At 55.6% G+C, this 922746-nt stretch carries 811 protein-coding genes, 24 tRNA genes, 12 rRNA genes, 10 pseudogenes, 2 riboswitches and 1 other annotated feature (1 of these 860 cut by a window edge); of the genes and pseudogenes, 391 read left to right on the forward strand and 466 right to left on the reverse strand.

Features of this window, described 5'->3' with window-relative positions:
• The first annotated feature begins 346 nt into the window (after positions 1–346).
• Entirely contained in the window at positions 347–637 is a 291-nt protein-coding gene (locus tag DSD31_RS20465) for a hypothetical protein (RefSeq protein WP_032453058.1), read from the forward strand.
• Positions 638–843: 206 nt separating this feature from the next.
• On the opposite strand, the gene DSD31_RS20470 is transcribed toward DSD31_RS20465, so the two are convergent.
• From DSD31_RS20470 to DSD31_RS20485, 4 genes are all read right to left on the reverse strand, one after another.
• Entirely contained in the window at positions 844–1467 is a 624-nt protein-coding gene (locus DSD31_RS20470; RefSeq protein ID WP_094909188.1) for a recombinase family protein, read from the reverse strand.
• A 375-nt stretch (positions 1468–1842) separates the two neighbouring features.
• Positions 1843–2742, reverse strand: a complete 900-nt coding sequence (locus DSD31_RS20475) for an AbiTii domain-containing protein (protein ID WP_094909187.1) — start codon at positions 2740–2742, stop codon at positions 1843–1845.
• 69 nt (positions 2743–2811) lie between these two features.
• Positions 2812–3114, reverse strand: coding sequence for a hypothetical protein (locus DSD31_RS20480; RefSeq protein ID WP_224256550.1), 303 nt, complete (start codon positions 3112–3114; stop codon positions 2812–2814).
• 45 nt (positions 3115–3159) lie between these two features.
• The gene (locus tag DSD31_RS20485) at positions 3160–4368 is read right to left on the reverse strand and encodes a tyrosine-type recombinase/integrase (RefSeq protein ID WP_094909186.1); all 1209 of its coding nucleotides are present in this window, start codon (positions 4366–4368) and stop codon (positions 3160–3162) included.
• A gap of 874 nt (positions 4369–5242) precedes the next feature.
• Here DSD31_RS20485 and DSD31_RS20490 point away from each other — a divergent pair.
• From DSD31_RS20490 to DSD31_RS20500, 3 genes are read left to right on the forward strand one after another with little or no spacing between them, the layout of a single operon-like run.
• On the forward strand, positions 5243–5632 hold the full coding sequence (locus tag DSD31_RS20490) for a DUF2778 domain-containing protein (protein ID WP_369974018.1): 390 nt from the start codon (positions 5243–5245) through the stop codon (positions 5630–5632).
• Positions 5610–5879 carry a hypothetical protein gene (locus DSD31_RS20495; protein ID WP_113991283.1) on the forward strand — a complete coding sequence of 90 codons (270 nt, stop codon included), beginning with the start codon at positions 5610–5612 and terminating at the stop codon, positions 5877–5879. Before DSD31_RS20490 ends, DSD31_RS20495 begins: the two co-directional genes overlap by 23 nt.
• A gap of 1 nt (position 5880) precedes the next feature.
• Entirely contained in the window at positions 5881–6372 is a 492-nt protein-coding gene (locus tag DSD31_RS20500; protein ID WP_113991284.1) for an Hcp family type VI secretion system effector, read from the forward strand.
• A gap of 472 nt (positions 6373–6844) precedes the next feature.
• On the opposite strand, the gene DSD31_RS20510 is transcribed toward DSD31_RS20500, so the two are convergent.
• From DSD31_RS20510 to DSD31_RS20520, 3 genes are read right to left on the reverse strand one after another with little or no spacing between them, the layout of a single operon-like run.
• On the reverse strand, positions 6845–7747 hold the full coding sequence (locus tag DSD31_RS20510) for an alpha/beta hydrolase (RefSeq protein WP_064357469.1): 903 nt from the start codon (positions 7745–7747) through the stop codon (positions 6845–6847).
• Entirely contained in the window at positions 7737–8633 is an 897-nt protein-coding gene (locus DSD31_RS20515; protein WP_113991286.1) for an alpha/beta fold hydrolase, read from the reverse strand. The genes DSD31_RS20510 and DSD31_RS20515 overlap by 11 nt, the downstream gene beginning before the upstream one ends.
• A 25-nt stretch (positions 8634–8658) precedes the next feature.
• Positions 8659–9714: a sugar phosphate isomerase/epimerase family protein gene (locus tag DSD31_RS20520; RefSeq protein ID WP_004858304.1), complete on the reverse strand. Its 1056-nt coding sequence runs from the start codon at positions 9712–9714 to the stop codon at positions 8659–8661.
• 141 nt (positions 9715–9855) lie between these two features.
• Here DSD31_RS20520 and DSD31_RS20525 point away from each other — a divergent pair, with 141 nt between their 5' ends.
• Both DSD31_RS20525 and DSD31_RS20530 read left to right on the forward strand, forming a co-directional pair.
• Entirely contained in the window at positions 9856–10449 is a 594-nt protein-coding gene (locus DSD31_RS20525) for a TetR/AcrR family transcriptional regulator (RefSeq protein ID WP_113991287.1), read from the forward strand.
• A 411-nt stretch (positions 10450–10860) separates the two neighbouring features.
• Positions 10861–11910 carry a LacI family DNA-binding transcriptional regulator gene (locus DSD31_RS20530; RefSeq protein WP_004858294.1) on the forward strand — a complete coding sequence of 350 codons (1050 nt, stop codon included), beginning with the start codon at positions 10861–10863 and terminating at the stop codon, positions 11908–11910.
• A gap of 60 nt (positions 11911–11970) precedes the next feature.
• Here the strand turns inward: DSD31_RS20530 and DSD31_RS20535 are convergent, their stop codons facing one another.
• The 4 genes from DSD31_RS20535 to DSD31_RS20550 all read right to left on the reverse strand — a co-directional run bounded on the left by DSD31_RS20535 (position 11971) and on the right by DSD31_RS20550 (position 16313).
• Positions 11971–12390 carry an RbsD/FucU family protein gene (locus DSD31_RS20535; protein WP_015585082.1) on the reverse strand — a complete coding sequence of 140 codons (420 nt, stop codon included), beginning with the start codon at positions 12388–12390 and terminating at the stop codon, positions 11971–11973.
• A 45-nt stretch (positions 12391–12435) separates the two neighbouring features.
• Positions 12436–13200, reverse strand: a complete 765-nt coding sequence (locus DSD31_RS20540; protein WP_015585083.1) for an SDR family NAD(P)-dependent oxidoreductase — start codon at positions 13198–13200, stop codon at positions 12436–12438.
• Positions 13201–13406: 206 nt separating this feature from the next.
• On the reverse strand, positions 13407–15281 hold the full coding sequence (locus DSD31_RS20545) for a TRAP transporter large permease (protein ID WP_004858284.1): 1875 nt from the start codon (positions 15279–15281) through the stop codon (positions 13407–13409).
• A gap of 75 nt (positions 15282–15356) precedes the next feature.
• Positions 15357–16313: a TRAP transporter substrate-binding protein gene (locus tag DSD31_RS20550; protein WP_224050084.1), complete on the reverse strand. Its 957-nt coding sequence runs from the start codon at positions 16311–16313 to the stop codon at positions 15357–15359.
• 567 nt (positions 16314–16880) lie between these two features.
• Between DSD31_RS20550 and gabD the strand changes: the two genes are divergently transcribed.
• Entirely contained in the window at positions 16881–18329 is a 1449-nt protein-coding gene (gabD, locus tag DSD31_RS20555) for an NADP-dependent succinate-semialdehyde dehydrogenase (RefSeq protein WP_004858280.1), read from the forward strand.
• Positions 18330–18395: 66 nt separating this feature from the next.
• Here gabD and DSD31_RS26525 read toward each other — a convergent pair whose 3' ends face one another.
• From DSD31_RS26525 to gpt, 4 genes are all read right to left on the reverse strand, one after another.
• On the reverse strand, positions 18396–18761 hold the full coding sequence (locus DSD31_RS26525) for a hypothetical protein (protein ID WP_032717161.1): 366 nt from the start codon (positions 18759–18761) through the stop codon (positions 18396–18398).
• Between the two features lie 259 nt (positions 18762–19020).
• Positions 19021–19419, reverse strand: coding sequence for a sigma factor-binding protein Crl (gene crl / locus DSD31_RS20570; RefSeq protein ID WP_004858274.1), 399 nt, complete (start codon positions 19417–19419; stop codon positions 19021–19023).
• 57 nt (positions 19420–19476) lie between these two features.
• A complete protein-coding gene (gene frsA / locus DSD31_RS20575) occupies positions 19477–20721 on the reverse strand; it encodes an esterase FrsA (protein WP_004858270.1) in 1245 nt (414 codons plus the stop codon).
• 107 nt (positions 20722–20828) lie between these two features.
• Entirely contained in the window at positions 20829–21287 is a 459-nt protein-coding gene (gene gpt, locus DSD31_RS20580; RefSeq protein WP_004858267.1) for a xanthine phosphoribosyltransferase, read from the reverse strand.
• Between the two features lie 257 nt (positions 21288–21544).
• Between gpt and pepD the strand changes: the two genes are divergently transcribed.
• A complete protein-coding gene (gene pepD, locus DSD31_RS20585; protein WP_113991288.1) occupies positions 21545–23002 on the forward strand; it encodes a cytosol nonspecific dipeptidase in 1458 nt (485 codons plus the stop codon).
• Positions 23003–23042: 40 nt separating this feature from the next.
• Here pepD and DSD31_RS20590 read toward each other — a convergent pair whose 3' ends face one another.
• From DSD31_RS20590 to DSD31_RS20630, 9 genes are all read right to left on the reverse strand, one after another.
• Positions 23043–23495 (reverse strand): GNAT family N-acetyltransferase, encoded by a 453-nt coding sequence (locus tag DSD31_RS20590; protein ID WP_032724333.1) that lies wholly within the window; start codon positions 23493–23495, stop codon positions 23043–23045.
• 5 nt (positions 23496–23500) lie between these two features.
• A complete protein-coding gene (dinB, locus tag DSD31_RS20595; RefSeq protein ID WP_004858258.1) occupies positions 23501–24556 on the reverse strand; it encodes a DNA polymerase IV in 1056 nt (351 codons plus the stop codon).
• A 136-nt stretch (positions 24557–24692) separates the two neighbouring features.
• A complete protein-coding gene (gene nqrM / locus DSD31_RS20600; protein ID WP_004858255.1) occupies positions 24693–24908 on the reverse strand; it encodes a (Na+)-NQR maturation NqrM in 216 nt (71 codons plus the stop codon).
• A gap of 2 nt (positions 24909–24910) precedes the next feature.
• Positions 24911–26134 (reverse strand): NADH:ubiquinone reductase (Na(+)-transporting) subunit F, encoded by a 1224-nt coding sequence (gene nqrF, locus DSD31_RS20605; protein ID WP_015585087.1) that lies wholly within the window; start codon positions 26132–26134, stop codon positions 24911–24913.
• A gap of 11 nt (positions 26135–26145) precedes the next feature.
• On the reverse strand, positions 26146–26742 hold the full coding sequence (nqrE, locus tag DSD31_RS20610) for an NADH:ubiquinone reductase (Na(+)-transporting) subunit E (protein ID WP_004858248.1): 597 nt from the start codon (positions 26740–26742) through the stop codon (positions 26146–26148).
• A gap of 6 nt (positions 26743–26748) precedes the next feature.
• Positions 26749–27387, reverse strand: a complete 639-nt coding sequence (locus tag DSD31_RS20615) for an NADH:ubiquinone reductase (Na(+)-transporting) subunit D (protein WP_004858245.1) — start codon at positions 27385–27387, stop codon at positions 26749–26751.
• Entirely contained in the window at positions 27380–28174 is a 795-nt protein-coding gene (locus DSD31_RS20620; RefSeq protein ID WP_004858241.1) for a Na(+)-translocating NADH-quinone reductase subunit C, read from the reverse strand. The genes DSD31_RS20615 and DSD31_RS20620 overlap by 8 nt, the downstream gene beginning before the upstream one ends.
• Positions 28167–29405 carry an NADH:ubiquinone reductase (Na(+)-transporting) subunit B gene (locus DSD31_RS20625; RefSeq protein ID WP_004858236.1) on the reverse strand — a complete coding sequence of 413 codons (1239 nt, stop codon included), beginning with the start codon at positions 29403–29405 and terminating at the stop codon, positions 28167–28169. The genes DSD31_RS20620 and DSD31_RS20625 overlap by 8 nt, the downstream gene beginning before the upstream one ends.
• Positions 29406–29408: 3 nt before the next feature.
• Complete coding sequence (locus tag DSD31_RS20630; RefSeq protein WP_004858233.1) at positions 29409–30752, reverse strand: Na(+)-translocating NADH-quinone reductase subunit A; 1344 nt, start codon at positions 30750–30752, stop codon at positions 29409–29411.
• A gap of 410 nt (positions 30753–31162) precedes the next feature.
• Between DSD31_RS20630 and dpaA the strand changes: the two genes are divergently transcribed.
• Positions 31163–31903, forward strand: coding sequence for a peptidoglycan meso-diaminopimelic acid protein amidase (dpaA, locus tag DSD31_RS20640; RefSeq protein WP_015585090.1), 741 nt, complete (start codon positions 31163–31165; stop codon positions 31901–31903).
• On the opposite strand, the gene DSD31_RS20645 is transcribed toward dpaA, so the two are convergent.
• Both DSD31_RS20645 and lpcA read right to left on the reverse strand, forming a co-directional pair.
• The gene (locus DSD31_RS20645; RefSeq protein ID WP_004858226.1) at positions 31874–32641 is read right to left on the reverse strand and encodes a class II glutamine amidotransferase; all 768 of its coding nucleotides are present in this window, start codon (positions 32639–32641) and stop codon (positions 31874–31876) included. The genes dpaA and DSD31_RS20645 overlap by 30 nt on opposite strands.
• Positions 32642–32748: 107 nt before the next feature.
• On the reverse strand, positions 32749–33330 hold the full coding sequence (gene lpcA / locus DSD31_RS20650) for a D-sedoheptulose 7-phosphate isomerase (RefSeq protein WP_004099149.1): 582 nt from the start codon (positions 33328–33330) through the stop codon (positions 32749–32751).
• 238 nt (positions 33331–33568) lie between these two features.
• Between lpcA and fadE the strand changes: the two genes are divergently transcribed.
• The 7 genes from fadE (at position 33569) to DSD31_RS20685 (ending at position 42438) form a co-directional block, all read left to right on the forward strand.
• The gene (fadE, locus tag DSD31_RS20655) at positions 33569–36013 is read left to right on the forward strand and encodes an acyl-CoA dehydrogenase FadE (RefSeq protein ID WP_004858224.1); all 2445 of its coding nucleotides are present in this window, start codon (positions 33569–33571) and stop codon (positions 36011–36013) included.
• A 183-nt stretch (positions 36014–36196) separates the two neighbouring features.
• The gene (locus DSD31_RS20660) at positions 36197–36967 is read left to right on the forward strand and encodes an amidohydrolase (protein ID WP_015585091.1); all 771 of its coding nucleotides are present in this window, start codon (positions 36197–36199) and stop codon (positions 36965–36967) included.
• A 277-nt stretch (positions 36968–37244) separates the two neighbouring features.
• Positions 37245–38372 carry an AI-2E family transporter gene (locus DSD31_RS20665; RefSeq protein ID WP_015585092.1) on the forward strand — a complete coding sequence of 376 codons (1128 nt, stop codon included), beginning with the start codon at positions 37245–37247 and terminating at the stop codon, positions 38370–38372.
• Positions 38362–39885, forward strand: a complete 1524-nt coding sequence (locus tag DSD31_RS20670; RefSeq protein ID WP_113991289.1) for an efflux transporter outer membrane subunit — start codon at positions 38362–38364, stop codon at positions 39883–39885. Before DSD31_RS20665 ends, DSD31_RS20670 begins: the two co-directional genes overlap by 11 nt.
• Positions 39882–40976 (forward strand): HlyD family secretion protein, encoded by a 1095-nt coding sequence (locus DSD31_RS20675; RefSeq protein ID WP_015585094.1) that lies wholly within the window; start codon positions 39882–39884, stop codon positions 40974–40976. The genes DSD31_RS20670 and DSD31_RS20675 overlap by 4 nt, the downstream gene beginning before the upstream one ends.
• Before the next feature lie 12 nt (positions 40977–40988).
• Positions 40989–42011 (forward strand): DUF2955 domain-containing protein, encoded by a 1023-nt coding sequence (locus DSD31_RS20680; RefSeq protein WP_113991290.1) that lies wholly within the window; start codon positions 40989–40991, stop codon positions 42009–42011.
• A gap of 1 nt (position 42012) precedes the next feature.
• Positions 42013–42438, forward strand: a complete 426-nt coding sequence (locus DSD31_RS20685) for an ion channel (RefSeq protein WP_032716707.1) — start codon at positions 42013–42015, stop codon at positions 42436–42438.
• A gap of 75 nt (positions 42439–42513) precedes the next feature.
• Here the strand turns inward: DSD31_RS20685 and DSD31_RS20690 are convergent.
• Both DSD31_RS20690 and dnaQ read right to left on the reverse strand, forming a co-directional pair.
• Positions 42514–42590: transfer RNA gene (locus DSD31_RS20690), tRNA-Asp, on the reverse strand.
• A 132-nt stretch (positions 42591–42722) separates the two neighbouring features.
• Entirely contained in the window at positions 42723–43454 is a 732-nt protein-coding gene (dnaQ, locus tag DSD31_RS20695) for a DNA polymerase III subunit epsilon (protein ID WP_032716706.1), read from the reverse strand.
• Here dnaQ and rnhA point away from each other — a divergent pair.
• Positions 43408–43986: a ribonuclease HI gene (gene rnhA / locus DSD31_RS20700; RefSeq protein ID WP_160873233.1), complete on the forward strand. Its 579-nt coding sequence runs from the start codon at positions 43408–43410 to the stop codon at positions 43984–43986. The two genes, dnaQ and rnhA, sit on opposite strands and share 47 nt — an antisense overlap.
• Here the strand turns inward: rnhA and DSD31_RS20705 are convergent.
• Positions 43983–44705, reverse strand: a complete 723-nt coding sequence (locus DSD31_RS20705; protein WP_004858196.1) for a class I SAM-dependent methyltransferase — start codon at positions 44703–44705, stop codon at positions 43983–43985. The genes rnhA and DSD31_RS20705 overlap by 4 nt on opposite strands.
• A gap of 33 nt (positions 44706–44738) precedes the next feature.
• Between DSD31_RS20705 and gloB the strand changes: the two genes are divergently transcribed.
• Both gloB and mltD read left to right on the forward strand, forming a co-directional pair.
• Positions 44739–45494 (forward strand): hydroxyacylglutathione hydrolase, encoded by a 756-nt coding sequence (gene gloB / locus DSD31_RS20710; RefSeq protein WP_004858194.1) that lies wholly within the window; start codon positions 44739–44741, stop codon positions 45492–45494.
• Between the two features lie 71 nt (positions 45495–45565).
• The gene (mltD, locus tag DSD31_RS20715; protein WP_004858192.1) at positions 45566–46933 is read left to right on the forward strand and encodes a murein transglycosylase D; all 1368 of its coding nucleotides are present in this window, start codon (positions 45566–45568) and stop codon (positions 46931–46933) included.
• A gap of 64 nt (positions 46934–46997) precedes the next feature.
• On the opposite strand, the gene DSD31_RS20720 is transcribed toward mltD, so the two are convergent.
• The 3 genes from DSD31_RS20720 to DSD31_RS20730 form a co-directional block, all read right to left on the reverse strand.
• The gene (locus DSD31_RS20720; RefSeq protein ID WP_004858189.1) at positions 46998–47768 is read right to left on the reverse strand and encodes a class I SAM-dependent methyltransferase; all 771 of its coding nucleotides are present in this window, start codon (positions 47766–47768) and stop codon (positions 46998–47000) included.
• Between the two features lie 86 nt (positions 47769–47854).
• Positions 47855–48652, reverse strand: a complete 798-nt coding sequence (locus DSD31_RS20725) for an endonuclease/exonuclease/phosphatase family protein (RefSeq protein ID WP_015585098.1) — start codon at positions 48650–48652, stop codon at positions 47855–47857.
• 103 nt (positions 48653–48755) lie between these two features.
• A complete protein-coding gene (locus DSD31_RS20730; protein WP_004858184.1) occupies positions 48756–49943 on the reverse strand; it encodes an MFS transporter in 1188 nt (395 codons plus the stop codon).
• Between the two features lie 104 nt (positions 49944–50047).
• Here DSD31_RS20730 and yafC point away from each other — a divergent pair, with 104 nt between their 5' ends.
• Positions 50048–50950 carry a DNA-binding transcriptional regulator YafC gene (gene yafC, locus DSD31_RS20735; protein ID WP_004858181.1) on the forward strand — a complete coding sequence of 301 codons (903 nt, stop codon included), beginning with the start codon at positions 50048–50050 and terminating at the stop codon, positions 50948–50950.
• Positions 50951–51011: 61 nt separating this feature from the next.
• On the opposite strand, the gene dkgB is transcribed toward yafC, so the two are convergent.
• From dkgB to gmhB, 8 genes are all read right to left on the reverse strand, one after another.
• Positions 51012–51815, reverse strand: a complete 804-nt coding sequence (gene dkgB / locus DSD31_RS20740; RefSeq protein WP_104896480.1) for a 2,5-didehydrogluconate reductase DkgB — start codon at positions 51813–51815, stop codon at positions 51012–51014.
• A gap of 165 nt (positions 51816–51980) precedes the next feature.
• Positions 51981–52057: transfer RNA gene (locus DSD31_RS20745), tRNA-Asp, on the reverse strand.
• A 54-nt stretch (positions 52058–52111) separates the two neighbouring features.
• Positions 52112–52227, reverse strand: a 5S ribosomal RNA gene (gene rrf / locus DSD31_RS20750).
• Positions 52228–52318: 91 nt separating this feature from the next.
• Positions 52319–55224 (reverse strand): 23S ribosomal RNA (locus tag DSD31_RS20755).
• Between the two features lie 207 nt (positions 55225–55431).
• A tRNA-Ala gene (locus tag DSD31_RS20760) sits at positions 55432–55507 on the reverse strand.
• A 111-nt stretch (positions 55508–55618) separates the two neighbouring features.
• Positions 55619–55695: transfer RNA gene (locus tag DSD31_RS20765), tRNA-Ile, on the reverse strand.
• A 71-nt stretch (positions 55696–55766) separates the two neighbouring features.
• A 16S ribosomal RNA gene (locus DSD31_RS20770) occupies positions 55767–57306 on the reverse strand.
• The 16S, 23S and 5S rRNA genes sit together here with 3 tRNA genes alongside, the layout of an rRNA operon.
• 357 nt (positions 57307–57663) lie before the next feature.
• Positions 57664–58230, reverse strand: a complete 567-nt coding sequence (gene gmhB, locus DSD31_RS20780) for a D-glycero-beta-D-manno-heptose 1,7-bisphosphate 7-phosphatase (protein ID WP_004858176.1) — start codon at positions 58228–58230, stop codon at positions 57664–57666.
• 188 nt (positions 58231–58418) lie between these two features.
• Between gmhB and metN the strand changes: the two genes are divergently transcribed.
• From metN to proS, 6 genes are all read left to right on the forward strand, one after another.
• Positions 58419–59450 (forward strand): methionine ABC transporter ATP-binding protein MetN, encoded by a 1032-nt coding sequence (metN, locus tag DSD31_RS20785; RefSeq protein WP_004858173.1) that lies wholly within the window; start codon positions 58419–58421, stop codon positions 59448–59450.
• The gene (locus tag DSD31_RS20790; protein WP_004858171.1) at positions 59443–60096 is read left to right on the forward strand and encodes a methionine ABC transporter permease MetI; all 654 of its coding nucleotides are present in this window, start codon (positions 59443–59445) and stop codon (positions 60094–60096) included. The genes metN and DSD31_RS20790 overlap by 8 nt, the downstream gene beginning before the upstream one ends.
• A gap of 84 nt (positions 60097–60180) precedes the next feature.
• On the forward strand, positions 60181–60996 hold the full coding sequence (locus DSD31_RS20795) for a MetQ/NlpA family lipoprotein (RefSeq protein ID WP_004858169.1): 816 nt from the start codon (positions 60181–60183) through the stop codon (positions 60994–60996).
• 108 nt (positions 60997–61104) lie between these two features.
• On the forward strand, positions 61105–61512 hold the full coding sequence (rcsF, locus tag DSD31_RS20800) for an Rcs stress response system protein RcsF (RefSeq protein ID WP_004858168.1): 408 nt from the start codon (positions 61105–61107) through the stop codon (positions 61510–61512).
• Positions 61509–62216 carry a tRNA (N6-threonylcarbamoyladenosine(37)-N6)-methyltransferase TrmO gene (gene tsaA / locus DSD31_RS20805; RefSeq protein WP_004858166.1) on the forward strand — a complete coding sequence of 236 codons (708 nt, stop codon included), beginning with the start codon at positions 61509–61511 and terminating at the stop codon, positions 62214–62216. Before rcsF ends, tsaA begins: the two co-directional genes overlap by 4 nt.
• A 112-nt stretch (positions 62217–62328) precedes the next feature.
• Positions 62329–64047: a proline--tRNA ligase gene (gene proS / locus DSD31_RS20810; RefSeq protein ID WP_004858164.1), complete on the forward strand. Its 1719-nt coding sequence runs from the start codon at positions 62329–62331 to the stop codon at positions 64045–64047.
• 103 nt (positions 64048–64150) lie between these two features.
• Here proS and nlpE read toward each other — a convergent pair whose 3' ends face one another.
• Genes nlpE through DSD31_RS20825 form a run of 3 tightly spaced genes read right to left on the reverse strand, consistent with a single transcriptional unit; the run spans position 64151 to position 65847 of the window.
• Positions 64151–64849 (reverse strand): envelope stress response activation lipoprotein NlpE, encoded by a 699-nt coding sequence (gene nlpE / locus DSD31_RS20815; RefSeq protein ID WP_004858161.1) that lies wholly within the window; start codon positions 64847–64849, stop codon positions 64151–64153.
• Between the two features lie 42 nt (positions 64850–64891).
• On the reverse strand, positions 64892–65305 hold the full coding sequence (gene arfB, locus DSD31_RS20820; protein WP_004858159.1) for an alternative ribosome rescue aminoacyl-tRNA hydrolase ArfB: 414 nt from the start codon (positions 65303–65305) through the stop codon (positions 64892–64894).
• Positions 65302–65847, reverse strand: a complete 546-nt coding sequence (locus tag DSD31_RS20825; protein WP_004858157.1) for a YaeQ family protein — start codon at positions 65845–65847, stop codon at positions 65302–65304. The genes arfB and DSD31_RS20825 overlap by 4 nt, the downstream gene beginning before the upstream one ends.
• A gap of 196 nt (positions 65848–66043) precedes the next feature.
• Between DSD31_RS20825 and DSD31_RS20830 the strand changes: the two genes are divergently transcribed.
• Together DSD31_RS20830 and rof are read left to right on the forward strand one after the other, a co-directional pair.
• On the forward strand, positions 66044–66244 hold the full coding sequence (locus DSD31_RS20830) for a YaeP family protein (protein ID WP_004858155.1): 201 nt from the start codon (positions 66044–66046) through the stop codon (positions 66242–66244).
• Positions 66231–66491: a Rho-binding antiterminator gene (rof, locus tag DSD31_RS20835; protein ID WP_004858152.1), complete on the forward strand. Its 261-nt coding sequence runs from the start codon at positions 66231–66233 to the stop codon at positions 66489–66491. The genes DSD31_RS20830 and rof overlap by 14 nt, the downstream gene beginning before the upstream one ends.
• A gap of 15 nt (positions 66492–66506) precedes the next feature.
• On the opposite strand, the gene tilS is transcribed toward rof, so the two are convergent.
• The 20 genes from tilS to rpsB form a co-directional block, all read right to left on the reverse strand.
• Positions 66507–67808, reverse strand: coding sequence for a tRNA lysidine(34) synthetase TilS (gene tilS, locus DSD31_RS20840; protein ID WP_069476566.1), 1302 nt, complete (start codon positions 67806–67808; stop codon positions 66507–66509).
• A gap of 66 nt (positions 67809–67874) precedes the next feature.
• Complete coding sequence (locus DSD31_RS20845; RefSeq protein ID WP_004858147.1) at positions 67875–68264, reverse strand: VOC family protein; 390 nt, start codon at positions 68262–68264, stop codon at positions 67875–67877.
• Positions 68265–68306: 42 nt separating this feature from the next.
• Entirely contained in the window at positions 68307–70463 is a 2157-nt protein-coding gene (locus DSD31_RS20850) for a lysine decarboxylase LdcC (RefSeq protein WP_004858145.1), read from the reverse strand.
• A 113-nt stretch (positions 70464–70576) separates the two neighbouring features.
• Positions 70577–71536 (reverse strand): acetyl-CoA carboxylase carboxyl transferase subunit alpha, encoded by a 960-nt coding sequence (gene accA / locus DSD31_RS20855; protein WP_015585101.1) that lies wholly within the window; start codon positions 71534–71536, stop codon positions 70577–70579.
• A 12-nt stretch (positions 71537–71548) separates the two neighbouring features.
• A complete protein-coding gene (dnaE, locus tag DSD31_RS20860) occupies positions 71549–75031 on the reverse strand; it encodes a DNA polymerase III subunit alpha (RefSeq protein WP_075808883.1) in 3483 nt (1160 codons plus the stop codon).
• A 37-nt stretch (positions 75032–75068) separates the two neighbouring features.
• Positions 75069–75665, reverse strand: a complete 597-nt coding sequence (gene rnhB / locus DSD31_RS20865; RefSeq protein ID WP_004858138.1) for a ribonuclease HII — start codon at positions 75663–75665, stop codon at positions 75069–75071.
• Positions 75662–76810 carry a lipid-A-disaccharide synthase gene (lpxB, locus tag DSD31_RS20870; protein ID WP_004858136.1) on the reverse strand — a complete coding sequence of 383 codons (1149 nt, stop codon included), beginning with the start codon at positions 76808–76810 and terminating at the stop codon, positions 75662–75664. Before lpxB ends, rnhB begins: the two co-directional genes overlap by 4 nt.
• Complete coding sequence (gene lpxA, locus DSD31_RS20875) at positions 76810–77598, reverse strand: acyl-ACP--UDP-N-acetylglucosamine O-acyltransferase (RefSeq protein WP_004858134.1); 789 nt, start codon at positions 77596–77598, stop codon at positions 76810–76812. Before lpxA ends, lpxB begins: the two co-directional genes overlap by 1 nt.
• Before the next feature lie 3 nt (positions 77599–77601).
• On the reverse strand, positions 77602–78057 hold the full coding sequence (gene fabZ / locus DSD31_RS20880; protein ID WP_004858132.1) for a 3-hydroxyacyl-ACP dehydratase FabZ: 456 nt from the start codon (positions 78055–78057) through the stop codon (positions 77602–77604).
• Between the two features lie 171 nt (positions 78058–78228).
• Complete coding sequence (gene lpxD / locus DSD31_RS20885) at positions 78229–79254, reverse strand: UDP-3-O-(3-hydroxymyristoyl)glucosamine N-acyltransferase (RefSeq protein ID WP_113991291.1); 1026 nt, start codon at positions 79252–79254, stop codon at positions 78229–78231.
• 3 nt (positions 79255–79257) lie between these two features.
• The gene (gene skp / locus DSD31_RS20890) at positions 79258–79743 is read right to left on the reverse strand and encodes a molecular chaperone Skp (RefSeq protein ID WP_004858127.1); all 486 of its coding nucleotides are present in this window, start codon (positions 79741–79743) and stop codon (positions 79258–79260) included.
• Between the two features lie 122 nt (positions 79744–79865).
• Entirely contained in the window at positions 79866–82295 is a 2430-nt protein-coding gene (gene bamA / locus DSD31_RS20895) for an outer membrane protein assembly factor BamA (RefSeq protein WP_004858125.1), read from the reverse strand.
• Positions 82296–82326: 31 nt separating this feature from the next.
• Entirely contained in the window at positions 82327–83679 is a 1353-nt protein-coding gene (rseP, locus tag DSD31_RS20900) for a sigma E protease regulator RseP (protein ID WP_015585103.1), read from the reverse strand.
• Positions 83680–83690: 11 nt separating this feature from the next.
• Positions 83691–84548 (reverse strand): phosphatidate cytidylyltransferase, encoded by an 858-nt coding sequence (cdsA, locus tag DSD31_RS20905; protein WP_015585104.1) that lies wholly within the window; start codon positions 84546–84548, stop codon positions 83691–83693.
• 12 nt (positions 84549–84560) lie between these two features.
• The gene (gene ispU, locus DSD31_RS20910; protein ID WP_004858119.1) at positions 84561–85319 is read right to left on the reverse strand and encodes a (2E,6E)-farnesyl-diphosphate-specific ditrans,polycis-undecaprenyl-diphosphate synthase; all 759 of its coding nucleotides are present in this window, start codon (positions 85317–85319) and stop codon (positions 84561–84563) included.
• Between the two features lie 249 nt (positions 85320–85568).
• Entirely contained in the window at positions 85569–86771 is a 1203-nt protein-coding gene (gene ispC, locus DSD31_RS20920; protein ID WP_004858116.1) for a 1-deoxy-D-xylulose-5-phosphate reductoisomerase, read from the reverse strand.
• Positions 86772–87010: 239 nt separating this feature from the next.
• Positions 87011–87568, reverse strand: a complete 558-nt coding sequence (frr, locus tag DSD31_RS20925) for a ribosome recycling factor (protein WP_004858114.1) — start codon at positions 87566–87568, stop codon at positions 87011–87013.
• Positions 87569–87718: 150 nt separating this feature from the next.
• Positions 87719–88444, reverse strand: a complete 726-nt coding sequence (pyrH, locus tag DSD31_RS20930) for a UMP kinase (protein ID WP_004858112.1) — start codon at positions 88442–88444, stop codon at positions 87719–87721.
• 147 nt (positions 88445–88591) lie between these two features.
• The gene (tsf, locus tag DSD31_RS20935) at positions 88592–89443 is read right to left on the reverse strand and encodes a translation elongation factor Ts (RefSeq protein WP_015585106.1); all 852 of its coding nucleotides are present in this window, start codon (positions 89441–89443) and stop codon (positions 88592–88594) included.
• A gap of 117 nt (positions 89444–89560) precedes the next feature.
• Complete coding sequence (rpsB, locus tag DSD31_RS20940) at positions 89561–90286, reverse strand: 30S ribosomal protein S2 (RefSeq protein WP_004858107.1); 726 nt, start codon at positions 90284–90286, stop codon at positions 89561–89563.
• Between the two features lie 323 nt (positions 90287–90609).
• Between rpsB and map the strand changes: the two genes are divergently transcribed.
• From map to DSD31_RS20965, 4 genes are all read left to right on the forward strand, one after another.
• Positions 90610–91404, forward strand: a complete 795-nt coding sequence (gene map, locus DSD31_RS20950; RefSeq protein WP_004858106.1) for a type I methionyl aminopeptidase — start codon at positions 90610–90612, stop codon at positions 91402–91404.
• 203 nt (positions 91405–91607) lie between these two features.
• Positions 91608–94271 carry a bifunctional uridylyltransferase/uridylyl-removing protein GlnD gene (gene glnD, locus DSD31_RS20955; protein ID WP_004858104.1) on the forward strand — a complete coding sequence of 888 codons (2664 nt, stop codon included), beginning with the start codon at positions 91608–91610 and terminating at the stop codon, positions 94269–94271.
• A 35-nt stretch (positions 94272–94306) separates the two neighbouring features.
• A complete protein-coding gene (dapD, locus tag DSD31_RS20960) occupies positions 94307–95131 on the forward strand; it encodes a 2,3,4,5-tetrahydropyridine-2,6-dicarboxylate N-succinyltransferase (RefSeq protein ID WP_004858103.1) in 825 nt (274 codons plus the stop codon).
• Between the two features lie 107 nt (positions 95132–95238).
• Positions 95239–95628 carry a DUF3461 family protein gene (locus DSD31_RS20965; RefSeq protein WP_004858100.1) on the forward strand — a complete coding sequence of 130 codons (390 nt, stop codon included), beginning with the start codon at positions 95239–95241 and terminating at the stop codon, positions 95626–95628.
• A gap of 90 nt (positions 95629–95718) precedes the next feature.
• Here the strand turns inward: DSD31_RS20965 and DSD31_RS20970 are convergent, their stop codons facing one another.
• From DSD31_RS20970 to dgt, 3 genes are all read right to left on the reverse strand, one after another.
• Positions 95719–96876: a CdaR family transcriptional regulator gene (locus tag DSD31_RS20970; RefSeq protein ID WP_004858098.1), complete on the reverse strand. Its 1158-nt coding sequence runs from the start codon at positions 96874–96876 to the stop codon at positions 95719–95721.
• A 190-nt stretch (positions 96877–97066) separates the two neighbouring features.
• Complete coding sequence (gene degP, locus DSD31_RS20975; protein WP_004858096.1) at positions 97067–98506, reverse strand: serine endoprotease DegP; 1440 nt, start codon at positions 98504–98506, stop codon at positions 97067–97069.
• Between the two features lie 134 nt (positions 98507–98640).
• Positions 98641–100155, reverse strand: a complete 1515-nt coding sequence (dgt, locus tag DSD31_RS20980) for a dGTPase (protein WP_113991292.1) — start codon at positions 100153–100155, stop codon at positions 98641–98643.
• Positions 100156–100239: 84 nt separating this feature from the next.
• On the opposite strand from dgt, the gene mtnN reads away from it, so the two are divergent.
• The 3 genes from mtnN (at position 100240) to DSD31_RS20995 (ending at position 102497) form a co-directional block, all read left to right on the forward strand.
• Positions 100240–100938 carry a 5'-methylthioadenosine/S-adenosylhomocysteine nucleosidase gene (gene mtnN / locus DSD31_RS20985; protein ID WP_004858091.1) on the forward strand — a complete coding sequence of 233 codons (699 nt, stop codon included), beginning with the start codon at positions 100240–100242 and terminating at the stop codon, positions 100936–100938.
• Positions 100931–101731, forward strand: a complete 801-nt coding sequence (gene btuF / locus DSD31_RS20990; protein ID WP_015585109.1) for a vitamin B12 ABC transporter substrate-binding protein BtuF — start codon at positions 100931–100933, stop codon at positions 101729–101731. Before mtnN ends, btuF begins: the two co-directional genes overlap by 8 nt.
• Positions 101732–101873: 142 nt before the next feature.
• Complete coding sequence (locus DSD31_RS20995) at positions 101874–102497, forward strand: TRIC cation channel family protein (RefSeq protein WP_015585110.1); 624 nt, start codon at positions 101874–101876, stop codon at positions 102495–102497.
• A 57-nt stretch (positions 102498–102554) separates the two neighbouring features.
• Here the strand turns inward: DSD31_RS20995 and erpA are convergent, their stop codons facing one another.
• A complete protein-coding gene (gene erpA, locus DSD31_RS21000) occupies positions 102555–102899 on the reverse strand; it encodes an iron-sulfur cluster insertion protein ErpA (protein ID WP_004858085.1) in 345 nt (114 codons plus the stop codon).
• Positions 102900–102980: 81 nt separating this feature from the next.
• Positions 102981–104399: a H(+)/Cl(-) exchange transporter ClcA gene (gene clcA / locus DSD31_RS21005; RefSeq protein WP_015585111.1), complete on the reverse strand. Its 1419-nt coding sequence runs from the start codon at positions 104397–104399 to the stop codon at positions 102981–102983.
• A gap of 178 nt (positions 104400–104577) precedes the next feature.
• Here clcA and hemL point away from each other — a divergent pair, with 178 nt between their 5' ends.
• The gene (hemL, locus tag DSD31_RS21010) at positions 104578–105858 is read left to right on the forward strand and encodes a glutamate-1-semialdehyde 2,1-aminomutase (RefSeq protein WP_004858082.1); all 1281 of its coding nucleotides are present in this window, start codon (positions 104578–104580) and stop codon (positions 105856–105858) included.
• A gap of 75 nt (positions 105859–105933) precedes the next feature.
• Here the strand turns inward: hemL and fhuB are convergent, their stop codons facing one another.
• From fhuB to mrcB, 5 genes are all read right to left on the reverse strand, one after another.
• Positions 105934–107916 (reverse strand): Fe(3+)-hydroxamate ABC transporter permease FhuB, encoded by a 1983-nt coding sequence (gene fhuB, locus DSD31_RS21015; RefSeq protein ID WP_015585112.1) that lies wholly within the window; start codon positions 107914–107916, stop codon positions 105934–105936.
• Positions 107913–108803, reverse strand: a complete 891-nt coding sequence (fhuD, locus tag DSD31_RS21020; RefSeq protein ID WP_044348472.1) for a Fe(3+)-hydroxamate ABC transporter substrate-binding protein FhuD — start codon at positions 108801–108803, stop codon at positions 107913–107915. Before fhuD ends, fhuB begins: the two co-directional genes overlap by 4 nt.
• Positions 108803–109600: a Fe3+-hydroxamate ABC transporter ATP-binding protein FhuC gene (gene fhuC, locus DSD31_RS21025; RefSeq protein WP_004858074.1), complete on the reverse strand. Its 798-nt coding sequence runs from the start codon at positions 109598–109600 to the stop codon at positions 108803–108805. Before fhuC ends, fhuD begins: the two co-directional genes overlap by 1 nt.
• 46 nt (positions 109601–109646) lie before the next feature.
• The gene (fhuA, locus tag DSD31_RS21030; protein ID WP_015585113.1) at positions 109647–111860 is read right to left on the reverse strand and encodes a ferrichrome porin FhuA; all 2214 of its coding nucleotides are present in this window, start codon (positions 111858–111860) and stop codon (positions 109647–109649) included.
• Positions 111861–112089: 229 nt separating this feature from the next.
• Positions 112090–114648 carry a bifunctional glycosyl transferase/transpeptidase gene (mrcB, locus tag DSD31_RS21035; RefSeq protein WP_113991293.1) on the reverse strand — a complete coding sequence of 853 codons (2559 nt, stop codon included), beginning with the start codon at positions 114646–114648 and terminating at the stop codon, positions 112090–112092.
• 611 nt (positions 114649–115259) lie between these two features.
• Here mrcB and gspS point away from each other — a divergent pair.
• Positions 115260–115634, forward strand: a complete 375-nt coding sequence (gene gspS / locus DSD31_RS21045) for a type II secretion system pilot lipoprotein GspS (protein WP_032716589.1) — start codon at positions 115260–115262, stop codon at positions 115632–115634.
• Positions 115635–115674: 40 nt separating this feature from the next.
• On the opposite strand, the gene gspB is transcribed toward gspS, so the two are convergent.
• Positions 115675–116217 carry a type II secretion system assembly factor GspB gene (gene gspB, locus DSD31_RS21050; protein ID WP_048024048.1) on the reverse strand — a complete coding sequence of 181 codons (543 nt, stop codon included), beginning with the start codon at positions 116215–116217 and terminating at the stop codon, positions 115675–115677.
• Positions 116218–116305: 88 nt separating this feature from the next.
• The gene (gene pulA / locus DSD31_RS21055) at positions 116306–119587 is read right to left on the reverse strand and encodes a pullulanase-type alpha-1,6-glucosidase (RefSeq protein WP_004858060.1); all 3282 of its coding nucleotides are present in this window, start codon (positions 119585–119587) and stop codon (positions 116306–116308) included.
• Between the two features lie 290 nt (positions 119588–119877).
• Between pulA and gspC the strand changes: the two genes are divergently transcribed.
• The 13 genes from gspC to DSD31_RS21120 are packed head-to-tail and all read left to right on the forward strand — an operon-like array spanning position 119878 to position 131547.
• Entirely contained in the window at positions 119878–120738 is an 861-nt protein-coding gene (gene gspC, locus DSD31_RS21060; RefSeq protein WP_004858058.1) for a type II secretion system protein GspC, read from the forward strand.
• A gap of 42 nt (positions 120739–120780) precedes the next feature.
• Complete coding sequence (gene pulD, locus DSD31_RS21065) at positions 120781–122721, forward strand: GspD family T2SS secretin variant PulD (protein ID WP_049814748.1); 1941 nt, start codon at positions 120781–120783, stop codon at positions 122719–122721.
• On the forward strand, positions 122718–124211 hold the full coding sequence (gene gspE, locus DSD31_RS21070; RefSeq protein WP_064367980.1) for a type II secretion system ATPase GspE: 1494 nt from the start codon (positions 122718–122720) through the stop codon (positions 124209–124211). Before pulD ends, gspE (DSD31_RS21070) begins: the two co-directional genes overlap by 4 nt.
• Before the next feature lies 1 nt (position 124212).
• Positions 124213–125427, forward strand: coding sequence for a type II secretion system inner membrane protein GspF (gene gspF, locus DSD31_RS21075; RefSeq protein ID WP_113991294.1), 1215 nt, complete (start codon positions 124213–124215; stop codon positions 125425–125427).
• Between the two features lie 20 nt (positions 125428–125447).
• Positions 125448–125870 carry a type II secretion system major pseudopilin GspG gene (gspG, locus tag DSD31_RS21080; protein ID WP_004858049.1) on the forward strand — a complete coding sequence of 141 codons (423 nt, stop codon included), beginning with the start codon at positions 125448–125450 and terminating at the stop codon, positions 125868–125870.
• 32 nt (positions 125871–125902) lie between these two features.
• Positions 125903–126388, forward strand: a complete 486-nt coding sequence (gspH, locus tag DSD31_RS21085) for a type II secretion system minor pseudopilin GspH (RefSeq protein WP_233471560.1) — start codon at positions 125903–125905, stop codon at positions 126386–126388.
• The gene (gene gspI, locus DSD31_RS21090; protein WP_004858044.1) at positions 126385–126750 is read left to right on the forward strand and encodes a type II secretion system minor pseudopilin GspI; all 366 of its coding nucleotides are present in this window, start codon (positions 126385–126387) and stop codon (positions 126748–126750) included. Before gspH ends, gspI begins: the two co-directional genes overlap by 4 nt.
• 11 nt (positions 126751–126761) lie before the next feature.
• Positions 126762–127346: a type II secretion system minor pseudopilin GspJ gene (gene gspJ / locus DSD31_RS21095; RefSeq protein ID WP_015585121.1), complete on the forward strand. Its 585-nt coding sequence runs from the start codon at positions 126762–126764 to the stop codon at positions 127344–127346.
• Positions 127343–128329: a type II secretion system minor pseudopilin GspK gene (gene gspK, locus DSD31_RS21100; RefSeq protein WP_015585122.1), complete on the forward strand. Its 987-nt coding sequence runs from the start codon at positions 127343–127345 to the stop codon at positions 128327–128329. Before gspJ ends, gspK begins: the two co-directional genes overlap by 4 nt.
• Complete coding sequence (gene gspL, locus DSD31_RS21105; RefSeq protein WP_004858036.1) at positions 128316–129518, forward strand: type II secretion system protein GspL; 1203 nt, start codon at positions 128316–128318, stop codon at positions 129516–129518. The genes gspK and gspL overlap by 14 nt, the downstream gene beginning before the upstream one ends.
• Complete coding sequence (gspM, locus tag DSD31_RS21110) at positions 129511–130005, forward strand: type II secretion system protein GspM (RefSeq protein ID WP_044348321.1); 495 nt, start codon at positions 129511–129513, stop codon at positions 130003–130005. Before gspL ends, gspM begins: the two co-directional genes overlap by 8 nt.
• Positions 129995–130735 (forward strand): type II secretion system protein N, encoded by a 741-nt coding sequence (locus DSD31_RS21115; RefSeq protein WP_032716580.1) that lies wholly within the window; start codon positions 129995–129997, stop codon positions 130733–130735. Before gspM ends, DSD31_RS21115 begins: the two co-directional genes overlap by 11 nt.
• A 14-nt stretch (positions 130736–130749) precedes the next feature.
• Complete coding sequence (locus tag DSD31_RS21120; RefSeq protein WP_004858028.1) at positions 130750–131547, forward strand: prepilin peptidase; 798 nt, start codon at positions 130750–130752, stop codon at positions 131545–131547.
• 20 nt (positions 131548–131567) lie between these two features.
• Here DSD31_RS21120 and hrpB read toward each other — a convergent pair whose 3' ends face one another.
• Positions 131568–133997: an ATP-dependent helicase HrpB gene (gene hrpB, locus DSD31_RS21125; protein WP_113991295.1), complete on the reverse strand. Its 2430-nt coding sequence runs from the start codon at positions 133995–133997 to the stop codon at positions 131568–131570.
• 72 nt (positions 133998–134069) lie between these two features.
• Between hrpB and thpR the strand changes: the two genes are divergently transcribed.
• The 9 genes from thpR to panD all read left to right on the forward strand — a co-directional run bounded on the left by thpR (position 134070) and on the right by panD (position 141297).
• Positions 134070–134606 carry an RNA 2',3'-cyclic phosphodiesterase gene (gene thpR, locus DSD31_RS21130; protein WP_004858022.1) on the forward strand — a complete coding sequence of 179 codons (537 nt, stop codon included), beginning with the start codon at positions 134070–134072 and terminating at the stop codon, positions 134604–134606.
• Complete coding sequence (sfsA, locus tag DSD31_RS21135) at positions 134606–135322, forward strand: DNA/RNA nuclease SfsA (protein WP_113991296.1); 717 nt, start codon at positions 134606–134608, stop codon at positions 135320–135322. Before thpR ends, sfsA begins: the two co-directional genes overlap by 1 nt.
• Positions 135323–135486: 164 nt before the next feature.
• Positions 135487–135942: an RNA polymerase-binding protein DksA gene (dksA, locus tag DSD31_RS21140; protein ID WP_004858018.1), complete on the forward strand. Its 456-nt coding sequence runs from the start codon at positions 135487–135489 to the stop codon at positions 135940–135942.
• Positions 135943–136004: 62 nt separating this feature from the next.
• Positions 136005–136886: a tRNA glutamyl-Q(34) synthetase GluQRS gene (gluQRS, locus tag DSD31_RS21145; RefSeq protein ID WP_004858016.1), complete on the forward strand. Its 882-nt coding sequence runs from the start codon at positions 136005–136007 to the stop codon at positions 136884–136886.
• Between the two features lie 175 nt (positions 136887–137061).
• Positions 137062–138456, forward strand: a complete 1395-nt coding sequence (gene pcnB / locus DSD31_RS21150) for a polynucleotide adenylyltransferase PcnB (RefSeq protein WP_071824645.1) — start codon at positions 137062–137064, stop codon at positions 138454–138456.
• Positions 138453–138953: a 2-amino-4-hydroxy-6-hydroxymethyldihydropteridine diphosphokinase gene (folK, locus tag DSD31_RS21155; RefSeq protein ID WP_032716579.1), complete on the forward strand. Its 501-nt coding sequence runs from the start codon at positions 138453–138455 to the stop codon at positions 138951–138953. The genes pcnB and folK overlap by 4 nt, the downstream gene beginning before the upstream one ends.
• A gap of 101 nt (positions 138954–139054) precedes the next feature.
• Positions 139055–139846 (forward strand): 3-methyl-2-oxobutanoate hydroxymethyltransferase, encoded by a 792-nt coding sequence (panB, locus tag DSD31_RS21160; protein ID WP_048024065.1) that lies wholly within the window; start codon positions 139055–139057, stop codon positions 139844–139846.
• 11 nt (positions 139847–139857) lie between these two features.
• Positions 139858–140712: a pantoate--beta-alanine ligase gene (panC, locus tag DSD31_RS21165; RefSeq protein ID WP_004858005.1), complete on the forward strand. Its 855-nt coding sequence runs from the start codon at positions 139858–139860 to the stop codon at positions 140710–140712.
• Between the two features lie 204 nt (positions 140713–140916).
• Positions 140917–141297, forward strand: coding sequence for an aspartate 1-decarboxylase (gene panD / locus DSD31_RS21170; protein WP_004858002.1), 381 nt, complete (start codon positions 140917–140919; stop codon positions 141295–141297).
• 59 nt (positions 141298–141356) lie between these two features.
• On the opposite strand, the gene DSD31_RS21175 is transcribed toward panD, so the two are convergent.
• The 7 genes from DSD31_RS21175 to DSD31_RS21205 all read right to left on the reverse strand — a co-directional run bounded on the left by DSD31_RS21175 (position 141357) and on the right by DSD31_RS21205 (position 146276).
• Entirely contained in the window at positions 141357–141599 is a 243-nt protein-coding gene (locus DSD31_RS21175) for a hypothetical protein (protein WP_065905833.1), read from the reverse strand.
• The gene (locus tag DSD31_RS21180) at positions 141599–142078 is read right to left on the reverse strand and encodes a DUF2778 domain-containing protein (RefSeq protein ID WP_071934156.1); all 480 of its coding nucleotides are present in this window, start codon (positions 142076–142078) and stop codon (positions 141599–141601) included. The genes DSD31_RS21175 and DSD31_RS21180 overlap by 1 nt, the downstream gene beginning before the upstream one ends.
• Positions 142075–142557: an Hcp family type VI secretion system effector gene (locus DSD31_RS21185; RefSeq protein WP_088883440.1), complete on the reverse strand. Its 483-nt coding sequence runs from the start codon at positions 142555–142557 to the stop codon at positions 142075–142077. Before DSD31_RS21185 ends, DSD31_RS21180 begins: the two co-directional genes overlap by 4 nt.
• Before the next feature lie 155 nt (positions 142558–142712).
• Entirely contained in the window at positions 142713–143960 is a 1248-nt protein-coding gene (locus DSD31_RS21190) for a polysaccharide deacetylase family protein (protein ID WP_015585133.1), read from the reverse strand.
• A 62-nt stretch (positions 143961–144022) separates the two neighbouring features.
• Entirely contained in the window at positions 144023–144463 is a 441-nt protein-coding gene (locus DSD31_RS21195; protein WP_004857996.1) for a PTS sugar transporter subunit IIA, read from the reverse strand.
• Positions 144464–144582: 119 nt separating this feature from the next.
• The gene (locus DSD31_RS21200) at positions 144583–145353 is read right to left on the reverse strand and encodes an ABC transporter permease (protein WP_015585134.1); all 771 of its coding nucleotides are present in this window, start codon (positions 145351–145353) and stop codon (positions 144583–144585) included.
• Complete coding sequence (locus DSD31_RS21205) at positions 145350–146276, reverse strand: ABC transporter ATP-binding protein (protein WP_004857993.1); 927 nt, start codon at positions 146274–146276, stop codon at positions 145350–145352. Before DSD31_RS21205 ends, DSD31_RS21200 begins: the two co-directional genes overlap by 4 nt.
• A 106-nt stretch (positions 146277–146382) precedes the next feature.
• On the opposite strand from DSD31_RS21205, the gene can reads away from it, so the two are divergent.
• Positions 146383–147045: a carbonate dehydratase gene (can, locus tag DSD31_RS21210; protein ID WP_004857991.1), complete on the forward strand. Its 663-nt coding sequence runs from the start codon at positions 146383–146385 to the stop codon at positions 147043–147045.
• Positions 147046–147106: 61 nt separating this feature from the next.
• Here can and hpt read toward each other — a convergent pair whose 3' ends face one another.
• Positions 147107–147643, reverse strand: a complete 537-nt coding sequence (hpt, locus tag DSD31_RS21215) for a hypoxanthine phosphoribosyltransferase (protein WP_015585135.1) — start codon at positions 147641–147643, stop codon at positions 147107–147109.
• A gap of 203 nt (positions 147644–147846) precedes the next feature.
• On the opposite strand from hpt, the gene DSD31_RS21220 reads away from it, so the two are divergent.
• Positions 147847–150237 carry a glucose/quinate/shikimate family membrane-bound PQQ-dependent dehydrogenase gene (locus DSD31_RS21220; protein WP_113991297.1) on the forward strand — a complete coding sequence of 797 codons (2391 nt, stop codon included), beginning with the start codon at positions 147847–147849 and terminating at the stop codon, positions 150235–150237.
• A gap of 90 nt (positions 150238–150327) precedes the next feature.
• On the opposite strand, the gene cueO is transcribed toward DSD31_RS21220, so the two are convergent.
• Complete coding sequence (gene cueO, locus DSD31_RS21225) at positions 150328–151953, reverse strand: multicopper oxidase CueO (RefSeq protein ID WP_015585137.1); 1626 nt, start codon at positions 151951–151953, stop codon at positions 150328–150330.
• Positions 151954–152099: 146 nt separating this feature from the next.
• On the opposite strand from cueO, the gene DSD31_RS21230 reads away from it, so the two are divergent.
• The 3 genes from DSD31_RS21230 (at position 152100) to speD (ending at position 154332) form a co-directional block, all read left to right on the forward strand.
• On the forward strand, positions 152100–152447 hold the full coding sequence (locus DSD31_RS21230) for a YacC family pilotin-like protein (RefSeq protein ID WP_015585138.1): 348 nt from the start codon (positions 152100–152102) through the stop codon (positions 152445–152447).
• Between the two features lie 206 nt (positions 152448–152653).
• Positions 152654–153523: a polyamine aminopropyltransferase gene (gene speE, locus DSD31_RS21235; protein WP_004857937.1), complete on the forward strand. Its 870-nt coding sequence runs from the start codon at positions 152654–152656 to the stop codon at positions 153521–153523.
• Positions 153524–153537: 14 nt separating this feature from the next.
• Entirely contained in the window at positions 153538–154332 is a 795-nt protein-coding gene (gene speD, locus DSD31_RS21240) for an adenosylmethionine decarboxylase (RefSeq protein ID WP_004857935.1), read from the forward strand.
• A gap of 247 nt (positions 154333–154579) precedes the next feature.
• On the opposite strand, the gene yacL is transcribed toward speD, so the two are convergent.
• A complete protein-coding gene (gene yacL / locus DSD31_RS21250; RefSeq protein ID WP_004857933.1) occupies positions 154580–154942 on the reverse strand; it encodes a protein YacL in 363 nt (120 codons plus the stop codon).
• A 301-nt stretch (positions 154943–155243) separates the two neighbouring features.
• Positions 155244–157841 carry a bifunctional aconitate hydratase 2/2-methylisocitrate dehydratase gene (gene acnB, locus DSD31_RS21255; RefSeq protein ID WP_004857931.1) on the reverse strand — a complete coding sequence of 866 codons (2598 nt, stop codon included), beginning with the start codon at positions 157839–157841 and terminating at the stop codon, positions 155244–155246.
• Positions 157842–158196: 355 nt separating this feature from the next.
• Between acnB and DSD31_RS21260 the strand changes: the two genes are divergently transcribed.
• Both DSD31_RS21260 and DSD31_RS21265 read left to right on the forward strand, forming a co-directional pair.
• Positions 158197–159846 carry a DUF3300 domain-containing protein gene (locus DSD31_RS21260; protein ID WP_004857930.1) on the forward strand — a complete coding sequence of 550 codons (1650 nt, stop codon included), beginning with the start codon at positions 158197–158199 and terminating at the stop codon, positions 159844–159846.
• Positions 159847–159855: 9 nt separating this feature from the next.
• A complete protein-coding gene (locus DSD31_RS21265) occupies positions 159856–160650 on the forward strand; it encodes a DUF2950 family protein (protein ID WP_064359578.1) in 795 nt (264 codons plus the stop codon).
• Between the two features lie 54 nt (positions 160651–160704).
• Here the strand turns inward: DSD31_RS21265 and DSD31_RS21270 are convergent, their stop codons facing one another.
• The 5 genes from DSD31_RS21270 to pdhR form a co-directional block, all read right to left on the reverse strand.
• On the reverse strand, positions 160705–160989 hold the full coding sequence (locus DSD31_RS21270; RefSeq protein WP_004857926.1) for a hypothetical protein: 285 nt from the start codon (positions 160987–160989) through the stop codon (positions 160705–160707).
• A 163-nt stretch (positions 160990–161152) separates the two neighbouring features.
• Positions 161153–162577: a dihydrolipoyl dehydrogenase gene (lpdA, locus tag DSD31_RS21275; protein ID WP_004857924.1), complete on the reverse strand. Its 1425-nt coding sequence runs from the start codon at positions 162575–162577 to the stop codon at positions 161153–161155.
• A 332-nt stretch (positions 162578–162909) separates the two neighbouring features.
• Positions 162910–164805, reverse strand: a complete 1896-nt coding sequence (aceF, locus tag DSD31_RS21285) for a pyruvate dehydrogenase complex dihydrolipoyllysine-residue acetyltransferase (protein WP_044349241.1) — start codon at positions 164803–164805, stop codon at positions 162910–162912.
• Between the two features lie 14 nt (positions 164806–164819).
• Complete coding sequence (gene aceE / locus DSD31_RS21290; RefSeq protein WP_032689465.1) at positions 164820–167483, reverse strand: pyruvate dehydrogenase (acetyl-transferring), homodimeric type; 2664 nt, start codon at positions 167481–167483, stop codon at positions 164820–164822.
• Between the two features lie 241 nt (positions 167484–167724).
• Positions 167725–168504, reverse strand: a complete 780-nt coding sequence (gene pdhR / locus DSD31_RS21295) for a pyruvate dehydrogenase complex transcriptional repressor PdhR (RefSeq protein ID WP_004857919.1) — start codon at positions 168502–168504, stop codon at positions 167725–167727.
• Between the two features lie 643 nt (positions 168505–169147).
• Here pdhR and aroP point away from each other — a divergent pair.
• The 3 genes from aroP to DSD31_RS21315 all read left to right on the forward strand — a co-directional run bounded on the left by aroP (position 169148) and on the right by DSD31_RS21315 (position 173050).
• On the forward strand, positions 169148–170521 hold the full coding sequence (gene aroP, locus DSD31_RS21305; protein ID WP_162098158.1) for an aromatic amino acid transporter AroP: 1374 nt from the start codon (positions 169148–169150) through the stop codon (positions 170519–170521).
• 172 nt (positions 170522–170693) lie between these two features.
• Positions 170694–172100 carry a glycoside-pentoside-hexuronide (GPH):cation symporter gene (locus DSD31_RS21310; RefSeq protein WP_004857915.1) on the forward strand — a complete coding sequence of 469 codons (1407 nt, stop codon included), beginning with the start codon at positions 170694–170696 and terminating at the stop codon, positions 172098–172100.
• Positions 172100–173050, forward strand: a complete 951-nt coding sequence (locus DSD31_RS21315) for a glycoside hydrolase family 43 protein (protein WP_104896573.1) — start codon at positions 172100–172102, stop codon at positions 173048–173050. The genes DSD31_RS21310 and DSD31_RS21315 overlap by 1 nt, the downstream gene beginning before the upstream one ends.
• 30 nt (positions 173051–173080) lie before the next feature.
• Here the strand turns inward: DSD31_RS21315 and ampE are convergent, their stop codons facing one another.
• Both ampE and ampD read right to left on the reverse strand, forming a co-directional pair.
• Entirely contained in the window at positions 173081–173935 is an 855-nt protein-coding gene (ampE, locus tag DSD31_RS21320; protein ID WP_015585144.1) for a beta-lactamase regulator AmpE, read from the reverse strand.
• Positions 173932–174495 carry a 1,6-anhydro-N-acetylmuramyl-L-alanine amidase AmpD gene (ampD, locus tag DSD31_RS21325; RefSeq protein ID WP_015585145.1) on the reverse strand — a complete coding sequence of 188 codons (564 nt, stop codon included), beginning with the start codon at positions 174493–174495 and terminating at the stop codon, positions 173932–173934. The genes ampE and ampD overlap by 4 nt, the downstream gene beginning before the upstream one ends.
• Positions 174496–174728: 233 nt before the next feature.
• Here ampD and nadC point away from each other — a divergent pair, with 233 nt between their 5' ends.
• The 4 genes from nadC (at position 174729) to hofC (ending at position 178823) form a co-directional block, all read left to right on the forward strand.
• Positions 174729–175622: a carboxylating nicotinate-nucleotide diphosphorylase gene (gene nadC / locus DSD31_RS21330; protein WP_004857908.1), complete on the forward strand. Its 894-nt coding sequence runs from the start codon at positions 174729–174731 to the stop codon at positions 175620–175622.
• A 178-nt stretch (positions 175623–175800) separates the two neighbouring features.
• Positions 175801–176232, forward strand: coding sequence for a prepilin peptidase-dependent pilin (gene ppdD, locus DSD31_RS21335; protein WP_004857906.1), 432 nt, complete (start codon positions 175801–175803; stop codon positions 176230–176232).
• A gap of 10 nt (positions 176233–176242) precedes the next feature.
• Entirely contained in the window at positions 176243–177628 is a 1386-nt protein-coding gene (gene gspE, locus DSD31_RS21340; protein ID WP_088883442.1) for a type II secretion system protein GspE, read from the forward strand.
• A complete protein-coding gene (hofC, locus tag DSD31_RS21345; protein ID WP_004857901.1) occupies positions 177618–178823 on the forward strand; it encodes a protein transport protein HofC in 1206 nt (401 codons plus the stop codon). The genes gspE (DSD31_RS21340) and hofC overlap by 11 nt, the downstream gene beginning before the upstream one ends.
• A gap of 31 nt (positions 178824–178854) precedes the next feature.
• Here the strand turns inward: hofC and DSD31_RS21350 are convergent, their stop codons facing one another.
• A complete protein-coding gene (locus tag DSD31_RS21350) occupies positions 178855–179898 on the reverse strand; it encodes a GMP reductase (protein WP_015585159.1) in 1044 nt (347 codons plus the stop codon).
• Positions 179899–180245: 347 nt separating this feature from the next.
• Between DSD31_RS21350 and coaE the strand changes: the two genes are divergently transcribed.
• Genes coaE through yacG form a run of 3 tightly spaced genes read left to right on the forward strand, consistent with a single transcriptional unit; the run spans position 180246 to position 181816 of the window.
• A complete protein-coding gene (gene coaE / locus DSD31_RS21355) occupies positions 180246–180866 on the forward strand; it encodes a dephospho-CoA kinase (RefSeq protein WP_004857896.1) in 621 nt (206 codons plus the stop codon).
• The gene (gene zapD, locus DSD31_RS21360) at positions 180866–181609 is read left to right on the forward strand and encodes a cell division protein ZapD (protein ID WP_004857894.1); all 744 of its coding nucleotides are present in this window, start codon (positions 180866–180868) and stop codon (positions 181607–181609) included. Before coaE ends, zapD begins: the two co-directional genes overlap by 1 nt.
• Before the next feature lie 9 nt (positions 181610–181618).
• Entirely contained in the window at positions 181619–181816 is a 198-nt protein-coding gene (gene yacG / locus DSD31_RS21365; protein WP_004857893.1) for a DNA gyrase inhibitor YacG, read from the forward strand.
• A 48-nt stretch (positions 181817–181864) separates the two neighbouring features.
• Here the strand turns inward: yacG and mutT are convergent, their stop codons facing one another.
• From mutT to leuO, 23 genes are all read right to left on the reverse strand, one after another.
• Positions 181865–182260 carry an 8-oxo-dGTP diphosphatase MutT gene (gene mutT, locus DSD31_RS21370; protein WP_004857891.1) on the reverse strand — a complete coding sequence of 132 codons (396 nt, stop codon included), beginning with the start codon at positions 182258–182260 and terminating at the stop codon, positions 181865–181867.
• 59 nt (positions 182261–182319) lie between these two features.
• A complete protein-coding gene (gene secA / locus DSD31_RS21375) occupies positions 182320–185025 on the reverse strand; it encodes a preprotein translocase subunit SecA (RefSeq protein ID WP_004857889.1) in 2706 nt (901 codons plus the stop codon).
• 59 nt (positions 185026–185084) lie between these two features.
• Positions 185085–185579 carry a secA translation cis-regulator SecM gene (gene secM / locus DSD31_RS21380; RefSeq protein ID WP_015585160.1) on the reverse strand — a complete coding sequence of 165 codons (495 nt, stop codon included), beginning with the start codon at positions 185577–185579 and terminating at the stop codon, positions 185085–185087.
• Positions 185580–185831: 252 nt separating this feature from the next.
• Positions 185832–186749 (reverse strand): UDP-3-O-acyl-N-acetylglucosamine deacetylase, encoded by a 918-nt coding sequence (gene lpxC / locus DSD31_RS21385; RefSeq protein WP_004857886.1) that lies wholly within the window; start codon positions 186747–186749, stop codon positions 185832–185834.
• A gap of 100 nt (positions 186750–186849) precedes the next feature.
• On the reverse strand, positions 186850–188001 hold the full coding sequence (gene ftsZ, locus DSD31_RS21390) for a cell division protein FtsZ (protein ID WP_004857884.1): 1152 nt from the start codon (positions 187999–188001) through the stop codon (positions 186850–186852).
• A 62-nt stretch (positions 188002–188063) separates the two neighbouring features.
• Entirely contained in the window at positions 188064–189326 is a 1263-nt protein-coding gene (ftsA, locus tag DSD31_RS21395) for a cell division protein FtsA (RefSeq protein ID WP_004857881.1), read from the reverse strand.
• Positions 189323–190156 (reverse strand): cell division protein FtsQ, encoded by an 834-nt coding sequence (gene ftsQ, locus DSD31_RS21400; protein WP_004857878.1) that lies wholly within the window; start codon positions 190154–190156, stop codon positions 189323–189325. The genes ftsA and ftsQ overlap by 4 nt, the downstream gene beginning before the upstream one ends.
• Position 190157: 1 nt before the next feature.
• Positions 190158–191078: a D-alanine--D-alanine ligase gene (locus tag DSD31_RS21405; protein WP_004857876.1), complete on the reverse strand. Its 921-nt coding sequence runs from the start codon at positions 191076–191078 to the stop codon at positions 190158–190160.
• Complete coding sequence (gene murC / locus DSD31_RS21410; RefSeq protein WP_004857874.1) at positions 191071–192546, reverse strand: UDP-N-acetylmuramate--L-alanine ligase; 1476 nt, start codon at positions 192544–192546, stop codon at positions 191071–191073. The genes DSD31_RS21405 and murC overlap by 8 nt, the downstream gene beginning before the upstream one ends.
• A gap of 47 nt (positions 192547–192593) precedes the next feature.
• Positions 192594–193664, reverse strand: coding sequence for an undecaprenyldiphospho-muramoylpentapeptide beta-N-acetylglucosaminyltransferase (gene murG, locus DSD31_RS21415; protein WP_015585162.1), 1071 nt, complete (start codon positions 193662–193664; stop codon positions 192594–192596).
• On the reverse strand, positions 193661–194920 hold the full coding sequence (gene ftsW / locus DSD31_RS21420) for a cell division protein FtsW (protein WP_004857870.1): 1260 nt from the start codon (positions 194918–194920) through the stop codon (positions 193661–193663). The genes murG and ftsW overlap by 4 nt, the downstream gene beginning before the upstream one ends.
• A complete protein-coding gene (murD, locus tag DSD31_RS21425; protein ID WP_113991298.1) occupies positions 194920–196236 on the reverse strand; it encodes a UDP-N-acetylmuramoyl-L-alanine--D-glutamate ligase in 1317 nt (438 codons plus the stop codon). The genes ftsW and murD overlap by 1 nt, the downstream gene beginning before the upstream one ends.
• Positions 196237–196238: 2 nt before the next feature.
• Positions 196239–197321 (reverse strand): phospho-N-acetylmuramoyl-pentapeptide-transferase, encoded by a 1083-nt coding sequence (mraY, locus tag DSD31_RS21430; RefSeq protein WP_004857865.1) that lies wholly within the window; start codon positions 197319–197321, stop codon positions 196239–196241.
• Positions 197315–198673 carry a UDP-N-acetylmuramoyl-tripeptide--D-alanyl-D-alanine ligase gene (gene murF / locus DSD31_RS21435; protein ID WP_044351119.1) on the reverse strand — a complete coding sequence of 453 codons (1359 nt, stop codon included), beginning with the start codon at positions 198671–198673 and terminating at the stop codon, positions 197315–197317. Before murF ends, mraY begins: the two co-directional genes overlap by 7 nt.
• Positions 198670–200157 carry a UDP-N-acetylmuramoyl-L-alanyl-D-glutamate--2,6-diaminopimelate ligase gene (murE, locus tag DSD31_RS21440; RefSeq protein ID WP_015585164.1) on the reverse strand — a complete coding sequence of 496 codons (1488 nt, stop codon included), beginning with the start codon at positions 200155–200157 and terminating at the stop codon, positions 198670–198672. Before murE ends, murF begins: the two co-directional genes overlap by 4 nt.
• The gene (locus tag DSD31_RS21445; RefSeq protein ID WP_004857856.1) at positions 200144–201910 is read right to left on the reverse strand and encodes a peptidoglycan glycosyltransferase FtsI; all 1767 of its coding nucleotides are present in this window, start codon (positions 201908–201910) and stop codon (positions 200144–200146) included. The genes murE and DSD31_RS21445 overlap by 14 nt, the downstream gene beginning before the upstream one ends.
• Before the next feature lie 15 nt (positions 201911–201925).
• The gene (gene ftsL, locus DSD31_RS21450) at positions 201926–202291 is read right to left on the reverse strand and encodes a cell division protein FtsL (RefSeq protein WP_004857854.1); all 366 of its coding nucleotides are present in this window, start codon (positions 202289–202291) and stop codon (positions 201926–201928) included.
• Positions 202288–203229 (reverse strand): 16S rRNA (cytosine(1402)-N(4))-methyltransferase RsmH, encoded by a 942-nt coding sequence (rsmH, locus tag DSD31_RS21455; RefSeq protein WP_004857852.1) that lies wholly within the window; start codon positions 203227–203229, stop codon positions 202288–202290. Before rsmH ends, ftsL begins: the two co-directional genes overlap by 4 nt.
• Position 203230: 1 nt before the next feature.
• Positions 203231–203689, reverse strand: coding sequence for a division/cell wall cluster transcriptional repressor MraZ (gene mraZ / locus DSD31_RS21460; RefSeq protein ID WP_004857850.1), 459 nt, complete (start codon positions 203687–203689; stop codon positions 203231–203233).
• A gap of 662 nt (positions 203690–204351) precedes the next feature.
• On the reverse strand, positions 204352–205356 hold the full coding sequence (cra, locus tag DSD31_RS21470; protein WP_004857845.1) for a catabolite repressor/activator: 1005 nt from the start codon (positions 205354–205356) through the stop codon (positions 204352–204354).
• Between the two features lie 180 nt (positions 205357–205536).
• Complete coding sequence (gene ilvN, locus DSD31_RS21475; protein ID WP_004857843.1) at positions 205537–206028, reverse strand: acetolactate synthase small subunit; 492 nt, start codon at positions 206026–206028, stop codon at positions 205537–205539.
• Positions 206029–206030: 2 nt separating this feature from the next.
• Positions 206031–207755 carry an acetolactate synthase 3 large subunit gene (gene ilvI / locus DSD31_RS21480; RefSeq protein ID WP_004857841.1) on the reverse strand — a complete coding sequence of 575 codons (1725 nt, stop codon included), beginning with the start codon at positions 207753–207755 and terminating at the stop codon, positions 206031–206033.
• A 394-nt stretch (positions 207756–208149) separates the two neighbouring features.
• On the reverse strand, positions 208150–209118 hold the full coding sequence (leuO, locus tag DSD31_RS21485; RefSeq protein ID WP_086817614.1) for a transcriptional regulator LeuO: 969 nt from the start codon (positions 209116–209118) through the stop codon (positions 208150–208152).
• Positions 209119–209725: 607 nt separating this feature from the next.
• On the opposite strand from leuO, the gene leuL reads away from it, so the two are divergent.
• The 6 genes from leuL (at position 209726) to aroD (ending at position 215452) form a co-directional block, all read left to right on the forward strand.
• Entirely contained in the window at positions 209726–209812 is an 87-nt protein-coding gene (gene leuL, locus DSD31_RS21490; protein ID WP_049267590.1) for a leu operon leader peptide, read from the forward strand.
• Positions 209813–209908: 96 nt separating this feature from the next.
• A complete protein-coding gene (gene leuA, locus DSD31_RS21495; protein WP_004857836.1) occupies positions 209909–211480 on the forward strand; it encodes a 2-isopropylmalate synthase in 1572 nt (523 codons plus the stop codon).
• Positions 211480–212571, forward strand: coding sequence for a 3-isopropylmalate dehydrogenase (gene leuB, locus DSD31_RS21500; RefSeq protein ID WP_004857834.1), 1092 nt, complete (start codon positions 211480–211482; stop codon positions 212569–212571). Before leuA ends, leuB begins: the two co-directional genes overlap by 1 nt.
• Positions 212572–212573: 2 nt before the next feature.
• On the forward strand, positions 212574–213974 hold the full coding sequence (gene leuC, locus DSD31_RS21505) for a 3-isopropylmalate dehydratase large subunit (protein ID WP_004857832.1): 1401 nt from the start codon (positions 212574–212576) through the stop codon (positions 213972–213974).
• Positions 213975–213984: 10 nt separating this feature from the next.
• Positions 213985–214590 (forward strand): 3-isopropylmalate dehydratase small subunit, encoded by a 606-nt coding sequence (leuD, locus tag DSD31_RS21510; protein ID WP_004857830.1) that lies wholly within the window; start codon positions 213985–213987, stop codon positions 214588–214590.
• Between the two features lie 106 nt (positions 214591–214696).
• A complete protein-coding gene (gene aroD, locus DSD31_RS21515) occupies positions 214697–215452 on the forward strand; it encodes a type I 3-dehydroquinate dehydratase (RefSeq protein WP_004857827.1) in 756 nt (251 codons plus the stop codon).
• 40 nt (positions 215453–215492) lie between these two features.
• On the opposite strand, the gene DSD31_RS21520 is transcribed toward aroD, so the two are convergent.
• Positions 215493–216677: a sugar efflux transporter gene (locus DSD31_RS21520; RefSeq protein ID WP_004857826.1), complete on the reverse strand. Its 1185-nt coding sequence runs from the start codon at positions 216675–216677 to the stop codon at positions 215493–215495.
• A 188-nt stretch (positions 216678–216865) separates the two neighbouring features.
• Complete coding sequence (gene sgrT, locus DSD31_RS21525; RefSeq protein ID WP_004857824.1) at positions 216866–217018, reverse strand: glucose uptake inhibitor SgrT; 153 nt, start codon at positions 217016–217018, stop codon at positions 216866–216868.
• An 87-nt stretch (positions 217019–217105) separates the two neighbouring features.
• Here sgrT and sgrR point away from each other — a divergent pair, with 87 nt between their 5' ends.
• The 4 genes from sgrR to thiQ all read left to right on the forward strand — a co-directional run bounded on the left by sgrR (position 217106) and on the right by thiQ (position 222578).
• A complete protein-coding gene (gene sgrR / locus DSD31_RS21530) occupies positions 217106–218761 on the forward strand; it encodes an HTH-type transcriptional regulator SgrR (protein WP_015585167.1) in 1656 nt (551 codons plus the stop codon).
• A gap of 562 nt (positions 218762–219323) precedes the next feature.
• Positions 219324–220307 (forward strand): thiamine ABC transporter substrate binding subunit, encoded by a 984-nt coding sequence (gene thiB / locus DSD31_RS21535; protein WP_015585168.1) that lies wholly within the window; start codon positions 219324–219326, stop codon positions 220305–220307.
• Entirely contained in the window at positions 220283–221893 is a 1611-nt protein-coding gene (gene thiP, locus DSD31_RS21540; protein ID WP_004857818.1) for a thiamine/thiamine pyrophosphate ABC transporter permease ThiP, read from the forward strand. The genes thiB and thiP overlap by 25 nt, the downstream gene beginning before the upstream one ends.
• A complete protein-coding gene (gene thiQ / locus DSD31_RS21545) occupies positions 221877–222578 on the forward strand; it encodes a thiamine ABC transporter ATP-binding protein ThiQ (RefSeq protein ID WP_004857817.1) in 702 nt (233 codons plus the stop codon). The genes thiP and thiQ overlap by 17 nt, the downstream gene beginning before the upstream one ends.
• On the opposite strand, the gene DSD31_RS21550 is transcribed toward thiQ, so the two are convergent.
• Together DSD31_RS21550 and araC (DSD31_RS21555) are read right to left on the reverse strand one after the other, a co-directional pair.
• A complete protein-coding gene (locus DSD31_RS21550; RefSeq protein WP_015585169.1) occupies positions 222565–223329 on the reverse strand; it encodes a DedA family protein in 765 nt (254 codons plus the stop codon). The two genes, thiQ and DSD31_RS21550, sit on opposite strands and share 14 nt — an antisense overlap.
• Before the next feature lie 253 nt (positions 223330–223582).
• Positions 223583–224428: an arabinose operon transcriptional regulator AraC gene (gene araC / locus DSD31_RS21555; RefSeq protein WP_004857813.1), complete on the reverse strand. Its 846-nt coding sequence runs from the start codon at positions 224426–224428 to the stop codon at positions 223583–223585.
• Positions 224429–224765: 337 nt separating this feature from the next.
• On the opposite strand from araC (DSD31_RS21555), the gene araB reads away from it, so the two are divergent.
• From araB to rluA, 6 genes are all read left to right on the forward strand, one after another.
• Entirely contained in the window at positions 224766–226475 is a 1710-nt protein-coding gene (araB, locus tag DSD31_RS21560) for a ribulokinase (RefSeq protein ID WP_113991299.1), read from the forward strand.
• A gap of 10 nt (positions 226476–226485) precedes the next feature.
• Complete coding sequence (gene araA, locus DSD31_RS21565) at positions 226486–227988, forward strand: L-arabinose isomerase (protein WP_004857809.1); 1503 nt, start codon at positions 226486–226488, stop codon at positions 227986–227988.
• A gap of 99 nt (positions 227989–228087) precedes the next feature.
• Positions 228088–228783: an L-ribulose-5-phosphate 4-epimerase gene (araD, locus tag DSD31_RS21570; protein ID WP_113991300.1), complete on the forward strand. Its 696-nt coding sequence runs from the start codon at positions 228088–228090 to the stop codon at positions 228781–228783.
• A 164-nt stretch (positions 228784–228947) separates the two neighbouring features.
• A complete protein-coding gene (polB, locus tag DSD31_RS21575; RefSeq protein WP_032716559.1) occupies positions 228948–231305 on the forward strand; it encodes a DNA polymerase II in 2358 nt (785 codons plus the stop codon).
• Positions 231306–231493: 188 nt separating this feature from the next.
• Positions 231494–234400: an RNA polymerase-associated protein RapA gene (gene rapA, locus DSD31_RS21580; RefSeq protein WP_065905812.1), complete on the forward strand. Its 2907-nt coding sequence runs from the start codon at positions 231494–231496 to the stop codon at positions 234398–234400.
• Positions 234401–234412: 12 nt separating this feature from the next.
• Positions 234413–235072: a bifunctional tRNA pseudouridine(32) synthase/23S rRNA pseudouridine(746) synthase RluA gene (rluA, locus tag DSD31_RS21585; RefSeq protein ID WP_004857802.1), complete on the forward strand. Its 660-nt coding sequence runs from the start codon at positions 234413–234415 to the stop codon at positions 235070–235072.
• A gap of 118 nt (positions 235073–235190) precedes the next feature.
• On the opposite strand, the gene citX is transcribed toward rluA, so the two are convergent.
• Positions 235191–235721, reverse strand: coding sequence for a citrate lyase holo-[acyl-carrier protein] synthase (gene citX, locus DSD31_RS21590; protein ID WP_004857799.1), 531 nt, complete (start codon positions 235719–235721; stop codon positions 235191–235193).
• A gap of 170 nt (positions 235722–235891) precedes the next feature.
• Complete coding sequence (locus DSD31_RS21600) at positions 235892–237256, reverse strand: 2-hydroxycarboxylate transporter family protein (RefSeq protein WP_004857797.1); 1365 nt, start codon at positions 237254–237256, stop codon at positions 235892–235894.
• Positions 237257–237704: 448 nt separating this feature from the next.
• Between DSD31_RS21600 and DSD31_RS21605 the strand changes: the two genes are divergently transcribed.
• Positions 237705–239330, forward strand: coding sequence for an ATP-binding protein (locus DSD31_RS21605; RefSeq protein WP_064357528.1), 1626 nt, complete (start codon positions 237705–237707; stop codon positions 239328–239330).
• Positions 239320–240018 carry a response regulator gene (locus tag DSD31_RS21610; RefSeq protein WP_113991301.1) on the forward strand — a complete coding sequence of 233 codons (699 nt, stop codon included), beginning with the start codon at positions 239320–239322 and terminating at the stop codon, positions 240016–240018. The genes DSD31_RS21605 and DSD31_RS21610 overlap by 11 nt, the downstream gene beginning before the upstream one ends.
• 30 nt (positions 240019–240048) lie before the next feature.
• On the opposite strand, the gene djlA is transcribed toward DSD31_RS21610, so the two are convergent.
• Positions 240049–240876 carry a co-chaperone DjlA gene (djlA, locus tag DSD31_RS21615; protein WP_004857791.1) on the reverse strand — a complete coding sequence of 276 codons (828 nt, stop codon included), beginning with the start codon at positions 240874–240876 and terminating at the stop codon, positions 240049–240051.
• Between the two features lie 244 nt (positions 240877–241120).
• On the opposite strand from djlA, the gene lptD reads away from it, so the two are divergent.
• From lptD to apaH, 6 genes are all read left to right on the forward strand, one after another.
• Positions 241121–243466, forward strand: coding sequence for an LPS assembly protein LptD (gene lptD / locus DSD31_RS21620; protein WP_015585172.1), 2346 nt, complete (start codon positions 241121–241123; stop codon positions 243464–243466).
• 54 nt (positions 243467–243520) lie between these two features.
• Complete coding sequence (gene surA / locus DSD31_RS21625) at positions 243521–244807, forward strand: peptidylprolyl isomerase SurA (RefSeq protein WP_004857788.1); 1287 nt, start codon at positions 243521–243523, stop codon at positions 244805–244807.
• 119 nt (positions 244808–244926) lie between these two features.
• Positions 244927–245916 carry a 4-hydroxythreonine-4-phosphate dehydrogenase PdxA gene (gene pdxA, locus DSD31_RS21630; RefSeq protein ID WP_162786327.1) on the forward strand — a complete coding sequence of 330 codons (990 nt, stop codon included), beginning with the start codon at positions 244927–244929 and terminating at the stop codon, positions 245914–245916.
• A complete protein-coding gene (gene rsmA, locus DSD31_RS21635; protein WP_004857784.1) occupies positions 245913–246734 on the forward strand; it encodes a 16S rRNA (adenine(1518)-N(6)/adenine(1519)-N(6))-dimethyltransferase RsmA in 822 nt (273 codons plus the stop codon). Before pdxA ends, rsmA begins: the two co-directional genes overlap by 4 nt.
• 2 nt (positions 246735–246736) lie before the next feature.
• Entirely contained in the window at positions 246737–247114 is a 378-nt protein-coding gene (apaG, locus tag DSD31_RS21640) for a Co2+/Mg2+ efflux protein ApaG (RefSeq protein ID WP_004857782.1), read from the forward strand.
• Between the two features lie 4 nt (positions 247115–247118).
• On the forward strand, positions 247119–247967 hold the full coding sequence (apaH, locus tag DSD31_RS21645; RefSeq protein WP_004857780.1) for a bis(5'-nucleosyl)-tetraphosphatase (symmetrical) ApaH: 849 nt from the start codon (positions 247119–247121) through the stop codon (positions 247965–247967).
• An 82-nt stretch (positions 247968–248049) separates the two neighbouring features.
• Here the strand turns inward: apaH and folA are convergent, their stop codons facing one another.
• From folA to DSD31_RS21680, 6 genes are all read right to left on the reverse strand, one after another.
• Entirely contained in the window at positions 248050–248529 is a 480-nt protein-coding gene (gene folA / locus DSD31_RS21650; RefSeq protein WP_004857778.1) for a type 3 dihydrofolate reductase, read from the reverse strand.
• Positions 248530–248726: 197 nt separating this feature from the next.
• Positions 248727–250592 carry a glutathione-regulated potassium-efflux system protein KefC gene (gene kefC / locus DSD31_RS21660; RefSeq protein ID WP_004857776.1) on the reverse strand — a complete coding sequence of 622 codons (1866 nt, stop codon included), beginning with the start codon at positions 250590–250592 and terminating at the stop codon, positions 248727–248729.
• On the reverse strand, positions 250585–251115 hold the full coding sequence (kefF, locus tag DSD31_RS21665; protein WP_004857773.1) for a glutathione-regulated potassium-efflux system oxidoreductase KefF: 531 nt from the start codon (positions 251113–251115) through the stop codon (positions 250585–250587). The genes kefC and kefF overlap by 8 nt, the downstream gene beginning before the upstream one ends.
• Before the next feature lie 95 nt (positions 251116–251210).
• On the reverse strand, positions 251211–252515 hold the full coding sequence (locus DSD31_RS21670; RefSeq protein WP_004857771.1) for an MFS transporter: 1305 nt from the start codon (positions 252513–252515) through the stop codon (positions 251211–251213).
• A 72-nt stretch (positions 252516–252587) separates the two neighbouring features.
• Complete coding sequence (locus DSD31_RS21675; RefSeq protein ID WP_004857769.1) at positions 252588–253538, reverse strand: 2-hydroxyacid dehydrogenase; 951 nt, start codon at positions 253536–253538, stop codon at positions 252588–252590.
• Positions 253539–253748: 210 nt separating this feature from the next.
• Complete coding sequence (locus DSD31_RS21680; protein ID WP_015585175.1) at positions 253749–254741, reverse strand: LacI family DNA-binding transcriptional regulator; 993 nt, start codon at positions 254739–254741, stop codon at positions 253749–253751.
• Positions 254742–255029: 288 nt separating this feature from the next.
• Between DSD31_RS21680 and idnO the strand changes: the two genes are divergently transcribed.
• From idnO to DSD31_RS21695, 3 genes are read left to right on the forward strand one after another with little or no spacing between them, the layout of a single operon-like run.
• Positions 255030–255794: a gluconate 5-dehydrogenase gene (gene idnO, locus DSD31_RS21685; protein ID WP_004857765.1), complete on the forward strand. Its 765-nt coding sequence runs from the start codon at positions 255030–255032 to the stop codon at positions 255792–255794.
• A gap of 14 nt (positions 255795–255808) precedes the next feature.
• A complete protein-coding gene (locus tag DSD31_RS21690) occupies positions 255809–256339 on the forward strand; it encodes a gluconokinase (protein WP_044349188.1) in 531 nt (176 codons plus the stop codon).
• Positions 256336–256803: a NanQ anomerase/TabA/YiaL family protein gene (locus DSD31_RS21695; protein ID WP_004857760.1), complete on the forward strand. Its 468-nt coding sequence runs from the start codon at positions 256336–256338 to the stop codon at positions 256801–256803. The genes DSD31_RS21690 and DSD31_RS21695 overlap by 4 nt, the downstream gene beginning before the upstream one ends.
• Before the next feature lie 53 nt (positions 256804–256856).
• Here DSD31_RS21695 and DSD31_RS21700 read toward each other — a convergent pair whose 3' ends face one another.
• From DSD31_RS21700 to DSD31_RS21720, 5 genes are all read right to left on the reverse strand, one after another.
• Complete coding sequence (locus DSD31_RS21700; protein WP_004857757.1) at positions 256857–257090, reverse strand: YgdI/YgdR family lipoprotein; 234 nt, start codon at positions 257088–257090, stop codon at positions 256857–256859.
• Between the two features lie 170 nt (positions 257091–257260).
• Positions 257261–260485, reverse strand: coding sequence for a carbamoyl-phosphate synthase large subunit (gene carB / locus DSD31_RS21705; RefSeq protein ID WP_004857755.1), 3225 nt, complete (start codon positions 260483–260485; stop codon positions 257261–257263).
• Positions 260486–260501: 16 nt separating this feature from the next.
• Positions 260502–261650, reverse strand: coding sequence for a glutamine-hydrolyzing carbamoyl-phosphate synthase small subunit (carA, locus tag DSD31_RS21710; RefSeq protein ID WP_004857753.1), 1149 nt, complete (start codon positions 261648–261650; stop codon positions 260502–260504).
• A 458-nt stretch (positions 261651–262108) separates the two neighbouring features.
• Positions 262109–262930, reverse strand: a complete 822-nt coding sequence (gene dapB, locus DSD31_RS21715) for a 4-hydroxy-tetrahydrodipicolinate reductase (RefSeq protein WP_113991303.1) — start codon at positions 262928–262930, stop codon at positions 262109–262111.
• A gap of 144 nt (positions 262931–263074) precedes the next feature.
• Complete coding sequence (locus DSD31_RS21720) at positions 263075–264106, reverse strand: LacI family DNA-binding transcriptional regulator (RefSeq protein WP_004857750.1); 1032 nt, start codon at positions 264104–264106, stop codon at positions 263075–263077.
• 189 nt (positions 264107–264295) lie between these two features.
• On the opposite strand from DSD31_RS21720, the gene DSD31_RS21725 reads away from it, so the two are divergent.
• From DSD31_RS21725 to DSD31_RS21745, 5 genes are read left to right on the forward strand one after another with little or no spacing between them, the layout of a single operon-like run.
• Positions 264296–266041 (forward strand): class I mannose-6-phosphate isomerase, encoded by a 1746-nt coding sequence (locus DSD31_RS21725; RefSeq protein ID WP_015585178.1) that lies wholly within the window; start codon positions 264296–264298, stop codon positions 266039–266041.
• Positions 266042–266045: 4 nt separating this feature from the next.
• Positions 266046–266474 (forward strand): PTS sugar transporter subunit IIA, encoded by a 429-nt coding sequence (locus DSD31_RS21730; RefSeq protein ID WP_004857747.1) that lies wholly within the window; start codon positions 266046–266048, stop codon positions 266472–266474.
• An 11-nt stretch (positions 266475–266485) separates the two neighbouring features.
• Complete coding sequence (locus DSD31_RS21735) at positions 266486–266980, forward strand: PTS sugar transporter subunit IIB (protein WP_004857744.1); 495 nt, start codon at positions 266486–266488, stop codon at positions 266978–266980.
• A gap of 10 nt (positions 266981–266990) precedes the next feature.
• Positions 266991–267788, forward strand: a complete 798-nt coding sequence (locus DSD31_RS21740; RefSeq protein WP_004857742.1) for a PTS mannose/fructose/sorbose/N-acetylgalactosamine transporter subunit IIC — start codon at positions 266991–266993, stop codon at positions 267786–267788.
• Positions 267788–268606 carry a PTS system mannose/fructose/sorbose family transporter subunit IID gene (locus DSD31_RS21745; RefSeq protein WP_004857740.1) on the forward strand — a complete coding sequence of 273 codons (819 nt, stop codon included), beginning with the start codon at positions 267788–267790 and terminating at the stop codon, positions 268604–268606. Before DSD31_RS21740 ends, DSD31_RS21745 begins: the two co-directional genes overlap by 1 nt.
• Positions 268607–268946: 340 nt before the next feature.
• On the opposite strand, the gene DSD31_RS21750 is transcribed toward DSD31_RS21745, so the two are convergent.
• From DSD31_RS21750 to DSD31_RS21760, 3 genes are all read right to left on the reverse strand, one after another.
• Positions 268947–269729, reverse strand: a complete 783-nt coding sequence (locus DSD31_RS21750; protein ID WP_054829009.1) for a glucose-6-phosphate isomerase family protein — start codon at positions 269727–269729, stop codon at positions 268947–268949.
• The gene (locus tag DSD31_RS21755; RefSeq protein WP_004857736.1) at positions 269716–270285 is read right to left on the reverse strand and encodes a glucose-6-phosphate isomerase family protein; all 570 of its coding nucleotides are present in this window, start codon (positions 270283–270285) and stop codon (positions 269716–269718) included. The genes DSD31_RS21750 and DSD31_RS21755 overlap by 14 nt, the downstream gene beginning before the upstream one ends.
• Before the next feature lie 117 nt (positions 270286–270402).
• Positions 270403–271032, reverse strand: coding sequence for an alanyl-tRNA editing protein (locus tag DSD31_RS21760; RefSeq protein ID WP_015585179.1), 630 nt, complete (start codon positions 271030–271032; stop codon positions 270403–270405).
• A 92-nt stretch (positions 271033–271124) separates the two neighbouring features.
• On the opposite strand from DSD31_RS21760, the gene DSD31_RS21765 reads away from it, so the two are divergent.
• Positions 271125–272072, forward strand: a complete 948-nt coding sequence (locus DSD31_RS21765) for a LysR family transcriptional regulator (protein ID WP_088911864.1) — start codon at positions 271125–271127, stop codon at positions 272070–272072.
• Here DSD31_RS21765 and rihC read toward each other — a convergent pair.
• From rihC to DSD31_RS26530, 7 genes and pseudogenes are all read right to left on the reverse strand, one after another.
• Positions 272033–272947 carry a ribonucleoside hydrolase RihC gene (gene rihC, locus DSD31_RS21770; protein ID WP_113991304.1) on the reverse strand — a complete coding sequence of 305 codons (915 nt, stop codon included), beginning with the start codon at positions 272945–272947 and terminating at the stop codon, positions 272033–272035. The two genes, DSD31_RS21765 and rihC, sit on opposite strands and share 40 nt — an antisense overlap.
• A 66-nt stretch (positions 272948–273013) precedes the next feature.
• Positions 273014–273964 (reverse strand): 4-hydroxy-3-methylbut-2-enyl diphosphate reductase, encoded by a 951-nt coding sequence (gene ispH / locus DSD31_RS21775; RefSeq protein WP_044347571.1) that lies wholly within the window; start codon positions 273962–273964, stop codon positions 273014–273016.
• 1 nt (position 273965) lies between these two features.
• Positions 273966–274415 (reverse strand): FKBP-type peptidyl-prolyl cis-trans isomerase, encoded by a 450-nt coding sequence (gene fkpB, locus DSD31_RS21780; protein ID WP_004857725.1) that lies wholly within the window; start codon positions 274413–274415, stop codon positions 273966–273968.
• Between the two features lie 118 nt (positions 274416–274533).
• Positions 274534–275031 (reverse strand): signal peptidase II, encoded by a 498-nt coding sequence (lspA, locus tag DSD31_RS21785; RefSeq protein WP_004857723.1) that lies wholly within the window; start codon positions 275029–275031, stop codon positions 274534–274536.
• Positions 275031–277847, reverse strand: a complete 2817-nt coding sequence (ileS, locus tag DSD31_RS21790) for an isoleucine--tRNA ligase (protein ID WP_004857721.1) — start codon at positions 277845–277847, stop codon at positions 275031–275033. Before ileS ends, lspA begins: the two co-directional genes overlap by 1 nt.
• Before the next feature lie 44 nt (positions 277848–277891).
• Positions 277892–278830 carry a bifunctional riboflavin kinase/FAD synthetase gene (gene ribF / locus DSD31_RS21795; RefSeq protein WP_004857719.1) on the reverse strand — a complete coding sequence of 313 codons (939 nt, stop codon included), beginning with the start codon at positions 278828–278830 and terminating at the stop codon, positions 277892–277894.
• Between the two features lie 7 nt (positions 278831–278837).
• A pseudogene (locus DSD31_RS26530) lies at positions 278838–279041 on the reverse strand (DUF2575 domain-containing protein); the annotation flags it as partial.
• A gap of 119 nt (positions 279042–279160) precedes the next feature.
• On the opposite strand from DSD31_RS26530, the gene rpsT reads away from it, so the two are divergent.
• Positions 279161–279424, forward strand: a complete 264-nt coding sequence (rpsT, locus tag DSD31_RS21810; RefSeq protein ID WP_003018940.1) for a 30S ribosomal protein S20 — start codon at positions 279161–279163, stop codon at positions 279422–279424.
• Between the two features lie 62 nt (positions 279425–279486).
• On the opposite strand, the gene nhaR is transcribed toward rpsT, so the two are convergent.
• The 4 genes from nhaR to dnaK form a co-directional block, all read right to left on the reverse strand.
• Positions 279487–280386, reverse strand: coding sequence for a transcriptional activator NhaR (gene nhaR, locus DSD31_RS21815; protein WP_004857714.1), 900 nt, complete (start codon positions 280384–280386; stop codon positions 279487–279489).
• Positions 280387–280438: 52 nt separating this feature from the next.
• The gene (gene nhaA, locus DSD31_RS21820) at positions 280439–281611 is read right to left on the reverse strand and encodes a Na+/H+ antiporter NhaA (protein WP_064359593.1); all 1173 of its coding nucleotides are present in this window, start codon (positions 281609–281611) and stop codon (positions 280439–280441) included.
• A 222-nt stretch (positions 281612–281833) separates the two neighbouring features.
• Entirely contained in the window at positions 281834–282970 is a 1137-nt protein-coding gene (gene dnaJ / locus DSD31_RS21825; protein WP_004857710.1) for a molecular chaperone DnaJ, read from the reverse strand.
• A gap of 87 nt (positions 282971–283057) precedes the next feature.
• On the reverse strand, positions 283058–284974 hold the full coding sequence (dnaK, locus tag DSD31_RS21830; RefSeq protein ID WP_004857708.1) for a molecular chaperone DnaK: 1917 nt from the start codon (positions 284972–284974) through the stop codon (positions 283058–283060).
• A gap of 440 nt (positions 284975–285414) precedes the next feature.
• Between dnaK and satP the strand changes: the two genes are divergently transcribed.
• On the forward strand, positions 285415–285981 hold the full coding sequence (gene satP / locus DSD31_RS21840; RefSeq protein WP_004857706.1) for an acetate uptake transporter: 567 nt from the start codon (positions 285415–285417) through the stop codon (positions 285979–285981).
• A 46-nt stretch (positions 285982–286027) separates the two neighbouring features.
• Here the strand turns inward: satP and DSD31_RS21845 are convergent, their stop codons facing one another.
• The 3 genes from DSD31_RS21845 to tal all read right to left on the reverse strand — a co-directional run bounded on the left by DSD31_RS21845 (position 286028) and on the right by tal (position 289112).
• Positions 286028–287338, reverse strand: a complete 1311-nt coding sequence (locus tag DSD31_RS21845; RefSeq protein WP_004857704.1) for an MFS transporter — start codon at positions 287336–287338, stop codon at positions 286028–286030.
• Between the two features lie 122 nt (positions 287339–287460).
• Positions 287461–288048: a molybdopterin adenylyltransferase gene (mog, locus tag DSD31_RS21850; protein WP_015585183.1), complete on the reverse strand. Its 588-nt coding sequence runs from the start codon at positions 288046–288048 to the stop codon at positions 287461–287463.
• A gap of 110 nt (positions 288049–288158) precedes the next feature.
• The gene (gene tal / locus DSD31_RS21855) at positions 288159–289112 is read right to left on the reverse strand and encodes a transaldolase (RefSeq protein WP_004857701.1); all 954 of its coding nucleotides are present in this window, start codon (positions 289110–289112) and stop codon (positions 288159–288161) included.
• Between the two features lie 203 nt (positions 289113–289315).
• Between tal and DSD31_RS21860 the strand changes: the two genes are divergently transcribed.
• Together DSD31_RS21860 and yaaA are read left to right on the forward strand one after the other, a co-directional pair.
• Positions 289316–290746 (forward strand): alanine/glycine:cation symporter family protein, encoded by a 1431-nt coding sequence (locus DSD31_RS21860; RefSeq protein WP_015585184.1) that lies wholly within the window; start codon positions 289316–289318, stop codon positions 290744–290746.
• Between the two features lie 77 nt (positions 290747–290823).
• The gene (yaaA, locus tag DSD31_RS21865) at positions 290824–291600 is read left to right on the forward strand and encodes a peroxide stress protein YaaA (protein ID WP_004857698.1); all 777 of its coding nucleotides are present in this window, start codon (positions 290824–290826) and stop codon (positions 291598–291600) included.
• A 41-nt stretch (positions 291601–291641) separates the two neighbouring features.
• Here yaaA and DSD31_RS21870 read toward each other — a convergent pair whose 3' ends face one another.
• The 7 genes from DSD31_RS21870 to yjjY form a co-directional block, all read right to left on the reverse strand.
• Positions 291642–291929, reverse strand: coding sequence for a DUF2502 domain-containing protein (locus DSD31_RS21870; RefSeq protein WP_032716546.1), 288 nt, complete (start codon positions 291927–291929; stop codon positions 291642–291644).
• A gap of 225 nt (positions 291930–292154) precedes the next feature.
• On the reverse strand, positions 292155–293441 hold the full coding sequence (gene thrC / locus DSD31_RS21875; protein WP_004857695.1) for a threonine synthase: 1287 nt from the start codon (positions 293439–293441) through the stop codon (positions 292155–292157).
• A gap of 3 nt (positions 293442–293444) precedes the next feature.
• The gene (thrB, locus tag DSD31_RS21880; protein ID WP_113991305.1) at positions 293445–294374 is read right to left on the reverse strand and encodes a homoserine kinase; all 930 of its coding nucleotides are present in this window, start codon (positions 294372–294374) and stop codon (positions 293445–293447) included.
• 1 nt (position 294375) lies between these two features.
• Complete coding sequence (thrA, locus tag DSD31_RS21885) at positions 294376–296838, reverse strand: bifunctional aspartate kinase/homoserine dehydrogenase I (RefSeq protein ID WP_004857691.1); 2463 nt, start codon at positions 296836–296838, stop codon at positions 294376–294378.
• A 25-nt stretch (positions 296839–296863) separates the two neighbouring features.
• Positions 296864–296981 (reverse strand) — a sequence feature (Thr leader region).
• Positions 296920–296988: a thr operon leader peptide gene (gene thrL, locus DSD31_RS21890; protein ID WP_071824685.1), complete on the reverse strand. Its 69-nt coding sequence runs from the start codon at positions 296986–296988 to the stop codon at positions 296920–296922. It overlaps the preceding feature by 62 nt.
• A gap of 212 nt (positions 296989–297200) precedes the next feature.
• On the reverse strand, positions 297201–297887 hold the full coding sequence (locus tag DSD31_RS21895) for a tRNA/rRNA methyltransferase (protein WP_004857688.1): 687 nt from the start codon (positions 297885–297887) through the stop codon (positions 297201–297203).
• Positions 297888–298283: 396 nt separating this feature from the next.
• Positions 298284–298424, reverse strand: coding sequence for a YjjY family protein (gene yjjY / locus DSD31_RS21905; RefSeq protein WP_049268126.1), 141 nt, complete (start codon positions 298422–298424; stop codon positions 298284–298286).
• A gap of 95 nt (positions 298425–298519) precedes the next feature.
• Between yjjY and arcA the strand changes: the two genes are divergently transcribed.
• Positions 298520–299236 carry a two-component system response regulator ArcA gene (arcA, locus tag DSD31_RS21910; protein ID WP_002887843.1) on the forward strand — a complete coding sequence of 239 codons (717 nt, stop codon included), beginning with the start codon at positions 298520–298522 and terminating at the stop codon, positions 299234–299236.
• Between the two features lie 86 nt (positions 299237–299322).
• Here the strand turns inward: arcA and creA are convergent, their stop codons facing one another.
• A complete protein-coding gene (gene creA / locus DSD31_RS21915; RefSeq protein WP_004857687.1) occupies positions 299323–299796 on the reverse strand; it encodes a protein CreA in 474 nt (157 codons plus the stop codon).
• A gap of 209 nt (positions 299797–300005) precedes the next feature.
• On the opposite strand from creA, the gene robA reads away from it, so the two are divergent.
• Positions 300006–300875: an MDR efflux pump AcrAB transcriptional activator RobA gene (robA, locus tag DSD31_RS21920; protein ID WP_004857685.1), complete on the forward strand. Its 870-nt coding sequence runs from the start codon at positions 300006–300008 to the stop codon at positions 300873–300875.
• On the opposite strand, the gene gpmB is transcribed toward robA, so the two are convergent.
• Entirely contained in the window at positions 300872–301519 is a 648-nt protein-coding gene (gene gpmB, locus DSD31_RS21925; protein WP_004857683.1) for a 2,3-diphosphoglycerate-dependent phosphoglycerate mutase GpmB, read from the reverse strand. The genes robA and gpmB overlap by 4 nt on opposite strands.
• A 113-nt stretch (positions 301520–301632) precedes the next feature.
• On the opposite strand from gpmB, the gene yjjX reads away from it, so the two are divergent.
• A complete protein-coding gene (yjjX, locus tag DSD31_RS21930; protein WP_086817292.1) occupies positions 301633–302148 on the forward strand; it encodes an inosine/xanthosine triphosphatase in 516 nt (171 codons plus the stop codon).
• Here yjjX and trpR read toward each other — a convergent pair.
• Complete coding sequence (trpR, locus tag DSD31_RS21935; RefSeq protein ID WP_113991306.1) at positions 302135–302461, reverse strand: trp operon repressor; 327 nt, start codon at positions 302459–302461, stop codon at positions 302135–302137. The two genes, yjjX and trpR, sit on opposite strands and share 14 nt — an antisense overlap.
• Before the next feature lie 153 nt (positions 302462–302614).
• Complete coding sequence (sltY, locus tag DSD31_RS21940) at positions 302615–304552, reverse strand: murein transglycosylase (protein ID WP_004857677.1); 1938 nt, start codon at positions 304550–304552, stop codon at positions 302615–302617.
• 233 nt (positions 304553–304785) lie between these two features.
• Between sltY and ettA the strand changes: the two genes are divergently transcribed.
• The gene (ettA, locus tag DSD31_RS21945; protein WP_004857675.1) at positions 304786–306453 is read left to right on the forward strand and encodes an energy-dependent translational throttle protein EttA; all 1668 of its coding nucleotides are present in this window, start codon (positions 304786–304788) and stop codon (positions 306451–306453) included.
• A gap of 68 nt (positions 306454–306521) precedes the next feature.
• Here ettA and nadR read toward each other — a convergent pair whose 3' ends face one another.
• The 3 genes from nadR to serB form a co-directional block, all read right to left on the reverse strand.
• Positions 306522–307754, reverse strand: coding sequence for a multifunctional transcriptional regulator/nicotinamide-nucleotide adenylyltransferase/ribosylnicotinamide kinase NadR (gene nadR, locus DSD31_RS21950; protein ID WP_004857673.1), 1233 nt, complete (start codon positions 307752–307754; stop codon positions 306522–306524).
• A 145-nt stretch (positions 307755–307899) separates the two neighbouring features.
• Positions 307900–309282 carry a DNA repair protein RadA gene (radA, locus tag DSD31_RS21955; RefSeq protein ID WP_004857671.1) on the reverse strand — a complete coding sequence of 461 codons (1383 nt, stop codon included), beginning with the start codon at positions 309280–309282 and terminating at the stop codon, positions 307900–307902.
• A 10-nt stretch (positions 309283–309292) separates the two neighbouring features.
• Positions 309293–310264, reverse strand: a complete 972-nt coding sequence (gene serB / locus DSD31_RS21960; protein WP_004857669.1) for a phosphoserine phosphatase — start codon at positions 310262–310264, stop codon at positions 309293–309295.
• Between the two features lie 103 nt (positions 310265–310367).
• On the opposite strand from serB, the gene DSD31_RS21970 reads away from it, so the two are divergent.
• Both DSD31_RS21970 and lplA read left to right on the forward strand, forming a co-directional pair.
• Positions 310368–311003 (forward strand): YtjB family periplasmic protein, encoded by a 636-nt coding sequence (locus DSD31_RS21970; RefSeq protein ID WP_004857667.1) that lies wholly within the window; start codon positions 310368–310370, stop codon positions 311001–311003.
• 17 nt (positions 311004–311020) lie between these two features.
• Complete coding sequence (gene lplA / locus DSD31_RS21975) at positions 311021–312037, forward strand: lipoate--protein ligase LplA (protein WP_004857664.1); 1017 nt, start codon at positions 311021–311023, stop codon at positions 312035–312037.
• 167 nt (positions 312038–312204) lie between these two features.
• On the opposite strand, the gene deoD is transcribed toward lplA, so the two are convergent.
• The 12 genes from deoD to DSD31_RS22035 all read right to left on the reverse strand — a co-directional run bounded on the left by deoD (position 312205) and on the right by DSD31_RS22035 (position 323665).
• Entirely contained in the window at positions 312205–312924 is a 720-nt protein-coding gene (gene deoD / locus DSD31_RS21980) for a purine-nucleoside phosphorylase (RefSeq protein ID WP_004857662.1), read from the reverse strand.
• Between the two features lie 103 nt (positions 312925–313027).
• Entirely contained in the window at positions 313028–314251 is a 1224-nt protein-coding gene (deoB, locus tag DSD31_RS21985) for a phosphopentomutase (protein ID WP_004857660.1), read from the reverse strand.
• A gap of 52 nt (positions 314252–314303) precedes the next feature.
• Positions 314304–315626: a thymidine phosphorylase gene (gene deoA / locus DSD31_RS21990; protein ID WP_113991307.1), complete on the reverse strand. Its 1323-nt coding sequence runs from the start codon at positions 315624–315626 to the stop codon at positions 314304–314306.
• Between the two features lie 156 nt (positions 315627–315782).
• Complete coding sequence (gene deoC, locus DSD31_RS21995; protein WP_004857657.1) at positions 315783–316562, reverse strand: deoxyribose-phosphate aldolase; 780 nt, start codon at positions 316560–316562, stop codon at positions 315783–315785.
• 468 nt (positions 316563–317030) lie between these two features.
• Positions 317031–317810 carry a metal-dependent hydrolase gene (locus tag DSD31_RS22000; RefSeq protein ID WP_004857654.1) on the reverse strand — a complete coding sequence of 260 codons (780 nt, stop codon included), beginning with the start codon at positions 317808–317810 and terminating at the stop codon, positions 317031–317033.
• On the reverse strand, positions 317807–318880 hold the full coding sequence (locus DSD31_RS22005; RefSeq protein WP_032716534.1) for a patatin-like phospholipase family protein: 1074 nt from the start codon (positions 318878–318880) through the stop codon (positions 317807–317809). The genes DSD31_RS22000 and DSD31_RS22005 overlap by 4 nt, the downstream gene beginning before the upstream one ends.
• A gap of 250 nt (positions 318881–319130) precedes the next feature.
• A complete protein-coding gene (locus tag DSD31_RS22010; protein ID WP_004857650.1) occupies positions 319131–319292 on the reverse strand; it encodes a DUF1328 domain-containing protein in 162 nt (53 codons plus the stop codon).
• Positions 319293–319546: 254 nt separating this feature from the next.
• Positions 319547–320158 carry a molecular chaperone OsmY gene (gene osmY / locus DSD31_RS22015; RefSeq protein WP_004857647.1) on the reverse strand — a complete coding sequence of 204 codons (612 nt, stop codon included), beginning with the start codon at positions 320156–320158 and terminating at the stop codon, positions 319547–319549.
• Between the two features lie 218 nt (positions 320159–320376).
• Positions 320377–321966 (reverse strand): peptide chain release factor 3, encoded by a 1590-nt coding sequence (prfC, locus tag DSD31_RS22020; RefSeq protein ID WP_004857644.1) that lies wholly within the window; start codon positions 321964–321966, stop codon positions 320377–320379.
• Between the two features lie 91 nt (positions 321967–322057).
• Positions 322058–322735: a pyrimidine 5'-nucleotidase gene (yjjG, locus tag DSD31_RS22025; RefSeq protein WP_004857643.1), complete on the reverse strand. Its 678-nt coding sequence runs from the start codon at positions 322733–322735 to the stop codon at positions 322058–322060.
• A 101-nt stretch (positions 322736–322836) separates the two neighbouring features.
• Positions 322837–323283, reverse strand: coding sequence for a ribosomal protein S18-alanine N-acetyltransferase (gene rimI / locus DSD31_RS22030; RefSeq protein WP_054829012.1), 447 nt, complete (start codon positions 323281–323283; stop codon positions 322837–322839).
• Positions 323252–323665 (reverse strand): DNA polymerase III subunit psi, encoded by a 414-nt coding sequence (locus tag DSD31_RS22035; protein WP_004857639.1) that lies wholly within the window; start codon positions 323663–323665, stop codon positions 323252–323254. Before DSD31_RS22035 ends, rimI begins: the two co-directional genes overlap by 32 nt.
• A gap of 205 nt (positions 323666–323870) precedes the next feature.
• Between DSD31_RS22035 and rsmC the strand changes: the two genes are divergently transcribed.
• The 4 genes from rsmC to DSD31_RS22055 all read left to right on the forward strand — a co-directional run bounded on the left by rsmC (position 323871) and on the right by DSD31_RS22055 (position 325386).
• Positions 323871–324899 (forward strand): 16S rRNA (guanine(1207)-N(2))-methyltransferase RsmC, encoded by a 1029-nt coding sequence (gene rsmC, locus DSD31_RS22040; RefSeq protein ID WP_004857637.1) that lies wholly within the window; start codon positions 323871–323873, stop codon positions 324897–324899.
• A gap of 167 nt (positions 324900–325066) precedes the next feature.
• Positions 325067–325153, forward strand: a tRNA-Leu gene (locus tag DSD31_RS22045).
• A gap of 28 nt (positions 325154–325181) precedes the next feature.
• Positions 325182–325268 (forward strand) — tRNA-Leu (locus DSD31_RS22050).
• Between the two features lie 31 nt (positions 325269–325299).
• Positions 325300–325386, forward strand: a tRNA-Leu gene (locus DSD31_RS22055).
• Positions 325387–325407: 21 nt separating this feature from the next.
• Here the strand turns inward: DSD31_RS22055 and DSD31_RS22060 are convergent.
• Complete coding sequence (locus DSD31_RS22060) at positions 325408–325647, reverse strand: DUF1435 domain-containing protein (RefSeq protein ID WP_032716607.1); 240 nt, start codon at positions 325645–325647, stop codon at positions 325408–325410.
• A 264-nt stretch (positions 325648–325911) separates the two neighbouring features.
• Between DSD31_RS22060 and DSD31_RS22065 the strand changes: the two genes are divergently transcribed.
• A complete protein-coding gene (locus DSD31_RS22065; protein WP_015585190.1) occupies positions 325912–326958 on the forward strand; it encodes a GGDEF domain-containing protein in 1047 nt (348 codons plus the stop codon).
• A gap of 112 nt (positions 326959–327070) precedes the next feature.
• Positions 327071–327859: a siderophore-iron reductase FhuF gene (fhuF, locus tag DSD31_RS22070; protein WP_004857631.1), complete on the forward strand. Its 789-nt coding sequence runs from the start codon at positions 327071–327073 to the stop codon at positions 327857–327859.
• A gap of 43 nt (positions 327860–327902) precedes the next feature.
• Here the strand turns inward: fhuF and DSD31_RS22075 are convergent, their stop codons facing one another.
• Entirely contained in the window at positions 327903–329246 is a 1344-nt protein-coding gene (locus DSD31_RS22075; RefSeq protein ID WP_004857629.1) for a PTS cellobiose transporter subunit IIC, read from the reverse strand.
• 339 nt (positions 329247–329585) lie between these two features.
• Between DSD31_RS22075 and DSD31_RS22080 the strand changes: the two genes are divergently transcribed.
• On the forward strand, positions 329586–330044 hold the full coding sequence (locus tag DSD31_RS22080) for a YbaK/EbsC family protein (RefSeq protein WP_004857627.1): 459 nt from the start codon (positions 329586–329588) through the stop codon (positions 330042–330044).
• Positions 330045–330060: 16 nt separating this feature from the next.
• Here the strand turns inward: DSD31_RS22080 and bglJ are convergent, their stop codons facing one another.
• From bglJ to pobA, 4 genes are all read right to left on the reverse strand, one after another.
• A complete protein-coding gene (bglJ, locus tag DSD31_RS22085) occupies positions 330061–330738 on the reverse strand; it encodes a DNA-binding transcriptional activator BglJ (protein ID WP_048024233.1) in 678 nt (225 codons plus the stop codon).
• Positions 330687–331439 carry a helix-turn-helix transcriptional regulator gene (locus DSD31_RS22090; RefSeq protein ID WP_113991308.1) on the reverse strand — a complete coding sequence of 251 codons (753 nt, stop codon included), beginning with the start codon at positions 331437–331439 and terminating at the stop codon, positions 330687–330689. The genes bglJ and DSD31_RS22090 overlap by 52 nt, the downstream gene beginning before the upstream one ends.
• 262 nt (positions 331440–331701) lie before the next feature.
• The gene (locus DSD31_RS22095; RefSeq protein WP_004857621.1) at positions 331702–332571 is read right to left on the reverse strand and encodes a helix-turn-helix domain-containing protein; all 870 of its coding nucleotides are present in this window, start codon (positions 332569–332571) and stop codon (positions 331702–331704) included.
• Between the two features lie 22 nt (positions 332572–332593).
• A complete protein-coding gene (gene pobA / locus DSD31_RS22100; protein WP_015585193.1) occupies positions 332594–333778 on the reverse strand; it encodes a 4-hydroxybenzoate 3-monooxygenase in 1185 nt (394 codons plus the stop codon).
• Positions 333779–334064: 286 nt separating this feature from the next.
• On the opposite strand from pobA, the gene DSD31_RS22105 reads away from it, so the two are divergent.
• The 6 genes from DSD31_RS22105 (at position 334065) to opgB (ending at position 339895) form a co-directional block, all read left to right on the forward strand.
• A complete protein-coding gene (locus DSD31_RS22105; RefSeq protein ID WP_015585194.1) occupies positions 334065–334841 on the forward strand; it encodes a threonine/serine exporter family protein in 777 nt (258 codons plus the stop codon).
• Positions 334832–335305, forward strand: a complete 474-nt coding sequence (locus DSD31_RS22110) for a threonine/serine exporter (RefSeq protein WP_004857614.1) — start codon at positions 334832–334834, stop codon at positions 335303–335305. Before DSD31_RS22105 ends, DSD31_RS22110 begins: the two co-directional genes overlap by 10 nt.
• A 201-nt stretch (positions 335306–335506) precedes the next feature.
• On the forward strand, positions 335507–336046 hold the full coding sequence (dnaT, locus tag DSD31_RS22115; RefSeq protein ID WP_004857612.1) for a primosomal protein DnaT: 540 nt from the start codon (positions 335507–335509) through the stop codon (positions 336044–336046).
• Between the two features lie 2 nt (positions 336047–336048).
• Entirely contained in the window at positions 336049–336786 is a 738-nt protein-coding gene (gene dnaC, locus DSD31_RS22120) for a DNA replication protein DnaC (RefSeq protein ID WP_015585195.1), read from the forward strand.
• 65 nt (positions 336787–336851) lie between these two features.
• Positions 336852–337346: a YjjA family protein gene (locus DSD31_RS22125; RefSeq protein WP_004857608.1), complete on the forward strand. Its 495-nt coding sequence runs from the start codon at positions 336852–336854 to the stop codon at positions 337344–337346.
• Positions 337347–337603: 257 nt separating this feature from the next.
• Positions 337604–339895, forward strand: coding sequence for a phosphatidylglycerol--membrane-oligosaccharide glycerophosphotransferase (gene opgB / locus DSD31_RS22130; protein WP_015585196.1), 2292 nt, complete (start codon positions 337604–337606; stop codon positions 339893–339895).
• Positions 339896–339944: 49 nt separating this feature from the next.
• On the opposite strand, the gene DSD31_RS22135 is transcribed toward opgB, so the two are convergent.
• On the reverse strand, positions 339945–340778 hold the full coding sequence (locus DSD31_RS22135; protein ID WP_048024231.1) for a GNAT family N-acetyltransferase: 834 nt from the start codon (positions 340776–340778) through the stop codon (positions 339945–339947).
• Positions 340779–340810: 32 nt separating this feature from the next.
• Between DSD31_RS22135 and DSD31_RS22140 the strand changes: the two genes are divergently transcribed.
• Together DSD31_RS22140 and DSD31_RS22145 are read left to right on the forward strand one after the other, a co-directional pair.
• Positions 340811–341344, forward strand: a complete 534-nt coding sequence (locus DSD31_RS22140; RefSeq protein WP_004857601.1) for a GNAT family N-acetyltransferase — start codon at positions 340811–340813, stop codon at positions 341342–341344.
• Positions 341345–341423: 79 nt separating this feature from the next.
• Entirely contained in the window at positions 341424–342287 is an 864-nt protein-coding gene (locus tag DSD31_RS22145; RefSeq protein ID WP_004857599.1) for a MurR/RpiR family transcriptional regulator, read from the forward strand.
• On the opposite strand, the gene DSD31_RS22150 is transcribed toward DSD31_RS22145, so the two are convergent.
• The 5 genes from DSD31_RS22150 to DSD31_RS22170 form a co-directional block, all read right to left on the reverse strand.
• On the reverse strand, positions 342284–342883 hold the full coding sequence (locus tag DSD31_RS22150; RefSeq protein WP_048024227.1) for a 2-dehydro-3-deoxy-6-phosphogalactonate aldolase: 600 nt from the start codon (positions 342881–342883) through the stop codon (positions 342284–342286). The genes DSD31_RS22145 and DSD31_RS22150 overlap by 4 nt on opposite strands.
• On the reverse strand, positions 342870–343742 hold the full coding sequence (locus DSD31_RS22155) for a 2-dehydro-3-deoxygalactonokinase (RefSeq protein ID WP_100663317.1): 873 nt from the start codon (positions 343740–343742) through the stop codon (positions 342870–342872). Before DSD31_RS22155 ends, DSD31_RS22150 begins: the two co-directional genes overlap by 14 nt.
• Positions 343743–343752: 10 nt before the next feature.
• Positions 343753–345240, reverse strand: a complete 1488-nt coding sequence (locus DSD31_RS22160; protein WP_004857593.1) for a sodium:solute symporter family protein — start codon at positions 345238–345240, stop codon at positions 343753–343755.
• Positions 345241–345414: 174 nt separating this feature from the next.
• A complete protein-coding gene (locus DSD31_RS22165; RefSeq protein WP_004857591.1) occupies positions 345415–345807 on the reverse strand; it encodes a RidA family protein in 393 nt (130 codons plus the stop codon).
• A 10-nt stretch (positions 345808–345817) separates the two neighbouring features.
• Positions 345818–347257: an N-acyl-D-amino-acid deacylase family protein gene (locus DSD31_RS22170; RefSeq protein WP_113991309.1), complete on the reverse strand. Its 1440-nt coding sequence runs from the start codon at positions 347255–347257 to the stop codon at positions 345818–345820.
• Between DSD31_RS22170 and DSD31_RS26250 the strand changes: the two are divergent.
• Positions 347235–347380 (forward strand): annotated as a pseudogene (locus DSD31_RS26250) (hypothetical protein). The gene DSD31_RS22170 and the pseudogene DSD31_RS26250 overlap by 23 nt on opposite strands.
• 79 nt (positions 347381–347459) lie before the next feature.
• Positions 347460–348680: an amino acid deaminase gene (locus tag DSD31_RS22175; protein ID WP_015585202.1), complete on the forward strand. Its 1221-nt coding sequence runs from the start codon at positions 347460–347462 to the stop codon at positions 348678–348680.
• 140 nt (positions 348681–348820) lie between these two features.
• Here the strand turns inward: DSD31_RS22175 and DSD31_RS22180 are convergent, their stop codons facing one another.
• From DSD31_RS22180 to DSD31_RS22200, 5 genes are all read right to left on the reverse strand, one after another.
• Positions 348821–349831 (reverse strand): Ldh family oxidoreductase, encoded by a 1011-nt coding sequence (locus DSD31_RS22180; protein ID WP_103073093.1) that lies wholly within the window; start codon positions 349829–349831, stop codon positions 348821–348823.
• An 11-nt stretch (positions 349832–349842) separates the two neighbouring features.
• The gene (locus tag DSD31_RS22185; RefSeq protein ID WP_004857583.1) at positions 349843–351444 is read right to left on the reverse strand and encodes an APC family permease; all 1602 of its coding nucleotides are present in this window, start codon (positions 351442–351444) and stop codon (positions 349843–349845) included.
• 15 nt (positions 351445–351459) lie between these two features.
• Positions 351460–353064 (reverse strand): aldehyde dehydrogenase (NADP(+)), encoded by a 1605-nt coding sequence (locus DSD31_RS22190; RefSeq protein WP_113991310.1) that lies wholly within the window; start codon positions 353062–353064, stop codon positions 351460–351462.
• Positions 353065–353078: 14 nt separating this feature from the next.
• Positions 353079–353999 (reverse strand): dihydrodipicolinate synthase family protein, encoded by a 921-nt coding sequence (locus DSD31_RS22195; RefSeq protein WP_004857580.1) that lies wholly within the window; start codon positions 353997–353999, stop codon positions 353079–353081.
• 151 nt (positions 354000–354150) lie between these two features.
• Entirely contained in the window at positions 354151–354978 is an 828-nt protein-coding gene (locus DSD31_RS22200) for an AraC family transcriptional regulator (RefSeq protein WP_004857578.1), read from the reverse strand.
• A gap of 310 nt (positions 354979–355288) precedes the next feature.
• Here DSD31_RS22200 and DSD31_RS22205 point away from each other — a divergent pair, with 310 nt between their 5' ends.
• From DSD31_RS22205 to DSD31_RS22220, 4 genes are read left to right on the forward strand one after another with little or no spacing between them, the layout of a single operon-like run.
• A complete protein-coding gene (locus DSD31_RS22205; RefSeq protein WP_004857576.1) occupies positions 355289–356236 on the forward strand; it encodes a 4-hydroxyproline epimerase in 948 nt (315 codons plus the stop codon).
• On the forward strand, positions 356233–357342 hold the full coding sequence (locus tag DSD31_RS22210) for an NAD(P)/FAD-dependent oxidoreductase (RefSeq protein WP_015585205.1): 1110 nt from the start codon (positions 356233–356235) through the stop codon (positions 357340–357342). The genes DSD31_RS22205 and DSD31_RS22210 overlap by 4 nt, the downstream gene beginning before the upstream one ends.
• Positions 357339–357602, forward strand: a complete 264-nt coding sequence (locus DSD31_RS22215; RefSeq protein ID WP_015585206.1) for a 2Fe-2S iron-sulfur cluster-binding protein — start codon at positions 357339–357341, stop codon at positions 357600–357602. The genes DSD31_RS22210 and DSD31_RS22215 overlap by 4 nt, the downstream gene beginning before the upstream one ends.
• Positions 357583–358848, forward strand: coding sequence for an FAD-dependent oxidoreductase (locus tag DSD31_RS22220; protein ID WP_048024215.1), 1266 nt, complete (start codon positions 357583–357585; stop codon positions 358846–358848). Before DSD31_RS22215 ends, DSD31_RS22220 begins: the two co-directional genes overlap by 20 nt.
• A gap of 1 nt (position 358849) precedes the next feature.
• On the opposite strand, the gene hpaR is transcribed toward DSD31_RS22220, so the two are convergent.
• Complete coding sequence (gene hpaR / locus DSD31_RS22225) at positions 358850–359305, reverse strand: homoprotocatechuate degradation operon regulator HpaR (RefSeq protein ID WP_004857572.1); 456 nt, start codon at positions 359303–359305, stop codon at positions 358850–358852.
• Between the two features lie 289 nt (positions 359306–359594).
• On the opposite strand from hpaR, the gene DSD31_RS22235 reads away from it, so the two are divergent.
• The 15 genes from DSD31_RS22235 to DSD31_RS22305 all read left to right on the forward strand — a co-directional run bounded on the left by DSD31_RS22235 (position 359595) and on the right by DSD31_RS22305 (position 374998).
• Entirely contained in the window at positions 359595–360227 is a 633-nt protein-coding gene (locus DSD31_RS22235) for a fumarylacetoacetate hydrolase family protein (protein ID WP_015585208.1), read from the forward strand.
• A complete protein-coding gene (locus DSD31_RS22240) occupies positions 360224–360988 on the forward strand; it encodes a fumarylacetoacetate hydrolase family protein (protein WP_004857570.1) in 765 nt (254 codons plus the stop codon). The genes DSD31_RS22235 and DSD31_RS22240 overlap by 4 nt, the downstream gene beginning before the upstream one ends.
• Positions 360985–362451, forward strand: a complete 1467-nt coding sequence (gene hpaE / locus DSD31_RS22245; protein ID WP_015585210.1) for a 5-carboxymethyl-2-hydroxymuconate semialdehyde dehydrogenase — start codon at positions 360985–360987, stop codon at positions 362449–362451. Before DSD31_RS22240 ends, hpaE begins: the two co-directional genes overlap by 4 nt.
• Before the next feature lie 71 nt (positions 362452–362522).
• Entirely contained in the window at positions 362523–363380 is an 858-nt protein-coding gene (gene hpaD, locus DSD31_RS22250) for a 3,4-dihydroxyphenylacetate 2,3-dioxygenase (protein WP_004857568.1), read from the forward strand.
• A gap of 9 nt (positions 363381–363389) precedes the next feature.
• Entirely contained in the window at positions 363390–363770 is a 381-nt protein-coding gene (locus DSD31_RS22255; RefSeq protein ID WP_032716515.1) for a 5-carboxymethyl-2-hydroxymuconate Delta-isomerase, read from the forward strand.
• A 113-nt stretch (positions 363771–363883) separates the two neighbouring features.
• A complete protein-coding gene (gene hpaH / locus DSD31_RS22260; protein WP_004857566.1) occupies positions 363884–364687 on the forward strand; it encodes a 2-oxo-hept-4-ene-1,7-dioate hydratase in 804 nt (267 codons plus the stop codon).
• Between the two features lie 10 nt (positions 364688–364697).
• Positions 364698–365495, forward strand: coding sequence for a 4-hydroxy-2-oxoheptanedioate aldolase (gene hpaI, locus DSD31_RS22265; RefSeq protein ID WP_004857565.1), 798 nt, complete (start codon positions 364698–364700; stop codon positions 365493–365495).
• Between the two features lie 21 nt (positions 365496–365516).
• The gene (gene hpaX, locus DSD31_RS22270; protein ID WP_004857564.1) at positions 365517–366875 is read left to right on the forward strand and encodes a 4-hydroxyphenylacetate permease; all 1359 of its coding nucleotides are present in this window, start codon (positions 365517–365519) and stop codon (positions 366873–366875) included.
• Between the two features lie 9 nt (positions 366876–366884).
• Complete coding sequence (gene hpaA, locus DSD31_RS22275; RefSeq protein ID WP_004857563.1) at positions 366885–367775, forward strand: 4-hydroxyphenylacetate catabolism regulatory protein HpaA; 891 nt, start codon at positions 366885–366887, stop codon at positions 367773–367775.
• Between the two features lie 348 nt (positions 367776–368123).
• A complete protein-coding gene (gene hpaB, locus DSD31_RS22280) occupies positions 368124–369686 on the forward strand; it encodes a 4-hydroxyphenylacetate 3-monooxygenase, oxygenase component (RefSeq protein ID WP_004857561.1) in 1563 nt (520 codons plus the stop codon).
• A gap of 19 nt (positions 369687–369705) precedes the next feature.
• Positions 369706–370218 (forward strand): 4-hydroxyphenylacetate 3-monooxygenase reductase subunit, encoded by a 513-nt coding sequence (locus DSD31_RS22285; RefSeq protein ID WP_004857559.1) that lies wholly within the window; start codon positions 369706–369708, stop codon positions 370216–370218.
• A gap of 335 nt (positions 370219–370553) precedes the next feature.
• Positions 370554–372704 (forward strand): pyruvate/proton symporter BtsT, encoded by a 2151-nt coding sequence (btsT, locus tag DSD31_RS22290; protein ID WP_004857557.1) that lies wholly within the window; start codon positions 370554–370556, stop codon positions 372702–372704.
• A gap of 98 nt (positions 372705–372802) precedes the next feature.
• The gene (locus DSD31_RS22295; protein WP_004857555.1) at positions 372803–373006 is read left to right on the forward strand and encodes a YbdD/YjiX family protein; all 204 of its coding nucleotides are present in this window, start codon (positions 372803–372805) and stop codon (positions 373004–373006) included.
• Positions 373007–373017: 11 nt separating this feature from the next.
• Positions 373018–373974: a GTPase gene (yjiA, locus tag DSD31_RS22300; RefSeq protein ID WP_004857553.1), complete on the forward strand. Its 957-nt coding sequence runs from the start codon at positions 373018–373020 to the stop codon at positions 373972–373974.
• A 478-nt stretch (positions 373975–374452) separates the two neighbouring features.
• Positions 374453–374998 carry a YfaZ family outer membrane protein gene (locus DSD31_RS22305; protein WP_113991311.1) on the forward strand — a complete coding sequence of 182 codons (546 nt, stop codon included), beginning with the start codon at positions 374453–374455 and terminating at the stop codon, positions 374996–374998.
• 61 nt (positions 374999–375059) lie between these two features.
• On the opposite strand, the gene DSD31_RS22310 is transcribed toward DSD31_RS22305, so the two are convergent.
• Both DSD31_RS22310 and DSD31_RS22315 read right to left on the reverse strand, forming a co-directional pair.
• Positions 375060–376430, reverse strand: a complete 1371-nt coding sequence (locus DSD31_RS22310) for an NAD-dependent succinate-semialdehyde dehydrogenase (protein WP_004857549.1) — start codon at positions 376428–376430, stop codon at positions 375060–375062.
• 212 nt (positions 376431–376642) lie between these two features.
• Entirely contained in the window at positions 376643–377560 is a 918-nt protein-coding gene (locus DSD31_RS22315; protein WP_113991312.1) for an Rpn family recombination-promoting nuclease/putative transposase, read from the reverse strand.
• A gap of 215 nt (positions 377561–377775) precedes the next feature.
• Between DSD31_RS22315 and DSD31_RS22320 the strand changes: the two genes are divergently transcribed.
• Genes DSD31_RS22320 through DSD31_RS22330 form a run of 3 tightly spaced genes read left to right on the forward strand, consistent with a single transcriptional unit; the run spans position 377776 to position 380576 of the window.
• Positions 377776–378591 carry an AraC family transcriptional regulator gene (locus tag DSD31_RS22320; RefSeq protein ID WP_015585215.1) on the forward strand — a complete coding sequence of 272 codons (816 nt, stop codon included), beginning with the start codon at positions 377776–377778 and terminating at the stop codon, positions 378589–378591.
• A gap of 46 nt (positions 378592–378637) precedes the next feature.
• Positions 378638–379300, forward strand: a complete 663-nt coding sequence (locus DSD31_RS22325; protein WP_004857544.1) for a LysE family translocator — start codon at positions 378638–378640, stop codon at positions 379298–379300.
• Positions 379293–380576 (forward strand): DUF445 domain-containing protein, encoded by a 1284-nt coding sequence (locus DSD31_RS22330; protein WP_004857542.1) that lies wholly within the window; start codon positions 379293–379295, stop codon positions 380574–380576. The genes DSD31_RS22325 and DSD31_RS22330 overlap by 8 nt, the downstream gene beginning before the upstream one ends.
• Before the next feature lie 44 nt (positions 380577–380620).
• On the opposite strand, the gene metC is transcribed toward DSD31_RS22330, so the two are convergent.
• Positions 380621–381811, reverse strand: coding sequence for a cystathionine beta-lyase (gene metC, locus DSD31_RS22335; RefSeq protein WP_015585218.1), 1191 nt, complete (start codon positions 381809–381811; stop codon positions 380621–380623).
• 37 nt (positions 381812–381848) lie between these two features.
• Positions 381849–383081: a dicarboxylate/amino acid:cation symporter gene (locus DSD31_RS22340; protein ID WP_113991313.1), complete on the reverse strand. Its 1233-nt coding sequence runs from the start codon at positions 383079–383081 to the stop codon at positions 381849–381851.
• Positions 383082–383305: 224 nt separating this feature from the next.
• Between DSD31_RS22340 and DSD31_RS22345 the strand changes: the two genes are divergently transcribed.
• The 5 genes from DSD31_RS22345 to DSD31_RS22365 all read left to right on the forward strand — a co-directional run bounded on the left by DSD31_RS22345 (position 383306) and on the right by DSD31_RS22365 (position 386799).
• Positions 383306–384232: a LysR family transcriptional regulator gene (locus DSD31_RS22345; RefSeq protein ID WP_004857536.1), complete on the forward strand. Its 927-nt coding sequence runs from the start codon at positions 383306–383308 to the stop codon at positions 384230–384232.
• 51 nt (positions 384233–384283) lie between these two features.
• The gene (locus DSD31_RS22350) at positions 384284–384523 is read left to right on the forward strand and encodes a DUF2164 domain-containing protein (protein WP_004857534.1); all 240 of its coding nucleotides are present in this window, start codon (positions 384284–384286) and stop codon (positions 384521–384523) included.
• Positions 384524–384619: 96 nt separating this feature from the next.
• On the forward strand, positions 384620–385771 hold the full coding sequence (locus DSD31_RS22355) for a double-cubane-cluster-containing anaerobic reductase (RefSeq protein WP_104896989.1): 1152 nt from the start codon (positions 384620–384622) through the stop codon (positions 385769–385771).
• 9 nt (positions 385772–385780) lie between these two features.
• A complete protein-coding gene (gene yjiL, locus DSD31_RS22360; RefSeq protein ID WP_004857530.1) occupies positions 385781–386548 on the forward strand; it encodes a putative 2-hydroxyacyl-CoA dehydratase activator YjiL in 768 nt (255 codons plus the stop codon).
• Positions 386545–386799 (forward strand): putative Se/S carrier protein, encoded by a 255-nt coding sequence (locus DSD31_RS22365; RefSeq protein WP_113991314.1) that lies wholly within the window; start codon positions 386545–386547, stop codon positions 386797–386799. Before yjiL ends, DSD31_RS22365 begins: the two co-directional genes overlap by 4 nt.
• Here the strand turns inward: DSD31_RS22365 and DSD31_RS22370 are convergent.
• The 4 genes from DSD31_RS22370 to DSD31_RS22385 form a co-directional block, all read right to left on the reverse strand.
• Positions 386796–387860, reverse strand: a complete 1065-nt coding sequence (locus tag DSD31_RS22370; RefSeq protein ID WP_004857527.1) for a DUF2955 domain-containing protein — start codon at positions 387858–387860, stop codon at positions 386796–386798. The two genes, DSD31_RS22365 and DSD31_RS22370, sit on opposite strands and share 4 nt — an antisense overlap.
• Entirely contained in the window at positions 387850–388917 is a 1068-nt protein-coding gene (locus DSD31_RS22375) for an HlyD family secretion protein (RefSeq protein ID WP_004857525.1), read from the reverse strand. Before DSD31_RS22375 ends, DSD31_RS22370 begins: the two co-directional genes overlap by 11 nt.
• Positions 388918–388923: 6 nt before the next feature.
• Positions 388924–389388, reverse strand: a complete 465-nt coding sequence (locus DSD31_RS22380) for a MarR family winged helix-turn-helix transcriptional regulator (protein WP_004857523.1) — start codon at positions 389386–389388, stop codon at positions 388924–388926.
• Between the two features lie 206 nt (positions 389389–389594).
• On the reverse strand, positions 389595–389759 hold the full coding sequence (locus tag DSD31_RS22385) for a DUF1127 domain-containing protein (RefSeq protein WP_004857521.1): 165 nt from the start codon (positions 389757–389759) through the stop codon (positions 389595–389597).
• Between the two features lie 177 nt (positions 389760–389936).
• On the opposite strand from DSD31_RS22385, the gene DSD31_RS22390 reads away from it, so the two are divergent.
• From DSD31_RS22390 to DSD31_RS22430, 7 genes are all read left to right on the forward strand, one after another.
• Entirely contained in the window at positions 389937–391349 is a 1413-nt protein-coding gene (locus tag DSD31_RS22390; protein ID WP_015585221.1) for an aminotransferase-like domain-containing protein, read from the forward strand.
• 864 nt (positions 391350–392213) lie between these two features.
• Complete coding sequence (gene hsdR, locus DSD31_RS22400) at positions 392214–394643, forward strand: EcoAI/FtnUII family type I restriction enzme subunit R (RefSeq protein WP_104895477.1); 2430 nt, start codon at positions 392214–392216, stop codon at positions 394641–394643.
• Positions 394644–394717: 74 nt separating this feature from the next.
• Positions 394718–396187 (forward strand): N-6 DNA methylase, encoded by a 1470-nt coding sequence (locus tag DSD31_RS22405; RefSeq protein ID WP_113991315.1) that lies wholly within the window; start codon positions 394718–394720, stop codon positions 396185–396187.
• Complete coding sequence (locus DSD31_RS22410) at positions 396187–397977, forward strand: restriction endonuclease subunit S (RefSeq protein WP_088883469.1); 1791 nt, start codon at positions 396187–396189, stop codon at positions 397975–397977. Before DSD31_RS22405 ends, DSD31_RS22410 begins: the two co-directional genes overlap by 1 nt.
• Positions 397978–398289: 312 nt before the next feature.
• Entirely contained in the window at positions 398290–398625 is a 336-nt protein-coding gene (gene symE / locus DSD31_RS22420; protein WP_088883471.1) for an endoribonuclease SymE, read from the forward strand.
• A 230-nt stretch (positions 398626–398855) separates the two neighbouring features.
• Positions 398856–400928, forward strand: coding sequence for an McrB family protein (locus DSD31_RS22425; RefSeq protein WP_104895474.1), 2073 nt, complete (start codon positions 398856–398858; stop codon positions 400926–400928).
• Positions 400925–402250, forward strand: a complete 1326-nt coding sequence (locus tag DSD31_RS22430; RefSeq protein WP_369974019.1) for an McrC family protein — start codon at positions 400925–400927, stop codon at positions 402248–402250. The genes DSD31_RS22425 and DSD31_RS22430 overlap by 4 nt, the downstream gene beginning before the upstream one ends.
• 95 nt (positions 402251–402345) lie before the next feature.
• On the opposite strand, the gene DSD31_RS22435 is transcribed toward DSD31_RS22430, so the two are convergent.
• From DSD31_RS22435 to DSD31_RS22450, 4 genes are all read right to left on the reverse strand, one after another.
• Positions 402346–402648 carry a BrnA antitoxin family protein gene (locus tag DSD31_RS22435; RefSeq protein WP_113991318.1) on the reverse strand — a complete coding sequence of 101 codons (303 nt, stop codon included), beginning with the start codon at positions 402646–402648 and terminating at the stop codon, positions 402346–402348.
• Positions 402635–402922, reverse strand: coding sequence for a BrnT family toxin (locus DSD31_RS22440; protein ID WP_032716505.1), 288 nt, complete (start codon positions 402920–402922; stop codon positions 402635–402637). Before DSD31_RS22440 ends, DSD31_RS22435 begins: the two co-directional genes overlap by 14 nt.
• A gap of 116 nt (positions 402923–403038) precedes the next feature.
• The gene (locus DSD31_RS22445) at positions 403039–403458 is read right to left on the reverse strand and encodes a FosA family fosfomycin resistance glutathione transferase (protein ID WP_004857515.1); all 420 of its coding nucleotides are present in this window, start codon (positions 403456–403458) and stop codon (positions 403039–403041) included.
• 3 nt (positions 403459–403461) lie between these two features.
• Positions 403462–404361: a LysR family transcriptional regulator gene (locus tag DSD31_RS22450; RefSeq protein ID WP_113991319.1), complete on the reverse strand. Its 900-nt coding sequence runs from the start codon at positions 404359–404361 to the stop codon at positions 403462–403464.
• A gap of 87 nt (positions 404362–404448) precedes the next feature.
• On the opposite strand from DSD31_RS22450, the gene DSD31_RS22455 reads away from it, so the two are divergent.
• From DSD31_RS22455 to trpS, 28 genes are all read left to right on the forward strand, one after another.
• Entirely contained in the window at positions 404449–405231 is a 783-nt protein-coding gene (locus tag DSD31_RS22455) for an NAD(P)H-dependent oxidoreductase (RefSeq protein WP_113991320.1), read from the forward strand.
• A gap of 191 nt (positions 405232–405422) precedes the next feature.
• On the forward strand, positions 405423–408230 hold the full coding sequence (gene dagR, locus DSD31_RS22460; RefSeq protein ID WP_113991406.1) for a transcriptional regulator DagR: 2808 nt from the start codon (positions 405423–405425) through the stop codon (positions 408228–408230).
• A 119-nt stretch (positions 408231–408349) separates the two neighbouring features.
• A complete protein-coding gene (locus DSD31_RS22465) occupies positions 408350–408778 on the forward strand; it encodes a PTS sugar transporter subunit IIA (protein WP_004857507.1) in 429 nt (142 codons plus the stop codon).
• A gap of 10 nt (positions 408779–408788) precedes the next feature.
• Positions 408789–409274, forward strand: a complete 486-nt coding sequence (locus DSD31_RS22470; protein WP_004857506.1) for a PTS sugar transporter subunit IIB — start codon at positions 408789–408791, stop codon at positions 409272–409274.
• 24 nt (positions 409275–409298) lie between these two features.
• A complete protein-coding gene (locus tag DSD31_RS22475) occupies positions 409299–410048 on the forward strand; it encodes a PTS mannose/fructose/sorbose/N-acetylgalactosamine transporter subunit IIC (protein ID WP_045860234.1) in 750 nt (249 codons plus the stop codon).
• On the forward strand, positions 410045–410905 hold the full coding sequence (locus tag DSD31_RS22480) for a PTS system mannose/fructose/sorbose family transporter subunit IID (RefSeq protein WP_162098172.1): 861 nt from the start codon (positions 410045–410047) through the stop codon (positions 410903–410905). Before DSD31_RS22475 ends, DSD31_RS22480 begins: the two co-directional genes overlap by 4 nt.
• Before the next feature lie 3 nt (positions 410906–410908).
• Entirely contained in the window at positions 410909–412018 is a 1110-nt protein-coding gene (gene dgaE / locus DSD31_RS22485) for a D-glucosaminate-6-phosphate ammonia lyase (protein WP_113991321.1), read from the forward strand.
• A complete protein-coding gene (gene dagF / locus DSD31_RS22490; RefSeq protein WP_004857496.1) occupies positions 412005–412751 on the forward strand; it encodes a 2-dehydro-3-deoxy-phosphogluconate aldolase in 747 nt (248 codons plus the stop codon). The genes dgaE and dagF (DSD31_RS22490) overlap by 14 nt, the downstream gene beginning before the upstream one ends.
• 149 nt (positions 412752–412900) lie before the next feature.
• On the forward strand, positions 412901–413479 hold the full coding sequence (locus DSD31_RS22495) for a TetR/AcrR family transcriptional regulator (protein WP_113991322.1): 579 nt from the start codon (positions 412901–412903) through the stop codon (positions 413477–413479).
• Positions 413480–413622: 143 nt separating this feature from the next.
• Positions 413623–414435, forward strand: coding sequence for a winged helix-turn-helix domain-containing protein (locus DSD31_RS22500; protein WP_004857492.1), 813 nt, complete (start codon positions 413623–413625; stop codon positions 414433–414435).
• Entirely contained in the window at positions 414432–414950 is a 519-nt protein-coding gene (locus DSD31_RS22505; RefSeq protein WP_015585229.1) for a FidL-like protein, read from the forward strand. The genes DSD31_RS22500 and DSD31_RS22505 overlap by 4 nt, the downstream gene beginning before the upstream one ends.
• 406 nt (positions 414951–415356) lie before the next feature.
• Complete coding sequence (locus DSD31_RS22510) at positions 415357–415635, forward strand: BMC domain-containing protein (RefSeq protein WP_010634659.1); 279 nt, start codon at positions 415357–415359, stop codon at positions 415633–415635.
• A gap of 16 nt (positions 415636–415651) precedes the next feature.
• Entirely contained in the window at positions 415652–415936 is a 285-nt protein-coding gene (locus DSD31_RS22515; protein ID WP_004857488.1) for a BMC domain-containing protein, read from the forward strand.
• 14 nt (positions 415937–415950) lie between these two features.
• Positions 415951–416229 carry a BMC domain-containing protein gene (locus tag DSD31_RS22520; protein ID WP_015585230.1) on the forward strand — a complete coding sequence of 93 codons (279 nt, stop codon included), beginning with the start codon at positions 415951–415953 and terminating at the stop codon, positions 416227–416229.
• A gap of 53 nt (positions 416230–416282) precedes the next feature.
• Positions 416283–417893 carry an acetaldehyde dehydrogenase (acetylating) gene (locus DSD31_RS22525; protein ID WP_004857485.1) on the forward strand — a complete coding sequence of 537 codons (1611 nt, stop codon included), beginning with the start codon at positions 416283–416285 and terminating at the stop codon, positions 417891–417893.
• A 26-nt stretch (positions 417894–417919) separates the two neighbouring features.
• Positions 417920–418177 carry a EutN/CcmL family microcompartment protein gene (locus DSD31_RS22530; RefSeq protein WP_004857483.1) on the forward strand — a complete coding sequence of 86 codons (258 nt, stop codon included), beginning with the start codon at positions 417920–417922 and terminating at the stop codon, positions 418175–418177.
• Between the two features lie 15 nt (positions 418178–418192).
• On the forward strand, positions 418193–419374 hold the full coding sequence (locus tag DSD31_RS22535) for a 1-propanol dehydrogenase PduQ (RefSeq protein ID WP_071359129.1): 1182 nt from the start codon (positions 418193–418195) through the stop codon (positions 419372–419374).
• Positions 419375–419507: 133 nt separating this feature from the next.
• The gene (cutC, locus tag DSD31_RS22540) at positions 419508–422900 is read left to right on the forward strand and encodes a choline trimethylamine-lyase (RefSeq protein ID WP_004857480.1); all 3393 of its coding nucleotides are present in this window, start codon (positions 419508–419510) and stop codon (positions 422898–422900) included.
• 54 nt (positions 422901–422954) lie between these two features.
• On the forward strand, positions 422955–423902 hold the full coding sequence (gene cutD, locus DSD31_RS22545; RefSeq protein WP_004857478.1) for a choline TMA-lyase-activating enzyme: 948 nt from the start codon (positions 422955–422957) through the stop codon (positions 423900–423902).
• 12 nt (positions 423903–423914) lie between these two features.
• Complete coding sequence (locus tag DSD31_RS22550; RefSeq protein WP_004857475.1) at positions 423915–424355, forward strand: BMC domain-containing protein; 441 nt, start codon at positions 423915–423917, stop codon at positions 424353–424355.
• Positions 424352–424972, forward strand: a complete 621-nt coding sequence (locus DSD31_RS22555) for a phosphate propanoyltransferase (RefSeq protein WP_032716498.1) — start codon at positions 424352–424354, stop codon at positions 424970–424972. Before DSD31_RS22550 ends, DSD31_RS22555 begins: the two co-directional genes overlap by 4 nt.
• A gap of 12 nt (positions 424973–424984) precedes the next feature.
• The gene (locus DSD31_RS22560) at positions 424985–425677 is read left to right on the forward strand and encodes a hypothetical protein (protein WP_004857470.1); all 693 of its coding nucleotides are present in this window, start codon (positions 424985–424987) and stop codon (positions 425675–425677) included.
• A 14-nt stretch (positions 425678–425691) separates the two neighbouring features.
• On the forward strand, positions 425692–426111 hold the full coding sequence (locus DSD31_RS22565; protein WP_004857468.1) for a DMT family transporter: 420 nt from the start codon (positions 425692–425694) through the stop codon (positions 426109–426111).
• Positions 426112–426128: 17 nt separating this feature from the next.
• Positions 426129–426458: a DMT family transporter gene (locus DSD31_RS22570; protein ID WP_004857466.1), complete on the forward strand. Its 330-nt coding sequence runs from the start codon at positions 426129–426131 to the stop codon at positions 426456–426458.
• A 248-nt stretch (positions 426459–426706) separates the two neighbouring features.
• On the forward strand, positions 426707–426802 hold the full coding sequence (gene tnaC, locus DSD31_RS22575) for a tryptophanase leader peptide (protein WP_004098218.1): 96 nt from the start codon (positions 426707–426709) through the stop codon (positions 426800–426802).
• A 124-nt stretch (positions 426803–426926) separates the two neighbouring features.
• A complete protein-coding gene (gene tnaA / locus DSD31_RS22580; protein WP_004857462.1) occupies positions 426927–428315 on the forward strand; it encodes a tryptophanase in 1389 nt (462 codons plus the stop codon).
• 139 nt (positions 428316–428454) lie between these two features.
• Entirely contained in the window at positions 428455–429711 is a 1257-nt protein-coding gene (mtr, locus tag DSD31_RS22585) for a tryptophan permease (protein ID WP_088402420.1), read from the forward strand.
• 202 nt (positions 429712–429913) lie between these two features.
• Entirely contained in the window at positions 429914–430921 is a 1008-nt protein-coding gene (trpS, locus tag DSD31_RS22590) for a tryptophan--tRNA ligase (protein WP_004857455.1), read from the forward strand.
• An 18-nt stretch (positions 430922–430939) separates the two neighbouring features.
• Here trpS and DSD31_RS22595 read toward each other — a convergent pair whose 3' ends face one another.
• Complete coding sequence (locus tag DSD31_RS22595; RefSeq protein ID WP_004857452.1) at positions 430940–432349, reverse strand: diguanylate cyclase; 1410 nt, start codon at positions 432347–432349, stop codon at positions 430940–430942.
• Between the two features lie 415 nt (positions 432350–432764).
• Between DSD31_RS22595 and DSD31_RS22600 the strand changes: the two genes are divergently transcribed.
• The 3 genes from DSD31_RS22600 to DSD31_RS22610 are packed head-to-tail and all read left to right on the forward strand — an operon-like array spanning position 432765 to position 437694.
• Positions 432765–433832 carry an HlyD family secretion protein gene (locus tag DSD31_RS22600; protein ID WP_004857450.1) on the forward strand — a complete coding sequence of 356 codons (1068 nt, stop codon included), beginning with the start codon at positions 432765–432767 and terminating at the stop codon, positions 433830–433832.
• A complete protein-coding gene (gene rbbA / locus DSD31_RS22605) occupies positions 433829–436570 on the forward strand; it encodes a ribosome-associated ATPase/putative transporter RbbA (RefSeq protein ID WP_064359621.1) in 2742 nt (913 codons plus the stop codon). The genes DSD31_RS22600 and rbbA overlap by 4 nt, the downstream gene beginning before the upstream one ends.
• Positions 436570–437694 carry an ABC transporter permease gene (locus DSD31_RS22610; RefSeq protein ID WP_004857446.1) on the forward strand — a complete coding sequence of 375 codons (1125 nt, stop codon included), beginning with the start codon at positions 436570–436572 and terminating at the stop codon, positions 437692–437694. The genes rbbA and DSD31_RS22610 overlap by 1 nt, the downstream gene beginning before the upstream one ends.
• Before the next feature lie 54 nt (positions 437695–437748).
• Here the strand turns inward: DSD31_RS22610 and DSD31_RS22615 are convergent, their stop codons facing one another.
• From DSD31_RS22615 to DSD31_RS22640, 5 genes are all read right to left on the reverse strand, one after another.
• Entirely contained in the window at positions 437749–438066 is a 318-nt protein-coding gene (locus tag DSD31_RS22615) for a hypothetical protein (protein WP_064357568.1), read from the reverse strand.
• 799 nt (positions 438067–438865) lie between these two features.
• Positions 438866–438981, reverse strand: a 5S ribosomal RNA gene (gene rrf / locus DSD31_RS22625).
• Between the two features lie 93 nt (positions 438982–439074).
• Positions 439075–441981, reverse strand: a 23S ribosomal RNA gene (locus DSD31_RS22630).
• Positions 441982–442200: 219 nt separating this feature from the next.
• Positions 442201–442276: transfer RNA gene (locus tag DSD31_RS22635), tRNA-Glu, on the reverse strand.
• An 85-nt stretch (positions 442277–442361) separates the two neighbouring features.
• A 16S ribosomal RNA gene (locus DSD31_RS22640) occupies positions 442362–443901 on the reverse strand.
• A 622-nt stretch (positions 443902–444523) separates the two neighbouring features.
• Between DSD31_RS22640 and DSD31_RS22645 the strand changes: the two genes are divergently transcribed.
• Positions 444524–445645, forward strand: coding sequence for a ribosomal protein uL16 3-hydroxylase (locus DSD31_RS22645; protein ID WP_004857441.1), 1122 nt, complete (start codon positions 444524–444526; stop codon positions 445643–445645).
• A gap of 56 nt (positions 445646–445701) precedes the next feature.
• Here DSD31_RS22645 and DSD31_RS22650 read toward each other — a convergent pair whose 3' ends face one another.
• Together DSD31_RS22650 and DSD31_RS22655 are read right to left on the reverse strand one after the other, a co-directional pair.
• Complete coding sequence (locus DSD31_RS22650) at positions 445702–447153, reverse strand: Cu(+)/Ag(+) sensor histidine kinase (RefSeq protein ID WP_004857437.1); 1452 nt, start codon at positions 447151–447153, stop codon at positions 445702–445704.
• Positions 447143–447826 (reverse strand): copper/silver response regulator transcription factor, encoded by a 684-nt coding sequence (locus DSD31_RS22655; RefSeq protein WP_004857434.1) that lies wholly within the window; start codon positions 447824–447826, stop codon positions 447143–447145. Before DSD31_RS22655 ends, DSD31_RS22650 begins: the two co-directional genes overlap by 11 nt.
• A gap of 172 nt (positions 447827–447998) precedes the next feature.
• Here DSD31_RS22655 and DSD31_RS22660 point away from each other — a divergent pair, with 172 nt between their 5' ends.
• Genes DSD31_RS22660 through DSD31_RS22675 form a run of 4 tightly spaced genes read left to right on the forward strand, consistent with a single transcriptional unit; the run spans position 447999 to position 454254 of the window.
• Complete coding sequence (locus DSD31_RS22660) at positions 447999–449384, forward strand: efflux transporter outer membrane subunit (protein ID WP_113991324.1); 1386 nt, start codon at positions 447999–448001, stop codon at positions 449382–449384.
• Between the two features lie 29 nt (positions 449385–449413).
• Positions 449414–449761: a cation efflux system protein CusF gene (cusF, locus tag DSD31_RS22665; protein ID WP_015585239.1), complete on the forward strand. Its 348-nt coding sequence runs from the start codon at positions 449414–449416 to the stop codon at positions 449759–449761.
• 45 nt (positions 449762–449806) lie between these two features.
• Positions 449807–451084 carry an efflux RND transporter periplasmic adaptor subunit gene (locus DSD31_RS22670; RefSeq protein WP_032716449.1) on the forward strand — a complete coding sequence of 426 codons (1278 nt, stop codon included), beginning with the start codon at positions 449807–449809 and terminating at the stop codon, positions 451082–451084.
• Positions 451085–451095: 11 nt separating this feature from the next.
• The gene (locus DSD31_RS22675) at positions 451096–454254 is read left to right on the forward strand and encodes a CusA/CzcA family heavy metal efflux RND transporter (protein WP_113991325.1); all 3159 of its coding nucleotides are present in this window, start codon (positions 451096–451098) and stop codon (positions 454252–454254) included.
• Positions 454255–454304: 50 nt separating this feature from the next.
• Here the strand turns inward: DSD31_RS22675 and surE are convergent, their stop codons facing one another.
• Entirely contained in the window at positions 454305–455144 is an 840-nt protein-coding gene (gene surE, locus DSD31_RS22680) for a 5'/3'-nucleotidase SurE (RefSeq protein ID WP_155075448.1), read from the reverse strand.
• Between the two features lie 584 nt (positions 455145–455728).
• On the opposite strand from surE, the gene DSD31_RS22685 reads away from it, so the two are divergent.
• Together DSD31_RS22685 and DSD31_RS22690 are read left to right on the forward strand one after the other, a co-directional pair.
• Entirely contained in the window at positions 455729–456511 is a 783-nt protein-coding gene (locus DSD31_RS22685) for a histidine phosphatase family protein (RefSeq protein ID WP_015585243.1), read from the forward strand.
• 77 nt (positions 456512–456588) lie between these two features.
• On the forward strand, positions 456589–457917 hold the full coding sequence (locus DSD31_RS22690; RefSeq protein ID WP_032716444.1) for an OprD family outer membrane porin: 1329 nt from the start codon (positions 456589–456591) through the stop codon (positions 457915–457917).
• 210 nt (positions 457918–458127) lie between these two features.
• Here the strand turns inward: DSD31_RS22690 and yjeJ are convergent, their stop codons facing one another.
• The 4 genes from yjeJ to DSD31_RS22710 all read right to left on the reverse strand — a co-directional run bounded on the left by yjeJ (position 458128) and on the right by DSD31_RS22710 (position 462796).
• Positions 458128–458964, reverse strand: a complete 837-nt coding sequence (gene yjeJ, locus DSD31_RS22695) for a YjeJ family protein (protein ID WP_162786329.1) — start codon at positions 458962–458964, stop codon at positions 458128–458130.
• A 40-nt stretch (positions 458965–459004) separates the two neighbouring features.
• Complete coding sequence (locus tag DSD31_RS22700; RefSeq protein ID WP_113991326.1) at positions 459005–461116, reverse strand: peptidase domain-containing ABC transporter; 2112 nt, start codon at positions 461114–461116, stop codon at positions 459005–459007.
• On the reverse strand, positions 461109–462392 hold the full coding sequence (locus DSD31_RS22705; RefSeq protein WP_032716441.1) for an HlyD family secretion protein: 1284 nt from the start codon (positions 462390–462392) through the stop codon (positions 461109–461111). Before DSD31_RS22705 ends, DSD31_RS22700 begins: the two co-directional genes overlap by 8 nt.
• Positions 462393–462454: 62 nt before the next feature.
• Positions 462455–462796 carry a hypothetical protein gene (locus DSD31_RS22710; RefSeq protein WP_015585248.1) on the reverse strand — a complete coding sequence of 114 codons (342 nt, stop codon included), beginning with the start codon at positions 462794–462796 and terminating at the stop codon, positions 462455–462457.
• A gap of 1023 nt (positions 462797–463819) precedes the next feature.
• Between DSD31_RS22710 and DSD31_RS22715 the strand changes: the two genes are divergently transcribed.
• The 7 genes from DSD31_RS22715 to DSD31_RS22745 all read left to right on the forward strand — a co-directional run bounded on the left by DSD31_RS22715 (position 463820) and on the right by DSD31_RS22745 (position 472350).
• Positions 463820–464386 (forward strand): fimbrial protein, encoded by a 567-nt coding sequence (locus DSD31_RS22715; RefSeq protein ID WP_015585249.1) that lies wholly within the window; start codon positions 463820–463822, stop codon positions 464384–464386.
• 61 nt (positions 464387–464447) lie between these two features.
• A complete protein-coding gene (locus DSD31_RS22720; protein ID WP_015585250.1) occupies positions 464448–465137 on the forward strand; it encodes a fimbrial biogenesis chaperone in 690 nt (229 codons plus the stop codon).
• Positions 465138–465166: 29 nt separating this feature from the next.
• On the forward strand, positions 465167–467713 hold the full coding sequence (locus DSD31_RS22725; RefSeq protein ID WP_113991327.1) for a fimbria/pilus outer membrane usher protein: 2547 nt from the start codon (positions 465167–465169) through the stop codon (positions 467711–467713).
• Positions 467714–467735: 22 nt separating this feature from the next.
• Positions 467736–468782, forward strand: a complete 1047-nt coding sequence (locus tag DSD31_RS22730) for a fimbrial protein (protein WP_157721029.1) — start codon at positions 467736–467738, stop codon at positions 468780–468782.
• Between the two features lie 761 nt (positions 468783–469543).
• On the forward strand, positions 469544–470458 hold the full coding sequence (locus tag DSD31_RS22735) for a winged helix-turn-helix domain-containing protein (protein ID WP_064368406.1): 915 nt from the start codon (positions 469544–469546) through the stop codon (positions 470456–470458).
• A 526-nt stretch (positions 470459–470984) separates the two neighbouring features.
• Entirely contained in the window at positions 470985–471872 is an 888-nt protein-coding gene (locus DSD31_RS22740) for a winged helix-turn-helix domain-containing protein (RefSeq protein ID WP_086817332.1), read from the forward strand.
• Position 471873: 1 nt separating this feature from the next.
• Positions 471874–472350 carry a hypothetical protein gene (locus DSD31_RS22745; RefSeq protein WP_015585256.1) on the forward strand — a complete coding sequence of 159 codons (477 nt, stop codon included), beginning with the start codon at positions 471874–471876 and terminating at the stop codon, positions 472348–472350.
• Positions 472351–472603: 253 nt separating this feature from the next.
• Here DSD31_RS22745 and DSD31_RS22750 read toward each other — a convergent pair whose 3' ends face one another.
• The 3 genes from DSD31_RS22750 to DSD31_RS22760 all read right to left on the reverse strand — a co-directional run bounded on the left by DSD31_RS22750 (position 472604) and on the right by DSD31_RS22760 (position 475056).
• Entirely contained in the window at positions 472604–473077 is a 474-nt protein-coding gene (locus tag DSD31_RS22750) for a hypothetical protein (RefSeq protein WP_015585257.1), read from the reverse strand.
• On the reverse strand, positions 473077–473985 hold the full coding sequence (locus DSD31_RS22755) for a winged helix-turn-helix domain-containing protein (RefSeq protein ID WP_050486190.1): 909 nt from the start codon (positions 473983–473985) through the stop codon (positions 473077–473079). The genes DSD31_RS22750 and DSD31_RS22755 overlap by 1 nt, the downstream gene beginning before the upstream one ends.
• An 888-nt stretch (positions 473986–474873) precedes the next feature.
• Positions 474874–475056 carry a 4-oxalocrotonate tautomerase gene (locus tag DSD31_RS22760; RefSeq protein WP_032716433.1) on the reverse strand — a complete coding sequence of 61 codons (183 nt, stop codon included), beginning with the start codon at positions 475054–475056 and terminating at the stop codon, positions 474874–474876.
• A gap of 117 nt (positions 475057–475173) precedes the next feature.
• Between DSD31_RS22760 and DSD31_RS22765 the strand changes: the two genes are divergently transcribed.
• Positions 475174–476073, forward strand: a complete 900-nt coding sequence (locus DSD31_RS22765; protein WP_044348406.1) for a LysR family transcriptional regulator — start codon at positions 475174–475176, stop codon at positions 476071–476073.
• A 104-nt stretch (positions 476074–476177) separates the two neighbouring features.
• Here DSD31_RS22765 and uxuA read toward each other — a convergent pair whose 3' ends face one another.
• Entirely contained in the window at positions 476178–477248 is a 1071-nt protein-coding gene (gene uxuA / locus DSD31_RS22770) for a mannonate dehydratase (RefSeq protein ID WP_113991328.1), read from the reverse strand.
• Positions 477249–477706: 458 nt separating this feature from the next.
• Between uxuA and uxaC the strand changes: the two genes are divergently transcribed.
• On the forward strand, positions 477707–479113 hold the full coding sequence (gene uxaC, locus DSD31_RS22775) for a glucuronate isomerase (RefSeq protein WP_032716452.1): 1407 nt from the start codon (positions 477707–477709) through the stop codon (positions 479111–479113).
• Positions 479114–479136: 23 nt separating this feature from the next.
• Positions 479137–480681: an MFS transporter gene (locus tag DSD31_RS22780; RefSeq protein ID WP_044348404.1), complete on the forward strand. Its 1545-nt coding sequence runs from the start codon at positions 479137–479139 to the stop codon at positions 480679–480681.
• Positions 480682–480896: 215 nt separating this feature from the next.
• Here DSD31_RS22780 and pspE read toward each other — a convergent pair whose 3' ends face one another.
• A complete protein-coding gene (pspE, locus tag DSD31_RS22785) occupies positions 480897–481235 on the reverse strand; it encodes a thiosulfate sulfurtransferase PspE (RefSeq protein ID WP_113991329.1) in 339 nt (112 codons plus the stop codon).
• Positions 481236–481456: 221 nt separating this feature from the next.
• On the opposite strand from pspE, the gene DSD31_RS22790 reads away from it, so the two are divergent.
• Positions 481457–481615, forward strand: a complete 159-nt coding sequence (locus DSD31_RS22790; RefSeq protein WP_015585265.1) for a YqaE/Pmp3 family membrane protein — start codon at positions 481457–481459, stop codon at positions 481613–481615.
• A gap of 239 nt (positions 481616–481854) precedes the next feature.
• Here DSD31_RS22790 and cspE read toward each other — a convergent pair whose 3' ends face one another.
• Both cspE and DSD31_RS22800 read right to left on the reverse strand, forming a co-directional pair.
• Positions 481855–482067 (reverse strand): transcription antiterminator/RNA stability regulator CspE, encoded by a 213-nt coding sequence (gene cspE, locus DSD31_RS22795; protein ID WP_007720208.1) that lies wholly within the window; start codon positions 482065–482067, stop codon positions 481855–481857.
• A 623-nt stretch (positions 482068–482690) separates the two neighbouring features.
• Complete coding sequence (locus DSD31_RS22800) at positions 482691–482957, reverse strand: helix-turn-helix domain-containing protein (RefSeq protein WP_071824652.1); 267 nt, start codon at positions 482955–482957, stop codon at positions 482691–482693.
• 116 nt (positions 482958–483073) lie between these two features.
• Here DSD31_RS22800 and DSD31_RS22805 point away from each other — a divergent pair, with 116 nt between their 5' ends.
• The 3 genes and pseudogenes from DSD31_RS22805 to DSD31_RS22820 form a co-directional block, all read left to right on the forward strand.
• Entirely contained in the window at positions 483074–483319 is a 246-nt protein-coding gene (locus DSD31_RS22805; protein WP_015585267.1) for a helix-turn-helix transcriptional regulator, read from the forward strand.
• Positions 483320–483569: 250 nt separating this feature from the next.
• Complete coding sequence (locus DSD31_RS22815) at positions 483570–483827, forward strand: YjhX family toxin (RefSeq protein WP_032716428.1); 258 nt, start codon at positions 483570–483572, stop codon at positions 483825–483827.
• A gap of 66 nt (positions 483828–483893) precedes the next feature.
• Positions 483894–484724, forward strand: a pseudogene (locus tag DSD31_RS22820) (SAM-dependent methyltransferase); the annotation flags it as partial.
• A 200-nt stretch (positions 484725–484924) separates the two neighbouring features.
• Here the strand turns inward: DSD31_RS22820 and DSD31_RS22825 are convergent.
• Together DSD31_RS22825 and xylA are read right to left on the reverse strand one after the other, a co-directional pair.
• A complete protein-coding gene (locus tag DSD31_RS22825; protein WP_044348719.1) occupies positions 484925–486313 on the reverse strand; it encodes a carbohydrate porin in 1389 nt (462 codons plus the stop codon).
• Between the two features lie 531 nt (positions 486314–486844).
• Positions 486845–488164 carry a xylose isomerase gene (xylA, locus tag DSD31_RS22830; RefSeq protein ID WP_044348745.1) on the reverse strand — a complete coding sequence of 440 codons (1320 nt, stop codon included), beginning with the start codon at positions 488162–488164 and terminating at the stop codon, positions 486845–486847.
• A gap of 446 nt (positions 488165–488610) precedes the next feature.
• Here xylA and DSD31_RS22835 point away from each other — a divergent pair, with 446 nt between their 5' ends.
• The gene (locus tag DSD31_RS22835) at positions 488611–490050 is read left to right on the forward strand and encodes an MFS transporter (RefSeq protein ID WP_160873654.1); all 1440 of its coding nucleotides are present in this window, start codon (positions 488611–488613) and stop codon (positions 490048–490050) included.
• Between the two features lie 59 nt (positions 490051–490109).
• The gene (locus DSD31_RS22840; protein WP_088883487.1) at positions 490110–491789 is read left to right on the forward strand and encodes a glycoside hydrolase family 43 protein; all 1680 of its coding nucleotides are present in this window, start codon (positions 490110–490112) and stop codon (positions 491787–491789) included.
• A 234-nt stretch (positions 491790–492023) separates the two neighbouring features.
• Here the strand turns inward: DSD31_RS22840 and DSD31_RS22845 are convergent, their stop codons facing one another.
• The 5 genes from DSD31_RS22845 to DSD31_RS22875 form a co-directional block, all read right to left on the reverse strand.
• Complete coding sequence (locus DSD31_RS22845) at positions 492024–492512, reverse strand: Hcp family type VI secretion system effector (protein ID WP_113991330.1); 489 nt, start codon at positions 492510–492512, stop codon at positions 492024–492026.
• Positions 492513–492530: 18 nt separating this feature from the next.
• Positions 492531–492860, reverse strand: a complete 330-nt coding sequence (locus DSD31_RS22850) for a DUF1493 family protein (RefSeq protein WP_104895735.1) — start codon at positions 492858–492860, stop codon at positions 492531–492533.
• Positions 492854–493312 (reverse strand): STM2901 family protein, encoded by a 459-nt coding sequence (locus DSD31_RS22855; protein WP_113991331.1) that lies wholly within the window; start codon positions 493310–493312, stop codon positions 492854–492856. Before DSD31_RS22855 ends, DSD31_RS22850 begins: the two co-directional genes overlap by 7 nt.
• Before the next feature lie 129 nt (positions 493313–493441).
• Positions 493442–493963: a hypothetical protein gene (locus DSD31_RS22865; protein WP_104895733.1), complete on the reverse strand. Its 522-nt coding sequence runs from the start codon at positions 493961–493963 to the stop codon at positions 493442–493444.
• Positions 493964–494452: 489 nt separating this feature from the next.
• On the reverse strand, positions 494453–495364 hold the full coding sequence (locus DSD31_RS22875; RefSeq protein WP_044347603.1) for a hypothetical protein: 912 nt from the start codon (positions 495362–495364) through the stop codon (positions 494453–494455).
• 436 nt (positions 495365–495800) lie between these two features.
• On the opposite strand from DSD31_RS22875, the pseudogene DSD31_RS26255 reads away from it, so the two are divergent.
• The 5 genes and pseudogenes from DSD31_RS26255 to DSD31_RS22890 form a co-directional block, all read left to right on the forward strand.
• A pseudogene (locus DSD31_RS26255) lies at positions 495801–495965 on the forward strand (glycoprotein 3); the annotation flags it as partial.
• Positions 495966–496045, forward strand: a pseudogene (locus DSD31_RS26535) (hypothetical protein); the annotation flags it as partial.
• Positions 496046–496062: 17 nt separating this feature from the next.
• Positions 496063–496628 (forward strand): annotated as a pseudogene (locus DSD31_RS22880) (phage polarity suppression protein).
• 596 nt (positions 496629–497224) lie between these two features.
• Positions 497225–498511 (forward strand): SIR2 family protein, encoded by a 1287-nt coding sequence (locus tag DSD31_RS22885; RefSeq protein WP_085846707.1) that lies wholly within the window; start codon positions 497225–497227, stop codon positions 498509–498511.
• Positions 498512–498513: 2 nt separating this feature from the next.
• A complete protein-coding gene (locus DSD31_RS22890) occupies positions 498514–500235 on the forward strand; it encodes an ATP-binding protein (protein ID WP_085846699.1) in 1722 nt (573 codons plus the stop codon).
• Between the two features lie 38 nt (positions 500236–500273).
• On the opposite strand, the gene DSD31_RS22895 is transcribed toward DSD31_RS22890, so the two are convergent.
• Both DSD31_RS22895 and DSD31_RS22900 read right to left on the reverse strand, forming a co-directional pair.
• Positions 500274–501533: a tyrosine-type recombinase/integrase gene (locus DSD31_RS22895; RefSeq protein ID WP_113991332.1), complete on the reverse strand. Its 1260-nt coding sequence runs from the start codon at positions 501531–501533 to the stop codon at positions 500274–500276.
• 152 nt (positions 501534–501685) lie between these two features.
• Positions 501686–501770, reverse strand: a tRNA-Leu gene (locus DSD31_RS22900).
• A gap of 278 nt (positions 501771–502048) precedes the next feature.
• Here DSD31_RS22900 and ahr point away from each other — a divergent pair.
• The 7 genes from ahr to DSD31_RS22935 all read left to right on the forward strand — a co-directional run bounded on the left by ahr (position 502049) and on the right by DSD31_RS22935 (position 509355).
• A complete protein-coding gene (ahr, locus tag DSD31_RS22905; protein ID WP_015585286.1) occupies positions 502049–503068 on the forward strand; it encodes an NADPH-dependent aldehyde reductase Ahr in 1020 nt (339 codons plus the stop codon).
• Between the two features lie 157 nt (positions 503069–503225).
• Complete coding sequence (locus tag DSD31_RS22910) at positions 503226–504098, forward strand: carbohydrate ABC transporter permease (RefSeq protein WP_004857408.1); 873 nt, start codon at positions 503226–503228, stop codon at positions 504096–504098.
• Positions 504088–504975 (forward strand): carbohydrate ABC transporter permease, encoded by an 888-nt coding sequence (locus tag DSD31_RS22915; RefSeq protein ID WP_004857406.1) that lies wholly within the window; start codon positions 504088–504090, stop codon positions 504973–504975. The genes DSD31_RS22910 and DSD31_RS22915 overlap by 11 nt, the downstream gene beginning before the upstream one ends.
• 10 nt (positions 504976–504985) lie before the next feature.
• Positions 504986–505810 carry a phosphodiesterase gene (locus DSD31_RS22920; RefSeq protein ID WP_113991333.1) on the forward strand — a complete coding sequence of 275 codons (825 nt, stop codon included), beginning with the start codon at positions 504986–504988 and terminating at the stop codon, positions 505808–505810.
• A gap of 5 nt (positions 505811–505815) precedes the next feature.
• Positions 505816–506889: an ABC transporter ATP-binding protein gene (locus DSD31_RS22925; protein ID WP_113991334.1), complete on the forward strand. Its 1074-nt coding sequence runs from the start codon at positions 505816–505818 to the stop codon at positions 506887–506889.
• Positions 506882–508192 (forward strand): ABC transporter substrate-binding protein, encoded by a 1311-nt coding sequence (locus DSD31_RS22930; RefSeq protein WP_015585288.1) that lies wholly within the window; start codon positions 506882–506884, stop codon positions 508190–508192. The genes DSD31_RS22925 and DSD31_RS22930 overlap by 8 nt, the downstream gene beginning before the upstream one ends.
• 404 nt (positions 508193–508596) lie before the next feature.
• On the forward strand, positions 508597–509355 hold the full coding sequence (locus DSD31_RS22935) for an IclR family transcriptional regulator (RefSeq protein ID WP_004857393.1): 759 nt from the start codon (positions 508597–508599) through the stop codon (positions 509353–509355).
• A 4-nt stretch (positions 509356–509359) separates the two neighbouring features.
• Here DSD31_RS22935 and DSD31_RS22940 read toward each other — a convergent pair whose 3' ends face one another.
• The 8 genes from DSD31_RS22940 to iolD form a co-directional block, all read right to left on the reverse strand.
• The gene (locus DSD31_RS22940; protein WP_104897053.1) at positions 509360–510979 is read right to left on the reverse strand and encodes a glycoside hydrolase family 43 protein; all 1620 of its coding nucleotides are present in this window, start codon (positions 510977–510979) and stop codon (positions 509360–509362) included.
• A 12-nt stretch (positions 510980–510991) separates the two neighbouring features.
• Positions 510992–512371: a glycoside-pentoside-hexuronide (GPH):cation symporter gene (locus DSD31_RS22945; RefSeq protein WP_004857385.1), complete on the reverse strand. Its 1380-nt coding sequence runs from the start codon at positions 512369–512371 to the stop codon at positions 510992–510994.
• 359 nt (positions 512372–512730) lie between these two features.
• The gene (locus tag DSD31_RS22950) at positions 512731–514698 is read right to left on the reverse strand and encodes a YjhG/YagF family D-xylonate dehydratase (RefSeq protein WP_113991335.1); all 1968 of its coding nucleotides are present in this window, start codon (positions 514696–514698) and stop codon (positions 512731–512733) included.
• A gap of 14 nt (positions 514699–514712) precedes the next feature.
• Positions 514713–515621 carry a dihydrodipicolinate synthase family protein gene (locus DSD31_RS22955; protein WP_015585290.1) on the reverse strand — a complete coding sequence of 303 codons (909 nt, stop codon included), beginning with the start codon at positions 515619–515621 and terminating at the stop codon, positions 514713–514715.
• 496 nt (positions 515622–516117) lie between these two features.
• The gene (iolE, locus tag DSD31_RS22960) at positions 516118–517017 is read right to left on the reverse strand and encodes a myo-inosose-2 dehydratase (RefSeq protein WP_004857371.1); all 900 of its coding nucleotides are present in this window, start codon (positions 517015–517017) and stop codon (positions 516118–516120) included.
• Positions 517018–517040: 23 nt separating this feature from the next.
• The gene (locus DSD31_RS22965; protein WP_004857366.1) at positions 517041–517925 is read right to left on the reverse strand and encodes a sugar phosphate isomerase/epimerase family protein; all 885 of its coding nucleotides are present in this window, start codon (positions 517923–517925) and stop codon (positions 517041–517043) included.
• 42 nt (positions 517926–517967) lie between these two features.
• Complete coding sequence (gene iolG, locus DSD31_RS22970) at positions 517968–518981, reverse strand: bifunctional inositol 2-dehydrogenase/D-chiro-inositol 1-dehydrogenase (protein ID WP_004857363.1); 1014 nt, start codon at positions 518979–518981, stop codon at positions 517968–517970.
• Positions 518982–519028: 47 nt separating this feature from the next.
• On the reverse strand, positions 519029–520969 hold the full coding sequence (gene iolD, locus DSD31_RS22975) for a 3D-(3,5/4)-trihydroxycyclohexane-1,2-dione acylhydrolase (decyclizing) (RefSeq protein WP_004857359.1): 1941 nt from the start codon (positions 520967–520969) through the stop codon (positions 519029–519031).
• Positions 520970–521497: 528 nt separating this feature from the next.
• Between iolD and DSD31_RS22980 the strand changes: the two genes are divergently transcribed.
• The gene (locus tag DSD31_RS22980) at positions 521498–523411 is read left to right on the forward strand and encodes a bifunctional 5-dehydro-2-deoxygluconokinase/5-dehydro-2-deoxyphosphogluconate aldolase (protein ID WP_004857355.1); all 1914 of its coding nucleotides are present in this window, start codon (positions 521498–521500) and stop codon (positions 523409–523411) included.
• 150 nt (positions 523412–523561) lie between these two features.
• On the forward strand, positions 523562–524422 hold the full coding sequence (locus tag DSD31_RS22985) for a MurR/RpiR family transcriptional regulator (protein ID WP_004857352.1): 861 nt from the start codon (positions 523562–523564) through the stop codon (positions 524420–524422).
• Between the two features lie 241 nt (positions 524423–524663).
• On the opposite strand, the gene iolB is transcribed toward DSD31_RS22985, so the two are convergent.
• Positions 524664–525473 (reverse strand): 5-deoxy-glucuronate isomerase, encoded by an 810-nt coding sequence (gene iolB / locus DSD31_RS22990; RefSeq protein ID WP_015585291.1) that lies wholly within the window; start codon positions 525471–525473, stop codon positions 524664–524666.
• Positions 525474–525491: 18 nt separating this feature from the next.
• A complete protein-coding gene (locus DSD31_RS22995) occupies positions 525492–526997 on the reverse strand; it encodes a CoA-acylating methylmalonate-semialdehyde dehydrogenase (protein WP_004857345.1) in 1506 nt (501 codons plus the stop codon).
• 352 nt (positions 526998–527349) lie between these two features.
• Between DSD31_RS22995 and DSD31_RS23000 the strand changes: the two genes are divergently transcribed.
• Together DSD31_RS23000 and DSD31_RS23005 are read left to right on the forward strand one after the other, a co-directional pair.
• Entirely contained in the window at positions 527350–528171 is an 822-nt protein-coding gene (locus tag DSD31_RS23000; RefSeq protein ID WP_004857340.1) for a TIM barrel protein, read from the forward strand.
• A 98-nt stretch (positions 528172–528269) separates the two neighbouring features.
• Complete coding sequence (locus DSD31_RS23005) at positions 528270–529772, forward strand: helicase HerA-like C-terminal domain-containing protein (protein WP_044348390.1); 1503 nt, start codon at positions 528270–528272, stop codon at positions 529770–529772.
• On the opposite strand, the pseudogene DSD31_RS23010 reads toward DSD31_RS23005, so the two are convergent.
• A pseudogene (locus DSD31_RS23010) lies at positions 529773–530692 on the reverse strand (carbamate kinase). It lies immediately after the preceding gene.
• A gap of 312 nt (positions 530693–531004) precedes the next feature.
• Here DSD31_RS23010 and DSD31_RS23015 point away from each other — a divergent pair.
• Genes DSD31_RS23015 through allS form a run of 5 tightly spaced genes read left to right on the forward strand, consistent with a single transcriptional unit; the run spans position 531005 to position 536952 of the window.
• The gene (locus DSD31_RS23015; protein WP_004857332.1) at positions 531005–532228 is read left to right on the forward strand and encodes an MFS transporter; all 1224 of its coding nucleotides are present in this window, start codon (positions 531005–531007) and stop codon (positions 532226–532228) included.
• A gap of 13 nt (positions 532229–532241) precedes the next feature.
• Entirely contained in the window at positions 532242–533912 is a 1671-nt protein-coding gene (fdrA, locus tag DSD31_RS23020; protein ID WP_004857330.1) for an acyl-CoA synthetase FdrA, read from the forward strand.
• Between the two features lie 23 nt (positions 533913–533935).
• Positions 533936–535201: a YlbE family protein gene (locus DSD31_RS23025; protein WP_004857327.1), complete on the forward strand. Its 1266-nt coding sequence runs from the start codon at positions 533936–533938 to the stop codon at positions 535199–535201.
• Position 535202: 1 nt separating this feature from the next.
• Entirely contained in the window at positions 535203–536036 is an 834-nt protein-coding gene (locus tag DSD31_RS23030; RefSeq protein WP_044348379.1) for an oxamate carbamoyltransferase subunit AllH family protein, read from the forward strand.
• The gene (gene allS / locus DSD31_RS23035; RefSeq protein ID WP_004857321.1) at positions 536023–536952 is read left to right on the forward strand and encodes an HTH-type transcriptional activator AllS; all 930 of its coding nucleotides are present in this window, start codon (positions 536023–536025) and stop codon (positions 536950–536952) included. Before DSD31_RS23030 ends, allS begins: the two co-directional genes overlap by 14 nt.
• 33 nt (positions 536953–536985) lie before the next feature.
• Here allS and lptG read toward each other — a convergent pair whose 3' ends face one another.
• The gene (gene lptG, locus DSD31_RS23040) at positions 536986–538068 is read right to left on the reverse strand and encodes an LPS export ABC transporter permease LptG (RefSeq protein WP_004857316.1); all 1083 of its coding nucleotides are present in this window, start codon (positions 538066–538068) and stop codon (positions 536986–536988) included.
• Positions 538068–539165 (reverse strand): LPS export ABC transporter permease LptF, encoded by a 1098-nt coding sequence (lptF, locus tag DSD31_RS23045; RefSeq protein WP_004857311.1) that lies wholly within the window; start codon positions 539163–539165, stop codon positions 538068–538070. Before lptF ends, lptG begins: the two co-directional genes overlap by 1 nt.
• Positions 539166–539432: 267 nt before the next feature.
• Between lptF and pepA the strand changes: the two genes are divergently transcribed.
• The 4 genes from pepA (at position 539433) to DSD31_RS23070 (ending at position 544990) form a co-directional block, all read left to right on the forward strand.
• Positions 539433–540944 (forward strand): leucyl aminopeptidase, encoded by a 1512-nt coding sequence (gene pepA, locus DSD31_RS23055; RefSeq protein ID WP_004857309.1) that lies wholly within the window; start codon positions 539433–539435, stop codon positions 540942–540944.
• A gap of 122 nt (positions 540945–541066) precedes the next feature.
• Positions 541067–541510 carry a DNA polymerase III subunit chi gene (gene holC / locus DSD31_RS23060; RefSeq protein WP_004857306.1) on the forward strand — a complete coding sequence of 148 codons (444 nt, stop codon included), beginning with the start codon at positions 541067–541069 and terminating at the stop codon, positions 541508–541510.
• Positions 541510–544365: a valine--tRNA ligase gene (locus DSD31_RS23065; RefSeq protein ID WP_032718598.1), complete on the forward strand. Its 2856-nt coding sequence runs from the start codon at positions 541510–541512 to the stop codon at positions 544363–544365. The genes holC and DSD31_RS23065 overlap by 1 nt, the downstream gene beginning before the upstream one ends.
• Before the next feature lie 121 nt (positions 544366–544486).
• The gene (locus tag DSD31_RS23070) at positions 544487–544990 is read left to right on the forward strand and encodes a GNAT family N-acetyltransferase (protein WP_004857300.1); all 504 of its coding nucleotides are present in this window, start codon (positions 544487–544489) and stop codon (positions 544988–544990) included.
• A gap of 144 nt (positions 544991–545134) precedes the next feature.
• Here DSD31_RS23070 and miaE read toward each other — a convergent pair whose 3' ends face one another.
• Both miaE and rraB read right to left on the reverse strand, forming a co-directional pair.
• Positions 545135–545902: a tRNA isopentenyl-2-thiomethyl-A-37 hydroxylase MiaE gene (miaE, locus tag DSD31_RS23075; RefSeq protein WP_113991337.1), complete on the reverse strand. Its 768-nt coding sequence runs from the start codon at positions 545900–545902 to the stop codon at positions 545135–545137.
• A gap of 175 nt (positions 545903–546077) precedes the next feature.
• Entirely contained in the window at positions 546078–546503 is a 426-nt protein-coding gene (rraB, locus tag DSD31_RS23080; RefSeq protein ID WP_004857292.1) for a ribonuclease E inhibitor RraB, read from the reverse strand.
• 98 nt (positions 546504–546601) lie between these two features.
• On the opposite strand from rraB, the gene argL reads away from it, so the two are divergent.
• Complete coding sequence (gene argL, locus DSD31_RS26705) at positions 546602–546697, forward strand: putative translational regulatory protein ArgL (RefSeq protein ID WP_371033352.1); 96 nt, start codon at positions 546602–546604, stop codon at positions 546695–546697.
• Positions 546667–547671: an ornithine carbamoyltransferase gene (gene argF / locus DSD31_RS23085; RefSeq protein ID WP_004857290.1), complete on the forward strand. Its 1005-nt coding sequence runs from the start codon at positions 546667–546669 to the stop codon at positions 547669–547671. The genes argL and argF overlap by 31 nt, the downstream gene beginning before the upstream one ends.
• Before the next feature lie 133 nt (positions 547672–547804).
• On the opposite strand, the gene DSD31_RS23090 is transcribed toward argF, so the two are convergent.
• Entirely contained in the window at positions 547805–548260 is a 456-nt protein-coding gene (locus DSD31_RS23090) for a YhcH/YjgK/YiaL family protein (RefSeq protein WP_004857287.1), read from the reverse strand.
• A 193-nt stretch (positions 548261–548453) separates the two neighbouring features.
• On the opposite strand from DSD31_RS23090, the gene DSD31_RS23095 reads away from it, so the two are divergent.
• From DSD31_RS23095 to ridA, 4 genes are all read left to right on the forward strand, one after another.
• Positions 548454–548558 (forward strand): pyrBI operon leader peptide, encoded by a 105-nt coding sequence (locus tag DSD31_RS23095; protein WP_015585298.1) that lies wholly within the window; start codon positions 548454–548456, stop codon positions 548556–548558.
• A 35-nt stretch (positions 548559–548593) separates the two neighbouring features.
• Entirely contained in the window at positions 548594–549529 is a 936-nt protein-coding gene (gene pyrB / locus DSD31_RS23100) for an aspartate carbamoyltransferase (protein WP_004857285.1), read from the forward strand.
• Between the two features lie 12 nt (positions 549530–549541).
• The gene (gene pyrI, locus DSD31_RS23105; protein ID WP_004857283.1) at positions 549542–550003 is read left to right on the forward strand and encodes an aspartate carbamoyltransferase regulatory subunit; all 462 of its coding nucleotides are present in this window, start codon (positions 549542–549544) and stop codon (positions 550001–550003) included.
• A 168-nt stretch (positions 550004–550171) separates the two neighbouring features.
• Positions 550172–550558 carry a 2-iminobutanoate/2-iminopropanoate deaminase gene (gene ridA / locus DSD31_RS23110; protein ID WP_004857278.1) on the forward strand — a complete coding sequence of 129 codons (387 nt, stop codon included), beginning with the start codon at positions 550172–550174 and terminating at the stop codon, positions 550556–550558.
• 56 nt (positions 550559–550614) lie between these two features.
• Here the strand turns inward: ridA and DSD31_RS23115 are convergent, their stop codons facing one another.
• The 3 genes from DSD31_RS23115 to mgtL all read right to left on the reverse strand — a co-directional run bounded on the left by DSD31_RS23115 (position 550615) and on the right by mgtL (position 556084).
• Positions 550615–553008 (reverse strand): beta-N-acetylhexosaminidase, encoded by a 2394-nt coding sequence (locus DSD31_RS23115; protein ID WP_065905703.1) that lies wholly within the window; start codon positions 553006–553008, stop codon positions 550615–550617.
• Between the two features lie 168 nt (positions 553009–553176).
• Positions 553177–555885: a magnesium-translocating P-type ATPase gene (gene mgtA / locus DSD31_RS23120; protein WP_015585300.1), complete on the reverse strand. Its 2709-nt coding sequence runs from the start codon at positions 555883–555885 to the stop codon at positions 553177–553179.
• Positions 555886–556030: 145 nt separating this feature from the next.
• Positions 556031–556084 (reverse strand): mgtA regulatory leader peptide MgtL, encoded by a 54-nt coding sequence (mgtL, locus tag DSD31_RS26665; RefSeq protein WP_155417144.1) that lies wholly within the window; start codon positions 556082–556084, stop codon positions 556031–556033.
• Positions 556085–556263: 179 nt separating this feature from the next.
• On the opposite strand from mgtL, the gene treR reads away from it, so the two are divergent.
• The 3 genes from treR (at position 556264) to treC (ending at position 560466) form a co-directional block, all read left to right on the forward strand.
• Positions 556264–557211, forward strand: coding sequence for a trehalose operon repressor TreR (gene treR / locus DSD31_RS23130; protein ID WP_113991338.1), 948 nt, complete (start codon positions 556264–556266; stop codon positions 557209–557211).
• A gap of 129 nt (positions 557212–557340) precedes the next feature.
• Positions 557341–558759, forward strand: a complete 1419-nt coding sequence (gene treB, locus DSD31_RS23135) for a PTS trehalose transporter subunit IIBC (protein WP_004857263.1) — start codon at positions 557341–557343, stop codon at positions 558757–558759.
• Positions 558760–558810: 51 nt separating this feature from the next.
• Complete coding sequence (gene treC, locus DSD31_RS23140) at positions 558811–560466, forward strand: alpha,alpha-phosphotrehalase (protein WP_113991339.1); 1656 nt, start codon at positions 558811–558813, stop codon at positions 560464–560466.
• Positions 560467–560562: 96 nt separating this feature from the next.
• Here treC and celB read toward each other — a convergent pair whose 3' ends face one another.
• From celB to DSD31_RS23155, 3 genes are all read right to left on the reverse strand, one after another.
• Complete coding sequence (celB, locus tag DSD31_RS23145) at positions 560563–561915, reverse strand: PTS cellobiose transporter subunit IIC (protein ID WP_004857251.1); 1353 nt, start codon at positions 561913–561915, stop codon at positions 560563–560565.
• A gap of 25 nt (positions 561916–561940) precedes the next feature.
• Positions 561941–563248, reverse strand: a complete 1308-nt coding sequence (locus DSD31_RS23150) for a 6-phospho-beta-glucosidase (RefSeq protein ID WP_032718591.1) — start codon at positions 563246–563248, stop codon at positions 561941–561943.
• A 79-nt stretch (positions 563249–563327) separates the two neighbouring features.
• The gene (locus DSD31_RS23155) at positions 563328–563591 is read right to left on the reverse strand and encodes a PTS sugar transporter subunit IIB (protein ID WP_230132549.1); all 264 of its coding nucleotides are present in this window, start codon (positions 563589–563591) and stop codon (positions 563328–563330) included.
• A gap of 305 nt (positions 563592–563896) precedes the next feature.
• Here DSD31_RS23155 and DSD31_RS23160 point away from each other — a divergent pair, with 305 nt between their 5' ends.
• The 3 genes from DSD31_RS23160 to nrdG all read left to right on the forward strand — a co-directional run bounded on the left by DSD31_RS23160 (position 563897) and on the right by nrdG (position 567859).
• Positions 563897–564640, forward strand: coding sequence for a MurR/RpiR family transcriptional regulator (locus DSD31_RS23160; protein ID WP_015585302.1), 744 nt, complete (start codon positions 563897–563899; stop codon positions 564638–564640).
• Positions 564641–565006: 366 nt separating this feature from the next.
• Positions 565007–567142 carry an anaerobic ribonucleoside-triphosphate reductase gene (nrdD, locus tag DSD31_RS23165; RefSeq protein WP_004857238.1) on the forward strand — a complete coding sequence of 712 codons (2136 nt, stop codon included), beginning with the start codon at positions 565007–565009 and terminating at the stop codon, positions 567140–567142.
• Positions 567143–567394: 252 nt separating this feature from the next.
• Complete coding sequence (gene nrdG, locus DSD31_RS23170) at positions 567395–567859, forward strand: anaerobic ribonucleoside-triphosphate reductase-activating protein (protein ID WP_004857235.1); 465 nt, start codon at positions 567395–567397, stop codon at positions 567857–567859.
• Between the two features lie 6 nt (positions 567860–567865).
• Here the strand turns inward: nrdG and DSD31_RS23175 are convergent, their stop codons facing one another.
• The 12 genes from DSD31_RS23175 to pmbA form a co-directional block, all read right to left on the reverse strand.
• Positions 567866–569776, reverse strand: a complete 1911-nt coding sequence (locus DSD31_RS23175) for a BglG family transcription antiterminator (protein WP_004857231.1) — start codon at positions 569774–569776, stop codon at positions 567866–567868.
• A 22-nt stretch (positions 569777–569798) separates the two neighbouring features.
• Positions 569799–570950, reverse strand: coding sequence for a lactonase family protein (locus DSD31_RS23180; RefSeq protein ID WP_113991340.1), 1152 nt, complete (start codon positions 570948–570950; stop codon positions 569799–569801).
• A gap of 77 nt (positions 570951–571027) precedes the next feature.
• Entirely contained in the window at positions 571028–571768 is a 741-nt protein-coding gene (gene dagF / locus DSD31_RS23185; protein ID WP_004857224.1) for a 2-dehydro-3-deoxy-phosphogluconate aldolase, read from the reverse strand.
• Positions 571765–572883, reverse strand: coding sequence for a DgaE family pyridoxal phosphate-dependent ammonia lyase (locus DSD31_RS23190; RefSeq protein WP_004857221.1), 1119 nt, complete (start codon positions 572881–572883; stop codon positions 571765–571767). Before DSD31_RS23190 ends, dagF (DSD31_RS23185) begins: the two co-directional genes overlap by 4 nt.
• Entirely contained in the window at positions 572867–574000 is a 1134-nt protein-coding gene (locus tag DSD31_RS23195; protein WP_004857218.1) for an amidohydrolase/deacetylase family metallohydrolase, read from the reverse strand. The genes DSD31_RS23190 and DSD31_RS23195 overlap by 17 nt, the downstream gene beginning before the upstream one ends.
• A 42-nt stretch (positions 574001–574042) precedes the next feature.
• On the reverse strand, positions 574043–574684 hold the full coding sequence (locus tag DSD31_RS23200) for a DUF4310 family protein (protein ID WP_004857216.1): 642 nt from the start codon (positions 574682–574684) through the stop codon (positions 574043–574045).
• Positions 574685–574697: 13 nt separating this feature from the next.
• Complete coding sequence (locus DSD31_RS23205; RefSeq protein WP_004857213.1) at positions 574698–575474, reverse strand: DUF4311 domain-containing protein; 777 nt, start codon at positions 575472–575474, stop codon at positions 574698–574700.
• Positions 575475–575495: 21 nt separating this feature from the next.
• Positions 575496–575795 (reverse strand): DUF4312 family protein, encoded by a 300-nt coding sequence (locus DSD31_RS23210; RefSeq protein ID WP_004857212.1) that lies wholly within the window; start codon positions 575793–575795, stop codon positions 575496–575498.
• A gap of 2 nt (positions 575796–575797) precedes the next feature.
• Positions 575798–576160, reverse strand: a complete 363-nt coding sequence (locus tag DSD31_RS23215; protein ID WP_004098072.1) for an SFCGS family glycine-rich protein — start codon at positions 576158–576160, stop codon at positions 575798–575800.
• Between the two features lie 11 nt (positions 576161–576171).
• Positions 576172–576510 carry a hypothetical protein gene (locus DSD31_RS23220; RefSeq protein ID WP_015585305.1) on the reverse strand — a complete coding sequence of 113 codons (339 nt, stop codon included), beginning with the start codon at positions 576508–576510 and terminating at the stop codon, positions 576172–576174.
• Positions 576511–576821: 311 nt separating this feature from the next.
• Positions 576822–577211: a cytochrome b562 gene (gene cybC, locus DSD31_RS23225; RefSeq protein WP_113991341.1), complete on the reverse strand. Its 390-nt coding sequence runs from the start codon at positions 577209–577211 to the stop codon at positions 576822–576824.
• A gap of 106 nt (positions 577212–577317) precedes the next feature.
• Positions 577318–578670 carry a metalloprotease PmbA gene (gene pmbA / locus DSD31_RS23230; RefSeq protein ID WP_113991342.1) on the reverse strand — a complete coding sequence of 451 codons (1353 nt, stop codon included), beginning with the start codon at positions 578668–578670 and terminating at the stop codon, positions 577318–577320.
• 95 nt (positions 578671–578765) lie between these two features.
• Here pmbA and yjgA point away from each other — a divergent pair, with 95 nt between their 5' ends.
• Together yjgA and DSD31_RS23240 are read left to right on the forward strand one after the other, a co-directional pair.
• A complete protein-coding gene (yjgA, locus tag DSD31_RS23235) occupies positions 578766–579317 on the forward strand; it encodes a ribosome biogenesis factor YjgA (protein ID WP_004857200.1) in 552 nt (183 codons plus the stop codon).
• Positions 579318–579768: 451 nt separating this feature from the next.
• Positions 579769–580977 (forward strand): aldose 1-epimerase family protein, encoded by a 1209-nt coding sequence (locus DSD31_RS23240; RefSeq protein ID WP_054829135.1) that lies wholly within the window; start codon positions 579769–579771, stop codon positions 580975–580977.
• 58 nt (positions 580978–581035) lie between these two features.
• On the opposite strand, the gene DSD31_RS23245 is transcribed toward DSD31_RS23240, so the two are convergent.
• Complete coding sequence (locus DSD31_RS23245; RefSeq protein ID WP_113991343.1) at positions 581036–581557, reverse strand: GNAT family N-acetyltransferase; 522 nt, start codon at positions 581555–581557, stop codon at positions 581036–581038.
• Between the two features lie 67 nt (positions 581558–581624).
• A complete protein-coding gene (gene mpl / locus DSD31_RS23250) occupies positions 581625–582998 on the reverse strand; it encodes a UDP-N-acetylmuramate:L-alanyl-gamma-D-glutamyl-meso-diaminopimelate ligase (RefSeq protein ID WP_004857194.1) in 1374 nt (457 codons plus the stop codon).
• Positions 582999–583173: 175 nt separating this feature from the next.
• Between mpl and fbp the strand changes: the two genes are divergently transcribed.
• Positions 583174–584172: a class 1 fructose-bisphosphatase gene (gene fbp / locus DSD31_RS23255; protein ID WP_004857193.1), complete on the forward strand. Its 999-nt coding sequence runs from the start codon at positions 583174–583176 to the stop codon at positions 584170–584172.
• Between the two features lie 39 nt (positions 584173–584211).
• Here the strand turns inward: fbp and yjfF are convergent, their stop codons facing one another.
• The 4 genes from yjfF to ytfQ form a co-directional block, all read right to left on the reverse strand.
• Positions 584212–585210 carry a galactofuranose ABC transporter, permease protein YjfF gene (gene yjfF, locus DSD31_RS23260; RefSeq protein ID WP_004857190.1) on the reverse strand — a complete coding sequence of 333 codons (999 nt, stop codon included), beginning with the start codon at positions 585208–585210 and terminating at the stop codon, positions 584212–584214.
• Entirely contained in the window at positions 585197–586222 is a 1026-nt protein-coding gene (gene ytfT / locus DSD31_RS23265) for a galactofuranose ABC transporter, ATP-binding protein YtfT (protein ID WP_004857188.1), read from the reverse strand. Before ytfT ends, yjfF begins: the two co-directional genes overlap by 14 nt.
• A gap of 10 nt (positions 586223–586232) precedes the next feature.
• A complete protein-coding gene (gene ytfR, locus DSD31_RS23270) occupies positions 586233–587735 on the reverse strand; it encodes a galactofuranose ABC transporter, ATP-binding protein YtfR (RefSeq protein WP_032718587.1) in 1503 nt (500 codons plus the stop codon).
• Between the two features lie 154 nt (positions 587736–587889).
• On the reverse strand, positions 587890–588846 hold the full coding sequence (gene ytfQ, locus DSD31_RS23275) for a galactofuranose ABC transporter, galactofuranose-binding protein YtfQ (protein ID WP_004857179.1): 957 nt from the start codon (positions 588844–588846) through the stop codon (positions 587890–587892).
• A gap of 403 nt (positions 588847–589249) precedes the next feature.
• On the opposite strand from ytfQ, the gene ppa reads away from it, so the two are divergent.
• Positions 589250–589777 (forward strand): inorganic diphosphatase, encoded by a 528-nt coding sequence (gene ppa / locus DSD31_RS23280; protein ID WP_004857176.1) that lies wholly within the window; start codon positions 589250–589252, stop codon positions 589775–589777.
• An 854-nt stretch (positions 589778–590631) separates the two neighbouring features.
• Here the strand turns inward: ppa and DSD31_RS23285 are convergent.
• Genes DSD31_RS23285 through tamA form a run of 3 tightly spaced genes read right to left on the reverse strand, consistent with a single transcriptional unit; the run spans position 590632 to position 596485 of the window.
• A complete protein-coding gene (locus DSD31_RS23285; RefSeq protein ID WP_004857174.1) occupies positions 590632–590976 on the reverse strand; it encodes a gamma-glutamylcyclotransferase family protein in 345 nt (114 codons plus the stop codon).
• A gap of 2 nt (positions 590977–590978) precedes the next feature.
• Positions 590979–594755: an autotransporter assembly complex protein TamB gene (tamB, locus tag DSD31_RS23290; protein ID WP_048023012.1), complete on the reverse strand. Its 3777-nt coding sequence runs from the start codon at positions 594753–594755 to the stop codon at positions 590979–590981.
• Positions 594752–596485 carry an autotransporter assembly complex protein TamA gene (gene tamA / locus DSD31_RS23295; protein WP_004857170.1) on the reverse strand — a complete coding sequence of 578 codons (1734 nt, stop codon included), beginning with the start codon at positions 596483–596485 and terminating at the stop codon, positions 594752–594754. Before tamA ends, tamB begins: the two co-directional genes overlap by 4 nt.
• Positions 596486–596694: 209 nt before the next feature.
• Between tamA and msrA the strand changes: the two genes are divergently transcribed.
• The 5 genes from msrA (at position 596695) to araC (DSD31_RS23320) (ending at position 603210) form a co-directional block, all read left to right on the forward strand.
• A complete protein-coding gene (gene msrA, locus DSD31_RS23300) occupies positions 596695–597333 on the forward strand; it encodes a peptide-methionine (S)-S-oxide reductase MsrA (protein WP_004857168.1) in 639 nt (212 codons plus the stop codon).
• A gap of 172 nt (positions 597334–597505) precedes the next feature.
• Complete coding sequence (gene paeA / locus DSD31_RS23305; RefSeq protein ID WP_004857167.1) at positions 597506–598849, forward strand: polyamine export protein PaeA; 1344 nt, start codon at positions 597506–597508, stop codon at positions 598847–598849.
• Between the two features lie 198 nt (positions 598850–599047).
• Entirely contained in the window at positions 599048–600280 is a 1233-nt protein-coding gene (locus DSD31_RS23310; RefSeq protein ID WP_015585310.1) for an oligosaccharide MFS transporter, read from the forward strand.
• 18 nt (positions 600281–600298) lie between these two features.
• Entirely contained in the window at positions 600299–602308 is a 2010-nt protein-coding gene (locus DSD31_RS23315; protein WP_048023010.1) for a beta-galactosidase, read from the forward strand.
• A 29-nt stretch (positions 602309–602337) separates the two neighbouring features.
• A complete protein-coding gene (araC, locus tag DSD31_RS23320; protein WP_032718585.1) occupies positions 602338–603210 on the forward strand; it encodes an arabinose operon transcriptional regulator AraC in 873 nt (290 codons plus the stop codon).
• 65 nt (positions 603211–603275) lie between these two features.
• On the opposite strand, the gene DSD31_RS23325 is transcribed toward araC (DSD31_RS23320), so the two are convergent.
• Positions 603276–603482 carry a DUF1107 domain-containing protein gene (locus DSD31_RS23325; RefSeq protein WP_004857160.1) on the reverse strand — a complete coding sequence of 69 codons (207 nt, stop codon included), beginning with the start codon at positions 603480–603482 and terminating at the stop codon, positions 603276–603278.
• A gap of 319 nt (positions 603483–603801) precedes the next feature.
• On the opposite strand from DSD31_RS23325, the gene DSD31_RS23330 reads away from it, so the two are divergent.
• Positions 603802–604359, forward strand: coding sequence for a YtfJ family protein (locus DSD31_RS23330; RefSeq protein WP_004857159.1), 558 nt, complete (start codon positions 603802–603804; stop codon positions 604357–604359).
• On the opposite strand, the gene cysQ is transcribed toward DSD31_RS23330, so the two are convergent.
• Positions 604349–605092 (reverse strand): 3'(2'),5'-bisphosphate nucleotidase CysQ, encoded by a 744-nt coding sequence (gene cysQ / locus DSD31_RS23335; RefSeq protein WP_004857157.1) that lies wholly within the window; start codon positions 605090–605092, stop codon positions 604349–604351. The genes DSD31_RS23330 and cysQ overlap by 11 nt on opposite strands.
• Before the next feature lie 189 nt (positions 605093–605281).
• Here cysQ and DSD31_RS23340 point away from each other — a divergent pair, with 189 nt between their 5' ends.
• Positions 605282–607225 carry a bifunctional 2',3'-cyclic-nucleotide 2'-phosphodiesterase/3'-nucleotidase gene (locus DSD31_RS23340; protein WP_071359088.1) on the forward strand — a complete coding sequence of 648 codons (1944 nt, stop codon included), beginning with the start codon at positions 605282–605284 and terminating at the stop codon, positions 607223–607225.
• Positions 607226–607310: 85 nt separating this feature from the next.
• Here the strand turns inward: DSD31_RS23340 and DSD31_RS23345 are convergent, their stop codons facing one another.
• Positions 607311–607694: a winged helix-turn-helix transcriptional regulator gene (locus DSD31_RS23345; protein WP_004857152.1), complete on the reverse strand. Its 384-nt coding sequence runs from the start codon at positions 607692–607694 to the stop codon at positions 607311–607313.
• 84 nt (positions 607695–607778) lie between these two features.
• On the opposite strand from DSD31_RS23345, the gene DSD31_RS23350 reads away from it, so the two are divergent.
• The 4 genes from DSD31_RS23350 to ytfE all read left to right on the forward strand — a co-directional run bounded on the left by DSD31_RS23350 (position 607779) and on the right by ytfE (position 611327).
• Complete coding sequence (locus DSD31_RS23350) at positions 607779–608627, forward strand: SDR family oxidoreductase (protein ID WP_004857148.1); 849 nt, start codon at positions 607779–607781, stop codon at positions 608625–608627.
• 80 nt (positions 608628–608707) lie between these two features.
• Positions 608708–609532 (forward strand): AraC family transcriptional regulator, encoded by an 825-nt coding sequence (locus DSD31_RS23355; RefSeq protein ID WP_004857147.1) that lies wholly within the window; start codon positions 608708–608710, stop codon positions 609530–609532.
• A gap of 75 nt (positions 609533–609607) precedes the next feature.
• On the forward strand, positions 609608–610582 hold the full coding sequence (locus DSD31_RS23360) for a DMT family transporter (RefSeq protein ID WP_004857144.1): 975 nt from the start codon (positions 609608–609610) through the stop codon (positions 610580–610582).
• 82 nt (positions 610583–610664) lie between these two features.
• Positions 610665–611327, forward strand: coding sequence for an iron-sulfur cluster repair protein YtfE (gene ytfE / locus DSD31_RS23365; RefSeq protein ID WP_004857139.1), 663 nt, complete (start codon positions 610665–610667; stop codon positions 611325–611327).
• A 110-nt stretch (positions 611328–611437) separates the two neighbouring features.
• On the opposite strand, the gene cycA is transcribed toward ytfE, so the two are convergent.
• Positions 611438–612841 carry a D-serine/D-alanine/glycine transporter gene (cycA, locus tag DSD31_RS23370; protein WP_004857136.1) on the reverse strand — a complete coding sequence of 468 codons (1404 nt, stop codon included), beginning with the start codon at positions 612839–612841 and terminating at the stop codon, positions 611438–611440.
• Between the two features lie 306 nt (positions 612842–613147).
• The gene (fklB, locus tag DSD31_RS23375) at positions 613148–613768 is read right to left on the reverse strand and encodes an FKBP-type peptidyl-prolyl cis-trans isomerase (protein ID WP_015585317.1); all 621 of its coding nucleotides are present in this window, start codon (positions 613766–613768) and stop codon (positions 613148–613150) included.
• A gap of 356 nt (positions 613769–614124) precedes the next feature.
• Between fklB and DSD31_RS23385 the strand changes: the two genes are divergently transcribed.
• On the forward strand, positions 614125–614781 hold the full coding sequence (locus DSD31_RS23385) for a LysM-like peptidoglycan-binding domain-containing protein (protein WP_046853214.1): 657 nt from the start codon (positions 614125–614127) through the stop codon (positions 614779–614781).
• Between the two features lie 256 nt (positions 614782–615037).
• Here the strand turns inward: DSD31_RS23385 and rplI are convergent, their stop codons facing one another.
• Genes rplI through rpsF form a run of 4 tightly spaced genes read right to left on the reverse strand, consistent with a single transcriptional unit; the run spans position 615038 to position 616476 of the window.
• Complete coding sequence (rplI, locus tag DSD31_RS23390; protein WP_004857125.1) at positions 615038–615487, reverse strand: 50S ribosomal protein L9; 450 nt, start codon at positions 615485–615487, stop codon at positions 615038–615040.
• Between the two features lie 41 nt (positions 615488–615528).
• A complete protein-coding gene (rpsR, locus tag DSD31_RS23395; protein ID WP_000135199.1) occupies positions 615529–615756 on the reverse strand; it encodes a 30S ribosomal protein S18 in 228 nt (75 codons plus the stop codon).
• Positions 615757–615760: 4 nt separating this feature from the next.
• Positions 615761–616075: a primosomal replication protein N gene (priB, locus tag DSD31_RS23400; RefSeq protein WP_004857121.1), complete on the reverse strand. Its 315-nt coding sequence runs from the start codon at positions 616073–616075 to the stop codon at positions 615761–615763.
• A 5-nt stretch (positions 616076–616080) separates the two neighbouring features.
• Positions 616081–616476 carry a 30S ribosomal protein S6 gene (gene rpsF / locus DSD31_RS23405; RefSeq protein WP_004098001.1) on the reverse strand — a complete coding sequence of 132 codons (396 nt, stop codon included), beginning with the start codon at positions 616474–616476 and terminating at the stop codon, positions 616081–616083.
• Positions 616477–616824: 348 nt separating this feature from the next.
• Here rpsF and DSD31_RS23410 point away from each other — a divergent pair, with 348 nt between their 5' ends.
• A complete protein-coding gene (locus tag DSD31_RS23410) occupies positions 616825–617100 on the forward strand; it encodes a YdgH/BhsA/McbA family protein (protein ID WP_015585318.1) in 276 nt (91 codons plus the stop codon).
• Between the two features lie 144 nt (positions 617101–617244).
• Here the strand turns inward: DSD31_RS23410 and DSD31_RS23415 are convergent, their stop codons facing one another.
• Genes DSD31_RS23415 through ulaA form a run of 6 tightly spaced genes read right to left on the reverse strand, consistent with a single transcriptional unit; the run spans position 617245 to position 621653 of the window.
• Positions 617245–617931, reverse strand: coding sequence for an L-ribulose-5-phosphate 4-epimerase (locus tag DSD31_RS23415; RefSeq protein WP_004857111.1), 687 nt, complete (start codon positions 617929–617931; stop codon positions 617245–617247).
• The gene (locus DSD31_RS23420) at positions 617931–618785 is read right to left on the reverse strand and encodes an L-ribulose-5-phosphate 3-epimerase (protein ID WP_015585319.1); all 855 of its coding nucleotides are present in this window, start codon (positions 618783–618785) and stop codon (positions 617931–617933) included. The genes DSD31_RS23415 and DSD31_RS23420 overlap by 1 nt, the downstream gene beginning before the upstream one ends.
• 9 nt (positions 618786–618794) lie before the next feature.
• A complete protein-coding gene (gene ulaD, locus DSD31_RS23425; protein WP_015585320.1) occupies positions 618795–619445 on the reverse strand; it encodes a 3-keto-L-gulonate-6-phosphate decarboxylase UlaD in 651 nt (216 codons plus the stop codon).
• A 12-nt stretch (positions 619446–619457) separates the two neighbouring features.
• Positions 619458–619925, reverse strand: coding sequence for a PTS ascorbate transporter subunit IIA (gene ulaC, locus DSD31_RS23430; RefSeq protein ID WP_015585321.1), 468 nt, complete (start codon positions 619923–619925; stop codon positions 619458–619460).
• A 9-nt stretch (positions 619926–619934) separates the two neighbouring features.
• On the reverse strand, positions 619935–620240 hold the full coding sequence (gene ulaB, locus DSD31_RS23435; RefSeq protein WP_004857097.1) for a PTS ascorbate transporter subunit IIB: 306 nt from the start codon (positions 620238–620240) through the stop codon (positions 619935–619937).
• Between the two features lie 12 nt (positions 620241–620252).
• Positions 620253–621653, reverse strand: a complete 1401-nt coding sequence (gene ulaA, locus DSD31_RS23440) for a PTS ascorbate transporter subunit IIC (RefSeq protein ID WP_113991344.1) — start codon at positions 621651–621653, stop codon at positions 620253–620255.
• A 365-nt stretch (positions 621654–622018) separates the two neighbouring features.
• On the opposite strand from ulaA, the gene ulaG reads away from it, so the two are divergent.
• Positions 622019–623083, forward strand: a complete 1065-nt coding sequence (gene ulaG / locus DSD31_RS23445) for an L-ascorbate 6-phosphate lactonase (RefSeq protein ID WP_015585323.1) — start codon at positions 622019–622021, stop codon at positions 623081–623083.
• A 117-nt stretch (positions 623084–623200) separates the two neighbouring features.
• The gene (gene ulaR, locus DSD31_RS23450; RefSeq protein ID WP_004128109.1) at positions 623201–623956 is read left to right on the forward strand and encodes an HTH-type transcriptional regulator UlaR; all 756 of its coding nucleotides are present in this window, start codon (positions 623201–623203) and stop codon (positions 623954–623956) included.
• Here ulaR and yjfP read toward each other — a convergent pair.
• Positions 623953–624669 carry an esterase gene (gene yjfP / locus DSD31_RS23455; RefSeq protein WP_113991345.1) on the reverse strand — a complete coding sequence of 239 codons (717 nt, stop codon included), beginning with the start codon at positions 624667–624669 and terminating at the stop codon, positions 623953–623955. The two genes, ulaR and yjfP, sit on opposite strands and share 4 nt — an antisense overlap.
• A gap of 209 nt (positions 624670–624878) precedes the next feature.
• On the opposite strand from yjfP, the gene bsmA reads away from it, so the two are divergent.
• Both bsmA and yjfN read left to right on the forward strand, forming a co-directional pair.
• Complete coding sequence (gene bsmA, locus DSD31_RS23460) at positions 624879–625187, forward strand: biofilm peroxide resistance protein BsmA (protein WP_004857084.1); 309 nt, start codon at positions 624879–624881, stop codon at positions 625185–625187.
• 141 nt (positions 625188–625328) lie between these two features.
• Positions 625329–625604, forward strand: a complete 276-nt coding sequence (gene yjfN / locus DSD31_RS23465; RefSeq protein ID WP_004857081.1) for a DUF1471 family protease activator YjfN — start codon at positions 625329–625331, stop codon at positions 625602–625604.
• Here yjfN and DSD31_RS23470 read toward each other — a convergent pair.
• A complete protein-coding gene (locus DSD31_RS23470; protein ID WP_004857079.1) occupies positions 625595–627232 on the reverse strand; it encodes an isovaleryl-CoA dehydrogenase in 1638 nt (545 codons plus the stop codon). The genes yjfN and DSD31_RS23470 overlap by 10 nt on opposite strands.
• A gap of 196 nt (positions 627233–627428) precedes the next feature.
• On the opposite strand from DSD31_RS23470, the gene DSD31_RS23475 reads away from it, so the two are divergent.
• Complete coding sequence (locus tag DSD31_RS23475; protein ID WP_004857076.1) at positions 627429–628727, forward strand: MFS transporter; 1299 nt, start codon at positions 627429–627431, stop codon at positions 628725–628727.
• Positions 628728–628808: 81 nt separating this feature from the next.
• On the opposite strand, the gene rlmB is transcribed toward DSD31_RS23475, so the two are convergent.
• The 19 genes from rlmB to nnr form a co-directional block, all read right to left on the reverse strand.
• Positions 628809–629540, reverse strand: coding sequence for a 23S rRNA (guanosine(2251)-2'-O)-methyltransferase RlmB (gene rlmB / locus DSD31_RS23480; RefSeq protein WP_004857074.1), 732 nt, complete (start codon positions 629538–629540; stop codon positions 628809–628811).
• A 133-nt stretch (positions 629541–629673) separates the two neighbouring features.
• Complete coding sequence (locus tag DSD31_RS23485; protein WP_004857070.1) at positions 629674–630450, reverse strand: ABC transporter ATP-binding protein; 777 nt, start codon at positions 630448–630450, stop codon at positions 629674–629676.
• A complete protein-coding gene (locus tag DSD31_RS23490; protein ID WP_004857068.1) occupies positions 630450–631220 on the reverse strand; it encodes an ABC transporter permease in 771 nt (256 codons plus the stop codon). The genes DSD31_RS23485 and DSD31_RS23490 overlap by 1 nt, the downstream gene beginning before the upstream one ends.
• Positions 631217–632224, reverse strand: a complete 1008-nt coding sequence (locus DSD31_RS23495) for a taurine ABC transporter substrate-binding protein (protein WP_077266794.1) — start codon at positions 632222–632224, stop codon at positions 631217–631219. Before DSD31_RS23495 ends, DSD31_RS23490 begins: the two co-directional genes overlap by 4 nt.
• Positions 632225–632298: 74 nt before the next feature.
• Positions 632299–633006: a cysteate racemase gene (gene cuyB, locus DSD31_RS23500; RefSeq protein ID WP_113991346.1), complete on the reverse strand. Its 708-nt coding sequence runs from the start codon at positions 633004–633006 to the stop codon at positions 632299–632301.
• Positions 632999–634015, reverse strand: a complete 1017-nt coding sequence (gene cuyA, locus DSD31_RS23505; protein ID WP_004857057.1) for a D-cysteate sulfo-lyase — start codon at positions 634013–634015, stop codon at positions 632999–633001. The genes cuyB and cuyA overlap by 8 nt, the downstream gene beginning before the upstream one ends.
• 321 nt (positions 634016–634336) lie before the next feature.
• Entirely contained in the window at positions 634337–636793 is a 2457-nt protein-coding gene (gene rnr / locus DSD31_RS23510) for a ribonuclease R (RefSeq protein ID WP_004857054.1), read from the reverse strand.
• Positions 636794–636831: 38 nt separating this feature from the next.
• The gene (gene nsrR / locus DSD31_RS23515) at positions 636832–637257 is read right to left on the reverse strand and encodes a nitric oxide-sensing transcriptional repressor NsrR (protein ID WP_004857051.1); all 426 of its coding nucleotides are present in this window, start codon (positions 637255–637257) and stop codon (positions 636832–636834) included.
• 227 nt (positions 637258–637484) lie between these two features.
• A complete protein-coding gene (locus tag DSD31_RS23520; RefSeq protein WP_004857049.1) occupies positions 637485–638783 on the reverse strand; it encodes an adenylosuccinate synthase in 1299 nt (432 codons plus the stop codon).
• A gap of 102 nt (positions 638784–638885) precedes the next feature.
• Positions 638886–639083 carry a DUF2065 domain-containing protein gene (locus tag DSD31_RS23525; RefSeq protein ID WP_004857046.1) on the reverse strand — a complete coding sequence of 66 codons (198 nt, stop codon included), beginning with the start codon at positions 639081–639083 and terminating at the stop codon, positions 638886–638888.
• Positions 639084–639301: 218 nt separating this feature from the next.
• On the reverse strand, positions 639302–640306 hold the full coding sequence (gene hflC, locus DSD31_RS23530; protein ID WP_004857043.1) for a protease modulator HflC: 1005 nt from the start codon (positions 640304–640306) through the stop codon (positions 639302–639304).
• A 2-nt stretch (positions 640307–640308) separates the two neighbouring features.
• Positions 640309–641565: an FtsH protease activity modulator HflK gene (hflK, locus tag DSD31_RS23535; RefSeq protein ID WP_004857040.1), complete on the reverse strand. Its 1257-nt coding sequence runs from the start codon at positions 641563–641565 to the stop codon at positions 640309–640311.
• Positions 641566–641630: 65 nt separating this feature from the next.
• On the reverse strand, positions 641631–642911 hold the full coding sequence (gene hflX, locus DSD31_RS23540) for a ribosome rescue GTPase HflX (RefSeq protein ID WP_004857038.1): 1281 nt from the start codon (positions 642909–642911) through the stop codon (positions 641631–641633).
• 254 nt (positions 642912–643165) lie between these two features.
• Positions 643166–643474, reverse strand: coding sequence for an RNA chaperone Hfq (gene hfq, locus DSD31_RS23545; protein WP_004857035.1), 309 nt, complete (start codon positions 643472–643474; stop codon positions 643166–643168).
• A gap of 92 nt (positions 643475–643566) precedes the next feature.
• Positions 643567–644517 carry a tRNA (adenosine(37)-N6)-dimethylallyltransferase MiaA gene (gene miaA / locus DSD31_RS23550; protein ID WP_004857032.1) on the reverse strand — a complete coding sequence of 317 codons (951 nt, stop codon included), beginning with the start codon at positions 644515–644517 and terminating at the stop codon, positions 643567–643569.
• Positions 644510–646375 (reverse strand): DNA mismatch repair endonuclease MutL, encoded by a 1866-nt coding sequence (gene mutL, locus DSD31_RS23555; RefSeq protein ID WP_015585327.1) that lies wholly within the window; start codon positions 646373–646375, stop codon positions 644510–644512. The genes miaA and mutL overlap by 8 nt, the downstream gene beginning before the upstream one ends.
• 10 nt (positions 646376–646385) lie before the next feature.
• Positions 646386–647720: an N-acetylmuramoyl-L-alanine amidase AmiB gene (amiB, locus tag DSD31_RS23560; RefSeq protein ID WP_004857023.1), complete on the reverse strand. Its 1335-nt coding sequence runs from the start codon at positions 647718–647720 to the stop codon at positions 646386–646388.
• Positions 647721–647731: 11 nt separating this feature from the next.
• The gene (gene tsaE / locus DSD31_RS23565; RefSeq protein WP_004857020.1) at positions 647732–648190 is read right to left on the reverse strand and encodes a tRNA (adenosine(37)-N6)-threonylcarbamoyltransferase complex ATPase subunit type 1 TsaE; all 459 of its coding nucleotides are present in this window, start codon (positions 648188–648190) and stop codon (positions 647732–647734) included.
• A complete protein-coding gene (nnr, locus tag DSD31_RS23570) occupies positions 648159–649694 on the reverse strand; it encodes a bifunctional ADP-dependent NAD(P)H-hydrate dehydratase/NAD(P)H-hydrate epimerase (protein WP_160873630.1) in 1536 nt (511 codons plus the stop codon). The genes tsaE and nnr overlap by 32 nt, the downstream gene beginning before the upstream one ends.
• Positions 649695–649707: 13 nt before the next feature.
• Between nnr and queG the strand changes: the two genes are divergently transcribed.
• Positions 649708–650847, forward strand: a complete 1140-nt coding sequence (queG, locus tag DSD31_RS23575; RefSeq protein WP_004857015.1) for a tRNA epoxyqueuosine(34) reductase QueG — start codon at positions 649708–649710, stop codon at positions 650845–650847.
• Between the two features lie 271 nt (positions 650848–651118).
• Here the strand turns inward: queG and DSD31_RS23580 are convergent.
• From DSD31_RS23580 to DSD31_RS23590, 3 genes are all read right to left on the reverse strand, one after another.
• A tRNA-Gly gene (locus tag DSD31_RS23580) sits at positions 651119–651194 on the reverse strand.
• Between the two features lie 24 nt (positions 651195–651218).
• Positions 651219–651294 (reverse strand) — tRNA-Gly (locus DSD31_RS23585).
• Between the two features lie 23 nt (positions 651295–651317).
• Positions 651318–651393, reverse strand: a tRNA-Gly gene (locus DSD31_RS23590).
• Between the two features lie 286 nt (positions 651394–651679).
• Here DSD31_RS23590 and DSD31_RS23595 point away from each other — a divergent pair.
• Positions 651680–652414, forward strand: a complete 735-nt coding sequence (locus DSD31_RS23595; protein ID WP_004857012.1) for an arginine ABC transporter substrate-binding protein — start codon at positions 651680–651682, stop codon at positions 652412–652414.
• 38 nt (positions 652415–652452) lie between these two features.
• Here DSD31_RS23595 and orn read toward each other — a convergent pair whose 3' ends face one another.
• Positions 652453–652998 carry an oligoribonuclease gene (gene orn, locus DSD31_RS23600; protein ID WP_004857009.1) on the reverse strand — a complete coding sequence of 182 codons (546 nt, stop codon included), beginning with the start codon at positions 652996–652998 and terminating at the stop codon, positions 652453–652455.
• A gap of 160 nt (positions 652999–653158) precedes the next feature.
• Here orn and rsgA point away from each other — a divergent pair, with 160 nt between their 5' ends.
• The 3 genes from rsgA (at position 653159) to mscM (ending at position 658592) form a co-directional block, all read left to right on the forward strand.
• Positions 653159–654220 (forward strand): small ribosomal subunit biogenesis GTPase RsgA, encoded by a 1062-nt coding sequence (rsgA, locus tag DSD31_RS23610; protein ID WP_004857004.1) that lies wholly within the window; start codon positions 653159–653161, stop codon positions 654218–654220.
• A 94-nt stretch (positions 654221–654314) separates the two neighbouring features.
• Positions 654315–655241: an archaetidylserine decarboxylase gene (gene asd / locus DSD31_RS23615; RefSeq protein ID WP_015585331.1), complete on the forward strand. Its 927-nt coding sequence runs from the start codon at positions 654315–654317 to the stop codon at positions 655239–655241.
• A gap of 24 nt (positions 655242–655265) precedes the next feature.
• Positions 655266–658592 carry a miniconductance mechanosensitive channel MscM gene (mscM, locus tag DSD31_RS23620; RefSeq protein ID WP_015585332.1) on the forward strand — a complete coding sequence of 1109 codons (3327 nt, stop codon included), beginning with the start codon at positions 655266–655268 and terminating at the stop codon, positions 658590–658592.
• A gap of 87 nt (positions 658593–658679) precedes the next feature.
• On the opposite strand, the gene epmA is transcribed toward mscM, so the two are convergent.
• Positions 658680–659657: an elongation factor P--(R)-beta-lysine ligase gene (epmA, locus tag DSD31_RS23625; RefSeq protein ID WP_004856995.1), complete on the reverse strand. Its 978-nt coding sequence runs from the start codon at positions 659655–659657 to the stop codon at positions 658680–658682.
• A 276-nt stretch (positions 659658–659933) separates the two neighbouring features.
• Here epmA and frdA point away from each other — a divergent pair, with 276 nt between their 5' ends.
• The 5 genes from frdA (at position 659934) to DSD31_RS23650 (ending at position 663870) form a co-directional block, all read left to right on the forward strand.
• Positions 659934–661724, forward strand: coding sequence for a fumarate reductase (quinol) flavoprotein subunit (frdA, locus tag DSD31_RS23630; protein WP_004856991.1), 1791 nt, complete (start codon positions 659934–659936; stop codon positions 661722–661724).
• Positions 661717–662451, forward strand: coding sequence for a fumarate reductase iron-sulfur protein (frdB, locus tag DSD31_RS23635; RefSeq protein ID WP_004856988.1), 735 nt, complete (start codon positions 661717–661719; stop codon positions 662449–662451). Before frdA ends, frdB begins: the two co-directional genes overlap by 8 nt.
• A 10-nt stretch (positions 662452–662461) precedes the next feature.
• A complete protein-coding gene (gene frdC, locus DSD31_RS23640) occupies positions 662462–662857 on the forward strand; it encodes a fumarate reductase subunit FrdC (RefSeq protein ID WP_004856985.1) in 396 nt (131 codons plus the stop codon).
• Between the two features lie 10 nt (positions 662858–662867).
• Complete coding sequence (gene frdD, locus DSD31_RS23645) at positions 662868–663227, forward strand: fumarate reductase subunit FrdD (RefSeq protein ID WP_004856982.1); 360 nt, start codon at positions 662868–662870, stop codon at positions 663225–663227.
• A 112-nt stretch (positions 663228–663339) separates the two neighbouring features.
• Positions 663340–663870, forward strand: a complete 531-nt coding sequence (locus DSD31_RS23650; RefSeq protein ID WP_004856979.1) for a lipocalin family protein — start codon at positions 663340–663342, stop codon at positions 663868–663870.
• Here DSD31_RS23650 and sugE read toward each other — a convergent pair whose 3' ends face one another.
• From sugE to efp, 4 genes are all read right to left on the reverse strand, one after another.
• Complete coding sequence (sugE, locus tag DSD31_RS23655; protein ID WP_004856976.1) at positions 663871–664188, reverse strand: quaternary ammonium compound efflux SMR transporter SugE; 318 nt, start codon at positions 664186–664188, stop codon at positions 663871–663873.
• Between the two features lie 140 nt (positions 664189–664328).
• Positions 664329–664475: a lipoprotein toxin entericidin B gene (ecnB, locus tag DSD31_RS23660; protein ID WP_004097935.1), complete on the reverse strand. Its 147-nt coding sequence runs from the start codon at positions 664473–664475 to the stop codon at positions 664329–664331.
• A gap of 173 nt (positions 664476–664648) precedes the next feature.
• A complete protein-coding gene (locus DSD31_RS23665) occupies positions 664649–664780 on the reverse strand; it encodes an entericidin A/B family lipoprotein (protein WP_088883513.1) in 132 nt (43 codons plus the stop codon).
• Positions 664781–664883: 103 nt separating this feature from the next.
• Complete coding sequence (gene efp, locus DSD31_RS23670) at positions 664884–665450, reverse strand: elongation factor P (protein ID WP_004856970.1); 567 nt, start codon at positions 665448–665450, stop codon at positions 664884–664886.
• A 40-nt stretch (positions 665451–665490) separates the two neighbouring features.
• On the opposite strand from efp, the gene epmB reads away from it, so the two are divergent.
• Positions 665491–666522 (forward strand): EF-P beta-lysylation protein EpmB, encoded by a 1032-nt coding sequence (gene epmB / locus DSD31_RS23675; protein WP_064359452.1) that lies wholly within the window; start codon positions 665491–665493, stop codon positions 666520–666522.
• Between the two features lie 108 nt (positions 666523–666630).
• On the opposite strand, the gene DSD31_RS23680 is transcribed toward epmB, so the two are convergent.
• The 3 genes from DSD31_RS23680 to DSD31_RS23690 form a co-directional block, all read right to left on the reverse strand.
• Positions 666631–666984 (reverse strand): DUF4156 domain-containing protein, encoded by a 354-nt coding sequence (locus DSD31_RS23680; RefSeq protein WP_004856962.1) that lies wholly within the window; start codon positions 666982–666984, stop codon positions 666631–666633.
• Between the two features lie 133 nt (positions 666985–667117).
• Positions 667118–668764 carry a chaperonin GroEL gene (gene groL / locus DSD31_RS23685; RefSeq protein ID WP_004856960.1) on the reverse strand — a complete coding sequence of 549 codons (1647 nt, stop codon included), beginning with the start codon at positions 668762–668764 and terminating at the stop codon, positions 667118–667120.
• 39 nt (positions 668765–668803) lie between these two features.
• On the reverse strand, positions 668804–669097 hold the full coding sequence (locus DSD31_RS23690; protein ID WP_003855929.1) for a co-chaperone GroES: 294 nt from the start codon (positions 669095–669097) through the stop codon (positions 668804–668806).
• A gap of 229 nt (positions 669098–669326) precedes the next feature.
• Here DSD31_RS23690 and yjeH point away from each other — a divergent pair, with 229 nt between their 5' ends.
• Positions 669327–670583 (forward strand): L-methionine/branched-chain amino acid transporter, encoded by a 1257-nt coding sequence (yjeH, locus tag DSD31_RS23695; protein WP_113991347.1) that lies wholly within the window; start codon positions 669327–669329, stop codon positions 670581–670583.
• A gap of 91 nt (positions 670584–670674) precedes the next feature.
• On the opposite strand, the gene DSD31_RS23700 is transcribed toward yjeH, so the two are convergent.
• Positions 670675–671145 carry an FxsA family protein gene (locus tag DSD31_RS23700; protein ID WP_004856948.1) on the reverse strand — a complete coding sequence of 157 codons (471 nt, stop codon included), beginning with the start codon at positions 671143–671145 and terminating at the stop codon, positions 670675–670677.
• A gap of 338 nt (positions 671146–671483) precedes the next feature.
• Between DSD31_RS23700 and aspA the strand changes: the two genes are divergently transcribed.
• The 7 genes from aspA to DSD31_RS23740 all read left to right on the forward strand — a co-directional run bounded on the left by aspA (position 671484) and on the right by DSD31_RS23740 (position 679602).
• Entirely contained in the window at positions 671484–672920 is a 1437-nt protein-coding gene (aspA, locus tag DSD31_RS23710; RefSeq protein ID WP_004856946.1) for an aspartate ammonia-lyase, read from the forward strand.
• A 117-nt stretch (positions 672921–673037) separates the two neighbouring features.
• Positions 673038–674339 (forward strand): anaerobic C4-dicarboxylate transporter, encoded by a 1302-nt coding sequence (locus tag DSD31_RS23715; RefSeq protein WP_004856943.1) that lies wholly within the window; start codon positions 673038–673040, stop codon positions 674337–674339.
• Between the two features lie 94 nt (positions 674340–674433).
• Entirely contained in the window at positions 674434–674757 is a 324-nt protein-coding gene (gene cutA, locus DSD31_RS23720) for a divalent cation tolerance protein CutA (protein ID WP_004856939.1), read from the forward strand.
• Positions 674733–676535: a protein-disulfide reductase DsbD gene (locus tag DSD31_RS23725; protein WP_048025176.1), complete on the forward strand. Its 1803-nt coding sequence runs from the start codon at positions 674733–674735 to the stop codon at positions 676533–676535. The genes cutA and DSD31_RS23725 overlap by 25 nt, the downstream gene beginning before the upstream one ends.
• A 35-nt stretch (positions 676536–676570) precedes the next feature.
• Positions 676571–677146: a transcriptional regulator gene (locus DSD31_RS23730; RefSeq protein ID WP_015585335.1), complete on the forward strand. Its 576-nt coding sequence runs from the start codon at positions 676571–676573 to the stop codon at positions 677144–677146.
• A 177-nt stretch (positions 677147–677323) separates the two neighbouring features.
• Complete coding sequence (locus DSD31_RS23735; protein WP_113991348.1) at positions 677324–679411, forward strand: DUF1176 domain-containing protein; 2088 nt, start codon at positions 677324–677326, stop codon at positions 679409–679411.
• Positions 679412–679526: 115 nt separating this feature from the next.
• Positions 679527–679602: transfer RNA gene (locus tag DSD31_RS23740), tRNA-Phe, on the forward strand.
• Between the two features lie 551 nt (positions 679603–680153).
• Here DSD31_RS23740 and DSD31_RS26545 read toward each other — a convergent pair.
• Positions 680154–680331, reverse strand: a pseudogene (locus tag DSD31_RS26545) (IS1 family transposase); the annotation flags it as partial.
• Between the two features lie 444 nt (positions 680332–680775).
• Between DSD31_RS26545 and DSD31_RS23755 the strand changes: the two are divergent.
• Positions 680776–682086 carry an L-cysteine desulfidase family protein gene (locus DSD31_RS23755; RefSeq protein ID WP_064359448.1) on the forward strand — a complete coding sequence of 437 codons (1311 nt, stop codon included), beginning with the start codon at positions 680776–680778 and terminating at the stop codon, positions 682084–682086.
• Between the two features lie 168 nt (positions 682087–682254).
• Here the strand turns inward: DSD31_RS23755 and DSD31_RS23760 are convergent, their stop codons facing one another.
• From DSD31_RS23760 to DSD31_RS23795, 6 genes and pseudogenes are all read right to left on the reverse strand, one after another.
• Positions 682255–683247 (reverse strand): D-cysteine desulfhydrase, encoded by a 993-nt coding sequence (locus tag DSD31_RS23760; protein ID WP_015585338.1) that lies wholly within the window; start codon positions 683245–683247, stop codon positions 682255–682257.
• A gap of 63 nt (positions 683248–683310) precedes the next feature.
• On the reverse strand, positions 683311–683697 hold the full coding sequence (locus DSD31_RS23765; RefSeq protein ID WP_015585339.1) for a RidA family protein: 387 nt from the start codon (positions 683695–683697) through the stop codon (positions 683311–683313).
• Positions 683698–683722: 25 nt separating this feature from the next.
• Entirely contained in the window at positions 683723–685141 is a 1419-nt protein-coding gene (locus tag DSD31_RS23770) for a Na+/H+ antiporter NhaC family protein (RefSeq protein WP_113991349.1), read from the reverse strand.
• Complete coding sequence (locus tag DSD31_RS23775; protein WP_065905681.1) at positions 685134–686321, reverse strand: trans-sulfuration enzyme family protein; 1188 nt, start codon at positions 686319–686321, stop codon at positions 685134–685136. Before DSD31_RS23775 ends, DSD31_RS23770 begins: the two co-directional genes overlap by 8 nt.
• Before the next feature lie 454 nt (positions 686322–686775).
• A pseudogene (locus DSD31_RS23785) lies at positions 686776–687222 on the reverse strand (transposase); the annotation flags it as partial.
• A gap of 480 nt (positions 687223–687702) precedes the next feature.
• Positions 687703–688494, reverse strand: a complete 792-nt coding sequence (locus DSD31_RS23795; protein ID WP_064359446.1) for a DsbA family protein — start codon at positions 688492–688494, stop codon at positions 687703–687705.
• 234 nt (positions 688495–688728) lie between these two features.
• Here DSD31_RS23795 and DSD31_RS23800 point away from each other — a divergent pair, with 234 nt between their 5' ends.
• The 3 genes from DSD31_RS23800 (at position 688729) to cbpM (ending at position 690771) form a co-directional block, all read left to right on the forward strand.
• Positions 688729–689412, forward strand: a complete 684-nt coding sequence (locus tag DSD31_RS23800) for a TerC family protein (protein ID WP_004856611.1) — start codon at positions 688729–688731, stop codon at positions 689410–689412.
• A 136-nt stretch (positions 689413–689548) separates the two neighbouring features.
• On the forward strand, positions 689549–690466 hold the full coding sequence (gene cbpA, locus DSD31_RS23805; protein WP_004856609.1) for a curved DNA-binding protein: 918 nt from the start codon (positions 689549–689551) through the stop codon (positions 690464–690466).
• Positions 690466–690771 carry a chaperone modulator CbpM gene (gene cbpM, locus DSD31_RS23810; RefSeq protein WP_004856606.1) on the forward strand — a complete coding sequence of 102 codons (306 nt, stop codon included), beginning with the start codon at positions 690466–690468 and terminating at the stop codon, positions 690769–690771. Before cbpA ends, cbpM begins: the two co-directional genes overlap by 1 nt.
• A gap of 159 nt (positions 690772–690930) precedes the next feature.
• Here the strand turns inward: cbpM and melA are convergent, their stop codons facing one another.
• Positions 690931–692277 carry an alpha-glucosidase/alpha-galactosidase gene (gene melA / locus DSD31_RS23815; protein WP_064359445.1) on the reverse strand — a complete coding sequence of 449 codons (1347 nt, stop codon included), beginning with the start codon at positions 692275–692277 and terminating at the stop codon, positions 690931–690933.
• 241 nt (positions 692278–692518) lie between these two features.
• Between melA and melR the strand changes: the two genes are divergently transcribed.
• Positions 692519–693457: a transcriptional regulator MelR gene (gene melR / locus DSD31_RS23820; protein WP_004856602.1), complete on the forward strand. Its 939-nt coding sequence runs from the start codon at positions 692519–692521 to the stop codon at positions 693455–693457.
• A 60-nt stretch (positions 693458–693517) separates the two neighbouring features.
• On the opposite strand, the gene proP is transcribed toward melR, so the two are convergent.
• Entirely contained in the window at positions 693518–695020 is a 1503-nt protein-coding gene (gene proP / locus DSD31_RS23825) for a glycine betaine/L-proline transporter ProP (RefSeq protein WP_004856599.1), read from the reverse strand.
• A 540-nt stretch (positions 695021–695560) separates the two neighbouring features.
• Here proP and DSD31_RS23830 point away from each other — a divergent pair.
• From DSD31_RS23830 to phnP, 13 genes are all read left to right on the forward strand, one after another.
• The gene (locus tag DSD31_RS23830; RefSeq protein WP_004856597.1) at positions 695561–695896 is read left to right on the forward strand and encodes a zinc ribbon domain-containing protein YjdM; all 336 of its coding nucleotides are present in this window, start codon (positions 695561–695563) and stop codon (positions 695894–695896) included.
• Between the two features lie 195 nt (positions 695897–696091).
• Entirely contained in the window at positions 696092–696526 is a 435-nt protein-coding gene (yjdN, locus tag DSD31_RS23835) for a VOC family metalloprotein YjdN (protein ID WP_004856595.1), read from the forward strand.
• A 161-nt stretch (positions 696527–696687) separates the two neighbouring features.
• On the forward strand, positions 696688–697413 hold the full coding sequence (gene phnF / locus DSD31_RS23840; protein WP_004856594.1) for a phosphonate metabolism transcriptional regulator PhnF: 726 nt from the start codon (positions 696688–696690) through the stop codon (positions 697411–697413).
• Complete coding sequence (phnG, locus tag DSD31_RS23845) at positions 697414–697866, forward strand: phosphonate C-P lyase system protein PhnG (RefSeq protein ID WP_113991351.1); 453 nt, start codon at positions 697414–697416, stop codon at positions 697864–697866. It begins immediately after the preceding gene.
• Positions 697863–698447, forward strand: coding sequence for a phosphonate C-P lyase system protein PhnH (phnH, locus tag DSD31_RS23850; protein ID WP_004856589.1), 585 nt, complete (start codon positions 697863–697865; stop codon positions 698445–698447). Before phnG ends, phnH begins: the two co-directional genes overlap by 4 nt.
• Positions 698447–699511 (forward strand): carbon-phosphorus lyase complex subunit, encoded by a 1065-nt coding sequence (locus DSD31_RS23855; RefSeq protein ID WP_064357654.1) that lies wholly within the window; start codon positions 698447–698449, stop codon positions 699509–699511. The genes phnH and DSD31_RS23855 overlap by 1 nt, the downstream gene beginning before the upstream one ends.
• Positions 699504–700352, forward strand: a complete 849-nt coding sequence (locus DSD31_RS23860) for an alpha-D-ribose 1-methylphosphonate 5-phosphate C-P-lyase PhnJ (RefSeq protein WP_004856584.1) — start codon at positions 699504–699506, stop codon at positions 700350–700352. The genes DSD31_RS23855 and DSD31_RS23860 overlap by 8 nt, the downstream gene beginning before the upstream one ends.
• A complete protein-coding gene (gene phnK, locus DSD31_RS23865; RefSeq protein WP_004856583.1) occupies positions 700349–701107 on the forward strand; it encodes a phosphonate C-P lyase system protein PhnK in 759 nt (252 codons plus the stop codon). Before DSD31_RS23860 ends, phnK begins: the two co-directional genes overlap by 4 nt.
• A gap of 171 nt (positions 701108–701278) precedes the next feature.
• Positions 701279–701959, forward strand: a complete 681-nt coding sequence (gene phnL / locus DSD31_RS23870) for a phosphonate C-P lyase system protein PhnL (RefSeq protein ID WP_004856582.1) — start codon at positions 701279–701281, stop codon at positions 701957–701959.
• Positions 701956–703092, forward strand: coding sequence for an alpha-D-ribose 1-methylphosphonate 5-triphosphate diphosphatase (phnM, locus tag DSD31_RS23875; protein ID WP_004856579.1), 1137 nt, complete (start codon positions 701956–701958; stop codon positions 703090–703092). The genes phnL and phnM overlap by 4 nt, the downstream gene beginning before the upstream one ends.
• A complete protein-coding gene (gene phnN, locus DSD31_RS23880) occupies positions 703092–703661 on the forward strand; it encodes a ribose 1,5-bisphosphokinase (protein WP_004856577.1) in 570 nt (189 codons plus the stop codon). The genes phnM and phnN overlap by 1 nt, the downstream gene beginning before the upstream one ends.
• Positions 703648–704082 carry an aminoalkylphosphonate N-acetyltransferase gene (phnO, locus tag DSD31_RS23885; RefSeq protein WP_004856576.1) on the forward strand — a complete coding sequence of 145 codons (435 nt, stop codon included), beginning with the start codon at positions 703648–703650 and terminating at the stop codon, positions 704080–704082. Before phnN ends, phnO begins: the two co-directional genes overlap by 14 nt.
• A 9-nt stretch (positions 704083–704091) precedes the next feature.
• Complete coding sequence (gene phnP, locus DSD31_RS23890) at positions 704092–704850, forward strand: phosphonate metabolism protein PhnP (protein WP_015585348.1); 759 nt, start codon at positions 704092–704094, stop codon at positions 704848–704850.
• Positions 704851–704921: 71 nt separating this feature from the next.
• Here the strand turns inward: phnP and yjdP are convergent, their stop codons facing one another.
• Positions 704922–705260, reverse strand: coding sequence for a DDRRRQL repeat protein YjdP (gene yjdP, locus DSD31_RS23895; protein WP_048025186.1), 339 nt, complete (start codon positions 705258–705260; stop codon positions 704922–704924).
• A 69-nt stretch (positions 705261–705329) separates the two neighbouring features.
• Complete coding sequence (gene rpiB / locus DSD31_RS23900; protein ID WP_004856568.1) at positions 705330–705779, reverse strand: bifunctional allose-6-phosphate isomerase/ribose-5-phosphate isomerase RpiB; 450 nt, start codon at positions 705777–705779, stop codon at positions 705330–705332.
• A 361-nt stretch (positions 705780–706140) separates the two neighbouring features.
• Between rpiB and DSD31_RS23905 the strand changes: the two genes are divergently transcribed.
• From DSD31_RS23905 to alsK, 6 genes are all read left to right on the forward strand, one after another.
• Positions 706141–707028, forward strand: coding sequence for a MurR/RpiR family transcriptional regulator (locus tag DSD31_RS23905; protein ID WP_004856567.1), 888 nt, complete (start codon positions 706141–706143; stop codon positions 707026–707028).
• 65 nt (positions 707029–707093) lie between these two features.
• Positions 707094–708029, forward strand: coding sequence for a D-allose transporter substrate-binding protein (gene alsB / locus DSD31_RS23910; RefSeq protein ID WP_004856564.1), 936 nt, complete (start codon positions 707094–707096; stop codon positions 708027–708029).
• Between the two features lie 75 nt (positions 708030–708104).
• On the forward strand, positions 708105–709637 hold the full coding sequence (alsA, locus tag DSD31_RS23915; protein ID WP_004856562.1) for a D-allose ABC transporter ATP-binding protein AlsA: 1533 nt from the start codon (positions 708105–708107) through the stop codon (positions 709635–709637).
• On the forward strand, positions 709616–710596 hold the full coding sequence (alsC, locus tag DSD31_RS23920; protein ID WP_004856559.1) for a D-allose ABC transporter permease: 981 nt from the start codon (positions 709616–709618) through the stop codon (positions 710594–710596). Before alsA ends, alsC begins: the two co-directional genes overlap by 22 nt.
• Before the next feature lie 10 nt (positions 710597–710606).
• Positions 710607–711302 carry a D-allulose 6-phosphate 3-epimerase gene (alsE, locus tag DSD31_RS23925; RefSeq protein ID WP_004856557.1) on the forward strand — a complete coding sequence of 232 codons (696 nt, stop codon included), beginning with the start codon at positions 710607–710609 and terminating at the stop codon, positions 711300–711302.
• Positions 711286–712233, forward strand: coding sequence for an allose kinase (alsK, locus tag DSD31_RS23930; protein ID WP_064359438.1), 948 nt, complete (start codon positions 711286–711288; stop codon positions 712231–712233). The genes alsE and alsK overlap by 17 nt, the downstream gene beginning before the upstream one ends.
• On the opposite strand, the gene DSD31_RS23935 is transcribed toward alsK, so the two are convergent.
• Positions 712145–714751 carry an ATP-binding protein gene (locus tag DSD31_RS23935; protein WP_113991407.1) on the reverse strand — a complete coding sequence of 869 codons (2607 nt, stop codon included), beginning with the start codon at positions 714749–714751 and terminating at the stop codon, positions 712145–712147. The genes alsK and DSD31_RS23935 overlap by 89 nt on opposite strands.
• A gap of 185 nt (positions 714752–714936) precedes the next feature.
• Between DSD31_RS23935 and DSD31_RS23940 the strand changes: the two genes are divergently transcribed.
• The 3 genes from DSD31_RS23940 to DSD31_RS23950 are packed head-to-tail and all read left to right on the forward strand — an operon-like array spanning position 714937 to position 718428.
• A complete protein-coding gene (locus DSD31_RS23940) occupies positions 714937–716457 on the forward strand; it encodes a sugar ABC transporter ATP-binding protein (RefSeq protein ID WP_015585351.1) in 1521 nt (506 codons plus the stop codon).
• The gene (locus DSD31_RS23945) at positions 716454–717455 is read left to right on the forward strand and encodes an ABC transporter permease subunit (RefSeq protein ID WP_004856549.1); all 1002 of its coding nucleotides are present in this window, start codon (positions 716454–716456) and stop codon (positions 717453–717455) included. Before DSD31_RS23940 ends, DSD31_RS23945 begins: the two co-directional genes overlap by 4 nt.
• 31 nt (positions 717456–717486) lie before the next feature.
• Positions 717487–718428: an ABC transporter substrate-binding protein gene (locus tag DSD31_RS23950; RefSeq protein WP_004856547.1), complete on the forward strand. Its 942-nt coding sequence runs from the start codon at positions 717487–717489 to the stop codon at positions 718426–718428.
• 37 nt (positions 718429–718465) lie between these two features.
• Here DSD31_RS23950 and DSD31_RS23955 read toward each other — a convergent pair whose 3' ends face one another.
• Positions 718466–719194: a response regulator gene (locus DSD31_RS23955; RefSeq protein ID WP_015585352.1), complete on the reverse strand. Its 729-nt coding sequence runs from the start codon at positions 719192–719194 to the stop codon at positions 718466–718468.
• 273 nt (positions 719195–719467) lie between these two features.
• Between DSD31_RS23955 and fdhF the strand changes: the two genes are divergently transcribed.
• On the forward strand, positions 719468–721615 hold the full coding sequence (gene fdhF, locus DSD31_RS23960; RefSeq protein ID WP_081312981.1) for a formate dehydrogenase subunit alpha: 2148 nt from the start codon (positions 719468–719470) through the stop codon (positions 721613–721615).
• A gap of 169 nt (positions 721616–721784) precedes the next feature.
• The gene (locus tag DSD31_RS23965; protein WP_004856540.1) at positions 721785–722468 is read left to right on the forward strand and encodes a tetratricopeptide repeat protein; all 684 of its coding nucleotides are present in this window, start codon (positions 721785–721787) and stop codon (positions 722466–722468) included.
• Positions 722469–722695: 227 nt separating this feature from the next.
• Here DSD31_RS23965 and gltP read toward each other — a convergent pair whose 3' ends face one another.
• On the reverse strand, positions 722696–724009 hold the full coding sequence (gene gltP / locus DSD31_RS23970; protein WP_004856537.1) for a glutamate/aspartate:proton symporter GltP: 1314 nt from the start codon (positions 724007–724009) through the stop codon (positions 722696–722698).
• 411 nt (positions 724010–724420) lie between these two features.
• Between gltP and acs the strand changes: the two genes are divergently transcribed.
• The 3 genes from acs (at position 724421) to actP (ending at position 728523) form a co-directional block, all read left to right on the forward strand.
• Positions 724421–726379, forward strand: coding sequence for an acetate--CoA ligase (gene acs / locus DSD31_RS23980; RefSeq protein WP_069476319.1), 1959 nt, complete (start codon positions 724421–724423; stop codon positions 726377–726379).
• A 183-nt stretch (positions 726380–726562) separates the two neighbouring features.
• Positions 726563–726877, forward strand: a complete 315-nt coding sequence (locus tag DSD31_RS23990; protein WP_004856533.1) for a DUF485 domain-containing protein — start codon at positions 726563–726565, stop codon at positions 726875–726877.
• Positions 726874–728523 carry a cation/acetate symporter ActP gene (actP, locus tag DSD31_RS23995; RefSeq protein WP_004856532.1) on the forward strand — a complete coding sequence of 550 codons (1650 nt, stop codon included), beginning with the start codon at positions 726874–726876 and terminating at the stop codon, positions 728521–728523. The genes DSD31_RS23990 and actP overlap by 4 nt, the downstream gene beginning before the upstream one ends.
• Before the next feature lie 33 nt (positions 728524–728556).
• Here actP and DSD31_RS24000 read toward each other — a convergent pair whose 3' ends face one another.
• Positions 728557–729246: an LrgB family protein gene (locus DSD31_RS24000; protein WP_004856530.1), complete on the reverse strand. Its 690-nt coding sequence runs from the start codon at positions 729244–729246 to the stop codon at positions 728557–728559.
• Positions 729239–729649 (reverse strand): CidA/LrgA family protein, encoded by a 411-nt coding sequence (locus DSD31_RS24005; RefSeq protein WP_004856528.1) that lies wholly within the window; start codon positions 729647–729649, stop codon positions 729239–729241. Before DSD31_RS24005 ends, DSD31_RS24000 begins: the two co-directional genes overlap by 8 nt.
• A gap of 103 nt (positions 729650–729752) precedes the next feature.
• Here DSD31_RS24005 and DSD31_RS24010 point away from each other — a divergent pair, with 103 nt between their 5' ends.
• Positions 729753–730634, forward strand: coding sequence for a LysR family transcriptional regulator (locus DSD31_RS24010; RefSeq protein WP_004856526.1), 882 nt, complete (start codon positions 729753–729755; stop codon positions 730632–730634).
• Between the two features lie 100 nt (positions 730635–730734).
• On the opposite strand, the gene DSD31_RS24015 is transcribed toward DSD31_RS24010, so the two are convergent.
• From DSD31_RS24015 to soxR, 4 genes are all read right to left on the reverse strand, one after another.
• Positions 730735–732381 carry a Na+/H+ antiporter gene (locus DSD31_RS24015; RefSeq protein ID WP_004856523.1) on the reverse strand — a complete coding sequence of 549 codons (1647 nt, stop codon included), beginning with the start codon at positions 732379–732381 and terminating at the stop codon, positions 730735–730737.
• 273 nt (positions 732382–732654) lie between these two features.
• Positions 732655–734004 (reverse strand): NCS2 family permease, encoded by a 1350-nt coding sequence (locus tag DSD31_RS24020; protein WP_004856522.1) that lies wholly within the window; start codon positions 734002–734004, stop codon positions 732655–732657.
• Positions 734005–734395: 391 nt separating this feature from the next.
• On the reverse strand, positions 734396–735061 hold the full coding sequence (locus DSD31_RS24025; RefSeq protein ID WP_064359436.1) for a glutathione S-transferase family protein: 666 nt from the start codon (positions 735059–735061) through the stop codon (positions 734396–734398).
• A gap of 257 nt (positions 735062–735318) precedes the next feature.
• On the reverse strand, positions 735319–735780 hold the full coding sequence (gene soxR, locus DSD31_RS24030) for a redox-sensitive transcriptional activator SoxR (protein ID WP_004856518.1): 462 nt from the start codon (positions 735778–735780) through the stop codon (positions 735319–735321).
• Between the two features lie 85 nt (positions 735781–735865).
• Here soxR and soxS point away from each other — a divergent pair, with 85 nt between their 5' ends.
• Positions 735866–736195: a superoxide response transcriptional regulator SoxS gene (soxS, locus tag DSD31_RS24035; protein WP_004856516.1), complete on the forward strand. Its 330-nt coding sequence runs from the start codon at positions 735866–735868 to the stop codon at positions 736193–736195.
• 4 nt (positions 736196–736199) lie between these two features.
• Here the strand turns inward: soxS and DSD31_RS24040 are convergent, their stop codons facing one another.
• Positions 736200–737783 (reverse strand): EAL domain-containing protein, encoded by a 1584-nt coding sequence (locus tag DSD31_RS24040; protein ID WP_113991352.1) that lies wholly within the window; start codon positions 737781–737783, stop codon positions 736200–736202.
• A gap of 533 nt (positions 737784–738316) precedes the next feature.
• Between DSD31_RS24040 and DSD31_RS24045 the strand changes: the two genes are divergently transcribed.
• Positions 738317–738598, forward strand: a complete 282-nt coding sequence (locus tag DSD31_RS24045) for a YjcB family protein (protein WP_004856511.1) — start codon at positions 738317–738319, stop codon at positions 738596–738598.
• Between the two features lie 47 nt (positions 738599–738645).
• On the opposite strand, the gene DSD31_RS24050 is transcribed toward DSD31_RS24045, so the two are convergent.
• The 6 genes from DSD31_RS24050 to DSD31_RS24075 form a co-directional block, all read right to left on the reverse strand.
• Positions 738646–739344: a fimbrial biogenesis chaperone gene (locus DSD31_RS24050; RefSeq protein WP_004856509.1), complete on the reverse strand. Its 699-nt coding sequence runs from the start codon at positions 739342–739344 to the stop codon at positions 738646–738648.
• A complete protein-coding gene (ecpD, locus tag DSD31_RS24055; protein WP_004856507.1) occupies positions 739313–740956 on the reverse strand; it encodes a fimbrial adhesin EcpD in 1644 nt (547 codons plus the stop codon). The genes DSD31_RS24050 and ecpD overlap by 32 nt, the downstream gene beginning before the upstream one ends.
• Positions 740946–743477 (reverse strand): fimbrial biogenesis outer membrane usher protein, encoded by a 2532-nt coding sequence (locus tag DSD31_RS24060; protein ID WP_004856505.1) that lies wholly within the window; start codon positions 743475–743477, stop codon positions 740946–740948. The genes ecpD and DSD31_RS24060 overlap by 11 nt, the downstream gene beginning before the upstream one ends.
• Positions 743478–743501: 24 nt before the next feature.
• Positions 743502–744170: an EcpB family pilus assembly chaperone gene (locus tag DSD31_RS24065; protein WP_004856504.1), complete on the reverse strand. Its 669-nt coding sequence runs from the start codon at positions 744168–744170 to the stop codon at positions 743502–743504.
• Between the two features lie 59 nt (positions 744171–744229).
• A complete protein-coding gene (ecpA, locus tag DSD31_RS24070; RefSeq protein ID WP_004856503.1) occupies positions 744230–744814 on the reverse strand; it encodes a common pilus major fimbrillin subunit EcpA in 585 nt (194 codons plus the stop codon).
• A 175-nt stretch (positions 744815–744989) separates the two neighbouring features.
• On the reverse strand, positions 744990–745565 hold the full coding sequence (locus DSD31_RS24075) for a LuxR C-terminal-related transcriptional regulator (protein ID WP_004856502.1): 576 nt from the start codon (positions 745563–745565) through the stop codon (positions 744990–744992).
• Between the two features lie 441 nt (positions 745566–746006).
• Between DSD31_RS24075 and DSD31_RS24080 the strand changes: the two genes are divergently transcribed.
• Both DSD31_RS24080 and DSD31_RS26550 read left to right on the forward strand, forming a co-directional pair.
• Entirely contained in the window at positions 746007–746861 is an 855-nt protein-coding gene (locus tag DSD31_RS24080; RefSeq protein WP_015585358.1) for a winged helix-turn-helix domain-containing protein, read from the forward strand.
• A 6-nt stretch (positions 746862–746867) separates the two neighbouring features.
• Entirely contained in the window at positions 746868–747350 is a 483-nt protein-coding gene (locus DSD31_RS26550) for a hypothetical protein (protein WP_224050099.1), read from the forward strand.
• Positions 747351–747361: 11 nt separating this feature from the next.
• Here DSD31_RS26550 and iraM read toward each other — a convergent pair whose 3' ends face one another.
• Positions 747362–747712 (reverse strand): anti-adapter protein IraM, encoded by a 351-nt coding sequence (gene iraM / locus DSD31_RS24090; protein WP_004856494.1) that lies wholly within the window; start codon positions 747710–747712, stop codon positions 747362–747364.
• A 292-nt stretch (positions 747713–748004) separates the two neighbouring features.
• Positions 748005–750428: an outer membrane protein assembly factor BamA gene (gene bamA / locus DSD31_RS24095; protein WP_065905670.1), complete on the reverse strand. Its 2424-nt coding sequence runs from the start codon at positions 750426–750428 to the stop codon at positions 748005–748007.
• Positions 750429–751026: 598 nt separating this feature from the next.
• Here bamA (DSD31_RS24095) and DSD31_RS24100 point away from each other — a divergent pair.
• Positions 751027–751380, forward strand: coding sequence for a helix-turn-helix transcriptional regulator (locus tag DSD31_RS24100; protein WP_099144730.1), 354 nt, complete (start codon positions 751027–751029; stop codon positions 751378–751380).
• A 65-nt stretch (positions 751381–751445) separates the two neighbouring features.
• Here the strand turns inward: DSD31_RS24100 and DSD31_RS24105 are convergent, their stop codons facing one another.
• The gene (locus DSD31_RS24105; RefSeq protein ID WP_015585362.1) at positions 751446–753707 is read right to left on the reverse strand and encodes a TonB-dependent siderophore receptor; all 2262 of its coding nucleotides are present in this window, start codon (positions 753705–753707) and stop codon (positions 751446–751448) included.
• 677 nt (positions 753708–754384) lie between these two features.
• Between DSD31_RS24105 and DSD31_RS24110 the strand changes: the two genes are divergently transcribed.
• Positions 754385–755935, forward strand: coding sequence for an MltF family protein (locus DSD31_RS24110; protein ID WP_015585363.1), 1551 nt, complete (start codon positions 754385–754387; stop codon positions 755933–755935).
• 97 nt (positions 755936–756032) lie between these two features.
• Here the strand turns inward: DSD31_RS24110 and ssb1 are convergent, their stop codons facing one another.
• Positions 756033–756560: a single-stranded DNA-binding protein SSB1 gene (gene ssb1 / locus DSD31_RS24115; protein ID WP_004856483.1), complete on the reverse strand. Its 528-nt coding sequence runs from the start codon at positions 756558–756560 to the stop codon at positions 756033–756035.
• A 246-nt stretch (positions 756561–756806) separates the two neighbouring features.
• Here ssb1 and uvrA point away from each other — a divergent pair, with 246 nt between their 5' ends.
• Entirely contained in the window at positions 756807–759632 is a 2826-nt protein-coding gene (gene uvrA, locus DSD31_RS24125) for an excinuclease ABC subunit UvrA (RefSeq protein WP_004856481.1), read from the forward strand.
• Here the strand turns inward: uvrA and DSD31_RS24130 are convergent, their stop codons facing one another.
• The 6 genes from DSD31_RS24130 to dnaB all read right to left on the reverse strand — a co-directional run bounded on the left by DSD31_RS24130 (position 759633) and on the right by dnaB (position 765658).
• Positions 759633–759989: an MmcQ/YjbR family DNA-binding protein gene (locus DSD31_RS24130; protein WP_004856479.1), complete on the reverse strand. Its 357-nt coding sequence runs from the start codon at positions 759987–759989 to the stop codon at positions 759633–759635.
• A 3-nt stretch (positions 759990–759992) separates the two neighbouring features.
• On the reverse strand, positions 759993–760409 hold the full coding sequence (locus DSD31_RS24135) for a secondary thiamine-phosphate synthase enzyme YjbQ (RefSeq protein WP_004856477.1): 417 nt from the start codon (positions 760407–760409) through the stop codon (positions 759993–759995).
• A gap of 145 nt (positions 760410–760554) precedes the next feature.
• Positions 760555–761268 (reverse strand): acid phosphatase AphA, encoded by a 714-nt coding sequence (gene aphA / locus DSD31_RS24140; protein WP_004856476.1) that lies wholly within the window; start codon positions 761266–761268, stop codon positions 760555–760557.
• 282 nt (positions 761269–761550) lie between these two features.
• Complete coding sequence (gene tyrB / locus DSD31_RS24145; protein ID WP_065905666.1) at positions 761551–762744, reverse strand: aromatic amino acid transaminase; 1194 nt, start codon at positions 762742–762744, stop codon at positions 761551–761553.
• Positions 762745–762975: 231 nt separating this feature from the next.
• Positions 762976–764055: an alanine racemase gene (gene alr, locus DSD31_RS24150; RefSeq protein ID WP_004856473.1), complete on the reverse strand. Its 1080-nt coding sequence runs from the start codon at positions 764053–764055 to the stop codon at positions 762976–762978.
• A gap of 187 nt (positions 764056–764242) precedes the next feature.
• Positions 764243–765658, reverse strand: a complete 1416-nt coding sequence (dnaB, locus tag DSD31_RS24155) for a replicative DNA helicase (RefSeq protein ID WP_004856470.1) — start codon at positions 765656–765658, stop codon at positions 764243–764245.
• 88 nt (positions 765659–765746) lie between these two features.
• Between dnaB and DSD31_RS24160 the strand changes: the two genes are divergently transcribed.
• A complete protein-coding gene (locus DSD31_RS24160; RefSeq protein WP_004856468.1) occupies positions 765747–766730 on the forward strand; it encodes a quinone oxidoreductase in 984 nt (327 codons plus the stop codon).
• Between the two features lie 377 nt (positions 766731–767107).
• Here the strand turns inward: DSD31_RS24160 and pspG are convergent, their stop codons facing one another.
• The 3 genes from pspG to DSD31_RS24180 form a co-directional block, all read right to left on the reverse strand.
• A complete protein-coding gene (pspG, locus tag DSD31_RS24170; protein WP_004856466.1) occupies positions 767108–767350 on the reverse strand; it encodes an envelope stress response protein PspG in 243 nt (80 codons plus the stop codon).
• 140 nt (positions 767351–767490) lie between these two features.
• The gene (dusA, locus tag DSD31_RS24175; protein ID WP_004856463.1) at positions 767491–768489 is read right to left on the reverse strand and encodes a tRNA dihydrouridine(20/20a) synthase DusA; all 999 of its coding nucleotides are present in this window, start codon (positions 768487–768489) and stop codon (positions 767491–767493) included.
• 102 nt (positions 768490–768591) lie between these two features.
• On the reverse strand, positions 768592–769080 hold the full coding sequence (locus DSD31_RS24180) for a cupin domain-containing protein (protein WP_004856461.1): 489 nt from the start codon (positions 769078–769080) through the stop codon (positions 768592–768594).
• A gap of 114 nt (positions 769081–769194) precedes the next feature.
• Here DSD31_RS24180 and zur point away from each other — a divergent pair, with 114 nt between their 5' ends.
• A complete protein-coding gene (gene zur / locus DSD31_RS24185; RefSeq protein WP_004856459.1) occupies positions 769195–769710 on the forward strand; it encodes a zinc uptake transcriptional repressor Zur in 516 nt (171 codons plus the stop codon).
• A 91-nt stretch (positions 769711–769801) separates the two neighbouring features.
• Here the strand turns inward: zur and DSD31_RS24190 are convergent, their stop codons facing one another.
• From DSD31_RS24190 to DSD31_RS24210, 4 genes are all read right to left on the reverse strand, one after another.
• The gene (locus tag DSD31_RS24190) at positions 769802–770011 is read right to left on the reverse strand and encodes a CsbD family protein (RefSeq protein WP_004856456.1); all 210 of its coding nucleotides are present in this window, start codon (positions 770009–770011) and stop codon (positions 769802–769804) included.
• A gap of 126 nt (positions 770012–770137) precedes the next feature.
• Positions 770138–771454, reverse strand: coding sequence for an MATE family efflux transporter DinF (gene dinF, locus DSD31_RS24195; protein WP_113991353.1), 1317 nt, complete (start codon positions 771452–771454; stop codon positions 770138–770140).
• Positions 771455–771522: 68 nt separating this feature from the next.
• Positions 771523–772131 carry a transcriptional repressor LexA gene (gene lexA, locus DSD31_RS24200; RefSeq protein ID WP_004856448.1) on the reverse strand — a complete coding sequence of 203 codons (609 nt, stop codon included), beginning with the start codon at positions 772129–772131 and terminating at the stop codon, positions 771523–771525.
• 220 nt (positions 772132–772351) lie between these two features.
• Positions 772352–772720: a diacylglycerol kinase gene (locus DSD31_RS24210; RefSeq protein WP_004856446.1), complete on the reverse strand. Its 369-nt coding sequence runs from the start codon at positions 772718–772720 to the stop codon at positions 772352–772354.
• A 129-nt stretch (positions 772721–772849) separates the two neighbouring features.
• Here DSD31_RS24210 and plsB point away from each other — a divergent pair, with 129 nt between their 5' ends.
• Positions 772850–775273 carry a glycerol-3-phosphate 1-O-acyltransferase PlsB gene (gene plsB / locus DSD31_RS24215; RefSeq protein ID WP_004856443.1) on the forward strand — a complete coding sequence of 808 codons (2424 nt, stop codon included), beginning with the start codon at positions 772850–772852 and terminating at the stop codon, positions 775271–775273.
• 67 nt (positions 775274–775340) lie between these two features.
• Here plsB and ubiA read toward each other — a convergent pair whose 3' ends face one another.
• The 5 genes from ubiA to malK form a co-directional block, all read right to left on the reverse strand.
• Entirely contained in the window at positions 775341–776210 is an 870-nt protein-coding gene (gene ubiA, locus DSD31_RS24220) for a 4-hydroxybenzoate octaprenyltransferase (protein ID WP_004856440.1), read from the reverse strand.
• A 12-nt stretch (positions 776211–776222) separates the two neighbouring features.
• Positions 776223–776720 (reverse strand): chorismate lyase, encoded by a 498-nt coding sequence (ubiC, locus tag DSD31_RS24225; protein WP_113991354.1) that lies wholly within the window; start codon positions 776718–776720, stop codon positions 776223–776225.
• A 189-nt stretch (positions 776721–776909) separates the two neighbouring features.
• On the reverse strand, positions 776910–777860 hold the full coding sequence (gene malM, locus DSD31_RS24230) for a maltose operon protein MalM (protein WP_015585368.1): 951 nt from the start codon (positions 777858–777860) through the stop codon (positions 776910–776912).
• A 107-nt stretch (positions 777861–777967) separates the two neighbouring features.
• Entirely contained in the window at positions 777968–779278 is a 1311-nt protein-coding gene (locus DSD31_RS24235; RefSeq protein ID WP_004856433.1) for a maltoporin, read from the reverse strand.
• Between the two features lie 100 nt (positions 779279–779378).
• On the reverse strand, positions 779379–780488 hold the full coding sequence (gene malK / locus DSD31_RS24240) for a maltose/maltodextrin ABC transporter ATP-binding protein MalK (RefSeq protein WP_004856431.1): 1110 nt from the start codon (positions 780486–780488) through the stop codon (positions 779379–779381).
• Between the two features lie 369 nt (positions 780489–780857).
• Here malK and malE point away from each other — a divergent pair, with 369 nt between their 5' ends.
• The 3 genes from malE to malG all read left to right on the forward strand — a co-directional run bounded on the left by malE (position 780858) and on the right by malG (position 784758).
• Positions 780858–782048 (forward strand): maltose/maltodextrin ABC transporter substrate-binding protein MalE, encoded by a 1191-nt coding sequence (malE, locus tag DSD31_RS24250; RefSeq protein WP_015585369.1) that lies wholly within the window; start codon positions 780858–780860, stop codon positions 782046–782048.
• Between the two features lie 118 nt (positions 782049–782166).
• Complete coding sequence (gene malF / locus DSD31_RS24255) at positions 782167–783711, forward strand: maltose ABC transporter permease MalF (protein WP_004856427.1); 1545 nt, start codon at positions 782167–782169, stop codon at positions 783709–783711.
• A 156-nt stretch (positions 783712–783867) separates the two neighbouring features.
• On the forward strand, positions 783868–784758 hold the full coding sequence (gene malG / locus DSD31_RS24265; protein ID WP_015585370.1) for a maltose ABC transporter permease MalG: 891 nt from the start codon (positions 783868–783870) through the stop codon (positions 784756–784758).
• A 195-nt stretch (positions 784759–784953) separates the two neighbouring features.
• Here malG and psiE read toward each other — a convergent pair whose 3' ends face one another.
• Positions 784954–785364, reverse strand: coding sequence for a phosphate-starvation-inducible protein PsiE (psiE, locus tag DSD31_RS24270; protein WP_004856423.1), 411 nt, complete (start codon positions 785362–785364; stop codon positions 784954–784956).
• A 146-nt stretch (positions 785365–785510) separates the two neighbouring features.
• Between psiE and DSD31_RS24275 the strand changes: the two genes are divergently transcribed.
• Positions 785511–786020, forward strand: a complete 510-nt coding sequence (locus tag DSD31_RS24275; RefSeq protein ID WP_004856420.1) for a GNAT family N-acetyltransferase — start codon at positions 785511–785513, stop codon at positions 786018–786020.
• A gap of 8 nt (positions 786021–786028) precedes the next feature.
• Positions 786029–786484, forward strand: coding sequence for an acyltransferase (locus DSD31_RS24280; protein WP_032718538.1), 456 nt, complete (start codon positions 786029–786031; stop codon positions 786482–786484).
• A gap of 189 nt (positions 786485–786673) precedes the next feature.
• Here DSD31_RS24280 and pgi read toward each other — a convergent pair whose 3' ends face one another.
• Positions 786674–788323: a glucose-6-phosphate isomerase gene (gene pgi, locus DSD31_RS24285; protein ID WP_004856418.1), complete on the reverse strand. Its 1650-nt coding sequence runs from the start codon at positions 788321–788323 to the stop codon at positions 786674–786676.
• A 349-nt stretch (positions 788324–788672) separates the two neighbouring features.
• Positions 788673–788905, forward strand: a riboswitch (Lysine riboswitch).
• 174 nt (positions 788906–789079) lie between these two features.
• On the opposite strand from pgi, the gene lysC reads away from it, so the two are divergent.
• The 3 genes from lysC to DSD31_RS24305 all read left to right on the forward strand — a co-directional run bounded on the left by lysC (position 789080) and on the right by DSD31_RS24305 (position 791966).
• Complete coding sequence (gene lysC, locus DSD31_RS24295) at positions 789080–790429, forward strand: lysine-sensitive aspartokinase 3 (protein ID WP_004856417.1); 1350 nt, start codon at positions 789080–789082, stop codon at positions 790427–790429.
• 206 nt (positions 790430–790635) lie between these two features.
• A complete protein-coding gene (gene panS / locus DSD31_RS24300) occupies positions 790636–791565 on the forward strand; it encodes a ketopantoate/pantoate/pantothenate transporter PanS (RefSeq protein ID WP_004856416.1) in 930 nt (309 codons plus the stop codon).
• Positions 791566–791693: 128 nt separating this feature from the next.
• Positions 791694–791966 (forward strand): YjbD family protein, encoded by a 273-nt coding sequence (locus tag DSD31_RS24305; protein ID WP_075808967.1) that lies wholly within the window; start codon positions 791694–791696, stop codon positions 791964–791966.
• On the opposite strand, the gene rluF is transcribed toward DSD31_RS24305, so the two are convergent.
• Positions 791963–792841, reverse strand: a complete 879-nt coding sequence (gene rluF, locus DSD31_RS24310) for a 23S rRNA pseudouridine(2604) synthase RluF (RefSeq protein WP_004856412.1) — start codon at positions 792839–792841, stop codon at positions 791963–791965. The two genes, DSD31_RS24305 and rluF, sit on opposite strands and share 4 nt — an antisense overlap.
• 343 nt (positions 792842–793184) lie before the next feature.
• Here rluF and DSD31_RS24315 point away from each other — a divergent pair, with 343 nt between their 5' ends.
• The 9 genes from DSD31_RS24315 to pepE all read left to right on the forward strand — a co-directional run bounded on the left by DSD31_RS24315 (position 793185) and on the right by pepE (position 800742).
• Positions 793185–794138 carry a sugar-binding transcriptional regulator gene (locus tag DSD31_RS24315; RefSeq protein WP_004856410.1) on the forward strand — a complete coding sequence of 318 codons (954 nt, stop codon included), beginning with the start codon at positions 793185–793187 and terminating at the stop codon, positions 794136–794138.
• A 67-nt stretch (positions 794139–794205) separates the two neighbouring features.
• Positions 794206–795009, forward strand: a complete 804-nt coding sequence (locus DSD31_RS24320; RefSeq protein WP_004856408.1) for an SDR family oxidoreductase — start codon at positions 794206–794208, stop codon at positions 795007–795009.
• 9 nt (positions 795010–795018) lie between these two features.
• On the forward strand, positions 795019–795426 hold the full coding sequence (locus DSD31_RS24325) for a mannose/fructose/sorbose PTS transporter subunit IIA (RefSeq protein ID WP_015585374.1): 408 nt from the start codon (positions 795019–795021) through the stop codon (positions 795424–795426).
• Positions 795426–795920 carry a mannose/fructose/sorbose PTS transporter subunit IIB gene (locus tag DSD31_RS24330; protein ID WP_032718537.1) on the forward strand — a complete coding sequence of 165 codons (495 nt, stop codon included), beginning with the start codon at positions 795426–795428 and terminating at the stop codon, positions 795918–795920. Before DSD31_RS24325 ends, DSD31_RS24330 begins: the two co-directional genes overlap by 1 nt.
• Before the next feature lie 173 nt (positions 795921–796093).
• The gene (locus tag DSD31_RS24335) at positions 796094–796891 is read left to right on the forward strand and encodes a PTS mannose/fructose/sorbose transporter subunit IIC (RefSeq protein ID WP_004856402.1); all 798 of its coding nucleotides are present in this window, start codon (positions 796094–796096) and stop codon (positions 796889–796891) included.
• A gap of 11 nt (positions 796892–796902) precedes the next feature.
• Positions 796903–797727 carry a PTS system mannose/fructose/sorbose family transporter subunit IID gene (locus DSD31_RS24340; RefSeq protein ID WP_004856400.1) on the forward strand — a complete coding sequence of 275 codons (825 nt, stop codon included), beginning with the start codon at positions 796903–796905 and terminating at the stop codon, positions 797725–797727.
• Positions 797728–797800: 73 nt separating this feature from the next.
• Positions 797801–799030 (forward strand): L-sorbose 1-phosphate reductase, encoded by a 1230-nt coding sequence (sorE, locus tag DSD31_RS24345; protein ID WP_032718535.1) that lies wholly within the window; start codon positions 797801–797803, stop codon positions 799028–799030.
• Positions 799023–799835, forward strand: coding sequence for a shikimate 5-dehydrogenase (locus DSD31_RS24350; RefSeq protein WP_004856397.1), 813 nt, complete (start codon positions 799023–799025; stop codon positions 799833–799835). The genes sorE and DSD31_RS24350 overlap by 8 nt, the downstream gene beginning before the upstream one ends.
• Positions 799836–800052: 217 nt before the next feature.
• Positions 800053–800742, forward strand: a complete 690-nt coding sequence (pepE, locus tag DSD31_RS24355) for a dipeptidase PepE (RefSeq protein ID WP_004856395.1) — start codon at positions 800053–800055, stop codon at positions 800740–800742.
• An 85-nt stretch (positions 800743–800827) separates the two neighbouring features.
• Here pepE and DSD31_RS24360 read toward each other — a convergent pair whose 3' ends face one another.
• The gene (locus tag DSD31_RS24360) at positions 800828–802459 is read right to left on the reverse strand and encodes a Na/Pi cotransporter family protein (protein ID WP_004856393.1); all 1632 of its coding nucleotides are present in this window, start codon (positions 802457–802459) and stop codon (positions 800828–800830) included.
• Positions 802460–802704: 245 nt separating this feature from the next.
• Complete coding sequence (gene metH, locus DSD31_RS24365; protein ID WP_032718530.1) at positions 802705–806388, reverse strand: methionine synthase; 3684 nt, start codon at positions 806386–806388, stop codon at positions 802705–802707.
• Positions 806389–806584: 196 nt separating this feature from the next.
• Between metH and iclR the strand changes: the two genes are divergently transcribed.
• Both iclR and DSD31_RS24375 read left to right on the forward strand, forming a co-directional pair.
• Positions 806585–807412: a glyoxylate bypass operon transcriptional repressor IclR gene (gene iclR, locus DSD31_RS24370; protein WP_004856386.1), complete on the forward strand. Its 828-nt coding sequence runs from the start codon at positions 806585–806587 to the stop codon at positions 807410–807412.
• 33 nt (positions 807413–807445) lie between these two features.
• Complete coding sequence (locus DSD31_RS24375) at positions 807446–807859, forward strand: ASCH domain-containing protein (RefSeq protein WP_004856384.1); 414 nt, start codon at positions 807446–807448, stop codon at positions 807857–807859.
• 9 nt (positions 807860–807868) lie between these two features.
• Here the strand turns inward: DSD31_RS24375 and aceK are convergent, their stop codons facing one another.
• The 4 genes from aceK to metA form a co-directional block, all read right to left on the reverse strand.
• Positions 807869–809611, reverse strand: coding sequence for a bifunctional isocitrate dehydrogenase kinase/phosphatase (gene aceK, locus DSD31_RS24380; protein ID WP_004856382.1), 1743 nt, complete (start codon positions 809609–809611; stop codon positions 807869–807871).
• A 101-nt stretch (positions 809612–809712) separates the two neighbouring features.
• Positions 809713–811017, reverse strand: a complete 1305-nt coding sequence (aceA, locus tag DSD31_RS24385) for an isocitrate lyase (protein WP_032718554.1) — start codon at positions 811015–811017, stop codon at positions 809713–809715.
• A 95-nt stretch (positions 811018–811112) separates the two neighbouring features.
• Positions 811113–812714, reverse strand: a complete 1602-nt coding sequence (gene aceB, locus DSD31_RS24390; protein ID WP_004856378.1) for a malate synthase A — start codon at positions 812712–812714, stop codon at positions 811113–811115.
• 260 nt (positions 812715–812974) lie between these two features.
• Positions 812975–813904: a homoserine O-acetyltransferase MetA gene (gene metA, locus DSD31_RS24395; protein WP_004856375.1), complete on the reverse strand. Its 930-nt coding sequence runs from the start codon at positions 813902–813904 to the stop codon at positions 812975–812977.
• 155 nt (positions 813905–814059) lie between these two features.
• Here metA and DSD31_RS24400 point away from each other — a divergent pair, with 155 nt between their 5' ends.
• Complete coding sequence (locus DSD31_RS24400; RefSeq protein WP_048024718.1) at positions 814060–814503, forward strand: acetyltransferase; 444 nt, start codon at positions 814060–814062, stop codon at positions 814501–814503.
• 215 nt (positions 814504–814718) lie between these two features.
• Here DSD31_RS24400 and rrf (DSD31_RS24405) read toward each other — a convergent pair.
• The 4 genes from rrf (DSD31_RS24405) to DSD31_RS24420 all read right to left on the reverse strand — a co-directional run bounded on the left by rrf (DSD31_RS24405) (position 814719) and on the right by DSD31_RS24420 (position 819754).
• Positions 814719–814834: ribosomal RNA gene (gene rrf / locus DSD31_RS24405) — 5S ribosomal RNA — on the reverse strand.
• Between the two features lie 93 nt (positions 814835–814927).
• Positions 814928–817834 (reverse strand): 23S ribosomal RNA (locus tag DSD31_RS24410).
• A gap of 219 nt (positions 817835–818053) precedes the next feature.
• Positions 818054–818129: transfer RNA gene (locus DSD31_RS24415), tRNA-Glu, on the reverse strand.
• Positions 818130–818214: 85 nt separating this feature from the next.
• A 16S ribosomal RNA gene (locus DSD31_RS24420) occupies positions 818215–819754 on the reverse strand.
• Between the two features lie 614 nt (positions 819755–820368).
• On the opposite strand from DSD31_RS24420, the gene purH reads away from it, so the two are divergent.
• Together purH and purD are read left to right on the forward strand one after the other, a co-directional pair.
• A complete protein-coding gene (purH, locus tag DSD31_RS24440) occupies positions 820369–821958 on the forward strand; it encodes a bifunctional phosphoribosylaminoimidazolecarboxamide formyltransferase/IMP cyclohydrolase (protein ID WP_113991355.1) in 1590 nt (529 codons plus the stop codon).
• A 15-nt stretch (positions 821959–821973) separates the two neighbouring features.
• Positions 821974–823263: a phosphoribosylamine--glycine ligase gene (gene purD, locus DSD31_RS24445; RefSeq protein WP_015585383.1), complete on the forward strand. Its 1290-nt coding sequence runs from the start codon at positions 821974–821976 to the stop codon at positions 823261–823263.
• 189 nt (positions 823264–823452) lie between these two features.
• On the opposite strand, the gene DSD31_RS24450 is transcribed toward purD, so the two are convergent.
• From DSD31_RS24450 to nudC, 6 genes are all read right to left on the reverse strand, one after another.
• Positions 823453–824145, reverse strand: a complete 693-nt coding sequence (locus tag DSD31_RS24450) for a DUF1481 domain-containing protein (RefSeq protein WP_015585384.1) — start codon at positions 824143–824145, stop codon at positions 823453–823455.
• Positions 824146–824157: 12 nt separating this feature from the next.
• Complete coding sequence (hupA, locus tag DSD31_RS24455) at positions 824158–824430, reverse strand: nucleoid-associated protein HU-alpha (protein WP_004097675.1); 273 nt, start codon at positions 824428–824430, stop codon at positions 824158–824160.
• A gap of 186 nt (positions 824431–824616) precedes the next feature.
• Positions 824617–825207, reverse strand: a complete 591-nt coding sequence (locus tag DSD31_RS24460; RefSeq protein ID WP_004118446.1) for a YjaG family protein — start codon at positions 825205–825207, stop codon at positions 824617–824619.
• Between the two features lie 42 nt (positions 825208–825249).
• Positions 825250–825921: a deoxyribonuclease V gene (nfi, locus tag DSD31_RS24465; protein ID WP_086817456.1), complete on the reverse strand. Its 672-nt coding sequence runs from the start codon at positions 825919–825921 to the stop codon at positions 825250–825252.
• A gap of 9 nt (positions 825922–825930) precedes the next feature.
• Positions 825931–826995 carry a uroporphyrinogen decarboxylase gene (hemE, locus tag DSD31_RS24470; RefSeq protein WP_004118444.1) on the reverse strand — a complete coding sequence of 355 codons (1065 nt, stop codon included), beginning with the start codon at positions 826993–826995 and terminating at the stop codon, positions 825931–825933.
• 39 nt (positions 826996–827034) lie between these two features.
• Positions 827035–827808 carry an NAD(+) diphosphatase gene (nudC, locus tag DSD31_RS24475; RefSeq protein WP_004118443.1) on the reverse strand — a complete coding sequence of 258 codons (774 nt, stop codon included), beginning with the start codon at positions 827806–827808 and terminating at the stop codon, positions 827035–827037.
• Between the two features lie 93 nt (positions 827809–827901).
• Here nudC and DSD31_RS24480 point away from each other — a divergent pair, with 93 nt between their 5' ends.
• The 10 genes from DSD31_RS24480 (at position 827902) to DSD31_RS24525 (ending at position 836645) form a co-directional block, all read left to right on the forward strand.
• Entirely contained in the window at positions 827902–828399 is a 498-nt protein-coding gene (locus tag DSD31_RS24480; RefSeq protein WP_004118442.1) for an Rsd/AlgQ family anti-sigma factor, read from the forward strand.
• 53 nt (positions 828400–828452) lie between these two features.
• Positions 828453–828566, forward strand: a riboswitch (TPP riboswitch).
• 85 nt (positions 828567–828651) lie between these two features.
• Complete coding sequence (gene thiC / locus DSD31_RS24485) at positions 828652–830547, forward strand: phosphomethylpyrimidine synthase ThiC (protein WP_113991356.1); 1896 nt, start codon at positions 828652–828654, stop codon at positions 830545–830547.
• A complete protein-coding gene (gene thiE / locus DSD31_RS24490; protein ID WP_004118440.1) occupies positions 830547–831182 on the forward strand; it encodes a thiamine phosphate synthase in 636 nt (211 codons plus the stop codon). The genes thiC and thiE overlap by 1 nt, the downstream gene beginning before the upstream one ends.
• Positions 831175–831930 (forward strand): HesA/MoeB/ThiF family protein, encoded by a 756-nt coding sequence (locus DSD31_RS24495; RefSeq protein ID WP_004118439.1) that lies wholly within the window; start codon positions 831175–831177, stop codon positions 831928–831930. The genes thiE and DSD31_RS24495 overlap by 8 nt, the downstream gene beginning before the upstream one ends.
• The gene (gene thiS, locus DSD31_RS24500) at positions 831914–832114 is read left to right on the forward strand and encodes a sulfur carrier protein ThiS (RefSeq protein WP_004118436.1); all 201 of its coding nucleotides are present in this window, start codon (positions 831914–831916) and stop codon (positions 832112–832114) included. Before DSD31_RS24495 ends, thiS begins: the two co-directional genes overlap by 17 nt.
• Before the next feature lies 1 nt (position 832115).
• Entirely contained in the window at positions 832116–832886 is a 771-nt protein-coding gene (gene thiG, locus DSD31_RS24505) for a thiazole synthase (RefSeq protein WP_032718525.1), read from the forward strand.
• Entirely contained in the window at positions 832883–834016 is a 1134-nt protein-coding gene (thiH, locus tag DSD31_RS24510) for a 2-iminoacetate synthase ThiH (RefSeq protein ID WP_004118432.1), read from the forward strand. Before thiG ends, thiH begins: the two co-directional genes overlap by 4 nt.
• A gap of 306 nt (positions 834017–834322) precedes the next feature.
• Positions 834323–835855 (forward strand): sensor domain-containing diguanylate cyclase, encoded by a 1533-nt coding sequence (locus DSD31_RS24515; protein WP_032724313.1) that lies wholly within the window; start codon positions 834323–834325, stop codon positions 835853–835855.
• Between the two features lie 172 nt (positions 835856–836027).
• Entirely contained in the window at positions 836028–836333 is a 306-nt protein-coding gene (locus DSD31_RS24520; protein WP_004118425.1) for a PTS sugar transporter subunit IIB, read from the forward strand.
• 3 nt (positions 836334–836336) lie between these two features.
• Positions 836337–836645 carry a PTS lactose/cellobiose transporter subunit IIA gene (locus tag DSD31_RS24525; RefSeq protein WP_004118423.1) on the forward strand — a complete coding sequence of 103 codons (309 nt, stop codon included), beginning with the start codon at positions 836337–836339 and terminating at the stop codon, positions 836643–836645.
• A 50-nt stretch (positions 836646–836695) separates the two neighbouring features.
• Here the strand turns inward: DSD31_RS24525 and DSD31_RS24530 are convergent, their stop codons facing one another.
• The 14 genes and pseudogenes from DSD31_RS24530 to DSD31_RS24605 all read right to left on the reverse strand — a co-directional run bounded on the left by DSD31_RS24530 (position 836696) and on the right by DSD31_RS24605 (position 852637).
• Positions 836696–838036 carry an anaerobic C4-dicarboxylate transporter gene (locus DSD31_RS24530; RefSeq protein ID WP_004118421.1) on the reverse strand — a complete coding sequence of 447 codons (1341 nt, stop codon included), beginning with the start codon at positions 838034–838036 and terminating at the stop codon, positions 836696–836698.
• Between the two features lie 412 nt (positions 838037–838448).
• Complete coding sequence (gene rpoC, locus DSD31_RS24535; RefSeq protein ID WP_015585387.1) at positions 838449–842672, reverse strand: DNA-directed RNA polymerase subunit beta'; 4224 nt, start codon at positions 842670–842672, stop codon at positions 838449–838451.
• A 76-nt stretch (positions 842673–842748) separates the two neighbouring features.
• Positions 842749–846777, reverse strand: a complete 4029-nt coding sequence (gene rpoB / locus DSD31_RS24540; protein ID WP_004118418.1) for a DNA-directed RNA polymerase subunit beta — start codon at positions 846775–846777, stop codon at positions 842749–842751.
• Between the two features lie 325 nt (positions 846778–847102).
• On the reverse strand, positions 847103–847468 hold the full coding sequence (gene rplL / locus DSD31_RS24545; RefSeq protein WP_004118416.1) for a 50S ribosomal protein L7/L12: 366 nt from the start codon (positions 847466–847468) through the stop codon (positions 847103–847105).
• A 66-nt stretch (positions 847469–847534) separates the two neighbouring features.
• On the reverse strand, positions 847535–848032 hold the full coding sequence (gene rplJ / locus DSD31_RS24550; RefSeq protein ID WP_001207203.1) for a 50S ribosomal protein L10: 498 nt from the start codon (positions 848030–848032) through the stop codon (positions 847535–847537).
• A 417-nt stretch (positions 848033–848449) separates the two neighbouring features.
• A complete protein-coding gene (gene rplA / locus DSD31_RS24560; protein ID WP_004118413.1) occupies positions 848450–849154 on the reverse strand; it encodes a 50S ribosomal protein L1 in 705 nt (234 codons plus the stop codon).
• A 3-nt stretch (positions 849155–849157) separates the two neighbouring features.
• The gene (gene rplK, locus DSD31_RS24565; protein WP_003862340.1) at positions 849158–849586 is read right to left on the reverse strand and encodes a 50S ribosomal protein L11; all 429 of its coding nucleotides are present in this window, start codon (positions 849584–849586) and stop codon (positions 849158–849160) included.
• A 153-nt stretch (positions 849587–849739) separates the two neighbouring features.
• A complete protein-coding gene (nusG, locus tag DSD31_RS24570) occupies positions 849740–850285 on the reverse strand; it encodes a transcription termination/antitermination protein NusG (protein WP_002438628.1) in 546 nt (181 codons plus the stop codon).
• A 1-nt stretch (position 850286) separates the two neighbouring features.
• Entirely contained in the window at positions 850287–850670 is a 384-nt protein-coding gene (gene secE, locus DSD31_RS24575; RefSeq protein WP_004118411.1) for a preprotein translocase subunit SecE, read from the reverse strand.
• Between the two features lie 229 nt (positions 850671–850899).
• Positions 850900–852076 (reverse strand): annotated as a pseudogene (tuf, locus tag DSD31_RS24585) (elongation factor Tu).
• A gap of 115 nt (positions 852077–852191) precedes the next feature.
• Positions 852192–852267: transfer RNA gene (locus tag DSD31_RS24590), tRNA-Thr, on the reverse strand.
• Positions 852268–852272: 5 nt separating this feature from the next.
• Positions 852273–852347 (reverse strand) — tRNA-Gly (locus tag DSD31_RS24595).
• A 119-nt stretch (positions 852348–852466) separates the two neighbouring features.
• Positions 852467–852551 (reverse strand) — tRNA-Tyr (locus DSD31_RS24600).
• A gap of 10 nt (positions 852552–852561) precedes the next feature.
• A tRNA-Thr gene (locus DSD31_RS24605) sits at positions 852562–852637 on the reverse strand.
• Positions 852638–853161: 524 nt separating this feature from the next.
• On the opposite strand from DSD31_RS24605, the gene coaA reads away from it, so the two are divergent.
• Entirely contained in the window at positions 853162–854112 is a 951-nt protein-coding gene (coaA, locus tag DSD31_RS24610) for a type I pantothenate kinase (protein ID WP_015585388.1), read from the forward strand.
• A gap of 47 nt (positions 854113–854159) precedes the next feature.
• Here coaA and birA read toward each other — a convergent pair whose 3' ends face one another.
• The 11 genes from birA to pepQ form a co-directional block, all read right to left on the reverse strand.
• Positions 854160–855122, reverse strand: coding sequence for a bifunctional biotin--[acetyl-CoA-carboxylase] ligase/biotin operon repressor BirA (gene birA, locus DSD31_RS24615; protein WP_004118405.1), 963 nt, complete (start codon positions 855120–855122; stop codon positions 854160–854162).
• Positions 855119–856147: a UDP-N-acetylmuramate dehydrogenase gene (gene murB / locus DSD31_RS24620; RefSeq protein WP_015585389.1), complete on the reverse strand. Its 1029-nt coding sequence runs from the start codon at positions 856145–856147 to the stop codon at positions 855119–855121. Before murB ends, birA begins: the two co-directional genes overlap by 4 nt.
• 232 nt (positions 856148–856379) lie before the next feature.
• Positions 856380–856495 (reverse strand): 5S ribosomal RNA (rrf, locus tag DSD31_RS24625).
• A gap of 93 nt (positions 856496–856588) precedes the next feature.
• Positions 856589–859494, reverse strand: a 23S ribosomal RNA gene (locus DSD31_RS24630).
• Positions 859495–859700: 206 nt separating this feature from the next.
• A tRNA-Ala gene (locus tag DSD31_RS24635) sits at positions 859701–859776 on the reverse strand.
• Between the two features lie 109 nt (positions 859777–859885).
• Positions 859886–859962, reverse strand: a tRNA-Ile gene (locus tag DSD31_RS24640).
• A gap of 71 nt (positions 859963–860033) precedes the next feature.
• Positions 860034–861573, reverse strand: a 16S ribosomal RNA gene (locus DSD31_RS24645).
• Positions 861574–861961: 388 nt separating this feature from the next.
• Positions 861962–862495 (reverse strand): menaquinone-dependent protoporphyrinogen IX dehydrogenase, encoded by a 534-nt coding sequence (gene hemG, locus DSD31_RS24650; protein WP_032718488.1) that lies wholly within the window; start codon positions 862493–862495, stop codon positions 861962–861964.
• An 11-nt stretch (positions 862496–862506) separates the two neighbouring features.
• Complete coding sequence (gene trkH / locus DSD31_RS24655) at positions 862507–863958, reverse strand: Trk system potassium transporter TrkH (RefSeq protein ID WP_004119068.1); 1452 nt, start codon at positions 863956–863958, stop codon at positions 862507–862509.
• 40 nt (positions 863959–863998) lie between these two features.
• On the reverse strand, positions 863999–864613 hold the full coding sequence (locus tag DSD31_RS24660; RefSeq protein ID WP_015585390.1) for an IMPACT family protein: 615 nt from the start codon (positions 864611–864613) through the stop codon (positions 863999–864001).
• Positions 864613–865944 (reverse strand): Xaa-Pro dipeptidase, encoded by a 1332-nt coding sequence (gene pepQ / locus DSD31_RS24665; protein ID WP_004869689.1) that lies wholly within the window; start codon positions 865942–865944, stop codon positions 864613–864615. The genes DSD31_RS24660 and pepQ overlap by 1 nt, the downstream gene beginning before the upstream one ends.
• A gap of 191 nt (positions 865945–866135) precedes the next feature.
• Here pepQ and fadB point away from each other — a divergent pair, with 191 nt between their 5' ends.
• Positions 866136–868325: a fatty acid oxidation complex subunit alpha FadB gene (gene fadB, locus DSD31_RS24675; protein WP_004869686.1), complete on the forward strand. Its 2190-nt coding sequence runs from the start codon at positions 866136–866138 to the stop codon at positions 868323–868325.
• A gap of 9 nt (positions 868326–868334) precedes the next feature.
• Positions 868335–869498, forward strand: a complete 1164-nt coding sequence (fadA, locus tag DSD31_RS24680; protein ID WP_113991357.1) for an acetyl-CoA C-acyltransferase FadA — start codon at positions 868335–868337, stop codon at positions 869496–869498.
• A 295-nt stretch (positions 869499–869793) separates the two neighbouring features.
• Here the strand turns inward: fadA and fre are convergent, their stop codons facing one another.
• Together fre and ubiD are read right to left on the reverse strand one after the other, a co-directional pair.
• Positions 869794–870495, reverse strand: a complete 702-nt coding sequence (gene fre / locus DSD31_RS24685; RefSeq protein WP_004869682.1) for an NAD(P)H-flavin reductase — start codon at positions 870493–870495, stop codon at positions 869794–869796.
• A 55-nt stretch (positions 870496–870550) separates the two neighbouring features.
• Positions 870551–872020, reverse strand: a complete 1470-nt coding sequence (gene ubiD / locus DSD31_RS24690) for a 4-hydroxy-3-polyprenylbenzoate decarboxylase (protein ID WP_004869680.1) — start codon at positions 872018–872020, stop codon at positions 870551–870553.
• Between the two features lie 177 nt (positions 872021–872197).
• On the opposite strand from ubiD, the gene rfaH reads away from it, so the two are divergent.
• Positions 872198–872686: a transcription/translation regulatory transformer protein RfaH gene (rfaH, locus tag DSD31_RS24695; protein ID WP_004869678.1), complete on the forward strand. Its 489-nt coding sequence runs from the start codon at positions 872198–872200 to the stop codon at positions 872684–872686.
• Positions 872687–872694: 8 nt separating this feature from the next.
• On the opposite strand, the gene tatD is transcribed toward rfaH, so the two are convergent.
• The 9 genes from tatD to udp all read right to left on the reverse strand — a co-directional run bounded on the left by tatD (position 872695) and on the right by udp (position 880655).
• Positions 872695–873489 carry a 3'-5' ssDNA/RNA exonuclease TatD gene (gene tatD / locus DSD31_RS24700; RefSeq protein WP_162786337.1) on the reverse strand — a complete coding sequence of 265 codons (795 nt, stop codon included), beginning with the start codon at positions 873487–873489 and terminating at the stop codon, positions 872695–872697.
• Positions 873490–873516: 27 nt separating this feature from the next.
• Positions 873517–874290 (reverse strand): Sec-independent protein translocase subunit TatC, encoded by a 774-nt coding sequence (gene tatC / locus DSD31_RS24705; protein WP_004869672.1) that lies wholly within the window; start codon positions 874288–874290, stop codon positions 873517–873519.
• Between the two features lie 2 nt (positions 874291–874292).
• Positions 874293–874841, reverse strand: coding sequence for a Sec-independent protein translocase protein TatB (gene tatB, locus DSD31_RS24710; RefSeq protein WP_004869670.1), 549 nt, complete (start codon positions 874839–874841; stop codon positions 874293–874295).
• Positions 874842–874844: 3 nt separating this feature from the next.
• Complete coding sequence (tatA, locus tag DSD31_RS24715; RefSeq protein WP_004869668.1) at positions 874845–875096, reverse strand: Sec-independent protein translocase subunit TatA; 252 nt, start codon at positions 875094–875096, stop codon at positions 874845–874847.
• A 131-nt stretch (positions 875097–875227) separates the two neighbouring features.
• Positions 875228–876868 (reverse strand): ubiquinone biosynthesis regulatory protein kinase UbiB, encoded by a 1641-nt coding sequence (gene ubiB, locus DSD31_RS24720; protein WP_004869667.1) that lies wholly within the window; start codon positions 876866–876868, stop codon positions 875228–875230.
• Positions 876865–877470: a ubiquinone biosynthesis protein UbiJ gene (ubiJ, locus tag DSD31_RS24725; RefSeq protein ID WP_004869663.1), complete on the reverse strand. Its 606-nt coding sequence runs from the start codon at positions 877468–877470 to the stop codon at positions 876865–876867. The genes ubiB and ubiJ overlap by 4 nt, the downstream gene beginning before the upstream one ends.
• Before the next feature lie 13 nt (positions 877471–877483).
• The gene (gene ubiE / locus DSD31_RS24730; RefSeq protein WP_004869660.1) at positions 877484–878239 is read right to left on the reverse strand and encodes a bifunctional demethylmenaquinone methyltransferase/2-methoxy-6-polyprenyl-1,4-benzoquinol methylase UbiE; all 756 of its coding nucleotides are present in this window, start codon (positions 878237–878239) and stop codon (positions 877484–877486) included.
• A 66-nt stretch (positions 878240–878305) separates the two neighbouring features.
• Positions 878306–879754, reverse strand: coding sequence for a DNA recombination protein RmuC (rmuC, locus tag DSD31_RS24735; protein WP_004869657.1), 1449 nt, complete (start codon positions 879752–879754; stop codon positions 878306–878308).
• Positions 879755–879893: 139 nt separating this feature from the next.
• Positions 879894–880655 carry a uridine phosphorylase gene (gene udp, locus DSD31_RS24740; protein ID WP_004869655.1) on the reverse strand — a complete coding sequence of 254 codons (762 nt, stop codon included), beginning with the start codon at positions 880653–880655 and terminating at the stop codon, positions 879894–879896.
• A gap of 266 nt (positions 880656–880921) precedes the next feature.
• On the opposite strand from udp, the gene DSD31_RS24745 reads away from it, so the two are divergent.
• Positions 880922–881734 (forward strand): dienelactone hydrolase family protein, encoded by an 813-nt coding sequence (locus DSD31_RS24745; protein ID WP_004869653.1) that lies wholly within the window; start codon positions 880922–880924, stop codon positions 881732–881734.
• Positions 881735–881738: 4 nt separating this feature from the next.
• Here the strand turns inward: DSD31_RS24745 and DSD31_RS24750 are convergent, their stop codons facing one another.
• Both DSD31_RS24750 and metE read right to left on the reverse strand, forming a co-directional pair.
• On the reverse strand, positions 881739–882428 hold the full coding sequence (locus DSD31_RS24750) for a transporter substrate-binding domain-containing protein (protein WP_113991359.1): 690 nt from the start codon (positions 882426–882428) through the stop codon (positions 881739–881741).
• Positions 882429–882589: 161 nt separating this feature from the next.
• The gene (metE, locus tag DSD31_RS24755) at positions 882590–884851 is read right to left on the reverse strand and encodes a 5-methyltetrahydropteroyltriglutamate--homocysteine S-methyltransferase (RefSeq protein ID WP_048024900.1); all 2262 of its coding nucleotides are present in this window, start codon (positions 884849–884851) and stop codon (positions 882590–882592) included.
• Between the two features lie 231 nt (positions 884852–885082).
• Between metE and metR the strand changes: the two genes are divergently transcribed.
• A complete protein-coding gene (gene metR / locus DSD31_RS24760; protein WP_004869643.1) occupies positions 885083–886036 on the forward strand; it encodes an HTH-type transcriptional regulator MetR in 954 nt (317 codons plus the stop codon).
• Here the strand turns inward: metR and DSD31_RS24765 are convergent.
• From DSD31_RS24765 to pldB, 3 genes are all read right to left on the reverse strand, one after another.
• Entirely contained in the window at positions 885924–886823 is a 900-nt protein-coding gene (locus tag DSD31_RS24765; RefSeq protein WP_004869640.1) for a carboxylate/amino acid/amine transporter, read from the reverse strand. The two genes, metR and DSD31_RS24765, sit on opposite strands and share 113 nt — an antisense overlap.
• An 88-nt stretch (positions 886824–886911) precedes the next feature.
• Positions 886912–887712 (reverse strand): sugar/pyridoxal phosphate phosphatase YigL, encoded by an 801-nt coding sequence (gene yigL, locus DSD31_RS24770; RefSeq protein ID WP_015585397.1) that lies wholly within the window; start codon positions 887710–887712, stop codon positions 886912–886914.
• Between the two features lie 14 nt (positions 887713–887726).
• A complete protein-coding gene (gene pldB, locus DSD31_RS24775) occupies positions 887727–888749 on the reverse strand; it encodes a lysophospholipase L2 (RefSeq protein ID WP_004869634.1) in 1023 nt (340 codons plus the stop codon).
• A gap of 109 nt (positions 888750–888858) precedes the next feature.
• Between pldB and rhtB the strand changes: the two genes are divergently transcribed.
• Positions 888859–889479 (forward strand): homoserine/homoserine lactone efflux protein, encoded by a 621-nt coding sequence (rhtB, locus tag DSD31_RS24780; protein ID WP_004869632.1) that lies wholly within the window; start codon positions 888859–888861, stop codon positions 889477–889479.
• Between the two features lie 45 nt (positions 889480–889524).
• Here rhtB and rhtC read toward each other — a convergent pair whose 3' ends face one another.
• From rhtC to pldA, 3 genes are all read right to left on the reverse strand, one after another.
• Positions 889525–890145, reverse strand: a complete 621-nt coding sequence (rhtC, locus tag DSD31_RS24785) for a threonine export protein RhtC (protein WP_015585398.1) — start codon at positions 890143–890145, stop codon at positions 889525–889527.
• A gap of 84 nt (positions 890146–890229) precedes the next feature.
• Positions 890230–892056: an ATP-dependent DNA helicase RecQ gene (gene recQ, locus DSD31_RS24790; RefSeq protein WP_004869624.1), complete on the reverse strand. Its 1827-nt coding sequence runs from the start codon at positions 892054–892056 to the stop codon at positions 890230–890232.
• A 67-nt stretch (positions 892057–892123) separates the two neighbouring features.
• The gene (gene pldA / locus DSD31_RS24795; RefSeq protein ID WP_004869621.1) at positions 892124–892996 is read right to left on the reverse strand and encodes a phospholipase A; all 873 of its coding nucleotides are present in this window, start codon (positions 892994–892996) and stop codon (positions 892124–892126) included.
• A 155-nt stretch (positions 892997–893151) separates the two neighbouring features.
• Between pldA and yigI the strand changes: the two genes are divergently transcribed.
• Positions 893152–893616, forward strand: coding sequence for an acyl-CoA thioesterase YigI (yigI, locus tag DSD31_RS24800; RefSeq protein ID WP_004869617.1), 465 nt, complete (start codon positions 893152–893154; stop codon positions 893614–893616).
• A gap of 49 nt (positions 893617–893665) precedes the next feature.
• Positions 893666–894559: an EamA family transporter RarD gene (gene rarD, locus DSD31_RS24805; RefSeq protein ID WP_004869614.1), complete on the forward strand. Its 894-nt coding sequence runs from the start codon at positions 893666–893668 to the stop codon at positions 894557–894559.
• Positions 894560–894616: 57 nt separating this feature from the next.
• Here the strand turns inward: rarD and DSD31_RS24810 are convergent, their stop codons facing one another.
• The 9 genes from DSD31_RS24810 to lptM form a co-directional block, all read right to left on the reverse strand.
• Positions 894617–895519, reverse strand: coding sequence for an endonuclease/exonuclease/phosphatase family protein (locus tag DSD31_RS24810; RefSeq protein ID WP_004869612.1), 903 nt, complete (start codon positions 895517–895519; stop codon positions 894617–894619).
• 213 nt (positions 895520–895732) lie between these two features.
• Positions 895733–896683, reverse strand: a complete 951-nt coding sequence (gene corA, locus DSD31_RS24815; RefSeq protein WP_004869610.1) for a magnesium/cobalt transporter CorA — start codon at positions 896681–896683, stop codon at positions 895733–895735.
• Positions 896684–896831: 148 nt separating this feature from the next.
• The gene (gene ysgD / locus DSD31_RS26670) at positions 896832–896888 is read right to left on the reverse strand and encodes a YsgD/CorL family protein (RefSeq protein WP_350028775.1); all 57 of its coding nucleotides are present in this window, start codon (positions 896886–896888) and stop codon (positions 896832–896834) included.
• Positions 896889–897036: 148 nt separating this feature from the next.
• A complete protein-coding gene (uvrD, locus tag DSD31_RS24820; RefSeq protein WP_004869607.1) occupies positions 897037–899199 on the reverse strand; it encodes a DNA helicase II in 2163 nt (720 codons plus the stop codon).
• Between the two features lie 78 nt (positions 899200–899277).
• Positions 899278–899994 carry a 5-amino-6-(5-phospho-D-ribitylamino)uracil phosphatase YigB gene (gene yigB, locus DSD31_RS24825; RefSeq protein WP_004869603.1) on the reverse strand — a complete coding sequence of 239 codons (717 nt, stop codon included), beginning with the start codon at positions 899992–899994 and terminating at the stop codon, positions 899278–899280.
• Positions 899994–900896 (reverse strand): tyrosine recombinase XerC, encoded by a 903-nt coding sequence (gene xerC / locus DSD31_RS24830; protein WP_004869598.1) that lies wholly within the window; start codon positions 900894–900896, stop codon positions 899994–899996. Before xerC ends, yigB begins: the two co-directional genes overlap by 1 nt.
• Complete coding sequence (locus tag DSD31_RS24835; RefSeq protein ID WP_004869595.1) at positions 900893–901600, reverse strand: DUF484 domain-containing protein; 708 nt, start codon at positions 901598–901600, stop codon at positions 900893–900895. Before DSD31_RS24835 ends, xerC begins: the two co-directional genes overlap by 4 nt.
• A complete protein-coding gene (gene dapF / locus DSD31_RS24840) occupies positions 901597–902421 on the reverse strand; it encodes a diaminopimelate epimerase (protein WP_113991360.1) in 825 nt (274 codons plus the stop codon). The genes DSD31_RS24835 and dapF overlap by 4 nt, the downstream gene beginning before the upstream one ends.
• Before the next feature lie 35 nt (positions 902422–902456).
• Positions 902457–902660 carry an LPS translocon maturation chaperone LptM gene (gene lptM / locus DSD31_RS24845; RefSeq protein WP_015585402.1) on the reverse strand — a complete coding sequence of 68 codons (204 nt, stop codon included), beginning with the start codon at positions 902658–902660 and terminating at the stop codon, positions 902457–902459.
• Between the two features lie 138 nt (positions 902661–902798).
• Between lptM and cyaY the strand changes: the two genes are divergently transcribed.
• Positions 902799–903119, forward strand: a complete 321-nt coding sequence (gene cyaY, locus DSD31_RS24850) for an iron donor protein CyaY (protein ID WP_004869588.1) — start codon at positions 902799–902801, stop codon at positions 903117–903119.
• An 84-nt stretch (positions 903120–903203) separates the two neighbouring features.
• Here the strand turns inward: cyaY and cyaA are convergent, their stop codons facing one another.
• Positions 903204–905756, reverse strand: coding sequence for a class I adenylate cyclase (gene cyaA / locus DSD31_RS24855; protein ID WP_015585404.1), 2553 nt, complete (start codon positions 905754–905756; stop codon positions 903204–903206).
• A 356-nt stretch (positions 905757–906112) separates the two neighbouring features.
• Between cyaA and hemC the strand changes: the two genes are divergently transcribed.
• Genes hemC through hemY form a run of 4 tightly spaced genes read left to right on the forward strand, consistent with a single transcriptional unit; the run spans position 906113 to position 910200 of the window.
• The gene (hemC, locus tag DSD31_RS24860) at positions 906113–907054 is read left to right on the forward strand and encodes a hydroxymethylbilane synthase (RefSeq protein WP_032724311.1); all 942 of its coding nucleotides are present in this window, start codon (positions 906113–906115) and stop codon (positions 907052–907054) included.
• On the forward strand, positions 907051–907791 hold the full coding sequence (gene hemD, locus DSD31_RS24865) for a uroporphyrinogen-III synthase (protein ID WP_015585406.1): 741 nt from the start codon (positions 907051–907053) through the stop codon (positions 907789–907791). The genes hemC and hemD overlap by 4 nt, the downstream gene beginning before the upstream one ends.
• Before the next feature lie 21 nt (positions 907792–907812).
• Positions 907813–909000 (forward strand): uroporphyrinogen-III C-methyltransferase, encoded by a 1188-nt coding sequence (gene hemX, locus DSD31_RS24870; protein ID WP_032718476.1) that lies wholly within the window; start codon positions 907813–907815, stop codon positions 908998–909000.
• Between the two features lie 3 nt (positions 909001–909003).
• Positions 909004–910200, forward strand: a complete 1197-nt coding sequence (gene hemY / locus DSD31_RS24875) for a protoheme IX biogenesis protein HemY (RefSeq protein WP_004869575.1) — start codon at positions 909004–909006, stop codon at positions 910198–910200.
• Between the two features lie 529 nt (positions 910201–910729).
• On the opposite strand, the gene DSD31_RS24880 is transcribed toward hemY, so the two are convergent.
• From DSD31_RS24880 to wzzE, 14 genes are all read right to left on the reverse strand, one after another.
• Positions 910730–910806: transfer RNA gene (locus DSD31_RS24880), tRNA-Pro, on the reverse strand.
• A 42-nt stretch (positions 910807–910848) separates the two neighbouring features.
• Positions 910849–910935, reverse strand: a tRNA-Leu gene (locus DSD31_RS24885).
• Between the two features lie 22 nt (positions 910936–910957).
• Positions 910958–911033 (reverse strand) — tRNA-His (locus DSD31_RS24890).
• Between the two features lie 67 nt (positions 911034–911100).
• Positions 911101–911177: transfer RNA gene (locus tag DSD31_RS24895), tRNA-Arg, on the reverse strand.
• A 102-nt stretch (positions 911178–911279) separates the two neighbouring features.
• Positions 911280–912665 (reverse strand): bifunctional threonine/serine APC transporter ThrP, encoded by a 1386-nt coding sequence (gene thrP, locus DSD31_RS24900; protein WP_004869573.1) that lies wholly within the window; start codon positions 912663–912665, stop codon positions 911280–911282.
• Positions 912666–913005: 340 nt separating this feature from the next.
• Positions 913006–913746 carry a lipopolysaccharide N-acetylmannosaminouronosyltransferase gene (gene wecG / locus DSD31_RS24905; RefSeq protein WP_015585408.1) on the reverse strand — a complete coding sequence of 247 codons (741 nt, stop codon included), beginning with the start codon at positions 913744–913746 and terminating at the stop codon, positions 913006–913008.
• 8 nt (positions 913747–913754) lie between these two features.
• Positions 913755–915104 (reverse strand): ECA oligosaccharide polymerase, encoded by a 1350-nt coding sequence (gene wzyE, locus DSD31_RS24910; RefSeq protein ID WP_004869567.1) that lies wholly within the window; start codon positions 915102–915104, stop codon positions 913755–913757.
• On the reverse strand, positions 915101–916180 hold the full coding sequence (locus DSD31_RS24915) for a TDP-N-acetylfucosamine:lipid II N-acetylfucosaminyltransferase (RefSeq protein ID WP_032718474.1): 1080 nt from the start codon (positions 916178–916180) through the stop codon (positions 915101–915103). Before DSD31_RS24915 ends, wzyE begins: the two co-directional genes overlap by 4 nt.
• Positions 916177–917427, reverse strand: a complete 1251-nt coding sequence (gene wzxE, locus DSD31_RS24920) for a lipid III flippase WzxE (RefSeq protein WP_004869559.1) — start codon at positions 917425–917427, stop codon at positions 916177–916179. Before wzxE ends, DSD31_RS24915 begins: the two co-directional genes overlap by 4 nt.
• 1 nt (position 917428) lies before the next feature.
• Positions 917429–918559, reverse strand: coding sequence for a dTDP-4-amino-4,6-dideoxygalactose transaminase (gene rffA / locus DSD31_RS24925; protein ID WP_004869556.1), 1131 nt, complete (start codon positions 918557–918559; stop codon positions 917429–917431).
• Positions 918560–918563: 4 nt separating this feature from the next.
• A complete protein-coding gene (rffC, locus tag DSD31_RS24930; protein ID WP_113991361.1) occupies positions 918564–919238 on the reverse strand; it encodes a dTDP-4-amino-4,6-dideoxy-D-galactose acyltransferase in 675 nt (224 codons plus the stop codon).
• 78 nt (positions 919239–919316) lie between these two features.
• On the reverse strand, positions 919317–920579 hold the full coding sequence (gene wecC / locus DSD31_RS24935; protein ID WP_113991362.1) for a UDP-N-acetyl-D-mannosamine dehydrogenase: 1263 nt from the start codon (positions 920577–920579) through the stop codon (positions 919317–919319).
• A complete protein-coding gene (wecB, locus tag DSD31_RS24940) occupies positions 920576–921706 on the reverse strand; it encodes a non-hydrolyzing UDP-N-acetylglucosamine 2-epimerase (RefSeq protein ID WP_004869538.1) in 1131 nt (376 codons plus the stop codon). Before wecB ends, wecC begins: the two co-directional genes overlap by 4 nt.
• 56 nt (positions 921707–921762) lie before the next feature.
• Positions 921763–922746: the 3' portion of an ECA polysaccharide chain length modulation protein gene (gene wzzE, locus DSD31_RS24945; protein WP_015585414.1), read on the reverse strand. It continues 63 nt past the right edge of the window; only the last 984 of its 1047 coding nucleotides appear in the window; the start codon falls outside the window, past its right edge; it ends in the stop codon at positions 921763–921765.

Here is a 922746-nt window from a genome sequence, read left to right on the forward strand (position 1 = left end):
TGATTTTCCACACCGGAGACTGGAAGAATGAAACCTACTGTACAGACATCAAACCGATTTTTGTTTCTTACCGGAAACGAAGACTTCACCATCCGAAAAACTGCTGCGGCAAAGATTGCCAGAGCACGCGGTCAGCGTTTCTTTGTTCACATCTGCAAGAGACATGGTGCTAGTGAACATTATTCAAGCTGCATGGCTTGTGTTGAATGCCAGAAACAATGGTACAGGGATAACGGTAAGCATAAGCCGGATCCAGACATCAAACCTTTCATCTCAGTTTACCCACTGGTTAAGATGACTTTCAGAGGGTTACAATTCCCTCAGATATTCTCCTAAGGGCCTCTCAATGGATGACGAAAAATTACACACCTACCTTAAAGCTATTGGTATGGGGTGCTTTGTGACGTATTACAGCAAGTTTGCCAACACAACCATTTCACGTGCTGACCTCATTGAACTGCTGCATACTCAGGAAGGATACACAGAAAAAAGCTGTGGGAGCCGCACCAGTAAAGCGAGAGCAATCATTTCCGCAGGGGCAAGTGAAGAAGCATTAAGGCTAATTATTGCGTCTAATCGTGTGAACGATGATTTAAGAGATGAGGCCAGAAAATTACTGATGAAAATTTTTCCGTAAAATCAGGGTGTCACTCGTTATTTTCGGCCTTCATTGATTACTGGAACATATCTGTGAAGGTCTGGAAGATTTGATGAGCAGATGAATACCTGCTTAGAAGGCGAACCTGAGAAAGTAGCGGTTAACAAGCAATTTCTCAACATATCTACAATGAAATCAATCAGAAAGCCCCGCACAAAGCAGGGCGTGACTCTTCACCAGTTAAATTAAGCTAATTCTTTGAGGCTCTTACTGACCTTTGCCACCGTTGCCCTTGAGCAATTCACCGTGTCCATTACGTCAGTGTAGGACATACCAGCCTGTAACAGCCTGGCTATTCTCTCATTGCGCTGTGTGTCCTCTGGACGGCCTTTGTACTTACCGTCTGATTTGGCCTTTACAATGCCCTGAGCCTGTCTTCTCTTACGGTCTGTGTAATCCTTTCTGGCAATGGCCGCTAACATGTCCAACATCATTCCGTTCAATGCTTCCAGCATTCTGCTGGTGAATTCATCCCCTGACTGAATAAGCTGGTGGCTTGTTGGCAGGTCTAAGGCAACCACCCTCACACCTTTCTCATTAATCAGTGACCGTAACTTGTTCCAGTCTTCACCGCTTAAACGTGACAGGCGGTCTACCTGTTCCACAAGCATCACATCACCTTTCTGTGCAATGTCTAGTAGTCTGAACAGTTCAGGGCGTTGAAGAGATGCACCGGATTCATTTTCCGTGAAGTAGGTGGCTATGGTCATGCCGTTGGATTGAGCGAATTCATCAAGCTGCTGTTTAGCGCGTGAGGCGTCTTGCTCTTTCGTTGAAGCTCTGAGGTACGCATAAACACGTGAAGTCATGATAGTGAACCGTAGCAGTCTGTTTAAGATGGTTCAATTATATCAGTCTGTTTTGTATGGTTCAATAAATCATTTTTGGGGTGAACTGGTTCAGTAAATCGGTGCCTCTTGAGGTATACCTTAACCAGACTGGAAACAGTGTGTAAATTACCAGTAAGTTCACTGTAATCACCACAGAACAGAAAAATGGCTTGAGGTCAGCGCTGGCAAGCCTTCTGAGAAGAAAACATGGAGTGTAAGAGAGCTGTTAATTACTGTTAAATAAATGAATAATCATTCAAATTAATCAGCATTCATGAGTTATTAATGTATAACCATGCACTTTTCATGAATGAAAAAGAAAGACCGTCAGATAATAGCGGCCTTAACCTGATGTCAGACAGGAATGTTAAAGTAGTGGCAAAGCGCATTAGTTAGTAAAGCAGGAGCGGCTGCACCAGCGATTTTAAGCCCTCCAGTGAAAGCCTTTCCCGTAATCTTACCAATCCAAGACCCAAAGCCCTTTTCAACCTCATCTTTTGAAGTCGGTTTAGCAGTCTGTTTAACAAGCTGCTCCAACTCTTTGACATCAGCATCATCAAGCCCCTGCTCTTTTAGCTGACGCGCAAGGGAGTTAAAATCACCTGAAGTAATACTGTTCTGTTGGTGAATATCTCCGGTATTGCCAGCACCAATAGCACCAGCATTATGCACGTTGCCGTTAAAGTTATTAATATTGTTAACAGTCATAACTGAAACCACCTTATCATTAGCAAGCATGGTAACATCTTGCGCCCCACTTTTGGTTATAACAAGAGTTGCCCAGTCGTGAATCTTGTTTCGAACAGCAAAGAGTATTCCTTGAATTTTACCAATGTGAATATCCCAGTAAAGCTCAATACCTTTCCCCCGCTCTTTAAGTAAAATATTTTTTAATTCCAATGGCATCATGAGTTGCCACTCCACACGCTCTTCAGCTAACTCTATAATCGTGGAGATGGGGTTAGCAATCTTGTAAGTCGAAAAAACATTAATTTGCTCTGGTGTCGCTTTTCCAAAGTCGAAATCAAGTGTTCTTTTTAGCTCTACATCCCACGCACTAATTTTCCCGACCCCAACACGATAATCTGGTATGGTTCCTGTTACTTGGTAGCCGTTTATTTCACAATTCAACCATTCTAAAAAATCATTATCCTCCATGCTCATAGCAATACTCTTTGCTTTGAGAAAAAGAGTGAGTATGTCTGTCTCAACATTTTCAGCCAAAGATTGTAATTCCGTTACAGCAGAAGCCATTTTTCCACCCCTCAGAAGTAATTTCGCATCATCATTTTACCTCTTCAGCATACTCTGTAAGCAAACTTTTCACAGCGGCTGATTAGGTTGCTCTTCCATCTCTTTCACCCACTCTGGAGCCTCTTCTAAGGCTATGTGTCGCGGCTTAGTCGAGAACCCTTCAAAATCGAATTCATCACCATCAATCAGCGGTAAAATCTCCAGCCATCGAGCACCGTCAACTACTTTATCGAGTGGAAAATTTAATAATTTCAGTCCGTTGTGTAATAAGACATCACATTTCTTTCCAGCCGTGTTGATTCGAATCTCTTTAACAATACGCTTAATTATTATTTGCGCTTCACTGTGACAAAAACCAGGATAATCAATCACTAATCGACTGTTTATGCACTTTTGAAATATGAAAACGTAAAGCCGTCAAGCTATACTGTCAAAATTGACCTGTTCCACGTACTGAGCAAGCTCTTTAAGTGAAGCCCCTTGACTGTAAGTCTTGAAAGACTCTGTACTCCCCCTTTCATGGCCTACAAGAAGCGCTATCCGGTCTTCAGGCACTTTGAGGCGGTCAAGTTCGGTGATGAACATACCACGCAATGAGTGAAAGACTTTCCTCTCTGTTTCCTTCTCGCCTAAAGCCTTTCGCTTTGCTCTGGTGAATTGCTGTGTATGCCATGCAGAGCGCTTACCATCAGCCCTGTCTGTTAACGCTGCGTGTCTGAAAAGAAACTTATCCGTATGATTTTGAATCAACTTGTCAATAAGCCCGTTAATTGAAGGGTGAACGGGGACTAATCGGGCTGCATTCTTTGTTTTGCCTTTTGAGATGCGTAAACACCTTACGTTTTCCTCTGTCACAATATCATCAGTGGTGAGGCTACAAATTTCATTCAATCTCATTCCTGAATAAAGGCCGATTAAGGTTACCTGTTTCATCTCATCATTGAGTAACTCAAAGACCTTGCTTAACTCAGAAATAAGGAAAGGTTCATAACTATCATGTGAACCTTTGGCCTCTAACCTGTGCCCTCTGAAAGGATTATCTTTAGGTGCATCGTGATAACGATTCTTTGCAAAATCGAATAGTTGAGCCAGTGCGCTTATATAGTTTTGTAGCGTTTGAGTTGCTTTCTCTTTTTTCAGTTGGTCAAGCCATCCGGTTACTACCGTTCTGTTAATATCCTGAAGCTGTGAATCACGCTTTTTAATGTGAGAAAGAATTAACTCAACGGCTTTAGTTATCTTTGATAGTGTTGTTAGTTTGCGTTTATCGCTATATTGCAGCAAATAAAGGTCACGTATATGTATTAGTGTAGGACAGCGCTCGATATTAGCCCCGTAATTCACTGGTGATTCCTTTGCAAAGTTGCTGATACCACGTAGTTCATTGATTATCTGCTCAACCTTTGAGCCGTTTTGTTTTGGCTTAAGCTGTTCCCTTAGCTTGATGAACTCTACCGCTACAGCATCCCTGAAAAGCCTTGCTTGCCTGATATCTTTGGTGGCTGTGGATTTCATGTAGTAGCGCTTACCGTTGAAGTAAGGCTTCATGTAGGACGGTATAACGATTCGCACCATGTAAACCCCGCAATGGTCGAGAATCAGATATCTGTCACGCTTGTAAGTCATGTAAACCCCTGATATTTTGTCGGGGCAGTTTCAGGGTTGATATATACCTTTTGTTGCTGGTGAAAAGTCTAATTAACTAAGTTTAATCAATCGGTTAGCTAGGCTTTGTAGATAATTCATTAGAGTCTGCGAAGGTCGTAGGTTCGACTCCTATTATCGGCACTCACACAATAAAATCCATTAAAAATAATCATTTGTGGAGACTTCTGGTCTCAAGTTACGATCTTTTTTTAGGGATTCTATGACCAACAGTTGCCGCTATGGTTAACGGTGACTACTCAGAGATGTTAGAGCACCTGGCGGCCTGTAGTTGTAAATCTCGAACAGGTACAAAGCGGGAACAGTCTCTACGAACCGCTATCAATTCGAAGCTGATGACGCTGCCCGCATCCCGAAACAATCCCACAACTTTTAAACCGTTCCACATTTAGCCCGGTGTCTCGTTACAGCCTGTCGTGATGACACGCCACGGATAAACGAGCAAATGTTGGGAATCCTAACCAGTCCGGGAAAGGGTCTGGCTCTGCCGGGCCGTCCACCGAGCCATAAAAGATCGGTACTCGATAAGAGAGCAGTTAACTGGCAAGACACATGTTGATGAACCTTCGGCGCTTAATGTTGGCATGCCCAACACGGCGCTAAATGGCTTCTATTGTCTAAAATCAGAACTTTCCCGGAAGAAAACTTTCCCCTGTCTGATTGCGTAGCTGTACGATTAACGATCAATACCTATGTAAAATAAAGGGTTAATATGGCTCTACATGGAAAGTTAATACTAAGCGGGGCTGATTACGTACCGCTTACTTTTGACGGTATCGGCGTGTTCATGGCCTTTTCTGGCAATGGTCTTTATAAGAACAAAGGCGCGTGTGGGATGATAATCAATGATGGTCCACTACCTCCGGGAAAGTATTACATCGTAGACAGGCCAACCGGAAGCAAGCTAAACCAGATTAGGGCGTGGGGTATCGACTTATTTAAAAGCACCTTCATGTATCACGTTGATCATTCTGAATGGTTCGCCCTGTATCGGGCTGACGATATGGTTGACGACACCACATTTTACAAGGGTATTTCCAGAGGTAGCTTTAGACTCCATCCGGGCCAGGTTTCTGACGGCTGCATAACCCTTGCTCACCAATCCGACTTCAACAGACTGCGTGGCGCTCTTTTACGAACAATGAAAGAGACAGTACCGGGAAAAAATTTAGACTCATACGGCACGATTGAGGTAGTAGCGAATGGCTCGAACACTTGCCCGTAGATTAGCCAGGGTTGCCTACTTTCTGTTAATCCTGCTTGTTATCGGGCGCACCTTAGGCGATCCGTACTTATGGGTTAACCATGACTTTGGCTATTGGGTTATACACCTGTTTTATGGCGACGACGATGCAGGAGTCGAGAATATAGAAGATGTGTTTTTCTATATTGCATTCATTACTGAGATCACAGCAGCAACAGCAATTTATCTCATAACGATGAAGTTAATCAGAAAAATACAGAGCAAATGAAATACCAATTCCTCCGTATATGTGGCTTAAAGATGATGGCGGCGCAGACATTAAAGGATCTGTAGATGTTCAGGATCGTGACGGCAGTATTGAGATTATCGGACTGAGCCACGGTATTAACTTACCTGTAGACAATGCCAACGGTAAAATTACTGGCACACGCCAGCATTCATCGATGATGATTGAAAAAGAAGTTGATAGCTCTACACCTTATCTTTATAAGGCTGCTGCAACGGGTCAGACGCTGAAAAGCGCGGAGATTCGTTTCTACCACATCAACAACTCAGGGCAAGAGGTAGCTTATTACTCCGTCCTGATGGAAAACGTGAAGATCACAGGCGTGAACTGCGGTGTACCTAACTGCAAACTTGCCGCCAATGACAAAATGAATCACATGGAATCGGTGGCTATGCAGTACGAAAAGATCACCTGGAAGATTCATGACGGTAATATCCAGTATACAGACGCCTGGAACGAGTGCCCAACCGCATAATACCACAGGGGCCGCAACGGTCCCTTTACTTATCATTATCGTCGGTGTTGAACGTCTTCCGACTACCGGCAGGGGCTATCTTTGCTTGTCGAACCTAATGGCAGCAAGAACCGGCAGTTTCGTTGTCATTACGCGCGTAAGTTCGAAATACTGTTGAAAAGACAGCCAAATGCCTGCACCAGATGCCTCCGCCATCATAGAGACATTTCCAACGCTATTTTCCCGTATGCAGGCGCAGCCAGTCGCTGAGGTTAAACCGTCAGTGCGGCTCAACATGTTAAGTAAAATTGCGATGCATGTCGGGGCGGAAAATGCCGGTCCATTTGCAGGCATTGTGGGGTTGAACCGGCACTGATTACAGCTAATGCGAGCTGAAAATCGGGAGGGCAAAAATGCCTGAGCGGATGATTATCGCGGCTGTAAACCACCGGCCGCGCCGTTGCAATGTGCTTTTTTGGCTGCACGCCTTCCGTTAACCGCGGGCGAGCTCGAATAGCTGGCCTGTCGCCGGGGTCAGACCTGACATATGGATACAGGCATGGACCATCCCCTGCAATCGCTCGCTGCGCACCTTAACGCCAGCTTTCTGAAGCCGTTGCGCATAATCTTCAGCCTCATCGCGTAACGGATCATATTCGCAGCTCAAAATGGTGGCCGGAGGTAAGCCGCTGAGTGAAGCGGCATGCAGCGGTTCGGCGTAGGGATGACGACGCAGGCCAAGATAGTTGTCCCAGCAAAACGCCATCGCATCTCGCGTTAAAAAGTAGCCTTCGGCAAACTCCCGGTAGCTCTCCGTCGCCATATCGCGACTTAACGCTGGATACAACAACAGCTGATGCTCGATATGAGGCCCCCCGCGGTCCCGAGCCAACAATGCCGTAGCCGCAGCCATATTTCCTCCAGCGCTATCGCCGCCCACCGCTAACCGACTGGCATCTATACCCAGACGATGCGCCTGCTCGTAAACCCAGCATAGTGCCTGATAGACATCTTCCAGGGGGCGAGGAAACGGATATTCTGGCGCCAGCCGGTAATCAACCGACAGAATTATCCGGCCCGTCGCGTTAGCCAATGCCTGGCAAGGTTGATCGTACAGCGCCAGAGACCCCAGACACCAACCGCCGCCGTGGGCAAACAGCATTGCTGGCCGGGCGCTCCCGTCATTTGCCGCTACGGGCTTATAGGCGCGAAGCATAATGCGATGGCCGTCATCAGCGACAACGATATAATCCTTAATACCTCCGCTCATTTCCCCTTTGCCCTGCAGCTGGCGCAAACCCGTTTCTGTCGCCATTCTCATATCGGTCAGCGACACGGGCGCCGGTGTTCCCGCCAAAGAGGCCAAAAACTCGGCAATACGCTTATCAAGCGGCATAACAGGTCCCCTCTGACAGAAATGGCACAATCAGCGTGATAAAAACCTCATGGCACTCTTCGGTAATAAAATGTCCGCAGTCGGCCACCGTCTCGCCGCGCAAATCATGCGCGTTGCCTCGTAAGGTGACCAGCGGCGCATCCCCCGTCGCGTGCTCCGCACCGATTGTTAGTACCGGCATGGTTAATGGCGTTTGCGCGCGTAATTGATTCTGTCGAATGGTTTCCGGGATCGCCCGATAGTACTCAAAACCCGCTCGCAATCCACCCGGAGTCGAATAAGCGGCAATGTAAACCTCTGCGGCGACCCGATCGCGGCGATGGGACCAGCGGTTGAAAATATAGGTGAGATACTGTGATTCACGCCCGTAGGTCAAGGTTTCAGGTAAATCAGTCAACTGATTGAACATGAAGTGCCACAGAAAAATGTTCTCCTCCGGCGCGACAAAAATCGGCGGTGGCGGAGCAAGACCAGGGATCACCGCTTCTGTCAGCACCAGGCGCTCAACGGCCTGCGGAAAATCGCTCGCCATAGCGTAGCCAATCCACATGCCGACATCGTGCCCCACCAGACGGTAACGCGAATGTCCCAGTTGCGTCATCATCGTATGCAACATCACGGCGATACTTCCGGTGTCGTAACCGTCGCGCGGTTTGTCCGAATCGCCGATGCCGGGCGGGTCTACGGCTATCGCCTGAAAACCAGCCGCGGCCAGTGCACGCATAACATGGCGCCAGGTATACCAGGTCTGCGGCCATCCGGGGATCAGCAGGACTGGCTGCCCTTTCCCTGCGACAACGCAGTGGATGCGTTGTCCGTTTACCTTCGTATAGACGTGTTGCGTCCCGGGATCCTGTTCCAGGATCTCGTCATATGGCTGTTTCATGGGGGACTCCCTGTGATATTACGGCTTAGCGAATGCCGAGTAATGTATTGATCTGATGAGGATTAACCTGTGCGCCGGCGAAATCGTCGAACACTTTATCAGTGACGTTAATGAGGTGGTCGCGGATGAAAGCAGCACCTTCCCGGGCGCCGTCCTGCGGGTGTTTCAGGCAACATTCCCACTCCAGGGTAGCCCAGCCGGAATAGTCATATTGTGCCAGCTTCGAGAAGATGCCATTAAAATCAACCTGACCATCCCCCAACGAGCGAAAACGGCCTGCACGGTCAATCCACGATTGATAGCCACCATAGATGCCCTGGCGACCGGTGGGATTAAACTCGGCATCCTTGGCGTGAAACATGCCAATAACATCTTTATAAATATCAATAAACTCCAGATAGTTAAGCTGCTGAAGCACCATGTGGCTGGGATCGAAAAGTACCTGACAGCGAGGGTGTTCCCCTACCCGCTGATGAAACATTTCGAACGTCACCCCATCATGCAGATCTTCGCACGGGTGGATTTCATAACACAGGTTAATACCCTGCTCATCGCAGGCATTGAGTACCGGCAGCCAACGTCTGGCCAACTCGTCGAAAGCCGCTTCGATTAACCCTGCCGGACGCTGCGGGAACGGAAACAGATAGGGCCAGGCCAGCGAGCCGGAGAACGTGCCCAGCTCGCTGAGACCAAGCCGTGCTGAGGCTTTGACGGCCAACAGCAGCTGCTGCCGCGCCCATTCACCGCGCGCCTGCGGATCACCATGCAGTGCCGACGGCGCAAAACTGTCGCACATGGCGTCGTAAGCCGGATGTACCGCCATCAGCTGGCCGAAAATATGGCTGGTCAGTTCACTGACGACCAGGCCATGTTCCGCCAGCATTCCGGTGAGGTCATCGCAGTAGGTCTGGCTCTCCGCCGCGGTGGCTACATCAAACAGACGCCGATCCCATGCCGGAATTTGCAATGCTTTGAAGCCGGTTTCCGAAGCCCATCGGGCAATCGCAGGCAAGCTGTTGAACGGGGCTATCCCATCACTGAATTGGGCGAGATGCAGGCTTGGGCCTTTGATGGTTTTCATCGTAAACTCCTATTGTTTGTCGATTGACAAACAATAGGAATAAAATCGGAGAACCACAAGAAAAATTTATAAATTCTTTGGTAATAGCGCAGGTTTAAGCGATCCTGTGTGACTGAACGGCAGGCAAAATGGAGCAGCACAATGGCAGGCAGACCGCGCGAATTTGATCGCGAATATGCGCTTTTGAAGGCGCGCAATCTCTTCTGGCGACAGGGATATGAAGGTACGTCAATGTCGGATTTAGTGGCAGAACTTGGCATCGCTTCCGCGCGCATTTACAAAGCGTTCGGTTCAAAAGAACAGTTGTTCCGACAGGCCATCGCCCATTATGAAAGCCAGGAAGGCGGGTTTGCAGATCGGGCCTTCACCGCTGAGAACAACGTGCAGGAGGCGATCAAAAAGATGCTTGTCGACGCCGTGCGCCTGTACAGCCAGGCGGAATTACCGCGAGGATGTATGGTCGTCGCCTCTGCCGCGAGTGTCAGCGCGGAAAATGATGAGATCAAAACCTGGCTGGCCGAGCACCGCCTGCAACGCACGCAACAGATCATCGACCGACTGAGACAGGCGGTGGATAACGGCGAGCTACCGGATACAACCGATGCCGACAGTCTGGGAGACTATTTCGCCGTCTTTTTGCATGGTCTTTCCGTTCAGGCGCGCGACGGTGTCTCAGAAGCGCGATTGTTAGCGGCAGTTAACGTCGCGCTTAACGCGCTGCCGTGCACAGCGTAACGCATTGTCGCCAGCAATAAATCTTTTAATATCAACGGGTCATTAGTTTACCATCGCAGGTCAGGAAGCCTCACGATGACCACGAGACGCCACCCGTTCTCGTTTGTCTCCTTTCGCACCTCCTCACTGTCTGCATGGATGGCTATGCCGACGGGAAACATCCCCGACGGTGTGTCGGACCGGGTTAAATAAAGGGCCTGCGGTTTCCCGCAGCCTGGGGCGCAGTCGCGTGGCTGACATCACTTGCCGTTTGCAAGCGCATTGACAGCACCAGCTGTAACGTTACACTAAACCGTTATTGTTGATGATCCTCATCAGAAAACGATGCAGGATCAGGCTTGTCGACCCCGTATAAAGCGGCGCGGAGAATCGCTCTCGTCCGCGCCTCGCCCACCGCTGCAAAGGAGATGTATGGCAAACATTCGCGATGTCGCAAAGCATGCTGGCGTGTCCGTCAGCACCGTATCCAACGTGCTCAATGGCCGTACCGACCAGATGCGCGAAGAGACGCTGGCGCGTATCCAGCAAAGCATGCAAACGCTCAATTACTTTCCTAATCGCGTCGCCCAGCAGCTGAAAACGGGCCAGGCCAAAATGATCGGCCTGCTGGTTCCGTCCATCGTCAACCCCAGCTTCGCCTCGCTGGTCCGTGAAGTGGATCTGGCGGCAAAAAAGCGCTTTTATCGCGTGCTGATTGGTAACACCTACCGTCAGATTGAAGAAGAAGAAGCCTTTCTGGAAGATATGTTTGCCCACGGCGTGCGCGGCATTATTGTCGCCGCCGGTGATATTGAAAAACCGCATTTTGTGCGTGCCGCCTCTCAGGGCATGATCATGGTCAACTACGACAGTCGTATGCCGGCCAGCGCCGGTTCCGGCGGTCTGGCGCTCGACAGCGTATCCATGGATAACGTCGAAGCCGGACGTTTAGCCACAGAGCATCTGATTGCGCGCGGGTGCCGACACCTGACCTTCGCCACCGTCGCCGGTATGATCCCGAGCCGCGCCCATAAAATCGAAGGCTTTCTCAGCGCGGTGCAACGCCACGGGCTATTTCGTGAGGGCATGATTGTCGAGGAGAAGACGCAAGCGGCGTACGGTGATGCGGAAATGACCGAACTGGGCCGATCGCTGGCGCAAAAAATCTGCCGCCAATCGCGCCGTCCTGACGGTATTGTGGCAATTAATGACGCGCTCGGCATTGGGCTGATGGCCGGCCTGCACGAAGCCGGGATTAGCGTGCCGGGAGAGATCTCCATCATCGGCATCGATAACATCCCGCTCTCCGGGCTGGTTTATCCCAGATTAAGTTCGGTGATGCCTCCGCTGAGTGATATGGCGGAGGTCATGGTACAACGCCTGATTGAGCGGACGGACAACCCCTCCCTCCCGCCGCAGGAGTTTCTGTTTACGCCTTCCCTGGTGTGCCGTCAGTCGGTACGCGATGCGCCCGAGGTCTGACTCTCGCGCCGCTGTGTTTGTGCCTGTGACGGGAGAAGAACACGTTGCCCTTCTCCCGCGTCACAGTAGCGTCGGGCCGACGGTGAGCAGAATATTGGCAAAGCGGCGGGTCTCGCCAGAGGCGACAACCAGCAGGGTATCCGACGATTTCGCCAGCGCGTAAAAGGCCTCCCGGGTCACATATTCCACTGCGGTCGACTCAGCAAGCAGAGTGCGATATTCACGCGCAATCGTATTATCAAAATCATCCGGGCAGGACATCAGCACAGCTTTTTCAATATTGATGTAGCCGAGCATTTTTTGCAGGATGACCACGCTGCTAATTAAACCCGGGGAAAAATTGAGATAAATAATCCGCGCCCGCGGAGATGAGTTGGTTAAAAATGAATAATTAGCATCGGCGATAAGAATATTGGCTTTATGGCCACACTGGGCCAACGCCTGGAGCAAATCCGGATGAATAATTTCTGTTTTGATCATGACTACGTTCTCTTAATATGGGCGGGATATAACCCGCCCTGAGATTTATGCCCGATAAATACCGCCGTTAATATCCAGAGTCGCCCCGGAGATAAAGCCATCGTATTCCGAGGCAAGGAAGCAGATCGCGCGTGCGATATCTTCAGGCGTACCGGCTCTTCCCAGCGGAATATCTTCGATAGTCCGATCGGCCGAGGCCTGAGTGGTATGCTGGTTATGAAAACGTGTCCCCAGAATCAGCCCTGGCGCCACCGCATTCACCCGAATACCAAACTCGCCAAGCTCTGCGGCAAGGGAGCGGGTCCACGTCAGCACCGCGCCTTTAGTCATCGAATAGACCAGCGATCCGGAGTGCCCGCCGGAGCGTCCGGCTAACGAGGCGAGATTGACGATACTCGCGCCGTCAGTCGCCTCTTTTAACCACGGCAGCGCCGATTGAGTCACATTGAGCATGGTCGTCATATTGACATCAATGACGGTACGCCAGAACTGCGGGTCAATTTCACCGAGCCATTTGCGGGCAATAATTCCCCCGACGTTATTCACCAGAATATCGATGCCACCTAAGAACGCTGCCCCCTCGGCAACGCAGCGCGCCGCATCCGCCTCGTTGGTCAAATCCGCATAGCCGCAGGCGGCCTTGCCTCCCCGCTGTTGGGCAATCGCGATTAATTCTCTGGGGCCTTCTTCACCGCTGAAATAGTGAATATAGATATCACATCCGGCCTCAATTAATTTTCTCGCAGTCTCTTTACCAATACCTTGCTCAGCGCCAGTAATAAAAACTTTCTTTCCCGTTAATGACCCCATTGCATACTCCTGTTTCAGAATAAATCCGCCATCGGCGCATAATATTTATCAGCGAGAGATTCAGGACGTTGTTATCCCCACCTGCAGGCGTGTTAAATATCAGAACCTGAGCGATACCTGTTGACCTTGCGCCCTGCCGATATTGACAGGACGCCTCTTTTAACCGTGTTTAAATAACGGAATACTGTTGACGACTGGATTCACAATTAATAACCAGCGAGCCCCGGCAACCATGTTGTTAATGGTGGGACCATAGCCACGATAATAATCCCGACGAAGACTACCGCCAGATATTTTGCCATGGGCCGAATAACGTGTTTCATCTCCACGCCGCAAATGGCGCAAGTGGTATAAAGACCGAGTCCGATAGGCGGTGAAAAGAGACCAAAACCCATTGCCATAATCATAATGATGCCGAAATGCAGCGGGCTGAAACCAAGCTGAACGGCGATCGGTACCAGAATCGGCGCAAAGATAATCAGCGCCGGAGCCCCTTCCAGAACGGCGCCAAAAATAACCAGAATAACGATGGTTAATAGCAGAAACAGCCAGGCTCCCTGCTCAACCCCAATGCTGACCAGTAATTCCGCTATTTGCTGCGGGATCATCTGTATCGTCAGCGCATAAGAAAGGCTGGTGGCGCAGGCGACGATAAACAGCAGCACTCCGGACATGGCGGCGATATCGATAAACATTTTTACCGTCGCTTTGAACGTCAGTTCACGAAATGCAAGGCGACCGACGACGATGGCGTAAATCACTGCAAAAGCTGAGATTTCTGTCGAGGTGGCGATCCCCATCATGACGCCGCGGCCAATCATAAAGATCATCACCAGCCCAACGGCGGCACCAAGGTAGAGCTGCGTGCGCGGCCGTAATACCGGATACGCTTCGCTAACGTTGATTTTGCCGCCAAACCGGTTGGCGGCAATCATCAGCAGTACCAGCAGGCAGACGGCGGGCACCAGGCCTGCAATAAACAGCGCGCCAATCGAGATGTTCGCGACAAAGCCCATAACAATCAGATTCACGCAAGGTGGGATTGTTTCGGCCATCACGGCCGAGGCGGCAAACACCCCGGCGGCCTCTTCGCCATCCTGTTTAGCCCGACGCACCGCCGGCATCAGCACGCCGCCAACCGCCGCAACATCTGCCAGTTTGGAGCCGGAGATCCCGGAGAAAAAGGCCATCGACAGTACGGTAGTCATATTGAGTCCGCCGCGAAAGCGCCCCATGCCACGCACGATAAGTTCAACGAGCCGCGTTGACATCCCGTTGATCTCCATGGCGGCACCGGCAAGCAGGAAGAACGGAATAGCCAACAGCACGAAGTGATCTACCCCCGCCGCGACCTGCTGGGAGAAAAAGACAAACGGTAATGACGGATCGCAGATAAAGAACACCATCGCCGACAGACCAAGGGTAAACGCAATCGGTACGCCGGCGAGAATACCGAGCACAAAGCAGATCAGCATTAGCCCGGCAGCAGCGCTGGCGGGATCGGCCATGAGCGAAAGTTTCATATAGCCAATGGCGGCCAGAACCACAATGCCAAGGCCGCTGAACAGCACAACCCGAACACGTTCTCGCAAGGCCAGCTCCAGCGCCGCCACCATCATAACCAGCGAACCAATCAGCACCGGAATGACGTAGATTGTCTGCGGTAAACCGGTCTCCGTGGTTTGCAATCGCGCGGCCTGCACCAGGTCGTAGCTGGAAACGACGAGCCCAACCGAGACCAGAAACAGGATCCAGCGGCTGGCATGAACGACATAGGGTCGAACCCGTTCAGGCAGGAAACGCAGGAACAGATCGACGCCAATATGACCCCCTTTCGCCGTCGAGGTGGCCACGCCGAAAAACACCAGCGCAATCATCAGCGCGCGAGCCACCTCTTCGGCCCAATGAATGGGCGAGTGCAGCGCATAGCGCCAGATGACGGATGCAAACACCACCAGCACGTTGATAAACAGCACCAGCGCTCCGGCCCAGGCGGTTAAGGTGGTTAAAAAGCGGCTCAGTTTGCCCAATAGCGCAAGGGCAACGCACCCGTCCTTTGCTTTAATAGAGATATCAGCCATGTTGAATCTTCTCCACAAGATTGCCAATCTCACCGCTTAACCCCGCCGTGGCACGGGCGGGTTAAGCGGCGCCGATCATGACGGGTCTTTTGCCGCCGCGGTAATTTCATCAACGATGGGCTTCATATCCGGATATTGCTTGAGGAACGACTGCCACACGGGCTGCACCTGCTGATAGAAGAACTGGCGATCGGTTTCGCGGAACGTCACCCCTTTTGCTTCAAGGTTCTTTATTGCTTCCTGTTCTTTTTTACCCGCTTGCATGCGTTCATAGTCCGTCGCTTCTTTCGCCGCCGCCAGCACGTCCGCACGCAGCTCCGGCGGGATTTGTTCGAAACTCTTTTTATTCATCGCAATCATCAGCGGGTTGTAGCTGTGGCGAGTCAGGGTGCCGTTTTTGATGATTTCATAATATTTGCTCGCATAAATCGTCGGGGCATCGTGCTCTACGCCGTCAATAACGCCCATTTGCAGGCTGGAATAGACTTCACCGCCCGGCATCGGGATCGCCACCGCCCCCATATGGTTTAACGTGGCAATGAAATTAGGCACCGGCAGCACGCGAATTTTCAGGTTCTTTAAATCCTCCGGCTTTTCAATCACCTTTTTGGTATAAATATTACGCGCGCCGAGGTTAAAGCCGTAGCCGAGCACCATCACGTTGGCTTTATCCATCATTAAGGCGGAGAGTTTTTCCCCGGCGCTGCCGTCCAGCGCTTTCCCTACCTGACTGTAATCTTTAAATAAATAACCCAGATCCAGGACGCCCATTTCAGGTACCAGCGTGGCCCAAATGGATGTACCGGAGATCATCATATTAATTGCGCCAATGCGAACCTGCTGCGTCGCATCGGCCTCTTTGCCCAACATGCCGTTGGCAAAATAGTTGAGCTTAATTTGCCCTTTCAATTTCGCATTGTTGTTAATGTTTTCCTGAAAACGGCTGAACCAGATGTAGTGCGCCGAGGAGTCGTCCGCGGGGAGAGAAGAATAAACGCGGAAGTTGAGCGCCGCATGGGCTAAGGCGCTCACCGCACTTCCCGCTATCAGGGCCGAGCTCAAACAAGCAAAAGCTAAAAAACGTCTGGCCGAACAAAACTGTGTCATTTTCATCATCGTTATCCTTTCACGTACCGTTGAGGTGTCTGTAGCACCTTCGGGCCTCGCTAAATCGCCAGGGACTTCACTCATAACCGGAGGGTAAATTTCTACTGTAACGTTTTAGTGTAACGTTACAGACCGTATTCGCCTCGCCAGATAAAAGCAAGTTGCTTCCCCCCGTCATCGCGCATGATGTGTGAATTTTGTGGCAGGCGTCGCGAATTCAGACGCTGGTTTTACATCGTGAAAACGTCGTCATCGCTGTTTAGTCACTGTTTAGTCGCTGCTGTCATCTGACTCTGGCGACTACACTAAACAAACACAGGCGTACCTGGCTGGCGTAAAAGAAGAGGGCCGGAAAAGTCTTTACCGGGCATGACGCGGGTTCGCGCCGAGAGACGTTGGTAAACGTGAAGGCTATCGCAAACGCCGCTTTTGATTCTCCGCTACGCTGGAGTACGCCGTTCAACCGTTAACCTTCTGAGACAGGAAATAACCATGCAACTGAATGACCTAACCTTGTTCCGCCAGCAGGCATTTATCAATGGTGAGTGGCGTGATGCCCTCAGCAGCGATGTCATTACGGTGACCAACCCGGCGAACGGAGAGGTGCTGGGCTCAGTCCCTAAAATGGGCGCAGAAGAGACGCGCGATGCGATCCAGGCCGCCCATCGCGCCCTTCCCGCCTGGCGACAGCTAACGGCAAAAGAGCGCGCCGCGATCCTGCGCCGCTGGTTCGATCTGATGATGGCAAACCAGGACGATCTGGCCCGACTGATGACCCTGGAGCAGGGCAAACCGCTGGCAGAAGCAAAAGGCGAGATTGGCTACGCCGCTTCATTTATCGAATGGTTTGCCGAAGAGGGAAAACGCATTTATGGCGATACCATTCCCGGTCATCAGGCCGATAAGCGCCTGATCGTGATTAAACAGCCGATTGGCGTTACCGCCGCGATCACGCCGTGGAATTTTCCGGCGGCGATGATCACCCGTAAAGCCGGCCCGGCGTTAGCCGCCGGCTGCACAATGGTACTCAAACCCGCCAGCCAGACCCCTTTTTCCGCGCTGGCGCTGGCCGAACTGGCCAGACGCGCCGGGATCCCTGACGGCGTATTTAACGTGGTGACCGGCTCCGCCAGCGCGGTAGGTAATGAACTGACCGGCAACCCGCTGGTGCGTAAGCTGTCGTTTACCGGCTCCACGGAAATCGGCCGCCAGCTGATGGCGCAGTGTGCCCAGGACATCAAAAAAGTTTCGCTCGAACTGGGCGGTAACGCGCCGTTTATCGTGTTTGACGATGCCGATCTGGATAAAGCGGTAGAAGGCGCCATGGCGTCGAAGTTTCGTAACGCCGGGCAGACCTGCGTCTGCGCCAATCGCCTGTACGTGCAGGACGGGGTGTATGCGCGTTTTGCCGAAAAACTGCAGCAGGCGGTGGAGCAGCTGCACCTCGGCGACGGCCTTCAGGCGGGGGTCACAACCGGACCGTTGATTGATGAGAAAGCCATTGCCAAAGTGCAGGAACATATTGCCGATGCCGTCGGGAAAGGCGCCCGGGTCATCACCGGCGGGAAAGTGGATGCCCTCGGCGGCAACTTCTTTCAGCCGACTATTCTGGTCGATGTTCCCGACGGTGCAAAAGTGGCGAAAGAAGAGACGTTCGGCCCGTTGGCTCCTCTGTTCCGCTTCACAGATGAAGCGGATGTCATCCGCCAGGCCAACGATACTGAATTTGGCCTCGCCGCCTACTTCTATGCCCGTGATTTGAGCCGCGTTTTCCGCGTCGGCGAAGCGCTGGAGTATGGGATTGTGGGCATCAATACCGGGCTGATTTCCAACGAAGTCGCCCCGTTTGGTGGCGTGAAGGCTTCCGGTCTGGGCCGCGAAGGCTCGAAGTATGGCATTGAAGACTACTTAGAAATCAAATACATGTGTATTGGCCTTTAATTCACGTCCGTTCCAGGCAGCGGAGTCCCGATGGGGTAACCCTTCGGGCTCTGTTTGCGCCGCCGGCTACTCGCTTTTCTTGTAGCGCGGTAGCTCAACAACCGGATAGGAATACGTCTCCTGTACAATGCAGCGGTCAGGTGTCGCCATCCCGGAATAGAAGAAATAATAGTCCTGGCTGTCGGGGAAAAAGACCAGATCGTCGCCATTTTGAAAACGCGTCACGCGAAACGGGACATTGCTTTTGGTTTGCGCCTGTCTTATTCCGGCAGCAACCTGGAAGTGATCGCCCCATTTCATTGTCGACAGCTGGTAATGGAATTTTGAGATCGTCACGCTTTTGCGTAACGAGCAGGACAATTTCACTGCAGTCCCGGCAAATGCCGGAGAAAGAAACAGGCTTAACAGACTCATTAGTAATACAATCTTCATAAATATCTTTATTTTACAGGGCCATGTGGTGACGGTAACACGGATAGCCTGTTCAGGCATTCTCTTGGAACACATTTCCTCGGCACGGCGCGCTTCTAAGAAAAATCCTATAAACAGGGTTATGGAAATAAGTCCGACATCACTCAACGACACCAGTGATTAATGAAAATCTGGCAGTTTGAGGGCGGGTAAAGGAATAAAAAAATCCACGCGCTCGGGCGTGGATTTTTTTCGATATAACCAGATAATCGGCGAGATATCAGGCGCGCAGTCTGAGCGGCTCGCTAAAGTCATCGGCGGGTTCCAGCTTCAGGCTGAATGTCGCCAGCAATGCGTTAGCCCGATCGTGGAAATCACGCAGCGTTTTCTCAAGTTTCTCGCTGACTTCCGGATCGTCAATAGCCACCGGCCGCCAGCTCCCTTCTTTATCGAACAGGCCAAACTGATAGCTGTAAGTGAAGCGTGATGCCTGCGCTTCCATCTCCATCCACCATCCCCAGAACTCTCGTTTTTCCGGGGCGGGTTTTACATTGACGCAAACTGCCAGGCAATCGAAAAAGAAGCGGTTGTCTTCACACTGTTCTTCACGAATATAAGGGCCAAGAGCCGTGAATTTCTTAATCAGCTTACTCTTGAGGTGTCCACTCGGTAACGTCATTGCGATCTCCTTTAGTGATGCAACTGTTTTACCAAATCAATAAAATTTAGCAATATATTAACTAAATCTCTGATTGATCCAGCGGGCAATCTGGCGCAATGCGCGATCGAAATTGTGATAAACGGGCTTAAATGGAATCTCCAGCAGCTTACCATCGGCGGATGACGACGTAATTAAGCGCGATTCCTCTTCCGGGCTGAACGGATCGTTTTTCCAGAAGCCAGAAAGCATCGGCGTCGGACAGCGACGGCCCAGAAGCCCCTGGGTTTTTAATGAGTAGCGGTTCAGCTCTATGCGCAATGCTTCATCAGATGCATCGTGCATGCCCAGCCGCGATGCCAGAACGTCGAGATACATTTCCGGAACCCGGCCCTGGTGCAGCGGATCCACCAGCAGGTTATGCACCACCGGGCCGAGGCAGGCCACGGCTTTTAAGCGCTGCGGTTCCAGATAACCCAGACGGACGGCCACATTCGCCCCAAAACGGAAACCGAACGCTGCAACCCGGGTATGATCGACCCACGGCACATTCGTCAGGTGCCGCAACGCATGCTGATGCAGCAGGCTGGTATCCTGGGTTAGCTTCCATTTTGACGAGAAGCCTATCGAAGGCATATCCAGCGTCAGCATGGCAATCCCCAGCGGCGCAAAATAGTTCTCATACAGGCTGTAGTAGTCCGTCTGCAGCGCATCCAGACCGCCGCACATCAGGACCACCGGGAACGGACCTTCGCTTTTCGGCATATGTAAAAAGCCGGTCACCGGCGCGCCGCCGGGCACAGGAAACTCCAGCTCGCGCAGCTCGCCCGGCAGGCGAAGAGCCGCCTCTTCATAGGCCCGATTAGCCAGCGCCTGCGCCTGCTCCGCCAGCTCATCACCTTTAATATGTGGGTAGGCGGCAATGCTATAGAGATTGGATGCATGCAGCCAGTGGCGCCCGCTGCTCAGCGGATCGGCTTCCTGCCCGGCCTTTTGCTGCCAGATCATCGCCTGTTTGGCCCATTCGAAAATCCAGTTGCCGCCGCGATAGCCCACCACGGTGTCATAAAGCTCCGGATCCGTACGCTCAGCATCGCTCATCACAATGCGCGCCTGCACATCCAGGATCTCCTGTGGCGCCACGCCGCGCCAGATCCACATCAGACGGTTAATCAAGCGATACCAGTGATCGACATTGCTCCCGTCGAGCGCAGAGTGGATCGGCTGTTGCGAACCTGACGCAAACCGGCGCACCAGCGTAGACGTTTCTGGATGTTTGAATCGAGGTTTAAACAGTGTTTCGCTAAGGTTAGCTTGTGACATGTGCAGCCTCCATCGTGTTGCCACTCCGGGCTATTGTAACCTGCATACGGGCAAAAAAAACCACGCCCGGCATAACCGGGCGTGGTAAATAGCACTCACCTTGTAAATTAACGACCTGAGATCGGCGGTACGAACACCACGCCCATGTCCCACGGTTGTTCAATCCAGGTATCCTGCGGGATATCAACAACATAATCATCAACCAGCGGACGACCAGCCGGTTTAGCAAAAATGGTAACGAAGTGTGCTTTTGGGTACATTTCGCGAATAGCGACGGCGGTACCGCCGGTATCGACCAGGTCATCGATCACGATGAAACCTTCACCATCACCTTCAGCGCGTTTCAGGACGGTCAGCTCACGCTGGTTATCGTGGTCGTAGCTGGAAATGCAAACGGTATCAACATGACGAATACCCAGTTCACGCGCCAGTAATGCACCCGGTACCAGACCACCGCGGCTTACGGCAATAATGCCTTTCCATTGTTCAGAAGGCATCAGACGATTGGCCAGTTTGCGGGCGTGAATCTGCAACATGTCCCAGGTGACGACGTATTTTTCGCTCATGTGAAGTGTCCCAGCCTGTGTTATACGGCTTAAATGATGTTCGAGGGGGAAAATGGTTGCGCGAGATTATAGAGATCTGACGCACTAAAAACCAGTGTTAAGCGGCCATCCCAGCGCTTTTTGCGTTGTTTACACTACCAGTCGGCGTGGAAAGTGGTATTCTCAACCCCACCGCGCAAGCCTGCGCCTGTTGTATTTTTTATTGCTAACCCTCGACCTGCAAAAGACTTTTGCAGGCGATCGTAAGGAGACTCATCGTGTCTGAATTGTCTCAATTATCCCCGCAGCCGCTATGGGATATTTTTGCCAAAATCTGCTCCATTCCCCATCCGTCCTATCACGAAGAACAACTCGCTGAACACATCATGGGCTGGGCAAAAGAAAAAGGCTTACACGCAGAACGCGATCAGGTTGGCAACATTCTGATTCGTAAGGCCGCCACGGCCGGTATGGAAAACCGTAAACCGGTTGTTCTGCAGGCGCACCTCGATATGGTGCCGCAGAAAAACAACGACACCGTTCATGACTTCACTAAAGATCCGATTCAGCCATATATCGATGGCGAGTGGGTCAAAGCGCGCGGCACCACCCTGGGCGCGGATAACGGCATCGGTATGGCTTCTGCGCTGGCAGTGCTGGCTGATGACAGCGTCGTACATGGCCCGCTGGAAGTGCTGCTGACCATGACCGAAGAAGCCGGCATGGACGGCGCGTTTGGTCTTCAGGCTAACTGGCTGCAGGCCGATATCCTGATCAATACCGACTCTGAAGAAGAGGGCGAAATCTATATGGGTTGCGCCGGCGGTATCGACTTTACCTCCAACCTGACCTTAACCCGCGAAGCGGTGCCGGCAGGTTTCCAGAGCTTTAAGCTGACCTTAAAAGGGCTGAAAGGCGGTCACTCCGGCGGCGAAATTCACGTCGGTCTGGGGAACGCCAACAAGCTGCTGGCCCGTTTCCTCGCCGGTCACGCGCAAGAGCTGGACCTGCGTCTGGTCGATTTCAACGGCGGCACCCTGCGTAACGCCATTCCGCGTGAAGCTTTCGCTACCGTCGCGGTCGCGGCCGATAAGGTCGATGCGCTGAAAGCGCTGGTCGCCACCTATCAGGACATCCTGAAAAACGAACTGGCGGCAAAAGAGAAAAATCTGGTGCTGCTGCTGGACTCTGTCGTCAACGACAAAGCGGCCCTGACCGTGCAATCCCGTGACGGCTTTGTGCGTCTGCTCAACGCCACGCCAAACGGTGTTATTCGTAACTCTGACGTGGCAAAAGGCGTTGTCGAGACCTCTCTGAACGTCGGCGTCGTGACCATGACCGATGATAATGTTGAGATCCACTGCCTGATTCGTTCGCTGATCGACAGCGGCAAAGATTATGTCGTCAGCATGCTGGATTCACTGGGTAAACTGGCGGGCGCGAAAACCGACGCCAAAGGCGCATACCCTGGCTGGCAGCCGGACGCGAACTCACCGGTGATGCATCTGGTGCGTGAAACCTATCAGCGTCTGTTCAACAAGACGCCGAACATCCAGATTATCCACGCCGGCCTGGAATGCGGTCTGTTCAAGAAACCGTACCCGAATATGGATATGGTCTCCATCGGGCCAACCATTACCGGCCCGCACTCTCCGGATGAGCAGGTGCATATCGAAAGCGTTGGTCAATACTGGACGCTGCTGACGGAACTGCTGAAAGCGATTCCTGCGAAGTAAGTTACGGCAATAAACGGTCCGGATAGCGGCGCGTGGCGCCTTATCCGGGCCGTCTCACCTTCTCCATACGGTAATTAATAAACGTCTCGCCGCGCACCGCCACCTGCTGTTCTTCCACGACCCTGAAACCATGCCGTTCAAAACACGGTTTTGCCGTAATGCTCGCGTCGACCGTCAGGGAGCCATGCGGTATCTGCGTAAACAGTTCCTGGAGTAGCGCGCTGGCAATACCCCGGCGGCCATACTCCGGCGCCACAAACAGGAGATCGATATAGCGGTCCACGGCGGTGATAAACCCCACAGGACGCTGGTCCATCGCCGCGACCCATACCAGAGACTCCCTCATTTTGTGCCGCCAGCGGGTCTCGTCTATCTGCGCCCAGGCGGCTATCTGGCGGGGTGAATAATCATGACTGGCGGTCTCTTGTACCGCGCGCAGAAAAATGGCGCACAGCGCAGTAAAATCATCGTCGCGATAAGGTCTGATCTTCAGCATCGTTATAACCCCAGTACCAGCTGCCGCTCCAGTTGAGGATCGAGCAGCGTCACATGCAACCCGACCAGCCGCACTCCGCGACCGCCCCGCCGTTCGTGCCAGGCTTTGTAGGCGGTGGAGAGCAAATCCTCTTTATTCAGGCGCGGCCAGACATGTTCCTGAGTGGTCAGCTGAAAATCATTGAATTTCAGCTTTACCCCCTGACGGGCAATCAGAAGGTCCGGTTTGACCTTCAGCACCCGCCGCTCCAGCTCTGGATAGAGGTGCTCAATGATGCTCTCACAGGCAGACCACTCGTGGATATCCTCCACCAGCGTACGCTCAACGCCAACCGATTTACGCTGTCGGGTGTTGTTGATCTCCCGCTCATCGATTCCCTGGCTACGCTCCCACAGGATCCGACCAAACTTACCAAAACGGCGGAGCAACATCGCCAGGTCGCTTTTCTGCACATCTTCGCAGGTACGCAGCCCCATGCTTTCCAGCTTTGCGGCTGAGACTTTCCCCACGCCGGGGATCTTCGCCAGCGGCAGCGTTCGGACAAACTCCGCGACCTGATGCGGCGCAATCACAAACTGACCGTTGGGTTTATTCATATCGGAAGCAATTTTCGCCAGAAATTTTACCGGCGCGATACCGGCAGAGGCGGTCAGTTCAAGCTCGTGAAAAATGGTCTGGCGAATCTCTTCCGCGATCAGCGTCGCAGAGCCCTGGCAGTGAACGCTATCGCTGACGTCGAGATACGCCTCATCCAGAGACAGCGGTTCAATTAACGACGTGTAGCGTGAGAAGATTTCACGGATATGGGACGAGGCCTCTTTGTAGGCATCAAAGCGGCCGGGTAGCAGGGTTAAATGCGGGCAAAGCTTGAGGGCCATCGCGGTCGGCATCGCGCTGCGTACGCCAAATTTGCGCGCCGGATAGTTGGCCGTGCTGATCACCCCCCGCTGTACCCGGCTACCGCCGATGGCAATGGGGATATCACGCAGGGCTGGATTATCCCGCATTTCCACGGCGGCAAAAAAGCAGTCCATATCGACATGGATAATTTTGCGCATACTCAGCCCTCAACGATTACTGGTTAAGTATACAGTAATAATACAAGGAATGAGAAGCGGGGTTTGTAGGGCTGATAAGCTTGCGCCATCAGGCAATAATGCCCGGCGGCGCAAGCTTGCCGGGCCTACGGAGAGATCAGAGGATCCGATTTTGCTGGCGCTGTGCTTCACGAGCCATGCGCTTTTTACGTGCATCGCACGGCTCCGGGCAGTCGCAGACCTTCTCAAGCCCCAGCGATGAGATACCGCCGCAGCTGCCCTGGAGACTTTTGCGCTTTATCAGATATCCTAAGGACATCCCCAGAATAACCAGCGCGAAAATGACGAAGGTTGCCACAAACACCGTCAACATCATTAACCTCCAAAGTCATCCAACATGATGTTGTCATCCTCAACGCCAAGATCTTTTAGCATCTTGATCACTGCGGCATTCATCACCGGCGGCCCACACATATAAAACTCGCAGTCCTCCGGCGCCGGATGATCGCGCAGGTAGTTTTCATACAGCACATTGTGAATAAAGCCGGTGTGGCCGTTCCAGTTATCTTCCAGCTGCGGATCGGAAAGCGCCACGTGGAAGGTAAAGTTCGGATTTTCACGTGCCAGCTGTTCAAACTCATCGTCATAGAACATTTCACGCAGCGAACGGGCGCCGTACCAGAAGCTGATTTTGCGCTTGCTGTGCAACCGTTTAAGCTGGTCGAAAATATGCGAACGCATGGGCGCCATACCAGCGCCACCGCCGATAAAGACCATCTCGGCGTCCGTCTCTTTCGCGAAGAACTCGCCGAACGGCCCGGAAATCGTCACCTTATCACCGGCTTTCAGCGACCAGATATACGAAGACATGATCCCCGGCGGCGCATCCGGCACTTTCGGCGGTGGCGTCGCAATACGCACGTTGAGCATAATGATGCCCTTCTCATCCGGATAGTTCGCCATCGAATAGGCGCGCAGCGTCGGCTCTTTAACCTCGGAAACATAGCGGAACAGATTAAATTTATCCCAGTCCGCGCGGTACTCGTCCGGCACGTCAAAATCGGCATACGCCACTTTATGCGACGGACATTCAATCTGAATATAGCCGCCCGCGCGGAACGGCACGCTTTCGCCTTCCGGGATGGCCAGCTTCAGCTCTTTAATGAAAGTCGCTTTGTTATCATTGGAGATAACTTCACACTCCCATTTTTTGACGCCAAAAATCTCTTCCGGCAGCGCGATCTTCATGTTTTGTTTCACGGCGACCTGACAGGCCAGACGGCAGCCCTCTTTCGCCTCGCGTTTGCTGATATGGGAAAGTTCGGTAGGCAGGATATCACCGCCCCCCTCCTTCACCGTCACCCGGCACTGGCCGCAGGAACCGCCGCCGCCGCAGGCAGAAGAGATAAAGATCCCGTTGCTGGACAGCGTATTCAGCAGCTTATCGCCCGCCGGCGTGCGAATCTGTTTATCCGCTTCATTATTGATTTCAATAACCACATCACCGGCGTTGACCAGCTTCGAGCGCGCCGCCAGGATCAGCCCCGACAGCACCAGCACGATCAGCGTGAACATCACGACGCCAAGAATAATTTCCATACTTTCCGCCCTTATAGCTGCACACCGGAGAATGACATAAAGCCCAGCGCCATCAGACCTGTGGTAATAAAGGTGATCCCTAACCCGCGCAGACCCGCGGGCACATTTGCGTATTTCATTTTTTCGCGGATGCCCGCCATCGCCACAATCGCCAGCATCCAGCCGATACCGGAGCCGAAGCCATACACGATGGATTCCGGGAAGTTATAGTCGCGCTGCACCATAAAGGAGACGCCGCCAAAAATGGCGCAGTTCACGGCAATAAGCGGCAGGAAGATCCCCAGTGCGTTGTACAGCGACGGGAAATACTTATCGAGGATCATCTCCAGAATCTGCACCAGCGCGGCGATCACCCCGATAAAGGTGATGAAGTTGAGGAAGCTCAAATCCACCCCGTCCACCAGCGCACCGTCGCGCAGTACGAGGTTGTAAATCAGGTTGTTCACCGGCACGGAAATGCCGAGCACCACCGTCACCGCTACGCCAAGACCAAACGCCGTGGAGACTTTCTTCGACACCGCAAGAAACGTACACATGCCGAGAAAGAAGGCCAGCGCCATGTTTTCAACAAACACCGCGCGGACAAAAAGACTGAGGTAATGAGCCATACTCGGTTACTCCTTCTCCTGCTGTTCCGGCTTCCAGCTGCGCAGCGCCCAGATCAGCAGACCGATGATGAAAAACGCGCTCGGCGCGAGCAGGAACAGGCCGTTCGGCTGATACCAGCCGCCGTTCTGCACGGTTTGCAGCACGGTGACGCCAAACAGTTTGCCGCTGCCGATAAGCTCGCGCAGGAAACCGACAATCATCAGAATGGCGCCGTAGCCCAGACCGTTACCGATACCGTCCATAAAGCTCGCCAGCGGCGGCGACTTCATGGCATACGCTTCCGCGCGCCCCATCACGATACAGTTGGTGATGATAAGCCCGACGAACACCGACAGCTGTTTGGAGACTTCGTAGGCGTAGGCGCGCAGCAGCTGATCGACGACGATCACCAGCGAGGCGATGATCGCCATCTGCACGATAATGCGCACGCTGTTGGGAATATGGTGGCGGATCATCGAGATAAACATGCTGGAAAACGCCGTCACCAGCGTTACCGCGATAGTCATGACGAATGCGGTTTCCAGCTTGGTGGTCACCGCCAGCGCCGAACAGACCCCCAGCACCTGCAGGGCAATAGGGTTGTTGCTAATCAACGGCCCGACCAGCACCCGTTTTACTTCTTTCATCTCATCGAGCTCAGCCATTGTTCAGGCCTCCTTCACGAATCTGCTTGAGGAACGGACCAAAGCCCTGCTCCCCCATCCAGAAATCAAAACTGTGCTGCACGCCGTTGGACGTGAGCGTTGCGCCGGAAAGGCCGTCAACCGCGTAGTCATCACCCTGACGCGCACCGCCTTTCACCACTTTCAGCGCCGGCATGCCGCTGTCGTCGAGCACTTTTTTGCCGATGAACTGTTTACGCCAGGCGGGGTTTTCCACTTCGCCGCCAAGGCCCGGCGTTTCGCCCTGATCGTAATAGGTGATGCCTTTCACGGTACGGCCATCGGTATCAAGCGCCACAAAGGCGTACATCATCGACCACAGGCCGTTGCCGTAAATCGGCAGCACCACTTCCTGAACCTTTTTCTGCTCGTCTTTCACGAGGTAGATTTCCACCACGTTAGTACGACGCTTGATGCCCGCCGGATCCTGGCTGGCCTCCAGCACGGTACTTTGCTCAGGATCTTTCAGCGCCAGCCCCTGATTAAAGGAGTCCGGATCTTTTTCCAGCAGTTCGCCGCTTTTCAAATCCAGCAGCCGCGGGCTGATGCGCTCGGCAAACACCGAGGCAATCTCCTCCTGCTTCATGTCCGGCTGCATCAGCCCGGCAACGGAGAGAATGTTACGCTGTTTATCGAGCGCTTTTTGCTCCTGCTGGCGCGGCTTCAGCCCCACCGCAGAACCGGCAACAATGACCGAGCAGACCAGGCAAAGCACCAGCACCACCAGCAGCGTTTTGCCGATGCTATCGTTACTTTTTTTCTCAGCCACGCGACTTCCTCCGCTTGATATTGGCCTGCACCACCAGGTAATCGAACAGTGGCGCAAAGAGGTTGGCAAACAGAATGGCCAGCATCATCCCTTCCGGATAGGCCGGGTTCACCACGCGGATCAGCACGCACATCGCGCCAATCAGCGCACCGTATGCCCACTTTCCTTTGTCGGTGAACGACGCCGACACCGGGTCGGTCGCCATAAACATCATGCCAAAGGCAAAACCGCCGAGCACCAGATGCCAGTACCACGGCATGGCAAACATCGGGTTGGTATCAGAGCCAACAAAGTTAAACAGCGTTGCCGTGGCAATCATGCCAATCATCACCCCGGCGACAATGCGCCAGGAGGCGACGCGACCGAAAATGATGATGGCGCCGCCAAGCAGAATCATCAGCGTCGAGACCTCGCCGATGGAGCCGGGAATATTGCCGAGGAAGGCATCCATCCAGCTGACCGGCTGGCCGCTGGTGACATTCACCAGCGCTTCACCGCCGCGGCTCGCCCACTGAGAAAGCGGCGTTGCGCCGGAGAAACCGTCCGCCGCCGTCCACACCAGATCGCCGGAAATTTGCGCCGGATAGGCGAAGAACAGGAATGCACGCCCGGCCAGCGCCGGGTTGAGGAAGTTACGCCCGGTGCCGCCGAAGATCTCTTTGCCAATCACCACGCCAAAACTGATGCCCAGCGCCGCCTGCCATAACGGCAGCGTCGGCGGCACAATCAGCGCGAACAGAATGGAGGTAACAAAGAAGCCTTCGTTGATTTCGTGTTTGCGCACGATGGCGAACAGCACTTCCCAAAAGCCGCCGACGATAAACACGGTGAGATAAATGGGCAGGAAGAACACTGCGCCCAGCCCCATCATGCTCAGCCAGCCCGCATCCGGGCCAAAGTTCACCCCCAGCCACTGCGCCACGCTATAGTGCCAGTGGCTGGCGATCACCTGCTGCAGCTGCTCCGCGCCGTAGAGTTTGTGTAGCGCCGGGATAGTTTGCAGCCCGACGTTGTACATGCCCCAGAACATCGCCGGGAACACCGCCAGCCACACCAGGATCATCATCCGCTTGAGGTCGATGGCATCACGGACGTGAGAGGCCCCTTTCGTCACCTGACCCGGGGTATAGAAAATAGTCGCCGCCGCCTCATACAACGGGTAGTACTTTTCTAGTTTGCCGCCGTGGGTGAAGTGCGGCTCAATTTTTTCCAGCAGATTTTTCAAACCCATCACTTATCCTTCCTGCTCAATGCGGGTTAAGACGTCACGCAGCAGCGGGCCGTATTCATATTTTGCCGGGCAGACGTAGGTGCAGAGCGCTAAATCTTCTTCATCCAGCTCCAGGCAGCCCAGCGCCTGCGCGCTGTCGGTGTCTCCCGCCAGCAAATCCCGCAGCAGATGCGTCGGCAGAATATCCAGCGGCATCACGCGCTCGTAGTTGCCGATGGGAACCATCGCACGCTCGCCGCCGTTGGTATCCGTTGAGAAACTGAACAGTTTGTGTTTGAGAAAATGTCCGAGCGTGGTGCGGGTAATCGAAAATTTGTCTTTGCCCGGCATCACCCAACCAAACAGCTCCTTCTCACGCCCTTCCTTCACGACGCTCACCTGCAGGTGATAGCGACCAAGGAACGCATACGGCCCCTGGGCGTGGGTACCGCTCAGCACCGAGCCGGAAATGACCCGGTTTTCCCCCTCCAGCAGCTCACCGGCCAGCAGTTCATCAAGACTGGCGCCGCAGCAGGTTTCGATCAGCCGCGGCTCTTTGACCTGCGGGCCCCCGAGCGCAATCACGCGTTTGCTGTAAAGTTCCCCGTCGAGAAACAGCCGGCCGATGGCGATAACATCTTGATAGTTAAGGTGCCAGACCTGTTTATTCAGGCTGACGGGCTCAAGGAAATGGATATGGGTGCCTGCCAGCCCGGCCGGATGCGGCCCGGCGAACTGGTTAAAGGTCACCTGCCCTGCGGGGTGGCCACCGAGCTTGCCGCCGCTGGCCTGGCAGACATGCACTTTGCCATCCGTCAGGCTGGTGAGCACGGTGAGTCCCGCATCGAAGGCCTCGCGGTGGGCCAGAATAATCGGTTGCGGATCTGCCGCCAGCGGGTTGGTATCAATAGCGGTCACGAAAATCGCCGCCGGTACGCTCCCCGGCACCGGCGTTTTACTAAACGGACGGGTGCGGAATGCCGTCCATTGGCCGGAAGTCAGCAGCTGCTGCTGCACAGTTTCCCGCGCCAATCCAGCCAGGTCGCCCGGTGCATAGCGGGGGAAGGAGACGGCCTCATCGCCGTCGACATCGATAACAATGGATTGCAGAACCCGACGTTCGCCGCGATGGATGGCGCCAATCACCCCAGCCGCAGGTGCGGTAAAGCAGACGCCGGGGTTCTTTTTGTCTTCGAAGAGGATCTGCCCTTTTTGTACCCGGTCACCTTCGCGCACCGCCATTGAGGGGCGCATACCGACGTACTCCTCGCCCAGCAGCGCGACGCGTTTGACGGCAACCTGAGAAGTTTTCTGCTGTGATGGCATGCCAGCTATGGGCAGATTCAGCCCTTTCGTGATTTTAATCATATCGTTAGCAGGTATCCGTAACTTAAACCTCGATATCAGACCGAGGCCAGCAACATTGATGGGAAATCAGAGAAAAGGAAAAGCTGAGTCCTGGCGGTTCACAAGACGGGAGAGAAGCATCCTTTCTTACCCTGATCGTTAAGCGGCGCAAGTGTAACATTTCGTGAGCGGCGTCAGTAGATAAACCACGATTAACTACCTATAAAATGAGATCTATTGCGCAAAGTTCTGACTGCGCTTTGACGTCAGATTCGCTATAAAGGACAACTAAATTGTAAACGCGGTAAGGCCGCGCTTGCGAAAAAATGCCGTGATGCTAATGTGAGCGCTCTAAATCCAGAAAAGTCTGATTTCGGGTATCTCTTGCCGTCCTGGCAATGTGGTTTTTGATTTATCAAGGAACAAGCAGTATGCGCAAAATCGCATTATTTATTGCGATGCTTCTGTTGCCGTGCGTTTCATTTGCTGGGTTACTCAGCAATAGCGGCTCGACGACGCCGGTTAGCAAAGAATACAAGCAACAATTAATGGGTTCCCCGGTTTACATTGAGATCTTCAAAGAAGAGCGTACGCTCGATCTCTACGTCAAAATGGGCGAAACCTACCAGCTACTCGACAGCTACCGGATCTGTAACTATTCCGGCGGTCTGGGGCCGAAGCAGCGTCAGGGCGACTTCAAAAGTCCGGAAGGGTTTTATAGCGTGACGCGCAATCAGCTCAAGCCTGACAGCCGTTTCTATAAAGCCATTAATATCGGCTTCCCGAACGCCTACGATCGCGCCCATGGTTATGAAGGTAAATACCTGATGATTCACGGTGCCTGCGTATCCATCGGCTGCTACGCGATGACCGATACCGGCATTGATGAGATTTTCCAGTTTGTGACCGGCGCGCTCGTGTTCGGCCAGTCCAGCGTGCAGGTCAGCATTTATCCTTTCCGCATGACCAATGCCAATATGGAACGCCACAAATACTCCTACTATGCGGATTTCTGGAAACAGCTGAAGCCAGGCTACGACTATTTCCAGCAAACCCATAAGCCGCCGGTTATCTCAGTGGCCGATGGCCGCTATATCGTCAGCAAGCCGCTCAGTCATGAAGTTATCCAGCCGCAGCTGGCTTCAAACTACACGGTCCCCGAGGCAAAATAACGCCCACTCGCCTGGCATGATTTTATGCCAGGTCTCGTTGCCGGTCAGCGGCTGAGTGGCGATAACGGTGACCACATCGTTAGGTGTGGTCTCCCGTTGAAAATCGATTTCTACGTCCTGATCCAGTAACGTTGCCACGCCAAACGGCGCCCGCCGCGTAATCCAGTGCAGATTCGTCGAGCAAAACGCCATCACGTAACGCCCGTCCGACAACAGCATATTAAAGACGCCTTTTTCCCGTAGCGAGCCCGCGAGGGTGGCGATAAAGCTGAACACTTCAACCATATCGTCCGGCGTCCCCGAATAGCGCTCGGTCAGGCAGTGCAGCAGCCAGCAGAAGGCTTTTTCGCTGTCGGTCTCGCCGATCGGCTGGAGATTTCCGGTATCCAGGGACTCATAGCCCTCTAACTGGCCGTTATGAGCATAGGTCCAGTTGCGTCCCCACAGCTCGCGGGTAAAGGGATGGGTGTTTTCCAGCGCAACGATACCGCGGTTAGCCTGGCGAATATGGGCGATGACTGAGCACGATTTGATGGGATAGTCCTGTACCAGTTTCGCAATCGGCGACTGGAAGCTGGGCTGCGGATCTTTAAATGTGCGACAGCCTTTACCTTCATAAAAGGTAATACCCCAGCCATCTTTATGCGGGCCGGTGCCTCCACCGCGCTGAACCAGCCCGGTAAAGCTAAAACAAATATCTGTTGGCACATTCGCGCTCATCCCGAGCAATTCGCACATACATCACCTCTTCGCACTTTCAGGCAGTGCCGGGTGGCGCGCAGCTTACCCGGCCGACAACTCAGCCCGCAGGTCGGGCAAACACAGTGCCGCCCGACACCATGTCATCAGGCCTTAACCATCTCTTTTTCGATCAGCATAATCAGAATATGAATCACTTTAATGTGAATTTCCTGAATACGATCGGCATAACCAAAATGCGGCACGCGAATTTCAACATCGGCGGAACCGGCCATTTTACCGCCATCTTTGCCGGTCAGCGTGATGACCTTCATCCCCTGCGCGCGGGCAGCCTCAATCGCCTTAATCACGTTGCCGGAGTTGCCGGAGGTGGAGATACCCAGCAGCACATCGCCAGCGCGACCCACGGACTCGACGTAGCGGGAGAAGACGTACTCATAGCCAAAATCGTTACTGACGCAGGACAGGTGGCTGACGTCTGAAATCGCAATCGCCGGATAGCCGGGGCGATTTTCACGATAGCGCCCGGTCAGTTCTTCTGCAAAGTGCATCGCATCGCAGTGGGAACCGCCGTTACCGCAGGAGAGGACTTTACCACCGGCCTTAAAGCTATCAGCCAGCAGCACCGCGGCACGCTGAATCGCGTGAATATTGGCTTCGTCCTGCAGAAAGTTAGCCAGCGTTTCCGCCGCTTCGTTCAGTTCGTTACGAATAAGATCCTGGTACATGAGGATAATCCTTCAGTATGGTTGGAATAACCCTGGCAGTGTACCGGATAGGCGCCGAAGCGAGAAGAAGCAGCCGACGTTATCCGCCGTGGTTTTGATTTTACGTGCCGCATTTACGTACAACAATGTGAGCAAGGTTGTAATTATTTTGTAAACACATTGCTAAAGCCAATAACATCCACTACAACCATATCATCACAAGTGGTCAGACCTCCTACAAGACAGGGAGCATTTCTCTATGATGATTTTGAGTATTGTTGCAACCGTTGTTTTACTCGGTGCGCTCTTCTATCACCGAATTAATCTCCTGCTGAGCAGCGTGATTTTGCTCGCCTGGACCGCGGCGCTCAGCGTTGCCGGGCTGTGGAATATCTGGCTGCTGCTGCCGCTGGCGATTATTCTGCTGCCGTTCAACTTTGCGCCGATGCGCAAGTCAATTTTCTCGGCACCGGCATTCCGCGCATTCCGTAAGGTGATGCCGCCGATGTCGCGTACCGAAAAAGAGGCCATCGATGCGGGCACGACCTGGTGGGAAGGCGACCTGTTTCGCGGGACGCCAGACTGGCAGAAACTGCACAACTATCCGCAGCCGCGCCTGACCGCCGAAGAACAGGCGTTCATCGACGGGCCGGTAGAAGAAGCCTGTCGCATGGCGAACGATTTTGAAATCACCCATGAAATGGCCGATCTGCCGCCGGCGCTGTGGGCCTACCTGAAAGAGCATCGTTTCTTTGCGATGATCATTAAGAAAGAGTACGGCGGCCTGGAGTTCTCCGCTTACGCTCAGTCACGGGTGCTGCAAAAGCTCTCCGGCGTTTCCGGTATCCTGGCGATTACCGTCGGCGTGCCGAACTCCTTAGGCCCGGGCGAACTGCTGCAACATTACGGTACTGAAGAGCAGAAAAACCACTATCTGCCGCGCCTGGCGCGTGGTCAGGAAATTCCGTGCTTTGCGCTGACCAGTCCGGAAGCGGGCTCTGACGCCGGCGCCATCCCGGACAGCGGCGTCGTCTGCATGGGCGAATGGCAAGGCGAGCAGGTACTGGGCATGCGCCTGACCTGGAATAAGCGTTATATCACCCTCGCCCCTATCGCGACCGTATTGGGCCTGGCTTTTAAACTCTCCGATCCCGACCGTCTGCTGGGCGGCGAAGAAGATCTGGGCATCACCTGTGCGCTGATCCCGACCAGCACCCCGGGCGTCGAAATTGGCCGTCGCCACTTCCCGCTGAACGTGCCGTTCCAGAATGGTCCGACCCAGGGGAAAGATATTTTCGTGCCGATCGATTACATCATCGGCGGCCCGTCGATGGCCGGCCAGGGCTGGCGGATGCTGGTGGAATGCCTGTCCGTAGGACGCGGCATCACCCTGCCGTCTAATGCCACCGGCGGACTGAAATCCGTGGCGATGGCGACCGGCGCCTATGCCCATATTCGTCGCCAGTTCAAAATCTCCATCGGTAAAATGGAAGGCATCGAAGAGCCTCTGGCGCGTATTGCCGGTAACGCATACGTGATGGATGCCGCCGCTTCGCTGATTACCTACGGCATCATGCTGGGAGAGAAACCGGCGGTGCTGTCGGCTATCGTCAAGTACCACTGCACCCATCGCGGACAGCGCTCAATCATTGACGCCATGGATATCACCGGCGGAAAAGGCATCATGCTGGGCGAAGGTAACTTCCTCGCCCGCGCCTATCAAGGGGCACCAATCGCTATCACCGTCGAAGGGGCCAATATCCTGACCCGTAGCATGATGATCTTTGGTCAAGGGGCGATTCGCTGCCATCCGTACGTACTGGATGAAATGGCCGCCGCGCAAAGCAACGATGTTAACGCTTTCGACAAACTGCTGTTTAAACACATTGGTCACGTCGGCAGTAACAAAGTCCGCAGCTTCTGGCTGGGCCTGACCCGCGGGCTGACAAGCAGCACGCCGACCCGTGATGGCACTCGTCGCTACTACCAGCACATGAACCGTCTGAGCGCGAACCTGGCGCTGCTGTCCGACGTCTCCATGGCGGTGCTGGGCGGCAGCCTGAAGCGTCGCGAGCGCATCTCCGCGCGTCTCGGCGATGTCCTGAGCCAGCTCTATCTCGCCTCTGCGGTGCTGAAACGCTATGACGATGAAGGGCGCAATGAAGCCGACCTCCCGCTGGTCCATTGGGGCGTCCAGGATGCGCTGTATCAGGCAGAACAGGCGATTGACGATCTGCTGAAGAACTTCCCGAACCGTTTTGTCGCGGGCGCCCTGCGCATTGCTATCTTCCCGACCGGCCGTCACTACAACGCGCCGTCCGATAAGCTGGATCATAAGGTGGCAAAAATCCTGCAGGTCCCGAGCGCGACGCGTTCACGTATCGGTCGCGGCCAGTATCTGACCCCGAGTGAACATAACCCGGTCGGTCTGCTGGAAGAGGCCCTGCTCGATGTCATGGCCGCCGATCCGATTCATCAGCGTATCTGCAAAGAGCTGGGTAAAAACCTGCCGTTTACCCGTCTGGATGAACTGGCCCGCAACGCGCTGGCAAAAGGTTTAATCAATCAGGATGAAGCCGATATTCTGACCCGTGCGGAAACCAGCCGTCTGCGCAGCATTAACGTTGACGATTTCGCAGCCGATGAGCTGGCGACCAAACCGGTAAAGCTCCCGGAGAAAGTCCGCAAGGTTGAAGCCGCATAAAACAATAACAGTTACCACATCACGACCAGGGCGGGGAATTTCCCCGCCTTTCTTTTTTACCCGGCGACCGACATTCAGCTGTCTGCGTTATCATTTTTTTAACAACATATTCCGCTGAGCAGCGAGAGACTGATATGGTGTTAAAATTACCCTGATGCTCTCATGATGATGGAGTTCAACACTGTGCCTGGTTTGAAAATTACGTTGTTGCAACAACCCCTGGTGTGGATGGATGGTCCCGCCAACCTGCGTCACTTCGATCGTCAACTGGAAGGCATTACCGGACGTGACGTCATAGTCTTGCCGGAAATGTTCACAACCGGATTCGCTATGGAGGCCGCAAAGCAGTCGATGTCAGCCGAAAACGTCATTGACTGGATGCAGAGTAAAGCGGTGCAAACAAATGCCCTGATTGCCGGCAGCGCGGCGCTGCAAACCGATCGCGGGCCGGTTAACCGCTTCTTGCTGGTCGAGCCCGATGGCACAACCCACTTCTATGACAAGCGCCATCTGTTCCGCATGGCCGAAGAACATCATCATTATGAGGCGGGTAACGAACGGGTTGTTTTTGAGTGGCGCGGCTGGCGAATTCTGCCGCTGGTGTGTTATGACCTGCGCTTCCCGGTGTGGTCACGTAACCATAACGACTACGATTTAGCGCTTTATGTGGCCAACTGGCCTGCCCCACGCTCACTTCACTGGCAGTCCCTGCTGGTGGCTCGCGCCATCGAGAATCTGGCCTATGTTGCCGGCTGTAACCGCGTCGGCACCGATGGCAACGGCCATCATTACCGCGGCGATAGCCGCATTATCAGCCCGCAGGGAGAAATTCTGGCAACGGCAGAACCCCATCAGGCAACGCGTCTGGATGCAGAGCTGTCGATGACGGCGCTCAAAGAGTATCGTGAGAAGTTTCCGGCCTGGCAGGATGCCGATCCGTTCACCCTGAACTGATCGTCTTCTCTCCCCTCGTTAACCGAGGGGACCCCGTTTTATACCTCGCCGCCGCCTCTTTTTCCCCCACCAGCCCGCAGAATAAGCGGGAGAAATAATATTTTTCCGGCGGGATTATTTCTGTTCTACACTCATTAAGTGGATAAAATTCAACAAGAACGAGCTTCATTTTCAAATAACTTTCAGCTTTTTTAAAACGATTCCATCTCGGTCCTGGTCCGGTTTTATTACCCGACCGGTACGGTTGTGCGCGCATTCTCAGCGAGAACAAACCATCATGGAAAATAATAATCTGCTTGTTGTTGAAAAAAGACTGGTTGCCCGTTTTCTGGATATGTTCATTCGCTTTGGACTTATCCTGGCATTAGCCTCTTTCTGCTATACCGTGTTTTCTCCGTTTCTTAATATGATGCTGTGGGCCGTTATCCTGGCCGTCACCCTCTACCCTCTTCATCAGTATTTTGCGACCAGGCTGGGAGGAAAACAGGGCTGGTCCTCAACCCTGATAGTCCTGCTCGGCATTGTGCTGATCGTGGTCCCCACGGTGCTGATGATTAGCTCTCTCGGCGAAAGCGTCAGCGTGATGATTGATAAGCTCAGCGGTCGTGCTTTCGTCATTCCGCCGCCATCAGCACATATCGCCACCATTCCCATCGTCGGAGAAAAAATTAGCGTCCTGTGGTTAAAAGCGTCCAACGATTTGCCGGGGCTGATTAGCAACTATCGCACTCAGATAGGAGACATCGCGAAAGCTACCCTCGGCATTCTTGCCAGTATGGGCGGTGGATTGCTTGGTTTTATCCTCTCCTTCATCGTGGCGGGGATTATCATGACCTGGGGCGCCGCCGGGGCAGACAGCGCCCGGCGCATTGCCATCCGCCTGACGGATGAGAACAAAGGACAATCTTTGGTGAAACTGTGCACCAGCACGATCCGTGCGGTGGCGCAGGGCGTTATCGGCGTCGCGCTTATTCAGGCGCTGCTGGTGGGCGTCATTATGATCGTGGCAGGTATTCCGGCCGTGGGGATCTTCTTTATTCTGGCGCTGATCCTCGGGATCGCGCAGATTCCGGTGATTCTGGTGACCGCACCGGCGATTGCGTTGATGTGGAGCCTCGGCGATCACGGAACGGCTATGAATATCGTCTATACGATCTTGCTGATTGTGGCCGGTATGGCTGACAACGTGCTCAAACCGCTAATGCTCGGGCGCGGTGTCGATGCGCCTATGCCTGTGGTACTGCTTGGTGCATTAGGCGGCATGGCGGCCAGCGGTATTCTCGGTATGTTTATCGGCGCGACCCTACTCTCTATCGGCTATCGTATCTTCATGTCGTGGGTCAACGATGGGCAGGTCGGCGATAGCCAGACTCCCGTCGTTCCGGACGACAAAGATGCTCAATGAGCGCCGTGCCTGGCGTCTCCTGTTCACCGCTGGCGCCGGCCTTGTTCTCACCGCATGCACGACGCTGGGGCCAGACTATCATCCGCCGAAAACGCCGGAGCTAAGCCACTGGCAACCGGCTACGCAGCGGATGGCTTCCCGGTCGACGCCTGCCGATTACGCGCGGTGGTGGACGCAGCTCAACGATCCGACCTTAACGGCGCTGATTAACGAAGCGCTGCGAAAAAATCCGGATGTCAAAATCGCCGGTTTGCGTCTGCTGGAATCCCGGGCGCAGCTGGGGATCGCCGAGAGTTTACTGGGACCGCAGGCGACGATCGGCAGCGGCGATCTGCTGCGCACCGGCCAGCAACGTTCGGGAAACTATAGCTCAGGGACCCGCTACAGCGCCGGGGTCAATCTGGGATGGGAGATCGATTTCTGGGGTAAGTTTCAGCGCGGCGTCGAATCCGCCGATGCCAGCTATTTCGCCACGCTAGCGCAGTACGATGATATTCAGGTGCTGATGGCAGCCCAGGTGGCGCAGTGGTACGTCAATATCCGCATGCTGGAAGCCCGCCTGCAAATTACCCGCGGCAATGCGAAGATTCAGCAACGTAGCCTGCAGATCACCGAGCGGTTATTCCTCAGCGGCAACAGCGCAGAGCTGGACGTTCAGCAGGCAAAAACCCAGTACCTCTCCACGCTTTCGACGATCCCCCAACTGGAAACCAGCCTCGCACAGAGCCAGAATGCCCTGAGCGCGCTGCTGGCACGCAAACCCGGCCCCCTGCCGGAAATGGCGAGCCAGACCGGCGATATCCCGTCAGGCGAACTCTCGTTAGTGTCTGAACTTCCGGCCAACCTTCTGCGCCGGCGGCCCGACGTCAGGGATGCTGAACGACAGATGGCCGCACAGTCGGCGCTTATCGGCGTGGCGGAGAGCGAGCTCTACCCGTCCATCTCACTGATCGGCAGCGTCGGAATAAGCGGCAGGAGCGAGAGTAATGGCACGCTCAGCTGGGCGGCGGGCCCGACGTTTAGCTGGAATCTGCTGGATCAGGGGCGGCTCGGGAATCAGGTTCTGGTTCAGGATTCCCGTTTTCTCCAGCTTCACGAACACTATCGCGATACCGTCTTTCAGGCCGCGCGTGAAGTCGACGATGCGGCCATCGCCTACGCCAATGATAAAGATGAAATTGTGTTGCTGACCCAAACGGGTAAGGCCGCCAGCCGCTCCCTCGAAATAGCCAACACACAGTATCGTGAGGGAATGGCTGACTTTCAGCGCGTCCTTGACTCACAGCGGGCGCTGTTCAACCAACAAGAACGGTTGGTCAGCAGCCGCGGTGCGGCGATGCGCGATCTGATCGCGCTTTATAAAGCGCTGGGCGGCGGCTGGGAAAGTGGCCGAACACGCCCGCTGGTCGATGCTGCGACGGAATCGCACCTACGCCAGCGTGATAACTGGCTGCCGCTGCTGAATACCCCGCTTCCTTCCGCCACATCCCCTTCAGAAGGACCTTCGCCATGAATGCCTCCTCCCCTTCACCAGGACAAGCCAGCCGTCGTACGGCCATCGGCCTGGTGGTGCTGATTGTACTGCTGATCTGCTTGTATTTAGTCACGGACAGAGTGACGCCCTATACCTCGCAGGCCAGGGTACAGGCCTTCGTCATTCCAGTCGCAGCGGAAGTAACCGGGCAAATAAAGAAGGTATATGTTCGTGACAATCAGCGTGTCGCTATGGGCGAACCGCTGTTTGAGCTGGATCCGGAACCTTATGATATCGCCCTGGCGCGCGCACGTTCGGATTATGCCACGGTGCTCAGCGCCGTGAAGGCCAACGGTGAAAGCGTGGTGGCGGCAAAGGCTGGCCTGCAGGCCGCCGCCACCGCTTACCAGAATGCCGCGAAAGATGCCGAGCGCCAGGAGCGGCTCTATCGTGAAGATCCCGGTACTATTTCCGTCCGGCGTCTGGAGATTGCCCAGGCCACCCGGGAAACCGCCCGTAGTCAGATGGCCGCCGCCGCCGCCGACGTGCGTCGTGCCATCGAAGCCGCTGGTGCAGCCGGCGACAATAATTCTCAGCTGTTAAGCGCCCGGGCCGCGGTGCGCAAAGCCGAACTGGACCGCAGTAAAAGCACCGTGATTGCCGGCAGCCGCGGGCTGATTACCGATTTACGCACCGAAGTTGGCCAGTTTGTTGGCGCGGGCGCCCCGGTGATGACATTGATTGCCCTGAACGATGTCTGGATCAACGCAGACATGACCGAAAATAACCTCGGTCGTATCCGGCCGGGTAATAAGGTGGCAATTCTTCTCGACAGCATGCCGGGACACATTTTTAGCGGCCAGGTACTCAGCATCGGCTATGGTATCAACGCATCTCAACCCCCGCCGGCCGGCGGCCTCCCTACCGTGGATAACAATCGTGACTGGCTCCGTCAGGCCCAGCGCTTCCCGGTTAAAATCGCCTTTGCAAGAGATGATGCCCCGCCGCCCACCAGCCTGCGGGTTGGCGGGCAGGCGGATGTGCTGGTTTATACCAGCGGCAGTAGCCTGCTGAACGTTGCGGGCTACCTGTATATCCGAGTCATGAGCCTGTTCTCCTGGCTCTATTAGGAGACCTGCGCGATGCATAACGTGGACCGCGCCGTACTGAGAATAAGCTGTGGTAGCGGACTGGCTGCGCTGGTCTGCTACGCCAGCGCGCTGCCGATGCCGCACCTCGGATGCATCATGGCCTGGATTGTGCTGTGCCAGGGGAAACCTTTAGCGCTGAAAAAAGGTCTCGTGATGGGTTCTCTCCTGATAGTCACCATGACGGCTGGCATTCTGATGGTGCCATTACTGACCTATTACGCCCTACCAGGCGTGCTGCTCACGGCGCTGTTGCTGTATCAGCTGATGTTAATGGGCCTTTACGGGAAGACCACGCTGTCGATGCTGCTGGTGGTGGCGATAGCGGTGATTCCCATTGCCGGGCTGATTGAGCAGGCGCTGGCGATGGGACTGGCGCAAATGCTGGGGATCGGTTTTATTACCGGTACGCTGGTCAACGGGCTGGCGGTGGCGTTATTCCCGCCATCGCCGGGCCAGGCGCCCCCGCCCAGGGAGTCGCCGGCGGTCAGATCTCCCCATCTCAGAGCGCTACGGGCGGTGATCATTGTGCTCCCCGTCTGGCTTCTGGCGCTGAGCCACCCGACGTTCTACATCCCGGCGGTGATGAAAACCGTCACGCTGGCGCAGCAGGCGACGACGCTCACCACGAAAACGTCGGGGAAAGAACTGGTGCTATCGACGCTACTGGGCGCGCTGTTGGCGCTAGGGCTGTGGTTCGGTCTTAGCCTCTGGCCGTCGCTGCTAATGCTGGTTCTCTGGCTGAGTCTGGCCAGTCTGTGGGTGGCCCGGCGACTGGTTCGCCTGGTGGCGGGACGGTTTCCGCCCTCTTTCTGGAGCAATGTCTGGATAACCGCCCTCATTCTGTTCGGGCCGGCGATTCAGGACAGCGATTCCGCAAAAGATGTCTGGACAGCCGCCGCGATGCGCTGCACGTTATATCTCATCATCGCGCTCTATGGCTGGGCCTGCATCGCCCTTCTCGAGCGCTGGCGCCCCCTTGACTCATCCTCAACAGAACTTCACTCAGGAGATTAACATGTTGCTTCCGCTGATTACGGGCATGCCCGTTATCCTGTGTAATATGCTGCTGCAATCTCTGGTGTCCATCTGGTGCATTCGCTTTTATCTCAAGCGTTTCCACCGCAAAGAGGGGCTACTTGCCGGCGTACTGGCGCTGTTTGGCACCATCATCATCATTTTAATGGGTAATTTGCTGCAGATTTTGCTCTGGGGAGTGCTGTTTGTCTGGCTGGGCGAGTTTCCGACGCTGCTGGATGCGGTGTATCACTCCGGGGTTAACTTCGCGACATTGGGGTATGGCGATGTTGTGATGAGCGCCAGATGGAAGCTGCTCGGCCCGCTGGAGGCGGTCAACGGGGCGCTGATGATCGGTCTGTCCGGTGCCTGCATGCTGGCCGTTATGCAACATCATATTCGCAAGCAATTGAAATATATGAAATGAACTCGGTGAGTTTGTTTTTACGAGCGCCGAAACGACGAAAGCCTGAATCATTGCTGATTCAGGCTTTCTGAATAGTGGCGGAACGGACGGGACTCGAACCCGCGACCCCCTGCGTGACAGGCAGGTATTCTAACCGACTGAACTACCGCTCCACTTACTGTTCCCTTGGGAACGAGGCGAATATTACGGATTCCCCGTAACGCCGTCAACGCTTTTTCTTCAGTTTTGAATCGTTTGCTGTAAAAATCACCCGCCAGATGATTTTTACAGCATATCTCAGTGGCTCAGGCGCGCCACAGGCAGCTTCCGCCTTTCTTTTGCACCAGATCGAGTCGGGATTCATGGCTCACGATCTCGTCATCAGTCGCATAAACCACGCGTAACTTGTTGGCGGCGCGAACAACCCGCTGTATTCCCATTTCTCCGGCCTGCTGCTGCCCCTCACCTTCCATTGAAAATGCCATCGTCGTCTGACCACCGGTCATCATCAGATAGACATCGGCCAGAATCTGGGCATCGAGTAATGCCCCGTGCAGCGTACGCTTACTGTTGTCTATTTCATAACGTGAGCACAGCGCATCCAGGCTATTACGCTTACCGGGGAACATTTTCCGCGCCAGCGCGAGGCTATCGGTGACTTTGCAGAAAGTATTCGTTTTCGCAATGCCGCGATTCAACTTGCTGAATTCATAATCCATAAAGCCGATATCAAACGAGGCATTATGGATGACCAGCTCCGCGCCGCGGATATAGTCTATAAACTCGTCGGCCACATCCGCAAACACCGGTTTATCCATCAGGAATTCATCGGCGATCCCGTGAACGCCAAACGCTTCCGGGTCCACCAGCCGGTCCGGTTTCAGATAAACATGGAAGTTGTTCCCGGTGAGGCGGCGGTTGATCACCTCTACCGCACCGATCTCAATGATCTTATGTCCTTCGTAGTGCGCACCGATCTGATTCATACCGGTGGTTTCAGTATCGAGAACAATCTGTCGTGTAATTGCAGTGCTCATATCAGTCATTTATGTCAGACTTGCCGTTTATCTATCGATTTCAATTACAGGAAGTCTACCAGAGATGCTTAAACAGGTAGAAATTTTCACCGATGGTTCATGCCTGGGAAATCCTGGGCCCGGTGGTTATGGGGCAATTTTACGCTATCGCGGAAAAGAAAAAATCTTTAGTCAGGGCTATCACCTCACCACCAACAACCGGATGGAGATGATGGCGGCAATCGTCGCTCTCGAAGCGCTGAAAGAGCAGTGCGAAGTGATCCTCAGCACCGACAGCCAGTACGTGCGTCAGGGGATCACCCAGTGGATCCATAACTGGAAAAAACGCGGCTGGAAAACCGCTGACAAAAAACCGGTTAAAAATGTCGATCTCTGGCAGCGCCTTGATGCCGCGCTCGGTCAGCATCAAATCAAATGGGAATGGGTCAAAGGCCACGCCGGTCACCCGGAAAATGAACGCTGTGATGAGCTGGCACGCGCTGCCGCCTCCAGCCCGACGCAGAGCGACACCGGCTACCAGCCAGAAAGCTAACTCTGCCCGTTGCGCCACTGCCGCGTGGCGCCAACCGTCTGACGCAGCTGCGTTTTTGCTTTTCCTGATTTCATCGGGTTTAGCGTCAGCGGAACCGTCCGTTTTCGGGCAACAATCAGCTGCAGGCAGCCCAGAGCCGGCAGGTGCGCGCTGAGGAGTTTGCCGCCATGCCTGGACCAGGGCAGTACCTGATAGCGGCCATAATGCAGCACCTCAAAATTCAATAACGCCAGCCAGTCCAGCTGGCGCGTCAACGTAAACATCCGGCTGTTGTAGGGGGTCGTCTTACGTAATACCGGCACCAGCTTACGCAGCCCCATCAGACTGACGGGGTTAAAGCCGGTCAAAATCATCCAGCCGTCATCAATCAATACCCGGTCGGCCTCACGTAGCAAACGATGCGGATCGCTGCACCACGGCAAAGTATGCGCCAGCAGGCAGGCATCAACCGATTTTTCCGCAAAAGGAAGATGCAGCGGATCGGCTTTCACCTGAATCGGGTTGCCCTGCAAAGATACATTCACCTGATGAGAGATAGCACAGGCTTCCGTATTGATTTCCGCGCTCAGATTGCCAATCTTAAGCAAATGAAAGCCATATAATTTAGCCAGCCACGGTTTCATCTGCCGTTCCAGCGATTCGCGATAGTATTCGCCCCAGGGCATACTGGACCAGTGCTCGGGCGCTGTGATTGTCTGAGGTATCCTTGCCGGCTTCATCGCAACCTTCCGCTACGCTTTGAGAGGTAATTAATGAATCTTATCAGCATTCCCGCATTTCAGGACAACTACATCTGGGTTCTTAGTGAGGAGAACGGCCGCTGTCTTATCGTCGATCCCGGCGAAGCGGCGCCGGTACTGGCCGCCATCGAGACCAATCACTGGCAACCCGAAGCCATTTTGCTGACCCACCACCACCACGATCATGTTGGCGGCGTAAAACAACTGCGTGAAAAGTTCCCGGATCTTGTGGTTTACGGACCGGCAGAAACCCAGGATAAAGGCACCACTCACCTGGTGGCCGATGGCGATCGGGTGATGATTTTGGGTCACGAATTTTCTATTTTTTCCACGCCCGGTCACACTTTAGGACACATCTGTTTCTACAGCGAACCTTATCTTTTCTGTGGCGATACAATGTTTTCCGGCGGCTGCGGAAGACTTTTCGAAGGAACGGCGGATCAGATGTATCAATCATTTAGGAAAATAAACGCGCTTCCTGAGGATACTCTGATTTGTTGTGCACATGAGTATACTTTAGCAAATATGAAGTTTGCATTGAGTATCCTGCCTCATGACAGGGATATAAATGATTACTACCATAAAGTTAATGAGTTACGTGCAAAAAAACAAAAAACACTCCCCGTAACTCTGAAAAATGAGCGACGTATAAATATTTTTTTACGCACGGATGACAATGATTTAATTAAAGAAATATCCAAAGAAACAAATTTGCAACACTCTGCGCAGAGATTTGCCTGGTTAAGGTCAAAGAAAGATGACTTCTGATATTTAATTCTTGTCATTCGCCGCCTTCACCGTTATTCTTGCTCGTCTTTTAAGCAACTATTGACACACACATGAAGGCACGAGCGATTTTACTCGCCTCTGTCCTGCTGGTGGGGTGCCAGTCGTCGAAAAACGATGGCAACGTCCAACAGCACGCACAGAGCCTTTCTGCAGCTGGTCAAGGGGAAGCAGGTAAGTTCACAAGTCAAGCGCGCTGGTTAGATGATGGAACCTTCTACGCGCAAGACCAGGATCTGTGGACTTCCATAGGCGACGAGCTAAAGATGGGAATACCGGAAAATCCCCGGATTCGCGAACAAAAACAGAAGTATTTAAGTAATAAGAGCTATCTCCACGATGTAACTTTACGGGCAGAGCCGTATATGTACTGGATAGCCGGGCAAGTTAAGAAACGTAACATGCCAATGGAACTGGTATTACTACCCATAGTGGAGAGCGCTTTTGACCCGCACGCAACGTCTGGCGCCAATGCCGCAGGCATCTGGCAGATCATTCCGAGCACCGGGCGCAATTATGGTTTGAAACAGACCCGCAGCTACGATGCGCGTCGTGACGTCGTCGCCTCTACAACGGCGGCGCTGGATATGATGCAGCGTCTGAACAAGATGTTCGACGGCGACTGGTTGTTAACTGTCGCAGCGTACAACAGCGGCGAAGGTCGGGTGCTGAAGGCAATGAAAGCGAACCGTTCGCGTGGTAAACCCACCGATTTCTGGTCACTTCCATTACCGCGGGAAACCAAGGTGTATGTGCCTAAAATGCTGGCGTTGAGTGATATTCTCAAAAACAGCAAACGTTATGGCGTGAAGCTGCCGACGGCAGACGAAAGCCGTGCGCTGGCGCGTGTTCGCCTCGACAGTCCGGTTGAGATTAGCCAGCTCGCAGATATGGCAGGTATACCCGTCGGCAAGCTGAAAACCTTCAACGCCGGCGTCAAGGGATCAACCCTCGGTGCCAGCGGGCCAAAGTACGTTATGGTGCCACAAAAGCACGCCGCTCAGCTGCGTGAATCACTGGCCTCTGGCGACATTGCCGCCGTGCAACCTACGCTGCTGGCGGACAACACGCCGTTGACCAGCCGTAGCTACAAGGTGCGTTCGGGTGATACGGTTTCCGGGATTGCTTCGCGTCTTGGCGTATCGACGAAAGATCTGCAGCAGTGGAATAACCTGCGCGGGTCTGGGTTGAAAGTGGGCCAAAACCTGGTGATTGGCGCCGGTAGCAGCGCGCAGCGTCTTGCCAACAACAGCGATAGCATCACCTATCGCGTGCGTAAAGGCGATTCGTTGTCGAGCATCGCGAAACGTCACGGCGTGAATACACGTGATGTGATGCGCTGGAATAGCGGCACGGGTGATCTGAAGCCTGGCGACCAGCTGACGCTGTACGTGAAGAACAGCGACAGGCCAGACTCCTGATATATCGACTTAATAGAAAAGGCACCGGCATCCGGTGCCTTTTTGTTTTAACGCGTTTTTTGTTTTAAAGCGCTTTATGCGCTTCAAACATAATCGTATCGCTGGTAAATGAGCCGTCCTGCTGCAAAGCGAAATAGGCTTTGACCTCTGCGGATGCGCTCTCCTGATATAAACGGATGGCCTCCACCAGCGGCGCTGGCGTGCGCATCCGGGCGACCCAGGAGGCAAATTCCAGCGGCAAGCGATCGGTCAACAGCTGATTGACGGCCAGCCCGGCCTCATTCGCTAACGCCAGCCATTCTCCGCTCGAGTAGTTACGCACATGGGACGTATCACGCAGCGCTTCAACGGTTTGCAGCCAGATATCGCGCACGGGATGCCCGGGCGACATCACATCCATAATAATCATCACGCCGCCCGGCTTCAGGACGCGCTTAACCTCACGCAGCGCCTGGCCGACATCATGCCAGTGATGGGCAGAATAGCGGCTTATCACCACATCAAAGCTGGCATCGGCAAACGGCAGCGTTTCAGCATACCCCTGTTGGGTAGCAATATTGGTGAAACCTTTATCTTTTGCGGCTTCAGCAACCACCTCCAGCATCTGGCTCGATAAATCATAAGCCGTGACCTGCGCCACCTGCCCCGCTGCGGTAAAGCTGGCGTGCCCTGCCCCGCATCCCATATCCAGCAACGTTGCCTGTGGGAAATCGGCCAGCCGTTCGGCCAGGCGCTGCAGATCGCGCCCGGAAGCGTGCACGGCGCTGGTCAGGTAGGCGCTAGCCTGTGAGCCGAACTGCTTTTCGACATTGTCATGGTGAGAGCGTGTTGTCATTGTGTTGTCCTTCGGTTGTGTGAGTAATTAAGGGCAGCATCGTGCTGAGCGCAGACCTGCCCGATGGCAGGCCTGACATACCTTAATTAATCAGGCTTGCCGGGACTGAATTCGACTAGTAGCGGGTTGTGGTCAGAGGCGCGCGTCACCAGCACGGAAGCATCGTGTACGCTTAACCCACGATAGAAGACAAAATCAAGCGGGCGACCAAACGCGCGGCGGCGCTGATCGTCAGGGAAGCGGACTTCGCGCAGCGACATTTCTCGCGCAAAGTGATAGAGCGCATTCATTCGTGAACGGCTCCAGGCATTGAAGTCACCGGCCATAATCACCGGTCCACTGTGATGGGCAATTTGATCGCCAATCGGCAGCAGCTGCTTGCTGTAGACATCGACGCCGAGGCTGAAATTTACTGCGTGAATATTCACAACCATCAGTAAACGCGTATCCGGCAGCGGATACACGGTCACTAACGCAGACTTTGCCAGCCGCAGAATCGGCTCACGCTCGCGCAGCGGGCAGCAGTACACCGGATGCGCCGAAGCCAGCGTCATGACACCAGAGGGGTGCTGCGGCAACACCAGAGCCGGAACCTGATCGGCGGCCAGGTAGTTCGTCGTCGCAAATCGCACCATTTCAGGGGTCGTTTGTGCTTCCTGTAACAGCACAAGATGGGCATCTTTACCGAAGTTCTTGAGAACGGACTTCCACTCAGCGCGCTGCTGCTTAAAGATATTCCACACCAGGACGCGGATCTTTTCATCTGTGCTTAATGGCACGCCGGCAGGAAATGCCTGGCCCACGCTTGCGAATGACCCCGGAGGCAAAATTCTCTCCGCGGGCTGTCCGGCAACGTAGCGCATAGCATAAGTGTTCTTTCGCAATTTGGGCATCAAACCTCGATAACAGGAAACCAGCCTGACTGCGGCTGGTTCTTCTGTTATAGGGACTTTCACGGGTACTTTCAATGCAATTCGCGAGAAACCTTTATCCTTCGACGTTCACCGTCTTTGCCGGTCGGTACTTATCAAGACGCCCACTGCGCACTACCAGCAGCAGCGCGGCGAAGACAATGATGGCCCCTATCCACGGCGTCTCGGCCAGACCATAGCGCTCCACCGTTTGCCCACCGATAACGGAACCTAACGCTATGCCAACGTTGAATGCGGCGATATTCAGGCCGGAGGCCACGTCAACCGCACCCGGCGTATACTGCTCGGCTTTTTGCACTACGTAAACCTGCAGCCCCGGCACGTTACCGAAGGCAAAAATCCCCATCACCAGCACCGTTGCCAGCGCAGCATACTGGATACTGGCGGTAAACTGGAACACCAGCAGCAGGACGACCAGGGCGGCAAAGATAAATTTCAGTGCCGCAACGGCCCCATGCTTATCGGCCAGTTTTCCGCCCCAGACGTTGCCAATGGCCACCGAGATACCATAGCCCAACAGAATCCAGCTCACCGTTGATGGACTAAATCCGGCCAGCTCCTGCATCATGGGGGCCAGGAAAGTAAACGCGGTGAAGACCCCGCCATATCCCAATGCGGTGATGGCATAAATCATCAACAGGCGCGGATGGGTGAGGACTTTTATCTGATCGCGCAGGCTTGCGCTGGCGCGGCCTGGGATGTTGTTCGGTACCAAAATCAGACTGCTCACCAGTGCAATGACGCCGAGAATGGAGACGGCGAGAAAGGTTTCTCGCCAGCCAAAATGCTGACCGATAAAGGTCCCGATCGGCACACCGGTCACCAGGGCGACCGTTAAGCCACCAAACATAATGGCGATGGCCGAAGCGGCTTTCTCTTTCGGTACCAGGCTCGTCGCGATAGTTGAGCCAATTGAGAAAAACACACCGTGTGCCAGGCCCGTCAGCAGGCGTGCAAAGACCAGCGTCGCATAGCCAGGAGCCTGCCAGGCCAGCAGGTTACCGGCGGTAAAGAGCACCATCAGCGCCAGAAGCAGCTGTTTACGCGGCATACGTCCGGTTAATGCGGTCAGCACCGGCGCCCCGATGGCGACCCCCAGTGCGTAGATAGAAACCAACAGGCCAGCAGAAGGCAACGAGATCGCCAGTTGTTCCGCAATCGTGGGGACCAGCCCCACAATCACAAATTCCGTGGTACCAATAGCAAAGGCACCGATTGTTAAGGCAAGTAGCGCCAGTGGCATAATTTACTCCATATCATCAGGATTAAGATGACACGTAGTATGAAGCGGTGTTTAAATAACAAAAACTATCAAAGTCTCAATAGAATTTTGCTACAGGTGCAATAATGAGAGCCACTTCAGAAGAGATAGCCATCTTTATCGCCGTCGTTGAAAGCGGGAGCTTTAGCCGGGCGGCCGAACAGCTGGGGCAGGCTAACTCCGCCGTCAGTCGGGCGGTAAAGAAGCTGGAATCAAAACTTGGCGTCAGCCTGCTGAACCGCACAACCCGTCAGCTCAACCTGACTGAAGAGGGAGAGCGCTATTTTCGTCGCATGCAGATTGTTCTGCAGGAGATGGCGGCGGCGGAGAATGAGCTTCTGGAGACCCGGACGACGCCGAGGGGATTGCTACGCGTTGATGCCGCTACGCCGGTGATGTTGCATTTCCTGATGCCGCTGGTGAAACCTTTCCGCGAGCGTTATCCGGAAATGACCCTGTCGCTGGTGTCATCAGAAACCTTCATTAACCTGATTGAGCGTAAGGTCGACGTCGCGATCCGCGCCGGCACGTTAACAGATTCCAGCCTTCGCGCCCGGCCGCTGTTTAACAGCTACCGCAAAATTATCGCCTCCCCGGACTATCTGGCTCGCCACGGTACGCCGAAAAATGTCGCTGACCTGAAAGATCACCTGTGCCTGGGCTTTACCGAGCCAGTCTCGTTGAATACCTGGCCTGTCTCCTGCTGCGATGGCCAACTGCTGGAAGTGAATTGTGAGATCTCGTCGAACAGCGGGGAAACCCTTAAGCAGCTATGTCTGGCGGGGAATGGTATTGCCTGTCTGTCCGATTATATGGTCAACCAGGAAATTGTGCGCGGGGAGTTTGTTGAACTGCTGGCCGAGAAACGCCTGCCGGTTGAAATGCCGTTCAGCGCGGTTTACTACAGTGACAGAGCCGTTAGCACGCGCATCCGGGCATTTATCGACTTTCTTAGCGAGCACGTAAAACAGCTCCCGCAGGAGCTGTGATACGCGCGTTCCCGACCCCTCTTTTCGCGCACTCGGCCAGGCACTGTACTGATTCAGACGATCAATCCCACTCAGGCGCCAGGCCTTCCGGGCTCACCAGACGATCGTTGCAATCCAGCGCGGCGATCGCTTTGCGATCCTCCTCATCCAGCTGAAGATCCTGAGCTTTCAGGTTGCTCGCCAGGTTTTCACGCTTCGTTGAAGAAGGAATCACCGCGTAGCCTTCCCCCAAAGCCCAGGCCAGAATCACCTGTGCCGGCGTCGCATTGTGTTTCGCCGCAATGCCCGCAATCACTTCATCTTGCAGCGCCTTACCATAAGCCAGCGTCATGTAAGAGGTGATATGGATACCGTGTTCCACAGCCCACTCCACCACTTTACGGTTTTGCAGGTACGGAGAGAGCTCAATCTGATTGGTCGCGATATTTTCTGCACCGACGGCGGCAATCGCACGTTCCATTAGCGGGATGGTGAAGTTAGAGATACCAATCTGGCGGGTCAGCCCCTGCTTTTTCGCTTCCAGCAGCGCCGGCATAAATGCTTCGACGGCAACGGTATCGTTCGGCGACGGCCAGTGGATCAGCGTCAGATCGACATAATCTGTACGCAGCTTCTGCAGGCTCTCTTCAAGACTGGCGATAAGCTTTTCCGGGCTCAGGTTTTCAATCCATATTTTGGTGGTGATAAACAGCTCATCACGCGCCACGCCGCTTTCGGCGATAGCCTGGCCAACGGCCGCTTCATTATCATAGATCTGGGCGGTATCTATCGTACGGTAGCCCAGTTCCAGCGCCGTTTTCACTGATGCGATGACAACGTCATCTTTCAGGCGGAAGGTTCCAAGACCAAATGCAGGGATTGCCATAAAATTCCTCTTTTTTTACTTAGTGTTAACTCATTGAGAATGATTATGACTGAGGCGATAGAGGGGAAAAAGATCGATAAATGCAGAGGATTTTTGCTGAAACAGCAACAATAGTACGACGGAAAAAGAAAAAGCCCTGAGCAAATGCTCAGGGCTTTTAATAAGTGGCGGAACGGACGGGACTCGAACCCGCGACCCCCTGCGTGACAGGCAGGTATTCTAACCGACTGAACTACCGCTCCACCGAATTTTTCTACAACTACTGATTTTTACATCAGTTTACTGCGTAATTTGATGCCTGGCAGTTCCCTACTCTCACATGGGGAGACCCCACACTACCATCGGCGCTACGGCGTTTCACTTCTGAGTTCGGCATGGGGTCAGGTGGGACCACCGCGCTATCGCCGCCAGGCAAATTCTGTTTCACCCCACATTTCTGCGTGATGATGAATCTGTAATCAAGCTGAACATTCGTCTCTTCGCCAAAACAGCTTCGGCGTTGTAAGGTTAAGCCTCACGGTTCATTAGTATCGGTTAGCTCAACGTATCGCTACGCTTACACACCCGACCTATCAACGTCGTCGTCTTCAACGTTCCTTCAGGACTCTCAAGGAGTCAGGGAGAACTCATCTCGGGGCAAGTTTCGTGCTTAGATGCTTTCAGCACTTATCTTTTCCGCATTTAGCTACCGGGCAATGCCATTGGCATGACAACCCGAACACCAGTGATGCGTCCACTCCGGTCCTCTCGTACTAGGAGCAGCCCCCCTCAATTCTCCAGCGCCCACGGCAGATAGGGACCGAACTGTCTCACGACGTTCTAAACCCAGCTCGCGTACCACTTTAAATGGCGAACAGCCATACCCTTGGGACCTACTTCAGCCCCAGGATGTGATGAGCCGACATCGAGGTGCCAAACACCGCCGTCGATATGAACTCTTGGGCGGTATCAGCCTGTTATCCCCGGAGTACCTTTTATCCGTTGAGCGATGGCCCTTCCATTCAGAACCACCGGATCACTATGACCTGCTTTCGCACCTGCTCGCGCCGTCACGCTCGCAGTCAAGCTAGCTTATGCCATTGCACTAACCTCCTGATGTCCGACCAGGATTAGCTAACCTTCGTGCTCCTCCGTTACTCTTTGGGAGGAGACCGCCCCAGTCAAACTACCCACCAGACACTGTCCGCAACCCGGATCACGGGTCTACGTTAGAACATCAAACATTAAAGGGTGGTATTTCAAGGTTGGCTCCACGCAGACTGGCGTCCACGCTTCAAAGCCTCCCACCTATCCTACACATCAAGGCTCAATGTTCAGTGTCAAGCTATAGTAAAGGTTCACGGGGTCTTTCCGTCTTGCCGCGGGTACACTGCATCTTCACAGCGAGTTCAATTTCACTGAGTCTCGGGTGGAGACAGCCTGGCCATCATTACGCCATTCGTGCAGGTCGGAACTTACCCGACAAGGAATTTCGCTACCTTAGGACCGTTATAGTTACGGCCGCCGTTTACCGGGGCTTCGATCAAGAGCTTCTCCTTACGGATAACCCCATCAATTAACCTTCCGGCACCGGGCAGGCGTCACACCGTATACGTCCACTTTCGTGTTTGCACAGTGCTGTGTTTTTAATAAACAGTTGCAGCCAGCTGGTATCTTCGACTGATTTCAGCTCCACGAGCAAGTCGCTTCACCTACCATCAGCGTGCCTTCTCCCGAAGTTACGGCACCATTTTGCCTAGTTCCTTCACCCGAGTTCTCTCAAGCGCCTTGGTATTCTCTACCTGACCACCTGTGTCGGTTTGGGGTACGATTCGTTGTTACCTGATGCTTAGAGGCTTTTCCTGGAAGCAGGGCATTTGTTACTTCAGCACCGTAGTGCCTCGTCATCACACCTCAGCGTTAACAGAAGTCCGGATTTACCTAAACTTCCCGCCTACATGCTTAAACCGGGACAACCGTCGCCCGGCTAACATAGCCTTCTCCGTCCCCCCTTCGCAGTAACACCGAGTACAGGAATATTAACCTGTTTCCCATCGACTACGCCTTTCGGCCTCGCCTTAGGGGTCGACTCACCCTGCCCCGATTAACGTTGGACAGGAACCCTTGGTCTTCCGGCGAGCGGGCTTTTCACCCGCTTTATCGTTACTTATGTCAGCATTCGCACTTCTGATACCTCCAGCAACCCTCACAGGCCACCTTCAACGGCTTACAGAACGCTCCCCTACCCAACAACACATAGTGTCGCTGCCGCAGCTTCGGTGCATGGTTTAGCCCCGTTACATCTTCCGCGCAGGCCGACTCGACCAGTGAGCTATTACGCTTTCTTTAAATGATGGCTGCTTCTAAGCCAACATCCTGGCTGTCTGTGCCTTCCCACATCGTTTCCCACTTAACCATGACTTTGGGACCTTAGCTGGCGGTCTGGGTTGTTTCCCTCTTCACGACGGACGTTAGCACCCGCCGTGTGTCTCCCGTGATAACATTCTTCGGTATTCGTAGTTTGCATCGGGTTGGTAAGTCGGGATGACCCCCTAGCCGAAACAGTGCTCTACCCCCGAAGATGAATTCACGAGGCGCTACCTAAATAGCTTTCGGGGAGAACCAGCTATCTCCCGGTTTGATTGGCCTTTCACCCCCAGCCACAAGTCATCCGCTAATTTTTCAACATTAGTCGGTTCGGTCCTCCAGTTAGTGTTACCCAACCTTCAACCTGCCCATGGCTAGATCACCGGGTTTCGGGTCTATACCCTGCAACTTAACGCCCAGTTAAGACTCGGTTTCCCTGCGGCTCCCCTATACGGTTAACCTTGCTACAGAATATAAGTCGCTGACCCATTATACAAAAGGTACGCAGTCACCTAACAAGTAGGCTCCCACTGCTTGTACGTACACGGTTTCAGGTTCTTTTTCACTCCCCTCGCCGGGGTTCTTTTCGCCTTTCCCTCACGGTACTGGTTCACTATCGGTCAGTCAGGAGTATTTAGCCTTGGAGGATGGTCCCCCCATATTCAGACAGGATACCACGTGTCCCGCCCTACTCTTCGAGTTCACAACGTGTGCATTTTAGTGTACGGGGCTATCACCCTGTACCGCCGGACTTTCCAGACCGTTCCACTAACACACGCGCTGATTCAGACTCTGGGCTCCTCCCCGTTCGCTCGCCGCTACTGGGGGAATCTCGGTTGATTTCTTTTCCTCGGGGTACTTAGATGTTTCAGTTCCCCCGGTTCGCTTCGTTAAGCTATGTATTCACTTAACGATAGTGTGTCGAAACACACTGGGTTTCCCCATTCGGAAATCGCCGGTTATAACGGTTCATATCACCTTACCGACGCTTATCGCAGATTAGCACGTCCTTCATCGCCTCTGACTGCCAGGGCATCCACCGTGTACGCTTAGTCGCTTAACCTCACAACCCGAAGCTGTTTCGTAAAACAGTCCGCGTTGCGAAAATTTGAGAGACTCGAACACACCGCTTTTTCCTCTCTTATTACGGAGAAAGGAAACAGTGTGTCGTTTCAATTTTCAGCTTGATCCAGATTTTTAAAGAGCAAAACTTCGCAGTATACCTTTTCAGGTACACTCTGAAGTTTTCTTGTTGTGCAGCAGTAAAGGATGGTGGAGCTATGCGGGATCGAACCGCAGACCTCCTGCGTGCAAGGCAGGCGCTCTCCCAGCTGAGCTATAGCCCCATCGTAATGCTAAATCTCTTGTACCGGTAATTCAGACTGAGACAAGGCGTGGAAGGACGAAGCATACTGAAGTATGCGAGTCGTTTCACAACGCAGTATTCAGGATGAATTTGGTAGGCCTGAGTGGACTTGAACCACCGACCTCACCCTTATCAGGGGTGCGCTCTAACCACCTGAGCTACAAGCCTGCAGAGATTTTTTACTGCTTATTTTTCATCAGACAATCTGTGTGAGCACTACAAAGGCAGGTTCTTTCAGGTAAGGAGGTGATCCAACCGCAGGTTCCCCTACGGTTACCTTGTTACGACTTCACCCCAGTCATGAATCACAAAGTGGTAAGCGCCCTCCCGAAGGTTAAGCTACCTACTTCTTTTGCAACCCACTCCCATGGTGTGACGGGCGGTGTGTACAAGGCCCGGGAACGTATTCACCGTAGCATTCTGATCTACGATTACTAGCGATTCCGACTTCATGGAGTCGAGTTGCAGACTCCAATCCGGACTACGACATACTTTATGAGGTCCGCTTGCTCTCGCGAGGTCGCTTCTCTTTGTATATGCCATTGTAGCACGTGTGTAGCCCTACTCGTAAGGGCCATGATGACTTGACGTCATCCCCACCTTCCTCCAGTTTATCACTGGCAGTCTCCTTTGAGTTCCCGGCCGAACCGCTGGCAACAAAGGATAAGGGTTGCGCTCGTTGCGGGACTTAACCCAACATTTCACAACACGAGCTGACGACAGCCATGCAGCACCTGTCTCAGAGTTCCCGAAGGCACCAAAGCATCTCTGCTAAGTTCTCTGGATGTCAAGAGTAGGTAAGGTTCTTCGCGTTGCATCGAATTAAACCACATGCTCCACCGCTTGTGCGGGCCCCCGTCAATTCATTTGAGTTTTAACCTTGCGGCCGTACTCCCCAGGCGGTCGACTTAACGCGTTAGCTCCGGAAGCCACTCCTCAAGGGAACAACCTCCAAGTCGACATCGTTTACAGCGTGGACTACCAGGGTATCTAATCCTGTTTGCTCCCCACGCTTTCGCACCTGAGCGTCAGTCTTTGTCCAGGGGGCCGCCTTCGCCACCGGTATTCCTCCAGATCTCTACGCATTTCACCGCTACACCTGGAATTCTACCCCCCTCTACAAGACTCAAGCCTGCCAGTTTCAAATGCAGTTCCCAGGTTGAGCCCGGGGATTTCACATCTGACTTAACAGACCGCCTGCGTGCGCTTTACGCCCAGTAATTCCGATTAACGCTTGCACCCTCCGTATTACCGCGGCTGCTGGCACGGAGTTAGCCGGTGCTTCTTCTGCGAGTAACGTCAATCACTAAGGTTATTAACCTTAATGCCTTCCTCCTCGCTGAAAGTACTTTACAACCCGAAGGCCTTCTTCATACACGCGGCATGGCTGCATCAGGCTTGCGCCCATTGTGCAATATTCCCCACTGCTGCCTCCCGTAGGAGTCTGGACCGTGTCTCAGTTCCAGTGTGGCTGGTCATCCTCTCAGACCAGCTAGGGATCGTCGCCTAGGTGAGCCATTACCCCACCTACTAGCTAATCCCATCTGGGCACATCTGATGGCATGAGGCCCGAAGGTCCCCCACTTTGGTCTTGCGACGTTATGCGGTATTAGCTACCGTTTCCAGTAGTTATCCCCCTCCATCAGGCAGTTTCCCAGACATTACTCACCCGTCCGCCGCTCGTCACCCGAGAGCAAGCTCTCTGTGCTACCGCTCGACTTGCATGTGTTAGGCCTGCCGCCAGCGTTCAATCTGAGCCATGATCAAACTCTTCAATTTAAGTTTGATGCTCGTGAATTAAACTTCGTAATGAATTACGTATGTTCACTCAGAGACTTGGTATTCATTTTTCGTCCGAGGACGTTAAGAATCCATGTCACTTTGAGTGCCCACACAGATTGTCTGATAAATTGTTAAAGAGCAGTGCGACGGCGCTGAGCGCTCTGTCGCGAGGTGGCGTATATTACGCTTTCCTCTTTCAGAGTCAACCTCATTTTTCAGAAGTTTTCTCTTTCAACCCGGCGGCTTGTTTGCCGTTGTTCCGTGTCGATGGAGGCGCATTATAGGGAGCCGAACGGGAATGACAAGCGGAAAAATACATTTTTATTTCAACCGCTCATCTTTTGTACTTAACGCCTATTTTTGCTGCTTTTTGATGGCTTCCGGCAGGTCTGCCAGGCTATTCAGCACCCAGTCTGCGGCATTTTCCGCTTCCGGCGTGACCGGCTTACCGGTACGAACCAGGACTTTAGTCCCAATAGATGCGGCGGCGGCGGCCTGCATATCTTCCACTTTATCGCCAACCATATAAGAAGCAGCCATATCTATATGAAGATAGTCGCGCGCCGAGATCAGCATCCCCGGGTGCGGCTTACGGCAATCACAGGTCTGACGGAACTCTTCAACCGTCCCCTGCGGGTGGTGCGGGCAGTAATAGATACCGTCCAGGTCGATACCGCGATCGGCCAGAGACCAGTCCATCCATTCGGTCAGCGTTTCAAACTGCGCTTCCGTGAACTTACCGCGCGCGATGCCGGATTGATTGGTGACCACCACCAGGGCGAATCCCATCTCCTTTAACTGACGCATCGCGTCAATGACGCCATCGATAAATTCAAAGTTGTCGATTTCGTGGACATAGCCATGATCGACATTAATCGTGCCGTCACGGTCGAGAAAAATTGCGGGTACTGACTTTGCCACCGGTTTGCTCCTGATAAAGGCTAGTCTGATTAGTATCGCATGTTTCTGCAGGCAAGAAAGTGCTCATTATACAGAGGCTGATTGATTTAGACGTCTGGATGCCTTAACATCCATTTCATTGACAGGCATCGCCTGGACACGGCAGAAGAAAATGCCACGGCAAACGGCTAAACGATAATAAATAACTGATGATTAAACTTTCGAATATCACCAAAGTGTTCCTGCAGGGGAATCGCACCATACAGGCTCTGGACAATGTCAGCCTGCATGTCCCTGCCGGACAAATTTATGGCGTGATCGGTGCATCCGGCGCCGGTAAAAGCACGCTGATTCGCTGCGTTAACCTACTGGAACGTCCGACCGAAGGCAGTGTCCTGGTTGACGGTCAGGAGCTGACCGCGCTGTCTGAAAAAGAGCTGACCCGCGCACGTCGCCAGATTGGCATGATTTTCCAGCACTTTAACCTGCTGGCCTCGCGCACCGTCTTCGGCAACGTAGCGCTCCCTCTGGAGCTGGATAATACCCCACAGGCGGAAATTAAGCGCCGCGTGACCGAACTGCTGGATCTGGTCGGTCTTGCCGATAAACATGACAGTTACCCGGCAAACCTCTCCGGCGGTCAGAAACAGCGTGTGGCTATTGCTCGCGCGCTGGCAAGCAACCCGAAGGTACTGCTGTGTGACGAAGCCACCAGCGCCCTGGACCCGGCAACCACGCGCTCCATTCTGGAACTGCTGAAAGATATCAACCGTCGCCTGGGCCTGACGATTCTGCTGATTACCCACGAGATGGATGTCGTCAAACGCATCTGTGATTGCGTCGCGGTTATCAGCAATGGCCAGTTGATCGAACAGGATACGGTGAGTGAAGTCTTCTCTCATCCGAAAACTCCGCTGGCCCAGCAGTTTATTCAATCCACGCTGCATCTGGATATTCCGGAAGACTACCAGGCTCGCCTGAAGCCGACCGCGCTACCCGATAGCGTTCCTATGCTGCGCATGGAGTTCACCGGCCATTCCGTCGACGCTCCGCTGCTCTCTGAAACCGCCCGCCGCTTTAATGTGAATAACAACATTATTAGCGCGCAGATGGATTACGCCGGCGGCGTGAAGTTCGGCATTATGCTGACCGAGATGCACGGCACGCAGGAAGATACCCAGGCGGCCATCGCCTGGTTGCAGGAACACCATGTAAAAGTAGAGGTACTGGGATATGTCTGAGGCAATGATTTGGCTGCTGTTGCGCGGCGTGTGGGAAACGCTGGCCATGACGTTCGTCTCCGGCTTTTTCGGTTTCGTCATCGGCCTGCCGGTGGGGGTGCTGCTGTACGTCACCCGCCCGGGACAGATTGTTGCCAACGCAAAACTGTACCGGACGCTGTCCGCGCTGGTTAACATTTTCCGTTCCATCCCTTTCATTATCCTGCTGGTGTGGATGATTCCGTTTACTCGCGTGATTGTCGGTACGTCCATTGGGCTGCAGGCCGCCATTGTGCCGCTGACGGTTGGCGCGGCGCCGTTTATCGCCCGTATGGTGGAAAATGCGCTGCTGGAAATTCCGACCGGGCTTATCGAGGCATCCCGTGCGATGGGCGCCACGCCGATGCAGATCGTGCGTAAGGTGCTGCTGCCTGAAGCACTGCCGGGTCTGGTAAACGCTGCAACCATCACCCTCATTACGCTGGTCGGCTACTCCGCGATGGGCGGGGCGGTAGGTGCCGGCGGTCTGGGGCAGATTGGCTATCAGTACGGCTATATCGGCTACAACGCGACGGTAATGAATACCGTGCTGGTATTACTGGTTATTCTGGTTTATTTAATCCAATTCTCTGGCGATCGTATCGTCCGGGCTGTAACTCACAAATAACATTATCTACACCTCCTCATTCGGGTCGTCTCCGTGCGGCCCAATGACTCGTGTACACACAGACTCTGACAGAAAGGAAATAACATGGCCTTTAATTTCAAAACCTTTGCGGCAGTCGGCGCATTAATCGGTTCTCTGGCTCTGGTGGGTTGTGGCCAGGATGAAAAAGATCCGAACCATATTAAAGTCGGCGTCATCGTTGGTGCCGAGCAGCAGGTTGCCGAAGTGGCACAAAAAGTGGCGAAAGAGAAATACGGTCTCGACGTTGAGCTGGTGACCTTCAACGATTACGTTCTGCCGAACGAAGCATTGAGCAAAGGCGATATCGACGTTAACGCCTTCCAGCATAAACCGTACCTCGATCAGCAAATTAAAGACCGTGGCTACAAACTGGTTGCCGTGGGCAACTCCTTTGTCTATCCGATTGCCGGTTATTCCAAAAAAATCAAATCACTGGATGAGCTACAGCCGGGCTCCCAGATTGCCATTCCTAACGATCCGACCAACCTCGGTCGTTCCCTGCTGCTGCTGCAACAGGTGGGCCTGATCAAACTGAAAGAAGGCGTTGGTCTGCTGCCGACTTCCCTGGATATCATTGAAAACCCGAAAAACCTGAAGATTGTTGAGCTGGAAGCACCGCAGCTGCCGCGCTCCCTCGACGATGCACAGATTGCGCTGGCGGTTATCAACACCACCTACGCCAGCCAGATCGGCCTGACTCCGGCCAAAGATGGTATTTTCGTAGAAGGTAAGGATTCTCCGTACGTGAACCTGATTGTTGCTCGCGAAGACAACAAAGATGCGGAAAATGTTAAGAAATTTGTTCAGGCTTACCAGAGCGATGAAGTTTACGAAGCCGCTAACAAAATCTTTAACGGCGGTGCAGTGAAAGGCTGGTAATCTCTTTTCACCGTAATATCATTCAGGACGGGCTTTATGCCCGTCTTGTCATTTATGCAAGCACCTGATTCAATAGCGCCCTGTTTGATCATTTATTGAGGAAATACTATGCGTGCTTTACCGGTCTGTTTGTTAGCACTCATGTTAAGCGGCTGTTCTATGCTAAGCAGATCTCCCGTCGAACCTGTACAAAGCACCGCAACCGCACCGGCCAAAACGGAGCCTGCCAAACCGAAAGCAGTACGTCCGGCGCCGGTAAGAATTTATACCGATGCCTCCGCACTGGTCGGGAAGCCATTCCGCGATCTTGGTGAAGTGACCGGCGAATCATGCCAGGCCAGCAATCAGGACTCGCCGCCCAATATCCCAACCGCCCGCAAGCGCCTGCAAATCAACGCAGCTAAAATGAAAGCCAACGCGGTCCTTCTGCACAGCTGTGAAGTCACCAGCGGCACACCAGGATGCTATCGCCAGGCCGTTTGCCTGGGTTCAGCGCTTAACGTCTCGGCGCAATGAGTGCTTTTCAGTTTGCGCAGATAGGCGTTATCCGCTCGCCATATAAAGAAAAATTTGCCGTCCCGCGCCAGCCAGGCCTGGTCAAACATGGCGGCGGCGAATTGCATCTGCTGCCACCTTATAACCAGGCTGATGCCGTCCGCGGCCTGGAAGCATTCAGTCATCTGTGGGTGCTGTTTGTTTTCCATCAGACGATGGAAGGCGGCTGGCGCCCCACCGTGCGCCCTCCCCGCCTCGGCGGCAACGCGCGCATGGGCGTGTTCGCCACGCGTTCAACGTTTCGCCCGAATCCCATCGGGATGTCGCTGGTTGAACTGAAAGGCGTTCGCTGTCATAAAGATCAGGTCATCCTTCAGCTTGGCAGTCTGGATCTGGTTGACGGTACGCCGGTCGTCGATATCAAGCCTTACCTGCCGTTTGCCGAAGCCCTGCCGGATGCCAGCGCCAGCTACGCCCAGCAGGCGCCGCAGGCGGAGATGACGGTCAGCTTTACCCCTGAAACGCAGGCGCAGCTCTTCGCCCTGGAAAAGCGCTATCCGCACCTTAAAGCGTTTATCTGCGAGGTGCTGGCGCAGGATCCGCGGCCGGCCTATCGTAAAGAGGAAGAAGCGGGAAAAACCTATGCCGTCTGGCTGCTCGATTTTAACGTACGCTGGCGCGTGATTCCGTCCGGTTTTGAAGTCTTTTCCCTTGAACCGCGCTAATTTTATTTTCCTCTCTTTTGGCATCTTTGCCACACTGGTAAACTAAACCACTTTTTTTGTTTCAGGCTGGTCCCCCAGCCTGTTCCGATCGTCCAAATGGAACCGTAACAACATGCGTACTAGCCAATACCTGCTCTCCACTCAAAAGGAGACACCTGCCGACGCCGAAGTCATCAGCCATCAGTTGATGCTGCGCGCCGGGATGATCCGCAAGCTGGCCTCCGGGTTGTATACCTGGCTGCCGACCGGCCTGCGCGTCCTGAAAAAAGTCGAAAACATCGTGCGTGAGGAGATGAACAACGCCGGTGCCATCGAGGTGTCCATGCCGGTAGTTCAGCCAGCGGACCTGTGGCAGGAGAGCGGTCGCTGGGAGCAGTATGGGCCGGAACTGCTGCGTTTTGTTGATCGTGGCGAACGTCCGTTTGTTCTCGGTCCGACGCATGAAGAGGTCATTACCGACCTGATCCGTAACGAGCTGAACTCTTATAAGCAGCTGCCGCTGAACTTCTTCCAGATTCAGACCAAGTTCCGTGACGAAGTTCGCCCGCGCTTTGGCGTAATGCGTTCTCGTGAGTTCCTGATGAAAGATGCCTACTCTTTCCATACCTCTCAGGAATCGCTGCAAGAGACCTACGATGCGATGTATGCCGCCTACAGCAAAATCTTCACCCGCATGGGTCTTGATTTCCGCGCGGTACAGGCTGACACCGGCTCAATCGGCGGTAGCGCGTCTCATGAGTTCCAGGTTCTGGCGCAGAGCGGCGAAGATGACGTGATCTTCTCTGACAGCTCTGACTTCGCGGCCAACATTGAGTTTGCTGAAGCCGTTGCGCCGAAAGCGCCGCGTGCGGCGGCAACTCAGGAGATGACCCTGGTCGATACGCCGAATGCGAAAACCATCGCTGAGCTGGTCGAGCAGTTCAACCTGCCGGTTGAGAAGACCGTCAAAACGCTGCTGGTTAAAGCCGTTGAAGGTAGCAGCTACCCGCTGGTTGCCCTGCTGGTGCGCGGCGACCACGAGCTGAACGAAGTGAAAGCAGAAAAACTGGCGCAGGTTGCCAGCCCGCTGACCTTCGCCACTGAAGCAGAAATTCGCGCTATCGTTAACGCAGGTCCGGGTTCTCTGGGACCGGTGAATATGCCGATTCCGGTGGTTATCGACCGTACCGTGGCGGCAATGAGCGATTTCGCTGCCGGCGCCAATATCGATGGTAAACACTACTTCGGCATTAACTGGGATCGCGATGTGGCGACCCCGGAAGTCGCCGATATCCGTAACGTTGTCGCCGGCGATCCGAGCCCGGATGGTCAGGGTACGCTGCTGATTAAACGTGGCATCGAAGTGGGTCACATCTTCCAGCTGGGAACCAAGTACTCCCAGGCGATGAACGCTTCGGTACAAGGTGAAGACGGCCGTAACCAGGTGCTGACGATGGGCTGCTACGGCATCGGGGTAACCCGCGTGGTGGCTGCGGCCATTGAGCAGAACCATGACGACCGCGGTATTATCTGGCCAGACGCGATTGCGCCTTTCCAGGTCGCCATCCTGCCGATGAACATGCACAAATCCTACCGCGTGCAGGAGCTGGCTGAGAAGCTGTATAGCGAGCTGCGCGCCCAGGGTATCGAAGTGCTGATGGATGACCGTAAAGAGCGTCCGGGCGTGATGTTTGCCGATATGGAGCTGATTGGTATTCCGCATACCATCGTGCTCGGCGATCGCAACCTCGACAATGACGATATCGAATATAAATATCGTCGCAACGGCGAGAAGCAGCTGATCAAAACCGGCGATATCGTGAATTACCTGGTTAACGCAATCAAAGGCTGAACCCACCGCTAAACGTAAAAAGGCCCCGCAGATGCGGGGCCTTTTTTATGTTGGCAACCAGGTTCGCCGCGGCCTTTGTTTGCCGCGTTCGCGAGAAAACGGCTTACTGGCTACAGTCTTTGCCCGGCACGAATTTAATATCTTTATCCGCCATCAGCGTTTTCACCATCTCCCCGCTATCGGGGTTGGCTTCCAGCGTAAAGTGCCCTTCTACCACCAGCAGCACCGGGCGCGTTTGCGTCCCGCGAGCGGCGGCATAATCGCGCTCAAGCTGGGCATTATTAGCCACCGCGATCCGCTTACCGGTCGCGCAGTCGGTGAAGGTGGCCGCATCCGCCATATAGAAATACATCCCGCGCATGGTCATCGGCGTCGTCGGCAGACTGGCTTTAACCGATTTCAGGGTGTAGTTGAGCGTTGACTCAATGGGGTTACCTTCCCGATCGAGCATTTCCAGGGTTTCCCCCTTCGCGCGATAGTAGGACTTCTCACCTTTGCTGTCGGTCAGGACCAGCTTATCGGCGGTCCGCGCCCAGGTCCCGTACGAGGCGAACGATGACGGCTCACGGCTGACGCCCTGGTAACGTTCGTTCATTACCCAGCTGCCATCCTTTTCGAGGAACAGCGAGGTTTCAATCCCTTCACAATCGGCGCAGGGCAAAATACCACGCCAGCTTTGCTGCATCGGCTTCAGTTCTTCCATCGGCGCCGGCTGTAACATCTCGACATCCGAACGATGGTTGCAGCCAAATAGCGCAAAGAGCGAACACGCTACGGCAACAGAGAGTACGATTTTCTTCACTGTTAATTCCTTATAATCCATTCCACCCGTTCGCCATGCCGCCTACTGACGAACTTTCCCACGCAGTGCTTTGACAGAGGACTTTTGCGCCTTCGAGGCAAGACGACGCTCTTTTGACGCCCGGGTCGGCCGGGTCTCACGGCGACTTTTTTGCACTGCGGTTAATTCTTTTATTAACGCAACCAGACGGGAAATGGCCGCTTCACGATTCATTTCCTGGCTGCGATATTCCTGAGCCTTAATGATAACCACACCATCGGCAGAAATTAAGTGGTGACTGGCAGCCAGCAATCGTTCTTTATAATACTCAGGCAGGCTGGATGCTTTTATGTCAAAGCGCAGATGGATGGCGGTAGACGCTTTATTCACGTGCTGACCGCCCGCGCCCTGCGCGCGTATCCCGGACAACGTTATCTCTTCATCCGGAATAACCACGCTGCGGCTAATCGTAATCATGCCGACGGCTGCCACGCCGTTAAATGAATTTCCAGATTATTCTTAGCGTCAGATAGCCAGATTCCGCCGTCCTGTAAAGTGGCCTGTAGCACCATTGAACGATCGGCAAAAGCGCTAAGCCGGGCGAGCTGCTCATCATCCAGATACCAGACCGTCAGTTTGCTAAACTGCGCCATTTTGCTCTTGTTCTGCTGCCACCAGATTTCCGCTGCCCGGCTATTGTAGGCAAACAACACCACCTCCTGCGCCCGTGAACACGCTTTTTTAATCCGCCGCTCATCCGGCAAACCAAGCTCAATCCACAGGTCAACGCCGAGATGATCGTTGAGCAGCCACAGCTCCGCCTCATCATCAGACGAGAGACCACGGGTAAACTGCAGACGTTCGTCGGCGTATTTTATCCACGCCAGCAGGCGTAGCATCATGCGCTCCTGGGTTTCCGACGGATGCTGAGCCAGCGTCAGGCTGGCATCCAGAAACTGGTTGCGATCGAGATCGGCAACGTTCACCGTAGCCTTATAAATTGTCGCTTTCAGCGCCATGAATACTCTCCTGAAATAAATGGCGTACATTGTAGCGAAACTGGCGACAAAAGGCTGCCGGCAATCGGCGGCTCTCTTTTCATCCTGCTGATATTGCTTAAATGACTATGGTATAGTCACCTTGCTAAACAGAGTGTATCTTCGTAGGCTTAAACTTGCATCCCACGGTTGAGTCAGAATACTGACAGGAGGGCATGTGGACCAATATTGTGAGTTAATACGCAAGCGGTATGCGGAAATAGCCAGCGGAGACCTAGGGTATATTCCAGATGCGCTGGGTTGCGTGTTGAAAGTATTGAATGAAATTGCGGCGGATGAGGCCCTTTCGGAGTCAGTCAGGGAAAAAGCCGCCTGTGCGGCAGCAAACTTACTGGTGAGCGATTATGTCAATGAATGATACTTATCAACCCATCAACTGTGATGATTATGACAACCTCGAACTTGCCTGCCAGCATCATCTGGTGCTTGTCCTGACGCTCAAAGATGGTGAGCAGCTGCAAGCGAAGGCGAGCGATCTTATCTCGCGCAAAAATATCGAGTATCTGGTGGTGGAACTGAGCGGAAACATTCGCGAGCTACGCCTGGATAAAATCGCCAGCTTCAGCCACCCGGAAATCGGTACCGTGGTGGTAAGCGAGTCCTGAATAAAAACGGGTGGCTCAGCCGCCCGTTTTCCTCCATATCATCTCTACCCCTTCGCCTTCCCGCGCTTCCCCTTCGCAGGTTACGAACAGCGAATCCGCCGCCGCAATCAGCGTCTCACCGTAGAACAGCAGCGGTGTGGTATCGCGGCGCCAGGGGGCAACGCCCAGCTCCTGCCAGATTTTCTTCAGCTTGCGGCCGCCGTGACGGCCGACAATATGCAGATTTCCGCTGGCGCGAAAGCGCACCGTCACCGGCTCTTCACCACGCGGGGCGCGTAACGGTCCGCCTGACCGCAGCGTCAGTTCGCCCAGACCTTCCGGCAGCCGTAGCGGTCGCCGGTAGTCCGGCCACGGTAGCACCACATCCGTCTGGCCAGGTTGATATCTGACCCACCACAGCCGCTGCTGATAACGACGCACGGAAAAATCGCCAAGTCGCAGGCAGGGAAAAGCATCCTCCCGCGCCAGCGCGACTTCGCGCCAGATACGCTCCGGCATCTCGCGCGAGGGCATCGGCGCAGAGTGCCCGGCCAGCCAGCGCCGCAGCAGCGCAGCGCGGCGCGGCGCGCTCATGGACGCCAGCGCGTCGATAGCTAACGAACCGTCATCCGCCACCAGTTTTGCCAAATCTTCCGCCAGCAGTTCATCCAGCAGCTGCTCCTGTTCGCCGCACAGGCTGGCGCTACGGGCAACCGCCTCGGAAAAATGGGGCCAGCGCGCGTTAAGCTGCGGAACAACGCGCAGACGGAGGAAGTTACGATCGTAGGTATCATCCTGATTGCTCTCGTCCTCAATCCAGCTAAGCTGATGAGCCAGCGCCCACTGGTGCAGCGTTTCACGACGGGTATTCAGCAGAGGGCGCAGCAGTCGCGTAGCGGCAAACCCCGAGGATGCCGCCATCGCCGCCAGCCCGGTTGGGCCGCTGCCGCGTTTGAGCGCCAACAGGAAGGTTTCACACTGATCGTCGAGGTGCTGAGCCGTCACCAGGGCTTCTCCCGGCTGCAGCGCCATCCGGAAAGCCTGGTAGCGAGCCTGCCGTGCGTGCGCCTCCACGCCCAGGCCATCATCCGCGAGAGTAACGCGCTCGACCACCAGCGGAACCTGCCAGTGCTGGCAAACCTGCAGGCAGTGCGTAACCCAGCTATCGGCATTCGCGCTCAGGCCATGGTGAATATGGATGGCCCGCAGCTGCAGCGTCGGGTCCCGTTCACGCCAGCAGACCAGCTGATGTAAAAGCACCGTCGAATCCAGACCACCGCTGAAGGCGACCAAAAACTGACGATAGGGGTGTAGGGTTTGCGCAATATCGGGCGTCATCATCTTGATAGTGTCGCTGGGGAGATAGCCCGGCACATTATCGGGCCGGGCGCGCTCTGGCAAGGGTTACTGCTGATAAATCTCCAGCGGCAGGCCGTCGGGATCGTTAAAAAAGGTGAAGCGTTTGCCGGTAAAAGGATCGATGCGAATCCCCTCACAGGCCACGCCATGCGCTTCCAGATGGGCCACCGCCGCGTCAATATCATCGACGCTAAAGGCCAGGTGGCGCAGCCCACAGGCTTCGGGACGGCTCGGACGGGCGGGAGGAAACGGGAAAGAGAACAGTTCGATGACATACTCGCCATTCAATGCCAGATCGCCCTTCCACGAATCGCGCTCTTCACGATAAAACTCGCTCTGCAACGTAAAGCCCAGAATATCGCAGTAAAAGGCTTTGCTCTGCGCATAATTGGTCGCGATGATAGCAATATGGTGAACCCGTTTTAAACCCAGCATGTCTACTCCTCCAGTTAATGCCATCCAGGTTACTCGCGCCGCTTAGCGCGGCGCAAGCAGTGAGTCATTTTTTAAGACTCGTACCCGGTAGACGCCGTCGTCATCGCGCTTCGCCCCGTGGATATCCGTTTCAAAGCCCGGATAATGGCGCCCAATCGAGCACAGCATCAGCAGGAAATCGAGCACCGCCCGGCTCTCTTCGGTAATCATCTCTCCGGGCATCAACAGCGGTACGCCCGGCGGGTACGGCAGAATCATATTAGCCGAAATGCGCCCGACCAGATTTTCCAGCTCAATGGTTTCGACTTCACCTTTGATTTGCCGCTGCCAGGCCTGATGCGGCGTCATTTTCATTTCCGGCAGCACGTCAAACGCGCTCAGCATCAGCTGCGACAACTGGTGCTGGCGGATCAGGCGATGGATCCCCTGCGCCAGATCCTGAATACGCATATTGCGATAAAAATCGGGATCTTCCGCGTAGAGATCCGGCAGCATGTTCTTCACTCGCAGGTTGAGATCGTAGGCGCGCTTAAACTCGGTTAAGCCACGTAACAACCCCATCGCCCGGGTTTTATCAATACCAATACTGAACAGGAACAGCAGGTTGTAGGGACCCGTTTTCTCCACTACCACGCCGCGCTCATCGAGGAATTTCGCCACCAGCGCCGCCGGGATCCCCTCATCGTCCATATTGCCCTGTTCATCCATTCCCGGCGTCAGGATCGTCACCTTCACCGGGTCGAGGAACATATGGTTATCGTCAGCATCTTTAAAACCGTGCCAGTTCTCACCGCCTGCCACCGGCCAGCACTGCACCTGCTCGATATCCTCCGGCTGCCAGATATCAAAGAACCAGCCGTCAGTCTCTTCGCGCAGACGCTGGACCTCTTTGCGGAAATCCAGCGCTCGCTCAATGGAGCGTTGGATCAAACGCTTGCCAGAATTGCCGCGCAGCATGGCCGCCGCGGTTTCTATCGAAGCAACGATCGGATAGCTCGGCGACGTCGAGGTGTGCATCATAAACGCTTCATTAAAGGTCTCTTCGTCGTAGCTGCCTTTAATGTGGATAAGCGAGGCCTGCGACAGCGCGGCCAGCATTTTGTGCGTTGATTGTGTTTCGAAGACGACCTTACCCGGAATGCGATCGCCGCTCATCCCGCTTTTCCCCTGGTAGATCGGATGGAAATGAGTGTAAGGCACCCAGGCCGAGTCAAAATGGATCGAGGGCACATCGAGCGTCTCTTTGATCCAGGTGGTGTTATACAGCAGCCCGTCATAGGTGGAGTTGGTAATCACCGCATGTACCGGCCACCCGGCGCCACCCGTGGTATTAACCTTCTGCTGAATGCTGTCGCGGGTAAATTCGCGTTTCGGTATGCCGCCCAAAATACCCAGCGCGTTACGCGTCGGTTTCAGCCACAACGGCACGACATCGCTCATCATCAGCAGGTGCGCCAGTGACTTATGGCAGTTACGGTCAATCAGCAGCGTGCTGCCCGCCGGTGCCGAATACATGCCGACAATTTTGTTCGACGTCGAGGTGCCGTTCGTCACCATGTAGCTCTGCTCGGCACCAAAGGCACGGGCGATATACTCCTCGGCTTCGAGATGCGGGCCGGTGTGATCGAGGAGCGACCCCAGCTCGGTGACCGAAATCGACACGTCGGCTTTCAGCGTATTGCCACCGAAAAAGTCATAAAACAGGCAGCCAACCGGGCTTTTCTGGTACGCGCTTCCCCCCATATGCCCCGGCGTACAGAAGGTATATTTTCCCTCCTGCACATAGTTGAACAGGGCTTTGGTAAACGGCGGGGTAATGTTATCCAGGTATTCGCGCGTGTACTGGGCGATTCGGGTGGCGATCTCTTCTGCCAGGCCAAGCGCGTATTCAAAGAACCACAGCGTCATACGCAGATCCTGGCTGCTGACATCCATCGTCGAATGCGCGTTGATGAAGGCGTATAGCGGGAGATACTCATTCAGCTGATTGATATCGCTGCACAGATCGGCGTTGTACTCATCCCAGTCAAAGATGACCCCGCAGATCCGCGGATTATGTTCGATAAACTGCAGCAGGTCGGCGCTGTTTTGCGGCCAGATAGTCTGAAAGCCTTGCCGTTGCAGGGCCGCTTCCAGCTCTTTGATCGGTTCGTCTTTGTGGTAGACGCCGTGGGGCCCCATGATGGCGATGATATTCACGCTTTCCTCCTGGAATTGACCTGAGTCAGGCATCATATCAATCGCGCTGGCGTATCGCACATAAAAAAGGGGCCGGAAAGTCCGGCCCCAGGCAATATTGACGCGAGAAATAATCAGGCGTAGCCGTAGCTCATCAGACGCTGGTAGCGACGATTTAACAGCTCCTCTTCACTCAGCGTGTCGAGGTCAGCCAGATCCGCCAGCAGCTGCGCCTTCAGGCTTGCCGCAATGGCTTCCGGGTTGCGATGAGCGCCGCCCAGAGGTTCCGGGATAATTGAGTCAATCAGCTTCAGCTCTTTCAGACGCGGAGCGATGATCCCCATTGCTTCGGCCGCCAGCGGGGCTTTATCCGCGCTTTTCCACAGAATGGAGGCGCAGCCTTCCGGCGAAATGACCGAGTAGGTGCTGTACTGCAGCATGTTGACCTTGTCGCCAACGCCGATCGCCAGCGCGCCGCCGGAACCACCTTCCCCGATAACGGTACAGATGACCGGAACGCTCAGACGCGACATTTCGCGCAGGTTACGGGCAATCGCCTCAGACTGGCCGCGCTCTTCCGCGCCCACGCCCGGATACGCACCCGGAGTGTCGATAAAGGTGATGATCGGCATTTTGAAACGCTCAGCCATCTCCATCAGGCGCAGCGCTTTACGATAGCCTTCCGGCGCCGGCATCCCGAAGTTGCGGCGAATCTTCTCTTTCGTTTCGCGCCCTTTCTGGTGGCCGATAATCATCACCGGACGCCCGTCCAGACGCGCAATACCGCCAACAATGGCTTTATCGTCAGCGTAAGCGCGGTCGCCAGCCAGTTCGTCAAATTCGTCGAATGCCAGGCGAACATAATCCAGGGTGTACGGGCGACGTGGGTGGCGTGCCAGTTGAGCAACCTGCCATGCACCCAGATCGGCGAAGATTTTACGCGTCAGTTCAACGCTTTTTTCGCGCAGACGATGCACTTCTTCGTCGATGTTAATATCGAGTTTCTCATCCTGACGGCTTACCGCAGTCAGGGAATCGATTTTCGCTTCCAGCTCTGCAATCGGCTGTTCAAAATCAAGGAAATTCAGACTCATAGTATTCCTGTATTAGTCAAACTCCAGTTCCACCTGCTCCGAGCCGATAAGGCTACGCAGATCGTTGAGTAAACGATCGCTCGGAGAGACGCGCCATGTTGCGCCAAAACGCAGCCGCGCGCGCGCATCCGCCCTCTGATAATAGAGGTGTACTGGAATGGTTCCCGAACGGTGGGGTTCCAGAGACTGACGGAGTCGGTTTAAAAGCTGGTCATCAATTTGCCTGTCCGTCAGCGAGATAGCAAGCCCGCGAGCATATTTTTCCCGGGCTTCGTCAATGTCCATGACTTCACGGGCGGTCATTTTAAGCCCCCCGCTGAAGTCATCAAAGCTGACCTGTCCGCTGACGATAAGTATGCGGTCTTTTTCCAGCAATTGCTGATATTTATCCAGCGCGTCGGTAAATAACATCACCTCCAGACGCCCGGAACGGTCATCCAACGTACAGATACCGATACGATTGCCGCGCTTGGTGACCATTACCCGCGCAGCAATAACGAGCCCCGCCGCCGTGGTGACTTTACCACGATCGGTCGGATGCATGTCTTTGAGTCTCACGCCGCCAACATAGCGCTCAATCTCTTTCAAATACTGGTTGATAGGATGGCCCGTCAGGTACAGCCCCAGGGTCTCCCTTTCACCATCCAGCACCACCTGCTCCGGCCACGGCTGGCAGTTGGCATAGGATTGCTCGATTTGCTCCGGCTCTTCCGCCAGCACCCCGAACATATCCGCCTGGCCAATCGCTTCGGCTTTCGCATGCTGATCGGCGGCCTTCAGCGCATCGCCCAGCGAATTCATTAATGCCGCGCGATGCGGCCCGAGACGGTCAAACGCCCCGGACATAATCAGTTTTTCCAGCACCCGGCGGTTCAGCTTTTTGGTATCGGTGCGGGCGCAAAGATCGAACAACTCGCGGAAATAACCACCGTTGTTACGCGCTTCAATAATGGCTTCGATCGGGCCTTCGCCGACCCCTTTAATCGCGCCGATACCATAGACGATTTCACCGTCGTCATTCACGTGGAAATGGTACAGACCGGAGTTAATATCCGGCGGCAGGATTTTCAGGCCCATCCGCCAGCACTCGTCGACCAGCCCCACCACTTTTTCGGTGTTATCCATATCCGCGGTCATCACCGCCGCCATAAACTCGGCCGGATAGTGCGCTTTCAGCCACAGCGTCTGGTAGGAGACCAGTGCATAGGCTGCCGAGTGCGATTTGTTAAATCCGTAGCCGGCGAATTTCTCCACCAGGTCAAAGATTTTGATCGCCAGCTCGCCGTCAATGCCGTTTTTCCTGGCCCCTTCTTCAAAGGTACCGCGCTGCTTGGCCATCTCTTCCGGCTTTTTCTTACCCATCGCACGACGCAGCATATCCGCGCCGCCGAGGGTATAGCCTGAGAGCTCCTGGGCAATCTGCATGACCTGTTCCTGATACAGGATAATGCCATACGTCGGCTCAAGCACCGGTTTCAGACACTCATGCTGCCACTGCACGTCCGGGTAAGAGATCTCTTCGCGGCCGTGTTTACGGTCGATAAAGTTATCTACCATCCCCGATTGCAGCGGCCCCGGACGGAACAGGGCCACCAGCGCGATCATATCTTCGAAGCAGTCGGGCTGCAGGCGTTTAATCAGATCTTTCATGCCGCGCGATTCAAGCTGGAAAACCGCGGTGGTTTCCGAGCGTTGCAGCATATCGAAGCTTTTCTTATCGTCCAGCGGGATCGCCGCGATATCCAGCGGCGGCTCGCCGTGTTTCGCCCGCCGCTTGTTGATCATCTCCAGCGCCCAGTTGATGATGGTCAGCGTACGCAGGCCAAGGAAGTCGAACTTCACCAGCCCGGCGTATTCGACGTCGTTCTTATCAAACTGGGTGACCGGATGGAGACCGGCTTCATCGCAATATAGCGGGGCGAAGTCGGTAATTTTGGTCGGGGCGATAACCACGCCCCCCGCATGCTTACCGGCGTTACGCGTGACGCCTTCCAGCTTACGCGCCATGTCGATCAGCGCTCTGACCTCTTCGTCAGCTTCGTAGATCTCCGGCAGCTGCGGCTCGGCCTCAAACGCTTTCGCCAGCGTCATACCCGGGTCGGGCGGCACCAGTTTTGAGATCCGATCCACGAACCCGTACGGGTGGCCGAGCACGCGGCCCACGTCACGAATAACCGCTTTCGCTGCCATCGTACCAAAGGTGATGATCTGCGATACCGCGTCGCGACCGTACATCTCCGCCACGTGCTCGATAACCTGATCGCGCTTCTCCATGCAGAAGTCGACGTCAAAGTCGGGCATCGATACACGTTCAGGGTTCAGGAAACGTTCAAACAGCAGATCGAATTCCAGCGGATCCAGATCGGTGATTTTTAAGGCGTAGGCGACTAACGACCCGGCGCCGGAACCACGTCCCGGCCCTACCGGTACGCCGTTATCCTTGGACCACTGGATAAACTCCATGACGATCAGGAAGTAGCCGGGGAAGCCCATCTGGTTAATTACCTGAAGTTCGATATCCAGTCGTTCATCGTATTCAGGTCGGCGTTTAAGCCGCTCTTCAGGATCAGGGAACAGGAAAGCCAGACGCTCTTCCAGGCCCTCTTTTGATTTTTTAACCAGATAATCTTCCGTCGTCATATCCCCGGTCGGGAACTGCGGCAGGAAGTATTCGCCAAGACGCACGGTAACGTTGCAGCGCTTGGCGATTTCGACGGTATTTTCCAGCGCCTCCGGAATATCGGAGAACAGCTCGCACATTTCATCTTCGCTGCGCATATATTGCTGCGGCGAGTATTTGCGCGGGCGCTTCGGATCGTCCAGGGTAAAGCCGTCATGGATCGCGACGCGGATCTCATGCGCATCGAAATCACCGGTTTCCAGGAAACGCACATCGTTGGTCGCCACGACCGGTAAACCGCGTTCTTCAGCCAGCTGCACGGCGGCGTGTAAATAGGCCTCTTCATCAGCGCGGCCGGTGCGGATCAGCTCCAGATAGTAGCGATCCGGGAAATGCTGCTGGTAGAAAGAGAGACATTGATCGACCAGCGCCATATTGCCACGCGTCAGGCTGACGCCAACATCGCCTTTACGCGCGCCGGAAAGCAGGATCAGCCCTTCCTGATGTTCGGCCAGCCAGTCCCGGTCAATCCACGGCCCCAGCGCGCCATAGCCGCGTTGATAGGCACGTGAAATCAGCAGCGTCAGGTTTTGATAACCCACATTGTTGGCCGCCAGAACCGTGAGTTCGGTGAACTCATCGCCCATCAGTTCGCTCTGGACGTGAAAATCCGCGCCGACGATAGGCTTCAGGCCTGCGCCATGTCCCGCTCCGTAGAACTTCACCAGTCCGCACAGGTTAGTAAAATCGGTGATCGCCAGCGCAGGCATGCCAAGCGAGGCCGCCTTTTTCACCAGCGGCCCGGTTTTTGCCAGCCCATCGATCATGGAATAGTCGCTATGCACCCGCAGGTGGACGAAACGTGGTTCAGACATCTTCAGATTCCGGTTTACTTATTTCTCGACACAAGAATCAGGACGCAAGGCCCAGCGCGCGTTTTACCGGGCCAAAACTACGCCGATGATGCTCGGTTGCGCCATGTTCGATCAGTTTTTCCAGATGGAAAGCGGTAGGATAGCCTTTATGCTGCGCAAAGCCGTATTGAGGAAATTCAAGGTCCAGCTCAGCCATTTCCGCATCGCGCGCGACTTTAGCCAGAATAGACGCTGCGCTGATTTCTGCCACCCGGCTGTCGCCTTTGACCACCGCCTGTGAAGGCACAGGCAACGGCGGGCAGCGGTTGCCATCGATCAGCACAAACTCCGGCACAACCGGCAGAGCAGCAACGGCGCGCTGCATCGCCAGCATGGTCGCATGCAGAATATTCAGCTCGTCTATTTCGTGCGGTTCCGCACGGCCGAAACTCCAGGCCAACGCTTTCTCTTTGATTTCATCGAACAGCGCCAGACGACGCTTTTCGCTTAATTTTTTGGAGTCATTCAGACCCACAATTGGCCGTGCCGGGTCAAGGATCACCGCGGCGGTCACGACCGCTCCGACCAGAGGTCCCCGACCGACTTCGTCTACGCCGGCGACCAGGTGAGTATGCGGATACACAAACTCAATCATTTTGCTAACTCCAGTACTGCGTCCGCCGCCTGCTCATCCGCATTACAACGAATTTGTTGATGCAGCGCGCGGAAAGTGTCATGCATGTCATGGCTGGTTTTACCATCGGCCAGCAGCGGCCGCAGCGCATCCGCCAGCAACGCAGGCTGGCACTCATCCTGCAGCAGCTCTTTGACCAGCTCGCGGCCGGCCAGCAGGTTCGGCAACGAAACGTAGTCGGTTTTCACCAGTCGTTTCGCCAGCCAGAAAGTGAACGGCTTCATACGATAGCCAACCACCATTGGACACTTGGCCAGCATGCACTCCAGCGCCGCGGTTCCGGAAGCCAGCAGGGCCGCATCGCTGGCGATCATGGCATCGCGCGCCTGACCATCCAGCAGATGTACCGTAAGATCCGGCGCCGTTTCCGCTTTAATACGTTCGAACTGCTCCCGCCTTCTGGCATTCACCAGCGGCACCAGGAGCTGCAGGTCGGGATAATCTTTGCGCAGAATCTGCGCGGTTTTCAGAAAGTCTGCGCTGAGCATTTCGACTTCAGCACCGCGACTCCCCGGCAGCAGCGCCAGGCAGTGCACATCCCGGGCAATGCCCAGGCGATCCCGCGCGGCGCCTTTATCCGGATCCAACGGCATGGCATCCGCCATGGTATGGCCGATAAAGCGGCAGGGAACGTTAAATTTGTCGTAAAACGCTTTTTCGAAAGGCAGAAATGCCAGTACCAGATCGGTGGATCTGCCAATTTTGAAAACGCGTTTTTGCCGCCATGCCCAAACTGACGGGCTGACGTAATGGATCGTTTTGATACCCTGCTTCTTCAGATTACCTTCGAGGGTGATATTGAAGTCAGGCGCATCAATCCCGACGAATACGTCTGGTTTAAGCTCGGTAAATCGCCGGGTGAGATCGGCGCGGATATGCAGCAGGCGACGCAGGCGACCGAGCACTTCGACAATGCCCATCACCGCCAGCTCTTCCATCTCATACCAGGCCTCACAGCCTTCGGCCTGCATCAATGGCCCCGCCACGCCGACAAAGCGGGCATCGGGAATACGTGCTTTAAGGGCGCGGATGAGACCTGCACCAAGAATATCGCCGGAGGTTTCTCCGGCGACCAGGGCAATCGTCAGGGGACGCTGTGCAGACATTAACGAATCAGACCGCGCGTGGAGCGGGCGAAGAAATCGACAAATGGCTGAACTTCAGGATACTGAGTCGCCAGCTCGGCGATTTCCGGCTTCGCTTCATCCAGCGTTTTCCCGCTGCGGTACAGCAGTTTGTACGCATTGCGAATCGCGGTGATGGCTTCGCGGCTAAAGCCACGGCGCTTCAGCCCTTCAATATTGACGCCATACGGCGTTGCGTGGTTGCCCTGGGCAATCACGAACGGCGGGACATCCTGCGCGACGCCGGAGCAGCCGCCGACCATGACGTGTGCGCCGATAATGCAGAACTGATGGACTGCCGTCATGCCGCCGATGATAACGAAATCATCCAGCGAGACATGGCCGGCGAGCGTGGCATTGTTGGCCAGAATACAGCGGTTTCCGACCGTACAATCGTGCGCGACGTGAGCGTTGATCATCAGCAGGTTATCGCTGCCCACCTTCGTTAATCCACCACCCTGTACTGTGCCACGATGGATGGTGACGCTTTCGCGGATGCGGTTGCGGTCGCCAATTTCCACACGCGTCGGTTCACCAGCGTATTTCAGGTCCTGGTTAACTTCACCGATGGAAGCGAACTGATAGATCTCGTTATCACGACCAATTCTGGTATGGCCGTTAACAACAACATGAGACTTCAGTACGGTACCTTCGCCAATTTCGACGTTAGCACCAACAATACAAAACGGGCCAATGTGGGCGTTAGCACCGATAACGGCGCCTTCTTCCACGATGGCAGTCGGATGAACAAAGGCGGTTTTATCAATCACGTATCAGGCCTCCCGGCTACGCGCACACATCATCGTTGCTTCGCAAACCACTTTACCATCAACCAGCGCGACGCCTTTAAAACGAGTCAGGCCGCGACGGGTTTTCTCGAAAGTGACTTCCATAATCATCTGATCGCCTGGTACTACCGGACGTTTGAAACGCGCTTCATCAATCCCGGCGAAGTAATAGAGTTCACCCGGTTCGAGCTTACCTACGCTTTTGAATGCCAGAATGCCGGTGGCCTGCGCCATCGCTTCCAGAATCAGCACGCCCGGTAAAATCGGTTTACCAGGGAAGTGCCCCTGGAAAAACGGCTCGTTAACAGAAACATTTTTTACTGCGCGCAGAAAACGACCTTCTTCAAAATCCAGCACACGGTCTACCAGCAGGAACGGGTAGCGGTGAGGGAGAAGTTCCAGAATCTCTTCAATGTGCAGAGTATGAGTTTCAGTAGTCAAAATACTCTTCCTGTCTAAATATACTAAAAGGCAATAATAACACGGCCTGCGGCAATCTTATGAATGCAACAGGCCGAAAATTTTTACACTTCATCTCTCTGGCAGTGTCTTTGTCAGCGGTGGTTGCCGCCCGGATACTGCTTTGCATGATTTTGTGTGTCAACTGATGCGCTAATCTTGCTGATTAACCTTACGCTCAATCGATTTGAGGCGTTTGTTTATCTCATCAATATTCATCACCAGCGCCGCGGTTTTACGCCACACCTTATTCGGTTGCAGCGGAATCCCTGAAGAATAGACGCCAGGCTCGGTGATAGGACGCATGACCATCCCCATACCGGTGACGGTGACTTTGTCGCAGATTTCCATATGTCCGTTAATTACGCTGGCTCCGCCAATCATGCAGTAACGGCCAATTTTCAGGCTGCCTGCCATGATAACGCCACCTGCAACGGCAGTATTGTCACCAATCACAACGTTATGCGCAATCTGACACTGGTTATCAATGATAACGCCATTGCCAATCAAGGTATCATCCAGCGCACCACGGTCAATGGTCGTACAGGCGCCGATCTCCACGCGATCGCCAATGATGACGCGACCGAGCTGCGGGATCTTCACCCAGTTGCCGCGGTCGTTGGCATAGCCGAAACCATCGGCACCGATAACGGTGCTGGACTGAATCAGGCAATTCTCACCGATCTCAATCTCGTGGTAAACGGTCACGTTGGCCCACAAACGGGAGCCAGCACCAATTTTAGTCTTTTTCCCAACGAAGCACCCGGCGCCAATCACCACATTGTCACCCAGCACAACATCAGATTCGATCACGGCGTTAGGGCCAATCGAGACGTTTTTACCCAGCATCGCCGTGGCATCAATCACCGCACTCGGGGCGATATCCTGCGCCGGCTGCGGCGTGGTATCCAGAATTTGAGCCATTCGCGCATAGGTCAGGTAGGGATTATGCACTACCAGTGCAGCGCTTTGGGCAAAAGGTAAATCATCCTGCGTCATGACAACGGCAGAAGCCTGGCAAGCGGCCAGGTGCTCACGGTACTTAGGGTTGACCATGAACGTAATATGACCTGCTTTTGCAGTCTGCATGGACGCAACGCCGGTGATGACGATATCGCCATCACCGTGTAATTCTGCATCCAACTGCTGTGCTAGATCAGCCAGTCGAATAGAAGGCATTACTTATTTAACCTGTTTCAGCACATCAGCGGTGATGTCTTTTACATCGCTGCTGTTGTATGCAACGGCATTAGAATCAACAACCAGGTCGATGCTCTGGCTGCTCGCTACGCTTTTCACAGCAGTCTGGATACGGTTAACCAGTTTGCCGCGCTCTTCGTTGGAGCGACGTGCACGATCCTGCTCAAAAGACTGCGCCTTCTGAGAGAAGGTCTGGCGCTGAGCCATGACGTCTTTTTCCAGCTTGGTACGGTCAGCACCCGGTTTCATGGACTGCAGACGCTGCATTTTGGACTGCAGATCGCCTTCCATACGCTGCAGCTCGCTCGCGCGGCCTTTGAACTCGTTTTCCAGCGTGTTAGAAACGCCTGTTTTCTGGGCAACCTGTTGGAACAGGCTGTTCATGTTAACCATTGCAATTTTATCTGCCGCCTGAGCGGAAGTTACCATTGCTAAACCCAGACCTGCAGCTAATAACCACTTTTTCACAATTAACTCCTTACCATCCCATGAGTACCCAGGGGTACCGTTATTTGCGTGGCCAGGCGATAACCGTGATTATCGCCTAAAGTCAGCGCTATACTGCACTTACATTCCATTGCTGCCCGCAATTACCAGGTTTTACCAATGTTAAACTGGAACTGCTCGGCCTTGTCTCCTTCGTACTTTTTAAACGGTTGGGCGTAGGAGAATACCAACGGCCCCAACGGCGACATCCACTGTACCGCAATACCAGCGGACATACGGATGTTGCTCGGATCACCGTAATCCGGATAACCCGCGTAAGCGCTCGAATCCCAGTGAGTATCCCACACGGTACCCATATCCCAGAAGAAGGAGGTACGGACCGAGTTAGCATATTTGTCGCTGATAAACGGCGTCGGAGTAATCAGCTCCAGGCTGGCCACGGCCATGGCGTTACCGCCCACTGCATCATCCGATTTACACGGTGCAGATTCAGTGCTCTTACAGTTACTGTCATAGTTATCATCGCCATCGTGGCGATTGCTGGCCGGGAAATAAACCGCTTTCGGACCAATGGTGTTCGACTGGAACCCGCGCACGGTGCTTGAACCACCGGCATAGAAGTTCTCGTAGAACGGCATCTCTTTGCTGCCAATACCGTCGCCATAGCCGAAGCGAGTACGTCCCAGAACCACCCATTTGTGATCGTTATCGATCGGCACGTAGGTCGCGGTATCCAGCGTAGCTTTGTAGTATTCGTTATCAGAACCTGGAATGGTCACTTTACCATTCAGGTTGACACGCGAACCTTCCGTCGGGAAGAAGCCGCGGTCGAGCTTGTTATAGGTCCAACCGTAGTTGAAGGTGAAGTCGTTGGCGCTGAATGAGTTTTTATCATCGGTATTTTCCGGATATTGACCCATTGAGTTCAGATAACGCCACATCGACACCTGCGGCTGCATATTGGACAGGGAGTTATGGACATACCCTAAGCCCGCGCGCAGCGTATTGTATTCGTTAACCGGGAAGCCCAGCGTAACGTCCGTACCATAGCTTTTGTTGGTATAGTCAGACAGATCCGCATCGTTCGCGTCGAAGTCGTTATAGAAAATACGACCACCGAGACTCACGCCATCAACGGTGAAATACGGGTTAGTGACCGACAGTTCAGTATAGGTCTGGTAATCGTTTTTGGTGCCGTTAATTCCGACGGAATAGCCGGTACCCAACCAGTTGTCCTGCTGAACACCAGCCTGGAAGCTGACGCCACTTTCCGTACCGTAGCCGATACCAAAGTTGAAGCTACCGGTGTTACGTTCTTTGACTTTATAGACTACGTCGACCTGATCCGGGCTGCCCGGTACGCGCTGCGTATCGGTATCGACCGTTTCAAAATAGCCTAAGCGGTTGAGACGATCTTTACCCTGGTCGACCAGATCGCTGCCCAGCCATGCCCCTTCCATCTGACGCATTTCGCGACGCAGAACGGAGTCTTTGGAGGTGTCGTTGCCCTCGAAGCGAATTTTACGTACGTAGTAACGGTTGCCCGCATCGACGTTGACGTGCAGCTTCACGGTCTTATCGCTATCGTTAATTTCCGGCTGAGACTGGACGCGCGGATAAGCGTAGCCATAGCGACCGAGGAGTTTCTTAATATCATTCTCCATTTTGGTCACTTTGGCGCCGTTATACAGCTCGCCCGGCTCGACTTTGGTCAACGCTTCGATTTCTGCCGAATGTCCCGCCAGATCGCCCGTCACCTGAACACCAGAAAGCTTGTACTGCTCGCCTTCAGTGATATTCACAGTGATGTAGATGCCTTTTTTATCCGGCGTCAGGCTCACCTGAGTGGAGTCGATGTTGAAACGTGCGTAACCGCGATCCAGGTAGTAACTGCGCAGGGTTTCGAGATCCCCGGCCAGCTTCTGCTTCTGGTATTTGCGATCGCCGACCACGTTCCACCACGGCACTTCATCGCGCAGCTGGAATGTTGAGATCAGTTCATCGGTACTGAACGCATGGTTACCGACAATGTTAATCTGCTGGATTTTCGCCGAGACGCCCTCCTGGAATACCAGTTTCAGGTCGACGCGGTTACGCGGCAGCGGCGTAACGACAGCTTTTACGCTGGCGCTGTACTTACCGACGCTGTAGTAGAAATCTTCCAGCCCTTTCTCGATATCAGCGAGGGTCGTGCGGTCAAGGGACTCCCCAACGCGAACGCCGGATGCCTCAAGGTTTTGCTTGAGCATGTCATCCTTCACCGACTTATTACCGGAGAAAGTGATGCTGGCAATCGTTGGGCGCTCTTTCACCTGCACCAACAGGGTATCACCATCGCGCAGGACGCGGACGTCCTCAAAGTTGCCAGTGGCAAACAAAGCACGAATGGTGTTACTGATATCATCATCGGTCACCGTATCGCCAGGACGCACGGGCATACTGAGGAGGGCCGCACCAACAGCGACACGCTGCAAGCCTTCGAAATGAATGTCCTTCACCACGAACCCTTCAGCACCGTATACGGTTGCGCTGCTAAACAGCAGCGACGCTATGAGCAACTTTTTCATCGCCATCGTTATTATGCGTTCTTCCTAACAAACTCTCTTACAACCGAGAGAAATCATTGAAAAGTGCAAGCCCCATTAACAACACCAGCAGTATTGAGCCAATGCGATAACTAAAGTCTTGAACTCGCTCGGATACCGGCCCGCCCTTCAGCTTTTCAATCGCCAAAAATAGCAGGTGCCCCCCGTCCAGGACGGGAAGCGGGAACAGATTGATTATTCCGAGGTTCACGCTAATCAGCGCAAGGAACATCAGATAGTAAATCAATCCAAACTCCGCTGACATTCCAGCCCCCTGGGCGATAGAAATCGGCCCGCTGAGGTTGTTCAGTTTGACATCACCGGTTATCAATTTACCCAGCATCCTGACGGTTAATGACATCAGTTGCCAGGTTTTATCCGTGGCTTCAGCAATGGCGGCAAACGGCCCGTACTGACGCACTGTTTTATATTCATCAGGCAGCGGGATGACCTTAGGTACGACCCCTGCAAACCCTTCGGCTTTACCTTTTGCGGATCGGCTATCTGGCGTCAGCGTAACAGACAAGGGACTCCCCTGTCGCTCGATGTCCAGAATCAGCGCCTTACCCGGATTATCACGCACCAGATTTACAAACGTCATCCACTGCGTTAACGGTTGACCATCGACTTTAACGATCCTGTCGCCCGCTTGCAAACCGGCCTTCTGCGCCGCCGAACCAGATTGTACTTCAGCCAGCACCGTATCAATCTGCGCGCTGCGAGGCTGAATACCCAGCGATGTCACCGGATCTTGTTTATCCGGCTCAAACGCCCAGTGCCGCAGATCGAGGATTTTATCCTGGCGCTGACTGCTCCCGAAAGGGGCGACCGTAACTATTGTTTGCTCGTCGCCTATCTTCGAGACCAGCGCCATACGCACTGCATCCCAATCAGGCGTTTCGATGCCATCTATCGCTTTAAGTTCCGTTCCTTTTGCAATTTGTGCGTGTGCGGCAATCGAGTCGGGTACTATTTCACCAACAACCGGACGGATACCAGGGACACCGATGATAAACACCAGCCAGTAGGCAAAGATGGCAAAAATGAAGTTCGCGACAGGACCAGCGGCAATGATGGCCGCACGCTGGCCAACGGTTTTGTTATTGAAAGCGTAGTGGCGCATCTCAGGCGCCACCGGCTCGACGCGTTCGTCGAGCATTTTGACATAGCCGCCGAGTGGAATAAGAGCGATGACGAATTCCGTTCCCTGCTTGTCAAAACGTCGCCATAACGCTTTACCAAAGCCGATGGAAAAGCGTTCAACGCGAACGCCGCAGCGACGAGCCACCCAGAAATGGCCAAACTCATGCACGGTGATCAATACGCCCAGCGCAATGATAAAGGCAGCCAAATTCCAGAGAACGCTTAGCATAAAACCTTCCGTCAAATCGTCCTGAAGACCAACAATAGCAGACAAGCAAACACCGGTACCGCCGCCGTCAGGCTATCGATACGATCCAGTATTCCACCGTGTCCGGGAATCAGATGACCGCTATCCTTAATGCCGGCCTCTCGCTTAAACATACTCTCTGTCAGATCGCCCAGCACCGATGCCAGTGCCGCAACAACGGAACACACCAGTAATACCGTTGGGGTAACATCCAGATTCGCCCACTGACCGTAGGCCCAGGAGATGACCGCTGCCGTCACCAGGCCGCCGAAGAACCCCTGCCAGGTTTTACCCGGAGACACTTTCGGTGCCAGCTTATGCTTGCCGAACATCTTGCCAAACATATAGGCGCCAGAATCCGCGCCCCAGACCAGAATCATCACGTACAGCAGCCACAGCGCGCCGCTGTAATGGTTATCAGCATAATGCCAGGCGCGCAGCGCCAGCATGCCCCAGAAGAACGGGACGATGGTCAGAATACCAAAGATCAGACGCAGCGCTTTCGAGTTGCGCCAGAAAGCAGCGGAGGCCGGGTAAGAAAGCACCAGCAGCAGCGCCACAATCCACCAGCCAAACGACGCCCAGAGCGATCCCTCAACCAACGGTTGATGAACGTCGTAGTGATATTCCGGCATCAGGAAAAGCATCAACGCCAGTAGCAGGCCACACAGCAGCGCCAGCCAGATGCGTTGTGAAGTTGAAGTGAAACCGCTAAATTGCCCCCACTCCCACGCAGCGAGCATACACACCACGAGCGTGACGATGGCAAAACCCGCAGGCGGCAACAGAAAAAGCGCCGCAATCACCACGGGGATTAAAACGAAAGCCGATATCAGGCGATACTTCAGCAAAAGTGACCCCCATCAGGCATGATTGCCACCCGGCTCAGTGCCGCCGAAACGACGCTCTCGATTAACAAAGGCATGGAGTGCACCTTCAAAGTCCTGTTCAGCAAAATCGGGCCAAAGAACATCGGTAAAGTAAAGTTCGGCATACGCAATTTGCCAAATCAAAAAATTACTGATGCGATGCTCTCCCCCGGTCCTAATAACTAAATCTACAGGTGCCAGTTCATGCATACAGACCTGCTGACTCAGCATGTCTTCCGTGATCTGTTCGGGCCGAAGTAACCCGTTCTGAACCTGTTCGGCCAGATTGCGGACACCCTGAATAATATCCCAGCGCCCACCGTAGTTCGCCGCAATATTCAGCGTTAAGCCCGTGTTGTTCTCCGTCAGCGCTTCCGCTTTGCGGATACGCTCCTGCAGGCGAGCATTAAACCGCGTCGTCTCGCCGATGATCCGCAGACGAACGTTATGCCGATGCAAGCTTTTCACTTCGCTATCCAGCGCCCAAACGAACAGCTCCATCAGAGCACTGACTTCCTGCTCGGGGCGGTTCCAGTTCTCGCTGCTGAATGCATATAGCGTCAACGCTTCAATACCATTGTTCGCCGCGAAGGAGACCGCGCGACGAACCGACTTCGCCCCGGCTTTATGGCCGAATGCGCGAATTTTTCCTTGCTGTTTCGCCCAACGACCGTTGCCGTCCATGATAATGGCGACATGACGACAGCCATGCGCAGGCGATATTTCGCTGACAGTGTGATTAGCAGACAACATAACGCGTTTTAAGTCCATAATAAGGATTAGCCAAGCCACTAAACGCGAGCAACCGGTCAGCGCTGTATACGCATTTTTATCCAGTGCCGAAGCTACAGCTAATCGCAGAGAACAACCCAAAGCTTTACGCAAAAAAGCCGTGTTTTTCCACGGCCACCACAATCTTTTACAACAAAATGCAACGATTGGGTGGCGCAGACTATATCACCGAAGCCCAGCGCCCACAAATATCACAACTTGTCGGGAGGTTCAGCCCCGCGTTGTCAGATGTTTTATCTGCTTCTGCGCAACGACCCTGGCCTGAGCATCAATAACCAGCACTTCATCAATGCTTTGCGGCTCATCAAGCGCCAGCTGATCCAGTACCGCCAGGTTGACTCCCGCAATATCGGTAAAGCGAATCTCTTCAGCCAGGAAGGCCGCCACGGAGATTTCGTTGGCCGCATTCAGTGCCGTTGTCGCCGCCTGACCTTGATCAAATGCGTCCATCGCCAGCTTGAGACACGGATAGCGCCCGTAGTCCGGCGCGGAAAAGCTCAGCTGACTCAGCTGGCAGAAGTCTAACGCCGGCACGCCAGAGTTCAGGCGGTCTGGCCAGCCCATCGTATGGGCGATAGGCGTACGCATATCCGGTTCGCCGAGCTGCGCAATGACGCTGCCGTCAAGATAACGCACCATCGAGTGAATGACGGACTGCGGATGGATCAGCACTTCCATCTGCCGGGCTGAAGCGTTGAACAACCAGCGGGCTTCGATATATTCCAGCCCTTTGTTCATCATCGTGGCGGAATCGACAGAGATTTTGCGTCCCATTGACCAGTTGGGGTGACGGCAGGCCTGATCCGGCGTCATCGCCGCCAGTTCCGCTATCGCCGTTTCCCGGAAAGGACCACCGGAACCGGTCAGCAGAATCGACGATACGCCGTTCTGCGTTAAGTCAGCGTATCCAAGATTATGCTGTACGGTTACAGGCATACTCTGAAAAATCGCGTTATGTTCGCTGTCCACGGGCAGCAGGTGCGCACCATACTGCTGTACGGCATCCATAAACAGACGTCCGCAGGTGACCAGCGACTCTTTATTCGCCAGCAGCACCGTTTTGCCGGCACGGATGGCTGCCAGCGTTGGCACCAGCCCCGCAGCACCCACAATCGCCGCCATGACCTGGTCAACGTCGTCCAGCGCAGCCACTTCAGCGGCAGCCTGCTGGCCGCTCAATACGTCAGTGCGGCTACCGTTTTCACGCAGGCGGATGCGCAGCGCGTCGGCGCTTTGTACATCGTCCATCACCGCGTAGCGGGGAGAAAATTCCAGACATTGTTCAACCATGCGGTCGACATTTTTCCCTGCGACCAGCGCGGCGATGGAAAAGCGATCGGGGTTATGGCGCACCACATCCAGCGTGCTGCAGCCAATTGAACCGGTCGAACCGAGAACGGTTAATTGCTTCATGAGATGTCCAGAAGAATTGAGACAGGATAAAAAGAAAAACGCCGTCAGAAAGCCCTTACGCCACAATGACCCGGGAGCAGATCGGCGGTCTATCACCTTCAGCAAGCGTGCCAAAGGCTACAGGGCCGACCGTTTTAACACAATCCCAGGAATTGAGCGTTCGGTCTTCTGTACGGCGTTTCAGACTTAACGCCCGCAGCTCATCAATCAGAGTGGGCGGCGAGCGTATCGGCAGAGAATCAGAACTGCATCAGTTCCGCTTCTTTATCGGCCAGCGCCGCATCCACTTTCTTAATGGCGGCGTCAGTCATTTTCTGCACGTCGTCCTGAGAACGGCGATCGTCATCTTCGCTGATCTCTTTGTCTTTCAGCAGCGCTTTAACTTTGTCGTTAGCATCACGACGCACGTTACGGACAGACACGCGAGCCTGTTCGGCTTCGGCACGCACGATCTTAGTCAGATCTTTACGACGTTCTTCGGTCAGCGGCGGCAGCGGAACGCGGATGTCGGTACCCGCAGAGCTCGGGTTCAGACCGAGATCGGAAGCCATGATCGCTTTCTCAACGGCCGGGCTCATCGAGCGATCGAATACGTTGATTTTCAGTGTACGGGAGTCTTCTACCGTGACGCTTGCCAGCTGACGCAGAGGCGTCGGCGTGCCGTAATATTCCACGACAATGCCATCCAGCAGGCTGGGAGAAGCACGACCCGTGCGTATTTTGCTGATTTGGGTTTTGAACGCTTCGACGCATTTTTCCATGCGTACTTCAGCATCTTTTCTGATATCGCTAATCACGTTACGAATCCTTGAAAACTTGTCTCAGACAGACCAGACGGTCGCTCACCGTAAAAGTGAGCTAAGTATAGTCAGGTTTAATGCAAATCACCGGGCAATAAGCCCGCGAAAGTAAGGCGGAATATTACCCGGATTTGGCGCTGACGGGAATTATTCCGTAATCAATGTGCCTTCTTTTTCGCCCATCACCACGCGACGCAGTGCGCCGGGTTTGTTCATGTTGAAGACGCGAATCGGCAATTTATGGTCACGCGCCAGGGTAAAGGCGGCCAAATCCATGACTTTCAGTTCTTTATCGAGCACTTCGCTGTAGGTCAGCTGATCGTACATGGTGGCAGACGGGTCTTTGGCCGGGTCAGCGGTAAACACACCGTCGACTTTGGTGGCTTTCAGCACAACATCGGCTTCGATTTCAATACCGCGCAGACAGGCAGCGGAATCGGTGGTGAAGAACGGGTTACCGGTCCCTGCTGAAAGAATCACGACGCGATTGTTACGCAGCAGGCTGATGGCTTCCGCCCAGCTGTAGTTATCACACACGCCATTCAGCGGAATCGCTGACATCAGGCGAGCGTTCACATAGGCGCGATGAAGTGAGTCACGCATCGCAAGGCCGTTCATCACCGTTGCCAGCATGCCCATGTGGTCGCCCACAACGCGGTTCATCCCCGCTTTCGCCAGCCCAGCACCACGGAACAGGTTACCGCCACCAATCACTACGCCAACCTGAATACCCAGTTCAACCAGTTCTTTGATTTCCTGAGCCATACGGTCAAGTATGCTTGCATCAATACCGAAGCCTTCCGAACCCTGCAGAGCTTCGCCACTTAACTTAAGCAGAATACGTTTGTAGACGGGTTTTGCATTGGTAGCCATGTTTCTTTCCTGAGACTGTCAACGAGTGAGATGAGTTAATTCTGGCGACATTGTATGCCGCTTTTCAGCACCGCCACTATAAGCGATGAGCTGAATTTACAAAACGGGCACAAAAAGAAGCCGCCCTCAGGCGGCTCCTTTTGAAAATTAAGACTGCTTGGACATCGCAGCAACTTCTGCTGCAAAGTCAGTCTCAACTTTCTCGATGCCTTCGCCCACTTCAAAGCGGATGAAGCCAGTAACGTCGGCATTGTGCTCTTTCAGCAGCTGAGCAACAGATTTGCTCGGGTCCATAACGAAAGGCTGGCCGGTCAGAGAAACTTCGCCGGTGAATTTCTTCATGCGGCCTTCAACCATTTTCTCTGCGATTTCTTTCGGCTTACCAGACTGCATCGCGATGTCCAGCTGAACCTGGTACTCTTTCTCAACCACTTCAGCAGAAACGTCTTCCGGCTTAACGAATTCCGGCTTGCTTGCTGCGATGTGCATTGCCAGCTGTTTAACCAGCTCCTGGTCAGCGCCTTTAGCCGCAACCAGAACACCGATACGTGCGCCGTGCTGGTATGAACCCAGAACGTCGCCTTCCAGGGAAGCCACGCGACGGATGTTGATGTTCTCACCGATTTTAGCAACCAGCGCAACACGCTCTTCTTCGAACTGTGCTTTCAGAACTTCAACGTCGGTGATTTTGCCAGCGACCGCAGCGTCCAGTACTTTATTAGCAAATGCCTGGAAACCACCATCTTTAGCAACGAAGTCAGTCTGGCAGTTAACTTCCAGAATGATGCCGTAGGTACCGTCGATCTTAGTGATGATCACGCCGTCAGCAGCAACGTTACCTGCTTTTTTCGCCGCTTTGATTGCGCCGGATTTACGCATGTTTTCGATTGCCAGCTCAATGTCGCCGTTCGCTTCGGTCAGCGCTTTTTTGCAATCCATCATGCCTGCGCCAGTACGCTCACGCAGCTCTTTTACCAGGGATGCGGTAATTTCAGCCATTCTTAAATCCTCGGGAGATGTGAACTGCCCGGCCGGGGGCCAAACAGTATAAATTGAAAAAAGGGGCCGAAAATGGGCCCCTATTCATACACGGTACTAATAAGGGGTGAAACCTTATTATTCAGCTTCTACGAAGCTTTCTTCCGCCTGAGAAGCCAGATCCTGAGAACGACCTTCACGCACGGTTGCAGCTACAGCGCCCAGGTACAGGCTAACAGCGCGGATTGCGTCGTCGTTACCCGGGATAACGAAGTCTACGCCGTCCGGATCGGAGTTAGTATCAACGATAGCAAATACCGGGATACCCAGGTTGTTTGCTTCTTTGATAGCGATGTGCTCGTGGTCAGCGTCGATAACAAACAGTGCGTCCGGCAGGCCGCCCATGTCTTTGATACCGCCCAGGCTGTTTTCCAGCTTGTCCAGCTCACGAGTGCGCATCAGCGCTTCTTTCTTGGTCAGCTTCTCGAAAGTACCGTCCTGGGACTGAGTTTCCAGGTCTTTCAGACGTTTGATGGACTGACGAACGGTTTTCCAGTTAGTCAGCATGCCGCCCAACCAGCGATGGTTCACGAAGAACTGGTCGCAGCTGTTAGCAGCTTCTTTTACCGCTTCGCTTGCAGCGCGTTTAGTACCAACGAAAAGGATTTTACCTTTACGAGCAGAGATCTTGTTCAGTTCAGCCAGAGCTTCGTTGAACATCGGTACAGTTTTCTCAAGGTTGATGATGTGAACTTTGTTACGCGCGCCGAAGATGAAAGGCTTCATTTTCGGGTTCCAGTAACGGGTCTGGTGACCAAAGTGAACACCAGCCTTGAGCATGTCGCGCATGGAAACAGTTGCCATGTTTAAAACCTCTATAGATAAAGTTGGGGTTATGCCTCCACGTATCCCATATTACCGACCCTAAAGGGCACCCCGGAATATGTGTCGATACGTGTGTGTTATTTACACAAAGTGAGATTTGTCGCTTCAGTCCATCCTGTGTAGTACGAAATGGAACGGAAGTCCGGCGCGCTTTATACCACAAAACCCGATCGGAAACCAACTGTTGTTGACGCTGAGTGCTGTTAATGATTCTCAATTTGGCACCAGGACACCCGGACTGTTAACATTGGCAGGAATAACTCTATTATTGTCGAAAAAACCGACACAGCTGGACACAATCCATGGCTATATCTATCAAGACATCTGAAGACATCGAAAAAATGCGCGTCGCCGGCCGCCTGGCCGCTGAAGTGCTGGAAATGATCGAACCCTACGTTAAACCGGGCGTCAGCACCGGCGAACTGGACCGCATCTGTAACGATTATATTGTTAACGAACAGAAAGCGATCTCCGCCTGCCTCGGCTACCACGGTTACCCGAAATCCGTGTGCATCTCTATTAACGAAGTCGTCTGTCACGGGATTCCGGACGACGAAAAACTGTTGAAAGACGGCGACATCGTCAACATTGATGTCACGGTAATTAAGGATGATTTCCACGGCGACACCTCCAGGATGTTCATCGTCGGCAAACCGACGATTCTCGGCGAGCGTCTGTGCCGCATCACCCAGGAGAGCCTGTATCTGGCCCTGAAGATGGTTAAGCCGGGAATCAACCTGCGCGCGATCGGCGCAGCTATCCAGAAATTCGTCGAAGCGGAAGGTTTCTCGGTGGTGCGTGAATATTGCGGTCACGGTATCGGTCGCGGTTTCCATGAAGAACCGCAGGTGCTGCACTACGACTCTCCTGAAACCAATGTGGTGCTCAAGCCGGGCATGACCTTTACCATCGAACCGATGGTCAATGCCGGTAAGAAAGAGATCCGCAGCATGAAAGACGGCTGGACGGTGAAAACCAAAGACCGGAGCTTGTCTGCGCAGTACGAGCATACTATTGTGGTGACAGAGAACGGCTGTGAGATTCTGACGTTACGTAAGGATGACACCATCCCGGCGATAATCTCGCACGACGCATAACGAAAAGCCGGCGCCCGCCGGCTTTTTTTATGACGGGCGTCCTGCCCGTCACCCGATGGGCCGCCGCAAGCGACGTTAAAAATCGCTCCCGGCTTTTTTATGACGGGCGTCCTGCCCGCCACCCGATGGGCCGTCGCGGGCGACGTTAAAAATCGCTCCCGGCGATTTTTTATGGGCGATAGTTATTTTCTTATGGTGACGCGATGAGCAACTCTTTACCTGACACTGTCTCCCCTACCCTCTCCGGTCAGCCAGAGAATCCGGGTAGCTGGCCGCAAGGTGATTTGACCTGTGCCACCATCAAGGCACACCTCGATATTTTCCAGCGCTGGCTGGGTGAAGCGTTTGATAGCGGTATCGCCGCCGGGCAGCTAATCGAAGCGCGCACCGAATTTATCGACCAGTTGCTCCAGCGCCTGTGGATTGATTTTGGCTTTGGTCCGGTCAGCGATCTAGCGCTGGTCGCGGTCGGGGGGTATGGCCGCGGCGAGCTGCACCCGCTCTCCGACGTCGACCTGCTGATTCTCAGCCGCAAAAAACTCTCCGATGAGCAGGCGCAGAAGGTGGGCGAACTGCTGACGCTGCTGTGGGATATCAAGCTCGAGGTCGGCCACAGCGTACGCACGCTCGAAGAGTGCCTGCTGGAAGGACTGTCCGATCTTAGCGTCGCGACCAACCTGATTGAATCTCGCCTGCTGATTGGCGATGTGGCCCTGTTTCTTGAACTGCAGAAACATATCTTCAGCGATGGTTTCTGGCCTTCAGAGAAGTTTTTTGCCGCCAAGGTCGAAGAGCAGAACATCCGCCACCAGCGCTACCACGGCACCAGCTATAACCTCGAACCAGATGTGAAAAGCAGCCCAGGCGGCCTGCGAGATATCCACACCCTACAGTGGGTCGCCCGTCGCCACTTCGGCGCCACCTCGCTGGATGAAATGGTTGGCTTCGGCTTTCTCACCGAAGCCGAACGTAACGAGCTTAACGAATGTCTGCACCAGCTGTGGCGGATTCGCTTTGCGCTGCACCTCGAGTTAAACCGCTACGATAACCGCCTGCTATTCGACCGCCAGCTCAGCGTCGCCCGCCGACTGCGCTACGAAGGCGAAGGCAATCAGCCTATCGAATACATGATGAAGGATTTTTTCCGCGTCACCCGGCGGGTCAGCGAACTGAATCACATGCTGCTCCAGCTGTTTGATGAAGCAATCCTCGCCCTCACCGAAGATGAAAAGCCGCGGCCCATCGATGATGATTTTCAGCTGCGCGGCACGCTGATTGACCTGCGCGACGATACGCTGTTTATGCGCGAACCGCAGGCGATCCTGCGCATGTTCTATATTATGGTGCGTAACAGCAACATCACCGGCATCTACTCCACGACGCTTCGCCACCTGCGCCACGCGCGGCGCCATCTGACGCAGCCGCTGTGCTATATCCCGGAAGCGCGCACGATTTTCCTCAGCATGTTGCGCCACCAGGGCGCGGTCAGCCGGGGGCTGTTGCCGATGCACCGCCACAGCGTACTGTGGGCCTATATGCCGCAGTGGTCGCATATTGTGGGCCAGATGCAGTTTGACCTGTTTCATGCCTATACGGTCGATGAACATACGATCCGCGTGATGCTGAAGCTGGAAAGCTTCGCCAAAGAAGAGACCCGCAGTCGCCACCCGCTGTGCGTAGAACTGTGGCCTCGCCTGACGCACCCGGAGCTGATTCTGATTGCCGCCCTGTTCCATGATATTGCTAAAGGTCGCGGCGGCGATCATTCTGTCCTCGGTGCCCAGGATGTGCTGAAATTCGCCGAGCTGCACGGGCTTAACTCGCGGGAAACCCAGCTGGTGGCCTGGCTGGTGCGCCATCATCTGTTGATGTCGGTCACCGCTCAGCGCCGTGATATTCAGGATCCGGAGGTCATCAAGCAGTTTGCCGAAGAGGTGCAAACCGAAAACCGCCTGCGCTACCTGGTGTGCCTGACCGTCGCCGATATCTGTGCGACCAACGAAACCTTGTGGAACAGCTGGAAGCAGAGCCTGCTGCGCGAGCTCTATTTCGCCACCGAAAAACAGCTGCGTCGCGGGATGCAAAGCACGCCAGATATGCGCGAACGGGTACGCCATCATCAGCTGCAGGCGCTGGCGCTCCTGCGGATGGAAAATATTAATGAAGAGGCGCTGCATCAAATCTGGAATCGCTGCCGCGCCAACTACTTCGTGCGCCATACGCCTAACCAGCTCGCCTGGCACGCCCGCAATTTGCTCAAACACGACCTGAGCAAACCGATGATCCTGCTCAGCTCGCAGGCCACGCGCGGCGGGACCGAAATTTTTATCTGGAGCCCGGACCGCCCGTACCTGTTTGCCGCCGTCTGTGGCGAACTGGATCGCCGCAACCTCAGCGTTCACGATGCCCAGATTTTTACCACCCGCGACGGCATGGCGATGGATACCTTTATTGTACTGGAGCCGGACGGCAGTCCGCTTTCCGCCGATCGCCATGAGATGATCCGCCACGGCCTGGAACAGACCATCACCCAACGCAGCTGGCAGCCGCCGGCCCCACGCCGTCAGGCGGCGAAACTTCGCCATTTCTCCGTCGTTACCGAAGTCAATTTCCTGCCAACGCACACCGACAGAAAATCGTTTCTTGAGCTGATTGCGCTCGATCAGCCGGGCCTGCTGGCTCGCGTGGGTCAGGTGTTCGCCGACCTCAATATTTCGCTTCACGGGGCCAGAATTACGACAATTGGTGAGCGAGTAGAAGATTTATTTATAATCGCGACGGCGGACCGGCGTGGGCTTAATAATGCGCTCCAACAAGAAGTACAACAACGGTTGACAGAGGCCCTCAATCCAAACGATAAAGGGTGACGAACTTTTAATGTGTAAAGAGAAAGAGTAAAACAATGCAGCAATTACAGAATGTTATTGAGTCCGCTTTTGAGCGTCGCGCCGACATCACGCCGGCAAATGTGGATACCGTAACCCGCGAAGCGGTTAACCAGGTGATTTCTCTGCTTGATTCCGGCGCGCTGCGTGTCGCTGAAAAAATCGATGGCCAGTGGGTCACCCATCAATGGCTGAAGAAGGCGGTTCTGCTCTCTTTCCGTATTAACGATAACCAGGTTATCGACGGTGCGGAAAGCCGCTACTTCGATAAAGTGCCGATGAAATTCGCTGACTATGATGAAGCGCGTTTCCAGAAAGAAGGCTTCCGCGTGGTTCCGCCGGCGGCGGTTCGTCAGGGCGCATTTATTGCCCGCAACACCGTGCTGATGCCGTCCTACGTCAACATTGGCGCCTACGTTGATGAAGGCTCCATGGTAGATACCTGGGCCACCGTGGGTTCCTGCGCGCAGATCGGTAAAAACGTGCACCTGTCCGGCGGCGTCGGCATCGGTGGCGTGCTGGAGCCGCTGCAGGCTAACCCGACAATCATCGAAGACAACTGCTTCATCGGCGCACGCTCTGAAGTGGTTGAAGGCGTGATCGTTGAAGAAGGTTCCGTGATCTCCATGGGCGTGTACCTGGGTCAAAGCACCAAAATTTACGATCGCGAAACCGGCGAAGTCCATTACGGCCGCGTTCCGGCGGGCTCAGTGGTGGTTTCCGGCAACCTGCCGTCGAAAGATGGCAAGTACAGCCTGTACTGCGCCGTTATCGTGAAGAAAGTGGATGCGAAAACTCGCGGCAAGGTCGGCATTAACGAACTGCTGCGTACCATCGACTAAGCAGAATAAAAAGCGGGAGATATCCCGCTTTTTTTATATTTGAAGCTGGCGAAGATGGATCTTTTCGTTAATTATTCAAAGGTTATGATGATATCAAAGGTACCGTTATGTACGATAATCTGAAAAGTCTTGGCATTACCAATCCTGATGAGATCGATCGCTATAGCCTGCGGCAGGAAGCCAACAACGACATTCTGAAAATCTATTTTCAGAAAGACAAAGGCGAGTTCTTCGCCAAAAGCGTCAAGTTTAAATACCCGCGCCAGCGTAAGACCGTTGTCGCAGATGGCGTAGGCCAGGGGTATAAAGAGGTTCAGGAAATTAGCCCGAATCTGCGCTACGTTATCGATGAGCTGGATCAGATCTGCCAGCGCGATCGTACCGAAGTCGACCTCAAACGTAAGATCCTTGACGATCTGCGTCATCTGGAAAGCGTCGTCACTCATAAGATCAGTGAAATTGAAGCCGATCTGGAAAAACTGACGCGGAATAAATAAGTTGGTTTTCACTCCCTGGCCGGCGATGCTTTCCGGGGAGAGACCCACAGCAACCCGGAGAAGACACTGTGTCGCTATCCGGGCTATCTTCTAACGCTGTTCATCCAGCTGCAGCGCAATATAAAGCAGCAGACGATCGTCAAAACTCCCCAGGTCCAGTCCCGTCAGTTCAGCAATACGATTCAGGCGATACTCCAGCGTATTACGATGAATAAACAGCGCCTTTGACGTCGCCAGCGGCTGCACGTTATGGCGAAACCAGGCTTGTAGAGTACGCCGCAACAGACCGTTATTATCCATCGCCTTCAGCCGGACCAGAGGACGGGCGAGTTCATTGGCCTGCCAGCCGCCGCGCAGGCTATCGAGCAGCACCGGTAACATTAAATCCTGATAAAAATAGCTGCGGCTCTCGGGCATCCGCTGTTTGCCGACCATCATCGTGGTACGCGCGGTGCGCCAGGAACGGGCGATGCTGCCGGGGCCGGTAAAGAAGTTACCCAGCGCCACGCGAAAGCGCAGCTGGCCGTTTTCTTTCATTCGGGCGATCAGCTGATCGATTCGTTTGCGGTGATCCTCCGCGTCCCAGCGACCAAAGGCATTGAATGCCGGTTTGAGCACCACCATCTCGGTCAGTGAGACAATCGCCACCAGATTGTTGCGATCGGGCGTGGTCAGGGCGGTTTGCAGCTGCTGCAGTTCGGCCATGGCGCTATCTACACCGAGCTGACCGCTATCCACTTCAATCATCGCGACCACGCGAGGCTGGTTCAGATCGATGCCCAACCGCTGCGCCCACTCGGTTAAGGCGGGCGTATTCTCTTCTGCCTGAATCAGGTTCATGACCAGCTCTTCACGCAGGCGGCTATCCTGGGCCAGAAGATGCATTAACCGCGACTGCTCCAGCATCATCTCGGCGGTCATGCACACCAGCTCGCCATATTTGCGCAGCGTTTCTGGTTCGCCGGTGAGGCCAATCACGCCGACGATCTCCCCCTCCAGACGCAAAGGCAGGTTAATCCCCTGACGCACGCCGTGTAGATGACGAGCAACCGCATCATCAATATCCACGACCCGCCCCTGGGAAAGCACCAGCAGCGCCCCTTCGTGCAATTCCCCAATTCGCTCGCGATCGCCGCTGCCGATAATGCGCCCGCGGGCGTCCATTACGTTGATATTGGTATCAATGATGCGCATCGTTCGCGCAACGATATCCTGCGCCATGTTGGTATCAAGATGCCAGCCAGCCATGTAACCCTCCCGTCAACAGGGGGTCAGCATAAAAGAGTTGGCCGAACGTCGCATTGTGCATATGCATAAAGCCAGGCAGAGAAGTATGGAGTTGCGGGTGGAGTCACAGAAAGGAAAGCGCGGCGGATAGCGGGGCAAAAAAAAGCCCCTTCCCGCAACGAGGAGAAGGGGCTGGCTTAGCCGTTAGCGATTACTGCATCAGCAGATAGATAGTGCTATCGCCACGCTGGATGTTCAGCGCCAGCACCGAAGGTTTGGCATCAAAGATTTTGCGCAGATCGGCGATATTTTTCACCGGCTGCTGGTTAGCGCCGACGATGATGTCGCCTTTCTTGAGGCCAATTTGTGCCGCCGGAGTCCCCGCTTTCACATTATTGACCACCACACCTTTGTCCTGACCTTTGTTGCTCATTTCCGCACCTTCAATACCATTGAAGATGGTGCTGGAGTCAACCTGAGTCTGGTTGCTCTGCTGCAGTTCGACGGTCGCATTGACCGCTTTGCCGTCGCGTACCAGTCCCAGCTGGACTTTGCTACCGATAGGCATAGTACCGACTTGCGCACGCAGCGCCGCGAAGCTGCTGATAGGCTTACCGTTCAGCGAGGTAATCACGTCACCGGCTTTGATACCGGCCTTCGCCGCCGCAGAACCCGGCATAACCTGGCTGACGAAGGCACCGCGCTGCGCATCGACCTTCATCGCTTTCGCCAGTTCAGAGTTCAGCTCGGTCCCCATAATACCCAGCTCGCCGCGTTTCACCTGGCCATACTTAACCATCTGCTCGGTCAGGTTTTTGACCATGTTACTCGGGATGGCAAAACCGATACCGATATTGCCGCCGTCCGGCGCCAGGATCGCGGTATTAATCCCGATCAGTTCGCCGTTCAGGTTAACCAGCGCACCGCCGGAGTTACCGCGGTTGATCGCCGCATCGGTCTGGATAAAGTTTTCGTAGTTTTCAACGTTCAGGCCGCTACGGCCAAGCGCGGAGACAATACCCGAAGTGACGGTTTCACCCAGACCAAACGGGTTACCGATCGCGACGGTGTAGTCACCGACGCGCAGCGCATCGGAATCTGCCAGCTTAATCGCCGTCAGATTTTTCGGATCCTGAATCTGGATCAGCGCAATATCGGAACGCGGATCTTTGCCAACGACTTTGGCATCAAACTTACGTCCGTCGCTCAGCTGTACTTTAATCGTGGTCGCATTATCCACAACGTGGTTATTGGTCACGACATAGCCTTTAGCCGCATCGATGATCACCCCGGAGCCCAGCGCCATAAATTTCTGCTGCTGACCGCCATCACCCGGCGCCCCGCCGCCCTGTCCACCGCCCTGACAGAACGGAGAACTCTGGAACGGCGAACCATCCTGGCAGAACGGTGAATTATCACCAAAGAACTGCTGGAAGTTACGCGGCATCCGCGGAGTGTTGACCGTTGTGCTGCCTTCAACATTAATGCTGACAACCGACGGCATCACTTTTTCCAGCATCGGGGCCAGGCTTGGCATTTGCTGTGTACTTGAGGCCGAAGAGGACGTTTCTGCCGCGCTCGCAGAGAGCGGGGATAACGCCAGACCTAAACTCAGAGCCAGTGCACTCATTGCTAACGTGGTTTTTTTCATATGTCTCAATCTCGATTTTAGATAATGCAAATTGCTATGTATGTGACTATCAGAGTCATTTTATCGCGCTAAGTTCCGGAATTAAGCATCTGGAAAAAGTAAAAATTTATTGTTCGTCTTTACAAAACCTGTACTTATTCCACCGCCATCAAGCGTCGATATTCATCCCATGCATACAAATCCGTCATCCCACTGATATAGTCCTGTATCAGACGGCAGCGATAATAATATTCCATCACCGGAAATTCTTCAGCATCGCGCGAAACCTTATTTACTGCTTCAACATAGGCCAGCCGATGACGCGTCGAAAGTTTCTGGAACAAGCGCGAGGCGATAGGTAAGCTCCTCACCCGCTCTTTCTCCACTAATAAGCTAAACTCCGCCAGCGATAATTTTAACAGCGGCTCATAGATATCCAGAAGACCGCTAATCACCCGATAGCCTTGTAATTCCAGCTGTTCAACGTCTGGATGACTAAACACATGTTTTATCGCAACGTTTTTATATAGTTCCAGCAGCTGACTGCAGTCGCTATCGTCCTCAAGCAGCGCATGATTAAAATCACCGGCAAAGATCTTCGGTAAATTATCGATAAACCGGCGTGCCGCATACGGCACCAGTTTATTCAGCGTGTTGACCCGTAAATACATAAAGAACTGATCTTCTGTACTTCGACTCAGAGAATTCGCGCGCGATTTATCCCAGGCATTTTCTACCACTTGCGAAAATAAAGAGCCTTTTTCATGCTGCCCCCACGCCTCGTGAAGCAGCTGATAAAGTTGTTCTACGCTGAAAATACGTTTTTCTACCGCATCCTCAAGATCGGCCACACAATATGAGATATCGTCCGCCGCCTCCATAATCCAGGTCAACGGAAAACGATTGTAAGGAGCCAGCTCCAGTTCTTTACGCAACCTCGCAATATAGCCCTCTTCGGCTAAATAATAACCAGGTTTCTTCATTAAATAACTGTGGCTGGAGGGAAATTCTCCCCGCCACCACGCCGGGCGCGTATATTTTAGAATGCAGCCAACCTGCGCCCAGGTCAGATTCATCCGCATCAGGGTATGCACTAAGCGAATACCCTGCGCGTTGCCTTCAAACCAGCACAGATCCTGACGAACTTTGCTCCGCAGCACATTCAGTTCGTCAGCGCCCTCCTGCAAACGGAGCGCCTCCACCGTACAACGATCCTGCGCTAACGGCGCGCCGGCGGCATCGTCAGGCGCGAGCCGCTGACGGAACCAGTCATTAATTGCCGCCTCGCCAAAATGGCCGAACGGCGGATTGCCGATATCATGCATCAGGCAGGCCATTTCCACCACGCTCTCAAACGGTCCGGTGAGTTCATCCAGCCCGTAGGCTTCCAGCAGACGCTGCTCTTTCAGGCGACTGAGGATCTCTTTGGCGATATAGCGTCCCACCTGCTGAACTTCAAGGGAGTGGGTTAAACGAGTCCGCACCGCGGCATTACGTTCCAGCGGGAAGACCTGGGTTTTTTGCTGTAAACGGCGGATTGCCGGCGAGTTGATAATTCGCCCGCGATCGCTTTCAAAAATACGCAGGATCTCACGTTCCGTTTCGACCCCCTGCGGCGAGCGGTAGCGCCGACGCCAGTTAATCTTGTTGCGAAAATCAATCTTTGCCATGGCCTCTCCCGCGCGAGCAATAACGTTTCCCTTTGAGTGCATGATAGACTATGCAACTAAACCTGACACATCGCGAGTAAATCTATGAAAATCGGCATTATTGGCGCTATGGAAGAAGAAGTTACCCTTCTGCGCGACAAAATCGAAAACCGTCAGACTCTGACCCATGGCGGGAGCGAAATCTACACCGGCCAGCTGAACGGTACCGATGTCGCCCTGTTAAAATCAGGCATTGGCAAAGTGGCGGCGGCGATGGGCGCGGCCCTGCTGCTGGAGATTTGCAAGCCGGACGTGATTATCAACACCGGCTCCGCAGGCGGACTGGCGTCGACGCTGAAAGTCGGCGACATCGTCATCTCCGACGAGACCCGCTACCACGATGCCGACGTCACCGCCTTTGGTTATGAGTATGGCCAGCTGCCAGGCTGCCCGGCAGGCTTCAAAGCCGACGATAAGCTGATTGCCGCCGCGCAAAGCTGCATCGAAGCGCTGAATCTGCACGCGGTGCGCGGCCTGATCGTCAGCGGTGACGCCTTCATCAACGGCTCGGTCGGGCTGGCGAAAATCCGCCACAACTTCCCGCAGGCCGTAGCGGTTGAAATGGAAGCAACGGCGATTGCCCATGTTTGCCACAACTTCGGCGTGCCGTTCGTGGTGGTACGCGCGATTTCCGACGTGGCGGATCAGCAGTCTCACCTGAGCTTTGATGAGTTCCTCACCGTTGCCGCCAAACAGTCCACGCTGATGGTGGAAAAACTGGTACAGACGCTGGCGCGTGGCTAAGTCGCTAAAACGGGCGCTTGCCGCTCTGCTGCTGCTTACCCCGGCGTGGCTCTTCGCCGCGCCGCGGGTTATCACGCTATCCCCCTCCAATACCGAACTGGCCTTTGCCGCCGGTATTACGCCGGTTGGCGTCAGCAGCCATTCCGATTATCCGCCGCAAGCGGCCGGTATCGAACAGGTTGCCAGCTGGCAAGGGATGAACCTGGAACGCATTGTCGCGTTGCAGCCGGACCTGATTCTGGCATGGCGCGGCGGCAATGCCGAGCGGCAGGTTAATCAACTGAGCGCGCTGGGGATCAAGGTACTCTGGGTCAATACCGCGACGATTGAAGAGATCATTGCGACGCTGCGACAGCTGGCGCAGTGGAGTCCGCAGCCGGAAAAGGCTCACGCATCCGCACAGCGAATGCAGGACGACTATGATGCCCTCAAAGCCCGCTACGCACATACGCCGAAAAAACGCGTCTTTCTGCAGTTTGGCAGCAATCCCCTTTTTACCAGCAGTCGGGGATCGATTCAGGACCAGGTGCTGACGTTGTGCGGCGGTGACAACATTTTTGCCTCCAGCCCGGTTCCCTGGCCCCAGGTGAGTCGTGAACAGGTCCTGGCAAGGCAGCCTCAGGCCATTGTTATCGCCGGTGATGCCAGCAGACTCCCTGAAGTTGAACGTTACTGGCATAATCAGTTAAAAATTTCCCTGATTGCAGTAGATGGCGACTGGTTTGAACGCGCAAGCCCGCGTATTATCCTCGCCGCAAAACAGCTCTGCGAGGCGCTCGGGCAGGTCAAATAGCGCCGTTTGCGCAGGGTAATAACGACATCCGCTACAGAGAACGCCAGTGTAACCGACATACATACGGTTGGCGGACGCCGTGCGGGTGCAATTTGGTGAGTAAAAATAGCCTAAGGATCCGGGCGCTTAACGAGAACTGACGATGCTTGTCTATTGGCTGGATATTATTGGCACCGCCGTATTTGCTATCTCGGGCGTATTGCTGGCCGGTAAACTCCGGATGGATCCCTTTGGCGTGCTGGTGCTCGGCGTTGTCACCGCCGTGGGCGGTGGGACCATTCGCGATATGGCGCTCGCCAACGGCCCGGTGTTCTGGGTAAAAGACCCCACTGATCTGGTGGTGGCGATGGTCACCAGCATGCTGACCATTCTGCTGGTGCGCCAACCACGTCGACTGCCGAAATGGATATTGCCGGTGCTTGATGCCGTTGGTCTGGCGGTATTTGTCGGCATCGGAGTGAATAAAGCGTTTCTGGCCCACAGCGGCCCGCTGGTCGCTATCTGTATGGGTGTCGTCACCGGCGTAGGCGGCGGGATCATTCGCGACGTACTGGCGCGCGAAATTCCGATGATTTTACGCACGGAAATCTATGCCACGGCCTGTATTGTCGGCGGTATCGTGCACGCCACGGCCTATGACACTTTTCATGTTTCGCTGCAGAACTCGGCGATGATGGGCATGGTCGTCACGCTGATGATTCGCCTTGCGGCCATCCGTTGGCATCTGAAGCTGCCGACTTTTGCCCTCGATGATCACGGGCGATAGAACGGGGAAATTGCCCCGGCGGAGAAAAACTACCGGGGCGAGAATCCAGTGCGGGGATCAGACGCTGAATGAAGACCCGCAGCCGCAGGTACTTTTCGCATTCGGGTTGGTCACGATAAAACGCGAGCCTTCCAGGCCTTCAGTGTAGTCGACGGCACCGCCGACCAGATACTGCAGGCTCATCGGATCGACCACCAGGCCGACGCCCTGTTTTTCGATGGTCATATCGCCTTCGTTAACCTGATCGTCAAAGGTGAAGCCGTACTGAAAACCACTGCAACCACCACCGGTGATATACACACGCAGTTTCAGGTTTGGATTGTCTTCATCTGCAATCAGGAATTTTACTTTTTTGGCTGCAGCTTCAGTAAACTCCAGCGGCAACGCTACGTCATCACTCATTTTATGCTCCCATTGATACTTCTGACCGGTTAAAGAATAACCCGACCTTATGAGCCATTATCTAATACCCTGGTAAATCGTTCAAGTATTCTCCCCGGCAACCTGCTGCGCTTTTGCCGCCTGTTCTGCGGCCTGTTTCGCCAGCGTGCGCTCCAGGATCGTGGAATACAAAGGCTTACCGCCAAGGAATTGCGCCAGTAGTGTTGCGCCAAGACAGGTAATAATCATTGGCAGAATGAGCTGATAGTTATCGGTCATCTCCAGCACCAGCACAATCCCGGTCAGCGGAGCGCGGATTGACGCCGCCAGCAGGGCCCCCATTCCGGCAATAGCAAAGGTCCCGGCATCCAGATGATAGGCCGGCAGCATCGGCGTGACGGCCATCCCGAAGGCGGTTCCCAGCAAGGTTCCCAGCGCCAGCATCGGCGCAAAAATGCCGCCGGGCGCCCCGGAGGAGAAACAGAGTAACGTGGTTATCACGCGGGCGATAAAGATAAACAGCAGCAGGCCAACGGAAAAGTTGCCCGCCGCAGCAATCGGAATCAGGTTAAAACCGCCTCCTGCCGCCGCCGGTTGAATCAGCCCGAGAACGCCGCACATTCCGCCAATTAGCCCGCCGATCAGTACCCACTTTTTCGTATTGCCGCCATGAATACGCTGGAACATATCCTGGGTGCGCAGCACCAGGCTATTAAACAGCGGGCCAACGCAGCCAAAAATCATCCCCAGGATCAGGTACAGCCACAGCGTATTCACCGGCGCATCGCTCAGCTTGCCGACCTCAATAATCGCCGATTCGCCATTAAAGATACGGAACACAATGCTCGACATAATCACGCCGGTAAAGACGGCTTTAATCGAAATCAGGTTGTAGCGAAACTGCGGGCGCATCTCTTCGATAATGAATAAAATCCCCGCCAGCGGCGCGTTAAATGCCGCAGAGAGCCCCGCCGCGGCCCCGGTGGCCAGCAACGTGTGGCGCGCTTCGGGGCTGCGCATGCGGAAAATATCCAGCACCATTCGCCCGACGTTGCCGCCCAGCTGTACCGTTGGCCCTTCGCGACCGAGCACCATGCCGGCGCCCAGCGTCCCCATCCCGCCGATAAATTTTACCGGCAGCACTCGCCACCAGCGAACCGGACGCAGCTCTTCCAGCGCCCCTTCGATCTCCGGTATACCGGATCCCCCTGCCTCCGGCGCGAAACGGCGCACCAGAAAATAGCCCACCATCGCCAGCAACGCAGATAAAATAAAAGCCAGCGGCCAAATCAGGAACCCGTGATCCGCCACCTGCACCAGGGAACCGATGCGCATGTTCTGCACCCAGCTGACGCTCTTTTCAAAGGCGACCCCCACCAGCCCGGCCAGCGTGCCGACCACCGCGGCCATCAGCAGCACCGCCAGCGGCGTTTTGTCACGTTGAACTAATCGACGTACCACATCGCCACGACGCAAGCGCACGATTTGTTTTGCTTCAAAAGTAGAGGCTTCTGTTTTCATACTCTTATCGTCAATAGTCATACAAATACGAAGGGGACATTTTAGCCTTCTGAACGTCCTACGTCGCGGGAAAAATGCACCTGCTGCGCTTTGTTTCAATTGGGCAAAACTTTCATAACTATCCTGGAATAACTTAGAATAACCAGCAAAACATTTATCACGAACCAGGATCATGGCAATGAGCAAATCTGAAACACTCTATAGCGCCGCACGTGAACTCATCCCCGGCGGCGTGAACTCGCCGGTCCGCGCCTTTAGCGGCGTCGGCGGTACACCGCTGTTTATCGAACGCGCCGACGGCGCCAGGCTGTACGATGTCGACGGTAAAGCGTATATCGATTATGTCGGCTCCTGGGGCCCCATGGTACTGGGCCATAACCATCCGGCCATTCGCAATGCGGTGATTGAAGCCGCGGAGCGCGGCCTGAGCTTTGGCGCGCCGACGGAAATGGAAGTCAAAATGGCGGAGCTGGTGACCGAACTGGTCCCAACGATGGATATGGTGCGGATGGTGAACTCCGGTACCGAAGCGACGATGAGCGCCATTCGCCTGGCTCGTGGCTTTACCGGCCGTGACAAAATCATCAAATTTGAAGGGTGCTATCACGGCCACGCCGACTGTCTGCTGGTGAAAGCGGGCTCCGGCGCGCTGACCCTGGGCCAGCCGAACTCACCGGGCGTACCGGCTGATTTTGCTAAACATACCCTGACCTGCACCTATAACGATCTGGCCTCCGTTCGCGCCGCGTTTGAGCAATATCCGCAAGAGATTGCCTGCATCATCGTGGAGCCGGTAGCCGGCAACATGAACTGCATCCCGCCGCTACCGGCATTCCTGCCGGGCCTGCGCGCGCTGTGCGACGAATTTGGCGCGCTGCTGATTATCGATGAAGTGATGACCGGCTTCCGCGTGGCGCTGGCGGGCGCGCAGTCATACTACGACGTGGTTCCGGATCTGACCTGTCTGGGCAAGATCATCGGGGGCGGTATGCCGGTCGGCGCATTTGGCGGTCGTCGCGATGTGATGGATGCCCTGGCCCCGACCGGCCCGGTGTATCAGGCCGGAACCCTGTCTGGTAACCCGATCGCCATGGCGGCCGGTTTTGCCTGCCTGAGCGAAGTCGCCCAGCCGGGCGTCCACGAAACGCTGACCGATTTAACCAATCAGCTCTCTCAAGGGCTGCTGGATGCCGCGCGCGAAGCGGGCATTCCGCTGGTGGTGAATAATGTGGGCGGCATGTTCGGCCTCTTCTTTACCGATGCCGAAACGGTCACCTGCTATCAGGATGTGCTGAAGTGCGACGTTGAACGCTTTAAGCGTTTCTTCCATCTGATGCTGGAAGAAGGCGTCTATCTGGCGCCATCGGCGTTTGAGGCCGGCTTTATGTCGATTGCCCACACCCCTGATGATATCAACGATACCATCGCCGCCGCCCGTAAGGCGTTTGCGAAGCTGTAATTCAAGACCGGGCAGCGCAAGCTTGCCCGGCCTGTGTTTTTGTCGCCCCGGTAAGCGAAGCGCCACCGGGGAAAATTATCGGCTCTGTTTCCTCAGCAGATAAATAAAGTACGGCGCGCCGATAAAGGTCGACAGCAGACCTGCGGGGATCTGATACGGGAACATCATCATTCGCCCGCACCAGTCGGCAAAGACCAGCAGCAACCCGCCGATCAACCCGGCCATCACCATCTGCGGCATCGTCCGGCGGAATCCCATCATGCGCGCAATATGCGGCGCCATCAGGCCAACAAAACTCAGCGGGCCGATAGTCAGCGTGGCGGCCGCCGTCAGGCCAGCGGCCAGTAGCAGCAGAGCGACCCGCGACGGCGTCAGCGCCATACCTACCGCGCGTGCGGCTTCACCACCCAGCGGCAGAATCGTCAGCCAGCGCCGACACAGCGGCACCAGAATCAGCAGCAGCACCATCGCCATCCCGCTCCGAACGACCATCTCCGGCGTGGCGCCGTAAGTCGAGCCGGAAATCCACGTCAGAATCTGCGCCATGCGCGGATCGCCGCTGGCCTGCAGCATCATCAACAGCATAGTGAAGGCGGTGCTGAGCGCCATCCCCGCCAGCAGCATCCGGTGCGGCGAGAAACCGCCGCGCCCGGCAGCCACCAGGATCACCAGCAGCGTCGCCGCCGCCCCCAGGCTACCGGCCGGCAGCAGCCAGCCGAAAGCGTTGCCGGGAACGAAAAACAGCATCAGGACAATACCAAAAGCTGCGCCGGAGCTGATGCCCAGCACTTCCGGGCTGGCCATCGGGTTACCGGTCAGGCGCTGGATAATACACCCCGCGACCGCCAGCATCACCCCGGCGAACAGCGCGGCGAACACCCGCGGCCAGCGCCACGGCATCAGTTGATCCAGCAGCGTGCCGCTCGCCCAGTGCCAGCTCTGCGCATCCCGCCCAAAGGCCAGGGCGACGAGGAGCGCCAGCAGCAGGATCAGCAAACCGCCAAACGCAAATCCCCGTACGTTTTGCCGTTCCACCAGCACTTTATCGCCGGCATTCATCACCGGCGCACTGATGCTGCGCAAGCGCGGCAGCAGCCACAGCAGCAGCGGCGCGCCGATCAGCGCCGTCACGGAACCGGTGGACACTTCCCGCCATACCCGGGTCAGCCACAGAATGATCTGGTCTGACAGCCAGAGAATCAGCGCGCCAATCACCGCCGCCAGCAGCAGACGCGACAGCAGACGACGCGCGCCGAGCATTTTCGCCAGCAGCGGCGAAAACAGGCCGATAAAACCGATAATCCCCACCGCATTCACCAGCAACGCGCTGATAACGATCGCCAGCGTCAGCGTGGCCAGACGCGCCAGAGAGAGCGCCAGTCCGAGATTACGCGCCACGCCATCATCCAGCCCCATCAGCGTGAGGGGACGCAGCAGCAGCAACGTTAACATGAGGCCGCCGAGCAGCTGCGGCCACAGCCGTTGCACCACGCTCCAGTCGGTTTGCGTCAGCGTACCGGTGCTCCACAGGAACATACTTTGCAGCTGATCGTGATGGAAAATAACCATCAGCTGGTTCAGCGCCCCGCAGTACAGACTGACCACCAGACCGGCAAGAATCAGGGTTACCGGCGACAGCCGTTTTCCCCACGAGACGCCGAAAACCAGCGCCCCGACAAGACAGGCCCCCGCCAGTGCGGCGAATTGCGACGCCAGTACGCCGGGAATCGCCCACAGCGTCGTCACCGTCATCCCCAGCTGAGCGCCGGTCGCGACCCCGAGGGTGGTCGGTTCCGCCAGCGGGTTGCGCAGCACCTGCTGGAACAGCACGCCCACCAGTCCGAGCCCCGCGCCAACCAGCAGCGACACCGCCAGTCTCGGCAGCAGGCTGTAGTGGAACAACATCTGAGCGATATTGTCGATATCCGGCTGCCACAGCGCCTGGCGCCACTCGTGCTGCGGCAACGCCGCCTGGAGATTCAAGAAGCTGAGCGCAAATGCGGTCATCGCCAGCACCGTCAGCAGCAGTGCCGCCAGAGGAGACAGTCGCGATCTCATGCCTCACCTCCCTGGACATCCGCCAGCACGCGGGCAAAATGCATTGCCGACAGCGTCGCACCGTAGAACCAGACAGCCGGCACGCGCTGGAAGCGCCCTTCGCGGACAAACGGCATCGCCTGCCAGAGCGGCGTACTCATCAGTTGGCTCATTTCGGCACGATTACCGTGGTCGAAGCAGATAACATCGGTCTCTTTGTAGGCGGCCAGTCGATCGATTCCCACGCTGACGCTGCCCCAGAAGGCGGTTTCACCGCGCCAGGCATTTTTAATCCCCAGGCGATCGAGCACCTCCTGAAACAGGCAATTATTGCCGAAAACCAGGACATGGCGGGGATCGAGCAAGGTGATCATCAGCAGCGGACGATCGCCACGGCGGGCGAAACGCGGGCGCAGATTCTCCATCAGCGCGTCAAATTCCGCCAGATGGCGCTTCGCCGCCTGCTGCCGGCCAATCAGCTCGGCCATCTCGTTGAGAGATTGCTGCGCCATCTGCAGCGGTCGTTTACCGTCGCTGAAGGTGAATCCCCGTCCCGGGGCAATGCGCGCCAGCTTCTCTGGCGACGGCCCATATCCGGCCGACCAGACGATAAACGACGGTTTCATCTGCGTCAGCAGCTCAAGATTCGGCTCCGTACGCAGCCCGACATCAATCACCGAGGAAGGCAGCGCCGGTTCATTCACCCACAGGTTATAGTTCGGGATATCGGCCACGCCGTAGGGCGTCACGCCAAGCGCCAGCAGGAGTTCTGCCGGCAGCCACTCCAGCGCCACAATACGCTGCGGATCGAAGCTTGCGGCCTGGGCGCCGCGCATCTGCCACAGCAGGGGCGACAGGGCCATCGCCGTCAGCAGACGGCGACGGGTAATGAAAGGGGTCTTTTCCATCAATAGACAAAGCTTACCGGCGCGCTACCCGCCGGATGCGGCAGAATACCCATCGGAATACCGTAAATTTGCTCCAGCGTTTCGCTGCGCATCAGCTGCGCGGGCGTGCCCTGAGCAATCATCTCCCCACCACGTAACGCGACCAGATAATCACAGTAACGGGCAGCCATGTTGATATCGTGCAGAACGGCGATCACCGTTAACCCGCGCTGTTGACTCAAACGATGCACCAGCGCCAGGACATCCACCTGATGGGCAATATCCAGCGCCGAGGTAGGTTCATCCAGCAATAAACAGCGGCTGTCCTGCGCCACCAGCATGGCAATCCACGCCCGCTGGCGCTCACCGCCTGACAGGCTGTCAACCAGCCGGTGCGCCAGCGGCTTAAGGCCGACCAACGCAATCGCCTCTTCAACTTTTTCCCGGTCGGCGGCACCGAAACGCCCCAGCGCGCCGTGCCACGGATAGCGGCCGATGGCCACCAGCTCGCGCACGGTCATCCCTTCCGCCGGCGGCAGCTGCTGCGGCAGATAGGCCACTTTACGGGCAAAGGCCTTGCTGCTCCAGCTGTCCAGAGGCTGCCCGTCCAGCAGCACATCGCCTTCCGACGGCGGCTGATGACGGCCGAGCATTTTCAGCAGTGTGGATTTGCCGGAGCCATTATGGCCAATCAGCCCCGTCACTTTTCCCGCCGGGAAAGTTAAGGAGAGAGGATGCAGCAGCGTACGGCCAGGTACGCGAAAGGTAACGCGATTCAACGAAAACGTGGTATCAGAGTGCGGAGAGTTTTCCTGCATAGCGGCGACCTGGTGAACGGCGCGGCGAACCGCGCCCGGTAAGTGATTAGAAGCGGAAGGTTCCGGTCGCAATAACCTGACGTCCTGCGCCCCAGTAGCACGCGTATTCGCTGTAGCAGCTGGATACGTACTCACGATCGAACAGGTTGTTCACGTTGATCCCCACAGACGATCCTGGCAGACCAAAACGCGCCAGATCGTATTTCACCGTGGCATCCATCAATGCATAGCCGGCCACGTTGAAGGAGTCGTTTTTCTTCCCGGTGTCGGTATCATTTTTGTAGTAGCTCACCGTCGAGCCGATATAACGCGCCCCGGCCCCGACCGTCAGACCGCTCAGCGCGCTCTCGTGGAAGGTATAATCCGCCCACAGCGACGCCATGTTGCGCGGAACTTCCGCCGGACGTTTGCCTTTGAATACGGTGTCTTCGGTGTACTCCGCATCGGTATAGCTATAGGCCGCCGTCAGGTTGATATTGGCATTGACCGCTGCTTTTGCTTCCAGCTCAAAGCCGCGTGAGCGAATTTCACCTGTTTGAATGCTATAAATTCCGTACGGATCGTTGGGATCCGCGGTCAGGTTTTTGTCTTTGGTCAGCTGATAGACTGCCGCGGTCACCACCACCGGCATATCTTTCGGGACGTATTTCACGCCCGCTTCATACTGCTCGCCGCGAGAAGGATCGAACGGCTTGCCTTCGCGGGAAGAGCCGGAAACCGGTTCGAAGGACTGGCTATAGCTGAAGTACGGAGAGATGCCGTTATCGAACAGATAGTTAATACCACCACGCCAGGTAAACTGCTGATCGTGGTTTTCCGCGAGATCGTTAGAAGAGCGCGTCAGGGTCGAAGCCATGGCGTAATCATAGCGGCCGCCCAGCGTCATTACCCATTTGTCCCACTCCATCTGGTCCTGAGCATACAGGCCGGTCTGCTCCATGCGGTTCAGCACCGCGTAGGGGAAGTTCACGTTGACGTTCGCATTACCGTATTGCGGATTGTTCATGCTGATTGAATCGGCAGAACCGTATTCCGCATTCACATCGTTACGCATGCGCGAATAATCAACGCCGGTCAGCAACGTATGGTTAACCGCGCCGGTGGCAAAATCAGACTGCAGCTGCGTATCAACGGTGAACGTATTGAGATGTTCATCAGAACGCACATAGGCGCGGTTGATTTGGCCCGGAGCCGAATAGCCGTTACCGTAAACGGAGCGATACAGCGTCTTCACGTCGGTATAGCGCAGGTTCTGACGCACCGTGAAGGTGTCATCGAACTGATGCGAGAAGCTGTAGCCGACCATCTGCTGACGGCGGGACATCTTGTTATCCGGCTCGCCTTCGTTGTAATCAGTCGGCAGCTTATGGGCATTGCCGTTGGCATCGTAATACGGCACCACGGTCCCTTCGCGAGGCAGCCAGCCGTAGTAACCGGCATACGGATCGTTCTGGAAGTTGCTCAGGAAAGTGAAGTCGGTTTTATCATCCGGACGCCAGCTGAAGGAGGGCGCGACCGCGTAGCGAGTCGATTTCGCCATCTGCTGCTGCGCATCCTGACTGCGGCCTAAACCGGTCAGTCGATACGACCATACGCCGTTATCATCGATGGCATCACTGAAGTCAAAACCGGTCTGCCACAGATTATCGGTACCCATTTTGAACTGAATTTCTTTCAGCGGTTCGGTCGTCGGACGCTTGCTCACCATACTGACGATGCCGCCAGGGTTGCTGTTGCCGTACAGCACCGATGTTGGCCCACGCATCACTTCCACACGTTCAAGGAAGTAAGGGTCCATCGACACTTCTGAATAGTTATTCCCCTGCAGCTTCATGCCGTCCAGATACTGGTTGGTATTGACCGTTGTGGAGGTCGTGAAGCCGCGAATGGTCACCACATCATAGGTGGTAGAGCTGCCGCGGGTGGAGAAGACGCTCGGCGTATAGGACAGCGCCTCTTTCACCGTCGTCGGCTGCTTCATGTCCATCTCGGCACGGGTGACGACGGAGACAGACTGCGGTGTTTTTTCAATCGGGGTATCGGTTTTGGTCGCAGTTGCCGAATGTTTCGCCGCGATCGTGGGCGACGGGCCCCAGGCACTCTCTTGCGCGGCAGGTGCCGCGATAACGGTGATGGTTTCTTCTTGTTTCGGTTCAACTGCTGCCTGCGCATAGACAGACATGCCGCTAACCGCCGTGGCTACTACGACTGCGATTTTACGCAGCGAGTGATTTGGCTGAGCAGTTTTTGGACGCGCCATGGGTATATCTCTGATGAAAGTGAATGATAACGTAAACGAGAATTATTATTATGACCGTTGACATAATAGGCGAAACGCAGAATACAAGGCAAGTGGTATGCCCCGCGCTGAAGACTGAAGGATGAAATAATAACCAGGCAGTTATTGTGGGGTTAAGTGACTGTTAAGTAATGTGCAGAAATAAAAAAGCCCTCTGATACATCTGTATCAGAGGGCCTGGTGACGACGATCAGTTACCGCCGAACATATCCTTAATCCAGCCTGCTACGCCATCGCTCTTTTCCTGCTTCGCGGGCTGTTGCTGTTGCTGTTGCTGCTGTTGTTGCGCCGGCTGCTGCTGTCCGGACTGATTGAACGGATTGTTCTGCTGCTGCTGCTCCAGCTGCTGCTGTTGCATCTGCTCGCCCTGGCGACACAGCGCATCCGGCGTGGTTGTCCAGACCGGAAGCGAACGCATCCCCCCGCTACACACGAAGTTGCCATTGCTGTCCACGCCCATATCCACCACGTCTTCCGGTGCCGTCAACACCAGCGGCGTCGGCGTCTGGTTAGCCAGATAGCGCTGGTAAATAGACATGGCGCCGCTGGCACCATAGAGTTTCGTCGGCTGGTTGTTATCGCGACCCACCCAGGTAATGGTCACCTGACCGCCGTCAATACCGGCAAACCAGGTATCGACGTTATTGTTGGTGGTCCCGGTTTTCCCTGCCAGATGCAGGCCCGGATACTTCGCGCCAAGCTGACGGCCGGTACCGCGCTGCACAACCTGCTGCATGGTCCACAGCGTCATGTACGCCGCCTGCGCCGGCACCGCACGCTCTGCCTGCGGATAGCTCTGATACAGCACGGTACCATCTTCGGCGATGACCGAACGCAGCGCCGAAAGCGTCGCGCGGTTACCGCCGCTGGCGATGGTCTGGAACGCCTGCGCGACTTCGATCGGCGTCAGGTTCAACGCCCCGAGAATCATCGCCGGTACCGGGTGCAGCTGATCTTTCGGCACGCCCAGTTTGACCCAGGTGTCGGTTATCGCCGGCAGGCCCAGCGCCATCCCGAGGTTAACGGTCGGCACGTTCATCGAGCGCGTCAACGCATCCACCAGCATCACCTGACCACTAAAGCGACGATCGTCGTTCTGCGGGGACCAGGTCTGACCGTTTGGCAGACGGATGGAGATCGGTGCATCGGCAATCGAGGTGTTCAGGCGATACTGGTTCGGCAAGCTCAGCGCCGTCAGATAGGTCGCTGGCTTCGCCAGAGAACCGATTGAACGGCGGGCCTGCATCGCGCGGTTGTAACCGGCAAACTGCGGTTCCGCACCGCCGACCATCGCCCGCACTTCGCCCGTAAAGCGGTCAACGACCACCATCGCGGTTTCCAGATCCGGCAGCTTACGCTGTTTCTTCAAGGCCGGAATGCCGTCGGTCGCCGCTTTTTCTGCCGCATCCTGCGCAACGGAGTCAAAGGTAGTAAAGATCTTCACGCCGGAGAGATCTTTCACCTTATCGCCCAGTTTCGCCTGCAGCTCCTGACGAACCATCTGCATAAATGCCGGCTGTGGAGAGATCACGCCGCCGCGCGGCTGCACGCCCAGCGGACGCGCGCTCAGCATGTCATACAGCTCCTGATCGATCACGTTCTGCTGCTGCAGCAGACGCAGCACCAGGTTGCGTCGTTCCAGCGCCAGCTTCGGATTACGCCACGGGTTGTAAATCGATGCCCCTTTCACCATCCCGACCAGCAGCGCCTGCTGGTCGAGGCTGAGTTCTTCGACCGGGCGGCCAAAGTAATAGAGGCTCGCCAGCGGGAAGCCGCGAATTTCGTTGTCGCCGCTCTGACCGAGGTATACCTCGTTCATATACAGCTCAAGGATACGATCCTTGCTGTAACGCGCATCAACGATCAGCGCCATATAGGCTTCGTTCGCTTTACGCCAGTAAGAACGCTCGCTGGAAAGGAACAGGTTTTTCACCAGCTGCTGGGTCAGCGTACTGGCCCCTTGCACCGTGCGCCCGGCCGTCAGGTTCGCCAGCACCGCACGACCAATCGAGTACAGGCTGATCCCGTCGTGTTCATAGAAGTGACGGTCTTCGGTCGCCAGCAGCGTATCCACCAGCAGGTCCGGGAAACCGCTGCGCTTGACAAACAGACGCTGTTCGCCATTTGCCGACTGCAGCATCGTGATCAGCCGCGGATCGAGACGGAAGAAGCCGAACTGGCGGTTGTTCTCCATATTCTCAATCGTTTCCAGATGATCGCCGTCAAAGGTCAGACGTGCACGCACCTGCCCTTCTTTACTATCAGGGAAATCAAACGGACGACGGATCATCTCAATGCTGTTGGCCTGCACGGTGTACTCGCCCGGACGCGTCATCGCGCTGACCTGGCGGTACTGCGTGGCATTCAGCAGACGCACCATCTCATTTTTGCTGATCTGCATATCCGGTTCGAGGTTAACCATCCGGCCATAGACCGCCGCCGGAAGCTCCCAGACTTTGCCGTCGATACGGCTACGGATTTTCTGATCGAGATAGACACCGTAAGCGGCAACCAGCACCGCGACCACGATCCCTAGCTTGAACAGTAGCCATAGCCAGGTACGTTTACGGCGAGGCTTGTTACCTTTGCCTTTTGCTTTCTTCGGCATCGGCTCTTGATCCTCATAATCATCATCGTCGTAATCATCGTCGTAGTCCTCATCCCGGACCCGACGACGAGTCACTTTTTGTTTTGCCGGACGCGAGGGCTTTCCCTTACGTCCGATAGGCTCGCGGTCATCTCCCGCCATGCTTTTTCTCCGCAACTTTCAGGCGTAAAAGCCTGATTCTCAATACTTCCTCTTGAAAGAGGAAGAAGATATCTCTCAAATTCACGCCCGGAGGTCTCAACCCGCAGGCCACGACCTCGGTATCACAGCACTTCGCGTCTCAGGGCGCGGTCATGATGTATGTTTATGTACTCCTGGAGAATTCATAATATAAATCATCATGTTATACGCATCGCCTGACGAGAATTTTGGGACATAGCACAAATAGTCCAGGTGACACAGGATAGCACTAAACCGGGACAGGCTTAACCAGCATTTTACTCCCTCACGACGTAACAAAAGCGAAAATATTATGTTTTTTAATAACATAAAAAATATTCTCCGCCGTTCATCGTCTCAGCGGTCTGTCTGAGGACCTCTGCCACGATAAAAAACAAAAACCTCAGCGCGGATTGAATATTATATTCTGAGTGTGACAAGAAATATTCTGGCAAGAAGTAAAGAGAAACATTAAGCCATTTGACGATAAAAACGGGAGCGCCTTAACAAATATCTATAATAATATTTCCTGATGACAGCATGAAAATATTTGTTAAACTGTCCTTCAGTTAACCCGATCCCTTTAATATATTATGCGAACTTCCGTTATATTTCCGCTGCTCATGATTGCCGTTCTCGCGGGTTGCCAGCAGAACCGTTCGTCTACGCTCAGCCCCGCCATCAGCAACGAAGCGCAGCTGGAACAGCTCTCTTCCGTGGCCGCCGGCGCGCGTTATCTGAAAAATAAATGCAGCCGTAGCGATCTTCCTTCCGATGACGCTATCGACCGCGCGGCATGGAATGTTGGCAAAAAGAGAGGATGGAGTAATATTGATTACGCCACGCTCAACCAGCGCAGCACGCAAATGTATCAGCAACTGCAGCAGGACAGTACGCCGGAAACCACCAAATGCAGCCAGTTTAATCGCCAGCTGGCGCCCTTTATTGATAGCTTACGCAGTCAATAAAATGACGAAATAGCTCTGCTGTTTATTATTTCGCACCGCTTTATTCCCCTTGAGGGCTATCTTCAATAATGCCTCCCGGCCAGTCGTCGAGAGCCGCAAGGGTAAATGTCTTACCGTTAAAACTGAATAGCGTGACATCCTGCTGAATTTGCTCAATCACCAGATTCGGCAGCGGCGACTCCCCCTCTTTCCAGGACTGACCATTTAACACGATGCTGCGTTTCTCCGCCGAGGACGCGTAGACATGCGCGCTATAGCGCAGCGCCGGCAGATTATCGTCATCGACGATAGCCTCGGGTTTCGCTTTCTCAGGTTCCGGGGCGGCGACCGGCTTAACCTTTTTTTGCGCCGAGGAAGCCATTGGCACCAGTGCCGCATGCGCCGCCGGCACAACCAATGCTGATGTTACAGGGGGATTGCGCCACTGCTCGCCCGCAAACCAGCCGAGGGCAATCAGCAGCGCGGCATAGAGTGGCACAATCGGATACGGCACCTGCACCATGCGTCCAACCACCACCGGCGGTTCGCCCTCATGCGCAATTGACGCGGGCAAACGGCACGCTTTGTCATCAGAAACGATCACGCTCTCTCCTTTCCCCATAAAACAATAGCCCGGCAATGTCTGCCGGGCTATCAGGCTCCCTTCGCAGGGAGCGGCAAAAGCCCCGGCGTTACTTACTGCTCACCGGCAGCCCCGTCCCCTGGGCATCGCCCTGAGGTTTTTCCAGTACCGCCACGGACCAGGCTGGCAGGGTAATCGCGCCATTGGCCGCAATCTCCACGCCGCTCGCCAGCGATCCGTCACCGGCAGCCTGCTGGATGGTGCTCAGCTGCAGATTGTCGCCGATGAAATCATTGAGGGTCCGGCTCTCGGATGCGGCGTTGATCGCCACCACCAGCCCATCAACCCGGCTATCGAGACTCGCCCCTGCCTGCACGCCATCATCGATGGTCATGATCAGCAGACCGGCCTGCTGATCTGGCCCGGTATTACGGAAATCCACGCGCTTCATCACCGCGCTGCCGTCGCCTAAGGTGAACAGCGGGGAGGATTTACGCAGCCCGGTCAGCTCCTGGTAGAATGCGGTCATCTGCTTCAGCTCCGCTTCGCCAGGCGTGGCAACCATCTCTTTAACGCGAGAAATCACCTCATAGTTGCTGCCGTCATCGCTGATGCGCGGCATCCCGACATTAAAGTTATTGTCCTGCATGGCATAGTCCACGCGGTTAAACCAGTCGCCGGAGTCGTAGGAGTCGCGGGTAAAGGATTTCGAGCGCAGCAGTTCAGAACCCTGCTGGTCGAAAGCAATCCCCTGCCCCAGCATCACCGTCGCCAGCGACACCGCCTGCATCCGCACGCGCGTATTCAGGTCAGCCTGCTGCGCGGCTTTGTAGGTAATCATGTCCCACAGCGTCTGGTTGTCGTGCTTCGAAACATAGTTGACGACTTCCGTCGGGTCAGCGGCATAGCCGCCAGGTGCGCCGTTATAGTCAATTTCGCTGCCTTTCTTCACCGCGCCGTCTTTATCGATCAGGATAAAATCGGCAAGGTTACCGGCCATCCCCAGACGAGTCAGGTCGGCCAGGTGATGAACCTGGTCATCGTTCAGACGGGTCAGCTCGTTGGGCAACACGCCCGCGCCGCTGCCAACCCCCTGGTTTTCACGCAGCGCATCGCCGGAATCGAACGGGCCGCCGCCGCGGACGGCGTCGCGCAGACGATCGGAGAACGTACCGATGCCGGTGCCTTTCAGGTTGATCTGCGAGGCAATTTCAAAGCGATCGCTCTGGTTAGAGTCCCAGCCTTCGCCGAAGAAGTAGATATCCGGGTTCAGGGCCTTAATGCGATCCCACGCCGAAAGAATTTGCGCTTTCGGGTGATAGCCCATCAGGTCGAAGCGGAAACCATCGATTTTATAATCCGTGGTCCACACCGCCAGCGAATCGGCAATAAGCTTCGCAAACATCCGATGCTCAGGCGCTGAATCCGAACAACAGGTGGCTGACTCAACGCTGCCGGTGCTTTCATTCAGACGCTGATAGTACCAGGGCACTATTTTATCCAGCACCGACGTACGGTCAGTTGGTCCGGCGGCATTAGTATGGTTGTACACGACATCCATAATGACGTTCATGCCCAGATCCTGCTTGATCGTCTGAATCATGGTGCGAAACTCTTTGATGCGCGTCGTCCCTTCCGGATTGGTCGCGTACGAACCTTCCGGCACCGTATAGTGGAACGGATCGTAACCCCAGTTATAGGAGTCGGTCTGCGCCACCAGGGTGTTCAGCGCCTGAACCTGCGGATTGTCCTGGCTATCGCCCTGCTTCAGCTGATTGAGCACCTCTTCAACGGTGGAGCCGCTGGAGCAATACCCGGCAAATTCGCTGCTCTTCACCGCGCTGTTAACGTCGCACAGGTGGCTGAACGACTGCTGGATATCAGCGACTTTATCGCTGAACTCGTTGACCGTTGCCAGATCGAAGACCGGCAGCAGCTCAACGTGCGTGACGCCTGAAGCGGAGAGCTTCTTCAGATGCTGCACCATATTGCTGTCGCCGGCGGTCAGCGCAAGGTATTTACCGCGCAGTTCGGCCGGAACGGTCTGATCCCAGGCGGAGAGATCGCGAATGTGCGATTCATGAATCGTCATTTTCGCCAGATCGGCTTTGGTTTTCTGAGCATGCGGCATTGTCAGACTATCCCAGCCTTCTGGCTTAAGATCGCTGTCGTTGAGGTCAACGACCTGACTGTATTCCGAGTTAGTGGATAAGCTATGGGAGTACGGGTCAGTCACTTCATACTGTTCAACCTGGCGCGACTGCGGATGGTAAACCGTCAGCGCGTAGCGATAGAACGCCCCTTTCAGGTCGCTACCGCCCTGCCATGTCCAGGAACCCGATGCGCTGTCACGGGTCATCGGATGGCTGGCCACCACTTTTTTATCCGCGCTGTAGAGCACCAGATCGACCTGCTGCGCGGTGGGCGCCCACAGACGGAAATTGACCCCGCCGTCGCTCATCTGAGCCCCGTAATTCAGCGCTTCCGCCGCCGGCGCATAGGTATCATCCAGTACGCCCGCCGTCTGTACCTGGGTGGCGGAAATCAGGATCCCGTCCTCTGCGGCGGCAATGGCTACCGTTTCTCCCTGCAGCAACTCATCCGTTTTGGCATCATCCGGCAGTTTAAACGCCGCATAGCCTGAAAGCTGCGGGAAACGCATGCTGACCTGCTGGCTGATGGTGGTTGGCGTCAGCTTCAGGTAACGGTCGGTAAATTTTCCTTCGCTATCGGCCGCCACTTTGCTGCTGTGGCTGTAGTACAACCGGACGATTGGCTTGTCTTCGCCAGCCGGCCACAGCAGCGTCGTTTTATCAACCCAGTGCGCTTCGGCAAGCGCCACGCCGAAAGCGGCGCGGAAGGCGTCAGCGCGAGAGTCATAGATCGCGCTGTTACCCGCGATCACCGATACCGTGCGATCGGTGAAGTCGCCAAAGGACACGCGCAGGTCGCTGTCGATCAACTTGTTGGTGCCATCTCTGACGATGACGTTGATACAACCGCTCTCTTTATTCAGTGGAATGACCCAGTACGGGCCGTATTTATCGCTACCGGCCGGCGTCGTGCTGACGTCATTCCAGTCGGCTACCGGCGCGCTTAAAGCATCGCAGGTTTCATTATTCCAGAGATACAGGTTCTTACTGCTGTAATCCGCCGGGCTGGTACCGGTGATCCCGGCAATATCGACCAGATGGATGACGGCCTGATTCGCCGTCGCCATCACGGCCTCACCAGGAACCGCCACATCGGGTAAACGAACAACGACATCCTGGTTATCAGGATTGCCAGGGTTATCAGGTGAACCAGAGGAAGAAGATGAAGAACTATTATCGCAGCCGCTAAGTAAAATCAACGAGCCAAGGAATAGGGCATTACAGGTATATCTGAGCATTCGATAGTCCCTAATATGCTTAATAATTTATGAAAGGTAAGAAAAGATGTTTATCTGTAAAGCGTCGCAATTAGATATTTTTGTTTTCTCCGGTTCAATCATCCATTAACAATTAATGGGGGGGCGTAGGTGGCCGGGGGAGTAAAAATAAAAAGGGAATGACGACCCGGATCGCGAAACTCATTATGATTCGCGACGACAAATCCGGTTTCTCGCAATAAAAGCTCGCAATATAAAAAAACCACCCACCAATATAGGTAGGGGTACTGTATCGCCTCGAGGGAAATAAAATGAGCAACGGAATAAAAAGATATATTTCTGTGATGCAGTTAACACTAATAAATAAAAAATACATGCATTACGCACCGCATATTGCCATGCTCGTCACCTTATTACTGATTGGCCAACAGCTGGCAAAATTAAGCTGGCGAATGATACTCCCTGCTTCCTCTCCAGGTATTGAGATGAATGACGCGCCGGAGATCGCCGCGCTCATCCCGGCACCAAAAGCTGAATTACCGGTATTCACACTGTTCGGTCGCGCAGAAAAAAAACCGCCGTCATCAGCACATGACGGCAGCCTCGAACAGGCCCCGATCTCTTCCCTTAAGCTGCGGATTACCGGCCTGCTCGCCAGCAGCGACGCGGCCCGCTCGATTGTCATCATGGCAAAAGGAAATCAACAGGTTAGTCTGATGACCGGCGACAGTACACCGGGTAATGAAGCCCGGATTATCGCCATTCTGCGCGATCGCATTATTGTCAGCTACCGGGGCAGAAATGAAGCAATTTTACTCGCTGATGACCCCACGGCGAAAACCGCTGGCGCCCCTGGCACCGCGCTTAATTCATCACTCAGCCAGATTCGCCAGCAGCCGCAAAATATTCTTAATTACCTCAATATTTCCCCGGTCATGGTCAATCAACAGCTCAGCGGATATCGGCTTAATCCCGGCAAAGACCCCACGCTTTTCCGTGAATCTGGTTTACATGAAAACGATCTGGCGGTCGCTTTAAACGGACTTGATCTTCGCGATCGGCAACAGGCTCAGCAGGCATTAAAACAGCTCCCGGAGCTCAGTGAAATAACCCTAACCGTCGAACGCGAAGGCCAGCGACAAGATATCTATTTAGCATTGAGGGATGAATAATTGGCAAAGACAACGATTTTCCGCCTGATTTTCACCACTCTGATGATATTCAGCTCGCTGTTATTCAGGCCGCTGCACGCGGAAGAATTCTCCGCCAGCTTTAAGGGAACCGACATTCAGGAATTTATTAATACCGTGAGTAAAAACCTGAATAAAACGGTCATCATTGACCCCAGCGTACGCGGCACCATTACCGTCCGTAGTTACGATATGCTCAACGAAGAGCAATATTATCAGTTTTTCCTCAGCGTACTGGATGTCTATGGTTTTGCCGTTATCAATATGAATAACGGCGTGCTCAAAGTGGTACGTTCGAAAGATGCCAAAACCGCCGCGGTCCCGGTCGCCAGCGATGCCGCCCCCGGCGAAGGGGATGAAGTCGTGACCCGCGTGGTTCCGCTGACCAACGTGGCCGCCCGCGATCTGGCGCCGCTGCTGCGCCAGCTCAACGATAACGCCGGGGCGGGCAGCGTGGTGCACTACGAACCCTCTAACGTCCTGCTGATGACCGGGCGCGCGGCGGTGATCAAACGTCTGCTGACCATTGTCGAACGCGTCGATAACGCGGGCGATCGCAGCGTAGTCACGGTTCCGCTCTCCTGGGCCTCCGCCGCCGACGTCGTCAAACTGGTCACCGAGTTAAACAAAGACACCAGTAAATCTGCGCTTCCCGGTTCGATGGTCGCGAACGTGGTCGCCGACGAGCGTACCAATTCGGTACTGGTGAGCGGCGAGCCGAATTCACGGCAGCGAATTATCACCATGATTAAACAGCTCGACCGCCAACAGGCGGTACAGGGCAACACCAAAGTTATCTACCTCAAGTACGCCAAAGCCGCCGATCTGGTGGAGGTGTTAACCGGCATCAGCAGCACCCTGCAGAGCGACAAGCAGAACGCGAAACCGGTGGCCGCGCTGGATAAAAATATCATTATCAAGGCCCACGGCCAGACCAACGCCCTGATTGTCACCGCCGCGCCGGACGTGATGAACGATCTTGAGCGAGTGATCGCCCAGCTGGATATACGCCGTCCGCAGGTGCTGGTGGAAGCAATCATTGCCGAAGTTCAGGACGCCGACGGCCTCAACCTCGGCGTCCAGTGGGCCAACAAAAATGCCGGGATGACCCAGTTCAACAACAGCGGTCTGCCGATGTCGACGGTGATTGCCGGCGCCAATCAATACAACAAAGACGGCACGGTCACCACTTCGCTTGCCAGCGCGTTAAGCTCGTTTAACGGCATCGCCGCCGGGTTTTACCAGGGCAACTGGGCGATGCTGCTGACCGCGCTCTCCAGCAGCAGCAAAAACGATATTCTCGCCACCCCCAGCATTGTCACTCTCGACAACATGGAAGCCACCTTTAACGTCGGCCAGGAAGTCCCGGTGCTCAGCGGTTCGCAAACCACCTCCGGGGATAACATCTTCAACACCGTTGAACGTAAAACCGTCGGTATCAAGCTCAAGGTCAAACCGCAGATCAACGAAGGCGATTCGGTGCTGCTGGAGATCGAACAGGAGGTCTCCAGCGTCGCCGACTCCGCCTCCAGCACCAGCGCTGATTTAGGGGCCACCTTCAACACCCGCACGGTGAATAATGCGGTGCTGGTGGGCAGCGGCGAAACGGTGGTGGTCGGTGGACTGCTGGACAAAAGCGTCACCGATACCGCGGATAAAGTGCCTCTGCTCGGGGATATTCCGGTTATCGGCGCCCTTTTCCGCTCCAGCAGTAAGAAAGTCTCCAAACGGAACCTGATGCTGTTTATCCGCCCGACCATCATCCGCGATCGCGATAGCTACCGTCAGGCCTCTTCGGGCCAGTACAACGCTTTTAACGAAGCCCAGACTAAACAGCGCGGCAAAGAGAACAACGAGGCGTTGCTGAGTGACGATCGGCTGCATATCTACCCGCAGCAGGACACCGTGGCTTTTCGCCAGATAAGCGCCGCCATCGATGCCTTCAACCTCGGAGGCAAACTATGACGCCAGCAACCGAGGCTCGCCCGCTGCTGCCCTTTGTCTACGCCCGCGCCCACAATATCGTGCTGCTCAGCGATGGCGCGACGTCTCTGGTCCGCTGCCTGCGCAGCACGTCCGCTCAGGCGTTGCTGGAGGCGCGGCGGGTCGCGGATGGTCCGATCGCCGTTGAACATCTCTCCGCTGAAGAGTTTGAAAAGCTGTTACTGCTGAGCTACCAACGGGACTCCGCAGAAGCCCGGCGCATGATGGCCGATATCGGTAACGAGCTGGATTTATACACCCTGGCCGAAGAGCTGCCGGACACCGACGACCTGCTGGACAGCGAGGACGATGCGCCAATCATTCGCCTGATTAACGCCATGCTCACCGAGGCCATCAAAGAAAAAGCCTCTGATATTCATATCGAAACCTACGAACGCCATCTGCAAATTCGCTTTCGGGTGGATGGCGTCCTGCGCGAAATCCTGCGCCCACAGCGCCGTCTCGCCGCCCTGCTGATCTCACGCATTAAGGTCATGGCAAGCCTCGACATCGCGGAGAAACGCATTCCGCAGGACGGGCGCATGGCGCTGCGCATTGGCGGGCGCGCCGTCGATGTTCGCGTCTCAACGCTGCCTTCCAGCTACGGCGAACGCGTGGTGTTGCGTCTGCTGGACAAAAACAGCGTCAACCTCGATCTGCTCACTCTGGGGATGCCGCCCGCGCTGTTGCAGCAGGTCGACGATCTGATGGCTCGTCCGCACGGCATTATTCTGGTTACCGGCCCCACCGGGTCGGGAAAAAGTACCACCCTGTACGCCGCCCTCAGCCGGCTCGACGCCCGGGAGCGCAATATCATGACCATTGAGGACCCGGTCGAATATGAGCTGGAGGGTATCGGCCAGACCCAGGTCAACGCCAAAGTGGAGATGACCTTTGCCCGCGGGCTGCGTGCGATTTTGCGCCAGGATCCGGACGTGGTGCTGGTGGGGGAAATTCGCGATGGCGAGACGGCGCAGATCGCCGTGCAGGCCTCGCTGACCGGACATCTGGTGCTCTCCACGCTCCATACCAACAGCGCGCTGGGGGCCATTTCACGCCTGCAGGATATGGGCGTCGAGCCGTTTTTGCTCTCCACTTCGCTGCTGGCCGTCATGTCACAGCGTCTGGTGCGCCGCCTTTGCCCGCACTGCCGCCAGTCGCAGCCGGCCGATGCGCACACCGCCGGCCAAATGGCCATCGCCCGCGGAACGCCGCTGTGGCGGGCGGTCGGCTGCGCAGAGTGTAGTTTTACCGGTTATCGCGGACGCACCGGGATCCATGAACTGCTGCGGATTGACGATCGGGTGCGCATGGCCATCCACCGGGGAGAAAATGAATTAACGCTGATTCAGCAGCTGGGGTCGGACTACACCACTCTACGGGATGCCGGGCGGGAAAAGGTGCTGGCCGGAATCACCAGTTGGCAAGAGGTGGTCAGAGTGACCGAACAGCGCGCGGGAGAAGCAGACTAAAATGGCTATCTTCCGTTATCAGGCGCTCGATGAGCACGGTAAAACCCAGCGCGGCGTGCAGCAGGCCGATTCCGCCCGTCACGCCCGCCAGCTGCTGCGGGAAAAAGGCTGGCTGCTCCTGGAGATTCACGCCGTTGCGCAGGCCACGCCGGGCTCCCCTCGATCGCTGCTGACGCGGCGCACCAGTGCCAGCGATCTGGCCTTGCTGACCCGCCAGCTGGCCACGCTGGTGGCGGCCGCCATCCCGCTAGAGAAAGCGCTGGATGCCGTGGCGCAGCAGTGCGAAAAAGCCCATCTCAAGACCCTGATGGCGGGCGTGCGTGGCAAGGTGCTTGAAGGCCATTCGCTGGCGGAATCCATGCGCGGTTATCCGGGCTGTTTCGACCAGCTGTACTGCGCCATGGTGGCCGCCGGGGAAACCTCCGGCCATCTTGACGGCGTCCTGAACCGGCTGGCGGACTATACCGAACAGCGCCAGCAGCTGCGCGCCCGTCTGCTGCAGGCGATGATCTACCCTATCGTCCTGACGCTGGTCGCTATCAGCGTGATCGCCATTTTGCTCTCCACGGTGGTGCCCAAAGTCGTCGACCAGTTTGTCCATATGAAACAGGCGCTGCCGTTCTCCACCCGCCTGTTGATGGCCCTCAGCGATCTCGTCCGTACCGCCGGCCCCTGGCTGTTGCTGACGCTGATCGGCGGAGGCCTGCTGCTGCACTACGCCCTACGTCAGCCCGCGCGGCGCCTGCTGTGGCACAAACAGCTGCTGCGCCTGCCGCTGATCGGTCGGGTCGCCCGCAGCATCAACAGCGCCCGCTATGCCCGAACCTTAAGCATTCTGAACGCCAGCGCCGTTCCGCTGCTGCTGTCGATGCGCATCAGCGCGGAAGTGCTGAGCAACGCGTGGGCACGCCGCCAGCTGGAGGCGGCCACGGAGGCGGTACGCGAAGGCATTAGTCTGCATCGCGCCCTGGAAATGACCGCCCTCTTCCCGCCGATGATGCGCTACATGGTGGCCAGCGGCGAACAGAGCGGAGAACTCAACGGCATGCTCGAACGTGCCGCCGACAACCAGGACCGCGAACTGAGCGCGCAAATTCAGATGGCGCTCAGCCTGTTTGAACCTCTGCTGGTGGTGGCGATGGCTGGAATGGTGCTGTTTATCGTTCTGGCGATCCTGCAACCGATCCTGCAACTCAACACCCTTATGAGTATGTAATTGTCTTAATGGAGAAAAATATGCAACGGCAGCGCGGCTTCACGTTACTGGAAATTATGGTGGTGATTGTCATCCTCGGCATTCTCGCCAGCCTGGTGGTGCCCAACTTAATGGGCAACAAAGAAAAAGCGGATCGCCAGAAGGTGGTCAGCGATCTGGTGGCGCTGGAGGGGGCGCTGGATATGTACAAACTGGACAACAGTCGTTACCCCAATAGCGAACAGGGTCTGCAGGCGCTGGTCAGCCGACCGACCGCCGAGCCGCAGGCGCGTAACTACCCGGAGGGCGGCTATATCCGCCGTCTGCCTCAGGATCCGTGGGGCAACGACTATCAGCTGCTCAGCCCCGGACAGCATGGTCAGATCGACGTGTTTAGCGTTGGCCCTGACGGAATGCCGGATACCAACGACGATATTGGCAACTGGAATATCGGGAAAAAATAGTGCGACAGCGCGGCTTCACGTTACTGGAAATGATGCTCATTTTGCTGTTGATGGGCGTCAGCGCGGGCATGGTGATGCTGGCGTTTCCGACATCGCGCGAGGATGACGCGGCACAAACTCTTGCGCGCTTTCAGACGCAGCTGCGCTTTATCCGCGAACGCGGGCTACAGACCGGCCAGTTCTTTGGCATCTCGATTCACCCCGATCGCTGGCAGTTTATGCTGCTGCAACCGCGCGATGACGCTGAGGCGAATCCCGGCACGGAGGAGAGCTGGTACGGTTATCGCTGGCTGCCGTTACCGCCGGGTCGCGTCGCCACCACAGGCGAGGTCGCATCGGGAAAACTGACCCTGAGCTTCCCGCATGATGCCCAATGGACCCCGGGGGAACAGCCCGATGTTCTGCTGTTTCCCGGCGGCGAGGTCACGCCGTTTCAGCTGCAGATCGGCAGCGCCGAAGGGATCGCCGTCGATGCCCGCGGCACAATCCGCTCAGCCCGACAGGATGATGGACGATGAAAGCACAATCCGGAATGACGCTCATCGAAGTCATGGTCGCCCTGGTGGTCTTTGCTCTGGCCGGGCTCTCCGTCATGCAGGCGACTCTCCAGCAGACCCGCCATATGGGGCGGATGGAGGAGAAAACCCTCGCTGGCTGGCTCGCCGATAACCAGCTGGTACAGCTGAAGCTGGAAAATCGCTGGCCGGCGCTGAGCAGCTCGGAAACCACGGTACAGGCGGCGGGAAGCCGCTGGTATATCCGCTGGCAAGGCGTGGAAACGGAAATCCCGCAGCTGCGGGCGCTGGATGTCGAGGTCCGTCACGATAAGCGTGATAAGACGCCGATCGCGTCCCTGCGCACCTACGTGACTCAGCCATGACCAGAGGCAAGATGCACGGCTTCACCCTCGTGGAAATGCTGCTGGCGCTGGCTATTCTGGCGGCGCTGAGCATCGCCGCGATGGCGGTTCTGCAAAACGTCCTCCGCGCGGATAGCCTGACCCGGGAAAAAACGCTGCACGTTGAGGCGCTGCAACGCACCTTCAGCCAGATGGCCGCCGACTTCAATCAGATTATCCCGCGCCGCAGTCGCGAGAGCGCCAGCCTCTTTTTTGCCGGACGTTTTCAGCTCCACAGCGATGACTGGGCGCTAGCCTTCAGCCGCAACGGCTGGCCGAATCCATTGGGGATGCTGCCGCGCTCCGAGATCCAGAACGTCAGCTACCGCCTGCGCCAGCAGCAGCTGGAGCGGCTGAGTTATGATCAGCAGGACCCGCTCACCGGCGTCGAACCGACGGTGGACGTCCTGCAAGAGGGCATCCAGGCCTTCCGTCTGCGCTTCTATGCCAATGGCCGCTGGCAGGAGCGCTGGGACAGCACACAAAGCCTGCCCCAGGGGCTCGAAGTCACCCTGACGCTGGACGGCTACGGGGATATCACGCGCCTGTTTCTGATAACGCCCGGAGTCAGCCAATGAACCAGCGACAGCGCGGCGTTGCGCTCCTGATGGTGCTGCTGATCCTGGCCCTGATGATGGTGCTGGCAAGCGCGATGACCGAGCGCACGGCGCGCCTCTATCAGCAAACCGCCACCACCCTCGATAACCTGCAGGCAAAATGGTATGCGCTAGGGGCGGAAACCATGGCCGCCGCGCTGCTCCAGCGCGATGCGCTGGACTCTCCGAACCAAACTCATCTGGCGCAAAACTGGGCGCAGGAGGGGCGCCGCTTCACGGTCAACGACGGCGAGATTAACGCGACCATCACCGATGGCCAGGCCTGCTTTAACCTCAATGCGATCAACCGCGGCAGCGGCGAAGAGAGCGAAGAGATCCCCTGGCCGGCGCGCGCCTTTACCCGCCTGCTGGAAAACCTCGGCACAGAGCCGCTACGGGCGCTCCAGCTCACCGCCGCGCTACGCGACTGGATCGATGGCGACCGGGCGCCGCGCCTCAACGGCGGCGAAGATGAGGTATACATGGCGCGCTCGCCGGGATACCTCACCGCGAATCAGAAGATCCAGGACGTCAGCGAACTGCGGCTGATTGCCGGAATGGACGCCGCGCTGTATCTACGCCTGCTGCCCTTTGTTTGCGCCCTGCCGGACGACGCCCTGCAGCTCAACGTGAATACGCTCAGGCCAGACCAGGCCCCGCTGCTGATGGCGCTCTTTCCCGCCGGCGTCAATCTCCAGCAGGCGCGCCAGCTGCTGCAGGATCGCCCGCGCAGCGGCTGGAACAGCGTTGCCGCTTTCCTGGCTCTGCCGGCTTTACAGCAAAGCGATACCGCCGCCGCCCGCCCGTGGCTGACGGTTCACAGCGAGCGGTTTGTGGCCGCCTTCACCGTGGTCATGGGCAGCACGCGTTATCAGCAGCGGAGTGTCCTGCAAAAAGAGGGGCGGACTTTCCGTATTATCCAGCGGCGTTATGGACTCTATAGGGTGGCCGATGAATCACGATAAAACAGCGCAGCGGGAGATGCTCATTGTGCGTCTTGCTGCCCCCGAGCGCCCCATCGCCTGGCGACTGACCTGCCCGGGTGACCCGCAACGGGAAGCCTGCGGCGAGTGGTCCGCCACCGGCGCTGACTCCACGCTCCCCGATCTGGCGCAACGCTATCCCGCCTGGGTACTGGTCCCGGCCAGCGACTGCGCCTTCCACCACGTCACGCTCCCGGCGGGCCTGCGCAAAGCGCCGCAACAGGTGGTGCCGTTTTTACTGGAAGAGCAGTTGGCCACCGACGTCGACGAGACCCACTTCGCCCTGCTCCACCGTCAGCGCGAGCACTGTGCCGTCGCGGCAATAGCACGGCAGAAGATGGCCGCCTGGCTCACCCGCTGCGACGAGCCAGGGCTCAATATTCTTGCGCTGACGCCGGATGTATTGACGCTGCCCTGCCACCCCGATCGCTGGAGCGCGGTACAGGCCGATGACCAATGGCTGATTCGCCAGGACGCCTGGCGCGGGATGGCGGTAGAAACCCCGTGGCTTGCGGAATTACTCGCGGCCTGGGAAACGCTGCCGCCGATCGATTGCTATTCCCCGCCGCCTGCCACCTCCGTCCCCTGGCGCGCGCTCGCGCCGCAGGATGTGCTCGCCCTGGCGGCGGCGAACCCGGCGGCCCGGCGGATCTGTTTACGTCAGGGGGCCTTTGCGCCAAAGCGTCGCTGGCAGCCGGCCGGCCGGCGCTGGCGCCCGACGCTCGCCGCGGCGGCAGCGCTGGCGCTGCTATGGAGCACCAATACCGTGCTTGACCACCTTGCCCTGAGCCGCCAGGCGGATGCGGCCCGGGAGGCCAGCCAGGCGTTTTATCGCCACTGGTTCAAAAACGATAAAAACGTTATCAACCCGCGGCTGCAGATGCAGCAGCACCTGCGCCAGCTGGAGGCAACAACCGCCACCTCACCGCTGGTCGCCCATATTCGCACCTTGCAAAATATGGTCTCCGATACCCCGGGGATTCAGCTGCGGGCGTTGACCTGGGATGCTGCCCGCAATGCGCTTCAGCTCGATATTTCGGCGGTTTCTTCACGGGCGCTGGAGCAGTTCACCGCCCGCGCGCAGGCCGGTTTTCGCGTGCGTACAGGAGAAATGAAGCCCCGCCCCGACGGAATTGAAGGGCGTCTGACGCTGGAGGGCAACGATGGCTAACTGGCTTATGTTATGGCAACAGCGCACCCGTCGGGAACAGCGTCTGTTAATCGGCATGGGGCTGCTGCTGGCGGTGGGCATCATCTGGTACGCGCTCTGGCAGCCGTGGCTCAGTCGGGAAGCCCGCTGGCAACAAATGCTGGTCAGAGAGCAGGCAACCCTGCGCTGGATGCAGCAGCAAACGCCCCGGCTCCAGCAGCTAGCCCGCCACACGCCGGGGGCCGCGACCGCGACGAAGGAGGATCTCTCCGCGGTCATCATGCGTGAAGCCACCCGCCAGGAGCTGGCGATTGTCCGGCTACAGCCGCAGGGCACCCGAATAAACGTGACGTTGCCGGCCTGCACTTTTCAGGCGCTGATGACCTGGCTGGACGCCCTCGCCCGCCAGGGGATCCTCGCCTCTTCTCTGGCCGTCAGCGCTCAACCGACGCAACCCGGTTGGGTGACGGTGACAACCCTGGTGCTGGAGCGTCCGCATGCCCCGTAAAGTCGCGTTCGGCCTGCTGATCGCGGGGATCTATCTGTTCTGGCTGCTGTTGACCGCGCCGGCCCGTCTGCTGACTTTCGCCCTGCCGGACGGCGTCAGGGTCGGTGAGCTCACCGGAACCGTATGGCAAGGTGAGGCCCGACAGTTAGCCTGGCGCGGCGTCCGCCTTGACCACCTTCGCTGGACGCTGACCTTCTCGTCCGGCCTTCCCGGCTGGCGGGTCACGCTTGACGACCCCGACGGCTTACGCGGACACGTCTCGCTACAGGGCATGACCACGCTCCGCTTGCAGAACGGCCTTTTTACCATCCCCGCTAACCTTGCTAGGCGCTGGCTGACGCCGGCGCTGCCAGCCGAAGCCCGCGGCCAGATCACCCTGAATCTGTCGGAAGGTCGCTTTAACCAAACCGGCTGCCAGCAGGTGTCCGGCGGTCGCGTGCAGTGGCGGGAAGCGCAGCTAAGTTCTCCGGCCGGTTCCCTTGAGCTGGCCGACGTAAGCGGCAAATTTAGCTGCACGCCGGCAGGGGCGCTGGCGCTCACCCTCAGCCAGGACTCTCATCAGCTCAGCCTCACCGGCGAAGGCACCTTGAGCCCCGATGGTCGCTACGCCTTTCGCGGCAAGCTCCAGACACGTCAATCAACCCCAGCCCTCCTCACCCTGCTTGTTGCCCAACATCAGCGCCAGGATGAACAGGGACGCATTCCCTGGCAGCTGCAGGGAAAATGGTAATCACAGGAGACATCATGACGCTACTGAGCGCATTTTCGTTGCAGTTCCCCCTGTTATGGGGCGGATTGTTGTTTATTTTCGGCCTGACGTTTGGCAGCTTTTTTAACGTGGTTATCTACCGTTTGCCGCTGATGATGCAGCAGGAAGAGTCCGCACGATTCAACCTGTGCGTTCCCGCCTCCTTCTGCCCCCAGTGCCAGCGGCCCATCATCTGGCGGGATAATATTCCGCTGCTCAGCTATCTCTCACTCAAAGGGCGCGCCCGCTGCTGCCAGGCGCCCATTTCTCAGCGCTATCCGCTGACGGAGCTGGCCAGCGGACTGCTCTTTGTGCTGACCGGCTATCTGCTGACGCCGGGATTACCGCTGCTGGGGGGCCTGATCCTGCTCTCCACGCTGCTGGTACTGGCGATCATCGACGGCCAGACTCAGCTCCTGCCGGATCGGCTGACTCTGCCGCTGCTGTGGGCCGGTCTGCTGTTTAATCTCAACGGCACGTTTGTCCCGCTCAGCGAAGCGGTGATCGGCGCCATGACGGGCTATTTATCACTGTGGACGGTTTACTGGCTGTTTCGCCTGCTGACCGGCAAAGAGGCGCTAGGATACGGCGATTTTAAGCTGCTGGCGGCACTCGGCGCATGGTCCGGCTGGCAGATCCTGCCGCAGACGCTGCTGTGCGCCTCGGCCAGCGGCCTGATCTGGACCTTGCTGCAACGGCGGATCACGCTCCAGTCGCTGGATCAGCCGCTGGCCTTCGGCCCCTGGCTGGCGCTGGCGGGCAGCGGCCTGTTTCTGTGGACTCAGACGCTGTAACCGCGGCTCGATAAGCCCGGCTACGAATACTTTTTGGTGCGCCGCGTCGGCGCGGTATTGGCCGGGTCGTCCGGCCAGACATGTTTGGGATAACGCCCCTTCATCTCTTTTTGCACCTCGCGATAGGTCCCCTGCCAGAAAGCGCTGAGGTCACGGGTAATCTGCAGCGGACGCTGCGCAGGCGACAGCAGCTCAAGCACCAGCGCGATCCGCCCCTGAGCTATCGTCGGCGTGGTGGCTTCGCCAAACATCTCCTGCATACGTACCGCCAGCGCGGGCGGATTGTCGGCATGGTAGCGGATCGCTATCCGGCTTCCGGTCGGCACCGTGTAATGGGTTGGCAGTTCGCTGTCCAGCTTCTGGCGCAATGACCACGGCAACCCGTTTTGTAGCGCCTGGCGCACATCCAACGCTTTCAGCGCGCGCAGCGAGTGCACTCCGCTCATCTGCGGTAGCAGCCAGGCTTCAAGCGAGTCCAGCAGCGAAGCGTCGTCGACGGCCGGCCACGCCTCTTCTGGCAGCCATTGTGCCGCGCAGAGCAGGCGCAGACGCAGCTGTTCGGCTTCCGGCGTCCAGTTAAGCACGCCGAGGCCCTTATCGCGGATGCCGTTGAGCATCGCCTGATGCAGCTCCTCTTCCGAGGGTTTCGCCAGCGGCTGGGTTTTTAACACCAGTTGACCGATGCAGGTGCGTCGCCAGGCCTTCAGCGTCCCCTGCGTTTCATCCCATTCGACGGTATCGGAACGCTGCGCCAACCCGGGGCACTGCGCCAGCAGCGCATTGACATCCAGCGGCAGCGCCAGCAGAATCCGCGCGTCCGGCGAGGTGCTTCCCTGCAGGAGCAGAGGCGCAATCAGCCATTCGTGGCGCCCGAGCGCATCATCGGCGTCCAGCATCGCCCCCATCCCGTTGGCGAGCTGATAGCGCCCTTCCTGACCGCGGCGACGGGCAATCCGGTCGACAAATGCCGGTGCCAGCAGCGGCGCCAGGCGTTGCGCATCAGGCTGACCATCGCGGCTGCCCAGTCGCTTCAGAAGCTGTTGCGCCCGCTGCTGCCAGTTCGGCTGCTGGCGAGCAAACGCCGCGCCGAGATCGCTGTTTCCGCCGCGCGGAGGCTCTTCGAGGATCGCCGCCAGTTTCGCCGCAGTCGCCGCATCATCCGCATCAACTGCCGCTGTCAACATGGCCGCGAGCCGCGGGTCATTACCCAGGGTGGCCATTTTGCGCCCGCGCGCCGATAACCTGTCGCCCTCCAGCGCCGATAGCGCCGTCAGCAAACGTCGGGCCGCGGCCAGGTTTGCTTCCGGCGGCAAATCGAGCCAGTTCAGCTGCGCCGGATCGTGGCATCCCCACAGGAAGAGCTCCAGCAGCAGCGCCGAGAGATCGCTGTGCAGTATCTCAGGATCGCTCTGTACCGCCGCGCGTTCCGCCTGCTCTTTGCCGATCAAATGCAAACAAATCCCCGGCTCCAGACGGCCGGCGCGACCGGCGCGTTGGGTCATTGACGCCTGGCTGATGCGTTGCGTCACCAGTCGGGTTAAACCGGTACGGGCGTCAAAGCGAGCGACGCGCTCCTGGGCGCTATCGACCACCAGCCGGATACCTTCGATGGTTAAGCTGGTCTCGGCGATATTGGTTGCCAGCACCACTTTGCGCTGACCTTCGGCGGCCGGGAGAATCGCTTTACGCTGCTCGCTTAGCGGCAGCGCCCCGTACAGCGGGCAAAGCACCACATCGTCGGCCACCCGCTCAGCCAGCTGCGCCTGGACCCGCTGAATTTCCCCCACGCCCGGGAGGAACAGCAGCATCGAGCCGCGCTCCTGGCGCAGCAGCTCCGCAGCGACGATAGCGACCGCTTCATCGAAACGCTGATGAGCGGCAAGCGCCTGAAAACGTTTTTCCACCGGGAACGCACGCCCTTCAGAGGAGAGGGTCGGAGCCGAGGGCAGCAGCCGCTGCAGACGATCGTTATCCAGCGTCGCTGACATAATCAGCAGTTTAAGATCATCGCGTAGCCCCTGCTGGACATCCAGCAGCAGCGCCAGCGCCAGATCCGCCTGCAGACTGCGCTCGTGGAACTCATCGAGGATCACCAGTCCGACGCCGCTCAGTTCGGGATCGTGCTGGATCATCCGCGTCAGAATGCCTTCAGTCACCACCTCCAGCCGCGTATTCGCTCCGACGCAGGTTTCCGCGCGCATCCGGTAGCCGACGGTCGCCCCCGGTTTCTCACCCAGCAGCTCCGCCAGACGTTGTGCCACGTTGCGGGCGGCTAATCGCCGCGGCTCCAGCAGGATAATGCGCCCGTCGATATGGCCATCGGCGAGTATTTGCAGCGGCAGCCAGGTCGATTTCCCGGCGCCGGTTGGCGCAGTGAGCAATACCTGCGGCGCCTGCTGGAGTGCAGAAAGAAGTTCAGGGAGGATGGCGGCAACCGGCAATTGGGACACGAATGGCTCCGGAGGTTAACATTTGAGGGCAAGCATTGTAGCATCCTGATAATTCATTACCGAGTCTCTATCATGTCCGAGCCGAAAAGGCTGTTTTTCGCCCTTGAGCTGCCTGCTGAAGCCCAGCGGCAAATCGTTCACTGGCGCGCGGCGAACTTTGCGGAAGATGCCGGACGGCCGGTGGCCGCAGATAACCTGCACCTGACGCTGGCCTTTCTTGGCGAAGTCAGCGCGGACAAGCAGCGTGCGCTGGCGGCGCTGGCCGGACGCATCCGCCAGCCCGGATTTACGCTCACCCTCGACGATGCCGGCCAGTGGCTGCGTTCCCGCGTGGTGTGGCTCGGCACCCGCCGGCCTCCGCGCGGCCTGCTACAGCTGGCCAGCATGCTGCGCGCCCAGGCGGCACGCAGCGGTTGCTATCAAAGCCCGCAGCCGTTTCATCCGCATATCACCCTGCTGCGCGAGGCCCGCCACGCGGTGCCCATTCCGCCCCCGGGCTTCAGCTGGACTTTTGCCGTCAGTGAGTTTGTGCTTTATGAATCCCGTTTTTCCCGCGGACGCACCCGCTATACCGCGCTGGAACGTTATCCCTTCAACAAGGAAAGCTGATGCTGTTCAATCCACCTTTACAATCCGCCATCCTGATTAAGCGTTACAAACGGTTTTTGGCGGATGTGGTCACCCCCGACGGTCGGGAACTTACGCTACACTGCCCGAATACCGGCGCGATGACCGGCTGCGCGACACCCGGCGACACCGTCTGGTACTCCACGTCGGATAACCCGAAACGCAAATACGCCCATACCTGGGAATTAACGCAAACCCAACGGGGCGCGATAATTTGTGTTAATACTTTACGCGCGAATATACTGGCAAAAGAGGCGATACTGGCGGGGAACATTGTCGAACTTCCTGGCTATAACACGCTGAAAAGTGAAGTAAAATACGGCGAGGAAAAGAGTCGTATCGATATTATGTTACAGGCAGAAGAGCGACAAAACTGCTATATTGAAGTGAAATCGGTTACGTTGGCGGAAAATGACAGCGGTTATTTCCCCGATGCTGTTACCGAGCGCGGTCAAAAGCACCTTCGGGAGCTGATGAGCGTGGCGGCGGCAGGTGACCGGGCCGTAATCTTGTTCGCCGTGCTCCATTCGGCGATTGACCGTTTCTCACCCGCGCATCATATTGATGCCAGATACGCACAGCTGTTGATTGAGGCGCAAACCAAGGGGGTAGAAATTCTCGTTTATAAAGCGGAACTTTCTACCGAAATGATGACTCTGAATAAGCCGATTACCGCGGTGTTAACCCCCGGTAAATAAACGGCTAAATTGTGTCCGGGTCGCGAGCGCAAATACGCTTTTCTTCACAGGGTTGTCAAGTGTAACGTTTAGATAATTGCTATCCGGAAAAGCATCTGCTATTTATAGCGGCCTGATTTTTCCCCCAACATGGGGATCGATAGTGCGTGTTAAGGAGAAGCAACATGCAAGAAGGGCAAAACCGTAAAACATCGTCCCTGAGTATTCTCGCCATCGCTGGGGTGGAGCCATATCAAGAGAAGCCGGGCGAAGAGTATATGAACGAAGCCCAGCTGGCGCACTTCAAGCGTATTCTTGAAGCATGGCGTAATCAACTCAGGGATGAAGTGGATCGCACCGTATCGCACATGCAGGATGAAGCAGCTAACTTCCCGGATCCGGTCGACCGTGCCGCTCAGGAAGAAGAATTCAGCCTGGAACTGCGTAACCGCGACCGCGAACGTAAACTGATCAAAAAGATCGAGAAAACGCTGAAGAAAGTCGAAGACGAGGATTTCGGCTTCTGCGAATCCTGTGGCGTTGAGATTGGCATTCGCCGTCTGGAAGCGCGTCCGACCGCTGACCTGTGCATCGACTGCAAAACGCTGGCGGAAATTCGCGAAAAGCAGATGGCTGGCTAATCCGCTTCGCTATCGTATCTCCGGCGGGAGTCTCTCCCGCCTACATGTTTTATTAGTCACCCATGAATGACTCACACTATATTGGCCGCTTTGCCCCCTCACCTTCCGGCGAACTTCATTTCGGCTCTTTGATTGCCGCTCTCGGCAGCTATCTTCAGGCCCGTGCGCAAAACGGTATCTGGCGCGTACGCATTGAAGATATCGATCCGCCGCGGGAAGTCCCCGGCGCCGCCAGTACGATTCTGCGCCAGCTAGAGCACTACGGCCTGCACTGGGACGGCGAAGTGCTGTGGCAGTCGCAGCGTCACGAAGCCTACCGCGAACGGTTGGCCTGGCTGCACGAACAGGGGCTTTGCTATTACTGCACCTGTACCCGGGCCCGTATTCATGCCGTCGGCGGCGTGTATGACGGCCACTGCCGCGATTTACGACTTAGCGCAAACGACGCCGCCCTGCGCTTACGTCAGACGCGCCCGGTCCTCGCGTTTTATGACCGTCTGCGCGGCACCCTCGTCGCCGATGAAGCGCTGGCTCGGGAAGATTTCATTATCCATCGCCGCGACGGTCTGTTCGCCTATAATCTGGCGGTGGTGGTGGACGATCATTTCCAGGGGGTCAGCGAAATCGTCCGCGGGGCGGATCTTATCGAACCGACGGTGCGCCAGATTTCGCTGTATCAGCATTTTGGCTGGCAGGCTCCGGACTATGTCCATCTGCCGCTGGCAGTGAATGCCCAGGGGAATAAACTCTCCAAACAAAACCACGCCCCGGCGCTGCCGGAGGGCGATCCGCGTCCCGAAATTATGCGGGCGTTAATGTTTCTTAATCAGGATATTGAGCAGGAATGGCGAGCGTTAAGTATTGAGGATTTACTGAAGAATGCGGTAGCCAACTGGGACCCGCAAAAAATCCAGCATTCTCAAATGACTCTCGCTGAGCTATGATTAGCCGCTATTTTTCTCGTCGCCTTTCAAGTTGCTCCTGCGTTGGTGCACTTGTTCACCCCGGTCACATAGCGATCTATGCGCCTGGGACTCACAAGTTTGCCGCCTTGCTGCAACCCGAAATGCATAGAGTAATATTTTGATCTGAAGTCCGTCTGACACTACGAGGTGCAACATTTTTACCCGAGTCGCTAATTTTTGCCGTAAGGTGCTAAGCCGTGAAGAGCGCGACGCAGAAGCCGCCGTTGAACAAACGCATATGACGGTTATCCCGCGTGAACAGCATGCAATTTCCCGCAAAGATATCAGTGATAATGCCCTCAAGGTGCTCTATCGACTGAACAAGGCGGGCTATGAAGCCTATCTCGTCGGCGGTGGCGTACGTGACCTCCTGCTTGGTAAAAAACCGAAAGATTTTGACGTGACAACCAGCGCGACGCCGGATCAGGTGCGTAAACTGTTCCGCAACTGTCGTCTGGTGGGCCGTCGTTTCCGCCTGGCGCACGTGATGTTCGGGCCGGAAATCATCGAAGTCGCCACCTTCCGCGGCCACCATGAAGGACACACCACCGATCGTGTGACTTCACAGCGCGGCCAGAACGGGATGCTGCTGCGCGACAACATCTTCGGTTCGATCGAAGAAGATGCCCAGCGTCGCGACTTCACCATTAACAGCCTGTATTACAGCGTGGCTGATTTTACCGTGCGCGACTACGTCGGCGGCATGAAAGATCTGCAGGAGGGCATGATTCGCCTGATTGGCGATCCGGAAACCCGCTACCGCGAAGATCCGGTCCGCATGCTGCGCGCTGTGCGCTTTGCCGCCAAGCTCAATATGAACATCAGCGCGGAAACCGCCGAGCCGATTCCGCGTCTTGCCGCACTGCTCCATGACGTTCCTCCGGCGCGTCTGTTCGAAGAAGTCCTGAAGCTGCTGCAGGCGGGCTACGGCTATGATACCTACATGCTGCTGCGCGAATATAACCTGTTCCAGCCGCTGTTCCCGACCATCACCCGCTACTTTACCGAGCGCGGCGATAGCCCGATGGAACACATCATTACCCAGGTGCTGAAGAATACCGATAACCGCATCCATAACGATATGCGCGTTAACCCGGCGTTCCTGTTCGCGGTCATGTTCTGGTATCCGCTGCTGGAAATGGCGCAGAAAATCACCCAGGAGAGCGGTCTGGCCTATAACGACGCTTTCGCCCTGGCAATGAACGATGTGCTGGATGAAGCCTGCCGTACGCTGGCCATTCCGAAGCGTATTACCACGCTGGTACGCGATATCTGGCAGCTGCAGCTGCGCATGTCCCGCCGCCAGGGCAAACGCGCGTGGAAGCTGATGGAACATCCGAAATTCCGCGCCGCCTACGATCTGCTGGAGCTGCGTGCCGGCGCCGAGAAAAATGGCGAACTGCAGCGTCTGACCAAATGGTGGGGCGAGTTCCAGGTTGCCGCGCCGCCAGATCAAAAAGAGATGCTTAACGAGCTCGATGACGAACCCGCGCCGCGCCGCCGTCATCGTCGCCCGCGCAAACGCACCCCGCGTCAGGGTGGCGCATGACCCGCGTCTACATCGCGATCGGCAGCAATCTGGCCTCTCCTCTGGAGCAGGTCAATGCTGCCGTGACGGCGCTGGCTGCCATTCCGGACAGCCGGATGGTCGCCGTCTCCTCTTTTTACCGCACGCCGCCGCTGGGACCGCAGGATCAGCCTGACTACCTCAACGCCGCCGTCGCCCTGGACACGCATCTGCAGGCGGAAGCCCTGCTGGATCATACCCAGCGCATCGAGCTGCAGCAGGGCCGTCAACGCAAAGCCGAACGCTGGGGCCCCCGTACGCTGGATCTCGATATCATGCTGTTTGGCGATGCGGTGATAAACAGCGAGCGCCTGACGGTACCGCACTACGATATGAAAAACCGCGGTTTTATGCTGTGGCCGCTGTACGAGATTGCCCCGACGCTCCATTTCCCCGATGGCACCGCTTTGCGTGACGTGCTGGAAAACCTCGGTGCCGAAAAGCCGGCAATCTGGTCGTTCCCCCTTCCCCATTGTTAGCCATTACGGCGATCGTCGTTATCGATTGCCTAAAACCATTGCCCCTCTGAATGCTGCTGTTAGAATGCCGGTTAATATGACTTTCATCATCAGGAAACGTTATGAAACCGACCACTATCGCCCTGCTGCAGAAATGCAAACAGGAGAAGCAGCGCTTCGCCACCATCACCGCCTATGACTACAGCTTTGCGAAGCTGTTTGCCGATGAAGGGATCAACGTGATGCTGGTAGGGGATTCGCTGGGCATGACGGTGCAGGGGCACGACTCGACCTTGCCGGTGACCGTGGAAGATATCGCCTATCACACCCAGGCGGTACGTCGCGGCGCCCCCCATTGCCTGCTGCTCGCCGACCTGCCGTTTATGGCCTATGCCACCCCGGAACAGACTTTTGCTAACGCCGCCATCGTGATGCGCGCGGGCGCTAACATGGTCAAGCTTGAAGGCGGCGCCTGGCTTGCGGAAACGGTGAAAATGCTGACGGAACGCGCGGTGCCGGTTTGCGGCCACCTTGGCCTGACCCCGCAGTCGGTCAATATTTTCGGCGGCTATAAAGTGCAGGGCCGCGGCGATGCGGCGCAGGCGCTGTTCGACGACGCGCTGGCACTGGAAGCGGCAGGCGCACAGTTGCTGGTCCTTGAGTGCGTCCCGGTCGAGCTGGCTCAGCGTATTACCGAGGCGTTAACCATTCCGGTTATCGGCATTGGTGCAGGCAACGTCACCGATGGTCAAATTCTGGTGATGCACGACGCTTTCGGGATCACCGGCGGCCATATTCCTAAATTTGCTAAAAATTTCCTGGCTGAAGCGGGCGACATGCGCGCCGCAGTGCGGCAGTATATTGCCGACGTGGAGTCCGGCGTTTATCCGGGCGAAGAACACAGTTTCCATTAAGGAGTCTTGTTGTGCTGATTATTGAATCCCTGCCGCTGCTGCGCCAGCATATCCGCCGTTTGCGCCAGGAAGGTAAGCGTATCGCGCTGGTTCCCACTATGGGCAACCTGCACGACGGCCATATGCAGCTGGTGGATACCGCAAAAGCCAGCGCCGATGTCGTGGTGGTCACTATTTTCGTCAACCCGATGCAGTTCGACCGCCCTGACGATCTGTCGCGCTACCCGCGTACGCTGCAGGATGATTGCGAAAAGCTGAACAAACGTAAGGTGGATTTTGTTTTCGCCCCCGCGCCGGCAGAGATCTATCCGCACGGTACCGAAAACCAGACCTATGTGGATGTCCCGGGGCTGTCGACCATGCTCGAGGGAGCCAGTCGTCCAGGCCACTTCCGCGGCGTATCGACCATCGTCAGCAAGCTGTTTAACCTGGTCCAGCCGGATGTCGCCTGCTTTGGCGAGAAGGACTTCCAGCAGCTGGCGCTGATTCGTAAAATGGTTGCCGACATGGGTTACGATATTGAGATAATCGGCGTGCCGATTATTCGTGCTAAAGATGGTTTGGCGCTGAGCTCACGCAACGGCTACCTCACCGCAGAGCAGCGTAAAATTGCGCCGGGCCTGTATAAAGTGCTGAGCGCCGTCGCCGGTAAGCTTGCCGCCGGTGAACGTAACCTGGATGAAATCATTACCCTTGCCGGGCAGGAGCTGAACGAGAAAGGCTTCCGCGCCGACGATATCCAGATCCGGGATGCGGATACGCTGCTGGAGCTGACGGAAACCAGTAAACGTGCGGTGATCCTGATGGCCGCATGGTTGGGACAGGCGCGGTTGATCGATAACCACATCGTCGAGCTGGGTCAGTAGACAAGGGTTAAAAATCTGGCAATATTGCCGGACATTTACTCAAAGCGGATGTCATGTCCGCTTCGTATCATTAAGGTATAGACCCTGACTAATCCGGTTGCAGACCGGCGGCAGGCAAGAGCACTACCGTCCCCCATCAGGGGAAAGTCGCTCGCCCGCCACGACCCTGCACTCTGAAGCAGGAGGGGAAGAAAGGTAGACATCATGATTCGTAATATGCTGCAGGGTAAACTCCACCGCGTTAAAGTCACGCAGGCCGACCTGCACTATGAAGGTTCCTGCGCCATTGACCAGGATTTTCTGGATGCGTCCGGTATTCTTGAAAACGAAGCGATCCACATCTGGAACGTGACCAACGGCAACCGTTTCTCCACCTATGCCATTGCCGCCGAACGTGGCTCGCGAATCATTTCGGTGAACGGCGCTGCCGCGCACTGCGCCAGCGTGGGTGACATTCTGATTATTGCCAGCTTCGTCACCATGCCTGATGAAGAAGCCCGCCGCTGGCAGCCGAAAGTGGCCTATTTTGAAGGCGACAACGAAATGAAGCGCCAGGCAAAAGCCATTCCGGTACAGGTTGCCTGATAGCCGATAGCTGACGGTGCGTCGCCCAGGCGGGGCACCGTTTATTTATAACAGAATACTCAGGATAGACGTCGTTTAATCGCAGCCGTTATATAAACCACTATTGCCACGATGAGCAGTGAAGCAATACAAAGCGACAGAAAGTAATACTTATCCCATATATCACCAGGTATAACTTCTGTATAGCGTCTGATCAGATAGTAGGTTTTGACTTCAGGCATAAATAAAAACAGCAGTACGAACACTACTGCATATAGTAATGCTTCGCCAATCCATAATAGCGCGTATTGTATCGGTTTCATTAGTACACCTGTATGGTCCCGAAGGCAGTCAATGAGGCTGCTATCTGTATTGTGGGCGTATTAAGTAATGCAGCACGTAACAACATAAAATCAGATAGTCGGGGTAGAGTCATACAACCTTCACTAACCCCCTCCTTATAACCTGCTGGATGAAGTCTAAAATGTCCCCTCTGTACTTTTCCCACCCATGTTAGATCGTCTATCTGTGAATCGTGTCGATACAGGGCAAACCATATCGACCGCTCCGAACCAGAAATAAATGACGCTATGGGATCAGTTAACGCCGTAAGCAACCCTCCAGTACCACGCGTAACGATATAGTACAGGCCAGTCGGTAATGGTCCAATAGAAGGGACAGCCACCGCATCAGGATCGTTACGTGATGTTCCGGTACCCGAGTAGGCAGGGAAAAAACCGATTCCCGGACAACTAAGGTTACTTAGCTGATTTCCATTCAGACAGAAAGTACATCGAATCATCGCTCATTCCATGCGTCAGAAAAGAGAATATTGCCATCACAATGTTTCCATGTGATTTTTTCATAACGTAATGAAACTGCTTCCAGATGATTATATTTTTCAGTTGCCGGTTTTTTACAATCATGCATCATTGGACAAATAGAGATAACCTTAACGTTCTCAAGTAACATATTGAAGTATTCTTGTTCCTGTCCACCGTCGTTAATTTTATACCATTTAACTTCTACGCTTTTCAGCGTTTGCTCCTTTGCTACGGCTTTATAAATATATGGGCTTGATGAATCAAATTCTTTTTGAAATATTAATGGTGAATGTATACGTGTCCCCGTAATCTTACCGGTGCTGTTATCGGTTGGAAGATGTAAACCATGACTAAATCCGAGAATTTCAATACTCCCCTCACGATCCTGAACATCAACCGCGCCTTTGATATCAGCACCGCCATCATCTTTCATCCATAAATAAGCCGGAATTGCCATCCTGTACATCCTTTTTCTATGATTAGAGCAAATAACCATAAATAAAAATGGACTTCATGCCAGACAACAAATTCTGAAAATAAATAAGATGATCTCTGAAACACCTTGTCAGGAATTTATTCGCGGGGTGGCCGGTTTCGTATCACCGGCACCATTTATCCCTGCGGCTGATTGCTGATCAATCGCGACATCGTCTCCAGCGAATCGGTCCGCAGAATATAGAGTCTTTTTAGTAAGAACGGGTTATCGCCCGGCTTCACCTTCCCTCTCACCGTGGTCACCGCCATATGAAAACCGGCGTCGTTCGCCGCCCTGACCGCCGTCGCGTTATAGCCGCCAAACGGATAAGAGAGATACAGCACGTGCGGATTAAACTGGGCAAGCGCGCGCCGCGAACGCTCAAAATCGAACAGCACATTATGGTAGCTGCGGCTCAACAGAATCGGATGATGCAGGGCATCAACCCGGTGCAGGAAGTGGGTATGGGACTGTATATCAAAAACGTCCTGAATCTGCTTCAGCTCGGAAACACTCATAAACTGCAGCGATTTCGGCTCCCATTTCTGCGGGTGGCGTTTGATACGCGATGAGATAATAAATGCCGTCGCGTGAAAGCCATACTGCTTCAGAATCGGGTACGCGTAGCGGTTAACCGACTTCAGACCATCGTCAAAGGTAATCACCACCGAGCGGGCCGGCAGATTGATTTTATTACGCAGATAGCCTTCCAGCTGATACATCGTCAGCGTAGTGTAGCCCCGGTCGCGGAGCCAGGTCATCTGGTTGCTGAAGGCGCGTACCGAAGTCGTGGTAGAGGTGTGGCGAAAACGGGTGTTCTCTTCATCGCGCAGAATGTGATGGTAGGTCAGCATCGGGATACCGCGATCTTCCTGAGCATCCAGGCTGCTGACCCACGCCAGCCGGTTACCAATACGAATTTGAAACCAGGTCTGGTTGAGACGGTCTTTCAGCTTGCTGATAATGGGATAGCGCAGATTATTCGCCAGGGTGCCAAACGGCGCGCTACCGACGGAAGGCGCATCGTACACCGGCGTATCTTTCCAGGTGAGCAGATTCTGGTTGCTCAGCGGTTTATGCAAATCGCCGAGATTGTCTTCAACCCGCTGCTTGCCCTGCACCGGTTCGAGGTGGCCTTTATCGATAAAGCCGGTGCCGAAACCGAAGCTGAATTCATAATAATCGGCGGACGTCGGCACCACGGCGATAATTTGCCCGGCCCGAATGTTCCCCACGCTCACCACGTCATTTCCGACCTGCGCCCAGATAACCGCATCTTCCGTGGTCTGCATATAGCGGGCGGGGGTCCCCTGCTGGCTAAGCAGGCTGGCTGAAGCGCTGAGCGATGTCAGTAAAAGGAACAGGGCAACAATTCGGACAAACATGCAGGTCGGACCGCTAGAGAAATCAGCCGCCATTGTAACAAAAGCGGCATCAATACCAATGCTTAATTCCCGAACGCATCATGGCGCAGGCGGAAAGGCGGATTTTTTTGCTGTTGGTGCCAGAGGCTGCTGACGACCGGGCCTCCGCTGCTTACGATCGCCTCGCGAAACGCTTCGCTGCTCAGGGTGTAGCGCAGGAGATACATACGCTCCAGTAATGGATAGCTGATACCGGAGATCACTTCACAATGGGTATGTTTATGGCTCATCAGGGCCGCCACGCGATAGGGAGGTGCTCCGGTGTGGTCGGTCAAAAAAATCACGCCATCGCCGCTGTCCGTGGCGTGCAGCGCATCGCACATCATCCGGCTCAACATATTGCTGCTAAGATTACGCCAGTAATTTACCGCCCGGCATTGCGCCAGCGGGCCAAACTTTTTTTCCAGACGATCCAGCAGTTCCTCCGCCTTCTCATCATGACAGGTAATCACCCAACCCAACATAGACAGCCTCCTTAGCAGAGAAACACTGTAACAAAGGGGATGACGCAGATGAGTGATGGCAGTCAAGATTAGCGGATAGCGCCTCGCCTGGCGGCCAGGCGCTATTTGCCGATCCGCGGTTAGCTGCGCAGACCGCGTCCACGCTGGATCAGATACCAGCACAGGGCGTAGAACAGAACAATAAACACCACCAGCACGCCAAAAGTCGTCATCAGCGGAACATCGTTGATGCCGAGGAATCCGTAGCGGAAGCCGCTGATCATGTAAACAATCGGGTTAAGGTGCGACAGCGCCTGCCAGAATGGCGGCAGCAGGGTCAGGGAGTAAAATACCCCGCCGAGGTAGGTCAGCGGCGTCAGCACGAAGGTGGGGATCAGGCTGATATCATCAAAGGTTTTGGCAAAAACCGCGTTCAGCAAACCCGCCAGCGAGAAGAGGACCGCGGTCAGCATCAGCGTCAGCCCAACGAACAGCCAGGAATGCACCTGGAACGGCACGAAGAACAACGATATCGCGGTAACCAGAATCCCTACGCACAGCCCTCGCGCCACCCCACCACCAACATAGCCGGCGATGACCACGTGCGTCGGCACCGGCGCCACCAGCAGCTCTTCGATGTTGCGCTGAAATTTCGCGCTGAAGAACGAGGAGGCCACGTTGGCATAGGCGTTGGTGATGACCGCCATCATGATCAGACCCGGCACAATAAACTGCATATAGGTAAAGCCATGCATTTCACCGATCCGCGAGCCGATCAAATTGCCAAAGATGACAAAATAGAGGGTCATGGTGATCACCGGCGGTACCAGCGTCTGGATCCAGATACGCATAAAGCGGTGAATTTCCTTGGCCCAGATGCTTTTCAGCGCGACCCAATAAAGCTGCATCATGCTGATTCTCCTTTTCTGTCATGCACCAGCGTGACAAACAGCTCTTCCAGCCGGTTGGCTTTGTTACGCATACTTAACACCTGAACTCCCTGAGCACTCAGCTGGGCAAATACGCTGTTAATCCCCTGCTCGCGCAGCACTTCGACTTCCAGCGTGGAGGTATCCACCAGGCGATACTGGTAACCTTCCAGCGTCGGCAGCGGGCTTTTCGGCGCCAGATCAAGGATGAACGTTTCTGATTTCAACTTGGCAAGCAGCGCCTTCATCGAGGTGTTTTCCACCAGCTCTCCGCGTTGAATAATCCCGATATTGCGGCACAGCATCTCCGCCTCTTCCAGATAATGGGTGGTCAGGATGATGGTGGTACCTTTATCGTTCAAATCCTTGAGAAAACCCCACATCGAGCGGCGAAGTTCGATATCCACCCCTGCGGTGGGTTCATCAAGGATCAGCAGTTTGGGTTCATGCATCAACGCGCGGGCAATCATCAGGCGTCGTTTCATCCCGCCGGAGAGCATCCGTGCACGTTCGTTGCGCTTTTCCCACAGATCGAGCTGTTTTAAGTACTTTTCGCTGCGCAGAAGCGCTTCTTTATGCTCCACGCCGTAGTAGCCGGCCTGGTGAACGACGATCTGCTGGACGGTTTCAAACGGGTTGAAGTTGAACTCCTGCGGCACCAACCCGAGCTGACGCTTGGCGTTCACCACGTCCTTTTGCAGGTCGTAGCCAAAGACGTTGACCTCACCGGAGGTTTTATTTACCAGCGAACTGATAATGCCAATCGTGGTGGATTTCCCCGCCCCGTTAGGGCCGAGCAGCGCATAAAAATCCCCTGCTTCCACCTGCAGATCGATTCCCCGAAGCGCCTGAACCCCGCCGGGGTAGGTCTTGGTGAGCTGTTTTAATTCCAGAGCAATGGTCATTAAATATCTCTTCTCGTGTCATGACACGCGATGGGTTGTTTTAAATAAAGTGAGGTTAACCTATATTAGCCCAACGCACTTACTTGGTTACAGGCCGTAAACGTCCATGAATGATATAGATACACTCATCAGCAATAATGCACTATGGTCAAAAATGCTGGTGGAAGAAGACCCCGGCTTTTTCGCAAAATTGTCACAAGCGCAGAAGCCACGCTTTCTGTGGATTGGATGTTCTGATAGCCGTGTTCCTGCGGAACGGTTAACCGGCCTTGAGCCCGGTGAACTGTTTGTCCATCGTAACGTCGCTAATCTGGTGATTCATACCGACCTGAACTGTCTTTCCGTGGTGCAGTATGCCGTTGACGTGCTGGAAGTCGAGCATATCATCATCTGCGGCCACTACGGCTGCGGCGGCGTGCAGGCGGCAGTAGAAAACACCGAGCTGGGGCTTATCGACAACTGGCTGCTGCATATTCGCGATATCTGGTTCAAACACAGTTCGCTGCTGGGCGAAATGCCTGAAGAGCGTCGACTGGATACATTATGTGAACTGAACGTGATGGAGCAGGTTTATAACCTGGGCCACTCGACCATTATGCAGTCGGCGTGGAAGCGGGGTCAGAAGGTCACCATCCACGGCTGGGCCTACGGTATCCATGACGGGCTGTTACGCGATCTTGATGTGACTGCCGTCAGCCGCGAAACCCTTGAACAGCGCTACCGCCACGGAATTTCCAACCTCAAGAGCAAACACGTCAACCACAAGTAAGCCGCCCGCTTCAGAAAACCCCGGCAGCGCGGTGCGCCATCGTCCGGGGTTGCATGAAACCTTACTCGTCCAGCAGCACCACTTTGCCGACGTACGGCAGATGGCGATAGCGCTGAGCGTAATCAATCCCGTAGCCGACCACGAACTCATCCGGGATAGCAAAGCCAACAAACTCTACCGGCACGTTCACTTCACGGCGGCTAGGCTTGTCCAGCAGCGTACAAATAGCCAGAGATTTCGGCTCACGCAGGCTGAGAATTTCACGCACTTTAGACAGCGTGTTGCCGGAATCGATAATGTCTTCCACAATCAATACGTCTTTACCGCGAATGTCTTCATCCAGATCTTTCAGGATTTTAACGTCACGGGTCGTCGACATGCCGCTGCCGTAGCTGGAGGCGGTCATAAAATCGACTTCATGCGGCACCTGCACTTCACGACACAGATCGGCCATAAACATAAATGAGCCGCGCAGCAGCCCCACCAGCACCATCTCGCTGCCGCTGTCTTTGTAGCATTCGTTGATTTGACGACCCAGTTCGGCGATACGCGCTTTGATCTCGGCTTCCGGGATCATCACTTCTACAGTATGTTTCATTAAACTAACCATTTGATTCTTAAGATAAATCATCAACACCGCTGCGAATGCACCGACATTGACCGGCAAGCTATGCAGTATACCAGTAAAAAGAAATATGCGATGCAGGGAATAATAAAGCCCATTTTGTGATTCCGATCACACTTGTTAAATCCTATAATTAATTGCAATTAAAAAATTAACAAACAACCGAGTGTCTTTCTATGGCAGAAACAAAGTCTCAACAATCACGGCTTCTCGTGACGCTGACAGCTCTCTTTGCAGCGTTCTGCGGCCTGTATCTTCTTATTGGCGGGGTATGGCTGGCGGCCATTGGCGGCTCCTGGTATTACCCTATTGCTGGCCTCGTCATGCTGGCCGTCACCGTGATGCTGTTGCGGGGCAAACGCGCAGCGCTCTGGCTCTATGCCGCGCTGCTTCTCGCCACCATGATCTGGGGCGTCTGGGAAGTCGGCTTTGACTTCTGGGCGCTTACGCCGCGTAGCGATATTCTGGTCTTCTTCGGCATCTGGCTCATTTTGCCTTTTGTCTGGCGTCGTCTGCCGATCCCATCGGCCGGCGCGGTCGCCGGTCTGGTTGTGGCCCTGCTGATCAGCGGCGGTATCCTGACCTGGGCCGGTTTTAACGATCCGCAGGAAGTGAACGGTACCCTGAATGCCGATGCGACGCCTGCGGCGCCGATCTCCGCGGTTGCCGATGGCGACTGGCCGGCGTACGGCCGTAACCAGGAAGGCCAACGTTATTCACCGCTGAAGCAAATCAACGCCGATAACGTGAAAAACCTGAAGGAAGCCTGGGTATTCCGCACCGGCGACCTGAAGCAGCCCAACGATCCGGGTGAAATCACCAACGAAGTGACGCCGATTAAAGTGGGGAACATGCTGTACCTGTGTACAGCCCACCAGCGTCTGTTTGCCCTTGATGCGGCTACCGGGAAAGAAAAATGGCACTTTGACCCGCAGCTGAACGCGGATCCGTCCTTCCAGCACGTCACCTGCCGCGGCGTCTCTTATCACGAAGCGAAAGCAGACAACGCGCCGGCAGATGTCGTCGCCAACTGTCCGCGCCGGATTATCCTGCCGGTCAACGATGGTCGCCTGTTCGCCATTAACGCCGACAACGGCCAGCTGTGCGAATCCTTTGCCAACAAAGGGATTCTCAACCTGCAGACCAACATGCCGGTCACCACGCCGGGGATGTACGAACCGACGTCGCCACCGATCGTGACCGATACCACCATTATCATTGCCGGTGCCGTGACCGATAACTTCTCGACGCGCGAACCGTCGGGCGTCATTCGCGGCTTTGATGTCAACACCGGTAAACTGCTGTGGGTCTTCGATCCGGGCGCGAAAGATCCGAACGCCATTCCGGATGATGAACATCACTTCACGCTGAACTCCCCGAACTCCTGGGCGCCTGCGGCCTATGATGCGAAGCTGGACCTCGTGTACCTGCCGATGGGCGTGACCACTCCGGATATCTGGGGCGGTAACCGTACGCCGGAGCAGGAACGCTACGCCAGCTCTATCGTGGCGCTGAACGCGACCACCGGTAAACTGGTATGGAGCTATCAGACCGTTCACCACGATCTGTGGGACATGGATATGCCGTCTCAGCCTACGCTGGCGGATATCGACGTTAACGGTAAAACCGTTCCGGTCATCTACGCACCGGCCAAAACCGGTAATATCTTCGTCCTTGACCGTCGTAACGGCGAACTGGTCGTCCCGGCACCGGAAAAACCGGTTCCTCAGGGGGCAGCGAAAGGCGATTATGTCTCTAAAACTCAGCCATTCTCCGACCTGAGCTTCCGTCCGAAGAAAGATTTGACCGGCGCGGATATGTGGGGCGCCACCATGTTCGATCAGCTGGTGTGCCGCGTGATCTTCCACCAGCTGCGTTATGAAGGCATCTTCACCCCGCCGTCAGAGCAAGGCACGCTGGTCTTCCCGGGTAACCTGGGGATGTTTGAATGGGGCGGGATTTCCGTTGACCCGAACCGCCAGATGGCCATCGCCAACCCAATGGCGCTGCCGTTTGTATCGAAACTGATCCCACGCGGCCCGGGCAATCCGATGGAGCCGCCGAAAGACGCGAAAGGTTCCGGTACCGAATCCGGTATCCAGCCGCAGTATGGCGTACCGTTCGGCGTGACCCTCAACGCCTTCCTGTCGCCGTTTGGCCTGCCGTGCAAACAGCCGGCTTGGGGTTACATCTCCGCGTTGGATCTGAAGACCAACGAAGTGGTATGGAAAAAACGTATCGGTACGCCGCAGGATAGCCTGCCGTTCCCGATGCCGGTCCAGCTGCCGTTTAACCTTGGTATGCCGATGCTTGGCGGCCCGATCTCCACCGCCGGCAACGTGCTGTTTATTGGCGCTACCGCCGATAACTACCTGCGCGCATACAACATGAGCAACGGTGAAAAACTGTGGCAGGCTCGTCTGCCGGCAGGCGGCCAGGCGACGCCAATGACCTATGAAGTGAATGGCAAACAGTATGTGGTCATCGCCGCAGGCGGCCACGGCTCGTTTGGCACGAAGATGGGGGACTATATCGTCGCCTATGCGCTGCCTGATGAGGCGAAATAAGCCCCAGGCAAAAACGCAGTAACAAAACAGAAGGCCCGGTGAACACCGGGCCTTTTTTTACGCGTGCATAATATCCCCTGCGAGGGGGAGCTAGACCGTAAAGCCGAGCATCATGCCGGTATCTTCATGTTCCAGCAGATGGCAGTGCGCCATATAGGCATGCTCTTTCGACGCCTCGTGATCGAACTTCACCAGCACTTCACTGACGCCCCCCTCAACCCGTACGGTATCTTTCCAGCCGGAACGATGCGCGGCAGGCGCAGCGCCATTCTCCGACAGAATACGGAACTGGGTACCGTGAATATGGAACGGGTGCAGCATCATGTCGCCTTTGCCGGAAATCACCCAACGCTCATATTGCCCTTTTGCCGCGGCAAACATCGGGAGATTCATATCAAAGGCTTTGCCATTGATCCGGTTAGCATTATGGAAATCGAAACCGTCGGCACCGTGGTTCATCTGTCCCATGCCGCCGTGGTTCATGTTCCCCATATCGCCATGATTCATCTGCCCCTTGTCGCTCATATTGCCCATCATGCCGTGACCCATATTGCCGTGATCCATCATGCTACCGTGGTTCATGCCGGACATCGCCTGATCGCCATATTTTTGCATCAGCGCCTGCATTCCCATCATGTCCAGCATCGGATCCATCGACAGCTGGAGCGTGCGCTGTGTCAGCCCCTCCAGCGACGGCAGCGCCGGCATGCTGACCAAAGAATCCGGCAGTGTGCCGGATGCCTGGATCGTCAGCGGCTGGATGCGCAAGACCGGCTGCGGCTTGTCGAACGGCGCGATCGCCATCCCCATCTGGCTCACCGGCAAGGTGATCAGATCGAAGGCTTTACCATCGCGGGTATCCACCAGAACTTCAAAGCGCTCACCCATTAATACCGGCAGCCCGGTGACCTTCACCGGCTCGGCAAGCAGTCCACCGTCGCTGGCGATAACGTACATCGGCCGGTTATCGCTGGTGGAGAAATTCAGCGAGCGGGCGTTACAACCGTTCAGTAAACGCAAGCGAAGCCAGCCGCGCGGCGCGGCGTGTTCAGGATAGAGTGCCCCGTTCGCCAGTAAGGTATCGCCAAACCAGCCGACCGCCGCGCTCATCATGTCGAGCTGATAATCAATCTCTCCGGCAGCGGTAAAACGCTTATCCTGCACAATCACCGGTACGTCATCGATCCCCCACTGCTTCGGCAGCAGCAGCTGCTCGCTTTCTTCATCAGAAATCAGTACCAGCCCCGCCAGCCCCATCGCCACCTGGCGACCGGTTTTTCCATGCTGGTGCGGGTGGAACCAGCAGGTGGCGGCCCGCTGGCTGGGAGTAAAATTCACGCTGCGGGAGGCGCCTGGCGCAATGATCCCCTGTGGACCGCCGTCGACCTCACCCGGCACCTCCAGCCCATGCCAGTGAACGGTCGTCTCTTCGGCCAGGCGGTTGTGAATATCCACGGTCACCGCCTCCCCTTTTTTGAGCTTCAGCGCCGGCCCCAGCAGATTGCCGTTATAACCCCAGGTGGTCGCCTGATGCGGACCAAACTGCGTTTTTCCGGCCTGGATCGTTAATGTGATGCGATTACGTGCGTCGGCGGTCAGCAGATTAGGCACCGGCAGAGCCGGGCGGCTGGCGGCGAAAACCGAACGGCTCCAGAGCGGCAGCGCGCTGAATACGCCGGCCGCTGCGGTTAATTTGATAAATTCACGACGTTGCATTTTCACATCCTTTTTATTCTGCTGGTGAACTTTTGAGCTTAAACCTTCCACCAACAGGAAGGTCAAGCAGAAGAGTAAGAATAAAGCTCTACGTAGTGTAAAGAAGTATGCTAACTTTGAGCGTCCGTGATTCAATGGTAGAGAAAATGAAGACGCTTTTCAGAACAATAGTGCTCGGCAGCCTGCTTGCTCTATCCGCCAATAGCTATGCGTTAAGCGAGTCCGAAGCGGAAGATATGGCTGATTTAACGGCGGTATTTGTCTTCCTGAAAAACGACTGCGGTTACCAGAATCTGCCGAATACCCAAATTCGTCGCGCGCTGGTCTTTTTTGCTCAACAGAACCAATGGGATCTGAGCAACTATGACAGCTTCAATATGAAGGCGCTCGGTGAAGACAGCTACCGCGATCTCAGCGGTATCAAAATCCCCACCACGAAAAAATGCAAGGCGCTGGCCCGCGATTCGCTGAGCCTGCTCGCTTACGTTAAATAGGCCACCCGTCGGGCCCGGTCGCAATCCCGCCGCCTGTACAAGGTGGCCTGCTCCGCCCATCCCGCAGCCCGGCAATATTCCTGCTATTCAGCCCTGCGCCATGCGAACGGCTGAAATATCCGCCGTGCATCATCATCTATAGTTGGCTATGATGTTGCGCTCGTTTTTTCGAGTGTACCGGATGTTCACAATGGAGGAATCCGCCCGTGGCTGATAACAATCTGTGGCATGAAACACTGCACGACCATTTTGGTCAGTATTTTGCGGTTGATAATGTGCTGTATCACGAAAAGACCGATCACCAGGATTTGATCATTTTTGAGAACGCAGCCTTTGGCCGCGTGATGGCGCTGGACGGCGTGGTACAAACCACCGAACGCGATGAGTTTATCTATCATGAGATGATGACCCATGTCCCGCTGATGGCCCACGGCCAGGCAAAACACGTGCTGATCATCGGCGGCGGTGACGGCGCAATGCTGCGAGAAGTCTCTCGTCACAGCACCATCGAAACCATCACCATGGTCGAAATCGACGCTGGCGTGGTCTCGTTCTGCCGCCAGTATCTGCCAAATCACAATGCGGGCGCCTATGACGATCCGCGCTTTACGCTGGTGATTGACGATGGCGTCAATTTTGTTAACCAGACGACGCAAACGTTTGATGTGATCATCTCCGACTGCACCGACCCTATCGGTCCCGGCGAGAGCCTGTTCACCTCGGCCTTTTACGAAGGCTGCAAACGCTGCCTGAATCCCGGCGGTATTTTTGTTGCCCAAAACGGCGTCTGCTTCCTGCAGCAGGATGAAGCGATCGACAGCCACCGCAAGCTCGGCCACTATTTCAGCGATGTCAGCTTCTATCAGGCCGCGATTCCGACCTACTATGGCGGCATTATGACCTTCGCATGGGCGACCGATAATGATGCCCTGCGCGACCTGTCCAATGAAATTATCCAGGCGCGTTTTCACAAAGCGAACCTGAAGTGCCGTTACTATAATCCGGCTATTCACAAGGCGGCATTTGCCCTACCGCAATATTTACAGGATGCGCTGTCCGCCAGCGATCCTCAGTAAGGGGGTGAACTAAATTGAAAAAACTGAAGCTGCATGGCTTTAACAACCTGACCAAGAGCCTGAGTTTTTGTATTTACGATATCTGCTATGTCAAAACGGCAGAGGAGCGCGATGGCTACATCGCCTATATCGATGAACTCTATAACGCCAACCGTCTGACCGAGATTTTGTCAGAGACCTGCTCGATCATCGGCGCCAATATTCTGAACATTGCTCGCCAGGATTATGAACCTCAGGGCGCCAGCGTGACGATCCTGGTCAGTGAAGAACCCGTTGACCCACAGCTTATCGACCAGAGCGAACACCCGGGCCCGCTCCCGGAAGCCGTAGTCGCCCACCTCGACAAAAGCCATATCTGCGTGCATACCTACCCGGAAAGCCATCCGGAGGGCGGACTGTGCACCTTCCGTGCCGACATCGAAGTCTCCACCTGCGGGGTTATCTCACCGCTTAACGCGCTGAATTATCTTATCCACCAGCTGGAATCTGACATTGTCACTATTGATTATCGCGTCCGCGGTTTTACCCGTGATATCAATGGTATGAAGCACTTCATTGACCATGAAATCAATTCCATTCAGAACTTTATGTCCGAGGACATGAAAGCGCTGTATGACATGGTGGACGTCAATGTCTACCAGGAAAATATCTTCCACACCAAGATGCTGCTGAAAGAGTTCGATCTGAAGCACTACATGTTCCACACCAGACCCGAAGATCTCAGCGCAGAAGAGCGCAAGTCCATCACCGATCTTCTGTGGAAAGAGATGCGGGAAATTTACTACGCCAGAAATATCCCTGCCATCTGAACATTCGACGGCGCCTGCGGGCGCCGTGACTCGGGCTGAACCCGTCTGAGGGTAACGTTCTGCTCTTTGAGCGCGTTCTGTACCGCCTGCGAGCGATCGACGTCGGTTGCCACTACACTAACACCGGCAAGCGGCGCCCGGTCAATAGCGGCCGCATAGCGCGCGATCGCAGTGGCAAAATGATTATAATCAGTCAGGGCAAAAAAAAGCCGGGAGTTCGGCTCCCGGCGTGAATGCATGAAGGGGGTCAGGCTTTGCTGACAAACTCGCGGTACGCGGCCACCACCTGTAAAAAATCCTCAACGCCGCACAGAGAGAGGCTTTCTTCGTCGTAGTAGCTCATCCCCTCTTCGATTTCATCACCTGAAATCTCCAGCTGATTGGCGCGAATCATCACCTCTTCGCCATCCAGCCATAGCGTGTATTCATGTCCGGCACGCTGCCAGGAACGCTCGCTGCCTTTTACAGTGCGCGCGGCCTGTTCCACTTCATCCAGCAGGGCGAGGTTATCTTTCACCTCTTCGTTAAACCAGTGCCCCACCACCTCGTGGCCCATCGACATTCGCACCTTTACCACTCCGGTAATATCGCGCAGAAATTCGTAATCCATAGTGTCTTCCTCTGCAAGGGCAATGCGTCACCGCTACATTGTACCCATAGGGTAATTATCGCAGCACCCGGGCAGAAAAAAAGTGGACCAGATAGAGCAACAGCAAATAAAAGCGCCTCGGTCAGTTAACCGGTCATCTTACCGCCAACCGGCGGGCATTATTCCCCCCCTTCTTTACCCAATGCAGCTCTGCCGGCGTCAAATCCCTGAGCCTTTGCCCGATGCCGACGGCAATCGGCGTACCTTTAGCGCAGCAATAAAAAAGCCACTCCGAAGAGTGGCTTTGAGCAGCAAGATTCGTTTATACCGCGGTCTGGAAAATCACACCATCCGCTTTATCAGTGTACTGTTCCAGCTGGTTGAAGTTCAGATAGCGATAGGTATCCGCCGCGGTCTTATCGACCTGAGCGACGAAGGTCTGGTACTCTTCCGGCGTCGGCAGTTTGCCGAGCAGGGAAGCGACCGCAGCCAGCTCCGCAGAGGCCAGATAGACGTTAGCGCCGGTGCCTAAACGGTTCGGGAAGTTACGGGTTGAAGTGGAAACTACCGTCGCACCGTCCGCCACGCGCGCCTGGTTCCCCATACACAGGGAACAGCCAGGGATTTCGATACGCGCACCGCTCTTACCAAACACGCTGTAGTAGCCTTCTTCAGTCAGCTGTGCCGCATCCATACGGGTTGGCGGAGCCACCCACAGGCGAGTTGGCAGCTGGCCTTTGTGACTGTCCAGCAGCTTACCGGCGGCACGGAAGTGGCCGATGTTGGTCATGCAGGAACCGATGAAGACTTCGTCAATCTTCTCACCCTGCACGTCGGACAGCAGACGCGCATCGTCCGGATCGTTCGGCGCACACAGGATAGGCTCTTTGATATCCGCCAGATCGATATCGATCACCGCGGCATACTCGGCATCGGCATCCGCTTCCAGCAGCTGTGGATCCGCCAGCCATTTTTCCATCCCCTGGATGCGACGCTCCAGCGTACGGCGATCGCCGTAGCCTTCTGCGATCATCCACTTCAGCAGGACGATGTTGGAGTTCAGATACTCAACGATCGGTTCCTGATTCAGCTTAATGGTACAGCCGGCAGCAGAACGTTCTGCGGAAGCATCGGTCAGCTCAAACGCCTGCTCAACTTTCAGATCCGGCAGACCTTCAATTTCCAGAATACGTCCGGAGAAGATGTTTTTCTTCCCTTTCTTCTCAACGGTCAGCAGCCCCTGCTTAATCGCGTACAGCGGGATCGCATGGACCAGATCGCGCAGGGTGATCCCCGGCTGCATCTTGCCTTTGAAGCGAACCAGCACCGATTCCGGCATATCCAGCGGCATGACGCCGGTCGCGGCGGCAAAGGCCACCAGACCAGAGCCCGCCGGGAAGGAGATACCAATCGGGAAACGGGTATGAGAGTCACCACCGGTACCGACGGTATCCGGCAGCAGCATACGGTTCAGCCAGGAGTGGATAACGCCATCGCCCGGGCGCAGAGAAACACCGCCACGGTTCATAATGAAGTCTGGCAGCGTATGGTGCGTGGTGACGTCAACCGGCTTCGGATAGGCCGCCGTGTGGCAGAAGGACTGCATCACCAGGTCGGCAGAGAAACCAAGGCACGCCAGGTCTTTCAGTTCATCACGGGTCATCGGACCGGTGGTATCCTGGGAACCGACGGAGGTCATCTTCGGTTCACAGTAAGCGCCCGGACGAATACCGGCAACGCCGCAGGCGCGGCCAACCATTTTCTGCGCCAGCGAGTAGCCGCGGCTGCTTTCCGCCACGTCTTTTGCCTGACGGAATACGTCGCTGTGCGGCAGACCCAGCGCCTCACGCGCTTTCGTGGTCAGGCCGCGACCGATGATCAGCGGAATACGGCCGCCGGCGCGGACTTCATCAACCAGCACATCGGTTTTCAGCTCGAAGCTTGCCAGCAGTTCGTTGGTTTCGTGGTTACGCACTTCGCCTTTGAACGGGTAAACGTCAATCACGTCGCCCATATTCAGGTTGTTCACGTCCACTTCAATTGGCAGCGCGCCCGCATCTTCCATGGTATTGAAGAAGATAGGTGCAATTTTACCGCCGAGGCAGAGACCGCCGCCGCGCTTGTTCGGCACATTCGGGATATCATCGCCCATAAACCACAGCACCGAGTTGGTGGCGGATTTACGCGAAGAGCCTGTACCCACCACGTCACCGACGTAGGCCAGCGGGAAGCCTTTTTGCTGAAGCGCTTCAATTTGCTTAATCGGGCCAACGGAACCCGGCTGGTCCGGCTCGATACCTTCACGGGCGTTTTTCAGCATCGCCAGCGCGTGCAGCGGGATATCCGGGCGGGACCAGGCATCTGGTGCCGGAGACAGGTCATCGGTGTTGGTTTCGCCGGTAACCTTGAATACGGTAACGGTGATTTTCTCAGCCAGCTGCGGACGGTTCAGGAACCACTCGGCGTCAGCCCAGGATTTCATAACCTGTTTAGCGTACTCGTTACCCGCTTTGGCTTTCTCTTCTACGTCGTAGAAGTTATCGAACATCAGCAGGGTATGGGACAGCGCTTTGGCGGCGATCGGCGCCAGTTTAGCATCGTCCAGTGCATCAATCAGCGGGTGAATATTGTAACCGCCCTGCATGGTGCCCAGCAGTTCAACGGCTTTTTCAGGGGTAACCAGTGGGGAGGTCGCTTCGCCTTTGGCGATAGCGGCAAGGAATCCGGCTTTAACATAGGCGGCTTCGTCGACGCCCGGCGGTACACGGTTGATTAACAGGTCTAACAGGAATTCTTCTTCACCCGCAGGCGGGCTCTTCAGCAGTTCTACCAGCGCGGCCATTTGGGTTGCATCTAAGGGTTTGGCAACAATCCCAACGGCTGCACGCTCAGCTACGTGCTTACGGTATTCTTCTAGCACGACGGTTCTCCTCGCTCTCATTGTAAAATGCGGTAGGCGATTCTCTTCACGCTCCTGTGAGACAGCAGTTTGTAGGGTAAATGCCCGATACCGCGTCGGCAGCATAGCAGGATTTTGGCGAGGTGTTAATCTGTTTACAAAAAAGCAACATTAAAATTTAGCTGAATCGTTAAGGGCAGGATTTTACAGGCTTTACGTACATTTCCCGGGATATAAATTTAATTCTGTTACAGAAAACTGAGCAAAATCCCAACAATCATCAAAAATCAAAAATAGACCTGCTTATACTCCGTCGCGAGCGCTATTTTCGGCGATACTCAGTGGAAACGGGCCCACTATAGCGCCGGGAGCTAACATGATACGACCTTTGAAACCCCACGTGATTGCCCTGGTGTGCAGTGCAGGGCTATTAGCCGCCTCTGGCGCTCTGTACGTCACAAGCCGCGCCGCAGAAACGCCGCCCGCGCCCGCTCCTGCCGCCCAACCCGCCGCTCCCGCTGCCGTTGAGCCCGCTGCTCCGACGGCGCAACCGGTCGCTGCCACCTACACGGCGGCGCAAATCGATCGGTGGGTCGCCCCCGTCGCCCTTTACCCGGATAACCTGCTGTCGCAGGTGTTAATGGCGTCGACCTATCCGAGCAACGTCCTGCAGGCCGTCCAGTGGTCGCAGGATAACCCAACGATGCAGGGAGACGCCGCCGTGCAGGCCGTGGCGAACCAGCCGTGGGATCCCAGCGTGAAATCGCTGGTCGCCTTTCCGGCGCTGCTGTCGCTGATGGGTGAAAATCCGCAGTGGGTGCAGGACCTGGGTAACGCGTTTCTCGCGCAGCCACAGGACGTAATGAATTCGGTGCAGAAACTGCGTGCCATCGCCCAGCAAACCGGGACGCTGAAATCGTCGCCGCAGCAGAAGGTGACCACGAGCAAAGTGACGCCGCCACCGACGACTTCCGCCGCCACGACAACAGTGAAAACCACCACGGTAGTCGAGCCTGCGCCCACCACCGAAATCATCAAGATTGAATCTACCGATCCGAACGTGGTGTATGTGCCAACCTACAACCCCAATACGGTTTATGGCACCTGGCCGAACACGACTTACCCGCCGGTCTATCTGCCGCCAACACCGGGCGAACAGTTTACCGATAGCTTCGTCAACGGTCTTGGTTTCAGCCTGGGGGTAGCCACCACCTATGCGCTGTTCAGCAGCATCGACTGGGATGATGACTATCATCACGACGATGACTGGGATCACGGCGGCTACCATGGCGGCGGGAACAACAATATCAATATCGACGTCGATAACTACAACCATTTCAACAAGCAGCGCTTTGACGGCAACAACGCCGGCTGGCAGCACAACCCGGCGTTCCGCAACAACGTGCCGTACCCGAACAATAACGTGGCGCAGCGTTTCCACCAGACCAACGTTCCCGGCGGCCTGAGCGCCACGCAACGCACTCCGGCGAACCTGACCAACCAACGTCAGGCGGCGCTCGACCAGTTCCAGCACAGCACTCACAACGGCGCGGCCAAAGGTCTGACCGCGGGTGGAGTGGCGACGGCAGGCAACAGGGATTCCCAGCGCCAGGCGGCCTCACAGCAGCTCAACAAAATTACCCAGCGCAGCAACTACCGGGGCTACGACACCCCGGAAAACCGCGCAGCGGCGAAGCAGAAGCAACAAAATTCGGCGGCCCAACAGCAGCGGCGGGAAAAGGCAAAATCGCACGTCCAGAACCCGACGGCGCAGCAGCAACAGCATCGCGATACGGCGAAGTCGCAGGTTCAACAGCGCCGCACCAACGCAACGCCGCCGCAGCGCCAACAGAGAGTGCAGAATGTTCGTTCGAATGCGTTCAGCGGCAACGACAGCCGGTCGCCATCGTGGGAGGCCCAGCGCCAGCGGGGCACCCAGAGCCGCAATACGGCGCACCTCAACACTAACCAGCGTGCGGCGGCGCAACAGCGCACCGGTCAACATCGCGAACTGCGTCATCGCTAAGGAGCGGTCATGAAAAAAGTCCTGATTTCTGGCTGGCTGGCGCTTTTTGCCCTGCCCGTTTTTGGCCAACAGTATTTTGCCACCCCGGAGAAGGCCGCCACCGCGCTGGCGGACGCCGTTTCGACACAAAACGAGACGGCGCTCAACGACCTGCTGGGGGAGGACTGGCGTCAGTACCTGCCGCAGCGAGAGGCAGACCCGGAAGCCGTCGCCCGTTTTCTTCGCGACTGGAAAGTCGGCCATAAGATTGTCGAGCAGGGGGACATGGCACACCTCAACGTAGGCCGGGAAGCGTGGCAGCTGCCGATACCGATGCTGAAAACAGCCGAGGGTTGGCACTTCGATATGGCGCAGGCGGCGGATGAGATCCAGACGCGGGAAATCGGCCGTAACGAGCTGTCGGCAATTCAGGCGATGCACGCCTACGTTGACGCGCAAAATGAGTATTACCAGCACTTCCAGCGCTACGCCAAAAAGCTGTTCAGTACTCCGGGGAAAAAAGACGGTCTGTACTGGCCAACTGAACCCGGCGAAGAGCCGAGCCCGTTGGGGCCAGCCTTTAGCCCCGTCGAACCGGGCGAAGGCTATCACGGCTACCGTTTCCGCCTTATCCACGACGGTGACAAGCAGACGGTCGCCCTGTTGGCGTGGCCCGTTGCATGGGGTGAAACCGGCGTGATGAGCTTTATGATCGATCGACGCGATCGCGTTTATCAGGCAAATCTGGGTCAGGATACGGCGACGTTAGTGCAGGCGATTACCCGCTTTACGCCAGACGAAAAGTGGCAGGCTATTGAGCAATAACCCCCTGCCCGGCGCATCCGTATGCCGCCGGGCGGGTTCCTCATCTGACGACGTTTAGCCCTGATGCGGCATCAGCTGTGGATAGCCGCTGAAGGCTGGTTTACTGCTGCTTAAGGCCGCCTCATCACTGTGAATACTGCCCGAGTTCGCCGCCCATACGCCTTCCGTGGTTTTGCTGATCGCCTGATGCTGTGCATTCAGGTTCTGACCCATGGCTGCGATATGGGTGTTTTCCGTACCACCGCTATTGTCGGCCCAGGGAATGGCAGGATCTGCGGCGCAAGCCGCAGCAGAAGCCAGGGTAGCGGCAAACAGGGCTGTTGTTAAAACGAGTCTCATAATACACCTCACCAGATAGTTAACTGCCTATAAGTTTATGGCGTAATTATTTTCAATGTATCTATAAGATGTGCCGATTTATTAACGCAGACACAGTTCTAAACATCGGGCATAAAAAAAGCGGCTCTCAGAGCCGCTTTTGCATTTTGCCGGAAAGAAAAACTTACTTTTTCTTCGCTTTCGCATTCGGCAGGTCGGTGATGCTACCTTCGAACACTTCTGCCGCCAGGCCAACGGACTCGTGCAGAGTCGGGTGCGCGTGGATGGTCAGCGCGATGTCTTCTGCGTCACAACCCATTTCGATAGCCAGACCGATTTCACCCAGCAGCTCGCCGCCGTTGGTGCCGACAATCGCGCCGCCGATAACACGGTGGGTCTCTTTGTCGAAGATCAGTTTGGTCATACCGTCTGCGCAATCAGAAGCGATCGCACGGCCAGACGCTGCCCACGGGAAGGTGGCAGTTTCGTAGCTGATGCCTTTCTCTTTCGCTTCTTTCTCGGTCAGGCCAACCCAGGCAACTTCTGGCTCGGTGTAGGCGATTGACGGGATCACTTTCGGGTCGAAGTAGTGCTTCAGACCGGAGATAACTTCGGCGGCAACGTGACCTTCGTGAACGCCTTTGTGCGCCAGCATCGGCTGACCGACGATATCGCCGATAGCGAAGATGTGCGGCACGTTGGTACGCAGCTGCTTGTCAACGCGGATAAAGCCGCGTTCGTCAACTTCAACGCCCGCTTTGCCTGCGTCAAGGTTTTTACCGTTCGGTACGCGACCGATAGCGACCAGCACCGCGTCATAACGCTGTGCTTCAGCCGGGGCTTTTTTGCCTTCCATGGAAACATAGATACCGTCTTCTTTTGCTTCAACGGCAGTCACTTTGGTTTCCAGCATCAGGTTGAATTTCTTGCTGATGCGTTTGGTGAAGACTTTAACCACGTCTTTGTCGGCAGCCGGGATCACCTGGTCGAACATTTCAACCACGTCGATCTCTGAACCCAGCGCATGGTACACGGTACCCATTTCCAGACCGATGATACCGCCACCCATAACCAGCATACGCTTCGGTACGGATTTCAGCTCCAGCGCATCGGTGGAGTCCCATACGCGCGGATCTTCGTGCGGAATGAACGGCAGCTGAATCGGACGGGAGCCCGCTGCGATGATCGCATTGTCGAAGTTAATCACGGTTTTACCGTTTTCACCTTCCACTTCCAGGGTGTTAGCGCCGGTGAATTTACCCAGACCGTTAACCACCTTCACTTTACGACCTTTGGCCATGCCAGCCAGACCACCGGTCAGCTGAGTGATGACTTTTTCTTTCCAGGTGCGGATCTTGTCAATGTCGGTTTTCGGTTCGCCGAAAACGATGCCGTGCTCGGCCAGCGCTTTCGCTTCTTCGATAACTTTAGCAACGTGCAGCAGTGCTTTAGAAGGGATACAGCCGACGTTCAGGCAAACACCGCCGAGGGTGCTGTAACGTTCTACGATGACGGTCTCCAGACCTAAATCAGCGCAACGGAAGGCAGCAGAATAGCCTGCAGGACCTGCCCCAAGTACCACGACCTGAGTTTTAATTTCAGTACTCATCATGACCTCTGTAGTTTGTATCCGGCGGGTCTGACGCTATTGTTATACACTTCATCCTTCAAGCCGCCTCTGCGTTGGCTGCGCTCGCTCACCCCGGTCACGTACCGCTTGTACGCTCCAGGGATTCACTCCCTTGCCGCCTTGACGCAACTCGAATTTTTTTGTGTAAATTACGCCCATGTCCACCGGGACGTTCTATCCGCCTGCATTTTACAAAATTGTTAACAATTTTGAAACAACAAACGGCAAACGATTTTGTCCTTTGTTGCTGATAACCCCGAAACGAAGACAAGATTACCAGAAAAAAGCCGGCCGTCAGGCCGGCTTTTCGCTTACATCACCAGGCGGCGAATATCGCTCAGCATGTTGTTGATGATGGTGATAAAGCGCGCACCATCAGCACCATCGATCACGCGGTGGTCGAAGGACAGAGAGATAGGCATCATCAGACGCGGTACAAACTCTTTACCATTCCACACCGGTTCCATCGCGGATTTGGACACCCCGAGGATAGCCACTTCCGGCGCGTTAACAATCGGCGCGAAGTGGGTTGTCCCCAGGCCACCGATGCTGGAGATAGTGAAGCAACCGCCCTGCATTTCGCCAGCCGTCAGCTTACCATCACGCGCTTTCTTAGAGATAACCGTCAGTTCACGAGACAGCTCGGTAATGCTCTTCTTGTTCACATCTTTAAAGACCGGAACAACCAGACCATTCGGCGTATCAACCGCCACCCCGATGTTGATGTATTTCTTCAGCGTCAGACGCTGTGCATCTTCGGACAGCGAGCTGTTGAAGCGTGGCATCTGCTCAAGCGCAGCGGCAACCGCTTTCATGATGAAGACAACCGGGGTGAATTTCACGTCCAGTTTGCGCTTCTCAGCTTCAGCATTCTGCTGCTTACGGAAGGCTTCCAGATCGGTGATATCGGTTTTGTCGAAGTGCGTAACGTGCGGGATCATGACCCAGTTACGGCTCAGGTTAGCACCAGAGATTTTCTGGATACGGCCCAGCTCAACTTCTTCCACTTCACCAAACTTGCTGAAGTCCACTTTCGGCCACGGCAGCATGCCCGGCAGACCACCACCGGCGGCAGCGGCAGGCGCAGCTTCAGCGCGTTTCACCGCGTCTTTCACGTAAGCCTGAACGTCTTCGCGCAGGATACGGCCTTTACGACCGGAGCCTTTCACTTTCGCCAGGTTGACGCCGAATTCGCGCGCCAGGCGACGAATCAGCGGTGTCGCATGAACGTAAGCGTCGTTTTCAGCAAACTCAGATTTGCCTTCCGCTTTCGCCGCAGGAGCAGCAGCCGGTTTAGCCGCCGGAGCCGGGGCAGCAGCTGCCGGAGCAGCAGCCTGAGCCGGAGCTGCGGCAGGCGCAGCGCCCTCCACTTCGAAGACCATAATCAGCGAACCGGTAGAGACTTTGTCGCCGGTGCTGATTTTGATTTCTTTGACGGTGCCTGCAAACGGTGCCGGCACTTCCATAGAAGCCTTGTCGCCTTCTACGGTGATCAGAGACTGTTCAGCGGCAACTTTGTCGCCCACTTTCACCATCACTTCGGTGACTTCGACTTCATCACCGCCGATGTCCGGTACGTGAACATCTTTCGCGCCAGCAGCGGCTGCTGGTGCTGCGGCAGCGGCAGGAGCGTCTGCCTGTGCCGGAGCTGCAGCAGGTGCCGCGCCAGCAACTTCGAAGACCATGATCAGCGAGCCGGTAGACACTTTGTCGCCGGTGTTGATTTTGATCTCTTTCACGGTACCCGCGAACGGCGCCGGAACTTCCATCGAGGCTTTATCGCCTTCTACGGTGATCAGGGACTGCTCAGCCGCAACGGTATCGCCCACTTTAACCATGATCTCGGTGACTTCAACTTCGTCGCCGCCGATGTCCGGCACGTGAACGTCTTTTGCCGCCGCTGCAGCAGGTGCTGCTGCCGGGGCCGCTTCTTTCTTCTCTTCTGCCTTGGCAGGTGCAGCATCAGCTGCACCGTCGGCGGAATCGAAAATCATGATCAGTTTACCGGTCTCAGTTTTGTCGCCGACAGAGACTTTGATCTCTTTTACGACGCCAGCCTGCGGAGACGGGACTTCCATAGAGGCTTTATCGCCTTCTACAGTGATCAGCGACTGTTCAGCTTCAACTTTGTCGCCTACTTTGACCAGGATCTCGGTGATTTCAACTTCATCAGCCCCGATGTCCGGTACATTGATTTCGATAGCCATTATTCTTTTACCTCTTACGCCAGACGCGGGTTAACTTTTTCTGCATCGATGTTGAATTTGATGATGGCATCCGCCACCACTTTCTTATCGATTTCGCCACGTTTAGCCAGTTCGCCCAGTGCTGCTACAACCACATAAGAAGCATCTACTTCGAAGTGGTGACGCAGGTTCTCACGGCTGTCGGAACGTCCGAAGCCATCAGTACCCAGCACGCGGTAGTCGTCAGCCGGTACATAAGTACGGACCTGCTCGGCGAACAGTTTCATATAGTCGGTTGATGCTACAGCCGGAGCGTCGTTCATCACCTGAGCGATGTACGGAACGCGCGGAGTTTCCAGCGGGTGCAGCATGTTCCAGCGCTCACAGTCCTGACCGTCACGGGCCAGTTCGGTGAAGGAGGTGACGGAGTACACGTCAGAGCCCACGCCGTAGTCTTTCGCCAGGATCTGCGCTGCTTCACGAACGTGACGCAGGATAGAACCGGAGCCCAACAGCTGAACTTTACCTTTGCTACCTTCAACGGTTTCGAGTTTATAGATACCTTTACGGATACCTTCCTCGGCACCTGCTGGCATGGCCGGCATGTGGTAGTTTTCGTTCAGCGTGGTGATGTAGTAGTAAACGTTCTCTTGTTTCTCACCGTACATACGCTCCAGACCATCGTGCATGATGACCGCAACTTCGTACGCGTAAGACGGATCGTAAGAGATACAGTTCGGGATAGTCAGAGACTGAATATGGCTGTGACCATCTTCGTGCTGCAGACCTTCGCCGTTCAGCGTGGTACGACCGGAAGTCCCGCCGACCAGGAAGCCGCGAGCCTGCTGGTCGCCTGCCTGCCAGCACAGGTCGCCGATACGCTGGAACCCGAACATGGAGTAGTAGATGTAGAACGGGATCATCGGCAGGTTGTTGGTGCTGTAAGACGTTGCCGCCGCCAGCCAGGATGCGCCTGCGCCCAGTTCGTTGATCCCTTCCTGCAGGATCTGACCTTTTTCGTCTTCTTTGTAGTAAGCAACCTGCTCACGGTCCTGCGGGGTGTACTGCTGGCCGTTCGGGCTGTAGATACCAATCTGACGGAACAGGCCTTCCATACCAAAGGTACGCGCTTCATCGGCGATGATCGGCACGAGGCGGTCTTTGATGGACTTGTTCTTCAGCATCACGTTCAGGGCACGAACGAACGCGATAGTGGTAGAAATTTCTTTGTTCTGCTCTTCCAGCAGCGGCGCGAAATCTTCCAGGGTCGGCAGCTCCAGCTTCTCATCGAAGTTCGGCTGACGGCTCGGCAGATAGCCGTGCAGTTTCTGACGCTGAGCGTGCAGATAGGTATGCTCTTCGGAGCCTTCCGGGAAGGTCACGTACGGCAGTTTTTCGATATCCGCATCGGCAACCGGCACATTGAAACGATCGCGGACATAGCGAACGCCGTCCATGTTCATTTTCTTCACCTGGTGAGCGATGTTTTTACCTTCAGCGGTATCGCCCATGCCATACCCTTTAATGGTATGAGCCAGGATAACGGTCGCTTTGCCTTTGGTCTCCTGCGCTTTTTTCAGGGCAGCAAAGACTTTCTTCGGATCGTGACCACCGCGGTTCAGAGCCCAGATCTGCTCGTCAGTCCAGTCGGCAACCAGCGCTGCGGTTTCCGGATATTTACCGAAGAAGTGCTCACGAACGTACGCGCCATCTTTGGATTTGAAGGTCTGGTAGTCACCGTCAACGGTTTCGTTCATCAGCTGAATCAGCTTACCGCTGGTGTCTTTACGCAGCAGCTCATCCCAACGACCGCCCCAGATAACCTTGATAACGTTCCAGCCGGCACCGGCGAAGATACCTTCCAGCTCGTTAATGATTTTACCGTTACCGGTGACCGGGCCGTCCAGACGCTGCAGGTTGCAGTTAATGACGAAGACCAGGTTATCCAGTTTTTCACGGGTGGCGATGGTGATAGCGCCTTTAGATTCCGGCTCGTCCATCTCGCCGTCGCCCAGGAAGGCATAAACGGTTTGTTTGGAGGTATCTTTCAGACCACGGTGTTCCAGATACTTGAGGAATTTCGCCTGATAGATAGCACCGATTGGGCCCAGACCCATGGAGACGGTCGGGAACTGCCAGAATTCCGGCATCAGTTTCGGGTGCGGATAAGAAGACAGACCGTTACCGTGAACTTCCTGACGGAAGTTATTCATCTGCTCTTCGGTCAGACGGCCTTCGAGGAACGCACGTGCGTATACGCCCGGAGAAATGTGGCCCTGGAAGTAAACCAGGTCGCCGCCATCCTGCTCGTTGCGCGCACGGAAGAAGTGGTTAAAGCACACTTCATAGAACGTTGCGGAGGACTGGAAGGAAGCCATGTGGCCACCCAGTTCCAGATCTTTTTTCGATGCGCGCAGAACGGTCATGATGGCGTTCCAACGAATCGCAGAACGAATTCGACGTTCCAGATCCAGATTCCCCGGATATTCCGGTTCATCTTCAACGGCAATAGTGTTGACGTAACTGCCTGTAGATGTGCCAGCAGCAACCTTCACCCCGCCTTTGCGGGCTTCAGAAAGGAGTTGGTCAATCAGATACTGAGCACGCTCAACACCTTCTTCACGGATGACCGATTCGATCGCCTGTAGCCAGTCGCGAGTTTCGATCGGATCCACGTCATTTGGTAAACGTTCTGACATGGGGGGTATTCCTTATCTATCTAATCGTTGATTAATCTGGAACCTGTCCCATTGCACTCTTTGTTCTTCATATTTCAGGTTATCTCTTTGTTGGCTGCGCTTCCTCACCCTGGCCACATAGTTAGCTATGCTCCCGGGGATTCACGCGCTTGCCGCCGCGATATAACCCGAACTATTTGAACAACCAAAAGCACAATAAGACAGGTTCTGCGTTTAGTTGCCGCGCTCTAAAAAATGGCGCTTAAGAACCGGAGTTCTCATCTTTCCGTTGCTGTAAACGACGCAGTGAGCGTTCTCGACGACTCTCCTCACGGCTACGATCCAGCAAAATTTCTTCAATGAACGCCAGGTGTCGATGCGACGCTTCACGCGCCTGCTCCGGCTCTCCGGCGATTATCGCCTCGAAAATACGAGTGCGATGGTTGCTGACCTGCGGAAGCATCTCCCGACGGGCATACAGCAATTCAAAGTTCTGACGAACGTTTTGCGCGAGCATCGGCTCCATGCAGCGTAGCAGATGGAGAAGCACGACATTGTGCGCCGCTTCGGTGACGGCAATTTGATACTGGACGACGGCGTCAGATTCGGCGTCAAGATCGCCGGACTGCTGAGCCCGTTCGATAGCCTGATGCAGCTCGCGAATACGTTCGCGGTCAGCATCATTGCTGCGCAGCGCCGCGTAATAAGCCGCGATGCCTTCCAGCGCGTGGCGGGTTTCCAGCAGATCAAATTGGGATTCAGGGTGATCGGACAGTAGCTCGACCAGCGGGTCGCTGAAGCTCTGCCACAGGCTGCTCTGTACAAAAGTTCCACCGCCCTGGCGACGAAGCAACAAGCCCTTGGCTTCGAGGCGTTGAATAGCCTCACGCAGCGAGGGGCGGGAAACGTCGAACTGTTTGGCCAGTTCGCGTTCAGGCGGGAGTTTTTCACCGGGGCGTAAGGTCCCCTCAAGGATTAAAAACTCAAGCTGCTGCTCTATCACATCAGATAGTTTTGGTTGGCGGATTTTGCTGTAGGCCATATTCCCTGTCTCTGCCATTAGCCCGTAGTCAATTGGTCTTACCAATTCGCAGTTCGTAGCGGTAAAGTAACAAAGTATTCACCTTCTGTCCATACAGGTTTTGATTGAAATCAGGAAACCACGCACATTTTAACAACCTTACAGAAATAACATTTCAGAATTGTAACTTCACACAAATGATGTGTTTACTCCATAAGAGGTAGCGTTAACGTTTATGAAACGAAAAATTAGGCTATCTGAACCGATTCAACTCCGTAAAACTCAATTATTTATTCACAAAGAGTGAATATTCAGCCACTTCAAGCGGATCGCGTTCACCGGCCTGCTATTTACAAATGGTTTCTTTTTGCTCGCTTCGTCATCATCCCTTCATAAAGCAGGTGCATTCACTCGCGCTTATCACTATTCTCGGTGAGACGAAAGGCCTTTTGGTGTTTTTATGTTTCGCCTTCCGTAAAGAAATCAATACGAAAACGGAATTTCGGAATTACACCACACAACAATATGTAAGCTGAATCAATCAGGACCGAGCTGACTAAAACGCCCTTGAATTTAGATAGCTATGCTATCTGGCAGGGACAGACAACGAAGCAGTAGCCTGAAGGACGACGCGTATAAACATAATAACCACACACGAGGTTTCATGATGGAAGGTCAACAGCATGGCGATCGGCTCAAGCGCGGCCTGAAAAACCGCCATATTCAGCTTATTGCTCTGGGCGGCGCTATCGGCACCGGCCTGTTTCTGGGCAGTGCATCCGTTATTCAGTCCGCCGGCCCCGGGATTATTCTGGGCTATGCGATCGCCGGTTTTATCGCCTTCCTGATCATGCGTCAGCTGGGTGAGATGGTCGTAGAAGAGCCGGTAGCAGGTTCATTCAGTCATTTTGCGTATAAATACTGGGGCGGTTTTGCCGGCTTTGCTTCCGGTTGGAACTACTGGGTACTGTACGTTCTGGTGGCCATGGCCGAGCTGACTGCGGTCGGGAAATATATTCAGTTCTGGTGGCCCGAGATCCCAACCTGGGTGTCCGCTGCGGTGTTCTTTATCGCCATCAATGCCATTAACCTGACCAACGTGAAAGTGTTTGGTGAAATGGAGTTCTGGTTCGCCATTATTAAAGTAGTGGCCGTTGTGGCGATGATTCTGTTTGGCGGCTGGCTGCTGTTCAGCGGCAACGGCGGCCCACAGGCAACCGTACGCAACCTGTGGGACCAGGGCGGGTTCCTGCCGCATGGCTTTACCGGACTGGTGATGATGATGGCGATTATCATGTTCTCGTTTGGTGGTCTGGAGCTGGTCGGGATCACGGCAGCTGAAGCGGACAATCCGGAACAGAGCATCCCGAAAGCCACCAACCAGGTTATCTACCGTATCCTGATTTTCTATGTGGGCTCGCTGGCCGTTCTGCTTTCACTGCTGCCGTGGACGCGCGTCACCGCAGATACCAGCCCGTTCGTGCTGATCTTCCACGAGCTGGGCGATACCTTTGTGGCCAACGCCCTCAACGTCGTGGTGCTGACCGCTGCGCTGTCCGTGTATAACAGCTGCGTATACTGCAACAGCCGCATGTTGTTCGGTCTGGCCCAGCAAGGGAACGCCCCGAAAGCGCTGATGAGCGTCGATAAGCGCGGCGTGCCGGTCAATACCATTCTGGTCTCTGCCGTGGTCACCGCGCTGTGCGTCCTGATTAACTACTTCGCACCGGAGTCGGCCTTTGGCCTGCTGATGGCGCTGGTGGTCTCCGCGCTGGTCATTAACTGGGCGATGATTAGCCTGGCGCATATGAAGTTCCGTCGCGCCAAGCAGCAGCAGGGCGTAGTTTCGCGTTTCCCGGCGCTGTTCTACCCGGTCGGCAACTGGGTCTGCCTGCTGTTCATGGTGGCGGTACTGGTGATTATGCTGATGACGCCGGGCATGGCGATTTCCGTTTACCTGATCCCAGTATGGATTGCGATTCTGGGCGTCGGCTATCTGTTTAAACAGAAAAGCGCCAGCGCACTAAAAGCACAATAATACATCTCTGGATTCTGTGCCCGCCCCGTCATGGCGGGCACAGAGCATTGTTATCTGCTTCACACTTTCCCTCCAACAGTCGTTTTATCCATATCGTTGACCTGATACTGCAACGCATTTATCGGCAATTCCGCAAATAATTCTCTCCATACCGCAACGGGGAGATCTCCAGATGGCAGGCAATAAACTTTCAGTGAGAGAAAAGATTGGCTATGGGATGGGCGATGCCGGATGCAACATCATATTTGGCGCCATCATGCTGTTTGTTAACTACTTTTACACCGATATTTTTGGCCTCGCGCCCGCGTTAGTGGGCGTTTTGTTGCTCTCCGTACGCGTCATCGATGCCGTAACAGACCCGATCATGGGCGCCATGGCCGACCGTACTCGCAGTCAATATGGCCGCTTCCGTCCGTGGCTGCTGTGGATGGCTTTCCCCTACGCGCTGTTCAGCGTCCTGATGTTCACCACGCCGGAATGGACCTATCACAGCAAAGTTATCTATGCCTTCGTCACCTACTTCCTGCTCTCGCTGACCTATACCGCGATTAATATTCCCTACTGCTCGTTAGGCAGCGTGATTACTAACGATCCGCAGGAGCGCGTAGCCTGCCAGTCGTATCGTTTTGTGCTGGTCGGTATTGCCACGCTGCTGCTGTCGCTGACGCTGCTGCCGATGGCCGACTGGTTCGGTGGCGCCGATAAAGCCAAAGGTTATCAGATGGCGATGACCGTGCTGGCAGCAATTGGTATGTGTATGTTTTTATTCTGCTTCGCCACCGTTCGTGAACGCGTGCGTCCGGCGGTACAGACCCACGATGAACTGAAGCAAGACTTTAAGGACGTCTGGAAAAATGATCAGTGGGTTCGCATCCTGCTGTTAACGCTGTGCAACGTCTGTCCCGGGTTTATCCGCATGGCCGCCACCATGTACTACGTGACCTGGGTCATGCAGCAAAGCACCCACTTTGCGACGCTGTTTATCAGCCTCGGCGTGGTCGGGATGATGATCGGCAGTATGCTGGCAAAAGTGCTGACCGATCGCTGGTGCAAGCTGCAGGTTTTCTTCTGGACCAATATCGCCCTGGCGATTTTCTCCTGCGCGTTCTACTTCTTCGACCCACATGCCACCATGATGATTATGGTGCTCTACTTCCTGCTCAACATCCTGCATCAGATCCCGTCGCCGCTGCACTGGTCCCTGATGGCTGACGTCGATGATTACGGCGAGTGGAAAACCGGCAAACGCATCACCGGGATCAGCTTCTCCGGTAATCTTTTCTTCCTGAAAGTCGGGCTGGCGGTAGCCGGCGCGATGGTCGGTTTCCTGCTCTCATGGTACGGCTACGATGCCGGCGCCAAAGAGCAGAGCGCCTCGGCGGTAAACGGTATCGTGCTGCTGTTCAGCGTCATTCCGGGTGTTGGCTATCTGATTACCGCAGGCGTCGTGCGGATGCTGAAGGTCAACCGCGAGTTTATGTGCCAAATCCAGTCGGACCTGGAAAAGCGTCGCGCTAACTACGAGGAACTCAATACCTGGCAGGATCTCAAAACCAGTGAACACATAAGGAAAGCTTGATGAGCAACTGGCCTAATCCGTTTATTGAACAACGCGCGGACCCCTATATTCTGCGCCATCAGGATCACTACTATTTTATCGCCTCGGTTCCGGAATATGACCGGCTGGAGATTCGTCGCGCGGCGACGCTGGAAGGTCTGTGCGAAGCGCCGCCGGTGGTGGTCTGGCGTAAAGCGGAGAGCGGCCCAATGAGCCAGCTCATCTGGGCACCGGAACTGCATGAAATTGACGGGAAATGGTATATCTATTTTGCCGCTGCTCACACGCAAGACCTGGACCAACTCGGGATGTTCCAGCACCGGATGTTTGTCCTCGAATGTGCCGACAGCGACCCGCTCAGCGGTCAGTGGGTTGAAAAAGGCCAGGTAAAAACGCCCTTCGATACCTTTGCGCTGGATGCCACCACCTTTCAACATCAGGGCAGGCAGTGGTATCTATGGGCGCAGAAAGCCCCACATATTGCAGGCAACTCCAACCTCTACCTGGCGGAGCTGGCAAACCCGTGGACGCTAAAAGGTGATCCCGTGATGTTGAGTAAACCGGAGTTTGACTGGGAATGTCGCGGTTTTCGGGTCAATGAAGGCCCGGCGGTTCTGGTCCACGGCGAGCGGCTGTTTGTCAGCTATTCCGCCAGCGCAACCGATGAAAACTACTGCATGGGACTCTTGTGGATAGACCTGCTGGCCGACCCGCTGCGCCCGGAGAACTGGCATAAATCACCGGAGCCCGTATTTCGTACCAGCGATGAGAACCGTCAGTATGGCCCCGGTCACAACGGTTTTACGCAAACGCCGGAAGGGGAAGATGTGCTGGTCTACCATGCGCGGAACTATACCGAAATTGAAGGCGATCCGCTGTACGATCCGAATCGCCATACGCGGCTCAAGCGGGTTCGCTGGCAAGAAAACGGGATGCCTGACTTCGGCATCCCGCCCGCCGATACGTATTGATCGCCTCCCCTGCCCGGCAGCGGGCGGGGCTTAAATCAAGGTACCGTAAATGGTGAGTAGCGCCATGATAACGACCACCACCAGCGACGTTTTTTTGGCCATTGAGACCGCCGCTTTAGGTGTCTCGACCTTATCCACATGCGGTTCGCGCGCCAGCGAAAACTGAGCCAGTCGGGTCAGAACCTGGTACTGCGACGAGTGACGGTCGCCCAAAGAAGCAAACCAGGCCGGCAAGGCTCTTTCCCCGTGTCCCACCAACGCATAGACCACGCCGACCAGACGTACCGGCAGCCAGTCCACCACGTGCAGAATGGCATCAATCCCCGACTGTAAGCGATGGCGCGGCGTCTGATAACGCGCCAGCCACGTCTGCCAGGCGCGCAGCACGCAGTAGCCAATCAGCGTAATAGGTCCCCATGGCCCGCCAACCACAAACCAGAACAGCGGAGCCAGGTAGTAGCGGTAGTTAATCCACAGCAGCGCATTTTGCAGTTCGCTCAGAAACTCGCGATCGTCACAGCCTGGCGGCACGCCGTGAATCAGCGTCAGCTCGCTGGCCATCGCGTCACAAGCATGACGATCGTTGCGTGATGCGGCTTTCAGATACGCATGATAGTGCAGCCGTACCCTGCCCGCGCCAATACACAGCAGGCCGAGCAAGATCCAGAAGACCAGAAGAGGGACGTTAAACAGCACCCCGTGCAGCAGGCGCTGGATAAGATAAACCACCGCCATGGCCAGCGCCGTCATCAGCAGAGTCGCAGGGAGTGAAAAGTGTTTTACCCGGCGAAACAGCACTTCCAGGCGGTGATCGAGCTGCCAGTGCTCACCCAGCTTAAACAGCCGCTCAGCGATGAGAACCAGCAGCGTAGTAAACAACGTCATGGCATCTCCTTTTCTGACGAAGCGGCCAGCAGGCCGCGAAATTTTGCCCAGTCAAAAGCCGGACCGGGATCCGTTTTTCGGACTGGCGCAATATCGCTGTGGCCAGTCATATGGCGTGCGATGGCCGGGTACAACGCGATCAGCTGTCGCGTCACCGCCACCAGCTGCTGGTACTGCGCATCGGTATAAGCCAGCGTGTCGGTTCCTTCCAGCTCAATGCCGATAGAAAAGTCATTGCAGCGTTCACGCCCGTGATAGCTGGATACGCCCGCGTGCCACGCTCGCTTATCAAAAGGAACATACTGCACAATTTCACCATCGCGACGAATAAGACAATGCGCTGAAACGCGCAGGTGCGCGATTTCCGCAAAGAAAGGATGAGCGCTGGGATCGAGCGTTCCGGTGAATAAAGCATCGATCCACGGGCCGCCAAACTCCCCCGGCGGCAGACTAATATTATGCACCACCAGTAAGGAAGGGGCTTCATCATCCGGGCGGCAATCATGGTGCGGCGAAGGAACCCGACGCGCATCCACCAGCCATCCCCCATTCAACTGCATGCGGAATCTCCTTTCGCTAACTCATGCTCCCGGGCCGCCCGTGGCCCAAAGGATGCTGATTATCATACACAAAATCGTTCAGCCTGCGGTCCAGCAACCCACAAATCATCGCTGAAAAGCAGAGACATAGCCGATACAGAGGCGCCCCGAAGCGCGAAGTCTGTATGGTGTAGAAACGCTGTTCAGGTTAGCATGTTTCCCACTGCTGAATCTTATCTATCTGGAGCTTTATCATGTCGCCTCGTCGCTACAATCCCGACCGCCGCCGTGACGCGCTGCTGGAACGCATTAACCTGGATATCACCGATGCCGTCGCCCAATCCCTGCGGGAAGATCTGGGTGGCGAGGTCAATGCCAACAACGATATTAGCGCCCAATTATTGCCGGAAGACGCACGCTCACATGCGGTCATTATTACGCGCGAAGACGGCGTATTTTGCGGTAAGCGCTGGGTGGAAGAGGTCTTCATTCAACTGGCTGGCGACGATGTCAGCATCACCTGGCATGTCGAAGATGGCGATCTCATCAAAGCGGACCAGCCGCTGTTCGAGCTGGAGGGGCCTTCCCGGCTGCTGCTGACCGGTGAACGCACCGCGCTGAATTTCGTGCAGACCCTGTCCGGCGTCTCCAGCGAAGTACATCGTTACGTGGAGCTGCTGGCCGGAACCAAAACCCAGCTGCTCGACACGCGTAAAACGCTGCCAGGCCTGCGCACCGCACTGAAGTATGCCGTACTGTGCGGCGGCGGCGCCAACCACCGTCTGGGTTTATTCGACGCCTTCCTGATTAAAGAAAACCACATTATTGCCTCAGGCTCAGTGCGTCAGGCGGTGGAAAAAGCTTTCTGGCTGCATCCGGACGTTCCGGTTGAAGTGGAAGTGGAATCGCTTGATGAACTGGATGAAGCGCTTAAAGCCGGCGCGGATATCATTATGCTCGATAATTTCACCACCGACCTGATGCGTGAAGCGGTGAAGCGGACCAACGGCAAGGCGGCGCTGGAAGTATCCGGCAACGTGACGTTTAAAACCATCCGCGAATTTGCCGAAACCGGCGTTGATTACATCTCCGTGGGCGCCCTGACCAAGCACGTACACGCCCTGGACCTCTCCATGCGTTTTCGCTAATCGCCCGCCCCGGAGCGACAACGCGCCGGGGCTTTTTTTGCGAGACAGCGAGCATCTCTGACTCCCCCACCTGCAAGAACACCAGAAAACCTGGAAAGTCGTTTCCCACCTCATCATTTGTCATTCGCCGCGGCGGCGCCAGCGCGTCACAGTGCTTCCTTCACCACAAGGAGCATATATGGACAGACAACGCGGATTTACCCTGATCGAACTGATGGTGGTCATCGGCATTATCGCCATTCTGAGCGCTATCGGCATTCCGGCTTATCAGAACTACCTGCGCAAGGCGGCCCTGACCGACATGCTGCAAACCTTTGTCCCCTACCGCACGGCCGTTGAACTATGCGCACTCGAACACGGCGGACTGACAAGCTGTGACGCCGGTGCCAACGGCATCCCTTCTCCAGCGACCACGCGCTACGTCGCCACCATGAGCGTCGCGCAAGGTATTGTCACGCTGAACGGACAAGAAAGCCTGAACGGACTGAGCGTCACCCTGACGCCGTCCTGGGACAATGCAAGCGGTATCACCGGCTGGGGGCGCGTCTGCAACATAGCCAGCAGCAGCGCACTCCAGCAGGCCTGCGAAGATGTGTTCCGCATAAACTGAGGCCGCCACGATGAAAACCGATCGGTTAATCTCCCTTTGTCAGCGCCATCAGGCGCTGCTGTTGAACAGCGATGAGCAAACCATCGCTATCGCGGTTGTCGATGCTCCGACGCCTGAACTGATGGAGGCGCTGCGTTTCGCTACTCAGAAGCGAATCGATATCGAATGCTGGAGCCAGGCGCAGATGGATAAGCGTCAGCAGACGGCAACCCACCCCTCGCCCCCTGCCCACAGCGATACCGCGGCCGATGTAATCGGCCAGGTCCAGCAGATCCTCGAGCAAGCGCTACGCCAGCGGGCTTCCGACATTCATTTTGAGCCCGAAGAAAATCACCTGCGCATTCGCCTGCGTGTCGATGGCGTACTCCATGCACTTTCGCCCCTTCCCCCCGAACGTGCAGCCCCGGTCGCCGCGCGGCTTAAAGTGCTCGGCAACCTGGACATCGCCGAGCATCGCCTGCCGCAGGATGGCCAGTTTACCCTGCCCCTTGCCGGTCGCCCGGTCTCTTTCCGTATAGCCACACTGCCCTGTCGCCACGGGGAGAAAATCGTGCTGCGTTTACTGCATCAGGTCGAGCAGGCACTCGAGCTGGGGGCGCTGGGACTTTCGTCAGACCAGCTTAATGCGTTTCGCTCGGCCCTCGACCAGCCGCAGGGACTGCTGCTGGTTACCGGCCCAACCGGTAGCGGTAAAACCGTTACCCTTTATAGCGCGCTGCAAACCAGAAACCACGATGCGGTCAATATTTGTAGCGTGGAAGATCCGCTGGAGATGCCGATAGCCGGAATGAACCAGACACAAATTAACCCCCGCGCCGGACTGACTTTTCAAAACGTTCTGCGCGCGCTGTTACGCCAGGATCCTGACATTGTGATGGTCGGGGAAATTCGCGATGCGGAGACCGCAGAGATTGCGATTAAAGCGGCGCAAACCGGGCATCTGGTCCTTTCGACGCTGCACACCAACTCCACCAGTGAAACCCTCACTCGCCTACAGCAAATGGGCGTTGCCGGCTGGATGCTCTCTTCTGCACTGTCGCTGGTTATCGCTCAACGCCTGGTGCGTAAACTGTGCGTACACTGCCGCCGTGAAACCGGGAAGACGATGGATATACCGCGCCGCCTGTGGCCCCGACCTCTCCCGCGCTGGCAGGCAGTAGGCTGTCAGCACTGCTATCACGGCTACTATGGTCGCCAGGCATTATTTGAGCTATTGCCGGTGAATGCCCCGCTACGTCAAGCGATCGCCCGTGGCCCGAGCGCGCTGGAAATCGAATCTCTGGCACGGGAAGCGGGAATGATGACGCTGTTTGAAAGCGGCTGTCTGGCGGTCGAGCAAGGGCTGACCAACCTTGAAGAAATCGTCCGCGTACTGGGGATCCCTCATGACCGCTAACCGTCTCTGGCGCTGGCAAGGCGTGGATATGCAGGGCCAATTTTGTCAGGGAACACAGTGGAACCCTGGCCGACTGGAAGTATTCCAGGCGCTTCAGCATGAACGCATTATTCCACTGGCCATTCGCCGCTGTGCGGTCAAAAACACGCTCTGGCATCCGCGCTATGGCAGTCAGGTTGTTCGCCAACTGGCGGTGCTCCTTCAGGCCGGACTTTCTTTAGCTGAAGGACTCGAACTGCTGGCGCAACAGCAACCGAGCGCGCAGTGGCAGGCGCTGCTGCGCACACTGGCTCAGGATCTGGCGCAAGGCGTCTCGCTTTCTGCCGCGCTGGAAAAGTGGCCTCAGGCCTTTGCACCGCTTAGTCTGGCGATGATCCGTACCGGCGAGCTCACCGGTAAACTGGATTTTTGTTGTCTTCAGCTGGCGCGTCAACAGCAGGAACAGCAGCAGCTGGCAGAAAAAGTAAAGAAAGCGGTGCGCTACCCGGCCGTTATTCTGGGTCTGGCCCTGATGGTGGTGGTGGCGATGCTGTGCTTCGTTCTGCCGGAGTTTGCGGCGATCTACCAAACCTTCAACACACCGCTACCGCTGCTGACGCGCCTGGTTATTCACGCCAGCGAGAGCCTTAGCTATGGCTGGCCACTGCTGATTGTGCCGATTGTGCTGCCCGCCGTCCTTAATCTGATAGCCAGTCGCCGCCCGCACTGGCTGCTGCAGCGACAAAAAATGCTCCACGCGCTCCCGGTTGTGGGAAAACTCAAACGCGGGCAGCGGCTTAGCCAGATCTTTACCGTACTCGCACTGACCCAAAGTGCAGGTATTAGCTTTCTACAAGGTCTGGAAAGCGTCGAGGATACGCTGAACTGCCCGCTATGGCGCCAGCGGATCCAGCAGGTGCATCTGCACATTAGCCACGGAGCTCCCATCTGGCAGGCTCTTGAGCGAAGCGGCGGTTTTACCACGCTATGCCTGCAGCTGATCCGTACCGGTGAAGCATCCGGATCGCTGGATACAATGCTGGAAAACCTCGCCCGTCATCATAGTGAGCAGACGCATTATCAGGCAGAAAATCTGGCAACGTTACTGGAGCCGGCCCTGCTGTTGATAACCGGAACGATTGTCGGTGTGCTGGTGGTGGCGATGTATTTACCCATCTTTCATCTGGGTGACGCCATTAGCGGAATGGGCGGATAAGTGCTGGCGCAAAACGCGCCAGCATCAGGCATTACAGGCTGTTGAACACGCGGTTCTCTTGTTCCTGCACGCGAATGAAGGTCGTACGCTTGGTCAGCTCTTTCAGGCGAGAGGCGCCCACATAGGTACAGGCAGAACGCAGGCCACCGAGGATATCGCGAGCCGTGTTCTCTACCGGTCCACGCAGAGGCAGCTTAACGGTTTTGCCTTCCGCGGCGCGATACTGCGCAACGCCGCCAACGTGGCGCGTCATGGCGGATTCGGAGCTCATGCCGTAGAACAGCATGAATTTCTCGCCGTTTTCTTCAACGACGGTACCGCCGCTCTCTTCATGGCCAGCCAGCATTCCCCCCAGCATGACAAAATCTGCACCGCCGCCGAAGGCTTTCGCCACGTCACCTGGCATCGTGCAACCGCCATCGCTGACGATCTGGCCGCCCAGGCCATGCGCCGCATCGGCACACTCGATAACGGCAGACAGCTGCGGATAACCGACGCCGGTCTTCACGCGAGTGGTACATACGGAGCCCGGGCCGATGCCCACTTTCACAATATCAGCACCGGACAGAATCAGCTCTTCGCACATTTCGCCCGTCACAACGTTACCCGCAATAATGGTTTTTTGCGGCCAGGCTGCACGCGCTTTGGCGACGAACTGAACAAAATGTTCAGAATAACCATTCGCCACATCGATGCAGACGAAGCTAAGCTGCGGGTTCTGAGAAAGGATCTGCTGGGTTTTTTCGAAATCGACATCCGAGGTGCCGGTGGACACCATGACGTACTTCAGCACATCTGCGGACACCGACTGGACAAACTCCTGCCATTGTTCAACGGTATAGTGCTTGTGAACCGCGGTCAGAATACCGAAAGAGGCCAGCGCTTTCGCCATGCCAAACGTCCCGACGGTATCCATGTTAGCGGCAATGATCGGCACGCCAGACCAGGACAGACCAGAATGTTTAAAAGTGAATTCACGTTCCAGCTGAACATCAGAACGGCTTTTGAGGGTAGAGCGTTTTGGGCGGATAAGAACGTCTTTAAAACCAAGCTTCAGATCTTCTTCGATACGCATGTACGAATTCCTGGGGTTAATTGCATTATTGTGAGAGCACAACTCCAGTGACGTTATCATACGCACGAATCATGGCTGCGCAAGACTGCGATTTTCACTTTTTTTACGCTACAATCGTATAAATTTACCTGGTGAACAGTGAATGGCGCGAACGCAATAATCGACGCCCGGCGTATCATTTTTAACCACTTGATTTATATATACAAAACAATCCAGTATATACTGTGATGGCCTTTTATTGGCCTGCAGCCACCTTGATGGGGATAGCGTTCACCGGGGCGTGGTGCGCAGCAAAACGAGCGCCTCTGAAGAGTAATGTGTATATGGTCAGTTCAGGATCGGAGCGTATGAGGTATACGGTAGCGTTAACAGGCGGCATTGGCAGTGGCAAAAGTACCGTGGCCGATGCATTTTCCCGGCTTGGGATTAACGTTATTGACGCTGACATTATTGCCCGTCAGGTAGTAGAACCCGGAACCACCGCGCTTCAGGCCATCGCCGCTCACTTTGGTTCACCGATGCTCAATGATGACGGCACGCTGAACCGCCGCGCTCTGCGTGAAAAAATCTTTGCTCACCCTGAAGATAAAACCTGGCTTAACGGGCTATTGCATCCGCTCATCCAGCAGGAAACTCGCCGGCAGATGCAGGCCGCGAGCTCTCCTTATATTCTTTGGGTCGTCCCCTTACTGGTAGAAAACCGGCTGGCTACGCAGGCCGATCGCGTGCTGGTCGTTGATGTTCCAAAAGAGACGCAGATCGCGCGTACGATGCTTCGCGATCGGGTCAGTCGTGAACATGCAGAACATATTCTTGCCGCCCAGGCGACGCGCGAACAGCGCCTTGCCGTTGCGGATGATGTCATTGAAAACATGGGCTCTCCGGATGCCGTCGCATCGGATGTTGCCCGCCTGCACGAAAAGTATCTAATGCTGGCATCGCAGGCCGCCTCACAGGAAAAACCGTAATGCACACCCCCGTTCTGTTTGAACATCCACTCAACGAGAAAATGCGCACCTGGCTGCGTATTGAATTTTTGACTCAGCAATTGTCCGTTCATCCGACAATCGCCAGCTACGCCGATGCACTCCATTTTTTCCGCAACGCGGGCGATCTTTTAGATGTACTGGAACGTGGAGAGGTCAGGACGGACCTGCTAAAAGAGCTGGAGCGCCAGCAGCGGAAATTACAGTCATGGGTAGACATTCCCGGCGTCGATGGCGAACGCATTGACGCCTTGCGTCAGCAGTTGAAGCAGTGCGGCGCCACGCTGATGTCCGCGCCGCGCATCGGCCAGTTCCTGCGTGAAGATCGTTTGATTGCGCTGGTACGCCAGCGTCTGAGCATTCCCGGCGGCTGCTGCAGCTTTGATTTGCCCACGCTGCATATCTGGCTGCACATGCCGCAGGCATACCGTGACGAACAGATCGGCGTCTGGATAGCCAGCCTTGATCCGCTGACTCAATCTCTGGTGCTGATCCTCGATCTGATTCGTAATGCCGCCCCTTTCCGTAAGCAGACCAGCCTCAACGGCTTTTATCAGGATAATGGCGAAGATGCCGACCTGCTACGTCTGCGGCTGGATATTGCCAGCCAGCTCTATCCTCAAATCTCCGGGCATAAGAGCCGTTTCGCTATCCGCTTCCTGCCGCTGGATAGCGAGTTCGGGGTCGTACCTGAGCGTTTTGATTTTGAACTGGCCTGTTGTTAAGGAGAAATAATGTCAGAAGAGACGATCGTCAATTGCCCCACCTGCGGTAAACCCGTGGTCTGGAACGCACAGAGCCTGTACCGCCCCTTTTGCTCTAAACGCTGCCAGCTGATTGATCTAGGTGAATGGGCTGCAGAAGAAAAACGTATTCCCAGCGCGAGCGATCTGTCCGATAGCGATGGCTGGAGCGAGGAACAGCAACCGTGACCGGTTCCCGGGCAAGGCAACATCGCGCCTTGTCCGGGAAACGCGGGTTCAGGAAGCCGCCTGCACTAATTTGGTAATAATGGGTTCATTCGCCGGCGGAAACGCCTCAGAGTCTAATGCCCGTTGCGCAATCCACTGCCCGGGCTGTCCCTCTTTCCCCCACGGCTCGCCGGACCACTCTTCCACCAGCCAGAACCACAGGGTAATGTGGCGGTCCGGGAACTGATACTCAAGCTTATCAAACAGGCGGGATGAGCTTACCGTAATCCCCACTTCTTCCTGCAGTTCACGCACCAGCGCCTGTTCCGCAGATTCTCCGGCTTCAATTTTACCGCCGGGAAACTCGAGTTTGTTGGCCATATGGGCATCGGCGGCGCGCTGGGTGATAAAGATCTCCCCCTGCGGATTGCGGATAATACCCACGGAAATTTGCAGTTGTTTCATCGTGATCATTCCATAAAAAAGGCGCAGATATCTGCGCCTTTATTTTTCATGCTCTGAGCTTAGCTCAGACGGCCATGGCACTGCTTATATTTTTTACCGGAACCACATGGGCACGGATCGTTGCGCCCCACTTTACGCTCGCCGGTCTCCTCAGCCAGCGCAGCCGCGGCGGCAGTATCGTCGTCCTGATGGCTAAGCTGTTGCATCTGCGCCAGACGTTCGGCTTCCTCGCGGCGCTGCTGCTCCATTGCTTCAACTTCTTCCGGCATGCGGACCTGAACCTTGCTCAGGGTGCTGATCACTTCATACTTCAGCGATTCCAGCATCGCGGCAAACATAGAGAAGGACTCACGCTTGTACTCCTGCTTAGGATCTTTCTGCGCATAGCCGCGCAGGTGAATACCCTGACGCAGGTAATCCATCGCCGCGAGGTGCTCTTTCCACAGCGAGTCCAGAGTCTGCAGCATGACGCCTTTCTCGAAATGACGCATCATTTCAGCGCCCACAACTTCTTCTTTACGCTGATAGGTCTCAATCGCGCTCTGCAGAATACGCTCGCGCAGCGTCTCTTCATGCAGCTCCGGCTCTTTATCCAGCCACTCTTTCAGCGGCAGCTCGAGGTCGAAGTCATTTTTCAGACGTTCCTGCAGACCTTCAACATCCCACATTTCTTCCAGAGACTGCGGCGGGATATGGGCATCGATGGTCGCTTTGAACACATCTTCGCGGATGCTGTTAATGGTTTCGCTAACATCAGAAACGTCCAGCAATTCGTTACGCTGACTGTAGATTGCCCGGCGCTGATCGTTAGCAACATCATCATATTCCAGCAGCTGCTTACGAATATCAAAGTTGCGGCTTTCGACTTTACGCTGTGCGTTAGCGATAGCCTTGGTGACCCACGGGTGCTCAATCGCTTCGCCTGGTTTCATCCCCAGCTTGCGCATCATGCCGGAGACACGGTCGGAGGCAAAGATACGCATCAGAGCATCTTCCATCGACAGGTAGAAGCGGGAAGAACCGGCATCCCCCTGACGACCAGAACGGCCGCGCAGCTGGTTATCGATACGACGGGATTCATGACGCTCGGTACCGATAATATGCAGGCCGCCTGCTGCCAGAACGGCATCGTGACGAACCTGCCAGTCGGCTTTAATCTGCGCGATTTGCTCCGGTGTCGGATCTTCCAGCGCAGCGACTTCGGCTTGCCAGCTCCCGCCGAGCATAATATCCGTACCACGACCCGCCATGTTGGTTGCGATGGTTACCGCTGACGGGTAACCCGCCTGGGCAACGATATCCGCTTCGCTGGCGTGGAACTTCGCGTTCAGAACATTGTGCTTGATACCGGCTTTGGTCAGTTCATGGGAAACCACTTCTGATTTTTCAATCGAAATGGTACCAACCAGAACCGGCTGGCCAGCGGCGGTGCGCTCTTTGATATCTTCGATGATCGCCTGAATTTTTTCCGCTTCGGTCATATAGACCAGATCCGCCATATCTTTACGGATCATCGGGCGGTTAGTCGGCACCACTACGGTATCCAGCTTGTAGATAGAGCTGAATTCAAAGGCTTCAGTATCTGCCGTACCGGTCATCCCCGCCAGTTTCTCATACAGACGGAAATAGTTCTGGAAGGTGATGGAGGCCAGCGTCTGGTTTTCATTCTGGATATCCACGCCTTCTTTCGCTTCAACGGCCTGGTGGAGACCATCAGACCAGCGACGTCCTTGCATCGTACGACCGGTATGCTCATCGACGATAATCACTTCGCCATCTTTGACGATATAGTCAACGTCGCGGGTGAACAGCACGTGCGCGCGCAGCGCTGCCGTCACGTGATGCATCAGCATAATATTGGACGGTGAATACAGCGATTCGCCTTCGTCCATGATCCCTTCCTGCACCAGCAGCTCTTCGATCAGCACCAGACCGCGTTCGGTCAGGTTAACCTGGCGCGCCTTTTCATCAACGGAGAAGTGGCCTTCACCGGTGAAGGTGTCGGAATCTTCTTTATCCTGACGAACCAGGTGCGGGATGATCTTGTTCACGCGCTTGTACATTTCCGAGCTGTCTTCCGCCGGACCGGAAATGATCAGCGGAGTACGCGCTTCATCGATCAGAATGGAGTCCACCTCATCCACCAGCGCATAGTGCAGTTTACGCTGAACGCGCTCTTCCGGGCTGAACGCCATATTGTCGCGCAGGTAGTCAAAGCCGTATTCGTTGTTGGTACCGTAGGTAATATCCGCACCGTACGCTTCACGTTTGGCTGGCGCCGGTAAACCGGACATGTTGATCCCGACGGTCATACCGAGGAACTCAAACAGCGGGCGGTTGTTTTCAGCATCACGCTGTGCCAGATAGTCGTTGACGGTAACCACGTGAACGCCTTTACCGGACAATGCATTCAGGTACGCAGGCAGCGTTGCGGTCAACGTTTTACCTTCACCGGTACGCATTTCCGCGATGCAACGCTGGTTAAGCACCATACCGCCCAGCAGCTGGACGTCGAAGTGGCGCATACCGAATACACGTTTACTGGCTTCACGAACCACGGCAAAGGCTTCCGGGATCAGGCTCTCCAGGCTTTCGCCCTTTTCCAGGCGAGCACGGAACTCGGCGGTTTTGCCTTTCAGCTCGTCATCGGAGAGCTTTTCCATCTCCGGTTCCATGGCATTGATGAGGCCAACGGTTTTGCGCATACGGCGCAGGGTACGATCGTTACGACTACCGAAAACTTTAGTTAATAATTTGATTAGCATAATAAAATCTCAAACGCCCCGCGATGCGGAGTCACAAAAAAGAATCATCCGTTTTTAGTTCAGCTGAGACGTTGAGGTCCTGCGCGAATCCCTGCCACCTGGCTAATCCAGGCCGAGACAGAAAATGCAGAATGGGACGGGGTATAAGCCGCCTGGCGAACGATTACCGGCGGTTTACTCTCCTGCGTCAGCAGTGCGCTGAGCGTGTCAAGTAAAGCCAGATGCTGCGCCTGGAAGGGCGAAGACTCTTCGGCAACCGGCAGCGCTTGCGGCGCCATCGCAAATGAGAGATGACGAATAACCGTGCGGATAGCATGCTGATGCCAGTAATCGACGGTAAAATTCGGTCGACGGCTGGCGTCAAGCAGCGCCAGCTGGGAGAAATTAACTTTATTCGGGCTGTGGTTGCTGGCCGTGGTTTTCGTCGGCGAAGCCGTTTCGTGGCTGTTGCTAAGCGCAGGCAGGCCAAAGCTAGCCGCGACCATCCCCAACAGGAGATGCGGCCAGAAATACCGTCTGCCAAACTGTCGCCAGCGCGTCAGCAATCCACTCACGTACGTTACCTTTAGTTGAAGCAACCCCAGGAAATATTTTTTGCGCCCAAATACTACCATTAATACTGCACGACAGCAGCAGGAATGACGGTTGCGACAAGGCAAAAACGTTCAATAAATCAGCGAACGAACAATGAACAGCGCCGCAGAATCAGGGCAGAACCAGCAGAGGAAGGCAAAAAAAGAAAAAAGACTGGCTCCCTGGCCGGAGAGAGTACCAGGTTACCAGTCTGTTTTACTGAATGGTCAGGCTTATGCCATAACCATTGACGGTGCGCGGAATGCCAGCGGCAGTTCTGCTTCGTCTTCGAAAGTCACATACTCCCAGGCTTCCTGTTTTGCCAGAACAGCCTGCAGCAGTTTGTTATTCAACGCGTGACCTGATTTGAACGCCGTGAATGCACCGATGATATTGTGACCACACATAAACAGGTCACCGATCGCATCCAGCATTTTGTGGCGGACAAACTCATCTTCAAAGCGAAGACCGTCTTCGTTCAATACGCGATAATCGTCAACAACGATGGCACAATCGAAGCTGCCGCCCAGGCACAGACCGCGGGACTGCAGATATTCGATATCACGCATAAAACCAAAAGTACGAGCGCGACTAATCTGGCGCATAAATGCATCAGCAGAGAAGTTCATCGCATAGCGCTGGCTGCTTGCATCAATCGCCGGGTGGTTAAAATCGATGGTAAAATCCAACGAAAAACCATTGTACGGTTTGAATTCAGCCCATTTGTCGCCATCTTCGACCCGAACGGTCTCTTTGATGCGTACAAATTTCTTGGCACAGTTCAGCTCATCGATGCCGGCATCCAGCAGCAGATAAACGAACGGCGCAGCGCTACCATCCATAATTGGAATTTCCGGCGCATCGACTTCAACAACGATGTTGTCAATGCCGAGACCTGCCAGTGCGGCATTCAGGTGCTCGACAGTCGAAATCCGCACGTCATGCTCGTTCACCAGGCAAGTACAGAGCATGGTATCACGCACAGATTTGGCATCAGCCGGAAAATCAACCGGTGGATTCAAGTCGGTGCGACGATAGATGACCCCGGTATTTGCCGGCGCAGGGCGTAACGTCAGGGTGACTTTCTTGCCGGTATGCAAACCGACGCCAGTCGCCTGAACGATACGTTTAAGAGTCCTTTGTTTGATCATCGTATAATCTCGCCAAGTTACCTATCCAACCGAAGTGTACAATACATTCGGATGGGCAGTTTAGCACAAAGAGCGCTGATGCCCAACTTCCAGCCAATTCTTAATCAGCTTGCTTACGCAGGAACGCTGGGATATCCAGATAATCCGGCTCTTTCGCAGTTTGCGGTGTATTGTCGTTCACCACCTTCGCAACCGGTTTCTGCTCTTGAGTTAACGGAGCCATACCGTGCTGCTGGTAGCGATCCATGACCGGCTGCTGAACCTGCTTGTTGGTCACCAGGGTAATTTCCGGACGCTTGTCCATACCGATACCGGTGGCCACAACGGTCACACGCAGTTCGTCGTTCATATCCGGGTCAAGGGAAGTACCGATAACCACGGTCGCATTATCCGAAGCGAAAGCACGGATAGTGTTACCCACGGTTTCGAACTCATCCAGACGCAGGTCGAAGCCGGCCGTAATGTTGACCAGAACGCCGCGCGCGCCGGACAGATCGATATCTTCCAGCAGCGGAGAAGAGATAGCCATTTCAGCCGCTTCTTCCGCACGGTCTTCACCGCTCGCCACGCCGGAGCCCATCATCGCATAGCCCATTTCGGACATTACGGTACGCACATCCGCAAAGTCGACGTTCATCAGACCCGGACGGGTAATCAGTTCGGCGATACCCTGTACTGCGCCTTTCAGCACGTCGTTTGCTGCGCCGAAAGCGTCCAGCAGAGAGATACCGCGGCCGAGAACTTTCAGCAGCTTGTCGTTCGGAATGGTGATCAGCGAGTCCACATGCTTGGACAGCTCGGTGATCCCCTGCTCGGCGAACGCCATGCGCTTTTTGCCTTCAAAATTAAACGGTTTAGTGACCACCGCAACGGTCAGGATGCCCAGATCCTTCGCCACTTCAGCGACGACTGGCGCTGCACCGGTACCGGTGCCGCCACCCATACCTGCCGCGATAAACACCATGTCTGCACCATCAAGAGCAGCACGCAGCGCTTCACGGTCTTCATCAGCCGCATTGCGACCGACTTCCGGGTTTGCACCGGCACCCAGACCTTTGGTAATACCGCTACCGATCTGAATGGTCTGGCCAACAGCCGTTTTACGCAGCGCCTGCGCGTCGGTGTTCACCGCAAAGAATTCAACACCTTCGATACGCTCGCGCACCATGTGCTCGACGGCATTGCCACCGCCGCCACCGACGCCGATGACTTTAATCACCGCGTCGTTGGTCAGTTCCATAGGTTCAAACATAGTTTCTCTCCGTTTTGTGCCTGTCGCCTGAGAACGCTAATTTTCTGCGTTCTCTTAAAAAATTAAAACTCTTTTCGCAGCCAGCTATTAAGTCGCTTAATCCACGAGCCAACTGATGCAGTTACGCGTTTTTCCACTTCTGCTTCACCACTGAGATGCGATTCCTTCCCGTAGTGCAGCAACCCAACCGCCGTCGAATAATACGGCTCCTGGGCATAATCCGTTAAACCGGTAATATTCAGCGGCGCGCCAATACGAACCTGCGTATGGAACACGCGCTGAGCACAGGCGGCAAGGCCTTCAATTTGCGCGGCGCCGCCCGTTAAAACAATCCCTGCCGCCAGATGGTGCTTCACCCCTTGCTGGCGCAGCTGCTCTTGCAGTTGCAGAATCTCTTCATTCACCAGGTTGAGCAGCTCGGTATAACGCGGCTCAATCACCTCTGCCAGCGTCTGGCGCTGCAGACTACGCGGCGGACGCCCGCCCACGCTCGGTACTTCGACGTTTTCGTCTTTACCGACAATGGAACCCAGCGCACAACCGTGGCGAACTTTAATCGCTTCGGCATCGCTCGGCGGCGTTCCGAAAGCGTAGGCGATGTCGCTGGTGACCACGTTGCCCGCGTACGGGATCACTTTGGTATGGCGCAGCGCGCCGCCGGTATACACGGCGATATCCATTGTACCACCGCCGATGTCCACGACGCAGACACCCAGCTCACGTTCATCTTCCGTCAACACGGAATAACTGGCCGCTAAACCGGCGAAAATGAGTTGGTCCACTTTCAGACCGCAACGTTCCACCGCTTTAACAATATTTTTCGCCATATCGTTATGGCAGGTAATCAGATGGACTTTTGCCTGCATACGTACGCCGGACAGACCGACCGGGTTTTTAATCCCTTCCTGGTAGTCGATAGCGTATTCCTGCGGGATAACGTGCAGAACACGATGCTCATCGCGTACGCGGACCGATTTCGCGGTATGCACCACGTTCTCAACGTCGTCCAACGTGACTTCTTCTTCTGAAATCGGCACCATGCCAATTTCATTTTGACAGCTAATATGTTTACCTGAAAGCGCCAGATACACTGACGAAATCTGGCAATCCGCCATCAGCTCGGCCTGATCAATGGCGCGCTGAACGCATTTCACCACGGATTCCAGGTCGTTAACCCCGCCTTTATCCATACCACGCGATGGGCAGCTGCCCACGCCAATGATATTGACCACGCCGTCGGGCAGAACTTCCCCTACTAAAGCGGCAACCTTCGCGGTGCCAATCTCCAGTCCAACTACCAGTTTTCTGTCCGTCGCCTTGATCATTGTTGTTCTGCCTGTGCCTGATTCTGTTGTTGATTAGTTTCCTCTGCGGGAGCAGGTACCCAACCTACCGCCGCGCCCGAGTCATAACGCAAATCAACGTAGCTTATCCGTTTGCCGTCGGTCTGCGCTTGCTGCTGTAGAACCGGGTAGAGTTCCATAAAGCGCTGAAGCCGTTTCATGGTATCGCCTCGGCCAAGGTTGAGCTTAATATCGTTATTCAGCGTCAACTGCCAGGAACGACGAGCGGTCATCGCCGCCACTTTCAACGTGAACTTATCCTTTGCCAGCACCTGCCCCATGTCGCGATACCCCTGCAACACTTCGTTCTCACTGCCTTCCGGGCCATACAACATCGGTAAATTCTGCTTATTGGTCCGATCCGCCGGGACGCTGAAGGAATTCCCTTCTACGTCGACCATATGTTGATCATTCCAACGCGCAATCGGCACATATTCAACCAGATGAATCTTCAATTCGTCCGGCCACTGCTTTCTGACGCTCGCCTGCTTAATCCACGGCAGGCGCTCAATCTGACTCTGGATGATGTTGACATCCTGCGTCATAAAGGTCCCCGGGGAACCCAGCGCCAGAATTGCCTGGCGGATATCATCGTTACGCGTGTAGTGACGCTCACCGGTAACAACCATCCTGGACAGAGGCAAACGCTGTGCATCCTCCATCCAGCCCAGAACCATCCACCCGCTGACCAACACGGTACATAGCACCGTCAGCAGGAAGACAATCCCGGCCAGACGAGTTCCATTACTCCGACGCGAAGAAGAGGCTTCCTCTTCTTCGTGGTTCCGCGTATTCAGCGCAGCCTGCGACATATCACCCCGCCAGGTCCAGAATTCGAACAACAAGCTGCGAGAAGCTCATCCCGGCCTGACGCGCCGCCATCGGCACCAGGCTGTGGCTGGTCATGCCAGGGGAAGTATTTGCTTCCAGCAAATAAAACTGGCCATCGCTGTCCAGCATCACATCAATACGCCCCCAACCTTTACAACCGAGAACATTCCAGGCTTTAACTACCAGGGCCTGAATTTCTGACTCGCGGGCAGGATCTTCACAACCTGGGCAGAAATATTGCGTCTCATCAGAGAGATACTTCGCCTCATAATCATAGAAGGTTCCAGCCACCTGGATACGAATTGACGGTAAAATTTCTTCACCGACGATAGCGACGGTGAATTCAGGCCCACTAAGCCATTTCTCAATCAGAACATCTTCATCATGCTGAAAAGCCAGCGCCAATGCATTATGTAATGCACAACTTTCGCTGACTTTCGACATGCCGACGCTCGAGCCTTCGCAAGCCGGTTTAACAATCAGCGGCAGACCCAGTGCGGCAATCTGCTGTTCAACTTCAGCAGACAGGCCAGCATTGAACTGCGCACGCGTCAGCGCGACCCATGGAGCGACCGGTAATCCCGCGCCCTGCCACAACAATTTGCTGCGAACTTTGTCCATAGAAATCGCCGACGCCATCACGCCGCTGCCGGTGTAAGGCAGCTGAATCAGCTCCAGCAGCCCCTGCAACGTCCCATCTTCGCCACCGCGACCATGCAACGCAATAAACGCTTTCTTAAAGCCCAGCGCTTTCAACCGGGTAACATCCACGTCGCGCGGATCGACAGGGTGCGCATCCACGCCAGCTTCACGCAGGCCCGCCAGTACCGCAGTCCCTGAATTGAGCGACACTTCGCGCTCAGCAGAGGTACCGCCGAAAAGAACCGCGATTTTATCAGCCATGGCGCTCCTCCTCCGCTTTTTGCGGCACGAGTTTGATTTCAGCCAGGTGGCGTGCGATTTTTCCTATGTTTCCCGCGCCCTGCACCAGGATCAGGTCATTCCCGGTCAGCACCGATGCCAGCATCTGTGCCGCCTGGGCCGGATCGGAAAGCAGAATCGGATCCACCTTGCCGCGACCGCGAATCGTACGGCACAGCGAACGGCTGTCGGCGCCAGGAATCGGCGCTTCACCGGCGGAATAAACGTCCAGCATCAGCAGGGCATCAACCTGAGTCAGCACGTTAGCGAAATCGTCATACAGATCGCGCGTACGCGTAAAACGGTGCGGCTGGAATAACATCACCAGATTTTTATCCGGCCAGCCGGCGCGCGCCGCTTTGATCGTGGCATCCACTTCAGTCGGGTGATGACCATAGTCATCGATCAGCATCGCGCTGCCGCTTTTGCCATTGACCTCAGCCAACGGATATTCACCGAGAAAATCAAAGCGACGGCCGGTTCCCTGGAAACTTTCCAGCGCCCGCAGGATCGCGCTGTCATCAATTCCCTCTTCCGTCGCGACCGCAACCGCCGCCGCCGCGTTCAGCGCGTTATGGCGACCGGGCGCATTCAGCGTCACCTGAAGCACTTCTTTATCCTGACGAACCAGGCGGAAGTGGCCCTGGGCGCCGACCTGACGATAATCTTCTACGCGCACGTCGGCATCTTCGCTAAAACCGTAGGTGGTGATCTGACGGCCAACGCGCGGCAGCAGTTCACGAATCACCGGATCATCGACACACATCACCGCGCGACCATAGAACGGCAGGTTGTGCAGAAAGTTAATAAAGGTCTGCTTCAGATTTTCAAAGTCGCCATGATAGGTATCCATGTGATCGGCTTCGATATTGGTCACAATCGCGACCATCGGCTGCAGATGCAGGAACGACGCATCGCTCTCATCCGCTTCCGCAATCAGATAGCGGCTATGGCCGAGGCGGGCGTGAACGCCTGCTGCTTTAACCAGTCCACCGTTGACAAAAGTGGGGTCAAGACCTGCTTCCGCGTAAATACTGGAAACCATTGCCGTGGTCGTGGTTTTACCGTGAGTGCCGGCAATCGCAATGCCATGACGAAAACGCATCAGCTCTGCCAGCATTTCCGCGCGGCGAATGACCGGAATACGCGCTTCATGCGCGGCAACAATCTCCGGGTTTTCCGCAGAGATTGCGCTGGAAACGACAACCACGCTCGCATCGCGAACGTTTTCCGGGCGATGGTTGAAATAGATCGTGGCGCCAAGTTGCGACAGCTGTTGCGTAACCGGATTCGGCGCCAGGTCGGAACCGCTAATCTGGTAGCCTTCGTTAGCCAGAACTTCGGCAATACCGCCCATACCGGCACCACCGATGCCAACAAAGTGAATATGCCGGACGCGACGCATCTCGGGCACTATGGAACGCAGTTTCGCCAGATCTTGTGTATTCATTCTTTACGCCATCAACTTCTTTATACGGGCGGTGAGATTCACCGCGATTAGCGCGCCAGTGCTGCAGCGCTCACTTCTTCTGCTACCCGTTCGGTAGCATCCGGAATCGAGGCTCTACGCGCTCGTTCCGCCATATCCAGCAGCGTTTCCCGATCCCAGCCAGCCAGCGTCTGCACGACGGCATCAACGGTGAACTGAGGTTGTTCGAGAATTTTCGCTGCGCCCGCTTTCTCCAGCGGCAGTGCATTCCAGTACTGCTGACGATCCTTGTGCTGAAACGGCACAAATAACGCCGGTAAACCTGCAGCGGCAATTTCACTCACCGTCAGCGCACCGGAACGACACACAACAACATCGGCCCAGGCATACGCCGCCGCCATGTCATCAATAAATTCAGTCACTTTATGCTGCGGCTGCCCGGCATCCGCGTAGGCCTGCTGGACCGTCTGCTGGCCGCCTTTCCCGCTTTGATGCCAGATAGTGACCGCCGGGCCCAGTTTCCCCGCCACCTGCGGCATCGTCTGGTTCAGCACGCGAGCGCCCTGCGAGCCCCCCACCACTAGCACGCGAATCGCTCCCTGGCGCCCGACCAGACGCTGTTCCGGTAACGGCAGCGCCAGCACATCAGTACGCACCGGGTTGCCCACCACGTCAGCATGCGGAAACGCACCTGGGAACGCCTGCAGCACCTTCTTCGCGATCTTTGCCAGCCATTTGTTTGTCAGGCCAGCAATGCCGTTTTGCTCATGCAGCACCACCGGGATACCCAGCGACCAGGCCGCCAGGCCGCCAGGGCCGGAAACGTAACCGCCCATCCCCAGCACGACGTCCGGCTGGAAACGCTTCATGATCTCCCGCGCCTGACGCCAGGCGTTGAAGATACGTACCGGCGCTAACAGCAGCGCTTTCAGCCCTTTACCGCGCAGGCCGGATATACGGATAAAATCAATCTCAATGCCGTGTTTCGGCACTAAATCCGCTTCCATACGATCGGCGGTGCCGAGCCAGCGAACCTGCCAGCCCTGGTCCATTAAATGGTGCGCGACCGCCAGCCCAGGGAACACATGCCCACCGGTACCGCCCGCCATCACCATTAACCGCTTTTCCTGACCGCTCATCGAACACCCCGTGTAAACGCCTGGGCTTTTTCCAGACGCGTTTCATAATCAATTCGCAACAGCAACATGATGGCCGTCGACATAATCAGCAAACTGGAACCGCCGTAACTGATAAGCGGCAGCGTCAGGCCTTTAGTGGGCAGCATGCCTGCCGCCGCCCCGACGTTAACCAGCGCCTGGAAGCTAAACCAGATTCCAATGGCGCAGGCCAGGAAGCCGGAAAAGCGATGATCAATCTCCAGCGCCTTACGCCCAATCGACATGGCGCGAAAGGCGACGAAGAATACCATTAATAGGGCCAGTACCACACCGATATAACCGAGTTCTTCGCCGATAATGGCGAAGATGAAATCGGTATGCGCTTCCGGTAAATACTCCAGTTTCTGTACCGAGTTGCCTAAGCCCTGCCCCCACATTTCACCGCGGCCGAAAGCCATCAGCGACTGAGTCAGCTGGTAACCACTGCCAAACGGGTCTTCCCACGGGTTCCAGAAAGAGGTTACGCGGCGAATACGATACGGTTCGGCAAGGATCAGCAGCACCACCGCCGAAATCCCCATGCCGATAATGGCGATGAACTGCCACAGCTTGGCGCCGCCGAGAAACAGCATCGCCAGGGTGGTGACGAACAACACCACTACCGTACCGAGGTCCGGCTGCGCCAGCAGCAGAATCGCCAGCACGAAAATGACGCCCATCGGCTTTAAGAAGCCGCGCAGGTTATTCCGCACCTCATCGCCTTTACGCACCAGGTAGTTGGCGATGTAGCAGAACAGCGACAGCTTGGTAAACTCCGCAGGCTGAATACGCAGCGGACCCAATGCAATCCAGCGCGATGCCCCGTTTACCGAGCTACCGACGACCAGGACGATCAGCAACATAACGATCGAAGCAATCAACATCGCCGTACTGTGCCGCTGCCAGAACTCCATCGGCAGACGCAGCGTCACGAGAGCCAGGCCCAGCGCCAGAAGAATGTATAACCCGTCGCGCTTGGCGAACAAGAAAGGATCGTTAGCCAGGCGCTGCCCTACCGGCATAGAAGCCGAGGTCACCATAATGAAACCCACGGCGGCCAGGCCAAGCGTCAACCACAACAGCATCCGGTCATACATCACCAGGCTATCGTTATCTTTCTGCCGCGAGCCCATCACCCAGCCTTTCAGCGCCGCAAACAGCCAGGCGAAGATAAACATCCCCGGCAGGCGCGGCAGTCTCCACTGAGGCATTTTCAGGCGCGGGAGGGATAAACGCATCAACCTAACTCCTTCGCCAGGCGGGCAAAGACATCGCCCCGTTGTTCGAAACTCTTAAACTGATCGAGGCTGGCACAAGCTGGCGATAACAGCACCATATCGCCCGACTTCAGCAGCGGGGCAATCTGGCGCATCGCCTCTTCCATCGTCCCGGTTTGCGTCGCCACTTCCGGACGCAGTGCCGCCAGCTGCTCGCCATCGCGACCGAAGCAGTACAGGCGGATATTGTCGCCCGCCAGATAACGCTTCAGCGGCGTGAAATCAGCGGATTTCCCATCGCCACCCAGCAGCAGATACAGAGTACCGTCCAGATGCAGCCCGTTCAGCGCCGCTTCGGTACTGCCGACGTTGGTGGCTTTGGAATCGTTGATCCAACGCACGCCGTTATGATCCAGCACCAGCTGAAAACGATGTGCCAGGCCGGTAAAGGTGGTCAGCGCCTTGAGACTGCTGGCCCGCGGCAGACCGGCGGCATCAGCCAGCGCCAATGCCGCCAGCGCGTTGCTGTAGTTGTGCTGCCCGGTGATGTGCATCTCTTTGACGTTCAGGATCTTCTCACCTTTCACCCGCAGCCAGGTTTCTCCCTGCTGGCGGTTAAGGTGATAGTCGCCGACATCAACGCCGAAGCTGATGCAGCGCTCATCGGCGCCGCGTACCGGCATCGTCAGCCCATCATCGGCATTCACGATGCAGGTTTTCGCATTTTCATACACCCGCAGTTTGGCCGCACGATACTGCTGCAGGCCCAGCGGATAGCGGTCCATATGATCCTCGGTCACATTGAGGATCGTCGCGGCCACCGCCCGCAGACTGGAGGTAGTTTCCAGCTGGAAGCTGGAGAGCTCCAGAACGTACAGTTCGCGGTCCGCATCGAGTAACATCAGGGCCGGCAGGCCGATATTGCCGCCGACGCCAACATTCATGCCGGCCGCTTTTGCCATCTCGCCTACCAGCGTCGTCACGGTGCTTTTCCCGTTAGAACCGGTAATAGCGATAACCGGCGCCTGCGCTTCGCGGCAGAACAGCTCAATGTCACCGACGATTTCCACGCCGGCATCCGCTGCCGCGCTCAGCGCAGGGTGCGCCAGCGCGATACCAGGGCTTGCCACAATCAGATCCGCTGCCAGCAGCCAGTCTTCATTCAGGCCCCCCACGTAGCGTTCCACTTCTTCCGGCAGCTTCTCCAGCCCGGAAGGCGCGACGCGGGTATCCATCACGCGCGGCGTCACGCCGCGCGCCATGAAAAAGTCCACGCAAGACAGCCCGGTAATTCCCAGGCCAATAATGACGACTTTTTTACCCTGATAATCTGCCATGATTAACGTACCTTCAGCGTCGCCAGGCCAATCAGCACCAGCATCAGCGAAATAATCCAGAAGCGCACGATAACGCGCGGCTCCGGCCAGCCCTTCAGTTCATAGTGGTGGTGAATCGGAGCCATACGGAAGATGCGCTGACCGCGCAGCTTGAAGGAACCGACCTGCAAAATAACCGACAGAGTCTCCACCACGAATACGCCACCCATAATCACCAGCAGGAACTCCTGACGCAGCAGCACAGCAATGATGCCCAGCGCGCCGCCGAGAGCCAGGGAACCGACATCGCCCATAAAGACCTGCGCCGGATAGGTGTTGAACCACAGAAAACCGAGACCCGCGCCCACGATCGCCGTACAGACGATGACCAGTTCCCCGGCGTGGCGCAGATAAGGGATATGCAGATAGTTGGCAAAGTTCATGTTGCCCGTTGCCCATGCCACCAGCGCGAAGCCCGCCGCCACAAATACGGTCGGCATAATCGCCAGGCCATCAAGACCATCGGTCAGGTTGACCGCATTGCCGGTACCGACAATCACGAAGTAGGCCAGCAGAATGTACAAGAGCCCCAGCTGAGGCATGATGTCTTTAAAGAACGGTACAACCAGCTGAGTCGCTGGCGTATCTTTACCGGCCATATACAGCGCAAACGCAACGCCCAGCGCAATCACCGACATCCAGAAGTACTTCCAGCGGGCGATCAACCCTTTGGTGTCTTTACGCACGACCTTACGGTAGTCATCGACGAAACCGATGATGCCGTAGCCTATCAGCACGGTCAGCACACACCATACGTACGGGTTGGACGGATAGGCCCACAGCAGGACAGAGACCACAATGGCGGTCAGGATCATAATCCCGCCCATGGTTGGGGTGCCTTTCTTGCTGAAATGCGATTCCGGGCCGTCGCTACGTACGACCTGACCGAAGGAGAGTTTTTGCAGACGGGCGATCATGCGCGGGCCCATCCACAAAGAGATGAACAGCGCGGTCAGCAGGCTGACGATGGCGCGAAACGTCAGATAGGAAAAGACGTTAAAGCCGGAATAATATTTGACCAGATGTTCGGCCAGCCATACTAACATGTTCCATTCTCCTGTAATGCGCGTACTACCTCTTCCATGGCGGCACTACGTGAACCCTTCACTAAAATGGTGATGATCTTGTGTTCCGCCGTCAGCTCGCGTAGTCGGGCCACCAGCGATGCTTTATCGCTGAGATGCTCGCCCACGCCGCTGGCGCGGCTAATTTCTGCGCTCAGCACGCCGGTGCTGAGTACCCGATCAAGCCCTGCCGCTTTTGCCGCTTCGCCAACCTGACGATGGCATGCCTCGCTTTCCGTACCCAGCTCGGCCATATCGCCCACGACCAGCACCCGGTAGCCCGGCATCTCGGACAGCACCTGCACTGCGGCAGTCATTGAACCGACGTTGGCATTGTAGGAATCATCAAGCAGCAGCTGGTTTTCGGCGAGCGTAATGGGAAACAGCCGTCCCGGCACCGCTTTCAGCTGCGCCAGACCGGCTTTCACCGCATTTAAGTCGGCGCCCACCGCCATCGCCAGCGAGGCAGCAGCCAGCGCGTTGGCGATATTGTGGCGACCCGGCAGCGGCAGCAGAACATCCACGCTTCCCATCGGGGTTTGCAGCGTAAATTCTGTCCCGTGGCTGGTAATATGAATCTGGCTAGCCGCAAAATCGCTGTTGGCCGCATTCGGCGAGAAACGCCATACCTTGCGTGCGCCAATCACGCTTTGCCAGTTCAGCCAGTCGTTATTGTCAGCATTCAGGATGGCAATGCCATTTTCCGGCAGACCGGTAAATATTTCGCCCTTCGCTTTCGCCACGCCCGCCAGGGAGCCGAAGCCTTCAAGGTGAGCGGCGGCCAGATTGTTGACCAGGGCAGCTTCCGGGCGCGTCAGGCTGACGGTCCAGGCAATTTCGCCCTGATGGTTAGCGCCTAATTCGATTACCGCATAGCGATGCTCTGGAGTCAGGCGCAGCAGCGTCATCGGGACGCCAATGTCATTATTCAGGTTGCCGGCGGTATAGAGCGTATTGCCGCACTGACCGAGAATCGCCGCCGTCATCTCTTTCACCGACGTTTTCCCGGAAGAGCCGGTCAGCGCCACAACGCGAGCCGGCACCTGCTGACGAACCCACGCCGCCAGCTCGCCAAAGGCCAGGCGGGTATCTTTCACCACCACCTGAGGTAAATCACACTCCAGCTGACGGCTGACCAACAGCGCGCCGGCGCCGGCTTCTTTCGCCTGCTCCGCGAAATCGTGAGCATCAAAACGCTCGCCCTTTAAGGCAACGAACAGGCAGCCTGCCGTAATCTTACGGGTATCCGACGTGACCTCATCGACGGCCAGATCGCAACCATGCAGTTCACCGCGCGTCACGTCGGCGAGCTGGCTTAACATCAAGCGAATCATGCTACCGCTCCCAGCAGACGGGCTACGGTGACGCGATCGGAGTAGTCAAGACGACGGTTGCCAACAATCTGGTAATCCTCATGACCTTTGCCAGCGACCAGTACGACATCCCCCTCGGCAGCCTGCATCACGGCGTTTGTCACCGCTTCAGCCCGGCCTTCTTTCACCTTCGCGTGTCCGGCGTCAACCATACCAGCGAGGATATCGTTGATGATGGCGCGAGGCTCTTCGGTGCGCGGGTTGTCATCGGTCACCACAACAATATCGGCAAACTCTTCGGCGATGGCGCCCATCAGCGGACGTTTGCCCTTATCGCGATCGCCGCCGCAGCCGAAGACGCACCACAGCTTGCCGTTACAATGCAGACGCGCCGCCTGGAGCGCTTTTTCCAGCGCATCCGGGGTATGGGCATAATCCACCACCACGGTCGGTTTACCCGGCGCGCTGAACACTTCCATACGGCCACAGACCGGCTGCAGACGAGCCGCGGTTTTCAGCAGCTCAGCCAGCGGATAGCCCAGGGCCAGCAGCGTGGCCAGCGCCAGCAGTAGGTTGCTGACGTTAAAGGCGCCCATCAGGCGGCTTTCAACTTCGCCCTTGCCCCAGCTGGAATCAAACTGGATGGTGGCCCCGCTATCGTGATAGTTCACCGCCGTAGCCTTCAGCCAGCGGCCGTGACAGTCCGGGTTAATACGATCTTCCATCGATACGGCAACCGCGTCCGGCAGCTTCGCCAGCCAGCGGCGGCCCACTTCATCATCGGCGTTGACGATAGCCTGTCCGCAATGATGGGTGGAATAAAGCAGCCATTTTGCCGCTTCGTAATGTTCCATATCACCGTGATAATCCAGGTGATCGCGGCTCAGGTTTGTAAAGACCGATGCGGCAAACTGCAGCGCCGCCACGCGGTGCTGAACCAGACCGTGGGAAGAGACTTCCATGGCCGCGAAGGTAGCGCCCTGCCCTGCCAGACCTGAAAGCACGTGCTGAACATCGACTGCTGAACCGGTGGTATTTTCCGTCGGAATGACCTTGTCCAGCAGACCGTTGCCAACTGTTCCCATCACCGCACTGGTTTCGCCAAGCAAGCTGGCCCACTGCGCCAGCAGCTGCGTGGTGGTGGTTTTACCGTTGGTACCGGTGACGCCAATCAGGCGCAGTTGCTCTGAAGGCTGATGGTAAAAACGCCCGGCCAGCGCGGATAAGCGCTCGTTGAGCTGGCTGAGATAAATGACCGGCACGCCGTGCATTTCACGGATTTCGCCGTCAGCAGCCTCATCTTTGGCCTCTGCAATAATGGCAGCAACACCTTGCGCTATCGCCTGCGGGATATAACGACGCCCGTCCGCCTGATGACCTAATACCGCGACAAAGAGATCGCCGGAAGCAGCCACCCGGCTGTCCAGCGTCATCTCTCGCAGAATTCGCTCCGGCGCATTTGGCACCCACGGAGCGAGAAGGTCGCGCAAATTACGATCTGCCACCTGTTCCCTCGCCTTGATTAATCACAAATTCACTTTTTTCGCCCGTTGCCAACGCATCCGGCTCGATGTTCATGGTGCGCAGTACGCCGCCCATGATGGCACCGAAGACCGGCGCGGAAACGGCGCCGCCGTAGTATTTACCCGCCTGCGGGTCGTTGATCACCACCACCAGCGCAAAACGCGGGTGGCTGGCGGGCGCAACGCCTGCGGTGTAAGCAATATATTTGTTGATGTAGCGGCCATCTGGCCCCACTTTCTTCGCCGTACCGGTTTTGATCGCAATGCGGTAGCCTTTAATGGCCGCCTTCACGCCGCCGCCACCGGGCAGCGCCACGCTTTCCATCATATGCACGACGGTACGAACGAGAGGTTCCGGGAACACGCGCTCACCGGGAACCGGTGGATCAACTTTGGTAATCGACAGCGGGCGATAGATGCCATAGCTGCCGATCGTTGCATAGACTCGCGCTAACTGTAACGGCGTTACCATTAGCCCGTAGCCGAAAGAAAAGGTGGCCCTCTCTATGTCAGACCACCGTTGTTTTTGAGGATATAAGCCACTGCGTTCTCCGACCAACCCCAAATTGGTCGCTTTTCCGAGTCCAAAACGTGAGTAAGTATCTACTAACGCTGAGGACGGCATCGCTAACGCCAGTTTGGAGACACCGACGTTACTCGACTTCTGTAATACCCCGGTCAGGGTCAATTCGCTATAGCGCGCCACGTCTTTGATCTCGTGGCCGTTAATCCGGTAAGGAATGGTATTCAGCACGGTATTTTCGTTCACAATGCCGCGCTGTAGCGCCGTCATCACCACCATTGGCTTGACCGTCGAACCCGGTTCAAACACGTCGGTGATGGCGCGGTTACGCATGATGTCTTTCGCCGTACCGGAGAAATTATTCGGGTTATAAGAGGGGCTGTTCGCCATCGCCAGCACTTCGCCAGTGCTGACATCGACCAGAACCGCACTCCCCGATTCGGCTTTGTTAAACGCCACGGCATTATTCAGTTCGCGATAAACTAACGCCTGCAGACGCTCATCGATACTCAACGCCAGATTGTGCGCGGCCTGGCTGTCGGTAGAGGAGATATCTTCAATAACGCGGCCGTAGCGGTCTTTACGCACGATGCGTTCCCCGGGTTGACCGGTCAGCCATTTATCAAAGCTCTTCTCGACGCCTTCAATCCCCTGGCTATCCACGTTGGTGAAGCCAATGAGGTGAGCGGTAACTTCACCTGACGGGTAGTAACGGCGCGACTCTTCGCGCATGTGAATCCCTGGCAGCTTCAGCTTCTTGATGTAATCCGCCATATCAGGATTAACCTGACGCGCCAGATAGATAAAACGCATTCTCGGATTGGTGTTGATGCGCGATGCCAGCTGATCCAGCGGCATGTTTAACGCATCGGCCAACGCCTTCCAGCGGTTATCGAGAGTGACACCGCCGGCATCGTGCAGCTCTTTCGGATCCGCCCAGATAGCCTTCACCGGCACGCTCACCGCCAGCGGGCGGCCGGAGCGGTCGGTAATCATTCCGCGGGCGGTGGAGACTTCCTGCACGCGTAAAGAACGCATATCACCCTGACGAACCAGCATGTCCGGGCTGATCACCTGTAGCCAGGCCACGCGACCCAGCAGGAAACCCAGCGCGATTAAAATACACCCGCACAGCAACGCAAAACGCCAGCTAATAAAGCTGGCCTGTTCTTCCTGACGTTTTGGTTTTAGCGTTTTCGGCGCTGCTTTCATGCGTCGCAATAATCCTTATTTTTGTACAACGATATTTTCTTGTGATGGATCAACGTGTTGCATCTGCAACTTCTCGGTCGCGATCCGCTCAACCCGACTATGATCGCCGAGCGCGTTCTCTTCGAGGATCAGGTTTCGCCATTCAATATCCAGCGCGTCACGTTCCAGAACCAGTTGTTCACGCTGCGCGGTTAGCAGACGGGTATGGTGAGCCGTCGTCACCACGGTAATCGCCGTAATGATGATGCAAATGAACAGGCAGAGTGGCAGCTTCCCAAACCGCAGAAGATCGTCCCCGATAACGCCAGGCAAGGCATGGCGCTCGTTGCTTCCTAACGATCCTTTAACTTTGCTTAAGGCTTCTGTCACTCTGCCGATCATGCGTTCGTCCTCTCTGCAATGCGCAGAACTGAACTACGGGCCCGTGGATTCTCTGCCACCTCTTCTTCGCCCGGCATCAACTTGCCTAGTGCTCGCAACTCACGGCCACCCAGTTTTTTGAGCTGCTCTTCGGTCATCGGTAACCCGGCCGGAACCTGCGGACCGCGGCTTTGCTCACGCATGAAGCGCTTCACAATCCGGTCTTCCAGCGAGTGGAAACTGATGATCGAAAGCCGCCCGCCCGGGGCCAGCACGCTGAGCGAGCTTTTTAGCGCCTGCTCTATCTCCTCCAGTTCACTGTTCACCCAGATGCGCACCGCCTGGAAGGTACGGGTCGCGGGATGTTTGAATTTGTCCTTCACCGGCGTCGCCGCCGTCACCACTTCCGCCAGCTCTTTCGTGCGGGTCATGGGCTCGATACGGTTACGCTCAACGATGGCGCGCGCGATGCGCTTACCGAAGCGCTCTTCGCCAAAGGTTTTAATCACCCAGGCGATATCCGCTTCGTCCGCCGTCTGCAACCACTCGGCGGCAGACTGGCCGCGAGTGGGGTCCATACGCATATCCAGCGGACCATCGCGCATAAACGAGAAGCCACGCTCGGCATCATCAAGCTGAGGTGAAGAGACACCAAGATCGAGAAGAATACCGTCGATCTTGCCAGTTAGTCCGCGCTCACTCACATAATCAGCCAGCGCAGAGAAAGGTCCATGTACGATGGAAAAGCGAGGGTCATCGATGGTCTTCGCCACGGCGATAGCCTGCGGATCGCGATCGATAGCCAGCAAGCGTCCTTCCGCTCCCAGTTGGGAAAGGATCAGGCGCGAGTGTCCACCGCGACCAAAGGTCCCATCAATGTAGATACCATCCGGACGAATATTCAGGCCGTTAACCGCTTCATCCAGAAGTACCGTAGTGTGTTTAAAATTTTCCATCATGTTATAGAGACAAATCCTGCAGACGCTCCGACAACGCGTCGGTCGACGACTGCTCAGCGTCGATATCTTCCTTGACCCGTTGATACCAGGTCGTTTCATCCCACAGTTCAAACTTATTGAACTGTCCGACCAGCATCACTTCTTTTGTCAGCCCGGCATGCTGCCGTAACACCGGCGCAATCAGGAGACGCCCGGCATTATCCATCTGACATTCGCTGGCATGACCCAAAAGCAGGCGCTGGACGCGCCGCTCAACGGGATTCATGCTCGATAAACGCGACAATTTTTGCTCGATGATTTCCCATTCAGGCAAGGGGTAAAGCAGCAGGCACGGGTGATGAATGTCAATGGTACAAACCAGTTGACCGGAAGCGTCTTCGATCAGCCCGTCGCGGTAACGCGTCGGTACGGCCAGACGGCCTTTGCTGTCGAGATTGACTAACGTTGCCCCACGGAACATGCCAGCCTCACCCCTTTTCGCCACTTTAACCCACAAATTCCCACCAGAAGGAGTTTACGGAGCGGAGGAAAAGCTTGTCAAGCCAGCACGAATACCAACGAAGCTCAAAAACCCATTATTTGCAGCCGATATTAGGCCTGATGAAATAATCATCAACAAACGAGGCAAATTAACGCTATGAATACGTGTAAGAAAACAACCAACAAATTCGTAACAGTTAAAAGCAACAAAATATCTTCGGTGGGAAAATATAAAGTGTCAGTTTGCGACGCGAGCGGCATTTTAGGCGATTATGATGTCCGTTAACAGTGCCTGTTACCGTCAGAGAAGCACTCTTGTCGCGGGTTGCGGGGAGATGAGCGGGTGATGAGCCGTAAAATGAGTGTTAATTCAGCGATTAACTTAATGAATGTAACAAAATAATACAAACAAAGACTGATTTAACTTTTTTTTATCGCTAACGGGGGCCGGAAAGCGGTAACTCCAGAATAAAACAAAATAATGCGTAAAGAAGTTTAGGGATTTGTCTGAAAGCGATTCAAATTTACTTTTTTATGGTAATTTGTACGGATTATCGCCAGACGACTTTCGTCTGGCGAGTCACGCCACTCTTTTCCGGGTTTTTGACACACGCAGAGGCCGGCGATCGAAAGCCTGGCGCATCAGCGACGGTTCAAACTTCCCCGGCGATACAAATTACGACGGATACGGCTTAATCCTGGTTTTGGCTTACGCGGCTCATCAAGGCTGGCGAGGACAATTTCCAGCACGCGTTCCGCCACATCGCGGTGGCGCTGGGCCACGGCCAGTACCGGACACTGCAGGAAGTCGAGCAGCTCATTGTCGCCGAAGGTCGCAATAGCCAGTTCGGACGGCAGCTTCCCTTCCCGACGCAGCGTCACATCCATCACCCCCTGCAACAGCGGAAATGAGGTGGTGAACAGCGCCTGCGGCATGGGATGCGTTTCCAGCCATTTCTCAAACAACTGCCCTGCCGCTTCGCGTTCAAAGCTGTTGGCGTACAGATACTGCACTTCACGCGGATCGTCATTCCACGCGGTACGGAAGCCCTGTTCACGCAGGAAACTGACCGACAGCTCCGGTAGCGCACCAAGATACAGGACGTTTTCCCCCGGGAATTTGCGCAGTTCAGCGGCCAGCATTTCGGCGTCATCCTGATCGGCGCCAACAACGCTGGTGAAATGCTCGCGATCGAGCGCGCGATCCAGGGCGACAATCGGGAAAGGATCGTTGGCCCAGCGTTGATAGAACGGGTGCTCAGGCGGTAATGACGTCGAGACGATAATGGCATCCACCTGGCGCTGTAGCAGATGCTCAATGCAGCGCATCTCGTTGTCAGGCTGATCTTCCGAACAGGCGATCAGCAGCTGATAGCCGCGCTGGCGCGCCTGACGCTCAAGATAGTTAGCAATACGGGTATAGCTGGTATTTTCCAGATCGGGAATCACCAGACCAATAGAACGCGTGCGTCCTGCACGCAAGCCAGCAGCGACCGCATTCGGATGGTAGTTGTGCTCACGAACGACGGCCATCACCTTTTCGACCGTTTTGTCGCTGACGCGGTACTGTTTCGCTTTACCGTTAATCACATAGCTAGCGGTGGTACGCGAGACACCGGCCAGCCGGGCGATTTCATCCAGTTTCACAATTGCCCCTTGGGTAATGAGTACAGAACATAACCTTTCTTCAGCTATGGATTCATTTTCATAACATCTAAACGCAGAATAGTTAGCGCAGCAACCGGTTTTGTCTACAGTTCCCACCGATTTCGCAAAAAAATAACCCGACAGATTGTGTCGGGCTATTTTTACGTCAGTTTCAGGGACTCAGCGCATGATTTTGTCGCCGCGCGAGAGTCCTACCACACCGGAGCGTGCCACTTCAACAATCCGCGCAACGTCGCGTAACGAAGCAATAAAGGCATCCAGTTTATCGCTGGTCCCTACCAGCTGGACGGTATACAGTGACGGCGTGACATCGATGATTTGCCCGCGGAAAATCTCCGTGTTGCGCTTCACCTCTTCACGGCCAAAACCGCTCGCCTGGACTTTCACCAGCATAATTTCACGCTCAACGTGCGAATTCTGCCCCAGCTCGCTGACACGCAGTACATCCACCAGCTTATGCAGCTGTTTTTCAATTTGCTCGATCGCTTTCTCATCGCCAACGGTCTGGATAGTCATTCTCGAAAGCGTCGGATCGTCGGTGGGGGCCACCGTCAGGCTTTCAATGTTATACCCGCGCTGTGCGAAAAGGCCGATGACGCGTGATAAGGCGCCTGATTCGTTTTCCAGTAAGACAGATAATATCCGGCGCATAATCAGGTTCTCTCCGTTTTGCTCAACCACATCTCATCCATGCCGCCGCCGCGGATCTGCATGGGATACACATGCTCGCTGCCGTCCACCGTCACATCAACGAACACCAGACGATGATTACGCACCTGTTCCAGCGCTTCGGCCAGCTTAGACTCCAGCTCCTGCGGCTCGCTGATGCGAATCCCTACGTGCCCATAGGCTTCCGCAAGCCGGACGAAATCCGGGAGCGACTCCATATAAGATTGTGAATGGCGACCGGAATAGATCATATCCTGCCACTGCTTCACCATTCCGAGGTAGCGGTTGTTCAGATTCAACACCAGCACCGGCAGCTCATACTGCAGCGCGGTGGAAAGCTCCTGAATATTCATCTGAATACTGCCATCGCCGGTCACGCAAACGACCGTTTCTTCCGGTAAGGCCATCTTCACGCCGAGTGCAGCGGGCAAACCGAAGCCCATCGTGCCGAGACCACCTGAGTTAATCCAACGTCTTGGCTTGTCGAAAGGATAGTAAAGGGCGGCAAACATCTGGTGCTGACCAACATCGGAGGTCACGTAAGCATCGCCGTTGGTCAGGCGCCAGATGGTCTCGATGACGGCCTGCGGTTTGATCTTGCCGCTTTGGGTGTCGTATTGCAGACAATGGCGCGCGCGCCACTGCGCTATCTGCTGCCACCAGTCGCGGATCTCATCCAGCGGCTGCTGCGCTTCTTCCTGCTCAAGTAGCTCAAGCATCTGCTCCAGGACCTGACGCGCATCGCCAACGATCGGCACATCTGCCGGAACCGTCTTCGAAATGGACGTCGGATCGATATCAATATGCAGCACCGTCGCATTCGGGCAGTACTTCGCCAGATTGTTGGTCGTGCGATCGTCAAAACGCACGCCGACGGCAAAGATGACATCGGAGTGATGCATCGTCATGTTGGCTTCATACGTTCCATGCATCCCCAGCATACCTAACGCCTGGGAATGGCTGGCCGGAAAGGCACCGAGTCCCATCAGCGATGAAGCAACCGGCAGATTCAGTTTTTCTACCAGGGTACGCAGCTGTTCTTCACATCCGGCGTTAATCGCCCCGCCGCCGACGTAGACAACCGGATGTTTTGCCGCCACCAGCGTCTGCAGAGCGCGTTTAATTTGCCCTTTATGACCGCTGGTCGTCGGGTTGTAAGAACGCATGCTGACGCTATCCGGCCACGCGTACGGTAGCTTGTTCGCCGGATTGAGGATATCTTTTGGTAAATCAACGACCACCGGACCAGGACGCCCGCTGGCAGCCAGCCAGAACGCTTTTTTCAGCACGCCGGGAATATCTTCCGTCTGCTTAACCAGAAAGCTGTGTTTCACCACCGGTCGGGAGATGCCGACCATATCGCACTCCTGGAAGGCATCATAACCAATCAAGGAAGTCGCGACCTGCCCGGAGAGAATCACCAGCGGAACAGAATCCATGTATGCCGTGGCAATACCGGTAATGGCATTCGTCGCGCCCGGGCCCGAAGTCACCAGCACAACCCCTACTTCACCGGTCGCTCGGGCAAGGCCATCCGCCATATGCACTGCCGCCTGCTCGTGGCGTACCAGAATATGGTCAATACCCCCCAGGGTATGTAATGCATCATAGATATCGAGGACCGCGCCTCCGGGGTAGCCGAATACTTGCTTGACGCCCTGATCGACAAGCGATTGGACGACCATCTCGGCTCCTGACAACATCTCCATGGTTTGCCTCCAGGCTTATTGTTTCTAACGACAGCAGAATTCAATTTCCGCGCGTTCGCACAATGCCAGGAATCGGCTCCTGGCCATTGAGGTGAATGGACTGCGTGCTCTTACCATAACTGCTCGCCAACGGGCAGGCAATTAGCGACCTCAGGCGCATGTCAGCCGCCAAAAGAATAAAAGATAAGAATTTGATATGAAATGTGGTTGAAAGCTTCATAAATAAGAAACGAGCGCTGAAATTACTCGGACAAATTGTCTGATGACAGAAATTCATCCATTTTTCACTTGCTGCACGCCCTGGCAAAGAGCGGCAAACAGGATAAAATTCTATATTTTGTGGTTTTGATCACATAAAGCGAGAGCGAGCGCCCCCGCTCAGGCACAGCTATATTTAGCGCTGGCAAATTCGCACCAGCAGATCCTGCATCCACTGATGACCTTTATCTCTACCGGCGGCCTCATGCCAGGAAAGAAAACAGGTGCGGTTATTCACTTTTAGCGGTAACGGCAATAATTGCAGGTTCAGCTTTTCTGCATACTCCCTCGCCAGCCAGCTCGGGGCAATGGCCACCATGTGGGTTTGTGATACCACATTAAGCACGCTGACCATAGCATTCCCTTGATATGCAATTTGCGTCTGTTTATTGACAGAGCTATACCAGGGAAGGCTAAACGAAGCATAGCGATCCAAAGCCACAACCGCATGTTCTTCGCGATAAATATCCGCTTCCGTCACCGGTCCGGAAATACGCGGGTGTTTACAGCTGGCTACTAATATCATTTCATCTTTAAACAAGGGCACACAGGCAAACTCGGGGCGGCGAAACTCCTCATAGCCAACCACAAACTCTATTTCCTGATAACGTAATTGATGCTCGGTGTTTTGATTAAGTGATGCTTTAAAAATCAAATGAATATTTGGTGCAACTTCGTTAACTTTGTTAAATATAATCGAAGTAAGATAGTTATCTAACGGGCTGCAAATGCAGAGATTAAATACGCGCTCACTGCTTATCGGCTCAAAATCGGAACCCGGCAACTCATTTTGCACCAGCTGCAGCGCCTGGCGTATTGAGCCAAATAGCTGAAATGCACGAGCCGTCGGCTGAATACCCCGCCCATACCGTACAAACAGCTCATCGTTAAACATTACTTTTAGTCGCGCTACGGCATTACTCACCGCAGGCTGAGACATCCCCAGCGAATGCGCCGCCCGCGTAATATTTTGTTCCTGCATGACCGCATCAAAAACGGTAAGCAGATTAAGATCGACCGTTCTAAGCTGAGGTTTAATCATTCCTCTTTCGAGGGCGGGTTCAGGTTCAGAGGTTTCAATTATCATATCTAACTCCACCATCAGATAAATTCCCTTTATTAAAATGCGGCAATGGGCAAAGGAAATATCATTTACCATACATATGTCACATACAAAAGAGCAAGAATGCATTTTAGGAATATATCAAAACCATTAGTTGCACGGACCTCCGTTAAATTATCAGAAAAAATCCTAAAGGCCTGAAAGCCCATTGATGAGTGGATAGCGTTAAAGGAATACATAACTGGCAGAAAAAACGCTACACTCCCCATCGCCAACGTTAATTTAAGCGTTTTTCAATGCATTGACTCAGCGTCAACCTGCACTATCTGCTTATTATCATTGACGTTCTCACAATACTTAAATCAATATATTCATAAGACCGATAAACCAAGGGCTGTAATTAAGATAATTCCAACCCATGTCGGGCGGTGACGCGGCAAGAAGGGAAAAGTCAATCGCAGCGGCAGCGTTAACTGAGAGTCTGCCAGAGTGAATTGAAAAATAATTCTCGGCAAATAAGGCCATTTCTCAGAACAATACACTAATTCCATTGTGAGGTAAAAAGCGGTTTTTGTTGCCCAGGGGTTGACATCAAAACGCGTATCCAGTAACTCTAAAAGCATATCGATTTCATCTGGAGCATGACGCAATGATTCGCACCACTCGTTTCACCGGCCTACTACTACTAAACGCATCCACTATGCGCGGTAGGCTGTTGGGCGACGTTCAGCGTTAAGTCATCTTCCAGCAAGACTATAAAACCCGCGCCGTTGCGCGGGTTTTTTTATGCTCGTAAGCAAGGCGCCCAGGACACCGATTAAGGATCTAAACCATGAGCCAGCAAGTCATTATTTTCGATACGACCTTACGTGACGGGGAGCAAGCGTTACAGGCCAGCCTGAGCGTGAAAGAGAAGCTGCAGATTGCGATGGCCCTGGAGCGGATGGGCGTTGATGTGATGGAAGTCGGCTTCCCGGTCTCATCTCCTGGCGACTTCGAGTCCGTACAAACCATCGCACGCACCATCAAAAACAGCCGCGTCTGCGCCCTGGCTCGTTGCGTCGAGAAAGACATTGATGTGGCGGCAGAATCCTTAAAAGTCGCCGAAGCGTTCCGAATTCATACCTTTATCGCCACCTCGCCGATGCACATCGCCACCAAGCTGCGTAGCACCCTGGATGAGGTCATTGAGCGCGCAATCTATATGATCAAACGCGCACGCAACTATACCGACGACGTCGAATTCTCCTGTGAAGATGCGGGCCGTACGCCGATCGCCGATCTGGCGCGCGTGGTCGAAGCCGCCATCAACGCCGGCGCCACCACGATTAATATCCCGGACACCGTCGGCTATACCATGCCGTTTGAGTTCTCCAGTATCATTACCGGCCTGTACGATCGCGTCCCGAATATCGACAAAGCCATCATCTCCGTGCACACCCATGACGATTTAGGCCTGGCCGTCGGTAACGCGATTGCCGCGGTCCACGCCGGTGCTCGCCAGGTTGAAGGCGCCATGAACGGTATCGGCGAGCGCGCGGGCAACTGTTCGCTGGAAGAAGTGATTATGGCCATCAAGGTGCGCAAAGACATTATGGATGTCCGCACCGGCATTAATCACAACGAAATCTGGCGTACCAGCCAGACCGTCAGCCAGATTTGCAATATGCCCATTCCGGCCAACAAAGCCATCGTCGGTACCGGCGCCTTCGCCCACTCCTCCGGCATCCACCAGGACGGCGTGCTGAAGAATCGCGAAAACTACGAAATCATGACCCCGGAATCGATCGGTCTGAATCAGGTGCAGCTGAACCTGACTTCCCGCTCCGGCCGTGCGGCAGTGAAACACCGTATGGAAGAGATGGGCTACAAAGATACCGACTACAACATGGATCACCTCTACGACGCCTTCCTGAAGCTGGCAGACAAAAAAGGCCAGGTCTTTGATTACGATCTGGAAGCGCTGGCGTTCATCAACAAACAGCAGGAAGAGCCGGAGCATTTCCGCCTGGATTACTTCAGCGTGCAGTCAGGCTCCAGCGATATCGCCACGGCCTCCGTAAAACTGGTCTGCGGTGAAGAGACCAAAGCGGAAGCCGCTAACGGCAACGGCCCGGTCGACGCTATTTATCAGGCTATCAACCGTATCACCGGCTATGACGTGGAGCTGGTCAAATATGACCTGAACGCCAAAGGTCAGGGCAAAGACGCGCTGGGTCAGGTAGATATCGTCGTAACCTACAACGGTCGCCGCTTCCACGGCGTCGGTCTGGCGACGGATATCGTTGAATCCTCCGCGAAAGCCATGGTCCACGTGCTGAACAATATCTGGCGCGCAGCAGAAGTCGAAAAAGAGTTGCAACGCAAAGCTCAAAATAACGAGAACAAGAAGGAAACCGTGTAATGTCGAAGAATTACCATATTGCTGTTTTGCCAGGTGATGGCATTGGCCCGGAAGTCATGAACCAGGCGATGAAAGTACTGGAAGCCGTTCGTCACCGTTTTGATATGCGCATTACCACCAGTCAGTATGACGTCGGCGGCATCGCTATCGACCGTCAGGGCACCCCGCTGCCGCAGGCGACGGTAGAAGGCTGTGAGCAGGCCGATGCGATTCTGTTCGGCTCCGTAGGCGGCCCGAAATGGGAACATCTGCCGCCGGCCGGTCAGCCGGAGCGCGGCGCGCTGCTGCCGCTGCGTAAACATTTTAAACTGTTCAGCAACCTGCGTCCGGCGAAGCTGTACCAGGGGCTGGAAGAGTTTTGCCCGCTGCGTGCGGATATCGCGGCAAACGGCTTCGACATTCTGTGCGTCCGCGAATTAACCGGCGGGATCTACTTCGGCCAGCCGAAAGGCCGCGAGGGCAGCGGTCAACACGAAAAAGCATTTGATACCGAGGTCTATCATCGCTTTGAAATCGAGCGCATCGCGCATATCGCGTTTCAGTCCGCACGCAAACGGCGTAATAAAGTGACTTCTATCGATAAAGCGAACGTTCTGCAGTCATCTATTCTGTGGCGCGAAGTGGTCAGCGAGATCGCCAAAGAATACCCGGACGTTGAGCTGGCGCATATGTACATCGACAACGCCACCATGCAGCTGATTAAAGACCCGTCCCAGTTTGACGTTTTGCTGTGTTCCAACCTGTTCGGCGACATCCTGTCTGACGAATGCGCCATGATCACCGGCTCAATGGGCATGCTGCCGTCGGCCAGCCTCAATGAACAAGGTTTTGGTCTGTATGAACCGGCAGGCGGCTCAGCTCCGGATATCGCTGGTAAAAATATCGCCAACCCTATCGCGCAGATCCTCTCTCTGGCGCTTTTGCTGCGCTACAGCCTGGATGCCGATAACGCGGCAACAGCGATTGAGAGTGCGATCAACCGTGCATTAGAAGAAGGCGTGCGTACCGGCGATTTAGCGCGCGGCACGGCGGCGGTCAGTACCGATGAAATGGGCGATATCATTGCCCGCTATGTCGCTGAAGGGGTGTAATCATGGCGAAGACCTTATACGAAAAGTTGTTTGATGCGCATGTTGTTTATGAAGCGCAAAACGAAACCCCGCTGCTGTATATCGACCGTCATCTGGTGCATGAAGTGACCTCACCACAGGCCTTTGACGGCCTGCGCGCGCACAACCGTCAGGTTCGTCAGCCGGGTAAAACCTTCGCCACCATGGACCATAACGTTTCTACCCAGACGAAAGATATCAACGCGTCCGGCGAAATGGCGCGCATTCAGATGCAGGAGCTGATCAAAAACTGCCAGGAGTTCGGCGTTGAGCTGTACGATCTGAACCACCCGTATCAGGGTATCGTCCACGTGATGGGGCCGGAACAGGGCGTGACCCTGCCGGGGATGACCATCGTCTGCGGCGATTCCCACACCGCCACTCACGGCGCATTTGGCGCGCTGGCTTTTGGTATCGGCACCTCCGAAGTTGAGCACGTCCTGGCGACTCAGACCCTGAAGCAGGGCCGTGCCAGGACCATGAAGATTGAAGTGAATGGCAAAGCAGCGCCGGGCATCACCGCTAAAGATATCGTGCTGGCCATCATTGGTAAAACCGGTAGCGCCGGCGGCACCGGCCACGTGGTGGAGTTCTGCGGTGAAGCCATTCGCGATCTGAGCATGGAAGGTCGTATGACGCTGTGCAATATGGCCATCGAAATGGGTGCGAAAGCAGGTCTGGTCGCGCCGGATGAAACCACCTTTAACTATGTGAAGGGTCGTTTGCACGCGCCAAAAGGCCAGGACTTCGACGCGGCTGTTGAATACTGGAAAACCCTGAAAACAGATGCTGACGCCACCTTTGACACCGTCGTGACCCTGCAGGCAGAAGAGATTGCCCCGCAGGTTACCTGGGGTACAAACCCAGGTCAGGTCATTTCCGTTAACGAGATGATTCCCGACCCGGCCTCTTTCGCCGATCCGGTCGAGCGGGCGAGCGCGGAAAAAGCGCTGGCCTATATGGGCCTGAAACCGGGTATCCCGTTAACCGACGTGGCTATCGATAAAGTGTTCATCGGCTCCTGTACCAACTCGCGTATTGAAGATTTGCGCGCCGCGGCCGAAGTCGCTAAAGGCCGCAAAGTCGCGCCGGGCGTGCAGGCATTGGTGGTCCCGGGTTCTGGCCCGGTGAAAGCTCAGGCGGAAGCCGAAGGTCTGGATAAGATCTTTATCGAAGCCGGTTTTGAATGGCGTCTGCCGGGCTGCTCCATGTGCCTCGCCATGAACAACGATCGCCTGAATCCTGGCGAGCGCTGCGCATCAACCAGCAACCGTAACTTTGAAGGCCGTCAGGGCCGCGGCGGACGTACCCACTTAGTCAGCCCGGCTATGGCCGCAGCGGCAGCCGTGACCGGCCATTTCGCCGATATTCGCGACATCAAATAAGGAGACCATCATGGCAGAGAAATTTACCCAACATACGGGCCTGGTGGTTCCGCTGGATGCCGCAAACGTCGATACCGATGCGATCATTCCTAAGCAGTTCCTGCAGAAAGTGACGCGCACCGGTTTTGGCGCGCATCTGTTCAACGACTGGCGTTTTCTTGACGATCGTGGACAACAGCCAAACCCGGAATTCGTCCTTAACTTCCCGGAGTATAAAGGCGCATCGATCCTGCTGGCGCGGGAAAACTTCGGCTGCGGCTCCTCCCGTGAGCACGCGCCGTGGGCATTGACCGATTACGGTTTTAAAGTGGTTATCGCCCCCAGCTTCGCCGATATCTTTTACGGTAACAGCTTTAACAACCAGCTGCTGCCGGTGACGCTGAGCGATGAACAGGTCGACGAGATGTTCAAGCTGGTTCAGGCGAACCCCGGCATGACGTTCGAAGTGGATCTGGAATCCGAAGTGGTGAAAGCGGGCGACAAAACCTACAGCTTTAAAATTGATGCCTTCCGTCGCCACTGTATGCTCAACGGACTTGATAGCATCGGCCTGACGCTGCAGCACGAAGAGGCGATTTCAGCCTACGAAAACAAACTGCCGGCCTTTATGAACTAACCACGCCGTTGATCCCCGAGCCCGGTCCTTGTGACCGGGCATTTTTTTAGGTTTTTCGCGCGGCTTACGGCAAGAAAAGAGCCCGCCCTGACCGATGGACCCGCACATGACGACCGCTGTCACCATTAAAAATATCACCTTCCAGGAAGGCACCACGTTAATTTGCGTGCCGCTAATCGGCCAGACGCTCGACGAGCTGAAAGCCCATGCCCGCACGCTGGCGGAGGCCGGAGCCGATCTTATCGAATGGCGTGTCGACCATTTTACCGCTGTCGGCGATCGGGATCAGGTCCTGCTGGCGCTGACGGAGATTCGCCGGCTGCTCGCCGATATACCGCTGCTGTTCACCTTCCGCAGCCACAAAGAGGGAGGTGAAACGGAGATCGGCGATGACGCGTACTTCGCACTCAACCGTCTGGCCGTTGCCAGCGGGCTGGTGGACATCATTGATATTGAGCTCTTCAATGACGAAATGCCGATCCGGGCGCTGATCGATGAAGCTCATGCCGCCGGGGTAAAAGTGATTATGAGCAATCATGATTTCCAAACAACACCGGCGCAGGAAGAGATTATCGCCCGGCTACGCCGCATGCAGGAGCTGGGCGCCGATCTGCCGAAAATCGCGGTCATGCCTCAGTCGCCGCAAGACGTGCTGACATTACTGTCTGCCACTCTGGTCATGAAAGAACGGTACGCCACCCGCCCGTTAATCACGATGTCGATGGGCAAACTGGGCGGCGTCAGCCGGGTCACCGGACGCCTGTTCGGCTCAGCGATGACGTTTGGCAGCGTGGGCCAGGCATCGGCACCCGGACAAATTGCCGTGCGTCAGCTGCGGGAAATGATGAATATTCTGTCCTGAAAGCACGCCGCATCGCAGCAATCTGCGGTGCGGCGCCTGGCTAAATATCTTTGACTTTGCTGGTCAGAAACAGCGTCAGCAGCGAGATGGCGGCAATGACCCAGTACACGCTGGCGTGGCCATAGTTTTGCGACAGCGCTCCCTGCAGCACGCCGGCGAGAATCACTCCGGTGGAAATACTGTTGGTAAACAGCGTGGTGGCGGCCCCGGCCCGTCCAGGCATCAGATCCTGGAACCACAGCATGCCAATCCCGGCGACAATACCGATAAAAATGGCGTTGAACAGCTGCAGCGCCAGCAGCGCGGTACGTTCGTGGAACACAATCAGGCCAAGATAGAACAGCACGCCGGCAGCCACCGCGGCGACCATCATTTTACGTTTGCCCCAGCGCTTGACGTAATACCCCGCCAGGATCATCGCCGGGATTTCCAGCCCGGCCGCCGTCCCCATCAGGATCCCGGCCAGGCTATCCGGCAAGCCAAGATCGCTACTGATCCACAGCGGCATATCGATGATATACATGGTGTTGCAGGTCCACATCAGCGTCGACGCGATAAACAACATACGTACGTTTTTATCTTGCCAGCCGCCGGCCTGCACTACGACGCCCGCCGCTTCCGCAGGCTGTTCCACTCGGGCAACCGACGGCAGCTTAACGGCAATTAACGCCAGGCTAATGACGAAAATACCGGCCGCAATCGAGAACATGGTGGTAAAGCCATAGTTCAGCGCCAGCATGAAAGCCAGCGGCGGTCCGATCACCCACGCCAGCGACAGCTGCGCACGCATCACCGAGCTGAACATCACCACTTCCCGCGCCGAACTATCGGCATATTCCCGCGCCAGGGCGAACAGCTGGGGCATCGCGGCATTGGCAATCGACGCCAGCATCACACCGCAGGTGATCAATGTTAAGTAGTGACGGTTAAAAGCAAACAGTAGCGCGTTGCCCACCGCCATCAGACAGCAGAACATGATCAGCCGGCGGCGATCCCCCTGGCTATCGGAACGTTTCGCCAGCGCCAGGCTCACCAGAATACCGGCGATCGCGTTAACGGTATAAAACAGGCCGACCCAGAAAGGCTGTGCGCCCACTTCGCGGCTGAGGAACAAGCTGAGGGTTGGCGCCTGCAGCGCGCCCGCAATACCCATCATAAAAGCGACCAGCATAAACGCCGCGTATACACCGTTAAGCCGCCGTCCCATCGTCATCAACCAGAGCATGTCATGTCCTTAAAGCACGCGAAGAAAACGAAAAAAGCCAGCAGAAGTCATCTGCTGGCGGGTGATTTTATACTCTATCTGTTTCAAGTGACAGGCTGGCGACCGAAACGTTATGGTTCAGTCAACTGGCCTGGGTCTGAAAGAGGATAAGTACACACCAATACTCAGTCACACATGATGTGGGCAAGTCAATGATCAGAGGTCTGTGACGTAACTCCCCACTGCATCAGCTCGCCAAGAATCTTCTGCTGTCTCCCTGCCATCAGGCGGGCCAGCCATGACGCGTCCTGCGTCGCAGAAAAGTAGCGTTGGTAGAACTGTTTCGCGGTAGACCTCATCATATTCACCTCCTCGCTTCATCGGAATGCATTATTGGCCTAATATAGGGATTAATAAATTGCTGAGTTTTCATCAGGAGTTCCCCTTTTATGTCTTCTGCTCGTCTGCAACAACAGTTCATCCGCTTATGGCAGTGCTGCGAAGGTAAATCGCAGGAGACAACCCTTAACGAACTGGCGGAAATGCTCTGCTGCTCGCGCCGCCATATGCGTACGTTGCTGAATATGATGGAAGAACGCGGCTGGTTAACCTGGGAAGCGGAGGCCGGGCGCGGCAAGCGTTCAAAGCTGGCTTTCCTCTATACCGGCCTGGCGCTGCAGCAGCAGCGGGCCGAGGATCTGCTGGAACAGGATCGTATCGATCAGCTGGTCCAGCTGGTGGGCGACAAGGCCGCGGTGCGTCAGATGCTGGTCTCGCATCTGGGCCGCAGCTTCCGTCAGGGGCGGCATATTCTGCGCGTACTCTACTACCGACCGATGAAAAACCTGCTCCCCGGCAGCGCGCTGCGCCGCTCGGAAAATCATATCGCCAGGCAGATCTTCAGCGCATTAACGCGGGTAAATGAGGAAAACGGGGAACTGGAAGCCGACATTGCGCACCACTGGCAGCAGCTTTCGCCCACCCACTGGCGCTTTTTTCTCCGCCCCGGCATTCATTTTCACCACGGGAGAGAGCTGGAGATGGAGGATGTCATTGCTTCGTTGCAGCGCAGCAACAGTCTGCCGCTCTACTCACATATTGAACGTATTGCCTCCCCCACCGCCTGGACGCTGGATGTACATCTGACGCAACCCGATCGCTGGCTACCGTGGCTGCTCGGCCAGGTGTCGGCTGTCGTATTGCCGCGTGAATGGCAGTCGATGGAGAATTTCTCTGCAATGCCGGTAGGTACCGGGCCTTATGCGGTGGTTCGCAACAATCAAAACCAGCTGAAGATCCATGCTTTTGACGATTATTTCGGCTACCGGGCGTTAATTGATGAAGTTAACGTCTGGGTCCTGCCAGAGATTAGCGAAGAGCCCAACGGCGGCCTGACGCTACAGGGGACCACGCAAAGTGAGAAAGCGGTTGAGAGCCGGCTGGAAGAAGGGTGCTACTATCTGCTGTTTGATGCCCGCAGCCCCCTCGGCAGCAACCTCGCGGTTCGTCAGTGGCTCAGCTATCTGTTACAGCCCGCCAATCTGCTTTATCACGCCGGTGAACAGTATCAGGGCAACTGGTTCCCGGCCTACGGTCTGCTGCCCCGCTGGCACCATGCCCGCAGTCATGCCTGTGAAAAACCGCCGGGATTGGAGTCTGTCACCCTCACCTACTACCGGGATCACGTCGAACACCGCGTGATGGGCGGGATCATGGCAACACTGCTGGCGGAGCATCAGGTCAAGCTGGAGATTCAGGAGCTGGACTACGAAGAGTGGCACCGCGGCGAGGTGGTCAGCGATGTCTGGTTGAACAGCGCCAACTTTACCCTGCCGATTGATTTTTCTCTGTTTGCCTTGCTGTATGAGGTCCCGCTGATACGGCATTGTATTCCTGTCGACTGGGAGCAGGATGCCCGTCGCTGGCACGCAGGCGAGCTAAACCCGGCCACCTGGAGCCAGCAGCTGCTGGCCAATCAAACCATCGTGCCGCTGATCCACCACTGGCTGATGATCCAGGGGCAGCGCAGTATGCGTGGCGTAAGAATGAATACGCTCGGCTGGTTTGATTTCAAATCCGCATGGTTCGCGCCGCCGGATCCCTGATAGCACTCCCGGCAGGCGCTGAAGCGCTTTCCGTCAGTTCACAAAATCATTACACTATCGCCGTTCTCAACGGGGTGCTGATATACGTACACAAAATCATTCGGGTTGCATCAAGGCGGCAAGCGGGTGAATCCCCGGGAGCATAGATAACTATGTGACCGGGGTGAACACGCGATGCTAACGCAGAGGCAGCGCGAAGGATGAAGCGTGTATACACAAAATCATTCGGGTTGCATCAAGGCGGCAAGCGGGTGAATCCCCAGGAGCATAGATAACTATGTGACCGGGGTGAACACGCGATGCTAACGCAGAGGCAGCGCGAAGGATGAAGCGTGTATACACAAAATCATTCGGGTTGCATCAAGGCGGCAAGCGGGTGAATCCCCGGGAGCATAGATAACTATGTGACCGGGGTGAACACGCGATGCTAACGCAGAGGCAGCGCGAAGGATGAAGTGTATTGGCTGAGAAAATACCCGTCGAACCTGATCCGGATAACGCCGGCGAAGGGATTTGAGGCCTACTCAAAATCCTTTGCCCCCCCTTGTTTATGAGGTGCAAAGTGTTGAAAAAATTACTCCCGCTGCTGGCGCTGGTCGCCGTTCCCGCGTTTGCTAAACCTGTACTCACCGTCTACACCTATGACTCCTTTTCGGCAGACTGGGGTCCTGGACCGGTCGTGAAAAAAGCCTTTGAAGCCGACTGCAACTGTGAACTGAAGTTCGTGGCGCTGGAAGATGGCGTTTCGCTGCTTAATCGTCTGCGGATGGAAGGCAAGAATAGCAAAGCCGATGTGGTGCTCGGGCTGGACAACAACCTGCTGGAAGCGGCTACGCAGAGCAAATTGTTCGCCAAAAGCCAGGTACCGGCCAGCGCAGTCACGGTACCGGGCGGCTGGGATAACGACACGTTTGTGCCGTTTGATTACGGCTATTTCGCCTTTGTCTACGACAAAAACAAGCTGAAAAACCCGCCGAAAAGCCTGAAAGAACTGGTGGAAAGCGATCAAAAATGGCGCGTGATCTACGAAGATCCCCGCACCAGTACCCCGGGCCTGGGGCTGCTGCTGTGGATGCAAAAAGTGTATGGCGAGAAGTCGCCGGAAGCCTGGCAAAAACTGGCGGCGAAAACCGTCACCGTCACCAAAGGCTGGAGCGAGGCTTACGGTCTGTTCCTGAAAGGGGAAAGCGATCTGGTTCTCAGCTACACCACATCGCCGGCCTACCACATCATTGAAGAGAAAAAAGACCAGTACGCGGCCGCCAGTTTCGCCGAAGGCCACTATTTGCAGGTTGAAGTCGCCGCGCGTACCGCCGCCAGCAAACAACCGGAGCTGGCGGAGAAATTCCTCAAGTTTATGGTGTCTCCCGCCTTCCAGAATGCCATCCCGACCGGCAACTGGATGTATCCGGTCACCCAGGTTGCGCTTCCCGCGGGCTTTGAGACGTTGCCGAAACCTCAAACCACGCTGGAATATACTCCGCAGCAGGTCGCCGCAGAACGTCAAAACTGGATTAATGCATGGCAACGCGCCGTCAGCCGCTAAACATCGGCTGGCTGGCGCCGGGTCTGACGGCCGCCGCGCTGCTGGTCGCCGTCGCACTGGCCGCATTCCTGGCGCTCTGGAGCAGTGCGCCGGAGGCGGCGTGGCGCTCGGTTTTCAGCGACAGCTATCTGTGGCACGTTATCCGTTTCTCTTTCTGGCAAGCGTTTCTCTCCGCGCTCTTCTCCGTTGTACCGGCGATTTTTCTCGCCCGCGCGCTGTATCGTCGCCGCTTCCCGGGGCGTACGCTGCTGCTGCGCCTGTGCGCCATGACGCTGATTCTGCCGGTATTAGTGGCCGTCTTTGGCATTCTCAGCGTCTATGGCCGTCAGGGCTGGCTGGCGACACTGTTTAACGCCATCGGCTGGCAGTGGGATTTCTCGCCGTATGGACTGCAAGGCATTCTGCTGGCGCACGTTTTTTTCAATATGCCGATGGCAACCCGGCTGCTGCTGCAGGCGCTGGAGAATATCCCCGGAGAGCAGCGGCAGATCGCTGCCCAGCTGGGCATGCGCGGCTACCCTTTTTTCCGTCTGGTGGAGTGGCCCTGGCTACGGCGGCAAATTCCCCCGGTTGCGGCACTGATCTTTATGCTCTGCTTCGCCAGCTTTGCCACCGTGCTGTCGCTGGGCGGCGGCCCACGGGCCACAACGATTGAGCTGGCGATCTACCAGGCGCTGAATTTTGATTATGACCCGGCCCGTGCGGCGATGCTGGCGCTGATCCAGATGGTCTGCTGCCTCGGGCTGGTGCTCCTCGCCCAGCGTCTGAGCAAGGCCGTTGCTATCGGCACCACGCAAGTTCACGGCTGGCGCGATCCGGACGATCGCCTGCACAGCCGCCTGAGCGATACCGCGCTGATCGTTTTCACGCTACTGTTACTGCTGCCTCCGCTGCTGGCGGTGGTGGTCGACGGTCTGAATAACAATCTGCTCAGCGTCCTGGCGCAGCCCGCGCTGTGGCAGGCATTCTGCACTTCGTTACGCATCGCGCTTTCCGCCGGTCTGCTCAGCGTGATGTTAACGATGATGCTGCTGTGGAGCAGCCGTGAACTGCGCCTTCGCAACCGACTGCTGGCGGGCCAGACGCTGGAACTCAGCGGTATGCTGATTCTGGCGATGCCGGGAATCGTGCTGGCGACCGGCTTCTTTTTACTGCTCAATAACAGTATTGGACTGCCGGCTTCCGCCGACGGTATTGTGATCTTCACCAACGCGCTGATGGCTATCCCCTATGCCCTGAAGGTGCTGGAAAACCCGATGCGCGATATTGCCGTACGCTACGGTATGCTCTGCCACTCTTTGGGCATGAGCGGTTTTACCCGCCTGAGGGTCGTGGAGCTGCGCGCATTAAAGCGTCCGCTGGCCCAGGCGCTGGCGTTTGCCTGCGTCCTGTCCATCGGCGATTTCGGCGCCGTCGCGCTGTTCGGTAATGAACAATTCCGTACGCTGCCGTTCTATCTGTACCAGCAAATAGGCTCTTATCGTAGCCAGGACGGTGCCGTCACTGCCCTGCTGCTACTGCTGCTGTGCTTTTTACTCTTTACCGTGATTGAGAAACTTCCGGGACGTGATGTTAAAACTGAATGATGTGACCTGGCTTTACCAGCATCTGCCGATGCGCTTCACGCTCTCCGTCGAGCAGGGTGAACGCCTCGCCGTGCTCGGCCCGAGCGGCGCGGGCAAAAGTACGCTGCTCAATCTGATCGCCGGCTTTCTGCCGCCGGTGAGCGGCACGATTTTGATTAACGGCCAGCCGCATACCACGACGCCGCCGGCCCGGCGCCCGGTATCAATGCTGTTTCAGGAAAACAATCTCTTTCATCATCTTACCGTCCGCCAGAATATCGCGCTCGGGATGCATCCGGGGCTGAAGCTTAACCCGACGCAGACCGCCAGCCTGCAGACGATAGCCGGGCAAATGAGCATCGATTCACTGCTGGACAGATTGCCGGGCGAGCTCTCAGGCGGCCAGCGCCAACGCGTGGCGCTGGCGCGCTGTCTGGTCCGGGAACAGCCGGTCCTGCTGCTGGACGAACCTTTTTCCGCACTCGACCCCGCACTGCGCCAGGAGATGCTGACGCTGGTGAACGATGTCTGCCAGCGTCAACATCTGACGCTGCTGATGGTGTCTCATAGCGTGGAAGATGCCGCCCGTATCGCGCCGCGCTCGCTGGTGGTGGCCGACGGGCGGATCGCCTGGGACGGCGCGACCGAAACGTTGCTCAGCGGCAACAGCAGCGCCTCTCACCTGTTAGGCATTAGCGCGCGATAACCTTGTGCAGAATATCGAGATAGACGGGCATCAGAGGATGGCGAATCACCAGGGTTAGCGCTGCGCCGGCCAGCACCACCGTCACCGGCGTCAGCCACAGCAGACGCGCGCGGGGTAAGAGTCGCGTCAGGCGATCGCGCATTTTTGCGCTGCGCCACAAGCGCCAGCACAGCCAGCCCGCCAGCCAAACCAGCAGCGCGGCAGCCAGCAGCAGCCACTTGAAGCTGGCGCTGTGCTCATTGGTGGGGATATCAATCGCCGCGCCGGCCAGAATACCTGGCAAGAAGTACAGCGGCGGCCACAGCAGGCAACCAATAATATTGGGCAGAATAAACTTCGCCACCGGGAGATCGAGCATGCCGGCGACCATCGGCACCAGCGGCCGCGTCGGACCAACAAAGCGGCCGATAAGAATCGTGATCATGCTGTGCTGATGCAGCGCATGCTCGGTTTTATCCAACAGCGCCTTGTTTTTCTTCATAAAAGACCAGCGATGGAGCGGTTTTTTAAACCGCCAGCCGAGCCAGAAAGAGATCCAGTCGCCGAGTAAACACCCGATAATCCCCGCCAGCCACGCCTGCCAGAAATTCACGTCTCCGCTGCCAATCAGCGCCCCCAGCCCGGCCATCATCACCGTTCCCGGTAATATCAGCCCCACCAGCGCCAGTGATTCAAGGAAGGCGACCAGCATCACGGCTATCAGGGAATAGACCGTAGACTGGGTGATAAAATGTTCCAGCAATGCTTGCATAATGTGCCCGGTATCAAAACGAAGCACGGATTCTCCGGAGCCGTCGCGCCTTCGTCAAGTCATCAATTGTCAGAATAAACCCGTCATACCTCAAGTTGCATGAGCGTTGGCTTTCCTCGCTCACCCCAGTCACTTACTTGAGTAAGCTCCTGGGGATTCCCTGCGTTGCCGCCTTCCTGCAACTCGAATTATTTAGGGTTTAGTTTACTGGTTGTGACAATTATCCGGCGCAACATTTCATTTTCTTTACGTTTTATTCACACCCCGCACGGAATTCACTGGGGCTGGCGCCGGTGCATTTCTTAAATACCCGCGAAAAGTAGAGCTGGTCTTCGAACCCGACGTTGCGCCCTACCGTGGCGATGGGCATACGCGTGGTACTGAGCAGCAGCTTCGCCTGGCTGATGCGCTGGTCTTCCCGCCACCCCAGCACGCTGATACCCAGCTGCTGGCGGAACAGATGGGACAGGCGCGAAGGAGACAGACAGACATGCTGGGCGACGCTGGCGATATCGAAATGGCTATCCGCGAGGTGATCGCTGATGTACTGGCAGGCATCGCGCACGCGATTGTCCAGCGGCGGATGCAGAGACTCATTAATCGCCTCCATGCGCCGTAACAGCAGCTGCTCGAGCAAATTGATCGCCAGCAGCTCCGAATAGCGTCCGGCCCCCTGACCAGCCTCAACGATCTGCCCAAACAGCTCGCAAAAACGCGCCTGCCACTGCTCATCAGGACGGAAAAAGCCGGTCTGGGCGAAGATCGTCGGCCAGTTCAGCCATTCATGCCAGTAGGCACGCGGCCGGAAGTAGACCCACTGGTGATACCATTCACGGGCATCGGGATGGCGGCCATAGTGATGAATTTCTCCCGGCGGAAAAAGCAAAATATCTCCCGGCCGGCAGATAAACTGCTCATCGTGATTGTTAATCACCCCTTCACCGCGCACCGTCAGGTTCAGAATATATCCCTTCATACCGAGCGGACGATCAATAAAGAAATCCAGATAGCCATCGGCATCAATCGGCGTCAGCCCCGTCACCAGATGGGCATTAAACGAGTAGCCCGGCAGCAGCGGATCGTTTTGTGTTTCAGCCATAGGCTCAGCTCTCCTGGATATATTATGGAAACCAATTGTCCATATTCAACATTGTACTGCTAACGCAGCTCGCCGTACTGGGACGCCGGTTGAAATTTCGATCAAAACCCGCCTCGTCACAGCAAAAATCGATGACAGCGCACAATTAAAGCACTTTTTCCGCATAACAGAAGTGTCTATAAATACGGCAGAAATGTCCACATTGAATATTTGCACGGCGTCACACTTTGCGATGCAATAGCAACATAGTCCATAAGATTAGCGAATACGGCCTGACGGTTTTTGGCGTGAATATCTACTGTTTCACCATGAATGGTTTTCTGCATGGAGTAACAGCATGGCAATTGCGATTGGCCTCGATTTTGGTAGTGATTCCGTACGCGCACTGGCAGTGGAATGCGCCACCGGCGAGGAGCTGGCCACCAGCGTAGAGTGGTATCCGCGCTGGCAGGAGGGGCTGTTTTGCGATGGCCCGAATAACCGGTTTCGCCACCATCCGCGCGACTACATTGAATCGATGGAAGCCGCGCTGAAAAGTGTGTTGACATTGTTAAGCCCCGAACAGCGCGCCGGGGTGGTGGGCATCGGCGTCGATAGCACCGGCTCAACGCCGGCGCCGATCGATGCCGACGGCAACGTGCTGGCGCTGCGCGAAGAGTTTGCCGATAACCCCAATGCCATGTTCGTGCTGTGGAAGGACCACACGGCGGTCGAAGAGGCGGAAGCCATTACTCGCCTGTGCCATCAGCCGGGCAAAGAGGACTACTCCCGCTACATTGGCGGCATCTACTCCAGCGAGTGGTTCTGGGCCAAAATACTCCACGTCACCCGTCAGGACCGCGCCGTCGCCGAGGCAGCCGCTTCGTGGATTGAGCTGTGCGACTGGGTGCCCGCCCTGCTTTCCGGCACCACCCGCCCGCAGGATATTCGTCGCGGACGCTGCAGCGCCGGGCATAAATCATTGTGGCACGAAAGCTGGGGCGGACTGCCGCCGGCCAGCTTCTTCGATGAGCTCGATCCGATTATCAACCGGCACCTGAGCTGGCCGCTGTTTAGCGACACCTGGACCGCCGATGTCCCTGTCGGCACGCTCTGTGCCGAATGGGCGCAGCGCCTGGGCCTGCCGGAAACCGTCATTCTGTCCGGCGGCGCCTTCGACTGCCATATGGGCGCAGTCGGCGCCGGCGCGCAGCCTAACGCCCTGGTCAAAGTCATTGGCACCTCCACCTGCGACATTCTGATCGCCGATAAACAGAGCGTGGGCAATCGCACGGTCAAGGGGATCTGCGGCCAGGTCGATGGCAGCGTGGTCCCTGACTTTATTGGTATGGAGGCCGGACAATCTGCCTTCGGCGATATTTACGCCTGGTTTGGCCGTATTCTCGGCTGGCCGCTGGAACAGCTGGCGCAGCAGCATCCGGAGCTGAAAACGCAGATTGCTGCCCAGCAAAAACAGCTGCTGCCATCGCTGACCGAAGCCTGGGCCAAAAATCCGTCGCTGGAACATCTGCCGGTGGTTCTGGACTGGTTTAACGGCCGTCGCACCCCCAATGCCAACCAGCGACTGAAGGGGGTCATTACCGATCTGAATCTCGCCACCGATGCGCCGGCGCTCTTTGGCGGCCTGGTGGCGGCCACCGCCTTCGGCGCGCGCGCCATTATGGAGTGCTTCACCGACCAGGGAATCCCGGTCAACAACGTGATGGCCCTGGGCGGTATTGCCCGTAAAAACCCGGTCATTATGCAGGCCTGCTGTAACGTGCTGAACCGGCCGCTGCAAATCGTCGCATCCGATCAGTGCTGCGCGCTCGGCGCGGCGATCTTCGCCGCCGTCGCCGCAGGCGTGCATCAGGATATCCCCACCGCCCAGCGCAGCATGGCAAGTGAGGTCGAAAGCACCCTGCAGCCGCGTCCTGCCCAGGCTCAACGCTTTGAACAACTTTATCAGCGCTACCAGCAGTGGTCGGTCAGCGCAGAACAACAGTATCTCCCTTCGGCTGCGAAGGCGGAAAAAGCCCCGCTTTCTCAGGCAGCTCTCACCCATTAAGGACACGAAAATGACGATTTTTGATAACTACGAAGTATGGTTCGTGATTGGCAGCCAGCATCTGTATGGCCCGGAAGCGCTGCGTCAGGTCACGAAGCATGCCGAACATGTGGTGAACAGCCTGAATGCGGAAGCAAAGCTGCCGTGCAAGCTGGTGTTAAAGCCGCTGGGCACCACGCCGGATGAGATTACCCATATCTGCCGCGACGCTAACTATGATGATAAATGTGCCGGCATGATGGTGTGGCTGCATACCTTCTCTCCGGCCAAAATGTGGATTAACGGCCTGACTATCCTCAATAAGCCGCTGCTGCAGTTCCACACGCAATACAACGCGTCGCTGCCGTGGGACAGCATCGATATGGACTTTATGAACCTGAATCAGACCGCGCACGGCGGCCGCGAGTTCGGCTTTATCGGCGCGCGCATGCGCCAGCAGCACAGCGTGGTTACCGGCCACTGGCAGGATCAGAGCGCCCATCAGCGCATCGGCTCCTGGATGCGCCAGGCGGTTTCTAAGCAGGATACCCGTCATCTGAAAGTCTGCCGTTTCGGCGACAACATGCGTGAAGTCGCGGTCACCGATGGCGATAAAGTTGCCGCCCAGATCAAATTCGGCTTTTCGGTCAATACCTGGGCGGTGGGCGATCTGGTTCAGGTGGTCAACAGCATCAGCGAGGGGGATATCAGCGCGCTGGTTGATGAGTATGAAAGCAGCTATCGCCTGACCCCGGCGGCGCAGATCCACGGTGATAAGCGGCAGAATGTGCTCGACGCCGCGCGCATTGAGCTGGGGATGAAACGTTTCCTTGAGCAGGGCGGCTTCCATGCTTTCACCACTACCTTTGAAGATTTGCACGGCCTGAAGCAGCTCCCGGGCCTCGCCGTACAGCGTCTGATGCAGCAGGGCTATGGCTTTGCCGGCGAAGGCGACTGGAAAACCGCCGCCCTGCTTCGCATCATGAAGGTGATGTCAACCGGTCTGCAGGGCGGCACCTCCTTTATGGAGGACTACACCTACCACTTCGATAACGGAGACGATCTGGTTCTGGGCTCGCATATGCTGGAAGTCTGCCCGACCATCGCCACGGCAGACAAACCGATCCTCGACGTTCAGCCGTTGGGCATCGGCGGTAAAGCCGATCCGGCCCGCCTGATCTTCAATACGCAGACCGGTCCGGCCCTCGTCGCCAGCCTGATCGATCTTGGCGATCGTTTCCGCCTGCTGGTTAACACCGTGGAAACAGTCCCGACGCCGCACGATCTGCCGAAGCTGCCGGTTGCCAATGCATTGTGGAAAGCCCAGCCGGATCTGTGCACCGCGTCTGAAGCCTGGATCATCGCCGGCGGCGCACACCACACCGTCTTCAGCCACGCGCTGACGCTCGATGATATGCGTCAATTTGCCGAGCTACAGGATATCGAACTGGCGGTAATCGATAACGAAACCCGTCTGCCGTCCTTTAAAGACGCGCTGCGCTGGAACGAAGTCTATTACGCTTCAAAACGTTAACCACGGCAGCCAATTGCCCGGCGACACGTGGTTTGCCCGGCCTACACACTGCGGTTTTGTAGGCCAGGTCAACGAAGCGCCGCCGGCAAGGAGAACCCAATGCTCGAAGCATTAAAGCAGCAGGTGCTAGAAGCTAACCTGGCCCTGCCGAAAAACAATCTCGTCACCCTCACCTGGGGCAACGTCAGCGCCGTCGATCGCGAACGCGGTGTGCTGGTGATTAAGCCGTCGGGCGTCGACTACAGCGCAATGGGCGCCGACGATATGGTGGTGGTGAGTCTTGAAAGCGGCGAAGTGGTCGAAGGGAAAAAGAAACCCTCTTCGGATACAGCAACCCATCGCCTGCTCTACCAGGCCTTCCCGTCATTGGGCGGGATTGTCCATACCCATTCGCGCCACGCCACCATCTGGGCGCAGGCCGGGCAAGCTATTCCGGCGACCGGTACCACCCATGCCGATTATTTCTATGGCCCGGTGCCCTGCACCCGCCTGATGACCGATGAGGAAATCAACGGCGAATATGAGTGGGAAACCGGGCGCGTTATCGTCGAAACGTTCCGCGAACACGGTATCGATCCGGCGCAAATGCCCGGCGTGCTGGTGCATTCGCACGGCCCGTTCGCCTGGGGGAAAAACGCCGAAGATGCGCTACATAATGCAATCGTGCTGGAAGAGATCGCCTATATGGGGATTTTCTGCCGCCAGCTAGCGCCGCAGCTGCCCGCGATGCAGCAAACGCTGCTGGACAAGCACTACCTGCGCAAACACGGGGCAAAAGCCTACTACGGGCAGTAGCGCCGCGGCTTTCGCCGTCGCCAGGCGATTCGTCGACAGCCGTTAGCGAACCGCCAGCCCGGATAGCGGCGTCGGCACGACAAGCCCATACCTGTATAAAACCCCAGCATCATTGATTGAACCAGGCTATAATCAGGCCTGGTTTTATTTGATGAGAGCACGGCGTGACCCAGCCACGAGAAGGTTTCCTCCTGACCCGTCACTGGCGGGATACCCCGCAAGGCACCGAGCTGTCCTTCTGGCTTGCCACCGACGACGGCCCGCTTGAGATCACCCTGCCGCCGCAGGAGTCGGTCGCCTTCATTCCTGAAGCACAGCGCGCCCAGGTCGAACGTCTGTTGCAGGGCGAAAACGGCCTGCGTCTCGCTCCGCTCACCTTAAAAGACTTTCATCGCCAGCCGGTCTTTGGCCTCTATTGTCGCGCTCATCGCCAGCTAATGCGCCTGGAAAAGAAGCTGCGTGAAAACGGCATCACCGTTTACGAAGCCGATATCCGCCCACCGGAGCGCTATCTGATGGAGCGCTTCATTACCGCTCCGGTTTGGGTCGAAGGTGACGCGCGCGGCGGGCGGCTGATCAACGCCCGCATGAAGCCCAACCCGCACTACCGGCCGCCGCTGAAGTGGGTGTCGCTGGATATTGAAACCAGCCGCCACGGTGAGCTGTACTGCATCGGGCTGGAAGGCTGCGGGCAGCGGGTGGTCTACATGCTTGGGCCGCAACCGGCGACCTCTCCCGCCGTCGATTTCCAGCTGGAGTACGTCTCCAGCCGTCCGCAGCTACTGGAAAAACTCAATGCCTGGTTTGCCTTGCACGATCCGGATGTCCTGATCGGCTGGAACGTTATCCAGTTCGACCTGCGGGTCCTGCAAAAGCATGCCGAACGCTATCGCATTCCGCTGATGCTCGGCCGTGGGAATACGGAACTGGAGTGGCGCGAGCACGGGTTTAAGCAGGGCGTCTTCTTTGCCCAGGCCAACGGCCGGCTGATTATTGACGGTATCGAGGCGCTGAAATCCGCCTTCTGGAACTTCTCCTCTTTTTCCCTTGAAGCGGTGGCGCGTGAGCTGCTCGGCGAGGGGAAAGCGATTGATAATCCCTGGGATCGGATGGACGAAATCGACCGCCGTTTCAACGAAGATAAACCGGCGCTGGCGACCTATAATCTGCAGGACTGCGAGCTGGTCACGCGTATCTTCCATAAAACGGAGATCATGCCGTTTCTGCTCGAACGAGCCACGGTCAACGGTCTGCCCGCCGACCGCCACGGTGGTTCCGTCGCCGCCTTTAGCCATCTCTATTTTCCACGCATGCACCGGCTGGGTTACGTCGCCCCTAACCTGGGCGAAGTGCCGCCGCAGGCCAGTCCCGGCGGTTACGTCATGGACTCGCGCCCCGGTCTCTATGATTCGGTGCTGGTTCTGGATTATAAAAGCCTTTACCCTTCGATTATCCGCACTTTTTTGATCGACCCGGTCGGGCTTATCGAAGGGATGGCGCAGCCGGACAATGCGCACAGCACCGAGGGTTTTCTCGGCGCCCGTTTCTCGCGTCAGAACCACTGTTTGCCGGGGATTGTCGGCCAAATCTGGCACGGCCGCGATGATGCTAAACGGCACAAGAACAAACCCCTGTCTCAGGCGCTGAAGATTATCATGAACGCCTTCTATGGCGTGCTCGGCACCAGCGCCTGTCGTTTTTTCGATCCCCGTCTGGCCTCTTCTATCACCATGCGCGGGCATGCGATTATGCGCCAGACCAAAGCGCTGATTGAGTCGCAGGGCTATGACGTTATCTACGGCGATACCGACTCTACCTTCGTCTGGCTTAAGCGACCTCATTGCGAAGAAGAGGCGACGCAAATCGGGCGCTCGCTGGTCGCTTTCGTCAACGACTGGTGGGCCGCTGAGCTGAGTAAAGACCAGCTCACCAGCACCCTCGAGCTGGAGTTTGAAACCCACTTCAGCCGCTTTTTAATGCCGACCATTCGCGGAGCCGACACCGGCAGCAAAAAACGCTACGCCGGGATGATTCAGGAGGGAGAGGCGCAGCGGATGGTCTTCAAAGGACTGGAGACGGTGCGCACCGACTGGACGCCGCTGGCCCAGCAGTTCCAGCAGGAGCTGTATCTGCGCATTTTCCGCCACCAGCCCTATCGCGACTATATTCTGGAAACCATTGCTAAGCTGATGAGCGGTGAGCTCGACGATCGCTTGATCTACCGTAAGCGCCTGCGCCGCCCGCTGGCCGAATACCAGCGCAACGTGCCGCCGCACGTGCGCGCCGCACGGCTGGCCGATGAGCAAAACGTCAGGCTGGGCAGGCCGCAGCAGTACCAGCAGCGCGGCAGCATCCAGTATGTCTGGACCACCAGCGGCCCGGAACCGGTGGATTATCAACTGTCGCCGCTCGATTATGAGCACTATTTGTCAAAGCAACTTCAGCCGGTCGCGGAAGGAATACTTCCCTTTGTCGACGATGATTTTGCTACAATAGTAACAGGGCAACTGGGGCTATTTTGATTTCCTCGCCATTGCAATTTCCAGCCAACATATCTGCAAATTGAAGGACGAGGAGGACGTGACGAACGAGCTGCCATCCAGTAATATAGCGCCCTTTCCATTCCTGGACCCAATCTTGATCTCTCTCTGGCTTGCCTGGAGAAGATTAACTATTGCCTGCAATTTAAGAACACAAGAGCTGAACATATATGCCTTTTACACTTGGTCAACGCTGGATTAGCGACACAGAGAGCGAACTGGGATTAGGGACGGTAGTTGCGCTGGATGCGCGCATGGTGACCCTGCTTTTCCCCGCCATCGGCGAAAACCGTCTGTACGCACGCAATGATTCCCCGATCACCCGCGTGATGTTTAACCCGGGTGATACCATCACCAGCCACGAAGGCTGGCAGCTCCAGGTTGACGAAGTTAATGAAGAAAACGGCCTGCTGGCCTACACCGGTACCCGTCTTGATACCGAAGAAGCCAACGTCACGCTGCGCGAAGTGCTGCTCGACAGCAAACTGGTGTTCAGCAAACCGCAGGACCGCCTGTTCGCCGGCCAGATCGACAGAATGGACCGTTTTGCGCTGCGCTACCGCGCCCGCAAATACCAGAGCGAGCAGTACCGGATGCCGTGGAGCGGCCTGCGCGGACAGCGCACCAGCCTGATTCCCCACCAGCTGCATATCGCCCATGACGTCGGCCGCCGCCACGCGCCGCGCGTTCTGCTGGCCGATGAAGTCGGTCTGGGTAAAACCATCGAAGCCGGGATGATTCTGCATCAGCAGCTGCTTGCTGGCGCCGCCGAACGCGTGCTGATCATCGTTCCGGAAACCCTGCAGCATCAGTGGCTGGTCGAGATGCTGCGCCGCTTCAACCTGCGCTTCTCGCTGTTTGACGATGAGCGTTATGCCGAAGCCCAGCACGATGCCTACAACCCGTTCGAGACCGAACAGCTGGTGATCTGCTCGCTGGATTTCGTGCGCCGCAGCAAACAGCGTCTGGAACATCTGTGCGACGCCGAATGGGATCTGATGATCGTCGATGAAGCGCACCACCTGGTGTGGAGCGAAGAGGCGCCGAGCCGCGAATATCAGGCAATCGAGCAGCTGGCAGAACGTGTGCCGGGCGTGCTGCTGCTGACCGCTACGCCGGAACAGCTGGGCATGGAAAGCCACTTCGCCCGTCTGCGCCTGCTGGATCCCAACCGCTTCCACGACTTCGAGCAGTTCGTTGAAGAACAACAGAATTATCGTCCGGTGGCCGATGCTGTCGCGCTGCTGCTGGCCGGCAACAAGCTGAGCGATACCGAGCTGAACACCCTCGGCGATCTGATCGGCGAACAGGATATCGAACCGCTGCTGCAGGCCGCTAACAGCGATCGCGACGACGCCCAGGCCGCCCGCCAGGAGCTGGTCTCAATGCTGATGGATCGCCACGGCACCAGCCGCGTGCTGTTCCGTAATACCCGTAACGGCGTTAAAGGCTTCCCGAAACGCGAGCTGCACACCATTCGTCTGCCGCTGCCCACCCAATATCAGACGGCGATTAAAGTCTCCGGCATTATGGGTGCGCGTAAAACCGCAGAAGAGCGCGCGCGCGATATGCTCTACCCGGAACAGATTTATCAGGAATTTGAAGGCGATACCGGTACATGGTGGAACTTCGACCCGCGCGTCGAGTGGCTGATGGGCTATCTCACCAGCCACCGTTCGCAGAAAGTGCTGGTGATCTGTGCAAAAGCGGCCACCGCCCTTCAGCTGGAGCAGGTTCTGCGCGAGCGCGAAGGGATCCGCGCCGCGGTCTTCCATGAAGGTATGTCCATCATTGAGCGCGACCGTGCCGCCGCATGGTTCGCCGAAGAAGACACCGGCGCCCAGGTGCTGCTGTGTTCTGAAATTGGCTCCGAAGGCCGTAACTTCCAGTTTGCCAGCAACCTGGTAATGTTCGATCTGCCGTTCAACCCGGATCTGCTGGAGCAGCGTATTGGCCGTCTCGACCGTATCGGTCAGGCGCACGATATCCAGATCCACGTTCCGTATCTGGAAAGAACCGCGCAGTCCGTGCTGGTTCGCTGGTACCACGAAGGGCTTGATGCGTTTGAACATACCTGCCCGACCGGACGCACCGTGTATGACAGCGTGCATAACGAACTGATTAATTATCTTGCCGCCCCGGAAACCACCGAAGGCTTCGATGAGCTGATCAAAGCCTGCCGTCAGCAGCACGATGCGCTGAAAGCGCAGCTGGAACAGGGTCGCGATCGCCTGCTGGAGATTCACTCCAACGGCGGCGAACAGGCGCAGAAGCTGGCCGAAAGCATTGAAGAGCAGGATGACGATACCAACCTGATCGCCTTTGCCATGAACCTGTTCGATATTGTCGGCATCAATCAGGACGATCGCGGTGAAAACCTGATCGTGCTCACGCCGTCCGATCATATGCTGGTTCCGGACTTCCCGGGCCTGCCGGAAGACGGCTGCACCATCACCTTTGAACGTGATGTCGCGCTGTCCCGCGAAGACGCTCAGTTCGTCACCTGGGAGCATCCGCTGATTATCAACGGTCTGGATCTTATCCTCTCCGGCGATACCGGCAGCAGCACCCTCTCCCTGCTGAAGAACAAAGCGCTGCCAGTCGGTACGCTGCTGCTGGAGCTGATTTACGTGGTGGAAGCGCAGGCGCCGAAGCAGCTGCAGCTTAACCGCTTCCTGCCGGCGACGCCGGTGCGCATGCTGCTGGATAAAAACGGCAATAACCTCGCCGGTCAGGTGGAGTTTGAAAGCTTCAACCGCCAGCTGAGCGCCGTCAACCGCCATACCGGCAGCAAACTGGTCAACGCGGTGCAGCAGGACGTGCATGCGATCCTCCAGCTCGGTGAGGCGCAGGTTGCCAAAGCCGCTCAGGCGCTGATCGACGCGGCCCGTGATGAAGCTAACGACAAGCTGTCGGCGGAACTCTCTCGTCTGGAAGCATTAAAAGCGGTTAACCCGAACATCCGTGACGACGAGCTTTCCGCTATCGAGAGCAACCGTCAGCAGGTGATGGACGCGCTGGCGCAGGCAGGCTGGCGTCTCGACGCGCTGCGCTTAATCGTGGTCACCCACCAGTAACGGAACGCGAATATGGCGATGGAAAACTACAATCCGCCACAGGATCCCTGGCTGGTTATCCTCTATCAGGATGAGCACATCATGGTGGTCAACAAGCCGAGCGGCTTGTTGTCCGTCCCGGGGAGACTGGAGGAGCATAAAGACAGCGTGATGACGCGCGTACAGCGCGACTTCCCGCAGGCTGAGTCGGTGCACCGCCTCGACATGGCTACCAGCGGCGTGATTGTGGTGGCGCTGACCAAAGCGGCGGAACGCGAGCTGAAGCGTCAGTTTCGCGAGCGTGAGCCGAAGAAGCAGTACGTCGCCCGCGTGTGGGGACATCCGGAAAAAGCGGAAGGGCTGGTAGATTTACCGCTGATCTGCGACTGGCCGAACCGGCCAAAGCAGAAGGTGTGTTACGAAACGGGCAAAGCGGCGCAAACTGAGTATGAAGTGCTGGAGTACGCGGATGATAACAGCGCCCGCGTGCGCCTGAAGCCGATTACCGGACGTTCACATCAGCTGCGCGTGCATATGCTGGCGCTGGGTCATCCGATTCTTGGCGATCGCTTTTATGCGACGCCAGAGGCGCTGGCGATGGCGCCGCGGCTGCTGCTGCACGCCGAAACGCTGACCATTACCCATCCGGCCTTCGGCAACGCGATGACCTTTCGCGCGCCTGTCGATTTCTGAATGCCGGTATTCCCGGCACAGCATAACCCGTAAGCCCCGGAAGCCACGTGCGACCGGGATATGGCCCCGGATGATGCCTTAACGGCCTATCCGGGCGACATATTCACGATATCATCCGTTAATCGCGGGCAAACCACGCATCGATCATCTGCTCAACGCGGGCGACAACCTCTTCGCCATCATGGCGATGCAGGCTCTCGCAGGTCTGCGCGACATCATCGCACAGCAGGCAACGACGGGTGCGGTCATCCTGCGCCTGCCGTCCTTGCTGCGGACAAATCACCTCGATATTCCATAAGCGGCCAAGCGGATGAGTCTGTAGCAGCTCCGTGCATAGCGCATTGATTTCGCTGGCAGAATGCTCAACGCACCACAGCGCCTCCGGCCCGGTTGGCAACCACAGCACCTGACGGTCCAGCGTTTTCCAGCGGCGTTTCCACAGCAGCTGGTCGCAGGCCTGCAGCGCCACGCCCATCATATTGCGATAGCGGATGCTGTCTTTTACCGCGCCCGGTGTCACCAGCGTCAGCGCAATGACCGGTTGTTGATAATGGCCAAGCCACTCGGCCTGGCGGGCTGCGCGCTGCGCTTTCGTCGCCAGCTCGGTTTCTACGCTGGCGCCCGCACGGGCGGGAGTATCCACAGACATTAATTCCTCTCCTTCACTTGATAAAATGACGACGGCAAAGCCGCCGCCGCGATAGCGGATTACGCTGCTGATTGTATCGCTAAACGAACAGAATTTAGGACACAGGACAAAGAAATTTTCTTCGTCCTGTGGAGGAAAATTGCAGATTTTCCTGTTAGCACAGAGCTAAATCATGCAAGGAAATGACTGAGGAACAGCAGACCCAATGAAACATTAATCGCGCCGCCAATGCGGGTCGCGATTTGGGCGAACGGCATCAGGCTCATGCGGTTGCCGGACGTCAGAATCGCCACATCGCCGGTGCCTCCCTGACCACTCTGGCAGCAGGAGACAATTGCCACATCAATCGGGTGCATCCCTATCTTTTTACCGACCAGGAACCCGGTCGCCACCAACGCCGAGACGGTGCTGACGATCACCAGCAGATTCGTTATCGTAAAAGCGTTCACCAGCTCCTGCCACGGCGTAATGGCGACGCCTACGGCAAACAGAATCGGGTAGGTCACCGCGGTGCGGAAGAATTTGTAGACCATCTGCGACCCTTCCTGCAGGCGCGGCGAGACGCCGTTAACCAGCTTGAGCAGTACCGCCAGAAACAGCATGCCTACCGGCGCCGGTAAACCGGTCATTTTCTGTCCCAGCATCCCCAGCATATACAGCAGCACGGCCAGCAGAGCGCCGGATGCCAGCGTCGTTACGTCGGTTTTGCCGGTGGAAGTCTCAACTTCGTCTGCACGATGCGTTTCGTTGCTGCGGTTCGGCATCAGCTGGCCTTCACCGGTCAGATGCGGGAAACGCTTGCCCAGTTGGTTCAGGCAACCGGCAATCACTATCGCCGTCAGGCTGCCCAGCATCACCATCGGCAACACGCGGCCTAATGCCACGCCCTGATCCATATGCATCAGGGCGGCATAGCCGATTGACAGTGGAATCGCCCCCTCTCCTACGCCGCCGGCCATAATCGGCAGCACGATAAAGAAGAACACCTGAAACGGCTCCATCCCCAGGGCGGTACCGACGCCGATGCCCACCAGCATGCCAACGATTTCACCGCACAACATCGGGAAGAAGATGCGCAGAAAGCCCTGAATCAGAGTCGTGCGGTTCATGCTCATAATGCTGCCGACGATAATGCAGCAGATATAGAGATAAAGAATATTGGTCGATTTATAGAATTTGGTCGTGGATTCCACCACCACCTCCGGCAGCAGGCCGTAGTGCACCAGCGCGGAAGGGATAAAGGTGGCGCAGATCGCGGCCGCCCCCAGTTTACCGAGGATCGGCAGACGCTTGCCAAACTCACCGCAGGCAAAACCAAAAAAGGCCAGCGTCGCGACCATGACCACGATATCGCTCGGCAACTTTCCGCCCAGACAGTCGAGGGCGATTAAGCCGCCGGCCAGCAGGAACAAAGGCAGCGGGATAATCCCGACTTTCATATTATCCATCACGTGCCACCAGCGTTGTTTCAGGGTGGCTTTCGGGGTGTCGATGGGATCGAGGGTCGCAGAGAATGCATTGTCAGTGGTGCTCATAGGTTTGGCCCTTTCGTTATTATTCATTTTTGAGATTAGGGGGCCTGATGCAGACTTAATGTGAGGCGTGACGAATTAGAAATGAAGTTTTAATGGTCATTATGGTTTTTATGGTTTCTATTCCGGGGCGTGATATCTCTCTGATTTATTAGCGTGGTTTTTATGGTTTTTATCGCCGAGCCAGTGCGCAATCGACCGAAGGGCGGATCGGCGATGCCTCGTCATCACCGACCACAGCGGGCTCCGGCGGATTGAGTGACCTCCGGCGCGCTCGTCCACGGGCGATCTGGCGGAATGGGCGGCCCGCAGTGGCATCTTGATAAATCATCGCCGGTAGATGATGCTGGTTTCTCATCGCTGCGGTAACGCTCACCCCGTTGCCGCCTAACCCATGCCGGCACCAGGAAATATTACCGTGCCGGTATCGTAGAGACGCTGCGCACGACTTATGAAGGTTTCCTTTCAATTTAAGCTGTTTATTTCGCTGGTCGCCTTTTTCTCCGTATTATTCGCCCTGCTGGGCGTCTATTACTACATCGATGCCAGCCATCAGCTTTATCAGGAAATGAGTACCCGCGCCAAAATACAGGCTGAAGAGATCGCGCTGATGCCCGATTTACGCCGGCAGGTTATCCAGGAAGATCCGCAGTCGCTAACGTCATTTATGCAAAAAATCGCCGCCCGCAGCGACGCGAGCTTTATTGTCATTGGCAATGCGCAGGGCGTACATCTGTTTCATTCCGTCCACCCGGAGTGGGTCGGTACCCGGCTGGTGGGCGGGGATAACCAGGCGGTGCTGGAAGGGAAAAGTATCACCACCATCCGTAAAGGAGGGCTCGGGGTATCGCTGCGCAGCAAAGCGCCGATCTTCGACATCTCCGGCCGGGTTGTGGGCATCGTCTCCGTAGGCTACCTGACCAGTTATCTCGATAGCATCACGCTGACAAAGGTGATTAATATCTTCATCGCCGCCGTACTGCTGCTGATCGCGCTGTTTATTTTTTCCTGGTATTTTACCCGCAGCATTAAAAAACAGATTTTTTCGCTGGAACCACGAGAAATCGGCCTGCTGGTGCGTCAACAAAAGGCGATGATGGAATCAATCTATGAAGGGGTTATCGTTATCGATCGCCACCGACGTATCGAGGTGATCAACCACGCAGCGCGCAGCCTGCTGGGACTGAGCCAGCCCGCGCGGCTGCTACGCGGCCAATCGATCGACAGCGTCATCGCCCCGCAACCCTTTTTCGCCAGCGGTGAAATGCTGGAAAACGACACTCACGATGAGCTGTGTCGCTTCAACCAGCTAACCGTACTCGCCAGCCGGGTGCGTATCATGCTGGAGGAGTCGCTGCAGGGCTGGGTAATTACTTTCCGCGATCGTGACGAAATCAACTCCCTCAGCGCCCAGCTAAGCCAGGTTAAACGCTATGTTGATAACCTGCGCATCATGCGCCATGAACAGCTGAACCGAATGACCACGCTCTCGGGTCTGCTGCATATGGGTCACTATGACGAAGCGATTCGCTATATTCAGGCTCAGTCGGAACATGCGCAGGAGCTGCTGGACTTTATCTCTTCCCGCTTCAGCTCGCCAACGCTCTGCGGCCTGCTGCTGGGTAAGGCTGCCCGCGCCCGCGAAAAAGGGGTGGCGCTCAGCTTTGACCCCGCCTGTCAGCTCGACCGGCCGCTGCCTTCATTAATTGAATCGGAGCTGATTTCGATTATCGGCAACCTGCTGGATAATGCGATTGAAGCCACGCAGCGCGCCGAACTGCCGCACGAACCGGTGGAAGTGCTGATTCAGCTGAATGCCCGCGAGCTGATGATTGAAGTTGCCGACCGCGGCATCGGTATTGACCCGGCTATCCGCGATCATATCTTTGAACGCGGCATTACCACCAAAACCCGTGGCGATCATGGTATCGGCCTGTATCTTATTGAACATTATGTGACACAGGCGGGCGGCACCATTGAAGTCGCCGATAACTCACCGCGCGGCGCGATCTTTACTCTGTTTATCCCCGCCGACGGCCCTGTTCATTCCCGACACGAGGCGAACTATGCATCATGATCTGGTCGATGTGTTGATCATCGAAGATGAAAGCGAACTGGCGAGGCTGCATGCCGAGCTGATTCAGAAGCATCCGCGTATGCGGCTGACGGGCATGGCCGCCTCCCTCTCCCAGGCGCGGCAGATGCTCAATAGCCAACCGCCGCAACTGATACTGCTCGATAACTATTTACCTGACGGTAAAGGGGTCACATTGATGACCGACCCGATTCTGGCAGAGGCCAACTGCTCGGTGATTTTTATTACCGCCGCCAGCGATATGGAAACCTGTATCCAGGCGATTCGCAACGGCGCTTTCGACTACATTCTTAAGCCCGTCTCCTGGAAGCGCCTGAGCCAGTCGCTGGAGCGTTTTGTTCAGTTTTACGATCAGCAGCGAGAATGGAAAATCGTCGATCAGCAAAACGTTGATTCGCTGTACCAGCTACAGGCGAAGAACTATCGCGCCGATAGCGGCAGTAAAGGGATCGAGGAGAAGACGCTGGCGCTGGTGCAGAATCTGTTCAACGGCCGGGAGGAGCACAGTTTTTCCGTGGATGAGGTGGTGAATGATGCCGGGTTAAGTAAAACCACCGCCCGCCGTTACCTGGAACACTGTGTGGAAATCGGTTATCTGGAAGTCGAAATGTTGTACGGAAAGATTGGTCACCCGCGACGGATGTACCGACGCGCGCAAGGCGCATCATGAGGCCTCTCCCGCCAGGGAGAGGCCTGCGGCTCAGAACCCGCGCTGCTCTTTGATCAGCTCCCAGGCCTTCTGAATATCCTGTGCTTTCTGCTTCGCCATCTCCATCATTTCCGGCGGTAACCCTTTTGCCACCAGCTTATCCGGATGGTGCTCACTCATCAGCTTGCGATAGGCGCGTTTCACGGTCGCGGCATCATCGGTAGGCTTCACCCCCAGCACGTTGCACGCATCCTCCAGCGTTGGTCCACGCTGCGCCTGCTGCCAGCCGGCATTTCCGCCGCCCTGCCCGTAAGAGCTCTGCTGAGAACCGCCGCCAAACTGAGCGCCGCCCTGCATCATTCGCAGGAACTGCTCGAACTGCGCGCGGGAAATCCCCAGCTCATCGGCAATCACAAACAGAACTTCACGTTCATTAGGATGTAATTCGCCATCGGCGAAGGCCGTCTGCAGCTGAATTTCCAGAAACATCCGAATCAAATCGAAGCGCCCGAAACAGACGCTGCGCAGCTGGCGCATTTTTTCACGCAGCGGATAATCATCGGATTTCCCTACGCGAAAAGCCTGCTGTGCCGCCGTACGCGACTCGCCATGCAAATTCATGCGATCCATCAGGATGCTGGCGACATGAATATCGGCTTCGGTGACGCGACCTTTGGATTTGGTTAAATGGCCCATGACCTCAAAGGTGGTGGAGAAAAACAGCGCCTGCCGCTCCTGCTGATTGGCAAACACATTGATACGGCGGCTTCGCGCCCGGTCAAATATATGGCCGACCAGCAGGCCCAGCACCAGTCCCCAAAAGCCTGCGCCCATCATCAGCGCGACCGCAACCCCAATTATTTTTCCCAAATACTGCATAGACTCCCCAATCTTTCCGCCGCCAGTTAAGCTATATATGACCGCACGTTACAAAGCACTGACGCTTAGGTCAATTGTGGGACATAGCCTATATTTTGCTTTATCATACTCGTCATTCTACACGGTGCCTAACGCTCGGGATCCAAACCGGCAGGATTAACACTAGCGCGATGAAGATGAGTACGTTAGGCTCTGACCGTTTGCAAGCCGCTGCCACAAGATGACGGAACAACAAATACAACGTATGAAAAAACGTATTCCCAGCCTCCTGGCCACCATGATCGCCAGCGCCTTGTATAGCCAACAAGGCCTCGCCGCCGATCTCGCCACGCAATGTATGCTTGGCGTACCAAGCTATAATCGTCCCCTCGTTGAAGGTCAAACTAACGAGCTGCCGGTGACGATCAACGCCGATCATGCGAAGGGCAATTATCCTGATAACGCCGTATTTACCGGTAATGTTGACATTAACCAGGGTAATAGCCGTCTCCAGGCGGATGAGGTCCAGCTTCATCAGCAGCAGGCTGCTGGCCAGCCGCAGCCCGTTCGCACGGTTGATGCGCTCGGCAACGTTCACTATGACGATAATCAGGTTATCCTGAAAGGCCCGAAAGGCTGGTCAAACCTGAACACCAAAGATACCAATATCTGGCAGGGCGATTACCAGATGGTTGGTCGCCAGGGCCGCGGTACCGCCGACCTGATGAAACAGCGCGGCGAAAACCGCTATACCATTCTGGAAAACGGCAGCTTTACCTCCTGTCTGCCGGGTTCTGACACCTGGAGCGTCGTCGGTAGCGAAGTGATCCACGACCGCGAAGAACAGGTCGCCGAAATCTGGAACGCCCGTTTCAAACTCGGTTCGGTCCCTGTTTTCTATAGTCCTTACCTGCAGCTGCCGGTAGGCGACAAACGTCGTTCAGGCTTCCTGATTCCTAACGCCAAATACAGCACCAAAAATGGCGTAGAGTTTTCGCTGCCGTACTACTGGAATATCGCGCCGAACTTCGACGCCACCCTGACGCCGCACTACATGAGCAAGCGTGGCGGCGTGATGTGGGAAAACGAATTCCGCTATCTGACCAAAGCGGGCGCGGGGCTGTTCGAGTTTGACTACCTGCCGTCCGATAAAGTCTACCAGGACGATCACTCCAGCGACAGCAACAGCCGCCGCTGGTTGTTCTACTGGAATCATTCGGGTGTCATTGACCAGGTATGGCGTCTTAACGCCGACTACACCAAAGTCAGCGATCCGGACTACTTTAACGATTTCAGCTCGAAATACGGCTCCAGTACCGACGGCTACGCCACGCAGAAATTCAGCGCGGGCTACGTTAACCAGAACTTCGACGCCACCGTGTCAACCAAACAGTTCCAGGTCTTCAACCGTGAGTCGAGCAACTCCTACGCCGCTCAACCGCAGCTGGACGTGAACTATTACCAGAACGATGTCGGTCCGTTCGATACCCATCTCTATGGTCAGGCGGTGCACTTCGTTAACACCAACGGCAACATGCCGGAAGCCACGCGTGTTCACTTCGAGCCGACGATCAACCTGCCGCTGTCTAACGGCTGGGGCAGTATTAATACCGAAGCCAAACTGCTGGCGACCCACTACCAGCAAAGCAACCTCGACAATTACAATTCGACCAATAATGCGGACTTAAAAGAGTCTGTTAACCGCGTCATGCCGCAGTTTAAAGTCGACGGTAAAATGGTCTTCGAGCGCGATCTGCAGGAGGGGTTCACCCAAACCCTCGAGCCGCGCATGCAGTATCTGTATATCCCGTATCGCGATCAGAGCCAAATCGGTTCCTATGACTCCACGCTGCTGCAGTCAGACTACAGCGGCCTGTTCCGCGACCGTACCTACAGCGGCCTGGACCGTATTGCTTCCGCGAACCAGCTCACTACCGGCGTGACTTCGCGCGTATATGATTCCGCCGCCGTTGAACGTTTTAATATTTCCGTTGGTCAAATCTATTATTTCACCGAGTCCCGGACCGGTGATGACAACATCAACTGGGAGAACAACGACACAACGGGTTCACTGGTATGGGCCGGCGATACTTACTGGCGCATCGCTGATAACTGGGGTTTACGCGGGGGAATTCAGTACGATACGCGTCTGGATAACGTCGCTACCGGTAACGGCACCGTGGAATACCGTCGCGATGAAAACCGTTTAATACAGCTTAACTATCGTTATGCCAGCCCGGAATACATTCAGGCCACGCTGCCGTCGTACTCCACCGCTGAGCAGTACAAAAATGGTATTTCTCAGGTGGGCATGACCGCCAGCTGGCCGGTTGTCGATCGCTGGTCGGTGGTGGGCGCATACTACTTTGATACCAATACCAGAAAGAGCGCCGACCAGATGTTAGGGGTCCAGTATAACTCCTGCTGCTACGCGATTCGCCTCGGCTATGAACGTAAGATCAACGGCTGGGATAGTAACGGCAACGGCGAGAGCAAATACGATAATACCTTTGGCATCAACATTGAGCTACGTGGCCTGAGCTCCAACTACGGTCTCGGCACTCAGCAGATGCTGCGTTCGAACATTTTACCGTACCAGAACTCCCTGTGATGTGGCTGGTTTAAAACGTAATCCGCATTTGCGGTTAATTGAAATGGAAAAAGTATGAAGAACTGGAAAACGCTGCTTCTCGGTATCGCCATGATCGCGAATACCAGTTTCGCTGCCCCACAGGTTGTCGATAAAGTAGCGGCTGTCGTCAATAATGGCGTTGTTCTTGAAAGCGACGTCGATGGCTTATTGCAATCGGTTAAGCTCAATGCTGGCCAGGCCGGTCAACAGCTGCCGGATGACGCGACCTTACGTCATCAGATCCTCGAAAGACTGATCATGGACCAGATCGTTCTGCAGATGGGCCAGAAGATGGGCATGAAAATCACTGACGATCAGGTCGATCAGGCGATTGCCAACATCGCGAAACAGAACAACATGACCATGGATCAGATGCGCAGCCGTCTGGCCTATGACGGTCTTAACTACAACACCTACCGTAATCAGATTCGTAAAGAGATGCTGATTGCGGAAGTGCGTAACAACGAAGTCCGTCGTCGCATCACCGTGCTGCCGCAGGAAGTAGAATCGCTGGCGAAACAGATTGGCGATCAGAACGATGCCAGCACCGAGCTGAACCTCAGCCACATCCTGATTCCGCTGACAGAAAACCCGACCTCTGACGACGTAGCGAAAGCGCAGGAACAGGCTAACGCGATCGTTGAGCAGGCGCGCAGCGGCGCTGACTTCGGCAAACTGGCTATCACCTACTCTGCCGACCAGCAGGCGCTGAAAGGCGGCCAGATGGGCTGGGGTCGTATTCAGGAACTGCCGGGGATCTTCGCCCAGGCGCTGAGCACCGCGAAGAAAGGTGATATTGTCGGCCCGATTCGCTCTGGCGTCGGCTTCCATATCCTGAAAGTGAACGATATGCGCGGCGGCAGCAAGAACATCTCCGTCACCGAAGTTCACGCGCGTCACATTCTGCTGAAGCCGTCGCCGATCATGAATGACGATCAGGCGCGGGCTAAGCTGGAGCAGATCGCCGCGGATATTAAGAGCGGAAAAACCACTTTCGCCAAAGCAGCAAAAGAGTTCTCCGAAGATCCGGGTTCCGCAAACCAGGGCGGCGATTTAGGCTGGGCAACGCCTGATATCTTCGATCCGGCGTTCCGCGATGCGCTGATGCGTCTGAACAAAGGCCAGACCAGCGCACCGGTGCACTCCTCCTTCGGCTGGCACCTGATTGAACTGATGGACAGCCGTCAGGTAGACAGAACCGACGCCGCGCAGAAAGACCGCGCGTACCGGATGCTGATGAACCGTAAGTTCTCTGAAGAAGCGGCAACCTGGATGCAGGAACAACGCGCCAGCGCTTACGTCAAAATTCTGAGCAACTAATATCACGGCCTCATACACAACAGCACTCGGGGTGTATTGAGGCGGCAAGCCGTCGAGCCCGGATAACTCACGATGTGAGCGGACCCGACGGCGTTGCCAACAGAAAGACGTCCTGAAGGATGAAGTGTATGAAACGAGTTGTTATCACTCCCGGTGAACCTGCCGGAATCGGCCCCGACCTTGTTGTACAGCTTGCGCAGCGCGACTGGCCGGTAGAGCTGGTGATTTGCGCCGACGGCGCCCTGTTATCTGACCGAGCTCAACAGCTCGGTCTTCCTTTATCTCTCCTGCCCTACGATCCTTCTCTTCCCGCAGCGGCCCAGCGCGCTGGCACTCTGACGCTCCTCCCGGTCGCGCTGAACGCCCCCGTCGAACCCGGCGTGCTGAACGTGCGCAACGGAAGCTATGTGGTTGAGACGTTGGCTCGCGCCTGTGACGGCTGTCTGAGCGGCGAATTTGCGGCATTGATTACCGGGCCGGTCCATAAGGGCAATATCAACGACGCGGGTATCGCCTTTACCGGCCATACCGAGTTCTTTGAAGAGCGCGCCCACGCCAGCAAAGTGGTCATGATGCTGGCGACGGAAGAACTGCGCGTCGCCCTGGCAACCACGCACCTGCCGCTGAAAGCGATCAGCGACGCGATTACGCCGGATTTGCTCCGTGAAGTGATAACGATTCTGGACCACGATCTGCGCCATAAATTTGGCATCGCCCGGCCGCACGTGCTGGTCTGCGGTCTGAACCCGCACGCCGGCGAAGGTGGGCATATGGGGACGGAAGAGATTGATACGATTATTCCCGTGCTGGAAGAGATGCGCGCCCGGGGGATGAATCTGAGCGGCCCGCTGCCGGCAGATACCCTTTTCCAGCCCAAATATCTCGACAATGCCGATGCGGTACTCGCGATGTACCACGATCAGGGCCTTCCCGTGCTAAAATACCAGGGCTTTGGCCGTGGCGTGAACATTACGCTCGGTTTACCTTTTATTCGCACCTCTGTTGACCACGGTACCGCGCTTGAACTGGCGGGCCAGGGAAAAGCGGATGTCGGCAGTTTTATCACGGCGCTTAATCTCGCCATCAAAATGATTGTTAATACGCAATGAATAATCGAGTCCATCAGGGCCACTTAGCCCGTAAACGCTTCGGGCAAAACTTCCTCAACGATCAGTTCGTGATCGACAGCATTGTCTCGGCCATTAACCCCCAGAAAGGGCAGGCAATTGTCGAGATCGGTCCGGGCCTGGCGGCGCTGACCGAACCGGTCGGTGAACGCCTGGACGCACTTACCGTTATCGAGCTGGATCGCGATCTGGCCGCTCGTCTGCAGACGCATCCGTTCCTCGGGCCGAAGCTGACCATTTATCAGCAAGATGCCATGACCATGAACTTCGGCGAACTGTCGCAGACCATGGGCCAGCCGCTGCGCGTGTTCGGCAACCTGCCGTATAACATCTCAACGCCGCTGATGTTCCATCTGTTCAGCTATACTGATGCCATCGCCGACATGCACTTTATGCTGCAAAAAGAGGTCGTCAATCGTCTGGTTGCCGGACCGAACAGCAAGGCGTATGGTCGACTGAGCGTTATGGCGCAGTATTACTGCCAGATTATCCCGGTACTCGAAGTGCCGCCGGGTGCCTTTACGCCGCCGCCTAAAGTGGATTCCGCCGTTGTGCGCCTGGTGCCTTACCGCACGCTGCCGCATCCGGTGAAAGAGGTTCGCGTGCTGAGCCGAATCACTACCGAGGCCTTCAACCAGCGTCGTAAAACGATTCGTAACAGCCTCGGCAACCTGTTCAGCGTTGAGGTACTGACCGAGCTGGGCATCGACCCGGCAAAACGTGCAGAGAATATTTCCGTGGCGCAATACTGTCAGCTGGCTAACTGGCTATCTGACAACTCGCCCACCAAGGAGAGCTAACCATGATTAATTCGCCTCGAGTTTGCGTGCAGGTGCAAAGCGTCTATATCGAATCGCAGTCTTCCCCGGAAGAAGAGCGCTACGTTTTCGCTTATACCGTCACGATTCGCAATCTGGGGCGGACTCAGGTTCAGCTTCTTGGCCGCTACTGGCTTATCACCAACGGCCACGGTCGTGAGACTGAAGTGCAGGGTGAAGGGGTTGTCGGCGAACAGCCGCATATTCCCGCAGGCGGTGAATTCCAGTATACCAGCGGAGCCGTCATTGAAACGCCGCTGGGCACCATGCAGGGACATTATGAAATGATCGACGTGAACGGCGCGCCGTTCTCGATCGATATCCCTGTTTTCCGTCTCGCAGTACCAACGCTCATTCACTAAAACAATGTCTACATACCTTATTGGCGACGTTCACGGTTGCTACGATGAACTGCTCGCGTTATTAAAGCAGGTGGCGTTTACCCCAGGGAGCGATACGCTGTGGCTCACGGGCGATTTAGTCGCACGCGGCCCGGGTTCGCTGGAGGTTTTACGCTACGTTAAATCCCTTGGCGATAATGTGCGCCTTGTTCTCGGCAATCACGATCTGCACCTGCTGGCCGTCTTCGCCGGCATCAGCCGCAACAAACCCAAAGATCGCCTGAAATCGCTGCTCGAAGCCCCGGATGCCGACGAGCTGCTCAACTGGCTGCGCCGTCAGCCGCTGATGCAGATTGATGAAGAGAAAAAGCTGGTGATGGCCCATGCGGGCATTACGCCGCAGTGGGATCTGGAAACGGCAAAACAGTGCGCGCGCGATGTTGAAGCCGTGCTCGCCAGCGACTCCTATCCGTTCTTCCTCGACGCGATGTATGGCGATATGCCGAATAACTGGAGCCCTGAGCTGAGCGGTCTCGCCCGCCTGCGCTTTATCTCCAATGCCTTTACCCGTATGCGCTACTGTTTCCCGAACGGGCAGCTGGATATGTATGCCAAAGAAGCGCCGGAAAACGCCCCTGCGCCGTTAAAACCGTGGTTTGCCATTCCCGGTCCGGTGAGCAACGAGTACAGCATTGCGTTTGGTCACTGGGCTTCGCTGGAAGGTCGCGGTACGCCGGAGGGGATATACGCCCTCGATACCGGCTGCTGCTGGGGCGGGGATCTCACCTGCCTGCGCTGGGAAGACAAGCAGTACTTTACTCAGCCCTCAAACCGGCAGAAAGAGCCGGACGAAGGCGAGGCGGTAGCCTCCTGAAAAAAATCCCGGATAGCGGTAAGCGGTATCCGGGATATCATCATCTTGCCTCGGCCAACGCTACGCGCTGCCCGGCATACCCTCAGCGACGTTCGAGAATCTCGAAGCAGTAGCTATGCGAGTTCTGCGCATCGGCATCGTGAAATTCGCTGAAGACCGACTCCCACTGATCCGGATCGTAGTCCGGGAAATGGGTATCCCCTTCCACTTCGGCGTCAATGTGCGTCAGATAAAGCTTCCGGGCCTTCGGCAGGAACTGCTCATAGACACGACCGCCGCCGATCACCATTATCTCTTCAACGTCGCCGCAGGCGGCGATCGCTTCATCAACCGACTTCACCCACTGCACGCGATCGTCGGTGCCCGGCTGGCTGCTGATAACGATATTCTTACGCCCCGGCAGCGGGCGACCAATAGACTCCCAGGTCAGACGCCCCATCACCACCGGCTTGTTTAAGGTATTGCGTTTAAACCAGGCGAGATCGGCAGGCAGGTCCCATGGCATGGCGTTTTCCATACCAATGACGCGATCTACCGCTAACGCCGCAATCAGACTGATCATTGAAAATTTCCCGAATGCAAAAAATTGCCGCCACTATACGTAAAGCGTAATACTTCGTCGACTGCGCGGAGAGTAAAGAATAAGAAAATTTTCGGATTTGCAGGCGGGCCCACGTAAGCTACGTGAGCCGCCTGCTGAGGAACTAAACTGAAAACAAAATGTTAACTGTAAACAAAACGTAACGGCCGCCGCACGACTCAGGCAGAAGGTTTACTCTCCGGTTCATCGGCAATATCTCCGGTGTGTCGACCCTCTTCCGTTCCCTGCCAGCCATGCCGCTGAACCAACGACAGATGGTTACGATCCTCGTTAATTATGGTGGTCAGCATGTCGCTGGTGCGTTTAAAGACCGCCACGCGGGAAGCCGCGTCGTTTTCCGCCATCGCCACCATCTCCTCGACCATTTTCTGGTTGAAGCGACGGAACAGGTCGGCGCGCTCGCGCGCTTCATAAGCGCCCAGGCCCAGGGCCTCCAGCGCCGTTCGCCCGGATTTCAGCGCCGCCTCGAAGGTTTCACGCTCCGGGGCCTCCACGCCAGCCTGACGCAGCTGGATATAGTGATCCACATCGCGGGCGCGGGAGATAATCTGCAGATGCGGGAAATGCTCTTTTGCCAGCTCAACCAGCTGCAGGCTGACCTGCGGATCGTCAATCGCATTGATCAGCACCTCGGCTTTTGCCGCCCCCGCTGACTCCAGCATATCGACGCGCGTGGCATCGCCATAAAACACTTTCATATCAAATTTACGCAGCGTATCAACGTGGTCAGGATCGTGATCGAGGATCACCATCTTCACCCCGCCGGAGAGCAATACACGACCGGCGATCTGCCCGTAGCGGCCGAAGCCGGCAATAATCACCCGCGGCTGCTCTTCATCAATCTCATCCGCTTCGCGTTCCTCGCCGCGGGATGATTTCTCCAGGCGGGTCAACAGCACCAGCAGGATCGGCGTTGCCGCCATTGACAGCGCCACCGCCAGCGTCAACGCTTTCGCCCAGTCGCTATCCAGTACGTCGGCCATCTGCGCCGCGCCGAATACCACAAAGGCAAACTCACTCCCCTGCCCCAGCAGAACCGCAAACCAGCGGCGCTGGGCGCGCGGCACCCCGAGCGGCTTCGCAATCAGCCACAGCATCGCGCCTTTAATGATCAGGAAACCAACCAGCAAAACCAGAATGCGCAGCGGATGGCTCATCAGGGTACCGAAATCAATCGACATCCCGACGCCAATGAAGAACAGCCCCAGCAGCAGCCCCTTAAACGGCTCGATGTCGCTTTCCAGCGCGTGGCGATATTCCGAGCTCGCCAGCAACACGCCGGCGAGGAAGGCCCCCATCGCCATCGACAGTCCGACCTCCTCCAGCAGCAGGCCAAAGCCGAAGACCAGGAACAGGGCTACGGCGCTGAACACTTCGCGCAGACCGGAACGGGCCACGAAGCGTAATACCGGACGGGTCACATAGCGCCCCAGCGCCACCACCAGGACCAGCGCGCCAGCCACCTTGAGCGCGGACAGGGCAAATGCCGCCAGCGTCGTAGAGCCACCGCTGGCGGCCAGCAGCGGGATCATCGCCACCAGCGGGATCGCCGCAATATCCTGAAACAGCAGGACGGCAAATGCGCTCCGCCCCATCTGTGAGACCGTCAGATTACGTTCGTTCATCGCCTGCATCGCGATCGCCGTCGACGACAGCGCCAGCGTCATGCCGATCAGCTCCGCCACCTGCCAGCGCATCCCCAGCAACATGCAAAACAGGCCAATCAGTACGCCGCACACCACCATCTGCAAGGCGCCGCCGCCAAACACCGACGCGCGTAGCTTCCACAGACGCTGCGGGTCGAGTTCCAGACCAATCACAAATAGCATCAGCACCACGCCGATTTCAGCAAAGTGCAAAATCGCCTCGGCGTCGGTCACCAGCCTCAGCCCCCACGGCCCGATAATACAGCCGGCAATCAGATAGCCGAGTACCGACCCCAACCCAAGGCGTACGGCGATCGGCACAATCAGCGCGGCGGATCCCAGATAAATCAGCGCCTGTATCAGCGTATGGCTATCCATGATGCGTCTCCTGCCATTCGATAAGGCGTTGTCGGTAGCGGCGTGCCTGCGCCTGAAGGGTTTCATCGTCGCAGATAAATGTGCAGTGCATGGCGAAAGGCGGCAGCCACTTCATTCCACAGTAGAGACCGGTCGCCTGGAGCGGTTGGGAAAGCACATCAAACCCGGGAAATGCACCGATATCAAAGTGGCTCTCGCCGCCGCCGGTGGTCACCGCCCACATCAGCGATTTACCTCGCAGGGCGATGCCGTTATGTCCGTAAGCCCAGCCGTGCGATAACACTTTATCCATCCACAGTTTCATTAGCGGCGGCACACTGTACCACTGCATCGGATGCTGCCAGATAATCAGCTCGGCGCGTGCCAGCGCCGCCTGTTCGGCGGCGACGTCGATATTAAAATCGGGGTAAAGTTGATAGAGGGAGCGTATTTCTACGCCATCCAGCGTCCTTGCCTGCTCAAGCATCCGCTTATTCGCATGCGAGTGATGCGGATAGGGATGGGCATAAATTATCAGAATCATTGATTAGCCTGCGTTAACTCTCGTTGTAATCAGCAAGAGTGTAGTCAGTTAATCGAAGTGCTTACAATCACAACCTGTTTTTATCTCAACACCCTTCAGGCATTTCGCGGCTGCTTGCTGACGGCGACAGCGGGCTCGCCGATCTCAAGATCGCAGCGTTTCGGCAGCAGGAAGGTCATGGTCCCGGCAATGAGGAGCGATCCTGCCAACGCGCAGACCGCCACGTTCTGGCCATACAGATAGATCATCACCCCAACCAGATAAGGACCGCAGAAGCCGCCGAGATTGCCCAGGCCGTTAATCACCCCCCGTGCGCTACCGGCAACTTCCGCGGAAGCGATACGCCCCGGCATCGACCAGAACGGGCTGGTAGCCGATTTAAGGAAGAAACCGCAAATCACCAGCGCAATATAGGCCGCCACCACGTGCTCACGCAGTACCACCGAGGCCACCAGCGCCGCAGCGAAGCTGTAGAGCGAGAAGCGTACCCACAGACGACGTTTGCCGCTGCGATCGCTGAATAGCGAAATCACATAAATACCCGCCAGCGTGGCCACAAACGGCAGCACCGCCAGAAACCCGACGCTGGCCATACTGCCGCCGGTCAGCCCCTTCAGAATAGTCGGCAGCCACAGGGTATAACCGTAATCGCCGGTCTGATAAAAGAAGTTGAGGATCACCAGCTTCATCAGCCCGCTATTGCGGAAAACATCTTTGACCGGCGCGTTGCTGACCGCATCTTCCGCCAGCTTTGCCGCCCGCTCTGCGGCCAGCGTGGTAACCAGATAGTGACGCTCTGCCTCCGGCAGCCAGCGCGCCTCTTCCGGGCGGTCGCTGATCATAAACCACCACACCGCCAGCACTACCACGGATAGCAGGCCTTCGATAATAAACAGCCAGCGCCAGTCGAGCGCGGCAATAATCGCCCCGGAGACCGGCGCGGTCAGCATGCCGCCCAGCGGAGCAAACATCATGACGAAGGCATTGGCGCGTCCCAGCTCTTTTTCCGGGAACCAGTTGCTGACCATCGTCAGCACCACCGGTAGCATCCCGCCCTCGGATACGCCGAGAATAAAGCGTAGAACCAGCAGTTGATATTCGTGGGTCACAAAACCGGTGGCAATCGACACCACCGCCCAGGCCATCAGCGACCACGCAATAAAGCGTTTACCGCTGCCGTTTACCGCAATACGCCCGCCGGGTATTTGCAGAAATAAATAACCAATAAAAAATATTCCGCTGGCCACACCGGCCATTTGACTGGTAATACCTAAATCAGCTTCCATGCCACCGGGCAAAGCAAAACTAATATTCACCCGATCCATAAACGAAATAATACAGGCAATCAACACCGGCGTGATAATACGCAGCCAGCGGGTGCTGGGAATTTTATCATTCATATTTCGTACTCTCTATGCAGAGGTTATTGTTGTCATTAAATTAGAGCCGGGCACAGAAATAAGAGATGAGAATTAATTAATGGCGTTCGGCAATACGTTACCGGAGAAATAAGCCGTGACGTTTGCCAAAACCACTTCGCTCATTTTCTGTCGGGTTTCATGGGTGGCGCTGGCCACGTGCGGCTGCAACACCACATTATCGAGCGCGATCAATTCTGCCGGGACATGAGGCTCATCTTCAAAAACATCGAGGGCAGCACCGGCGATAACACCGTTTTGTAACGCCTGAATCAACGCCTTTTCATCCACCAGCGAACCGCGGGCGATATTAATCAGCCACGCATGTTTCGGCATGACGTTGAAGACCGAAAAATCGATCAGCCCGCGATTTGCCTCACCGCCGGAGGCGGCAAGCACCAGAAAATCACTCTCATGGGCCAGCGTATGCAGATCGGCGCACCACTGGTAATCCAGCCCCGGGACCGGTTTACGGTCGTGATAAAGCACCTGCATATCAAAACCGCGGGCGCGGCGGGCAATCGCCTGACCAATATTCCCCATCCCCAGCAGGCCGATACGTTTCCCGCTCACCTGAGTAGCCAGCGGCATGCCTCCCTTCTCCCAGCGGCCTTCACGTACAAAACGATCGCCCTGACACAGATTGCGGGAACCGGCCAGCAGCAGTCCCATCGCCAGGTCCGCCACGTCGTTGGTCAGCACGCCGGAAGTGATGGAGACCTGAATCTGCCGGGAGCGAACGTACTCTAAATCCACCGCATCGGTGCCAACGCCGAAAATGGCAATCAGACCCACGTGCGGCAGCAGTTCAAGGACGCTGTTCTGTACCCCGATATCCCCTCGGGTGACAACGGCTGCAATATTCTCTCCCTGCTCACGCAGGAAGGCGATGGGATCCTCCTGCTCGTACAGACGCAGCAGCGGGAAGTCGGCCGCCAGCTGTTCCTGCAAAGCATCAATAACGGGGGCCACTAAGAGGATGGCGCGGGTAATAGTACTCTTCATCAGATCACCTGTTTGACGGTTCATTACGACGGTAGCCACTATCAAACGGTTTTTTAGCCGAACGTTTTGCGATCTGCATCACGCTGAATCGTGTTAAAAATTACTGTTACCGCGTCCGTGATCGCTAAGACAAAAACCCGGTTTTAAGCGGGGACAAGCGACGAGGCGTTAACGTTCTGCTAACACGACTGCGCCGCCGTTCAGGCAGGATTAAATGGTTTCGCCCATCGACAGGCGGTAGTGCAGATCGACTTTCTCTATGGTTGGCAGTCCTTTGATTTTCTTAATTAAAATCTCAGTGGCTACCTTACCCATTTCATAGCGCGGGGTCAGGACGCTTGCCAGCCGCGGGGTGACGATCTGGCCAATCTCCAGGCCATGAAAACCGGCGATCGCCAGCTCCTGCGGCACTGCGATACCCGATGCAAGGCACTCCTGTAACACGCCTACCGCCAGGTCATCATTAGTACAGAGGATCCCGTCCATCGCGGCGTACATCTGCCGCGCCAGATTCATCATGCCGGTGCCAATCGACACCGACGACACCTTATTGGGGGCAATGCGCCCCGTCGGCAGTCCGGCATTCTCCATCGCCTGACAGTAGCCGGCGTAGCGCTGTTCATCGCGGACATCGGACATTGACCCAAAATAGATAATGCGCCGCTTGCCGCTCGCCAGCAGCATCGTGGTCATGTCAAAACCGGCTTTGAAGTTGTCAAAACCGACATTGATTCGCCCCGGGTTCTCCGCCAGCCCCATCACCTCCGCGATCGGAATCTTTGCCGCATTGAGGTATTTGTCCGCCCGCAGCGTATGGAGCGACTCAGTCAGCAGCAAGCCTTTGACATGAAAGGCCAGTACGGCGGCAATCTGCTCCTCTTCACGCTGACGGTCGTAATCGTAATTGACCACCAGCGTCTGGTAGCCGTGGGCCGCGGTCACCGACTCGATGCCGGCCAGCAGGTCGGCGAAGATTTGATTATGAAAAGAGGGAATCAGCACGCCGATGCGTGGGACGGCGACGCTGGTCATCGCCGGATTATCGGGATCGGGCTCGTAACCAATTTCTGCAATCACGCTGGCGATACGCTCCGCCGTCTCCGGTTTCACTTTATCCGGCGTACGTAAATAGCGGCTGACGGTCATTTTGGTTACGCCAGCCAGCGCTGCAATATCATTGAGCGTAATGCGTTGTGCTTTCATCTATCGACCCGTCAAATACATCCACTGCATCAGGCCATTATGCCTGCCGCTGAAGAAAAAGAGAATCGAACCCTTCCAGCGTTAACCCCTTGAGCAGCGGTAATTTCCACGCGGCTTCACGTTTAACGTAACCCCTTTTCGTAACACTGTTTTGAGTGATCTCTGTCACAGATTTAAGCGGCAAAAATCCGTGATATAGAGCACAGGTTCTTCCGCTTCACCTTTTTGTGGATCAGGAATAAAAGCGCACACCGTCATTTATATTCAGCCGTTAATCAGGATATCAAGATGAAAGATCTTTTCAGCTTACAAGGCAAACGTATTTTAATTACTGGCGCAGGACAAGGCATTGGTTTTGTCATGGCGCAGGGCCTTGCACAATATGGCGCCGAAATTATTATCAACGATATTTCAGCGTCCCGGGCAGATGATGCGGTGATGAAATTACGTGATGAAGGCGCGATTGCTCATTCGGCCGTATTTAATGTGACCGATGCCGATGCTGTCGAAAATGCGATTGCTAAAATCGAAGAAGAAATCGGCGCGATTGATGTGTTATTCAATAATGCGGGTATTCAGCGTCGCCATCCGTTTACCGAATTTCCGGTACAGGAATGGAACGATGTTATTTCCGTGAACCAAACCGCGGTATTTCTGGTCTCGCAGGCCGTGGCTAAACGTATGGTGAGCCGCCAGCGCGGAAAAATCGTCAATATCTGTTCCATGCAGAGCGAGCTGGGACGCGACACCATTACGCCTTATGCCGCCGCCAAAGGGGCGGTCAAAATGCTGACCCGCGGCATGTGCGTCGAGCTGGCGCGCTATAACATTCAGGTCAACGGTATCGCACCGGGCTACTTTAAAACCGCCATGACCCAGGCGTTGGTGGACGATCGCGCCTTTACCGACTGGTTGTGCAAACGCACGCCAGCCAACCGCTGGGGCGATCCGCAAGAGCTGGTCGGTGCGGCGGTGTTCCTCTCCTCCAGAGCATCCGATTTCGTCAATGGTCATCTGTTGTTTGTCGACGGCGGCATGCTGGTTGCCGTCTGATTAAGGAGCGCATTATGGCAGGGCAATGCATTATTTTGATGGGCGTTTCAGGCACCGGCAAAACCACCGTTGGTCAGGCGCTGGCCCAGGCGCTTGGCGCAAAGTTTATTGACGGCGACGACCTTCATCCACGGCAGAACATCATCAAAATGGCCGCCAGCCAGCCGCTTGATGATGACGATCGCCAGCCCTGGCTGGAGCGCATCGCCGACGTGATTTTCAGCCTCGAGCAAAAGAATGAATCCGGCGTACTGGTCTGCTCGGCGTTGAAAAAACGCTATCGCGATCGCCTGCGTGAAGGCAGCGGTAATCTGCGTTTTCTGTGGCTGACCGGGGAGTATGAGTGCATTCTTCAACGCATGCAGCGACGTCAGGGCCACTTTATGCCGGAAGCGCTGCTGCGCAGCCAGTTTGCCGCCCTGGAAACACCGGATGCCAGCGAGGGTGATATCGTCGCCGTTGATATCGCCCCCGACGTCGCCACCATCGTGGCGCAATCGCTCACATTACTTACCCCTCAACCAGCACAGGGAGTTCCGGCATGATTATCGATACCTTAAGCGCCGCCGCCAAAAATGCGTTCTATCCGGCGGTCATTAAAAAAGCGCTCCAGGCCGTTGCGCAGCAGGATCCCCACACCCTGCCTCCGGGCAAATATACCGTCGATGGCGATAACCTGTTCTTTACCGTCGTTGAGGGTCAGACGCGTCCGCTGTCGGAGCAGCGCCCGGAATTTCATCGTCAGTATATTGATATTCATATTGTACTGGCGGGCGTTGAGATAATCGGCGCCGGCAACAAAGGTCTGCCGATCGCGCCGGACGGGCCGTTCAAAGAGGCCCATGATATTGGCTTTTGTGAGGCAATCAGCAGCGAAACGCTGATTCATCTGCACCCGGAAGAGCTGGCCATTTTATTCCCGGGCGAACTGCACCGCCCGATGGGCGCGATGGATGCCGGCGCGCCGCTGCGCAAAATTATCGTTAAGATAGATAACGCTCTGCTGTAGCGGTCCCGCCGTAATCAGCCCCACGAGATCCTTCGCGGGGCCCCGGATAACCCTTAGTTATCCAGTTCATCCATCGACTTCACCTGATCGCGATTGATCTGTTCAGTCCGGCCGGTTTCCGCATTTTTGTACGACACCATACCAGTATCATCATCCACCTGCGGCTTGCCATCAGTCACGATCGTTTTACCGTCTGTCGTTTTCAGCGACTGGTTCGATGAACAGCCCGCCACAAACAACATTGCCGTCGCCGCCAGCGCGGATGCCATCAGAATTTTGTTCCGCATTGTATCCTCCTGTCTTTCCGTCAATTGATATCGTTATGATGCTAACTATAGTTAGCCTCACCGGACGGACCGTGAAAAGCAGAACTCTCCGAAGATGGCGCGGATAAAAAAAGGGCCGACGATTTCTCGTCAACCCTTGGTGTTCCGCGACCCGATATTATCGAGGCAGCTTACTTTTTAATTTGCGCGTGCATTTCCTGAACCGAGGTCACTTTCTCGATGGCGTTGGCGTTGAGCGCCATCGCCGTCGCGAAACCGCCGTTCAGGGTGGTGTCGTAATGCACTTTGTACTGCAGGGCGCTGCGGCGAATCAGCTTGGAGTCTTCAATCGCCTGACGACCTTCGGTGGTGTTGATGATGTAGGTGTATTCGCCATTCTTAATACGGTCCTGAATGTGCGGACGACCTTCATGCACCTTATTCACCAGACGTGGGTTGATCCCCGCCTCACCCAGCACAATCGCGGTACCGTGAGTCGCATCCAGTTCGAAACCAAACTTCAGCAGTTTCGCCGCCAGGTCTACGACACGCTCTTTGTCGCCTTCGCGAACGGAGAGCAGCGCGCGGCCCTGTTTTTTCATCGTTGAGCTGCTGCCCAGCTGTGCTTTAGCGAACGCTTCGGCGAAAGTACGGCCCACGCCCATCACTTCCCCGGTAGAGCGCATTTCTGGCCCTAACAGCGGGTCAACGCCCGGGAATTTGTTGAACGGCAGCACCACTTCTTTCACCGAGTAGTACGGCGGGATAATTTCTTTGGTGACGCCCTGCTGGGCCAGGGTCTGGCCAGCCATCACTCGCGCCGCCACTTTGGCCAGCGGGATACCGGTGGCTTTAGAGACGAACGGTACGGTACGCGCCGCACGCGGGTTCACTTCAATCAGGTACACTTCATTGTTTTTCACCGCGAACTGGACGTTCATCAGGCCACGGACCTGCAGTTCAAAGGCCAGCTTCTGTACCTGCTCACGCATCACATCCTGAATTTCCTTGCTCAGGGTGTAGGCCGGCAGAGAACATGCGGAGTCGCCCGAGTGCACGCCCGCCTGTTCGATGTGCTCCATGATGCCGCCAATCAGCACCATTTCGCCGTCGCAGATAGCGTCAACGTCGACTTCGACCGCATCGTCAAGGAAGCGGTCCAGCAGAACCGGCGCGTCGTTCGAGACGCTGACCGCGGTCTGGAAGTAGCGCTTCAGGTCGGCTTCGTCGTAGACGATTTCCATCGCCCGACCGCCCAGGACGTAGGACGGACGCACCACCAGCGGGTAGCCAATCTCTTTCGCCTTCTCAACGGCCATCTCAATGGTGGTCACGGTGGCGTTCGCCGGCTGTTTCAGCTTCAGACGGTCAACCGCCTGCTGGAAACGTTCACGGTCTTCGGCACGGTCAATCGCATCCGGGCTGGTTCCGATAACCGGTACGCCGGCCGCTTCCAGCGCACGCGCCAGTTTCAGCGGCGTCTGGCCGCCGTACTGGACGATAACGCCCTTCGGCTTCTCGATACGCACGATTTCCAGCACGTCTTCCAGCGTCACCGGCTCAAAGTACAGACGGTCGGAGGTGTCGTAGTCGGTAGACACGGTTTCCGGGTTACAGTTAACCATAATGGTCTCGTAACCATCTTCACGCAGCGCCAGTGAAGCATGTACGCAGCAGTAGTCAAATTCGATACCCTGACCGATACGGTTCGGGCCGCCGCCAAGGACCATGATTTTATCGCGGTCAACGGACGGGTTCGCTTCACATTCGTCTTCATAGGTGGAGTACATGTAGGCGGTATCGGTGGCGAATTCCGCCGCGCAGGTATCCACGCGCTTGTAGACCGGGTGCAGGTCGTACTGGTCACGCAGCTTACGGATTTCACCTTCACGAACGCCGGCCAGTTTTGCCAGACGAGCATCGGCAAAGCCTTTACGCTTCAGCTGACGCAGGAAGTCAGGCGTCAGACCGGTGATGCCAAGGTCAGCCACTTTCTCTTCCAGACGTACCAGCTCTTCAATTTGTACCAGGAACCAGCGGTCGATGTTGGTCAGGTTGAAGACGCCGTCCACGGACAGCCCCGCGCGGAACGCATCGGCGATGTACCAGATACGCTCGGCGCCGGCATCTTTCAGCTCACGGCGAATTTTGGTCAGCGCTTCCGGGTCGTCGAGGCTGACTTTCGGGTCGAAACCGGTGGCCCCTACTTCCAGGCCGCGCAGCGCTTTCTGCAGGGATTCCTGCTGGGTGCGGCCAATCGCCATCACTTCACCCACGGATTTCATCTGGGTGGTCAGGCGGTCATTAGCGCCAACGAATTTTTCAAAGTTGAAGCGGGGAATCTTGGTCACGACATAGTCGATGGACGGTTCGAACGAGGCCGGCGTACGGCCGCCGGTGATGTCGTTCATCAGCTCATCCAGGGTGTAGCCGACCGCCAGTTTGGCCGCCACTTTGGCAATCGGGAAACCGGTCGCTTTGGATGCCAGCGCGGAGGAGCGTGATACGCGCGGGTTCATTTCGATAACAATCAGGCGGCCGTCTTTCGGGTTAACGGAAAACTGCACGTTAGAGCCGCCGGTTTCGACGCCAATTTCGCGCAGCACCGCCATCGATGCATTACGCATCACCTGATATTCTTTATCGGTCAGGGTTTGCGCCGGGGCGACCGTGATGGAGTCACCGGTATGGATGCCCATGGCGTCGAAGTTTTCGATGGAGCAGACGATGATGCAGTTGTCGTTCTTATCGCGCACCACTTCCATCTCGTACTCTTTCCAGCCGATCAGCGATTCATCAATCAGCAGTTCGTTGGTCGGAGAGAGATCCAGCCCGCGGGCACAAATTTCTTCGAACTCTTCACGGTTGTAAGCGATACCGCCGCCGGTGCCGCCCATAGTGAAGGAGGGACGGATGATACACGGGTAGCCCACGTCAGCGGCCACCGCCAGCGCTTCTTCCATGGTGTGCGCAATACCGGAACGTGCGGTATCCAGACCGATTTTCTTCATTGCCACATCGAAGCGACGGCGGTCTTCCGCTTTATCAATCGCGTCGGCGGTGGCGCCGATCATGGTGACGCCGAATTCGGCCAGCACGCCCTGACGTTCCAGCTCCAGCGCGCAGTTCAGCGCCGTCTGGCCGCCCATAGTCGGCAGTACCGCATCCGGACGCTCTTTTTCGATAATTTTGCGCACCACTTCCCAGTGGATCGGCTCAATATAGGTCGCATCGGCCATTTCCGGGTCGGTCATGATGGTGGCCGGGTTGGAGTTCACCAGAATGACACGGTAACCTTCTTCACGCAGGGCCTTACAGGCCTGGGCGCCAGAGTAGTCAAATTCGCAAGCCTGGCCGATAACGATCGGGCCAGCGCCAAGAATCAGGATGCTTTTTATGTCTGTACGTTTTGGCATGGCTCTTTTCTCCTGATTATTTCGCGGACTGGCGGTACTGCTCAATTAATGCAATAAAATGGTCGAACAACGGCGCGGCATCGTGCGGGCCTGGGCTCGCTTCCGGGTGGCCCTGGAAGCTAAACGCCGGTTTGTCAGTGCGGTGGATGCCCTGCAGCGTTCCGTCGAACAGCGACTTGTGGGTCACGCGCAGGTTAGACGGCATGGAGGCTTCGTCTACCGCAAAACCGTGGTTCTGGGCGGTAATCATCACCACATTATTATCGATATCTTTAACCGGGTGGTTGCCGCCGTGGTGGCCGAACTTCATCTTAACGGTCTTCGCACCGCTCGCCAGCGCCAGCAGCTGATGGCCGAGGCAGATGCCGAATACCGGAATATCGGTCTCGAGGAATTTCTCAATCGCGGCAATGGCGTAATCGCACGGCGCCGGGTCGCCAGGGCCGTTGGACAGGAAGATACCGTCCGGATTCATCTTCAGCACCTCTTCGGCAGAGGTTTTCGCCGGCACAACCGTCAGACGGCAGCCGCGGTCAACCAGCATGCGCAGGATGTTGCGTTTGGCGCCAAAATCGTAGGCTACAACGTGGAACGGCAGCTCGCTTTCCGCTTTCGCTTCCGGCAGGTCGCCCGCCAGCGTCCAGCTTCCTTGCGTCCAGCTGTAGGTTTCTGAAGTGGTGACTTCTTTCGCCAGGTCCATGCCGTTCAGGCCCGGGAACGCTTTGGCTTTTTCCAGCGCCAGCTGCGCATCCAGGTTATCACCCACGATGATGCAGCCGTTCTGTGCGCCTTTTTCACGCAGCAAACGCGTCAGCTTACGGGTATCGATATCGGCAATCGCCACGATGTTATGGCGCTTGAGGTAAGAAGAGAGGTCTTCGGTATTGCGGAAGTTGCTGGCAATCAGCGGCAGGTCGCGAATGACCAGACCCTGCGCATGTACCTGAGAAGATTCTTCATCGGCGGCGTTGGTGCCGACATTACCAATATGGGGATAAGTAAGAGTGACAATTTGGCGGGAATAGGAAGGATCAGTGAGGATTTCTTGATAACCGGTCATTGAAGTATTGAAAACGACTTCCCCAACCGCCGTGCCCGTTGCCCCGATGGCCCGACCGTGAAACTGGGTTCCGTCTTCCAGAACCAATAGCGCTGACTTAATCAAAACACCCTCCAGAGAATATTCACTCACTTTATTTGCATATTAATGCATGTGCATGACATGAATCAATGCAAATTTGCTTACCTATGGATTTCTGGCAAACGGCGGCATTCTGGAGAGATGTCGGGTAAAAGTCAACTTAAAGCCGATATTTTTTATCTCTTTTCACGTCACTGACCTCTCAGCACTGCGTTAGCAGGCAAAAAGATCAACAAACTATGCAGAGAAAACGCTTGCGGACCTGGAAGATTGCAAAACAGAGCGTGCAAGAGCAAAAAAGTAGACCAGATGGTCAAAATTTACAATAACACAACAAAAAACGAATGGATAAGTTAATATTATAGCCACTTCATCATCTTTTATTGATGAAGAAGCAAAAAATAAAAAGGGCAATAAAATATTGCCCTTTGCAATCAATTACATATTGAATGCAATAACCACATCACGATGGGTAATAAACCTTATAAAGCATTGAGATCAAGCACGTCACGCATATCGAAAAGGCCTGATTTCTTATCTTTTAACCACAATGCGGAACGAACGGCACCATTGGCAAAAGTCATCCGGCTGGATGCCTTGTGGCTGATTTCAATACGCTCACCAATATCGGCAAACATAGCGGTATGCTCGCCAACGATATCCCCGGCGCGCACGGTGGCAAAGCCGATGGTCCCAGGGACGCGTTCGCCGGTATGCCCTTCACGGCTGCAGACCGCGCAATCCTTCAGATCTTTGTTCAGCGCGCCGGCAATCGCCTCGCCCATCGCCAGTGCGGTGCCCGACGGTGCGTCCACTTTGTGGCGGTGGTGCGCTTCAATAATTTCGATATCGGTGTAGTCGCCCATCACCTTCGCCGCTTTCTCCAGCAGCTTTAACAGCACGTTGACGCCGACGCTGAAGTTGGCCGCGAAAACGATGGCAATATCCTGCGCCGCATCGCGAATGGCCTGTTTCCCGGCCTCATCAAAACCGGTGGTACCAATCACCATCCCTTTGCCGTGTTCGCGGCAGAAAGCAAGGTGGTTTAACGTACCTTCCGGACGGGTGAAATCGATTAGCACATCAAAATCATCTTTGACCGCCGCAAGACTGCTTTGCACCGCGACACCCGCTTTACCGGCCCCGGCCAGTTCACCGGCATCGCTCCCAAGGAGGGAAGAACCTTCGCGCTCCAACGCAGCGCCCAGCGCCACGCCGTCCATCTGCTGTACTGCCTGAATTAACTGGCGTCCCATCCGGCCGCCCGCGCCTGCGATGGCCACGCGGATTTGTGCATCATGCATAGCTATTCTCTTTTGTTAACTTAACGTAAATTGTTTCCAGATTAACCAGCCCGTCGATGAGCCGCTACTGTAAAACACCGATAATTAGAAATTTATGACAAACGGCGTTCGATATCAGTAAAAACTATACGCCGGCATCGTTTCTCACTCGTCCGGAGCGTTAATCCTGTGCCGAAAACCGCAGGATTCGCGAACCACCAGCGCCGGCGGCAAAATAATGCGCTTCGGCGGTTCATCATTGCCCTGAATACGGCTATACAGCAGCTCGCCGGCTTTGCGGCCAATCTCCTTCGCTGCCACCGAAACGGTCGTCAACGCCGGCTGAACCAGCGCGGCTTCGGTAATATCGTCAAATCCCACCAGCGCAAAATCACGGCCCGGCTCACGTCCGGTTTTACGCAGCGCCTGCATCACGCCCAGCGCAACAATATCCTGGTAACAAACTGCGGCCGTGATTTGCGGATAGCGGGTCAGCAGCGCTTCGGCCACTTTCGCGCCGTCGATCTGGCTGGCCTGAGCCGTGACGATCCACTCCGGACGCGGCGAGATCCCGCTCTCCAGGAGCGTGCTGGTGAACCCGCCAATACGCTGTGCGCGGGTACCGGAACTCAGGCTACCGCCGATAAAGGCAATCTGTCGGTGCCCCATTTTCAGCAAGTGTGCCGTGGCCATCTGCGTGCCGAGAAAGTTATCGGTCCCGACAAAATCAAAATCCGGATCGCTGAGCGGGCGCACCACCATAATGGCGGGAATATTGCGTCTTTTCAGCGCCTCAAAAAATGAGGCCGGAGTTTCCCGCGCCGCGCACAGCACCATGCCGCAGGCGCTATTGCGCATCAGCGAGTCGACAAACTTTTGCTGCCGCTCGCCTGACTCTTCGCTGTTGGCCAGAAATAACAGCAAATCATGCCGCTCCATTTCATGGCTTAAGCCTGCCGTCATCTCACCGTAAAACGGGTTGGTGATGTCATGCAGCAGCAGCCCAACCTGGTTGCTGCTGCGATTACGCAGATTGGCGGCGGTCTGATTGTAGACATAGCCAGTTTCATCCAGCGCCTTCAGCACACGTTCGCGCGTAGCCTGCGAAATCCGCCCGCGGTTACGCAACACCATCGAAACGGTGGCCGTGGATACCCCTGCCCGTTCAGCCACCTGTGCCAGCGTCACTGTTGTCATGATCTCTCCCGTTCGTTTAGCGAAGGTTAATCGAATAACCTAAAAATTGCATTTTTCCTTGTGACAGGACTCACAATAACGCTCACCTTGCCGCTTTACTTGCTCATTATGGCGGGTTAATCGCGTTAACCATACTGTCAAAACAAGGTTAATCGATTAATCTTCATTTAGCCAATACGGAGACAGATAATGCAAACGACCTATGATAAATTCCCTGAAGTTACGGTTCAGGGTTATGACGACCAGGCCTGGCAGGGCTGGGAATCCATCGAAGCGACGCTTAACCTCAGGGCTTCAGCCTCCTCCAGAACCGTACTGGTTGTGGACTGCTATCCCGGCGTCCGGCTTGACGAACTGGAGCAGCGTCTGCTGCCGTCACTGAACGCGACGCGGGTGCTGAACGTCGAATCCGCCCGCCGCGATCAGCAGGCGCTCCACGATTTGCTGGCGCGTAACCTGACCGATGACCGTGTTTTCGGGGTCCTCTCCTGTCATCACCTGGAGGAGTTTTTTAACGCCGACAAGTTACATCAGTTGCGTCAGCAGGTCGATGCCGTGACCGAAGGCCTCATCGTTATTTATGGTCCCGGCGCCGCGCTCGTTCATCCGGGCGATGTGCTGGTCTATGCCGATATGCCGCGCTGGGAAATTCAGCAGCGCATGCGCCATGACGGCCTCGGAAACTGGGGGGCGGACAACCAGGACGAGGACATCCTCCGTCGCTATAAGCGCGCCTTTTTTATCGAATGGCGCGTCTTCGATCGCCACAAAACGCCGCTGCTCAAACGCGCCGACTATCTGCTTGATACCACGCAAAAAGAGGCGCCGACGCTGGTCAGCGGCGAAGCGCTACGCGCCGGCCTCCGGCAAACCACCACCCGTCCGTTCCGCGTGGCCCCGTTCTTCGATCCCGGCGTCTGGGGCGGTCAGTGGATGAAACAGCAATTCGATCTCGATCCCTCCGCGCCCAATTACGCATGGTGTTTTGATTGCGTGCCCGAGGAAAACAGCCTGTTACTGCGCTTTGGTCAGGTGCGGATCGAGATCCCCTCACAAAACCTGGTTTTACTTCACCCTCGCGCGCTGCTGGGTGAGAAGGTTCACGCCCGGTTTGGCGCTGAATTTCCCATCCGCTTTGATTTTCTCGACACTATCGGCGGCCAGAACCTGAGCTTCCAGGTTCATCCCGTCACCGAGTACATCCAGCAACAGTTTGGGATGCACTATACCCAGGATGAAAGCTATTACATTCTCGAAGCGCAACCGCACGCGGTGGTCTATCTCGGAACCAAAACCGGAATCGAGCCGCAGGCGATGCTGGACGATCTCAAGGCCGCCGCGCGCGGGGAGAAAACCTTCGACGATGCCCGCTTTGTTAACCAGATCCCGGCACGCAAGCACGATCACTTCCTGATCCCTGCCGGCACGGTTCACTGTTCGGGCAGCGGCACGATGGTCCTCGAAATCAGCGCCACGCCGTACATTTTTACTTTCAAGCTGTGGGACTGGGGGCGTTTAGGTTTAGATGGTCTGCCGCGCCCCGTCCATCTGGAACACGGGGAGCAGGTTATCGACTGGCAGCGTGACACCCGCTGGGTTGCCGACAACCTGGTAAACCAGGTCGAACCCGTAGCCGAAGGCGAAGGCTGGCGTGAAGAACGAACCGGGATGCACGAGCGTGAATTTATCGAAACCCGCCGCCACTGGTTCACCGCGCCGGTCACTCATCATACTCAGGGTGGAGTGAACGTTCTCAACCTGGTCGAAGGTGATGAGGCCATCGTCGACAGCCCGAGCGGCGCCTTCGCGCCTTTCGTCGTCCACTATGCCGAGACCTTTATTATTCCCGCCGCAGTGGGCGAGTATCGCATTTCACCGTCGGGCAAAGGCTCAGGACAGCCGCTCGCCACCATTAAAGCCTGGGTAAGAGGATAAGCGCATGATCAACGTTATTGTTGCCACCCACGGCCCGCTGGCGAACGCCCTGCTTGCAAGCGGCCGCATGGTTTACGGCGAATTACCTCATGTCTTCGCCGTGACGCTCGGCGAGCAGGCCGGCATTGAAGGCTTCAGAGAGGATTTCGCCCGCACGCTGGCCAGCGCCGGACAAAACGCCGATGGCGTGCTGGTGCTGTGCGATATGCAAAGCGGTACGCCGTGGAACATCGCCTGCCAGCACGCGTTTTCCTCTCAGACGATCCCCCCGGTCGCCGTCGTGGCGGGGGTCAATTTTCCGATGCTGCTGCAAAGCGACGAGGTTCACCATTTAACGGATGTGCACGATGCTGCCGCACAGCTGCTGGCGTTAACCGTACCGACACTGGTCATGGCTGCCCCGACGATATCCGTTCAGTCCGATGATTTTTAAAGGAAACCGCTATGAGTATCTCTTTTGTACGTATCGACGACCGCGTTATTCATGGGCAGCTCGTGACACGCTGGGCCAAAGAGCTGCCCTGCGACGGCATCGTCGCCATTGACGATGCCGTCGCGGCCGATCCGCTGCTCTCATCCGTGATGAAAGGCGCGGTTCAGGACACCAAAGTCTGGCTGTTCGACACCGCGACAGCTATCGAAAAATTGCCCAAAGTGATCGCCAGCGATAAGCGTTACTTCGTGATCGGCAAATCCCCCGTCACGCTCCAGCGCATCGAAGCAGCCGGTATCAGCCTGAAAAATGCCAACGGCAAAATTAACGTTGGCCCAATGAGCGCCCGCGCCGATACCCGAACCATTGGCCCGAACCAATCGGTCAACGCGGAGGAGATAGCCGCCTTTGACTGGCTGGTGCAGCACGGACATCTTGTTGAATTCCGCCTGGTCCCGGATGCCGGCTGTTACAGCTGGCAGGACGCCCGGCAGAAGCTGAAATAAGGAGCGGATGATGATTATCGAAGCGACATTGATAGGCTTTCTTTGCTATCTGGGCGCCCTCAGTAGCCCCTGGCTTTTGGGGCTGACCGGCGGCTGGTATCTGATCACCCGGCCGCTGGTTTCCGGCATGCTGGTCGGGCTTATTCTCGGCGATGTCAAAACCGGCATTATGATCGGCGTGGCGGTCCAGGCCGTCTATATCGCCATGGTGACACCGGGCGGGTCGATGCCGGCCGACCTTAACTTTGTCGCTTACCCGGCCATCGCCCTCGGGATCCTGTCAGGGAAAGGACCGGAAGTAGCGGTGGCGCTGGCGGCCACCATCGGTATCGCCGGAACCATTCTGTTTAACGCCATGATGGTACTGAACTCTTTCTGGAACCATCGGGCCGATGTTGCGCTGGATCGTGGCGACGAACGCGGAATTTATCTCAACAGCGCCATCTGGCCCCAGGCGACGAACTTCGTTTTACGCTTCGTACCGACTTTTATCGCCGTCTATTTCGGTGCGCAGTACATCAGTAGTTTTATGGACAGTTTGCCCAAAATCATTCTGTCGACGATGAACGTGCTGGGCGGCATTCTGCCTGCGGTGGGGATCGCTATCCTGCTCAAACAGATCATCAAAAACTACACCATGCTGATCTATTTTCTCGTCGGTTTCGTCTGCATCGTCTTTTTAAAGCTCAATATGGTCGCGCTGGTGATCGTGGGCTCGCTGCTGGCGTTAATCCATTACAACTACAAACCGGAGCCGCAGCAGAGCACTGGCGCAAAACCGGTCGTCGATGATGAGGATGAATTCTGATGGAAGAACGTACCCTGACCCGCAAAGACCTGCGCCGCTGCTGGCGCGCGTGGATGATGCACAACCTCTCTTCAATGAGCTTTGAACGCCTGGAATCCTTCGGCTTTTGCCTGAGCATGCTGCCGGTGGCGAAAAAACTCTATCCCGATGCCGCCCAGCGCACCGAAATGCTGCGCCGTCACGCATCGTTCTATAACACCGAGCCGCAGATCGGCGCGATCGTCAACGGTATGGCGCTGGGGCTGGAGGAGAAAAAAGCCAACGGCGAACCGATCGATGGTGAAACGATCAACACCCTGAAAGTCGGCCTGATGGGGCCGATCGCCGGGATCGGTGATTCAATGATCCCCGGCATGCTTATCCCGATTTTGCTGAGTATCGGTATGGCGCTGGCGGCCGGTGGCAGTATTCTCGGGCCGCTGTTCTATACCGTCGCCTGGCTGGGCATCATTATTCCCGGCTCCTGGTTTCTGTTTCTCAAAGGCTACAAAATGGGTTCCGGATCGGTAGAGATGCTGGTCAGCAGTAAGTCTACCCGCCTGCGTGAAGCCTTGTCGTTGCTGGGCGTTTTCGTCATGGGTGGCGTTGCGGCAAGCTACGTTAAACTCGGAACCGGGCTGGAATTCGTCACCAAAGACGGGGTCAATATTCACGTTCAGCAGATGCTGGATGGCATCTTCCCGCAGCTGCTGCCGCTTGTGGTGGTGCTGGGGACGTGGTATTTGATGGCCAAACGCGGGGTTTCACCGGTAAAAGCGATGGTGCTGCTGCTGGTACTGGCCGCACTCGGCGTGGTGAGCGGTCTGTTTGCCGGCTGATATCGGATGGTGTTGTGAAAATGTCCCGGTCGCGTCGCGCGGGCCGGGACAAACGCAGCGGATAGCGTGAATATCCGCCCAACGTCAAAAAACCGGGGCGATGCCCTAATGCGGGTCACTTAAAGGTGACCCGCATTTTTTGGGTTTATCGCAGGCCAGCGCAATGCCGGTAAACGGTGGTTTGTGCGAACGACGGGACAGAAACTCCTGCAGATATGTTGAAAACCTGACAGCGCCCATAAAAAATCGGCAATCTCTTTGAGATGGCTGATTCTTACACCTCTGCCGGATCGGTCAGCCGCCCCTTAAACGATCGGCATTAGGGCATGCCCCGGTTTTGCTATGGATGGAAATTCCGCCATAATTCCGCTGTCTTATCCGGGCGGGAGATAAACTGGAAGCGGGCAGGATCGTCAATAAACTGCTGATAAACTGGCGCGGAGGTAATGCCAAACTCCGTATACTGCCGGGGGGTAATAGCCTGTAAGCGCCCGGGAATATAGTGCGAATTATGCAACCAGATAATCTGTTCATCCTGCAGCAGCGGATACCAGGCCAGCCCTTTTCGGGCGCGCACGGCATCATATTCAAAACCGTACTCGCGATCGCACCATGCGCCAAAAGTTAAGGGTTCATCCGGGCTCGCCGAAATGGTGGCATGGCCCCAGCCGGGCGGCACCAGTACCTTTTCTCCCGGCCCGGCGATGACCGCAAAGCAGCGACCGGGGTCGTCCTCCACATACTCTTGCATGTAGATAATGGCTTTCCCCTGCCAGATTTCATACAGCTCCGGCGGCGACCAGCCGCTGTGCTGGCTGATGCGATGGACATGTCCCTGACTGCGAACCGGTTCATCCCCCAGTCGTCCGGCGGCATAGGTCACCACGCCAAACAGCAGCATCCGTTTTTTCAGCTCTTCACGATCCTGCATCCGCGCCACATCCATGGCGATGGCATACACCTCCTCCGGCCCTTCGCAGTGGGGATCGCGCAGCGAAGCGCGAATCTGATCGAGACGACGGATTTCCGGCATCGGCCCGGTGACATCATTGCCGTAGCTAAAACCCAGCGGTTGATGATGAATCGCCATATCCAGCCCGTAACAACAGTCAGATTTCGTCATTCTGCACCGCCTTTACCTGGAGAGTCCGATGCTCTTCAAAGACCCGCAGCGCAAAGCCGTTTGCCAGCGCTGCGTAATCGTGCCCCGCGACGCCGGGCCAGACCGCCAGCGCGGAAAGCGTATCGCCCCCGGTATTAATCAGCCTGTGCGCGGTGAACCCAGGAATAATATGTACTGACCCGGCAAAAACCTGCTCAAAGCGCGCTTGCCCTTGCTCATCTTGCAGGAGCAGTAGACCACTTCCCCGCAGACCAAAGTAGACTTCGCCTTGTTCACGACGGGCATGAAAATGCCCGCGGGTCATAAAATACTCGTTGCCCACTTTTCCGGGATAAAGATGGGTGACGCCGGTATACAGCGCCCCTTCCGCTGAAGAGGTATCAAGCATTTCCACATCATAAACGACCAGCTCGCCCACCATTCCCTGACGCGCGCGCTCATCGGCGAACACCTGCGCAAGATCCGCAATGCGCGTTGATTTACGTAACAACGGGCCATCGGCAAGTGCGCCGCTGGCCCAGACCACCTGCGGTGGCTGAATAAAGGAAGGATTCATATTTGTCTCCGGCCCGAGGAGAACAACAGAATAAGATTAGCAGATTAATCGATTAACCTCAGATGAGTCGGGCGACTTTGCAACTGATATCACACAAAAATCCGCCAGCGTCGCCGCTCACTCCAGCGTATAACTCACGATCAGCTGACCTTTTTTGATTTTTACCTGGCTAATCGTCACCATCCCCAGTTCAGACAGGCTGGCAACATGCGTTCCGCCGCAGGGATAGGCCGGTAATGATCCAAATCCGACCTGACGCCGCCCATCCTCAAAAGTCAGATGCCGCGGCAGATTTTCCGCCTGCCAGCCCGCGATCGTCGCCAGCAGTGCACTGGCCTCCGGCACGATGGCGGACCCGATAGCGGTGAACGTTATCCGCCCTTCTCCGGGCCAGTGGTGCGCCTTGACCGGGCGCCAGCCGGCCCGCTCGCCCGCCAGGCCTATCAGATGTCCCGCTGAGTGCAGCCGCGAGTGCAGACGCCTGGCAGCCTCATCCACCCGAATCTCCACCTCTCCAGGCGGCAGCGGTTGCGCGACAATGTGCAGGACGCTGTCGCCTCGCGCCACCACGCCTTCAACAGCAATACCGCCAATCCAGCCGCGATCGGCCGGCTGCCCGCCGCCCTGCGGGTGAAACAAGGTCTGGTTCAGCTCAATAGCGTAACGGCCATCGGCCTCACTCTGGCAACTCACGACCAGAGCTCGCATCTCGGTCTCATCGCAGGTGTAATAAAGACGTTCAGTCATGGTTGTCCTCCTCTCAGTCAGGACAGTATATTGATATTATCCATGACGATAATCCCGTCATTCATCAATGCACTTTTGCCTCAAGAGCACAAATGAATCTCAATTTACTCCCCGACCTTGCCCTGTTCGTGCAAATTGTCGATCAGGGCAGTTTTTCTGCCGTCGCCCGTATTTCCGGAGCAACGCCTTCGGCGATCAGCCGCAGCGTCTCGCGGCTGGAACAGCAAATGGGCTGTAAGCTGCTGCACCGCAGCACGCGTAAATTACGCCTGAGCGATGCCGGGAAAACGGTGTATGCGCACGCACAGGAGATGCTGGAATCGGCTCGCCAGGCGATGAATTCCGCCAGCAGTGCGCAGGAAGTGGCGCAGGGCAAACTGACGCTCAGCGTGCCGAAGGCCGTCGGGCGGTTTGTGATTCATCCGTTAATGACGGAGTTTCTCACCCGCTACCCCGGCGTGGACGTCTGTCTGCGGCTTGAGGACCGCTATCTGGATCTGATTGATGATGGTATTGATCTGGCGCTGCGGATTACCCACACCCCCTCTCCCGGGCTACACGGCAAGCCGCTGATGCCGGTGACCCACGTGATCTGCGCCACACCGGATTATTTGCAGCAGCATGGCACGCCGCAAACGCCGGCGGAGCTGCGCGCTCACAGCTGCATCAGCCTGGGCGAAACGCCGGCCGACTCACGTTGGAAATTCCGACGGGCGGGTAAAACGGAAACTATCCAGACTCACGGACGCTACGCCGCCAACCATACTGCCGTGCGCCTTGATGCGGTGCAGCAGCATTTAGGTATCGGCAGCCTGCCGCTGTTTACCGCCCGCGACGCGCTGGCCCGGGGCGATATCGTCCAGGTTCTGGCAGAATGGGAGTTTATCAGTAGCTATACCGGACAGCTGTGGTTGCTGTGGTCGGGCAATAAACATATGCCCGCCAGAATGCGGGCCATGATTGATTTTCTGAGCGAGAAAATTGACGGTCGTCTGGCTGCTTACGGCGCCAGGGCCAACACTTCCGCCACCCAGCGCTGAAAACCGTCCACATCCAGCGCCAGCGCAACGTTCGCGTTCGCCGGCTGCCCCAGTCGCCCTTCGATATCGACGACGGTGGTGCCGGATGTCCAGGTCCCCTGCGTTTCCACCGCCACAAAGCACGGTTGCAGGGTAAACAGTTCAGGGCGCACCAGCCAGGCAATGGCGCACAGGTCATGCATGCGCAGCCCGCTGCTCATGCTGCCGCTGCGATAATGGCTGAACAGCGCGTGGAGCATCTTTCCGGTCTTGTTCAACGCGGGCAGCGTGGCAAGGTACTCCGGCGTCAGCATTGCCCGGTTCGTCACGTCGAGCCCGCACATCACGGTCTCCAGACCGCTGCGAAATACGCTGGCCGCGGCTTCCGGATCGATAGCAATATTGAACTCCGCATTAGGCGTAAAGTTACCGCGCCCGGCGGAACCGCCCATGATCACCAGCCGGCGAATATTAAAGCGACATTCCGGGTACTGCGTCAGGAGCAGCGCAATATTGGTCAACGGACCAATCGCCACCAGCGTAATCGGCTCCTGAGCATGCATCAGCGCATCGCGAATGGCCTGAAAGGCCGGTTTCGGCAATGGCTGACAGTCATGCTCGACAAAATCATACCCTTCCATGCCGGACTCGCCGTGCACGGAGGCCGCATCGCGCAGCGGGCGCAAGAGCGGCATCGACGCTCCCTGAGCCAGAGGAACCTTCGCCTGCCAGAAATGCAGCAGCTGCAGGGCGTTACGCGTGGTTTTTTCCACCGACACGTTCCCCGCCACCGTCGTCATCAGCTGCAGATCGAGCTCGGGGGCGAATAGCGCGGCGGCGATCGCCGCCGCGTCGTCAATGCCGGGATCGGTATCAAGAATGATCGGTAAGCGCATCGTTTCTCCCAAAAAAAATGCCAGACGTTAAGTCTGGCATCTTCTCACATCCGCCGGCGAAAGAACTTAGTCTACTTCACGGACATCAACCCGCAGCTCTTTCGGTACTTCGAAAACGATATTCTCTTCACGCCCTTCCAGCGGGACGGCTTCTCCACCGCCCAGCGCCTGCAGACGCGCAATCACGTTCTGCACCAGGATATCCGGGGCCGATGCGCCTGCGGTCACGCCAACGCACGCGGCCTCTTTGACCCACGCTTCCTGAATATCCGTCGCGTCGTCAATCAGATAGGCTGCTTTCCCCATCCGCTGAGCGAGCTCCGCCAGGCGGTTGGAGTTAGAGGAGTTTTTCGACCCCACCACCAGCACGACATCGGCCTGTTCCGCCAGCGCGCGAACCGCTTCCTGACGGTTGGTCGTTGCGTAACAGATATCGTCTTTACGCGGCCCGACGATTTTCGGGAAACGTTGGCGCAGCGCGTCGATCACATCCGAAGTGTCATCTACCGAGAGGGTAGTCTGCGTCATAAACGACAGCCGGGCGTCGTTTTTCACATCCAGCGTCCAGACATCATCGGGTGATTCCACCAGATACATTCCCCCTTCCGGGTTGCTGTACTGGCCCATCGTCCCTTCCACTTCCGGGTGACCGGCATGGCCAATCAGGATCGACTCTTCGCCGCGACGGCTGGCGCGGGCGACTTCCATATGTACTTTGGTCACCAGCGGACAGGTCGCGTCAAAGACCGTCAGATCGCGGTTTTTCGCTTCATTACGTACCGCCTGAGAGACGCCGTGCGCGGAGAAAATCAGGATCGCGCCATCAGGCACTTCGCTAATCTGTTCGATAAAAATGGCGCCGCGCTTGCGCAGGCTATCGACCACATAGCGGTTATGCACCACTTCATGACGCACATAGATCGGCGCGCCGTAGAGCGTCAGCGCGTTTTCGACAATGCTGATAGCGCGGTCAACGCCGGCGCAAAAGCCGCGCGGGTTAGCCAACAGGATCTGCATTTCACTCCTCCAGCGCCGGATCGATTTCCAGCACTTCAATATCAAAATGGACGGTGCGCCCGGCCAGCGGGTGGTTGAAATCCACGGTGATCGAATCGCCGTTCACTTCACGAATCACGCCGGGCATTTCGCTGCCATCCATTGCGGTAAAGAGCATAATCGCGCCGATTTCCGGCTCGCCCGCATCGATAAATTCGCGGCGGGAAAAATACTGGATAAGATCCGGGCTTGGTATGCCAAACGCAGCATCGGGCTCCAGCGAGAATACCTTTTTCTCCCCCTCTTTCAGACCAAGAAGCTGTTGTTCCAGACCTTCAGACAGGGAGGTGTCGCCAAGGCGAAACAGGGCAGGTTTGCCGTTATTGCGGGTGGATTCAGCCGTTGAGCCATCATCCAGTTTCAGCGTGAAGTGAACGAGGATCGCGCTGTTGCTCTGTACGGATTTAGACATGCAGGTTTGCTCTTTAAAATTTCAGCCGCCTGTTTGCCCGGTGGCGCTACGCTTACCGGGCCGACAAGGAGCGCAGTACATTATAGGCCAGATAAGCGCCAGCGCCATCCGGCAATGTTTATGCGGCTTTTTTCTCTTTAGAAGGCAGGAAGCCTTCCAGCACAATCAGCGCTGCGCCGATACAAATTGCGGTATCAGCGAGGTTGAAGGTGGCGAAATGCCAGTCCCCGACGTAGAAATCAATCATATCGACGACGAAACCATGCCATAGCCGATCAAACAAATTCCCCAGCGCACCGCCAATAATCAGCGCGTAGGCAATGTTGTTCAGCTTTTGCGTGGCTTTTGAGCGATACATCAAGACCGCCAGAATCACGCAGATACCGATGGCAATGCCGGCAAAGAACCAGCGCTGCCAGCCGCCGCTATCGGCAAGGAAACTAAAAGCTGCGCCATAGTTACGCGCATAGTGCAGATTAAGCGACGGAAACAGCGATACCGTATCCCCCAGAGCAAAGTTCTGGAGGATCAGGAATTTACTGCCCAGGTCAATAATCAGCACGGCTACGACGACCCAAAGCCAGCGTAGCCCCGTTGAACAGACAGATTTACTCATCAGGCAAACTTACGTTTTTCGCCGTCACCGGCGACGTTGCTGACACAGCGACCGCAGATTTCCGCGTGTTCCGCCACCTTGCCGACATCGCTGGTGTAGTGCCAGCAGCGTGGGCATTTCTCGCCTTCGGCTTTACTCAGCACGACTTTCAGACCTTTCAGCAGTTCACTCTGCCAGGCATCAGCCGGCGCCTGTGCATGATCGGCAACCGTCGCCCCGGAGGTCAACAGGACAAATCGTAATTCGCTGCCCAGCGCGTTCAGCTTCGCGGCCAGATCGGCATCGGCATACAGCGTGACCGCCGCTTCCAGAGAACCGCCCACCCGCTTGTCAGCACGCGCCTGCTCGATGACCTTATTGACTTCACCACGTACCTGCAGCAGATCGTCCCAGAAGCCGTCGTTCATCGCTTCGTCGTCGGCCAGGCCAAACAGACCTTCATACCACTCACCGGTGAAGACGTATTTTTCGCGGGAACCCGGCAGGTAGCCCCAGATTTCGTCTGCGGTGAAGGACATGATCGGCGCCATCCAGCGAACCAGCGCTTCCACAATATGGAACAGCGCGGTCTGGCAGCTGCGACGCGCCACGCTGTCCGCTTTCGCGGTGTACTGGCGATCTTTGATGATGTCGAGGTAGAACGAGCCCATCTCAATGGAGCAGAAGCGCATCAGGCGCTGCACCACTTCGTGGAAGTCGTAAGACTCATAGGCCTTCAGGATATCTTCCTGCGCCGCTTTCGCGCAGCCTACCGCCCAACGATCGAGCACCACCATCTCTTCCGGTTTCACCATGTCTTTAACCGGATCGAAACCGTTAAGGTTCGCCAGCAGGAAGCGCGCGGTGTTACGGATACGACGATAGCTGTCGGCGGCGCGTTTAAGGATCTCGTCAGAGACCGCCATTTCGCCGGTGTAATCGGTCGACGCGACCCACAGACGCAGGATATCCGCGCCCAGCTTGTTCATCACATCCTGCGGAGAGACGGTGTTACCGATGGATTTGGACATTTTACGTCCCTGACCATCAACGGTGAAACCGTGCGTCAGCACCTGGCGGTACGGCGCTTTGCCCTTCATCGCCGTGGAGATCATCAGCGAGGACATGAACCAGCCGCGATGCTGGTCGGAACCTTCCAGATACATATCGGCGGCGTGACCGGAGAATTCCGGGCGTACGTCAACCACGGAAGAGTGGGTAGAACCGGAGTCGAACCATACGTCCAGAGTATCCGGCACTTTCTCGTAGCTGTCGGCATCGGCACCGAGGATGTCGCGGGAGTCGAGATCCCACCACGCCTGAATACCGTCCACCTCAACGCGCTTCGCCACTTCTTCCATCAGTTCCAGGGTGTTCGGGTGCAGTTCCTGGGTCTCTTTGTGCACAAACAGAGACATCGGCACGCCCCAGGTACGCTGACGGGAGATACACCAGTCAGGACGGTTGGCCACCATCGATTCGATACGCGCCTGGCCCCAGTCCGGGATCCACTGCACGCCTTTGATCTCTTTCAGCGACTGCGCGCGCAGGCCTTTCTGATCCATGCTGACGAACCACTGTGGGGTCGCACGGAAGATGATCGGCGACTTGTGACGCCAGCAGCATGGATAGCTGTGCTGCATTTTCTCAACGTGTAGCAGCGCGCCGCTTTCGCGCAGCATCTCGACGATGATGTCGTTCGCTTTAAAGACGTTAATACCGTCCAGCGCCGGCCAGGTCCCTGGCAGGTAGGAACCGTCCGGGCCGACCGGGTTAGCAATTTCCAGACCGTATTTCTGGCTGATGGTGTAGTCGTCCGGACCGTGGCCGCCGGCGGTATGCACCGCACCGGTACCCGCATCGAGGGTAACGTGGTCGCCGAGGATCGCCGGAACATCGAAGTCGAGGAACGGATGCTTAAAGCGCATCAGCTCCAGTTCATCACCTTTCACCGCCGCCAGGATGGTGTAATCCGCCATACCCGCGCGTTTCATCACGCTTTCAACCAGATCTTTCGCCAGGATCAGCGCCTGACCTGCAACCTGCACCAGCGCATAGTCGAATTCCGGCGACAGGGAGATAGCGCGGTTGGCAGGCAGGGTCCACGGGGTGGTGGTCCAGATAACCAGGGATACCGGGCCGGTAACATCGGCAACGCCGAATTTCGCCAGCACCGCGGCTTTGTCTACCGCGTGGAACGCGACGTCGATAGAAGGAGACGTTTTGTCGTAATACTCGACTTCTGCTTCCGCCAGCGCAGAACGGCAGTCAACGCACCAGTGCACCGGCTTCGCGCCTTTGTGCAGGTGGCCGTTGCCAATGATTTTACCCAGCGCACGGATGATGTTGGCTTCGGTTTTGAAGTCCATGGTCAGGTACGGACGCGACCAGTCGCCCAGCACGCCCAGGCGGATAAAGTCTTTACGCTGGCCGTCAACCTGGGTCGCGGCATATTCGCGGCACTTGGCGCGGAATTCAGCGGCGGTGAATTTCTCACCCGGCTTGCCATATTCCTGCTCCACTTTCAGCTCGATCGGCAGACCGTGGCAGTCCCAACCTGGAACGTAAGGCGAGTCATAGCCCGTCAGTCCTTTGGACTTAACGATAATGTCTTTCAGAATCTTGTTAACCGAGTGACCAATATGAATGCTGCCATTCGCATAAGGAGGGCCATCATGCAGAATGAAGGTTTTTTTGCCTTTTTTCGCTGCACGGATGATGCCGTACAGGTCATCATCGGTCCAACGCGCCAGCATTCCCGGTTCGCGCTTGGCGAGATCGCCACGCATCGGGAACCCTGTTTCCGGCAAATTCAGGGTGGATTTATAGTCACTCATCAGATTCTCGGTTCCGTATTTCGGTTTGATAAACACCAACAGACTTATGCCTGCCTGGCCAGCCCAAAGAACTCGCGGGCCGTTAACTCATCACGTGCAATTTGCGCTTTCAGCTCATCAAGCGACGCAAATCGCTGCTCGTTACGTATTTTTTTACGCAGTATTACGTCTATATGGCGACCATAAAGGTCCATTACAACGTCCAGCAAATGCACTTCCAGCTGCTGGCGAACGCCAGCAACCGTTGGACGGGTGCCAATGTTGGCGACGCCCACCAGCGGTTTGTCGCCCAGTCCTGTTACTTCCACCGCATAGACCCCTTTTACCGGGGAAACCTGACGGCGTAGCGGTAAGTTCGCCGTCGGAAAACCAATAGTGCGCCCCAGCTCATCGCCGTGGACCACGCGTCCGGAGATCGTAAAGGGATGACCCAGCAGGTTTTCCGCCTGCACAAGGTCGTCATCCGCCAGCGCCTGGCGCACCGCCGTGCTGCTGATACGTACGCCGCCTTCGCAGAAAGTTTGGGTGCTGGTTACGTCAAAACCATATTCCGCCCCGGCTTTCTGTAATAACAAGAAATCCCCCTGGCGACCAGCGCCAAAGCGGAAATCATCCCCCACAGCGAGGAACTGCACGCCTAACCGGCGCACCAGCAGTTCGCTGATAAAATCCTGGGCGGTCAGGGCGGCGAAGCGGCGGTCAAAGCGCACGCACAGCACATAGTCGACGCCGCTTTCAGCCAGATAGCTCAGCTTTTCCCGCAGACGCGTCAAACGGGCGGGCGCCTTATCGGCGGCAAACAGCTCCAGCGGCTGTGGTTCGAAAATCATCACCACCACCGGTAAACCACGCTGGCGGCCCTCGGCGCGCAAACGCTGCAGCAGCGCCTGATGCCCGCGATGCACACCGTCAAAATTACCAATGGTCAGCACGCACCCGTGCGGCGCCTGACTGAGATTATGTATGCCGCGTATCAGCTTCATGTCTGGCTCAAAACAGTGAAAATCGTCCGAGTATACCTTGTACAACTGACGACGTTAACCAGCGATTGCACCTCTTAACCGAAAGATCCCGGGAATTCATCAACTCAGCGCGGGAATGCGGCAAAAACTACCCGAGCCCAGCGATTTTTATGGTGGAAAGGCTGTATTCGCCAGCAACAAGCTGGTAGAATCTTGCGCCATCACTACGTAATAAAGCGTCGTTGTTTTAAGCGGCGCTTATTTGCACAAATCCATTGACAAAAGAAGGCTAAACGGGCATATTCCTCGGCCTTTGAATTGTCCATATAGAACACATTTGGGAGTTGGACCTTGGCTAATATCAAATCAGCTAAGAAGCGCGCCGTTCAGTCTGAAAAGGCCCGCAAGCACAACGCTAGCCGTCGCTCTATGATGCGTACTTTCATCAAGAAAGTATACGCAGCTATCGAAGCTGGCGACAAAGCTACTGCACTGAAAGCATTTAACGAAATGCAACCAATCGTGGACCGTCAGGCTGCTAAAGGTCTGATCCACAAAAACAAAGCTGCGCGTCATAAAGCAAACCTGACCGCTCAGATCAACAAACTGGCTTAATCGTCTGCTTGTTATCGCTTTGTAAAAAAACCCGCGAAAGCGGGTTTTTTTATGCCTGTCAGTTACGGCTGCGGCGTCGTGAAGAGTGACGAATAGTCGCGATTGCAAATCCGTTGCACCGCCGGATGCTGAATCATCCTTTCGGCAAAAATGGCGTGATACTCCTCCATCACATTCTCCATCCGTCCGATCTCAATAATCGTCTCGTCCTGATAGAAGTCATGCGCGTAAAGCGTCGGCGCGACAAAAATCGCATTATGCGCCGCACCGAACGCCTTCATCAGCGCCGCATCGTCAAACTCACCGAGAATCTCGACCTTCAGCCCCTGGGAGTTGAACCAGTTCAGAAGCTTGCGTCCCAGCATCGAGCGCCGACCGGGGATCAGCAGACGACGCTCCTCCAGACAGGCGGGGAACGGTTTTTCCGGCGGCGGGTTCATACACCAGAAGCTCACGCTGCACTCGCCGATACGTACGGAGAACAGCCCTTCCTGCTGGGTGGAATCGATGGGGCAGTCTGAGATGATCATATCGAGCTTGTGCTGGCTGAGCTGCTCAAGCAGCATTTCGTGGGTCGATTCAAAGCAACGCAGATGAATCTGTTCATTATCCACTACCGCCGCATCCAGCACCCCGCTCACCAATCGTTTCGACAAAGCATCGGCAACGCCGACATCGAACAGTAGGTTAGACTCTTTGCGGTAGTTCACAATATCGAGCATCTCCTGGCTCAGCGTGAACATGCGGTCCGCATAGCGGAATACCAGCTCGCCCAGTTCACTCGGCTCCAGCCCCCGCCCCTTGCGTTTAAACAATTTCCCCTGCAAACGCTCTTCGAGCGCTTTGATTTGCCCGGTAATGGTCTGCGGCGTCAGAAACAAAGCCTCCGCGGCGCCGACAACAGAACCTTCTTTGTAAACGTGCCAGAAGTAATACAGGTGGTTGTAATTAATATGCGACATGTTTCTCTCCCTGATAATGCCAGGGGAGCCCTTACAGGCTCCCCGTCGAATGTTAAGCCGTCGTGGTATCCGCAATACGCCTGCGTAGTATCATATACCCGGTCACGGCCGACAGGACCGATCCAATCAGGATGCCCAGCTTGGCCCAGTTGATTAAGCCAGGGTTAACGCTGCTGAAGGCCAGACTGGCGATGAAAATCGACATCGTGAAGCCAATCCCGCACAGAATGCCGACCGCCACAATCTGCTTGCAGGTCGTCCCTTCCGGCAGCGATGCCCATTTCAGTTTTAACGCCAGCCAGCAGAACAGGCTGATACCCAGCGGTTTGCCGATAAACAGCCCGGCAATAATCCCCAGCGGCAGCAGTGACGTCAGTCCTTCAATCGTTACCCCTTGCAGCGAGACGCCTGCGTTAGCGAAGGCGAAAAGCGGCAGAATCAGGTAAGCCACCCATGGATGCAGGACATGCTCAAGCTGCTTAGCCGGTGATTTACCGCCCTGCTCCTTCAGCGGGATCATAAAGCCAACGATCACCCCGGCTAACGTCGCATGAACCCCGGACTTCAGGACCGCAGTCCATAGCACCGCGCCGACCAGGATATAGATACCGGTGCGTCGGACGCCGCAAAGATTGAGCGCGACCAGCACGGCAATCGCCCCAGCCGCCACGCCCAGCGACAGGACGGAAAGGTCACTGGTATAAAACAGGGCAATGATGATAATGGCGCCCAGGTCGTCGATAATCGCCAGCGCCATCAGGAAGATTTTCAACGCCGGCGGTACGCGACTGCCCAGCAGCGCCAGCACGCCCAGCGCAAAAGCGATATCGGTCGCCGCCGGAATCGCCCACCCCTCCCGGGTAATCGGATCCTGAGCATTAAACGCCAGGTAGATCAGCGCCGGGACAATCATCCCACCTAAGGCAGCCACGACCGGGAAAACGGCCTGACGGCGGCTGGCCAGCGCCCCCTGAATCATCTCTCGCTTCACTTCCAGGCCAATCAGTAAGAAGAAGACGGCCATCAGCGCATCGTTAATCCACAGCAGCATGTTCTTATTGATTTCTAACGCACCAACACGCAGCTGAACGGGTGTTTCCAGAAAGGAATGGTAAATACCGCTGGTCGCGTCAGTATTAGCCAACAGCATGGCCAACGCGGCCGCAAAAATGAGGATAATGCCCCCTGAAGCATCGCTACTGAAAAAACGCTGCAGATGTTTCACTTTTACTCTCTCTATAAGGCTAATTCATCGATGAAACTATTCTAGTCGCCATAACACTTCGAAAAAATAAGATTATTATTGCGTTATAGCTCGATTTTTACGATATAAGGCAGACGGCAAAGTGCGACTCTGACCGGGGGATTCAGCCATCATTAACAGATAGCGGGCTGGAAACAAAAAAGCCACTTTAACAATAAAGTGGCTTTTCAGAATCGCAGTAGATTAGCGCGTCAGGTCGTCGAAGAATTTCTTCACGCCATCAAAGAAACTTTTGGAGCGCGGGCTGTTTTTTTCACCCGTTGGGCCGCCAAAACTTTCCTGAAGATCCTTCAGCAGCTGTTTCTGTTTTTCATTAAGCCCTACCGGCGTTTCAACCACCACGCGGCACAGCAGATCGCCCTGCGCGCCACCGCGTACGGATTTCACGCCTTTGCCACGCATGCGGAATAGCTTACCGGTCTGCGTTTCGCCAGGCACCTTCAGATTGACGCGGCCATCCAGCGTCGGGACTTCAATCTCGCCGCCGAGGGCAGCCATGGTGAAGTTGATCGGCACTTCGCAGTACAGGTTATTGCCTTCGCGCTCAAAGATAGCGTGCTGCTTAACCTGGACCTGAACGTACAGATCGCCAGCCGGAGCGCCGTGCTCGCCCGCTTCGCCTTCGCCTGAAAGACGAATACGATCGCCGGTATCAACACCAGCCGGGATTTTGACCGACAGGGTTTTAGTCTTCTCGACACGGCCGTGACCGTGGCATTTGTTGCACGGATCCTTAATCAGCGTACCGCGTCCCTGGCAATGCGGACAGGTTTGCTGAACGGCGAAGAAGCCCTGGCGCATCTGCACCTGACCGGCACCGTGACAGGTTGGACAGGTTTGCGGTTTGCTACCGGCTTTCGCGCCGCTGCCGTGGCAGACGTCACACTCTTCCAGCGTCGGGATGCGAATCTCTTTAGTCACGCCGCGAACGGCTTCTTCCAGCGTCAGGTCCATGTTGTAGCGCAGGTCAGCGCCACGCGCCGCACGCTGACGGCCACGACCGCCGCCGAAGATATCGCCAAACACGTCGCCAAAGATATCGCTGAAATCGGCACCGCCGCCAAAACCACCGCCGCCGCCGCCCATGCCACCTTGTTCAAAGGCGGCGTGGCCGTACTGATCGTAGGCCGCACGCTTCTGGTCATCAGTCAGGATTTCATACGCTTCTTTAATTTCTTTAAACTTCGCTTCGGCTTCTTTATCACCCTGGTTACGGTCCGGGTGGTATTTCATGGCCAGGCGCTTGTAAGCCTTTTTGATTTCACGCTCTTCCGCTGTTTTGGAAACGCCCAAAATCTCGTAATAATCTTGCTTTGCCATTGGTGTTTTTCAGCCCCTTAACATGCGTGCACGGGCGGAGAGGAAACCTCTTCGCCCGTGCCAGTGTTTTACCCGTTCAAAGGGCGATTATTTTTTGTCTTTCACTTCTTCAAACTCGGCGTCAACGACATCGTCGTCTTTCGCGTTGCTTTCAGAAGCTTCAGCACCGCCAGCCTGCTGCTGAGCGTGTTGCTGCTGAGCAATTTCCATCAGCTTCTGGGAAGCCTGAGCCAGCGCCTGCATTTTCGCTTCAATGTCCGCTTTGTCTTCACCTTTCAGTGAAGTTTCCAGCGCGGTCAGCGCAGACTCGATGGCAGTTTTGTCGTCAGCCGGCAGTTTGTCGCCCGCTTCTTCAACCTGCTTACGCGTGCTGTGCAGCAGATGGTCGCCCTGGTTACGGGTCTGAACCAGTTCTTCGAACTTACGGTCAGATTCAGCGTTCGCTTCCGCATCACGAACCATTTTGGCAATTTCTTCTTCGTTCAGACCAGAAGAGGCCTTAATGGTGATTTTCTGCTCTTTACCGCTGTTTTTGTCTTTGGCGGACACGTGCAGGATACCATCAGCATCGATGTCGAAGGTGACTTCGATCTGCGGCATACCGCGCGGTGCCGGGTTAATCCCATCCAGGTTGAACTGACCCAGTGATTTGTTATCGGAAGCGCGTTTACGCTCACCCTGAATCACGTGGATGGTTACCGCAGACTGGTTGTCTTCTGCAGTAGAGAACACCTGGCTGTGCTTGGTCGGGATAGTGGTGTTCTTGTTGATCAGCGCAGTCATCACGCCGCCCATGGTTTCGATACCCAGCGACAGCGGGGTAACGTCCAGCAGCAGAACGTCTTTGACTTCACCAGTCAGTACACCACCCTGAACCGCAGCACCGATCGCCACAGCTTCATCCGGGTTAACGTCTTTACGCGGCTCTTTACCAAAGAACTCAGCCACTTTCTTCTGCACCATTGGCATACGAGTCTGACCACCAACCAGGATAACGTCCTGGATGTCAGACACGGACAGACCCGCGTCCTGCAGCGCAACCTTCAGCGGCTCGATAGAACGGTTCACCAGATCTTCAACCAGGCTTTCCAGTTTCGCACGAGTCACTTTGATGTTCATGTGTTTCGGACCGGTGGCATCTGCAGTGATGTACGGCAGGTTCACGTCGGTCTGCTGAGCGGAAGAAAGCTCGATTTTCGCTTTTTCAGCCGCTTCTTTCAGACGCTGCATGGCCAGCGGATCGTTACGCAGGTCAATGCCCTGATCTTTCTTAAACTCATCAACGAGGTAGTTGATCATACGGCTATCGAAGTCTTCACCACCCAGGTGGGTATCACCGTTGGTTGCCAGAACTTCGAAGGTTTTTTCGCCGTCAACTTCGTCGATTTCGATAATAGAGATATCGAAGGTACCACCACCGAGGTCGTAAACCGCGATAGTACGGTTGCCGACTTCTTTATCCAGACCGTAAGCCAGTGCAGCGGCGGTCGGTTCGTTGATGATACGTTTGACTTCCAGACCTGCGATACGGCCGGCATCTTTCGTTGCCTGACGCTGAGCATCGTTGAAGTATGCAGGTACGGTGATAACCGCTTCAGTTACCGGCTCACCCAGGTAATCTTCAGCCGTTTTCTTCATTTTTTTCAGCACTTCAGCAGAAATCTGCGGCGGCGCCATTTTCTGACCTTTCACATCAAGCCATGCGTCGCCGTTGTCGGCGCCGATGATTTTGTACGGCATGATGGATACGTCACGCTGAACTTCTTCGTCCTGGAAGCGGCGACCAATCAGGCGTTTAATCGCAAACAGGGTGTTTTGCGGGTTTGTCACTGCCTGACGTTTAGCCGGCTGACCAACCAGAGTTTCACCATCCTGGGTATAAGCAATGATAGAAGGCGTGGTGCGATCGCCTTCGGCGTTCTCCAGCACACGTGCAGTAGTGCCATCCATAATCGCTACACAAGAGTTGGTAGTACCCAGGTCGATACCAATAATTTTACCCATCTAAACGTCTCCACTAAAAATTCGATCAACATGTGGTTGTAAACCTGTAATAAGGGCGAAACCTATGGTTTCAACTGCCCAGACATCATTTTTTTCAGGTTCATTCACTGCGGTTGACTACAAGATGGGGTCGCCCACCGCTTCCTCAAGGGGGCAAGCAAAAAAATTTTTCACTTTCTTGCCGGGTAAAGAGACGAATAAACAAGGCCGACTGAATAAACCGGTAAAAAAGCGGCTTTTATCGATAACACGCGTCCCGCCAGACGCCTCCGCACCCGGCTGCCGATAGCGAACGATCGCCATTTATCCGCGCCAGCGTAAATTGGCGAAAAATACCCCGCCAGATCATAGACAGTTACCCTGCGCCTCATTATGATGCCGCGCCCCGTCACCGAGTGGCGGGGTAATGCTTCCCTTTCTAATCATTATTCTGAGGAATTATGGGCAACACTAAGTTGGCTAATCCGGCACCGCTGGGCCTTATGGGCTTCGGCATGACCACTATTCTGCTTAATCTGGCAAATAGCGGCCTGTTCGCGTTTGATGTAGCTATCCTGGCGATGGGCATTTTTTACGGCGGTATTGCGCAGATTTTCGCAGGCCTGCTGGAATTTAAAAAAGGCAATACCTTTGGTTTAACCGCTTTTACGTCCTACGGTGCCTTCTGGCTGACGTTGGTCGCTATTCTTCTCATGCCGAAAATGGGCCTGGCAGAAGCACCTGATGCGCACTTCCTCGGCATGTATCTCGGTCTGTGGGGAGTCTTCACATTGTTTATGTTCTTCGGTACCCTGAAAGCCGCACGAATGCTGCAATTCGTGTTCCTCAGCCTGACCGTTCTGTTTGCGCTGCTGGCAATCGGTCACCTGGCAGATAATGAAGGTCTCGTAAAAATCGCGGGCTGGATTGGTTTAGTCTGCGGCGGTAGCGCTATTTATCTGGCAATGGGTGAAGTACTGAACGAACAGTTTGGTCGCACCGTACTGCCGATCGGCGCACCTCATTGATAAAAATACCCTCGTCCCGACGGGCGAGGGTATTGCTCGCAGAACGTTAAGGCAGGCGCTGCAACTCCCCGCCGGCGGCAGCCACATCACGGTTCATCCCCTGGCGCAGCCAGATCCCTAATCCCAGCCCCATCAGCGAAAGCGCCAGCACGTACCATGCAGGTGCCATCGGCGAAACGCCCATCAGCATGGTCACGGCAATCGGCGTCAGACCGCCAAAAATGGCGTAAGAGACATTATATGAGAAGGAAATGCCGGTAAAGCGAACCTCCGCCGGGAAAGCGCGCACCATGACGTAAGGTACGGCGCCCACAACCCCGACGCATAATCCCACCGTGCCATACAGCAGGAACAGCTGCTGTGGACTGCTGCCGGAAAGGTGATAGAACGCCCAGCTGGAGAGCGCCAGTAGCAAACTGCCGACGATGAACGTGCGGCTGGCGCCAAAACGATCCGCCGCCAGCCCTGCCAGCAGACAGCCGATGCAGAGCATAATGGTGGCAATACTGTTGGCCTGCAGGGTGATGGCCGGGGCAAAACCGTAGTGCTTTTGTAGCCAGACCGGTGACATCAGGATCACCACCACCACGCCGGCGGATAACAGCCAGGTCAGCAGCATGGAAACCACCACCGCTTTCTGGTGTTTCAGCACCACCGATTTGACCGGCAGCTCCTGTGCTAACGCCTTACGCTGCTGCATTTCGAGAAATATCGGCGTCTCCTGCAGCCAACGACGCAGATACATGGCCACCAGACCAAATACGCCGCCTAACAGGAAGGGAATACGCCAGCCGCCGTCGTGAATCCCCTGTGGCGTCAGGCTGGTATTAATCAGCGTCGCGACCACCGATCCCAGTAGAATGCCAACCGTCAGGCCCGCAGTGAGGGTGCCGCAGGCGATACCAATGCGCTTTTCCGGCACGTGTTCGGCGACAAAAACCCAGGCGCCGGGCACTTCCCCTCCGATTGCCGCCCCCTGCAGAATGCGCATCAGCAACAGCAGCAGCGGCGCGGCAATGCCTGTCGACGCGTAGGTCGGCAGCAGACCAATCGCCAGCGTCGGCAATGCCATCAGCAGAATGCTCAGGGTGAACATCTTCTTGCGCCCGACCAGATCGCCGAAGTGGGCCATAATAATGCCGCCCAGTGGACGCGCCAGGTAGCCCGCGGCAAAGATGCCGAAGGTCTGCACCTGACGCAGCCATTCCGGGATATCCGCCGGGAAGAACAGTTCGCCAACGACGGCGGCGAAGAAGACAAAGATAATGAAATCATAAAACTCCAGCGCGCCGCCAAGGGCGGCCAGCGTCAGGGTTTTATAATCTTGTCGATTCAGAGGTCGGGTATGTTGTGACATAACGAGCGATTCATCCAGAGGTGTGTAGGTGTCATCACGAAATGTGTAAAGTAAAAAACACTATATCGTAAATAAAACGGCACACCACCGACAATGCAGGTTATGTCAGGAAAGTATTAAATTCAGGATAAAGTTTCGCGCCTCGCGCTTTTTGGGCGAAAAGCCGCTACAACTTCCGCGTCTGTCTCCACATACGGCCCCTCCAGCAACTGTACACAATAAGGTACACTTGCGAAGATCCCGTGCACCAGAACCTTGCCGTCAGCATCTTTAACGCCTTCAAGGGTTTCCTGAATGGCTTTCGGCTGGCCCGGCAGATTCAAAATCAACGCCTGCTTGCGGATAACGCCAACCTGACGAGAAAGGATAGCCGTCGGAACGAAGTGTAGGCTAACCTGGCGCATTTGCTCACCAAATCCTGGCATAACGCGGTCGGCGACGGCCAGGGTGGCATCCGGCGTCACGTCGCGTCGGGCCGGACCGGTCCCGCCGGTAGTTAACACCAGATGGCAGGCCATCTCGTCAACCAGCTCACACAGCGTTTGTTCGATAATCACCTGTTCGTCAGGGATCAGACGGGTCTCGAGCTCAAAGGGGGTCGTCAGCGCACGCGCCAGCCACTCTTCAAGTGCCGGGATGCCTTTATCCTGATAGACGCCGCTGGAGGCGCGATCGGAAATGGAAACTAAGCCGATTCGTAAGGTATTCATCGTTATTCCGTTCAAACAGTACAATTAGACGGAATGATACACGCTGGAAGGAAATACAGACAGAGTTCAGGAGAAGTAGCGTGACCAGGAGCCCGGCCACGCCCAAATGATTACAGCAGGTCGCCGATCATTTTTTCCAGTTTTTCCTGGTCGATCGCAAACTTACGGATACCTTCCGCCAGCTTGTCCACCGCCATCGGATCCTGGTTGTGCTGCCACAGGAACTGGGCTTCGGTGATGCGTTCCGGACGCGCTTTTACTTCGCCGCTGAACGCCAGTTTACGCTCGATAGCCCCTTCGCTTTCCGCCAGCTCTTTCAGCAGAGCCGGAGCGATGGTCAGGCGATCGCAGCCGGCCAGCTCAAGGATTTCACCGACGTTACGGAAGCTTGCGCCCATCACGACAGTTTCATAACCGTGCTGCTTGTAGTACTCGTAGATCTCACTGACGGAAACGACGCCCGGATCTTCAGCCGGCGCGTACTCTTTCTTATCGGTGTTCGCTTTGTACCAGTCGAGAATACGACCAACGAACGGAGAGATCAGGAATACACCCGCTTCAGCACAAGCGCGAGCCTGAGCGAAGGAGAACAGCAGAGTCAGGTTACAGTTGATGCCTTCTTTTTCCAGCTGCTCGGCAGCGCAAATACCCTGCCAGGTGGAAGCCAGTTTAATCAGAATGCGATCGTTGCCGATGCCCGCATCGTTATACAGTTTGATGATGCGTTTCGCTTTCGCGATAGATGCCTGGGTGTCATACGAGAGGCGCGCATCAACTTCGGTCGAAATACGGCCTGGAATCAGCTTAAGAATTTCGAGACCAATGTTCACCGCCAGCTTATCGGAAGCATCGATAATCTGCTGAGCGCGATCGCTGCTCTGGCCGCGGGCCCACTCGACAGCGTCATCAATCAGCTTACGGTACTCAGGAATCTGAGCCGCGCCGAGGATCAAAGAAGGGTTAGTCGTGGCATCCTGAGGCTGATACAGCTTCATTGCCGCAATATCTCCGGTATCAGCTACGACAGTGGTGTACTGACGCAGAGAAGTCAATTTATCCGTCATGATAGTGTTTCTCTTAAACAGCAGTTAAGGGGATGTAACCGGTCTGCCAAGATGATAACACGCTGCATGTTCAGCGCAACTGCGGACCATGCAAGAGCGCAGAGTGTGATAAACTGGATGAATTAATTCTCTGAAAGCTAAGGGATTGTCACTGAATTGGTAACGCTTACACTAGCGTTCCGGCATGGACAAGAGGATGGTTAATGCCTGATTTTTTCTCTTTTATCAATGAAATACTCTGGGGCTCCGTAATGATTTATCTGTTACTGGGCGCCGGCATCTGGTTTACCTGGCGAACAAAATTCATTCAGTTTCGTTATGTTCGCCAGTTTGGGAAAAGTCTAAAGAAAAGCCTCCAGCCTCAGCCCGGCGGATTAACCTCTTTCCAGGCCCTGTGCACCAGCCTCGCGGCGCGCGTGGGCAGCGGCAACCTGGTCGGCGTCGCGCTGGCTATCTCCGCCGGCGGACCCGGCGCCGTCTTCTGGATGTGGGTTTCTGCGCTGCTCGGCATGGCCAGCAGCTTTGCCGAATGTTCTCTTGCCCAGCTCTACAAAGAACGCGATGCCCACGGGCAATTTCGCGGCGGCCCGGCCTGGTATATGTCCCGGGGTTTAGGAATGCGCTGGATGGGCATCGTGTTTTCTATCCTGCTCCTGCTGGCCTATGGGGTTATTTTTAACACCGTGCAGGCCAACTCCATCGCGAATGCGATGACCTATGCCTTTGACCTTCCCGCTATCGTTACCGGTTGCGCGCTGGCACTGGTGATCCTGCTGGTTATCGTGCGGGGTTTGCGGGGCGTGGCGAAGCTATTGCAGTGGATTGTGCCGCTGATGGCTCTGCTTTGGGTGACCACCAGCCTGCTGATTGGCCTCTGGCACATTACGGCGCTGCCGGCCATTTTCGAGTCCATTTTCCGCAGCGCGTTCGGCTGGCAGGAAGCCGCCGCCGGCGCAGTGGGCTATACCATCAGCCAGGCGCTGACCAGTGGTTTTCAGCGCGGTATGTTCTCGAACGAAGCGGGGATGGGGTCAACGCCTAACGCCGCGGCGGCAGCGGCTTCCTGGCCTCCGCATCCGGCGGCGCAGGGGATCGTGCAAATGATTGGCGTCCTCATCGATACGATAGTTATCTGTACCGCCAGCGCCGTCATTATCATGCTGGCGCCGCTAGACGACGCGGAAGATGCCGCGAACGGTATCCAGAGCATCCAGCACGCCATGACATCACTGGTCGGCGGCTGGGGGGCGGGATTCGTGGCGATCGTCGTGCTGCTCTTTGCCTTCAGTTCTATCGTCGCAAACTACATCTACGCTGAAAATAACCTGATATTTCTGCGCATTAACAGCCCTCGTCATATCTGGGCGCTGCGGATCCTCACTCTGGTCATGGTTATCGCCGGCACGCTGGTCGGTTTGCCGGTTGTCTGGCAGCTGGCGGATACCATTATGGCGCTGATGGCCATCACTAACCTGACCGCTATTTTACTGCTGTCGCCTACGGTACGGATCCTGGCCAGTGATTATCTCACCCAGCGACGACTGGGCGTACGACCGACCTTTGACGCCACGCGCTACCCGGAAATTAACCAGCAGCTGGCGCCTGGAGCCTGGGATGAAGTGCCGCGTGAATAGCGCGGCAATCGCAGCTATCGATCCCACCGCGCTCTTTTTTTGTTAAAGTCACGGAAAATTCCCTGCAAGGACCGGATATGCTGATTCTTATTTCACCTGCCAAAACGCTCGACTACCAAAGCCCGCTGGCCACAGCACGCTACACCCAGCCTGAACTTCTGGAGTATTCCCAGGAGCTGATCGGCGTCGCGCGCCGGCTCTCGGCGCCACAGATCGGCAAACTGATGAGCATCAGCGATAAGCTGGCGGATCTGAATGCGACCCGCTTTCATGACTGGCAGCCGGACTTCACGCCGCAAAACGCGCGCCAGGCCATTCTGGCTTTTAAAGGCGACGTTTATACCGGACTGCAGGCAGAAACCCTCAGCGAAGACGATTTCGATTTTGCCCAGCGACATTTGCGTATGCTTTCCGGCCTCTACGGCGTGCTGCGCCCGCTGGATCTGATGCAGCCCTATCGTCTGGAAATGGGCATTAAGCTGGAAAATAGCAAAGGCAAAGATCTCTACCAGTTCTGGGGCGAGGTGATTACCGATAAACTCAATCAGGCGCTGAAAGCTCAGGGAGACGATATCGTGATTAACCTGGCTTCTGACGAATACTTCCGGTCGGTGAAGACAAAACAGTTGCAGGGAAGAATCATTAAGCCCGTGTTCCTCGATGAGAAAAACGGCCAGTTTAAAGTGATCAGTTTCTATGCCAAAAAGGCGCGCGGGTTAATGAGCCGCTATATCATTGAAAACCGCTTAACCCAGCCTGAACAGCTAACCCGTTTCAACAGCGAAGGCTATTTCTTCGACGCCGAAGCCTCCGGTCAGAAAGATGAGATGGTCTTTAAACGCCACGAACGCTAATTCCCCTCCCGGCCGCCCTCATGGCGACCGGGAGGGAAGACTTAGTGATGGCGCCAGTCACGATCCGGGCCGCGGCCGCGATCGTGGTCATCATGATGATCATGGCGATGCTCATCGTGCGCGCGCCAGTGGTTATCGCGCCAGTCATAATGACGGCCCCACCATTCGTGGTCGCGCCAGCGACCGCCGTCCCAGTAGTTACCGTAATTGTCGCGATCGCCAATTTGCAGTTTGACTGCCGGCACCAGCGTGATCTCCGATGCGTGAACCACAGCAGGAGCCACCAGCGACATCGAAAGCGCAAGGATCACAGACTTCAGCGTTGACATAGGTTTCCCCTTCATTAACAGTCCCCGCATGGGGGCGATAACCAAAGATTACCCCTGAGCAACGGTGCGGGTTATTCTCCGCAATCCTAATCTTTGCCCCCCGGCATTTATTGGTAATTCATCCATTTTCCCTGCCTTTTTTCTGCATAATTCCTCCTTTTTCGCCGATAAAAAAGCCGGGCGTAGAGGCCCGGCCTGAGAACATCGTGCGGCGAAAAAAGGCCGTTATGCTTTGCCCATCATCAGCTGGCGCAGCGCGGCGAAATCCGCCGGCAGATTATGCGACAGCAGCGGCAGGTCGGCGCGATCGGCCAGCTCTTTCGGTAGCGGCAGCGTCTCCTGGAGGATCTCTTCGACGCTCTCCTTGAATTTCGCCGGGTGCGCGGTACCGAGGAACAGACCGTATTCGCCCGGCTGCAGCTGGTCGCGCAGCGCGCGCCAGGCGATGGCGGCGTGCGGCTCTGAGGTGTAACCAATAGCTTTTAGCTCGCGCATCGCCTGTTTGGTGGTTTCATCGTCCACGGCGGCATAGCCCAGCTCGTTCAGACGCCAGATTTTGCGACGGAACAGCTCTTCCACGCGCGGCCAGTTGTTCGGCTGGCTGACGTCCATGGCGTTAGACAGCGTCGCCTGAGTCGCTTTCGGCGCCCAGTTGCCGTCCTGCAGGAAGCGCGGCACGGTGTCATTGGCGTTGGTGGCGGCAATAAAGCGCTTAATCGGCAGCCCTAAAGACTTCGCCAGCAGACCGGCGGTCAGATCGCCAAAGTTACCGCTCGGTACGGAGATGACCAGCTGGTTGCGGGCTTCCTGCGGCAGCTGTGCGACCGCTTCGAAGTAGTAGCAAATCTGCGCCAGCAGACGACTGATATTGATGGAGTTCGCCGAGTTCAGGCCCAGAGCAACCTTCAGCTCTTCGTCGTCAAACGCCTGTTTCACCAACGCCTGGCAGGCGTCGAAATCGCCATCAATCGCCACGGTTTCAATGTTGCCGCCCAGGGTGCAGAACAGTTTTTCCTGCAGCGGGCTGATCTTGCCGCGCGGATACAGAATAACGACTTTGACATTCGGCAGGCCGTAAAACGCATGCGCAACTGCCGCGCCGGTATCACCGGAGGTGGCGGTCAGAATCGTCACCGGTTTGTCGCCGGCGATATGGGTCAACATCTGCGCCATAAAGCGGCCGCCGAAATCTTTAAACGCCAGCGTCGGGCCGTGGAACAGCTCCAGGCAGCCAATATCATCCTGCACCTTGCTGACCGGAGCCGGGAAGGTGAAAGCGGCGGCGATGCGCTCTTTGAGGATCTCCTGCGGGATCTCGTCGCCAATAAAGGCCGACAGAATTCTGGCGCTGCGGGAGGCCAAATCCATCTCCAGCATGTCGTCAATTTCAGTCAGGCTAAATTCCGGCAGATCGTGCGGAAAGAACAGCCCCTGTTGCTTGCCAAGCCCCTGCGTAACGGCCTGCGCAAAGCTGACCTGTTCGTTATGATCTTTTAAATTATAGAGTTTCATTGGTTATCCCACTACTCGTGCGCCCGCCGTATCCAGCCGGCAAATATGAACGAAGCCTTCCTGATTCTGCAGATAATGCGTGCCCAGCCAGTCCGCGACGCGCTGCGCGGTTTCCGGCTTATCGCATAGCGCAAACAGCGTCGGGCCGGAGCCTGAGATGCCGCACGCCTGCGCACCGATCTCCATCGCCGCCTGACGCGCTTCGCTGAAGCCCGGCAGCAGTTTGGTGCGATACGGTTCGGCAATTACATCTTTCATCAATTTCGCTGCCAGCTGCGGCTGGCGGGTGTAGCAGGCATGAATAAAGCCCGCCAGGTGACGACCGTGAGCGATACAGTCCTGGCGGCGATACTGCGCCGGGAGGATGGCACGCGCTTCCGCCGTCGAAACTTTAATTCCCGGATAAGCCAGCACCCACAGCCATTCGTCAAAACCCGGAACCTGCTGGCTGATGATGCCATTCTCTTCAATCATCAGCTGCATGCCGCCCAGGTAGCAGGGCGCAACGTTGTCATAGTGGATGCTGCCGGAAATGAGCCCTTCCATCTCCCCCATCAGCGCCAGCATGCGCATCTCATTCAGCGGCTTACCGCAGAATTCATTCATCGCCACCAGCGCGGCGACGACAGAACAGGCGCTGGAGCCGAGACCGGAACCAATCGGCATGTTTTTTTCCAGTACCATCGACACCGGAACCTTTTTGCCGATTTCCTGACAGAAACGCTCCCAGCACTGGTAAACAATGTTTTCCTGCGGCGCTGAGGGCAGCTTGCTGGCAAAGCGGCCAACGTTTTGCAGGCTGAAACTGTCCGCCGCCTCGACCGAAACGTTGTCCCCCAGCAGGGTGCCATCGACCGGCGTCACCGCCGCGCCCAGCACATCAAACCCGACGCTCATATTGGCACTGGAAGCCGGGGCATATACTTTGACCATCTTAAACTCCTAACTTCCATGACAGGGTGCGCAACAGGTCAGCAAACACACCGGCCGCCGTAACGTCATTACCTGCACCATAGCCGCGTAGCACCAGCGGCAGCGGCTGATAATAATGGCTGTAAAAGGCCAGGGCGTTTTCACCATTTTTCACTTTGAACAGCGGATCGTTACCGTCAACGGCGGCAATTTTCACGCGACAGGTTCCATCCTCTTCGATGTTACCGACGTAACGCAAGACTTTACCTTCATCACGAGCCTGGGCAACCCGGGAAGCAAACTCGTTATCCAGCGAAGGCAAGCGTGCCATAAAGCTCTCAACGTCGCCGCTGGCATCAAATTGTGCAGGCAGTACCGGTTCGACGACAATGTCAGACAGCTCAAGCTCACGGCCGGTTTCACGAGCCAGAATCAGCAGCTTGCGCGCAACATCGACGCCTGAAAGATCGTCTCGCGGATCCGGTTCGGTATACCCCATCTCGCGCGCCAGCGTTGTTGCCTCGGAGAGATTCATGCCCTCATCCAGCTTACCGAAAATAAACGACAGTGATCCGGAAAGAATACCGGAGAAGTGCAGCAGCTCATCGCCAGCGTTGAGCAGGTTTTGCAGGTTTTCAATTACCGGCAGACCGGCGCCAACGTTGGTGTCGTAGAGGAATTTGCGTCGCGAGCTGCTGGCGGCATGGCGCAGCTGATGGTAGTAATCCAGCGAGGAGGTATTGGCCTTTTTGTTCGGCGTCACCACGTGGAAACCCTCGCGCAGGAAATCGGCGTACTGATCGGCGACCGCCTGACTGGAGGTACAGTCGACGATAACCGGGTTCAGCAAATGGTACTCTTTGACCAGACGAATCAGGCGGCCCAGGTTCAGCGACTCTTTCGCTTCGGCCAGCTCCGCGCGCCAGTTCTCGAGATTCAGCCCGTGCACGTTAGTCAGCAAGGCCTGTGAATTAGCCACGCCGCAGACGCGCAGGTCGATATGTTTGTTCTTCAGCCAGCCCTGCTGACGCTTGATCTGTTCAATCAGCGCGCCGCCGACGCCGCCGACGCCGATAACAAAGACCTCAATCACCTGATCGGTGTTGAACAGCATCTGGTGAGTTACGCGTACTCCGGTGGTCGCATCATCATTGCTGACCACCACGGAAATAGAACGCTCGGAAGAGCCCTGGGCAATCGCCACGATATTGATATTAGCGCGGGCCAGCGCGGCGAAGAACTTCGCCGAGATCCCGCGCAGCGTACGCATACCGTCGCCCACCACGGAGATGATCGCCAGACGATCCATGATCGACAGCGGCTCCAGCTGGCCCTCTTTCAGCTCCAGATAGAACTCATCTTCCATCACCCGTTTTGCGCGTGCACAGTCGCTCTGCGGTACGCAGAAACTGATGCTGTATTCCGATGACGACTGGGTAATCAGCACGACTGAAATTCCGGCGCGGGACATGGTGGCAAACACGCGGGCGGCCATACCGACCATGCCTTTCATCCCCGGACCGGAGACGTTAAACATCGCCATATTATTGAGGTTAGAAATGCCTTTGACCGGCAGACCGTCTTCATCAAGGCTAGCGCCGATCAGCGTGCCTGGCGCCTGTGGATTACCGGTATTCTTGATCAGGCAGGGAATCTGGAACTGAGCGATAGGAGCAATGGTGCGCGGATGCAGAACTTTCGCCCCGAAGTAGGAGAGCTCCATCGCTTCCTGATATGACATCGACTTCAGCAGACGCGCATCGGGAACCTGACGCGGGTCGCAGGTATATACCCCATCGACGTCGGTCCAGATTTCACAACAGTCGGCGCGCAGGCAGGCGGCCAGCACGGCAGCAGAGTAGTCTGAGCCATTGCGTCCCAGCACCACCAGCTCCCCTTTTTCGTTCCCGGCGGTAAACCCGGCCATCAGCACCATATGGTCGGCCGGAATTTGGCTGGCGGTAATGCGGCGAGTCGATTCAGCGATATCGACAGTGGATTCGAGGTAATGGCCAACGGCCAGCAGTTTTTCGACGGGATTTATCACGCTAACTTTGTGCCCGCGAGCTTCCAGCAGGCCCGCCATGACGGCGATAGATAGCTTCTCACCGCGGCAAATCAGCGCGGCGTTGACGCTATCCGGGCACTGACCAAGCAGGCTGATACCGTGCAGCACGTGTTTAATCTGGGCAAACTCTTGCGCGACAACGGCTTTCAGCTGTGCCAGCGGGAACCCCGGTTGCGCGTCGGCGAGGCCCTGCAGCAGTTCAGCAAAAATGCGTTCAGCGTCGGAGATATTGGTGAGCGCGTCCTGGCCGCCGATGGTTTTTTCAATCATCGCAACCAGATGGTTGGTAATTTTCGCCGGGGCAGACAGGACGGTTGCTACCTGCCCCTGCCTGGCATTGCTCTCCAGAATATCGGCAACCCGCAGAAAACGTTCTGCATTTGCCACTGATGTACCGCCGAACTTCAACACGCGCATGGTTGTTACCCCTAGATTTTTTGTCGAAAAAAAAGCCCGCACTGTTCAGGTGCGGGCTTTTTTCTGTGTTTCCTGTACGCGTCAGCCCGCACCGTTACCTGTGGTAATGGTGATGGTGATAATGGTTGTCATCATGCTGATGCGTTTCATGGATGTTGTGTACTCTGTAATTTTTATCTGTCTGTGTCCTGTGCCTATATTGGTTAAAGTATCTGCCGGTTTAAGTCAACGAATTTTTACATTTCACCCGCTACGCTGCAGCGGGCCAATGCGCCACAATGACCTGACAATTCACCTGAATTTGCGATACGCAGCGCTTGATACTGGCAGATATAACCATACTTAAAACTTATAGCAGAACTTTACTCTGGCAGGTTTTTTTCAATATCGTGTAGTAATCGGTGCAACATTGCGGTGTCTCGCTGCTCTAAAAGCCCAATTCGCTGCTGGAGCCAGTCGGTCAGTTTGAGGTCTTCAGCCACGCCCAGTCGGGTCAATAAATCGAGCGCCCGCAGACGTAATGCCTGCAGCTGATTTTCATCGACGCCGGCAGAAACGGCCGACGTCTGCTGAACCAACGCGCTCAATTGATAGCAATAAACCATCACCGACTGCCCTAAGTTAAGCGAAGGATAGTCGGCCACCATCGGCACGCCGGTCAGCACATCAGCCAAAGCCAGCTCTTCGTTAGTCAGCCCGGAATCTTCCCGACCAAATACCAGCGCCGCATGGTTCATCCACCCGGCTTTCTCCGCCATCAGCGGCAGCAGCTGCTGCGGCGTGGCGTAGTAATGGAAGCGCGCCCGGCTGCGGGCCGTTGTCGCAACGGTAAAGTCAACGTCATGCAGCGCCTGTTCCAGCGTTGGATAAGTGCTTATGTTATCGAGAATATCTCCGGATCCATGCGCAACCCAACGCGCCGCAGGCTGAAGGTGGGCATCGCTGTCAACGATACGCAGGTCGCGAAAACCCATTGTTTTCATCGCGCGTGCCGCCGCGCCAACGTTTTCTGCCCTGGCCGGGGCGACTAATACAATAGATACGTGCATGGTGGCTCTCTTCTACTCTCTCACGCGGCGAAAATGAAAAGCATCCCCATTTTACGCGGCGAAAATTTACAAATTTGCAACAAAAATCACTAAAATTGCGCGTTATTACCCATAAAAAAGCCTAAACTGTTTCCAACGAACCACGGGACGGAGTATGTTAACAGAACGCATTTATCCATATGTTTGCCAATGATATTTGTCGCAACCGCGCTGAACGGTCATTGGATTCAACATGTTTATCAATTTACCAGCGCAACCATTTGAGCTGTGTAAGATTTGTAACTATAAATAGCATTTTAATGCAATGATTTCACAAGACTGTTAACGTGCTACAATTGAATTTGATATATGTCAACGAAGCGTAGTTTTATGGGGTGTTCAGCCTCTCTTAGCCTGTTATATTGCTGTTAAAATGGTTAGGATGACAGCCGTTTTTGACACCGTCGGGTCCAGAGGGAAAGTACCCACGACCAAGCTAATGATGTTGTTGACGTTGATGGAAAGTGCATCAAGAACGCAATTACGTACTTTAGTCATGTTACGCCGGGCATGTTAATTTGCGACATGTACCAGGCAGGTCAGGGACTTTGGTACTTCCTGTTTCGATTTAGTTGGCAATTTAGGTAGCAAACATGCAGACCCCGCACATTCTTATCGTTGAAGACGAGTTGGTAACACGCAACACGTTAAAAAGTATTTTCGAAGCAGAAGGTTATGATGTGTTCGAAGCGACCGATGGCGCGGAAATGCATCAGATCCTGTCTGAAAATGATATCAACCTGGTGATCATGGATATCAACCTGCCAGGTAAAAATGGTCTCCTGTTAGCGCGTGAACTGCGTGAACAGGCTGACGTCGCGCTGATGTTCCTTACCGGCCGCGATAACGAAGTTGATAAGATTCTGGGCCTCGAAATCGGCGCTGATGACTATATCACTAAACCGTTCAACCCTCGTGAACTGACTATTCGCGCACGCAACCTCCTCTCCCGTACCATGAATCTGGGTACCGTGAGCGAAGAGCGTCGCAGCGTAGAAAGCTACAAGTTCAACGGCTGGGAACTGGATATCAATAGCCGTTCGCTGGTCAGCCCAAATGGTGAGCAGTACAAGCTGCCGCGCAGTGAATTCCGCGCGATGCTGCACTTCTGCGAGAACCCGGGCAAGATCCAGTCACGTGCTGAACTGCTGAAGAAAATGACCGGCCGTGAGCTTAAGCCGCACGACCGTACCGTTGACGTGACCATCCGTCGCATTCGTAAGCATTTCGAATCTACTCCGGATACGCCGGAAATCATCGCCACGATTCACGGCGAAGGTTATCGCTTCTGCGGTGACCTGCAGGAATAACATTCGTTTTCCTGCTCCCGCAACGTAAAAACGGCGCTTAATGCGCCGTTTTTTTATGTGCGAATCAGATGCCACGATGCGCCGCGTTATTTATTCCACGGCATGATAGGTACGGCGCTGAGCGCATTCTTCGGCGAACCGTCAACGACTTTATCCGAATAGCTGAGGTAGATCAGCGCATTACGTTTGCTATCGTAAAAACGGACCACCTGCAGCTTTTTAAACACCAGCGAAGTACGTTTCTGGAAAACCACGTCGCCCTGCGACTTACCGTTTTTGATTTTATCGTTCAGTTCGATCGGCCCTACCTGCTGGCAGGAAATTGCCGCATCTGACGTATCTTCCGCCAGACCCAGACCGCCTTTAATCCCGCCGGTTTTCGCCCGGCTGATATAGCACGTCACGTTCTGAACATCCGGATCGTCGAAAGCCTCAACGACGATTTTATGATCCGGACCAAAGAATTTGAATACGGTATCGACGGAGCCAATTTGTTCCGCCTGCGCAACCTGACATCCCGCCAGTAAAAGCAGCCCCGCAACTAACCTCTTGTATTTCATATTGTTACCATTTTCTTAAAATTTTGCTAAGTGATGATTATAGACTCAGCGGAAAAGGTTTATAGATCACAGCGTTACCAAAACAGCTAAAAAACTTGCTGACAAATCGCATTTATAAGCAAAAAAAACACTGAATGCTAAAACATCAAAAAATGCTATTATCCGCTACCTTAGTAGCAGGCACCTGAGTTTAAGGATGAGGACATTTTATGGATCAAGCAGGGATTATTCGCGATCTCCTTAGCTGGCTGGAAGGTCACCTAGATCAACCGCTCTCACTAGATAATGTGGCAGCCAAGGCGGGTTATTCCAAGTGGCATTTGCAAAGAATGTTTAAAGACGTGACCGGCCAAGCCATCGGTGCCTATATTCGCGCTCGCCGTTTATCCAAATCAGCGGTCGCCCTGCGCCTGACCGCCCGCCCGATTCTCGACATTGCGCTACAGTATCGTTTCGACTCGCAGCAGACCTTCACCCGCGCGTTTAAAAAGCAGTTTTCGTTAACGCCGGCGCTGTACCGCCGCTCTCCTGACTGGAGCTCTTACGGGATGCGTCCCCCGCTGCGCCTGGGTGAATTCACAATGCCGCAGCATGAGTTTGTCACCCTGAGCAATACCCAGCTGATTGGCATCACTCAGAGCTACACCTGCAAGCTGGAGGAGATCTCCGACTTCCGTAACCAGATGCGCGTTCAGTTCTGGCGTGATTTCCTCGGCAATTCGCCGTCGATTCCGCCTACGCTGTACGGTCTGCATGAACCGCGTCCTAGTCTCGAGAAAGATGACGAGCAAGAGGTCTTCTACACCACTGCGCTGACGCCGGAGATGGCCAACGGCCACCTGCACAACTCCCATCCGATAATTCTGGAAGGCGGCGAGTATGTGATGTTCACTTATGAAGGGTTAGGAAGCGGACTGCAGGAGTTTATCCTGACGGTGTATGGCACCTGCATGCCAATGCTGAACCTTACCCGCCGCAAGGGTCTGGATATCGAACGCTTCTTCCCTGAGGATGAAAGCCGGGATCAAGAAACGCCGATTCAGCTGCGTTGCGAATACCTGATCCCGATTCGTCGTTAACGCTGCAGTTCATCCATCGCGGGGGCGTCAAGATGCGACACATCCCCCGCGGTTTCCACGACCCAGCCCGATGCCAGCCACAGACTCTGCTGATAATCAACGCGAGAAATTGAGCAGTTACGCAGACGCAGGCGGCGTTCCGCATGTGCCGGCAGTCCCAGAATCGTACTGACCAGACAGCCCAGCGCAATACCGTGACTCACCAGCAGCGGCCGGCTTCCGGCAGGCAGTTCCAGGCAGGACGCCAGCGCCGCGTGCATACGCTCGCTCAGCTCCAGCATCGACTCCCCCTGCGGGATACGGCCGTCCGGGGTCCCATCAACCAACCGGCGACGCCACTCTTCTTCTTCCTCGCTTAACGAGTCGATATGACGTTTCTCAAGAACCCCCATATCCAGCTCACGCAGCCGTGAATCAAGGATGACATCGCAACCGCAGGCTTCCGCGATAATCTCTGCCGTCCGGCGCGTACGCCCCAAATCGCTGGCAATGATATGCGTAATGCCTAACGTTCTGGCGCGTTCGCCGACCTGCCAGGCCTGGCGCTCGCCGTGAGGGGTTAACGGGCTGTCTGACTGGCCCTGAATGCGCCGCTCGGCGTTCCACTGCGTTTCGCCATGGCGAACAAGGTGTACCTGTAACATGCTATTTTTCCGTTCTGTGCTCTTCACAATTTCGGTTGCCGGCGTCGCGCGCTGCAACGAAAACGATTTGGAGTATACTGCGATGACGTAAATTTATTCTGAGTTGTTTGATTATGCACCATGTTGTCTCAGCTACCACTAATCCCGCCAAAATTCAGGCAATTCTACAGGCTTTTAACGAGATCTTCGGCGAAGGATCCTGCCACATTGAGTCCATCTCCGTCGAGAGTGGTGTGCCGGAACAACCGTTTGGTAACGAGGAAACGCGTGCTGGCGCACGAAACAGGGTCGCCAATGCGCGCGCCGTGCAGCCAAATGCCGACTTCTGGGTGGCCATTGAAGCCGGGATCGATGAGGGCAGCACCTTTAGCTGGGTAGTGATCGAGGATCGTCATCAGCGCGGCGAAGCGCGCTCGGCGACGCTGCCGCTGCCGGCGGTGATTCTGGAAAAAGTGCGTGCCGGGGAAGCACTAGGGCCGGTGATGTCACAACATACCGGCATCGATGAAATTGGTCGTAAAGAAGGGGCTATCGGCGTCTTTACCGCCGGGAAGCTCACGCGCAGCAGCGTCTACCGCCAGGCGGTAGTACTGGCATTAAGCCCGTTCCATAACCTTATTTACCGTTAAGCAGCGCCTGCTCCAGCCACTGTCGTAGCTCGGGTGGCGCTGATTTCAGACTGTTAGAGCCACGGGTAATGGTGGCAATTCCGGCGCCGAGCTCGCTTTTCAGCTCGCGCTGGCTCATCTCGCCACGCAGCAACTCTTCAATAATCCGTACGCGCGTGCCCAGCGCCTCGCGCTCGTCGGGCGTCAACATTAATTGCAGCAATGGCAGATGCAGATCGTCGGTGTACGCCTGCTGGAGTAACGCCACAAAGCGAAGCCATTCCTGATGACGCTGTTCGGCTACAGCCGCTGAATAAGGGGATTGTTGGGTCATGTTACGCCGCCATGTTGAGACAGGCGACCAAGGCCGCCTGTCGGATGTACTCATTAACGAGTACAAAGCATAACATACTCCGGTCAATACTCTATGGCTTTCGCATAACAGCACGGCGTTCAGCCCGTTTTGTCACGCGTAATCTGCTGAGCATCAGTAACGCTGCTGCCACTCCGCATCGCTCAGCATGGACGCTTTCTGTCCCATAAAGTAACGGTAATAGGCATCGTAGGAGAGTACGTTCTTCACATAACCCCGCGTTTCCGAGAACGGAATACTCTCGATAAACGCCACCGCATCGATGCGCCCGGCGCTATTACCCTGCCAGGTTCGCACCCGCCCCGGACCGGCGTTGTAGGCCGCGGAAGCATAAATGCGGTTATTGCCAAACTGCTGGTATACATACTGCAGATAGCTAGTGCCAATATTGATATTGGTCTCGGGATCCAGCAGTTGCGACGGACTGCTGTAGCCTGGGATACTGAACATACTCACCGTATGGGTCGCCGTACCCGGCATGATTTGCATCAGGCCGCTGGCGCCAACCGGAGAACGGACTTTCGGGTTCCACGCGCTCTCCTGGCGAGCAATCGCCATAGCATAGCTCTGCGGAATGGCTTTGCCGCTGATATAACGCGCGAAGAGATCGTTGTAGGCCAGCGGGAAACGTTCCTCCAGCTGATCCCACAGCTTCCCGGCGATGGTTGCCTGTACGCTGAGATCCCACCAGTGCTGGTTGAAGGCATAGCGCGCCAGCTGCGCCTGCTGCTCTTTCGTCCGGCTGGTCACCAGATTTGCCCATTCGCTGCGGGCGGTGTTGTCCATATTCCAGTACATCAGCTCGCGTACCCGAGCCATTTCCGGCCCGGAGGTCAGCGCAGGATCGAGATTCTCTGGCGCTTTATCGATCCGGAAGGTGAAATCCTCTCCCAGACGCTGGGCGGCAATCATCGGGTAGAAACCACGCTGCTGCATCAACGAACGGAGAATCGCTTTTGCTTCGTCATCGCGCCCGCGCTCCAGCAGCAGATCCGCCTGCCAATAGCGCCACTCATCTTTCTCTTTCGCCTCCATCGGCAGGCGGGCCAGCCAGGTATTCAACCCGTGGCGATCCCCGGCGCCCAGCGCCATTCGCACCCGGCGCTCTACTAGCGCGGTGGATTGCGAACGCATAATAGCGTCATCGCGCCAGACGGCCTGCTCTTCGGTCACATCGTTGCCCATCAGGCGCCAGGCAACGATATCCCGCAGCTCCTGGGTTTGATCTTCATTCAGCTTCTGTGCCTGCACCAATGACGGAATCATCAGCCGGGCGTTTTCGACGTCCTGGCGCGCCACGCTGGCGAAGGCCACCGCCGCCATCTGGCGGGTAAAGTCCGTCGCGCCAGTGGTGCGGGCAAAGGTCATGACGGTATTCGGATCGTTTGCCAGCGCCACAACCGCTGACGAAATCGTCTGGTATTCAGGCGGCATCTGCTGGGCCAGCACGCTGACCAGACCGGTGTTACCCGCCTTCATTGCCAGGCGAATACGCTCAAGATATGCCAACGGATCCTGCTTGCCGGAAGAACGCCAGGCGCTAAACAGCGCGTCGCAGGCATTAGGCTGGCTTTTACCGGTCAGCCACAGCGCTTTCGCGCCGTCCCAGGCTTCCTGCGCCTGGCCCACGCTCAGCTTCGCGTAGTAGTAATTACATTGCGCTTCGGTGCTGGTGGGTTTTTCCGGGCTGAACGCCAGCAGTCCGCTCCAGTCGGTACGGCGCGCCAGCTCGTTAACAAAGCGCGATTTCAGGGTGCGCGCCGGCGGCAGCGTCGGGTTCGCTTCAATGAAGTTTTTCACCACCAGCGCCGGCTGGTTCATCAGATCGTCGGTGATCTGCCGGTACTGAAGGTAGGGGTACAGCGGATAGGTGGTCAGCGTTGGCATAAGCTGTTCGACAACGGACATCTGTCGGCTATCCCATGCCTGCTTAATTTGAGCGTAGCGGCTGCGCTGTTCATCCAGTGAATCCGCATGTGCCAACTGGCTGAGCGTCAGCAGACTCACGCTGGCCGCCAGAAGACGCCATGCCATCGTTTTGGCTTTTTCCACAAGCTCTTCCTCTGTTAAAAGTACATCTCACTACATCAGAGCAGCATCATGCCGCTTTTTAAATGTCCCGGTGTCGCTATAGATATGCTAACCAGACAACGCCAAACGTGCCACGTCCTGGACATTTTTTTACTCTTCTGTGAATCCCATCGCCTCTCTGGGCTTAACGCGTGAAAAAGGCTACACTTCGCCTTTGAAAACTATTCATCAAAATAAAAGAGGCGAAGTCCACCGTGGCTCAATTCGTTTATACCATGCATCGTGTCGGCAAAGTGGTTCCGCCGAAACGTCATATTTTGAAAAATATCTCCCTGAGCTTCTTCCCTGGCGCGAAGATCGGCGTTCTCGGTCTTAACGGTGCCGGTAAATCTACCCTGTTACGTATTATGGCCGGCATCGATACCGACATCGAAGGCGAAGCCCGTCCGCAGCCTGGCCTGAAAATTGGCTATCTGCCGCAGGAGCCGCAGCTCAACCCGGAGCAGACCGTACGTGAGTCGGTAGAAGAAGCGGTAGCCGAAGTGGTTAACGCGCTGAAAGGCCTGGATGAGGTGTATGCCAAATACGCTGAGCCAGATGCCGACTTCGATAAACTCGCGGCGCAGCAGGGCAAGTTTGAAGAGATCATTCAGGCTCACGACGGTCATAACCTGAACGTGCAGCTGGAACGTGCGGCCGATGCCCTGCGTCTGCCGGACTGGGAGGCGAAAATCGCCAACCTGTCCGGTGGTGAACGCCGCCGCGTGGCGCTGTGCCGCCTGCTGCTGGAAAAACCAGACATGCTGCTGCTCGACGAACCGACCAACCACTTGGATGCTGAATCCGTGGCCTGGCTGGAACGCTTCCTGCATGACTTCGAAGGGACCGTCGTGGCGATTACCCACGACCGTTACTTCCTCGATAACGTGGCTGGCTGGATCCTCGAACTGGACCGCGGCGAAGGGATTCCGTGGGAAGGGAACTACTCCTCCTGGCTGGAGCAGAAAGATCAGCGTCTGGCGCAGGAAGCTTCTCAGGAAGCGGCGCGCCGTAAATCCATCGAGAAAGAGCTGGAGTGGGTACGCCAGGGCGCGAAAGGCCGTCAGTCTAAGGGCAAGGCCCGTCTGGCGCGCTTTGAAGAGCTTAACAACGTCGAATATCAGAAGCGTAACGAAACCAACGAACTGTTTATTCCGCCTGGAGCCCGTCTGGGAGATAAAGTTGTTGAAGTCAGCAACCTGCGTAAGTCTTACGGCGACCGCGTGCTGATTGACGATCTGACCTTCTCGGTACCGAAAGGGGCAATCGTCGGGATTATCGGCCCTAACGGCGCCGGTAAATCGACCCTGTTCCGCATGATGTCCGGTCAGGAACAGCCTGATGCCGGTTCCATCACCCTGGGTGAAACCGTGAAGCTGGCTTCCGTCGATCAGTTCCGCGACGCGATGGATAACAGCAAAACCGTCTGGGAAGAAGTCTCCGGCGGGCTGGATATCATGAAGATCGGCAACACCGAAATGCCTAGCCGCGCCTACGTCGGTCGCTTTAACTTTAAAGGCGTCGACCAGGGTAAACGCGTGGGCGAACTCTCCGGCGGTGAGCGCGGTCGTCTGCACCTCGCGAAGCTGCTGCAGGTTGGCGGTAACGTGCTGCTGCTCGATGAACCGACCAACGACCTGGATATCGAAACCCTGCGCGCGTTAGAAAACGCCCTGCTGGAGTTCCCGGGCTGCGCGATGGTTATCTCGCACGACCGTTGGTTCCTCGACCGTATCGCGACCCACATTCTGGATTACCAGGATGAAGGTAAAGTCGAATTCTTCGAAGGTAACTTCACCGAGTACGAAGAGTATAAGAAACGCACCCTCGGCGCCGATGCGCTGGAGCCAAAGCGAATCAAGTACAAGCGTATTGCGAAGTAATAAAAACGGGTGGCCCAGGCCACCCGTTTTTTTATGCTCAGCGCGCGCCAGAACTCTCCAGGCAGTAGTTAGCCCGGTTCACCCATCAGCTGCTTGACCAGATCAACGCAGCGCAGAAAGCGCGTGTCGTAATCCGACTCTTTCACATGCACAAAGTCGATCTCATTCTCTTTGAGCAGCGACACCAGCAGCGTCTGGAACTCCTTGCGATCCACCGAGCTACCGAGGCTACGTAAGCCGTCGGCAACCCACGGCGTATTGTTCTCCAGCAGAATCACCAGGTCAAAACGGTACTCGTCGATCAGCGCCTGAACGAAGGGGTGCTCGCGCCCTTCATACTTCAGGCAAAATGCCTGGGTGCTGACGAAATCGGTGTCGATAAACGCCACCTTATTGGCATATTTAACCGCGAAATCAATATACTGCGCGTGGCCAAGCGCAATTTTGTCATAGTCGGAATACTGCAGCGCCATCTCATCGCCGCCGAGGTGCGAGAAGACGTAATCGCGACCATACTCCCAGGCGCTGGTGGTGTTAAAGATATTCGCGAGCTTATTGACCAGCGTCGATTTCCCGCTCGATTCGCCGCCCAGAATCGCCACCGTACGTACAAAGAACGGTTTCACTTCCGTCGGGATGTACTCCCAGTAGCGGAACGGGTTTTCACGGATCTGCCCGCCGCTGATGCTCATAAAGGTGCGTTTCGGATCGATCAGCACGGTTTCGATCGCCAGATGCTGCCGATATTGCTGCGCATCGGCCTCTTCCGAGGTGTAGATCCAGTTCGGCTGGATCCCTTTATCGCTCATAAATGCGCGGATCCCGCGGCTCCAGACGTCCCAGCCGTGGGGATAAGGTTCCATCCCCTCTTCATTAAACGCATGGATACGGATATTTTTCTGATATTTGAAGGTTTGCAGCAGCCAGCGCAGACGATCGGATACCGTCGGCTGTTGCGACATCGCGCTGTCTTCAAACAGCTGACGATCGCGCGTATCGTCGTAACCCATGATGATATGCAGCTCATCCACCTGGCTACAGGCGCGCTGAATCAGATAGATATGCCCGGTGTGCAACGGATAGAACTTACCAAATACCACGCCGACGCTCTTTTGCCGACGCGGGAATTCCAGGCCAAGAAAACGGTGCAGGGCTTCCAGCTTCTGCGCGCTTGGGCTTTTGATTTTGGCATTCAGCAGCTGGCTCAAATAGCCTTTGGTCATTCCGCTGGCTTCCGCGACCTGTTGCAGCGTACAGCCCTTTTGCTTAATCGCGGTTTTGAGATAGTCGAAAGATGACACAAGAGCCTCCTGCTTTAGCAAAACTGAAGAAATACCCTGTTGCGGCCGGCAGACGGACGAAGCACGATGAACCGAGGCAACTCAGTCGTTCATACGGACCCACGCAGCCAGCCCCTCTGCCGCCGGACAGGCGGCGGGTATTTAATTATAAGTCGTCAAACACGCTTAGCGCGTCTGAAAGCTTTTTCACACCAAAGATTTGCATCCCTTCTGGTGCTTTTTTCGGCACGTTGGCCGCCGGGACGATGGCGCGACGAAAACCATGTTTCGCCGCCTCGGAGATGCGCTCCTGGCCGCTGGGCACCGGGCGGATTTCGCCGGACAGCCCCACTTCACCAAATACCACCAGATCGTGCGGCAGCGGACGATCGCGCAGGCTGGAAACCATGGCCAGCAGCAGCGCCAGGTCAGCGCTGGTTTCCGCCACCTTCACCCCGCCGACAACGTTAACAAAAACATCCTGATCGGCCATCTGCAGACCGCCGTGACGGTGCAGAACCGCCAGCAGAATCGCCAGGCGGTTCTGCTCCAGCCCTACCGCAACGCGACGCGGGTTAGACATCATTGAATGGTCGACCAGCGCCTGAATCTCCACCAGCAGAGGACGAGTGCCCTCCCAGACCACCATCACCGAGCTGCCGGAAGTCACTTCATCGCCGCGGCTGAGAAAAATCGCCGAAGGGTTGCTGATTTCACGCAGCCCCTGCTCGGTCATCGCGAACACCCCCAGCTCATTCACCGCGCCAAAGCGGTTTTTATGGCTGCGCAGGGTACGAAAGCGAGAATCGGCATCGCCATCCAGCAGCACCGAGCAGTCAATACAGTGCTCCAGCACCTTCGGCCCGGCCAGCGAGCCATCTTTGGTCACATGACCTACCATGATGATCGCTACATCGCGCGTTTTCGCAAAACGCGTCAGATAGGCCGCCGTTTCGCGTACCTGGGCGACGCTGCCCGGCGACGACTGAACGTCAGCCATATGCATCACCTGGATCGAGTCGATAACCATCAGCTGCGGCTTTTCGTCATCGGCTATCTGGCAGATTTGTTCAATGCTGGTCTCGGAGAGCATATTGAGATTAGCGGTCGGCAACCCCAGGCGGTGAGCGCGCATCGCTACCTGCTGCAACGACTCTTCCCCGGTGACGTACAGCGTTTTCATGTTTTCCGACAGTCGGCACAGCGTCTGCAGCAGCAGCGTCGATTTACCCGCCCCCGGACTGCCGCCAATCAGAATTGCGCTGCCCGGCACCACGCCACCGCCGAGCACGCGGTCAAACTCTTTAAAACCGGTGGAGAAACGCGGTAGCGCCTCGAGGCTAATCTCCGACAGTTTTTGTACCTTCGACGCACCGGCATTCCCGGCGTAGCCCGTCAGACGCTCGTTTCTCGCCACCTGCGGCGAAGCGGCAATACGCACCTCGGTGATGGTATTCCAGGCATGACAGGCGCTGCACTGCCCCTGCCAGCGCGGGTAATCCGCACCACATTCATTACAGACAAATGCGCGTTTTGGAGCTTTCGCCACGTGTTACCTCTTACTTTTGATTCATGCTGCCTGAGAGAATACAGAAGACGCCCATCAGATCAGCGTGACGGATTGTCACTTCCGCCTGTTCATTCACTTTTGGCTTAGCATGATACGCGATCCCCAGCCCCGCCGCTTTGATCATCGGTAGATCGTTGGCGCCATCGCCGATCGCCACGGTCTGCGCCGGCGGGATTGCATATTTTTCCGCCAGTTTTCTCAGCGTGGCGGCTTTATATTTGGCATCGACAATATCGCCGATGACGTTCCCGGTCAGCTTGCCGTCCATAATCTCCAGCTCATTAGCGACCACGGCGTCAAGATGCAGCTTGTCGCGCAGGTATTCGGCGAAGAAGGTGAATCCGCCGGAGGCAATCGCGACTTTCCAGCCCAGCGTCTCCAGCTTCAGCACCAGCTGCGCCAGCCCCGGCATCAGCGGGAGCGATTCGCGCACCTGCAGCAAAATATTGGCATCGGCATCTTTCAATGTCGCCACCCGCTGACGCAGGCTGGCGGTGAAATCCAGCTCGCCGCGCATCGCACGTTCGGTCACTTCCGACACCATTTCGCCGGTTCCGGCCAGTTTGGCGATTTCGTCAATGCACTCGATTTGAATCGCCGTGGAGTCCATATCCATCACCAGCAGCCCAGGCGTACGCAGATGCGGAATTTTCCCCAGCGGGGCGACATCCAGCCCCGCTTCGTGCGCCAGCCGGGTTGCCCGCAGCGTCAGAGAGCCCGCCAGACGAATAACCTGATAATCTTCGACAACCCAGGAGGCAACGATAACCAGCGCGGCACCCAGCTCACGCTGCCAGGCGGTCAGCCGGCGTTTATCAAGGCCGCGTCCGTAGAGCAGCCAGCCGCTGCGTCCGGCATGGTAATCCAGCGGCATGACCTCATCACCGCTCAGCGAAAGCGGTAATCCAGGCCACAGGGAAACATCTTCGGGCAGATCGCACCAGGTCAAACTGTTTGGCATTACGGCTCCACATTTCTTTATTCAGGCCAGGAAAATAACGCATGAGGCTACCTTGTAACCAGCGCTTCTGGCAACATTAAGCTGTAAATATTAAAGGTGGAATATGGTACGCGCAAAACTGAAATTCCGACTGCATCGCGCCGTCATTGTTCTTATCTGCCTCGCGCTTCTCGTTGCCCTGATGCAGGGAGCGTCGTGGTTCAGCCAGAACAGCCAAAAGCAACGTAATCCACAGTTAGAAGAACTGGCTCGCACCCTTGCGCAGCAGGTTACGCTGAATCTGGCGCCAATGATGCGCAGCGAGACCCCTGATGAAAAACGGATCGGTGAGCTGCTGGAGCTGCTCACCCGCCAGAGCCGGGTCCTCGATGCCGGAGTCTATGATGACCAGGGCGATCTGGTCGCCCGCTCGGGCGAAGGGGTCAACGTGCGCGACAGGCTGGCGCTGGACGGCAAAAAAGCGGGGGGTTACTTCAATCAGCAGATCGTGGAGCCGATTCAGGGTAAAAACGGGCCGCTGGGCTACCTGCGCCTGACGCTGGATACCCATACGTTAGCCACCGAGGCGAAACAGGTGGATAATACCACCAATATTTTACGTCTGATGCTACTGCTGTCGCTGGCCATCGGCGTGGTGCTGACCCGCACGCTGCTGCAGGGCAAGCGCACCCGCTGGCAGCAATCGCCCTTCCTGCTCACTGCCAATAAGCCGGTGCAGGACGAAGACAAAGATGAATAAGAATAAGGAAATCGCTGATGTCGACGCTACGCCTGCTGCTCTCAGACTCCACGGATCCCTGGTTCAACCTCGCGGTTGAAGAGTGTATTTTCCGCCAGATGCCCGCCACCCAGCGCGTGCTGTTTCTGTGGCGCAATGCCGACACGGTGGTTATTGGCCGGGCGCAAAACCCGTGGAAAGAGTGCAACACCCGCCGGATGGAGGAGGACAACGTGCGCCTGGCCCGCCGCAGCAGCGGCGGCGGCGCCGTTTTTCACGATCTGGGCAACACCTGCTTTACCTTTATGGCGGGCAAGCCCGAGTACGATAAAACCGTCTCCACCCGGATTGTGCTGGCTGCGCTGGCGGCTCTGGGCGTCGCGGCTGAAGCCTCCGGGCGCAATGACCTGGTCGTCAAAACAGCCGAAGGCGATCGTAAAATCTCCGGCTCAGCCTATCGCGAAACCCTTGATCGCGGTTTTCACCACGGCACGCTGCTGTTGAATGCCGATTTAAGTCGTCTGGCAAACTATCTCAACCCGGATAAAAAGAAGCTGCAGGCGAAAGGTATCACCTCGGTGCGCGGCCGGGTGGCCAATCTGGTTGAGCTGCTGCCGGGTATTACGCACCAGCAGGTCTGCTCGGCGATTGAAGAGGCCTTTTTCGCCTACTACGGCGAGCGCGTCGCCGCGGAAGTGATTTCGCCCGATAAGACGCCGGATCTGCCGAACTTTGCCGAGACCTTCGCCCGCCAGAGCAGCTGGGCATGGAATTTTGGTCAGGCGCCGGCCTTCTCCCACCTGCTGGATGAGCGCTTTGTCTGGGGTGGGGTTGAGCTGCACTTCGACGTTGAGAAAGGCCATATCACCCGTACGCAGGTCTTTACCGATAGTCTCAATCCGGCACCGCTGGAAGCGCTGGCTACGCGATTGCAGGGCTGCCCGTATCGGGCTGACGTGCTGCAGCAGGCGTGTGAAGCATTAATAGTGGATTTCCCGGAGCAGGAGAAAGAGCTGCGGGAGCTGTCGGGGTGGATTGCCGGCGCGGTGCGCTGATAAAAAAGCCGGATGGCGGCTACGCCTTATCCGGCCTACAGATTCGGCACCATTTTGTTGGCCCGGTAAGCACGAGAATAGCGGTTACGCCCTATCCGGCCTACAGATTCTACGCGGTTTGCCAGGCCCGGTAAGCGCAGCGCCACCGGGCAATAGCCATACAACTTTTACTCTTTATCGCCCAGCAGAACGGATTCCAGCGCGATTTTGATCATATCGTTGAACGTCGTCTGACGCTCAGCCGCAGTCGTCTGTTCATGCGTGCGAATATGATCGGAAACGGTGCAGATAGTCAGCGCTTTCGCCCCGAACTCCGCGGCTACGCCGTAGATACCGGCGGCTTCCATTTCCACGCCCAGGATGCCGTATTTTTCCATCACGTCGAACATGGACGGATCCGGGGTATAGAACAGGTCTGCGGAGAAGATGTTACCGACGCGGGCATCAACGCCCAGCGCTTTTGCAGCATCAACCGCGTTACGCACCATGCCGAAGTCAGCGATAGCGGCGAAATCATGATCTTTAAAGCGCAGACGGTTGACTTTGGAGTCGGTGCACGCGCCCATGCCAATCACCACATCACGCAGTTTCACATCAGCACGTACCGCACCGCAGGAGCCCACGCGAATAATCTTCTTCACGCCGAAATCGGTGATCAGCTCTTTGGTGTAGATGGAGCAGGACGGGATACCCATACCGTGGCCCATGACGGAGATCTTGCGGCCTTTATAGGTACCGGTAAAGCCCAGCATGCCGCGCACGTTGTTCACTTCGCGCACGTCTTCAAGGAAAGTTTCCGCGATGTGCTTCGCGCGCAGCGGGTCGCCCGGCATCAACACGACGTCAGCGAAATCACCCATTTCTGCATTAATATGAGGAGTTGCCATCTTCAGTTCCTTTTATATTGTTGTTTTTGCCGGGCGGCGCCTGCGCCTTGCCCGGCCTACAAAACCGTAGGCCCAGTCAGCATAGCGCCACCGGGCAATGACCTTAGAACATGGCCTTGCCATATTCCATGTCGGACGTACCAAAGTATTTCGCCAGGGTCTGGCCGATATCGGCGAAGGTTTCACGGTGGCCCAGCGAGCCCGGTTTAACTTTCGGGCCGTAGACCAGTACCGGGATGTGCTCACGCGTATGGTCAGTACCCTGCCAGCTCGGGTCACAGCCGTGGTCAGCGGTCAGGATCAGAATGTCATCTTCACCCACCAGCTCCATCAGCTCCGGCAGACGACGGTCAAACAGTTCCAGACCCGCCGCATAACCGGCGATATCGCGACGGTGGCCCCAGGAAGAGTCGAAGTCCACGAAGTTAGTGAAGACGATGGTCTTATCACCCGCTTCTTTCATCTCTTTGATGGTCGCGTCAAACAGTGCATCGAGGCCGGTCGCTTTCACCTTTTTGGTGATCCCGCAGTTGGCATAGATGTCTGCGATTTTCCCAACGGAAACCACGTGGCCGCCTTTCTCGTCAACCAGCTTTTGCAACACGGTCGGCGCAGGCGGTTCAACGGCCAGATCGTGACGGTTGCCGGTACGCTGGAAGTGGCCCGGTTTATCACCCACGAACGGACGCGCGATAACGCGGCCAATGTTGTAGCCACCTTCAGTCAGTTCCTCACGGGCGATTTCGCACAGCTCGTAGAGTTTATCCAGACCAAAAGTCTCTTCGTGGCAGGCAATCTGGAACACGGAGTCAGCGGAGGTATAGAAAATCGGCTTGCCGGTTTTCATATGTTCTTCGCCAAGCTCATCCAGAATCACCGTCCCGGAGGAGTGACAGTTACCGAGATAGCCCGGCAGGTTTGCACGTTTAACCAGTTTATCCAGCAGCTCCTGCGGGAAGCTGTTCTGATGGTCACTGAAGTAGCCCCATTCGAACAGAACCGGTACACCGGCGATTTCCCAGTGGCCGGACGGCGTATCTTTACCGGAAGAGAGCTCATGCGCCCAGGCGTATGCGCCAATGACGTCCGCACTGGCGTCCATCCCGGCAGCGATTTTGCCGGTCGAGCCCTCGTGAGCTTTGACCAGCCCCAGACGGGTCAGATTAGGCAGATTCAGCGGGCCTTTGCGACCATGGTCAGCCTCGCCCTTAGCGCAGGCTTCAGCAATGTGGCCCATAGTGTCTGAGCCGACGTCGCCAAAGCGAGCGGCATCTTCAGTCGCACCGATGCCGAAAGAGTCCAGCACCATGATAAATGCACGTTTCATATTATTCTCCGTACCTTTTGCGCTGCAAAAAAGCGATCAGATCAGTATACCGTTATTCGGTGATTCGGCGATAGACCGTCGGGGTTTCTTTCGGCGCCTTATCGTCCAGTTTAATTGCCGCTTTGACGGCTTTCGCCGATTCCTGCCAGCTGGCTTCGTCTTTAGCATGGATAACCGCGAGCGGACGCTGTCCGTCAACGCTGTCACCCAGGCGCGCCATGTCGGTAAAGCCGACGCTATAGTCAATCGGATCGGACGCCTGGCGACGACCGCCGCCCATCGACACCACCGCCATACCCAGCGCCCGAGTGTCCATTTCAGCGACAAATCCTTCACCATCAGCGTAGACCGCTTTGCTCAGCATCGCGGTAGGCAGATAGTTATCGTAGTTCTCGACGAAATCGGTCGGCCCTTTTTGGGCGGCAACCATGCGGCCAAAGAGTTCCGCCGCTTTGCCGTTATCCAGCACCGCCTGCAGTTTCGCCCGTGCGTCGGCGTCATCCTGGGCCAGCTTGCCGGAAATCAGCATTTCCACGCACAGCGCCATGGTCACATCAAACAGACGCGGATTGCGGTATTCGCCGGTCAGGAAGCGAACCGCTTCACGGACTTCGACGGCGTTCCCGGCGCTGGATGCCAGCACCTGGTTCATATCGGTCAGCAGCGCGGTAGTCCGCACGCCGGCACCGTTGGAAACGCCAACGATCGCTTCGGCAAGCGCTGCGGAGAGTTCGTAGGTCGGCATAAAGGCGCCGCTGCCTACTTTAACGTCCATCACCAGCGCATCCAGGCCTTCCGCCAGTTTTTTCGCCAGAATCGAGGCGGTGATGAGCGGGATGGAATCCACCGTCGCGGTAATATCGCGGGTGGCATAGAAACGTTTGTCGGCAGGGGCCAGCGAACTGGTCTGCCCGATGATGGCGACGCCAACATCTTTAATAATGCCGCGGAAACGGGCGTCATCCGGGAAAATATCGAAACCCGGAATGGCTTCCAGTTTGTCGAGGGTGCCGCCGGTATGACCGAGGCCGCGCCCGGAGATCATCGGCACATAGCCGCCGCAGGCGGCAACCATCGGGCCAAGCATCAGCGAAGTCACATCGCCCACGCCGCCGGTAGAGTGTTTATCGACAATCGGGCCGTTCAGATTGAGGCTTTTCCAGTCCAGAACGGTTCCTGAATCCCGCATTGCCATGGTTAACGAGACGCGTTCTGGCATAGACATATCGTGGAAAAAGATGGTCATCGCCAGCGCCGCGATCTGCCCTTCAGAAACGGTGTTATCACGGATCCCGTTGATGAAAAAGCGAATTTCGTCATCGCTCAGCGCATGGCCGTCACGTTTTTTACGAATAATTTCTTGTGCGAGAAACAAGGTAACCCCCTGAGGAATAAGGTCAAATTCGGCGGGCGGCGTTATCTGCGCCCGCGCTAAGTTCCTGTAGCCCGGCCGAGCGTCGCGACGCCGGGAATCTCCCGGCGTCGGCGCAGCTGCGCCTCATCCGGGCTACGGTTTTGTCACCGTGACGCCTTAGTAGCTGCTGGCGCTCTTACCGTCGCCGTGCCCCAGCGCTTTCAGCAGGCTTGCCAGCAGGCTGGATGCGCCGAAACGATAGTGGCGAGAATCCGCCCAGTCGGCACCGAACAGTTCATCGGCAATGGCCAGGAACTGCTGCGCATCTTCAGCGCTGCGGACGCCGCCCGCAGGCTTAAAGCCAACGGTTTTCTGTACGCCCATATCGCGGATCACTTCCAGCATGATACGTGCGCTTTCCGGCGTCGCGTTTACCGGGACTTTACCGGTCGAGGTTTTGATGAAATCCGCCCCGGCTTTAATAGAAATTTCAGAAGCTTTACGAATTAACGCTTCTTCTTTCAGCTCACCGGTTTCGATGATCACTTTCAACAGCACGTTGGCCGCCGCGCAAGCCTCTTTACAGGCCTTCACCAGATCGAATCCGACCTGCTCGTTACCCGCGATCAGCGCGCGGTACGGGAATACCACGTCAACTTCGTCCGCGCCATAAGCGATAGCCGCACGGGTTTCCGCCAGCGCGATATCGATATCATCGTTACCATGCGGGAAGTTGGTGACCGTGGCGATACGGATATCCGGGGTGCCTTGCGCGTTCAGCGTTTTACGCGCGATCGGGATAAAGCGCGGATAGATGCAGATAGCCGCTGTATTCCCTACCGGTGTTTTTGCCTGATGGCACAGAGCGATCACCTTTTCATTGGTGTCATCGTCATTCAGCGTGGTCAGGTCCATCAGTTTCAACGCGCGCAGGCTGCTTGCAGATAAATCAGTCATTTTACACTCCGACGGCTTATTGCCGGTTCAATAGTTTGTTCACCTTGCGAGTCTGTTACTATTGTAACATCACCTCGCCGTTACACTTCGACATTCATCACAGTTAATGAAAACTCATAGAGAATTTGCATTACTGTAATGTGACACAGGTCACCTTTATGAGTGCAGTATTGCGCTGCAAAACGCCATGTTTACTTTAAGCATAATCAAAATCCGCAGACGCAACTTAATGTTAATATAATAACATAAAACCACAGAATACCTCGACAACAGCGAGTGCATTTTGTGCTAAAAATTGAAAAACAGGCAATAACCAATGAAAAATAAGTAAGTTACTAAAAAAAGGAAATGATGGAATTATAACATCCGCAGAGGAGTGAGAAAGGGAGGTATCCGGGAATACCGGCGATGAAGCCGCAGCCTCTTCACCGCGGCTGACGCACGAGCGTCATCACTGAGAGTGGGACGTCACAGGGTACAGAACAACGCTTTCGTATTGTGAATCAACGCATTGGCAATGACATCCGCAGGTTCCTGCCGCAGTTCACATAGCGAGGCAAAGACACGGGCCACCTGCTCGGGCCGATTTGGCTGCCCCTGAAAACCATTGAGCGGCATATCCGGCGCATCCGTCTCCAGCAGCAGTGCCGATAGCGGTAGACGCGCCATGACATCACGCGTTTTACTGGCGCGTGGGTAGGTTATGGTTCCGCCGACGCCAATTTTATAACCTGCCTGAACGAAACGTTCCGCTTGCTGCAGGCTTCCCGCGAAACCATGCACCACGCCGGTTCTCGGCAGAGCATGTTTTTTCAGCAGCATCGCCAGCTTATCGTGAGTACGTCGGGAGTGCAGAATCACCGGCAGATCGTAACGCTTCGCCAGCCGCAGCTGCGCTTCCAGCATGACCTGCTGGCGCTCAAACTGCGGATCGTCACGATACAGATCGAGCCCCGTCTCCCCCACCGCGACCAGCTTTCGGTGGCGTTGGCGCAGGCACTCCTCCAGGCGCTCAAGACTGCGCTCATCATGCCGCTCGATCGCAATGGGATGCAGTCCCACGGCGGCATAAATCGCTTCATGCTGCTCCGCCAGCGCTAATACGCGGGGGAAATTTTCCGCTTCAATGGCCGGAACAATTATCTGCGTCACCCCGGCTTGCGCCGCCCGGGCAAGACTCTCGGCGGCATGGCCGGCGAAGGGCGGGAAATCAAAATGACAATGCGTATCGATAAACGTCCACGTCATGCCAGATCCTCGTTATCAAAGCTGGCATCATTAGCCTGCGGGGCGGTCACGAAAGTGGCCGGGTGAGAATCGTTGGCGACGGAAGCCGCCGGCACCACAACCGAGGCCGGCTGCGTGATTCGCGGCAGATGACGCACCAGCGGTGGACGGTCGGCCAGCATTTTGCCGACCGTCGCGAGGAAATAACGTCCGCACTGTCGCCCGGTCTTGTAGTCTTCCAGCAGCGCCGGTAAACGGCTTCCCAGCGCCATACTTTTAAGCGGTTTCTGCGGATAAATTTCCAGGATGCGCAGCTTACCCGGCGGCTTCTCAATAAACTGTTGGGTAGTGCGATAGGTGGCCTCGTGATGCTGGACCAGGTTCACAAACGGCTGCAGGCTGCTTTCCCCCAGCCAGCGCTCCATTCGCTTAAACCACTGCGGGGTATAGAACATCTGCGAAGGCACCGTACGGATAACCACGATGGTTTGCGCCCCGCGTCGGGCCGCCTCCTGTACGGGAATCGCATCGCTGACGCCGCCATCCAGATAGCTGATGCCGTCCAGCATGACGCCGCTGCGATAGAAACCGGGGATCGCGCTGGAGGCGCGGATCAGATCGAGCCACGTGGTCTGGGTGGGAGCAAAATAGTCTGGCGTATAATCATCGCCCCGGCAGGCGCACATCCACAGCTCTTTCCCCAGGGCGAACTGCTCCTCCGCATAGCTCATCGCCAGCGGCATTTTTTGCGCCGTGGTCTCCACCAGCCAGTCAAGATCGATGAGATTACCGCCGCGGACAAAACGCATAGGATCGAAAAATTCCCGGGCCGTGGTGTAACGGGTGATGACCTTGCGGGCGTAGCCCTGCTGGTTGCACATGTAGGCCGACAGGTTCTGCGCCCCGGCGGATGTCCCCAGCATAATGTCAAAGGGGTTGAATCCCGCGCGCATAAACTCATCCAGTACTCCGGCGGTAAAAATACCTCGCTGACCGCCACCCTCGCACACCAGGCCAAGCTTGCCCGGAAGAAATGGTTTGACAGACAACGGCGCAATGTTGCCAAGCGTTACGGGAATTCGATGTCCCACCCTGCTTTCCTGTTATGTTTTATTGTACCAGCCCAAAATCATTCGGTAGGGTCTCCCCCCGGCGCTCCCGGCCCGTCGGGCGGCATTCACCGCCCGCAAGGGATCTGAAATCCTGACGTCCATCGCCGCGCCGTCCTGCAATTATTACCCCCCTGAAACCACGAAAGCCAGTCCTGAGGACTGGCTTTATGTAAAACGCTATGTCATTAAAACGCCTTTCGCGTCTTGCGCGGCAGGGAAAGACCGCTTTCTATGGGCGCCGGCGCCCGGTAAACAGGCTAACCAGGAACAGAATAATACCGACGACAAAGACGATTTTTGCAGCCCAGGCAGCCGTACCCGCCAGGCTACCAAATCCTAACGCGGCGGCAATCAGTGCAATGACCAGAAAAATAATGCCCCATCGAAACATAATGTGCTCCTTACCATAGTGGATAACGGTCGCTTTTCTGCGCGCTCAGGCCGCGCATAAATCAACCCTGTCATGCTCTTTTTCTTCACTCGTCATACGTCGAATTGCTGGTGGTCGGGCGATGCCCGTGTTCCTCGATAAAATGACCTGAATAAGCGCCAGAGGATTCATTTGTTTACCTCCCGCATGTCATTCAACGCATAATTCAAAGAGTTGAATAGTTAGCGGGAAATAACGTTATTAAATGAATGGGTTTATTTAACGCTGAGATTATTTTCTACGTTTTTAACACCAGAAACGGCTTTGGCAATGTCTGCCGCGCGATCCGCCTGCTGACGTGAATCAACGGTTCCGGATAAATGTACGGTCCCGTCACGGGTCTCAACCGTTACCTTTCGCGACGGCACAATGTCATCCGCCAACAGTTTGGCTTTAACTTGACTGGTAATGGCCGTATCGCCCGCGTACCCTTCCAGGCTGGCAGACTTCTCTGCGACCACGTTCAACTGGTCATTCACGGTGGTGACGCCTTTGACCGTTTTCGCGGCGTTCACCGCCAGATCTTTTTGCTCCGCGCTGTCAACCGAGCCGCTCAGTGTCACCACTTTATTCTCAGTTTTCACAGAGATATCGCTGCTGCGAATATTTTTATCGTCAATCAGCGCCGCTTTCACTCTGGCGGTGATGGTGCTGTCATCCATAAAATCGCCGACTTTATTCAGCGAGCTGTCGACGGCCTGACCGGCGCTGGTGGCAACCGATTGTGCGCTGTTCGCCGGCGGATTTTCTGCATATGCCGAGGCGCTTATCATGGCTGAGCCTAAGAAGAGAGCCAGCAACGTCCCGGCATCCTTTAGTCTTGTCATCTCTCTGTCCTCGTTATTTCTATATCGCTAAAGCAAAATAAGTAGCTTATTAAGCCAGAATCTTAAAAATTACTTATTAAATATAGTAGAAGGTCATGAAAGAGACGGAAAATATGTACAAAAAGTCACGCTGACGGGGATCTTTAAGAACTTTCTATAACGCGGGAAACGACGAAAAAATAGCGTGGAGCGCGGTGAGAGCCGCGCTCCGGAAGGGATTAGTGCTCGCGAGTTTTACGGAACAGAACGTCAGGATAGCGTTCCTGCGTCAGGTTCAGGTTAACCATAGTTGGCGCGATATATGTCAGATTATCACCGCCATCGAGGGCCAGCTGAATTTCGTTTTTACGCTTAAATTCCTCAAATTTTTTCACGTCGGTGGATTCCACCCAACGCGCGGTCGCCACGTTCACCGATTCGTAAATCGCTTCAACGTTGTATTCACTCTTCAGACGAGCCACGACCACATCAAACTGCAGCACACCGACCGCGCCGACAATAAGATCGTTATTGGCGATCGGACGGAAGACCTGTACCGCGCCCTCTTCAGAAAGCTGTACCAGCCCTTTCAGCAGCTGTTTCTGCTTCAGCGGATCCTTCAGGCGAATACGGCGGAACAGCTCCGGTGCGAAGTTCGGGATACCGGTGAACTTCATCATCTCGCCCTGGGTGAAGGTATCGCCGATCTGAATCGTGCCGTGGTTGTGCAGACCGATAATATCGCCCGGCCAGGCCTCTTCCACATGAGAACGGTCGCCGGCCATAAAGGTCAGCGCATCGGAAATCACCACGTCTTTGCCCGTACGGACCTGACGCAGCTTCATGCCCTTCTCATACTTACCGGACACCACGCGCATAAAGGCCACGCGGTCACGGTGTTTCGGATCCATGTTGGCCTGAATTTTAAAGACGAAACCGGTAAATTTCTCTTCTTCCGCCGTCACTTCACGGGTATCGGTTTTACGCGGCATCGGCGCCGGCGCCCACTCAACCAGGCCATCCAGCATATGATCCACGCCGAAGTTACCTAAGGCCGTACCAAAGAAGACCGGGGTGATTTCGCCGGCGAGGAACAGATCTTTATCAAACTCGTTTGAAGCGCCCTGTACCAGCTCCAGCTCATCGCGCAGCTGCTGCGCCAGATCTTCGCCGACGGCCAGATCGAGATCCGGGTTATTCAACCCTTTCACGATCCGCACTTCCTGAATCGTGTGGCCCTTACCGGTCTGATAGAGATAGGTCTCATCTTTGTAGAGATGGTACACGCCCTTAAACAGCTTACCGCAGCCAATCGGCCAGGTGATCGGCGCGCAGGCAATACGCAGTTCGTTCTCCACCTCATCCAGCAGCTCCATCGGATCGCGGATATCACGGTCGAGTTTGTTCATGAACGTCAGGATCGGCGTATCGCGCAGACGGGTAACTTCCATCAGCTTACGGGTACGATCTTCAACGCCTTTTGCCGCATCGATGACCATCAGACAGCAGTCCACCGCCGTCAGGGTACGGTAGGTATCTTCGGAGAAGTCTTCGTGGCCCGGGGTATCCAGCAGGTTAACCAGGCTGTTGTGATACGGGAACTGCATCACCGACGTGGTAATGGAGATACCACGCTGTTTTTCCATCTCCATCCAGTCTGATTTTGCATGCTGGCTGGAACCACGGCCTTTAACGGTACCGGCGGTCTGAATCGCCTGTCCGAACAGTAATACCTTCTCGGTGATGGTCGTTTTACCGGCATCCGGGTGAGAGATAATGGCAAAAGTGCGGCGTTTGGCCACCTCTTGCAGATAAGGAGACAACGTCATAATTGATTCTTCTTAGTAAACGCGGCAACCGGCCACGCATGTGGAATACGAAAAATTGCGGCTATTTTACCCATCAATGGGGGGGAGGCAATCAGTGTTTACACAGGAGCTGCTCCAGGTCGCTTAAAGAGGTCACCGTCCAGTCGGGGTGAAGATCGGCAGGCAATTCACGCTGATGGGCATTCAGCCAGCAGGTGGCAAGGCCGGCATTCACCCCGCCGCGGATATCGGACTCTGCCGTATCGCCGACCATCAGCACGCGGGAACGATCGGGATGACCCGCCTGCGCCAGCGCATATTCAAAAATGCGCGCGTCCGGCTTCGCCACGCCGACCTCTTCAGAAATAATCAATAAATCAAAGTGATCGCGTAAGCCGGTGCGTTCCAGACGAATCTGCTGCAGCGAGGTAAACCCGTTGGTGATGATCCCCATCTTCACCTTCCCCTGCAGCGCATTCAGCAGCGATATCGCCCCAGGCAGCGGCGAGCAGATCTCGGCCATCGCATTCATAAAGGCGTCGTTGAGTTCGCCCGGCGGCACGCTGAGGCGCTCCGCCCAGCTATTAAAACGCTGATGTTGCAGCTGCAGCGCAGTGATCGTGCCGTTTTGATAGTCCACCCACAGGGGTTTGTTCACGGCCTGATAGTCCTGAAAATCTTCAGCGCTAAAGGTCACGCTATAGTCGAGAAACATTCGCTGCAGACCGGTAAAAGAATCAAATGTAAACAGCGTTTCATCGGCATCAAAGAAAATCCAGTCCCACTTCATCATATCACCCTGTCATTGCCCGCCACACAGGCGTCTTGTTACAGCAGGTCTGAACAGCACAGCGTCAGACTTACCCTTAAAAAAGCCTGGCGAACAGGCCGTTACATACTGACTGGCAACGCCATTATGATCGCATCCTCACGCCCGTCGGCCGTGGGATAATAGTTGCGACGAATGGTTGCCTCGTTAAAACCTAAGCTCTCGTAAAGTGCGATAGCGGCTACGTTCGACGCACGCACTTCCAGCCACAGCGTTGCGACCCCGCGTTTCTCGACCTCATCAATCACCTGCTCCAGCAGCGCTCGCCCAAGGCCACGCCGCTGAAAAGCCGGGTCGACGGCGATGTTAAACAGCGTCGCTTCATCGAGGATAATTTGCGTAATCGCGAAGGCCGCCATCTCGCCATCAACCGTTAGTTGAAGGTTGAGATAACGTTCCCCCTGATTGCTGGCAAAGGTTTGTTCGCTCCACGGAAAAGCGTGGGCGCGTTGTTCTATTTGCCAGGCACGGGGCAAATCAGCCGTGTTGAGGGTAGAAATCGTGTTCATGAGCGCAGATTTGTTGCCAGAGCGCCATACGGGCAGGCGCGCTGGTCTGGAGTTCATCAAAAGCGGGCGTCGAAACCTGCGCGCCCGCCAGCAGTAACGGTGCGTCAGTACCCAGCCGCCAGCTGTTGCAGCGGCTATCCTGCGGCAACATAGCCACGCGATCCGGCGTGAGCTGCAGTACCTGATCCGGCGACAGCGCCAGAGCACGTAGAATATCGCTGATGAGCGGTTCAGTCAGCGACGGCGGGTTTTCTGCCACCATCACCAAACGAATATGCCCTGGAAGCGAGATAGCGATTTCACCCTGTAACGCCCCGGGGCGACGCAGCGACCACCGGGTGATACCCAGCTGCTGTAATTGCCACTCTCGTCGGGAAGTCATAGCAAAACACTCCTGTTAATTAAGCGCGCAATATAGCAAATCCCGCTTATCTGCGCCAACAAACTACGAACGACGCGCCCGCCGCTCGCTCAGAGGTGAGGCGTATAGCGTTATCCGCGCGCAGGCGGCGCCAGCAGCGCCAACAAAGAGGCAGCATTCTGGATAACGTGTATAATCGGCGCCAGTCTTAATGAAGGAGTGTTTCATGTCTGCTTTTACCCCGGCAAGTGAAGTCTTGCTGCGCCACAGTGATGATTTCGAACCCGCACGCGTTCTGTTTGCCGGTGACCTGCAGGATGACCTGCCCGCACGTCTGGACACCGCGGCCAGCCGCGCCCACACCCAGCAGTTTCACCACTGGCAAGCCCTGAACGGCCAGATGGGCGAAAACGTACGTTTTAGTCTGGTCGCCGAAGCCAGCGACGTTGCCGATTGCGACACGCTGATTTACTACTGGCCCAAGAACAAACCGGAAGCGCAGTTTCAACTGATGAACCTGCTGTCGCTGCTACCGGTCGGCATTGACGTTTTCGTCGTCGGTGAAAACCGCAGCGGCGTTCGCAGCGCCGAACAGATGCTGGCCGAATATGTCCCTCTGACGAAAGTGGACAGCGCACGTCGCTGCGGGCTGTATCACGGGCGTCTGGAAAAACAGCCGACGTTCGATCCGCAGCAGTACTGGGGCGAATACCCGCTGGAAAATCTGACCATTAAAACGCTGCCAGGCGTATTCAGCCGTGACGGACTGGATATTGGCAGCCAGCTGCTGCTCTCAACGCTGACGCCGCACACCAAAGGTAAAGTGCTCGATGTCGGCTGCGGCGCAGGCGTGCTGGCGACCGTCCTGGCCAGCCACTCGCCGAAGGTCCGCCTGACGCTCTGCGACGTCAGCGCGCCGGCGGTCGAAGCGAGCCGCGCAACGCTCGCTGCCAACGGCATTGAAGGTGACGTGTTCGCCAGCAATGTGTTCTCCGAGGTGAACGGTCGTTTCGACATGATTATCTCCAACCCACCGTTCCACGATGGCCTGCAGACCAGCCAGGAAGCTGCGCAAACGCTGATTCGCGGCGCGGTCCGTCATCTGAACAGCGGCGGGGAGCTGCGTATTGTCGCCAACGCCTTCCTGCCGTATCCGGATGTGCTGGATGAAGTCTTCGGCTTCCATGAAGTGATTGCCCAAACCGGTCGCTTTAAAGTTTACCGTACCGTCATGACCCGCCAGGCGAAAAAATAATTTTCATCTTCTCCGGCGGCAGGGCAACCCCGCCGCCGGTTCCCCCCCTCAAATTCGACCATTTTTGCAACAATCAATCCAGGCCACACAATTAACTATTGACGTATAGCTGAAAACCACTAGAATGCGCCTCCGTGGTAACGATACTTTCATAGTGTCGATGGTATGCGAAGGTGGCGGAATTGGTAGACGCGCTAGCTTCAGGTGTTAGTGTCCTTACGGACGTGGGGGTTCAAGTCCCCCCCCTCGCACCATAAACCACGCAGATATCGCTCGCACTGTGCGAAGGTGGCGGAATTGGTAGACGCGCTAGCTTCAGGTGTTAGTGTTCTTACGGACGTGGGGGTTCAAGTCCCCCCCCTCGCACCAACGAGGCGATATCAAAAATTAAGAATACTGTGCGAAGGTGGCGGAATTGGTAGACGCGCTAGCTTCAGGTGTTAGTGTCCTTACGGACGTGGGGGTTCAAGTCCCCCCCCTCGCACCAATATTCTTACCCTTCTCTGTATTACCCCATCAGCTTCAAATTCAACGCCATCAGCATCATTCCACTGATTAACGCTACGCATGACGGCAACAGTACGAAATGCCGTAAACGCCGGTGCCAGATCATCAATGCCGTCATCAATAGACCGACCGCGATCAGCCCACGCCAGGCATCTACCGACAGGCCAGCCCCTCCCAGTACAGCAACCAGTATCCCAGGCAACAGTACTGCCCATCCACTGCCCAAAGCTCGCTGCAACATGTTCCCACCTTTCCAATCGATAATGATAACCAATATCATATGATAGCGTTTATCATTTGTCATGTTTTGCCCATCAGGATATTTCGTTCTTTACGTTCGGCCTGATGACATAGATTGGTGAAGGTGATAAATTAAACGCGCCGTAGTAATGTATTAAAATATTTGATTATTTCGCAAAAAACCGCACTGTGTGCAGTGCTTTTTATCGTTCATTTTTGGCAGCCATCATTTTGAAATTTAATGACTAATAACGACACGCCCAATATGACTGCACAATCCTGGCAAAAACATTATGATAAAAAATATCAATATTCCTTACGGCTCTTTTTGCTGCTGAATTTTATTTCTGCGGTTTTCTCGCTAATCAGTCCGCTCTATACCCCCGTCAGCTTTACCTTTCCCTGCGCCCTGATCGTTATACTCAGCGCCGCCCTGGCGCTATGGCACTGGAAATTTTCACGGCGTAAAATAAGTATTCCTTTTATTTCTCTGATATTTGGTGTGCTGTGGGCGTCGCATATAACGGAAAAAGCATTGTTACTGCCGGTGCCTCATTTTAACTTTCTGGTCATTGCGTTATTAAGCATATTGTTTATTGGCGCTATCGCATTCCCCAATAATATCATTGCCTTTACCCTGCACTCTTTACCCACGTTTATTGCCTGTCTGTTTCTTGCCGAAGGTGAACAGTGGTTACGTATGTTGTATTGCCTCACGCTCCCCATTGCCGGCATTATGTTGCAGAGCATCATTCAAAAACGCAGCGATGCCTTCACCCAGGGGCTGATGGATAAATTACTGCAGGAACGCAACACCCTGAACGATCTGAGTATGTTGGACCCTCTCACCGGTTTATATAACCGGCGCGGCCTGCAGAACCGCCTGGATACCCTTCTGGCGGTGAGTGACAGTGACCATCATGTGCTGCTGCTGGATATTGACCACTTTAAAGCCTACAACGACCACTATGGTCATATGATGGGCGATCAGGCATTGATTCAGGTCTCCGCTGCGATTCGCAATGCCGTACGATCGCGTGATATCGTCGCGCGCTTTGGCGGTGAAGAGTTTATGGTGCTGTTAACAAACAGCACGGCGGAAGCGGCTTCGCTGGCCGCCGAGCGTATCCGCCAGCAGGTTTACGATTTGAAAATTCCCCATATGTTTAATGAAAGCGTCGCCACCAATGTCACCATTAGTATTGGCATGACGCCCCTCATGGACTCCGATATTGATGGCGCCCTGAAAAGAGCCGATACGGCGCTCTATGAAGCAAAGGGCCAGGGACGCAACATTATCCTCGCCAGCTGATCCCGCCGCCGCGTGGTACAGCGCACGCGACGCAGACAAATATCTTGCCATCGCCCGGACAACTAACTAGTATCACTAATCATTATCATTTAGATTCATATCTGGCGATTTGATGGCTTACCGTTCTGTTTCATTCCGCAATGACATCATCTGGCAGGCTCCGTTGCTGCCGGCCGAAGATGCGTTGGCGAATGCGATTCGGGAAAAAATCACCACCCTTCGTCCCCATCTGCTGGATTTTCTTCGCCTTGATGAAGAGGCCCCGTCTTGCGCATTGACGCTCGCAGAATGGTCAACGCCCACGGTACTCAGCTCTCTGCTGGCAACCTGGTCCGATCATATCTATCGCAACCAGCCGACGATGCCACGTGAACAGAAACCGCTGCTCTCACTTTGGGCGCAATGGTATATCGGCCTGCTAGTGCCACCGCTGATGCTGGCGCTGCTGAGTGAAGAGACCGCCATCAGTGTTGCCCCGGAGCGTTTTCGCGTTGAATTTCATGAAACGGGCCGCGCGGCCTGCTTCTGGATCGATGTCAAAGCAGACTCCTCCGCCAGACCCCATTCGCCGCAAACGCGTATGGAAACGCTGGTGACCCACGCCCTGCTGCCGGTGGTACAGGCGCTGGAAGCGACCGGTGATATCAATGGCAAGCTTATCTGGAGTAATACCGGCTATCTGATCAACTGGTATCTGGGAGAAATGAAAGCGCTGCTGGGGGACGAACAGGTTGCCGCCCTGCGTCAACACTGCTTCTTTGAAAAGCAGTTTGCTGATGGCCAGGACAATCCGCTGTGGCGAACGGTGATTTTGCGGGAAGGATTGCTGGTGCGCCGCACCTGCTGTCAACGTAATCGTCTGCCAGACGTTCTTCAGTGCGGAGACTGCACGCTGAAATAATGCCATTCACGGCGGGCGGCATTCGGGCCGCCCGCCGGTTATCTTATGCTGTCTGCTGACTCTCTTCTTCCAGACGCTGAGCCTCTTCAGCCTCCTGCGCCAACAGCTGTTTCTCATACACCTTAAAGAACGGGAAGTAGATAATCGCGGAGACGCAGGCCAGAATAACCACCAGAATTGCCGCCCGGAAATCCCAGCCCAATGCCCACGCGCCGCCAATGGGCGCCGGAGCCGTCCACGGTACAACTGAAATCACTCGTCCAATCAGATCCAGCTTCATCGCCGCCCAGGCCAATACGGCGTTAACCATCGGTGCCAGCAGGAACGGAATAAAGAAGACCGGGTTCATGACGATAGGCGTGCCGAAAATAACCGGCTCGTTAATATTAAACAGGCTTGGCACGACGCTCAGCCGACCGATTGAACGCAGATGCGCCGACCGGCTGCGCAGATAGCAGAAGACCAGGCCCATTGTGGCGCCAGACCCCCCGATAACAATAAAGAAGGTCCAGAACGCCTCCATAAAGATATGCGGCAGCGGCGCGCCCTGAGCCAGCGCCTGCTGGTTCATCCCGAGGTTAGTCAGCCAGAACATTTGCAGCATGCCAGAGACAATCGCCGCGCCGTGGATCCCGGCGAACCACAGCAGATGGCCGATCAGCACCGCCAGTAAAATCGCCGGCAGCGAGTCCGCTGCGGATACCAGGGGTTTAAAGATGGCCATGATGGCCTGCGGAATAAGCATGTCAAAATGGTGCTGAATAAACAGGCTGAGCGGATAGAGCGTCAACACCACCACCAGCACCGGAATGAGCAGATCAAAGGAGTTTTTGATCATCGGCGGCACCTGATCCGGCAGGCGAATACCGATATTGTGCGCCTTCAGGAAACGCATCATTTCAACGCAGTACACGGCCACCAGAATCGCCGTAAAAATCCCCGTACCGCCGAGGCTATCGACCGGCAGGGTGCCGTTCGTTTTTGGCGCCGCCACCAGCAGAAAAGCCATAATGGACAGCATGCTGCACATGAAGGGATCGAGCTGATGGGTCTTCTCATAATGCTTGCCGAGGTTATAAGAGATCGCGGCGCAAATGTAGATAGACATAATGCCCATCGTCATATCAAACGGCGTCAGAATCCGCCCTTCAAACTCTTTCGCCAAATCCAGCCAGGCGCGTGCAAACCCCCAGGTGGTATCAGGCGAAAACGGCGGGTAGGCAAAGACCAGCAGGAATGACCCGACAATCATAAACGGCATTGCCGAGATGAAACCGTCACGGATAGCCATCACGTGGCGCTGCGACGAGATTCGCCCGGCGACAGGGCTTATATAATTTTCTACAAAGCGAAATATCAGATTAAACGCAGCATGGTTAGCAGACATAGCAGCCCTCCTGACAGGCTTTAGATACTGGCCCAACAACGATTATTCTGCCGTTGTGATGAAAGATGTTCTGTGAACGGACAGCCACGCCGGCCATTCCATTCTCTATACTGTTCAAGTCAGCACGATTCATACACGGCTCTTTGTTATATGTGATACAGGGAAGTTACCCATCCAGTATTCATCTGAGCGAGCAGAACAGCAACCGGTTACAGTAACCGGTTACGGTGATTGTGAAGAAGATCCAGAAATTGGAATAATTCCTGATTCTCAATCAACAATATTTACACTCCTCCGGCCTTGTGACAGATTAAATCGGTCATTAATCAGGAGATCCCAATGAGCCTGCAGTCCGTGCGGCAGTTTTTTGCCGAACATGCCCCCGATATCGACATCATCGAGCTAAATCAAAGTACGGCCACCGTTGCCCTGGCAGCCGCCGCGCATCATGTCGAACCCGGGCAAATCGCCAAGACCCTTTCGTTAAAAGTGAAAGAACAGGTCATCCTTGTTGTCGCCAGCGGCAACGCCCGGCTGGATAATAAAAAACTGAAGGACGCATTTGGCGCGAAAGCTCGCATGCTCAGCAGTGATGAGGTCGTGATGTTGACCGGGCATCCGGTGGGCGGCGTGTGTCCTTTCGGGCTGGAAAATCCGCTGGCGATCTACTGCGATATTTCGCTAAAACAGTACCCGGAAGTCTTACCGGCAGCAGGCGCTATCCATAGCGCAGTGCGCATTTCACCGGACAGAATGGCGCAGTTGACCGAAGCGACCTGGATTGATGTTTGCCAGTAGCATACCTGGAGCACGGCTACGCTATCCCTTCCCCCGCAGCGTCCTGGCAGCATGGCGGCGGGAAATGGATCAAAATATCGGCTGCGCTCAGCAGCCCGAGATCGGAGCTGATACCCAGCCTGGCCATCGCATTGCACTTGTGGGCGCGAATGGTTTTGATATTCCGCTCCATCTGCACCGCTATCTCTGACAATGAATAGCCACAGGCTATATAGCGAAGAATTGTTTGCTCCATAGAACTGAGGCGATGACCGTAGAGCGCCTTGCGGCTGGCAGGTTCATTACGGGGGGCTATTTGTTGCTCAAGTAGCCGAAATAGCTGCTCCTGCAGCGTTTCACGGCCGCAGGCTTTATTTAAAACGCCGTGCAGCTGGAATGGCACCAGCTGAGTAATTAAGTCACGCTCTGCTCCGCTATTCGCCAGAATAATTCGCAGAATATTTGGATGGGTATAAGCAGCCTCCTGAAAAAAAAGCAAACTTTCCAGTCGCAGCTGACGATGACCGGAAAGCGAAAAAATAATCGCAGTGACCTGCCTGATATTCATCGTTTGCGTCAATGACTGAACATCTTTGAAAAAATGAATGCTACTATTTTCGTTATAACGATCGTTTAAGATAAAACGAAGCGCCGTCTCCGTCATTACGCACGGTTCGATGACAGCAATGCGTTGCGCTTCGCTACGCTTCTCCATTCCTGCAGCTCTCCATGTTCTGAGTATATATTCAACTCTTTCATCCCTTGTTCACTATTAATCCAGGCATACATCTGCGCATTGCCATTCAAAGATAAACGGCGCATAGCGCTATTTTTTTGCGCGCTAATCGTCTTATTACTTTTTTTCAATAACGAGGCTATTTGATTAATTCCCCAGCCCTTTGCCAGAAGCCGTAAAACCTTGCGCTCAGATAAAGTCAGCGTGCTTATCATCTCCGGGCTCATCGATACCGTATCGGTTGGCGTATTGAGAAAAGTCGCTTTATCATTCGTGACAGCCACATCCTCCGGGCGCCTCGCTTCTGCCGCGCATATCGCTGCGCCTAAACGTACCACCGGCGCCATGTCGGAAACTAATGTACTGTTATCACGGACTAAAAATATCTGGGCCGCGCGATCGCTGGCGCGCCCGACAATATAAACCCAGTGAATATCTTTATACTGACTCATTAAAAAACAATAATATTCACAAACTTCCTGAGGCTGGCTGAGGTCACCGGACAGGTCGACAATAACCTGCCGGGTTCGACCCAGTTCGGTTAGCGTGAGCTCCTCCGGCGAACGGCAGCAGCTGAATATATAGTCGGGGAGACATTCACTGGTGATGGTTTTTAAGCCGGACTGCATAACCGGTATTTTGCTGATGATGATGCCGCACTGATCATGTCCTGATAACATAAACCCTCCGTTTTCTGTAGAAGATTCACGTCTGGCATAAAACAGATGGCCCCCCTGGCAACCATAATATTATTTTGCCAGGTGAATCCGTGTCACCCCTGGCGAACGTTTCGGCCTTACGCTCTGTACCAATTTTAGTGTGGGGAATTGCATTGCTGGCCTTAGCAATAAACGACATTAGCATACATAAAGAGCAACAATAAATTAGAAAAAATGAAAGCAGACTTTAGAAAGAATTACGCAAAACCTGTCACATCATATTTTATTTAATTTCATTCCTGAATGTTTTTGGCGATACGCCGCTATAGCGACGAAAAAAACGGGAAAAATAAGTCGCATCTGAAAACCCCAAATAATCAGAAAGTTGAGTCACAGTCATCGTGGTATATTGCAAATTACGCCGCGCCTCCAGCATCAGTCTTTGGTGCAAAACCCCTAAGGCACTGCAGCCATGAAATTCACGACACAAATAATTGAGGTGCGTCGCCGACAGCCCAACCTGGCGGGCGTATTCCGCCAGCGGCAGATGTTCGCGGTAATGACTTTCAATAAGACGAGAGAAATGGCGCATGACGCTGCGCTTTCGTTCCGCTTTCCCTTCGGCGACCGACGTCGGGCGGCACTGCCGGTTCAGCCAAACCAGCAGCGCCCCTAAAAGCGAGTGCAGCATCATTTCCCGGGCATCCAGCTCTTCGCAATACTCTTCCCGTAATGCCGTAAACAGCGCACGGATATGCCCGCGGGAGTGCTTAACGGGCACGCACTGCGGCTGGCCGAGGACATCAAGCTGGCGGCCAAACTGGCGTTCAAAATGGCTGAGCAACGGCAGCGCCAGCGACAGAACATAGCCCTGCGTGCCGGGTGAAAAACGAAACCCATGAATGCACAACGCCGGCACCACCTGAATACAGGATTCGGTCATCACGGTGGTAGTCCCTTCAATTTCGATCTCCGCCCTGCCTTTATGCAAATAGAGCAGCTGCACCATCTCCGCATGCTGATGCATGCGGATATGCCACTCATACAGGCTGCTGCGCTGCAAAATCGACTCGCAGTGCAGGAGATCGGGCGTAGGCCAGTCGCGCTCTTCGCCATACAATTTAAAAACGGGAACGGTATTGGTGGCCTGCATGACAACTCCAGCTGTTGATTCCCTACGCCACACGCTCCATGGGCAAACCCACATAGTTTTCCGCTATGGTGGTCAACCCGGCGCGCGATCCGAGGTAATAGCGACGGTCCGCCGCCTGCATTTTTTTATCAAACTCGCTTTGCTGCGGAAAATCATGCAGCAGGCGGGTCATAAACCAGCTGAACCGTTCCCCCTTCCACACCCGATCAAGAGCAAAACGAGAATAACTCGCCAGCAGATCGATGCGACCGCGGTGATAATACTCCCGCAGAATGCGCCACAAATAGTTCACATCGGAAGCGGCCAGATTCAGCCCTTTTGCTCCGGTCGGCGGCACGATATGCGCCGCATCGCCCACCAGGAACAGCCGCCCGTACTGCATCGGCTCCACCACGTAGCTACGCAGCGGTGCAATGCTTTTCTCAAGTGAGTGACCAGTCACTAACTTGCCAGACAGCTCATCCGGCAGACGGCGTTTCAGCTCATCCCAGAAACGTTGGTCCGACCATGCCTCAACCTTGTCGCTCAGCGGGACCTGCAGATAGTAGCGGCTTCTTGTTAGTGAGCGCTGACTACACAATACAAATCCCCGCTCATGGTGAGCATAAATCAGCTCCGGGTTGACCGGCGGCGTGTCCGACAGCAGCCCCAGCCAGCCAAACGGCCAGATGCTTTCATACTCTTTAAGAATGTCACGCGGGATGCTTTGTCGCGAGACACCGTGAAAACCATCGCAACCGGCAATAAAATCACACTCGAGGCGGCAGGTTTCCCCGCCGCTGACGAAGGAGACTGACGGCCGATCGCTCTTCGCATCCTGAATCGTCACGTCGCTGACGCCATAAATAACCGGCGCTCCGCAGTCAGCACGCGCCGCCATTAAATCCCGGGTCACTTCGGTCTGGCCGTATACCATCACGCTTTTGCCACCGGTCAGCTCTGTCAGCGCAACCGGTACCCGCTGCCCCTCAAATAAAAACTCAACCCCATGATGCACCAGCCCCTCCGCATCCATGCGCTGCGATACCCCGGCCTCTCGCAGCAGGTCGACGGTACCGCTTTCCAGAATCCCCGCCCGGATGCGCCCCAGCACATATTCCGGCGTTTGCCGCTCGAGAATAACGGTTTCGATCCCGGCTCGATGCAACAGTTGTCCCAGCAGCAGCCCGGAGGGGCCCGCCCCGATAATCGCGACCTGTGTTTTCATAGGATTGCCTCACGCTCGATGGTTAATTATTTGTTTGTTTTTTGTTTAATAAAAGTTCTCTCCTGCATTTTTGATAACCCGGACGAGAAAAAGAAGGCAAAAATCCGTACAAAAAATGCACTTTTCAACAGTTTTAAGAAAGTGTGGCGGAGTTCAAATTCTATTTCGGCCGCCTGCGGCGACTTTTTGCACATTGTTTGATCCGGTCCCCCTCAGAGAAAGCGCGAGTTCAGGTTAAAGTAGCAACAGACATGACGGCATCGGATGTGACGGACAGCGGGTATTTATGCAAGCAGATCGGGCAGTTCAGCGCACAATTACGCGACTATGTATTCAGTGTGGACTTTTCTTGTTACAGCATGGCGCAGAGAGCGCGCTGGTTGAGGAGCTCTCGACTCGTCTGGGGCGGGCGCTCGGCATGGACAGCGTTGAAAGCGCCATCTCCTCGAATGCGATTGTGCTCACCACGATTAAAGACGGCGAGTGCCTGACCTCTACGCGTAAAAACATCGATCGCGGCATTAACATGCACGTGGTGACGGAAGTGCAGCATATTGTGATTATGGCCGAGCATAAGCTGCTGGATTATAAAGATGTGGAGAAGCGCTTTACGCAGATTAAGCCGCTGCGCTATCCGCGCTGGCTGGTGGTTCTGATGGTGGGGCTCTCCTGCGCCTGTTTCTGCAAGCTCAACAACGGTGGCTGGGACGGTGCGCTGGTCACCTTCTGCGCCAGCACTATCGCCATGTATATCCGCCAGCTCCTGACCCATCGCTCGATGCATCCGCAGATAAACTTCTGCATCACCGCCTTTGTCGCCACCACCATCTCCGGGCTGATGCTGCGCCTTCCCGCCTTTACCAACACGTCAACGGTGGCGATGGCCGCCAGCGTACTGCTGCTGGTGCCCGGCTTCCCGCTGATTAACGCCGTTGCGGATATGTTTAAAGGGCATATCAATACCGGCCTGGCGCGCTGGGCGCTGGCCAGTCTGCTGACGCTGGCCACCTGCATTGGCGTGGTGATGGCAATGACCATGTGGGGGCTACGCGGATGGGCATAATCTCGTATCTGTGCGCGCTGCTTCAGGATATGGCGCTGTCGGCCATTCCGGCCGCCGGGTTTGCCATGGTGTTTAACGTACCGCAGCGCGCGCTGCGCTGGTGTGCGCTGCTGGGAGCGATCGGCCACGGTTCGCGTATGGTGATGATGACCGCAGGATTCAATATTGAATGGGCGACGTTCCTCGCCGCTCTGCTGGTTGGCAGCATCGGCATTCAATGGTCCCGCTGGTACCTGGCGCATCCCAAAATTTTCACCGTCGCAGCCGTGATCCCGATGTTCCCCGGTATTTCTGCCTATACGGCGATGATCTCGGCGGTGAAAATCAGCCATTTTGGCTACTCGGAAGAGATGATGATCATGCTGCTGAGTAATTTCCTCAAGGCTTCCTCCATCGTTGGCGCCCTCTCTATCGGTCTTTCCATTCCGGGTCTCTGGCTGTACCGTAAGCGCCCGCGGGTATAGCAGGGATTTGGCCCGACGCTGTGCTACTATAGCCAATGGATTTCAGTTTGCTTTACTGCGACAGCCGCGGGGATCCCGATACGCTGCCTGAAACCAGCGGGTCGGATTAACGCCCGTAGTCAGCAATGAAGCACCTGAAAAACGACAGGTATCCGGGGGCGATTACCCCTCTCTATTGTTGTTCAGAATTGAGATAGTGTTATGTCTTCGCGAATATTAACCACCGATTTTAGCGGCCTGGATGATTTTATTCAGGACCATGCGGCCGTTCTCGCAAAATCGGCCAGCGGCGCGGTTGCCGTTTTTGCTAACAATGCCCCAGCGTTCTACGCGCTCACGCCGGAACGTCTGGCGCAGCTGCTGGAGCTGGAAGCAAAACTGGCTCGCCCCGGCAGCGATGTTGCGCTCGATACGCAGTTTTTCGACGAACCCGGCGCAGCGCCAACCGCTATCCCCGTGGGGAAATTCGCCATGTATGCCGACTGGCAGCCGGACGCTGATTTCCAGCGCATGGCCGCGCTGTGGGGCATCGCCCTCAGCCAACCGGTGACGCCGGAAGAGCTGGCGGCGTTTGTCGCCTACTGGCAGGCGGAAGGCAAAGTCTTTCATCATGTGCAATGGCAGCAAAAGCTGGCGCGCAGCGTACAGATCGGCCGGGCCAGCAACGGCGGCCAGCCGCGGCGCGATGTGAATACGGTCAGCGAACCAGATAGCCATATTCCACGAGGTTTCAGAGGATGAGCATGAAAAACGTTGGCGACCTGATGAAGCGTCTGCAAAAAATGATGCCAGCCCATGTCGAACCGGCGTTTAAAACCGGCGAAGAGCTGCTGGCCTGGCAAAAAGAGCAGGGCAAACTGCGTTCTGAAGCGCTGGAGCGCGAAAACCGCGCCATGAAAATGCAGCGGACGTTTAACCGCTCCGGCATCCGTCCGCTGCACCAGAACTGTTCGTTTGAAAATTATCGGGTCGAGTGCGAAGGCCAGATGAACGCGCTGTCCAGAGCACGCCAGTACGTTGAAGAGTTTGACGGCAACATCGCCAGTTTTATCTTTTCCGGCAAACCCGGCACCGGCAAAAACCATCTGGCTGCCGCCATTTGCAACGAGCTGCTGCTCCGCGGGAAATCGGTATTGATCATCACCGTCGCTGATATTATGTCGGCGATGAAAGAGACGTTTGGCAATCGGGAAACCAGCGAAGAACAGCTCCTTAACGATCTGAGCAAGGTCGATCTGCTGGTGATCGATGAGATCGGGATGCAGACGGAGTCGCGCTACGAGAAAGTGATCATCAACCAGATAGTCGATCGCCGCTCCTCATCAAAGCGCCCGACCGGGATGCTGACCAACAGCAACATGGACGAGATGAACAAGCTGCTCGGCGAGCGCGTCATGGATCGTATGCGTCTTGGCAACAGCCTGTGGGTCATCTTCAACTGGGACAGCTATCGTCATCGGGTCACCGGCAAAGAGTATTAAGATATTTCCGAACTCTGCCGGGGTTATACTGCAGAAATGCTTAAGTAACCATGATGAGTACACTGATGAAATCTGCAAAATTCTTATTCCGCACCGCCTTGATTGCCGGCGTTTTTTTTGCCGCCGGCGCCCACGCAGCCTCCTGGCAGGACTCTCTTTCCAGCGCCGCCAGCCAGCTTAGCAGCCAGAGCGGCTCTCAGGAAAGCGGCGCCCTGTCGATGTCTTCGCTGACCAGCCTGCTGAACGGTGGCAGTCAGTCCCTGACCGCCAGCAGCATGAACAATGCCGCCGGGATTATGTCCTACTGCGCCAAACAAAAACTGGCCTCGGTCACCAACACGGAAAACGTCAAAAATCAGGTTCTGGATAAACTCGGCCTCAGCACGCCGGAAAAACAGAAAGAGGACACCAGCTATCTGGAAGGGTTGCAGGGGCTTCTGAGCAATAATAGCGGTCAGCAGCTGAACCTCAACACGCTCGGCAGCAGCCCGCTGGCGGAGAAAGTGAAAACCAAAGCCTGCGATCTGGTCTTAAAACAGGGCGTTAACTTCCTCTCCTGATTTTTTTCACTGACGCCGCGTTTAACGCCTTAGCGCTGTTAACGCGGCTCCAGCCATGATTTTCGTCATTCTTCAGCACACGATCCTCGTTGTTCAGGGATGTGACCCCGATCAAAAACGACCATTTCTAAACCAATTCTGAACTACTGCACAGTTTCATGACTCTACAATTGCAGCCATATGGCACTGCAATTACAGTGTAGCGTGGAAAATAGTCTATCCTGCCAGCGGTCAACTGGCGCTAATGAGGATGAATTGTGTCAGAGTTGTTATCCATCGCCTTGTTCCTCACCTCGGTGGTGATTTATGCCTTAAAAGCCGGTCGTAACACCTGGTGGTTTGCCGCCACGTTAACGGTGCTGGGGCTGTTTGTGGTGCTTAATATTACCCTCTATGCCAGCGACTACTTCACCGGGGACGGTATTAACGACGCGGTCCTCTATACGTTGACCAACAGCCTGACCGGGGCTGGCGTCAGTAAATACATTCTTCCCGGCGTCGGGCTGGTAGCGGCGCTGGTGACCGTATTCAGCGCGCTGGGATGGGTGTTGCGCCGTCGCCGCCACCATCCTCATCATTTCGGCTACAGCCTGCTGGCGCTGGTTCTGGCGCTGGCCTCCGTGGATGCCAGCCCGGCGTTTCGTCAAATCAGCGAACTGGTCAAATCGCAGTCCCGCGACGGCGATCCCGATTTTATCGCCTATTACAAAGAGCCGGCGAAGAGCATTCCGAACCCGAAGCTGAACCTGGTCTATATCTACGGGGAAAGCCTCGAACGCACCTATTTTGATAACGACGCCTTTCCCGATCTGACGCCCGAACTCGGCAAACTAAAAAACGAAGGCCTCGATTTCAGCAACACCACCCAGCTTCCGGGTACCGATTACACCATCGCTGGCATGGTGGCTTCCCAGTGCGGTATTCCTCTGTTTGCGCCGTTTGAAGGCAACGCCTCCGCCTCGGTCTCCAGCTTCTTCCCGCAGAATATCTGCCTCGGCGACATTCTGAAAAACTCCGGCTATGAAAACTATTTCGTACAGGGCGCCAACCTGCGTTTCGCCGGCAAAGATGTGTTCCTGAAATCACACGGTTTTGACTACCTGTACGGCGCTGAAGAGCTGAAAACCACGGTTGCCGACCCCGCTTACCGCAATGACTGGGGCTTCTACGATGACACCGTTCTGGATGAAACCTGGAAAAAATTCGAAGAACTTTCTCAATCCGGCAAACGCTTCTCGCTCTTTGCGCTGACGGTCGACACCCATCATCCGGACGGTTTTATCTCCCGCACCTGCCAGCGTAAAAGCTATGACATCGGCGGGAAAAAGAATCTCTCCTTTAGCGCGGTCACCTGTAGTCAGGAGCATATCGCGGCATTGATTGAGAAAATCAAAGCCTCTCCGTATTTCAAAAATACGGTCATCGTGGTCTCTTCCGATCATCTGGCGATGAAAAACACCGCCTGGGACTATCTCAACAAACAGGATCGCAGCAACCTGTTCTTTGTTCTGCGCGGCGACCAGCCGCAGCAGGAGACGCTGGCCGTGAAGCGCAACACCATGGACAACGGCGCCACGGTGCTGGACATCCTTGGCGGCGATAACTTTATCGGTCTGGGCCGCAGCAGCCTGTCCGGACAATCGCTGTCCGGTATTTTCATGAATATGAAAGAGAAAGTGCTGGCCTGGAAACCGGATATCATCCGCCTGTGGAACTTCCCGAAAGAGATGAAAAACTTCACCATCGACAGCCAAAAGAACACGATCTCATTCTCCGGCAGCCATTTCCGCCTCCCGCTGCTGCTGCGGGTATCCGATAAACGCGTTGAGCCGCTGCCGGAGAGTGAATATTCCGCCCCGCTGCGCTTCCAGCTGGCCGATTTTGCCCCACGGGATAACTTCGTGTGGATCGATCGCTGCTACAAAATGGGCCAGCTGTGGTCCTCTGAGCTGGCGCTCTCCACCGACTGGTGCGTTTCCCAGGGCCAGCTCGGCGGCGAACAGAAGGTGCAGCATGTTGATAAGCCCCGGTGGCAGGGAAAAACGGCGTTTAAAGATACCGTTATCGATATGCAGCGCTACAAAGGCAACGTCGATACCCTGAAGATCGTCGATAACGATATTCGTTACAAAGCCGACAGCTTTGTCTTTAACGTTGCCGGCGCGCCGGAAGAGGTCAGGCAGTTCAGCGGGATCTCCCGCCCGGAATCGTGGGGCCGCTGGTCTAACGCCCAGCTCGGCAGCGAGGTGAAGATTGAATATAAAGAGCCGCTACCGGAAAAATTCGATCTGGTGATTACCGCCAAAGCCTACGGGCCGAACGCCAATAAACCGATCCCGGTCCGCGTGGGCAACAGCGAACAAATCCTCACCCTGGCCAACGAGGTTTCCACCACCACTCTGCATTTCGACAATCCGTCGCGCAGCGATACGTTGATTATCGTTCCGCCGGATCCGCAGTCCACCAACGAAGGGAATATCCTTGGCCACGCGCCGCGTCAGCTGGGAATCGGCATGGTGGATCTTAAAGTGGTAAAAAGCGACGGTTAACGCTGCCGCCCCGGCTCATGACCTGAACCGGGGCGCCTTCACGCATTCGCTAGCATTCGGCAGGCGGTAACCCGCTGAACTCCACGCACATCTCATACTGCTTCAGCGCCAGGGTCGCATACCCTGCCGCGCTAAACAGCGGCGTAAATGATTCGGGAATGATCACCGAAGTACTCAGGCCGGGGAACTGGCGGGCCAGCGCCCTCAGCATCTCATGCGCCAGCCCGCGGCCGCGAACGGAGGGCTCAACCCACAAAAACTGTAGCTGCGGCGTGGAGGTTAAGGTTGCCAGCACGGCAAAAGCCTGCTGGTTCAGAGTGAGCGCCCGGCATGGCAGCGTGGCGAAGGTCAACGGATCCATCAGCCACGGCAGACGACCGTTGATCTCCGCTCCGGCTCTGCGCAACAGAGGGAGCACATCCCCCTCTTCCAGCACCGCCGCGGTATCCTCCGCCCGGGTACTGACAAATCCGCATAGCCCATGATGTACAACAAAGCCTAAAGACTGGTACAGCGCCACCGCCGCATAGTTTTCGCGGATCACCTCCAGCCACATTCGCCGCACGCCCTGCTTCCGCAGCGAGGCCATGAGCGGCGTCATCAGCCGACGGCCCATGCCTTTGCCGCGCCAGGCCGGACGCACCGCAAAAGCCGCCAGTCTCGCCTCATCGCCGCGCCGGGCCACGATGGCGATTGCCGCCGGCGTCCCGCCATCCAGCCAGACGCAGGAGTCGAGCAGGCTCAGTCCCTCGGAACCGAAGCGCTGAACGAACACCGCCACCGGCAGTGAAACCGGCACCAGGTAATCTTCAAAACAGTCGCTGAGGATCGTGCTTAACTGCTCGCTGCTAAAACCGGTAGCTGGGACGGCTATCAATGCCATGCATTTCTCCCGAAAATTGCTATGCTGAAGCGATGAAAAATAACACTATAACCGCCGCAACGACTTTTCGCCTGACTCAGGAGAACGACATTCCTCTCCTGCCCGCGATTGAGCGCTCGGCGGCCCAGTCTTTTCGCCAGATTCCGGCGCTGGCCTGGCTGGCGGAAAGCGAAGTCATAAGCCCCGAGCGCCACCGCCTGTTTCTTGAAACTGACCATAGCCTGCTGGCCGTGGCCGATAAACGACCGATAGGCTTCCTGCTGACCGAACCGCTGGACGATGCCCTGTTTATCGTCGAGATCGCCGTTCATCAGGCGTGGCAGGGGCGAGGCATTGGCCGCATGATGCTGGAGCAGGTCATTGAGAGCGCCCGGCAGGCGGCGTATCCGGCGGTCACCCTCACCACCTTTCGCGACGTGCCGTGGAATGCGCCGTTTTATACTCGCCTGGGGTTTTCAATGCTGAGCGAGCTAAGGCTGCCGGCGGGACTGGCGGCAAAAAGGGCGCTGGAAACGGAACACGGTCTGCCGCCGGAAACGCGCTGCGCCATGCGCCTGACGCTGTAAGTCGTCTCCGGCCAGGGCTGTGTTTATGGGGTGAATATGGTACAAAGTATCATGCTAATTTTACCGTCTGGTACTCCCTATGGCCTACTCGATCGATATCATTTCCTGCATCACCGATCGCTTTCTCGAGCTGACCGTCACCGAAAAGCGCATCGCCCAGTTTATCCTCGATGATGTCGCCGCGGCGGCAGAGTTACCCATCGCCGAAATCGCCCGTTTGACCAACACCAGCCAGGCTTCGGTGACCCGTTTCGCCCGGGCGTTGGGGTGCAAAGATGTCCGTGAGCTGAAGATGAAGCTCGCGCAGTCTCTGGCTGTCGGTCAGCGCTTTATTCTCGATGTGCCGGATCTCGAAGGCGTGCAGGGCATTTACGAATCCATCATCGGCGTGCTGGAAACCAACCGCCGGGCGCTGGATATTGAGGCGCTGAAGCGCGCCGTCTCCTGGCTGAGCGACGCGCGGCAAATTCTGGCCATCGGCATGGGCGGCGGTTCAACCATCTGCGCCCAGGAGATCCAGTACCGCCTGTTCCGCCTCGGCCTGCCGGTCGTCAGTCAGAACGACGGCCTGCTGGTACGGATGATGAGCTCCGCCGTGACGCCAAAAGACGTGGTGATCGTCCTGTCGCTCGGAGGATATACCAAAGAGATGATTGAAAGCGCGGCTATCGCCAGGCAGTACGGCGCGAAAGTGATTGCGATTACGCCAGCGGGAACGCCGCTGGCCGATCAGGCGGACCTCGTCTTACCGCTGCTGGTACGCGAAAACGACTATATCTTCAAACCCAGCACGTCCCGTTATGCCATGCTGGCGATGGTGGATGTGCTGGCCACCGAACTGGCGATGGCCAACAAACCGCAGGCGAAAGATCGGCTGCGCCGTATCAAGCTGGCGCTCGACAGCCACCGCGGCGGCGTCGACCGTCAGCCGCTGGGTGATTAAACCAGGCTTGCAGCGATAAAGCGTCTGGCCTGCTCCCGGGTCTGTTCCGGCGGCTGCCCGGGGCGATAGAGATCGCTGCCTAATCCCGCCCCCGAACAGCCGGCCTGCACCCAGGTCGCCAGGTTTTCCGGCGTCACGCCGCCAACCGCCAGCACCGGTACGTCAGGCGGCAGCACCGCCTTAAGAGCACGAATATAGTCCGGGCCAAAGCTGGATGAAGGGAAAATCTTCAGCCACTGTGCCCCGGCCTCCAGCGCGCTAAAGGCCTCTGTCGCGGTGGCGCAGCCGGCACAAACCAGCATCCCCTGCTCGACCGCCCGGCGAATCACCGCCGGCTGCGTATTGGGCGTCACGATCAGCTTCGCCCCGACCTGCGCCAGGATATCAACCTGCCCGACGTTAAGCACCGTCCCTGCGCCAATCACCGCCCGGGCGCCGAACTGCGCCACCATCTGCGGAATACTGCGCTGCCACTCCGGCGAGTTGAGCGGGATTTCGATATAGCGAAAGCCGGCGTCAATCAGCATCTCAATATGCTCCGCCGCCTCTTGCGGACCAATGCCGCGCAAAATCGCGACCAGTTTAAACGTGTTCATGGATAATCCTCGCGATGCCGCGCAGAAATGCCTCATCCCCGCGACAGCTGTTGACCGTCACTCCGTGGGCCGCCATCGCCCGACGATAGCGTTCATTTAGCGCCGGTTCCCCCACCAGCGTGATGTGCGTCGCGCGGTAGCGTTCGCGGAGCGCCGCCACCTCCGCGCCAATCAGGAGACCTGAGAGATAGTCGCTGACCGATGTCGGCGACAGCGCGCCCAGTATCCGCGCGGCACGGGCGCCGAACAGGTCAACCACCAGCGACGGCGCCTCCCTCCCCTTTTCCAGCCCAAGGGTAAATGCCGCCTCATCCGCCTGCTGGTCGGGAAGCTGTTTACCGATCAGCGACTGGCTAAGCAGCAGATGATGCAGCTCTCCGGTCATCGCGGTGGCGAAGTGGCGCACCACGCCCTGTTCAACCTGCACCCATTTACAGTGCGTACCCGGCATCACGTAGCACGTCGCCGGCGCTATCTGCGATGCGCCAAGCAGCTGCGTCTCCTCCCCGCGCATCACGTTGTAATCCCCGCGCTGTTCTACCTTAAGGCCGGGAACAATCCACACGCCGTCAGCAACGGCAAACAGCTGACGCCCCGGTTCATCAATCGCCGCCGGGCAGGCCAGGTAGGGCACCGCCTGCCAGCCCGCATCGCTACCGATCATTCCGGCCATGACTACCGGTAGCTCCGCGGCTGCGCGCCACGGCGTCAGATACCGGTGGAAAACCTCCGCCGGCGATTGTCCGTTGAGCCGCGAGACCCCGAGAGGAAGCTGCATTGTCTCCACGCATTTTCCGTCGCGAATCAGCCAGCCGCGCAGCTGTGTCGAGCCCCAGTCGACGGCAATATAGCTCTTCATTACGCCTCCCTTAGCTCTGCGACGGATGGCGTTTGCCAATCGGCAGCGGCGGTGCCGCCGGACGGCTTTCACGTTCGCGGGTGATCATCTCCAGCGCCTCTTCCCGGCTCATGCTGCTGGCCGGCGTGATCAACGTCACCACCACCGACGCGACCAGGCTGGTGAGTACCGACGGGATACACGGATTGCCCCAGAAGGCCAGCCAGTCGCTGTTCATCAGCACTGCCACCGATGCCCCAGCCCCACCAGCCAGAGCGGCTACCGCCCCCTGCCAGTTAAAGCGCGTCCAGAAACGGCCGAGCATGGTGCAGATGAACATGCCGGACATGATCATCGAGATCATTTTGGTGATGTAGCTGATGATGTCGTTAGAGGTCAGCGCAAACACCAGCGCCAGGGCAATAACCAGCACGAGGAACATTCGCGACAGACGAATCGCTTTCTCCGGCGCGGGCATATGGCCGGTCACAAGGGTATAGAGGTCGCGCAGCATAATAGACACCGCGGCAATCGCATCAGAGCTGCCGGAGGACATATTGGCCGACATCCCGGCAATCAGGATCGCCATCGCCAGCACCGGCGGCAGCACCTGAGTGGCAAACAGGAAGGCAAAGCCGCTGTTTTCGAGGTTCGCATTCATGGTCCACACCGCCATGCCGATAATCGCCGGCAGGAAGGAGAAACCGAGGTATAGCAGTCCGGTGATGGTGAAGGACTGGCGCACGGAGGAGACGGTTTTCGCCGAGTAGATACGCTGACGATAGGACGGCGTCGCCAGGACGCCCACGCCAATGACGATCGCCAGCGAGAGCGCGGGCAGCACCCCGAGTTTATCGACGGCAAACAGGCTCTGTGCTGCCGGGTCGACGGCCTGCTGAATATGGCTCCAGCCGCCCACGTGCTGGACGGCAAAAATCGCCATCAGAATAAAACCCACGAACAGCACAATCGATTGAACCGTATCGATCCAGACGACCGCGGAATAGCCGCCAATACCGACATAAACCACAAATGCCAGCGCGATAATGACTTTGGCGACATTAATATCAATACCGCTGGCCCATGCCAGATAGAGCCCGCCACCTAATATATGCGCGCCAAGCCAGCCAATTGAGGCAATAAAAATAAGGATCGCTACCAGGTTTTTAATAATTTTACTGCCACCGGTATAATAGGACATCTCTTCGCTCATAGTCATAAAGCGAAATTTACGTACCGGCGCAAATAACCACGCGACCAGTAAAATGCCCACCGCGCCGCCGAGGCCATACAGCATCCCCGCCCAGCCGTTGCTGTAGCCAAAGCCCACGGCACCCACGCTCGAACCGGTGCCGACCATGGTGCCCACCGTCGAACCCAGCGTCAGAAACATCGGCAGAGAGCGGCCGCCCAGTAGAAAATCATCACCGTTTTTTTGCTTGCGAGAAACATACCAACCTAAAGTAATCATGGCGCAGGCATAAACAGAAAACCAAATCAGGAATGACATATTATTCATTGCTCACATCCAGGCGTAATAAATAATATTCGTACCGCTGAATATTATGAGTTAATCGTAACGATGCCAGAAAAAAGGCAAAGCAACCCTGCTCGCGCCGATTGATGGAGTCAATTTGGCACGATTGTCACATTTTTATGGGTCACTCCCCACCCGGCGGTGGGGAATTCTTATTTACACGCGAGCGACGTTATAGCAGGTCACATCCACTTCGACTTTACAATCCACCACCAGATCGGCAACGCAACAAATGCGTGCGGGGGGATTCTCAGCAAAGAACTCGCGGAACACTTTATTGAATGACTGGAAATAGCGTGAGTCGGTCAGAATCACTTTCACATGCACCACATCCGCCAGGCTGTAGCCTGCTTCGGTCATGATATCGACGCAGTTCTGAATCGCCAGCCGCGACTGCTCAACAATGCCGCCTTCTACCACTTCTCCGTTTTTCATCGGTGTCTGGCCGGAGACATACAGCCAGCCCCCGGCTTCAACCGCCCGCGCGAAGGGCAGATGCTGCCCGCCGGTTCCGGTCCCGCCTTCAACGCCATAACGTTTGATACTCATATTCCGCTCCTTAGTCCATCTGGCGACGCAGGAAACGCCCTGCCCGCCCGGTAATTTTTTTATCGCTGCCGTAGCTCATGATGCCGTTCACCATCACCGCTTCGATCCCTTCCGCGGGCTGTTTCGGGTCGGAGAAGCTGGCCACATCACGCACCGTCAGCGGATCGAACAGCACCAGATCGGCAAAATAACCGACTTTCACCAGCCCGCGCTGCGCGAGCCGGAAGCGCGCTGCCGACAGGCCGGTCATTTTGTGAATCGCCGTGGTCAGCGGAAACAGCTGCTCATCACGGCTGTAATGGCCAAGCACCCGGGGAAAAGCGCCCCATAAACGCGGATGCGGCATCGGGTCGTTGGGCAACCCATCGGAGCCGATCATCGTGACGGGATAACGCATCACCCGCCGGACATCCTGCTCATCCATGTTGTAGTAGATAGCCCCGGCAGGCATCAGCTGCGCCGCCGCCTCATGCAGGCTCATCTGCCACGCATCGGCAATCTGCTTAAGCGTTTTTCCCGCCTGTTCCGGCCGGGATTCCGACCAGGTGATCACAATATCGAACTCATCGGCGACCTGTTTCATATCCAGCGTTGAGGAGCTGGCGGAATACGGGTAGCAGTCGCAGGCAATCTCCTGGCGCTGGCGCATCTCATCGAAGAAGGCCAGCGTCTCCCGCGTGCGTCCCCAGTTCTTTGCCCCGGCGCATTTATGATGTGAAACCACCACCGGGACGTTGCCGTGACGCCCGATGCGGAACGCTTCGTCGAGAGCATCCAGAATAGGTTCAAATTCAGAACGCAGATGGGTCGTATAAATGCCCTTCTCCGCCGCCAGCTCTTCCGCCAGCGCCATCACCTCTTCGGTGGTGGACTGGAAAGCGCTGGCATAGGCCAACCCGGTGCTCAGGCCAAGCGCTCCCTGGCGTAACGCATCGCGCAGCTGGACGCGCATCCCGGCAATCTCGCTCTCCGTTGCCGGACGGAGCAGATCGTCCATATGGTTATTGCGCAGCGCGGTATGACCAATCAGCGTCCCGACGTTGAGCGACGGCCGGGCCGCTTCCACAGCGTGCGCGTATGCTTCAACGGTGGGATAGATAAACTGCGCCTGTTCACCCAGCAGGTTCATCGGATCAGGAACGTCGCCGCGCATTGTCGCCATCGCCGCGCTGATCCCGCAATTCCCGACAATAACCGTCGTCACGCCCTGGCTCAGTTTTGGCAGATACTCCGGAATACGAATGACGTTGATATCGTCATGGGTATGCACATCAATAAACCCCGGCGCCAGCACGCGCCCCTCGCCGTCAATCTCGCGGTCAGCCGCCACATTCAGCGCCGGCGCGATGTCGACAATACGATCGCCCTTCACCGCCACGTCGCCGCGATACTGCGGTCCGCCGCTTCCATCAATCACCGTGACGTTCTTGAAAAGCCAGTCAACCTTCATTTGCAATTACTCCCTTTCGACTATGCCGACAAGCTAACCATTTACAAGGTGAAAAAACAGTGGAAAACTACGCAAAACCCAGATCGTTTTGTGATACTTTTATTCACAACGGATAATATTTAAGTATTAAAACGATTAATATCAATAAGTTATATATGATACCCATCTGAAACCCGTACCTGAACCTTGAAAGGATAGTGTTATGAAATACCACTCCGATACGCTTGTCCCGCATAAATCCGCCGTCATGGCCTGCCCGGCCAACCTGCTGGCTGAAGAGGTCTGCCTGCCCGCGGCGCTGGTGAAAAAAACAGCGCTGGAAAATAACATTGCCTGGATGCAGCGCTATGCCGATACCCGCGGCGTCTCGCTGGCGCCGCACGGGAAAACGACGATGACGCCATGGATTTTTCAGGCCCAGCAGCGGGCGGGAGCATGGGGTATCGGGGTGGGAAGCGCCTGGCAGGCCAGCGCAGCGATGGCCAGCGGAATTGAGCGCGTCTTAATGGTCAATCAGCTGGTCGGTCAGGCCAACATGCAGGTGGTTTCACAACTGAAGGCCCATTACCGGGCGGTGGATTTTCTCTGCTGCGTGGATAGCCTGGCGAATGCCCGCACTCTGTCGGCGTTCTTCAGCGCGCGCCAGCAAACGCTGGATGTTCTCATTGAGCTGGGCGTTCCCGGCGGGCGCTGCGGCTGCCGGAGCGTGGACGCGGCGCTGGCGCTGGCCCAGGAGGTCGCCACGCTACCGGGCCTGACGCTTCGCGGGCTGGAACTGTACGAAGGGGTGCTGCACGGCGACGATCCGCAGCCGCAGGTTGAAGCGCTGCTGCGTCAGGCCGCCGGGCTCGCCTGCCAGATGGCGCCGCTGGTTGAGGGTGAGTTTATTCTGACCGGCGCGGGGACCGTCTGGTATGACGTGGTGTGCAACGTGTGGCTGGCCGCACAGAAGCCGGATCGCTGCCGGGTGGTGATCCGACCGGGCTGTTACATCACTCATGATATGGGGATCTATGAGATTGCCCGGCAGGAGCTGATCGCCCGCGATCCGATCGCCTGCGATCTCGGCGGCGACCTGACCTCTGCGCTGGAGCTAATGGCGATGGTGCAGTCGGTCCCGGAGGCGGATCGCGCGGTGGTCAATTTCGGCAAACGCGACTGCGCCTTCGATGCCGGACTCCCACAGCCTGTCGCCCACTATCGCCACGGCAAAGCATTACCGCTGCAGGCCGACGAGATAGTCAGCGTCGGGATTATGGATCAGCACTGCATGCTGCGCCTGGCGCCGGGCTGCGATGTGCAGGTCGGCGATATTGTGCTGTTTGGCACCTCTCATCCGTGTCTGACCTTCGATAAGTGGAAAACCCTGCTGCTGGTGGATGACGAGTACAACGTGCTCGAGGAGCTGGACACCTTGTTCTGATGACGTTTACGGTTAGCGGCTGACGTCTTATTCGGTTGCCAGAAACCACCGCTCTCTGTCGCCCCGGTAAGCACAACGCCACCGGGGAAACCGCCGCTCTCCTGTCGCCCAAGGCCCCGATAACTCCGCGGGCGGTTCAACTACTCGCTCAACGCGGAAATCTCATCAAACAACGAACGGCTAATGGTGACGCCCTGGCATTCACTCTCCTGGCGGCAGAGATAGCGCCGTTCGCCCGGGAGTCTCGCCCCTTGCGCCTGCATGCTGTTAAACAGCGTCTCCGCGCGAGCCAGATGTGCATCAGCCTCCGCACCGAGGAACCGCTGCGGATCCAGCGCCAGAATCAGCTCGCCGCCGTAGGGTAGCCCGCCCGCGCCACCGTCCCACGCCAGCGATTCCGCGCTGGTCATGTCGCCAATCAGCGGCCCGGCAAGCAGCTCGACCATCGCCGCCAGCGCCGATCCTTTATAGCCACCAAAGGTCAGCATCGCCCCGGCCAGCACAGCTCCGGCGTCCGTAGTCGGCTGGCCCTGACGATCAATCCCCCATCCTTCCGGTAACGCTTTCCCGGCACGTTGATGCAGTTGAATCTCGCCGCGCGCCGCCACGCTGGTGGCCATATCAAAAATAAACGGCGGCTTATCCCCCCGCGGCCAGCCAAAGGCGACAGGATTGGTGCCAAACAGCGGCAGGCTGCCGCCCGCAGGCGCCACCCATGCATGGCCCGGCGTGCAGGCCAGCCCGACCAGGCCGGCATCCGTCAACGGTTCGATATCGGCAAACAGCGCCGAAAAATGCACGCAGCGGTTGATGGCCAGCGCGGCGATACCGCTGCGGCGCGCCTTCTCCACCAGCAGCGGCAGCGCGCGCTCAAACGCCAGCAGCGAAAACGCGCCGCCGGCATCGACGCGCACAATCCCCGGCGCCCGATCGTCAATCTGCGGTTCGGCATCCGGGGAGACTTTACCTTTACGCAGGGTGTCCACGATCCCCAGTAGCCGCCACAGGCCGTGGGAAGCGCAGCCATCGCGCTCCCCACCGGTGACGTTGCGCGCTACCGCCGCCGCGTGATCCTCGCTGAATCCATTAGCGCTCAGCGCCCGCATCGCCAGCGTATAAGCTTCGGGTAACGACAGGGTTACCGTTTCCATGACCTTCTCCTCTACTCTTCTTCGTCTCCGCTAAAATTAGCCTGGGGGAGACAGCTGCGCGCGCCCCAGTAATAAATTCCCAGCGACATCACCGCTACCAGCACCGTATCCCAGGGGTGAGCTATCTCATTAGTACCACCAAAACTGCCCAACCAGGAAAAGAGCATGATCAGCGCATAGAAGACGATCAGCCACAGCGAGGATTTCACCTGTTGCGCCAGGCTGACGGTATGTACCGGCACTTTGCCTTTGCACAGGATGTAGACCACAAACATGACGATTTGCAGCCCCAGCAGCCAGGAGAGCGTGGTCCAGCCGGACCAGTAGACGATCAGCGCGGAGATCATAAACGACACCGGTCCAATAATCGCGAACGCCCGCACGCGGAAGGGACGCGGCAGATCCGGCGCGTTACGGCGCAGCCCTGCGGCGGTCACCGGCGCGATCGCATAGCTCAACACCAGCGCGGCCGAGACCACGCTGATCAGCTGCTCCCAGGAGGGGAACGGCAGCGTCCAGAAGATGGACAGACCGAAGGTCAACCACAGGGCCGGACGCGGAATGCCGGACTCTTTATCAATGTGGGTAAAGGCTTTAAAAAAGGTTCCGGCTTTCGCCCAGCCGTAGATAACGCGCGGCGTGGCGTTCATGTAAATATTGCCGGTGCCGCTCGGGGAGATGATCGCGTCGCTAATCACCATAAAGGCCAGCCAGCCCATACCGAGAGTGATAGCGATATCGCGATACGGCAGCGAGAACTGTTTACTCACTTCCGCCCAGCCGCCGCTTAGCATTTCCGTCGGAATGCTGCCGAGAAACGCCAGCTGCAGCAGCACATAGATAATGGTCGATAGCACCACCGACAGAATCAGCGCCACCGGGATCGTGCGCTGCGGATGCTGAACCTCGCTGGCAACGGAAATAATCGGCGTCAGCCCCAGATAGGCAAAGATAATCCCGCCGGCGCTGATCGCCGCTTCCACCCCGGACATCCCAAACGGCGCAATCCCCTGAGTATGCAGGTTTTCCGGCTTAAAGAAGGTGAACAGGGTAATCACTACCAGCAGCGGCACCAGAAACTTCAGCACGCTGATAAAGTTATTCGAGCGGGCAAAGGTTTTGACGCTGTAGTAGTTAAGCGCAAAGAAAAAGCACAGCAGCAGGAACTGCACCACCCAGCCCAGCAGAGTCGGCGAGCTGGATCCCGGCTGGGTCAGCGCCGGGAACCAGGCGGCGGCATACTGACGGGCGGCGACAATTTCGATAGAAATCAGGCTTGAGAAGGCAATCAGCGTAATAAAGCCGAGCAGATACCCCATCAGCTCACCGTGCGAAAAGACCGGATAACGGATAATCCCCCCTGCGCGCGGCAGCGCCGCCCCCAGTTCGCAGTAAACGATGCCCAGCAGCAAAACCGCAAAGCCGCCGATCACCCAGGAGGCGATCCCGGCGGGCCCGGCAATCGACGCGACGTGGCTGGCGGCAAAGAGCCAGCCGGAACCAAAAATCGCCCCCAGGCCAATAAACGTCAGATCGGTTAAGGTCAGCTGCTTTTTAAACTTACCCGACTCAGCAACGCGGGTTTGACTGTTATGCGTAGTGTGAATAGTCATCGTGATGCCCTTCCGTCAACATGAGGGGGAAATCGCTTCCCGGGTCCACTGGCCGTTCACCAGGCGCAGCAGGTTTAAAGGGTTAGCATCCTGCAAGGCCGGCGGCAGCAACGCGGCAGGGGCGTTCTGCAGACAAACCGGCCGCAGAAAACGTTCGATCGCCCGGGTCCCAACCGATGTGCCGCGCGCGTCGGTGGTGGCCGGCCAGGGGCCGCCGTGCACCATCGCATCGCACACTTCCACGCCGGTGGGATAGCCGTTGAACAGCACCCGTCCGGCTTTATCGCTGAGCAGCGGCAGCAGACGCGCCGCCAGGGGACGATCGTCCGTATCGGCATGCAGCGTCGCCGTCAGCTGTCCCTGCAGCGTACTGACCAGCGCCATCATCTGCGTCTCGTCCGCCACTTCCACCAGTACCGACAGCGGGCCAAACACCTCGGTTTGCAGCACGCTATCCGGCGCCATGAACGCCTCCGCCGTCGCCAGGTACAACAACGCCTGCGCCCGCGGGCCGCCGGCCGCTTCACCGCTGGCCAGCCGCTGCACACCCGGACAGGCGTCGAGCGTCTCGACACCGGCGCGATAGTGTTGCAGGGTCGGCGCATTGAGCAGAACCTGAGCGGGCGCGGCCTGAACCTGTTCACATAACGCGGCAGTAAAGCGCGTCAGCCCTTCGCCCTTGAGCGCCAGAATCAACCCTGGGCGAGTACAAAATTGCCCGCCGCCGAGGGTAAACGACGCCACCAGATCTTTGGCCAGCGACGCCGCGCGCGCGGCGAGCGCCTGGGGCAGAATAATCAGCGGATTAATCGCCGACATTTCCGCAAACAGCGGGATTGGCTGCGGGCGCTGCTGCGCCAGCTGGAGTAGTGCTTTCCCCCCCGTCAGCGAGCCGGTGAATCCCACCGCCTGAATCGCCGGATGGCGCACCAGTTCGGCCCCGATATCGGTACCAAAAATCATGTTGAACACCCCGCCGGGCAAGGCGCATTTCTCCACCGCCCGCACAATGGCCTGCGCCGTCTGCTCTGCGGTTGCCATATGTCCGGGATGAGCCTTAACCACCACCGGGCAACCGGCCGCCAGCGCCGAGGCGGTATCGCCGCCGGCGGTAGAAAAGGCCAACGGAAAGTTGCTGGCGCCGAATACCGCAACCGGGCCAAGCGCCACCTGATACTGGCGCAGATCCGCTCGCGGTAAGGGTTGACGCGCCGGCAGCGCCGTATCAATGCGCGCCCCCAGAACATCGCCGCGGCGTAACAGACCGGCAAACATCCGCAGCTGACCGCTGGTGCGTGCCCGCTCGCCCTGTAAACGCGCCAGCGGCAGCGCGGTCTCAGCATGGGCAATGGCAAAAAAGCTCTCGCCCAGCCCGTCCAGTTCATCGGCAATGGTCTCCAGAAAGCGCGCGCGCGTCTCTGGCGAGGTTCCGGAATAGGCGGCAAAAGCCTGCGCCGCCGCCTGCGCCGCCAGTGCGGCCTCCTCCCGGGAGGCCGGATAAAAACGGTGGCCGGTGGCCTCGCCGTCCGCAGCCTTCAGGCTGAGGAGCGTGGCTTCGCCGCTGGCGACGCGGCGCCCGGCGATAAACTGCCGACCCGCCGTCATTTCTGTTTCGCTCATCGTCGCTCCCCGCCTCACAGGCCCACGTCCGGCAGCACAGGACGCGTCGCCAGCGCCTGTTCCACGATGTTCACCACCTGCTGACGGGTCTCCCCTTCCAGCGCCAGACGCGGCGGACGGGTGACGGCGCTGCCGCGTCCCAGCAGCTCTTCGCACAGCTTGATGCACTGCACCAGATCCGGACGCGCATCGAGGTGCAGCAGCGGCATAAACCAGCGATACAGCGCCATGGCTTCGTCATAGCGTTTCTGTGCGGCAAGACGGAACAGGGTTTCGCCTTCGCGCGGGAAAGCGTTCGACATGCCGGAAATCCACCCTTCCGCGCCCACGGCGATGCTCTCCACCACCACATCATCCAGCCCGGCAAACAGCACGAAGCGGTCGCCGACGGTGTTACGCAGATCGACGAAACGACGGGTGTCCCCGGATGAGTCTTTGAAGCAGACGATATTGTCGCAATCGGTGAGGGTGGCGAGGATATCTGGCGTGACGTCGTTCTTGTAAATCGGCGGGTTGTTATAAACCATAATCGGCAGGTCGGTGGCGGTGGCCACGCTGCGGAAGTGGGCGGCGGTTTCGTGCGGCTTCGAGGAGTAGACCAGCGCCGGCATCACCATAATCCCGTCGACGCCAACGCGCTCGGCCTCTTTCGCCATCTTCTGTGCAAACGCGGTAGTGAACTCGGCGACCCCGGCGATCACCGGAATTTTGCCGCCCGCCGCATCTTTCGCCACTTCAATAATCTGCAGTTTTTCCTCGGTTGTCAGCGAGGTGTTTTCCCCGACGCTGCCGCACACCACCAGCCCGGAGACGCCGTCTCTGACCAGGTTTTTCATCACCGCATGGGTGGCATCTAAATCGAGGGAGTAATCTTGACGAAACTGCGTGCTGACTGCCGGAAATACGCCGCTCCAGTGAATCGCTTTTTTGCTCATGCTCGGTTCCTTGTCGTCATTTTGTTAAGTCAAAGTGAATGAATGGTGAATTTTCACTGACAGATTGACGTTTCATGGACCCGGCGGCTTGTCGGTTTTCTTCCAATACGATGACGAAATTAGCACAGTCGCAAAAAGTGTGAGCCGACGATTATCCCGCCAGCGTCAGGCGAAAATCGCGCGGCGTGGAGCCGGTCATCGCTTTAAATTGACGGCTGAAGGCGCTGTGATCGGTATAGCCGCACTGCAGCGCAATATCGGTAATCGGCGTCTCTCCCGCCAGCAGCTCGGTGGCTTTTTCGAGGCGGACCTTGTGGATCATTTGCCGCGGCGTGAGGTGAAAGATCCGTTTGCAATAGCGTTCGATCTGCGCCACGGACATGCCGCTTAACCCGGTCAGCTCTTCCATGGTGATCGGGCGATGGTAGTGGCGACGAATATGATCATCGACGATCGCCAGCCGCTGCCAGGCAGGATGTCGGGCATGCGCCTCCTGAAGATCGTGCGAGATCCCTGCCATGCCGATCACCTGGCCGTGAACATCGCGCAGCGCCAGCTTTTGCGTCAGACACCAGCCGCGTTCACGCCCGTTATAGAGGTGCATTTCGAGCTGGTCGCGCAGGGTCACCCCCTCTCTCAACACCCGCAGATCCTGTTCGGTATAGCCCTGCCCCAGCGCCGATGGAAAGACGTCGGCCGAGGTTTTGCCTAACAGCGAGGAGACGCTTTTAAAGCCGCAGCGACGAGCCAGCGTCAGGTTCGCCAGCAGGTAGCGCGCCTGGGCATCTTTGATAAAAAAAACCACATGGGGAATCGCGTTCAGCAGCGGCGCGATGAGCGCCAGCGCATTGAGCAACGATGGCATGTTTTCCGGGCGCTGGCGCGCCAGCCCTTCGCAAATCTGGCTCAGCTCATCCACGGCCAGATCCGTATCCTCAACCGGAGCGTGCTCCGAAGCAGCAGCAGTAACACAGAACATAAGGCTTCCTCATGGCGGGTGACGGGAGGATATTTATTCACCTTTTGGTAACACATCAAGCGGCAATACCGCGTTTTGCGATCCTGACTCCGGTTTATATTTTCCCCTGAGTACGCCGCTGGCGCGATCGCGACTTTCGGTTTACCACAGCAATAAGCGAATGATTAATAAGAAATAACTATGTCATTCATAAACAGGCGCCGCCGTTTATTGTGCCGATTTCGTCATTTTCTCTGGCGAAAGCGTTCAAGCCGGAGGCGGTCTGTTGCGCCAGCATGATGAAACAAATCGTTAACCTCCGGAGATAGCCATGACTGCGCCACGTCACCCCATTGAACTCAGAGCCATTGATTCTCATACCGGCGGCGAACCGACCCGCCTGATTGTGGACGGTTTTCCGGATCTCGGTAACGGCAGCATGGCGGAGCGCCGCGAACGTTTCGCCCGCGAATTCGATCGCTGGCGCCAGGCGGTTATCCTGGAGCCGCGCGGCAACGATGTGCTGGTGGGGGCGCTGCTGTGCAAGCCGGTCTCACCGCAGGCAACCGCCGGGGTGATTTTCTTCAACAATGCCGGCTTTCTGAACATGTGTGGGCATGGCACCATCGGGCTTATCGCTTCGCTGGCATGGCTTGGTCGCATCAAGCCTGGCACCCATCTGATTGAAACGCCGGTGGGCAACGTCAGCGCAACGCTGCATGAAGATGGCAGCGTCTCGGTGGAGAATGTTCCGGCCCGGCGCGGTAAAAAACAGCTCAGCGTCAGCACATCGGTGGGAACCGTCACCGGTGATATTGCCTGGGGAGGCAACTGGTTTTTCCTCATCAACGATCATCCCTTCACCCTCGAACCCGCCCAAATTCCGCAGCTTACCGAGTATGCGTGGGCCGTACGTGCAGGGCTGGAAGCCGCCGGGATCCGCGGCGATGACGGCGGCGAAATCGACCATATCGAACTCTTTGCCGACGCCGCCGATGCCGACAGCCGCAGTTTCGTACTGTGCCCGGGGAAAGCCTGGGATCGCTCGCCGTGCGGCACCGGAACCAGCGCCAAACTGGCCTGTCTGGCCGAAGATGGCAAGCTGCAGCCCGGCGAACTCTGGCGCCAGGCCAGTATTATCGGCAGTCAGTTTACCGCCAGCTATACGCGCAGCGACGCCGGTATCATTCCGACGATCCGCGGCGAAGCCTGGGTTTGCGGCGATACCCGGCTGATCCTCAACCCGGACGATCCCTTCTGCTGGGGGATCGTGTCGTGAACCACGGCGATGTCATCGTGATCGGTGCCGGGATCGTCGGCGCCGCCTGCGCATGGCAGCTGGCGAAACGCGGGCAAAAAGTGATTTTGCTCGACGATCGCCAGCCGGGCGCCACCGCAGCCGGCATGGGCCATCTGGTGTGTATGGATGACGATCCCGCCGAACTCGCGCTCTCCGCCTGGTCACTGGCATGCTGGCGCACCCTCACGCCGCGGATGCCCGAGCGCTGCGCCTGGCGCGGCTGCGGCACTCTGTGGCTGGCGGAAACTCCCCAGGAGCTGGAGATTGCCCGGGAGAAGCAGCGGCGAATGGCCGCATATCAGGTCTCCAGCGAGATGCAGACCCCCACACAGTTGACGCAGCGAGAACCGCTGCTGCGTGCCGGCCTGCAGGGTGGGCTGTGGGTGCCCGGCGACGGTATCGTCTATGCCCCTGAAGTCGCGCGCTGGTTTATCGCCGACGCGGGAGACAACCTGACCTGTCTCAGCGAAGGCGCCACGGAAATCGCCGAGCCGGCGGTGACGCTGACCAGCGGAAAACGGCTGCGGGCGCCGGCTATCGTGGTCGCCTGCGGCCTCGGCGCCAATGGGCTGCTGGGGGAAAACTGGCTGCGGCCCAAGAAAGGTCAGCTGGCGATCACCGACCGCTACGGCCCGTTACTCCATCATCAGCTGGTCGAACTGGGCTACGGCGCCAGCGCCCACGGCGGCGGTACCTCGGTGGCGTTTAACGTGCAGCCGCGCCCCACCGGACAGCTGCTGATCGGCTCTTCGCGGCAGTTTGATCACTCAGAACGCCAGCTGGATTTGCCGCTGCTGGCACAGATGCTCGACCGTGCCCGGCACTTCCTGCCCCCCCTCGCCGGGCTGAATATTATCCGCTGCTGGAGCGGCTTTCGCGCCGCATCAGAGGACGGAAATCCTCTGATTGGTCCCCACCCGTCACGTCCCGGTCTGTGGCTGGCGCTGGGTCATGAAGGGCTCGGCGTCACCACCGCCCCCGCCAGCGCGGCGCTACTCGTCGCCCAGCTATTGGGCGAACGCAGTCCGTTAGCCCCCGACGCGTGGCTCCCGGCCCGCCTGCTGAAAAAAGAGGCTATCGCATGAGCCAGACTATCCCGGTGATGATTGAAGGTGAAAAACGCGATGTGCCGGTGGGAATCAGCGTCGCGGCAGCGCTGTCATTGACGGCGAATCCCACCACACGCATAGCCGTCGGCGGCCAGCCCCGCGCCCCTTTTTGCGGCATGGGCATTTGCCAGGAGTGTCGGGTGACCGTCAACGGACGGCGGGTACTGGCCTGCCAGACGCTGTGCCAGCCCGGAATGACGATTGAAAGGAGCTGCCATGCAAACCCTGCGTTGTGACATTCTGATTCTCGGCTCCGGCCCGGCGGGTCTCGCCGCCGCGCTGGCGGCCGCATCCTGCGGTAAGCAGGTCGTGATCCTCGACGATAATCCGCGCCCCGGCGGGCAGATCTGGCGCGAGGGTCCGCAGGTGCAGCTCCCTGCTCTGGCACGCCGCTACCGGGAAGCCGTTGCCGCGGAGAAAAACATCACCTCGCTGAACGGCGCCCGGCTTATCGCCCGCCCTTCGGCACATCGCGTCCTGTTCGAAACCGCCGACGACAGCGGGGTTGTCGAATGGCAAAAACTGATCCTCTGCTGCGGCGCACGCGAACTCTCGCTGCCTTTCCCCGGCTGGACGCTGCCCGGCGTCACCGGCGCCGGGGGGTTACAGGCGCAAATTAAACACGGTCTGACGCTGCGGGGGCAAAAGGTGGTGATTGCCGGCAGCGGTCCGCTGCTGCTGGCGGTGGCCGCAACGGTGAAAAAAAGCGGAGGTGAAGTTCGACAAATTGTTGAGCAGGCCCCGCTCAGCGCCTTACTGCGTTTTGGCAGCAGCCTGTGGCGCTGGCCGGAAAAACTTCGCCAGCTGGCCACCCTCGCCCCGCGACGCTATCTCAGCGGTAGTCAGGTGATTCGCGCCCATGGCGAGACGCAGCTTGAAGCCATTACGCTGCGCGATGCTCGCGGCGTAGAGCGGACAATCGCCTGCCAGCGGCTGGCTATCGGTTACGGCCTGGTACCCAATATTGAAACCGCGCTGCACTTCGGCTGCACGATAGCTGACGAGGCAATAGCGGTGAATCGCTGGCAGCAGACCAGCGTCGCCAACATCTACGCCGCGGGCGAATGCACCGGCTTCGGTGGCAGCGAACTGGCGCTGGCAGAGGGTGAAATTGCCGGCTTTGCGGCAGCTGACGCCGAGGCTTGCGCCCAGGCCCACTTTGCCCGTCGCGAGCGCTGGCAGACATTTGCTCAGGCGGTCAACCGCACATTCACCCTGGCAGAGAGCCTGAAAAACGCCTCCACGCCGGATAGCCTGCTGTGCCGCTGTGAAGATGTGCGCTGCGGCGAAGTAGCCGATGCCGATAGCTGGCACCAGGCAAAACTGACCCGCCGCTGCGGAATGGGCGCCTGTCAGGGGAAAACCTGCGCGACCACCGCCCGCTGGCTGTACGGCTGGCCGCTACCGCAGCCGCGCGAACCGCTCTCTCCCGCCAGAACCGAAACCCTTATCGCGCTGGCCGACCCCCGAACGATGCGCTGATCTACTCTTCCTCATCACTTTCATCACTGCGCCCGGCGCCCTGACGGTTGCCGAGCGCAATAAACTCTTCCAGCAGCGCGGTCAGCTGCTGCATCTTTTCACTGGTGAACTGCGCTTCAATCAGGCGATAGGCCTCTTCCACCTGCGCCTGCGCGCTTTCATACAGCGTGTAGCCCGCCGGCGTCAGCGAAATATACAACTTGCGCTGATCGTTGACCGGCTTGAGACGCAGCACCAGACCGTCGCGCTCCATACGGGTCAGAATACCGGTCAGGCTGGGGCGCAGGATACAGGCGCGGAACGCCAGATCGTGAAAGTCCATCGACGGATTTTCCGCAAGGATGCGCACAATACGCCACTGCTGCTCGGTGAGATTATGGCGTTTAACGATCGGTCGGAAATGGCCCATCGCCGCTTCCCGCGCCTGCAACAACGCAATGGTTAACGAATCATGCATCACATACCCTCAACATCGCACTCTTATGTTTATTAATAAGTTAATAATTAGCGCCTATCCTGCCATGACGCAACCGGTTTCTGCACCTGAAAAGTACCAGCCGAGACGACAAAAAACCATAACAAACTGATTAATAACATATAAAATTTTATACTGTAAATTTATTGTTAATCAGATCACAAAACATTCACTTCTGTTTGCCAAACTCCGCCACAAGGAATAAAAGATGATCATTAACATATTAATGAATATCCCTTAGCATCCGACATCAGTACCAGAGGAGTGGTGAATGAAAGGTACCATCTTCGCCGTTGCGCTCAACCATCGCAGCCAGCTTGACGCCTGGCGCGATGCGTTCCAACAGGCCCCTTACAAAACGCCGCCGAAAACCGCGGTCTGGTTTATCAAACCTCGCAATACCGTCATCGGCGCCGGCGAGGCAATTCCCTATCCGCAGGGTGAAACCGTGCAGAGCGGCGCAACCGTCGCGCTGATTGTCGGCAAAACCGCGCGTAAGGTTTCCGCCGACGCCGCCGCCTCTTTTATCGCCGGCTATGCGCTGGCCAATGACGTCAGCCTGCCGGAAGAGAGCTTTTACCGCCCGGCGATTAAGGCCAAATGCCGCGATGGCTTCTGCCCAATCGGTTCCCTCGCCCCGGTGGATAGCGTGGACAATCTGACCATCATCACTGAAATCAACGGCCGCGAGGCCGACAGCTGGAATACCGGCGATCTACAGCGCAATGCCGCCGAACTGTTAAGCGCGCTGAGCGAGTTTGCCACCCTGAATCCCGGCGATGCCATTCTGATCGGCACCCCTCACGCCCGCGTCACGCTGCAGCCCGGCGATCGCGTGCGGATCCTCGCCGAAGGTTTCCCGGCGCTGGAAAACCCGGTTGTTGCAGAAGGAGAGCTGGCATGAAACAGGCACGTATTGAATGGCAAGGCGCTCGCTACGACGTACAGGTCGATGAACGCGACCAGGTTCGCCTCGCCGATGGCACCCTGCTTCAAGCAGGCGACTTTCGCTGGCTGCCTCCCGCCGACGGAACGCTGTTCGCGCTGGGTCTGAACTATGCCGACCACGCCAGCGAGCTGGAGTTTAAGCCGCCGGAAGAGCCGCTGGTCTTTATCAAAGCGCCGAACACCTTTATCGGTCATGAACAAGAGTCGGTACGCCCGGACAACGTGGAGTACATGCATTACGAAGCCGAACTGGTGGTGGTGATAGGCAAAACCGCGCGCCGCGTCGCCGAAGCCGATGCCATGGACTATGTCGCCGGCTACACCGTCTGTAATGACTACGCCATTCGCGACTATCTGGAAAATTACTACCGGCCGAATCTGCGGGTAAAAAGCCGCGACACCCTGACCCCTATCGGGCCGTGGATCGTGAGCAAAGAGGCGATCCCGGATCCGCATAACCTGACTCTGCGAACCTGGGTCAACGGCGAGCTGCGCCAGCAGGGCACGACGGCCGATCTGATCTTCAGCATCCCGTTCCTGATCGCTTACCTGAGTGAATTCATGACCCTGCAACCGGGCGACATGATCGCCACCGGCACGCCGAAAGGGCTGTCCGACGTGGTGCCGGGTGACGAAGCGATCGTCGAAGTCGAAGGCGTCGGCCGCCTGGTCAACCGCATCATCAGCCAGCAAGCGTATGAGGAGAAGCTGTCATGAAAAAAATTAACCATTGGATCAACGGCAAAAACGTCGCGGGCGCAGAATATTTCCATACCACCAACCCGGCCACCGGCGAAGTGCTGGCGGAAGTCGCCTCCGGCGGTGAAGCCGAAGTGAATCAGGCCGTTGCCGCCGCGAAAGAAGCGTTCCCGAAATGGGCCAACCTGCCGATGAAAGAGCGCGCGCGCCTGATGCGCCGCCTGGGCGATCTGATTGACCAGAACGTCCCGGAGATCGCGGCGATGGAAACCGCCGATACCGGCCTGCCGATTCATCAGACCAAAAATGTGCTGATCCCGCGCGCTTCGCACAATTTCGAGTTTTTCGCCGAAGTGTGCCAGCAGATGAACGGCAAGACCTATCCGGTTGACGACAAGATGCTCAACTACACCCTCGTGCAGCCGGTCGGCGTATGCGCGCTGGTGTCGCCGTGGAACGTGCCGTTTATGACCGCCACCTGGAAGGTCGCGCCGTGCCTGGCGCTGGGCAATACCGCGGTGCTGAAGATGTCTGAGCTGTCGCCGTTGACCGCCGATCGTCTGGGCGAACTGGCGCTGGAAGCCGGTATTCCGGCCGGCGTACTCAACGTGGTGCAGGGCTACGGCGCCAGCGCCGGCGATGCCCTGGTGCGTCATCACGACGTCCGCGCAGTGTCGTTTACCGGTGGTACCGCCACCGGGCGCAACATTATGAAAAATGCCGGTCTGAAGAAGTACTCCATGGAGCTGGGCGGTAAATCACCGGTGCTGATTTTTGAAGATGCCGATATCGAGCGCGCGCTGGATGCCGCCCTGTTCACCATCTTCTCAATCAACGGCGAACGCTGTACCGCCGGGTCGCGCATCTTCATTCAGCAGAGCATCTACCCGGAATTCGTTAAACGCTTTGCCGAACGCGCTAACCGCCTGCGCGTCGGCGACCCGACCGATCCGAATACCCAGGTCGGGGCGCTGATCAGCAAGCAGCACTGGGAAAAAGTCTCCGGCTATATTCGCCTCGGCATCGAGGAAGGCGCCACCCTGCTGGCCGGCGGCCCGGACAAGCCGTCCGATCTGCCTGCGCATCTGCAAGGCGGCAACTTCCTGCGTCCGACGGTGCTGGCGGACGTCGATAACCGCATGCGCGTTGCGCAAGAAGAGATTTTTGGCCCGGTGGCCTGCCTGCTGCCGTTTAAAGACGAAGCGGAAGGGCTGCGCCTGGCGAACGACATCGAGTATGGCCTGGCGTCCTACATCTGGACCCAGGACATCAGCAAAGTGCTGCGTCTGGCGCGCGGTATTGAAGCCGGCATGGTGTTCGTCAATACCCAGAACGTCCGCGACCTGCGCCAGCCGTTTGGCGGCGTGAAAGCCTCCGGCACCGGCCGCGAAGGCGGCGAGTACAGCTTTGAAGTGTTCGCCGAAATGAAAAACGTCTGTATTTCCATGGGTGACCATCCGATCCCGAAATGGGGCGTATAACCGTCATCCGTCGAGCCGCACCCTGGCGGGCTGCGGCTCATACTATTCAGGTTATGTAAGGAGAACACCGCATGGGCAAATTAGCGTTAGCCGCCAAAATCACTCACGTGCCGTCAATGTATCTCTCTGAACTGCCGGGGAAAAATCATGGTTGTCGTCAGGCTGCCATCGACGGCCATAAAGAAATTGGCAAGCGCTGCCGAGAAATGGGCGTCGATACCATTATCGTTTTCGATACCCACTGGCTGGTCAACAGCGCCTACCACATTAACTGCGCCGACCATTTCAAAGGCGTCTATACCAGCAACGAACTGCCGCACTTTATCCGCGATATGACCTACGACTACGACGGCAACCCGGAGCTGGGTCAGATGATTGCCGACGAAGCGGTCAAACTGGGCGTGCGGGCGAAAGCGCACAACATCCCCAGCCTGAAGCTGGAGTACGGCACGCTGGTGCCGATGCGCTACATGAACAGCGATAAGCATTTCAAAGTGGTGTCGATTTCCGCGTTCTGCACCGTTCACGATTTTGCCGACAGCCGCAAGCTGGGCGAAGCCATCGTTAAAGCCATTGAAAAGTATGACGGTACCGTGGCGGTCTTCGCCAGCGGCTCACTGTCGCACCGCTTTATCGACGACCAGCGCGCCGAAGAGGGGATGAACAGCTACACCCGCGAGTTTGATCATCAGATGGATGAACGCGTGGTCAAGCTGTGGCGTGAAGGCAAGTTCAAAGAGTTCTGCACCATGCTGCCGGAATATGCCGACTACTGCTACGGCGAAGGCAATATGCACGACACGGTGATGCTGCTCGGCGTGCTCGGCTGGGATAAATATGACGGCAAGGTGGAGTTTATTACCGACCTGTTCGCCAGTTCCGGCACCGGCCAGGTCAACGCTGTGTTCCCGCTTCCGGCCCAGGCGTAAGGAGCCACCATGCCGCATTTTATCGCTGAGTGTACCGACAACATCCGCGAACAGGCTGATTTACCCGGCCTGTTCGCCCAGGTCAATCAGGCGCTGGCCGCTACCGGCATCTTCCCGCTGGGTGGCATCCGCAGCCGCGCCATCTGGCTGGACACCTGGCAGATGGCCGACGGCAGGCAGGATTACGCCTTCGTGCATATGACGCTGAAAATCGGCAGCGGGCGTAGCCTGGAGAGCCGTGAAGAGGTCGGCGAAATGCTGTTTGGGCTGATAAAAAGCCACTTCGCCGCTCTGATGGAGAGCCGCTATCTGGCGCTGTCATTTGAGATTGAAGAACTGCACCCGACGCTGAACTACAAACAGAATAATGTCCACGCCTTGTTTAAATAGCGCGCCACCGGGTCGACAACGGCCAGAACAATGCACCAACCGTAGGCCGGGTAAGCGTAGCGCCACCCGGCGCCGCGACACCGCGACACCGAACGAGGTAACAGGAAGCCACTATGCTCGATAAACAAACCCGCACCCTGATCGCCCAGCGACTGAATCAGGCCGAAAAACAACGTGAGCAGATCCGCGCGATCTCGCTGGATTATCCGTCGATCACCATTGAGGACGCCTACGCCGTCCAGCGCGAGTGGGTTGAGATGAAGATCGCCGAAGGGCGGGTGCTGAAGGGCCATAAGATCGGCCTGACCTCAAAAGCGATGCAGGCCAGTTCGCAAATTAGCGAGCCGGACTACGGCGCGCTGCTCGATGATATGTTTTTTCACGACGGTAGCGACATTCCGACCGACCGTTTTATCGTGCCGCGGATTGAAGTCGAGCTGGCTTTCGTGCTGGCGAAACCGCTGCGTGGTCCGAACTGCACCCTGTTCGACGTCTATAACGCCACCGACTATGTGATCCCGGCGCTGGAGCTGATCGACGCCCGCTGCCACAACATCGATCCGCAAACCCAGCGCCCGCGCAAAGTCTTCGACACCATCTCCGATAACGCCGCCAACGCCGGGGTGATCCTCGGCGGGCGGCCGATTAAGCCCGACGAGCTGGATCTGCGTTGGATCTCCGCCCTGCTGTACCGCAACGGGGTGATCGAAGAGACCGGCGTTGCCGCCGGGGTGCTCAACCATCCGGCAAACGGCGTCGCCTGGCTGGCGAATAAGCTGGCGCCATACGATGTCCAGCTGGAAGCCGGGCAGATCATCCTCGGCGGCTCGTTTACCCGCCCGGTACCGGCGCGTAAGGGTGATACCTTCCACGTCGATTACGGCAACATGGGCGCAATCAGCTGCCGCTTTGTGTAAGGGGAAGATGATGAATAACACGTTTAAAGAGGCGCTGCAGGCCGGACGGCCACAAATCGGCCTGTGGCTGGGGCTGTGCAGCAGCTACAGCGCCGAACTGCTGGCCGGCGCCGGGTTTGACTGGCTGCTGATTGACGGCGAACACGCGCCGAATAATGTACAAACGGTGTTGACCCAACTGCAGGCGATCGCCCCCTACTCCAGCCAGCCGGTGGTTCGCCCGTCGTGGAATGACCCGGTGCAGATTAAGCAATTGCTGGATATCGGCGCACAGACGCTGCTGGTGCCGATGGTACAAAACGCCGAAGAAGCGCAGCTGGCGGTGAAAGCCACCCGCTATCCGCCGGCCGGTATTCGCGGCGTCGGCAGCGCCCTGGCGCGCGCTTCTCGCTGGAACCGCGTTCCGGACTATATCCATCAGGCCAACGATGCCATGTGCGTGCTGGTGCAGATTGAAACTCGCGAGGCGTTGAAAAATCTACCGCAGATTCTCGCGGTAGAAGGCGTCGACGGCGTGTTTATCGGCCCGGCGGATCTGAGCGCGGATATGGGCTTCGGCGGTAATCCGCAGCATCCTGAGGTGCAGGCGGCCATTGAAAGCGCCATCGTCCTGATTCGCGAGGCGGGTAAAGCCCCGGGCATTCTGATGGCCAATGAACAGCTGGCGAAACGCTACCTCGAGCTGGGGGCGCTGTTCGTCGCCGTCGGTGTCGATACCACCCTGCTGGCCCGCGGCGCAGAAGCGCTGGCAGCACGGTTTACCGACGCAATCACCACCACAACTGATAACAATAAATCCGTCTACTGAACGGATAATGTGGAGTGCATCATGACAACCTCTACCCTGCAACACAATGAAAATAAAGTCGTTGAAGTAGAAAATCGGGTGATCAAAAAGCTGTTCCGCCGCCTTATCACCTTCCTGTTCGTGCTTTTTGTTTTCTCATTTCTGGACCGCATTAATATCGGCTTCGCCGGGCTGACGATGGGCAAAGATCTCGGTCTGACCTCCACCATGTTTGGCCTGGCGGCGACGCTGTTTTACGTCACCTACGTGATGTGCGGGATCCCCAGCAATATCATGCTGGCGAAGGTCGGTGCCCGCCGCTGGATCGCCGGGATCATGGTGGTGTGGGGGATCGCGTCAACCTGTACGATGTTTGCCACCAACCCGCATACGCTGTATATCCTGCGCATGCTGGTTGGTATCGCTGAAGCCGGCTTCCTGCCAGGGATCCTGGTCTACCTGACCTGGTGGTTCCCGGCCTATCACCGCGCCCGCGCCAACGCCCTGTTTATGATAGCGATGCCGGTGACTATGATGCTTGGCTCTATCCTCTCCGGCTATATTCTGGCGCTTGATGGCCTGTGGAACCTGAAGGGCTGGCAGTGGCTGTTCCTGCTGGAAGGGCTGCCGTCGGTGGTGCTCGGCGTGGTGACCTGGTTCTTCCTCAACGATACCCCGGATCAGGCCAGCTGGCTGGATAAGGAGGAGAAGCAGGCGCTGAAAACGATGATTGCACGCGAGCGCGAAAGCGCCACCGTGATTCCAGCCTCCGGACGCTCTACTCTGCGGGAAGTGCTGACGCCGGCGGTGCTGATGTACACGCTCGCCTACTTCTGTCTGACCAATACCCTGAGCGCCATCAATATCTGGACTCCGCAGATCCTGCAAAGCTTCAACACCGGCAGTAGCAACATTGTGATCGGGATGCTGGCGGCGATTCCGCAGTTCTGTACGATTTTCGGGATGATCTGGTGGAGCCGGCGATCCGATCGGCGAAAAGAGCGCAAGATGCATACCATCCTGCCCTATCTGTTCGCCGCTGCCGGATGGCTGCTGGCCTCCGCCACCCACCACGCGCTGATCCAGCTGATCGGCATCATTATGGCCTCCGTGGGCTCTTTTACCGCCATGGCGATTTTCTGGACCACCCCGGATCGGGTGATCAGCCTGCAATCGCGGGCGGTGGCGCTGGCGGTCATCAACGCTATCGGCAATATCGGATCCGCCGTCAGCCCGCTGCTGATCGGTATTTTGCGTGATGCTACCGGTAGCTTTAGCTCCGGACTGTGGTTTGTCGCCGGACTGCTGGTCGTCGGCGCGCTGGTGCTGACCCGAATTCCGATGAGTGCGCGGGAAGACGCCGCCGCTGAGGCAGGACTCGCCGCCCAGAAAAGTCATTAAGGAGTGCCCATGTGTCAGCCCTCAATCGCTAATATCGATATCAACAAAGATTACGATGAGAGTCTGGGGACCGAGGATGTGCACTATCAGTCGTTTGCCCGCATGGCGGCCTTTTTTGGCCGCGACATGCAGGCGCATCGACACGACCAGTACTTTCAGATGCACTTTCTCGATACCGGGCAGATTGAACTGCAGCTCGACGATCACCGCTATTCGGTGCAGGCGCCGCTGTTTGTCCTGACGCCGCCGTCGGTGCCGCACGCTTTTATCACCGAGTCCGACAGCGACGGGCACGTGTTGACCGTGCACGAAGATCTGATCTGGCCGCTGCTGGAGGTCCTCTATCCCGGAACGCGGGAAGCGTTCGGGCTGCCGGGTATGTGTCTGTCGCTGGCGGATAAACCCGATGAACTGACGGCGCTGGCGCACTACTGGCAGCTGATTAAGCGCGAATCGACCGCGCAGCTGCCGGGGCGCGAACATACCCTGGCGCTGCTGGCGCAGGCGGTGTTCACTCTGCTGCTGCGTAACGCCAGGCTCGACGATCATGCCGCCAGCGGTATGCGCGGCGAGCTGAAGCTGTTTCAGCGCTTTAACCAGATGATCGACAGTCACTACCACCAGCACTGGGCGGTACCGGACTATGCCAACGAGCTGCACGTTACCGAATCACGGCTGACCGACATCTGCCGCCGCTTTGCCAACCGACCGCCGAAGCGGTTGATCTTCGACCGCCAGCTACGTGAGGCCAAACGGCTGCTGCTGTTTTCCGATAGCGCGGTCAACGAGATAGCCTGGCAATTGGGGTTTAAAGACCCCGCCTATTTCGCTCGTTTTTTTAATCGCCAGGTCGGCTGTTCGCCCAGCAGCTACCGTGCGCAAAAAGTACCGGTGTCTTAATTTCCCGCTGGCGCTACGCTTAGCGAAGCGACGGCCCGCAGGTCGGGTAAGCGCAGCGCCAGCGGCCGAAATACCGCCAGGGACATCACCCGGCCAGCGTAGCTACGCCGGGAAAAAGGCTGGCCTCTGCAGCGAAAACACCACCTCGATCACAGAACCACACTCCCCCTGAAAAGTACCTGCCGTTGTCGCAAACGTCCCTTCACGAATGACGCAATAACCGCTTCAATTGAACAACAAAAACAAAACATAAATTTAACATTAATGCCCGAAATCATTCGCAGGCAGCCACCAGACAGGCAGCCCGAAGCAGGACGGGATATTCCGATAAATACTGAAGAGGCCCCTATGAAACCTGAAGATTTCCGCACAGACGCGAAACGCCCGTTAACCGGTGAAGAGTACCTGAAAAGCCTGCAGGATGGCCGCGAGATTTACATCTACGGCGAACGCGTCAAAGACGTCACCACGCATCCGGCCTTCCGCAACGCCGCCGCCTCCGTCGCCCAGCTGTACGATGCGCTGCATAAACCGGAAATGCAGGACTCCCTGTGCTGGAACACCGATACCGGCAGCGGCGGCTATACCCATAAATTCTTCCGCGTGGCGAAAAGCGCCGACGATCTGCGCCAGCAGCGCGATGCGATTGCCGAGTGGTCGCGCCTGAGCTACGGCTGGATGGGCCGTACCCCGGATTACAAAGCCGCCTTCGGCTGCGCGCTGGGTGCGAACCCGGCTTTCTACGGCCAGTTCGAACAGAACGCCCGCAACTGGTACACCCGCATTCAGGAAACCGGCCTGTACTTTAACCACGCCATCGTCAACCCGCCGATTGACCGTCATAAACCGGCCGACGAAGTGAAAGACGTCTACATCAAGCTGGAAAAAGAGACCGATGCCGGGATCATCGTCAGCGGCGCGAAAGTTGTCGCCACCAACTCGGCGCTGACCCACTACAACATGATCGGTTTTGGTTCTGCGCAGGTGATGGGGGAAAACCCGGACTTCGCCCTGATGTTCGTCGCGCCAATGGATGCCGAAGGCGTCAAACTGATCTCCCGCGCCTCCTATGAGATGGTTGCCGGGGTCACCGGATCGCCGTACGACTATCCGCTCTCCAGCCGCTTTGATGAAAACGATGCGATCCTGGTGATGGATAAGGTACTGATTCCGTGGGAAAACGTATTGATCTATCGCGATTTCGATCGCTGTCGTCGCTGGACGATGGAAGGCGGCTTTGCGCGTATGTATCCGCTGCAGGCCTGCGTACGCCTGGCGGTCAAACTCGACTTCATCACCGCCCTGCTCAAACGCTCGCTGGAATGTACCGGCACCATGGAGTTCCGCGGTGTACAGGCCGATCTCGGCGAAGTGGTCGCCTGGCGCAATATGTTCTGGGCGCTGAGCGACTCCATGTGTTCCGAAGCGACGCCGTGGGTGAATGGCGCCTGGCTGCCGGATCACGCCGCGCTGCAGACCTACCGCGTGATGGCGCCGATGGCCTATGCCAAGATCAAAAATATTATCGAACGTAACGTGACCAGCGGCCTGATCTACCTGCCATCCAGCGCACGCGATTTGAACAACCCGCAGATCGACCAGTATCTGGCGAAATACGTTCGCGGCTCCAACGGCATGGACCACGTTGAACGTATCAAGATCCTCAAGCTGATGTGGGACGCGATCGGCAGCGAATTCGGCGGCCGCCACGAGCTGTATGAAATCAACTATTCCGGAAGCCAGGACGAAATCCGCCTGCAGTGTCTGCGTCAGGCGCAAAGCTCCGGCAACATGGACAAAATGATGGCGATGGTCGACCGCTGCCTGTCCGAGTACGACCAGAACGGCTGGACGGTGCCACACCTGCACAACAACTCTGATATCAATATGTTGGATAAGCTGCTGAAGTAATTCGCAGCGGGAGGTCACAATGCAATTAGATGAACAACGACTGCGTTTTCGCGATGCCATGTCCAGCCTGTCGGCTGCGGTCAACGTCATTACCACCGAGGGTGACGCCGGCCGCTGCGGCATCACCGCCACCGCCGTGTGCTCGGTCACCGATACGCCGCCGTCGGTCATGGTGTGTATCAATGCCAACAGCGCGATGAACCCGGTATTCCAGGGCAACGGCAAACTGTGCGTTAACGTGCTGAACCATGAGCAGGAAGTGATGGCCCGCCATTTCGCCGGCATGACCGGGATGGCTATGGAAGACCGCTTTAGCCTCTCCTGCTGGCAAAAAGGGGCCCTGGGACAGCCGGTTCTGAAAGGGTCGCTGGCCAGCCTTGAAGGGGAGATAAGCCAGGTACAGACCATCGGTAGCCACCTGGTCTATCTGGTCGAGATCAAGAACATCACTCTGAGCCAGGAAGGCCATGGGCTGATTTACTTTAAGCGCCGTTTCCATCCGGTGATGATGGAAATCGAGGTCGCGGTATAACGTTCTGCCACCTTCGCTTCTGACATTCTCTTTTCTGTGCCCTGTTCTCTGTTCTCCTCTCTTTTTCCTCTCCCCTGCGGGGAGGAAAAAGAGGTGGAAAAAAATCTTGTGATCTCAATCACATGTTTACCCGCTGCTCATTTCCTGCCCAACCGCTTATCCCGCCTGGCAACCGCTTAACCCCACATATAACCACTCACAGATTTACCCAACTTTACGCGCGCGGAGTTCTGGCAAGATCGTCTCCAGCATAGCTAACCAATACCTCCTCAAACCCTAACTTAAACCCAGACGGCTTCGGCCCATTATTCATCTTATTAACGCCAGGTTTTACTATGGATACTAAAAAGTTATTCAAGCACATACCCTGGGTGATTCTTGGAATCATCGGGGCATTTTGCCTCTCAGTCGTCGCTCTGCGCCGCGGTGAGCACGTCAGTGCGCTGTGGATCGTGGTGGCGTCAGTTTCCGTCTACCTCGTCGCCTACCGTTATTACAGCCTGTATATCGCGCAAAAGGTGATGAAGCTCGATCCTACGCGTTCTACGCCGGCGGTGATTAACAACGATGGTCTGAACTACGTCCCGACCAACCGCTACGTGCTGTTCGGCCACCACTTTGCCGCTATCGCCGGTGCCGGTCCGCTGGTGGGTCCGGTTCTCGCCGCGCAGATGGGCTACCTGCCGGGTACCCTGTGGCTGCTGGCGGGGGTGGTACTGGCCGGGGCGGTACAGGACTTTATGGTGCTGTTTATCTCCTCGCGTCGTAACGGTGCCTCGCTGGGTGAGATGATCAAGCAAGAGATGGGGCCGGTTCCGGGTTCCATTGCGCTATTCGGCTGCTTCCTGATTATGATCATCATCCTCGCGGTGCTGGCGCTGATCGTGGTAAAAGCGCTGGCAGAAAGCCCGTGGGGCGTCTTCACCGTCTGTTCGACCGTCCCGATCGCCCTGTTTATGGGGATCTATATGCGCTTCCTGCGCCCGGGTCGCGTGGGTGAAGTGTCGGTGATTGGTATCGTCCTGCTGGTGGCTTCCATTTACTTCGGCGGCATCATTGCCCACGACCCGTACTGGGGTCCGGCGCTGACCTTTAAAGACACCACCATCACCTTTACCCTGATCGGCTACGCGTTTATCTCCGCGCTGCTGCCGGTGTGGCTGATTCTGGCGCCGCGTGATTACCTCGCGACCTTCCTGAAAATCGGCGTTATCGTTGGCCTGGCGCTGGGCATCGTGATCCTCAACCCGGATCTGAAAATGCCGGCGGTCACCCAGTACATCGATGGTACCGGTCCGCTGTGGAAAGGTGCGCTGTTCCCGTTCCTGTTTATCACTATCGCCTGTGGCGCGGTATCTGGCTTCCACGCGCTGATCGCCTCCGGCACCACGCCGAAGCTGCTGGCTAATGAAACCGACGCCCGCTTTATCGGCTACGGCGCGATGCTGATGGAGTCCTTCGTGGCGGTGATGGCGCTGGTTGCGGCGTCGATCATCGAGCCGGGCCTCTACTTCGCGATGAACACCCCGCCGGCAGGCCTGGGCATCACCATGCCGAACCTGCACGAAATGGGCGGTGAAAACGCCGCGTTGATTGCCGCACAGCTGAAAGATGTGACCGTCCACGCCGCGGCGACCGTCAGCTCCTGGGGCTTTGTGATTTCACCTGAGCAGATCCTGCAAACGGCGAAAGATATCGGCGAGCCGTCGGTACTGAACCGCGCGGGCGGCGCGCCGACTCTGGCCGTTGGTATCGCTCACGTGTTCCACAAAATCATGCCGATGGCGGATATGGGCTTCTGGTACCACTTCGGTATTCTGTTTGAAGCGCTGTTTATCCTTACCGCGCTGGATGCCGGTACCCGTGCAGGCCGCTTTATGCTGCAGGATCTGCTGGGCAACTTCGTGCCGTTCCTCAAGAAAACCGACTCGCTGGTGGCCGGCATTATCGGTACCGCGGGCTGCGTCGGACTGTGGGGCTACCTGCTGTATCAGGGCGTGGTCGACCCACTGGGCGGCGTGAAGAGCCTGTGGCCGCTGTTCGGTATCTCTAACCAGATGCTGGCCGCCGTGGCGCTGGTGCTTGGTACCGTGGTACTGGTCAAAATGCAGCGTACTAAATACATCTGGGTTACGGTGATCCCGGCCGCATGGCTGCTGCTGTGCACCACCTGGGCGCTGGGTCTGAAACTGTTCAGCACCAACCCGCAGATGGAAGGCTTCTTCTTCATGGCTCAGCAGTATAAAGAGAAGATTGCTTCCGGCGGCGAACTGACCGCGCAGCAGATTGCTAACATGAACCATATCGTGGTGAACAACTACACTAACGCCGGTCTGAGTATTCTGTTCCTGGTGGTGGTTTACAGCATCATCTTCTACGGCATCAAAACGTGGCTCAACGTGCGTAACAACAAAGTCCGCACCGACAAAGAGACCCCGTACGTGCCGGTACCGGAAGGCGGCGTGAAAACCTCTTCCCATCACTAAGCCTTAATACCGGATAGCGCTACGTTTATCCGGTCTGCAAAGGTCCTGTAGGCCCGGTCAGCGTAGCGCCACCGGGCTTTTTCTATCTGGAACTCACGATGTTTGGTAACTTAGGCGAAGCAAAAAAATACCTGGGTCAGGCAGCCAAAATGCTGATTGGCATTCCGGACTACGACAATTACGTCGAGCATATGAAAGCCAACCATCCGGATAAGCCTTACATGACCTATAACGAATTCTTCCGCGAACGCCAGCAGGCCCGCTACGGCGGCGACGGCAAAGGCGGCGTACGCTGCTGTTAATGGAGGCAAACATGGCACCGATTGCAGTCACCCTGTTGACCGGGTTTCTTGGCGCGGGTAAAACCACCCTGCTGCGCCATATTCTTAACGAACAGCACGGCTTTAAAATCGCCGTTATCGAAAATGAATTTGGCGAAGTCGCCGTTGACGATCAGCTGATTGGCGACCGCGCCACGCAGATCAAAACCCTGACCAACGGCTGCATCTGCTGCACCCGTTCCAACGAGCTGGAAGACGCGCTGCTCGACCTGCTCGACAGCCGCGATCGCGGCGACATTGATTTTGACCGGCTGGTGATTGAGTGCACCGGCATGGCCGACCCTGGCCCGATTATTCAGACCTTCTTCTCTCATGAGATTCTCTGCGAACGCTATCTGCTCGACGGGGTGATTGCGCTGGTGGATGCGGTCCATGCCGACCAACAGATGAACCAGTTCACCATCGCCCAGTCGCAGGTGGGCTACGCCGATCGTATCCTGCTGACAAAAACGGACGTGGCGGGCGACAGCGACAAGCTGCGCGAACGGCTGGCACGGATCAACGCCCGGGCGCCGGTTTATACCGTAGTCCACGGTGATATCGACCTGAGCCAGCTGTTTAATACCAGCGGCTTTATGCTGGAAGAGAATGTCGTGAGCAGCGTGCCGCGCTTCCACTTTATCGCCGATAAGCAAAACGACGTCGCGTCTATCGTGGTCGAGCTGGATTACCCGGTCGATATCAGCGAAGTGTCGCGGGTGATGGAAAACCTGCTGCTCTCTTTCGCCGAACAGCTGATGCGCTACAAAGGGATGCTGTGGATTGACGGCGAGCCAAATCGCCTGCTGTTCCAGGGCGTCCAGCGCTTATACAGCGCCGACTGGGATCGCCCGTGGGGCGATGAAGCGCCTCACAGCACGCTGGTGTTTATCGGCATTAATTTGCCGGAAGAGGAGATTCGCGCGGCGTTTGCCGGCTTGCGCAAATAACGGTTTGGGCGTTCCCTCTTCCTGGGGGAGAGGGGCAACGCGAGGGCATCAGGCGGTACAAAATTCCTTTCGGGTATCACGATAAATAATGTTCCCTTCGGTGTACTTCCAGACGATGGCTTCATGATGCAATTCAGGCTTTCACTTAAGATATTAGAGTCAGTTTTAATCACAAAAATGTAAATTTAAGTATTTACTTATAACTATAGAAATATTTCTGGAAATTATTAGAAAGCAAATTAGTTCAGCCCCAATCAATATCTCCCCTCTGTTCAATTGCTGTTTAGGCAAAAAATTAAACTGACCCTAAACGGCAAAACGTTAATCGTTGACGCGGCGACAAGGTAACGCATTCACAACATCAAAAAAGTTTTTCAATAACATTTACGGTATAAAACATCGATTAACATCACATTTGCAGCCGTAAATATCACCTGTTAGGGTATCTGCAGATTAATTTGATGACGAGGCATAAACCATGAAAAAGTTCAATATCCTTATCCTTTCTGCGCTGACCGCAGTTTCCGGCTCCGCAATGGCGATGGGCTTTACCGTCGAGCAGGGGAAAAACTTTACCAACCTTAATATGGAACTGGGTAAATCCTCCTCCGGTCTTTATGCCGAAAGTCACTGGCTCAAAAATACCGACGATGGTACTCAGACCGGCGGCGTTGGCGCAGGTTATAACCTGGAAGTTGGCCCGGTGATGCTGAATGCCGGCGCGAAAGCCATCTACCTTGGGCCGAAAAAAGGCGATAACGGCGTGGCGTTCCCAATCGGTGGCGGCGTTAACGTTGCGCTGACCGACAGCATCCACGTATTTGGCGAAGGTTATGCCGCGCCGGAAGGCCTGAATAACAGCGTGAAAAACTACGTTGAAGCCAACGGCGGCGTGAGCTGGACTCCGATTACCCCGGTAACGCTGAAAGTGGGTTACCGTCACGTGAGCGTCGACGGGAAAGACGGCCGTCCAAACCACACCCTGATTGACGGCGCCTATATTGGCGGTGGTGTCACCTTCTGACCCGCCGATAAGCGTAAAAAAACCTGCCATCCGGCAGGTTTTTTCTTTTAGCATCCTAATCTTACCGGCGAATCACCACCAGCTTCTGGTTCACAAACTCTTTAATCCCCAGATCGGACAGCTCGCGGCCAAAGCCAGAGCGCTTCACGCCGCCGAACGGCAGCTCCGGCGCGGTATCGGTTAACCAGTTGATATAGACCATCCCGGTTTCGATCCGCGACGCCATCCGTTTCGCCCGTTCGATATCCTGGCTGAACACGGCGCCCCCCAGACCATAGTGCGAATCGTTCGCCAGCTTCACCGCCTCGTCGTCGTCCTTCACTACGTAGATTTGCGCCACCGGGCCGAAAAACTCTTCAAAGTACGCCGGGTTATCGCGAGTAATGCCGGTCAGTATGGTTGGCTCGAAAAAGCTGCCTTCCCGCGGCGCCGGTTTGCCGCCCAGATGCACTCTGGCGCCGTTTTTCACCGCCTCATCCACCTGTCTGGTCAGCGTTTCCAGCGCATCTTTCGAGGAGAGCGGACCCAGCGTCGTACTCTCGTCCAGCGGATCGCCGATTTTCACCTGGCGGAAGGCTTCAGTAAATTGGCTCAAGAACTGGTCGGCAATTTTTTCGTGCAGGATAAAACGTTTCGCCGCAGTGCACACCTGACCGGCATTGTTGAGCCGTGCCTGTACGCCAGTCTTCACCGCCTTCTCCAGACTGGCATCGTCCAGTACCACAAACACATCGTTGCCGCCCAGTTCGAGGGTTGCCTTTTTGATGTATTTTGCCGCCTGGGACGCCACCACGCTGCCGGCCTTTTCCGAACCGGTCAGCGCCGCCCCCTGGACGCGATCGTCGGCAATAATTTTCGCCACCTGCTCCTGGGAGATAAAGAGGTTGGTCCACGCGCCGTCCGGCGCTCCCGCCTCACGCACCAGATGGGCGAAGGTCTCCGCACAATGCGGAACGATGCTGGCATGTTTGGCGATAACCGGGTTCCCCGCCGCCAGATTTGGCGCCAGTACCCGCATCAGCTGGTAGTAAGGAAAGTTCCAGGGTTCCACGGCCATCAGCACGCCGATGGGATGGTGTTCAACCCAGGCCTCGCCGATGGCGGAAGGATATTTCACCGGAGCCAGAAACGATTTCGCATTATCGGCATAGTAGCGGGCGATTTGCGCACAGAGCTTCACCTCGCCGCGGCTTTGCGCAATCAGTTTCCCCATCTCCTGACTGGCGATTTTCGCCAGTTCTTCAACCCGGCTGTCGATCAGATCCGCCAGCCTGTGCAGAACGGGTAAACGCCGGTCGATATCCCCCTTCGACCACGCGGAATGGTAGAGCGCATCCGCCTTCTGCAGCGCCGCTTCGACGTCCGCATCGCTGTGCGCAGCATACTGTTTAATCAGCTGATTATTTGCAGGATTCACCGTCTGATAAGCCATATCGTATGTCTCCTTGTTATCGCTATTTACGTAGTCATAAAAACTACTCAGGGTATTAAGGTTAGTAGAGATGGCTGGGCATGAAGGTAAAGTTAGGTATTTACGGAGGATTCTGGCCGGAGATCGTCAGACGATATCCGGCGCGGAACAGGCTTAACGAGGAAGTCAGTAATAGCGGCCAGGCCGCCTGATCAGGCCATGTGGCGACACAATTAACGCTTAGCGGCGGTAATCTCCTCTTCTGACAGGCCGGTGATACGCAGCACCGTCTCCAGAGCGATGCCATTCGCCAGCATCGTACGGGCAATGCGTAGCCCTTCGGCTCGCTGGCCTTCGCGGCGCCCTTCAAGCTTACCTTTTCTACGCCCAACTTCCTGGAGTCTTTCCGCAATAGTCATCAGCCCCTCCTTATGATGCTGCGGCGCCCGCCGGGCAAGCTCACGAATAAACCTGCCAAAACGGGGGGCATCGCCGGAATATACCAGGTAATTAAACAACGTTTTTAGCTGGCCGTCATTAGTATATTCCTTAACCAAAATGACAATTAGCTGCTCAACCAGCCCCGTCAAATCGCGCTGGCGGATATGCTTTTGCATGAACTCCAGCAACGCTACGCGTCGGTGCTGGACGATCTCGTCATCCGGGATCACCGTAATATCCACCAGCGGAAAAGCGGTCGCATATAATCCGCGGGCATGAGCCGGGTGGGTAAAGCCATCCAGCCAGCACAACGAATAAGGGTAAGGCGTGGCGATACCGTGATAGAACAGCATGGGTATCACCAGAGGCAGGCGTTTATGTCCGGCATCCAGATGACGCTGCATCGCCGCAATGGCATAGCGCATCAGCCTGAAGGCCATATGGGCATCCGGCGAGCTTTGGTGCTCAATAACGACGTAACTATAGCCCTCGCCGGCGGTGGTTTTTAGCGACCAAAGCACATCGGAGTAGCAAGCACGCAGGTCCTCCTCAATAAAACTTGCGGATTCAAGCCGTAGCGTCTCCAGCTCGCAAAGCTGGCGTAGCGAGGACGGCAGATGGATATCCAAAAAATCTCGCGCGGTATCCGTATGCCGGAGAAACTTTTTGAAAACCGCATCATGCGGCGTCGACGTTGAGCCTTTTTGCATGGTCAATAGCCTGCGCGGAGGGACACTAAAACGACTCTACCCGCCGCTAGCCCAGCGCACACGCCGCCGCTTATCTCTTTGCGCGCCGGGACGGAAGATATTTTTATCCGGCGGTAACAACGACAATTTTTTTCCTGCCCGCTCGCAGAACGCCCCGCAGACAGGCGTCAGCGGGCGTGCTATAAACCCCTATCCCCTTCGCTAAGGAGTCTTTCGTGAACCATACGCGCGATATCCTACAAACCTTCTGGCGCGACGAGCAGCTGCCCTGGCTGGAACTACGCAGCACCCGGCAAAGCCGCCAGGCCTATAAACGGCACCGCCATTCGCAGCTCTCTGTGGGGGCGATTATCGAAGGGGAAACGTGCTGTCTGTGCAACGGGCGGGAATATCTGCTGCGTCCCGGCGATCTGATCATTATCCCCGCTCAAGCGCCGCACAGCTGTAACCCGCGCGATGGCCGGCCGCGCAGCTACCATATGCTGTACCTCGATATGACGTGGTGCCGGCAACAGCTGCCGCTTTTCCCGAGTCAGGCGCAGGTACACGCGCCGCAGCCCGTGATCCGCGATCCTGAGCTTTTCAAACGATATCAGCAGATTGTGGCGCTGATGGAGCGGCAGAAAACGGCAGCGCTCCCCGAACAGGTCGCGCAACTGCTGCGGGCGCTCCCGCTATCCGCCGCCCCGCCACTACCGCTGCGCGCGACCAGTTCACGGATCTTCAGTCGCCTGGCGGCCGATTTACAAGAACCGCCCTCTCTTGATGCGCTGGCCCACGAGTTCGCCCTGCGCAAAGAGACGTTGATTCGCACCTTTAAGCAGGACACTGGCCTGACGCCCGCCAGCTTTATGAATATGGCACGCATCGAATTTGCCAAAACGCGCCTGCGCGCCGGAGATGAGATCGCCGACGTCGGCTACCAGGCCGGGTTTGCCGACCAGAGTCATTTCCACAAAACCTTTGTCAGCTACACCGCCGCTACGCCGCGCCAGTATGCACTTGGCCGATCAATATCAGACAATAATTAGCGCCCCGCTTGCCATAGGCTGATCTCAGGTTCTTTGTGAGGTCGCTATGGATATGCTTACGTCGTTTTTCCCGCCCGCGTTTCCGGCGCTGGCGCTCTCCCACTTCGTTGCTCTGCTTAGCCCGGGGCCAGATTTCTTTTTACTGATGGGCTACGCCATTCGCTATCGCCTGCGCGGCAGCGTCGGCCTGTGCGTCGGTATTGCCGCCGGGAACGGGCTGTACATTATGCTGGCGATTATCGGCTGGGGCGTACTGCGTCAGGCGCCGCTGCTGTTCACCGTCGTCGAGCTGCTGGGCGCCGCATATCTGCTGTGGATTGGCAGCCTGCTGCTGAGAAGCCGCCCGACGACGCTGGATGTCCGCAGCGCCTCGGCTTCACGCCCGTCGCGGGTAAAACAGCTTCTTCTCGGGCTGGGTTCTTCGCTACTCAATCCTAAAAACGCCCTGTTTTATCTGGCGCTGATGACCTCGTTGCTGGGTCCGGACGTCACGCTGGTGCAGCAGGCCGTCAGCGGAGTCTGGATGACCAGTATCGTGCTGCTGTGGGATCTCTTACTGGTGACGATGATTGCCCTGCCGGCGGTGCAGCGTCGCCTTTCCACCGTCGTCTGGCGCGTTGAGCGGGCGGCCGGCGGCGTACTGATGGCTTTTGGCTGCTGGATTGTGTGGCAGTTTTTGCACGAGTCCGCCGTCAGGCTATATGCTTAAGCCTATGGAAAAAATCGCTGAACTGAAACGCGCCAAACTGCTGGCGCTGTCGCTACTGCTGATTGCGGTCGCCATTTTTATCACCACCCTGCTGCTACCGCCGACGCCGTGGGTCAGCGCACTCAAAGCCATCTCCGAAGCGGCGATGGTCGGGGCGCTGGCCGACTGGTTCGCGGTGGTGGCTCTGTTTCGCCGTATCCCGCTGCCGTTTATCTCCCGACATACGGCGATTATTCCCCGCAATAAGGACAGGATCGCCGATAATCTTGGTTATTTCGTGCAGGAAAAATTTCTCGATACGCCCTCGCTGGTGGCGCTCATCCGTCGCTATGAACCTGCCCTGATGCTCGGCAACTGGTTCAGCCAGCCGGAAAACGCCCGCCGAGTGGGCCATCATCTGCTGCAGGTCATGAGCGGTTTTCTGGAACTGACCGACGACGCCCGTATCCAGCGTCTGCTGCGCCGGGCGGTACATAAGGCGATTGATAAGGTCGATCTGACGCAGACCAGCGCCATGATGCTGGAGGGATTAACCCGCAACAATCGCCATCAGAAGCTGCTGGACTCGCTCATTACCCAGCTCATTGCGTTGCTGCAGCGCGACAGTTCGCGCGCGTTTATTGCCCGCGGTATTGTCCACTGGCTGGAGACCGAGCATCCGCTGAAGGCCAAAATTCTGCCCACCGAATGGCTGGGCGAGCACAGCGCCGACATGGTGACCGACGCGGTGAATACGCTGCTCGACGAAGTCACCCAGGATCGCAGCCATCAGATCCGCCAGGCGTTCGATCGCGCCACCTTAAAACTGATCGATAACCTGAAAACCGATCCGCTGCTGGCGGAAAAAGCGGAGGGCATCAAGGCGTACCTGAAAAATGATGAGGCCTTTAACCGCTATCTCAGCGAGGTATGGGCCGACCTGCGGGCGTGGATCAAGAACGATGTCACCCGCGACGACTCGCGGATTCAACAGCGGATTGCCGATGCCGGGCAGTGGTTTGGCGAAACGCTGCTCCACGATGACGCGCTGCGCGAGTCGCTAAACGAACACCTGGAGCAGGCGGCCCATCGGGTGGCGCCAGAGTTTGCCGCCTTCCTGACTCGTCATATCAGCGATACGGTCAAAAGCTGGGATGCGCGGGATATGTCGCGGCAAATTGAACTCAATATCGGCAAAGACCTGCAGTTTATCCGTATCAACGGCACCCTGGTCGGCGGCTCTATCGGCCTGATACTGTGGCTGTTCTCGCAGATCCCGACCCTGTTTCTGCATTAAGCGAGCGCAAAACAGCGGCCCCGCGCGCTGGCGGGGCCCTGTGTTTAGCCGATGCGGGTAAACCCGGCCTCCAGATCGGCAATCAAATCGCCGACATCCTCCAGCCCGATATGTACCCTGACCAGCGTCCCGCTGAAATCCACCTCGCCGGCCGGACGAATACTGTTCAGCTCTTCCGGCTGGTTTGCCAGAATCAACGACTCGAACCCGCCCCACGAGTAGGCCATATGGAACAATGAGAAGTTATCGAGGAACGTCGACATTTGCTCATCCGTCAGGCGCTTTTTCAATACGAAGGAGAACAGGCCCGAGCTGCCGGTAAAATCCCGCTGAAAATATTCGTGGCCCGGACACTCTGCTAAAGCCGGATGATTCACCCGCGCCACTTCCGGCCTCGCCGACAGCCAGCGAGCAATGTGGATACTGCTCTCTTGATGCTGTCTGAGGCGCACCGCCAGCGTGCGCAGCCCGCGGCTGCCGTTATAGGCGGTATCCGCATCCAGCGTCTGGCCCATCAGATAGGAGTTTTCGCGCAGACGATCCCAGCAGCGGGCGTTGGAGACCGCCGTGCCCAGCATGGCGTCGGAATGGCCAATGGTGTACTTGGTGCCAGCCTGAATCGAAATATCCACCCCGTAGTCCAGCGCCTTAAACAGCACTCCCGCCGCCCAGGTGTTATCGATCATGATAACGATCTGCGGATTTACCGCGCGGATCGCGTTGACCATTCCCGGCACATCCTGGACTTCCATGGTGATTGAGCTGGGGGACTCGAGAAAGACCACTTTCGTCTCCGGGCGGATCAATTCGGCAATCCCGGCGCCGATCAGCGGATCGTAATAGGTGGTTTCAACGTTGAATTTGCTGAGGATCTTATTGCAGAAGTCCTGGGTTGGCTCATAGGCCGCGCCGGTCATCAGGATATGGTCGCCGCTTTGCACGAACGCCAGAATCGCATTGGTCACCGCCGCTGCCCCGCACGGATAGAGCGCGCAGCCCGCGCCGCCTTCCAGTTCACTCATCGCTTTCTGAAATGCGAAATGGGTGTAGGTCCCGCGGCGGCCATAGAACAGCTCGCCGTTGGCGCGATTGGCGGTAGCAAACTTTTTATCTTTTACCGTCTCAAAGACCAGCGAAGAGGCGCGCTGGATAACCGGGTTTACCGCCCCCTGAGTGTAGCGTTTGTCGCGTCCGGCGATAATTAACTGCGTGTCGAGCTTGAGTGAGTTCTTCATAACGTCTCCTGTAACATCCTTATATCCGTGCGAAAGCTTATACGGCGGCAGCCGTGGATTTCAGTTCAGCCTGTGCCGGCTTTTTTCCGGCGAAGCGTTCCACAATCTGCGCGGCGTTCAAATCATGAATCACGTTGATCAGGGTCGCCGGAGCATCGGTGATGGTGCCCAATACCACCAGCATCGGGATCGCCTCCATCGGCAGCCCCAGCGTGGTGACGATAAAAATTTCACCGAGGAATGCGCCGCCCGGTACGCCGCCGACGATAATGGCGGAGAGCACGGCGATCAGCATGGTCAGGAAGAAGGTGTCGGTGGTGAATTCCATCCCCAGCACCGAATAGATAAAAACAATCTTCAGTGCGGCGATCATGGCCACGCCGCCCTTATTCAGGTTAACCAGCAGCGGAATAGAGACATCGACGATTTCCGGGTTAATGCCCATCGCTTTACCGGCGCGCAGGGTGACGGGCAGCGTCCCTAATGAGGAGCAGGTCCCGAGCGCGGTCGCCGATGGTTCAACCGCATTACGCCAGAATGCTTTCACCGCCGGCATGCCGCCGCCGATCCAGGAATAGAGAATCGAACCGAAGATAAAATAGGCCAACGTGGCAACCATAAACAGGCCGATCGCCCGGGCAAAGGTCAGCAGCAGCCCCGAGTCCTGGCTGGCCATCGTCGCGGCAAAATAGCAGCCCAGACCTATCGGCGCGACTTTCATAATGATCGAGACGATCTTCATGATGACGGTATTGGCATCTTCCAGCAGCGAGGCAATGCGTTTACCCGCCTGTTCCGATTGCCCGATGGCCACACCGGCAATAATCGCCATCACGATCAGCGCCAGAATATTGGACTTCGAGAACAGCCCGAGAAAATCGCTGGTGGTGATCATACTGACAAAATCCATCTTCCCGCTGCCCGCCTGCACCGACTGCGACAGATCGATGGTGACTCCCTGCGCCGGGTTGTACCATAAGGCGAGCGCGACGATGCCGGCCGCGGGAATAAAGGCCATCGCAATCGAGACAATAAAGATAATCGCCATAATGCGTCCCAGCCTTTTCAGGTCGGTCATACTGGCGATCGATGACATCACGCTGATTCCCACCAGCGGGACAATAATCATGAATAGCAGGTTAAGGAATATCTGACCTATCGGCTGTAATTTACCCGCCAGTCCCGGGGCGTAAATACCTGTCAGGCCGCCGATCACCAGGGCAATTAATAAAATAATAGAGGATTTGTAGGGTTCGAGTCGTGACCACATAACCGGTACCTTTTAATTAAAATTATATTAAATGAGATTAAATTCACAATTTAATGACTTTATGCGACGCCTCCTTTTATTTTGTGATGCAACTCACTTAAGTTGTTATTTTTTCATTTTGCCAGCAAGTTGTTTCCTGTGATTCAATAGTTGCATGTTTAAGATACGAATGTAACGGCTCATTCGTACCGTTTTTGCAAATCACTTGTGAATTAAAGGAAAAAATGAGCACGCCAATTTCACTCAAGCATCTGGAGTTTTTTATCAAAATTGTCGACTGTGGGGGATTATCTGAGGCCGCCGTACAGCTTAACGTCTCGCCCTCTGCGGTCAGTAAAAGCCTCTCGGCAATGGAAGATACGCTGGGCACAACATTAATTAAGCGTACCACCCGCAGTATTACGCTGACCGATGCCGGGCAATATCTCTTTAATCGCGCCAATAAGTTACTAAAAGAGTTTGATGATACGTTAAATACCACGTCCGGCTATTATCACAACCCGCAGGGTGAATTACGAATTACCTGCTCCATTGCCTTTGGCTACTCCCGGTTAGTCAACCTGGTGGATAAATATCGCCAGCAATACCCGGATGTGAATCTGTATATCGATTTGAACGATAATTTCGTCAACCTCAATGAAACCGACTTCGATATCGCTCTGCGTATCTCCACCGCACCGCCGCAAAACTACGCCATGCGCAAACTGGTTTCGATTCGCTGGGCCTATTGTGCATCCCCCGGCTATCTGGCTAAAAAAGGGATGCCGGTGCGGCGCAGCGATCTGGTGAATCATGATTGCCTGGTTTATCCCGGTTTAACGCCGGTGCTGAAGGTGACCGACGAACACGATCGCCCGCATCAGCTCAAGCTGCACATGCCTATCCAGGCCAACAGCAGCCTGGTGCTGTTAAAATCGGTGCTGGAAGATCAGGGCGTTGCCTACCTGCCGACCTACCTGATCGGCGATCATATTCAGAAAGAGGAGATCACGCCGCTGATCCTCGATGGGACGATCGCCTGCGAAACCCACGCACTGTATGCGCTCTATTTCCCCAGCAAATACAGCAATCCTAAAGTACGATCGTTTATCGATTTCCTGGTGGCAGAACTCGGCCCGGTGCCCACATGGGATAGCTGGATCCCCAGCTAGCCTTATCTCCTCTGCCATTTGATTTATTCAGAGTCCATTTAAGGAGCAAAAATGGCTGATATTACCCTGACGACCGGCGAGCGCGATCTGCTGCGCGAAAAGCTATGCGCATACTGCGAACAGAATTTTGACCTTGAACTGGAGCAGTTTGACGCCGAGTTCTTTGTCGATTTTATCGCGAAAGAGCTCGGCCCTATGTTCTATAACGCCGGGATTGAGGAGGCGATCCGCACCCACGTGGCTTACAGCGAGCGCATTCAGGAAGAGATGGATTTGAAGAAGGTCTACTAACGCCGCGGGATGGGTGGAAGATCAACAAATACACACAAACAACATGGTTATAATGGCGACTCTTTCATCATCTCCCGTGTACGGGGAAGGAAAATCATGTCGCTCATCACCGATCTACCCGCCATCTTCGACCAATTCTCGGACGCTCGTCAGAAGGGTTTTCTCACCGTCATGGACCTTAAAGAACAGAATGTGCCGCTAGTCGGCACCTACTGTACCTTTATGCCACAGGAGATAGCCATGGCGGCGGGCGCTGTCGTCGTCTCGCTGTGTTCCACTTCCGATGAGACCATCGAAGAGGCGGAGAAAGACCTGCCGCGCAACCTCTGCCCGCTGATTAAAAGCAGCTACGGCTTCGGCAAAACCGATAAATGCCCCTACTTTTATTTCTCTGACCTGGTGGTTGGCGAAACCACCTGCGATGGCAAAAAAAAGATGTACGAATACATGGCCGAGTTCAAGCCGGTGCACGTGATGCAGCTACCGAACAGCGCCAGCGACGCCGCCTCCCGGGCGTTGTGGAAAGCGGAGATCAAGCGTCTGCAGCAGGTGATTGAAACGCGTTTCGCAACACCAATCAGCGAAACGGCGCTGCGTGAAGCCATCGTGTTGAAAAATCGCGAACGCCGGGCGCTGGCCAATTTCTATCGCCTCGGGCAGTTAAATCCACCGGCGCTCAGCGGCGGCGAGATACTGAAAGTGATTTACGGCGCGACCTTCCGTTTCGACAAAACCGCGCTGATTGATGAACTCAACGCGATGGCAGAACGTATCCATCAACAATGGCGGGAAGGTCAACGACTGGAGGCCCGCCCGCGTATTCTGATCACCGGCTGCCCGATCGGCGGAGCGGCGGAAAAAGTGGTCCGCGCCATCGAAGACAACGGCGGCTGGGTGGTGGGTTATGAGAACTGCACCGGCGCGAAAGCTACCGAGCACTGTGTGGCGGAAGATGGCGACGTCTACGATGCCTTAACCGATAAATATCTCGCTATTGGCTGCTCCTGCATTTCGCCCAACGATCGGCGCCTGCAGTTGCTGAGCCAGATGGTCGAGGAGTATCAGGCCGATGGCGTGGTCGACGTCATCCTGCAGGCCTGCCATACCTACGCCGTTGAATCGCTGGCGATTAAGCGTCACGTACGTCAGCGGCACGACATCCCCTATATCGCGATTGAAACCGACTATTCGACGGCAGATCTCGGCCAGCTCAGTACCCGCGTCGCCGCATTTATCGAAATGCTGTAAGGAGCGCGCGTGATCTACACGGTAGGTATTGACTCTGGTTCCACAGCGACAAAAGGCATCCTGCTGGCAGACGGCGTCATTACGCGCCGTTTCCTCTGCCCGACCCCTTTTCGCCCCGCCGACGCCATCAACGACGCCTGGGAGACCCTGCGCGCAGGCCTCGCGGAAACCCCTTTTTTAACCCTCACCGGCTATGGTCGCCAACTGGTCGATTTTGCCGATAAACAGGTGACGGAGATTTCCTGTCACGGGCTCGGCGCACGTCTGCTGGCGCCGGAAACCCGCACGGTTATTGATATCGGCGGCCAGGACAGCAAAGTCATCCAGCTGGATGCGCAGGGCAACCTCAGCGACTTTCTGATGAATGACAAATGCGCGGCCGGCACCGGTCGCTTTCTGGAGGTGATTTCGCGAACCCTCGGCACCAGCGTCGAGCAGCTGGACGCCATTACCGAAGGCGTTGAAGCGCACGCCATCACCAGCATGTGCACGGTATTCGCCGAATCGGAAGTTATCAGCCTGCGTTCAGCCGGAGTCGCGCCGGAGGCGATTCTGGCCGGGGTGATCAACGCCATGGCCCGGCGCAGCGCAAACTTTATCGGCCGCTTGTCCGCGCAGGGGCCATTGCTGTTTACCGGCGGCGTCAGCCACTGCGCCGCCTTCGCCCGCATGCTGGAGACGCATGTCGGTATGCCGGTCGCCACCCATCCCGACGCCCAGTTCGCCGGGGCGCTCGGCGCGGCGCTAATCGGCCAGCGTCTGCGGAGGCGCGAATGAGCAGTTGGCTGTATCTGTTTCATTCAACCGTTGGCGTGGTACAGACCCGCAAGGCGCTGCAGGCCGCCGGGGTTACCTTTCAAATCAAAGATATTCCGCGCCAGCTGCGCAGCGGCTGCGGTCTGTGCGTGTTGATTGAGGGAACGGAAGACGCGGCGCGAAGCTGGATAATCGCGGGGCATACGGCGGCGCTGTATCAGCAGAGTGGGGAAGCGTGGCAGTGCATCGCCAGCTTCCCGCAGAAGGATTAATCGGTAATCACGAACCGCGTCGGCGCAAAACAGTTCAGAATCCGGTGCACGAGGAAAACCAGCGTCAGCGTGACGATAAGCGAGGTGGTCACCGAGGTAATCCGGTACAGATCGCTGAAGATCAGATCCTGGTCCGGATGCAGGTTCTGGCCGAACATGATCCCGATGGTGGTGATGCTGGCGAAGCCCACCCCGGCGCCTACCTTTTCCATCACGTGCAGGCGAGCGCTAAAGGCCAGACCCAGGCCAATCAACGGCATCATCAATACCATATGATTGCTGAAATCGTAGATAAGCAGCTGCACCACCAGAATATACAGGCAGGACAGCACCACCCCCGCGACGCGCCACACCGAGCTTATCACCGCGCCGCGGTAGTGCATCGGGAACAGGATCAGGATCCCCGCCATCAGCGCCGAAAGGGAATCGCTGAGATCGCAGATCTGGAAGACCACGAAAATCAGGGTGGCAACGGTGCCGGAGAGCAGCGATTCATGCCGCACCCTGGCGGCGTCTTTCTCGATTCGCGGCGGCGGCTTACGCGGTTCGACGTCCGGAATCAGGTAATTCATTAACGCGCTGAGCGCCACCGCCATCACGCAGGCTTCCATATTAGAGAACAGCAGCGTGTGCCAGTTGCTGGTGGGATAGCTCATAAAGTTGAGCATCGTGCTCTGACAGACCACCCCCATCGATCCCAGCAGAAACAGCGGTCCCTGACTCATGAAGCGAAAACGCATCACGTAGAGGCCAAAAACCACCAGCGTCATCACAATCGGCCATTGCGACAGATAGCCGACGATCAATACCATTTCAACGCAGTTTACTGCCGCACTAAAGATAAACTGCCTGGCGACGTGACGATTAAAAACCGGCACCAGCGACAGCAGCATCAGCGGATAGACCACAAAGAAGACGCCGTACTGCACATCGTAGAAGGTCGAGATACTCAGCGCTATCATCCCGGCAAAGGCGATCCGCAGCGTCTGACGAAAGTCATTCGCCGTGTAAACGATATTACCGTGCGGGGTGAAAACGCGAGCCAGCGTATTAATAGACATAGTGCAGCAGGCTCACCAGATGGATCTGCAGGCCGGCAAAGGTGCGGGCGAACGGACCCTCGCTGTTATAGAGCTGAACCGTGGCACGGGCGCCGGTCGGCAGCGGTTTGTCCAGCGGTTCATCAAGCGCGACGTGGATCCGCATCCGCTGGGCATCGCGCACCCAGCGGGTGGACTGCTCCGGCTGCGACAGCTGGCCGTTAACCTCTTCCTGGCCGGCTAAAATCCCGGCGTCGCTGCTGGTCACGTGCGCCGGAAATACTCTCCCCGGCAGCGCATCGAAAACCACCGCAGCGTCGGTATTCACCCCGGTGTGGCGCAGGCTCTTCTCACGAAAATCAGCGACGATATCGGTATGGTTGCTGACCAGCGCCAGCAGCGGCGTGGCGGCGGTAGCATACAGACCCGGATTGAGCTGCAGGTTGCTCACCATCCCGTCCGTTTCGGCATAGACTTTACTCCAGCCAAGGTTGAGCTGCGCCTCTTCCAGCGCGTTGCGGTATTTTTGCAGCGTCACGTTACGGTTATCGTCGCGCTCTCCGCGCTGGATCAGCAGATTCTGGATGCTGGCATTCAGCGCGCTGACCGACTGTTCACTGGTCTGCCAGGTTGTGCGCACCTTATCGAGATCCGATTGCGAAACGTTCTGCATGGTGCTCAGCCGCTGATAGCGATCCAGAGTCACTTTATCGTTGCGGGCGGTGAACTGCGCGGTGCGCAGGTTGGCGCGTGCGGCGGCAAGCTGGGCATCAAGCTGCTGATTGCTCAGTTTTGCTTGCTCATAGGCGATCTGCGCGGCCTGGACTTTGTTGATAAACGGCGTCGGATCCAGCTCATAGAGCAGATCTCCTTTCTTCACCTGGCTATTGTTGTGCACATAGACCTGCGACACATAGCCGGAGACACGCGGTGAAACGGGCGTCACGACCCGCATGACGGTCGAGTCCGGCGTCAGCGGGATCCAGATATCGGCAACGATAAACCAGGCGAATATCGTCAGGAACGCGACAATACTTACCCTTACCCAGCGGGCAAATTTTTGTTCAGGGGTCATCATAGTTTTTTAGATCTTGTTATCTTCTTCGCGGATTGTCCGCAAATTGCAGGCGATGTGATTTAAGGTGGCGCTGAAGGTGGCGAGATCCGCCGCAGGAATGGTCCGGGTGACGCGGGATTGATAGGTCTCAATCACACGATTCAGTTCTTCCAGTATCGACCGGCCTTCCGCCGTCAGCGTCAGCAGGCGTATGCGTTTGTCATATGGCGATGTGGAACGCACCAGATAGCCCTGGTTTTCCAGCTGCGTGAGGGTGCGCATCAGCGGCGGCAGTTCAATACCCTGCACCTCCGCCAGTTCGCTGACCGAGACGTTATCCCCCAGCTGATGCAGCTGCATCAGCACCGTCCAGCTTGACTGGGTCAGGCCGGTATCGGTGATAGCAGAGTCAATAGTCGCGCGCCACTGGCGTACCACCATCGCCATCCGCATTCCCATCGGGCGGCGGGCGAACAGTTCGTCTTCGGTCATGTTTCTTTCCTCAGTTAGCTGAGAAGAAAATAATACTTATCAGGATAAGTATCAAGAAACGGTGGACGCAGAAGCATTAATTGATAAATATTGTGAATGTAATAACCCTGGCGGACATTTCCCCGGTCGCGCTACCGCTTACCGGGGCTATGAATTGGTCACCCGGGTAGCACGTTTACGCCGTCATCCGGGGAAAAGCGCATTTTTTAATTGAGCTGATCTCGCCTCAGCCCGACATCCTTGAGCTGTTCATCGCTCATTCGCTGCAAAATCCGTCGCGTTTGCTGCCGTAACCACCATTTTCTTATCATTCGGCCCAGTAATACGAAGCCGATAAACGGCTGTTTTGCCCGGTTCTCGTGAAATTCCATCCTCTACCTCCTCGCCTTGCCAGAGGCTTTATCTTCGCGGATCTGAAGCCCAACAATACAGATGCACAAAATACTTTTCTTTAACATACAGATTGATTAAAACGGTATCTGCGTGGCTTTTTTTTCATCCATCTGTACTGGTTTATCTATCTGTATGGCGGCAATAAAGGATACAGCATGACGCGTTACCAACATCTGGCCAGTCTGCTGGCAGAACGTATTGAGCAAGGGCTGTATCGCGACGGCGAAAAACTGCCGTCGGTACGCAGCCTGAGTCAGGAGCACGGTGTCAGCATCAGTACCGTCCAGCAGGCCTACCAGACGCTGGAACAGCAGCGGCTGATCACCCCGCAGCCGCGTTCCGGCTATTTTGTCGCCCCGCGTAAAGCCCAGCCGCCGGTACCGCCGATGTCGCGCCCGGTTCAGCGCCCGGTGGAGATCACCCAGTGGGATCAGGTGCTGACCATGCTCGACGCGCGCAATGATAAAACCATCATCCCCTTCGGCGGCGGCTCGCCGGACGTCACTCAGCCCAGCCTGAAACCGTTGTGGCGTGAGCTTAGCCGGGTGATTCAGCATAACCTCAGCGAGGTGCTGAACTACGACGAGCTGGCCGGGCGCCGCGAACTGCGTGAACAAATTGCCCGCCTGATGCTCGACGGCGGTTCCGTGGTGACCGCCGATGATTTAGTGATCACCAGCGGCTGCCATAGCGCCCTGTCGCTGGCCCTGCTGTCGGTGTGCCAGCCCGGCGATATCGTTGCCGTCGAATCTCCGTCCTATTACGGCACCATGCAGCTGCTGCGCGGTCTGGGGATCAAAGCCATTGAGATCCCTACCGATCCGGACAGCGGGATCAGTATCGAAGCGCTGGAGCTGGCGCTGGAGCAGTGGCCGATCAAAGGCGTTATCCTGGTGCCGAACTGCAATAACCCGCAGGGTTTTATCATGCCGGATGCCCGCAAGCGCGCGGTGCTGACCCTCGCCCAGCGTCACGATATTGTCATTTTCGAAGATGATATTTACGGCGAGCTGGCCACCGACTACCCGCGTCCGCGCACCATTCACTCGTGGGATATCGACGGCCGGGTGATGCTCTGCAGCTCGTTTACCAAAACTATCGCGCCGGGCCTGCGCATCGGCTGGATCGCGCCAGGCCGCTACTACGATCGTCTGCTGCAGATGAAATACGCCGCCAGCGGGACCAACGTTCCTTCAACCCAGCTGGCCGCCTGTAACTTCATCCGCGAAGGCCACTACCATCGCCACGTGCGGCGGATGCGGCAGATCTACCAGCGCAATATGGAGATCTACACCTGCTGGCTGCGGGAATACTTCCCCTGCGGCATCTGCGTTACCCGGCCGAAGGGCGGCTATATGCTGTGGGTTGAGCTCCCCGAGCACGTCGATATGGTCTGCGTCGCGAAGCAGCTGTGCCGCCTGAAAATCCAGGTCGCGCCGGGTTCGCTGTTCTCGGCGTCCGGGAAATACCGCAACTGTTTAAGGATCAACTGCGCCCTGCCGCCGATCGATAAGCACCGGGAGGTGATGGTGAAGCTGGGGGAGGCGGTGAAGGTGGCGATGGAGTGAGTTTTTATTTCAACTAATTGGAACAATATATGCCCAGTAACCTAAAGTCATTCCTGATAAATGCATTAAGTATTATGCCAGGATATGATTTCCTTTCGGAAATGTATATATTCATTAAACACCCGGAGATATATGATGGCACTCATGAATATGCTCCACTGGTAAACTCTGGCGCTAATCTTTTCAAGTCAATACTAATTGTAGGATCCTTGATAGCGGCATTCAGTTTCCTTTCAATAAAAGTAGCCCCCATAGCTAGTTTTAAATTAATATTTAATCAACTATACTGGTACACTCTTTTGTTAATTCAACCTATAAAGTTTGGTGTATTTTTCTGGCTGTGTATGTCTACAGTAACCAGATTCAAAAAAAAAGTGTGGCACAGTGTTTACTTCTTTCAAGTAATTCAAACCTACGCGGTTATCAACATAATAGTTTTTTTCTTATTTTGCATCGCAATCAACAGGGTTTTCCTTACTGGACATTTTAACAAACCATCCGGAAATATTGATCTATTCATAGGTTTTATACTGTCGATGCTTGCTCTTATACTTACATACAGATTATTAATAGTCCCATCATTCCATTACTTATCGATATACTACAAAAGACCAGCCAGTGCAGTTATCCTACTTTTATCACTAAGCATTTCTTATTATTTATCCAGTCAAATAAGATTGGTAGACGGAAAGGAAATAATAAACAAAAAAGAATTTTGCGAATTATCTTATCATTTAAAAACCAATCCATTACACATTAATGAAATCAATAAAAACTTATTCTTGAATGCGTGTATAAATATCTTCTCCCGGTATTGATAATTATGTAAAATCAGAAAGTTCCTGTTCACGTAAAGAGAGCACTATGGCCGACCTGAACCTGAGTACCCTGACGGAAGCAGACATCATCACCAAACGCGTTATGCCCGCCATCCTCGATGCTGGCTGGAACGACACAACGCAAATCAGACAAGAAGTCAAACTCCGGGACGGCAAAGTCATCGTGCGCGGTAAGGTTGCAGCGCGTAGAACGGTGAAATCCGCCGATATCGTGTTGTATCACAAGCCGGGCATTCCGCTGGCAGTCATTGAAGCCAAAGCCAACAAGCACGAAATCGGCAAGGGGATGCAGCAGGGCATCGAGTACGCGCGCCTGCTGGACGTTCCTTTCGTCTTCGCCACCAACGGCGACGGTTTTATTTTCCGCGATGCCACGGCAGCCGAAGGCGAGCTGCTCGAAAAACATATTACTCTGGACGAGTTTCCGTCGCCAGATGAACTCTGGCATAAGCTCTGCGTCTGGAAAGGCTACACCGCAGCCCAGCTCCCGGTGATTACCCAGGACTACTACGACGACGGCAGCGGTAAATCGCCGCGTTATTACCAGCTACAGGCCGTCAATAAAACCATTGAAGCCGTCTCTGCCGGGCAAAACCGCGTTCTGCTGGTGATGGCTACCGGGACGGGGAAAACCTATACCGCTTTCCAGATCATCTGGCGCTTATGGAAAGCGAAAAGTAAGAAGCGGATCCTGTTCCTCGCCGATCGCAACATTCTGGTCGATCAGACCAAAAATAACGACTTCCTGCCATTTGGCGCGGCGATGACCAAAGTCACCGGGCGCACTATCGATCCGGCATTTGAAATCCACCTCGCACTATACCAGGCCATCACCGGCCCGGAAGAAGATCAAAAAGCCTTTAAACAAGTGGCGCCGGATTTCTTTGATCTGATTGTGATCGACGAATGCCATCGCGGCAGCGCCTCGGAAGACAGCGCCTGGCGCGAAATCCTCGACTACTTCAGCGCCGCCACGCAGGTTGGTTTAACCGCCACGCCGAAAGAGACTCATGAAGTCTCCAGCACCGATTACTTCGGTGATCCGGTGTATATCTATTCGCTTAAAGAAGGTATCGAAGACGGCTTCCTCGCCCCGTATAAAGTGGTGCGCGTCGATATCGACGTCGATCTTCAGGGCTGGCGTCCCACCAAAGGCCAGACGGATAAAAACGGCGAGCTGATCGACGACCGTATCTACAACCAGAAAGATTTTGACCGCACGATGGTGATTGATGAGCGCACCGAACTGGTGGCAAAAACCATCACGGATTACCTCAAGCGCACCAACCCGATGGATAAAACCATCATCTTCTGTAACGACATCGATCACGCGGAGCGCATGCGCCGTGCGCTGGTCAATCTCAACCCGGAACAGGTGAAAAAGAACGACAAGTACGTGATGAAAATCACCGGCGATGACGACATCGGCAAAGCCCAGTTGGATAACTTTATTAACCCTAAAAAAGCCTATCCGGTTATCGCCACCACCTCCGAGCTGATGACCACCGGCGTGGATGCCAAAACCTGCAAACTGGTAGTGCTGGACCAAAACATTCAGTCGATGACCAAATTCAAGCAGATCATCGGCCGCGGCACCCGTATCGATGAACGCTATGGCAAGCTGTGGTTCACCATCCTCGATTTCAAAAAGGCCACCGAACTGTTCGCCGATGAGCGCTTTGACGGCATCCCGGAAAAGGTGATGGAGACCACGCCGCAAGATATCGCCGACCCGGAGTCTGATTTTGAAGAGCAGTTCGACGAGCACGAGGAAGAGGCCGACGACGACATCACCGGTGCCGATGAAGATCCCGCGCCTTATACCACCACCGGTTCAGACGATGTCGGTCCGTTGCCAGAAGACGACGAGAACAAGGTACGCAAGTTCCACGTCAACGGCGTCGCCGTCGGCGTGATCGCCCAGCGCGTGCAGTATTACGACGCCGACGGCAAGCTGGTCACCGAATCCTTCAAAGACTACACCCGTAAAACGCTGCTCAAAGAGTACGCCTCGCTGGATGATTTCACCCGCAAATGGCAGGGCGCCGAGCGCAAACAGGCCATCATCAAGGAGCTGGAACAGCAGGGTATAATCTGGGAAGTGCTGGCGGAAGAGGTCGGTAAAGAGCTCGACCCGTTCGACATGCTGTGCCACGTGGTGTATGGTCAGCCGCCGTTAACCCGCAAAGAGCGGGCGGAGAACGTGCGTAAGCGCAACTACTTCACCAAATACTCCGACGCCGCGCAGGCGGTGCTGAATACGCTGCTGGATAAATACGCCGACACGGGCGTGCAGGAAATAGAGAGTATTCAGGTGTTGAAGCTCAAGCCGTTCGACAGCATGGGTACGCTGCCGGAGATCATTAAAAGCGGTTTCGGCGACCGTAACGGGTATAATCAGGCCATCAGCGAGCTGGAGAGCGAAATCTACCACCTACCGCCCCGCTCCGCGTAACCACTCCCCTTTTGTGCCTTCTGCTGCCACCGCGTAGCAGAAGGCCTTATTGTTAATGAAACATGGAACACATCATGTCGATCAGTTCAGTTATCAAATCATTACAGGACATTATGCGCAAAGACGCCGGCGTGGACGGCGATGCGCAGCGCCTCGGCCAGCTCTCCTGGCTGCTGTTTCTGAAAATCTTTGACGCCCAGGAAGAGGCGCTGGAGCTGGAACAAGATAACTACCAGTATCCGATCCCGCAGCGCTACCTGTGGCGCACCTGGGCGGCAAATGCCGAGGGCATTACCGGCGATTCCCTGCTGGAGTTCGTCAACGATGACCTGTTCCCGACGCTGAAAAACCTTACCGCGCCGATTGATAAGAACCCGCGCGGCTTTGTGGTCAGGCAGGCGTTCAGCGATGCCTATAACTACATGAAAAACGGCACCCTGCTGCGTCAGGTGATTAACAAGCTGAACGAAATCGACTTTACCAGCGCCAGCGAGCGCCACCTGTTCGGCGATATTTACGAACAGATCCTGAAAGATCTGCAATCGGCAGGCAATGCCGGTGAATTTTATACCCCGCGCGCCGTCACCCGCTTTATGGTCGATCGCGTCGATCCGAAGCTCGGTGAGTCGATTATGGATCCGGCCTGCGGCACCGGCGGCTTCCTCGCCTGCGCGTTCGATCACGTAAAAAATAACTACGTGCAGAACGTGGCCGATCACCAGACGCTGCAACAGCAGATCCACGGCGTGGAGAAAAAACAGCTCCCGCACCTGCTGGCAACCACCAATATGCTGCTGCACGGCATTGAAGTGCCGGTGCAAATTCGTCACGACAACACCCTCAACAAGCCGCTGTCGTCGTGGGATGAACAGCTGGATGTCATCGTCACCAACCCGCCGTTCGGCGGCACTGAAGAGGATGGCATCGAGAAGAACTTCCCGGCAGAAATGCAGACCCGTGAAACGGCGGATCTGTTTCTGCAGTTGATCATTGAAGTGCTGGCGAAAAACGGCCGCGCGGCGGTGGTGCTGCCGGACGGCACGCTGTTTGGCGAAGGGGTGAAAACCAAAATTAAAAAGCTGCTCACCGAGGAGTGCAACCTGCACACCATCGTGCGTCTGCCGAACGGCGTGTTTAACCCGTACACCGGGATTAAAACCAACCTGCTGTTCTTTACCAAAGGCCAGCCGACCAAAGAAATCTGGTTCTACGAGCACCCGTACCCGGCGGGCGTGAAGAACTACAGCAAAACCAAACCGATGAAGTTTGAGGAGTTCCAGGCCGAGATCGACTGGTGGGGTAACGAGGCCGACGGCTTCACCAGCCGTGTCGAAAACGAGCAAGCGTGGAAGGTCAGCATCGACGAGGTGATTGGCCGCAACTTTAACCTCGATATCAAGAACCCGCATCAGGCGGAAACCGTCAGCCACGATCCGGACGAACTGCTGGCGCAGTACGCAAAGCAGCAGGAAGCGATCCAGACCCTGCGCCACCAATTGCGCGATATCCTCGGCGCGGCGCTCGCCGGTAAGGAGGCCAACTGATGGCGGTGGAAAAACTGATTGTCGACCATATTGATACCTGGACCACGGCGCTGCAAACTCGCTCTACGGCCGGGCGCGGCAGCTCCGGCAAGATCGATCTGTATGGGATTAAGAAGCTGCGCGAGCTGATTCTGGAACTGGCGGTGCGCGGCAAGCTGGTGCCGCAGGATCCGAACGACGAACCGGCGTCAGAGTTGCTGAAACGCATTGCAGCGGAAAAAGCCGAGCTGGTGAAGCTGGGGAAAATTAAAAAGCCCAAGCCGCTGCCGGAGATTAGCGAGGAAGAGAAGCCGTTTGAGCTGCCGGAGGGGTGGGAGTGGGTACGGCTGGGTGATTTTACCAATATTATTCGCGGTATAACTTTCCCTGGAAGTGAAAAAGCTCAAACTTATTCTCAAGGTAAAATAGCCTGTTTAAGAACAGCAAACGTTCAGGAACAAATTGATTGGGATGATTTAATATATATTTCAGACAGTTTTGTAAAAAGAGAAGATCAATTTCTTCAAGAAAACGACATCGTAATGTCTATGGCTAATAGTCGGGAATTAGTTGGTAAAGTTGCATTAGCTTCTCTGCCTAACCATAGCAAATTCACCTTCGGCGGCTTTCTGAGTGTGCTTAGACCATTATTTGTGAATGAGCAATACCTAATGGCTCTACTCAGATGCGAGACGTATAAATCACAACTAATTGAATCTGCTAGCCAAACTACAAATATTGCTAATATATCATTAGCAAAACTGAATCCCTTACTTGTATGTCTTCCCCCAGCTAACGAGCAAAATTGTATTGCCAAAAAACTGAGTGAACTCATGTCCCTCTGCGACCAACTGGAACAGCACTCCCTGACCAGCCTGGACGCCCATCAACAGCTGGTTGAAACACTGCTAACCACGCTAACCGACAGCCAGAACGCCGATGAACTGGCCGTAAACTGGGCGCGTATCAGCGAGCATTTCGACACCCTGTTTACCACCGAAGCCAGCATTGACGCCTTAAAACAGACCATTCTGCAACTGGCGGTGATGGGAAAACTGGTACCGCAGGATCCGAACGATGAACCGGCCTCTGAACTTCTCAAACGTATTGCGCAGGAAAAAGCGCAATTGGTGAAAGACGGGAAAATGAAAAAGCAAAAACCGTTGCCACCGATTAGTAGCGAGGAAAAACTGTTCGAATTACCGAAAGGTTGGGAGTGGTGCAAACTTGAGTACATTGCAAAAAATGAAGAGAATTCTTTAAAAGCAGGACCATTCGGTTCAGCACTAAAGAAATCAATGTATGTTGAGGATGGATTCAAAATCTATGGACAAGAACAAGTTATTTCTGGAGACGAAGATTATGGTGATTATTTTATCAGTGAAGATAAGTATAATTCATTAATCTCTTGCAAAATTCAACCTAAAGATATGCTTATAAGTCTTGTTGGAACTATTGGAAAGGTTCTGATTTTATCAGAAAAATGTAAACCAGGAATAATAAACCCTCGATTAGTAAAACTTAGCCTTTACGACGATATATCTCGAGATTATGTCAAATACTTGCTTTCCAGCCCATTAATACAAAACATGCTTTTTGAAGATAGTCATGGCTCCACCATGAATGTTCTTAACTTAGGGTTGCTAAAAAAATTAGCACTTCCATTACCTCCGGTTAAAGAGCAATTTGAGATTGTCAAACGAATCCATTTATTAAATATTCTAATTGATAATTTAAAATCACAGATCAAATCTGCCCAACAAACCCAGCTCCACCTGGCCGACGCCCTCACCGACGCCGCCATAAATTAAACGACCTCCAGAAACCAATAAAGCGGCTAAATAGCCGCTTTATTCCCATCACCAGAAATAATCCTTCCCTTTTGTCACCGCCGTTATTTTCATTCATTTTCAGCTGGACTTTTCTTCTATTCCCTGATGATATGTACAGGTATTTATATCCTGCGCTCGTTCACCCCAGTCACGTACTCATGTACGCTCCTGGGGATTCACTCCCTGGCCGCCTTCATGCAACTCGAATTATTTTGGGTATAACGCAAGACGCCCGTGCAGCAACACGGGCGTCTTGCTCATCACAATCACTATTTTCAAGGAATAGCAATTATGACTATCGAGCATTCTATTTCAGATCCGTGCGATCCAGAAGTCTCTCCAACGAATAACCGTCATTTAACCGTGAGCTATGCGACGCGTCATCCTGATTACCAGCGTATTCCGGCGTTGACCATGAAGGGTCAGTGGCTGGAGGCGGCAGGTTTTACCACCGGCACCGAAGTGGATCTTAAGGTGATGAACGGCTGTATCGTCATTATCGCCAGGCAGTCGGAGCCTGAACTCACCGCCTCTCTGCGCCGGGTCAGCAAGCTGTCGGCGCGCAAGCAGAAACAGGTGCAGGTGTTAATCGACGCGATCGTCGGGCAAAAACCTAAGCTGGCATAAGCTCAATCCCCGGGAGCACAGCGCTGACCGGGGCTACAACTTTACCTCCATCTGCAGGTTCGGAATCCCTGACAGGTGCGCAACCCCGCCTCGAGGAAGCCAGGTTCCCTCAGGCCGAAGCTCGTTTATCCCTCCGCTGACACAGCGATCGCTTTTTCTTTTTTTCCGAAAGGGTATGCTTCGTATGATAAAAACCATTTGTAAAACGGATATCGCTCGGGGAGAACGGAATGGAGTCACATCAGCAGACTTTAGCACTATTTTTTAAATCACTGACTCAGAAAAATAGTGAGTTTGATCCCGAATGGGGGGCCGGATACCGGGACATGACCTCCCGGGGGCGGCGTGAAAATCCAGATTTTAGCCACCGGACCATCCAGGATTTGTGGTACACTCGCGACAACAGAGTGGCCAGCCTAAAACAGGGTGGTATGTCTTATGAAGAATTTAATCAAGCACAGGACCAGCTTCGCGAATTAACAAAAATTATTGCCTCGGGCTGTACAGCGGAAAATTTTGATCGTGCCTATCAGTTTTTACAACAGCTAAAAGAATATGGCATCGTGAAGAAGTTTTATCGTGCGCTTCTTTGCCGCACCTTTTCCGCATTTTACCCTGACCAGCTAACCAGTATCATTAAGGAAGATGTTTTCTTCCGGGTTTATAATTACTGCAACAATAAATTCAGTCTCGGACTCCCGGAAGACTATAACTGGGATACGGCAACCTGGTTCAGGTTAAATCTGTTACTAAAAAAAGAGCTTCGGCAGCAGCTCCATGATGAGCAGGATGATATTGAGTTAAATATGTCTCTCTGGCATCTGTATAATCTGGAAATTGCCGAAGAAAGCAATGTTGCAATCGAAGCAAGTATTACAGAATCGACGGCAGCAGAGCAAGATGATGAGCCAATCGATATTTTACCGCCAAAAAACTTAATCCTTTACGGCCCTCCAGGAACCGGTAAAACCTACAAGACCATTGAAATTGCGGTACGTGCCTGCGAACCTCAGGCATTCTCCCGCCTTGATGGTAAAGAAAAAATCGAACGTCGGGTAGAGCTCAAAAAACTCTACGACGCGCTGGTTGAAGAGAAGCGCATTCGCTTTATCACATTCCATCAAAGCTTTGGTTATGAAGAATTTATTGAAGGATTAAGAGCGGAAACCAGCGACGATGGCAGCGTGCGCTATGATATTAAACCGGGCGTGTTTAAGCAGATCTGTGAGGACGCTTCTTTCGGTGACTCTGGAATGCAGCTCGCGCTGGACGAAGCCGTAGAAAAGCTTAAAGAGCAATGCGCCGAGCAAAATGGCGTGACGCTCAAAACGACAAATGGCAGTATGTTCAAAGTGACCTACGCCAATAACAGCACCTTCCGTATCTTCCCTTCACAATCGAAGAACGACCGACTTGAAAGCGGCTACCCGGCGTCTATCGAGAATATTCGTCGCTTATATCATGGCGAGACCGAAAATATTTACAACATCTCCTACGTGCGCGGCATTCTTAATTATCTCATTCATCATTTCAACATTCCCGCCACGCCGCTGGCAATAACAGAAAAGAAAAAACAAAACTACGTCCTCATTATTGATGAAATAAACCGCGGGAATATTTCTAAGATTTTCGGCGAGCTCATTACGCTGATTGAGACATCAAAACGAGCGGGAGAAGCCGAAGCGCTGAGCGTAAGTCTCCCCTACTCCGCTAAACCGTTTTCTGTTCCTGGCAATCTCTTCATTGTTGGCACCATGAATACCGCAGACCGTTCTCTAACCGCTTTGGATACAGCGCTGCGTCGACGCTTTGAATTTGAAGCGCTGATGCCCGATGCCTCGGTGCTGAATGATACTCATATTCATGGTATCGACCTCAAAGCGCTGCTGATTACCCTGAACGCACGTATCCAGGCCCTCTACGACAGCGAGCATACGCTAGGGCATGCCTTTTTCATTCCGGTGGTGCAGGCAAAAGATAATCCCGTCGAGGCGCTAAAAAGATTAAAACGCGTAATGAAAAATAAGGTTCTTCCGTTACTGGAAGAGTATTTCTACAACGACTGGCAGAAAATCCGTCTGGTCCTTGGCGATAATCAAAAAGCGGACCAGACGCTGCGCTTTATCCGTTCCGTCGCTAATCAGAACGACGTGTCAACGCTGTTTGGCCAGACGGCAATTGAGGACCTTGAAGAAGCCGGCGTGAGCTATCAGCTATGCAAGGATAATGATCCGGTATGGGATAACCCGCAGGCTTACCAGCAGATTTACCAACCGCAGGCTAAAGCCGCGGAGCAGCACTGATGGCGGGCACCTCGTACTCCATTTTCGAATATGGCTACCTGGTTAATGAAGAGGACAGCGGCAAATTAACCGATTCGGTGTCTTTACCCGCATCGGCGTTTCATTGGCTGGAACAACGCTGCCTGAACGATGAAGACAGTGAGGATCGGCGTTTACTATCCTTACGCGCCCTGAACGGCATCAAAGTCATCCAGGTGAAGAACTATGTTGGCGTCATCGCACTCCCCCAGCAGAGAATGATTGAAGTTCTGCCGAAGGCGGATAAGAGACAGGAAAACGCATCGCACGCGCGTTCTCGACTGCTGATGATGCTGTCGACATTACAAAATTTTCGTCATATCGAGACCTCGGCAGCGAGCATCATGACGTCGAAGATGACCTTAATGGATATCTTCGTTCAGCAATTTGTGACCAGTCTCGAAGCTATCGTCCGCAAAGGTCTCAAACACGATTATCTTCGTCAGCAGAACAATTTGCCGTGGCTGAAGGGAAAACTCCTGGTCAGCGAGCAGCTGAAAAAAAACAGCGTTCGCCGCGATCGTTTTTATGTCGAATATGATGAATACCGCATCGAACGGCTTGAAAACAGATTGCTAAAAACCGCGATCGATAAGGTGTATGGCTACACCAGTAGCCCCGCGCTGCTGCAGAAATTGAATCGTCTACAAGCGCTATTTGAGCCCATCCCCGGGATCGGTAATGTTGATATGGCTTTCCGGCAGGTTCACCTCGATCGCCACATGCAACATTATTCTCCGGCGCTGGAGTGGGCAAAGCTCATTCTAAAAGGTCATTCACCGCACTGTATGCAGGGGCATGCTCAGGCCATTTCACTTCTCTTTCCTATGGAGGCAGTGTTTGAATCCTTTGTCACTGCCTGGCTGCGTTATCGTTGCCATGCTCACTGGCAGGTGAAGCCGCAATCAAAGTCACATTATCTTGTCCACCAGGGCGAAACGCCCAGATTTCAGCTCCGGCCAGATGTATGGCTTATCCCGCGTAACGGCCCGGAGGTCTCTGCCGTCATTTGCGATATGAAATGGAAAATAGTGGATGCCACGCAAGATAAGCTTAACCTCGCGCAAAGCGATTTGTATCAGATGCTGGCATACGGAATAAATCATCTACGCGGCGAGGGGGATATGTTGCTGATCTACCCGCACCATAAAGGCTTCACGGCGCCGCCGATTCATCCGTATGAGTTCCGCCATTCCGAGAGTAAAACGCTACGGCTGTGGGTCGTTCCCTTTGAAACAGGAACCAGCCTGAATACCTCAACGCTGCATATGCCTGAAAATCTTGCACTTGCGGGCATAAACTAACCCCGGTGGCTCTGCGCTGACCGAGGCTGCGGGTTGGTCTTCCGGGCAAGGCGCGTCGCCGCCTTCGGGAACGCAGAGGCCTGGCAGATAGAAGCTTATTTCTCGCTCAGATCGCGAATCATCGCTTCTCTTAAAATCGCGTTCAGCCGCGTTTGATAGCCTTTTCCCGGGCGTTTAAGCCACTCCATCACATCTGCATCGATGCGCACAGAGGCCTGCGTTTTTAATGGCCGATAAAATTTACCACGAACCGCCTCTGACCACGGCTCATCGTCCGAAGAGGGGATATCGCTGTAATCAATGTCATCATCTGATTTTTTCGCCAGCGCTTTGAGTTCGTCTTCACGCTGAGCGGTAAGCGCTGTCGGGTTATCGCGTTTATGTTTAACCATGCTCATAACGACTCCTCTCTTTTTTGTCCGCCTTCCGGGCGCTGATAATACGAATGACCTCCGTTCCACTTTCAAATCGGATCGAATGCGCCACAAGAACAACAATCACGCCATGAACAAGCCCGATGGTTTGCCATCGATACTCACCATTTTCATAGCGATCATGTCGGGAAAGATGCTGCGGATCGTCAAAAACCAGTACCGCCTCCTCGAAGCGAATCCCATGTTTTCTTAGATTGCTTGCTGCCTTGTTTGCATCCCATTCAAACTCCATTGGCATAGCATTCATCCCGATTGTATATACAAAAAAGTATAGACAATTATCAGGCAAGTATACTATCAATGTTGGAAAAAACCTCACATTTCCAGAGGCTAATTTGTAAAGGTTATTCCCATTCACTCGTCATAAAACACCATCCCTTTATACGGCTGCTCGCGGCACGCCGCCAGGCGCAGGGCGAGGCTGCCGACGTGCAGCTCCAGCTTGTGGCCGTCAGGGTCGAGGAAGTAATAAGACGCCCCTTCGCTGCGGTTCACCTTCCACACCGCCACCCCGGCCGTTTCCAGCCGCGCGCTGAACCCGGCGAAGTCGGCTTCGGCGACGCTAAAGGCGTAGTGGGTATAGTCGCTCTCTTCCGGCGGAGTGACGCGCCGCTGCGGATCCAGCGACAGGCACAGCCACAGATCGCCGCAGGAGAGATAGGCCCCGCCGTCCCAGCGCGCGTGCAGCGTCATCCCCAGCAGCTGGTGATAAAACGCCACGCTCGGCGCCAGGCTGCTGACCGCCAGGGTCAGGTGATTCAATCCGCTTAACATGGCTCAATCCTCCAGTGAACTCACAATTTGCTGGCGCAGCCAGCGGTGCGCCGGGTCGCGGTGCCAGCGCTCGTGCCACAGCATCAGCATATCAAACCCGGCAATCGCCAGCGGCGGCTCGATAACCGTCAGCCCGCTCATCCCGCGCAGCAGCCGCTCCGGCAGCATGGCGACCAGATCGCTGCTGCGCAGCGTTTCCAGCATAAACAGGAAATGTGGCACCGAGAGGACAACCCGCCGAGAAAGCCCAAGGTTGGCCAGCGCGATATCGGTCGCGGCGCTGAAGCCGCCGCCGTCCGGGGAGACCATAACCTGATCCAGCTGGCAAAACTGCGCCAGGCTCAACGGCGCCCGCAGCGCCGGATGCCCCGCTCTGCCCGCCAGCACGTAGCGCTCGCTGAACAGCAGCCGCTGATGCAGCTCCGCCGGTGCGCCATCCCGGGTATGGAAAAACAGATCCACTTCGTCCCTCTCCGCCTGCTGCACCAGGCGCGAAGGCTGGAGATCGAAGACCGCCAGCCGGCTGCCCGGGGAAGCCCGACGCAGCGTGTGCAGCGCCGGGAGCAAAATCGCCGAGGCCATATAATCCGTGGCGGCCACCCGCCAGGTCTGCGCCGCCGTCGCCGGGTCAAAATGGCTGGCAGGCGCCACCGCCAGTTCAAGCGCGGTGAGCGCATCGCGCAGCGGTCCGCGCAGTTCATCGGCGCGGGCGGTCGGCAGCATCCCGCGCGGCCCGGGCAGCAGCAGCGGGTCGGCAAAAATGTCCCGCAGGCGCGCCAGCTGGATGCTGACCGACGGCTGCGACAGGTTGAGCCGCTGCGCCGCTCGCGTGACGTTATGCTCACTCAGCAACACGTCGAGGGTGCGCAGCAGGTTGAGATCCAGACGATGTAAATTAATCACGGCTATACCTGAGATTTAAGCAATTAATTTCTACTATAGCGGCCAGCCGCTTACTCTGCAGCTCTCCATGACTCAGAGGTGATTTCCATGAAAGTACTGCTGATTTACGCCCATCCGGAACCGCGCTCGTTGAACGGCGCGCTAAAAGATTTTGCCGTCCGGCATCTGCAAAATGCCGGTCATGAGGTGCAGGTTTCCGATCTCTACGCCATGCGCTGGAAAGCAGGTTTTGATGCCGACGACAGCAGCGCCCCGCCGGTCGGCGAGTTCTGGCGCTCGACGCTCGATTCAAAGCAGGCTTTTGAACAGGGCACCCAAAGCGCGGATATCGTTGCCGAGCAGGAGAAGCTGCTGTGGGCGGATACGGTGATTTTCCAGTTCCCGCTGTGGTGGTTCTCGATGCCCGCCATTATGAAAGGCTGGATCGACCGGGTTTACGCCTACGGTTTCGCCTACGGCGTCGGCGAGCACAGCGACCGCCACTGGGGCGACCGCTATGGCGAAGGCACCCTGGCGGGCAAACGGGCGATGCTGGTTGTCACTACCGGCGGCTGGGAGGAGCACTACGCCCCGCGCGGCATTAACGGACCGATTAACGATATCCTGTTTCCGATCCAGCACGGGATGCTGTTTTACCCCGGCTTTGCGGTGCTGCCGCCGCTGGTGTTCTACCGCACGGAGAAAACGGACGAGCAGCGCTTTGCGCAGCAGTGCCAGGAACTCGGGCAACGGCTGGATACGCTGGCGAGCACTGCGCCAATTCCCTTCCGCCGGCAAAATCACGGCGACTATCTGATCCCGTCCCTGATGCTGCGCCCGGATTTGGCGGTCGGGGAAAGCGGGCTGGCAATCCATCAGCAGGTGGATTAAGCGCAGCAAGGCGATGCCCGGCCGCCCGGCGTCGCCGTTCAAATACGCTGATTTAGTCCCTGACACGCTTATTTATCCCGAAACGGCTATTTGTTGTAGTCAGACGCCCGCAACTTCGCTTCTCGTCTCTTTCTCATCGGCCAGGATGGTGTATGTTCTCAAACATCACCTTTAAGCAATCCGGTAACGAGATGAGACGTATTGAGGTAGTACTGCGTGAACTGGAGCGGCTGACGAAGACCATCAGCCGGGACGACCTGGCCGCTGGCGCTGGCGCTGGCGCCTTCACCGCAGAGCAAATCGGTTTTAACCTCGGCCTGGCGCGCAACTCCGTCAGCAAGGATTTAAACCAGCTGTGGAGCGACGGGCTGGTTATCAAAACCCGCGGACGCCCGGTATTCTTTCTGCATCTGCAGGCGACTCAAACCCTGCTGGATCGGCCGCTGGCTGAATCGGAGCGCGAAATCGGCGCCATTAGCGACCTGCTGCCTGATCGGGATCAGCCATCGGTTAGCGATCCGTTCTCGCTGCTAATCGGCCACGATCGCAGCCTGCGGGATGCGGTGGAAAAAGGTAAAGCGGCGGTGCTCTATCCGCATGGGCTGCACGTGCTGCTGACCGGCCCCTCCGGCGTCGGGAAGACTTTTTTCGCCGAGCTGATGCACCGCTACGCCTGCGAACATAGCGACGATAGCCCTCCGCCGCTCGTGTACTTTAACTGCGCCGAGTACGCCAACAACCCGGAGCTGCTCTCCTCCCATCTCTTTGGCCATCGACAGGGGGCGTTTACCGGCGCAACGGAGAGCAAGACCGGCCTGATTGAACAGGCCGACGGCGGCTATCTGCTACTCGACGAAGTCCATCGCCTGCCCTATGAAGGTCAGGAAAAACTCTTCTCGCTGCTGGATAAAGGCGAGTATCGCCCGCTGGGCGCCAGCGGCCCGGCGCGAAGCATCACCGTTCGCCTTATCTGCGCCACCACCGAGCCGGTGAACTCGTCGCTGCTGCGGACTTTTCAACGCCGCATTCAGGTCGCCATCGATCTCCCCGGCATCCGCCAGCGCTCGCTGGAGGAGCAGATCGAACTGATTATCGGCTTCCTGCAGCGGGAGAGCCGCAAGATTGAGCGCTCGGTAAGCATCGATAAAACGCTGCTGCTGTGGCTGCTGAATAAGCCGCTGGAAGGCAATATCGGTCAGCTAAAAAGCGATATCCAGTTTTTATGCGCCCAGGCCTGGGCGTCAGGGATGGCGGCGCAGCACGATGTCCTGCTGCTGGATGGCAAGCTGGCGGACGGTTCCACTAACCCCACCCAGGAGCAGCGGATGCTGGTCGACGCGCTGTTCAATGGTAAAACCCTGCTCAGTATTGACGCCCGCACGCTGCCCCAGCTTAAAAGCCCGGCGGGCGGCGATGGCGGCATCGAAGAGAGCGATCTGTTCTATAGCTTCCTGACCCGCGAATACGTCAATCTGCGCAACAGTAACGTTCCGCCCGCAGAGACGCTGGCCATTCTCAAAAACAAGCTCAGCTCCATTTTCGAATATGGCCTCTACAGCCGCGACAGCGGTACGCGATCACCGCGCTATGGCGACCAGATTGAAGAGCGCGTCGCCCTGCTGATTAGCTATGTCGAGCAGATCCTGGGCTTTTCCCTGCCGGAAAACCTGGTCAATCCGCTGCGCAAGCACCTGCTGGCGTTGATCGGCTACGTCCAGCGGGGGCTGATCCCGCAGCTCTACTCCTCCAGTTTAATTCTCGATCGCTGTAAAGATGAATATGAGAACGCCACCCAGCTATGCAGGAAAATCAACGACCTGCTGAATATTCAGTGCCCGGCGACGGAGGTGGTCTGGCTGTGCCTGTTCCTCAAAGAGTGCCGCCATTACCGCCAGCGGATAGGCGTCAGCCCCGACTGCGGAGTGATACTGATCGCCCACGGCGCCACCACCGCCACCAGCATGGCGCAGTACGTCAATCGGGTGCTGGAGCGCGAACTGTTCAGCGCCATCGATATGCCGTTCGAACAGTCGGTGCACGACACCCTGGATGCGTTAATCCGGCTGATGCAGGCGCGGCGCTGGCAGCGGCTGATCCTGATCGTCGATATCGGCTCGCTGGTGCATTTCGGCAGCACCATCAGCAAACTGTTCCAGATAGACGTCCTGCTGCTGCCGGATATCACCCTGACCAGCCTGCTGGAGATTGGCCTCGATCTAAGCTACGAGACCAGCGACCTGCCGCGGCTGGCGGCGCTTATGCAGGAAAAAGGCATCCCCAGCCAGCTATGCACCCCGCAGCAGGAAAACGTCGGCAAGGTGCTGGTCATCTCCTGCATTACCGGCATGGGCACGGCGGAGAAAATCAAAACCGTGCTGGAGGAGAGCTTCGGCGAGCTAATGTCGCAGGATACCCGCATGGTGATCCTCGACTATAACGAAGTGCGCAGCCCGGAGCGCGTGCAGCAGGCCATTAACGCCCACGAGCGGCTGGCGGGGATTGTCGGGACCTTCCAGCCCGGACTGCCGGATATTCCGTTTATCTCGCTGGAAGAGCTGTTTTCCGAGCAGGGTCCGGAGCTGGTGTTAAGCCTGCTGACTCCCGATCTCTCCAGCGCCGAGCGGCGGCTGGAGATGGAGCGCAGCGCGTCCCGGTTTATCAGCGCGCTGACGATGGAAAGCATCATCAACCATATTTCGGTGCTCAACCCGCAGCGCATCCTCAAAGAGATGGAAGGCGTCCTCAGCCAGCTGCGCGCGACCCTGGCTGTCGCCCCCAGCCGCCAGGTGACACTACGCTTCCTGATCCATTGCTGCTGTATGGTCGAGCGTATCGTGATTAACCGCAAACCGTTACAGATGGCGCTGGAAATGAAGCCCGATATGGATACTCACGCCTTTAGTGTCATTAAATCCGCCTTTCACCCGGTGGAGGAGGCCTACGCCATCCGCTTATCGGATGCGGAATATATTTATATCTACGAATTATTGTATAGCTGATCCCTTTACTGGCGCGGCCCATCGCCCCGCCAGCCCCCTCCTCCCCCGCAGATGACACTAATGCTGGCACGGCCTTTGCTCTATCCATAGCGTCTATAAAACGGCGCCAGGAGGCCACCTTGTCATCTACTGTACCTGCACACCCATTACCGCAAATTCTGCTGCTGACGCACGGCGGCTGGGGTACGCCGCTTTGCAACAGCCTGCGCATGGTCACGGGCGAAATCGAAGGCGTGACGGAAATCGCCCTGATGCCCGTCGATACCCTCGGCGAGTATTACCAGCGCGTTGAAGCGATGGTGAAGTCGATGCCGGAAGGCTCGCTGATCCTCACCGACTTTATTGGCGGCACCACCTCTAACGTCGCCGCCCGCCTGAGCGCCGATTATCCGATCGCCGTGATTTGCGGCCTCAACGCTTCGCTGCTGCTGGAAGCGCTGGATAAACGCGAACAGGGGCCGCTGACCCGCTGCGTCAACGAGCTGGTGGAAGCCGGACGCAGCAGCTGTCGCGACGTCGTCGCCCACGTGAACCAGTTAAATCATTAAGGAGCCCTTCATGGCAAAAATCGTTTTATGTCGCATCGATAGCCGTCTGATCCACGGCCAGGTTGTCACCAAGTGGGTCGGCCAGTCGCAGGCTAACCGTATCGCCGTGGTCAGCGACGAGCTCGACGCCGATCCGTTTATGAAAAATATCTACCTGATGGCGGCGCCGCCGAATATCAAAGTCGACTGTTTCAGCAATGCCAGCTTTACCGCGGCCTGGCGGGAGAACCAGCTCGGCGAGGGGAACGTGCTGGTGCTGTTTCCGTCCCTCAGCGCAATCCAGCAGGCCGTGCAGCAGGGTTTCGACGTCACCTCGATTCAGGTCGGCGGACTTGGCGGCGGGCCAAACCGGAAAGCCGTATTTCAGAACATCACCCTCGATGAAAAAGACGTCGGCATCCTGGGTGAGCTGAAAAACAGCGGAATTCAGGTGTTCTTCCAGACGATCCCGGAAGATAAGCCCCAGTCACTGGACGACATCCTGAAAAAATTCTAACCAGTTGATAAGCAGGTAAAAACTATGGATACATTACTTTTTGCGAGCCTGATGGGACTCTATTACTGGTTCGCTCGATTACGTTTAGGCTATACCTTCTCCGCCATGCTGCTGCAGCCCGTGGTGATTGCCGTTTTCGTCGGCCTGCTGCTGGGCGATATGAAAACCGCGATGATCATCGGCGCAGGTATGCAGCTGGTCTATCTGGGCGTTACCTCCACCCCGGGCGGTAACGTCCCGTCGGATCCGGCGCTGGCCGCCTGTATCGCCATACCTATTGCCGTGAAGGCGGGGATGGAGCCGAATCTGGCGATCGCGCTGGCGATTCCGTTTGGCGTGATCGGGGTATTCCTCGATCAGCTGCGCCGGACGCTGAACGCGGCGTGGGTGCATATGGCCGATAAACATGCCGAGAGCGCCAACATGACGGGGATCATGCGCTGCGCCTTCATCTACCCTGCCCTTCTTGGGCTGCTACTGCGCTTCCCGGTGGTCTTTGCCGCAAACTACTTCGGACAAAGCGTGGTCGAGAAGTTCCTCAAGCTGATGCCGCACTGGCTGACCCACTCGTTTGAAATTATGGGCGGCATCCTGCCCGCGCTGGGCTTCGCCATCACCATCATGGTGATTGGTAAGAAGAGCCTGCTGCCGTGGTTTATCGGCGGATTCTTTGCGGTGCTCTACCTGAAGGTGGACATCATGGCGATGGCGATTTTCGGTACCTGCGTGGCCTTCCTGATTAAAGGCCTCGCCAAAAATGAAGGGGCGGCATAATGAGTAGCGATGTCATGCAACATGAGCTGGTTGAACGGGCCCGTGAAAGTCGGGCGCTGAGCAAAGCTGATATCACCAAGGCCTGGCTGATTTACTGGCTGGGGGCGGAAGTATCCAGCTCCTACGAGCGTCTGCAAAGCCTGGTGTTCTGCGCCTCGATGACGCCGATCATCAAAAAGCTGTATCCGGAGAAGGAAGAGCAGGCCGAGGCCCTGAAGCGCCACCTCAACTTTTTTAACTCCGAGCAAACTTTCGGCTCTGTTATCCAGGGTATTTCTATCGCCATGGAAGAGCAGAAAACCCGCGGCGAACCGATTAGCGACGCCTCCATTACCGGTATCAAAACCGGCCTGATGGGGCCGCTGGCCGGGATGGGCGATTCGATAATCTGGGCCGCGGTCATGCCGCTGCTGATTGCGATCTTTATCCCCTTCGCCGCCGGCGGCAGCGCCTTTGGCGGTATCGCGCCGCTGATCCTCTACCCGGCGATCACCATGGCGATAAGCTACGGGCTGGTGCATAAAGGCTACACCCTCGGGCGGGATTCGATAATCGGCCTGCTGCAAGGGGGGCGCATCAAGGAGCTGATCTACGGCGCCAACGTGCTGGGCCTGATCATGATGGGCGCGCTTTCGGCAAGCTACGTCAAAATCACCACGCCGCTGAAAATCAGCGCGCTGAAAGGCTCCGAGGTGGTAGTGCAGCAGATCCTCGACTCTATTGCTCCGGGCCTGCTACCGCTGGCGGCGGTCTTTGCCGTCTACTTCTATCTGCTGAAAAAGGGTCCGCGCTACACCACGATTTTACTGTCGATTGTCGCGATCAGCATCGTTTGCTCGCTGACGGGAGTGCTGTAGGCCATGAACGATAATATTTATCAACGGCTTGGGCTAAAGCGGGTGATTAACGCCTGCGGCAAAATGACGATCCTCGGCGTATCGTCCGTTGACCCGGAGGTGATGCAAGCCGCGGCCGAAGCCGCCAGCGCGTTCGTGGAAATCGATAAGCTCACCGACCGCACCGGGGAGCTTATCTCCACCCACACCGGCGCCGAGGATAGCTACCTGACGTCCTGCGCCTCGGCGGGCATTGCCATCGCGGTGGCCGCGGCGATCACCCGCGGCGAGCCGGATAAGGTCGCTCAGATGCCGGACAGCAGCGGTCTGGCCAACGAAATCATTATCCTGCGCGGTCACAACGTCGATTACGGCGCGCCGATAACCAGCGCGATCCGCCTCGGCGGCGGACGGGTGGTCGAGGTCGGGTCCAGCAATCTCGCCGCGCGCTGGCAGCTGGAGAGCGCCATCAGCGACCGTACAGCGGCGCTGCTGTTTGTGAAATCGCACCACTGCGTGCAAAAAGGGATGCTCGCCATCGACGACTTTGTGCAGGTCGCCCGGCGGCACAACCTGCCGCTAATTGTCGATGCTGCCGCCGAAGAGGATCTTCGCCGCTGGGTCGCCACCGGCGCGGATATGGTGATTTACAGCGGCGCCAAGGCCTTCAACGCCCCCACTTCCGGCTTTATTAGCGGAAAACGCACCTGGATCGCGGCCTGTAAGGCGCAACATAACGGCATCGCCAGGGCGATGAAGATTGGCAAAGAAAATATGGTCGGCCTGGTGTACGCCCTCAATCGCTATCAGGCAGCCGCTCCGGTTCCCGATGCGGCCGCTCTGCATCCCTTCGCCGAGGCGATTTCCGCCTTACGCGGGCTGAAGGCGGATATCGAACAGGACGAGGCCGGGCGAGCCATCTGGCGCATTCGGGTCAAGGTCGATAAAGAGACTCTGGGCCTCGACGCCGGTGAAGTCGAAGCCCGACTACGCGGCGGCGAAATCGCCATTTATGCCCGCCGCTACGCTTTGCACCAGGGCGTGTTTAGCCTCGATCCGCGGACCATTGCCGAAGGTGAGATGGCGCTTATTATCGCGCGACTCAAGGAGATTACCGAACATGCAGCAGATTAACTTTTATCGCCAGCGGGTCGCGATTAACGTTCTGGCAAAAGATATCGCCAACGCCCGGGAGATTTACGATGCCTCCGAAGGCCATGCGGTGATTGGCGTTTTATCCGCACAGTTTTCTACCGTGGATGAAGGCGTAGCGGAAGTGCGCCGCTGGATGACGGAAATTCCCGCTATTTCCGTCGGCCTGGGGGCAGGCGATCCGGCCCAGTTCTGTAAAGCGGCGATGATTTCGGCGAAGCTTCATCCCGCCCATGTTAATCAGACCTTTACCGGCTGCGGCTTTGCGGCAGGCGCGCTGGCCGCCACCGGCGGGAAAAACACGCGGATCAATGCACTGATAAGCCCCACCGGCACGCCCGGAGAGGTACTTATCTCGACCGGAGTCAGCAGCGCGCAGGGAACGCCAGCCAGGGTCTCCGCTGATGCGGCGGTGAGGATGATTCAGGATATGGGCGCACACGCCGCTAAGTTCTTTCCCATGGGCGGCGAACGCTCGCTGGATGAGCTAAAGGTTCTCGCCCAAAGCGCCGCGTACAACGGCATGACGCTGATTGAACCCACCGGCGGTATCGACCTGAATAACTTCGCCGTCATTCTGCAAGCCTGTCTTCAGGCCGGCGTTGCGCAGGTGATGCCACATATCTACAGCTCAATCATCGATCCACAAAGCGGTAATACCCGCCCCGAAGATATTCGCCTGCTGATGAATATCGTCAAGGATCTTGTCGATTAAAGACCCGGCCTCGTGCGGCAGCGACTGTCGCACGCCACGCGCTGATTCATATGACGAATTGTGACCCCCCGCGCAATAACGACAATTCACTGCGCGACACCGCCCCGCATCTTGATCGCTATCAAAAATAATCATACCGTCTGGTCGGTATGATTCGGGCCATGAATATGGAAGCCCAGCACCGAAAAAAAGATCCTGCACGCCTGCATCAGCAGCTGCTGGAGTCGGCGGCAATGATTGCCGGCCGGGATGGCATCGCGTCGCTCTCGCTGAATGCCGTCGCGCGTGAAGCAGGCGTCAGTAAAGGCGGGTTGCTGCACCATTTCCCCAACAAGCAGGCGCTCATTTTTGCGCTGTTCGCCCGTCTGCTGGCCATTATGGAAGAGGCCATCTCGGGGCTGATGGCGGTCGATAATGTCTCTTATGGCCGTTTTACCCGCGCCTACCTGCACTATCTCTCTGACCTGACGGATACCCACGAAAGCCGGCAGCTGATGGTGTTGTCCCTGGCGATGCCGGATGAGCCGGTGCTGAGAAAATGCTGGCGAGACTGGATGCTGGGGCATCTGGCACAGGGTGATGCGCTGGATAATAGCCATACCGGCACCCTGGTGCGCTATGCGGCGGACGGTATCTGGCTGTCGGAACTGACGGAGGGACGCACCATGGGCGCCGACCACCGCCGATCGCTGGTGCGCGATCTGACGCGGATGACGCTGCCGGCGTGATGCCGGAAAAGCCTGCCCCGTCAGGCGTTATGGATGGTTGCAGGCCGTCTGGAGCACCCGGGCATACGTGAAATACGTAGACGCTCCCTGGACCAGACTGACAAATAAAATAGCCTCATGTAGGCTCTTAGATTGAGGCCGCGATGCGCTACAACATCAATGCCCGTCTCATTTATGATGCAACGGACGGCACACTCACCCTACCGGGAAGCACCGAACCTGACAGCCAGCTGTCTATCACTGCCAGCGCGCTGCTCTACTATTTCCTGCGCCATACCGATGTTATCAGCCGCGATGAGGTACTAAAAAAAGTGTGGGATGACAACGGATTAACGTCATCCAACAGCAACCTCAACCAGTATCTGAGCATGCTGCGCAAAACCTTCCGTCATTACGACATCGAGAACATCATCGTCACGGTGTCGCGCGGTATGCTGCAGCTCAACCCCGAATTAACCATCGCCATTATTGACGACATAGCGGAGGCGCCGTCTGAGCCCGCAGCAGAAGTCGCGCCGATGCAGGAGTCCGGGGCCCCCTTCACCCGCGCCGAGGAAGATCCCGCCCCCTCCCGGCATGCGCGAGGCACCTGCTGGTATATGGCCGGCGCCAGTCTGCTGGCCATCGCGCTGCTGTTGCTGGCGTTTGCTTTCGTCGGCGGCGGCGAATCCCGTCCCATCACCCTGACGCAGATGACCCACAGCCAGTGCGAACTGCTGGCCAGTGACGAGATGCTGCGTTCGGTCTCCGCCACCGCCTACGCCAGGAATTTTGATGAGGTACGCCAGCGGCTGAAGCTGGAGTGCAAACCCGGCGAACGCTTCGTCTTCTTCTATGGCGACAGGCTGGAAACCAACGGGCTGGGCCGGGTGTTCCTCGCCCACTGCGCCATGCATGAAGACAACCCGTTCAGCTACTGCGATAACTATTTCTACTACTCCTGGAAGCCGCAATGAGACTCGCTCCTCGCCCCTTTTTCGCCCTCTCTACGCTGGTATTTATCGTCGCGGCCGGGGTCAGCGCCTGGAAACTGCTGCCCGTTGAAAAAGACGGGGTGATGAGCTGCTCGACCAAAGCCATCATGCGTTTTGAGAACATGGAGAAGGAGAACGTCAACGGCAATATTCATTTTAATTTTGCCGCCAACGGCAAGGGCTCGATGGTCGTCGAGGGCTATACCGACTCCGCGGCCGGCTGGCTCTATCTGCAGCGCTACGTCAAGTTTAACTGGACCAGCCAACGCATCTCATCGACCGAACGCCACTACCGCATCAGCAAGTGGGAATCCAGCGCCTCGTCAATCGATGAGTCACCGGACGTTATCTTTGCCTACTTTATGCGAGAAATGTCCGACAGCCATGATGGCCTGTTTCTCAACGCCCAGAAGCTCAACGAGAAAGCAATTCTGCTGAGCTCCATTAACTCCCCGCTCTATGTCTGCACCCTGAAATCCGGCAGTCAGTTCGATTAATCTCCCTCCCCTGCTTTCCCGGTATCGCCCTCGCCGCGAAAGCGCACTTTTTGCATTTATCTGGCGCTAAAAAACATGACCATACCCACATTTAAATGAGGGATATATTACCCCGCGTCCGCAATAAATTAGCACCCCGTTAACATTCCCCGCGGCGCGTCTCAATGCGCAAAAAACCGCGCGAGGTAACGCCAAATCCCTTACGTCAAATCAGCACAAACAGATAAATAATCGGCAAAAAAAGGCTAAATCACAGAGTAAAAACCTAAAAACAAACATTTAACGGATTTAAATTTCACTCCACCTTCATTTCCCTATAGTGGACGTCGAACGCCGCTGCCGCGTGTTGACGCCGTTACGCGGACGGTTTTCCCGAATCACAAAACCTGTTCTGGAGGAGATCACAATGGGTGATGCATTGGGGCTTATTGAAACCAAAGGCCTGGTGGCCTGCATTGAAGCAGCGGATGCCATGTGCAAATCCGCCAACGTCGAGCTGATTAGCTATGAAAACATCGGCTCCGGCCTGGTCACCGTCATGGTGAAAGGCGATGTCGGCGCGGTGAAAGCAGCGGTGGATTCCGGCGTGGAATCGGCGCAGCGCATCGGAGAAGTGGTGACCTCGCTGGTGATTGCACGTCCGCATAACGACATCAACAAAATCGTCATTAAACACAAGGCTTAAGGCCAGGAGAACGCAAATGGGTGATGCATTAGGTCTGATTGAAACCAAAGGTCTGGTGGCTTGTATCGAAGCGGCGGATGCGATGTGTAAAGCCGCCAACGTCGAGCTGATCGGCTATGAAAACGTCGGCTCCGGCCTGGTCACCGCGATGGTGAAAGGCGACGTCGGCGCGGTGAAAGCGGCGGTGGATTCCGGCGTGGAATCGGCACAACGCATTGGGGAAGTGGTGACCTCGCTGGTTATCGCCCGTCCGCATAACGACATCAACAAGATCGTCGCACATTACAAAGTGACGGAATAACGGGAGACAACATGATGAAAGAAGCGCTTGGTCTGATCGAAACCAAAGGTCTGGTGGCCTGTATTGAAGCCGCCGATGCGATGTGTAAAGCCGCCAACGTCGAGCTGATTGGCTATGAAAACGTCGGCTCCGGGCTGGTCACCGCGATGGTAAAAGGCGACGTCGGTGCGGTCAATGCGGCCGTTGACTCCGGCGTGGAGGCGGCAAAACGCATCGGTGAAGTGGTCACCTCTCGCGTCATTGCGCGTCCGCATAACGATATCGAAAAAATCGCGTCGCAGCATAAAGCATGACCTGACAGGGCGCGCCCCGTCTCCACTCTTTTAGTCTGATGAAGGATAGACTCATGATTGAACTGGATAACGATTTGCAGTCCCGCCAGAACGCGCGGGAACTGGTGCGCAGCGCCAAAAAGGCTCAGGCGATTCTGGCCACCTTTTCGCAGCAACAAATCGACGCCATCGTGAAAAACGTGGCCCAGGAAGCCGCGCACCACGCCGAAGCGCTGGCGAAAATGGCTGCGGAAGAGACCGGATTTGGCAACTGGCAGGATAAAGTGCTGAAGAACCGTTTCGCTTCGCTGCGCGTTTACGACGCCATCAAAGATATGAAGACCGTCGGCATCATTCATGACGATCCGCTAAAAAAAGTGATGGACGTGGGCGTGCCGCTGGGCGTGATTTGTGCGCTGGTCCCGTCAACAAACCCAACCTCTACCGTGATCTACAAAACGCTGATTGCCCTGAAAGCCGGCAACGCGATTATCTTCTCCCCACATCCGGGCGCACGTCAGTGTAGCTGGAAGGCGATCGAGATCGTCAAGCGCGCCGCCGAAGCCGCAGGCGCACCGGCAGGCAGCGTTGACGCCATTAGCCAACTGACCCTCGAAGCCACTTCAGAACTGATGCACAGCAAAGACGTCTCGCTGATTCTGGCGACCGGCGGCGAAGGCATGGTTCGCGCGGCCTACGCTTCCGGCACCCCGACCATTAGCGGCGGCCCGGGAAACGGACCGGCCTTTATCGAGCGCAGCGCCGATATTCATCACGCGGTGAAAGATATTATCACCAGCAAAACCTTCGATAATGGCGTGATCTGCGCCTCCGAGCAGTCAATCATCGTCGAACGCTGCATTTATAACGATGTGCATCGTGAACTCGAAGCCCAGGGCGCCTACTTCATGAATGAAGGTGAAGCGGCCAAAATGGCGGCTCTGCTTCTGCGCCCGAACGGCACCATCAATCCGAAAGTGGTGGGTAAAACCGCGCTGTATCTCAGCCAGCTTGCCGGTTTCAGCGTTCCGGCCAGCACCAAAGTGCTGATCGCCGAACAGACCACCGTCTCTCACCAGAACCCTTACTCCCGCGAAAAACTGTGTCCCATTCTCGGCCTGTACGTGGAAGAGGACTGGAAAGCGGCCTGTCACCGGGTGATGGAACTGCTGACCAACGAAGGCCTCGGCCATACGCTGGTTATCCATACCCGCAATCAGGATGTGATTCGCCAGTTCTGCCTCGAAAAACCGGTTAACCGCATTTTGATTAACACCCCGGCGGCGCTGGGAGGCATCGGTGCCACCACCAATATCACGCCGGCGCTGACGCTCGGCTGCGGCGCAGTTGGCGGCGGTTCCAGCTCCGATAACGTCGGACCGATGAACCTGCTCAACATCCGCCGGGTCGGCTACGGCGTACGCTCCATCGATGAACTGCGCGCCCCGGGCAGCCGCCCTGAACCGCAGCCGACCATCGTCACACCGACAGATAACCCGCAGCGCAGCATTCTCGACGACGTGCGCTTCACCTCTCCAGGCGCCGCGACCCCGGTCGCTACCGCCGGCGATACAGGGGCTGATAACCGCTTTGCTGTCGCCGCCGCCGTCGAAGCGGAAGGCGAGATCAACGAGCAGAACGTGGAACGCATCATCCGCCAGGTGCTTGAGCGCTTAGGCCAGTAATGCATTGAAATAAGGCGATAAAAACAATGATTCTCGCAAAGGTAGTCGGACATGTCGTCGCCACGCAGAAATGCGCAGAGCTACGCGGCAGTAACCTGCTGCTGATCGTCAAACTGGACGATGACCAGCAGCCCATGAAGGACCAGACCTGGGTCGCCGTCGATAGCGTCGGCGCCGGCATGCACGACATCGTCCTGGCTGAAGAGTATTTCGCGCTCAACGCCGAGCGCTACAAAGCCATGTCGGTGGTCGCCATTGTCGAGAACGTGTTTCGGGACGCTTAAGGAGTGAATAACCCAATGAGTGAATTTTTGCTGAAACCCCGGATCCGCTTTGGTCAGGACGCGCTAGCGGTTCTGGACGAGCTCCCCGCCCGCAACGTCCTGCTGGTGACCGACAAGGCGATGGTCAAATTTGGCCTCGCCGATCGCGTGACTGGCCCCTGGCGCCAGCGCGGCATCGCTTTCCAGGTCTGGGATGACGTGGTGGCGGATCCGGATATTGCCACCATCGTACGCGGGATGAAGTTGATGGATGCCAGCTATCCGGATCTGGTGGTGGCGCTGGGCGGCGGGTCGGTCATTGACGCGGCCAAAGCGGTTATTTTCGCCCTTGCGCAGACCCGTCCGCAGGCCGGGCGCCAGCGTCCCTGCTTCGTGGCGATCCCGACCACCAGCGGTACCGGCTCAGAAGTGACCGCCTTTTCGGTCGTCAAGGCCCATGCTGAAAAACTGGTGCTGGTGGATCCGACGCTGCTGCCGGATATCGCCATTCTCGACCCGGCGCTGGTGGCCTCGGTCCCGCCGTCCATCACCGCCGATACCGGGATGGACGTCCTGTGCCACGCGCTGGAAGCCTACGTCTCCCGCGCCGCCAGCGACTTTTCCGATGCGCTGGCGGAAAAAGTGGTGCAGCAGGTTTTCCGCTATCTGCCCACCTGCTGGCGCAGCGGCGACAACCTGCTGGCCCGCGAAAAGATGCACAACGCCTCCTGTATGGCGGGCATGGCGTTTACCAACGCTTCGCTGGGTATCACCCACAGCCTGGCCCATGCGCTTGGCGGCGTCTTTCGCGTCCCCCACGGCCGCGCGAACGCGCTGTTAATGGCCGAGGTGGTGGCCTGGAACGCCGATTATCACGGGCAGTGCGCGACCGATGCCGCGCGCAAATATGCGCGCTTAGCCCATCTGCTGGATCTGCCGGCGGCCAATACCCGCCAGGGCGTCGCCAGCTTACTGGTCGCGATTCAGACATTAAAAGACGAAATGACGATGCCGGCCGGCATTAGTGATACCGGCATTTCCAGCGCTGAGTTTGAGCAACGCCTGGCGGAGATGGTTGGCCAGGCGCTACGCGACAGCTGTACACCGACCAACCCACGTACGCCGGACGCTCACGCTTTAAGCGAACTCTATCGCCGGGCGTGGACCGGTCACCTGGAATTGACCGGCGTCGCTCCGCTTGCGCGGGCCTGCGGGTAACAGATAACCGGTTGATCATTGAGTGATTTGTAGGCCGGGTCAGGCGACAGCCGCCCCCCGGCAAGCAGGCGGACACAGCATCCACAGCCGGGTTGTTAATCAGCCGCGGAACAGAACATCTGGAGAATACTACATGGCACACTACAGCTTAACGCCGCGCGTCCACGTGCTGGCTGAACGTTTACTCTCACATAAAAGCACCCTGTGCACCGAGCATGCCGCCACGTTGAACGCCCTTGATGGCGATATCGCGGGCATTCCCGCCGCCGTCAAGCCGGCGCGTCGTTTCTATGAGTTGATGCGCCAGCTGCCGCTGTGCATCAGCCCCGATGAGCTCATTGTCGGCGACCAGACCCGCAAACCGCACGGGGCAATTTTTCACGATGAAAGCGCCGCGCAGCGTCCGTCGGCGTTCCGTTTCCTGAATCTCAGCAGCGACCTGGACTCCCCGGATTACCGGCTGATTGTTGAAAAAGGCGCGCTAGCGATTAAACACCAGCTGGAAGAGAAAACCCGCAGCCTGGGTAGCGCCGTCAGCCGCAGCGGTATGGATGAAGTCAACGGCTGCCGGGCCGCCATTTACGCCTGCGACGCCCTCCTCGCCCTGGCGCAGAATCTGGCCACCAGCGCCGAAACGCTCGCGGCGGCGGAAAGCAACCCGTACCGCCAGGCCGAGCTGCTGGAGAGCGCGGCGATTCTGCATCACGTTCCGGCCCACCCGGCACGTAACTTCAAAGAGGCCTGCCAGGCATTTTATCTGTTTCAGCTGGCGCTGCAGCTGGACAACGGCAGCTATGCGGTAAACCCGGAAGGTGCCGATAAGGCTCTGCTGCCGTGGTATCAGCGCGACATCGCCAACGGCACCCTGACGCCGCAACGGGCCTATGAAATCGTTGAGTGCCTGTGGTTCAAACTGGCACAGCTGAGCGAAGTCCGCGCCGCCTGCGCCATCGACGGCTACCCGATGTTCGACGCCCTGCGCCACGGCGCCAGCCTCGATGACCCCAGCACAATCATCAACGAACTTTCCGCACTGTTCCTCTGCGCACAGCGGAATCTGAGCGCGCTCAATCTGCCGGTGCGTCTGTTCCACGGCGAACAAAAGGTCTCCGCCGCGCCGTTTGCCGCCTGTAGCGAAACGACAACAGCAGAAGGGCTGACTCCGCGCATGCAGCGCCTGCGCAACCACTACCTGACGGTACGCCCGAGCGTCTCTATCTATCGCGCGCTGGCCTTTACCGAGGTGGTGAAAGCAAATCCGGGTATGCCGACCATTCTGCTGCGCGCCAAAGCTTTCCGTCACGCCTGCGAAACCGCGCCGATCCTGATTCAGGACGATGAGCTGATCGTCGGCCATCCGTGCGGCAAGCCGCGCGCCGGGGCCTTCTCGCCGGATATCGCCTGGCGCTGGGTGCGCGACGAACTCGATACCATGAGCACCCGACCGCAGGATCCGTTTGAGATCAGCGAAGAAGATAAGAAAACCATCCGCGAAGAGATCGTCCCGTTCTGGGAAGGCCGCTCGCTGGATGAGATCTGTGAAGCCCAGTACCGCGAAGCGGGCGTGTGGGCGTTCAGCGGCGAAACCTTCGTCAGCGACCTCTCCTACCATCAGATCAACGGCGGCGGCGATACCTGCCCGGGCTATGACGTGCTGCTGTTCACCAAAGGGATGAACGGCATTAAAGCCGACGCGGAGGCGCATCTTGCCAGCCTGAGCATGGAAAACCCGGAAGATATCGACCGCATCTACTACTACAAGGCGGCGATTGAAACCTGCGAAGGGGTGATTAACTATGCGCATCGCATCGCCGCGCGCGCCCGTGAGCTGGCCGCTATTGAGCAAAACGCCCAGCGTCGCGCCGAGCTGCTGACCATTGCCGAAGTGAACCAGAACGTCCCGGCGAACCCGCCGAAGACTCTGCAGGAAGCGCTGCAAAGTATCTGGACCGTGGAGTCGCTGTTTGAAATTGAAGAGAACCAGACCGGCCTGTCGCTGGGCCGCGTGGACCAGTACTGCTACCCGATGTTTGAAGCCGATATTCGCGAAGGCCGCCTGACTCACGAAGCTGCGCTGGAGCTGCTGCAGGCGTTTATCATCAAATGCGCCGAACTGATGTGGATGTCGAGCGAGCTGGGGGCGAAATACTTCGCCGGTTATCAGCCGTTTATCAACCTGACCGTTGGCGGTCAGAAACGCTCCGGCGGCGATGCCTGTAACGACCTGACTTATCTGATTATGGATGCCGTGCGCTTTGTGAAGGTTTACCAGCCGTCGTTGGCCTGCCGTATTCACAACCAGTCGCCGCAGAAGTACATGGAAAAAATCGTCGACGTCGTCAAGGCGGGGATGGGCTTCCCGGCCTGCCACTTCGATGACTCCCATATCAAGATGATGCTGCGTAAGGGCTTCGATTTCGAAGATGCCCGCGACTACTGCCTGATGGGCTGCGTCGAACCGCAGAAATCCGGCCGCATCTATCAGTGGACCTCCACCGGCTACACCCAGTGGCCTATCGCCATCGAGTTCGTCTTAAACCGCGGCCGGATGGTGCTGTTCGATAGCTATCAGGGGCTGGATACCGGCGACCTGCGTGAGCTGCGCACCTTCGAAGAGTTTGACGCGGCGGTGAAACAGCAGATTGCCCATATCGTCCGTCTGTCGGCAATTGGCACGGTGATCAGCCAGCGCGTGCACCGCGACGTGGCGCCGAAACCGCTGATGTCGCTGCTGGTGGAAGGCTGCATGGAGAGCGGCAAAGACGTCGCCGCCGGCGGCGCGATGATCAACCACGGCCCGGGGCTGATCTTCTCCGGTCTGGCGACCTACGTCGATTCGATGGCGGCGATTCGTAAGCTGGTGTTCGAAGATAAGAAGTACACCCTCGAACAGATGCGCGATGCGATGCTGGCGAACTTTGAAGGCTTTGAGGCCCTGCGCCGCGACTGCCTGAACGCGCCGAAATACGGTAACGACGATAACTACGTTGACCAGTACGCGCTGGATATTACCGAGTGGACCGAGCGCGAGTGCCGCAAGTACAAAATGCTCTACTCCACGCTGAGCCACGGCACCCTCTCTATCTCCAACAACACGCCGATTGGCGAGCTGACCAACGCCACGCCGAACGGCCGTCTGGCATGGATGCCGCTTTCCGATGGTATCAGCCCGACGCAGGGGGCGGATAAGCAGGGTCCAACCGCCATCATCAAGTCAGTCAGCAAGATGAACGTGGAGACCATGAATATCGGCATGGTGCATAACTTCAAGTTCCTCAAAGGGTTGCTGGACACACCTGAGGGTCGCCATGGCCTGATTACCCTGCTGCGCACGGCATCGATTCTCGGCAACGGTCAGATGCAGTTCAGCTACGTCGATAACGAAGTGCTGAAAAAAGCCCAGCAGGAGCCGGAAAAATATCGCGACCTGATCGTCCGCGTCGCCGGCTACAGCGCCTACTTCGTTGAGCTGTGCAAAGAGGTACAGGACGAAATCATCAGCCGTACGGTGATTGAGAAGTTCTGATAAACACGGACGTTTTTGGACACGGATGTCCCGATCGTTTTACTGGAGGTATGTGTGAGCGCAAAACAAGAATTAACCGGACGAATATTCAATATTCAGAAATATTCGATCTACGACGGCGATGGCATTCGCACGCTGGTTTTTTTCAAAGGCTGCAATATACGCTGCCCATGGTGCGCTAACCCGGAGGGGCTGAATAGCCAGTTCCAGGTCATGTTCTCGCACGACAAATGCATTAACTGCGGCGACTGCGTCAATGTCTGCCCGGCCGGCATTCACTATCGGGCAGAAGAAAACGGCGAGATGAAGCATTTTGTCGACCGTAATAAAGACTGTATTGGCTGCCGCAAATGCGAAGAAATTTGTACCCAGAACGCGCTGGATATTATGGGTAAAGACGTCACCGTCAGCGAGCTGATGGACATCATCATGCAAGATTATGACTTCTACATTGCTTCCGGCGGCGGCGTGACCATCGGCGGCGGTGAAATGAGCCTGCAAACCGATTTTGCCGTGGCGCTGTTCAGCGAATGCAAAAAGATGATGCTCAATACCGCCATCGAAACCCAGGGCACGACCCCGCTGGCCAATTATCAAAAGCTGGCGCCGGTGACCGACACTTTCTTATTCGATATTAAGCAAATAAACAGCGAACACCATAAAGCGTTATTTGGCATCGGCAATGAAGGTATTCGCCGCAATCTGGAATGGCTGGTGGACTCCGGCGCTAACGTGATTATTCGCATGCCGCTGGTTCGCGGATATAACGACTCATTTGATGCCATTACCGGGGCTATTGATTACGTGCAGAAACTGGCGAAGCGCGGAAATATCCGCCGCATCGACATGCTGCCGTACCACCAGCTGGGCCGCAAAAAATACGAGCGCCTGGATATGCCCTACCCCATTACCCAGGACCCGTCTTATTCGTCCGAAGAGCTGAACCAGCTGGAGACGTTCTTCACGCAGTTTGATTTTGATATTCGCTTAGTCCGCCATTAACAGGAGCCGACAATGAAAAGTTTAGGCGTAATTGAAACGCGAGGGCTGGTCACCGCCATTCAGGCCGTAGACGCCGCCTGTAAAGCCGCAGGCGTGACCTGCATTGGCTATCGCAAAATCGGATCGGGGCTGGTCAGCGTCTGCTTCGAAGGCGAGATCAGCGCCATCCACACCGCCATTGAGCGCGGCGTCGAGGTGGCGGGCGCTGCGCAGCACGTCAAGTCGCTGGTCATCGCCCGTCCGGAACCCAGCGTGGTGGCGGCGCTGAGTCATCTGAAAGGCCGCCCGGAGGCAAAACCGGTCGCGAACCACGCCGACATGAAAAACGAGGACCTGAAAAACGCAGTGCCGGCAGCGATGGAAAAAGTCGAGCCGCAGACGCCGCCTTCCCCGCCAGCGCCGGGGGAGCCGGAAGATAAAAATGCCGCGATGAAGAAAGGGAAGAAGGCATGATCGACACCCTGCTACATGAAAAAATCACCGCCCGACTGACGCGCTGCGCGCCCGATATCCCGGTCGGTATCTCTAACCGTCACGTTCATCTGTCTCAGCAGGATGTCGAGGCGCTGTTTGGCCAGGGTTATACGCTGACGCCGTTTAAACCCCTGCGCCAGCCGGGGCAGTTTGCCGCCCAGGAGTGCGTGACCGTCGTCGGCCCGAAGGGCTCGCTCGCTCAGGTTCGCGTCCTCGGGCCAACCCGCCCGGTGACTCAACTGGAAATCTCCCGCGCCGACTGCTTTACCCTCGGCATCAAAGCGCCGGTTCGCGAATCTGGCCAGCTGGAGAACGCAGGTAACGCGCTGCTGATCGGCCCGGCCGGCCACGTCGAACTGCGCTCTCAGGTGATCTGCGCCTGGCGGCATATCCATATGTCGCCGCAGGATGCGCAGCAGTTGAATGTCGCCAATGGCCAGAAGGTGAGCGTCCGCAGCAACGGCGAACGCCAGCTGACCTTCGACGAAGTGGTGGTGCGGGTGCGCGATGACTTCGCGCTGGAGTTTCATATTGATACCGAAGAAGCCAACGCCGCCGGACTGAAAAACGGCGCGCAGGTCACGCTCATCGCTTAACGGAGGCCAGCCATGACCGACGAACAGATGGAATACCTGGTGGAACGCATTATCCAGCGTCTGCGGCCGCCGGTGCTGGTGATGGTTGGTCCGGCCGCGGGCTATCGCCAGGCCATCCGCAGCCGTCTGGCGGGATGCGGACAGCGTCTGCAGCTGGCGCTGGACGAAAGTGTGACGGATGCCGCGCTGTGGCAGGCGGTCGGTGAAACGCTGCCGTCCAACGCCTGGCAGGAAGCGCTGCCGTCGACAGCCTGGCGGGCCGTAGTGGTGCCGTTTCTCGACTATCCGCTGGCGGCCGATCTGGTTAACGGCACCTTGCAAAACCCGCAAGCCAGACGATTGCATGCTGCTCTGCTTACCGGCATGCCGGTACTGGCGCTGCGCTATCACTGCGATCCGGCCAGCGAGTTAAACCAGCTGCGCGGAGCAGATAGCACGACGCCCTACGCCGGACATATGCAGTCCACGTTGACGCGGCTGACGGCATGCGGTGTCACGCTGTGCACCATGAATGAGCTACTGGCGAAGCTGGCAGCAGGAACGGAGGCGCCCGCTCAGGCACCGACCGCCGGCGCGCGGCGTTATCTCACTGTCACAGACATCGTGAATAATCCGGCGCTGGCCTGTGCCCCCGCAGCGCAGTTAACCGATGCCGCTATCGATTTTTTGAAAAACAGAAAAAAAGAACCCTACCTTAATAAATAGATCCGGAGTTTATTATGTCTTCAAAAACAAAATGTTGGCTATGGATGCTGTTGGTTATCCTTTCGGAAACCTCGGCCACTTCCACCCTGAAAATGTTCGGTAGCAGCGAAGGGACCACCAAAATGCTGCTGCTCGGGCTGCTGGTGCTGCTGTACTGCACCTGCTACTACTCCCTTTCCCGCGCGGTGAAAGATATTCCCGTTGGCCTGGCGTACGCCACCTGGTCCGGTACCGGGATTCTGGTGGTTTCGACGCTGGGGATGGCATTTTACGGTCAGCATCCGGACACCGCGGCGATTATCGGCATGGCCGTTATCGCCAGCGGCATCGTTATCATGAATCTGTTTTCCAAAATGGGTAGCGAGGAGAGCGAAGATACGCCAGTTAAACCGGTTGCTTCACCCTCATCCCTGGACAAAAAAGTCGCCAACTAACGAAAAAGGAATCGCATATGTTTAATCTCGGATTTTTATGGTTGGCGCTGTCTATCGGCTCCGAAATCACCGGTACCTCGATGATCAAAAAGACCAACGGCTTTAGTAAACTGGCGCCGTCGGTACTGGTGGTCTGCGCCTACGGCCTGTGCTACTTCGCCCTCACTCGCGCGATGAGCACCATTCCGGTGGGCGTCGCCTACTCGCTATGGTGCGGCTTTGGCATCGTCGGCGTCACCATCTGCTCGATGATCCTCTACAAGCAAAAACCGGATCTGCCGGCGATCCTCGCCATGGTGCTGATTATTTCCGGCGGCATCATCATGAACGTCTTCTCCAGCATGTAAGTTTCGCCTGCGCCTTCATTGAGTTCGATGAGGGCGCAAAAACCGCACTCAATAACATGTTATTGCCGCAATAAAAAAACAAAAAACCATCGCCTGCTAATCAAATAATCAATAACGCTAAAAACACGACCAACGTCAAATTTTGCTGCTCCGTTTAGCCATAAATAACTTTTTGTGATTTTAATCGTAGTTATTTTCTCATTTTGCCTTATTTTTATCACATCCCTTCACCTACAGAGGACGATGTAATGACGCAAAAATCGATTTATCGCCTCATTGCCCAGGGCGGCCTGGACGACTGGTATAATTTGGATCACCGTATCTCCAACGACTTCCCTCGTTAATTCTCCGCTGCTGTTTACCCTCTAAATAAAATTAATTTAGCACTGCGTTTAGTCGCTATTTGTTGCGCCTGTTATTTGTCGCCGAATAGCCAAACGCGGCACAGCATTCCCATGGAGAAAATAAATGAAACGCATCCCTGAGCCGTTCCGCATTAAAATGGTCGAAAACATTCGCATGACCACCTTTGACGATCGCGTCAAAGCCCTGGCAGAAGCAGGCTATAACCCGTTTTTGCTCAATAGTCAGGACGTTTATATCGACCTGCTGACCGACTCCGGCACCGGCGCGATGAGCGACCATCAGTGGGCCGGGCTGATGATGGGCGATGAGGCTTACGCCGGGTCGCGTAACTATCAGCACCTGTGCGAGAAGGTCAAAGAGATTATCGGCTATCCGTACACCATTCCGACCCACCAGGGGCGCGGCGCAGAGCAGATTCTGTTCCCGAGCCTGATTGCCCGCCGCAAGTCGGCGCATCCGGTGTTTATTTCTAACTTCCATTTCGATACCACCGCCGCCCACGTCGAACTCAACGGCGCGAAAGCGATTAACGTAGTGACGCCAAAAGCCTTCGACACCACGTCGTGGTACGACTGGAAGGGCAATTTCGACATTGATTTGCTGAAAGCGACCATCGCCGAACATGGCGCAGAAAATGTGGCGGCCATCATTACCACCGTCACCTGTAACAGCTCTGGCGGCCAGCCGGTATCGCTGGCGAATATGCGCGAGGTATATCAGATTGCCCGCCAGAATAATATTCCGGTGGTGATCGACTCCGCCCGCTTCTGCGAAAACGCCTGGTTTATCAAACAGCGCGAAGAGGGTTACGCCGATAAATCGGTGAAAGAGATTATTCTCGAGATGTACCAGTACGGCGATATGCTGACCATGTCTGCCAAGAAAGACCCGATGGTGAATATCGGCGGCCTGTGCTGTTTCCGCGATGACGAAGAGCTATTCAACGAAGTGCGTATTCGCTGCGTACCGATGGAAGGCTTTGTCACCTACGGTGGTCTGGCGGGACGCGATATGGAGGCGCTGGCTATTGGTCTGGAAGAAGGCACCAACGAGGATTACCTCGCTTATCGTATCAATCAGGTGGAATACCTTGGCGAACGCCTGCGCGAAGGCGGCATTCCGATTCAATATCCGACCGGCGGTCATGCGGTATTCGTTGATGCGAAACTGCTGCTGCCGCATATCCCGGCGGAGCAGTTCCCGGCGCACGCGTTAAACAACGAGCTGTATCTGGAGGCGGGTATCCGCAGCGTGGAAATCGGCTCCCTGCTGCTCGGCCGCGACCCGGAAACCGGCAAGCAGAAGGCCTCGCCGATGGAGCTGCTGCGCCTGACCATTCCGCGCCGCGTTTATACTAACGATCATATGGACTATATCGCTGATGCGCTGATTGCCGTTAAGGCCCGCGCCGCCACGATTAAGGGCCTGACCTTTACCTATGAGCCGCCGGTATTACGCCACTTCGTCGCCAGACTGAAACCGGTGAAATAACCCAACCCCGGGCGCTCTCGCAACGGGAGCGCCTTTAATTTCGCATACAGAAAAATAAGCTCAATCGCTCGGGTTGCGTCTCGGTAGCCGTTTTTCCGCAACCTGTTACTTAATATATAGCCACGTGAGGAATAACCTTATGGCTACATTATCGGTCGCAAAAGCGGTCTCAACAAATACGCCATCGCTTATTGGCGGGGCGATGATTATCGGCGGCACTATTATTGGCGCAGGCATGTTCTCATTACCAGTGGTCATGTCCGGCGCCTGGTTTTTCTGGTCTCTGCTGGCGTTGGTATTTACCTGGTTTTGTATGTTGCATTCGGGGTTAATGATCCTCGAGGCGAATCTGAATTATCATATTGGCGCCAGCTTCGACACTATTACGAAAGATTTACTGGGCACCGGCTGGAATATTATTAACGGCCTGACCGTGGCCTTCGTATTATATATTTTAACCTATGCCTATATATCCGCCAGCGGTTCGGTTATTCAGCATACTTTTGCGCAAATGCATCTCGCGGTTCCCGCGCGCTCAGGCGGCCTGGCGTTCGCGCTGGTCGTCGCCTTTATCGTCTGGCTGAGCACTAAAGCGGTCAGCCGGATGACCACCATCGTACTGGGCGCCAAAATTCTCACCTTCTTTATGACCTTTGGCGGTCTGATGTGGCACGTGGAGCCCGCGATTCTGTTCAATCGCGCGGAAGCGAATGCGTCGTATCTGCCCTACGTGCTGATGACGCTGCCGTTCTGTCTGGCGTCCTTTGGCTATCACGGCAATGTCCCCAGCCTGATGAAGTACTACGGTAAAGACCCGCAGGTCATTCGCCGCTGCCTGCTGCTCGGCACGCTGATGGCACTGGTGCTGTATATTATCTGGCTGGTCGGTACGATGGGCAATATTCCGCGTCCGGCGTTTATCGATATCGCCGGGAAAGGCGGCAATATCGACGTGCTGGTGCAGACGCTAAGCGGCCTGCTGAACAGTTCAAGCCTGGATTTACTACTAACCGTCTTTTCCAACTTCGCCGTCGCCAGTTCGTTCCTTGGCGTCACGCTCGGCCTGTTTGATTATCTGGCGGATCTGTTTAAGTTCGACGATAGCCGTCAGGGGCGCTTTAAAACCGCGCTGGTCACCTTCCTGCCGCCCATTGTCGGCGGGTTGCTGTGGCCCAACGGTTTTATCTATGCCATCGGTTTCGCCGGTCTCGCCGCCACCGTCTGGGCCGCTATTGTTCCCGCCCTGCTGGCGCGCGCCTCGCGCAGGCGTTTTGGTAGCCCTGCCTATCGGGTCTGGGGCGGCAATGCCATGATTATCCTGATTTTATGTTTCGGTGGCGCCAACGCGATCATTCATATTTTATCCAGCTTTAACCTGCTGCCGGTGTATCGCTAACTAAAAACCGCTTTCACTGCCGCCGCGTTTCGTGGCAGGATAATCCGATGAACAGAATCGTCGTCATTGTCCGCCCATATCGTTGGTGGCTGCCTGCATAACAGGCGGCACGATTCACATATCCATTTTAAAGCCGCCGGAAGGCGGCTTTATCGTTTCTCAGCGACGTCTTTCGGCTTAACAGCATCGTAAGGAGTCTCTGATGAATACCAACCCGACCATTCTTACCGGCGATCGCCCCACCGGCCAGCTGCATCTCGGCCACTACGTGGGATCGCTCCGCCAGCGCGTACAGCTGCAGCACGATCATCAACAGTTTATCCTGATCGCCGATCTGCAGGGATTAACCGATAACGGCAGCGACCCGCAGAAAATCAGCAGCAATATCTTTGAAGTGATGGCCGATTATCTGGCGGTAGGTATCGATCCGCACAAAACCACGATTTGCCTGCAATCAGCGCTGCCTGCCCTGGCGGAACTGAGCGCGCTGTATATGAATATCGTCACCGTCGCCCGCGTCGAGCGTAACCCGACGGTCAAAAGTGAAATCGCCCAGAAGGGATTCTCCCGTTCACTACCGGTCGGTTTTCTGGCCTATCCCATTAGTCAGGCGGCCGATATCACCGCGTTTAAGGCCGGTCTGGTACCGGTTGGCGACGATCAGCTGCCGATGATCGAACAGACCAATGAGATCGTCCACAAAATGAATAGCCTGACCACGACGCCGGTACTGCAGCACTGCCGGGCGCTGCTCAGCGATGTCAGCCGCCTGCCGGGCATTGACGGCGGCGCCAAGATGTCAAAATCGCTGGGCAATACGCTCACGCTCTCGGCCAGTGAAGAGCAGATTCATCGTGCGGTCGGCGCCATGTATACCGACCCGACCCATCTGCGGGTCAGCGATCCAGGCCGAATCGAAGGCAATGTTGTCTTTACTTACCTCGATGCTTTCCATCCCAATCCTGCCTTTGTCACCGAGATGAAGGCGCATTATCAACGCGGCGGGCTGGGTGACCGACAGTGCAAAAACGCGCTGGAGGAGTGTCTGCAGACGCTGCTGGCGCCCATTCGCCAACGCCGGGCAACGTATATAGCGGATAAAGGAATGTTGCTGGAGCTGCTGCGTCAGGGGAGCGAGCGGGCGCATCGCCTCACGCAGCAAACGTTGCATGAGGTGATGCGCGGATTAGGATTGCCGGTTCTGTTCTGAGCGCCGGGGGGCGACGCTTTAATGCTGCGGGTCCTGCTCAACCTGGTGCATCTTCACGCAGTCGCGTCCGCTGCGCTTGGCCACGTACAGCGCACTGTCAGCGTCGCGCAGCAGCCGATTATAGTCCGGATGGCCGGTATGCACGGCGAAGCCGGCGCTGGTGGTAATGGCGATATTCGTCTCGCCGCCGACATTAAACGGGAGCTGGCTGATGCTTTTACGTAAGCGCTCAAGGAGCGCAAAAGCCTCGGCCGCGCCGGTTTCCACCAGAACCAGCAGAAACTCTTCGCCGCCGTAGCGAAAGATATAATCGCTGGAGCGGATGTTATTGCTGAGCAGATCGGCAACGTGCTTGATTGCCCGGTCGCCCACCATATGACCCCAGTTATCATTAATCTCTTTAAAATGATCGATATCGACAATCGCCACCGTCATCGGCAGTTCATGCTCCATGGCGAGCGTGACCTCATGCTTGAGGACGACCGGCAGATAGCGGCGGTTGAGCAGGCTGGTCAGGGAGTCTTTACCGTTCTGCATCTGCGACAGACTGCTGAAGATGACCCCGAGCTGGCTGCTGATTTTCTGGCAAAGGATGTGGATGCTCTGGAGCAAAGTTTGCGTATTTTTATATTCAGCGCCGCTGTCTGAGGATTTCCAGCCGATGATCAAATTGTCTACCTGCGTAATCAAGTCGGCGATCTCTTCCATCTGCGCGTTCTTGTTAAAATAACGCACGCATTTATGACGGAACCACAGGCCAAACTCAGATTCAGATAATAACGTCCCGTTAATATCGTTCTTATTTTCACTGACAATATTAAAAATCGCGCTATTTTCCCAGCCGGAGAGCGAGGCCTGCTGTTTGCCATATTCCATTGGCACATTATCCATCAGGCTATACAGACGATAGGCTTCTTCATTTTTCGTCGCCCGATAGTGCGATAAGGTGTAGGCATGGCACATCATCTCGATCGCCATATTAATCGCCATCACCGCGTAGTGGATGGTCGCAAGGCCGGTCTGGTGGTCAATCTTATCGTTATCCCGCACATATTCAATCAGCCCGGCCTTAAGCTGGCGTGCGCCGCGCAGTACGGCCTCAGCGGGGATGCCGATGCGCGCATGAATACTGCCGATATGATATTGCCTTTCTGCCAGCGCCTGCAGCTGCTCTTTCTCGCTGGTCAAAATGTCGTTGACCCACACGGCCAGTGAACGGCTAAGACGTTCCTGAACCAGATCGTAAGTCAGATGGCGGGCGATATCAGGATCCTGAAAAATGAAGTCATAAAAACGAGCGGCCAGAGCTTCAGACTGCTCAGCGGCAATATTTTTAAGAATCGCCTTCACTTCCGGCTTCAGGCCGTCATACAACGGCAACCACTCCTTAAAAATAACTGAGATATATTTTTTGCTTTCATCGCTCATGAAATAAAGCACTCGCCGACATAGGTCTATTTTCAAGGCCGCAAATCATACAACAGTTCGCCCAGGTCAACCAGATTAAAAATGCAGCAGCCGGGCTTTCCCCTCTCCTGTCCGACCGTTTGCGGTGATTGGCGCTGCGACATCAATAACCCATGTTTATCGTATGGACATACTCACGGTAAATGCTAGTATCCCATAGACAGTAGCTATATTTATGCGTGTTTCATTTAAGGCCAGGATTGCTGATGATGACCACATTCGTAGCACATCTATTTCACCGGGTAGTCGCGCAGCTGGACGTGCGCGCCGGTCGGCCTTGCCCCTCCCCACCTCTGCCTTACAAAGGGATAACGCTCCGTACAACGGAGGGAAGAGACGCGCATCACTCAGCAATATGGAACAGAGCGAGTAGCGTATGGACAAAATCAAACAGCACTGGGCCTGGTGCCTTATCGGCCTGCTGGCGGTTATCGCCGCCCTGATATGGTGGGCATTACGTCCGCCGGGACTTCCGCAGGGCTTTGCCAGCAGCAACGGCAGAATAGAAGCCACTGAGGTGGATATCGCCACCAAAACTGCCGGACGCATCGACGCCATTCTGGTCAAAGAGGGGCAGTTTGTTCACAAGGGCGAGGTGCTGGCGCGGATGGATATTCGGGTGCTGAACGAACAGCGCCTCGAAGCGGCCGCCCAGATTAAAGAGGCGCAAAGCGCGGTCGCCGCCGCCAAAGCGCTGCTCGATCAGCGACAAAGCGAAATGCGCGCCACCGAAGCGGTGGTGAAGCAGCGGCAGGCGGAGCTGAACTCCACCGCGAAACGCCACGTGCGCTCCAGCGCGCTGTCGCAGCGCGGCGCGGTGTCAGCCCAGCAGCTTGACGACGATCGGGCGGCAGCGGAAAGCGCCCGGGCAGCGCTCGAATCCGCCAGAGCCCAGGTCTCAGCGGCAAAAGCGGCAATTGAAGCCGCCCGTACCAGCATTATTCAGGCCCAGACCCGCGTTGATGCCGCGCAGGCAACCGAACGGCGCATCCTTGCCGATATTGACGATAGTGAACTCAAAGCGCCACGCGACGGCCGCATTCAGTATCGCGTCGCCGAACCGGGCGAAGTGCTGGCCGCCGGCGGTCGGGTACTGAATATGGTTGACCTCTCCGATGTCTATATGACCTTCTTCCTGCCTACCGAGCAGGCAGGCTTGCTGGCACTGGGTAGCGAAGCACGCATCGTGCTCGACGCGGCCCCGGGCCTGGTGGTGCCTGCTCATATCAGCTTTGTCGCCAGCGTCGCGCAGTTTACGCCAAAGACGGTAGAAACCAGCGATGAACGCCTGAAGCTGATGTTCCGCGTGAAGGCCCGCATCCCGCCGGAGCTGCTGGAGCAGCACCTGGAGTATGTGAAAACCGGTCTGCCCGGTATGGCGTATGTTCGCCTGGATAGCCAGCGGGCGTGGCCCGATACGCTCACGGTGAGGTTACCGCAATGAGAGGCGTTCAGCAGGATACTCACCCACCGGTCGCCCTGCTGGAACACGTCGGCCAGCGCTTTGGTGCCACCGTCGCGCTGCGGGATATCACGCTAAGCATCCCCGCTCGTCAGATGGTCGGTCTGATCGGCCCTGATGGCGTCGGTAAATCCAGCTTACTGTCGCTGATTTCCGGTGCGCGGGTCATTGAACAGGGTAACGTGATGGTGCTCGGTGGCGATATGCGCGATGCGCGTCACCGCCGGGATGTTTGCCCCAAAATCGCCTGGATGCCGCAGGGGCTAGGCAAAAACCTCTATCACACTCTGTCGGTATATGAAAACGTCGATTTCTTTGCCCGTCTGTTTGGTCATGACAAAGCCGAACGCGAGAACCGCATCGATGAACTCCTGCGCAGCACCGGACTGGCCCCTTTCCGCGATCGCCCTGCCGGGAAATTATCCGGCGGGATGAAGCAGAAGCTCGGCCTGTGCTGCGCGCTGATCCATGATCCGCAGCTGTTGATCCTTGATGAACCGACGACCGGCGTTGACCCGCTTTCTCGCGCCCAGTTCTGGGAGCTGATTAACAGCATCCGCCAGCGCCAGCCGGAGATGAGCGTACTGGTCGCTACGGCCTATATGGAAGAGGCGGAACGCTTCGACTGGCTGGTAGCCATGAACGCGGGGGAAGTACTGGCAACCGGCAGTGCCGAAGAACTTAAAGCGCAAACCCACAGTCAGACCCTGGAGCAGGCGTTTATCGCCCTGCTGCCGGAAGCCCAGCGCAAGGCGCATAAAGAGGTGATCATTGCGCCGCGTAACGCCCAGGAAAATGACATCGCGATTGAAGCCCGCGGCCTGACCATGCGCTTCGGCAACTTCGTGGCGGTCGATCACGTGAACTTCCGCATCGCGCGCGGCGAGATTTTTGGTTTCCTCGGTTCGAACGGTTGCGGTAAATCAACCACCATGAAAATGCTGACCGGCCTGCTGCCCGCCAGCGAAGGCGAAGCCTGGCTATTTGGTCAGCCGGTCAATCCCAGGGATATCGAAACCCGTCGCCGCGTCGGCTATATGTCGCAGGCGTTCTCCCTCTACAGCGAATTGACCGTCAGGCAGAACCTCGAACTGCACGCCCGTTTATTTCACATTCCGGATGCCGAGATCCCCGCTCGGGTGGCGGAAATGAGCCAGCGTTTTATGTTAACGGAGGTCGAAGATGCGCTGCCCGCCTCTCTGCCGTTAGGCATTCGTCAGCGCCTTTCGCTTGCCGTGGCGGTGATCCATCGTCCGGAAATGCTGATCCTTGATGAACCGACTTCCGGCGTCGATCCGGTCGCCAGGGATATGTTCTGGCAGCTGATGGTCGATCTCGCCCGTCAGGATCGGGTAACGATTTTTATCTCGACCCACTTTATGAATGAAGCCGAGCGCTGCGATCGCATTTCGCTAATGCACGCCGGGAAGGTACTGGCCAGCGACACGCCGCAGGCGCTGGTTGCGCAGCGCGGCGCGGCGAACCTTGAAGAGGCGTTTATCGCCTGGCTACAGGATGCCCAGCGGCCCGTCGAACAAATACCGCCCGCCCCGCCGGTTAGCTCTCCCGCCGGAACGACGGCCCCGCGCCAGGCGTTCAGCCTGCGCCGACTGTTTAGCTACAGCCGACGTGAAGCGCTGGAGCTGCGGCGCGATCCGGTACGTTCGACTCTGGCGCTGTTGGGTACCGTGATTCTGATGTTCATCATGGGATATGGCATTAGTATGGATGTGGAAGATCTGCGCTTCGCGGTCCTCGATCGCGACCAGACTCTCAGCAGTCAGGGCTGGTCGCAGAATATCGCCGGTTCGCGCTACTTCATTGAGCAACCGCCGCTGCAGAGCTATGACCAACTGGACAGGCGGATGCGCAACGGCGAACTGGCCGTCGCCATTGAAATTCCACCTGATTTCGGCCGCAATATTGCCCGCGGTACGCCGGTAAAAATTGGCGTCTGGGTGGACGGCGCGATGCCTAACCGGGCTGAGACGGTACGCGGCTACGTCCAGGCGATGCATCTGGCCTGGCTGCAGGAGATGGCCGGACGGCAGGCGACGCCCGGTCGCGATACGTCGCTGATATCCATTGAGACGCGCTATCGCTATAACCCGGACGTGAAAAGCCTGCCGGCCATTGTTCCGGCGGTGATCCCGCTGCTGTTGATGATGATCCCAGCGATGCTCAGCGCGCTGAGCGTGGTCCGTGAAAAAGAGCTTGGTTCAATCATCAATCTGTACGTCACGCCGACGACCCGCAGCGAGTTTTTACTGGGCAAGCAGCTGCCGTATATCGCGCTGGGTATGTTTAACTTCCTCCTGCTGTGCGCGCTGTCAGTCGTGGTGTTTGGCGTGGCGCATAAGGGCAGTTTTCTGACCCTGACGCTGGCGGCGCTGCTCTATGTCACCATCGCCACCGGGTTGGGGCTGCTGATCTCGACCTTTATGAAAAGCCAGATTGCGGCCATCTTCGGCACCGCCATTATTACGCTGATACCGGCCACGCAGTTTTCCGGCATGATTGACCCGGTCGCTTCGCTGGAGGGGCCAGGGCGCTGGATTGGGCAGATTTACCCGACCAGCCACTTCCTGACCATTGCCCGCGGCACATTCTCAAAAGCCCTGAGCCTGACCGATCTGTGGGCGTCCTTTATACCGCTGCTGATTGCCATCCCGCTGGTGCTCGGCCTCAGCGTGTGGCTGCTGAAAAAACAGGAGGGATGATGCGCGGATTACGCAATATTTATAATCTCGGCGTCAAAGAGCTGCGCAGCCTGCTCGGCGATAAGGCGATGCTGACCTTAATCCTGTTCGCCTTTACCGTGTCGGTCTATTCCTCAGCGACCGTGATGCCGGGGTCGCTGCATCTGGCGCCTGTCGCGATTGCCGATATGGATAAATCGCAGCTCTCTTCGCGTATTATCAACGGCTTTTATCGGCCGTGGTTTTTACCGCCTGAGCTGATCAATGAAGATGAGATGGATGCCGGGCTGGATGCCGGGAACTATACTTTTGCCATTAATATTCCGCCCAACTTTCAGCGTGATGTGCTCGCCGGACGGCAGCCGGAAATTCAGGTGAACGTCGATGCCACGCGTATGAGTCAGGCGTTTACCGGCAATGGCTATATCCAGAATATCATTAGCGGGGAGGTGAACAGCTTCGTGGCTCGCTACCGGGGTAATGATACCCTGCCGGTCGAGCTGGCGGTGCGCATGCGCTTTAACCCCAATCTCGAACAGGAGCGTTTTGGCGCGGTCATGGCCATCATCAATAACATCACCCTGCTGGCCATCGTGCTGACCGGCTCGGCGCTGATCCGCGAGCGCGAGCACGGGACAATCGAACACCTGCTGGTCATGCCGGTCACGCCATTCGAAATTATGCTGGCAAAAATCTGGTCGATGGGACTGGTGGTCCTGGTTGTTTCCGGGCTGTCGCTGCTGCTCATGGTCCAGGGGGTGCTACAGGTGCCGATTGAAGGCTCCATCCCGCTGTTTATGCTGGGCGTGGCCCTGAGCCTGTTTGCCACCACCTCAATCGGTATCTTTATGGGAACGCTGGCTCGCTCGATGCCGCAGCTGGGGCTGCTGATGATTCTGGTGCTGCTGCCGCTGCAGATGCTGTCTGGTGGGTCGACCCCGCGGGAAAGCATGCCGCAGGCGGTGCAGGATATTATGTTAACCATGCCGACCACGCATTTTGTCAGCCTGGCGCAGGCGATTCTGTATCGGGGAGCTGACTTTGCTATCGTCTGGCCGCAGTTTTTAACCCTGATGGCCATCGGCGGCGTGTTCTTTACTATTGCACTGCTACGTTTTCGTAAAACGATTGGCACAATGGCATGAGTGATGCGCGGTGGCCGTACGTCAGGTGACGGCCACCGGCGATAAGGGACGAGGTTAGTGCTTGCGGTTTATCACGCGACGTAGCAGCCAGGTAAAACCCATCGCCATGCTGAACAGGATAAAGAGCAGAACCACCCAGCTCAGCGAAATACGCACTAACGCGCTGAACGTCATCAGCGGCTGCAGGTAGACGGTAAAGGATTCGCTTACCGGTTTCCCCATCAGCAGCATTGCGCTGTCAACGGCCCAGACGCACACCCGGCAAGCAACCCAGATAATCGCCGGCCAGCACAGCAGAACCAAAAAGGTGAAGCGTTCCTGCAGGTAACGGATGAACCGTCGCACAGGCGACCATTTTAAAAGGATCTTCATTTATATTCTCATCGTGTCGCTCGATAACATTGATGCCACACCCATGAGACTGCGTGGAGTAGAGGAGGATCTCAGCGACATCGGGATAGCATTAATACTGATCGTACGCGCTACATTATATCGATATTACAGTGACACGAACTCGATCGAGTTAACAAACTGTTAATGACACTAAAACATTTTCCCTCGAAAGTCCAGTTACAACAGCACATGTCGTTAAATACAAACAAACTATTTTAATATATTGATAAATAATGATTAAAATTAAAAATATAAATCAATCAAATACTTTTAAATATAAATATGGATTTTTGGATTTATTTATTACGACAATAACAAACTCAGGAAATAATATTTAATATTAATAAATAAAGCGTCATAAAGAGAAGCGGGATATATTCTGCACCACGAGAGATGAAAAGCAGTATTTTCGCAGAATAAAAGATGAGCGTTGCAGTGAATCTCTCGTTGCGCAGTGCCTGAGTGAGGTATGACGCCTGTTTCACCATCCTGAAGGGGGGTTACGCGTGACATCTGTCCGGGATGCCCGATCGCACCTGTCTGTCAGGCCAGATTGTGTACCGACAAAAACGCAAAAAGCCCGTCGGTGAGGACGGGCTTCTGACTGATTTGATGCCTGGCCGTTTATGGCGGGCTTTCCGCCCCCCTTCGGGCCGTTGCTTCGCAACGTTCAAATCCGCTCCCGGCGGATTTGTCCTGCTCAAAGAGTCACTCTCCGACAAACAACAGATAAAACAAAAGGCCCAGTCTTTCGACTGAGCCTTTTGTTTTATTTGATGCCTGGCAGTTCCCTACTCTCACATGGGGAGACCCCACACTACCATCGGCGCTACGGCGTTTCACTTCTGAGTTCGGCATGGGGTCAGGTGGGACCACCGCGCTATCGCCGCCAGGCAAATTCTGTTTCACCCCGCATTCCTGCGCGATGATTTAATCTGTAATCAAGCTGAACATTTCGTCTCTTCGCCAAAACAGCTTCGGCGTTGTAAGGTTAAGCCTCACGGTTCATTAGTATCGGTTAGCTCAACGTATCGCTACGCTTACACACCCGACCTATCAACGTCGTCGTCTTCAACGTTCCTTCAGGACTCTCAAGGAGTCAGGGAGAACTCATCTCGGGGCAAGTTTCGTGCTTAGATGCTTTCAGCACTTATCTTTTCCGCATTTAGCTACCGGGCAATGCCATTGGCATGACAACCCGAACACCAGTGATGCGTCCACTCCGGTCCTCTCGTACTAGGAGCAGCCCCCCTCAATTCTCCAGCGCCCACGGCAGATAGGGACCGAACTGTCTCACGACGTTCTAAACCCAGCTCGCGTACCACTTTAAATGGCGAACAGCCATACCCTTGGGACCTACTTCAGCCCCAGGATGTGATGAGCCGACATCGAGGTGCCAAACACCGCCGTCGATATGAACTCTTGGGCGGTATCAGCCTGTTATCCCCGGAGTACCTTTTATCCGTTGAGCGATGGCCCTTCCATTCAGAACCACCGGATCACTATGACCTGCTTTCGCACCTGCTCGCGCCGTCACGCTCGCAGTCAAGCTAGCTTATGCCATTGCACTAACCTCCTGATGTCCGACCAGGATTAGCTAACCTTCGTGCTCCTCCGTTACTCTTTGGGAGGAGACCGCCCCAGTCAAACTACCCACCAGACACTGTCCGCAACCCGGATCACGGGTCTACGTTAGAACATCAAACATTAAAGGGTGGTATTTCAAGGTTGGCTCCATGCAGACTGGCGTCCACACTTCAAAGCCTCCCACCTATCCTACACATCAAGGCTCAATGTTCAGTGTCAAGCTATAGTAAAGGTTCACGGGGTCTTTCCGTCTTGCCGCGGGTACACTGCATCTTCACAGCGAGTTCAATTTCACTGAGTCTCGGGTGGAGACAGCCTGGCCATCATTACGCCATTCGTGCAGGTCGGAACTTACCCGACAAGGAATTTCGCTACCTTAGGACCGTTATAGTTACGGCCGCCGTTTACCGGGGCTTCGATCAAGAGCTTCTCCTTACGGATAACCCCATCAATTAACCTTCCGGCACCGGGCAGGCGTCACACCGTATACGTCCACTTTCGTGTTTGCACAGTGCTGTGTTTTTAATAAACAGTTGCAGCCAGCTGGTATCTTCGACTGATTTCGGCTCCATGAGCAAGTCACTTCACCTACCATCAGCGTGCCTTCTCCCGAAGTTACGGCACCATTTTGCCTAGTTCCTTCACCCGAGTTCTCTCAAGCGCCTTGGTATTCTCTACCTGACCACCTGTGTCGGTTTGGGGTACGATTCGTTGTTACCTGATGCTTAGAGGCTTTTCCTGGAAGCAGGGCATTTGTTACTTCAGCACCGTAGTGCCTCGTCATCACACCTCAGCGTTGAATAAACGACCGGATTTACCTAATCGTTCCGCCTACATGCTTAAACCGGGACAACCGTCGCCCGGCTAACATAGCCTTCTCCGTCCCCCCTTCGCAGTAACACCGAGTACAGGAATATTAACCTGTTTCCCATCGACTACGCCTTTCGGCCTCGCCTTAGGGGTCGACTCACCCTGCCCCGATTAACGTTGGACAGGAACCCTTGGTCTTCCGGCGAGCGGGCTTTTCACCCGCTTTATCGTTACTTATGTCAGCATTCGCACTTCTGATACCTCCAGCAACCCTCACAGGCCACCTTCAACGGCTTACAGAACGCTCCCCTACCCAACAACACATAGTGTCGCTGCCGCAGCTTCGGTGCATGGTTTAGCCCCGTTACATCTTCCGCGCAGGCCGACTCGACCAGTGAGCTATTACGCTTTCTTTAAATGATGGCTGCTTCTAAGCCAACATCCTGGCTGTCTGTGCCTTCCCACATCGTTTCCCACTTAACCATGACTTTGGGACCTTAGCTGGCGGTCTGGGTTGTTTCCCTCTTCACGACGGACGTTAGCACCCGCCGTGTGTCTCCCGTGATAACATTCTTCGGTATTCGTAGTTTGCATCGGGTTGGTAAGTCGGGATGACCCCCTAGCCGAAACAGTGCTCTACCCCCGAAGATGAGTTCACGAGGCGCTACCTAAATAGCTTTCGGGGAGAACCAGCTATCTCCCGGTTTGATTGGCCTTTCACCCCCAGCCACAAGTCATCCGCTAATTTTTCAACATTAGTCGGTTCGGTCCTCCAGTTAGTGTTACCCAACCTTCAACCTGCCCATGGCTAGATCACCGGGTTTCGGGTCTATACCCTGCAACTTAACGCCCAGTTAAGACTCGGTTTCCCTGCGGCTCCCCTATACGGTTAACCTTGCTACAGAATATAAGTCGCTGACCCATTATACAAAAGGTACGCAGTCACCTAACAAGTAGGCTCCCACTGCTTGTACGTACACGGTTTCAGGTTCTTTTTCACTCCCCTCGCCGGGGTTCTTTTCGCCTTTCCCTCACGGTACTGGTTCACTATCGGTCAGTCAGGAGTATTTAGCCTTGGAGGATGGTCCCCCCATATTCAGACAGGATACCACGTGTCCCGCCCTACTCTTCGAGTTCACAACGTGTGCATTTTAGTGTACGGGGCTATCACCCTGTACCGCCGGACTTTCCAGACCGTTCCACTAACACACGCGCTGATTCAGACTCTGGGCTGCTCCCCGTTCGCTCGCCGCTACTGGGGGAATCTCGGTTGATTTCTTTTCCTCGGGGTACTTAGATGTTTCAGTTCCCCCGGTTCGCTTCGTTAAGCTATGTATTCACTTAACGATAGTGCAACGAATTGCACTGGGTTTCCCCATTCGGAAATCGCCGGTTATAACGGTTCATATCACCTTACCGACGCTTATCGCAGATTAGCACGTCCTTCATCGCCTCTGACTGCCAGGGCATCCACCGTGTACGCTTAGTCGCTTAACCTCACAACCCGAAACTGTTTCGTAAAACAGTCCGCGTTGCGAAAATTTGAGAGACTCGAACACACCGCTTTTTCCTCTCTTATTACGGAGAAAGGAAACAGTGTGTCGTTTCAATTTTCAGCTTGATCCAGATTTTTAAAGAGCAAATATCTCAAACGTGATTCCTGAGAATCAGTTTTGAGATATGGAGGTCGGCGACTTTCACTCACGAACCAGCAAGTGGCGTCCCCTAGGGGATTCGAACCCCTGTTACCGCCGTGAAAGGGCGGTGTCCTGGGCCTCTAGACGAAGGGGACACTGAAGTCTCAATCGCAAGACGCCTTGCTATTTACTTTTCATCAGACAATCTGTGTGAGCACTACAAAGGCAGGTTCTTTCAGGTAAGGAGGTGATCCAACCGCAGGTTCCCCTACGGTTACCTTGTTACGACTTCACCCCAGTCATGAATCACAAAGTGGTAAGCGCCCTCCCGAAGGTTAAGCTACCTACTTCTTTTGCAACCCACTCCCATGGTGTGACGGGCGGTGTGTACAAGGCCCGGGAACGTATTCACCGTAGCATTCTGATCTACGATTACTAGCGATTCCGACTTCATGGAGTCGAGTTGCAGACTCCAATCCGGACTACGACATACTTTATGAGGTCCGCTTGCTCTCGCGAGGTCGCTTCTCTTTGTATATGCCATTGTAGCACGTGTGTAGCCCTACTCGTAAGGGCCATGATGACTTGACGTCATCCCCACCTTCCTCCAGTTTATCACTGGCAGTCTCCTTTGAGTTCCCGACCGAATCGCTGGCAACAAAGGATAAGGGTTGCGCTCGTTGCGGGACTTAACCCAACATTTCACAACACGAGCTGACGACAGCCATGCAGCACCTGTCTCAGAGTTCCCGAAGGCACCAAAGCATCTCTGCTAAGTTCTCTGGATGTCAAGAGTAGGTAAGGTTCTTCGCGTTGCATCGAATTAAACCACATGCTCCACCGCTTGTGCGGGCCCCCGTCAATTCATTTGAGTTTTAACCTTGCGGCCGTACTCCCCAGGCGGTCGACTTAACGCGTTAGCTCCGGAAGCCACTCCTCAAGGGAACAACCTCCAAGTCGACATCGTTTACAGCGTGGACTACCAGGGTATCTAATCCTGTTTGCTCCCCACGCTTTCGCACCTGAGCGTCAGTCTTTGTCCAGGGGGCCGCCTTCGCCACCGGTATTCCTCCAGATCTCTACGCATTTCACCGCTACACCTGGAATTCTACCCCCCTCTACAAGACTCTAGCCTGCCAGTTTCGGATGCAGTTCCCAGGTTGAGCCCGGGGATTTCACATCCGACTTGACAGACCGCCTGCGTGCGCTTTACGCCCAGTAATTCCGATTAACGCTTGCACCCTCCGTATTACCGCGGCTGCTGGCACGGAGTTAGCCGGTGCTTCTTCTGCGAGTAACGTCAATCATCAAGGTTATTAACCTTAATGCCTTCCTCCTCGCTGAAAGTACTTTACAACCCGAAGGCCTTCTTCATACACGCGGCATGGCTGCATCAGGCTTGCGCCCATTGTGCAATATTCCCCACTGCTGCCTCCCGTAGGAGTCTGGACCGTGTCTCAGTTCCAGTGTGGCTGGTCATCCTCTCAGACCAGCTAGGGATCGTCGCCTAGGTGAGCCATTACCCCACCTACTAGCTAATCCCATCTGGGCACATCTGATGGCATGAGGCCCGAAGGTCCCCCACTTTGGTCTTGCGACGTTATGCGGTATTAGCTACCGTTTCCAGTAGTTATCCCCCTCCATCAGGCAGTTTCCCAGACATTACTCACCCGTCCGCCGCTCGTCACCCGAGAGCAAGCTCTCTGTGCTACCGCTCGACTTGCATGTGTTAGGCCTGCCGCCAGCGTTCAATCTGAGCCATGATCAAACTCTTCAATTTAAGTTTGATGCTCGTGAATTAAACTTCGTAATGAATTACGTGTTCACTCAGAGACTTGGTATTCATTTTTCGTCCGAGGACGTTAAGAATCCATGTCACTTTGAGTGCCCACACAGATTGTCTGATAAATTGTTAAAGAGCAGTGCGACGGCGCTGAGCGCTCTGTCGCGAGGTGGCGTATATTACGCTTTCCTCTTTCAGAGTCAACCCTGAATTTCAGAATTTTTTCTCTGCCGACCCGGCTTAATCTGTGAACTCGTTCACGTTTGCCGTGTCAGTGGGAGCGCATTATAGGGAGTTTTGTTTGCATGGCAAGCCTTAAAATACAAAAAACTTATCAAACGCTCATTATTTGAACTTTCTCGTTTTCTCCCCGGTGGCCCTGAAACGGAGAAACCCAGTATCCACGCGGCTTACAGCGGTAACAAGGCCAAATCCTGCTCGGTGTAAAAAAGCGCGCGCGGTATGGGTCATCGCCATTTTTCCACCTCTCTTTCTTTACTCCTCTCACCGCGTACCGTCGCAGATGGCGAATTAAGCGGCTGTATTGACTCATGACAAAGCGCCGCTGGCCGACTCCTTTCTATAATCAGGCCCGTTTCTACATTACTGGTGTGAACCTATGGCTTATCAACTGAACATCAACTGGCCCGAGTTTTTAGAGAAGTACTGGCAAAAGCAGCCGGTGGTATTAAAGAATGCTTTCCCGGACTTCGTCGATCCGATTACGCCGGATGAGCTGGCCGGTCTGGCCATGGAACCAGAAGTCGACAGTCGCCTGGTGAGCCTGGTTAACGACCGTTGGCAGGCGAGCAACGGACCGTTTGAACATTTTGACGGCCTGGGCGAGAGCGGCTGGTCTCTGCTGGCGCAGGCGGTAAACCACTGGCATATGCCGGCTGCTGAGTTGGTACGTCCCTTCCGCGTTCTGCCGGACTGGCGCCTCGACGATCTGATGATCTCCTTCTCCGTCCCCGGCGGCGGCGTTGGCCCGCATATCGATCAGTATGATGTCTTTATTATTCAGGGAATGGGCAGCCGTCGCTGGCGCGTGGGCGACAAGCTGCCAATGCGCCAGTTCTGTCCGCACCCGGCGCTGCTGCATGTCGATCCTTTCCCGCCAATCATTGATGAAGATCTGGCGCCAGGCGATATCCTCTATATCCCGCCGGGATTCCCGCACGATGGCGTTACCCACGAAACCGCGCTGAACTACTCCGTCGGCTTCCGGGGTCCTAATGGTCGCGATCTCATCAGTAGCTTTGCCGATTACGCGCTGGAAAACGATCTCGGCGGCGAGCACTACAGCGATCCGGACCTCACCTGCCGTGAGCATCCCGGCCGCGTGGAAGAGTATGAGCTCGAGCGCTTGCAGTCGATGATGATCGACATGATTAAGCAACCGGAAGACTTTAAGCAGTGGTTCGGCCGCTTTGCGACCACCCCGCGCCATGAGCTGGACATTGCCCCGGCCGAACCGCCGTATACTGAAGAGGACGTTGTGGATGCGCTGACGGGGGGTGAAAAGCTGTGCCGCCTGAGCGGACTACGAGTTCTGCATATCGGCGACAGCTTCTTTGTCAACAGCGAGCAGCTGGAAACAACCGACGCGAATGCGCTGGACGCTCTGTGCCGGTATACCACTGTGGGTCAGGGCGAGCTGGGCGAAGCGCTACAGAATCCGGCATTTGTGGCGGAACTCGTCCGCCTGATCAATCAGGGCTACTGGTACTTCGAAGAGTAATCCCGCTGCCCCGCACGGGTCTACCCGAAAGCCTGGTTTTGCCAGGCTTTCGCCGTTTATGGCATCTGTTTTGGCAAGGTCAGGATAAAGCGCGTTGAGCGGCTATCGGACTCCACCACCACGCTGCCGTGATGCGCGGTGACAATAGACTTCACGATCGCAAGGCCAATACCGCTCCCCTCACCTTTACGCTGCCGGGAAGGATCGACGCGATAAAAACGGTCGAACAGCCGAGGCAAGTGCTCAGGCGCAATCGGCGCCCCCGGATTTTCCACCACCAGCTTCGCCTGCCCGGCGCTTTCGCTGACCTGAATCGTCACCGCCTGCTGACCCGGCGTGTAGCGAATGGCGTTCGACAGCAGGTTGCTGATTGCCCGCCGCAGCATCAGCGGGTCGCCGTTCACCCAGCATGCATTTCCCGTAAAACGCAGCGTCACCTCTTTCTCCTCCGCCCAGGCTTCAAAGAAGTCGAACACTTTATTGACCTCATCGGCCAGGTTCAGGGTTTTCTGCTCGGGGATCAGCTGATTATTATCCGCCTGCGCCAGAAACAGCATATCGCTCACCATCCGCGACATCCGCGAAAACTCTTCCAGGCTGGAGTACAGCACATCTTCCAGCTCTTTCTGGCTGCGGGTCTGACTGAGGGCGATTTCCGTTTGCGTCACCAGGTTGGTAATCGGCGTGCGGATCTCATGGGCAATATCGGCAGAAAAGTTGGACTGGCGAGTGAAGACATCTTCAATACGTTCCAGCATATGGTTAAACGAAATCACCAGCCGCTCCAGCTCCACCGGAACACTCCCGGGATTTAACCGTACGTCGAGATCTTTGGACGTGATGTTTTGGATCTGCCGGCTGACCTGGCGGATCGGTTTGTGTCCTTGATAAACCACGAACAGCACAATAAAGATGATAAGAATGCTGATCACCGACGCCGCCGAAATCAGTTTCGCCTTCAGTTCGTTAATATAGTGCAGGTGGAAATCAATCGATAACGCCATCAGCAGGTAATAAGCCGGTTTGCCCTCCGCCGTTTTGCCGAGCGGCAGCATAATCAGCCGCCAGGCGCTGCTTTGCAGTTGATGGTTATCATGCGTCATCGCCCGCGGATGCGGATCGCTCCACGAGATCACACTCCCGTCCTGCAGGCGAGCCACCAGCCCGGGGGTGTTCATGATATGGCTCAGATCCGGGCCATTCGGCGACTGGAAAAGCGTCTGTCCGTTAGCATCATCGAGGCAGATAAAGACGTTGGCGTAGCCATCAATGACGTTTTTCACGATGTCCAGGCGCTGGGCCTGCGGATAGTCGCCGTGGTTTAGCACCGTTTCAAGCGTTGTCGCGAGCTGCTTTAAGTCGTGAACGTCACGCTCCTCAAAGTGCGCTTTTACCGAATGGATCATTATCCAGGTGAAGGCAAAGAACGCCACGATCGTGGCCAGGCTGATAAAAAAAGTCAGCCGCGAAGCCAGCGAAAAGGGCCGCGGAAACCACTTACTCAACATCCGGGACCTCGAGCATATAGCCCACGCCGCGCACGGTCTGGATAAGCTTCGGTTCAAAGTCATTATCGATTTTAGCCCGCAGCCGTTTGACCGCCACGTCGATGGCATTGGTATCGCTATCAAAGTTCATGTCCCAGACCTGGGATGCAATCAGCGACCGGGGCAGGACTTCTCCCTGATGACGCAGAAAGAACTCCAGCAGCGTGAACTCTTTGCTGGTCAGGGTGATACGCGTTCCGCCGCGGGTCACTTTACGGCTCACCAGATCGACGAACAGATCCGCCGCCTGAAACTGGCTTTCAACCATGGTCGACGCACCGCGGCGCAGCAAGGTTCTGACCCGCGCCAGCAGCTCGGCAAAGGCAAAGGGCTTCACCAGATAGTCGTCCGCGCCCAGCTCCAGTCCCTTGACCCGATGCTCAACGGTGCCCAGAGCCGTCAGCAGCAGGACGGGCACCCCTTTATTGGCGGCGCGCAGCATTCTGACAATATCCCAGCCATTCACATCGGGCAGCATAATATCGAGAATCAACAGGTCATAATCGCCGGTCATCGCCAGGTGATAGCCGTTCAGACCATTATCGGCCAGGTCGACGACAAAACCGGACTCCGTTAGCCCTTTGGTCAGGTACTCCCCGGTTTTTTTCTCATCTTCGACGATCAAAATCTTCATGACATGCTCCTTCACGCGCCTTTTGTGCGGGTTTCCAATTCTAGTGGAGCCAAACCGGATAGCAATGAATTCTCAGGTAAATGACAGCTTTGTCATTTTCCTGTCACGCATCGAACAGAGGCCGTTTTGTACAGTACCCGTCATTCATTCGTCGTCGAAAACGTCCTGCCCTATGCGCAAATTAAAGCTCATCACGCTCAGCGTGACTTTTGTTCTGACCGGCTGCCTCTCTTTAGCTCCGGAGTACCAGCAGCCAACCTCGCCGGTGCCGCAGCAGTTCTCACGCAGCCAGAACAAACTGGTCACGATGCCGGTAAATTATCAGGATAGCGGCTGGCGGACATTTTTCGTCGACCCGCAGGTGAAGTCGCTAATTGGCGAAGCGCTGCTGAACAACCGGGATTTGCGCATGGCAACGCTCAAAGTCCAGGAGGCAAGAGCGCAATATGGCGTCACCGACGCCGATCGCTACCCGCAACTTGATAGCGCCGCCAGCACCACCTGGAGCGGCAAACTCAAAGGTGACACCACCACCGCCAGCGACTATCAGGCCGGGCTTAACCTCAGCTTTGATCTCGATTTCTTCGGCCGTCTGAAAAACTTAAGCGAGGCGGACAGGCAAAACTATTTCGCCAGCGAGGAAGCCCGCCGGGCGGTTCATATTCTATTAGTCTCGAATGTCTCGCAGAGCTATTTCAACCAGCGCCTGGCCTGGGCTCAGCTGCAGGTGGCGAAGGAGACGTTGCAGAACTACCAGCGTTCCTACGCCTTTGTCGAGAAACAGCTGTTGACCGGCAGCACCAATGTCCTGGCGCTGGAGCAGGCCCGCGGGGTCATCGAAAGCACCCGTGCCGATATTGCCAAACGTGAAGGCGAACTCGCGCAGGCCAACAACGCTCTGCAGCTGCTGCTGGGGAGCTACCAGCATCTGCCTGATGACGCGGCCAGCAGCCTCCTTGATATCAACGGCGTCGCCTTGCCGCCGGCGCTCTCTTCGCAGATCCTGCTGCAGCGCCCGGACATTTTAGAAGCCGAGCACGGTTTACGCGCCGCGAACGCCAATATCGGCGCCGCGCGCGCGGCCTTTTTCCCGTCGATAACCTTAACCAGCTCGGTATCCGGCAGCAGCGCAGATCTGTCGAGCTTATTTAATCCCGCCAGCGGGATGTGGAATTTCGTCCCCAAAATCGAACTGCCGATTTTTAATGCCGGGCGCAATCAGGCCAACCTCGATTTAGCGGAAATCCGCCAGCAGCAGTCGGTGGTGAATTATGAGCAAAAAATTCAGGCCGCCTTCAAAGAGGTCGCCGATGCGCTGGCCCTGCGCCAGAGCCTGGCAGACCAAATCAGCGCTCAGCAACGCTACCTCGCTTCGCTGCAGACGACCCGGCAGCGAGCCAGAGCGCTCTATCAGCACGGCGCGGTGAGCTATATCGAAGTGCTGGATGCCGAGCGTTCGCTCTTCACCACGCAACAAACCCTGCTGGACCTCAACTACGCCCGTCAGGTCAACGAAATCAAGCTATTCACCGCCCTGGGTGGCGGCTGGATGGAATAACCCCTCATTTACTTTCAGGAGCATGAATGATGAATCACCTTACTAAAACCCTCATTTTCGGCCTGCTTTCTACGGTGATGTTCGGCGCGCAGGCCAACGAACATCAGCATGGCGAAATGATGAACGCCGCGCCCGCCGCGCAACAAACGCCGGCCATCAGCGCCACCGGCGAGGTTAAATCCATTGATATGGAAAGCAAAAAAGTCACCATCGCCCATGATGCGATTCCGGCGGTGAACTGGCCACCGATGACCATGCGTTTCACCTTTACCCCGCAAACGCCGCTCAACGACATTAAAGCCGGCAGCAAAGTCGCCTTTACCTTTATTCAGCAGGGCAATCTCTCCTTATTACAGGATATCCATCTCGCACAGTAACGCCCACGGAGATAGCTTCCCAATAACACCGGAATGGACACAGATATGGCCTCGTTAACCCTCAAAAACAGCGCGCTGATTATCGGCAGTATGCTTATTGGCGGCATGATCTCCGCAAGCCTGTACGCCTGGTTCTCGCCACCAACCGCCGCGGACAGCGCGGCACCGACCGGTACAAAAGAGGCCCGTAAAGTGCTGTTCTGGTATGACCCGATGTACCCTAATACGCGCTTTGATAAACCGGGAAAATCACCGTTTATGGATATGGACCTGGTGGCGAAGTATGCCGACGAAGAGGGAGCCTCCCCGTCTACACCCGGCGTGCGTATCGATCCCACGCAGACCCAAAACCTGGGGCTGAAAACCGAACCCGTTCGCCGTGGCCCGCTGCATTTCGAGCAGCTGCTGCCGGCGAGCGTCAGTTTTAACGAATATCAGTTTGTGATTGTGCAGGCGCGCTCGGCGGGATTTATCGAGAAAGTATATCCCCTGACCGTTGGCGATAAAATTCGCCAGGGCACGCCGCTGGTCGATCTGACCATTCCGGACTGGGTCGAAGCCCAGAGCGAATATCTGCTGCTGCGGGATACCGGCGGAACCGCCACCCAGGTGGAGGGGATCCTCGAGCGTCTGCGCCTCGCCGGTATGCCGGAAGAGGATATTCGCCGCTTAAAAGCGACGCGTAAAATTCAGACCCGCTTCACCCTCAAAGCCCCGATCGATGGCGTTATCACCGCCTTTGATTTGCGCAGCGGGATGAACATCACCAAGGATAACGTGGTGGCGAAAATTCAGGGAATGGATCCGGTGTGGATCGGCGCCGCGGTACCGGAATCTATTGCCTGGCTGCTTAAAGACAGCTCGCAGTTGACGATTTCCGTTCCCGCCTGGCCGGGGAAAACCTTCACCATCAGCAAATGGACGATTCTGCCCAGCGCCGATGCCACGACCCGCACGCTACAGCTGCGCCTGCAGGTGGATAACCCCGACGAGATGCTCAAACCGGGGATGAACGCCTGGCTGCGGTTGAACACCCAAAGCCAGCCGATGCTCTTGATTCCGTCAAAAGCGCTGATCGATACCGGTACGGAGCAGCGGGTGATCACGGTTGACAACGACGGGCGTTTTGTCCCGAAACGTATCGACGTATTCCAGCAATCCGGCGACGTCACGGCGGTCAGCGCCGGCCTCAGCGAAGGCGAAAAGGTGGTCTCCAGCGGTCTGTTCCTGATTGATTCGGAAGCCAATATTTCCGGCGCGCTGGACAGGATGCGCGCGCAGACGCCTGCCGCGCTACCGACACCCACAGCGCACGCCCACTGAGGAGATGACAAATGATTGAATGGATAATCCGTCGCTCGGTGGCCAACCGCTTTCTGGTGATGATGGGCGCGCTGTTTCTCAGCCTCTGGGGCGCGTGGACCATCGTCCATACGCCGGTCGATGCTCTGCCGGATCTCTCGGATGTACAGGTTATCGTTAAAACCAGCTATCCGGGGCAGGCGCCGCAAATCGTCGAAAATCAGGTCACCTGGCCGCTGACCACCACCATGCTGTCGGTGCCAGGAGCCAAAACGGTACGCGGCTTCTCGCAGTTTGGCGACTCCTATGTGTACGTCATTTTTGAGGATGGCACCGACCCCTACTGGGCGCGCTCCCGGGTACTGGAATATCTCAATCAGGTGCAGGGTAAACTGCCGGCGGGCGTCAGCGCCGAAATGGGACCGGATGCAACCGGCGTGGGCTGGATCTTCGAATATGCGCTGGTCGATCGCAGCGGTAAACACGACCTCGCCGAACTGCGCTCGCTGCAAGACTGGTTTTTAAAATATGAGCTGAAAACCATCCCCAATGTCTCGGAAGTGGCATCGGTCGGCGGCGTGGTCAAAGAGTATCAGATTGTCGTCGACCCGCAGAAACTGCCCCAGTATGGCATCAGCCTGTCGACGGTGAAATCCGCGCTGGATGCCTCCAACCAGGAGACGGGCGGTTCCTCCGTCGAGCTGTCGGAAGCTGAGTATATGGTGCGCGCCAGCGGCTACCTGCAGACGCTGGATGACTTCAATAATATCGTGCTGAGAACCGGCGACAACGGCGTGCCGGTCTTTTTGCGCGATGTGGCGCGGGTACAAATGGGCCCGGAAATGCGCCGCGGCATTGCCGAACTGAACGGTGAAGGCGAAGTGGCCGGCGGCGTGGTGATCCTGCGCTCCGGCAAAAACGCCCGCGAAGTGATTTCCGCCGTTAAAGACAAGCTCGAGACCCTGAAAAGCAGCCTGCCGGAAGGGGTAGAAATCGTGACGACCTACGATCGCAGCCAGCTGATCGACCGGGCGATCGACAACCTCAGCAGCAAGCTGCTGGAGGAGTTTATCGTCGTAGCACTGGTCTGCGCGCTGTTCCTGTGGCACATCCGCTCCGCGCTGGTCGCGATTATCTCTCTGCCGCTTGGTCTCTGTATCGCCTTTATCGTCATGCATTTTCAGGGACTGAACGCCAACATCATGTCGCTGGGCGGTATCGCCATTGCCGTAGGGGCGATGGTTGACGCCGCCATCGTGATGATCGAAAACGCCCATAAGCGGCTGGAAGAGTGGGAGCACCATAACCCGGGGCAGAAACTGGCCAACGACACGCGCTGGAAAATCATCACCGACGCTTCGGTGGAGGTCGGCCCGGCGCTGTTTATCAGCCTGCTGATTATTACCCTGTCGTTTATCCCGATTTTTACCCTCGAAGGACAAGAAGGGAAGCTATTTGGTCCCCTCGCCTTTACCAAAACCTGGTCGATGGCGGGTGCGGCGCTGCTGGCGATCGTGGTGATCCCGATCCTGATGGGCTTCTGGATCCGCGGTAAGATCCCGGCGGAAACCAGTAATCCGCTCAACCGTTTTCTGATCCGCATTTATCACCCGCTGTTGCTGAAGGTGCTGCACTGGCCGAAAACCACGCTACTGGTTGCACTGCTGTCGATCCTGACGATCATCTGGCCGCTTAACCGGGTCGGCGGCGAGTTCTTACCGCAGATCAACGAAGGCGATCTGCTGTATATGCCCTCGACGCTGCCGGGGATCTCAGCCGCGCAGGCGGCGGATATGCTGCAAAAAACCGATAAGCTGATCATGACCGTGCCGGAAGTGGCCCGCGTGTTTGGCAAGACTGGTAAGGCAGAAACCGCCACCGACTCCGCACCGCTGGAAATGGTCGAAACCACTATTCAGCTCAAGCCGCAGGCGCAGTGGCGGCCGGGGATGACCATGGAGAAGATTATTGAGGAGCTGGATAAGACCGTGCGGCTGCCGGGGCTGGCCAATCTGTGGGTACCGCCGATTCGTAACCGCATCGATATGCTCTCCACCGGGATCAAAAGCCCGATCGGCATTAAGGTTTCCGGCACGGTGCTCTCCGATATCGACGAGGTCGCCAAGCGGATCGAAGTGGTCGCCCGAACCGTGCCGGGCGTCACCTCGGCGCTGGCAGAACGCCTGGTGGGCGGGCGCTATCTGAATATCGATATCAACCGCGAAAAAGCGGCCCGCTATGGCATGACCGTAGGCGACGTTCAGCTGTTTGTGTCGTCGGCCATCGGTGGCGCTATGGTGGGTGAAACGGTAGAAGGCGTTGAGCGTTATCCGATCAACATCCGCTACCCGCAAAGCTATCGCGACAGCCCGGACGCCCTGCGCCAGCTGCCAGTCCTGACCCCGATGAAGCAGCAAATCACCCTCGGTGACGTCGCTGAAGTGAAGGTGGTGACCGGTCCTTCGATGCTGAAAACCGAGAATGCCCGCCCGGCCAGCTGGATCTACATCGACGCCCGCGATCGCGACATGGTCTCCGTGGTTCATGACCTGCAAAAAACCATCGCCGAACAGGTGCAGATGAAACCGGGGATCAGCGTGTCGTACTCCGGGCAGTTTGAGCTGCTCGAACGCGCCAATCAGAAGCTGAAGCTGATGGTGCCGATGACGCTGATGATCATCTTCGTCCTGCTCTACCTGGCGTTCCGCCGCTTTGGCGAGGCACTGCTGATCATTACCAGCGTACCGTTCGCCCTCGTTGGCGGTATCTGGTTCCTGTACGGGATGGGGTTCCATCTGTCGGTTGCCACCGGCACCGGGTTTATTGCGCTGGCCGGGGTGGCGGCGGAGTTTGGCGTGGTGATGCTAATGTACCTGCGCCACGCGATTGAAGCTCACCCGTCGCTGGAAAATCCGCAGACCTTTAGCGTCGAAAAGCTCGACGAGGCGCTGTATCAGGGGGCGGTGCTGCGCGTGCGGCCAAAGGCGATGACCGTGGCGGTGATTATCGCCGGCCTGCTGCCCATCTTATGGGGCACCGGCGCAGGATCGGAGGTGATGAGTCGCATCGCCGCCCCGATGATCGGCGGGATGATCACCGCCCCGCTGCTGTCGCTGTTTATCATCCCGGCAGCGTATAAACTGATGTGGCTGTACCGGCACCGGCAGACGCGGAAAGCGATATCGGCTTGATACCAGGCGGGGGCCAGAACGGCTCCCGCTTTTATAACTTCAGCGCCGTATTAACGACCCAGTAATTTCTCATACTGCGCCTGGAACTGCGGCGCATTCCACGAACCGTCAAACAGGGTGTAAGTGATGTAGCCCTTATTTAACCAGCCGCTGTCGGTATCCTCCGTCGTTGGCGTCAGCGACGCCGGGTTCATGCCCTGCTTCGCCGTGCCGTCAGCCTGTAGCTCATAGCTAATCTGCGGGACAGGGAACTGCTCATTGTCGATGTAATGGACGCCTTTAATCTCCGTTGTCGGCAGCGGCGGATAGTTGATACTCAACCCCGACCCTTTGGGTAATAAGGCGGCACCCGGCTCGCGGGTGGCGTTCAGCTTATCCACCACGGTCACGACGTAATCCACCGCATCGGGCCAGTATTTATGCGTGCTGGGCCATTTGTTTTTCATCTCCTCTTCCGTGAAGCGATAGCCGATGCTGGCCGCAATAGCCGGGAAACCGTAGCGCAGCGCGCGGGCCGCGGCGCTAACGGTGCCCGAGTTCACCTGCGCCATGCCGGTATTGGGGCCATCATTCACCCCAGAAATGACCAGGTCCGGCGCCGCCTCTTTCATCACCCCCCACAGGCCAAAATCCACGGCATCCGCCGGCGTGCCCGGGAAGCAGTAGCGCTTGTCAGCCACTTTCTTAACATCGAACGTTTTACCCGGTTTGAAGGTTATCGCTGAGCCGATGCCGCTCTGGTTGGTCGCAGGCGCCACCATCCACACGTCATACCCTTTGGCGGCCAGCTTTTCCTGTAACGACGTTGTGCCAACCGACTGGCAGCCATCGTCGTTAACCAGCAGGATTCTGAGCGGTTTTTCCGCCGCCTGAGTCGAGGCGGTCAGCATGGTGAGCAGCGCAGCGGCGAGGATGTTGATTTTCACGATCACTCCTTAGTCAGTATCAAGATATTTATCTGGCGCAAAAAAAAACCTAAGGGACCTGCACGCAAATTGACTTGCGCCAGGTCCCTTAGGTTTTGCCGTTATTCCGTTACAATCCCAGGACGTTGGAAAAATACTCCCTATCGGCAGAATAATCCAGAGGCAGCAGGCTTATTATGTGACTACGGTCAATAACAACAAACTATTCCCACTAAAAACAAAGGCTGAAAAATGATATTTCACCTGAATCCCAACAGCTAATCATTGCGAATTATCCCTGCTGCTTTTTGACGATATTGGCGGGGGGTTGGAATGTTATTGGTAACAAACCACAGGGCATGCGAACGATCACATTTATTAATATAAAAACAAATTCCGCCTGTTTTTCCATCGCTAACATGATAAAGTCGGCCACATTGGATTGTTACTGTTTTCAACACAGGCAAAACCTACGTCATATACTCTGGCGGCATCGTGCAACACATGCCCAACCCGAGTCGCTGACGTAGGTTTTTTTTTGGCTTTAAAATAATAAAAAGGAGAACAAAATGAACAAATGGCTAACCGCAATCATCATGATCGCCAGTGCCGCAACCTGTTCAGCAGCGGAAATGAAAGACGATGGCAGCATTAATATTTATTTTGCCCGACACGGGAAAACGCTATTAAATACCTTTGACCGCGTGCAGGGATGGGCCGATTCTCCGCTGACGGAAGACGGTATCCGCGTCGCCCGTTATCTCGGCGAAGGTTTAAAAGAGGTGAAGTTCGACCGTTTTTATTCCAGTGATGCCGGGCGACAGCGGGAAACCCTGGCGGTGATTCTGAAACAGGCCGGGATCGCCGATTATCACCCGATCGAGCTGCCTGGCCTGCGCGAAGCCTTTTTTGGCAGCTTTGAAGGCGGCTTCAACAAGGATATGGCCGCAGCCGGCGCAAAACAGCTGGGGTTAAAAGACAGCGCCGCCCTGTTCAGCAAAATGAAAGCAGGCACTCTGCCGGTGGCGGAAAGCCAGAACGCGCTGGCCGCTGCCGACCCGCAAGGTATGGCAGAAAATTATCAGCAGGTGAAGAGCCGTACTCAGGCGGCGTTGCATACCATCGTTGAAAATGCCGAGTCCCAGGGTGACAAAAATATCCTCGCCATTTCGTCCGGCACCTCGATGCAAATTATGATTTCCGACCTGACCGACGACACGGCGAAAAATAAACCGCTGGCCAACGCTGCGGTGGTGAAAATTGTCTATAAAAATGGCATCTATTCGGTTCCAGAAATCGGCACCATGAAATATGTCGAAGCCGGCAAGCAGGCTCTCAATAACAATAACTGATCGCTTAATTATATTATTGCAGATGACTGTTGAAGCCAGCCCCAGCTGGCTCGCAGCATCTCGCCTCGGGGTTTATAATGAAAAATAATATTATTACTATGATGCTGCTGACGCTTCCTGCCTGTGCCTGGTCAGCGAATGACGTTGCGCAAGCGGATATGATTGATACGGTATTTGCCGATCCTTTTTTTAGCCAGTCCCATATGACGCTGTCGCTTAAAAACTACTGGAAATATCTTAAGGAAGAAGAGACAGAACCCAAGAAAGTGCACAATGCCTGGGGCCAGGGCGTTGCCGTGGATTACCAGTCAGGTTATTTCGCCGATATCATCGGTTTCGATGCAACTTATTACGGTGCCATCAAGCTGGGTGCCAGCGACTATTTTAACTCGCGCGGCGTGCTCTATAATAACGGGACCGGTAATAAAAAGAGCAATGCCGAAGGTTTCTCCAAGTTTGGTCAGCGCAGCATGAAGCTGAAATATCAACTCGCCGATCTCAATCTGAACGCCCGCTGGGGCTGGCAGATGATTAAAAACACTGGCGTCATCTCCACCTCTACCCGTCTGTCGCCCACCACCTATCTCGGCTGGACCGGCGGCGTCAACTACGGTGACGTGACCCTGCGCGGCGCCTATATCGAAAGTTCGATGGACCGTAACTCGCCGGATAAGAAGCGCTTCCAGACCAACACCGGACGCTATCTTAACCATATCGCCAGCGGCGATATTCTGTGGCAGAGCGACCGGCTGAATTTACAGTACGGCTATGGTGAAAGCGATAACTACCTGCGCCGCCATGTGCTGTTCACGCAACTCAAACCGCTGAAGCAGTTAAATATTGGTACGCAGATTTATGCCACTCATGCTTTGGATGAATATAAAGCGATGCCGGCCAATAAGCGCGATTTCGACAGCAATGCCCGGCATTATGCGATTGATGTCAAATGGCAGGCGGATAACTGGAGCACGAAGTGGGGGCTGGGCTATACCGATGCCGAAAAAGCCCACGAAATCGGCTTTTTCCCCCGGCATATGAGCAAGAACTCACGCGGCACCTTTATTTCGATGGCCTACGCCGGCAGCGACTACATGCGTGACGGGGAGCTGGTGCTGGCAAATATTTCAGACTACAACCTGACGCCAGAGCTGGCGATAGGTCTGGCGGGCAACATTGCGCAGTTCAACTACAAGGGCAACCACGTGCGTACGGGTGAAATCAACGCGTTTAGCCGCTGGGTACCAACGCATCCGAAGCTGAAAAATCTGACCGTCTGGGCGATGTTCGGGCCAGGATGGTCCTATCGTATGAACGGAAAAACGCCGGTGCTGAACGATGGACACTATATCCGGGCTAATTCCCTCTCTTCCGAGGTCATCATCGAGTATCGCTTTAGTCTGTTCTGATCATTCATCCTGCCGTAAAAGAACAACTCTCGCTGCAGACCATCAGCGCCGATAAATAGCAAGAGGCGCTGTTGAGTCTGCACTCAACAATCATGACCGCAAAAAGCGTTTTGCCGGCGCGTGTGAACGAAAAAATGTGATGTGTGGCCGCGTCGCTGACAGGCCCTATTTCCGGGCTCTGTTGCTGGCTTGCCTGGCGATGGATTGACTCTAGCGGGCTGATAAATCTATCTTTGCCTGCCGATGTTTAATATGCGCCTTTAGCAGACTCTCTCTCTCCTCTACTGTCGCGGCGGGATCCATCTTTTCATACTCAAAGGTCATGGTGTGCTGCCGATAGGGTATGAGTAACGAGTTATTGTTGAGCAACAGCTCACCAATCGCGTTTACCCGGCTCGGTTCAATTCCCGGTACCGCTTTAATAATAACCCCGCACGGAATATCACCATTATCCTGCACGATAAGCAGTGAATAAAAATCGTCCAACGCGGCGGATTTCCAGGCGGGAACATCAAATTGATTATATTTAATGCCCTCGCCATTCGCAGGCATAAAGTCAACGGTATAGAAAGGTATAAAATCGTTTTCCCGTAATGCCAGTGAAATAAAGTCCCGATCTTCTGTCTTTTGGATCGTGGTTAATAATAGCCCCAGTAGATACTCCATCTGAGTCAATGCCAGATCGATAGCGACCACGCTATCATTTTGCAAAAAGAACAAAAACGTGACCCGTTCCTGATACGGCTTCATCACAAAATCGATCGTCCGCAGAGCGACATCGGGCTGCTGGACCTCATCAAGCGTGACGACAGGGATCCGGCTATTTAACGCTTCAGACTGGGCAATCACCTGCTCTCTGACGCCCTCAGCATCCTCCCGGAACATCATCTGCAGCCTGCGATAACCGCTAAAGACGGCAAAAAGCAAGGACTGTAGCCGATCGGGCGGCAGATAAATGAGACTTTCGGAGCCCGATGCACTGTGTGCTTTCAGCGCCAACGCTAGTACGCCTGCCGCTGATTTAATAATCCCGGTATTAATACCCATTAGTTTGTTCATAAAATGATTCTCTTAATAAAATATGACGTCACGGTGTGATTTTTGCCAAATCAATAATCCTGTCGGCACAGGCAATAGTCGAAGGACGATGAGCAATAATAATCCGGGTAATATTTAAGGATTCAATCGCTGAATTAATTATCTTTTCATTATTGATATCGAGATGACTGGTCGCTTCATCCATAAATAATATTCGTGGTTTTTGATAAAGCGCGCGAGCTATCAGCAGGCGCTGCTTCTGGCCGCCAGAAATCCCGGCACCCAGTTCCCCGATAATCGTTTCATAGCCCATCGGCATGCGTAAAATCTCTTCATGGATATTACATTGCATCGCACACTCGATGACCAGCGCCTCATCTACCTCATCGTCAAACCCCGAAATATTATCGGTAATGGATCCGGAAAAAAGACGATCTTCCTGTAAGACGCAGGCGATATTGCTGCGGAAATTATTAATGCCAATTTTGTTAATATCGAAACCACCGATAAATATCTCGCCTCGTTCAGGCGTGAGCAGACCCGACATGACTTTTAATAGTGTCGTCTTACCAATGCCCGACACGCCGACCAGCGCGACGGACTCTCCTGCGGCCACGCTAATATTGACGTTAGAAAAAACAGGTTTTGACAATAAATCATACTGATAGGCTAAGTCCCGAACCTCCAGAGAGACGCCAACATTCTCTTCGAAAACGTTTCTTAACGGGGAGTCGACCTCCGGCTCACTATAGACAATTTCAGAAATACGTTCGTTGTGCAGCGACAGCATTTTCAGCTGCATCGTCAAATCGATTAACGAGGCGGCACGTTGAGTAAACTGGCCGCGATAGGCATTAAACGCCATAAACATACCAATGGTCATAGTATTATCCATCACCATCTGCGCGCCCAGCCATAAAATCACAACCTGATCGGCTGAATTAATGAACGTGTTTATGCCGCCGAACAGCATATCAAAACGCGTCTGTTTCAGACCGGCATTGCTGACATCAATATTGGTGTTCAGCCAATGTTGCGAGCGTCTGTTTTTGAGATTAAGCGATTTTATCGTCGCAATACCGTACAACGACTCCATAAAATGCGAGCCAGAACGCGCACGTTTGACGATTAACTCCTCGCTGACGGTACGATAAAACTTATAGGTCAGCGCTCGCATGATGGCGTAGCAAACGGTAAAACCTAATACTACCCAGACCAGCCAGCCGCCATACAAACTCAGCATGATAAGCAGGCCAATAGTCATGATCGAGTCGATCATTCCCGTCACGATGCTGTTGGTAAACGTTGCGCGAATGATATCCAGAGAAGCAAACCGCGACTGTATATCCCCTAACTGGCGCTTTTCAAAAAATGCCAGCGGCAGGCTCATCAGATGATCAAAAAAGCTGGTTTTCCACTGCACGTCGGTCAGCGTATTCAACTTGAGAGAGACCCACGCGCGGATCATGCTGACCCAGGTTTTAAAAATGGTAAAAAACATTAACCCGACGCAGATGACCAGCAGCAGGTTTTCGTCATGTGCGGTAATGACATGGTCAGTCACGATCTGCGTCCCCATCGGCAACAGCAAATTCACCGTTTCAATCACCACGGACAGCATGAATATTTTGATCAGTGCCGACTTGAGGCCAACCATGTTGTGCATTAAGTCCAGTAGCTTAAGTCGGGAGCGCTGCTTTTCCTGGCGAAAGTCGCTATCAGGCCATGCCTCCAGCGCAATACCGCTGAAGTTTTCTGATAATTCCTGAAGATGCACCACGCGTCTTCCCAGCGCCGGATCGTGAATAATGAAACGCTTCCCTTTTATCGCCACCAGAACGACAAAATGGTTTAACGACCAGTGCAGGATGCACGGCAGCCGGAGTTCCTTGATCTCGGCAATATCCAGCGACAGGGCCCGCGTCTTGAGTCCAGCCTTCTGCGCAATCGCCGCCAGAACGTTTAATGTCGCCCCTTGTGAAGTGGAACCGTAGCGGTTACGAAAATTAAACAGATCGATATCTTTCCCGTAGAAACCGCAAATCATTGATAAACAAGCATTACCGCATTCCGTTGACTCAGACTGGATAATAACCGGAACTTTGTTTTTCATGGAAAAATTGATTCTTTTAAAAATAGAATCAAGCACATCTTTATTCATCTCCGGGTCCCTTCAGACTCTGAACGACTTTATATACTGGCGAGAATAGCCACTGGTACAGCGGTCTTTCCTCAGTAAAAACGATACTTTTCGCCTTGAGACCATTCGCCAGAACCAGCCTGCGATCTTTATAGATAAATTCTTTGTCTTTAATATTGATGATTGCTTTATATAACGTAGGCGCTGGCGCATTGCTCATCTGGTTATTACTATATTCAGCCAACTCCCGTCGGGTCGCCGGCATCGATGATATCGACAGCACTTTCCCCGAAAACTGACCAAATTTATCGGAAGGAAATGCATCGTAGCGAATATTAACGATATCGCCAATTTTGACATAGGGTAAACTGTTGTCGGGTAACCACAGCAATAAATAGTACTCAATACCGGTAAGTTGTTTTACCTGAGCCAGGCTGCTCCCGGCTTCCACCATTTGACCGCGGGTAACCGCAATCGATTCGACCCGGCCATCAATAGTCGACTTCACTACAATTTTACCGTTGGCGCTATTTTCAATGAGCTGCGTCTGCAGATCTCTCAGCTGAGAATATTGCGAGGTAATCTGGTTATCAAGTTCTGCCGTCTTGACGGTTAAATCACTCCGCGTCTGCGTGAGCTGTAATTCCAGCTGCATTTTTTGCGATGATAATGACTGAAACGCATTTTGCTGTTGCACAAAAAGAGAGTGCTGATTATTGTACTGATCTTTATTGATTAACCCTCTCTTAAGATAGTCGCTATAGTTTTGTAGCGATTTCTCTATGTGGGTGAGCCCCTTTTGCGCCGTAGTCAGCATCTTTTCAGTTTCATTCAGGGAGTGTTCATAACGCAGAATCTGACGGTGCGTTGTCTCAATGAAACCATCTTTGTTTACCTTAAGCTTCGCGATGATATCTTCAGCATTAACTATCTTTGCTTTCACCATTGCAACATTAGTATCACTGACGTTCCCACCATCGGTACTTTTAGATACATCAAGTTCAAATAATACCTCACCCTTCTTAACCACATCCCCGACCTGAATAGACTGCCTGGAGACTGAACCAGGCTGCGGTGAAGATATGTTAAGAGGATGCGGTAACGTGATAACCTCACCAACAACATCGATTCTTTTGGTATATTTAAACAGACAAAGCATCGCAATAATCATCACTAGAAAAGCAACGCAGCATGCGGAAATGATTAATGGTGAAACGCCTCTGAGCAGAATGACTCTTCCTTTCCAGTAGCTTCTCTGATGCTCTATCGCTTCCCGCCTGAACAATCTTTTACCCATGAGTACCCGGCCTGATATTAAAAGGCCCGACGCATCGGGCCAAACTAGATGCTACTTTAAAATCAAGGTTTGAAAGTACCGTCAAGGAAACCGTCAAGCAGCGTTTTGGTATACTTCCAGGTCTCCTCGTAACCCACAATCGCCCCACCGACACCGCAGGTAATGCCACCAATAATACCGCCAACGATCATGCCAACGCCCTGACCAATAGTACCAAAGCCAAGGACCCCACCACCGTCACCGCCGTGTTTACCGCCAATAACTGCTCCGGCGGCAAAGCCCGCCACCGCGCCCAGCGTCGCACTAACCACCGCTTCGCCGATATTACCAAAGATATCCCACGGACTGCTCCAGGAGTACGCCCCGGAAACCACATTCATTTCTTCAAAAGAAAGTTCTTTCATCAATTTAGTCCTTATATAAACTTGTATATTCCAGATGGTATAAATTTATCAATCACATATGCTGTGCTGATGGGTGGCTATTTTCAGGTCTTCCGCTAAAAAAACAACTTTAGTTTCATGAATGTTCTACAGTGCAAAATGAAATAAGAAATAAGAAATATAATTCAGGCCCAACCTGACATCAGCGGTAATAAACATCAGACGTTAAACAGCCTGCGATGACCGGTACGCCCTTTCATGTATATCGTAGTGTTGGCAGAAGAAAGAGCCGGACTGGTCAGTCGCAGAAAGAGAAGCGAGAGAAATGATTAAGTTTTCTGAATCACAAAAAATTAGATTCACCCGGGTAATATTAAAAGCAATATAGCTGGTGATGTCAGATACAAGTCAGCGTAACAGATAACAGAAAAACCACAGAACCGATACGACAAATGTTTCCCGCGTTAGCCACAGCAAGTTTAACTCTGTACATATCTCTACCCTATCCTCATTTTACCTGTTGCACCACAAGATGTTTCAAGGTATCGCAGAGACCAGTAAAGACGATAATACAACAGTCATTAATAATAAACCTAAAGTTATTAACAACATCGCCATTATTATAAACGTTCCACTAATGTGCTGTCGTAATAAAAGCAAACTATACGCCATCATTAAGATTAAACCCGATCATTTAAGCACTTAACGGTTATTAACTTTGTTTAACTTTATAATTTTTCTCTGCGCATCATTTTTTACGCCTGAGCTCCCGGTTATGGCGGCCGGTGCATCCTGTTCCACTTAAATCAGTAAACCACATCCAGAGGTTAATCGACAGTTATTCACCCCCTTCAGCTTTATTAAAGAAAAATCAGATGAGTATTTGTGCGAGCCGCGATTAATATAGCACCGCTTACCCACACAAACCGTTAAATGGTTAAAAGAGTAAGTATATACGGATACATACGGGATCAGTTTCTGAAGTCTAATTTCGGCACCTTTTCCGGTATTAATAATTTAACTTTAAATGAATGGATTAAACGGATGAAAAAAACAATTCTGGCTATGGTTATTACTGCCTCTGCGGCTTTCAGTGCTCAGGCTTTGGCAACAAACCAGGCTGAAGTGACTATCCTGGGCGAAGTGGCAGACTCCAAAACCTCTTGCGTCGTCACGCCAACCGGTACGCTTAACAACGGTATTGTTAAGCTGATGACGGTGACCACTGCTGAAGCTACTGGTCAATCAGTGAATACCTTATTTAAACACCAGCAGTTTGGTTTCCAGGTGACTGATTGCGCTATTGGCGGCCCGGATGAAAACAACGTAACCGGCCTGAGCGTTAAAGTTACCGGTACGACCTCTTCATCACCTGAAATTCTGGATAACGTGGCAGCTAACGGTGCCGGAAACATCGGTATCGGTATTCAGAAAAAGAGCAACAGCGCGCGTATCCAGTTTGATGGCACTCCGCTTGCCGAATCCTATACCCCACACCAGGCAACTAACCTGGAATATCTGGCAGGTTATGTGAAAGTCAATGCCGCTAACCCGGTCACTGAAGGTCCGGTGAAAGGCGTTGCGACCTTTACCATTGATTACACCATCTAATTAATTTTTAAAGGGTCTGTCATTCCGGCAGACCTTTTTAATTAAATGCTGAAGGAATCTAATGTACCAGATGATGATCAAGGCAACCCTTGCCTTCGCCATGATGCTGAGTGGTTTTGCGCATGCAGGAATTGTTATCGAATCAACCCGCTATCTTTATAAAGAAGGCGCTCGTGAGATATCTGCGCAAATTGATAATAAAGACGAAATGCCTTATCTGATCAAATCATGGGTTGAAGCGCCAGAAGGGAAAACGCCGGCCTTCATAGTGACCCCTCCGCTTTTTCGCCTGGAGATGAAGCAGAAGAATACTGTCCGTATATTCTCTGTAGCTAGCATCAATGCTCCCACTGACCGCGAATCATCCTATTTTTTTAACATCATGGCGATACCGCCGTCTGATGATACCTATGCGAACAGCAATACTATACAGCTCGCCGTCAGGCATCGCATGCGATTAATCTATCGGCCCAAAGCGTTAGCTGAGTTATCCAATAATACCGAAGCCAAAAAAATAGAGTGGCGCAAAGCGGGTAAACAGCTCACCATTAAAAACCCGACACCTTTCTTTTACTATTTTAGAAACGTACAAATTGGCGCCAATGAATATCAGGCAAAAATTAAATTCATTGAACCCTTTTCATCAAAAGTTATAACGCTAAAAGATAACGGTAATGCTACCAAAGTCACGTGGAAAATAGTGAATGATTATGGAGGAGCAGGTTCCCTCTATTCATCGCAACTGCCATAAACAGTTCGCATTTATAAATGGATGTTTTTATGCCTATAGAACACAACAATACCTTCAGGCTATCTACGATCTGCATAGCTATTATTACTATAATGACGGCGAGTATTCACACTAAAGTGAACGCCCGTGAATTCTTTGACCCGGCATTCATTTCATCAGTCAATGGAGGTGATACATCCAACATTCCCGACCTGTCAGTTTATCAGTCGGTCAATGCCCAGGCTCCGGGAGACTATCGGGTTGATGTTGTTTTTAATGGCCGTTACCTGGAAACCAAAAATGTTACATTTATCACGGACACCCGGAGTAATAAACTCGATAAAAAGCTCAATCTTATTCCCTGCTTTACGTTAGATGTACTCTCGCAATATGGTGTCAGAGTCAAGTCATTCCCTGAGCTCAAGGAGAGTGAACAAGGGTGTAGCAATTTCGATATCATCCCGGACAGCAAAACCATTTTCGATTTTGCCGCTCAGCGCTTAGATATTTCCGTGCCTCAGGCCGCGATAAGTACCGTGGCCAATGACTACATCCCGCCGGAAAAATTTGATGACGGCATCAACGCCATGTTTGTGAACTATCAATTCAATGGTTCTCAGGATTATAAAAGCGATAATGAATACTATAGCCTGAACCTGGAATCCGGGATAAATATCGGCCCGTGGCGGGTCAGAAACCTGAGCATGTGGAATAAAAGCAAGGGTGAATCAGACCATTTTGATTCCGCTTATCTTTATCTCCAACGCAGCTTACGCTCTATCAGCAGCAATCTGATCATCGGTGAAAGCTCTTCCCTGTCCGGCATATTTGACAGCGTCCCCTTTTCCGGGGTGCAGCTGGCGACGGATACCAGCATGCTGCCAGAAAGTATGCGCGGCTATGCTCCGGTAATCCGCGGTATTGCTAAAACCAACGCCCGCGTTGTCATCAAGCAGAACGGCTATCAGGTTTACCAGACCTACGTCGCCCCAGGCGCCTTTGAAATTACCGACATGTATCCGAGCGGCGGCAGCGGCGATCTGTACGTGACGGTTGAAGAGTCCGACGGCTCAAGACAGAACTTCATCGTGCCGTTCGCGGTCCTGCCGGTGATGCTGCGCGAGAAGCAATTCGAATATGAAATCACCTCCGGGAAGTACCGCCCGTATGTGGGCACCATTGACGACACGCCCTTTACGCAGGCCACTGCCAAGTATGGATTGACATCCAGCGCCACGATTTTTGGCGGCGTACAGGCATCGGCCAAATATCAGGCTCTTTCTAGCGGGATTGGCTATAACCTTGCCAGTCTTGGCGCCCTCTCGGCAGATGTGACCCAGGCATGGTCTAAAAAACGCTATGACGATAAAACGTCCGGCCAGTCGTGGCGTTTACGCTACGGTAAAAATATTATTGAAACCGGGACCAACTTTACCATTGCCGGCTATCGCTACTCGACAAAAGGGTTTAACACGCTCTCGGAGGTGCTTAACACCTATGCCCATAACGGGTATTACTACTCCGGCCGTTCTTTACGTAATCGCACTAACTTCACACTGAACCAAAGTCTGGGAAGAGCGCATGGCAGCGTATCCATCAGCGCGCTTGTAGAAGATTACTGGGATAACAAGCGTACGAATAAATCATTGAGCCTGGGTTACAACGGCGGCTGGCGGGGAATTAACTACTATCTCGGCTACAGCTATAGCCGCTATACCTGGGGGATTCACAGTTCCAGCCGCGAATCGCGAAACGATCAGCGCGTTGCCCTCACCATCTCTATACCGCTGAGCAACTGGTTGCCCAATACCTATGCCAGCTATCAAATCACCGAAAGTAGCCCAGGCTCCACGGATCAGTACGTCTCTGTAGGCGGTATAGCGTTGGAAGACAACAACCTCGACTGGAACATCCAGCAGGGATATAGCAATCGTGAATACTATAGCGGCGACATTCGGGGAGCATACAACGGCTCTCGCGGCAGCGTAAGCGCTGGCTACAGCTACGACAACAACAGCCGACGGTTCGACTACGGCGCCAATGGCAGTCTGATTGCACACGCGGACGGCATAACGCTTGGGCAGAATATCAGCAACGCAGCGGTCCTGATCAAGGCCCCTGGTTTAGACAACGTCAGGCTCAGCTCGGACTCCACTATCGTCACGGACGGTCGCGGCTATGCCATCGTTCCCTATATTACCCCCTACCGCAGTACCGACATCACTCTGGATAGCACGTCCTTTGGCGAAGAGATGGAGCTGATGCAGACCACCCAGCGGGTTGTCCCTACGCGAGGCGCCATTGTTCGCACAAACTATGCCGGGAATATTGGGCTGCGGGCATTTATTCATCTTAAAACGCCTTCAGGCCGCGAAGTGCCTTTTGGCGCCATGGTCACGCTTTCCGGTGCTGCCAAATCTCAAGCCAGTATCGTGAGCGACGCGGGTATGGTCTATATGACCGGCCTTCAGCCAACTGGCGTACTGACGGTAAGCTGGGGGAAAAAAGCAGGCCAGCAATGTACCGCCATATATACCTTGTCCGCCGGCCAGAAGAAAAATTCCGGAGTCAGTCAGGCTGAAGCCTTGTGTCGATAATCATCATAACGAGATGAGTGAAATGAAAAAAATGATTGTACTGCTGGCCGCCGTCTTTTTCAGTAGCGGGGTTTCAGCTGCACGGCTATGCACTTATACGGATGCTGCCGGCAACGATGGAGGTGTGGAAGAGCGCCAGGGTATGACGTTATATCCTAAGATATCGGCCGATCCTGCGCTTCCGGTTGGGGCAATTCTTTATTCCAGGACCATAGGCGGCATGGATTTGCACCACAGGCTGTTCCGGTGCAATCCCGGCGCAGAATATGTCGTCGAAGTGAGCACTTCGCAGGTTCCAGGAGTGACTCTCCGCGGTATGCCCGTTTATGAAACGGGCGTACCCGGTATTGGTATTCAATTTAGCGATATATTTGCCAGCCGGATCGGCAAACAGGTTCCCGGCGAGGCCGGGTCCTGGCCGACGCCTTTTGACAAATCGGTACAGTTTCCCGCAGTGCCGCACTTCTCTGCATGGCTGGTTAAAACGGGCCCCATCGATACCAGCGGGGCGACCAACATCAATGTCGAAATTACGTTTCGCGTGAGAGACCCGGCCTATCCAACGTATGAAAGGGGAGGCGCGATCTACTGGGTAAATCCCAAAACAACAAGAAAAATTTCCTTTCGTAATGAGAGCTGTAATATTTCGGTGAAGGGTCCCAGCACGGTCAATCTGCAAAGAATTAATAAAAGCGAGTTGTTAGCGCTTTCCTCCGGCGCGGCAACCGGCAAAGGCAAAACCATTGACATGAATATTACCTGCCCCAGTGAATTGCAAGGCCAGAAGCTCACCTACTGGTTTAACCCAAAAAGCTCGGTGACCGGCGATATTGGGGTAATGGAAAATGCTATCCTCCCAGCGCCGGGAGGTAGCGGCGCCAAAAATGTCGGGATCATCCTGAAAAAAGAGGGTAATCCAGTGAAATTTTATGATACCGATGCGTACAATATTACCTCCCTTAGCCTCGATCAGGATATCAGCTTAACCGCTGATTATTTCAAGATGAATAATGATATTTCAGATGGTCTGGTCAAAGCGGTGATAGAGGTTGTGATCCAGGAAGATTGATCCCCGGGCCCGGAATATATAATGCCCTCCACAAGGGGGCATTATTCATCGGGCTGGTACAACTATTATAAATATCATTAGACAATTTATCCCACATGCACTCTTGAATCCTGAGTTTCACAAACTGCCCGCGATACACAGCAGACTCATGCAGCACAAAAACCTTTTGCCGCAAATCGTTATCACTTAAATAATCTGAGTGGCAGAAAACGGCAACGCCGGGAGCCCGTACCAGCTGTACCCCAGTAAATGACCGGGGTGAGCAACAAATCTGTCCAGAACAGATTCACATGCTTCGACGCGGCAACACGTAAGGGCGAGGTTCCCGGATGAGCCGGGTAATAAAACCAACGCCCATGCGCATAAAGTATGGCGGCGCCACGGCGGGCGTTCGTGGTGATCCAGTGTGGAGACAGGCAGCGCGCAGAAACCAGCGCGTACGCGTAGTACCTGAGAATTTCGGCACTGCTCAGGTCCAAAGTGGCAAGTAAAATAGCCATGATAGGACAGGCGCTTAGTCAGACCTGAAGTTCAGCACAGCATATCGCCCCCCAGCCTGGCTGCCATTAACGCAGAGATGAGCTCTTTCTACGCTTTCGTTTGACACGTCCAACCTCCTCAACAGGCTGCAGCCCTTCAGCCGGCATCACGATGAGGTAATATCTCTAGGGTCAAATAAAGCAAAAATAATAACAAAGATTCATTATGTAGCTTTCCTGTTTACGTGATTATGTATCCCTTTTCGCCAGGAGATCAATACAATGAAAAATGGCAGCAATGAACGATATAAATGGTTAGCAGATGCGCATACGTATTATGTTATTAACGACTGCGTGACGTTTCAACCTGCGACCAATATGTTATGCAATATCCATAATCCGGCGTTGAAGGTAACGCTGAGTGTCCCCGCAGGTCGCTGTTTGCAGTTACTCATTAATAATATCGGTAATATCGTGACACAGCAGGATTTTATGGATATTGCCTGGAAACAGAGTGGTATGAAGGTGACCAGCAACACCTACTATCAAAATATCTCAATTCTCCGCAGAAGCCTTATCCACGCCGGGCTGGAGGATAATACCATTATCACCCTTCCCCGTATTGGGCTTACTCTGGCTACAGGTACCCAGATTCGGAAATTAGTCACGGAAACCACTCCTGAAGTCGAAACTGGGGCTGGCCAATCCGACGAAAACACGGTGGTGGAAGAATATAGCCATCGGCCCCCCGCCACCACCCTGCCGACTACCTGTGAATATGCGGAACAAGTTTCCCCATCTCCTGCAGCAGAGCACCGTTTCCTTCCCCCCTCGCTTACCAGAACAAATATATACCGGATGGGCTTTAGCGTAAAAAATGGCGTTCTGCTGGCGATAAGCCTGGCATTCATCACGCTGCTTTTCTCATATCTGACAGCGATAAAAGACAACTATTTCTCTGACTATGTAAAGATTGCTACAGCTCAGCGCTGCCACGTGCTATCGGCAAAAGCGGTATCCGAGAGTGTGAAAATGGAGGTACTCAATAAATATGACCAACATATCACCGGTGATTGTGTGAACTACCCCTGGGTATACGTAACAACGCTGGCTGACTTTCCCCGAACGTCGATCATCCGCTGTAATAAACCATTCACGCAATCTACTTTATGTATTTCAGAATACTTCATTGAATAACAGCTTAAGCACTACGCGATCATTTTCCACTTTTCCGGTTTACAGGCGCAGGAAAAAGCAATATCGGCCGTGGATTGTTACTTAAACGGTGCCGGCCAGTCAGCTATCCACTCTGCGGCAGACTCCCTCTCCCTCACATAACTCCGCTTACCCTTTCATGGCTTACGAAAGCAGCTCATACACCCCGAGCACATCGGCAGATCGCCCGACGACAACGCTGTGACGCCAGATCAACAGTGGCTTTCCTTACTTACGTTAAGACGACAGACATGAACTCCAGGAGAGGTAGCGCCCTCTGCCGTACAGTCAGAAATTATCTTGATGAACAGAATACCCCTCCCACATGGCTGGCGAGCAATCATGGTGATTCACCGTAACGGTATAAATAAGAATTTTCGCCAGGCGCCATAATATGCAGAGCTTAATCTATCATTTATAATTTTTTTTGAATGTGAAAAGTTCTTAATTTTTATCTGCATCCGCCGAGATAAAGCCCTCCTGTTCCTGAAAGAGTTTTATATAATCCATGCATAGATATTACATTATTAACAACATTGTTGAATTTCACCCCACGACTCGCCAGTTAAGGAACCTTATCAATCCCACGCAAATGGTGGTCTTAAACTCTCCTGCAAGTCGTTGTTTATTACTATTAATTGAGAGTTCAAATACGATAGTTACACAGCAGGAATTTATGTATAACGTCTGGGAGAAACTCGGGCTCGTCGTTTCTGCAAATACCTACTATCAGAATATTTGTCTACTCCGAAAGGGTCTGAAAGAAGTTGGATTTCCCGCCGATCCTATTACCACGATACCGCGTATCGGTTTAACGTTGGCCCGTGAAACGCAGGTTCAGGTTATTGAATCCGCCGATGTCCTGCCGATCGCTAATGTTGAGGAGCCAAAAACCGAGGAGGGTGCCCGGCCTGTCCACCACGATACGCCTGACTCAGCGGACTCAGACCATATCGGCAGTTTACGGGCGTCGGAACCGGTATCAGGAATAGTCGCAGCGGTTCCCGACATACCTGCCGAACAAAGTCTGAATAAAGCAGGTATCAGGAAATTCAGTAAGCTTTTTTTTTTAATCACCGCTCTTATTTTTTCTATCCTGCTGGCCGATATCAAAGTCATACTCGCTCAGTTCCAGGGAAGTCGATACTTCGAAAACTACATGCTTGCCGTAAACACCAACGGCTGCCACTTTTTTCTCAATAAAGAGATTCATAACACCGATGAGAAAGCGGCGGCGCTCACCTATGGCAATCAATTCAAACCTGACTGTAAAAAATTCCCATGGGTATACATCAGCCGTTATGCCATGCTACCCAGGGCTTCCGTTATTCGGTGTAACAAACCTATGACCCGTCCCAACTACTGTATTTCAGATTATTTTATTGAGGATCATTAAAATGATACATTACCGAACTTCGGTGTATGTGCTTTGCGTATGCCTGTTTTTTACCTTAATCCTGGCAGGCTATTCATTATGGAAACGCTCTCAGCCTCCTGAATTTACATGCAAAGCTAACTTTGTACAGCATAATACTGATGAACAACTCAATATTTCACTCACTTACAGGATAAACAAAGATAGCGGCCTGCTCAGTATGAATGGCTACTCCGTTAACGACAAAACGAAAAGATTTAACCGCAAGATATTCTTCAACATTCAAAGGAAGAATAACACCTACCATTTGACCTCAGTGACCAATGTGATATTTCCTGATGAAAGCATCAGCAGCAGTTGGTTGGAAAAATATGAGCCATTATTTTTCATCTATCCCCAAAAAGACATTTACGTAAAAATGATTGAACAGCAGCATAGCTATTTATTTATCTTCTCTACGTTACCGGCCTATGTATGTCATAAACAAGACGATATCTGAGGCGTATTATTAATCAGACTCATCGTTCTCGCCGCTCTCGTCTAAGGAAAACCGCAAAAGCGAAGCAGATGCGCAGCAGTAAACGACTCAGATACACCAGTGATACGCAACAGCATACGCTATCCTGATGGCGAGATAATCCATAACACCAACGTATCATATTGTCCGCAAGGCGGCCTGTCGGTAACGGCAGTTAAGCCAATAGCAGATAGCGTGAATCATTGCCGACAGCAGGCGGCATTTTTCTTCGTATTTAAATGTCTCGATATTTTTTACAATAGAATGTTGGCATGCTGTGCAAATAAATCACTGGGTTATGATATTCATCATATTCAATTTTAAACGTAATCTCTTTCCCTGGTTCATAAAAGAAAGCCGGAAAATGGTCATCCGCATTGCTGTCGCTACTGCTATCGGTGCTAAGATGCTCAACATATTGATTTTTAAGAACATAGATATCATCATGATTAATATAGGTAAAATTAATCACTCTACTGATCTGCGATCGTCTGCCGTTCTCCTCGGCGATGCCATAAATCGTGAGTTCACCTTTATGGTTTCCTAGCGTAAAGCCAATGTTTGAATCCAGACGAAAATCATCATGAATCAGAGTGTGGCGGCTCTGACATACTATTATTTTATTTGGAATAAATGGTTCAAAATAATAAAAAATGATAAACAGCACCACGACCAATAACGCAGAAAGACAATATATTTTAACGCGCATTAGTGTACCTTCATGGTTTTCATTATTGTCAGGGAGCGACAGTTTTGATTCTTTTTAGTGTAAACAGAACAATACATAAAATTTAAGCGGGTATTCATAGGGGAAGCGGTAAAATAGACAATAGTTTTGTCAGAACACGGCAGGCCTAGCGTATTGAGGATTTTCTTAATTTCAGTGACAGCGTATTTTTGGTCTGCCACAAAGACAGTACAGCCCTCAAAAGAGAGTTTGGTATAGTCCGAAAAGGCTTCACCTCCCGGTTTATGAAGAAATGTCATGATGCTGAATAAAACAATAGCGGATATAGTGACAATGCCTGCATTTCTTAGCCACTTAATATGCCGTTTGCTACCTTCATGAATCCCCCCTTCTGCTGCTGAACTTTCAAAAAAATCGGCCTCTTGTGGCGCGTTTCCTGAATCATCTGACTCGACATCGTCAGCCTCAACACGCTCAGACCTGTCAATGACAATACCCATAATATCATTATGGATACTTCCTTCCATGTCCTGATTTATATTGTTGTCAGTTTGTTGCTCATTATTCTTCTCAGGATACAGATATGTTACTTTGAGCCTGTTATTAAACCGCAAACCATGTCTGGGCACCGTATCAATAACATCCAGACATCCTATTGCGGCCAGCGACTTTCTGAGATGTAAAATACATTGATAGTAGGTGTTTGGACTCACCCCGGCATTACGTTTCTCCCCCCAGCCACAAAGAATCAATTGATCCTGAGAAACAATTTTTCCCTGATTGTTGAGTAAAATTTCAAGGCAGCAGCTCGCAGGTACATGAAGCTTAACTTCTTTTGAATTCAGCCTGTCCACAATCATTCTTTGGGATGGCGTGAATACAACATCCTCGCCAATAATATAGCTTTGGATGTTATCTGAGCGATCCATATTGCGACACCCTTTGTTGCATGCATTTTTAAAATCAAATAGTTAGTCGTTAGACTAAAGAAAGTTCAAAATAGTTAAGAAGATATAAACCTATCAACTTAAATTTAACGCTATCCAATGGCAAAAAATCCATATTAAAACATTAAAAATGCGATAGGTATCGATTTATTTCATCAACGCTCACCAACTGATGACTAATTTGTTTCCAAATTGATATTGATGTAACTGATTATAAATTACAACAAGTCGTTACAGGATAAGAAATTTGTTACCCGTAAAGCCACGACATTAATTACCAATTCCCGTTAAATGTTTCGAACTTTTCATCCAAAAATTTAACGTATTGGTAACCAATGCTATATTCAACTGATATTTGGCGTTCAATAAAATAGAGCGGGTCCCTGTTTAGATCTTTTATGCATGGACAGGCTTATTCGATAACGCCACTCTTTTTTTTGCTGAACGTCATGGATAACGCGCACAGCGCTCGGTGGCAACAATAATTGCTATCTGGATTTAAGAGGGGGAGTGCAGATTTGTCAGCAGGCGACATAAATGGACGGGAACGGGGGCTGGTCTCGGTAATTCGCGGCCATTATCAGGTCGGCAGACTGTATATCATGCTGGATGCCTCCTTCCATCGCCGGGGGCTGCACGCCAGGCACAACTGAGTGGCGGCAAGGGGCTGGGAATAAGGTGGCACACAGGCAGCAAATCACGCTGTACCATAGGTATTTTTCATCGCCATATCCCCAATAACCCCCAGGCAACGGCAGGGATTGCCGGTTGCTGAGAAACCACGGAGGAAGCAGATGATTCATCTGGCCGGTGCTACGCTTTAGCCGGCGCGGTGAATCTGCGCCGGCGACGAGAAATGCGACCAGACAACTATTCGGTGGGCAATACGCCTCCTTTAGCCCAGTGCGTTTTGGGTATTTCGACAATGACCACATCCACGCTCTCCGCTTTGCATTTCAGCGTTTCAACCGCGACCCGGGTCACTTCACGGGCAAAATCGCGCTTCTGTTCAGGCGAGCGGCCAGGCTGTAATTCTAAACGTAAAACAGGCATATTTTTTCTCTCCGGTTGAGACCCCGTCTGAGGGTCGATGAATTAATCTTTACCGAAAGGTGAGGACCAATAAATGTGTGTTAGGTTGAGTGAATCAGAACCTACAGGTTGTTAATCATGGATAAACTTGCCGGAATGGAGATGTTTGTCAGAGTTGTCGAGTGCGGCAGCTTTGCCTCAGCGGCCGATGTCAGCGACGTATCGGCCACGATGGTTGCCAAACAGATCCGGGCGATTGAACAACGGCTTGGCGCACGTTTGCTGCACCGAACCACGCGTCGCCAACAGTTAACCGAAGTCGGGCAGCTCTACTATGAGCGTTGTCGCCGCGTACTGGCAGAATTCTCTCTCGCCGAGCATAGCGCCATGGAACTGCAATCGACTGCCAAAGGGCTGGTTCATATGGTCGCGCCGGTCAGCTTCGGCTGTCAGATACTGGTCCCGGCGTTGAGCCTCTACATGGCGCAAAACCCGGAGGTCAACGTCATGCTGACGCTGGATAACCAGACGCCAAACTTGAGTAGCGGGAATGCTGAGTTAGCTATTCATATTGGTGAGATTCAGCAGAAGGATATCGTTGCCCGGCCGCTGCACGCCTATCGTCGGATCCTTGCCGCCTCTCCCGACTACCTCCGTCAGCACGGGACACCGACGCATCCGGATCAGCTGAGTCACATGAGCTGTCTGGGGATGTCCTACTGGATACATCAGGATCGCTGGGAGCTGATGGGGCCCGATGGCGAGATCGTTAAAGCGGTAGTGAAAGGCCGGTTTATGTCTAACCAGGGCCATGCGCTGAGGATTGCCGCACTGAACGGCTGCGGTATCGTGCTGCAACCGGAATCACTGCTAAAGGAAGATATCGCCGAGGGACGCCTGGTGCCGGTGCTTCCCGAGTGGTCCTATAAGCCAACGCCGATGTATCTTATTTATCAACAGGATACCCGTCCATCAGCCAAGCTGCGCAGCGTGATTGATTTTCTGATACAGCGCTTTGGCGCGCAGAATAATGGATGAAACGACTGCAGACCGATGTCTGCACCGCCCCGTCGGGTCAACACGCCCGTTTTAACGGCGGCAGAAAACACGCGGCCGGAGGCCCTGGCCTCCGGCAGACAGATTTATGACGACGTCTTCTCCAGCGCCTCCCACAGCCCCAGCAGGTAGGTTACCCCCAGCGCGCGATCGTAAAGGCCGTATCCGGGACGCCCGGTTTCACCCCAGATAAACCGGCCGTGATCCGGGCGGATGTAGCCGTCAAAACCGTTATCATGGAGGGCCTGCATAACGCGATACATATCCAGCGAGCCATACTGCGACGGATGAGCGGATTCGTAGAAATCTTTATCCTTAATCAGCTTAATATTGCGCACATGGGCAAAATGGAGGCGCTTACGACGCGTGAATTCGGCAAGAATTTCATAGACGTTATTATCCGGATCTTCCGCAATTGACCCGGTGCACAGCGTGATGCCATTCGCCGGTGAATCCACGGCATCACAAATCTTCGCCAGGTCATCGCGATTCTTCACCACCCGCGGGAGGCCAAAAATAGAGTACGGCGGATCGTCCGGGTGAATCGCCATTTTCACCCCCACTTCCTCGCACACCGGGATAATTTCTCTGAGGAAATAAAACAGACTTTCCCGCAGCTTAGTATCATCGACACCGCTATAACGGGCGAACAGCTCCTGCACTTTCGCCAGCCGCTCGGGCTCCCATCCCGGTAACGCAAAACCGTTGGCGTTATCGAGAACCTCTTTGACGACCTCTTCCAGACTCTTATCGATACCGCTTTTTTCGAAGGCCATCGTCAGTGAACCATCCGGCAGGACGTAGTTCATGTCGGTCTTCATCCAGTCGAAGACCGGCATGAAGTTATAACAGATGACCTTGACGCCAAAACCCGCCAGATTACGGATCGTCTGTTTATAGTTTTCAATGTAGCGATCGCGTGTCGGGGTGCCTATTTTGATGTCATCGTGAATGTTAACGCTTTCAATCACTTCCATTGTCAGGCCCGCGGCATGGGCCTGATCAACCAGGGCTTTAATCTTTTCGACTGGCCAGACTTCTCCGGGAGCAACGTCATACAGTGCCCCGACAACACCTTCCACACCCGGCACCTGTCGGATGTATTCCAGTGGGATTTTGTCTTCCTGTGGCCCAAACCAGCGCATTGTCATCTGCATTTTTTATCCGCCTTAATCGTTGCTGCTATGCATTTTACGAGATGTACCATACTAGTATTGAGTAGCATATGCAGTAATTATCGTTTGATCAACCACCTCGTTAAAAAAGAGTGACGACGCGATAAAAAGGCTCATGGGCTGAGCGGATCTTCATTATCTCTGTTGCGGTTAATTGTTTTTATATTGTAAAAAAATAACAAATTCAGTTTAAATTAATCATCCTCTATAACACGATTTTATTTTTAGCCATTTAATTCATCCCGGTTTTTATTTCAGGTTATGAATATCGACGACGGAATACATGCGTTAAGTCACAATTTTATCATTACATCTTGTATGGTAGTAGACAATCAATGAAAAGGAAGCTTACCCTCAACGCCATTATGTTCCCGTCATACACCGGCCCCGGCTTAACGCTGGGGATGCGTAGTAAAAGCGACATCGTGTACGGAGTTTTTATGTCACTGATAAACAATAGTTTTATGATAACCAACGCGCCAGGTCAGCGGCTGTATTCTGAGATAGCAAAAGCGTTACCGATTATTGATTACCACTGTCATCTTGATGCCAGAGCCATTTGGGAAAATAAACCGTTCACGGATATTACTCAGCTCTGGCTGGAGGGCGATCATTACAAATGGCGGGCAATGCGGGCGAATGGAATATCTGAACAAAAAATTACCGGCAATGCTTCCGCCGAAGAAAAATTTGCAGCCTGGGCGCAAACTGTCGAAGCCAGTTTTGGCAATCCCCTTTATCACTGGACCCACCTTGAGCTGAAACATTATTTTGCGATCGACGAAACGCTTAATAGTAAAAACTGGCGCGATATTATGGCACGGTGTAATGCGCAATTACGCCACGACGACTTTTTACCCCAGGCGCTCATCCGCCGTTCAAACGTTGAAGCGCTGTGCACGACCGACGGGCCGCTCGACGACCTGGAATACCATCGGCTGCTGGCAGCAAAAAGCGATTTTTCCCCTCGCGTTTTGCCAACATTTCGTCCTGATGAGCTGTTCGACGCCTGCCCCGATCGCTTCCTGACGTTCGTCTCCCGACTGGCGCAGAAAACCCAGCGGGCGATAACCTCGCTGGATCGGTTCCTGGCCGCTCTCGAAGCGCGTGTTGATTTTTTCCACAGCACGGGCTGTCGCGTATCGGACCACGGTCCGCTGGCGATCCGGTTTTGCCCGCTTGATGAGGCCGGGCAGGCCGCGCTGTTTCAGCGTCGACTGGCAGGAGAGACGCTGGATGAGCATGCCCTTCAGGCCTGGGAAAGTATGATTTTTGTCGCGCTGGCCAAAATGTACAAACAGCGCGACTGGGCCATGCAGATTCACTTTGGCGCCATTCGTAACAACAACGCGACCATGTTCAACAAGGTCGGCATCAACTGCGGCTTTGACTCGATTGGCGATCAAACTCACCTTGCGCAGAGTCTGAACGCGTTGCTTAACGCCATGGTGGAGAATGACGGTCTACCGAAAACCATTCTTTATAACCTCAATGCCAGCTATAACGACGTGGTCGCCTCGACTCTCGCCAACTTCCAGAGCGGCGAGGATGGCATGAAATCACCGCTGCAGTTCGGCTCCGGATGGTGGTTTAACGATACCCGACGCGGCATGGTTAACCAGCTCAATACACTGGCCGATCAGGGGCTGCTGGCCAACTTTATCGGCATGCTGACTGATTCGCGCAGCTTTGTCTCCTACACCCGACATGATTATTTCCGCCGGATCCTCTGCGACCTGGTTGGTGGTTGGGTAGAGAAAGGTGAAGTGCCGGAAGATCGCGCCATCCTCGACGCCATGATCCGCGGTATTTGCGTGGACAACGCCCGTCGTTATTTTCGTTTTTGACCCGTCAGATACAGGGATAAACTATGACTCGTAAGAACAGAAAAGTGACCATCCCCGTCAGTATCGGCTACGGTCTGACGGATATTATGGGCGGCGGCGCATTTACCGTCATTGGCGCATGGCTGCTTTTCTTCTATACCACGTTTGTCGGTCTGTCGCCGATTGAAGCGGCGTCGATTGTCGCGATCGCGCGTATCGTGGATGCTATTGTCAGCCTGTTTATGGGCAGCTTCACGGACCATTTCTATAAAAACTATTTGGGTAAGAAATTTGGCCGGCGGCGCTTTTTCCTGCTGATCGGCGCGCCGCTCATGCTGGTTTACACCCTGCTGTGGCTAAACGGCATGAACTACTGGTTCTATCTCGCGGTGTATCTGGCTTTTGAGATCATTGCCGCCATGGTATTGATCCCGTGGGAAACGCTGCCCTCCGAGATGACCAAAGATTTTAATGGCCGCACCAAGCTTTCCACATGCCGGATGTTCCTCTCGGCATCCGGGACCTTTCTCGCCACCTTTATCCCCGGTCTGCTGATTGGCGCACTGGGTGAAAATAATGCCGACGCCTATCTGGTTAACGGCGTGGTGTTTGCCGTGATGTTCATGGTCTGCGTCTTTATCTCGTGGAAAGTGACGTGGGAACGCGAGCTGACGCCGGAAATGCTGGCGGAAATGGAAAAAGAGCGCAAGTCCACCACGGCGGCCGAGAAGTTTGTCGCCTTTGGCAACCTGTTTAAGGAGTATGCCTCTACTCTGAAGGTGCGGGCGTTCCGTAAGCACCTGGCGATTTATCTCTTTTCCTTTACGGCGAAGGACGTCTACAACACCGTGTTCGTCTTTTTCTGCGTCTACTGCCTGAACGTCTCGTCCTCTCTGGCGGGCACGCTGCTGTCGATGAGTATCGTCGGGCTGCCGGTTACGCTGGCGGCGGGCGTAGCGATCATTAAGTATGGTCCCTCTCGCCTCTATGTCTTCGCCTATAGCCTGATGCTGCTGTGCCTCGGCGGGTTCTTCCTGGTGTATCAGTTCCCGACCGACAACAAGGTGATGCTGCTGGTGATCATCGCCGGTATCTATCAGGTTGGCCGCTGCGTGCTGGAATTTACGCCGTGGAACGTCTTTCCGTTTATTCCCGATATTGACGAAATGATTACCCGCCAGCGCCGTGAAGGCCTGTTTGCCGCGGTGATGACGTTCTCGCGTAAAACGACGGTCGCCATCGCTACCTTTGCCGTGGGCCTGCTGTTGCAAAGCGGCGGTTTCGTGAAAGGGAGCCAGACTCAGCCTCAGGAAGCGATTAATACCATCGCGACGCTGCTGTTTGCCGGCACCGCCGTGCTGCTGCTGATTGCTCTGTGGCAGGCGCTGACCTTCCATCTGAACAAACGTACGCACAAGATTTTTGTCGATGAGATTGAGCGCCTGAAGGCGAACGGTCTTCAGCAGGACGTCACGCCTGAAGCGCGCCATGTGGTTGAAGACCTGACGGGTTATCGCTATGACACGCTCTGGCGCGATACCCCGCCCGAGCGAGCAAAGGCGGGCGAACCCACCTCGGTACTGAACTGACAGATACCGCCGGCAGCGGCATCACGCCCGCTGCCGCGCGGTTGCCCTGCCCGGCTGACCCGATTAAGGTCAGCCGAACCATCGCCGTCTCTTATCCGCCAGACATGCTCCTGATTTGATCATTCGGCGACGACAGACGCGTAAGCCGCGCAAGTGAAGCCGGAGCAGTGCAAAGAGGTGGATTTAAGGCACATTCTCGCGCTGGGGCAAGCGGATTATTTCACCATCTTCTGCGTTTTCTCGACATCCTTCAGTCCGCCTTCGTTGACGGCATTCTTATAGCCCATACTTTGCAGCATTTTTTCAGCTTTGCCGGACTGGTTCCCCGTATTGCAGTACAGGTGCAGCGTGTCATTCTTATCTTTTGCCACTTTGCCGATGCGCGCATCCAGCTGTTTCAGGGGAATATTCACCGCTCCTTCTACATGCGTTTCCTGAAACTGGTCTGGAGTGCGGACATCAATCCAGTGCTCAGCCGCCCACAGTGAGGTGGACGCCATCAGCATGGCGCCGGTCAAGATCGTTTTTTTCATTACCCGGGTCAGATTAAACATGACGATAGTTCTCCTTGTTTGTTTTTCCTGCTCACCAGGGATGATACTAGCGAAGGCATCCCGGGCAATCTTTGACCTGATCAGGAAAATGGGCAGAAAGCGGATACTCGATGATATGCGCGCAGAGGCAACACGGCAGGCAAACTGGCGGTCTCCGTTAAAATTACTATGCTTAAAGACAGCGTCACCTGTTTCAACGTTGATTTTTATAGGGAGTATGTATGGGGTTCTGGAGAATTGTTTTAACGATTATTTTGCCGCCACTTGGCGTATTACTGGGTAAAGGATTCGGCTGGGCATTTATTCTGAATATTGTACTGACCTTGCTGGGTTATATCCCCGGCCTGATTCACGCATTCTGGGTGCAAACGCGCGATTAACCAATATCATCATGACGGCGCAACGGCGCCGTTTATTTTCTCAGGTATTTTTCATCTGAATCTTATTTTATTTTTACGCGACTACCTGCCGCTACCGAATGGCGAATGGATTTTAATTCGGCAAACTGAATGCAACAAAAAACCCGCACAGGGCGGGTTCATTTTATTATCAGCGGAGCTTATCTGCTCAGGCTATCGCCTTCATCGCTATTGTAAACGTCGCTGATAATGAGCGCGGCTTACAGCGGAGTGACGTTGCCGGCTGCCGGGCCTTTCGCGCCATTTTCAATGGTGAAAGAGACCTGCTGGCCTTCATCAAGGGTCTTGAAGTTGTCACTCTGGATAGCAGAGAAATGTACGAATACATCTTTGCTGCCGTCGTTCGGAGTGATAAAGCCAAAACCTTTATCTGCGTTAAACCATTTTACTAAACCAGTCATTTTATTAGACATAGATAATTCCTTAATTAATGAGCCACTAAGCGCGGCGATGATGGCCTGTATTTAGAGTTACTTATTTGGCACTTAGGAGGAGGCTCATGAAGAAGGGTATCTGTGGATAGCTCTTGAACTGAGGACTGCTTTACTAAAACTGCTGTCATAAGGTCTGTGTTCCAAACCGATGACGTTATTAAGACATAGAGAAATTATTATAGCAAGGTTTATGTTTTTTATTTTGACCGCTTAAACACCCGGATGGCCATATGTCTGTAAAAGGTAGCCGCTATCAACAATCGCTATCTCAATTTCGCACAAGAGTAATGCGTCCGGTATTTCACGAATTCGTTTTCGTTTTTTGCACTCATGAAGCATCTCTGTGCCGCGGGCATAGATATCGAGAGAAAACTGGAACCAATGAGCAAATGAACCGACGCTACACGCAGGCCGGACTGGCTAAACATGGATAAAAACCGGCTGAACGGACAGGCGTGAGGCCGACTTAAATGGCGGTGGAAACAGGAATGTGCCCTTCTCCCCGCTCACGCTATCTATCCTGCCGGTGATCACCGCCAGCCGGTAGCCGGATCGACTGCCTTGCGCAAGGGCATCCGCTCCTGCCGTCACACGCGGATTATTCACCCTTTTACACGAATCCGTTTCTTTCTGTCGATCGGGTTGCCCTGCCGATCGAAGTAGCGACTCGGCCATATTTCCGCAGGATCGATACCCAGCGCCTGCGCGATTAAAAACTCCCCCTTAGGCCAGGGACGAGACAGCGTGTTGGCTAACGTTGACGAGCTTAGCCCCGCCTGGCGGGAGACCGCCGCCAGAGACAGGTTGCGCTTTTTTAATTGCGCAATGATATCAGCCGGATGCATATCAGTTCTGTTCATCTCATTCATTCCTTTGCGTTAGTGAAGCCGTTCATATTATCGCCACAACACTAAGTAATACTTAGTACATTTTCAACTAACAGCTACCAGAATCGTGATTCTGTTTCCAGTCTTTCAGGATCATCATGCTGCCGCACCGTCTAAAAGAAGCGCGCCTCAGAACGGGACTCTCCCAACAAAAGCTGGGTATCCTCGCGGGTATTGATGAGGCGACGGCGAGCGCGCGGATGAACCAGTATGAACGCGGCATCCACACCCCTGACTTCGCGCTGGCCTGTCGGCTGGCAGACGTGCTGAAGATCCCGGCCTGTTATTTCTATACCGTTGAAGACGATCTGGCGGAAGTGGTCGCCGGCTGGTATCAGCGCTGAGCGTCAGGCGAGTTTATCCGGATCACACTTTTTAACCCGGGCTATTCCCTGATAAAAAACAGGTGTTATCATTCACCCCGTAAATACCTATCTACTCAACCCGAGGCTTTGATGCTGGAGAATGTCATCATCGGATAATCAGCTCCCCGACCTTTTCAGGCCGGACTGATTATCAATGCGCCGAAATCGAATGCGGACACCGCTGTGTGTTTGCACGTTTTGCACATGATGATTAAACAGGTTTTCCAGTATGAATTTATCCCGTCAGGAACAACGTACCTTACACGTTCTCGCCAAAGGTGGACGTATTGCGCACGTCCGCGATGCATCTGGCCGCGTCACTTCCGTGGAATGCTACAGCCGAGAAGGGCTTCTGCTCGCCGACTGCACGCTCGCCGTCTTCAAAAAACTCAAAACCAAAAAACTGATCAAATCCGTCAACGGCCAACCCTATCGCATTAATACCACCGGGCTGAACAACGTTCGCGCCCAGCTCGATAACCGCTAAGGAGAGCATGATGGATATCAGCACCCTTATTTTCGCCCCCCGGCACATCCAGCTGTCAGCGGAAGAAAGCTGTTTGCTCTGCTGGCTGAAAAAGCAAAAACCTCACAGGAACACCCTCTTCATACTCAACGCTATATAAGGAATTTAACATTGGATATCCCACGTATTTTTACGATTAGCGAAAGCGAGCACCGCATTCATAATCCGTTCACCCCGGAAAAGTACGCCACGTTGGGTCGCGTGTTACGCATGAAGCCGGACACCAGCATCCTTGACCTCGGCAGCGGCTCGGGGGAGATGCTCTGCACCTGGGCCCGCGATTATGCCGTGACCGGCACCGGCATCGATATGAGCCCGCTGTTCACCGCGCAGGCCAGGCGGCGCGCGGAAGAGCTCGGCGTCAGCAGTAAGGTGCATTTCATTCATGACGATGCCGCAGGGTATGTTGCAGAAGAGAAATACGATGTGGCCGCCTGCGTCGGCGCGACATGGATTGCCGGTGGGTTTGCCGGGACAGTCGGGCTGCTGGCGCAGAGCCTGAAACCGGGCGGGATCATGCTTATTGGCGAACCCTACTGGCGTCAGCTACCTGCGTCGGAAGAGATAGCCCAGGCCTGCGGAGTCTCCTCGGTGGCTGATTTTCTCCCCCTTCCCGACCTTGTGGCCTCTTTCGACAACCTCGGCTATGACGTGGTGGAAATGGTGCTGGCGGATCAGGAGGGCTGGGACCGCTACGAAGCCGCGAAGTGGCTCACGATGCGCCGCTGGCTGGAGGAAAACCCTGACGATGACATGGCCCCCGAGGTTCGAAATGAGCTGACGACAGCCCCCCAACGTCATGTCACCTGGACCCGGGAATACTTTGGCTGGGGCGTGTTTGCATTAATCGCCCGATGAAATGAAGCTGGCGGTATAGCTCAAACCGGCTATACCGCCATGACCTCCCGCGATGGCGCCCCCTGCGACAGATTGCGCTTTTGCAATTGCGCAATAATCTCCGCTGGGTGCCAGGGTCGTCGCCCACTAAAACTGGCTACCGTGTTCGCGTTTTTCAGTATCGATGCGACACACCAGAAGGATAGCGTCTTAACGAGACATCAGAACCACGCTTCAAACATGCCGCCGACGTTCAGGGAGTCCAGCTGCTCGTCGCGGGTGCCGTTCACCTTCGCGGTATGGTTATTATCGACCTGACCGCCAGTGACGTAGAAGCGCAGCATCGGACGGAACTCCGGCCCCATCCCGATGGCGATGTTCTGCGACAGCGTCAGCTTCCAGCCGTGGTTATCCCCGCCCTGATCGTAGTCAACGCGCTGGTAGCCCGCTTCCAGCCAGGTGGAGTGCACATCGTTCCAGAAGTACATCGGACGGACGATGGCGCCGTAGTTCTTGCGGTTGTCGGTGTTGTCCTTGCTGTTGTCATAGTCATGGAAGGCCAACAGGTATTCGACCTGCGCCTGCCGGGTGAACTTATAGTTACCTTCGAAGCTGGCGTAGACGGTGGTCAACCCGTCCGTTTTGTTGTAAACGCTGTTATCGGCGTTATCGGAATAGCGCAGGATAACTTTGTTCACGCCGCTGTCGTCGCTGTTGGCGTGGCTCAACAGCAGGCCGCCCTGCCAGGCATCAATCTGCGCGTCGTTGTCCACCGCTTTGGAGTCAAAGCCGTAGTTGGCGTAGACCTCGACATCGATGGGGCCGGCCTTAATGTTGTGGGTTTTGGTGGTCAGCGCATAGTGACCGTCGTCGCCGGTGCCGGAGCCGCCGGTACAGGTGATGCGCGACGGGTTAGACTCATCGGCCATGACTTCCGGACTACAGGACTCGACCTGCGAAACCGCGGCGACATCGAACTGAACGCCGCCGATATCGAAGTTTTTCACCCCGGCCCCCTGGCCGTCGTGGTTCATCCAGAAGTAGTCGTTGATCCCCTGCTGTGGACGCTGGTGGAAGTCACGACCGGCCCAGATATAGGCGCCGGGATTGGATGCCAGCACGTTGGTGACGCCAACGTAGGCCTTCTTGAGGTTAACTTCGTCGCTCCAGTGGTCGAACATCACGTTGATATCCCAGATGGCGCCCTGGCTGCTCTTAAAGGCTTTGGTAATCTGGAACTCGCCGCCGTTGCCTTCGTTACCCAGACGACCAATCGCCGAGGCGCCGTTATAGGAGCCATCGACGCCAACGAACTTCTGATCGCCGCTCTGGAACTGGGCGCCGTAGCGGGCGTAGCCGCTAAACTTCAGACCAAACGGAATCGCCATGTCCGGCGAAGCGGCGGCAGTTTGTGGGTTGGTTTCCAGATCCACCTTCCTGGCGGCGGCGGCGTCCATTTTCGCCTGGCGGTCGGCCAGCGCCTTATCGACGGCTTTCGCCACAATGGCGTCAATTTGTTCCTGAGTAAATTCTTGGGCCATAACAGAGGAAAAAGGGCAAAGCGCGGCGATAACCGCCATCGTTAATGGAAGTTTTTTTATCATGTTCATGTCTATCTCAATATAGTTTAATTGTATTCAGATAATAACAATCCCATTCTGGGTGACAGAATATGTCGCTATCATAAGAACAATATCATTGTTATTTTTACGGTCGCAGAGGCTTTACGCTATTATCGTGATAATGTCTCCATGAGTGATATTTGCTGATGCGCGCTGATGCAGATGAATCATATCTTCGGATAATTCACCAACCAGCATTATCGATGATTGCCATTACAGCGGTCTTTGGCCCTCCTTCTCGGTTTGTCGTAGACAACAGGTGCTGCCCCAGCAGAGGTTGTCGGCAAAGGCAGGTTTCATCAATGGTTCTCTTTAACTTTATTCCCCGCAATTTCTGTGGCCCGAGGATTCTCTGTATTTTTTTGCTCTTCGGTAGTGCTGAGAGTGTATTTATCAGTACGCAGAAGTCATCTATATATCAGTACCGCATCGGGTTCACAGCGAATGCGCCGAAATAAATTCCAGTCATGATAAATAACACCGGCAATAAATGCCCCCGCAGGGGCATGCAAGCAGGATTCAGTCGAAGAGATACGCGTTAACCAGGTTTTCGAGTAATTCCTGATGTCCGCTTTGATGCTGAGGATTAAGGTTATGCTGTTCAGCGTAGCGAGCAGTTTGCGCCAGCGACATTTTCCCTTGCAGAATTTGCTGACCCACTTCATCGCTCCAGCCGGCATAGCGTTTTGCAACACGTTGCTCCAGCTGACCGTCTTCAATCATGCGAGCGGCCTTTTTGAGTGCCAGCGCCATCACATCCATCGCGCCAATATGGCCATGGAACAGGTCATATTTATCGGTGCTTTGGCGACGGACTTTGGCATCAAAGTTCAGGCCACCGGTGGTAAAGCCGCCGGCTTTAAGGATCTCGTACATGACCAGCGTGTTTTCTTCTACGCTGTTCGGGAACTGATCCGTATCCCAGCCGAGCTGGGCATCACCGCGGTTGGCATCAACGGAGCCGAAAATATCCAGGGCAATGGCGCTGGCGATTTCATGGTGGAAAGAGTGCCCGGCAAGCGTTGCGTGGTTGGCCTCAATGTTCACCTTGATCTCTTTTTCCAGGCCAAATTGCTTGAGGAAGCCATAGACCGTCGCGACATCGTAATCATATTGATGCTTCGTGGGTTCCTGCGGTTTAGGTTCGATAAGCAGCGTGCCACGGAAACCCGTTTTGTGTTTGTGCTCAACCACCATCTGCAGGAAGCGGCCAATTTGCTCGCGCTCCTGGCGCAAATCCGTATTCAGCAGGGATTCGTAGCCTTCGCGACCGCCCCATAGCACATAGTTTTCGCCGCCCAACTGGTGGGTGGCATTCATGGCGGCAACGACCTGGGCTGCCGCCCAGGCAAAGACGTCCGGATCGGGGTTGGTTGCCGCTCCGGCGGCGTAGCGCGGGTTGGTAAAACAGTTAGCAGTCCCCCACAGCAATTTCACCCCGCTTTCCTGCTGTTTTTGCGCCAGCACTTCGGTCATTCTGGCGAAGTTATTCAGATATTCTTTTAACGATGCGCCTTCTGGCGAGACGTCCACATCGTGGAAGCAGTAATACGGCACGTTGAGCTTATGGAAGAATTCGAAAGCGACGTCAGCTTTATATTTTGCCTGGCTCAGCGCGTCCCCCGCTTGTTGCCAGGGTCGTTCAAAAGAACCGCTGCCAAACATATCGGCGCCATTCCAGCAGAAGTTGTGCCAGTAGCAGGCAGCAAAGCGCAGGTGGTCTGCCATCCTTTTTCCCAGCACGATTTCATCCGGGTTGTAGTGGCGAAAAGCCAGCGGGTTTGCTGTTTTTGGACCTTCAAAACGTATGCGGTCAAGCTGTTCGAAATAAACTGGCATAATGAACTCCGTCATTCAGGAAGCGAGAAATAAATAATTTTGACCTATCCTGTATTTTCCTGGCAGGTGGCTCAATTACGTTATTTCATTCGGCAATTAAGAAAATGCGCAAATGTGAACCATCTCGCAAATAATAACGTCATATATTAAATACATTGATAACCATACTTCCCCTTCCCTTCCCGAGGGTTTCAGGTGACAATCACTAAAATAAAAATCAGCTGTTGCCGGGGGACATTTACCTGCCGCAGATATTGCCTGTCAGCGGCGCGTCAACAGGCGGGATACGCGGCCTCGAGAGAGCCTGAGTTTCGATGATCACAGAAGTAAAAAAACATAATTACTTAATGTAAAATCGTAATGGATTCCCGGAGGTCATCTGTGTCAGAAAGTGTTTCACATTCTCAAAAGAAACCGGAGACTTGATTAGAATGAGCAAAAACATAATGCAAAGTCGGCATGATGAATATCATAAATTAACTCGTGGGGAACGCATTGGTTATGGGATGGGTGATTTTGCGCAAAACCTTGTTTTTGGTACGATAGGCGGTTTTCTTGCTCTTCACATGTTGACGGTAAATACCATCAGCACCGCGACGGCGGGGTTTATATTTCTGTTTGTGCGCATCGTTAATGTTTTCTGGGATCCGATGGTCGGCACCTATGTTGACAAAAGAAGTTCAAGTGCGGGTAAATATCGTCCCTGGCTTTTAAGAGCGGGCATTCCCCTCGTGATTCTTTCCGCGTTGCTTTTTGCGCCTATTCCCGGAATAAGAGGTTCGGTTCCATTTGCGTTTATCATTTATCTGGCGCTGGATTTAGTTTATTCATTGGTGAATATTCCTTATGGTTCGCTTAATGCATCATTGACGAGAGATCCTGAATCGATTGATAAACTGACCAGTACCCGCATGATGCTGGCAAACAGCGCCAACCTGCTTGTTTATACCCTGTTCCCGATGTTTGTGCAGATGGCCTCCCCCAAAGATCGCAGCCTCAAGGATACGGGTTTTTTTGGCCTTCAGCTGAATATGGGTAACTATACCGACCCTTCGGCTAACTATGCGTGGTTTGGCGTTTACTCAATTTATATGTTAATCGGCGCAGCGGCGCTTTTCTTCTGCTATAAATTCACCAAAGAGCGTGTGGTTGCGACAGCAGAACAGACGGCTAACGTAAAAGCGACAGATTTATTCCTTGAACTCAAAAATAACCGGCCGCTTGTCATTCTCGGATTCTTTTTCATGTTAGCTTTTACCTTCATGTTTTTCATGAACACGGTAAATGGCTTTTTCAATCAGTTTGTTGTCGGTCATTCTGAATGGATGGGAGCGATTGGTCTTGTCGCCTCAATTCCCGGCATCATCTTCCCTATTTTCTGGTCCAGACTGAAGAAAATCTTCGGTAAAAAAGGCTTCTTCCATCTTTTCCTTGGCATGTTTATTGTGGGTGAATTACTGACCTACGTGTGGTCACGCGAAGGCATGCACGATGCCCTGTGGCTTGCTTACGTCGCAACCTTCATTAAACAATGGGGCTTAACCTCGGCGACTGGCTTCATGTGGGCGCTTGTTCCAGAAGTGATTGCCTATGGCGAATTAAAATCAGGCAAACGCAATGCCGCAATCATTAATGCGATTATGGGACTGTTCTTCAAGATTGGTTTCACGATTGGCGGCGCGATTCCACTTTGGTTACTGGCCGCCTATGGCTTTAGCGAAACCGGCGCGCAACAAAGTGCCAATGCGATCGACGGAATCATTATGACCGCGGTGTGGATGCCCATTGTGTTAGCCGCTATTTCGATGATCATTATTCAACTCTATCCTATCTCAGACAAAAATGTCACCGAGATCAACCGTCAGCTGGATGAGATCCGGGTATAGTTAAAAATTAATAAAAATTCAGAAATATAAATTTGGAAATTTTAAAAAGGTAGAATGATATGTCACTTATCCAAAACCCTGTATTACCCGGATTTAATGCAGACCCCAGTATTATCCGTGTTGGGGACACCTACTATATCGCCAACTCGACATTTGAGTGGTTCCCTGGCGTTCGTTTGCATGAGTCAAAGGACCTGCAACACTGGAATCTGCTCCCCAGTCCCTTGTCGACGACGACCCTTTTAGATATGAAAGGCAATCCTTCATCAGGTGGGATTTGGGCGCCGGCGCTCTCGTATGCCGATGGCCAATTCTGGTTAGTGTATACCGATGTGAAAATCACCGAAGGCGCCTTTAAAGACATGACCAACTATCTGACCACCGCGACCGATATCCGTGGTCCGTGGACAGATCCTGTCAAACTGAATGGCGTCGGTTTTGATGCCTCGCTTTTCCATGACGATGACGGGCGTAAATATATCGTGCAGCAAACCTGGGACCATCGAGAGTACCATCACCCCTTCGATGGCATCACGTTAACTGAGCTTGATACCAGGACACTGAAATTAAAACCGGCAACCGCGCGGACCATCTATCGGGGCACCGCCGTTGCACTCGTCGAGGGGCCACACCTCTACAAACTGAACGGCTATTATTATCTTTTCGCCGCGCAGGGGGGGACCGTCTTTACCCACCAGGAGGTTGTTGCACGCTCCAGAACCTTAGAGGCCAACAGCTTTGAAACCGAGCCAGGGGAAGTGTTCTTAACGAACGTCGATACCCCGGACAGCTACATCCAGAAGCAGGGGCATGGCGCTTTGGTCTCCACCCCCAAAGGTGAATGGTATTATGCCTCGCTCTGCGCCCGTCCGTGGAATCGTCCAGGTGAGTCGGCCTATGATCCGCGTGGCTGGTCAACTCTGGGCAGAGAAACCGCGATCCAGAAAGTGTATTGGGATGCCGACGGCTGGCCGCGTATCGAAGGGGGCCACGGCGGGAAAACCTTTGTCGAAGGACCCACCGATGCCATTTACACCGAAAGTGCCAAAGACCATAGTCAGTACGATGCGTTTAAAACAGCAACGCTCGATCCTAACTGGAATACGCTGCGGGTTCCGTTCACAGAAAAAATGGGGACCACCGGCGATGGCAAGCTGACGTTAATCGGCCAGGGTTCATTAGCCAATACGCATAACCTGTCGCTTATTGCCCGACGCTGGCAAGCCTTCTATTTTGATGCCCAGGTTAAAGTGAAATTTAATCCGTTCAATTATCAACAGATGGCAGGATTAACGAATTACTACAACGATCGCCACTGGAGTTTTGTGTTCATCACCTGGAATGAGATTAATGGCTCAGTCATTGAGGTCGGTGAAAATAACCGTGGGAAATACACGTCATATTTGAAAGATGATGCCATCAAGATCCCCGAAGGGACCGAGTTCGTCTGGTTCCGCAGCAAAGTTCGCAAACAAACGTATAGCTATGAATACAGTTTTGATGGGGTCAATTTCACGGAAATCCCCGTTAAATTAGATGCCGCCATTCTTTCCGACGATTACGTGCTGCAAAGCTATGGCGGATTCTTTACCGGGGCGTTCGTTGGCCTTGCGGCTGTAGACTACTCAGGTTATGACGCCAGCGCAGAGTTTTACGATTTCCATTATCAGGAGCTGGGCGATGCGTTAATGGCCGATGGTACGTATAGCTGGCAAGCCAGCGAATCACGGTTTAATTAAATAATAATGAACCTACGTTATCTTAACGATAACGTAGGTTTTTGTTGGTAATCGCTCGCCGCTATATTCCATCCACCCATACTCTGTTATTCCGTACGCTGAACCGATAAAACGCCGACGGCCGGGTTTCTCTTATCCAGCACGAGGGGTCTCTTTTAGCCAGTAGAGCTGATGATAATCAGGCCATAGGGCAGCATCCGTATAGTACAGTATTCCACCTCTTGCCCGACATCGTTAATGACAGCCATACTTCTCGTTCCAGGAATCAGAGTGAAGAATGTTACCGTCTTTATAAAGGTGCGTGATTTTCTCATAACTCAGGGAAATATCTTCCATGTGACCCGTCCCGGTCACCGATCTCGTGTCGTGCATAACAGGGCTATAGTGAACCACTCTCACATTTTCTAACGTGATGATGTAGTAGATTTCCTCTTGTCCACTGTAGTTAATTCTGTAGAAATTAAATTCAGCACTTTTCAGCGTCTGGCCTGTCGCAACAGCCTTAAACAGATACGGCGATGAACTGTCAATCTCTTTGGTGAAGTTAAAAGAACAGTGTTGACGGGAACCCGTGACTTTACCAGTGAGGGGATCTGTAGGGATAATTACGCCGTGCTGCAAACTTCGTAGTTCTATGCTGCCATCTCTTCCGTGAACATCACACGACCCCACGATCTGCGATCCGCCATCATCTTTGAAAATTAGGTGAACAGGTACAGCCATTTATTAAGCTCCTCACAATTAGTCGAACAACCATTTCCCGGCCTTAGCCGATTGAATAAACATGTCAATCGTGAAATCAGGAACATCCACAGGGTCAGGTTTTTTGAATAGATTCCATGAAAACTTAACTTCGGGGTAGTAGGCTTCAAGATGGAAATTAGACATATCAACGCCAAATTCCTTTGCAAACTCTTCAACCAACTCTTCAACATCATCCTGATCAAGCTGCACATCAAAATGAATGCTTGACTCTGCTGTGTACGTATCGTATTTCTTTTTCCTGAATATGTAACAACCACTACGAATAGTGATCATTTCGATTACTCGTTGTTCAATAGGGTCTACCATAACTTATCGTTGCCTCTCGCTATGGTGTTGTATTCTCGGATCGAATTGTAGGTAATTTGTGAAACATCAACCAAAAGAACGACCTCGCCAACTAACGGGATAGTTCGACCTACCCACGCTCCGATACTTCTGACCATTCTACGTTTTACCGTCCACGGCGTATAACCACCGACCCACGTAGGAAGTTTAATACCGAACGGAAAGAACCGTTTTCCGAATGCTTTTCTAATCCCTTTCGAAAGGCGTGAAGTCCCTTGAATCGCTGTACCGGGTTTAGTGCGCGTCTTCTGATCGTTTATACCTGCATACAGCGCACAAGCTGCGACAATGTCTTTAATACCGAATTGATCAGCGGTGTTGAAAATAAAAACCATAAAAAACAGTTCAGCGGCGGTAAGATTCAATTTCCCCGCATAGAAGTATGTTCCGTTTAGTTCTTCGACTGTATCCATCAGCACTCCTTCAAATCTTTAATGATTTATAGGTTTATCATACGCCTTACACAATACTGAACGTCTACAGCGCCCTTAATACCTGCGCCGCCATCGTCTTTAAGCAACATATAAGCCGGAACAGGCATTCTACAAACTTCTTTTGGTGGTGATTTTATTCATGATGAACCAATAGCAAGCCGTCGTTAGCAGCAGATTGAACGCCACGGCAGCCGCAATAATGAAAGCAGGATATGTTTCTCCATCAGTAAAAACAGACGAGTAAGGCAGGAAGCGGAACAGTGTCCAGAACAGGAACGTGAACGCGAATACCTTAACAAGACGTCGCAGGGTGGATAAAATCCAGTCATCAAAGAGGTTGGCTGGATTAACTTTGCGTGTCATGCCGTTGTAAGCGGTGATCATCATGCTCATAGCAGGAACACTGATCAGGGTATTGATCAGAATAGCGAAGTAAATATGTAACGATTCCCACACTTCTAAATCGGGTTCACCGAGTATGAAACGAGTAAAACGACGGGCGCTGTGGAAATCAAAAAGACCGATGATTGAACTGACTAAACCGTCGTAAGGAATCACCTTCGCGACAATCAGCATAACCACAGAAAACAGCATTATTTTAAGAAACAAGCTAAGGGCATGTTTTGCCATTGGCGATCGCCTCAATTGTGCCGTATGCCTTGAGTTTACTCATACAAGGAACAACTACCCGCTGTGTTCTCAGTAATGCATTGCGCAACATGGCAAAATCTGAATCATGTGGCAGAGTAATACTGCCTTCTGATCGCACGCCAGAATGTAGTGTTCCTACCCCAGGAAACGTTAAGGGAGAATAATGCGCATCGCCGCTTACAAATTTTTCATGCAGAGTCATAAACCACCCAATACCCTTTTGTGAACTGTGGTTTAAGGTACAGATTGCTTAGTAGACAATCCATTTTAAAAGTATGATTTTATTTAAAATAATCTTATTTTATGTTGGTAGTAAGGCAAATATACCTGTTTTAGGGATTATATCCCCTCCTTCCAAAATGGATAGAGCAATGTTACATTACTGTTCAGTATCGATAAGAAAAAATAAAGTTCTCATAAGTGAATCAAGATACTATTCATAAACCAACTATGCCCCTCAAAAGAACTTCACCCGTTATAATTTTTCCCCCACGGTAGGTAATATAAGTAATTCAAATCGTCTAGTTTGAAATTTATATAATCACCAGCATTACTTCTTACAGGCGGTAACTCACTGAAAATAAATAGATAAAGCGGTCTTGATGCCAATGATAGTTTATCTAAAGTTTCCCTTGACGTTCTTTTGTATTCTGAGCTATCAACAAGTCTGGCGGGGATGAAAAAAGTTGGTTTGCACCTTAATTCCCCTGCCCGCATTTCACTATCAAAACGTACAAGATAGTAATTATCCTTACGGTTAAGCCATGCCTTCCCGAAAAAAATGCGCGGTTCATCTGAATATGTACTCAAATCTTTGCTATCGTTAACTTTTATGAAGAAATCTCTAAGGGGAAGTTTCCCGTCTGCCGTATTGAGGAAAAAATTCTCTTTTCTAATAAAGGAATGAACGAGGCCAGAAAGTCGCTTCCTTGAATGTCGGTGTTTCAGGCTTTCTTCGTCATCATTGACGACTGGTTTACGCAGCCGTTTTGCAATTGCGTCCTCATCCTCTAATGTGGGTAAATCATGAACAATACGTTTGCCTGGCGGGGATAAATCTATATCTACTACATCGTCGAGTATGAATGGGAGTGCTTCAGGATCTTCTTGAGTTGTTTTCACATAGCGTATCTCTTCATCAGACTCTGCTTCAAGTCGGCAAGTTGAGCTATGTTCGGATACAAATTTGAAGTAAGGATCTCGCTTACGAAGGCGTTTTGGCCTATCCAAATTTGCACAGGTAACCTGAGCATTGCAGCCCTGCTCAGGACATTCAAAAAGATGCTTTGAAGTTAAAGCTCCCTCAGAAAAAAATTTATCAGCCTCGTCTGCTGTGATGTCCTTACCTAATTCCAGACTATATGCTTGCTCCAGTCTCATCAAGTCTCCTTCCTGATTAAGGCTACCTTTGTTTAAACATCACTTTGCATTTAAAAATTTCATTACACATTAATAAATTGATTTTATTGAAAGAGGGTTGTTTGAAATCAACTTACAGTGCATTTCTCTTCTGTTTAGAAAAAAACGATCTCACTATTCATTAGTGATGTAATATTTCGAGACTGGATAACTAAGCATGTAGCATTTTGGATACATGTATTATAGTGAGCAAATTCACCAAGGATCAAACATTACGCCACCGTCTGCTGGAGATTGTGTTGCAGTCGGAGGTATGGCTGACGACCACTTATCTTTGAGCTGCGTTTAATATTGAGCATCAGCTGACGAGCCATCCAGGCCCATCATAATCAACCGTGTTCTTGATGATGTTGCAGCATGCAGTCATGCAGTCATGCAGTCATGCAGTCATGCATTCATGCAGCAGGTGGTCACCTTTCTGAGTGGAAAAGCGAACGCCTTCTCCGTCACGCTAGCGGATGAGCCGGTGCTCTCCCTGACCGGCTTCCCGGTCGTCACCCTCCCGCACATAGACAATGACGCCACCAACACGCCCGGCGAGCGTAAGGTCTGGCAGAAGCAGGAGAAAACGCCGCCTGTTGCGGAGCCGGTCATCCCCCCCGTAAAGTGCAGGGCTGCTACAGCTCGCCATATCGCCATTAATCAGGGGAGAACTGACCATGACCACCCTTACGCTACAGCAAGCTTTGAGGCCTGTCAGAAGAACGAAACCGCCTGGCTGAATCGTAAAGCCGAACTCGCGGCCGCAGAGCAGGAATACCGCGAGCAGATGCTGGCCGGGGATGACCGTATACCGGGCAGAATGCAGACATTGCGCGACATTATCGACGTCAAAAAATGGGAGATTAATCAGGCCGCCGGGCGCTATATCTGCTCCCATGAAGCGGTGCAGCGCATCAGTACCCGCAACCGGCTGAATGACTTCATGCAGGCACACGGAGCAAAGCTCGCCGCCACGCTGGCACCTGAGCTGATGAGGATTAAAATGCAGCCTGCAAAGATAAAAAACCATACGCTCGACCGTTCGGCGCATTGCCTGCGCGAAGCGCTGCCCGTGTGGCTGAGTACCGGTGAAGTAATTAATTATGCCGCAGAAGACAGCGATATTTTAACGGCCATCGGATTCAGGCCTGACGCGGCTTCGCGGGTGGATAATCAGGAAAAATACACCCCCGCGCAGAGCCTGATTTATGCCCGCCGGCGCACGGAACTGGCCGGCAGGTAGCCCCCGCAAAAAATCCCCGAAAATACCGCTATTTTTCCTGAATTAAGCCATGCATCCACAGGGGGCATGGTTTTGCATGCGCTTTCCCGTCCCGTCATTCCCTTCGCAGACCCGTCCCGGCGCAGTCTGATCCCCCCGATGCACCTGCATGAAAACCGACCCACGAAGCGGGCAGGCGTGGCGGGGAGAGCACTGCGCGCCAGCGGTAAAGTATTTATTTAATGATATTTAATTTCGCGCCCTGAGCGCGTCGCTGCGCTGCGCGGGTTTGCATGAGTATCTACGATGCTTTCAAGGGTTTGGAGAGCTTCTGATACGCTCTGAGACGGGGGGAAGCTACAACCGCCCTCATTCGGGTATAATCACTTTTAGTGTTGAGAGTATAGATTTGAGCAGAACATCTCATTCTCCCCCCTCCTTTCCAGCTCCAAGCCTGATGTAACCTGCTCCAAAACGAGTATATTCCCTCATAAAGCTTCTCAGTAACGTATTGAACGCAAGATATTTTAATATTGTATTTATGGTTACTTTTTCTTCTTCATCATGTGTAGTAAATTGAAGGGACAACTTCCTGACGACATCAATGGATAATGATCATGGCTACCAATCCTGACGGATACCTCTCTTATTTGAAACCAGGCAGTACTGACTGGAAAGCATTAGATTATAAATCATATATATATTGGCGTGATCGCAGGCAGAACCAAATATTAGAAGATGCAGGCACACCAATTCCGCAACCATTACCTCTATCCGAAGGAGAAAATAAAAAATTAAAAGACAACCAAGCATATATTAATGAATTTTTATTAAAATCATTACAATTCCCGAACCTCTCATTCTTCGCTGGTAGCGGCACGTCACTAGGTGATGTTGGTGGACCAAGCATGTGGGATCTTTGGAAGTTTGCAATGTGGGAAAACCCTTTATTGCTAGAAAATGGGCAATTGAAGCCAGATGCAATAACTGTTTGTGATAAAGTAAGATATTCAGAACGAGACTACCCAAACATTGAACACTTTCTTTCAAATTGTGAAGCATACTTAGCTTTCCATGATGATGAAAATGTATTGAATTTTTTAAACCAAGTTAAATTGATTATTTTAGACAAATGTCGTTCATTTATTGATGATGGAAATTGCGATCTTACAGCCTACGTGAATTTACTTCAAAAAATGGCAAGAAGAAGAGTAAGAGACCCTAGGCTTAAAGTTTTTACCACTAACTATGATTTAACTTTTGAAACAGCTGCTTCAGAATTAGGAATGATGGTAGTAGATGGTCTTTCCTATACAGGCCTTCGTAGGTTCGATGGTAAGTACTTTAACTATGATGTCGTGAAAAGAGATGAAAACGAGCACGAATTTATAGAAGGTGTATTCCAATTATTCAAACTTCACGGCTCAGTTAGTTGGATAAGAAAAGATGGGCAAATCTATGAATCTAACAAACCTGAAGCCACAAACGCTTGTCTAATTTATCCTGCCAAAGGTAAATACCAACAAGCTTTTATCCAACCTCACTTGGAGTTACTTTCAAGACTTCTTGATTTCTTAAGAAAAAAGAATAATTGTCTAGTGATATCTGGGTTTGGTTTTAATGATGATCACCTTTCTGAACCAATTTATTCAGCAATTAAATCGAATCCGAGCATGCGATTAATTGTTGTGGATTATAAATGTGCAACCCATATACAAAACAATGGAGAAAACGGCTCAAGCAAATATTGGCCATTGCTAATGGAACTTGCATTATCAGGATATGATATACATTTTATAAACTCCTCATTTATTGATTTTGTCAAACTAGTTCCTAATCTCAAAGCATTAACACCAGCCGAACAATTAGCTAAAATCATAAAACAAGTTGGAGCTAACGATTAAATATGAAAAACATAACACTTCAACTTGGAATTCTAAGAAATGATCTAAAGGTGGGAGTTATTTCATCAATTTTCGCTCAAACCGTCAGAGTTAACCTAAATTATGCCGGTGAAATTAGCGGCACATATTTAGATGGCTCTAGATATGGTAAAGGCGAAGTTGGGGAAATATTATTAATTGAAGGTCAACAATCCATAGTATTAGGGCGATTAATAGAAGTTAAACTACCCGAACGTGATAGAGGAGAGATATCTGGTGAGTTACATAAGAACTATAAAGTTGATGCCGTAGGGGTAATTCAATTACTTGGTACAATAGATCCATCGAATTTCCGTATTGATTCAGGAATAAAATCCTACCCTCGATTAGGTGATAGAGTTTACTCTGCTCCTTTGGACTTTATATCTTTAATCCCAGAACTAATTAATAAAGGTCTCGTAAGTGATGAGGAAGAACGGGTCGGAATTGTTTTAGGAAATATTTCAGGAGGTTCTACAAGTATAGTCACAGTTGAGCCAGATAAACTTTTTGGAAGACATTGCGCCATTCTTGGTGCTACTGGAGGAGGAAAAAGCTGGACAACAGCTAAACTGATAGAAGAATGCTCTAATTATGAAAATTCCAAGACAATAATCATTGATGCAACAAGCGAATATAGATCATTTCAATCAGAACACTGCTTACATTACCATTTAAGCTCACCAATAAATAAAAACATTAACTCCTTAGAGTTTAGAATACCACCTACTGATTTCATTGAATCAGATTTTGTTGCTATGTTTGATCCCTCTGGTAAGGTTCAGGGACCTAAACTTAAAGAGGCCATAAAAAGCCTTAGATTAGTATCATTAGACCCAACCATTGCAACTGATGGTATTTTGAAAAAAATAAACCAACCTAAAACAGATTATCGCCGCGCGATGAATACAGGAGATAACTCAAAACTTGTTGATAATCCATCCCAACCTTTTGATATAACTAAACTCATAAAGCAAATCGTTCAGGAATGTTGTTACGACAATGGTGACAATTCTTGGGGAAACGCTGCAACTCAAGACTTAAGCTATTGCTCTTCTCTTTTAACAAGAATTCAAGCTGTCACTTATGCGAGCTCATTAAAATCTGTTTTTAATAGTGGCGAGGAAATTGAAACATTAGGAACAATATTAGAATCCTTTTTATTGTCTAATAAACGGGTGCTCAGGTTATGCCTTAGTGATGTAAGCTATGAATTCTATGCAAGAGAAATTCTTGCAAATGTTATTGGAAGAAAGCTTTTAACACTAGCTCGTCTAGAAAAATTCAGACTTAATCCATTATTAGTCATAGTAGACGAAGCCCATAACTTTCTTGGTAAGCGAGTGGGATCAGAAGATCATGCGGTTAAACTTGATGCTTTCGAGATGATCGCAAAAGAAGGTCGAAAGTATGGCCTAAATATTTGCCTAACAACACAAAGGCCTAGAGATATTACAGAAGGTGTACTTAGTCAAATTGGAACCTTGTTAGTCCATCGTTTAACGAATGATAGAGATAGAGATGTTGTTGAGCGAGCTTGTGGTGAAATTGATAAATCTGCAGCATCATTTTTACCAAGCCTCAAGCAAGGAGAAGTTGCTCTGGTTGGTGTTGATTTCCCAATCCCCATGACTATACAAATAGACAAGCCTATATATCCTCCTGAATCTGATTCTCCAGGATACAGTAAAATATGGAAAAAATGATATACAGGGTCTTACGACCCTGTTTGAAGTAACATCAATTAAATAGGGCTTTTACCAAAATCATAGGGCGTTATATAGCCCTGTGCATTTATATAAAGGTAATCAGCCCACCACTGCACCATCAGTCTCCGCTCATCCAAATGCTCGGACGTATGGATATAAGCTGCACGCACATTGTTACGCTCTGAGTGGCTCAACTGACGTTCTATCGCATCATCGCTCCATAACCCTGACTCACCGAGCGCACCACGCGCCATCGTCCTGAATCCATGCCCGCAAACCTCGGTTTTCGTGTCATACCCCATAGCACGCAATGCGCTGTTTACCGTGTTTTCACTCATAACCTTTGTTGCGTCATGATCACCCGGAAAAAGCAGCTCTTTATCACCACTAATCTGCTTTAACTGGTTTAGCAAAATCATCGCCTGCCGACTAAGCGGAACTATATGCTCCTCTTTCATCTTCATGCCACGGTATGAGTAACGCACGCCTTTAATTTCTTCTCGCTTTGCAGGCACACGCCAAAGAGATTTATCGAAATCAAACTCTTCCCAACGAGCAAAGCGTAACTCGCTGGAACGTACAAAAGTTAGCAGAGAAAGCTCAACCGCGATCCGCGTCATTACACGGCCACGATATGCAGCAAGACGAGCAAGAAACTCAGGGAACCGGCTAGAGGGTAAAGCAGGATAGTGTCTTGCTTTGGTTGTTGATAAAGCACCAGCCATATCACTGGCCGGGTTAGAGTCTATGTAATCGTTCTGGACGGCATAACGCATAATGGCCGTGACACGCTGCTGAAGACGCTGCGCGACGTCATGCTTGCCACTGGCATCAACCTTTTTAATCGGGGCTAACAGGTGGCTGGTTTTGAGCTGGCGAATGTCGGACGAACCGATATGAGGGAAGATATAAAGCTCAAGATAGCGAAGAACTCTCGCTCTATGGTCTTCACTCCAGCGCTTGTTGCTGGCATGCCATTCGCGAGCAATGGTTTCGAAAGTGTATGTCCCCGAACTCTCAGCCTGAGCTTCTTTCTGTTCGGCTTTTGGGTCAATGCCCTGCACTAACAGCTTTTTAGCTTCGTCGCGCTTTGCTCTTGCCTGAGCAAGCGTCACAGTAGGCCAAACACCAAAAGCGAGGCGATCCTCTTTTTTGTCTGAGGGGCGTCTGTATTTCATGCGCCAGTATTTAGAACCCTTAGCCGAAACCTCCATATACAAACCGCCACCATCGGCCATTTTGTAGGTTTTGTCTTTAGGCTTTGCGGTCTCTACCTGCCTGGCGTTGAGCTTCATTTTGGGGGCACATTTCTAATCGAAGTTAAGATGCCCCCAATGACATCCTGATTTCAACGGACAACCTCGGACGACGCAGGACGTAAAAATCGCTGCAAGCATTGATTTTTAAGGGATGATTGGACTTTCTCGGATGGTCTTGGAAGTACTAATGGTGCCGAAGGCCGGACTCGAACCGGCACGTATTTCTACGGTTGATTTTGAATCAACTGCGTCTACCGATTTCGCCACTTCGGCACTGAAGGGATACGGAAACGTTGTGGATTATACCTGTCGATGGCCGCCATGCAAGCAGCAGCGTGTCTCCGCCACGCTAAGTGTCGAAAAAAACAGCGCCCGGCCTGCTCAGGAGCGTCTCAGGTCACATTTTCCCCTTCGCCAGCCCGGCAAGCTTACCCCTTACCCCTTACCCTTCCCTCTTCGATTGCCCCGTCTGCCTGCCTCCTTCTGCCAAGCGTCGCCCCGCCCCATGCTCTACACTTTCTGTTTATCTACGCCAAAGCAAGGAAATCGTGATGAGCACAATTAAAAGCTACGCCGCCAAAGAAGCGGGCGCCGATCTGTCGCTGTGGGAGTACGACGCGGGCGAACTGCTGCCGCAGGATGTCGAAGTACAGGTTGAATACTGCGGCATCTGCCACTCCGACCTGTCGATGATCGACAACGAATGGGGCATGTCGAGCTATCCGCTGGTTGCCGGCCATGAGGTGATTGGCCGCGTGGCGGCGCTGGGCAGCGCGGCGCAGGATAAAGGGCTGAAAGTCGGCCAGAAGGTGGGCATCGGCTGGACGGCCCGCAGCTGCGGGCACTGCGATGCCTGCATCAGCGGCAACCAGATCAACTGCCTCGAAGGCTCGGTGCCGACCATCATCAACCGCGGCGGCTTTGCCGATAAGCTGCGCGCCGACTGGCAATGGGTGATCCCGCTGCCGGAGAGTATCGATATCGAATCCGCCGGCCCGATGCTGTGCGGCGGGATCACCGTCTTTAAACCGCTGCTGATGCACCACGTCACCGCCACCAGCCGCGTGGGCGTCATTGGTATCGGCGGCCTCGGCCATATCGCCATTAAGCTGCTGCGCGCCATGGGCGCCGAAGTGACTGCCTTCAGCTCCAGTCCGGCAAAAGAGCAGGAAGTGCTGGCGATGGGCGCCGATCGAGTGGTGAACAGCCGCGATCCTGAAGCCCTAAAAGCGCTGGCCGGCCAGTTCGATCTGATCATCAACACCGTAGCGGTGGATCTCGAATGGCAGCCGTACTTCGAAGCGCTGGCGTACGGCGGCAACTTCCATACCGTCGGCGCGGTGATGAAGCCGCTACAGGTTCCCGCCTTTACCCTGATTGGCGGCGACCGCAGCATTTCTGGTTCAGCTACCGGCAACCCGTCCGAGCTGCGCAAGCTGATGAAGTTTGCCGGACGCAGCAAAGTGGCCCCGACTACCGAGCTGTTCCCGATGTCGCAGATCAACGAGGCGCTGAAACACGTGCGCGAGGGTAAAGCCCGCTATCGCGTGGTGCTGAAAGCCGACTTCTAGCCCCCCTTATCCGCCGGGCGGCGCGTCTGCCCGGCCTGTTCCCTCAGCCGGCGCCCGCTGAAGGTTCATTAAACGGTCATCTCCCCGCCATCCCCTTGCAGTCATTCGTTCTCACAATCCGGGCTTCCATAAACGCCTGAACGAGACGTCTGCCACCATGAGAAAAACCTGGCTCCCCTGGCTGATACTGTCGCCCTCCCTGCTGTTTTTACTGCTGTTTACCTGGTTCCCGCTGGGCCGTTCGGTGTACGACAGCCTGTTCGATACCCGCATGGCCAGCGACAACGCGCCGTTCGTCGGGCTGGATAACTTCGTCCGCCTGTTCGCCGATAACGTCTTCTGGCAGTCGCTGCTCAACAACCTGCTCTATATCCTGCTGACGGTGGTCCCCGGCGTGACGCTGGCCCTGCTGCTGGCCGTCGCGCTGAGCGAAAACCACCGCGTTAACCGCTGGCTGCGCACCGCCTTTTTCTTCCCGATGATTATCCCGATGGTCAGCGCCGCCGCGCTGTGGCTGTTTATCTTTATGCCCGGGCTCGGCCTGCTCGACCACTATCTGGCGAAGCTGTTCGGGCCGATGAACAACAACTGGCTGGGGCGCAGCAACAGCGCCCTGCTGGCGCTGGCGTTGATCGGCGTATGGAAGTTCGCCGGCTACTACATGCTGTTCTTCCTCGCCGGGTTGCAGAGCATCCCGGCTTCAACGCGCGAAGCGGCGATCATGGAAGGCGCCACCCGCAGCCAGGTGTTCTTTAAGGTGACGCTGCCGCTGCTGCGCCCGACCCTGAGCTTCGTGATCACCACCGCGCTGATCTACTCCATCACCCAGATTGACCACGTGGCGGTGATGACCCGCGGCGGGCCGGATAATGCCACCACCGTGCTGCTCTACTACATCCAAAATCTGGCGTGGGATACCCACGACCTCGGCAAAGCCTCCGCCGCCACCTTCCTGACCCTGGCCGGGCTGTTCGCCTTCTCGCTGCTTAACCTCAAACTGCTGGAGAAAGGAGCCCACTATGAGCGCTGAAGCCTCGCCGCTGGTTGTTCGTTCGCCGGTCGCCTCACTACCGCTGTGGCTGCGCCTGCGTCGCTCGCAGCCGTTCACCCTCAGCGTGCTGATGTGCTGCCTGGCTCTGCTGTGGGTCAGCCCGTTTATCTGGATGCTGGCTACCGCGTTCAGCGCCACCACCTTCGGCGAGGATATGGCCTCCCTGCTGCCGCGCCTGCCGCTGACGCTGGATAACTTCCGCGACGCCTGGGCCAGCGCCGACTGGCTAAGCCTCTACGCCAACACCCTTATTTTTACCTTCGGCACCTTCTTCGTGCAGCTGTTGACCATCACCACCGCCGGCTATGTCTTCGCCTGCCACCAGTTCCGCGGCAAGCAGACCCTGTTCCTGCTGTTCCTGGTCCAGCTGATGATCATGCCGGTGGTGATGATGGTGCCGAACATGCTGACTCTGAAGACCTTCGGCCTGCTCAACACTCTCACCGGGGTGATGATGCCCTACTTCACCTCGGCGTTCGGCGTGTTCCTGATGCGCCAGGCGTTCCTCGCCATCCCCAAAGAGCTGGAAGAAGCCGCGCTGATGGAGGGCTGCCGCTGGTGGCAGGTGCTGTTCCGCGTGCTGCTGCCGATGTCCTGGCCGTCGGTGCTGGCCTTCGCCACCGTCAGCATTACCTACCACTGGAACGAGTATCTGTGGCCGCTAATGATGCTCAACGATCCCGATAAGCAGGTGCTGACCGTGGGGCTGGTCTCCTTCGCCATGGGCGCCGAATCCGGCGGCCAGTGGGGCACCATCGGCGCCGGGACGCTGATGGTCTGCCTGCCGCTGATGCTGGCGTTCATCCTTTTCCAGAAACAGTTCCTGCGAAGCTTCGGCTTCTCCGGGATCAAATAAGGAGTTATCTATGCTGTTAGCCCAGATTTCCGATACCCATTTCCGCAGCCGCGGGCAGAAGCTGTACGGCTTTATCGACGTCAACGCCGCCAATGCCGACGTGGTCTCCCAGCTCAACGCCCTGGCGGAGCGCCCGGACGCGGTGGTGGTCAGCGGCGATATCGTCAACTGCGGCCGCCCGCAGGAGTACGAGGTTGCCCGCCAGATCCTCGGCTGCCTGAACTATCCGCTGTATCTGATCCCCGGCAATCACGACGATAAAGCCCTGTTTCTCGAATACCTGCATCCGCTGTGCCCGCAGCTCGGCAGCGACCCGCAGAACATGCATTACGCGGTGGACGACTTCGCCACCCGCCTGCTGTTTATCGACTCCAGCCGCGCCGGCACCTCCAGCGGCTGGCTGACCGACGAAACCATCAAATGGCTGGAGGCCCAGCTGTTCGACGGCGGCGATAAGCCGGCGACGGTGTTTATGCACCACCCGCCGCTGCCGCTGGGCAATGCCCAGATGGACCCCATCGCCTGCGAAAACGGCCATCGTCTGCTGGCGCTGGTGGAGCGCTTCCCTTCCCTGACGCGCATCTTCTGCGGTCATAACCATAGTCTGACCCTGACCCAGTATCGCCAGGCGATCATCTCCACCATCCCGGGAACCGTCCATCAGGTGCCCTATTTCCACGAAGACCGCCGCCCGTACTACGACCTGTCGCCGGCGTCGTGCCTGATGCACCGCCAGGTCGGCGAGCAGTGGGTCAGCTACCAGTACCCGCTGACCCACCACGCCGGGCCGTGGCTGTATGACGAAAACATCAGTTGCCCAACGGAAGAGCGTTAATTCTCATGCTTAGTTTACAAAACATCAGTAAGCGTTTCGACGGTAAACCGGCCCTCGACGCCCTCTCCCTCGATATTCACGAAGGCGAATTCGTGGTGCTGGTCGGCCCCTCCGGCTGCGGCAAAAGCACCCTGCTGCGCCTGCTGGCCGGGCTGGAGCCGGTGAGCGAAGGCGAGATCTGGCTGCACGACCAGAACATCACCGCCCTGTCGCCGCGCGAGCGCAACTTCGCGATGATCTTCCAGAACTACGCCCTGTTCCCGCACCTGTCGGTGCGGGACAACATCACCTTCGGCATGAAGGTGCGGAAAGAAGATAAGGCCAGCTGGCAGCCGCGGGTCGATAAAGTGGCGCAGATGCTACAGCTGGAAACGCTGCTGGACCGCAAGCCGGCGAAGCTCTCCGGCGGCCAGCGCCAGCGGGTAGCGATGGCCCGCGCCATCGTGCGCAACCCGCGCCTGTTCCTGATGGACGAACCGCTCTCCAACCTCGACGCGCGTCTGCGCAGCGAAGTACGCGACAGCATCATGGATCTCCACCAGCAGCTAAAAACCAGCACCGTCTACGTCACCCACGATCAGACCGAGGCGATGTCGATGGCCGATCGCATCGTGGTGATGAACGGCGGCCACGTCCAGCAGGTCGGGCGGCCGGAGTACCTCTACGCCCATCCGGCCAACCTGTTCGTTGCCGGGTTTATCGGCTCACCGGCGATGAATCTGCTGTCGCTGCCCTGCGCCGACGGCGAGGTGCAGCTCGGCGACCTGCGCCATCCGCTGCCGCCGCACTACCGTGACGAGTCCCGGGTCTGGTTCGGCATTCGTCCGGAACATATCAGCGATCGCGTGGAGGAGGGGCATCTGCGCCTCTGTGCCACCGTCCTGCAACGAGAACTGATGGGAGCCGATTATCTGCTCCACGTCAGCACCCCCATCGGCACCCTGCGCTTTAGCCGCCGCCATCGCGGCGCGGTACCGGAGAAAGGCGACACGCTGATCCTCGGCTTCTCGCCTGCCGATATTCATCTTTTTCATGCTGAGCAACAGCACAATTTACTCCAGGAGATTGACCATGCTTAAACCTCTGACGGCTCTCGCGGTTGGGTTAAGCCTCGCGCTGAGCGGCGCGGCGCTGGCAAAAGAGAAGATCGATTTCATGTTCCCGGCGCCGGTAGACGGCAAGCTGACCATGGAGATGACCCGCGTCATCAAAGCCTTTAACGATTCGCAGCAGGATGTCGAAGTGCGCGGGATCTTCACCGGCAACTACGACACCACCAAGATCAAAGCGGAATCGGCGCAGAAGGCCGGACAGCCGCCGGCATTGGTGATCATGTCCGCCAACTTCACCACCGATCTGGCGCTGAAGGATGAGATCCTGCCGATGGACGATCTGTTCCAGTATGGCGATCAAAAAGCGGGGGACTTCCTGGTCAAGGAGTTCTGGCCGGCAATGCATAAGAACGCCCAGGTGATGGGCACCACCTACGCTATTCCGTTCCATAACTCGACGCCGATCCTCTACTACAACAAAACGATGTTCGATCGGGCCGGGATCGCGCAGCCGCCGCAGACCTGGGCCGAGCTGCTGGCGGATGCCAAAAAGCTAACCGACGAGAGCAAAGGCCAATGGGGGATCATGCTGCCGTCGACCAACGATGACTACGGCGGCTGGATCTTCTCGGCGCTGGTACGCGCCAACGGCGGAAAATACTTTAACGAAGACTATCCGGGCGAGGTCTACTACAACGCGCCGACCACCATCGGGGCGCTGCGCTTCTGGCAGGATCTGATCTACAAAGACAAAGTGATGCCCTCCGGCGTGCTCAACTCGAAGCAGATCAGCGCCAGCTTCTTCTCCGGCAAGGTCGGGATGGCGATGCTCAGCACCGGCGCGCTGGGCTTTATGCGCGAGAACAGCAAAGATTTTGAGCTCGGGGTGGCGATGCTGCCGGCGAAAGAGCAGCGTGCGGTACCGATCGGCGGCGCCAGCCTGGTGAGCTTTAAAGGTATCAACGACGCGCAGAAGAAAGCGGCCTATCAGTTCCTGACGTATCTGGTGAGCCCGCAGGTCAACGGCGCATGGAGCCGCTTCACCGGCTACTTCTCGCCGCGCAAAGCCTCGTACGATACGCCGGAGATGAAGGCCTATCTGCAGCAGGATCCGCGCGCGGCGATTGCTCTGGAGCAGCTGAAGTACGCCCATCCGTGGTACTCCACCTGGGAGACCGTCGCCGTGCGTAAAGCGATGGAGAACCAGCTGGCGGCGGTGGTTAACGATGCCAAAGTGACGCCGGAAGCGGCGGTGCAGACGGCGCAGAAAGAGGCCGATACCCTGATGAAGCCGTACGTCGACAAAACCGCCCTCGCTGAGGTGAAGTAAGCCCCTTGTCGCTCCGGCGCCTCTCCCCGGTGGCGCGCTGCTTACCGGGGATACAGACCAGCGCCGTACCGTAGCCCGGGCAAGGGGTTTACCCCGCCGCCCGGGAACCTCCCGCTGGCGCGACGCTTACCGGGGATACAGACCAGCGCCGTACCGTAACCTCCCGCTGGCGCGACGCTTACCGGGGATACAGACCAGCGCCGTACCGTAACCTCCCGCTGGCGCGACGCTTACCGGGGATACAGACCAGCGCCGTACCGTAGCCCGGGCAAGGGGTTTACCCCGCCGCCCGGGAACCTGCTCCCCGAGGTGATATTGCTCGCCCTTTCCACGCCAGCCGTTTGATTTTTCAGCGTAAAAAGGGTACGTTTTCACCTTCCCCCCAGCGTGAGCAGTCGTGCATTATGCCTATTATTCAGTCTGTTGAACGAGCCCTGACGATCCTCGACCTGTTTAACGAACAAGCCACGGAACTGAAGATCACCGATATCAGCAAACAGATGGGCCTCAGTAAAAGCACCCTCCATTCGCTGCTCAAAACCTTACAGCTGCACGGCTATATCGATCAGAATCCGGAAAACGACAAATACCGCCTGGGCATGAAGCTGGTTGAACGCGGCCATTTTGTCGTAGGGACGATGGATATTCGCCAGAAGGCGAAAAGCTGGCTGACGGATCTCTCGCAGCGCACCGGGCAGACCACTCACCTCGGCATTCTTGACGGCCACGAAGGCGTCTACATCGAGAAAATCGAAGGCAGGCTCGCCGCTATCGCCTACTCGCGCATCGGCCGTCGGCTCCCCATCCACGCAACGGCGATCGGTAAGGTCCTGATCGCCTGGCTGAGCGAGGCGGAGCAAAATACTCTGCTGGAAGGCTATCAGTACACGCCGTTTACCCCCGCAACGCTGACCTCCCGCGAGGCGCTGCTGGCGGCGCTGGCGCAAACCCGCGCCCAGGGCTATGCGCAGGACAGCGAAGAGAATGAGCAGGGCGTGCGCTGCGTGGCGGTACCGGTGTGGAACCATGAATCGCGGGTCATTGCCGCACTGAGTCTGTCAACGCTCACCTCTCGCGTCGATGAGGCTGAGCTCGCGCGCTATCGCGCCTTGCTGGAAGAGGCCGGGCGCCAGCTATCGAAAGCGCTGGGCTACCCGGCCTGAGGGGTTATCCGACTACCGGCTCATAGCTGAAGTAGTCAAAGTCCGCATAGCAGCCGTCGCCGCTGATATCCTCGCAGTGCAGGCCGACAAAGGCGCCGGTAAAGAACCCGCGCCCGCCGATGTAATCGTCCGACAGCTTCCAGGCGGCATATTCCACCGGCACGGTGTGCCACTGCTCGCCGTCAAACGAGTAGCTGTAGCGATAGACGAGATGGTCGACGTCGACCCGGAGCCATATGCTCTGCTCGGCATCCGGTACCGCGATCGGGTGTTCATGCAGCGGCCACGACGGCACGTTATGATCGAGCTGCAACACCTTAATGGTTCTGCCCTGTCCCTCTTCATAGTCAACGAAGCAGTAGCTCCAGTTTTTGCTGTTGTAATAACAGGTTAATCCGGCGCTCTGTTGAAAATTCTGCGGGGCAAACTCCATTCGCGTTTCGGCGCGGAAGGCAAAGTGCTGCCAGCGCCGGGCGACGGTGGACTGGGTGAACGTCGAGTTGAGCGAATCGTTGCCGTACAGGCGCAGAAAGCCGGGACGGGCATTCAGCGACCCTAAGGTGTCATCGAAGGGAATACGCAGCGTTTGCAGTTCCGGGTTGAGCGTCGGGCGGTTGAACTCTTCTCGCCAGCGCTCATCAGCCACGACACGACTTTCAGCCATTTGCGGCCCCGGCACGTTTAGCTGCGCGTGTTTTCCCCCTTCCACCGACGGCCAGCCGTCGTGCCAGGCGATGCGCGCGATGCCGGTTTCCCGCCCCAGCGAGCAGTAGCCGCGCCCGCCGGAGGCCAGCAGCGGCACACCGGGCAAGCGCTGCGGACGGCTGGTGAGATAGGCCATATACCATTCGCCGGTGTGGGTCTCCAGCAGCGAACCGTGGCCGCTTTTCTGCAGCGGATTTTCCGGCAGATGCCAGCTGGTCATCAGCGTCCCGTCCGGATGCAGTTCGTACGGCCCGTCGATATTTTTCGCTCTGAGCACCACCACCGCATGTTCATAACTGGTGCCGCCTTCGGCCACCAGCAGATAGTACCAGCCCTCTTTATGGTACAGATGGGCCCCTTCGGTATAGCGCAGCGCCGTGCCGGTAAACAGGGTTTTTCGCGTCTTCGACAGGGTCTGCGTCTGCGGGAAATACTCCTGCAGGACGATCGTACAGTGCGGGTCACTGTGGTGACGCGGCCCCCACGGGCGGTAAATATAATATTTACGCCCGTCCGAATCGTGAAACAGCGACGGGTCAAAGCCGCCGTTACCCATCGCGATCGGTTCACTCCACGGCCCCTCAATAGAGGGGGCGGTGACCAGATAGTTGCGACCGTTTTTCCACGGCGAGTCGACGATTTTCACATCGGTATACAGCAGCCAGAACAGCCCGTCGGCGTAGCTCAGACACGGCGCCCAGATCCCGCCGGAGTCGGGGTTGCCTTTCATATCCAGCATCGACACGCGATCCAGCGGCGTGCTCACCAGCGACCAGTTTTTCAAATCCCGCGAGTGGTAAATCCGCACTCCCGGAAACCACTCGAAGGTGGAGGTGGCGATGTAGTAATCCTCGCCCTGGCGACACATTGACGGATCCGGGTTAAAACCGGTCAGAATCGGGTTAGTTATCGTGTACATATTGCCTCCTGCTTAATGGGATGTCGCGGCAGCGGCAGCAGGGACGCCCTCTTCCTGCGCCGCGCGATGTTGACGTAACTGCTGGCTGATGGCCTCCACCCGGGCATCGGTCAGCTTGTAGAGTGAGAGCATGGTGAACATGCCGATATAGAGCACCACCGGCACCACACAGAACAGGATTTTGATGGTGGTTAGCACCTCAACCGGCTGCACGCTGCTGCTGGCGGAGTAGTTCACGTAGGCCAGAATCCAGCCCACCACCGCGCCGCCAATGGCCAGGCCAATCTTCAGACTGAACAGGTAGGTGGAAAAAACCAGTCCGTCGAGACGGCGGCCGCTGCGGCTTTCTTCGTAATCCACTACGTCAGAGGCCATCAGCCACTGCAGCGGCGTGGTGGTGTTGAAAACGAACAGGAAGACGATGTTGAGCGCGAAAATCAGCGCGATATAGTCAGCCGGGGTAACGAAAATCAGCAGGCTAATCAGGGAATAGACCACGATAATCCCTTTAAAGGCCTTCACCCGATCGAAGCGCCCGAGCAGGCGCGAAGAGGCCAGCGAACCGAACATGGTGGCGATGCTGCCGTAGAGCAGAAACTGCATCGCCAGCTCCGGGTGGTCCATCACGTATTTCACGAAGTAGAGCGTTGCCCCGCCGCGAACCACGTTGGAGCAGGTCGCCATCATTTTGAAAGCACACATGATTCGCCACTGAGTGTTGCCGAACAGCAGCTTAAGATCTTTCGCCACCGATGCGCCCGGCTGCACGTCGAAGGTATAGCGCTCTCTGGTCGTGAAGAAGCACACATACAGCAGCACGACGCCGGTCAGCCCGAGCACGCACATGGCGCCAAAGTACCCCACCTGCTCGTTGCCTTTGCCAATGATGCTCACCAGCGGCAGCGCAATCCCGCTAATCGCCAGCGATCCCGCGGCCGCGAGGAAAAAACGCCACGACTGCAGGGCATGGCGCTCTTTCGGATCCGCCGTAATCACCCCCGGCATCGCGCAATAGGGGACGTTAACGAAGGTGTAGACCAGCGTCAGCAGAATATAGGTCACGCAGGCATAGATAATTTTGCCCTGCGCGGAAAAGTCCGGCGTGTAGAAGGTCAGCATACAGACGATGCCGAACGGAATGGCGCCCCACAACAGGAACGGGCGGAACTGGCCGTAGCGGGTACGGGTGCGGTCCACCAGCAGCCCCATCAGCGGATCGGTGACGGCATCCAGCACGCGGGAAACCAAAAACAGCGTGCCCATAATACCGGCGGAGAGGCCAAACACATCGGTGTAGAAATAGGCCAGCAGAAACATCGTCGCCTGCCAGACGAAACCGCACGCGGTATCGCCCAGCCCGTAGCCGATTTTATCTTTCATGGTTAATTGCATATTTATCCCCAACCCCAATGAGTGGAATGGCGCAAACGTCAGGGACCTGAAAAGGGAATACATACCCGCTGCAACGTCAGGAAATCACCCATTATACGTGTGCTTACTGTTCACGTTTTCGTGTTAATAGAGTGTAAGAAGATGTGCATTTTTACGGCAATGGTCATTTTTAATTTATGAATTATGTTTTTTGGTTTTTGTGATTGCCATCGTTATAAAAAAGGGAAGGCCATAATATTTTTTCGTCTTAATTTTTAAATGGTTACAAAAAACAAAAAATAAGCATAATGGTATTTAATGCAGACGCAAAAAAGCCGTCCGCGGACTATTTCCGCAGACGACATTGCAGCTGAATTTAATTAAATACCGAGCGCTTTTTTACCGGCGTTTATAACCTCGATAATTTTATCTGTATCGTATATACAGCCTTTCCATGTCCCGCCGCTGACCGATTGCAGCGCCGCCCACAGGCGGGTATCGTCCGGTAAAAAATCATGGGCGTGCAAATCGGGATGCGGCGTTCTTGCCGCCAACTCTGCCGCCCCCTCTTCCGGCGTCAGCCGCTGGTGCGCCGTACCGATAAAATTGACGTGACCGGTGAGCGCCAGCCTGTCGACGACGATCTCAATCACATCGTCATCGCGCAGCTTGCCGATGGGTCCGCCCGCCAGCGCTTCCGGGGCGACGTGGCCGAAGCAGGCGCCGGTCGACACGCCGGAGAAACGGGCATCGGTGATCAGCGACACCGTCTTCCCCCACGAGACATGTTTCAGCGCCGAGGTGAGCTGATAGGTCTCTTCCATGCCGGTCCCGGACGGCCCGCCGCCGATCACCACCATAATATCGCCCTGCTCGATCTCGCCGTTTTTGATCGCCTTGATCGCCCGGGCTTCCGAAACAAATACCCGCGCCCGTCCGGTGTGGCGATACACGCCGTCGTCATCCACCACCGACGGATCGATCGCCGTGGCTTTGATCACCGAACCTTCCGGCGCAATATTGCCTACCGGGAAGGCCACCGTGGAAGTGAGGCCTTTGGCTTTCGCCCGCGCCGGCGGGAGGATCACATCATCCGGATCGACGCCGTCCTGTTCGCGCAGACACTGCCGGAATTTCTCACGCCGCTCGGAAGTCTGCCACCAGTCGAGGTTTTCTCCCACCGTCTGACCGGTGACCGTCATCGCATCCAGATGCAGCAGACCAAGATCGCGCAAGTGCAGCATCACTTCCGGTACTCCGCCGGCGAGGAAAGCCCGCACCGTGGGGTGGTAGTCCGGCCCGTTCGGCAACACGCTGACCAGACGCGGGACGCTGCGGTTGATCCGCGTCCAGTGTGCGACATCAGGAATGGTGCACCCCGCCGCATGGGCGATGGCGGGAATGTGCAGCAGAAGGTTGGTCGAGCCGCCGAACGCCGCGTGGATAACCATCGCGTTTTCGATCGCCTTATCGGTCAGAATATCGCGCGTGGTAATGCCGCGATTATCCAGCTCACTCACCGCCCGCGCCGACTGGCGAGAGATTTCCAGCCAGACGTCCTGCCCCGACGGCGCCAGCGCCGAGTGCGGCAGCGCCATGCCGAGCGCTTCCGCAACGACCTGCGAGGTCCCCGCCGTGCCCAGGAACTGGCAGCCGCCCCCTGGCGAAGCGCAGGCGCGACAGCCTAATTCCGCCGCTTCCTGCAGCGACAGCTCGTGGTTGGCGTAGCGTGCGCCGATGGTCTGGACTTTACCGGCATCTTCGCCAAAGGTCGGCGGCAGCGTCGCCCCGCCGGGCACCAGAATCGTCGGCAGGTCATGCATTGCCGCCAGGGCGATCATGGTCGCCGGCAGGCCTTTGTCGCAGGTCGCCACGCCGATCACCGCCCGACGCGTCGGCAGCGAGCGGATCAGACGACGAAACACGATCGCCGCATCGTTGCGGTACGGCAGGGAGTCGAACATGCCGTGCGTACCCTGAGAGCGCCCGTCGCACGGGTCGCTGACGAAGGCGGCGAAAGGAATCCCGCCATTGCGGGTAATCTCCCTGGCCGCCGCCTGCATCTGCAGGCCAATTTCCCAGTGGCCGGTGTGGTAACCCAGCGCCACCGGGCGGCCGTCGCCGGCGCGAATCCCACCCTGAGTGCCGATAATCAGCACCTCTTTGCCGGTGAGTTTGTTGGCGTCCCAGCCCATGCCGGCGTTTTGCGTCATCCCGAACAGATTGCCGCTCGGCGACTCCATCAGCATTTGCGGCGTCAGCGGCAGCGCACCCTGCGGGCCGGCAGCATGGGTGATGACCGCATAAAACGCATCATTCTGGGGCGTGAAAATCGTCTCTATTGCCATCTTAATTTTCCGGTTCAGCAGAGTCTGAGCTGTTGTAGTAGCGTTTTGAGCTGCCGCTTTTTCGCCTCGTCCAGCGGAGAGGACGGGGGCAGCACATGCGTGGAGATCGGCCGCCCGCACAGCACGATCGCCTCTTTAATCACATTCACAAACGGCGTATCCAGCTGGTACAGCTGCGGGATTTGCAGCAGCGTCTGATGGTAGCGCGCGGCTTCCGCCAGGTTGCCGTCGCGGAAGGCCTGCAGCAGCTTTACCGAGATCTGCGGGGCAAAGTTACCGCTGGCCGAGATGGCCCCGTCGCCGCCCAGCAGCAGGGTGTTAAACAGGTGGTCATCGTAACCGCACAGCACCGAGAAGTGCGGGTGCGCCGATTTCACCGTCTCAATCATGCTACGCAGATGAGCCACCGAGTCGATGGTGTCTTTGATGCCGACAATATTGCTGCGCGAGTCGGCGAGAGTTTTGACCAACGCGGGCGTCAGATCCTGACCGCTCAATGCCGGGAAGTTATACAGCAGCACCGGCAGCGTGACGCTCTCGGCTACCTGCTGGAAGTAGCGAATCAGGTTGGGCTCAGAGACTTTCCAGTAATAGGGGTTAATGACCACGATCCCGTCGGCGCCGGCCTGCTGCGCGTGCTGGCTGAGTTCGATGGTCTCCCGGGCGTTGGTGCCGCCGGTACCAATCAGTACCGGTACCCGGCGATCGACGTGGGCGATGGCGAAGGCGGCAATGGCTTTGCGCTCATCGGCATTAAGCTGCGAGAACTCCCCGCCGCTGCCGAGGAAGAACAGGCCGTCGACGCCCGCGGCGATCATGTCGTCGATCAGCGCGGCGGTACCCGGTTTATCGAACTGGCCATCGGCGGTAAAAATGGTGGAGACAGGCGGAATAATCCCCGAGAACTGCACGGTTTGCGGCATGAGATCTCCTTGCTGAATCATTTTGTTCTACATTATAGAACAGTGTTCGTTTATTTAACGACCATACTATGTCGCCTGCAAAGAGAAGGTAAATGGGGTGACGGACGTAAGTGCACGTTTTTCAGACTGGATCACAAAATGCTGCAACGCCTTATGCGTGCGACAAACCGGCCTCTCTTGCCCGGGCTACGCACCGACACCCACCGTACCCCGGTAAACATAGCGCCAGCGGGGAGGTTCCCGGACAGCGGGATAAACCCCTGGCCCGGGCTACGCACCGACCCCAGCCGTAGCCCCGGTAAGCATCGCGCCACCGGGGAGTGTTCCTGGATTACAGAAGATGAACTGTTCGCTGTGCGGCCCGTTCGGCAGCAGCAGCGCGGTGCGAGGGGGATTATCAGGGCGTTAACCTGCCATGGACGGGTTTTGTGGTGCGGCCCGTAAAGCGGAAAAAAAGCAGGCCACAACGCTGTGTGGCCTGAAAGTGGATCAACGATTAGATTCCTGCCGTTTCACGAATGTATTTACGCGCTTTGAGGGCGTATTCGAAGGGGTTAGCCAGCGCCGGATCCTGCTCGGCTTCAACCACCATCCAGCCTTTATAGCCGCGATCGTCCAGCAGTTTGAACACCGGACGGAAGTCGATCACGCCATCGCCAGGCACGGTGAAGGTGCCTTTCTTCACGCCATCAAGGAATGACAGCCCTTCACGACGAACCTGCTCAATGACCGACGGGCGCACGTCTTTCAGGTGCACGTGGTTAATACGCGGCAGGTATTTCTCGAGGATCGCCAGCATCGGCGCTTCGCCCCCTTCGGAATACCAGGCATGTCCGGTGTCGTACAGCAGGAAGACTTTGTCATCGACCAGCGACATAAATTTGTCGATCTCTTCGGTGGTCTGAATACCGGTTCCCATATGGTGGTGCAGACACACCTGCATGCCCTTCTCGGCGGCCAGGCGCCCCAGCGTGTTGTAGCCTTCGGCGACACGCTGCCACTCTTCCTCGCTGAAGCAAGGTTTTGCCTCGCCGAGAATCGGTTTTTCCAGCCCCTGAATGCTGCCGCTTTGCTCGGAGCAGCCAATCACTTTCGCCCCCATCGCCTGCAGGAAATTCATGTGATTCACAAACTCGTCAATGGTCTTTTCCCGCTGCCCGTTGGCAAAAAAGGTGCTGAACCAGGCATTGCAGATCTGAATGCCGCGAATATCCAGCATCGGCTTGAGCACCGCCGGATCGCGCGGGTATTTGCTGCCCACTTCGCTGCCGCTAAACCCCGCCAGCGCCATTTCGCTGACTATCTGCTGAAAGGTATTTTCGCTGCCCAGTTCAGGCATATCATCGTTGGTCCAGCCAATAGGGGCGATCGCCAGTTTTACATTATCTTTGTTCATAAAAATGCTCCTGTTGCCGCGCTTTAGCGACGCAGCAATTCACGTTCGATGAGTTCACGGGTTTCCACTGCCTGGTATTTCATTTTTTCCGGGTAGCCAAATAGCGAGGCGGCCACAATCGGCGCGCCGCCGACTTTGAAGGTTTGCTCAGCAAAGTTCATTTCGCGCAGCGTGCGGAACAGCGCGTCGAAATCCACGTCCCCCTCGCCAACGCCAACGTGCTGGTGGACCGCGGCATCCACGCCCGGCGGATTAACGATATAGCGGCAGTGCTTTGTATGATTTCGGGTATCGGCAATCAGCACGTGTGAGAGATCGCCGCCGGCATAGCGCAGCATTTTCTCGACCTCACCTTTCCCTTTGTCATAAAAGAAAGTGTGCGGAACGCTGTATACGTACTTCACATTCTCGCTACGGAACGACTTCACGATATCGACGGTTTCGTTATGTTCTTCGCAGAAGTCCCACGGATGCGCCTGAATCTCCACGCGAATACCTTCGCGCTCGAAAATGGGCAGCAGCTCGTCCATCGAGCGATAGAACATCTCTTCACAGATCTCCGGCTGATTCGGATCGCCGGAAAACTCGGTGTTGATCACCTGCACACCCATTTCTACCGCCACTTCGATCAACCGTTTCCAGTTTTTTACCGCCGCCTGACGGCGCAGTTCATCCGGGCCGGACCAGCGGTAAACGCAGATAAACGAAGAGATCTCCACGCCAGTTTCACGCAGCGCCTGTTTGTACTCGGCAATCACTTCCCGACCGGCGCGCGGGTGTTTGTAGAACGGGTTAATCTGCGGATGGGGCGATTGCTCAATGTACTTGTAACCCCATTCCGCAACCTGGTGGACCATCCGGGTAATCCCGAGATCGCGAATCACATCAACGTCGAAAGCAATTTTCATCGTCGTTACCTGTTCAAAGAAGTTCCGTAAGCGGGAGACGGATTAGCGCTGATAGAACGCCGGGCACTCGGGCAGCGTCACCGCGACCGGTTCGCTGCTCTCCTGCGCCTGCAGGCAGGCATCGGCCGCAACGGAGGCCGCATAGCCGTCCCATGCCGACGGTCCCTGCAGCTGGCCGGCTTTCACATCATTGATAAAGGCCTGCAGCTCCACGTCGTAGGCTTTGATAAAACGATCTTTCCAGTCGGTCAGGATCGCGGTCGACAGATTGGCGCTTTTACGCATCTGGATCGCAGATGGCTCCGGCAGACGGGCAATCCCCGTTTCCCCGACTACTTCGCACTGGATGTCGTAGCCGTACTGGCAGTTGACGAACACTTCGACGTCGATCAGGGTGCCTTTACGCGTTTCGAAGGAGACGATCTGCGGATCTCTCAGGCGCGGATGGGTGTGAGAGGTCGAGCGCGGGAAACGCACCTGTACCGAACGGTAGTCATCGTTGAGCAGCCAGCGCAGCACGTCCAGCTCGTGGATCAGGGTGTTGGTGATCGCCATGTCGGTGGTGTAGTTCTCGCCGACCGACTGGTTACGGTGCGCGCAATGCAGCATCAGCGGCGCGCCAATATCGCCATCATCAATGACTTTTTTCAGCGCCAGGTAGCCTTCATCGTAAGGGCGCATAAAGCCGACCTGCACCAGGCGGCGGCCCGCTTTCATTTCCGCATCGACAATGCGTCGGCAGCCTTCCGCACTCATCGCCAGCGGCTTCTCGCAGAACACCGGTTTGCCGGCGGCGATCGCCGCGAGGGTATACTCTTCGTGCGTCGGATCCCACGAGGTGACAAGGATAGCGTCGACATCGCCGGAGCGGATAACATCGTGGCCGTCGGTGTAGATTTCCGCCTGCACGCCCGGCAGCGCTACCGCCGCACGTGCGCTCTCCGCATTGATATCCGACACCGCCACCACGGTGGCTCCCTGTAAGACCTGGGTGCAACGACGGATATGTTCTTTACCGATGGCGCCAGCGCCGATGACACCTAATTTGAGTGACATAGTGGTTTTCTCCGTGATTCTGTAGGGTTCAAGGTGAGCGTTCTGTTCTAGTAATCCCGCGCTTCGGCGCGTTTTTCATTAATCATTTCAGCAACTTTGCGAATACGTTCTGACAAGGCCGTTTGGGCGACGCCGACGTTCCACCAGCTGCCGTAGGAATGCACCATGGTCTTCGGCAGCACTTTAATATCAATCAGCGTGCTGATCGTCTCGCGACGCGCGGCATCCAGCGCCTGACGCAGCTCATTCAGGGTAGTGACGCGCCAGGTTTTGCAGCCGTAGCCCGCCGCAATAGTGGCGAAATCGACCGGCACCAGGCCGCCCTGCAGCTGCCCGTTCTCCGCTGAGCGATAGCGAAACTCGGTGCCGAAGCTGCCCATACCGTGGCCAATCTGCAGGTTGTTGATGCAGCCGTTGGCCATATTGTCGAGCAGTACAACGTTGATCTTCGCCCGCTCCTGCAACGAGGTCACCAGCTCAGAGTGCAGCATCATGAAAGAGCCGTCTCCGACCAGGGAATAGACTTCGGTTTGCGGCTGCGCCAGCTTCACGCCCAGCGCGGCATTCACTTCATAGCCCATGCAGGAGTAGCCGTACTCTACGTGATAAGTGTTGGGTGCCCGGTTACGCCAGACGCGCTGCAGATCCCCGGGCAAGCTGCCCGCCGCCGCCACAATCACCGCATCCGCCGGAAGCGTTTCATTGAGTACGCCCAGCACGCTACTCTGGGTCAGCGTGGAGTCGGTTATCTGACGAAATTCCCGATACACCGACTCGCGATCGAGAGCATCATCGACTTCCGGGACAAAAGCCTTTTCCTGCCAGACGGCCTGATAGACGCGCTGGGTCTCTTTCAGCTGGCGGCTCTGGACGCTGTCGATCTGCGCCCCCCAGCTCGCCTGCCAGCCTTCGCCGGCCAGCGCGCTGTCCAGTGACGTCAGGGCTTCGCGGGCATCGGCCAGCAGCGGAATGCCGTCAAGCTTCCAGGCATCGAAGTTGCTGACGTTCACATTCAGAAAACGCACGCCTGGGTGCTGGAACAGCCATTTTGAGGAGGTGGTGAAATCGCTAAAGCGGGTGCCGATACCGATAACCAAATCGGCCTCTTTCGCCAGCAGGTTGGCGGCCAGGCAGCCGGTTTCACCGACGCCGCCGACGTTCAGCGGATGAGAGGAGACTACCGTCCCTTTCCCGGCCTGGGTTTCCGCGAACGGAATGCCGTAGCGTTCCGCGAAGCGGGACAGCGCTTCCCCGGCACCGGCATATTTCACACCGCCGCCGCAAATAATCAGCGGCTTGCGGCTGGCCTTAATGGCCGCGACCGCATCCGCCAGCTGGGCAGCGCTGGCCGGGCGGCGATCGAGACGATGCACGCGGCGCACAAAGAACGACTCCGGGTAATCCCAGGCTTCGCCCTGCACATCCTGCGGCAGACAGAGAGTGACGGCACCGGTTTCCGCCGGATCGGTCAGGACGCGCATCGCATTAATGCAGGCGCTCATCAGCTGTTCCGGACGCGTAATGCGGTCCCAGTATTTGCTGACGGCCCGGAAGGCGTCGTTGGTGCTGATGCTCAGGTCATAGCTCTGCTCAACCTGCTGCAGCACCGGGTCCGGCTGACGGGTAGCAAACACATCGCCGGGCAGCAGCAGCAGAGGAATGCGGTTGGCGGTGGCCGTCGCGGCGGCGGTAATCATATTGGCCGCGCCCGGACCGACGGAAGAGGTGCAGGCGATGATCTGGCGGCGCAGAGACTGGCGGGCAAAACCGGTGGCGACGTGCGCCATACCTTGTTCGTTACGCCCCTGGAAGACCCGCATGTCGCCGCTGTCTTGTTCCAGCGCCTGGCCCAGCCCCAGCACGTTGCCGTGGCCAAAGATGGCGAAGATACCTTTTACGAATTTATGCTCTTCGCCATCGACGTCGAGAAACTGGTTATCAAGGAACTTCACCAGCGCCTGCGCCATTGTCAGTCTCAGTTTGCCCATCTTGCACAATCCTTATTGTTCAGTATTTGTGTGTGGGTTAGCGCGTTTTCCCCGTGCTACACGCTTGTCACAGCCGCGGGAAATCGTTAACGTCCACTGGAATACTTTTGGATTATAGGCAAACATTTTTTTCATTAAATAGAAATACAGAAAAAATATTTCATTTTGCGAGAGGGATCAAACTCTCTCCCTGTTTCACCCGTTTCACCCAGCCCGGTCACCCCGCCATCGGCCGTTCAAGGCGCGCCGCCGCTTAATTATCCCTTTTAAAATCATGCATAAAGCACTCACCTACTGAACCATGCCGCACCAGACGTCACCCGCGCCCTCGATCCTGTGCAGAATGGGGCCTGGCGCGGCAGAGTGGTAGATCCCTCACACTTTTGGTTTTTTAATTTCGATCTCATTTGCAAATGAAATATTTATTTCTCAAACTAGGGATAACCGTTCACCCTCAGGCTGTGTGTGGAGACCTTGTCGGCATTCCGACCCTTCCGTACAGCAGATATGCAAAAGGAAAACCTAGCTATGAATGCAGCAGTAAAGCGGCTCGACGTCATCTGTATTGGCCGGGTGGCTGTCGACCTCTATGCCCAGCAGATTGGTGCAAGGCTAGAAGATGTTGCCAGTTTCTCTAAATATCTGGGCGGATCTTCCGGCAACGTAGCCTTTGGTACCGCCATTCAGGGATTAAAATCAGCCATGCTGGCGCGCGTCGGCGATGAGCACAATGGTCGTTTTCTACGCGAAACGCTCGCTCGGGCCGGGGTCGACACCGAATACCTGATCACGGATAAACAGCGTCTTACCGCGCTGGTGATGCTGGGCATTAAAGATCAGGAGACCTTCCCGCTCATTTTTTACCGTGATAATTGTGCCGATATGGCGCTGGTGCCTGAGGATATTAACGAAGAGTACATCGCCTCTTCCCGTGCGCTGGCGGTAACGGGCACGCACCTCTCTCATGCCAGCACCCGCGCGGCCGTCCTGAAGGCGCTGGAATACGCCCGCCGTCACGGTCTGCGCACCGCGCTGGATATCGATTACCGTCCGGTGCTGTGGGGATTGACCTCGCTGGGAGACGGTGAAACGCGTTTCATCGAATCCGGTCCGGTCACCAGCCAGCTTCAGGAAGTGCTCCATCTGTTCGATTTAGTGGTCGGTACAGAAGAGGAGTTCCATATTGCCGGCGGCAGCACCGATACGCTGACGGCGCTGAAAAATGTCCGCCATGCGACTAAAGCGACGCTGGTCTGTAAACGGGGTCCGATGGGCTGCGTGGTGCTGGAAGGCGACATTCCCGATAGCTGGGACAGCATTCCGCTCCAGCAGGGCGTGCGGGTTGACGTACTCAACGTGCTGGGCGCGGGCGATGCCTTTATGTCCGGTCTGCTGCGCGGCTGGCTGAATGATGAAGGCTGGGAGCAGGCGTGTCGCTACGCCAATGCCTGCGGCGCGCTGGTAGTCTCACGCCACGGCTGCGCGCCGGCGATGCCGACCAAAGTCGAGCTGGATGATTATCTGCTGCGGGCGGAATCCGTCCCGCGTCCGGATATCGACGCGCGATTAAACCATTTACACCGCGTCACCAGCCGCCGTCAGCAGTGGCCGGAGCTGTGCATTTTCGCTTTTGATCATCGTAAACAGTTGGCGGATCTGGCCCATGAAACCGGATGCGATCCGGCCTCTATTCCCCAACTCAAGCTGCTGCTGCTGGCTGCCGCCGAAGCGGCCGCCAAAGAGGCGGGGCTGGAACAGCGGAGCGGTATTCTCGCTGACGGCACCTACGGTCAGAGCTCGCTGAATGCCATTACCGGTAAAGGCTGGTGGATTGGTCGCCCTATCGAGCTGCCGGGTTCGCGCCCGCTGCGTCTGGAACACGGCAATATTGGTTCCCAGCTGATCGACTGGCCGCTGGAGCATGTGGTCAAATGCCTGGTCTTCTACCATCCGGCAGATCCGGCACCGCTGCGGGCTGAGCAGGATGCGCTGCTGCTGGAAGTCTGGCAGGCCTGCAACAAGTCCGGACACGAGCTGCTGCTGGAGGTGATCCTCCCGGAAAATGGCCCGGATAAAGACGAGCGCCACTACCACACGATGCTGGAACATTTTTACCAGCTTGGCATTCAGCCGGACTGGTGGAAGCTACCGCCGCTCTCCAGCGCCAGCTGGGAGAAGATCGCGGGTCTGATCGCACGCGAAGATCCCTGGTGTCGCGGGATCCTGCTGCTGGGCCTCGATGCGCCGTCAGATCGACTGCGCGCCGGGTTTGCCGAGGCCGCCGGCCACCCGATCATCAAAGGTTTCGCCGTCGGACGTACCATTTTTGGTCAGCCTTCACGACGCTGGATGGCGGGCGAACTGAGCGATGAGGCGCTGATTGGCGAGGTGAAACAAAACTACCTGAGGCTCATCGACTACTGGCGTGAAGCCCGCGGTTAACCGCGATAAAACCCGCCCGCACCTCCCGGTGCGGGTTTTTTTTCTGTTTCTTCGTGAAATGAATCGCGTATTTCATCGCAAAAAATGAAAAATTCGCTTCATTTGGTACACTGGAAGTTATATTCCTTTCATTTTCTCAGAGCGCAATCTATGGCCAATAATCCGACCCAACTGACCATCCTGCAGGATGAAATCCGGCGTCGCTACGACACATTAAGCAAACGCTTAAAACAGGTGGCACGCTATATTCTGGATAACAGTAATAGCGTCGCTTTCGATACCGTCGCTTCCATCGCCCAGCAGGCGGATGTCCCGCCATCGACGTTAATCCGTTTCGCCAATGCGTTCGGTTTTAGCGGCTTTAACGAAATGAAGCAGATGTTCAGACAGCATCTGATGGAAGAGACCGCCAACTACACCGAACGCGCGCGCCTGTTCCGCCAGACGACCAACGATGAAACGTCGCCGCCGGAAACGCCAACTGAAATTCTCAATATGTTCACCATGGTGAATACCCAGGCGCTGCAGCAGCTAGCGATGCAGACCTCTGGCGATGATCTCGAGCGCGCGGTCGGCCTGCTGGCGGAGGCGGAGAATATCTATGTGATTGGCCTGCGCCGCTCGTTTAGCGTCGCTTCCTATTTGACCTATGCGCTGCGTCATCTTGATCGTAAAGCGTTCCTGATCGATGGTCTCGGCGGCATGTTCACCGAGCAGCTGAGCCTGGTGGGGCCGAAAGACGTGGTGGTCGCCGTGAGCTTCTCGCCCTACGCGCGTGAAGTGGTCGAGCTGGTTGAACTTGGCGCCCAGCGCAAAGCGCGACAGATTGCAATAACCGACAGCCAGGTCAGTCCGCTCGCGGCCTTCAGCGATGTCTGCTTTGTAGTACGTGAAGCGCAGGTTGACGGTTTCCGCTCCCAGGTAGCCTCTCTGTGCCTGGCCCAGACGCTGGCCGTTTCACTGGCGCTGAACAGCAGCAAAGAACCGCAAACCCAGCAGAACCTCGCCTGACCCTGCCCCCTCTCCCGATGTAGCCCCGGTAAGCGCAGCGCCACCGGGGAAGATCACCGGCGCCGTCGCGAAACCTCCCGGATTGCCGCACCAGCACCTGATCCGGGCGCCCCTCTCCCGATTGTAGCCCCGGTAAGCGCAGCGCCACCGGGGAATACCTCCGGAAGGCCACCGGGGAACAACAGAAGACAAAAAGGGCCGCTAAGCAAAACTTAGCGGCCCTTTTAACTCTTGCGATCCGTCAGTCGTGACGAGGATAGTCAGGACTATTGATCCACGCGTGGTCCTCTTCCCAGGTAAACAACCACTTGCGCTCCGGCCCGGCCATCACGTTCAGATAATAACTGTCATACCCGGCAATCGTCGCGACCGGATGATAGCCGCGCGGCACCATCACCACATCGTGGTTGTACGGTGCCATGCAGGCATCCAGGCTGCGGTCATCGGTATACACTCGCTGGAGTGCGAAGCCCTGCGGCGGATCGAAACGGTGATAGTAGGTCTCTTCCAGCTGGGTCTCTTTGCCCGGCTGCGCGGTATCGTGTTTATGCGACGGCCAGGAGCTGGTGGCGCCTTCGTCGGTATACACCTCCACCACCAGCAGACAGTCGGCCTGCGCATTATCCGGCAGGATATTGTGCACCAGACGCTGATTACGCCCTTTGCCACGATGCTCAACGCCCACATCCTGCGGACGAATCACCCGCGCCGGCAGCGTACCTTTACCCGGCGCGCTGCACACCGCCAGTTCAAGGTCAGAATCCGCCGTCACTTCCACCTTGTCCTGCGTCGGGACGTACACCGCCCACGGCGGGGTACGTTCAAACGGCGACATGCGCTGTCCCAACCCTGGGAAGTCGGCCTTCGTCGTTTTGACCGACGCCAGCCCGGCAACCAGCACCAGACACAGCTCGCGTTCGCCGCTTTCCAGCGTAATGCTCTGCCCTTTTTTCAGCATCCACACATCAAAACCGATATAGCGCCAGCCGGCGCTTTGCGGCGTGATGTGCTGGATCTGCCCCTCTTTTCGTGATTTAGCCAGTAACGACATGGCGTTCTCCTTCGCCGATTAACCTAAGGTCGGCATGCTGAATTCAGATACGGTTTGCTGCCCTTGCGGCCAACGCACGGTGGCGGTTTTCATGCGGGTGTAGAAGCGCACGCCGTCAGGACCATGGACGTTGAGGGCGCCAAATACCGAGCGCTTCCAGCCGCCGAAGCTGTGGAAAGCCATCGGTACCGGAACCGGCACGTTCACCCCGACCATCCCGGCCTGGACATCATGCACGAATTCACGGGCGGTGTGTCCATTGCTGGTAAAGACGGCGCTGCCGTTGCCAAATTCGTGGCTGTTCACCAGCTCCAGCGCGCTGTGATAGTCCGCCACGCGGACAATACCCAGTACCGGTCCAAAAATCTCTTCCCGCCAGATGGTCATATCCGGCGTCACGTTGTCGAACAGCGTACCGCCGACATAGTACCCGTCATCATAGCCTGACACGCGCAGCTTACGCCCGTCGACGACCAGTTTCGCCCCTTCGCTGGCGCCTTTATCGATATAGCCCAGCACTTTCTTCTGATGGGTATCGGAAACCACCGGGCCCATTTCGTTCTCTTCTTTGCCGCGCATACATCCCGGCCCGACTTTCAGCGCTTCCACCAGCGGCTTCAGACGTGCAATCAGCTTATCCGCCGTTTCATCGCCCACCGCGACCACGACCGGCAGCGCCATGCAGCGCTCGCCCGCAGAACCAAACGCCCCGCCCATAATCGCATTCACCGTGGCATCCAGATCCGCATCCGGCATCACAATCGCGTGGTTTTTCGCTGCGCCAAAGGCCTGCACGCGTTTGCCGTGGGCGCTGGCAGTTTTGTAGATATATTCGGCAACACCGGAAGAGCCCACGAAGCTGACCGCCGCAATACGCGGATCGGTATACAGCTGCTCGGCATCGTCGTTGCTGCAGTGCACAACGTTAAAGACGCCATCCGGCAGGCCTGCTTCCTTCAGCAGTTCAGCCAGGCGTACCGCGGCCGTCGGGGCCAGCGCCGGTGGCTTGAGGACGAAGCTGTTGCCGCAGGCCAGCGCCAGCGGGAACATCCACATCGGCACCATCGCCGGGAAGTTAAACGGCGTAATCCCCGCCACAACACCCAGCGGCTGCATCAGCGAATAGCTGTCCACGCCGGTGCCGACATCAGAGGAGTATTCACCTTTAATCAGATGTGGAATACCGCAAGCAAATTCAACCACTTCCAGACCACGTGTCAGCTCGCCCAGTGCGTCCGACCAGACTTTACCGTGCTCGCTAACGATGATTCCCGCCAGTTCTTCAGCATGTTGCTCAAGCAGCATTTTAAAGTTGAACAGGACGCGGGCGCGGCGTAGCGGCGTGGTGCGCGACCAGCTTTCAAACGCATCACGGGCAACCTGAATGGCATCAGAGACTTCCTGAGCGGTCGACAAAGTGACTTCGCGCACCACCTTGCCCGTCGCCGGGTCATACACCGGCATCGTTTCATTGCTGCTGCTGGTGACGGTTTTCCCGCCAATAAAGTTTCCTGTGATCGTCATCTTCTCGCCTCATGATGTGGGAAGGCCAACGCTGCGGCCCCGTTCCGATTTTGCTGTGCTATAACCGTAGTAAAATGAAACTTATATTTCAATGTTGACGTAGAATGAAATTCTATTTTGGTGATGACCGTCGCATTTCCCGGCCGCGGTGCGCGAGTTTCGTCAAGAAAGCGCCCCCGATAAGATTCAGCTGCGACGCCATCTGTACCCGATGTGACTTAGAGCTGGAAAGTACGATTATTTGCGAAGCAGCTCAAAGATCCACCATTTCATCCATTGCTAATTATGAAATAAATGTTTTGACTTACAGTCGATCGAATAAACCCAATCTATCGTCATTCAGGAGAGCCACATGGCTATCGCACTGCAACGTTTCTGTCTTAATCGCAAGATCGCCCCATCCCTGAGCATCGAGGCCTTTTTCCGTCTGGTGAACAGTCTTGGGCTGAATAAGGTCGAGCTGCGTAATGATTTGCCCACAGGCAAAGTGACCGACGATCTGAGTCATCAGCAGGTGCGCGAGCTGGCCGACCGCTACCATATTGAGATTTTGACCATCAATGCGGTATACCCATTTAACCGCCGCACGGAGCAGGTTCGCGGCCTGGCCGAATCTTTGTTGCAAGAGGCCAGAGCCATTGGCGCCAAATCGCTGGTCCTGTGTCCGCTCAACGATGGCAGCGAGGTGCCGGCCAGCGAAACCCTGAGTGCGCTGCGCGATCTGTCGCCGCTGTTTTCGTTTTACGGCGTGCGGGGCCTGGTTGAACCGCTGGGTTTCCCACAGAGCTCACTGCGATCTGCGGCACAGGCGCAGACGCTCATCCGCGATGCGAAGGTACCGTTTAAGCTACTGATTGATACCTTCCACCACCATCTCTATCCGCAGGCGGATGCCGAGTTTAGCCAGGTGGATATTGCTGACATCGGGCTGGTGCACCTTTCCGGCGTGGAAGACGCCCGCCCACGGGAAAACCTGACCGACGACGAACGAATCATGCTGACGGAAAAAGATCGGCTGCAAACCTGTGAGCAAATCAAACACCTTGAAGCCCGGGGTTATCAGGGGGTGTATGCGTTCGAACCGTTTGCGCCGGAGCTGGCATCCTGGAGCGAAGAGGATATCCGCCGCGAGACGGAACGGAGCATCGCGCTCATTCAACACCATTGCGCCTGAGAGAAATCAACGTCACGCCAGGCGAATATAGCGATTTCTCACATCGGTTTACGGCCAGTTTGCCTATAATCGACGCAGGATAAATGGAGGAATCGATCATGAGCGCACCCCTGCTGATTGCCCGCACGCGGGAAAAACAGCTGCATTTACTGCCGGGAATGGCTAACCGTCACGGCCTGATTACCGGTGCGACCGGCACCGGTAAAACCGTCACCCTGCAAAAGCTGGCGGAGTCTTTTTCAGAAATCGGCGTGCCGGTCTTTATGGCCGATGTGAAGGGCGACCTGACCGGGATCGCCGCAGCGGGCCAAAATTCGGAGAAACTGCAGGCGCGGCTGGAAAAAATCGGCGTCACCGACTGGCAGCCCCACGCTAACCCGGTGGTGACATGGGATATTTTCGGCGAGAAAGGCCACCCGGTCCGGGCGACGGTGTCCGATCTCGGGCCGCTGCTCTTGTCACGATTACTGAATCTTAACGAAGTCCAGTCCGGGGTGCTGAATATTATCTTCCGCATCGCCGACGACCGCGGTCTGCTGCTCCTCGACTTTAAGGATTTGCGCGCCATCACCCGGTATATCGGCGACAACGCCAAAGCTTTTCAAAACCAGTATGGCAACATCAGCAGCGCCTCGGTCGGCGCCATCCAGCGCGGCCTGCTGACTCTGGAACAGCAAGGAGCGGAGCACTTTTTCGGCGAGCCGATGCTCGACATCCAGGACTGGATGCGTCTCGACGAGAACGGCAAAGGGGTGATTAATATCCTCAGCGCCGAAAAGCTGTATCAGATGCCGAAACTCTACGCCGCCAGCCTGCTGTGGATGCTCTCGGAGCTCTACGAGCGCCTGCCGGAAGCCGGAGATCTGGAAAAGCCGAAGCTGGTCTTTTTCTTCGATGAAGCGCATCTGCTGTTTAACGATGCGCCTCAGGTGCTGCTGGATAAAATCGAGCAGGTTATCCGCCTGATTCGTTCCAAAGCCGTGGGGGTTTACTTCGTGTCGCAGAACCCGTCGGATATTCCCGATGCGGTTCTCGGCCAGTTGGGCAACCGCGTTCAGCACGCCCTGCGCGCCTTTACACCAAAAGATCAGAAAGCGGTGAAAACCGCGGCGCAGACCATGCGCGCCAACCCGGCTTTCAGCACCGAACAGGCCATCCAGGAGCTGGGCACCGGTGAAGCGCTGATCTCCTTCCTCGATGAAAAAGGCAGCCCTTCGGTGGTCGAGCGCGCGATGGTAATTGCCCCCTGCTCACGAATGGGGCCAGTGACCGATGATGAACGCAACGGGCTCATCAATCACTCCCCGCTGTATGGCAAATATGAGGATGAAGTGGATCGGGAGTCCGCCTTCGAGAAATTGCAGCAGGGCGTGCAGGCCACCAGCGAACAGCAAAATGCGCCGCCGGCAAAAGGGGCCACCGCTGACCTCGACGACGGCATTTTAGGCGGCCTGAAAGATATTCTGTTCGGCACGACCGGCCCGCGCGGCGGCAAGCGCGACGGTCTGGTACAAACGGCAGCGAAAAGCGCCACGCGGCAAATCACCAATCAGATTGTGCGTGGCATGCTCGGAAGTTTGCTGGGCGGCAGACGGCGCTAGTCAGACGCACACCGCTGCCGGGGCGATAAGGGTGCCTTTTTCGCCCCGCAGGATGGCTGGGGCATCGCGCAGCGCGCCGATGTACGCCGGGTGACCAGTCATCTCAACAAATTGGATCGCGGCTTCCGCTTTCGGCCCCATTGCACCATCCGGCACGGCCAGCGGCCGAAGATCGTCCACGGTGGCCGTGCGCAATGCGCGCGCTTTTGGGGTACCCCAGTCAAGATAAACGGCGTCAGCCTCGGTGAGGATCAGCAGCGCTTCTGCCTGCAGCGACTGAGCCAAAACCGACGCCGCCAGATCTTTATCCACCACCGCCTCCATGCCCTGATAACTGCCGTTTTCCTCCACCACCGGCGTGCCGCCGCCGCCCGCACAAATCACCACGTTGCCGTCGGCCAGCAGCTGACTAATGGCCTGCCGCTCAAGGATTTTTTGTGGTCTTGGCGACGGCACGACCCGGCGAACATAGTCGCCGTCTTTTTTCATCTGCCAGCCATAGCGGGCCTCCAGCGCACTTTGCTCCTCCGCAGCCCACACCGGACCGATATATTTCCCGGGCTGGCGAAACGCCGGGTCGGCGGCGTCCACTTCCACTCGGGTCAACAGGGTGACGACCGGTGGGATCCCGGCCCGGCTGCCCAGCACCTGAGCAATCATGTAGCCCAGCATCCCCTGGGTCTCGGCCACCAGCACATCCAGCGGCCACGCCGGGCTGTCGCTGTAAGCCTGATTTTGCAATGCCAGCAGCCCCACCTGCGGGCCATTACCATGCACAATCACCACCTGATACTCCTGGCTCAGACTGGCCACCACATCGGCAATTTGCGCAATATTACGGTACTGATTTTCGGCGCTTAACGCTTCACCGCGTGCCAGCAGAGCATTCCCCCCAGCGCAATGACGATGGTCTTTTTCATGTTATTCTCCGGTTAATAATATTGCCTGAAAACATAACGAAATAATCATCATAAAATGTGAGCAATATCATTATTGACCGACTCGAAAGAACAATTTAAAAATTAAACCTCAGTCCACCATGGTTATTAAATTAATTCTAACAATGGCTTCTTTTAAATATTTTTAATAATCCAGACGGCGTGAAGAAAAAAAATCTCACAATCAGGCGAGTGTGATCTGCTTCACCAGAATACCCCTGTTTCTACTGTAGGTTTAGCCACAGAACACCCGCCGGGACTGGCGGCGGCAACATTATCTACAGGAGACAAACCATGTCTGCACAACTCAACGATGCGGTGGCCCCGCACAAAAGAGGGATCCCCGCCTGGTGGGTGACCATCTTTTTATTCTGGCTCGGCTGGATATTTATGTATGCCGACCGCACGGTATTAAACCCGGTCATGGGGGAACTGGAAAAAGAATTTGGTTTATCAGGCACCCAGCTCGGATTAATGAATTCGGTCTTTTATTTCTCTTACGCTTTATTACAGGTTCCGGCCGGGATCCTCGGAGATAAAATAGGCAAGAAAAAAGTCCTTATTCCTGGATTTTTACTGTTCGGGGCCTTTACCGCCGTCACCGGCTGGGCCAAAAGCTGGAGCACCCTGCTGTTCGCCAGGGTCGTCACCGGCGCTGGCGAAGGCACCTACTACGGCCCGCAGTACGGCCTCTCCTCAGAGCAAATCCCAAAAAAATACCGTTCGCTCGGCAGCGCCATCATCAACAGCGGTATGGCTTTTGGTATTGCGCTGGGGCTGATGGCCTCCAGCTGGCTGGTGTATGACCAGGGCTACAGCTGGCGTACGCCGTTCTTTGTCATGTCGATCCCTACTCTGCTGACCGGGCTGGCTATCTGGCTGTTTGTCAAAGAGAAAAAGCGCCAGCCCGTCGAGGCAGGCGGGGTGGCGAAACCGAAAAGCAAATTCACCGATTTGTTCAAAAACCGCAATCTGCTGCTGGTCTATCTGATGGTGTTTTGCAGCCTGTTTGGCTTCTTCGTGATCCTCACCTGGCTGCCCTATTACCTGCAAAGCGAGCGCGGCATTGCGGGCAGCGAAACCGGCTTTATCACCTCGCTGGTCGCCTGGATCTCAATCCCTGGCGCGCTGCTCTTCTCCTCGCTCTCCGACCGTCTGGGTAAACGTAAGCCGCTGATTCTGGTACTGGTGCCGGTGGCCATTCTCAGCATGCTCTCCATCATCTGGATGCCGAATATGACCGGGGTAATCGTCGCCCTGTGCGTTTACGGCCTGGTCGGCAAGCTGGCGCTGGATCCGGTTCTGGTGGCGCTGGTCGCCGACAGCGTCGATGAGAACAACTACAGCTCCGCCTTCGGCCTGTTCAATTTTATCGGTATGAGCTCCTCCATACTGGCTCCGGTGATTGCCGGCGCCGCTCGCGATATGACCGGCAGTCTTGCCTCCAGCTTCTACGTCTCCGCGGCGTTACTGGTCGTGGGTCTGGTCGGCATGCTGTTCCTGAAAGAGAAGAAATAACCCGAGGTCTGTGATGATTTACGCATTCGTAAAAAAAGGCAGTTTTCAGGACTCCGTCAGCCTGATGCTTATCTCCCGTAAGCTGAGCGCCATTGACGATGTCGAAGAAGTCTCGGTGATGATGGGCACCCCCGCTAACAAAGCGCTGCTGGAGTCGACGGGCTTCTGGCATGAAGAATTTGCCCAGGCAACGCCGAACGATATCTGCGCGGCAATCCGCACCCGTCAGCCGGTCGCCGATATTCTCACCCTGATCCAGCAGCGACTGGACGCCGAGCTAAACACCATTGCCCAGGGGCAAAGCAGCGGCCTGCGTCTGCAAAAGGCGCGCCGCTGGGAGAGCGCCTGCGCGAAGCTGCCGGAGGCAAACCTGGTGCTGATCTCCGTCGCCGGGGAGTACGCGGCGGGCGTGGCCCGTCAGGGGCTGGAGAGCGGTAAAAATGTGATGCTGTTTTCTGACAACGTGCCGCTGGAGCAGGAGCGGGCCCTGAAACAGTACGCCCGCGAGCGCGGTCTGCTGGTGATGGGGCCCGACTGCGGCACCGCCGCCATCGCCGGAGCGCCGCTGGCCTTCGCCAACATTCTGCCTGCGGGCTGTATCGGGGTGATTGGCGCTTCGGGCACCGGCATCCAGGAGCTGACCTCACAGGTAGCGCTGCTCGGCCAGGGCGTGACTCACGCGATGGGTTTAGGGGGACGCGATCTGAATCAGCAGATCGGGGGCCTCAGCGCCCTGACGGCGCTGGAGATGCTGGCGGCAGACGAGCAAAGCAAGGTGATCGCTTTCGTCTCCAAGCCCCCTGCTGAATCAGTCAGGCAGACCATTATCAGCGCCATGAAAAAGCTGTCTAAGCCCGTCGTCGCCTTGTTTCTCGGCAGCAAACCCGCCCGGGCGCAGGAGGGCAATATCTGGTTCGCCAGCTCACTGGCTGAAGCCGCGCGCCTGGCCGCTATGCTGGCGAGCGTCGAGCAGATAGCGGCTTCGCAGGCACCACAACGTGGTAAGCAGATCCTTGGCCTGTATGCAGGCGGTACGCTCGCCGCTGAGGCGGCGATGTTACTGGCGGAGCATCTGGGAGTGGAAACCGATGCTCATCACCCGGACGGCGTGATGCTGGAAGCCCAGGGTCATCGCCTGATCGATCTTGGCGACGACGCCTGGACGGTGGGACGCCCGCACCCGATGATCGACCCAACCACCCGTTCTCTGGAGATCGAGAAACTCAGCCAGCAGCCGGAAACAGGGGTGCTGCTGGTAGACATCGTGCTCGGCTATGGCGCCTGTGACGATCCGGCGGGCGCGCTGCTGGAGGCCATTAACACCGTCCGCAGCGCCCGTGGCCCTGAGCAACCGCTGACGGTTATCGCCACCGTCACCGGCACCGAACAGGATCCCCAGCCTCGCTCCCAACAAATCGACGCCCTGCTCAACGGCGACGTCATCGTAATGAACACCTTGCAGGAGGCGGTGCTGCTGGCGCATTACCTGGTGGCTCCCCGTCAACACCCGGCGCCTGTCGCTCTCCCGGCGCTGCTCAACGGCGTGCAGGTGATCAACGTTGGCCTGCGCAGCTTTGCCCGTGATTTGCAGCAGGCCGGTTGCCCGGTGGTGCATTTCCAGTGGGCGCCGATAGCCGGCGGCAATCCGCATCTGGCGGCCCTGCTTAAGCAACTGAACTTTTGACTCTATTTTTGTAAGAGGTAGCTATGTACACCAGCATTAATCAAGCAAACGACGCGGTGATCGCCCGTATCAAAGCCGCCCGCCCGCACTGGCTCGACGTTAAACCCGCCGCCAGCGTTATCCCTGAACTGCGTGAAGGCCGCGTGTTGCTGCATGCCGGGCCGCCAATCCGCTGGCAGGAGATGACCGGCCCGATGCGCGGGGCCTGTCTCGGGGCCTGTCTGTTTGAAGGCTGGGCTGATGATGAAGCCCATGCTTTGCAGCTGCTGGAGCAAGGAGAGGTCGCCTTTGTCCCCTGTCATCACGTCCGGGCAGTGGGTCCGATGGGCGGTATTACCTCCGCCAGCATGCCGGTGATTGTGGTGCGCGATGCGGTGCACGGCAATGAAGCCTATTGCAACCTCAACGAAGGAATCGGCAAAGTGATGCGCTTTGGCGCTTACGGCCCTGACGTGCAAACCCGTCTGCGCTGGATGCGCGATACCCTCGCCCCGGTACTCAGCGACGCGCTAAGCACCTTCGAAGAGGGCCTTGACCTGTCGGCGCTGATGGCGCAGGCCATCACCATGGGCGACGAGTTCCACCAGCGCAACATCGCCGCCTCGGCGCTGCTGATGCGTACCCTTGCCCCGCGCATCGCCGGACAGGAACGAGATAAAACCCAGACCGGTGAAGTGCTGGAGTTCCTCAGCGTCACCGATCAGTTCTTCCTCAACCTGGCAATGGCCTACTGTAAAGCCGCCATGGATGCCGCCGCAGAAATTAAAGCAGGCTCGGTGGTCACCGCCATGACCCGCAACGGCCAGATGTTCGGCATCCGCGTCAGCGGCCTCGGCGACCGCTGGTTTACCGCGCCGGTGAATACCCCGCAGGGGCTGTTCTTTACCGGCTACAGCCAGGCAGATGCCAACCCGGACATCGGCGACAGCGCAATAACGGAAACCTACGGCATCGGCGGCGCGGCGATGATTGCTGCCCCAGGCGTTACCCGCTTCGTTGGCGCAGGCGGGATGGAGGCGGCCCAGGAAACATCAGAGGAGATGGGCGAGATTTATCTTCAGCATAACCCGCTGTTGCAGATCCCGTCGTGGAACTTCCAGGGGGCCTGCCTGGGGCTCGATATTCGTCGGGTCGTGGAAACCGGCATCACGCCAATCATTAATACCGGCATTGCCCACAAGGAGGCCGGGATTGGCCAGGTGGGTGCCGGAACCGTCCGCGCCCCGCTGGCCTGCTTCGAGCAGGCGCTGGAAGCGCTGGCCCAGGCGATGAATATCCAGGCAGCCTGATATGATCCTGACGCCGCTTGCCTCTGGCTGCAGCCATCCGCTCCCGGACGGCGAGTGGCGTTGTCATAGCCTGTTTAACCAGGCCATTAATCTGCAGCATGAGGATGGCACGCTGTTGACCCTGCTGCGCGGCGGAACAAACCTGCCCCCCATGGGCTGGCTGCTGCGCTGTCAGGAGTATGATTATCTGCGCAGCATCCTCTCTCCTGGCACCGTGCTCACTCTGTTTGCCGGCGTTTTACACTGGCGGGCGCTGCGATTGCGCGCTCCTCGTCGGCATATTACCCCCTCACTCCCTACTCATCCCTTACAGCCACTGGCGACTTTTTTATCCGCTTATCCTCAGAATACCGGGCTTTGCGGCAGCCTCTCAGAAGCGGTGAACCGTGCAGATGCGCCACAGCAGCGCCTGTTCAGGCTGCTGAACAACGACTTTGCCGACGCAGAAACGCTGATCGGACTCGGCCCCGGACTGACCCCCTCCATGGACGATATGCTGGTCGGTGCGCTGGCCGTTCTGTACTGCGCCGCGCCACTTCGCGAGTTGCCTCGCAAAATCGAGCAATTCCCCCCGGCCCGGACGCTGCAACAGCTGACAACGACGGTAAGCGCTTGTTATCTTCTGCACGCCAGTCAAGGGCGCTTTTCGACCACGCTTATCCATCTCCTGCGTCACCTGGCTGTCGGTGCTCATCGCACAAGGACTCACCACGCCATTCGTCACCTGCTGGCACATGGACACACCTCTGGCGCAGACACTCTGCTGGGAGTGCATGTTGCGCAGCAGTGTCTGGTAACGCATGTATCAGGGGGACACTGTAATGATGGACCATGAAACGATCCGCACCTTTATTCGCGTGGCGGAAACCCGGAGTTTTTCCCGCGCCGCCGAGAGCCTGTTCAAAACCCCGGCCGCCATCAGCTACCGCATCAAAATGCTGGAAGAATCGTTGGGTACACCGCTGTTTCTGCGAACCACACGCTCGGTCAGTCTGACCCCCGCCGGCACCCATCTGCTTGAGCGCTGCCTGCAGTGGCTAAGCTGGCTGGAGGCGATGCCCGATGAGCTAAGCCAGGTCAATGACGGCGTCGAACGCCAGGTGAATCTGGTTATCAACAATCTGCTGTACGACAACCTCGCCGTGGCCCTGCTGCTCAGCCATCTGCATCAGCGATTCCCGTTTACCCAGTTTCAGGTCTCCCGCCAGGTCTATATGGGGGTCTGGGATGCCATGCTGTATGGCGACTACCACCTGGCGATTGGCGTCACCGGTTCGGAATCGCTCTCCAACTCAATTAATCTGTTGCCGCTCGGGGAAATCAGCTGGGTCTTTGTGGTGGCGCCGCATCATCCGCTGGCGGCCGTCGAAGGGGTGATTAACGATGCACCGCTGCGCGCTTTCCCGGCTATTAATATCGAAGATACTTCCCGCAATCTCACCAAGCGCGTGGCCTGGCTGCTCTCCGGACAGAAGGAAATAAAAGTCCCGGACATGCAGACTAAATTACAGTGCCATATTACCGGGGTGGGCGTCGGCTTTCTGCCGCGCAATGTCTGTCAGCCGTGGCTTGATAACGGCAGTCTGATAGCCAAAGAGGTGGAGAATCGTCGACAGCCTTCACCGCTGTCGCTGGCATGGAGTAAAGAACGGGACGGTAAGGCGGTGAGTGAGATAGTGACGCTGTTCCGTCATCAGGAAAGCTGCGTGAAAGGGTTTTTAAACAATATTGACAGGCCGCCCGCGCTGTAACGACTCCTCCCGACGGGAGGAGTCGCGGGTCGTTTACGCCTTACGCATCATCAGCCAGAGGCTGATCAGGAAGAAGCTGGCGCTTGGCAGCAGCGCGCCGATAATCGGCGGGATGCCGTAGACCAGCGTCAGCGGGCCAAAAATCTGGTCCAGCACGTAGAAGATAAAGCCAAAGCTGATCCCGGTGACAACCCTTACCCCCATCGCCACGCTGCGCAGCGGGCCGAAGATAAACGACAGCGCCATCAGCATCATCACCGCCACCGACAGCGGCTGGAAGATTTTGCTCCACATGTTGAGCTGGTAGCGTCCCGGGTCCTGTCCGCTGGATTTCAGATAGGTCACGTAGTTATGCAGGCCGCTGATCGACAACGCATCCGGATCCAGCGCCACCACGCCCAGCTTGTCGGGCGTCAGCTTAGTTTTCCAGGTGCCGCTGACCATCTGCGAGCCGGTGATCTGTTTCGGGTCGGTCAGGTCAGACTCATCAACCTGCGACAGGCGCCAGACTTTATTATCGTTGTCGAATTTCGCCGAGGCGGCGTAGCGAACGGTCTGCAAACGGCGCTGGTCGTTAAAGGCGTAAATACTCACGCCGCCCAGTTCATCGTTTCCTTTCACCCGTTCGATATACACGAAGTTATGGCCGTCTTTCGCCCACAGCCCCTGCTGGGTCGACAGCAGCGAACCGCCGTACATCTGCTGGGCGCGATAATTACGCGCCATCTGCTCGCCCTGCGGCGCCACCCACTCCCCGATCGCCATAGTCAGCAGAACCAGCGGAATCGCGGTTTTCATCACCGCCAGCGCTACCTGTAACCGGGTGAAGCCGGAGGCCTGCATCACCACCAGTTCGCTGCGCTGCGCCAGCATCCCCAGGCCAAGCAGTGCGCCAAGCAGCGCTGCCATCGGGAAGAAAATCTGCACATCTTTTGGCACGCTGAGGATGGTATACAGCCCGGCACCGAGCGCGTCGTAGCTGCCCTGGCCGGCTTTTTTCAACTGGTCGACAAACTTGATAATGCCCGAGAGCGAAACCAGCATGAACAGCGTCATCATGATGGTGTTGAAAATCGTCCTACCGATATAACGGTCGAGTACGCCAAACGCCTGCATCACACCGCTCCTTTGTTAAAACGGGCACGGAAGCGGCGCATCGGCACCGTATCCCACAGGTTCAGCAGCACGGCCAGCGCGAAATAGAGCAGGTTAATCCCCCACATCCAGATCATCGGGTCGATTTTACCTTTACCGCCGTTTGACTTAATCGAGGTTTGCAGCAGGAAGAAGACCAGATACAGCAGCATCGCCGGCAGCATCGACAGCACGCGGCCCTGACGCGGGTTCACCACGCTCAGCGGAACGACCATCAACGCCATAATAAACACCGTTGCCACCAGCGTGAAGCGCCAGTGCAGCTCAGCGCGCGCGCGGTCGGTATCGGTGCGCCACAGCGCGCGCATGCCCATCTGTTCGGTGTCGTCAGGATCCGAAGCCACCGCCTGATGGCCAATAATGGCCTGGTAATTTTTAAAATCAGTAATGCGGAAATCGCGCAGCATCGCCGTACCTTCAAAGCGGGTACCCTGATTCATGGTCACCACCTGCGAGCCGTCTTTCTTCTGCGTCAGTTCGCCGGAATCGGCCACCACGACGGAAGGTCGCGCGTTACCTTTTGGCTTCAGCTGCGCCAGGAAGACATCATGGAAGCGCTTGCCGTTGACGTTTTCAATAAACAGCACGGCGCTGCCGTCGCTGGCCTGCTGAAACTGGCCCTGGGCCAGCGCCGCCATACCGGGGTTGGCTTTCGCCTCCGCCAGCACTTCATCCTGATGGCGAGACGACCAGGGGCCGGCCCACATCACGTTGACCGCCGCCACCGCGCCGGTAAACAGCGCGAGGATCATCGCCGCTTTCACCAGCACGGCCTTACTCAGGCCGCAGGCATGCATCACCGTGATTTCACTTTCGGTATACAGTTTGCCCAGCGTCATCAGCAGCCCGAGGAATAAACTCAGGGGCAGAATGAGCTGCGCCATTTCCGGTACGCCCAGCCCTAACAGCGAGAGCACCAGATTTGTCGGGATATCGCCATCCACCGCGGCGCCAAGGATCCTGACCAGTTTCTGGCAAAAGAAGATCAGTAACAGGATGAACAGGATCGCCAACTGGCTTTTCAGCGTCTCACGAACCAGATATCTTATGATTATCACTATAAATACGCCCGTAAAAACCCGTCTTATTGCAGGAAAATTGCTTGTTTCATGGCTTAAACGTCATTTATTCTCTTTGGTCTTCGAAATCATCGCTAAGATTAAATGACTCACTGGTTCCGCGTATCAGGTTTTTTTCTGACGAACCAAAGCCGTAATAACGTTAAGATTAACACGAAGTCACCGCAACAGCGGACATGAGTTACGAAAGCTTTCAATTCTATCCGTAGCCACCGTCGTTGTCTTTAAGATTCAGGAGCGTAGTGCATGGAGTTCAGTGTAAAAAGCGGTAGCCCGGAGAAACAGCGGAGTGCCTGTATCGTAGTCGGCGTCTTTGAACCGCGTCGCCTCTCCCCGATTGCCGAACAACTCGATAAAATCAGTGACGGCTATATCAGCGCACTGCTGCGTCGCGGTGAACTGGAAGGTAAGCCTGGCCAGACGCTGCTGCTGCACCACGTGCCAAATATTCTGTCAGAACGTATTCTGCTGATTGGCTGCGGCAAAGAGCGTGAGCTGGACGAGCGTCAGTACAAGCAGGTCATTCAGAAAACCATTAATACTTTGAATGATACCGGTTCAATGGAAGCCGTCTGCTTCCTGACCGAACTGCACGTGAAAGGCCGTAACAACTACTGGAAAGTTCGCCAGGCCGTTGAGACCGCCAAAGAGACGCTGTACAGCTTCGATCAGCTGAAGACCAACAAGAGCGAGCCGCGTCGTCCGCTGCGTAAAATGGTCTTCAACGTGCCAACCCGCCGCGAGCTGACCAGCGGCGAGCGCGCCATCCAGCACGGCCTGGCCATCGCCGCCGGTATCAAAGCAGCCAAAGATCTCGGCAATATGCCGCCAAACATCTGTAACGCCGCCTATCTGGCCTCTCAGGCCCGTCAGCTGGCCGATACCTACAGTAAGAATGTGATCACCCGCGTCATCGGCGAACAGCAGATGAAAGAGCTGGGTATGAACTCTTACCTGGCGGTTGGCAACGGTTCGCAGAATGAATCGCTGATGTCGGTGATTGAATACAAAGGCAACCCGGCGGAAGACGCGCGTCCGATCGTTCTGGTCGGCAAAGGGCTGACCTTTGACTCCGGCGGTATCTCCATCAAACCTGCCGAAGGCATGGATGAGATGAAGTACGACATGTGCGGCGCGGCGGCGGTCTACGGCGTGATGCGTATGGTTGCTGAACTGCAACTGCCGCTGAACGTGATCGGCGTCCTCGCCGGCTGTGAAAACATGCCTGGCGGCCGCGCCTATCGTCCGGGCGACGTCCTGACGACCATGTCCGGTCAAACCGTTGAAGTACTGAATACCGACGCCGAAGGCCGTCTGGTGCTGTGCGATGTGCTGACCTATGTTGAGCGTTTCGAACCGGAAGCGGTGATTGACGTCGCCACGCTGACCGGCGCGTGCGTGATTGCCCTGGGCCATCACATCACCGGCCTGATGTCGAACCACAACCCGCTGGCTCACGAGCTGATCGGCGCATCCGAACTGGCGGGCGACCGCGCATGGCGCTTACCGCTGGGCGACGAATTCCAGGATCAGCTGGAGTCTAACTTCGCGGATATGGCCAACATCGGCGGACGTCCTGGCGGCGCGATCACCGCCGGCTGCTTCCTGTCGCGCTTTGCCCGTAAGTACAACTGGGCACACCTGGATATCGCCGGCACCGCCTGGCGTTCCGGGAAAGCGAAAGGCGCCACCGGCCGCCCGGTCGCCCTGCTGTCGCAGTTCCTGCTCAATCGCGCCGGGTTTACTGGCGAAGAGTAATTGCCGTCTGATGCCCGGCGGCGCTACGCTTGCCGGGCCTACGCAAAGATGCCGTTTGTAGGCCGGGTCAGCGCAGCGCCACCCGGCTTAAGCATTTAAAGTCACCACAAGAAGCCCCATATATGAAAAACGCAACGTTCTACCTTCTGGACAACGACACACAACAAGACGGTTTAAGCGCCGTTGAACAACTGGTGTGTGACATTGCCGCAGAACGTTGGCGTAGCGGCAAACGCGTGCTTATCGCCTGTGAAGACGAACAGCAGGCCATCCGTCTGGATGAAGCGCTGTGGGCCCGCCCTCCGGAAAGCTTCGTCCCGCATAATCTGGCGGGAGAAGGCCCCAGAGGCGGAGCGCCGGTGGAGATCGCCTGGCCGCAAAAACGCAACAGCAGCCCGCGGGATATTCTGATCAGTCTGCGGCTAAACTTTGCAGATTTTGCCACCGCTTTCACAGAAGTGATAGACTTTGTCCCTTACGAAGATTCTCTGAAACAACTGGCGCGCGAACGCTACAAAGCGTACCGCATGGCTGGTTTCAACCTGAATACGGCAACCTGGAAATAATGGAAAAGACATACAACCCACAAGATATCGAACAGCCGCTCTACGAGCATTGGGAAAAGCAGGGCTATTTCAAACCGAATGGTGATGAAAGCCAGGAGAGCTTCTGCATCATGATCCCGCCGCCGAACGTCACCGGCAGTTTGCATATGGGTCATGCCTTCCAGCAAACCATCATGGATACCATGATTCGCTACCAGCGCATGCAGGGTAAAAATACTCTGTGGCAGGCCGGTACCGACCACGCGGGTATCGCGACCCAGATGGTGGTTGAGCGTAAGATTGCCGCAGAAGAAGGGAAAACTCGCCACGACTACGGTCGCGATGCCTTTATCGATAAAATCTGGCAGTGGAAAGCGGAATCCGGCGGCACCATTACCCGTCAGATGCGTCGCCTGGGCAACTCCGTGGACTGGGAGCGCGAGCGCTTCACCATGGATGAAGGCCTCTCCAATGCCGTAAAAGAAGTCTTTGTTCGTCTGTACAAAGAAGACCTGATTTACCGCGGCAAGCGCCTGGTTAACTGGGATCCGAAACTGCGTACCGCGATTTCCGACCTGGAAGTGGAAAACCGCGAGTCTAAAGGCTCGATGTGGCACATCCGCTACCCGCTGGCCGACGGCGCGAAAACCGCCGACGGTAAAGATTACCTGGTCGTGGCGACCACCCGTCCGGAAACCCTGCTGGGCGACACCGGCGTGGCCGTTAACCCGGAAGATCCGCGTTATAAAGATCTGATCGGTAAATTCGTGGTGCTGCCGCTGGTTAACCGCCGCATTCCGATCGTCGGCGATGAACACGCCGATATGGAAAAAGGCACCGGCTGCGTGAAAATCACCCCGGCGCACGACTTTAACGACTATGAAGTCGGGAAACGTCACGCTCTGCCGATGATCAACATCCTGACCTTTGACGGCGACATCCGCGAAAGCGCGCAGGTGTACGATACCAAAGGCGAAGAGTCCGACGTTTACTCCGCAGAGATCCCGGCGGAATTCCAGAATCTGGAGCGTTTCGCTGCGCGTAAAGCCGTGGTGGCAGCCATCGATGCGCTCGGCCTGCTTGAAGAGATCAAACCTCACGATCTGACCGTGCCGTACGGCGACCGTGGCGGCGTGGTGATCGAGCCGATGCTGACCGACCAGTGGTACGTGCGTGCCGACGTGCTGGCGAAGCCTGCCGTAGAAGCGGTTGAAAACGGCGACATTCAGTTCGTGCCGAAGCAGTACGAAAACATGTACTTCTCCTGGATGCGCGATATTCAGGACTGGTGTATCTCCCGTCAGCTGTGGTGGGGTCACCGTATCCCGGCGTGGTATGACAACGAAGGCAACGTCTACGTAGGCCGCACCGAAGACGAAGTGCGTCAGGAGAACAACCTCTCCGCTGACGTCGCGCTGCGCCAGGACGAAGACGTGCTCGACACCTGGTTCTCCTCCGCGCTGTGGACCTTCTCCACCCTCGGCTGGCCGGAAAACACCGATGCGCTGCGTCAGTTCCACCCGACCAGCGTGATGGTTTCCGGTTTCGACATCATCTTCTTCTGGATTGCCCGCATGATCATGATGACCATGCACTTCATCAAAGATGAAAACGGCAAACCGCAGGTACCGTTCCATACCGTCTACATGACCGGTCTGATTCGTGACGACGAAGGCCAGAAGATGTCCAAATCCAAGGGCAACGTTATTGACCCGCTGGATATGGTTGACGGCATCTCCCTGCCAGAGCTGCTGGAGAAACGCACCGGTAACATGATGCAGCCGCAGCTGGCGGAGAAAATCGCCAAACGCACCGAGAAACAGTTCCCGAACGGTATCGAGCCGCACGGCACCGACGCCCTGCGCTTCACCCTGGCGGCGCTGGCCTCCACCGGCCGCGACATCAACTGGGACATGAAGCGTCTGGAAGGTTACCGTAACTTCTGTAACAAGCTGTGGAACGCCAGTCGTTTCGTGCTGATGAACACCGAAGATCAGGACTGCGGCTTCAACGGCGGCGAGAAAGTCCTGTCGCTGGCGGACCGCTGGATCCTTGCCGAATTCAACCAGACCGTAAAAGCGTACCGCGAAGCGCTGGATAACTTCCGCTTCGACATCGCCGCCGGCATCCTGTATGAGTTCACCTGGAACCAGTTCTGCGACTGGTACCTGGAGCTGACCAAACCGGTCATGACCGGCGGATCTGAAGCCGAGCTGCGCGGCACCCGCAACACGCTGGTCACCGTGCTGGAAGGTCTGCTGCGTCTGGCGCATCCGATCATTCCGTTCATCACCGAAACCATCTGGCAGCGTGTGAAAACTATCGTCGGTATCGATGCGGATACCATCATGCTGCAGCCGTTCCCGGCTTACGATGCGGCGCAGGTTGATGAAGCGGCGCTGGCCGATACCGAATGGTTGAAGCAGGCGATCGTTGCCGTACGTAACATCCGTGCGGAAATGAACATCGCCCCGGGCAAACCGCTCGAACTGCTGCTGCGCGGTTGCAGCGCTGACGCTCAGCGTCGCGTGACCGACAACCAGAGCTTCCTGCAGTCCATGGCGCGTCTGGAAAGCATCACCGTACTGCCAGCCGACGACAAAGGTCCGGTTTCCGTGACCAAAATCATCGACGGCGCCGAGCTGCTGATCCCGATGGCGGGTCTCATCAACAAAGAAGATGAGCTGGCGCGTCTGGCGAAAGAAGTGGCGAAGATCGACGGTGAAATCAGCCGCATCGAAAGCAAACTGGCCAACGAAGGCTTTGTCGCTCGCGCACCGGAAGCGGTGATCGCCAAAGAGCGTGAGAAGCTGGACGGTTATGCCGAAGCGAAAAGCAAACTGATCGAACAGCAGGCGGTCATCGCCGCGCTGTAATCCTCCCGCCCCTTGCCTGCTCAGGCAGGGGGCGTTTTAATCCGCGATCCCCGCTTGCGCTCCCCCCGCTCCCGATGTTATTAACAACACCATCCGTCATTTTTTTGCTATGAGTAATCGTATGAATACGATCGCGACCGTTACGGCGTCGCTGCGCCGCATCACCGCTGAAGACAATGCTGCTATCGCCAACGTTATCCGCCAGGTTTCTGCGGAATACGGGCTGACGGCTGATAAGGGCTACACCGTAGCCGACCCCAACCTCGATGAGCTGTTTGAACTCTACAGCCAGCCGGGCTCCGCCTATTGGGTGGTTGAGCAGGATGGTCGGGTGGTCGGTGGCGGCGGCATTGCTCCGCTGGCACATAGCGAACCGGATATTTGCGAACTGCAGAAAATGTATTTTATGACCTCTGCCCGTGGGCAGGGACTGGCGAAAAAGCTGGCGCTGCTGGCGTTAGATTATGCCCGCGAGCAGGGTTTCAAACGCTGCTATCTGGAAACCACCGCCTTCCTGAAAGAAGCCGTCGGGCTGTATGAGCGCCTGGGCTTCGAACATATCGACGGCCCGCTGGGCTGCACCGGTCATGTAGATTGCGAAGTGCGGATGCTGAAAACGCTGTAAGCGCTCGTGCCCGTCAGCCGCACGTCCCCGGTCTTACCGGGGCGACGGGCTCTCCCCCTCAGATACCCCGGATAAGGCGTGCAGCGCCGTTAGCCGGGCCTCGTCAGGTTTGGTCGTCCGGACCCGCCTCCGGGGAAAGGCACTTTACGCCGCGACCATCGGTACGCCGCTGTGGAAGCGGAACTCCGCCTCAGGTCGGAGAATTAACGCCGCCTCCGCCTCGCCAAGCTGGTGAATACGTTCACTGATATCCTCTTCGGTAATCTGCTGCGCCAAATCCAGATAGTCCTGATAGTGCCGCGCTTCGGAGCGCAGCAGCGACAGATAGAACTTCTGCAGATCGTCATTCAGCCACGGCGCCAGCGCGGCAAAGCGCTCGCAGGAGCGCGCTTCAATGTAGGCTCCGCAAATCAGCTTATCGATGAGCATCACCGGTTCGTGGGAGCGTACCTCTCTGCGCAACCCGCGGGCATAATTACTGGCGGTGATTTTGACGTACGGGATAGCGTGAGCCTGCATCATCTCCCGCACCTGCCAGAAATGGTGCAGCTCTTCTTTAATCAGCAGTACCATGCTGTCCACCAGCTGACGGCTCCAGGGATCGTCGGTTTGCGGCATGGCGCTCTTATTAATCCGTTTATGCAGCGCGACGAAATCCGGCTCGGGCCCCCGGCGATAGGTAAAGTCCTCATACGGCTTCAGGCAGGCCAGCAGCTCGTCGGCCCCTTCTTTATCAGCAACATATTTACGCACCAGTAGCAGCGCGTTTTGCGCCGCTTTTAGCTCACAAACCATATGATCGGTCAGCAGCAGCGGGAGATTTTCCGGCTTACGGGCTTCATCAATCCACGCCTGTGGCGTCGGGCAGTGCAGGAAGTGACTTACGGGGGCGAGTATTTGCGGGTAGTCCATTGAGGTTCCTTGCTATACGGTAACGGCTGCCGGCCGTTATCGCATCCAAACAGACACAATATTATTGTTCAGGGTATAACGAGACGAAAACCCCGACAACATAGAGAACGATGTCGCCGGGGTTCCTGTGCGTAGCCAGCAAAGACGCGGCCTGAAGGATGACGTGCAGATTTACTTAGTGGCGAACGCCGTCATCGTCTTCATCGACGAGATCGTCGTCATCTTCTTCATCGCCCTCTTCACCGTTCGGGTCTTCATAGTAAGTACCCCAACCGTCATATTCGACGCCGAATTTTTCCGCCAGAGTCATCAGTTGTTCAACCTGGGCATCAATCAGCTCCACCTTCAGGGCGCTTTCGCTCAGGATGTCACAGCAGATAACCACTTCGCCTTCTTCCACTTCCAGCTCTTCCGGCTCGGTCACTTCGTAACCCAGTTTGAAGGCCTCGACAGCCACTTTCTCCAGCGTTTCAAAGTCGTCGGCAGAGAGATGGTGTTCAATCGTGTACAGCGCGTCCGGATCGCTGCCGTCTTCGAGCAGCTCTTCGATAATCAGACGCGTTTCTTCACGCTGTTCTTCCAGTAGTTCCGGGTTTGCCATGGCTCGTTCCTCATAATGTGCGGCAGATACTTCTATTGTCACATACCGCCGTGATTGCCTCCACCTTTGTGCGAAAGATTTGTGTCACGGGGTTGCAAATGAATATTCATACATATAAATTGAATTTTAATTCAATAAGGGGCTTAAGCCATGTGAGGGAATCATGTCCGCGTTTTACCAGAAGCATTTTTTAAAGTTACTCGATTTTACCCCTGCAGAAATCACCGCTCTGCTGAAGCTGGCGGCCAGACTGAAAACCGATAAAAAAAACGGTATTGAAATCCAGCATCTGGCTGGAAAAAACATCGCGCTCATCTTCGAAAAAGACTCTACCCGGACACGATGCTCTTTCGAAGTTGCCGCATTTGATCAGGGTGCCCGCGTCACTTATCTCGGGCCAAGCGGCAGCCAGATCGGCCATAAAGAATCCATTAAAGATACCGCCCGCGTGCTGGGCCGGATGTATGACGGTATTCAGTACCGCGGTCATGGTCAGGAAGTGGTCGAAACGCTGGCCAAATATGCCGGTGTTCCGGTATGGAACGGTCTGACCAACGAGTTTCATCCCACCCAGCTGCTGGCAGATCTATTGACCATGCAGGAACATCTGCCGGGGAAAGCCTTTAACGAAATGACCCTGGTCTATGCAGGCGACGCCCGCAACAATATGGGCAACTCCATGCTCGAAGCCGCGGCGTTGACCGGTCTGGATCTGCGCCTGGTGGCTCCGAAGGCCTGCTGGCCCGAAGAAAATCTGGTGGCAGAATGCCGGGCGCTGGCACAGAAAAACGGCGGCAACATCACTCTGACCGAAGATATCGCGGCGGGCGTGCAAGGGGCGGACTTTATCTACACCGACGTGTGGGTCTCGATGGGCGAAGCCAAAGAGAAATGGGCGGAACGCATTGCGTTACTGCGCGCTTATCAGGTGAATAGCAACATGATGGCGCTGACCGGTAATCCGCAGGTGAAATTTCTGCACTGCCTGCCCGCGTTCCATGACGATCAAACGACCCTTGGTCAGCAGATGGCGGAGGAATACGGCCTGCATGGCGGCATGGAAGTGACTGACGAGGTCTTTGAGTCGCCGGCAAGCATCGTCTTCGATCAGGCGGAAAACCGGATGCACACCATCAAAGCGGTGATGGTGGCAACGCTGAGTAAATAGCGCATCTGGTACGGATCATCCCGGAGCGGTGCTATCGCGCCTGACCGGCTAGCGGATGATCTCCCCGGATTGCGGCACAAGAGCCTTCATCCGGATGACCTCCCCCGTAAGCGTAGCGCCTGCGGGGGATTTTTTACGCCATCAGGATCTTCACTACCGCCTTACGCACTTTGGCCGGTTCGCCCACGGCACACAGCGGCTTATGCACTTCTCCAGGGTAAAAGACCACAAAATCCCCCTCGTTCAGAATGACGGTTTTCTCCTGTTCGCCGGCCGACAGAAACGCAATATCTCTCTCCGCCAGCCCGTCGATGTCCGCTGCGCCGGCGGCAGGGCGGGTGCTGAAGGTCATGGCCTCCTGGCCGCGCAGCACAATCTGGATATCCAGATAGCGCGCATGGTATTCCGCGCGGCGGGCGGCAAGAGGTTCGGTCGTATCTTCTGAAATCATATAAAACACGTTGTTACCGTCAATATCGTATTTGCCGGGCGACGTCTCTTCGCTCACGTGGGCTTTAACGTGCTCAATCGCCTGACGCAACGCGTCCGGTAGCCAGGCCTGCAGATGGTGAATGTGACCAACGATCATAGTACCTCTCAAAGATAAAACAGCTTTTCATTTTTGTTTTTATACGCCCCTTCACACTGCCATACCACCTCTTTTTTACGGTTTTTTGCGCTGGCGCAGCCTTATCGAAGCAATCGTTTTCTTGTTTGTGTACTAATCGCTTGATCCGAAATTTGAGCTGCGTATAATGCCGGTCGATTTGCCGGGAGGAAGCATGGTCTACTGCGTACGACATTCTGTCTTACCGCGTCTGAACACAGGCGCTGGCGTAGCGTTTTTCTTTCCGTTGCTCAATGAATTCTCGAAGCCCCTTATTTAAGGGGCTTTTTTTTGCCCAGGCGTCAGGAGATAAACATGGCTAACCCGCTATATCAAAAACATATCATTTCCATAAACGATCTCAGCCGAGAAGACCTCGAACTGGTCCTGGCGACCGCTGCAAAACTGAAAGCGAATCCACAGCCGGAACTGCTGAAGCATAAGGTTATCGCCAGCTGTTTCTTTGAAGCCTCCACCCGTACCCGCCTGTCGTTTGAAACCTCGATGCACCGCCTCGGCGCCAGCGTGGTGGGCTTTTCCGACAGCAGCAACACCTCGCTGGGCAAAAAAGGGGAAACCCTGGCCGACACCATTTCGGTCATCAGCACCTACGTCGACGCCATCGTGATGCGCCATCCGCAGGAAGGGGCTTCGCGTCTGGCGACCGAGTTTTCCGGCGGTATCCCGGTCCTCAACGCCGGCGATGGCGCTAACCAGCACCCGACGCAGACCCTGCTGGATCTCTTCACCATTCAGGAAACTCAGGGCCGCCTGGAAAACCTCAACGTCGCGATGGTTGGCGACCTCAAATATGGCCGCACCGTCCATTCGCTGACCCAGGCGCTGGCGAAATTCAACGGCAACCGCTTCTACTTTATCGCCCCGGATGCGCTGGCGATGCCGCAGTACATCCTCGATATGCTGGATGAGAAAGGGATTGCCTGGAGCGTGCACAGCGCCATTGATGAAGTGATGGGAGAGCTGGATATTCTGTACATGACCCGCGTGCAGAAAGAGCGTCTTGACCCGTCGGAATACGCCAACGTGAAAGCGCAGTTTGTCCTGCGTGCCGCCGACCTCGACGGCGCCCGTCACAATATGAAAGTGCTGCACCCGCTGCCGCGCATTGATGAAATCACCACCGATGTCGATAAAACGCCGCACGCCTGGTACTTCCAGCAGGCCGGCAACGGCATCTTCGCACGCCAGGCGTTACTGGCACTGGTACTGAATAGCGAGCTGGCTCTGTAAGGGGAAACGACCATGACACACGATAATAAACTGCAGGTAGAAGCCATTAAACGTGGCACCGTTATCGACCACATCCCTGCGCAGGTGGGCTTTAAACTGCTGACGTTGTTTAAACTGACCGAAACGGATCAGCGGATCACCATCGGCCTGAACCTGCCGTCAGGTGAAATGGGCCGCAAGGACCTGGTAAAAATCGAGAATACGTTCCTGACCGACGAGCAGGTAAACCAGCTGGCGCTGTATGCCCCGCATGCGACGGTCAACCGCATCGATGATTATGAAGTAGTCGGTAAGTCACGCCCGAATCTGCCGGATCGGATTAACAGCGTGCTGGTCTGCCCGAACAGCAACTGTATCAGCCATGCCGAGCCGGTTTCCTCCAGCTTTGCGGTGAAAAAGCGGGAAAACGATATCGCGCTGAAGTGCAAATATTGTGAAAAAGAGTTTTCGCATTATGTGGTTCTGGCCAACTAATTGAGGTTGGTATTGGCAACCCGGCTCCCTATAATGGCCGGGTTCCATACGCGCTATCCTTCAAGCTGCTTCTTTGTCGGCCGTGCGGGCGGTTAGCCCCTTGCCGCGTCGCTGCAACTCGAAGGATTTTGCGTCACTACTTAATAATGCTGTTATTCAGGAGAACTCATGTCTAAAACTATCGCGACGGAAAATGCACCAGCAGCAATCGGCCCGTATGTTCAGGGTGTTGATCTGGGCAGCATGATCATCACTTCCGGCCAGATCCCCGTCGATCCGAAAACCGGTAGCGTGCCGGAAGATGTCGCCGCTCAGGCGCGTCAGTCTCTGGACAACGTCAAAGCTATCGTTGAAGCCGCAGGCCTGAAAGTCGGCGACATTGTTAAAACGACCGTATTCGTTAAAGATCTGAACGACTTCGCCACCGTGAATGCCGCTTATGAAGCGTTCTTCACCGAACATCACGCGACCTTCCCGGCGCGCTCCTGCGTGGAAGTGGCTCGCCTGCCGAAAGATGTGAAAATCGAGATCGAAGCGATCGCCATTCGTCGCTAAGCCTCGCATCCCCTCACCCATGCGCCTTTATTACCGCGCCGGGTGAGGGAGTTTCACTACTCGACCTTCGTCGCCCGCAGCAGTTTCTCCAGCGGATAAACCGCCGCAATCACCAGCTCATCCTGCGTTTTCGCCGCCTCGTCCAGCTGCGCCTGAACCGACGCATACTCTTTATCATCCAGCGTGCCCTGCCGCGCCACCAGATCGGTCAACCGTATCCCCAGCGTCGCCAGCTTATCCACCTGCGCCACCACCGGCTTTATCGCCGCCAGCTGATAGCTGTTTTCCGTCAGCGCCTGCGCATCGGCGATATTATTTTGCCAGAGGGTAAAAATATGGCGCAGCGCATCCGCGCTTTCGCTGTCTTCCGCATCGCTGATCAAACGCGACGCCCAACGATCGAGGTTGCGCACGGTCGTACTTTCTGCCGGTAACGCATCGGCGAGGCGGTTCAGCGGCTCAAACAGATGATAATGATTAGCCTGGAATTTCAGATGCTGGCGGGTGTAGTAGTGCGCCGGCTCCAGCGCCTGGGCGAGAATTTGCAGCGGCAGCGTGCTGCCGCCGTTGGCTAAGCGCGTGAACTGCACCAGCTGCTGGGTATGTTGCTGCAGGCCAACCGACACCGTAGACCAGCTGTCCATCGCCTGTAGCCGCTGATACATGTTATCGCTGTCGTTGACATCCTGCGCCGACCACAACCGCTCCGCCACCGCAAAGGCCCGCGGCCAGAGTTTAATATCCAGCACCGGCGCCGCCACGTTTTCCGCCCATAGCGCCGCCTCGCCGCCGAGCAGGTTCTTCTGCTGGTCCGCCTCCGGGACCACCGGCGGCGTACCCTGGGGCACCGCTTCCAGCCTTTGCCCGCTGACAGGATAGCGGGTGTTGCCCAGCAGGAAATAGCCGCCCAGCTTATCGTCGTTCACGGTCAGCACCGGTCGGGTTTCCCCCATCCAGGTGTCGACGCGAAAGGTCAGCCGATCGTCGCCGCCCCATTCAATATCCTGCACCGCACGACGAGATTTGCCTTTGAAATCAATAAACCCGCGCCAGCCGCTCTCGCCTTTAACCAGTGTAAAGCTTCCCTCCACCGCGCTGCCCTTCAGCCGTGGCATCGAGAAACTCCAGCTCTGCGCGCTGTCGTTATCACTTATCGTATCCACGCCGTTCAGCCCCTGGGGCACAATTTCATTACGATAGTGATAGGCAGTGTACTGCGGCTGGTCGAGATAGAAACCGGTGGAGAGGATCCCCCGATAGCCCTGCTTTACCACCTCGCCCAGCGCGTCCTGTCCCTGCCAGGACTGAATCAGAATGCTTTTCGGCAGGTCCGGGTGATAAATCTCATCCCAGCCGACCATCTGCCGGTGGTATTTTTCGAGGATCGCCTCCAGCCTGCGGTTGAAGTACGCCTGCAGCGCGTGGCTATCGGCCAGCCCCTTCTCGCGCATAAACGCCTGGATAGTCGGGTTCGCTTTCCACTGACTGTCGTCCACTTCATCCCCGCCGATATGCAGATACGGGTCGGGGAAAATAGCCGCCAGCTCGGCGATCATCGCCTCGGCAAAGGCGTAGGTGGTCTCTTTGCTGGGATCGAGCACGGGTTTCAGTACGCCCCAATGGCGCTCCATGCCGTAGGGCCCCGGGGCGCTCATCAGCTCCGGGTAGGCCACCGCAATCGCCGACGCGTGGCCGGGCATATCGATTTCCGGCACCACGCGAATGCCGCGGTCCGCCGCGTAGCGCACCACCTCTTTCATCTGCGCCTGAGTATAAAACAGCCCGTCGCTGGCCTTCTGTTGCAGTTTCGGATACCGCGTGGAGGCGAAGCGCCAGCCCTGATCGTCGGTCAGATGCCAGTGGAAGACGTTGAGCTTGGCCGCCGCCATGCCGTCAATCTGGCGTTTGATCGCCTCCAGCGGCATGAAGTGGCGAGCGGAATCCAGCAGCAGCCCGCGCCACGGAAAGCGCGGCGCATCATCAATCGTGACGTAAGGAATTGCCGTGTTCTCGGCGCCGTTCTGCATCAGCTGGAGCAGCGTTTCCATCCCGCGCATCGCGCCAAACCGGGTATTCGCCTTGAGGGTAACGCCCTCGGCAGTCACCTTCAGCTGGTAGCTTTCATCACTGTCAGGACGAGGAATCGCCGGCACTTTTTTGGCCACCACCACGTTAATTGTCGGCGTGGTAACCGGCGCCATTTGCGGTTGTAACGTCCAGCCGGTCTGGCGGGCAATGCGCTCGCGCCAGCGGCCCACGGCGTCGCCGGGCACGTCGCCGGTCACGTTCAGCGTCAGCGCGTTATTCACCACCAACGCCCCCGGCGACTGCGGGCGTTCGACCTGAGCCGGCCATGGCATCAGCGGCAGATCGCCGGCCGGAGCGGCATGTGCCATCGCGCCAAATAATAATCCGCTGGTCAGCAGGCCATAGCGCACAGAGTTAAGCATGAGTTTTCCTTTTGATGACGGGCCAAAAAAAAGCAAAACATTGGGTTAACATGCGCGCAAAAGAGCGTCAAGCAAACGGGATGACGGGGTTCACAACTTTCTGAGATTTAAGAGAAATGCCAAAAAGACCGTCCTCCCCTGAGGGAGAACGGTCGGCACAAAGACGGGTTATTGCCAGCCGTAGCGACGGCTGTAGAAGCCTTTTACCATCTGCGTCAGCGTCATGTAGCCTGCCAGAATAGCAATCAGCCACGGGAAGTAGCTCAGCGGCAGGGCCTGCAGCTGCAGATAGCCCGCCAGCGGCGAGAACGGCAAAGCGATGCCAACCAGCATCACCACCAGCGTCATGGCAAACAGCGGCCATGCGGCGCGGCTCTGAACAAACGGAATCCGCCGCGTACGGATCATATGCACAATCAGCGTTTGCGACAGCAGCCCTTCAATAAACCAGCCCGACTGGAACAGCGTCTGGGCTTCCGGCACGTTGGCCTGGAACACCCACCACATCAGGCAGAAGGTCAGGATATCGAAAATCGAGCTTATCGGGCCAAAGAAGACCATAAAGCGCCCCAGTTCCGAGGGATTCCAGCGCTGCGGTTTTTGAATCTGCTCGTCGTCGACGTTATCAAACGGGATCGCCACCTGGGATACATCGTACAGCAGGTTCTGGATCAGCAAGTGCAGTGGCAGCATCGGCAGGAACGGCAAAAAGGCGCTCGCCACCAGCACGCTGAAGACATTACCAAAGTTCGAACTGGCGGTCATTTTGATGTATTTCAGCATGTTGGCGAAAGTACGGCGACCTTCGATCACCCCCTCTTCCAGCACCATCAGGCTTTTTTCCAGCAGAATAATATCCGCAGCTTCGCGCGCAATATCCACCGCGCCATCCACGGAGATACCGATATCCGCCGCGCGCAGCGCCGGAGCATCGTTGATGCCGTCGCCCATAAAGCCGACCACATGGCCTTCGCGTTTAAGCAGCGTGACGATGCGCTCTTTATGTAACGGCGCAAGACGTGCAAACAGGGTCGTGCGTTTGGCCAGCGCCGCCAGCTCGTCATCGCTCATGTCTTCAATCTGGCTACCGGTGACCACCTCGCCGGCGTCCAGCCCCACTTCATGGCACACCTTCGCCGCCACCAGCTCGCTATCGCCGGTGAGGATTTTGACGGTAATGCCGCTAGCCTTCAGCGCTTTCAGCGCCGGGGCGGTGGTCTCTTTCGGCGGGTCGAGGAAGGCGATATAGCCTTCAAGGATCAGATCGGACTCGTCAATCCGCTGATAGTCACCTTCGCGGGCGGGCAGATATTTAGTCGCCACCGCCACCACGCGCAGCCCCTGGCGATTCAGGGTATCGGTGACGCGTTTGATACGGCGCAGCATGGTATCGTCCAGCGGCACGATTTCACCATTGTGGCGCACCTGGGTCGAGACGTTGAGGATCTCCTGGAGCGCACCTTTGCAGATCAGCTGATGCACGCCGTCTTGTTCACTCACCACCACCGACATACGGCGACGTTCGAAGTCGAAGGGAATTTCATCGACTTTCTGCCAGCGTTCAGAAAGCTGGCGCGCCGCATCCAGATCCACGCCTTCCAGCACGGCCTTATCGAGCAGGTTTTTCAACCCGGTCTGATAGTGGCTGTTCAGCCATGCGCAATGCAGAACCCGCTCGCTGACCTTACCGGAAATATCGGTATGGTTTTCCAGCACGATTTTATCCTGAGTCAGGGTGCCGGTTTTATCCGTGCACAGGATGTCCATCGCGCCAAAGTTCTGAATCGCGTCGAGGTGCTTCACAATGACTTTCTGTTTCGACAGCTTCACCGCCCCGCGTGCCAGGGTCGAGGTGACAATCATGGGCAGCATCTCCGGCGTCAGGCCCACCGCCACCGACAGGGCAAACAGCGCCGCTTCCCACCAGTCGCCTTTGGTGTAGCCGTTGATCAGCAGCACCACCGGCGCCATCACCAGCATAAAGCGGATCAACAGCATGCTGACGCGGCTGATGCCTTTCTGGAAGGCATTGGGTTCGCTCTCCTGCTCGCTTACCCGCCCGGCCAGCTGACCAAACCAGGTGTTGCCGCCGGTGGCGAAGACCATCGCCTGCGCCGTTCCGCTCACCACGTTGGTGCCCATAAAGCACAGGGTATCGCACTCAAGCGGGTTGCCCTGCTGCGGGTCGCGGCTGCTCGCCACTTTTTCGACCGGCAGCGATTCACCGGTCAGCGACGCCTGGGCCACGAACAGATCCCGCGCCTGAAGAATACGCAGGTCTGCCGGGATCATATCCCCGGCCGACAGCTTCACGATATCGCCAGGCACCAGCCGATCAATCGGCAGTTCGCACCAGCGGCTTTCGCCCTGTTCGTTGACCACCCGCAGCACCGTCGCGGTGTTGCTGACCATCGCCTTCAGCGCATCCGCCGCTTTGGTCGAGCGGGCTTCCTGAATGAAATTGAGCAGCGTGGAGATCCCCACCATCAGCGCAATCACGCCTGCGGCAAACAGGTCTTCCGTCGCATACGAGACGATACCCAGCACGGTCAGCAGCAGGTTGAACGGGTTGCGGTAGCAGGTCCAGAGGTGCACCCACCACGGCGCCGGTTTTTGTGCCGGAATTTGGTTATCGCCGTAGCGGGCAATTTTCCGCGCAACGTCGGCGTCGTTAAGCCCTTCCGGGTGGCTTTCGAAGGCGCGCCAGATTTCATTTTCGTCCATTGCCGCCACGTTCAGGCAGTGCTTACCCAACGAATCCGGAATCGGCGCAGTGGCCAGATTGCGGGCATCAGGTAACGGATCGCGCTGAACCAGTCGGCGCGGCAAATGGCGGCTGAGCTGTGCAAACAGCTGCCGGGTGATATTTTTCAGCATAAACAGTCCCTCCACGCTCGTACAGACGAACGCGGCAAAACAGACAGGCACGATAGAACCTTACCTGTCAGGTATTATTTTTTTATGGCAGGGACATCAAGGACGTCACTGCTTTACGCTTCCGGTAAAGCAGTGCTAAGCAGGCTTACCGGAAAAGGATGTAACTCCATCGAGGATGAGGAGTGGGATCGGGGTCCATATAATCTCCGGTAAGTGAGTAAAAGCGGCGCGAGAGTACCGCGAGCAACAGGCAATTTATAGCCACTGTCTTAATGATAACCCCGCGTAACTAAACAAGACGTAAACCAGACTTTGCTCATTGCGGTTTGGTTGAGTAGCATTAGGCTCACTTTTATCGGACCACGACGAGACCTCTGCATGCAAAACCGGCTGACCATCAAAGATATCGCGCGCTTAAGCGGCGTCGGGAAATCGACGGTATCCCGCGTGCTTAATAACGAAAGCGGCGTCAATGAGCGCACCCGTGCACGGGTCGAGGCGGTGATGCAACAGCACGGCTTCTCGCCCTCCCGCTCAGCGCGGGCGATGCGTGGTCAGAGCGATAAAGTGGTGGCGATTATCGTCACCCGTCTGGACTCGCTGTCGGAAAACCTTGCCGTACAGACCATGCTGCCCGCCTTTTACGAGCAAGGTTACGATCCGATTATGATGGAAAGCCAGTTCTCTCCCGCGCTGGTCGGCGAGCACCTGGGGATCCTCGCCCGCCGCAATATCGACGGCGTGGTACTGTTTGGCTTTACCGGCATTAGCGAAGAGATGCTGACGCCGTGGCGGGAATCGATGGTGCTGCTGGCCCGCGACGCGCCGGGATTCGCCTCCGTCTGCTACGACGACAACGGCGCGGTGAACATGCTGATGCAGCGTCTGTACGATGGCGGTCATCGGCATATCAGCTTCCTCGGGGTACCGCATAGCGACGTCACCACCGGGCAGCGCCGCCATCAGGCCTACCTCAATTTTTGCGAGCAGCATCAGTTGATCCCGTCCGCCGCCCTGCCGGGCCTGGCCATGAAACAGGGTTATGAAAATGTCGCCGGCGTATTGACCCCCGATACCAGCGCGCTGGTGTGCGCGACCGATACCCTCGCCCTCGGCGCCAGCAAGTATTTGCAAGAGCAACGCATTGGACATCTGCAGGTCGCCAGCGTCGGCAGTACGCCGCTGATGAAGTTTCTCCATCCGGAAATCCTGACCGTGAATCCCGGTTACGCCGAGGCCGGTCGCCAGGCGGCCCAACAGCTGATCGCCCAGATCGGCGGCCAGGCAGAACCTCGTCAAATCGTCATTCCCGCCGCGCTGATTTAAGCCCGTTTGTTGGATTTATGTGATCGTTGCTGCGTTTCGGGAACGTTCCCATTTTGAAAGTTGAACGGAGCGGTTAGGATTCGTCTCAGGTCATTACGCAATCTCTTCCCTCTGTTTTGAGGCCTCATAATGAGCAAAGTAAATCAGCAGGACATCGATAAATTAATCGAACTGGTCGGCGGGCGCGATAACATTGCGACCGTCAGTCACTGTATTACCCGTCTACGCTTTGTGCTGAACAATCCGGCCATCGCCAAACCGAAAGAAATTGAGCAGCTGCGCATGGTGAAAGGCTGCTTTACCAACGCCGGGCAGTTCCAGGTCGTGATCGGCACAGAAGTCGGCGATTACTACAAAGCCCTGCTGGCGACCACCGGCAAAGCGTCTGCCGATAAGGAACAGGCCAAGCAGGCGGCGCGGCAAAATATGAAGTGGCACGAGCAGCTGATCTCGCACTTTGCCGAGATCTTCTTCCCGCTGCTACCGGCGCTGATCAGCGGCGGTCTGATCCTCGGTTTCCGCAACGTGATCGGCGATCTGCCGATGAGCAACGGCCAGACGCTGGCGCAGATGCACCCGTCGCTGAAAACCATTTATGACTTCCTGTGGCTAATTGGCGAAGCCATCTTCTTCTATCTGCCGGTGGGTATCTGCTGGTCAGCGGTGAAGAAAATGGGCGGCACGCCGATCCTCGGCATCGTGCTCGGCGTCACGCTGGTCTCTCCACAGCTGATGAACGCCTATCTACTGGGCCAGCAGGTGCCGGAAGTGTGGAACTTCGGCCTGTTTACGATTGCGAAGGTCGGCTACCAGGCGCAGGTCATCCCGGCGCTGCTGGCGGGTCTGGCGCTCGGCTTTATCGAAACGCGCCTGAAACGCATCGTGCCTGACTACCTCTATCTGGTGGTGGTACCGGTCTGCTCCCTGATTCTGGCGGTGTTCCTCGCTCACGCCTTTATCGGTCCGTTTGGCCGCATGATCGGCGACGGCGTCGCCTTTGCCGTGCGCCACCTGATGACCGGTAGCTTTGCGCCGATTGGCGCCGCGCTGTTCGGCTTCCTCTACGCGCCATTGGTCATTACCGGGGTCCATCAGACCACGCTGGCTATCGATATGCAGATGATTCAGAGCATGGGCGGTACGCCGGTATGGCCGCTGATTGCGCTGTCCAACATCGCTCAGGCCTCGGCGGTAGTCGGCATTATTATCGCCAGCCGCAAGCAGAATGAGCGTGAAATCTCCGTCCCGGCGGCGATCTCCGCCTACCTGGGCGTCACAGAGCCGGCAATGTACGGCATCAACCTCAAGTACCGCTTCCCGATGCTCTGCGCGATGATCGGCTCCGGTCTTGCCGGGTTGCTGTGCGGCCTGAATGGCGTCATGGCGAACGGGATCGGCGTCGGCGGCCTGCCGGGCATCCTCTCCATTCAGCCAACTTACTGGCAGGTATTCGGCTTAGCGATGGTCATTGCGGTGGTGGTGCCGATTGTTCTCACCACCGTCATCTATCAGCGTAAGTTCCGTCAGGGCACATTACAGATTGTCTGATTTTTACTTCCGGGGCGCGCTGGCGCCCCTTCGTTGTAGCAGGAAAGCGATATGAATACCCTCCCCCACTGGTGGCAAAACGGCGTTATTTATCAAATTTATCCGAAGAGTTTCCAGGACACAACCGGCAGCGGTACCGGCGATCTGCGTGGGGTCACCTCGCGCCTCGACTACCTGCAAAAACTTGGCGTGGACGCCATCTGGCTGACGCCTTTCTACGTCTCACCGCAGGTCGATAACGGCTACGATGTGGCGAACTATACCGCCATCGATCCCACTTACGGCACGCTGGATGATTTCGACGAGCTGGTCGCCCAGGCAAAAGCGCGCGGGATCCGTATCGTGCTGGATATGGTTTTCAACCATACCTCTACCGCCCACGCCTGGTTTCGCGAGTCGTTGAATAAAGCGAGTCCGTACCGCCAGTTTTATATCTGGCGCGATGGCGAACCGACGACGCCGCCCAATAACTGGCGCTCGAAGTTTGGCGGCAACGCCTGGCAGTGGCACGCGGAGAGCGGGCAGTACTATCTGCATCTGTTCGCCGCGGAGCAGGCAGATCTCAACTGGGAAAACCCGGCGGTCCGTGCGGAACTCAAAAAGGTGTGCGAGTTCTGGGCCGACCGCGGCGTCGACGGCCTGCGCCTCGATGTGGTCAACCTGATTTCGAAAGATCAAACCTTCCCGTCGGATACCCAGGGGGATGGCCGCCGTTTTTATACCGACGGTCCGCGGGTCCACGAATTCCTGCAGGAGATGAGCCGCGATGTCTTCACGCCGCGTAATCTGATGACGGTCGGCGAGATGTCCTCTACCTCGCTGGAACATTGCCAGCAATATGCCGCACAGGACGGCCGCGAGCTGTCGATGACCTTTAACTTCCACCATCTGAAGGTGGACTATCCCGGCGGCGAAAAATGGACCCTTGCGCGCCCGGACTACGTGGTGCTGAAAGCGCTGTTCACTCACTGGCAGCAGGGCATGCACAACCGGGCGTGGAATGCGCTGTTCTGGTGTAACCACGATCAGCCACGTATCGTGTCGCGTTTTGGCGATGAAGGGGAATACCGGGTACCGGCGGCGAAAATGCTGGCGATGGTCCTGCACGGCATGCAGGGCACTCCCTATATTTATCAGGGTGAAGAGATTGGCATGACCAATCCGCACTTCTCGCAGATCGGCGATTATCGCGACGTCGAGAGTCATAACATGTTTATTGAGCGCTCGGCGCAGGGACAGGCTCCCGATGAGCTGCTGGCGATTCTGGCCAGTAAATCGCGCGATAACAGCCGCACGCCGATGCAGTGGGACGCTCGCGACCAGGGCGGGTTTACCGCCGGTGAACCGTGGATTGCGCTGTGCGATAACTATCAGACGATCAACGTCGAGGCGGCGCTGGCGGATGCGGATTCCGTCTTTTACACCTACCAGCGGCTGATTGCGCTGCGTAAAACCACGCCGGTGCTGACCTGGGGCGACTATCTGGACCTGCTGCCTGATCATCCGTCGCTGTGGTGTTATCGCCGCCAGTGGCAAGGGAAAACGCTGGTCGTCGCGGCGAACCTGAGCCGCGAGTTCCAGAGCTGGCAGCCGGAGGAGGTGGACGGCGACTGGCAGGTATTGATGAGCAATTACGCGGAAGCGGCGAATCGCCCGGCCGCCATGACCCTACGGCCGTTTGAAGCGGTATGGTGGCTGCAGGAGTAACCCCTGGAGCGCTGCCTGTAACCGGGCTACGGGTTCGCCAACTTCGGCGAGCCGGTAGCCCGGACAGCGGCGCTGCCGCGCCGGAGTGAGCAGACGTTACGTGCGGTCAGCCGCAGACAGCGTAGCGCTCACTTCCGACTGCGTCGCCGCATGTTCCTCTTTCGCTTTCAGACGATCCCACGCCCGGAAGAACGGGTAATAGACCACCAGCGAAATACTCAGGTTAACGACCTGCAGAATAGTCCCGGAAATATGCCCGCCCGTCGCCAGGTAGCCGCTGATAAAAATCGGCGTGGTAAACGGTAGCGCAATCCCCGCCGGCGGCGCCACCAGCCCGGTGGCCATCGCGGTATACGAAACAATCACCAGCAGCACCGGCGTCAAAATAAACGGCAGGAAGAACCAGGGGTTCATCACCAGCGGAATGCCGAATACCATCGGTTCGCTGATGTTGAACAACGCGCCCGGCGCGGCGATTTTCCCTAACTGCTTCATCTGCTGGCTACGGCTTCTGAACAGCATAAAAATCACCAGCCCAAGCAGCGCTCCGGTACCGCCCGGGGCGATCCACAGGTCGTAAAACTGCTGCGTAATAATGTGCGGAATCGGCTGGCCGTTCTGAAACGCCGTCAGGTTTTCGGACATATTCGACAGCCACACCGGCTGGATAAACACCAGCACGATAGCATCACCGTGCAGGCCCAGCGTCCACAGGATACCGATCAGGATAACCGAGATAATCATCCCCGGTAGCGTACCGCCGATATGGTGCATCGGAATACCGATAATGGTCGCGATCATGCTGTTGATATCGCCGAACGAGGAGGCTTCCACGGCCAGACGCAGCGCCAGCACCACCGCCAGCACGCAGAATCCGGGGATCAGCGCGAGGAAGGATTTCGCCACCGCCGGCGGTACACCGTCCGGCATGCGAATAACCAGATTACGCCCGGCGACAAAGCGGTAAATCTCAGTAGAGAGCAGCGAAATCACGATCGCCACAAACAGCCCCTGGCTACCGACCAGCCCGACCGGAATCACCCCTTTCACCACCTCCGCCGCCCCGTGGACCGGGGTGAACAGCGTGTGCTGTGGAATGGTCATCACAAAAGCGACCAGCGACAGGGCGCCTGCGGTCAGCGGATCCAGCGTACGGTATTTCTCTGCCAGCCGGTAAGCGATGCCGAAGCTGGAGATCAGCGCCATGATGTCGTAGGTCGCTTTCACCGGATAGAGAATTTTATCGCGCCAGACATCGCCGAACAGGCCGCTCATCATATCGGCATAGCCCGGAATCGGCAGATAGGCAAAAATCAGGAAAAACGAACCAATCAGCATAAACGGCATATTAAGAATAATGCCGTCGCGTACGGACAGAACATGTTTTTGCCCGGCGAATTTCAGCGCCGCAGGCATGACGTAACGTTCAATGAAGGTAGTGTTCGACATTTGCGATCCCCGAAGGAAATAATGGTCAGTTAAATTGCGTCAGCCACTGACGGTTGATAGTTAACACTTCATCCAGTAACGCCTGCGCATCGGTGACGTTCCCCACCAGCGGGTTGGTCACCAGCGCCAGCAGCGCGCTGTCGCGACAGCCGTGGACCGCGGCTTCAATGGTCAGCCGTTCGAACGCTTTCACCTGTTGCGTCAGGCCATTCATCGCCGGAGGCAATGCGCCAAAGGTGAGCGGCCGTGCCCCCTGGGCATCAATAATGCTGTTGGTCTCCACCACCGCGTCATCATCCAGCCCGTGAATCGCACCGTTGTTGCGGGTGTTGACCACCATCTCCTTACCGAGATTGTTGTGGATGGCGGTAATCAGTTCCACGGCAACTTCGGAGTAGTAGGCCCCGCCGCGGAAGCTGAGCTGCGCCGGTTTCTCAGCCAGCCCCGGATCGGCGTACAGCGCGAACAGCTCCTGTTCGACCTTCATCACCTGCTCGGCGCGGGTGCCTTTGCTTTTCGCCGCGGCGATCTCTTCCGCCAGCATCGCCGGCGTCAGCCAGAAGTAGCGGTGATACGGGCAGGGAATCGCGTTCAGCGCCCGCAGAAATTCCGCCGGCCACGGCAGCTCCTTGATGTTATTCATCGACAGCGCCTGGCCATCACACAGCATGTCGATCGCCTTGCGGGTGACATCTTCGCCCCCGCGCATGACCTTATGCACCCAGACCATATGGTTGAGGCCGGCAAAACGCAGTTTGACCTCCTCCTCTCTGGCGCCCAGCATGCCGGCGATCATGTGCTGCATATTAATGGGCACGTTGCACAGGCCAATGATCTTTGCCTTGCTGTAGCGGCTCACCGCTTCAGTGACGATCCCCGCCGGGTTGGTGAAGTTGAGAATAAACGCCTCCGGCGCCAGCGCTTCCACTTTGCGCGCCACCTCAAGGATCACCGGAATGGTCCTCAGTGCCTTAGCGAATCCGCCGACGCCGGTAGTCTCCTGCCCCAGCAGATGATACTTCAGCCCAAGGCGTTCATCCGCCGCGCGCGCTGCCAGCTGGCCGACGCGCAGCTGGGTTAAGACAAAGCTGGCGCCGCGAATCGCCTCATCAAGCGTAAAATGGACGCTGACGGTAACGTGCTCCAGCCCTTTGTGTTTCAACATCCGTTGCGTCAGCGCGGCGATAATCCCGACCTTCTCCCTGCCGGATTCAACATCGACCAGCGCCAGCTCGGTGACCGGAAGCTGCTCATAACGAACGATAATTCCTTCAATAAGCTCCGGCGTGTAGCTACTGCCGCCGCCAATCACGGCGATTTTCAGTGTTTGCATAGAGGCCCCTTTCGGCATGCAGAGAGCCGCACGCAACCGGCATGATTGCGCGTGGTGGTTCAGATTTAAGAGAGAAAAATCAGTGATTAAGCAGCGAAAGCGCCTTATCGAGCACGGCCGCTCCGCGCATCATGCCGTAGTCGGCCATATCAATCACCGCCACCGCTTTACCGTGCGGAGCGGCCAGCGCGCTCAGGCGCCCGGCTTCATACTTCACCTGCGGACCCAGCAGGATCACATCGGCATTGGCCAACTCGCGCTCAAACTCCGCCACCGCAACGGCGTAAATATCCAGCGCCAGCGCGCGCTGCTGCGCTTCCGCCTTCATTTTGTTGACCAGCATGCTGGTCGACATGCCCGCCGCACAACACAGAACGATTCGTTGCATCGCGTTTTCCTCTTGTGGTTTCGTGATCTGGCCCGTCAAGGCATACATGAATATATTGTTAAGATTGTGTAAGAGTGAAGGCTATATGAAAATAATTTTCACCGATGTGATCGGGGATGAATTTTTCAGCATTATTATTGCGTTTTTCAGCGCTGACTTCGCCTGTCATTAGGAAAAACTCTGTACTGGTGCTATAAATGGCAGAAAGCGATAAGTGAAAAATATTTTCAAATCATCTTCCGGAGAAAGGGACAGTCAGGATGGATATCGTAGGTCAGTTGCAGGAAGGGTTAGTTCGTTTTAGCGCTCAGGAGTCGCGAGTCGCCGCGTTTATCCTGAAAAACTTAAGCTTTACCGCCAGCGCTTCTATCGACGAACTGGCCGCCAGCGCCGGCGTCAGCCCGGCGACGATCACCCGCTTTGCCCGCTCCGTCGGCTGCGAGGATATTCGCGATCTGCGCAAACAGCTGGCGCAGGCCAGCGAGCGCCGCGCCAGCTGGCTGGCGCCGGACAGCAATGCCCTGCCCGCCGCCTGGCGGGACGCGCTGAGCTATCTTGGCTCCACCCTCGCCCAGCAGCTGGCGAATACCTCGGAAACGGCGGTGGAAAAGCTCAAATCCCGGCTGCGCGAGGCCCGCGCCGTCCACTGCTTTGCCCTCGGCGCCCAGGATACGGCGCTGGCATCGCTACTCCAGCATCAGCTGCTGCCCGCCGGCATTGCCATTAACCTGTGTCAGGATGCCTCGCTGATGCGCATGACCGCCAGCACCCTCAGCGACGATCATCTGCTGCTGGTGCTGGTGACCGCCGAGGCCGATACGGTTTTACAAAGCGCAACGCTCCAGGCGCGAACCCAGGGCGTCACCATCATCGCGCTAACGCCGCCACAGCATGCGCTGGCCAATATGGCCGCCGATATTATTCCCCTTCCCGATAGTCCGCAGCTGGCACGCTATGCCCTGCTGCTGCTGGTCGATCTGCTTAATGACACCCTGATGGCCTGACGCAGGGCATTTCCGGCCTGAATACTTCCCCCTTCAGGCCATTTTTTGCTTATTTTATAGTCAGATAAATTTACATAACGCCCAGCGCCCACCATCCGTACTCTCGTCTTTTTACTTTGTTCTGCGTCAATAAAATCGCAAACATCTTTGATGCAAATCACTACATATAGAACTTAGAATGCATCCCGGCCCTACATCTTGTATTAATCGTCTATTATGTCAGCACATCCCATCGTTCTGTGGCGGTGGTGGGATGTGGATAAAAAGGGCCGGAACCGACGCAAAACGGCGGCAGCTAAAGCCCCCGCGACGCCGGCGATACTTCCGCCTCTGTGGATAACCTGTTTTATAAAGTATGGAGTGATCATGACACCGCATGTGATGAAACGTGATGGCTGTAAAGTGCCGTTCAAATCTGAGCGCATTAAAGAAGCAATTCTGCGTGCAGCTAAAGCAGCGGGAGTCGATGACGCAGACTATTGCGCCACCGTCGCAGAAGTCGTTAGCCAGCAAATGCAGGACCGTAGCCAGGTTGATATCAACGAGATTCAGACTGCCGTTGAGAACCAGCTGATGTCAGGGCCGTGGAAACAGCTGGCCCGGGCCTATATCGAATATCGCCACGACCGCGATATCGAGCGTGAAAAACGCGGCCGCCTGAACCAGGAAATTCGCGGTCTGGTTGAGCAAACCAACTCGTCCCTGCTTAACGAAAATGCCAACAAAGACAGTAAAGTCATCCCGACCCAGCGCGACCTGCTGGCCGGTATCGTCGCCAAACATTACGCCCGCCAGCATCTGCTGCCGCGCGATGTGGTGCTTGCCCACGAGCGCGGTGAGATTCACTACCACGATCTCGACTATTCGCCGTTCTTCCCGATGTTCAACTGCATGCTGATCGATCTGAAAGGGATGCTGACGCACGGGTTTAAAATGGGCAACGCGGAGATTGAACCACCGAAATCGATCTCCACCGCCACGGCGGTAACGGCGCAGATTATCGCCCAGGTCGCCAGCCACATTTATGGCGGCACCACCATTAACCGCATCGATGAAGTGCTGGCGCCGTTCGTCAAAGAAAGCTTCAACAAGCACCGTAAAATTGCCGAAGAGTGGCAGATCCCTGATGCGGAAGGCTATGCCCGCTCGCGTACCGAGAAAGAGTGCTACGACGCCTTCCAGTCGCTGGAATACGAAGTCAATACTCTGCATACCGCCAACGGGCAGACGCCGTTCGTCACCTTTGGCTTTGGTCTCGGCACCAGCTGGGAATCCCGCCTGATTCAGCAGTCTATCCTGCGTAACCGCATCGCCGGCCTGGGCAAAAACCGCAAAACTGCGGTATTCCCGAAACTGGTATTCGCCATTCGCGACGGCCTGAACCACAAGTTCGGCGACGCGAACTATGACATCAAGCAGCTGGCGCTGGAGTGCGCGAGCAAGCGCATGTACCCGGACATTCTCAACTACGATCAGGTGGTGAAAGTCACCGGTTCGTTTAAAACGCCAATGGGCTGTCGCAGCTTCCTCGGCGTCTATGAAGAAAACGGCGAGCAGATCCACGACGGCCGCAACAATATCGGCGTGATCAGCCTCAACCTGCCGCGCATTGCGCTGGAAGCGAAAGGTGATGAAGCGACATTCTGGAAGCTGCTGGATAACCGTCTGGAGCTGGCTTACAAAGCGCTGATGACGCGCATTGCCCGCCTGGAAGGAGTGAAAGCGCGCGTGGCACCGATCCTGTACATGGAAGGCGCCTGCGGCGTACGCCTGAAGGCCGACGACGATGTATCAGAGATCTTTAAAAACGGTCGCGCCTCTATTTCGCTGGGCTATATCGGTATCCACGAAACCATCAACGCGCTGTCTGGCAACCAGCATATGTACGATAGCGACGCGCTGCGTGAAAAAGGCGTCGCCATCGTCCGACGTCTGCGTGACGCCGTCGACCGCTGGAAAGAAGAGACCGGCTACGGCTTCAGCCTGTACAGCACGCCGAGCGAAAACCTCTGCGATCGCTTCTGCCGTCTTGATACCGCCGAATTCGGCGTCATTGAAGGGGTGACCGATAAGGGCTACTACACCAACAGCTTCCACCTCGATGTCGAGAAAAAGGTTAACCCGTACGACAAGATCGACTTCGAAGCGCCGTATCCGCCGCTGGCCAACGGGGGCTTCATTTGCTACGGCGAATACCCGAATATCCAGCACAACCTGAAAGCGCTGGAAGATGTCTGGGATTACAGCTACCAGCATGTCCCCTATTACGGTACCAACACGCCGATCGATGAGTGCTATGAGTGCGGCTTTACCGGCGAGTTCGAATGTACCAGTAAAGGCTTTACCTGCCCGAAATGTGGCAACCACGATGCCGCCCGGGTGTCGGTCACCCGACGGGTCTGCGGCTATCTCGGCAGCCCGGACGCCCGTCCGTTCAACGCCGGCAAGCAGGAAGAAGTTAAACGCCGCGTTAAGCATTTGGGTAACGGGCAGATCGGCTAATTTCGCCACCGTCATCCCGGATAGCGACGCCAGCGGCCTGTCCGGGCTACAACGCTAATCTCACCATCGTCCCCCCGGAGGCGCCGCCAGCGGCTTATCCGGGCTACAACGCACCAGCGTAGGTTTCCTCAAATCAGTTGGCGTTGTAGCAAGGCGGCAAACGAGTCAGTCCCGGGGAGCTTACTGTAGTAAGTGACCCGGGCGAGCGAGCGCAGCCAACGCCGCTGCAGCGTCAAATGAGAAGAGGAAACAATGAATTACCATCAGTATTACCCTGTCGACATCGTCAACGGCCCCGGCACTCGCTGCACCCTGTTCGTCTCCGGCTGCGTCCACGAATGCCCCGGCTGTTATAACAAGAGCACCTGGCGACTCAACTCCGGGTTGCCGTTCACGACCGAGATGGCCGACCGTATCATCGCCGACCTCAACGACACGCGGATCAAACGCCAGGGGATCTCCCTTTCCGGCGGCGATCCCCTGCATCCGCAGAACGTGCCGGAGATCCTCGCGCTGGTGCGCCGCATCCTCGCCGAATGCCCCGGCAAGGATATCTGGGTCTGGACCGGTTATAAGCTCGACGAGCTGAACGACGCGCAGCGGGAAGTGGTTGATCTGATTAACGTACTGGTCGACGGCAAGTTTGTCGAAGATTTAAAAGATCCGGCGCTGATCTGGCGCGGCAGCAGCAATCAGGTCGTCCACCGCTTGAGATAGTGACGTTCAAAAACGGCTGACGCACTCCACCGCCACCGCTTTGAACTCATCGAAACTGCGTGTCTCGGCAAGCCGGACCATCGCGCGCTCGCGCAGGAAAGTGACAAAAATATCGTAGATCGCCATCGCCTCTTCATACTCGCTTTTGCTGATCGCCAGCAGGAAGATGATATGGGCCGTTTCATCACCCCAGGCGATACCATTCGGCGCAATGACGGTATAGACCACGGTTTTTTGCGCCAGCAGGCCAAGGGCGTGAGGCAACGCAATACCGTCGCCCAGCATGGTGCTGACGATGGCCTCGCGTTCGACCACCGAGTCATGGAACCCGGCATCGACAAATCCTTCCTGCTGCAACTGCTGGCATAGCCCGGCAAACAGCGTCTGCCGATCGATCGGCGCATCGATCACCTGGAAATGGGCCGCATCGAAATATTTATTCAGCACCCACGGACGGGTCCTGTCCACCAGCACCAGCTTGCCGATTTGATCCAGCTGATAATCGGTCGGAAATGGCGCAATGGTCACCACCGGCTTGTCTTTTTCACCAATCCGCACGGTCGAGATGACAAAATCTTCAGCGACCGCCGCCAGCTGTTCATACTCCCTCTGCGACAGGGTGGCGGCGATTTCTAACTGCGGATATTTACGCTGCAAAATGGCTTCGATCATCCGCACCATCGCATTGCTGGTATCGCATACCAACAGCACCCGCGGCTGCCGCTGATAGCCAATGTTGTAATGACGTTCCAGTCCGACGCCAATATGCAATACCAGGAAACCAATCTCGTTTTCACTGATGGCATAGGGCGTGTATTTCCCCCAGCTGGTCACCGCCGCGAGAGTCATGTCCCACGCCATCGGGTAGTGCTGCTTAATATTATCGAGCAGAGGATTGGGGATCATGATCTGGTAGCGGACTCGGGTGATCATGGTCTTAACGTGGGTCAGCAGATCAGCATGTAGCTGAGTGTCGTCCAGCAGGTTGTAGTTATACTGGCTGTTGATGTAGCGCAGAATGTAGTTTACCAGCGCTTCGCCATCGTCGGCGCTGATGGTACCCGGATCGATGTCCTGAACCTGACGGGCGGCAAGATGTACGCACAGCCACGCTTCCTCTGCCGGAGAGAGGGCCTTTCCCGCCAGCTGCTGCAGCACGGCAGCCAGATCCCGCGCGGCATCCCGCACGTTTTGCGCGACATCCTCCGCGCTGAATTCCGCCAGCGGATAACCCTGGCTGACGCGACGCACCGTCACTGCGCTGTACATCCGGATAAAGCGCTCGCCTTCATCGGTGAGGCGCACGTGGTGCCGGGTCAGGATCTCCTGCAGCATGTCCCCAAGCTGCTCCTGCACATCCGAATTCAGCGCTTCTTCATCGATCAGCGGGTTTATCCCCCCCTGCTGCGCCTGTTGCCATAACAGATCGGTCAGGCAGGCGCGAATCGATACTTCGCTGCCAAACAGCCTCATACCGTGCCGTGGGCGGGTCTCGAGAGTCAGCTGGTAGCGCTGAAAGCGCTCGCGCACTTCGGCCATATCGCTTTGTAACGTCGCCCGGCTGACAAACCACTCGTCCGCCAGATCTTCGAGCTTAATGGAGAACGCAGAGGTCAAAAAGCGCACCAGCAGAAAGTTGATGCGATCCGCCGCCGTACGCGGAATCTGCTGCGGCTTCGGCGCATGCTCTTGCAGAGTCTGGTAGCGGGCCGGGTCGTCGATTTTCAACTGATAGCCGCTGCCGCGAGTGAGTATGAATTGCGCGCCATACTCCACTAACAACGCGTTAAGCGCGGTAATGTCGGCGCGCACGGTACGAGTAGAAACCGACAGCCGCTGCGCCAGCTCATCCTGCGGCAGCGTTTCGTTTTGCAGCAAAGTAAACAGTTGCGCTAAACGTTGGTTGGGAAATCGCATGTCAGTTCCTTCATCTTACGGCTCAAGGTTGAGCGGATATCACCATCTGTGATGGGCTGCCTACCGGGGTGTAGTCCGGGGCAAAGGTCAGCTTACCGCTCTGAGGCGCCACGCTAAAACGGGTAATATTATCGCTACGCTGGTTCATGACGTACAGCCACTGCCCCTGATTATCCAGCGTCAGCGTGCGGGGGTAGTCGCCGCGGGTCCAGATATCTTCCTGATGACTCAGGCTGCCGTCGGCCATCACGCTAAAGTGCGCAATGCTGTTATGTAAACGGTTGGCGACATACAGCTGTTTTCCGTCGGCGCTCAGCGCCAGCCCCGCCGCGAAACTGGTGCCTTTATACGCTTGCGGTAACGCGGAGACCGTTTTGCCCTCGCGCAACAGCCCACTTTTCTTATCAAGATGATAGAACGTCAGCGTCGAGGATTCTTCATTAATCAGCCACAGACCATCCCCTTTCGGCGTAAAGACAAAATGCCGCGGCCCGGCGCCGGCAGAAGAGGCGGCGATAAACGGCGGATCGTTCGGCGTGAGCTTGCCGCTGCCGTTGTCCAGCCGGTACTGATAGATCCGATCCAGCCCCAGATCGGTAGAATAAACATATTTCCCGCTCGGATCGGCGGCGATCATATGGGCATGGGGACCGTTATGATCGCTGATAGCAAAGCTCCCCTCGGCGGCCGCAGCCGGCCGTTCTGCGCCGGCAGGGCCCTGATCCTGATGGCTATCAACCGCCTCGCCGAGGCTGCCATCGTCTTTGATCGGCAGCACCGCCACCGTTCCGCTGACATAGTTTGCCACCAGCAGATGACGACCGTCCGGTGTCAGCGACAGATAGACCGGCCCGGCCCCCGCCGAAGAGACCTGATTGAGATCGGTTAGCTCACCGTTGGCTTCAATCCGCCACGCCTGTACCACCCCTTTTTCCACTTCGCTGGCGGCATACAGGGTTTTACCATCATGCGATACGGTGAGCTGGGCCACGTTCGGCAGCGAGCTGACCAGGGCCTTATCGCGCAGCGCGCCGGTTTTACCGTCGACGGTAAACCGGTAGAGGCCTTCGCCATTCGGGTTGTAGGTACCGACCCAGGCATAATGCGTTTGCGCGGAGGCGGTGGCAGCCAGCAGAGAAAGTGAAGCAACAAGCAGGTGACGAGCGGTGGGCATAGTGACTCCTTGATGGTTCGATGAGGGGTTTCCGCACGCGTCTCTCACAAAGCAACGCGTGCGGCGGGACAGCAAACCTATTTGACGAGAGCTTTGGTCATCTCCAGCAGCTGGCGAACGTCCGCCGGACGGGTATTGCCACTGGCTTTATCAATAATCGAGCTATAAATGTGCGGAATAATTTTGCTGACGCCCGCGTCCAGCGCGATCTGCAAAATTTCACTGTAGTTTTCCAGATCGATGCCGCCGGTCGGCTCCAGCCAGAAATCATGGCGGGCGCAGGCCTGTGCCACTGCGACGAACTCATCGCGGTGTTTCAGGCCCCCCATCGGGAAGTATTTGATTGAGCTGCCGCCCATATCCTTCAGCAGGGCGATGGCGGTTTCCAGCGGCACAATGCCGTCCGCTGCGCCGCTGCTCAGCGGCCCGGTCGAGATCTTAACCTTACCCGGTGTGCCGGTCGGCGACACCAGGCCGTTGACCACGGTCTGGTTCTGCCCGAGCAGCGCACGGCTGGCGCCGACGCCGGTGAACACCTGATTGACGTGCTGCGGCTGTACCTGACGCGAGATTTCGCTGACCATAGCCGACTGGTTCGGATCGCCCGCTCCCAGCCCTACTGAGAGTGCGTTATCGATGAGCTGCGCATATTCACGCATATCCGCCACCGCGCTCGCCACGTCCGGGTAGTTTTTGGAGAGCACGCCAACCAGAACGTGACCTTCCGCCGCCTCGTAGATCTCGCGGGCGTTGTCTTTGCTACCCGCCAGAACGTTCAGACATACCCGATCGCGGTAAAAGTTGGGGGTCAGTTTCATGCGTTTTTCTCCTTGTTCAGAACCTCGGCGATGCGACGAGAGACAATCTCCAGCTGCTGCGCGTTCACGCTGCGAACATCGGCTTCAATAATCCCTTCGTTGGCCTTATAGCCGCGGAAATAGATGGCGTATTCGCCCTGTTTCAGCGCATCCACCAGTTCGCCGGTGGCGATGCCGGTAACGGCTTCATCAAATTTGATTTCGCTACGGGCGATATCACGGCCGGCGCTGTCCCAGACAACACGGGCGGTGACGCCATTAAGCGTGTTCAGCTGGTTAATGAACGGCGTCATTTTGGCAACCATCTCATCACCGCTCTCTTTGCGCGCCAGCAGATAGTGTTCAATCGCGCAGGTCAGACCGAGGATCCCCTCTTTACCTACCTTCATCGCCCGACCAATACCCGCCGACTGGCGTTTCACCCACTCAACGTACTGAGTTTTTCCCACCACCAGACCGCTGGTCGGCCCTTCAATCGCTTTCGCGCCGCTGTAAATCACCAGGTCAGCCCCGGCCCGGTAGTAGCATTGCAGGTCTTCTTCTGCCGCCGCATCGACGATCAGCGGCAGGTTATGTTTGCGCGCCACGACCACCGCCTGCTCTACGCTGAGCATGCTTTTCTGCACGCAGTGGTGAGATTTGATATACAGAATCGCCGCGGTGCGCGGGGTAATCGCTGCCGCCAGCTGGTCAGCGGAACATTCGTTGGCGTAGCCCGCCTCCACCAGCTTACCGCCGCCCAGCGCGACCATCGAACCCACCGGCGCGCCAAAGTTGACGTTGTGGCCTTTCGGCAGCACGATTTCATTGTTCTCAATCGGCGTAACGTGCAGATTCTCCAGCAGCCAGCTGCTGTCTTTCACCAGCACCGCCGCGACCGACTGCGCGATCCCCGCCGAGGCGCAGGAGACGACGGTCGCCCCCTCCACATCCAGCAGCTGCGCAATGTATTCCCCGGTTTTATTCACCAGGTCTTTGATTTCGAAATAGTGATTCATGCCGCTCATCACCGCCTCCACCACTTCCGGACGCGGAGTGGAGACACCCAGCGCCGTCATGCGGCCGGAGGTATTGATGACTTGCTTGAGATGGTATTTTTCAAAAATCGAAGGCATTTTCCGCGCTCCCTTGTTCGGTCAGATAGCCCTTGCCTGCGCGAATCGCGGCAAGCGGCACCAGAATATTGTCAGCCTGCAGGCTCTCTTTTTCCGCGTCGACCAGTAACGTCGGCGCATGCTGCACGGTAAACAGCGTTAAATCGGCATCATAGCCCACGGCCAGCTGCCCTTTGCTCTTCAGGCGCAGCCCACTCGCGGCATTCACGGTGACACAATCAATGACCTGCGGCAGCGTCATGCCGATGGCGAGGAACTTCGACATCACCAGCGCCAGCGAGCGAACCGGGCCGTCAATACGGTTGCGGCAGTAAATATCGGAACTGATGCTGTGCGGCAGAATGCCCATCGCAATGGCCCGTCGGGCCACTTCGAAGCTGAAGCTGGCGGTACCGTGGCCGACATCAAGCCGCACGCCGCGCTGCAGCGCGCGGGTAATCGCGCTGCGCAGCTCACCTTCTGGCGTCAGGATGCGGTTCGGTTTGCCGTTATAGCAGTGGGTAATGATGTCGCCTGCGCTGAGCCGTTCGGCGATTTCATCGAGGTTCGGCGGGTTGTTGCCGATATGCACCATCAGCGGCAGATCGCCGTTTTCCCGCTGGATGGCTTTCGCCCGCTCCAGCGGCGTAATTCCGTTCTCGCCGACAACGCTGCTGCTCATGCGCGCCTTCAGGCCGACGATAAAATCCGGGTGGCGTGCGACCGCCTGCTTCACCGCATCCGCGTCAATGTTGGCCATATTGGCCAGCTCGTTCTGGGCAATCAGCCCGACGCGGGAGATATTGAGCAGCGCATAAACGTCGGTAGCCGCTTCGCGGGTCAGCTGATAAAAGTCATCGACATCGTCTGCACCGGTGCTCCCGGCATCAATCACGGTGGTGACGCCGGTAGCAATACCGATGCTGTCCGGCTGGTCATGATAAATCGGTGACTTCGGGTAGCAGTGAACGTGGGAATCAATCCAGCCGGCGCTGACATAATAATTACCATGCAGATCGACGGTTTTGCGCGCAGACGCGCTAATCTCGCCCAGCGCGGCAATTTTTCCGTCCTGGATGGCGATATCGGTCAGGGTATCGTCGACGAGGCGCGCACGGCGCAGGAGTAAATCAAACATACGTATCTCCTGTTAAGGCGGGCGCATAGGCGCCCGTTGGTGTCACAGCGCTACCGGGAATAGCGAACCTAAAATCATTGCGCCGAGGATGGCGCCGCCGGTGATCGGCTTCTGCCAGATGTAGAACAGCAGCGCGCCGACCAAAGAACCGATACCGATAGGAATTGAGGCGGTCATGGCGCTGAGGATAATCAACGGCCCGAGGAAACGGCCCGAGGCGTTACCGGCCCCCATCATCACATCGGCACCGTAGGTGGAGTCGCTCTGATTGATGGTGAACTTACGCGCCAGAATAATGATGTAGCCAATCGCCAGGCCCAGCGCGAGACCGGTCGCCAGCGAGGCGGCAAAGTTCGCCACCGGGAAGACAATACCAGCCCCGAGCAGCAGCGCCGGAACGCCAAGACCGACGCCGGTCTGAATCGCGCCGCCGATATCGAGGATCCCGACCAGCGAACCTTCGATAATACGGGCGAAGAGGAAGCTGGCGCCGAACGCGGCTACCGCGCCATAAGCGCCGGTATCAATACCCGCTTTCAGCATGGCCACGAAGGCCACTTCGTTAAATGCGCCGATGCCGTAGAGGTAATACATGTGGGTCCCGGCGAAAACACCGGACGAAAGCAGACCAACAAAAATCGGAAACGACCAGTCGGCATACCAAAAACCTTTATTCTGTTCCATTTAGAGGCTCCTGTTATTTGCCGCTGAGCGAGTTGTGGATCAGATCCAACCAGTTCGGCACGGTCAGATGGAAGGATTGCAGTGTCTTAATGTCAAAGCCGCGGAAGAAGGCGCTCAGGACAAACAGCGCAATAATGGCGGACATCATCACTTTGGTGACGCGGTTCCAGCCGCTCTCTTCTACGCCTTTACCGATCAGGATCCCCAGTACCAGGCCCGGTACGGCGTTGCCCATAATCAGCTGCGCCGCGCCGCCGAAAATAGTGGCCCAGAAGCCCGATTTTTTTCCGGCGTCGATGGCCGCCAGCCAGAAGATAACCGGCATTACGGTGTTAACCAGCAGGTTGGCCGCCGGGACCAGCACCTTCACCGCGGTGACCTGCAGCGCTTCCGGTACGGAAGAGGCGGTCAGGTTTAAGAAGGCGACCACCAGCATGCCGATGATGCCGCAGGCAATCGCCATTTTCTTCGGATCGTGCAGCGTTTCGCCGACGTTACGATTTTTCAACATCAATGCCGCAGCGCCCCAGTTCGGGATAATGCGATGATCGACGTCCTGGGTGAATGAGCCTGCTGCAACGGAAGAGGCCCAGGCGTTAAAGAAGAATCCCAGACCAAAGGAGAAGTGAGAAGCCGGATCGCCTTCGCAGGAATTCAGCTCGCCCAAGGTACGAAACGCCCCCATCCCCTGGGTGGTAGGCGCATGAAACATGCGTGCCGCTCCGGCGCCCACTCCGACGCCGACCAGGCCGCCGATAATGAGCGATTTTATTAAAATTATCAGGAACATAGTTTAACCCTATGATGAAATTCAGGTTTGCGTGACGAAATCCACTTTATCGACATTAATGGCCGTCACGTTGACGGTGACATCCAGCTCCACGCTGTAGGTCCGTCGTTCACGACGCAAAAAGAAGAACAGAAACGCTTCTTTGCGCGTCGCTTCATGCGCACGAACAACCTTCACATCCTGTGGCTCAATACGCAGTAAGATATGCGGCGAGGTTTTCATCACCGCTGCCTGTACATGGCTCAGGGCGTCGGCGAAGGCCCGTGCTTTGCTTTCGCCTTTACCCTTCACGCTCACCGTCGTGGTGAATTGCTCTTTCATGCTCACGCGCCGTATTTCTTTTTCCAGGCTTCCACCAGGCGCTCGCCCAGCTCTTCTTTATCCATAAAGCCGAAACCCAGTACGTTGTAGCCTTCGTTGATCGCAGTCACGCCTTCATCAACGGAGCGCATGCCATATTTTGCCTTGTAGCCGTGCTTGTTCTGCGCAGTGATGGCGCCTGCGCCGCCGCTGCCGCAGAATGAGATGCCGAAGGTGGCGTTTTCTGCTTTCATCATGTCGCCGAGCTTCATATCAGCGGCAACACCCGGTACAACAACAGCACGAGCACCGGCTTTTTCCGCGCCAGCGGCCACTTTTTGCCCTTTACCCAGGCGGTCGCCAATTACCACAGTAATCTGTTCCATTTTATTGCTCCTTACAGGTTGTCTTTTGCTACTTCGAAGTGGACGGACAGCAGCCAGGACTCTTCTTCTGGCAGGTTGCCGAATTCCGCGACCACTTCGCGGGCCAGCATCATTGAATCTTCTGAAATTTCTTCAAACAGGCTGGCATCCACTTCCGGCAGCGGCTCGCCGCTAATCGACCGGTGGGCCATCGCCCGCACGTGGGAGGTCAGCATCTGCTCCTGGACGGCGTTGGGGATGATATTGCGACGGCTTAACAGTGCATAAACCCGTGGCAGCATCTTCTCAGCCAACTGCTCCGTTTGCTTTGCCTGTTCCCCTACGTCGTTTATTACCGCTCCGTTATTCACTTGTGTTACCCCGTTGATGTCTCTGGGGATAAAACTAGCGCCGGGGGGAAGGAGTTTGTAGCGAGTTGTTTTCCACTTCGAAGTGGAAAGGCGGACGGCATGCGTGATCTATTGCACATAATCGACGTGAAACTGTCGCGGAGAGGACGTTTTGGGCGAAATCACGTGATGAGCATCACAAGAAAATCATTGCGTTGGCGGTTGCCGTTGCCTGAATAAGCGGAAAAGAAAAAGGGAAAAGTGTGATGCCAGCAGGGTTTTATCGCGGGAGACAAGCAGGAGGTCTCGACAGAAACCTCCTGCAACAGACGTTAACGGTATTTCTGATGGTAGGTATTACGGGTTGTTTTGAACCCTTCAGCGGCAGCCTGCGCCTCTTTTATTTTACCTTCCTCCGCCAGCTTCAGCGCACCGTCAATCTGACCAATCAGAATATCCAGACCGTGACGATAGTCTTTCATTTCCGCACTGTCCGCCGCTTTGCCTTCCAGCTTCTGCGGGGTGGCTTGCTGCGCATCCACGGCGGCACCGCGCATCTTCGTCAATGCCGCTTTCAGTTCGCCCGCATCGGAGGTCTTCTGCACCACCTGCAGGTTTTGCGCGATAGTATCCATATCTTCGCCCAGTTCAGCGGCGAATGCCGAAACAGACCCCATCGTAAGGGCGGAGACGGCCAGCATTGCTAACAGTTTTTTACGCATTGCTCACATCCTTTTTTATTATTTAAGCAAACGGGCGCCGCAGGGAGCGCCCTTCTGTACAGATTATTCTGCAAACTGGATGGTGAATAGTGGGGATAATCCGCTATTACTGTCCGGCGATTTTCATCTCAGGCAACAGCACGGAACCGCACTGGATATTGCTACGCGTTTCAATATCGTCACCCACGGTCACGATATTACGCCACATATCTTTCAAATTGCCGGCGATGGTAATTTCGCTTACCGGATACTGAATTTCACCATTCTCAACCCAGAAGCCAGAAGCGCCGCGCGAATAATCGCCGGTCACGCCACTGACACCCTGCCCCATCAATTCGGTGACGACAAGTCCGGTGCCCATCTCTTTAAGCAACTTTTCAAAACTCAGACCGCGGCCGTTAATCCGCCAGTTATGAATGCCGCCCGCGTGTCCGGTGCTCTTCATGCCCAGCTTGCGCGCCGAGTAGTTGGTCAGTAGCCACTGCGTCAGCACGCCGTCTTTAATAATGTCACGACGTTCCGTGCGCACGCCTTCGCTGTCGAACGGCGTCGAGGCCAGTCCTTTCAGCAGATGCGGATGCTCTTCAATCGTCAGCCACTCCGGCAGAATCTGCTGGCCGAGGGAGTCGAGCAGGAAAGTGGATTTGCGATAGACCGCGCCGCCGGCGATAGCGCCGACCAGGTGACCAAACAGCCCGGTGGCGACTTCGTTGGCAAAGATAACCGGTGCTTTCATCGTCGAGAGTTTACGCGGCGCCAGGCGCGACAGGGTGCGGCGGGCGCATTCGTCACCGACCCACTCCGGGGTATGCAAATCTTCGAGCGCACGGCCAATGGTGTAAGCGTAATCGCGCTCCATATCGCCGTTCTCTTCCGCGATAACGCAGCTGGAGAGCGAATGGCGAGTTGAGCAGTAGCTCTGCAACATGCCGTGGCTGTTGCCGAACACTTTAATGCCGTAGTGGCTATTGAAGCTGCCGCCTTCGGTATTGGTAATGCGTTTATCCGCCTGCAGAGCGACCTGTTCCGCGCGCGCGGCCAGCTCGATTGCCTGCTCCGGAGTCACTTCCGCCGGATGGAACAGGTCAAGATCCGGGGCGTCAAAGGCCAGCAGCTCTTTATCCGCCACGCCGGCAAACGGATCCGGGGAGGTATAGCGGGCAATATCCAGTGCCGCCTGTACCGTGCGGGCTATCGCCTGCGGGCTCAGATCGGTTGAAGAGGCGCTTCCCTTGCGGTTCTGATGATAAACGGTGATGCCTAACGCACCATCGCTATTAAATTCTACGTTCTCCACCTCGCCGTAGCGGGTGCTGACGCTGATGCCGGTGGTTTTGCTGACGGAGACTTCCGCACCGTCTGATTTGCCTGCCGCCAGTTCCAGCGCCGTGGTCACGGCCTCTTCCAGCGTCTTGCGCTGTTGTGCAACTTGAGAGATGACTTTCATCGCTAATGCCATAATGTAGGAAGGTGTTAAGTGAAGTCTAACAGAGAACCGTTTTTCAGTGCGCGCCTTAACTGGTAACATTAGCCTCTTTTTTTAAGGAGCCTGAGATGACTAAGCAGCCCGATGACTGGCTCGACGACGTGCCCGGTGATGACGTTGAAGATGAAGACGATGAAATTATCTGGGTCAGTAAAAGTGAAATTAAACGTGACGCGGAAGAACTGAAGCGTCTTGGCGCTGAAATGGTTGAGCTGGGAAAAAACGCGCTGGATAAAATCCCGCTCGATAGCGACCTGCGCGACGCCATTGAACTCGCCCAACGTATCAAGAAAGAGGGTCGCCGCCGCCAGATGCAGCTGATTGGTAAAATGCTGCGCAGCCGCGATGTCGATCCGATTCGCCAGGCGTTGGACAAGCTGAAGAACCGTCACAACCAGCAGGTTGCGCTGTTCCATAAGCTGGAAATGATTCGCGATCGCCTGATTGAAGAGGGTGATGATGCGGTCCCGGAAGTGTTAAACCTGTGGCCTGACGCCGATCGTCAGCAGCTGCGTTCGCTTATCCGTAACGCCAAAAAAGAGAAAGAAGGCAACAAGCCGCCGAAATCCGCGCGCCTGATCTTCCAGTATCTGCGTGAACTGGCTGAAGGCGAAAGCTAACTCCGCGTTTGCCCGCCAGATTTTCCCGGAGGCGGCGCTTTGCGCCTGTCCGGGCTACCGGATAACGCTGTACCTGTAGCCCGGCAAGCGATAGCCTCGCCGGGAATATCCGCTCTCTACGCGCGCCCTCACCTTCATTCCTGATTCCTGATTCCTGATTCCTCATTCCTGTTTCCTGTTTCCTGTTTCCTGTTTCCTGATTACCGCCCTGGCGTTCGCCCGGTTTTTACCATTCCCCAAAAAGCTGAATCGTTAAAGCTAATGATGCTTAAATTCACATATTTAAAGTCGAATTAATTTCATATTGCTTATAAAAAGCGATCTTTATCGCATTTAAAAATTTAAAAATGCGCATTTACTCACCAGGTGAGGCACTTCACGTTTTAATCGGCCACTTGCAATTAGATTCCCTTCATCGGAAACACAATCGATTCAGCAAAAGGGATGAAAAATGAAAAAGACTCTGATTTTGACGGCCATTTCCATGCTTATTTCCGGTCAGGTAGCGGCGAAAACGTGGGTGCTGACAAGCGCTGAAAGCGGCACTGACAAAGGAAACTGGCAGATAACAAGCGATCAGCTGAAGATAAAAGATCGCGATTTCAGCATTGAGCAAAAAGTCCTCCACGGCGGCAAACAGGAAGGCAGTAAAATTCTGGTCATCCGCAGTAAAGATGGCCTGACTATCGCCCTCAGCCCGACCCGGGGCATGAACCTGCTGAAAATTGAAGGTTTCGGCACGCGAATGGGCTGGGATTCACCGGTGAAAGAGGTCGTCAATCCGGCCTTTATCAACCTCGAAAGCCGGAACGGGCTGGGCTGGCTGGAAGGTTTCAATGAGATGATGGTGCGCTGCGGCTATGAGTGGACCGGCCACCCGGTCGCTGCTGACGGGCAAATTTATACCCTGCACGGTAAAGCCGGGAATACGCCGGCATCGCAGGTGGAAGTCGAAGTGGCGGATACCGCCCCGTATGAGATCCGCATTCGCGGGCTGGTGAAAGAGAGCACCTTCAAAAAAGCCGATTTGCAGACCATGACCGAACTGCGCTATGTCCCCGGCAGCAACAGCTTCAGCCTGCATGATGTCTTAACCAACCACGCGGATTACCCGCATGATTACCAGATCATTTATCACAGCAACTTCGGTACGCCGATTCTGGAAGAGGGAGCGCGTTTTCTGGCACCTATGTCCAGCATCAGTCCGTTCAACGACTATGCCAAAGCGGGCCTGAAGACCTGGCAAACCTACGCCGGGCCGACCAAAGGGTTCGACGAGATGGTATTCAATATTCAGCCGCTGGCGGATGACAACCACCAGACCCTGGCCGCGGTGGTTAACAAGGCGGGAGATAAAGGGGCGTCAATTCAGTTTGATACCCGCCAGCTACCGGTGCTGACGCTGTGGAAAAACACCGACAGCGAAAAACAGGGCTACGTCACCGGTATTGAGCCGGGCACCAGCTATGCCTATCCGGTCACCATTGAGCGCGAACAGAAACGCGTGAAACAGCTTCAGCCAGGAGCCAGCACGCAGTTTGACCTGACCTATACACTGCTGCACAGCAGCGAACAGGTTGCCGACGTTGAGAAGAAAATTGCCGCAATTCAGGGTGATACCAAAGTGGCAGAAGACGAAACGCCTATCGCGAAGGAGTAATTTAACACCTGAAGCATGCCCCGGGTTGCGGCCAACGCGTCGGACCCGGGCAGCCTGCCTACGCCATCACCACCTGACGTAAATCCTCAGCAAAACGCCGATACTGCGCTTCATCAACCGCCTGAGGGTAGCCCAGCACCAGCAATGCATGATCGGCGATGCCGGCATGATAGCTTGGGTGAGAATGCGGCCACGAACTGGTGCGAAAACCCATCGTTTCATAAAAACGCAGCCGCTTCTGGGCAATGTCGCTGGTTAACGGGTCGATTTCCAGAATGGTCAACGGCGCGCGTTCAAGGATCCCGGCCAGCAGGCGTTTGCCATAGCCGCGAGAGCGCAGCGTATCGTCAATCGCCAGATGTTCAATATAGCTGTAGCCGCTAAACTGCCAGCAGCCGCTCAGGCCAATAAAGAGCTCCCCGTCAAACCACGCTTCCAGCGCATAGCGCGGATCGCGCAGCGCCTGCTGCTTTGCCGCCGGTTCTCGCTGTTCATGCCACGGAAACGCTTTGACGTACAGCGCATCAACGGCAGAAAAATAAACCGAGTCGATAGCGGTGATTTTTTTCGCTGTGAGCATGACAAATCCAGAGTCACAAAAGGAGATCTGCCCTCGCGCGGAGGGCAGAACGGGACAGGCCGCGCAGTTATTCCGCTGCGGCGGCTTTGCTGGCCAGCTTATCGAGCAGCTTCTGATGAATGCCGCCAAAACCACCGTTGCTCATCACCAGAATATGATCGCCCGGGTGCGCGGTTTTGACCACCATATCGGCCAGGACATCGACATCGGCGCTCCAGTGCGCAGGCTGCACGCAGGCGTCCGCCACTTCCGCAACCTGCCACGGAATGTGCTGCGGCTGCAGCAGGAACACTTCGTCGGCACGGCCCAGGGACGGCGCCAGATCGTCTTTGCACACCCCCATTTTCATGGTGTTGGAGCGCGGCTCCAGTACCGCGAGGATTCGCGCGGTTCCGCCGACTTTACCGCGCAGCGCCTGCAGCGTCGCCAGGATCGCCGTCGGATGATGGGCGAAATCGTCATACACGGTCACGCCGTTGGCTTCGCCGCGCAGCTCAAGGCGGCGACGTGCGTTGATAAAACCGCCCAGCGCATTGGCGGCATCGGCCGGCAGCACGCCAACATGACGAGCCGCGGCAATCGCCATCAGGCCGTTATGCATGTTGTGTTCACCGACCAGATCCCACTTCACTTCCCCGGCTTTCTCGCCGTCCAGCCAGACTTCCCACTGCGAAGCATCGGCGTTGAGCTTCTTCGCCTGCCAGTGGCCCTGCTCGCCCACCAGCTCCTGCTCGCTCCAGCAGCCCATCGCCATCGTCTGTTTCAGATTGATGTCGTTTTCCGGCAGGATAATTTTGCCTTTACCCGGCACAATTCGCACCAGATGATGGAACTGTTTCTGAATCGCTTTCAGGTCGTCAAAGATATCCGCATGATCGAATTCAAGGTTATTGAGGATCAGCGTACGCGGGCAGTAGTGGACAAATTTGGAACGTTTATCGAAGAAGGCACAGTCATACTCATCGGCTTCGATAACGAAGAACGGGCTGTCGCCCAGACGGGCGGAAACATCGAAGTTACCCGGTACGCCGCCGATCACGAAACCAGGCTTATAGCCACAGGCTTCAAGGATCCATGTCGCCATTCCCGCGGTGGTGGTTTTCCCGTGGGTACCGGCAACCGCCAGAACCCAGCGATCGCGCAGGACGAAATCATGCAGCCACTGCGGGCCGGACATATACGGAATGTTATTTTCCAGTACCGCTTCGACGCACGGATTGCCGCGGGTCATTGCATTACCGATGATCACCAGGTCCGGCCGGGGCTCCAGCTGGCTGGCATCATAGCCTTGAATCAAATCGATGCCCTGGTTTTCCAGCAGGGTACTCATTGGCGGATAGACGTTAGCATCCGACCCCGTTACCTCATGACCGAGAGAACGAGCCAGCATCGCCAGTCCTCCCATAAACGTGCCACAGATACCTAAAATATGAATGCGCATTCGTCGTTTCCCTTTTTAATCTGGGGCACATTTTACCCATATGTACGGCATCAGAGAAATGCATTTCAGGCGAATCCGTTTTTTGCTGGCGCGATTCACCTGTGCGTATTTTTTTTATTCTTTGTTAAGATTGTTGCGTTCGTTTTACTTCACATAAACATGCAGGGAACGGGTTATGAAAACGTTAGGTGAATTTATTGTCGAAAAGCAACACGAGTTCTCCCACGCAACCGGCGAGCTTACTGCTTTGTTGTCGGCGATAAAGTTAGGCGCCAAGATCATCCACCGCGATATCAACAAGGCCGGTCTGGTCGATATCCTGGGTGCCAGCGGTGCTGAAAACGTCCAGGGTGAGGTACAGCAAAAACTCGACCTGTTCGCCAATGAAAAATTGAAAGCTGCACTGCGAGCGCGCGATATCGTGGCAGGGATTGCCTCCGAAGAAGAAGATGAGATCGTCGTCTTTGAAGGCTGTGAACACGCGAAATACGTGGTGCTCATGGACCCTCTGGATGGCTCCTCTAACATCGACGTTAACGTCTCCGTCGGGACTATCTTCTCCATCTACCGTCGCATAACTCCGGTTGGAACACCGGTCACCGTTGAAGATTTCCTGCAGCCGGGCAGCAAGCAAGTCGCGGCAGGCTATGTGGTTTACGGCTCTTCCACCATGCTGGTCTATACAACCGGCTGCGGCGTACATGCCTTCACCTACGATCCTTCTCTTGGCGTATTCTGCCTCTCTCAGGAGCGCATGCGCTTCCCGGAGAAAGGCAACACCTACTCCATTAACGAAGGTAACTACATCAAGTTCCCGATGGGCGTGAAGAAGTACATCAAGTTCTGTCAGGAAGAAGATAGCGCAACCCAGCGCCCCTACACCTCGCGCTATATCGGCTCGCTGGTGGCGGATTTTCACCGCAACCTGCTGAAAGGCGGCATCTATCTGTATCCGAGCACCGCCAGCCACCCGGACGGTAAGCTGCGCCTGCTGTACGAATGCAACCCGATGGCGTTCCTCGCGGAACAGGCGGGCGGTAAAGCCAGCGATGGTAAAGAACGTATTCTCGATATCATCCCAACCAGCCTGCACCAGCGTCGTTCTTTCTTCGTCGGCAACAACCATATGGTTGAAGACGTCGAGAACTTCATTAAAGAGTTCCCGGACGCGTAACGCTTCCCTTCCCCTCCCGTTCGGGAGGGGAGTTTTCCGCTAACGATGCGCCGTTCCGCTCACCCGGGTAACCGGGGAATTCTGCCGGTTTTCCCACAGCACCGTCAGACCACGCTGCAAGGCGATAAAAACAAACAGCAAAATCCCGATGGCAATTTTTGTCCACCATGAGCTCAGGGTGCCGTCGAAGTTAATGTAGGTCTGAATCAGCCCCTGAATCGCCACCCCGAACAGCGTTCCCAGCACCGTCCCGACGCCGCCGCTCAACAGCGTGCCGCCAATCACCACCGATGCGATCGCATCCAGCTCAACGCCAACGCCGGCGAGAGCATACCCGGCCTGGGTATAGACAGAAAACACGATCCCCGCCAGCGTCGCCAGCCCGGTGGACAGCATATAAATTCGAATGGTCGTACTGCGGGTCGAAATGCCCATCAGGTTCGCCGAGACCGCGCTACCGCCGATGGCGTAAACCTGGTTACCGAAGCGGGTGCGATGGGCCATAAAGATACCCGCCACCACCACCAGCAGCATCAGCAGCCCCATTGCGCTCAGACGTCCGCCGCCGGGAATCGTCCACGCCAGCCCGGACAGGGTGTCATACAGCGGATGATCGATAGGAATCGACTCTTCGGACACCAGATAGCTGACGCCGCGCAGAAAGAACATCCCGGCGAGGGTAATAATAAACGCCGGGATTTTCAGCGCATCGATCAGCCAGCCCATCAGCGCACCAAACCCGCAGCCCATCGCCAGCACCAGCGGGAATGCCAGCAGCGGATCGACGCCCCAGGCACCAATGGCCTTCGCCAGAAACACGCCGGTGAAGGCGATAACCGATCCGACCGAAAGATCGATCCCGCCGGAGAGGATCACGAAGGTCATGCCGACGGCAATGATGCCCAGAAAGGCGTTGTCAGTCAGGATGTTGCAGATAACCCGCGTCGAAGCAAAGCCGGGAAACTGGGTCAGGCAGTACAGATAGCCCAGCACAAAGACGGCCAGGGTGATCATCAACGGTAAATTACGTTTTATCATGGCCGCGTACTCCTTTCAGTAAGCCAATAAAGCGCGGCGACTGGACGATCAATACGCACAGAACCACCACCGCCTTCACCACCTGATTCATCTCCGGCGGGAAGCCCGACAGCAGGATCCCGGTATTCATTCCCTGGATGATCAGGGCTCCGACCACCGAAAGTAGCAGGTTAAAGCGCCCGCCCATCAGCGATCCGCCGCCGATCACCACCGCCAGGATGGCATCCAGCTCCAGCCACAGCCCGGCGTTATTGGCATCGGCACCGCGAATGTCTGCCGCCACGATTATTCCGGCAATCGCCGCGCAGATACCGCTCAGCACATAGGCCAGCATCACCACAATCCGGGTATTCACGCCGGCGTTTTTCGCTGCCCGAATGTTGATCCCCACCGCTTCGATAAACATCCCCAGCGCCGTTTTACGGGTGAACAGCCAAAACAGCAGCAGCGTCGCGGCCGCGATCAGGACCGGTGTCGGCAACAGCAGCAGCGAACCGCTCCCGAGCCAGGCCAGGTGCGGTGAATCGAAGGTCACGATCTGCCCGGAGGTAATCAGCTGCGCGACGCCGCGCCCGGCAACCATCAGAATCAGCGTGGCCACGAAAGGCTGGATCTTCAGGATCGCGACCAGAATACCGTTCCATAAGCCCGCCAGCGCCCCCGCCGCCAGGGAGGCCAGCAGCACCACCGGCAGACTGTGTCCGGCAACGGTCATCGAGGCCGCTGTCGCGCCGGCAATCGCCATCACCGCGCCAACCGACAGATCGATTCCGCCGGTAGCAATTACCAGCGTCATACCTATCGCCAGCAGCGCCACCGGTGCCGCGCGGTTGAGAATATCAATCGGGCTGCCGAACAGGCGCCCGTCCTGTAACACAATCTGAAAGAAGTGCGGCGCCACGAAGCTATCCACCACCAGCACGAGGATCAGGGCGATAATTTGCGGCATACCTTTCGGCCAGCTGAAGCGCCGCTTTGGCTGGCCGGTTTGTGGAACTGATCGAGGCATCATGGGTTACTCCTTATGCCGCAATAGCGTTCATGATCGCCGGGACAGAAAGCTCGGCTAGCGGGATCTCCGCTACCTGCTTACGATCGCGCATAATAATCACCCGATCGGCATAGCCCACCAGCTCTTCCAGCTCCGAGGAGATGACCAGCAGCGCCAGACCATCGGCGCACAGGGTTTCGATCAGGCGGATGATCTCCGCATGGGCGCCAACATCGATCCCGCGCGTCGGCTCATCGAGGATCAGGAACTGCGGTTTGGTCAGCAGCCAACGGGAAAGCAGCACCTTCTGCTGATTGCCGCCGGAGAGAAATTCGATCGGCTGTTCGGCGCTGGGGGTGCGAATACCGAGCTGGCGGATAAAGCGATCGGCAATGTCATTTTGCTCGCGTCGCGGAATCGGCCGCAGCCAGCCGCGCTGCGCCTGCAGCGCCAGGACTATATTTTCCCGCACCGATGCCGCGGCAATAATCCCGTCGGTTTTACGATCCTCAGGACAGAAGCCGATGCCCAGGCTTGACGCCTGGTGCGGCGAACGCAGCCCCTGCGCTTTACCTTTGATCCACGCGGTGCCGCTGTCTGCCGGTTTGATGCCGAAAATAACCTCGGCAGTTTCCGTGCGTCCGGATCCGAGCAGTCCCGCCAGACCGACGATCTCGCCGGGACGAACCTGAAGGTCAAACGGCGCAATAACGCCTTTCTTGCCAAAGCCCTCAAAGGCGGCGACCGGTTTGTCGCTCAGTAAAGTACGACCCGCGCGATGCAGGGCATCGTGCTCAAGCTCGCGGCCAAGCATCATCTTCACTAACTCGATCTGCGGCAATTCGCGGGTTTCCCGGCAGCCGACAAAACCGCCGTTGCGCAGAACGGTAATCCGGTCGCTGACGGCATACACCTGATCGAGGAAGTGGGTGACGAAAATCAGGCTGACGCCATCGTCGCGCAGCTGGCGCATCAGGGTGAAGAGCATCTCCACTTCCTGGGTGTCCAGACTGGCGGTCGGTTCATCGAGGATCAGCACTCTGGCCGACAGGTCGATGGCCCGACAAATCGCGACGATCTGCTGCATCGCTACCGAAAAGCGGTTCAGCGGTTCGCGAACGTCGAGGGAAAAACCGTAGGAGGCCATCAGCGCGGTGGCGCGCTTTTCCATCTCTTTGCGCCGTAGCAGGCCAAAACGACGGGGTTCACGTCCGAGGAACAGATTGTCCGCCACCGACATGTTTGGCAGCAGGTTAACCTCCTGATAAACCGTCCCGATGCCCAGTTGCTGGGCATGAGCGGTATTTTTCGGCGATATTTCCTGCCCCTCCAGCCAGATCGCCCCGCGATCGGCGTGGTACACGCCGGTGAGGGCTTTAATCAATGTGGATTTACCCGCCCCGTTTTCGCCCAGCAGCGCCATGATTTCACCGCGCCGCAGACTGAAATTGACATTATCCAGCGCTTTGACGCCGGGGAAAAACTTGCTAAGCCCTTCCGTGCGAAGGATTTCCTGGCTTACCTCGGCGTTCATATTCAGTCTCACCTTCAGAGGATGAAAGACGGCTCCCGGTCGCACAACGCTGACCGGGCTACCGACAGGCGCGGATCGATGGACCGCCAGCATTAGCCGGGGAGCCATTCAGGCGATGCGGCACATCGCCTGGTTATTGCTTCTCCCGACGGACTCAGTAGCCCATGTTTTTCTTCTTCTCGAGCTCTTCTTTCGCCGTATCCGGCAGATAAAGCGTCGATTTGGTGATGGTCAGCTTCTCTGGCAGCGTGCCGTCCTTTTTATATTTCTCCAGCGCATCAAATGCGGGGCCGGCCATATTTGGCGTCAGCTCGACGCTGGCGTTCGCTTCCCCCGCCATCATCGCTTTATAAATATCCGGGACGCCGTCAATTGAGCCGGTGAGGATATCTTTACCCGGTTTCAGCCCGGCTTCTTTAATGGCCTGAATCGCGCCAATAACCATGTCATCGTTATGGGCAAAGACCATGCAGATGTTCTTGCCGTTATTTTCCGCTTTAATAAAGCTCTCCATCACCTCTTTGCCTTTGCTGCGGGTAAAGTCGCCGGACTGAGAGCGAATGATTTTGATGTTTGGCGTTTTGGCGATAACGTCAGCAAACCCTTTCTTACGATCGATCGCTACGCTGGCACCAACGGTGCCCTGCAGCTCAACCACGTTACACGGCTTGCCGTCGACCGTTTTCACCAGCCAGTCACCAATCAGCTGACCTTCAAGCACGTTATTGGCGGTGACGGTGGTCATGTAGAGATCTTTGTCTTTGACATCAATCGAGCGGTCGAGCAGGAATACCGGAATTTTGGCCTCTTTGGCCTCTTTCAACACCGGTTCCCAGCCGGTCGCCACGACTGGCGCGATAAAGATGGCGTCAACGCCCTGGGCGATAAAGGAGCGAACGGCTTTAATCTGGTTTTCCTGTTTTTGCTGGCCGTCGGCAATCTTCAGAGTGATTCCGCGTTTGGCGGCCTCCTCTTTCGCAACGTTGGTTTCGGCCGCACGCCAGCCGGATTCAGATCCGACCTGCGAAAATCCTACGGTCAGAGGGGCAGCCATTGCCATAGACGACATAGCTGCGGAAACTGCTGTGACAAGAAGTAAGCGCTTCCACATAAAAAGGTCCTCATCGGGTTACTTTGGGTTAAACCGTCATCTGCGGACAAACTATAGACAACTCGTGATGTAACTGAATGCGTTACATCACACTTCGAAAAAGTAAATTAAATGTTAATTCCCGTGATTTAATCCAGCTGAGAGCGGATAAGGCTTCCCGCAGCTCGCATCTGCCGACGCATGAGGTGAAATTTTGCGCACGTTGAGAAATCAAACAGATGCAATGTAAACGGTTACATTGTTTTATTCAGGATGCGGCTATGTTTATGGATTTTCAGGTTGTTTTTCAGGGGGAAATTCAGACTGATTACCGGCGGGCAAAATAAAAAGAAGCCAAGACATTCGATGTGAGTTGGCTATAATACCAGGCACTTGTTTGCCATACATTTTAAAGGAAACAGACATGAGCTTACTCAACGTACCTGCGGGTAAAGATCTGCCGGAAGACATCTACGTCGTGATCGAGATCCCGGCTAACGCAGACCCAATCAAATACGAAGTCGACAAAGAGAGCGGCGCGCTGTTCGTTGATCGCTTCATGTCCACTGCGATGTTCTATCCGTGCAACTACGGCTATATCAACCACACCCTGTCTCTGGACGGCGACCCGGTTGACGTACTGGTCCCGACGCCGTACCCGCTGGAGCCAGGCTCTGTGATCCGCTGCCGTCCGGTTGGCGTACTGAAGATGACCGACGAATCTGGTGAAGATGCGAAACTGGTTGCTGTACCGCACACCAAGCTGAGCAAAGAGTACGATCACATCAAAGATGTGAACGACCTGCCGGAACTGCTGAAAGCACAGATCACCCACTTCTTCGAGCACTACAAAGACCTGGAAAAAGGCAAATGGGTGAAAGTTGACGGCTGGGACAATGCTGAAGCGGCTAAAGCTGAAATCATTGCTTCCTTCGAGCGCGCTAAGAAGTAATTCTGCCGCACTCAGATTGTCGAAAACACCGCCTCAGGGCGGTGTTTTTGTTTCTGACGCGAGCCATTTCCCGGGTGGCGGCTCACGCCTTACCCGGGCTACAAATACTCGCAGACATCACTCCGGGCAACCCCCCCAAACACCGCACTTACCCGTAGCCCCGGTAAGCGCAGCGCCACCGGGGAACAAACGGTGCCAGTGCCGCAGCCTGCCACAGCCTGCCACAGCCTCCAGGGCATTACTCCGGGCAACCAACCCAAACACCGCCCTTACCCGTAGCCCCGCTAAGCGCAGCGCCACCGGGGAATAAACGGTGCCAGTGCCACAGCCTCCAGGGCATCACTCCGGGCAACCAACCCAAACACCGGCCCTTACCCGTAGCCCCGGTAAGCGCAGCGCCACCGGGGAACAAACGGTGCCAGTGCCACAGCCTCCAGGGCACCACTCCGGGCAACCAACCCCAAACACCGGCCCTTACCCGTAGCCCCGGCAAGCACTGCGCCACCGGGGAACAAACGGTGCCAGTGCCACAGCCTCCAGGGCATCACTCCGGGCAACCAACCCCAAACACCGCACTTACCCGTAGCCCCGGTAAGCGCAGCGCCACCGGGGAACAAACGGTGCCAGTGCCGCAGCCTGCCACAGCCTCCAGGGCATCACTCCGGGCAACCAACCCAAACACCGCCCTTACCCGTAGCCCCGGTAAGCGCAGCGCCACCGGGGAACAAACGGTGCCAGTGCCATAGACCTTTCCGCCGGTCGGTTAATAAGGTTTTTTATGTCTGCCATTGTCCTGTGCCAGGTGAATGGCAGACATAAAAAAACAACGCCACCCGAAGGTGGCGTTGTCGTGGTTAATACTGGTCTCTGTCTAACCAGTTGCCGTTCTCTATCAGCGTAAAGCCCTCTACGGGGCGCTGATAGACATACATCCATGCGCTGCCATAAGGCGTCTGGATCAGGTGACGTGCGTACTCACCGCCCTTAGTGCGCAGCGCGTCCAGTTCGGCCAGCGTTGATGCGTCAATACGATACACTTCACCATGTACTGTGCCTTCGCCAGGCACCGCGCCTGGATAGTGGCCCAGGCTGTACAGCTGATAATCGTTGACACTATGATCGCCCAGCCACTGAGCGTTGGTCATCCAGTGGCTGTTGCCTTGTTTGCGTCGTAAACTGCCGTAAACAAATATTCGCATTGCTAAAACTCAAACTGATAGAGCAAATCGAGAGCCTGGTCTACGCCAGACACCGCTTCCATATATAGCTTAGGCATCAGGCGATAGCGTAACGTCAACGTCGCCAGGGAATCAAAGATCCCTACCCCATATTTTACCTGCAGACCTGGCAGTACATAGCCGCTGACCACCACCTGGGAGGAGTCGCCCACTCCCTCGGTATCCAGCGCCAGATTGCTTACGCCAAACGTCTCGCCGATTTTACCCACAACCTGACCACTTTGTGCAACCCCCATACCAATAAGCATTGAAGTCATTGCGGCACTATCGCTCTGTCCGCTGCTTAAACCCTGTCCTCTCAGCAGGTAAGAAAGCGCTTCTTGCTGCGACATGACCGGGTCAGAGAAAATCTCTGCTTTCGGCTGATCGGCCGAACCAGTGACGCGAACGCCAGCGATCACGTCGTCTTCTGTGGCATCCGGGTTACGAATGGCTTCGATATTCAACAGCGGCTGATCCGGCGGACCGGAGAACAGCAGCTCGCCTTTACGTACGATCAGGTCCTGACCGTAGGCATGGAAGCGACCTTCCGGGATATTAATCTGCCCGTTCAGTCCCAGCCCCTGTTTATCCTGAGCCACTTTCAAATCGCCGGTCAGACGCGCTTTCAGGCCGAAGGCGCTCAGACGGACGTTGTTACCAACGTGAATCGTCAGGTTGCTGTTGATGGGAATACCGGCGCTCTGCTGCTGAATCGGCTGCAGATTTTTATCCAGCATCACTTCATCAGAAGAGACCCCAACGGCACTTTCCGGCACATCGTTGACGACGATACGCGCCCACGGAACATCAACGCTGCCATCAAGGCTAAACAAACTCGGGGTGGCGGTAAAGACCACATCCGGCGAAACATCCAGCCTTACCATCGGCGGCACGGTAATACGAACCCGGCTGCCTTTGGCCGCTACCTGCGCACGCCAGTTGTCAATCTGGGTCCAGTCGGCGTTACCGCTCAGACTGATTTGGCCCTGTTTGGTATTCACGGTGCCCTGCAGCGTTGAACGGGTGCCGTTGAAGTTCATCGCCAGCTGGCTCGGCTGCATATCAAACGGCATAAAGTTACCGTCGATGTCGATACCGCCCAACTGCATCTGGCCAAACAGCTGCGGGTTTTGCAGATCGCCGCCGAGGCGCAGGTTCGCATTGAGCTTCCCTTCCGCCTTCTCTCCGCGGGCGAAGATCGGGTTAATCATCGCCAGCGAGAAGTTATTGATATTCACATTACCGCCGAGGTTACGGCGCCCCTGCGGGTCGGTAATCTGCACCTGGCCATCCAGCTGACCGTTGTTGGTCAGGCGAATCAGCCAGCCGAGCTGCGCACGGTTGTTATGCAGTTCGGCCGTCAGGTTCAACGTATCGAAGGCCACCGGCAGCGGCGCATCGTTGACCATCTGGGTGACTTTGACATTGCGACCGTTCAGCGTCACTTTGCCCTGCGGCAGCCCCTCTTTGGTGGTGTCCCAGCTGACATCCGCATTGCCGCTGAATACGCCGCTGGCCTGGGTCGCCTCCGGCATAAACGGCTTCAACATCGCCAGATCAAAGCGGTTCAGATTCACCACCGCCCGTCCGCTGGCACCGGCGTCGATGGTCTGCGGCACGCACAGCTCGGCGTTCGGGTTAGCCCAGCAGTGCGGCCCGATACTGATTTTTTGTTCGCGATTACGGTAATCCAGCGCGATGTTGCGCGTCAGGGAAACCGGCCCTACCGGCGTCTGGAAGCGGGTATTGCTCAGCGTCCCTTTCCAGCGTTCCTCTTTACGATCGAAACTCCCCGCCAGCGACAGCTGCCCGGAAACCGGATCGCCCTGCACTTTCAGCTGCAGATCGTGTTGCTTTTCGTTCCCTTTGGCATTCAGCTGCACGAGGCTGATATTAACCCCCGGCTGGCTGATCCGGTCGACGCGCACATCAAGATTGCCGCCGATCTGGTCGCTGGACTTTACGTCGCCCTTGACGTTGACCTGAGCAACGGTCAGCTCCTGCCAGCGCAGCGCACGCGCGGTGATATCCGCCAGCAGCTGCGGCGCATCAACGGTACCGCGCACCTTCAACAGCCCCTTCGCCGTGCCGCCCAGCCCCGGCAGCGCATTATCCAGATTGGGCGCATCGATGGTGGCATCCAGGTTGAGGTCTTTCACCCCCAGCTCTCCCTTCACCTCGGCGCTGTTCTTACCCAACGCCAGGTGCAGACCGGGGATTTTCCACTGCATGTAGCTGTTACCCTGCAGTGAACCGCTGACATCGACCTTGTTCTGCTTAACGTTACCGGTGATTTTCAGCTCCGGTACCGACATCTGCCAGCTCCCGCCGTACAGGCTGCCCTGCGTTTTAATCATCCCGTTCAGCTTCGACGGCCAGTCCGGTACCTCTTTGGCGGTGTTGATGCCGTCGAGCGTCAGCTCGCCGCGCCAGCTGATAGCCTGCTGCCAGTCCAGCAGCGCTTTCAGTTCGGTTTTCCCCTCCAGCGCCGCAACGGTCAGCTTATCGAGGTTCACCTGCTGTTCGTTCCCTTTGGCATTGAGGGTGATTTTCGCCGGCGGCAGCGATTGCCCCTTCACCGCGGTGCTGAACGCCATGGTGTAGTCGGTCATCTTGCCATTAAATTTCAGCAGCACATCGTCGGCCTGGAACTGTTTTTCTCCGCTGAACGGCCAGTACAGCTGTTTACTCTTCAGTTCCATATTCAGCGGCAGTCCGGCTTCCGCCAGCTGCGCGTCGGCACGCAGCGTCATCGCCACGGAACCGGCTAAATCCACGCCGATCTGCAGCGTTTTACGCATTTCGCCGCCGACGGTCAGCTTCACCTTTTCGCCTTTCAGCGGATCGATGTTCAGCGTACTGTTGAGGGTGATGTCTACCGGCCAGTTATCCTGCAGTTGCGCGGTGCCCGCGGCATTGATCTTGCCCTGATCGGAATCGATATCCAGCGTATCCAGCTTCATGTGTCCGTCGATGCTGCTGACTTTCAGCAGCATGCTGTAGACGGTCATGTCGGTATCGCCGGTGACGCGCAGCTGCTCGCCGCGGAACGACTGGATATTCAGGTTCAGCGGCAGATGAACGTCGGTCATCTCCGGCAGCACCGGCTGGGAGAACAGCGCTTTCATCGTCTCGCCGAGCGGTTTTTCTTCCGGCTTCGGATTGTCGATCTTCGGTTCAACCACCTGCTCCTGCGCCACTTTCGCCACTTTCGGCAAGGCGATAAGCAGCCCCTGCAGCGAGGTTGGCGTCAGGGTCAGATTCTTCTCCTGCCAGTTCAGGCCGGTGGAAAAGTCCCGCACCGAAACGGCGGTATTATCAATTTTGACGTTCACGTTTTGCAGCGCGATGCGGCTCAGCGTCACAGGATACGGCGTCGAAAGATTCAGCGGCCCCGTCTCCTCCTCTTCTACCGGCGCAGAAGGCGGCATCTTGCTGGTGTCGATCGCCACGTAGATATCGCGCAGCGAAATATCGTTCACGCACAGGCTGCTGTCCCACAGGCACTGTAATTTGACCGCCAGATGGAACTGACCGGCCGTGACCGCGACGCCCGGCTGCGCAAAACGGACGTTTTGCAGCGTCAGGTCACGCCAGCCGCCGGTCACCTTGCCGATTTCCAGACCGGGGACCCAGCGGTCCGCCGCCTTCAGCACCAGGTGCAGGCCGCTGGTCGTGCCGACCAGGAACGCGACCGTCCCCAGCAGCAGAACCAAAAAGATCAGTACCCCGAGGCTTATCTTCTTCCATAAACTCATAATTCAGGCCCCAGACCGATGTAAAACTGTAAACCGTGTTCGTCTTTGTCGCCGACCGGCGCGGCAATATCCAGCTTGATCGGGCCAACCGGCGACTGCCAGCGCACGCCGACGCCGGCGCCGGTTTTAAAATCGCTTTTGCGGATATCGCTCACCGCTTCGCCGCTGTCGACGAAGACTGCGCCCCACCATTTTCCGCTGACGTTGTACTGATACTCCAGCGAACCTGTCGCCAGCTTCGAGGCACCAATCAGTTTGCCATCGTCATCCTTCGGCGAGATCGATTTGTATTTATAGCCGCGAATACTGCGGTCGCCACCGGCGAAGAAACGCAGATCCGGCGGGACTTTGTTGAAGTCATCGGCTTCAATCCAGCCGAGGTTGCCGCGCACCACAAAACGGTGGCGGTCGTAGAGCGTGCGGATCCACACATCCTGCGCCTGGGCGACGATGAAGTTAATATCCGAGCCCCACATGGTGTTGGAGTAGTCCACCGAATAGCGCTGGGAGTCACCCCAGGTCGGCATCAGGCCACCGCGGGAGCGGGTACGGTTTACCGACACCCCGGGATAGATAAGCATCGTGGTGTTGGTGACGTTGGCCTGGGTAAAGTGGTCAAGGCTCCAGCGCAGGTTAAGCGCGCGCTGCCAGCCGCTCGACATCTCCCAAAAACGTGATACCCCGAGGGTCGTTGAGTCGGCCTTCGTATCGTTGAGGTCCGTACGTTTAAAGCCGCCCTGCACCAGGTAGTATTGCTCCAGCGGACTTTTTAACAGCGGCACCTTATAGCTGAAATCAAGCTGCTGTTCAGGAGCGGAAAGGCTGAGGCTGGAAGTCAGGCTATGTCCGTAGGAGTTCATCCACGGCTTTTTCCACGTTCCTTTGACCCGCGGCCCGACGTCGGTTGAGTAGCCGACACCGGTTTCCACGGTATTCTCTTTACGCGGGGAGACCACGCCCTGCAAAGGCAGAACTTTAGTCTTGCGGGACTTTTCAAACTGCGGCGCCACAACGACGGAGCTGAACCAGCCGGTTGCCGCCAGGCGGCGGTTGAGTTCGGCGAGATCCTGCGAGGTGTAGTAGTCGCCCTGCTTGAACGGCACCAGGTTTTGCAGATATTCGTCGCGAATTTGCGAGCCTTCAAAAGTGACCGGACCAAAGCGGTAGCGCTCGCCGCTGTTGTAGTCGATATCCCAGAAGGCCTGATGACGGTCGAGAGAAACCCCGAGTTGGCTTTTGATGAATTCGCTGTCAAAGTAGCCCTTACGCAGCGCAACGTGAGTGAGCGAGCTCTTGAAGCTATCATAATCGCCATGATCCAGGACGGTGCCGATAGCCGGGCGCTTTTTTAACAAATCCAGATAGTCACGGTCGGTGCGCGCCCCGCCTCGCAGGATGACTTCCGTGCCGCCAATACGTACCGGTTCACCTGGCGTGACTTTGGCAATCAGCACCTGCCGGCCTTTTTTCGGCGGCGGACGGAGGTCGAAAACGATTGTCGGTTCGTAGTATCCCAGGGCCTTCAACCCTTCGCGAATCGCATCATCGACGCGCGCACGAAAGCGGCGATCCGGCGTCACTTCGTCGCTCTGGATCGTAGAAAGTTGAGCTCGGACGTTTTTTTCCAGCTCTCCGGATAACCCCTCAACCTGCAAACGCACGCTCGCGGCGCTAGCGACCCCGCTGACCAGCAAAAGGCTGGTGATACATAACTGGCGGATTTGTAGCACGTTTTCTCCTGAATATCCTTGTTTCCCCCCGAAGGAAACGAAAGCGCCGTTCCACGGCTTAATAAAACCCCAACGACATAGGGTTGAAAAAGAAACGCTAAACCAAATAATTCTTATGTTTAAATCTAGACGTATCGGGCATGTTTATTGTGTAAAAAGACACGCTTCGTTACAACCTTAACCACGACTTATGTTTTGAGAGGCCAACCGTGAGTCTATTTGATAAAACGCATCTTGTCGCCCAGGCGGATGCGCTGCCAGGACGCAACACCCCTATGCCAGTGGCAACACTCCACGCTGTCAATGGCCACTCCATGACCAATGTCCCGGACGGAATGGAAGTTGCCCTGTTCGCGATGGGCTGTTTCTGGGGCGTGGAGCGTCTGTTCTGGCAGTTGCCTGGCGTCTACAGCACCGCCGCGGGCTATACCGGCGGCTATACGCCGAACCCGACCTACCGTGAAGTCTGTACCGGTGACACCGGCCACGCCGAAGCCGTACGCATTGTGTACGATCCGCAGGTCATCAGCTACGCGCAACTGCTGCAGGTTTTCTGGGAGAACCACGATCCGGCCCAGGGCATGCAGCAGGGTAATGACCATGGCACCCAGTATCGCTCCGCCATCTATCCGCTGACTCCAGAGCAGGATGAAGCGGCGAAGGCCAGTCTGGCACGTTTCCAGGCCGCCATGCGTGATGCCAACGACACGCGCACAATCACCACGGAAATTGCCACGGCGAAGCCGTTTTACTACGCTGAGGACGATCATCAGCAGTACCTGCACAAAAACCCGTACGGCTACTGCGGTATCGGAGGCATTGGCGTCTGTCTGCCCCCGCAGGCATAATACCGTTTATCACTGAGGTGAATAATTAACGCTCTGGCGGCTTTACAGTCGCTTACGCTATACTACCCTGTGTTATAGCCGGTCCAGAGCCTTCGGACCGGTTTTTTATGTATTCCACTATAGAGTTATCAACTTCCCTTCCGAGGATCTGGCCTCAACGGCTGGATAAACTATGTTAAATAGTATTTTAGTTATTCTTTGTCTGATCGCTGTCAGTGCGTTTTTTTCGATATCGGAGATCTCGCTGGCAGCTTCACGTAAGATCAAACTCAAACTGCTGGCCGATGACGGCAACGTGAACGCCCAACGCGTTCTCAAAATGCAGGAAAACCCGGGCACTTTCTTTACCGTCGTACAGATCGGCCTCAACGCCGTCGCCATTCTTGGTGGTATCGTCGGTGATGCGGCATTCTCGCCGGCGTTTCACAGCCTGCTGAGCCAGTACATGTCGGCTGAGCTTTCAGAGCAATTGAGCTTTATCATCTCCTTTACCCTGGTCACCAGCCTGTTCATTCTGTTCGCTGACCTGACCCCGAAACGCATCGGTATGATTGCGCCAGAAGCCGTTGCTTTGCGTATCATCAACCCGATGCGCTTCTGCCTGCTGGTCTTCCGCCCGCTGGTGTGGTTGTTCAACGGCATGGCTAACAACATCTTCCGTCTGTTCAAAATACCGATGGTGCGTAAAGACGATATTACTTCCGACGACATCTACGCCGTGGTAGAAGCCGGCGCGCTGGCCGGGGTGCTGCGTAAGCAGGAACATGAGCTGATTGAGAACGTTTTCGAGCTGGAATCGCGTACCGTTCCGTCGTCCATGACCTCGCGTGAAAATATCATCTGGTTCGATCTGCACGAAGACGAGCAGAGCCTGAAGAACAAGGTGGCGGAACATCCGCACTCCAAATTCCTGGTCTGTAACGAAGATATCGACCACATCATCGGCTACGTGGACTCTAAAGATCTGCTTAATCGCGTGCTGGCGAACCAAAGCCTGGTGCTGACCGGCGGCGTACAGATTCGCAATACGTTGATTGTCCCGGATACGCTGACGCTCTCTGAAGCGCTGGAAAGCTTTAAAACCGCCGGTGAAGACTTCGCGGTGATCATGAACGAATATGCGCTGGTAGTAGGGATTATCACCCTCAACGACGTGATGACCACGCTGATGGGCGATCTGGTCGGTCAGGGACTGGAGGAGCAAATTGTCGCTCGCGATGAGAACTCATGGCTGATTGATGGCGGTACACCGATTGACGACGTCATGCGCGTGCTGGATATCGACGAATTCCCGCAGTCCGGCAACTACGAGACCATCGGCGGTTTTATGATGTTTATGCTGCGTAAGATCCCGAAACGCACCGATGCGGTGAAATTCTCCGGCTATAAATTCGAGGTGGTGGATATCGACAACTACCGAATTGACCAGCTGCTGGTAACGCGCATCGACAATAAACCAACCGTGCTGGTACCGAAACAGCCGGACGCCGCCAATAGCGATAAAGAGCCGGCGTAAGATATTGGGTCGAACATAAAAGGCGGATGAAAACTCCGCCTTTTTTATTGCCCGAATGTGAAGCGGCTCACGCCTCTCAGCCGATAGCAGATTTTTACTACTCCATAGCGAAACGTTCATGACTCCCCTCCGCGCAAAAAGGTAACTTTGCTCGCGTCTACACGATCATATTCCTGTTCAACGGGAGCGAGGATTACCATGATTGAATCAAATAAAAATTACTATATAAGCTGTCTGTTCTTCCTGTTCTTCTTTATTGGCTGGGGATGCTGCTATCCTTATTTATCATTGTGGTTAACGGAAACCATCGGTATTAATTACACTGATGTCGGTCTGGTTTATTCCTTTACTGCGATTATTGCCGTTTGTGTCCAGCCACTATTCGGATTCATCTCCGACAAACTGGTCTATCGTAAAAACCTTATGTGGATGCTGGCAATCATTATCACTTTATTTGCCCCCTACTGGATTTACGTCTTTGCGCCATTATTAAAAATTAATGTTTTTCTCGGAGCGCTGGCGGGCGGTATCTATATTGGTATGGCCTATGGCGCTGGCTGCGGTATTTGCGAAGCCTATATTGATAAAGTCAGCCGCGCGTCCGGGTTTGAGTTTGGTCGCGCCCGAATGTTTGGCGGTATTGGCGCGGCTATCGGCACCTTTGCGGCAGGTAAACTCTACGGGATCGACCAGAATATGATTTTCTGGCTGGCCAGCTGTGCGGGAGTTTGCCTGCTGGTGATTGTCTGGAAAATGCAGATTAGCGCGGATAAACAGGGCGCGATGCCGAGCGGGAAAGCCTCGCCGGTCACCTTGAGCGACGCCGCATCGCTGCTGAAAATGAAGAAATTCTGGTTCTTCGCCATCTATATGATTGGCGTCGGCGCGGTATATGAAACCTACGACCAGCAGTTCGCTATCTATTACAGCCACTTCTTTGAGAGCAAAGCGCGCGGCGCGGAGGTCTTCGGCTATTTAACCACCGGTCAGATTTTCCTGGATGCCGTCGTGATGTTCTTTGCCCCATGGTTCGTAAATAAAATCGGCCCGAAAAATGCCCTGCTGTACTGCGGGATGATTATGAGCCTGCGCATTATCGGTTCGGCCTGGGCTATTGGCCCGGTGTCCATTAGCCTGATTAAACTGCTGCACGGCTTTGAAAGCTCGGTGCTGCTGGTTGCGGCATTAAAATATATCTTCGCCAATTTCAACCCAATGCTGTCCGCCACCGTTTACTTAATTGGCTTCCAGTTCTCTAAAAGCTTTAGCTCTATTTTTCTTTCTACCGGCATCGGCCATATGTATCAGAGTATGGGCTTTACCAGCAGCTATATCGTACTCGGCGGTATCGCCCTGTGCTTTACGCTGATTTCATTTATTACGCTGGACAAAGCGCGCGTTTTTTCCCCGCAGCCGGCACCCGTGCATTAATTTAAGGAGGTAACCTGTATGTCTGATTTATTTTATGGCGTAGCGTATTACGATGAATATATGCCGGAAGATCGGTTAGCGAAAGATATCGCCTTAATGCGCGAAACGGGCATTAACGTGGTGCGGATTGCCGAATCAACCTGGAGTACGCTGGAGCCTCAGGAAGGCGAGTATAACTTCTACCATATCGACCGGGTGCTGGACGCCATGCATGAAGCGGGGATCGCGGTGATTATCGGTACGCCGACCTACGCCGTCCCGGCCTGGCTGGCGGCTAAACATCCGGACATTCTGGTCACCACCGTCGACGGACAGCAAAAATATGGCCCGCGACAGATCATGGATATCGTTAACCCGACTTTTCGCCGCTATGCCGAAAAGATTATCCGTACTCTGATGGCGCACGTGCAGCATCATCCGGCGATTATTGGCTGGCAGCTGGATAACGAAACCAAGCATTACGATAATATCGGCCGCTATATGCAGGAAGGATTTGTGCGCAGTCTGCGGGAACACTATCCCGATCTCGCCAGGTTGAATAAAGATTTTGGTCTGGACTACTGGAGCAACCGCATCGATAGCTGGCAGGATTTTCCGCCGGTCGAAAATACCATTAACGCCAGCCTCGCCTGCGCGTTCTCCCGCTACCAGCGCCAGCAGGTAACCGGGTACCTCGCCTGGCAGGCGGACATCGTGCGTGAATATGCCCAGCCGCATCAGTTCGTCACCCACAACTTCGATTTTGAATGGCGCGGCTACTCCTATGGCGTGCAGCCGCGAGTCGACCACTTTGCGGCGGCGCAGGCGCTGGATATTGCCGGTGTCGACATCTATCACCCGAGCCAGAAGCACCTGACCGGGCGGGAAATCGCGTTTGGCGGCGCCATTACCCGTTCACTCAAGCAGGGTAAAAACTACTTCGTACTGGAAACCCAGGCGCAGGGCTTCGCCCAGTGGACCCCTTTCCCGGGGCAGCTGCGCCTGCAGGCCTTTAGCCACGTGGCCTCAGGTGCGGCGATGGTCTCCTACTGGCACTGGCATTCGATTCATAACTCGTTTGAGACCTACTGGAAAGGGCTGTTAAGCCACGACTTCTCGCGCAATGCCACCTGGCAGGAAGCGACCACTATCGGGGCTGACTTCGCCCGCCTGTCGCCGCAGCTGGCGGAGCTGAAAGCAGAAAACGACGTCGCGCTGCTGGTGAGCAATGAAGCCATGGACGCCCTCAATCAGTTCCGCCCCGGCGATACGCAGGGCAATATTTATAACGATATTTTTCGCCGCTTCCACGATGCGCTATACGACCACAATATCAGTGTCGACATTATCCATGATGTTAATGAGGAGACCTCGCGCTACCGCGTGCTGATCGTGCCCGGACTTTACGCCGCAGATGACGGCCTGCTTACGCGCATCAATCGCTATATTGAACAAGGCGGCAGAGCGCTGATCGGCTTTAAATCAGGCTTTAGCGATGAAAACGTCAAGGTGCGAACCGGCGCGCAGCCGGGGATTTTGCGCGAGAGCTGCGGCGTGAGCTACAGCCAGTTCACCCTGCCGGAAGAGACCACGGTGTGTTCATGCTGCGCAGACATTGATTGCAGTAAAGACAATCAGGCCGAACTGTGGATGGAGCTGCTGACGCCGGACTCCGGTACCCGCACGCTACTGCGCTATCAGCATCCGGCATGGGGCGAATATGCCGCCGCCACCGACGCGGATTACGGCCAGGGTCGGGCGATTTACGTGGGCTTCCTGCCGCAGAAAACGCTGGTTAGTCAGCTGTTTGACCTCCTCACCTCCGGCCTGGATCTGCGATCGCGCACGTCGGCGTACCGCTATCCGCTGGTGGTTAAACAGATGCGCAACCGCAACGGCAACCGCATCCACTTCCTGTTCAACTACTCCGGCGAGCCGCTGGAGTTTATCAGCGAGACATCGGGCAACGCGCTGTTGAGCGGGGATGAGGTCAGCTGCGGCCAGCCGTTGCGTCTCAAGGCATGGGAATTTAGTATCATCGAAAGTTAAGCGGCAGCGGCGTTCAGGCGGGAGAAACGATGGAACTGGATATCAATGAGCTACTGAATTTCTCGCCATTGATGAAGACTTTTACCTTCAACGCCTGGGTCGTCGCCGGCTTTACCCCCATCACCCGCGGGTCAAAGCTGGACTACTACATTAACCGCCCGCAGGGGATGAAAGGTTACATCATCAATCTGACCCTGCGCGGCCAGGCGCGCGCGAAAGCGGGCGACGGCTCCCTGCTGTTTCGTGCAAACGATCTGCTGCTCTTCCCGCCCGGTGTTCCCCACCATTACGGACGGGATGAACACAGCGAGCACTGGGATCATTTATGGATCTACTTTATCCCCCGGCCCTACTGGATAGACTGGCTGAAATGGGATCAAACGACCCACGGCATCGGCAAAACAACGGTCAACGATCCTGAGCAGCTGCAAAATCTGCGCGATCTTTTCTATGAAGTTATCCGCCATCATTCCGCTTCCGCCCCGCTTTCTGAAGCGCTGGCGATGAATGCGCTGGAACGCCTGATCCTGAGCTGCTTTCAGCGACAGCCGATCAGCAATCGCCACGCTCACGATCCGCGGATTAACGCCGTGTGTGACTATCTTAACGAGCATATTGCACAGGAGATTAAGATTGAGACCCTGGCAGCGATGGTTTTTATCTCGCCTTCACGACTGGCGCACCTGTTCAAAAATGAGCTGGGGCAAACGGTATACGCCTGGCGCGAGGCGCAACGCATTAACCGCGCGCGATGGCTGATCCAGAGTACTTCCCTGCCGCTTAACAAAATCGCCCTGTCGGTCGGTTACGGAGACCCGGTCTATTTCACGCGCATTTTCCGCAAACACAACGGCATTCCGCCGGGCGAGTACCGTAAACGCTATGCGGAAATGAAGGGATAGGCCAGAAACATCAACGGCTCCATCAGGAGCCGTTTTTTTACCGCATAGCTATATCGTTATTCAGGTTAAGCCATCTCTGTTTGCAGACGCAGAACCTGACGATTGACTTCAGACATCACAGACAAATGCTGCTTGTCTTTAACCTTCGGGATAAGAATTTTGCCCTTATCAAACTCAAAAGCGCCAACATCCTTGATGTATAACCGTCCACGGAACAGGATCTTCACGTACTTCGCCACTTGCAGCGGATTGTAGCGTTGGAAAATTTTCATTGTTGTCTCCTGCCAGGGTTACGCTCTTGTGGTGCCACACTTGGCCCACGATTCGGGAGCGCAAATTTTAATGCCCTGAAACTATAGTCCAGAACTTCTGTAATACCCAGCATGCATAAGTTTATTTACCTTTTGATGACAATAATTAAGAACTTTCTTTTCAAACATACGTAGAAGTTAGTATAAGTCGCCGATTTCCTTCGAATATGTGCGTTAACACGCAAACTGGCACCCTGATTGCGTGTAATGCCGGGAAATCGCATTTATGCTTAAACGAGACCAAGTGGTCGGATCACCTGCATAAAAATAAGGACTCATCATGACCCTACGTAAGCTACTGGCGGTTTCCTGCCTCCTGTTACCGCTGATGGCCTCAGCGCATAATTTTGTCGATGGCCAGCGCGTCGCGCCGGTTGGCATTGCCGACCGGGGAGAATTAATTCTGGATAATGATAAGTTTAGCTATAAAAACTGGAATAGCTCGCTGCTGGCAGGAAAAGTTCGCGTGGTGCAGCACATCGCCGGACGCACGTCGGCAAAAGAGAAAAATGCCACTCTGATAGAGGCGATTAAGGCGGCCAAATTCCCGCACGACCGCTACCAGACCACCACCATCGTCAATACCGATGACGCCATTCCAGGCTCCGGCATGTTCGTACGTAGCAGCATTGAGAGCAACAAACAGCTCTACCCGTGGTCGCAGTTTATTGTCGACAGCAACGGCCTGGCCCGTAAAGCCTGGCAGCTGCAGGAGGAGAGCTCAGCGATTGTGGTACTGGATAAAGACGGTCGCGTGCAGTGGGCCAAAGACGGCGCGCTCACGCAGGATGAAGTGCAGCAGGTGGTCGCCCTGCTGCACAAACTGCTTAGTAAATAGAGACCCGGAAGCCGGGGTTCAGGAAGGATTCACGCGGGGTATAGTCCAGAGTGCGCCCCTGCCAGTCGTGAACGTGCGCCCCGGCAGCCACCGCCACGGCATGGCCAGCGGCGGTATCCCAGGTACTGGTTGGCCCAAAGCGCGGATAAAGCTGGGCCTGACCTTCCGCTACCAGGCAGAATTTCAGCGACGAACCGATCGACGTGGTCTGATGCTCGCCAATATGTTCCAGGTACTCCTGCAGTTCCGGATCGTTACCGTGGGAGCGGCTGATCACTACCAGCGGCGGCCGGGCATCCCGCACCTGAATCTGCTTGCGCATGCCGCATTCGTCTTTCCACGCCTTGCCGCCTTCCGCGCTGTACAGCACTTTTAAGACCGGCGCGTAAACCACGCCAAGAACCGGTTTTCCTTTTTCAATCAAGGCAATATTGACGGTAAATTCACCGTTACGTTTAATAAATTCTTTGGTGCCGTCCAGCGGATCCACCAGCCAGTAGCGCTGCCAGTGCTGCCGCACCTCCCATCCGGGGGGATCTTCTTCAGAGAGCACCGGGATATCGGGCGTCAGCGCCAGCAGGCCATGCATAATCACCTTGTGCGCGGCGAGATCTGCCGCGGTGACCGGAGAATCGTCCTTCTTGCTGGCAACGTCCATCGGCTGCTTTCCATCATAGACTTCCATGATGGCATCACCTGCAATCCGTGCAAGTTGACATACTTGTTCTAACATTCTCCACCTCATCTGGTTACAGTGGCGTTAACTCGTTGTTTTAGTTATATCGCATCGGTGCGAGTTCCGCTATCTGTGATAACGATGGCGGTTTCATGAGCCAGTTTTCGGCATGATTCACATTTCTGTAAGCAACAGGATGTACATACATTTTCTTCTGTGCCATTGCTCATAAAAAGGACGCCTCTGATGATTAAGTTTAGCGCAACGTTACTGGCCACGCTGATTGCCGCCAGCGTGAACGCCGCGACGGTCGATTTGCGAATTATGGAAACCACCGATTTGCATAGCAATATGATGGATTTCGACTACTACAAAGACGCCGCAACGGAAAAATTTGGCCTCGTGCGCACCGCTACGCTGATAGAAAAGGCCCGCCAGGAAGTCAAAAACAGCGTGCTGGTCGATAACGGCGATGTTATTCAGGGAAGTCCGCTGGGTGACTACATGGCCGCCAAAGGGCTCAACAGCGGTGATGTCCACCCGGTATATAAGGCAATGAATACGCTGGACTACGCGGTAGGTAACCTCGGCAATCACGAGTTCAACTACGGCCTTGATTTCCTGCACAAGGCGCTCGCCGGGGCGAAATTTCCCTACGTAAACGCCAATATTATCGATACCAAAACCGGTCAACCGATGTTTACGCCGTACCTGATTAAAGAAACGGCGGTGCAGGATCGCGACGGCAAAACGCAGACGCTGCGTATCGGCTATATCGGTTTTGTGCCGCCGCAAATCATGACCTGGGATAAAGCCAATCTCAGCGGCAAAGTGACCGTCAACGATATCACCGAAACCGCGCGTCAGTATGTGCCGGAAATGCGTAAAAAAGGCGCAGATGTGGTGGTGATCGTCGCACATTCGGGACTATCTGCCGATCCTTACCACGCGATGGCGGAAAATTCGGTGTACTACCTCAGCCAGGTGCCCGGCGTGGATGCCATTATGTTCGGCCACGCCCATGCGGTGTTCCCGGGGAAAGATTTTGCCGCCATTCAGGGGGCGGATATCGACAAAGGTACCCTGAACGGCATCCCGGCCGTGATGCCTGGGATGTGGGGTGACCACCTTGGCGTCGTCGATCTGGTGCTGAACAACGATGCCGGTCAATGGCGGGTCGCTCAGGCCAAAGCCGAGGCGCGCCCTGTCTATGACGCCGTGGCGAAAAAATCCCTGGCGGCGGAAGACGCGAACATGGTGAAGGTACTAAAAGCCGATCATGACGCCACCCGCGAGTTCGTCAGCAAACCCATCGGCCAGTCTTCAGACAACATGTACAGCTATCTGGCGCTGGTGCAGGACGATCCTACCGTGCAGGTGGTCAATATGGCGCAGAAAGCCTATGTCGAACACGCTATTCAGGGCGACCCGGACCTGGCAACGCTGCCGGTACTTTCTGCCGCCGCGCCGTTTAAAGTCGGCGGCCGCAAAAACGACCCGACCAGCTTCGTCGAGGTGGAGAAAGGCCAGCTCACCTTCCGCAATGCCGCCGACCTCTATCTCTACCCGAATACTCTGGTGGTGATGAGGGTCAGTGGTAAAGAGGTGAAAGAGTGGCTGGAGTGCTCCGCCGGGCAGTTTAACCAGATTGACCCCACCAGCAGCAAACCGCAGTCGTTAATCAACTGGGACGGTTTCCGCACCTACAACTTTGATGTGATTGACGGCGTAAACTACCAGATTGATGTTACCCAGCCGGCGCGATACGACGGCGAGTGTCAGATGATTCACCCGCAGGCGGAACGCATTAAGGATCTGACCTTTAACGGTAAACCGATTGACCCGACGGCCACCTTCCTGGTGGCCACCAATAACTACCGCGCCTACGGCGGTAAATTTGCCGGAACCGGCGATAGCCACATTGCTTTTGCCTCGCCTGACGAGAACCGTTCGGTGCTGGCGGCATGGATCGGCGCAGAGTCGAAAAAAGCGGGCGCTATCCACCCGGCGGCCGACAACAACTGGCGTCTGGCCCCGGTCCACAGCAAGGTGCCGCTGGACATCCGCTTTGAAACCTCTCCGGGTGCAAAAGCCGCGGCATTTATTAAAGAGAAAGCGCAGTACCCGATGCATCAGGTCGCAACCGACGATATCGGTTTTGCGATTTACCAGCTGGATTTGCGGCCGTAATGCCGCTTCCCCGCTGGCGTGATGCTTTACCCGGCGGGAAACCGCCCGGGTAAAGCCTCGGCCGCTGCCCGGGCATTCGCCGTGGTTATGCCATCTGCTCGTGGTTCGCCAGAACCGCGGGCAGATTAAGCTCAATCCAGTCCGCCAGCGCCGCCACTTTCGCGCTAACCTGCTCGCCAAGCGGTGTCAGGCTATACTCTACGTGCGGCGGGACGACCGGTCGCGAGACCCGATTGATAAAGCCATCCTGCTCCAGCGCCTGCAGCGACTGAGCCAGCATCTTTTCGCTGACCCCGCCCATTTTACGGCGTAGCTCGCTGAAGCGATGGGTTCCTCCGCGCAGCGCCACCAGGATTAATACCCCCCAGCGACTGGTCACGTGCTTCAGCACATCGCGTGACGGGCACTGCTCGGCAAACAGATTCCCGTCGCGCATTTTTTCGCTCAGCGTCGGATTCGCCATTTTCATACTTACCTTTTTGTACGTACTTACTAAAAGTTAGTTAAGGTGTTAGCTTACCACAACTGTCACGCAACACGAAGGAGAAGACTGATGATCGCTATTACCGGCGCGACCGGCCAGCTTGGCCACCTCGTCCTACAGAATCTGTTAAAAACCACGGCCGCCAGCCAGATTGTGGCCATTGTGCGTAACCCGGCAAAAGCCGAAGCGCTGAGCCAGCAGGGTATTGTGGTCCGCCAGGCCGATTATACCGACGAAGCGGCATTCACCGCGGCGCTGCAGGGCGTCGATAAACTGCTGCTGATCTCCTCCAGCGAAGTCGGTCAGCGTACCCCGCAACACCGTAACGTCATTCATGCCGCCAAAGCCGCCGGGGTAAAATTTATCGCTTACACCAGCCTGCTGCATGCCGATAAATCGCCGCTTGGCCTGCACGTTGAGCATGTTGAAACCGAGAAAATGCTCGCCGACTCCGGTATCCCTTATGCTCTGCTGCGCAACGGCTGGTACACCGAGAACTATCTCGCCAGCGCGCCGCCGGCGCTTGAGCATGGGGTGTTTATCGGTGCTGCGGGCGACGGAAAAATCGCCTCGGCGACCCGCGCCGATTATGCCGAGGCCGCCGCACGCGTTATCGCTGAAGAGGGCCATGCCGGGAAAGTGTACGAGCTGGCCGGCGATGAAGCCTGGACCCTGAGCGAACTGGCTGCCGCACTGAGCAAGCAGAGCGGTAAAAACGTGGTGTATCAGAACCTGAGCGAAGCCGACTTCGCCGCTGCGCTGAAGAGCGTTGGCCTGCCGGCAGGGCTGGCGGACATGCTCGCTGACTCCGATGTCGGCGCCGCCAAAGGCGGCCTGTTTGACGACAGCCGCACCCTGAGCGCGTTGATTGGTCGCCCGACGACACCGCTGGCTGAGAGCATCAAAGGCATTCTGTAACGGTTACAAAAAGGTTAATTTTTGTAGCTTCCCGGCGGGTCATCCCCAATAATAAAAGGATATCCGTCGGGAGAAACACAATGCAGGGCGTACCGGAACAGTTCAACGATGAGAGAGACAGCGCGCGCTTTCGCCATCCGGCGCAGCTGCCTGGCGTTGAGTTGTACCATGCCCATATCTCCCGCTACGCCTTCGAACCCCATACCCATGAAGCCTTCGGCATCGGTGCAATTGAGCTCGGCGCCGAGCGTTTTCGCTATCGCGGTAGCCAGTACGTCGCTCCGGTTAACTCCATCGTTACCATGAACCCTGACGAACTGCACACCGGAGAAGCGGCCACCGCCGACGGCTGGCGCTACCGTATGGTCTATCTGGAACCGCAGATGCTGGAAGAGGTCACCGGCGTGCGCCACTGGTGGTTCAGTGAGGTGGTTCGTCAGGATCCGCAGCGCTCGCAGCGGCTCTGTCAGCTTATTTATGGCTTATGGCATACCGACGATCCGCTGGCTCAACAGGGTCTGTTGCTCGACGTGATTGATACCTTCCGCCCGCTGGCCCATCACGCCCCGGTTATCGCGGAAGCCACCCACCGTTTCGAGCGCGTGCGCGATTATCTGCATGACAACTATATGCACGCCGTCTCCCTTGATGAGCTGGCGCAGGTTGCCTCCCTGAGCCCGTACCACTTTCAGCGCCAGTTTAAGGCGCATTTCCACGTCACGCCCCATCAGATGCTGATGGCCATTCGCCTGTGGCGCGCCAAAGCCTTCCTCACCCACGGAATGCCCGCTGCCGAAGTGGCCGCCGCCAGCGGTCTGACCGATCAGTCACACCTGACCCGCGCCTTTACCCGCCGCTATGGCATCACCCCGGTGCGCTATCAAAAGCAGGTCGCCCGGCGCTAATGCGCAATCTCATACAATATTCCCGACGCGGCCTCTTCTACACTTTAGCCAACTGAAACCGGTACGGATGGCGTGATGATTAGTGGTGTGTTGTATGCCCTGCTGGCGGGGATGATGTGGGGGTTAATATTCGTCGGCCCGGTGCTGGTGCCGGAATACCCGGCGGTACTGCAATCCATGGGACGCTATCTGGCGCTGGGGTTGATTGCCCTGCCGCTGGCGTGGCTCGGTCGCGCGCGACTGCGGCAGCTTTCCGGGCAAGACTGGTGGACGGCGCTAGGGCTGACCATGATGGGCAACCTGATCTATTACGTTTGTCTCGCCAGCGCCATTCAGCGCACCGGCGCGCCGGTATCGACGATGATTATCGGCACGCTTCCGGTCGTGCTGCCGGTGATGGCTAACCTGCTCTACAGCCAGCGTGACGGTAAGCTACCGTGGCGACGTCTCTTTCCGGCACTCTCCTGTATCGCTGTCGGCCTGGTGTGCGTCAATATTGCCGAACTGCGCCAGGGACTGCCCAATTTCAGTATCTGGCGCTACGGTTCCGGTATTGGTCTGGCGCTGGTATCGGTGGCCTGCTGGGCCTGGTACGCGTTGCGCAATGCGCGCTGGCTGCGGGAAAACCCGGATAAGCATCCGATGATGTGGGCGACGGCGCAGGCGCTGGTGACGCTACCGGTCTCGCTGGCCGGTTATCTGATTGCCTGCGGATGGCTGCATGCTCAGCAGGTCGACTTCCCGCTTCCCTTTGGCCCGCGCCCCCTGCTCTTCGTAACGCTGATGCTGGCCATTGCCGTCCTCTGCTCCTGGGTCGGCGCATTGTGCTGGAATATCGCCAGCCAGAAGCTGCCAACGGTCATTCTCGGGCCGCTCATCGTCTTCGAAACGCTGGCGGGCCTGCTGTATACCTTCCTGTTACGACAAAGCATGCCACCGCTGCTGACGCTCAGCGGCATCCTGCTACTGGTTGTTGGCGTGGTCTACGCGGTCTGTTCCCGACCACAAAAACCGGTGGTCGTGGAGCGGGTCTGCGAGAATAAAAAATAGCCTGGTATCCGAAAGGGGTATTCCCTTGCCCATAAGATGCATTTAATATACATCTTATATTTTTAAAGACGAGGTATTCGCTATGGCTTTTCGTGACCAACCTTTAGGCGAGCTGGCGCTGACGATTCCGCGCGCCTCCGCGCTATTCCGTAAATACGATATGGACTACTGCTGCGGCGGCAAACAGACGCTGGAACGCGCCGCATCGCGCAAGGAGCTGGACGTCGCGGCGATCGAAGCCGAACTGGCCAGACTGGCGGAAGAGCCGGTAGAGAAAGACTGGCGTAGCGCACCGTATGCCGAAATCATCGACCATATCATCGTTCGCTACCACGATCGCCATCGCGAACAGCTGCCGGAGCTTATCCTGCAGGCGACCAAAGTTGAACGAGTGCATGCCGATAAGCCCAACGTGCCGAACGGCTTAGCCAAATACCTGACCATGCTGCATCAGGAGCTCTCCAGCCACATGATGAAAGAGGAACAGATCCTGTTCCCGATGATCAAACAGGGCATGGGGACTCAGGCCGCCGGCCCTATCAGCGTCATGGAAAGCGAACACGACGAAGCGGGCGAGCTGCTGGAAGTGATTAAGCATGTCACCAACAATGTCACCCCGCCGCCGGAAGCCTGCACCACGTGGAAAGCGATGTACAACGGCATTAACCAACTGATCGACGATCTGATGGAACATATCAGCCTGGAGAACAACGTTCTGTTTCCGCGTGCCCTCGCCGGAAAATAAAAAAGGCGCCCGCAGGCGCCTCGACATTGTCAGTCTTATTGGCCACCCCGGTGGCCTTTTTTTATGACGGGCCGTTGCAAGCAACGTTAAAAATCTTTGCCGAAGATTTTTTATTTCGCCAGACGCTTCTTACCGGCAAAGAACCAACCTGCCGCCAGCAGAACAAACCACAGCGGGGTGACGATCAGCGCTTCGCGCGTGTCGGCTTCCAGCGTCAACAGCACCAGCACGAAGACGAAGAACGCCATACAGACCCAGCACATCAGCTTACCCAGCGGCATCTTATATTTGGACTGCTCATGCAGATGCGGACGCTTTTTACGGTAGACCAGGTACGAGCACAGAATAATGGTCCAGACGAACATAAACAGGATCGCCGATACCGTGGTAATCATGGTGAAGGCGGCAATCACGCTCGGGTTCACCATCAGCATCACCACGCCGCCCAGCAGGCACATACAGGAGAAGGTCAGCCCTTTCGCCGGTACCGCACGTTTCGACAGCTTGGCAAACATCGACGGCGCCTGACCATCCTGCGCCAGACCGAACAGCATACGGCTGGTTGAGAACACGCCGCTGTTAGCCGAAGAGGCGGCCGAAGTCAGCACCACAAAGTTAATCAGGCTGGCCGCCGCCGGCAGGCCCACCAGGACAAACAGTTCGACGAACGGACTCTTGGTCGGCACCACGGAGCTCCACGGCGTCACCGACATAATCACGATCAGGGCGAAGACGTAGAACATAATAATACGCAGCGGGATAGAGTTAATCGCGCGCGGCAGGGATTTTTCCGGATCTTTGGTTTCTGCAGCGGTGGTCCCTACCAGCTCAATACCGACGAATGCGAAGACCGCGATCTGGAAGCCGGCAAAGAATCCGCTGATACCTTTCGGGAACCAGCCGCCGTCATTCCACAGATGGGCAAAAGACGCCTCCACGCCGGTCGGCGATTTGAAATGCATCATCACCATCACCAGGCCGACCACAATCAGCGCCACAATGGCGACGATTTTGATCATTGCGAACCAGAACTCCATCTCACCGAACATTTTCACGGTGGCAAGGTTAAGGCTCAGCAGCAGCAGGATCACCGCCAGCGAAGCGACCCAATCGGAAAGTCCAGGGAACCAGAACTGGGCGTAGGCGGTAATCGCCACCACGTCGGCCATCCCGGTCACAACCCAGCAGAACCAGTAGGTCCAACCGGTAAAATAGCCGGCCCACGGCCCCAGAAGGTCGGCGGCAAAATCACTGAACGATTTATATTCCAGATTCGACAGCAGTAATTCGCCCATCGCGCGCATCACGAAAAACAGCATAAAGCCGATAATCATATAAACAAAAATAATGGATGGCCCGGCGAGGCTGATGGTTTTGCCGGATCCCATAAACAGCCCCGTCCCGATGGCGCCACCAATGGCAATGAGCTGAATATGTCGATTCGTGAGATTTCGCCGTAGCGATTGTTCAGTCGGAGCCTGCTCTTCGGCAGCGACTTTAACCTGATCTACCATGTGATTTTCTTCCTGTTGTACCTGTCTGTGTTGTTCAGGCTCTGATGGCCCGTCATTTGTCATTACCCTGAAAAAGGGTTTATCGATATTAGGTAAGAATCAGAGGGATGAATACTATGATTTAGATATAATGTTAATTTTATGTTTAAAGTGAGTGTTATATCACTCCTGCAGCGCGAAACAGCTCACAAAAATACACTTAAAAAGCCTGAGAGCAACATAAAATTCCAACAAATTCCTAACTTAAGTATTTTGCGCTATTTTTAGTCGCTCCCTCCCCCTTAAGGGAGAGGAAGCACCTGCTGATTAGATAATATCCAGCAGTTCGACTTCAAAGATCAGGGTGCTGAACGGAGGAATAGAAGCACCGGCGCCGCGCTCACCATAGGCCAGGTTGTGCGGAATAGTCAGTTCCCATTTGGAACCCACCGGCATCAGGGTCAGCGCTTCAATCCAGCCGCCGATCACGCCGGTCACCGGGAACTCAGCCGGTTCGCCACGGGCCACGGAGCTGTCAAATACGGTACCGTCGATCAGTTTACCGGTGTAATGCACGCGGACGCGGTCGGTACGCGCCGGGATCGCGCCTTCACCCTGGGTCAGAACGCGGAACTGCAGACCGGATTCGGTGCTGTTCACGCCTTCACGCTCGCGGTTTTCATCCAGGTATTTCTGGCCATCGGCCGCCATCTCCTGGAAACGCTCGCGACGTACCGCGTCAGCGCGTTCGTGGATTTCACGCAGCGCGCGGTGAACGGCTTCCACCGGCACCTGCGGCTGATTGCCTTCCAGCGCATCGGCAATGCCGGCAACCAGTGCTTCAGGCAGCAGCCCCTGCAGGCCGGATTCGCTCAGCTGTTGTCCAACCTGCAAGCCGATGCCGTAACTTGCCTGCGCTTCAATAGTGTCAAAAGTCGGGGTTGCCATCTTCTTTCCTTATTTTTCGGGGGGGAAATTTCATACTCGACGGATTCCAGATAGCAAGAAGGCGGCATGCGGATGATTCACCGGCAGGACAGGCCACAGTGTGGTCAGTGCAGGCAGGCGCAGCCAGCGCATCAGCAACTCGAAGCGCGACGAGCATAAAGTGGTGGGCAGCATATCAGCCATCGTCCGATGGGTAAAACTTTGTCGCGGAGATGATGACAAATCTGAGGGAAACAGAAACAATAGGAGATATCAGGTTAACCTCACGAAACATATCTTTGTCTCGGCCATCAGGAAGTTAGCCATCTATACTCTACGGAGAGCAGGATAAAAATATGCGGAGCAGGAGGAAAGCCATGCCCGGGCGCTTTGACATCACACCTACCCTGGCGAAGATCTGGCACGCCCCGGATCATATTCGCATTATGGATCCGCTGCCGCCCATGCATCGCCGGGGCATCATTGCCGGCGCGTTGCTGGTGATTATCGGCATACTGCTCCCGTCAGAGGAGAGCAGCAGCCCGGTACAAAGTGGCCGCGAAGCCAATATCGACCTGCAATCGCAGTCCCAGCCGCAATCTTCCCAACAGGCCATGCCGCTGCCACCGATTACCACTACGCCGACGGTGAATGACGCCGATCAGATGGCGCCGGTGGCGCCGGAGCCGGTTCAGGACGAACCGGTGGATCAGGGACAAAGCCAGGCCTACTCTCAGCCGCAGCAGCAGCAGTCGGCACCGGGAATTGAGCAGCAGTGGCGTACCTATCGCATAGAAGCGGGTAAAACCCTGGCCCAGCTGTTCCGCGATCATAATCTGCCGCCAACCGACGTCTATGCGATGGCCCAGGTAGAAGGTCCGGGCAAACCGCTCAGTTCGCTGCAAACCGGGCAGACGGTGCAAATTCGCCAGAATGCGAATGGCGTGGTGACCGGCCTGACAATTGATACCGGCGGCGGACAGCAGGTGCTGTTTACCCGTCAGGCGAACGGCAGTTTTATTCGCGCGCGCTAATCGCCGTAAAGAATCCACGGGTCATGCCGGGTATCACGCCCGGCCTGCGCAAAGGCGCCCCGTCTCCTTCCCGTGCCCTTTTTCCCGCTTCATTTGGTACCGCGTCGCGTCCGCTCATACCAACGCCTCCCACTCAAAGGATTGGTCATTGACGGCCTGATATTGCAATTGTGTCAGGAGAGAACCACAGAAGGGGAATGCAGAAAAGCAAAACGCCGGCACAAGGCCGGCGTCTCGACGCGAACTGAGTAAAAAATTACTCAGCTACAACGTTAACAACCAGTTTCGCGAAGACTTCGCTGTGAACCTGGAAGTCCACTTCGTGCTCACCGGTGGTGCGCAGAACGCCGTTCGGCAGACGAACTTCGCTCTTAGCAACAGCAACGCCAGCTGCAGTTACAGCGTCAGCGATGTCGCGGGTACCGATGGAACCGAACAGTTTACCTTCGTCGCCAGATTTAGACGCGATGGTAACGGTGCCCAGTGCGTTGATTGCTTCAGCACGTGCGTTAGCAGCGGCCAGAACGTCAGCCAGTTTGGCTTCCAGTTCAGCGCGGCGCGCTTCGAAGAACTCAACGTTTTTCTTGGTAGCAGGAACAGCTTTGCCCTGTGGTACCAGGAAGTTACGAGCATAGCCCGCTTTAACGTTAACCTGATCACCCAGGCTACCGAGGTTTGCTACTTTATCAAGCAGAATAACTTGCATTACCTTATCCTCTCAAAGTCGTATTAATGGACCGTGACCGATTACTGATGACGATCAGTGTACGGCAGCAGGGACAGGTAGCGTGCGCGTTTGATAGCGCGAGCCAGCTGACGCTGATATTTTGCACGGGTACCGGTGATACGGCTTGGGACAATCTTACCGCTTTCGGTGATGTAGTTTTTCAGCGTTGCGATATCTTTATAGTCGATCTCTTGAACGCCTTCCGCGGTGAAACGGCAGAACTTGCGACGACGGAAATAACGTGCCATTTGGCTAGTCTCCAGAATCTATCAATTCAATCTGCTCGGCATGCAGAACCATTTTGCTCAGGCCGTTCTTTGCCTTGTGGCAAGAGATGAACCCCTGAACGGTCACTGCGCTACCGACCGTTATACTGTGAGTAATGGCCTGGTTCTCGTGTCCGCTAATAATCACGGGCATTTGACACCATGCCTGCCGGTGAAAACCGGCTTCCTCCTGCACTGAACGATGCTCAAGCACGAACTGGCAGTGTGGAATTCCTGACGGGCTGACCTTACGAAGTGGCGTCCTGCAAACAATGCCGGACAGCTCCAGACGATTGGTCATCAGGATTACTCTTCAGAATCCCCAGCTTCAGAATCATCTGCGGTTTCGTTTGCGAAATCTTCGCGACGCTCACGGCGCTCGTCTTTCGCTTTAACCATCGGAGATGCTTCGGTAACAGCGTGCTTAGTACGCATTACCATGCTGCGGATAACGGCGTCGTTGAAGCGGAAGTTAGTTTCCAGCTCATCGATCGCTTCCTGCGGAGCTTCAACGTTCAGCAGAACGTAGTGAGCTTTGTGCAGTTTGTTGATCGGGTAAGCCAGCTGACGGCGGCCCCAGTCTTCCAGACGGTGGATCGTACCTTCTGCTGCAGTGATTGCACCAGTGTAACGTTCGATCATACCCGGAACCTGTTCGCTCTGGTCAGGATGGACCATAAAAACGATTTCGTAATGACGCATCGAATTGCTCCTTACGGATTATTCAGCCTCCTGTCTGGGTCAGCCGCGGCCCATGGAGGCAAGGAACGTGTTAAAGGGCGGCCGAAAAATTGACGCGTCATTCTACTTTCGCCGCCCCTTTAAGACAAGCAAATTGCGCAAATAATTCGCACTAACGGTAAAGCCGCGCTAAGTCAGTGATTTAAAATTAATCAACGGCACCAGCGACACTTTTTTGAACAACTTCATCAGAAATGGTCGCGATACCCACGGTAGCCAGAGATTACACTTATATCAGAGCTATCGGTAACCCAGGAGGATCCCGGATTTAACGCCAGCATGGCCGACAGAACGTCAGGAGCGTAGAGTATGAAATACATCATCATTGCCGCTTTGGCTGCGCTTTTACTGAGCGCCAACGCGCTCGCAGCCATCAAAATCGATGGGCGCCAGGCACGCAACATGGACGATGTGCAGAGCCTGGGCGTTATCTATATCAACCATAATATGGCGACTGAGCAAGAGGCCGATCGGGCACTTAATCAGCTGAGCGATGCGCAAGGCGCAAAATATTTTCAGCCGATCCTGATTCACGAACCGGAAAGCAACGGCGTGATTCATGCCAGCGCAGCCATTTATCGCTAATAGCCGACTCTTTGACTTCGCCCCGTCACGGGGTGAAGTCTTAATGCCATCGCCTCGACGTTTTCGCCGAAGCGATAGTTTGTCAACGGACGCTTGCTGGCATGCGTTTGCCAGCGATACGAAAATGGCTCCGGAGCACATGACTTACTTTTGCCCGTAATAGGCATTTGGTCCGTGCTTTCGCATAAAGTGTTTGTCCATCAGCCAGCTATCGATCGGCTTGAGCAGCGGATTGATTCCGCGAGCAATCCACGCCATCCGCGCCACTTCTTCCATCACCACCGCGTTATGCACCGCATCGTGCGCATCTTTACCCCAGGTAAAAGGTCCGTGTTGATACACCACAATCCCCGGCGTAAGGAGCGGGTCTATCTCGCCCAGCGTTTCGATGATCACGAGCCCGGTGTTCAGTTCATAAGCCTCTTCGACTTCCCGCGGGCTCAACGCCCTGGTGCAGGGGATATCGCCAAAGAAGTAGTCTGCGTGGGTCGTTCCCAGCGCGGGAATGGCCAGCCCGGCCTGCGCCCAGGCCGTCGCGTGTGTCGAGTGGGTATGCACCACGCCGCCAAGGCTCGGATAGCGGCGATAGAGCGCAAGATGGGTGGCGGTATCGGAAGAAGGACGATACCGTCCTTCCACCACGTTACCCTGCAGATCCACAACCACCATATCGTTCACTTTCATCGTCTCATAGGCCACACCGCCAGGCTTAATTACCACCAGCCCGCGTTCGCGATCGATCGCGCTAACGTTACCCCAGGTAAAGGTCACCAGGCCGTAGCGCGGTAAATCCATGTTGGCTTCAAAAACCTGCTGCTTAATTTTTTGCATTATGCCGCCTCCACCAGCCCGGCACTGGCCATCCGCGCCATCACCCAATCGCGGGCTTTCGCCACCTCCGCTGCCGGATCGTCGGTCGTTTCGCTCCACATTTCAATCAGGTAGGGTCCGCAGTAGCCGGTTTGTTTGAGCGTTTCAAAGCAACGCTCGAAATCAACGACCCCTTCACCAAACGGGACGTTTTTAAAGATGCCGGGTTTAGTATCCTTCACATGTACCGCCACGATATGACCCATCCCGGCCTGTAGCTCCATCTGCACATCGTTATCCCATGCTGACAGGTTGCCGATATCCGGATAGAGCTGGAACCACGGATTATTCAGGTAGTGTGCGTAGCCCAGCGCCTTACTGATCGAGTTCATCAGCGGGTAATCCATAATCTCCATCGCCAGCGTCACCTGCGCGCGGCTCGCCATTTCGACGCTCTCTTTCAGGCCATCCCGGAAACGACGGCGCGTCTCGTTGTTGGCTTCCTGGTAGTAAACGTCATAACCCGCAAGCTGAATCACCCGAATGCCTACATCCTGCGCCAGCTGAATGGCTTTGCGCATAATCTCCAGCCCCTGCGCCCGTACCGCGTCATCTTCGCTACCAAGCGGGAAGCGCCGGTGGGCGCTGAGGCACATAGAGGGCACCCGTACCCCGGTTTCAGCAATCGCATTGACTAGCTCCAGGCGCTGCTCCCGGCTCCAGTCAAGCCGTTCCAGCCGAGCGTCAGTTTCATCCACCGACATTTCGACAAAGTCAAAACCGAGTTTTTTCGCCAGTCGCAAACGATCCAGCCAGCGTCCCCCGGCAGGGAGCGCCTTTTCATAGATGCCGAGCGGAATTTTTTTCGACAACATAACCGCTCCTTAGCCCCATAACTGGGCAATAGAACGTTTAAACTGCCGTGCAGCTTCTACCGGGGAAGCAGCGTCGCGAATGCTGCGACCGGCAATAAAGACGTGAATCGGAATACCCTGGAACAGCGGCAGATCTTCCAGCGCCAGGCCGCCGGTAACGGTGACTTTAAAGCCCATGTCGGACAAGCGCTTGATGGCGCTGATATCCGCCTCCCCCCACGCTACGCCAGCGGCCTGCGCATCGCGGCTACGGTGATAAACCACTTGTTGAATGCCCGCATCGCGCCATTCCTGCGCCTGCTCCCAGGTCCAGTAGCCGGTTAGTTCGATCTGTACATCACCGTTAAATTCTTTCGCCACATCCAGCGCACCTTTGGTGGTGTTGATATCTGCACAGCAGATAACAGTCACCCAGTCGGCATGCGCTTCAAAGCACATCCGAGAGAGAATTTTGCCGGCATCGGCAATTTTGGCGTCCGCCAGCACGATTTTGTGGGGATAGAGTGCTTTCAGGTCGCGCACGGCGCGTACGCCCTCGGCAATACAAAGAATGGTGCCAACTTCGATAATATCCACTTCATCGGCAATCAGGCGTGTCGTTTCATACGCGGAAGACATTGATTGATTATCCAGCGCAACCTGCAACATAGGTAATGACATTTGATGCTCCTTTTAGAAGGCCGCCGTCGTGGCGTTATCAATTAAATTCAGTACTTCCTGCACGGTGCGGCAGGCACGTAAACGGTCGAAATTCGCTTCATCGTCAAACAGATTGACGATCTGCATGATGCCCACCTCCTGATGGGTGTTGGCATCAACGGCCGCCATGGTGATCAGGATGTCGACCGGGTCGTTATCCTCATGGTTGAAAGCCAGTGGCTTCCTCAGCGTGACCAGCGCAAAGCCCGTTTTCTTAACCCCCTCTTCCGGGCGTCCGTGCGGCATCGCCAGACCGGGCGCAATCACAAAGTAGGGCCCATGCTGGGCAACGCCATCCAGAATGGCCTGGTAGTAGCGCGGCTCAACCACGTCAGCCTTCACCAATAAATCAACGCTTAGCTTTACGGCTTCCTGCCAGGTACTGGCATCTGCCTGCAAAAGAATGGAGTTATTCTCGACAAGCGAATCACGTAATTTCATTTGGCGTCCTTACTTCACATCCTGTGGGAAATGTTCTTTGATCACTTCCAGCAGTTTTGGGCCAAAATCCGCAGGCGATAGCATGTTGCGCACGCCGACCACGTATTTGTTGCCGGAGACAGTAATCTCCCCGGCAATATGAGTAGAGGCGATGATGATATCCGCGCCGCTTAATTCACTTTTGTATTCACCCACCGCGCAACTGTTCACTGAGTGATCAATATTTGATTGAGTCAAAAACTGGTCCACTTTCATCTTCATGATCATGGAACTTCCTTGCCCGTTGCCACATACAGCCAGAATACGTACGGTCATAGTCAAAACTCCTTATTGAGCAGAAGCATCTGCCAGTTGTTTTTCCGCGTCCTCTTCAGCACGCAGCGTGCGTCCTGCGAAGAACATATAGGCCAGTGCAATAATGATGATGACGGTCATAAACGCGATACCGATAGAGGCAAAGCCCTGCATCATCGGCGGCGCCAGAATTGACCAGTCCGCCATGCCCATCCAGGCGCTCATACCGGTGAGCTTCACCGCCCAGACGCAGCCGAAAATTTCAATCATCCCCATCACCAGACAAATCTTGAGCGCCGCGCGCCAGCCGCCAAAGTGGTTCGCAAAGACGCCGATAGTCGCGTTCGAGAAGAACATCGGAATAAAGCCCGGAATAATCAGGATGGAAGAACCGAAGCCCACCAGGATAGCGACAGCGATAAGCTGGCCAATGGTGCCCCACATAAAGCCCCAGACAACGGCGTTCGGCGCAAAGCTATAAATCGCCGCACAGTCAATCGCCAGCACGGCACCAGGGATCAGGCGTTGGGAGATCCCGTTGAACGCCTCGGAAAGTTCGGCGACGAACATACGTACGCCCTGAGTGATAATAAAAATAGCGACGGCGAACGAAAAACCAGTTTGCAGGATATACACCGTCCAGTGAGTTTTTCCCGCCATCGCCTGGACGGTGTCGATGCCGAAGGAGAGCAGGATCGCACCAAAGAAAATGGTCATTACAATAGCCGTGGAAACGATGTTGTCGTGGAAAATATTCAGCCAGCCTGGCAGCTTAAGATCTTCAACGCTCTCTTCTTTTTTCCCCAGATAAGGTGCGGCCTTATAAGCAATCCATGAGGCGAACTGCTGCTGATGTCCGATGGAGAATCCGCAGCCGTCGGTAACTTCCTGGGTCGGCTTGTACATCATGTTGGAGGTAATGCCCCAATAGAGAGACACCAGTACCGCCGTGCAGATAATAGTCGTCCACATCGGATACCCGAAGATATAGAAAGAGACGGCAATCAGCCCCGCCTGCTGGAACATGATGTGCCCGGTCAGCATGATGGTGCGAATACCGGTAATGCGCCGCAGCAATACGTAACAAATATTCAGCGCCAGAGCTAACAGCACGGCATAGCCCACCCAGCTGTAGGCCTCCCCCATCCGCTCAATGGTCGCCATCATAGAGGCATAGGTATCGGAGATAGCACCGTTGATGCCGTAAACCTCAGACATTTTCGCGACGACGGGTTTAAAGGTACTGGTCAGAATGCCGGACCCTGCCTGCAACAACATAAAACCGATAATCGTTTTAATCGTACCTTTTACAATCACGCTGGCGCTTTTACGCAGCAGGATATAGCCCAGGCACGTCACGATCCCCAGCAGCAGAGGGGCGTTGGTCATCACCTGATTAAAGAAAACGGTAAAGATGTTGTAGAGAATCTCCATAACACACTCCAGAAGGTGGAATCTCTGAACGCACGCTACGCCCAGGGTTTGTTGTTGCAATCACTCTAATAATCAAAAGTAATCACAACAAGATTATATTTGATTAAGTGTGACACACGCCGCAAATAATCATTCAAACCGTTACCGTATTAATTCTCATTTTCTAAAATCACAAAATAATCAATATAAATCAATTAAATGATGACATGAAGGCATCATGAAACAAGCATTTACCTCCCATTCACCTACCAAAAACATCTCGTAGATGGCGAAATGCAGGATTGCAATCCTGAAAAAATGGTGCCAGTATTTATCAAAATGAATCAACAAATGATTTCTTTTGACAAAACGTGAGGTAAAAATCAATGAGTAAAGTACAAACCATCACCCGCGAGTCATGGATCCTGAATACTTTTCCAGAGTGGGGCAGCTGGCTGAATGAAGAAATTGAACAAGAGCAGGTTGCGCCTGGCACTTTTGCTATGTGGTGGTTGGGTTGTACGGGCATCTGGCTGAAATCCGAAGGCGGAGCCAATATCTGCGTCGATTTCTGGTGCGGTACCGGCAAACAAAGCCACGGGAACCCACTGATGAAAGCAGGCCATCAGATGCAGCGTATGGCAGGCGTTAAGAAGCTCCAGCCAAACCTGCGTACCACTCCGTTTGTACTGGATCCCTTCGCTATTCGCCAGATTGATGCGGTGCTGTCCACACACGATCATAACGATCACATTGATGTAAACGTTGCTGCCGCCGTCATGCAAAACTGTGCGGATGACGTGCCGTTTATCGGCCCGCAAACCTGCGTCGATCTGTGGATTGGCTGGGGCGTCCCGAAAGAGCGCTGCATCGTGATGAAACCGGGCGATGTCGTAAAAATAAAAGATGTTGAAATCCACGCGCTCGACGCTTTTGACCGTACCGCCCTGATAACCTTACCTGCGGCTCAAAAAGCGGCTGGCGTGCTGCCGGACGGAATGGATGAGCGCGCGGTAAACTACTTGTTCAAAACGCCGGGCGGTAATCTGTATCATAGCGGCGATTCTCACTACTCCAACTACTATGCGAAACACGGTAACGAACACCAGATCGACGTGGCGCTGGGGTCCTATGGCGAGAACCCGCGTGGTATCACCGACAAAATGACCAGCGCCGATATCCTGCGCATGGCCGAGTCTCTGAACACCAAAGTAGTCATCCCGTTCCACCACGATATCTGGTCAAATTTCCAGGCTGATCCGCAGGAAATACGCGTTCTGTGGGAGATGAAGAAAGACCGCCTGAAGTATGGCTTTAAGCCTTTCATCTGGCAGGTGGGTGGGAAATTCACCTGGCCACTGGATAAAGACAACTTCGAATACCACTATCCGCGCGGATTCGACGACTGCTTTACCATGGAACCGGACCTGCCTTTCAAGTCATTCCTGTAAGATTCATCCGGCGAGCGGAAGTCCTTGCCCCCTCGCCGGAAATTATCCCGTCAGCATTAGTATTTTCACCTGATTTCAAATATCATCTTTGCTTATCACTTTTAATCGGATTTGCTCATGACGGAAGCGCAAAGACATCAAATTTTACTGGATTTGCTGGCACAAACGGGATTTGTCACCGTGGAGCAGGTGATTTCCCGGCTGGGAATTTCTCCGGCAACGGCACGACGCGATATCAATAAACTCGACGAAAGCGGTAAGCTGAAAAAAGTCCGCAATGGCGCTGAAGCCATCAGCGAGCAGCGCCCGCGCTGGTCGCCGATGAACATTCACCAGGCCCAAAACCACGACGAGAAAGTACGCATTGCGCGGGCGGCTTCGCAACTGGTTAACCCGGGCGAAAGCATCGTCATCAACTGCGGCTCTACCGCATTCCTGCTGGGGCAAGAGCTGTGCGGTAAGCCAGTACAGATCATTACTAACTATCTGCCGCTGGCCAATTACCTGATCGACCAGGAACACGACAGCGTCATCATTATGGGTGGACAGTATAACCGTAGCCACTCCATCACCTTGAGCCCGCAGGGCAGTGAAAATAGCCTGTATGCCGGGCACTGGATGTTCACCAGCGGCAAAGGGCTGACCGCCGAAGGGCTATATAAAACCGATATGCTTACCGCGATGGCCGAGCAAAAAATGCTTAACGTCGTTGGCAAACTCGCGGTGCTGGTAGATAGCAGCAAAGTTGGCGAACGCGCCGGAATGCTGTTCAGCCAGGCCGGGCAAATCGACCTGGTGATTACCGGAAAACAGGCGGATGAAGCGATCCTCAAGCAGCTTGAGGATCAGGGTGTTCAGGTCATTCGCGTTTAAAGGCTGCGCTGAAAAAATGCCACCGTCGCCGCTAACGCCTCCGGCGTTATCCGGTGGCGAACCCCTTTTTGCCAGATGCAGGTCAGGTGAGTATCCAGATCGTTTTGCCGCAGCGCCTGCTGGAGCCTGAAGGTACCTTCAGGCGGCACCACGTCATCTTCCTCGCCGTGCCAGAGCAATAGCGGTCTGTTGGCCAGCGTGCTGAGCTGCTGAGTGACATCCCACTCAGCCAACCGTTCGGCACTGACGGCAGGCGAAGGGAACAGGCTCTGCGAGAGCTGGGTAAAATAGCCGGAGCCCATCAGACAAGCCACGCTTTTTAGTTCCGGATGGTGGGTCATTATTCCCAGCGCCGTCATGCCGCCCATTGATGCCCCGGCGACCGCCAGACGATCCCCTTCAACCCAGCCCTGCCCGATAACCGCCTCGCGCAAGGCCGGAAACTCGGCAAAATTTTGCAGTAAAATCGGCCAGAAGCGCTGCATTCGTCCGCGATCATCGCCATCGTAACGTGCGCCATGCTCTGGCGCATCGGGCATAATGACCCGAAAACCGGCTTCCGCCAGCGCTACGGCGAAGTAGCTGTACACCAGCTTTGAGGAGGTAAAGCCGTGATAAAAGATGATGCAGGGCAATGGCTTATCCAGTGCATACTGCGGGCAGGCATGTAGCACTTCGCCCCCCGCCAGACGACGTATTTCGAGAGCAATCATTGACCATCTCCTTTCACTAAAATGAGGGTATGTCATAGGCTGACATATTCAGCAAGAAACCAGGTTCGCCATGATTCATAATGTTGAGAACTCGGTTACGCTTTCACGATATTTTCATTCGAAAATCGCGTCAGAGATAACACTTCGGGAACATTCCCCGGAAATGACATTCAGGCTACCACTACACTATGACTATCAGGAAACGAGATATGGTTATGCGCAGGTTAACACCGTGGTTTCTGGCTATCGCACTGAGCGGTTGTAGTGCCCTGCAAGGGACGCCAGAAGCGCCACCACCCGCAACCGACCATCCGCAAGAGATTCACCGTAACCAGACGACAGGGCTACAAAAAATGGGGACGGTGAGCGTGTTGATGTACGGTTCGCCGATGGATGTCGAAGCGGCGTTGAAAGCGAAGGCAGAAACGGCTAAAGCGGATTACTACGTCATCATCATGATTGATGACACCATGGTTCCCGGCCAGTGGTATTCGCAAGCGATTCTGTACCGTAAATAGCGGTACACCGTCTTTTAGCCAGCTTTACACTGCTTTGCGTCCATTCACGTTCTCCTGTGCATAATAACGTTCGGCCAGCCAACCTGGCAGGACGTTAGCAACGGACTGCCCTCGGGACTACGTGAAATGGAGCTGACGACGATGAAACGATCTTTTACCCTACCCGCTCTGCTGCTGACCACAGCGACAGCAAACACCTGCGCACAGTCAGCGGAATTCGCCAGCGCGGACTGCGTCACCGGCCTCAATGAAATTGGCCTGATCTCGGTCAATAATATTGCCGGCAGCCAGCAGGACGTCGAGCATGCCATCGCCGTAAAGGCCGATGAACAAGGAGCATCGTGGTATCGCATCGTACAGATGTACGAGGAGCAGCAGCCGGATAACTGGCGAGTCCAGGCCATTCTTTACGCCTGAGGCGCCTGACGTCCACGCCCCATCGCACGTAGCAGTAAATCCTCCAGCGTCGGCTCATCCAGCCGCATACCGCCGCGCGTGTCGAGCATCATGCGACACCAGGCCTCCGCCAGCGGCGGCGAGGCGTAGCGTAGCATCTGCGCACCGACGCCGAGCATATAAACCCGGCGGGCTATCTCTCTACCCTGCTCTTCCGCAGGCCGCCGTAGCAGCTGGTGCAACTGCCGCCACGTACGGTCGAAATGGCGATTCTGCCCCTTCACCTCTGCGCACTCCGCCGCCAGCAGCTCCAGCGCCGCCGGATGTTTACCGAGTACCCGCATCACGTCCAGACACATGATATTGCCTGAGCCTTCCCAGATACTATTGACCGGCATCTCACGATACAGGCGCGGCAGCTCGCTCTCTTCACAGTAGCCAATCCCGCCCAGCACCTCCATCGCCTCTGCGACGAACGGAATCCCGGATTTGCAGATGGCAAACTTCGCCGCCGGCGTAAATAAGCGTGCCCAGAGGACCTCTCTGGCGTCATCACGGCTATCCCACGCCCGCGCCAGACGGAATAGAAAGGCGGTCTGCCCTTCAAGGCGCAGCGCCATCTGGCCCAGCACCTGACGCATCATCGGCTGATCGACCAGATTCTTACCGAATGCCTGGCGCTGCAGCGCGTGATAGAGCGCCACCGAATAGGCCCGACGCATTAAGGCGTGGCTGCCGAGCGCGCAGTCGAAACGGGTGAGCCCGCCCATTTTGAGGATTTGCCGAACGCCATCGCCCTCTTCACCCACCAGCCAGCCGCAGGCTTCAACGAATTCGACTTCGCTGCTGGCATTCGAGCGGTTGCCGAGCTTATCTTTCAGCCGCTCCAGATGCAGCGCATTGCGCTGACCGTCGGGAAGCAGACGGGGCACGAAAAAGCAGGAGAGACCTTCCGGCGCCTGAGCGAGAACCAGGTGCGCATCGCTTTGCGGAACCGAGAAAAACCATTTGTGACCGACCAGATGATAAAAGCCTTCGGCAGTTTTTTCCGCCCGGGTGGTATTGATCAGGACATCAGATCCCCCCTGCTTTTCCGTCATCCCCATGCCAATTAGCACCCCACGTTTCTGAGCGCCCGGCGCCAGATGCGGATCGTAGCGGTCGCTCAGCAAGGGGGGCAGCCAGTCGCTAAAAGGTGTGGGTAGCGCCTGCTGTAACAGTGGCGTAGCCGCAAAGGTCATGGTGACCGGACACAGCGTCCCCGCTTCCACCTGCGCATGCAGCATAAAGCGGGCGGCGCGCGCGACAAAGGCGCCTGCGCGGGCTTCCTCCTGCCAGGCAAGGTTATGTACCCGGTTCGCACACAGCCCCTGCATCAACAAGTGCCAGGCAGGGTGAAACCGGACATCATCAAGCCGGCTACCGGTCGCATCGTAGCGCAGCAGCTCCGGCGGATTACTGTTCGCCAGTCTCCCCAGCTCCAGCGACTCCGCCGCCCCCAGCTGTTGGCCGATACTGGCCAGTAAATCACTGTCCCATCCGGCCCCTTCGCGCGTTACGGCTTCACGCAGCGCACTATCCGACAGAAATAAATTGCTGTTCATCAGCGGCGCAGGCTGATTGAACACGGTATGCGTTTGCCAGGCCATACTGTCTCCTTGCGTCATTGGCATTACTATTCAGTATGGCTACCCTCACCGGACATCGCCCGCGAGTCCGGTCACAAATAAACCATCTGCCCCTTCGTGAAGCCCATCACAGCCACAAGAATTTTAAATTTCATAATAGGAAATGTATGGAATAGTTTATTCATTTGTAACTTTTTTGCTCATATCAGGATGATTTATGCAGACCGTAACAACCACAATGGGCGCGCATAAACGCGCGCTGATCGCCGGCTCTATCGGCAACTTTATTGAATGGTACGAGTTCGCGGTATATGGCTTCCTGGCGACGGTTATCGCCCGCAACTTCTTTCAGCTTGCAGGGGAAGCGCCGCTGACCGGCCTGATTCTGACCTACGCGTCGTTCGCGATCGCTTTCTTCTTCCGCCCGTTAGGCGCCATTATTTTTGGTCGGATCGGCGATCGTATTGGCCGTAAGCCCACGCTGATTATCGTGCTGGTAATGATGACCCTGGCGACGACAGCCATTGGCCTGGTGCCGGTTTATGCCAGTATCGGGATTGCCGCACCGCTGATTCTGACGGGACTGCGCATTCTTCAGGGCCTGTTTGCCGGCGGTGAGTATGGCGGCGCGGTATCGCTGATGACCGAGTTCGCCCCACGCGGCAAACGCGGGCTGTATGGCGCCTGGCAATCCTTTACCGTGGCATTAGGGCTGCTGGCGGGGGCGGGCATCGTGGCGTTGATTTCAGTCGTTCTGAGCCCGGAGGAGCTGTACGCCTGGGGCTGGCGCCTGCCCTTCTTCCTCGCCATACCGATGGGTGGCGTGGCGCTCTGGCTACGGGTGAAGATGGAAGAGACGCCGGGCTTTCTCCGTCAGCAGAAGCAGCAACAACAGTATCCGCAGCCCACGGCGAACGTCGGCCAGACGCTGAAGGCCATTCTGACCGGCATTGGCCGCCTGATGGTCTGGTCCGCTGCGGGGTACACCTATCTGGTGATTATGCCCGCCTATCTGCAATCCTCGCTGCATACCGGTTTTAATCAGGCATTGCTGATTGCGGTGATCTCCAATATTGGTTTCGCCATGACGATTCTGCCCGCCGGGATACTTAGCGATAAATGGGGACGCCGCAACGTGATGGTGGTTGCCGCCGTGCTGCTGCTCATTCTGGCGCTCCCGCTGCTGAAAATTCTGCAGGCGGAATCCAGCACGCTGCTGGTAAAAGCGCTGGTCGTGTTGGTGGCCGGGGGATTAGTCGGCATGCTGGCGGGCCCAGGACCCGCGATGCTGTCAGAGATGTTCCCGACCAAAGTACGTTACACCGGGCTTGGGCTGGCGTATTCACTGTCGAACGCGATTTTCTCGGGATGCGCAGGGCTGATTATCACCGGTCTGATTAAGCAGACGGGGAACCTCGATATTCCGGCTTATTACGTGATGGCAACGGCGGTGGTGAGTATTTTCGCGCTGATGACGCTGAAGAAAAACGACCATTTGCGGTCGCTGGATGAGTGACAAAATTGCCCGGCGGCGCAAGCTTGCCGGGCCTACGGTTCTGGAGGCCGGGTAAGGCGCAGTCGCCACCCGGCAAACATATCAGCTACGCTGGCGCACCGCTTCAAACAGGCAAATCCCGGTCGCGACAGAAACGTTCAATGAAGAGACGCTGCCCGCCATCGGGATACTGATTAACTCATCGCAATGTTCACGGGTCAGACGACGCATCCCTTCCCCTTCCGCCCCCATGACCAGCGCCATCGGGCCGGTCATTTTGCTCTGGAACAGGGTATGGTCCGCTTCGCCGGCGGTGCCGACGATCCAGACATTCTCTTCCTGCAGCAGGCGCATGGTGCGCGCGAGGTTGGTGACGCGGATCAGCGGGACATTTTCCGCCGCGCCGCAGGCCACTTTTTTCGCGGTCGCGTTCAGCTGGGCGGAACGGTCGCGCGGTACAATCACCGCGTGTACTCCGGCGGCATCGGCGCTACGCAGGCAGGCGCCGAGGTTGTGCGGATCGGTGACGCCATCGAGGATCAGCAGGAACGGCTGCTCAAGCGAGGCAAGCAGGTCCGGGAGATCGTTCTCCTGATACTGACGTCCCGGCTTCACCCGGGCAATAATCCCCTGATGCACGGCACCTTCGCTTTTCTCGTCAAGAAACTGACGGTTAGCCACCTGAATCACCACGCCCTGCGCTTCCAGCGCATGGATCAGCGGCAGCAGGCGTTTATCCTCGCGGCCTTTCAGAATATAAACTTCCTGAAAACGCTCTGGAGCGCGCTCGAGCAGGGCCTGCACCGCGTGGATGCCGTAAATCATTTCACTCATTAAAGGTACTCATCTGGGGCGGTATGCGCCGGGTTAATTGGGCCGTGAACCACTTCACTTGCGCCTATTATAACCGACATAGCGTTCAAATCGACTCTTGTCCGATTAAACTGCCCGCCGCCGGGCGTCGCGTTTAACCTAAATGCCGTTTTGCCTCCTGGCGCACCCGGTGCAAAACGTGATGCTTAATCTCGCTGTAGCGCGGGTGTTCCGCCAGGGTTTCGATATCCCGTTCGCGGTCGAAGGGCAGGATAATCTCTTCGACAATTTTTCCCGGTTTCGCTGACATAATCAGAATGCGGTCGGCGAGAAACAGCGCCTCTTCGACATCGTGCGTCACGAACAGCAGCGTGGTGCCGGTCGAAAGCCAGGCCTCGCGCAGCAGCTCCTGCATCATCAGCCGGGTTTGCGCATCCAGCGCGCCGAATGGCTCATCCAGCAGCAGCACCTCCGGGCCGGGTAGCCAGGCGCGCGCCAGCGCCACGCGCTGTTTCATGCCGCCGGAGAGCTGCCAGGGGGCATGATGCTCAAACCCTTTCAGGCCCACGCGCCCCAGCCAGTCCAGCGCCCGCGCGTTGACCTCCTGTTTGCGGTATTTGCCCAGCCGCGGGCCAAAGGTGACGTTATCCAGCACCGACAGCCACGGGAACAGATTCGGCTGCTGGAAAATCATGCCGCGATCCGGCCCCGGCGCGCGTACCGGTTTGCCGCCCGCCGCCACACGCCCCCGGTCCGGTTGGGTAAACCCGGCCACCAGGTTGAGAATGGTAGATTTCCCGCAGCCCGAAGGGCCGAGCAGAACGACAAACTCCCCTTTATTCAGCGACAGGCTGATATCCTCAAGCACCGTGAAGGGCTGCGGCCTGGCCGCAAAAGAGAGCGAGACATTTTCCAGCGTGATGGCGCTCATTATTCTTTCCCCGCCCAGGGCACAAACAGGCGCTGTAGCCCCAGCAACAATAAATCCAGCAGATAGCCAATGCCGCCCAGCAGCAGAATGCCAAGCATGACGATGTCGGTACGCAGATAGGAGCTGGCGTTAATCACCATCCAGCCCAGGCCCGAACTGGCCGCCACCATCTCCGCCGCGATCAGCGAGGTCCAGCCGATACCAATTGACAGCCTGACGGTGGTGAAGAGATCGGGGAGCGCATCCGGCAATACCACCCGCAGGAAAATTTGCTTACGCGAAGCGCCGAGGGTTTGCGCCACGCGAATGCGCGAGCGGCCAATCCGCTCGACGGCGGCAGAGGCTCCGACCACCACGCTTAAAAAGGTGGCGATAAATATCAGGAAGAATTTAGAGGCTTCGCCGATCCCCAGCCAGACCACGGCCAGCGGGATCAGGGCGATTTTGGGCAATGGACGCAGGAACTGCACAAACGGGTTTAACACGGCGGCGAGGCCATCCGACAGCCCCATCAGCAGCCCCAGCGGAATGCCGATGATAATTGCGACCGCAAAGGCGCTGAGGGCGCGCGCGAGGCTCACCGCGATATGCTCCCACAGCGGCACCTGACGATAGCCATCCGCCAGCAGCTCTTCGGTGGTGAGGCCGATATCCGTCAGGGAAGGCAGCAGCAGCGGGTCGACCCACTGCCGCGTCGCCGCCACCTGCCAGACGATAAAAAAAACCGCCACCGAGACGATGCTGATAGCGATATGTTGGCTCAATCTCATTGCGCGGCTACCGCCGCTTCGCGGATATAGCGTGAATCAATCGCAGCATCCCAGTTCGCCGGAATATCGCGTTTGCGGATTTCACCAATCCCCGCGAGGAAGCCGGAGGTTTTGCTCAGCGCTTTGCCGATCCCGCTATCGGAGGTTTGCGTCCCGTTACCCAGCCATGCCGCCGTCCCTTGTTGGCTCAGCGTGGGGTATTCCAGGCCGCCAAGCGTATTCGCCGCGGTGGTCACCGGGGCACCAACTTCTTTCGCCACGATAGCCGCTGCGCGCTCCGGGTCTTGCTTAAATTCGTCAACCTTTTGCTGGTGAACGCGCAGGAAGGCGGTCACCACCTGGGGATATTGCTCGGCAAAGGCTTTACGCACCACGTAGTTGTTGTAAATCAGGTAGCCATCTTTTTGCAGATCTTTGGTGGCGAAGACCTGGTGTCCGCCGGAGGACTCCAGCTCCTGGGCAAACGGCGCCCAGACGTAGCCGGCATCGATATCGCCGCGCTTCCAGGCCGCGACCATATCGGCCGGACGCAGCGGCAGCAGGGTGATCTTACTGCGATCCAGTTTGTTGACCTCGATAGCGGCTTCCAGGGCGTACTGCGCCGTCGAGTTCGGTGGATAGGCCACGCGCTTGCCTTCGATATCTTTAAGGCTGCTGATGCCCTGTTTGCCAATCAGCCGCTCATAGCTGGCAATGACGCCGGAGACGCCAATAATCTCCACCGGCAGTTTTCTGACAATCCCCGCCGCTGCCGGGCTGGATCCAAAATTAGCAATATCGATCGCATTGCTGGCGAAATAATTTAACGCATCGGCGCCAGAGGCAAACTGCACCCACTTCACTTTACTGTTTAACGCTTTATCCAGAGAGCCGTCGGCCTTCGCCAACATTAATACCTGAGAGCCGCCGCTATAAGCCACCCGGACTTCGGCCGGGGTATCGGCAAAGCTGACATTGACCCATAAACTACCCGCTGCAAGGAATAAGCAGAGAATTTTTTTCATTATATTTACCCTTCGAAAGTTCGGAAATTTCACGCCCGGATAAAGAACCGGACTCAATCATATTCAGTGAGATTTTAACGGGCTTGCCATAATTGCGAACATCGCTCGGCCAGCGCCTGGGCCGGATCGAACGTCAGGTCATTAAACGGCGCCTTCACCGCCGCAAGCGCGACGGGAACCTCGGTGCAGGCCAGAATCAGCTTTTGCGCGCCGCGTGTGAACAGCGCGTTGGCCTGGCGCACCAGCAGTTCGCCCCCCTCTTCCAGCGCACCGCGTTTGACCGCGTAACAGCCGGGGACAAACCAACGGGCCAGCTCCTGCTCCGTCGGTTCAACCACCTCCACCCCCTGCGCCGCCAGCTGGCGCTGATACCAGCCCGCCTCCAGCGTGCCTTGCGTGGCGATAATCCCCACCCGCTGGGGTTTATCCGCCTGCTGCGCCAGCGCGGCTGTCGCCGCATCAACGATGTGCAGAATCGGGGCATCGCTCACCTGACTGAGGGCGTCATACCAGTGATGCGCCGTATTACAAGGGATGGCGATATGGCTGGCCCCGGCCTGATTGAGTTTTTCGATACCATGGATAAGCTGCGGCAGCGGCGATGGCCCGCTTCCCGCCAGCGCCTTTTGTCGGTCCGCGATCTGCGGGACGTTCCACACCACCGAAGGGATCTGCTGCCGATCGTTCTGCGCCGGCGTGGCGTCCAGCAGGCGCCGCTGAAAGTCCAGGGTGGCGAGCGGCCCCATCCCTCCCAGCACACCAAGCAGAAACGGTTTAGTCATGGCGGGTCTGCGCCTCTAACAGCTGGCGGTAGCCGAACAGTCCGGCAGAGCCGCCGGTATGGATAAAGACCACGTTCTCATCCTGACGAAAGTGGCCCTGACGAATCAGATCGATAAGCCCGGCCATCCCTTTCGCGGAGTAGACCGGATCCAGAAGAATGCCCTCGTGGCGTGCCAGCAGCGTCAGCGCTTCCAGCGTTCCCGCGGTGGGCAGACCGTAGCCCTCGCCGACATAATCGCTATTGGCTACCACGGCGCTGCGCGGTAGCTCGCCCGCCACGCCCAGCAGGTTGAGCGTTCTCACCGCCAGATGCCAGACGTTCTCTTCCTGCTTCGCCTTCGGCGCACGCACGCTGATGCCCAGCACCGGAACGTGGCTGTTGGTCGCCGTAAAGCCCGCCACCAGCCCTGCCTGAGTACCGGTGCTGCCCGTGGCGTGAACCACGTGATCGATGCGCAGGCGTAGCTGAGATGACTGATACAACAGCTCTTCGGCGCAGGCGACATACCCCAGCGCGCCGATAGGGTTAGAGCCGCCGCCGGGGATGATATACGGTGTGTGTCCTTGTTCACGCAGCGTGGCGGCATACTCCTCCATCGCCTGCTGCATATCGCTGCCGCCCGGCAGATGAGCAACGATCTCCCCACCCAGCAGCTCATCCAGCAACACATTGCCGGAGCGTTGATAATCCTCGCCAAAATCCGTCACCCGCTGTTCCAGCAGCGCTTTAGCCTGCAGGCCAAGACGCGCCGCGCCGGCAATGGTCTGACGGACATGGTTAGACTGCGTGGCTCCCTGGGTAATCACCACGTCCGCGTTTTTCGCCAGCGCATCCGCCAGTAAAAATTCCAGCTTGCGGGTTTTATTTCCCCCGCTCGCCAGGCCGGTCGCATCATCGCGCTTTATCCATATTTTTGGCCCGCCTAATAATTTCGACAAATTATCCAGCGGCTCAAGCGGAGTCGGGAAATGACCAAGTGACACACGGGGAAAACGGGCCAGATGCATATAGATTCCTTGCACATAAAAAGGGGGTGATGCGAAAGTAAAATCCACTATACACAGTGAGAAAATATGGCTAATCAAAAAGAATAAATAACGATTGCTGAAAACAGACTAAGCAGGAAACAGGCGGGGAAAGGAACAATATCTATTCTGTTGTGGAATGACTTACGGCAAAAAAGAATAACCCCCTCCGGCTGGAAGGGGTTATATACCCGTTATACTTCGGGCTGTCAGAACGCTGGCGCCAGTCATTTCCCCGGCCACATTGTTATCGATGTGGCCGGAGCTTCCCGGCACCCCAAATGATTGAGGGGCCGGAGGCGCTTACTCAGCGACTTTTTTCTTCGCCGCGCGCTTCGCCTTCGTCGCCGCCGCTATTTTTTGCGTCTTGGCCGACGGTTTTTTCGCGCCCTTCTCTTTCTTCGCTTTCGCTGGTTTCGGTTTGCCCTTATCACCACGGAACGCGCTGTCTGGCTCGAAGTTCACCTGTTTGCCGGCCTGACGGCGACGGCCGGACGGTTTGCCGGCATTATTGCTGGCGCCGTTAGCCTTCTTCGTCTTCTCCCGGGCGGTCTTGCCGACGTTACGCGGTCCACGCTCGCTGGAGATCAGCGAGAAGTCGATTTTACGTTCGTCCATGTTGACCGCTTCCACGCGGACTTCCACGCGATCGCCCAGACGATAAGTCTGGCCGCCCGACTCACCGATCAGACGTTGCCCGACCTGGTCGAAACGATAGTAGTCGTTATCCAGCGAGGAGACGTGCACCAGACCATCGATAAACAGTTCATCGAGACGCACGAAGAAACCAAAGCCGGTCACGCTGGCAATCACACCTTTAAAGACGTTACCCACCTGATCCAGCATAAAGTCACACTTCAGCCAGTCGGAGACTTCGCGGGTAGCTTCGTCGGCACGACGTTCGGTCATCGAACAGTGTGCCCCCAGCTGCAGCATTTCATCCATGCTGTAGTGCCAGCCGCCGGTTTCGGTACTGTTGCCTTTATGGCCCTGCTCTTTCGCCAGCAGGTACTTAATCGCACGGTGCAGCGACAGGTCCGGGTAACGACGAATCGGCGAAGTGAAGTGCGCGTAAGATTGCAGCGCCAGACCAAAGTGGCCGCGGTTTTCCGGGTCGTATATCGCCTGCTTCATCGAACGCAGCAGCATCGTTTGCAGCATTTCATGATCCGGACGATCGGCAATCGAGATCAGCAGCTCAGCGTAATCACGCGGCTCTGGTTTATTGCCGCCAGGCAGCTCCAGCCCCAGCTCCGCCAGTACGGAACGGAATGCGGTAATCGCTTCGGTGCTCGGCTTATCGTGGATACGGAACAGCGCCGGCTCCAGCGCCTTCTCAACGAAGCGTGCGGCGGAGATGTTCGCCAGAATCATGCACTCTTCGATCAGTTTGTGCGCATCGTTACGCTGCGTCTGCTCAATGCGCTCAATACGACGTTCAGCGTTAAAGATAAACTTCGCTTCTTCGCTCTCAAAGGAGATCCCGCCGCGTTCTTCACGGGCGCTATCCAGCACTTTATAAAGCGCATGCAGCTCTTCAATATGCTTCACCAGCGGCGCATAGTGCTCACGCAGCTCCTGGTCACCCTGCAGCATATGCCACACTTTGGTGTAGGTCAGACGCGCGTGTGAGCTCATCACCGCTTCATAGAACTTGTAGCCGGTCAGACGTCCCTTGGACGAAATGGTCATCTCGCAGACCATGCACAGGCGATCGACCTGCGGGTTCAGGGAACATAAGCCGTTGGAGAGGACTTCCGGCAGCATCGGTACGACCTGAGACGGGAAGTAGACCGAAGTACCGCGGCTGCGTGCTTCAGCGTCCAGCGGCGTACCAGGACGGACATAGTAGCTGACGTCGGCAATCGCCACCCACAAACGCCAGCCGCCGCCGCGTTTTTTCTCGCAGTAAACGGCGTCATCAAAGTCGCGGGCATCTTCACCATCGATAGTCACCAGCGGCAGGTCGCGCAAATCCACGCGGCCCGCTTTCGCCTCTTCCGGCACCTGCTCTTTCAGCACCGAAACCTGTTTCTCTACCGCCGGCGGCCAGGTGTAAGGGATTTCATGGGTGCGCAGCGCCATGTCAACCGCCATGCCGGTGCCCATATTGTCACCCAGCACTTCGACGATTTTACCGATCGCTTTAGTGCGTCGGGTCGGGCGTTGGGTCAGCTCCACGACCACTACGAAGCCCATTCGCGCGCCCATCACCTCTTCCGGTGGGATCAGGATGTCAAAGCTCAGACGGCTGTCGTCCGGTACGACAAAGCCCACGCCGGCATCGGTGAAATAGCGGCCGACAATCTGGCTGGTTTTTGGCACCAGAATGCGCACGACGCGCGCTTCGCGGCGACCTTTACGGTCCGCGCCCAGCGGCTGCGCGAGGATCTGATCGCCATGGATGCACATTTTCATCTGCTCGGAAGAGAGATAAAGGTCATCTTTACGCCCTTCGACCCGCAGGAAGCCATAGCCGTCGCGGTGGCCGATAACGGTGCCTTTAAGCAGGTCGAGACGCTCCGGCAATGCGTAGCACTGGCGGCGGGTAAAGACCAGCTGCCCGTCACGCTCCATGGCGCGCAGGCGGCGTCGCAGCCCCTCGAGTTGTTCTTCTCCTTCGATATTCAGTTCTGTCGCCAGCTCGTCGCGACTGGCCGGTTTTTCACGTTTTGCTAAATGATCGAGGATAAATTCCCGGCTTGGGATTGGATTCGCATACTTTTCAGCTTCGCGTTCCTGGAAAGGATCTTGTGACATGTCGGTTCCTCCGTTGTCATCTCTGATGAGAGTTTATGTCACTCCACCAGTAATAATTTATAAAGCGGTTGATTTTCTTCAACCAAATCAGCCAGCGTGTAGTTATCTAGTTCCTTGAGAAAACTTTGCGCCGCTTCAGCCAGCGCCTTTTTCAGGCGACAGGCGGGTGTAATATGGCAAAACTCGCTGCTGCAGTTGACCAGCGACAGCGGTTCCAGATCGCGGACGACATCGCCAACCCGAATGGTTTTCGCCGGCTTACCCAGGCGAATCCCCCCGTTCTTACCCCGCACGGCCATGACATAGCCAGCACGACTTAACTGATTGATTATTTTTACCATATGATTACGGGAAACGCCGTAAACCTCCGTCACTTCGGAGATACTGGTCATTCTTCCATCCGGCAACGAGGCCATATAAATCAGCGCCCGTAATCCGTAATCAGTGAAACTCGTTAACTGCACATCAACCTCAGGGTAAGGGGGAAAGCGGCATACACTCATCATTCAGGTCACTGCTGCGTTGTGCGATCGGACGCATCCTGAAAGCTTGTGTGTATTAATCCTCGGGTAAGACCGTATTGATACTGTATTGATGATAAACCAGCCAGCGCTCAGGCCGCTAATTTATTTGAAATGGGGCGGGTGAACAGCAAAAACAAGGGGCGCCTTAGCGGCGCCCCAGGAGATGATTATGCGTCAAACGGATCGCGCAGAATCATCGTCTCAGAACGGTCGGGACCGGTAGAGATGATATCAACCGGCACGCCGGTCAGCTCTTCAATGCGCGCGATATAGTTCAGCGCTGCCTGCGGCAGACCGCTGCGCGTTTTCACGCCGAAGGTGGTTTCAGACCAGCCCGGCATGGTTTCATAAATCGGCTCAATGCCTTCCCAGTTGTCAGCAGCCAGCGGAGTGGTCGTCACTTCGCGGCCGTCCGGCAGACGGTAGGCAACGCAGAGTTTCACTTCTTTCAGGCCGTCCAGAACATCCAGCTTAGTCAGGCAGAAGCCAGACAGGGAGTTGATCTGCACCGCGCGACGGATTGCAACGATGTCCAGCCAGCCGGTACGACGACGACGGCCGGTAGTGGCGCCGAACTCGTTACCCTGCTTGCACAGGAACTCGCCGATATCATCAAACAGTTCAGTCGGGAACGGACCTGCACCGACGCGAGTCGAGTAGGCTTTGATGATTCCCAGAACGTAATCCACGTAACGCGGCCCCAAACCGGAACCGGTCGCCACGCCACCCGCGGTGGTGTTAGACGAGGTCACGTACGGATAGGTACCGTGGTCGATATCCAGCAGCGTCCCCTGCGCGCCTTCGAACATCACGAAGTCGCCGCGCTTACGCGCCTGGTCCAGCAGATCGGAAACATCAACAACCATCGCCGTCAGAATGTCGGCAATCGCCATGACATCATCCAGCACTTTCTGATAGTCAACCGCTTCTGCTTTATAGAAGTTCACCAGCTGGAAGTTGTGATATTCCATCACTTCTTTCAGTTTGACAGCGAAGGTTGCTTTATCAAACAGGTCACCAACGCGCAGACCGCGGCGTGCGACTTTATCTTCGTAAGCAGGGCCGATGCCGCGACCGGTGGTACCGATAGCTTTCGCACCACGTGCTTTTTCACGCGCAACGTCCAGCGCGACATGATAATCGAGGATAAGCGGACAGGCTTCGGACAGCAGCAGACGCTCACGAACAGGGATACCACGGTCTTCCAGACCTTTCATCTCTTTCATCAGCGCAGCCGGAGACAGCACAACACCGTTACCGATGATGCTGGTGACATTCTCGCGAAGAATACCTGATGGAATAAGATGGAGGACGGTTTTTTCACCGTTGATTACGAGAGTATGGCCTGCGTTGTGACCACCCTGGTAGCGCACAACATATTTAGCCCGTTCAGTCAGGAGATCGACGATCTTCCCTTTACCTTCGTCACCCCATTGGGTGCCCAGTACGACGACGTTGTTACCCATTTTTCAAAATCACCGTTTGCTTAAAAATGGATTCTACCATCGCTTTTTCAGAGTTACAGCACTTTTTGCAGGCAATTCCAGGCAAGTCTGACCACTTTTTGATCAAGTCATCGATTTCGTCAACATGTAGTAGATGACAAACCCGGCAACCACAAGACCACCGCCAAAACGGCGTAATAAATTATCCGGCAGCTGGCTCATTGTCGCGACCATCCGACGCCAGGCGCGCGGATAAAGCAGCGGCCCGAGCCCTTCGAGTACTAAAACCAGCGCCAGTGCCAGCCAGATTGTTGCGTTCATTATTGACCCTTAGAAAGAAAGCGTCCCCACCCACAAGAGGCATCGACGGGAGAGCAATGCGGAAACAGACCTTTTGCGGCATTGTCCGGTATTTCACGTTCATTATGAACTGGTATCGTACAAAAAAGCCCATAACTTATTGTGTTACAAGTTATTTATAAACCCGCACCTATAAAAAAGGCGCCTTTCTCAAGGCGCCTTTTTACTCACAATATAACTTACTTGCGAACCGAATCCGGCGATTTCATATAGCGGAAGAAATCGCTGTCCGGGCTGAGAACCATCACGTCCTGATTGCTCTGGAAGCTATTCTCATAGGCGCGCAGACTACGGATAAAGGCATAGAAGCCCGGATCCTGGCTAAACGCATCGGCAAACAGCTTCGCGGCATCCGCATCACCTTCACCACGCATGATACGGCCCTGACGTTCCGCTTCAGCCAGCGTCTTGGTGACTTCATAGTCCGCCGTTGCGCGCAGCTTCTCAGCCTCTTCCTGGCCCTGTGAACGATGGCGACGGGCAACCGCTTCACGCTCGGCGCGCATACGGTTGTAAATCGCTTCGGACACTTCAGCCGGCAGGTTGATCTGCTTGATGCGTACGTCGACAACTTCAATACCCAGCGCCGCCATACTGTTCGGGTTAATAACCGGCACCTTACCGTTGGTTTCTGCCGATACGCGCTCCGCCGCTTTAGCGATAGCATCGTCGGCCGCCGGCGTACTGACTTCGTCTTCTGTGCCCGCTGAACCGGAGTTCAACGCATCACGCACTTCCAGCGTCAGACGACCGCGGGAATCGGTCACGATATCCTTCACGTCCAGGCGACCAATTTCAGAACGCAGACGGTCAGAGAACTTACGCTTCAGCAGTACTTCGGCCTGGGAGACGTCGCCGCCGCCGGTTGCCAGGTAGTAGCGGCTGAAGTCGCTGATACGCCATTTGATGTAGGAGTCAACGATCAGGTCTTTCTTCTCTTTGGTGACAAAGCGATCGGCCTGGTTGTCCATGGTCTGAATGCGCGCATCCAGCGTTTTCACTGATTCAATAAACGGGAGCTTGAAGTGCAGACCCGGAGAATAGACCAGCGGTTTGTTTTCACTATCGCGGAGAACTTTACCAAAGCGCAGCGTAATCCCACGCTCGCCTTCTTTGACGACAAAGATCGACATGTAAAGCACTACCAGCACGATGACAATTATCGCAATAACAGATTTACGCATCGTTATTCCCCCTGACGCTGGTAGTCGTTACGCTGCGCGTTAGCGCGGCGTTGGTCCATAATGTTGCCGTCCGTGGTGGTCGGCGTGGTGCTGGCACTGCTTGAGCTGGATGCAGGCGGCAGACGCAGCAGATCGCTCGCGCCACTGCTACCGCTCTTTGCCGCCGGGGCTCCGGCGCCTTTCAGCATCTGGTCCAGAGGCAGAACCATCAGATTGCCACCCTTATCGTTCACCAGCACTTTACGGGTATGGCTCAGCACTTTTTCCATGCTTTCGATATACAGACGTTCACGGGTGATTTCCGGTGCAGCTTTATACTCAGGCAGAATCTTCGCAAAGCGCGCAACTTCACCCTGCGCTTCAAGAACGGTCTGAGTTTTGTACGCACGCGCCTCTTCAAGGATACGCTGCGCCTGACCATTGGCTCGCGGCTGAACTTCGTTGGTATAAGCTTCGGCTTCACGGATGTATTGCTGCTCGTTCTCACGCGCCGCAATTGCATCATCAAATGCCGCCTTCACTTCTTCCGGCGGACGCGCCGTCTGGAAGTTGACGTCCAGCAGGGTGATCCCCATGTTGTACGGGCGAATCGTCTCTTCCAGCTCACGCTGGGTATCGCTACGAATAACGGTACGACCTTCGGTCAAAATGCGGTCCATCGTGTACTTGCCGATCACGCCGCGCAGGGCGCTGTCAGTGGCCTGACGCAGGCTATCGTCCGCGCTGGCCACGCTAAACAGGTAGCGCTCAGGATCGGTCACACGATACTGGACGTTCATCTCAACGCGCACGACGTTTTCATCGGACGTCAGCATGACGCCAGAAGCCGCCAGTTCACGTACCGACTCAACGTTAACGGCCTGAACGTTATCGATAAAGGTTGGCTTCCAGTTAAGACCAGGCTCAACCAGATGGCTGAATTTACCAAAGCGAGTGACCACACCACGTTCAGCTTCCTTGATGGTATAGAAACCGCTGGCAGCCCAGATAATAACCGCGGCAGCCGCCACGATGCCGACAATGCGTCCGCCCATCGGGCCGCGTGGTCCCTGAGAGCTGCTACCGCTCCCCTGGCCCCCTTTGCCGCCACCGAGACCGCCAAGTTTTTTACTTAACTTGCGGAAGATATCATCCAGATCGGGCGGCCCCTGCTCGCGACCACCTTTATTGCCATTTCCCCCGGAGTTGCCGCCTTGGTTATTGCTGCTCCCCCACGGGTCGCGGTCCTGTCCGTTATTACCGGGCTGATTCCACGCCATGTATATGCTCCATATTTGTTTTTGATATCCCCACAGGGGTTAATATCTTCAGGCAAGCTGCAAGGTCAAATCACGTAATCAACCAGCGCTGGCTCTTGTTTACAGAGGCGACGCCAGTCAACGATCGGCATGCGCACCTGCAGACCCACGCTGCCGTCATCCTCCAGCCACTCTTTTTCTATCGCCTGAAGCTGATAGAACCGACTTCTCAGTCGCCCTTCCTGTGGCGGTAGACGCAACGTGTGCTGCGCTACTTCACCGGAAAGCCGTTCCGTCAAAGCCTGAAAAAGCAGTGGTACGCCAACCCCGGTCTGGGCGGAGAGCCAGACCCGAATCGGTTTATTCTCTTCATCTCTATCGATACGCGGTTCAAAATCATCCAGCATGTCGATTTTGTTCATCACCAGCAGCATCGGGATCTCATCGGCCTCAATTTCCGCGAGGACCGTATTGACTGCATCAATGTTTTCCTGCACCCGAACATCGGCTGCATCAATCACGTGCAGCAGCAGCGTCGCCTGACGCGTCTCCTGCAAAGTGGCTTTAAACGCCGCGACCAGGTCGTGCGGCAGATGGCGAATAAAGCCCACGGTATCCGCAAGCACGGTCTCGCCGACATCGGTAACATCAATGCGGCGCAGCGTCGGATCCAGCGTCGCGAACAGCTGGTTCGCAGCGTAGACCTCGGCTTCCGTTATCTGGTTAAACAGCGTTGATTTTCCGGCGTTGGTGTACCCCACCAGCGAGACGGTTGGAATATCGGCTTTGGCTCGTGACCGCCGTCCTTGCTCACGCTGTTTTGACACTTTCTCCAGTCGCGACAGGATCTGCATTATCCGATTGCGCAGGAGCCGACGGTCAGTTTCGAGCTGGGTTTCACCCGGGCCGCGCAAACCAATCCCGCCTTTCTGTCTTTCAAGGTGGGTCCAGCCGCGAACCAGGCGCGTGGCCATATGGCGCAGCTGTGCCAGCTCAACCTGCAGTTTCCCTTCATGGGTACGCGCGCGCTGGGCAAAAATATCTAAGATAAGACCTGTGCGATCGATAACCCGGCATTCGCATAAGCGTTCCAGATTTCGTTCCTGAGCCGGGCTCAGGGCATGATCGAACAGCACGACTGACGCGCCGGTCGCTTTTACGGCTTCCGCAATTTCGACAGCCTTACCTTCACCAACAAAATATTTTGGGTGCGGTGCTTTACGGCTACCGGTAATCACCTGCATTGCTTCGACACCGGCAGAGGAGACCAGGGATTCAAACTCCTGAAGGTCTTCCATATCTTTGTCTTGCGAAAAATAGATGTGTACCAGCACCGCCTGCTCACCGGCATCATAACGGTCAAACAAGCGTAAACCCCTTATAAAATACCAGCGGGGAACACAGTTACCCGTTGTCTTTCAGGCCGCATGGACGTTGGCTTTCTTGCCCGACTCTGGCCGGGCCGCCACACGCGTCGTTCAAATCTGCCCCTGGCAAATTTGTTATTCACCCCAGTCATCTACTTACGCAAATGGCTGGGGAGTCACTACGCGCCGCCTTTCTGCAACCTGAAACGCATCGAATAAACCTGGCTCCCCGGCATGGAAAAACAGCATCAACCTTATTCGGTGTCTTCGCTGTCTTGCTGCGGCGCAGATGAACCCTGCGCGCTACCACCGTGGTGATAGTTGCTTGTACCGCCGCCAGCATTATTGCTGTGGTGAGACACCGGGCGAGACGGGACAACAGTAGAAATTGCGTGCTTGTAGACCATCTGGCTGACCGTGTTTTTCAACAGGATCACGAACTGATCGAAAGACTCAATTTGCCCTTGCAGCTTAATACCATTCACCAAATAAATAGAAACCGGAACGCGTTCCCGACGCAAAGCGTTCAGGAACGGATCTTGTAAAGATTGCCCCTTAGCCATTCTCTCTTTTCCTTATATGTATGCTTGTTTTGTACTCAGAACCTTACGATTCTTAAAAAAAATTACGCACGATACCGTTTAATTGTACACGTTCAGTCCTGGCTCGCACCAACTACCTGTAATACTTTGTTGAGCGCCTGTTCAGGATGTTCACTATCTAACCAGTGAATATCTTCCCAGCCACGTAACCAGGTCATCTGACGTTTCGCTAACTGTCTCGTGGCGCAAACACCTCGATAAACCATTTCATCATACGGGATCTCGCCATCAAGATATGACCACATCTGGCGGTATCCGACACAACGAATGGAAGGCATATCCGTATGCAAATCTCCGCGGGCAAAAAGCGCCCGTACTTCTGCTTCAAAACCCGAAGCTAACATCTGATGAAAACGCTGCTCTATGCGTTGATGGAGCAGTTCACGGCTCGCCGGGGCGATGGCGAACTGATGCACCTGGTACGGCAGAGCGTCTCCTGACGTTTGCGTCAGTTCCGTTAAAGTTTTACCCGAAATGAAAAAAACTTCCAGTGCCCGGGAAAGTCTTTGCGGATCATTTGGATGAATACGCGCGGCGGCAACGGGATCGATCTCCTGTAGCTGCCGGTGCAACGCGTGCCACCCCTGCTCTGCTGCCTGCTGCTCAATTTTAGCCCTGACCTGTGGATCCGCCGACGGTAACGGCGACAATCCTTCCAGCAACGCTTTGAAATACAACATTGTTCCGCCAACCAGTAGCGGAATACGCCCGGCTGCGACGATCTCCGCCATTTCAGCCAGCGCATCGCGGCGAAAATCCGCCGCGGAATAAGCCTCTGCCGGATCGCGAATATCCAGCAGCCGATGCGGCGCAGCGCTCAGCTCCGCGGCATCTGGCTTGGCAGTGCCAATGTCCATTCCTCGATAGATAAGGGCGGAATCAACACTAATCAACTCTACCGGTAAAATTTTACGCAAAGCAATCGCTAAGGCGGTTTTACCGGAGGCCGTCGGGCCCATTAAAAATATTGCCTTAGGCAGGCTCGCCGTGGTGGTATCACTCATCTTTCAGGGCAGTCATCGCCGAATGTAAATCAACAGGTTGTAACAGACCACCCGGCGGCGCTTTTACCAGTTGCGGGCACAAACGTTCAACGTCGGCCAGCACGGTAATCGCCTGCGCCATATTCCACTGCGCATGTTCGCTCGCCAGATTACGCGCAATCCACTGCGCGATGTTGCCGACGTCGAATGCCTTTTGCTGCGCCAGGTAGCCTATCAGTTCAGGAATCAAGATTTGTAAATTTTGTTGTCTTAAGGGTAAAGGCACGGCGCGAACCGTCAAATGTTGCGCGTCAGACTGCAGATCGATACCCAGTAACGCCAGCGCCGACTGCGCTTTATCCAGCGCCGCTTTCTCCGCGGCGGACGCTTTCAGCCGCAGCGGGATCAGCAGCGGCTGAGCGCACACCGGCTCAACCTCCGGCGTCAGCTGCGCCTGCCGCAGCCAGCGTTCAGCAACCGGCAACGACAGCAGCGCCAGCTTGCCGTCTCGCTCCAGCAGGGCGCAATCACCAGCCACGATAGTCAGTACGCGGCCAAAGCTTTGGCTGTGCCCGGAGAGGCCGTCCGCTGCAGGCGCCGGCGCGCTGCTTTTGCGTTCCACCGCCGGTGTTTCCAGCAGCTGGCGATAGAGCGCCCCCTGCTGTTTCTGATAGCCGGGCTGCGCATGCGGCCAGCTGGCTGCGCCCGCAGCCGCGGCTCCCGGCGACGGGCGCGGCGCCTCGCTGCTATAGCGTGGTGCGGCGGGCTCACGAGCCGCCGCCGGCTGGGCAAAGTGGTTGCCGCCCGCCGCCACCCGGTTTTCCGGGACCGTCGGGCGCACCGGCTCAGCTTCGTGTTCTTCTGCCAGCGGGGCGTTAAGCTGCTGCTGGAGCACGCTCAATACGCCCTGATAGATAAAATCATGCACCAGACGCGACTGGTGGAAACGGACTTCATGCTTCGCCGGGTGGACGTTAACATCCACCTGGTGCGGATCGATCTCCAGGTAAAGCACAAATGCCGGCTGCTGGTCGGCCCCCAGCTTATCTTCGCAGGCCTGACGAATCGCATGATTGATTAAACGATCGCGCATCATGCGGCCATTGACGTAGCAATACTGAATTTCCGCCAGCGTCGGGTTGGTATGTAAAGGATCGGCCACCCAGCCGCGCAGAGTCAGATCGCCATGCTGCCACTCGATCGCCAGGGCATGTTCGAGAAACGGCATGCCGCAGATCGCGCCCAGCCGCCGTTCGCGCTGGCCGCCCTCAGGCACCGCACGATACTGGCGCACCGCTTTGCCGTTATGGCTGAGGTTAATGGTGACGTCAAAACGCGCCAGCGCAATGCGTCTGACAATTTCATCGATGTGACCAAACTCGGTCTTTTCGGTGCGCATAAACTTGCGTCGCGCCGGGGTATTGTAAAACAGATCCAGCACTTCCAGCGTGGTACCAACCGGATGCGCCGCCGGTTTGACGGTCACCTCCTGATCGCGCCCCTCGGCGTAGGCCTGCCAGGCCTCCTGCTGCTCCGCTGTGCGGGAAGTCAGCGTCAGTCGGGCAACCGAGCTGATGCTGGCCAGCGCCTCGCCGCGAAAACCGAGGCTGATAATCGCTTCCAGGTCATCGAGCGTGGCAATTTTACTGGTGGCATGACGGGCCAGCGCCAGCGCCAGCTCGTCCTTTTTGATCCCGCAGCCGTTATCGCGAATGCGGATAAGCTTTGCGCCACCGCGCTCAATATCAATATCAATGCGCGTCGCGCCAGCGTCGAGACTGTTTTCGACCAGCTCCTTCACCACCGACGCCGGACGTTCCACCACCTCACCTGCGGCAATCTGGTTGGCGAGCTGCGGCGGTAGAACCTGAATCGGCATGACTGACTCCTTAATTGATCAACGTCCTGCCAGGCGAAGTGGCGCTGGCGGTTTGGGCTGTCTCTCCGCGCGGTGCCGACTGAAGCGGATGTTGCATAAAGTAGTTACGCAGACCGTTATAAATGGCTTCGGCAATCTGCTGCTGATAATTGTCGCTGCCCAACAGGCGCTCTTCCCCGGTGTTGCTGATAAAACCGGTTTCCACCAGGATCGACGGGATATCCGGCGAGCGCAATACGCCAAGGCTGGCATGCTCAGGACGGCGTTTATGCAGATCGCCTACCCGCTGCAGCTGGCTTAATACGTTGGTTGCCACATCATAGCCAACGCGCTGGGAATGGCCGAACTGTAAATCCAGTACCGCCTGGCTGAGGTAGGGATCGGACTGGCTGTTCGCCAGCACATCGCCCGCCCCGCCAAGCAGTTCAGACTGCTTCTCATGCTGCTCGAGCCAGCCGGCCATCTCGCTGTTCGCGCGACGGTTGGAGAGCACCCATACCGACGCGCCGGTAGCATCGCGATTCGGTGCCGCATCGGCATGAATGGATACCAGGAAGTTAGCGTTCTGCTTACGCGCCACGTCCGAACGCCCCATCACCGAAATAAAGTAATCCCCATCGCGGGTCAATACCGGCTTAAAGAGTGGATCGGCATTTAACAGCGCGCGCAGTTTGCGGGCAATAGCAATCGTGACATTCTTCTCTTTGGTGCCGTTCGGTCCAATCGCACCGGGATCCTGCCCACCGTGACCGGCATCAATAGCGATAATCACCTTATCATCCGACGCCACCGCACGGCTCACCGGGCGCGTCACGCTCTGGCTGCTGGTCATCGCCGTTTGTCGCTCGCTGCCCGACGATTTGAACGGATTCCGTGCGGGCTCGGCCGGGCGTACAGGCTGCAGCGGGGCTTCGACCCGTTTAGCTACTACCGGCGGCGGCGGAGGTGGCGGAGGCGGCGCATCGGCATTAATCGTGAAAACCACGGTGTAGTTTGAGCCATTCTGCTGCTTCACCGCGCGGGTTTTACCATCTTCCGTCAGGTCCACCAGCAGGCGCAGAGTCTGAGTATCCTGCGGCGTTCCCGCCCGAATGCTTTTCACCAGGTTGTTGCCGCTAAACTGCAGCGGTAGCCCCTGAAGCACACCGCTCTGCTTAATATCCAGCGCCACGGTACGCTTGCCCTGTGGACTGAACGAATATTCTGGATCGCCGATAAAGCTAATCGTAATACGGGCCTGCTGATCTCCATTTGCGACCTGGATATCGGATAAACTTGCCGCAGTGGCCTGAATGCTAAACAGCATCAGCGTCGCGGCCAGCCAACTGGTTATGCGATAGATCATCCCGTTATCCTTCAGGCTAAACGCGTCAATATAGACTCACCCAATGCAGAGACCGCCGTTACGCGCGCCTCACGCCCTTGTGCCTGATAGGCAAGATGGATTTCGACATCCGGCTCAGGCAATACACCCGCACCTTGTTGGGGCCACTCCACCAGGCAGATGGCATCGTTAGCAAAATAATCACGGATCCCCATAAATTCGAGTTCTTCAGGGTCCGCCAGACGATACAGGTCAAAGTGGTACACCATCAGATTGTCGAGCGTGTAGGGCTCCACCAGCGTATAGGTCGGGCTTTTGACATTCCCGCGATGGCCGAGCGCGTGTAAAAAGCCGCGGCTGAAGGTCGTTTTCCCCGCCCCTAAATCGCCATACAGATAGATAACCGTCGCGCCAGTACAGGCCTGCGCAATACGGTCACCAAGGTCTAAAGTTGCCTGCTCATCGGCTAAAGGAATCACTCGGTTCATCATGGTTCAGGTCAATCACATCCGGGTTAACAACACGCCTGAGCGTGGAAAAGAGATCGGTCGCCAGCATCCCGCGGCTGCCATAGCGGGCAGCCAGTCGGTCAGCGGCTTCGCCATGCGCCACGCAGCCGGCGCAGGCAGCATCATACGGCGTCAGCCGTTGTCCTGACAGTGCGGCGATAATACCGGTCAGTACATCGCCCATTCCGCCGCTGGCCATCCCGGCGTTGCCGGCATCGATAATAGCCATCTCGCCTGCTTCGCTGGCCACCACCGTGCCCGCGCCTTTCAGCACCACCACGCCTCCGTAACGTTTTACCAGACGTTGCGCAGAAAGTAAGCGATCGCTTTCAATTTCTGCTACGTTACAGTTCAGCATACGGGCGGCTTCACCGGGGTGCGGCGTCAACACACGATTGTGACGTTTATCGGGATTGATTGCCAGCAGGTTCAACGCATCCGCATCCCATACCATCGGCTTGCGGCAATCCCACACCTGGCGCAGGGCCTGGGCTCCCCATTCGTTTTGCCCAAGGCCGGGGCCAATCGCCACCACATCGGCCCATTGCAGGCTGTCATCAATACTTTGCGTGGTCAGCTCGTGGACCATTAATTCAGGCCTGGCGGCGACGACAGGGGCAATGTTTTCTTTATGAGTGAGCACTCGCACCAAACCCGCCCCCGCCCGTAACGCCGCTTCACCGGCCATGCGGATAGCGCCAGCGGTACCGCGATCGCCACCGATAATCACCAGCTTCCCGTGATCGCCTTTATGCGACGTCGGACGTCTTGGCGGGAGCCAGTCGGCCAGCTGTGACGCATCGAATCGCCGCAGCGGCACCGTCTGCGCAGCCAACCAGCTTTCGAGTCCCAGCGCGTGGTAGTGCAGACGGCCAACCACATCCCGGGCTTTGCCCGTCAGCAGCCCGGGCTTGAGGCCAATAAAGGTGATCGTGCAGGCCGCATCTATCACCGCCCCGGGGGTGGTCCCGGTTTGCGCATTGAGTCCCGAGGGGATATCCAGCGCCACAACCGGCGCAGGATGCGCATTCGCTCGCTGGATTAAGGTCGCGATGTTCTCCCGCGGAGCGCTATGCAGCCCGGTGCCAAGAAGCCCGTCGATAATGAGTGAAATATCCTGTGGCCAGGGAATATCTGCGGCGTGGATGGTTCCACCGGCGTTCAGCCACGCATCACGGGCGGCGCTGGCTTCTTCCGGCAGCGGTTTCTCGCTCTCGAGGGCCAGCAGCGTGACCGCGATGCCGTCGGCCTGCGCCAGGCGCGCCACCACGTAGCCATCACCACCGTTATTGCCATGACCACAGAGGATCAGCCAGTGCTTGCTGGCAGGGTAGTCGGCTCGCGCCCGCTGAAAAGCCGCTTCCCCGGCCCGCATCATCAGCTCAAACAGCGTCAGCCCCAGACTGTCCGCCGCCGCTTTTTCCGCGCGCCGCAGCGCATCTGCAGGCCAGATGAAGTGTGGTATACTCACAGGGTTTTTCGTCATCGTATGGTCCATCATGTCTCAGCCCCTCGATCTCAATAAGTTAGCGCAGCAAATCAAGCAGTGGGGCACTGAACTGGGGTTCCAGCAGGTCGGGATTACCGATACCGATCTCAGCGCCAGCGAACCTAAACTGCAGGCATGGCTGGATAAACAATACCACGGCGAGATGGAATGGATGGCGCGTCACGGAATGATGCGCGCCCGTCCCCATGAGCTTCAGCCCGGTACGTTACGCGTGATCAGCGTGCGGATGAACTATCTTCCCGCCAACGCCGCTTTTGCCCGCACCCTGAAAGATCCCTCGCTGGGTTACGTCAGCCGCTACGCCCTCGGGCGTGATTATCATAAGCTATTGCGTAACCGCCTGAAAAAACTCGGAGAGATGATTCAGGAACAGTGTGCTTCGCTCAATTTTAGACCGTTTGTCGATTCTGCGCCCATTCTGGAGCGCCCTTTGGCGGAAAAAGCCGGGCTTGGCTGGACCGGCAAGCACTCGCTTATTCTCAACCGCGATGCCGGATCGTTCTTTTTTCTCGGCGAACTGCTCGTTGATATTCCGCTCCCTATCGACAGCCCGGTGACGGAAGAGTGCGGCCGTTGCGTGGCCTGCATGACTATCTGCCCCACCGGCGCGATCGTCGAACCCTATACCGTGGATGCCCGTCGCTGTATCTCTTATCTGACCATTGAGCTGGAAGGCGCCATTCCCGAGGCGTTTCGCCCGCTTATCGGCAACCGCATCTACGGCTGCGATGACTGCCAGCTGATTTGCCCGTGGAACCGCTTCTCGCAGTTAACGGACGAAACGGATTTCAGCCCTCGCAAAGCGCTGCATGCGCCGCCGCTGATAGAACTGTTTGCCTGGAGCGAAGCGCATTTTCTGAAGGTGACGGAGGGTTCTGCCATTCGCCGGATTGGCCATCTGCGCTGGCTACGGAATATTGCCGTTGCATTGGGCAATGCGCCCTGGGATGAAGCGCATCTGACGGCACTGGAAAGTCGCCGAGGTGAGCACCCACTACTCGATGAACACATTGAGTGGGCGGTCGCGCAACAAATTGAGAAACGTAATGCCAACGTCATTGAAGTGCAGTTGCCGAAGAAACAGCGTCTGGTCCGGGTGATTGAGAAAGGGTTACCGAGGGATGCCTGATTCATTCACAGGCTGTGAATAAAAACAAAAATACATTGCGTTTCAACACGCAGACGTTCGTCAAGTGATCGGATTAACACTTTGAAATGAAATTTATTTATTAAATATCAGATAGATAGAGAGATATCATTCAAGAAGTGAAGTTTTTCGACGTCAGGCGGCGAGCGTTTAACCTGTGGATAACTCTGTTTACAGTATTTTTCTTGCGACGGCGGAAAGCATCCCCGGTGCGATTTTGCACTGTGGATAAACTGGAGATGAGAAGAAATTTTGGAGCGGGAAACGAGACTCGAACTCGCGACCCCGACCTTGGCAAGGTCGTGCTCTACCAACTGAGCTATTCCCGCTTGGGTATGGTGACTTTCAAATTTTGGAGCGGGAAACGAGACTCGAACTCGCGACCCCGACCTTGGCAAGGTCGTGCTCTACCAACTGAGCTATTCCCGCTTGGGTATGGTGCTTTCAAATTTTGGAGCGGGAAACGAGACTCGAACTCGCGACCCCGACCTTGGCAAGGTCGTGCTCTACCAACTGAGCTATTCCCGCGTACTTCTTGCCATATTTCTACGGCGCCGTGATGTGCATTTCTGCTTCGTCACGGGAGGCGCATTATACGAGAATTCGATTTACCTGCAACCCCCCTGCGAACACTTTTTTGTGTTTTTTGTCTGAATGGACATTTTATCGCCAGACACACCGCCAAATTGTACAAATAAGCATCGGACAAGGCAAAATAACTTTTTCCAACCGCGCTAAAGGCGCAAAATCGCTCAGATTTCCGGGTCGCGATACCCGCTAACGGTCAACAACCATGACAAACAGGGAAATTCAGATGACAAGAGCGCTTTCCGTCCTGCTGCTGACCACGCTGCTTGCTGCAGGGACAGCATCTGCGACGACGCTGCATTTCGGCACCACGACGGCCAATCCGCCCTTTGAAACCGTGAATGCGAAAAACCAGCCCTCGGGGTTTGATATCGATCTGGCCAAAGCGCTGTGCAAACAGATGCAGGCCGAATGCAAATTTACCCCTCAGGACTTCAATACGCTGATTCCCGCGCTGCGCTTTAAAAAATTCGATGCCATCATTGCCGGTATTGAAGTCATTCCCATGCGCGAAAAGCAGGTTGCCTTTACCCAGCCCTATCGTCAAACGCTCTCCGGCGTGGTGGTGACGACAAAAGGGGCCGCCCACCGCTTCGCCGATCTGAAGGGCAAGAAGCTCGGCGTCGTTAAAGGCACCGTCCACCAGCGTTATTTGCACGATAAACAAAAAGGGGTCAACGTCATCGAGTATGACAATGACGCCAGCGCTCTGGCCGCGCTGAAAGAGGGGAACGTGAATGCCGTGATGGGCGACCAGACGACCCTCGACCCGTGGCTGCAGGAGAATCCTGACTACGCCATGATGGATGAGCGAGCGACCGACCCGAAATATTACGGCAAGCAATATGCCATTGCGCTACGTAAAGACGATCCGGAGCTGCTCAATGCCATGAATGCCGCGCTGGAGGTGGTTAAGGCGTCGCCTGACTTCCAGGCGATGGAACAGAAGTGGTTTAAATAAGATAGCAACGCCGGGGCCAGCTGACCCCGGCGCCGGCATTACAGCTTGATAAAGTTCTCGCGATAGTAAGCCAGTTCCGCTACCGACTCGCGAATATCATCCATCGCCTGATGGGTACCCTGCTTTTTAAAACCATCAAGGATTTCCGGCTTCCATCGGCGCGCCAGCTCTTTCAGCGTGCTGACGTCGAGGTAGCGGTAGTGGAAATAAGCTTCCAGCTCAGGCATATATTTGAACAGGAAACGGCGATCCTGACCAATGCTGTTGCCGCAGATCGGTGATTTGCCCGCCGGCACCCACTGTTTAAGAAATTCGAGGGTGGCCAGTTCCGCTTCGCGATCGCCCAGGGTGCTGGCCTTAACGCGTTCGACCAGCCCGCTCCCGGTATGGGTGCGCACGTTCCACTCATCCATCAGCGCCAGCTGCGCATCGGACTGGTGAACCGCAATCGTCGGCCCTTCCGCCAGAATATTCAGGTGCGCATCGGTCACCAGAGTGGCGATTTCAATAATGCGATCGCGCTCAGGATCCAGCCCGGTCATTTCGAGATCGATCCAAATCAGGTTGTTTTCATCTGCACTCATGCTATTTTCCACCCATAATTTTACAATTCTGGCCCGTAAAGCTTCAGGATGCAGGCAAAGCAACGTACCAGCATCTTGCAAGATGACGGGTCGATATTCATCTTAGATAGCGTGTATCATAGAGGTTTTGCCCACTTAGGGCGACCAGGAGCCAGTCCGATTGAGTAAAAATAAACTCTCCAAAGGCCAACAGCGCCGCGTGAAGGCCAACCACCAGCGCCGCCTGAAAACGACTTCGGAGAAGGCCGATTACGATGACAACCTGTTTGGTGAAACCTCTGAAGGGATCGTCATCAGCCGCTTTGGCATGCATGCCGATGTCGAATCCGCCGACGGTAGCGTTCACCGCTGCAACATTCGCCGCACAATCCGTTCGCTGGTTACCGGCGATCGCGTCGTCTGGAGACCAGGTAAAGATGCTGCCGACGGCGTCAATGTGAAAGGGATTGTCGAAGCGGTACATGACCGCACCTCCGTCCTGACCCGTCCAGACTTTTACGATGGCGTCAAACCCATCGCCGCCAATATCGATCAAATCGTCATTGTTTCCGCGATCCTACCCGAACTGTCTCTGAACATTATCGACCGCTATCTGGTCGCCTGCGAGACGCTGGACGTTGAACCGCTGATTGTGCTCAATAAGACCGATCTGCTGGATGCCGACGGCATGGCCTTCGTGAACGAGCAGATGGATATCTACCGCGGCATCGGCTATCGCGTGCTGATGGTTTCCAGCCGTACTCAGGATGGCCTCAAGCCGCTTGAGGAAGCGCTCACTGACCGTATCAGTATCTTTGCCGGGCAGTCCGGGGTAGGGAAATCCAGCCTGCTGAATGCGCTGCTGGGTCTGCATGAGGATCAGATCCTGACCAATGACGTGTCTGACAACTCGGGACTTGGCCAGCACACCACCACCGCCGCGCGCCTCTATCACTTCCCGCACGGCGGCGATGTCATTGACTCCCCCGGCGTTCGCGAATTCGGTCTGTGGCACCTGGAGGCGGAACAAATTACCCACGGCTTTGTCGAATTCCATGATTATTTAGGCCGTTGTAAATATCGCGACTGCAAGCACGATACCGATCCGGGCTGCGCCATTCGTGAAGCGGTAGAAAATGGCCACATCGCCGAGAGCCGTTTTGCAAACTATCACCGCATTCTGGAAAGCATGACTCAGGTACAGGTAAAAACGCGTAAAAGCTTTTCATCATCCGATGACTGACATTTAAGCTGAGCATCGTTAGAATCGTCCCCTTTTTTCAGGACCCCGCACGTTGACGGGGTCAGGAACGACAAATCATGGCCTGGAGGCTACCTTGTTAAACGATCTTAAACTTTCACTGCAATACATTCTGCCTAAACTGTGGCTCACCCGCCTCGCAGGCTGGGGTGCGAGCAAACGAGCGGGTTGGCTGACAAAGCTGGTCATCGATCTGTTCGTGAAATGCTACAAGGTCGATATGAAAGAGGCGCAAAAGCCTGATACCGCCAGCTACCGCACCTTTAACGATTTCTTCGTGCGCCCGCTGCGCGAAGACGCCCGTCCGCTGAATACCGACCCTAACGTGCTGGTCATGCCTGCCGATGGCGTAATCAGCCAGCTGGGCGCCATCGAAGACGACAAAATTTTGCAGGCCAAAGGCCACAACTACACGCTGGAAGCGCTGCTGGCAGGGAACTATCAGATGGCCGATCTGTTCCGCAACGGCACCTTCGCCACCACCTACCTGTCGCCGCGTGACTATCACCGTGTACACATGCCGTGCAACGGTATCCTGCGTGAAATGATCTACGTCCCGGGGGATCTGTTCTCCGTTAACCACCTGACCGCACAGAACGTTCCGAATCTGTTTGCCCGTAACGAGCGCGTTATCTGCCTGTTTGATACTGAATTTGGCCCGATGGTGCAAATTCTGGTGGGGGCCACGATTGTTGGCAGCATTGAAACCGTCTGGTCCGGTACGGTGACCCCGCCACGGGAAGGCGTTATCAAACGCTGGACCTGGCCGGCGGGCGACAGCGAAGGTTCCGTCGCGCTGCTGAAGGGCCAGGAGATGGGCCGCTTTAAGCTCGGTTCTACGGTAATCAACCTGTTTGCTCCGGGTAAAGTAAAGCTGGTTGAACAGCTGCAAAGCCTCTCCGCCACCCGACTCGGCCAGCCGCTGGCGACTGCCGTAGAGACGATGTCCGCGACCGCAGATGGCGTCAGCCCACTGAGCGACGCGACGCAAGACGAAGGTTAATTCCTGACAAAAAAGGGTTATGCCGTGCGCCTGATATATATTTTCCTGCTGGCCTGGAGCCTCAGTCTGGGGGCGTATGCAGCGACAGCCCCCGATGCGAAACAGATCGCTCAGGAACTGGAACAGGCGAAGGCGGCAAAACCCGCTCAGCCTGGTACCGTTGAAGCCTTACAATCTGCACTGAACGCGCTCGAGGAACGCAGCGCCTCCCTTGAGCGCGCGCGCCAGTACCAGCAGGTTATCGATAATTTCCCCAAACTTTTCCAGACGCTGCGTTCGCAGATCGGCAATCTGCCCGATGAGCCGCGCCAGGTCGCAACCAACCTCTCCACGGATGCGCTGAACCAGGAAATCCTGCAGGTCAGCAGTCAGCTGCTCGAAGCCAGTCGCCAGGCCCAGCAGGAGCAGGAACGCGCCCGCGATATCGCCGACTCGCTTAACCAGCTTCCGCAGCAGCAGAGCGACGCGCGTCGCCAGCTCAATGAAGTTGAGCGCCGCGTCGGCACGCAAACCAGCAATACGCCGCTGGCGCAGGCACAGAATCTTGGTCTGCAGGCGGAATCTGCGCGCCTGAAAGCGCTGGTGAACGAACTGGATCTGGCCCAGCTCTCGGCGAACAATCGTCAGGAGCTGTCGCGGATGCGCGGCGATCTGGCGCAGAAACAGGGCAAGCTGCTCGACGGCTATCTGCAGGCGCTGCGTAATCAGCTCAACAGCCAGCGTCAACGTGAAGCGGAGAAAGCGCTGGAAAGCACCGAGCTGCTGGCAGAGAACAGTGAAAACCTGCCGCCGGAGCTCGTGGCCCAGTTTAAAGTCAACCGTGAGCTGTCACAGGCGCTGAACCAGCAGGCCCAGCGTATGGATCTGGTGGCCTCGCAGCAGCGTCAGGCGGCCAACCAGACGCTGCAGGTGCGCCAGGCGCTGAATACCCTGCGCGAACAGTCGCAATGGCTGGGATCCTCCAACCTGCTGGGCGAAGCCCTGCGTGCCCAGGTAGCCCGTCTGCCGGAAACGCCGAAGCCGCAGCAGCTGGATACCGAGATGGCGCAGCTACGGGTGCAGCGTCTGCATTATGAGGATCTGCTCAGCAGCCAGCCGCAGCTGCGTCTGATTCGCCAGGCGGACGGCGAGCCGCTCACCAGCGAACAAAGCCGCATTCTGGAAGCGCAGCTGCGCACGCAAACTGAGTTGCTTAATTCGCTGCTCCAGGGCGGCGATACGCTGATTCTGGAGCTGACCAAGCTGAAAGTCTCCAACGGTCAGCTGGAAGATGCGCTGAAAGAGATCAATGAGGCAACGCACCGCTATCTGTTCTGGACGTCAGACGTCAGCCCGATCGGTTTTTCGTGGCCGCTGGAAATCGTCCACGACCTGCGCCGCCTGGTCTCTCTCGATACCGTCAGCCAGCTTGGCAAAGCCAGCGCCATGATGTTAACCAGCAAGGAGACGCTGCTGCCGCTGTTTGGCGCGCTGATCCTGGTGGGCTTCAGCATCAGCTCGCGCCGTCATTTTACCCGTTTCCTCGAACGCTCCAGCGCCCGCGTCGGCAAAGTCACGCAGGATCATTTCTGGCTCACGCTGCGCACGGTGTTCTGGTCGATTCTGGTGGCCTCTCCCCTCCCCGTACTGTGGATGACGCTGGGCTACGGTCTGCAATCGGCTTGGCCCTTCCCGCTGGCGGTGGCGATCGGCGAAAGCGTCACTGCCACGGTACCGCTGCTGTGGGTGGTGATGGTTTGCGCCACCTTTGCACGTCCGAACGGCCTGTTTATCGCGCATTTCGGCTGGCCGCGCAGTCGCGTCAGCAAAGCCATGCGCTACTACCTGATGAGCATCGGCCTGATCGTGCCGCTGATTATCGCGCTGATCATGTTTGATAATCTTAATGACCGGGAGTTTTCCGCTTCGCTCGGCCGCCTCTGCTTCCTGCTGATTTGCGGGGCGCTGGCGCTGGTCACCCTGAGCCTGAAGCACGCCGGGATCCCGCTTTATCTCGATAAAGCCGGGAACGGCGATAATATGGTTAACCGCATGCTGTGGAACCTGCTGCTCGGCGCGCCGTTAATCGCCATGCTGGCGGCGGCGATCGGCTATCTGGCCACCGCCCAGGCGCTGCTGGCAAGGCTGGAAACCTCCGTTGCTATCTGGTTCCTGCTGCTGGTGGTCTACCACATCATTCGCCGCTGGATGCTGATCCAGCGCCGCCGGCTGGCCTTCGACCGCGCGAAACATCGACGGGCGGAAATTCTCGCTCAGCGTGCTCGCGGGGAAGATGACGTCGCCCACTCCAGCAGTCCTGAGGGTTCCGCAGAGAACGAAGTGAGTGAAATCGATCTCGATGCGATCAGTACGCAGTCCCTGCGCCTGGTCCGTTCGCTGCTGATGCTGATCGCGCTGGTCTCAGTCATCGTCCTGTGGTCAGAAATTCACTCCGCCTTCGGCTTCCTCGAAAATATCTCGTTGTGGGATGTCACCTCGACGGTGCAGGGCGTTGAAAGTCTGGAGCCGATTACCCTCGGCGCCGTGCTGATTGCCATTCTGGTGCTGATTATCACCACCCAGCTGGTGCGAAACTTACCGGCGCTGCTGGAGCTGGCGATTCTGCAGCACCTCGATCTCACCCCGGGGACCGGGTATGCCATCACCACCATCACCAAATATCTGCTGATGCTGATTGGCGGCCTGATGGGCTTCTCGATGATTGGGATTGAATGGGCCAAGCTGCAGTGGCTGGTCGCCGCCCTCGGCGTGGGGCTGGGCTTTGGTCTCCAGGAGATCTTCGCCAACTTTATCTCCGGCCTGATCATCCTGTTTGAAAAGCCGATACGTATTGGCGATACGGTCACGATCCGCGATCTGACCGGCAGCGTCACCCGCATCAATACCCGCGCAACCACCATCAGCGACTGGGACCGTAAAGAGATTATCGTGCCTAACAAGGCCTTCATCACCGAGCAGTTTATCAACTGGTCGCTCTCTGACTCGGTCACTCGCGTGGTGTTAACCATCCCGGCACCGGCGGATGCCAACACCGAAGAGGTCACGCAGATCCTGATCGCCGCCGCCCACCGCTGTTCACTGGTAATCGATACGCCGGCACCGGAAGCGTTCCTCGTCGACCTGCAGCAGGGGATTCAGATTTTCGAGCTGCGTATCTACGCCGCCGAAATGGGGCATCGCATGCCGCTGCGTCACGAACTCCACCAGCTAATTCTGGCCGGCTACCGCGAACACGGTATCGATATGCCGTTCCCGCCGTTCCAGATGCGTCTGGAAAGCATTGATGGCAGAAAAAGCAGTCGGGCGCTGACGTCGGCCGGGAAATCCAGCCGCACGGCGGGGAGTCTGTAAGACCCATCGCGCCGGTACGGCGCGATATCCGTTCCCCCATCACCACGCTTCCCTTAGCCCGTTCGGTAAGGGAAGCGGCCGGGCAAATCAGGCGCGATCGACGGTAAAGGCAATCACTTCGCCGATGCTTTCGGCGCCCAGCGCCAGCATCACCACGCGATCGACCCCCAGCGCCACGCCGGAACAGTCCGGCAGTCCGGCGGCCAGCGCATCAAGCAGATTCCGATCGATAGGCTGCTGCGGCAGGCCGCGAGCCGCTCGTTTGCGGTTATCCTGCTCGAAACGCTGCTGCTGTTCACGCGCGTCGGTCAGCTCGTGGAAACCATTCGCCAGCTCAATACCCTTGTAATAGACCTCAAAGCGCTCCGCCACGCGATGATCTTCAGTGCTGATTTGCGCCAGAGACGCCTGACTGGCCGGGAAGTGATAGACAAAGGTCGGGCGATCTTTACCAATATGCGGCTCGACGCCCATGGTAAACAGCAGCTGCAGCAAGGTATCCCGGTCTTCTTCCGTATCGGCAATGTTGCTCAGATCGAGCTTCGCCGCCGCTTCACGCAGCTGCGTCTTATCGGCCGACAGCGGATCAAGCTCAAGATGACGCAGGAACGCCTGCTGATACGAGAGGCTTTCCGCCGGCTGGCACTCCAGCACCTGCTGAAGCAAGTCATCGACTTCGTTAATCAGCCGATACATGTCATAGCACGGACGATACCACTCCAGCATCGTGAATTCCGGATTGTGGTGACGCCCCATCTCTTCATTGCGGAAGCTACGACACAGCTGGAACACCGGGCCACAGCCCGCGGCCAGCAGGCGCTTCATATGGTATTCCGGGCTGGTCATCAGATAGAGATCCATCCCCTGCGAATAGCCAGGGCCGACGAAACGGGTCTGGAACGGAAACATGTGAATATCCGTCACGGTTGCCTGACTCATGCAAGGCGTCTCCACCTCCAGCACGCCGCGATCGCTAAAGAAACGGCGAATTTCCGCCATTATCGCCGCGCGTTTCAACAGGTTTGGAATGGACGCGCTCGGCTGCCAGGTTGCCGTCTCGCTCATGTTACTTTCTCCGATTTCATACAAGGGCACGAAGTCTACTCGTAACCGTCGGGTGAAACAAATTTTGTGCGAACCGCCCCCCCTGTGACCGACGGGAAAGGTGTTGCCGAAGAGAATTCATCACCAGAACTGATAAACCGGCGCACATATTGACAAAAAAATCGAACACATCAATTTTCCCCATCAACCCTACGGCTATACTCCTTTACCTATAAAGGAGCAGTGATACTTTTTCGCCAGTCCGGCGGCGAAATATACAAAAACTGGAGGAATGTCGTGCAAACTTTTCAAGCCGATCTTGCTGTTATTGGCGCTGGCGGAGCTGGTCTTCGCGCCGCTATTGCCGCGGCGCAGGCAAATCCACATGCCAAAATCGCACTGATTTCAAAAGTCTATCCCATGCGCAGCCATACCGTTGCGGCCGAGGGAGGTTCTGCTGCCGTTGCACAGGATCATGACAGCTTTGAGTACCATTTTCACGACACCGTCGCCGGTGGCGACTGGCTCTGCGAGCAGGATGTCGTCGATTACTTTGTCCACCACTGCCCCACGGAAATGACCCAGCTTGAGCAGTGGGGATGTCCGTGGAGCCGCCGTCCGGACGGTAGCGTCAACGTGCGCCGCTTCGGGGGGATGAAAATCGAACGTACGTGGTTTGCCGCCGATAAGACCGGCTTCCATATGCTGCATACCCTGTTCCAGACCTCCCTCCAGTTCCCCCAAATCCAACGCTTCGATGAACACTTCGTCCTCGACATTCTGGTCGACGATGGTCAGGCCCGTGGCCTGGTGGCGATGAATATGATGGAAGGTTCGCTGGTCCAAATCCGCGCAAATGCGGTGGTTATGGCGACCGGCGGCGCGGGACGTGTTTATCGCTACAACACCAACGGCGGCATCGTTACCGGCGACGGGATGGGCATGGCGCTGAGCCACGGCGTACCGCTGCGCGATATGGAGTTTGTTCAGTATCACCCAACCGGCCTGCCCGGCTCCGGTATTCTGATGACGGAAGGCTGTCGCGGTGAAGGCGGTATTCTGGTTAACAAAAATGGCTACCGCTATCTGCAGGATTACGGCATGGGTCCGGAAACGCCGCTGGGTGAGCCTAAAAACAAATATATGGAGCTCGGTCCGCGCGACAAAGTCTCCCAGGCCTTCTGGCACGAATGGCGTAAAGGTAACACCATCCCGACGCCGCGCGGCGACGTGGTCTATCTCGACCTGCGGCATCTCGGTGAGAAAAAGCTGCTTGAACGCCTGCCGTTTATCTGCGAGCTGGCCAAAGCCTATGTCGGCGTTGACCCGGTGAAAGAGCCGATTCCGGTCCGTCCGACCGCCCACTACACGATGGGCGGCATTGAAACCGACCAGCAGTGTGAAACGCGGATTAAAGGCCTGTTCGCGGTTGGCGAATGTTCTTCCGTCGGCCTGCATGGCGCCAACCGCCTCGGCTCCAACTCGCTGGCAGAACTGGTGGTATTTGGCCGCCTCGCCGGTGAACAAGCGATGAAGCGCGCCGCACAAGCCGGTGAAATGAACGTTGCGGCGCTGGACGCGCAGGCCGCCGATGTAGAAAAACGGCTGAAAGATCTCGTTAATCAGGAAGGTAACGAGAACTGGGCGAAAATTCGCGATGAAATGGGGCTGTCGATGGAAGAAGGCTGCGGTATCTATCGCACGCCGGAACTGATGCAGAAAACCATCGATAAGCTGGCGGAGTTGCAGGAGCGCTTTAAGCGCGTGCGCATTACCGACAACTCCAGCGTCTTCAACACCGACCTGCTCTACACCATCGAACTGGGCCATGGCCTGAACGTTGCCGAATGTATGGCGCACTCCGCTATTGCACGTAAAGAGTCACGCGGCGCGCACCAGCGCCTGGATGAAGGCTGCACCGAACGTGATGATGTCAATTTCCTCAAACATACGCTGGCTTTCCGCGATGCAGATGGCACCACACGCCTGGAGTACGGCGAGGTGAAAATCACCACTCTGCCGCCGGCGAAACGCGTATATGGCGCAGAAGCGGAAGCAGCCGAGAAGAAGGAGACGGCAAATGGCTGAGATGAAGAACCTCAAAATTGAAGTGGTGCGCTACAACCCGGAAGTGGACGCCGCACCGCACAGCGCGTTCTATGAAGTGCCTTATGATGAGCAAACCTCGCTGCTCGACGCGCTGGGTTACATCAAAGATAACCTTGCGCCGGACCTCAGCTATCGCTGGTCCTGCCGCATGGCGATCTGCGGTTCCTGTGGGATGATGGTCAATAAAGTGCCGAAACTGGCCTGTAAAACTTTCCTGCGCGAATACACCAAGGGCATTAAGGTTGAGGCGCTGGCCAACTTCCCGATTGAGCGCGATCTGGTGGTCGATATGACCCACTTTATCGAGAGCCTGGAGGCCATTAAGCCCTATATTATTGGCAACCCGCGCACACCGGATCAGGGGCCAAACAAGCAAACTCCGGCGCAAATGGCCAAATACCATCAGTTCTCCGGCTGTATCAACTGCGGCCTGTGCTACGCCGCCTGCCCGCAGTTTGGTCTTAATCCGGAGTTTATCGGCCCGGCGGCCATCACCCTCGCCCATCGCTACAACGAAGACAGTCGCGACCACGGCAAGAAGGAGCGCATGGCGCAGCTTAACGGTCAGAACGGCGTCTGGACCTGTACCTTCGTGGGCTATTGCTCGGAAGTCTGTCCGAAGCATGTCGATCCGGCAGCCGCCATTCAGCAGGGCAAGGTAGAAAGCTCGAAAGACTTTCTTATCGCGACCCTGAAACCACGCTAAGGAGTGCATGATGACGACTAAACGCAAACCCTACGTGCGGCCGATGACGTCCACCTGGTGGAAAAAACTGCCGTTTTATCGCTTCTATATGGTGCGTGAAGGAACCGCAGTGCCAACGGTATGGTTCAGTATCGTGCTGATTTACGGTCTGTTTGCCCTGAAGCATGGCGCAGAAAGCTGGGCTGGCTATGTGGGCTTCCTGCAAAACCCGGTGGTGGTGGTCCTGAACCTTATCACCCTGTGTGCCGCCCTGCTGCACACAAAAACCTGGTTTGAGCTGGCGCCGAAAGCCGCCAATATCATTATTAAGGGTGAAAAAATGGGGCCAGAGCCGGTGATTAAAGGGCTTTGGGTGGTGACCGCGCTGGTGACCGTGGTGATCCTGTTTGTTGCCCTGTTCTGGTAAGGAGGCTGAAATGATCAATCCCAACCCGAAACGTTCCGATGAACCGGTATTCTGGGGGCTGTTTGGCGCAGGTGGCATGTGGGGCGCGATTGTCGCTCCGGTCATGGTGCTACTGGTCGGTATTCTGCTGCCGCTAGGCCTGGCGCCAGGCGATGCATTCAGCTACGAACGCGTGCTGGGCTTTGCCCAGAGCTTTGTGGGCCGCGCCTTTATCTTCCTGATGATCGTCCTGCCGCTGTGGTGCGGGCTACACCGCATCCATCACGCCATGCACGACCTGAAAATTCACGTTCCGAATGGTAAGTGGGTCTTCTACGGCCTGGCCGCGATCCTGACCGTTGTGACGCTGATTGGCGTGTTATTCATTTAACCTCCCTGAAGCCCGGTAGCATTCTGTTATCGGGCTCTCTTTTGCAGAAAATATCCCCACTTTTCTCCAGACAGAATCTACACTTAGCTAAAAAGCCAGCAAGGAAAATGCTATGCGTGTGCTGCCTGTTATTGCGGTTGTTGCCGCCTCGTTTCTGCTTGTTGCCTGTAGCACGCCAACGCCGCCACCAGGCGTAACGGTGGTCAGTCCATTTGATACCCAGCGCTATCTCGGCACCTGGTATGAAATAGCCCGCTTCGACCATCAGTTTGAAAGTGGTCTTGAAAAAGTGACCGCCACCTACAGCCTGCGCGATGATGGCGGACTAGATGTGGTAAACAAAGGCTATAACCCCGACCGGGGCATGTGGCAGAAAACCGATGGCGTGGCCTACTTCACCGGCCAGCCGACCCGAGCAGCGCTGAAAGTCTCCTTTTTCGGCCCTTTCTACGGCGGCTACAACGTGATCGCCCTGGATAAAGATTATCGCTACGCGCTGGTCTGCGGGCCAGACCGCGATTATCTCTGGCTACTGGCCCGCTCGCCGAAAGTCTCACCGGAAGTGAAACAGCAGATGCTGGACATCGCCACCCGACAGGGCTTCGACGTCAGCAAACTTATCTGGGTTAACCAGCGCTATTAGTCAGTGCGCGCTGATTTTCAGCCCGATAATACCGACAACGATACACGCCAGGCTGGCAATACGCATGGCGCTGGCGGACTCGCCCAGCAGGACGATCCCGGTGATCGCCGCGCCTACTGCGCCAATTCCCGTCCACACCGCATAGGCGGTGCCGACAGGCAGCGTTTTCATCGCCCATGACAGCAGCGCCATGCTAAGTACCATAGCCACAATCGTGATCACGCTTGGCACCAGGCGACTAAAACCGTGGGTGTATTTCAGACCAACCGCCCAGACCACTTCCAGCAGACCGGCGATAAACAAGATAAACCAGGACACAAAACCCCCTTGATGGGGCCGTCCCCGAATGCGATACGCTTACAGGTCGTCCCGTAAGGTGTGGATGAAAGCACGGAGATTATAACCAGCAGCAGGGACGATGGAAAGAACGGTACGGCCAGTCACCGTACCGTCAGGGTCTATTGCTGAGCTTTTGTCGCAGCCCCAGAAATGGCACTGCCGCCTTCTGAAATATCCTGACCCACACCACGTGTTGTATTACATGCGGTCAGCACAGAAGAGAGGGCCAAAACCGTAAAGAACGCTGCAATTGCTTTTTTCACCATAATGTCATCCTTATTACCAGTTTTAGTTATCGTGCCCTATAAGCATAGACAACCTGACCCAGGATGGCGGAATCTCAGCGTTTTTTAAGAGAAAAGGAGAGAATTAGCGGAAGGTGTAAGCGAAACGGTACAGCGAAGCGGTGATCAAAGCAAAAGATCGGCCAAAAAGGCGCTTAGCTGACCGCACGCGAAATCGCATGCCCCAGCCCCTGGATGTCTTCGCCAACGCCACGGGCGGTATTGCATCCGGTAAGCAACGTTGCGCTCAGAGAGAACACCAGCAGAAGTTTTATCGCGTTGTTCATCTTCCCTGCCTGCGGTTAATGACCTGCGGTTTCCCTAACGGCTATTTCCTTAACGGCTATAGCAGGCGCAGCACGCTGCTGCGCCAACCCTCTATGGCATGAATTACTTCACGCGGGATACGTATTCGCCAGAGCGGGTATCCACTTTGATGACTTCGCCAATCTGAACGAACAGCGGAACTTTAACCACTGCGCCAGTAGACAGCGTCGCCGGTTTACCGCCGGTACCTGCGGTATCGCCTTTCAGGCCCGGATCGGTTTCCACGATTTCCAGCTCAACGAAGTTCGGCGGAGTGACGGAGATAGGCTGGCCGTTCCACAGGGTCACGATGCACTCAGCCTGATCCAGCAGCCATTTTGCGTTATCGCCTACGGCTTTCGCATCGGCAGCCAGCTGCTCGAAAGTGGAGTTGTTCATGAAGTGATAGAACTCACCGTCGTTGTACAGGTAGGTCAGGTTCATATCAACAACGTCTGCGCCTTCGGCGGAATCGGTAGATTTGAAGGTTTTCTCTACGCGAGTCCCGGTCAGCAGACGGCGCAGCTTAACGCGGGCAAAAGCCTGGCCTTTGCCTGGTTTTACGAATTCACTGGCTTCAACGGCATAAGGTTCGCCGTCCATCATGATTTTAAGACCGGCACGAAAATCGTTGCTATAGTAAGTCGCCATAAGGCCCTCTAAATTTGTTAATTGGTAGCTAAGCCACAAAATGGCGCATATTGTAACCCTAAATACCCCATCCAGAGAAGATTGGTTAACGCAACTTGCAGATGTTGTGACCAGTCCCGATGAACTGCTGCATCTTTTAAATGTAGACGCTGACGCGAACCTGCTGGCGGGACGCGAGGCAAAACGCCTCTTCGCCCTGCGCGTGCCGCGGGCATTTATCGCCCGTATGGAGCAGGGGAATCCCAACGATCCCCTGCTTCGTCAGGTACTTACCTCGCAAGATGAGTTTATTTCAGCACCGGGTTTTTCCACCGATCCGCTGGAAGAACAGCACAGCGTGGTACCCGGTCTGCTGCATAAATACCGCAACCGGGCGCTGCTGCTGGTCAAGGGCGGCTGCGCGGTAAATTGCCGCTATTGCTTCCGCAGACACTTCCCTTATGCCGAAAATCAAGGCAATAAGCGTAACTGGCAGGCGGCGCTGGAGTACATTGCCGCGCATCCGCAGCTCGATGAAATTATTTTTTCCGGCGGCGACCCGCTGATGGCGAAAGACCATGAGCTGGACTGGCTGCTCACCCAGCTGGAAGCTATCCCGCATATTAAGCGTCTGCGCATTCACAGCCGCCTGCCTGTCGTCATCCCGGCGCGGATTACCGATGCGCTGGCCGCACGCTTTGCCAGCTCATCGCTGCAGGTGCTGCTGGTCAATCATATTAACCACGCCAATGAAATTGATGCCGATTTCCGCGCTGCGATGGCGCGCTTGCGTCAAGCCGGTGTCACGCTGTTGAATCAAAGCGTTCTGCTGCGCGGCGTCAACGACAATGCACACACGCTGGCCGCTCTGAGCAATGCCCTGTTCGATGCTGGCGTCATGCCTTATTACCTGCACGTGCTGGATAAAGTCCAGGGCGCGGCCCATTTTATGGTCGAAGATGAAGAGGCCCGGGCCATTATGCGCGAACTGCTGACGTTGGTTTCAGGTTATATGGTACCAAGACTGGCACGGGAAATCGGCGGTGAGCCAAGTAAGACGCCGCTGGATTTGGGCTTAAAACAACATTCGTGAAAAGGTCTGCCGGGGAAAAGCTGGCAGACCTCCGATTCACAGCCTGACTGAACGCGCGGAGATCGCCCGAGCCTCTCTTACCCTCGTCGGAAGAGGCCCGGAATCACATCAGTTCGGGCACTTATAGACCTGGCCGTTCATTTCGCTATCGGTTGGCACAAAGCTCGACAGCAGGTTCTGCGTCGGGCTGCTCACGCCATAAATCACGTTGCCGCCCATCGCCGCGGCCTGGTTGCGCAGCGCGTTAGCTGCACCACGCATGGAGCCGCCTTCATCACCGTTTTGCCCGGACAGCCAGTTGCTCTGCTTGCCCGTCGCGGTCCCCAACAGCTGGCAATCCGCACCCGGCTTATCTTCAACAAAGCGTACGCTCTGTCCGCCTGAGCTCAGTTCGTTGCTGGAACTGCAACCCGCTAACAATAATGCTGCGCCGACAATCCCTGCTAAATATCTTACCTGCATGTTATTCCCCATGATCAATGAGCTGGACGCGCTGGCCCGGATGTACACCTTATACTAAAAAGATGAGAAAAAGAAAAACCCCCGAGCATTTCTGCCCGGGGGTTTCTTTGTTTCTAAGGGGTATAGCGCACGATTACATCATGCCGCCCATACCGCCCATGCCACCCATGCCGCCAGCAGCGCCTAAATCGGCTGCGTCGCTTTTCGGCAGGTCGGTCACCATGCACTCGGTGGTGATCATCAGACCAGCAACGGATGCAGCGTACTGCAGAGCAGAACGAGTCACTTTAGTCGGGTCCAGGATACCGAAGTCGATCATGTTGCCGTATTCTTCAGTTGCCGCGTTATAACCGTAGTTGCCTTCACCCGCTTTCACGTTGTTAGCAACAACAGACGGCTCTTCGCCGGCGTTGGACACGATCTGACGCAGCGGAGCTTCCATCGCGCGCAGCGCAACTTTGATACCGACGTTCTGATCTTCGTTCTGAGCGGTCAGGCCAGCCAGTTTAGCGGCAACGCGAACCAGCGCAACACCACCACCAGCAACAACACCTTCTTCTACCGCAGCACGGGTTGCGTGCAGAGCATCGTCAACGCGCGCTTTTTTCTCTTTCATTTCAACTTCGGTAGCTGCACCGACTTTGATTACCGCAACGCCGCCAGCCAGTTTCGCTACGCGCTCCTGCAGTTTTTCACGGTCGTAGTCGGAAGTCGCTTCTTCGATCTGCTTACGGATCTGAGCAACGCGGCCCTGAATTGCGCCTTCTTCACCCACGCCATCGATGATGGTGGTGGTGTCTTTGTTGATCACAACGCGTTTTGCCTGACCCAGGTCTTCCAGAGTCGCTTTTTCCAGCTCCATACCGATCTCTTCTGAGATAACGGTACCGCCAGTCAGGGTAGCGATGTCCTGCAGCATAGCTTTACGACGGTCGCCGAAGCCCGGTGCTTTAACAGCAGCGACTTTCACGATACCGCGCATGGTGTTGACCACCAGAGTTGCCAGCGCTTCGCCTTCAACGTCTTCAGCGATGATAACCAGCGGCTTGCCTGCTTTCGCAACGGCTTCCAGAACCGGCAACATTTCGCGGATGTTGGAGACTTTTTTGTCAGCCAGCAGGATGAACGGGCTTTCCAGTTCAACAGCGCCAGTTTCCGGCTTGTTGATGAAATACGGGGAGAGGTAGCCGCGGTCGAACTGCATACCTTCAACGACGTCCAGTTCGTCTTCCAGACCGGTACCGTCTTCAACTGTGATAACGCCTTCTTTACCGACTTTGTCCATCGCTTCCGCGATCAGTTTACCTACGGTTTCATCGGAGTTAGCGGAGATGGTACCAACCTGAGCAATAGCTTTAGAGTCGGAGCACGGTACGGAGAGCGTTTTCAGTTCTTCAACGGCAGCCACGACAGCTTTGTCGATACCGCGTTTCAGATCCATCGGGTTCATGCCAGCAGCAACGGCTTTCAGGCCTTCTGCGATGATAGCCTGAGCCAGTACGGTTGCGGTGGTGGTACCGTCGCCTGCAGCGTCGTTCGCTTTAGAGGCAACTTCTTTCACCATCTGCGCACCCATGTTTTCGAACTTGTCTTCCAGCTCGATTTCACGCGCTACGGAAACACCATCTTTGGTGATGGTCGGTGCACCGAAAGATTTATCCAGAACCACGTTACGGCCTTTCGGGCCCAGGGTCACTTTCACTGCATCTGCCAGTACGTTCACGCCGCGCAGCATTTTTACACGAGCGTCGTTACCGAATTTTACGTCTTTAGCTGCCATTTTTTCTATTCCTCAAATTCGTTCAGTTTCGCGCGCGAATTACGCTTCAACAATTGCCAGAATGTCGCTTTCAGACATGATCAGCACTTCTTCATTGTCGATTTTTTCAGATTTCACACCGTAGCCGTCGTTGAAAATAACGATGTCGCCAACTTTAACGTCCAGCGGCTGCACAGTTCCGTTTTCCAGGATGCGGCCCTTACCGACAGCGATGATTTCGCCACGAGTTGATTTGGCTGCCGCAGAACCGGTCAGAACGATGCCGCCTGCAGATTTGGTTTCAACTTCTTTACGTTTGACGATCACACGATCATGTAACGGACGAATACTCATTGATAGCTCTCCTTTGAGAAAGTCATTATCAGTTATGGGTGACACCGGCCCGTATACGGTTTTCCGGCTAGTGCCTGAGAGATGGGGGTGGGTTTTCGCGCTTCAAGGGGGGAAGTTAAAAAAAAATTTTCCGCGTGCGCTAACGCACAGAAACAGATGCAGGTCTGCCACCGTCATAAGCAAAAACGATTGTGATACCATCGATCTTTTGTCACGGCAGGATGGCATCATGAGTGGTTTAAAACAGGAGTTAGGTCTGGCTCAGGGAGTGGGGCTGCTTTCTACGTCGCTACTTGGCACCGGCGTTTTCGCCGTTCCCGCTCTTGCCGCGCTGGTTGCGGGAGATAACAGCCTGTGGGCGTGGCCCGCGCTCATTCTGCTGGTCTTCCCGATCGCGATCGTCTTTGCCGTTCTTGGTCGCCACTTCCCCAGCGCGGGCGGCGTGGCGCACTTCGTCAATATGGCGTTTGGTGGCCATATGGAACGCGTCACCGGCTGGCTGTTCCTGTCGGTCATTCCGGTTGGGCTACCGGCGGCGCTGCATATCGCCACCGGCTTCGGTCAGGCGTTGTTTGGCTGGCACGACAGCCAGCTGCTGCTCGCGGAGCTGGGTACGCTGGCCATCGTCTGGTGGGTCGGGTCGCGGGGCGCAAGCTCCAGCGCGAATCTACAAACGCTGGTAGCGGTTCTGATCGTCGCGCTGATCGCCGCTATCTGGTGGCGCGGCGGGATTAGCCCGGCGCAAATTCCCTTTCCGGCGCCGGAAGATATCGATCGCTCCCGGCTTTTTGCCGCCCTGTCGGTGATGTTCTGGTGTTTCGTCGGCCTTGAAGCCTTCGCCCACCTGGCATCGGAATTTAAACGCCCGGAGCGCGATTTCCCCCGTGCGCTAATGATCGGTCTGCTGCTGGCGGGCTCCGTTTACTGGGCCTGTACCGTACTGGTCCTGCATTTTCACGCCTTCGGCAGCGATATGGCCGCCGCCGCATCGCTGCCCAATATCGTGGTGCGTCTGTTTGGCGTGCAGGCGCTGTGGATCGCCTGCGTCATTGGCTATCTTGCCTGCTTCGCCAGCCTCAATATCTATATTCAGAGCTTTGCCCGTCTGGTCTGGTCGCAGGCGCAATACAAGCCAGAAAGCTACCTCGCCCGCCTCTCGCCGCAGCAAATCCCACGCAATGCGCTCAACGTGGTGCTGGGCTGCTGTGTCATCAGCACGCTAGGCATCTACTGGCTGGATATCGACCTTGATGCGCTGATCGTCTATGCCAACGGCATCTTTATTATGATTTATCTGCTGTGCATGCTGGCGGGCTGCCGGTTGCTGCGGGGGCGCTATCGGGTTCTGGCGTTCATCGGGAGCCTGCTCTGCCTGTTGTTACTGGCGATGGTCGGCTGGAAAAGCCTGTACGCCCTGCTGGTTATGGCCGCGCTGTGGCTGCCAAAGCGCCGTGCGGCAGCACTGCCCTCCCCTCATCGGAAATGAAACATCGCATAAAAAAAGCCGGATAGCGCAACGCATATCCGGCTCATCATCTTTATTACCGTATCAGACCGGCCATGCCGGGGCTGATGGCTTAGCGGTCGTCTTTGTGATCCAGACGGTCGCGCTCTTCATCTTTGCGCTGGTACTCCCCGTCAAAGGTCTCACCGCCTCCGGTTCCGGCGCTAAAACCACCGCCGGGCATCCGGCTAAAGCGCAGGTGCGGCATCAGCTTCAGGGTCAGGTGTTTTTGCACCGGCGGCAGCAGGAGCAGCAGGCCGAGGAAATCGGTAAAGAACCCCGGCAGCAAGAGCAGCAGACCGGCAATAATCAGCGATACGCTTTTAATCATTTCTGCAGCCGGGCTTTCACCAGCCGCCATTTTCTGCTGCATCAGCATAAAGTTTTTAAAGCCCTGGTTGCGCACCAGCGACATACCGACCACCGAGCTAAAGATCACCAGAATCAGCGTCAACAGAACGCCAAGCACGTGAGCCACCTGGATAAAGATCGATATCTCAATGTAAACGTATAAAAAAATGGCAATAAACGGAATCCAACGCACTGGCGTCTCCTTCATTAGCGGGGTTCACTATCGGCCCCCGCAGTCATCGGTGTGCTTTTCGCATCACATCAATATTGGGCTAAAACAGCGCATTTCAATCGGCAGAAGCGCTTATTTTTTTCAAGAACGGCAAAGCGGTGACTCATTTCACAGATTAATAATTCTTATACCCTTCTCGACATAATAAGTGATCAAGGTTGCTGACATTCGCTATCATCAGCATATGATCGTGGGCACCGGGCCGATTAAGGAAATAATCTTCGGCAAGAAAATGCGCAAAATCCCATAAATTCTGCGTATTTGGTGAATTCATTGGCAGCTTGAAAAAGAAGGTTCACATGTTAAACAACATTCGTATCGAAGAAGACCTGTTGGGTACCAGGGAAGTTCCAGCTGACGCCTACTATGGTGTTCATACTCTGAGAGCGATTGAAAACTTCTACATCAGCAATAGCAAAATCAGCGATATCCCTGAGTTCGTGCGCGGCATGGTGATGGTCAAAAAGGCCGCCGCGATGGCCAACAAGGAACTGCAAACCATTCCTAAAAGCGTCGCGAACACCATTATTGCCGCATGCGATGAAGTTCTGAATAACGGTAAATGCATGGACCAGTTCCCGGTTGATGTGTTCCAGGGCGGTGCAGGCACTTCCGTCAACATGAACACCAACGAAGTGCTGGCCAACATTGGCCTTGAGCTGATGGGTCATCAGAAAGGTGAATACCAGTACCTGAACCCGAACGACCACGTTAACAAATGCCAGTCCACCAACGATGCCTACCCGACCGGTTTCCGTATCGCGGTTTATGCGTCCCTGCTGAAATTAACCGACGCCATCAACCAGCTGGGTGACGGTTTCCAGAATAAAGCCGTCGAATTCCAGGATGTCCTGAAAATGGGGCGTACCCAGCTGCAGGACGCCGTGCCGATGACGCTCGGCCAGGAGTTCCACGCGTTTAATGTGCTGCTGAATGAAGAAATCAAAAGCATTCTGCGTACCGGAGAACTGCTGCTCGAAGTTAACCTCGGCGCCACCGCCATCGGTACGCGCCTGAATACACCGGATGGCTACCAGCAGCTGGCGGTACAAAAACTGGCGGAAGTCAGCGGCCTGCCGGTGGTTCCGGCGGAAGATCTGATTGAAGCCACCTCCGACTGCGGCGCCTACGTGATGGTACACAGCTCGCTGAAGCGTCTGGCGGTGAAACTGTCCAAAATCTGTAACGACCTGCGCCTGCTCTCTTCCGGCCCGCGCGCGGGTCTGAACGAAATCAACCTGCCAGAGCTGCAGGCGGGTTCATCGATCATGCCGGCGAAAGTTAACCCGGTCGTCCCGGAAGTGGTCAACCAGGTCTGCTTCAAGGTCATTGGCAACGACACCACGGTGACCATGGCCTCGGAAGCCGGTCAGCTGCAGCTGAACGTCATGGAGCCGGTTATTGGCCAGGCGATGTTTGAATCTATCCACATCCTGACTAACGCCTGCTACAACCTGCTGGAAAAATGCATTAACGGCATTACCGCCAACAAAGCGGTGTGCGAAGGCTATGTGTATAACTCCATCGGTATCGTCACCTATCTCAACCCGTTTATCGGCCACCACAATGGCGATATTGTCGGCAAGATTTGCGCCGAAACCGGCAAGAGCGTAAGGGAAGTGGTTCTGGAGCGTGGATTACTGACCGAAGCGGAACTGGACGATATTTTCTCGCCACAAAACCTGATGCATCCGGCCTATAAAGCGAAGCGTTATACCGATGAAAGCGAACAGTAAGCTTTCAGGTTAAACTACCCAGAGGCATGTCAGCAATGACATGCCTTTTTTGCATTTTTAGGTTTACTAAATCACAACAATTCAATATCAACTTGTTAAAAAACAAGGAAGGCGTATATGTTTGGTGCAGAACTCGTGATTGTCCTGCTGGCGATTTACCTGGGAGCCAGGCTCGGCGGTATCGGCATCGGCTTTGCCGGTGGTCTGGGCGTCCTCGTCCTGACGCTCCTCTTTCAAATCAAACCTGGCGCGATTCCCTTCGACGTCATTGAAATCATCATGGCGGTTATCGCCGCTATTGCCGCAATGCAGGTGGCCGGAGGCATGGATTATCTGGTCAGCCTTGCCGAGCGTATGCTCAGACGCCATCCGAAATACATTACCTTCCTTGCTCCGCTGGTCACCTGGTTTATGACCGTGCTGGCGGGAACCGGTCATACCGCGTTCTCTACCCTGCCGGTCATTACCGAGGTCGCCAAAGAACAGGGCATTCGCCCGTCCCGTCCGCTTTCTATCGCCGTCGTCGCCTCGCAGATTGCCATTACCGCCTCGCCGATTTCCGCTGCGGTGGTCTTTTTTGCCGGGATCCTCGAGCCGCTGGGCGTGAGCTATCTGACGCTGCTGGCCATCTGTATTCCGGTGACGCTGATTGCGGTAATGATCACCGCGGTGGTCTGTAACTTCCTCGGCTGCGAACTGAAAGACGATCCGATTTATCAGGAACGTCTGGCAAAAGGTGAAGTGAAGCTGCGCGGGAGCCAGGTTTTCGAGCTGAAACCTCATGCAAAGCGTTCGGTGCTGCTGTTTCTGATCGGCATCGTGGCGGTCATGTTCTACGCGACCGCCATCAGCGATACCGTCGGGCTGATTCAGAACCCGGTGCTGCCGCGTAACGAAGCGATCGTGGTGTTCATGCTGACCATCGCCACGTTGATTAGCGTCACCTGCAAAATCGACACCAGCGAAGTGCTCAACGCCAGCACCTTTAAATCCGGGATGAGCGCCTGCGTCTGCGTCCTGGGCGTCGCCTGGCTGGGCGATACCTTCGTCAAAGCGCATATCACCGACATCCAGACCGTAGCCGGCGACCTGCTGCACAACTATCCGTGGCTGCTGGCGGTGGTGCTGTTCTTCGCCGCGACCCTGCTCTACTCCCAGGCCGCAACCACCAAAGCGCTGATGCCGGCTGCGCTGCTGCTTGGCGTCACCCCGCTGACCGCCATCGCCTCGTTTGCTGCCGTCTCCGCGCTGTTCGTGCTGCCAACCTATCCTACGCTGCTGGCGGCGGTCGAAATGGACGACACCGGGTCAACGCGTATCGGCAAGTATGTCTTTAACCATGCGTTCCTGATCCCAGGGGTGATTGCCATCACCCTGTGCGTCATTCTGGGTTTCATTATCGGCGGCATCATGCTGTAAATCTGCTTAAATTCGGGCCAGTTTCCTGGCCCGTTTCATTATTCCCCTCATCGTGCGTGCTATAGTGCCTCTTTTCGCTGATACGAGGTTCACGATGACTACGCCTGATGCTGTTGTTGTTCTCTGTACCGCGCCGGATGAAGCCACCGCCCAGGATCTGGCGGCCAAAGTACTGGCCGAAAAGCTCGCCGCCTGTGCCACACTTCTGCCTGGAGCGACATCGCTCTACTACTGGGAAGGCAAGCTGGAGCAGGAGTATGAAGTGCAAATGCTGCTGAAAACCGACCGGGCTCACCAGCAGGCGTTACTGGATTGCCTGAAGTCCCATCACCCGTATCAAACCCCCGAATTACTGGTTTTACCCGTCACTCACGGAGACACTGATTACCTCTCATGGCTCAACGCATCATTACGCTGATTCTGCTGCTCTGCAGCACATCCGCTTTCGCCGGCTTATTTGACGCCCCCGGGCGCTCTGACTTTGTTCCCGCAGACCAGGCTTTTGCCTTTGATTTCCAGCAGAGCCAGCGGGACGTCAACCTGACCTGGCAAATCAAAGAGGGTTACTACCTCTACCGCCAGCAGATAAAACTGACGCCGGCGAATGCCACCCTCGCCGCATCGGCGCTACCGCCCGGCACGTGGCATGAGGATGAGTTTTACGGCAAGAGTGAGATTTACCGCCAGCGGCTCACCATCCCGGTCACGCTGAGCGAGGCGGAACAAGGCGCAACGCTCACCGTGACATATCAGGGCTGCGCCGATGCGGGTTTCTGCTATCCGCCGGAGACAAAAGTGGTGCCGCTTCGCACGGTACTGGCCGTATCCAACGGCGAGTCGGTCCCCGCCCATCCGGCGCTCCCCTCGTCCGGGCAACCCAAATTTAATCCGCCGCTGCCGGTTGAAAAGCGTCCTGAGCTGGCGACCAAACCCGAGCAGCCTGCCCGGCAGGAGAAGAGCGACGCCGGCGAGAATGCGCCAGCCAGCCTGCCCTTCTCCGCGCTATGGGCGCTGCTGATAGGTATCGGTATCGCCTTCACGCCGTGCGTGCTGCCGATGTATCCGCTGATCTCGGGTATTGTCCTCGGCGGAAAACAGCGACTCTCTACCGGGCGAGCGCTGCTGCTGGCCTTTATCTACGTGCAGGGGATGGCGCTCACCTATACCGCGCTGGGACTGGTGGTCGCCGCCGCCGGTTTGCAGTTTCAGGCGGCGTTGCAGCATCCGTACGTACTGATTGGCCTGTCTGCGGTCTTTATCCTGCTGGCGCTGTCGATGTTTGGTCTGTTCACGCTGCAGCTGCCCTCATCGCTGCAAACCCGCCTGACGCTGATGAGCAACAAACGCCAGGGCGGTTCACCCGGCGGCGTCTTTGCGATGGGAGCCATTGCCGGACTGATCTGTTCGCCCTGCACCACCGCGCCGCTGAGCGCCATCCTGCTGTATATTGCCCAGAGCGGCAACCTGTGGCTCGGCGGCGGCACGCTGTATTTGTATGCGCTGGGCATGGGGCTGCCGCTGATCCTGGTCACCGTATTTGGCAACCGTCTGTTGCCGAAGAGCGGCCCGTGGATGAGCCATGTGAAGACCGCATTCGGTTTTGTGATCCTGGCGCTTCCGGTCTTTTTGCTGGAGCGTATCGTCGGCGAACCCTGGGGCCTGCGCCTGTGGTCGCTGCTGGGCGTGGCCTTCTTTAGCTGGGCTTTTATTACCGCGCTCGGCGCATCCCGCCCCTGGCTGCGCCTCGTGCAAATCATCATGCTCGGTGCGGCGCTGGTCAGCGCACGTCCGCTGCAGGACTGGGCTTTTGGCGAGCCGGTAGCCCGGCAGCAGTCACCGCTGTCCTTTACGCAGATCGGTAACGTCGCGGAGCTCGACCAGGCGCTGGCGCAGGCAAAGGGTAAACCGGTTATGCTCGACCTGTACGCCGACTGGTGCGTCGCCTGCAAAGAGTTCGAAAAATACACCTTTAGCACGACCGAAGTACAACAGGCCCTGAAAGAGACCGTTCTGTTGCAGATAGACGTGACGAAGAACAGCGCCGAGGATGTGGCTCTGCTGAAACACCTGAAGGTGCTCGGCTTGCCGACCATTCTGTTCTTTAACAGGCAGGGCGAAGAGCAGCCCGCGCAGCGCGTCACCGGGTTTATGGATGCGGCGACATTCAGCGCCCATTTGCACGATTGGCAACCGTGAACGACACTTTAGGAGGAAAAATGGAGGAGAAGACCGTGCAACGTGAAGATGTCCTGGGTGAAGCCATACAAATTCTCGAAATTGAAGGTATTGCCAACACCACGCTGGAAATGGTCGCCGAACGCGTCTCTTACCCGCTCGCTGACCTCAAGCGTTTCTGGCCCGATCGTGAAGCGCTGCTGTACGATGCGCTGCGTTACCTCAGTCATCAGGTTGATGCCTGGCGCCGTCAGCTGCTGCTCGACGACACGCTCACGCCGGAGCAAAAGCTGCTGGCGCGCTACGGCGCATTAACCCAATGCGTGAGCAACCATCGCTATCCCGGCTGCCTGTTTATCGCCGCCTGCACCTTTTATCCGGATGCCCAGCACCCTATCCATCAGCTGGCGGAACAACAAAAGCAGGCTTCTCTGGCCAATACCCACGAACTGCTGACCCAGCTGGAAGTGGACGACCCGGCGATGGTGGCCAAACAGATGGAGCTGATTGTTGAAGGCTGCCTGAGCCGTCTGCTGATAAAACGCAGTCAGGCCGATGTCGATACCGCCCAACGCCTGGCAGAAGATATTCTGCGCTTTGCCCAATGTCGGGCGGGTGGCGCCTTAACCTGATTGCGCTTTTACCGACGTTAAGCCGCCCATCTCTCCCCGGAAGAGGACGCGTCAGGGCAGCCGTGTCCTCATGACCTACGGCAGGTCATGAGGTACCGCACCCGTTGTCAACAGAGATGCAACTTGAAGTGCGAAGGGTATAATTCCCCCTACATCGATATGTCTACAGGGATTTATATGCGTCCTCTCCTATGGGCTGCCATCATGGGGCTATGCCCTGCATCGCTCCTGGCCGCGCCTGTTCAGGGTTTTTCTTTCGCGCATAAAGACTGGGAAGTCGCCTGCGATAATACCGGCACCTGTCGGGCCGCAGGTTATGGCGTCAACATGGGAGAAATCAGCGTCCTGTTGACCCGTAATGCGGGCGCCGGACAGCGCGTAAGCGCTCAGGTGACCTTCGCCCAGACCGATCATGATATTCCCCAGGACGCCACGGTTAACCTGCTGATCGACAACCAGGATCGCGGTACGCTGGAGGCCAAAGACGACAGCCATTTTCGCTTCGACAGCAGCCAAACCGCCGCCCTGATTCAGGCGCTGGAGCATGATAATCGTATCGAAATTGCCCTTAACGGCCAGCGTAAACCGCTCTCCAGCGCGGGCAGCAGCGCGGTGTTTCTGAAGATTGATGAGTTTCAGCAGCGCCTGGGCAGCACAGATGCGCTGGTGCGAAAAGGCGATGCCGACGATGACAACACGCTCAGCGCCATTCCGGCTCCGGAAATTATCGCCGCCCCGACGCTCCGCAACGCCCAGAGCGAACCGCTGACGGCAAAACAGCGGCAGAAGCTGCTGCCAGAACTGACCCCGTTGCTGAACAGCCGCTGTGATGACTGGCAAAATAAAGATATTCCGCCTCAGGAACGGCAGATAACCACAACCCCTCTCGATAAAACCCATTCACTCATCGAGGCCCTGTGCTGGCGCGCCGCATATAACGACGGGTACGCAATGTGGGTGGTGGAAAATACCCCTCTCGCTAAACCACAGCCGATCACCACCGATGCATCCAGCTATGCCGATGGCGTGATCACCTTTTTCACCAAAGGGCGCGGCATCGCCGACTGCGTCAACGGTGAAGAGCGGGTGTGGGACGGCAGAACCTTCGTGCAGAGTCTGAAATACACGACCGGTATGTGTCGTGAAATCACGCCTGGCGGCACCTGGATGCTGCCCACGTTCGTCAGTCAGGTGCGGCCAAAACAGCAGAAGGATGCCGATAATCTGGCGCTCAAGGCGCTGTATAACGCGGTGCTGAAAGAGCAAAAGAGCAACCCGGAACTGGCGTTGAAAAAAGTTGCCGGGCAGTTCCCGCTCACCGGGCACGTCACGAATTTTACGCTGACCTACGCGGATGACTCTCTGGTATCGACCAACAAACCCGCGGTCGATATCAGCGACGATGAGTGGCAGGCTTTTCTTCACTCCGATATCAGCGCCGACTCAGAAAACGGTAAGGTCAGCTTCACGCTGGTCGATCTTGATAATGACGGTAAGCGCGATTTAATCATCGACAGCTATATCGGCGGGACCGGGCTCTTCAGCTACACCGGCGTGCTGAGGCGGGGGGATAATACGTTTGATACCGTAGATCATAGCGATACCGATGACGACGATGATTTCGATGCTGGCGTACCCGGGGCGCTGTTTTCCCTCAACGGCCGCGGCGCCAATCAGTGGAACCAGTGGGTCAGAATCAACGGCCAGGTGTATGCACTGTGGTACAACGGCCAGTTCGGCGAAGACAACCTGTATCTGCTGCGCCCCTTCAGCCCGACGGACAGGAGTCCCGCCGTGACGATTCGCTATCGCTACAGGCTGGAGACGCTAAGTTCACCGGAAAAAGATCGGCCGCTGACTCCGGCGCTCACGGCACAGGAGCGGGACGATTTACTCAAATCGCTGGAACTGATGCAAAGCAACCTGCTGAAAGATAAAAAAGGTCACGCGGAAGACGGGCCCATCTGCCCTATCCCGCCCGGTACATCATCAGATGAAGCGGATAACTACTACAGCGGCGTCGCCTCTTACTACGTCTATGAAACGGTGGCCTATATCCCCGTCTGGCTCGGTGGGAAATGCTTTATTGGTACCGTCATCAGCCATCATGGCGCCTACCGCCACGGCGTCGATGCGGAAATTATGATCGGCTCGCCGCGGGAAGACGAAGACCTCATCGGCGGTTACTCCGTATCCGGATTGCGCCGCGTTATCTCTGCCGTCAGCGGCTGGAAAATCCGCGAAGGTGACAACGGGATGATGTGATGAACCAGCAAAATGCCCCTTTCGCGGCAAAACTGCCGCAAAGTTAAGCAATCAGCAGGGAAATCAAGAAATTTGGTTGACGCACAGGATGGATTACGGTTTAATGCGCCCCGTTGCCCGGATAGCTCAGTCGGTAGAGCAGGGGATTGAAAATCCCCGTGTCCTTGGTTCGATTCCGAGTCCGGGCACCACTTATTTAAAGAAACCAGCCTGAGGGCTGGTTTTTTGCTTTCTGCAATACGGACTCTCCATCGAACTCCGTTCGATTATTCGCGGCACACCGCTCACCCCTTCGGGGCCAACGCGACAAGCGCGCTGTTCAACGCCTGCGGCGTTAGTCCGGGTCCGGGCACCACTATTTAGAAGAACCCGCCTTTGGCGGTTTTTTTGCTTTCTGGGGTTCCGGTAGATTTCTGGTCGCCTTAGCACTGTAACCACCACTCGCCGCCTGAGCCTTTACCTTTAGCACCTCCCTGCCCTTCTGGTCGCTGTGCCAACGTCTGCTGGTCTTCACGCTGCCAATCAACACTATTTCCAACTTATAGCCTATCTCGTGGATTCATCACAGCAAGGCAGAATCCGGTCTTTGTCTGGTCTGGGGTAGGAAAGTATCGTCGCTTCGATTCTGATATGTGCAAAACATTACCGTGCCGACAGGCTTGTTCAACCCCTCACAACCCTGGGAAGGATTCCCAACCTTGTTCACGGTTCTCAATACAATCAGTTACCAGCCCTCCTTCAATCAACTTACTCCCTTCTCCAGTAAGTGATGCGGGTTACAGGGATGCTTACACTCACCAATGATCTTATTGTGCATTGCCTCTGACTTCGAAAAGCAGATGGTCTTGCGCGCAGGCCGCAGCCAGCAGGTTAAGATTATGTCGTTCTATTCTCTGGGTGTATTTTTTGCTGATAGCATGGCTGGTTGAGGCCTGCGACACAGACCCGGCTTCGGTCATATAGAAGGTAAAGTTAGCGCCGTCAGGTCTCAGGCATTAATTACAGCGATAAAGCTGCCTGAACTGGAATGACCGCTTCGGATTACACCATGAGTTTCAGAACAACGGGGAGGAACTACATCAATGCCTGCCATCAATCACCCAGAAGACAAAAAACACAACAACATTAAATTTGCGTCACGACTCTAAAAAGCCATAAAAAAGAATTTTTTTCTCTCTCAAAGCACGTTCACAAACTAAAGATGCAACTTTTTTCTCTGGCGGGTGCGGTAATATTCTTACTATCGTTTCTGTCGTTCGGAGCTACGTCGTTCTGACAAACTCGGGCTGCAGACGCAAATCAAGGTCGAGAACACACTCAATAACTCGACGGACATTTTTCTGTACCGACCCAGAGGCTCAGTCATGTCACACCGGGAAAACCGTGTTGAATGGAACGCGTTTATTAATGCTCTGAAACAGGAAGTCAAACCCGCTTTAGGCTGTACCGAACCCGTATCGGTTGCCCTCGCCTGCGCCGTAGCGGCGCAGCAGCTGCCAGGCGCAATTGTGCGTATCGAAGTAGCAGTCTCGCCAAACTTAATGAAAAACGGTATGGGTGTGACAATCCCGGGCACGGGAATGACCGGTCTGCCCATAGCAGCCGCCTTAGGCGCTATTGCAGGCGATCCGCAGGCTAAACTCGAAGTGCTCAAAAAAGCAACTAAGCGTGAGATTAACGCCGCCAGAGCTCTGCTGGAGGTCGGTGCTGTGCGCGTGTCGTTGCAGGAACCCTGTGATGAAATCATCTTCGTTCGTGCCAAAGTTTACGCCGGGGATCAGCACGCCACGGTAACTATCGTTGGCGACCACACCAACGTGGTGGCAATTGAAAAAATGGGGCAGTCTCTGTTTATCAAGCCAGAGAACAATACCTGCGAAGATACTATTAACCCGCTGGACAGGGTCGCCAGCAGCTCGCTGCGTGATATCTACAATTTCATTTGTGATATTCCCCCGGAAGAGCTCGATTTTATTCTCGACGCAGGATCGATGAACAACGCCCTTTCAAAAAAAGGTCTCGCAAAGGAGTGGGGGTTGCATATCGGCCCGACGCTGAAGCGCCAGGTCGACAAGGGGCTGGTTTCCGATGATATGTTTACCGAGATCCTCTACCGGACCAGCGCCGCGTCTGATGCCCGAATGGGCGGTGCAACGCTACCGGCAATGACCAACTCTGGTTCAGGCAATCAGGGTATAACGGCAACCATGCCGGTAGTGGTGGCCGCTGAACGTCTTAACGCCAGCCAGCAGCAACTGGCCCGTGCGCTGGCGCTCTCGCATCTGGTGGCTATCTATATCCACTGTAAACTTCCGCGGCTGTCGGCTTTGTGCGCCACTACAACCGCCGGTATGGGCGCTGCAGCGGGGATTATCTGGTTAATGGACGGCAGTTATGAAAACATAGCTATGGCGGTCAATAACATGATTGGCGACGTCAGCGGCATAATTTGCGATGGTGCTTCTGGCAGTTGTTCAATGAAAGTATCCACCAGTATCTCTTCTGCCTGGAAAGCAATTCTGCTGGCGCTGGATAATACTGTCGTTTCCGGAAACGACGGGATTGTCGAGCGTGATGTGGAAAACTCCATTTGTAATCTTTGTGCTATCGCCGGACAGGCCATGCAGCACACCGACCGACAAATTATCGAAATCATGGCGCACAAGCGTTATTAGACTGTTTGCGCGACACTAAATATTTCAGGTCGGGCAAGGTTGCCCGTCGTCGCCCGGCAGAAATCCCCTCAGACTCCCCCGTTTTATATTCCCTGACCATGACACGTAAAAAAACCACTCCGGCCCGCTGGCACTGGAGTGGTTTGAATTCTCGTTTAAAGCAGTAAATCAGACGTGAGGATAGTAAGCAAAGAGCGCTGGTGCGCCGCCGGTATGGATAAACATCACTGGCCCACTACCGTTGAAGCGCGATTTTTTCACGCCATCAATCAGACCTGCCATCGCCTTACCGGTGTATACCGGGTCTAACATGATGCCTTCCAGACGCGCCAGCAGTTCCACCGCATGCATCCCTTCGGTATTCGGCATGCCGTAGCGCGGTGCAAAGTAGTCATCCCACAGCGTCAGAGGCAACAATGACGCCACGTCCAGCATCGCGGATAATTCGCGCTGTAGCTTCTCCACTTTGGGCTGCTGATCACCAACAAGGCGAGAAACGGTCACGCCCACGACCTCCACATCAGGCTGGAAATGGGCAAAACCAACGGCTAACCCGGCATGCGTTCCTGCACTCCCGGAAGGTACCACCACGGACTGCACATTGAGATTCATCCGATCGCACTGTTCCGCTATCTCCAGCGCACATTCAACGTAGCCCAGTGAACCGAGAGCGTTTGAACCGCCGACAGGAACAATATAGGGCTTCGCTCCATTTGCCGAAAGCCTGGCACTAAACTGCTGCAACTGCGCGTCTGGATCGTTAAGTTCATCAACCATTTCAACCTTGCAGCCCATCAGGCTATATAGCAGATGATTGCCGTTCCAGAGATAGTTAGATTCTGCGGTTTGAATCGGGTTGTCCAGCAACGCCACGCATTTTAACCCAAGATGTGCGGCGACTGCCGCAGTCTGGCGTACGTGGTTGGATTGAATTGCCCCGGCGGTCACCAGCGTATCGCAACCTTTATTGAGGGCATCTGCCGCCAGAAACTCCAGCTTTCTGAGCTTATTGCCGCCCATACCAAGATGCGAAACATCGTCGCGTTTGATATAAATATCTCGCTGTAAATATTCCGACAGTCGCTTCAGATGCTGAACGGGCGTGACGCCCCCCACCAGCGAGACGCGCGGTAAGCTATGCAAATAGTTTTTTACAGACATAAACTTTCCCTTCAAATAAAAACGGCAGCTGATGAGCCGCCGTAGAGTCGTATTTACATTGAATTAGCTTTGCCAGGCCACTGCTTCAATTTCTACTTTCACATCTTTCGGTAGCCGGGCGACTTCTACACAAGAACGCGCAGGGAAAGAAGCATTATGCAGGGTGAAAAACTCAGCATAAGCATTATTGATTGCGGCAAACTCATTCAGATCTTTCACAAAAATATTAATTTTACAAATATTGTCGACCGTCAGTCCTCCGGCCTCAATAATAGCCTGAATATTTTCCAGGCTCTGCCGGGTTTGGCCTTCGGCGCACTCAGGAATGCTTCCCGTCTGCGGATTAATGGGCAACTGGCCAGAAGTAAAAATAAAATTACCGGTTCGCGCCCCCTGGATGTAGGGGCCAATTGCTTGTGGAGCATGTTCTGTCGTAATAACCTCAGTCATAGCCAATCCTTAAATAATGTTTGGGTTAAAGAGTAAAACCGACAATTAAATAGACAATGAGAGCAAGTCCTCCGGTCACCAGCGCATAAGGCATCTGAGTACGAATATGTTCAATATGGTCACAATTAGTCGCCATTGAGGCGACGATAGCATCGCTGGAGATGGGGGAAGTCATATCGCCAAAAATTGATCCTGAAATAGCTGCACCAATCATAAAATGCGGGTCAATGCCTAATGACACACCCAGTTGAACACCAATCGGGATCATAATGGCAAAGGTTCCCCATGAGGTACCTGTTGCCAGAGACATTACCGCCGCAATCAGGAAGATAAAGCCGATGGAGAAGCCGGATGGAATCACACCGGAGGTTATAGAAGCAATATACTGCCCGGTATTCAGCTCCGCAGAAATATGCCCCATCAGGAAGGCCAGAATCATGATTGAGCTAATTTTAACCATGCTGGCATAGCCGATATACAGCTCTTTGAAAAAGTTCTCAACGTTGAGAATGCCGCGCACTTTGAACCAGATGAATGAGACCACGGTACCGAACATTACGCCGGAATAGACCGACATAGAGCCGCTGCCTTTGGAGAACTGCCCATCACCGGTGATATACAGAACAACAGGAACCATTAATACCGTGGAAAGAATCGGGATAAAGAAGTTCAGCAATGAATTACATGCCGGGTGGTCAATCACCGGATCTGCATCTTCTTCACCATGTTCTTGTTCTATTTCCGTCAGCGCAGTTTCAAACTTCACTTCAGCCTTTTTCATCGGTCCCCAGGTGCAGCCAGAGAGGATGTAAAAGAGAACGGAACCTAATGAGAACCAGGCCATGACATTCCAGACCATCGAACTGGCCAGCACCTCAAAAGGTTCGCCAGTAAGATAACCCTGCGCAATCTGTACGCCGATAACCCCCATCATCGCCGCCCCCCAGCCGTTGATCATCACTGATGAGCAGACGGAAACACAGGAGGTCTGGATAATGTAGGACATCTTTTCTGGCGAAACTTTGTAGCGTCGGGCAAGATTTTTAGTGGATGCACCAGCGATCAGCTGATTTATTGAACTCTCGATAAATATTAACGATGTCACCACCATTGCCAGCAACTGTACTGACTTTTTATTAGTGACAAAATCATTTTTCTCCGAGAGAAACTGCACCAGTTTACGCACACCGCCAGTCACCACAATCAGCCGCATAATGCCGCCGATCATCACCATAAACACAATCGTTCGCGTATTACCGGCGGAAGCAAATGTTTCTATGATCCCGTTCAGGGTACCGCCACCCCCCTGAATAATACTGTGGTTAATCACCGTGTAGCCGACGAAAATGCCGGTAAGCAGCGAGAGGATCACCTGGCGGGTAAGGATCGCCAGAATAATGGTGACCAGCGGGGTAATAATCGTCCAGATTCCATAATCATGCATGATAGTTACCCTGTGTGATGTCCATAGAAGCGAAGGCTATGTCCAGGTCCTGTAGCAGATCATCGATATGTTCAATGCCAACGGAAAAACGCAGCGTAGTGTCATAAACCCCGATGGCTTCCCGCTCTTCTTTTGACATCGAACCATGGGACATAGAAGCCGAATGGTTAATCATGCTTTCCACCCCACCCAGCGACTCCGCCAGCACAAAATAGTGCAGCCCACCGATAAAACGTTTAAGACTCTGGATATCACCCTTCAACGTCGCAGTTACCACCGCACCACCTGAGCGCATTTGTGCCTTGCACAACTGATGCTGAGGATGCGATGGCAGGCCAGGATAATAGACGCTGGCAATCGCCGGATGGTTTTCCAGATATTCCGCAACACGATGAGCGTTGCTGCACTGGCGTTCCATGCGCAGATCAAGCGTTTTCATACCGCGCAAGGCAAGATAGGCATCAAAAGGTGAGGCAATAGAACCGATAGTCGTTTTAATAAAGTCGAGTCGGGACGCTAAAGCTTCATTATTGGTAATTACCGCACCGCCAATTAAATCTGAATGCCCGCCGATATATTTACTGGTAGAGAGCATCACTATATCCGCTCCCATTTCGAGTGGTTTATGGTTCCAGGCGCTGGCAAAAGTATTATCGACACAGGTGGTGATAGCATGTTCTTTAGCAATACAGCAAACCTTCGCGATATCGACTAGTTCCAGCAACGGATTAGTTGGCGTTTCAATCCAGATTAAGGCCGTATTTTCCTGAATACTGTTAACCAGGCTTTGCTCATCATTAAGATCAATATAGGAAATAGTTGCGCCGGTGGTGTGAGTTTTTAGCTTCTCAAACAACCGCCAGGTTCCGCCATAGACACCTTTCATTGCAATAATATGGGCATCTTTAGGCAATAATTCCATCACGATATTCGTAGCAGCCATTCCCGAAGCCGTGGCTGTAGCATAAATTCCTCCTTCCAGTTCTGCCAGAGCAGATTCATAGGCTTTTCTCGTTGGATTAGAAACACGGGAATAACAAAAATCACCGCCTTCGTGAAGATTAGGTTGTATAAATGAGCTGGCTGTGACAATTGGGGTAAATATAGCGTTATTTATCGGATCGGACTGATTTCCGGCGTGAACGGCCAGAGTTGCAATATCTTTAGTTCTGGTTTTCATAGGGTACACTCAAACTATTATTAGTCATAAAATATCGTGAGCTTATATTTATGTGGTCAGCGAAGCTGGCGAATAAAACAACAACCAAAACCTCGTTTAATAGCCAGAGAATAGATGGCCATTTCATCATCAACATAGTGATTTGCGTCCTTCAACCACAGTTAAAATGTATATTAGGCAGGGAAGAAAATCTTACCTATTTTCCCTCTAATCAGGCAAAAATGGAGAAAAATATTCTCCTTACAAAAACAAAGGATATCATTAACATTCTGATATATATAAAAATTATTAAAAATGGTGATGTTAATCACAAAAAAATAGGGAAAAATATACTCTTTCCCTGAAACTTAACGCATCAAAGGTATCAACACACTGAGCTTGTGTGTCTGGACTGCCCCCCCGGTAGACAATCCTGCCCTATAGTTTGAGCATAGCAACTGTCTTTCGAGCGCGGCTACGAAGCATGCTGGTGATACATCGGATCCCATGCTTCATTCTTTTTCAGCATTGCGTTCAGGATGGTCAGCAATTTTCTGATGCAGGCCGTCAGTGCAACTTTTTTGGGCTTTCCTGCGGCAACCAGGCGTGTATAGAACTCTTTTATTACCGGGTTGTACCTCGTCCCAACCAGAGCTGACATACAGAGAGCTGTACGGACGGAAGCTCGCCCTCCGAATACTGTTCAGCGACCGCGCATCGTGCCGGAATCCCTGTTTACTGGAGCAACCCCAATAAGAGCGCTAATTTCACGTCGAGAGAGCGAACCAGGCTCAGGAACTTCAGCCAGCAATACAGCAACAGTCGCAGCCCCAACACCTTTAACTGCACTCAGTAGATCAGATAACTCACTGAAATGGTCCTTGATGTGAATCGCCATTTCACCTTCAATGCGAGCCAGCTCACCCAATTATTTTCCAAGGACCTTCATTTTCTCAGAGAAAAAGTCCTCGAAAGGAATATATCGAAATTCGGTCTTGTCAGGATTTCATGTCGAATGCTATCAGTAACGAAGCTAGTTTTGGTTTGAGTTCTCGACAATGTTGAAAACCCAGATGAAAAACTGAAAATTTCCCGCTCATCAGGGGATGATTCAACGCTTAAATCTCTAACATTTTCTCTCTAAATCTGACACGGACTTTGAAAATCCCCGTGTCCTTGGTTCGATTATTCGCGGCATGCCGCTCACCCCTTCGGGGCCAGCGCGACAAGCGCGCTGTTCAACGCCTGCGGCGCTAGTCCGGGTCCGGGCACCACTTATTTAAAGAAACCAGCCTGAGGGCTGGTTTTTTGCTTTCTGCAATACGGACTCTTCGTGACGCCTTACAGCGAAAGCGTGATGTGAAGAACTCACCGCCAGGTGGGCTCTTGCGGCTCTGAATCCTCAGTTACCGCCGGCCTTCTTAATCGCCGCATCCAGCGAATCTTTATCAGCCAGTCCCGGGAAGACGGTGATCGTGGCTTCGGTCGCGCCGGTGGTCGGCATCACGATCACGCCCGGCGTTCCGCTTAAGCCAATCTCCTGCGCCAGCTGGTTGGTGCTCTCGAGGACAGCTTCAACATCCGGCGCTTTCTTCGCGTCGAAATTCACCTTCTTCGCCTGCTGCTGTACATCCGCGGCCGTCAGCTTCCCTTCGTTATGCCCGGTGGCATAAATCCCGTTATGGTAGGTCAGGTAAGCTTCTGCGCCCTTCTGCTGGTAAATTTGCAGGCCGGTCTTCGCCGCCGTCAGCGAGCTTTCCCAACGGCTGCCGAAAATAGGCCACTCTTTAAATGCAAACCGGGTCTGCGGATTTTCTTTAATCACCTGCTCCATCACCGGTGCCAGACGGCTACAGTAAATGCACTGATAATCAAAGAATTCGATCACGGTTACCTTGCCATTCGCCGGTCCGTAGGTCGGGGTATTTTTATCCTGGGTCAGCGCAGCCTGGTTTTTAATCACGGCCTGAGTTGCCGCGCTCGCCTGCTGTTCCTGCTGAATCTGCTGAAGCTTCTGGCTCGCCTGCAGCAGCACCTCCGGATGCGCGACTAAGTAATCCGCGGCAATCTTGCCAATGCGGGCTTCCTGCTCCGGGGTAAAGGTTGCTGCGGGCGCCGGCGCGGCAATGGCCAACGCCGGAAGAAGCGTGGTGCCCAGCAACGCGCCAGTCAATATTTTTTTCATACCAGCCATGAGGATAATCCTTGCGATGAGTAAACGGCAGGTGGATCTGACAAAACAAAGTACCATCCTTTTGCGGTGAATCATCCCGACACGATGCATTGATTCGTAACTATATTTTTCAATATCGCGCACGGGCAACTCCCGCGCTCTTTTTCCGGGCGGTGGTCAATGCGCCAGAACAGAGGTACGCTTGCTGCGGTTTTTCCCTTGGGGATACATTTTTTAAAATGATATGAGTCAGGCATGAACGCGCTATTTAATCAGTGGGATGTTGTTGTTATTTTGCTACAAATCATCGCAATCGATCTGCTGCTGGGCGGCGATAATGCGGTGGTGATCGCCATGGCGTGCCGCAAGCTGCCGCCCGAACAGCGTACAAAAGCGATTGTTATTGGCACCTTCGGCGCCATTCTGGCCCGCGTTCTGCTGCTGGCCATTGCCGTCTACCTGCTCTCTCTGCCGTGGCTAAAAATTGTCGGGGCGCTCCTGCTGCTGTGGATCGGTATCAAGCTGGTTGCCCATCAGGATGAAGATGAAGAGATCGGCAGCTCAGGCAGCCTGTGGCGGACCGCCGTCACCATCACGGTGGCCGATGTTATTATGTCGATGGATAACGTGCTGGCGGTCGCCGCCGCCGGGAAAGGCCACCTGCTGCTGGTCGCGCTGGGCGTATTGATCAGCATTCCGATTATCGTGGCAGGCAGTAAACTGGTGCTGGCTATCCTTAACCGCTTCCCGGTTGTTATCCTGCTGGGAGGTGCCCTTATCGGCTGGATAGCCGGCTCGATGTGGGTTACGGACCCCACCATCGTACGCCTGTTTCCCCAGGCACCCGATGCGCTACCGCTTATCGCCGGCGCTCTCGGCGCGGCGCTGGTGCTGCTGGAAGGACTTCGTCGCAACGGCCGGGCACGCCCGGCCAGCTGAACGCCCGCCGCTGACAGACGCCGTCAATCCCGACGGCGTCAAGTTTCCGCCAGATTCCTTCCCCACCTGCACTCATTTGCCCTAAGCTTATGACTGAAAGTCGTGACCACTGCAGTAAGTCAAATGAGATAACGCCATGGAATTAAAGGATTATTATGCCATTCTAGGGGTTAAGCCAACAGACGATCTAAAAACAATTAAGACCGCCTACCGCCGCCTGGCTCGTAAATATCACCCCGATGTCAGCAAAGAAACCGATGCCGAAGCGCAATTTAAAGATCTCGCCGAAGCCTGGGAAGTCCTGAAAGATGAACAGCGCCGCGCAGAGTATGACCAGCTCTGGCAGCACCGCAACGACCCGCAATTTGGCCGTCAACAGCACTCCCGTGAACAAAGCTACAGCCAGCAGGATTTTGACGACATCTTCTCGTCGATGTTTGGCCAGCAGGCGCACCAGTCCCGCCGCCAGCATGCCGCACGCGGCCATGATTTAGAAATTGAAGTCGCGGTATTCCTTGAGGAGACGCTGGCCGAGCAGACGCGTACCATCAGCTACAAACTGCCGGTCTATAACGTCTTCGGAATGGTCGAAAGCGAAACGCCGAAGACCCTGAATGTGAAAATCCCCGCCGGCGTCAGCGACGGGCAGCGTATTCGCCTGAAAGGCCAGGGAACGCCGGGAGAAAACGGCGGGCCGAATGGCGACCTGTGGCTGGTTATCCACATCGCTCCGCATCCGCTGTTCGATATTGTGGGCCATAACCTGGAAATCGTTCTGCCGCTCGCACCGTGGGAAGCGGCGCTTGGCGCCAAAGTGACCATCCCGACGCTCAAAGAGAGCATCCTGCTGACCATCCCGCCGGGTAGCCAGGCGGGACAGCGTTTACGAATTAAAGGGAAAGGGCTGGCCAGCAAAACGGCCACCGGCGATTTATATGCCGTGATTAAAATCGTCATGCCGCCCAAACCGAATGAGAAAGCCAGCGCGCTCTGGCAACAGCTGGCCGATGCAGAGGCCGGCTTCGAGCCGCGTCAAGCATGGGGGAAAGCATAATGGCTAAAATGGCAGTGACTTTTACGATAACGGAGTTTTGTCTGCATACCGGCGTTTCTGAAGAAGATCTGCGCGAGATCGTCGGCCTGGGCGTGATTGAGCCACGTCAGCCGCAGACGGAGGTCTGGTTGTTCGATGATAGCGCGGTAATGATTGTCCACCGTGCGATGCGCCTGCGTCGGGAGCTGGAGCTGGACTGGCCGGGTATCGCAGTGGCATTAACGCTGCTGGATGAGAATGCGCGGCTGACCCGCGAAAACCGGCTGCTGCAGCAGCAGCTCGCCCGCTTTCTGGCACATAGTTAAGCCTGTAGCACAGCAGGCTCTTCTGCCATGGCCCGCCTGCGCGGGCCGGCAAGGTCGATACAAGACGCGACATTCTTTGATGACATAGAGCCTGTCGGCCGGGCAAGGCGCTAGCCGCTGCCCGGCTGAAATGCAGTACCCTGCCGCATACAGAACCGACTAACGATGTACCCACTCCGGTAGCCAGTCGCCATGGCTGGCAATCAAATCGTCCACCAGCGCATAAATCTCTTCGATGCCCAGCGCCGCGGACGTATGCGGATCCATCATCGTGGCATAATAGATGTAGTCCCGGTTCTCGGTAAGAATGGCCTCGGTCAGCAGAGTCTGGACGTTAATATTGGTCTGCATCAGCGCCGCCAGGTGCGCAGGCAGCTTCCCGACTTTGGTGGGCTGAATACCGTTCGCATCCACCAGACAGGCCACTTCCACGCAGCACCCTTGCGGCAGGTTGTCGATGAGCCCTTCGTTGCGCACGTTACCGTACACGACACTCGGCTCACCGGTCCAGATGGCGTTCATAATAGTGCTGGCATACTCGCGGGAGGGTTTAATCTCAATCCGCTCGCGGGTTTTATACTGTTCCAGCTCTTTGTGCCAGTTGGCCACCTGCTCCACGCAGCGTTTGGGATATTCATCCAGCGGCACCTGATAGCGTTCAATCAGATCTTCGCGCCCCGGCTTGATAAACCACGGCGTATATTCCGCGAAGTGCTCTGACGACTCCGTCACGAAGTAACCCAGCTTTTTGAACATCTCATAGCGAACAATATTCTGGCAGCGCGAGTTCTCCCGATGCTTCGGCGCCCGTCCCTCGGCAAAGGCCTGCAGCATATCCGGATAAATGTTGACGTAGCTGCCGTCTGCGCGTTTTTTCTCCAGCGACAGATAGAACGCCATATGGTTGATGCCCGCGCAGCGATAGCGTAAATCCGCCGGGTCGAGATCGAGATCGTGCGCCAGCTCTTCCGCCGTTCCCTGCACCGAATGGCACAACCCAACCTGTTTAATATGCGGATAGCGCGCATACATCGCCCAGGTATTCATCGCCATCGGATTAACATAGTTCAGCATGGTCGCCTGCGGGCACACCTCCATCATGTCCTCGCAAATGCGCCACAGGTGCGGAATGGTGCGTAATGCGCGCATGATTCCGCCCGGGCCGAGCGTATCGGCAATGGTTTGTTCCAGGCCATGCAGCTTACAGACTTCAAAATCGGTGACGGTACAGGGCTGATAGCCGCCAATCTGAAAAGCCACCACCACAAAATCCGCATCCTTCAGCGCAGTTCTCTGCTCGCGATGGCAGCTAATTTCACCGTCGGCGCCGACGGAATCCATCAGCTTACGCACCACAATATGCGACTCTTCCAGGCGGGTCGCATCGATATCCATCAGCGCAACGTGCGCCGATTTCAACGCCGGGCGCTGAAAAACGTCACCGAGAATATTTTTGACGAAAACCGTTGAGCCAGCGCCGATAAACGTAATTTTTGGGGCAGACATAGTGCTCTCTCCATCAGGTCATTGAACCCCTGCAGAGTGGCATGTCCGCGCCGCCTCCCGCTGCCCTCTTCCCGACAGAGCCTTCCCGGAAACTCAGATCGACAGCGGGATAACACGAAATCTGAGTTTATGGGAACGAATCGGCGAAAAAGTAGAGAAAACGGGCCGTTTATTCCGCTAAGATAACGGCATACCGGTGCAAAAAACCAGCACGTGTGATGATTCAGGAACCCACGCCGTCATGGAACCAAACCGCCCGCCTTCGCGCCACGACCCGCATATGAGCAGCAGCGACGAGAAACAGCCCCGCAGCCCGCTGGCGCTCTATTCCGAATATCAGCGGATGGATATTGAGCTGCGCCCGCCCCACGCGATGGCCACCAGCCACTGGCACGGCCAGGTGGAGGTCAACGTGCCGTTCGACGGCGATGTGGAGTATCTGATTAACAATGAAACGGTACTCATCAAACAGGGCTATATCAGCCTGTTCTGGGCCTGTACGCCGCACCAGCTGACTCGCCCCGGCAATTGCCGGCAAATGGCTATCTTTAATCTGCCGATGCATCTGTTTTTATCCTGGCCGCTGGATCGCGAACTGATCAATAACGTCACCCACGGGATGGTGATTAAATCGCTCTCCGCCCAGCAGCTCAGCGTCTTTGAAGTCCAGCGCTGGCAGCAGGAGCTCAACCACGACAACGAACAGATTCGCCAGCTGGCGATCGATGAAATCGCGCTGATGCTTAAGCGCTTTAGCCTTTCCGGCTGGCAGCCGATCCTGGTGAATAAAACCTCACGCACCCACAAACACAGCGTCTCACGGCATGCGCAGTTTTACGTCAGCCAGATGCTTGAATTTATCGCCGCCCACTACGATCGGGCGCTGACCGTCGATGCCGTCGCCGAGCATGTCAAACTGAACCCCAACTACGCCATGGGCATTTTCCAGCGGGTGATGCAGCAAACCATGAAGCAGTACATTACCGCGATGCGCATCAACCACGTGCGCGCCCTGCTCAGCGACACCGATAAGACGATCCTCGACATTGCCCTGACCGCCGGTTTTCGCTCCAGTAGCCGCTTCTACAGTACCTTTAGCAAGTACGTTGGTATGCCGCCGCAGCAGTATCGTAAGCTCAGCCAGCAGCGCCGGCAGGGCCTGCCGCCCGCTCAGCCATAAACGGGCATAAAAAATGCCGCCGGGGAAGCCCACGGCGGCATGATTTAACGCAAGAACCGATTATTCGTTAATACGCGGGTGCTGCTGCACCAGTCGGGAGCGTTTTTCCTGCAAATCGGCAATCTCCTGATCGAGATCTTCGATTTTGTGTTCGATGTTATCGTAGTGCTCGCCGAGAATTTCTTTCGCTTCCTGGATATCCGAAGCCGCAGGCGTCGCCCCTTTCAGCGGGCGGTTTGCCGTCTCTTTCATCGTCAGACCGGTCATCAGCCCGATAACCGCAATCACCATCAGATAGTAAGCCGGCATCATCAGGTTCTGCGAGGTTTCCACCAGCCAGGCCGCCAGAGTCGGCGTCAGACCGGCAATCAGCACCGAAATATTAAAGGCGCTGGCCAGGGCGCTAAAACGAATATGGGTCGGGAACATCGCCGGCAGGGAGGACGCCATCACCCCGATGAAGCAGTTGAGCACCACCGCCAGCAGCAGCAGACCCGCGAAAATCAGGCCAATAATGTTGCTGTTAATCATGATAAAGGCCGGAATCGACAGGGTAAACAGCGCCACGCTACCGATCAGAATAAACGGACGACGGCCGAAGCGGTCGCTGAGCATGCCGATAATCGGCTGGACGAACAGCATACCGACCATGATCGCAATAATAATCAGCACCCCGTGATCTTCCGAGTAGTGCAGGTTATGCGACAGGTAGCTCGGCATGTAGGTGAGCAGCATGTAGTAGGTCACGTTGGTAGAAATCACCAGACCGATACAGGTCAGCAGGCTGCGCCAGTGTTTGGTCGCAATCTCTCTGAACGATACCTTCGGCCCTTCCTGCAGCCCTTCGCGATCGCCCTGCTCAAGGGTATCAACGTGCTGCTGGAACGCCGGAGTCTCTTCCAGCGCATGACGAAGATAGAGACCAATCAGCCCTAACGGCAGAGCCAGGAAGAACGGTAAACGCCATCCCCAGCTGAGGAAGTTCTCTTCACCCACCACGCTAGAAATCAGCACCACCACGCCGGCGCCCAGGACAAAGCCGGCTATCGAACCAAAGTCCAGCCAGCTGCCCATAAAGCCGCGCTTGCGGTCGGGAGAGTATTCAGCGACAAAGATGGATGCACCGGTATACTCGCCGCCCACCGAGAAGCCCTGCGCCATTTTACACAGCAGCAGCAGAATCGGCGCCCAGATACCAATCGAGGCGTAAGACGGAATCAGACCGATACAGAAGGTACTGATCGACATGATGACAATCGTGATGGCCAGTATCTTTTGCCGACCATATTTATCGCCCAGCATGCCGAAGAACAGGCCGCCTAGCGGACGGATTAAGAACGGAACGGAGAAGGTCCCTAACGCGGCAATCATCTGCACGCTGGGATCGGCATCGGGGAAGAAGACTTTACCTAAGGCATACGCCACAAAACCATACACACCAAAATCGAACCACTCCATCGCATTACCCAGCGATGCTGCGGTAATCGCTTTCTTCAGTTTGCTATCATCAATGATGGTCACATCCCGAAGCGTGATGGGTTTTACTTTTTTCCTTTTAAGCATAATTATCCTCTTTTGCTCTCGCCTTGAGCGCACGAATCTCCGCCGAATGACAAAGTCATTCGCGTCATGCGTTGGGAGCGGCGAATTGCTGTGCTCCACATTTCAAGCGTAGCAGGTTTGCCTGCACTGTCTGCTGACAGTCCGTACAACCGAACCTGTTGACGCCTGCTCTGGCCATAATGAATATGCGGTGCCGCTAAATAAGTGTAGTGAATTTGCGATCTCGCCTTTTTACCCTAACAGCGTTTAAATTTGGGATCAACTTCACAAAAATTTACCTACCCTTAAACAGAGTCGGCTAAAACCAATAAGTTCAATGAATATTGGAACTTAGCAATACATTTCCGGAAATATCTGGCGGTTTTGATGGAAATAATCCCGTCACTCTTCACGTGATATATTCATTTTCTTCCCGGCGGTAACTCATAAAAAAGGCCCGACAAAAGTGCGGGATTGCGCTATAATCACTTACACTTTCGGCTATCAGCCACCATTTAATGGACCAACGTCCTGTTTTACCCTGTAATCACGAGGAACGTCATGCAACTCCCACACTGCCCGAAATGCCAGTCTGAGTACACCTATGAAGATAATGGCATGTTTATCTGCCCGGAATGCGCCCATGAATGGAACAATGCCGAGCCCGCTGACGATAATGACGCCCTGGTGGTAAAAGATGCTAACGGCAATTTACTCGCCGATGGCGACAGCGTGACCGTCATTAAAGATCTGAAGGTAAAAGGCAGCTCTTCAATGCTGAAAATCGGCACCAAAGTGAAGAATATCCGACTGGTGGAAGGCGATCATAACATCGACTGTAAAATTGATGGTTTTGGTCCGATGAAGTTGAAATCTGAGTTCGTCAAAAAGAACTAATTCTATTTCCTCAGCAGCGGAGATTTATTTTCCCGCGCCTGAAACGGCCGCCGGGATAAATGAACGGATATATTTCCGCCGCGCCGCCTGATTATTTCCCGCGTGCCGCAGCATCCAGACCCGGCTCTACCGCCTGGTCTGGATGACTCATCACCTTCTACACTTAATGGGTCTTCGTTACCTGAGGTAATGGTTATGCCCTTAAGTCCTTACATCACCTTTAGCGGCAACTGCGCAGCGGCGATAGCGTTCTATCGACAAACGCTGGGCGCCGAACTTGTCCACCAAATCACCTACGGCGAAATGCCGCAGAATGCCCAGGATGCCCAGGATGGCTGCCCTTCCGGCCAGCATTTATCCGCCGACTGTATTGCTCACGCCAGTCTGCGCGTCGCGGGCAGCGAGCTCATGCTCGGCGACAGCCCGGGCGGCGAGAGCGATCGCTACGCCGGCTTTACGCTGGTACTCGATACGCAGGACCTGGCCGAGGGCAAGCGCTGGTTCGATAGCCTCGCCGACGGCGGGAACATCGAGATGGACTGGCAGGAAACCTTCTGGGCCCACGGCTTTGGCAAAACCATCGACCGCTTTGGCGTCCCGTGGATGGTGAACGTCGTCAAACAAGCTTAACACTTCCCCCTTCGGGCGGGTTCTCCCGCCCTGTCACTCAGCTGGCACCAACTCTTCATCCTCCGGTCATTGTGTGTTAACCGGAATGTAACAAAAACGCGTCAGGATCGGGCCACTCTCAGAGGGAAATCCCTTCTTCTGCTTAGTGAGGCTTGACTGACATGTACTTATCCAGACATCCGACCAGTTATCCGACCCGGTATCAGGAAATTGCCGCCAGACTTGAGCAGGAACTACGCCATCACTATCGCTGCGGCGACTACCTTCCGGCTGAACAACAGCTGGCCACGCGCTTTGAAGTCAACCGCCATACCCTGCGCCGGGCGATCGATCAGCTGGTTGAACGCGGCTGGGTCCAACGCCGTCAGGGGGTTGGCGTGCTGGTGCTGATGCGCCCAATCGACTATCCGCTCAATGCCCAGGCGCGCTTCAGCCAGAATCTGCTCGATCAGGGCAGCCACCCGACCAGCGAAAAGCTGCTGTCGGTACTGCGCCCGGCCAGCAGCCACGTCGCCGAAGCCTTTGGCATTGAGGAAGGCGACAACGTCATTCATCTCCGGACCCTGCGCCGCGTCAACGGCGTCGCGCTGTGCCTGATAGACCACTACTTCACCGACCTGCGCTTCTGGCCGGCGCTGCAAACCTTCACCCAGGGGTCACTGCACGATTTCCTGCGCCAACGGCTGGATGTCGAACTGACCCGCGCGCGCACCAAAATCAGCGCCCGTCGCGCCCAGGCCAAAGAGAGCAATATTCTTGGGATCCCCAACATGGCGCCGCTGCTGTGCGTGAGAACCCTGAACCACCGCGCGGGCGAACCGCAGGCTACGGAGTACTCCGTCAGCCTGACCCGGGCGGACATGATTGAATTCACCATGGAGCACTGAATGCACTTTGATACCGCAACCCGCCAGCGCTGGATGTCCGTGCTGGCCCACAGCGACCCCGAGGAGCTGCTGGCACGGATGCAGACCCTGCAGCTGGCGCCGGACTATGAACTGATTCGCGCGCCGGAAACCGGCCTGGTACAGCTCCAGGCGCGGATGGGCGGGATTGGCGATCGTTTCTTCGCCGGAGACGCGACGTTGACCCGCGCCGCCATTCGCCTGACCGACGGCACCCTCGGCTACAGCTGGATACTGGGCCGCGATCGGCCGCACGCAGAACGCTGCGCAACCATCGACGCGCTGATGCAATCGCCCCACCATTTTCACACCTTAATGGAAGCCCTGATTACCCCGCTGGAAGCACAACGAAGCGCACGCATTGAAGCCCGACGCGCCGAAGTCAACGCCAGCCGGGTGGACTTCTTTACTCTGGTTCGCGGAGATAACGCATGACCTTACAAACCGCTTTTACCCTACCGGTGCAGGATGCCCAGCACAGTTTTCGTCGCCTGCTCAAAGCCATGAGCGAGCCGGGCGTCATTGTCGCACTGCAGCAGCTCCAGCACGGCTGGCAGCCGTTGAATATCGCCTCCACCAGCCTGCTGCTGACCCTGGCGGACCACGAAACGCCGGTCTGGCTCTCATCGGCGCTGCATAACGATCTCGTCGGCCAGAACTTACGTTTTCATACCGGCGCACCGCTGGTGGAACTGCCGCAGCAGGCGGTCTTCGCCGTCACCGATGAACGTATCAGCAGCGAACAGCTTAACGTCCTGTCCGCCGGTACCGTCGCCGCGCCGGAAACCGGCGTCACGCTGATTGTCCAGCTCGCCAGCCTCAGCGGCGGGCGCATGCTGCGCCTGACCGGGGCCGGTATCGCCGAAGAGCGCATGATCGCCCCGCAGCTGCCGGACTGCATCATTGATGAGCTGACCGAACGCCCGCACCCGTTCCCGCTGGGCATTGACCTGATCCTCACCTGCGGCGAGCGCCTGCTGGCTATCCCGCGCACCACCCACGTGGAGGTTTGCTGATGTACGTTGCCGTCAAAGGCGGAGAGCGGGCGATCGAAGCCGCTCACGCCTTACAGGAACATAAACGACGAGGCGATGGACGGCTTCCCGAACTGAGCATTGAACAGATTACCCAACAGCTACACCTGGCGGTCGATCGGGTGATGACCGAAGGCGGCATCGCCGATCGTGAACTGGCGGCGCTGGCGCTCAAACAGGCCAGCGGCGACAACGTCGAAGCCATTTTTCTACTGCGCGCCTACCGCACCACCCTGCAGCGGCTGGCGGTGAGCGAACCTGTCGATACCGCCAGCATGCGCCTGGAGCGCCGTATTTCGGCGGTGTATAAGGATATTCCCGGCGGCCAGATGCTCGGCCCGACCTACGATTACACCCACCGCCTGCTTGATTTCACTCTGCTGGCCAACGGCGAAACGCCGACGCTGAATACCGCCGAACGGCCGCCGGAAGCCACACCGCACGTTTTCAATCTGCTGGTACAGCAGGGGCTGGCGAAAGCGGAACAGGAGTCCCACGCCCGGCCCGACGACATCACCCGCAATCCGCCGGTCTATCCCTGTTCACGCTCGTCACGCCTGCAACAGCTGGTGCGCAGCGATGAAGGCTATCTGCTGGCGCTGGCCTACTCCACGCAGCGCGGCTATGGCCGCAACCACCCTTTTGCCGGCGAGATTCGCAGCGGCTACGTCGCCATTGAGATCGTCCCCGAAGAGCTGGGTTTTGCGGTCAATATCGGCGAACTGCTGATGACTGAATGCGAGATGGTCAACGGTTTCGTGGCGCCGGAAAGCGAACCGCCGCACTTTACGCGCGGCTACGGCCTGGTATTCGGCATGAGCGAGCGCAAAGCGATGGCGATGGCGCTGGTAGACCGGGCGCTCCAGGCGCCGGACTACGGCGAGGAGATAGCCGGGCCGGCGCAGGATGAAGAGTTTGTCCTCGCCCACGCCGATAACGTCGAGGCGGCCGGTTTCGTCTCGCATCTCAAGCTGCCCCACTATGTCGATTTCCAGGCCGAACTGGCGCTGCTGAAACGCCTGCAACGGGAGAACGAACGTGGCTAACCCACTCACTGGCTACAACTTTGCTTATCTTGATGAGCAGACCAAGCGCATGATCCGCCGGGCAATTCTCAAAGCGGTGGCGATTCCCGGCTACCAGGTACCGTTCGGCGGCCGCGAGATGCCGATGCCCTACGGCTGGGGAACCGGCGGTATTCAGCTGACCGCCAGTATCATCGGTGAGCATGATGTGCTGAAGGTGATTGACCAGGGCGCCGATGACACGACCAATGCGGTGTCGATACGGCAGTTTTTTAAGCGCGTCACCGGCGTCGCGACCACCGAGGCGACCTGCGATGCCACGCTGATCCAGACCCGTCACCGGATCCCGGAAACGCCGCTCAGCGAAGATCAGATCCTCATCTTCCAGGTGCCGATCCCGGAGCCGCTGCGCTTTATTGAGCCGCGCGAGACCGAAACCCGCACCATGCATGCGCTGGAAGAGTACGGCGTGATGCAGGTGAAACTGTATGAAGACATTGCCCGCTTCGGTCATATCGCCACCACCTATGCCTACCCGGTAAAAGTGAACGGCCGCTATGTGATGGACCCGTCGCCCATTCCTAAATTCGACAACCCGAAAATGCACATGATGCCCGCGCTACAGCTGTTCGGCGCCGGACGGGAAAAGCGCATTTACGCCGTGCCGCCGTTTACCCCGGTGGAAAGTCTCGATTTCGACGACCACCCCTTTACCGTCCAGGAGTGGGATGAACCCTGCGCCATTTGCGGGTCTCGCCACAGCTACCTTGATGAAGTGGTACTCGATGACAGCGGCAAACGGATGTTTGTCTGCTCCGATACCGACTATTGCCGTCAACAGAGCGAGGCGCTGAACAAATGAGCCATCCGTTACTCGCGGTCAATCATTTGACCCATCTTTATGCGCCGGGCAAAGGCTTCAGCGACGTCTCTTTTGAACTGTGGCCTGGTGAAGTGCTGGGCATCGTGGGTGAGTCCGGATCGGGGAAAACCACCCTGCTGAAAGCCCTCTCGGCGCGCCTGGCGCCGCAGGAAGGTGAAGTGCGGTATGAAAACCGCTCGCTGTATGCGATGAGCGAAGCGGATCGCCGCCGTCTGCTGCGCACCGAATGGGGCGTGGTACATCAGCATCCGATGGATGGTCTGCGCCGTCAGGTGTCGGCGGGCGGCAACATCGGTGAGCGCCTGATGGCCACCGGCGCACGCCACTACGGAAATATTCGCGCGACCGCCGAACAGTGGCTGAACGATGTCGAAATTCCACCGTCGCGTATTGACGATCTGCCCACCACTTTTTCCGGCGGAATGCAGCAGCGTTTGCAAATCGCCCGCAACCTTGTGACCCAGCCGAAGCTGGTATTTATGGACGAGCCGACCGGCGGTCTGGATGTATCGGTGCAGGCGCGTCTGCTCGATCTGCTGCGTGGCCTGGTGGTAGAGCTGAACCTGGCCGTGGTAATTGTCACCCATGACCTGGGGGTGGCGCGCCTGCTGGCTAACCGTCTGCTGGTCATGAAACAGGGTCAGGTGGTGGAAAGTGGCTTAACCGACCGGGTGCTGGACGATCCTCATCACCCGTATACCCAGCTGCTGGTGTCATCGGTATTGCAGAACTGAGGTTGCTGTCGCCGGGTGGCGCTGCGCTTACCCGGCCTACGAACGCAGCACCCACAGGCCGGGTAAGGCCCACGAACGCAGCACCCAAAGGCCGGGTAAGGCCTACGAACACAGCACCCGTAGGCCGGGTAAGGCGAAGCCGCCACCCGGCACCCAAACCACGAGGCTAAAATGATCCACGTTGAAAATGTCAGTAAGACCTTTGTACTTCACCAGCAAAACGGCGTGCGCCTGCCGGTGCTGCAGAATGCCTCTCTGGAGGTCAGCCATGGCGAATGTGTGGTGCTGCACGGCCATTCCGGTAGCGGCAAATCCACCCTGCTGCGTTCGCTGTACGCCAACTACCAGCCGGACACCGGTCATATCCATATCCGCCACGGCGACGAATGGGTTGACCTGGTCAACGCCTCGCCGCGTAAAGTGCTGGAAGTCCGCAAGCGCACCATCGGCTGGGTCAGCCAGTTTCTGCGAGTCATCCCGCGAATCTCGGCCCTCGAAGTGGTGATGCAACCGCTGCTCGACCTCGGCATTGCGCGCGATACCTGCGCTTCGCAGGCTGCCCGCCTGCTGACGCGCCTGAACGTTCCGCAACGGTTATGGCATCTGGCGCCCTCCACATTTTCCGGCGGGGAACAGCAGCGGGTCAATATCGCCCGCGGTTTCGCGGTGGACTACCCGATTTTACTGCTTGATGAGCCAACCGCCTCGCTGGACGCCACAAACAGCGCCGCCGTAGTGGAACTGATTAACGAAGCCAAAGCGCGCGGCGCGGCTATCGTCGGTATTTTCCATGATGAAACGGTCCGCAATCAGGTCGCCGACCGACTGCACCCGATGGGAATAACAGCATGATTATCAATAATGTAAACCTGGTTCTCGAGGATGAAGTGGTGCACGGGTCGCTGGAAGTGCAGGAAGGCAGAATTTACGCCTTTGCCGAAAGCCAGAGCCAGCTACCGCAGGCGCTCGACGGTGAAGGCGGCTGGCTGCTGCCCGGGCTGATTGAGCTGCATACCGATAATCTGGACAAATTCTTTACTCCGCGCCCGAAAGTCGACTGGCCCGCCCACTCGGCGATGAGCAGCCATGATGCGCTGATGATCGCCAGCGGGATCACCACCGTGCTGGATGCGGTGGCCATTGGCGATGTCCGCGACGGCGGCGACCGGCTGGAGAATCTGGAAAAGATGATCAACGCCATCGAAGAGACGCAAAAGCGCGGCGTTAACCGCGCCGAGCACCGCCTGCATCTGCGCTGCGAGCTGCCGCACCACACCACCCTGCCGCTGTTTGAGAAGCTGGTTGGCCGCGAGCCGGTGAGCATGGTCTCCCTGATGGACCACTCTCCAGGACAGCGCCAGTACGCCGATCGCAGCAAGTACCGCGATTACTATCAGGGAAAATATCATCTGACCAACGAAGAGATGGACCGCTTCGAGGAGGAGCAGATGGCGCTGGCGGCGACCTGGTCGCAGCCGAACCGCGAGACCATCGCCGCCATCTGCCGCGAGCGTAAGATCGCCCTCGCCAGCCACGATGACGCCACCCGTGAACATGTCGTCGAATCACACCAGCTTGGTAGCGTGATCGCCGAATTTCCTACCACCTTAGCCGCCGCAGAGGCCTCGCGTCAGCACGGCATGAACGTGCTGATGGGGGCGCCGAATATCGTGCGCGGCGGTTCGCACTCCGGCAACGTCGCGGCCCACCAGCTGGCGGCCAGCAACCTGCTCGATATTCTGTCGTCAGACTACTATCCCGCCAGCCTGCTCGATGCGGCGTTCCGCATCGCGGACGACCACGACAACGCCTTCTCGCTACCGCAGGCCATTCGTCTGGTCAGTAAAAATCCGGCCCAGGCTCTGGGATTAGGCGACCGCGGCGTGATTGCGGAAGGTAAGCGTGCCGATATGGTGCTGGCGCACCGTCGCGGCGAACATGTCCATATTGACCACGTCTGGCGTCAAGGAAAGAGGGTCTTCTGATGAGCGGAAAATTGATTTGGCTGGTGGGCGCCTCAGGCTCCGGAAAAGATAGCCTGCTGGCGGCCTTACGCCAGCGCGAAAATGCCCGGCTGCTGGTGGCGCATCGCTATATTACGCGCCCGTTCAACGCCGGCAGCGAAAATCATATTGCGCTCAGCAAGCAGGAGTTTTTCAACCGCGCCGAGCGCCAGCTGTTCGCCCTGAGCTGGCATGCCAATAACAATTACTACGGAATTGGCATCGAAATTGACCTGTGGCTGCACGCCGGTTTTGACGTGGTGGCCAATGGCTCTCGCGCCCATCTGCCTCAGGCCCGGGCGCGCTACGCTGACGCCCTGCTGCCCATCTGCCTGCAGGTCACGCCGGAGGTGCTGCGCCAGCGCCTGGAACAGCGCGGGCGAGAGAGCGAAGCGGAGATCGCCCTGCGCCTGGAGCGCGCGGCGCGCTATACCCCCTCCGACTGTCTGACGTTGAACAACAACGGCAGCCTCGGGCAATCCGTCGACCAGTTCCTCACGCTGCTGCGTCGCCACTACGCCCGACAAGAGAATCAACATGCCTACCTGTGAACTCCGGGCCCCGACCCTGGACGATGTCGATGCCGTATATGCATTAATTTGCGAATTAAAGCAGAAAGCGTACGATCGCCACCATTTCACCGCCGGGTTTGCCATGAACCTGCAAAATCCAACCCTGCGCTATCAGCTGGCGCAGGTGGAGGGGGAGACGGTCGGGTTGATTGGGCTACAGTTGCAGTTCCCGCTTAATTTCAACGCCTGGATCGGGGAAGTGCAGGAACTGGTGGTGCTGCCGCAGAGACGCGGCCTGCACGTCGGTCAGGCGCTGCTGGCCTGGGCGGAGCAGGAAGCCCGCGAACACGGTGCACAAATGGTGGAGCTCTCCAGCGGAAAATCCCGTCCCGACGCCCACCGTTTCTATCTCCGTGAAGGGTATACGCAAAGCCATCTGCGTTTTAAAAAAGCGCTGTGAGGAGGAAGTATGGGCCTGACTATTCGCTTAACCGGCACCGGCGGCGCCCAGCTGGTTCCGGTCTTCGGCTGCGACTGCGCAGCCTGTCAGCGTGCGCGCAGCGATGAGGCGCATCGTCGTCGCCCCTGTAGCGCGGTCGTGACCTTCAATGACGCCGTCACACTTCTGGATGCCGGGCTACCCGACCTGATGGACCGGTGGCCCGCCGGCCAGTTTCAGCAGTTTTTACTTACCCACTATCATATGGATCATGTTCAGGGATTATTCCCGCTGCGCTGGGGCGTCGGTGCGCCGATCCCGGTGTTTGGGCCGCCGGATCCTGAAGGCTGCGATGACCTGTTTAAGCACCCCGGCCTGCTCGATTTCAGCCATACCGTTGAACCGTTTGTGGTGTTTAACTTACAGGGATTGCGGGTGACGCCGCTACCGCTGAATCACTCGAAGCTGACGTATGGCTATCTGCTGGAGTCGGCGCACAGCCGGGTCGCCTGGTTGTCGGATACCGCCGGATTACCGGAAAAGACGCTCAAATTCTTACTGAATAACCAGCCGCAGGCGATCGTGATCGACTGCAGCCATGAGCCGCGCCCGCAGCCGCCGCGCAACCACTGCGATTTGAATACGGTACGCGCTATCAATCAGGTGCTGGCCTGCCCGCGGGTCATTCTGACCCATATCAGCCATCAGTTTGATCTCTGGATGATGGACCATCCGTTGCCGCCGGGGTTTGAGGCCGGCTATGACGGTATGGAGATCGTGCTGGATTAATCTGTAACCCGATTAGGGCTATCGTCACTCCGGTGAGCGCCATGTCACCACGACCAGAAACGACGGCGCGGTTAATAATCGTCATCCAGCCGCCGCTGGTCGTTCTCCAGCTGCCGGCGATCCTGATCCAGCTGGCGCTGGCGATCGTCGAGCTGACGGCGACGATCCTCTATCTGTCGCTGCCGATCGTCATACTGCCGCTGGCGATCGGTGCTTTGTTGGCGGCTGCCCTGGTAACGTCCGTCATCATAGCGGTCGTTATCATCATCAGAGCGGCTATTGCCGGGGTTGTAGGCATCACTAATCGCCTGCTGAATATTACCGATTGCGTCGTCAATAATGTCAGCGTGCGCCAGCTGGCTGCTCAGCGACAGCGTGCAGAGGATTAAAGCGGTAAAGTAACGTTTCATAGAGCCAGTCTCTTCAGGGGGCTGGCCCTACGTTAATCAACGGTCGTTGCGGCGAGTAGCGGAGGAATCTCAAATCCGCGGCTGTTCAAGCGCGGTAATCGCATCAATTCGCGTCTGATGACGTCCGCCTTCATAATCGCTCCCCAACCAGGCATCGACAATCATTTTTGCCAGTTCAAGACCTATCACGCGCGCGCCGAAGGCCAGCACATTGGTATTATTATGTTGCCGCGATAGCTGGGCCGAATAGGGTTCACTGCACACCACCGCGCGAATGCCGGGGTATTTATTGGCGGTTATGGAGATCCCGACGCCGGTGCCGCAGATCAGGATCCCGCCCTCAGCTTCACCTGTCAGAATGGCCTGCGCGACAGCGCTGGCATAACGGGGATAATCGGTACGCTCAGGTGACCATGTTCCCTTATCCAGCACCTCGATTCCCCGCTGTCGGAGATGCGTTACAATATCGTTTTTAAGGATAAACCCGACGTGATCGCAGCCAATTGCAATCCTTTTCATACTTAACCTCGCCTGTTTTTACTTTACGAACATAGATAGAGTTGTGATTTAAACCGCAAAACCCGGCCAGAAAATCGGCACAAATCCGGCCTGACGTGCCATTTCTACCTCTCTAAAATTCACAAATCAAGCGAGAAAAATAGACGACTCATATTAACTATCGTTTTAAATTTTACAGATAAATCTAAAAAAACCTTGTTTTATAAAGAGTTAATTAAAAATACTCCGACGCAAAACCACCCCTGAACTTTACAAAAAGCAAAACTTTATAAAACTTATAATTTTGTGAAGTTGATTGTATCTTTTCTGTTTTGACTGTGGTGATATAGTGACGTCTTCACTTTATGGACAAGAGAAAGCGATGAGTCAGTCAGAATCCAGTTCGCTCCCCAACGGTATCGGTCTCGCCCCCTGGCTACGCATGAAGCAGGAAGGAATGACCGAAAACGAAAGCCGAATCGTCGAATGGTTGCTTAAACCCGGCAATCTGAGCGACGCTCCCGCCATTAAAGATGTGGCGGAAGCGCTGTCGGTTTCCGAAGCGATGATCGTTAAGGTCTCCAAACTGCTCGGTTTTAGCGGTTTTCGTAACCTGCGTAGCGCCCTGGTGGAGTATTTTTCGCAATCTGAACAGGTCCTTCCGGCAGAGCTCTCCTTTGATGAAGCACCTCAGGACGTGGTGAATAAGGTTTTTAACATTACTCTGCGTACCATTATGGAAGGTCAGTCGATCGTTAATGTCGATGAAATTCATCGCGCGGCACGTTTCTTCGCCCAGGCCAACCAGCGCGATCTGTACGGAGCCGGTGGATCAAATGCCATCTGCGCCGATGTGCAGCATAAGTTTTTACGGATCGGCGTGCGCTGCCAGACATATCCGGATGCGCATATCATGATGATGTCGGCCTCATTGTTGAAAAAAGGCGACGTCGTGCTGGTCGTCACCCATTCCGGGCGCACCAGCGATATTAAATCGGCAGTAGAGCTGGCCAAGAAGAACGGTGCTAAAATTATCTGTATTACCCATAGCTACCATTCACCGATTGCTAAATTAGCTGATTTTATTATTTGCTCGCCAGCACCAGAAACTCCTTTATTAGGGAGAAACGCCTCAGCGCGTATTTTACAACTTACCTTATTAGATGCTTTTTTCGTTTCGGTAGCCCAACAAAATATTGAACAGGCCACTTTAAACATGCAAAAAACCGGCGCCATTGTTGATTTCTTTTCACCAGGAGCGCTGAAGTAAATAATAAACGCCGATCCCACCACGGTGGGATCAATATTACTGTATCCTACACCGAGAATACTGTCATGAATAAATACCTGAAAATTTTCAGCGGCGCGGCTATGGGCGTAATGTTATCTACCAGCGCTTTTGCCGCGGCCGATTACGCGGTGGTATTAAAAACATTATCAAATCCTTTCTGGGTTGATATGAAAAAAGGTATTGAAGATGAGGCCAAAACGCTGGGAGTCAGCGTCGATATTTTTGCCTCGCCTTCGGAAGGGGATTTTCAATCACAGCTGCAGCTATTCGAAGACTTAAGCAATAAGAACTATAAAGGCATCGCTTTCGCGCCTCTCTCGTCGGTCAACCTGGTGATGCCCGTGGCGAAAGCCTGGAAGAAAGGGATTTATCTGGTCAATCTCGATGAAAAAATCGATATGGATAACCTGAAGAAAGCGGGCGGTAACGTTGAAGGTTTCGTCACCACGGACAACGTCGCGGTGGGGGCAAAAGGGGCCGATTTTATTATCGAGAAACTGGGTGCTGAAGGCGGCGACGTTGCCATCATCGAAGGAAAAGCGGGTAACGCGTCAGGCGAAGCCCGTCGTAACGGTGCAACGGAGGCATTCAAAAAAGCCAGTCAGATCAAGCTTGTTGCCAGCCAACCAGCCGACTGGGATCGCATTAAGGCGCTTGATGTTGCCACTAACGTGCTACAGCGGAACCCTAACCTGAAAGCCTTTTACTGCGCGAATGACACAATGGCAATGGGCGTTGCCCAGGCCGTAGCCAACGCCGGTAAAAGCCAGACGGTTCTGGTGGTCGGCACTGACGGTATCCCTGAAGCGCGTAAAATGGTGGAAGCCGGTCAGATGACCGCAACGATTGCGCAAAATCCGGGCAATATCGGCGCGACGGGACTGAAGATGATGGTTGATGCCGAAAAAACCGGCAAGGTGATTCCACTGGATAAAACACCAGAATTCAAACTGGTGGATTCTATTCTGGTCACAAAATAATTTTCCAGCAACGAGTCCGATGCTCTCCCCTTACCCTCCTGAACTCAGGAGGGTAAAAATAAGTAAGGAGTTATTATGCTCACGCCATATATTTCAATGGCGGGGATCGGCAAATCCTTTGGCCCGGTTCACGCATTAAAATCGGTCGATTTAACCGTTTACCCGCACGAAATACATGCATTACTCGGGGAAAACGGTGCGGGTAAATCAACGTTAATGAAAGTTTTGTCGGGAATACATGAACCGACCAAAGGCACCATCACGGTTAATAACGTTAATTATGACAAGCTCGACCATAAATTAGCGGCCAGACTCGGCATCGGCATTATTTATCAAGAGCTCAGCGTCATTGATGAATTAACCGTAATGGAAAATTTATATATCGGCCGCCATCTGACGAAAAAAATCTGCGGCGTCAATATTATCGACTGGAAAGAGATGCGCATCAGAGCGGCAATGATGCTGCTACGCATCGGATTAAAGGTCGATTTAGACGAGAAAGTCGCGAATCTGTCGATCAGCCATAAACAGATGCTGGAAATCGCTAAGACACTGATGCTCGACGCCAAAGTGCTGATCATGGATGAACCCACCTCTTCGCTGACCAACAAAGAGGTGGACTACCTGTTCCTGATCATGAACCAGCTGCGTAAAGAGGGAACCGCCATCGTCTATATCTCGCACAAGCTGGCGGAGATACGCCGGATCTGCGACCGCTACACGGTGATGAAGGACGGTAGCAGCGTATGCAGTGGCATGGTCAGCGAGGTCAATAACGACGATATCGTACGTCTGATGGTCGGCCGTGAGTTGCAAAACCGCTTTAACGCGATGAAAGAGAACAGCGGAAATATCGCGCGCGAAACGGTATTCGAAGTAAAAAATGTCACCAGCCGGGATAAGAAAAAGGTCCGCGATATCTCCTTTAGCGTCAATCGCGGTGAAATTCTCGGCTTTGCCGGCCTGGTGGGCTCCGGGCGTACCGAACTGATGGATTGTCTGTTTGGTGTTGATAAGCGGAGCAGCGGCGAAATCATCCTCAACGGTAAAGCCATTACCCCGCGCTCGCCGCTCGATGCCTTAAAGAAAGGAATGGGCTACATCACGGAGAGTCGCCGGGACAACGGTTTCTTCGGCAATTTCTCTATAGCGCAAAATATGGCTGTCAGCCTGAGCCTGAAACACGGCGGCTATAAAGGGGCGATGGGGCTGTTCCATGAAGAGAACGAGCGTAAAACGGCGGAGGCACAGCGCAAATTACTGGCGCTGAAGTGCCATTCTGTCGATCAGAGCATCACCGAACTTTCCGGCGGTAACCAACAAAAGGTCCTGATATCCAAATGGTTATGCTGCAACCCCGACGTCATTATTTTCGATGAACCGACGCGCGGAATCGACGTCGGCGCGAAAGCCGAAATTTATAAAGTGATGCGCCAGTTGGCGGATGACGGAAAAGTCATTCTGATGGTGTCATCCGAGCTTCCTGAAATTATCGCCGTCTGTGACCGCATCGCCGTGTTCTGCGAGGGGCGGCTGACGCAAATTCTGACCAATCGCGACGACATGAGCGAAGAGGAGATTATGGTATGGGCACTGCCGCAAGAGTAAAAGGGGAGTCTGATGGCAAAAAGCCGTTCAACTTCGCACTGTTCTGGGATAAATACGGCACCTTTTTTATCCTCGCGATTATTGTCGCGATCTTCGGCTCGCTGTCGTCGGAATACTTTCTGACGACCAATAATATCACCCAAATATTTGTTCAGAGCTCGGTGACGGTGCTCATCGGAATGGGAGAGTTCTTCGCTATTCTGGTAGCAGGCATCGACTTGTCCGTGGGGGCGATTCTGGCGCTTTCCGGCATGGTGACCGCCAAACTCATGCTGGCAGGCGTCGATCCGTTCCTCGCAGCGCTGATTGGCGGCGTGCTGGTCGGCGGCGCGCTAGGCGCGATTAACGGCTGCCTGGTCAACTGGACCGGCCTGCACCCGTTCATTATTACCCTCGGTACCAACGCGATTTTTCGCGGCATCACCCTGGTTATCTCCGACGCCAACTCGGTCTATGGCTTCTCTTTCGAGTTCGTCAATTTCTTTGCCGCCAGCGTATTGGGGATCCCGGTACCGGTCATCTTCTCGCTTATTGTGGCCGTGATTCTCTGGTTCCTGACCACCCGGATGCGGCTGGGCCGCAATATCTACGCCCTCGGCGGCAATAAAAACTCCGCCTTCTACTCTGGCATCGATGTGAAGTTCCATATGTTGCTGGTGTTCATTATATCCGGCATCTGCGCCGGGCTGGCGGGAGTGGTCTCGACGGCACGTCTCGGCGCCGCGGAGCCTCTGGCCGGAATGGGCTTTGAAACCTACGCCATCGCCAGCGCCATTATCGGCGGTACCAGCTTCTTTGGTGGTAAGGGACGCATTTTTTCAGTGGTGATTGGCGGCCTGATCATCGGCACCATCAACAACGGGCTGAATATTCTCCAGGTACAAACCTACTACCAGCTGGTGGTGATGGGTGGATTAATTATCGCGGCTGTCGCCCTCGATCGTCTTATCAGTAAGTAAGGAATTTATGATGAAAATTGCCCCCTCTTTAATGTGTATGGACCTGCTGAAATTCAAAGAACAGATCGAGTTTATCGATCGGCATGCAGATTACTTCCACATCGACATCATGGACGGTCATTTTGTCCCTAACCTGACGCTATCGCCGTTTTTCGTCAGCCAGGTGAAGAAGCTGGCCAGTAAACCACTGGACTGCCATCTGATGGTCACCCGGCCACAGGATTACATCAGCCAGCTGGCGCAGGCGGGCGCAGACTTTATCACCCTGCATCCGGAAACTATTAACGGTCAGGCTTTCCGCCTGATAGAGGAGATTCGTCGCCATGGCATGAAGGTCGGCCTCATTCTCAATCCGGAAACGCCGGTTGAGACGATGAAATATTACCTCCACAAGGCGGACAAAATTACGGTGATGACCGTCGATCCGGGTTTCGCGGGCCAACCCTTTATTCCTGAAATGCTGGAGAAGATCGGCGAGCTAAAAGCGTGGCGAGAACGTGAAGGGCTGGCCTACGAAATTGAGATCGACGGTTCGTGCAATAAAGCGACCTATCAAAAACTGATGGCGGCAGGCGCGGACGTCTTTATCGTCGGGACCTCCGGTCTGTTTAACCATGGCGACAATATTCACGACGCGTGGCAGGTCATGGCAGAGCAGATTCTGGCGGCCAAAAACGAGGTATTCCCTCATGCAAAAACAGCGTAAAGTCGTCGCAGGAGTGGACATGGGCGCAACCCATATCCGCTTTTGCCTGCAAACCGCACAGGGCGAGACTCTGCATTGCGAGAAGCTGCGCACCGCTGAAGCGATCGCCCCTGACGGTCTGGTGAGCGGGATCACGATGTTGATTCAGCAGCAGCTTGACCGCTTTCAGGCACATTGCTGCGGCCTGGTGATGGGCTTTCCGGCATTGGTCAGCAGAGATAAACGGACGATTATCTCCACCCCCAACCTATCGTTACCGCCAGAAACCCTGCGTACGCTAGCCGATGAGCTGGAGCATTCGCTGGCCTGTCCGGTCGAATTTTCCCGCGATGTGAATCTCCAGCTCTCATTTGACGTGCAGGAAAATGGTTTGCAGGCTCAACAGGTGTTAGCCGTTTATCTTGGCACCGGCATGGGCTTCGCCATCTGGTTAAACGGCGGGCCGTGGACAGGTGCACATGGCGTGGCGGGAGAGCTGGGTCATATCCCGCAGGGCGACAACGCGCTCATCTGCGGTTGCGGTAATCCCGGTTGTCTGGAAACCGTCTGTTCCGGCATCGCGCTCAAACGCTGGTATGAACAACAGCCGCGCGGCTATGCGCTTGGTGAACTGTTTTTACACGCCGCTGAGGAACCGTTTGTACAGGCCCTCCTGCACCACGCCGCCCGCGCCATCGCCACCAGCATCAACCTGTTCGACCCCGATGCGGTGATCCTCGGCGGTGGCGTGATGGACATGTCCGGGTTTCCACGCGAGGCGCTGCTCGCCATGATAAAAGCGCATATTCGCCGCCCGTTGCCTTATCAGGCGGTGCAGTTTCTTGCCGCATCGTCCTCAACATTTAATGGTGCTCAAGGGGCTGCGGCGCTGGCCCGCAGCCGCTATTTGCCACAACCTGTCGCAGCGCCTGCATCAGCTGTGTCCGACTGAAGGGTTTACGCAGCAGCTCAACGTCCGGCAGCGCAGGATTGTGCGCCGGACGCAGATCCTGGCCGCTGATCAGCAGCACCGCCACCGTCGGGAAACGGCGCAGGGTTTCGTTGATCACCTCGGCTCCGCTCAATCGGCCCGGCAGCATCAGGTCGCTAATCAGCAGCGCAATTTCCGTCGAAGCCTCAAGTAACTGCAGCGCCTGCTCTCCGTTCCCGGCCTCCAGGGTTAACCAGCCGAGCTGATGAAGCTGTTCACAAAGGGTCTGGCGCACATCGGCCTCATCCTCGAGCACCAGCGCCAGCCGCTCACCGCTCACCGTCTGCTCGACTTCCGGCAGCGGGCCACCGCTCGGCGCCTGTACCGCCGCGCGCGGCAGCTGTAAACGCACCGTTGTCCCCTGGCCCGGCGCGCTCTCAATGGCCACCCTCCCGCCGGACTGGCGGACAAAACCATAGACCATCGACAGCCCCAGACCGCTGCCGCTGCCGGTTTGTTTGGTGGTAAAGAACGGTTCGAACACCTGGGCTTTGACCTCCTGCGACATCCCGCTGCCGTGATCGATCACCTCCAGCGCCACCATATCCTGCCGCCGCCCGTCGCTGCGAGCCACCCGCTGGTTCCAGGTGCGCAGCCTAATTACCCCTGAACGCCCTTCCATTGCATCGCGAGCGTTCATCACCAGATTGATAATGGCGTTTTCCAGCTGGCCGACGTCAATCCACGCCGGCCACGCGGGTGACTGTGCCTCAATCTCCAGACTCAGCGTCGTCGGCAGAGAATGGCGCATCAGTTCGCCCAGATTCTCCAGCAGCGGTTTCATCGCCACGGCATTGGGGTGTAGCGACTGCTTACGCGAGAAGGCCAGCAGCCGCTGGGTAAGCAGCGCGCCGCGTTCTGCGGCTTTTCGCGCCCGGGAGATCCGCGGCACGTCCGCGTCCTGCGGCTGAACCAGTTCAAGGCTGCCGATAATCACCGCCAGCAGGTTATTAAAATCATGCGCCAGGCCGCCGGTCAGCTGGCCGACCGCTTTCATTTTCTGGCTGTGTACCAGCGCCTGCTCCAGCCCTTTGCGTTCGGTCCTGTCGAGAACCACGTTCACCAGCCCCCGCCCGGGAACCGGACTGAAGCGCAGCTCAATGGTGCGGTCGCTCGCCAGCTGTAGCTCCTGGGGTTTGGGTAGCGGACGGGACAGGTTGTCACGAATATGTTCCGCCAGAGGGGCGGCCTGACCCAGCAGCTGCTGATAGTGAATGCCGCGCTGCAGGTCATTGGCTGCCAGCCCTAACAGCAGCGGATACTGCGGATTCCACACCACCAGCAGCCCCTGATTATCAAACAGCGCGAAGCCGTCGCGCATGGCATGAAAGGTGGTCTCCAGCAGGGTACTTTTTTCTTTCAGCAGCTGAGAGGTATGGGCCAATGACGCGGTATTGCGGGCAAAGACGTTGAAGGCGCGCGCCAGCTCTCCCAGTTCATCGCGTCGCTGGAGCCCCGGGACAGACACATCCTGCTCGCCGTGGGCCAGGCGCGACATCGCCCGGGAGATAGCGGTCAGACTGGAGCCAAGGTTACGGTAGATATACCAGCCGGCGAAGCCGGTTATCACCAGCGCCAGCAGCGCCGACAGCAAAATAAACATGCTGATAGAGCGCAGCTCCTGATGGCTCTGTGCCGCCCGCAGTTCAGACGCCTGAGCCACGCGGGCAACGTACTGATTAATATCGCTGTTGAGCAGCGCCACCAGCGCCTTAATGTGAAACATATACCAGCCGATGGCCAAATCGCTCTCCTCCAGCTGCGCCGAGAGCGGCTCCAGCCTGGCCAGCTCGCCGTTGAAATCCTGCAGAATCGCGGCCAGCGTAGGATCGCGGCTGGTTGTCGGTAGAAAACCTCTCACCTTATCCAGCTGCTGGACGATCGATCGCGGCGTCGAAGTATGGATGGCCGCAACGATCAGCCGATCCATCTCGGCCAGCGGCCGGGGATCGATCGCGTCTGCGCCATGCCGATCGTTAAGATCCTGAATATGCCGGAGATAGCTCTGGTTCTGATACAGCGAGCTGAGCAGTTCATTACGCTGCAGGTGACGACGCTGACCGCGTTCCAGCATGCCGCCCACGCTCTGCTGCAGTTCATTGCTGCGGCGAATAATACTGGCCACCAGCGTCAGTTCCTGTTGCGCCAGCGGCGCGGCGGCGAGGTGCGAGAGTGAATATTTCAGGGCCTGCTGGGTCGCCAGCAGGCGTTCAGCTTCGCTTTTATACTCCAGCGCACCGACCACCTGGGAGAGGCGAACCGCCGCAGTGGCGACGTTCGCGGTGTCGCGCGCCAGATTCATACTGCCGGTCATATCATCCAGCGTCTGCCGCTGCACCTGTTCTTGTAGCAGGCTGGCATGGCGAAACCCCAGCAGCGCTACGCCGGCCACCATCAGCGTGACCGCAACCATCAGCAAATTAAACGACAGCAGACGCCCGCGAGCGCTGGTGAAAAACGGGTAGCGATGGGATGGCATGGTCAGCTCCACGATCTTTTTATTTATCCTGGCGGTTGCTGACCCTGACCGGGAGAGCCGCATCGCGTAATTGTGAGCCAGGTTAACTATTCATCAATATGACAAATATGAACGGCGTCTGACATTTTGTATTTATCGTCGTGTGGTGCACTGCGATTCTCGATCACACTCGCAGGAGAGCCGCCATGCAGGGGACACCGGTACTATCCATGCGCAATATTGCCAAAGCCTTTGGCAAGTTTTATGCGCTGAAAGGCGTCGATCTGACGGTCTGGCCCGGTGAGATCCACGCCTTAATGGGGGAGAACGGCGCCGGCAAAAGCACGTTGATGAAGATCCTCGCGGGGGCATATACCGCCACCAGCGGCGAGATCCTGATCGACGGACGGCCGCACGCTATTAAAGGGCCAAAAGATGCGCTGGCCGCCGGGATCACTCTGATTTACCAGGAGATGCAGCTGGCGCCGAATTTAACCGTCGCCGAGAACATTTTCCTCGGCAGCGAGCTGGCGCGCGGCGGGCTGGTACAGCGCAAAGAGATGATTAATCAGGCCCAGGCGGTGATAGATCGTCTCGGCGCTCAGTTTAAGGCCAGCGACCGGGTGATGACCCTGACCATTGCCGAACAGCAGCAGGTGGAGATCGCCCGCGCTCTGCATCGCAACAGCCGGGTCCTGGTGATGGATGAACCCACCGCCGCCCTCTCCTCCCGTGAGACCCAGCGCCTGTTTGAGCTGATTCTGCGCCTGCGCGATGAAGGGATGGCCATTATCTATATCAGCCACCGCATGGCGGAGGTTTATGAACTCTCCGACCGCGTCAGCGTATTGCGCGATGGCCAGTACGTCGGCAGCCTGACCCGCGACAACCTCAACGCCTCCGAACTGGTGCGAATGATGGTCGGCCGTCCGTTAAGCGACCTGTTCAATAAAGAGCGCGATATTCCGCCCGGTCAGCCGCGCCTGCGGGTAGAGGATTTGACCGACGGCGGTAAAGTGAAAGCCAGCAGTCTGGTGGTACGGGCCGGGGAAATCGTCGGTCTGGCCGGTCTGGTCGGCGCCGGCCGCTCGGAGCTGGCGCAGCTGATTTTCGGCGTGCGTCGGGCCACCGGCGGCGTCATCGAGATCGACGGCGAACCGGTGGTCATTCACTCTCCGCGTGCAGCCATCGAGCTGGGTATCGGCTTTCTCACCGAAAACCGCAAGGAGCAGGGGCTGTTCCTCGAAATGGCGGCGCAGGAGAACATCACCATGGCCACCCTCGAACGGGACGCCCGCTGGGGTATGCTCAATCGCAAAAAGGCGCAGACCCTCTCCGACGATGCGATCTCCCTGCTTAATATTCGCGTGCCGCACGCACAGGTGCGGGCCGGCGGCCTTTCCGGCGGCAATCAGCAAAAGCTGCTGATCTCCCGCTGGGTCGCCATCGGTCCGCGCATTTTGCTGCTTGATGAACCGACGCGCGGCGTCGACGTCGGCGCCAAAAGCGAGATTTACCGCATCATGACCCAGATGGCGCGCCAGGGGGTGGCCATCCTGATGATCTCCAGCGAACTCCCCGAAGTGGTCGGCATGAGCGACCGGGTCTACGTCATGCGCGAAGGCAGCATCGCCGGCGAACTCCAGGCCGGCGACATCAGCCAGGAAAGCATTATGACGCTGGCCACCGGCGTAAACGACTCTCACCTTAAGGCGGTATCACCATGACAACACAGAAAGAGACCGCCGCGCAGCCGGTGGCAAAATCGGTATCAGCGAAGAAAATCCTGATGGGCGATCTGGTACAAACGGTCGGTATCCTGCCGATTTTAATCCTGATTGTCGCGGTATTTGGCTTTATCGCCCCCAACTTCTTTACCGAAAGCAACCTGCTGAATATTACCCGGCAGGCATCGATCAACATCGTGCTCGCCGCCGGGATGACTTTCATCATTCTGACCGGGGGGATCGATCTGTCCGTCGGCTCGATTCTCGGCACCACCGCGGTGGCGGCGATGGTGGTGTCGCTGATGCCGGAGCTCTCCCTGCTCTCCATTCCGGCGGCGCTGATGCTCGGCCTGCTGCTCGGTTTGTTTAACGGCGCGCTGGTGGCCTTCGCCGGGCTACCGCCGTTTATCGTGACGCTCGGGACCTATACAGCCCTACGCGGGGCCGCCTATCTGCTGGCCAACGGCACCACGGTGATTAACTCCGATATCAGCTTCGAATGGATCGGCAACGATTACCTCGGGCCGGTTCCGTGGCTGGTGGTGATCGCGCTGATGGTGGTAGCGGTGTGCTGGTTCATTCTGCGCCGCACCACCCTTGGCGTTCATATCTACGCCGTAGGCGGCAATATGCAGGCGGCAAGGCTCACGGGGATCAAAGTGTGGCTGGTGCTGCTGTTCGTTTACGGCATGAGCGGCCTGCTCTCCGGGCTGGGCGGCGTCATGAGCGCCTCGCGGCTGTACAGCGCGAACGGCAACCTCGGCGTAGGTTATGAGCTGGATGCCATCGCCGCCGTTATTCTCGGCGGGACCAGCTTCGTCGGCGGCATCGGCACTATCACCGGCACGCTGGTGGGGGCGTTGATTATCGCCACGCTCAATAACGGCATGACGCTGATGGGCGTCTCCTATTTCTGGCAACTGGTGATCAAAGGGGCGGTGATCATCATTGCGGTGCTGATCGACAAATACCGTACCCGACACCATCAAAGTGCATAACAACAATACCCTACAGACAGAGGAAAACAGCATGCGTTTGAAACCCGTAGTAACCGCACTCTGTGCCGGCGCGTTGCTTGCCGCAGCGCCCTTTACCCAGGCCAAAGAGCTGAAGTCAATCGGCGTCACGGTGGGGGATTTAGCCAACCCGTTCTTTGTACAAATCACCAAAGGCGCGGAGCTGGAAGCCCGTAAGCTGGCCGGAGACAATGTGAAAGTGACGCTGGTCTCCAGCGGATACGATCTGGGTCAGCAGGTGGCGCAGATCGATAACTTTATTGCCGCCAAAGTCGACATGATTATCCTCAACGCCGCCGACTCAAAAGGGATTGGCCCTGCGGTAAAACGCGCGAAAGATGCCGGGATCGTGGTGGTTGCGGTGGACGTGGCCGCCGAAGGCGCCAATGCCACCATCACCTCTGATAACACTCAGGCGGGAGAAATGGCCTGTAAATACATCACCGACCGCCTGAAAGGCAAAGGGAATGTCGTGATTATCAACGGGCCGCCGGTTTCCGCTGTGCAGAACCGCGTCGAAGGCTGCCAGGCCGAGTTTGCACGCCACCCGGATATCAAAGTGCTCTCCTACAACCAGAACGCGAAAGGCAGCCGTGAAGGTGGTCTGGAAATTATGACCTCATTGCTGGCGGCGAATCCGAAGATCGATGGCGTCTTTGCCATCAACGATCCGACCGCGATCGGCGCCGATCTGGCGGCAAAACAGGCGCAGCGTCATGAGTTCTTTATCGTTGGCGTCGACGGAAGTCCGGACGGTGAAGAGGCGTTGAAACGTAAAAACTCGCTGTTTGTGGCGACGCCGGCGCAGGACCCGCAGGTCATGGCGGCGAAAGCGGTAGAGATCGGTTATGACATTCTGCAGGGGAAACCGGCACCGGCCGCACCGGTGTTGATCCCGGTGACCCTGATCGATAAAAACAATATCGGCAGTTACAAAGGCTGGACCGTGAAGTAAGAGTCCTGTCTCCCCGCTGGCCCCGCGTCTGCCGGGGCTACGCCGCCCTGTCGCCGTGGATAACATCCGCGGCGAACACATAGCCCAGACCGCGTAGGGTTTTGATCAGCGTCGGCTGATGCGGATTCGGTTCGATTTTGCGCCGCAGGCGCATGATCAGCACGTCAATCGTCCGGTCAAAGACTTCGGTGCTTTCGCTATGGGTCAGGGCCAACAGCTGCTCGCGATTGAGCACCCGGCGGGCGTTTTGCGCCAGCGCCAGCAGCAGGCTGTACTCTCCCTGGGTCAGCGGCACCGCTTGCTGTTGCGAGTTAAACAACTCGCAGCGAAACGTATCCAGCCGCCAGCCGTTAAAGAGCAATCCCGTGCCGCCGCTCGCGCCTTCGGCACCCAGCGCACCGCTACGCCTGAGCACCGCTTTCACCCGCGCCACCACCACCCGGGAGTTGAACGGCTTGGCAATATAATCATCGGCGCCCATTTCCAGCCCGACTACGACGTCGGATTCGCTGCCGAGGCCGGTCAGCATCACCACCGGTAAATCAGGTCGGCTACGCTGCAGCTGTTGCAGCACCAGCAGCCCGTTGGTGTCGGGGAGAATCATATCCAGCAGCACCAGCGAGATATCCGTCCGCTGGGCCGCTACCGCCAGCGCATCGCTGCCGGTCTGGCACAGCAGCACGTCAAAAACATGCGCACTGAGCACATCGCTAAGCAGTTCGCCAATCGCGCTGTCGTCATCCACAACCAAAATGACCGGTTTCATTACTTGCCTCTGCCCGCACGGAACGATCTCTGTCTGATTAATTCAGCAAAGCCCCCTCGACAAATCCATTACCGGATCGCGTTTCTTCAATCCATGTCACATCTCACCGCCCTTCGACACGTCAAAACTGACGACGCCCTGCTTTTCGTCAGCATTTAGCCCAAAAAATCGACGTATCATCAGTCAATACCCACAATGAAAACATGGCATAGAAGATGCATATTGACGGCGTGATAGCGCATATGCGCCCATTGATGAACTGGAGCAAGACCGATGAAAAAAGTCGTCACGGTTTGCCCGTATTGCGCATCAGGTTGCAAAATCAACCTGGTGGTCGATAACGGCAAAATCGTCCGGGCTGAGGCGGCACAGGGGAAAACCAACCAGGGAACCCTGTGCCTGAAAGGCTATTATGGCTGGGATTTCATTAACGATACCCAGATCCTCACCCCGCGCCTGAAAACCCCTATGATCCGCCGTCAGCGTGGCGGAAAACTGGAATCCGTCTCCTGGGAGGAGGCGCTCGACTACGTCGCGACCCGTCTCAGCGCCATTAAGGCGAAGTACGGTCCGGACGCCATTCAGACCACCGGTTCGTCCCGCGGGACGGGGAACGAAACTAACTATGTGATGCAAAAGTTCGCGCGCGCCGTTATTGGTACCAATAACGTCGACTGCTGCGCTCGCGTCTGACACGGCCCTTCGGTTGCAGGTCTGCACCAGTCGGTCGGTAATGGCGCCATGAGTAATGCCATCACGGAGATTGATAACACCGATCTCGTCTTTATCTTCGGCTACAATCCGGCCGACTCACACCCTATTGTGGCGAATCACGTCATTAACGCCAAACGCAACGGGGCGAAGATTATCGTCTGCGATCCGCGCAAGATTGAAACCGCGCGCATTGCCGATATGCATATTGCCTTGAAAAACGGCTCCAACATCGCGCTGCTCAACGCCATCGGCCACGTCATTATCGAAGAGGATCTCTACGATAAATCCTTCGTCGCCAGCCGTTCTGAGGGCTTCGAGGAGTATCGTAAAATCGTCGAAGGCTATACGCCGGAGTCGGTGGAAGCCATCACCGGCGTCAGCGCGCAGGCGATCCGCGCCTGTGCCCGGATGTATGCCGGCGCGAAATCCGCCGCCATCCTGTGGGGCATGGGCGTGACCCAGTTCTATCAGGGCGTGGAGACCGTGCGCTCGCTGACCAGCCTGGCGATCCTCACCGGCAACCTCGGCAAGCCGAGCGCCGGCGTCAACCCGGTGCGCGGCCAGAACAACGTGCAGGGCGCCTGCGATATGGGGGCGCTGCCGGACACCTATCCGGGCTATCAATACGTGAAATTCCCGGAGAACCGCGAGAAGTTCGCCAGAGCCTGGGGCGTCGGGAGCCTGCCGGCGCATACCGGCTATCGCATCAGCGAGCTGCCGCACCGCGCGGCGCACGGTGAAGTACGGGCAGCGTACATTATGGGCGAAGATCCGCTGCAGACCGACGCCGAGCTCTCTGCCGTGCGTAAAGCGTTTGAAGAGCTGGAGCTGGTGATTGTCCAGGATATTTTCATGACCAAAACCGCCGCGGCGGCCGACGTTATCCTGCCGTCCACCTCGTGGGGCGAGCACGAAGGCGTCTATACCGCAGCGGACCGCGGCTTCCAGCGCTTCTTTAAGGCGGTAGAGCCGAAGTGGGACCTGAAAACCGACTGGCAGATCATCAGCGAAATCGCCACCCGGATGGGCTATCCGATGCACTACAACAACACCCAGGAGATCTGGGACGAGTTGCGGCATCTGTGCCCGGACTTTTACGGCGCCACCTACGAGAAAATGGGCGAGCTGGGCTACGTGATGTGGCCGTGCCGCGATGAGTCCGACGCCGACCAGGGGACCTCTTATCTGTTTAAAGAGAAGTTCGACACCCCGAACGGCCTGGCGCAGTTCTTCACCTGCGACTGGGTTGCGCCGATCGATAAGCTCACCGACGAGTATCCGATGGTGCTCTCCACCGTGCGGGAAGTAGGCCACTATTCGTGCCGCTCCATGACCGGCAACTGCGCGGCGCTGGCCGCGCTGGCGGATGAACCGGGCTATGCGCAAATCAATACCGCCGATGCCGCGCGACTGGGTATTGAGGATGAGGCGCTGGTGTGGGTGAACTCACGTAAAGGCCGCATTATCACCCGCGCGCAGGTCAGCGACCGTCCGAATAAAGGGGCGGTCTATATGACCTATCAGTGGTGGATTGGCGCCTGTAATGAGCTGGTAGCGGAGAACTTAAGCCCGATAACCAAAACGCCGGAGTACAAGTACTGTGCCGTGAACGTTGAGCGCATCGCCGACCAGCGCGCCGCCGAGCAGTATGTAATTGATGAGTACACCAGGCTGAAAGCCCGCCTGCGCGAAAGCGCAATGGGTTAAGGCAGACGGCGCCCCCGGCCACATAATGCTGGCCGGGGGCGCATTTTCGCCATCCGGGTTGCGGGATAGCTGGCGCAGCCCACTTTTATCGAACCTGGCAGCCGCCGCCATTTTCTTCTTTTTCACCTCCCTTTATACTGCGCGCTGTGTTCCTGACCGATAATAAAAAATGAAATACCTCTATTTACTTCTGATGCTGTTCTCTCTTGCCGCGGGTGCCACGGATCCCGGCAGCCAGTACAAACACCAGGCGGAAGCCGGCGATCCGCGGGCGCAGTACTATCTTGCCGATACCTACGTCAGTTACGGTGATTATCAGCAGGCCGAATACTGGGCGCAGAAATCGGCCGATAACGGTGACGGGGATGCGCTGGCGCTGCTGGCCCAGCTGAAAATCCGCAACCCGCAGCAGGCCGATTACAAACAGGCCAGAGAGCTGGCGGAGAAGGCGGTGCAGGTTGGCAGCAAGGCTGGCGAAATTATCCTGGCCCGCGTGCTGGTCAACCATCAGGCCGGGCCGACGGACTATTCACATGCCATCACCCTGCTACAGGATGCCGCCCAGGATCCGGAAAGCGACTCCGCCGTCGACGCCCAGATGCTGTTAGGTCTGATTTACGCCAGCGGCGTCCAGATGACAGAGGATGACGCCAGGGCAACGGACTATTTTAAACGCAGCTCCTCGCTGTCCCGTACCGGTTATGCCGAATACTGGGCCGGGATGATGTTCCTGCAGGGAGAACAAGGCTTTATCGAACCCAACCAGCAGAAAGCGCTGCACTGGCTCAATGTCAGCTGTCAGGAGGGGTTTGATACCGGCTGCGAAGAGTTCGACAGGATAAGTAAAAGATAAGAAAAAGCCCGGCGGTCGCGCCGGGCTTTGAGACGGTTGATAAACCTGTTGGAACCCGGTGCCCGCGTTTTGCCGGGTGGCGGCTGACGCCTGACCCGGCCTACAACACCCGCAGTCTCAACACTTGCACACGCTCTGTCGGCCCGCGCAAGCGCAGCGCCGCCGGGCAATTTAAGCACGCTTTGTCAACACGCTGAGCCCGACGCGGTCGCGCCGGGCTTTGCATTTTATTGCGCCGTTTTATCAAATTTGCCCAGCACTTCACGCTCATAGGCCAGCGCTTTCTTGCGGTCAAACTTGTGCTCCCACTTGGCAATCACCAGCACCGCCAGCGCATTGCCCACCACGTTCAGCGCGGTACGCGCCATATCGAGGATACGGTCAACGCCGGCAATAAAGGCCAGCCCTTCCAGCGGAATCCCTACGCTCCCCAGCGTCGCCAGCAGCACCACGAAGGAGACGCCCGGCACGCCGGCAATCCCTTTCGAAGTTACCATCAGCGTCAGTACCAGGGTGATTTCCTGCCACAGCGACAGGTCAATACCGTACAGCTGGGCAATAAAGATCGCCGCGATACTCTGATACAGCGTTGAGCCATCGAGGTTAAACGAGTAGCCGGTCGGCACGACAAAGCTGGTAATAGAAGCCGGTGCGCCATAGGCTTCCATCTTCTCAATAATACGCGGTAGTACGCTCTCGGAGCTGGCGGTGGAGTAGGCCAGAATCAGCTCGTCTTTCAGAATACGGATCAGAATCCAGATACTTAATCCGCATACCCGCGCCACGATCCCCAGCACCACCAGCGCGAAGAACAGAATCGCGAAGTAGACCAGGATAACCAGTTTGGCCAGCGGCCACAGCGAGGCGAAGCCAAAAGTGGCAACGGTCACCGAAATCAGCGCAAACACCCCGACCGGCGCATAGCGCATCACCATGTGGGTCACTTTGAACATGGTTTCGGAAATAGAGCGGAAAACGGTCACCAGCGGTTCACGATGGGTCGCCGGCAGCGAAGAGAGTCCCAGACCGAACAGTACCGAGAAGAAGATAATCGGCAGCATATCGCCTTTCGCCATCGACGCGACAATGTTGGTCGGCACCAGTGACAGTATCGTTCCCATCAGGCCGTGAGCGTGGCTTTGCACCTCTGCCGTTGTACTTTGATATTTCGAAATATCCACCGCGGCCAGCTGCGACATATCAATGCCGCTACCCGGCTGGAAGACGTTGGCCAGGGTAATCCCCAGCACGATCGCCACGGTGGTGATCACTTCAAAATAGATAATGGTTTTCGCGCCGATTCGGCCCAGCTGCTTCGCGTCGCCAACGCCGGCAATCCCGACAACCAGCGTCGAGATAACAATCGGAACGACGATCATCTTGATCAGGTGGATAAAGATATCGCCCGCCGGCGTCAGGAAATTCGCAATTAACCAATCACGACCGTCGGCATGGTAATGCAGATAGCTGCCCAGCAGAATACCCAGCACCAGGGCCAGCAAAATCTGCCAGGCCAGGCTGACTTTTGTTTTTTTCTTCACTACTGACTTCCTCAATGAGAGGCACCATTCCCGGAAGTCATGATGCCCACTGAAAGGGATATGAATTGTGTTGCGTTGCTCTATGGGTTTTTTTAACGCGCGGTATCAGTATCATCTGCACGGCATGCTACGCAAGCGTTTAAGAACAGGGCTTTTCTCTGGGTTTCTGCATAAATTCGCTAACTTTCCCCACTTCCGTTGCATAAGTATCTGTTATAAAAAAAATTTCATAGCTTCCATTTCTATAAATACATTTCTGAAATTATTTCACTTCAAAGTTTCATTTGATTGATTTTCATTCAGTTGAATCAATGCGTGATCTGTCCCCCAAATAGCAAACAAAGCCGTGAAAGACCCTACTCTTAACGTTTACTTGACATATATTTAACAACCTACAGGAGAAAAAAAGCCATGAGCCAAATACATAAGCACTCTATTCCCGCTAACATTGCGGACAGCTGCCTGATTAACCCGGAACAGTACAAGGCGCAGTATCACCAGTCTGTCACCGACCCGGATGCGTTCTGGGGTGAGCAAGGCAAAATCCTTGACTGGATGCGGCCCTATACGCGCGTGAAGAACACCTCATTCGCTCCGGGCAACGTCTCTATTAAATGGTATGAAGACGGCACGCTGAATCTTGCCGCTAACTGCCTCGATCGCCACCTGGCCGAACGCGGCGACCAGACCGCGATTATCTGGGAAGGCGACGACGCCAGCCAGAGCAAACACATCACTTATCGCGAGCTCCATCACGACGTCTGCCGCTTTGCTAACGTCCTGCTCGACCTCGGCATTAAAAAGGGCGATGTCGTCGCTATCTATATGCCAATGGTGCCGGAAGCCGCCGTCGCCATGCTGGCCTGCGCCCGTATCGGCGCGATTCACTCGGTGATCTTCGGCGGTTTTTCTCCCGAAGCGGTTGCCGGACGTATCATTGACTCGAACTCGCGTCTGGTCATTACTTCCGATGAAGGGCTGCGCGCCGGACGCGCAATTCCGTTGAAGAAGAACGTCGACGACGCGTTAAAAAATCCGAACGTGAAAAGCATCGAGCACGTGGTTGTGCTTAAACGCACCGGCGGCAAAATCGACTGGCAGGAAGAACGCGACCTGTGGTGGAGCGACCTGATTGCGCAAGCCAGCGACCAGCACCAGCCGGAAGAGATGAATGCGGAAGACCCGCTGTTCATCCTCTATACCTCCGGTTCAACCGGTAAGCCCAAAGGGGTGCTGCACACCACCGGCGGCTACCTGGTCTATGCCGCCGCCACCTTCAAATATGTCTTCGACTACCATCCGGGCGACATCTACTGGTGTACTGCCGACGTAGGCTGGGTGACCGGCCACAGCTATCTGCTGTACGGCCCGCTGGCCTGCGGCGCCACCACGCTGATGTTTGAAGGGGTGCCGAACTGGCCGACGCCGGCGCGGATGTGTCAGGTCGTCGATAAGCACAAGGTCAATATTCTCTACACCGCGCCGACGGCGATCCGTGCGCTGATGGCGGAAGGCGATAAGGCCATCGAAGGCACCGACCGCTCTTCTCTGCGTATTCTGGGCTCGGTCGGCGAGCCGATTAACCCGGAAGCCTGGGAGTGGTACTGGAAGAAGATTGGCAACGAGAAATGTCCGGTGATGGATACCTGGTGGCAAACTGAAACCGGTGGCTTCATGATTACTCCGCTGCCGGGCGCCATTGAGCTGAAAGCGGGTTCCGCCACGCGTCCGTTCTTCGGCGTGCAGCCGGTGTTGGTCGACAATGAAGGCACTCCGCTGGAGGGCGCGACCGAAGGTAACCTGGCCATCGCCGACTCCTGGCCGGGACAGGCGCGAACCCTGTTCGGCGACCACGAGCGCTTTGAACAGACCTACTTCTCCACCTTCAAAAATATGTATTTCAGCGGCGACGGCGCTCGTCGCGATGAAGATGGCTACTTCTGGATCACCGGCCGCGTGGACGACGTTCTGAACGTATCTGGCCATCGTCTGGGGACCGCAGAGATCGAATCGGCGCTGGTATCGCATCCGAAAATCGCCGAAGCGGCCGTGGTCGGTATTCCGCATAACATCAAAGGTCAGGCGATTTACGCTTACGTCACGCTCAATCACGGTGAAGAGCCGACGCCGGAGCTGTATGCGGAGGTGCGCAACTGGGTACGCAAAGAGATTGGCCCGCTGGCCACGCCGGACGTGCTCCACTGGACCGATTCATTACCGAAAACCCGCTCGGGCAAGATTATGCGTCGTATCCTGCGCAAGATTGCCGCGGGCGATACCAGCAACCTCGGCGATACGTCAACACTGGCGGATCCGGGCGTCGTGGAAAAACTGCTCGAAGAGAAGCAGGCTATTGCGATGCCGTCGTAAACGGACTCATTCCCTACACCCTCTCCCCGTCAGGGGAGAGGACATAAATCATACGCCCTAAGGATTCCACGTAGCAGGACAGCAGGAAGCACCCTCTCTTCCCGACAGCACATTGCCGGGCGGATAAGTGCTGCCGACGGTCAGCGCGCGGATGACAAAAAGGGTACCTCTGGAGACGCTGTAATGAATGAGCAACTTTGTCAGCGGATAGAAGATAGTGCGCATTTCAGGGAGTTAGTTGCAACCCGGCAAAGGTTTGCCGCCATCCTGTCACTGATTATGTTGGTGATCTACGTGGGCTTTATTCTACTCATCGCTTTCGCCCCTGGCTGGCTGGGCACGCCGCTGCATGCCGGCACCAGCGTCACCCGAGGCATCCCGATCGGCATCGGCGTTATCGTTATCTCTTTTGTCCTCACCGGGATTTATGTCTGGCGGGCTAACGGAGACTTTGACCGTCTGACCAAAAGCGTTATCAACGAGGTGCACGCATCATGAAGAAAGTCCTGACGGCGATTGCCGCCACGCTCCCTTTTACCGCGAGTGCCGCTGACGCCATCACCGGCGCGGTACAACGCCAGCCGACGAACTGGCAGGCGATCGTCATGTTCCTGATCTTTGTCGCCCTGACGCTGTATATCACCTACTGGGCGTCAAAACGCGTTCGCTCACGCAGCGATTACTATACCGCGGGCGGAAATATCACCGGCTTTCAGAACGGGCTGGCGATTGCCGGCGACTTTATGTCGGCCGCCTCTTTCCTCGGTATTTCCGCGCTGGTCTACACCTCCGGCTACGACGGGCTGATTTACTCCCTCGGTTTCCTGGTCGGCTGGCCGATAATTCTGTTCCTGATCGCCGAGCGCCTGCGTAACCTCGGGCGCTACACCTTCGCTGACGTCGCCTCCTATCGCCTTAAGCAGGGGCCGATTCGTACCCTCTCCGCCTGCGGTTCGCTGGTGGTGGTGGCGCTGTATTTGATTGCTCAGATGGTCGGCGCAGGCAAGCTGATTCAGCTGCTGTTCGGCCTGAACTACCACGTCGCGGTGGTACTGGTCGGCGTGCTGATGGTGCTCTACGTCCTCTTCGGCGGCATGCTCGCCACCACCTGGGTGCAGATTATCAAGGCCGTCCTGCTGCTGTGCGGCGCCAGCTTTATGGCCTTCATGGTCATGAAGCACGTCGGCTTCAGCTTCAACAACCTGTTCAGTGAAGCGATGGCGGTGCATCCGAAAGGGGCGGCGATTATGAGCCCAGGCGGACTGGTGAAAGACCCGATATCGGCGCTGTCGCTCGGTCTCGGTCTGATGTTCGGTACCGCCGGTCTGCCGCATATTCTGATGCGTTTCTTCACCGTGAGCGATGCGAAAGAAGCGCGTAAGAGCGTGTTCTACGCCACCGGGTTTATGGGCTACTTCTATATCCTGACCTTTATCATCGGCTTCGGCGCGATCATGCTGGTGGGCGCAAATCCCGCGTTCAAAGATTCCGCGGGCGTGCTGATCGGCGGCAATAATATGGCGGCGGTACACCTGGCCGATGCGGTAGGCGGCAACCTGTTCCTCGGCTTTATTTCAGCGGTCGCCTTCGCCACTATTCTGGCGGTGGTCGCCGGCTTGACGCTGGCGGGCGCATCGGCGGTTTCTCACGACCTGTATGCTAACGTCTTCCGCAAAGGCGCCAGCGAGCGCGATGAGCTGCGGGTTTCGAAAATCACCGTTCTGGTGCTGGGCGTCGTGGCGATTCTGCTGGGGATTTTGTTTGAAAATCAGAACATCGCCTTCATGGTGGGTCTGGCCTTCTCCATCGCCGCCAGCTGTAACTTCCCGATCATACTGCTGTCGATGTACTGGTCGAAGCTGACCACTCGCGGGGCCATGGTGGGCGGCTGGCTTGGGCTGCTGACCGCCGTGATTCTGATGATCCTTGGCCCGACGATTTGGGTCCAGATCCTCGGCCACGAAAAGGCGATATTCCCGTATGAGTATCCGGCGCTGTTCTCTATCGCTATCGCCTTTATCGGTATCTGGATTTTCTCCGCCACCGACAACTCGGCGGAAGGGATGCGCGAGCGTGAGCAGTTCCGCGCTCAGTTTATCCGTTCGCAAACCGGGATCGGTATCGAACGCGGCCAGGCGCACTAACCTGACCCTCCCCGGCCGCCCGGCCGGGGAACATTAAAACATCAGCAGGCGCACCAGCGGTGCCGCCAGTACCATCACCACGCCAGACAACATCATCACCAGACTAGCCACCACCCCTTCCTGCGGCCCCAGCTCATATGAACGGGCGGTGCCTGCGCCGTGCGAGGCGGCGCCAAACCCAGCGCCTTTTGCCATCCCTTCACGAATGGCGAGCCGCATAAACAGCGCATCGCCCACCGCCATGCCAAACACGCCGGTGATCACCACAAACAGCGCCACCAGCTCCGGCTGACCGCCGATCGGTTTTGCCGCGGCCAGCGCAAACGGCGTCGTGATCGAACGCACCGCCAGGCTACGCTGAATCTCATCCGGCAGCGTAAACAGTCGCGCCAGCCACACGGAGCTGGTCACCGCGACCACCACTGCCGTCGTCACCCCTGCGGTCAGCGACATCCAGTGCCGTTTAATGACCGCGAGGTTGTCATATACCGGGACGGCAAACGCGATAGTTGCAGGCCCCAACAGCCATAACAACCAGTGGGCCTCGCCCATATAGTTCTGATAGGAAATGTGGCCAAACACCAGAATCAGCACCAGCAGTATCGGAGTAAACACCAGCGGCATCAGCGGCAGCCTGTGGAAGCGGCGATACAGGCGCTTATTGGCGAAATAGAGTGCCAGCGTCACAACCAGGCACAGGACGCTCAGTTGAAAATCACTCATGCTTCATCCGGCTGACTTCATAGCGATACACTTTATCCACCACCCATGCCGTAGCCCCCAGCACCATCAGGGTACTCAGCGCAATCACCAGCATGATCCGCCAGCCATCGACCATCAGCAGCTGGGTATAGTTGACCACCGCCACCACTGCCGGAACAAAGAACAGCAGCATTTCCGCCAGCAGCCAGCGCGCGCCCGCCCGCACCCATTTTAGCGGGATAACCCGACAGACAATCAGCGCCAATAGCATCAACATACCGACCAGGTTCGCCGGCAGCGGTAGATGCAGCCAGTTAACCAAATATTCAGCGCAAACGAACAATCCGGCATAAATCAGCACCTGAACCGGGACCTGGAGGCGCTGTACAACGAAGGGGGTCACACGAGCTGGCGCGAAGGCCATGAGCGAAATTCCTGAAAAAGAAGCGAGGTGTGCAGTATAGAGAGCCGCCTGAGCGGACAGAAATGAATTAAAATCATCACAGGTATAGTCTCTGGGAATAATTATGGATATCCGAACGCTGCGCTATTTTGTCGAAGTGGTGCGTCAGCAGAGTTTTACGCGCGCTGCGGAAAAACTTTTCGTCACACAGCCCACGATCAGCAAAATGCTCAAAAATCTGGAAGATGAGCTGAACTGCACCCTGTTGATTCGCGATGGACGCCGGCTCCTGTTGACCGATACCGGTCGGGTTGTTTTTGAGCGTGGGCAGGCGATTCTGGGGGAATTTCATCAGCTGGAATCGGAGCTGAGCGATATTAATCACCTGCACAAAGGGATCCTGAGACTGGGGATTCCGCCGATGGTCGGGATGCTGATGGCAGAACCGATCGGCCTGTTTCGCCAGCGCTACCCGGGCGTGGAGCTGAAAATTGCTGAGTTCGGCGGGCTGACGGTTCAGCAGGCGGTGAGCAACGGCGAACTGGATCTCGCCATGACGGCGCTGCCGGTAGACGAAGACAGCGGCCTGAGCACGCTGCCGCTCTTCAACCATCCGCTGTGCGTGCTGACGCCGAGAACCGAGGCGTGGGAAAACGTTCAGTCACTCTCGCCGGAAGCCCTCGCCGCCCATCCCCTGGTCATTTATAACGAAGATTTCGCGCTGAGCCGGCAGCTGATGGCGCTGTTTACCTGTCATGATGTGAAGCCCCGCATCGCGGTGCGCAGCGGACAGTGGGACTTCCTCGCGGCCATGGTACAGGCGGGCATCGGCGTGGCCATACTGCCGCAACCGATCTGCGAACGTCTCGACGCGCAGAATTTTTGCTGGATACCGCTGCAGAGTGAGTTGCACTGGGAACTGGGGATGATCTGGCGGGAAGGCGTTTATCTGTCGCACAGCGCGCAGGCGTGGCTGGAATGCAGTAAGGCGTTCTGGCTGGAGTGAGTGCCCGGAGGCGGCGCGTTGCGCCTGGCCGGGCGACAAAAACAGTCATACTGAATTCATCGCCCGGCCAGCGTAGCGCCGCCGGGGAAGCGGTACGCTGCTACTGATCTTCGATTAGCAGCGCTTCCAGCAGGTCAAGGTCGTGGAGCAGCTTCTGCAGCGTTTCATTGCTGATCTGCCGGGTCGCACGAAGATGATACAGCTCTCCGCGTTCTGAACGCAGCGCCGCCAGGCGGAACCGACGCTCAAGCTGCTCTTCGAGGATGGAGGTTTCGACATCGTTGCGTCCGTCGACGCGGCGGCGCAGATTACCAATCACCCGCGAACTGACCTCGGTCAGCAGCTGGTTATCAATATTCTCTTTGGTGTCAGCCGCCAGACGCTCCTCCATTTTCTGAATCGCGACAATCGCCACATCTGCCGTCGCCGCGCGCGCCAGCCGCTCTTCTTTACGCTGCTGAACATGGTCGCTCGACTCAATGTGGCGGAGCAAAATCGGTAGCGCAATCACCCCGACAAACAGCGAGAACAGAATCACCCCGGCGGCCAAAAAGATCAGCTCATAGCGGGCCGGGAAGACGTTACCGTCAGGCAGCAGCAGTGGAATCGACAGCACACCGGCGAGGGTTATCGCCCCGCGTACCCCGGCAACGGAGGAGATCAGCAGTTCACGAGTGGTCCACGAGCCAAACTCCATCGGTTTCCTCTTCAGGAAACGCTGGCTTAATTTGCGCATCGTCCACAGCCAGCCAAAACGCACCAGCATCAGCGCGGCGTAGATCAGGATAATGTCGGTAAACAGCATCCAGGTTTCAACATTAGGATCCGCTTCCGCCGCCACCAGCGACGTTGACAGAATGTCCGGCAGCTGCAGACCCAACAGCAGGAAGACCATGCCGTTAAAGACAAATTCCAGCATCGCCCAGGTACTGTTCGCACGCAGACGCATGGCCAGCGGCGCGGTGCGCATCACGCCGGAACGGGTGATGGTCATCCCCGCCGCCACCGCCGCCAGGATCCCGGATACACCGATATGTTCCGCGATCAGGTAGGAGGCAAACGGCAGCAGGAACAGCAGAACAATCTGCGTCGCCGGCTCGTCGCCGCCCCAGCGGCTGAGGAAGCGCATCGAACGACCATACAGCCAGCTCACGACAAACCCGGCGAGGATACCGCCGATGGCGACCTTGAGGAACTCGACCGTGGCACCGCCGACGGTAAAGACCATCGTGCCCATCGCCACGGCGACGGCAAACTTCAGCGAGACCAGGCCGGAGGCATCGTTCATCAACGCCTCGCCCTGCAAAATTCCCATAATTTTTTTCGGAATGCGCCCTTCGCCCACGATACCTGACAGCGCCACGGCATCGGTCGGTGACAGCACCGCCGCCAGGGCAAAGGCGGGAATCAGCGGAATACCCGGCACGATCCAGTAAATGAGGAAGCCAATACCTACCACCGTCACCAGCACCAGCGCCAGCGCCAGCCCGAGGATTTCTCGTCCGTGCTCAATAAATTCACGGGTCGGCGTCTTCCAGCCGTCGGCAAAAAGCAGCGGCGGGATAAACAGGACCAGGAACAGCTCGGGGTCGAATTCAACATGCAAACCAAACGTCGGCCACGCCAACAGCGCGCCAATGGCGATTTGCATCAGTGGTAGTGGAACCTGAAAGGGCAGTACGCGTGTAACCACCCCGGAGAGAGAGACCACGAGGGTCATAATGAGTATGGTGAAGAATATTTCCATGTGTTCCCTGTTTGCTGGGTTTTCTTATTTTATACCCTCAATAATTCGAGTTGCAGGCAGGCGGCGACGCAGGGAATCCCCAGGAGCTTACTGAAGTAAGTGGCTGGGGTGAGCGAGGACAGCCAACGCTCATGCAACTTGAAGTATGACGGGTATACACCGGAGGCGTCATGTCTCTGGATAATACGCTACTCAGATTAACGCAAAAGGAAACAGGATGTGGCTTAAAAATAAAACGGGCGGCCTGAGCCGCCCGCTATTCGCAAGAAAAGCTTAAATAGCCCACCCACCGGCGTAGAAGATCACCAGCGCGGCCGCGATGATAACGGTTCCCAGATTCAGCTTGCGCCACTCGCCGGACACCAGACGGCCAATGACCAGGGCGGCAAAGCCGATCATGATGCCGGTTACGATGTTACAGGTCAGCACAATAAAGACCGCGGTGATAAGCCCGGCCATCGCATCGACGAAATCATTAAAATCGATTTTCGCCACGTTGCTCAGCATCAGCAAACCGACATACATCAGCGCTGGCGCCGTGGCATACGCAGGTACCAGATAAGAGAGCGGGGAGAGGAACAGAATCAGCAGGAACAGCACGCCAACGGTCACCGCGGTGAGGCCGGTTTTGCCGCCCGCCGCAGTACCTGCCGCGGATTCGATATACACCGCCGCCGGCGCCGCCCCGACCACGCCGGAGAAGACGCTGCTCAGGGAGTCGGTGGTCAAGGCTTTACCGCCGTTGATAATCTGCCCGTCTTTATCCAGCAGGTTTGCCTGCCCCGCCACGGCGCGAATAGTGCCGGTGGCATCAAATACCGCCGTCATCACCAGCGCCAGAACGCTTGGCAGAACTACCGGGTTCAGCGCGCCGATGATATCGAGGCTGCCAATCAGCGAGTTGCCTTTGTCGTCGCTCAGCGACGGCATCGCGAAAATACCGGAGAAATGAACGCTCGGGTCAAAAATCAGCCCGACGATCGAAATGCCGATAATGGTCAGCAGAATTCCGCCCGGCACTTTCATTTTTTCGAGACCAATAATCACCGCCAGCCCCACCAGCGACATAATCACCGGGAAGCTGTTGAAGTGACCCAGCGCCACCGGCAAACCGTCCAGTGGGTTTTTAATCACCAGGCCCACGCCGTTGGCGGCGATCAGCAGCAGAAACAGGCCGATACCTATCCCGGTGCCGTGCGCAACGCCCTGCGGTAAATTGCGCAGGATCCAGCTACGAATACCGGTGGCGGAGATAATGGTAAACAGCACGCCCATCAGGAACACGGCGCCCAGCGCAACCGGAATACTGATGTGCTGCCCCAGCACCAGGCTGAAGGCGGTGAACGCGGTCAGCGAAATAGCACAGCCGATGGCCAGCGGCAGGTTTGCCCACAGCCCCATCACCAGAGAGCCTACGCCGGCGACCAGACAAGTGGAGACGAACACGGCTGCCGGAGGAAACCCGGCTTTACCCAACATGCCCGGGACAACAATGACCGAGTACACCATCGCCAGGAAGGTGGTTAAACCGGCAACAATCTCCTGACGAACGGAGCTGCCACGAGCTGAAATTTTAAACCAGGCGTCTAATGAACCGCCGGTACGCGCTGAAGGCGTAGACATAGAAAACTTCCCCTGAAAATTTTAATCGTTCGTCCGTATGCGTGGTGGACCATCCACTGCCAGCTAAACGCGATCTCCTTGTGCGACCTCGCAGCGCCAGGGGGGCTGCAAAAAAGCAAACGTTTAACTCCGCGCATACAATAACGGTGGTCAGAATGTATTTGCTCCCCCCAGAACAGGGATAAATAGCGAGCAAAATACAAAGGCAAACGATTATCCAGCCTTTAGACGGGCCTTTTCAACTGAAGTTTGTGTTAATTCGCTAAATTTTGCTTATGGCGTTCATGAAATAACCAGCCGATGCGCAAACGTTGTCGTCTATGCGCAATCCGGTAACATTTTTGTATTGCGCTGATAGCAATTCACCGCGGTCATCACAAAAATCACTACCTCATTCCGGCAGGGTGAACGGGCCGCCGCGTTCAATCGCTTTCTGCCAGGCCGGACGTTGCTCTATACGCTGCACCCACTGTCCGATCCGCGGCAGATCCTTGATGCCGCCGCGCGCCAGCAGCGCCATGACCGGAAAGCTCATCTGGATATCGGCCATGCTGAGCTGCGCGCCGGCAAACCACGGCTGACGGGAGAGATGATCCTCAATATAGCGAGCGTGCGTGGCGATTTGCCGGTCCAGCCAGGCCTTCTGTACCCCTTTGCCCAGGGCATTGCCCAGCGTGCGCATCCCGAGCGGAATGGGCGGTTTACCGAGGCTGGCAAACACCAGTTTCATCAACATCAGCGGCATCAGTGAACCCTCGGCATAGTGCAGCCAGAAACGGTATTGCAGCTTATCCGCCATCGCCTGCGGTCTGAACCGTTGGTCGCTATCGTAGGTTTCCTGCAGGTACTCCAGGATGGCGCCCGATTCCGCCAGCACGTAGCCGTTATCTTCCACCACCGGGGATTTTCCGAGCGGGTGGATCTGCTTTAACGCCGGCGGCGCCAGCATATTTTTTTCCCGCTGGTAGCTGACAATGCGATAAGGCAACTGGAGTTCTTCAAGCGCCCACAGCACACGCTGGGATCGCGATTGATTGAGATGATGTACCGTCAGCATGGAGGTCCTCCCGTAATTCGTTCAAATTAACTATAGGAACTGACGGCGATTGGCGGAAAAATTTCGCCGAAATAAACGGGTGAAAAAGCCGGGCTGTGCCACAATTAAGTTGTCGGCGCAATCCGGAACCTCCATCAACATCTTGCGCAATACCGAGGTGAGCCGACGTCGGGGGAAACCCTCCTGCGAACGACCAGGATAGTATTAAAGACAAAGACCGGAAAACAACTAAAGCGCCCTGTTGTGGCGCTTTAGTTTTATACGTCATCCTCCAGTAGCCGCGCGCCGGTCCCCTCTTCACCCAGCTTATCTCCCGGGTTGCGCAGCGGGCAGTCGCGTCGCGACAGACAGCCGCAGCCGATACAGCCATCCAGCTGGTCGCGCAGCGCGGTCAGGGTATGAATACGCCGATCAAGCTCCTCCCGCCACTGCGATGAGAGCTGTTTCCACTCCTTCGCGCTGAGGTTATGCCCTTCCGGCAACACGCCGAACGCATCACCAATGGTCGACAGCGGAATGCCGATTCGTTGGGCAATCTTGATGATTGCCACCGCGCGCAGCACATCGCGGCGATAGCGCCGCTGATTACCGGCATTACGCTGGCTGTGAATTAACCCTTTGCTTTCATAGAAATGCAGGGCGGAGACGGCAACGCCGGTACGCTTTGCCACCTCGCCGGGGGTCAACAGCATTTTAATACGGGGGGATTTCTTTTCCATAAAAGCGCTTTACCTCAAGTTAACTTGAGGAATTATACTCGCCCGCAGACAAAACGACGAATCGAGAATTGAGAGAGGCCGCTTTATGTCCCATCAGGATATTATCCAAACGCTTATTGAATGGATTGATGAACATATCGATCAACCACTTAACATTGATGTAGTCGCCAGAAAATCCGGGTATTCAAAATGGTACCTCCAGCGGATGTTCCGCGCCGTGATGCATCAAACGCTGGGCGATTACATCCGCCAGCGCCGGCTGTTGCTGGCCGCAGAGGCGCTTCGGACAACCCAGCGACCGATCTTTGATATTGCGATGGATCTGGGCTACGTGTCGCAGCAGACGTTCTCACGGGTATTTCGCCGGGAGTTCGATCGTACCCCCAGCGATTATCGTCATCAAATTTCCGCCTGAGCGTTCACATGCAAGGGCTGAGCAGCCCGGGATCGTTGGCCAGCCACTGCCTGAACTCCTGTGGCGGCATCGCTTTCGCAAAGTGCCAGCCCTGACAATACCGGACCCCGCGTTTTCGCAGCCAGTTAACCTGGTCCGCCGTTTCGACGCCTTCGGCAACGGTCTTTAAATGCAGGCTGCGGGCCATTTCAATAATATGCTCGGCGATCGTGTAGCTGGTGCTATTGGTAGTGAGCGTATCGATAAACGATTTATCGATCTTCAGGATATCCACGTTAAGCGAGTGGAGATTATACAGATTGGAATAGCCGGTGCCGAAGTCATCAATGGCAATTTCATACCCGGCTTCGCGGAATGCCTGGATGACCGGCATCGTTTTCTGCACGTCAATAAATCCGCGCTCGGTGACTTCAATTTTAATTTGATCGATATTCACCGCATAGCTCCGCGCCTTTTCACCGATTTGGGCAATGAGCCGCGAAGAGTGGAAATCGGTGGCCGACAGGTTAATCGCAATATACAGATGCGGATGCCCGGCCAAAAACTCCCCGAGTTCGGAAAATAACTCATCCACCACGTAATCGGTAACCTGCGCAATCATCCCTTCGTTTTCCGCCAGAGGGATAAACTCCGCCGGCGTCATCACCGGCCCGTCAAATCCCGGCCAGCGCAGCAGCGCTTCGGCTCCGACGCAGCGGTTGTTTTCGATATCGATTATCGGCTGATAATGCAGGCACAGCTGACGCCGATTGAGCGCGCGTTGCAGCATATTTCGCGGCGAATGGTATTGCTGCCGGGTGCGCCACCACACCAGTAAGATCAAAATGCTGCAAATCCCCCCCAGCGGCAGGGTGAGCGTCACCTGATCATAAAAGCTCTGGTAATAACTGGCGTATGAGGTAGACATAATCACGGCGATCGGGCGGATGGCGGAATGAGCCACGGTGTACACCCGGTTACCGTGCCGAAAAAAGGCATCTTCCTGACGAATCAGACCATGCAGTACCGCGGGGTCGGCATTTTTACTGGTGGAAAAAAACTGATTCGTTTTTGTATCGTACAAACCGTAGGATAAATCTTTATCACTCGATATTAACGAACTGTAGGAGAGCGGATTAATAACCGCAATGTAGTGCCCTCGCTGCATATAGTTCATCGCAAAACCGGGATAGAAAGGCGTATCGCGATAGTAGTAGATAGCGATATCCGGCTTTTTTGTATAATTCGCCGGCGGAATACGCCATGCGGTATCGGGGCGGACCGCAGTCGAGCAAAACAAACGCGTACCGTCGGCATAAATTAAATCATCGACATAAAGCAGGCTGCGAACAACCGACAACATATATTGCTGATGTGCGAAAGAGCATATTGTCCCCTTAAACTGCAAGGCTTTTTCACGCGCGCGATCGGCTTCATAAACAACCATTTCCGTTTTCTGTAGCGCCAGTTGTGAAAATGCATGAAGCCGGTCGGAGGTTTCGGCTTTGGCTCTGATTTGCGCAAACCACAGCGCCAGCACGACGGGGAGCAGAACCACCAGCGTCACTCCCAATATTCTCAACACGTTGTGCAATGTGCGACGATTCATTTCCGTTTTTTATCCATACGATATGCCTTATCACGGTAAAAGATCACACTCGTTGTTATACAACAGAGACTATTTTCAGCAACCAGTCGTTTGATGTAAAAACCCCACCCTCAATAATGATGAATAATACTAATTTCGCAGAGAATCGAGAAACACTCTCGGCATTATAAAAACAGTGTCGTTCGCTGATTCGGTTTATCCGTCCGATCGGCAAGAATATGTAATAAAAGCCGTAGATAACGAGCACAAAAAAAGAAACCGGACGCCGCGAAAATCAGGTTGCCTGTTTGAGGTCGCGGTAAAATGCCCCCACCCTCATTATCCACAATAAAAGCACGGCTTTAAAAACCACCAAAAACGCGCATTTTGGGCTGGTGAATAAAACAGCAAATGTGATATAGTTCACACAACTTGATGAAACAAGAACAATGTTTCATTATTCTCCTGATTGCCCGTAGATAGCCAGAGCGCCACGTCATCGTCAGTCTCGCCAGGTTGTCAAAGGCAGCCGATTTTCTTTGAGGATGAGGTTGATGGCTTCCATAACTACCAGTGTCATACTTTTGCGCTGGCCGCTGGTGAGCGCGGTTCTGATGTTTTTGGCCAGCTCGATGAACATTCAGCTACGCAAAAGTGACTATGCCGGTTTAGCCGTTATTTGTAGCTGCATCGGCCTGGTGGCGGCCTGCTGGTTCGCCACCGGCTTGTTGGGGATCACGCTGCTGGATATCGCGAAAATCTGGGGCAATATCAAAGACGTCATGATCGAAGTCATGAGTCAGACGCCCCCCCAATGGCCGATGGTCATGACCTGATAATAAAAAAGCTTCCTGCGGGAGGCTTTTTTATTTATCGGCAAAGCCTACTCGCAATCCTTTGATATTTTAATAAATTTATCATTATAGATAATGTATTTATTCCCAGGCTGGCGCAGCGCCGCCTGGCGAACCACATCTCCTGGCCGTAAGTACCAGGCCTCACCCTCTTCTTCGGTTGCATCGCATCCCGGCTTGATCAGCAGTTTAAACCAGGTATTGCCGCTGTTGCTGACGCTTCCCGCCTGCCGATCGAAGGCCCATTTGAACTGCACCTGCCGCGGGCGTACCACCATAATAGTTTCCATCACCACCACCGGATCAATACCTACCGATCCACCGGCCGCAGTACGGCCAATGCGGTTTCGGGTGGGAATTTCGCGAAACGAAACCCGGTAATAACGTTCACGATTATCCTGCGGGCCATGATAATAAAATTTAAAATATTCCCCTTGCCCGGCCTGCAAAGTGAGCTGACGCGGGGCAAAGAGCAGTTCGCCATCTGCCGGACGAGAGCGAACCTCATTACCTCCCGGCCGGTCTATCCCGACGACGGAAATCTGATAGAGCCGCGCGCTCGGGTTGTTATTCAGTACCCGTTTGGCGACAAAGCTCTCCTCTGCGCCCAGCGAAAAGGTTAAATTACCGACGGAAATCGCCAGGCCCGCCGTTGGTAGGCCCAGGAGCAGCAACCACGCGACGGTCTGGAGCAGGTTAATTAATATTGCGCCATGTCGCCTGAACATGAATCTCTCCTGAAGCACTCACTTCACCAAACCAGCCATCGTCATCTACCGTTCTCAACGAAATACTGTCGTTCATCGGGATGGAAAATTTCACCGTCGTCTTGTTCATCACGCCAATATCGCCGGAAGCATCTGTCCACGGCGTCGTCAGCCACAGCGCATCCGTCATATCGCGCCAGCTGTCATCACAGCCGGCATCATAATTTTTGGTCGTTCCGGTCTGGGTGGTAAACGTCAGCAGCCCGGGGAAAGGCACCTTTGTCACCCCGTCCGCAGAACTGAACAGGCAATATGAACGCCCGGCGATCGACTGCGACGGGCCGGTCACTTTGATCAGGACTTCATCGGCGGCGGTTTTTCCGCTGGTGGTGACGATATAACCAAAATCCAGTGACGGCTGCCCCGCCCCGACATACCCTTCGCGCGACGGCGAACTGCTGTACTCATCGGAAATAATGCTGATGCTGAAATCACGCGGTTTGATAATCAGCGAGTTGGAGGTAGAAAACTCATACCAGCCGGACTCCGGCGAAGTGGTGTTCTGGAAGCGGAAATTAAACAGATCCTTGGTATTAATATCACTGATACCCAGCGCCACCATCTGCTTAAAGAAGTTGCTGGAAAAGAAGATGTAGACCGAATCCGAGGATTTCATCTCGTTAAACGTATAGTAGTAGGCATTGCTGCTGACCGGTTTCCAGCTGTTACCATCGAGGCTGAACTGCATATCATAGATATTCACCGCCGAGGTCAGCGACGTGTTGTTAATCGCCGGGAAAATATGAATCGAAGTGTTGCTCAGCCCATTATGCTGTAACGCATAGTTGACCATCTTGCAGCTCAGACCGCTACGGGTACCAATCGTCTGCGCGCGACAGTTCGAGCTGCCCTCGCCCAGCGTCGGGATCCCATCGCTATTGATAAAGACTTCGGTCAGAGAATGGGTGTTAATCAGCTTTAAGTTTGCCGCTTTAGTATGGGTCACTTTACGCACGTACCAGGCGCCGGAGGCCTGATCTTTGCAGCGCGCTCCGCTGCTTGCATCGTAGGAGACGGAAGTCTGGCAGGCGTTGATCGTCATCGACATGCTGCCGCCTACCGGCATCTGCTGCAGATACTGGTAGAAAGCGTCCGACATCATGCCGTGCATCCATTTTTGTCCACCGGAGGTCACCGTCACACCGTAAAAGCCGTTCGCATCGGTGACCTGAGGCAAAATCAGACTGGTCGCCATATCGCAACCGGCGTACCAGTTGATGCAGCGCAGCCCGCTCAGGGGATTCGACACCGGCGAGTTTTCCAGCCACATGTCAAACTTCCAGTTGGCATTCAGCCCGGTGTTATAGCCGTTATCGATATAGCCCAGACTCTGCTGGTAGATAGTGCCGCTACCGGTATATTTCAGCCCGGTCCAACGACTGGCGCCGGTCATGCGCGGATCCAGCACGCCGCCCGGCGTGGCGAAAAAGTTATCATCGGAGTTGTTTTCCACAAAAACAAACTGCACCGCTGCCGCGTCCGCCCAGGTTGTTTTCGTTACCGCCGCCTCTGCCCGCACCGCGCACAGCGCGACGATAAACAGGCTTACCAACGGGAACCACTTAGCTTTCATGACCTTCTCCTGCCTGCTGCGCGCTGGCGTAAGTTTTCAGACCCGTGCAGACGACATCGCCGACCCACACCGCCCCGCGCGCCTGACTTATCTCAAGCCCGACTTCACAGCTTTGGTTATTGCCGTAGGTGAAATCGATGGTGGGATATTTTTTATCCACGTCCATAACGAATCCTCCGGTGTTATCGGTACGGGTCCGGCCAATATGGTTATTGATGTGTGCATTGGCCAGCAGCGTTCCATCTTCGGCGCGGATGCGCCCGGAAACGGTCACCATCTGTTTCACTTCCGGCTCGATCACCGCCACGTTGCCCGGGTAGAGCGTCAGACTGCTCTTGCGGTTGCTGACAATGTCGTAGCTGTCGATTGAGTTCTTACTGTTTTGCAGCTCGACTTCGTAACGGCTGTACGGCGAAAGCGGCAGATAATTGCGTTTGCCGGTCAGCTGGATGACCCGTCCGTTGACCCTGGCGCTCAGCTTGCCGTCATCATCGAGATCGGTGTTAAAAATCACGCCGGCGTTGCCATCGGTGCGTCCGCTGGCGGCAATATTTCGCCCCTGCCAGCCGACGCTACCGCTGGCGGTCAGGTTGGTATTCACATAGCCGTCAGCGCCGCTGTTAATATTGAGGGTGCCATTGGCATAGCGGGTATCGAACTGGGCATAGCCGCCGCCGCTCAGCGTTTTGTCATCGCCGGTATCACCGGAGATCGCCCGCGAAATATTGGCCCCAAGGGTACGTACCACGCCCTCATCAAACTGTTTACGGGCGGAAAGGTTTGCCATCGTATAGCCGTTCTGGTGGGTCATACCGGCGCTGAACCAGTTCCCCAGGGGGAGTGAGAAGTCGAGCGCGATATATTTCCCGGTACTGCTACTGCTACCGCCGCCGCCATTATTGAAGCGCTGAATACCGGCACGCAGGCCCAGCGAACCGAAGGCCCCGCTAAAGAGAGTCTGATAATAATCCGCCGTGTAGTAATGGCTGTTGTAGCGACGGTCATCGTTGTAGCTAATGCTAAAGGTCCCCAGCTTTGACCACAGCGGGTTCAGGTTAAGGGTTCCGCCAATCGCCCGGTTGTCGGCATCGCTGCGCCGCAACCTGTCGCCAATAATGGTTTTTTCCTGGTTAACCCAGACGGTGCTAAAACCGCCGGGCAACGCGGCGCTGATGCTGCCAATGCTGCTCCAGGAGCTATCGCTGGCCAGCATATTTTGCAGGTTAACGTTGACAGACTCCGTCAGTGGTACGGTCAGACGCGTCTCGGCGACGGCATTGCTATCATAACCGTAGCCGGTTGCCGCCCAGCTGAGCGTGCCCACGGAGCCGGATGTCGACGCCCCTGCCAGCCAGCTCTCTTTTGCCGGTTTGCTCTTCTTGCCGCTCTCTGACCAGCGATCCATATGGAAGCTGCCGCCCCACACCTGCCAGGCCAGCGGTGCGCCCGCTCCGCGCCCGCGACTGAAGAGTTTATTCACCCGCTGAGTACGCTTGCTGACCACCCGGCCATTGACGATCACCTCAACGTCCACATCATAAATGCCATATGGCAGGCCCCGGGTGTCCACTTCGTGGTTACCCATCACGAAGTTCTGTACGCTCAGCAGACGCCCGTCGCGCGACAAATGCACTTCACCCGCGGCAGGCAAGAAAGCCACGATCGGCGTGACCGATTGTGAATTATCAAACACCGTTGAGCTGGCCTGGTTTCCCCAGGATGCGCCGTAGATTTTCCCGGCAGAAATGGCGGTCATCGGTCCAAGCGACTGTAAATTCCACGTATCCAGCATCCCGCCGGCAAAGCGATGCCCGGCGAAATCACGCTCATACATGGCCTTATAAATTTCGCTATCCTGATTGCTGGTTCCGGTGCCGTAGAGCGACCCGTCCAACACAATATGGTGCTCGCGCAGGGAGCTGACGCTGTTTAACGACAGATAGCTGGACGTACTGTTGCCCGCGTTACGCATCTGGTTGTTATAGACGCCGAGGTTATAGTTCAGACTGCTGCTGATGCTGTTAACGCTGGACTGGCCGATATCTTCACTGCGCGAGCGCAGGACGGTTCCCAGCGCTTCTCGTTTCACGACCAGTTGCAGCAGCAGTTGCCGCAGGCTGAGCTGCAGCTGCGCATCGCGGGTGAGCGCGATGTGTAAATCGCTGTTGAAGGGTTCATTCGCCAGTTCAGTCAGCGTTTTTCGGGTTTGTTCGCTCACGCTGGCGTTGTCACCGCGCTCTTCCAGCTGAATATGACGGACGCGAAGCGTGCCGGCATCCAGCCAGATAAACGCACTGCCAAGCCGCTGGTCGTCCTGCGTCCCCGCACTGCCTTCCAGGTGAAGAAACAGTGGAATACTCATTCCATCCTGTAGCGCCTGGCTGAATGCCTGGGGAATCACCACGCCGCCAATTTGCTGCACCTGCTGCGGAGCAGCATTCACACTAAGCGGAAGAGTAAAAATGGCCATACCACAGGCAATGAGCGTTTTCAGCTCAGGTGAAATCCGTCGTAAAGGCATAACCTGATTCCGTCAGCACAATTGTTATTTTACGGGAACAAACTGCTCGCCTTGCCAGAGTGCGACCCGCCCTTTTTTATCGGCAACATTCACGCGGGTGAAACGGCGCTCTTTGCCGGGCATGAGGTAATAGTTTTCTTTGCATTCTTTGCCATCTGCGGGCTTCAGGCAGGGGCCGTAAGCCAGGATACGTAGCGTGGCATTGCCGGTATTCACCAGCGTTCCGTTGGCATACTGATAGCGGTAATCCGCCTTGCGTGGGGCAACGACCAGGATGGTGCCGATACGGGCCGATGCGGTAGCAACCGCACTGCGCCTGGCACTATCGCGCTGCGCATCGCTCAACGCCTGATCGAACCAGACGATGCGGTAGTAGCGCTCTTTACTATCCGCCGGGCCTTTGTAGAAAAAGCGAATGACATCACGACTCTTCGCGGGCAGTAGCAGGCTGGCGGGTGTCAGCAGCACTTCATCCTGAGTGTCCATCGGAATCACGCTGCCGCCTTCAAGCGGTGAGGAAAGACGTTCAACATGGATATTGATTAAACGTCCACTCTCGGTGGTATTTTTAATCTCTTTACTGAGCACGCTGGCGTCGCTGTTCATAAATGAAGAAATATCGCCAACATCCAGTGCCAGGGCCGGCATGATGGCGCAAAAATACAGGCTGATAGCCAGAATGCGGTTTTTCATATGAATTCGGTCCGTGGAAGAAAGCAGGGGGAATCCCCCCTGCTCGTGCTACAGAGAAATCAGCTGGTCCAGGTCGCGTCGAACTGGACGCTGACGTCACCGCTCCAGATCCCTTCCGGCAGCGTGCTGTAATCGTTGACTGCATTCGTACCATCGGCGGTGCCGCTGATGATTGAGAAGTTGAAACCATCCTGTGCAGTAGCGCGGCCAGCCTGGTTGTAACCGTTAGACAGCGCGCTAAGGTTGCCGCCCAGAACGCCATTCGCCGTATCGATCATGACGGTATCAGCCGCTTTTTCGACGGCAACGCCGTTATAATCCACACCGACATTCAGCGTCGAACCGGAGGTATCCAGCTGAGTCAGGGTGTTGGTAATCAGACGGGAGGTCAGTTTAAATGCTGTCGCAGTCGCATCCCCTTCAATCGCAACATCGAACAGACCTTTCTGGGTGTTAAAGCCTTTAATTCCTTCTGCATACTGGAAAGCCAGGCTACCCAGAGGTGTCACAACCAGTTTGCTGGTGGTGTCTTTTTTTGCCGTTGCCGACCAGGTTGCGACGGCCTGAGCCGTAACGTCTGCTGCCTGAACAGCGCCCACACAGAAAGTCGTCACAAGAGCTGCTGCTAACATTTTCAATTTCATATTCATCACCTGAGAAAAATAAAAGGCTTTATATCGCCCGTGCTGTTCCATAGTTATTTATGGAGCCATTACCCTTAAGAACAGGATGTTCTTAAATGCAAAAATTGAATACAATCGATAAAACTTAATAGATTTCCGTGAAAATAAAACGCAATAACACTGCAGTAATACAACATTAAATAAGAATCATGTCGGTCCCTGATGCCGGCAAGATAAAACGCATTAAGGCAAGCATGGTAATGTTGTTGTTATTCAACAAGCCGACCTTATTGCTGGTATTACTTTTATGTAAACTCACTGTCTTGATACTCAGACCAAGTGTTTTAGAAATGTCATTAATTAAGTTACCAATAATCAGCAATGACATAATCTTCTCTTCACGAACCGTGAGGTTTCTTTTTCTGACTTTAAACTTCTTCAGTTTAAGGATACTTTCAACCGTTTTAACGCTCGCATCAGCAGACAGAAAGCAGATATTGTTGATGTCAGAAACATCAGTGACAAATTTGGCATCTGGAGCCACAATCACTTTCGCCGGACTGTTCATCAAATAATACTGATACGAGCAAAGCATTTTATCTATCTGTGCAAAATGGATAATGACGTAATCATCGGCGCTCAGTGCCTGGCACTGCTGGTGCGCATACTCATTGTCAATGTTATCGACCCAGGTGATGTTGCACTCATCGTCAGCCATGCTGACCAGACCCTGCATATAGAAATAATTATCTGTTACGATCAATACAGCCATGATAACAGAACCTCCATTCCATTGAGCCTGTTGACCCCATCCGTCGGCAGACGCCAACATCCATGATGACGTTGGCCCCTGCTTTTTTACTTTTCTTTTATGAAAGGTGACAAAACATCACTATTATTTTTGTTACGGTAGCACCGCCACATTTCATACACAAATAGTAAGCTTAATAAGCAAAATTTATTACTCATAAAGTTATGAAGGGCAAAAAAATCACATCTGTTGAGCATTTGTTAAAACTCAAGCCATTGATAAATATCAGAATAGTTAGTAAATTTAACAAATAAAAAGCAATTCAGAAAAACTCTCACCCGGGGATTAAGATTATTCTTAGTTATGAGTGAATGTCAGGTTTACTCTTTGGTGCTAGTATCGCGGCATCAAACCCCAGATAAATGACACAGTGGTAACTATTCTCACAATAAGAAATCATATATGGCTACTATTTACGTTATCGAGAACACGCTGCGATTTAACTCAGAAGCGCATACTCTCCATTCCATAAAAAGTAATGAACGCATGGCCCTGGCAATACCCGCAAGCCTTTGCTTTGATTTGTTAATAAGAAATCAGGGACGAATTGTCACCCAGGCAGAGCTGCTGCAAAATGCGTGGGGAGAAAGAGGGATGAGTGTTACGCCAAATACTCTATATCAAAACATCTCTTTGCTGCGTAAATCTTTAAATCGCTTCAATGTGAATGGCACACTTATTCAAACAATCCCTAAACGGGGTTTCATGATTGCGGATGAAGCGAATATCCGGATTGAGGCTCCCGGGACTCCTGCGGAGAAGGCTAATGATATCGCCGCTGCAGAAATAAATCAGATAAACAGAGCGGTGACGGAAGGACATGGCGCTCATGATGAAGGGAGCCAGCAACTTCACGCCGACCCACCGACGGCGCAAGACAAAGGTGACGTCCTGTCGAGGACAATCATCGGGGCCGTGAGAAAAAGAAAGACAGGATGTCTTGTCGCCGGTATTACAAGTTTGTTGATTATTCTGTTGCATATCTTCATTAATCAGTCAGCAACAACCGATTCACCTTTCGCGTCGTATACACTGATCACGACAATCAATAGCTGCAAGATTTTCAGAAACGATGACCTAAGATTTGATGAGTACTATATTAATTTTCTCAAAGAGCATAATATCAGCTGCTCAAATGGACGGACTATTTATATAACGAATCATTACCCATCGAGCAGGACATCACTGATCTCCTGTCGATATCCAATAAAATCTAATAAAAAATCATTCTGTACCTCATTTTATTACTTAAAATAACACAACATGAAAACACGAAAGATAAATAAAGCTCTTGCATATACAGTCATTATTATCACAATAAGCCTTGCTTTTTATTACATCAGCTCATCTGATGACGGTGAAAGCATTAACTGCACGTCCGCTTTTTCAATAGTTAATGATGGTAAAGAATTTGCTTTCTCTGTCACTTTCTTTGCCAGCGATGGTGATGGATTAATTACATTCACCGGTAGCTCAGGAAATTCAATGGATAATATCAGCATCAGAAAATATATAACCTATGTAAAAAATAAAAATAACATTTATATTTTCAGAAGTAGCGACACGAATATTCGCTCGAATGCCACTGCGCTTCCTGAAAAATTCGATGAGATTCTACCGCCGTTCTTTACGGAGATCAGAAAAGAAGATCGGTTCATTATCAAAATATTAAAGATAAAACATGACTCATGGGTCTTTATGTCAACAAACACCCCTTATTTTATTTGTGAAAATACAAATAGTTAGCATGGGTTTCGTTAGCACAACGCGTGGTGCTTGAAACTGCCAGGGCAACGTTTAATCGCACAATGCGGCTGATAACAGCAACCCTCTATCGTGGTAGCCCCGAAATCATAGGGGCAGGATGGCCTTTCCCTTAAGGCTTCCCATTGTGCATGGCTGTAGGTTGAAATATTATAGACCTTAATATAATGATATTTTCCATTAACTAATACTTTCGAGGAATACAGTTTCATGGATTCCCCGGGAAGCAACAGAATATCGGCTTCATACCATATGATAAATTTTAAAAAGCGCAATCTCGAGATGCTTGAAAATGCCACACCAGAATGTGGGCAGATAATTGTATTCTGAATTGTCCATTTCATGTCGCGTCCTTGTGCTTTCCGGGAAATAGCCACGTAGATAGTCATAGCAAAGATTATAATTATCCGCAAGCCCTCCCGGCAACATTATGATGTAAAATCACGATGAGCTGTCAATGAACAGATAAATAGTCAGCGGAGAACTAATATAAAATACGTAGGCATTAAGAATATAAATACATAATTCTACATTGCGCCGGGTATAAATTTACAATACGCGGATGAGCGATGTGCCGGCTACAGTTAAAAAGGACGCGACGGGTTGTCATCAACCCATCGCATTATTTGTGGATATTTACCAGGTTTTCCCGATATTAAACTGAAACTGCTCCGCTTTATCGCCATCATATTTTTTAAATGGTTCGGCCCAGGAAAAGACCAGCGGCCCCAGCGGCGACATCCATTGCACGGCAATCCCTGCCGACATACGAATATGCAGCGGGTCGCCGTAGTCAGGGATCCCGGCAGCCTGCGTCTGAGCGGTATTTTGCCATGACGTACTCCATACCGTCCCCGCATCGACGAACAGCGAGGTACGTAAACTGTCGGCATATTTATCATTAATAAACGGCGTCGGAATAATAAATTCGCTATTCACAACCGCCATGGCATTTCCGCCCACCGCATCCGAAGAGCTTTCAACCGGGCAGTGACTGTAGCTGCTTTCAGTCCCGTTACAGCGATAGTAGGCTGCTTTTGGACCAATCGTATTGGAAGAGAACCCCCGCACTGACGACGACCCTCCGGCATAGAAGTTATCGTAAAACGGAACCGAATTCCCGTTCAGACCGCCGGCATAACCTGCTTTCAGATGCTCCATCCAGACCCAGCTTTTCCCTTCATTAAGAGGGAGATATTGCGTGGTATCGAGGGTGAGTTTGTAGTAGCTGTTGTCTGATCCCGGCACGGTCACTTTACCGCTCAGACTGCTTTTATTGCCGGAACGAGGGAAAAAACCGCGATCGAGATTGTTGTAGCTCCAGCCCAGACTGGCAAAAATGTCGTTGGCGCTATACTTCGCCCCGCTGTCACCATCTTTGGTGACCACGTTCGGATAAATACCTCGCGAATTAAGGTAATTCCACGTCGTCAGCTCCGGATCCATGTTCGTCAGGTAGTTATGGACGTAATCAATACCCACATTCAGCGAGTTATTCTCGCTAATCGGGAAGCCAAGATTACTCCCCAGCCCGTAACTTTGCTGGTTATAGCTCCCGGCATCTGCATCGGCGGCATCGTAGCTGTTGTAGAAAATTTTCCCGCCCAGGCTGACGCCATCAACGGTAAAATAGGGATCGGTGGCGCCCAGTTCAACATAGGACTGGTAGCTGTTACGCGTGCCGTTAAAACTCACGCTGTTGCCGGTGCCTAACCAGTTATCCTGAGTGACGCCAAGCTGATAGCTGATGCCGCTGTCTGTCCCAAATCCCAGGCCCACGTTAAACGAACCGGTGTTACGTTCTTTCACTTTATAGATCACGTCGACCTGATCCTGGCTCCCGGCAACCGGGGTGATTTCTTTATCCACCGTTTCAAAAAAGCCCGTACGATCCAGCCGCTCTTTCCCTTGCTGTACTTTTTCGTCGTTGAGCCACGCCCCCTCCATTTGCCGCATTTCACGACGCAAGACGGCGTCACGCGAAGTATCATTGCCGGCAAAACGGATCTGGCGCACGGAATAACGACGTCCGGCATCAACATTGATATGTAGAGTCACACTTTTGTTGGCCTCATCAATTTCCGTACGGGTATTCACCTGGGGCCAGGCATAGCCATATTTACCAAAGCGTTTTTTGATGCTGTTTTCAACGGCGGTAATGTCGGCTCCACTGTACCATTTGCCCGACAGAGGCTGCGCCAGCGCTTCTGTCTCTTGCGTGTGCCCGGCCATCTCACCGCTCACCCGCGTACTGGTGACTTTATAGCGCTCGCCTTCAGAGAGATTGACCGTAAGATACAGCGACTTTTTATCCGGTGTGATGCTGACCTGACTGGAGTTAATAGCAAAGCGCGCATAGCCACGATCGAGATAATAACTACGCAGGGTTTCCAGGTCTGCTTCCATTTTTTGTTTCTGATATTTCTTGTCGCCAATCACGTTCCACCACGGAACATGATCACGCAGCTGCAGCTGGTCCAGTAGCGTTTCCTCGCGGAAGGCTTTATTGCCGATAATATTAATCTGGGCAATCGTCGCGGCGATACCTTCCTGAAAAACAAACTTTAAATCGACGCGGTTTCGCGGCAGCGGCGTGACCACAGCATGAACCTGCGCGCTGTATTTCCCGACGCTATAATAGAAATCCTGTAATCCTTTTTCTATTTCACTGAGAGCATTACGATCTAATGCACTTCCTTCTTCGACGCCGCTGGCTGCCAGATTGTCCTTCAGGGCATCATCCTTCACCGCTTTATTCCCCGAAAAACTTAATTTGGCGATCGTCGGACGCTCTTTAAGTTGTACCACCAGCGTCGTGCCATCGCGCAGGATCTGGACATTTTCAAAATTACCGCTGGCATATAAAGCGCGTAGCGACTCGCTAATATCATCATTAGATACCGGTTCTCCGGCATGGATGGGCATGCTTAATAGCGCGGCCCCTACCGTCACGCGCTGCAACCCTTCAAAACGAATATCATCAATTGTGTACGTTGTTGATGCATAAAGTGTTAAGGGAGACATTAATAACCCGGCAATGATATTTATTTTCTTTAGCATGGACGTTTTCGTCTAAGAGATATTTGGCGATAGCAGAATTCTGCTGGGATTTGCGTAAGCAACGCGCAGAATTACACTTCATTATGGCGAAACAATGGAGAAAAAATGGATGTTATTGGCTGGAGAAAAAAATAAAACTTAACGGAACTTCGTTCGAATAAATTAGTCTGAGCAGCAACCTGATAACCGAATGAGAGCGCACAATGACTGTAAGGTATAAAACAAAAAGCCCCCTTTCTAATGGGGTGAAAGGGGGAATGATCTTGTCAGGAATGATGCTCTCTGGGATAAACCAGGAACACCGGAAATTTACCCTGAAATACCGAACTTAAAATGAAGAGATATTGAATAAATTATGCAGTAACGCTCCGTAGTACCCGCAAGGGTTGCGGGTGTCAATTTGTATGCATTCTTCATATTTTCCTCAAAATAGCAGAATAGAGTATGAGAGGCTTATGGGAACATCAAAGCACATCAAGCGTTATATCAAAAAAGTAAAGTAGTGGCGCCTTACCATGGAGGGTGAGGCATTTACCTGGCCGCCTGCAGCCCTCCCGCCACGTGATGGAGGGGCCCGGTCCTGGAATGAGCATGAATCATGCGTAGAAATGAGATCCAGCAGTCCGTTCTCAACGAACTGGTGCGCTGGATAAAAAACAACCTCGAGAAAAAACTCACGGTCAATGCACTCAGCGCGTTTTCCGGGTATTCCGAGTGGCACCTCTTTCGTTTGTTCCGCCATCATTTTAATATGTCGCCGATGGAATATATCAGGCAACAGCGCATGTCGCTATGCCGTGATTTATTACAGGTGCAGCCGGCTTTCCGTATCGTCGATATTTGTATTATGGCCGGATATGAAGACATCAGCGCATTTAACCGGACATTTAAGAGGTATTATTCGGTCACTCCCACGCAGTTTCGCCGGCGCATCAATGAACAATCTGGATAATGTTTCCTGGCGATAAAAATAAAAGGCCGGGAACAGCGCAATGTTCCCGGCCAGGCAGAACAGGATCAGAAATGTGTATTTACACTGACATAGAAGGTCCGCCCTGACTCATTATAGGTCTCCGCCCCGGCACCGTATAAATAGGCGCCGGTGGTCGCGTTCCCGGTCGTTTGTGCATTCCCGGCACGATAGTGGCGTATATCAAAGAGGTTATCCACGCCGCTGGTCAGGCTCAGATTTTTGTTCACATCCCAGGTCGCGCTCAGCCCGACGATGCTGTACGGACTCACTTCGTTCAGCTCACTACCGGATACCGCCTCACCTTTGTAATTGAAACGCTTAGGTTTCTGCCGCCCGTACCAGGTAAAAGTGCTTTGCAACGAGAGATCGTCGCGGACCTGCCAGCCGAGCGTAGAGTTAAGGGTAAACTGCGGAATCACCGACAGGCGATCGCCGGTCGTCTTGTTCTTACTTTGCAACATCCAGGTCAGGTTATTACTCCAGTTGACCGTTTCACTCACCGGCAGGTTAAGCGAACCTTCCAGCCCCTCCACCAGCGCTTTGGGGACGTTCTCCCACTGATAAATATTCGTTGTTCCATTGCTCGCCGTACCGACGGCTGAATACCCGGACTCAATTTTATTGTGGTAGTCGTTACGGAACCAGGTTATCCCCGCCTGATAGCCTTCGTGCTTGTATTCCAGACCAATCTCTTTGTTAACGCTGGTTTCCGCCTTCAGATCGCTATTTCCCATCAGATAACAAGCCGAACTGCTGGCGTAGCACCCCTGGCCGTTACTATAGAGAATATAGTTGGGGTTAAGCTGATAGAGGTTCGGCGCTTTATAGGCGCGGGCAATGCCGAGCTTCAGGGTCCAGTCGTCGCTCAGTCCCTGCGACAGATTAAGCGACGGGCTCCAGTTATTACCGACGAGGCTGTGATGGTCAAAACGCAGAGCCGGCGTCAGCATCGTACTCTCGGTTAGCGCGATATTATCTTCCGTAAACAGCGAGAAAATTTCGGCGCTGCTGTAAGGAGTGCGGCCGGAGGTCGAAATACCGTCGATGGCGCCGTAAGAGAGCGCCTGGGTGGTCGACACGCCATCTTTCATACGCTGCTGATTCCACTCGGTGCCCAGCGTCAGGTTCTGCTCAACGCCCAGGGTAAACGGAATATTGACCTCGCTGTGCAGCAGAACGTCCGCCAGATCGATATCCGAGAATTCGCTGCTGGAGAAGATGCCCTCGGTCCCGCCCGCCAGACCTTCATTCATACGGGAGTTACGGGTATGTTCATACTGCGCATAGCTGTTGCTGGTAACGCCGTTGTCCCAGCCTCCGGTCCAGGTAAGGCCGTAGGTCTGACGGTAAATTCGGTTGGTCTCTTTACCGTACATGCTTTTCACTAGCGTACTGGTATTGGTGTTCTGCGTATCGCCCGCGTAGAGGTTGCCCTGGCGGCTATAGCCGGTTTCAAACTCCAGCGCCTGCATGGGGGCAAATTCCCAGCGCAGCTTACCGTGGATATCTTTGTTCACCACCCCTTCACGCCCGGCAGGATAAGATCCGGCATAGCTGCCGGTCCGCTCCGCCTCATGGCCGGCGTTAATATCCTGGGCATCAGCCTGGGTTTTACTCAGATTGCCCCATAAATTAAAACTCACGCTGTCCGACATCGGCCCCTCAAGGCTGAAGTTCGTCCGCTTCGTCGCCCCCTCTTTTCGGTGCTGAGGCGCATTCATGTAGGTATTCCAGGAGCCATGCCATTCATTATTCACAGGCTTAGTGATGATATTCACGACGCCACCCATTGCGCCGTTGCCATAGCGCGCCGCCGCTGGGCCGCGAATCACATCAATGTGGTCGATCATCTCCGCGGGAACCCAACCGGTGTCGCCACGCGTATCGCGATCGCCGCGCCAGCCATAGCGTACCGAATTGCGACTGGTCACCGGCTTACCATCGATCAGGATCAGCGTATTCTCTGGTCCCATACCGCGGATATCGATCTGCCGGTTATTCCCGCGCTGGCCGCTGGTCGAGTTGCCGGTGAGGTTCACCCCCGGCTGAGTACGAATCAGTTCGGAGATATCGCGTGCCGGCGGGTGTTTGCGTATTTCGTCAGCCGTGAGCGTTGAAACGCCCGGCGCCTGTAAGGTCTGTCTGGCAGCGGTCACGACCATCGTCTCTTCGTTTTTGGCCGCAGCGCTGTCGGCGTCCTTTGCCTCTTCCGGTATGCTGCTGTCGGCGGCCTGCGCGGGTAGCGCCGCGCCCCAGATAGCCAGATGAATTAGCACGGCCAGCGAGTAGTGTGAGTTTCGTTTCATGGAGTATGCCCTGTTTTCTTTTTTTGCTGTCGGGGCGCGCCTCCTTCATCCTGAGATAAACAGCGGCAATCATTTTCATGCGAACAACTTCATGCCTGGTTTTGGCATAGCAAGGCCCTCCCGGAGAATGAACGGGATATAACTAGCCTGTGGCCAAAATATAAAATCTCACCCTGTCAAAAATGAAAAATACGCGCCTGCACTATTCTTAGATAGCGTCTTTCGATCAGCCTTAGAGATGATTATTGTGCGTTATCACGTTATTAGAAATGAGATTCATTATCAAGCTGATAATGTAAAACAGCGGAAACAGATTAAAATATAACAAATAAAACAACAGGATAAATTACAAACAATATTCTCAAGACACTCAAATAATTAATAACAACACTTACAACAACATAAAAAAAACATTATTCAATCATATTATCTCCATAATCATTTATGGCTGCTGATCCCTTTATAAAAATAAAATGAATACCCCACAACAGAGAGCATAGCCCGCCCAGCAATATGCCTGCCAGAATCGAGGCAAAGAGTCTCTCTTTTTGCAGCACAAAAGTCGCGCTCGCCTCTGACACAACCGGCGATGTCTCCCCGCGCGGTCGGGAAAACGAACAGGCTAACCCCCCCAGAGTTGACTAAAATAAAGGGATGCACCTGCGGAGCCTCTCTCCATGAACATCCTCTCATTTCAACGACCCGCTATCGCCAGCTTTGCCTGCCTTATTGCCCTGCTGTTTGCCGGTTCCGTTTATGCGGCAGTTGGGGAAAAGAAACCACCGCCTCAGGAAAAACGAGAGGCGCTGGAACTCAATACGCAAGAGATGCAGAAGCCCTGGCAAGGCGATCTCCCCGGTATGCTCGACAGACGCGTCATCAGAGTGTTAACCACTTACAGCAAAACCTTTTTCTTTATCGACAAAGGCACCCAGCGCGGGGCAACGCATGACATCTTTATTGAGTACGAACGCAGCCTTAATCAACAGTTGATGAAGGAGAAAAAGCTCAAACATCGCCATCTCAAGGTACGGATCATTTTCGTCCCGGTGGCCCGCGACCAGCTTTTCAGCGCACTCGTTGCCGGCAAAGGAGATATCGTCGCCGCAAATCTTACGGTTACCGAGGAGCGGCAGCAGCAGGCTGACTTCACGATACCGCTCTATTCCAATGTTCAGGAGCTCCTGCTCTCCGGGCCAGGTTCACCGGAAGTCGCCAACCTGGAACAACTTTCTGGCAAAGAGGTATTTGTTCGTCAGTCATCAAGCTATTACCAAAGCCTGGTCGCCCTGAATGCCCACTTTGCGAAAGAATCTCGTCCGCCGGTTATTATCGCAGCCGCTCCGGAATCGCTCGAAGATGAGGACCTGATAGAAATGCTCAGCGCTGGCCTTATTCCGTTGACGGTCGTCGATCGTCATAAGGCTCTGTTCTGGAAACAAGTTTTTCCCAAAATTGAGGTGCATCAGGACATTGTCCTGCGTAAAGATGCCAGCATCGGCTGGGCGGTACGTAAAAACAGCCCGCAGCTTCTCGCCTCGCTAAACCACTTTGTGAAGGCTAACGGTCAGGGCAGCAAGCTGGGAAATACCATCCTGTTGCGCTATCTGAAGAACGCGAAATATGTCAAAAATGCCGCCGCGCAGAAGGAACGGCAGAAATTTCTGGCGATGGTGGATATCTTCCGTAAATACGGCGATCGATATGACGTTGACTGGCTGTTAATGGCGGCCCAGGGTTATCAGGAATCGCGCCTCAATCAGTCGGTTCGTAGCCACGTGGGCGCCATCGGCGTTATGCAGGTGATGCCGCGGACCGGCAAAGAGCTGAAGGTCGGAGATATCAGCAAGCTGGATCCGAATATCCATGCCGGGGTGAAATATATGCGCTGGATGATCGACCATTACTATGGCGACGAGCCGATGACCCGACTCGACAAAGCGCTCTTTTCATTCGCATCCTATAACGCCGGGCCAGCCCGTATCGCCCGCCTGCGGACAGAAACCAGCAAGCGCGGTTTTAACCCTGATATCTGGTTTGGCAATGTGGAATATCTGGCCGCGGAGAAGATCGGTTCCGAGACCGTCACTTACGTCAGCAATATCTATAAGTACTACATTGCCTATCGGCTGATCGTCGATGAGATGGCGCGGAAGCAAAAAGCCACGGCCCACTCCAGCGGCGCGGCAGCGCCCGCCGCGGAACAGAGCGCTCCCGCCACGCCGTGAGGCGGTCGCATCGCTGGATACGCGGAGAGAGCAGACATAAAAAAGCCCCAAAACGGGGCTTTTTCTTATGCTTTAACGGCAGTGTCTAAGGATGGTCTTAGAACGGGATATCGTCATCGAAATCCATCGGGGGTTCGTTAGAAGGTGCTGCCGGTGCCTGCTGCTGCGGACGAGACTGTGCGCCGCCGCTAAACTGGTTGCCGCCCTGCGGCTGCTGAGGCTGACCCCAACCGCCCTGCTGCTGACCGCCGCCTGCCGGAGCGCCTGCGCCCTGCTGACGACCGCCGAGCATTTGCATCGTGCCGCCAACGTTAACCACGATCTCGGTGGTGTATTTTTCCTGACCAGATTGGTCAGTCCATTTACGGGTACGCAGCTGGCCTTCAATATAGACCTGAGAACCTTTACGCAGATACTCGCCGGCCACTTCCGCCAGTTTGCCGAACAGCACAACGCGGTGCCATTCAGTCTGCTCTTTCATCTCACCGGTCGCTTTATCACGCCAGGATTCGGAAGTAGCCAGCGTAATGTTGGCAACTGCGCCACCACTCGGCATGTAGCGTACTTCCGGGTCCTGGCCCAGATTACCGACGAGAATCACCTTGTTTACGCCTCTGCTGGCCATGTTTGTGTCTCCTGAATGCGTTTCTTAATAGTGTAAACGCGCGAGTGTACCATTTCCAGGCGCTATGTTGATAGCTGGGAAGTATGTTCCAGATAACTCTCGCGGTAAGACATTTTTGCACACCCCGCAGGAAAATGCATTCCGATACTGTATATTCAAACAGGTTAAATTGTGTCATAATTAGCCGTTTCTGCCGTTTGTCCTTCTAACAAACCAGGCAATCCGCGTATCTACCGGGAAAGGTGAATGGATAAGATCGAAGTTCGGGGCGCCCGCACCCATAATCTCAAAAACATCAACCTCGTCATCCCACGCGACAAACTGATTGTCGTCACCGGGCTGTCAGGGTCAGGCAAATCCTCATTGGCTTTCGACACACTGTATGCCGAAGGGCAACGTCGCTACGTTGAATCACTCTCTGCCTATGCGCGCCAGTTCCTGTCGCTAATGGAGAAGCCGGACGTCGATCATATCGAAGGGCTGTCGCCGGCGATTTCCATTGAACAGAAATCAACGTCCCATAACCCTCGCTCTACGGTGGGGACCATTACCGAAATTCACGACTATCTGCGCCTGCTGTACGCGCGCGTCGGCGAGCCGCGCTGCCCGGACCATGATGTTCCTCTGGCCGCACAGACCGTCAGCCAGATGGTCGACAACGTGCTCTCGCAACCGGAAGGCCAGCGCCTGATGCTGCTGGCGCCAATCATTAAAGAACGTAAAGGCGAGCACACCAAAACGCTGGAGAACCTAGCCAGCCAGGGCTATATCCGCGCGAGGATCGACGGCGAGGTCTGCGATCTTTCCGATCCACCGAAGCTGGAACTGCAAAAGAAACACACCATTGAGGTGGTGATCGATCGCTTCAAAGTGCGTGACGATCTGTCCCAGCGTCTGGCCGAATCCTTTGAAACCGCTCTGGATCTTTCCGGCGGTACCGCCGTTGTCGCCAATATGGACGATGAAAAAGCGGAAGAGCTGCTGTTCTCCGCCAATTTTGCCTGCCCGATTTGCGGCTACAGCATGCGTGAACTGGAACCTCGTCTGTTTTCGTTCAACAACCCGGCAGGCGCCTGCCCGACCTGTGATGGTCTGGGCGTTCAGCAGTACTTCGATCCCGACAGGGTTATCCAGAATGCGGAGCTGTCGCTGGCGGGCGGCGCCATTCGCGGCTGGGATCGCCGTAACTTCTACTACTTCCAGATGCTGAAGTCGCTGGCAGAGCATTATCAGTTCGATATCGAGGCGCCGTGGGGCACCCTGAACGCCGACGTACAGAAGGTCATTTTGTACGGTTCAGGCAAAGAGAATATTGAATTCAAATACATGAACGACCGTGGCGATACTTCAGTACGCCGTCACCCGTTCGAAGGCGTGCTGCATAATATGGAACGCCGCTACAAAGAGACGGAATCCAGCGCGGTGCGCGAAGAGCTGGCGAAATTTATCAGCAATCGCCCGTGCGCCAGCTGTGACGGTACCCGTCTGCGCCGCGAAGCCCGCCACGTCTTTGTCGAAAATACGCCGCTGCCCACCATCTCTGACATGAGCATTGGCCACGCGATGGATTTCTTCACCAATCTGAAGCTGTCCGGCCAGCGGGCGCAAATTGCGGAGAAAGTGCTGAAAGAGATTGGCGATCGCCTGAAATTCCTCGTCAACGTCGGCCTGAACTACCTGACGCTCTCCCGTTCGGCAGAAACGCTCTCCGGCGGTGAAGCCCAGCGTATTCGCCTGGCAAGCCAGATTGGCGCCGGCCTGGTCGGCGTGATGTATGTGCTGGATGAGCCGTCCATCGGCCTGCATCAGCGCGATAACGAACGTCTGCTCGGCACGCTGGTTCATCTGCGTAATCTGGGCAATACGGTGATTGTCGTCGAGCATGATGAAGACGCCATCCGCGCCGCCGACCACGTCATCGACATCGGCCCAGGGGCCGGGGTACACGGCGGCCAGGTCGTGGCTGAAGGAACGCTGGACGCGATCATGGCGGTGCCAGAATCCCTGACCGGGCAGTACATGAGCGGCAAACGCAAGATTGAAGTACCGAAGCAGCGCGTGCCTGCCGACGCGGAAAAAGTGCTCAGGCTCACCGGTGCGCGCGGTAACAACCTGAAGGATGTGACGCTGACGCTGCCGGTCGGCCTGTTTACCTGTATCACCGGGGTCTCCGGTTCAGGTAAATCAACGCTGATTAACGATACGCTGTTCCCGATTGCCCAGCGTCAGCTCAACGGCGCCACCATCGTCGAACCTGCGCCATATCGCGATGTGCAGGGGCTGGAACACTTCGATAAGGTCATCGATATCGACCAGAGCCCGATCGGCCGTACGCCGCGCTCAAACCCGGCAACCTATACCGGCGTCTTCACACCGGTACGTGAACTGTTTGCCGGCGTGCCGGAATCGCGCTCACGCGGCTATACGCCTGGGCGCTTCAGTTTTAACGTCCGCGGCGGGCGCTGTGAAGCCTGCCAGGGTGATGGCGTGATTAAAGTCGAAATGCACTTCCTGCCGGATATTTATGTGCCGTGTGACCAGTGCAAAGGCAAGCGCTATAACCGCGAAACGCTGGAGATTAAGTACAAAGGCAAGACCATTCATGAAGTGCTGGATATGACCATTGAAGAAGCGCGTGAGTTCTTTGATGCCGTTCCGGCGCTGGCGCGTAAGCTGCAAACGCTGATGGACGTCGGCCTGACCTATATTCGTCTCGGCCAGTCCGCCACGACGCTGTCCGGCGGCGAGGCCCAGCGCGTGAAGCTGGCGCGCGAGCTGTCAAAACGCGGCACCGGCCAGACGCTGTATATTCTCGATGAGCCGACGACGGGGCTGCACTTTGCCGATATCCAGCAGCTGCTGGACGTTCTGCACCAGCTGCGCGATCAGGGCAACACCATCGTGGTCATTGAGCACAACCTGGATGTCATCAAAACGGCGGACTGGATCGTTGATCTTGGGCCGGAAGGCGGCAGCGGCGGCGGTGAAATCCTCGTCTCCGGTACGCCAGAGACCGTTGCAGAGTGCGAAGCCTCGCACACCGCGCGCTTCCTCAAACCCTTGCTGAGCTAATCACCGTGAAAGCTGCTGTCGGGTTGGTTCCGACAGCAGCCGTACCGCCTGCTGGTAGGAGGCATCCACCAGGTAGTAAATCTGCGAATCCGGCAAAGACCCATCAAGAAAGACCGTACTCCAGTGGGCTTTATTCAGATGTCTGCTGGGGCGGATATCCACATGCTGTTCCCGCAGCAGTTCGGCAAGCTCCGGACTGGCTTTCAGCGACACGGCTGGCCGCTTATCTTCCACTTCTTTCACTAATGCAAAGAGCACGTCCGACACTTTAATCTGCGTGGCCTTCCAGTCGCTGTGCACGCTTTGCTCTGCGCCCGGTTTTGCCATGCAGTACAGCAATAACTCCGAAATTGTCATCTGTTATTCCCCCGTGAGCGTCGCAACGATATGCCGCGAACCGCCGTGAATACGATGTTCCCCTAACCAGATCCCTTGCCAGGTCCCCAGACTGACGCGCCCGTCCTGCACCGGCAGCAACAGGGAGACGCCAAGCATCGACGACTTGATATGCGACGGCATATCATCAGGACCTTCATAATCATGTTCGTACGGCGCATTATCCGGCACCGCGTTGAGAAAATACTGCTCCATGTCGTAGCGGACGGTCGGATCGCAGTTTTCGTTAAGCGTCAGGGAAGCGGAAGTGTGCTGGAGCAGCAGATGCAACATACCGACTTTGACGCGCGACAGCGCGTGGAGCTGGCCGAGGATCTCGTCAGTTACCAGATGAAAACCGCGAGATTTTGCGCCTAACGTCAAAGTTTGTTGATGCCACATAAACGACCCCTGTTGCGAATGAATCTCTCTAAGTGTGCAGCAATAAGCGAAAAGGTAAAACCTCCCCACGCGCTTTTTCGTACAAAAAAGCGGCAGCCCGGAGGCTGCCGCTTTCGCTTCTGACACATTTGCGCAGAAGGTGAAATTAGTATTCTGAATTGACGATCACTTCTTCACCCTGCGCTCCGGCCATCGGCAGAGGTTTATATGACGAGTTTGACGCGCGCAGTACGCGAATGCCGCGAGCCCCGGCATCACGCGCGGCAGAGATGTCGTTATCGGAATCCCCGTAGAAGACCTTAATATTCTTCTCTTTCAGCCATTGGACTTTCGTATTCTGCCCCGGCTTGTCGCCGGCAAAAATAACCGGGTTCATGTTTGCCGCCGGTATCAGGAAATCATCCTGCAGCGTTTTCGAGACCGTTTCAGTTTTGGTCTGACTGCGCCCGGTAACGAAATAAATGCTATCGCCGCGCTTCACATGCATCGCAATCAGATGGCGCGCCACCTCTTTTGGCATGCTGAATTCGTCCCAACCGTTATTCATTTTTTCCCAGAATTCCGGGTTTTTCAGGTAAGCATCGCTGCCGGGAGAGAAAGTTTTTTGGCCGCGCCAGAAACCTGGGCTGGAAAACAGAACGGTGTCATCGATATCAAAACCCACGGCAAACGGCTGACGACCCAACAGGCTGTTTTCAATCTGTGCGACGGAAACCCAGTGAACAGGCGCCTGCTCAGCCAGTCTGGCGACGTTGGTACCTGGATTTAATTGTGACGGAGAAGACTCCAGGGCGATTGCCGAGTGATTTAACGTGAAAAGTAAACAGAAGGCGCTAAAGGCCAAAGTTATCTTGCGCATAGTTATCCCTTTTAAGCGTCATCCTGCCAACTGCCGCTTTGCTGGCCGCAAGGCGCCTGAGGCAGCCGTCGCGATACAGCGCGGATGACGGTGCGTATGAGTCGTCGAATCGTTATAATTTTCAATAATGTGGCTGCTTATTACTGGACCCTGACCTTAACCCCGGCCTTCGCCGATGAAAAGAATTTTCTGCTCAGATGTCATAGAAAAAGAGAATGATCACACTTCGGAAGGGAGTAGTCCTTTCCCGCAGACGGGAAAGGACATGATATTCGCGGAAAATTAGATAACGGCAGAAAATGCCTGCGCGACGCGCTGGACGTTACGTGAATTGAGACCCGCCACGCACATCCGGCCGCTGGAAATCAGATACACGCCAAACTCTTCACGCAGACGATCAACCTGTGCCGCACTCAGGCCGGTGTAGCTGAACATCCCACGTTGTTTGAGCAGGTAGTCAAAATTGACGCCCGGTAGCGCTTCTTTCAGGACATTCACCAGCTCCTGACGCATCGCCAGAATACGCGAACGCATCTCTTCGACTTCCGCCAGCCAGCAGGCTTTCAGCTCCGCATCATTCAATACGGTCGCGACAACCTGAGCGCCAAAGTTCGGCGGGCTGGAGTAATTGCGACGGACGGTCGCCTTCAGTTGCCCCAGCACGCGGTTTGCGGTTTCTGTGTCTTCGCAAACGATCGACAGGCCGCCCACGCGCTCACCGTACAGCGAGAAAATTTTCGAGAAGGAGTTGCTGACCAGCATCGGTATGCCGGCGTGGGCGATCGCGCGAATCGCGTAAGCATCATCATCCATTCCCGCCCCAAAGCCCTGATAGGCGATATCGAGGAAAGGAATCAGGTTGCGCGCTTTCAGCACCTCGGCGATTTGATCCCACTGGGCATGATTCAGATCGGCGCCCGTCGGGTTATGGCAGCACGGATGTAGCAGCACAATATCGCGCTCAGGCAGGGTCTGCAGTTTCGCCAGCAGCGCATCAAAACGCACGCCGTTGGTCTCGTTATCAAACCAAGGGTAAGTGCTTACTTCGAAGCCAGCCCCTTCGAATATGGCGATATGGTTCTCCCAGGTCGGGTCGCTGACCCAAACGCGAGAACCCGGGAAGTAGCGTTTTAGAAAATCGGCACCCACTTTCAATGCGCCGGAACCGCCCAGCGTCTGAATAGAGGCGACGCGCTTTTGCACCAGCACCGGGTGTTCTGCACCGAACAACAGCGGGGCAATCGCGTTGCGATAAGCGTTCAGCCCTTCCATCGGTAGATACAACGAGGCGCCGTGCGGCTGAGCGTTAAGACGCGCTTCCGCTTCAGCAACCGCCTGTAGCTGCGGGATAATCCCGTCTTCGTTGTAATAGAGGCCGATGCTAAGGTTTACTTTGTCACTACGCGGATCTTCTTTGAAACGCTCCATCAAGGAGAGAATGGGATCGCCAGCGTAGGCGTCAACTTTTTGAAACACGTGATGTTTCTCCGGGTTTACGAGAGGCAGGTCATAACACAATAAACCGGAAGCAGAAGAAGATCGAGAGGATGTTGGCGGAAAGTCGGCGAAGATCGCACGCATCTCGCTCGCCCTCAGGGGAATCTCCCGACTCGCAGCGTAAAGCCTGCGTCGGTTCCTGACGACACCCCCGGTCAGCGCAGCGCTGCCGGAGATGTCACAACCGCGATGTATCGACCCGACGTACGCTTAATCCACGTACTTCATCGAGACTCTGGAAGTCAGGCGGGTAATAAGTTCGTAAGCACTCACATTCGTCAGTGCGGCAATACGCTCGACGGGCAGGCCTTCCCCCCAGAGCACCACCGGGTCGCCGGACCTATCCTGCGCCTCAGGCCCAAGATCGACGCAAATCATATCCATCGCCACACGACCAACAATCGGCACTTCCCGGCCGTTAACCAGCACCGGTGTACCGGTGGGCGCCGCGCGCGGGTAGCCGTCGCCGTAGCCCATCGCCACCACGCCTAGCCGGGTATCTCGTTCGCTCACCCAGGTACCGCCATAGCCTACCGGTTCACCCGCTTTATGTTCGCGTACGGCAATCAGGCTCGACGTCAGCGACATCACCGGCTGACAACCAAAATCTGCGCCGGTGGAAGGGCTATCCAGCGGCGATACGCCGTACAGGATGATGCCCGGGCGGACCCAGTCAAAATGCGACTGCGGCCACAGCAAGATTCCGCCCGATGCCGCGATGGAACGCAGGCCAGGCTTGCCTTCACTGAAGGTGGTGAAAATATCCAGCTGGCGTTCGGTGGCGCCGCATTCGGGCTCATCCGCCCGCGCGAAGTGGCTGACGATATTGACCGGCTGGCGCACGTTTTTACACTGGCTTAAACGCTGCCAGAAGGCACCCGCCTGCTCCGGCAGGACGCCCAGACGATGCATCCCGGTGTCCAGTTTCATCCAGACGGTGACGGGCTCAGGCAGCTCAGCCTGCTCCAGCGCTTCCAGCTGCTCCGGGCTGTGTACCGCCGTATGCAGTTGCTGCGCGGAAATAACCGGCAGATCGGCCGCATCAAAGAAACCTTCCAGCAGCAGGACCGGTTTCGTGATACCGCCAGCGCGCAGGCGCAGGGCTTCTTCGAGACGGGCGACGCCAAAGGCATCGGCATCAGGGAGCGTTCGCGCGGTCTCGAGAAGACCGTGTCCGTAAGCGTTCGCTTTCACCACTGCAACCAGTTTACTGGCAGGTGCCAGTTCACGCAGACGTTGCAGGTTGTGTCGCAGAGCGCGGCGGTTAATGACAACAGTTGCCGCTTGCATTTAAATTCCTTGATAAAAAGATCGCCTAAATCATGCGTGTTCGCGCAGGCGTTTCTGAACAGCGCCTGCGCTGGCCCGAAGGGGCGATCACGCAACAAACCTGAGAGTCTCCGGGAGCTTAGTACACTAACTGACCGGAGCGAGCCGGTGCTGTCAACGCACCGGCGGCGCGAAGGATGACGGCGATTTATTCGTCGTCGTACTGTGGTCCCGCATAATTATCAAAGCGCGACCACTGCCCGTTAAAGGTCAGACGTACCGTCCCGATGGGCCCGTTACGCTGTTTACCAATAATAATTTCCGCGATGCCTTTTAAATCACTGTTCTCGTGATAGACCTCGTCACGATAGATAAACATGATTAAGTCGGCGTCCTGCTCAATGGAGCCTGATTCACGCAAGTCGGAGTTCACCGGGCGCTTATCGGCACGTTGTTCCAGCGAGCGGTTAAGCTGCGACAGCGCAACCACCGGCACCTGAAGCTCTTTCGCCAGTGCTTTTAACGAACGGGAAATTTCCGCAATTTCCAACGTACGGTTATCGGAGAGCGACGGTACGCGCATCAGCTGCAGGTAGTCGATCATGATAAGACCGATGCCGCCGTGTTCACGGGCAATACGTCGTGCGCGGGAACGAACTTCCGTCGGCGTCAGGCCGGAGGAGTCATCGATGTAGATATTGCGTTTTTCCAGCAGGATACCCATGGTGCCGGAAATGCGCGCCCAGTCTTCATCGTCCAGCTGGCCGGTACGGATACGGGTCTGATCGACCCGAGACAGCGATGCAAGGGAACGCATCATAATCTGTTCTGATGGCATCTCAAGGCTGAAGATAAGTACCGGCTTATCCTGCAACATCGCCGCATTCTCGACGAGGTTCATCGCAAATGTTGTCTTACCCATCGATGGACGCGCGGCGACAATAATCAGATCCGACGGCTGCAGGCCGGCGGTCTTTTTGTTCAGATCGTCATAGCCGGTATTGACCCCGGTGACGCCGTCATGCGGCTGCTGGAACAGCTGCTCGATACGCGCAACGGTCGCATCGAGGACGTCGGCGATATTTTTCGGGCCTTCATCTTTGTTGGCGCGGCTTTCCGCAATCTTGAACACCCGGGATTCGGCCAGGTCGAGCAGGTCTTCGCTGGTACGCCCCTGCGGGTCGAAGCCCGCCTCGGCGATTTCATTCGCCACCGAAATCATCTCACGGACAACGGCGCGTTCACGTACGATGTCCGCATAGGCGCTGATGTTCGCCGCACTTGGCGTGTTTTTTGACAGCTCAGCCAGATACGCGAATCCGCCAACGCTGTCCAGCTGCCCCTGTCGCTCCAGTGATTCCGCCAGCGTAATCAGGTCGATCGGGCTACCTGTCTCCTGCAGACGCGCCATTTCCACAAAGATATGGCGGTGCGGACGCGTATAAAAATCTTCCGCCACAACGCGCTCGGCGACGTCGTCCCAGCGTTCGTTGTCCAGCATTAAACCGCCCAACACCGACTGTTCCGCTTCAATCGAGTGCGGCGGGACTTTTAGCCCGGCGACCTGCGGATCGCGCTCACGGGGTTCAGTCTGCGGTTTGTTGAAGGGTTTATTTCCTGCCATATTGAATACAGATACCGGGATAGAGATGGGGTCGAAATATTAGCACAGGTCTCTGTTTTGACCCACCCAAATGAAACTGGAGATAATCATGGCAACACGAATAGAATTTCATCAACACGGTGGGCCGGATGTACTCAAGGCCGTAGAATTTACCCCTGCGGAACCGCAAGAAAACGAGATCCAGGTAGAGAACAAGGCCATCGGCATTAACTATATCGACACCTACATCCGCAGCGGCCTCTACCCGCCGCCCTCTCTGCCAAGCGGCCTGGGTACCGAAGCCGCGGGCGTGGTGACGAAAGTCGGACGCAGCGTGCAGCACATTAAAGCTGGCGACCGCGTCGTCTACGCTCAGTCAGCGCTGGGCGCCTACAGCTCAGTCCATAACGTGATTGCCGATAAGGCCGCTCTTTTGCCGGACGGTATCTCCTTTGAACAGGCTGCCGCATCGTTCCTGAAAGGGCTGACGGTCTATTACCTGCTGCGGAAAACCTACGAAATCAAGCCCGGTGAACCGTTCCTGTTTCATGCGGCGGCCGGTGGCGTCGGGCTGATTGCCTGCCAGTGGGCGAAGGCGCTGGGCGCTAAACTGATCGGTACCGTCGGCAGCGCGCAAAAAGCGCAGCGGGCAAAACAGGCCGGCGCCTGGCAGGTCATCAACTATCGCGAAGAGAATATCGTTGAACGCCTGAAAGAGATAACCGAAGGGAAAAAAGTCCATGTGGTCTATGATTCCGTGGGCAAAGATACCTGGGAAGCATCGCTGGATTGCCTGCAGCGCCGGGGGCTGATGGTCAGCTTCGGGAACTCTTCCGGCCCGGTAACCGGCGTCAACCTGGGGATCCTCAACCAGAAAGGATCGCTGTACGTCACCCGCCCTTCACTGCAGGGCTATATCACCAACCGTCAAGAGCTGGCGGAAGCCAGCAGCGAACTGTTTTCGTTGATTGCCAGCGGCGCGATTAACGTTGACGTGGCGGACAGCCAGAAATATGCCCTGACCGATGCCCGGCGCGCGCATGAAGTGCTGGAGAGCCGCGCCACCGAAGGCTCAAGCCTGCTGCTGCCGTAACGAGTAAATCGAGCAAGGTTAACGCTGCCAACGTTTCGGTCTCTTAATCGCGTATTTATGGAGGCTCTGCCTAAATAATTCGGGCGACAGGAAGGCGGCAAGAGAGCGAATCCTCGGGAGCTTACTCCAGTAAGTGACCGGGGTGAGCTAACGTAGCCAACGCCCCTGTAGTCTGAAGTATGACGGGAGGGACGGGAGGGACGGGAGAGCAGAAAAGTTTAGGGCTTCCATAAGGAAGCCCTGACTTTTTTTAGTTCGGCTGTATGTAGGGTACAGCGCGATGAATTCGTTAACGCGCTAATAGTGACAGATTTAATAAGCAAAACCTACGCTGTTCTATGCAAAATTCTTCAGGTTGTGACAGACCGCTCACTCCCTTAATAACGCCAGCGGTTGTTACTACGGTAGCCTGTCGTTTTTGGCGTATTTATCGACCGAATCACCCACACGACCGCAATGGCTAACAGCAGCCACGGCAGCAGCTTAATCATCATCGCAAACAGCCCGCCGACAAACATCAGCACTGTCGCAACGACAATCGCGGCAAGAATCCCCAGAATCGACACGCCGGTGACCAGCAACATGACAAAAAATCCAATGACAAATAAGAGTTCCAGCATCGTCTTCTCCCCAAAGAAATAACCGAATGACTCTCCGGGTATTACAAGAAACGTGCCAAAATTAACATATTGAATTTAAAGGAAAACGCCCTGACGATTAAATCAGGGCGTGGCGTATTTGACTAAATTTTAGCGCAAGACTAACGCTTATCGGCAACCAGCTTCAGCGCATGTTCCAGCACGTTAATATCCGCCCCCGCCTTGTGCGCATTTTCACTCAGGTAGCGACGCCACTGCCGTGCGCCTGGGATACCCTGGAACAGGCCCAGCATATGACGCGTGATATGGCCCAGATAGGTGCCGTTGGACAGCTCACGCTCGATATACGGGTACATCGCGCGCACCACGGCGACCGGGTCGCTGTCGGCACCATCCACCGCAAAGATCTCCCGGTCGACCGCGGTCAGGATCCCCGGATTCTGATAGGCCTCGCGCCCCACCATCACGCCGTCCATATGCTGCAGATGCAATTTCGCCTCTTCCAGCGACTTAATCCCGCCGTTGATCGCCATCGTCAGGTGCGGGAAGTCGCGTTTCAGCTGATAAACGCGCGGATAATCCAGCGGTGGAATTTCACGATTCTCTTTTGGACTCAGGCCGGAGAGCCAGGCTTTGCGGGCGTGGATGATAAACATCTCGCACTCACCGTTTCCGGAGACGGTATTGATGAAATCACACAGGAATTCATAGCTATCCTGGTCATCGATGCCGATACGGGTTTTTACCGTGACCGGGATGGACACCACGTCGCGCATCGCTTTGATACAGTCCGCTACCAGCTGCGCATTGCCCATCAGGCAGGCGCCGAACATCCCGTTTTGCACGCGGTCGGACGGACAGCCGACGTTGAGGTTGATCTCATCGTAGCCGCGCGCTTCCGCCAGTTTCGCACACTGCGCGAGTGCAGCAGGATCGCTGCCGCCCAGCTGCAGGGCCAGCGGATGCTCTTCTTCGCTATAGGCCAGATAGTCGCCTTTGCCATGAATAATCGCCCCGGTTGTCACCATTTCGGTATACAGCAGCGTATGGCGCGACAGCAGGCGCAGGAAATAGCGACAGTGCCTGTCTGTCCAGTCGAGCATCGGCGCGATGGAAAAACGATGGGCGGCAAAAGCGTGAGATGTTGATTCTGGCATCATGGCGATAAACAGGCATCCGGGTAAAAAGGGGCGCTACTATAGCACAAAGATAAATCACAGAGGCATAGCACCGCGACGGGTGCTGTGCATCTGCTGGACGGGCTAGCGCCTGCGCGGTTTACCATCGTGCGGGCCGAAAAATTGCGGCGGATGATCGACCCAGCGATCCTGACGCGTAGCGGCATATTCCGGGTTCAGCGGATAGTAGATGCGGTTAAATTTCTTGTTCGACTCCCCCACCACTAACAAGCGAACTTCCTGGTCGGTATTATTCAAAAAGGTGTGACACACTCCGGTTCCGGCCGGAAAACCGACGCTGTCGCCCGGCTCAAGCTTCCACAGATAGCCGTTAATCCAGACTTCGGGGTAGCCATCCAGCACATAGATAAACTCCTCCTCATCACTTTCAGCATGGGGATAAGAGGTTCGACGGCCCGGAGGCAAACGTTCATGATGAATACCCAGCCGGTTGAGCCTTAATCCCCGCGCCAGCGGCGCGCCGATGGAAAAACGCTCCGGGTTATTGGGATAAGTGGCATCATCTGGGCCTTCCAGTTCGCGCCAATGTCGAATGCAATCAGGTCTTTTCATCGTTTTCTCCCGAAAATGAGATGCATCAGGTATAGCACAAGCCGCCGGTTCTCGGCGTTTTGCCTGGATCGTGATAAAGTAACAACTTCAGACTCACGCAACCAGAGGATGCTCATGAATAAGACCACTTCGCAAGAAATGTTAGCGCATGCTGAAAAGCTCTGCGCACAGCGCGGCGTGCGCCTGACTCCGCAGCGCCTGGAAGTGTTGCGTTTGATGAGCCTCCAGCAAGGGGCGATTAGCGCGTATGACCTGCTCGACCTGCTGCGCGAGAAAGAGCCGCAGGCGAAACCGCCGACGGTCTACCGGGCGCTGGAGTTTCTGCTGGAACAGGGATTCGTGCACAAGGTGGAATCGACCAACAGCTACGTGCTGTGCCATCTTTTCGATCAGCCGACCCATAGCTCAGCCATGTTTATCTGCGACCGCTGCGGCGTGGTCAAAGAAGAGTGTGCCGAAGGCGTTGAAGACATTATGCATACGCTGGCGGCCAGAATGGGTTTTGCGCTACGCCACAATGTGATTGAAGCACACGGCCTGTGCGCGGGTTGTGTCGAGGTCGAAGCCTGTAGCACCCCGGGACACTGCCATCACGACCATACCATTCAGATTAAAAAGAAAGCCCGCTGAGGCTATCGCCGCAGCGGGAATCCAGGTTGCCGGTACCTCCATGTACCATCGGGCAGGCAATAACAAAGGGTTAATTCGTTAACACTCACCGCTACCAGCGGTGATCGTTTTTTCGTTCCCAGTCAGACACTTCTTTCTCCGCCTGATCTTTAGCGTATCCATAACGCTCCTGGATTTTCCCGACCAGCTGGTCACGCTTACCTTCAATGACGGTCATATCGTCATCGGTCAGCTTGCCCCATTTTTCTTTCGCTTTACCTTTCAACTGTTTCCAGTTACCGCCGATTTCGTCTTTGTTCATAATTCAATCCTCATCGTTCGGTGAGTTAACAGCCCGCTGTGTGCCGGACATAGTATTAACTATAGATAAGAATTCTGAGTTGAATTTATTATTCGGAATCTTTAACCAATTACATATCAAAAATCGCTACGAAAACCAGGTGCCACGCCGCCAGTGTCGCCGCCAGATGACCGCCAGCGACAGACCGCGCAGCGCGAGGAAGACCGCCAGCGCCAGCCATAGCGCGTGGTTGCCAAGGACCGGCAGCGTCAGCAGCGTCAGGGCAAACCCCGCCGCCGCCACCGCCATGCTGTTGCGCATCTCAGCCCCGCGCGTCGCGCCGATGAACATGCCATCCAGCAAATAACACCACACGCCAATCACCGGCAAAACGATCTGCCAGATCAGATAGCGATCGGCAAGCAGCTGAAGCGAGGGTAGCGAAGTCAACAGGGCGATAATCTGCTGCCCGGCTACGGCATAGGTTGCCGCAAAGGCCAGCGCCACCATTCCCGACTGGCGGCAGGCCGCCCGCCAGACATCAAGCAACTGGCTACCGTCACGCGCGCCGTACGCCTGTCCGGAGTGCGCTTCCACGGCATAAGCAAAACCATCCAGGGCATAGGCGGTGAAGGTCAACATGGTCATCAGGAGCGCGTTGACGGCAACGATCTCACCGCCAAGACGAGCGCCGAAAACGGTCACCGCACCAAAGCACAACTGAAGCAGCAGAGAGCGCAGCATGATATCGCGATTGAGCGCCAGCAAGCGGCGCACATCTCCGCGCCACGCGCGCTTGAGCAGGGCAAATGACACGCCGCGTAGCGCCAGCACGCGCCTTGCCATCAGCAGCCCGATGATAAAGGTGACATATTCGGCGGTGACCGTCGCCAGCGCGGCCCCCTGCACGTTCAGGTGCAGGCCCATCACCAGCCACAGATCGAGCACAATATTCAGCAGGTTGCCAACGATCAGCAAAATCACCGGCGCCCGGGCGTACTGTACGCCCAACAGCCAACCGAGCAGCACCAGGTTTGCCAGCGATGCCGGCGCACTCAGCCAGCGGATGTCGAGAAAGCGCCGCGCCTGCTCCAGCACCGCGTCATTGCCGCCAACAATATGCAACGCCAGACCGATAAGCGGGGTTCGGAAAATCACAATCAGCAGGCCGGCGCCTGTTGCCAGCCCCAGCGGCTGCACCAGTGCCCGCGCCAGGCGGAGAGGATCTTTGGCGCCAAAGGCCTGCGCCGTCAGTCCGGTGGTGCTCATCCGCAGGAAAAGCAGCAGCATGAAGAGAAAACTGGTGGCCGTCGCGCCGACCGCGACACCGCCGAGGTAAACCGGGCTGTCGAGATGGCCAATCACGGCGGTATCCACCAGTCCCAGCAGCGGAACGGTGATATTGGAGAAAATCATGGGTAGCGCCAGGCGCCACAGGGCCTTATCAGCGGCGTTAAAGAACATGAGAAAGAGCCTGACCGGGAGGAGACAGCGCAGCATCATGCATCAGACGATGCTGCGTGGGGAAGGTGTTACAGCCACTCGCCGTTGCGAATCACGCCAACGGCCAGCCCTTCGATAGTGAAATTTTGTTCGCGTAGATTCACCACGATAGGGGAAAACTCGCTGTTTTCTGGCAGAAGTTCGACGATATTGCCCTGTTTTTTAAGACGCTTAACGGTGACCTCTTCGTCAATACGCGCCACGACAACCTGGCCGTTGCGTACATCCTGCGTTTTATGGACCGCCAGCAGATCGCCATCGAGAATACCGATATCTTTCATTGACATGCCGCTTACCCGCAGCAAAAAGTCGGCGTTCGGCTTGAACATCGCCGGATCGACCTGGAAGTGGCCTTCGATATGCTGCTGAGCCAGCAGCGGCTCACCGGCCGCCACGCGGCCAATCAACGGTAAACCCGGTTCTTCTTCCGTAAGCAGGCGAATCCCCCGGGAGGCGCCGGAGATAATCTCGATCGCGCCCTTACGCGCCAGCGCTTTCAGGTGTTCTTCCGCCGCGTTTGGGGAACGGAACCCCAAGCGCTGAGCAATTTCCGCACGCGTCGGCGGCATGCCCGTCTGGCTGATGTGATCCCGAATGAGATCAAACACCTCTTGCTGCCTGGTCGTTAACGCTTTCATCCCGCCCCCTGGGTGTATATACAGTTATGCTGTGAGTATATACAGCTAACGGTGATTTTGGAATCAAATTTCACACAAAAATCAGGAGATTCTTTCCATTTTGCGTCCCCGATAGCCCATTGCGCCAGGGGTGATTGTCGCCAGCCGGGCAAAACCCATCGGGGGTCGGCCGATCGCCGGGAGGACATCGCCAGGCGGGGGCATCTCACAAAGTGGTCACTCAGTGATAGCGGGCCCACAGCAAGAGGCCCCAGGTGATCAGCGCGATCACAATGGCCAGCAGCACCGCCGCAGAACCCATATCTTTCGCCCGACCGGACAGCTCATGATGTTCCGGGCCAATACGGTCCACCACCGCCTCAATCGCGCTATTAAGAATTTCGACTATCATCACTATCAGGACCGAGCCTATCAGCAGCACACGCGTGATGGCGTCAACGTCCAGCCAGCAGGCGATCGCGACAGCAACAATGGCGGCGATGCCTTCTTGACGAAATGCGGCCTCATTTATCCATGCCGCACGGAACCCTTTCCAGGAATAACCTGCCGCTTTAATGATTCGGGTTAACCCAGTGGTATTATTGGCCATCAAAAGAACCTTTTTATGTAAATGACGTCAATGAGTGTACGCGTTTGCCGCGTGGCAACGGAAATTTTGCGCGCTTTCTGTTATTCTTGCCGCGCATTTGCATGATTAACCAGAGGCTTCACATCGTTTATGTCCGGCTGGCAACGAATTTACTATAAATTACTGAATTTACCATTACGGGTGCTGGTAAAAAGCAAGTCTATTCCCGCAGAACCTGCTCAGGAATTAGGGCTGGATACCTCGCGTCCGATCATGTACGTCCTGCCTTATAATTCCAAGGCGGACCTGCTGACCCTGCGCGCCCAGTGCCTGGAGCACGATTTACCCGATCCGCTTGAACCGCTGGAAATCGATGGCGCGCTGCTGCCGCGCTACGTATTTATCCACGGTGGCCCGCGCGTCTTTACCTACTACGCGCCGAAAGAAGAGTCGATTAAGCTGTTCCACGACTACCTGGATCTGCACCGCAACCATCCTGACCTGGACGTGCAAATGGTGCCAGTCTCGGTGATGTTTGGTCGTGCGCCAGGGCGCGAAAAAGGCGAAGTAAACCCGCCGCTGCGCATGCTGAATGGCATTCAGAAGTTCTTCGCCGTTCTGTGGCTGGGCCGCGACAGCTTTGTCCGTTTCTCGCCGCCGGTTTCTCTGCGCAGAATGGCCACCGAACACGGCACCGATAAAATTATCGCCCAGAAGCTGGCCCGCGTCGCGCGTATGCACTTCGCCCGCCAACGTCTGGCCGCCGTCGGCCCACGTCTGCCGGCACGTCAGGATCTGTTCAATAAGCTGCTGGCCTCCAAAGCCATCGCCCGCGCGGTGGAAGATGAAGCGCGCAGCAAGAAAATTTCCCATGAGAAGGCGCAGCAAAACGCCATCGCGCTGATGGAAGAGATCGCCGCGAATTTCTCTTATGAGATGATTCGCCTGACCGACCGCGTTCTCGGTTTTACCTGGAACCGTCTCTATCAGGGGATCAACGTCCACAACGCCGAGCGCGTACGTCAGCTGGCCCATGAAGGGCACGAGATTGTGTACGTACCGTGCCATCGTAGCCATATGGACTATCTGCTGCTCTCCTACGTGCTGTATCACCAGGGGCTGGTGCCGCCGCATATTGCCGCCGGTATCAACCTGAACTTCTGGCCAGCAGGCCCCATTTTCCGCCGCGGTGGCGCATTCTTTATTCGCCGTACCTTTAAGGGCAATAAGCTCTATTCCACGGTGTTCCGCGAATATCTCGGCGAGTTGTTCAGCCGGGGTTACTCCGTGGAGTACTTCGTTGAAGGGGGCCGCTCGCGTACCGGCCGTCTGCTGGATCCGAAAACCGGCACCCTGTCGATGACCATCCAGGCCATGCTGCGCGGCGGGACCCGACCGATCACGCTGGTGCCTATCTACATCGGTTACGAGCACGTGATGGAAGTGGGCACCTACGCCAAAGAGCTGCGCGGTGCGACGAAAGAAAAAGAGAGTCTGCCGCAGATGCTGCGCGGCCTGAGCAAGCTGCGTAACCTCGGTCAGGGCTATGTTAACTTTGGCGAACCACTGCCGCTGATGACTTACCTGAACCAGCATGTTCCGGAATGGCGTGAGTCAATCGATCCGATCGAAGCGGTGCGCCCATCGTGGCTGACACCGACGGTCAACAACATTGCTTCCGATCTGATGGTGCGCATCAACAACGCCGGCGCGGCCAACGCCATGAACCTGTGCTGCACCGCGCTGCTGGCCTCTCGTCAACGCTCGTTGACCCGCGAACAGCTGACGCAACAGCTGGAGTGCTACCTCGATCTGCTGCGCAACGTACCGTACTCCCCGGATGCGACCACGCCGGCGGCCTCGGCCAGCGAACTGATTGACCACGCGCTGAAGATGAATAAGTTCGAGGTCGAGAAAGATACCATCGGCGATATCATCATTCTGCCGCGCGAGCAGGCGGTGCTGATGACCTACTATCGCAACAACATCGCCCATATGTTGATGCTGCCGTCGCTGCTGGCGGCGATCATTACCCAGCATCGTCGTATCACCCGCGCGGAAGTGCTGCGTCACGTTGAGATGTTCTATCCGCTGCTGAAGGCCGAGCTGTTCCTGCGCTGGGAAAAAGCAGAGCTGGCTGGCGTCATCGATGCCCTGGCGGCGGAAATGCAGCGTCAGGGACTGATTGTCCTGAGCGATGATGCCATCAGCATCAATCCGTCCCACTCCCGTTCCTTGCAACTGCTGGCCGCAGGCGCGCGTGAAACGCTCCAGCGCTACGCCATTACCTTCTGGCTGCTGAGCGCGAACCCGTCTATCAACCGCAGTTCGCTGGAGAAAGAGAGCCGCACGGTGGCGCAGCGTCTGTCGGTGCTGCACGGTATCAACGCGCCGGAGTTCTTCGATAAAGCGGTATTCAGTACGTTAGTGCTGACGCTGCGCGATGAGGGCTATATCAGCGATACCGGCGATGCTGAGCCGGCAGAGACGCTGAAGGTCTACCAGATGCTGGCCGATCTGATTACGTCGGATGTGCGCTTGACGATTGAAAGCGTCACGCAGGATGAAGCGTAACGGCTGAGGCGGGCCTTCCTCTCCCCCGGCCATGGCGTTCGCGCCGCACGCCGGGGGAAGGAAGAGACTACTGCAGATAGCTCATTGCCAGACCGAGAAACACCACCAGTCCGACGTAGTTATTATTTAAAAACGCTTTAAAGCAGTCGTCCCGTTCGCGCCGGAAAATCAGCTTCTGCTGCCAGAAAAAAAGCCCTGCGGCGATAAACAGCGACCAGTAATATTCCCAGTGCAGCCCGTTCAGCCAGCCGATGGCAGCCAATAGTATCAGCACCCCAATCTGCAACATACCGATAATGGTACGGTCATGTTCGCCGAACAAGATCGCCGTTGATTTAATCCCAATTTTGACGTCATCGTCCCTGTCGACCATCGCGTACTGGGTATCGTAAGCCACCGCCCACAGAATATTGGCGAGGAACATCAGCCAGCAGCTCAGCGGCAACGCTTCGCTCACCGCCGAGAAGGCCATCGGAATCGACCAGCCGAACGCTGCGCCCAGCACCACCTGCGGCAGATGAGTGTAGCGCTTCATAAACGGATACACCCACGCCAGCGCCAGCCCGGCAACCGAAAGCAGGATAGTCATGGTGTTTAAGGTCAGCACCAGCAGGAACGAAAGCAAAACCAGCACGGCAAACAGAATCCGGGCCTCTTTCTCCGAGACATCGCCGCTGGGTAACGGACGGCGGGCGGTGCGTTTGACATGGCCGTCAAACTTTCGGTCGGCGTAATCATTCACCACGCAGCCGGCGGCGCGCATCAGCCAGACACCGGCGACAAAAACGGCCAGAATCCACAGCGGTGGAATCCCCGGCGTCGCCACCCACAGTGCCCACAGCGTCGGCCACAGCAGCAGCAGCGCGCCAATGGGTTTGTCAGTACGCATCAGGCGATGAAACGCCAACAGCTTATTCTGCGCCAGACTCCTCTCCATTTTCTTTTCCTCTTAATACAGCGGCGACGCAGGCAGAAAAAGTTCTGTCAGCAGCAGCGGTTTGCCGCTCAGCCGAAGGCGAGAACGACGCCCCCACAGCTCTGCCGTGCGCCCAATTTCAATAAAATCGCGGGTTAATGTGGATGACGTGAACAAATAACGCCCCAGCGGCGTCTGCCCCAGCTGCTGCAGAGCCAGCTCCGGGCCGCACAGCGTCGACCCAGGCACCACCGTTCGGCCAGCGAGCCAGGGTTCACCATTGGCGCAAAGGATGATTTCCCGCAGCCAGTAACGCGCTTCATCCGGCAGCAACGCCTCTTCACCCACCAGCGCTTCCCGGCCGACGAAACCTTCGTTGACTCGATTAACACTGACCTTTTTCCCTTGTTGCTCAAAGCGTTGAGTCATTGAGTCTTCCAGCAACAGCCAGTCGCGCAGGTGCGGTTCCAGCGGGGGTATCGCGGCAAAATAGCGCAGCGCACGCAGTTGCGTAAGCGCAGGATGTGACATGCCTGGTTCTCCGTTACATAACGTAGCAGCATTGTATCGCAGAATAAGCCAGTCAGGGCGGGCAAAGCGTCAAGATACGATCATCGGCGTAACAGCCATGCAACAGCAGCCGCCACGCGATAAAAAAAGGTGCGTCCAGGCGGACGCACCTAAAGGCTGTGCCTAAACATCAGCATTGTGGGGAGACGATCACCCCTTGCCTTTTACACTGCTGATAAAGGTGGAACGAGCAGATTTCGAACCGAGGCGTTCGGCTTCGTTCATCAATTTGAGGGCTTTATCGATATCACCTTTCGCAACCGCCTGTTTGATGCCGTTGTTAAAGTAGGTTTCCGTATCGTCAAGCATCGGTTCGCTCTTCGCAGCCGGCGCTGGCGCCGCAACTGGAGCAACAACCGGCGCGGCGGCTGGCGCGTTGTAGACTGGTGCCGCCGTATTGCCGACGGTCACTGGCCCTGGACCGGAGGAGCCAAACAGCGGCCCAACCAGCACGCTGGAACCGGAAGAGGTTTTCACCTTCAGACCCAGGGTACCTTCGGTGGTATGTTTGGCGATCGGATCCGGAATATCCGGCACCGCATTACCGGTACCTTTGGCGTAGGCCTTCGCCGGATCGATTAATTTGGTGGTCTGCTGCAAATCCTGCGGGGTAGTAAAGACCAGCACATAGATTTTTTGCTGACCTAAAGCCGGCGTCAGGCGCATCACCCCTTCCAGGCGATCCGAGCTCATCACGCCCGGCTCCAGATAGGTGAAGTAGCTGCTTGGGAAAAACGCCGATGGCGTCATATTCTGGTCAAGAATCAGCACATTTGGCGCATAAACGCTGGTTTGCTTATTGACTTCACTGGTCAGAGTCAGGGTCAGCTCACCGATATTTGCCGGGACGCTGTAGGCCGCCACGGGGCCGACGATGCCGGGGATGTTCAGCGACTGGCCTGCCGTCGCTAACTTCGTGGTTTGCGTTTTCGATTGGTCGACCGGCGTCCAGGTTAGCTGTTGTAACGCGGAAGCAGGGATGGTCGGTGCGGCAGAGGTATTCTGCGGCACAAAATTCACATCAGCAAAACTGACTGCGGGTACGCTGGCCAGCAGGCCGGCGGACAGGCAGAGGGCAACGAGACTTTTCTTCATTTTCATTGTTATCACCTCAATTCCGATGGCCAAGCGGTAGCCAGGCAATAGCCCGCTGAGCCGAAGATAGAGGGGCTTGCGCCCCTCTTTTGGTCATCACACGTCAGGTTGGATTACCACCAGATTTCCATCTGGGCACCGAAGGTCCACTCGTCGCTATCGCCACGGCTGAAGGTCTTCGCAGAAGTGTCGTTGTACGCCACGCCGGAGGTGTAGCCCGCACCGGAATCACCGTTCGCGTAGCCCCATTTCTCATCCCACTTGGCGTAGGTTGCGAACAGACGAATTGCCGGACGGGACCAGATGCTGTCGCCCGCCTGCCACTGTTGCGCCAGGGTAATTTTGTACTGGTTGTTGCTGTCGCCAGTTTTCTGCGACTTCACGTTGTCGTAGCCGACTTCCAGCAGGGTGCTCATGATCGGCGTCCATTTGTACATAGGACGTACGCCGACGGTCCACCATTTGGTGCCGTTGTTGTTGTCGAGGTTGATATCCTGGTACATCGCCACGTACATCATGTCCCAATCGTCAGCCAGAGAGACTGCACCGTGGTCAAGCACGCGCCACATGGAACCGTCGTTGTTGATGCTGCCGCCCTGCGGAACGCCTTTACCGTTAGAGGTCATCGCGTCGGTGGCGTACTGCAGAACAAACTTGTTGTAGCCTTTCAGGATGCTCTGGGTGTGTTCAGCGGTGAACATCCAGCCATCTTTAGACGCGTCTGGCTGCAGGTAGTAATTATCCGGAACGTTGGTATGACCGTAGTCAACACCCAGCTCCAGAGTACCGCCCGGGTTGATTTCCATCTGTGCTAAACGCACGTCGAAGACGTCGTTCGGAACGATGTTGTCATATACGCGGTTACCCAGCGCATCACGATCGGCGAAGGTCGCAGAGCCGCCGGATTCAGAAGAACGGGTCGCCGCCAGAGAGAGTTTACCGAAGCCAACATCGATGTTTTCAAGACCCGCACCAGGACCGGAGATATCCCAGTAGTAGAAGTCGATCATGTGGACGTCATGACGCTGGTAGAAGCGCTTACCGGCCCAGATGGTGGAGCCTGGCAGCCAGTCGATCAGGTTTTTACCCTGCACGTTGGCTTCACGGAATGCCGGGCTGGTGGATTCCCAGTCATTTTGCTGCGATACGGAGTAGGCAACGTTAGTATCGAAGTAGAAGCTCTTATCACCTTCTTTCCATACTTCCTGGCCCAGTTTTAATTCCGCATAGGTTTCACATTCGTTACCAAGACGGTATTTACTTTGAGCACCGGTTGCCTGGAAGCACTGTTGTTCACCGCCGCTACCGGTCCAGCCGATACCGGAACGAGCATAACCGTGGAAATCAACGGCCAGCGCCTGAGCAGACATAACGCCTGCCGCGACGGCGACCGCCAGTGGAAGTTTGCGCAGAGTAATCATCATTCTATCTCCTGAGATCATTGCTTTTCTTTGAACACTTCGCCCGTCGTTATGCCTGGTTGCAGCGCCCTATGGGGTTCGTGTTTTTTTTTAATGGGAAGCCTTACACGCCCGGCTCTTTATGCAACCGACGACACGCCGTACCATCCTCACGGAATAAATGGCAGCGCTCTGGTGGCAAACCGATAGCGAATGTGGCTCCCTCTTCTACCAACACCACGTCGTTCTGGCGGTAAACCAGGTTTTGACGGATGGCGGGGATCTGGATATGAATTTGTGTTTCGTGACCAAGCTGCTCAACCACCTGAACGACCCCTTCAAGGGTGACGTCGGCGATATCGCTGGGCAGCAGGTGTTCCGGACGGATACCTAAGGACATGTTGGCGCCAACCTGAACGCGGGCGCTGTCCACCGGCAGCCAGACGTGCTGGCGGTTCGGCAGTTCGACCTGAACCTGCTCAATGGCGGTTGCGGTGACTTTTACCGGCAGGAAGTTCATCTTTGGCGAACCAATAAAGCCCGCAACAAAGCGATCGGCCGGGTAGTGATACAGTTCCAGCGGTTTCCCGACCTGCGCCACGCGGCCGGCGTCCAGCACCACAATTTTGTCGGCCAGCGTCATCGCTTCGACCTGATCGTGGGTAACGTAGATCATCGTGCGCCCAAGGCGCTTATGCAGACGGGAGATTTCGATACGCATCTGCACACGCAGCGCGGCGTCGAGGTTAGAAAGTGGTTCGTCGAGCAGGAACACGCGGGGTTCAGCAACCAGGGTACGGCCAATCGCCACACGCTGACGCTGTCCACCGGATAATGCCTTCGGCTTACGCTCCAGCAAATGCGCCAGCTGCAGCACTTCCGCCACCTGGGTGACGCGCTGGTTAATTAACTCTTTTTTAGCACCGGCCAGCTTGAGGCCGAAGGACATGTTTTCCGCAACGGAAAGATGAGGGTAAAGCGCATACGACTGGAACACCATCCCGATACCGCGTTCGGCAGGAGGGATATCGTTCATTCGCGCATCACCAATAAATAAATCACCACTGGTTATGGTTTCCAGCCCGGCAATCATACGCAGCAGGGTTGATTTGCCGCAGCCCGATGGCCCGACAAACACCACGAACTCCCCTTCCTGGATGTCGAGATTGATATCTTTCGACACCACCACGTCACCCCAGGCTTTCGTTATATTTCGCAGCTGTACGCTCGCCATCCCCATCTCCCTTCGTTACAACCTGTCACTAAAAGACACATTCAAGATGGGCTGACTATGCGGCATTCATTCACCTGGTGAATCCTCCACCCCCGCCTTTTTTATGGGGGAGGAGACGGGAGGATGAGAGATTGCCCCTCGCTGCGGGGGATGGCGTGGCAAAGCCATTTTCGTGATGCAAGTAGCAAAAATGGCCCCGTTTTTATGTGCTCCAGACCCCAATACGGGCATTTCTGCAATGCAGATCACACAAACCACGGGTGGGGCGTAGACATAGGGAGGATGGAAAGGGGTTGTTAAAAAAGGAAACTCATCACCGTTAAGCCACCTAAGTGTATCCACGAGCACATCACCAAAAAGGACTGGTATATGAAAATCAAAACCGGCGCTCGCATCCTCGCGTTGTCTGCATTGACCACGATGATGTTTTCCGCCTCTGCCCTCGCCAAAATTGAAGAAGGTAAGCTGGTTATCTGGATTAACGGCGACAAAGGCTATAACGGTCTCGCCGAAGTGGGTAAGAAGTTTGAAAAAGATACCGGCATTAAAGTTTCCATCGAACACCCGGATAAGCTGGAAGAGAAATTCCCGCAGGTCGCGGCGACTGGCGACGGCCCGGACATCATCTTCTGGGCTCATGACCGTTTCGGTGGCTATGCGCAATCTGGCCTGCTGGCTGAAATCTCCCCGGACAAAGCTTTCCAGGACAAACTCTATCCGTTTACCTGGGACGCCGTACGCTATAACGGCAAACTGATCGCCTACCCTATCGCGGTTGAAGCGCTGTCGCTGATTTACAACAAAGACCTGGTCCCGAATCCGCCGAAAACCTGGGAAGAGATCCCGGCGCTGGATAAAGAACTGAAAGCGAAAGGTAAGAGCGCGCTGATGTTCAACCTGCAAGAACCGTACTTCACCTGGCCGCTGATTGCCGCTGACGGCGGATATGCGTTCAAATTTGAAAACGGCAAGTATGACGTCAAAAACGTAGGCGTGGACAGCGCTGGCGCGAAAGCCGGTCTGACCTTCCTGGTTGACCTCATCAAGAATAAACACATGAATGCCGATACCGATTACTCCATCGCTGAAGCCGCCTTCAACAAAGGCGAAACCGCGATGACCATCAACGGTCCGTGGGCATGGTCGAATATCGATAAGAGCAAGGTCAACTATGGCGTCGCGCTGCTGCCAACCTTCAAAGGCAAAGCGTCTAAACCGTTTGTCGGCGTACTGAGCGCCGGTATCAACGCCGCCAGCCCGAACAAAGAACTGGCGAAAGAGTTCCTCGAAAACTATCTGCTGACCGACCAGGGTCTGGACGAAGTGAACAAGGACAAACCGCTGGGCGCCGTTGCGCTGAAATCCTTCCAGGAAAAACTGGAGAAAGATCCGCGTATCGCTGCAACCATGGCGAACGCCCAGAAAGGCGAAATTATGCCGAACATCCCGCAGATGTCCGCCTTCTGGTATGCCGTACGTACCGCGGTTATCAACGCAGCTAGCGGTCGTCAGACCGTCGATGCCGCGCTGAAAGACGCACAGTCTCGTATCACTAAATAAGAAAATGGCGGGTGGCGCTTACGCTTACCCGCCTTACAACTACGGCCTGGGCCGTAGGTCAGGCGAGCATAAGCGCGGCCTGACAAATAAGTTTTCACCGCTGTAGAGGATGATCCCCATGGATGTCGTTAAAAAGAAACACTGGTGGCAAAGCCCGCAGCTGACATGGTCTGTGATTGGCTTGCTGTGCCTGCTGGTGGGTTACCTTGTCGTTTTGATGTACGCCCAGGGGGAGTACCTGTTTGCCATCCTGACGCTGATTTTAAGCTCAGCTGGCCTGTATATCTTTACCAACCGCAAGGCCTATGCCTGGCGCTATGTCTACCCGGGGCTCGCCGGGATGGGGCTGTTCGTCCTGTTCCCGCTGGTCTGTACCATCGCCATCGCCTTCACCAACTACAGCAGCACCAACCAGCTAACCTTTGAGCGCGCTCAGGAAGTGCTGATGGATCGCTCGTTCCAGGCCGGTAAATCCTACAACTTCTCGCTGTTCCCGGCGGGAGATGAGTGGAAACTGGCGCTGACCGATGGCGACAGCGGCAAAAATTACGTCTCCGATGCCTTTAAACTCGGCGGCGAGCAGAAACTGGCCTTAAAAGAAGCTGAAGCGCTGCCGGAAGGTGAACGCGCAAACCTGCGGATCATCACCCAAAACCGCACCGCGCTGAACCAGCTGACCGCCATCCTGCCTGACGACAGCAAAGTGATCATGAGCTCACTGCGCCAGTTCTCCGGTACCCAGCCGCTGTATACGCTGGCCAATGATGGCACGCTGGCCAACAACCAGAGCGGCGTAAAATATCGTCCGAACAATGACGTCGGTTTCTACCAGTCCATCAACGCCGACGGTAGCTGGGGCGCTGAGAAGCTGAGCCCGGGCTACACCGTCGGGATCGGCTGGGATAACTTCACCCGCGTCTTTACCGACGAAGGGATTCAGAAACCGTTCTTCGCTATCTTCGTCTGGACGGTGGTCTTCTCAGTCCTGACCGTGATTCTGACCGTGGCCGTGGGCATGATCCTCGCCTGCCTCGTACAGTGGGAATCCTTGAAAGGTAAAGCGATTTACCGTGTTCTGCTGATTCTGCCTTACGCCGTACCGTCGTTTATCTCGATTCTGATTTTCAAAGGGCTGTTCAACCAGAGCTTTGGTGAAATCAACATGATGCTCAGCGCGTTGTTCGGCATCAAACCGGCCTGGTTCAGCGACCCGACCACCGCGCGTTCGATGATCGTCATCGTCAACACCTGGCTGGGCTACCCGTACATGATGATTCTGTGCATGGGCCTGCTGAAAGCGATTCCTGACGACCTGTACGAAGCATCGGCAATGGACGGCGCCGGTCCGTTCCAGAACTTCTTTAAGATTACGCTGCCGCTGCTGATTAAGCCGCTGACGCCGCTGATGATCGCCAGCTTCGCCTTTAACTTTAACAACTTCGTGTTGATTCAGCTGTTAACCAACGGTGGTCCGGACCGTCTCGGCACCACCACGCCGGCCGGTTATACCGACCTGCTGGTCAGCTACACCTACCGTATAGCCTTCGAAGGCGGCGGCGGTCAGGACTTCGGTCTGGCGGCAGCGATTGCCACCCTGATCTTCCTGCTGGTGGGCGTACTGGCGATTGTTAACCTGAAAGCCACACGAATGAAATTCGACTAACTGGAATAACCAGGCGTCATTGACGCAGCCAGTTTGGGCCCGGCCAGCGCGCAAGAACCGGAGCGTACACGTAGTACGTGAGGATGATGAGCACTGCCCGGGTTCAAAATGGCAAGTGAGATAGCCTGGAGCGGTATCAAGGGGAATAAAAATATTATGGCTATGGTACAACCCAAATCTCAGAAGCTGCGTCTGCTCACCACGCACCTCCTGCTGCTGGTTTTCATCGCGGCGATTATGTTCCCGCTGCTGATGGTTATTGCTATCTCTCTGCGCGAGGGTAACTTCGCCACCGGCAGCCTGATCCCGGACCAAATCTCCTGGGAGCACTGGCGGCTGGCGCTGGGCTTCAGCGTCGAACACGCTGACGGCCGCGTCACCCCGCCACCTTTCCCGGTTCTGCTATGGTTGTGGAACTCGGTGAAAGTGGCCGGGATCACCGCCATCGGTATCGTGGCGCTGTCCACGACCTGCGCCTACGCCTTTGCCCGTATGCGCTTCCCGGGCAAAGCGACCCTGCTGAAAGGGATGCTGATTTTCCAGATGTTCCCGGCGGTGCTGTCGCTGGTGGCGCTATACGCCTTGTTTGACCGCCTCGGCCAGTATTTACCGTTCGTCGGCCTGAACACCCACGGCGGCGTCATCTTCGCCTATATGGGCGGCATCGCGCTGCACGTCTGGACGATTAAGGGCTACTTCGAAACCATCGACGGCTCGCTGGAAGAAGCGGCGGCGCTGGATGGCGCGACGCCGTGGCAGGCCTTCCGTCTGGTCCTGTTGCCGCTGTCGGTACCGATTCTGGCCGTCGTATTTATTCTGTCGTTCATTGCTGCGATTACCGAAGTCCCGGTAGCCTCGCTGCTGCTGCGCGATGTGAACAGCTATACCCTGGCCGTAGGTATGCAACAGTATCTCAACCCGCAGAACTACCTGTGGGGTGACTTTGCCGCTGCGGCGGTGCTCTCCGCCATTCCGATTACGGTTGTATTCCTGCTGGCCCAGCGCTGGCTGGTTAACGGCCTGACGGCAGGCGGGGTGAAAGGTTAAGTTTCATCGTTATACCCGCCCCAAATTTCAGAGGAGGGACGGTGACTTAGTTGCTGTACACGAACCCCAACCGGGTACGGCAACTACCGCCCTCAGCTGAAAAAGTAAGGCAAATGCCACTGCTATCCTCAACTGGACCCTACATAAATTAAGTTTTGTGACTGTTGGTCAGCGGCCTCTGGAGGCCGCTTTTTTTTATTCGCGTTTCAGGCGGTTGGAGTTACACAGCCACAGCGTAATCACCAGAATCAGGATCGCTGCCGAATAGATAAGCACCGCCATCGGCGATTCGTGATCGACAATAATCAGACGCACAATCGCCGTAATGCCGATATAGACAAAATAGCGCAGCGGAAAGTGAAAGCCCGACTCAAAGTACTTCACAATCAGCGCGATAAACTCGAAATAGAGAAAATAAACCACCAGCCCTTCGACCAGCTTGTACTTACTCACCGGCTCCGGAGTAAACAGGACATGCGCCAGATGGAACGTCTCTTTCCCCAGAAAAACCACCAGGATGACCCCCAGACACAGCAGCGCCAGATTCAAAACTGCCTGCATGGCGGTCGCCACAAAATTGACCAACGGACGATAGACCGACGGCATATGCGTACCTCTTATATTCGTTATTCCTGCCGATCTGTATAACGCAAAAACGTGATCCAGATCGATATTATTCGTTAACTTTTTGCGTCTGTTGCGTCAAATGTAACAATCACTTGCCAGACTGGCGGGTTAAAAAGGATACAGCAATGCTGACAATACGTACGGCGCACCGGGAAGACGCTCCCCTGCTGAGTGAAATGGGGAACGCCAGCTATCGCCACCACTTCGCCCCCCTCTGGCACAGCGCCAGCGAGCTGGCGCACTTCCTCCAGCAGGAGTACTCCCTGCCCGCCCTTCACCGCAGCCTCGCCGATGAGCGCAGCTGCTGGCTGATTGCCGAAGCCCGGCATCCTGTCGGCTTCGCGAAATACAGCTGCCATCAGCCGATAGCGTCCGACGGTCCGCGCGGCACGTTGCTGCATAAGCTCTATTTACTGCCGACTGAAACAGGGCATGGCTACGGTGAGCAGATTTTTAGCGCCGTTGAAGCGCGGGCAAAGGCGGCGGGTGACGACTGGCTGTGGCTGGAAGTCCTCGCCAGCAACCCCGGCGCCAGGCGTTTTTATGAGCGTTCAGGTATGCAATATGTGAAAGACAGCGTATTCCGCTCCGCAACCCAGACGAGCACGCTACATATTCTGGCCAAACCTATCTGAGAGGCGCTATGCACACTCTTCGTGAAACCGGCATCCGCAACGTCACCAGCGGCGAGAACGTGGTGATTTATCAACCTGCCAATCTCTATGACTGCACGCTTGGCGATAACGTCTTTGTCGGGCCATTCGTCGAAATTCAGGGCAATACGCGCATCGGTGCCGACAGTAAAATCCAGTCCCATACCTTTATCTGCGAGTATGTCACGATCGGCGAGCGTTGCTTTATCGGCCACGGCGTGATGTTTGCCAACGATATGTTTCGCGAGGGCCGTCCCGATGCCAACCGGGAAAACTGGGGGCGAATTACGCTTGGCAACGATGTTTCTATCGGCAGCGGCGCGGCCATTCTGGCGGTCAGCATCTGCGATGGCGCGGTGATTGGCGCCGGGAGCGTGGTCACGAAATCGATAACAGAAAAAGGCGTCTGGGCGGGTAACCCGGCGAAACTGCTGCGGCGGCTATAAACAAAAATGCCGCCCCGGAAGGTCGGCATTGAGATCGGTTCGCTGGACGTCTGCCGGACGGCGGCTGACGCCTTGCACGGCCTACAAAACACAGTCGTCGGCCCGCGCAAACAACGCACCGCCGGGTGAATGCAGAAAGCACATAGCCTGAATACCGATCGCCCTGACCGGTATTCAGGCACCGGCGCCTTATGCGCGCCAGGCTTTGTAACGGTTAATCAGGCCGTTCGTCGAGCTGTCGTGGCTGCTGATTTCTTCGCCATCTTTCAGCTCTGGCAGAATGCGGTTTGCCAGCTGTTTACCTAACTCAACGCCCCACTGGTCGAAGGTGAAGATGTTGAGGATCGCGCCCTGGGTGAAGATCTTATGTTCATACAGGGCAATCAGCGCGCCGAGGCTGAACGGGGTGATTTCACGCAGCAGGATGGAGTTGGTCGGGCGGTTGCCTTCGAACACTTTGAACGGCACCACGTGATCCAGGGTTGCCGGATCTTTACCCTGGTCACGATACTCCTGCTCAACCACTTCACGGGATTTACCGAACGCCAGCGCTTCGGTCTGCGCAAAGAAGTTAGACAGCAGCTTCGGATGGTGATCGGAGAGCGGGTTATGGGTAATGGCCGGGGCGATAAAATCGCACGGTACCATTTTGGTCCCCTGGTGAATCAGCTGATAGAACGCGTGCTGACCGTTGGTGCCCGGCTCACCCCAGATGATCGGGCCGGTCTGGTAATCTACGGCGTTGCCGTTACGGTCAACGTATTTGCCGTTAGATTCCATGTTGCCCTGCTGGAAATACGCCGGGAAGCGGTGCATGTACTGGTCGTACGGCAGAATGGCTTCGGTTTCAGCACCGAAGAAGTTGTTGTACCAGATACCGATCAGCGCCAGCAGCACCGGCAGGTTTTTTTCTGGCGCGGCGGTGGAGAAGTGTTTGTCCATCGCATGCGCGCCGGAGAGCAGCTCAACAAAGTTGTCGAAGCCCACGGACAGGATAATGGACAGGCCGATGGCTGACCACAGGGAGTAACGGCCGCCAACCCAGTCCCAGAACTCAAACATATTGGCAGTATCAATCCCGAACTCGCCCACCGCTTTGCCATTGGTGGAGAGTGCGGCGAAGTGTTTCGCCACGTGCTTCTCATCGCCCGCGGTCGCCAGGAACCAGTCGCGCGCGCTGTGGGCGTTGGTCATGGTTTCCTGGGTGGTGAAGGTTTTCGACGCAACCAGGAACAGGGTGGTTTCCGGGTTCACCGTTTTCAGCACTTCGGCGATGTGGGTGCCATCGACGTTAGATACAAAGTGCATATTGAGATGGTTTTTATACGGGCGCAGCGCTTCGGTCACCATGAACGGGCCGAGGTCAGAGCCACCGATACCGATATTCACTACATCGGTAATCGCTTTACCGGTATAGCCTTTCCAGCTGCCGGAGATGATCGCTTCAGAGAAATGCTTCATCTTTTCGAGAACAGCATTCACTTCCGGCATCACATCTTTGCCATCAACAATAATCGGGGTATTGCTACGGTTGCGCAGAGCAACGTGCAGAACAGCGCGATCTTCAGTGCGGTTGATCTTCTCACCGGAGAACATGGACTTGATCGCCCCTGCCAGATCGGTCTCTTTCGCCAGATCCTGCAGTTTGGTCAGCGTCTCTTCAGTGATGCGGTTTTTGGAGAAATCCACCAGCATCAGATCGTCGAACGTTGCGGAAAACTTAGAAAAACGGTCGCTATCTTGCGCGAAAAGCTCGCTGATAGTGACATCTTTCATTTCATCAAAGTGTTTCTGTAATGCCTGCCAGGCAGAGGTCTGCGTTGGGTTGATGTTTTTCATTAGCAATACTCTTCTGATTTGAGAATTGTGACTGCGGTAGATTGTAGCGCCGGCGGCAAAAAATTGTGATGATTTTTATGTTATGCCTATGACACGTGTCAGGAATAGGGTCAGTTCGGGGCAAAAAGCCTCTACTAGTATAGCCATCATAAGGCTTTTTTCTGTTAATCACCCCCGCATGAAAAATCCGCATAACCGCAACGTTGACATACCTACTCCGAAGCCTTTATATAACTGCACTGCCTGCATTTATGCAGGTTTGTATTGCTCGCGCATTTCACGCTACAGCGAAAGGGTATTGCAGGGGGATCATCACCAGCGCCCCCAGGCAAAGTGAAAGACGTCGGTAATTGCCAGAAGAGGTGCGTTGCCCAGGTAACCGTATTGGAGGAACCAGTCCGGCGAAAATACGTGAGGGGGAGCAACGCCGAGGTGATAAAGCGTCTGGTACGCACATCACCGGCCACAGGGGCTGAATCCCCTGGGTTGTCACCAGAAACGTTCGCAGTCGGGCGTTTCATACCCAGGAACTGACGCAAGGCGTTGGGGAGCGGGTCTACAAGGTGGAGCACTTCTGGGTGACATCGTAGCTGTTTATTGCTCTGCGCCCACCCTGTTTTTCGCTCTTCCCTTGTGCCATGGCTGAATAATTTGGCCTGGCTTATTAAGACATTTTATTACTGTAAGTTGGTGTCCAGCCCAGCCCCACTCAGGAATCGTTTTAATAAGTCAGGCCCCCCCTGACACGAGGTTGTTATGACAGATTTAGTTGTAGCCAAATTCGGCGGCACCAGCGTTGCCGATTTCGATGCCATGAATCGCAGCGTTGATGTTGCGCGACTTGATGAGAACACGCGCGTCGTGGTGTTATCGGCCTCTGCGGGTGTGACCAATCTTCTGGTTGCTTTGGCTGAAGGGCTGGAACCCGCTGAGCGTTTTGAAAAGCTCGAATCGCTGCGCCAGATTCAATTCAATATCCTGGAGCGTCTGCGCTATCCCAACGTGATTCGCGAAGAGATCGAGCGTCTGCTGGAAAATATCACCACCCTGGCAGAAGCCGCTGCGCTGGCAAGTTCCGCTGCGCTGACCGACGAGCTGGTCAGCCATGGCGAACTGATGTCCACCCTGCTGTTTGTCGAAATTCTCCGCGAGCGCGGTATTGCGTCACAGTGGTTCGATGTACGTAAGATTATGCGCACCAACGATCGCTTCGGCCGCGCCGAGCCAGACATTGCCGCACTCGCCGAGCTGACGCAGCTGCAGCTGACTCCGCGGCTGGCTGAAGGTCTGGTGGTCACCCAGGGCTTTATCGGCAGCGAAGCCAAAGGCCGTACCACAACGCTGGGCCGCGGCGGCAGCGACTATACCGCCGCTCTGCTGGGCGAAGCGCTGAACGCCAGCCGTGTCGATATCTGGACCGATGTCCCGGGTATCTACACCACCGACCCGCGCGTCGCGCCGGCGGCAAAACGCATTGATGTCATCGCATTTGCCGAAGCGGCAGAAATGGCCACCTTTGGCGCCAAAGTGCTTCATCCGGCCACCCTGCTGCCCGCCGTGCGTAGCGATATTCCGGTGTTCGTGGGATCCAGCAAAGAACCCACCGCCGGCGGAACGCTGGTGTGTAATAAAACCGAAAATCCGCCGCTGTTCCGCGCGCTGGCCCTGCGCCGCCGCCAGACGCTGCTGACGCTGCATAGCCTGAATATGCTGCACTCTCGCGGCTTCCTGGCGGAAGTATTCGGGATCCTCGCGCGCCACAATATTTCCGTGGATCTGATCACCACGTCCGAAGTCAGCATCGCGTTGACTATGGATACCACCGGTTCAACCTCCGCCACCGATACTCTGCTGACGCAGGCGCTGCTGACCGAACTCTCCTCCCTGTGCCGCGTAGAAGTGGAGCAGGATCTGGCGCTGGTGGCGTTAATCGGTAACGAGTTGTCGCGCGCCTGTGGCGTGGGCAAAGAAGTTTTCGGCGTCCTGGAGCCGTTCAATATTCGTATGATTTGCTACGGCGCATCCAGCCATAACCTCTGCTTCCTGGTGCCTGGGGCGGATGCCGAGAAAGTCGTGCAGAAATTGCATCATAATTTGTTTGAATAATATTTCTTCACGCGATAAAAATTACCTATAGCCGGGCTCGAACCCGGCTTTTTTATAACTATATCAACACAACATCCCCTCAATCGTTCGGGCGACGGGCCGGTGCGACGCCCCCTGATGCACAGCAGACAACGTGCCCGGGGAAACAGACACCGCCTGCGCACGCGTTGCCCGAAGGATGAGGCGTTAATCGCAAGGAAAACAACATGCTCGCTACTCTGACGAGGCTGTTCCCGTTATGGGCGCTGCTGCTCTCTGTTCTGGCTTATTATACCCCGTCGACCTTTACGCCCGTCGGGCCGTGGGTCACCACGCTGCTGATGCTCATCATGTTCGGAATGGGGGTGCATCTGAAACTGGATGACTTTAAGCGCGTGCTGTCGCGCCCGGCGCCGGTTGCTGCAGGTATTTTTCTTCACTATCTGGTGATGCCTCTCGCCGCCTGGGCGCTGGCGCTGCTGTTCCATATGCCGCCTGAGCTGTCAGCCGGCATGGTACTGGTCGGGAGCGTCGCCAGCGGGACAGCATCGAACGTGATGATCTATCTCGCGAAAGGCGATGTGGCGCTGTCTGTCACCATCTCATCTGTTTCTACGCTGGTCGGCGTGGTTGCCACGCCGCTGCTGACGCGGCTGTATGTGGATGCGCACATTCAGGTCGACGTAATGGGGATGCTGCTCAGCATCCTGCAGATCGTCGTGATCCCGATTGCGCTGGGCCTGGTGATTCACCATACGCTGCCCAAAGTGGTGAAAGCGGTTGAACCTTTTCTGCCCGCCTTCTCGATGATCTGCATCCTGGCGATTATCAGCGCCGTCGTCGCCGGCTCCGCCTCCCATATCGCTTCGGTGGGCCTGGTGGTGATTGTCGCGGTGATCCTGCATAACGCCATCGGTCTGCTCGGCGGCTACTGGGGCGGACGGCTGTTTGGCTTTGACGAGTCAACCTGCCGGACGCTGGCGATTGAAGTAGGGATGCAAAACTCTGGTCTGGCTGCCGCGCTGGGGAAAATCTACTTCGGCCCGCTCGCCGCGCTGCCCGGTGCGCTGTTTTCAGTCTGGCACAACCTGTCCGGTTCGCTGCTGGCGGGCTACTGGTCCGGGAAACCTACCGCCAAAAACGTGAACAAACGCTAATATTCCCTCACCCGGGCCAACGGCCCGGGTAATTTCCCCGTTTACGCGTTCCTCAACGGGACTAACGCGCTGTCCGTCGGCCCGCGATTACCGTACACTGGGTTATCCGGCAGACTGAGGGCACCACTATGGCACTTCCCCGCATTACGCAAAAAGAGATGACAGAGCGCGAGCAACGCGAACTCAAAACGCTGCTTGACCGGGCCCGAATTGCGCACGGCCGTCCGCTGACCAACGCGGAGACCAACGCCGTCAAGAAAGAGTACATCGACAAGCTGATGGTGCTGCGAGAAGCCGAAGCGAAAAAGGCCCGCCAGTTAAAGAAAAAGCAGGCCTACAAACCCGATAACGAAGCATCATTTTCGTGGTCGGCGAGCACGCCAACGCGCGGCAGGCGTTAACGCCCTTTCTTTTTACGCCCCGGCTGAGTAAAACGTTTTCCGTTAGACGCCGGGCGCCCTTTCTCGTTTTTCTCACTGCTCTTTTCAATCTTCACCACCGGACGTTTGATCCCGGCGGTTTTCGGTTTGGCTTTCGCCTTCGGTTTGGCCTCAGAGGATGAATTCTCAATCAGCTTAAACAGCGCCACCAGCTCATCATCCGTCAGGTCGCGCCACTCACCAAGCGGCAGTCCCGACAGCCCGACGTTCATGATCCGCGTCCGTTCCAGCTTCGTGACCTCATAGCCAAAGTGCTCGCACATCCGGCGAATCTGCCGGTTCAGGCCCTGAACCAGGGTAATACGAAACACGAACGGCGCTTCCTTCCTGACTTTACACTTCTTCGTCACCGTGCCAAGAATCGGGACGCCAGCGCCCATACCGCGAATAAACTCGTCGGTCACCGGCTTGTCCACCGTCACCAGATACTCTTTCTCGTGATCGTTGCCGGCACGCAGGATCTTATTCACCAGATCGCCGTGGTTGGTCAGAAAGATCAGCCCCTGAGAGTCTTTGTCCAGTCGACCAATCGGGAAGACACGCTTGCTGTGGTTAACAAAGTCCACAATGTTATCGCGCTCGCTGTCTTCCGTTGTGCTGACAATACCGACCGGTTTATTCAGGGCGATGAAGACCAGATCTTCGGCCTCGCGCGGCTCGATCAATTGACCGTTGACCTTCACGACATCGCCAGGATTAACCTGATCGCCAATGGTCGCACGCTTGCCATTGATAAAAACATTGCCTTGTTCAATGTAGCGATCGGCTTCGCGACGCGAGCAAATTCCGCTTTCACTGATGTATTTATTGAGTCGGGTTGATGAGTCGGGCAGCATAAATTCTCCTGTAAAAGCGAAATATACCTCAGGCCGCGGACAATCAAAAATAATCGCGTCTCCACGACTCGCCGCTAAATGTGATCCGTCACACCTTTCTACACAAAAGTGTTCCACCCCGTGCCGTGCAATTCTGCCCGGCGAAAATAAGCAGAATCAAACCATTAGCTCATCACGCACAAACGTGCCATCTCCAGGCAGGTCAGCAATCAAATGTGCAAAACAAACCGCCATCTTATGGTGATGATATAGCGGAAAATTGCTTTGTCGCCGGCGATAGTTGGGGTTATATCAGATCAAGAGAGCAAGAACACCGTTTGCACAAATGTGCAGGAGCCCAAAGATGGCGATCGAAAATAGCGATGATATCCGCTTAATCGTTAAAGTTGCCCAGCTCTATTATGAGCAGGAGATGACCCAGGCGCAGATTGCCCGTGAGCTGGGTATTTACCGCACCACGATCAGCCGCCTGCTAAAACGCGGTCGTGAGCAGGGTATTGTCACCATCGCCATCAACTACGACTACAACGAAAATCTGTGGCTGGAACAGCAGCTGAAGCAAAAGTTCGCTCTCAAAGAGGCGGTGGTCGCCTCCTGCGAGTCATCACAGGAAGAGGACCAGCTGAGCACCATCGGGCAGCATGGCGCTCAGCTGGTCGACCGCCTGCTTGAACCTGGCGATATTATCGGCTTTTCCTGGGGGCGGGCGGTTCGTGCGCTGGTCGAAACGCTACCGCAGGCCAGTCAGTCGCGGCAGGTGATTTGCGTACCGATTATCGGCGGCCCCTCGGGCAAGCTGGAGAGCCGGTATCATGTGAACACGCTGACCTACGGCGCCGCCGCCAGGCTGAAAGCCGAATCGCATCTTGCTGACTTCCCGGCGCTGCTGGAAAACACATTGATTCGCAACGGTATTATGCAGTCCCAGCATTTTAAAACGATTTCATCCTACTGGGAGAATCTCGATGTGGCGCTGGTGGGTATCGGTTCCCCGGCGATTCGCGATGGCGCCAACTGGCATGCGTTTTATGGTAGCGAAGAGAGCGATGATCTTAACGCGCGACACGTCGCCGGCGATATTTGTTCACGCTTTTATGATATCAACGGTATCGCCGTTGAAACCAATATGAATGAAAAAACGCTCTCCATCGATATTGCCAGATTAAAACAGGTGCGTTATTCCGTGGGTATCGCCATCGGCGAAGAAAAATATACCGGAATTATTGGCGCATTGCGCGGGGGTTATATTAACTGTCTGGTGACGAATCGAGAGACCGCAGAACGGTTACTGAAATAAAAGACGTTTTCTTTTGACGCAGCTCGCGCTGCGTGGGATCCCTTTACCTGAAAATGAGATGACGATTATGCAAACATGGCTAAATCTGCAAGATAAAACAATTATTGTTACCGGCGGCGCGTCGGGAATTGGTCTGGCAATTGTTGACGAGTTATTAAGTCTCGGTGCAAATGTCCAGATGATCGATATTCACGGCGGTGACAAGCATCACCACCATGACCATTACAGGTTCTGGCCTACGGATATTTCCAGCGCCAGCGAGGTGAATCACACCGTCGAACAGATTATTCAACAATACGGTCGTATCGATGGTCTGGTGAATAATGCCGGGGTGAATTTTCCGCGTCTCCTCGTCGATGAGAAAGCCCCGGCAGGACGCTATGAACTCAATGAGGCCGCCTTTGAAAAGATGGTGAACATCAACCAAAAAGGGGTCTTTCTGATGTCGCAGGCGGTGGCCCGGCAGATGGTGAAACAGCGCGCAGGCGTCATTGTTAACGTCTCGTCAGAAAGCGGGCTGGAAGGCTCTGAAGGTCAGAGCTGCTATGCCGCGACCAAAGCCGCGCTGAATAGCTTCACGCGTTCATGGTCCAAAGAGCTGGGGAAACACGGTATCCGCGTTGTGGGCGTGGCGCCTGGCATCCTCGAAAAAACCGGGTTGCGCACGCCGGAATACGAAGAAGCGCTGGCCTGGACGCGCAATATCACCGTCGAGCAGCTGCGCGCGGGCTATAGCAAAAACGCGATACCGATTGGTCGCTCCGGTCGTCTGAGCGAAGTAGCCGACTATGTCTGCTACCTGCTGTCAGAGCGGGCAAGCTATATAACCGGAGTAACCACTAACATCGCCGGCGGAAAAACCCGCGGATAAGGAGTCGATATGGTGAATGTGATTTTCTGCGCCCACGGTCAGCTGGCCTGCGCCATGCTGGATTCGGTGCGCATGGTCTATGGTGACGTGCAGGCCAGCGCCGTGGCATTTATGCCCGGCGAAAACGCCAGCGACATCGCCACCAGGCTGGATGAGTTAGTAAGCACTCACAATGACAGTGAGTGGCTGATCGCCGTCGATTTACAGTGCGGCAGCCCGTGGAATGCCGCTGCCGGGCTGGCGATGAAAAACCCGCGGCTGCGGGTCATCAGCGGCCTCTCATTACCGCTGGCGCTGGAACTGGTGGATAACCAGCAGACCCTGACCGCAGACGCCCTGTGTGCACATCTGACGACCATTGCCAGCCAGTGCTGCGTGGTCTGGCGACAGCCGGAAACCATTGAGGAGGATTTTTGATGAACATTACGCTTGCCCGTATTGATGACCGCCTGATCCATGGCCAGGTGACCACCGTGTGGTCAAAAGTCGCCAACGCCCGGCGCATTATTATCTGCAACGACGAGGTCTATAACGATGAGGTACGTCGGACCTTACTCCGCCAGGCCGCGCCTCCGGGCATGAAGGTCAATGTCGTTAACCTCGAAAAAGCAGTCGCCGTTTATCACAACCCGCAATATCAGAACGAGACCGTTTTTTATTTATTTACCAACCCTCAGGATGTTTTAACGATGGTCAAACAGGGGGTCAATATTGCCACCTTAAATATTGGCGGAATGGCCTGGCGACCGGGTAAAAAACAATTAACCAAGGCAGTCTCTTTAGACGACGAGGATATTCATGCATTTCGTCAACTGGATAAGCTGGGCGTAAAACTGGATTTGCGTGTGGTGGCATCAGATCCGTCCATTAATATCCTCGACAAAATAGCCGAGCACACTGCCACAGAATAAAACAGCGCCTGTATTTTGCACATCGTTATTCTGCATGGCACACCCTGGAAATAGACTTAGCACAATCTTTGGTGACAGGTTTAAAAATATAAAAGCCATACCGTGACCGTCAGAGTAATACCGTGTTAATGCCGTAACAGGCAGGGATTTGCATACCCTCAAGGTGACATATTATGGAAATCAGTACCCTACAAATAATCGCCATATTTCTTTTTTCCTGTATTGCCGGAATGGGCAGCGTACTGGATGAATTTCAGACGCATCGCCCGTTAATTGCCTGCACGGTCATTGGCTTAATTCTCGGTGATTTAAAAACCGGGATTATGCTCGGCGGCACGCTGGAACTGATCGCACTCGGCTGGATGAACGTCGGCGCCGCGCAATCGCCGGATTCGGCGCTGGCCAGCATTATCTCCGCGATTCTGGTTATCGTCGGCCATCAAAGTATCGCCACAGGGATCGCCATCGCGCTGCCGGTGGCCGCAGCAGGCCAGGTGCTCACCGTTTTCGCCCGCACCATCACGGTGGTCTTTCAACACGCAGCGGACAAGGCGGCGGAGGACGCGCGTTTTCGCACTATTGACATGCTGCATATCTCGGCGCTGGGCGTACAGGCGCTCCGCGTCGCGATTCCGGCACTGGTGGTCTCGCTGTTTGTCAGCGCCGACATGGTCAGCAACATGCTGAACGCCATTCCGGAATTTGTCACCCGCGGCCTGCAAATCGCCGGTGGTTTTATTGTGGTGGTGGGCTACGCCATGGTGCTGCGCATGATGGGCGTCAAATACCTGATGCCGTTCTTTTTCCTCGGTTTTCTGGCGGGAGGCTATCTCGATTTCAGCCTGCTGGCCTTCGGCGGCGTGGGCGTCATTATCGCGCTGATTTATATCCAGCTGAACCCGCAATGGCGTAAGGCTGAGGCCCCGCAGGCCTCCGCCTCTTCCGCCGCCCTTGACCAACTTGACGACTGATGGAGCCCGTTATGGAACCGAAAAAACTCACCCAAGGCGACCTGGTTAACATCTTTCTGCGCTCCAACCTGCAGCAGGCCTCCTTCAACTTTGAACGCATTCATGGCCTCGGCTTTTGCTACGACATGATCCCGGCGATCAAGCGTCTCTATCCGCTAAAAGAGGATCAGGTGGCGGCGCTAAAACGCCATCTGGTGTTCTTCAACACCACTCCCGCCGTCTGCGGCCCGGTGCTGGGCGTCACCGCGGCGATGGAAGAAGCGCGCGCCAACGGCGCGGCCATCGACGATGGGGCGATCAACGGCATCAAAGTTGGCCTGATGGGGCCGCTGGCCGGGGTCGGCGATCCGCTGGTCTGGGGCACGTTACGCCCGATTACCGCGGCACTCGGCGCGTCGCTGGCACTCTCGGGAAACATACTAGGCCCATTACTCTTTTTCTTCATTTTCAATGCAGTACGCCTGGCAATGAAATGGTACGGCCTGCAGCTTGGTTTCCGTAAGGGGGTCAATATCGTCAGCGATATGGGCGGTAACCTGCTGCAAAAACTGACCGAAGGGGCCTCTATTTTAGGTCTGTTCGTGATGGGCGTGCTGGTCACCAAGTGGACCTCCATCCACGTGCCGTTGGTAGTGTCGCAAACGCCAGGGGCCGACGGCACCACCGTCACCATGACCGTACAAAACATCCTCGACCAGCTTTGTCCCGGCCTGCTGGCGCTGGGCCTGACGCTGTTGATGGTGCGCCTGCTCAATAAAAAAGTTAACCCGGTATGGCTGATCTTTGCCCTGTTTGGTCTGGGGATTATCGGTAACGCACTGGGCTTCTTGTCCTGATTATTCGGCCCCGGTCGCGCCGGGGCCACTTCAATAAGCTAACCCCGCAGTAAAAGGGGATGAGGTGGTAAACATGAAAACGACAGCTCTACGCCTTTACGGTAAACGCGACCTGCGTCTGGAAACCTTTGCACTCCCGGAAATGCAGGATGACGAGATCCTCGCCCGCGTGGTCACCGACAGCCTGTGCCTCTCTTCCTGGAAGGAGGCCAACCAGGGGGAAAACCATAAAAAGGTGCCGGACGACGTGGCGGTGAATCCGATTATCATCGGCCATGAATTCTGTGGCGAAATCCTCGCAGTCGGGAAAAAGTGGCAGCATAAATTCCAGGCCGGCCAGCGCTATGTGATTCAGGCCAACCTGCAGCTGCCGGATCGCCCCGATTGCCCCGGCTACTCCTTCCCGTGGATCGGTGGCGAAGCGACTCACGTGGTGATCCCGGATGAGGTCATGACGCAAGATTGTCTGCTCACCTGGGAAGGCGATACCTGGTTTGAAGGCTCGCTGGTCGAACCGCTCTCCTGCGTGATCGGTGCATTCAACGCCAACTATCATCTGCAGGAAGGGAGCTATAACCATGTGATGGGCATCCGGCCTCAGGGCCGCACGCTGATCCTCGGCGGTACCGGCCCAATGGGGCTGCTGGCGATCGACTATGCGCTGCATGGACCGGTGAACCCTGCCCTGCTGGTCGTGACCGACACCAATAAGCCGAAGCTGAGCTACGCCCGCCAGCATTATCCGTCAGAGCCGCAAACGTTGATCCATTACCTCGACGGTCACGATGCCGGACGCGAAACGCTGATGGCGCTGACCGGCGGCCACGGCTTCGATGATATTTTTGTGTTCGTGCCGAATGAGCAGCTGATTACCATGGCGTCTTCGCTGCTGGCCCCGGACGGCTGCCTGAACTTCTTTGCCGGTCCGCAGGATAAGCAGTTCAGCGCCCCGATAAACTTTTACGACGTGCATTATGCCTTTACGCATTACGTCGGGACTTCCGGCGGCAATACTGACGATATGCGGGCCGCCGTGGCGCTGATGCAGGCGAAAAAAGTCCAGGCGGCGAAAGTGGTGACCCATATTCTCGGACTGAATGCGGCGGGTGAAACAACCCTCGATTTGCCGGCCGTCGGCGGTGGTAAAAAGCTGGTGTATACCGAAAAATCGCTTCCCCTGACCCCTCTTGGCGCTATTGCTGACCCTGAGCTGGCGGCCATTATGGCGCGTAATCACGGGATCTGGTCCGCCGAAGCGGAACGGTACCTGCTGGCCCACGCACCGGACATTGCTCATGATTAATCGCGAAACACAGCTCTGCATGTCGCTGGCCGGCCGGCCAGGCAACTTCGGCACCCGCTTTCATAACTATCTGTATGAGAAGCTGGGGCTAAATTTTATCTATAAAGCCTTTACCACGCAGGATATCGCCGCCGCGGTGGGAGGAGTACGGGCGCTGGGGATTCGCGGTTGCGCGGTCTCGATGCCGTTTAAAGAGAGCTGTATGCCTTTCCTTGACGCCATCGACCCTTCGGCCAGGGTGATTGATTCCGTCAATACCATCGTGAACGACAACGGCAGATTGACCGGGCTCAACACCGACTATATCGCGGTGAAGAGCCTGATCGACAGCCACCAGCTGGATACCCGTGCCAGCGTGATGATTCAGGGCAGCGGCGGCATGGGGAAAGCGGTTATCGCCGCCTTTCGCGACGCCGGCTTCCGCGATGTGGTTATCGCCGCCCGCAATCGCGATAGCGGCCTGGCGCTGGCGAAACAGTACGGTTTTCAGTGGCAGCCGCAGCCTGAAGGGATCAGGGTCGATATTCTGGTCAACGTCACGCCGCTCGGCATGGCCGGCGGCACGCATAGCGACACTCTGGCGTTCAGCCAGTCGATGGTTGGGCAGGCTCAGGTGGTGTTCGACGTGGTGGCGCTGCCGTCGGAAACACCGCTGATTCGTCTGGCGCAGAAGCTGGATAAGCAGATTATCAGCGGCGCAGAGGTGATTGCGCTGCAGGCGGTGGAACAATTCGTGCTTTATACCGGCGTCCGTCCGGATGCCGCTCTCGTCAACGAGGCGGCGGCATTTGCGCGGGCGGGGTAAGCCTGAGCGCCAGGGAGGGCGCTCTTTCTCCGGTGTCCTACTCCGGTTCCATACGCTTTGCCTTCCGTTAACCGTCCCCCTCTTCTCACGCGTCACCGCAGCAAGAGGCCCGATGACGCGCCGCCACCTTGCAACATCGTGAGCCATATCAGTGAGCCTGCGGGCAAGCGGTGGTAGGATCCTCTGCGACTCTGTAACCTGGCTAAATGGAGAAAAGATGGAACTGCTGTTATTGAGTAACTCGTCGCTGCCTGGCAAAGCATGGCTGGAACATGCGCTGCCGCTAATTGCCGGACAGCTAAACGGACGCCGTTCCGCGGTGTTTATCCCCTTTGCCGGAGTGACGCAAACCTGGGATGACTACACGGCCAAAGCCGCCGCGGTGCTCGCCCCGCTCGGCGTTTCCGTCACCGGTATTCACAGCGTCGCCGACCCCGTGGCGGCGATTGCAGCCGCTGAAGTGGTGATTGTCGGCGGCGGCAATACTTTTCAGCTGCTGAAAGAGTGCCGCGGACGCGGGCTTCTGGCGCCCATTGTGGACGTTGTGCAGCGTGGCGCGTTGTACATTGGCTGGAGCGCGGGCGCAAACCTCGCCTGCCCGACCATCCGCACCACCAACGATATGCCGATTGTCGATCCGCAGGGGTTTGACGCGCTGGGGCTGTTCCCGCTGCAGATTAACCCGCACTTTACCAACGCGCTGCCGGCAGGACATCAGGGCGAAACCCGTGAGCAACGTATTCGCGAACTGCTGGTCGTGGCCCCGGAGCTGACGATCATCGGCCTGCCGGAGGGCAACTGGATTCAGGTGACACAGGGGCAGGCCACCCTCGGCGGCCCGAATCCGACGCTGCTGTTTAAAGCCGGTGAGGAAGCGCTGCCTCTGCAGGCTGGTCACCGCTTTTAAAATGACGGTTCCCGGCTTGCGGCGTCAGCGTCGCCGCCGGGATATCGCCCCCGTGACCGGTTAATCCGCCGACGGGGGAAACGACTTAGTATTCATCCCGATCGTCATCTTCATCCGGCTGCTCCATCACGCTATAAGCCACCGAGCAGAACAACGAGTTCAGGCGTTTCATATCCCCCAGTAACCCTAGATGCAGCGAGCTGGTCTCGATACTCTGCACGTTCTGCTGGTGCAGACGGTCGACGTGCGCGTGCGAGTAGCGGCGGTTCAGGATGCGGAAACGATGCTTGTTGCGGCGCAGGCGTCGGGCGCTCGGGACATCGCTGGAGAAAAAGACCGACATCGCCAGCTGTAGGTTGCTGAGCAGCTGCTCGTACAGCCCGTCCAGCTCCTTCAGCCCTTCCACTGAAAAGGCGCGGCGCGCCGCCAGCGATTTATCGGCGATTTCGCTGCCCATTCTCTCAACGATATCGGAAGCCTGCTCGAGATTGAGCGCCATTTCGATGATCTCCGCCCAGCGGCGGGACTCTTCTTCGGCCAGCTCGTCTTTCGGCATGCGGGCCAGATAGAGCTTGATCGCGGTGTAGAGCACGTTGATATCGTCCGCCAGCCTGCGCAGCTCTTTCTCCTCCCGCGGCTCGCCGTGCATCACCTTGTGCAGCCCCTCGAGCATCTGCTCCATCGCGTCGCCAATGCGCAACGTTTCGCGCGCGGCATTGGCCAACGCCAGCGCCGGCGTATCCAGCGCCGTAGTATCCAGATGTTTTGGTTTGAGATGGAGGTCCTGCTCGGGATCTTCATGAATCATCCGTTTGCAGAGTCTGGCCATGGGCTCGGCAAAGGGCACCATCGCCACGCAGCGAATCAGGTTGTAGAAGACGTGGAAGTAGATAACCAGTTCCGATTCCGGCAGCGGCATACGATGCATCGCATCGGCCAGCACATGCACAAACGGCAGAATAATCAGGCTGCCCACCAGCTTGAACAACAGACTGCCGAGCGCCACGCGGCGCGCAGAAGCGTTGGCGGCGCTGTTGTTGATCATCGCCAGAATCCCCGAGCCGAGGTTGGCGCCAATCACCAGGCACAGCGCAACCGGAAATGAAATCACCCCGGTTGAAGTCAGCGTTGCCGTTAGCAGCACGGCCGCCAGGCTGGAGTAGCTGATAATGGCAAACATGGCACCAATCAGCGCGTCGAGCATAATGTCGCCGGTCAGCGAGGCGAAAATCACCTGCACGCCATTTGCCTGGGTGATGGGATGAACCGCCTGCACAATCAGTTCCAGCGCTAACAGAATCAGCCCCAGGCCGATCCCCACCCGTCCGAGCTGGCCGGCACGCGTTTGTTTGCGCCCGAGGAAAAAAATCACGCCGATAAAAATCAGCAGCGGCGACAGCCACGACAGATCGAAGGTCAGCACCCTCGCCATCAATGCGGTCCCCACATCGGCCCCCAGCACAATCACCAGCGCAGGCGTCAGCGCGACCAGATCCTGAGCGACGAATGAGGTCACCAACATGGTGGTGGCATTGCTGCTCTGGACCAGAGCCGTGACGCCAATCCCCGCGCAGAAGGCGAGCGGTTTTTTCTCAACGCTACTACTGAGGACGGAACGCAGGCGCGCGCCAAATACGCGCATCACGCCGGTACGAACAATGTGGGTGCCCCAGACCAGCAGGGCAACAGCAGACAGCAGATGCAGCAGAGTTAACACGGATTCTTATTCTCCTTATTACCCGACGGACAGATACCGATAACCCGTCCTGAACGCACCGGGCTTATCCGGGAGATATCGTCCGGGGCGATATCAGTCGATGCCGGCCGTTGTGGATCAATACACCAGTATAAGGGTTTAACCACAATAAAGAGACAGGGCGCCATAATGGCGCCCTGTAAGTTGTAAGCTAAGTTGTCAGCTAAGTTGTCAGCTAAGATGACGGATTGGTGACTGCTCGCCTTCTAGTCCGCGTCATATCCCAGGTTTGGCGCCAGCCAGCGTTCAACTTCCGCAGGCGTCATCCCTTTACGCCGGGCATAATCTTCCACCTGATCGCGCTGAATTTGCGCCACCGCGTAATACTTACTGTCAGGATGGCTGAAGTACCAGCCGGAAACCGATGCGCCCGGCCACATGGCGAACGACTCGGTCAGCTTCATGCCGGTATGCGCCTCGACATCCAGCAGTTCCCAGATCACCGCTTTTTCGGTGTGCTCCGGACAGGCCGGGTAGCCCGGCGCAGGGCGAATCCCCTGGTAGTTTTCGCGGATCAGCTCCTCGTTACTGAGGTTCTCATTCGCCGCGTAGCCCCAGTAGACCTTACGCACACGTTCATGCAGGTATTCGGCAAACGCTTCCGCCAGACGGTCGGCGATGGCTTTGACCATGATCTTGTTGTAATCATCGTGCTGCGCATCAAACGCTTCCGCCAGCGCGTCCTCTTCCAGCCCGCCGGTCACCGCAAACGCGCCGAGGTAGTCAGCTTTGCCGCTGAGCTTCGGCGCCACAAAATCGGCAAGGCAGTAGTTGGCAAAGCCGACTTTTTCCGTCTGCTGACGCAGATGGTGGCTGACCGTCAGCACATGGGTGCGGGTTTCATCGCGATAGATTTCAATATCATCCCCCACCCGGTTGGCCGGGAATAACCCCACCACGCCGCGCGGATTCAGCGTCTTCTCTGCGCTCAGTTTATCCAGCATCTCGTTCGCATCGTGGAACAACCGCTTCGCTTCTTCGCCCACCACCTCGTCTTCGAGGATACGCGGGTATTTGCCGGCCAGCGACCAGGTCATAAAGAATGGCGTCCAGTCGATGTAGTTACGCAGGGTTTCGATGCTGGCTTCCACGCTCTGCACGCCCAGACGATGAGCAACCGGCGGCGTGTAGCTGGCCCAGTCAAAGGCCAGATCGTTATCACGAGCGGCAGCCAGGGTCACCGGCGGCGTGCGCGGTTTCTTGCGAGCGTGCTGGATACGCACGGTTTCGTACTCGCGACGCGTGCGCGCAACAAAATCATCGTGCTGCGTGTCGGAGAGCAGAGCCGAGACCACGCCCACGGTGCGCGAGGCATTCTGAACGTAGACCGTCGGGCCGCTGTAGTTCTGCTCGATTTTGACCGCCGTATGGGCCTTCGACGTCGTGGCTCCGCCAATCAGCAGAGGAATCGTAAAGCCCTGGCGTTCCATCTCTTTCGCCACATTGACCATTTCGTCCAGCGACGGGGTAATCAGCCCGGAGAGGCCAATCAGGTCGGCATTCACTTCGCGGGCGGTTTTGAGGATTTTGTCCGCCGGCACCATCACGCCAAGATCGATAATTTCGTAGTTATTGCACTGCAGCACCACGCCAACGATATTTTTACCGATGTCGTGGACGTCGCCTTTCACGGTCGCAATGACCATCTTGCCGTTGCTGGAGCCCTTTTCCTTGCTGGCTTCAATATACGGTTCCAGATAGGCGACCGCCTGTTTCATCACGCGGGCCGACTTTACCACCTGCGGCAGGAACATTTTGCCTTCGCCGAACAGATCGCCGACCACGTTCATGCCGTCCATCAGCGGGCCTTCTATCACTTCTATCGGACGAGCGGCCTGCTGGCGCGCCTCTTCGGTATCCAGCTCGATAAACTCGGTAATGCCTTTTACCAGCGAGTATTCAAGCCGTTTTTTCACGTCCCAGCTACGCCATTCCGCCTGCTGGGCGTTGGCGGAGTCGTCCGTTTTGCTACCGCGGTATTTTTCCGCCAGCTCCAGCAGACGCTCGGTGCCGTCAGCATGACGGTTGAGGATCACGTCTTCAACGGCATCGCGCAGTTCCACCGGCAGATCGTCATAAATCGCCAGCTGGCCGGCGTTAACGATCCCCATATCCATGCCGTTACGGATGGCGTAGTACAGGAAGACGGCGTGAATCGCTTCGCGAACCGGATCGTTGCCGCGGAACGAGAAGGAGACGTTCGAGACGCCGCCGGAAATCAGCGCGTGAGGCAGCTCGCGTTTAATGTCTTCACAGGCGCCGATAAAGTCCTGCGCATAGTTGTTGTGCTCTTCAATGCCGGTGGCGACGGCGAAGATATTGGGGTCAAAAATAATATCTTCCGGCGGGAAGCCCACCTCTTCGGTCAGAATCTTGTACGCCCGGCGGCAAATTTCGATTTTCCGCGCGCGGGTATCGGCCTGGCCAATTTCATCAAAGGCCATCACCACCACGGCAGCGCCGTAGCGACGCACCTTCTTCGCATGCTCAACGAAGGCCTCTACGCCCTCTTTCATCGAGATGGAGTTGACGATACCTTTGCCCTGAATACATTTCAGACCCTTTTCGATGACCTCCCATTTCGAGGAGTCGATCATAATCGGTACCCGGGCGATATCAGGCTCGCCGGCGATCAGATTAAGGAAACGCACCATCGCCGCTTCGGCGTCGAGCATCCCCTCATCCATGTTGATATCGATAATCTGCGCGCCGCTTTCCACCTGTTGACGGGCAACGTCCAGCGCTTCGTTATATTTTTCTTCTTTAATCAGGCGCTTGAATTTAGCTGAACCGGTCACGTTGGTCCGCTCGCCGACGTTAACAAACAGGCTGTCGTCGCCGATATTCAGCGGTTCCAGGCCGGCCAGACGGCAGGCGACCGGGATCTCCGGCAGCACGCGCGGCGCGAGGCCCGTAACGGCGCGCGTCATGGCGGCGATATGTTCCGGCGTGGTGCCGCAGCAGCCGCCGACGATGTTCAGGAAGCCCGATTCCGCCCATTCGCGAATCTGCGCCGCCATGGTGTCAGCGTCCAGATCGTATTCCCCAAAGGCGTTCGGCAGCCCGGCATTGGGGTGTGCAGTGACATAGCATTCGGCAATGCGCGACAGCTCCTGCACGTACTGGCGCAGCTCATCTGGCCCCAGCGCGCAGTTCAGGCCGAAGGTGAGCGCATCGGCGTGGCGCAGCGAGTTGTAAAAGGCTTCGGTCGTTTGCCCGGAGAGCGTACGGCCGGAGGCATCGGTGATGGTACCGGAGATCATGATCGGCAGTTCAACGCCCAGCGCCTCAAACTCCTCTTTCACGGCGAAGATCGCCGCTTTGGCGTTCAGGGTATCGAACACGGTCTCGATCAGAATCAGGTCAACGCCCCCTTCCACCAGCGCTTTGGTGGACTCGCGGTAAGCCTCCACCAGCCCATCAAAGGTAATATTGCGGTAGGCCGGGTCGTTAACATCGGGGGAAATAGAAGCGGTGCGGTTGGTCGGGCCGAGCACGCCCGCGACGTAGCGCGGTTTTTCCGGCGTGCGGGAAGTCCACTCATCGGCGCAGGCGCGCGCCAGCTTTGCCGCGACAAAGTTGATTTCCGCCGACAGGGATTCCATCTGGTAATCCGCCATCGCGATAGTCGTCGAGTTAAAGGTGTTGGTTTCAATGATATCCGCCCCCGCCTCAAAGTAGGCGTCATGGATAGCGGTTATCACCTCCGGCTTACTGAGCACCAGCAGATCGTTATTGCCTTTCAGATCGCACGGCCAGTCGGCAAAGCGTTCGCCGCGGAAGTCCTCTTCACTCAGACGATAGCCCTGGATCATGGTGCCCATGCCCCCATCCAGAACCAGAATACGTTTTTTTAACTGCTGATGCAGTTGTTCAACTTTGCTGCTCACACTCGCTCCCGACAACGCTCAACCAGACCGAAAAAACTCAACGGACCATACTGGCATAAAGCACCAGAGCGGAAAAGAGAACGACGGGCAATATGAGACATGTTCAGCTTCACTCCTCCGATCAGTCCGGTTGTGATTGCAAATCCGGCAAATAAAATGAAAACTATTTCCACGATACAGAAAAAAGGAATCTGCGATGGCTACTCCCGTTCCCGCTAAGCGCGGCAGAAAACCCGCGACGCCCGCCGCCCCTCAGGCTGGCGGCCAGGTTCAGTCGCTCACCCGTGGATTAAAATTGCTTGAATGGATTGCTGAGTCTCACAGCAGCGTGGCACTGACCGAACTGGCCCAGCAGGCCGGGCTGCCGAACTCCACCACCCATCGTCTGCTGACGACTATGCAGCAGCTGGGCTTTGTCCGCCAGGTTGGTGAGCTGGGCCACTGGTCCGTGGGCGCACATGCCTTTGTGGTCGGCAGCAGCTTTCTGCAAAGCCGCAATCTGCTGGCGATCGTCCACCCGATCCTGCGCCAGCTGATGGAAGATTCCGGTGAAACCGTCAATCTGGCGGTGCTCGATCAAAGCGATCACCAGGCAATTATTATTGATCAGGTGCAGTGTACGCAGCTGATGCGCATGTCGGCGCCGATTGGCGGTAAGCTCCCGATGCACGCCTCCGGCGCGGGTAAAGCGTTCCTGTCACAGCTCAGCGAAGAGCAGGTCACCGGTCTGCTGCATCGCAAAGGACTGCATGCTTATACTCACGCCACGCTGGTCTCTCCGGTCCATCTGAAAGAGGATTTAGCCCAGACGCGCAAGCGCGGCTATTCATTTGACGATGAAGAACATGCCCTCGGTTTACGCTGCGTCGCCTCCTGTATTTATGACGAACACCGCGAACCGTTTGCCGCAATCTCTATTTCCGGGCCGATTTCCCGGATGACCGACGATCGCGTCACCGAACTGGGGGCGCTGGTTATTAAAGCGGCGAAAGAGGTAACCCAGGCCTACGGCGGTATGCGCTAACCTCCGGCAATAAAGCAATAAAAGGATCCTATGATGAGCAAGCCGCTCGCGTTCTGGCAGGAAAAGTACCCGCAGGCCTTCTGCTGGTCTTTTGGCGATTCACCAGAAATGGCCGATGAACTGGCCTCTCTGGTCATTGCCGGGAAAAAACGTGCCACCTGCGGCTCTTTCGCCAGCTATCAGGCTGAGGAGCGCCCGGTGACGCCTGGTGCGGTACATATTGTGCTTAACGGCGCGGGCGAAGCAGTCTGCGTCATACGCACGCTGTCGCTACGCCTCATCCGCTTTAATGAAATGAGCGCGGAACTGGCCGCGCTGGAAGGGGAAGGCGATCTCAGTCTGGCGTACTGGCAGCAGGCTCATCAGGCATTTTTTGCCCGGGAAGGCAGCTGGTCGCCCGATATGGAGCTGGTCTTTGAAGAGTTCGCCGTGATCGAGGTGGCCTGAGAAGCACGCCTACCCCGCCTGCTGCAACGCGGCGTAGCGAACGCAAAAACGCTGACGGCGACGGTAGGCATAGACATCCTCCACATGGCCGTGACGAATGCGCGTCTGCAGCGCTCGCCAGTAGTCCGCCCGCAGCAGATCGGCATGCATCTCTTCAAACAGCGGCCCGATGCGCGGGTCAGCGCACAGCCAGTGTCGAAACTCTTCCGGGAAAACATCGCCCGGCGACACGCTGTACCACGGTTCGCTCGCCAGCTCATCTTCCGGGTAGCGCGGCGGCGGAATATCGCGGAAATTCACTTCGGTCATGTAGCAAATTTCATCGTAATCATAGAACACCACCCGGCCATGACGGGTCACGCCGAAATTTTTAAACAGCATATCGCCGGGGAAAATATTGGCGGCGGCAAGCTGGCGAATCGCGTTGCCATACTCCTCCACCGCATCGCGCAGCGCCTGGCCATTCACCTGCTCCAGCCAGATATTCAGCGGGACCATCCGGCGTTCGATATAGAGATGGCTGATGGCAATGCGATCGCCTAGATCGGTGATTTTTGCGCCGGCTTCCGTCTGCAGTAACGCCATCAGCGCCGGGGCAATCTGCCGTTTTTCCAGCACGAAGTTTTCAAACTCCTGGGTATCGGCCATTCTCCCGACGCGGTCATGTTCTTTTACCAGCTGATAGCAGGCGCGAACGTGGGCGGCGGTCATCTCCTTTTGCGGCGCAAAGCGGTCTTTGATCACCTTAAATACCCGGTCAAATCCCGGCAGAGTAAAGACCAGCATCACCATGCCGCGGATGCCCGGCGCCTCAATAAACTGCTCATCGCTGCGGGCAATATACTGCAGGTATTCGCGATAGCTTTCCGTCTTCGCATGCTTCTGGCAGCCAATCGCCATATACAGTTCGGCGGTGGTTTTACCCGGCAGAATATCGCGCAGCCATTCAACCAGCGCACCGGGCAGCGGCGCGTAGACCATAAAATAGGAGCGGGCGAAGCCAAACACGATGCTCGCTTCGGCATGAGTCGTCAGACAGGTATCAATAAACAGTTCGCCCTCCTCGCTGCGATGGAGTGGCAGCAAAAACGGCAGGGTTGCCACCGGCGTAACCAGTTTACCCACCAGCCAGGCGGCTTTATTGCGGTAAAAGAGTTCGTTCGCGATCTGCAGGTGGGAGCGGGATAACATCTCGCTTCCCAGCGCCTCCTGCAGGCTGGCGCTAATGTAGCCGATGTCGCGCGCCTTGTTTTGCCACGGCAGGCGCAGGGGTAAGTCGGTGAGAACTTTGCTTAACAGCACCTCCCAGCCGCGATCGGGAAAGAAGTTTTTTGCCAGTGGCCGTGGCAGGGAACGAAAGCTGCGTTCCGGCTGAGAAGTGAAAATAAAAAGCCGCTCGGGTGTCAGCGAGCGGTGGTCAAACAACCGGCAATAGACAGAATTAAAAAAGCTCTCCGCAATCTCAAAGCGAGGGTAATCCGGCAGCAGGTGCGTGTACTGCTCTTTCACCCGCAGTAAAAAATCCACGTCGGTGCTTTTGCCTTCGGTAATACAGCGCAGCTGTTCCACCACCAGCCCGACGTGATGATCATAAAGGTGAATTCGCTGCTTCATGGCCTGCTGAACCGCATGCCAGTCGGCATGTTCAAAACGCTGCTGCGCGCCTGAAGTGACTTCCAGAAAACGCCCGTACTGCGCGTCGAAGCCCTGTAAAATCGTTTGTGCAATCAATAATTCCAGGCCACGCGTCATCGCTTTTCCCCATCCGGCATCCGCTCATGCCGGATGGCGCGTTCGCTTATCCGGCCTACCACTTTCGTAGGCCCGGTAAGCGCAGCGCCACCGGGCAGCAATCAGAACTGCTCTTCTTCCGTCGAACCGGTCAACGCCGTGACCGAGGAAGCCCCGCCCTGGATAATCGTGGTGACTTTATCAAAGTAGCCAGTCCCCACTTCCTGCTGGTGAGAAACGAAGGTGTACCCTTGCGACGCGGCGGCAAACTCTGGCTGCTGCACTTTCTCAACATAGTGTTTCATGCCTTCACCCTGTGCGTAGGCATGGGCCAGGTCGAACATGTTGAACCACATGCTGTGGATCCCCGCCAGCGTGATGAACTGGTATTTGTAACCCATATCAGACAGCGACTGCTGGAAATGGGCGATGGTATTGTCATCAAGATTTTTCTTCCAGTTGAACGACGGCGAACAGTTGTAGGCCAGCAGTTTGCCCGGGAAACGCGCGTGAATCGCCTCGGCAAAGCGGCGAGCCTGCTCCAGATCGGGTTTCGAGGTTTCACACCACACCAGGTCCGCGTACGGCGCATAGGCCAGACCGCGACTGATCGCTTGTTCGATACCGGCATGGGTACGGAAAAATCCTTCGCTGGTGCGTTCGCCGGTGACAAACTCGCGATCGTACGGATCGCAGTCAGACGTAATCAGATCGGCTGCATCGGCATCCGTTCGCGCAATCACCAGCGTCGGTACGCCCATCACGTCCGCAGCCAGACGCGCCGCGACCAGCTTCTGAATGGCTTCCTGCGTCGGCACCAGCACTTTGCCGCCCATATGGCCGCACTTCTTCACCGATGCCAGCTGATCTTCAAAATGAACGGCCGCTGCACCGGCCTCAATCATCGATTTCATCAGCTCGAACGCGTTAAGCACACCGCCAAAACCCGCTTCGGCATCCGCCACGATCGGCAGGAAATAGTCGGTATAGCGCGGATCGCCCGGCTCAACCCCCGCCGACCACTGGATCTGATCCGCGCGACGGAAGGTGTTGTTGATCCGATCGACCACCGCAGGTACCGAGTTTGCCGGATACAGCGATTGATCCGGGTACATGCTGGAGGCGAGGTTGGCATCCGCCGCCACCTGCCAGCCGGAGAGATAAATCGCCTCGATCCCGGCCTTCGCCTGCTGCAATGCCTGCCCGCCCGTCAATGCGCCGAGGCTGTTGATGTAGCCTTTTTTCGCTTCGCCATGCAGCAGTCGCCACATTTTGGCCGCCCCCAGCTGCGCCAGCGTGCATTCCGGATTGACCGAGCCGCGCAATTTCACCACGTCCTCAGCGCTATAGGGGCGGGTAATGCCTTCCCAACGCGGTTGTGTCCACTCTTTGTTTAATTCTTCGATTTGTTGGGTACGGGTTTTCATGTGCAGATGCTCCATTATTTTCTCCTGGCTTCCCAGGCGTTATCGGTGAAAGCAGTTTGGCCGCGGCCAAAAAGACAAACAAAATTGCCCGCTGATTACGCCAGCAGGCGGTAGCCCGGCAGCGTCAGGAAGTCGATTAACTCCTCTGAGGTGGTGATCTGTTCCATCAGGCGAGCGGCATCGTCAAAACGTCCGCTGCTGTAGCGGTGTTCGCCGAGCTCCTCCTGAATGACCATCAGCTCTTCCGCCAACCACTGACGGAACAGCGTCTTGGTGACCGGCGTACCGTCATTGAGGGTTTTCTGATGGTGAATCCATTGCCAGATGGAGGTCCGCGAAATTTCGGCGGTCGCCGCATCTTCCATCAGACCGTAAATCGGGACGCAGCCGTTGCCGGAGATCCAGGCTTCGATATACTGCACCGCGACGCGAATATTGGCGCGCATCCCCGCTTCCGTACGTTCGCCCTCACAGGGCGCCAGCAGCTGGTCGGCGGCGATCGGCGCATCTTCTTCCCGGCTGACGAACAGCTGGTTAGGACGTTCGCCCAAGACCTGGTTGAAGACCGCCATGGCGGTATCCGCCAGCCCCGGATGGGCGATCCAGGTGCCGTCGTGGCCATTTTTCGCTTCCAGCTCTTTATCTGCGGTAACTTTGGCAAGGACCTGGCGGTTACGGTCAGCATCTTTGCTGGGGATAAACGCCGCCATTCCCCCCATCGCGAACGCGCCGCGTTTATGGCAGGTCTTAATCAACAGACGCGAATAGGCGCTGAGGAACGGCTTATCCATCGTGACAACCTGACGGTCGGGTAAGACGCGGTCGCCATGGTTTTTTAATGTTTTGATATAGCTGAAAATGTAATCCCAGCGTCCGCAGTTCAGACCGACGATATGGTCCCGCAGCGCATGCAGAATTTCATCCATCTGGAACACCGCCGGCAGGGTTTCAATTAACAGCGTGGCCTTGATCGTGCCGCGCGGCAGTGCAAAACGATCTTCGGTGTAGCTGAAGACATCGCTCCACCATGCCGCTTCCTGCCAGGCCTGGGTTTTCGGCAGATAGAAGTAAGGACCGCTGCCTTTTGCCAGCAGGTTTTTGTAGTTGTGGAAAAAATAGAGCGCGAAATCAAACAGGCTGCCGGGAATCGACTCACCGCGCCACGTAACATGCTTTTCCGGCAGATGCAGGCCGCGCACGCGGCATACCAGTACCGCCGGATCGGGTTTCAGCTGGTAAATCTTGCCGGCTTCATTGGTGTAGCTGATGGTGCCATTTACCGCATCGCGCAGGTTAATCTGGCCATCAATGACTTTGTTCCAGTCCGGTGCCAGCGAGTCCTCAAAATCTGCCATAAAGACTTTCACGTTGGCATTGAGGGCGTTAATCACCATTTTGCGCTCTACCGGTCCGGTGATTTCCACCCGACGATCCTGTAAATCGGCGGGAATACCGCGGATCGTCCAGTCACCATTTCTAATGGAAGCTGTTTCCGAAATAAAATCAGGCAGTCTTCCTGCGTCAATCGCCTGCTGTTGCTGAATACGCGCCGCCAGTAGTTTATTGCGCTCAGGCGTAAACCGGCTCACCAGTTCCGTCAGAAACTCCACCGCCTCAGGCGTTAAAATCTGCTTTTCCTGCTCGCCATATGGCCGGCCGAAGGCCAGTTCGTCAGTTATTGTCGCCTGTTGCGTCATTTTGTAGCTCCTATTGGTTGATCCAGTTGGCGCGAGTGAACGATCGTTGTCTGGTTTTCGCTCAACACAATTAAGACTACTCAATAAAATCACAAAATCAAAAACAATTTCCATTTTTAATTTAATTAAAACGCAACATACTGATAACATTAAAATTAAAGTTATTCTTTATCGTGAGTTGAATTTCGGAAACAAAAAAGGCACCCGAAGGTGCCAGAGGCAAAATGCTGAAACGCTTTAGGATCGCGTTATCTGGAGGATTAATCCAAAGTCGGATTCATATTCCGCAGATCGTATGGAGTGATCTGGTAGACGTAATAGTTAAGCCAGTTTGCAAACAGCAGATTTCCATGGCTGCGCCAGGTGGCTCGCGGTTTGTTTTGCGGATCGTTTTGCGGGAAATAATTATACGGGATGTCCGGACTCAGGCCGGCTTCCACATCGCGGAAATATTCGCTGGCCAAAGTGTTGGCATCGTATTCCGGGTGGCCGGTCACAAAGGCAATTCGCTTATCTTTGCTGGCAAACAGGTAGGCATCACCCTCTTCCGTTTCTGCCAGGATCTCTAAATCGGTGTAGTCGCGAATCAGCGCCGCCGGGAAATCCGCGTAGCGAGAGTGTGGGGCGAGGAAAGAGTCATCAAAACCGCGGGTCAGCAGCGCGTGAGGATGCAGAATATGATGCTCATAAACGCCGGAAATTTTTTCTGCGCGGGTCTGCTTAGGAATGCCATACAGAATATTGAGTGCAGCCTGTACCGCCCAACAGACAAAAAGCGTAGAAGTGACGTGATCTTTCGCCCACTCCAGCACCTGTTTGATCTGCGGCCAGTAGGCAACATCATTAAATTCAACCAGCCCCAGCGGGGCGCCGGTGACGATCAGGCCGTCAAAGTTCTGGTCGCAAATATCGTCGAAGTTACAGTAGAAGTTATTCAGGTGTTCACTTGGCGTATTGCGGGATTCACGCGCATCGATGCGCAGAAGCTGGATATCAAGCTGCAGCGGAGAGTTCGAAAGCAGGCGCAGGAACTGATTCTCCGTCTCGATTTTTTTCGGCATCAGGTTAAGGATAAGTACCTTCAGCGGACGAATTTCCTGAGTTGTTGCACGCGTAGTCGTCATCACAAAGACGTTCTCACTACGCAAGAAATTGACGGCTGGTAGCTCGTCCTGCACCCGAATCGGCATAACTTGATTACCTCATAGCATACGTATAAACGTTTAGACATCCAGACAGCTAACAATAACCAGGAATAATGAAAATGTCGAGTCTGCAAGCGGAAGGTGAGAAAGTTTCAACCATCTCCAGGATAGAATACAGCGGTTAATCGCAAGGAAATATCATGAATATAGTGATTCGACGTTCGCGCAGCGATGAGAGCGAACAACTGATTGAAATCTGGCGCCGTTCCGTTGATGCAACGCATCACTTTCTTTCAGCGCAGGACCGAAGGGAAATTGAGCGGCAGGTGTGCGCATTTTTTCCTCAGGCGCCGCTATGGGTTGCGGTCACGCATGAGGACAGGCCCTGCGCATTGATGCTGCTGTCCGAACAGCATCTGGAAGCCCTTTTTGTTGATCCTGACTTTCGCGGTATGGGCGTGGGTCGCCAGTTAGTCATGTATGCTCTGGGATTGATCCCCCGACTCACAACCGACGTGAATGAGCAGAACGCGCAGGCGGTAGGATTTTACGCGAATATGGGGTTTGTGGTTAGCGGGCGATCCGATCATGACGACCATGGCCGACCCTATCCGCTGCTTCATTTGCGTTATGACGCGCGTTAAAACGCAAAAAGCCCGTCGGTGAGGACGGGCTTCTGACTGATTTGATGCCTGGCCGTTTATGGCGGGCTTTCCTGCCCGCCACCCTTCGGGCCGTTGCTTCGCAACGTTCAAATCCGCTCCCGGCGGATTTGTCCTGCTCAAAGAGTCACTCACCGACAAACAACAGATAAAACAAAAGGCCCAGTCTTCCGACTGAGCCTTTTGTTCTATTTGATGCCTGGCAGTTCCCTACTCTCACATGGGGAGACCCCACACTACCATCGGCGCTACGGCGTTTCACTTCTGAGTTCGGCATGGGGTCAGGTGGGACCACCGCGCTATCGCCGCCAGGCAAATTCTGTTTTCACCCCGCATTCCTGCGTGATGATGAATCTGTAATCAAGCTGAACATTTCGTCTCTTCGCCAAAACAGCTTCGGCGTTGTAAGGTTAAGCCTCACGGTTCATTAGTATCGGTTAGCTCAACGTATCGCTACGCTTACACACCCGACCTATCAACGTCGTCGTCTTCAACGTTCCTTCAGGACTCTCAAGGAGTCAGGGAGAACTCATCTCGGGGCAAGTTTCGTGCTTAGATGCTTTCAGCACTTATCTTTTCCGCATTTAGCTACCGGGCAATGCCATTGGCATGACAACCCGAACACCAGTGATGCGTCCACTCCGGTCCTCTCGTACTAGGAGCAGCCCCCCTCAATTCTCCAGCGCCCACGGCAGATAGGGACCGAACTGTCTCACGACGTTCTAAACCCAGCTCGCGTACCACTTTAAATGGCGAACAGCCATACCCTTGGGACCTACTTCAGCCCCAGGATGTGATGAGCCGACATCGAGGTGCCAAACACCGCCGTCGATATGAACTCTTGGGCGGTATCAGCCTGTTATCCCCGGAGTACCTTTTATCCGTTGAGCGATGGCCCTTCCATTCAGAACCACCGGATCACTATGACCTGCTTTCGCACCTGCTCGCGCCGTCACGCTCGCAGTCAAGCTAGCTTATGCCATTGCACTAACCTCCTGATGTCCGACCAGGATTAGCTAACCTTCGTGCTCCTCCGTTACTCTTTGGGAGGAGACCGCCCCAGTCAAACTACCCACCAGACACTGTCCGCAACCCGGATCACGGGTCTACGTTAGAACATCAAACATTAAAGGGTGGTATTTCAAGGTTGGCTCCATGCAGACTGGCGTCCACACTTCAAAGCCTCCCACCTATCCTACACATCAAGGCTCAATGTTCAGTGTCAAGCTATAGTAAAGGTTCACGGGGTCTTTCCGTCTTGCCGCGGGTACACTGCATCTTCACAGCGAGTTCAATTTCACTGAGTCTCGGGTGGAGACAGCCTGGCCATCATTACGCCATTCGTGCAGGTCGGAACTTACCCGACAAGGAATTTCGCTACCTTAGGACCGTTATAGTTACGGCCGCCGTTTACCGGGGCTTCGATCAAGAGCTTCTCCTTACGGATAACCCCATCAATTAACCTTCCGGCACCGGGCAGGCGTCACACCGTATACGTCCACTTTCGTGTTTGCACAGTGCTGTGTTTTTAATAAACAGTTGCAGCCAGCTGGTATCTTCGACTGATTTCAGCTCCACGAGCAAGTCGCTTCACCTACCATCAGCGTGCCTTCTCCCGAAGTTACGGCACCATTTTGCCTAGTTCCTTCACCCGAGTTCTCTCAAGCGCCTTGGTATTCTCTACCTGACCACCTGTGTCGGTTTGGGGTACGATTCGTTGTTACCTGATGCTTAGAGGCTTTTCCTGGAAGCAGGGCATTTGTTACTTCAGCACCGTAGTGCCTCGTCGTCACACCTCAGCGTTGAATAAACGACCGGATTTACCTAATCGTTCCGCCTACATGCTTAAACCGGGACAACCGTCGCCCGGCTAACATAGCCTTCTCCGTCCCCCCTTCGCAGTAACACCGAGTACAGGAATATTAACCTGTTTCCCATCGACTACGCCTTTCGGCCTCGCCTTAGGGGTCGACTCACCCTGCCCCGATTAACGTTGGACAGGAACCCTTGGTCTTCCGGCGAGCGGGCTTTTCACCCGCTTTATCGTTACTTATGTCAGCATTCGCACTTCTGATACCTCCAGCAACCCTCACAGGCCACCTTCAACGGCTTACAGAACGCTCCCCTACCCAACAACACATAGTGTCGCTGCCGCAGCTTCGGTGCATGGTTTAGCCCCGTTACATCTTCCGCGCAGGCCGACTCGACCAGTGAGCTATTACGCTTTCTTTAAATGATGGCTGCTTCTAAGCCAACATCCTGGCTGTCTGTGCCTTCCCACATCGTTTCCCACTTAACCATGACTTTGGGACCTTAGCTGGCGGTCTGGGTTGTTTCCCTCTTCACGACGGACGTTAGCACCCGCCGTGTGTCTCCCGTGATAACATTCTTCGGTATTCGTAGTTTGCATCGGGTTGGTAAGTCGGGATGACCCCCTAGCCGAAACAGTGCTCTACCCCCGAAGATGAATTCACGAGGCGCTACCTAAATAGCTTTCGGGGAGAACCAGCTATCTCCCGGTTTGATTGGCCTTTCACCCCCAGCCACAAGTCATCCGCTAATTTTTCAACATTAGTCGGTTCGGTCCTCCAGTTAGTGTTACCCAACCTTCAACCTGCCCATGGCTAGATCACCGGGTTTCGGGTCTATACCCTGCAACTTAACGCCCAGTTAAGACTCGGTTTCCCTGCGGCTCCCCTATACGGTTAACCTTGCTACAGAATATAAGTCGCTGACCCATTATACAAAAGGTACGCAGTCACCTAACAAGTAGGCTCCCACTGCTTGTACGTACACGGTTTCAGGTTCTTTTTCACTCCCCTCGCCGGGGTTCTTTTCGCCTTTCCCTCACGGTACTGGTTCACTATCGGTCAGTCAGGAGTATTTAGCCTTGGAGGATGGTCCCCCCATATTCAGACAGGATACCACGTGTCCCGCCCTACTCTTCGAGTTCACAACGTGTGCATTTTAGTGTACGGGGCTATCACCCTGTACCGCCGGACTTTCCAGACCGTTCCACTAACACACGCGCTGATTCAGACTCTGGGCTCCTCCCCGTTCGCTCGCCGCTACTGGGGGAATCTCGGTTGATTTCTTTTCCTCGGGGTACTTAGATGTTTCAGTTCCCCCGGTTCGCTTCGTTAAGCTATGTATTCACTTAACGATAGTGTGTCGAAACACACTGGGTTTCCCCATTCGGAAATCGCCGGTTATAACGGTTCATATCACCTTACCGACGCTTATCGCAGATTAGCACGTCCTTCATCGCCTCTGACTGCCAGGGCATCCACCGTGTACGCTTAGTCGCTTAACCTCACAACCCGAAGCTGTTTCGTAAAACAGTCCGCGTTGCGAAAATTTGAGAGACTCGAACACACCGCTTTTTCCTCTCTTATTACGGAGAAAGGAAACAGTGTGTCGTTTCAATTTTCAGCTTGATCCAGATTTTTAAAGAGCAAATATCTCAAACGTGATTCCTGAGAATCAGTTTTGAGATATGGAGGTCGGCGACTTTCACTCACGAACCAGCAAGTGGCGTCCCCTAGGGGATTCGAACCCCTGTTACCGCCGTGAAAGGGCGGTGTCCTGGGCCTCTAGACGAAGGGGACACTGAAGTCTCAATCGCAAGACGCCTTGCTATTTACTTTTCATCAGACAATCTGTGTGAGCACTACAAAGGCAGGTTCTTTCAGGTAAGGAGGTGATCCAACCGCAGGTTCCCCTACGGTTACCTTGTTACGACTTCACCCCAGTCATGAATCACAAAGTGGTAAGCGCCCTCCCGAAGGTTAAGCTACCTACTTCTTTTGCAACCCACTCCCATGGTGTGACGGGCGGTGTGTACAAGGCCCGGGAACGTATTCACCGTAGCATTCTGATCTACGATTACTAGCGATTCCGACTTCATGGAGTCGAGTTGCAGACTCCAATCCGGACTACGACATACTTTATGAGGTCCGCTTGCTCTCGCGAGGTCGCTTCTCTTTGTATATGCCATTGTAGCACGTGTGTAGCCCTACTCGTAAGGGCCATGATGACTTGACGTCATCCCCACCTTCCTCCAGTTTATCACTGGCAGTCTCCTTTGAGTTCCCGGCCGGACCGCTGGCAACAAAGGATAAGGGTTGCGCTCGTTGCGGGACTTAACCCAACATTTCACAACACGAGCTGACGACAGCCATGCAGCACCTGTCTCAGAGTTCCCGAAGGCACCAAAGCATCTCTGCTAAGTTCTCTGGATGTCAAGAGTAGGTAAGGTTCTTCGCGTTGCATCGAATTAAACCACATGCTCCACCGCTTGTGCGGGCCCCCGTCAATTCATTTGAGTTTTAACCTTGCGGCCGTACTCCCCAGGCGGTCGACTTAACGCGTTAGCTCCGGAAGCCACTCCTCAAGGGAACAACCTCCAAGTCGACATCGTTTACAGCGTGGACTACCAGGGTATCTAATCCTGTTTGCTCCCCACGCTTTCGCACCTGAGCGTCAGTCTTTGTCCAGGGGGCCGCCTTCGCCACCGGTATTCCTCCAGATCTCTACGCATTTCACCGCTACACCTGGAATTCTACCCCCCTCTACAAGACTCAAGCCTGCCAGTTTCAAATGCAGTTCCCAGGTTGAGCCCGGGGATTTCACATCTGACTTAACAGACCGCCTGCGTGCGCTTTACGCCCAGTAATTCCGATTAACGCTTGCACCCTCCGTATTACCGCGGCTGCTGGCACGGAGTTAGCCGGTGCTTCTTCTGCGAGTAACGTCAATCACTAAGGTTATTAACCTTAATGCCTTCCTCCTCGCTGAAAGTACTTTACAACCCGAAGGCCTTCTTCATACACGCGGCATGGCTGCATCAGGCTTGCGCCCATTGTGCAATATTCCCCACTGCTGCCTCCCGTAGGAGTCTGGACCGTGTCTCAGTTCCAGTGTGGCTGGTCATCCTCTCAGACCAGCTAGGGATCGTCGCCTAGGTGAGCCATTACCCCACCTACTAGCTAATCCCATCTGGGCACATCTGATGGCATGAGGCCCGAAGGTCCCCCACTTTGGTCTTGCGACGTTATGCGGTATTAGCTACCGTTTCCAGTAGTTATCCCCCTCCATCAGGCAGTTTCCCAGACATTACTCACCCGTCCGCCGCTCGTCACCCGAGAGCAAGCTCTCTGTGCTACCGCTCGACTTGCATGTGTTAGGCCTGCCGCCAGCGTTCAATCTGAGCCATGATCAAACTCTTCAATTTAAGTTTGATGCTCGTGAATTAAACTTCGTAATGAATTACGTGTTCACTCAGAGACTTGGTATTCATTTTTCGTCCGAGGACGTTAAGAATCCATGTCACTTTGAGTGCCCACACAGATTGTCTGATAAATTGTTAAAGAGCAGTGCGACGGCGCTGAGCGCTCTGTCGCGAGGTGGCGTATATTACGCTTTCCTCTTTCAGAGTCAACCTCGTTTTTCAGAAGTTTTCTCTTTCAACCCGGCGGCTTGTTTGCCGTTGTTCCGTGTCGATGGAGGCGCATTATAGGGAGTTCTCGAGCGCCCGCAATAGAAAAATTGCAGAAAAATGACTGACTGCTGCATTCCCCAGCAAAACCCCGCTTTATACCCTGTTACACACAGAATTATCCACAGATCGCGCCCCTTCTTACCTGATAAAGTCCGTCAAAAGCCCCTTCTATATAGAGAAGAGAGCGGCAAAAAAGAGAAAGATAAAAATTCGCGAGCGTTGCGCAAACGTTTTCGTTACAATGCCGCGCTATGACAAGGATGCCCGGTTGGGTGCGTTAGGTGAGTTTTTCGACAAAAACTCACCTAACGCTCTCTGTAATGTTCAAATCCTGGGGATTTAATACCATGCAACAACGTCGTCCAGTCCGCCGCGCTCTGCTCAGTGTTTCTGACAAGGCCGGTATCGTCGAATTCGCGCAGGCTCTTTCCGCTCGTGGTGTTGAGCTACTGTCTACGGGTGGTACCGCACGCCTGCTGGCTGAGAAAGGTCTGCCGGTAACCGAAGTCTCTGACTACACCGGTTTCCCGGAAATGATGGATGGACGCGTTAAGACCCTGCATCCAAAAGTACACGGCGGTATTCTCGGCCGTCGCGGCCAGGATGATGAGATCATGGTCCAGCACGCGATCTCTCCTATCGATATGGTTGTTGTTAACCTTTATCCGTTTGCCCAGACCGTCGCCCGCGAAGGGTGTTCGCTGGAAGATGCGGTAGAAAATATCGATATCGGCGGCCCGACCATGGTGCGCTCCGCGGCCAAGAACCATAAAGACGTGGCTATCGTCGTGAAGAGCCATGACTACCACGCCATTATTAAAGAGATGGATGCTAACGACGGTTCCCTGACTCTGGAAACCCGCTTCGATCTCGCCATTAAAGCTTTCGAACACACCGCTGCCTACGACAGCATGATTGCCAACTACTTCGGCAGCATGGTTCCGGCCTATCATGGTGAGACTCAGGAAGCCTCCGGCCGCTTCCCGCGTACGCTGAACCTGAACTTCATTAAGAAGCAGGATATGCGCTACGGCGAGAACAGCCATCAGCAGGCTGCCTTCTATATAGAAGAAGACATTAAAGAGGCGTCGGTTGCGACCGCCACTCAGGTTCAAGGCAAAGCCCTTTCTTATAACAACATCGCCGATACCGATGCGGCGCTGGAGTGCGTGAAAGAGTTCAGCGAACCGGCCTGCGTGATTGTCAAACACGCCAACCCGTGCGGCGTCGCAGTCAGCACTTCAATTCTGGATGCTTACGATCGCGCCTACAAAACCGACCCGACCTCCGCATTCGGCGGCATTATCGCCTTCAACCGTGAACTGGATGCGGAAACCGCACAGGCCATCATTTCTCGCCAGTTTGTTGAAGTGATCATTGCCCCATCCGCCAGCGAAGAGGCCCTGAAGGTGACGGCGGCCAAGCAGAACGTCCGCGTTCTGACCTGCGGCGAGTGGGCGGCACGCGTCCCGGGTCTCGATTTCAAACGCGTTAACGGCGGCCTGCTGGTTCAGGATCGCGACCTGGGCATGGTCACCGAGAGCGATCTGCGCGTCGTGACGAAACGCCAGCCTACCGAGCAGGAACTGCGCGACGCGCTGTTCTGCTGGAAAGTGGCGAAGTTCGTGAAATCCAACGCGATTGTCTATGCAAAAGAGAACATGACCATCGGGATAGGTGCAGGCCAGATGAGCCGCGTTTACTCGGCGAAAATTGCCGGTATCAAAGCGGGCGATGAAGGTCTGGAAGTGAAAGGCTCGGCAATGGCTTCTGACGCCTTCTTCCCGTTCCGTGACGGTATCGACGCTGCTGCTGCAGTGGGCATTACCTGTGTTATCCAGCCTGGCGGTTCTATCCGTGACGATGAAGTCATTGCCGCAGCTGACGAACACGGCATTGCGATGATCTTCACCGACATGCGTCACTTCCGCCATTAATTCACGGAGCAGAACATGAAAGTATTAGTGATTGGCAACGGCGGCCGCGAGCACGCGCTGGGATGGAAGGCGGCACAGTCTCCGCTGGTCGACACCGTCTACGTGGCGCCGGGTAACGCCGGCACCGCCCTGGAGCCTGCGCTGCAAAACGTGAATATCGGCGTGACCGATATTCCGGCGCTGCTGGACTTTGCACAGCGCGAAAAGATCGATCTGACCATCGTCGGCCCGGAAGCGCCGCTGGTGATTGGCATTGTCGATGCATTCCGCGCTGCGGGCCTGAAAATCTTCGGCCCGACCGAAGGCGCCGCCCAGCTGGAAGGCTCAAAAGCCTTTACCAAAGATTTCCTCGCGCGGCATAACATTCCGACCGCGGAATATCAGAACTTCACCGAAGTCGAACCGGCACTGGCCTATCTGCGCGAAAAAGGCGCCCCGATTGTTATCAAGGCGGACGGTCTGGCGGCCGGTAAAGGCGTGATTGTCGCGATGACGCTACAAGAAGCGGAAGAAGCGGTTCAGGATATGCTGGCCGGCAACGCATTTGGCGACGCGGGTCATCGGATCGTGATCGAAGAGTTCCTCGATGGTGAAGAAGCCAGCTTTATCGTCATGGTCGACGGCGAGCACGTCCTGCCGATGGCCACCAGCCAGGACCACAAACGCGTAGGCAATGGCGATACCGGTCCGAATACCGGCGGTATGGGCGCCTACTCACCCGCCCCGGTGGTCACGGATGAGGTGCATCAGCGCACGATGGATCGCATCATTTGGCCAACGGTCAAAGGCATGGCGGCGGAAGGCAATACCTATACCGGTTTCCTGTACGCCGGTCTGATGATCGACAAACAGGGCAATCCAAAAGTCATCGAGTTCAACTGCCGTTTCGGCGATCCGGAAACGCAGCCCATTATGCTGCGTATGAAATCCGATATGGTGGAGCTGTGCCTCGCCGCCTGTGACGGTAAGCTGGATGAGAAAACCTCCGAGTGGGACGATCGCGCCTCGCTTGGCGTGGTGGTTGCCGCAGGCGGCTATCCGGGCAACTACGCCACCGGCGACGAAATCTTCGGCCTGCCGCAGGAAGAAGCGGTGGATGGCAAGGTCTTCCATGCCGGGACGAAGCTTGCCGACGATCAGCGCGTGGTGACTAACGGCGGCCGCGTACTGTGCGTGACGGCATTGGGCGACACCGTAGCCCAGGCGCAGCAGCGTGCCTACGAACTCCTGACCGGTATTCATTGGGAAGGAAGCTTCAGCCGTAGCGATATCGGCTGGCGCGCTATTGCCCGCGAGCAACGCTAGCGTCTGAGCGTAACCTCATAACAGGCCTCATTAACGGGCGGCTTCATTCTGGAGTCGCCCGTTTTTTATCGTCAGCCCGCCAACCTGTCACGGAGGATGTGCGGCTACCCGCCTCAGAGAAGCGTATGGTGGAGGAGGACAGAGGGAATGGTAACCGCGCCGATAGCGCAAAGCGTCTCTGACAGGAGGTCAGAAGGTTTTTTCCTGCGGCTGCCAGGTACAGAAGTCTTCGTTGGCCACCAGCAAAAGCTGAGCGCCGTCTGAGGCTTCCAGCCACGCCACGCTCACCTCAACGGAGGAGTGATTCTGGCGGCGTTCAATATGGGCTAAGGCCCGCGCATCCAGATCCGGCTTCACGGTTTGCCCTTCACAGGTCGTCACCGTCTGGTTGGCATGCCAGCGCCCCTGACGCAGAACAACGCGCCCTTGTCGCAATGCGTCGCTGGTCCGGCGAATCTGCGTTGCCCGGTAGCGGTAAAGCGCCACCTGATCGCTGGAAAGCTGCTGTTTTTGTCCGTCCACTTCGCGCTGCATAAAGCTCAGTTCGCCCTGATCATCAAAACGGGCGCGAATGTGTTCCGTCGGTTTGCCGTAGACGTTGAGTTCGATAAGCGTGAGCCGGTCGCCCTGCCAGCGGTATTCGCTGGTTGAAGTGTTGCCGTGACGCCACGGGCTGAAGGCGGCAAGCAGATGCACTTCGCCGTTGGAGTCCAGACGCCAGATACGCATCGCGCCCTGGTTGTCCGCATACCCGCTGGCGGTAAAAGGTGGGACAGAAGAATCATGGCTACAGGCAGAGATCAGCACGACGCCTGCCAGCATCAATGCGCGACGCCAGATAGACAAAAGGGGCTTTAAGGCCCCTTCGTTAAAACTGTACACTGCCACGCGGTCTTACTTAACTGCGTCTTTCAGTGCTTTACCAGAAACAAACGCCGGCACGTTAGCAGCGGCAATTTTGATTTCGTTACCGGTCTGCGGGTTGCGGCCAGTACGCTCAGCGCGGTGGTTCACTTTGAAGGTACCGAAACCAACCAGTTGAACAGCATCACCTTCTTTCAGAGACTCAGTAATTGCAGCCAGGGTAGATTCCAGGGCAGCTTTTGCCTGTGCTTTGGACAGGTCAGCTTTGTCCGCAATTACATCAATCAGTTGAGTCTTGTTCATAAGTTATCCTTACAATGTGTTTATCGCTTGCTAAGCACCGAGTGCGACGGAAATGCCTGAAAAGCACTCTCCTGCATACACGCACCGATAGCCACTTTTTTTCGCCCTCCAAATGTAGACCAGACGGGGGGCGGAATGGAAGCCTTCAGACGCTACAATTCAGGCGGTAAATCACGTTTTCTGGTCTCACTGCTGAAAATTTATACCGATATTGCTCTCACCGGCTTCACGAAGGTCTGCACGCAGCCCTTTGATCAGTTCAATATCGCGTTCTTCACAGTCGGCCAGCAGGCGGAAAATTTCCCACTGAATATCCCATTCTTGCTCAACCGCCGGGTTCTCTTTGAGCTCTTCATCGGTCATTTCACGACCTGCCTGGGTCATTTCCAGCATCGCGACGGTCGTAATCGAACTCTTGCTCACCTCAATGGCGTGCTCAAGCGTTTCTCCGCTCAGACGCGAATGAATCAGTTCACTCAGAGCAACGCAGGCATCGATAGCCGGGTACACGCCGTACAGATCATAGTCGTCGGCCACCGGAATCGCCTCTTCCAGTTTTTCCAGCTGGCTATCGAAATTCACCTTCGCATCTTTGACGGTCAGAGTTTCCCAAATCAGATCGAGGATACGACGATACAGCTGGCCGTCGGCAAATCCGGTTTGCTGGCAGAACATCGCGTAATTGGGGTACATGCGCTCGCACAAACAGGCCATAAAGGTGACGTGCTGCCAGCTTTCCAGCTTCTCCAGGCGCAGATGAATCGGGTTTTGTAACATGATGAATTCTCGAAGTCAGAAATTAGCCGCAGTGTACCTGAATCAGCGGTGATTTGCTTGCCAACGCACAAATGCCGGACGCCGCGAGGCAACCGCATCGGCCCAGCGCGTAGGCTCCGGCAGGCGGTAGCCCTTGATGCAGCGCTGAACCCATGTCAACGCACTATCGAGCGCCACCCGGTGACCGGTGCTGACAAACAGCGGGTTGCAACGCGCTTTGCTGCGCCAGACCCACGCCAGCTGCTCGTTTTTATCCATCAGCGGCGCCAGCGCTCCCGGCTCATCGCCGGGCAGCATAAACTGACCGCACAGGCGCTTTTTTGCCACGCCAATGGTCGGAACATCCACCAGCAGGCCAAAATGGCTGGCGACGCCCAGGCGCCGGGGATGAGAAATCCCGTGGCCATCGACAAAGAGCAGGTCTGGTTTTTGTGCGAGCTGCTGCCATGCCGCCAGCAGCGCGGGCGTTTCACGAAAGGAGAGAAAACCGGGGATATACGGCATGGTGGTGGCAACGCGCGCCACCTGATACTCAACCAGTTCCAGAGATGGATAAGCGAGCAGCACAATAGCCGCCCGCGTCACTTCACCTTCTTGCTCGAAGCCAACGTCCGCACCGCCGATCAGCCGGGGAGGATCCCGATCCAGTCGATCCTCACGAATGACCAACGCGGCCAGCTCCTGCTGCCGTTCGCGTAGCGACGCCAGATCCATATTCGCTCCTTAGCGATGGTATTGCGCCGACAGCCGGTGCACCGCTTCTACAAATACGCCGGCGTGTTCAGGATTCACATCCTGATGGATGCCATGACCGAGGTTGAAGACATGGCCCTCTCCCTGACCAAAGCCGGCCAGTATGGTCGCGACTTCTTCTTCAATACGGCCCGCAGGCGCATAGAGCATGGAAGGGTCCATATTGCCCTGCAGCGCCACTTTGTGACCGACGCGGCGGCGCGCATCGGCGATATCGGTGGTCCAGTCGAGACCCAGCGCATCACAGCCGGTTTCGGCCATCGCTTCCAGCCACTGTCCGCCGCCTTTGGTGAATAAGGTCACCGGTACGCGGCGGCCTTCGTTTTCACGCAGCAGGCCATCAACGATTTTGTGCATGTAATAGAGCGAGAACTGCTGATAATCGCGGCCGGTCAGCACGCCACCCCAGGTATCAAAAATCATCACCGACTGGGCGCCCGCTTTGATTTGCGCGTTCAGGTACAGCGTGACGCTTTTGGCCAGCTTTTCGAGCAGCGCATGCAGCGCCTGCGGGTCGGCATACATCATTTTCTTGATCACAGTGAAGGCCTTGCTACTGCCCCCTTCAACCATATAGGTCGCCAGCGTCCACGGGCTACCGGAGAAACCAATCAGCGGAACCTCGCCTTTTAGTTCGCGGCGAATCGTCCGCACGGCGTTCATCACGTAACCGAGCTCATCTTCCGGATCGGGCACCGGCAGTTTGTCGACATCGGCTTTGCAGGTAATCGTCGAGGTGAAACGTGGGCCTTCGCCGGTTTCGAAATAGAGCCCCAGCCCCATTGCGTCAGGGATGGTCAAAATGTCCGAGAAGAGGATCGCCGCATCCAGCGCATAGCGGCGCAGCGGCTGCAATGTGACTTCGCAGGCCAGCTCGGCGTTTTTACACAGCGACATAAAGTCGCCCGCCTGGGCACGAGTGGCTTTGTACTCCGGTAAATAGCGGCCCGCCTGGCGCATCATCCACACCGGGGTCACATCAACGGGTTGGCGCAGCAGCGCACGCAGATAACGATCGTTCTTCAGTTCGGTCATTTTGCAGTTCCTTAAGCGTCAGGCCGTTATTGTATCACGTCATTCCTCGTCGGCCCGACACATTGCCACGGTGTCTTCTATCAGGCGGCGCGCTACGGTACCCGGCGGCGGCAGCAGCGGTAAATCGTCATAGCGATACCAGCCAGCCTGCAGCAGCTCTTTCTTGTCGATCACAATCTCGCCGCTGTCATATTCCGCCATAAATGCGGTCATCAGCGACTGCGGGAACGGCCACGGCTGGGAGGTCACGTAGCGCAGATTTTTCACCTTCAGACCGCACTCCTCCATCACCTCGCGGGCAACCGCCTGCTCCAGCGTCTCTCCCACTTCGACAAACCCGGCCAGCACCGTATGTACGCCATTGCGATGGCGGGTATGCTGTGCCAGCAAGATAGAATCGTCCCGGCGAATCGCCACGATCATGCAGGGCGCAATTTGCGGGTAATAACGTTCGCGGCAGTGGCTGCATAGCATCGCCCATTCGGTTTTGCTGGGATGCATAGGATGCCCGCAGTAGCCGCAGAATTTATGCGAGCGGTAAAATTCGGCCAGCTGGATCCCGCGTCCCGCCAGTTGAAACAGCCCCGGATCCTGATCCAATAACTGACGCAACGATCCCATATCATGCCGACGATCCTGGCGCACCATCCACACCGCGTCGCCTTGCCATTCGCCAATATGCAGTGCGTGCTGGCCGACAAGATTGAAATTTACCGCTTCGCCATGTGGTAATTCCCCGTCGGGTAACCATAATTTTTGTTCGTGACTGACGATCCACCAGCCGCGATCTAATTTTTCAATAATACGATCCATATCTATTGCACTACCTTCGTTTTACTGGCACTTTTAACATTATATTTACATTTTGGTGAGCAACGTTATTTTCTTAATCTTGCGGAGTCAACCATGTTAAACCAGCTGGAAAACCTAACGGAACGTGTTGGAGGCAGTAATGAACTGGTCGATCGCTGGCTGCATGTACGTAAGCATTTGCTCGTCGCTTACTACAAGCTGGTTGGCCTGAAACCAGGAAAAGAATCCTTTATGCGGCTTAACGAAAAGGCGCTGGATAGCTTTTGCCAAAGCCTGGTGGATTACCTCTCCTCCGGCCATTTTAGTATTTATGAACGTATTCTTGGCGAAATGGAAGGTGATACGCCACTTTTGGCGGCCACCAGACTCTATCCGCAGCTGGAAGCCAATACCCAGCAAATTATGGATTACTACGACTCCTGCCTCGAAAATGCTATCGATCATGATAATTATCTTGAGTTCCAGCAGGCGTTGTCCGATATCGGCGAAGCGCTGGAAGCCCGCTTTGCGCTGGAAGATAAGCTGATCGCCCTCGCCATTTCGTACAACCTGCGGGACAACGTCAGCGACAATATCGCGCCGACTGCTTGAGTTGTGAACCGTTAACGAGTAATTTACAGACATTCTCCCTCTGCGGAGGGAGCGTTATCTTGTCGGAGTGCCTATTTTCCACACTGGAAAAGGCTGAGACCGTTAATTCGGGATCCGCGGAACCTGATCAGGCTAATACCTGCGAAGGGAACAAGAGTAAACTGCAAAGAGCGGCCGTCCCTCAGGGACTAAACGCATCTGTTACTCCATCCGTCGTCTGACAAGCCATCTCCTTTTCATCTGGAATGAGCTATGTCTACAGAAAAACTGACCCGCCGACAGCAGCGCGAACGCGCTCAGCGTTTTATCGACACGCTTGAAGGCTCGGCCTTCCCCAACTCGCAGCGTATCTACATTCAGGGTTCGCAGGATGATATTCGCGTCCCGATGCGTGAAATCCAGCTTAGCCCCACGCTTATCGGCGGCGGCAAAGAAAATCCGCGCTATGAAGATAACGAAGCGATCCCGGTGTACGATACCTCCGGTCCCTACGGCGACCCCAATATCCCGATCGATGTCCACCAGGGTCTGGCAAAGCTGCGCCAGCCGTGGATTGACGCGCGTAACGATAGCGAACCGCTGAGCCATCGCAGCTCCGCTTACTCCCAGCAACGCCTGGCTGATGACGGCCTTGACGGGCTGCGCTTCAGCCGCCTGCTGACGCCAAAGCGGGCCAGAGCCGGCCGCCGCGTGACTCAGCTCCACTACGCCCGCCGGGGCCTCGTCACGCCGGAGATGGAGTTTATCGCCCTCCGCGAAAATATGGGCCGCGAGCGCATTCGTAGCGCAGTGCTGCGCCACCAGCACCCGGGAGAAGGGTTCGGCGCCCATCTGCCGGACAACATCACGCCGGAGTTTGTCCGCGACGAAGTGGCTGCCGGGCGCGCCATTATTCCCGCCAATATTAACCATCCCGAGTCGGAGCCGATGATCATCGGCCGTAATTTTCTGGTCAAAGTTAACGCCAATATCGGCAACTCCGCCGTCACCTCGTCCATTGAGGAGGAGGTCGAAAAGCTGGTGTGGTCAACCCGCTGGGGAGCGGATACGGTGATGGATCTCTCCACCGGCCGCTATATCCACGAAACCCGCGAGTGGATCCTGCGCAACAGTCCGGTGCCTATCGGTACGGTGCCGATCTATCAGGCGCTGGAAAAGGTCAACGGCATTGCCGAAGACCTGAGCTGGGAAGCCTTTCGCGACACCCTGCTGGAACAGGCGGAGCAAGGCGTTGACTACTTCACCATCCACGCCGGCGTCCTGCTGCGCTACGTGCCGCTGACCGCCAGACGCCTCACCGGTATTGTCTCCCGCGGCGGTTCGATCATGGCGAAATGGTGCCTGTCGCACCATCAGGAAAACTTCCTCTATCAGCACTTCCGCGAAATTTGTGAAATCTGCGCCGCCTATGACGTTTCGCTTTCGCTCGGCGACGGTCTGCGCCCGGGTTCGATCCAGGACGCCAACGATGAAGCGCAGTTTGCCGAGCTGCGAACCTTAGGCGAGCTGACGAAAATCGCCTGGGAGTACGACGTGCAGGTGATGATTGAAGGTCCGGGTCACGTGCCGATGCAGATGATCCGCCGCAACATGACCGAAGAGCTGGAGCACTGTCACGAAGCGCCGTTCTATACCCTCGGGCCGTTAACCACCGATATCGCTCCCGGCTACGATCACTTCACCTCCGGTATCGGCGCCGCGATGATCGGCTGGTTTGGCTGCGCGATGCTCTGCTACGTCACGCCGAAAGAGCACCTCGGGCTGCCGAATAAAGAGGACGTGAAGCAGGGGCTGATTACCTACAAAATCGCCGCCCACGCCGCCGACCTCGCCAAAGGCCATCCCGGGGCGCAGATCCGCGATAACGCCATGTCCAAAGCGCGTTTTGAGTTCCGCTGGGAGGATCAGTTCAACCTCGCCCTCGACCCGTTCACCGCCCGCGCCTGGCACGATGAAACCCTGCCGCAGGAGTCGGGAAAAGTCGCCCACTTCTGCTCCATGTGCGGACCCAAATTCTGTTCAATGAAAATCAGCCAGGAAGTGCGCGACTACGCCGCCCGCCAGGATATCGAAAGCGGAATGGCCGATATGTCGCAGAACTTCCGCGCTCGCGGCGGCGAAATCTATTTACGTAAGGAGCAAGCCTGATGTATCAACCCGATTTTCCGTCCGTCCCGTTCCGTTTAGGCCTCTATCCGGTTGTTGATAGCGTGGTATGGATTGAGCGCCTGCTGAAAGCCGGCGTGCGTACCCTTCAGCTGCGCATCAAAGATAAGCGCGACAGCGACGTTGAGGACGATGTGATCGCCGCTATCGCGCTCGGTCGTCAATATCATGCCCGGCTGTTTATCAACGACTACTGGCAGCTGGCCATTAAGCATCAGGCCTACGGCGTGCATCTGGGCCAGGAGGACCTGGAAACGACGGACCTGAGCGCGATCCGCAACGCCGGCCTGCGTCTTGGGGTCTCGACCCATGACGATATGGAGATCGACGTTGCGCTGGCCGCACGCCCCTCCTATATCGCCCTGGGCCACGTTTTTCCTACGCAAACCAAACAGATGCCTTCCGCCCCTCAGGGGCTGGAACAGCTTGCCCGCCATATCCAGCGTCTGGAAGATTATCCGACGGTGGCGATCGGCGGCATCAGCCTCGAACGCGCGCCAGCGGTACTGGGCACCGGCGTTGGCAGCATTGCCGTGGTCAGCGCAATCACCCAGACGGCGGACTGGCAGCAGGCTACCGCTCAACTGCTGACGATCGCGGGAGCCGGTGATGAATGACAATGATTTTATGCGCTATAGCCGCCAGCTGCTGCTGGAGGATATCGCCATCGAAGGGCAGCAAAAGCTGCTGGCCAGCCGGGTATTGATCGTCGGTCTCGGCGGGCTGGGCTCGCCTGCTGCGCTGTACCTGGCCGGGGCCGGTGTCGGCACGCTGGTGCTGGCCGATGACGACGACGTGCACGTCAGCAACCTACAGCGGCAAATTCTGTTTACCAGCGATGATATCGCGCAACCCAAAACCACGGCCGCCAGAGCAAGGCTCGCTCGTCTCAACCCGCAAATTGAACTGATTGCGCTGAAGCAGCGGTTAGGCGGAAAGGCCCTGCTGGATGAAGTGGCGAAGGCCGATGTGGTACTGGATTGCACCGATAATATGGTGACCCGCCAGGCGATCAATGCCGCCTGCGTCGCCCTTGCAACACCGTTGATTACCGCCAGCGCCGTCGGGCTGGGAGGCCAGCTGATGGTACTGACGCCGCCGTGGGAACAGGGCTGCTATCGCTGCCTGTGGCCGGATGCTAACGAGCCCGAACGCAACTGTCGTACGGCGGGCATTATCGGCCCGGTAGTCGGCATGATGGGTACCCTGCAGGCGCTGGAGGCTATCAAGCTGCTCAGCGGCATGGCAACGCCGCGTAATACTTTGCGGTTGTTCGATGCCCGCACCAGCAGCTGGCGCGCACTTGCATTACAGCGGGCTCAGGGTTGTCCAGTATGTGGAGGGCAGCATGCAGGTGTGGTTTAACGATGAACCGTTGCAGTGCGCCGAAGCGACATCCGTCGCCGCCCTGCTCACTCAGCTGGAACAGCATCAGCCGGGCGTCGCGCTGGCGCTCAATCAACACATCCTGCCGCGCGAGCGGTGGGAACACCATCTTCTGCAGGAAGGCGACCAAATCCTGCTTTTTCAGGTTATCGCCGGGGGCTGACATGTTACGTATTGCGGATAAAACATTTGAATCACATCTTTTCACCGGTACCGGTAAATTCGCCGCTCCCGACGTGATGGTGGAGGCCATTCGCGCCTCCGGCAGTCAGCTGGTGACGCTGGCAATGAAACGCGTCGATTTACGTCAGCATAATGACGCTATCCTCGCACCGCTACTGGCGGCTGGCGTGAGCCTGCTGCCCAATACCTCCGGGGCCAAAACGGCAGAAGAAGCCGTATTTGCCGCCCGTCTGGCGCGGGAAGCGTTGGGTACCCACTGGCTGAAGCTGGAAATCCATCCGGATGCGCGCTGGCTGCTCCCCGATCCGATTGAAACGCTGAAAGCGGCAGAAATTCTGGTACGGGAAGGCTTTGTGGTGCTGCCCTACTGCGGCGCCGATCCGGTACTGTGCAAGCGTCTGGAAGAGGCGGGCTGCGCGGCGGTGATGCCACTCGGCGCGCCGATCGGTTCCAACCAGGGGCTGGAAACCAGAGCGATGCTGGAAATTATTATCGAGCAGGCCACGGTACCTGTGGTGGTTGATGCCGGTATTGGCGTGCCGAGCCATGCAGCGCAGGCGCTGGAAATGGGTGCCGACGCGGTACTGGTGAATACCGCCATCGCCGTCGCCGACGACCCGGTCACCATGGCCCGGGCTTTCCGCCTGGCGATTGATGCCGGATTGCTGGCGCGACAGGCTGGCCCGGGGGCGCGCAGCGCGCAGGCGCAGGCCACCAGCCCACTGACCGGCTTTCTGGAGGCGCTGGTATGAATACCTTCACTGACCGCTGGCGGCAGCTGGACTGGGACGATATTCGCCTGCGTATCAACAGTAAAACCCCCGCCGACGTTGAACGCGCCCTGGCGGCAAAACAGCTCAGCCGCGACGATATGATGGCCCTGCTCTCTCCTGCCGCCGCGGGTTATCTGGAGCCGCTGGCGCAGCGTGCGCAGCGCCTGACTCGCCAGCGTTTTGGTAATACCGTCAGCTTTTATGTCCCGCTGTATCTCTCTAATCTGTGCGCCAACGATTGTACCTACTGCGGTTTCTCAATGAGTAACCGTATCAAGCGCAAGACTCTGGATGAGGCGGAAATTGCCCGTGAATGCGCGGCGATCCGCGAAATGGGCTTTGAGCATCTGCTGCTGGTGACCGGCGAACATCAAAGCAAAGTCGGCATGGACTATTTTCGCCAGCATCTGCCCGCGATTCGCCGCCAGTTCGCCTCGCTGCATATGGAGGTCCAGCCGCTGGCGATGGCGGAGTATGCCGAGCTGAAAACCCTCGGGCTGGACGGCGTGATGGTCTATCAGGAGACCTATCATGAAAGTATGTATGCGAAACATCATCTGAAAGGCAAAAAGCAGGATTTTTTCTGGCGACTGGATACGCCGGACAGGCTTGGAGAGGCGGGAATTGATAAGATTGGCCTTGGCGCATTAATTGGCCTCTCCGACAGCTGGCGCGTGGATTGCTTTATGGTGGCGGAACATCTGCTGTGGCTCCAGCAACGCTACTGGCGCAGCCGCTACTCCATCTCCTTTCCGCGATTACGCCCTTGCGCCGGGGGCATCGAGCCCGCCTCATTAATGGATGAACGGCAGCTGGTGCAAACCATTTGCGCCTTCCGCCTGCTGGCCCCGGAAGTGGAGCTCTCGCTTTCCACCCGTGAATCCCCCTGGTTCCGCGATCGGGTGATCCCGCTGGCCATCAACAACGTCAGTGCATTTTCGAAAACGCAGCCCGGCGGGTATGCCGATAACCATCCGGAGCTGGAGCAGTTCGCGCCTCACGATGACCGTCGCCCGGAAGAGGTTGCCAGCGCGCTGGTAGCCAGCGGACTGCAGCCGGTATGGAAAGACTGGGATAGCTGGCTGGGACGCGCTTCCCGCTCATCATGATGAGGAATGTAACGTCGTAAACGTTCTTCGTGGACGATCGTAATGAGAGAAACGGGAGATTGTGGTCATATTTCCGTTTCTCTATTCTGCCCTGGTCAGCAGCGGATGCTGACCAGGGCGAAACTTCTCTTCCTCATTTTCGCCCTGCTTCATCGCATTCATAGCTCTCACGATCGAAGATAAATCCCATCCTCCCGCTGGCCACAGTTATAATTAACCAGGCAACATCTGATTCGCTTGCCAGGCATTGCGACTAATCCTGCGCTTCTTCCCATGGAAAAAACCTTCTGGAACGATTTAAAACACATGGCTCGTCACAGTAGAAAGCTCTCTTTTACTATGCCAATTCTTATTGGCTTTGCCGGGATTTTACTCAGCTTTTTGCTGATCGCCGTATTCGTCACCACGACGCAGAGACAGAACTTTCTCGAGGACTATCACCACGTTAATCGCAATTTCACCCATAACCTGGCCGTGAACTATACGGAATCGCTGCTGCGTGGAAATGATTATATCCTCGCCAGGGCAACCAAGTTCTTTGCGAACAACGATAAGTTAAATCAGGCCATTAATATCGATCCGCAAAGTGGGTTGCAGGAATTAATGCAGCTGCAGGAGCTGATGCCAACCGTCTCTTCTATTTCGCTGGCGGATACCCAGGGCCATTACCTCCGGGCGCCTGAAGTGCTGGAAAATGATAACAGCCGCGCCTTCGATCCGAAGTCCAGACCGTGGTTTATCAAACAGGCGGAGGCCAGCACGTTCAGCCACTATACCAGTCCCTATCTGGATTTCTTTACACAGCATCCGACCATTACGCTCTATAAACCGGTCATCTCACCGGAAGGCCGGCTCAAAGGCAGCCTCGCATTTCATCTGGATCTGACCTCAATGGGATACGCTTTACGCCAGATGGTCGCACCTGTTCAGGGCGAGTTTTTCGTCGTGCAGCGCGACGGGAAAGTCGTACTCCATCCGGATACCGGCGCGCTTTTTAAACCCTATGTCCGCGACGATCTCATGGACAAAATGACCAGCGCCGAGGGTCAGCTGTATGACGAGAAAAAGGGCATCTGGTATTACTATTATTCGTTCACCAATCCAGACTGGTTTGTCATCTACCGCGTGGATAACACCACGCTGGTCGATTTAACCCGGTATGAAACCGATATCGTGCTTTGGGGGTTTGCCCTGGCCGCCATTGTGATTATTCTCTTTGGCCTCTATCTGCGCCACGCATCCCACACGGTGCTGATGAATATCATCAACGCGATTAAAACCGGCGACGTTAACCGTGCTCCGCGGCTGGAAGCGATGCTGAGTAAAGCCATCGAAAGTAATAAACAGCGCGAACTGATCTATGTCCGCCAGGCTACCATCGATGCGCTCACCGGCTGTAAAAACCGCCGCGCCTTCGACAGCGATACCGCCGCGCTAATGAACGATCATCAACCTTTCGCGCTGGCCCTGGTCGATATCGATAACTTCAAATCGATTAACGACACCTGGGGTCACCTCAACGGCGATATTGTTTTACGCAACGTCGCACGTGAAGGACTGCAAATCCTGCAACCTCAGAATATTTCACTCTACCGCTATGGCGGCGAAGAGTTTGCCGTGATTTTCACCGGCGAGCATATTGCCAATGCGCCGGCGATACTGGAAAGCTGGCGACTCAACATTGCCCAACGCACCTGGCGTGAAGAAGGACTGATGGTAACCTTCAGCGCGGGCCTGGGCGAATGGAATATGGAGCCTCTGGAGCAGCTAGTGGTGAGCGTTGATGAAGCGCTTTATAAAGCCAAGCAGCAGGGCAAAAACCGTATCGTCCGCGCTTAAAACCACCTGCATCTGCAGGCCCGTCAGCCCGGATTTTACTGTTTCCAACCCTAAAACCGAAACCGGTTTCATTATTTTGTGATGCCTTACACACAATCACGGCAAAGCGGTTGTCGTGTCTGTCGGCCCGCGATAAAGATGATGCATCAAGGGAACATAAGGGCCATCAACTATGAAGAATATCGTTTTATGCTGCGCCGCTGGAATGTCCACCAGCATGCTGGTTCAACGCATGCAGGCCGCGGCACAACAGAAAGGTGTGGAAGTCTCCATCAAAGCCGTACCGGTTGCCGAGTTTAAAGATAATCTTGCTACTGCCGATATTATCCTGCTCGGTCCTCAGGTGAAGTACGAGCAAGCTAAGCTCCAGGCGCTGGCCGACCCGTTTGGTAAAAAAGTCGCCGTTATCGATATGATGGATTACGGCATGATGAAAGGCGATGCTGTTCTCGATAAAGCCCTGAAGTTGATGGAGTAAGTCATGGAAGATTTAGAAACGATCATTATGGAGCTGTTGGTGAATGCGGGTTCTGCCCGCAGTTCGGCATTAACGGCTCTGCAGCTGGCCCGCAAAGGTGATTTTGCGGCTTCTGAGCAGGCAATGGCAGAATCACATGAGTTTGTGAAGCATGCGCATAAAATCCAGACCCAGCTCATCGGTCTCGATGAAGGCACAGGTAAGCTGCCGGTGAACCTGATTACCGTTCACTCCCAGGATCATCTGATGAATGCCATGGTGATACAGGATCTGGCAACCGATATGATTGAACTGTATCGTCGCACCGCGTAGTCAATAAATGCAGTGAATAGCAGGTGCCCGCCAGGCACCTGCTTTTTTTATTACAAGAAGCCGTAAAGCGCGGCGAAGACCCAGCCAAACACGCACGAAACGCTGACGCCAATGAGCCCCGGCAGAATAAAGCTATGGTTAATCACAAAGCGGCCGATATGCGTCGTCCCTGAGCGATCGAACTGAATCGCCGCCAGGTCGCTCGGGTAGGTTGGCAGAATATAATAGCCATAGCAGGCTGGCGCGGAGGCGACAATGTAGGCCGGATCGACGCCAATCGCCAGCGCCACCGGGACAATCGCCGCCAGCGCTGCGGCCTGGGAATTGACAAACTTGGAGACCAGCAGCAGTACGATGGCATAGGCCCACGGATACTCCTTCACCATTTCGCCGAGCACGCCTTTAATCTCCGTCATGTGCGCGCCGAACATCGTTTCCGCCATCCAGGCAATACCGTACACCGCCACAATGGCGATCATCCCCGAGCGGAAAACCTCATTCTTAGAAATCGACGCCGGGTTAGTTTTGGTGATGATGATGATGAGTGCGCCGGAGAGCAGCATGAACATCTGAATCACCAGTACCATCGACAGCGGCTTGCCGTTGAATGCCGGGCGCAGTTCGGAGAAGGCCCCCAGAACGGCAACCACGGCAATCGACGCCAGGAAGATCCACATGGCGACCCAGTTACTGGTCGGCAGTTTTCGATCCAGCAGCGTTGCCGTATCGCCATAAACATAATGACGGTTTTCCGGCGTTGAGATGAAAGCCTGAAACGCGTCGTCTTTATCTAAGTCTTTACCGCGAAACCAGCTAAAAATACCGATTGCCAGAATCCCCAGCAGCGTAGAGGGAATGGTAATAGCCAGCAGATCGAGAAATTCGAGATGCTTACCGTTGAAGGTAAAGTTGCCCAGCATCGCCACCAGTGACACCACCGCTACGGACACCGGACTGGCGATAATCCCCATCTGTGCGCCAATGGAGCTGGCCGCCATCGGGCGCTCGGGACGAATATTGTTCTTGATAGCGACGTCATAAATAATCGGCAAAATCGTATAAACCACGTGGCCGGTGCCGCAAAGAATGGTCAGCGTACAGGTGACGAAAGGAGCCACAATGGAGACATATTTTGGATTGCGCCGCAGAAGTTTCTCAGCGATCTGCAGCATCACATCTAACCCGCCGGAAGCCTGAAGCGTCGCCGAAGCGGCAACAACCGCAATAATCACCAGCATCACATCAACCGGTGGCTTACCCGGCTGAAGATGAAAGACAAAGACCAAAATAACCAGCCCGATACCGCCTAAAAGACCCAGTGCGATACCGCCCTTTCTGGCACCATAAAAGAGACAAATTAAGATAATGATGAGTTGTATTGCGAATTCCATGCATCCCCCAGCCCCTGGCTATGAAAATCAAAAGACTTATCTTCTGCTGCCGTATTATTTAGCCATCTCCCGCATCGCGTTTTACGGGTATAAACCGCCCTCCTCGGCTTTATGAACCCGAAGATAAAAGAAAAAGTAATCACATGATTAATTGGACTTTTTGACTATATCGCCTTTGATTTGCTGATTTTTTGATACGTGTAGAATTTTTACCCATCAATAAGTGTGGGTATTAAGAAAAAACAGCCAGCCAACTTTTATATGAATTGTTTGCTGCTTAATTGAGGGGGAAATATTAATGGAATGTAATTCATTATGAGGGGACGGAAGCGGATATTATCGTGGCAGATGTCGGGATAATAAAAAAGCCAGTCAGGAGACCTGACTGGCTTTTTAAGCGTAGCGTCAACGATTAATCGTTGTCGGAACCGCCCAGACCTGCGTTCAGCAGTTCTGCCAGGTTAGCAGAAGCTTCTTCCACGCTCACCTGAGGTGCTGCAGGCTGTTCGCCCGCGGCGCGGCGGCGCATACGATCCTGGTGGTACGCATAGCCGGTACCCGCCGGGATCAGACGACCGACGATAACGTTCTCTTTCAGGCCGCGCAGTTCGTCGCGTTTGCCCGCAACGGCTGCTTCGGTCAGGACACGCGTGGTCTCCTGGAACGATGCGGCAGAGATGAACGACTCGGTTGCCAGAGACGCTTTGGTGATACCCAGCAGGTCGCGGGAGTAAGTCGCCGCCACTTTGCCGTTCGCTTCCAGATCGCGGTTAGCAATCTTGACGCGGGAGTATTCAACCTGTTCGCCTTCCAGGAAGTCGGAGCTACCTGCGCTTTCGATGGTCGCTTTGCGCAGCATCTGACGAACGATAACTTCGATGTGCTTATCGTTAATCTTAACGCCTTGCAGACGGTAAACGTCCTGTACTTCGTTGGTGATATAACGCGTTACCGCGTGTACGCCACGAAGACGCAGAATGTCGTGCGGTGCTTCCGGACCGTCGGAAACCACATCACCACGTTCTACACGTTCACCTTCGAACACGTTCAGCTGACGCCATTTCGGAATCATCTCTTCGTACGGATCGCTGCCGTCTAACGGAGTGATAACCAGACGACGTTTGCCTTTGGTTTCTTTACCGAAGGAAATGATACCGCTGATTTCCGCCAGGATAGCCGGCTCTTTCGGACGACGTGCTTCGAACAGGTCCGCAACGCGCGGCAGACCACCGGTGATGTCCTTGGTACCGCTGGATTCCTGAGGAATACGCGCCAGAGCGTCACCCGCACTGATCTGTACGCCATCTTCCAGCTGGACAATCGCTTTGCCCGGCAGGAAGTACTGAGCAGGCATATCGGTACCTGGGATCAGAACGTCGTTGCCCTGTGCATCAACAATTTTCAGCGCTGGACGCAGATCTTTACCGCCCGCGGTACGTTCTGCAGAATCCAGAACAACCAGGGATGACAGACCGGTTAATTCGTCGGTCTGACGGGTAATGGTCTGGCCGTCAATCATGTCAGTAAAGCGGATGAAACCACTAACTTCAGAGATAACCGGCATGGTGTGCGGATCCCAGTTTGCCACGGTTTCACCGCCGGCAACCTGCTCGCCATCGCCTTTCGCCATAACGGCGCCGTAAGGCACTTTATAGCTTTCTTTAGTACGACCGAATTCGTCGATCAGCTTCAGTTCGGTGTTACGCGAGGTCACAACCAGCTTGCCAGCGGAGTTCACAACCGACTTGGCGTTAGACAGCTTGATGCTACCCTTGTTTTTCACCTGAATGCTGGATTCAGCAGCCGCACGAGATGCCGCACCACCGATGTGGAACGTACGCATCGTCAGCTGTGTACCCGGCTCACCGATGGACTGTGCCGCGATAACGCCGATTGCTTCACCTTTGTTGATGATGTGGCCACGCGCCAGGTCACGACCGTAGCAGTGCGCACATACACCAAAGTCGGTGTCACAGGATACAACGGAACGCACTTTGACGGAGTCAACGGAGTTCTCTTCCAGCAGGTCACACCAGTGCTCGTGCAGCAGCGTGTTGCGTGGAACCAGAATGTCCGCGGTACCCGGCTTCAGAACGTCTTCAGCGGTCACACGACCCAGTACGCGATCGCGCAGCGGCTCTTTAACATCGCCACCCTCGATAACCGGGGTCATGGTGATGCCTTCCAGGGTGCCACAGTCATCTTCAGTGACAACCAGATCCTGGGCAACGTCAACCAGACGACGGGTCAGGTAACCGGAGTTCGCTGTTTTCAGTGCGGTATCCGCCAGACCTTTACGCGCACCGTGAGTAGAGATGAAGTACTGGAGTACGTTCAGACCTTCACGGAAGTTCGCGGTGATTGGCGTTTCGATGATGGAGCCATCCGGCTTCGCCATCAGACCACGCATACCCGCCAGCTGACGAATCTGTGCCGCAGAACCACGCGCACCGGAGTCGGCCATCATGTAGATGCTGTTGAAGGAAACCTGCTGCTCTTCGACGCCGTCACGGTTAATCACGGTTTCGGTTTGCAGGTTATCCATCATCGCTTTGGATACACGATCGTTCGCCGCAGCCCAGATATCGATAACTTTGTTATAGCGTTCGCCCGCGGTAACCAGACCGGACTGGAACTGTTCCTGGATCTCAGCAACTTCGGCTTCCGCCTCAGAGATGATCTCGTGTTTTTTCTCCGGGATGACCATGTCATCAATACCAACGGATGCACCTGAACGCGCTGCATAAGCAAAGCCGGTGTACATCGTCTGGTCCGCAAAAATAACGGTCGGTTTCAGGCCCAGAATACGGTAGCAGGTATTCAGCATCTTAGAGATGGCTTTCTTACCCAGCGCCTGGTTCACGATAGAGAACGGCAGACCTTTCGGCACGATCATCCACAGAATCGCACGGCCAACGGTCGTGTCTTTCAGGCTGGTTTTCGCAACGAACTGGCCGTTTTCATCTTTTTCGTATTCGGTGATACGCACTTTAACGCGCGCATGCAGAGAGGCCAGACCGGCGCGATAAATACGCTCCGCTTCTTTCGGGCCAGTCAGCACCATGCCTTCGCCTTTGGCGTTAACACAGTCACGGGTCATGTAGTACAGACCCAGTACAACGTCCTGAGACGGAACGATGATTGGTTCGCCGTTCGCCGGGGACAGGATGTTGTTGGTAGACATCATCAGCGCACGCGCTTCGAGCTGGGCTTCCAGCGTCAGCGGTACGTGAACAGCCATCTGGTCACCATCGAAGTCGGCGTTATAGGCCGCACAAACCAGCGGGTGCAGCTGGATAGCTTTACCTTCGATCAGTACCGGTTCAAATGCCTGGATACCCAAACGGTGCAGGGTTGGTGCACGGTTCAGCAGTACCGGGTGTTCGCGGATAACTTCGTCCAGGATATCCCAGACAACCGCTTCTTCGCGCTCAACCATTTTCTTCGCGGCTTTGATGGTGGTGGCCAGGCCACGCAGTTCCAGCTTGCCGTAAATGAACGGTTTGAACAGCTCCAGCGCCATTTTCTTCGGCAGACCGCACTGATGCAGACGCAGGTATGGACCTACGGTGATAACAGAACGACCGGAGTAGTCAACACGCTTACCGAGCAGGTTCTGACGGAAACGACCCTGTTTACCTTTGATCATGTCGGCCAAAGATTTCAGAGGACGCTTGTTAGAACCGGTGATCGCACGACCGCGACGACCGTTATCCAGCAGGGCATCAACCGCTTCCTGCAGCATACGTTTTTCGTTGCGTACGATGATATCCGGCGCAGCCAGATCCAGCAGACGTTTCAGACGGTTGTTACGGTTAATGACGCGACGATACAGATCGTTCAGGTCAGAAGTCGCGAAACGACCACCATCCAGCGGTACCAGCGGACGCAGATCTGGCGGCAGAACCGGCAGAACGGTCAGGATCATCCACTCCGGCTTGTTGCCAGACTGAACGAACGCTTCCAGCAGCTTGATACGCTTGGTCAGCTTTTTACGTTTGGTTTCGGAGTTAGTTTCGTTCAGCTCTTCACGCAGCTGCTCGCACTCTTGCTCCAGATCCATGCTTTTCAGCAGGGCCTGAATAGCTTCCGCACCCATCTTCGCATCGAATTCGTCACCAAACTCTTCCAGCGCATCCAGATACTGCTCTTCAGTCAGGATCTGATTACGTTCCAGGTTGGTCATCCCGCCTTCGATAACCACATAGGATTCGAAGTACAGAACACGTTCGATATCGCGCAGCGGCATATCCAGCAGCAGGCCGATACGGGACGGCAGCGATTTCAGGAACCAAATGTGGGCGGTCGGAGAGGCCAGTTCGATGTGGCCCATGCGCTCACGACGCACTTTGGTCTGGGTCACTTCAACGCCGCACTTCTCACAGATAACACCACGGTGTTTCAGGCGCTTGTACTTACCGCACAGGCACTCGTAATCTTTTACCGGCCCAAAGATACGGGCGCAGAAAAGGCCGTCACGCTCTGGTTTGAACGTACGGTAGTTAATGGTTTCCGGCTTTTTAACTTCACCAAAAGACCATGAACGGATCATGTCTGGCGATGCCAGAGCAATTTTGATCGCATCAAACTCTTCGGTTTTAGTTTGCGCTTTCAGAAACTTTAATAAGTCTTTCACGGATTTGCTCCCGTCGGAGTTAGCACAATCTGGCGCCGGGGGTTACCCCGGCACCAGTGACCTGTTTGAGCGAGAGTTACTCGTCTTCCAGTTCGATGTTGATGCCCAGCGAGCGAATCTCTTTCAACAGTACGTTGAAGGATTCCGGCATGCCCGGTTCCATCTGATGGTTGCCGTCCACGATGTTTTTATACATCTTGGTACGACCGTTGACGTCATCAGACTTAACGGTGAGCATTTCCTGCAGGGTGTATGCCGCGCCATAAGCTTCCAGCGCCCACACTTCCATCTCACCGAAGCGCTGACCACCGAACTGAGCCTTACCACCCAGCGGCTGCTGAGTAACCAGGCTGTAAGAACCGGTAGAACGCGCATGCATTTTGTCATCAACCAGGTGGTTCAGTTTCAGCATGTACATGTAGCCAACGGTAACCTGGCGCTCGAATTGCTCACCGGTACGACCGTCGAACAGAGTGATCTGACCGGAAGTCGGCAGGCCACCCAGCTGTAACAGTTCCTTGATTTCAGACTCTTTCGCACCGTCGAAGACCGGCGTTGCGATCGGCATACCTTTTTTCAGGTTTTCAGCAAGACGCAGAACTTCATCATCGGTGAAGGTATTCAGATCGACCTTCTGACGAACATCGGTACCCAGGTCATACGCTTTCTGGATGAACTCGCGCAGTTTGGCGACTTCCTGCTGCTGTTTGAGCATCGCGTTGATTTTCTCACCGATACCTTTCGCAGCCATACCCAGGTGGGTTTCCAGAATCTGACCGATGTTCATACGAGATGGTACGCCCAGCGGGTTCAGTACGATGTCGACCGGCGTACCGTTTTCATCGTAAGGCATATCTTCGATCGGGTTGATCTTAGAAATAACACCCTTGTTACCGTGACGACCTGCCATTTTGTCACCCGGCTGAATCTGACGTTTAACGGCCAGATACACTTTAACAATCTTCAGCACGCCCGGTGCCAGATCGTCGCCCTGAGTGATTTTGCGGCGTTTCGCTTCGAGTTTTTTCTCGAACTCGTGTTTCAGTTCGTCGTACTGCTCAGCCAGCTGTTCCAGCTGATTTTGTTTCTCTTCGTCGGTCAGGCCCAGTTCCAGCCAGCGATCGCGCGGCAGCTTGTCGAGCTTCTCAGCTTCAACACCACCGGCAACCAGCACCGCGTAGATACGACCAAACAGGCCAGCTTCGAGGATCTGCAGTTCTTCAGACAGGTCTTTTTTGGCCTGCTTCAGCTGCATCTCTTCGATTTCCAGCGCACGTTTGTCTTTTTCCACGCCATCGCGGGTGAAGACCTGAACGTCGATAACAGTACCGGAAACACCGTTTGGTACGCGCAGAGAAGAGTCTTTAACGTCAGACGCTTTCTCGCCGAAGATCGCACGCAGCAGTTTCTCTTCTGGCGTCAGCTGGGTTTCACCTTTCGGCGTGACCTTACCAACCAGAATGTCGCCGCCGGTCACTTCTGCACCGATGTAAACGATACCGGATTCATCCAGTTTAGAGAGCGCAGCTTCACCCACGTTCGGGATATCAGCGGTGATCTCTTCCGGCCCCAGCTTGGTGTCACGGGACACACAGGCCAGTTCCTGAATATGAATCGTGGTGAAACGATCTTCCTGAACCACACGCTCGGAGACGAGGATGGAGTCTTCGAAGTTGTAGCCGTTCCACGGCATGAACGCTACGCGCATGTTCTGACCGAGAGCCAGTTCACCGAGGTCGGTGGACGGACCGTCTGCCAGCACGTCGCCGCGCTCAATTGGCTCACCCAAGGACACGCAAGGCATCTGGTTGATGCAGGTGTTCTGGTTAGAACGGGTGTACTTGGTCAGGTTATAGATGTCGATACCTGCTTCGCCCGGGTACATCTCGTCTTCGTTAACTTTGATAACGATACGGGATGCATCGACGTACTGTACGGTACCGCCACGTTTAGCAACTGCAGTAACACCGGAGTCAACGGCAACAGCACGTTCCATACCGGTACCCACCAGCGGCTTATCAGCGCGCAGAGTCGGAACCGCCTGACGTTGCATGTTCGCACCCATCAATGCACGGTTGGCGTCATCGTGTTCCAGGAACGGGATCAGCGACGCACCGACAGAAACCACCTGCTGGGTGGAAACGTCCATGTAGTCAACCTGATCGCGGCTGAACAAGCTGGATTCGCCTTTGCTACGGCAGGTAACCAGGTCTTCTACAAAGTGGCCTTCGTCATCCAGGTTGGAGTTCGCCTGAGCGATAACGTAGTTGCCTTCTTCGATAGCAGACAGGTAGTGAATTTCGTCGGTCACAACACCGTCGGTCACTTTACGATACGGAGTCTCGAGGAAGCCGTATTCGTTAGTCTGTGCGTACACGGACAGGGAGTTGATCAGACCGATGTTCGGACCTTCAGGCGTTTCGATTGGACATACGCGACCGTAGTGAGTCGGGTGTACGTCTCGAACTTCAAAGCCCGCACGTTCGCGGGTCAGGCCGCCTGGGCCGAGTGCGGAGATACGACGTTTGTGCGTAATCTCGGACAGCGGGTTGTTCTGGTCCATAAACTGTGACAGCTGGCTGGAACCAAAGAACTCTTTCACTGCCGCAGAAATCGGCTTGGCGTTGATCATATCCTGAGGCATCAGGGTATCCAGATCGCCCAGAGACAGACGCTCTTTCACCGCACGCTCAACACGTACCAGGCCAACGCGGAACTGGTTTTCCGCCATTTCGCCTACGGAACGGATACGACGGTTGCCGAGGTGGTCGATATCATCGACTTCGCCTTTACCGTTACGGATATCGATGAGCTTCTTCATCACTTCGATGATGTCGTCTTTGCTCAGGATACCGGAACCTTCGATTTCGTCACGCAGCAGAGAACGGTTGAACTTCATACGACCTACCGCAGACAGATCGTAGCGGTCTTCGGAGAAGAACAGGTTCTCAAACAGGCTTTCAGCCGCTTCACGAGTCGGCGGCTCACCCGGGCGCATCATGCGGTAGATTTCAACCAGCGCGCTCAGACGATCGTTAGTTGGGTCGACGCGTACAGTTTCAGAAATGTACGGACCGTGGTCCAGATCGTTGGTGAACAGAGTCTCGATGCGCTTGTGACCGGACTGGCTCAGCTTCGCCAGCAGATCCAGGCTCAGCTCCATGTTCGCCGGGCAGATCAGTTCGCCAGTAGCTTCATCGATATAATCTTTGGCCGCAACTTTACCCGCAATATATTCCACCGGAACTTCGATATGCTTGATATCGTCTTTTTCCAGCTGACGGATATGGCGAGCGGTAATGCGACGGGCTTTCTCGACGTAGACTTTGCCGTTCGCTTCGATGTCGAAGGAAGCCGTTTCACCGCGCAGACGCTCCGGAACCAGTTCCATCTGCAGCTTGTTGTCGCGAATTTCAAAGACCACTTTCTCGAAGAACAGGTCAAGGATCTGCTCAGTGGTGTAATTCAGCGCGCGCAGGATGATGGTGGCCGGCAGCTTACGACGACGGTCGATACGGACAAACAGGTTGTCTTTCGGATCGAACTCGAAGTCCAGCCAGGAACCGCGGTAAGGAATAATACGTGCGTTATACAGGACCTTACCGGAAGAGTGAGTCTTACCTTTGTCAGAGTCAAAGAAGACGCCCGGGCTACGGTGCAGCTGAGAAACGATAACACGTTCAGTACCGTTGATAACAAAGGTACCGTTGTCGGTCATGAGCGGAATTTCGCCCATGTAGACTTCTTGTTCTTTAATGTCTTTAACGGTGCCTTCCGGCGCTTCACGCTCGTAGATCACCAGACGCAGTTTAACGCGCAGCGGTGCCGAGTAGGTCACGCCACGGATCTGACATTCTTTAACATCAAAAACAGGTTCGCCCAGACGGTAGCTGACGTATTGCAGCTCAGAGTTACCGCTGTAGCTTTTAATCGGGAACACGGAACGGAAAGCTGCTTCCAGACCGTACTGCCCTTCAGGATCTTGCTCGATAAACTTCTGAAACGAGTCAAGCTGGATGGAAAGGAGATAAGGTATGTCCAGAACCTGCGGACGTTTACCAAAATCCTTACGAATACGTTTTTTCTCGGTATAGGAGTAAACCATAGGGTTCCTCAGCTCGCTGACAAGTCGACCCGTCTGCCCAAATAAGGCAGTTTTTTATGCAACACTATTTTGTGGACCGGAAAATGGAACACTTTCCGCAATGCCTGTTTCTATCACGCTTAAACCATTTCGTTGCGATTTACACAGCTCAGGGGCCCTGACCTGTCGCAGTATATTAAGTCGTCTATAGAAACAAGCATTGAAAGGACAACCCAGTAGTCAAACAGCGTGAAACGCTACTGGTGCCTTACAGCGCAAAAAGGCTGGTGACCAAAAAGTCACCAGCCTCAGCCTGATTTCTCAGGCTGCAACCGGAAGGGTTGGCTTATTTGACTTCAACTTCAGCGCCAGCTTCTTCCAGAGATTTTTTCAGAGCTTCAGCGTCGTCTTTGCTGATGCCTTCTTTCAGTGCAGCCGGTGCAGATTCTACCAGGTCTTTAGCTTCTTTCAGACCCAGGCCAGTTGCGCTACGTACTGCTTTGATAACAGCAACTTTGTTAGCGCCTGCAGCTTTCAGAATTACGTCGAATTCAGTTTTTTCTTCAGCAGCTTCAGCCGGGCCAGCAGCTACAGCTACAGCAGCAGCAGCGGAAACACCGAATTTTTCTTCCATTGCAGAGATCAGCTCAACAACGTCCATTACGGACATAGCGGATACTGCTTCAATGATTTGATCTTTAGTGATAGACATTTAAATTGTTCCTGAATATCAGAATAAGTTTATACGTAAGCGAGCGCTTTATAAAGATAACTGCGATTAAGCAGCTTCTTTCGCATCGCGTACAGCAGCCAGAGTGCGAACCAGTTTGCCAGCCGAAGCTTCTTTCATGGTTGCCATCAGGCGTGCAATTGCTTCTTCGTAGGTCGGCAGAGTTGCCAGGCGGTCGATTTGCGACGCCGGGATCAGCTCACCTTCAAAGGCTGCAGCTTTGACCTCAAATTTTGCATTCGCTTTCGCGAACTCTTTGAACAGACGAGCAGCAGCGCCCGGGTGTTCCATAGAGTATGCAATCAGGGTCGGACCAACAAACGTGTCTTTCAGGCACTCAAACTGAGTACCTTCAACGACGCGGCGCAGCAGGGTGTTACGAACAACACGCATGTAAACGCCAGCTTCACGACCTGCTTTACGCAGTTCAGTCATTTTATCCACAGTAACGCCACGGGAATCCGCAACTACTGCAGACAGCGCACCTTTGGCTACTTCGCTGACTTCAGCAACAATCGCTTGTTTGTCTTGAAGATTTAAAGCCATTAGCTTTGCTCCTGGATGTTTGCCAGAGCTTATGCTCTGGAACTCACTTCACTCTTTCCAACGAAAGAGCGTCTTTAATACGGTGAGCAGAAACAAGCCAGAGTATCCAAAAAATAATCTTAGCGTTCTGTCACCGTCTACGCAGGGGATTAAGTTTCTGACGAAACACCTGCGGTCTTCGACGGAGGCCTGGATAGGCCAGGCTCCAACGAACAAATTCTTCCTATGACTTCGTCCTTCGAACCGCAGCGGCGTTAGCTGCTCTCGCTCACACCGGTCATGTAGTTAACTACACTCCCGGTGATTCACTCGATTGCTGCCTTGCTACAATTCAAATGACTCGCATAGCGTCTGTCTTATTGACAGAATCGTGGGGGTAGAATTGTAGACAAATCCACCGCCCACGTAAAGCTAATCTTAGTTCGCAGAAGCGCTCAGACCAGCCTGATCAACGGCAACACCAGCACCCATGGTGGTGGAGATGCTAACTTTCTTGATGTACACGCCTTTAGCCTGAGTCGGTTTTGCTTTTTTCAGCGCAACCAGCAGAGCTTCCAGGTTTTCTTTCAGTTTGTCAGCGTCAAAGTCCACTTTACCGATGGTGGTGTGGATGATGCCGTTTTTGTCGTTACGATAACGAACCTGACCTGCTTTAGCGTTCTTAACAGCTTCAGCAACGTTCGGAGTAACGGTACCCACTTTCGGGTTTGGCATCAGGCCGCGTGGACCCAGAACCTGGCCCAGCTGGCCAACAACGCGCATTGCATCCGGAGAAGCAATAACAACGTCAAAGTTCATTTCGCCTTTTTTGATCTGGTCAGCCAGATCTTCCATACCTACCAGCTCGGCGCCTGCAGCTTTAGCAGCTTCAGCGTTCGGGCCCTGGGCAAATACGGCTACGCGAACGGAACGGCCAGTACCGTGCGGCAGTACAGTCGCGCCACGGACGTTCTGGTCAGATTTACGCGCGTCGATGCCGAGGTTAACGGCAACGTCTACGCTTTCAACGAACTTAGCAGTAGCCAGTTCTTTCAGCAGAGAGATGGCTTCGTTGATGTCGTACTGTTTGGTCGCATCAACTTTGTCACGAATCACGGACATGCGCTTGGTCAGTTTAGCCATTTCTTAGTCCTCCACTACCAGGCCCATGGAACGTGCAGTACCTTCAATGGAGCGAGTCATCGCTTCAATGTCGGAACCAGTCATGTCGGCAGCTTTGGTCTGCGCGATTTCCTGCAGCTGAGCGCGGGAAATTTTACCAACTTTGTCTTTGTTCGGTTTACCGGAACCAGACTTGATACCAGCCGCTTTTTTCAGCAGAACTGCTGCCGGCGGAGTTTTGGTAACGAAAGTGAAAGAACGGTCAGCGTAAACGGTAATAACAACCGGAATCGGCAGACCTTTTTCCATGGATTCAGTTTTGGCGTTGAACGCTTTGCAGAATTCCATGATGTTCACACCCTGCTGACCCAGTGCTGGACCAACCGGCGGACTCGGGTTTGCCATACCAGCTGCAACCTGCAGCTTGACGTAGGCTTGTACTTTCTTAGCCATTTAAATTTCCTCGTTTGGGTGTAGCGCCTGAAAAGGCTCCCCGTGATAAATATCGCTTTATGGGAATCAGACCCATAAAAACAAAAGGCGCGAAATTGTATGTCAATTTCGCGCCTCATGCAACGATTAAATCGCTGCTTTTTTGATCGCCGGTTAGGCTTTCTCTACCTGAGCAAAGTCCAGTTCAACCGGAGTCGCACGACCGAAGATAGAAACAGAGACCTTCAGACGAGACTTCTCGTAGTCAACTTCTTCAACCACGCCGTTAAAGTCAGCAAACGGACCGTCGCTGACGCGAACCATTTCGCCCGGCTCGAACAGCGTTTTCGGACGCGGCTTATCGCCAACCTGCTGCAGGCGATTCATGATCGCATCAACTTCTTTGTCGCTGATCGGTGCCGGACGGTCAGAAGTACCGCCGATAAAGCCCATCACGCGCGGTACGCTGCGCACCAGGTGCCAGCTTGCGTCGTTCATTACCATCTGGACCAGAACGTAACCCGGGAAGAATTTGCGCTCGCTCTTGCGGCGCTGGCCACCACGGATCTCGACCACTTCTTCGGTCGGCACCATGACTTCGCCAAACAACTCTTCCATATTGTGTAATTTGATATGTTCACGCAACGAGGTAGCTACGCGACCTTCAAAACCGGAAAACGCCTGAACGACGTACCAACGTTTTTTAGGAGCTTCAGACATCTCAGAACCTCAGGCCAGTGATAAAGGATACCAGGCGAACCAGAATACCATCCAGTCCCCACAGGATCAGTGACATTACCGCAGTAACCGCAGCAACAATCAGCGTGGTGTGCAGCGTTTCCTGGCGAGTTGGCCAGATAACCTTGCGGACTTCGGTTCTCGCTTCGCGGGCGAAGGCGACGGTCGCCTTACCTTTAGTGGTTAACAGCGCGACGCCACCGGCAGCAGCGATCAGAATCACTACAGCCAGCGCACGCACCGCCAGCATAATGTCACGATAAAGGAAGTTGCCTACGATGGCCACAATCAGCAGCGCAGCAACGATCACCCACTTCATCGCTTCCAGGCCGCGCCCGCTCCCTTGAGCTTCGGTATTCGCACTCATAAACCAACCTGTCACAAGAATTCAGACAAATAATTTTGCCCCGCGAGAGCGAGGCAACCAAACCGAAATGCTCTGCTGCGTTTCGGACTTAACGCCCTCTACAGAGCCTGTCTCAGCAATGATTATGGCAAAAAAAATCACTGATGAGCCAGGTTCTGGTTCGAAAGCGTGCAAAAAGGGCATCAAATGATGCCCTTTTATTGCGCATTGCGTCAAATGTTATCAGCGATTAGCCGAGAACTTTTGCTACCACGCCCGCGCCAACGGTACGGCCGCCTTCACGGATTGCGAAACGCAGACCATCGTCCATCGCGATCGGGTGAATCAGGGTAACAACCATTTTGATGTTGTCGCCCGGCATTACCATCTCTACGCCTTCCGGCAGTTCGATGGTGCCAGTCACGTCAGTTGTACGGAAGTAGAACTGCGGACGGTAGCCTTTGAAGAACGGAGTATGACGGCCGCCTTCGTCTTTGGACAGAATATACACTTCAGATTCGAACTTGGTGTGCGGCTTGATAGATAGCCAGTACCTGACCACGTTCGATTTCTTCACGTTTGATACCACGCAGCAGAACACCAACGTTCTCACCAGCACGGCCTTCGTCCAGCAGTTTGCGGAACATTTCAACGCCAGTACAGGTAGACTTCGCAGTCTCTTTGATACCAACGATTTCAACTTCTTCGCCCACTTTGATGATACCGCGCTCTACACGACCGGTAACAACGGTACCACGACCGGAGATGGAGAATACGTCTTCGATCGGCAGCAGGAACGGCTTGTCAATCGCACGCTCTGGTTCCGGGATGTAAGAATCCAGGTAGCCAGCCAGTTCGATGATTTTCGCTTCCCAGTCTGCTTCGCCTTCCAGCGCTTTCAGAGCGGAACCACGAACGATCGGCGTGTCGTCGCCCGGGAAGTCGTACTGAGACAGCAGCTCACGGACTTCCATTTCAACCAGCTCCAGCAGCTCTTCGTCATCAACCATGTCGCATTTGTTCAGGAACACGATGATGTACGGAACGCCTACCTGACGACCCAGCAGGATGTGCTCACGAGTCTGCGGCATCGGGCCGTCAGTCGCAGCAACAACCAGGATCGCGCCATCCATCTGAGCAGCACCGGTGATCATGTTTTTAACATAGTCGGCGTGGCCCGGGCAGTCTACGTGTGCGTAGTGGCGAGTCGGGGTGTCATATTCAACGTGAGAAGTGTTGATGGTGATACCACGAGCTTTCTCTTCCGGCGCGTTATCGATCTGGTCGAATGCGCGAGCAGAACCACCGTAGGTTTTAGCCAGAACGGTAGTGATTGCAGCAGTCAGCGTTGTTTTACCATGGTCAACGTGGCCGATAGTACCGACGTTAACGTGCGGTTTTGTACGTTCAAACTTTTCTTTAGACATCGATTGTCCCTCTAAGACACGGATAAATCGGTGATATCACCACATCAACCGGGCAACATGCCCGACTTGTTGAATGCAATAAACAGAGAGAAACAGGGAAGGAGAGATAAAGAAGTGGTGCTGATACCCAGAGTCGAACTGGGGACCTCACCCTTACCAAGGGTGCGCTCTACCAACTGAGCCATATCAGCACGTCTGGAGCGGGCAGCGGGAATCGAACCCGCATCATCAGCTTGGAAGGCTGAGGTAATAGCCATTATACGATGCCCGCATCCTGAAACTCGGCTACCCAGTTCTTTCTATAACAAAAAAAAGAGACTTATCTCTTTTTCTGTTTGAGTTGATTAGTTCAACCAAGCAACTCTGGCTCCGCAAAGCGTTGCCGAAAGATGGTGGTGGGGGAAGGATTCGAACCTTCGAAGTCGATGACGGCAGATTTACAGTCTGCTCCCTTTGGCCGCTCGGGAACCCCACCAGGCACTTGATGGTGCCGACTACCGGAATCGAACTGGTGACCTACTGATTACAAGTCAGTTGCTCTACCTACTGAGCTAAGTCGGCATCAAGTAGCGCGCATTTTAGGGAGACCTGCGAGTTCATGCAACTAAAAAATTGCATAAAATGTTCCATTGCTCATATTTTGTGCTCAAACAAGGAAAATCGTTGCAATTTCAAACAACGGAGCACAAAAAAACGGCATTTACCTAAGCGTAAATCGTACGCTGACCCGGGATATTTTGTTCAAGACCGGCATTTTTGACCTCCCGGGCGATTTCCTGAGCACCTCTGCATACGATAATCGATCTTTTAGCCCGCAAAGCAGATATTCCAGCTTCGCCTGGCTGCATCGCTGACGACTCCCTTCCGCGGCATTTATCGCTCACGTAACCTGAGCGCTCTATTCACCTGTTTAGTAATTACCTGCGCACCCCGCTCTTGTGATGTCTGCATTAGAAAGCACTATCCGATGAGTTTTTTTCTTATTATTCCTCGCAATCTGGTGTTACCCTCCTGCCCATTGTCCTGATTAACTTGTGTGAAGCATCCCTCGCTGCATTTGATTCGGCGATGCTAAGAACATGCTTATGAGCAAAAAAGAGCAGACGTTAATGACACCCTATCTACAATTTAACCGCAACCAATGGGCTGCACTTCGTGATTCCGTTCCGATGACGCTGACAGAGGAAGAAATCACGCGGTTAAAAGGCATCAACGAAGATCTTTCTCTTGAAGAAGTTGCCGAGATCTATTTGCCGCTGTCGCGTTTGCTTAATTTCTATATCAGTTCTAACTTGCGCCGTCAGGCCGTGCTGGAACAATTCCTCGGAACTAACGGGCAACGCATTCCCTATATCATCAGTATTGCCGGGAGCGTTGCGGTAGGGAAAAGCACAACGGCGCGCGTATTACAGGCGCTGCTCAGCCGCTGGCCGGAACATCGTCATGTTGAATTGATAACGACCGATGGCTTCTTGCATCCTAACGCCGTATTGAAAGAACGCGGGCTGATGAAGAAGAAAGGCTTCCCGCAATCCTATGATATGCATCGTCTGGTCAAGTTCGTCTCCGACCTGAAATCCGGTATCCCTAACGCTACCGCTCCGGTTTATTCGCATCTGATTTATGATGTGATCCCCGATGGAGATAAAACCGTCGCGCAGCCGGACATTTTGATTCTGGAAGGATTAAATGTTTTACAAAGCGGGATGGATTATCCTCATGATCCGCACCACGTATTTGTATCTGACTTCGTTGACTTTTCGATATATGTTGATGCGCCCGAAGAGTTGCTAAAAACATGGTATATCAACCGCTTCTTAAAATTCCGTGAAGGGGCTTTTACTGACCCGGACTCTTATTTCCATAATTACGCAAAGCTTTCCAAAGACGAAGCTGTGAACATTGCCACCTCATTATGGAATGAGATTAACCTGCTGAATTTAAAAGAAAACATATTACCAACTCGTGAACGAGCCAGTCTTATCATGACGAAAAGTGCTAATCACTCCGTTGATCAGGTTCGGTTACGGAAATAACGATTACAGAAAATAAAAAGGGAGCCTGGGCTCCCTTTTTATTCAGTTTATTCTGCACTGCGCAATGATATCTCACCACCAACCCAGGGTTTTATCACGCCATCCTGCTCAAGCAATAACGCGCCCTGAGTATCGATACCGCGCGAAATACCAAATATTTCTTTATCGCCAATAATAAGCTTCACCGGGCGGTTGAGGAAGTTATCTAATTTCTCCCAACGCGTCAGATAAGGCGCCAGGCCATCCTGCTCAAAGAGCTGCAGGCCCGCACGAAGCTCTTTAATCAGGCGCGCGGCCAGCGTATTACGATCGATCGATACGCCAGCTTCCTGCAAGCTAATCCATCCCTGGTTTACGACATCTGACTCGACGTGACGCATGGCCAGGTTGATCCCCGCCCCGCTGACTATCTGTGCCGCATCGCCGGTTTTTCCCGTCAGCTCAACCAAAATACCTGACAGTTTACGATCCTGAAGATAGAGGTCATTTGGCCACTTCACCCGAACTTTATCAGCCCCCAGGCTCTGGAGCACTTCTGCAATAACAATCCCGATGACCAGACTCAATCCCACTGCGGCAGCGGGCCCTTGCTCAAGCCGCCAGTACATCGAGAGATAGAGGTTTGCGCCAAAGGGAGAAAACCACTTGCGCCCTCGACGACCACGGCCGGCCTGCTGATATTCAGCAACACAGGCATCGCCGGATTGCAATTCATTAAGACGATCCAGCAAATACTGGTTCGTCGAGTCAATAACGGGAAGCACTGTTACCCGTCCATGTTCGATCTGTGCAGCGATTCGCTGTTCATCTAATAGCTGGATCGGCTCTGGCAGGCTGTAACCTTTTCCTGGGACGGTGAACACATCAACTCCCCAGTCGCGGAGAGTCTGAATATGTTTATTGATTGCCGCCCGACTCATTCCCAGACGCTCGCCAAGTTGCTCTCCGGAATGAAATTCGCCATCCGCTAAAATTGATATCAATGTCAGGGGGATTGTATTATCTCTCATGCAATAGCCTCCTCGGCATTCACTTCACCGGTTGCGCCAATAAAGCGGACTTCCGGCTGGAGCCAGACATTGAACTTCTCGCCTACCTGCTGACGGACATAATGCGCCAGCTTAATGACATCGTCGCTGGTTGCCTGATTAGCATTGATTAATACTAAAGCCTGCTGACGATGCACCGCGGCCCCGCCGATGGTTTTCCCTTTCAGCTGGCATTGATCGATTAGCCAGCCTGCGGCCAGTTTTATACGCCCATCTGCCTGCGGGTAGTGCGGAGCATTCGGGAACATGGCCAGTAGCGTCTGCCCTTTCCCGGCATCAATCACCGGATTTTTAAAGAAACTGCCGGCATTTCCACTCACCTTCGGATCAGGGAGCTTAGTCATTCGCATATGACAAACGGCGTCAAACACCTGACGCGGAGTCACGGTCTGTCGGTCAAGGCGGGTCAGGTCACCGTAGGTTAATATCGGATCCCAGACCTTTGTCAGGCGGAGACCTACCGCAACGATGGCAAAGCGATCCTGGTATTCATGTTTGAAAATACTGTCACGATAGCCAAAACGGCATTCACTCGCAGAAAGACGCTGCTTATGGCCAGTTGCCAGCTCGATACAATCAACATACTGGCAAACACGCTGTAGCTCGACGCCATATGCGCCGATATTCTGAATTGGGGAAGAGCCTGCACACCCAGGAATCAAGGCGAGGTTTTCCAGACCCGGCATGTCATTATCCAGCGTAAACTGCACCAGTTGATGCCAGTTTTCTCCGGCGCCAACGTGTAGATGCCAGGCATCAGGCGTTTCCGTGACCTCAATTCCCATAATGCGGTTGATTATCACCGTACCGGCATAATCCTTCAGGAAGAGTACGTTGCTCCCTTCACCAAGGATCAAAACGGGCTGATCCTCTGCAGTGGCCTGTTGCCATGCGGACAATAGCTGCTGTTCATTTTCAGCACGTACAATCGCTTTGGCCATGCGGTCAATGCCAAAGGTGTTCCAGGGTTTGAGGGAGTGATTCATAGTGGCTTCCTGATGCAAAATCTGCACTAGTTTACCGTATCTGCTGGGGGAAGGCTTGCTTGATTGCGGCCAGGCGGCTATTCAGGATGTTTTAGTTTTTCATGGATAAAGACGCAAAAAGCCCGTCCGTGAGGACGGGCTTCTGACTGATTTGATGCCTGGCCGTTTATGGCAAACAGCAGACAAACAAAAAACCCCATGCTTTCGCATGAGGTTTCTTCGCGTGTTTGATGCCTGGCAGTTCCCTACTCTCACATGGGGAGACCCCACACTACCATCGGCGCTACGGCGTTTCACTTCTGAGTTCGGCATGGGGTCAGGTGGGACCACCGCGCTATCGCCGCCAGGCAAATTCTGTTTCACCCCGCATTCCTGCGTGATGATTTAATCTGTAATCAAGCTGAACATTTCGTCTCTTCGCCAAAACAGCTTCGGCGTTGTAAGGTTAAGCCTCACGGTTCATTAGTATCGGTTAGCTCAACGTATCGCTACGCTTACACACCCGACCTATCAACGTCGTCGTCTTCAACGTTCCTTCAGGACTCTCAAGGAGTCAGGGAGAACTCATCTCGGGGCAAGTTTCGTGCTTAGATGCTTTCAGCACTTATCTTTTCCGCATTTAGCTACCGGGCAATGCCATTGGCATGACAACCCGAACACCAGTGATGCGTCCACTCCGGTCCTCTCGTACTAGGAGCAGCCCCCCTCAATTCTCCAGCGCCCACGGCAGATAGGGACCGAACTGTCTCACGACGTTCTAAACCCAGCTCGCGTACCACTTTAAATGGCGAACAGCCATACCCTTGGGACCTACTTCAGCCCCAGGATGTGATGAGCCGACATCGAGGTGCCAAACACCGCCGTCGATATGAACTCTTGGGCGGTATCAGCCTGTTATCCCCGGAGTACCTTTTATCCGTTGAGCGATGGCCCTTCCATTCAGAACCACCGGATCACTATGACCTGCTTTCGCACCTGCTCGCGCCGTCACGCTCGCAGTCAAGCTAGCTTATGCCATTGCACTAACCTCCTGATGTCCGACCAGGATTAGCTAACCTTCGTGCTCCTCCGTTACTCTTTGGGAGGAGACCGCCCCAGTCAAACTACCCACCAGACACTGTCCGCAACCCGGATCACGGGTCTACGTTAGAACATCAAACATTAAAGGGTGGTATTTCAAGGTTGGCTCCATGCAGACTGGCGTCCACACTTCAAAGCCTCCCACCTATCCTACACATCAAGGCTCAATGTTCAGTGTCAAGCTATAGTAAAGGTTCACGGGGTCTTTCCGTCTTGCCGCGGGTACACTGCATCTTCACAGCGAGTTCAATTTCACTGAGTCTCGGGTGGAGACAGCCTGGCCATCATTACGCCATTCGTGCAGGTCGGAACTTACCCGACAAGGAATTTCGCTACCTTAGGACCGTTATAGTTACGGCCGCCGTTTACCGGGGCTTCGATCAAGAGCTTCTCCTTACGGATAACCCCATCAATTAACCTTCCGGCACCGGGCAGGCGTCACACCGTATACGTCCACTTTCGTGTTTGCACAGTGCTGTGTTTTTAATAAACAGTTGCAGCCAGCTGGTATCTTCGACTGATTTCAGCTCCATGAGCAAGTCACTTCACCTACCATCAGCGTGCCTTCTCCCGAAGTTACGGCACCATTTTGCCTAGTTCCTTCACCCGAGTTCTCTCAAGCGCCTTGGTATTCTCTACCTGACCACCTGTGTCGGTTTGGGGTACGATTCGTTGTTACCTGATGCTTAGAGGCTTTTCCTGGAAGCAGGGCATTTGTTACTTCAGCACCGTAGTGCCTCGTCATCACACCTCAGCGTTAACAGAAGTCCGGATTTACCTAAACTTCCCGCCTACATGCTTAAACCGGGACAACCGTCGCCCGGCTAACATAGCCTTCTCCGTCCCCCCTTCGCAGTAACACCGAGTACAGGAATATTAACCTGTTTCCCATCGACTACGCCTTTCGGCCTCGCCTTAGGGGTCGACTCACCCTGCCCCGATTAACGTTGGACAGGAACCCTTGGTCTTCCGGCGAGCGGGCTTTTCACCCGCTTTATCGTTACTTATGTCAGCATTCGCACTTCTGATACCTCCAGCAACCCTCACAGGCCACCTTCAACGGCTTACAGAACGCTCCCCTACCCAACAACACATAGTGTCGCTGCCGCAGCTTCGGTGCATGGTTTAGCCCCGTTACATCTTCCGCGCAGGCCGACTCGACCAGTGAGCTATTACGCTTTCTTTAAATGATGGCTGCTTCTAAGCCAACATCCTGGCTGTCTGTGCCTTCCCACATCGTTTCCCACTTAACCATGACTTTGGGACCTTAGCTGGCGGTCTGGGTTGTTTCCCTCTTCACGACGGACGTTAGCACCCGCCGTGTGTCTCCCGTGATAACATTCTTCGGTATTCGTAGTTTGCATCGGGTTGGTAAGTCGGGATGACCCCCTAGCCGAAACAGTGCTCTACCCCCGAAGATGAGTTCACGAGGCGCTACCTAAATAGCTTTCGGGGAGAACCAGCTATCTCCCGGTTTGATTGGCCTTTCACCCCCAGCCACAAGTCATCCGCTAATTTTTCAACATTAGTCGGTTCGGTCCTCCAGTTAGTGTTACCCAACCTTCAACCTGCCCATGGCTAGATCACCGGGTTTCGGGTCTATACCCTGCAACTTAACGCCCAGTTAAGACTCGGTTTCCCTGCGGCTCCCCTATACGGTTAACCTTGCTACAGAATATAAGTCGCTGACCCATTATACAAAAGGTACGCAGTCACCTAACAAGTAGGCTCCCACTGCTTGTACGTACACGGTTTCAGGTTCTTTTTCACTCCCCTCGCCGGGGTTCTTTTCGCCTTTCCCTCACGGTACTGGTTCACTATCGGTCAGTCAGGAGTATTTAGCCTTGGAGGATGGTCCCCCCATATTCAGACAGGATACCACGTGTCCCGCCCTACTCTTCGAACTCACAGAATGTGCATTTTAGTGTACGGGAGTATCACCCTGTACCCTGCGACTTTCCAGACGCTTCCACTAACACACAAACTGATTCAGGTTCTGGGCTGCTCCCCGTTCGCTCGCCGCTACTGGGGGAATCTCGGTTGATTTCTTTTCCTCGGGGTACTTAGATGTTTCAGTTCCCCCGGTTCGCTTCGTTAAGCTATGTATTCACTTAACGATAGTGTGACGAATCACACTGGGTTTCCCCATTCGGAAATCGCCGGTTATAACGGTTCATATCACCTTACCGACGCTTATCGCAGATTAGCACGTCCTTCATCGCCTCTGACTGCCAGGGCATCCACCGTGTACGCTTAGTCGCTTAACCTCACAACCCGAAACTGTTTCGTAAAACAGTCCGCGTTGCGAAAATTTGAGAGACTCGAACACACCGCTTTTCCTCTCTTATTACGGAGAAAGGAAACAGTGTGTCGTTTCAATTTTCAGCTTGATCCAGATTTTTAAAGAGCAAAACTTCGCAGCATACCTTTTCAGGTACACTCTGAAGTTTTCTTGTTGTGCAGCAGTAAAGGATGGTGGAGCTATGCGGGATCGAACCGCAGACCTCCTGCGTGCAAGGCAGGCGCTCTCCCAGCTGAGCTATAACCCCATCGTAATGTTTCTCTCTGTTTACCGTAATTCGATATCGGGCAAGGCATGGTGATACGAAGCATACTGAAGTATGTGAGCATCGCCATAACGCAGCACGGTAGCGAATTTGGTAGGCCTGAGTGGACTTGAACCACCGACCTCACCCTTATCAGGGGTGCGCTCTAACCACCTGAGCTACAAGCCTGCAGAGATTTTTTACTGCTTATTTTTCATCAGACAATCTGTGTGAGCACTACAAAGGCAGGTTCTTTCAGGTAAGGAGGTGATCCAACCGCAGGTTCCCCTACGGTTACCTTGTTACGACTTCACCCCAGTCATGAATCACAAAGTGGTAAGCGCCCTCCCGAAGGTTAAGCTACCTACTTCTTTTGCAACCCACTCCCATGGTGTGACGGGCGGTGTGTACAAGGCCCGGGAACGTATTCACCGTAGCATTCTGATCTACGATTACTAGCGATTCCGACTTCATGGAGTCGAGTTGCAGACTCCAATCCGGACTACGACATACTTTATGAGGTCCGCTTGCTCTCGCGAGGTCGCTTCTCTTTGTATATGCCATTGTAGCACGTGTGTAGCCCTACTCGTAAGGGCCATGATGACTTGACGTCATCCCCACCTTCCTCCAGTTTATCACTGGCAGTCTCCTTTGAGTTCCCGGCCGAACCGCTGGCAACAAAGGATAAGGGTTGCGCTCGTTGCGGGACTTAACCCAACATTTCACAACACGAGCTGACGACAGCCATGCAGCACCTGTCTCAGAGTTCCCGAAGGCACCAAAGCATCTCTGCTAAGTTCTCTGGATGTCAAGAGTAGGTAAGGTTCTTCGCGTTGCATCGAATTAAACCACATGCTCCACCGCTTGTGCGGGCCCCCGTCAATTCATTTGAGTTTTAACCTTGCGGCCGTACTCCCCAGGCGGTCGACTTAACGCGTTAGCTCCGGAAGCCACTCCTCAAGGGAACAACCTCCAAGTCGACATCGTTTACAGCGTGGACTACCAGGGTATCTAATCCTGTTTGCTCCCCACGCTTTCGCACCTGAGCGTCAGTCTTTGTCCAGGGGGCCGCCTTCGCCACCGGTATTCCTCCAGATCTCTACGCATTTCACCGCTACACCTGGAATTCTACCCCCCTCTACAAGACTCAAGCCTGCCAGTTTCAAATGCAGTTCCCAGGTTGAGCCCGGGGATTTCACATCTGACTTAACAGACCGCCTGCGTGCGCTTTACGCCCAGTAATTCCGATTAACGCTTGCACCCTCCGTATTACCGCGGCTGCTGGCACGGAGTTAGCCGGTGCTTCTTCTGCGAGTAACGTCAATCGCCAAGGTTATTAACCTTAACGCCTTCCTCCTCGCTGAAAGTACTTTACAACCCGAAGGCCTTCTTCATACACGCGGCATGGCTGCATCAGGCTTGCGCCCATTGTGCAATATTCCCCACTGCTGCCTCCCGTAGGAGTCTGGACCGTGTCTCAGTTCCAGTGTGGCTGGTCATCCTCTCAGACCAGCTAGGGATCGTCGCCTAGGTGAGCCATTACCCCACCTACTAGCTAATCCCATCTGGGCACATCTGATGGCATGAGGCCCGAAGGTCCCCCACTTTGGTCTTGCGACGTTATGCGGTATTAGCTACCGTTTCCAGTAGTTATCCCCCTCCATCAGGCAGTTTCCCAGACATTACTCACCCGTCCGCCGCTCGTCACCCGAGAGCAAGCTCTCTGTGCTACCGCTCGACTTGCATGTGTTAGGCCTGCCGCCAGCGTTCAATCTGAGCCATGATCAAACTCTTCAATTTAAGTTTGATGCTCGTGAATTAAACTTCGTAATGAATTACGTGTTCACTCAGAGACTTGGTATTCATTTTTCGTCCGAGGACGTTAAGAATCCATGTCACTTTGAGTGCCCACACAGATTGTCTGATAAATTGTTAAAGAGCAGTGCGACGGCGCTGAGCGCTCTGTCGCGAGGTCCCGTATAATACGTTTTCCTCATTCAGAGTCAAGCATTTATTTTTGCTTTTATCTGCCGGCGTTCATCGCTGAACCCCGCTAACCCGGCGGCCTGTAAGCCGTTGTTCCGTGTCAGTGGAGGCGCATTATAGGGAGTTCTGAGACGTTGACAAGCCCTGTTTTAAAAAAACTTTTCAACCGCTCAAATTCCCGCCATCACGCCCATTTTATGGGCTATTTGCTCGTCATTTGTGCGACTTCCCGCGCAAAATTGGCAACCTGCTTCCAGTCGGTATAGACAACTTCTTTACTGGTATCCGTTTCACCGCCGGTCATCTTCATTATCAGACGAATCATGACGCGATCGTACCAACTATAGCGCGGGTAGCGCAGCGCGCCGGCAAACACCGCGCTGCGCTGCGGTTGCCATGGTGAATTGAGCAGAAACTTACGCGTATAGCTATTTGTCTGCGGCGTGCGCTTCTCCGGCTTACGCGCCACGAGGTTCACCGAGAAAAACGCCCCCGGCAGCGCATTCAACGACTGCAGGTGTTTCTTCACGAAACGGTCCAGCGCCGGATGAAAGTGTCCGTAACGAATCGATGCACCAATCACCACGCGATCGTAGTGGCGCCATTCAACCTCTTCAGTACGGTTGAGATTAACCGTATCCGCATCGATACCCAGCTCTTTCAGCTCAGAGGCCAGGAAGGAGGCAATTTCACGCGTCTGCCCGTCGCGGGTAGAGAATAATATCAACGTTTTCACAAGCACTCCTGTTATTCACGCCAGAAAGTGGGGGTAAAGAGCACCAGTAAGGTGAACACTTCCAGACGACCAAACAGCATATTAGCAATCAAGATCCATTTCGCGACCGGGTTCATTGTCGCGAAGTTGTCCGCCACTACGCCAAGTCCTGGCCCGAGGTTGTTTAACGTTGCCACAACCGAGGCGAAAGCAGAAAAGTCATCCACTCCGGTCGCGATGATCGCCAGCATGCTAATAATGAACACCAGCGCATAGGCAGAAAAGAATCCCCACACCGCCTCCAGAATACGTTCCGGCAGCGCACGGTTACCTAACTTAATACTGTATACCGCATTCGGATGCACCAGACGCTTGAGTTCCCGGTTCCCCTGTTTGAACAACAGCAGTATACGGATAACCTTCAGCCCGCCGCCCGTCGACCCGGCACAACCGCCAATAAATGCCGAGCACAATAGCAGCACCGGCAGGAATAACGGCCAGCGCGCGATACTGTCGGTGGTAAAGCCCGCGGTCGTCGCCATTGAGACGACCTGGAAGAAGGCCTGATTCAGCGTCGTCAGCGCCGAGCTATACACATCATGCAACCACAACACCAGCGTACAAATCACCACCAGCGTCAGTTGGACACCAATAAACATGCGGAATTCAGGATCGCGCCAGTACACCTTCAGACTGCGCCCGCTGAGCAATGAAAAATGGAGGCCATAGTTACAGCCTGAGATCAGCAGGAAAACCGCAATAATCGTGTTAATGGTTGGACTGTTAAAATACCCTACGCTGGCGTCATGCGTAGAAAAGCCGCCAATCGCGATAGTCGAAAAGCTGTGACCGATAGCATCAAATGCCGGCATACCCGCGAACCAGAGCGCAAGCGCACAGGCGACCGTCAACAGCACGTAGATAAGCCACAGCGTTTTGGCCGTCTCGGCGATACGCGGGCGCATCTTATTGTCCTTCAGTGGCCCCGGCATTTCCGCCCGATACAACTGCATCCCACCGACGCCCAGTATCGGCAGTATTGCTACTGCCAACACAATGATCCCCATACCGCCAAACCACTGCAGCATCTGTCGATAAAAGAGGATGGCATGTGGTAAAGAGTCCAACCCCACCAGCGTGGTGGCGCCGGTCGTAGTCAGGCCTGAGAATGACTCAAAAAACGCATCTGTTATCGTCAGATTCGGTTGTTCGGCGAAAATAAACGGTAGCGCACCGACGCTGCCCAGCACGGTCCAGAAGAGGACGACAATCAGAAAGCCCTCGCGGGATTTCAGTTCGCCCTTTTCACGGCGGTTCGGCCACCATAATAAAGAGCCTATCGCCAGCGCGACAAAAAAGGTCTGGGTAAACGCCCGCCCCGCGCCATCGCGGTATATCAGGGCCACTAATCCCGGAAGGATCATCGTCCCCGAAAACAAAATGACCAACAGTCCAACGATTCGGGTTATGGCGCGAAAATGCATCTCTGGCGCTTCCTTTGGTATGCAAAAAATCAGGTGGGGATTATTCGTCAATCTTCAGTAATTGCAACGAACCACGACTAAAATCAGCCAGTTTTGTCGAAAAAGACGCCACTTCAGCTTGCGGAAGCGCCACACGAAGCTGGACGGAGGCCTGATAGTCACTGGCGACAATTTGTCCTGAGAACTGAGCCAACAGCGTTTCAACTCCGGCTAACTGCCCGTACTCACACTGCAAAGTATATGCGGTCAACGGCGTCTTGCGCTGCGTTGTCAGCCCGGCAAGCGCCTGATGGACGCCGCCGCCATACGCTTTAACCAGACCGCCGGTACCAAGTAAAATACCGCCGTAGTAGCGTACCACGACGGCCGTTATCTCGCCGACGCCGCTGCCCATCAGCTGCGCCAGCATAGGTTTACCCGCGGTGCCTGCCGGTTCGCCATCGTCAGAAAAACCCAGCTGTTGAGAGTCATTGGGTGGCCCGGCCACCCACGCCACACAATGATGACGGGCGTCAGGGTGCTCCGCCCTGACGGACTCAACAAACGCCTTTGCCGCTACCACGCCGTCAGTATGTGCCAACAGCGTGATAAAACGACTTTTTTTGATCTCTTCGACAAAAGTCACCGGCGCGGCCGGTATCAACCAGCTTTCCATTACGCCAGTTTCAGGTCACGCGTCATATTTTCAACACTGTTTTCGTGGATGACGACGTTATCTTCAATACGGATGCCGCCAAACGGCTTCAATGCTTCAATTTTTTGCCAGTTGAAGTGTTTGCTAAACTGCCCTTCACGCCACGGCGCCAGCAGAGATTCAATAAAGTAGATGCCCGGCTCGATGGTCAGCACCATACGCGGCTGCAAAATACGCGTGCAGCGCAGATAGGGATACTTCGACGGCGCCGCCAGATGGGTACCGGTATCATCCTGCATGAAACCGGCCACATCATGGACCTGCAGGCCCAGCGGATGGCCAATACCGTGCGGCATAAACGGTCCGGTCAGATCGTTTTCAACCATGGCCTCTTCGCTCATGTCGGTCACGATCTGGTGCTTACGCAACAGTTTAGCAATGCGTTGGTGGAACTGGATGTGGTAATCCACATAGCTTTTTCCAGCCTTCATCGTGCTAATCAGAGCCAGCTGCTCATCGTTAACGTCTTTAATCAAATGGGCAAAGTCATTATCGCCGTGTGCCGCCCAGGTACGCGTCAGGTCTGCCGCATAGCCGTTATATTCCGCTCCGGCATCCAGTAAGAAGCTGCGCGCTTCTGCCGGCGCACGATGATCCAGTTTGGTGTAATGCAGTACAGAGGCATGTTCGTTAAGCGCCACGATATTGCTGTAAGGCACATCGGTGTCGCGATGACCGGTAGCCGTCAGATACGCCTGGTTGATATCGAATTCGCTCATTCCTGAGAGGAATGCTTCATGGGCCGCGCGATGCCCGTTAACCGCCGACTTCTGCGCTTCGCGCATGCAGGCCAACTCATAATCGGTCTTAAAGGAACGATAGTAGTGCAGGAAATCAATCACCCCTTTCGGGTTGATATGACTGGCAGCGATCTCCAGACCAAGCGCACGCTCCGGCACCGGCCCGATATAGGCGATATTGCCGCGCGCCGCAGGCAGCTGGCTGCCAATACCGTCGGCTTTCGGCAGGGCAATCACTTCAACCTCTTCCGTCCAGAACGAGGTCGGCAGCGGTTCAACGTTATGCCAGTAATCAACCGGCAGGTAGAACCACAGTTTCGGTTTGTTGACGCCATCAACCAGCAGCCAGCAGTTGGGCACCTGCGTCACCGGGACCCAGGATTTAAATTGCGGGTTGACCTTAAACGGGTACGGATGATCGTCCAGGAAGACATTGACCAGCTCACCGGAGTGAATCAGCAACGCATCAAGGTTAAAACGAGCTAAAGCATCACGGGTACGTTCTTGTAGGGTAACGATATGATTTTTATAGAGCGCGGCTAGTGATTCCATCTTTCATCCTTTGCTTTTATTCGATCGTAATTCCCCGCATCTTAGCACATCGGCCCCGGGCAGGGTGATTTCCGCCAGGTGTGATCAGACCAGCATTTATTTAAAGACTCATTTGCAATTCTTTAACATAAATCCCACACTCCGTTGCATCTGGTACGACCAGATCACATTGCTGGATTCAGGAGACTGACATGCTCTACAAAGGCGACAACCTGTACCTCGACTGGCTGGAAGATGGCATTGCCGAACTGGTGTTCGATGCTCCCGGCTCGGTGAACAAGCTCGATACCGCAACCGTAGCCAGCCTCGGTGAGGCGCTGGACGTACTCGAAAAACAACACGATCTTAAGGGGCTGTTGCTGCGCTCCGGGAAAGCGGCCTTCATTGTCGGCGCTGACATCACCGAATTTCTGTCCCTGTTCCTGGTACCACAGGAGCAGTTGAGCCAGTGGCTCCATTTTGCCAACAGCGTCTTTAACCGCCTGGAAGATTTACCGGTACCGACTATTTCTGCGGTGAACGGCTATGCGCTGGGCGGCGGCTGCGAGTGCGTGCTGGCGACGGACTACCGTCTGGCTACGCCGGATCTGCGTATCGGCCTGCCGGAAACCAAACTGGGTATCATGCCGGGCTTTGGCGGCTCAGTACGAATGCCGCGTCTGCTCGGCGCCGATAGCGCGCTGGAAATTATTGCCGCCGGGAAAGATGTCAGTGCCGATCAGGCGCTGAAAATCGGCCTCGTCGACGGTATCGTTAAACCAGAGAAACTGCGCGATGGCGCACTCGCCATTCTGCGTCAGGCCATTAACGGCGACCTGGACTGGAAAGCGAAGCGCCAGCCGAAGCTGGAGCCATTGAAGCTCAGTAAAATTGAAGCGGCCATGAGCTTCACTATCGCCAAAGGCATGGTGGCGCAGACCGCCGGGAAACACTATCCGGCGCCGATAACAGCGGTAAAAACCATCGAAGCGGCCGCTCGTTTCGGCCGCGAAGAGGCGCTGAATCTGGAAAACCAAAGTTTTGTCCCGCTGGCGCACACCAAAGAGGCCCGCGCACTGGTCGGTATCTTCCTTAACGATCAGTATGTCAAAGCCAAAGCGAAGAAGCTGACCAAAAACGTTGAGACGCCGAAACAGGCCGCCGTGCTGGGGGCCGGGATCATGGGTGGCGGTATCGCGTATCAGTCCGCCTGGAAAGGCGTACCGGTGATCATGAAGGACATTAACGACAAATCGCTGACGCTCGGCATGAACGAAGCCGCTAAGCTGCTCAACAAGCAGCTTGAGCGCGGCAAAATCGATGGGCTGAAGCTGGCCGGCGTTATTGGCACGATTCACCCGACCCTCGATTATGCTGGTTTTGAGCGCGTAGATGTCGTGGTCGAAGCCGTCGTCGAGAATCCGAAAGTGAAAAAGGCCGTGCTGGCGGAAACCGAAGAGAAAGTCCGCCCGGATACGGTTCTGGCTTCTAACACTTCAACGATTCCAATCGGTGAGCTGGCCAGCGTCCTGAAACGTCCGGAAAACTTCTGCGGTATGCACTTCTTTAACCCGGTGCATCGCATGCCGCTGGTAGAAGTGATTCGCGGGGAAAAAACCTCAGATGACACCATCGCAAAAGTCGTGGCCTGGGCGAGCAAAATGGGCAAAACGCCGATCGTGGTTAACGATTGCCCCGGCTTCTTCGTCAACCGCGTGCTGTTCCCCTACTTTGCGGGATTCAGCCAACTACTTCGCGACGGCGCGGACTTCCGCAAAGTCGATAAGGTGATGGAGAAACTGTTCGGCTGGCCAATGGGCCCGGCATACCTGCTCGACGTGGTCGGCATCGACACCGCACACCACGCGCAGGCGGTGATGGCCGCCGGCTTCCCGCAGCGCATGCAGAAAGATTATCGCGACGCGATCGACGCGCTGTTCGACGCCAGCCGTTTCGGCCAGAAAAACGGTCTCGGCTTCTGGCGGTATAAAGAAGACAGTAAAGGCAAACCGAAGAAAGAAGAAGACCCGGCCGTCGACGCCCTGCTGGCGGAAGTCAGTCAGCCAAAACATGACTTCAGCGACGATGAGATTATCGCCCGGATGATGATTCCGATGGTCAACGAAGTGGTCCGCTGCCTGGAGGAAGGCATTATCGCCAGCCCGGCGGAAGCGGATATGGCGCTGGTTTATGGTCTCGGCTTCCCTCCGTTCCACGGCGGCGCATTCCGCTGGCTGGATACCCTGGGCAGCGCAAAATATCTCGATATGGCGCAGCAGTACCAGCACCTCGGTCCGCTGTATGAAGTGCCGGAAGGACTGCGTAATAAAGCACGCCATAACGAACCCTATTATCCCCCGGTAGAACCAGCCCGCCCGGCGGGCGTTCTGAAAACGGCTTAAGGAGTCACAATGGAACAGGTTGTCATTGTTGATGCAGTTCGCACCCCGATGGGCCGTTCGAAGGGCGGCGCCTTTCGCCACGTGCGCGCGGAAGACCTCTCTGCGCACCTGATGCGTAGCCTGCTGTCGCGTAACCCGTCGCTTGATCCGGCCGCGATTGACGATATTTACTGGGGCTGCGTACAGCAAACGCTGGAGCAAGGTTTCAACATTGCGCGTAACGCCGCGCTGCTGGCCGAGATTCCGCATTCGGTACCGGCCACGACGGTCAACCGCCTGTGCGGTTCATCGATGCAGGCGCTGCACGATGCGGCGCGCATGATCATGACCGGCGACGCCAGCGTCTGCCTGATTGGCGGCGTGGAGCATATGGGCCACGTCCCGATGAGCCATGGCGTGGATTTTCACCCGGGTCTGAGTCGTAACGTGGCAAAAGCGGCCGGTATGATGGGGTTGACCGCCGAAATGCTGGCGCGTCTGCACGGCATCAGCCGGGAAATGCAGGACCAGTTCGCCGCGCGTTCCCACGCTCGCGCATGGGCGGCAACGCAGTCCGGCGCATTTAAAGCGGAAATCATTCCGACAGGCGGCCATGATGCCGACGGCGTGCTGAAGTCATTTAACTATGACGAAGTGATCCGCCCGGAAACGACCGTGGAAGCGCTGGCTGCATTAAGACCCGCATTCGACCCGGTGACCGGCACCGTCACGGCAGGAACTTCATCCGCGCTCTCCGACGGCGCAGCCGCCATGTTATTAATGAGCGAAAGCCGTGCCCGCGAACTGGGGCTGAAACCGCGCGCTCGCGTGCGCTCCATGGCGGTGGTCGGCTGTGACCCATCGATTATGGGTTATGGTCCGGTACCGGCATCAAAGCTGGCGCTGAAAAAGGCCGGACTGGCTACCAGCGATATCGACGTTTTTGAAATGAATGAGGCCTTTGCCGCGCAGATCCTGCCGTGCATTAAAGATCTTGGCCTGGTGGAGCAGATCGACGAGAAGATCAATCTCAACGGCGGCGCGATTGCCCTGGGTCACCCGCTTGGCTGCTCCGGCGCACGTATCAGTACAACCTTGATTAACCAGATGGAGCGTAAAGACGCACAGTTCGGTCTGGCTACCATGTGTATTGGTTTAGGTCAGGGCATTGCGACGGTATTCGAGCGTATTTGATTAAAGAGTTATCTCAAAACCATGGGTGCCAGAACAAGGCGGCAAGCGAATGGCCAATTCGTCAGGAACGAATTTGAACAGCCGAAGGCTGCCTTTGGTGAGGGACGCGGATGTCCCTTATTCATCCCGATGAACTTACCCACCGTCAGTGATTCGGGTGAATAAGCGCAGCCAACGCAGTTATGGTGACCATGGCGAAGAGAGGGGGTTTAGTTGCCGTTTTTCCCGCCTGTCAGGGGCGGGTTTTTTATTTCTGCCGTTCTCTTCCCTCTCCCTGAAAAAGAGGGCATGAGAATCAGATAAAGGCAAACGCATCGCCAAACAGGCGATCTTCGCGGGCATTGCGCTCATTGCAGAACAGCTCACGGGCAATTTTTGCCATTTCGAAGCGGCCGGCAATATAAATATCATGCTCTGCCAGAGTGCCATAGTCCTGCAGTACCGCGGTCAACACGGTGCCAGAGCGCCCACGCCACTCTTCTTCCGGCTGTTCCACCACCGGCTCAACACGCAGACCCGGGTGCTCCACGCTCAGCGCTTCCAGCTCTGCCAGATCGTAGAGATGTTTCGCTTCGCGACCGCCCCAGTACACTGCGATATCGCGGTTCGGGTTACGAGCCAGCGCCGTGAGCAGAATGGAACGCACATAGGAGAACCCGGTTCCTCCGGCGATGAGAATGAGCGGACGATCTTCGTCCTCACGCAGCCAGGCCTCACCATGCGGAATATCAACCTCGATCTCGCGCTCTTTCAGAATGCGATCCATCACCGCCATCGCATACAGGTTGAGCTCAGAGGCGCCGATATGCAGTTCAATACATTCCTGCTCCGCCGGAGTGGAAGCCATGGAGAACGGACGCTTGTCACGCTCGTCCATTACCACCATCAAATATTGACCAGCGCGGAAAGAAAACGCCGCTTCCGGCACTAATCGAACGCGATACACGGTATCGGTAATTGCCTCCACCGAGGTCACTTTACAGCTTAAGGTTGTCATGCGTCCCCTCTGTCGGGTCTATAGAGCAAAACAGCGGCGTTAGCCCCGCTTACTGTTATTTAAAGATAGCCAGCTCATCCCAGATGGCGTCAACGCGCGCCGTCACCTCAGGATCCTTCTTAATAGGACGACCCCATTCACGCTGGGTTTCGCCTGGCCATTTATTTGTGGCATCCAGCCCCATTTTTGAACCCAGGCCGGAAACCGGCGAGGCAAAATCCAGATAATCGATCGGCGTATTTTCTACCAGTACCGTATCACGAGCCGGGTCCATTCGGGTAGTAATCGCCCAGATCACGTCGTTCCAGTCGCGTGCATTAACGTCATCATCGCAGACGATCACGAACTTGGTGTACATAAACTGGCGCAGGAATGACCACACGCCCATCATGACGCGCTTGGCATGTCCGGCGTACTGTTTCTTCATCGTGACCACGGCCAGACGATAAGAGCAACCTTCCGGCGGCAGGTAGAAATCAACAATTTCAGGGAACTGCTTTTGCAGAATCGGCACGAAGACTTCGTTCAGCGCGACGCCCAGGACCGCAGGTTCATCCGGCGGGCGTCCGGTATACGTTGAATGATAAATCGCATCTTCACGCTGAGTGATATGCGTAACCGTAAATACCGGGAAATTATCCACTTCATTGTAGTAGCCGGTATGATCGCCGTACGGCCCTTCCGGTGCCATTTCACCTGGCTCAATATACCCTTCCAGCACAATTTCCGCGCTGGCCGGTACTTCAAGATCGTTGGAAATGCACTTGACCACTTCCGTTTTGGTGCCGCGTAGCAGGCCGGCAAACGCATACTCTGACAGCGTATCGGGAACCGGAGTGACGGCCCCAAGGATGGTCGCCGGGTCAGCGCCCAGCGCCACGGAAACCGGAAAACGTTCGTCCGGATGAGCCGCACACCACTCCTGAAAATCCAGCGCGCCGCCGCGATGGGAGAGCCAGCGCATGATCAGCTTGTTCTTACCAATGAGCTGCTGGCGATAGATGCCCAGGTTCTGCCGTTCCTTATGCGGACCGCGAGTAACCGTCAGTCCCCAGGTAATCAGCGGGGCAGCATCTTCTGGCCAGCAGGTCATGATCGGGATACGCGTCAAATCAACGTTGTCGCCTTCAATGATCTTTTGCTGGCAGGGTGCTCCGCGCAGGCGCTTTGTCGGCATATTCAAGACCTGCCTGAACTGCGGCAGCTTATCGAACAGATCGCGAAAGCCTTTCGGCGGTTCCGGCTCTTTCAGAAAAGCCAGCAGCTTACCCACTTCACGCAACGAGCTGACATCCTCCTGCCCCATTCCCATGGCGACGCGGCGCGGAGTGCCAAACAGATTGCACAACACGGGCATGGTGTAGCCTTTGGGGTTTTCAAAAAGCAGGGCCGGGCCGCCGGCACGTAAAGTGCGATCGGCAATTTCGGTGATCTCAAGGTGCGGATCGACCGGCAGGGATATTCTTTTCAGTTCGCCCTGCTGCTCCAGTAATGTCAGAAAGTCGCGTAGATCGTGGTATTTCATGGAGTTATTATTAACCTCTATACAGGCGGCTGATTATACGGTGTTCGCCAGCGCCATGCTGTACTTTTGTTAAATTAGAGTGAAAGAACATAGAATTTTTGATTTCACTTATATTGGCTTTCGCGATCGCCCCAGGCTTTTGTTATGCTTGCAGCTAATAGAGTGGAAAGAGTTATTATGCAAGCCTGGTATTTACTGTATTGCAAACGTGGGCAGCTTCAGCGCGCCCAGGAACACCTCGAACGACAGGCAGTGAATTGCCTGATGCCGACGATCGCACTGGAAAAAATCATCCGCGGCAAACGCACTACGGTCAGTGAACCTTTGTTCCCCAATTACCTGTTTGTCGAATTCGATCCGGAAATTATCCACACTACAACTATCAGCGCCACGCGAGGTGTGAATAACTTCGTGCGCTTTGGCGCCCAGCCAGCCACGGTACCGTCCGCGGTCATTCACCAGCTCTCTATCTATAAGCCGGAAGGCATCACCGACCCGGAAACGCCGCACGAAGGTGACTTCGTCTTGATTACCGACGGCGCGTTTGAAGGCCTGCAGGCTATCTTTAGCGAACCGGATGGTGAAGCGCGCTCCATGCTGCTGCTGAATCTGCTTAACAAACAGGTACTGCAAAGCATCAAAAATACCGACTTTCATAAAATCTGACGGTACGCTTAAAAACGGATGCCAAAGAGCGTTCTGACATTCGTGTCAGCGATCTCTTCCAGCCGCTGAGCCTCCTCCCCGCGCCATCCCGCAATACTGGCCAGAATATGCGGCAGATATACCGGTTCATTGCGCCGGGAAGCGGGCTTCGGGCTAAGGTCGCGGGGCAGCAGATACGGGGCATCCGTTTCAATCAACAGGCGTTCTGCCGGGATATCCGGCAACAGCGCGCGCAGCTCCAGTCCGCGTCGCTCGTCGCAGACCCAGCCTGTAATGCCAATATACAAACCGTGGTTCACACAGGCACGCATTTCTTCGCGGGTTCCGGTAAAGCAGTGCAGCACCGCACCAGGCAGTTTATCCAGCCAGGGCGTCAGGAGCGTCAGAAAACGTTCATGGGCATCGCGGCAGTGCAAAAAAACCGGCATAGACAGCTCGGTTGCAAGCGCCAGCTGTGCGCTGAAGGCGGCCTCTTGCTCCTGAGGGGTAGAAAAGTTGCGGTTGAAGTCCAGCCCACATTCGCCGATAGCGACGACCTCCGGCTGGCGCGCCAGCTGAAAGATGGAGTCGGCCACCGCTGCCGTCCAGCTGCTGCTGTCATGCGGATGCACGCCGGCGGTTGACCAGCAGCGGGTATAGCGATGTGCCAGCTGCCGGGCCTGCTCGCTTTCATGCAGGTTAGTCCCGGTGAACAGCATGCCGGTCACGCCCGCCGCCTGAGCGCGGGCCACGACCTCATCGCGATCGCGGGAAAACTGTGGACTGGTCAGATTGACGCCGATATCAAACATCGCTTCTCCAATATGACAACCGCCCTGACGGGCGGCTGGTTACTCTTCTTTGCTCCCCGCTTCTTCAGCGGCGGCATCCTCGTCACGCGTCAGACGTTTTCCGGTATAGAAACGCGCAAAGAAAACCCCGATCTCAAACAAGCAGTACATCGGAATCGCCAGCAGCGTTTGCGAGAAGACATCCGGCGGCGTCAGCAGCATGCCGACGACGAATGCTCCCACCAGCACGTACGGCCGCTTCTTACGCAAATCTTCCGGGGTCGTGACGCCCATCCAGCACAGCAGCACGATCGCAACCGGCACTTCAAACGAAACGCCAAAGGCGATAAACAGCGCCATGACGAAATCGAGATAGCTGCGAATATCCGTCGAGACCTGCACGCCCTCCGGCGCCGCGTGGGTCAGGAAACCAAACGCCAGCGGGAAAACGACAAAGTAGGCAAACGCCATACCGATATAGAACAGCAGCGTACTGGAAACCAGCAGCGGCATAACCAGCCGACGCTCATGTTTATACAGCGCCGGGGCAACAAACGCCCAGACCTGGTAAAGAATAACCGGCACCGACAGAATCACCGAAACCATGAAGGTCAGTTTGATCGGCGTAAAGAAAGGGGAAGCCACGTCGGTGGCGATCATCGTTGCACCCACCGGCATCTGCCGGATAAGCGGTGCGGAAACCAGCTGATAGATGTCGTTGGCGAAGTACACTAACGCCAGAAAAATGACCAGTATCGCGATGATGCTATTGATCAGGCGCTTGCGCAGCTCAATCAAATGCGAAATTAGCGGTTGAGTATCTTCTACGCCCATTTTTACGGTTTATCACTCGATGCAGGGGAGGAATCGGAAGCTGTCACGGCAACTTTTTCTTTGGCGACCGGGAGAGGGTCAGGCTGCGCAGCCGGCTGCTCTGACGCCACGCTCTCTTCCGCGGCTGGAGCGTGAACGGGCGCGCTGGCCTGATGTTCAGCCGTCGCCGGCGTAATGTCCTGGCGCTGCGCTTCACTGCCCTTCACTACCGGGTTATGAATCGTGTTCGCTTCGTCGCTCGCTTTCTCAGGATCGTGGGCGGTATAAGAACGTTTCATAGATTCAGCGGCTTCACGCAGCTCATCCATCGACGCTTTCAGCTCCGGCGTCAGGTTATCCAGGCTCGCCTTTTCCACTTTCTTCAGGCTTTCCTGGAACTCCTGCAGTTTTAGTTCCTGAGTGATCTCATTTTGTACGGTGGCCGCCAGCGATCGTAGCGTACGAATCCAGCTGGCCACCGTTTTTACCGCTACAGGCAATCGCTGTGGCCCCAGAACAATGAGGCCAATAACGAACACCAGCAGTAGTTCACTAAAACCGATATCGAACACGAATTACACCTGCTCTTTGTCGTGGCGTTTTGTCTCGTCTTTTTTCGCATCATCCGGCTTATCGGCGATCGATTTCGCCGTGAAATCTGCATCCGGAGCAGACTTTTCAGGTTTTTCATCATCGCTCATGGCCTTTTTAAAGCCTTTAATCGATGCACCCAAATCTGACCCCAGCGAGCTCAGCTTTTTCGTCCCGAAAAGCAGAACCACAATGACGACAACAATTAATAACTGCCAAATACTGATACCACCCATACACATTCCTCTATGACAGATGATGAATTATTAGGACGCATTATACACGTCATCCCACAAGCCGCCTCTTTGTCAGGCCGCTCGTATGACTTCGCGCAACAACGAATGCGCGGTGATAAAGGCGCTTCCCATCAGTGCGTTTTCCGCCAGCCAATCAGCCAGGACACCGCGCCAGCGGCCATCAGCCAGCCTGGCATCATGCCCCATTCCGGGCGGTGGATAAATAACAGCGTACCACTCAGTAACAGAACCGCGCCTATACCAAACAGATAACGGGACTGCCCCTGACGAACATGTCGCACCTGGAAGTCGCGCACGATGGTATCCACGCTGGTCTGCAGCTGTTTGCTTTGCTGCAAAGTCTGGTACACCAGCTCAGGTATTTCCGGCATTCTTTCGATCCAGAACGGCGCTTTTTCTTTAAACGCACGCACCAGCGCCGGAATGCCGACCTGATCTTTAATCCACGACTCAAGGAAAGGTTTCGCCGTTTTCCACAAGTCTAACTGAGGATAGAGCTGGCGGCCTACCCCTTCTACGTAAAGTAATGTCTTCTGCAGTAATACCAGCTGCGGCTGCACTTCCATATTGAAGCGCCGGGCGGTGTTAAACAGGTTCAGCAGCACATGACCAAACGAGATCTCAGCCAGCGGCTTCTCGAAGATCGGCTCGCAGACGGTGCGAATAGCAAACTCGAACTCTTCAACATTGGTATCCGCAGGAACCCAGCCTGAATCTACGTGCAGCTCGGCGACTTTACGATAATCGCGGTTGAAGAACGCAATGAAGTTTTCCGCCAGGTAGCGCTTATCTTCTTTGTTCAGCGACCCCACGATACCGCAGTCGATCCCGATGTACTGGGGGTTCTCCGGATGGTCGTAGCTAACAAAAATATTGCCTGGATGCATGTCTGCGTGGAAAAAGCTGTCGCGGAACACCTGGGTGAAAAAGACCTGCACGCCGCGTTCCGCCAGCAGCTTCATGTTCGTGCCCTGCGCTTCCAGCGCCTCCACGTCGGAAACCGGGATCCCGTAAATCCGCTCCATGACCATCATGTTTTCGCTACAGTAATCGGAGTAGACCTCCGGTACATATAGCATCGGGCTGTCTTCAAAGTTGCGCCGCAGCTGAATGGCGTTCGCCGATTCACGCAGCAGGTTAAGTTCATCCAGCAGCGTTTTTTCGTATTCGCGAACCACTTCCTGCGGGCGCAGGCGGCGACCGTCGGGCAGTAAACGCGGCACCCAGCGCGCGAGACGATAGATAAGCTTCATGTCCGCTTTAATCACCGGCACGATATCCGGGCGGATCACTTTGATAACGACCTCTTTACCGTTTTCTTTCAGCCGTGCGGTATGGACCTGCGCAATAGAGGCCGATGCCAGCGGTTCAATCGAGAAATCGTCAAACCAGGCCTCTACGGGAAGACCGCCCATCGCCTGTTCGATCTGCTGTTTTGCCAACCGGCCATCGAAGGGCGCTACGCGATCCTGCAGCAGCGCGAGCTGATCGGCGATTTGCGGCGGGAACAGATCGCGGCGGGTGGAGAGCATCTGGCCGAACTTGATCCACACCGGCCCCAGCTCCTGCAGCGCAAGGCGCAGACGTTCGCCGAGAGGTTGGTTTTTATGACGATTCGGCATCCAGAACAGCATCCGCCGCCCGATACGCAGCGGCAGCGTGATACGCATTTTGGGAATGAGCTCATCAAGCCCATAGCTCAAAAAGGTGCGGATAATAAGATACAGGCGCCGTAATTCTCCTGGCGTCATTTGCCCTCCAGCGTTTCCAGCCGTTTTTCCAGTGCGGAAAGCGCGCGTTCCACAGCCGCGGTCTCTTCGCCAAACCAGGCCATTTCCAGCGGCCCAGGCGCCATACGCCACTCTTCGGTCAGCGCTTCAGCGACATACCGCTGCTGACGCTGAGCGCCGTGCAGCAGAAAACGAGCTCCGGAGCGAAAGACCTTACTGACCCCTTCTGCAACGATATCGCCGGTGTAAGGCGCCAGCAGCTCAGCCGGATCGAATTCCGCCAGGTCACATAGCGCCACCGTGTTCTGCACCACCTGCAGGTCGCCCTGCACTTCCAGATCACCGCTGCGAATAAGCGCCGTGAGCTGTTGACGGTTGCGCAGCTGTGGCAGCACGCTGAGACGAGTAATGACGGTACAGTCGGCATCGCCTTCCCAGGTCCCCAGCACATCCACCTGACGCTCGCTGAAGACCAGCACAACCGGCGTCGACAGCTCCTTCAGCTCAACGCGCAGCACCTTCCCCAGCAGACGCTGGCGAGCAGGTTTTAACGCTTTGTCGCGCCAGAGAAAGGTATTGAGGGCGGTTTCAATGCCAGCGGTAACCAGTGGTTTGAAAGGCATGCGATCCCTCCTGTCAGAACTTATAACCGCGGTGCAACGCAACGATACCAGCCGTCAGGTTGTAGTAGTCGACGTTTTCAAAACCGGCGTCCTGCATCATGGCTTTCAGGGTGTCCTGATTCGGGTGCATACGAATAGATTCCGCCAGGTAGCGATAGCTTTCACCGTCTTTGGCAACCAGTTCCCCTACGCGCGGCAGCACGTGGAAGGAGTAGGCATCATAGGCTTTGCTGAGCGGCTCAATAATCGGTTTCGAGAACTCGAGCACCAGCAGACGACCGCCCGGCTTCAGGACGCGATACATTGAACGCAGCGCCTTTTCTTTATCGGTGACGTTACGCAGGCCAAATGAAATCGTGATGCAGTCAAAAGTGTTGTCGGCAAACGGCAGCGCTTCTGCGTTAGCCTGAACGTATTCAACGTTGCCGACGATGCCGATGTTGCGCAGCTTTTCGCGCCCCATTTTCAGCATAGAGTCGTTGATATCTGCCAGCATGACGCGCCCCGTTTCACCCACCAGGCGAGAGAACTTCGCCGTCAGGTCGCCGGTACCGCCGGCCAGGTCCAGAACGGTCTGTCCACGGCGTACGCCGCTGCAATCGATGGTGAAACGCTTCCACAAACGATGAATACCGAACGACATCAGATCATTCATAACATCATATTTTGCGGCCACAGAATGGAATACATGTGCCACCATGTCCGCCTTCTGCTCTTTGGCTACCGTCTGAAAACCAAAGTGCGTCGTTTCTTGTGAATCCTCAACCATCTCAATGCCTGCTTATCAAGAAAATGTTCGCCGAGTGTAACAGATTCAGCGCATTTCCCATACGGTTCAACGCGGCATAGAGGACTCGCCGGACATCGTCTCATCGGCCGGATCGGAGGTAAATTCGTTATCTTCAAGCGCTTTTTCGTCTTCTTCAGAACGATATTCGTCATCCTGAGCCGTTGCCTGATCGACTAAATCAGGATTAATCCCGCGCTTCACTTCAACGCCAAGACCGCGGAACGCTTCTGCCTGCACCAGCAGATTTCCGCGCCCGGAAGCAAGCTTTTTCATCGCCTGGCGATAGTTATCCTGGGCTTTATCCAGGCTCTGCCCGATGGCGGACATATCATCAACGAACAGTCGCATTTTGTCGTACAGACGACCTGCGCGCTCAGCGATTTTCTGCGCATTGCGGCTTTGATGTTCATAACGCCAGAGATTGGCAATCGTCCGCAGCGCCACCAGCAGCGTCGTCGGACTGACCAGCATAATGTTGTTCTTCAGCGCTTCGCTGATAAGTTCAGGCTGGCGGTCGATAGCCAGCAGGAAAGCCGGCTCCACGGGAATAAACATCAGCACATAGTCGAGCGAGCGCAGGCCCGGCAGCTGTTGATAATCTTTACGTCCGAGCAGGCGAATATGGTTACGCACCGAGGCGATATGCTCCTGCAGCGCCGCCTCGCGGGTGTAGTCATCTTCGGCATTGAAATAGCGTTCGTAGGCCACCAGCGTCATTTTGGCATCAATGACCACGTCTTTCCCCTGCGGCAGGCGAACGATGACATCGGGCTGCATGCGCGAACGACCTTCTGTTTCGATGCTGACCTGGGTCTGGTATTCATACCCTTCGCGTAGCCCGGAAGCTTCCAGCACGCGGGTTAGCACCACCTCTCCCCAGTTACCCTGCGTTTTGTTATCCCCTTTCAACGCCCGGGTCAGGTTCAACGCCTCCTGCGCCATCTGCGCGTTCAGCTGCTGCAGATTGCGGATCTCATGGGCCAGCGTATGCCGCTCACGCGCCTCCTGGCCAAAACTGTCCTGCACCTGGCGGCGGAAACCGTCCAGCTGTTCACGCAGCGGCGTCAGCAGGCCATGTAAACTCTGCCGGTTCTGCTCATCGACGCGCCGGTTGCTGTGTTCGAAAATGCGGTTTGCCAGGTTTTCAAACTGCTCGCTCAGACGCTGTTCGCTGTTCACCATCTGGCGGATTTTATCCTCGGCGTGGATCCGGGTAGATTCAAGGCGGGTGGTGACTTCGCGGAGATCGGCCTCCAGAGAGCTATTGATATCACGCAGGCTGCGCAGTTCGTTATTCAGCAACTCACATTCATCGCGCCAGTGGGCCTCCTGCACCAGCTGCTGGCGCGCGGCGCTGAGCTCGATATCCAGTTCACGGCGCTCCTCGATAAGGTCGGCGCGAATTTGGTCAGCTTTGGCTTTGGTCGCCAGCCACCCTGCGACCAGCCCTACGGCCAGCGCCACGATGGCACTTATCACAATCGAGATATCCACAACGCCCCCTGCGGCAACAACTTACGGCACAAAAATAGAATTGTGCTGTACAAACGTCCAGTTTAAAAGAGATTTCCTGCGAGGCGCAGCGCAAAAAAGAAAGGCCGGAAGATCCGGCCCTGGGTGGAGAGGCGAGGAATTACAGCAGACGGCGAGCCGCTTCGACGACGATTTTTACCGCGTGGCTTTCGGTTTGCTTCATGGTTTCCGCGTTCGGAATTTCCTGCTGGGTACGGTTGACGATAACCCCGGCAACCATCCCGGCACGCAGCCCCTGGCTGGCACACATGGTCAGCAGAGTCGCAGACTCCATCTCGTAGTTCATGACCCCCATTGACTGCCACTCTTCCATAGAACCTTTAAAACGGCTGACCACGCGACCGGAGAAGGTGTCGTAGCGCTCCTGGCCCGGGTAGAAGGTGTCAGATGATGCGGTCACGCCGATATGGGTGGTCGCGCCGATCGATTTGGCCGCTTCAACCAGCGCAGTGGTGCAGGCAAAGTCAGCCACGGCCGGGTATTCCATCGGCGCAAAGTGCAGACTCGCGCCATCGAGACGTACGGATGCGGTGGTAACCAGCACGTCACCGACGTTAATGTGTGGCTGGATAGCGCCGGTGGTGCCGATACGCAGGAAGGTACGAATCCCCAGCTGCGCCAGTTCTTCAACGGCGATGGACGTTGACGGGCCGCCGATACCGGTAGAGCAGACAATGACCGACTTGCCATCCAGTTCGGCACGCCAGGAGGTAAATTCGCGGTGAGATGCCAGCTTGACCGGCTTATCCATCAGCGCGGCGATCTTTTCCACACGCTCCGGATCGCCAGGGACGATAGCCAGCGTAGCCCCTTGTAAATCGTTTTTGGTGAGGCCGAGATGAAAAACATCAGACTTAGACATAAAAAACTCCTCTGTGGGTCGAATTATCAGCAGAAGCAAAACGGTACTTTACAGAAGCTACCCGCTTAGTTTTGTGACAAAAATCACCATGAACAAAAATCATTGCAATGATTTTCCATCAAAAAGTGATAAACATCACATTAACAAGTTATATTCATCGTGTCTGAACAAAAGATAGCCTGTTTCAGGCACTGTGCTTTGTTAACGTCCGGTCGATAGCGTCTATAGTTATCGATGCGCTAATAAATAAGGGTACGGAGAATACCATGACCACAACCAAGCAACCTGGCTTTGCGCCTGCAGCCACGCCGCACGCTTCTACCGCCGTTCATACCTCGGAGGAGAGCATCATCACAGGCGAAACGTCGATCCCCACTCAGGGAGAGAATATGCCGGCCTATCATGCTCGTCCGAAGAACGCCGATGGCCTGCTGCCGGTCGTTATCGTTGTTCAGGAAATTTTCGGCGTCCATGAACATATCCGCGACATTTGCCGCCGTCTGGCGCAGGAGGGATATCTGGCTATCGCACCAGAGCTCTACTTCCGCCAGGGCGATCCGAATGACTATACCGATATCCCCACCCTGTTCCAGGAGCTGGTCAGCAAAGTGCCGGATGCGCAGGTGCTGGCCGACCTCGACCATGTCGCCAGCTGGGCCGCACGCCACGGAGGCGATGCTCATCGTCTGCTGATCACCGGCTTCTGCTGGGGTGGACGCATTACCTGGCTTTATGCCGCCCATAACCCGCAGCTGAAAGCCGCCGTCGCCTGGTACGGGAAGCTGGTCGGGCAGAAAACCCTGAACTCAGCGAAATATCCGGTGGATATCGCCGTTGATCTCAACGCGCCGGTGCTGGGGTTGTACGGTGGCAAAGACGCCAGCATTCCGCAGGATACGGTGGAAACCATGCGTCACGCGCTTCGCGCGGCCAACGCCAAAGCGGAGATCATCGTCTACCCGGAAGCCGATCACGCCTTTAACGCCGATTATCGCGCCAGCTATCATGAAGAATCGGCCAAAGACGGCTGGCAGCGTATGCTGGCATGGTTTGCGCAGTATGGCGGGAAGCGCGCGTAAGCCGCTATCGGTTGCCGATATGGCGGTTAATCATATCGGCGATCGTTCCGTCACTCTTCCATGCCGCCAGACAACCACAGACAAATTCATAGTGCTGTAGCCGGTTTCGGGGAACGCAAATCGCTTGCTGTATCTGGCTGAAACTATCAGGCAGGAGGCGAAACTGGGGATATTCCCGCGCCACGCTGGCAAGCGGCTGACGGATCCCGGCAACCATCTCCCCTTCCCCGGCGATAAACGCGCGGATCGCCTCCTGGGAGGTAGCGTACTGCTGCATCACCGCATGGCGTAGCGTTCGAATCAGATACAGTTCATAGGCCGCCCCTCTCCCGACGTTAATCGTTACTCCCGGGCGATCCATCGCTTGTACGGAGTGAATATCGATGTCGTTTCTGACCAGCACTGAACTTTCAATCGTGACATACGGCGGGGTGAAGCACAGTTTGTCTTCACGAGCGGGATCAATCGCCAGGAAAGCAATATCCCACTGGTCCAGCAAAGCTACATCAACCACTTTCCCGGCCGTCGGCCAGGTCACAAATCGCGCCTCGCAACCGCATTCCGCGGCCAGTTTTTTGGCTAACTCAGCGGTGATGCCACCCGGGGTATTATCCGGCAATAACGTGGCGAGAACCGGGTTCCCCAGATTAATAGCAAAACATAAGGACCGCTGCGGATCGTCGAGCCTGGTCATCATTCTCCCCCGGAAATGTCTGTGCTTGCTCAGTGCAGCTAAGCGTAGCCCAGCCGCAGGCACTCCGCAGGTTAGACGGGACATTTGCCAGCACGAAAGAGAAAAGAAAAAGAGAAAAGAAGAGGAGGCCTGGGCCTCCTCCGGGACGAGGGTTAACGGAGTTATGCCTGACGCAGATTCTGCGCGGCTTTCACCATGTTAGCCAGCGCGGCGCGGGTTTCCGGCCAGCCGCGAGTTTTCAGGCCACAGTCCGGGTTGACCCACAGACGCTCTGCCGGGATACGCTGCGCCGCTTTCTCCAGCAGTGCTTCAATCCACTCCACGCTCGGAACGTTCGGCGAATGGATGTCATACACGCCCGGTCCGATTTCGTTCGGGTATTCGAACTCTTCAAACGACTCCAGCAGCTCCATGTCAGAACGCGAGGTTTCAATGGTGATCACGTCCGCATCCAGCGCGGCAATCGAATCCATGATGTCGTTGAACTCGCAGTAGCACATATGGGTGTGGATCTGAGTATCATCCCGCGCCACCGCGGCATTGATCCGGAAGGCTTCCACGCCCCACTGCAGATAAGCATCCCAGTCGCTACGCTTGAGCGGCAGTCCTTCACGCAGCGCCGGCTCATCAATCTGGATGATGCCGATACCGGCCGCCTCCAGATCCGCCACTTCGTCACGCAGCGCCAGCGCAATCTGTTTGGCGATGGTTTCGCGACTGACGTCTTCACGCGGGAATGACCAGCAAAGAATCGTCACCGGACCGGTCAGCATGCCTTTCACCGGCTTGTCGGTCAGCGACTGGGCAAACTTCGCCCACTCAACGGTGATTGCTTCCGGGCGACTGACATCCCCGATGACCACCGGCGGCTTCACGCAGCGGGAGCCGTAGCTCTGTACCCAACCGTTTTGCGTGAAGATGAACCCGTCGAGGTGCTCACCGAAGTACTCCACCATGTCGTTACGCTCGGCTTCGCCGTGAACCAGAACATCTAGCCCTAAACGTTCCTGCTCAACAATCGCCTGCTTGATATGCTCCGCAATACCGGTGCGATAGTGGTTGGCATCGAGATTGCCTTTTTTGAAGTCCAGACGCAGGCCACGGATCTCGGTAGTCTGTGGAAAAGAGCCGATGGTCGTGGTCGGCCACGCCGGTAGATTGAAGCGCGTACGCTGCGCCCTGGCGCGTTCAGCATATGGGCTGTTGCGCTGGCTGTCCTGAGCGGTAATGGCCGCCAGACGTTTTTCTACCGCCGCATTATGTACGCGGGTAGAGTGACGGCGAGCCTGAATCGGCGCGCTCCATTCAACCAGTTTTGCGGTCTCGCCGCTATTCAGCGCATCGCGCAGCAGGGCCAGCTCGGTACATTTCTGCAGGGCAAAAGCGAACCAGCTTTTCACTTCCGCATCGAGACGGGTTTCCACGCTCAGGTCGATCGGGCTGTGCAGCAGGGAGCATGAGGTCGCGATCCACAGCGCACGCTGGCCGACGATGTCTTTAATTTGCGCATACTTCTCCGTCAGATCGGCGCGCCAGACGTTACGGCCGTTGATCAGGCCCGCAGAGAGCAGCCAGTCGGCTGGCAGACGCCGGTGCAGATCGGCCGCATCATCTTTACCGTGAACCAGGTCAACGTGCAGACCCTGCACCGGCAGCGCGGTGATGGTGTCGAGGTTGGCGGTGATGCCTTCAAAGTAGGTGGTCAGCAGCAGCTTAACCTGACCTGCGAGCGCGTCATACGCCGGTTTGAACGCCTCCAGCCACGCCTGCGGCAGTTCCAGCACCAGAGCCGGCTCGTCAATCTGTACCCACTCGATGCCGCGTTTTGCCAGCTCTGCCAGCACCTGCTGGTAAACCGGCAGGATATCCTTCAGCAGGCTCAAACGGTCAAACTGTTCGCCTTTGACTTTGCCCAGCCACAGATAAGTGACCGGCCCCAACAGGACGGGTTTAACCTTATGACCAAGCGCCAGCGCTTCGTCCACTTCATCCAGCAGCTGGGTCCAGGTCAGTTTGAACGACTGCCCTTTCACAAACTCTGGCACCATGTAGTGATAGTTGGTGTTAAACCATTTGGTCATTTCTGCCGCTGCCGCCGGTTCGCCGGTCGGCGCACGGCCGCGGCCAATGCGGAACAGGGTATCGATATCAACCGAGCCATCTTTGTTCTGATGACGAGCCGGCACGTTACCCAGTAGCAGGCTGGTAGTCAGAACATGGTCGTACCAGGCGAAATCACCCACCGGCAGCAGGTCAACGCCCGCCTGCTTCTGCTGCTCCCAGTGACGGGCGCGCAGCTCGCGGCCCACCGCCAGCAGTTCTTCGCGGGTTGAGTTACCCGCCCAGTAGCTCTCTTGCGCTTTTTTCAGCTCGCGACGTAGACCAACGCGAGGGAAACCGAGGGTGTGATTAATAATTGTCATTTTTTGAGCCTCATGATTGCAATCCGAAAGATTTCGGATTCAGGGAAGGCGGCAAACTTGCTCATTCCCAGGAGCTTACTGAAGTAAGTGACCGGGGTGAGGAAGTGCGGCCAACGCACCATAAATTCGAAAGATAAAGGATTTAGACGTCCAGATGTTTACACATCCATAATTGGCGGTTACTGTATATTCCTCAAGCGCAAATTATTCATGCCGAAGTGAAGGACTTTCATGATCGAAATAAAACACCTGAAAACGCTACAGGCGTTGCGGAATAGCGGGTCGCTGGCAGGCGCTGCGGCAGCTCTGCATCAAACTCAGTCCGCCCTGTCTCACCAGTTCAGCGATCTGGAACAACGCCTTGGCTTCCGCTTGTTTGTGCGTAAAAGTCAGCCTCTGCGCTTCACCCCACAGGGGGAGATCCTGCTCCAGCTGGCAAACCAGGTTCTGCCGCAAATCAGCCGCGCGCTGCAGGACTGCCACGAGCCGCAGCAAACCCGTCTGCGCATCGCTATCGAGTGTCATAGCTGTATACAGTGGTTGACCCCGGCGCTGGAGAGTTTCCGCGCCCGCTGGCCGCATGTCGAAGTGGATTTTCAGTCCGGCGTAACCTTTGACCCGCAGCCAGCTCTGCAGCAAAGCGAGCTGGACCTGGTCATGACCTCCGATATCCTGCCGCGTAGCGGCCTGCACTATTCGCCTATGTTCGATTTTGAAGTTCGCCTGGTGCTGGCGCCGGAGCATCCGCTGGCAGCGAAAACGCGCATCTCGCCGGAAGATCTGGCATCGGAACTGCTGCTGATTTATCCGGTTCAGCGCGGTCGCCTGGATATCTGGCGCCACTTCCTGCAGCCGGCCGGCATCAGCCCGCAGCTCAAAAGCGTCGACAATACCCTGCTGTTAATTCAGATGGTCGCCGCGCGGATGGGCATCGCCGCCCTGCCGCACTGGGTGGTGGAAAGTTTTGAGCGCCAGGGTCTGGTCGTCACCAAAACCCTGGGCGAAGGACTGTGGAGCCGACTGTACGCCGCGGTACGCGACGGCGAGCAGCGCCAGCCGGTCACCGAAGCGTTTATTCGCTCAGCGCGGAATCACGCTTGCGATCATTTGCCGTTTGTCCGGAGTGCGGAGCGACCCAACGGCGATGGACCCACAGTGAGGCCAGGATCACCAGAGCTCCTGTAATAAAGCTCGGCCAGTGGGGCTGTTCTTGCCAGATGGCAAGGTTAACCAGCAGCCCGGCGGGGACATGCACGTTATTCATAATGCCCAGCGTTCCGGCATCCACCTGCGTAGCCCCGTAGTTCCACATAAAGTACCCCAGCCCCGACGCTGCCACGCCCAGCCAGACCAGGACCCCCCACTGTAGGGTTGTGGTTGGCAGCCTCTGCGGATTGCCCAGCATAAACCAGGCCGCCACTGCCACCAGGAAAGCCCCCATATAGAACCACGCAAACGCGTTGTGCTGCGGCATAGGACGTAGCTCCATCAGCCGCTTATAGCCCACCATTCCGATAGCAAAGCTAAGGTTCGACAGCTGAACCAGCAGCAGCCCCGTCCAGAAATGATCGCTCACTTTGTCATAGCGAATAATGGCCGCGCCCAGCACCGCCAGCCCCGCGCTCAGCAGATATCCCCAGCGGAGCTTGCGTCCGCTGAGCAGATCGTAAATCAGCGTGATATAAAGCGGCGTAAAGACGGTAAACAGCAGGAATTCAGACACCGTCAGGTACACATAGGCGCGGAATGCCAGCAGGTACATGATGCCAAGCTGCATGGCGCCGACCAGCATGTAGAGCACGATAGTACGCGGCGATTGCCCGCGGGTACGCAGAAACGGCAGAAACACCAGTGCCGCCAGCCCCACGCGCATTAGCACGGAAAAGTAGCTATCGACGCTGCCAGCCAGGTATTCGCCTATCAGGCTAAAGGAAAAAGCCCACAGGATAGTGGTAATAATCAGTAGCGCCACAATGAATGTCTCTCAGGAAGAAGAGCACTCATTGTAGCGGAGAGTCAGGTTGACGACTGAGCAATAAACAAACAGTCGTCAATCTTTATCAGGCGAGATAGAGCTTACGCAGATAGTGCGGCACCGCATCGTCAGCGTTGCTGCCGATCACTTCCAGATCCGGATGCAGGTCTTTCAGCCGCTGGTGAGCATTCTGCATAATGCAGCCTTTTCCCGCCATCGACAGCATTTCTGCGTCGTTCATGCCATCACCAAAAGCGATGCAGTCTTTCAGGCGATAGCCCAGCATTTTGGCGACCGCTTCCAGCGCATGCCCCTTCGACACGCCACCGGCCATCACTTCCAGACAGGTCAGCGTGGAGAAGCTGACGTTCACGCGATCGCCCCAGCGGGCGTTGATCGCCTGCTCCAGCGGCAGCAGATGCTCATGATCCTCGCAGGTGAAAAACACTTTGCTGATCCCCTGCGGATCAAGCTCGCCCGCTTCGTAGAGCTTATAGTTGAAGACGGCCTCTTTGAAAAAACGCATCTCTTCCGGGCGGTGGCGGTTCATATACCACTCATCTTCGCGGTAGACGTTGGTCACCACTTTCGGGTCATTGCGCATCATTTCAAACAGATCGGCCGCAATGTCGCGGTCAAGGTTATGGGCAAAGATCTGTTTCCCCTCGCCGTCGTGCACGCGCGCGCCGTTGGAGGTGATCATGTAGGACCGGATGCCGAGATTATCGCGAATCTGACCGACATCGATGTAATGACGACCGGTGGCAAAGACAAAATCGATCCCGCGCGCGGTCAGCAGCTGCAGCGTCTCTTTTGCGTAGGGAGTTAAGTAGTGATCGGGAGAAAGCAGCGTGCCATCTAAGTCAGACGCAACAACCTGGTACATAAAAATTTTAACCTCTAAGCAGGGCGACGAGCGTTTTCGTCGGATTCATTGTGTCGACTGAAAAAATCGACGATGGCATTCAGCGCGACTGAGCGCATGGCGTCCTTTTCAAAAAGGATCTCATGGTATGCCCCTTCTATAACAAGCGGCTTATTACCTTCGCAGGGCCGACCTGCCGCGGCACGGAGTTCGCAGTAGCGTTCGTGCATGCGGTTATCGACTACGCGTTCTTCTTCTGCCTGCAATAACAATGTGGGAGTGGTGTCTTTCTCTACGCCCGCCAGCGCCTCTTCACCTGCGAGGATCCCCTCACGCACCCAGTGGTAGGTTGGCCCGCCGACGCGCAGCTGTGGTTCATCGGCATAGAAGCGCAGATTACGACGATAGCGTTGGCGACTGTGCGTCAGCACGTTGACCGAAAAGGGCAGCGCCCGCCAGCGACCGGTACCCAGCGCATACTCTTCACGAATGCGCTGATGGCCCTCAGCCCAATCGAGAATATGGCGTACCATCCAGTCCGGGAAACGCATGACGATACCGAACATAGGCGCGCACAGCGCAATAGCGTCGCAATGCTGCTGGTGACGCTGCAAAAACAGCGTCGCAATGGCGCCCCCCATCGAATGGGCGAGGATAAACCTTTTTCGCCAGTGGCCGGGAGCAACTTCCTGCTGCCAGAGCGCAGCCAGATCGTCAACATAATCGCTAAAGCGCACCACGTGGCCGCGATGGCTGTCGGTCAATATTCGCCCGGAACGCCCCTGGCCGCGATGGTCGATAATCATCACGTCGAAACCGCTGTGGAACAGATCGTAAGCCAGCTCGGCGTATTTCACATAGCTTTCAATACGCCCCGGACAGATGACCACGACCCGATCGTTTTCTTTGGCGCAAAAGCGAACAAAACGGACCGGGACATCATCAACGCCCCTGAATTCCGCCTCTTCCCGCTGATGCCAGAAATCGGTAAGTGGCCCCATCGTAAAAGCCGCAAACGCGTTTTCTCGTGTATCCCAATCCTTTTGCTGCCGAAACATCGGGCTTACACCCCTGTTAACCACTGAAAATCGTTTTTTTAGCGCGCATCACACAATGCTTACGCAATAGCGTATTGTGGCATAAAAACAGACAACCAGGGAGTTTCTCATGACGTTCGAGTGGTGGTTCGCCTATCTGCTGACATCCATTATCCTCAGCCTGTCGCCAGGTTCCGGGGCCATTAATACCATGACGACCTCGATCAACCACGGCTACCGCGGCGCGGCCGCCTCGATTGCCGGATTACAAACCGGACTGGCGATTCATATCGTCCTTGTTGGTATCGGCCTGGGAACGCTGTTTTCCCGCTCGGTGCTGGCCTTCGAGGTGCTGAAGTGGGCCGGGGCGGCCTATCTTATCTGGCTGGGTATTCAGCAATGGCGCGCGGCGGGATCGCTCAATCTCAATACCCTGGCAAAGGCGCAAACGCGTGGAAAACTGTTCCAGCGCGCGGTTTTCGTCAACCTGACCAACCCGAAAAGCATTGTCTTTCTGGCGGCCCTGTTCCCGCAGTTTATCGTGCCGCATCAGCCGCAGGTCATGCAGTATCTGGTTCTCGGCGTTACCACGATTGCGGTGGATATCATCGTGATGATTGGCTACGCGACGCTGGCGCAGCGTATTGCGGCATGGATTAAAGGACCGAAACAGATGAAGGCGTTGAACAAAGTCTTCGGATCGTTGTTTATGCTGGTGGGCGCGCTGTTGGCTTCCGCACGCCATGCCTGAGGCGAGAACCCCGGTTTGCCTTCAGCAAACCGGGAAAACCAGCGCTTAGCGCGAAATGATCAGATGAATACCGAAACCGGCGAACAGCGTTCCGGCAATGCCGTCGATCCATTTTGCCATCCGCTGGTAACCACGACGCATAGCCGGTAAGGCAAACAGGCTGGCCACGACGGTAAACCAGGCCAGCGTTTCCAGAACGATCAGCAGGAAAATCCCCCAGCGCTCGCCCGTGCCGACGTTATCGCCGACAAAGAGTGAGAAGACGGAACCAAAATAGATAATCGCCTTCGGGTTAGCGAGGTTGGTCAGCAGCCCTTTCAGGAAGCTACGGCCACTGCGGGCCAGCTCGACCTGCGGCTCCGGCGCCGGCGCATCGCTTTTCTTCAGCGCACCGCGCAGCATCTGATAGCCCATCCAGCACAGGTATAAGCCGCCGCCGACCATAATAATGGTGTGCAGCCAGGCCATTTTTTCGATAATCAGGTGCAGGCCAAGCAGCGCGACGCCCGCCCAGACCATGACGCCACAGGTAATCCCCAGCACGCCCATCAATGCCTCTTTACGAGAACGGCTAACGGCGGTCTGAGAAACAAAGAAAAAGTCCGGACCTGGACTCATCAGCGCAATGATATGCACCAGCGCGACGGTGAGGAAAAGCATCAGCATGATTGAACCCTAATCTATCGGCAATTTGGATCGCAGGAATATAGTGAAGACCGAAACTATCCTGACACTTTTTCGTCCGGCTGACTACTCATCTTCACCATCAATGTGCGCGCGGATCAGCGCCATAAACTCTTTCCCGAAACGCTCCAGTTTTCGCGTTCCCACGCCGTTCACGCTCAGCATCTCGCCGGCGGTTATCGGCGACTGCTCCGCCATTTCGATCAGCGTCGCATCGTTAAATACAACGTACGGCGGGATATTTTCTTCATCGGCAATCGCTTTACGCAGCTTGCGCAGCTTGGCGAACAGCTTGCGGTCGTAATTGCCGCCGAAGGATTTTTGCATCGCCTTCGGCTTCAGCGCCACGATACGCGGAACGGCGAGCTGCAGCGGAACCTCGCCACGCAGCACGGGACGCGCGGCTTCGGTCAGCTGCAGCGCCGAATGCTGGGCGATGTTTTGCGTGACCAGGCCAAGATGAATCAGCTGACGAATCACGCTCACCCAGTGTTCATGGCTCTGTTCGCGACCGATGCCGTATACCGGCAGCTTGTCATGCGCCATTTCGCGGATACGCTGATTATTCGCCCCGCGCAGCACCTCCACCACATAGCCCATGCCAAAGCGCTGATTCACGCGGTAAATGGTCGAGAGCGCCTTACGCGCATCCATTAATCCGTCGTACTGCTTCGGCGGATCGAGGCAGATATCACAGTTGCCGCATGCTTCCTGGCGCCCTTCGCCAAAATAGTTCAGCAGTACCAGACGGCGGCAGGTTTGCGCTTCGGCAAAAGCGCCCATCGCGTTCAGCTTATGGCGTTCAATATCCTGCAGCGGCCCGGCGGGTTTCTCCTCCAGACAGCGACGCAACCACGCCATATCGGCCGGATCGTAAAACAGCATCGCTTCCGCCGGCAGGCCATCGCGACCGGCGCGACCGGTTTCCTGATAGTAGGATTCAATATTACGGGGAATGTCGAAGTGCACCACGAAGCGGACGTTGGGTTTATTGATCCCCATGCCGAAAGCTACCGTGGCCACCACGATTTGCAGATCGTCGCGCTGAAATTTCTCCTGCACATCCGCACGAACGTCGTTCTCCAGCCCGGCATGGTAGGCGGCCGCGCTGATTCCACGGCTTTGCAGTCGAGCGGCGGTATCTTCCACTTTCGAACGGCTGTTGCAGTAGATAATGCCCGATTTGCCGCGCTGGTCCTGCACGTAGCGCATCAGCTGATCGAGCGGTTTAAACTTCTCCATCAGCATGTAGCGGATGTTCGGGCGGTCGAAGCTGCTGACCTGAATCAGCGGGTCATTCAACCCCAGCAGGCGAACGATATCGCGGCGGGTGGTGTCATCGGCGGTGGCGGTGAGCGCCATAAACGGGATCTGCGGCACGCGCTGGCGCAGCTGGCCCAGGGCAGCATATTCCGGCCGGAAATCATGTCCCCACTGGGAAATACAGTGCGCTTCATCCACCGCCACCATTGCCAGGTTCCAGTGGCTGAGATGCTCAAGGAAGTTATCCAGCATCAAGCGTTCGGGGGCGATATACAGCAGGCGAATCTGCCCACTGCGACAGCCGGCCATGACTTCCTGCTGCTGTTCGCGGCTCTGGGTCGAGTTAAGACAGGCAGCGGCCACGCCGTTCGCCAGCAGCTGGTCGACCTGATCTTTCATCAGCGAGATCAGCGGCGATACCACCACCGTCAGGCCGCCCAGCACCAGCGCGGGCACCTGATAGCACAGCGATTTGCCGCCGCCGGTGGGCATTACGACCAGGCAGTCACGCCCGCCCAGCGCCGTATCGATAATGGTTTCCTGGCCTGGGCGAAACTGCTGGTAGCCGAAGGTTTCCTGTAAAACCTGCTTTGCCAGCAATGTTTGATTCAATACTTCCGCCTGCGCCACGTTGACCCCGTCTGCCTGAAAAGAAAACAGGCGCTATTTTCAGCGCCAGTGAGCCAGAGTGCAACGATTAAAACAGATCGTTGAGCGTCACACCGACGCCAACCCGGGTCTGGTTAAAGTTATAATCAATGAGCGACTCGCCATAACCGCTGTAGACCTGGGTGTAGAAACGCACGTGGCGGGTGATCGGATAGCTGACGCCGAGCTCTGCGCCGCCATAACCGCTGTTCCAGTTATATTGCCCCTGGGCGCTCAGGATAGCGTCACCGAGTTGATAACCAACCTTCAGGCGGTAATAGCCCATATATTTCGTGATATCCGGATTATCGTTGGTGCTCCCGACAACGTACCAGGGCTTCACCTCCACCAGCCAGTTGCCATTTTGCGCCATCAGGCGGGCATACAGGCGGTTCCAGCTGCGGGAAGTGGGATCCGAGCGGCCGTTAGAATCGTGGTTGTAACCCATTTCGACATCACGCAACGTCCAGCCGGCAAGCTGGTAATCCGTCGCAAAACCCAGGAACAGCTGCGGTTCATAGTTGGTTTCACGAAACGGCGCGGACTCTTTGCTGTTGGAGAGCTGCCACCAGGACTTCTGCGTATAGGAAGCCCCGAGCAGCGAGTTCTCGCCGAGGATCCCTCGCCACAGCGGAAACGCCAGACTGAGCTGGAATTTCACTTCGTCCTTGCGGGCATTTTCCGCCCAGTCATAGCTGGAGATCGCTTCCTTGTTGATATCGCTACTCCACGTATAGAGCAGGTAGTTGCTCTCGTAGGGATACAGCAAGAAAGGATTATCATGGTCCTGTAACAGGTTAGCGATAATGCTACCGCGTACCGCAGGGGTATCATGAACAGGATGACTAACCGGCGCATCCTGCGCCAAAACGCCAGCCGGAAGCGCGCTCAGCGCTAACAGCCAGGCCAAAGAGATACGCATTACTGTTCTCCTGAATGAGTGATTATTATTTCTGTTTTACCCGGCATCATTCTACCTGTTTACGGGCTCCCCGCCCGGTTATCCGTTCTGAAAGTGGAAATCACCGTTTTAGAAGCATAAAATCAACATTTCATTAACGAATGGATACAATCGTCATGTCTGAACTCACAGCCGAAGCCGCCCTTAAGCTGGTGGGAGAAATCTTTGTCTACCACATGCCTTTTAATCGCGCCTTAGGACTGAAGCTGGAGCGTTACGAAAAAGAGTTTGCTCAGCTCAGCTTTAAAAACCAGCCTATGATGGTTGGCAACTGGGCGCAAAGTATTCTGCATGGCGGGGTCATCGCCTCCGCGCTGGATGTGGCCGCAGGGCTGGTGTGCGTGGGCAGTACGCTGACCCGGCATGACACCATTAATGAAGAAGAGTTACGCCAGCGGCTGTCGCGGATGGGGACCATCGATCTGCGCGTTGATTATCTGCGCCCTGGGCGCGGCGAGCACTTTACCGCCACCAGCAGCCTGTTGCGTGCCGGGAATAAGGTCGCGGTCGCCCGCGTGGAGTTGCATAACGAAGATCGGGTCTATATCGCCAGCGCCACGGCGACGTATATGGTGGGTTGATCGCGGTAAATAAAGTAACATCGTTGTTTTGGCGTAACGGATTTTACCGATGGATGCAAAACAAACGCGGCTGGGGGTGATGCTGGCTCTTGCCGCCTATTTTATCTGGGGCATCGCACCTGCCTACTTCAAACTTATCTACTATGTTCCCGCCGATGAAATCCTGACGCATCGCGTGATCTGGTCATTCTTTTTTATGCTGGCGTTAATCAGCCTCAGCCACCAGTGGCCGCAGGTGAAAAAACTGCTGCATATGCCGCGCAAGATTTTCCTGCTGGCGCTGTCGGCGGTGCTGATTGGCGGTAACTGGCTGCTCTTCATCTGGGCGGTGAATAACCACCACATGCTGGAGGCCAGTCTCGGCTACTTCATTAACCCGCTGGTGAATATTGTGCTGGGGATGATTTTCCTCGGCGAGCGTTTTCGCCGCATGCAGTGGCTGGCGGTGCTGCTGGCCGTGTGCGGTGTGCTGGTACAGCTGTGGACCTTTGGTTCGCTGCCGGTTATCGGCCTTGGGCTGGCCTTCAGCTTTGCCTTTTACGGGCTGCTGCGTAAAAAGATCGCCGTGGATGCGCAAACCGGAATGTTAGTTGAAACCCTGTGGCTCCTGCCGGTCGCCGCCGTATACCTGTTTGCCATCGCCGACAGCCCAACCAGCCATATGGGAGAGAACCCGTGGTCGCTGAACCTGCTGCTGATGGCGGCGGGCGTTGTCACCACGATTCCTCTGCTGTGCTTTACCGGGGCCGCCACCCGCCTGCGTCTCTCCACGCTGGGATTCTTCCAGTATATTGGTCCGACGCTGATGTTCCTGCTGGCGGTCGTATTTTACGGGGAAGTGCCGGGGGCAGATAAGATGGTGACCTTCGCCTTTATCTGGGTAGCGCTGGCGGTGTTTATCGTCGATGCGCTGTATACCCAGCGCCGGCTGCGTCGGGCATAACGCCACTACCTCCACATCACGCACCTGCCTCTCGTGCGTAGAGGCAGGTGCGTTATTTTACTGCTCGGTGAGCTCCAGTTCGGCAATCAGGGGTAAATGATCGCTGGCGGATGACCAGTTAAAGGCCGGTGAGTTGTGCGGCACCTCGATGTTTTTCACATTCCATTTTTGCCCTTTGAAGGTGAAAATATGGTCAATATCTATTGCCGGGTTAACCGCAGGCCAGGTGCGGTAATCCGTCCCCTGCTTCGCCACGGGGTTAAAGAAATAACCGACCTCTTTTAGCGGCTGCTCATCGTGCGTGGAGTTAAAATCACCCGCGAGAATTTTGATTGATGAGGCGATATCTTTGAAGTCCGATGGGGCATCGCCGATGCTCACGTCCAGAAGATGGCGGACCTGCTCAATGCGCATCGTCGGATCTTTTTGCCAGTCGAGATGGGTCACCATCACCAGCACCGGGCTATCAAAGCCGGGAACGGCGATTTGCGCCAATAGCGCTATTCGCTGCTCGGCATCCCCTGACGGCAGTTTAATAACCTGAGTGTGCTCAATTTTATATTTAGACAGAATACCGACACCGTACTCTCCGCCGTCGAACTCCAGCGCTTTGCCGAAGGCATAGTGGTAGCCGTTAGCGTCCGCGATGGTTTTGAGCTGATCGATTTTTTGGCTTCTGGCGGTTTTATTATCGACTTCCGGAACCGCAATAATATCGGCGCCAATGTTCTTAATCGCTAAATTGAGTGAAGTAAAATCCGCAACGTTATCGGAAGCTTCATTCTTGCCGATGTTATAGGTCGCAATCTTCAGCTGAGGATAATTCTCGGCATAGACTTTATCCGCAACGCCGCCTTTTTGAACCGCGAGAATTTCATTACCTGCAAGTTTTTCAACAGCTTGTGCATTGACAGAGAGGCAGGCAAGAGCCAGAAATGTTAATGTAAAGATACTTTTCATTGTAAAATTTCGCCTTTTTTTACCGGGAATATTGCGATGGTAACAATTATCCCACCCCCTTTTTGTGATACACGGCCCACACTTCTGGTGCGCAGAGAATTAAGCGGCGGCGATAATAAAAGCATATTTCCGGTGGCCACCGCGATGGCAGCCATAAAGGCAAAAAAAAGCCGGCCCCCCAGAAGGGAGCCGGCTTTGATATAATTTATTGTTTTAAAGCCAGTTTTTACGCTTGAAGTAGAGATACGGCGCCAGACCGGCAAGCATCATAAAAACAATCGCGCCGGGATAGCCAAAGCTCCAGTGCAGCTCCGGCATAAACTCGAAGTTCATCCCGTAGCTGGAAGCCACCAGCGTAGGCGGCAGGAAGACCACGGAAACCACCGAGAAGATCTTGATGATGCGGTTCTGCTCGATGTTGATAAAGCCCATCGCCGCTTGCATCAGGAAGTTGACCTTCTGGAACAGCGATTCGTTGTGCGGCAGCAGGGATTCGATATCTCGCAGGATTTCGCGCGCCTGCTCCAGCTGCCCCGCAGGTAAACGCGCCTTGCGTACCAGGAAGTTCAGAGCGCGCTGGGTATCCATCAGACACAGGCGGACCTTCCAGCCGATATCTTCCTGCTCGGCAAGCGTTGAGAGCGCGTCATCGTACTCATCGCCCTGACGACCTTCCATGATCACGCGGCTGAGTTTTTCCAGGTCGCTATAGATATTTTCGATTTCATCCGCCAGCTGTTCGATTTTGGTTTCGAACAGATCCAGCAGCAGTTCATAGGCGTTGCCATCAACCATTAGCTGGTTGCGAACGCGCATGCGATAGAGGCGAAATGCCGGTAATTCACGTTCGCGCAGGGTAAACAGGCGCCCTTCACGAATCGTAAATGCCACGGTGGAGTTACCGGCGTGATCCTCTGCATCTTCAAAAAAGAAAAAAGAGTGAATGTGTAAACCGTCTTCATCTTCGAAGAAACGCGCCGATGCTTCGATATCTTCCAGTTCCGGGCGCGTTGCCAGGTTCTGACCCAATTCCGTCTGCACGCGGCTTCGTTCTTCGTCGTCGGGCTCGACCAGATCGACCCACACCGAACTGGCGAGATGCTTGATCTCATCAGCTTCCAGGCGTGTTAAACGATTATTTTCCAGTTGAAATGCGCTCAGCATGACCGGGACTCCCAATGCAAAAAAATTATCGGACAGTTCGGTGGGCACACAGAAACAATTTGGGTTTCAGACCATTAAGCCTGACTCAGAGCGACGGGTATGACGGGTCGCTGACAACCGCTAAGGCTATCAGCATAAGAGGATAGCCTTAGGAGTTGTTCCTGACGGACAGGAAGTTGAGCCAGCATCTACTGGGTGTGTCCAAGGCGAATGTCCTCTTAGCGTAATCGTGCGCGCATGTTACGCCAGCACAAAAACGGCGTCAACACGCAACGGAACGCTAAAGAGCAAATCCTGCCCTTTAGCATATAAGGCTAGCAGATTATTACAAAAAAACGATATTTTTCTTACTGTTACACTGTTTCCAGCCGGGCATAGGCCGCCACTAACCATTTAATACCTTGCCCCTGGAAGGCGACCTGCAAACGGCTATGCTCGCCGCTGCCTTCCAGATTCACGATGGTGCCTTCGCCAAACTTCGGATGGCGTACGCGCTGTCCCAGTTTGTAGCCAGTATCGTTTTCCGCCATCGGCGTCCCCATCCGCTGATGGCTGACTGGACGGCTCACCGTCGCGCGCAGGCGTACCTCTTCCACACAGGCCTCCGGCAGCTCGCCGATAAAGCGCGACGGGCGATGGTAAACCTCTTTGCCGTACAGACGGCGGGTTTCCGCATAGGTGAGAGTCAGTTTCTGCATCGCGCGCGTCACGCCGACGTAAGCCAGACGACGCTCCTCTTCCAGTCGGCCACCTTCATCCAGCGCCATCTGGCTCGGGAACATCCCCTCTTCCACGCCGACGATAAACACCTGCGGGAACTCCAGACCTTTCGCCGAGTGCAGCGTCATCAGCTGCACCGCATCCTGCCAGGTATCCGCCTGCCCTTCACCCGCTTCCAGCGCGGCGTGAGAAAGGAAGGCCTGCAGCGGCATTAAATCCTCATCTTCATCGTTGTAGCTGAACTGGCGCGTTGCCGTCACCAGCTCTTCTAAGTTTTCTATCCGCGTCTGGCCTTTTTCGCCCTTTTCCTGCTCGTACATCGTCCGCAGGCCGGAGTCGTTAATCACCCGGTCGGTCTGCACATGCAGCGGCATATCCGCCGTCTCCTGCGCCAGGGCGTCAATCAGCTCCATAAAGCGTTGCAGCGCGCTGGCGGCGCGCCCGGCGAGGACTTTATCTTTTAACAGCTCGCGGCAAGCCTGCCACAGCGTGAGCTGACGGTCGCGCGAGGTCTGGCGCACCACGTCCAGCGTGCGGTCGCCGATACCGCGAGTGGGCGTATTCACCACCCGCTCAAACGCCGCATCGTCGTTACGGTTGGCGATCAGGCGCAGATAGGAGAGCGCATCTTTGATCTCCTGGCGTTCGAAGAAGCGCATGCCGCCATAGATACGGTACGGCATGCTGGCCTGCAGCAGCGCCTCTTCCAGCACGCGCGACTGGGCGTTACTGCGGTAGAGAATGGCGCACTGCTCAAGCGCCCCGCCGTTCTCCTGCCAGGTTTTGATGCGGTTGACGACAAAGCGCGCTTCATCAAGATCGTTAAACGCGCAATAGAGGGAGATAGGCTCACCGTCGGCCCCGTCGGTCCACAGCTTTTTGCCCAGACGCCCGCTGTTGTTTTCAATCAGGGCGTTAGCGGCGCTCAGGATATTGCTGGTCGAGCGGTAGTTCTGCTCCAGGCGGATGGTCTGCGCGCCGGGGAAATCGGTGAGAAAGCGCTGAATATTCTCCACCTGGGCGCCGCGCCAGCCGTAGATCGACTGGTCATCATCCCCCACAATCATCACCTTGCCGCTATCGCCCGCCAGCAGGCGAATCCAGGCATACTGGATGTTGTTGGTATCCTGAAACTCATCCACGAGGATGTTGGTGAAGCGTTCGCGGTAGTGCTGGAGAATATGCGGTTTATTGAGCCACAGCTCGTGCGCGCGCAGCAGCAGTTCAGCAAAGTCCACCAGACCAGCGCGATCGCAGGCCTCCTGATAGGCCTGATAAACTTTCTGCCAGGTCTGTTCCACCGGGTTGCCGTAGCTCTGAATATGATGCGGGCGCAGCCCTTCATCTTTCTGGCTATTGATGTACCACATCGCCTGACGCGGCGGCCACTGCTTCTCGTCGAGGTTCATCGCCTTAATCAGACGCTTCAGCAGACGCAGCTGGTCTTCGCTATCGAGGATCTGAAAATCTTGCGGCAGGTTAGCGTCCAGATGGTGGGCCCGCAGCAGGCGATGCGCCAGCCCGTGGAATGTCCCGACCCACATGCCGCCCTGGGTTGTCCCCATCAGCTGGCCAATACGATGGCGCATCTCCGCTGCCGCTTTGTTGGTAAAGGTCACCGCCATAATCGAATACGGTGAGCAGTTTTCCACGCTCAGCAGCCAGGCAATACGGTGTACCAGAACCCGCGTCTTACCGCTGCCCGCTCCCGCCAGAACCAGCATATTGGTGCGTGAAGCGGCTACGGCTTCACGCTGTTTATCATTGAGGCTGTCGAGCAGGTAAGAAACGTCCATTGGCACCGCCGGAAATGAGCTGCCCGGCCACGCATCGTCTACCGGGCATACTGTTAATATATACAGAACTAGTGGTGATTATATCAGCGAGGTCAGAGATGCCAACCGTGAAATTTCAATGTGCGGAAGCAGGCGGCTGTCGGTCGCACGCATCAGATCGGCCCCCTGCGGTTTGATCCAGCAGGCCTGCATGCCGCAGCGAATAGCGCCCGCCACATCGGTGGTCAGATCATCCCCCACGTGAAGTATCCGATCCAGCGGCAAATCAAGACGCTCCGCCGCCAGATGATACATATCGGCAAAGGGTTTCGATCGCCCGTCCGGACCAGCACGCAGAACAAAACGGAAATAGTCGCTCAAACCAAAGAGTTCAGGTTGCGCGTTGCCGTTGGTTACCGCCACCAGCGGCCATTTCTCCGCCAGCGCAGCCAGCGTATCGTGAGTTTCCTGCGGCACATCGATCAAACTCCGCCAGTGGGCAAAATTCGCCATTGCCGCATCCGCGCCCGCGGCAGCCTGCCCGGGAGAGAGCCCGGCATTGGTCATCCCCAGCACCAGCGCGCGTCGCCGCCACTCGGTCACGTCGTGGTAAATCTCCGGTTCTGTCTCGAGCAGCGTCTGACGCAGCTGTTGCAGCTCGTTCGCATCAAACCGGCTCAGTGACGGATGGTAGCTGCGCACAAAGGCCAGCGACTCGTGCAGCGTCCGGTCGATGACCGGGCGGTTGTCGTAAAGGGTATCGTCCAGGTCAAACGTCAGTGCAGAAATTTGGCCCAGCGGTCGGTAAAAACGCATTATTTCCCCCGTTTGGCGCGCGGATGCGCCGCATCATACACCGAGGCAAGGTGTTGAAAATCAAGATGGGTATAGATTTGAGTCGTCGAGAGATTGGCATGACCCAGCAGCTCCTGTACGCCGCGCAGATCGCCGCTCGACTCCAGCATATGGGTGGCAAAGGAGTGGCGCAGTTTATGCGGATGCACGTGGCTATTCAGCCCCTGCTTAATGCCCCACTCGGCAAAGCGCTTCTGCACATTACGCGCGGAAATACGTTTCCCGAGTTTAGATAAAAACAGCGCATCGTCATCCGTGCCAAACAGACCGCGTAAATCGAGCCAGTGTTCGATCCACGCCACCGCGCTGCGCCCAATCGGCAGACGGCGTTCTTTGCTTCCTTTGCCCATCACCCACACCTCCCCGGATTCCAGATCGAGGTGTTTAATATCAAGATTGACCAGCTCGGAGAGACGCAGACCCGCGCCGTACATGACCTCCAGCATCGCCCGATCGCGTACCGCCAGCGGATCGTTAAGATCGATATCCAGCAGCCGGTTGACGTCATCGACATCAATATTTTTAGGTAAGTGACGGGGAATTTTCGGGGCGGAGATACCTTTCGCCGGGTTCGCCGCCAGCTCGCCCTGCGCCACCAGCCAGTCAAAGAAACTGCGCAACGCGGAAAGCCGCAGCGCAAGACTTGCCGGCCCCAGGCCCTGTTTACGGCTACGGACCGCCAGGCCACGAACCTGAGCGGCATCGCACTGCTGCCAGCTTTTGAGCCCCGCCTGTTCAGCGAGCGCCATCAGCGCATCAAGCTGACGCCGGTAGTTCAGTAGCGTGATCGGGCTCAGCTGACGCTCCACGCCCAGGTAGCGTAGAAAGCGGTCAACGGCGGTGAATAAGGGAGAGTCGGTCATGCGCGTTCAACCCAGCGCTCCAACAGACCCGGCAGCATTAACGCAATTTCCTGCAGCAGCTGCGTTCCCTGGCCTTGTTGATAATGCTGGGCATCGCGACTGCTGAAAAGCATCACGCCAGGGGCGTCATCGCCGCCCAGCAGCGACATCGCCACCGAGCCGATAGCTTTCGCTTCCGGCAGCACCACCAGCAGTTCAGGTCCGTGCAGCGGCCCGAGATAATGACGAGCCTGCCCAAGACGCTGAATGCGGATCGGCTCAAATGCCTGCCGGCTTAGCGCCAGATGGGTGAATTTTGACGGTGCGCCCAGCCGCCAGCTATCGGGAAACAAACGCACCGTCGCGCCCGCCAGGCCTATCTCGCGCGCCCAGCGATGAAAACGGTTCAGCATCTCATCAAGGCTTTCCGCCGCCGCCAGCCGCGTCTGCAGATGCAGCAGACGCTGGAACAGGCTCTCATTCGCCGTTGCCTGCTCCATCAGCAGCATCATGTTCTCTTCCAGCACGTTGATATGGTTACGTGCCCGCACCATGTGCCATTCCACCAGCGAGATCGAGCCGCGTACCGGATGCGGAACGCGCATGTGCTCGACCAGCGCAGCATTACGAATAAAAAATTCAGGATGTTGCAACAGATAGTCCACCACCGCGCGGTCATTCAGCGCGCCGGTGATTTCCTGCTGTTCTTCCCCGACTTGTTTCATAAGTGAATAAATCCGTCGTAGACATGTGCCGCCGGGCCAGTCATAAACAACGGTTGGCCCGGGCCTTTCCAGGCGATATCAAGACGCCCGCCTGGCAATTCCACGCGTACTTCTTCGGCCAGCAGTCCCTGTTGGATACCAACCGCTACCGCCGCACAGGCCCCGCTGCCGCAGGCCTGAGTTTCGCCTGCGCCGCGCTCATAAACACGCAGACGAATGCGATCGCGCTCGACCACCTGCATAAAACCGATGTTGGCGCGCTCCGGGAAGCGTTCGTGGCTTTCCATCACCGGACCGAGAGTTTCCACCGCGGCGGTTTCCACATTACCGACCTGAATGACGCAGTGCGGGTTCCCCATCGAGACCACGCCGCACAATACTGTCTGCTCGGCGGCGCGCATAATATAGGTCTTTTCCGCTTTGTTGGCGCGGAAGGGTACCTGAGAGGGCTCGAAGTTCGGCTCCCCCATGTTGACGCGCACCAGATCGTCTTCCGTTACGCTTAATACCATACGACCGTTCGCCGTGCTCACGCGGATGTCACGTTTATTGGTCAGGCCTTTCAGACGGACAAATCGGGCAAAGCAGCGCGCGCCGTTACCGCACTGCGACACTTCGCTGCCGTCGGCGTTGAAGATACGATAATGGAAATCCAGATCCGGATCGTAAGGCGGCTCAACAACCAGCAGCTGATCGAAACCGACGCCCAGATGCCGATCCGCCAGGCGGCGAATCAGCTCCGGTGAGAAAAAAACATTCTGCGTTACCGCGTCAACGACCATAAAGTCGTTGCCAAGGCCATGCATTTTAGAGAACTGCATCATCTACTCCAGTCGCGCGGAACAGAACGTTATCGTTAATAGTTTACCTGGGTCGGGCCGCCGCTATCGCCGCGATCGTTACGATCTGGCGCCGAGCTCTGGATACCGCTATTGACCGGTTTGGTTGGCGGAGCCGCCGTCTTTTCTGCCGGAGGGAAATAAAGCGGTCCCTTCAGACCACAGCCGGTCAGGCTGAAGATCGCCAATAAAACGGCAAGCGTTGGAAAAACGTTTTTCATTGATAGTTGCCCGTGATTCACTCTTTCTGCTTTCTATCATCGCAGGAGAAGACGTAAAAGCAAGCGTTTAGCATCCGACTGCGCGCGCTTTTGTTTCGCGCTATACTGCCGCCATCTTCAAAAAAGCAGGGTAGAACCATGAACGACAGTGAATTCCATCGCCTGGCTGATAGCCTGTGGATGACCATCGAAGAGCGTCTGGACGAGCGGGACGGCGATAGCGATATCGACTGTGAGATCAACGGCGGCGTGCTGACTCTCAGTTTTGAGAACGGCAGCAAAATTATTATCAACCGTCAGGAGCCGCTGCATCAGGTGTGGCTGGCGACCAAGCAAGGCGGCTACCATTTTGATCTTAAAGGTGATGAGTGGGTGTGCGACCGCAGCGGTGAAACCTTCTGGGATCTGCTGGAGCAGGCGGCGACCCGGCAGGCTGGCGAAGCCGTGAGTTTTCGCTAAGCCCGCACTTTCATCGTAACCGGAAAAGCAAAACCCCGGCGAAAACACAACGTCGCCGGGGAAATAGTGACTCAGGAATGTCGATCAGGAATAGTGCTGCTGCAGCATGGGCGACGCCACGGCATCCGGGCTCACCGGCGCGGCAGCCGCCCCGATCGCCTGGCTGCGGAACGGAATCACCTGAGGTCGACCGTCAACGTCGACAATCTGATAGAACTGCGGCAGGTTGAAGTTGATAAAACTGGAGCCGTAGGTGAAACGATCGTGGGATGAAGAGTAGAAGCGGCTCACGTCACGCACCAGCTCCTCTTTACTGCCTTCACAGTGATGATAAACCTCGGCGCGGTTGCTCTCGTCGAGAATATAGATATTAAATCCGCTCTCGTTATCCGCCTCTTCAAAGAAGAACTGAATAATCCCTTCGCTGGCAAAGCCATCCACTACCGCCGGCAGCTTAACATGGTTGGTTTCCACCTGAACCGACAGACCATGCAGCTTGTTATGCGAGATGGCGCCGTAGAATTCAATGGCGTTCTCCAGCTTCTGCACCGACACGTTAAGACGTTCGAAGAACAGTCCCCAGGTCTGCCCGGAAACGCGCAGCGCCTTAAAGCGCCCGGTATCCTGACGGGTACTGGAAAGGCGCAGTTCAATGCACTCGGAGACCATCTGCTGCACGCGGGTGCGGATTAGACCGCGCAGATGCTGACTGTAGCAGAACACTTCCACGCTATCCGGCGGCGCAGCATCCTGATGCATTTTACCCAGAATGGTCTTCAGCGCTTCGATCATCGCCTGCTCGCCGTTAAAGTGCAGGGTTCGCACTTCGTTCCACGAGTTGCGGTACAGCAGATCGACGCTGCCGATTAAACACTTCTGCTCTTCGCCAAAGCTAAAGACATCCAGTTTACGGAAGTCAAAATGCACGACCTGATTACGGAACGCCGCCGTCGGGTCATATTCGAGGTTGACGATAATCGCCAGGTGGCGGATTTCACAGGGACTATACAGCGCTTTAGGCGTTGGTGACGGCAGACGCAGCGGGAAATGGTGCGCAACGTCGGCGACCATCTCCTGAAGCTTCGCCAGATCGACGATGCCGTTGCCCTTAATAAACAGGCGAGTGCGTGACGTCAGCAGGCCGTTAAACCAGGCCCATGCCACCAGCTTATTAAGATAACGGTTATATTCCAGCGGCTGATGGCTGATGATCGATTCCATATCCGGCGCACGGTTATACACATACCAACCGGTACGGTTGGCGCGGCCAGGAGGCACGTGGATAAAGGTCAGATTCGGCTCGGAGAGATCCGGAGAGATTTGCGGGTTCACCAGCGTCACTTTGCCCGGCAGCGCTTCAAACGCCGCATACAGCTTACGGGTCAGTACACCGATATCCTGCGGACTGGCGGACACGCTGAGGTTGTTACGCCGCGCAAAGCGGATCAGGTTGCGATAGCTTTGCATCATCGCATCCAGCAGTTCGTTGTGCGCTTTGCGTACTTCGTCGATCTTCCAGTTAGCCCGGTTGTCCAGCATCATCAGACGCTTTTCATCCCAGCCCCACTCTTTCACCAGGTGGCTCACGACTTCACGACGCCAGCCCACGCAGGCGCGCTCGCGGCTGAGTTTTTCGCACACCTTCAGATAGAAACAGCGGCGCACCAGATCGAGACGCGTGTCGTCTTCAATGGCCTGCAGATAGGCGGTCACGCGCTCCAGCATCATGCAGTAGGGATCGAGCCCAAACGAGACGATTTCTCCGTCATGCAGACGCTGTTTAATGTCTTTTGCCAGCAGGCGGTTGTTCGGGTACTCCCAGGAGTAGGCTTCCAGCAGCAGCGTTTTCAGCACCGCTTTATACGGTGAATCGATACTTTTATAGAGCTGCCACAGGCTGGCGCCGAAATATTCTTCCGCCGACAGCGAGCTCAGGCCGCCCAGATCGAGCCACTCATTGGGCGTCAGTACGCCTTGCGCGTAGAGTCCCATCACGTAATCGTCGTAATGATCCTCTTCGTCGCACGGCACCATATTCCACAGAATACGTTTCCCGGCGAGGCGCACGGCGGTGCGGTAGAACTCATCCAGCAGCAGGATATGCTGCGTCGACCCGCAGTCTTCGCCGCCAAGGCTGCCGCTTTCGTTATGGCGGAAGCGGTTTTCGTCAATCAGGAAGAAGCTGACTTCAACCCCCAGTGATGCCGCCCAGCTTTCCAGCAGGCTACATTTGCGCTGCAGCAGCTGACGCTCTTCGGTATCAAGCCATGCCTGATGACAAACCCAGATATCCAGGTCGGAAGAGCAGCTTTGGCCTACGGAGGAGGTACTGCCCATCGAGTAGACGCCGGTAATCGGCAGTTCGCCTTTCGGCGGCTCCTGCGCCAGCATGCCGCGGTGCAGTTCTAACTCGTCAAGGTAGTGGCGTTGGGTTTCATCAGGCGTGTAGAGGCAAATGCCGCGGGGAACGTTACCGTCAAGGTAACCCGGCATCAACGGGTGATGATAATGTAGTAATGTCGGCAGTAGACTGTAAACCTGCTGGAAAGCGGGTCCCATGGCAGCAAGCGCGCGATCCACGCGCAGTTGGTTGATGGCATCCAGTCTCTGTTTCAGTGTCTCAATATAGAGGTACAAGACATATCGCCTGATGTTCAAAAACCCGTCGTACAATAGTACGGAGGATTTCAGTATTTCAACAAAAACCGTCACCATTTGTCGTCGGTGTGGTTGTGATGAGCTGCTGACGGACAAATGGTTTAAAACGTGATCAATCTAACACCTTGCTCATTGACCGTAAAGAAAGATGCGCTACATACAAGTGTAGCACCGTTTACTGCGTGTAAATTCCTCACTACGGTTGTGGCAACCGCAATGGCACCAAACGCAAATAACGCAAAAAAAGAAAGAGCCGCCCCCCTAATCCCACAAAACTAACATCCATAAGGCAACAATGTTAGGATAGTTTGTGGTCGACAATGACGGTAACAAGCATGTTAGACAAAGTTTTGAGAATTGCCACACGGCAAAGCCCACTTGCGCTATGGCAGGCGCATTATGTGAAAGAGCGCCTTGAGTCCTGCCATCCTGGGCTGGCGGTGGAACTGGTGCCGATGGTCACTCGCGGCGACGTGCTCCTTGATACTCCGCTGGCAAAAGTGGGCGGCAAGGGCTTGTTTGTCAAAGAATTAGAACTGGCCATTATGGAAGGGCGCGCGGATATCGCCGTGCATTCCATGAAAGATGTTCCCGTCGAGTTTCCCGAGGGACTGGGGCTGGTCACGATTTGCGAGCGCGAAGATCCGCGCGACGCCTTCGTCTCTAATCACTATGCGTCAATCGATGCACTGCCGCATGGCAGCATCGTTGGCACTTCAAGTTTACGTCGCCAGTGCCAGCTGGCAGCTCAACGTCCCGATCTGGAGATCCGCTCTCTGCGCGGTAACGTCGGGACCCGCCTCGGCAAGCTCGATAGCGGCGAATATGATGCGATTATCCTTGCGGCGGCCGGGCTGAAACGCCTGGGGCTGGAGTCGCGCATTCGTCAACCGTTAACGCCTGAGCAGTCGCTGCCCGCGGTCGGCCAGGGCGCGGTCGGTATTGAATGTCGTCTTGACGATCAATGGACGCAAACGCTGTTAGCACCGCTGAATCATGCGGAAACCGCCATTCGCGTCCGCGCGGAACGCGCGATGAATACCCGGCTGGAAGGCGGCTGTCAGGTTCCGATCGGCAGCTACGCTGAGCTGATTAACGGTGAGCTGTGGCTGCGCGCCCTGGTCGGTGCGCCGGACGGTTCGCAGGTGGTGCGCGGTGAACGACGCGGCCAGCCGGAAGATGCCGAGCGCCTCGGCGTCTCGCTGGCGGAAGAGCTGCTGGATAGTGGCGCCCGCGACATTCTCGCCGCCGTGTATGCAGGAGAAGCGCCTCGATGAGTATTCTGGTCACCCGTCCGTTGCCCCAAAGTGAAGAGCTGGTCAGCCGCCTGCGCGCGCTGGGACATGTGGCCTGGAGTTTTCCACTCATTGAGTTTACGCCCGGGCGCGAACTGCCTGCGCTAAGCGGCCAGCTGGCCGCCTTATCCACAGGCGATCTTTTGTTTGCGCTCTCGCAGCATGCGGTAGAGTTTGCCCATGCTCGCTTGCATCAACTGGGCCAACGCTGGCCGAAAGCACCCGGCTATTTTGCGATTGGCCGCACTACGGCGCTGGCCCTGCATACGGTCAGTGGGCAGAATATTCGCTACCCATTAGATCGGGAAATTAGCGAAGTCTTGCTACAATTACCTGAATTACAAAACATTGCCGGGAAGAAAGCCCTTCTTCTTCGCGGTAACGGCGGGCGGGAATTATTAGGCGAAACGCTCCGCGAGCGCGGCGCCGACGTCACTTTTTGTGAATGCTATCAACGTAGTGCAAAGCATTACGATGGCGCAGAAGAAGCAATGCGCTGGCAGTCCCGCGGCGTCACTACGCTGGTCGTCACCAGCGGCGAGATGCTGCAACAGCTTTGGGCGCTGATACCCCAATGGTATCGCGAACGGTGGCTCCTTCGCTGTCGCATTTTAGTTGTCAGTGAACGCCTGGCCCGGCAGGCCCGTGAATTGGGCTGGCAGGATATCCAGGTTGCCGATAGCGCCGACAACGATGCGCTGCTACGCGCATTACAATAACTCTCAACATTGGAAGCCATAATGACGGAACAACAAAACCAATCCGCCGTGGTTGAAGAGACCAGGGAGGCCGTGGACAAGGCGCCACAGCCAGAGAATACCGGAAAGAAAAACGGCGGCAATAAAACCAGCCTCGTTCTGAGCGCGGTTGCTATCGCCATTGCCCTCGCCGCTGGCGTCGGCCTGTTTGGTTTAAATAAACAGCAAGTATCACGACAGAACGAGACCAGCACGGCGCTCGCCGATCGGGTGGCGGAACTGCAAAAAGCGCAAGAAAGCCAAAAAAATGAACTCGAAGGGATTATCAAGCAGCAGGCGGACCAGCTAGCCGATGCGAAGCATCAGCAGGAGACGCTGGCGAAGCAGCTGGAAGACGTGCAGCAAAAAGTGGCCGTCATTTCCGGCAGCGATGCCAAAACCTGGCTGCTGGCGCAGGCTGATTTTCTGGTCAAATCGGCCGGGCGTAAGCTGTGGAGCGATCGGGACGTCACCACCGCCGCTGCGCTGTTAAAAAGCGCCGATGCCAGCCTCGCCGATATGAACGATCCCAGTCTGATTAGCGCCCGCCGCGCCATTACCGACGATATCGCGTCGCTGTCGGCCGTCAGCCAGGTCGACTACGACGGTATCATTCTCAAGGTCAACCAGCTTGCTAACCAGATTGATAACCTGCGCCTTGCCGACAATAACGATGACGACTCCCCGATGGACTCCGACAGCGAAGAGCTCTCCAGCTCCATTGGCGAATGGCGCGTGAATCTGCAAAAGAGCTGGCAGAGCTTTATGGACAGCTTTATTACCATTCGACGCCGCGACGAAACGGCAGTCCCGCTGCTGGCGCCAAACCAGGATATCTATCTGCGCGAAAATATTCGCTCCCGTCTGCTGGTTGCGGCACAAGCGGTACCGCGCCATCAGGAAGAGACATACAAACAAGCGCTGGATAATGTTTCCACCTGGGTTCGCGCGTATTACGACACGGAAGATGCCACGACCAGGGCATTCCTGGAAGATGTCGATAAGCTGAGTCAGCAAAGCATCACGATGAATGTGCCGGAAAATCTGCAAAGCCAGGCCATTCTCGAGAAGCTGATGCAAACGCGGGTACGCAACCTGATGGCGCAGCCTGCCGTGACTCAGAGCAGTGCCCCGGCGCCGACGCCCCCTGTACCTGCACCCGCACCTGCACCTGCGCCACAAGGAGAGTAACGCATGCTGAAAATTCTCTTACTCTTCGCACTGCTGATCGCCGGGATCGTTGTCGGCCCGATTATCTCCGGGCACCAGGGCTACGTTCTGATCCAGACCGATAACTACAATATCGAAACCAGCGTAACCGGACTGGCGATCATCATGATCCTCACCATGGTGGTACTGTTTGCGATTGAGTGGCTGTTCCGCCGTATTTTCCGTACCGGCGCCCATACCCGCGGCTGGTTCGTAGGTCGCAAACGCCGTCGCGCACGTAAGCAAACCGAACAGGCATTGCTGAAGCTGGCGGAAGGCGACTATCAGCAGGTTGAGAAGCTGATGGCGAAGAATGCCGATCATGCCGAACAACCGGTGGTGAACTATCTGCTGGCGGCGGAAGCGGCCCAGCAGCGTGGTGATGAAGCCCGGGCGAATCAGCATCTGGAGCGCGCCACGGAGCTGGCCGGAGACGATCTGATTCCGGTCGAGATTGCGCGCGTGCGCCTGCAGCTGGCCCGCAATGAAAACCATGCGGCCCGCCACGGCATTGATAAGCTGCTGGAGATTACCCCACGGCATCCGGAAGTCTTGCGCCTGGCCGAGCAGGCCTATACCCGCACCGGCGCGTGGAATTCACTGCTGGATATCCTGCCGTCAATGGCAAAAGCCAACGTCAGCGATGAAGAGCACCGCGCCGCGCTGGAGCAGCAGGCCTGGATTGGCTTGATGGACCAGACCCTGGCCGATCGCGGAAGCGATGGGTTACGTGAGTGGTGGAAAAACCAGAACCGCAAAACTCGCGGCCAGGTGTCCCTGCAGGTGGCGATGGCCAGTCTGCTCATCGAGAGCGACGATCACGATACCGCGCAGCAGATTATTATCGACGGACTGAAGAAGCAGTATGATGACCGCCTGGTGATGCTTATTCCGCGTCTGAAGACGAATAATCCGGAGCAGCTGGAAAAAGTGCTGCGTCAGCAGATTAAATCGGTCGGCGATCGGCCTTTACTGTGGAGCACGCTGGGGCAATCCCTGATGCGCCACGGCGAGTGGCAGGAAGCCAGCATCGCGTTCCGTGCTGCGCTGAAGCAGCGTCCGGATGCCTTTGATTATGCATGGCTGGCCGATACGCTCGACCGTATGCATCAGCCAGAAGAAGCGGCATTAATGCGCCGTGATGGCCTGCTGTTAACGCTACAGAACAATCCTCAGCCTTAACCTGCCCTTTCGCTATCGTCTCTTCCAGAGGCGATAGCGCGCTTCTCTTCGCTCTCTTCTGCTCATCCCGTCGCGGGCATAAAAAAACGCCTGCACTGAAATCAGGGCAGGCGTTAAAACAGGTCTGTTTGACAACAAATTGGGTGCTTCACTCAACGTTATGTCCATGGTGTTTGATGAGACGATACGCTGTATCTCTCAGGCTGCGTCGAAGCAGCGTGAAGAACGTGCGTATAAACGCGACATCTGTCAGTGGACGATAAGCACCGTAAACGGCTCTGCATCATTCCTGAGTTTATGAGGCCCGAGGGCGAACATAAGAGATGGAATGAGCATCTACCCGTTTATTATCGCACAGGTTCCGTGGAAATTGCATTAGCCACAACGGTAAATTGGGAGGATTCCGGCCAAGAAATTACGCGTTCACATAGCGCACGGATAGCCGTTTTTTATTCGGGAGATCAGGGAGATATAAGATTGTTGCGGTACGACAGAAAACAAAAAACCCCGCCGAAGCGGGGTTCAAAATTGGTCGGCGAGAGAGGATTCGAACCTCCGACCCACTGGTCCCAAACCAGTTGCGCTACCAAGCTGCGCTACTCGCCGATGTACTGCTTTTTGAATTTTTAGTTCAATTCGTTAAAGTCGTGGTGCGAGGGGGGGGACTTGAACCCCCACGTCCGTAAGAACACTAACACCTGAAGCTAGCGCGTCTACCAATTCCGCCACCTTCGCATTTCACAACTCTATCAAATAATGGGGTGGCTAATGGGATTCGAACCCACGACAACTGGAATCACAATCCAGGGCTCTACCAACTGAGCTATAGCCACCACTGCAAATCTTTTCACGCGGCACTGTTAAATTAACAGTCCACCGCAGCTCAAGCACCGGGTTAAATGGTGCGCCCGACAGGATTCGAACCTGAGACCTCTGCCTCCGGAGGGCAGCGCTCTATCCAGCTGAGCTACGGGCGCTTAGCGCCGTTGCGGGGTCGGATAATACGGACTTCCCCCCCCGCTGTCTAGTGCCTTTTTAAATAAAATTTCTGTTTGCTCACGCTTTGTGCACTTTGGCGTTTATTCCGTCGTTTTATCGACATTTCCATGTCGACCGAGACCAAACACCTTATAAATAAGCGTCACGAGGGCCAGGAAAAGTATTCCGACGAACAGCGACATACGGGTGTCGTCATTAAAGCCCATGCCGATCAGCACACAAACCAGAAACGCCATCGTGAAATAGTTCGCCCACGGGAACAGCAGCGAACGGAACGGGTGGCTGGCCATCTCCTTCTGATGCGCACGGCGAAAACGCAGCTGACTAATCAGAATCACAAACCACGGCACCATGCCCGGCAGTACGCTTGCGCTATAGACATAGACGAAGACCCGCTGCGGATTGGGAATAATATAGTTCAGGCAGGAGCCAATCAGCAGAATCAGAATCGACAGCGCGACGCCCACGGCCGGTACGCCATTGCGCGAAACTTTCGCCATCGCCGCAGGCAGCTGCCGGTTGCGCGCCAGCGCGTAGAGCATACGACCGCAGCTATACATCCCGCTATTACAGCCGGAAAGCGCCGCCGTCAGCACCACAAAGTTGATAATACCCGCCGCCGCAGTAATACCGATTTTCGCAAAGGTCAGGACGAACGGACTGCCGCCGGAACCAATTTGATTCCACGGGAAAATCGTGACAATCACGAAAATCGCGCCCACATAAAAAATCAGGATACGCCACAGAACCTTACCCACCGCGCTGCGCAGCGTGACCTGCGGATTCTTCGCCTCACCGGCGGTGATGCCGATAAGTTCAACGCCCTGATAGGAGGCCACCACGATACACAGCGCCGTCAGGAACCCTTTCCAGCCGCCGGCAAAGAAGCCGCCGTGCTCGGTCAGGTTGCCAAAGCCGATAGAGTGCCCACCATTACCAAAGCCAAAGAAAATAACCCCCAGCCCGACGACAATCATCACAATGATGGTGGTGACCTTTATCATCGCGAACCAGAATTCGATCTCACCGTACAGGCGTACTGCGGCCAGGTTTGCCAGCGCCACCAGCCCGACGGCAATAAGCGCCGGTATCCATTGCGCCATATCCGGGAACCAGAACTGTACATACACCCCGATAGCCGTAATCTCCGAGATCCCGACCGCCATCCACATAAACCAGTATGACCAGGCGGTAAGATAGCCGAAAAACGGGCTCATATAGCGGTGTGCGTAAACGGCGAATGAACCGGTCACCGGCTCAAGGAACAGCATTTCGCCCATTGAGCGCATGATAAAGAAGACAAATAAACCGGCGATAATATACGCCAGCAGGACCGAAGGACCGGCCCACTTCAGCGTGCTTGCCGCCCCCATAAACAAACCCACGCCAATCGTCCCGCCAAGGGCGATAAGCTCAATGTGTCTGGCCTCCAGTCCGCGCTGGAGTTCCGCTTTTTTCTCTGTCATATAACCTCTTGTGTTTGCCCTGCTTCCGGTTTTTGTTCCTCGCCCCTCGAACGGCACGCCTGATGGCCAGCCTCACACCTTCCCGTAGCACAGCGATTCATGCCGCCGGGGAGTGACAGGTTTGCCATGGCGCGACCTGCGAATGGTCTTGCCCATATACCGGTTATTTTTATTAATGAATGAAAGGAAATGTTCTTGCCTGCACGACGGCACACGCTGCCCGCCGTGCATTAAGCATGCGAATGGTTAATGAATTTTCAGGAAATGGCAAATAAAGTATCAGGCGAGTTACTGTAGTAAACACAATACGTACGTAAACTCGCCAGTTTGCAGTGGAATATCAGAGCTGACCGGTATAATACCAACGTAAATATCGCAGCAGGCGAATCTGTCTTTTAATCCGGCTCGGCTGAGAGACCAAACGATAGAACCACTCCAGCCCCAGGTTCTGCCAGAATTTTGGCGCCCGGTGGACATGGCCGGTGAACACATCGTAGGTGCCGCCAACCCCCATATACAGCGCCTGCGGATAGACCTCCCGGCAGTCGCGCATCAGGATCTCCTGACGCGGTGAGCCCATCGCCACGGTCACGATTTTCGCACCGCTATCGCGAATACGCTCGAACAACGCCTGGCGCCGATCGGCAGCGAAATACCCATCCTGACTGCCGACAATATTGACCTTCCAGCGGGCACGCAGCTGCGCCTCCGTCTGTGCCAACACCTCCGGCTTGCCGCCAACCAGGAAAACCGGGGTCCCCTGTGCGCCCGCCCGTTCCATCAGCGCTTCCCAGAGGTCAGCGCCCGCCACGCGCGATACCTGCGCCTGAGGATATTTTTTACGTAATGAACGCACCACGCTAATGCCGTCGGCATATTTAAATTCAGCCGCTTCAATCAGCGCCCGAACCTCGGGATCGTCCTCGACTGCCAACATCTTTTCGGCGTTGATTGCCACCAGCGTTCCCTGGCGGATAGTGCCGTCCGCATACAGATAGTCCAGAGCGTGCTGCATATTGCGCCAACCAATGAGTTGTAACCCTCTCAGCAGATACAACGGCGCAGAAATAGTCTCAGTCATGTCCATCCTTATCTGACCTGAGGTTGCGAAAGCGGTTTAACCCGCCGGTGAATCAGTCCCGCGCTATCCAGGAACCAGTACAGCAATTTCGCCGCCAGTAAGCAGATACCAAAGATCACGAGGAAAAACACCACGCGGGAGCCAAATGAGTCCAGCCCTTCGCGCGCCAGCACTATCATGTTGAAGATAGCGCCAAAACAGAAACTGTGCAGAATAGCCGCTTTATAACGGTTACTCTCGCGGTTACCCAGCTCATACAGCCAGTCAAACCACTTAATAATCAGTCCGACCGCCACCGCGCCCAGCGGAACAAACCAGATCCCCCCCATCACCACCAGCGAGCCGATCAGCGTCGGCGAGATTGCCAGGCCGGAGTGGTTATTCAGCACTTCCCAGGTAAAGTAGTTAGCGGTATTGAGCACCATCGATGGTCGGCTATGCCACATCCAGCTGGGGATAAAGACGTAGAAATCCCTGATCATCGGCGCCAGCCCCTGGAAGGCAATCTTGTCGTAGTTTTGCAGCAGCAGCGCCAGATTTTCCCACGGCGAAAACGTATCGCGGGTCAGATAGAGGAAGGTATAAAACGCTTCATCGCCGCTGACGTTCATGCCATAGCGCTTAAGCGCCAGCCAGAACATTCCCACGATGCCCAGGACGCCAGCCGCCGCCAGCATCCACAGGCTGATCCAGCCGCGAATAATGCCGATAAACAGGAAAATGGCGAAAGCGATAATGATATTCGCGCGGGTCCCGCCGACGATGGCATAGGTCAGCAGCCCAAACGCCACGGTGCTGAGCAGGAAGAATATCCACGCCTTATAATCCTGGCGCAGGAAATAGACCACCAGCATCGCCGGGATAAAGAAATAGAAAAAGCGCTTCAGCGCCACGCCGGAGACTTCGGCAGAGAAGATCTGACTGTAGGAGTTGAGCTTAAACAGCAGGAAGCCATTGTGGGCAAAGAAAATCCCGACGCACAGCAGCGCCAGGCCCAGCAGAATGATCCATGTCAGATGCGTTTCCACGCGGTTCATCGTAAAGAGCGGCCGCCGCTGGCTGTCTTGCGTGGCCGAACGCAGACGCGTTTTATAGGTCACGTAATAGACCGCATAGAAACAGACCGACACCAGTAAGGTTTGCAACAGCACATCCGGCGGAGCAACGCTGACATCAAAGCGGAACACCAGGATACTGGTCAGCGGGAAACCAAAGAAGAAAGTCAGCAGAAACAGCAACGAGAAGAACACATTGAAGTTAAAGCGCACGCGGCGAAACTCAAAATACGTCGCGGTGGCGATAAACAGCGTTGACAGCAGCCAGACCACCAGCAGCCCGCAAAATTGCATTAATGTCATGCGTTGACCCCCGCGGCAATCTGCAATGCCTGCTGCCAGCCCGCCAGGTAGTTCGGCCGGAAGAAAGCAATCTGGTTCTTATCAACGCTTGCCAGCTGACGCTGGGCTTCACGCACCACGGCAACATCCAGCGCATCGCCGGTAAACAGCACCGGAATATTCTGCTCCGTCATATCCTGCCAGAACGGGTTTTCCCGGTTCAGCACGCAGGGTATCCCTGCCTGAATTAATAAACATAGTGTGCCGATGCCCTGCTGGCGAGCAAACAGGAAATAGCCCAGATCGCAGCGGCGCAGCAGATTCAGATAATCGGGAAACGCCAGCTTCTCACTGAGAATCTGCAGGTGCGTGGCGCTAAATAGCGCAGCGCCCGCTTCACGGACCTCGTTAATATAGTCCGTATTGTTTTCCGGATACCCCATCGGCACGATCACGTTTACCGTATCGCCAAATTGCTGATGGATAGCGCGCAGCGCCGCAATATGCTCATTACTGCGGTCACCCGAGTTCCCGACCAGAATCGTCAGCGTCTCGGCGTGCGGTGCGCTATCGGCCAGCGAATTGAGCGCCGGATCCATGCGCGTCGGAAAATAGAGTAGTTCGCCGGGCACGCGCGGATGACGGCGAGCAAACCAGCTGAGATCGCCCCGGGTGGCAAAAACGCGCCCGACCCGGCCCTGGGCAAGACGCCGCAGCGGATAGAACAGGCGAAACTTCAGGCTGGACGAATTTTCATACAGATCGGCACCCCAGATATGCCAGTTAAACTGGGCAGGACGAATCCCCCCGCTCAACAGCGCCAGCCACAGCCCGGTATTAAACTGGCCGTGGAAGAAAAAGCGCTGTTGGCGATCGGCTTTTGCCAGAGCTATCACCGCCTGTGCCAGGGATTTTTTTCCGGGATAACAGGTGACAGACAAGGCCGGACAGGCCTCGCGCACTCCCGTTGCATCACCGACGACCATAAACCTACGCGCCTGCTCGTCATGGACGGCCAGCTCGTCGTTAAAGAACCGCAACACGGTCTGGTTGTGGTGTGGGATATCCGATCCCAGTACATGTATCAGTGCTGTCATGCCCGTTTACGCCAGAGTAAAAATACGCCACTACAGAGGGCGAAATAAACAATATACGTAGCCATATACGCCTGCGCTGCGCCAATCGCGCCGTGCGCCGGGATCAGCCAGTGCGAGAATGCGGTCAACAGCGTGAACTGGCTGATTTCCGTGAGTATATAAAAACGCAGCGACGCTTTCGCAATCACCAGATAGCCATAAACATAGGCGCCGACCTTCAGCACATCGCCGACCAGTTGCCAGGCAAACAGGTCGCGCATCGCCGTAAAGCGGTCAGAAAACAGCAGCCAGATGGCAAAGTCGCGCAGTAGCCAGACGGTTAAGCTCGCCACTGCCACCGCCGGCAGGACAAATTTTAATGATTTGCCGATCTCACGGGTAATCTCTGATTTGGCCGTCAATCGGGAGAGCGTAGGCAGCAGGTAGACGCTAAACGATGCGGTGATAAACTGCAGGTAGGCATCGGAAATGCTGCTGACCCCTTGCCAGATCCCAACCGCCTCCCAGTCATAATGCTCCGCCAGCAGGTTACGCATCATCACGTAAGCCACCGGCAGCGTCACCGAGGTAATCAGCGCCATCAGGGTAAATTTGGAAAGCTGTCCCGCAAGGCCGTTATCCCAACGCGGACGCAGTGCGCTGAGCGGGATTGTCCCGCGCCGCCATAGCACGATTGCCGCCGGGATCACCACCAGCGCCGGCACCAGCGCCAGCCCGAGCAGCGCCCCCTGATAGCCCGCGAAGTGATAGCAGGCGTAATAGGCCACGACACCAATCAGGCTACCGGCGATCAGCGACAGGGCATTACCCGCCGCATCGCGAAAACCTTTCATCAAGGCCAGCAGCAGGTTTGCCCAGGCAATGCCCATCTGCACCAGCGCCACCAGCCGCACCAGCCCCTGATAGTGCGTATGGCCGAACAGCCCCTGGCTGACCGGCGCGGCCGCCAGCAGAAAGACCAGCGCCAGCAGCGTTGAGAAGCCAAGCACCATCGCTGAGGAGGTGCCGACGACCTTATTCAGCTGCTGGCGATCGTCATGATGCTGCGCGACCAGTTTGGTGACGCCGTTGAAAATACCGGCGCCCGCCAGTACGCCAAGCACGGTCACCAGCTGGCGAAAGTTACCGGCCTGACCCACCCCTGCCGGGCCAAAGGAGACAGCCAGTAGTTTAACCACCAGCAGTCCGGCCCCAATTTTGACCAGCGTGGACGCGGCGGTCCACAGTGAAGCTTTAGCCAGCGACATATCAGGAGAAATAGCTCAGCAGCGAATTAATCACCGTACGCTGATTGGCTGACGACAGGTTATAGAACAGCGGCAGGCGCAGCAGACGTTCGCTCTCCTGGGTGGTATGACGATCGTCACCGCGGAATTCGCCAAAGTGCTCCCCCGCCGGGCAGCTATGCAGCGGAATGTAGTGGAACACGGCCAGAATTTCGGCCTCTTTTAGCCAGGCGATCAGGTTACTGCGATCGTCAATATCGCGCAGCTTAATATAAAACATGTGCGCGTTGTGCCCGCAGTCGGCCGGAATGACCGGCAGATCGATGCGACCGGCCCGTGCCAGTGGCAGCAGCGCATCATAATAGCGCTGCCAGAGAGTTAAACGTTGCTGGTTAATCTGTTCCGCCGCTTCCAGCTGCGCCCACAGATATGCCGCCTGCAGGTCAGACATCAGATAGCTGGAGCCGATATCGCGCCAGGTGTATTTATCCACCAGCCCGCGGAAGAACTGGCTACGGTTGGTCCCTTTTTCGCGGATAATTTCCGCACGATCGATCAGCTTACGATCGTTAACCAGCGTCGCGCCACCTTCACCACCGGCAGTATAATTTTTGGTTTCATGGAAACTGAAACAGCCGATATGGCCGATCGTGCCCAGCGCTCGCCCTTTGTAAGTCGACATGACGCCCTGCGCGGCATCTTCCACCACGAACAGATTGTACTTGCTGGCAAGGGCCATGATGGTGTCCATCTCGCAGGCCACGCCGGCATAGTGTACCGGCACAATAGCGCGGGTTTTCTCAGTGATTGCCGCTTCAATTTTGGTTTCATCGATATTCATCGTATCGCGACGAATATCGACAAAGACGATTTTCGCCCCGCGCAATACAAAGGCGTTGGCGGTGGAGACGAAGGTATAGCTCGGCATAATCACTTCATCGCCCGGCTGGATATCCAGCAGCAGCGCGGCCATTTCCAGCGAAGCGGTGCAGGAAGGCGTCAACAGTGCTTTGGCAGTCCCGAACCGCTGCTCCATCCACTGCTGGCAGCGGCGGGTAAATCCGCCGTCGCCGCACAGTTTTCCGCTGTCCATCGCGGATTGCATATAATCAAGCTCGGTTCCCACCACCGGCGGTGCGTTAAATGGAATCATCATGTCACCTGTATAACCAGTACGCGGTGTTTTCCACATTCGCACCGCTGAGAATATAACGTTTAAGCGCGGCGGTGTTCCCCATCTGGGTTGCCACCCGCAGTGTAGACAGCCCGCGGAGTTCGGCCCAATGCCGTGCGGCCTGTATCAGTTCAGCACCCGCGCCGCGACCGGCCAGCAGGCCGATTCGGGCATCCGTCTCATTGAGCTGACGCAGTGAAACAAAAGCGCGAATGTCGCCATCGGCGGCGCGAAAAATCAGACACTGGTTATCGAAGGTTCCCCGCACCGCGTTTTCAATCCATTGGGCGTAGAAACGGCCGCTGGCATCGGCAGCATACCAGGGCGCGCGGAAGCGGCTTTGCGCAAAGGCCTGCGCCGCCAGCTCGCGCAGTCGTGGAATCTCTGCCGCCGTAGCCACTTCACAGCCCGCATCGGCAGACCGACCAACCGGCAGTGCCAGATCGACTTCGCCTTCTACGAGCTGGAAACCCAGCTGCTGTAGCGCATCCAGCCGCACGCCATCATCCGCCGCAATCTTCGCCTGCAAACGCGTCCAGCCGGCCAGCGCCTGAGCCGTCAGCGGCGGGGCATCATCGCCAAAGCGCACAATCGCGCTCTGGATGCCGAAGAAGCGATTTTCCCACTCCAGGGGTTCAATACTGGCGCGCAGAGACATGGAAGGAGTCCTGGTTAGATTGGTCACGGCCAGAGGCTGGCATAGAACACAGGCTTGCACCGGTGACCAGAACCGTACTCACCGCCACACCCCTTTGGTATCGACAATATAATCCTGCGTCACACTATCGCCGCTGATGGCTTTAAACTCGTGATGGTCAACCAGCATCACCAGCACATCGGCGTTCGCCAATGCGTCATCCAGCAAGGCCAGCGTACACAGACCGTCAAGTTTCGCCGGAAGCTGGTGAATATTGGGTTCCACGACCAGCGTTTCACCGCTGTGCCAGCGGGCGATTTGCATAGCGATCGACATCGCCGGGCTTTCGCGTAAATCGTCGATATTCGGCTTAAAAGCCAGGCCAAAACAGGCGATCTTCAGCTCGCTGGCGCGTTTATTACTGGCGGCCAGACAATCGGCGACCCGGGCTTTGACCTGCTCGATAACCCAGTCAGGTTTATGGTCGTTAACTTCACGAGCGGTGCGAATCAGCCGCGCCTGCTGCGGATTTTGCGCCACGATGAACCACGGGTCGACGGCGATGCAGTGTCCTCCTACCCCAGGTCCCGGCTGCAGAATATTCACGCGCGGATGACGGTTCGCCAGGCGAATCAGCTCCCAGACGTTAATGTCCTGCTCAGCGCAGATCAGCGACAGCTCGTTCGCAAACGCAATGTTAACGTCGCGGAAGCTGTTTTCGGTCAGCTTACACATCTCGGCGGTGCGAGAGTTGGTGACCACGCATTCGCCTTCGAGAAAAATTTTATACAGCTCGCTGGCGCGGGCGGAGCAAACCGGCGACATACCGCCGATAACGCGGTCGTTTTTAATCAGCTCGACCATGACCTGGCCTGGCAACACGCGCTCCGGGCAGTAGGCAATATTGACATCCGCCGCTTCACCAGCCTGCTGCGGGAAGCTCAGGTCCGGGCGCATTTCAGCGAGCCACGCGGCCATTTGCTCCGTCGAACCAACCGGAGAAGTGGACTCCAGAATCACCAGCGCCCCCTTCTTCAGCACTGGCGCAATGGATTTTGCCGCCGACTCGACGAAGACCATATCCGGTTCATGCAGATCTTTGAACGGGGTGGGTACGGCAATCAGGTATGCATCTGCCGCAATCGGCTCGGTCGTCGCACATAAATAGCCCTGCTCAACCGCCGTTTTGACCACGCTCGCCAGATCCGGCTCTACGATATGAATCTCGCCACGGTTAATGGTCTCCACGGCATGTTGATTGATATCAACGCCGACCACCCGCTTTTGCCGGGAGGCGAACGCGGCAGCGGTTGGCAGGCCAATATATCCAAGGCCAATCACTGAAATGGTAGAAAAACTCATAGCGTTACCTGATTATTTTTAAGTGCGGACAAAATACGGCGACATGCCTGACCATCGCCGTAAGGATTATGCGCCCGGCTCATTGCCTGATACGCGGCATCATCCTGCAGCAAATGCGTGACTTCAGCGACGATACGCTGGCTGTCGGTCCCGACCAGACGCACGGTACCTGCGGCAATCGCCTCCGGGCGCTCCGTCATCTCACGCATCACCAGTACCGGTTTCCCTAACGATGGCGCCTCCTCCTGAATACCGCCGGAGTCGGTGAGGATCAGCCATGCGCGATCCATCAACCAGACAAACGGCAGATAATCCTGCGGTTCAATCAACATCACGTTATCGACATGACCGAGAATACGGTTCACCGGCTCGCTGACGTTCGGGTTCAGGTGCACCGGGTACACAATCTGGACATCGGGATTGCTGGCGGCGATTTCTGCCAGCGCGTGGCAAATTTGCTCAAACCCGCGGCCAAAGCTTTCCCGGCGGTGGCCGGTGACCAGAATCATCTTCTTGCCGTTCGCCAGGAAAGGGTAGCGCTGCATCAGTACGTTACGCAGCGCCTCATCGCCCAGCACCCGGTCGCGAACCCAGAACAACGCATCAATGACCGTATTGCCGGTGACCGTGATATGGCCATCGGTGATATTTTCGCGGAGCAGATTCTGCCGCGAGGTTTCTGTCGGGGCAAAGTGGTAGGTTGCCAGATGTCCGGTCAGCGTACGGTTCCCCTCTTCCGGCCACGGCGAGCTCAGATCGCCGGTTCGCAACCCCGCTTCGACGTGTCCGACCGGGATACGCTGATAGAACGCGGCCAGACTTGCAGCCATCGTCGTCGTGGTATCGCCGTGAACCAGCACAACGTCCGGTTTGAACGATTCCAGCACCGGTTTTAACCCTTCGAGGATACGGCAGGTGATTTCCGTCAGGCCCTGACCTGGCTGCATAATATTGAGGTCGTAATCCGGCACAATAGAAAAAAGTTTCAACACCTGGTCGAGCATCTCCCGATGCTGCGCCGTGACGCAAACTTTCGCCTCAAAGTGAGGATCTTTTGCCAGCGCATGAACCAGAGGTGCCATTTTGATGGCTTCGGGTCTGGTGCCAAATACCGTTAGTACTTTCACATCGATTCTCTTCGATTAGGTGATGAAGTTGATTAATGCTCCATCACAGGCCGCATTCACTGGACTCTGCGTCGCGATAATGCAACGCCTGCGCCGATGAGCGCGCCCACGATACCCCACATCACCATCAGAAATACGCGCCGCGGGCTATCGCGTTTTACCGGTTCTTCCGGCGTACGCAAATACCGGTAAGTCTGAAAACGTGGATCTAATGTCGGTCCGACGTTGAGCGTATTCAGCATGGCCCGGCTTTGGTCATAGTCGAGATCGTATTCCGGCCCCACCGCTTGCAAGTTTTCCAGCCGCGCCTGCAGCATTGGCCTGCCGAGCAAGAACAGCTCGGAATCCGGCAGCTGATCGGCCGGGATATCCGTTTCACTGCGGGAGATGTTGTGCTGCTGCGCCACTTTCAACGCCTCTTCCACGCTGTGAGTACGACGGTTGAAAATTTCGCGCGCCACCTCTTCCTGGCGCTTCACCTGTGCTTTCATCTGCACGGTGCGGGCCGCCCAGGCACCTTTCAGCTCGTCATTCAGATGCCCTGCCGCACGCTGGCTGGCGAAGGCCACGTACTGGCGCAGCAGATTATTGGCATCCGCCGCGGTCTCGGCCGTCAGCTTCACGCTGTCGTTAACATTTTTTAGCGGGTCGCCGGGCATGAACTGAATATTGTTAATCAGATCGTCCAGCAGCGCAGCGTCCGCGCGGGCATTGCCCGACTGGCGCTGTTTGTAATAGTCGGTTTGCAACCAAAAATCGCGGCGGGTATCCCAGGATCCCTGCTGCATGATGAACTCTTTGTAGGCTTGATCCATCGCCGACGGCTGGTCGACAGGAACCAGATTGGCTTTAATATCCAGATTGCGTAAGAACTGCTGTTGAGAATAGTAACCGCCCAGCATATTCACGGTTGGCCGATCGGTTATCGCCGTTGCGCTCCACTCCTGGCGAGCAAAGAAGGCGTAAACCAGAACGATCAGCGCAAATAGCACGGCCATACCGGCTATCCAGATTTTTCCTGCCCATAAGGCGCGAAACAG

The organism is Klebsiella sp. X13 (assembly GCF_003323835.1).
Lineage (GTDB): Bacteria > Pseudomonadota > Gammaproteobacteria > Enterobacterales > Enterobacteriaceae > Klebsiella > Klebsiella ornithinolytica.

What these genes read in the sequence shown, in the direction of transcription:
- DSD31_RS20465 (WP_032453058.1), top strand. Translation starts at nt 347, where the DNA reads ATGGATGACGAAAAATTACACACCTACCTTAAAGCTATTGGTATGGGG.
- DSD31_RS20470 (WP_094909188.1), bottom strand. Translation starts at nt 1,467, where the DNA reads ATGACTTCACGTGTTTATGCGTACCTCAGAGCTTCAACGAAAGAGCAA.
- DSD31_RS20475 (WP_094909187.1), bottom strand. Translation starts at nt 2,742, where the DNA reads ATGGCTTCTGCTGTAACGGAATTACAATCTTTGGCTGAAAATGTTGAG.
- DSD31_RS20485 (WP_094909186.1), bottom strand. Translation starts at nt 4,368, where the DNA reads ATGACTTACAAGCGTGACAGATATCTGATTCTCGACCATTGCGGGGTT.
- DSD31_RS20490 (WP_369974018.1), top strand. Translation starts at nt 5,243, where the DNA reads ATGATAATCAATGATGGTCCACTACCTCCGGGAAAGTATTACATCGTA.
- DSD31_RS20495 (WP_113991283.1), top strand. Translation starts at nt 5,610, where the DNA reads ATGGCTCGAACACTTGCCCGTAGATTAGCCAGGGTTGCCTACTTTCTG.
- DSD31_RS20510 (WP_064357469.1), bottom strand. Translation starts at nt 7,747, where the DNA reads ATGCCGCTTGATAAGCGTATTGCCGAGTTTTTGGCCTCTTTGGCGGGA.
- DSD31_RS20515 (WP_113991286.1), bottom strand. Translation starts at nt 8,633, where the DNA reads ATGAAACAGCCATATGACGAGATCCTGGAACAGGATCCCGGGACGCAA.
- DSD31_RS20520 (WP_004858304.1), bottom strand. Translation starts at nt 9,714, where the DNA reads ATGAAAACCATCAAAGGCCCAAGCCTGCATCTCGCCCAATTCAGTGAT.
- DSD31_RS20525 (WP_113991287.1), top strand. Translation starts at nt 9,856, where the DNA reads ATGGCAGGCAGACCGCGCGAATTTGATCGCGAATATGCGCTTTTGAAG.
- DSD31_RS20530 (WP_004858294.1), top strand. Translation starts at nt 10,861, where the DNA reads ATGGCAAACATTCGCGATGTCGCAAAGCATGCTGGCGTGTCCGTCAGC.
- DSD31_RS20535 (WP_015585082.1), bottom strand. Translation starts at nt 12,390, where the DNA reads ATGATCAAAACAGAAATTATTCATCCGGATTTGCTCCAGGCGTTGGCC.
- DSD31_RS20540 (WP_015585083.1), bottom strand. Translation starts at nt 13,200, where the DNA reads ATGGGGTCATTAACGGGAAAGAAAGTTTTTATTACTGGCGCTGAGCAA.
- DSD31_RS20545 (WP_004858284.1), bottom strand. Translation starts at nt 15,281, where the DNA reads ATGGCTGATATCTCTATTAAAGCAAAGGACGGGTGCGTTGCCCTTGCG.
- gabD (WP_004858280.1), top strand. Translation starts at nt 16,881, where the DNA reads ATGCAACTGAATGACCTAACCTTGTTCCGCCAGCAGGCATTTATCAAT.
- DSD31_RS26525 (WP_032717161.1), bottom strand. Translation starts at nt 18,761, where the DNA reads ATGAAGATTGTATTACTAATGAGTCTGTTAAGCCTGTTTCTTTCTCCG.
- crl (WP_004858274.1), bottom strand. Translation starts at nt 19,419, where the DNA reads ATGACGTTACCGAGTGGACACCTCAAGAGTAAGCTGATTAAGAAATTC.
- frsA (WP_004858270.1), bottom strand. Translation starts at nt 20,721, where the DNA reads ATGTCACAAGCTAACCTTAGCGAAACACTGTTTAAACCTCGATTCAAA.
- gpt (WP_004858267.1), bottom strand. Translation starts at nt 21,287, where the DNA reads ATGAGCGAAAAATACGTCGTCACCTGGGACATGTTGCAGATTCACGCC.
- dinB (WP_004858258.1), bottom strand. Translation starts at nt 24,556, where the DNA reads ATGCGCAAAATTATCCATGTCGATATGGACTGCTTTTTTGCCGCCGTG.
- nqrM (WP_004858255.1), bottom strand. Translation starts at nt 24,908, where the DNA reads ATGTTGACGGTGTTTGTGGCAACCTTCGTCATTTTCGCGCTGGTTATT.
- nqrF (WP_015585087.1), bottom strand. Translation starts at nt 26,134, where the DNA reads ATGGAAATTATTCTTGGCGTCGTGATGTTCACGCTGATCGTGCTGGTG.
- nqrE (WP_004858248.1), bottom strand. Translation starts at nt 26,742, where the DNA reads ATGGCTCATTACCTCAGTCTTTTTGTCCGCGCGGTGTTTGTTGAAAAC.
- DSD31_RS20615 (WP_004858245.1), bottom strand. Translation starts at nt 27,387, where the DNA reads ATGGCTGAGCTCGATGAGATGAAAGAAGTAAAACGGGTGCTGGTCGGG.
- DSD31_RS20625 (WP_004858236.1), bottom strand. Translation starts at nt 29,405, where the DNA reads ATGGGTTTGAAAAATCTGCTGGAAAAAATTGAGCCGCACTTCACCCAC.
- DSD31_RS20630 (WP_004858233.1), bottom strand. Translation starts at nt 30,752, where the DNA reads ATGATTAAAATCACGAAAGGGCTGAATCTGCCCATAGCTGGCATGCCA.
- dpaA (WP_015585090.1), top strand. Translation starts at nt 31,163, where the DNA reads ATGCGCAAAATCGCATTATTTATTGCGATGCTTCTGTTGCCGTGCGTT.
- DSD31_RS20645 (WP_004858226.1), bottom strand. Translation starts at nt 32,641, where the DNA reads ATGTGCGAATTGCTCGGGATGAGCGCGAATGTGCCAACAGATATTTGT.
- lpcA (WP_004099149.1), bottom strand. Translation starts at nt 33,330, where the DNA reads ATGTACCAGGATCTTATTCGTAACGAACTGAACGAAGCGGCGGAAACG.
- fadE (WP_004858224.1), top strand. Translation starts at nt 33,569, where the DNA reads ATGATGATTTTGAGTATTGTTGCAACCGTTGTTTTACTCGGTGCGCTC.
- DSD31_RS20665 (WP_015585092.1), top strand. Translation starts at nt 37,245, where the DNA reads ATGGAAAATAATAATCTGCTTGTTGTTGAAAAAAGACTGGTTGCCCGT.
- DSD31_RS20670 (WP_113991289.1), top strand. Translation starts at nt 38,362, where the DNA reads ATGCTCAATGAGCGCCGTGCCTGGCGTCTCCTGTTCACCGCTGGCGCC.
- DSD31_RS20675 (WP_015585094.1), top strand. Translation starts at nt 39,882, where the DNA reads ATGAATGCCTCCTCCCCTTCACCAGGACAAGCCAGCCGTCGTACGGCC.
- DSD31_RS20680 (WP_113991290.1), top strand. Translation starts at nt 40,989, where the DNA reads ATGCATAACGTGGACCGCGCCGTACTGAGAATAAGCTGTGGTAGCGGA.
- DSD31_RS20685 (WP_032716707.1), top strand. Translation starts at nt 42,013, where the DNA reads ATGTTGCTTCCGCTGATTACGGGCATGCCCGTTATCCTGTGTAATATG.
- dnaQ (WP_032716706.1), bottom strand. Translation starts at nt 43,454, where the DNA reads ATGAGCACTGCAATTACACGACAGATTGTTCTCGATACTGAAACCACC.
- DSD31_RS20705 (WP_004858196.1), bottom strand. Translation starts at nt 44,705, where the DNA reads ATGAAGCCGGCAAGGATACCTCAGACAATCACAGCGCCCGAGCACTGG.
- gloB (WP_004858194.1), top strand. Translation starts at nt 44,739, where the DNA reads ATGAATCTTATCAGCATTCCCGCATTTCAGGACAACTACATCTGGGTT.
- mltD (WP_004858192.1), top strand. Translation starts at nt 45,566, where the DNA reads ATGAAGGCACGAGCGATTTTACTCGCCTCTGTCCTGCTGGTGGGGTGC.
- DSD31_RS20720 (WP_004858189.1), bottom strand. Translation starts at nt 47,768, where the DNA reads ATGACAACACGCTCTCACCATGACAATGTCGAAAAGCAGTTCGGCTCA.
- DSD31_RS20730 (WP_004858184.1), bottom strand. Translation starts at nt 49,943, where the DNA reads ATGCCACTGGCGCTACTTGCCTTAACAATCGGTGCCTTTGCTATTGGT.
- yafC (WP_004858181.1), top strand. Translation starts at nt 50,048, where the DNA reads ATGAGAGCCACTTCAGAAGAGATAGCCATCTTTATCGCCGTCGTTGAA.
- dkgB (WP_104896480.1), bottom strand. Translation starts at nt 51,815, where the DNA reads ATGGCAATCCCTGCATTTGGTCTTGGAACCTTCCGCCTGAAAGATGAC.
- metN (WP_004858173.1), top strand. Translation starts at nt 58,419, where the DNA reads ATGATTAAACTTTCGAATATCACCAAAGTGTTCCTGCAGGGGAATCGC.
- DSD31_RS20790 (WP_004858171.1), top strand. Translation starts at nt 59,443, where the DNA reads ATGTCTGAGGCAATGATTTGGCTGCTGTTGCGCGGCGTGTGGGAAACG.
- DSD31_RS20795 (WP_004858169.1), top strand. Translation starts at nt 60,181, where the DNA reads ATGGCCTTTAATTTCAAAACCTTTGCGGCAGTCGGCGCATTAATCGGT.
- rcsF (WP_004858168.1), top strand. Translation starts at nt 61,105, where the DNA reads ATGCGTGCTTTACCGGTCTGTTTGTTAGCACTCATGTTAAGCGGCTGT.
- tsaA (WP_004858166.1), top strand. Translation starts at nt 61,509, where the DNA reads ATGAGTGCTTTTCAGTTTGCGCAGATAGGCGTTATCCGCTCGCCATAT.
- proS (WP_004858164.1), top strand. Translation starts at nt 62,329, where the DNA reads ATGCGTACTAGCCAATACCTGCTCTCCACTCAAAAGGAGACACCTGCC.
- arfB (WP_004858159.1), bottom strand. Translation starts at nt 65,305, where the DNA reads ATGATTACGATTAGCCGCAGCGTGGTTATTCCGGATGAAGAGATAACG.
- DSD31_RS20825 (WP_004858157.1), bottom strand. Translation starts at nt 65,847, where the DNA reads ATGGCGCTGAAAGCGACAATTTATAAGGCTACGGTGAACGTTGCCGAT.
- rof (WP_004858152.1), top strand. Translation starts at nt 66,231, where the DNA reads ATGTCAATGAATGATACTTATCAACCCATCAACTGTGATGATTATGAC.
- tilS (WP_069476566.1), bottom strand. Translation starts at nt 67,808, where the DNA reads ATGACGCCCGATATTGCGCAAACCCTACACCCCTATCGTCAGTTTTTG.
- DSD31_RS20845 (WP_004858147.1), bottom strand. Translation starts at nt 68,264, where the DNA reads ATGCTGGGTTTAAAACGGGTTCACCATATTGCTATCATCGCGACCAAT.
- accA (WP_015585101.1), bottom strand. Translation starts at nt 71,536, where the DNA reads ATGAGTCTGAATTTCCTTGATTTTGAACAGCCGATTGCAGAGCTGGAA.
- dnaE (WP_075808883.1), bottom strand. Translation starts at nt 75,031, where the DNA reads ATGTCTGAACCACGTTTCGTCCACCTGCGGGTGCATAGCGACTATTCC.
- rnhB (WP_004858138.1), bottom strand. Translation starts at nt 75,665, where the DNA reads ATGATTGAGTTTGTGTATCCGCATACTCACCTGGTCGCCGGCGTAGAC.
- lpxB (WP_004858136.1), bottom strand. Translation starts at nt 76,810, where the DNA reads ATGTCTGCACAGCGTCCCCTGACGATTGCCCTGGTCGCCGGAGAAACC.
- lpxD (WP_113991291.1), bottom strand. Translation starts at nt 79,254, where the DNA reads ATGCCTTCTATTCGACTGGCTGATCTAGCACAGCAGTTGGATGCAGAA.
- bamA (WP_004858125.1), bottom strand. Translation starts at nt 82,295, where the DNA reads ATGGCGATGAAAAAGTTGCTCATAGCGTCGCTGCTGTTTAGCAGCGCA.
- rseP (WP_015585103.1), bottom strand. Translation starts at nt 83,679, where the DNA reads ATGCTAAGCGTTCTCTGGAATTTGGCTGCCTTTATCATTGCGCTGGGC.
- ispU (WP_004858119.1), bottom strand. Translation starts at nt 85,319, where the DNA reads ATGTTGTCTGCTAATCACACTGTCAGCGAAATATCGCCTGCGCATGGC.
- ispC (WP_004858116.1), bottom strand. Translation starts at nt 86,771, where the DNA reads ATGAAGCAATTAACCGTTCTCGGTTCGACCGGTTCAATTGGCTGCAGC.
- pyrH (WP_004858112.1), bottom strand. Translation starts at nt 88,444, where the DNA reads ATGGCTACCAATGCAAAACCCGTCTACAAACGTATTCTGCTTAAGTTA.
- tsf (WP_015585106.1), bottom strand. Translation starts at nt 89,443, where the DNA reads ATGGCTGAAATTACCGCATCCCTGGTAAAAGAGCTGCGTGAGCGTACT.
- rpsB (WP_004858107.1), bottom strand. Translation starts at nt 90,286, where the DNA reads ATGGCAACTGTTTCCATGCGCGACATGCTCAAGGCTGGTGTTCACTTT.
- map (WP_004858106.1), top strand. Translation starts at nt 90,610, where the DNA reads ATGGCTATATCTATCAAGACATCTGAAGACATCGAAAAAATGCGCGTC.
- glnD (WP_004858104.1), top strand. Translation starts at nt 91,608, where the DNA reads ATGAGCAACTCTTTACCTGACACTGTCTCCCCTACCCTCTCCGGTCAG.
- dapD (WP_004858103.1), top strand. Translation starts at nt 94,307, where the DNA reads ATGCAGCAATTACAGAATGTTATTGAGTCCGCTTTTGAGCGTCGCGCC.
- DSD31_RS20965 (WP_004858100.1), top strand. Translation starts at nt 95,239, where the DNA reads ATGTACGATAATCTGAAAAGTCTTGGCATTACCAATCCTGATGAGATC.
- DSD31_RS20970 (WP_004858098.1), bottom strand. Translation starts at nt 96,876, where the DNA reads ATGGCTGGCTGGCATCTTGATACCAACATGGCGCAGGATATCGTTGCG.
- degP (WP_004858096.1), bottom strand. Translation starts at nt 98,506, where the DNA reads ATGAAAAAAACCACGTTAGCAATGAGTGCACTGGCTCTGAGTTTAGGT.
- dgt (WP_113991292.1), bottom strand. Translation starts at nt 100,155, where the DNA reads ATGGCAAAGATTGATTTTCGCAACAAGATTAACTGGCGTCGGCGCTAC.
- mtnN (WP_004858091.1), top strand. Translation starts at nt 100,240, where the DNA reads ATGAAAATCGGCATTATTGGCGCTATGGAAGAAGAAGTTACCCTTCTG.
- DSD31_RS20995 (WP_015585110.1), top strand. Translation starts at nt 101,874, where the DNA reads ATGCTTGTCTATTGGCTGGATATTATTGGCACCGCCGTATTTGCTATC.
- erpA (WP_004858085.1), bottom strand. Translation starts at nt 102,899, where the DNA reads ATGAGTGATGACGTAGCGTTGCCGCTGGAGTTTACTGAAGCTGCAGCC.
- clcA (WP_015585111.1), bottom strand. Translation starts at nt 104,399, where the DNA reads ATGAAAACAGAAGCCTCTACTTTTGAAGCAAAACAAATCGTGCGCTTG.
- hemL (WP_004858082.1), top strand. Translation starts at nt 104,578, where the DNA reads ATGAGCAAATCTGAAACACTCTATAGCGCCGCACGTGAACTCATCCCC.
- fhuB (WP_015585112.1), bottom strand. Translation starts at nt 107,916, where the DNA reads ATGAGATCGCGACTGTCTCCTCTGGCGGCACTGCTGCTGACGGTGCTG.
- fhuD (WP_044348472.1), bottom strand. Translation starts at nt 108,803, where the DNA reads ATGGAAAAGACCCCTTTCATTACCCGTCGCCGTCTGCTGACGGCGATG.
- fhuC (WP_004858074.1), bottom strand. Translation starts at nt 109,600, where the DNA reads ATGCAGGAAAACTCTCCGCACTCTGATACCACGTTTTCGTTGAATCGC.
- fhuA (WP_015585113.1), bottom strand. Translation starts at nt 111,860, where the DNA reads ATGGCGCGTCCAAAAACTGCTCAGCCAAATCACTCGCTGCGTAAAATC.
- mrcB (WP_113991293.1), bottom strand. Translation starts at nt 114,648, where the DNA reads ATGGCGGGAGATGACCGCGAGCCTATCGGACGTAAGGGAAAGCCCTCG.
- gspS (WP_032716589.1), top strand. Translation starts at nt 115,260, where the DNA reads ATGCGAACTTCCGTTATATTTCCGCTGCTCATGATTGCCGTTCTCGCG.
- pulA (WP_004858060.1), bottom strand. Translation starts at nt 119,587, where the DNA reads ATGCTCAGATATACCTGTAATGCCCTATTCCTTGGCTCGTTGATTTTA.
- gspC (WP_004858058.1), top strand. Translation starts at nt 119,878, where the DNA reads ATGAGCAACGGAATAAAAAGATATATTTCTGTGATGCAGTTAACACTA.
- pulD (WP_049814748.1), top strand. Translation starts at nt 120,781, where the DNA reads ATGATATTCAGCTCGCTGTTATTCAGGCCGCTGCACGCGGAAGAATTC.
- gspE (WP_064367980.1), top strand. Translation starts at nt 122,718, where the DNA reads ATGACGCCAGCAACCGAGGCTCGCCCGCTGCTGCCCTTTGTCTACGCC.
- gspF (WP_113991294.1), top strand. Translation starts at nt 124,213, where the DNA reads ATGGCTATCTTCCGTTATCAGGCGCTCGATGAGCACGGTAAAACCCAG.
- gspG (WP_004858049.1), top strand. Translation starts at nt 125,448, where the DNA reads ATGCAACGGCAGCGCGGCTTCACGTTACTGGAAATTATGGTGGTGATT.
- gspH (WP_233471560.1), top strand. Translation starts at nt 125,903, where the DNA reads ATGCTCATTTTGCTGTTGATGGGCGTCAGCGCGGGCATGGTGATGCTG.
- gspI (WP_004858044.1), top strand. Translation starts at nt 126,385, where the DNA reads ATGAAAGCACAATCCGGAATGACGCTCATCGAAGTCATGGTCGCCCTG.
- gspJ (WP_015585121.1), top strand. Translation starts at nt 126,762, where the DNA reads ATGCACGGCTTCACCCTCGTGGAAATGCTGCTGGCGCTGGCTATTCTG.
- gspK (WP_015585122.1), top strand. Translation starts at nt 127,343, where the DNA reads ATGAACCAGCGACAGCGCGGCGTTGCGCTCCTGATGGTGCTGCTGATC.
- gspL (WP_004858036.1), top strand. Translation starts at nt 128,316, where the DNA reads ATGAATCACGATAAAACAGCGCAGCGGGAGATGCTCATTGTGCGTCTT.
- gspM (WP_044348321.1), top strand. Translation starts at nt 129,511, where the DNA reads ATGGCTAACTGGCTTATGTTATGGCAACAGCGCACCCGTCGGGAACAG.
- DSD31_RS21115 (WP_032716580.1), top strand. Translation starts at nt 129,995, where the DNA reads ATGCCCCGTAAAGTCGCGTTCGGCCTGCTGATCGCGGGGATCTATCTG.
- DSD31_RS21120 (WP_004858028.1), top strand. Translation starts at nt 130,750, where the DNA reads ATGACGCTACTGAGCGCATTTTCGTTGCAGTTCCCCCTGTTATGGGGC.
- thpR (WP_004858022.1), top strand. Translation starts at nt 134,070, where the DNA reads ATGTCCGAGCCGAAAAGGCTGTTTTTCGCCCTTGAGCTGCCTGCTGAA.
- sfsA (WP_113991296.1), top strand. Translation starts at nt 134,606, where the DNA reads ATGCTGTTCAATCCACCTTTACAATCCGCCATCCTGATTAAGCGTTAC.
- dksA (WP_004858018.1), top strand. Translation starts at nt 135,487, where the DNA reads ATGCAAGAAGGGCAAAACCGTAAAACATCGTCCCTGAGTATTCTCGCC.
- gluQRS (WP_004858016.1), top strand. Translation starts at nt 136,005, where the DNA reads ATGAATGACTCACACTATATTGGCCGCTTTGCCCCCTCACCTTCCGGC.
- folK (WP_032716579.1), top strand. Translation starts at nt 138,453, where the DNA reads ATGACCCGCGTCTACATCGCGATCGGCAGCAATCTGGCCTCTCCTCTG.
- panB (WP_048024065.1), top strand. Translation starts at nt 139,055, where the DNA reads ATGAAACCGACCACTATCGCCCTGCTGCAGAAATGCAAACAGGAGAAG.
- panD (WP_004858002.1), top strand. Translation starts at nt 140,917, where the DNA reads ATGATTCGTAATATGCTGCAGGGTAAACTCCACCGCGTTAAAGTCACG.
- DSD31_RS21175 (WP_065905833.1), bottom strand. Translation starts at nt 141,599, where the DNA reads ATGAAACCGATACAATACGCGCTATTATGGATTGGCGAAGCATTACTA.
- DSD31_RS21180 (WP_071934156.1), bottom strand. Translation starts at nt 142,078, where the DNA reads ATGATTCGATGTACTTTCTGTCTGAATGGAAATCAGCTAAGTAACCTT.
- DSD31_RS21185 (WP_088883440.1), bottom strand. Translation starts at nt 142,557, where the DNA reads ATGGCAATTCCGGCTTATTTATGGATGAAAGATGATGGCGGTGCTGAT.
- DSD31_RS21190 (WP_015585133.1), bottom strand. Translation starts at nt 143,960, where the DNA reads ATGTTTGTCCGAATTGTTGCCCTGTTCCTTTTACTGACATCGCTCAGC.
- DSD31_RS21195 (WP_004857996.1), bottom strand. Translation starts at nt 144,463, where the DNA reads ATGTTGGGTTGGGTGATTACCTGTCATGATGAGAAGGCGGAGGAACTG.
- DSD31_RS21200 (WP_015585134.1), bottom strand. Translation starts at nt 145,353, where the DNA reads ATGATGCAGCTTTATTGGGTCGCGCTGAAAAGCATCTGGGCCAAGGAA.
- DSD31_RS21205 (WP_004857993.1), bottom strand. Translation starts at nt 146,276, where the DNA reads ATGACCATTGCTCTGGAATTAAAACAGCTCACCAAGACCTACCCCGGC.
- can (WP_004857991.1), top strand. Translation starts at nt 146,383, where the DNA reads ATGAATGATATAGATACACTCATCAGCAATAATGCACTATGGTCAAAA.
- hpt (WP_015585135.1), bottom strand. Translation starts at nt 147,643, where the DNA reads ATGAAACATACTGTAGAAGTGATGATCCCGGAAGCCGAGATCAAAGCG.
- DSD31_RS21220 (WP_113991297.1), top strand. Translation starts at nt 147,847, where the DNA reads ATGGCAGAAACAAAGTCTCAACAATCACGGCTTCTCGTGACGCTGACA.
- cueO (WP_015585137.1), bottom strand. Translation starts at nt 151,953, where the DNA reads ATGCAACGTCGTGAATTTATCAAATTAACCGCAGCGGCCGGCGTATTC.
- DSD31_RS21230 (WP_015585138.1), top strand. Translation starts at nt 152,100, where the DNA reads ATGAAGACGCTTTTCAGAACAATAGTGCTCGGCAGCCTGCTTGCTCTA.
- yacL (WP_004857933.1), bottom strand. Translation starts at nt 154,942, where the DNA reads ATGGATTACGAATTTCTGCGCGATATTACCGGAGTGGTAAAGGTGCGA.
- DSD31_RS21260 (WP_004857930.1), top strand. Translation starts at nt 158,197, where the DNA reads ATGATACGACCTTTGAAACCCCACGTGATTGCCCTGGTGTGCAGTGCA.
- DSD31_RS21265 (WP_064359578.1), top strand. Translation starts at nt 159,856, where the DNA reads ATGAAAAAAGTCCTGATTTCTGGCTGGCTGGCGCTTTTTGCCCTGCCC.
- DSD31_RS21270 (WP_004857926.1), bottom strand. Translation starts at nt 160,989, where the DNA reads ATGAGACTCGTTTTAACAACAGCCCTGTTTGCCGCTACCCTGGCTTCT.
- lpdA (WP_004857924.1), bottom strand. Translation starts at nt 162,577, where the DNA reads ATGAGTACTGAAATTAAAACTCAGGTCGTGGTACTTGGGGCAGGTCCT.
- aceF (WP_044349241.1), bottom strand. Translation starts at nt 164,805, where the DNA reads ATGGCTATCGAAATCAATGTACCGGACATCGGGGCTGATGAAGTTGAA.
- aceE (WP_032689465.1), bottom strand. Translation starts at nt 167,483, where the DNA reads ATGTCAGAACGTTTACCAAATGACGTGGATCCGATCGAAACTCGCGAC.
- pdhR (WP_004857919.1), bottom strand. Translation starts at nt 168,504, where the DNA reads ATGGCCTACAGCAAAATCCGCCAACCAAAACTATCTGATGTGATAGAG.
- aroP (WP_162098158.1), top strand. Translation starts at nt 169,148, where the DNA reads ATGATGGAAGGTCAACAGCATGGCGATCGGCTCAAGCGCGGCCTGAAA.
- DSD31_RS21310 (WP_004857915.1), top strand. Translation starts at nt 170,694, where the DNA reads ATGGCAGGCAATAAACTTTCAGTGAGAGAAAAGATTGGCTATGGGATG.
- DSD31_RS21315 (WP_104896573.1), top strand. Translation starts at nt 172,100, where the DNA reads ATGAGCAACTGGCCTAATCCGTTTATTGAACAACGCGCGGACCCCTAT.
- ampE (WP_015585144.1), bottom strand. Translation starts at nt 173,935, where the DNA reads ATGACGTTGTTTACTACGCTGCTGGTTCTCATCGCTGAGCGGCTGTTT.
- ampD (WP_015585145.1), bottom strand. Translation starts at nt 174,495, where the DNA reads ATGCAGTTGAATGGGGGATGGCTGGTGGATGCGCGTCGGGTTCCTTCG.
- nadC (WP_004857908.1), top strand. Translation starts at nt 174,729, where the DNA reads ATGTCGCCTCGTCGCTACAATCCCGACCGCCGCCGTGACGCGCTGCTG.
- ppdD (WP_004857906.1), top strand. Translation starts at nt 175,801, where the DNA reads ATGGACAGACAACGCGGATTTACCCTGATCGAACTGATGGTGGTCATC.
- gspE (WP_088883442.1), top strand. Translation starts at nt 176,243, where the DNA reads ATGAAAACCGATCGGTTAATCTCCCTTTGTCAGCGCCATCAGGCGCTG.
- hofC (WP_004857901.1), top strand. Translation starts at nt 177,618, where the DNA reads ATGACCGCTAACCGTCTCTGGCGCTGGCAAGGCGTGGATATGCAGGGC.
- DSD31_RS21350 (WP_015585159.1), bottom strand. Translation starts at nt 179,898, where the DNA reads ATGCGTATCGAAGAAGATCTGAAGCTTGGTTTTAAAGACGTTCTTATC.
- coaE (WP_004857896.1), top strand. Translation starts at nt 180,246, where the DNA reads ATGAGGTATACGGTAGCGTTAACAGGCGGCATTGGCAGTGGCAAAAGT.
- zapD (WP_004857894.1), top strand. Translation starts at nt 180,866, where the DNA reads ATGCACACCCCCGTTCTGTTTGAACATCCACTCAACGAGAAAATGCGC.
- yacG (WP_004857893.1), top strand. Translation starts at nt 181,619, where the DNA reads ATGTCAGAAGAGACGATCGTCAATTGCCCCACCTGCGGTAAACCCGTG.
- mutT (WP_004857891.1), bottom strand. Translation starts at nt 182,260, where the DNA reads ATGAAACAACTGCAAATTTCCGTGGGTATTATCCGCAATCCGCAGGGG.
- secA (WP_004857889.1), bottom strand. Translation starts at nt 185,025, where the DNA reads ATGCTAATCAAATTATTAACTAAAGTTTTCGGTAGTCGTAACGATCGT.
- lpxC (WP_004857886.1), bottom strand. Translation starts at nt 186,749, where the DNA reads ATGATCAAACAAAGGACTCTTAAACGTATCGTTCAGGCGACTGGCGTC.
- ftsZ (WP_004857884.1), bottom strand. Translation starts at nt 188,001, where the DNA reads ATGTTTGAACCTATGGAACTGACCAACGACGCGGTGATTAAAGTCATC.
- ftsA (WP_004857881.1), bottom strand. Translation starts at nt 189,326, where the DNA reads ATGATCAAGGCGACGGACAGAAAACTGGTAGTTGGACTGGAGATTGGC.
- ftsQ (WP_004857878.1), bottom strand. Translation starts at nt 190,156, where the DNA reads ATGTCGCAGGCTGCGCTGAATACGCGGAACCACGAAGAAGAGGAAGCC.
- DSD31_RS21405 (WP_004857876.1), bottom strand. Translation starts at nt 191,078, where the DNA reads ATGGCTGATAAAATCGCGGTTCTTTTCGGCGGTACCTCTGCTGAGCGC.
- murC (WP_004857874.1), bottom strand. Translation starts at nt 192,546, where the DNA reads ATGAATACACAAGATCTGGCGAAACTGCGTTCCATAGTGCCCGAGATG.
- murG (WP_015585162.1), bottom strand. Translation starts at nt 193,664, where the DNA reads ATGAGCGGTCAGGAAAAGCGGTTAATGGTGATGGCGGGCGGTACCGGT.
- ftsW (WP_004857870.1), bottom strand. Translation starts at nt 194,920, where the DNA reads ATGCGTTTATCCCTCCCGCGCCTGAAAATGCCTCAGTGGAGACTGCCG.
- murD (WP_113991298.1), bottom strand. Translation starts at nt 196,236, where the DNA reads ATGGCAGATTATCAGGGTAAAAAAGTCGTCATTATTGGCCTGGGAATT.
- mraY (WP_004857865.1), bottom strand. Translation starts at nt 197,321, where the DNA reads ATGTTAGTATGGCTGGCCGAACATCTGGTCAAATATTATTCCGGCTTT.
- murF (WP_044351119.1), bottom strand. Translation starts at nt 198,673, where the DNA reads ATGATTCGCTTGATGTTAAGCCAGCTCGCCGACGTGACGCGCGGTGAA.
- DSD31_RS21445 (WP_004857856.1), bottom strand. Translation starts at nt 201,910, where the DNA reads ATGAAAGCAGCGCCGAAAACGCTAAAACCAAAACGTCAGGAAGAACAG.
- ftsL (WP_004857854.1), bottom strand. Translation starts at nt 202,291, where the DNA reads ATGATCGGCAGAGTGACAGAAGCCTTAAGCAAAGTTAAAGGATCGTTA.
- rsmH (WP_004857852.1), bottom strand. Translation starts at nt 203,229, where the DNA reads ATGATGGAAAATTTTAAACACACTACGGTACTTCTGGATGAAGCGGTT.
- mraZ (WP_004857850.1), bottom strand. Translation starts at nt 203,689, where the DNA reads ATGTTCCGTGGGGCAACGTTAGTCAATCTCGACAGCAAAGGCCGTCTG.
- ilvN (WP_004857843.1), bottom strand. Translation starts at nt 206,028, where the DNA reads ATGCGCCGGATATTATCTGTCTTACTGGAAAACGAATCAGGCGCCTTA.
- ilvI (WP_004857841.1), bottom strand. Translation starts at nt 207,755, where the DNA reads ATGGAGATGTTGTCAGGAGCCGAGATGGTCGTCCAATCGCTTGTCGAT.
- leuL (WP_049267590.1), top strand. Translation starts at nt 209,726, where the DNA reads ATGATTCGCACCACTCGTTTCACCGGCCTACTACTACTAAACGCATCC.
- leuA (WP_004857836.1), top strand. Translation starts at nt 209,909, where the DNA reads ATGAGCCAGCAAGTCATTATTTTCGATACGACCTTACGTGACGGGGAG.
- leuB (WP_004857834.1), top strand. Translation starts at nt 211,480, where the DNA reads ATGTCGAAGAATTACCATATTGCTGTTTTGCCAGGTGATGGCATTGGC.
- leuC (WP_004857832.1), top strand. Translation starts at nt 212,574, where the DNA reads ATGGCGAAGACCTTATACGAAAAGTTGTTTGATGCGCATGTTGTTTAT.
- leuD (WP_004857830.1), top strand. Translation starts at nt 213,985, where the DNA reads ATGGCAGAGAAATTTACCCAACATACGGGCCTGGTGGTTCCGCTGGAT.
- aroD (WP_004857827.1), top strand. Translation starts at nt 214,697, where the DNA reads ATGACGACCGCTGTCACCATTAAAAATATCACCTTCCAGGAAGGCACC.
- DSD31_RS21520 (WP_004857826.1), bottom strand. Translation starts at nt 216,677, where the DNA reads ATGCTCTGGTTGATGACGATGGGACGGCGGCTTAACGGTGTATACGCG.
- sgrT (WP_004857824.1), bottom strand. Translation starts at nt 217,018, where the DNA reads ATGATGAGGTCTACCGCGAAACAGTTCTACCAACGCTACTTTTCTGCG.
- sgrR (WP_015585167.1), top strand. Translation starts at nt 217,106, where the DNA reads ATGTCTTCTGCTCGTCTGCAACAACAGTTCATCCGCTTATGGCAGTGC.
- thiP (WP_004857818.1), top strand. Translation starts at nt 220,283, where the DNA reads ATGGCAACGCGCCGTCAGCCGCTAAACATCGGCTGGCTGGCGCCGGGT.
- thiQ (WP_004857817.1), top strand. Translation starts at nt 221,877, where the DNA reads ATGTTAAAACTGAATGATGTGACCTGGCTTTACCAGCATCTGCCGATG.
- DSD31_RS21550 (WP_015585169.1), bottom strand. Translation starts at nt 223,329, where the DNA reads ATGCAAGCATTGCTGGAACATTTTATCACCCAGTCTACGGTCTATTCC.
- araC (WP_004857813.1), bottom strand. Translation starts at nt 224,428, where the DNA reads ATGGCTGAAACACAAAACGATCCGCTGCTGCCGGGCTACTCGTTTAAT.
- araB (WP_113991299.1), top strand. Translation starts at nt 224,766, where the DNA reads ATGGCAATTGCGATTGGCCTCGATTTTGGTAGTGATTCCGTACGCGCA.
- araA (WP_004857809.1), top strand. Translation starts at nt 226,486, where the DNA reads ATGACGATTTTTGATAACTACGAAGTATGGTTCGTGATTGGCAGCCAG.
- araD (WP_113991300.1), top strand. Translation starts at nt 228,088, where the DNA reads ATGCTCGAAGCATTAAAGCAGCAGGTGCTAGAAGCTAACCTGGCCCTG.
- rapA (WP_065905812.1), top strand. Translation starts at nt 231,494, where the DNA reads ATGCCTTTTACACTTGGTCAACGCTGGATTAGCGACACAGAGAGCGAA.
- rluA (WP_004857802.1), top strand. Translation starts at nt 234,413, where the DNA reads ATGGCGATGGAAAACTACAATCCGCCACAGGATCCCTGGCTGGTTATC.
- citX (WP_004857799.1), bottom strand. Translation starts at nt 235,721, where the DNA reads ATGTCTGTGGATACTCCCGCCCGTGCGGGCGCCAGCGTAGAAACCGAG.
- DSD31_RS21600 (WP_004857797.1), bottom strand. Translation starts at nt 237,256, where the DNA reads ATGAGCACCACTGACAATGCATTCTCTGCGACCCTCGATCCCATCGAC.
- DSD31_RS21605 (WP_064357528.1), top strand. Translation starts at nt 237,705, where the DNA reads ATGAAGGTTTCCTTTCAATTTAAGCTGTTTATTTCGCTGGTCGCCTTT.
- DSD31_RS21610 (WP_113991301.1), top strand. Translation starts at nt 239,320, where the DNA reads ATGCATCATGATCTGGTCGATGTGTTGATCATCGAAGATGAAAGCGAA.
- djlA (WP_004857791.1), bottom strand. Translation starts at nt 240,876, where the DNA reads ATGCAGTATTTGGGAAAAATAATTGGGGTTGCGGTCGCGCTGATGATG.
- lptD (WP_015585172.1), top strand. Translation starts at nt 241,121, where the DNA reads ATGAAAAAACGTATTCCCAGCCTCCTGGCCACCATGATCGCCAGCGCC.
- surA (WP_004857788.1), top strand. Translation starts at nt 243,521, where the DNA reads ATGAAGAACTGGAAAACGCTGCTTCTCGGTATCGCCATGATCGCGAAT.
- pdxA (WP_162786327.1), top strand. Translation starts at nt 244,927, where the DNA reads ATGAAGTGTATGAAACGAGTTGTTATCACTCCCGGTGAACCTGCCGGA.
- rsmA (WP_004857784.1), top strand. Translation starts at nt 245,913, where the DNA reads ATGAATAATCGAGTCCATCAGGGCCACTTAGCCCGTAAACGCTTCGGG.
- apaG (WP_004857782.1), top strand. Translation starts at nt 246,737, where the DNA reads ATGATTAATTCGCCTCGAGTTTGCGTGCAGGTGCAAAGCGTCTATATC.
- apaH (WP_004857780.1), top strand. Translation starts at nt 247,119, where the DNA reads ATGTCTACATACCTTATTGGCGACGTTCACGGTTGCTACGATGAACTG.
- folA (WP_004857778.1), bottom strand. Translation starts at nt 248,529, where the DNA reads ATGATCAGTCTGATTGCGGCGTTAGCGGTAGATCGCGTCATTGGTATG.
- kefC (WP_004857776.1), bottom strand. Translation starts at nt 250,592, where the DNA reads ATGGATAGCCATACGCTGATACAGGCGCTGATTTATCTGGGATCCGCC.
- kefF (WP_004857773.1), bottom strand. Translation starts at nt 251,115, where the DNA reads ATGATTCTGATAATTTATGCCCATCCCTATCCGCATCACTCGCATGCG.
- DSD31_RS21670 (WP_004857771.1), bottom strand. Translation starts at nt 252,515, where the DNA reads ATGAATGATAAAATTCCCAGCACCCGCTGGCTGCGTATTATCACGCCG.
- DSD31_RS21675 (WP_004857769.1), bottom strand. Translation starts at nt 253,538, where the DNA reads ATGAAGAGTACTATTACCCGCGCCATCCTCTTAGTGGCCCCCGTTATT.
- DSD31_RS21680 (WP_015585175.1), bottom strand. Translation starts at nt 254,741, where the DNA reads ATGAAAGCACAACGCATTACGCTCAATGATATTGCAGCGCTGGCTGGC.
- idnO (WP_004857765.1), top strand. Translation starts at nt 255,030, where the DNA reads ATGAAAGATCTTTTCAGCTTACAAGGCAAACGTATTTTAATTACTGGC.
- DSD31_RS21690 (WP_044349188.1), top strand. Translation starts at nt 255,809, where the DNA reads ATGGCAGGGCAATGCATTATTTTGATGGGCGTTTCAGGCACCGGCAAA.
- DSD31_RS21695 (WP_004857760.1), top strand. Translation starts at nt 256,336, where the DNA reads ATGATTATCGATACCTTAAGCGCCGCCGCCAAAAATGCGTTCTATCCG.
- DSD31_RS21700 (WP_004857757.1), bottom strand. Translation starts at nt 257,090, where the DNA reads ATGCGGAACAAAATTCTGATGGCATCCGCGCTGGCGGCGACGGCAATG.
- carB (WP_004857755.1), bottom strand. Translation starts at nt 260,485, where the DNA reads ATGCCAAAACGTACAGACATAAAAAGCATCCTGATTCTTGGCGCTGGC.
- dapB (WP_113991303.1), bottom strand. Translation starts at nt 262,930, where the DNA reads ATGCATGATGCACAAATCCGCGTGGCCATCGCAGGCGCGGGCGGCCGG.
- DSD31_RS21720 (WP_004857750.1), bottom strand. Translation starts at nt 264,106, where the DNA reads ATGACAACAGTGACGCTGGCACAGGTGGCTGAACGGGCAGGGGTATCC.
- DSD31_RS21725 (WP_015585178.1), top strand. Translation starts at nt 264,296, where the DNA reads ATGCAAACGACCTATGATAAATTCCCTGAAGTTACGGTTCAGGGTTAT.
- DSD31_RS21730 (WP_004857747.1), top strand. Translation starts at nt 266,046, where the DNA reads ATGATCAACGTTATTGTTGCCACCCACGGCCCGCTGGCGAACGCCCTG.
- DSD31_RS21735 (WP_004857744.1), top strand. Translation starts at nt 266,486, where the DNA reads ATGAGTATCTCTTTTGTACGTATCGACGACCGCGTTATTCATGGGCAG.
- DSD31_RS21740 (WP_004857742.1), top strand. Translation starts at nt 266,991, where the DNA reads ATGATTATCGAAGCGACATTGATAGGCTTTCTTTGCTATCTGGGCGCC.
- DSD31_RS21745 (WP_004857740.1), top strand. Translation starts at nt 267,788, where the DNA reads ATGGAAGAACGTACCCTGACCCGCAAAGACCTGCGCCGCTGCTGGCGC.
- DSD31_RS21750 (WP_054829009.1), bottom strand. Translation starts at nt 269,729, where the DNA reads ATGACGAAATCTGACTGTTGTTACGGGCTGGATATGGCGATTCATCAT.
- DSD31_RS21755 (WP_004857736.1), bottom strand. Translation starts at nt 270,285, where the DNA reads ATGAATCCTTCCTTTATTCAGCCACCGCAGGTGGTCTGGGCCAGCGGC.
- DSD31_RS21760 (WP_015585179.1), bottom strand. Translation starts at nt 271,032, where the DNA reads ATGACTGAACGTCTTTATTACACCTGCGATGAGACCGAGATGCGAGCT.
- DSD31_RS21765 (WP_088911864.1), top strand. Translation starts at nt 271,125, where the DNA reads ATGAATCTCAATTTACTCCCCGACCTTGCCCTGTTCGTGCAAATTGTC.
- rihC (WP_113991304.1), bottom strand. Translation starts at nt 272,947, where the DNA reads ATGCGCTTACCGATCATTCTTGATACCGATCCCGGCATTGACGACGCG.
- ispH (WP_044347571.1), bottom strand. Translation starts at nt 273,964, where the DNA reads ATGCAGATCCTGTTGGCTAACCCGCGCGGCTTTTGCGCCGGCGTTGAC.
- fkpB (WP_004857725.1), bottom strand. Translation starts at nt 274,415, where the DNA reads ATGTCTAAATCCGTACAGAGCAACAGCGCGATCCTCGTTCACTTCACG.
- lspA (WP_004857723.1), bottom strand. Translation starts at nt 275,031, where the DNA reads ATGAGTAAATCTGTCTGTTCAACGGGGCTACGCTGGCTTTGGGTCGTC.
- ileS (WP_004857721.1), bottom strand. Translation starts at nt 277,847, where the DNA reads ATGAGTGACTATAAATCCACCCTGAATTTGCCGGAAACAGGGTTCCCG.
- ribF (WP_004857719.1), bottom strand. Translation starts at nt 278,830, where the DNA reads ATGAAGCTGATACGCGGCATACATAATCTCAGTCAGGCGCCGCACGGG.
- nhaR (WP_004857714.1), bottom strand. Translation starts at nt 280,386, where the DNA reads ATGTCGCATATTAATTACAACCACCTGTATTACTTCTGGCACGTTTAC.
- dnaJ (WP_004857710.1), bottom strand. Translation starts at nt 282,970, where the DNA reads ATGGCAAAGCAAGATTATTACGAGATTTTGGGCGTTTCCAAAACAGCG.
- dnaK (WP_004857708.1), bottom strand. Translation starts at nt 284,974, where the DNA reads ATGGGTAAAATTATTGGTATCGACCTGGGTACTACCAACTCTTGTGTA.
- satP (WP_004857706.1), top strand. Translation starts at nt 285,415, where the DNA reads ATGGGCAACACTAAGTTGGCTAATCCGGCACCGCTGGGCCTTATGGGC.
- DSD31_RS21845 (WP_004857704.1), bottom strand. Translation starts at nt 287,338, where the DNA reads ATGTCACAACATACCCGACCTCTGAATCGACAAGATTATAAAACCCTG.
- mog (WP_015585183.1), bottom strand. Translation starts at nt 288,048, where the DNA reads ATGAATACCTTACGAATCGGCTTAGTTTCCATTTCCGATCGCGCCTCC.
- tal (WP_004857701.1), bottom strand. Translation starts at nt 289,112, where the DNA reads ATGACGGATAAATTGACTTCTCTGCGTCAGTACACCACTGTCGTAGCT.
- DSD31_RS21860 (WP_015585184.1), top strand. Translation starts at nt 289,316, where the DNA reads ATGCCTGATTTTTTCTCTTTTATCAATGAAATACTCTGGGGCTCCGTA.
- yaaA (WP_004857698.1), top strand. Translation starts at nt 290,824, where the DNA reads ATGCTGATTCTTATTTCACCTGCCAAAACGCTCGACTACCAAAGCCCG.
- DSD31_RS21870 (WP_032716546.1), bottom strand. Translation starts at nt 291,929, where the DNA reads ATGTCAACGCTGAAGTCTGTGATCCTTGCGCTTTCGATGTCGCTGGTG.
- thrC (WP_004857695.1), bottom strand. Translation starts at nt 293,441, where the DNA reads ATGAAACTCTATAATTTAAAAGATCATAACGAACAGGTCAGCTTTGCG.
- thrB (WP_113991305.1), bottom strand. Translation starts at nt 294,374, where the DNA reads ATGGTCAAAGTATATGCCCCGGCTTCCAGTGCCAATATGAGCGTCGGG.
- thrA (WP_004857691.1), bottom strand. Translation starts at nt 296,838, where the DNA reads ATGCGCGTGTTGAAGTTCGGCGGTACATCAGTGGCAAATGCAGAACGT.
- DSD31_RS21895 (WP_004857688.1), bottom strand. Translation starts at nt 297,887, where the DNA reads ATGCACGTATCTATTGTATTAGTCGCCCCGGCCAGGGCAGAAAACGTT.
- yjjY (WP_049268126.1), bottom strand. Translation starts at nt 298,424, where the DNA reads ATGACTAAAGTACGTAATTGCGTTCTTGATGCACTTTCCATCAACGTC.
- arcA (WP_002887843.1), top strand. Translation starts at nt 298,520, where the DNA reads ATGCAGACCCCGCACATTCTTATCGTTGAAGACGAGTTGGTAACACGC.
- creA (WP_004857687.1), bottom strand. Translation starts at nt 299,796, where the DNA reads ATGAAATACAAGAGGTTAGTTGCGGGGCTGCTTTTACTGGCGGGATGT.
- robA (WP_004857685.1), top strand. Translation starts at nt 300,006, where the DNA reads ATGGATCAAGCAGGGATTATTCGCGATCTCCTTAGCTGGCTGGAAGGT.
- gpmB (WP_004857683.1), bottom strand. Translation starts at nt 301,519, where the DNA reads ATGTTACAGGTACACCTTGTTCGCCATGGCGAAACGCAGTGGAACGCC.
- yjjX (WP_086817292.1), top strand. Translation starts at nt 301,633, where the DNA reads ATGCACCATGTTGTCTCAGCTACCACTAATCCCGCCAAAATTCAGGCA.
- trpR (WP_113991306.1), bottom strand. Translation starts at nt 302,461, where the DNA reads ATGACCCAACAATCCCCTTATTCAGCGGCTGTAGCCGAACAGCGTCAT.
- serB (WP_004857669.1), bottom strand. Translation starts at nt 310,264, where the DNA reads ATGCCAAACAGTTTGACCTGGTGCGATCTGCCCGAAGATGTTTCCCTG.
- DSD31_RS21970 (WP_004857667.1), top strand. Translation starts at nt 310,368, where the DNA reads ATGGTACGCGCAAAACTGAAATTCCGACTGCATCGCGCCGTCATTGTT.
- lplA (WP_004857664.1), top strand. Translation starts at nt 311,021, where the DNA reads ATGTCGACGCTACGCCTGCTGCTCTCAGACTCCACGGATCCCTGGTTC.
- deoD (WP_004857662.1), bottom strand. Translation starts at nt 312,924, where the DNA reads ATGGCAACTCCTCATATTAATGCAGAAATGGGTGATTTCGCTGACGTC.
- deoB (WP_004857660.1), bottom strand. Translation starts at nt 314,251, where the DNA reads ATGAAACGTGCATTTATCATGGTGCTGGACTCTTTCGGCATCGGTGCG.
- deoC (WP_004857657.1), bottom strand. Translation starts at nt 316,562, where the DNA reads ATGACTGATTTATCTGCAAGCAGCCTGCGCGCGTTGAAACTGATGGAC.
- DSD31_RS22000 (WP_004857654.1), bottom strand. Translation starts at nt 317,810, where the DNA reads ATGACGTGGACGTTTATCGATACGCATTGTCATTTTGATTTCCCGCCC.
- DSD31_RS22010 (WP_004857650.1), bottom strand. Translation starts at nt 319,292, where the DNA reads ATGTTTCGATGGGGCATTATTTTTCTGGTCATTGCACTGATTGCCGCC.
- osmY (WP_004857647.1), bottom strand. Translation starts at nt 320,158, where the DNA reads ATGACAAGACTAAAGGATGCCGGGACGTTGCTGGCTCTCTTCTTAGGC.
- prfC (WP_004857644.1), bottom strand. Translation starts at nt 321,966, where the DNA reads ATGACGTTGTCTCCTTATCTGCAAGAGGTGGCCAAACGCCGCACTTTT.
- yjjG (WP_004857643.1), bottom strand. Translation starts at nt 322,735, where the DNA reads ATGAAGTGGGACTGGATTTTCTTTGATGCCGATGAAACGCTGTTTACA.
- rimI (WP_054829012.1), bottom strand. Translation starts at nt 323,283, where the DNA reads ATGAACACGATTTCTACCCTCAACACGGCTGATTTGCCCCGTGCCTGG.
- DSD31_RS22035 (WP_004857639.1), bottom strand. Translation starts at nt 323,665, where the DNA reads ATGACTTCCCGACGAGAGTGGCAATTACAGCAGCTGGGTATCACCCGG.
- rsmC (WP_004857637.1), top strand. Translation starts at nt 323,871, where the DNA reads ATGTCTGCTTTTACCCCGGCAAGTGAAGTCTTGCTGCGCCACAGTGAT.
- DSD31_RS22060 (WP_032716607.1), bottom strand. Translation starts at nt 325,647, where the DNA reads ATGTTGCAGCGAGCTTTGGGCAGTGGATGGGCAGTACTGTTGCCTGGG.
- DSD31_RS22065 (WP_015585190.1), top strand. Translation starts at nt 325,912, where the DNA reads ATGACTGCACAATCCTGGCAAAAACATTATGATAAAAAATATCAATAT.
- fhuF (WP_004857631.1), top strand. Translation starts at nt 327,071, where the DNA reads ATGGCTTACCGTTCTGTTTCATTCCGCAATGACATCATCTGGCAGGCT.
- DSD31_RS22075 (WP_004857629.1), bottom strand. Translation starts at nt 329,246, where the DNA reads ATGTCTGCTAACCATGCTGCGTTTAATCTGATATTTCGCTTTGTAGAA.
- DSD31_RS22080 (WP_004857627.1), top strand. Translation starts at nt 329,586, where the DNA reads ATGAGCCTGCAGTCCGTGCGGCAGTTTTTTGCCGAACATGCCCCCGAT.
- bglJ (WP_048024233.1), bottom strand. Translation starts at nt 330,738, where the DNA reads ATGGAGAAGCGTAGCGAAGCGCAACGCATTGCTGTCATCGAACCGTGC.
- DSD31_RS22090 (WP_113991308.1), bottom strand. Translation starts at nt 331,439, where the DNA reads ATGTTATCAGGACATGATCAGTGCGGCATCATCATCAGCAAAATACCG.
- DSD31_RS22095 (WP_004857621.1), bottom strand. Translation starts at nt 332,571, where the DNA reads ATGCAGGCCACCAATACCGTTCCCGTTTTTAAATTGTATGGCGAAGAG.
- pobA (WP_015585193.1), bottom strand. Translation starts at nt 333,778, where the DNA reads ATGAAAACACAGGTCGCGATTATCGGGGCGGGCCCCTCCGGGCTGCTG.
- DSD31_RS22105 (WP_015585194.1), top strand. Translation starts at nt 334,065, where the DNA reads ATGCAAGCAGATCGGGCAGTTCAGCGCACAATTACGCGACTATGTATT.
- DSD31_RS22110 (WP_004857614.1), top strand. Translation starts at nt 334,832, where the DNA reads ATGGGCATAATCTCGTATCTGTGCGCGCTGCTTCAGGATATGGCGCTG.
- dnaT (WP_004857612.1), top strand. Translation starts at nt 335,507, where the DNA reads ATGTCTTCGCGAATATTAACCACCGATTTTAGCGGCCTGGATGATTTT.
- dnaC (WP_015585195.1), top strand. Translation starts at nt 336,049, where the DNA reads ATGAAAAACGTTGGCGACCTGATGAAGCGTCTGCAAAAAATGATGCCA.
- DSD31_RS22125 (WP_004857608.1), top strand. Translation starts at nt 336,852, where the DNA reads ATGAAATCTGCAAAATTCTTATTCCGCACCGCCTTGATTGCCGGCGTT.
- DSD31_RS22135 (WP_048024231.1), bottom strand. Translation starts at nt 340,778, where the DNA reads ATGGCATTGATAGCCGTCCCAGCTACCGGTTTTAGCAGCGAGCAGTTA.
- DSD31_RS22140 (WP_004857601.1), top strand. Translation starts at nt 340,811, where the DNA reads ATGAAAAATAACACTATAACCGCCGCAACGACTTTTCGCCTGACTCAG.
- DSD31_RS22145 (WP_004857599.1), top strand. Translation starts at nt 341,424, where the DNA reads ATGGCCTACTCGATCGATATCATTTCCTGCATCACCGATCGCTTTCTC.
- DSD31_RS22150 (WP_048024227.1), bottom strand. Translation starts at nt 342,883, where the DNA reads ATGAACACGTTTAAACTGGTCGCGATTTTGCGCGGCATTGGTCCGCAA.
- DSD31_RS22155 (WP_100663317.1), bottom strand. Translation starts at nt 343,742, where the DNA reads ATGAAGAGCTATATTGCCGTCGACTGGGGCTCGACACAGCTGCGCGGC.
- DSD31_RS22160 (WP_004857593.1), bottom strand. Translation starts at nt 345,240, where the DNA reads ATGAATAATATGTCATTCCTGATTTGGTTTTCTGTTTATGCCTGCGCC.
- DSD31_RS22165 (WP_004857591.1), bottom strand. Translation starts at nt 345,807, where the DNA reads ATGAGTATCAAACGTTATGGCGTTGAAGGCGGGACCGGAACCGGCGGG.
- DSD31_RS22170 (WP_113991309.1), bottom strand. Translation starts at nt 347,257, where the DNA reads ATGAAGGTTGACTGGCTTTTCAAGAACGTCACGGTGATTGATGGAAGC.
- DSD31_RS22175 (WP_015585202.1), top strand. Translation starts at nt 347,460, where the DNA reads ATGAAATACCACTCCGATACGCTTGTCCCGCATAAATCCGCCGTCATG.
- DSD31_RS22180 (WP_103073093.1), bottom strand. Translation starts at nt 349,831, where the DNA reads ATGGAAACGGTAACCCTGTCGTTACCCGAAGCTTATACGCTGGCGATG.
- DSD31_RS22185 (WP_004857583.1), bottom strand. Translation starts at nt 351,444, where the DNA reads ATGACTATTCACACTACGCATAACAGTCAAACCCGCGTTGCTGAGTCG.
- DSD31_RS22190 (WP_113991310.1), bottom strand. Translation starts at nt 353,064, where the DNA reads ATGAGCGAAACAGAAATGACGGCGGGTCGGCAGTTTATCGCCGGGCGC.
- DSD31_RS22195 (WP_004857580.1), bottom strand. Translation starts at nt 353,999, where the DNA reads ATGAGCAAAAAAGCGATTCACTGGAGCGGCGTATTTCCGGCAGTCAGC.
- DSD31_RS22200 (WP_004857578.1), bottom strand. Translation starts at nt 354,978, where the DNA reads ATGTTCTGTGTTACTGCTGCTGCTTCGGAGCACGCTCCGGTTGAGGAT.
- DSD31_RS22205 (WP_004857576.1), top strand. Translation starts at nt 355,289, where the DNA reads ATGACTGCGCCACGTCACCCCATTGAACTCAGAGCCATTGATTCTCAT.
- DSD31_RS22215 (WP_015585206.1), top strand. Translation starts at nt 357,339, where the DNA reads ATGAGCCAGACTATCCCGGTGATGATTGAAGGTGAAAAACGCGATGTG.
- DSD31_RS22220 (WP_048024215.1), top strand. Translation starts at nt 357,583, where the DNA reads ATGCAAACCCTGCGTTGTGACATTCTGATTCTCGGCTCCGGCCCGGCG.
- hpaR (WP_004857572.1), bottom strand. Translation starts at nt 359,305, where the DNA reads ATGCATGATTCGTTAACCATTGCGTTGTTGCAGGCGCGGGAAGCGGCG.
- DSD31_RS22235 (WP_015585208.1), top strand. Translation starts at nt 359,595, where the DNA reads ATGAAAGGTACCATCTTCGCCGTTGCGCTCAACCATCGCAGCCAGCTT.
- DSD31_RS22240 (WP_004857570.1), top strand. Translation starts at nt 360,224, where the DNA reads ATGAAACAGGCACGTATTGAATGGCAAGGCGCTCGCTACGACGTACAG.
- hpaE (WP_015585210.1), top strand. Translation starts at nt 360,985, where the DNA reads ATGAAAAAAATTAACCATTGGATCAACGGCAAAAACGTCGCGGGCGCA.
- hpaD (WP_004857568.1), top strand. Translation starts at nt 362,523, where the DNA reads ATGGGCAAATTAGCGTTAGCCGCCAAAATCACTCACGTGCCGTCAATG.
- DSD31_RS22255 (WP_032716515.1), top strand. Translation starts at nt 363,390, where the DNA reads ATGCCGCATTTTATCGCTGAGTGTACCGACAACATCCGCGAACAGGCT.
- hpaH (WP_004857566.1), top strand. Translation starts at nt 363,884, where the DNA reads ATGCTCGATAAACAAACCCGCACCCTGATCGCCCAGCGACTGAATCAG.
- hpaI (WP_004857565.1), top strand. Translation starts at nt 364,698, where the DNA reads ATGAATAACACGTTTAAAGAGGCGCTGCAGGCCGGACGGCCACAAATC.
- hpaX (WP_004857564.1), top strand. Translation starts at nt 365,517, where the DNA reads ATGACAACCTCTACCCTGCAACACAATGAAAATAAAGTCGTTGAAGTA.
- hpaA (WP_004857563.1), top strand. Translation starts at nt 366,885, where the DNA reads ATGTGTCAGCCCTCAATCGCTAATATCGATATCAACAAAGATTACGAT.
- hpaB (WP_004857561.1), top strand. Translation starts at nt 368,124, where the DNA reads ATGAAACCTGAAGATTTCCGCACAGACGCGAAACGCCCGTTAACCGGT.
- DSD31_RS22285 (WP_004857559.1), top strand. Translation starts at nt 369,706, where the DNA reads ATGCAATTAGATGAACAACGACTGCGTTTTCGCGATGCCATGTCCAGC.
- btsT (WP_004857557.1), top strand. Translation starts at nt 370,554, where the DNA reads ATGGATACTAAAAAGTTATTCAAGCACATACCCTGGGTGATTCTTGGA.
- DSD31_RS22295 (WP_004857555.1), top strand. Translation starts at nt 372,803, where the DNA reads ATGTTTGGTAACTTAGGCGAAGCAAAAAAATACCTGGGTCAGGCAGCC.
- yjiA (WP_004857553.1), top strand. Translation starts at nt 373,018, where the DNA reads ATGGCACCGATTGCAGTCACCCTGTTGACCGGGTTTCTTGGCGCGGGT.
- DSD31_RS22305 (WP_113991311.1), top strand. Translation starts at nt 374,453, where the DNA reads ATGAAAAAGTTCAATATCCTTATCCTTTCTGCGCTGACCGCAGTTTCC.
- DSD31_RS22310 (WP_004857549.1), bottom strand. Translation starts at nt 376,430, where the DNA reads ATGGCTTATCAGACGGTGAATCCTGCAAATAATCAGCTGATTAAACAG.
- DSD31_RS22315 (WP_113991312.1), bottom strand. Translation starts at nt 377,560, where the DNA reads ATGCAAAAAGGCTCAACGTCGACGCCGCATGATGCGGTTTTCAAAAAG.
- DSD31_RS22325 (WP_004857544.1), top strand. Translation starts at nt 378,638, where the DNA reads ATGGATATGCTTACGTCGTTTTTCCCGCCCGCGTTTCCGGCGCTGGCG.
- DSD31_RS22330 (WP_004857542.1), top strand. Translation starts at nt 379,293, where the DNA reads ATGCTTAAGCCTATGGAAAAAATCGCTGAACTGAAACGCGCCAAACTG.
- metC (WP_015585218.1), bottom strand. Translation starts at nt 381,811, where the DNA reads ATGAAGAACTCACTCAAGCTCGACACGCAGTTAATTATCGCCGGACGC.
- DSD31_RS22340 (WP_113991313.1), bottom strand. Translation starts at nt 383,081, where the DNA reads ATGTGGTCACGACTCGAACCCTACAAATCCTCTATTATTTTATTAATT.
- DSD31_RS22345 (WP_004857536.1), top strand. Translation starts at nt 383,306, where the DNA reads ATGAGCACGCCAATTTCACTCAAGCATCTGGAGTTTTTTATCAAAATT.
- DSD31_RS22350 (WP_004857534.1), top strand. Translation starts at nt 384,284, where the DNA reads ATGGCTGATATTACCCTGACGACCGGCGAGCGCGATCTGCTGCGCGAA.
- DSD31_RS22355 (WP_104896989.1), top strand. Translation starts at nt 384,620, where the DNA reads ATGTCGCTCATCACCGATCTACCCGCCATCTTCGACCAATTCTCGGAC.
- DSD31_RS22365 (WP_113991314.1), top strand. Translation starts at nt 386,545, where the DNA reads ATGAGCAGTTGGCTGTATCTGTTTCATTCAACCGTTGGCGTGGTACAG.
- DSD31_RS22370 (WP_004857527.1), bottom strand. Translation starts at nt 387,860, where the DNA reads ATGTCTATTAATACGCTGGCTCGCGTTTTCACCCCGCACGGTAATATC.
- DSD31_RS22375 (WP_004857525.1), bottom strand. Translation starts at nt 388,917, where the DNA reads ATGATGACCCCTGAACAAAAATTTGCCCGCTGGGTAAGGGTAAGTATT.
- DSD31_RS22380 (WP_004857523.1), bottom strand. Translation starts at nt 389,388, where the DNA reads ATGACCGAAGACGAACTGTTCGCCCGCCGCCCGATGGGAATGCGGATG.
- DSD31_RS22385 (WP_004857521.1), bottom strand. Translation starts at nt 389,759, where the DNA reads ATGGAATTTCACGAGAACCGGGCAAAACAGCCGTTTATCGGCTTCGTA.
- DSD31_RS22390 (WP_015585221.1), top strand. Translation starts at nt 389,937, where the DNA reads ATGACGCGTTACCAACATCTGGCCAGTCTGCTGGCAGAACGTATTGAG.
- hsdR (WP_104895477.1), top strand. Translation starts at nt 392,214, where the DNA reads ATGGCCGACCTGAACCTGAGTACCCTGACGGAAGCAGACATCATCACC.
- DSD31_RS22405 (WP_113991315.1), top strand. Translation starts at nt 394,718, where the DNA reads ATGTCGATCAGTTCAGTTATCAAATCATTACAGGACATTATGCGCAAA.
- DSD31_RS22410 (WP_088883469.1), top strand. Translation starts at nt 396,187, where the DNA reads ATGGCGGTGGAAAAACTGATTGTCGACCATATTGATACCTGGACCACG.
- symE (WP_088883471.1), top strand. Translation starts at nt 398,290, where the DNA reads ATGACTATCGAGCATTCTATTTCAGATCCGTGCGATCCAGAAGTCTCT.
- DSD31_RS22425 (WP_104895474.1), top strand. Translation starts at nt 398,856, where the DNA reads ATGGAGTCACATCAGCAGACTTTAGCACTATTTTTTAAATCACTGACT.
- DSD31_RS22435 (WP_113991318.1), bottom strand. Translation starts at nt 402,648, where the DNA reads ATGAGCATGGTTAAACATAAACGCGATAACCCGACAGCGCTTACCGCT.
- DSD31_RS22440 (WP_032716505.1), bottom strand. Translation starts at nt 402,922, where the DNA reads ATGCCAATGGAGTTTGAATGGGATGCAAACAAGGCAGCAAGCAATCTA.
- DSD31_RS22445 (WP_004857515.1), bottom strand. Translation starts at nt 403,458, where the DNA reads ATGTTAAGCGGATTGAATCACCTGACCCTGGCGGTCAGCAGCCTGGCG.
- DSD31_RS22455 (WP_113991320.1), top strand. Translation starts at nt 404,449, where the DNA reads ATGAAAGTACTGCTGATTTACGCCCATCCGGAACCGCGCTCGTTGAAC.
- dagR (WP_113991406.1), top strand. Translation starts at nt 405,423, where the DNA reads ATGAGACGTATTGAGGTAGTACTGCGTGAACTGGAGCGGCTGACGAAG.
- DSD31_RS22470 (WP_004857506.1), top strand. Translation starts at nt 408,789, where the DNA reads ATGGCAAAAATCGTTTTATGTCGCATCGATAGCCGTCTGATCCACGGC.
- DSD31_RS22475 (WP_045860234.1), top strand. Translation starts at nt 409,299, where the DNA reads ATGGATACATTACTTTTTGCGAGCCTGATGGGACTCTATTACTGGTTC.
- dgaE (WP_113991321.1), top strand. Translation starts at nt 410,909, where the DNA reads ATGAACGATAATATTTATCAACGGCTTGGGCTAAAGCGGGTGATTAAC.
- dagF (WP_004857496.1), top strand. Translation starts at nt 412,005, where the DNA reads ATGCAGCAGATTAACTTTTATCGCCAGCGGGTCGCGATTAACGTTCTG.
- DSD31_RS22495 (WP_113991322.1), top strand. Translation starts at nt 412,901, where the DNA reads ATGATTCGGGCCATGAATATGGAAGCCCAGCACCGAAAAAAAGATCCT.
- DSD31_RS22500 (WP_004857492.1), top strand. Translation starts at nt 413,623, where the DNA reads ATGCGCTACAACATCAATGCCCGTCTCATTTATGATGCAACGGACGGC.
- DSD31_RS22505 (WP_015585229.1), top strand. Translation starts at nt 414,432, where the DNA reads ATGAGACTCGCTCCTCGCCCCTTTTTCGCCCTCTCTACGCTGGTATTT.
- DSD31_RS22510 (WP_010634659.1), top strand. Translation starts at nt 415,357, where the DNA reads ATGGGTGATGCATTGGGGCTTATTGAAACCAAAGGCCTGGTGGCCTGC.
- DSD31_RS22515 (WP_004857488.1), top strand. Translation starts at nt 415,652, where the DNA reads ATGGGTGATGCATTAGGTCTGATTGAAACCAAAGGTCTGGTGGCTTGT.
- DSD31_RS22520 (WP_015585230.1), top strand. Translation starts at nt 415,951, where the DNA reads ATGAAAGAAGCGCTTGGTCTGATCGAAACCAAAGGTCTGGTGGCCTGT.
- DSD31_RS22525 (WP_004857485.1), top strand. Translation starts at nt 416,283, where the DNA reads ATGATTGAACTGGATAACGATTTGCAGTCCCGCCAGAACGCGCGGGAA.
- DSD31_RS22530 (WP_004857483.1), top strand. Translation starts at nt 417,920, where the DNA reads ATGATTCTCGCAAAGGTAGTCGGACATGTCGTCGCCACGCAGAAATGC.
- DSD31_RS22535 (WP_071359129.1), top strand. Translation starts at nt 418,193, where the DNA reads ATGAGTGAATTTTTGCTGAAACCCCGGATCCGCTTTGGTCAGGACGCG.
- cutC (WP_004857480.1), top strand. Translation starts at nt 419,508, where the DNA reads ATGGCACACTACAGCTTAACGCCGCGCGTCCACGTGCTGGCTGAACGT.
- DSD31_RS22550 (WP_004857475.1), top strand. Translation starts at nt 423,915, where the DNA reads ATGAAAAGTTTAGGCGTAATTGAAACGCGAGGGCTGGTCACCGCCATT.
- DSD31_RS22555 (WP_032716498.1), top strand. Translation starts at nt 424,352, where the DNA reads ATGATCGACACCCTGCTACATGAAAAAATCACCGCCCGACTGACGCGC.
- DSD31_RS22560 (WP_004857470.1), top strand. Translation starts at nt 424,985, where the DNA reads ATGACCGACGAACAGATGGAATACCTGGTGGAACGCATTATCCAGCGT.
- DSD31_RS22565 (WP_004857468.1), top strand. Translation starts at nt 425,692, where the DNA reads ATGTCTTCAAAAACAAAATGTTGGCTATGGATGCTGTTGGTTATCCTT.
- DSD31_RS22570 (WP_004857466.1), top strand. Translation starts at nt 426,129, where the DNA reads ATGTTTAATCTCGGATTTTTATGGTTGGCGCTGTCTATCGGCTCCGAA.
- tnaC (WP_004098218.1), top strand. Translation starts at nt 426,707, where the DNA reads ATGACGCAAAAATCGATTTATCGCCTCATTGCCCAGGGCGGCCTGGAC.
- tnaA (WP_004857462.1), top strand. Translation starts at nt 426,927, where the DNA reads ATGAAACGCATCCCTGAGCCGTTCCGCATTAAAATGGTCGAAAACATT.
- mtr (WP_088402420.1), top strand. Translation starts at nt 428,455, where the DNA reads ATGGCTACATTATCGGTCGCAAAAGCGGTCTCAACAAATACGCCATCG.
- trpS (WP_004857455.1), top strand. Translation starts at nt 429,914, where the DNA reads ATGAATACCAACCCGACCATTCTTACCGGCGATCGCCCCACCGGCCAG.
- DSD31_RS22595 (WP_004857452.1), bottom strand. Translation starts at nt 432,349, where the DNA reads ATGAGCGATGAAAGCAAAAAATATATCTCAGTTATTTTTAAGGAGTGG.
- DSD31_RS22600 (WP_004857450.1), top strand. Translation starts at nt 432,765, where the DNA reads ATGGACAAAATCAAACAGCACTGGGCCTGGTGCCTTATCGGCCTGCTG.
- rbbA (WP_064359621.1), top strand. Translation starts at nt 433,829, where the DNA reads ATGAGAGGCGTTCAGCAGGATACTCACCCACCGGTCGCCCTGCTGGAA.
- DSD31_RS22610 (WP_004857446.1), top strand. Translation starts at nt 436,570, where the DNA reads ATGCGCGGATTACGCAATATTTATAATCTCGGCGTCAAAGAGCTGCGC.
- DSD31_RS22615 (WP_064357568.1), bottom strand. Translation starts at nt 438,066, where the DNA reads ATGAAGATCCTTTTAAAATGGTCGCCTGTGCGACGGTTCATCCGTTAC.
- DSD31_RS22645 (WP_004857441.1), top strand. Translation starts at nt 444,524, where the DNA reads ATGGCTTATCAACTGAACATCAACTGGCCCGAGTTTTTAGAGAAGTAC.
- DSD31_RS22650 (WP_004857437.1), bottom strand. Translation starts at nt 447,153, where the DNA reads ATGTTGAGTAAGTGGTTTCCGCGGCCCTTTTCGCTGGCTTCGCGGCTG.
- DSD31_RS22655 (WP_004857434.1), bottom strand. Translation starts at nt 447,826, where the DNA reads ATGAAGATTTTGATCGTCGAAGATGAGAAAAAAACCGGGGAGTACCTG.
- DSD31_RS22660 (WP_113991324.1), top strand. Translation starts at nt 447,999, where the DNA reads ATGCGCAAATTAAAGCTCATCACGCTCAGCGTGACTTTTGTTCTGACC.
- cusF (WP_015585239.1), top strand. Translation starts at nt 449,414, where the DNA reads ATGAATCACCTTACTAAAACCCTCATTTTCGGCCTGCTTTCTACGGTG.
- DSD31_RS22670 (WP_032716449.1), top strand. Translation starts at nt 449,807, where the DNA reads ATGGCCTCGTTAACCCTCAAAAACAGCGCGCTGATTATCGGCAGTATG.
- DSD31_RS22675 (WP_113991325.1), top strand. Translation starts at nt 451,096, where the DNA reads ATGATTGAATGGATAATCCGTCGCTCGGTGGCCAACCGCTTTCTGGTG.
- surE (WP_155075448.1), bottom strand. Translation starts at nt 455,144, where the DNA reads ATGCTGACCGCCTCGACTCAGGCGGCGGAAAAACCGCTCAGAATCCTG.
- DSD31_RS22685 (WP_015585243.1), top strand. Translation starts at nt 455,729, where the DNA reads ATGAACAAATGGCTAACCGCAATCATCATGATCGCCAGTGCCGCAACC.
- DSD31_RS22690 (WP_032716444.1), top strand. Translation starts at nt 456,589, where the DNA reads ATGAAAAATAATATTATTACTATGATGCTGCTGACGCTTCCTGCCTGT.
- yjeJ (WP_162786329.1), bottom strand. Translation starts at nt 458,964, where the DNA reads ATGGGTATTAATACCGGGATTATTAAATCAGCGGCAGGCGTACTAGCG.
- DSD31_RS22700 (WP_113991326.1), bottom strand. Translation starts at nt 461,116, where the DNA reads ATGAATAAAGATGTGCTTGATTCTATTTTTAAAAGAATCAATTTTTCC.
- DSD31_RS22705 (WP_032716441.1), bottom strand. Translation starts at nt 462,392, where the DNA reads ATGGGTAAAAGATTGTTCAGGCGGGAAGCGATAGAGCATCAGAGAAGC.
- DSD31_RS22710 (WP_015585248.1), bottom strand. Translation starts at nt 462,796, where the DNA reads ATGAAAGAACTTTCTTTTGAAGAAATGAATGTGGTTTCCGGGGCGTAC.
- DSD31_RS22715 (WP_015585249.1), top strand. Translation starts at nt 463,820, where the DNA reads ATGAAAAAAACAATTCTGGCTATGGTTATTACTGCCTCTGCGGCTTTC.
- DSD31_RS22720 (WP_015585250.1), top strand. Translation starts at nt 464,448, where the DNA reads ATGTACCAGATGATGATCAAGGCAACCCTTGCCTTCGCCATGATGCTG.
- DSD31_RS22725 (WP_113991327.1), top strand. Translation starts at nt 465,167, where the DNA reads ATGCCTATAGAACACAACAATACCTTCAGGCTATCTACGATCTGCATA.
- DSD31_RS22730 (WP_157721029.1), top strand. Translation starts at nt 467,736, where the DNA reads ATGAAAAAAATGATTGTACTGCTGGCCGCCGTCTTTTTCAGTAGCGGG.
- DSD31_RS22735 (WP_064368406.1), top strand. Translation starts at nt 469,544, where the DNA reads ATGAAAAATGGCAGCAATGAACGATATAAATGGTTAGCAGATGCGCAT.
- DSD31_RS22740 (WP_086817332.1), top strand. Translation starts at nt 470,985, where the DNA reads ATGCATAGATATTACATTATTAACAACATTGTTGAATTTCACCCCACG.
- DSD31_RS22745 (WP_015585256.1), top strand. Translation starts at nt 471,874, where the DNA reads ATGATACATTACCGAACTTCGGTGTATGTGCTTTGCGTATGCCTGTTT.
- DSD31_RS22750 (WP_015585257.1), bottom strand. Translation starts at nt 473,077, where the DNA reads ATGCGCGTTAAAATATATTGTCTTTCTGCGTTATTGGTCGTGGTGCTG.
- DSD31_RS22755 (WP_050486190.1), bottom strand. Translation starts at nt 473,985, where the DNA reads ATGGATCGCTCAGATAACATCCAAAGCTATATTATTGGCGAGGATGTT.
- DSD31_RS22760 (WP_032716433.1), bottom strand. Translation starts at nt 475,056, where the DNA reads ATGCCTGTTTTACGTTTAGAATTACAGCCTGGCCGCTCGCCTGAACAG.
- DSD31_RS22765 (WP_044348406.1), top strand. Translation starts at nt 475,174, where the DNA reads ATGGATAAACTTGCCGGAATGGAGATGTTTGTCAGAGTTGTCGAGTGC.
- uxuA (WP_113991328.1), bottom strand. Translation starts at nt 477,248, where the DNA reads ATGCAGATGACAATGCGCTGGTTTGGGCCACAGGAAGACAAAATCCCA.
- uxaC (WP_032716452.1), top strand. Translation starts at nt 477,707, where the DNA reads ATGTCACTGATAAACAATAGTTTTATGATAACCAACGCGCCAGGTCAG.
- DSD31_RS22780 (WP_044348404.1), top strand. Translation starts at nt 479,137, where the DNA reads ATGACTCGTAAGAACAGAAAAGTGACCATCCCCGTCAGTATCGGCTAC.
- pspE (WP_113991329.1), bottom strand. Translation starts at nt 481,235, where the DNA reads ATGTTTAATCTGACCCGGGTAATGAAAAAAACGATCTTGACCGGCGCC.
- DSD31_RS22790 (WP_015585265.1), top strand. Translation starts at nt 481,457, where the DNA reads ATGGGGTTCTGGAGAATTGTTTTAACGATTATTTTGCCGCCACTTGGC.
- cspE (WP_007720208.1), bottom strand. Translation starts at nt 482,067, where the DNA reads ATGTCTAATAAAATGACTGGTTTAGTAAAATGGTTTAACGCAGATAAA.
- DSD31_RS22800 (WP_071824652.1), bottom strand. Translation starts at nt 482,957, where the DNA reads ATGAATGAGATGAACAGAACTGATATGCATCCGGCTGATATCATTGCG.
- DSD31_RS22805 (WP_015585267.1), top strand. Translation starts at nt 483,074, where the DNA reads ATGCTGCCGCACCGTCTAAAAGAAGCGCGCCTCAGAACGGGACTCTCC.
- DSD31_RS22815 (WP_032716428.1), top strand. Translation starts at nt 483,570, where the DNA reads ATGAATTTATCCCGTCAGGAACAACGTACCTTACACGTTCTCGCCAAA.
- DSD31_RS22825 (WP_044348719.1), bottom strand. Translation starts at nt 486,313, where the DNA reads ATGAACATGATAAAAAAACTTCCATTAACGATGGCGGTTATCGCCGCG.
- xylA (WP_044348745.1), bottom strand. Translation starts at nt 488,164, where the DNA reads ATGCCAGTTTATTTCGAACAGCTTGACCGCATACGTTTTGAAGGTCCA.
- DSD31_RS22835 (WP_160873654.1), top strand. Translation starts at nt 488,611, where the DNA reads ATGCAAAGTCGGCATGATGAATATCATAAATTAACTCGTGGGGAACGC.
- DSD31_RS22840 (WP_088883487.1), top strand. Translation starts at nt 490,110, where the DNA reads ATGTCACTTATCCAAAACCCTGTATTACCCGGATTTAATGCAGACCCC.
- DSD31_RS22845 (WP_113991330.1), bottom strand. Translation starts at nt 492,512, where the DNA reads ATGGCTGTACCTGTTCACCTAATTTTCAAAGATGATGGCGGATCGCAG.
- DSD31_RS22850 (WP_104895735.1), bottom strand. Translation starts at nt 492,860, where the DNA reads ATGGTAGACCCTATTGAACAACGAGTAATCGAAATGATCACTATTCGT.
- DSD31_RS22855 (WP_113991331.1), bottom strand. Translation starts at nt 493,312, where the DNA reads ATGGATACAGTCGAAGAACTAAACGGAACATACTTCTATGCGGGGAAA.
- DSD31_RS22865 (WP_104895733.1), bottom strand. Translation starts at nt 493,963, where the DNA reads ATGGCAAAACATGCCCTTAGCTTGTTTCTTAAAATAATGCTGTTTTCT.
- DSD31_RS22875 (WP_044347603.1), bottom strand. Translation starts at nt 495,364, where the DNA reads ATGAGACTGGAGCAAGCATATAGTCTGGAATTAGGTAAGGACATCACA.
- DSD31_RS22885 (WP_085846707.1), top strand. Translation starts at nt 497,225, where the DNA reads ATGGCTACCAATCCTGACGGATACCTCTCTTATTTGAAACCAGGCAGT.
- DSD31_RS22890 (WP_085846699.1), top strand. Translation starts at nt 498,514, where the DNA reads ATGAAAAACATAACACTTCAACTTGGAATTCTAAGAAATGATCTAAAG.
- DSD31_RS22895 (WP_113991332.1), bottom strand. Translation starts at nt 501,533, where the DNA reads ATGAAGCTCAACGCCAGGCAGGTAGAGACCGCAAAGCCTAAAGACAAA.
- ahr (WP_015585286.1), top strand. Translation starts at nt 502,049, where the DNA reads ATGAGCACAATTAAAAGCTACGCCGCCAAAGAAGCGGGCGCCGATCTG.
- DSD31_RS22910 (WP_004857408.1), top strand. Translation starts at nt 503,226, where the DNA reads ATGAGAAAAACCTGGCTCCCCTGGCTGATACTGTCGCCCTCCCTGCTG.
- DSD31_RS22915 (WP_004857406.1), top strand. Translation starts at nt 504,088, where the DNA reads ATGAGCGCTGAAGCCTCGCCGCTGGTTGTTCGTTCGCCGGTCGCCTCA.
- DSD31_RS22920 (WP_113991333.1), top strand. Translation starts at nt 504,986, where the DNA reads ATGCTGTTAGCCCAGATTTCCGATACCCATTTCCGCAGCCGCGGGCAG.
- DSD31_RS22925 (WP_113991334.1), top strand. Translation starts at nt 505,816, where the DNA reads ATGCTTAGTTTACAAAACATCAGTAAGCGTTTCGACGGTAAACCGGCC.
- DSD31_RS22930 (WP_015585288.1), top strand. Translation starts at nt 506,882, where the DNA reads ATGCTTAAACCTCTGACGGCTCTCGCGGTTGGGTTAAGCCTCGCGCTG.
- DSD31_RS22935 (WP_004857393.1), top strand. Translation starts at nt 508,597, where the DNA reads ATGCCTATTATTCAGTCTGTTGAACGAGCCCTGACGATCCTCGACCTG.
- DSD31_RS22940 (WP_104897053.1), bottom strand. Translation starts at nt 510,979, where the DNA reads ATGTACACGATAACTAACCCGATTCTGACCGGTTTTAACCCGGATCCG.
- DSD31_RS22945 (WP_004857385.1), bottom strand. Translation starts at nt 512,371, where the DNA reads ATGCAATTAACCATGAAAGATAAAATCGGCTACGGGCTGGGCGATACC.
- DSD31_RS22950 (WP_113991335.1), bottom strand. Translation starts at nt 514,698, where the DNA reads ATGGCAATAGAGACGATTTTCACGCCCCAGAATGATGCGTTTTATGCG.
- DSD31_RS22955 (WP_015585290.1), bottom strand. Translation starts at nt 515,621, where the DNA reads ATGCCGCAAACCGTGCAGTTCTCGGGGATTATTCCGCCTGTCTCCACC.
- iolE (WP_004857371.1), bottom strand. Translation starts at nt 517,017, where the DNA reads ATGAACAAAGATAATGTAAAACTGGCGATCGCCCCTATTGGCTGGACC.
- DSD31_RS22965 (WP_004857366.1), bottom strand. Translation starts at nt 517,925, where the DNA reads ATGAAAATTGCTTTCGACGTTGATGTGATTCGCGATCTCGGGATTACC.
- iolG (WP_004857363.1), bottom strand. Translation starts at nt 518,981, where the DNA reads ATGTCACTCAAATTAGGTGTCATCGGCGCTGGCGCCATCGGTAAAGAA.
- iolD (WP_004857359.1), bottom strand. Translation starts at nt 520,969, where the DNA reads ATGGGCAAACTGAGACTGACAATGGCGCAGGCGCTGGTGAAGTTCCTT.
- DSD31_RS22980 (WP_004857355.1), top strand. Translation starts at nt 521,498, where the DNA reads ATGAATGCAGCAGTAAAGCGGCTCGACGTCATCTGTATTGGCCGGGTG.
- DSD31_RS22985 (WP_004857352.1), top strand. Translation starts at nt 523,562, where the DNA reads ATGGCCAATAATCCGACCCAACTGACCATCCTGCAGGATGAAATCCGG.
- iolB (WP_015585291.1), bottom strand. Translation starts at nt 525,473, where the DNA reads ATGTCGTTACTGGCTAAATCACGAAAAGAGGGGCAGATCCAGCACATC.
- DSD31_RS22995 (WP_004857345.1), bottom strand. Translation starts at nt 526,997, where the DNA reads ATGACGATCACAGGAAACTTTATTGGCGGGAAAACCGTCACCAGCAGC.
- DSD31_RS23000 (WP_004857340.1), top strand. Translation starts at nt 527,350, where the DNA reads ATGGCTATCGCACTGCAACGTTTCTGTCTTAATCGCAAGATCGCCCCA.
- DSD31_RS23005 (WP_044348390.1), top strand. Translation starts at nt 528,270, where the DNA reads ATGAGCGCACCCCTGCTGATTGCCCGCACGCGGGAAAAACAGCTGCAT.
- DSD31_RS23015 (WP_004857332.1), top strand. Translation starts at nt 531,005, where the DNA reads ATGTCTGCACAACTCAACGATGCGGTGGCCCCGCACAAAAGAGGGATC.
- fdrA (WP_004857330.1), top strand. Translation starts at nt 532,242, where the DNA reads ATGATTTACGCATTCGTAAAAAAAGGCAGTTTTCAGGACTCCGTCAGC.
- DSD31_RS23025 (WP_004857327.1), top strand. Translation starts at nt 533,936, where the DNA reads ATGTACACCAGCATTAATCAAGCAAACGACGCGGTGATCGCCCGTATC.
- DSD31_RS23030 (WP_044348379.1), top strand. Translation starts at nt 535,203, where the DNA reads ATGATCCTGACGCCGCTTGCCTCTGGCTGCAGCCATCCGCTCCCGGAC.
- allS (WP_004857321.1), top strand. Translation starts at nt 536,023, where the DNA reads ATGATGGACCATGAAACGATCCGCACCTTTATTCGCGTGGCGGAAACC.
- lptG (WP_004857316.1), bottom strand. Translation starts at nt 538,068, where the DNA reads ATGCAGGCGTTTGGCGTACTCGACCGTTATATCGGTAGGACGATTTTC.
- pepA (WP_004857309.1), top strand. Translation starts at nt 539,433, where the DNA reads ATGGAGTTCAGTGTAAAAAGCGGTAGCCCGGAGAAACAGCGGAGTGCC.
- holC (WP_004857306.1), top strand. Translation starts at nt 541,067, where the DNA reads ATGAAAAACGCAACGTTCTACCTTCTGGACAACGACACACAACAAGAC.
- DSD31_RS23065 (WP_032718598.1), top strand. Translation starts at nt 541,510, where the DNA reads ATGGAAAAGACATACAACCCACAAGATATCGAACAGCCGCTCTACGAG.
- DSD31_RS23070 (WP_004857300.1), top strand. Translation starts at nt 544,487, where the DNA reads ATGAATACGATCGCGACCGTTACGGCGTCGCTGCGCCGCATCACCGCT.
- miaE (WP_113991337.1), bottom strand. Translation starts at nt 545,902, where the DNA reads ATGGACTACCCGCAAATACTCGCCCCCGTAAGTCACTTCCTGCACTGC.
- rraB (WP_004857292.1), bottom strand. Translation starts at nt 546,503, where the DNA reads ATGGCAAACCCGGAACTACTGGAAGAACAGCGTGAAGAAACGCGTCTG.
- argL (WP_371033352.1), top strand. Translation starts at nt 546,602, where the DNA reads ATGAATATTCATACATATAAATTGAATTTTAATTCAATAAGGGGCTTA.
- argF (WP_004857290.1), top strand. Translation starts at nt 546,667, where the DNA reads ATGTCCGCGTTTTACCAGAAGCATTTTTTAAAGTTACTCGATTTTACC.
- DSD31_RS23090 (WP_004857287.1), bottom strand. Translation starts at nt 548,260, where the DNA reads ATGATCGTTGGTCACATTCACCATCTGCAGGCCTGGCTACCGGACGCG.
- DSD31_RS23095 (WP_015585298.1), top strand. Translation starts at nt 548,454, where the DNA reads ATGGTCTACTGCGTACGACATTCTGTCTTACCGCGTCTGAACACAGGC.
- pyrB (WP_004857285.1), top strand. Translation starts at nt 548,594, where the DNA reads ATGGCTAACCCGCTATATCAAAAACATATCATTTCCATAAACGATCTC.
- pyrI (WP_004857283.1), top strand. Translation starts at nt 549,542, where the DNA reads ATGACACACGATAATAAACTGCAGGTAGAAGCCATTAAACGTGGCACC.
- ridA (WP_004857278.1), top strand. Translation starts at nt 550,172, where the DNA reads ATGTCTAAAACTATCGCGACGGAAAATGCACCAGCAGCAATCGGCCCG.
- DSD31_RS23115 (WP_065905703.1), bottom strand. Translation starts at nt 553,008, where the DNA reads ATGCTTAACTCTGTGCGCTATGGCCTGCTGACCAGCGGATTATTATTT.
- mgtA (WP_015585300.1), bottom strand. Translation starts at nt 555,885, where the DNA reads ATGCTGAAAAATATCACCCGGCAGCTGTTTGCACAGCTCAGCCGCCAT.
- treR (WP_113991338.1), top strand. Translation starts at nt 556,264, where the DNA reads ATGCAAAACCGGCTGACCATCAAAGATATCGCGCGCTTAAGCGGCGTC.
- treB (WP_004857263.1), top strand. Translation starts at nt 557,341, where the DNA reads ATGAGCAAAGTAAATCAGCAGGACATCGATAAATTAATCGAACTGGTC.
- treC (WP_113991339.1), top strand. Translation starts at nt 558,811, where the DNA reads ATGAATACCCTCCCCCACTGGTGGCAAAACGGCGTTATTTATCAAATT.
- celB (WP_004857251.1), bottom strand. Translation starts at nt 561,915, where the DNA reads ATGTCGAACACTACCTTCATTGAACGTTACGTCATGCCTGCGGCGCTG.
- DSD31_RS23150 (WP_032718591.1), bottom strand. Translation starts at nt 563,248, where the DNA reads ATGCAAACACTGAAAATCGCCGTGATTGGCGGCGGCAGTAGCTACACG.
- DSD31_RS23155 (WP_230132549.1), bottom strand. Translation starts at nt 563,591, where the DNA reads ATGCTGGTCAACAAAATGAAGGCGGAAGCGCAGCAGCGCGCGCTGGCG.
- DSD31_RS23160 (WP_015585302.1), top strand. Translation starts at nt 563,897, where the DNA reads ATGGATATCGTAGGTCAGTTGCAGGAAGGGTTAGTTCGTTTTAGCGCT.
- nrdD (WP_004857238.1), top strand. Translation starts at nt 565,007, where the DNA reads ATGACACCGCATGTGATGAAACGTGATGGCTGTAAAGTGCCGTTCAAA.
- nrdG (WP_004857235.1), top strand. Translation starts at nt 567,395, where the DNA reads ATGAATTACCATCAGTATTACCCTGTCGACATCGTCAACGGCCCCGGC.
- DSD31_RS23175 (WP_004857231.1), bottom strand. Translation starts at nt 569,776, where the DNA reads ATGCGATTTCCCAACCAACGTTTAGCGCAACTGTTTACTTTGCTGCAA.
- DSD31_RS23180 (WP_113991340.1), bottom strand. Translation starts at nt 570,950, where the DNA reads ATGCCCACCGCTCGTCACCTGCTTGTTGCTTCACTTTCTCTGCTGGCT.
- dagF (WP_004857224.1), bottom strand. Translation starts at nt 571,768, where the DNA reads ATGAAACTGACCCCCAACTTTTACCGCGATCGGGTATGTCTGAACGTT.
- DSD31_RS23190 (WP_004857221.1), bottom strand. Translation starts at nt 572,883, where the DNA reads ATGCCTTCGATTTTTGAAAAATACCATCTCAAGCAAGTCATCAATACC.
- DSD31_RS23195 (WP_004857218.1), bottom strand. Translation starts at nt 574,000, where the DNA reads ATGTTTGATTTACTCCTGCGCCGTGCGCGCCTCGTCGACGATACCCTG.
- DSD31_RS23200 (WP_004857216.1), bottom strand. Translation starts at nt 574,684, where the DNA reads ATGGAACAGAATAAAGGTTTTTGGTATGCCGACTGGTCGTTTCCGATT.
- DSD31_RS23205 (WP_004857213.1), bottom strand. Translation starts at nt 575,474, where the DNA reads ATGTTCCTGATAATTTTAATAAAATCGCTCATTATCGGCGGCCTGGTC.
- DSD31_RS23210 (WP_004857212.1), bottom strand. Translation starts at nt 575,795, where the DNA reads ATGAAAGAGCAATTCACCACGACGGTGAGCGTGAAGGGTAAAGGCGAA.
- DSD31_RS23215 (WP_004098072.1), bottom strand. Translation starts at nt 576,160, where the DNA reads ATGGAACAGATTACTGTGGTAATTGGCGACCGCCTGGGTAAAGGGCAA.
- cybC (WP_113991341.1), bottom strand. Translation starts at nt 577,211, where the DNA reads ATGCGTAAAAAACTGTTAGCAATGCTGGCCGTCTCCGCCCTTACGATG.
- pmbA (WP_113991342.1), bottom strand. Translation starts at nt 578,670, where the DNA reads ATGGCATTAGCGATGAAAGTCATCTCTCAAGTTGCACAACAGCGCAAG.
- yjgA (WP_004857200.1), top strand. Translation starts at nt 578,766, where the DNA reads ATGACTAAGCAGCCCGATGACTGGCTCGACGACGTGCCCGGTGATGAC.
- DSD31_RS23240 (WP_054829135.1), top strand. Translation starts at nt 579,769, where the DNA reads ATGAAAAAGACTCTGATTTTGACGGCCATTTCCATGCTTATTTCCGGT.
- DSD31_RS23245 (WP_113991343.1), bottom strand. Translation starts at nt 581,557, where the DNA reads ATGCTCACAGCGAAAAAAATCACCGCTATCGACTCGGTTTATTTTTCT.
- mpl (WP_004857194.1), bottom strand. Translation starts at nt 582,998, where the DNA reads ATGCGCATTCATATTTTAGGTATCTGTGGCACGTTTATGGGAGGACTG.
- fbp (WP_004857193.1), top strand. Translation starts at nt 583,174, where the DNA reads ATGAAAACGTTAGGTGAATTTATTGTCGAAAAGCAACACGAGTTCTCC.
- yjfF (WP_004857190.1), bottom strand. Translation starts at nt 585,210, where the DNA reads ATGATAAAACGTAATTTACCGTTGATGATCACCCTGGCCGTCTTTGTG.
- ytfT (WP_004857188.1), bottom strand. Translation starts at nt 586,222, where the DNA reads ATGATGCCTCGATCAGTTCCACAAACCGGCCAGCCAAAGCGGCGCTTC.
- ytfR (WP_032718587.1), bottom strand. Translation starts at nt 587,735, where the DNA reads ATGAACGCCGAGGTAAGCCAGGAAATCCTTCGCACGGAAGGGCTTAGC.
- ytfQ (WP_004857179.1), bottom strand. Translation starts at nt 588,846, where the DNA reads ATGTGGAAGCGCTTACTTCTTGTCACAGCAGTTTCCGCAGCTATGTCG.
- ppa (WP_004857176.1), top strand. Translation starts at nt 589,250, where the DNA reads ATGAGCTTACTCAACGTACCTGCGGGTAAAGATCTGCCGGAAGACATC.
- DSD31_RS23285 (WP_004857174.1), bottom strand. Translation starts at nt 590,976, where the DNA reads ATGCGAATATTTGTTTACGGCAGTTTACGACGCAAACAAGGCAACAGC.
- tamB (WP_048023012.1), bottom strand. Translation starts at nt 594,755, where the DNA reads ATGAGTTTATGGAAGAAGATAAGCCTCGGGGTACTGATCTTTTTGGTT.
- paeA (WP_004857167.1), top strand. Translation starts at nt 597,506, where the DNA reads ATGTTAAATAGTATTTTAGTTATTCTTTGTCTGATCGCTGTCAGTGCG.
- DSD31_RS23310 (WP_015585310.1), top strand. Translation starts at nt 599,048, where the DNA reads ATGATTGAATCAAATAAAAATTACTATATAAGCTGTCTGTTCTTCCTG.
- DSD31_RS23315 (WP_048023010.1), top strand. Translation starts at nt 600,299, where the DNA reads ATGTCTGATTTATTTTATGGCGTAGCGTATTACGATGAATATATGCCG.
- araC (WP_032718585.1), top strand. Translation starts at nt 602,338, where the DNA reads ATGGAACTGGATATCAATGAGCTACTGAATTTCTCGCCATTGATGAAG.
- DSD31_RS23325 (WP_004857160.1), bottom strand. Translation starts at nt 603,482, where the DNA reads ATGAAAATTTTCCAACGCTACAATCCGCTGCAAGTGGCGAAGTACGTG.
- DSD31_RS23330 (WP_004857159.1), top strand. Translation starts at nt 603,802, where the DNA reads ATGACCCTACGTAAGCTACTGGCGGTTTCCTGCCTCCTGTTACCGCTG.
- cysQ (WP_004857157.1), bottom strand. Translation starts at nt 605,092, where the DNA reads ATGTTAGAACAAGTATGTCAACTTGCACGGATTGCAGGTGATGCCATC.
- DSD31_RS23340 (WP_071359088.1), top strand. Translation starts at nt 605,282, where the DNA reads ATGATTAAGTTTAGCGCAACGTTACTGGCCACGCTGATTGCCGCCAGC.
- DSD31_RS23345 (WP_004857152.1), bottom strand. Translation starts at nt 607,694, where the DNA reads ATGAAAATGGCGAATCCGACGCTGAGCGAAAAAATGCGCGACGGGAAT.
- DSD31_RS23350 (WP_004857148.1), top strand. Translation starts at nt 607,779, where the DNA reads ATGATCGCTATTACCGGCGCGACCGGCCAGCTTGGCCACCTCGTCCTA.
- DSD31_RS23355 (WP_004857147.1), top strand. Translation starts at nt 608,708, where the DNA reads ATGCAGGGCGTACCGGAACAGTTCAACGATGAGAGAGACAGCGCGCGC.
- DSD31_RS23360 (WP_004857144.1), top strand. Translation starts at nt 609,608, where the DNA reads ATGATTAGTGGTGTGTTGTATGCCCTGCTGGCGGGGATGATGTGGGGG.
- ytfE (WP_004857139.1), top strand. Translation starts at nt 610,665, where the DNA reads ATGGCTTTTCGTGACCAACCTTTAGGCGAGCTGGCGCTGACGATTCCG.
- cycA (WP_004857136.1), bottom strand. Translation starts at nt 612,841, where the DNA reads ATGGTAGATCAGGTTAAAGTCGCTGCCGAAGAGCAGGCTCCGACTGAA.
- fklB (WP_015585317.1), bottom strand. Translation starts at nt 613,768, where the DNA reads ATGGCAACCCCGACTTTTGACACTATTGAAGCGCAGGCAAGTTACGGC.
- DSD31_RS23385 (WP_046853214.1), top strand. Translation starts at nt 614,125, where the DNA reads ATGCCCGGGCGCTTTGACATCACACCTACCCTGGCGAAGATCTGGCAC.
- rplI (WP_004857125.1), bottom strand. Translation starts at nt 615,487, where the DNA reads ATGCAAGTTATTCTGCTTGATAAAGTAGCAAACCTCGGTAGCCTGGGT.
- rpsR (WP_000135199.1), bottom strand. Translation starts at nt 615,756, where the DNA reads ATGGCACGTTATTTCCGTCGTCGCAAGTTCTGCCGTTTCACCGCGGAA.
- priB (WP_004857121.1), bottom strand. Translation starts at nt 616,075, where the DNA reads ATGACCAATCGTCTGGAGCTGTCCGGCATTGTTTGCAGGACGCCACTT.
- rpsF (WP_004098001.1), bottom strand. Translation starts at nt 616,476, where the DNA reads ATGCGTCATTACGAAATCGTTTTTATGGTCCATCCTGACCAGAGCGAA.
- DSD31_RS23410 (WP_015585318.1), top strand. Translation starts at nt 616,825, where the DNA reads ATGAAATACATCATCATTGCCGCTTTGGCTGCGCTTTTACTGAGCGCC.
- DSD31_RS23415 (WP_004857111.1), bottom strand. Translation starts at nt 617,931, where the DNA reads ATGCAAAAAATTAAGCAGCAGGTTTTTGAAGCCAACATGGATTTACCG.
- DSD31_RS23420 (WP_015585319.1), bottom strand. Translation starts at nt 618,785, where the DNA reads ATGTTGTCGAAAAAAATTCCGCTCGGCATCTATGAAAAGGCGCTCCCT.
- ulaD (WP_015585320.1), bottom strand. Translation starts at nt 619,445, where the DNA reads ATGTCATTACCTATGTTGCAGGTTGCGCTGGATAATCAATCAATGTCT.
- ulaC (WP_015585321.1), bottom strand. Translation starts at nt 619,925, where the DNA reads ATGAAATTACGTGATTCGCTTGTCGAGAATAACTCCATTCTTTTGCAG.
- ulaB (WP_004857097.1), bottom strand. Translation starts at nt 620,240, where the DNA reads ATGACCGTACGTATTCTGGCTGTATGTGGCAACGGGCAAGGAAGTTCC.
- ulaA (WP_113991344.1), bottom strand. Translation starts at nt 621,653, where the DNA reads ATGGAGATTCTCTACAACATCTTTACCGTTTTCTTTAATCAGGTGATG.
- ulaG (WP_015585323.1), top strand. Translation starts at nt 622,019, where the DNA reads ATGAGTAAAGTACAAACCATCACCCGCGAGTCATGGATCCTGAATACT.
- ulaR (WP_004128109.1), top strand. Translation starts at nt 623,201, where the DNA reads ATGACGGAAGCGCAAAGACATCAAATTTTACTGGATTTGCTGGCACAA.
- yjfP (WP_113991345.1), bottom strand. Translation starts at nt 624,669, where the DNA reads ATGATTGCTCTCGAAATACGTCGTCTGGCGGGGGGCGAAGTGCTACAT.
- bsmA (WP_004857084.1), top strand. Translation starts at nt 624,879, where the DNA reads ATGGTTATGCGCAGGTTAACACCGTGGTTTCTGGCTATCGCACTGAGC.
- yjfN (WP_004857081.1), top strand. Translation starts at nt 625,329, where the DNA reads ATGAAACGATCTTTTACCCTACCCGCTCTGCTGCTGACCACAGCGACA.
- DSD31_RS23470 (WP_004857079.1), bottom strand. Translation starts at nt 627,232, where the DNA reads ATGGCCTGGCAAACGCATACCGTGTTCAATCAGCCTGCGCCGCTGATG.
- DSD31_RS23475 (WP_004857076.1), top strand. Translation starts at nt 627,429, where the DNA reads ATGCAGACCGTAACAACCACAATGGGCGCGCATAAACGCGCGCTGATC.
- rlmB (WP_004857074.1), bottom strand. Translation starts at nt 629,540, where the DNA reads ATGAGTGAAATGATTTACGGCATCCACGCGGTGCAGGCCCTGCTCGAG.
- DSD31_RS23485 (WP_004857070.1), bottom strand. Translation starts at nt 630,450, where the DNA reads ATGAGCGCCATCACGCTGGAAAATGTCTCGCTCTCTTTTGCGGCCAGG.
- DSD31_RS23490 (WP_004857068.1), bottom strand. Translation starts at nt 631,220, where the DNA reads ATGAGATTGAGCCAACATATCGCTATCAGCATCGTCTCGGTGGCGGTT.
- DSD31_RS23495 (WP_077266794.1), bottom strand. Translation starts at nt 632,224, where the DNA reads ATGAAAAAAATTCTCTGCTTATTCCTTGCAGCGGGTAGTTTATGGGTC.
- cuyB (WP_113991346.1), bottom strand. Translation starts at nt 633,006, where the DNA reads ATGACTAAACCGTTTCTGCTTGGTGTGCTGGGAGGGATGGGGCCGCTC.
- cuyA (WP_004857057.1), bottom strand. Translation starts at nt 634,015, where the DNA reads ATGCATCTGGCCCGTTTTCCCCGTGTGTCACTTGGTCATTTCCCGACT.
- rnr (WP_004857054.1), bottom strand. Translation starts at nt 636,793, where the DNA reads ATGTCACAAGATCCTTTCCAGGAACGCGAAGCTGAAAAGTATGCGAAT.
- DSD31_RS23520 (WP_004857049.1), bottom strand. Translation starts at nt 638,783, where the DNA reads ATGGGTAACAACGTCGTCGTACTGGGCACCCAATGGGGTGACGAAGGT.
- DSD31_RS23525 (WP_004857046.1), bottom strand. Translation starts at nt 639,083, where the DNA reads ATGAACGCAACAATCTGGCTGGCACTGGCGCTGGTTTTAGTACTCGAA.
- hflC (WP_004857043.1), bottom strand. Translation starts at nt 640,306, where the DNA reads ATGCGTAAATCTGTTATTGCGATAATTGTCATCGTGCTGGTAGTGCTT.
- hflK (WP_004857040.1), bottom strand. Translation starts at nt 641,565, where the DNA reads ATGGCGTGGAATCAGCCCGGTAATAACGGACAGGACCGCGACCCGTGG.
- hfq (WP_004857035.1), bottom strand. Translation starts at nt 643,474, where the DNA reads ATGGCTAAGGGGCAATCTTTACAAGATCCGTTCCTGAACGCTTTGCGT.
- miaA (WP_004857032.1), bottom strand. Translation starts at nt 644,517, where the DNA reads ATGAGTGATACCACCACGGCGAGCCTGCCTAAGGCAATATTTTTAATG.
- mutL (WP_015585327.1), bottom strand. Translation starts at nt 646,375, where the DNA reads ATGCCGATTCAGGTTCTACCGCCGCAGCTCGCCAACCAGATTGCCGCA.
- amiB (WP_004857023.1), bottom strand. Translation starts at nt 647,720, where the DNA reads ATGATCTATCGCATAACCAGTTGGCTGGCCGCGACGCTGATGCTGTTT.
- tsaE (WP_004857020.1), bottom strand. Translation starts at nt 648,190, where the DNA reads ATGATGAACCGAGTGATTCCTTTAGCCGATGAGCAGGCAACTTTAGAC.
- nnr (WP_160873630.1), bottom strand. Translation starts at nt 649,694, where the DNA reads ATGACGAAAAACCCTGTGAGTATACCACACTTCATCTGGCCTGCAGAT.
- queG (WP_004857015.1), top strand. Translation starts at nt 649,708, where the DNA reads ATGTCTCAGCCCCTCGATCTCAATAAGTTAGCGCAGCAAATCAAGCAG.
- DSD31_RS23595 (WP_004857012.1), top strand. Translation starts at nt 651,680, where the DNA reads ATGACAAGAGCGCTTTCCGTCCTGCTGCTGACCACGCTGCTTGCTGCA.
- orn (WP_004857009.1), bottom strand. Translation starts at nt 652,998, where the DNA reads ATGAGTGCAGATGAAAACAACCTGATTTGGATCGATCTCGAAATGACC.
- epmA (WP_004856995.1), bottom strand. Translation starts at nt 659,657, where the DNA reads ATGAGCGAGACGGCAACCTGGCAGCCGAGCGCGTCCATTCCAAACCTG.
- frdB (WP_004856988.1), top strand. Translation starts at nt 661,717, where the DNA reads ATGGCTGAGATGAAGAACCTCAAAATTGAAGTGGTGCGCTACAACCCG.
- frdC (WP_004856985.1), top strand. Translation starts at nt 662,462, where the DNA reads ATGACGACTAAACGCAAACCCTACGTGCGGCCGATGACGTCCACCTGG.
- frdD (WP_004856982.1), top strand. Translation starts at nt 662,868, where the DNA reads ATGATCAATCCCAACCCGAAACGTTCCGATGAACCGGTATTCTGGGGG.
- DSD31_RS23650 (WP_004856979.1), top strand. Translation starts at nt 663,340, where the DNA reads ATGCGTGTGCTGCCTGTTATTGCGGTTGTTGCCGCCTCGTTTCTGCTT.
- ecnB (WP_004097935.1), bottom strand. Translation starts at nt 664,475, where the DNA reads ATGGTGAAAAAAGCAATTGCAGCGTTCTTTACGGTTTTGGCCCTCTCT.
- DSD31_RS23665 (WP_088883513.1), bottom strand. Translation starts at nt 664,780, where the DNA reads ATGAACAACGCGATAAAACTTCTGCTGGTGTTCTCTCTGAGCGCAACG.
- efp (WP_004856970.1), bottom strand. Translation starts at nt 665,450, where the DNA reads ATGGCGACTTACTATAGCAACGATTTTCGTGCCGGTCTTAAAATCATG.
- epmB (WP_064359452.1), top strand. Translation starts at nt 665,491, where the DNA reads ATGGCGCATATTGTAACCCTAAATACCCCATCCAGAGAAGATTGGTTA.
- DSD31_RS23680 (WP_004856962.1), bottom strand. Translation starts at nt 666,984, where the DNA reads ATGCAGGTAAGATATTTAGCAGGGATTGTCGGCGCAGCATTATTGTTA.
- groL (WP_004856960.1), bottom strand. Translation starts at nt 668,764, where the DNA reads ATGGCAGCTAAAGACGTAAAATTCGGTAACGACGCTCGTGTAAAAATG.
- DSD31_RS23690 (WP_003855929.1), bottom strand. Translation starts at nt 669,097, where the DNA reads ATGAGTATTCGTCCGTTACATGATCGTGTGATCGTCAAACGTAAAGAA.
- yjeH (WP_113991347.1), top strand. Translation starts at nt 669,327, where the DNA reads ATGAGTGGTTTAAAACAGGAGTTAGGTCTGGCTCAGGGAGTGGGGCTG.
- aspA (WP_004856946.1), top strand. Translation starts at nt 671,484, where the DNA reads ATGTTAAACAACATTCGTATCGAAGAAGACCTGTTGGGTACCAGGGAA.
- DSD31_RS23715 (WP_004856943.1), top strand. Translation starts at nt 673,038, where the DNA reads ATGTTTGGTGCAGAACTCGTGATTGTCCTGCTGGCGATTTACCTGGGA.
- cutA (WP_004856939.1), top strand. Translation starts at nt 674,434, where the DNA reads ATGACTACGCCTGATGCTGTTGTTGTTCTCTGTACCGCGCCGGATGAA.
- DSD31_RS23725 (WP_048025176.1), top strand. Translation starts at nt 674,733, where the DNA reads ATGGCTCAACGCATCATTACGCTGATTCTGCTGCTCTGCAGCACATCC.
- DSD31_RS23735 (WP_113991348.1), top strand. Translation starts at nt 677,324, where the DNA reads ATGCGTCCTCTCCTATGGGCTGCCATCATGGGGCTATGCCCTGCATCG.
- DSD31_RS23755 (WP_064359448.1), top strand. Translation starts at nt 680,776, where the DNA reads ATGTCACACCGGGAAAACCGTGTTGAATGGAACGCGTTTATTAATGCT.
- DSD31_RS23760 (WP_015585338.1), bottom strand. Translation starts at nt 683,247, where the DNA reads ATGTCTGTAAAAAACTATTTGCATAGCTTACCGCGCGTCTCGCTGGTG.
- DSD31_RS23765 (WP_015585339.1), bottom strand. Translation starts at nt 683,697, where the DNA reads ATGACTGAGGTTATTACGACAGAACATGCTCCACAAGCAATTGGCCCC.
- DSD31_RS23770 (WP_113991349.1), bottom strand. Translation starts at nt 685,141, where the DNA reads ATGCATGATTATGGAATCTGGACGATTATTACCCCGCTGGTCACCATT.
- DSD31_RS23775 (WP_065905681.1), bottom strand. Translation starts at nt 686,321, where the DNA reads ATGAAAACCAGAACTAAAGATATTGCAACTCTGGCCGTTCACGCCGGA.
- DSD31_RS23795 (WP_064359446.1), bottom strand. Translation starts at nt 688,494, where the DNA reads ATGGCTGGTATGAAAAAAATATTGACTGGCGCGTTGCTGGGCACCACG.
- DSD31_RS23800 (WP_004856611.1), top strand. Translation starts at nt 688,729, where the DNA reads ATGAACGCGCTATTTAATCAGTGGGATGTTGTTGTTATTTTGCTACAA.
- cbpA (WP_004856609.1), top strand. Translation starts at nt 689,549, where the DNA reads ATGGAATTAAAGGATTATTATGCCATTCTAGGGGTTAAGCCAACAGAC.
- cbpM (WP_004856606.1), top strand. Translation starts at nt 690,466, where the DNA reads ATGGCTAAAATGGCAGTGACTTTTACGATAACGGAGTTTTGTCTGCAT.
- melA (WP_064359445.1), bottom strand. Translation starts at nt 692,277, where the DNA reads ATGTCTGCCCCAAAAATTACGTTTATCGGCGCTGGCTCAACGGTTTTC.
- melR (WP_004856602.1), top strand. Translation starts at nt 692,519, where the DNA reads ATGGAACCAAACCGCCCGCCTTCGCGCCACGACCCGCATATGAGCAGC.
- proP (WP_004856599.1), bottom strand. Translation starts at nt 695,020, where the DNA reads ATGCTTAAAAGGAAAAAAGTAAAACCCATCACGCTTCGGGATGTGACC.
- DSD31_RS23830 (WP_004856597.1), top strand. Translation starts at nt 695,561, where the DNA reads ATGCAACTCCCACACTGCCCGAAATGCCAGTCTGAGTACACCTATGAA.
- yjdN (WP_004856595.1), top strand. Translation starts at nt 696,092, where the DNA reads ATGCCCTTAAGTCCTTACATCACCTTTAGCGGCAACTGCGCAGCGGCG.
- phnF (WP_004856594.1), top strand. Translation starts at nt 696,688, where the DNA reads ATGTACTTATCCAGACATCCGACCAGTTATCCGACCCGGTATCAGGAA.
- phnG (WP_113991351.1), top strand. Translation starts at nt 697,414, where the DNA reads ATGCACTTTGATACCGCAACCCGCCAGCGCTGGATGTCCGTGCTGGCC.
- phnH (WP_004856589.1), top strand. Translation starts at nt 697,863, where the DNA reads ATGACCTTACAAACCGCTTTTACCCTACCGGTGCAGGATGCCCAGCAC.
- DSD31_RS23855 (WP_064357654.1), top strand. Translation starts at nt 698,447, where the DNA reads ATGTACGTTGCCGTCAAAGGCGGAGAGCGGGCGATCGAAGCCGCTCAC.
- phnK (WP_004856583.1), top strand. Translation starts at nt 700,349, where the DNA reads ATGAGCCATCCGTTACTCGCGGTCAATCATTTGACCCATCTTTATGCG.
- phnL (WP_004856582.1), top strand. Translation starts at nt 701,279, where the DNA reads ATGATCCACGTTGAAAATGTCAGTAAGACCTTTGTACTTCACCAGCAA.
- phnM (WP_004856579.1), top strand. Translation starts at nt 701,956, where the DNA reads ATGATTATCAATAATGTAAACCTGGTTCTCGAGGATGAAGTGGTGCAC.
- phnN (WP_004856577.1), top strand. Translation starts at nt 703,092, where the DNA reads ATGAGCGGAAAATTGATTTGGCTGGTGGGCGCCTCAGGCTCCGGAAAA.
- phnO (WP_004856576.1), top strand. Translation starts at nt 703,648, where the DNA reads ATGCCTACCTGTGAACTCCGGGCCCCGACCCTGGACGATGTCGATGCC.
- phnP (WP_015585348.1), top strand. Translation starts at nt 704,092, where the DNA reads ATGGGCCTGACTATTCGCTTAACCGGCACCGGCGGCGCCCAGCTGGTT.
- yjdP (WP_048025186.1), bottom strand. Translation starts at nt 705,260, where the DNA reads ATGAAACGTTACTTTACCGCTTTAATCCTCTGCACGCTGTCGCTGAGC.
- rpiB (WP_004856568.1), bottom strand. Translation starts at nt 705,779, where the DNA reads ATGAAAAGGATTGCAATTGGCTGCGATCACGTCGGGTTTATCCTTAAA.
- DSD31_RS23905 (WP_004856567.1), top strand. Translation starts at nt 706,141, where the DNA reads ATGAGTCAGTCAGAATCCAGTTCGCTCCCCAACGGTATCGGTCTCGCC.
- alsB (WP_004856564.1), top strand. Translation starts at nt 707,094, where the DNA reads ATGAATAAATACCTGAAAATTTTCAGCGGCGCGGCTATGGGCGTAATG.
- alsA (WP_004856562.1), top strand. Translation starts at nt 708,105, where the DNA reads ATGCTCACGCCATATATTTCAATGGCGGGGATCGGCAAATCCTTTGGC.
- alsC (WP_004856559.1), top strand. Translation starts at nt 709,616, where the DNA reads ATGGGCACTGCCGCAAGAGTAAAAGGGGAGTCTGATGGCAAAAAGCCG.
- alsE (WP_004856557.1), top strand. Translation starts at nt 710,607, where the DNA reads ATGAAAATTGCCCCCTCTTTAATGTGTATGGACCTGCTGAAATTCAAA.
- alsK (WP_064359438.1), top strand. Translation starts at nt 711,286, where the DNA reads ATGCAAAAACAGCGTAAAGTCGTCGCAGGAGTGGACATGGGCGCAACC.
- DSD31_RS23935 (WP_113991407.1), bottom strand. Translation starts at nt 714,751, where the DNA reads ATGCCATCCCATCGCTACCCGTTTTTCACCAGCGCTCGCGGGCGTCTG.
- DSD31_RS23940 (WP_015585351.1), top strand. Translation starts at nt 714,937, where the DNA reads ATGCAGGGGACACCGGTACTATCCATGCGCAATATTGCCAAAGCCTTT.
- DSD31_RS23945 (WP_004856549.1), top strand. Translation starts at nt 716,454, where the DNA reads ATGACAACACAGAAAGAGACCGCCGCGCAGCCGGTGGCAAAATCGGTA.
- DSD31_RS23950 (WP_004856547.1), top strand. Translation starts at nt 717,487, where the DNA reads ATGCGTTTGAAACCCGTAGTAACCGCACTCTGTGCCGGCGCGTTGCTT.
- DSD31_RS23955 (WP_015585352.1), bottom strand. Translation starts at nt 719,194, where the DNA reads ATGAAACCGGTCATTTTGGTTGTGGATGACGACAGCGCGATTGGCGAA.
- DSD31_RS23965 (WP_004856540.1), top strand. Translation starts at nt 721,785, where the DNA reads ATGAAATACCTCTATTTACTTCTGATGCTGTTCTCTCTTGCCGCGGGT.
- acs (WP_069476319.1), top strand. Translation starts at nt 724,421, where the DNA reads ATGAGCCAAATACATAAGCACTCTATTCCCGCTAACATTGCGGACAGC.
- DSD31_RS23990 (WP_004856533.1), top strand. Translation starts at nt 726,563, where the DNA reads ATGAATGAGCAACTTTGTCAGCGGATAGAAGATAGTGCGCATTTCAGG.
- actP (WP_004856532.1), top strand. Translation starts at nt 726,874, where the DNA reads ATGAAGAAAGTCCTGACGGCGATTGCCGCCACGCTCCCTTTTACCGCG.
- DSD31_RS24000 (WP_004856530.1), bottom strand. Translation starts at nt 729,246, where the DNA reads ATGAGTGATTTTCAACTGAGCGTCCTGTGCCTGGTTGTGACGCTGGCA.
- DSD31_RS24005 (WP_004856528.1), bottom strand. Translation starts at nt 729,649, where the DNA reads ATGGCCTTCGCGCCAGCTCGTGTGACCCCCTTCGTTGTACAGCGCCTC.
- DSD31_RS24010 (WP_004856526.1), top strand. Translation starts at nt 729,753, where the DNA reads ATGGATATCCGAACGCTGCGCTATTTTGTCGAAGTGGTGCGTCAGCAG.
- DSD31_RS24015 (WP_004856523.1), bottom strand. Translation starts at nt 732,381, where the DNA reads ATGGAAATATTCTTCACCATACTCATTATGACCCTCGTGGTCTCTCTC.
- DSD31_RS24020 (WP_004856522.1), bottom strand. Translation starts at nt 734,004, where the DNA reads ATGTCTACGCCTTCAGCGCGTACCGGCGGTTCATTAGACGCCTGGTTT.
- DSD31_RS24025 (WP_064359436.1), bottom strand. Translation starts at nt 735,061, where the DNA reads ATGCTGACGGTACATCATCTCAATCAATCGCGATCCCAGCGTGTGCTG.
- soxR (WP_004856518.1), bottom strand. Translation starts at nt 735,780, where the DNA reads ATGGAAAAGAAATCCCCCCGTATTAAAATGCTGTTGACCCCCGGCGAG.
- soxS (WP_004856516.1), top strand. Translation starts at nt 735,866, where the DNA reads ATGTCCCATCAGGATATTATCCAAACGCTTATTGAATGGATTGATGAA.
- DSD31_RS24040 (WP_113991352.1), bottom strand. Translation starts at nt 737,783, where the DNA reads ATGAATCGTCGCACATTGCACAACGTGTTGAGAATATTGGGAGTGACG.
- DSD31_RS24045 (WP_004856511.1), top strand. Translation starts at nt 738,317, where the DNA reads ATGGCTTCCATAACTACCAGTGTCATACTTTTGCGCTGGCCGCTGGTG.
- DSD31_RS24050 (WP_004856509.1), bottom strand. Translation starts at nt 739,344, where the DNA reads ATGTTCAGGCGACATGGCGCAATATTAATTAACCTGCTCCAGACCGTC.
- ecpD (WP_004856507.1), bottom strand. Translation starts at nt 740,956, where the DNA reads ATGAAAGCTAAGTGGTTCCCGTTGGTAAGCCTGTTTATCGTCGCGCTG.
- DSD31_RS24060 (WP_004856505.1), bottom strand. Translation starts at nt 743,477, where the DNA reads ATGCCTTTACGACGGATTTCACCTGAGCTGAAAACGCTCATTGCCTGT.
- DSD31_RS24065 (WP_004856504.1), bottom strand. Translation starts at nt 744,170, where the DNA reads ATGAAAAACCGCATTCTGGCTATCAGCCTGTATTTTTGCGCCATCATG.
- ecpA (WP_004856503.1), bottom strand. Translation starts at nt 744,814, where the DNA reads ATGAAATTGAAAATGTTAGCAGCAGCTCTTGTGACGACTTTCTGTGTG.
- DSD31_RS24075 (WP_004856502.1), bottom strand. Translation starts at nt 745,565, where the DNA reads ATGGCTGTATTGATCGTAACAGATAATTATTTCTATATGCAGGGTCTG.
- DSD31_RS24080 (WP_015585358.1), top strand. Translation starts at nt 746,007, where the DNA reads ATGGCTACTATTTACGTTATCGAGAACACGCTGCGATTTAACTCAGAA.
- DSD31_RS26550 (WP_224050099.1), top strand. Translation starts at nt 746,868, where the DNA reads ATGAAAACACGAAAGATAAATAAAGCTCTTGCATATACAGTCATTATT.
- iraM (WP_004856494.1), bottom strand. Translation starts at nt 747,712, where the DNA reads ATGAAATGGACAATTCAGAATACAATTATCTGCCCACATTCTGGTGTG.
- bamA (WP_065905670.1), bottom strand. Translation starts at nt 750,428, where the DNA reads ATGCTAAAGAAAATAAATATCATTGCCGGGTTATTAATGTCTCCCTTA.
- DSD31_RS24100 (WP_099144730.1), top strand. Translation starts at nt 751,027, where the DNA reads ATGCGTAGAAATGAGATCCAGCAGTCCGTTCTCAACGAACTGGTGCGC.
- DSD31_RS24105 (WP_015585362.1), bottom strand. Translation starts at nt 753,707, where the DNA reads ATGAAACGAAACTCACACTACTCGCTGGCCGTGCTAATTCATCTGGCT.
- DSD31_RS24110 (WP_015585363.1), top strand. Translation starts at nt 754,385, where the DNA reads ATGAACATCCTCTCATTTCAACGACCCGCTATCGCCAGCTTTGCCTGC.
- ssb1 (WP_004856483.1), bottom strand. Translation starts at nt 756,560, where the DNA reads ATGGCCAGCAGAGGCGTAAACAAGGTGATTCTCGTCGGTAATCTGGGC.
- uvrA (WP_004856481.1), top strand. Translation starts at nt 756,807, where the DNA reads ATGGATAAGATCGAAGTTCGGGGCGCCCGCACCCATAATCTCAAAAAC.
- DSD31_RS24130 (WP_004856479.1), bottom strand. Translation starts at nt 759,989, where the DNA reads ATGACAATTTCGGAGTTATTGCTGTACTGCATGGCAAAACCGGGCGCA.
- DSD31_RS24135 (WP_004856477.1), bottom strand. Translation starts at nt 760,409, where the DNA reads ATGTGGCATCAACAAACTTTGACGTTAGGCGCAAAATCTCGCGGTTTT.
- aphA (WP_004856476.1), bottom strand. Translation starts at nt 761,268, where the DNA reads ATGCGCAAGATAACTTTGGCCTTTAGCGCCTTCTGTTTACTTTTCACG.
- alr (WP_004856473.1), bottom strand. Translation starts at nt 764,055, where the DNA reads ATGCAAGCGGCAACTGTTGTCATTAACCGCCGCGCTCTGCGACACAAC.
- dnaB (WP_004856470.1), bottom strand. Translation starts at nt 765,658, where the DNA reads ATGGCAGGAAATAAACCCTTCAACAAACCGCAGACTGAACCCCGTGAG.
- DSD31_RS24160 (WP_004856468.1), top strand. Translation starts at nt 765,747, where the DNA reads ATGGCAACACGAATAGAATTTCATCAACACGGTGGGCCGGATGTACTC.
- pspG (WP_004856466.1), bottom strand. Translation starts at nt 767,350, where the DNA reads ATGCTGGAACTCTTATTTGTCATTGGATTTTTTGTCATGTTGCTGGTC.
- dusA (WP_004856463.1), bottom strand. Translation starts at nt 768,489, where the DNA reads ATGATGCCAGAATCAACATCTCACGCTTTTGCCGCCCATCGTTTTTCC.
- DSD31_RS24180 (WP_004856461.1), bottom strand. Translation starts at nt 769,080, where the DNA reads ATGAAAAGACCTGATTGCATTCGACATTGGCGCGAACTGGAAGGCCCA.
- zur (WP_004856459.1), top strand. Translation starts at nt 769,195, where the DNA reads ATGAATAAGACCACTTCGCAAGAAATGTTAGCGCATGCTGAAAAGCTC.
- DSD31_RS24190 (WP_004856456.1), bottom strand. Translation starts at nt 770,011, where the DNA reads ATGAACAAAGACGAAATCGGCGGTAACTGGAAACAGTTGAAAGGTAAA.
- dinF (WP_113991353.1), bottom strand. Translation starts at nt 771,454, where the DNA reads ATGTTCTTTAACGCCGCTGATAAGGCCCTGTGGCGCCTGGCGCTACCC.
- lexA (WP_004856448.1), bottom strand. Translation starts at nt 772,131, where the DNA reads ATGAAAGCGTTAACGACCAGGCAGCAAGAGGTGTTTGATCTCATTCGG.
- DSD31_RS24210 (WP_004856446.1), bottom strand. Translation starts at nt 772,720, where the DNA reads ATGGCCAATAATACCACTGGGTTAACCCGAATCATTAAAGCGGCAGGT.
- plsB (WP_004856443.1), top strand. Translation starts at nt 772,850, where the DNA reads ATGTCCGGCTGGCAACGAATTTACTATAAATTACTGAATTTACCATTA.
- ubiA (WP_004856440.1), bottom strand. Translation starts at nt 776,210, where the DNA reads ATGGAGAGGAGTCTGGCGCAGAATAAGCTGTTGGCGTTTCATCGCCTG.
- ubiC (WP_113991354.1), bottom strand. Translation starts at nt 776,720, where the DNA reads ATGTCACATCCTGCGCTTACGCAACTGCGTGCGCTGCGCTATTTTGCC.
- malM (WP_015585368.1), bottom strand. Translation starts at nt 777,860, where the DNA reads ATGAAAATGAAGAAAAGTCTCGTTGCCCTCTGCCTGTCCGCCGGCCTG.
- DSD31_RS24235 (WP_004856433.1), bottom strand. Translation starts at nt 779,278, where the DNA reads ATGATGATTACTCTGCGCAAACTTCCACTGGCGGTCGCCGTCGCGGCA.
- malK (WP_004856431.1), bottom strand. Translation starts at nt 780,488, where the DNA reads ATGGCGAGCGTACAGCTGCGAAATATAACGAAAGCCTGGGGTGACGTG.
- malE (WP_015585369.1), top strand. Translation starts at nt 780,858, where the DNA reads ATGAAAATCAAAACCGGCGCTCGCATCCTCGCGTTGTCTGCATTGACC.
- malF (WP_004856427.1), top strand. Translation starts at nt 782,167, where the DNA reads ATGGATGTCGTTAAAAAGAAACACTGGTGGCAAAGCCCGCAGCTGACA.
- malG (WP_015585370.1), top strand. Translation starts at nt 783,868, where the DNA reads ATGGCTATGGTACAACCCAAATCTCAGAAGCTGCGTCTGCTCACCACG.
- psiE (WP_004856423.1), bottom strand. Translation starts at nt 785,364, where the DNA reads ATGCCGTCGGTCTATCGTCCGTTGGTCAATTTTGTGGCGACCGCCATG.
- DSD31_RS24275 (WP_004856420.1), top strand. Translation starts at nt 785,511, where the DNA reads ATGCTGACAATACGTACGGCGCACCGGGAAGACGCTCCCCTGCTGAGT.
- DSD31_RS24280 (WP_032718538.1), top strand. Translation starts at nt 786,029, where the DNA reads ATGCACACTCTTCGTGAAACCGGCATCCGCAACGTCACCAGCGGCGAG.
- pgi (WP_004856418.1), bottom strand. Translation starts at nt 788,323, where the DNA reads ATGAAAAACATCAACCCAACGCAGACCTCTGCCTGGCAGGCATTACAG.
- lysC (WP_004856417.1), top strand. Translation starts at nt 789,080, where the DNA reads ATGACAGATTTAGTTGTAGCCAAATTCGGCGGCACCAGCGTTGCCGAT.
- panS (WP_004856416.1), top strand. Translation starts at nt 790,636, where the DNA reads ATGCTCGCTACTCTGACGAGGCTGTTCCCGTTATGGGCGCTGCTGCTC.
- DSD31_RS24305 (WP_075808967.1), top strand. Translation starts at nt 791,694, where the DNA reads ATGGCACTTCCCCGCATTACGCAAAAAGAGATGACAGAGCGCGAGCAA.
- rluF (WP_004856412.1), bottom strand. Translation starts at nt 792,841, where the DNA reads ATGCTGCCCGACTCATCAACCCGACTCAATAAATACATCAGTGAAAGC.
- DSD31_RS24315 (WP_004856410.1), top strand. Translation starts at nt 793,185, where the DNA reads ATGGCGATCGAAAATAGCGATGATATCCGCTTAATCGTTAAAGTTGCC.
- DSD31_RS24320 (WP_004856408.1), top strand. Translation starts at nt 794,206, where the DNA reads ATGCAAACATGGCTAAATCTGCAAGATAAAACAATTATTGTTACCGGC.
- DSD31_RS24325 (WP_015585374.1), top strand. Translation starts at nt 795,019, where the DNA reads ATGGTGAATGTGATTTTCTGCGCCCACGGTCAGCTGGCCTGCGCCATG.
- DSD31_RS24330 (WP_032718537.1), top strand. Translation starts at nt 795,426, where the DNA reads ATGAACATTACGCTTGCCCGTATTGATGACCGCCTGATCCATGGCCAG.
- DSD31_RS24335 (WP_004856402.1), top strand. Translation starts at nt 796,094, where the DNA reads ATGGAAATCAGTACCCTACAAATAATCGCCATATTTCTTTTTTCCTGT.
- DSD31_RS24340 (WP_004856400.1), top strand. Translation starts at nt 796,903, where the DNA reads ATGGAACCGAAAAAACTCACCCAAGGCGACCTGGTTAACATCTTTCTG.
- sorE (WP_032718535.1), top strand. Translation starts at nt 797,801, where the DNA reads ATGAAAACGACAGCTCTACGCCTTTACGGTAAACGCGACCTGCGTCTG.
- DSD31_RS24350 (WP_004856397.1), top strand. Translation starts at nt 799,023, where the DNA reads ATGATTAATCGCGAAACACAGCTCTGCATGTCGCTGGCCGGCCGGCCA.
- pepE (WP_004856395.1), top strand. Translation starts at nt 800,053, where the DNA reads ATGGAACTGCTGTTATTGAGTAACTCGTCGCTGCCTGGCAAAGCATGG.
- iclR (WP_004856386.1), top strand. Translation starts at nt 806,585, where the DNA reads ATGGCTACTCCCGTTCCCGCTAAGCGCGGCAGAAAACCCGCGACGCCC.
- DSD31_RS24375 (WP_004856384.1), top strand. Translation starts at nt 807,446, where the DNA reads ATGAGCAAGCCGCTCGCGTTCTGGCAGGAAAAGTACCCGCAGGCCTTC.
- aceK (WP_004856382.1), bottom strand. Translation starts at nt 809,611, where the DNA reads ATGACGCGTGGCCTGGAATTATTGATTGCACAAACGATTTTACAGGGC.
- aceA (WP_032718554.1), bottom strand. Translation starts at nt 811,017, where the DNA reads ATGAAAACCCGTACCCAACAAATCGAAGAATTAAACAAAGAGTGGACA.
- aceB (WP_004856378.1), bottom strand. Translation starts at nt 812,714, where the DNA reads ATGACGCAACAGGCGACAATAACTGACGAACTGGCCTTCGGCCGGCCA.
- metA (WP_004856375.1), bottom strand. Translation starts at nt 813,904, where the DNA reads ATGCCGATTCGGGTGCAGGACGAGCTACCAGCCGTCAATTTCTTGCGT.
- DSD31_RS24400 (WP_048024718.1), top strand. Translation starts at nt 814,060, where the DNA reads ATGAATATAGTGATTCGACGTTCGCGCAGCGATGAGAGCGAACAACTG.
- purH (WP_113991355.1), top strand. Translation starts at nt 820,369, where the DNA reads ATGCAACAACGTCGTCCAGTCCGCCGCGCTCTGCTCAGTGTTTCTGAC.
- purD (WP_015585383.1), top strand. Translation starts at nt 821,974, where the DNA reads ATGAAAGTATTAGTGATTGGCAACGGCGGCCGCGAGCACGCGCTGGGA.
- hupA (WP_004097675.1), bottom strand. Translation starts at nt 824,430, where the DNA reads ATGAACAAGACTCAACTGATTGATGTAATTGCGGACAAAGCTGACCTG.
- DSD31_RS24460 (WP_004118446.1), bottom strand. Translation starts at nt 825,207, where the DNA reads ATGTTACAAAACCCGATTCATCTGCGCCTGGAGAAGCTGGAAAGCTGG.
- nfi (WP_086817456.1), bottom strand. Translation starts at nt 825,921, where the DNA reads ATGGATCTGGCGTCGCTACGCGAACGGCAGCAGGAGCTGGCCGCGTTG.
- hemE (WP_004118444.1), bottom strand. Translation starts at nt 826,995, where the DNA reads ATGACCGAACTGAAGAACGATCGTTATCTGCGTGCGCTGCTGCGCCAA.
- nudC (WP_004118443.1), bottom strand. Translation starts at nt 827,808, where the DNA reads ATGGATCGTATTATTGAAAAATTAGATCGCGGCTGGTGGATCGTCAGT.
- DSD31_RS24480 (WP_004118442.1), top strand. Translation starts at nt 827,902, where the DNA reads ATGTTAAACCAGCTGGAAAACCTAACGGAACGTGTTGGAGGCAGTAAT.
- thiC (WP_113991356.1), top strand. Translation starts at nt 828,652, where the DNA reads ATGTCTACAGAAAAACTGACCCGCCGACAGCAGCGCGAACGCGCTCAG.
- thiE (WP_004118440.1), top strand. Translation starts at nt 830,547, where the DNA reads ATGTATCAACCCGATTTTCCGTCCGTCCCGTTCCGTTTAGGCCTCTAT.
- DSD31_RS24495 (WP_004118439.1), top strand. Translation starts at nt 831,175, where the DNA reads ATGAATGACAATGATTTTATGCGCTATAGCCGCCAGCTGCTGCTGGAG.
- thiS (WP_004118436.1), top strand. Translation starts at nt 831,914, where the DNA reads ATGCAGGTGTGGTTTAACGATGAACCGTTGCAGTGCGCCGAAGCGACA.
- thiG (WP_032718525.1), top strand. Translation starts at nt 832,116, where the DNA reads ATGTTACGTATTGCGGATAAAACATTTGAATCACATCTTTTCACCGGT.
- thiH (WP_004118432.1), top strand. Translation starts at nt 832,883, where the DNA reads ATGAATACCTTCACTGACCGCTGGCGGCAGCTGGACTGGGACGATATT.
- DSD31_RS24515 (WP_032724313.1), top strand. Translation starts at nt 834,323, where the DNA reads ATGGCTCGTCACAGTAGAAAGCTCTCTTTTACTATGCCAATTCTTATT.
- DSD31_RS24520 (WP_004118425.1), top strand. Translation starts at nt 836,028, where the DNA reads ATGAAGAATATCGTTTTATGCTGCGCCGCTGGAATGTCCACCAGCATG.
- DSD31_RS24525 (WP_004118423.1), top strand. Translation starts at nt 836,337, where the DNA reads ATGGAAGATTTAGAAACGATCATTATGGAGCTGTTGGTGAATGCGGGT.
- DSD31_RS24530 (WP_004118421.1), bottom strand. Translation starts at nt 838,036, where the DNA reads ATGGAATTCGCAATACAACTCATCATTATCTTAATTTGTCTCTTTTAT.
- rpoB (WP_004118418.1), bottom strand. Translation starts at nt 846,777, where the DNA reads ATGGTTTACTCCTATACCGAGAAAAAACGTATTCGTAAGGATTTTGGT.
- rplL (WP_004118416.1), bottom strand. Translation starts at nt 847,468, where the DNA reads ATGTCTATCACTAAAGATCAAATCATTGAAGCAGTATCCGCTATGTCC.
- rplJ (WP_001207203.1), bottom strand. Translation starts at nt 848,032, where the DNA reads ATGGCTTTAAATCTTCAAGACAAACAAGCGATTGTTGCTGAAGTCAGC.
- rplA (WP_004118413.1), bottom strand. Translation starts at nt 849,154, where the DNA reads ATGGCTAAACTGACCAAGCGCATGTCCGTGATTCGTGACAAAGTTGAT.
- rplK (WP_003862340.1), bottom strand. Translation starts at nt 849,586, where the DNA reads ATGGCTAAGAAAGTACAAGCCTACGTCAAGCTGCAGGTTGCAGCTGGT.
- nusG (WP_002438628.1), bottom strand. Translation starts at nt 850,285, where the DNA reads ATGTCTGAAGCTCCTAAAAAACGTTGGTACGTCGTTCAGGCGTTTTCC.
- secE (WP_004118411.1), bottom strand. Translation starts at nt 850,670, where the DNA reads ATGAGTGCGAATACCGAAGCTCAAGGGAGCGGGCGCGGCCTGGAAGCG.
- coaA (WP_015585388.1), top strand. Translation starts at nt 853,162, where the DNA reads ATGAGCAAAAAAGAGCAGACGTTAATGACACCCTATCTACAATTTAAC.
- birA (WP_004118405.1), bottom strand. Translation starts at nt 855,122, where the DNA reads ATGAGAGATAATACAATCCCCCTGACATTGATATCAATTTTAGCGGAT.
- murB (WP_015585389.1), bottom strand. Translation starts at nt 856,147, where the DNA reads ATGAATCACTCCCTCAAACCCTGGAACACCTTTGGCATTGACCGCATG.
- trkH (WP_004119068.1), bottom strand. Translation starts at nt 863,958, where the DNA reads ATGCATTTTCGCGCCATAACCCGAATCGTTGGACTGTTGGTCATTTTG.
- DSD31_RS24660 (WP_015585390.1), bottom strand. Translation starts at nt 864,613, where the DNA reads ATGGAAAGCTGGTTGATACCGGCCGCGCCGGTGACTTTTGTCGAAGAG.
- pepQ (WP_004869689.1), bottom strand. Translation starts at nt 865,944, where the DNA reads ATGGAATCACTAGCCGCGCTCTATAAAAATCATATCGTTACCCTACAA.
- fadB (WP_004869686.1), top strand. Translation starts at nt 866,136, where the DNA reads ATGCTCTACAAAGGCGACAACCTGTACCTCGACTGGCTGGAAGATGGC.
- fadA (WP_113991357.1), top strand. Translation starts at nt 868,335, where the DNA reads ATGGAACAGGTTGTCATTGTTGATGCAGTTCGCACCCCGATGGGCCGT.
- fre (WP_004869682.1), bottom strand. Translation starts at nt 870,495, where the DNA reads ATGACAACCTTAAGCTGTAAAGTGACCTCGGTGGAGGCAATTACCGAT.
- ubiD (WP_004869680.1), bottom strand. Translation starts at nt 872,020, where the DNA reads ATGAAATACCACGATCTACGCGACTTTCTGACATTACTGGAGCAGCAG.
- rfaH (WP_004869678.1), top strand. Translation starts at nt 872,198, where the DNA reads ATGCAAGCCTGGTATTTACTGTATTGCAAACGTGGGCAGCTTCAGCGC.
- tatC (WP_004869672.1), bottom strand. Translation starts at nt 874,290, where the DNA reads ATGGGCGTAGAAGATACTCAACCGCTAATTTCGCATTTGATTGAGCTG.
- tatA (WP_004869668.1), bottom strand. Translation starts at nt 875,096, where the DNA reads ATGGGTGGTATCAGTATTTGGCAGTTATTAATTGTTGTCGTCATTGTG.
- ubiB (WP_004869667.1), bottom strand. Translation starts at nt 876,868, where the DNA reads ATGACGCCAGGAGAATTACGGCGCCTGTATCTTATTATCCGCACCTTT.
- ubiJ (WP_004869663.1), bottom strand. Translation starts at nt 877,470, where the DNA reads ATGCCTTTCAAACCACTGGTTACCGCTGGCATTGAAACCGCCCTCAAT.
- ubiE (WP_004869660.1), bottom strand. Translation starts at nt 878,239, where the DNA reads ATGGTTGAGGATTCACAAGAAACGACGCACTTTGGTTTTCAGACGGTA.
- udp (WP_004869655.1), bottom strand. Translation starts at nt 880,655, where the DNA reads ATGTCTAAGTCTGATGTTTTTCATCTCGGCCTCACCAAAAACGATTTA.
- DSD31_RS24745 (WP_004869653.1), top strand. Translation starts at nt 880,922, where the DNA reads ATGACCACAACCAAGCAACCTGGCTTTGCGCCTGCAGCCACGCCGCAC.
- DSD31_RS24750 (WP_113991359.1), bottom strand. Translation starts at nt 882,428, where the DNA reads ATGACCAGGCTCGACGATCCGCAGCGGTCCTTATGTTTTGCTATTAAT.
- metE (WP_048024900.1), bottom strand. Translation starts at nt 884,851, where the DNA reads ATGACAATTATTAATCACACCCTCGGTTTCCCTCGCGTTGGTCTACGT.
- metR (WP_004869643.1), top strand. Translation starts at nt 885,083, where the DNA reads ATGATCGAAATAAAACACCTGAAAACGCTACAGGCGTTGCGGAATAGC.
- yigL (WP_015585397.1), bottom strand. Translation starts at nt 887,712, where the DNA reads ATGTACCAGGTTGTTGCGTCTGACTTAGATGGCACGCTGCTTTCTCCC.
- pldB (WP_004869634.1), bottom strand. Translation starts at nt 888,749, where the DNA reads ATGTTTCGGCAGCAAAAGGATTGGGATACACGAGAAAACGCGTTTGCG.
- rhtB (WP_004869632.1), top strand. Translation starts at nt 888,859, where the DNA reads ATGACGTTCGAGTGGTGGTTCGCCTATCTGCTGACATCCATTATCCTC.
- rhtC (WP_015585398.1), bottom strand. Translation starts at nt 890,145, where the DNA reads ATGCTGATGCTTTTCCTCACCGTCGCGCTGGTGCATATCATTGCGCTG.
- pldA (WP_004869621.1), bottom strand. Translation starts at nt 892,996, where the DNA reads ATGCGTATCTCTTTGGCCTGGCTGTTAGCGCTGAGCGCGCTTCCGGCT.
- yigI (WP_004869617.1), top strand. Translation starts at nt 893,152, where the DNA reads ATGTCTGAACTCACAGCCGAAGCCGCCCTTAAGCTGGTGGGAGAAATC.
- rarD (WP_004869614.1), top strand. Translation starts at nt 893,666, where the DNA reads ATGGATGCAAAACAAACGCGGCTGGGGGTGATGCTGGCTCTTGCCGCC.
- DSD31_RS24810 (WP_004869612.1), bottom strand. Translation starts at nt 895,519, where the DNA reads ATGAAAAGTATCTTTACATTAACATTTCTGGCTCTTGCCTGCCTCTCT.
- corA (WP_004869610.1), bottom strand. Translation starts at nt 896,683, where the DNA reads ATGCTGAGCGCATTTCAACTGGAAAATAATCGTTTAACACGCCTGGAA.
- uvrD (WP_004869607.1), bottom strand. Translation starts at nt 899,199, where the DNA reads ATGGACGTTTCTTACCTGCTCGACAGCCTCAATGATAAACAGCGTGAA.
- yigB (WP_004869603.1), bottom strand. Translation starts at nt 899,994, where the DNA reads ATGCGTTTTTACCGACCGCTGGGCCAAATTTCTGCACTGACGTTTGAC.
- xerC (WP_004869598.1), bottom strand. Translation starts at nt 900,896, where the DNA reads ATGACCGACTCTCCCTTATTCACCGCCGTTGACCGCTTTCTACGCTAC.
- DSD31_RS24835 (WP_004869595.1), bottom strand. Translation starts at nt 901,600, where the DNA reads ATGAAACAAGTCGGGGAAGAACAGCAGGAAATCACCGGCGCGCTGAAT.
- dapF (WP_113991360.1), bottom strand. Translation starts at nt 902,421, where the DNA reads ATGCAGTTCTCTAAAATGCATGGCCTTGGCAACGACTTTATGGTCGTT.
- lptM (WP_015585402.1), bottom strand. Translation starts at nt 902,660, where the DNA reads ATGAAAAACGTTTTTCCAACGCTTGCCGTTTTATTGGCGATCTTCAGC.
- cyaY (WP_004869588.1), top strand. Translation starts at nt 902,799, where the DNA reads ATGAACGACAGTGAATTCCATCGCCTGGCTGATAGCCTGTGGATGACC.
- hemC (WP_032724311.1), top strand. Translation starts at nt 906,113, where the DNA reads ATGTTAGACAAAGTTTTGAGAATTGCCACACGGCAAAGCCCACTTGCG.
- hemD (WP_015585406.1), top strand. Translation starts at nt 907,051, where the DNA reads ATGAGTATTCTGGTCACCCGTCCGTTGCCCCAAAGTGAAGAGCTGGTC.
- hemX (WP_032718476.1), top strand. Translation starts at nt 907,813, where the DNA reads ATGACGGAACAACAAAACCAATCCGCCGTGGTTGAAGAGACCAGGGAG.
- hemY (WP_004869575.1), top strand. Translation starts at nt 909,004, where the DNA reads ATGCTGAAAATTCTCTTACTCTTCGCACTGCTGATCGCCGGGATCGTT.
- thrP (WP_004869573.1), bottom strand. Translation starts at nt 912,665, where the DNA reads ATGACAGAGAAAAAAGCGGAACTCCAGCGCGGACTGGAGGCCAGACAC.
- wecG (WP_015585408.1), bottom strand. Translation starts at nt 913,746, where the DNA reads ATGACTGAGACTATTTCTGCGCCGTTGTATCTGCTGAGAGGGTTACAA.
- wzyE (WP_004869567.1), bottom strand. Translation starts at nt 915,104, where the DNA reads ATGACATTAATGCAATTTTGCGGGCTGCTGGTGGTCTGGCTGCTGTCA.
- DSD31_RS24915 (WP_032718474.1), bottom strand. Translation starts at nt 916,180, where the DNA reads ATGACAGCACTGATACATGTACTGGGATCGGATATCCCACACCACAAC.
- wzxE (WP_004869559.1), bottom strand. Translation starts at nt 917,427, where the DNA reads ATGTCGCTGGCTAAAGCTTCACTGTGGACCGCCGCGTCCACGCTGGTC.
- rffA (WP_004869556.1), bottom strand. Translation starts at nt 918,559, where the DNA reads ATGATTCCATTTAACGCACCGCCGGTGGTGGGAACCGAGCTTGATTAT.
- rffC (WP_113991361.1), bottom strand. Translation starts at nt 919,238, where the DNA reads ATGTCTCTGCGCGCCAGTATTGAACCCCTGGAGTGGGAAAATCGCTTC.
- wecC (WP_113991362.1), bottom strand. Translation starts at nt 920,579, where the DNA reads ATGAGTTTTTCTACCATTTCAGTGATTGGCCTTGGATATATTGGCCTG.